Raw genomic sequence first — 906,408 nt, 5'->3', positions numbered from 1 at the left:
AAGCTGCCGCGCCGGGTCCCGCTCGACGGCGTCGACCTCAGGCGGGCGTTCAGCCGGGGCACCACGATCGAGCGCGACCACTTCCACCACCTGCCGGCGTACGTCGGGGTGCAGGGCCCGCGTCCACCGTCCGTGACGGCCGGTGGAAGCTCCACTACGACTACACCGACGGCTCGTTCGAGCTCTACGACCTGGCCCGCGACCTCGGCGAGACCACCGACCTCGCCGCCCGCAAGCCCGGGCTCGTGCACCACCTCGGCCGACAGCTGATCCGGTGGCTCGACGAGACGAACGCGCCGCTGGCGACGCTCCGCGAGGGACAGCCGACGCGCGTGCTGAGGCGCTTCACCGGCGAGACCTACGTCGACGGGAGGATCAGGCGGCACCACCGCGACACCATCACCGTCGCCGCGGGCGAGCCGGTGCCGTTCCTCCTGCCGCGGCCGTAGCACCAGGGGGACGTGAGGAAGGACGGGCCCGGGCGCGCGCTGCGCCCGGGCCCGTCCACGCGTCGGAGGGTCCGGCCGCGCCGAAGCGATGAACGGCCCGCTGCGTTGCTCTATGGTCGGCCCATGACGACGAGCGGGAAGAAGCCGGGTCGGGCCGCGAGCGAGGCGGACTTCCGCAGCCTCCCACCGAGCCCGCAGGCGGAGGAGACCATCGCGAGCGTCGACACCAGCGTCGTCGCCGACCCGGACGCCGTGCGCAACGTCGACCAGCACCACGCCCTGCGGGAGGACTAGGACACCGCCCTCCGGTCGGTCAGCGTTCTCGCTCGGTCGGTTCCGGCACGTCGGCGCTCCAGCGGGCGCGCCGCTGCTCGTCGGTCTGCTCCCCACCACGGATCGCCGCGCTCACCGAGGGCCACCTTGGCCGCCTGCACCCCCGCGCGAGCCGCGCGTTCGCGGTCGGTCCCCTTGGTGCGGCGCACCTCGCGCCGCCACGCCATGAGGATCCGGGTGAGCTCCTCGCGCCGCTGCTCGGGTATGGCGGGGTCCGTGGCACGCCAGCGGCGGCCCCCGATCACGAGGTGCCGTCCGTCCGGGGTCCGCGCCGGCGGCTCGCTCACGCCCCCAGCCTAGGGCGGCAGGGGGCAGGCCGAGGCCACTGCCATCGGCGGCGGTCGCTGGTCCCGCGTCATCGCCGCAGCCGCGGGTCCTGCGTCGGGTCGGCGTACGTCGGCGGACAGCCGGCCGTGACGGCTTGCGGCCGCAGCTCGAAGTGCCACGGCTCGTTGTCGTAGACCCGGCACAGCCCGTGGTCGGCGCCGTGGTCCGCGAGCCACGCCGCGGCCGCGGCGGGACCGACGTCGACCGCCTCCCCCGCCACGTGCGCCGAGGTCTGCGGGGTCGCGACCCAGCGGGCCGCCTCCGACTCCGAGCCGTGCTCCACGACCGCCTCGTCCAGCAGCCGCTGCTGGTAGTCCGCCGACCGCCAGCCGCTGTTGACCTGCAGGACGACCCCGTCGTCCGCGGCCTCCGCCGTCGCCGCGCGGAGCGCGTCCAGCAGGGCGGGGTCGAGGTTCGCGATCGCGGCGTACTGCCCGTCGAGAGCGGTGGCACCCTCGGGGAGGAGTCCTTCGGCGACACCGTGGCCACGGGCTCGCGGCAGGTGGTCGGGCGGCAGCCGACGGTCAGGCTCGGCGGAGAACGGTGACCACACCGTCGAGACGGCGGTCGGCAGCGAGCCGACGGCAGCAGCGCCGACGAGCAGGCCGACGACGAGCACCAGGACGACGGCCGTCCAGCGGCGGCGGGCGGCAGGGGCAGCGGGAGGTCCGGTCATGCCGCCAGTCAAGGAAGGGCGGCGTTGCGACGGCGTATCCGGTTTCCGATACGCCGCCGATATCCCCGGAGCCCTAGCATCGAGGGCGCTATGCGTGTGCTGATCGTGGAGGACGAGCCCTACCTGGCCGACGCGATCCGCGACGGACTCCGCCTGGAGGCGATCGCCGCCGACGTCGCCGGGGACGGCGACACCGCGCTCGAGCTGCTCGGCGTCAACACGTACGACGTCGCCGTGCTCGACCGCGACATCCCCGGGCCCTCCGGCGACGAGGTCGCGCAGCACATCGTCGCGTCCGGCAGCGGCACGCCGGTGCTGATGCTCACCGCCGCCGACCGGCTCGACGACAAGGCGTCGGGGTTCGAGCTGGGCGCCGACGACTACCTGACCAAGCCGTTCGAGCTCAGAGAGCTGGTGCTCCGGCTCCGGGCGCTGGGCCGGCGGCGCGGCCAGGTGCGACCGCCGGTGCAGGAGCTCGCCGGGCTGCGGGTCGACCCGTTCCGCCGCGAGGTCTTCCGCGACGGCCGCTACGTCGCGCTGACGCGCAAGCAGTTCGCGGTGCTCGAGGTGCTCGTCGGGGCCCAGGGCGGGGTCGTCAGCGCCGAGGAGCTCCTCGAGCGGGCCTGGGACGAGAACGCCGACCCGTTCACCAACGCGGTCCGGATCACCGTCTCCGCCCTGCGCAAGCGGCTCGGCGAGCCGTGGCTGATCGCGACCGTCGCCGGCGTGGGCTACCGCATCGCCACGCCGCCCGGGCCGGACGGGGACGGAGCGCGCGGTGGGTAGGCCGCCCGGCCTGAGCGTCCGCCTCAAGCTCACCCTGAGCTACGCGGGCTTCCTCATGGTCGCGGGTGCGCTGCTGCTGGCCGTGGTGTGGGTGTTCCTCCTGCGCTACGTGCCCGACGGCGTCATCGTCACCGATCCCGGCGCCGGCCGACCGAGCCTCTTCGTGCCCAACCGCTCCGACCTCGAGCGGGCGTTCGTGCCGCGTGCCCTCTGGGCGCTGGCGTTCCTGCTCGTGCTCGGCCTCGCCGGCGGGTGGTTCCTCGCCGGCCGGATGCTCGCGCCGCTCAGCCGGGTCACCGAGGCGACCCGGGTGGCCGCGACCGGCTCGCTCTCGCACCGGGTCGCGCTGCCCGGGCGCCAGGACGAGTTCCGCGAGCTCGCCGACGCCTTCGACTCGATGCTGGCGCGGCTCGAGGCGCACGTCGCGGAGCAGCAGCGGTTCGCCGCCAACGCCTCCCACGAGCTGCGCACGCCGCTCGCGATCAGCCAGACGCTCCTCGACGTCGCCCGCAACGACCCGCACCGCGACGTCGACGAGCTCGTCGAGCGGCTCCACGCCGTCAACACCCGCGCGATCGAGCTCACCGAGGCGCTGCTCCTGCTCAGCCGCGCCGACCAGCGCGCCTTCGCCCGCGGGCGGGTCGACCTGTCGCTCCTCGCCGAGGACGCGGCCGAGACGCTCCTCCCCCCTGGCCGAGAAGCGGGGCGTCACCATCCACACCGCCGGCGACGTCGCGGCGGCCACCGGGTCGGCCGCGCTCCTGCTCCCGATGACGACCAACCTCGTGCACAACGCAGTCGTCCACAACCAGCCGGAGGGCGGCGCGGTGTGGGTGACGACGACGGCGCGACCGGGGGCCGCCGAGCTCGTCGTCGAGAACACCGGCGCGGCCCTCCCGCCGGATCTCGTCGCGACCCTGGCCGAGCCCTTCCAGCGCGGCACCGAGCGCACCCGCTCCGACCACGCCGGCGCGGGCCTCGGCCTCGCGATCGTCGACCGCATCGTCCGCGCGCACGACGGCACCCTCTCCCTGGCCGCCCGCCCCGAGGGCGGGCTGCGGGTCACCGTCGCACTGCCGGCGCCGTCACGCTGAGCGGCGCGCAGCGCACCGGATGCAGAGCCGCGCCACCGGTCTCGCCTCCAACCGACCCTCGCCGATCGGCTCCCCGCAGCGCTCGCACACGCCGTACGTGCCCGCCTCCAGCCTCGCCACCGCCGCGTCGATCTCCCCGAGGTGACGCCGCGCCTGCCCCACGAGGGCGCCGACCTGCAGACCGCTCGAACGCGATCGTCGCGCCCTCCGGGTCGTGCTCGTCGTCGGCGTTCGTGTCCTTCGACGCCGCGACCACGGCGTCGAAGTCGTCGGTCAGGCTGGCCAGCCGGAGGAGCGTCTGCTCGCGCTCGGCCTCGAGCTGGGCGCGGGCGTCGCTCACGTGGCCACCGCCGACGTGCCGGAGGAGCCGTCAGCCCGCGCGGCCAGCACCTGCTCGCGCAGGATGTCGGCGTGGCCGCAGTGCTGGGCGATCTCGCGGAGCATGTGCGCATAGATCGCCCACAGCGCCCGGGATCCGCGGCCGGTCACCTCGTCGTGCAGGGACAGGTCGGCGACGAGGCGACGGGAGTCCGCGCACGCCTCGGCGTACGCCGCCCGGACCGACGCGATCGTGTCGGTCCGGCGCAGGACGAACGAGCGGTCGGGCGTCGGCGGTGCACCGATCTCGCGGAGGCTGCGCCCGGTGAGGGCCTGGTTGAACCAGACCTTCTCGACGTAGGTGACGTGCTTGACCAGGCCGAGCAGCGTCGTACGGGACGGGACCAGCGACCGACGGGACTCCTCCTCGGTGAGGCCGTCCAGGCTGGCGGCCATCATCGCGCGGTGCTCGTCGAGCAGCTCGTCCATCCGGCGGCGCAGGTCGTCGGTCCACGCCGGTGCGTCGATGTCGGTCACGGGTTCATGGTGGCGGATGGCCCCAACGGCCGGCGCCGGACGCGACGCTGGCCTGCCGGCGCGCGAGCTCGAGACCCGCTGCCCATCCCGGCGCACGCCCTCCCTGCGGCGGCTCCGCCGCATCGGCGCCAGCCCGGGCGAGCAGCCACGCGACCACGGAGTTCGAGTTCCACATGTCGCCGACCTGCAGCTCGTCGCGCCCCCACACGTGTGTGGGCACGTCGCGGACCAGGCGCAGCACCGCCCGCGCGCACGCCCGGTCCCCCACCAGGGTCGGGCTCTCCACCGCGTGGGCCTCGTCGGGCAGCACTCCACCGCGCCAGCACCGCACCTCGTAGCGGAACAGCCGGCTCCGCCCGAGCAGCCGGTGCCCCACCGGGCCGCCGCTGACCACGCCCCGGTCCGCCTCGGTGCGCCCCCACTCCGGCCCGACCTCGATGACGTGGGTCGCCCCGTCCAGGTGGACCTTCAAGGCCGAGTGGAAGAGCCGCCGGCGCGGGCGCCGCCCGGCGGCCGCGCACACCGCCTCGTACGCCGTCCCGGACCACCGCACGAGCGGCGAGCCGTCGGCTCCCAGCGGGATCCAGTAGAGGTCGACCCGGTCGGTGGAGGTCTCGTCGGACGTCATCGCGCGGCTCCTGGCGTCACGCGTCCCGCTGAGGGACGCGCCGCAGCACCCGCACCACCACTCCCGGCACCGCCGCCAGCGCCAGCACGGCGATCCACGCCGAGGCGGCGAGCGGCTGCGTGCCGAGCAGCTCGCGCATCGGAGCCCACGTGACGGCGACCAGCTGCAGCGCCGCGGCGAGCAGCACCGACAGCTCCAGCACCCGCTCCCCGCGACCGCCGCCCTGCCGCGGCGCGCGCAGCGCCAGCGCCAGCCCGAGCTGGGCGAGCCCCAGGGTGAGGAACACCGCGGTGGAGACGTGCCAGCCCTCGACGTCGGCGAGCAGGCCCGCTGCCAGGCTGACGACGGCGATGAGCGCCCCGCCGCCGGCGATCTTGGCCGCGATGCCGCCGAGGACCGAGCGCTCCGGTGAGGGCGACGGCCGGCGCATCAGCTCCGGGTCGAGCGGCTCGCTGCCGAAGGCGACGCCGGGCACCCCGTGCGTGACCAGGTTGATCCAGAGGATCTGCCCCGGCAGCAGCACCATGCCCATCCCGAGGAACGGCGCGAGCAGGATCACCACCACCTCGGCCAGCCCGCCGGAGAGCCCGTAGCGGAGGAAGGTGCGGATGTTGGCGTAGATCCTGCGGCCCTCGGCGACGGCGGCGACCACGGTGCGGAGGTTGTCGTCGGCCAGCACCAGGTCGGCGGCCTGTCGGGCGACCTCCGTACCGCGGTCGCCCATGGCGACGCCGATGTCGGCCCGACGCAACGCCGGAGCGTCGTTGACGCCGTCGCCGGTCATCGCGACGACGTGCCCGCGAGCCCGCCACGCGTCGACGATGTCGACCTTCTGCTCCGGCCGGATCCGTGCGTAGACGTCGATGTCCTCCACCTGCGACCTGTGCTCGCCGCGGCCGACGGCGTCGCCGTCGAGGACGCCGCCGTCCGCGGTCGTGATGCCGATCTCCCGCGCGACGGCGCGCGCGGTCGCGGGGTGGTCTCCGGTGATCAGCACCGGCCGGATCCCCCGCCGCTCGGCAGTCGGCGATGACCGACGCCGAGTCCGACCGGGCGGGGTCGACGAGCCCGACCAGGCCGACGAGGTCGAGGCCGCCGTCGACGTCGTCGGCGTCGTCGGCGACCGCCAGCACCCGGAAGCCCTGCTCCGCCATCCGGCGGGCCTCGGCCGACGCCGCATCGCGGACGTCGCCGGGCCGCAGCAGGCCGAGCACCGTCTCGGGCGCACCCCTTGACGACCCGCAGCGGGCCGGAGTCGGTCGCGTGGGTGGTCGACATCCACATCCGCTCGCTGTCGAACGGTGTCTCGCCGAGCCGCGCCCAGCGGTCGGGCGCGCCGAGCAGGCCGACGTCGTACGCCGCCGCGGCGACCAGCAGGGCGCCCTCCATCGGGTCCCCGATCACCGTCCATCCACCCGTCTCGCCCCGCACCCTCGGCACCGTCGGCCGGCCGCAGGCGGGCGTCGTTGCAGAGGACGACGTCACGCAGCAGCCGGCCGGCCGACGGCGGGACTTCGTCCGGCGCCCTGCCTCGGGGCCCGAGGAGGTCGGTGGGTCCGTCCGGTGTCCACAGCCGGCGAACCGTCATCCGCCCCTCGGTCAGGGTGCCGGTCTTGTCCGAGGCGAGCACCGACACCGACCCCAGCGTCTCGACGGCCGGCAGCCACCGCACGACGGCGGACTGGCGGGCCATCCGGTAGGCGCCGAGGGCGAGGGCGACCGAGACCACGGCCGGGAGGCTCTCGGGGATCGCGGCCACCGCCAGGCTGACCGCGAGGATCAGTGCCTCGCCGAACGGTTGCCCGTCGGCCAGGCCCACCACGACCACCAGGACCGCGATGACGCCGGTCACGGCGACGAGCTGGCGCGAGAGCCCCCTGCAACCGGCGCTGGAGCGGCGTCGCCCGGACGCCGGTCGACGCGATCAGCGCGGCGATCCGGCCTAGACCGCTGTCGGCGCCGGTCCGGGTCGCGGTGGCGAAACCGCGGCCGCGCGTGACGACGGTGCCGGCGAGCAGCTCCTCGCCCACCGCGCGGGCGACCGGCACCGACTCGCCGGTCATCGACGACTCGTCCACCTCCAGCGAGACGGCCTCGGCGAGCTCCAGGTCCGCCGGCACGACGTCGCCGGCCTCGAGCCGCACCGCGTCGCCGACCACCAGGTCCGCCGCGTCGATCTCGACCAGCCGCCCGTCCCGGCGGACCCGTGCGCGGGGAGCGGCGATCCGGTCGAGCGCCGCGATCGCGTTCTCCGCACGCACCTCCTGGACGACGCCGATCACCGTGTTCACGACGACGACCGCCGCGATGATCACGGCGTCGGCGCCGTCGCCGACGGCGAGGACGACGGCGAACGCGCCGCACAGCAGCAGGATCATCGGGTCGCCCAGCTGCCGGGCGACCCGGGAGCCGAGGCTCCGCGGGCGGGGCCGCGGCACGACGTTGGGACCGTCGCGCGTGAGGCGGGCCGCCGCCTCGGCGGAGGACAGGCCGGCTGCTAGGCGGTGGCCGGTCGGGGTGTCGGTCATCGCAGCATCGTGCCCGCCTTCTCGACCGCCGCCAGGCCGAGCATCTCGTCGGCCGGGACGACCGCGACCGGGCAGGCCGCCGATCGGAGTACGGCCCGCCCGACGCGGCCGAGATGGGGGCCGAGCACCGGCAGCTTGCGCCGCAGCACGACCAGCAGGTCGGCGTCGGCCGACGCCTTGACGAGTGCCTGGGCCGGGTCGTCGTGCACCACCTCGACGGTCACGGGGACCATGGGGTAGGCGCGGCGCCACTCCTCGAGCACACCGGCGGCCATCGTTCGTGCGGCCTCGTCCCACACCGGTCCGTGCGTCCGCAGCTCGACCGCGTCGGCGTACGGGTTCGGGAGCGCCCAGGCATGGACGACGCGCAGGCTGCTGCCGCGCGCCGCCGCGGCGGCGAAGGCGACACCCAGCAGTGCGTCGGCGTGCCCCGGGTCGCGGAGCCCGACCGCGACCACGCCGCGCGACGAGGCGTCGGCGCGCCAGTCGTCCGGGACCACCACGGCCGGAACCGGGGACGACCGGGCGACGTTGCCGGTGGTGGCGCCGGTGACGAGCCGCTCCACGGGCGTCTTGGTCTCGTGGCCGAGCACGACGAGCTGCGCGTCGTCGGCGTGCCGGACGATCTGCTCGGCGACGGAGCCGGCCGTCTCGACGAGCTCGACCGCAGGCGCGACGTCGGCGGCCGCGACCTCCGCCGCGACCGCCCGCGCCACCTCCCCCAGCGACCGTGCGGATCTCCGCCTCCACCTCCGGGAACCCGCGGTACGCCGCCCCGAAGTCCGGCTCCACGTGGACCACACGCAGCGGTGCCCGGCGCTTCCCCGCCTCCGCGACGGCGTACCGCAGCGCCGCCAGCGTCCGGTCCGTGCCGTCGTAGCCCACGACCACCGGTCGGTTCGTCTCGGTCCTGATGGTCTCGCTCATGGCGGGAACCTCCTCGTCGTCGCTGTGGCTCCAGCCTCACCGACCCGGCGGGTCCCTGCGAGGGCCGCGGCTCCCCTCCCCGGAGGACCTTGGTCCTTGATGGAGCCTGGTCACACGGAGGCCTCGTCCGCGCCGAGCTGGCGCCTGACGAGCCGGGGCCCGGCGGCCCTCGCCACACCGTCGTAGAGCCCCGACGGGGTCACGACGGTGCCGGCCCGGCCGGTCATGATGGCGTTCGCGTCCTCCAGCGCACCGATCGCCGCCATGCCGCCGGTGAGCTCGACGAAGCGGCACACCGCGTCGACCTTCGGGCCCATGGAGCCGCTGGGGAAGTCGATCGACCGCAGGCCGGCCGGCGTCTCGCGGCGGATCGGGGCCTCGGCGGGAGTGCCGTACCCTCGCATCACCGCTGGGACGTCGGTGAGGACGAGCAGCGCGTCGGCGTCGAGCGCCTCGGCCAGCACAGCGCTGGTGAGGTCCTTGTCGACGACGGCCTCCACCCCGCGGAGGTCGCCGTACTCGTCTCGGACGACCGGCACCCCGCCGCCGCCGGCGCAGACGACGACGGCTCCGCTCTCCAGGAGCAGCCGGATCAGCCGGGTCTCCACCACGCGCTGCGGTCGTGGCGACCCGACCACCCGCCGCCAGCCCGAGCCGTCCTGGCGCACCGTCCAGCCACGCTCTGCCGCCAGCCGTTCCGCGGCAGCCCGGTCGTAGACCTCGCCGACGAACTTGGTCGGGTGGTCGAAGGCCGGGTCGGCCGCCTCCACGAGCGTCTGGTTGATGATCGCGGCGACCTGACGGCCGGGGACCTTGTTCTGCAGGGCCTGGAGCAGCCAGTAGCCGATCATGCCCTGGGTCTGGGCCCCCAGGACGTCGAACGGGTACGGCGTCGTGAGGTGCGGGTCCGAGGCGCTCTGCAACGCCAGCACCCCGACCTGCGGACCGTTCCCGTGGGTGATGACCAGCTCGTGCTCGACGGCGAGGGACGCGAGCGCGGCGACGGCGCGGCGGACGTTGGCCTCCTGCACCTCCGCGTCCGGCTTCTGACCCCGACGGAGGAGGGCGTTGCCGCCGAGGGCCACGACGATGCGCATCTCAACCGCCCAACGTCGCGACCAGCACGGCCTTGATGGTGTGCATCCGGTTCTCGGCCTGGTCGAACACGATCGAGTGCCGCGACTCGAACACCTCGTCGGTCACCTCCAGCGCGTCCATGCCGGTCGCCTGGAAGAGCTCCTCGCCCACGGTCGTGTGCCGGTCGTGGAACCCGGGCAGGCAGTGCATGAACCGCACCTTGGGGTTGCCGGTGGCCTTCACGACGTCCATGTCGACCTGGTAGTCGCGCAGCAGCTCGATCCGCTCGCGCCACCGCTCCTTGGGCTCCCCCATCGACACCCAGACGTCGGTGTAGAGGAAGTCGACGCCGGCGACGCCCTCCGCGACGTTGTCGGTGTGGCGGATCCGCGCGCCGGTCTCCTCGGCGATCTCCCGCGCCTGCGCGACGATGCCGGCGTCGTTCCACAGCTCGCGCGGCGCCACGATGCGCACGTCCATCCCCATCATCGCCCCGGCGACCAGGAGCGAGTTCCCCACGTTGTTGCGGGCGTCGCCCAGGTAGGCGAACGCGATCTCCTCGTCGGGCTTCCGTGCGTGCTCGCGCATCGTCAGCATGTCGCAGAGCATCTGCGTCGGGTGCCACTCGTCGGTCAGCCCGTTCCACACCGGGACGCCCGAGCACGCGGCCAGCGTCTCGACGTTCTCCTGGCGGGACCCGCGGTACTCGATGCCGTCGTACATCCGCCCGAGGACCCGGGCGGTGTCCTCCATCGACTCCTTGTGGCCGATCTGGGAGCCGGACGGGTCGAGGTAGGTCACCCTGGCGCCCTGGTCGAACGCCGCCACCTCGAACGCACACCGGGTGCGGGTCGAGGTCTTCTCGAAGATCAGGGCGATGTTCTTCCGCTCCAGCCGGGGCTGCTCGGAGCCCGCGTACTTCGCGAGCTTGAGCTCGGCCGCCAGGTCGAGGAGGAACTTCCACTCCTTCGGGGTGAAGTCGACCTCCTTGACGAAGCTGCGGTTGCGCAGGTTGAACGCCATGGCTCAGATCCCCTCCCTCTCGACCGGGCACGTCATGCACCGGGGACCACCGCGACCGCGGCCGAGCTCGCTGCCCTGGATGGTGATCACCTCGACGCCGTTGCGCCTCAGGTGGGTGTTGGTGGTGACGTTGCGCTCGTAGGCCACGACGACGCCGGGGCGGACGGCGAGGACGTTGCAGCCGTCGTCCCACTGCTCGCGCTCCGCGGAGTGCACGTCCTGGGTCGGCGTGAGCACCCGGATCCGGTCGAGGCCGAGAGCGTCCGCGATCGCGTCGTGCATCCGCTCGGCCGGGTGCGCGGTGACCTTCAGCTCCTTCTCGCTGTCTCCCGGCTCGATCGTGTACGAAGGCAGCATCCCGAGACCCACGTACTTGGTGAAGGTCTCCTCGTCGACCATCGTCATCACCGTGTCGAGGTGCATGAACGCCCGGGCCTTCGGCATGGCCAGCGCGACGATCCGCTCGGCACTGCCGTGGTCGAAGAGGCGCCGCGCCAGCCGCTCGACGCCCTGGGGCGTCGTACGCTCGCTCATCCCGACCAGCACCGCACCCCGGCCGAGGACGAGGATGTCGCCGCCCTCGGTGGTGGCAGGCGCGTTGCGGGTGCCCTCCGCCCAGATGTTGAAGTCGCTGTCGGCGAACAGGGGGTGCCAGCGGTAGATGGCCTCGTAGTGGAGGGTCTCGCGCATCCGCGCCCGCTTGCGCATCGCGTTGACGGAGACACCGTCGTAGATCCACGCAGAGGTGTCCCGCGTGAAGAGGTGGTTGGGCAGGGGCGGCAGGAGCAGGTCGTCGAGCTCCATCGCCTGGACGACGACCGACGCCGGCTCGTCCATCCGCTCCAGCAGCTCCCGCTTCGTCAGGCCGCCGACCAGGACCGCCGAGAGCTCCGCGCTCGGCATCGCGCTGAAGGCGGCGTGGAGCGGGTCGGCCGCGATCGGCCCGTAGGTGCGCTCGTCGAACGTGGCGTCGACGACGTGCTGCCGGGCCTCGGGCACCTCCAGGGTCTCCGTCAGGAGTCGGTCGAGCAGGTGCACCTCGACGCCCTGCTCGCGCAACGTGTCGGCGAACGCGTCGTGCTCCTGACGGGCGTGCTTCACCCACAGGACGTCGTCGAAGAGGTACTCGTCGTGGTTGGTCGGCGTCAGTCGCTTCAGCTCCAGGTCGGGGCGGTGCAGGATCACGCGGCGCAGCCGGCCCACCTCCGAGTCGACGCGCAGCGCAGTGGACCGGGTCTCGTCGATGTTCACGCCGCTCATCCTTCGCCCGGCCGCAGAGCAGGGAGAGGGTCGAAGGTCCCGAGCGCCGGGGCAGTTCGGCACCTCTCCGGCCCGGTGCGCGCGTGGTTCGTTGGTCGAGGCTCGAGTCCGAGAGAGAGGAGCCGCCATGACCACCACCCACCGGACCCCGCCGGGGTCCGACGTACCTGCCGACGGCGTCGCGAAGAGCAGGTTCCGCTTCCCGAGCGCCTTCACCGTGCTCTTCGTCGTGACGATCGCGGTGTGGCTGCTGGCGTTCGTGGTGCCGACGGGCGTCTACGACACCGACGCCGAGACCGGCCGTCCGGTGCCGGGCAGCTATCACGAGACCGACAGCGCCTTGTCGTTCGGCGACCGGCTGATGGAGCTCTTCCTCGCCCCCGTCAACGGGCTGTACGGCGTGATGAACCCCGACGGGAAGATCGGTCCCTACGAGGCCGGCGAGCTCTACGGCGCCGCCGGCGTCTTCCTGTTCGTGCTCGCCATCGGCGTCTTCATCACGATGGCGATGCGCACCGGAGCGATCGACAACGGCGTCGCCCGGGTGGCCCAGCGGATGAGCGGGCGCGGCACGCTCCTGATCGCCGTTCTCATGGTCCTCTTCTCGATCGGCGGGACGACCGAGGGCATGGCGGAGGAGACCCTCGGGTTCTACGCACTGCTCATCCCGCTCATGCTCGCCCTCGGTTACGACCGGATGGTCGCGGCGGCGACGATCCTGGTCGGTGCCGGGATCGGCGTGCTGGCCTCGACGGTGAACCCGTTCGCGACCGGCGTGGCCTCCGACTCCGCCGACATCAGCATCGGCGACGGCATCGGCTTCCGGTTCCTCATGTACGTCGTGCTGGTCCCGGTGGGCGTGTGGTGGGTGGTCCGCTACGCGCGGCGCGTGAAGTCCGACCCGTCGCGGTCCCTCACCGCCCCCGCCGAGGGCGACGACGAGCTGCGTGCGCACGGCCTGCGCGACGTTCCCCGCCTGACCGGCCGCGAGAAGTCGGTCCTCGCGATCGTCGGGCTGACCTTCGCCTTCATGATCTACGCGATCGTTCCCTGGGCGCAGGTCGTCAACGGCCCGGACGCGACCAGCTACGGCTGGCAGCTGGACTGGTACTTCCCCGAGCTCGCGGCGCTGTTCGTCGTGATGGCGCTCGTGGTCGGTCTCGTCGGCGGGCTCGGTGAGAAGGGTGTCACCGACGCCGTCGTGCGGGGCGCCGGCGACTTCATCGGGGTCGGCCTGATCATCGTCCTGGCCCGCGGGGTCACGGTGATCATGAACAACTCCGAGATCACCGGCACCGTCCTCCACGCGATGGAGAGTGCGGTCGACGGGACCTCGTCCGCCGTCTTCGGCGGACTGATGTTCCTGATCAACGTGCCCCTGGCGTTCCTCGTGCCCTCCACCTCCGGCCACGCTGCGCTGGCGATGCCGATCCTCGCCCCGCTGGCCGACTTCGCAGGCGTCGAGCGCGCCATGGTCGTCACCGCCTTCCAGTCCGCGTCCGGCGTGGTCAACCTGATCACGCCGACCTCGGCGGTGGTGATGGGCGGTCTGGCCCTGGCGAAGGTCCGTTACGACCAGTACCTCCGGTTCGTCCTGCCGCTGGTCGCCATCCTGCTCGTCCTCGGCACGGCCTTCGCCGCGGTCGGGGCAGCCGTCTCCTGAGGAGCGATGATGAGGAACCAGAAAGCACTCCTGGTGAGCGGGGCCGCCGCGCTCGCGGCAGGTGTCCTGGTCTACCGCGAGGTCTTCACCCCGTGGCAGCAGGCCTGGGGGGCGACCGTGGAGGAGACCGAGGAGCCGTTGCCCGGCGACGACCTCCTCGCCGCGCCGGCGGCCCAGATCACGCGTGCGATCACGATCGACACGGACCCGGCCGCGGTCTGGCCGTGGCTGGTGCAGATCGGCGCCGACCGCGCGGGGTTCTACTCCTACGACTGGGCGGAGAACCTCGTCGGGCTCGACATCCACAGCGCCGAGTCGGTCGTCGACGACTGGCAGCAGCTCGAGGTCGGCGACCTGGTCCGGGCGTCTCGCCACCACCCCGCTGGTTGGTACGTCGTCCACCTGGTGCCGGGCGAGGCGCTCGTGCTCCAGATGGCCGACGTCCGCGCGCAACGGCCGGCGCGACGTACGGACCACGGCCTGGAGTTCCAGTGGACGTTCGTCGTGCGCCCTGCCGGTACCGGCCGCACCCGCCTGCTGGTGCGCGAGCGGGTCGGCTTCGGGTCGCGCCGCGCCCAGTGGCTGATGGCGCCGACCGGCGTGGTCAGCTTCGTGATGACCCGGCGGATGCTGCTCGGGATCAAGCTCCGGGCGGAGCGGTCCGCACCGTCGCCTCCCGGCGCCGGGCGCGGCAGGACCAAGGTCCCGTCCGGCCGGGTCCGCAGGCGCTACGCCGCCGGGCAGACGCGGGAGACGATCGAGGCATGACGAAGATCCAGGCAGGCAGCATCGTCGTCGGCGTCGACGGGTCCGAGCACGCCGACCGCGCCGTCCGGTGGGCCGCCGAGCAGGCCTACCTCGAGCGACGGCCGCTGGTCGCGGTCGTCGCGGCCGAGCCGAACCACCTCCGGGGGTTCGGCTGGGCCGGTGTCGAGGGCTCCGGCGCCGACGTCGCCGAGCACGCGTTGGCCGGCGTCCGAGGCGTCGCCGAGTCCGCCGCCGAGCTCGCGCGGCACTGGCAGCCGGGCGTCGAGGCCACCGGCGTCGCCGTCTTCGGCGACCCACGCCAGGTGCTCACCGACCTCTCGGCGACGGCGCACCTCCTCGTCCTCGGCTCCCGTGGCCGGGGCGCGGTCCGCACCATGCTGCTCGGATCGGTCAGCGCGGCGGTCAGCAAGGCGGCCTCGTGCCCGGTCGTGGTCTTCCGACCGCTCCGGCACGCCCCGCGCGACGGCATCGTCGTCGGGGTCGACGGCTCGCCGCAGTCGCTGCCGGTGATCGAGTTCGCCTTCCAGCAGGCCACCCTCCACCGCCGGAGGCTGACGGTCCTGCACTCGTTCTGGGACGTCGTCGCGGCTGTCGCCGGGTTCCGGGAGGCGTCGGGCGAGGTCCTCAACGACGTCCACCTCGAGGAGCAGCGGCTGCTCCTCGCCCAGTCGGTCGCGGGGTTCCAGGAGAAGTACCCCCGACGTCGAGGTGTCGCAGGTGCTGCGCCACGGCCTGGTCGAGGAGGCGCTCGTCCCTCGCGACGCGGCGTGGGACCTCGTGGTCGTCGGGCACCAGCAGAACGCCGGGGTCGACCGTCTCCTTCGCGGCGCCGTCGCCACCGCCGTCCTCGAGCACGCGCACGGTCCGGTCGCTGTCGTCCCCGAGGCACCTGCGGAGGAGTGAGCGGCGGTGAGCGGCACCGAACGCATCGCCCGCGACCACCCCGTCGGACGCTCGTCGGAGGCCACCCGGGCCGTCCCGGTCGCCGGGCTCTTCGCGCTGGCAGGGCTGCTGGTCGGCAACACGCTCGCCGGACCGCTCGGGATCGGTGTGATCGACTACCCGCTCACCCCGACGATGCTCAACCAGCTGACCGGTCTGGAGGTCGTGACCGTCGTCCTCGTCGCACCGGCGCTCGTCGTCGCCGGCCTGCTCGCCCTGGCCGGGCGGTCCGCGGCGCCGCTGATCGCCTTCGGGCCCTGCAGCTATGCGGCGTACATGTTCGTCCAGTACGTCCTCGGGCCGGAGTACGACCACTACTCGTTCGCGGTGCTGGTGCATCTGGCCATCGCCGTCCTCGCCGGCGTCCTCGCGATCTGGTGCTGGACGACGGCGGCCTCGCTCGTCCTGCCGCCGTCGTCGCCCGCCCGGCGTCGCCAACGCGCCGGATGGCTGGGTTTCCTCGCCGTCTTCGTCCTTCTCCGCTACACAGGGGCGCTCACCGGCGCGGTGGACGGCACGGCCATCCCGGCCGAGTTCGGTGCCGACCGGACCTTCTACTGGTCGATCGTGCTGCTCGACCTCGGGGTGGTCGTCCCTGCGACGGTGGCGGCCGCCCTCCTCCAGCTGCGCTCAGGCCGGCTCGCGTCGCAGGCCTACTACGCGGTCGTCGGCTGGTTCGCGCTGGTGCCGCCGTCGGTCGCCGCGATGGCCGTCGTGATGCTCGCGCGTGACGACCTCCACGCGTCGGCCGCGACGGTCGCGCTCCTGTCGGCAGCGAGCGTCGTCTTCGCCGTTCCTGCCGTCCTCGCCGTCCGCGACCTACGAGCCTGAGGAGCCGGTCTCAGCCGGTGCGCACCTCGAGCGTCTCCGGGTCCACGGGCACGAAGTCGACCTTCTCCCGCACGCCGCAGTCGGGGCAGCACCAGTCGTCGGGGATGTCGTTCCAGGCCGTGCCGGCGGCGAAGCCCTCGTGCTCGTCGCCGGCGGCGACCTCGTAGACGTAGGAGCAGCCGGGGCAGCGGGCGGCGAGCACCTCGGTCTGGAAGTCCTGCGCCGTCACGTCGTCGGCGAGGGACGTACGCCGATCGGCGGCCGCGCCGTACTTCCGCAGGTACTTCTCCTCCTTGCCGGGCTGGATGTTGGCGAGCCGGACGTCACCGAGGTGCCCGACCACCTTGGGGTCCATGACGCGGCGCCACAGCGGCGGGACGACGGCGAGGATGATGCAGCCCGCGTAGCCCATCGGCAGGCTCGGCGACTCCTCGAAGTGCCGCAGCGCCTGGTAGCGCCGGGTCGGGTTGGCGTGGTGGTCGCTGTGCCGCTGCAGGTGGTAGAGGAACACGTTGGTGACGACGTTGTTGCTGTTCCACGAGTGCGACGGGTCGACCCGCTCGTAGCGCTGCCGGCCCGGCGCGCCGACCTTCTGCCGCAGCATGCCGTAGTGCTCGAGGTAGTTGACGACCTCCAGCAGGCTGAAGCCGACCACCGCCTGCAGGAGGAGGTACGGCGTGATCTCCCAGCCGAACAGGGCGATCAGGCCGCCGAACAGCACGACCGACATCAGCCACGCGTTGAGCACGTCGTTGCCGAGGTGGAACGGGTGGGTCTTCTTGCGCCGGTAGCGCTTGGCCTCCAGGCTCCACGCCGACTTCAGCGAGCCCCACACCGTGCGCGGGAGGAACCGGTAGAAGCTCTCGCCGAGCCGGCTCGACGCCGGGTCCTCGGGCGTCGCGACGCGGACGTGGTGGCCGCGGTTGTGCTCGATGTAGAAGTGGCCGTAGAAGCTCTGCGCCAGCGCGATCTTCGACAGCCACCGCTCGTTGGCCTCCCGCTTGTGGCCGAGCTCGTGGGCCGTGTTGATGCCGATCCCGCCGATGGTGCCGATCGTCCAGGCCAGGCCGAGCTTCTCCCACGTCGCGAGGTCCATGTCGCGCAGCAGGCCGCTGCTCACGTTGGCCGCGAACCAGTCGGTCACGCCCAGGAGGTCGGTGGCCCACGCCAGCGGGTTGTAGCCCGCGATCATCGCGAACGCGCCGACCAGGCCGACGTACTGGATCGGCAGGTAGAAGTAGGTGATCCAGCGGTAGTAGCGGTCGTTCTCGAGCGCCTCGATCACGTCGTCGGGCGGGTTGGAGTTGTCGAGGCCCATCACGACGTCGAGCACCGGGATGACCACGAAGATCAGGAACGGGCCGATGAACAGCACCGGGCCCCAGTCGTAGAGCGCGTAGACCGCGAACCCGGCGATCGCGTAGCCCGGGATCACCAGGCCGAGCAGCCAGAGGTAGCGCTTCTTGTCCTTCCAGATCTCCGTCGTGCCCTCCGGCACCGTGCTGTGGGGGATCTGCTCCGTCGCCATCGATCGTGCCTCCTGCCACATGCGGGTTTACATGAAGGTAATGGATGTAAACCCGCTCGACAAGAGGCAGCGATTTGTCAACGCCCGGCCACGCGGTCGCGCTGCTCCTCCTCCCGCACCAGGGCACGCACCAGGTCGCTACGGCTCACCACGCCGACCACCTGGTCGCAGGCATCGACGACCGGCACGCTCCGGAACGACCTCGCCGCGAGCAGCCGGCCCAGCTCGGCCAGGTCGGTCTCGGGGCGGACCACGACGGTCACGTGCGACATCACCTCGCCGACGGTCTGCGGCAGGACGGCGGTCGCCGCGCGAGGGTCGCCGTACGCCGGGTCGGGCGGGATCCGCCCGCGGATCAGGTCGCGCTCGCTCACGACGCCGATGATGCGCCGCTGCTCGTCGACCACCGGCAGCGCCGTCACCTGGTGCTCGCTCAGGAGACCGAGCGCCGCGGTGACCGGGCACGCGCTCTCGACCGTGATCGGCGGGGTGGACATGACGTGCCTGACCAGCATGATCCCTACCTCCCTGTGTCGGGCCGGTCGGCTGACCGGGCGGCTCGGACGGCGGCCCGACCTGCCTCGAGCCGGGCGACGGGCACGCGGTACGGCGAGCACGAGACGTAGTCGACGCCCACCTCCGCGAGGTACGCGATCGACGCCGGGTCTCCCCCGTGCTCGCCGCACACCCCCAGCCGCACGTCGCTGCGGGCCGCGCGGGCCTTCTCGGTCGCGGTGCGCACGAGGAAGCCCACGCCGTCGCGGTCGAGGGTCTCGAACGGCGACCGGTCCAGGATCCCGAGGTCCAGGTAGCGGCGGACGACCGTCGACTCCACGTCGTCCCGCGAGAGCCCCCACGTGGTCTGGGTCAGGTCGTTCGTGCCGAAGGAGAAGAACTCTGCGTCGGCGGCGAGCCGGTCCGCCGTGAGTGCGGCGCGGGGCAGCTCGATCATCGCGCCGAACCGGTACGGCACGGCGTGGCCTCGTTCGGCCGCCACCGCCTCGGCCACCCGTACGACCTCGGCGCGGACCATCGCCAGCTCCGCGTGGTCCGCCACGAGGGGCACCATGATCTCCGGGTCCACGGGAACACCGGTCGACCGGACGTCGTCGGCGGCCTCGAGGATCGCCCGGACCTGCATGGCGGCCAGCCCGGGGACCTGGATCGCCAGCCGGACCCCACGCAGCCCGAGCATCGGGTTCGTCTCGCTCAGCCGCTCCACGGCCTCGAGCAGCTCCTGCTCCCGCGGGTCCACCGCGCCGCGCTCGGCGGCCACGGCGACCCGCACGCCCAGCTGTGCGGCGTCCGGCAGGAACTCGTGCAGCGGCGGGTCGATCAGCCGCACGGTCAGGGGCCCGCCGCGAACGGCCTCGAACAGGTCCACGAAGTCGGCGCGCTGGAGCGGAAGCAGCGCTGCGAGCACTGCGTCGCGGTCGTCGTCGCTGTCGGCGAGGACCAGGCGCTCGACGAGCTCGCGTCGTTCGCCGAGGAACATGTGCTCGGTCCGGCACAGCCCGATCCCGGCGGCGCCGTAGCGGACGGCACGCGCCGCGTCGTCGCCGTTGTCGGCGTTGGCCCGCACCGCGAGCACCCGGGTGGCGTCCGCGTGGGCCAGCAGCCGGGCGACCGCCCCGACGAGATCGCCACCCACCTCCTCGCCGTCGAGCCAGCGCACGACGTCGGACGGGACGACCGGCACAGCACCGGCGAACACCGCGCCGCTGCTGCCGTCGATCGAGATCTCGTCACCCTCCTGCACCACCCGGCCGCGGATCGTCATGCACCGCTGGACGGGGTCGATCTCGAGCTCGCCCGCGCCGACCACGCACGCCCGGCCCATGCCCCGCGCGACCACCGCGGCGTGGGAGGTCTTGCCGCCCCGTGCGGTGAGGATGCCGGCGGCGACGATCATCCCGGGCAGGTCGTCCGGACGGGTCTCGCGGCGGACCAGGACGACCTGCTCCCCGGCCGTCGACCTCCGAACCGCGGCAGCGGAGTCGAACACGACGCGGCCCACAGCGGCGCCGGGCGAGGCGCCGACGCCCACGGTGAGCTCGCGCCGCGCGGCACCCGCGTCGAACCCGGGATGCATCAGCTGCGCGAGCTGGTCGCCCGAGACTCGCAGGATCGCTTCGTCGAGGTCGATCACGCCCGCGTCCACCTGGTCCGCCGCGATCCGGAACGCCGCCTCGGCAGTGCGCTTGCCGACCCGGGTCTGGAGGATCCAGAGCCGGCCCCTCCTCGATCGTGAACTCGATGTCGCACATGTCGCGGAAGCGCCGTTCCAGGGTGGTCATGACACCTTGCAGCTCGTCGAACGAACGCTCGTCCAGACGGCGCAGCTCGGCCAGCGGCAAGGCGTCGCGCACGCCGGAGACCACGTCCTCCCCCTGCGCGTCGGGCAGGTAGTCGCCGTACGGACCCACGCGGCCGGTCGCCGGGTCACGCGTGAACGCCACTCCCGACCCGGACCGTGACCCACGGTTGCCGAAGACCATCGCCTGCACGTTGACGGCGGTGCCGAGGTCGTGGTCGATGCCGTGCTGCCGCCGGTAGAGCACGGCGCGCTCGCCGAGCCACGACTCGAACACCGCACGGATCGTGAGGTCGAGCTGCTCACGGGGGTCCTGGGGGAACGGCCGGCCGGCGTGGCGCTCGGTGAGGTCGAGGAACCGCTCGACGAGCCGCGCGAGGGCACCTGCGTCGAGATCGACGTCCAGGACCACGCCCGCCTCCGACTTCGCCCGGCTCAGCGCGTCGCCGTACACGTCGGCCGACACGCCGAGCACCGTCTCGCCGAACATCTGGAGCAGGCGCCGGTAGGAGTCGAGCGCGAAGCGCTCGCTGCCGGACCGCCGGGCGAGACCCTTGACGGACACGTCGTTGAGCCCGATGTCGAGGACGGTGTCCATCATCCCGGGCATCGAGAACGCCGCGCCGGAGCGCACCGACACCAGCAGGGGGTCGTCCGGTTGCCCCAGCCGCCGGCCGACGGTCCGCTCGAGCGTGCGGAGGTGACGGGAGACCTCGGCGTCGAGCCCACCGGGAACCGACCCGTGACGCAGGTAGTGACGGCAGGCCTCCGTCGTGATGGTGAAACCCGGGGGCACCGGCAACCCGAGGCGGATCATCTCGGCGATGCCTGCCCCCTTGCCGCCGAGGAGGGCGCGCTCCTCGGAGCGACCTTCGCGGAAGTCCTTCACATAGCGGGCCATGACCCGATGGTCCGCCTGCGGCCACCGCGTCGCGAGAGGCGAAGGTCCCGGTCCGGAGGGACCCTCAGCACCGCCGAGGTGCTCGTGCCGCATCAGGACCTGCGCCCGCCCGGTCGCCTCGAGCTTGTCCGCCGCGGTGGCGAAGTGGTCGAGGACCTCCGCCTTCGTCGCCCGCTCGTAGAGGCCCTCGTTGGGCCCCGGCCCGTCGATCCGATCGGCACCCAGCGGCAGCGAGTGGATGCCGTAGAACGCCGACGGCGAGTGGAGCCGCACGAACGGGTAGGCGTGCTCCCAGTGCCCACCCGGGCGGCCGCCGCGGTCGACGACCACGACCTCGGCATCCGACTCGGCGAGGAGCACATCGGTGAACGCCAGGCCCGACGCGCCGGCGCCGACGACGAGGTAGTCGGTGGTGAGCTGCACGGTCGCTCCTTCGGTAGCCGGACCACGATCGGCGACGGGCCGTGGTGGGCGCCAGTCCCGGATCGGGACCGTGGGGCGTGGGATGGCCCGGCGGGGAGGGGCTCGGAGGAGTGATCGGACGTTGGGGTGCGCTGGGCTGGCACCTGGTGCCGGTGGAGCGCACGCTAAGCATCTGGTGGCCTGGGGTCGGCGTGATCGGGGGCGCGCGGGGTCGCCGGTGGTCGCGGTGGGGACGAACGGCCAGGCGTGGGCGCTCGCCGCGGGGGGTCGAGGCACCTGGTTGCGACCCGCGGGTCGCTGCCGGGTGGCTCCGGGTCGACCCTGGTGGTTGCGGTCCAGGAGGAGAAGGTGATTTCTAGGTTCCGGCGCCCTGGCGCCCGGCGGGGCGGGGTCAGGTTCGTCGTTTGGTGATGAGGAGGTCGCCGTCGGGCAGGCGACGGTGCTCATAGGCGGGGTTCTCGATGAGGCGGTGGTGGAAGGCGCACAGGCAGACCCCGTTGTCGGGGGGTCGTTTGGCCGCCGTCTCTCCAAGCGCGCAGGTGGTGGATCGCGCACCACTGCGGTTTCACCAGACAACCTTTGGCGCGGCATCGTTTGTCGCGCACTCGGATCAGCTTCCGCTGGGCGGGGTGAAGAGGCGGCGGGTGCGGCCGAGGTCGAGGACCTCGCTGTCGCTGCCGAGGACGGCGGGGATGATGGCGGCGTTGCAGGCCAGGCGGCGGGCTTCGGCGGCGGTCAGGTTGGGTCCGTGTTCGAGGTCGGGCTCGACGAGCCCGGCGACACCGAGCTCGGAACGAAGGTCCTCGAGGGTCACGGTGACGAGGACGGTGGTGGCGTCCCCGCCGTGCTCGGGGAGCCGGTCGGGGTCGAGCCGCTCCAGCAGGGCGCAGAACGCGAGGGCGCGCTTCTTGGGGTAGGGGATCCGGTCGCCTTCGTCGTGGCAGCCGAGGATCTCGGTCCCGTCGGGCAGCTGGGTGGTGGTCGGCTCCAACGGCTCCGCCTCGCCGGCTGCACCGGACTCGGTCTCGGTCGCCTGGGAATTCTCGTTCTCGACGGCGTCGGGGCCGCGGTGGCGGGGGCTGGTGAGGGCGTCGAGGTAGGTGTCGAGTCGTTTCGCCGCGGGGGTGGGGATGATGCCGGAGATCCGGGAGGTGCCGTCGCCGAGGTCGCGGATCGAGAGCCGGGACCGTTCCTCGGCGGTGGCTTCTTCCTCGGCCAGCTTCTTCGCGTCCTCGTCGTCGGCGATCTCCGGTGCCACGACGTGCAGGATGTGGCGGCCGAGGATGCGGAGCTGGGTGGGGGGTGAACTGGGCTGCGCAGTCGACGAGGGTCTCCTCGGCGTCGGCCTTGACCTGGGGCCCGACCCGTTTGGGGAGGGCGTCGACGGCGCGGACGATCACCCACGCCTGCTCCTCCGAGACCCGGCCGTCGGCGAACGCCGCCGCGATGACGGGGAACCGGTCGTCGAGTGCCTTCGCGAGGCGTTGGTCGGCCCGGGCGTCACGCAGGTCGGCGTTGACCTCGTGTGCCAACCAGGTGCCGACATCCGGTGCGGCGTTGTCCGCCGCGACGTCACTGGAGGCGGCCATGACCTTCAGCCGCAGCGCCTTGAGCCGCTGCTCGGCCCGGTGCAGCTCGGTGATCGCAGCCGCCTTCGCAGCGGTCGGCATGAACGTCGCTTCCACCCCGGCTACCCGGTCGAGTGCGGCGGTCACCTGTCGGGCGCGCGCCTGGATCGGGTGCAGCCCGGTCGGTGCGCCGGGGGTGGAGGAGCCTTCGAACATGCTCCTATCGAAGCACCCGCCACCGACATAGCCCGGCCGAGAATCCCGCTCAACCACGCGGGTTGTGGACAACTTCCACCGAAGATCGGCCTGTGGACGGAAAGTGGGCCGAGCGGCCGGTCCCGACCGCGGAAGGAGGATCGGGTCGGCCCGATCTCCACCGAACCTCCCGTTTCCCGCCCTCCTCCCCCGCACGCCCGGGCCTAGCGTGCGGAGCATGATCAGCGTGCGCGGACTGACGAAGCGCTACGGCGGTGTCCGGGCGGTCGACGACCTGACCTTCGACGTCGTGCCGGGCAAGGTGACCGGGTTCCTCGGTCCCAACGGTGCCGGCAGGTCGACGACCATGCGGGTGGTGATGGGACTCGACCGGCCGACGGCCGGGACCGCCACGGTCGGTGGCCGGCGGTACGACGAGATCGCCGCGCCGCTGCGGGAGGTCGGGGCGCTGCTCGACGCGGATGCGATGCACCCCGGCCGGACCGGCCGTGCGCACCTGCGGCTCGCCGCGCTGAGCAACGGCATCCCGCGCACCCGGGTGGACGACGTGATCGACCAGGTGGGGCTCGGACCGGCGGCCCGGAGGCGGGTCAAGGGCTACTCGCTAGGCATGCGGCAACGGCTCGGCATCGCCGCCGCCCTGCTCGGGGACCCCCGGGTGCTGCTGTTCGACGAGCCCATGAACGGGCTCGACCTCGACGGGGTCCGCTGGATCCGCGAGCTGCTCCGGGGCTTCGCCGCCGAGGGCCGGGCGGTGCTGGTGTCGAGCCACCTGATGAGCGAGGTGCAGATGATCGCCGACCGGGTCGTGGTCATCGGGCGCGGCCGCCTGATCGCGGACGCGGACGTCGACGACGTGCTGCGCGGCCTCGGCGGGCCCCGGGTGCGCGTGCGGACGACGTGCGCGAGCGACCTCGAGCGGGCGTTGGCCGACCACGCGGCGGTGGAGCGCACCGGTCCCGACGAGCTCGAGGTCACCGGCCTCGACACGGCCGCGGTCGGGGACGCCGCCCACGCCGCCGGCGTACCTCTGCACCACCTCGCCGAGGTCGAGCACTCCCTCGAACGCGCCTACCTGTCGCTGACCGCGGGCTCCGCCGACCACCAAGGCCGCCCCACCGCCGCATCCGCCGGAGACGGCCGGTGAGCACGGTGAGAACGGTGAGCGCGACGAGCGCGGTGCTGATCGCCCGGACCTGCCGCGCCGAGTGGAGCCGGTTGTGGACCGTGCGCTCCACGTGGGTCTTCGTCGGGGTGACCGGGTTCGTCGTGGTCGGCTTCGCCGCCCTCCTCGGTGCCGAGGCGAGCGGCCCGTCGGGTCCGCCCGCCGACGCGACCGCCTGGGACGCCGGCCGCACCACGACGATGTTCGCCCTCTTCGGCGTCCTCGCCCTCTCCGCGCTCGCCACGACCGCCGACCACACGACCGGCGGCATCGTGCCGACCCTCCAGTGGACACCGCGCCGCACCGTGCTGCTCGTCGCCCGCACCACCGTCGTCGCCGCCACCACGACCGCGGTCGGCGTCGTGCTCGTCACCGCGGCCTCCCTCGTCGTGCTCTCGTTCGTGCCCGAGGTCGGTGCCCCGATCGGTGAGGGCGTCGAGACCCTCGCCGCGGCGGGCTTCGTGCTCGCCGCCGGCGCCGCACTGGCGGTCGGTCTCGGCCTGGTGACCCGCAGCACGGCGGGAGCTCTCGTCAGCGTGGTCGGGCTCGTGCTCGTCCTGCCGTTCCTCCTCGCGCAGCTCTCCGTCCGCCACGACTGGCTCGTCGACGTCGCGGCGGCGCTGCCGGGTTCGAGCGCACTCTTCCTCGTCTTCGGCGAGGGTCCGAGCGACGACATGACCACGTCGTCGGCCCGGACCACGTTCACCCTATGGGCCGTCGCGGCGCTCGTCGCCGGCGGCCTGCGCCTGCTCCGCTCCGACGCCGACCGCTGACGCCCTGATCGAGAGGACCCCCGATGAACCGCCGCCTCCGCTACTCCCTCGGCCTCGCCGTCGCCCTCGGCACCTCCGTCCTCCTCCTGCTCGGAGCCGGCGCGCTCGGCATCATCCGCGACGGCGGCCGGCCCGACCTGATGTACGTCGCCGTGCTCGGCGTCGGTCTCGCCACCGCGGTCGCCGTCCGGTTCCGGGCCTCCGGGATGGCGCTCGCGCTGGCACTGACGGCGTTCGGCACCCTCGCCGTCGCGGTCGTCGCGCTCGCCGCCGGCCTGCACGACGGCAGTGCCGGCGCTGCCATCGACATCGTTGGGATCAGTGCCCTGTACGCCGCGCTGTTCACCCTGTCCGCGTGGCTGTTCCGGCAGGCGACGGACGACCGCGACGCCCACTGACCGGGGCGCACCCCCGCCCGGCCGAGGGATGCCGTGCAACCGGCCGGGTACCGCTTCTCAGGCTCATCCCCGACCCGAGGAGCACCCATGAGCAACACGGCACCCAACCGGTCGTCCATGACCGCCACGCCTCTCCAGACAGCGGCCACCGTCGTAGCGGCGGTGTTCCTCCTGGTCGGCGTGCTGGGCTTCGTGCCCGGGATCACGAGCGACTACGACACCATGGAGTTCGCCGGCCACGAGTCCGAGGCCAAGCTGCTCGGCATCTTCCAGGTGTCGATCCTCCACAACATCGTGCACCTGCTGTTCGGCCTCGCTGGCCTCGCGCTCGCCCGCTCCTGGAGCGGCGCCCGGGCCTACCTGGTGGGCGGCGGCGTGATCTACGCCGTGCTGTTCGTCTACGGCATCGTGATCGACCACGACAGCAGCGCCAACTTCGTGCCGCTCAACGGTGCCGACAACGTGCTGCACCTGCTGCTCGCGATCGGCATGATCGGCATCGGCCTGGCCCTCGGTCGCGGTACGACGGGCACCCGGTCGAGGATGACCTGACCCACGCTCAGCGCACCTGACCGCCGCCTCCGCCGGCTGCCGGGCCACTACGCTCGACCCGTGAACCACCGGATCCAGCGCATCGCCGTGTTCTGCGGCTCGGCCCAGGGTCTCGACCCGCAGCTGGCGGAGGCGGCGTACGTCGTGGGGCGGGGTCTCGCCGAGCGCGGCATCGGCCTGGTCTACGGCGCCGGCGGCAAGGGCCTGATGGGCGCGGTGTCCCAGGGCGCCCTCGACGCAGGTGGTGAGGTCGTCGGCGTGATCCCGCGGTTCATGGTCGAGCGCGAGTGGGGGCCGCACCGACCTCGACCACCTCCACGTCGTCGACACGATGCACGCGCGCAAGGCGATGATGGCCGACCTGGCCGACGCCTTCCTCTGCCTCCCCGGCGGCCTCGGCACGCTCGAGGAGGTGTTCGAGGTGTGGAGCTGGCGCCAGCTCGCCAACCTCGACGACCCGGTCGGCTTCCTCAACACCGCCGGGTTCTGGGATCCCCCTCCTCACCGCGCTGCGCGGTCTCGCCGACGCCGGGTTCGTGCACCCCGGCGTGCTCGACGACCTCGTCGTCGCCGACTCGCTCGACGACGCGCTCGCCGGGCTGTCGGCCCGGGTCGGCACGCACCTTCCGGACAAGCTCCCGGGTGGGACCTCGGCAGGATCCGCGACCGCGCCGGCGCCCCGTCCCTAGACTGACGGCGTGCCGGTCGTCCTCGCCCTGCTCGACGGGGTGCAGTGGCACGGCCGCCCGATCGTCGGAGAGCGGCCGCAGGCGCTGCTCGCGGCGCTCGTCGCCGCAGGGCGGGCGGTGAGCACCGACCGGCTGGTCGACCTCGTGTGGGGGGACGACCGCCCGGCACACCCGGCGAAGGCGCTGCAGGTGCTGGTCTCGCGCACCCGCGCGACCGTCGGTGCCGACGCGCTCGTCACCGACGGCGACGGCTACCGGCTCACGCTCGACCCCGATGCCGTCGACGCGACCCGGCTGCGCGGGCTGGCCGCCGCGGCCCGGGACGCGCTGGCCACCGATCCGCTGGCGGCGCTGCGGCTCGCCGACGAGGCGGCCGCGCTCGCGGAGACGCTGGGCGAGCCCTCCGGCGCCGGGCCGCTCGCCGAGCTCCGCTGCCGGGCGCTGGCCGACCTGGCCGTCGCTCGCACCGTGCGGGTGCGGGCGCTGAGCCGCGCCGGGCGGCACGCGGAGGCGCTTGCCGACGCGCCCGCCGACGACGTCAACGAGGACACCGACGAGGGACTGCTCACCGACCTGCTCCGCTCCGAGGCGGCGGTGCGGGGGGTCCCCGCGGCGCTCGACCGCTACGCGCGGCACCGGGCGGCGCTCCGCGACCGGCTCGGCACCGACCCCGGACCCGAGCTGCAGCGCGTGCACCGCGAGCTCCTCGCCGCCGACCGCCCCGTCCGCGAGGGGGTGCGGTACGACGCCAGCACGCTCGTCGGTCGCGACGACGACCTGCGGCAGGTGACGGCCCTGCTCACGAGCCGGCGGGTGGTCTCGCTCGTCGGACCCGGAGGGCTGGGCAAGACCCGGCTCGCCCACGTGGTCGCGCGCCAGGCACCGCAACCGGCCGTCCACGTCGTCGAGCTGGTCGGCGTGACGTCGGCGGAGGACCTGGTCGGCGAGGTCGGGTCGGCGCTCGGCGTACGCGACTCCGTCAGCGGGCGCCGTACGCTCACGCCGGCGCAGCGGGCCGACGTCCGCGCCCGGATCGCGCAGCACCTCGACCAGGTGCCCACCCTGCTCGTCCTCGACAACTGCGAGCACCTCGTCGACGCCGTCGCCGACCTCGTCGCCTTCCTGGTCGGCACGACCCGCGAACTGCGGGTGCTCACCACCAGCCGGGCGCCGCTGGCGATCGCGGCCGAGCACGTCTACCTGCTCCCCCCAGCTCGACACCGGCGACGCGGCTGCCCTGTTCCGCGACCGGGCGCGGGCGACCCGGCCGGGCGTCCGCCTCGACGAGGACGCCGTGGCGGCGGTGGTCGCGCGGCTCGACGGCCTGCCGCTGGCGATCGAGCTCGCCGCGGCCAAGGTGCGGGTCATGACGCCGACCGAGATCGCGCGACGGCTCGGGGACCGGTTCGCCCTGCTGCGGGGCGGCGACCGCACCGCACCCGACCGGCATCAGACGCTGCTGGCGGTCATCGACTGGTCGTGGCACCTGCTCGGCGAGCGCGAGCGGCGGGCGCTGCGCCGGTTGTCGGCGTTCCACGACGGGTTCACCCTCGACGCCGCCTCGGAGGTGCTGGGCGAGGACGCGCTCGACCCGGTCGGCGAGCTCGCGGACCAGTCGCTGGTCGTGGTCGTCGACACCGAGGACGGCGCCCGGTACCGGATGCTGGAGACGGTCCGGGGAGTTCGGCCGGCTCCGGCTCCGCGAGACCGGCGACGCCGACGAGGCACGGGCCGCCCTGCGCCGGTGGGCGGTCGCGTACGCCGTGCGACACGGCGACCGGCTCTTCTCCGGCGACCAGGTGGCCGCGATGGACGCGATGCGCAGCGAGGAGACCAACCTCGCCGACGTCCTGCGTGAGGCGCTCGTCGAGCCCGACCCGCCCACCGTCGCGACGCTGTTCGCCGCCCTCGGCTGCTTCTGGGTGATCAGTGGCGACCACCCGCGGACGATCGCCGCGGCCGGCGCCGTGAGCCGCGCCCTCGACGGCTGGACCCCCGGGGCGGGGGCGGCGGACCGGGCGCGGATCGCGCTCGCCGTCGCTCTGTTCAGCACGATGCTGACGGCGGGCGAGCAACGCGGGCCGGTGGCCGAGCAGCTGCGGGCCCTGGGGCCGTCGGACCGGCCGGCGCTCCGCGCGGTGACCACCGTGCTGCTCACCACCGCGGCAGCGGGCCTCGGGGGGCCGGGCACCGACCCGGACGCGGTGGCCGCGCTGACCGACGACCCCGACCCGGTCGTCGCGAGCATCGCATGGCACTGGATCTCCCACGAGCGGGAGAACAGCGGCGACCCCGAGGGGGCGATCGACGCCGCGACCCGCGCCCTGCCGCTGATCCCCGCCGACGAGGGTCCGTGGCGGCTGGCCGTGCTGCACACACAGCTCTCCGGCCTGCACGCACAGTTCGGCGACGCCGAGCTGGCCGGCCACCACGCGCGGATCGCGCTGCCCGTCCTCGACCGGCTCGGCGCGGTCGACGACGCCACGCAGGGCAAGGCCGTCCTCGCGATGGCCGCCCTGCTCCTCGGCGACCGCGACGAAGCGGCCGCGCTCGTCGACCAGCTCGCCGACGTCGCCGGCCAGGGCACTTTCGGCGGCAGCGTGTCGATCTACACCAGCCGCGGGCAGCTGGCGCTCGCCGACGGCGACGTGGCCGGCGGGCTGCGGCTCCACCGCGAGGCCGTGGAACAGCTGCGCCAGGTGCGGTTCCCCGGCGCCGAGCGGGTGGGCGGGCTGGAGCCGTGGGTGATCTTCGGGGAGGCGATCGCGCTGTCCGCGTTCGCCCAGCTGGGCGAGGGCGACGACGGTGCCGACCTCTACGCCGACCTCCGCGCCAAGGCGCTCGCCACCGTCGACGCGGAGCGCCCGCTCCTCGACGTGCCTGTCGTCGGGCTCGTCCTCTTCGGCCTCGGGATCTGGGGGGCTCTGCAGGGACGCGCTGCCGCGGGCGGACGCCGTACGGCTGCTGGTGCTGGCCGAGCGGCTCGCCTACCACCGGTTCGCCCCGACGATGCACTGGCCGCACGTCGCCGAGCAGATCGAGCGCCGCGCCCCGGGCTTGCTGGCCGCGATGGAGGCGGAGTACGCCGGGCGGCGCGGGCCCGACCTGCTGGCCGATGCCCGCGCCGCCCTGGTCGGCGTCCTTTGAGCCTCGCTACATCTTGCGGGACCAGGAGCGCACGGCGAGCGGGGCGAACACCGCGACCACGGCCGCGCATCCGAGCAGCGCCCAGCCCACGTGGGCCGTGAGCTCGCCGTCGTTGAGGAGGTCGCGGACGGCCGTGACCACGTGCGAGACCGGGTTGACCGAGACGAACGCCTCCAGCCAGCCGGGCAGCGTCTCTGCCGGGACGAACGCGTTGGAGAGGAACGTCAGCGGGAACATGATCATCAGCGAGATGCCCTGGACGCCTTGTGCCGAGCGCGCGACGGTGCCGAGCCAGGCGAAGATCCAGGCCAGCGACCAACCGGCGACGACCGTGAGGGCCAGACCGGCGAGGCAGCCGACCACGCCACCGCCGGGCCGGTAGCCGATCGCGATCCCCGTGGCGAGGGTGAGCACCGACGCGATCGCATACCTGATCAGGTCGGCGACCATCGGCCCCGCCAGCGGGGCGATCCGCGCGATCGGCAGCGACTTGAACCGGTCGAAGACGCCCTTCTCCATGTCGCTCCGCAACGTCACGCCGGTCGCCATGCACACGGTGAGCGCCGTCTGGGCGAGGATCCCGGGGACGAGCACCGGGAGGTAGTCCTCGACGCTGCCGGAGATCGCGCCACCGAAGATGAACGCGAACAGCGCGGTGAAGAGCAGCGGCTGGACGACCACGTCGAAGAACTGCTCGGGGTTGCGGCGCATCTTCTTCACGGCCCGCCACGCCATCGCCAAGGTCTGGTCGACGGCCTCGACCGGCGTCGGCCGGGGGCGTGGTGGCCGCCACTACTGCCCGGGGGTCGACGAGCCGGGCCGGGACGACGGTCATCGCGCCAGCTCCAGCTCGGGGTCGCCCGCCGGCGCCGCCGGGTGCGCAGCGCCGTCGTGGGTGTCGTGGCCGGTGAGCGCCAGGAACACCTCGTCGAGCGTCGGCTTGGCGACGGCGACCGAGACGATGCCGATCCCCGCCTGCCGCAGACCGATCAGCACGTCGGCGGCCCGGTCGGCGTCGTCGAGCGGAACGTTCATCCGGCCCGACTCCGGCGTGAGCACCGGCTCGTCGCCGACCACGCGACGTACGACGTCCGTCGCGAGCCGGGGGTCGGCGTCGGTCGCCAGCCGCAGCTGCAGCGTCGAGCTGCCGACCTGGCTCTTGAGCGCGTCCGGCGTGCCCTCCGCGACCTTGCGGCCGCGGTCGATCACCACGATCCGGTCGGCGAGCTGGTCGGCCTCGTCGAGGTACTGCGTCGTCAGCAGGATCGTCGACCCGTCGGCCACCAGGCCGCGGATCGTGTCCCACATCTGGCCGCGGGTGCGCGGGTCGAGACCGGTCGTGGGCTCGTCGAGGAAGATCAGCGGTGGCCGCGTGATCAGGCTCGACGCGAGGTCGAGACGGCGGCGCATACCGCCGGAGAACTGGCTGATCGGCTTGTGGGCCGCGTCCTCGAGCCCGAACTGCTCGAGCAGCTCCACGGCGATCCGCCGAGCCCTCCCCCGACGCACCCCCTGCAGCCGCGCGAACAGCCACAGGTTCTCCGTCGCGGTCAGGTCTTCGTCGACCGAGGCGTACTGCCCGGTCACCCCGAGCAGCTGCCGGATCCGGTGCGGCTGGCGTCGTACGTCGACACCGAGCACCTCCGCCCGCCCGCCGTCGATCGGCAACAAGGTCGCCAGCATCCGCAGCGTGGTGGTCTTGCCCGCCCCGTTGGGGCCGAGCACACCGAAGATCTCACCCTGGCGCACCTCGAGGTCGATGCCGTCGACCGCCCGGAAGTCGCCGAAGGCCTTGACCAGGCCGGTGGCCCGTACAGCGTCCGTCATCCCGGTACCTCCTTCCTGCCGGGAACCCCGGCTCCCCGGAAGCGTCCACCGGCGCGGCTACGCCTCGGCTTCACGCCGGTTTCAGGTGGTTCCAGCCGCAGATTCATCAAGGTATGCAGGTGAGTTCGCGCCGCTCAGCGGGTTCGCGGCGGAGCCGCTGCAGCCGCCACAGCAGCCGCAGATTCATCAAGGTATGCAGGTGAATCCGCGCCTCCCATGGCGTACCCACCATGGGAGGCGCAGGTTGGTCGACATACCTTGATGAATCTGCGCCGCGTGTGCCGAGCCGACCCCCCACCCGACCAGCCGCAGCGCGGCTCCCTGGACTCCCCCGCCCGGCGGTGACAAGGTTCCCCCACCGGAGACACGGACGAGACACGGACCGGACGAGACGGGGAGGGGCGGAGATGAGGATCCTGCTGGTCGGCGCGGGAGGGGTCGGCGGCGCGTTCGCGGCGATCGCCGCCCGCCGGGAGTTCTTCGAGACCGTGGTCTGCGCCGACTACGACCTCGCTCGAGCGGAGCGGGCCGCGGCGACCGACCCGCGCTACGTCGCCGCCCGGGTCGACGCCTCCGACCGCGCCTTGGTGGCGGCCCTCGCCCGCGAGCACCGGATCACGCACGTGATGAACGCGGTCGACCCGAGGTTCGTGATGCCGATCTTCGAGGGTGCCCTCGAGGCCGGCGCCGACTACCTCGACATGGCGATGAGCCTCTCCCGGCCGCACCCGACGGCGCCGTACGAGCAGACCGGCGTCAAGCTCGGCGACGAGCAGTTCGCCGCCGCCCGGCAGTGGGAGGAGGCCGGCCGGCTCGCACTCGTCGGCATCGGGGTCGAACCGGGGCTGTCCGACGTGTTCGCCCGCTACGCCGCCGACCACCTCTTCAGCGAGGTCACCGAGCTCGGTGTGCGCGACGGGGCCGACCTCGAGGTGCTCGGCGACGACGGCGAGCCGGTCTTCGCGCCGTCGTTCTCGATCTGGACGACGATCGAGGAGTGCCTCAACCCGCCCGTGGTGTGGCAGGACGGGGCCTGGCACACCACGCCGCCGTTCAGCGAGCCGGAGGTGTTCGAGTTCCCCGAGGGGATCGGGCCGGTCGAGTGCGTCAACGTCGAGCACGAGGAGGTGCTCCTGATGCCGCGCTGGATCGACGTCGAGCGGGTCACCTTCAAGTACGGGCTCGGCGAGGAGTTCATCGGCGTGCTGCAGACGCTGCACCGGCTGGGCCTCGACCGCACCGACCCGGTGCGCGTCGGCGGCGTCGAGGTGGCGCCGCGCGACGTCGTGGCGGCGTGCCTGCCCGACCCGGCCGGTCTGGGCGACCGGATGCGCGGCAAGACCTGCGCGGGGGTCCAGGTGACCGGCACCGGCAAGGACGGCCGACCGCGGTCGACGTACCTCTACCACGTGGTCGACAACGAGTGGAGCATGCGCGAGTACGGCCACCAGTGCGTGGTCTGGCAGACAGCGGTCAACCCCGTCGTCGCGCTCGAGCTGCTCGCGACCGGCGCGTGGAGCGGCACGGGGGTGCTCGGGCCGGAGGCGTTCGACGCCGTGCCGTTCCTCGACCTGCTGACGGAGTACGGCTCCCCTGGGGGCTGCGGGACGACGAACCGGCGGCGGCCGCGGGGTGAGCACCGACCGGGAGCTGGTCGCCGAGACCCTCGTCGAGGCGCCGCCCGAGCGGGTCTGGGCGGTGCGTCCACGAGGCTGGTGCAGCGCCGCCCGGTGCCGCAGCGCCTCACGCCGGTGGGCAGGGTGTTCGCCGCCGCGCTGCTCGGCGGCGGGGCGAGCCACGCCGACGAGCTGGAGGCCGGGATGGCGACCACGCTCGCGCACCTCCGCGAGCTCGCCGAGGCCTGAGCAGCCGGGCCGGCGCGTCACGCCGGGTGGCCGCGGACCTCAAGGACGAGGGCGGTCTTGGGGTAGTCAGCGGCGCTCCGGTCGCCGTCGCCCGGGAACTCGAACAGGTCGATCATCAGCTGCAGCTCGTAGTCGAGCCGCTGGGTGCTGCTCTTGACGACCCGCCCGTCGACCGACAGCCGGACGCCGTCGGCGTCCCACTCGGCGGCGTAGGTGTGGGGCCGAGAGGTGTCGATCGGCAGCTCGACGTCGGTGACGTCGGTGACCAGCCGCGGGTCGTGGTGGGCCTTGATCCCGGTGCGCACGACGGAGCCACGGGCGCCGACCTTGTCGCCGAAGAGCTCCGCGAGGCAGATCTCGCCGGAGTCCGCGGGATCGCCGGCCTCGAGCCCCACCAGCCAGATCCCGAGCATGCAGTCGGGGTCGGTGCTCGCGCACGCGGTCACCTCGACGCGCCCCGCTGTCGGCGTCCACAGCCGCCGCGTCGGTTGCGGCGTCACCACGAGCAGCCCGTCGGGGCGGTGCCGGTGGGTGCCGACCGTGCTGCCCGCGGGGCCGGACCACGTCGCCGTCTGGACGTTGCTGACCCGCATCGGGCCGTCGTCCTCCCGCCAGGCCGGCTGGTCGGCGTCGATGCGCAGGCGGAGGCCGCGCCCGGGCAGGTCGTAGCGGGCCTGGGACCGCTCCGGCGTCGTCCACTGAGGGAGGTAGTGGTCGACCCAGCGCCCGGGGTCGAGGGTCGCCCCCTCGAACCGGTCCTCGAACGTTTCCATGACCGACGACGGTAGGGCCGCCCGCCGACATCGAGGTCGGCTCGCCGGGCTCAGAGCTCGCGGACCACCCGGGCCGGGCTGCCCACCGCGACCACGCCGGACGGCAGGTCCTTGGTGACGACGGAGCCGGCGCCCACCACGGTGTCGTCGCCGATGGTGACGCCCGGGCAGACGATGACGCCACCGCCGAGCCACACGTTGTCGCCGATCACGATCGGCTCGGCGGACTCCCACTTGTCCCGGCGCGGGCCGGGCTCGAGCGGGTGGGTCGCGGTCAGCAGCTGCACGCGGGGTCCCATCTGCACGTCCTCGCCGACCCTCACCCGCGCCACGTCGAGGACCACCAGCCCGAAGTTGGCGAACGAGCGGGCGCCCCACGTCGTCTGGCTCCCGTAGTCGCAGTGGAACGGCGGCCGGATCTCGGCGCCGTCGCCGTACTCCCCCAGCAGCTCGGTGAACAGCGCCCGCAGGGCCTCCTGGTCGGTCGGGTCGGTGCTGTTGATCCGGAAGGACAGCCGCTGTGCCCGGCCGAGCTCGGCCGCGATCTCGGGGTCGTCGGCGATGTAGGGCTCCCCCGGAGCGCATCCGCTCCCGCATCGACTTGTCGGTCGTCATGGACACCAACCTAGGCAGCGGACGACGCCGTGCCGCGGGAACGTCGTCGCTACGCGCCGCGGGGGCGTACATGATGACCGCCACCCCGGCCAGGCAGATCGCGGCCCCGGCGACGTCCCACCGGTCCGGCCGGAACCCGTCGACGACCATGCCCCAGGCCAGCGACCCGGCGACGAAGACGCCGCCGTAGGCGGCGAGGATCCGGCCGAAGTGGGCGTCGGGCTGGAGCGTCGCGACGAACCCGTAGAGGCCGAGCGCCACCATGCCGGCGCCGACCCACAGCAGGCCCCGCTGCTCACGGACGCCCTGCCACACCAGCCAGGCGCCGCCGATCTCGGCGACGGCGGCCAGCACGAACAACGGGATCGAGCGCACCACGTCCATGCCGCGATCCTGTCAGGACGAACGGGTCGCCGACGGGCCAGTCCCGGGGGCAGCCCGTGGTCGCGGGCCGGCTCACGACGACGGCGCAGCGGCCCGCCGGCGACCGCGGACCAGCGACGCCGCGCCGAGCAGCGCGCTCACGACGCCCAGCACGACCGCCAGCACCGCTCCGCCGACGCCCTCTCCGCTGCCGACACCGCCGTCGGCACCGAGCATCGTCGCCGCGCCCAGGACCACGGCCACGACCCCGGCGAGCACGGCGGCACGTGCCGGCCGGCCGGCGGACCGCCGCGACGGCTGACGGAGGCGGACCAGCTCCAGCACGCCGAGGGCGATACCGACGAGGGACGCCAGCAGTCCGGCGCCGGAAGCCGCGCGACCTCCGCTCATCTCGTAGCCGGCGGCCGCTGGGTCCGCCGGAGCGCCGGCGACCGCGTCGGCCGCACTCGCGACGTCTCCGAGCACGACGGCGAAGGACGTCGCGGCGAGGATCGCGGCGACGCGCCCGGCGGTCGACGCCCGGCGTCGCGGCGCCTGCCGCGAGCGGACCGGTGAGGGGCGGTGGTGAGAACGGTTGCGGTCGTCTGCTCGAGGAGTCATGCCGACGAATGTCCCGCGGCACGCGCCGTCCCCGCATCGGGTCCCGGGCGGCACCGGGTACGTCGGTCGATGTAGCAGGACCGCCCGGACGCGCGCTCCTCGGCGTAGCGGCGCCCGCCACCGTCCGGACCGGCGACTACCGCCCGACCAGTCCGGTCTCGTAGGCGACGACGACGAGCTGGGCGCGGTCGCGAGCGCCGAGCTTTCGCATCGTGTGGCTGACGTGGGTGCGGGCGGTCGCGGGGCTGAGCACCAGCTCGGCGCCGATCTCCTCGTTGCTGAGGCCGCGGCCGACCAGCGCGAGGACCTCGCGCTCCCGCACGGTCAGCACCGACAACCGTTCCTCGGCGACCCTGGCAGCCGCTTCGGTGGCGGTCAGCCTACCGATGAGCCGCCGGGTGATCCTCGGGGCCAGCAGCGCATCACCGGCGTCGACCACCCGGATGCCGTGGAGGAGCTCGGCGGGACCCGCGTCCTTCAGCAGGAACCCGCTGGCTCCGGCCCGGAGTGCGTCGTAGACGTAGGAATCGGTCTCGTACGTCGTCAGGACCAGCACGCGCGTGCTCTCGAGGCCGCGGGTGGCGGCGATCTCCTCGGTGGCCCGGATCCCGTCGACGCCGGGCATCCGGATGTCCATGAGGACGACGTCGGGTCGCGTCGCCCTCGCCTGCTCGACCGCCTCGCCGCCGGTGCTCGCCTCCCCGACGACCTCGATGTCGTCCTCGACGTCGAGCAGCAGGCGGAAGCCGGATCGGACGAGGACCTCGTCGTCGACGAGCAGCACCCTGATCGGCCCACCCCGCTGCCGATCGCCGGCTGCGGCCGTCATCCGACCACCCCGAGGGGCAGCACCGCCCGCACCTCGAACCCCGCGCCCTCGACAGGCCCCGCCTCGAGCCGACCACCGAGCAGCTCGCAACGCTCACGCATCCCGTGGATGCCGCGCCCGTCGCCCGGTGGCCCGGCCACCGGGTGGTCGGCACACGGGCCGCGGTCGGTCACCCGCACCTCCAGCGCCTCACCGTCGTGACGGATCCCGACCTCGACCCGGGTCGGGCCCACGTGCCGGATGACGTTGGTGATCGCCTCCTGCACGATCCGGTACGCCGCGGTGTCGACGGCGCTCGGAACCTGCCTCGCTCCCCGCGGCGCACGGGTTCCGGGACTCCGCGACCTGGACGTCCAGGCCCGCGTCGCGGGCTCGCTCGACGAGCGCGTCCACCTGGTCCAGGCCCGGCGACGTCGTGCGCGCGCCGTCGTCCCCGCGGAGGACGCCGAGCACCGCTCGCATCTCCTCCAGGGCGCGCGAGCTGGTCTGCTCGATGGCGACCAGGGCCGCGCGGGCCCGGTCGGGGCGGCGGTCGAGCACGTGAGCGGTGACGCCTGCCTGCACGTTGATGACGGCGACCGCGTGCGCCACGGTGTCATGGACCTCGCGTGTGATCCGAAGGCGCTCCTGCGCGACCCTGGCCCGGGCCTCCTCCTCCCGCGTCCGCTCGGCGAGCTCGGCCCGTGCCAGTGCCTCGGTCGCGATCACCCGGCGCGACCGGAGCGACTCACCGAGCGCGGCGCTCATGACCGAGGCCCCGATCCGGAAGAACACCCAGCCGATCGCCTGCCGTGGCTCGACGTCGGCGGCCGCCACCAGCCAGCAGGCGGCCAGGACGGTGATCCCGACGCCCGCGAGGACCAGGGACCTCCGTCCGTCGCCGTGCGCCGTGAGGGTGTAGAGGGCGACGAACAGCGCGAGCCAACCCGGTCCGTCGGGGAAGTCCAGGGCGTAGTAGGCGAGGCTGCCGAGCGCGGTCGCGACGAAGACGGCGAATGGGTACCTGCGGCGCAGGACGAGGACGAGACCACTCGCGGCCAGGAGTGCGTGACCGAGGTGACCGGGCTCCGCCAGCGGCCGGAGCACGGTGTCCGGGTCGGCGGCGGCACGGGACATGGTGCCCTGGACCTGCATCACCGCGACGAGCAGCGCGAGCGCGACGTCTTGCACCCGGGCAGGCGGGCGGAGGGACCGGAGGCGCTCGGTCATGCCGGGATCCTAGGTTCACACCGCCGCTGCCGCCTCCCCCTCAGGCGCAGGCGGCTACGTCGAGGGGCGCGGGTCCTGCCGGGTCGACGCTGCACACGGGCGACTTCGACCCGTCTCACCGGCGCCACCTGCCGGCGAGCGCCCGGAGCCCCGTCGCGACCAGTCCGGCGACGAGCCCGACCGCGGTGCCGGTGAAGACACTGCTGACGAAGGCTGCGACCCGCAGCGGCAGCTCGGCGCGCTCCGGGTCGAGGGCGCCGAGCCCGGGCGGGTCGTCCGCGAACACCTCGTCCCAGAGGACGTTGTGGACGACGCCGAGTGCCACCCCGTAGAGCACGCCGACCGCGAGGAGCGTCACCCACGGTGACGGCACCCGGGCGGCGAGGACCACCACGACCCACACGACCACCGGTCCGACGGTGAGGAGCGCCGGGATCGGTCCGCCGCCGAGCCCGAGGTCGTGGGCGAAGATCCGGGGCACCGAGAGCAGGGCGAGACCGACGACCGCCCACAGCGGAAGGCCGAGCCGCCGGCCGGCGGCAGGCTGAGGCGGGCCGGTGGACGAGGAGAAGGAAGGATCGTCGCGCATGTTCCGGACGCTAGGCGCCCACCCTCCTCCGCGGATCCCGCTGGCAGCGCGCCCGCCGTCGCCCCGGAGCGACGACGTACCCGGGGACACCCCGAGTCCACGGTCGGGGGTGGTCAGTCGACGAGACCCGCCCGGTGGGCGAGGACGACCAGCTGCGCCCGGTCGCGCGCGGCCAGCTTCGTCATCAACCGGCTGACGTAGGTGCGGGCGGTCTCCCGGCTCAGGAACAGGGCCCTGCCGATCTCCTCGTTGGTCATCCCCCGCCCGACGTGGGCCAGGATCTCGACCTCGCGGTCGGTCAGCCCGGCGAGCGCGGCCTCGGTGGTACGCCGGGTCGGCAGGGCGGCCACCCGCTCCATCATCCGGCGCACGATCTCCGGCGCCACCTGCGGCTCGCCCGCGGCCGCGCGACGGACCGCACGCCGCAGGTCGTCGGCGTCGATGTCCTTGAGGAGGTAGCCGTCGGCGCCGGCGGCGAGCGCCTCCGTGACGTCGTCCTGGTCGTCGAACGTGGTCAGGACCAGCACGGGGGTGCGACCCAGCACCGGGTCGGCCCGGATCGCGCGGGTGGCTCGGATCCCGTCCATGACCGGCATCCGGAGGTCCATGAGGAAGATGTCCGGACGGTGCTCCCGCCCGCGGGCCAGCGCCTCCCGGCCGTCCGCCGCCTCGGCGACGACGGAGATGTCGTCGGCGTTCTCGAGGATCGCCCGGAGGCCCGCGCGCAGCAGGTTCTGGTCGTCGACGAGCAGGACGGTGGTCACCGGTCCGCCTCCATCGGGACGTCGGCGCGGACCACCCAGCCCTCCCCGGTGGGCCGGGCCTCGAGCCGACCGCCCAGGCCGTGGACGCGCTCGGCCAGCCCGCTCAGCCCGTGACCCTGCCTGTGTCCCAGCCCGTGTCCCAGCCCGTGACCCTGGCCCGGGTCGTCGGTGGTCACCGGAGCGCCGTCGTCGGCCACCTCCACCGAGAGGTGTCCTCGCGGCTCCTCGCGGACGCGGACGCGGATGCGCGTCCCGGTCGAGTGCCGCACCGTGTTGGTCACCGCCTCCTGCACGACCCGGAACGCCGCGGCCTCGACCTCCGGCGGCGCCCGGACGTCGTCGACCTCGAGCAAGACGTCGTACCCGGCCCGCGAGGGGGCAGCGACGAGGTGCGTCAGGTCGGTCAGCCGGGGGGTCGAGGGCACCGCGTCGCTGCCCGGCGTGCGGAGCAGCGCGACGGTGCGCCGGAGGTGGGCGAGGGAGTCGGAGACGCCGCTGCGCACCAGCTCCAACGCGCTGCGGCGTCGCTCGGGGTCGTCGTCCGCGTCGCGGGCCACGTTGGCGTAGAGCGAGGCGATCGCCAAGGAGTGCCCGATGGAGTCGTGCAGCTCGCGGGCCAGGTGCACCCGCTCCTCGCGCAGCCTCGCTTCGGCGTCCAACGTGCCCTGGCGGTCGAGGAGCCGGGTCACCTGCTCGGTGCGCAGGCGGAGCCGTCGCCCGGTGCGGACACTGTGCCCGAGCGCGACCACCGCGAGCATCGGCGCGCCGTGGGACACCAGCTCGTAGCCCAGCACGAGCGCAGGGTCCTGCCCGGCCAGCAGCCGGTAGCCGGTCGCCCCGCCGAGGGTCACCAGGGCCGTGGCACCTGCGGCGGGGACGTGGCCCATCTCGGCGGCGGAGTACAGCGCCGCCGCCATCGGGACCGCGACCCCGATGGCCGGGAACCCCGCCGCGTGGTAGCTGAAGTAGCCGAGCGCGGTGAGCACCAGGACCAGGACGGGGTGCTGTCGACGCAGCAGCATCAACGCTCCGAAGCCGACGGCCCACACGTAGGCGCGCGGGTCCACCGCGCCGCCGCGTCCCTGGTCGGAGCTCACCACGACGGCCAGGGCCGTGGCGACGCCCAGGCCGAGCAGCAGGTCTCCGTGTCGTGGCTGCATGGTCGGTCCTCGGTCTCGCTGGTCCCCCGATGCTACGGCCGCCGGAGCACCAAGGCCGATGCTCGTGGGCAACCGTCGCCGGCGGGCGACGACCGGTCGCCCCGGGGCGACGGCGGCCCCGGCGTCGACGGGTCATCATGGTGTCGGCCCGCCAGCAGGAGGTAGCGGATGGAGCGTTCCGAGACGAAGGAGATCCCCGACCCGGACACCGGTCGGACCGAGGCGCACGGCACCGGGCACCACGTGACCGACGGCCGCGCGCCGGGGACCGTCGTACGCCGCCGGTCGGCCGCCGGCGACGACGGGCTGTCGGTCGCCAGCGAGGCCCGGCTGCTCGAGCTCCTCGCCACCCGCGCGCCGGTCCCGGTGCCGCGCGTGGTCGAGGTCTGGCCGGACCAGCAGGCGATGGAGATGACCCGCATCCCTGGCGTTCCGCTCCTCGAGTGGCTCGACGAGCGCCCGCCGCCTCCCACGCCGCTGGTCGACGATTGGGCGGCACGGCTCGGCGAGCTCCAGGCCGCCCTCGCCGACATCCCCGGACGGCTGGTCGCCGGCCTGGTGCCGCGCGACGCCACGACCCCCGACGAGTACCTCGCCGAGCTCGAGCCCGTCGCCATGGAGGTGACCGCCCCGCTGCGGCCGCGGGTGCGCAGGGCGGTCGAGCGGTTCCTCACGACGCCGCCACCTGCCGCCGGCGCCCCGCCCACGGCTCTGCCACGGCGACCTCGGTGCCGAGCACGTCTTCGTCGACCCGCGCACCGGCGAGGTCACCGGGGTCATCGACTGGTCCGACGCCGCCGTCACCGACCCGGCCCTCGACCTCGGCCTGGTCTTGCGGGACCTCGGCGCCCGTGCCCGCGACCGGGTGCTCGAGCGCCTCGGGGAGGTCGACGAAGGGGTCGTGGCCCGGTCGGAGTTCTATGCCCGCGCGCGTGCCCTCGAGGACCTGCGGTACGGCGTCGAGCAGGCGCTCCCCGTCTACAGCCGGAACGCGAGGCGTGCGATCGAGACGCTCTTCGAGCCGCTCGCCGGCGGCTGATGTTCCGCCGTTCCGCCCTACCCGGCGTCGCCGGCGGGCACGCTCCTCCCGAGGAGCGGTGCATAGCCGGCCAGCTTGCAGTTGCGCAGGAAGCGGTGGTCGGCACCGACCACCCGTAGCCGGCCACCCCGGCCGCCGACGTGACAGCGGTAGCGGTCCAGCGCGCCGAGCGCCGACCCGTCCACGAACGACACGGCGGACACGTCGAGGACGAGGTCGGTGCAGCCGCGGTCGACGACGACGTCGAGCCGCTCCTTGAGGACCTGGGTGGAGAAGATGTCGAGCTCGCCCGCCGGGGGAGACGACCGCGTGCGGGGGATGGAGAGAAGTGACCACGGACAGCATGTCTGGCCCTTACCGAGAGAAGTCGACCGGCGCCCGGGTTCCTGAGCGCGTCGAGGACTCCCTCACGCTACGCCACTTCGACCGATCTGCAAGCGTTTCTGGGAAACTGCGGCCGAGGGCGAGGACGCGGCGGTCACGGGTGACGCGTGCGTGTGCTGTCGTCCCAGGACGTCATACGGTCGGGGTCACCGGTGGCCCTGTCCGTATGACCTCCCCCAACGTGCGGGAGCCGCAGTCACGCGCGCAGCCCGGCCTCCAGCTCGGCGAGGGCCCGGTCGAGGTCGACCGCCGGCGACCAGCCCCACGAGCGCGCCCGGTCGGCGACGATCCGGCCGGTCCACGCCGGCTCGTCGACCCACACCGGCTCGACTCCGACGGCCCGGGCGACGGTGCCGAAGTAGTCGCGGGCGGTGGCCGGGCCCGCCGCCACATTGACCGGCGTGCAGCCGCCGTCGACCGGCCCCGCCCCCGGGGCGTCCGCCGTGCCGATCCGGCCGGTCGCGACGTCGGCGACCAGCGTCACCAGGTCGTCGACGTGGACCCACGCGAAGCTCTTGTCCGGCGGTGTCCGGCGCGCGTCCGCGTCGTCGCGGACGTGCTGCGGGCGCAGGGTGTTCCAGATCGAGCTCTCCCCCGGCCCGAGGATCGCCGGCGGGCGCACGAGGACCCGTGTGATGCCGTCGATGCCGGCCAGCGCGGCGTCGGTGTCGCGCTTGGTGACGGCGTAGGCGCCGGCGTCGTCGGGCACGAGGTCGGCGGCCTCGTCGACGTCACCGACGCCGGGCGAGCGGTCGTAGACCGCCGCGGTCGACACGTGGACCAGTCGGGCGACTCCGGCGTCGCGGGCCGCCCGCGCGACCACCTGCGTGCCCTCGACTCCGACCCGACGCTGGGTCGCGAGGTCGGATCCCATCGGGTGCACCGTGGTCACCACGGCGGCCGCGCCGGCCACCACGCGGGCAGCGAAGCCCGGGTCGTCGAACTCGCCCACGTGCTCCTCGACGCCGTCGAGCCGCGGCGCCGCGCCCGGCCGTCGTACGACGGCACGCGTACCGCGTTAAAAAAAAGCAGGATTAGTGCTGGGTGTAGTGTCAGATCGACGAAGCGCCAGCCAGCCTGCGCATTTTATTGCCCGGACCTGGGGTGCCAGCCAGCGGTATTGCGGGTTATTTTGCAGCATGCCTGCCGGCAGTCACTGTCCACAAGTTGCCTGGTGTACAGCAGCAGGTCCCAGCAGGGGGCAGGGAAGCAGCGTTCTTGTCAAAAGCAAGCAAACAGCCTTTGAGAAGCCTGATGATGGGGTGCGGTGCCGGGCGCGGTGCCAGTTTCATTTTGTGCCAGCCCGTTGTTTTCCACCAATAAATGCCTGCTGGTGGTTAATTTTGGTGTTACCTGCACATGATGCCCTTGTTGTCCTTCATTTCTGAAAGTTCTGATAAAGCAGCGAAGCAGACAGCAGCTGCTAAATGGAATAAATGTTAAGGGTACTTTGAATATAAATGAAGGAGCTGAAAGTTGGATATTGTTACTTTAAGTTTTGGTGAAAGTGATTAGTGACGTTAAGAAAGATTTTGGTAAACAAGTGTTTGCAAGAGCCATGCCAGGCAAGATCAGATGTAGTAGCCCCAAACATGAAAATGCTTCCAAAAAGACCATGCCTTCTTTAATAGGCATGAAGGGCTGTTTCAGGCCCAGTTGACAGCCACACAAGTTTGACATTTATGTTGACATGTCATCTTCATTTTTCTGAAATGCAAGAAAAGCCAGAAGATTCAATGCTAAGCTCTCAACACAAAAGTTTTGTGATCTCATGGATGCAAGAATGAGCCACAAATGTGACTAAATAGAGTTACATGTCAAAGTCTCTGAAACAGCTAGAGCATGATTTTATCACACCATGCCATGGACTGGCAGCAGGAAGACAAGATTATGTGTCACCATCTTTCATGATTACTGCTCTGTTTTATATGCCCCAGTTGCAAGGAAAGACTCACCACATCTTCAGTGAAGTCCGCAGACGACCTGAACGTGCTTCTCAAAAAACACAGCTGTTGGTAGTGGATATACAATAGTTCCCAGAGCAAACGCCTCCATAAGTATTCTTCCTCCCAGCCAGCGCGGCCAGCCCCGTTTTGGGTCCGTTAAATGTCTTCTTCGCCGCAGCCCACCCGCTCAACAACAGCGGTCACCAGTCCGCCTGTCCAGTATTTTCCGGGAACCCAGGCGGTCGCCCACCTCCTGGCGCCCGCCCCGCGCCCGCCCGCGAGCCGTGGCGCCATCCTCCGATCCAGTCCCGGCGTGGTCCTCGCTGTGGGTGGGCCGTTGCTGCTGGTGGGGTGGCTTGCTCTCGCCCCTGCTCGCGGCCCACCCGGCCGCGTTGCTCGTCCTCGTGTCGACCCAGGGTGCGTTGGCGTTCGCGGTCGGGAGCACGTTGATCGCCCGGGTTCTCTATGCGGCGGTCGACGCCCCGACGATGGGCGGCGCCTACGCGACCGCGGCACTCAACGTCGGAGCCGTCGCCGGTCCGGCGATGGGCGCCGCCTCCCTCGCGACGTCGGCCGGCGAGCTCGGACCCGTGTGGGTCGCCATCGGCCTCACCGCCGTCACGCTGGTCACCATGGTGCTGCTGGTGCGCCCGAGCCCGGCGGCCGACCTGCGGGCATCCGGAGTGGGGTGACCGCCGCGCGCGCGAGCTCACCGATCGCGGCGTCGACCCGAGGCAGGTGCCGCTCGGCCCGCGCGGCCCGGGTGAGGACCGTGACGGCCACGGGGTGCTCCTCGGGGAAGGCGACGACCGCGGCCTCGTGCCGCAGCCGCCCGAGCGTGCCGGTCTTGCCGTGGACCGCCACGTCGTCGTGGGGAAGCCGGAGCCGATGCGGTGCCGCCAGGCCTGGTGGGCGAGCGCGTCCCGCACCAGCGCGTGCGCGGCTCCGGTGCGCGACCACAGCAGCTCCAGCAGCCGACAGAGGTCGGCCGCGGTCGAGGAGCTGGCCAGCGCGGAGTCGTACTCGCTCGTGACGACGTCGTGCCGGACGTCGGCCAGCGCGCGTTCCGCCAGTGCAGCGCTGGACGCACCCGTCTCCCGCTGGACGATGCGCAGGCTCTCGGCGGACCCGCGCCGCACGACCGTGTCCTCCAGTCCGGCGTCGGCGATCCAGCGGGACACCCGGTCGAGGCCGACCCGCTGCAGCACCACGTCGCCCGCGGCGTTGTCGGAGACTGCCAGCATCAACCGCACGGCGTCGCGGAGGGTGAGGGTGACCTCGTCCAGGAGCATCGCGACCCCCGTCGGGCCCGGGGCCCGCGCGGTCGGCCGCAGCGCCAGCCGCTCCGTCGGGTCGAGGGCGCCGGTGGTCGCGAGGTCTGCCCAGGCGACGGCGAGAGGCAGCTTGTAGAGCGAGGCGACGGCGACCGGTTCGTCCCCGGCGAAGGTCACCGCCTCGCGAGGGCCCGCGATGCGCACGGCGTGCACCCAGGCGGTGACGCCGGCGTCCTGTGCGATCGCGTGAAGCCGGTCGGCGACGCTCACGACAGGCACTGCTCGATGATGTGCGCCGCCCGCTCGTGGTCGACGTCCTTGCGCCGGGCGGCAGGCACCGGGAGCACGACGCGGAGCAGCAGCGGCAGGGGTGCGCCGGCCAGGTCGCGACCGGATCCCGGGTCGGGGGTCAGCCGGACGGCGACCCCCGCCGAGACCAGCGCCTGCCGCGCGAGCGGATCGGCTTCCTCGACGACCTCACCGCTGTGCCCCGCTCGTCGCAGGCTGTCGACGAGCTGGTCGTGGGCGGCGGGCTGGTGCCGCCGCGGCGGCACCACCAACGGCCGGGCCACCTCGGCGATCCGGACCCCCTCGGCACCTGGGTCGGGTCCATCGTCGGGGACGACCAACCGGGTGGGGACCATGTGCACCGCACCGGCCCGGGTGCCGTCGATGACGCCGGGGTGCCGTACGACGGCGAGGTCGAGGTCGCCGGCACGGACCCGGTCGACCAGCTCGACGCTGCCGGCCACAGCCGGCGCGACCGGCTCCAGCTGCTCGGCCAGCTGTCGCACCAGCTCCGGGACCCGTCCTTCGAGGTCGGCGGCGAGGCCGACCCGCAGCGACGGGGTCACGGCCCACTCGACGGCCCGCTGGACGAGCTCGTCGGCCGCCGCCAGCAGCTCCTCGGCTCGCGGGAGCAGCGCCGCCCCTGCCTCCGTGATCCGCACGCCGCGGGCGTCGCGGTCGAACAGCCGCACCCCCAGGTGCTTCTCGAGGCGCTGCACGCCCTGGGAGAGGGGCGGTTGCGTCATGCCGAGGGCCGCCGCCGCATGTCCGTAGTGGCGCTCCTCGGCCACTGCGGTGAAGAAGCGCAGGTGTCGGAGCAGGTCCACCGCGTGCACGATAGTCGATCGCTATCGAAGTGCCGCTCCGAGACGCGTCGGCTCCTGCCATCAGGGATCGGCCCTTCCGGTCGGCCCGGCGTCCTGCCGCGACGGCGTCTCCACCCCCCGCGCCGGCGACGCCGTCGGGCGCGACGAAGTCGGCGCCGTCGAGGTCGTCGTCGACGACCCTCATCGCGTCGCCCCAGATGGGCGCGGCGTAGGCCGTCGCCGACGCGCCGTGGACCGTGACCCCGCCGACCACCGTGCCGTCGAGCAGGGCCGGCGTCCCGTCCGCGTCGGCGCCGGCGATCATCGCCGCAGCGGACACCTCAGGGGTGTAGCCCACGAACCAGACCGACAGGCCCTCGTTGTTGCCGGTCTTCCCGGCGGCGGGCTGGTCCAGTGCCTGCTCCGCGACGAGGCCGCCCGGTTCGAGCACGCCGCGGAGCACGTCGTTGACGGCGTCGGCGGTCGAGGCACGCATGACGCGCTCGCACCGGGGCTCGTGCTCCAGCACGGTCCGCCCACTCCGGTCGTGCACGGTGGTGACCGGTCGCGAGGCGCAGTGCACGCCGCGGGCGGCGAAGGTCGCGTAGGCCTCGGCCATCTCGAGAGGACTCGCGTTCGCCACGCCGAGCGGGAAGATCGGCACCCGCTCGGGTCCGGTCGTCGCGTCGCCGTCGGGCGCCGTCAGGCGGACGCCCATCCGGCGCGCCAGCTCGAACGGCGCGCAGACGCCGGTCTCCTGCTCGAGGCGGAGGATGAAGGTGTTGATGGACCGACGCGTGCCGGAGTAGAGGTTCTCGCGGCCGGACGAGCGCACCGCGTCGTTGCCGACCGAGAACGTCCCGCTGAACGGAGCAGCGCCGGGACAGTTGGCGAAGTCGGCCTGGTCGAAGACCACCTCGTCGGGCGTGACATAGGTGGTGTCCAGCGGGGATGCCCTGCTCGATCGCGGCGGCGAGGACGAACGTCTTGAACGTCGAGCCCGCCTGGAACCCGGCGGAGTCGCCGTACTGCGTCGGCACGACGTGGTTGAGGAAGGTCTCCCCCGCGCGCCGGTCGGCACCCATCGGCCGCGACTGGGCCAGCGCGCGCACCTCGCCGGTGCCCGGTTCGGTCATCGCCAGCGCGCCGATGGCACGGTCGGTCGGGTCGGTCCGCTCCGCGACGGCAGAGTCGGCGGCCTGCTGCCAGCCGACGTCGAGCGTGGTGCGGATGGTCAGGCCGCCGGTCCGGACCAGCTCCTGCCGCTCCTCGCGTGTCGCGCCGAGCCTCCGATCGGCGTACAGGAACTCCAGGGCGTAGTCGCAGAAGAACGGGGCGTCGCTCGCGACGCAGCCGTTCGGCGTCCGTCGCGGGTCGAGCGCCAGCCCCCGCCGCTGGACCCGTGCGGCCCGGTGCGGCCGGACCACGCCCAGCTCCGCCATCCGGTCCAGGACGACGTCACGGCGGGCACGTGCCCGTGCCGGGTGGTCGGTCGGGTCGTACGCCGTGGGGTTCTGGACCAAACCTGCGAGCGTGGCGGCCTGGTTGAGGTCGAGCGATCTGGCGTCGACGCCGTAGTAGTGCTCGGCTGCCGCCTGGATGCCGTAGGCGCCGTCGCCGAAGTAGACGGTGTTGAGGTAGCGCTCCAGGATCCAGTCCTTGGAGCGCCGCTTCTCCAGGCCGATCGCGTAGGTCAGCTCGCGCAGCTTCCGTGCGAAGGTCTCCTGGGTCGCGGCGCGGCGCTCGGCCGGGCCGTCGGCCTGGTGGACGAGTGTCTGCTTGACCAGCTGCTGCGTGATCGACGAACCGCCCTCCACGACCCCGCCGCTGACCGCGTTCCTGACGAGCGCGCGTACCGTGCCGTGCACGTCGAGCGCCCCGTGCTGGTAGAAGCGGTGGTCCTCGATCGCCAGCACGGCCTGCACCAGCGTGCGGGAGACGCGCCCGAGGGGGGACGACGACGCGGTTCTGCTCGAACACGGTCGCGATCACGTTGCCGTCACGGTCGAGCAGCCGGCTCCGCTGGGGCAGGTCGTCCAGCTCGAGCTCGCGCGGCAGGTCCTCGACGTGCTCGGCGAGCTCGCGGGCCGTCACCCCGGCCACGGTCGCAATCGGCAGCACCAGGCCGGCGACCAGGACACCCATCGCCACCGAGCCGACGCCCAGCCCGGCGACGCGGCGCGCGACGCGGGACCCCGGTCGCAGGTTCAACGGAGGAACTCCTCGAGGAGCGGGCCGGCGGTCCCCGAGCCCGAGTCGCCGGTCTCGACGAACACCGCGACGGCGAGGTCCTCCCGCGTGGCGATCATCCAGGCATGCGTCGCGAGCGCCCGGTCCGGTCCGGGTTCGCCGTACTCGGCCGTCCCGGTCTTCGCCCCCACCTCGCCCGGGACGTCGGCGAGGAAGGCTCCCGAGCCGTCGGTGACGACCGCGCGCATCAGCTCGCGCAAGGTCCGGCTCTCCGACTCTGTCAGCGGGGCGTCCGGGTGCGGCGGGTCGACCCGGTGGCCGGTCAGGAGGGTCGGCACCACGGTGCGCCCGGCGGCGATCGAGGCAGCGACGGCGGCCATGGTCATGGGGCTCGCCAGGACCTTGCCCTGACCGATGAGGGAAGCGGCGTGTTCGGTCTCGCCGGAGGCCGTCGGGACCTGGCCGAAGTACGCCGGGAAGCCGAGGTCGTGGTCCACGCCCAGGCCCAGCGCGGCCGCCGCCGCCCGCAGGTCGTCGCTCCCGAGCCGGTCGCGGGCGGCGATCAGGGCGGTGTTGCACGAGTGGGCGATGGCCGCGGTGAACGTGATGTCACCGACCTCACCGGCGGGGTAGTCGTCGTAGTTCTCGAACGGTCGACCGTCGACGGTGACCGTGTCGTTGCAGGAGACGACGTCGTCGGGCTCGACGCCGGCGCGCAGCAACGCCAGCGCGGTGACCACCTTGAACGTGGAGCCCGGCGCGTACTGCCCGGCCGTCGCGACGTTGAGCCCCCCGTTGCCCGGGCCGTTGGCAACCGCCAGCACCTCGCCGTCCGACGGACGGATCGCGACGAGGGCGGAACGCGGCCCGTCCTCCCCCAGGGTCGCCAGCACCTCCTCCGCCCGCATCTGCAGGGCCGGATCGATCGTGGTCACCAGGTCGCGGCCGTGGTCGGGCGCGGCCCGGAACAGCCGCCGGCGGCGGTCGTCCGCGCCCACCGCCACGACCTCGAGCCCGGGGGTGCCGCCCAGCCGGTCGTCGTACCTCGCCTGCAGGCCGGACGTCCCGACGACGTCGCCGGCCTCGATCTCGCCGCCCGACTCCTCGATCATCTCGGCCGTCGCCGGTCCCACCCGCCCGAGCAGCTCGGCGGCGAACTCCCGGGTCGGCGCGAGCGGCAGCTGGTCCTCGATCGCCACGGCGCCGGGGATCTGCGCGTAACCGGGGTCCACGTCCTCACGCGCGTCCTCGACGCGGAGGACGAGCGCCTCGACGAACGCCTCGGGGCCGGCGGCCCGGACCCGCTCGACGTAGGTGGACGCCTCGATGTCGAGCGCCTCGGCGATCCGCTCGGCGCTCGAGGCGGCTCGTGCGGGCCTCACCTTCGTCTTGTCGAGGCCGTACCGCAGCACCGGCCGGTCCTCCACCAGCACGACGTCGTCCTGGCCGAGGATCCTCCCCCGGTCGCCGTCGAGCGTGAACAGCCCGAGACGGTCGCCGTCACGCAGGCCGGGTACGAGCGCGCCAGGAGTCCAGTCGACCTCCCACCGGTTGCCGTCGTCGACCAGCCGGACCGTCGTCGTGTAGCGCCACGTCTTGCGGGGGGAAGGACCAGGCCCACCGCAGGGTGACCTCCGCAGTGTCGCCGTCGACGTCGACGCCGGCCACCGTGACCTCGGGCTCCTGCCCGTCCAACGGGTCGACCAGCTCGGCGTGCCGGTCCCGGTCGGCGTCGCGGGTCAGGGGCAGCTCGGCCAAGGAGTGCGAGCTCAGGGCCTCGGCCAGGTCGTCGGCGAGGGCCTCGGGATCGTCGTCCGGCAGCAGGGCGCAGCCGGTGGCCGACAGGAGGAGGGCGGTCAGGATGCTCAGGGAGCGGAACATGGCAGGCATGCTCCGGGGCCGGGCTGACCAGAGTCAAAGACTATGAGCGAACCGGGTCGATAGCGATCGGCTATGAGGGTCGCCTCGTCATGACCGGGTTCGACCGGCTCCAGTCGGAACGGCTATCGGCGAAGTGTCGCGGTCGTCTTTGACCCCCGGGACCCGCACAGCGAGGATCGCCGCCATGCCCGGCCGTCGTCCGTCGCTCGCGCTGTCGTCACTGCTGAGCGTGGTCCTGGCGGTCGTGGCCATCGGAGTCGTCCGCGCGCTCGACGACCCGCGCCCGGACAGGTGGGACCAGCTGGCGCGGGACGCGCTCCACCGGACGCACCGCGACCTCGGGGAGGCCGTCGCCCTGCTCCGTGCCTCGGGGTTCGAGGTCACGAGCCACGACGTGACCCGCTGGTTGCGCCGCCTCGCGGCCAGCGGGTACCTCGCCGGGAAGGCGACGTCGATCGGTCTCCACCGTCAGGAGCGGGGCACCGACGACCTCCTGGTGGTCGCCCACGGCACCTGGCACGACGCCCCTCACCGGGACCACCAGCACCGGCCAGGCCTGTGGCCGGCTGCGCCTGGACCCGGGCGTGGACGCGCCGCTAACCCTGACCGACGTCCCCTGCCCGGACGACGTGGGGACCGCCGAGCCGCCCGTCGCGGCGTGCCCCGTCGGCGGCTGCCCGGCCGACCGCACCGTCCTCGCGCGCACCGTCCTGCGTGTCGAGAGGGCACGGTGGGACGCACCGCCGGGGTCGGCGGTGACGCTCACGCCTCGCCCCGTCCCGACCCGCCCGGTCGGCGACCTGCGAGCGGACTCGACGGCACTCCGATGCGCACCGGGCACCCGCGACGTCGGGGTCCGCGCGGGCTACGTCGACGGGCGACGCGTCGCCGTACGGTTGTGCGCCGTGCCGCACCTCCCGAGCTCGGGAGCGGAGAGCACCGCCAGCAGCCGCTACCACGTGCCGGGCGCCCGGGGCCGCGCCGTCGTCAACGCGCGCATCTCCGGCGCCGTGCGGGCCCTGGTCGAGGCAGCCCGGCGGGAAGGCCTCCGGCTCTCGGCCAACAGCTCCTTCCGGACGATGCGCCACCAGCGGGACCTCTGTCGCGAGGACCCCGGCTGCCGACGCGGCGACCACACGCTCGTCGCTCCGCCCGGGCACTCGCAGCACCAGCTGGGAGTGGCCGTCGACTTCTCAGGCACGCGGGTGACAGGTGGGCGGTCGTGCGACCGGCGCGCCGAGGACCCCGCGAGCCGGGTCTGGCGGTTCCTGCGGCGCCACGCCGCCCGGTTCGGCTTCCGTCAGTATGCCGCGGAGTCGTGGCACTGGGACGCACTCTCCGCCCCTGGGCGGTGCGGCGACCCGGTCACGCCGCGCCGGCCTCGAGCCGCCTCGACGCCTCCGGCTCGCTGAGACGGCGCCGCAGGACGGCGAGACCGTACGTCGCAGCGCCGGGCACCGCGAGGCAGGCGAGGAGCACCAGCACCGGGGTCGGGTTGCCGCGATTGGCGAGGAGCCCCTGGGCCACGGCCTGCATCGCGGCCGCGGTGCAGCCGGTCCACGTGACCAGCCACGCGGCCCGGGCCCTGGGCGACGACGAGGCACGTGTCAGCAGCGGTGCGAGCCACCCGGCCACCGCCAGCAGACCCGACACCACGAGGACCGTGCGCTGGGAGACGGCGTCCATGCCCTGCGGCCCGCTCTCCCCCGGCCCGAGCAGACCCCACCACACCATGCACGAGCCGAACGGCAGTAACCCCACGGCTCCGGCCGCGACGGCCCACCCTCCTGGCCGGCGGGGCGGACCCGCGAGCTCACGTCCCCACCGGTCGAGCGTGTAGCGCCACGCCAGGAGGCCGATGCCGACGGCGAGCAGCCCGAAGCCGCCGTACGCCACCGCGAACACCCACGGACTCATGTCCTCCATGCCGCCGGTGCGCAGGTCGCCGTCGGCGAGCAGCTGGAGCGCGCTCCCGAGACCGAGACCCACGAGGATGGGCGCGAGCAGTCCGGTCGCTCCTGCGGCGAGCCCGAGCACCATCCACGCGGGGACCCGGCGACCCCAGGGGTGGACCAGCGCCACCGCCAGAGCCACCGCGAGCAGCTCGAGCCCGATGGTCACGACGTTGCCGACGACCATGCGGGTGCTGTGGAGCTCGGACACCTGGTCCGCGGTCCTGGCGCCTGCGGTGCCTCCCGCCAGCCAGAGCACCTTCAGCGCCGTGTACGGCACCACCGCGACCGCCACCAGGCACAGGGCCGTGCGCTCGATGCGTGCGTGCATCCGTCCTCCCACGAGATCGGTATTAGAGACTGTCTTCTAGATGGCCGTCTCTAGGCTGGAGGTAGGATGCGGCCGTGGTCAAGCCGGTTAAGTTCACCGCCGATGCCATCCTCGACGGGGCAACTGCGGCAGTGCACGAGCACTGGCGCTCGGCCACGGTCGCGCACGTCAGCCAGTTGCTCGGCGCACCCCTCCGGTTCGATCTACCACCGGTTCGCCTCCCGCGACGCGCTGTTCGCCGCAGCCTGGATCCGCGCCGTCCGCCGCTACCACGCGCAGTTCGACCGGATCACCACCGTCGCCGATCCTGTCGAGGCCATCGTCGAGACCGGTCTGCTGGTGCCGCGGTTCTGTCGCGCTCACCCACGTGACGCGCGGATGCTCACGGTCTTCCGCTACCGCGACCTGGTCGAGGACCCGCCGCCCGGGCTCGAGGACGACCTGCGCGACCTCAACGCTCCGGTGGGCCGCCTGCTCTCCGACCTGGCCCGCCGCCGCTACGGCCGCGTCACCAAGCGGGGGCTGGAGATCGTCGCGCTCGCCGCCCGGGACACCCCTCTCGGCATGGTGCGCAGCCTCATCGGGGACCCCGTCCCCCAGTGGCTCGACGAGCCCGTGCGTGCGGCCTGCCGGGCAGTCGCGCTGCTCGACGACGCACGGTGAGGATCCGAGCGGTGCCGTACGTCGACGAGGTGCCGAGCGGCGGACTCACGGGGTCGAGGCAGCCGGCGCACTCAGAGCTGCTGCCTGACACCGGCCTCGCGGGCGAGCTGCGCCACCTGCTGGTCGAGCTCGCCACCGACGGCGGTCCGAGCTGACCCCCGGCGACCGAGGGGCAGCACCCGGCGCTGCCGGGCGCCCTCGAGCTCGAACGCAGCGGCCGCGTAGAGCGCCACCGTCGCCAGGACGATCCCGACCCAACCGGCGGCCGTGAGCCAGGACTGCGAACCCACGAGCTCGGCGACGCCCGTCACGACGAACCGGACCGCTGCCAGCGTCAGTGACAGCCGCCGCGACCGGCTTGTCGAAGGCCGCCGACGCGGGCACCAGCATGGCGGCTCCGGCAGCGAGCAGGACGATGCCGAGCCCCGGACTGGTCGCGCCCGGGCTCGAGGTCAGGGTCGCCAACGCAGCAGCGGCCCACGTCCCGGCCAGGATCCCCATGCCGGTCGCGGCGATCGGGTCGCGGCAGAGGAACCCGAAGACGGCAGCCAGCAGCTGCGCCGGAACGGTGAGGCCGAGCACCGCCAGAGCGATGGTGGTGCTCTGGTCGGCTTCGACCCACTGGAGCTGGAAGGAGGCGAATCCCGCCGTGGCGACGAACAGGCCGAGGAAGCCGAGTGGCAGCGGCGTTGCGAACGGCCGCAGCACCACGGTCGTGACCCCGGGCGACGTCTCCCCCATCAGCTGACGATGATCTGTGCGGCCGAGTCCTTGATCTTGGCGTTCGCCCATCGCAGCTGGCGCAGGGTCTGGGGATGGCAGTCCGATGCCAGACCCAGCAGCTGGCGGTCCTTCATCACCTGGGCCGCCTGGGCGAGCACCTCCCAGTCGACGGAGACCCCTGCTGCCATGGTGTGGACGCGGCGCAGGTCCGCAAGGAGCAGCAGCGCGGTCTCCTGCCTCCGTCCGGTGAGCTCGGCGCCCTTCTGCCGCACCTTCGAGATCAGGTCCGCACCCTCCGCGGGTTCGTGCCTCAGGCTCACGCCGTAGGCGTCGCCCGTCTCGGCCAACCGTCGGACGTGCTCGTCGGACCAGCGGGCGATGTCCCGTGCCACGTGGAAGATCTCGTGGTCGTCCTCGTGTCGGTCGGACAGGGCGACGAGCTCCTGACCGAGCTCGGTCTCGGCGCTGTGGAGCGCTGCCATGACCACGCCGACCTTGTTCCCCTCCCCGTCCCTCAGGGCTGCTGCCCAGGCCGGAAGGGCTGCCGTGATGGTCGGCTTCACCGGGTCACCTCCGTGGGCAGGGGCCTCGTCGGCTCGGGCGTCTGGACCGCCGACGGTGCCGACGACGCCGTCCGCGACCGGTCGTGAGGCGGTGGTGGTCGGCGCCGGTGAGGGTGCTCCGTCGGCCCCTGCGATCCGCTCGGCGGCGGCCGCCGCGGTCTTGAAGAGCGGCTGCTTCGACGCAGGGTCCCAGTCGGTGATGGTCAGCTCGTTGGCCGCGCGCGTGTGACCCCCGGCGCCGGGGCCGCCGTCGCGGTCCCAGTAGCCGTAGTGGAAGGGCAGGAAGAGCACGCCGCGCCGGACGCCGGTGATGCGGAGCTTGGCGGTGACCTCGCCGCGCGGGGTCGAGACGCGGAGGACGTCGCCCTCCGTCCAGCCTCGCTCGGCCGCGTCGGAGGCGGAGGCCTCCACCCAGACGTCGGGTGCCGCCCTCTGCAGCTGAGCCGCCCGGCCGGTCTTGGTGCGCGTGTGGAAGTGGTAGAGGGTGCGGCCGGTGATGAGCTGGAACGGGAAGTCCTCTGAGACGGGCTCGTGGGGCGGGAGGTACTCCGCTGCCTTGATGACCGCCTTGCCGTGGGGGTTGAGCGCCCGGTACTCCGTCGGCGACACCGGCGCCCCGGTGACCATGTCGCGGCCGTAGGACTCGCAGTAGTCGGGCGCGGCCCAGAACTGCCCGTCGGCGTAGAGCCTCTCGGTGCCGTCGGGGTTCTCCTCGTTGCAGGGCCACTGGATGCCACTGCCGCCACGGAGCCTGTCGTAGGTGATGCCGGTGTAGTCGCACGGTCGTCCCCGGGTGCACTCCTTCCAGGCCTCGAACGCCTCTTCGGCGGTGCTCCACTTCACCAGCGGTCGACCGTCCTTGTCCCGGAGGTCGAGGCGGCGGGCGTAGTCGATGAAGATGTCGAGGTCCGGACGGGCCTCACCGGGCGGTTCGACGGCCTTCTCCGAGAGGTGCACCGTGCGGTCGGCGTTGGTGAAGGTGCCGGTCTTCTCAGCCCAGGTCGCGGCGGGAAGGACGACGTCTGCGAGCTGGGCGGTCTCCGACAAGAAGATGTCCTGGACCACGAGGAACAGCCGGTCCTGGCCCAGGACCGACCGGACTCGGCGCAGCTCGGGCAGCGACACCGCCGGGTTGGTGCAGGAGACGTAGAGGAACCGGATCGAGCCGTCCTCGACGTAGCGCATCATCTGCATCAGGTGGGTGGGTGCAGCGTGGTGCGGGATCGTCATCGGGTCGACGTTCCACACCCGGGCCAGGTCCTCGACGTGGGCGTCGTTGGACCAGTTTCGGAAACCGGGGAGATCGCCGTCCGCGCCGCATTCCCTCGTGTTCTGTGCGGTGGGCTGACCGTTCATCTGCAGCACCCCGCACCCCGGCCGACCCAGCATGCCGCGCACGACGTGGATGTTGTTGACCTGCACTGCCGCCGCGGTGGCCTGGTGCGACTGGTAGAAGCCCTGGAGCACCGTCGAGAGGAGCCGTTCGGCCGTGCCGATGACGTGGGCGGCGCGCCGGATGTCGTCGGCAGCGACGTCGCAGACCTCGGCGGCCCGCTCGGGCGGGTAGCCCTCCAGCATCTTCTCCAGCTCGTCGAAGCCGACCGCGTGCTGCTCGACGTAGTCCCGGTCCACCCAGCCGTTGCGGACGATCTCGTGCAGCAGGGCGTTCATCAGCATCACGTTCGTGCCGGGCCGTGGAGCGAGGTGCACGCCGTGCTCCGCGGCGGCGCGCGCGACAGGCGTCGGCCGCGGGTCGACGCTGATGATCGCCGGCGGGTTCGGTCCGGCCAGCCGGTCGAGGATGCGGGTCCAGGTGACGACCTGGGTCTCCGCCATGTTGTGCCCGTAGAGACAGATGACGTCGGCGTGGTCGATGTCGGTGTAGGAACCCGGTTGGCCGTCGGAGGCGAACGACTCCTTGAGACGCCGCGGCGGCGGTGGCCGTGCAGAGCCGGGTGTTGCCGTCCATGTGGTTGGTGCCGATGCCGCCGCGACCGATCAGGCCGAGGGTGTAGTACTCCTCCAGGAAGAGCTGACCAGTGGTGTAGAAGCCGATCGAGCTGGGTCCGCGCTCCTCGAGGAGCTCCCTGGTCCGTCCCGCCACCGCGTCCATCGCGGTGTCCCAGTCGGTCTCGACGAGCTCTCCGTCGCGACGGACCAGAGGTCGTCGGAGCCGGTCGGGTGAGCGGTTGGCCTGCCAGCCGAACAGGTCCTTCGGGTCGAGCCGCCCGTGGTTCACCCGGTCGACGGCCCGGCCGCGGACCCCGACGACCTGGTCGCCCTTCACGGCGATGTCGATGCCGTCGCCGTTCGAGTGCAGGATCGACGCCGACTGCACCCACCGGTCGACCTGGTCGTGGGAGAGCCCACCGTCGAGGTAGGAGTCGACGCGGATCGGCCACGGCGCGCCGGCACCGTACGGCGTCCGGGTCCCCCACGGCTCGGCGATCCGGTCCGGGCTGTGTCGCGCGCTCGTCATGGGTGGTCCCGTACCCCCGGGCCGCTGCCACATCCCCACGACGGACGATCAGGACGACTCCTCCGACTCGGCCAGCTCGTCGAGGACCAACCTGTCCTTCCGCCAGGCCCCTGCGCGGTAGGCGGACCGCGCGACGAGCTGCGCGAGCACCGGCGCCGTCACGAGCTGGAACGTCACGAGGAGCACCAGCATCCCGATCGCCGACCACGCGTCGAGGAACGGAGCGGCCCCGACGACGATCAGCATCAACCCGAGGGTCTGCGGCTTGGTGGCCGCCTGCAGACGAGCAGCGACGTCGGGCAGGCGGAGCATGCCCACGGCTGCGACGACGCTCAGCAGCCCGCCGGTCACCATGAGCACGGCACCGATCCACTCCAGGACGATCACTGCTCCTCCTCCGGGATCAGCCGCACCGCCGTCAGGGTGCTCAGTACGCCGACGAGGGCGACCAGCACGAGCAGCACCAGGGCGTGCACCTCGCCGAGGTGCGCCGAGCGGACGACGACGCCACACACCATCAGCACCACGAGCGTGTCGAGGGCGACCAGACGGTCGTGCAGGCTGGGGCCGATCAGCAACCGCACCAGCACGAGCGCTGCAGCGACCACCAGCGCCGACGCCGCGGTCACCATCAATGCCGTCACCGGTCACCTCCGTTCGCGTCGTCGGGCTTCCGTGCGGGGAAGGTCGCGAGCACGTCGTCGACCAGCCGCTGGGCCTGGCGCCGGGTCCGCTCGACGGCTTCACGGTCCGGGGTGTCGAGCTGGTACACGTACAGCCGCTCCCGCGCCCGGTCGATGTCGACGACGATCGAGCCTGGCTCCAGGGACAACCGGTTGCAGACCAGGAGCATGGCCGTGTCGGGCACGTCGTCCGGGATCCGGAGGGTCATCAGCGACGAGCGGGTGTCCCGCCCCGAGCGGAACGTCGTCACGGTGACCCCCCACGACGAACGGACCAGGTCGACGGCGAACCGCAGGACCAGGCCGGGTAGCCGTCGCCACCGGGTGCGGGTCCTCAGCCGCAGCGGCGGGAGCCGTGACCAGCTCAGCACCGCGACCGCGACCGCGGCGCCACCGACCACCAGGTCGGGGCGCACGTCTCCCCACAGGAGCAGCCAGACCAGCACCAGCCAGAGTGCCGCGAGCGCCCGGCGTGCGAGCTCGAGCCGCCGCACCGTCATCGCCCGCCACCTCCCAGCACCGCTTCCCGATAGCTGTCGCCGCCGCGGAGGTCCGTCCCCACCCGGGCAGCGACGTCGGCCAGCGGCCCGGCGCCGATGGCCACCGCCAGCCCGAGCGCGACGACGCCGGCCGTGGCGGCGACCATCAGCGGGCTGCCGGTGGTCGTCCCCAGCTCGAGGGCGTCCCTGGGATCAGGATCGGGCACGACCTCGCCGGGCTCGCCCCAGAGGCCTCGGCCCACACCCGCGCCACCAACGCGAGCGTGGCCAGACTGGCGAGGAGGGCGACGCCCGCCACCCCCAGCGTGAGGCCGTGGTCCGCACCGACCGCGGCACGGAGCACAGCCAGCTTGGCCACGAAGCCTGCGAGGGGCGGCATCCCACCCAGGCTGAGCGCTGGTAGCAGGAACAGGACGGAGAGCAGCGGAGCGGTCGAGGTGAGACCGCCGAGCCTCCGCAGCGACGCGGTGCCGCGGTGTCTCTCCACCAGCCCGACACCGAGGAACAGTGCAGCCTGCACGACGATGTGGTGCACGAGGTACACCACCGATCCGGCGATGCCCGCTGCGCTGGAGATCCCCAGCCCGAGCAGCATGAACCCGATGTGCGCCACCAGCAGGAACGACAGCACGCCGTGGAGGTTCTTCTGCGCGAGCGCCCCGATGCTCCCGACCAGGAAGGTCAGCGCGGCCAGAGCCAGCAGCAGCAGCCACGGCTCGTCGCGCGGGAACAGGAGCGACTGGGTGCGGATGACGGCGTACACCGCGACCTTGGTGAGGAGCGCGGCGAAGACCGCGGTGATCGGCGCCGGTGCCGGGGGATAGCTCTCGGGGAGCCACCAGTGCATCGGCACGATCGCCGCCTTGATGGAGAGCGCCACCAGCAGGGCCACGCTCAACCAGCTCCGGACGTCCTCTGGAAGCTCGGCGGTCCGCTCCGAGAGCTGGGCGAGGTTGAGGGTGCCGGTGACGCCGTAGACGAGCGCGATCGCGGTCAGCAGCAGGATCGACGACAGGAGGCTGGTGACGATGTAGGTGGAGCCTGCGCGCACCCGCTCGCGGGTGGCTCCGAGGGTGATCAAGGCATAGCTGGCCATCAGCATCACCTCGAGCCCGACGAAGAGGTTGAACAGGTCGCCGGTCAGGAACGCCAGTGCCGTGCCGGCCGTCAGGGCCAGGTAGCTGGGGTGGAACACCGATGGCACGTTGCCCACGCTCGACTCGCTGGACCCCTGCGCCACGGCGTAGACCAGCACCGCCAGGAGGATCGCGGTCGACGTCACCAGCATCAGCGCCGAGAACCGGTCGCCGACGAGGGTGATGCCGAGCGGCACCCGGTAGCCGCCGACCTGTGCCACCACCGGCCCGTGCGCGTCGGCCCGCTGGAGCAGCAGCACACCGTCCACGAGGACCCCGGTCAGCACGGTGATGGCGAGCACCCGCTGCGCGCCGGGACTCGGACTCAGCAGCAGGCTCAGACCGGCGGCGAGCAGAGGCGCAGCGACCGGCAGCGACACCAGCAGTTGGTCGACGGTCACGGGTCCTCCTCGTCGGGGCCCGAGTGCGTCGGCACCTCCTCGTTGTCGTTCAGCTCGTGGCTCCGGTGGGCGAGGGCCAGGAGAAGGGCGCTGACGGCGAAGGTGATGACGATGGCGGTCAGTGCCATCGCCTGCGGCAGCGGGTCGGCGACGGCCTCGTAGCCGGCTTCACCGGACACAGGAGGCGCTCCGGCGCGGCCGCCGGACTGCAGCAGGAGCAGGTTCGTGGCGTGGCCCAGCAGCACGACTCCCATCACGACCCGCACCAACGAACGGGACAGCAGGAGGTAGACGCCGGCGGAGAACAGGGATCCCACCAGCAGGGCCATCGTCAGGTTGGCAGCGTTCATTTTCTCCTGTTCGCCCCCCAGCGTCCGCAGCACGTCGAGCGCGAGTCCGACGACGATCATGAGCACGCCGACCTCGAAGACCAGTGAGGTCGGCAGCTCGTAGGTCGGCAGGACGGGCAGCTCGACGTGGACCACCGTTCCGTGCAGCAGGTCGCCGCTCGTCAGCAGGCCGGCGACGCCGTAGCCCGCAGCGACGACGAGCCCGCCGCCCAGGAGCACCCCCGGCGGGAAGCGGGTCGCGGTACCGAGCTCGTAGGGACCACCGGCCAGCCGACGCAACAGCAGCCCAAGGCCGACGACGAGACCGGCGGCGAACCCGCCCCCGGGTGGTGGAGGCCGACGAGCAGGAGGTACGCCGCGATCACCAGCGTGGTGGGGTGCACCACCCGGGCCAACGCCTCGAGCAGGGCGCTCCGGGACGTCGGGTCGAGGTAACGGCTGCCGGCGAGCAGCCGGTCCTGCGGCGGCTCGCCCGAGCCTGACGGCTGCCGGGGCTGCTCACTCATGCGACGGTCCTCCTGGCACGGGGTCTGCGTGGGCGCTCGGGCTGGGCGGTCCGCCCATCCGGGTCCTGCGCAGGACGAGGCTGGCGATGGCCGTCGCCGCGAGGACGAGGACGGTGACCTCGCCGAGCGTGTCGAGCGCGCGGTACTCCGTGATGATCACGTTGACGACGTTCGGACCGCCGTGCGCGGGAGCTTCCTCCAGGTAGGCCGGGGACGGCTCCGAGCGGGCGTGCCGGCTCGACATCGTCAACGTGGACCAGGTCATGACCGCGCCGACCGCGAGGGCGATCACGACGCGGAGCGGCCACAGCCGTTGCCGAGGGCCCGAGCCGGACCGCGGCATCCGGCGGAGGACGAGGACGAACACGACGAACGTCAGCGTCTCCACCAGCACCTGCACGAGTGCGAGATCCGGCGCGCCGCGGAGCACGAAGAACACGCCGACGAGGTAGCCGACGACCCCGAGCACGAGTGCCGCCACCAGCGACGCGCGGACCACGACGACACCGAGTGCGCCCGCCACGGCCAGTCCCGCGACCACAGCCTCCCAGGGGGAGTCCCACCAGCGTGGCCGGGCGACGCCGACCGGCGCGAGGAAGAACAACGGGAGGGCGACGACCGCCGTGAGCGTCAGGGCGAGCTGGGTGGGCAGCGCTCGTGCATGCCCCCTCCTCGTCAGCCAGGTGGCGCCCGACAACACACCCCGGGCGGCCAGGTCCTGGACCTTCACCGCTCGCACCGGTCCCGCCAACCGGCCGTGCAGCGGCGACAGCAACCGTTGACCGAGGAAGAGCGCCACGCCCAGGACGAGCGTCGAGACCGACAGCACGACGACGAGGGTGAAACCGTGCCAGAACGCCAGGTGGTAGGTCTTCCCCGGGTCGGGCAGCGCGTCGGCGTACGGCGTGACCAGCTCGCCGATCCGGGAGGGAGACAGTCCGACGGCGAGGCCGGCGAGCGCGAGGATCGACGGCGCGACCACGAACCCCGGTCGGGGCGCGTGCCAGTCCGCGGCGGCGTCGGAGCCGCCGGCAAAGGCTCCCCACAGGAAGCGGCAGGTGTAGGCGACGGTGAGGGCGGACCCGAGCACCAGGCCGGCGAGCACCCATGCCCCTCCCCAGGCATCGGTGTGGAACGCCTCCAGCGCGGCCTCCTTGCCGAGGTAGCCGACCGTTGGCGGGAGCCCGACCATCGACGCTGCCGCGAGGGCGGCAACGACGAGGAGGAGGGGTGCTCTGCGCGCGAGACCCGACAGCTCCCGCAGGTCCCTGGACCCGGCGGCGTGGTCGATCACCCCGACCACGAGGAAGAGGCAGGACTTGAACAGCGCGTGCGCAACCAGCATCACGGCGCCGGCCAGTGCAGCCGTACGGCTGCCGGCGCCGACCAGGACGACCAGGAACCCGAGCTGTGCGACGGTGCCGTAGGCCAACAGTCGTTTGAGGTCGGTCTGGGCCAGCGCCCGCCACCCTCCCAGGACCATGGTCGCGAGGCCCACCACCACGGTCAGCGGCTGCCAGGGCACGGACTCGGCGAGACCCGGCGCCAGCCGCGCCACCAGGTAGACCCCCGCCTTCACCATGGCGGCGGCATGGAGGTACGCACTCACCGGCGTCGGCGCCACCATCGCCTCGGGCAGCCAGGGGTGGAACGGGACCTGGGCGCACTTGGCCAGTGCCCCGACGAGAACCAGGACGACGGCCAACGAGCCGATGCCGCCGACCGGCGCCGAGTCGACCAGCTCGGAGATCCGGTACGTCCCGGCCTGGTGTCCCAGCAGCAGGAAGCCCAGCAGCATCGCGAACCCGGCACTCGTCGTGACCAGCAGCGCGCGCACGGCCGCGCGACGGGACTCCGCCTTGCGACCGTCGTCGGCGATCAGCAGGTAGGAGCAGACCGTCGTGACCTCCCACGCGACGTAGAGCACGAGGAGGTTGTCCGCGAGGGCGACGAGGAGCATCGCGGCGACGAAGAGCAGCAGCACGCCGGCGGTCCTGCCGACACCCTCGCGTCGACCGTCGAAGTACCAGCGGGCGTAGAGCAGGGTGAGCGCACCGATCCCGGTCACTGCCAGGGCCAGCACCAGCGCCAGGGCATCCAGCCGGAGGTGCACCTCCAGCCCCAGGGCGGGTGCCCACGACCAGGACTCGGCGACGGGGTTGCCGTGGACGACCGTCCGGACCTGCGTTGCCAGCCAGACGAACGCCGCCGCGGGCGCCAGGGCGGCGACCAGGAAGACGCGGGTGCCGAGGGCACGTCCGAGCAGTACGACGCCGACCGCGAGGCCGACCTGGCACGCCAGGAGCCAGGTCACCGGCGACCCTCGGGTCCGCTGTACGTCTCGAGCGTGGCCGCTCCGCGAGGTGGTCGCACCCGGGATCGCCCCCTACGCGTGAGCACCGGCCCGACTCAGCCGATCGCGGCCAGGACCCGGTTGCAGGCCTCCTCGCAGCGCCGACAGGCCTCGGCGCAGACCCGGCAGTGCTCGTGCATCTGCGCGTGCGACTCGCACTCGTCACCACACGACCTGCAAGCCTGCGCGCAGGCTCGGAGGACCGCGCGGGTGACAGCGGCGTCGCCGCCGGTGTGCCGGGACAGGATCCTGCCCGTCGCCTCGCACACGTCGGCGCAGTCGAGGTCGCTGCGGATGCACGACGTCAGGTCTGCGACCGACTCCTCGCCCAGGCACGCGTCGGCGCAGGCAGTGCACGCCTGGGCGCACTCGACGCACGCCGCGACGCACGCGGCGAGGAGCTCCCGGTCGTCGATCTCCGCCGGGTAGGTGTCCATCATCCTCGTGATCGTCTCGTGCACCAGATTGCTCCCCTCGATCGGTCACGCACGGTGGCGGGCGCCGAGCGGGCACCGCCTCCAGCACTGGTCAGGTGGGTACCCATGCCCGACGCCGCCACACCAGCCACGCCTGGGCGGGTGCGATCATGAAGGGCATGACTCGGCTCTTGGTGCTCGAGGACGACGCCGGACTCCGGGCGTCCCTGCGGATGGTGCTCGAGGACGAGGGCTACCAGGTCGTCGAGGCCGCGGACGCGGAGAGCGGCCTCGAGGTCGTGGCCGACCCGGAAGGGGTCGACGTGATGCTCGTGGACCTGATGCTGCACGGCATGGACGGCTTCTCGTTCATCCAACGGGCGCGCCCGCAGACCGAGGCGCCGATCGTGGTCGTGAGCGCGCGCGACGGGGTCGAGGACATCGTGGCGGCCCTGGAGGCAGGAGCCGACGACTACGTGACCAAGCCGTTCCTGGTCGACGAGGTGAAGGCCAGGATCAAGGCCCTGCTCAGACGTCCGTCGATGGGCGCGAGCCAGCCCCGGGAGGCGGATGCGTTCGTGCTGGACGCCCGGAACGGTCCGCTGGTCTTCGACCGCGGGGCAGCCGCCCTGAAGCGCGGAGAGGACGAGGTGCACCTGACCAACACCGAGTTCCGGCTGCTCAGCGTGCTGGTCGACCACGCCGGGCTCGTGCTGAGCCGGAGCTCGCTGCTCGAGCACGTGTGGGAGCAGGGCTTCTTCGGCGACGAGCGGATCGTCGACGTCCACGTCCGGCGGCTGCGCAAGAAGCTCGAGACCGACCCGGGCTCCCCCGTCCTCCTGGTCACGGTCCGCGGCCTCGGATACCGGCTCGACGTCGTCCGATGACCGCCCGGCCGACGCGGGGTCTCAGGGCGTCGGTGACGCTGGTCTTCGCCCTCGGCGCGCTCGCCCTGTCGGCGATCCTCGCCGTGAGCACCTACTTCTCGGTCCGGCACTTCCTGGTCGAGCAGCGCGAGCGCACCGCGATCCGGCAGGCGTTCACCGACAGCGCCCTGGTGCGGGCCAACCTGCAGACCTCCGGCGCCGAGGTCGACGAGGTGCTCGGCTCGCTGAGCCCGCCGGCGGGGGCGGTCGTCTACGTACGCCGTCACGGCGAGTGGTACTCGTCCGGCCTGGACGGCGCGGGGCCGGAGCTCACGGCCGCGCTGCAGCCGGTGGTCGGCGACGGCTCGGTCGGCGTCGGGTGGACCGACGCCACCGATCCCTCGGCGGTGGTGGTCGGGATCCCGCTCCCGGCCGTCGACGCCGAGTACTACGAGGTGTCGGTCGTGGAGGAGCTCGACCGGACGCTGTGGACCCTCGCGCTCGCCCTCGCGGTGTGCGCAGCCGTGACGACCCTGGGAGGTGCGCTGGTCGGGCGCGCGATGAGCCGGCGGCTGCTCACGCCGCTCGCGGAGGTGACGACCGCCGCGGTCCGGGTCTCCGGCGGCGACCTCACCACCCGCCTGGAGCGCACCGACGACCCGGACCTGGCCGCCCTGGTCGGGTCGTTCAACCACATGGTCGACGCGTTGAACCGGCGGATCGAGCAGGACGCCCGGTTCGCCGCCGACGTGAGCCACGAGCTGCGGACCCCGGTGACCACGCTGACCACCAGCCTGAGCCTGCTGCAGGGCGCTCCCGACCTGTCACCGAGGGCGCAGCAGGCGGTGCGCCTCATGGCCGACGAGCTCGCCCGCTTCCACCGGGCCCTGGAGGACCTGCTGACGCTCGGCAAGCTCGACGCCGGCCACCCCGCCGAGGGGGAACGCGTGGCGATCGGCGCCCGGGAGCTGGTCGACCAGGCGCTGCGGACGACCGGCCACCCGTCCGACCTGGTCGCGACCGAGCCGCCCGACGGCACGGACCCCACCCTGCTCGTCGACCGGGTCCAGCTGCTGCGAGCCCTCACCAACCTCTTCCGCAACGCCGACCTCCACGGCGACGGCCTCACCGGCGTCACGATCGCCGACGGCGGCGACGTGGTCGACATCCGGGTGGCGGACGACGGGCCCGGCGTGGCCGCCGCGGACCGCAGCCGGGTCTTCGAGCGCTTCGCCCGCGCGGGCGGGCAGAAGGCCGGCACCGGCAGCGGTCTCGGCCTCAGCATCGTCCAGCAGATCGTCCATGCCCACGGTGGTGACGTCTGGTGCACGGACGGACCGGGCGGCGGCGCGGTATTCGTCGTCCGGCTCCCGGCCGCGGCCCGGGGGAGCGATGACCGTGCCCAGCACGCGTCGCGCGGGCGGTCGGCGTACGCCGGTCGTGGTCGTGGTCGTGGCCGCCGCGGCGACCTTCCTCTCGTGTGGGGTGCCCGGCAGCGGCACGGTGCGCACCGTCGACGACGACGAGGTCCCCTACGGACTGCTCGACCCGCCGAGTCCCTCCGCGCCTCCGGCGCCGATCGGTGGCCCGGCGCGGGCGCCGGTCGTCGTCTGGACCGGGGGCGAGCGGCTGGTCCCGGAGGCGACCGGCGGCACCTGCTCCGAGAACCCCGCGACACTGGTGGAGCGACTGCTGGCCGAGCTCGTGGCCGGGCCGTCCGAGGAGACGCGGGCCGCCGGGAGGTCCTCCGCCGTCCCGCCGGACTTCGGCCTCGACCTGGTCGACCTCCGCGACGGCACGGCCGAGATCGGCATCGAGCCGGAGACGCCGCTCAGCGCCGAGCAGCTGCCGGTGGCGGTCGGGCAGGTGGTGCTGACGGTCACATCCGCCCCGACGGTCCGCTCGGTCGTCCTCGTCGACGACGGCGAGCCGGTGCAGGTCCCGCTGCCGGGCGGCGTGCTCACCGACGAGCCCGTGCGCGCGAGCGACTACGCCGAGCTCCTGCCCGCCCGGCTCCGCGCACCGGGCGCCATCGGCTGTCCGCGTCGCTGAGGCACCGGCCGCCGGGTGAGGGACCGGGGCCTCATTCCGTGTCGGCGACGATCCACTGGAGCCAGCCGCCGTCGTCGCGCGCCACCCCCCAGTCCGCTGCCAGGGCGTCGAGTGTCGCGATCGTCGCCTGGAGGTCGTGCCCGCCCTGGTCGGCAGCCGCCGCGTCGGAGCAACCCGACCAGCGGACGTCGACCCGGACCCGCTCGAGGTCCTGCCACCGGATGAGGAGCGTCAGCCTCCTCGGCCCGAACCGCAGGCCGTGGGCGAGGGTGACCCGCATCAACGACTCCAGCCGCGTGACGGAGCCCTCCGACAGTGCCCGGTCGGACGCCCACCGGTCGACGAGGCCGAGGACGGTCTCGACGACCCCGGGCCGGCACAGCACGTCGAACCGCGTGACACCGGGGAGCGTCGGCGGCCCGACGAGCTCCTCCATCTGTGCCGTCAACCGGTCGGCCCTCATCGTCCGCCGCCCGCGCTCACCCCGGGACGGGAGGTGCCGCCCGGCCGGTCCGCACCCTCCACCGCCAGCACCTGCGACAGCCCGGTGCGGTCGAGGGTCTCCTGCAGCCGTCGGGACGGGCGGCGCAGGACGAGCTCGACACCTTGCGAGGAGCAGCGCCGCCTGGTCCACAGCAGCACCGCGACGACCGTCGAGGAGACGCGTTCCACCGCCCCCATGTCGAGGACGAGCGTCCGCGGCCCCGCCGCGAGCACCACTTCGAGGTTGCGCTCGAGGTCGTCGAAGGCGACGTCCATCCCCGCGTCCCGCAGCGGGAGCACGATCTCGGCAGCCATGTCGACCACCGTGACCTCGCCAGGTGACAGGTCTGCTGTCCGTCACGTTGCAGTCTCATGACGATCGACGGTCGAGGTCCGGTCAATGCGGTCGACCACCTTGTCGGGGGTCCGCGCGGGTGTCTGGATGGAGTGGAGGAACCGAAGTACCAGACAAGGAGGCGAAACACCGTGCTGACGTTCACGCCCCGCGCCCTGAGCGTCCTCCGGCGCGTCACCGCGCACCCGACGTTGGAGTTCTCCTCAGGGCTCCGCATCGCTTCTCGCGACGACCCCTCCGCGTCCCTCGAGGTCCGTGTGGTGCAGGGCCCGCAGCCGGGCGACCACGTCGTGGAGCGCGCCGGTGGCCGCCTCTACCTGGCCCCCGCAGCGGCCCGACGCGTCGCCGGCCGACAGCTGGACGCGGTGACCGACGAGGCCGGACGCGTCCAGTTCGTGGCGAAGGGCGCTGCCTGAGCGGAAGGGGCGCCCCCGTCCTCGGCCGCGCTCTCGCCGCGACGTCATCCGCTCCGGGCCACCCGTGGCCCTCACCCGCATGACGTCCCGCGGCGGCGCGGTCGACTCACGAGTGACCAGGCGGGTCTCGACGACGTGGGAGGTGTGGCGGTGGTCGGTGGCGGCTCCCATCTCCGCGAGCAGCAGCTCGGCGCCGAGGCGGCCCATGTCGGCCCGCGGCTTGTGCACGGTCGTGAGCGGCACCGGGGCGAACGCGGCGGCGTCGACGTCGTCGTACCCCACGACGGAGACGTGCTCCGGAAGTCGTACGCCGTGCCGCAGCAGGGCCCGCTGAAGGCCGACCGCCACGGCGTCCTGGACGCAGAACACCGATGACCACCGCCAGCCGTCGGCGAGCAGCCGGATGGCAGCTGCCTCCGCGGACCGCGCCGTCAGGTCGGGCAGCGTCACGACGTCGACGCCGAGCCCCAGCGTGGCGGCCGCCTGCCGGGCGCCGGTCTCGCGTTCCACGCACTGCCGCATCCAGTCCGGTCCGGTGAGCACGAGCAGCGAGCGATGCCCCAGCGACGCGAGGTGCTCGACGGCGCGACGCGCACCTCGGACGTCGTCGGCGTGGACCGAGCAGACCGGCCCGGTCGTCTCCGAGGGAGGCGCGTCGAGGAAGACGACCGGCGTCCGGGCCCTGCGGAACCCCTCCACCAACGTGTTGTCGCCGTTGGCCGGGCTCATCAAGACGCCCGCCACGCGCTGGTCGAGCATCAGGTCGAGCACCCGGTCCTCGCGCCCCACGTCGTCGTAGGTGTTGGCGAGGACCAGCGTGAATCCGGCTCCCTCGACGGCAGCCTCGGCCGCGCGAACCACGTCCGGGTAGAACGGGTGGGAGATGTCGACGACGACCAGGCCCACGGTCTGGCTACGCCCGGTACGCAGGTTGCGGGCGACCCGGTGCGGCTGCCAGTCGAGCTCGTCGATCGCCGCGAGGACCCGCTCCCGCAGCTCCGGACCGACCGACGGGTGTCGGTTGAGCACCCGCGACACGGTGCCGACGGAGACGCCCGCCCGGTGGGCCACGTCCCGGATGTCGGTCATCCGTAGCCCTCCCCTCCCTGCCGCTGCGACCTGGATGAAACGGTTCATCGCGAGCCTAGCGTGGTGGTTGTCACTAGTCCGATCACCAGGAGGAACGATGACCGCAACCACCCCCGACACCCGTGACCACCTCGCCGCGCTCGGCATCCCGGAGCTCTCGCCGGAGCAGATCCGCGCCATCGACGAGGACGGCTTCTTCGTCGTGGAGGGCGTCTTCACCGAGGAGCAGTGCGATCGGATGACCGAGGCGGCGGATGCCCTCTGGGCGGCCGAGGGCGAGGGGGCCGGTGGCGAGGTCTCCCAAGAGGTCGGCGTCTCCCGACGGTTGTCGAACCTCTACAACAAGTCGGATGCGTTCGACCCGCTGATCGCCATCGGGCCGACGCTGGCAGCCGCCCGTCACGTGCTCGGCGAGTTCCGGCTCCACGGCGCCAACATCCGCGAGCCGCTCGCCGGCGCCGGGCAGCAGCGGCTGCACAGCGACGTGCCGAAGGACGACCGGGGCTGGCAGCTGGTCAACACCATGGTGGCTCTCGACGAGGTCACCGCGGACAACGGCCCGACCCGCGTGGTGCCGGGTTCGCACCGGTGGGGCTACCTCAACGTGCCGGCGGAGAACCTCTACGACGGCCAGCAGGAGACCGATGCGGCCGAGGACGCCGCCCGGATCCCGGCCGACCCGCACGCGGCCTACGACGGCGAGCGCTACGTGACCATGCCGCGCGGTGCGATCGCCGTGATCAACGGCCACCTCTGGCACAGCGGGACCACCAACCGCAGCGGCGCCCGACGCCGCGTTGCGACGATCAGCTACGCACGTCGGGACGTGCCGCAGCAGGTCGTGCAACGCGACGTGCTGACGAGCGCTCTCGACGCCCGGCTCACGGACCCGACCCGCTGGCTGCTCGACGTGCTCTGACCCGAGGTCGGGAGCGCGATGAGGTGCCCTGTAGACGGGTTCCTCGTCGCGCTCGTCGCCGTGGACCTCTGCGGGACATGCCGAAAGTTCTCCAGGGTCCAGCCCACGGCGCCATCACAAGGTGGGGCGTGTACCAGCTCGGGACGTCATGCGCTCAGGGCCGCCCGTGGCCCGCACCGCATGACGTCCCGGGCGGTGCCGGCGGCCAGAATGTCGGGGTGTCCACGCCGAGTCGCTCCGCGAACAGCATCCTGGACGAGCCCGTCGCCGCCTCCCCTTTCCGGTCGGCACGCCCATCTCGCCCGTCGCGTCGGATCCGCGTGCGCCTACCAGCCCTCGGTCGCGTCCTTCGTCTCGGTCCCGCCCGAGCCGGAGTTGCAGGACTGGCACGACCTGGCCGCTCTGCTCGGCCCCGGCGGTCTGGCCGACATGTTCAGCTCCCCGGCGACACCACCACCGGACTGGGCGCCCGTCTTCACCGTGACCGGGCTGCAGCTGGTCGGCCCCGAAGACCCCCAGTCGACAGTCGCCCCACCACGCGCCGAACGGTCGGACGTCAGGCGGCTCGGACCCGAGGACGTGCCCGACATGCTCGACCTCGTCGCCTCGACAGCGCCCGGTCCGTTCTGGCCGCGGACCATCGAGATGGGCACCTACCTCGGCGTCCGCGAGGGCGGCCGGCTGGTCGCGATCGGCGGCGTACGCGTTCGCCCCGAGGGCTGGTCGGAGATCAGCGCCGTCTGCACCGCTCACGAGGCACGCGGGCGGGGTCTCGCTGGGCAGGTCGTCGGCGCCCTCGTCGACGAGATCCACCGCACCGGCGACCGGCCCTTCCTCCACGTCCTCAGCGGGAACACCGGCGCCCTCGCGCTCTACGAGCGGCTCGGGTTCTCGGTCCGGCGCGAGGTCGTCTTCCGCGGGTTCCGGGTGCCGGGCTGACCCGGCGTACCCTTCGGCGTCGTCACCGGTGGAGCCATGCGAGCGCGCCGACGACGAGCGCTTCGACGCCAGTGTCGAGCGTCGGCTGGACGACCGGGGCGAAGCCGGCGGAGTGGTTGACCGGCACGTCCTGGGCCACGCGACCGGCCTCCTGCGCACGAGCGTAGGCGTCGGGGTCGGTGCCGCCGATCCCCCAGTAGGTGGAGGGCGCGCCGAAGGCTCGCGGGAGGTCGCTGAAGTCCTCGCTCGCACTCTGCTGGGGCAGCTCGCCGGCCCGGTCGCCGAAGAAGGCCGCGAACGCCTCCGCAACGCGACCGGTCACCCCGGCGTCGTTCTCGGTGAGCGGGTAGCGGTCGAACAGCTCGAGCTCCGGCTCGGCCGGTGACCCGGACGCCTGGCACTCGGCGCGCACGATGCGCTCGATCGCTGCCAGCACGGCGGCGCGGGTGGCCTCGTCGTACGTGCGCACGTTGAGCTGGAGCACGGCGTGGTCGGGGATGACGTTGCTCTTGCTCCCGGCGGCGATGCTGCCGACGGTCAGCACCGCCGGGTCGCCCGGGGCGACCTCGCGGGCGACGACGGTCTGGAGACGGACGACGATCATCGCGGCGAGCACCACCGGGTCGACCGCCGCCTGCGGCATCGACCCGTGCGCTCCCCTGCCATGCACCGTAATCCGCATGCTGTCGGCCGCCGACAGCACCGCACCGGTCCTCGTCCCGACGCGGCCGGCGGGCATCGGCAGCACGTGCTGCGCCATCGCGACGTCGACGTCGCCGACGATCCCGGCGAGCCCGTCGTCGAGCATCGCCCTGGCGCCGTCCGCGGTCTCCTCCGCGGGCTGGAACACCACCACCAGGCGGCCGGACCACTGGTCGCGCGCCTGTGCCAGCAAGGTGGTGGCGCCGGCCAGGCACGCGACGTGTACGTCGTGACCGCAGGCGTGCATGACCGGGACCTCGGTGTCGCCGTCGGTCGCCGTGACCGTGCTGGCGTAGGGCAGCCCGGTCTCCTCCCGCACTGGCAGGGCGTCCATGTCGGCGCGCAGGAGCACCGTCGGTCCGGGCCCCTTGGCCAGCACGCCCACCACGCCGGTGCCGCCGATCCCTTCATGGACCTCGCAGCCGGCGTCGCGGAGCCGGTCGGGGACGAGGGCGGCGGTGCGGTGCTCCTGGTGGGAGAGCTCGGGATGGGCGTGGAGGTCGCGGTAGAGGTCCTCGATCCAGCCGCGCTGCGGACAGAGGCCGCCGAGCACTGCCCTGGCCGCCTTGGAGGCCGCTGCGGCACGCGCTGCTCCCGCCTGCTCGGTCGTCAACGGCAGCCTCCTCGCTGGTCGTGCTCCGGTCGCACCGCCATCATGCATCCGGGTCGGTGGACCGGGGAACGGGTGCCTCGAGGCGGAAGTGCACGCCGAGGAGTCGGACGACCAAGCAGAGCGACGCACCGCCGATCGCGGCCGGGACCTCCGCCGCGCCGAGCTCGATCGCGACCAGCATCGACAGTGCGCCCGCCAGCGCCGGGATCGCGTACAGCTCGCTGCGCAGGACGACGGGGACCCGGCCGACCAGCACGTCACGGATCGTGCCGCCGCCGACCGCGGTGACCGTGCCGAGGATCACCGCCTGCGCGGGCCCACCACCGAACTCGAGCGTCTTCAGCGCCCCGGCGACGGCGAAGAGGCTCAACCCGGCGGCGTCGAGCACCATGATCGGGTTGACCCACCGGTCGAGGCGCGTCCCGAACAGGAACGCGACCAGGCTCCCGGTGGCCGCGACCGACAGGTAGCGCCAGTCGCTGAATGTCGCCGGCGGCAGGTCGTCGATGAAGATGTCGCGGACGATGCCGCCGCCCAGCGCCGTGATCATCCCGAGGGTGATCACGCCGACGACGTCGAGCCGCACCACCCGGATCGCGGTGAGCGCCCCGTTGAGCGCGAACGCGAACACGCCCGTCAGGTCGAGGGCGAGGAACAGCGGGGATGCGGTGTCCACGCGGTATGTCTACCCGGCATCCCGGGGTGGACCCACTCCGGTGCGGGATCCGCGGCTGCCGGGTGCACTCGGGAGGTCATACGGACAGGGTCACCGGTGGCCCCGTCCGTATGACGTCTCCGAAACCGAGTCAGGGCCGGTCACGCTTCGCCGAGCACGCGCGAGAGAAACGCGATGCCCTGGGTGATCGCTTCCTGAGCGGCGTAGGTGTCGCGCAGCGGGTTCAGTCCGACGAAGTCGTGGATGATCCCGGCGTACCGCATCGTGGTCACCGGCACGCCGGCTGCCCGGAGCTTCGCGGCGTAGGCCTCGCCCTCGTCGCGGAGGACGTCGGCCTCGGCGACGATGACCATCGCCTGCGGCAGACCCGACAGCTCCTCCGTCGTGGCCCGCAGCGGCGAGGCCGTGATCTCGGCGCGCTGCGCCGGGTCGGTCGTGTACTGGTCCCAGAACCACTTCATGCCGTCGCGTGCCAGGAAGTAGCCGGTTGCGAACTGTTCGTAGGGAGCCGGTGTCGAAGCTCGCGTCTGTCACCGGGTAGAAGAGGAGCTGGCCGCGCAGGGCGAGGCCACCACGCTGCTTGGCGAGGATCGTGGTGACGGTGGCCATGTTGCCGCCGACCGAGTCGCCTGCCACCGCCACGCGCGTCGTGTCGAGGCCGTGGTCGTCACCGTTGTTCTCGAGCCAGCTGGCGACGGCGTAGATCTGCTCGATCTGCGTGGGGTACTTCGCCTCGGGCGCGAGGTCGTAGTCGGGAAACACGACGGCCGCACCCGTGCCCGCCACGAGTTCGCGGACCAGCCGGTCGTGGGTGACCGGGCTCCCGAACACCCACCCGAGTCCGTGGACGTAGAGGATCACCGGGACGGCCGTACCGGTCGAGGCCGAGCCGACCGGCCGCACGATCCGGACCCGCACCGACCCGGTCGGTCCACCCTCGATGGTGAGGTCCTCGACGTCCGCCTCGGCGACGACCGGTGGCGGGTCGGTCTGGACGGTCTCCGCGATCTTGCGACCCTCCTCAGGGGCCAGCTGGTAGAGGAACGGCGGGTTTGCGTTCGCATCGGCGAACGCCTGCGCAGGCCCCTCCAGGACGGGCTTCACGGGTTCGAACATGATGACCTCCGGTAGTCGGCAACAGGGGATCTCATGGTCACCCGCGGACTTCGTCCCCAGCATCAGTCAGCTGACTGCATCTCCAGCCCGGCCGCTCGTGTCCGGCGGACATCGTCATCCAGCTTCGGCTTCAAGCCGCCGTACTCGACCAGGTCGATCTGCCGACCAAGCACCCGCTCAAGCAACTGCTCGAACCGAATGAACTCGTACGACGACGACCCCTCCGGCGCCTCGACCAGCAGGTCGATGTCGGAGTCTTGTCCCTGCCCCCTCGGCGCGCGACCGAGCCGAAGATCGCGAGCCTGCGGTACCCGCCGGAAGCAGCTCGGGCAATCCCATGACCGTCGCGCACGGGAGCGTCGTTCGCCAAGATCAGTGTTGTGACAGGATCGGGAGAACGAGATCGCGCGGACGGGCCGTCTCTCGCGCTCGGTCCGCTCCGGGCGTGGATCGTCGCCCATCCGGCCCACATCGTGGACCTCTTCGTCTACGTCGTCGTCCTCAACCTAGCCATCCAGTACTTGCCGCGAGTCATCAGCGAGACCTTCACACTCTCGCTGCTGACCGCCGTCCTCTTGAAGGCGTCGCTCGAGGTGGTGCTTGTCGTGAAGAGCACCGTCCGGTCACGCCTTCATGGTGCGACCACCCGCGTGGGCAAGGTGGCGTTCGCCGCGGCGCTCTGGGCGGTGGCCGCGGGGAGCAAGCTGGTGGTGCTGCGGCTGATCGACGTCATCTTCGGCGGCTCGGTGAGCCTGGGTGGCTTCGCATCGGTGACGCTTCTCGTCCTGGCACTGCTCGTGTCGCGAGCGGCAGTCGAGGCGTTTGCTCTTCGGCCACTCAACCTCATGAGAGCCTGGAACGAGTCCGCAACGCCGAACGCCGGAACTTCCTCGCCTCACGTTCTGAGGTGCGTCTAGCTGCCGCCTGCGACCCAGGGACCCTCACTCGCCCAGAGGGCCGGTGACCGGACACCTCTGGGGCAGGACGAGGTCGGTCCCGAGGAGGCCGTGGCGCGTCCCTGACCAGGCGTCCGCGAGGGTCCTTTGGGCCACAAAGCGCGACACAAGCCGGAATGGCTCAAATGACAAGTGGCCCGTGATCTGCGTTTCTGCAGATCACGGGCCACTTTCTGTAGCGGGGGCAGGATTTGAACCTGCGACCTCTGGGTTATGAGCCCAGCGAGCTACCGAGCTGCTCCACCCCGCGTCGGTGAACCCAACATTACGGGATGGCGAGCAGCGACTTCAAATCGGGGGGCCTACTGACCCTCCTCGGCCTGCTGTTGCTGGTCGTAGAGGCGCAGGGCGGTCTCGACGTGGCCCTCGGCCTCCTCGATCAGGCGCGCCCACTCGACGGTGTCGCCGTTCTGCTGGGCCTCGGCGGCGTCGGCGAAGGCGCGGTCGGCGGCCTCGAGCTCGCGGGCGATGCGCTGCTCGACGGTGAGGCCGTCGCCCTCGCCGCCGCCCTGCTGGCCACCCTCGCCCTGCTGGCCGCCCTCACCTTGCTGGCCACCTTCACCTTGCTGGCCACCGTCGCCCTGCTGGCCACCCTCGCCCTCGCCGCCCTCGGGCTGCTCGTCGATGTCGATGTCGAGGGCGTCGGCGAGCGCGGCCGCGATGGTCTGGCCGACGCCGACGTCGGCGCCGTAGCGGACGATGACGAACTGGAGGATCGGGAAGCTCGACGCCGCGTTGGAGCGGACGGCGTAGACCGGCTGCACGTAGATCAGGCCGTTGCCGACCGGCACCGTCAGCAGGTTGCCGAAGACCGGCGGCGCCGCGCCGGGCACACGGAACGGCGTCAGTGCCTGCACGACGCCGTCGTCCTGCTGCACCTCGTTGGCCGCGATGCCGGGACCGGGAGCGCCCTCGTCGGTCATCTCGAGGATCTCGATCTGGCCGAACTCGTCGGAACGGGCGTCGGAGTTGACCGACACGAACGACGCCAGGTTGCCGCGCCCGCGGGGCACGTAGACCGACGTCAGCGACCAGATGTCGTCGCCTTCGTCGTCGGCGGTGAACAGCCGGTACGGCGGCTGCTGGCTGTCGCGCGCCTGCGGGTCGGTCGGCACCTCCCACCGGTCGTTGCCCTGGTAGAAGTTGCTGGCGTCGGTGACGTGGTAGCGGGCCAGCTGGTAGCGCTGGACCTTGAACATGTCCTCCGGGTAGCGCAGGTGCGCCATCAGGTCCTCGGAGATCTCCGACTTCGGCTCCACCGTGTCGGGGAACGCCCCCATCCACGCCTTGAGGATCGGGTCGTCCTCGTCCCACTCGTAGAGCGTGACCGTGCCGTCGTAGGCGTCGACCGTCGCCTTGACCGCCGACCGCATGTAGTTGATCTCGTCGGTCGGGATGGTCTGGAAGCCGGTGTCGTCCTGCAGCGAGTCGTCGATCATCGACTCGAACGACTCACGCTGGGAGTTCGGGTACCGGTCGGTGGTGGTGAAGCCGTCGAGGATCCACTGCACCTTGCCCTCGACGATCGCCGGGTAGGGGTCGCTGTCGACGGTCAGCCACGGCGCCACCATCTCCACCCGCGACACCGGGTCGCGGTTGTAGAGCACCCGCGAGTTGTCGTTGACCCGGCCGGAGAGCAGGAAGTTCGGCTCGCCGAACTTGATCGCGTAGAGCAGCTGCCGGAACGTGCTCCCGACGTCCACGCCGCCCTCGCCGTCGTACGTCGTCCGGGAGTCGGTCTCGACCTCCTCCTCCACGTCCTCGGCCTCCGCCTCGTCGAGCCCGAGGCCGAGCTCGACGTCCTCGGCGTCGTCGCTCGACTTGCCCACGACGGAGTACGTCGGGCTCTGCTGGCCGAAGTAGATCCGCGACTCGAAGCCCTGCTCGCTCAGGACGTTCTCGGCGTCCTGGATGCCCTCGGCCCACACCATCCGGCCGTTGGCCTCGCTCGGCGACACCTCGTTGGCGTAGGCGGCGATCACGCCCTCGCCGTGGGTGTAGACCGTGTGCAGGTTGGTCCAGTTCTGGTCGGACTCGTTGATGCCGGACTGGTCGAGCTCGCGAACGCCGAGCACCAGCGGCCGCTCCTCGCCCTCGATCTGGTAGCGGTCGACATCGAGCACCGGCGACACCGAGTAGTAGGCGCGCGGCTGCTGCCGCTGCTCGAAGGTCTCGAACACCTGCTTCGGGTCGACCACGGGCACCGCGTCGAGCCGGGCCTGGAGCTGCCCGAGGTCGGCCTCGCCCTCCGGCACGCCGGCCATCGAGTCGACCTCGACGTCGGCGATGTCGAACGCCGCCCGGGTGGCGTCGATGTTGGCCTGCAGGTAGGGCTCCTCCTTGTCGGCCTCCGACGGCTTCACCTGGAAGTTCTGCACGATCGCCGGCCAGATCATCCCCAGCAGGATCGCCGACAGCGCGAGCAGCGCCAGGCCCACCGACGGCAGCTGCCAGGTGCGGCGCCAGATGTTGAGGAAGAACAGCACCGCGCAGATCAGCGCGACGCCCATCAGGATGTTGCGGGCGGGCAGCAGCGCGTTCTCCGCGGTGTAGTTCATGCCGGTGAACAGGCTGTGGTCCTCGGTCACCAGGTCGAACCGGTCGAGGTAGTAGTCGACGCCCTTGGCGAGGACGAAGATCCCGAGCAGCACCGAGAGCTGCACCTGCGCGGCGCCCGACAGCCGGTCGTGCTGGACCTGCAGCCGGATCCCGCCGTAGAGGTAGTGCACGACCGCGGTGGCGATCAGCGCGACGATCGCGGTGGCCATCAGGAAGTCGGTGACGAAGTGCCACCACGGCAGGTGGAAGACGTAGAAGCCGATGTCACGGTCGAAGTAGGGGTCGGTCTCGCCGAAGGACTCGGCGTTGCGCCACAGCAGGAAGGTGCGCCACTGACCGAGCGCGGAGGTGCCGGCGAAGACGCCGATGACGGCGGCGACCCCGGCGAGCAGCCAGGTCCGGATCGGGGTGACCGCGTCGCGGTAGCGGTCGATCGAGCCGTCGCCGGAGAGCCGGAACAGCGGCCGGAACCGGTAGGCGAGGTACATGTTGACCGCCACCGTCGCGCCCATGAGCAGCCCGAACACGAGGAACAGCCCCACCCGCGTCCACAGCAGGGTGCTGAAGACCTGCCCGTAGCCGACCTCGTCGTACCAGAGCCGGTCGGTGTAGATCGACGCGAAGGTGGTGAGCGCGAAGAAGCCGAGCACCAGGACCACGCCGGTGGTCACCAGCGCGCGGGCGCGGCGGTTGGGCCGTCGCGGCGCCGCGTCGGTCGGCTCGTCGTCGAACAGGTCACTCACGGTGTGTCCTCCACCTCGTCCTCCAGGGTTCCGCGCAGCAGTGCCACCAGGCTCGGCACCAGGTCCGCCCCCTCCCATCACCGACGCGTCCTCGTCGTGGGCGCGCAGTCGCAGGGCACAGTACGTCGCGCCGTGGCGGGTGACGCCCGCGACGATCCGCACCTCCTGCCGGTCGGGGTGCTCACGGGCGAACTCCTCCGCCGCGGCCGGGTCGTCCGGCAGCTGCCCGTCCGCGGCCGGCGGCAGCACCAGCCGCTCGACGACGGCGGCGCAGCCGCGCACGTCGGGCGGCCAGGTGATCGTGGTCAGGAAGTCCTCCAGCTGCTGCTCGGCCGGCACCGCGTCCTGCTCGACCGGCGTCAGCGAGCCCCGCTCCCGCGTGGCGTCGAGACCGAGCATCGCGGCGAGGGCCGGCTCCTTGGCGACCAGCTCCTGCGTGTCGACGAGGGCGAACAGCCGCGCCGGCTGGTCCCACCCGAGGTCGGACTGGTGCTTCTCGATCTCCAGCACGGCGGCAGCCAGCGCCGGGTCGACGTCGAGCTCGAAGTCCATCGCAGTCCTCAGCAGGTCGGCAGGGCGGCGTCGGCGTCGGCGGCCCAGGTCTCGAGCGCCTCGAGCGCGTCGGGCATCGTCGTCGCCTTGACCAGCCGCAGGTCGGGGTCGAGGTCGGTGACGTCGCCGCAGTTGGCCTCGGGCACGAAGAACAGCTCGGCACCGGCGTCCTCGGCGCCGGCGATCTTCTGCTCGATGCCGCCGATGGGCCCGACGCGGCCGTCGGGGAAGATCTCGCCGGTGCCGGCGACGACCCCGCCGCCGGTCAGCGAGCCAGGGGTGAGCGTGTCGTAGACGGCCAGCGAGAACATCAGGCCGGCACTGGGGCCGCCGATCGCGGGGTCGACGGTGATCGCCACGTCGAACGGGAAGCGGTAGCCGACACCGGTCACGATGCCGATCCTCGGCACGCTGTCCACCAGCCGGGGCTCGATCTCGACGGTCATCGGCTCCCGCCGGTCACGCTGCACCAGCAGCTCGACCGGGTCGCCCGGGCCGTGCCGCTCGACCGCGTCGACCAGCACCTGCGGGTCGGTGCCGAGACGCCGGCCGTCGACGGCGAGCAGCTTGTCGCGCACCCGCAGCTTCCCGGACGCCGGCCCGTCCTCGTCGGTGAAGGCGGCGACCTGCAGCACCCGCGGCACCTCGAAGCCGAGCTCCTCGAGCGCGACCTTCACCGCGTTGTCCTGGGGAGCCGATCATGGAGACGGCGCCCTCGAGCTCGTCCTCCTCCTCGGTGCGGTCCTCCGGGTGGGCGACGTCGTAGGGCACGACGGCGCGGTCGGGGTCGCCCCAGGCGCCGAGCGCGCGGAACAGCGACAGCTGGTCGCCCCGCGGCGAGGACTGCACGGTCGTGAACCGGATCTGCCCGTCGTCACGGTAGGTGCGGTGCCCGTCGACCTGGATGATCTCGGCCTCGTTGACGTCCGTGGCCAGCACGTCGTACGTCGGGCCGGGGCTGTAGACGGCGAACGGCAGCGGCACCAGCGTCACCATCACGAGCAGCACGACGGTCAGCGGCGCCGCGACGGCGAACGCGATCCAGCGCTGACTCATGGCGTTACCCTCTCATCCGCGCCCAAGACGGGGGGCGGGGGCCGAGGGTCAGGATGCGCGCCGATCGCCCCGCGGGCCGCCCGTGTCGCGGGCCCCGTCGGGCCCGCCGGGCCGGTCCGGCCGATCCGTCAGGGGTGGCACGGGCGCGGGCCGCACCCGCGACGGGCGCAGGGCCACGCCGGTGCTGCGGTCGGGCGCCCGGCGGGCGACCGCGTAGCCGGGACGGCGCCGGCGTTGCTTGGTCAGCGCCTCGCCGAGCCGGCGGGCCGCCGTCTCGCGGTCGACCGCGCCGCGACCCTCACGACCCCACCAGGCCACCCACAGCATCGTCGTGAGCGTCACGACGGCTGCCGGCACCAGCCACAGCAGGATCTCCACCCACAGGAGGGTACGGCGCCCGGCCGGGCCGGCAGCTACGGCGCGCCGACCCACTCCTCGGTGCCGTCGGCGAACCGCTGGTGCTTCCAGATCGGCACCTCGGCCTTGAGCGTGTCGATGAGCGCCCGGCTGGCCTCGAACGCGCTGCCGCGGTGGCCGGCGGTGGTGGCCACCACGACCGCGAGGTCGCCGATGCCGAGGTCGCCGACCCGGTGCACGGCGGCGACCCCGGTGACGTCATGGTCCGCGGCGACTCGTGCGCAGACGTCCTGCAGCCGGTCGAGCGCGCTCGGGTGCGCGGAGTAGGACAGCCCGGTCACGCCCTTGCCGCCGTCGTGGTCGCGGACCCGGCCCACGAACACGACCAGCCCGCCCGAGGCGTCGTCGTCGAGGCTCTTGAGCACGTCGTCGACCGACAGCGGGGTGTCCTGGATGCCGACCAGGCGCACGGCGGGATCGCTCACCCCCGCAGGTTAGCCCCGTCGCGGTGGGTCCGTGGTTGGTGATCGGGCGTAGTTTTGGGTCATGACCAACGACCCCGGGAGCAGCGGCCCCGGCGACCCGGAGGAGCCCAACCCGTTCAAGGGGACGCCGTTCGAGCAGTTCTTCTCGGCGGGCGGTCCGTTCGCGGGGATGGGCGGCTTCGGCCCTGGCGGCGCCGCCGGCATGAACCTCGGCCAGTTCCTCGGCCAGCTGAAGTCGATGATGGAGCCGTTCGAGGGGCCGCTGAACTGGAAGGTCGCCGACGACCTGGCCCGCTCGGTCGTGGCGCAGGAGCCCGACCCGTCCCCCCGGCGGCCGCGACCGCAACCGGGTGGCCGACGCGGTGCAGCTCGCCGACCACTGGCTCGACGTGGCCACCGAGTTCCCCTCGGGCGTGACGTCGACCGCGGCCTGGAGCCGCGCGGAGTGGCTGGTGGAGACGCGTCCGGTCTGGAAGGTGCTGATCGAGCCGGTCGCCGCCCGGTCGGTCACCGGCCTCGGCTCCGCGCTGCCCGCGGAGATGCAGGCGAGCGCCGGGCCGCTGATGGGCATCATCGGCCAGGCCATCGGCGGGATGCTGGCCTCCCAGGTCGGCCAGGCGCTCGGCACCCTCGCCGGTGAGGTGCTCACCGCCTCCGACATCGGGCTGCCGCTCGGCGCCCACGGCAAGGCGGCCCTGGTGATGAGCAACGTCCGGGAGTTCGCGGAGGGCCTCGACGTCTCCGAGGACGACGTCCTGCTCTACCTCGCGCTCCCGCGAGGCCGCCCACCAGCGCCTGTTCGGCCACGTGCCGTGGCTGCGCGACCACCTGGTCGGGGCGGTCACCGACTACGCCAAGGGCATCGAGCTCAACGTCCAGGAGATGCAGCAGCGGGTCGAGGAGCAGCTGCGCGGCATCAACCCGATGGACCCGCAGGCGATGCAGAGCCTGCTCGAGGGCGGGTTGTTCGAGCCGCCGGCCTCCCCCGCCCAGGAGGCGGCGCTGTCGCGGCTCGAGATCGCGCTGGCGCTGGTCGAGGGCTGGGTCGACGAGGTGGTCGGCCAGGCGACGGAGGAGCGGATGCCCGCCGCCACCAAGCTGCGCGAGGCCGTACGCCGCCGCCGCGCCGCCGGCGGCCCGGCCGAGCAGACCTTCTCCTCGCTCGTGGGCCTCGAGATGCGCCCGCGCCGGCTGCGCGACGCGTCCACGCTGTGGGGCGCGCTGCGCACCCGCTCGGGCATCGAGGCGCGCGACGGCGTGTGGATGCACCCCGACCTGCTGCCGACCGCGAGCGACCTCGACGACCCGCTGTCCTTCCGCGCCGACGCGACCGCTCCCCAGGACCTCACCGAGGAGGCGTTCGACGAGGAGCTGCGCAAGCTGCTCGAGGGCGAGGACAAGGGCACCGACGGCGGCCCGACCGACCCCGAGGAGTGAGCGACCTCCACGCCGACGCCCTCGCGTCGCTGCGGTCCTGGCGCGCACCTGACGGGCCCGGCTCACCCGACCGGGAGCGGCAGGAGGCGCTGCGCGCCCGCTTCGTCGCGCACCTCGAGCACACGGCCGACGGCATGTGGCGCTCGTCGTACCCCGACCACCTCACCGCGGGAGCGCTGGTCGTCGACGAGTCCGGGGAGCGGGTGCTGCTCAACCTGCACCGCAAGGCGCGGCGGTGGTTCGCGTTCGGAGGCCACGCCGAGCCCGGAGACCGCACGCTGGCCGGTGTCGCCGCCCGGGAGGCGCGGGAGGAGTCCGGCATCCCCGACCTGCGGCTGCTCCCGGAGCCGGTGCAGCTCGACGAGCACCCGGTGCCGTTCTGCGACCCGCGGGGCGAGGTGCACCACCTCGACGTCCGCTACGTCGCGGTCGCGCCGGCCGCGGCCCGCGAGGTCGCGAGCGAGGAGTCGCTCGACGTGCGGTGGTGGCCGGTCGACGCCCTGCCCGAGCTCGAGCCGGGCATGGTGGCGCTGGTCGGCCTGGCCCGCGCCCTGGTCGGCTGACCCGGCCGGTACCGAACGGGGGCGGACCCCTCAGTCGGCGTCGGGGCCCGCGTGGTCGTCCGGCGGCGGGTCGAGCCGCGCGGCGTCGGACCAGCCGAGCAGGTAGCCCTTCGCCTTCTCCGTGTGCGGGTAGTGGCCCACCCAGCCCCAGAAGGCCTCGTTGTGGTGCGGCTCGATCAGGTGGACCAGCTCGTGGACGATCACGTAGTCGACCACCCAGTCCGGCATCTGCTTGAGCCGCTCGCTGAGCCGGATCGTGCGGTCCCCCGGCGTGCACGAGCCCCACCGCGAGCGCTGGTTGGCCACCCATCGCACCGAGGTCGGCTCGGCCAGCCCGCCGAGGTAGCGGTCGCTGAGGGCGCGCGCCCGCGCCAGCAGGTCGGTGTCCTTGCGGCGCCCACCCTGCTCCTTGCGCTGCAGCCGGGCCACCATCGTGGAGACCCAGTCGCGCTCCTCGGCTTTGGTGAAGCTGTCGGGCACCAGCACCACGATCCGGTCGCCGTCGACGTACGCCGACACGGTCCGCCGCCGGCGGCGCGAACGACGCACCTCGACCCGGGGCGAGTCCTTCATGCAGCGACTCTAGAACCCGCCCACGCCAGGAGTCGCTCGACAGGCCACGTGTTGACGATCCGGTCGGGGTCGATCCCGGCCGCCTCGGCGCGCTCGCAACCGAGGAGCTGGAAGTCGAGCTGGCCGGGCGCGTGGGCGTCGCTGTCGATGGAGAACAGGCAGCCGACGTCGCGGGCCAGCTCGAGGAGGGCGGTCGGCGGGTCCCTGCGCTCGGGCCGGGAGTTGATCTCGACGGCGACCCGGTGCTCGGCGCACGCCTCGAACACTGCACGGGCGTCGAAGCGCGACGGGGCACGCGTGCCGCGGTTGCCGGTCACCAACCGGCCGGTGCAGTGGCCCAGCACGTTCGTGTAGGGGTTGCCGACCGCCGCGACCATCCGGCGGGTCATCTGCTCCGGCTCCATCGCCAGCTTGGAGTGCACGCTCGCCACCCGCACGTCGAGCCGGCCGAGCAGCTCCTCGGTCTGGTCGAGCCCGCCGTCGTCGAGGATGTCGACCTCGATGCCCTTGAGCAGGCGGAAGGACCGACCTCCGGGCACCTGGTCGAGGTGGGCGTTGACCGCGTCGACCACGTCGAGCTGTCGCGTCAGCCGCTCGGCGCTGAGGCCGCGGGCGACCTTGAGCCGCGGGGGAGTGGTCGGTGAGCACCAGGTAGTCGTGGCCGAGCTCGATGGCGGTCATCGCCATCTCCTCGATCGGCGACCCGCCGTCGCTCCAGTCCGAGTGGGAGTGGAGGTCGCCGCGCAGCAGGCCGCGGAGCACCTCCCCGCCCGCCGCGGGCAGGGCGCCGTACTCCGCCTCCACCTCCGCCAGCCGCTGCGGCACCCGGCCGGCGGCGGCGTCGGCGATCACCCGGGCGGTGCTGCGCCCGACCCCGGGAAGGTCGGTCAGCGTGCCGTCCGCCGCCCGGCGGGCCACCTCCTCGTGCCCCAGCGGCAGGATCGCCGCGGCGGCCTTGCGGTAGGCCTGCACCTTGTAGGTGTCGGCCCGCCCGCGCTCGAGCAGGAACGCGATCCGGCGCAGTGCGGCGACCGGCGTGCCGTCGTAGGGGCTCCCCCGCCACGACGCCCGCCGTCACGGCGTGTCCTCGCGCGACACGCCGGGACCGGCCTCAGGTATTTGCCGTCCACAGCCGGTGGACGGCGTGGGTACGGCGTCGGAGCAGGTCACGGCCGCCTCACGCCCCGCGCGGCGGCGTCGTACCGACCCGGTGTCCACAGCCGCCGGACCGGTTTCCCACCGCTGTCCACCACCCGTCCGCATCCTCCACACCTTTCTCCACAACGTCGTCCACAGGCCCGGCCGGACCGGATTGACCCGCCTCGGCCGCCGCTCCTAGCGTTGCACCCAGATGGGGCCCCCGGGGCGCCACCGACGTCCGCAAGGGGAAGGCGGGCGGCGGCGGGCGGACCGGGGGTCTCCTCGCTTTTGCGGCCGCTCAGCGCCTGGCGCGGGCCGGGCGGGCCCGGGCTCGCCACGACTGAAATCAGACATACCGGGCACGGTAGTGCGTGTCCGGAGCGGCGTGCCGTAGGGTCGGGGAGGTTCACGGCCGGTGCCGCGGACCCCGGCGGGCTTCCCCAACACCCTCCCGTCGCGACGACCGAAAATGAGATGAGCAAGGAGGCCGTCATGGCGGAGACCTGGAGCGGCGAGTTCTACTGCGTCAAGTGCAAGGAGAAGCGCGAGGCGGAGGGCGAGGTCAAGGTCAACGACAAGGGCACGCGGATGGCCAAGGCCCAGTGCCCCGTCTGCGGGACCAACCTCAACCGGATCCTGGGCAAGGCCTGATCCGGACCCGACACGTAGACCGCAGCGGGCGGCCCACCGAGAGGTGGGCCGCCCGCGGCTTTTCCACCGGCTTCCCCACCAGCTGTTCCGCCTCGGGCGCTGCCCGGAACGGGGCTGTGGACGAGCCGTGCGGACCGGCGCGCCGGCGTGCGAGCCTGACCCGGTGTCGACCGCCGTCCCGGCTCCGCCAGCCGCGAGCGTGGTGCTGCGCCCCGGGGTGCCCGTGCTGCGCCGCGACGCGCGGACCCTCCAGGTCGGGCTGCACCCCCGCTCACCGCGCGGCTGCCCGACGTGCCGGAGGTGCGGGCGCTCCTCGACCGGCTCCGCGCCGGCGTCGCGCCCGAGGCGCTGCCTCCCGGGGCGCGCCGGGCGCTGACGACGCTGGAGTCCGCCGGACTGGCGGTCCCGGGTGAGCCTCCGGAGGACGACGTGGTCGCGACCGCCCGTGCGCAGTTCGGCGCCGACGGCGATCGCCGGGTCGCGGCCCGCTCCGCGCACGCCGTCGGCGTGCGCGCCGGCGCGGCCCACGCGGGTGCGGTGACCGAGCTGCTCGCCGCCGCCGGTGTCGCCGTCGACGACGACCGGCCGGCGGTGTGGCTCGTGGTCGCCGACGGTGAGCACGTGCGGGAGAGCATCGACCCGCTCGTCCGTGGCGGCCAGCCGCACCTGCTCGTCAGCGGTGACGCGACGCGGCGCCGGCTCGGGCCGTTCGTCGACCCGGGTCGCACCGCGTGCCTGCGCTGCGTCGACGCGCACGAGGCGGAGGCCGACCCCCGCCTCCCGTTCCTCGTCGAGCAGGCCGCACTGGCCCGGGAACCCGCTCCACGCGACCCGGTCGTGGACCGGCTCGCCCTGGCCTGGGCGGTGCGCGACCTCTGCCGCTACCTCGAGGGCGAGCAGCCCAGCACCTGGTCGGCGACGGTCGACGTCGGGCCGGGTGCCGCGCCGGTCGTCGTCCAGCGGCTGCGCCACCCGCACTGCGGCTGTGCGTGGGACCTGCTGCTCGACATCCCCTGACCCGTCACCAGAAGTCGCTGTCGAGCTTGGCCTCCATCGCGCGGACGTGCTCGCGGGAGCAGACCTCGCAGTAGCGTCGCAGCCGGCCCGCCGGCCCCGGGGGCTCCACGGCCGTGCTCCAGGTCAGCGGCGTCTCGTCACCCGGGGCGAGGCGGCCGCAGAAGTCGCAGACGGGCACGGGTCCACCGTAGTCCGGGGAAATGCCGAAGGGGCCGGAGCCCGACGGGTTACGTCGTGCTCCGGCCCCTTCTTCTTTTTCTTCACCCGCGATCAGGTGTCGGAGGAGGCCCCTCCGAGTTTCTGCCTCTCGTCAGAGAGCGCGAGCGAGGGCGAGGCGAGCCTGCTGCGCTGCGCGCTCGGCCTTGCGGCTGACGCGCCGGGCGCGGGCCATCTTGGCCTCGCGCTGCTGCTGCGCCTCTCCCAGGCGCATGGACATATGCGCGCGGGCCAGATCTTCGTTGATCAGGTGGTTCATCTTCTTGCTCCAGTTCAGGTCTTGGGTCATCTCAGAGGGGTGGGTGGGTCGAGGAACTTCGTCGGCGTCACGCGGCAGTGGCGTCCTTGCGGGGCCGACCCCGGGGCCGCTTGCGGGGGATCACCGTTCCTTGCAGGAACAGCTCACCGCCCCAGACACCCCAGGGCTCACGCCGCTCGAGCGCGCCGTCGAGGCACAGCTGCTGGACCGGGCAGTCCTTGCAGAGGGCCTTTGCGAACTCGACGTCGCTGGGCGACTCCGCGAACCACAGCTCCGGGTCGTTCACCCGGCACGGCAGCCGCTCGGCGTCCAGCTCGTCGAGGAAGGACGCCTCGTCGTGCAAGGTGCTCAGCGTCGGCTCGAGAACACTGGTCGTCATGTTTCACCTCCTCGTTTCTGACCTGATCGCGTTGGTCGTTTCATCGGATCGGGTCCGCGGCTTCGTGTGCCTTGAGAAACACGAAGGCCGCGGATCCCGGTTCGGGTTCCGCGGCCTGGAGGCTGCCGAGCTGAGTCTTGTGGATCAGATCGGTGGGCTCCAGGCTGTCGAACCCTGGGCAACGCCGGCGAAGTAACCGGTGTGCCGCTTGTCGGTGGTGCCCGCGATGCCGCGGTCGCGCACGGTGGCCGAAATGGACACACCGGTCCCCGGGAGCGGGGCCACGGCCGTGACCGTGCGGACATCAGCGGTCCGGACGTCGACGGAGGCGGCGCACGCAGGCATGAGGGCACGCGACGGCGCGACCGCATCCGGGAGTGCCGGGTGTGCGATCGCGGTGCGCTGGATCATGTTCTCCACTGGTGCCACCTCCTTCTGAGAGCTTCGGGCGCGGGCCTTGCCAAAGGGCCTCGATGCGCAGTCGTTCAGTTCGTGCGGACCACGCTAGCGGTGGTCGGATGTAAGGAGCAAACCATTTATTGACTGTTTCGAGAATTTTCTTCGCCGACCTGTCTGGACCACCGTCACGGCCCGGCCGGATCTCCATCCTCAGGACTGTTGCGCGACCAGCGCGAGCACGTCCTCGCCGTACTTCTCGATCTTGCTGGGCCCCACACCGTTGATCGTCCTGAGCGCCCGCTCGTCACCCGGCCGGTGCTCGGCGATCAGCTCGAGGGTCGCGTCGGTGAACACGACGTACGCCGGGACCTCGTCGTCGCGCGCCCGCTCCAGGCGCCATGCCTTGAGCCGCTCGAAGAGTGCCTCGTCGTAGCGGACCGGGTGGTGGGCGCAGCGGCCCCGCTTCTTCTCCGCGGCGGTGCCGAGCGGTTGGCTGCACTCGCGGCAGCGCGCGACCTTGCTGCGGGCGCGGCCCCCGGGCTGCGGCTGCTCGCGCCGGGGCAGGAGCGGCGCGAGGAAGCGCGACGGCTGGCGCCGGGCGGCCTGCCCGGGGTTGCGGGCCGCCGCCCAGGTGACGGTGAGGTCGCGCCTCGCGCGGGTCATGCCGACGTAGAGCAGCCGCCGCTCCTCCTCGACCGTGGCGTCGGTGTCGGCGTAGGTGATCGGGACGGTGCCGTCCTGCACGCCGGCGCAGAACACCGCGTCCCACTCCAGCCCCTTGGCGGCGTGGAAGGTCGCGAGCGTCACGCCCTCGGCGGCCGGCGCGTGCTGCTCGGCCGCGCGGCGGTCGAGGTCGGCGACGAAGGCCGCCAGGTCGCCTCCCTGCTCGCGCGCCAGCTCCTCGGCCTGGGTGACGAGCGCCTGCCACGACTCCCACCGGTCGCGCACCTGGCCACGGGCGGTCGGCGGGGTCGGCGTCCAGCCCATGCCGCCGAGGACGCCCCGCACGACGTCGAGCCACGGCTCGTCGGCCGCCTCGCCGGAACGAGCGGCACCGCGCAACCGCACGACGGCCTCCCGCACCTCGGGCCGGTCGAAGAACCGCGCCGCGCCGCGCACGACGTAGGGCACCTCCCGGTCGCTGAGCGCGTCCTCGAAGCTCTCCGACTGGGCGTTGATGCGGAACAGCACCGCGATCTCGGCGTACGGCGTGCCCTTGCGGTGCAGCGCGGCCACCTGGTCGGCGACGTAGGCGGCCTCGGCGACCTCGTCGGAGTGCCCGACGAAGCGCACCGCCGGGCCGGCCTGCTGCTGCGACCGCAGCTCGACCCCGGCGCTGCGGCTGCCGGCGAGCAGGCCGTTGGCGGCGGTCACCACCTGCGGGGTGGAGCGGTAGTTGCGCACCAGCTCGATCGACGTGGTGCCGGGGTGGTGCCGGGCGAAGTCGAGCAGGTAGGTCGCGTCGGCACCGGCGAAGGAGTAGATCGTCTGGGCCGGGTCGCCGACCACGCACAGCTCATCGCGGCCGCCGAGCCACAGGTCGAGCAGCGCCGACTGCAGCGGCGAGACGTCCTGGAACTCGTCGACGACGAACCACTTGTACTGCCGCCGCACCTGCGCCGCCACCCGCTCGTCGGAGGCGAGGACGCCGGCGGTCAGGGAGCAGCACGTCCTCCATGTCCATCCGGCCCTGGTCGCGCTTGACCTCCTCGTAGGCGGCGAAGACCTTGCCGACCGTGTCGGGTGCCTGGTCGCCCACGGTCCGGCCGCGTCGCACGGCATGGACGGCGTAGTCGTCGGGACCGACGTTGCTGACCTTGGCCCACTCGATCTCGGAGGCGAGGTCACGCAGCAGCGCCTGGTCGGCCGAGAGCCCGAGCCGCCGGGTCGCCAGCGCCAGCATGCCGAGCTTGGACTCGGTCAGCTGCGGAAGCTCGGTGCCGTGCACGTGCGGCCAGAAGTAGCGCAGCTGGCGCAGCGCGGCGCTGTGGAACGTGCGGGCCTGGACGCCCGGGGCGCCGAGCCGGCGCAGCCGCTGCCGCAGCTCGCCGGCGGCCCGGGTCGTGAACGTGACCGCCAGCACCTCCGTCGGCGCGTAGACCCCGGTGAGCACGCCGTGGGCGATCCGGTGGGTGATCGCCCGGGTCTTGCCGGTGCCGGCGCCGGCGAGCACCCGTACCGGACCGCGCAGGGCCTCGGCGACCTGTCGCTGCTCGGGGTCGAGGGCGCCCAGCAGCGCCTCGACGCGGGACCCGTCGGTGCTCACGGCTGGAACAACTCCTTGGCGGATGGGGTTGGATCGGTGACAGTCCGTGACCCTAGACGGCGGAGGCGACACACCCGATGAGCTCCTTCACGATGTACACCACGACCTGGTGCGGCTACTGCCGTCGGCTCAAGAGCCAGCTCGACCGTGAGGGCATCGAGTTCGACATCGTCGACATCGAGCAGCAGCCGGAGGCCGCTGCGATCGTGGAGTCCGCCAACGACGGCAACCAGACCGTGCCGACCCTCGTCTACAGCGACGGCACTGCGATGACCAACCCGTCCCTCGCGCAGGTCAAGGAGAAGCTCGCCGCGCTCGCGGGGTGACCGGCTCCTCACCAGCTGCCCGGCAGCGGGCCGCCGTACCAGTGCTCGACGAGTGACCGGCTGATCGAGACCCCGCCGGGCAGCACCAGCGTGCCCGCCTCCGCCTGGGCGCGCATCTCGTCGCGGGTGAACCAGCGCGCGTCCTCGACGTCGTCGTCCTGCAGCACGATCTCCTCGGTCAGCGCCCGCCCGTGGAAGCCGAGCATCAGGCTGCTCGGCATGGGCCACGGCTGGTTGCCGAAGTAGGTGACCTCGCCGACCACCACGCCGGTCTCCTCGGCCACCTCGCGGCGGACCGCGTCCTCGAGGGTCTCGCCCGGCTCGCAGAACCCGGCGAGGGTGGAGAACCGGCCCTCCGGCCAGCGCGGGTGGCGCCCGAGCAGGCACCGCTCCTCGGCGCTGCTCGGCTCCCCCGCCGCCACCAGCATGATCACCGCGGGGTCGCTGCGCGGGAACTGCGGACGTCCGCAGCCGGTGCAGACGAGCTCGTGCCCGGCCGCGCGCGGCTCCAGGCTCCCTCCGCAGCGCGGGCAGTGCCGGGTCGCCCAGTGCCACTCGGCGAGCCCCAGCGCGTGCAGCACCAGCGGCGCGAGACCGGAGCCGACGAGGTGCGGCAGGGGCGCCGCGCAGCGGCACCCAGCCGTCGGGGTCGGCGGCCGCGACGTCCGGTCCGACGACCACCGCCCACCACGTCGTCCCGTCGCGCTCGCCGAGGAGCAGCCGCAGGCCGTCCGGCGCCTCGGCCGTCGGGAGCCAGGTGAGGCCCTGCTCCCCCGGCCGCACCCGCGTGCCCGCGACCACCAGCACCCGGCTCGTCGGGTCCGCCCACCGCTCGGCCAGCCACGCCTCGTCGGTGCGGAGCAGGCCGAGCCGGTCGTGGGGGTCGCGCGCGAGGTCGAGGTGCGGGTAGGCCACGGGTCCACGGTAGGGGCACGCACGTCCCGGTTGACGGCGCCCCACCTTTCTGTTGAGAATGATTCTCATGTTCAGAACAACCACCGCCATGCTGCTCACCGCCTCGCTCTCGCTCGCCGCCTGCGGCAGCGAGGACGCCGCACCCGCGGCCGGGCCCTCCCCTGCGCGGACCTCCGCTGCCCCGCCCGCCACCGAGGTCGACCACCCGCAGCCGCGGGTGGCGGTGACCTACGACGGCGGTGTCCTCGTGCTCGACGCGACCTCCGGCGAGCTGCTCCTCGACCAGCCGGTCGACGGCTTCCCTCCGGCTCAGCCCGGCCGGCGACGACCGGCACGCGTTCCTCAGCCGCGCCGGTGGCTTCACGGCGCTCGACCTCGGCAGCTGGACCGACGACCACGGCGACCACGGGCACTCCTGGACCACCGAGCCGCGGCTCACACCGTTCACCGTCCCGGCCGAGGAGCCCGGGCACGTGGTGGCCCACCACGGCCGCACCACGCTGTTCGACGACGGCACCGGCACCGTCACGGCGCTCGACCCCGCCGACCTGGCCGACCTGGCCGACCTGGCCGAGCTCGACGAGGCGGAGCCGACGCTGGACACCTGGCGGCTCGACGAGCCGCACCACGGGGTCGCGGTGCAGGACGGCCACGGCAACCTGGTGCACACGGTGGGCGACGAGGAGGCCCGCAGCGGCATCCGGGTGGCGACGGCCGCCGGCAACGAGCTGGCCGCCTCCGACGACTGCCCCGGCGTGCACGGGGAGGCGTTCGCGGGCGACGTCGCCGTGTTCGGCTGCGAGGACGGCGTCCTGGTGGTGCGCGGCAGGGAGATCACCAAGGTCGAGGCGCCCGACCGCTACGGGCGGATCGGCAACCAGGCCGGCCACGAGACGTCGCCGTACGTCCTCGGCGACTACAAGACCGACCCCGACGCCGAGCTGGAGCGGCCGACCCGGGTGTCGGTCATCGACACCCGCGACGCGTCGCTGCGGCTGGTCGACCTCCCCGCCAGCTACAGCTTCCGCTCGCTCGGCCGCACGCCCTCCGGCGACGGCCTGGTGCTCGGCACCGACGGCCGGCTGCACCGGGTCGACGCCGAGGGCGGCCGGGTGGCCGCGTCGCTGCCGGTCACGGCGCCGTGGCGGGAACCGCTCGACTGGCAGCAGCCGCGGCCCACGTTGCAGGTCGCCGGCACGACCGCCTACGTCACCGCGCCGGCCACCCGGGAGGTGCACGTCGTCGACCTCGCCCGGTTCGAGGTCACCGCGTCCCTCGACCTCCCGGAGAAGCCCAACGAGCTGCTCGCGGTCACCGGCTGAGACCCGCCGCTTCCGGATCCGCTGGCTCCACGGTCGCCGCCGTCCCCGGATCCACCATGGTCCCTCCACGATCCCTCCACGTGGCCGCCAAGCACGGCGGCCGGAGCCCGCGGACGCTGGGTCCATGGCCTCCCACCCCAGCCGACCGGTCGACCGACCGGACAAACGACCGGACAAACGACCGGGCAACGCGCACCGTCCGGCACCCGCCGCCCACGACGTCGTCGTCGTGGGCGGCCGGTGCGCCGGCTCGGCCGTGGCGCGACTGCTGGCGGCCCGCGGCCACGACGTGGTCGTGCTGGAGCGCGCCCCGCTCCCCAGCGACACGCTGTCCACCCACAACCTCGCCCGCGGCGGTGTCGTGCAGCTCGCGCGGTGGGGCCTGCTCGCCGGCGTCCTCGCCGACGGGGCGCCGGCGGTCCGGCAGGTGCGGTTCGCCGCCGGCGGCTCCACGGTCGTCCGGCCGGTGAAGGACCGCGCCGGTGTCGACCTGCTCCTCGCCCCCCGCCGTGCCCGCCTCGACCTGCTGCTCGTCCGGGCCGCCGCGGACGCCGGAGCGCAGGTGCGCACCGGCGTCGCCGTGACCGGCCTGCTCCGCGACGGACGCGGACGGGTCGGCGGCGTCACGGCACGCACCCGCGACGGCCGCGTCGAGGAGCTGCGGGCACGGTACGTCGTCGGCGCCGACGGCGTCCGCTCGCTCACCGCGGCCGCGGTGCAGGCGCCGACGGTGCGCGCCTTCGACCACCACGCCTCGACCTACTACGCGTACGTCGGCGGCGTGCCCTGGCCGGCCCTGGAGTTCCACGTCGGCCCCCGCGCCTACGCCGGCGCCTTCCCGACCCACGACGGCCTCGCGTGCGTCTGGCTGTGCCGCCCGACGTCGCTCACCGGCGCGCTCCGGCACGCGGGGCGGACGCGGCCCGCCGCCTTCGTCCGGGCGCTCGACGAGCTGGCGCCCGACCTCGGCGCCCGGGTCCGGGCCGGCCGGCTGCACGGACCGGTCCGTGGCTGGGACTCCCCGCCCAACCGGGTCCGCCGCGCCCACGGCCCCGGCTGGTCACTGGTCGGCGACGCCGGCTACTACCGCGACCCGGTCACCGGCCAGGGCATGACCGACGCGTTCCGCGACGCCGAGCTGCTGGCCGACGCCCTCGACCGCGTCCTCACCGGCACGGACGCCGAGGCCGCCGCGCTCGCGGCGTACGAGCGCGAGCGCGACGCCGCGCTCGCGGAGACGCTCCGGCTGACCGAGCAGATGACCCGCTTCCCCGAACCCGACCGCTTCACCGAGCTCGCCATCGAGCTGGGCGAGGCCGTCGACCGCGAGGCACTACGGCTGGCCTCGCAACCCACCCCGAACGGGGTGGTCCCACCACTGATGACAGGAGCAGCACGATGACCACCGAAGCCCCCGCCTCCCGCGCCCTCAACGGCGTCGACACCGACGGTCTCTTCGCGACGATCGGCGTGGTGCGCGACGACCCCGGGCTGGCCCGGTTCCAGTTCCGCGCCCGCACCCGGTGGCTGTCCGGCACCCACAACCGCACGACCATCGACGACTTCCACGGGGCCGGAGCGGAGCACACCCGGTCCGCCCCCTTCGAGGTCGACGCCGACCACCCGACGGTGCTGGTCGGGCAGGACCACGCCCCGACGCCGGCCGAGCACCTGCTCCAGGCGCTTGCCGCGTGCCTCACCAGCGGGCTCGCCAACATCGCCGCCGCCCGCGGGATCCGTCTCGACGAGGTCACCGCGCGGGTCGAGGGGGACATCGACCTGCGGGGCATCCTCGGGCTCGACGAGTCCGTGCGCAACGGGTTCGAGGGCGTCCGGGTCACCTTCCACGTCGCCGGCGACGGCACGGCCGAGCAGCTGGCGGGCCTGGTCGAGCAGTCGCGGCAGCGGTCGGCCGTCTACGACGTCGTGACCCGCGGCATCCCGGTGACGATCGCGGTGGCGACCGCCTGAGCCCGCCGCAGGAACGGGATGGCAGGACCTCGCCGGCGGTGCCACCATGGCCGGGTGGTCCTGCTGCTCGAGGGCTCGGTCGAGCTCGACGAGCCCCGCCTCGAGCTGCGGCGCGACGGCGAGGTGGTCCCGCTCGAGCCGCAGGCCTTCGACGTCCTGGTCCACCTCGTGCGCCACCGCGACCGGGTGGTCACGAAGGAGGAGCTGATGGACGCCGTCTGGGGCGGCCGGTTCGTCACCGAGGCCGCCGTGACCAGCCGGATCAAGCAGGTACGCCGCGCGCTCGGCGACGACGGGCGCAGCCAACGCCTCGTGCGGACGCTCCACGGGCGCGGCTACCGGTTCACCGGCGACGTCCACGAGGCCGGCGACGTCGGCGCCGCACCCTCCCCGGCGCAGCCGGGCACCGGTCGCGGCGCACCGGTGCGGTACACGACGAGCGACGGTCTCCACATCGCCTACCAGGTCACCGGCGGCGGCCCCCGCGACATCGTGCTGATCCCCGGCTTCGTCTCCCACCTCGACCTCGACTGGGACGACCCGCGCCACGCCCGCTTCCTCGACCGGTTGGGCACGATGGGCCGGCTGCTCCGCTTCGACAAGCGCGGCACGGGGATGTCGGACCGGCCGGCCGGGGTCCCGGCGCTGGAGACGCGGGTGCACGACGTGCTCGCGGTGATGGACGCCGTCGGGTCCGAGCGGGCGGTGCTCGTCGGCTACTCCGAGGGCGGGCCGATGGCGCTGCTGATGGCCGCCACGCACCCCGAGCGGGTGTCGGCACTGGTGCTCTACGGCAGCTATGCCAAGCGGACCCGGGCCCCCGACTACCCGTGGGGACAGAGCGACGAGGAGCGCGCGGCGTACACCTCCGAGCTGGTGCGCCGCTGGGACTGGGCGGCCGACCTGCGGCTGCGGGTGCGCTCGGGCGACGACGCGATGGCCCGCTGGTGGAACCGCCGGATGTCGGCGGCGGCGACGCCGACGACCGTCCGCGCCCTGATGGACATGAACGCCGCGGTCGACGTGCGTGGGGTGCTGGCGTCGGTGTCGGTGCCGACGCTGGTGGTGCACCGCACGGAGGACCCGCTGTTCTCGGTCGCCGAGGCGCGCTACCTGGCCGACCGGATCCCCGGCGCCCGACTCGTGCTGCTCGACGGTGCCGACCACTTCGTCGCCGGCGACCCCGACCAGATCCTCGACGTCGTCGAGCCGTTCGTCGCCGCGGTCCCGGAGCCCACGCCGCACCGGTCGCTGGCGGCGGTGACCGCGGTCGCAGGCCCGGTCGCCACGAGCGTCACGGCGGTCCTCGTGGCCGCCGGCGGGCGGGAGCGGCCGGTGGCGGAGGGCGGCCGGGTGGTGCTTCTTCGACGGGCCGGCGACCGCGGTCGCCGCCGGCACCGCGGCCCTGCGACGCCACCCCGGGTGCGCCCTCGGCCTCTCGGTCGCCGACGTGCCGCTCACCGGGCCGGTCGGCGGCCCGACCGTCACGGCGGCCGCGGAGCTCGCGGCCCGCGCCGAGCCGGGACACGTGCTGCTCTCGGGCACGGCGGTCGCCCTCCTCGCCGACGCCGGCATCGCGTTCGAGACGGCGCCGGGCGGCGCCGCCGAGCGCGTCGTCGCGGCCACCTGACCCCGCTCCGCGCGCCCCGGTCGTTCACGGACGTGGCAGCAGCCGCTCGAGCTCCGGCCGGTCGGGCAGGTCGTCGTGGACGACCAGGTCGCCCGTGCGGACGTAGTAGAACCCCGCCCGCACCCGGTCGACCGGCAGCCCGTGGAGCTCGGCCCACGCCAGTCGGTAGAGCGCGAGCTGGAGGGTGTCGGCCGTCTGCCGGGCGCTGGTCTTCCAGTCGACGACGAGGACGGAGCCGTCGGGCTCGGCGTAGACCGCGTCGATCCGTCCCCGCACCACCTGCCCGCCGAGCACCACCGCGAACGGCGCCTCGACCGCCGCGGGCACCCGGCTGCCGAACGGGCCGGCCTCGAACGTCGCGATCAGCTCCGCGAGGTCGGCCTCGTCCTCGATGCCGGCGTCGGCCCGGCCGGCCAGCTCGTCGGGGTCGAACAGCCCCTGCTGGCCGAACCGCGCCTCGACCCAGGCGTGGAAGCGGGTGCCGAACCGGGCCGCCGGGGCGGGCGGTCGCGGCATCGGGCGCACCAGGTCGGCCGCGAAGCCCTGGGGGTCGTCGCGGAGCCGGGCGAGCGCCGTGGCCGACAGCGTGCTCGGCAGCGGGACCACCACCTCGGTCGCGCGCTCGCGGCGGGCCTCGGCCAGCAGCCGCTCGATCTCGTCGTCCCAGGCGGCCACGCGCGCCGCGTCGACGAGGTCGAGCTCGGGGTCAGGCACGGTCGGGTCGGCCGCGCGCACCAGGGCCGCGGCCTCGGCCCGGCGGGCCGCCTCGGCGCCCTGTCCCTCCACTGGGCCCTCCGCCGGCCAGGGGCGCGAGCCGTCGATCTCGGCGACCGGGTTGGGAGCGTCCTTCTCGGGCTTGTCGCGCCACTCCACCGGTTCGCCCCAGGCGTCGCAGAGGTCGCGCAGCTGCTCCTGGAACGTCGACGGTCCGTAGGGGGTCTTGCGGGTCCCCCACAGGAACGACGTCACCCACAACGTGTGCTCGGGCCGGGTGAAGGCGACGTAGCCCAGCCGCAGCTCCTCCTCGGCCTCGTGGTCGCGGTTGGCCTTGCGGTAGGCGTCGAGCGCCGCTCGGTCGTGGCCCTGCAGCGCCGGCAGGTCGGCGGCGTCGCCGCGCAGCGGTGCCGGCAGCACGCACGGGGAGGAGGTCCACAGCGTCCGGCCCTGCGTGCTGGGGGAACCGGCCCTCCGCGACGCCGACGCAGAACACCGTGTGCCACTCCAGGCCCTTCGAGCGGTGCACGGTCAGCAGCTTGACCGAGTCGGCCTCCGACGGCGTCGCGACCTCCAGCCCGTTGCCGGCCTCGTCCTCGGCCGTGAGCCACGCGACCAGGGCCGGGAGCGTGACGTCGCCGTCGACCGCCTGGAAGTCGGCGACCGCCTTGACGAACAGGTCGAGGTTGTCGCGCCGGGCGGCCGCGGCCGGGCTCACCGACGCCGCGAGCTCCACCTCCACGCCGGTGACGTCGATGATCCGGCGGACCAGGTCGAGCAGCGGCTCGCCGGTCGCGCTGCGCAGCAGCCGCAGCTCGTCACGCAGCAGCGCGAAGCGCTCGCGCGCCTCGGCTGAGTAGTCGGCGTCGCCCGGGTCGGCCAGGGCGTCGTCGAGGCACGGGATCTCGGCGGGGTCGATGCCGTCGGCGATCCCGACGAGCTGGTCGTGCAGGGTCGCGGCGGAGACGTCGCGGCCCCGTCGGCCGGCGAGCTCGAACGCCCGCTCCGCCAGCAGCTTGAGGTCGCGCGGGCCGATCGCCCAGCGCGGGCCCGCGAGCAGGGTGAGCAGCGACGCGTTGTCGGTGACGTCGTGGACCAGCTTGAGGGTCGCGACGACCGCCGCGACCTCCGGCAGCCGCACCAGCCCGGACAGCCCCACGATCTCGACCGGGACACCGGCACCCGTCAGCGCGTCGAACACCGCCTCGCCGTGCTGGTTGTCGCGGCTCAGCACCGCGATCCGCGACCACGGCACGCCCCGGTCGTGCGTCGCCGTCACCTCCTCGGCCAGCCAGGCGAGCTCGTCGAGGTGGGTCTCGAACACCTTGACCCCGACCGATCCCGGCTCCGGCTTGCCGTACTCGAGCCGCGCGACCTTGTCGCCGTACTTCTCCATCAGCGGGGCGGCCAGCTGGTTGGCGACGTCGAGGATGCGCGTCGCCGAGCGGCGGTTGACGGTGAGCGGCAGCACGGGCACCGCCCCGTCGCGGGCGGGGAACACCTCGGGGAAGTTGACGATGTTGGAGACCGAGGCCCCGCGCCAGCCGTAGATCGCCTGGTTGGGGTCGCCGACGGCCATCACCGGGTGGCCGCCGCCGAACAGCCGGGCGAGCATCGTCGCCTGGGCGACCGAGGTGTCCTGGTACTCGTCGAGGAGCACCACCTTGAAGCGCTCGCGCTCGACCGCGCCCACGTCGGGCTGCTCCGCGGCCAGGCGCGCCGCGAGCGCGATCTGGTCGCTGAAGTCCATCAGCCCCAGGTCGGCCTTGAGCCGACGGTACGACGCGACGAGGCCCATCAGCTCGCCACGCCGGTCGATCACGTCGATCGCCTTCTGCGGCGCCTGCAGGTAGGTCTTGCGCGCCTTGCCGGCGAGCTCGGCCTCGTGGGCGCGCTCGAACGCCCGCCGCTCGGCAGCGTCGAGCTCGCGCACCTGGGCGGGCGTGACCAGGTGCTCGCTCATCGCGCCGTCGAGCGCGAGCAGGTTCTGGATCACCGTCGGCGGGTGGTCGGAGAGCTTCTCGACCGGCCCCTCGTAGCGGTCGACGGCCCGGGCCCCGAGCTGGTAGCGCGCGGCGTCGGTGATCACCCGGGTGTCGGGCTCGTGCCCGATGCGCAGGCCGTGGTCGGTGAGGAGGTTGGCGGCATAGGCGTTGTAGGTGGCGACCGTCGGCTCGAGCACCTCCTCGTCGTCGGGCCCGGCCTGAGGTCGAGCGCGCCGGCGGCGGTGAGCGCGTCGCGGATCCGCTGGCGCAGCTCGGCGGCCGCCTTGGTGGTGAAGGTGAGGCCGAGGACCTCCTCCGGGCGCACCTGACCGGTGAGCACGAGGTAGACGACGCGGGCGGCCATCAGCGTGGTCTTGCCGGAGCCCGCACCCGCGATGACGACCACCGGCGAGAGCGGCGCCGTGATCGCCCGCCACTGCTCCTCGCTCGGCGGGGAACTTCGCCCGCATCGCCCGCTGCAGGTCGGCAGGACCGTTGATGCCGCCCGTGACGACGGCCGGTGCGGCGGTCACTGCACCACCACCGATCCGGCGCTGCGCGCCGGGCACAGGGCGAGGAAGCCGCACCCGCGGCAGTGGTCGCCCGGGATCGCGGGGAACTGCTCCTCGCGCAGCAGCCGCGCCGTCGCGGCGATCCGCTCCCCGCAACGCGCGACGCTGCTCGCCGTCGCCGGCGTGGGGCTCCTGCGGCTGCACGGTGACCGCGGCGGAACCGTCCTCGAGCCCGAGCTGCACCAGCTCGGCACCCCCGCGACCAACCCGGTGAGCTCCTCGTCGGGACGGTCGAGGGCGCCGGCGTCGACGGCGTACTGGTAGAGCGCCAACTGCACGTGGGCCCGCACGGCGGGACCGCTCGGGGGCGGTGCGGCCGGTCTTGAGGTCGACGACCACGACCCGGCCGTCGCCGTCGAGCTCGACCCGGTCGGCGTAGCCGTGGATCCGGACCTGGCTGCCGTCGTCCATCGCCACGACCGTGGAGAACCGCGCCTCGGTCGCGAGCAGTCGGCGCGGGTTGCCGGCGTGCCAGGCGAGGTACCGCGCCAGCGCCGCGCGGACCCGGGCGTGCTCGCGCTGCTTGGACCAGGGCGTGCGGAAGTCGAGCCGGTCCCACACCGCGTCGACCTCGGCCATCAGCAGGTCGAGGTCGGCCGGTGCGCTGCCGTCGGCGACCCGCTCGGCGAGGGCGTGGACGATCTGCCCGAGGTTGGCCGACTGGGGCGCGCGCACCCGGCCACCGGCCTCGTCCTCGAGGAACCACCGGGTCGGGGCAGACCGCGATCGCGTCGAGCACGCTCGCCGACACCGGCACCGGCTGGTCGGCCTCGCGGATCGGCCGGACGGACCGGCTCGCGGCGCGGGTGCCCCACCACGTGGCGGGGTCGGCTGCCGGCACCAGCTGCCGCTCGCCCGCGCCGGTGGCCGTGGCCAGGCGGGCGAGCCGGCGGGCCGCTGCCTCGCGCAGCGCCGCGGGCGCGGCGGGGTCGGCGGCGGTGCGTCGCAGGTCGGCGACCAGGCCGCCCATCGACAGCGGCCGCGGCGGACGGCCGACGACGTGCTGGATCTGGTCGGTCGTCGGCACCAGCTCCTCGAGGAAGCGGGAGGGCTGCTCGCCCTCGTCGTCGGGTGACCGGACGGCGGTCACCACCAGCCGCTCGCGGGCGCGGGTGCAGGCGACGTAGAAGAGCCGGCGCTCCTCGGCGAGCAGCTCGCGGGCGGTCACGGGCGGGACCAGCGTCGCCTCGCCGGTCGCGGTCGGGGGCCCGATCCGGTCGGCCTGCAGCAGCGTCGTGCGGCGGCGCAGGTCGGGCCAGGCGCCGTCCTGGACGTGCGCCACGACGACCAGCCGCCACTCCAGCCCCTTGCTGCGGTGGGCGGTGAGGAGGCGGACCGCCGCCCCGCGGGCGCCGCGGTCGGCGAGGGTGTCGGCGGGGATCTCCTGCTGGACCAGGCTCTCGAGGAACGCCGCCACCCCGAGGTGCTCGCGGCGCTCACCAGCCCGCACCGCCACGTCGAAGAGGGCGCAGACCGAGTCGAGGTCGCGGTGGGCGCGCCGGGCGGCGGCCCCGCCGGTGTCGACCGCGCGCCGCAGCCGCTGCGGCCACGACGTGCCCGCCCAGAGGGTCCACAGCAGCTCCTCGGCGTCGGCGCCTGCCTCGAGCTCGGCGCGGGCCCGGGCCAGCAGCGCCGCGAGCCCGCGGGCCCGGTCGACCTCGGCGCCCTCGAGCCCGTCGAGATGACCGGCGTCGACGACGGCCAGCCGTACCAGCTCGCGGGACGTGCGCGGCGTGGCGCCGCTCGCCTGCGCGGCGTCCTTCTCGCGCGCCCGCAGCTGCCGCGCCAGGCGGCGTACGTCGCCGGCGTCGAGGCCGCCCAGCGGCCCCGTCAGCAACGCCTCCGCCCGGCCCGGGTCGACGTAGCCGACGTGGTCGTGGTCGGTGACGTCGAGGTGGACCACGGCGCGCAGCGCGTCGAGCAGCGGCAGCACGGCCGGGTCGCGCACCAGCGGCACCTCGTCGCTGGCCACCTCGACCGGCACGCCCGCCGCACCGAGCGCCCGGCGCAGCGGCGGGATGTGGTTGCGGCCCGACCGGACGAGCACCGCCATCTCGTCCCACGCGACGCCGTCCTCGAGGTGGGCCCGGCGGAGCAGGTCGGCGAGGTGGTCGGCCTCGGCCCGCTCGGTGTCGAACGTCGTCACCCGCACCGAGCCGTCGCCGTGGGCGCCGCGCTCGGCGACGGGCGCGAGGAACGCCTCGCGAGCAGCCTCGTCGATCGTGCCGGGCAGGCCGATGCGACGGGCGACCCGCTGGGCGGCGACGAGGATGCGCGGGCCGAAGCGCCGCGTGGTGCGCAGCGCCACCACGTCGGCGGGCGTGCCGTCGGGGCGCGGGAACCGGGTGGGGAACTCGAGGATCCCCCGCACGTCCGCGCCGCGGAAGCCGTAGATCGACTGGTGCGGGTCGCCGACCACGACCAGCTCCTGCGCCCCGCGGGTGATCGCCCGCAGGAGCGCGACCTGCCCCGGATCGGTGTCCTGGTACTCGTCGACGAACACGTGCTGGTAGCGGCCGAGCAGCTCGTCGCGGTTGACCTCCGCCTCGATCTGCGCCCGCCGGATCAGGTCGGCGTAGTCGGTCGCACCCTGGCTGTCGAGGGAGTCGAGGTACTGCTCGAGGAACAGGCCCGCGGCGACCATCTCGTCGATGCCCTCGGCGACGCCGAGCGCGTGCAGCGCGTGGCCGTCGAGCCCCTTCTCGCGGGCGCGGGCCAGCACGGCGTGCACCTCCCGCGCGAAGCCGCGGGTGCCGAGGGCGCGGTGCAGCCGCTCGGGCCAGCGCACCGACTCGGGGTGGTCGGTGAGCAGCTCGCGCAGCACGACGTCCTGCTCGGGGGCCGACAGCAGCCGCAGCGGGCCCTCGTAGAGCTCCGCGGGCGCGAACCGGCGCACCAGCGAGTAGGCGAAGGAGTGGAACGTCGAGCTGAGCTGGGTGCCGGTCGTGCGCCCCAGCCGCGCCGTCACCCGGTCCCGGAGCTGCTCGGCGGCCTTGCGGGAGAACGTGAGCGCCAGCACCGAGTCGGGCGCCGCGCCCCGCCGCTCGACCCGGTCGACGATCGCCTCGACCAGGGTCGTCGTCTTGCCGGTGCCCGGCCCGGCGAGGACCAGCAGCGGCCCGCCCGGGTGGTCGACGACGCGGCGCTGGTGCTCGTCGAGCGCCGGCGGCGGCGTGGCCGGCGCCGGCGCGGCGAGCCGGTAGGTCGTCGCGGTGGTGGCGGTCGTGGGCGTCATGGCGCGGCCCACTCAACCATCCGCCCCCCGACGCAACGGCGACGGGTGGCGCAGGGTCGCCCCCGGGGCGGGTCGCCGGGCGGGTCGGCCCGGGCGGGTCAGCCGGGGCGGCGCTCCTCGGCCGACCGGTCGGCGGGCTCGAGGCGCGGGTCGCAGAGGAGGTACTGGCCGAGCAGCCCGGGCCGCTTGCGCGACACGCGGGGCGTCGCCGGGAGCGGGCGGCCCTCGGCGTGGTCCCACGCGCGGTCGGTGCGGCGTACGACGCGGCGCGCGAGCGAGCCGAGCACGCCGGCGTGCGGCAGGTAGGGGGTGCGGCCGGGTCGGCTCGGCCGGCTCGACCTCCCGCAGCCGCGCGGCGAGGCCGTCGAGCGCCTCGTCGTCGAGCACGTCGGTGAGCCGGGCGACGACCTCCTCCTCGGTCCGGCGGCAATCGCCGAGCGCCTCCGCGACCTCCGCCCACACCGTGGACCACGGGAACCGCTTCTCGTACGTCGAGCCGTACTCGTGCGCCTTGACGTGCGCGAGCACGATCTCCAGCCGGTGCGCGGCGTCGCAGTAGGCACGGGCGACCTGCCGGTCGGAGCCGCGGCCGCGGCGGACGGGCGGCAGCAGCACCTCGGTGACGGCGTGGACGTGCCGGCTGGCGGCCGTGACGAGCTCGTCGATGGGTGCGTAGCCGCGGGGCGGGCTCCCGACCGCGTCCGAACCGCCGGGCGACCCCCAGCCCTCCGTCAGGACGTCGAGCCGCTCGGCCAGCTCGTCGTGCGTGTGCCGCACGGTGTCGGCCAGGTTCGCGGTGCTGCCCATCGGACTCACCTCGCACGCGTGGGTTGCTCCCTCCATCGTGCGCCGCGGGCGGCGCCTTCACAAGACGGTGGCGGGGCGGCTTCCGCGAAAGGCTGGAGGGCGCTGCGGCTCCTCGTGCTGGTCAGTCGTCGAGGACGGGCCGGTCGTTGTAGACCTCGGCCGGCTCCTGGCCGCTGAGCTCCTGGATCGCCGTCATGATCCGGTCGGTGAGGTCGCGCCGTGCCCGCCCCGGCGGGACGCCGTCGTACTCGTCGGCGACGGTGATCGGCGGCCCGAACGACACCCGCACCTTCGCCAGCCGCGGCATCCGGGAGCCGATCGGCTGGAGCCGCTCGGTCCCCACCAGGCCGACCGGGACGACCGGCGCCCCGGACGTCAGCGCCAGGTGCGCGACCCCGGTGCGGCCCCGGTAGAGGCGGCCGTCGCGCGACCGGGTGCCCTCGGGGTAGATGCCGAACGCCTCTCCCCTGCCGAGCACACCCAGCGCGGTGTCGAGCGACGCCATCGCCGCGGCCGAGTCGTCACGGTCGACCGGCAGCATCCCGAGCCCCCCGAACCACGCGCGCGACACCGCACCCCGCACCCCGGTGCCGGTGAAGTAGTCGGACTTGGCGAGGAACACCACCTTCCGCGGCACCACGATCGGGATCACCACCGAGTCGGCGAAGCTCAGGTGGTTGCTCGCCAGAATCACCGGCCCGCTCGCCGGCACGTGGTGCAGCCCGCGGATGACCGGCCGCCAGACCGCCTTCGCCAACGGCGGCACCACGGAGTGGAGCACGTGGTAGAGCACGGCGACGACGCTAGGGGTTACCGACGGGTCCGCCGAATGGCGTCCAGGGGGTGGGTCGCTGGGCGCTGGGAAGCGGGGCGGCTGGTCGGGTGCGCAGCGCGGGCGGCGGGTCGGCGGGGGTTGCGACCGACAGGGCAGCGACGGGAAGGAGTGGGCGGGGGTCGGGCGCCGCGGCCGATCACAGCGCCGTGGGAGGCCGGCCTGGTCGGGTGCGCAGCGCGGGCGACGGGTCGGCGGGGGTTGCGACCGACAGGGCAGCGACGGGAAGGAGTGGGCGGGGGTCGAACGCCGCGGCCGATCACAGCGCCGTGGGAGGCCAGCCTGGTCGGGTGCGCAGCGCGGGCGGCGGGTCGGCGAGGGTTGCGACCGACAGGGCAGCGACGGGGAGGCGTGAGCCCGGGGGCGGGCGCCGCGGCCGGTCACAGCGCCGTGGAGGGAGCTACCCGGGAGTTCGAGCGACTCCCTCGGTGCTGTGACCGGTGAGAGCGCCCGGGAAGCGACCGGAACTCCAGGGGAGCGACGATTGGTCACAAACCGCGACATGACAGGCAATCCTCGTGCGGTTTCTGACCAATCCAGGCCCGCTGGGGCCGGGCGCGGCGCCCGACCACCGCCGCCCCCCTCCCCGTCGCTGCCCTGTCGGTCGCGACCACCAGCGGCCCGCCACCGGCACGGCGAGTCCGAGGGGTCCGCGCCCGCCGGCACCCTCCGCGGCGCGCTCGCGCACCCGACCCCCGCCACCGAAGGCCGCCAGGCGACCCCGGCCCCCGCGGACCTCGACCGCGAGCGCGGCAGCGTTCCGTCCCCGCCACCGCCGGCCGCCAGGCGACCCCGGCCCCCGCGGACCTCGACCGCGAGCGCGGCAGCGTGTCGCACGCGGCGAAGCCGCACGGTGCGACGCCCGTGGGGCCGAGCCTGCGAGGCCCCGCGCGGCGAGCACCGTCTGCGACACGCTCGCGCCAAACAAAACAAGCGAAGGGCCCTTGTGAGTATGAGTCACAAGGGCCCTTCTGGTGACCGGTACTGGTGACGCTCCCGGTCGATCCGGCCGGCGGCCGGGATCCCACGAGCCTCGTCACCCGGCTCGTGCGGCGCGCGTTCCCGCGAGGGGATCGTCTGCCGTGTGGATCCTCGCCTTCCGGCTGATCCCGTCCTCCCGGAGGAGGACGTGGGAGAAGTTCTATGCCGTTCCGCGGCGGGGCGCAAGGGGTGGCGGCCAGGTTCTTGGGGCGATGTGGGCTTTCCGGCGTGTCGTCCACAACGGTCCCGGGCGGCGTCCACAGCCGGCGGGTGGTTCGTCCACAGGGTGTGGGCGCGGCTGTGGAGGACGGCTGGTTGAGTACGGGTACTCAGCGGTGCCGAGTAGGACCGCCGTGTGACGGGTCGGTCTTTCGTGGGGAGATGGTGGACATGCGTTATGCCGATCCGTCCTTGTGTCCTGGTTGCCGCTCGGACCTGCCGCACGGTGCAGCGACCTGCCCGACCTGTTCGCTGCCGGTCCGGCACCCGTTGGCGGTCGAGCTGTTCGCGACGTTGACCCGGGCGGACGTGCTCGTGGAACGGCTGCGCTCGGTCGCCCCGGCCGTGGGGCCGGCGCCCGCCGCACCCCTGCCGACCGCACCGCCCGCCGCGTCCCTGCCGCCCGCACCGCCGACCGCGCCGCCGGCGCCGGCGCCGTACGCCGCGGGGCTGGGCGTGGCGGCGGTGCCGCGGATCCTGCTCGGGCTGGGCGCCCTGTGCCTGCTGGTGGCGGCGGTGGTCTTCCTGGCGGTGTCGTGGTCGTGGCTCGGGGTTGGGGGGCGTACCGGCGTGCTGGTCTCGCTGACGGTGCTCGCGGCGGCGGCTGCGCTGGTGCTGCACCGGTTCGAGCTGCGCATCGCCGCGGAGTCGCTGAGCGTGGTCGCGCTCGGGCTGCTCGGGCTCGACCTGCTCGGCGCCGACGCGGCGGGCTGGTTCGGCGGCCTGTCGACCGGTGCGGTCGTCGGGGTGGCCGGCCTGACGACGGCCGTGGCCGGCACCGGGTTGGCGCTCCCCCGGCCCGCCGGCCGCCCTCGCCTGGTCGCGCCGCAGGTGGTCGCCGGGTTCGGCGCCCTCGTCGCCTGGGGCGGCTTCGCGGCGGAGACGTCCCACGACCTGGTGGCCGGCCACCTGATGGTGGTGGTTGCGGGCGCGGCCGCCGTCAGCTGCCGGCGGCCGCTGGTGGTGCAGGCGTGGGCGCTGGCCGGTGCCGCGGCCTGGGTCTGGGCGGCCACCGCGATGCTCGCGTTCTCGGTCGCGCTGTCCGACCCGACCCTCGGGACGATGTGGGGTGCGCAGGGCGCCGGGTGGTCGCTGCTGGTCTCCGCCGCCGCCCTGCTCGCGCCCGGCGCCGTGCTGCGGCACCGGGACCTGACCCTCGCCGCCGGGTCGCTGGCCGCGGTGCTCGTGACGACCGCGCTGAGCCTGCCGTGCGTGGACGAGCCGGTGGCCGTGCTCGGCCTGGTCGCCCCTCGCCGCGACCGCCGGGTGGACCCTGGCCCACTGGCTGCTGCCGCAGCCGCTGCGCACCGTCGCCATCGCTCCGGCCGCGGTCGGGTCGCTGCTGCTGCTCGGCCTGGCCGCGGTGACCGCGGTGGTGGCCGTCGCCCGGGTCGCGGCGACGGGGTGGGACCAGCCGCTCGACGTGCTGGTCGACGGCCCCGACCCGGTCACCGAGCCGCTGCTCACCGTGCCCTCGGCGCTGCTCCCGCTGCTGCTGGTGGCCCGGCTGTGGCCGCGACCCGCACGAGGCGGGCAGGGCGGTCGTGCCGCCTGGTGGGCGGCGGGCGGCGTGGTCGGCGGGCTCGCGGCGGTCGCGACCGCGGCGTCGTACGACGTGCCGCTGGTGGTCGTCGTCGCGGGGCTGCTGCTGGTCGCCGGTGCGGCACTCGCGTTCGGGCTGCTGTCCGGCGGTCGCCCGGAGACGGCGTTCGGGGCGGTCGGCCTGGCGGTCGCGATCGGTGCGGTGGCGGCCGGCCTGCCCAGCCTGGCCGTCCTCGCGGTCGCCGCGGCCGGCGCCCTCTCCCGTCGCCGCGGCGGCGCACGTGCTCGGCAGGGCCCGCGACCTGGCGTTCGCCGGCGGTCTGCTGCTGGCCCCGGCGGCGGCCCTGGTGGTGTGGAGCGCCGGTCCGGCCAGCGAGGTCGACGTCGCGCTCCTCGGCATACCCGCGCTGCTCGTCGTCGGGCTGCTGGTCGTCGTCCGCCCGCGGCTCGAGGTCGAGCTGCCCGCGGCCATCGTCGCGCCGGTCGCCGCGCTGCCCGCCGTGGCCGCGGCCGCCGACACCGGGTCCTCGCTCGCGCTGCACCTCACCGTCGCGGGCTGCCTGGTGGTGACGCACGCGCTGGTCCACCCCAGCCGTCGCGGCCTGACCTGGGCGGGCGCCGGCCTGTTCCTCCTCGCCAGCTGGGTGTGGCTGGGCGACGTCGGCATCACCGCGCCCGAGCCCTACACGCTGCCGCTCGCCGTGGGCCTGGTCGTCGTCGGCCTCGTGCGCCTCCGCCGGGACCCGCGGGCGACCACGACCGGCACGCTGGTCCCCGGTCTCCTGCTCGGCACCCTCCCTCGCTGGCGTGGGTGCTCGACGACCCGCTGACCGTCCGGGCGCTGGTGCTGGGCGCCGGGTGCCTGGCGCTGACGGTCGCCGGAGCCGCCCTCCGCTGGAGCGCACCGCTGGTGGTCGGGTCGGCGGTGGGTGCCGTGCTCGTGCTGCGTGAGATCGGGCCCTACGCCGGCGAGGTCCCGCAGTGGGTCTGGATCGGCCTCGCCGGGGCGCTGCTCACCACCGTGGGCATCACCTGGGAGCGGCGGCTGCTCGAGCTGCGGCGGGCGGTCGGGCTCCTCGGACGCCTGCGCTGACCGGGTCGGACGACCTGCTAGAAAGACGCCCATGGCAACCACGGCCCTCGGCGGCAACCCCGTGTCCACGCTCGGCGACCTCCCCGCGGTCGGCTCCCCGGCCCCCGCGTTCGAGCTGGTCGGCTCCGACTTCAGCACGGTCACCCTCCCGGAGGGCACCCGCGTGGTGCTCAACATCTTCCCGAGCATCGACACCGGCGTCTGTGCCGAGAGCGTCCGCCGGTTCAACAAGCTGGCTGCCGGTCTCGACGGCACCCGCGTGATCTGCGTGTCGCACGACCTCCCGATGGCCCAGGCCCGCTTCTGCGGCGCGGAGGGCATCGAGGACGTGACGGTCGCCTCGGCGTTCCGGTCGACGTTCGGCGAGGACTACGGCGTCCGGATGGTCGACGGGAAGTTCGAGGGGCTGCTGGCCCGCTCGGTGGTCGTCGTCGACGCCGACGGCACGGTGCTGCACACCGAGCTGGTCCCCGAGATCGCCACCGAGCCCGACTACGACGCCGCGGTCGCGGCGCTGCGCTGACCTGCGCTGACCTGCGCTGACCTGCGCTGACCTGCGCTGACCTGCGCTGACGGAGCCACCGGGAGGTCCCGGCCGGCGGGTGCGAGGTCACCCGCCGGGGTGCCAGTACGCCTGCGGCAGGTCGACCGCGCCGGAGCGGCGCAGCGGCGTGCCCTCCTCGAGGTAGCGCGCCCGCGCCTCCCTCGCCGTGGCTGGGCGGCAGCGTGCCGTCGGCCCGCACCACCCGCCACCACGGCACCGGCCCGCCGTGCCGTGACATCACCGACCCCACCCGGCGGGGGCCGCCGCCGACCACGTCGGCGATGCCGCCGTAGGTCGTCACCCGGCCGCGCGGGATCCGCTCCACGATCGACAGCACCTGCTCGACGTAGTCCTCCTGGTCCGGCCGCACCGGTCCATCGTGCCGCGCGCCCGCGCCCAGCGGGCGGAGGAACGCCGAGGGCCCCGTCGCCGTGCGACGGGGCCCTCGGGTGCTCCCCTCGGTGCGGTGGAACGCTCCATCGATCCAGGAGTGGCCCCGCGTGGTTCTCGGGTCACGCGCGACCTCACCGCTGTCAACGACAGCAGCAGGCCGCGGTTACGCCGCGAGCGTCAGTACGCCGGCTGGCTGGGGTCGATCTGGTTGACCCAGGCCACCACGCCGCCGCCCACGTGGACGGCGTCGTCGTAGCCGGCGCCCTTGACGACCGCCAGCGCCTCGGCCGAGCGCACCCCGCTCTTGCAGTGCAGCACGACCTGCTTGCCCGAGTCGACGGCGGGCAGCTGCGCGAGCGCGTTGCCGTTGAGGAACTCGCCCTTGGGGATGAGCACCGAGCCGGGGATCTTGTTGATCTCGAACTCGTTGGGCTCACGAACGTCGACCAGCACGAAGTCGCGGGTGCCCTCCTCGCGCTCCTTGAGCATGTGCTCGAGCTGGACGACGGAGATCGTCGCCTCCGCCGCGGCGTCGGCGGCCTCGTCGGAGACCGCGCCGCAGAAGTAGTCGTAGTCGATGAGCCCCGTGACGGTCGGGTTGTCCCCGCACAGTGCGCAGTTCGGGTCCTTGCGCACCTTGAGCTTGCGGTACTCCATCTCGAGGGCGTCGTAGATCATCAGCTTGCCGACCAGCGGGTCGCCGATGCCGGTCAGCAGCTTGATCGCCTCGTTGACCTGGATGGAGCCGATGCTGGCGCACAGGACGCCGAGCACGCCGCCCTCGGCGCAGCTGGGGACCATGCCCGGCGGCGGCGGCTCGGGGTAGAGGCAGCGGTAGCACGGCGCGTCCTCGGCGAGGGACGGGGCGAAGACCGAGGCCTGGCCGTCGAAGCGGTAGATCGAGCCCCACACGTAGGGGATCCCGAGGAAGTACGCCGCGTCGTTGACCATGTAGCGCGTCGCGAAGTTGTCGGTGCCGTCGATGATCAGGTCGTAGCCGCGGAACACGTCGAAGACGTTGTCGTTGTCGAGGCGCTCGTTGTGCAGCACGACCTGGACGTAGGGGTTGATCTCGGCGATCGAGTCGCGGGCCGACTCGGCCTTGGGTCGCCCGATGTCGGACTTGCCGTGGATGACCTGGCGCTGCAGGTTGGACTCGTCGACCTCGTCGAACTCGACGATGCCGAGCGTGCCCACCCCCGCGGCGGCGAGGTAGAGCAGCGCCGGGCTGCCGAGGCCGCCGGCGCCGATGACCAGCACCTTGGCGTTCTTGAGGCGCTTCTGCCCCGCCATGCCCACGTCGGGGATGATCAGGTGGCGGCTGTAGCGACGTACCTCGTCGATGGTCAGCTCGTCGGCCGGCTCGACCAGCGGCGCAAAGCTCACGATGTGCTCCTCGGGGGATCTGTCGGGTGGGGCCGTCCGGGCGGCCGTCTCGTGTCAACAGCGGTCCGGTCCGCCGTGTTCCCGCTGCCGGGCCCGGTCCCCATCGTCCGCCCGGTGCCCTCGCCGACCTCGGATGTACCGCCATCCGGACAAGCAGTCCGAGGGTTGGGACGAGGTGGAGCGAGGAGCGCCGGGCCGTCGGCTGTTCGTGAGTTACGCGGGAGTAGGCTCGCCGTGGCCGAAGCGGAGCAGGAGATCGAGGAGGTGCGCGTGGTCAGCAGGTCGTACGACGTCGAGGAGGCCCGTCCGCGCGGCGTCCGGATGCCGCGGCGCGAGCGCCGCGCGCAGCTGCTCTCCTCCGCCCTCGAGGTCTTCGTCGCCCACGGCTACCACGCCGCCGCGATGGACGACATCGCCGAGCGGGCCGGCGTCTCCAAACCGGTGCTCTACCAGCACTTCCCGGGCAAGCTCGACCTCTACCTCGCGCTGCTCGACGCGTCGTGCGACACGATCATCGCCAACTGCCGCGCGGCGCTGGAGTCGACGCAGGACAACAAGCAGCGGGTGACCGCGGCCATCGACGCGTTCTACGCCTACGTCACCCACGACGCCGGGGCCTTCCGCCTGGTGTTCGAGTCCGACCTCACCAGCGAGCCGGCGGTCCGCGACCACGTCGACCGCGTGACCACCGAGTGCGCCGACATGATCGCCGACGTCATCCACGAGGACACGGGCCTGCCCGGCGCCGCCTCGCAGCTGCTGGCGGTCTCGCTGGTGGGAATGGCGCAGGTCTCCGCGCGGTTCTGGATGGCGAACCAGGACGGGCCGCTCGGGCGCGAGCAGGCGGTGGCGCTGGTCTCCGGCCTCGCCTGGCGCGGCATCCGCGGCTACCCGCTCACCGAGGACCACTAGATTCGTTCCGGACAGCCGGAGCACGACGCACACGCATGAAGGAGATGACCGTGGAGGTCAAGATCGGCGTGCAGAACGCCGCCCGCGAGCTGGTCGTCGAGACCGACGAGAGCACCGACGCGATCGAGAAGCTCGTGACCGACGCGATCTCGGGGGCGGCGTGCTCACCCCTCAGCGACACCAAGGGCCGCCGCACGGTGGTGCCGGCCGAGAAGATCGCCTACGTCGAGATCGGCCGCAGCGTCGTCGGACAGGTCGGCTTCCGCTCGTAGGACCGGCCGCCCGCGGCGCACTCCGGGAACTCCTCGCCTCTCCTCAGCCGTTTCACAGGCAGCACGGGCAGAGTCGCTCGTGAACGGGAGGTCGTCATGCTGCAGTTCCGCTTCGCCGCCCAGAGCGACATCGGCAGGTTCCGCGGGCACAACGAGGACGCCGGCTACGCCGGTCCCTACCTGCTCTGCGTCGCCGATGGCGTCGGCGGCGCCGCCGCCGGCGAGGTGGCCGCGGCCACCACGGCGTACGTCGTCGCCGCCCGCGCCCTCGCCCACCCCGGCCACGACCCGCTCCGGCTCCTCGACGCCGCGGCGGGCGAGGCCCACGAGCAGCTGGTCGCCGGCGTGGCGGCCGACCCGGGCCGGGTCGGGATGGCGACCACGCTGACCGCCGTCCTCACCGACGGCGTCCGCACGGCGCTCGCCCAGGTCGGCGACTCGCGGGCCTACCTCCTGCGCGACGGCGGCCTCACCCAGCTCAGCCACGACCACACGATGGTGCAGGCGATGGTGGACGCGGGCCGGCTGACGGCCGCGGAGGCCGCGTCGTCGCCGTACCGTCACGTGGTGCTGCAGGCCGTCGACGCCGGCCACCAGCCGGCCCCCGACCTGCTGTGGCTCGACCTCCGCCCCCGGCGACCGGCTGCTGCTGTGCAGCGACGGCCTGACCGACGCGGTGTCCGACGCCGCGCTGGCCGAGCTCCTGGCCGTGCCCTCGCGCTCGATGGCGACGAGCAACCTGGTCGCCGCGGCGCTCGACGGCGGCAGCCGCGACAACGTCACCGTCGTCGTGGCCGACGTGGTCGACGACGCGCCGGTCGTCGGGACCGGGACGGTGATCGGCGCCGGCACCGACCTGCGCAACGTCGTCGACCCGGTCGCCGTGCGGCCGCTGCGGTCGGCCTGAGCTTTGCTTCGCGGCCGCACCCGCGCGCAGCGGCCGGATCAACTTATATTGGAGTCGTGACCACGACCACGTCGTACGAGTACGCCCGCCTGTGGGTGCCGCTGTACGACGCCGCCACGGTGGCCGTCGCCCGCCCGGTCTACCTGATCGAGGCCGCCGACGGCTTCGAGGGCATGGTCGCGGAGAAGAACACCACTCTGATCGGTGTCCTCAACGAGCTGGGTCGTGACGGCTGGCGCATCGACACCACCCCGATGCGCGTCACCAACCCCTCCCCCGAGTTCCAGCTGCTGATCGACGCCACCCTCGACGAGGTCGACGGCGGCTCGCTGAGCGACGCCGACGCCGGCGCGGTCAGCGAGTTCGACGTCTACGGGATGCGGCGCCGGCTGGCCTGAGCGACGTGGCGGTCAGCCCGCGGCGAACAGGTCGCCGTGCTGCCCGACCCGGTCGAGCACCTCGCGGAAGCCGAGCTGGTCGAGCCCGAGCTCGTCCTCGGCGCCGGCCTCGACCTCCTCCCAGGTCAGCGGCGCCGCGACGGTCGGGCGCTCCTTGCCGCGGAGGGAGTACGGCGACACGGTCGTCTTGGAGCCGGCGTTCTGGGACCAGTCGATGAAGACCTTGCCGCGCCGCTTGGACTTCGTCATGGTCGCGGTGACCAGCTCGGGACGGGCCGCCTGCAGCTCCTCGGCGACCTCCTTGGCGACCGCCGACGTCTCCTCCGACGGCAGCAGCGACGACAGCTCGGCGTAGAGGTGGAGACCCTTGCTGCCGCTGGTGACCGGCACCGCGTCGAGGCCGCGGGCCGCGAGCGCGTCGCGGGCGTGGAGCGCGACGACGCAGCACTCGTGCAGGCCGGCGGGCTCGCCCGGGTCGAGGTCGACGACCAGCCGGTCGGCGCCGCGCGGCTCACCCCGGTCGTCGACGGTCCACTGGTGGACGTGGAGCTCGAGGGCTGCCAGGTTGACGACCCACATCAGCGTCGCCAGGTCGTCGATGATCGGGAACACCAGGGTGTCGCCGTTGCGGCTGGGCCCGCGGGAGCCGGTGGTCGGCACCTCGACCGTGCGCACCCACGACGGCGTCCCGGCAGGCGCGTTCTTCTCGAAGAAGCTCATCGCCTGCACGCCGTGCGGCCACCGGATCCGGGTCACCGGACGCCCGGCGAGGTGCGGCAGCAGGACCGGCGCGACCCGGGCGTAGTAGTCGAGCACCTCGCCCTTCGTGGTGCCCGTGCGGGGGTAGAGCACCTTCTCCAGGTTGCTGAGCGTGAGGGTGCGGCCCTCGACGTCGACGTGGACCTCGGTCTTCCCGGCGGTCATCGGCCCACCGCGATCACCGGTTGCCGGGCCGGGTCGAGCACACCCATCAGCCGCTTCATCGTCCGGCGCGGGACGCTGACGCAACCGGCGGTCGCGCCCCTCCCGTTGACGTGGAGGAAGATGGCGCCGCCGCGCCGCCGCACCTGCTGACGGTTGAAGTCCATGACGATCGCCCACTCGTACTGGCGGCGGTAGTCGAGCAGCCGCTCGGAGGCGTCGGGGTGTCCGCTCGGGAGCCGCCAGCGGAAGCCGCCCTGCCGCCTGTTGCGGTAGCGGTTGTAGTGGGGCGAGGAGTTGTCGAGCACCCAGTAGTCGCCGCGCCGGACCTTGCGGTAGCGCACGGACCAGTCCGGGTCGGGACGGTGCATCCCGAACGCCCACCGCAGCCCGAACGTCCCGAGCGGGGTGTCCCCGCTGCCCTGCCGGCGTTGCCTGCGGGGCACGACGCCGCCGTAGCCGATCCGGCCGTCGCGGACCGAGAACCGCTTCCGCCACCGGCCGTCCTCGAGCGTCCAGTACGACACCCGGGCGTGGTGGCCGCGGGTGCGGTCGACCGTCACCACCTGTCCGGTCCGCTCGCGCAGCCGGACGTCGACCCCGCCGAGCGTGACCCGGCCGGCTCGCTGCGACGCGGTGTCCTCGGCGCGGGCGGGGGCCGGTGCGGGCGACGCGGCATCGAGGGTCGTGGCCACGACCGCGACGACCGCGACGACCGCGACCGCCACGGCGGCGAGGCTCCGGCCCGGGCTCACGCCTCCCCCAGCAGGTCGTCGGGGGTCAGGTCGTCGCGCACACCCTGGAAGGACGGCTGCCGCAGCCGGTCGTAGCCGACCCCGTGGGTGTCGACGTCGACGACGAGCACCGGCTCGGTCCACGTCGTCCCCCGCGCGTCCACCCGCGGCACCTCGTCGGCGAACGGGCTGGCGGTGCGGGTCAGCGGCGCGACCAGCCCGGCGAGCAGCCGCGACTGCTTGACCCCGATGCCGCTCCCGACGCGGCCGCGGTAGAGCAGGCCGTCGCGGGTCGGCTGCCCGACCAGCAGCGAGGCGAGGTGGGTGCCGCCCGTCTGCGGTCGCCAGCCGCCGATGACGAAGGAGCCGCGGTGGCGGTGGGCGAACTTGAGCCAGTGCGAGGTCCGCTCCCCCGGGCGGTAGGTCGAGTCCTGCCGCTTGCTCACGATCCCCTCGAGGCCCTGCGACCGGGTGGCCTGGTGGAGCATCGCGCCGTCGTCGTACGTCGCCGGCACCTGCCAGCCGGACCCGCCCAGGTCGAGCTGCTCGAGGCGCTTGCGCCGCTCGACCAGGGGCAGTCCGGTCAGGTCCTCGCCTCCCTGGCGGAGCAGGTCGAACACCATGTACGTCGCCGGCACCCGCTCGGCGAGCCGGGCGACGACCGTCTGCTTGCGGACGTGGATCCGCTCGGCGAGCACCCGGAAGTCCGGGACCCCGCGCTCGTTGAGGGCGATGATCTCGCCGTCCACCACGATGTCGTCGGCGCCGGCGGGCGGCTCGAGCAGCTCCGGCCAGGCCCCGGTGATCCGGTTGCCGTTGCGGCTGGTGAGGGTGACGGCCCCGGCGGCCCTGTCGGCACTGGCGGCCCTGGCGACGTGCCCGATCGCGCGCACGCCGTCCCACTTCACCTCGTGGCGCCACTCCTCGCTCGCCGGCACGTGGGTGCCGGCCGTGGCGAGCATCGGCAGCAGGACGGACACGGCCCCATCATGCCCGTCCGCCGACAGGGATCCCGTCCACGACGTGCCGGGCGATGGCCAGGCTCGACGTCGCCGCCGGCGAGGGAGCGTTGCGGACGCTGGTCACGCCGTCGCCGGTGACGATGCGGAAGTCGTCGACCAGGGTGCCGTCGCGCTCGACGGCCTGGGCGCGCACGCCCGCCCCCGCCCGCACCACGTCGGCGACCTGGATCTCCGGGACGTAGCGGCGCGCGACCCGCAGGTAGGCCTGCTTGGACAGCGACCCCCACGCCTCGACCGCGCCGGTGCGCCAGTGCGTGCGGGCCATCCGCCAGAACCCCGGCCAGGTCACGGTGCTGCGGACGTCGGCGAGCCGGAGGCCGGGCACCACGCCGTAGCCGTCGCGCCGCAGGGCGAGCACGGCGTTGGGCCCGACCTCGAGGCTGCCGTCGACGCGCCGGGTGAAGTGGACGCCGAGGAAGGGGTAGCGGGGGTCGGGCACCGGGTAGACCATGCCGCGCACGAGCTCGCGCCGGGGGCCGCGCACCGCGAGGTACTCGCCGCGGAACGGCACGATCCGCGGCTCGTCGTGGCCGTCGACGATGCGGCCGAGCCGGTCGGCCTCGAGGCCGGCGCAGAGCACGACGTGGTCGGCCACCAACGGCTCCCCCGGCACCCTCACCTCCAACCGGCCGCCGCGGCGGGCGACGCCGCTGACGAGGGTGCCGAGACGGACCTCGCCACCGGCGGCCGTCACCTCGCGCGCGAACGCCTCGGCGACCGCGGTGTAGTCGGTGATCGCGGTGCGGGGCGAGTGCAGCGCCGCGATGCCGGCGGCGTGCGGCTCGACGTCGCGGATGCCGGTCGCGTCGAGACGCACCAGGCCCGGCACACCGTTGTCGCGGGCAGTGCGCTCGAGCGCGTCGAACCGGCCGCGCTCCGCCTCCGACACCGCGACGACGAGCTTGCCGCACTCGACGTACGGGAGGGCGTGCTCCTCGCAGTAGTCGCGCAGCAGGTCGCGGCCGAGAGCGCACAGCCGGGCCTTGAGGCTGCCGGGCCGGTAGTAGATGCCGGCGTGCACGACGCCGGAGTTGTGCCCGGTCTGGTGGGCGGCCAGCCGCGGCTCCTTCTCCAGCACCACCACGCGGAGACCGTCGTACCGCCGGGTCAGCTCGCGGGCGACGGCGAGCCCGACGATGCCGCCTCCGACCACGGTGATCGAGTCCAAGGTCCCGCCTCCCTCCGCCGCGACGATCGTGCTCCGGTCAGTTTGCCCGTACCCTCGTTGTCATGCGTGCGATCTGGAAGGGGTGCGGTCTCCTTCGGGCTGGTCAGCGTGCCGGTGAAGCTCTACTCCGCCACCGAGAGCCACGACGTGTCGTTCCGGCAGGTGCACGCCAAGGACGGCGGACGCATCAAGTACCAGCGGGTGTGCTCGATCGACGGCGAGGAGGTGCCGTACTCCGACATCGCCAAGGGCTACGAGACCGAGGACGGCGAGATGGTCGTCCTCACCGACGACGACCTGGCCGCGCTGCCGACCACCTCCTCCCGGGAGATCGCGGTCGAGAAGTTCGTGCCGAGCGACCAGATCGACCCGATGCTGCTGGAGAAGTCCTACTACCTCGAGCCCGAGGCCAACGGCGCCAAGCCCTACGCGCTGCTGCGGCGAGGCGCTGCTCGAGGCCGACCGGATGGCGGTCGTGACCGTCGCGCTGCGGCAGCGCACGACGACCGCCGTGCTCCGGGTCCGCGACGACGTCATCGTGCTGCAGACGATGATGTGGCCCGACGAGATCCGCCAGCCCGACTTCACGATCGAGACCGGCGAGGTCAAGGACGCCGAGGTCACGATGGCCCGGATGCTCGTCGAGACGCTCGCCGGCGACTTCGACGCGAGCGAGTTCGAGGACGACTACGCCGAGGCCGTGCAGGCGATGGTCAAGGCCAAGATCGAGGGCGGCGACATCAAGCGCACCCCCACCTCGACCAAGACCGGCGGCGAGGTCGTCGACCTGCTGGCCGCCCTCCAGCGCTCGGTCGAGGCCGCCCAGACCGCCCGCGGCGACGAGCCGGAGGAGGAGAAGCCGGCGAAGAAGGCGGCCAAGAAGACCGCCGCCAAGAAGACCGCCGGGAAGGCGCCCGCCAAGAAGGCCCCGGCGAAGAAGACCGCCGCCAAGAAGGCGACGAAGAAGACCGCGAGCAAGCGCGCGGCCGCCAAGAAGGCCAGCTGACCCCTCGGTCGAGGCGTCAGCCGACCGTCTGCTCGGCCTCCGCGATCAGGTCCTTCACCGCGTCGATGGCGCGGATCCGGCCGCTGGCCACCGGTGAGCCCTCGTCGAGGTGGATCGAGGTCGGCAGGCCGATCAGCTCGCCGTCGTTGTCGACGGCCATGCCGCCGGAGTTGCCCGGCGAGATCCGCGCGTCGGTGTCGAACTCCGAGCGCGGCCCGAGCTCGGGGTCGTTGATCACGGTCGAGATCAACCCGCCCGTCACCGAGATCGAGTCGCCGGAGCCGGCGACCGCGGGGAAGCCGAGCACGGTGACCGGGTCGCCCGCCCGCAGGTCCTCGGAGCTGCCGATCGGCACGGTGGGGAGGTCGAGCTCCTCCTCGAGCTCGGAGCCGTCGGCGGCGGCGTAGATCTGCACGACCGCCGCGTCGAGGTATCCGTCGGCGACGACGACCCGGGCGCGGTAGGCCGGTGGCGCGTTCGTGTCGGTCATGCCGTCGGTGAGCGAGATCAGCACGTACTCGGGGTTCGCGATCGCGGCACCCGGACCGTACTGCTCGACGACGCCGGGCGCCTCCGGGGCGGCGACGTGCGCGTTGGTGAGGATCAGCCCGTCGGAGCGGATGATCGAGCCCGACCCGGCGTAGGTGATCGGCTGGGACGGGACGCCCACGGGGTGGCTCTCGGCGATGATCTTGACCGCCGCCGCCTTGGCGACCTCGAGCTCCCTGGGGGGACAGCTCGTCGGAGCCGCCGTCGCCGTCGGTCGCGCTGCTGCCGTCACCGGGGGCGGCGCTGCCGGGCTCGTCGTCGTCGAGCCACACGGCCACGCCGAGAGCGGTGCCGATCACGGCGAGGACCGCCACCACCGCCCCGACGACGGCCAGGCGCCGGCCGAGCCGCCGGCGGGCGATCCGGCGCTCCTCCTCCGCGGCCGACAGGATCGGCACCAGCGTGACCTCGGGACCGGCGACCGGGTGGCCGAGCCGGACGGCGATCCGCTCGTCGAACCGCCGGGTCTGGATCCGCCGCCCGTCGAGGAAGGTGCCCTCGTTGGACACGTTGGTGTAGACCCACGCGCCGGGCACCGCGGCGACGTGGGCGTGCTGGCGCGACGCGGCGGGATCGGTCAGGACGACCGTGCAGTCGGTGCGGCGGCCGATGGTGATCTGGGCCGGGTGCCGGAACCGGTACTCGCGGCCCCTCCGCCACCAGCAGCAGGTCGGGTCCGGTGCGCGGCGGCGGGAACGCTCCGCCGACGCCGGGCGGGCCGGCGGGGCTGCGCCGCGAGCACCTGGGTCTGGTCCATCCCGTCCATGCCGTTCGCGCCGTTCGTCCCATTCGCCCCCGGCCGGCGCCGCCGCCGGGACCGGTGGCGGGGGCGCAGGCGGCTGCACCGGACCGGGCGGCACCTGCGCATGGCCCGGGGCCGCCGACGGTGCCCGGTCGCCCGGGGTGATCGTCAGCGACGAGCCCGGCGCCGGCGGACCGCAGCTGACGACGGTGCGACCGCTGATCGGGTGCTCCGTGACCCGCCGGCCGTCGACGAACGTGCCGAACTGGCTGCCGGTGTCGACCAGCACCCAGGTGCCGTCGACCGGCCGCAGCTCGGCGTGCTGACGCGACACCGAGCCGGCGGTCAGGACCACGTCGGCCTCGATCGCCCGGCCGACCCGGACCACCGACCTGCCCTCGAGGCGCAGGACGCGACCGTCCACCTCGACCACCAGCGGAGACATGCGCGCCACCCTAGGCCGTCTCGCCCGGCGTGCCCGGACGGCGTACGTGGACGGTGGCCTCGCGGATCCGGATCCGCGCGCCCGGCACCAGCTCGATGGTCCGGTCGGGGTCGAGCACCAGGTCCTGGCCGCCGGGGTAGGCGACCGGCCACCGCTGGTCGGAGGCGTTGTGCAGCCCCCACCGCGCGGGGTCCTGCGGGTGCTGCCGCAGCTGGCCGACCACGACCGGGTGGTCCACCCCGGACGCGAGGTGGTCGGAGCGGATCGTGGTCTGCGGACCGACCGCGATCGTGCGCCGCCCGACCTGCAGGACGTACGGCGGCCGCACCAGCGTGCCGTCCTGCCAGCAGGGGACGCCGTCCTGACCGGGGCTCCAGAAGTTCGTCGTGCCGCAGGTCGGGCAGGTGAGCAGGCCGTCGCGCAGCCGGTCCATCGCCTTGATCCACTGCCCCTCGGTCACCCGCGCGCCGGGCCGCTCGAGGCCGTCGACGAACGCCTGCACGAACAGGTCGCGGAGGAACTGCGGGTAGATCCGCCAGTACTGCTCCACGATCTCGGCGGGACGGTTGTCGGTGCGGCTCGGGTGCATGCAGAAGAGCGGGTCGGTGCCGAAGTGGGTCATCAGCCAGTGCGCGTCGCGCATGCCCGCGTCGGTGCGCGCGCCCTCGAGCGGGTGGCCGAGGAACAGCGAGTAGAACAGCAGCACCGCGAGCGAGTGGCGGTCGGTGTCGGTGTTGGGGAGGGTGCGGTACGTCGTGTCGCGGACCACCTCGGGCGCCATGAAGTACGGCGTCCCCAGCACCCGCCCGGTGCCGTTGTCGATCCCGACGTTGTCGTTGTCGCAGATCAGGACGTCGCCGTTCGCCGGGTCGAAGAAGACGTTGCCGAAGGAGATGTCGCGGTAGCACAGGCCGCGCGCGTGGAGGCGCAGGAAGCTGTAGCTGAGCTGGCGGCAGAGCTCGATGATCGAGGCGAAGGTGACGTCGAGCGGCCGGCCGTCGCGGTCGGTGTTGAGCAGCAGGTAGCTCAGCTCGAGGAACCGCGGGTCGCGCAGCTGCATCACGTAGCCGAAGCTCGGCTGGTCGGCGACCCGCGCCATGCTGAGCGGCCACAGGAACCGCTGGTGCGGCGATCCGATCTCGACCAGCTGCTGCATCTCCTGCCACTGCTGGGAGGTGGCGCTGTCGGGCTTGTACCACTTCAGCGCGAGCGGCTCGCCGGTGTCGCGGCGTACCTCGAAGACGTAGCCCTGGCCGCCCTGACCGATCAGCGAGGTGACGCGGGCTCGACCCAGCGGACCGAGGTCGACCTCGACGCCCTCTGCCAGCACCATGGGTGTCGCCGACCTCCGTGCTCTGTTCCCCCGCGGAACGCCTGTGCGTTGTGTGACAATCTATAGCCTCGTCTTCGACGGCGACGTCCAAACCCGGTATCAGGAGATGGCATGAGTGACCGCTTGGGCGGCGCCCTCGCGCGCAAGCCCCTCCACTTCATCTTCGTGCTGGACGTGTCCGGCTCGATGCTGCGTGGAGGCCGCATCCAGGCCCTCAACAACGCCATCTCCGAGGTGCTGCCGCACCTGAAGGACGAGGCGCGGGCCAACCCGCACGCCGAGTTGCTGGTGCGCGTGCTCGCGTTCGCCAACGAGCCGCGGTGGGTGATCCAGCAGCCGACCCCGGTCGACCAGGTGCACTGGGAGCGGCTCGAGGCGGTGCCGCGCGGGTTCACCGAGCTCGGCAGCGCACTGCTGACGCTCACCGACGCCCTCGACGGCCTCGACGAGTCCTCGAGCGCCTACCCGCCGGCGATCATCCTGGTCTCCGACGGCCGGCCGACGCAGAGCAGCGGCACGACGTTCGCCGAGGGCCTGCAGGCGCTGCTCAACAACCGCTGGGGGCGCCACCGCCGTGCGGCTCGCCCTCGGCGTGGGCCGCGACGCCGACATGCACTCCCTTCGCCGGTTCATCGGCGACGAGGAGATCCCGCTGCTGCGGGCCGACAACCCCGAGCAGCTCGTCGAGTACATCGTGTGGGCGTCGAAGGCCGCCAGCAAGGTGGCCTCGCGACCCGCGGTCGGCGGCGGGCTGACCGCCGCTCCCCCGAGCCCGATCGGTGACCCGATCTGGAGCACCCTCGGATGACCGGACCCGTCGGCACCGGCTGGCGCACCCTCTCGGGAGCCCGGATCGGTTCGGTCCACGTGCGCGACGAGCTGCCCATCCAGGACGCGGTGCACACCTGGAGCGACGGCGACCAGGCGGTGGTGGCCGTCGCCGACGGTCACGGGCACCGCGCCCACTTCCGCAGCGACACCGGCGCTGCGCTCGCGGCGGTCAGCGCCGTCGAGGAGCTGCGGCGGATCCTGCCCGACCTCACCGACCCCACGACCGCGGGCGACCTCGTCGCGAGGGCGGCCGCCTCGATCGTCGACACCTGGGTCGCGAAGGTGACCCACCACGCCGAGGCCAACCCGTTCCCCCGACACCGCGCCGCCGCCGGACCCGCTGCAGCCCTACGGCAGCACCCTGCTGGCGGCCGCCGTCAACGGCGACCTGATGGTGTTCCTGCAGATCGGCGACGGCGACGCCGTCGTCGTGACCGCGCGCGGGGAGGCCGGCCGCGCCGTTCCCGACGACCCCGAGCTCGACGGTGTCCACACCAGCTCGCTGTGCCAGCCCGACCCCCTCCGCTCGCTGCGCACCGGCGTCGTCGACGTCCGTGCCGACGGCGTCGTCCTCGCGTTCCTCTGCACCGACGGGTTCGGCACCTCCCGGGTCGACGCCGACGGCTGGTGGCGCCAGACCGGCGAGCAGCTCGTCGACTTCGGCCGCACTCGCGGCCTGGACTGGATCGCCGCCCAGCTCCCCGACTGGCTCGACGAGCCCGCCCGCATCGGCGGCGACGACACGTCCATGGTCATCCTGGCCCGACAGGACCTCGAGCACAGCACGAAGCCGGCGCCCGCCGCCGGCTGACCGTCACCGCAAGGTGCTGCGGGCGACCGGCCAGTGCCGGCGGCAGGAGGTCGTGGACCAGACGGACCGGCTGGTCGGCGGTGGGGGGCCTCGGCGAGGGTGAGGGGGCTCGGGTGGGCGCGGGCCTCGGGAGCGCGCAGATTCATCACGGTATGCAGACGAACCCGCGCCTCCCACGGTGGGTACGCCATAGGGAGCGCCAACTCACCGACATACCTTGATGAACCTGCGGCAGCCGCGGGGCCCGGCCTCGGGAGCGTACTGATTCATCACGGTATGCAGACGAACCCGCGCCTCCCACGGTGGGTACGCCATAGGGAGCGCCAACTCACCGACATACCTTGATGAACCTGCGACGACCGGGGCCTGGGCCGCCTGCACCCCGACCGCTTCCACCCTCCGGCCGCCAGCCGATCCGGCACCCCGTCCACCGCGACCGCGGCGCGGCAGCGTGTCGCACGCGGCGAAGCCGCACGGTGCGGCGGCCCTGGGGCCCGAGCCTGCGAGGGTCCCGGGCGGCGCCGCACCGTCTGCGACGCGCTCGCGCAGACCAGCTAGAAGATCAGGTTGTACAGCTTCTCCGGGTCGCCCTCGCCGCGGTCGTACATCTGCAGGTAGCACTTGCAGTCGAGGTCGTCGAGGTAGAGGACGCCGTAGTCGGAGTCGTCCTCGATGTAGCCGTAGATCTTGCCCTGCTCGGGCTCCTCGGCGTCCTGGATGCCGTTGCTGTTCTCGTCGGTGTACCAGTAGTCGACGACGAGGTCGCCGTCCTGGCCGGCGAGGGACTTGGCGTTCTGCCGGTACTGGCGCAGGTCCTTGGCCTTGGCGAAGTGCCCGACCCAGGTGTTGCGGCCGCTGCGCTTGCACTTGCTCTCCTCGGTCTCCCCGTCGACGAGGACGGGGATCCGCTCGCAGCCGACGACGGCGAACTGGTTGACGAACTCGACGAGCTGCGTGTCGGCGGGGCCGTCGGGCGGCGTCACGGTCGCCGAGACCGCGTCGAACGCGGTGTCGAGGTTGTCGGCGGTGACGCCGGTGCCGCCGGTCATCTCCGCGGACTGGACGCCGGCGCGGCTGTCCCAGTAGAGGACCGGCGGAGCGGTGCTGGTGTCGTCGGCGACCTTGGGGTCGAACCGGTAGTAGACGCCGGAGTCGAGGTCGGACACCGTCGTGCCCTTCGCGACGTCGAGGCGTCGCTTGCGGGCGGCGTCGAGCTCGGCGGCGGAGGTGTACGTCGTCAGCGCGAGCGTCCCGTTGGGGAACGTGCACTCGACGACCTCGGCCTCGCCGGAGGCAGTGTCGGCCGCGGCGCACTCGTCCATGCCGGAGGTCACCATCTGACCGAGGCTCGCGTAGCGGGAGTTGAGCGCCTCGAAGCTGACGTCGGGCCCCTCGCTGGTCGGGTCCTTCGTCGGCTCGTCGGGTTCCTCGTCGCCCCGGAAGACGAGGAACGCGGTGGCTCCACCGCCGAGGAGGGCGATCACGACGACGGCGGCGACGATCGCCGGCCAGATCTTGCGCGGCTTGCGGGGCCCGGCGTGACCGGCCGGGCCTGCGGGGCCACCGTGGCCGGCCGGCAGGACGGGGCCCGGCGGGCCGGCGTACCCGCCGTACGGCGTGCCGGGGTGGGCCGGCGCCTGGCCGTAGCCGGCGGGCTGCGGCGGCTGCTGGGCGGGCCACACCGGGGAGGTCGCGGCCGGGGGCGGCGGCGTGGTGGGTGAGTGGGGTGTCGCCGGAGAGCTGACCGGGGGCGTCGGACCCGTCTGCGGGAGCATCGTCGGCGGCCCGGCCGGCGGCGGCACGGGGGACGAGCCGTGCTGGGTGCGGTAGCTGCGGACCTGGGCGTCGGACACCTTGCCGATGGCGTAGCCGAGCACCGCCAGCGCCCAGGTCGAGCCGCCCACGTCGGCGCTGCCCCGGTCGCGGGCGAGCCGGTTGCCGGCCTCGGCGATCGCCCGGTCCGCGTCGGCGCCGCTGTCGAGCATGGTCACCATCGACTGGAACGCACCGAGCCGGACGGCGTCGACGAGGAGGTTGATGTCGCCGGTGGTGGCGCTCTCCTCGTCGAGGTAGTCGTCCAGCGCACCGCGGAAGCTGTCGGCGTCGCTGAACAGCTCGCGGCCCTGGCTGCGCCCCAGCGCGTACAGGCTCTCGTGCAGCTCCATGGTCACCTCATCTGGGAAGGCCGGGTCCGGTCTCCGGCCCACGGAATCCTACGGACGACGACTGCAGCGCCGTGGCCGGTCCGGCGAAATCGCGGCCGCCATCAGACGCCGGCGCCGAGACCCGCGAGGAGGCCGGTCATCCGGTCGGCGACCTCCGCGGCCGTGCGCGGGCGGGCCGTCACGTCCTGGGCCAGGCAGGCCTCGACCAGCCGGGCGGCGTCCGGCGGGAGCGCCCGGTCGACGGTCGGCTGGGAGGCGAGGATCGACCGGACCATCAGCAGCGGCTCGGTGCCGGCGATGACGCCGTAGACGCCGCGGCCGGTGATCGCGAAGTGCAGGCAGGCGCCGAGGGACCAGACGTCGCTGGCCCGCGAGGCGGCCGCGCCCAGCATGATCGCCGGGTCGGTGAACTCCAGGCCGATCTGCCCGAGGCCGGTCATCACCATGCCGGGCGACAGCAGCTGGGAGAGGCCGAGGTCGGAGAGCCGGCCGCCGTCCTCGGCGATGAGGATGTTGGCCGGCTTGATGTCGCGGTGGGCGATCCCGCGCTCGTGGAGGGCGTGGGCGGCCAACGCAGCGTCGCGGACAGCCGCGACGGCGCGCGCGGGCTCGAGCGGGCTGCTCGGCTGCTCCAGCGACCCCAGCGGCAGGTACTCCATCGCGTAGTAGAACGCACCGCCCTGGCGGCCGGCGTCGTAGACGGCGACCAGCCGGTCGGAGTCGGCGACGCTGAAGTGCTTCAGCTCGCGCGTGGCCCGGCGGAACGCGTCGTCCGACGTCGGCCCGTCGATGACCTTGACGACCACCTCGCCGGCGGCGACGCCCAGCCGGGCGGGCGCCTGCGCGAGGTAGTTGGTGCCGTAGTTGGACTCGCCCAACGGCCGGATGAAGTCGTAGTCCGCGATGCCCTGCACCGGTTCAGGATGTCATGCGTCGCGGCGCAGACCCACGCAATTCGCCGACCGGGGCGCCCGATTCATCCTCGTGGCTGAACTTGCACCGTCGCCGGGCGGTCCTTCACGTTTCGGCCCCTCTGCCACCGAGCACCGGTGTAGCGTGCCGACCGCACCGACCCCGAGGAGACATCGTTGATCGAGCCCTCTGCTGCATCCGTGGTGCCGACCACCGACCCCAGCACCTACCTGCCCGCCCAGCCGATCGGCGACCTCACCGACGAGCTGCTCGCCACGGACTTCTGGACCGACGACATGGTGGCCCGCGCCGGCATCCCGATCGTCGACATCCCGTTCGTCACCGTGGGCGGCGGCATCGGCAGCTTCGTCACCGTCGACTACCTGCGCATCGCCGGGGTCCCGACGTCGCACATGCGGGTGCTCTCCGCGCTCGACCACCCGTGGCAGACCTACGAGTACCTCACCCGGGTGTCGCAGATCCCGCGCGGCGAACGGCTCCGGTCCGACTCCGCGTCGCGGCCGGACAACATCTGGGGCTTCCCGTCGTACGCCGTCAGCGAGGCGCTCCGCGACAAGACGCTCAAGCCGCTCTGGAACGTCTTCTCCGAGCCGATCCTCGCCGACTACTGGACGCCGCGGGCGGGCCAGGCGTTCGAGGCGATGGAGCGCGAGGCCCGGCGGATCGGCTACCACGAGATGCTCGTCAAGGGACTGGTGCGCGTCGTGCGCCGCCGCTACGGCGGCGGCTACTTCACGATCCTCACCCCGCCGCAGGGCGCGTCCGCGACCAAGCGGGTGGCCTTCCGCTCGCAGTACGTGCACGTCGCCGTCGGCTATCCCGGGCTGAAGTTCCTGCCCGAGCTCCAGCGCTACCGCACCGAGCACAACGACTACCGGCACATCGTCAACGCCTACGAGGCGCACGAGCACGTCTACGAGCGGCTACTGCAGTACCCGAGCACCGTGCTGGTGCGCGGCGGCGGCATCGTCGCGTCGCGCGTGCTGCAGCGGCTGATGGACGACCGCCTCAAGCACGGGGCGCAGACGACGATCGTCCACCTGTTCCGCACCTACATCCACGGCGCCAACGACGGCTACGGCAACGAGACCGACCCGCGTCCCGGCGGCGGGAAGCCTCCGGTGTTCTTCCGGCGCAAGGGCGGCAACGGCTGGGCCTACCAGGGCTTCAACTACCCGAAGTCGGTGTGGGGCGGTCAGCTGAAGAAGCAGGTCCGCGGCCTCGAGGGCGAGCAGCGCGCCGAGATCTACAAACGGATGGGCGGCACCAACACGCCGTGGCGCAAGCTGTGGCAGAAGCAGATGGACCAGGGCCGGCGCGAGGGCTGGTACCACGTGCTGGTCGGGACCGTCGACGACATGCAGCCCAGCGGAGAGCGGATCCTCAACCAGGTCCGCACCCACCAGGGCGTCGTGCCGGTCGAGGTCGACTTCGTCATCGACTGCACCGGTCTCGAGGCCGACATCACCGAGCACCGGCTGCTCAAGGACCTCCTCGAGCACGGCGGCGCCGGCCGCAACCCCGTCGGCCGGCTCGACGTCGACCGCAACTTCGAGCTCAAGGGCACCCGCTCCGGCGCCGGCGCGCTCTACGCCTCCGGCGCGACGACGCTGGGCGGGTACTTCCCCCGGCGTCGACACCTTCCTCGGGCTCCAGGTCGCCGCCCAGGAGATCTACGGCGACCTCAACAAGCGCGGGTTCTGCAAGCGGATCGGCCCGGTGCGGTCGACGGTGCAGTGGTGGAAGTGGCTGCTCGGGAGCGCGCCGTGACCGACCCCCTGCTCCCGCTCGCGAGCCTCGTCCACCGTCCGCCCCACCGTCGAGGAGACCACTGATGTTGCCCACGCTCAACGGGCGGCTGCAGACCCGGATCTTCATGCTCGTCGTGTTCGGCGGCGTCATCACGCTGCTGATCACCCCGCTGCTGCCGGGGCTCGACCTGAGCGGCGACAGCTACCGGACGACGTACGCGATCCTGCTGACCGTGCTCGTGCTCGGCGTCCTGTGGGAGCTGCTCTACCACTTCATCCAGCAGTTCCGGTGGGAGAAGGACTGGCCCACCATGTTCGGGCTCCTCACGGGGATCAACGAGGGCGCGCTGGTGTGGCTGCTGCTCGCGCTCGAGGTGGTGCCCGGTGTCGACGGCGTGCCGAGCTTCTGGGCGTTCTTCATCATGTTCGGGGTGATCTGGCTCGTCATCTGGGTGTGGACCAACGGACCGATGCGCGTGCCGTTCATCCGGTGGCGCTTCTTCGGTGGAAGGATCGTGTGACGTGAGGCTGTCAGCGGACGAGTGGGCCGGCGCGACGGTCGTCCCCGGCCCCGGCGAGGGGACCCTCGTCCGGCTCGGGCCGGTGGTGCTGCTGGTCGGGTCGACCGACCCCCAGGTGGTGCGGCCGTATGTCGACCAGGCCCGCACCGTCGCGGCCAACGGCGGCCAGGGGCGTCAGCTGGTCCGGGGCCTCGCACTGCTGCTGTCGACGACGGTCGAGCAGTCACCGGGGCTGGCCGCCCTGGCACCGCACTCGACCGGGCTCGCCGTGTTCGTCGACGGCGACGTCACCGTGACCGTCGACGACCAGGCGATCTCGGGCGCCGACTCGCTCGCGTGGGTCGAGCGGCTGGTGCCGTGGCCGGTCGACCGGGTCTCGGTCACGCTGCCCGGCGCGAGCCCGGCCGACCCCGGCTCGACGTACCGGCTCGACGGCGGCATCGTGCCCGCCGGGTCGTTCGCGGTCGCTCCTCCGGGCGCGTCCGACAACACCGACGACACCGACGACACCGCCCCGTTCGTCGTGCCGGAACCCGTGCCAGCTCCCGCACCCGAGCCCCCGCCGGTTCCGGAGCCCGCACCCGAGCCCCCGCCCGCACCCGAGCCTCCGCCGGTTCCCGAGCCGCCGCCGGTTTCGCCACCCGCACCCGAGCCCCCGCCGGAGCCCGCGCCCGAGCCGGCCCCCGTGCCGGACGGCGGCGGCCGGCCGGTGCCGCCCCCGCAGGCCGACGAGCACGTCCAGTTCCAGTCGGTGCTCCTCGACGACCTCGACGACGAGGACTTCGAGCCGCTGCCGATCGTCGACGACCCGAGCGTCGTCGTCGACGCCAGCCACCCGCACGAGGAGGTGCCGGGCGTCTACTGCAAGAACCGGCACTTCAACGACCCCCGCCAGCTGTTCTGCGCGGTGTGCGGCATCAACATGGTGCAGCAGACCCCGGTGCTGGTGACCGGCGTGCGGCCGCCGCTGGGTGTGGTGGTCATGGACGACGGTGCCGTGTTCCAGCTCGACGCGCCCCTACCTGCTCGGCCGCGACCCGTCCTCCGACGACCGGGTGCGCGGCGGCGAGTTCCGCGGCCTCCCTGTCATCGACCAGTCCAACCAGGTGTCGCGCGTCCACGCCCGCCTCGAGCTGCGCGGCTGGGACGTCGTCCTCGTCGACAACAGCTCGACCAACGGCACCTTCGTGCACGTGCCCCGCACCCCCGACTGGCAGCGGCTCCCGTCCGGCGGCGAGCACGTGCTCGTCCAGGGCACCCGGATCCGGATCGGCCACCGTACGCTCGCGTTCAACACCCACGCCGGCGCCAGCTGAGGTCGAGTAGGCACTTCGTCCGGTTCGAGTAGGCACTTCTCGAGCGCGGGAAAGTGCCCACTCGCGCTGGAGAAAGTGCCTACTCGACGTCAGGGGGTGGGCGCGGCGGCGGAGAGGCCGAGCGCGACGGTGGTGAAGTCGACCGGCACGGCGTCGACCTCGGCCCGCGCGGCGAGTGCCGGGCGCGGCTCGGCACCGAGAGCCGCGACGTCGATCACGGCGACGGACAGCGCGGCGACCGGTCCGCCGGCCGGCGCCGCGGCCGCGTCCTCCGCCGGATCCTCGGCCGGGGCGTCCCGGACGTCGAGGCCGCGCCCGACGAGGGCGGTGCGCACAGCCGCTGCGCGGCGGCCACGGTCGGCGGACAGGTGCAGCGGCACGCCGCGGGCCACGGCGAGCCGGGCGCCGAGCAGCACGGCCGCGTCCCCGTCGGTGTCGGAGCTCCACCGCACCGACACGGCGGCGTCGGGCGGGAACGCCACGGTGCCCGCCGCGACGACGGCGGCCGGGCACTCGGCCGCGGCGAGCACGGCGTCGGCGGCGGGGTCGTCGGACCAGACGACGAGGCCCTGCGGGCGGAGCACCCGGACCAACTCGACCAGGTCGGCCCCGACGTCGCCGCTCGGGTGGGCGATCACCCGCACCGGTACGCCGAGCTCGTGCCCCTGCCGCACCAGCACCTCCTGGCGCTCCATCTGGGTCGCCATCTCGGCCAGCTCCCCGGAGAGGCCGCTGCCGACCTCGAGCGGCCGGCCCTGCGGCTGCAGGTCGGCGACCACCAGCTCGGCGGGGCGTGCGCCGGCGAGCATCGCGACCGCGAGCCCCACCGCCACCTGGTTGTCGGCGTCGCGCCGGCTCAGCACGAGCACCCGGTCGACCGCCTCGTCGCCGAGCGCCGCTCGCTCGGCCTCGGCGATGTCCCGGGCGACCCGCCGGGCGGGGTAGGCGACGCCGAGCAGCGGCCCGGTCATCACCGTGGTGACCAGCGCCATCACGACCATCATCGTGAACAGCTCGTCGCCGAGCAGCCCGAGCTCGTGGCCCACGTTGAGGATGACCAGCTCGGTGAGCCCCCGGGTGTTCATCAGGACCCCGAGGGCGTTGGCCTGCCAGTGCGGTACGCCGGCCGAGCGGGCGCCGACGTAGGCGCCGGCGTACTTGCCGGCGATCGCGACCGCGAGGATGGCGACCAGCTGCAGCAGGTTCTCCGCGCTCAGGCCGCGGAGGTCGACCTTGAGGCCGGACACGAGGAAGAACACCGGGAGCAGCAGCAGCACCGAGATCTGCTCGAGCCGCACGAGGATCTCGTGGCGCAGGGCGGCCGCGTCCTCGTGGGGCAGGATCGCGCCGAAGAGGAAGGCGCCGAAGATGTAGTGGACGCCGAGGTACTCCGTCGCGGCGGCGAACAGCAGCAGGCCGACGAGCACGATGGACAAGACGGTCGGCGTGAGCTCACCGGCGCGGTGGTACATCCCGGTCAACCGGGTCAGCACCGGCCGGACCACGAAGATCGCGACGAGTGCGAACGGCACCGCCAGGACGACCAGCCAGCCGGGACCGTGGCCGTGGTCGCCGCCGCCGGCGATGCCGATCACGACCGCGAGCAGGGTCCAGGCCAGGATGTCGTCGGTCGCGGCGCAGGCCAGGGCAAGCCCGCCGGTCTCCGTCCGGTGCATGCGGCGGTCGGTGAGGATCCGGGCCAGCACCGGGAACGCGGTGATCGACATCGCGGCGCCCATGAACAGCGCGAACGGCCAGAAGTCGGCTCCCCGCCGGCTTGAGGTCGCGCAGGAAGTGGGCCAGCCCGATGCCCATCGCGAACGGCAGCACGATCGACGTCAGCGACACCGACGCCGCCACCCGGCCCCGTCCCTTGACCAGCGAGACGTCGAGCTCGAGGCCGACGACGAACATGAACAGCACCAGGCCGATGCTCGCCAGGAGCGACAGGAACGGCCGGGTGTCGAGGGGGAAGAGGTTCTCGCTGATCGTGGGGCCGAGCAGGCTCGGGCCGAGGAGCACGCCCGCGAAGATCTCCCCCACCACCGGCGGGATCCCGATCCGGCCGGCTGCTGACCCGGCCAATCGGGCCACGACGATGATCAGCGCCAGCTGGGCGAGGATCACGGTGATGTCGTACACGAGGCTCTCCTAGCGGCGGCGACGGGCCGCGCCAGACTACGGGCTGGATGTTCCCCGCGGGCCCGGTTGCGGAGGAGTTCGTCCCTCCGGACGACGCGCCACCGCGGCCGCGGACGGGCCGAGGCTCAGGTGGTCTCCCAGCGGAAGAGCTTGGCAGCGGCGAGCGTGACGACGACGGCGAACCCGGCGAGCACCGCCAGCGGCGCGAGCGCCGCCGACGCACCCTCGCCGCGCACCATCACGTCGAGCATCCCCTCGTTGAGGTGCTTGAGCGGCAGCGCGTCGGAGAGCCGCTGCATCCACTCCGGCGCCACGTCGAGCGGGAAGAACGAGCCGCTGAGGAACGCCATCGGCAGCACGATGAAGTTGGACATGTTGACCGCGCCCTCCGCGGTGCGGGTGATCGCCCCGGCGAGCAGGCCGATCGCCATGAAGCAGAGCGTCCCGACGACCACCAGCGGGATCGCCATCCACCAGGTGCCGGAGAGGGTGAGGCCGAACGCCGCTGCGCCGAGGCCGAGGAAGATCGCCAGCTGGGCGAGCGCGACGGTGAGGGTCACCGCGATCCGGGCGGCGACGACGGTGCGGGTCGAGACCGGCGCGAGCTGGAGCCGGCGCAGCAGCTTGCTCTGGCGCCAGCCCTGCAGGGTGGCCGCCGCGCCGAACGCGGCGCTCATCGCCACCGCCCACCCCAGCAGGCCGGGCGTCACGAACTGGATGGTCGTCAGCGAGTCGTCCTCGACCCGCTCGGTGCGCAGGTCGAAGCGCGGCGGCTGCCCGCTGGCGGCCACGTTGGCACCGTCGACGAACGCCCGGAGCGTCCCCTGGGTGATCCCGGCCCGCACCTGGTCGGTCTGCGTGTAGTGGGCCACGACGACGTCACCCCGCTGCTCGAGGGCGACGTCGGCGTCTCCCTTGCGGACGGTGTCGATCGCCGCCTCGAGGTCGTCGCTCTCCTCGACCTCGAAGGTCTCGTCGAAGGCCTCCCGCGCGTCGTCGGGGAGCTCGTCGACCAGCGCGACGTCGCCGACCTTGATCATGTCCACCTTCGACGTCCCCTGGTCGCCCAGCAGGCCGCCGAACAGCACCAGGAACATCAGCGGGAAGACCAGCGCGAAGAACACCGAGGCCCGGTCGCGCAGGAACCCGCGCAGGATCGCGACCGAGAGCGCCCAGAACGGCGAACCGGAGATGCTCATGCGCGGTACTCCCGTCCGGTCAGCGCGAGGAACACGTCCTCCAGGGTGCCCGTGTGCACCGTCACCCCGTCGAGCCGCTGCCGCTCGCCGAGGGCGGCGACGACCCCGGCGGGGTCGCGCGTCGTCAGCACCGTGCCGTCCGCGGTCTCGCGCACCTCGGTGACGGCGGGGATCTGCCGGGCCTCCTCGACCGGGACCACTCCCGGCGCGACGGTGATCCGGGTGGGAGCGTCGAGGCTGCGCACCAGCGCGGTGGGGGTCCCGAGCTCGAGCACCCGGCCGTGGTCCATGATCGCCACCCGGTCGCAGAGCACCTCGGCCTCGTCCATGTGGTGGGTGGTCAGGACCACCGTGCGGCCGGCGTCGTTGATGTCGGACAGCAGGTCCCACAGGTTGCGGCGGGCCTGCGGGTCGAGCGCCGACGTGGGCTCGTCGAGGAACACCAGCTCGGGGTCGTGCACCAGGGCGCACGCGATCGACAGCCGCTGCCCCTGGCCGCCGGAGAGGTCCTCGACCCGGGTGTCCGCCTTCTCCTCGAGCCCGACCCGCTCCAGCCACTCGTCGGCCGCGGTGGCCGGGGCCCGGTAGAGGGCGGCGAAGGTGTGGATCTGCTCGCGCGCGGTGAGCCGCTCGAAGAACGACGACGCCTGCAGCTGGACGCCGATCCTGGGCTGCAGCCGCTTGTTCCGCGGCCACACCGGCTCGCCGAGCACGCTGACCTCGCCCGCGTCGGGTTGGCGCAGCCCCTCGACCATCTCGAGGAGCGTGGTCTTGCCGGCGCCGTTGGGCCCCAGCACGCCGACGGTCTCCCCCTGCTCCACGGTCAGGTCGACCCCGTCGACCGCCGTGAGGTCGCCGTAGGTCTTGGACAGTCCTCGCGCATCGATCACTGACATCGCGGACGACCCTAGGGGACGGCCCGGACGGCCCGACACCGACTTTGGTCGGTGGCTGCGCCTTCGGTGCCGTCGGCGCCGGCCCTTCTCAGCTGAGCAGTCCGCGCACCACCCGCAGCGCCACCGACACCCGGGCCAGGTCGGTGTCCTCGTCGGCGCAGATCGCGTCGAGCGTCTCCCCGGCCCGGTCCACGACCCCGCCCGCGGACGACTCCCAGGCCGCCACCCGGGCCTCCGCGGCGGCGTCCGCCGGGGTCAGGGCGAGGACCTCCGCGGTGAGCTGGGCGTGCACGTGGTGGAGGTCGTCGCGGAGGGCCGCCCGGGCCATCGTCTGCCACTGGTCGGCACGGGGCAGGTCGACGATCCGCCGCTGCAGCACCGACAGCCCCAGCCGCTCGCCCAGCGCGAAGTGGACCTTCGCCACGTCGCGCGGCACGAGCCCGTCCCTGGTGGCGATCTCGACGACGTTGAGCAGCGCGTAGGCGACGTCGTACGCCGCCACCCGCGCCGCGAGGTCGTCGGGCACCTGCTGCGCGGCGAGGGCCTGTCGACGCTGCTCGTACGCCGCGAGCTCGCTGCCCGTCAGCAGGTCGGGGAGCTCCAGCATCGTCGCCTGCACGGGGCCGGCGAACAGGTCGACGGTCGCCGCGCTGTCGAGCGGTGGCCGCCGGTTGGTCACCAGCCACCGCGAGGCGCGCTCCACCAGCGTGCGCATCTCCACCCGCATCCGGGTCTGCACGGCGGCGGAGATCTTGTTGTCGTAGGTCGCCAGCTCCTGCCGGAGCGGGAGCGACCCGAAGATCTCCCGCGCGACGAAGTTCGCCCGCGTGAGCTCGGCAGCCGACGCACCGGTCTCCCCGGCGAGCCGCGGCCAGTACGTCATCCCGGCGCCGTTGACCAGGTCGTTGACCACCTGGGTCACGATGATCTCGCGCCGCAGCGGGTGCTGCTCGATCTGCTGGCGGAAGCCGTCCTGCACCGCGCTCGGGAAGTACTCGAGCAGGTCGAGCGTCAGGTAGGGGTCCTCCGGCAGGTCGGAGGCGAGCAGCTCCTCGGCCAGCACGATCTTGGTGTAGGCCATCAGCACCGAGAGCTCCGGCTGCGTGAGCGCGCCACCCTGCTCGAGCCGCCGCTTGACCTCCGCGGTCGCCGGCAGCGCCTCCAGCCCGCGGTCGAGCCGGCCGTCGGCCTCCAGCCGCTGCATCCACTTCTCGTGCACGTGCAGCAGCGACGGGGCGTTGCGGGCGGCGTTGGCGAGCGCGAGGTTCTGCTCGTAGTTGTCGCGGAGGACGAGGTCGGCGACCTCCTCGGTCATCGAGGCGAGCAGCTGGTTGCGCTGCTTCTCGGTGAGGTCACCGTCGGCCACCACCCGGTCGAGGAGGATCTTGAGGTTCACCTCCCGGTCGGAGGTGTCGACCCCAGCGGAGTTGTCGATGAAGTCGGTGTTGATCCTCCCCCGCGGGCGGCGTACTCGATCCGGCCGCGCTGGGTGAACCCGAGGTTGCCGCCCTCCCCCACGCACCGGACACGCAGCTGGCCGCCGTCGACCCGGATCGCGTCGTTGGTCTTGTCGCCGGCGTCGCGGTTGCTCTCGGTCGACGCCTTGACGTAGGTGCCGATGCCGCCGTTCCACAGCAGGTCGACCGGCGCCAGCAGGATCGCCTTCATCAGCTCCGCCGGCGTCATGGCCGTGACGTCGCCGGCGATGCCGAGCGCCGCGCGGATCTGGGCGTTGAGCGGGATCGACTTCGCCGAGCGCGGGAAGACGCCGCCGCCCTCGGAGATGAGCGAGGGGTCGTAGTCCTGCCAGCTCGACCGGGGCAGCCCGAACAGGCGCTTGCGCTCGGCGTACGACGCGGCCGCGTCGGGCTCGGGGTCGATGAAGATGTCGCGGTGGTCGAACGCCGCGACCAGCCGGATGTGCTCGGAGCACAGCATGCCGTTTCCGAAGACGTCGCCGGACATGTCGCCGATGCCGACCACCGTGATGTCCTCGCGCTGGCAGTCGATGTCGAGCTCGCGGAAGTGCCGCCGCACCGACACCCAGGCGCCGCGGGCGGTGATGCCCATCGCCTTGTGGTCGTAGCCGACCGAGCCGCCGCTGGCGAACGCGTCGCCCAACCAGAAGCCGTAGTCCTTCGCCACCCCGTTGGCGATGTCGGAGAAGGTGGCGGTGCCCTTGTCGGCGGCGACGACGAGGTAGGAGTCGGTGCCGTCGTGGCGCACCACCCGCGGCGGCGGGACCGCCTCGCCGCCGACGAGGTTGTCCGTGACGTCGAGCAGGCCGCGGATGAACGTCTTGTAGCACTCCACGCCCTCGGCCATCCAGGCGTCGCGGTCGGAGGGGTCGGGGAGCTGCTTGGCGTAGAACCCGCCCTTCGCGCCGACGGGGACGATGACGGTGTTCTTCACCATCTGCGCCTTGACCAGGCCGAGCACCTCGGTGCGGAAGTCGTCGCGCCGGTCCGACCAGCGCAGCCCGCCCCCTCGCCACCGGCCCGAACCGCAGGTGCACGCCCTCGACCCGCGGCGAGTACACGAAGATCTCGAACCGCGGCCGCGGCTCGGGGAGCTCCGGGATCGCCGACGGCTCCATCTTCAGCGACAGGTACTGCTTGTGCCGGCCGGATGCACCGTCGTGCTGGAAGTAGTTCGTCCGCAGCGTCGCGCGGACCAGCTTCAGGTAGGACCGCAGGATCCGGTCGTGGTCGAGGCCGACCACGTCGTCGAGCGCCTTCCGGATCCGGCCCTCCAGGTCGGCCTGCCGCTCGCTGCGGGCCGCGTCGTCGAGGTCGGGGTCGAACCGGGTCTCGAACAGCGCGACGAGCATCCGGGCCAGGTCGACGTTGACCGCGAGGGCGTCCTCGATCGAGTCGATGGCGAACGGCGAGTTCCCCTGCCGCATGTACTTGGCGTAGGCGCGCAGCAGCATCGCCTGCCGCCACGTCAGGGACGCGCGGAGCACGAGCGCGTTGAACCCGTCGATCTCGGTGTAGCCGTCCCAGATCGCCTGCAGCGCGTCGGTGAACAGCTCGCGGCCGTCGTCGGGCAACGCCGCGCCGTAGCGCAGGCCGAAGTCGTAGACGTGGGCGGTGCGCTCCAGCCCGTCGACGCCGTAGGGCCGTTCGTCGACGACCTCGACCCCCATCGACGAGAGCATGGGCAGGACCTGCGAGAGCGACAGCGGCGGACCGACCCGGAACACCTTCAGCCGCACCTCCCCCTCGGGGGCGTCGAGCTCGGAGTAGAGCGCCTGGTCGATCCCGACGTCGCCCTGGATCGACTCGAGCCGGCCGAGGTCGGCCGCCGCCGTGCGGGCCGGGAAGTCCTCCTTGTAGGCCTCCGGGAACGCGTCGACGTACCGCCGGCCGAGGATCGCCCCGACCTCCTCGCCGTACTCCGCGTTGACCGCGGCGAGGAAGTCCTCCTGCCACGACCGGGAGGCCTCCACCAGGCGCCGCTCGAGGTCGGCGGTGTCGACGTCGTCGGGGATCGTCTGCCCGGCCGGGAGCCGCACCACGAAGTGCACCCGGGCCGTCGTCGACTCGCCGATGCTGACGTTGAACTCAACCGACTCGGCGCCGAGCTGCTCGGTCAGGATCCGGGCGAACCGCTGCCGGACCCCGGTGTTGTAGCGGTCGCGGGGCAGGTAGACGAGCACCGAGAGGTAGCGCCCATAGGTGTCGCGGCGGATGAACAGCCGCACGGCCCGCCGCTCGCGCGCCTGCATCGCCGCCTCCGCGATGGGCGCCAGCTCGTCGACGGGCGTGTGGAACAGCTCGTCGCGCGGATAGGTCTCGAGCGTGTCGAGCAGTGCCGACCCGTCGTGGCTGCGGGGGTCGAGACCGGTGCGGGCGAGCACCTGCTCGACCTTCTCGCGCAGCAACGGCACCCGCAGCACCGACTCGGTGTAGGCGGCGCTCGACAGCAGTCCCAGGAACCGGCGCTCGCCGACCACCTCGCCGTCGGCGTCGAAGACCTTGACCCCGACGTAGTCGAGGTACGCCGGCCGGTGCACGGTCGCCCGCGAGTTCGCCTTGGCGAGCACCAGCAGCGTCTTCTCGCGAGCCTTGGCCTTGACGGCGCCCGAGAGCCGCCCGAACGAGGCCGACTGGCCCTCGGCGGCACGCGTGCGCAGGATGCCCAGGCCGGACTCGGGGACCGGGCGGAGCACGTCGTCGTGCCCGCCCTCGACCGGCAACCGCTCCAGCCGGTACTCGCGGTAGCCCAGGAACGTGAAGTGCTCGTCGGCGAGCCAGGTCAGCAGCTCCCGGGCCTGGCGGACCTCGTCGTCGGGGGAGCGGTGGCGGGTCGTCGGTCAGGTCGCCCACCACGGCGGCGACCTGCTCCTGCATCGCCGCCCAGTCCTCGACCGCCGCCCGCACGTCACCCAGCACCCGGCGCAGGTCCTCCGCCAGCCGCTCCGGCTCGCGTACCCGGTGGTCGTCGGCGACCCGGTCGATCTCCACGTGCATCCACGACTCGCGGATCGAGTCCTCCGCGGGCTCCGTCGAGCCGGCCCGGACGGGCTCGACGCCCACCAGCGCGCCGCTCTCGTCGCGACGCACGTCGAGGGTCGGGTGCAGCACCACGTGGACGTCGCGCTGCTGCCGCGCGAGCTCCATCGTCACCGAGTCGACGAGGAACGGCATGTCGTCGGTGACGACCTCGACGATGGAGTGGCCGCCGGCCGACCAGCCGTGCTCGGCGACGGTCGGCGTGTAGACGCGCACCTTCGTCGTGCCGGGGCTGCGCTCCGCCGCCAGGTGGTGGTGGGAGGCGTAGGCGCCGTAGCGGTCGACGTCGCTGCGGTCGGCCAGGTCCTCGGTGGCGACGTGCCGGTAGTAGCCGGTGAGCAGGGCCACGACGTCGTCACCGGGAGGCGCCGAGGCGCCCCGGCCGTGGCGGGCCACCTCTGCGGCCTGCTCGATCAGCTCGTCCCGGTCGGTGTTGTGCGTCGTCGTTGACACCCTGTCACAGTAGGGTGGCGCGCTGCCCCGAACAACCATCCTCGAGAGGACCCCGATGGCGACCCGCCTGGTGCACGAGCTGACCTACGACGCCCCCGTGGAGGCGGTCGCCCGGATGCTGACCGACCGCGAGTTCCGGGAGGAGGTGTGCCGGGCCGTGCAGGCCACGTCGTACGCCGTCACGGTCGACCGCGACGCGTCGGCGACGAAGGTGCGCATCGAGATGGAGCAGCCCACCGACGGGGTGCCGTCGTTCGCCCGCAAGCTGGTCGGCGCCACCACCACCGTGGTGCAGGCGGAGAGCTGGACCAGCCCCACGCACGCCGACGTCCACGTGTCGATCCCGGGCAAGCCCGGCGAGATGGAGGGCACCACGGTGCTCGAGCAGCGCGACGGCCGCACGGTCGAGGTGGTCGACCTCCGGATCTCGGTGCGCATCCCGCTCGTCGCGGGCAAGGTCGAGGACCTGCTCGCCAAGTTCCTCGTGCGGGCGCTGAAGGCGGAGAACCGCGTCGGGCAGGACTGGCTGGCGCGCTAGCCCCGCTCCTCGCCCTCCGTCGTCTCCGGCACGCCCTGCGCCTCCCGGCGCTCCGGCTCCTCCTGGCGCTCCGGCTCCTCCTGGCCCTGCCGCTCCTCCCGGGCTTCCTGCCGGCGGCGGAGGGCGACGACGATCCCGAGCACGACGAACGGGCCGATCGCCAGGGCGACGGTCAGCGCCTGCTCGACCGGGTGCAGCGGACCGAGGTGTGCCGGGAGCACGCCCGTCACTCCTCCGCCGTGGAGGGCGCCATGGAGGGGGTACATGTGGTCGGTCGGCGGCACCAGCGTCTCCTTGAGCGACCGCGGCGACGTCCACCGCTGGAGGTTGAGCGCCGCCCCGGCCTTGTCGTTGGTGCCCGAGCCGCGGCCGCCGCCGAAGGGCTGCTGGCCGACGACGGCGCCGGTCGGCTTGTCGTTGACGTAGAAGTTGCCCGCGGCGAACCGCAGCGCCTCGCTCGCCCAGTCGATGGCCGCGCGGTCGCGGGCGACGACGGCCCCGGTGAGGGCGTACGGCGACGCGGACTCGAGCTGGTGCGCGACCCGCTCGAACGCCGTGCTGTCGCGGTCGTCGTAGACGTGGACCGCGAGGATCGGCCCGAAGTACTCGGTGCGGAACATCTCGTCCTCCGGGTCCTCGCCGAGGACGATGGTCGGCCGGACGAACCAGCCGACCGAGTCGTCGGTCGTGCCGCCGGCGACCACGGTCAGGCCGGAGGTGGCCTGGGCGCGCTCGATCGCCGCGGTGTGCTTCTTGAACGCGCGGTCGTCGATGACGGCGCCCAGGAAGTGCCGGAAGTCGGTCGGGTCGCCCATCGACAGCGCCTCGGTCCGGTCGACCAGTTCGTCGCCCATCCGGTCCCACACCGAGCGCGGCACGTAGGCGCGGGGAGGCGGCCGAGCACTTCTGCCCCGCGTACTCGAACGCCCCCCGGACCAGGGCGGTGGTGAGCACGTCGGGGTCCGCCGAGGGATGGGCGAGCACGAAGTCCTTGCCGCCGGTCTCGCCCACCAGACGCGGATAGCTGCGGTACGACGGCAGGTTGCTGCCGACGGTCTGCCACAGCCGCTGGAAGGTCGCGGTCGAGCCGGTGAAGTGGATGCCCGCGAGGTCGGGGTGGGCGAGGGCCACCTCCGACACCTCGAGCCCGTCGCCGGGCAGCATGTTGATCACGCCCGGCGGCATCCCGGCCTCGACGAGCAGCTCCATCGTGAGGCTCGCGGCGAGCTGCTGGGTCGGGCTGGGCTTCCAGATGACGACGTTGCCCATCAGGGCCGGCGCGGTCGGCAGGTTGCCGGCGATCGCGGTGAAGTTGAACGGGGTGACGGCGTAGACGAAGCCCTCGAGCGGCCGGTGGTCGGTGCGGTTCCACACCCCGGGGCTGTTGGCGATCGGCTGCTCGGCGAGGATCTGCCGGGCGTAGTGCACGTTGAACCGCCAGAAGTCGATCAGCTCGCAGGCGGCGTCGATCTCGGCCTGGAACGCGGTCTTGGACTGCCCGAGCACGGTCGCGGCGTTGAGCCGCTGCCGCCAGGGGCCGGCGAGCAGCTCGGCGGCCCGGAGCAGGATCGCGCACCGCTCGTCGAACGGTGTCGCCCGCCAGGCCGGCGCCGCGGCGAGCGCGGCGTCGATCGCCCGCTGGGCGTCGGCGGCGGTGGAGTTCCGCAGCACCCCGAGGACGTGACCGTGGTCGTGCGGCTGGACGACGGGGATCTCGGCGCCGCCGCCGGCGACCCACTCGCCGTCGACGTAGGCCTCGAGGGGGCGCTGGGTCGCCTCCAGGTCGGCGATCCGAGCGGTCAGGGCGGAGCGCTCCGGGGTGCCGGGCGCGTAGGTGAGGTTGGGCTCGTTGGTGGGAGCCGGGGGGAACGTGATGGCGTCCATGCCCTCAGAACCTACGCTCGCCGTCGTCGTCGTGCCCACCCACCCGGGCTCACCCCAGCAGTGCCCCGACCTCCTGCGTGGCGTACCAGGCCAGGTCGTCGTCGGGCCCCGCTCCACCGCGGTCGTCGGCGTGGACGGCGACCACCTCGCGCCACGGGAGGTCCCCCTCCGGGTCGCCGGACGGCTCCCCGACGACGACCACCCGCCGGGCGCCCTCGGGCTGCGCCGCGGCCGAGAGCCCGGCGGCGGTCATCAGCGCGTCGTACTCCAGCTCCTCGTCCTCCTCGCCGACGACCACCCGCTCGGCCGAGGCGGGGACCGACCCCGCGGCCACGTGGTCGCGGAGCCCGTCGAGGGTGGTGGCGACGTAGACCCTGCCCGTCATGTGCCCGTCACCGGTCCGCCGCCTTGTCCGTCCCCGGCCGCCGCCGGGCCTTGCGGCCCCGGGGGCGCGGCGGCGCGTCGCCGACGACACCTCGAGCAGCTCGTCGAGCGCCTCGCGCAGGCACAGCCCGAGCAGGTCGGCGTCGGGGATCCAGTCGCGGTCGGCGGTGATGCCGAAGTACACCCCCGCCGTCGTAGGACGTCACACCGATCGCCAGCGGGTGCCCGGGCACCAGCGGGTGGACGGGATAGCTCGCGAGCATCCGCGCGCCCGCGGCGTAGAGCGGCGCCTGCGGGCCGGGGACGTTGGTGACCGACAGCTGGTAGCCGCGGCGCAGCTCGTCGGCGGCGACCCGCGAGCCGATCGCGTGGAACGTCGTGGGGGCGAAGCCGGCGATGCCGGCGAGCCGGTTGGCCGCGACGCTGCGACCGGTGTCCTTGTGGTCCTGGAAGGAGTACGACACCTGGTGCAGCCGCACCACCGGGCTCGGCTCGCCGATCGGGAGGTCGACGAAGTGGGCGGCGATCTGGCTGCCGAGCGAGGTCGCCTCGAGCTCCTCGTCGATCACCGAGACCGGCACCAGTGCGCGCACCTGGCGCAGGCCGCCCATCGACTCCGCCCGGGTCATCAGCCAGCCCCGCAGGCCGCCGGTGATCGTGGCGAGGATGACGTCGTTGACGGTGCCGCCGTGGGCCTGCCGGACGGCGCGGTGGTCGGCGAGGCGGGTCTCGACGGTGACGATCCGGCGCTGCTGCGACAGCGGGCCGTTGATCACGCCGCGGCGCGAGGGCCGGCCCCCGGTCGCCGCGTCGAGGAACCCGCGGACCCGGCGGGTGCGCTCCTCCGCCGTGCGCAGCAGGGCGTGGGAGGCGCTGCGCACGGTGGCGACCGCGGTCTCCGGGTCGGTGACGGTGTCGCGGATCGCGCCGGTCAGCAGGGCGGGCGGCGACGGGGCACGGCGCGGCGTCCAGTCGTCGGGCTCGAGCTCGCGCGGCTCGGGCTGCGGGTCGAGCAGCAGCTGGCCGAGGTCGACGGTGTGGACTCCGTCGACCAGGGCCTGGTGGGTCTTGGACAACAGCGCCACCCGGCCGCCCTCGAGACCCTCGACGAAGTAGATCTCCCACAGCGGGCGGGAGCGGTCGAGCGGCCGCGACACGATCCGCGACGCCAGCTCGAGCAGCTGGGCGGAGGTGCCGGGTCGCGGCAGCGCCGACCGCCGGACGTGGAACCCGAGGTCGAAGCCCTCGTCGTCGATCCACAGCGGGTTGGCGAGCCGGCCCGGGACGGTCTGCACCCGCTGGCGGTAGCGCGGCACGAACGCGATCCGGTCGCGGACCAGCTCGACGAGCCGGCCGTAGTCGAACCCCGAGCCACCGGGGTCGAAGACCTCGATCGTGGCGTTGTGCAGGGGCGTCTGCGCGCTCTCCTCGGTGAGGAACGCGAGATCGCGAGGACGGACCCTGTCGACCACGTCACTCCCCGCCTTCTCCGCCGGCACCCCGTCGCCGCTGGTCAGCTGCTGCGTGAGATTCTGGCAGAGTCACGGAAAGGGTGGTACGAGTGGGACGTACGACGGCACGGGCCCTCGCAGCGCTGGTGACGACCTCCGTCGTGGGGCTGTCCGCCGCGGCGTGCGGCGGGGACGACGACGGCGGCAACGGCGCATCGGACGAGCCGGTCGTGGTCGAGATCGTCTTCGAGGGCGGCGAGGTCACGCCGAACGGCGAGCGGGTCGAGGTCGAGGCGGGCCAGCCGATCGACCTCGAGGTCACCGCCGACGAGCCGGGGTCGATCCACATCCACTCCGACCCCGAGCAGGAGTTCGACTTCGAGGCGGGCACCGACACCTTCGAGATCCAGGTCGACCGGCCCGGCGTGGTCGAGGTGGAGTCGCACGAGCTCGAACAGGTGATCGTGCAGCTCGAGGTCCGGTAGGCACCGTGCTCGAAGCCCACGGGATCGGCGGCCAGGCCGATCTCCCGATCCCGCTCAGCCTCGCCATCTCCGGTGCGGTCGCCGCACTGGTGGTGTCGTTCACCGTGCTCGTGGTCGCGTGGCGCACCCCGCGGTACGCGACCGGCGACGTCCCGGCGCCCGCCGGCTCCGCGGACGACCGCGAGCCGCACCGACCCGGTCGCGACGCCGGCGGCAGGCCCGCCCCGCGGGCGCTCGACGCGCTGGTGCGGTCGCCGTACTGGTCGGTCGGGCTGCGGCTGGTGGGCATCGTCGGCTTCCTGTTCACCGCCGCCACGGCGATCTTCGGGCAGGACCAGCTCACGAACCCGTTCTTCGGGATCGTCTACGTGTGGCTGTGGGTCGGGGTGGTCTTCGCCTCGCTGCTGTTGGGGCCGGTGTGGCGGGCGATCAGCCCGATGCGCACCATCAACCTGGTGCTCGCGCGGCTCACCGGCGGCGACGCCGAACGCGGCATCCGCGACTACCCCACCTGGCTCGGGATGTGGCCCGCCGCGCTCGGTCTCTACGCGTTCGTGTGGATGGAGCTGGTGCACCGGCACCCCACCGACCTCGGCACGGTGCGGCTGTGGTTCGCCGTCTACGTCGGCGCCATGCTCATCGGCGGCGCCGTGTTCGGCGACCGGTTCTACGAGCGCGCCGACCCGTTCGAGGTCTACTCCACCCTGGTCGGCCGGCTGTCGCCGTGGGCCCGCGACGAGACCGGCCGGCTCGTCCTCCGCAGCCCGCTCGCCAACCTCGCGACCACGCCGCCGTACCGCGGTCTGGTCGCCGTGGTCGCCGTGCTCTTCGGCAGCACCGCGTTCGACTCCTTCCGCGAGTCGTCGTTCTGGATCCGCACGATCCAGGGCGCCGAGGTCACCGGCTTCGCCCTCAACAACCTCGCGCTGCTCGTCTTCTGCATCGGGGCCGGCGCGCTCTTCTCGCTCGGCGCCGCGCTGACCGGCGTCGACCCGGAGCAGTCGCGTGCGGAGCTCCCCCGGCGGCTGGCGCACTCGATCGTCCCGATCATCGCCGCCTACATCATCGCCCACTACCTGACCCTGCTGATCGACGTCGGCACCCAGACGCTGGCGCGGGCGAGCGACCCGTTCGGCAAGGGATGGGACGTGCTCGGCACGGCCGGTGTGGAGCCGTCGTACTGGTTCTCCTACCACCCGACGGTGCTCGCGACCACCAAGGTCGTCGCCGTCGTGGTCGGGCACGTGCTGGCGGCCGTCGCCGCCCACGACCGGGCGATCGCGCTGCTGCCGAAGCGGCACCAGATCACCGGGCAGCTGCCGCTGCTGGTCGCCATGGTGGCGTTCACGGCGGGCGGCCTCTACCTGCTCTTCAGCGCCTGACGCTCACTGTCCCTGCCATCGCGTCGACGACCGAGGCGAGGGCGCGGGTGAAGCGGCGACTCCCCCGCCTCCAGCAGCGTCCGTCCGGCGACGAGCGCCCGGTCGACCGCGGCCTGGTCGTCGGGCAGGAAGTGCACCCCGGTGTGGTCGCCGAACCCGCGGAGCATCGCGACCACGTCGGCCTCGCGCCAGCCGAGCGTCGGCCGCATCCGGTTGACGACCAGGCGGATCCGGGTGGCGGGCAGCAGCTCGCGCGCATCGGCGAGCGACCGGGCCAGCCGGGCCAGCCCGACCGGGTCGGCCGCACCGACGAGCAGCACGTCGTCGGCGGCCTCCAGCGCCTCCAGCGTGAGGCCGTTGCGCTCGGGACGGACGCCGACGTCGGCCGCCCGGTCCTGCTCGATGCTGAAGCCGGTGTCGAGCACCACCTGCGCCTCGCTCCTGGCCCGCTCGACGATCGCGCCCAGCGCCCCGGGCCGGACCTCGACCCACCGGTCCGGGCGGGGCAGGCCGGTCACCACCCGCAGCTCGTCGGAGAGCCGGCGCTGCACCGTCGCGAACCGCTCGTCCAGCGCCCCGCCGGCCACGAGCCGGGCCGCCGAGAGCAGGCCCGAGACTTCGTCGAGGATGCCGAGCTGTTGCGCGACCGCGCCGCCGTAGGGGTCGGCGTCGACCAGCACCGTCCGCAGCCCCCGCCCCGCGAGCTCGGCCGCGACCCCCGCGGCGACCGTGGTGCGCCCCGGGGCGCCGGCCGGTCCCCAGACGGCGACCACCCGGCCGGGCCGCCCCGGGGCCGGGCCTGACGGCCCTGACGGCCCCTGACGGCGCTGGCGGCTCACCGGGGAGGTCGGGAGTCGGGGCGGCCGCTGCCGGGCCCCGGGCCACCGCGGCGGTGATCCGGTCGACCGGGTCGGCGGGGACGACCACCTCCACGCCGATCCGGGCCGCCCGGACCCGGGCCCGCTCCACGTCCTCGCCGACGGCGACCACCCGCACGCCGTGCTGCCGGAGCTGGTCGACGACGGTGGCGTCGAACCCCGTCAGCTCGGCGCCGACGACCGCCACCTGCGCCTGCCCGGCGCTCGCGGTGGCGAGCAGGTCGGCGACGTCCACGCACCGCTTGAGCACGACGACGCCCGGCTCGTCGTTGAGGGCCGCCAACGCGCGGGACTCCCACGCGGCGCCGGTCGAGACCAGCAGGACGACGATCACGGCACCTCCTACGAACGCTGCACGACGCGGACCGCGGGTTCGTCGGTGCCGTCGAGCAGGGCGAGGAACGGGCCGACCTGGTCGTCGGCGACGGCGAGCACGAGCTGGCGGGTGCCGCTGACGGCGATGCTCTCGTCCGCGGGCGGCGCGTCGACCACGGTGACCGCGGCGAGCGCCGGGCCGGCGGCGGGATCGGTCGGGGCGCTCGCGCCCGGACCGGCGCCGGGGCCCGTGCCACGGCCGGTGCCAGGGCCGGAGCCGGAGCCGGCGACGCCGACCCACACGTCGACGACCGAGCCGACGTCGACGGTCGGCGGCACCCGGTGCGGCTCGACGTCGAGCGGCAGCCGCACCGTGCCCGCCGCGTTGGCGTCTCCCAGGGCGGCCCGCGGCAGCAGCTCGCCGGCGCCGAGCCCCCGGACCAGCAGCGCCCCCTCCGGGAGCGCCTCGTCGGTGGGCAGGTAGCGGTCGAGGTCGGTGTCGTCGGCGAACCCGACCCGCACCGCGACCAGGTCACCCTCGTCGAGGACGGTGCCCGGCCCGACGTCGCCGGCGAGCGCCCACACCGCCACGGAGTCGTCGGCGGCGGCGAGCACCCGCGCCCCCAGCACGACTGACCCGGCGACGAGCAGCACCCCGATCCACAGCCGGGGATCGCGCCAGCCCGCCCTCGTCACCCGCGCCGCGGGCGGGGGCACCACCGACGCGCCCGGCTCCCCGAGAGTCCTGGACACAGGCACATCATGCAGCCAGCGGGCCGCCGCGTCACCTGTCGATCCACAGGCCGTCGGGGTGGCGCTGCCGTCGTACCGTCCGTGGTGACACGATGTGCGCATGGCCGAATCGCCACGGTTCCTCACGCTGACCGACGTCGCGGAGGTCCTCAACACCTCCAGCGCCCAGGTCTACGCGCTGGTCCGCCGCGGCGAGCTGCCCGCGATCAAGATCGGCGGCCGCGGCCAGTGGCGGGTCGAGGCCAGCAAGCTCGAGGAGTACATCGAGGAGCAGTACCGCGAGGCCCGGCGCTACGTCGAGACCCACCCGTTCGTCGACACGGAGCCGCTGCCGGAGTAGGGGCTCGTCACGAACCGCAGCTCGAGGACGGGACCTCGTGCGTCTCCCGTTCGCACGTGGTCGACCCGGGACATGACGGGCAAAACCTCCACTTGTCCGGCATTGCTTTGCCCGACATGTTGAGGTTTCCCCGGTCGACAGGGGAAACCTCACCTCGCCGCCGCCGTCGCCGCCGTCGCCGCCGTCGCCGCCTCCCGCGCCTACCCGACCTTGCCGTCGAGCCGGACCCGGACCTGCATCGTGTCCTCCCCGCCGCGCTCGACGGTGAGCTCGATGGTCTCCTGGGGCTGGTGGGTGCGGATCGCGACGATGAGCGCGATGCCGTCGGTGACCCGCTGCCCGTTGACGTGGGTGATCACGTCGCCGTCCTCGAGGCCGGCGTCCTCGGCGGGTGAGCCGGCGACCACCTCGTCGACGGTGGCGCCGTCGAGCTGGACCGCACCCCCGGTCTGCACCGTCGCCCCGATCACGGGGTACTGCGCCTCCCCGTCTTGAGGATCTGGTCGGCCGTCACGCGGACCTGCTCGACGGGGATGGCGAACCCGACGCCGATGTTGCCGGCGGTGCCGTCGATGGTGCCGCCGCCGTTGGTGGCGATCGCGGAGTTCACGCCGACCACCTCGCCCTGCAGGTTCACGAGCGGGCCGCCGGAGTTGCCGGGGTTGATGGCGGCGTCGGTCTGGACCGCGTTGATGTAGGAGGAGTCGTCGGACCGGTCACCGGTCGTCACCGGCCGGTTGAGCGCGCTCACGATGCCCGAGGTGACCGTGGCGCTGAGGCCGAGCGGCGAACCGATCGCGACGACCGGCTCGCCGACACGGAGCGTCGTCGAGCGGCCCAGCTTGGCGGGCTTGAGGCCGTCGGCGTTGGTGACGTGCAGGACCGCGAGGTCGTAGACGGCGCTGCGGCCGACGACCGTCGCGCGGTGCCGCTCGCCCTCGTGGTCGACCACCTCGATCGGGCCGTCGCCCTCGGCGGCGTCGGCGATCACGTGGTTGTTGGTGATGACGTGGCCGTTGCGGTCGAGCACGAAGCCGGAGCCGGTGGCTCCCGCCGCGACGCCGTCGAGCTCGGCGAGGACCTGCACCGTGCTCGGCAGCACCGTCTGCGCCACGCGGGCCACCGAGCCCGGCTTCTCCAGCGGGGCGCGGGTCTCGAGGTCGACGCCCTCGAGCCCGCCCTCGACCAGGCCGGGGCTGTCGTCGTCGGTCAGTGCCCCGGTGACGACCGCGCCCACGACGCCGCCCACGAGACCCACCACGAGCGCGACCGCGGCCACGACGGGCCACACCCACCCGGCGAGACGGGCGCGACCGCCGGTGGCGGCCGGGGCGGAGCGTTCGGCGAGCGGGAGCGGCGAGGTCGGTCGCGGGCCGAACGCCGGGCCCGCAGAGCCCGAAGCGACTGGCGGCGACCCCGGCGGCGGCGACGTCGGAGGGGGGCGGCGGCCATGCGGACGCGCGGTGCGCCGGGACCGGGCCGGCCGCCGGCTCCGAGGCCGACTCCGGGCCCCCTCCCGACGGCGGCTCCGACGGCGGCTCCGACGGGGGGCAGGAACGGACCGCTCGGCGGCGCCCAGCGGTCGCTGCCTCCTGCGGGGCGGGCAGTGATCGGCTGGGTCGGCTCGAGGTCGGCCTCGGCGGGCAGGTCGTCGCCCGGCATCGCGTCGCCCGGCATCGCGTCGCGGGGCTCGTCCTCGGGGCGGTCGTTCACGTCGTCCATCATGGCTGATCGGACCCAGCCGCACGGCCGGGCCCCGAGGCCGTCACGGCATCAGCATCTGCACCCACGCCGGGGCGCCGGCCGGGAGGGTCACCGAACCCGGGGGGCAGGGAGGCGACCAACGGTGCGCCGGTGGCCCGGTTCCCGGGGTCGTCCCCACTGCCGGCGCCGGTGTCGCTCCCGGCGCCGGGGTCGGCGCGGTTGCCGGTCGTCGACCGGTCGGCGCGGTCGCCGACGGCAGGTGTCTCGACCCGCGACGCGGGCATCCGCCGGTCGGCGGTGGGCGTGGAGGTCGGAACCAGGCCGAGCGCGATCACGCCGAGCATCGCAGCGCCGGCCGCCCCGCCACCCAGCACGGCCACGCCGAGGCCCCGGCGTCCCCGCGACTGCTGGTCGTGGCCGCCGCCCAGGCACCGCTCGGCCGGCGTGAGGTTGAGCAGCGAGCCCTTGAGGTCGGGCGGGGCCGCGCCGGGGCCGCACGAGAGGCCGGCGAGCCGGGTCTTGACCCAGCCCTCGCGCTCGACGAGGTCACGACAGGCGTGGCACGTGTAGACGTGCTCCCACGCCTCCTCCGCCTCTGCCGGCGGCAGCTGCCCGTCGAGGAGCGCGCTCACCCGGGCGCCGAGGTGACCGATCACGACCGCCCTGCTCCCGGGGTCACCGCGGCCTCGGGGCCGGCGTACCGGGTGCGGTCGCCGCTCGGCGCCCGGTGCGAGAGGGCCGCGCGGAGCATCGCCCGGCCGCGGTGGATCCGCGAGCGGACGGTGCCGAGCTTGGCGTCGAGGATCCCGGCGATCTCCTCGTAGGTGAGGCCCTCGATGTCGCAGAGCACCACGGCGGCGCGGAAGTCGGGCGGCAGGGCCGAGAGCGCCGACTCGACGTCGTCGTCGAACGTGCGGTCGGCGTACGCCGTGTCCGGGCCGGCGGCGGCGCTCGCGAGCCGGGCGGCGCGCTCGTCGGAGAGCGCGTCGAACCGGATCCGCTGCTTGCGCCGGGCCTGGTCGAGGAACAGGTTCGTGGTGATCCGGTGCAGCCAGCCCTCGAAGGTGCCGGGGGTGTAGGTGTGCAGCGAGCGGAACACGCGGACGAAGACCTCCTGGGTGAGGTCCTCGGCGTCGTGGCGGTTGCCGGTCAGGCGCAGGGCGAGCCGGTAGACCCGGTCGGAGTGCTGCTCGACGATCTCGTCCCACCCCGGCACGGCCCCGGCCGTCGCCCGGCCGTCCGGCTCAGCGCTCATGGTTCCCCTTCTCCGCACCTGCGTGCTGCCTCCCTCGTGTGCCATGACGGTAGGACTCCGGCCTGAGGAATCCCTGTGAAAGCCCGGCGGGGTTCCTGAGGACCGCTGTCGCCCGGTCCAACGACCGGCGCACCGCCGTTGTTCCGCTGACTCCCCGTCCGGCTCCGCCGAACGTCGGCCGCCGGCCGCTACGGTGGTGCCGTGGCCGACTCCCCGCTTCCGCCGATCAGCCCCGCGAGCTGGACCTTCGCCGAGACCTACGTCGTCGAGGACGACGTGCTGCTCGCCGCACGGGCGCGTGCGGAGGAGGTCGGCGTCGTCTCGATCGGCTCCGGCTCGGGGGCGGCGCTGCGCTTCCTGGCGGCGGTGCTCGACGCCCGGGCGGTGGTCGAGATCGGCACCGGCACCGGCGTGTCGGGCCTGTGGCTGCTGCGCGGGATGCGCCCCGACGGCGTGCTGACGACGGTCGACGTCGAGGCCGAGCACCAGCGGCTGGCCCGGGAGTCGTTCAGGGACGACGGTGTCGCCCCCGCAACGGGTGCGGACCATCGCGGGGGGCGGCGCTCGACGTGCTCCCCCGCCTCACCGACGGCCACTACGACCTCGTCTTCGCCGACGGCGACAAGCGGGAGTACGGCGCCTACCTCACGGAGGCGATGCGGCTGCTGCGCCCGGGCGGCGTGGTCGCCTTCGACAACGCCCTGTGGCACGACCGGGTCGCCGACCCCGCGCAGCGCGACGACGAGACGGTGGCCGTGCGGACCCTCGTCCAGGAGGTCGCGCAGACCGACGGCCTGGTGCCGGCCCTGCTGCCCGTCGGCGACGGCCTCCTGGTGGCGAAGAAGGAGTGGGTGCCCGAGGGCTAGTCCTCGGCGCGGGGGCTGGCCGCGAACCCGGTCGCACCCTCCGCGATCGCCACCACCTCGCACGGCTCGATGAGCACCGGCGGGCTGCCGACGATCTGCGAGCCCGGCGCCTCCGCGGCACCGGCGGTGAACGTCTCCTGGAAGGCGGCCCGGGCGGCGTCGTCGGCGAAGACGTAGCAACCCCTCGAACCACTCGCCGCGGCGCACCCGCCAGGTCTTGTAGGCCAGTCCGTCCATGCCGGTGAACCGGGCGTGGGAGGTCTCGGCGACGTAGGCGGCCAGCCGGTCCTCCACCCCCTCCGGTGCGTCCGCGAGCGACCAGCGGACCGTGAGACCCTTCACTTCTTCCGTCCTCCCGTGGGGATGTCGATGCCGGCGAGCGGGTCGGGCTGCCCCCAGCCAGGTCAGCAGCAGCCGGGCACCGAAGCCGGACGGCCCGACCGTCCACTCGTGTAGCTCCTTCTCGACGTCGCCGACCGAGGCGATGTCGAGGTGGGCCCAGGGGCGCCCGGCGGTGAAGGGCCGCAGGAACAGGGCGGCGGTGATCGCCTGCGGGGTGCCGCCGCTGTTGTCGGCGTCGGCGACCTTGGACGCGATCTTGTCCTGGTAGCCGTCGTGAAGGGGGAAGCGCCAGACCTCTTCGCCGGACCTCTCCCCCGGCGTCGCGGAGGGCAGAGGCGAGCGAGTCGTCGGTGGCGAAGAAGCCGCCCATCTGCTGGCCCAGCGCGACCTTCATCGCGCCGGTGAGCGTGGCGACGTCGACGATGACGGCCGGGTCGAGCTCGGCGGCGGCGTAGGCGATCGCGTCCGCGAGCACCAGCCGGCCCTCGGCGTCGGTGTTGGTGACCTCGGTGGTGCGCCCGCCCCAGTGACGCACGACGTCGCCCGGCCGCACGGCGTCGCCGGAGACGGCGTTCTCCGCGGCGGGCACCAGCCCCGTGACCCGCACCGGGCAGTCGACGTCACCGAGCGCGGCCATGGTCGCCAGCACCACGGCGCCGCCGGTCATGTCGCGCTTCATCGACACCATGCTCGGGCCCGGCTTGATCGAGAGGCCGCCGGAGTCGAACGTGATGCCCTTGCCGACGAGCACCACGTGCGGGAGCTTGCGGGCCGCCCTCGCCGAGACGCCCGCCGGGGTGTAGTCGAGCCGCACCAGGCGCGGCGGCGTCGCGGACGCCCGGCCGACGGCGACGATGCCCCCCGAAGCCCTCGCGCTCGAGCTGCCGCTCGTCCCAGACCCGGCACTCCAGGCCGGCGGCCTCGGCCACCTGCTCGGCCTGCTCGGCCAGCCAGGGCGGGTTCTTGAGGTTGCTCGGCACGGTCGCCAGCAGCCGGGGAGCGCCAGCCGGCGCCGCCGATGGCGACCGCCCGTTCGAGGGTGCCCTGGTCGGCCTCCCCGAGGCTGCCGGGCGGCAGCGCGACGACCACGCGCCGCACGGGGGTGGTGCTCGGGGCCGCCTGAGCGCCAGTGGAAGAGGAACGAGCCGAGCATGGCGCCGGCGACGAACGCCTCGAGCGCGGCACCGTCCGCCGGCGGCTCGCCGTCGGGCGCGACCCCGGGGGAGCGACGTCGCGACCGCCTCGCGGTCGCGCAGCGCGCGGGCCATCGCCGCACCAGCCCGGCGTACGTCGACCGGTCGGGCGGCGCCGACCCCGACGAGCAGGACCACCCGCAGCTCGGCGTTGACCGGCGTCCCGTCGGGGAGCGGGACGGTGGCGACCTCGCCGACCGCTCCGGTCATCGCGTGCAGCTCGGCGACGCCGAGGAGATCGATCCCGGTGACGTCGGCGAGGTCGGCCGCACCGGGGCCCAGGAGCACGGCGGGACCGTCGTCGGTGCTCGCCGCGGGGGAGCACCGGCACCGCGATCGCGTCGACCCCGACGATCGCAGCGGGGTGGAGCTCGCTGAGCGCGAACTCAGGAGGGGAAACCTGGCGGGGAAGCGGACCCGTCACCCGACGACGTTCTTGAGCGCGTCACCCAGGGCGCCGGCCTCTTCGGCGTTGAGCTCGACGACCAACCGGCCGCCGCCCTCGAGCGGGACCCGCATGACGATGCCCCGACCCTCCTTGGTGACCTCGAGCGGACCGTCACCGGTCCGAGGCTTCATCGCCGCCATGCGGCACCCCTCTTCCCATCAGTACTGGCAGACGTGCTGCACGGGTTCGCCGGACCATTATCGCCCATGCCGCACAACAGTGCAGCAGACCCCGACGTCACGGCCCGTCGCCGGGAACGTGGGAGCCCGGGGCGTTCCGGTCCGGAGCCGTGTCTTGAGCCGTGTCCGGAGCCGTGTCTTGAACCGTGTCCGGTGCCGTGTCCGGCGTCGTGCCCGGTGCGGCTGCGGGACCGGCTTCGGGCCCGGCTTCGGGCCTGGCACCGGGAGTCACCCCGGGCGACCGCTGCTCGAGCTCGGCGGCGACCCGCGCGAGCAGCGCGTCGACCTCCGACATCCGGTAGCCGCGGAACGCCAAGGAGAACCGCACCCGTCTCAGGTCGTCGCCGCCCAGCGGACGGTCGGCGGGGACCGCGGCGTCGGGGCGGTCGTCGTACGCCGGGTGCATCGGCTCGCCCTTGCCGGCGGCCAGGAGCGCGATCCCGCCCATCGCCAGCACCACCAGCACGGCGAAGACCCACATCATCGACTGCGACATCAGTGCCTTTCCCCTGTCAGGCGCGGTGGCCGCGGGCGGTGACCATCAGCTCGACCGCCTCGTCCACGTCGTCGGTGAGCGTGAGCCGGTCGATGTCGCTCGCAGCGATCTTGCCCTCGGCGAGGGCGGTGTCGCGCAGCCAGTCGATGAGCCCCGACCAGTAGTCGACGCCGAGCAGCGCGACCGGGGAACTCGGTCACCTTGCCGGTCTGCACCAGGGTCACCGCCTCGAACAGCTCGTCGAGGGTGCCCATGCCGCCCGGGAGGACGATGAAGCCCTGGGAGTACTTGACGAACATCGTCTTGCGGACGAAGAAGTAGCGGAAGTTGATGCCGACGTCGCACCAGTCGTTGAGGCCGGCCTCGAAGGGCAGCTCGATCCCGAGGCCGACGCTGACGCCGCCGGCCTCGCTCGCGCCCCGGTTGGCCGCCTCCATCGCTCCTGGCCCGCCGCCGGTGATCACCGCGAACCCCGCGTCCACCAGCTTGCGGCCGACCTCGATCCCCTGCGCGTATGCCGGTTCGTCGGTGCTGGTGCGGGCGGAGCCGAACACGGCGACCGCCGACCCGAGCTCGGCGAGCGCCCCGAAGCCCTCGACGAACTCGGCCTGGATCCGGAGCACGCGCCACGGGTCGGTGTGCACCCAGTCGGTCGGGCCGCGCGAGTCGAGCAGCCGCTGGTCGGTCGTCGACCCGTCGATCTGGTCGCGACGCTGGACGATCGGACCCTTGAACTTCGCCTTCACGCGGTGGTTCCCCCTGTTCTGCCCGACGGCCTGCCCGGCGGTGCCGGTCGGCTCGGTGGTGAGCCAGGCGCGCAGCTGCTCCTCGCACCGCAGCACCTGCGCGACCGGGACGTGCTCCTCCTGCTTGTGCGCCAGCATCGGGTCCCCGGGGCCGAAGTTCACCGCGGGCACGCCGAGGGCGGTGAACCGGGCGACGTCGGTCCACCCGAACTTCGGGTTCACCTCTCCCCCGACGGCGTCGATGAACGCCCGGGCGGCGGGCCGGTCGAGCCCGGGCAGGGCGCCCGGCGCGGTGTCGGTGAGGGTGACCTCGTAGGGCGCGAAGTAGTCGGTCACGAACGCGAGCGCCTCCTCCTCCGACCGGTCGGGCGCGAACCGGTGGTTGACCTCGACGACGCACTCGTCGGGCAGCACGTTGCCGGCGACGCCGCCGCGGACGAACACGGCGTTGAGTCCCTCGTGGTACTCCAGGCCGTCGATGACGGGCTTGCGCGGCCGGTAGTCGCGCAGCCGCTGCAGCACGTCGGCAGCGGCGTGGATGGCGTTGACGCCGCGCCAGCTGCGCGCGGAGTGCGCCCGCTCACCGGTCGTGCGGACCTCGACCCGGAGGGTGCCCTGGCAGCCCGCCTCGACCACGGCGTTCGACGGCTCCATCAGCACCGCGAAGTCGGCGACCAGCAGCGCCGGGTCCGACTCGCTGAGCAACCGGAGCCCGTTGAACTGCGAGTCGATCTCCTCGCACTCGTAGAGCACGAACGTCAGGTCGTGCACCGGTTCGGTGAGCGTCGCGGCGAGCCGGAGGATGACCGCGTCGCCCCCCTTCATGTCGCAGGTGCCGAGCCCGTGGAGGATGCCGTCCTCGAGCCGGCTCGGGAGGTTGTCGTTGACGGGCACCGTGTCGAGGTGGCCGGCCAGGACCACCCGCTCGCGGCGGCCGAGCTCGGTGCGGGCGACCACCGTGTTGCCGCGCCGCTCGACGACGAGGTGCGGCAGCGCACGCAGCGCGGCCTCGACGGCGTCGGCGATCGGGCCCTCGTCGCGGCTCACCGACTCGATGTCGACGAGCTGCCGGGTGAGCGTGACGGCGTCGGCGGTCAGGTCGAGCGTCGGCATGGGGCAAGTCAAGCAGGTCGGCGGGGAGGAGGTGCGGGGGATCCGGGCGCCGCCGGACGCGGCGGCGACCCGGTCGAACCGCTCAGCCGAGCAGCCGGCCGAGCGCCGCCGCGGCCGCCGCGGCGACGACGACGACGAGGAACGGCGCCCGCACCAGCAGCAGCGCCACGGCGACGCCGAGGCCGAGCAGCCGGGCGTCCAGCGTCAACGACTGTCCGTCGGCCAGCACCTGCACGGCGACCAGGGCGGCGAGCAGCGCGACCGGGATCAGCGCGGCGACCCGCTCGGCGACCGGGTGCGCGAGCACCCGCTGCGGCACCGAGACGCCGGCGACCTTGAGGGCGTAGCAGCCCGCCGCGGCGACCAGGATCGCCACCCACTCGGGGCTCACGGCGCCACCTCCTCCCGCTCCCGCTCCTTCCGCTCCGGCTCCGGCCGCAGCAGCAGGCCCGCCACGACCGCGACCAGCCCGCCGACGATCACGGGCACGCCGGCCGGCGTCCACGGCACCAGGCCGGTCGCTGCGGCGGCGCCGACGACGGCCACCACCCGCTGCGGCCACGCGGTGAGCCGCGGCCACAGCAGGGCCAGGAACGCCGCACCGACGGCGGCGTCGAGGCCGAACGTGCGCGGGTCGCCGATCGCGGTGCCGGCGAGGGCACCGACCAGTGTCATCAGGTTCCACAGCACGAAGACCGACCACCCGGTGAGGTGGAAGGCGAGCCGGGCCTGGCGCTCGTCGTCCTGGCCCAGGCTCATCGCGGTCGACTCGTCGATCACGACCTGCGCGGCCAGCAGCCGGCGCCAGCCCCGCAGCCGCAGCCGCGGGGCGAGCGCCAGCCCGTAGAAGAGGTTGCGGCTGCCGAGCAGCAGCGCGGTCGCCGACCCGGCCAGCGGCGCGCCGCCGGCCGCGACGACTCCGACGAACGCGAACTGCGACGCCCCGGTGAAGACCAGCACCGACAGGGCGCAGGCCTGCCACACGTCCAGCCCCGACGCGGTGGCGAGGGCGCCGAACGACACGCCGTAGGCGCCGGTCGCGACACCGACGCCGAGCGAGTCGGCGACGACCGTGCGGTCGGTGGGCGCCGTCACGCCTTGCGCAGGGCCACGACCGCGCGCTCCCCCTCGCCCACGACGACCTCGGTGCCGGCACCGGCACCGACGACCTCGTACGCCGTCGCCAGGGTCTCCTTCGCGATCAGGTCCTCGAACGCGCGCGCCGCCTCCTGGACGGCCGGTCCACCGCCGACGGTGAGCTCGATCCGGTCGACGACCTGCAGCCCGCTGTCGCGACGCAGCTGCTGGACCGCCCGCACCAGGTCGCGCGCGAGCCCCTCGGCGGCCAGGTCGGGCGTCACGACGGTGTCGAGCACCACGAACCCCCGCCGGGCAGCATGCCGGTGGCGGAGTCGGCGCTGTCGGAGCCGACGACGGTCTCCAGGGCGTACTCGCCCTCGAGCAGCGCCAGCCCCCCGGCCGTGACCGTGCCGTCGTCGCCGACCGCCCAGTCGCCCGCCTTCGCCGCCCGGATCGCCGTCTGCACGTCCTTGCCGAGCCGGGGCCCGGCGGCGCGGGCGTTGACGGTCAGCCGCTGGGAGACGCCGTACGCCGCCGCCTCGGCCGAGTCGGCGGGGAGCAGCCGCACGTGCTTGACGTTGACCTCGTCGGCCACGATGCCGGTGAACGGCTCGAGCGCCGCCGGGTCGGCGACCACGACGGTGAGCGTCGACAGCGGCAGCCGGTTGCGCAGGCCGCCGGCCTTGCGCAGCGCGGACGTGGCCGAGCAGACGTCGCGCACCTGGTCCATCGCGGCCACGAGGGCGTCGTCGGCGGGCAGCGCGGCGGCGTCGGGCCAGTCGGCGAGGTGCACCGACCGGCCGCCGGTGAGGCCGCGCCAGACCTCCTCGGTCGTCAGCGGCAGCAGCGGGGCGACGGCGCGGCACACCACGTCGAGCACCGCCGCGAGCGTCTCGAACGCCTCCGGACGCCCCTCCCAGAACCGCTCGCGGGAGCGCCGGACGTACCAGTTGGTGAGGACGTCGAGGAACCCGCGGGTCGTCTCGCAGGCGTCCGCGATCGCGTAGTCGTCGAGCTCGGCGGTCAGCTGCTCGACGTACTGCCGGGTCTTGGCGAGCAGGTAGCGGTCGAGGGGGTCGCTGCTGCCCACCGACTCCGGCCGCCCCACCTTGGCCTCGTAGGACTCGGCGTTGGCGTAGAGCGAGAAGAAGTACCAGGTGTTCCAGAGCGGGATCATCACCTGGCGCACGGCGTCGCGGATGCCCTGCTCGGTCACCACGAGGTTGCCGCCGCGGAGGATCGGGCTCGCCATGAGGAACCACCGCATCGCGTCGGCGCCGTCGCGGTCGAACACCTCGCGCACGTCGGGGTAGTTGCGCAGCGACTTCGACATCTTGTTGCCGTCGGAGCCGAGCACGATCCCGTGGCTGATGCAGGAGGAGAACGCCGGCCGGTCGAACAGCGCGGTCGCCAGGACGTGCAGGGTGTAGAACCAGCCGCGGGTCTGGCCGATGTACTCGACGATGAAGTCGGCCGGGAAGTGGTTCTCGAACCACTCCGCGTTCTGGAACGGGTAGTGCACCTGGCCGAAGCTCATCGAGCCGGAGTCGAACCAGACGTCGAGGACGTCGGGCACCCGGCGCATCGTCGACCGCCCCGTCGGGTCGTCGGGGTTGGGCCGCACCAGGTCGTCGACCCAGGGGCGGTGCAGGTCGGGCTCGCCGTGCTTGTTGCGCGGCAGCCGGCCGAAGTCGCGCTCGATCTCCTCGAACGAGCCGTAGACGTCGATCCGCGGGTAGGCCGGGTCGTCGCTCTTCCAGACCGGCACCGGGCTCCCCCAGAACCGGTTGCGGGTGATCGACCAGTCGCGGGCGTTCTCGAGCCACTTGCCGAACTGGCCGTCCTGGATGTGGTCGGGCACCCAGCGGATGTGCTTGTTGAGCTCCAGCATCCGCTGCTTGAACTCGGTGACCTCGACGAACCACGACGAGACGCCCTTGTAGATCAGCGGCTCGCGGCAGCGCCAGCAGTGCGGGTAGGAGTGGGTGTAGGACTCGCGCCGCAGCAGGACCGTGCCGGGCGTGACGGCGCCGTGGCGCTCCTGGGCCGGGTAGCCGCGGGTGGCGGCCTTGAGGTGGTCGATGATCTGCAGGTTGGCGTCGAAGACGAGCATGCCGGCGTACTCGTCGACCGGGGTCGTGAACCGGCCGTCCTTGCCGACCGGCATGACCGGCTCGATGCCCTCCCGGTCGGTGACCTCCTTGTCGACCTCACCGAACGCCCCGGCCGTGTGGACGACGCCGGTGCCGTCGGTGGTGGTGACGGCGTCGTCGGCGGCGACGACGCGGAAGGCCCGCTCCCGGCCGAGGTAGTAGGCGAACGGCGGGGTGTAGGTGCGGCCGAGCAGGTCGGCGCCGCGGTAGCGGCCGAGGACCTTCGGCTCGCCGTCGGGACCGGCCAGCTCGCGGGCGTACGCCGGCAGCCGGGCCGCCGCCAGGAGGTACCGCGCCGTGGTGTCGGTGCCGGGCACCGGCGCCTCGACCACGACGTACTCGATGTCGCTGCCCACCATCACGGCGAGGTTCGACGGCAGGGTCCACGGCGTGGTGGTCCAGATCAGCACGTGGGCGCCGTCGAGGACCGGGTCCTCGCCGGTGGCGTCGAGCGGGAAGCCGACGGTCACCGCCGGGTCCTGCCGGTCCTGGTAGACGTCGTCGTCCATCCGCAGCTCGTGGTTGGACAGCGGCGTCTCGTCGTTCCAGCAGTAGGGCAGGACGCGGAAGCCCTCGTAGACGAGGCCCTTGTCGTAGAGGCTCTTGAACGCCCAGAGCACCGACTCCATGAACTCGGGGTTCATGGTCTTGTAGTCGTTGTCGAAGTCGACCCAGCGCGCCTGCCGGGTGACGTAGTCGCGCCACTCGCCGGTGTACTTCAGCACCGAGGCCCGGCACGCGTCGTTGAACGCGTCGATGCCCATCTCGACGATCTCGTCGGTGGTCTTGATGCCCTCGAGCCGCATCGCCTCGAGCTCGGCGGGCAGGCCGTGGGTGTCCCAGCCGAACCGGCGCTCCACGCGCTTGCCGCGCATCGTCTGGTAGCGCGGGACGATGTCCTTGACGTAGCCGGTCAGCAGGTGGCCGTAGTGAGGGAGGCCGTTGGCGAACGGCGGGCCGTCGTAGAAGACGAACTCGTTCTGCCCGTCGGGGCCGGCGTCGCGCTGCTCCACGCTGGCCCGGAACGTGTCGTCCTCGGCCCAGTAGGCGAGCACCCGCTCCTCGATCTCCGGGAACCGCGGCGAGGACGGGACCCCTTGCCGGGGCCTGAGCTGTCGGTGGTGACCTTCGGGTAGGTCATCGGGCTGGTCTCCTGCGGTGGTCGTCTGGTCAGAACCCCGCAGGGACGACCCCTCAGGACCGCGGTACCACCCTGCTTGCCCCTGCCGGGGCCGCTCGTCGACGGCTGTGACGGGCCCACCCGCCGGGTTCTACTGGGCACCGGCCGTGGCCGGCGCTGTTCTTCCCGGAGCTCGCCGCTGATGACGGCTCGAACGCCTCTGCCCCCAGGATACGGCGACCCGTGGACCACCCGCCAATCAGTAGCCGGGTCACGGCCCGACCAGGCCCGGCGAGGCCCGACCAGGCCCGAGCAGGCCCGTGTATCAGGACGCCGGCCCGGCGCTCCTTCCCTCGTACCCGTTCGTCACACCACCCACCGGAGGTCTCGTGTCCGCCCTCAGGAGAATCAACGACGCCCTGCCGTCGGCGTCGATGCTCGTCGCGGTCCTCGCCCTCGTCGTCGCCGCGGCCGGCGCCGGCTACGCCGCCGGCAAGATCGGCACCAAGGACCTGAAGAACAACGCCGTCACCAGCGCCAAGGTCAAGAACGGCTCGCTCAAGGCGACCGACCTGGTCCGCGAGGGCAAGTTCAAGTACGTCGGCAAGAGCGGCGCCCCGGCGTTCCGCACCGGCGGCGAGGGTGACTGCGTCTGGCAGCTCGGCTCCTCGCTCGTGCCCGGCCTGGGCCGGCCCGGGTTCCGCAAGGACCGCTTCGGCACGGTGCACCTCGCGGGCGTCGCGGCCCCGGCCGACGGAGGCGGCGGCGACGGCGTCTGCGACTCGGGCGCGGTCGGCGAGACCGAGGACGCCGTCGCGTTCGTGCTGCCGGGTCCGTTCCGTCCCGCCCGCACGCAGCTGCTGCCGATCGGCACGACCGGCGGGATCCTCGTCGTCGGCCGCAACGGCCTGGCCGCTCCGGGCCTGTCGCTGCCGCCGGGCGCGGTGGCGGCGCTCGGCACCGGATCGCCGCTCATCCTCGACGGCATCTCCTACCTGCCCGCCGGGTCCAAGCTGGTCGCCGGACGCACGGCCGACCGGCTCTCCCCGCAGGGTCGCCGCCTCCTCGAGCGGCTCGGCGCCGCCTGACGGCGGCAGCAGACGCCCCGGCGGCGTCGGCGCGAGTGGGGAACGCCGACGCCGCCGCGGTGCTGTCTCGGGCTGTCTCATGTCGTCTCCACCCGGCTCCGCTGGGTCACGGTGGCGGACCGCCCCTAGACTCTCCCCACGTGACTGCTGCTTGGGGCTACGGCCTGACGACCTACGCGTCCGACGACTCGGTGCTCGACACCTGGTTCCCCGCTCCCGCGCTCGGCGCCCGCTCCGACGACGCGACCGCGCCGGCCGAGCTGGTGGCGCTGCAGGGCAGCGACCCGGTGCGTCGCGTGGAGAAGCAGGTCACCCTGGTCGAGGTCGCCGACCTCGCCGCCCCCGCCGGCGTCCACGGAAGACGTCTGGCTGCGGCTCCACCTGCTGTCGAGCCGGCTGGTCAAGCCGCACGAGGTCGACCTCGACGGCGTCTTCGGCCTGCTCACCAACGTGGTGTGGACGAGCGCGGGACCCTGCGCGGTCGAGGGCTTCGAGTCGACCCGGGCGCGGCTGCGGGCGACGGGCGCCCACGTCACCGTCCACGGCGTCGACAAGTTCCCCCGGATGGTGGACTACGTGCTCCCCGCCGGCGTGCGGATCGCCGACGCCGACCGGGTGCGGCTCGGCGCCCACCTCGCCGAGGGCACCACCGTGATGCACGAGGGGTTCGTGAACTTCAACGCCGGCACCCTCGGCGCGTCGATGGTCGAGGGCCGGATCTCGGCCGGCGTCCTCGTCGGCGACGGCTCCGACATCGGCGGCGGCGCCTCGATCATGGGCACCCTGTCGGGCGGCGGCAAGGAGGTCATCTCGATCGGCCGCCGGTGCCTGCTGGGCGCCAACGCCGGCCTGGGGATCTCGCTCGGCGACGACTGCGTGGTCGAGGCCGGCTGCTACGTGACCGCCGGCACCAAGGTCACCGTGCTCGAGCCCGGCAAGGAGGCCCGCGTGGCCAAGGCCCGCGAGCTGTCCGGCGCGAGCAACGTGCTGTTCCGCCGCAACTCGGTGACCGGCGCGGTCGAAGCGGTGCCGTGGCAGGGCGAGGGGATCGCCCTCAACGACGCCCTCCACGCGAACTGAACGGCCAGCCGAACGGCCAGCTGAACGGCCGGCCGACCGCTTCTCAGCGGATCCTCAACCAACCGTCTCGGACACTGGGGTCGTGAGAGGACGAGTCGCGGCGATCGTGGTCGGCCTGGCCGCGCTGGCGGTCGTCGCCGTGGTCGGGCTCGCCGTGTTCGACGCCGTCGACGACATCGTCTCCGGGCCGAGCGGCGACTGCACCGTCACGGTCGCCGGCCACCGGGTCGAGGTGAGTGGCGAGCAGGCCGAGAACGCGACGCTGATCGCGGCCATCGGCGTCGAGCGCGGGCTCCCGGCGCGGGCGGTGTCGATCGCCCTCGCCACCGCCTACCAGGAGTCCAAGATCGTCAACATCGACTACGGCGACCGCGACTCGCTGGGCCTGTTCCAGCAGCGCCCGTCGCAGGGCTGGGGCACCGAGGAGCAGGTCCTCGACCCGGTCTACGCCACCAACGCGTTCTACGACGCCCTCGAGCAGGTGGAGGGCTACGAGGACATGGAGATCACCGTCGCGGCGCAGCAGGTGCAGCGCTCGGCGTTCCCCGACGCGTACGCCGACCACGAGGCCGACGCCCGGGCGCTCGCGTCCGCGCTCACCGGCCACTCCCCCGCGACGTTCTCCTGCGACCTCGACGGCGGCGCCCCGTCCGCCGACGCCGAGCTGACCGGGACGGGGCTGACCCCGCGCGCCGACGCCGTACGCAAGGACCTGCTCGGCCGCTTCGGCAACCTGTCGCTCGGCGGCTACGAGCCCGGTGGCGTGTCGACCGGTCACATGGAGGGCTCCGCACACTACGAGGGCCGGGCCGTGGACGTGTTCTTCCGGCCGGTCGACGAGAGCAACCGCGTGCGCGGGTGGGCGGTCGCCCACTACCTCGTCGGCAACGCCGACCGCCTCGACATCCGCACGGTGATCTACGACGACCGGATCTGGACGGCCGGTCGCGACGGCTGGCGCGACTACGACGCCCCGTCCGGTCCCGGCGACCCCGCGGTCCTCGAGCACCGCGACCACGTGCACGTCGACGTCTTCGCCTAGATGAGCCGGCGGCAGTCCAGATCCTGTCCTTTCGTATCACCGGGGCGTCCTCGACGATCCCTTGCTAGAGGCCGGCTCCTGACCGGCCTCGTTCGACGACGAGAGGAACCACCATGCTCCAACCCACCCGCATCCGCCGTGCCGCCGTCGGCGCGGTCGCGGCGGCGACCGCCGCCACCGGCGTGCTCGCCGCCTCGCCTGCTCCGGTCGACGCCGCGGCCAAGGCACGCGTCACCGTGACCATCGACTCCGAGGGCACCGACATCTTCGGCCAGATCCGCAGCAAGCGCCGCGCGTGCAAGGCCGACCGCAGGGTGCTGCTCTACCTCCAGCGCGGCGCCCGCGGGGGTGCCGACGACGAGCTGTTCGCCACCGACACGAGCGAGGTCCGCAACGGCGTCGGCGTCTGGGAGACCGGCAACCTCGGCTTCGAGGGCAGGTTCTACGCCAAGGTCCGCGGCAACGCGCAGTGCAAGCCGGACGCGAGCCCGACCATCAGGGTCTCCCGCTGACCCCGAGCCCGGACAGGCGGCGCTCGACCTCCGCGGCCTCCTCCTCGGTCACCGTGACCGCCACGCGCACGTGACGGCCGCCGGCCGGGCCGAAGGCGTCGCCGGGCGCCACTGACACACCCCGCTCGGCGAGGGCTGCCACGGTCTCGTGGCAGTCCTCGCCGCGGGTCGCCCACAGGTGCAGCGACCCGGCCGCCTCCTCGACGGTGAACCCCGCGCCCACCAGCGCGCTGCGGAGGCGGCGCCGGACCGTCGACAGGTGGCGGTGGAGCGCGGCGGCGTGGTCGTCGTCGGCGAGCACCGCGGCGACCGCCCGGTCGTCCCACGCCGGGCGCAGCCGGTCGCCGGCGTGCCGCAGCCGCTCGACGACCGCCGGGTCGCCGACGACGAAGGCACCGCCCGCGCCGCCGGGGTCGCTCGCCGACGCCGGCGCGTGGAGGGCCAGCAGGCCGTGGTGACGGTCGCCGGAGACCGACGGGTGCAGCACGGACGGCGCCTCACCCTCCCAGACGTGGTCGAGCTGCGACTCGTCCGCCACCAGCAGCACGTCGCGCTCGCGGCACCAGTCCACGACCTTGCGCAGGTGCCGGACGGGCAGCACCCGGCCGGTCGGGTCGCCCGGCGTGGCGACCCAGACCAGGCGCGGCCGCTCCGGCCCGAGCGCCGTCAACGAGTCGGCGGCCAGCCGGCGGGCGCCGACGGCGGCGGCTCCCCGGGCGTGGGCCGGCGGCGCCAGGCGGGGATGCACGACCAGGTCGCCCCGGCCGACGCCGAGGGCGGCCGGCAGCGCCTCGACGGCGGTGTCCACGCCGGCGACCGGGAGCACACCGGCGACGTCGAGGCCCTCGACCCCGTGCCGTCGCTGCAGCCGCCCGACGAGGGCTCGGCGCAGGTCCGGCGGTTCCTCGCCTCCGACCGGGTCGGGGACCCGGCGAGGCACCGGCCCGACCGATCGCGGGACCGACAGGTCGATCGGACCGCCCATGACTACGGCCGCCGGAGCTCGCTGTTGAGGGCGCCGCGGACCAGGTCGTAGGAGTCGTCGTGGACGGCGGTCACCAGCCAGCCCTGCTCCCCGAGCCCGACCAGCTCGGCCGGTGGCAGGTCGCGGGCGACGGTGCGCTCCTCGCTGGCGCCGGAGAGGTACGCCGTCCGCGCCCGCCGCGCGGTCTCGAACCAGGCTGCGACCTGCTCGTCGTCGTCGAGCCGCTCGAGCAGCCCGGTGAGGCCGGCGATCGTGGCGGTCAGCTGCTCGCGCACCGCCTCCCTGTTGTGGACCACCATGCCGGCCGTGCGCGTGGTGTCGCCCCCGGCGACGCGGGTGCCGTCGCGGAACGACCCGGCGGCGAGCGCCGCGCCCGCCTCGGGGTGCGGCAGGTCGGCGACCGAGGAGAGGAGCCGGGCCGCCAGCACGTGCGGCAGGTGGCTGACCACGGCGACGACCCGGTCGTGCCACTCCGGTCCGCCCACGGCCACCTGGGCGGAGAACTCGGTGACCAGGAACGCGAGCACGTCGCCCAACCGGCCCGGATCGGTGCGGTCGGTCGCGGTCACCGCCCAGGTGACGCCGGCGACCAGGTCGGCGTCGGCGGCGGCGATCCCCCGAGCGGTGCGAGCCGGCCATCGGGTGGCAGCCGACGAACCGAGGCTCCAGTCCCTGCTCCGCGGCAGCGGCGTGCACCGCTCCCTTGACGCTCGCCACGTCGACCACGGTGGCGTGGTCGTTCCAGCGCGCGACCTCGGCGAGGCAGGCCGCGACGGCGCGCAGGGGTGTCGCCACGACGACCAGGTCGACGTCGGCGATCCACCCGTCGACCCGCTCGTGGACCGTCGCGCCCAGGGCCGCGACCTGCGACCGGGTGGCGGGGTCGGGGTCGACCCCGACGACGTCGTGGCCCCGACCCACGAGGCGCAGCGCGACCGACCCGCCGATCAGGCCGAGGCCGACGACCGCGACCCGCCGCGGGCTAGCGGTCGCCATGCCCGAACCGCCTGGGGATCTCGCGCGGGACCTCCGCCAGGTGCTTCACCTGCCCGCCCAGCCGGCCGAGCGGCACGAGCAGCGCGCCCGCGGCGCGGATGTCGGCGAGCAGCCGGCCGTGCCGGCCGGCCTCGTCGAGCGCCTGGACGAACAGGATGAAGAGGAACTCGTTCTCGCTGTGGGCGATCGGACGGGCGAGCACGTTGACCAGGTTGAGCCCGGCGTCGGCGACCGGTTGCAGCACCTCCAGCAGGGCGCCGGGCCGGTTGACGTCCGGCACCACGGCCAGCACGGAGATGGACCGCTCCGTCGGAGGAGTCGGCGGCGCCCCTCCGTCGCGGCGGATCAGCGCGAACTGGGTCGCTGCCCCGGCGATGTCCTCCACCCCGCTCGCCATCCGGGTGACGGGGTAGAGCTCGCCGCAGATCGGGGCGGCGATCGCGACCTCGCCGGGCCCGAGGTCCTGGCAGGCGGCGGCGGTCGACGACGAGACCCGCGTCGAGAGCCCGTGCTCGGAGATCCACGCGGACGTCTGGGCGAGAGCGTGCGGGTGGCTGACGGCGACCTGCGGCGGCACCGCCGGGTCCGCCGCGTAGACGTCGAAGGTGACCGGGATCGTCGCGTCGGCCACAATCACCGCGTCGCGCGAGTCGAGCAGGGCGTCCCACGTGGGCAGCACCACGCCGTTGACGGAGTTGTCGATCGGCAGCACCGCGCCGTCGTACCGGCCGTCCTCGACCCCGGCGATCGCCCGCGCCTGGCTCTCCACCGGGGCCAGCTCGTCCTCGGGGCACAGCCGGCGGGCCGCGGCGTGGGTGAACGTGCCCTCGGGGCCGAGGTAGGCGACCGTCACGGTTGCTCGAGGTGCTCGATCGACCCGAGGACGGTGACCCGCATCCCGACCTCGTGCAGCGCGGCGGCGAGCGGGTCGAGGCCGCCGTCGGACTCGAACCCCATGAAGAACCGGTGGCGGCGCGCGTCGAGGGCGTCGCTGTGCAGGAAGTCGAGGTTGACCCCGTGCGCGGCCACGACGTCGAGGGCCCGCGCCAGGGTGCCGACCCGCTCGGCGTGCGGCGTCGTGACGATCCAGTGGTAGTGGCCGCGGGCGCCCGGGGCGCCGGTCGCGACCCCGAACGTGATCGGCGGGACGTCGCCCAGGTCGCCCCGCCACCCCAGGTGGTCGGGCACCTCGTCGCGGTCGAGGATCACCGAGCGGCTGCCGTCCTCGGTGCCGTCGAGGAGCTCCTCGAGCGGGACGGCGTCCTCGACCAGCTCGTACTGCACCCCGCGCTGGGCGAGGCACGGGCTCACGTCGTTGTAGGCGCCGACCCGCACGCGGACCGGCAGCCCCGCGGTCTCCCGGGCGCTCGCCCACACCCACGGCGACGGGGCGACGGCCACCGACACCATCTGCACGGCGCCGTCGTGCTCGGCGAGGTCGCGCAGCAACCCCAGGCTCGGCTGCCGCAGGTCGCCCACGCGCAGCACCGCGTCGACGTCGCCGGCGACGCTGGCGGTCGCGAGCGCGGACTGCTGGTCCACCATCCGCACCACGGAGCCGACGTCGGGCTCGTAGCCCCACATCCGGGCCAGCCGCATCGCCAGCGCCTCCGGCTCGTTCAGGGGGTAGGCCAGCGTCCGCCCGCCGGATCTCGTCACCACACTCATCCTTCCGCCAGGCGGTCGACAACTCGCTGCACGTCCCGGTCGTTCACGGTCAGGGCGACCCGGACGAAGCCCCTGCCCCGCGGGGCCGTAGGCCTCCCCGGGACGGCCAGTATCCCGCGCGCCGCGAGGTGCGCGGCAGGGTCGGGCGTGCCGTCGGCGAGCGCCGCCCACAGGTAGAGCCCGCCCGTGGAGCGGGCGATCACGAAGCCGGCGCCCTCGAGCGCCCCGCGCAGCAGGGCGCGCCGGCGGGCGTAGACCTCGCGCTGGCGGCGTACGTGCTCGTCGTCGGCGACCAGCGCCGTCAGGACCCGCTGCTGCGGGGTCGGCATGATCAGCCCGACGTTGCGCCGGATGTCGAGCAGCTCGCGCACCAGGGCGGCGTCGCCGGACACCGTCGCGAGGCGGTAGCCGGCGGCGTTGGAGCGCTTGGACTCCGAGTGCACCGCCAGCAGGCCGGTCAGGTCGCCGCCGTGGACCCGGGGGTCGAGCACCGACACCGGCTGGTCCTCCCAGCCGAACTCGAGGTAGCACTCGTCGGAGACCACCAGCGTCCCGGCGGACCGGGCCCACGCCACGAGCTCCGCCGTCTCCTCCGGCGACCACACCGCGCCGTCGGGGTTCGACGGCGAGTTCAGCCAGACCAGCGCCGGCCGGGCATCGCTGCGCACCAGGTCGCGGGGGGTGGCGTACGTCGTCACGGTGCAGCCCGCGAGCGCCACACCGACGCCGTAGGTCGGGTAGGCCAGCTCGGGCACCGCGACGACGTCGCCCGGAGCGAGCCCCAGCTGCAGCGGCGCGCCGGCCACGAACTCCTTGGCGCCCAGCACCGGCAGCACCATCTCCTCGGTCACGCCGGACGCCCCGGCGACCCGGGTCAGCCAGCCGACCACGGCCTCACGGAGCTCGCTCGTGCCGGCGGTCGCGGGGTAGCCGCGGGCGCTGCCGGCCGCCGCCAGCGCCTGCTGCGCCGCCGCCGCGGTGTCGTCGACCGGTGAGCCGATCGAGACGTCGACCGGCCCGTCGGGGTGGGCGGCGGCGGTTCGGCGGTAGGCGTCGAGCCGCGCGCCGTAGTAGCGGGGCAGCCGGCTCGAGAGCGGGGTCCCCGTGATCTCAGCTGTCCTGGTTCTGCGGGTCGAGCGCGGCGACGTAGGGGTGGTCCTTGTCGATCTCGCCCATCTTCGCGGCGCCGCCAGGCGAGCCGAGGTCGTCGAAGAACCCGACGTTGGCGTCGTAGTAGTCCTTCCACTCCTCCGGCACGTCGTCCTCGTAGAAGATCGCCTCGACCGGGCAGACCGGCTCGCAGGCGCCGCAGTCGACGCACTCGTCGGGGTGGATGTAGAGCATCCGCTTGCCCTCGTAGATGCAGTCGACGGGGCACTCGTCGACACAGGCCTTGTCCTTGAGGTCGACACACGGCTGGGAGATGACGTAGGTCATCGGTTCCTCCTGACGAAGGGGCCACGGGGCGGCAGTGCTCTACTGCGGGATCAGCCTAGTATCCCGGGCGTGGCAGCCACGCACGACCCTCGGGATGCGGGACGGCACCTCCTCGGCCCGCACGTCGTCGGCCAGAGGGTCGTCGTCCGGCGACTGCTGCGCGGCGAGACCGGCCCCACCGGCGGACCCGCCATGACCGACCTGCTCGGCGTCTGCCTGGCCTGGGGGGGACGGCCGCTGCGTGGTGCAGCCGGAGTCCGGGCCCCCGGTCGAGATCGCCCTCGCCGACATCGTCTCCGGGAAGCCGGTCCCACCGCGGCCCTCGGTGCGGATGCGGGTCTCGCCGCGCGCCGCCGAGCTGCACACGGCGTCGCTGTGGCCGGCGGTCGCGACCGAGCCGCTCGGCGACTGGCTGCTCCGCACCGACACCGCTCCCGTCGGCAGGCTGCGGCGCCGCGCCAACTCCTGCCTCGCGATGGGCGACCCCGGCCTCCCGCTCGCCGACGCCGCCGCGGCGGTGCGGCGGTTCTACGAGCGCCGCGGCCGGCCGGCGTACGCCCAGGTGGAGCTGGGCTCCGACGAGGAGTCGGCGCTGACCGGCCTGGGCTGGCAGGTCGACCCGACCGGCGACGCGGAGCACCGGCTGGCCGCGCTCACCCAGGTGCGGCGCCGGCTCCGGGGCCGTGGCGCGTCCCAGGCGGTCGCGCTGGAGTCCGCCGGGCCGCGGGCGACCGCCACGATCACCGACGACCGGACCGGGGAGGGCGCCGTGCTGGCCCGGGGCGAGGCCGCCGTCGACGGCGACTGGCTGGGCATCCACGGCGTCGAGGTCGACCCGGCGCACCGCCGGCTCGGCCTGGCGACCGCGGTCATGGCCGAGCTCCTCGCCTGGGGCGCCGAGCAGGGCGCCACCACGGTCTGGCTCCACGTCGAGACCGACAACACCCCGGCGCTCGCGCTCTACGACGAGCTGGGCCTGCTCCCCCACCACACCTGCCGCTACCTGGTGCCGGGCTGAGGGGACCGCTACCGGTCCGCGAGCTCCCGCAGCCGATCGCCCTCGACACGGTAGGTCAGCCAGTCGTCGAGCCGCCGGCCGCCGAGGGCGTCGTAGAAGCCGATCGCCGACTCGTTCCAGTCGAGGACGACCCACTCGAAGCGCGCGTAGCCGCGGGCGACGGCGATCCGGGCGAGGGCGGTGAAGAACGCCCGGCCGAGCCCGCGGGCCCGGTGTGCCGGGTCGACGTACAGGTCCTCGAGGTGCAGGCCGGCGACCCCGGTCCACGTCGAGTACGTGCGGAACCAGATCGCGGTGCCGACGACGGCGCCGTCGACCTCGGCCACCAGCGCCGAGGCGACGGGGTCGCCGCCGAAGAGGGCCGCGTGCAGCCGCTCGGGGGTGTTGCGCACGGCGTCCGGCTCGCGCTCGTACGTCGCGAGGTCGCGGATCAGCCGCAGGACCTCCGGTACGTCGTCCGGGGTCGCCGGCCGGAGGCCGTCGGGCAGCTCGACGGCGCTCATCCGCGGGCGAGGAACGCGAGCAGGTCCTGCCGCGTGAGCACGCCGACCGGCTTGCCGTCCTCGTGGACGAGCACGGCGTCCGCGGACTCGAGCAGGGCCGCGGCGTCGGTCGCGTGCTCGGTGGAGCCGATGGTCGGCAGCGGGGGCGACATGTGCTGCTCGACGGAGTCGGTGAGCCGGGCGTGGCCGGCGTACAGGGCGTCGAGCAGGACCCGGTCGGAGACCGAGCCCGCGACCTCGGCGGCGACGATCGGCGGCTCGGCGCGCACGACCGGCATCTGCGAGACGCCGTACTCCTGCAGGATCGCGACCGCCTCGGCGATCGTCTCGCCCGGGTGGGTGTGCACGAGGTCGGGCAGCGCGCCGGTCTTGCCGCGCAGCACCTCGCCGACCGTGCGGGCCGTGGCCGGCGTGCCGGTGTCGAAGCCGTACTGCGCCAGCCACTCGTCGTTGAACACCTTGGTGAGGTAGCCGCGCCCGGAGTCCGGGAGCAACACGACGATCACGGCGTCCTCGCCCTCCGGCGTGCCCGCGAGCTCGCGCGCCAGCTGGGCCGCGGCGAACGCCGCCATGCCCGACGAGCCGCCGACGAGCATCGCCTCCTCACGCGCCAGCCGGCGGGTGAACGCGAACGAGTCGGCGTCGGAGACCTCGATGACGCGGTCGGCGACGCCCCGGTCGTAGGTGTCGGGCCAGAAGTCCTCCCCGACGCCCTCGACCAGGTAGGGCCGGCCGCTGCCGCCGGAGTACACCGAACCGGACGGGTCGGCCCCGACGACCTGGATTGCGGGGTTCTGCTCCTTGAGGTAGCGCCCGACGCCGCTGATCGTGCCTCCGGTGCCCATGCCCGTGACGAAGTGGGTGATCCGGCCCTCGGTCTGCCGCCAGATCTCCGGCCCGGTCTCCTCGTAGTGGGACCGCGGGTTGTGCGGGTTGGAGTACTGGTCGGGCTTCCACGCACCCGGCTCGGAGGCCAGGCGGTCGGACACGTTGTAGTAGGAGTCGGGGTGCTCCGGCGGCACCGCCGTCGGGCACACGACGACCTCGGCACCGTAGGCCTTGAGCACGTTGCGCTTGTCCTCGCTCACCTTGTCGGGGCAGACGAAGACGCACTTGTACCCCTTCTGCTGGGCGACCATCGCCAGGCCCACGCCGGTGTTGCCGGAGGTCGGCTCCACGATGGTCCCGCCCGGCTGCAGCTGGCCCGACGCCTCGGCGGCCTCGATCATCCGGGTGGCGATCCGGTCCTTCACCGAGCCACCCGGGTTGAGGTACTCGACCTTGGCGAGCACCAGCGGGCCGCCGTCGTCGGCCCCGACGCCGTCGAGCGAGCGGCGCAGCCGCACGAGCGGCGTGTTGCCGATGAGGTCCAGCAGCGAGTCGACGTACTCCATGGCACGACCCTAGATGAGTACGTCCAAGGGTTCGCACGCTGCGCGACGCTCAGCATCCACCGTGGCGGCGTTGCGGCCGCTCGGAGATGGACCCACAGCGCCGTCGCGACCGCGCCTTGCCACGGCGGCGACGAGCGCCGCTCGCCTGCACGACCCCTTGGACTTACTCATCCAGTCGGGCCTGCCCGGCACCACGGGTGGGGCCGATGCATAGACCGATGCATAGAGTTGTGGCGTGAGCAAGGCTGCCGCTGCCCGGAAGCTCGCCGCCGCCGCGTTGTACGGCGGCGGCGGCGTGTCTACGCTCGGCGCGGGCCTCTACGGCGTCATGGTCGCCGAGGCGAAGATCGCGCGGAGGATCATCGGCCCGATCCTCGAGGACCCGCCGCCCGACGCCACCGGCTGGTACGGCCGCGGCCGGCCCGGCCCGGCGATCCGGATCGCGCTGCTCGGCGACTCCAGCGCCGCCGGCTACGGCGTGGAGCGGGTCGAGGAGACCCCCGGCGCGCTCCTGGCGAGCGGCGTCAGCGAGCACTCCCAGCGGCGGGTCTACCTGCGCTCGTTCTCGGTCGTCGGTGCCCGCTCCTCCGACCTCGCCGCCCAGGTCGACCGGGCGCTGCCGATCGAGCCGGACGTCGTGGTGATCCTCATCGGCGGCAACGACGTCACCCACACCGTCCTCCCCGTCGCACTCGGTGCGCCACCTCTCCGAGGGCGTACGACGACTGGTCGCGGCCGGCGCCAAGGTCGTCGTCGGCACGTGCCCCGACCTCGGCACCGTGCAGCCGATCGCTCCCCCGCTCAAGCAGGTGGCCCGCGCCTGGTCGCGCCGGCTCGCCGCGGCCCAGACGATCGCGACGATCGAGGAGGGCGGCCGCTCGGTGTCGCTCGGTGACATCCTCGGGCCCGAGTTCGCGGCCGCGCCGGCGCTGCTGTTCGGCCCCGACCAGTTCCACCCGTCCGCGGAGGGCTACCGCGCGCTGGCCAACGTCCTGGTCCCGTCGGTCCTGGCCGCGCTCGACGAGGTGCCCGCCGAGGAGGTCTCGCTCGAGGCCTACCGCGGGGAAGGCGTGCTCCCCGTGTCGCGAGCCGCGGTGCGCGCCGTCAACCAGCCCGGCACCGAGCTCGGCGGCACGGAGGTCGCCGGCCGCCGGGCCGGCGTGCGGGGGCTGTGGGTGGAGCTGCGGCACCGTCGCCGGCGCCCGACGGCACCGGCCGAGGCGCCCGAGAGCAGCGAGGATGCCGGTCCGACCGACCCGGACCAGGACGACGACGTCGTCACCGCCTGACGTCGTCAGCGCGCGACGAAGCCGGTGACCGCCCGGTCGACCTCGGCCGGCTCGGCGTCGGGCGCGGTCATGTCGACCAGCTCGGGCGGGCCGCCTCCGCGCACCAGTGCGGCCGCGCCGTCGGGGGCGACCACCGCCACCTGGCTCGGGTCGAGCTCCACCGACCGGTCCTCCCCCGCCAGCAGGCCCGGGCCGCCGAGCGTGCACCCGTCGACCGAGCTCCACAGCGGCCCGCTCTGCTCCTGCGCGGCGCGGACCCGCTCGTCGCCGGACCCGAGGTCGTGCACCACGACCTCCCCGTCGGTCTGAACCGCGAAGCACGCGGCCGCGGACCCGGTGACTCCGGTCACCGGGCTGAGGGTTCCCTCGACGTCCGCGACCTCCCCGCCGTCCTGGTCGAGGAGCACGGTGCCGTCGTCGCCGGTCACGACGAGCCGCCCCTGCTCGTGGAACGCCAGCACCGGGCCAGCCCCGGCCAGGTCGAGGTCGCGGACCTCGGTCGGCGCGTCGTCGCCGACCGAGGTGCGGGCCACGACCGGGCCGTCGTCGCCCTCCGCCACGACCAGCAGGCTGTCGTCGCCGGTGACCAACAGCCCGCGTGGCCCGCGACCGAGCGGCGCGACGCCCCGCTCGTCACCGTCGCGGCCGAGGAACCGGGCGGTCGCCTCGCCGTCGTCCTCCGGGGTCACCACCACGACGCTGTCGTCGGTCACGGCCGCCGCGGAACCGTCGACCGGAGTGGCGTCGCCGGAGGCGAGGTCGACCACGACCGACGTCTGCGACCGGAGGTCCCGGGCGGCGAGGACGGTCCCGTCGGGCGACACGGCGACGGCCTGCGGGACGAACGAGGGATCGCCGTCGACGACGTCGCCGAGCCGGAGGTCGGTGTCGCCCTCGACGTCGACGACCCGGAGGTCGCCGCCGGAGGGGTCGCCGACGAGCACCACGGGAGCCGAGCTCCCCTGGAGCCAAGCCGCGGTCCCCTCGGTCGCGTCCTCCCACACGACCTCACCCTCCGCCGCGTCCACGACGGCGGCCCGGTCGTCCGCGGCCGCGAGCACCAGGGAGCCGCGCGTCGTGGCGTTGAGCAGCCCGTCGACGGCCGCGACCCGGTCGACCTCCTCGCCGGCGTCGTCGTAGACCACGACCTCTCCCGCCACCGGGTCGACCCCGACCAGGCCGTTCCACTCCGCCGCCGCGGTGGAGCCGCGGTCGCCCGGGTCACGGGCCACGACGACCCCCACCACGGCGAGAGCGACGAGGAGCACCGCCAGGGCGGCGAGCAGGACGACGGCGCGGCGGCGGGAGACAGGCGCTGGTGCGGTCATGGCGGCGACCGTACCCAGGACCGCGCCTGCGCCAATCCCTCCCGCGCGGAGAAAAGCACGAGGGCCCCGGATCGCTCCGGGGCCCTCGACGTGAGCTCAGTCCTGCTGGAGGATCGCCAGGATCCGCAGCAGGTTGGTGTAGATCCAGACCAGGCTGACAGTCATGGCGAAGGCAGCCCGCCACGACTCCCGCTCCGGCAGGCCGTTCCGAATGCCCTGCTCGACGAAGTCGAAGTCGAGGATCAGCATGAACACGCCGAGCACCAGGCCGGCGACCGCGAACAGGAATCCGAGGGCGTTGAACTCGAACAGGCCCAGGTTGGCGCCGAACAGGCCGAGCACGACCTCCATCAAGCTCAGCGCGACCATGCCGAACATGGCGGCGATCACGAACGTCCGGAACCGCTGCCCGACCTTGATCTCGAAGAACCGGTAGGCCGCGAGCGTGCCTGCGAAGGCGGCGAACGTTCCCACCACCGCCTGGACGACGATCCCGCCGTAGGAGTCGCTGGGGAACGCAGCGTCGTACATCTTGCTCAGCGCGCCGAGGGCAACGCCCTCCAGCGCAGCGAACGCCAGGACGAGGGCGGGGCTGATCACGCGCTTGAACGAGTTGACCAACGAGAGCACGAACGCACCGCCGGCGCCGATCAAGATCGCGGCGCTCAGTGCACCGATCGCCGACTCGCTGTCGATGTCAGGGGTGAGGACCCAGGTAGCGCCCGCGGTGAGGATCACCAGGCCGATGGTCATGGCCGCCTTCTGGACGACGGTGTCGATCGTCATCCGGCCGGTGCCGGCGGGGGCGGGCGGGGCGTAGGGCCCACCGGGCTCGCCGCCGCCCTGCGGGGCGTAGCCGTCGTACGTGCCCTGGCCGTAGGGAGCCGGCCGGTTGAACGCGTCCGACCGGCGGAACACCGGGTTGTTGCTCTGCATGGTCTCCTCCGCGGGATTCCTGAGTGGGTGACGGCAAGTCTAGGCCGTCGTACGCCAGTACAACGCCGAGGACCGGCCGGACGTTCCCGACGCGTCGCTCAGGCGTGCGAAGGATTGAGCAGGTGCTGCTTGACGAGCGTCATGTCGGTCTCGAGCGCCGAGAGCCGGTGGTCAACGGCGTCGAACCGGGCCTCCATCACCTGCTGCAGGCCCTCGACCTTGGTGGCGGCCGTGACGGAGCGGTCGTCGATCTTGGCGTCGGTCGCGGCCGAGCGGTCGTCGATCTTGGCGTACGTCGCCGCGAACCGCTGGTCGATCTGCTGCTGCATGGCGGCGAACTTCTCCTCCATCCGCCGGTCCATCGCGGCGAACTTCTCCTCCATCCGCCGGTTCGCAGCGGCGAACTTCTCGTCCATCCGCCGGTCCATCGCGGCGAACTTCTCGTCCATCCGCCGGTCCATCGCGGCGAACCGCTCGTCCATCCGCCGGTCCAGGGCGGTGAACCTCTGGTCGACGGCGGCGAACCGCTCGTCGACCACGGCGAACCTCGCGTCGATCCTGGTGCCGAGCGCGGTGAACCGGGCGTCCATCATCCGCCACAGCAGTGCGACCAGGCTGATCGTCACCGCCGTGCTCGCGAGCACCGGGCCCCACGCGTTCACGACCTCCATTGTGCCCCTGCCTCCCCGCGACCGACATCAGCACGAGTGTGCTCCTGCCGGCAGCGGCGCGCGCAGCGCGCTCTCCACAGGTCCGGGGAGAGCCCCGGGGATCAGCGGCGCCGCAGGCGCACCACGGTGTCCCGCACCGCGACCGGCCCGTCCGGCGTCTCCTGCTCGCGCCCCGGGGCGTCGGCCACGTCGACCGCCCAGGTCGCGGAGTCGCCGTCGGCGACACCGAACGTGGCGAGCACCTGCTCGGGCGGGAAGAGCAGGTTCGGTCCGTGCCAGCTGCGGGCGCCGGTCACGAGGTCGTCGGGGTGGTGCGCGACCACGAGCAGCCTCCCGCCCGGGGCGACCACCTCGCCGAGGCGGCGGTAGATGCCGTCGAAGTCCTCCCGCGGCACGTGCAGGAAGTGGACCGACACCAGGTCGTAGCCCTTGCCGCGCCGCGGCCGGCGCGGCGGGTGCCCGGCCAGCACGTCGTACTGCCCCACACGCACCCGGTCGTCGACGCCCCGCTCGATCGCGTGTTGCGCGGTGCGGTCGAGCGCCACCGTCGACACGTCGACCGCCGTCACCCGCCAGCCCTGCTCGGCCAGCCAGATCGCGTCGGCCCCCTCACCGCAACCGACGTCGAGCGCCAGACCGGGCTCCAGGTCGGCGGTCTGCTCGACCAGCCGCTGGTTGGGGCGGCCGCTCCAGACCCGGCCGGAGCCGGCGTAGCGCTCGTCCCAGAACTCCTTGGTGAGGGCCTGTCGGAGCTCGTCGAGGACGGTGGGCTCGTGGTGGTGGTGCCGGTGCATGCCGCCACTCTGCCGGTTCAGGCCCACCTGAAGGCAAGCGCCCGGTGCCCCCGGTGGGACTCGAACCCACACTGCGCCGCTTTTAAGGCGGCTTCCTCTGCCGGTTGGGATACGGGGGCGGTCGGCACCAGTGTCGGTCACCCGGCCTCAGAGGTAGGTGCGGCGCGCGTGCACGGCGTGGGCGCCGGCGACCCGGTCGAGGAAGAGCAGCCCCTGGCAGTGGTCGATCTCGTGCTGCAGGGCCCGTGCCTCGAACGCGTCGGTCGCGACGGTGACCTCCTCGCCCGTCCCCGGGAGGAACCCGCGGACGACCAGCCGCGACGCCCGCTTCACGTCGCCGGTGAGGTCGGGGACGCTCATGCAGCCCTCGCGGCCCTTGTCGTTGCGACTCGCCTCGAGCACCTCGGCGTTGCAGAGCGCGAACGTCCCGTGGTGGGTGCGCGCCTTCGGGTGCTGGGAGACGTCGACGCAGAAGACCTGGGCAGCGACCCCGACCTGCTGGGCGGCCAGCCCCACGCACCCGGGGCTGACCCGCATCGTGGCGACCAGGTCGGCCGCGAGCTGCACCGTCTCCGGTGCGGTCGGGTCCACGCGGTCGCCGACGGTGGCCAGCACCGGGCTCGGCGCACGGACGACGTCGAGCACCCGGCCCTCGACGCCCAGCTCGGCCTCCGTCCAGGAGGCCAGTCGCTCGGCCCCGCTCACAGCTCGTCGGCCTCGGCCGACCGCAGCGTGGCGGTCACCCCCACTCCCTCGGCGGCGGCGTCGATCGCGGTCCCGACGGCCGTGGCGTCGACGCCCGCGGGGAGGTCGAGCTCGGCGACCAGGAGGTAGAGGTCGCCGGCGAGTCGCGTCGTGAGGTCGGTGATGTTGCCGCCGACCGCGGCGACCTCGCGGACCACCGCCGACACGATGCCGGGCCGGTCGCCGCCGTGGACGGTCAGGACCCACGACGTCTCCCCGGCCGACGGGGTGGGCTGGTCGGTCACGGGACGCACCGAGACGTCGAGGTCTCCGTCGGCGACCAGCGGCGACAGCGCCTGCTCGACGTCCGCGGCCGCGACCGGGCCGCTCCCACCGGCGGCCGAGCAGAGCAGCATCATCGCGAAGTGGCCGCGCAGCAGGGTCATCGTCGAGTCCTCGAGGTTCAACCCGAGGTCGGCGAGGCCGGCGGTGGCCTCGGCGATGATGCCGGGGCGGTCGTGGCCGATGACGGTGACGGCGTACAGGCTGGGCGAGCTCACGCGCCCAGTGTCCCAGCCTCCCGCCCGAGGGCGGCCGCCCGCCCCAGGACCGCGTCGAGCATCGGCTCGGTCAGGCGGCCGGTGAACGTGTTCTGCTGGCTGGGGTGGAAGCAACCGAGCAGCCGCACGTCTCCGGCGCTCCGCCGGCCGATGACGACCTCCGCACCGTGCCCGAACCGGGGCCGCGGGCGCGGGACGTCCCACCCCGCCCGCCGGGCGGCACCGAGGGCGGCGTCCCACCCGAACGTCCCCAGGGCCACCATCACCCGCAGCCGACCCGAGACCAGCCGCAGCTCCTTGTCCAGCCACGGTGCGCAGGTGTCGCGCTCCTCCGGCGTCGGCTTGTTGTCGGGCGGAGCGCACCGCACGGCCGAGGCGATCCGGGTGTCGACGAGCCGTAGGCCGTCGGCGGCGTGGACGCTCGTGGGCTGGGTCGCCAGGCCCACCCGGTGCATCGAGGCGTAGAGCCAGTCCCCCGACCGGTCACCGGTGAAGATCCGGCCGGTGCGGTTAGCGCCGTGCGCGGCGGGCGCCAGGCCCACGACGAGCACCGACGGGTCGGCCGGACCGAAGCCCGGGACGGGGCGGCCCCAGTAGGGCTCCTCGGCGAACGCGGCCCGCTTCTCCCGCGCCACCTTCTCCCGCCAGCGGACCAGCCGCGGGCACTTGCGGCACCGAGAGATCCGCGCGTCCAGCCGCTGCAGCGGTGTGGGCTCCGACCCGTCGGCCGGCGGGTTCACCGGGTCTCCGGGCCAGCCCGTCCCGGGCCGCACCGGCGATGTGAACAGCTCTCCGGTGGCGGGGTGTGGCAGCGGCTCGCTCACGCCAGGCTCCAGGCGATGCCGTCGAGGATGTCGGTCTCGGAGACGGTGACGGCCTCGGCACCGCTCCGCTCGAGCACGGTCCGCAGGACCAGCGCGCCGGCGTCGATCACGTCGGCGCGGCCGGGGTGCATCCAGCCCAGGGCCCGGCGCTCGGCGACGGTCATCGCGACCAGCTCGTCGACGTGGGCGGTGACGTCGGCGACCCGCAGCACCCGCCCGTCGATCCGGTCGCGGTCGTAGGCCGGGAGGCGGAGCACCCCGGCGGCGACCGTCGTGACGGTGCCGGCGATCCCGATGACCGAGGCCGCCGCCGCGGGGTCGACCGGACAGGCATCCAGCGCGGCCTCGACGTCGGCGACCATCGCCCGCACCTCCCCCGCCGTCGGCGGGTCGTGGCGGACGTGCCGCTCGTGGAGCCGTACCGAGCCGATGTCCATCGAGTGGGCGGCCTCCACCTCCTCGGCGCCGAGGATCAGCTCGGTGGAGCCGCCCCCGATGTCGACGACCAGCACCGGCGCCCCCGGCACCGACCGACCGCGGACCGCGCCCGCGAACGCCAGCCGCGCCTCCTCCTCGCCGGAGAGCACCTCGGGATCGACGCCGAGCCGGGCACGGACCCCGGCGGCGAACTCGGCGGCGTTCTCCGCGTCCCGGGTCGCCGAGGTGGCGCAGAACCGGAGCCGCGCGACGTCGTGCCGCGCGACGAGGGCGGCGTACTCGTCGACCGCCGCGAACGCCCGCTCCAGCGCCTCGGGCGCCAGCCGTCCGGTCGCGTCGACGCCCTGCCCGAGCCGCACCACCCGGCTCTCCCGCACGACGACGTCCGGGAGGTCGCCGATGAGGAGCTTGATCGTGTTGGTGCCGCAGTCGACCGCAGCGACCGTCGTCACTCGGGCTCCACCGTCACGCAGGGGCCGGTCTCCCACCAGGCGCCGAGCCGCTCCAGCACCTCGTCGCCGAGCGGGTTCACGCCGGGCCCGGCCGCCAGCGCGTGCGCGGCCAGGACATGGAGGCACTTGACGCGGTCGGGCATCCCGCCGGCGGAGATGCCCTCGATCTCGGGCACGTCGTGACCGCCGGCTGCGCCGACCTCGGCGCGGTCGGCCAGGTAGGCCTCGTGCGCCGCCCGGTAGGCGCCCGCCAGGTCGGGCTCGGCCGTCAGCCGGTCCTGCATCTCCCGCATCAGGCCGGACGCCTCGAGGGTGCCGATCCGCGAGCTCGCCCGCGGACAGGTCAGGTAGTACGTCGTCGGGAACGGCGTCCCGTTCGGCAGCCGCGGCTCCGTGGTGACGACGTCGGGGTTGCCGCACGGGCAGCGGTGACCGATGGCGTGGATGCCCCGCGGGGGCCGGCCGAGCTGGGCGGCGACCACCCGCTCGTCGGTGTCGTCAGTCTTCGCCATCGTCCCTTCCGTCGATCCGCTTCTCCGGAGGCGGCGGGATCCGCGTCGGCGGGTCGCCGGCGACCTTCACCGACTCCCCACAACGGATCGAACCACGCCTGCTCCTCGGGGGTGCCGCCCACCGTCGACGGGTCGTCGAGCTCGGCCTCGGTGAGCGGGTCGCCGTTGCCGTCGACGACGACGTACGGCGTCTCGCCGACCGCGACGTACCCGAACCGCTCGCGCGCCTGCTGCGCGACGTAGGCCGGGTCGTCCCAGCGTTCCTTCTCCTGCTCCAGCTCCTCGATCGACTCCTTGCGCTCGGCGATCTGGGTCTCGAGGGTGTCGATCTGGTGGCGCTGCTGGAGGTAGGCGCGCAGCGACGACGCGTACGACACGGCGAGCACGGCCAGCACGAGCACCAGGATCGCCGCTCGGCCGGTCAGCCGGCTGCGCCGTCGCTCCTCGGTGCCCGCCCGGGCCGCGGGCGCCGCACGCCCGCGCTGCTCGCGCCTGCGGTCGGCCTGCTTCTGCCGCGGGTCGGACCGGGAGCCGCCCGCCGGCCGACCGGGCGTCCGCGGCCGCCCCCCCGAGCCGGACCTGGTGGTCCGGCCCGGCCGGCGGCCCGGGCTGCGACGGTCGCCCGACGAGGGAGACATGGTCCGGCTGTCTCAGCCCCGGAACCGCGGGAAGGCGCCTACGCCGGCGTAGCGCGCCGCGTCGCCGAGCTCCTCCTCGATCCGGAGCAGCTGGTTGTACTTCGCGACACGCTCGGACCGCGCCGGGGCGCCGGTCTTGATCTGGCCGCAATTGGTCGCCACCGCGAGGTCGGCGATCGTGGTGTCCTCGGTCTCGCCCGAGCGGTGGCTCATCATGCAGCGGAAGCCGCTGCGGTGGGCCAGGTCGACGGAGTCGAGGGTCTCGGTCAGCGAGCCGATCTGGTTGACCTTCACCAGCAGCGCGTTGGCCTGGCCGCCGGAGATGCCGCGCTGGAGCCGCTCGACGTTGGTGACGAACAGGTCGTCGCCGACGAGCTGGGTGCGGGAGCCGAGCTGGTCGGTGATCGCCTTCCAGCCGTCCCAGTCGTCCTCGTCGAGCGGGTCCTCGATGGAGACGATCGGGTACGACGACACCAGGTCGGCGTAGTAGGCGGTCATCTCCTCGGCCGTCTTGGCGGCGCCCTCGAACGTGTAGGCGCCATCCTGGTGGAACTCCGACGCGGCGACGTCGAGGGCGAGCACGACGTCGGTGCCCAGCGTGTAGCCGGCCTTCTCGACGGCCTCGGCGATCAGGTCGAGCGCCGCCCGGTTGGACTCGAGGTCGGGGGCGAACCCGCCCTCGTCGCCGACGCCCGTCGCGAGCCCGCGGCCCTTCAGCACCGACTTGAGCGCGTGGTAGACCTCCGCCCCGGTGCGGAGCGCGTCGCGGAAGGTCGGGGCGCCGATCGGCGCGACCATGAACTCCTGGATGTCGACGTTGGTGTCGGCGTGCGCGCCGCCGTTGAGGATGTTCATCATCGGCACCGGCAGCAGGAAGGCGTTGGGCCCGCCGACGTAGCGGTAGAGCGGCAGGTCGGCGGAGTCGGCTGCAGCGCGGGCGACCGCGAGGGAGACGCCGAGGACCGCGTTGGCGCCGACCTGGGCCTTGTTGGGCGTGCCGTCGACCTGGAGCATCGTCTGGTCGACGAGGCGCTGGTCGGCGGCGTCGAGTCCCTCCACGGCGGGGCCGAGGGTCTTGGTCACGGCGTCCACCGCGTTCTGCACGCCCTTGCCGAGGTAGCGCTCGCCGCCGTCGCGAAGCTCGACCGCCTCGAAGGCGCCGGTGGAGGCGCCGCTGGGCACCGCCGCCCGGGCGAAGGACCCGTCGTCGAGGAGCACCTCGACCTCGACGGTGGGGTTGCCGCGCGAGTCGAGGATCTCGCGGGCGCCGACGGCTTCGATCGCTGCCACGTCTGTGCTGCTCCTGGATAGGTCGGGGTGGTGCGCCGAGCGCACCGGTCGCCTCAGCCTAGACCGGCGCGGCAGCCGCGCCCGGGAGCACCCACCGGGCGAGCCGGGGTCGGGCGCCCGGCGGGCTGGGTGCAGGAGAAGGTCGAGGGGCTGGCGGGCGGGACCCCCGACCAGCACCGACTCGCACCGACCCGCACCGACGACGGGAGCGTCAGGCCGATCGCAGTGACCGGCGCAGGGCCTCCTTGGACGCCTTGCCCGTCCCCGTCGTCGGGATGGCGTCGACGAGCACGAACTCGTCCGGCAGCCACCACGACGCGACCTGCTGCGCGGCGTGCTCCCGCAGCTGCTCGGCCGTGACCGCGGCGTGCTCGCGCAGCACGACGAAGGCCACGGGGCGCTCGACCCACCGTGGGTCGTCGCGCGCCACCACGACGACCTGCTCGACGTCGGGATGGGTGAGGATCGCCGCCTCGAGCTGCACCGACGAGATCCACTCGCCGCCAGACTTGATCAGGTCCTTGATCCGGTCGACGAGCCGCACGTAGCCGTGCCGGTCGACGGTCGCCAGGTCGCCGGTGCGCAGCCAGCCGTCCGCGGTGAGGCTGTCCGCGCCCTCGCCCCCGAAGTACCCGCTCGCCACCCAGGGGCCGGAGACCTGGAGCTCACCGACGGCCGCGCCGTCGTGGGGCAGTGCGCCGCCGGACTCGACGTCGACGACGCGCACGCGCACCAGCGGCGCCGGCTGGCCCTGCGCCGCCTGCACCTCCCCGGCGGGCGTCGGCGTCGAGGCGGTCGTGCTGGCTCCGCAGGCCTCCGACGGTGCCGACCGGGCTGATCTCGGTCATCCCCCAGGAGTGGGTGATCGGCACGCCCACCGCCTCCTCGTAGCCCGAGGACAGCGTCGGGCTGACGGCGGACCCGCCGCCCAGCAGGAGCCGCACCGAGCGCAGGTCGCGACCGCGCAGCGCCGGCAGGAGGTCGGTCCACACCGTCGGCACGGCCGCCGCGAGCGTGACCCGGTGCCGCTCCATCAGCCCGGCCAGGTGGTCGCGGGCCGCGGAGCCGCCGGGCAGCACCAGGTCGGCGCCGGCCATCAGCGCGCCGTAGGGGCAGCCCCCAGGCGTTGGCGTGGAACATGGGGACGATCGGCAGCACGACGTCGCGCTCGCTGATGCCGATCAGGCCGGCCGCCATGGTGCCGAGGCAGTGCAGCACCGTCGACCGGTGGCTGTAGAGGACCCCCTTCGGCCGTCCGGTCGTGCCGGAGGTGTAGCAGAGCCCCGCTGCCAGGTTCTCGTCGGCGGCGGAGAACGTCTCCTCGAAGGAGCCCTCGTACGGCGTCGCGGCCGCCACCAGGTCGTCGTAGTCGACGAACCGCGGGTCGGGCGGCAGCGCCTCGTCGCTGCCGTCGGGGAACACCACCCAGCGCCGCACACCCGGCAGCCGGTCGGCGCACGCGAGCACCACGGGCAGGTGCCGGCGGTCGAGGAAGACGACGTCGTCGCCCGCATGGTCGATGACGTAGGCGAGGTCGTCGGGCGAGAGCCGGACGTTGAGGGTGTGGAGCACGCGCTTGCTGATCGGGGCGGCGGCGTAGACCTCGAGGTGACGGCGGTGGTTGGCCGCCAGCGTCGCCACCCGCGCGCCCGCCGGCACTCCCGACGCGTCGAGCGCCGACACCAGGCGACGGACCTGCAGCGCCCAGGCGGCGTACGTGACCTCCTCGCCGTCGGCCTCGACGACCCGCTTGTGGCCGAACAGGCCCTCGGCCCGCTCGAAGACGTGAGCGAGGGTCAGCGGGCGGGGCTGCATGAGGCCGTCCATCTCGCGGCGGGTCCTCCGTTCGGGGATGCGGGCGTCCTGGCGGCGTCACGCCGCGACTTCACGGTAGGAGCCGGGCGTCGCCGGTGGCAGGTGTTCTTCATCCACAGCTGCACGGCGCACGGTGGACGGATGTTCTACCGTCGTCGATGACGCCGGCAGGACCATGCCGGGGCCGACCGGCCGACGCACCCACCGAGGCGAGGACGATGGACGATCGAGAACACCCCGACGGGCGCCCCGGCAGGGAGCGGGAGCTCGCCTCGCTCTACGCCGTCGCCCGGTCGCTCACCGCGCTCGGCGACGTCGAGGACGTGCTCGACTCCATCGTCCGGCACGCCCACGAGCTGATCGGCACCGACTTCACCTACCTCTCGCTGCTCGACGACGACGGCGTCCTGCGCATCACCGCGAGCGAGGGCACGATCTCGGCGGCGTTCCGCTCGGCCCACATCCCGCCGGGCACCGGGCTCGGCGGGAAGGTCATCGCCTCGCGTGCCGCCCACTGGGTGGACGACTACGCGCAGGCGGTCGACCTCCGTCACCATCCCGGCTTCGACGCGCTCGTCGGCAACGAGGGCCTCGTGGCCCTGCTGGGGGTGCCGCTCGTCGCGCGCGACCGCGTGCTGGGCGCGCTCTTCGCCGCCCACCGCAGCCGACGCCGGTTCCGGACCGACGAGATCGCCCTCCTGAGCGCGTTCGCCGACCACGCCGCCATCGCCCTCGACAACGCCCGCCTCTACGAGGAGAGCCGAGGAGCGCTCAGCGAGCTGACGTCGGCCTACCGCACCATCGAGCAGCAGGTGGCCGTGATGGAGCGGGCCCAGTCGGTGCACGAGGCCCTGACCGAGGTCGTGCTCGCCGGAGGCGGCCCCGGGGTGGTGGCCGCCGAGCTGGCCGACCGGATGGGTGGGGCCGTCACGATCCTCGACCGCAGGGGCGAGCCCCTCGCCCGCAGCGACGGCGATCCGCGCGACGTCCGCGAGGCGGACCCAGCGGCGCTCCACGAGGTGATCGACCGGGCCCGGACCACCGGCCGCGCCGCGACCGCCGGCGGGGGAGGACGGCCGCTGCCACAGCGCGGTGACCATCCGCGCCGGCGACAGCGTGCTCGGGACGCTGGTGTGGAGCCAGGACGGCGAGCCCGGCACCGTGGACGTGCGGAGCCTCGAGCTGGCGGCCCACGTCGTCGGGCTGCTCATCCTCAAGGAGAACGCGGCGGCCGACGCCGCCGACCGCCTCAGCGGCGAGCTGCTCACCGAGCTGATCGTGACCAGCCCCGACCTCACCGCTACCCAGCGGTCCCGCGCCCACTCGCGCGGGATCGACCCCGACGCGCTCGACGTCCTCCTCGTGGCGGAAGCGGCCACCACCGCCGGTGAGGTCGTCCGGCACCTGCACGCGGTCGCCCGCGAGCGGGCCGGCCTCGCCGGGGAGCACCTCGGCCGGGCGACCCTGTTGGCGCCCGCCGAGGACCCCGAGCAGCTCGCCCGCGACGTCCGGGCCCGCCTTCGCGGCAACCTCGGCGACCCCCGACGACCTCGGCGAGGTGGCCGTGGTCGCCGAGCGGGTCAGGGGCCACGACTGGGCGCGGGCGTTCTCACGGACGACGCGGTGCCTGGCGGTTGCTCGGCACCTCGGGTCGACCGACGTGGCCGCGACGACGGACCGGTTCGCCCTCTACGCCACCGTCTTCGACGTCGAGCGGAGGGCCGAGCTCGACCGGTTCCTCGAGGAGACGATCGGGCCGCTCCTGGCCTACGACGCGCGGCGGTCGACCGACCTGGTGGCCACCCTCGAGGCCTACTACGCCAACGACGGCAACCTCCGCCGCACCGCCGGCGTCCTCCACGTGCACCTCAACACGCTCCTCAAGCGGCTCGACCGGGTCACCACCGTCCTCGGCCGCGACTGGCGTGGCGGCGACGACCTGCAGCTGCGGCTCGCGGTCCGGCTGGAGACCCTCCGGCGCGCCCTGCGCACCTGAGCCCCGCGACCCCCCGCCGGGGTTCGGTGTGCGTTCTTCCCACCGCAGACCGGGCAAGTGTGGGCGATTCAGACCTCATGACCGCCGGACGAGGCTTCCTAGAGTGACGGCGACCACACCGGGCGGCCGGGCCGCCGGACGCCGGTGGACCGCCCTCAAGGAGGAGACCTCGTGAGCGTCGTCGTGCTGGGGATCGTCATCTTCTACTTCCTCCTCATGTTCGCCATCGGCTACTGGGCGAACACGAGGACCAAGTCCGCCAAGGAGTTCCTGGTCGCCGGCCAGACCCTCGGGTTCTTCGTCATGGCCATCGCCACGTTCTCCTCCATCCAGAGCGGTTTCGGCATGATCGGCCACACCGCCAACACCTACGCCTGGGGCATCCAGGCGATCGTGGCGGCGGCGCTCCTGGTGCCGCTGAGCTTCGCCCTGTCGTGGTTCCTGCTCGGCGCACGGCTCTACCGCATCGCCCGGCAGCACGACGTCTACTCGATCCCCGACGTGATCCGTGTCCGCTACCCGAACCGCTCGGCGCACGTCGCGATGTCGGTCGCGATGTTCGTCGGCTCCGTCGCCTACATGACCGCCCAGGTCACCGCGATGGGCGTGATCGTTGGGATCATCTTCGACACCTCCGTGACCGTCGGCGCCGTGATCGGCTCGGTCGTGGTCGCCGCCTACACGATCGCCGGCGGCATGCTGGCCGCCGTCTGGACCGACCTGGTGCAGGGCCTGCTCATGATCGCCATGTCGATCGCGACCTTCTTCGTCGCGACGAGCTCGGTCGGCGGCTGGTCCTCCATGCTGCGGAAGATCGAGCAGTACGACGCCGGCTGGCTGCACCTCGACGCGACCCAGCCGGTCACCTGGGTGCTGGGGTTCGTGTTCCTCGCCGTGCTGGGCACGGCCGCCCAGCCGCAGCTGGTGACCAAGTTCCTGATGCTCCGGTCGGCGTCCGAGCTGCGGTGGGGCGCCCTCGTGGCATCGGTCGCGTACGCGGTGACGACGTTGTTCGCGCTCTCGATCGGCCTCGCGATGCGGGCGTTGACAGCCGAGGGCCGCGCACCGGAGCTCAGCAACATCGACAACACCACGACCTGGTTCCTGGACAACATGACCGCGCCGGTGTTCGCGGGCTTCGTGATGGCCGGGCTGCTGGCGGCGATCATGTCCAGCGCCAGCTCGTTCATCACCATCGGCGCCTCCTCGCTCACCCGCGACCTGGTGTCCTCGTTGGGCCGGACACTGCACCGCGACCTGCTCTGGGGCCGGCTCGCCAGCGCCTTCGTCGTCCTGTGCTCGCTGCTGTTCGCCCTCTACCTGACCCAGGTGGTGTTCCTGCTCGGCGCGATCGGCTGGGCGGCGTTCGCGGCGGCGATGTTCGCGCCGATCGTCCTCGGCATCTACTGGAAGCGCGCGACCGGTCTCGCCACGACCGTCACCATCGCCTTCGGCATCGTGGCCAACCTGGCGCTGACCGTCCTGACCTCGGAGGAGGTCATCACGCTGCCGACCTACCTGCAGGCGGGCGGTCTGGTGATCGCGCTCGGCCTGCTCCTGTTCGTCGCGCTCTCGGTCGCCTTCCCCTCCGACGGCTCCCGCCGGTACTTCGACCGCGTCTACGCGGCCCCCGAGGAGGAGCCGCGCGACCCCCTCCGCGCCACCACGCCCGCCCCGCTCGACTCCTGACCCGATCGGAGACCCGATGAAGCTCGACAGAACCGACGTCCTGGTCGCCGCGGTGACGGTGGCCACCCTGTTCGCCGCGGTCGGCATGGCCTTCGACGTCTGGCAGGCCGTGTACTACTCGATCCCCGCCTTCGTGCTGCTGTTCATGCTCCTCGGCTCGATGAGCTCCCGGGAGGAGTGGTCGTCGGCCGTCCTGGTGCCGGTGGTCGGCTTCTGGGCGGTGCTCACCGCTCTGTTCGTCGCGGGCGCCGTGCTCATGGACAGCTCTCGGGAGCTCGGCGGCCTGCACGTCTCCAGCGGGATCTTCCTCTACCTGATCTGGCCGTTGGGGACGATCGGGGCGCCGCTGGTCTACGCACTGGTCCACCACCGGTGGCTCGCACCGGACCTCGCCGCGGCCGACGAGGAGGCGCGGTCGTGACCGCGCCGACCTGGGCACGGCCCGGCCTGCTCCGCCGCCGGGCGGCGGCAGCGCTCCTCGCGGTGGCGGTCGCGTCGACCGCGCTGGTCGCGGCGTCACCGTCGGTGGGGACCGCCGGGCCGCCGGCCGCGGAGCGCCGGTCGCCCGTCCTGCGACAGACCACGCTCGGCCCGGTGCTCGGCCTCGACGAGAGCCGCTCGACGGGCACCTACGCGTGGTTGGGCCTGCCCTATGCCGAGCCCCCCGGTCGACGAGCTGCGGTGGCGCCCCCGGTGACGCACCGTCCCTGGCGGGCCGTCCGCCGCACCCAGGAGCTCGGCGACGGGTGTGCGCAGCCGGGACGGTTCTTCAGCCCCTCCCCCGACGGGCCGCACTACGACCTCGACGTGCGCGACGGCCTCCGCCGGCCGGTCGGTGCGGAGGACTGCCTCACGCTCAACGTCTACCGGCCGGCGACCCGGCGCACGAACCTGCCGGTGATCGTGTTCGTCCACGGCGGCAGCAACGTCGTGGGCTACTCCGGCGACCCGATGTACGACGGCCGCACGTTGGCCAGGCGAGCCGACGCGGTCGTCGTCACGGTGAACTACCGGCTCGGCGTCCTCGGCTGGCTCGACCTGCCCGGCACCGACGGCGACCCGCTGGCGGAGTCGGGGAACTTCGGCCTCCTCGACCAGGTCGAGGCGCTGCGGTTCGTGCGCGACAACGCCCGACGTTTCGGCGGTGACCCCCCACAACGTCACGCTGGCGGGCGAGTCGGCCGGCGCGGTCGACGTGTGGGCGCTGATGGTGTCGCCACAGGCCCGCGGCCTCTTCCACAAGGCGATCCCGCTGAGCGGGGGCTCCAGTCCACACCGCCCGCGACGGCTCGCGAGTACGCCGGCGCCCTGGCGGCCGCGGCGGTCGAGGAGCACGCGCCGGGCGCGGCTCCCGACCCGGTCCGCCTGCTCCGCTCGCTGTCGGCCGACGAGCTCGTCGAGCTGACGCTCGAGCACGGCCTCGACGCGACGCCGGCCGTGATCGCCGACGGGGACCGTCGTGCCGTCGGATCCGTACGCCGCCCTGGGCTCGGCCCGCACGCGCCGGATCCCGGTGCTGGCCGGCAACACGTTCGAGGAGGGGAAGCTGTTCGGCTCCGCCATCGGTGCCCACCGGCCCTCCGACCGCGAGCGGTTCACCCTGCAGTACCGGTTCGACCCCGACCGGCCCGGGCGGTTGCGGGTGCGGGACCTGGTCGCCGACCCGTTCCTTCCGCTCGACGCGCCCGGCGGGTGGGAGGAGGCCTCCGAGGCGCTGACCGCGTCGGTCTTCCACGGCATCGTCGAGCGGTCGATGGACACGCTGGTCGACGCCGGCAACCGGAACGCCTACTACTACGAGTTCGGGTGGAACGAGCAACCGCGGCCGTTCGACCGCGTCTACGGGGCGGTGCACGCGCTGGACCTGCCGTTCGTCTTCGGCAACTTCCGGCGCAACGTGTTCTCCTACGCCTTCAGCCGAGCCAACCGGACCGGCCGGCTCGAGCTCTCGCGCCTGATGATGCGCAGCGTGCGGGCGTTCGTGCACACCGGAGACCCGCGGCACCGCGGCCTCGACGACCGGTGGGACCTGTGGCCCCGGAGCATGGTCTTCGACGCCGGCCGGCACCGGGCGTGGACGTGCGCTGGCAGGTTCGGGGGCACCTACGGGGCCGCCGCCTCGTCGGACCGCCGCGTGGCCTGCTCCCCCTAGCCGGACCGACCGGGCAGGTCGACGTCGACCGGGCCGAGGACGGCGGCGAAGAGGCGGACGCAGCGCCGGCTCATCTGCTCGGGCGTCTCGGCGGGGTGGTCGAGCCACCAGGTGACGAGCGCGTCGAGGACGCTGGTCCACACGGCGGTCATCGCGTCGGTGTCGGCCGGGTCGTCGTCGCCGGCGAGGCGCATCAGCTCCCCGACCCCGTCGGCGCTCAGCGCGGCCATCCGCGAGCGGTAGGTGGCGAGCACCGGGTCGAGCTCGGGTCCTCCGGGGACGGTGGGGTCGTTGAGCAGCCGCCACGTCCACGGCGCGGGCTCGAGCGCCCGGAACAGGCCGTCGAGCGAGACGAGGGCCCGCGCCAGCCCCACCTCCCCGAGCCGCGCCGTCCGCTCGATCTCGTCGGCGACCAGCGTCCCGGCGTACGCCAGGCACGCGGCGAGGAGCCCCTCCTTGGAGCCGAAGTAGTTGTAGATCAGCGGTTTCGAGATGCCGGCGCGGCGCGCGATCTCGTCGACCGACGCCAGCGCGAAGCCCCGCTCGGCGAACACCTCCCCGGCGACCGCGACGATCTGCTGCTCGCGGTCCGCCCGGGCCACACCCTTGGTGCCGGTGAGGCGCGCGGCGGTCGAGGTCACGAGCCGACCCTAGCCGGTTGATATGACTTCCTGGTAACTTACCGCGCAGTCATATCTCTGCCACCGAGGAGCGCCCGTGCTCGCCGATCTCTGGCACGCCATCCCCGAGCCGCTGCACGACCCGGTCGCGCTGGCGGCGCCGTTCTTCCTGCTGTTCATCGGCATCGAGGCGCTGGCCGCCCGCCTCCTCGAGGACGAGGAGCCGGCCGGCCGGCCCGGCGGCGGTCGCGCACACCCGGCGCGGGGCGGCTACGAGCGCAGCGACGCGCTCGCAAGCATCGGGGCCGGCGCGGTGTCGGTGCTCACGATGACCGCGTGGAAGGCCCTCGGCCTGCTCGGCTACTCCGTGCTCTTCGCCTACGTCGCACCGTGGCAGCTCCCCGCGGATGCGTGGTGGACGTGGGCGGTGGCGATCGTCGGGGTCGACTTCACCTTCTACTGGGCGCACCGCGTCGCCCACCGGGTGCGCCTGGTGTGGGCCACCCACCAGGCCCACCACTCCAGCGAGTACTTCAACTTCGCCACCGCCCTGCGGCAGAAGTGGAACAACTCCCACGAGCTGGTGTTCTGGGCGCCGCTCCCCCTGCTCGGGGTGCCGCCGGCGTTGGTCTTCCTCGGCTTCTCGGTCAGCCTGGTCTACCAGTTCTTCGTCCACACGGAGCGGGTCGACCGGCTGTGGCGGCCCGTCGAGCTGGTCTTCAACACGCCGTCCCACCACCGGGTCCACCACGGCAGCGACCCGGAGTACCTCGACCGCAACTACGGCGGCATCCTCATCGTCTGGGACCGGCTGTTCGGCTCCTTCCAGCCCGAGCTGCACCGGCCGACGTACGGGCTGACGACGCCGGTCGGCAGCACCAACCTGCTGACCATCCAGACCCACGAGTACGCCGCGATCGTCCGCGACGTGCGCCGGGCGCCGACGCTGCGCGACAAGCTGGGCTACGTCTTCGGGCCCCCGGGGTGGAGGCCGGAGCGCTCAGGCGTCTAGCCCCAGCTCGGTCATCCGCTCGGTGTGCCGCTCGGTGAGCCGGGTGAACATCCGGCCGAGCGCGGCGAGGTCGAGCCCCGGGCGGTCGACACCGCCGGCGAGCAGGGCCGTCAGCGCGTCGCGCTCGGCAGCCACCCGCTGCGCCTGGGTCAGCGCCTCGCCCATGATCCGGCGCCCCCAGAGCGCGAGCCGCCCTCCGAGCCGCGGGTCGGCGGCGATCCCCCTCGCGGATCCGCTCGACGGCGAACGCCGCGTGCTGCCCCTCGGCGACCGACGACACCACCAGGTCACGGGTGTCGGGGTCGAGGTAGGCGGCGATCTCGCGGTAGAAGTCGTTGGCGAGGCCGTCGCCGACGAACGCCTTGACCAGGCTCTCGTGCCAGTCCGCGGGCGCGGTGTGGGCGTGGAACGCGTCCAGCGCCTCCCGGAACGGCGCCATCGTCGCGAACGGGTCGACGTCGAACGCGCGGATCCGGTCGAGCAGCGGCTGCACGTGGTCGAGCTCCGCGGCCGCCATCCGGGCCAGGGCGACCTTGTCCTCCAGCGTGGGGGGCGAGCTTGGAGTCCTCGGCCAGCCGCTCGAAGGCCGAGATCTCGCCGTACGCGATGACCGCGAGCAGGTCGACGACCGCCTCGCGGTACTCCGGGTCGGTGAACGCGACCGGGACGTCGGTCGACGCGGTCTCGACGGATTCAGCCATGCGGGCAGGGTACCGATACCATGGGGTCGGCGAGTGGCAGCCCGACCGGGCGCCCCGCCGGGCGCAGACCGCCCACGTATGTGCGCGGCTGAGTGTGAATCAGCCGCATCCGACCCTTGACTCGGCCCCGGCTGAACTCACTCACGAAAGCGAACAGGACCCTGAACGACAAGCCGACCTTCCGCGACCTCGGCGTGCTCCCGCAGATCTGCGACTCCCTCGAGCGCGCCGGCATCACCCACCCCTTCGCGATCCAGGAGATGACCCTCTCCGTCGCGCTCATGGGCACCGACCTCATCGGTCAGGCCCGCACCGGCACCGGCAAGACGCTGGCCTTCGGCATCCCCGTCATCCAGCGCAGCATCGCGCCGACCGACCCCGACTACGCCGAGCTGCCGCAGGGCAAGCCCCAGGCGCTCGTCGTCGCCCCGACCCGCGAGCTCGCGCTGCAGGTGTCGGGCGACCTCGAGCTGGCCTCCCGCGACCGCGGGATGCGCGTGCTGACCATCTACGGCGGCGTGGGCTACGAGCCCCAGCTCGAGGCGCTCGAGGCCGGCGTCGACATCGTCGTCGGCACGCCCGGCCGGCTGCTCGACCTCGCCAACCGCCGGGCCCTCGACCTGTCCCACGTGCACGCGCTGGTGCTCGACGAGGCCGACGAGATGCTCGACCTGGGCTTCCTGCCCGACGTCGAGCGGCTGCTGCGGCTCACCCCGGAGACGCGGCAGACCATGCTGTTCTCCGCCACGATGCCGGCCGCGATCGTCAACCTGGCCCGCCGGCACCTGCGGCACCCGATGAACATCCGCGCGGAGTCGTCGTACGAGAACGCCACGGTGCCCGCGACCGCGCAGTTCATCTACCAGGCCCACGACCTCGACAAGCCCGAGATCATCGGTCGGGTCCTGCAGGCCGAGGACGCCGACAAGATGATCGTCTTCACCCGCACCAAGCGGCAGGCGCAGCGGGTGGCCGACGACCTGGTCGAGCGCGGGTTCAAGGCCAGCCCGCTCCACGGCGACATGGCGCAGGTCGCGCGCGAGAAGGCGCTGACCAAGTTCCGCGAGGACAAGATCAAGGTCCTCGTCGCCACCGACGTGGCCGCGCGCGGCATCGACGTGGCGAGCGTCTCGCACGTCGTCAACTACAGCTGCCCCGAGGACGACAAGACCTACGTCCACCGGATCGGCCGCACCGGCCGCGCCGGCGCGTCGGGCATCGCGATCACGCTGGTCGACGCCACCGACATCCACCGCTGGAAGATGATCAACAAGGCGCTCGACCTGCCCTTCGACGAGCCGGTCGAGACCTACTCCACCTCCGAGCACCTCTTCCACGACCAGGGCATCCCGCCGGGCACCAAGGGCCGGATCGTCGACCCGGCGCCGGTCGAGCGCAAGCCCCGCGAGGACCGCGGCGAGCGGCGCGAGCGGTCCGGCGACCGGCCCCGCAACCGCAACCGCAACCGGACCCGCACCCGTGGCGGGCGGCCCGTCGAGGGCCGCGCCGACACCACCGCGGAGGGCACCGCTCCCGCCGGCCAGGGCGGCGCGACCGGTCAGAGCGGTCAGGCCGGCCAGACCGGCACCGGCGACGCCGGGCCGTCGGGCCCGTCGGGCGACCGTCCCCGCCGGCGGCGCCGCCGCCGGTCCGGCGGCGGCCAGGCCGGCCAGGCCGGCCAGGCCGGCCAGGCAGGTAGCAGCGCGCCGACCGAGGTCCCCGCCCCGACCGAGGCCTGACGCCGGGAGTCCTCGGCGGCCGCTACGGCTTGCCGTCGAGGAACATCCGCAGCCGGGTCAGCGTGGTGTCGTCGTCACCGGGCACGTGCCCGTTGACGGCGCGGCACGCCCACCCGAGCCGGGTGGCCACCGTCGCGGCCGCGACCAGGTCGACGCCCGGGTGGCGGACGGCGTACGGCGCGAGGTAGGCGTCGCGGAACGGCGCGGTGTCGACCGAGTCCGGCTCGTCGTCGAGCCCCCACGCGATCAGGCCCTCGAGCGTCACCGACAGCGTGAAGAACGGGTGCGAGACGCACGCGTCGCCCCAGTCCATCACCAGGTTGACGCCGTCGCGCACGAACACCTGGGCGTCGTGCAGGTCGTCGTGCTGCAGGGTCTCGGCGATGCCGAAGCCGGCCAGCCGGTCGCAGAGCTCGGCGACGTACGCCGTCGCGTCGCGGAAGCGCGGCTCCGCGGGGACGTCGTGCACGAGACGTTCGTAGGCCTCCGGCAGCACCGCCAGCCGCCGGTCGGGCACACCGAGGGCGAGCAGCTCCGGCACGGCGTCCTCGCAGGCGATCTGGATCTCGGCGACGGCCGCCAGCACGTCGTACCAACGGTCGAGGGAGCCCTCGGCGGGCGCCACCTCGCGCAGCCGCTCGCCCGCGTCGGCCATCAGCATCCAGCCCCGCTCGGTGTCGGCGGCCAGCAGCGGCGGCACCCGGTCGGGGCGGCGCTGCGCGAGCAGGGCGACCACGCCCGCCTCGTGGTGCATCGACCCGTCGTTGGCCTTGAACCAGACCGGCCCGGCCGACGTGGGCACCCTCAGCACCGTGGACCAGCGCACGACGTGGGGCTGCTCGATCGCACCGGTGCGGGTCAGGCCGAGCACGGCGAGCTGCTCCTCGACCCACGCGTCGGCCTCGGCCCGCCACGCGGGGTCGGTCCAGCGTCCGGCGTCCATCACGGCTGCCCCGCCAGGGCCCGGGCCTCGCGCTCGGCGACGGCGTGCTCGTCCGTGCGGGCGTCGTAGGTCCAGAAGTCACGCAGCCACAGGGCGGTGACGCCGACCGCCGCGACGCACGCGAGGCCGCCGGTGCTGATCGCCCCGCGGACCGACCAGAGGTCGGCGGTGACGCCGGCGCGCACCTGGCCGCCGTAGGGGCCGAGCGAGTAGGAGAGCATCTCGATGCCGGCCAGCCGGCCGCGCATCGACTCGGGGATGGTCTGGCTCCACACCGTCGCCCGGAACACGCCCGAGACCAGGTCGGCGGCGCCGGCCAGCGCGAGGAACACCATGACCAGCCAGATCGACGGCATCGCGCCGGCGGCGGCCACGCAGGCGCCGTAGGCCGCGGCCGAGATCACGATCGCCCGGCCGTGGTGGTGCACCCGGCCCGTCCAGCCCGACAGCACGGTCGCGACGATCGAGCCGACGGTGCCGGCGGTGTAGAGCAGGCCGAGCAGCTCGGGTCGCTCGAAGACGTCCTCCACCAGGGCGGGGAACAGCACGGTGGGCATCGCCATCAGCATCGCCGCGATGTCGACGAAGTAGGTGCCGAGGAGGTCCCGGCGGCCGAACGCGTAGCGGACGCCCTCCCCGATCGCCCGCAGGCTCGGCGGGGTGGTCTCGGTGCGGTGCGGGTAGGGCCGCATCATCGTGTAGAGCAGCGAGGCGACCAGCAGCCCGGCGACGTCGATCGTGAAGCACCAGCCGATGCCGACGCCCGCGATGAGGAGGCCGCCGAGCGCCGGTCCGGCGAGCAGGCCGATCTGGATGCCGAAGCTGGCGAGGGCGTTGGCGGCGGGGATCTGGTCGTGCGCCACCGTCCGCGGGAGCAGCGCCTCCCGGGAGGGCCGCTGGAGAGCGCTGGTCGAGGTCAGCAGCGCGGCCACGACGAAGATCAGCACGACGCTGGGCTCGTCGCGGAAGGCGTTGAGGGCCAGCACGGTGGTGAGCACGGCCTGCGCGATCCCGGTGCCGATCAGCAGCCGGCGCCGGTCGACGTGGTCGGCCAGCGCGCCGCCGTAGAGCCCGAAGACGACGAGGGGCACCAGCTCGACCAGGCCGATCGCGCCGACCGCGAAGTTGGATCCGGTGAGCGTGTAGACCTGGTACGGCACCGCGACGTAGCTGACCATCGCGCCGAAGTAGAAGACGGTGCCGGCGACGAGCAGCAGCCGGTAGTCGCGCGAGGCACGCCACGGCGACAGGTCCATCCTGAGGCCGCGCAGGCGGTCGGCCCAGCTCATCGGTCGATCACAAGGGGGAACGATCTCATCCCCCTGTGCCGCCCGGACGAATCGTTTTCCGCGCGGGTGGCGCGGATCACGCCGACTACGGCGTGACCACGACCGTGGTGCCGAGCGGGGCGAAGTCCCACAGCGCGATCGCGTCCTCCTCGCGCTGCCGGATGCAGCCGTGGGACAGCGGCGTGCCGAGCTGCGCCTCGGTCTGCACCGGCCGGCCGTCGTCGACCGGGATGGTGTGGAAGCCGATGGCGGCGCCCGCGTCGCCGTAGGTGAACCGGACGAAGTACTCCATCGTCCCGGAGTCGTCGATGCCGACGGCGTGGCGGGAGGTGGAGAACACCTCGTAGGTGCCGGGGTCGAGGTTGTCGTAGACGCTGCCCGAGACCGGGTAGGTGCGGACGACGGCGTCGGCGTCGTCGACGAGCCAGACCCGCTGCCGGCCCTCGCTGAAGACGACGCGGTGGCCGCTGCCGGACCCGGGAGGCAGCGACTCGTCGGCGAGCCCGGCACGAGCCGCCGTCGCGACCGCGGGGGTCTCGTCGCGGTCGGACCGGGCGTCCGTCTTCTCGCGGGTCGCACCCGCGGGCCGCTCCCGCTGCTCGCGGTCCCCGGCCGGCCCGGTCGTCCTGGCCCGCGGCGGCTTCAGGTCGCCGGACACCGCCGGGGTGATCTCGGCGGTCGTCGCCCCGGCCAGCGCCCGGTCGCCCGGCAGCACGTCGAGGTTGCCGACCAGGGCCACCCCGGCGACGGTCGCCGAGACCGCGAGGACGGCGAGCCGGGGGTAGCGGGGCCGGACGGGTGCCCGGCGCCGCCCCGGCCGCTCGGCGCGACGCTTGCCGGCCTGAGCCCGGTGCTGACCGGGCTGACGTGCGTGCTTCACCTCAGCCCGCCGCCCGCCGGAGGAGGTTGGCGGCGACCTCGCGGTAGGCCGCGGCGCCCTTGCTGGCGCGGCTCGTGACGAGGATCGACCGGCCAGGCCGCCGGCGCCTCGGCGAACTTGATCGTCTTGGGGATCGGCGGCTCGACGACCTCGAGGTCGTAGGTCTCCCGAGATCGTGTCGAGCACCGTCCGGGCGTGGTTGGTGCGGCCGTCGTAGAGGGTCGGCAGGACGCCCCAGACCGCCAGGTCGCGGTTGGTGAAGCGGCGCACGTCGTGCACGGTGTCGAGCAGCTGGCCGACGCCGCGGTGCGAGAGCGTCTCGCACTGCAACGGCACCAGTACGCCGTCGGCGGCGGTGAGCGCCGCGACCGTCAGCACGCCGAGCGACGGCGGGCAGTCGAGCAGCACCCAGTCGTAGTCCGTGCCCGTACCGGTGGCGCCGAGGTCCTCGAGCACGCCGCGGACGACGTGCTCGCGGCCGGTGCGGGTCAGCAGGTCGGCCTCGGCGCGCGCGAGCTCGATGGTCGCGGGCAGCAGGTCGACACCGTCCTCGGTCTCGATGATCACCTCGCTCGCCGGCACGCCCTTGGTGAGCACGTGATGGACCGAGACCTCGAGGTCCTCGGGGTCGATGCCGAGGGAGAAGGTCAGGCACGCCTGCGGGTCGAGGTCGACGAGGAGCACCCGCTGCCCGAGCTCGGCGAGCGCGGCACCGATGGAGGCGACGCTCGTGGTCTTCGCGACGCCGCCCTTCTGGTTCGCGACCGCGAGGACGGTGGTCGAGGGGGGCCGGGTGCTCATGTCAGGGGACATCATGCCGGACCGGGGCGCGCCCGTGGGGCACCAGCCTGTTTCACTTTCCCCATGCCCACCAGTCTCGTCACCGGCGGCACCGCCGGGATCGGCCACGAGTTCGCCCGCCAGCTCGCCGCCCGCGGCGACGACCTGGTCCTGGTCGCCCGGGACGAGGACCGGCTGCGGCGGGTCGCGGCCGACCTCGGGGCGGCGTACGGCGTCGCCGTCGAGGTGCTCGTCGCCGACCTGACGGACCCCGCGCAGCTGGCGCGGGTCGAGGACCGGCTCGCCGACGGCGACCGCCCGGTCGACCTGCTCGTCAACAACGCCGGCTTCGGCCTCAAGGGCCGGTTCCTCGACAACGACGTGGACACCGAGCAGGCGCAGCAGGACGTGCTGGTGCGGGCGGTGCTCCGGCTCTCCCACGCGGCGCTGCGCGGGATGGTCGACCGCGGCCGCGGCGGGATCATCAACGTCTCGAGCGTCGCGGCGTTCCTGCCGCGCGGCACCTACAGCGCCGCGAAGGCGTGGGTCAACGGGTTCAGCGCGTGGGCGCACCACGAGTACGCCGCGCGCGGCGTGACCGTGATGGCCCTCTGCCCCGGCTTCGTGCGCACCGAGTTCCACCAGCGGCTCGGCGTCGACCGCGACGCCACGGCACCCCGGTTCCTCTGGCTCGACGCCGACCGCCTCGTCCGCGACGCCCTCGCCGACTTCGACCGCCGCCGCGCCCTCTCGGTGCCCAGCAAGCGCTACAAGGTGATCGTGACCGCCTCGCGCGTGCTCCCCACTCCCCTGCTCCAGCGCTTCCAGTCCCTCGGCCGCAAGTAGCCCGTCGACAGGTCGAAGAGGCACTTTCTCACCGTCGAGTGGGTGCTTCTCCGGTCGCTCGGGCGGGAGAAGTGCCTACTCGAGGGTGAGGAAGCCCCTCCTCAACCTTCGCCGGCGATGAAGGCGCGGACCGCGTCGGCGACCAGCTGCACGGCGATGGCCGAGAGCAGGAGGCCGGCGATCCGGGTGACGAGGAGGACGCCACCCTCGCGGATCACCTTGAGGATCGGCAGCGAGTACCGCATCGCCAGCCAGAGGGTGATGTGGACGCCGACGATGCCGAGGGCCACGGCGACCAGCTCCGAGCCGTCGTCGACGCCCTGGACGAACAGCATGGTGGCGACGATCGCGCCGGGGCCGGCGAGGAGCGGCGTGCCGAGCGGCACCAGGGCGACGTTGGTGTCCTGGCCGGCCGTCATCTCCTCCTCCTTGCCCGTCAGCAGCTCCAGCGCGACGAGCAGGAGGAGCAGCCCGCCGGCGCACTGGAGTGCCGGCAGCGAGATGTGGAGGTAGGCCAGGATCTGCTGGCCGAACAGCGCGAACAGCACGATCACCAGGAACGACACCGCGACCGCCTGCCAGGCGTAGCGACGCGACGTGGCGGGACTGCGGCCGGCGGTCAACGACAGGAAGATCGGCACGGTGCCGACCGGGTCCATGATCACGAACAACGTCACGAACACCTCGACGAGGAGGACGCCGTCGACGATGCTCACGCCGCTCCCCTCCGCTCGCCGACGAGGGCGGTCGGGGAGCCGAGGTCGGCAGCGCGGGCGAGGATCCGCTCCAGGTGCCGCGGCGCCGTGGTGTTGCAGCCCAGGTCGTGGTTGGTCTTGCCCGTGCCGTGGTGGTCGCTCGAGCCGGTGACGACGAGCCCGAGCCGGCCGGCGACCTCCCGCAGCCGGCCGCGCTCGCGCGGGCCGTGGTCGAGGTGGTCGACCTCGATCCCGAACAGCCCCGCCTCCGCGAGCCGGCCGAACGCGTCGTCGTCGAGGACCTCGGCACTCCCCCGGCCCCAGGGGTGGGCCACGACCGGCACCCCGCGGGCCTCGGTCACGACCTGAAGCATCTCGACGAGGTCGGTCGCGTAGCGGTCGACGTACGCCGGGCGGCCGTCGGCGAGGTACTCCGCGAACGCCTGGCCCCGGTCGGCCACGACGCCGAGCCGCACCAGCAGGTCGGCGACGTGCGGGCGGCCGGTCGCGGCGGCGTCGGCGGTGACCTCGGCGAGCGCCTCCTCGGTGGCGTCGGCGATGCCGAGGTCGCGCAGCCGCTCCAGCATCGCCGGGACCCGCTGGTCGCGACCCTCGAGGATCCGGCCCAGCTCCCGGACCAGCGCGGGGTCGGCCGGGTCGGGCAGGTACGCGAGCAGGTGGACGCCGCGGCCACGGAAGCGGGTGCTGACCTCGATGCCGCGGACCAGCCCGACACCGGCGTCCACGGCGGCCGCGGCCGCCTCGTCCCAACCGGCGGTGGTGTCGTGGTCGGTGATCGCCACGACGTCCAGCCGCGCGGCGACGGCGGCACGCACCAGCTCGGCGGGCGGCTGGGTGCCGTCGCTGACCCGGGAGTGGGTGTGGAGGTCGATCCGCACGGACGAAGGCTAGTAGCGCGGATCGGCCCGCGGCGAAGCCGCGACGCGGTGGGTTCGGTCACCCCGCCGACGGCTACCAGGGCGGCGCGGGGCCGCCGAACGGCAGCGCCACCAGCTGCGGGCCGGACGCCGACACGTCGCGCAGGATCCACTCGTCCCGCAGCAACAGCACCGCGGAGGCGGGCCGGAGCACCAGCCACAGCCAGCGCCCCCTCCGCCTCACCGGCCACGACCGAGCGGTCCCACTCGCCCTCCGCGGCGCTGACCGAGACCGGCCACAGGCCGACCGGATAGCTGCCGATCCGCACCCGCACCGTGGGCGGGCCGTCGCCGACCTCGTCGCCGGGGTCGTCGCGACCCGTGCGGGCGAGGCCGGCGATCCGGGCGCCGAGACCGGTGCCCGGCTCCTCGCTCACCACGATCACGTCGACCGGGCCGTCGAGCGCGCTCGTGCCCGAGACGCAGGTCATGGTCGCGACGCTGCGGCCGTCCTCGTCGCCGACGACCGCGAAGTCGGTGACGCTCCAGCCCGGGCCCAGCGGCCACGGGAGGTAGGTCGGGAACGCCCCGGCGCGGCCCAGGTGCCCCGCGAAGTCGTCGTACGTCGCCGCAGCCGGGTGCCAGAGCGGCACGACGACGCCGTGCTCGGGGCACGCCCAGCGACCGTCGCCGGTCCCGCCCACCGGCGCCGGGCATCGCGGGCATCCGACCCGGAGCGACATGGGTCACACGGTAAGGGCTCACCCGTTCCAGCGCAGCACCACCGGCGTCTCGCGCTCGTGGCCGAGCACCGAGACGGTGGCGGTGTCGAGCCGGAACAGCCGGCCGTCCTGCGGCGCCAGCCCGAGCCAGCGCGCGGCCACCACGCGCAGGGAGTGGCCGTGGGCGAAGGCCAGGGTGCGGCCGGCGGCGCGGGCCCGGGCCACCACCCGGTCGCAGCGCTCCGCGACCGCCGCGGCCGGCTCGCCGCCGGGCGAGGGATGGCTCCACACCGTCCAGCCGGGCACCGACTCGCGGATCTGCGCCGTCGTCAGCCCCTCGTAGTCGCCGTAGGCCCACTCGACGAGGTCGTCGTCGACCTCGGCGTCCGGGAAGCCCGCCAGGGCCGCCGTGCGCCGGGCGCGCTCGCGCGGGCTGGTCAGCACCAGGTCGAAGCCGGCGTCCGCGAGCCGCGGGGCGAGCGAGGTCGCGTCGTCCTCGCCGTCGGGCAGCAGGGGCAGGTCGGTCACCGACGTGTGCCGGCCCGCCCGGCTCCACTCGGTGGGACCATGCCGCACCAGCCACAGCTCGGGGCGGTCGGTGGGCTCGTGCGCGTGCGCCATCGCCCCAGTCTCCCAGCGTTCCGGTGTTCCAGTGCTCCGGTGTGCTGCCGTCGCGCGCGCCACCGGCGGGAACCCGGAGCGCCCCGCTACCGTCAGAAGGACCATGAAGACCCTCATCGGCACCGGCGCGACCCTCCTCGCCCTCGGCCTCCTGGCCGGCTGCGGCGGCGACGACGGCGGAGCCACCGCCGACGACCCCGCCACCGCCGACGGCGGCACCACCACCACCGGCCCCACCGACGACCCGACCACCGGCACCTACCCCGAGTTCGCGGCGCAGGACTACACCTACCTGCTGGAGCAGGTGTGCTTCTGCCCGGTCACCGGCCCGGTGCAGGTGACGGTGCGCGACGGCGAGGTCGTCGAGGCGGTGGTCACCCGCAACCGGCACGGCGTGAAGAAGGGCACCCCGGCCCCGGACTACCTCCGCGCGACGATCAACGACGTGATCGCTCGGGCCAACGACACCGAGGCCGACTCGGTGGAGGTGGTGTGGCCCGAGGGGCAGGACTACCCGTCGCGGGTCGAGGTCGACCAGATGGCCAACGCCACCGACGACGAGATCACCTTCATCGTCCGCGACGTGCGGGTCGACGGCTGACCGGTCACGCGGGGACGAGCGCCCAGTAGTCGAGGTCGAGCAGCACCCCGTCGGCGTACTTGCCGTCCTCGCCGCGGAGCGTCATCGAGGTGTCCCTGCCCTTGGTGGCGACCAGCCGCAGCCGCAGCGCCCCCACCCCGGGCGCCGGCGTGCCGGCCTTGTCGAGCACCTCCGACCACGCGTAGACGGTGTCGCCCGCGAACGCGGGCGCGACGTGGGAGCCGCCGTTGATCGCGGCCACCAGCTGGGCGTTGGCGAGCCCGTTGAACGACAGCGCCCGCGCCATCGAGATCACGTGCCCGCCGTAGACCAGCCGGTTGCCGTCGGGACGCGCGTCGGTGCTGAAGTGCACCTTGGCGGTGTTCTGCCACAGCCGGGTCGCCATCATGTGCTCCGCGTCGGTGAGCGTGACGCCGTCGACGTGGTCGATCCGCTCGCCCACCTCGTAGTCGTCGAGCCGGTGCGGCTCGCCCGCCGCGCCGAAGTCGTACGACGTGAAGTCGAGGCCCTCGGGCAGCACCAGGTCGTCGGCGGCGACCGCCGTCGCCAGCTCGGGGATCACCGGCTCCGGAGCGGGGGCGCCGGCGTCCCGCTTGTGGACCATCACCCAGCGGCACCAGTCGATCGCGACCTCGCCGCGCTGGTTGGTGGCGGTCGAGCGCACGTAGACGACGCCGGTGCGGCCGTTGGAGTTCTGCTTGAGGCCGATCACCTCCGAGGTGGTGCGGAGGGTGTCGCCGGGGACGACGGGGCGGTGGAACCGGCACTCGGCGTAGCCCAGGTTGGCGACCGCGTTGAGCGAGACGTCGGGGACCGTCTTGCCGAACGCGATGTGGAACCCGACCAGGTCCTCGACCGGGTGCGGCCCCTCCGGCGCGCAGAGCCCCACCGACGCCGCGAACTCGCGGGAGCTCGGGACGGCGAACCGGGTCGGGTAGAGCGCGCCGTAGAGCGCGCGGTCACCCTCGGTGACCGTGCGCGGCGTGGCGTGCTCGATCACCTGCCCGACGGTGAAGTCCTCGAAGAAGCTGCCCGCGTTGGTCTTGCTCACGGGCGGTCATTCTGCCGTGACCGCCCCCGTCCGCGGCGACGGGTCCACGGGGCGCATCTGGGTCCAGCCCGTCCAGCCGCGCTCCTCCAGCAGCCGCAGCAGCCGGGGCGCGGCGGGCACCGCCTGGAGGAACATCGAGTCGAGGAGGTCGACGAAGTCGTCGTCCATCGTCAGCTCGCCGGCGTCCCACTCGTCGGGGTCGATCGCCTCGAACGTGGCGACCAGCCGGTCGGCGACGGCGGGCAGCCGCGGGTCGTCCTCGTCCCACTCGATGACGTCGGCCAGGTCCCGGTAGAGCCTCACCTGGGCGGGGTCGTCGACCCCGGCCTGCTTGGCCTCCATGTAGAGCGGCATCCGGTCGGGCATCCGGGCGGCGACCAGGATCCAGGCGTCGCGCTCGGCCTCCACCATCCGGTCGGGGACCCCGAGCTCCCGGAGCCGTTCCAGGTAGGCCACCGCCTCCGGGGGGCAGCGCCAGGCTGTCCCCCGCGGCGAGCCGGGCGATCCGTTCGCGGTGCCGGCGCCGCTCGCGGATCTCCTCGCGCAGGCGCTGGTCGATCTCGCGGACGGCCGCGGCGAACTCCTCGGGGCCTGCCGCGAGCAGCTCCCGCACCCGGGCCAGCGGCACGCCGGCGTCCGCCAGCGTGCGGATCCGCACCAGCTCGACCACCGCCCACGCGTCGTACCGCCGGTAGCCGGAGGCGTCGCGCTCCGGCTCCGGCAGCAGGCCCTTGGCGTGGTAGTGGCGCACCGCTCGCACCGTGACGCCGGCGTACGCCGCGAGCTCCCCGATCGTCAGCACGGGTCCAGCATGCCGTTCACCGGGCCGGCACCTTCGTGTAGAGGCGCCGCGACCAGAGGTAGCCGACCAGCGCGATGACCAGGCACCACCCGACCGCGAGCCACCCGTCGCCGCCCACCTCGGTGCCGGTCGTCAGCGCCCTGAGGGTGTCGATGACCGGCGTCAGCGGCTGGTGCTCCGCGAAGTGGCGCAGCCCCCAGGGCATCGCGTCGGTGGGCGTGAACCCGCTGCTGACGAACGGCAGGACCACCAGGAACATCGGCGTGTTGCTGGCGGTCTCCACACTGTCGGCGGCGAGCCCCATCCCGACGGTGAGCCAGGTCAGCGCGACGGCCAGCAGCAGGAGCAGCCCCAGCGCGCCGAGCCAGCCCGCGGGACCGGCGTCGGACCGGTAGCCGAGCAGCACGGCGAAGCCGATCACCACGACGAGCGCGAACGACGTCCTCAGCACCGCGCCGAGCACGTGGCCGGTCAGCACGGAGGAGCGGGCGATGTCCATCGTCCGCAACCGGGCGATGATGCCGCCGGTCATGTCCATCGCGATGGCGATGGCGGTGCCGAGCGCGATGCTGGCGACCGTCATGATCAGGATCCCCGGCGTGATGAACGCGAGGTAGTCCTCGCGGCCACCGCCCGCTCCGGTGCCAGGGAGGCCGGCACCCATCGTGCCGCCGAAGACGTAGACGAACAGCAGCAGGAACAGGATCGGCTGGGCGACCAGCATCACCGAGACCGACGGGTAGCGCCGGATGTGCAGCAGGTTGCGCCGCAGCATGGTGAGCGAGTCGCGGGCGGCGTACGTCGTGGTGGCGCTCATGCCGGCACCTCCTCGGCCGTCCGGGGCCGGGCCGCGCGGCCGGTGAGCGCCAGGAACACGTCGTCGAGGTCGGCGGTGCCGACGGTCACGGTGTCGACCCGGTCCTCGTCGAGGGCGTCGAGCACCCGCCGGAGGCCGGGAAGGCTGCCGTCGTGCGGCACCTGGAGGGCGAGGGCGCCGGTGTCCACGACGGCGTCGGGGTGCAGCGCCGCGGCGGCCGCCAGGCCAGCGGGGTCGGTGAACCGCACGGCGACGTGCCCGCCCGGCACCCTCCGCTTCAGCTCGGCGGCGGTGCCCTCGGCGACGAGCCGGCCGCCGTCGAGCACGCCGATCCGGTCGGCGAGGTGGTCGGCCTCGTCGAGGTACTGCGTCGTCAGCAGCACCGTCACGCCGGAGGCGACCTGCTCCCCGCACGACCGACCAGAGCTCGCGCCGGCTCCGGGGGTCGAGACCGGTGGTCGGCTCGTCGAGGAAGATCAGCCGCGGCCGTGCGACGAGCGTCATCGCCAGGTCCAGCCGTCGCCTCATCCCGCCGGAGTAGGTCTGCGCCCGGCGGTCGGCCGCGTCGACCAGGTCGAACCGGTCGAGCAGCTCCGCGACCGCCGTGGTCGCCGCCGCCCGGCCGAGGTGGGCGAGGTCGGCCATCAGCCGCAGGTTCTCGCGCCCGGTGAGCAGCTCGTCGACCGCCGAGAACTGCCCGGTCACGCCGATCGCGGCGCGCACCCGGCCGGCCTCCCGCCGTACGTCGTGGCCGGCGACGCGGACGTCGCCGTCGCCGGGAGCGAGCGAGGTGGACAGGATGTGGACGAGCGTGGTCTTGCCGGCGCCGTTGGGGCCGAGCAGGGCGTAGACGGTGCCCTCCTCGACCCGCAGGTCGACGCCCTTCAGGACGTGGTGGTCGCCGTAGGACCTCGTCAGCCCGACGACGTCGACGGCAGGGGTTGCAGTGGTCATGCCGACCATGCTGGAACCCTGACGCTGCGTCAGGGTCAAGCGGCACGGCCGGGGTCGTGACGCGAACCGCTCAGGCGCCGCCCCCGCCGGCCTTGCGCCGGTGCATCTTGGGAGCGCCCCCCACCACCTCCGAGCCGTGCGCCTTCTCCTTCGCCGGACGGTCCTCGTGGACCCCCTTCTCCCGGTTGTTCTTCCGGTCCAGGGCCTCGCGCATCCGGGCCTTGAGGTCGTCGTTCGCCCCTGGGGCAGCCATCGCTCCTCCTCGGTTCGTGAGATGCCTCACTTCCCGACCCACCCTCGCATCTCGCGCCGAGGGAGGGAAGCCGATAAGAAGTGACCCGCCGGTAGAGTCGCCGCGATCGCCCCGGCAGGAAAGAGGACCGATGCCACGCCTGTGTGAGACCGACGGACTGACCGAGGACCAGACCGAGATCCTCAAGGCCGTCCGGACCTTCGTCGACGAGCAGATCATCCCGGTCGCCCAGGACCTCGAGCACGCCGACGAGTACCCCGAGCAGATCGTCGAGGGGCTCAAGGAGCTCGGCGTCTTCGGCCTGATGATCCCCGAGGAGCACGGCGGGCTCGGCGAGTCGCTGCTGACCTACGCCCTGTGCGTGGAGGAGATCGCGCGAGGCTGGATGAGCGTCTCCGGCGTCATCAACACCCACTTCATCGTCGCCTACATGCTTATGCAGCACGGCACCGAGGAGCAGAAGCGGAAGTACCTCCCCCGGATGGCGGCCGGCGAGGTGCGCGGCGCGTTCTCGATGTCCGAGCCCGGCCTGGGGTCCGACGTCTCCGCGGTCACCACCAAGGCCACCCGCCTCGACGACGGCGGCTACTCCATCACCGGCCAGAAGATGTGGCTGACCAACGGCGCCACCTCCACCCTGGTCGCGCTCCTGGCCAAGACCGACGAGGGCGCCGACAGCGTCTACAAGAACATGACCACCTTCCTCGTCGAGAAGGAGCCCGGCTTCGGCGAGACCGCCCAGGGCCTCACCGTGCCCGGCAAGATCGACAAGATGGGCTACAAGGGCGTCGAGACCACCGAGCTCGTCCTCGACGACCACCGGATCTCCGCCGACCAGGTCCTCGGCGGCGAGCCGGGCAAGGGCTTCTTCCACATGATGGACGGCGTCGAGGTCGGGCGCGTCAACGTCGCCGCCCGCGCCTGCGGCCTGGCCTGGCGCGGCTTCGAGCTCGGCGTCGCCTACGCCCAGCAGCGCAAGACCTTCGGCAAGCCGATCGCCCAGCACCAGGCGATCCTGTTCCGGCTCGCCGAGATGGCCACGAAGGTCGAGGTCGCCCACAACATGATGGTCCGCGCCGCCCGCCTCAAGGACACCGGGCAGCGGATGGACGTCGAGGCCGGCATGGCCAAGATGGTGGCCTCGGAGTACGCCAACGAGGTCGTCGAGGACTCCTTCCGCATCCACGGCGGCTACGGCTACTCCAAGGAGTACGAGATCGAGCGGCTGATGCGCGAGGTCAAGTTCATGCTCATCGGCGAGGGCACCTCCGACATCCAGAAGATGATCATCGGGCGCCGGCTGCTCGAGGACTACAAGCTCCAGGCCTGACCCGGCGTACGCCGGTCGGCACAGGACGACGGAGACGACGGAGGGGTTTGCGGTGGCGGAACGCGTGGTGCTGCACATCGGCACCATGAAGTCGGGCTCGTCGTACCTCCAGCACCTGCTGTTCGCCCAGCGCTCCGAGCTGGCCGCGGCGGGCGTGCTGGTACCGGGCCGCGACCGGGTGGAGCAGATCGACGCCCTCATGCAGGGCCGGCTCCCGCGGGGGCCGCGCGACCTGTGGGAGGCGATGCGCAGCGAGGTGCGCGACCACCCCGGCACCGCCGTGCTCTCCCACGAGCTGCTCGGAGCCGCCACCGACAAGGTCTTCCGCCACCTGCTGCCCGACCTCGAGCCGGCCCCGGTGGAGGTGGTCGTCACCGTGCGCGACCTCAACCGGACGCTGGTCTCGATGTGGCAGGAGACCGTCCAGAACGGGCGCACCTGGACCTGGGACGACTACTACGCCGCCGCCGAGGCGGCGGCGCCCTACCGCCGCACCGAGGAGCCCGACCCGCAGTCGGCGGGCGGCACGTTCTGGAAGCAGCAGGACGTCGCCCGGATGGTGCGCCGCTGGGCCGACCGCCTCGGCGCCGACCGGGTGACGGTCGTGGTCGTGCCGCCCAAGGGCGCCGACCGCACCGAGCTGCCCCGCCGGTTCGCCGACGCGGCGGCGATCCCGCTCGACCCGACGGTGCCGTCGCCGCGCCCCAACGAGTCGCTCGGACTGGCGTCCGTGCTCGTCGTCCGCCGCCTCAACGAGCTGCTCGAGGAGCAGGGGCACCCCTGGCCCGACGCGATGATGGTCCGCAAGCGGCTGCTCGCCAAGAAGGTGCTGGCTGCGCGCGCCGCGGACGAGCCGCGGCTCTCGCTCGACCCGCCGAGCTGGGTCCGGGAGCAGACCGACGCGACGGTGGCGGCGCTGCAGGAGTCCGGCGTGCGCTGCGTCGGCGACTGGTCCGACCTCGCCCCCGTGCCGGTGCCCGGGGTGCGCCCTGAGGACGTGGACCCGCACCTGGTGACCGAGGCCGCCCTGGCAGCGCTGGCGGCGATGGTCGCACGTGCCGCGGGCGGCAAGGGGCCGGGCGGGCTGACGGCCGCACGACCGGTCCGGCGCCACGGATCCGGGGCGCCGGACCGATAGCCTCGGAGCGTGAGCAGCGCCCCGTCCCGCGTCTTCGCGGCCCGGCTGGTGGGCCTGCCGATCTTCGACCCCCAGGGCGACCAGGTCGGCAAGGTCCGCGACCTGGTCGTGACCATGCGCGTCGAGGGTGCCCAGCCGCGGGTGCTGGGCATGGTGGTCGAGGTGTTCGGGCGGCGCCGCGTGTTCCTCCCGATGACCCGGGTGACCGCCATCGACAGCGGCCACGTCTACACGACCGGGCTGCTCAACATGCGCCGCTTCGAGCAGCGCACGACCGAGACCCTCGTCATCGGCGAGATGCTCGACCGCACGGTCACGATCAAGAGCTCCGGTGTCACCGGCACCGTGTTCGACATCGGGATGGAGCGGGCCCGCACCCGCGACTGGGTGCTCAGCCGGGTCGCGGTGAAGGAGCCGTCGAAGGGGCTGCGCCGCCGCGGACAGACCCACGTCGCCGAGTGGGACGACGTCACCGGCCTCGCCCGCCAGGACGCCCGCCAGGGCGCCACCCACCTGGTCGCGGCGATCAACGAGATGCGCCCGGCCGACGCGGCGAGCGTCCTGCACGACCTCCCGGTGGAGCGGCGTACGGCGGTGGCGCTGGCGCTCGACGACGAGCGGCTCGCCGACGTGCTCGAGGAGCTGCCCGAGGAGGACCAGGTCGGGATCCTCGAACGGCTCGACTCCGAGCGCGCCGCCGACGTCCTCGAGGAGATGTCGGCCGACGACGCCGCCGACCTCATCGCCGACCTGCCGCCGGAGACGGCCGAGATCCTGCTGCAGCTGATGGAGCCGGGCGAGGCCGAGGACGTGCGGCGGCTGATGAAGTACGTCGAGAACACCGCGGGCGCGATGATGACGCCCGAGCCGGTGATCCTCGGCCCCGACGCGACCATCGCCGACGCGCTCGCCCACGTCCGCAACCCCGAGCTCACGCCGGCGCTCGCCGCCCTGGTCTACGTCTGCCGCCAGCCGTTGGAGCCGCCGACCGGCAAGCTGCTCGGGGTCGCCCACATCCAGCGGCTGCTCCGCGAGCCGCCCTCCACCCTGGTTGCCGGCGCGCTCGACGACGAGCTCGAGGCGCTGCGTCCCGACGCGAGCATCGACCAGGTCGCCGCCCACCTGGCGACCTACAACCTGGTCGCAGCGCCCGTGGTCGACGAGGACCGCCGCCTCCTCGGGGCGGTCACCGTCGACGACCTCCTCGACCACATGCTGCCGGCCAACTGGCGCGAGCGCGCCGTGTCGACCGACCAGGGCACCATGGGACCGGAGGCGCCCCGTGGCTGAGACCCGCCGCTCCGTCGACCGCCTCGACACCCCGCGCTCCACGCGTCGGCAGCTGGTCCGGCGGCCGACGTACAACACCGACGCGTTCGGGGTGTTCGCCGAGCGGTTCGCCCGGTTCATGGGCACGTCGCGCTTCCTGATCTGGATGACCGTCTTCGTCGTCGTCTGGGCGCTGTGGAACACCGTCGGCCCGGACGAGCTGAAGTTCGACCAGTACCCGATGGTGTTCCTGACGCTCATGCTCAGCCTGCAGGCGTCCTACGCCGCCCCCCTGATCCTGCTCGCGCAGAACCGGCAGGAGGACCGCGACCGCGTGATCGCCGCGCAGGACCGCGAGGCGGCCACCCGCGCCCACGCCGACATGGAGTTCCTCGCCCGGGAGGTCGCCTCGCTGCGGATGGCGATGGGCGAGGTCGCGACCCGCGATTACCTGCGCTCCGAGCTGCGCTCGCTGCTCACGGAGCTCGAGGAGCGCGACGACGAGCGCGGGGCGGGGCGGCGCGCCGAGGGTGGGACGTCTCACGGGGGCGCGAGTCGTCCTCCCCCGCGGACGCTCCGTAGACTCGGTTGTCGTGAGCACCACGCACCCGGTCCCCACCGTCGAGCAGGTCACCGCCGCGCTCACCACGGTCAACGACCCCGAGATCAAGCGCCCGATCACCGAGCTCGGGATGGTCGACACGGTCGACGTCGCCGACGACGGCGTCGTGAGCGTCCGCGTGCTGCTGACCGTGGCCGGCTGCCCCCTGAAGGACACGATCAACCGCGACGTCACCGCCGCCGTGGGCGCGGTCGACGGCGTGAGCCGGGTCGACCTCGACCTCGGCGTGATGAGCGCCGAGCAGCGCGGTTCCCTGCACGAGCAGCTCCGCGGCGGCGCGGCGCAGCGGGAGATCCCGTTCGCCCAGCCCGGCTCGCTCACCAAGGTGGTCGCGATCGCCAGCGGCAAGGGCGGCGTCGGCAAGTCGTCGGTCACCGTCAACCTCGCGCTGGCGCTGGCCCGCGCCGGCCGCAAGGTGGGCGTCGTCGACGCCGACATCTACGGCCACTCGGTGCCGGCGATGCTGGGCGTCGCCGACCAGCGGCCCACCCAGGTCGAGGACCTGATCATGCCGGTGCCGACCCCGTCGGGCGTCTCCGTGATCTCGATCGGCATGCTGAAGCCGCGGCGCGACCAGGTCGTCAGCCTGGCGGGGCCCGATGCTCGACCGGGCGCTCGTGCAGATGCTGTCCGACGTCTACTGGGGCGACCTCGACGTCCTCCTCCTCGACCTCCCGCCGGGCACCGGCGACGTCGCGATCTCGCTCGGTCAGCACCTCCCCGGCGCCGAGGTCGTGGTCGTGACCACCCCGCAGGAGGCCGCCACCGAGGTCGCCGAGCGCGCCGGCACGATGGCCTCGATGATGCACCAGCGGGTGATCGGCGTGGTCGAGAACATGAGCTACCTCCCGTGCCCGCACTGCACCGCGGAGGGCAAGGACCACCGGCTCGAGGTGTTCGGCGCCGGCGGCGGCGACCGGGTCGCGGCGACGCTCTCCCAGCGGTTCGGCTACGACGTGCCGGTCCTCGGCCGGGTGCCGCTCGACATCTCGCTCCGCGAGGGCGGCGACGTCGGCAAGCCGATCGTCGAGTCCGACCCGACGTCACCTGCCGCAGCCGCCCTCCGGGAGATCGCCGACCGGATCGACGGCCGCGGGCGCGGTCTCGCCGGCCTCCAGCTCGGCCTCACGCCGACCAGCAAGTTCTGACCCGGTCGCGCACGGCGGGGGCAGCGGGTGTTCGGCATCGGCTTCGGCGAGCTCGTCGTCATCGCGTTCCTCGCCGTGCTCGTCTTCGGCCCCGACAGGCTGCCCGACCTGGCGCGTCAGGCGGGCCGGATGCTGCGCACCGTCCGGCAGTTCGCCAACAACGCGCGCGACGAGCTCCGCTCCGAGCTCGGTCCGGAGTTCTCCGACCTGGAGCTGCGGGACCTCGACCCGCGGGTGATCGTGCGCAAGCACATCGCCGAGGCGATGGCCGAGGAGGACGACGACGAGCCGCGCCGCAGGCGCCGGCCCGGCCAGCGCCCGCTCGGCCCGGGCGAGCGGCCGCCGTACGACGTCGACGCGACCTGAGGTCCTAGCCGAGCGACTGCGCCGCGGCGAGCGCGTCGAACGCGACCAGCCGCAGCCGGCGCTCCTCCCCCGTCACCAGCTCGCAGAAGTCGGCGCCCACCCGGCGCAGCGTCCCCTCGTGCCGGCTGCCGTCGCGCAGGTGGAGCATGCAGCGCTCACCGGCCTCGGCGACCCGCCGCAGCGCCGACCCGAGGCCGAGGCGGGTCAGCGGCGACCACGCCACCTCGGGAACCGACCGCACCGATGCTCCCTCGACCGTGCTGATCGCGCCGGTGCTGACCACCCAGTCGTGCGGCCGGGAGGAGAGAAGCAACCAGTCGGCCGCGACCCGCTCGAGGGTGCCCGACACCGGACCGACCCCCGGCCACCACCAGCGTCACGTCGGTCCCGGCCGACGCCATCAACCGGCTGGCGAGGGTGACCTGCTGGTACTCCGCGCGGCTGCGGTCGGCGACCTCCGCGTCGCGCTCCGCTGCCGCGAGCGCCCCTGCCTGGTCCTCCAGGTCGTCGAACAGCGCGAACAGCTCGTCCTCCCAGCCCATGTCGTCAGCCCACCACAGACGTCTGTGGAAAGCAGATTGACGCGGAGCACCAGTGGACGCAGACTGACGCAAACGTAAGCAAACGCAAGCACACGCAAGGCGATCTCGGGATGTACGTCTGCTCGCAACCACCGGCACGGCTCCGCTGCTGCGCCGTCTGGGTGCTCGTCACCGGTGTCGCCGCCGCGCTGACGACGGCCGCCGCGGCGGTGGTGGCAGCGCCGCTGCGTGGCGACCGGCCGGTCACCTTCGCCGACCTGCTCACCGGGGCTGCGCGGCCGCGGCCCTCGTCGCGGCGGGGTGGCTGTGGCTGCTCACCACCGACGTGGCCGTGCGGGTCGTCCTCGGCCGTCTGCCGGCCGCTCGCGCCCGCCGGCCGGGGCCGCTGCGGGCGCTGGTCCTCCTCGCTTGCGGGGCCGCCGCCCTGGGGGGCGCCCGCCGCGGCGGCGACCGGCCCGGTCCCGGACGAGCGCTCTCCCCGCACCGATCCACCGGCGAGGGTCGGCCAGGAGCTCCTGGCCGGCCTGCCGCTGCCCGACCGGGCGACCGGCGGTGCGCGGCGGCCGGCGGCGCCGGAGACGCATCGGGTGCGGACCGGTGACTCGCTCTGGACGATCGCCGCCGACCGGCTCGACGGCGCGGCGAGCGCGGCCGAGGTCACGGCGTACTGGCAGCGCGTCCACGCCGTCAACGCCGCCGAGATCGGCCCCGACCCCGACCTCATCCACCCCGGGCAGCAGCTCGTGCTGCCGCCGCCTCACCAGCCGCAGGAGCACCGATGACCGACACCGTCGCGACGCCGTTCCCGCTCCGCCCCACGGGCGTGCGCCTCCCGGTGCCCGTCGCCGCCACCCAGGGCACGCTCGCCCTGGCCATCCTGCCGCGGCACGAGCCGCCGCCGCCGGCGGGCGACGCCGGGGCGGGATCGGTGGTCGTGCCGATCGACCAGCGCCAGCGCCGCGCCGTCGAGGAGTGGGCCCGTCGTTACGTCCAAGCCGCGGTCGAGATCGTCGGTGGCGACCGCCCGGCGTCCCAGCTCCTGCGCTGGACCACCCCCGAGGTCTACGCCGACCTCCGCCGCCGCGCCCTGCTCGTCGCCCGCGCTGGCGGTCACCAGCCCGGCCTCGCCCGGGTGCAGCCGGTGCGCCCCCGCGTGCTGAGCGTGCACGCCTGCTTCCTCAGCACCGACGTCGTCGAGGCCGCCGTCCACGTGCGGTACGGCGAGCGGTCGCGCGCGCTCGCCACCCGGTTCGAGCGGGTCCGGCAGCGCTGGCTGTGCAGCGCGCTGGACTACTCCTGAGCCCCGACCGCTCGCCGGTTACGAGACCCGCGCGGTCAGCCCGCTGGGGCCGCCGGGCGCGCCGTGGCACCGCTTGTACTTCTTGCCCGAGCCGCAGGGGCACAGCTGGTTGCGGCCGACCTCGGCGTACTCGTCGTCGGCGTTGCTGGCCGTGGTGCCCTTGACCTCCGGCTCGCCGGTCACGTCGCTCGGCGCGGAGTAGGCCAGGAACTGCGGCTGCTTCGGCTTCTCCAGGCCCTTCGCCCGGATCCGCGGCGCCTGGCCCGCCGCGGCGGCCTGTCCGGCCGCTGCCGGCTGCGGCTCCGACGGCAGCTCCCGCCGCATCGGCTCCACCTCCACCGGGGGGCTCCGCGAACGCGCCCGGGTGCATCGGGCCCGCGTGGCGGGTGCCGTCGGCGTGGTAGTGGAACTCCTCCCTCTTCCTCCTCCTCGACCTGGACCTCGAGGTTGAAGAGGAAGCCGACCGTCTCCTCCTTGATGCCGTCCATCATCGCGGCGAACATGTCGTAGCCCTCGCGCTGGTACTCCACCAGCGGATCGCGCTGCGAGTAGGCGCGCAGGTAGATGCCCTCGCGCAGGTAGTCCATCTCGTAGAGGTGCTCGCGCCACTTGCGGTCGAGGACCGAGAGCAGGACCCGGCGCTCGAGCTCACGCATGACCTCCTCGCCGACCTCCTCCTCGCGCTGGTCGTAGGCGGCCTGGGCGTCGGCCTTGAGCCGCTCGATCAGGTCGCCCTTCTCGAGCGCCGCCTGGCTGCCGGCCTCCTCGACGAGCTCGCGGTGGTCGATCGACACCGGCCAGAACTGCTTGAGGTCGGTCCACAGCTGCTCGAGGTCCCACTCCTCGGAGAACTCGTCGAGCGCGCCGGTCACGAAGCCGGTGACGACGTCGTCGACGAAGCCGCGGATCTGCTCCTCGAGGTCCACGCCCTCGAGCACCTCGCGACGCTCGGCATAGATCACCTTGCGCTGGCGGTCCATGACGTCGTCGTACTTGAGGACGTTCTTGCGGGACTCGAAGTTCTGCGACTCGACCTGCCCCTGGGCGTTGGCGATCGCGTTCGTGACCCGCTTGTTCTCGATCGGGACGTCGTCGGGGATCTTGAGCATCAGCAGGACACGGTCGACCCAGTCGGACTTGAACAGCCGCATCAGCTCGTCCTGGAGCGACAGGTAGAACCGGGACTCGCCCGGGTCGCCCTGACGACCGGACCGGCCGCGCAGCTGGTTGTCGATCCGGCGCGACTCGTGCCGCTCGGTGCCGATGACGTAGAGGCCGCCGAGCTCGCGGACCTCGTCGTGCTCGGCCGCGACCTGTGCCTTGATCCGCTCGAGCGTCTCCGGCCACTTCTCGTCGTACTCGTCGGCGGTCTCGCCAGTGGGCTCGAGGCCCTGCTTGCGCAGCTCCTGGTCGGCGAGGAACTCCACCGAGCCACCGAGCATGATGTCGGTGCCTCGACCGGCCATGTTGGTGGCCACGGTGACCGCGCCCTTGTGGCCTGCCAGCGCGACGATCTTCGCCTCCTCCGCGTGGACCTTCGCGTTGAGGACCGTGTGCGGGATGCCGCGCTTCTTCAGCTGGGTGGCGAGGTACTCCGACTTCTCGACCGAGACCGTGCCGACGAGGATCGGCTGCCCCTTCTCGTGCCGCTCGGCGATGTCGTCGACGACCGCGTCGTACTTCGCCTCCTCGGTGCGGTAGACGAGGTCGGGCTGGTCCTTGCGGACCATCGGCTTGTTGGTCGGGATCGGGACCACGCCGAGGTTGTAGATCTTGTCGAACTCCGACGCCTCGGTCATCGCCGTGCCGGTCATGCCGGAGAGCTTGTCGTAGAGGCGGAAGTAGTTCTGGAGCGTGATCGTGGCGAGGGTCTGGTACTCCTCGCGGACCTTCACGCCCTCCTTGGCCTCGATCGCCTGGTGCAGGCCGTCGTTGTAGCGGCGGCCCGCGAGCATCCGGCCGGTGTGCTCGTCGACGATGAGCACCTCGCCGTTCATGACGACGTACTCCTTGTCGTTCCGGAACAGCTCCTTGGCCTTGATGGAGTTGTGGAGGAACGAGATCAGCGGGGTGTTGGCCGCCTCGTAGAGGTTCTCGATGCCGAGGTGGTCCTCGACGCGGGTGATGCCCGGCTCGAGGACGGAGATCGTGCGCTTCTTCTCGTCGACCTCGTAGTCGACGTCACGGGTGAGCTTCTGCGCGATCTTGGCGAACTCGGCGTACCACTTCACCTCGTCCTGCGTCGGGCCGCTGATGATCAGCGGCGTCCGCGCCTCGTCGATGAGGATCGAGTCGACCTCGTCGACGATGGCGAAGTTGTGGCCGCGCTGCACGCAGTCCTCGAGCGCGCTGGCCATGTTGTCGCGCAGGTAGTCGAACCCGAGCTCGTTGTTGGTGGCGTAGGTGATGTCGCAGGCGTAGGCCTCGCGACGCTCGGCCGGCTTCATCTGCGGCAGGATCACGCCGGTGGTCAGGCCGAGGAAGTGGTGGACGCGGCCCATCCACTCCGCGTGGTACTTCGCCAGGTAGTCGTTGACGGTGACGACGTGGACGCCCTTGCCCTCGAGGGCGTTGAGGTACGACGGCAGGGTGGCGACCAGCGTCTTGCCCTCACCGGTCTTCATCTCGGCGATGTTGCCCATGTGCAGCGCCGCGCCACCCATGATCTGCACGTCGTAGTGGCGCTGGCCGATCACGCGGTTGGCGGCCTCGCGGACGGTGGCGAAGGCCTCCGGCATGATGTCGTCGAGCGTCTCGCCGTCGGCGAGGCGCTTGCGGAACTCGTCGGTCATGCCGCGGAGCTCGTCGTCGGACATCTTGACGAAGTCGTCCTCGATGGCGTTGACAGCCTTGGCCACGGCCTCGAGCTGACGGAGGATCTTGCCCTCGCCGATGCGGAGGAGCTTGTCGATGATCATGGGCACGGCTGCCACTCTACCGAGCGGCCGCTAGTCGTCAGATTCCCCGCGGGATTCCCACGCGGCGTACGCCGCCTCCCGCTCCCGCTCGATTTTCCGGCCCAGCCAGTACGCCGTCCCCCACAGCAGGGCGAAGATCCCCCCGAGCACGAACATGAGCGGCACCACCAGCCCGAGCGCCACCGCCGCCACCTGCACCGCGTGGCCCGGCCAGTAGGCCCACTCCGCCCGCAGCAGGCCGGCCACGACCAGGCACCCGACCGCCAGGCCGAGGCCCACGGTCAGCGCGACCGGCGGGTCGACGTCGGCGATGGTGATCATCACCGGCGTGGTCAGGCCGAGCGTGATCGCCTCCAGCGACAGGACCGCCGCGCACATCGCGCGTCGCGGCGACCGGCCGCCCCGCGCGGGGACCGCCCCGCTCACCGACGGCCCCGCAGCAGCTGGCGCGCCTCACCGACGGTCACGACGGAGCCGGTGACGAGCACCGCGCCGGAGCCGAGCGCGTCGCCGGACCCGGCGGCCGCCTCGGCGAGGCCGGCCGCCTGGTCGATCGCGTCGGCCAGCCGGGGGCGACGATCACCCGGTCCTCACCGAACACCTCGATCGCGGTGCGGGCGAGGTCGTCGACGGACATCGCCCGGGCGGTGGAGCTCTGGGTGACCACGACGTGCCGCAGGTGCGGCTCGAACGCGGCGAGGAACCCCTCGGCGTCCTTGTCGCCCATGACGCCCACCACGCCGACCAGCGGGTCGAACCGGAAGGAGTCCTCGAGCGCAGCCGCGGTCGCCTCGGCACCCGCCGGGTTGTGGGCGGCGTCGAGCACGATGGTCAGGCTGCGCCGCACGACCTCCAGCCGGCCCGGCGAGGTCGCCTCGGCGAACGCCTGGCGGACGACCTCGTCGGCGAGCGGCTCGTCGCCGCCGACCAGCGCCTCCACGGCGGCCAGCGCGACCACGGCGTTCTGCGCCTGGTGGGCGCCGTAGAGCGGGAGGAAGAGCTCGTCGTAGCGACCACGGCGGCCCTGCAGCGTCACCGACTGCCCCCCGACGGCGGGCACCCGGGAGACGACGCCGAAGTCGACGCCCTCCCGGACGACGGTGGCGCCGACCTCGGCGGCGCGGCGCAGCAGCACCTTGGCGACCTCCGGGGTCTGCAGGGCGACGACGACGGTCGCACCCTCCTTGACGATCCCGGCCTTCTCCTCCGCGATCGCGACCGGCGTGGGGCCCAGGTAGCCGGCGTGGTCGACGGCGATCGGCGTGACCACCGCGACGTCGGCGTCGATCACGTTGGTGGCGTCCCACGAGCCGCCCATCCCGACCTCCACCACGGCGACGTCGACCGGGGCGTCGGCGAACGCGGCGTACGCCATGCCGACGACGGTCTCGAAGAAGGAGAGCGGGTGCGCCTCGCTCTCGTCGACGAGGTGGGTGTAGGGGGCGACATCGTTGAACGCCCGCACGAAGTCCTCGTCCGACAGCGGCTCGCCGTCGATGCTGATCCGCTCGCTCATCCGCTCCACGTGCGGGCTGGTGAACCGGCCCGTGCGCAGGTCGAGGGCCCGCAGCAGCGCGTCGACCATCCGCGCCGTCGACGTCTTGCCGTTGGTGCCCGTCAGGTGCACCGACCGGTAGGCCCGCTGCGGGTCGCCGAGCAGCTCGGTGAAGGCGCGGATCCGGTCGAGCGACGGCTCCAGGCGGGTCTCGGGCCACCGGGACAGGAGGGCGTCCTCGGCCTCGGCGAAGGTCTCGGCGGCACGGGCGGCGGGATCGGTCATGGCGGGCGCGAGTCTACGGCGCCCCCCTCCGTCGGCCCCTGTCACCGGCCCCGTTCCACCTGCATCCGGATCCACGACGCGACCTGGCGCATCAGCGGCTCGGCGGCGTCGAACACCCGGTCGTGGCGCCAGAACCCGTGGATCTGCCCGAGGTAGCGGGTGCCGACGACCTCCACCCCGGCGTCGGCGAGCAGCTCGACCAGGTGCTCGCCCTCGTCGCGCAGCGGGTCGTGCTCGGCCGTGACGACCAGCGTGGGCGGGAGGAGGCCGAGCCGGTCCGACCGGAGCGGCGCCAGGTCGGGGTGCTCCAGGTCGGCAGGCCCGGCGGCGTACTGCTGCCAGTACCAGGCGGCCTCGGCGACGTCGAAGCCCTCGGCCGCGGTCCGGTAGGAGTCGTAGGACGTCGTGGGGTCGAGGAAGGGGTAGACGAGCGCGACCCCCGCGAACCGCTCCGGCCGCCGGAGCGCCGTCACCAGCGCGAGGTTGGCGCCGGCGCTGTCGCCGTGGGCGAAGGTGGGCAGGCCGGCGAGGCCGGGCTGCTCGTCGAGCCAGGCCAGCGCGGCGCTGACGTCGTCGGGGGCGGCCGGGAACCGGTGCTCGGGCGGCCGCCGGTAGTCGACGCTCAGCACGGCCGCGCCGGTGCGGTTGGCGAGCCGCCGGGCCGCCGGGTCGTGGATCTCGACGTCGTTGAGGACGAACCCGCCGCCGTGCGCGTGCAGCACCACGGCGTCGTACCCCTCGGGCAGGTAGAGCCGGGCGGGCACGCCGCCGGCGTCGACGTCGCGCACCTCCGCGACGTCCTCCCGCGGGGCGGTGAGCGCCTCGGCGTGGTCGCGGGCGCGGGCGGCGGCGACGTCGTAGGCCGGGTCGTTCACCCGCAGCTCGGACTCGTACTGCTCGATCGCCTTGCGGGCCTGGGGGTGGAGCGCCATGGCGCCACCCTAGGAGTCAGCCGATCACGAGCTGCACGGTGTCGACGACTCGCCGGTAGCCGAGCTGCTCGTAGAGCCGGTTCGACACCGGGTTGGCCTGGTCGGTGAACAGGATCGGCCGGTGTCCCTGCTCGAGCAGCAGGCGGGACACGGCCGCGACACCGGCGGCGCCGTAGCGACGGCCGCGCAGCGCCTCCGGCGTGAACACCGGACCCACCCGCACGGTGCCGAACGCCGGCGGGTTGGCGCCGGTCAGGTGGACGGGTACGTCGTGCTCGTCGACCCAGAACCACAGCACGCCCTCGGCCAGCTTGCGCTCGACGTCCGCGAGTGTGAAGTGCCCGGGGTCGTGAACCGACCCGGGCTCGCGGCCGGCCTGCTCGTCGGCGTCGAGGAAGAACCGGTGGATCCACTTCAGCGCCAGCTCCGCCTCGTCGGGACGCGCCTCCCGCAGCCGGCCCGGCACCGGCGGGGGCTCGACCAGGTCGCCGAGCTCGAACAGCCGTTGGTGCAGGAGCACCTCGACCCCGGTGCCGGTGCGGGCGGCCACCCGGGCGGCGACCACGTCGGTGGCCGGCCGGTCGCCGTTGACGCCCCCCGACCTCCTCGCCCCGGTCGAGGATCGCGTCGGCGAGCGCCTCCGCCGCCGCGTCGGGCATCGACAGCACGTACGCCGGGTAGGGCGCGAACGGGGCCGTCCGCATCGCCGCGCCGACCACCGCCCCGGTCCGGTCCGCCACCACCGCGAACCACCAGAACGGCAGCCCCCGCGCGGGTCCTCCCCGCGCTCCGCCGCCGCCCGCGCCCGCTGCGCCGTGGTGGCCACCACCGTCGCCGGCACCGGGTCCGCGGCCAACAGCTCCCCCGGCGCGGTCGAGGAACTCCGCCGCGTCAGTGGTGAAGGTGACCCGGTGGCCGTCGGCGTTGTCCGTCATGCGGTGAGGCTGGCACCGGGGCCGGGGTGGGGCAAGTGGGTTTCGGGTGCTGGGGTCGGTGCTCCGGGAGCGGTGGGGTTCGGAGTGCGGGCGACAGGTCCGCCGGGGTCGCGACCGACAGGCAGCGACGAGGAGGAGAGGGCTGGGGCGGGGCGGGCGGTCGGGTGGCGGGCCGCGATTGGTCAGAAACCGCACGGAATCAGCCCCCGCGCCCGCGGTTCGTGACCAATCGTCGCTCCCCGGAGTTCCAGTCACTCCCCGGGCGCTTAAACCGGTCACAGCACCGAGGGAGTCGCTCGAACACCCGGGTACCCGCCCCATCAGGCTCGGAGTGCGGGCGACAGGTCCGCCGGGGATGCGACCGACAGGCAGCGACGAGGGAGGAGGTGCGGGGGCGGGGCGGGCGGTCGGGCGGCGGGCCGCGATTGGTCACAAACCGCACGGAATCAGCCCCCGCGCCCGCGGTTCGTGACCAATCGTCACTCCCCGGAGTTCCAGTCACTCCCCGGGCGCTCAAACCGGTCACAGCACCGAGGGAGTCGCTCGAACACCCGGGTAGCGGCCGTGGGCGCTGCCGCCGGCCGCGGCGCCCGACCCGCGGCTCACTCCTCCCCGTCGCTGCCTGTCGGTCGCGACCACCGGCAACCCGCCACCCGCGCCGCGCAGCCGACGGGAACCAGAAGCCCGGACGACCCTCAGGTGCTGTCGCCGTCGAAGGACACGTGGTGGCCGGAGCGGATCCGGTGGGCGACCTCGGCGACCCAGGCGTCGTCGACGGTCAGGCCGCGCTGCTCCAGCTCCGCGCGCAGGCGCTGGTCGACGTCGGTCGCGGGGTCGTCGGTGTAGGCGGTCGCCGTCGCGTCGACGGCGGCCTGCGTGGCTCCGCGTGCCTGCTCGGGGTCGGGCGTCGCGCTCATGCGGGGCGAGTACCCAGCGGCACCGGGCTCACCCGGGCAGCCCACCCGCCGAGCAGTCACCCCTCGAGCCGGGCGAGCTCCTCGTCGACGACCGCGGGGTCGAGCTTGGTGAACACCGGGGTCGGCTTCGCCACGGGGGTGCCCGGCTCGACGGGGTGACGCCGCCAGGCGGGGAAGCCGGAGTAGTCGCCGGTGATGACCGGGTACGCCGCGCCGCCGTCCAGGTCGTCGACCTCGTCGATCCGGGGCATCGGCGCGACGTCGCCCTTGCCGCCGAGCGCCCGGTCGACCTCGTTGGCGGAGAACGGCAGGAACGGCGCGAGCACCAGGTTGAGGTCGGCCACGCACTGGGCGGCGACGTGGAGGATCGTGCCGAGCCGCTCGCGCTGCTCCTCGCCCTTGAGCTTCCACGGCTCGTGGTCGGAGACGTACTTGTTGACCTCGCCGACCGCGCGCATCGCCTCCCCGACCGCCGCCTTCTGCCGGTGCCGGCCGATCAGGTCGCCGACCGTCGCGAAGGCCCCCTCGGCGACGGCGAGCACCGCCTCGTCCTCCGGGGTGAGCGAGCCGGCGGCAGGGATCTCGCCGAAGTTCCTGTGGATCAGGTTCGCCGTGCGGTTGACCAGGTTGCCCCCAGCCCGCCACCAGCTCGTCGTTGGTGCGCCGCACGAACTCGGCCCAGGTGAAGTCGGCGTCCTGGTTCTCCGGGCCGGCCGCGGCCACGAAGTAACGGAACGCGTCGGGCTGGTAGCGGCTGAGCAGGTCGCGGACGTAGATCACCACCCGCTTGGAGGAGGAGAACTTGCGACCCTCCATCGTGAGGAACTCCGAGCTGACGACCTCCGTCGGCAGGTTGAGCACGCCGTACTGGCCCGGCTCGCCGCCCCGGCTCCCCTGGCCTGCGTAGGCCAGCAGCTCGGCCGGCCAGATCTGGGAGTGGAAGGTGATGTTGTCCTTGCCCATGAAGTAGTAGGACAGCGCCTCCGGGTCGTTCCACCAGTCGCGCCAGCGGTCGGGCTCACCGAGCCGGCGGGCCCACTCGATCGACGCCGACAGGTAGCCGATCACCGCGTCGAACCAGACGTAGAGCTTCTTCGTCGGGTTGTCGCGCCACCCCTCGAGCGGGATCGTGATGCCCCAGTCGATGTCGCGCGTCATCGCCCGCGGCCTGATCTCCTCGAGGATGTTCTTGGAGAAGCGGATGACGTTCGGCCGCCACAGGCCGGTCGCCTCCCGCTGGTCGAGCCACTCCCCCAGCGCGTCGGCCAGCGCCGGCAGGTCGAGGAAGAAGTGCTGCGTCTCGACGAACTCCGGGGTCTCCCCGTTGATCCGCGAGCGCGGGTTCTCCAGGTCCTGCGGGTCGAGCTGCTTGCCGCAGTTGTCGCACTGGTCGCCCCGGGCGCCGTCGTAGCCCTAGTGGGGCAGGTGCCCTCGATGTAGCGGTCGGGCAGGGTGCGGCCGGTGGACGGGCTGATCGCCCCGAACGTGGTCCGCTCGACGAAGTAGCCGTTGCGGTGGACGCCGAGGAACAGCTCCTGCACGACCGCCTCGTGGTTGCGCGTCGTGGTCCGCGTGTAGAGGTCGTAGGTGACGCCGAGCGAGACCAGGTCCTCGACGATCAGCCGGTGGTTGCGGTCGGCGAGCTCCTGGGGCGCGACCCCGGCGTCGTCGGCGGCGATCAGGATCGGCGTCCCGTGCTCGTCGGAGCCCGACACCATCAGGACGTCGTTGCCGGCCATCCGCTGGTAGCGGCTGAACACGTCGGAGGGCACGCCGAAACCGGCGACGTGGCCGATGTGGCGCGGGCCGTTGGCATACGGCCAGGCGACGGCGGAGAGGACACGGCTCATGGCGTCGATCCTAGAGGCGGCGCCGCGACAGCTGCGCGGCGGATTCAGCCGGTGCGGAGTGAGGCCTGGCGGCGGCGGAACTTCCGGATCCGGCGCGCCGTACGCCGGCGCACGGCCGGCAGCGCGGCGTAGAGGCGGGCACCGGGGCAGGCGGTCTGGTTGGTGTCCCGGTGGCCGTCGATCGTGGGGAGCCGGACCCGACGGCCCTCGCGGAACCGGTCGCTGCCGCCGCTCCGGATCCGGATCCTCGCGCGGGGCCGGCCGTCGTAGAGGTCGAGCTTCCACGACGCGATCCGCACGAGCGCCCGGATCACCGCCCGCGGCGGCTCGGTCGTCTCGTAGCTGCCGATCACCGCCACCCCCACCGAGGCGTGGTTGAACCCGAGGGTGTGGGCGCCCCGCACCGCCTTGCGCGGCCCGCCGGCGCGGCCCACCCAGAGCCGGCCGAACCGGTCGACCAGGAAGTTGTAGCCGATGTCGGACCAGCCGAGGTTCTTGGTGTGGTAGCGGTACATCGCGCGGATCATGGCCGGCACGTCGGCGCGTCGGTAGTCGTTGCCGTTGACGGTGTGGTGCACGTGGAGCTGCCGGATCCGGCGGTTGTAGGAGGGCGACCCGTTGCGCCAGGCGGGGTTGGGTCCCCAGGCCTTGCGGAACAGCATCCGCGGCATCGGCACGGCCCCCGGCTTCGGGAGGGTGCCTCCTCCGTTGCGGCGGGGCGCGGAGAGGCGTTCGTCGGCGCGGCGGTCGCCCGGCAGTCGGCGGAGCTCGAGCAGGGTCAGCACCGGGGCCCGCGCGGCGCCGGTGAGCTCCAGCTGCACGGCGTCGCTCGGGCCGGTCCAGGTGAGGTCCGTCGCCGCTCCGCGGCGTCCTCGCTCGGGGCCGCGCCGGTCGGGGCCGTGGCTCAGCGGCGGGAGCTCACGCCACCCCGTCCAGCCGCCCGACGTCCGGCGCCAACGGGCCCACACCCGACCGCGGCCGCCCCGCCAGGTCACGCCGACCATCCGGAACCGGTCGGCCTCGATCACCGGCGTCCGCAGCCGCCCACCTGCCCGCCGGGTCGTGGCCGGCAGGGTGTCGAGCTCGAGGTCGAGGGCCGCGATGCCGCCGTCGTCCACCAGCCGGCGGCGGCCTGGCAGGGTGGTCGCGGGCGGCACGGAGCGGGCCGGTGCGGCGTGCGTGGCCCCGACCGCGGTCGCGGCTGCGGCAGCCGCCGGCAGGATGCTCAGGTCACGGCGTGCGAGTGGCAGGTCCGAGAAGCCCATGGTCATCGAGCATGCGTCACCCGCCCAAGGGATATGGGAATCTCCGCGGCGGGCGTGTCAGCGGGTCAAGGGGTTCGGACGCTGCGGCCGGCGAAGGCGGCGAGCCGCTCGTAGCTGCCGGCACCCTCCGGCGCCTCCTGCTCGGCGCCGAACGCCTCGCCGCGCAGCTCCGGCTTCAGGCTGGCGCGCATGAACGCCAGCCCCGTCTCGGCGACCTCCGGGTCGAGGCGCTCGACCGGGGAAGCCGATCGCGGTGGCCAGGTCCCACGTGTGGATGGCCAGCTCGGAGACGATCATCGCGGCCGGCACCGGCGGGTCCTCCGTCAGCTCGTGCCAGGCGTGGACTAGGTCGTCGGCGTGCACCCGGAACGCGGCACCCCACGACTCGGTGACGTGGGGCGGCGGCGCGTCCCAGTCCGGCCGGTCGCCCCGCACCATCGTCAGGAACGCGACCGGCGAGTCGACCAGGTGGTCGGCCAGCCGGCCCACGTCCCAGTCGCTGCACGGTGTCGGGTCCCCGAGCCGGTCGGCGTGCACGTGGTCGAGCACGTCGCCCGCCTGGTCGAGGGCCCGCACCAGCACGGGGAGGGTCTCTGACTGCGTCGACGTGGACATGGTCCGACGGTAGGCCACGGCCGGACGCCGGTCGAGGGTCCGGCCGGCTCCACGTTGTCGGCGCGAACGGATTTGCGGGGCCGACGATTGGTCACAAACCGCATGCGAAAGGCCCCAATTTCATGCGTTCTCTGACCAATCGTGGCGGTCTCACGCGGCCGAACGACGATTGGTCACAAAACCGCGGGTCGGGGGCCGGCGGGTACGGCTCAGCGACCGACCGGCCCCCCGCAGGCACGCTCCCGCGCCGACCGCAACCCGACCGACAACCGCACCACGCGACCCGGCCCTCGTCGCTGCCCTGTCGGTCGCAACCACCGCCGACCCGCCACCTACGCCGCGCACCTCAGCCGAGAGGCCCCGGCCGTCAGCTGAAGTCGAGGTCGCCGGTGCGGGTGCGCTTCAGCTCGTAGAAGTAGGGGAACGACGCCACGGCCACGCAGCCGTCCCAGAGCCGGCCGGCGTCCTCGCCGCGCGGGATCTTCGAGAGCACCGGGCCGAAGAACGCCGCGCCGTTGACCGCGATCGTGGGCGTGCCGACGTCGTCGCCGACCTGGTCCATCCCCTCATGGTGCGACTCCGCCACCGCGTCGTCGTAGGACCGGTCGTCCATCGCGTCGGCCAGACCGGCGTCGAGGCCCGCCTCCTCGAGCGCCTCGACGACGAGGGCCCGGCCCTGGTCGTCCTGCTCGTGGAGGCTGCGGCCGCCCAGGTGGATGCGCTCACCGAGGGCGGTGTAGAGCGGCAGCAGCACGTCGTCGCCGTACTTCTGCTGGGCCGCGATCAGCACGCGCACCGGCCCCCAGGCCGGGGCGAGGATCCGTCGGTAGTCGTCGGGGATGTCCCGGTCCTGGTTGAGGTAGGCCAGCGACATGACGTGCCAGCGCACCTCGATGTCGCGCACCTGCTCGACCTCGAGGATCCAGCGCGAGGTGATCCATGCGAACGGGCAGAGCGGGTCGAACCAGAAGTCGGCCCGGTCCTTCTCGGCGTCCCGGTCGACAGGGCGGGCAGGGGCGGCGGGGGCAGCGGTGTCCGAGGTCATGTCCGTACCAACAGTACGGACGACGGTCCACATTCCCGACCAGCGGCTCCTAGCGCCGGCGGAGCACCCGCACGACCGACGCCGCGACGGCCGGCTCCACGGTCGTCGTTCCCGCGAAGCGCACCCGCACCTTGCGTCGCCCGGGCACGACGCCGGGCACGACCACCCGGGCCCGCCCGTCGACCAGCTGGACCGTCGCCTGGCGGACCCCCACCCGCACCACGACGCGCCCGTCGACCGGTCCGACGCCGGGGGCGGTGAGCCGCACCCGGACCACGGCCCGCCGCGGCTTCCCGACGACCCGCGTCGCGAGGGTCGGCCGGGTCGTGACGGCCGCCGGTGCGGCCAGCCGCTCCACCAGCGGCAGGAAGTTGCGTCGGCTGTGGGTGACCCGCACCGAGATCTGCGTGCCGAGGTCGTCGGCGGTCAGGGCGTACGACGTGCCGGTGGCGCCCGCGACCGCCCGCCCGTCGCGCAGCCACTGGTAGGAGCGGCCGGCGTCGGCGGGCGTGACCGTCGCCGGGGTCACGGCGAGCTCGCTGCCGACCCGGGTCGTGCCGTCGAGCACCGACGGCGCCGTCGTCTCGATCTTGCCGACCGCGACCGGACCCACCGGCGTCGAGCGCACCGGCTGGTTCTTGTAGCCGGCGCCCCGCGCGGGGGTGTTGACCTGGATCTGCTTGCCGACCAGGTCGCGGGTCAGCGCCAGCCGGGGACCGTCGGCGCCCTCGATGATCTCGCCGTCCGCCAGCCACCGGTAGACGCCGGGCCGGGTCGCCGGTGAGAACGTCGCCGGCACCGCGGTGAGAGACTCGTCGACGAGCGGGTCGCCGGCGATCGTCGGGCGGGTCACGACCTCGAACTCGCCGCGCGCGACCGCGGCGCTCGCCGCGGAGGTGGCGGTCGCGGGGGTGAAGCCCTGCTTGCGGCCGGTCACCGACACGGTCAGCCGCTTGCCCGCCTGGTCGGCGCCGGGGGTGAAGACCTGCTCGGTCGCCCCGGGGATCCGCTCGCCGTCGGCGTACCACTGGAACCCCAGGGTGAGCTTCTTGGCCGCGGGCTTCCAGTTGCCGCGCACGGCCCGGAGCGGGACGCCGACCTGCGGGGTGCCGCTGACCGTCGGCGGGGCGAGGCTCTCCACGACCTTGGTGTCGACGAAGTGGATGAAGCCGGTCGGCCACCGGCCGCTGTCCTTGGTCAGCCGGCGCCAGTGGAACGTGCCGCCCCAGCTGTCCTCGGAGATGATGATCTCGGTGGCGGAGACGACGCGCTCGACGTAGGCGACGTGGCCGGCGGAGCCGCTGCCGTTGGAGTAGCGGCCCCACCAGGCGATCGCGCCGACCGCCGGCTTCTGGTCGGTGATGTGGCGCATCTGGAGGCCCCACTCGCTGGCGTTGCCGCCGCCCGACCAGGGGGCGCTCGTTGGGCATGCCGGCCTTGATCATCCGGTACGCCGCGTAGTTGGTGCAGTTGTGCCCGCTGTACATCCGCCAGTACATGCGGTGGTTGACCGCGCCGTAGCCGGCGTCGGAGTAGCCCGCCCGGCGGCAGCCGTCGTAGCCGCTGCAGAGGTACGTCGACCCCGCGACGGGGGTCGGGTCGGGCGACGCCGCGGAGCCGGACGGGGCGTTCGCAGCCCGCTCGTCCTGGGCCGCGGTGACCACGAGGAGGGTCGCCAGCAGCGTGCTCGCGAGCAGGGCGGACCCGCCGCGCCAGAGGTGTCGTCCGAGACGCATGGGCTCCACTCTCGGCCACTTCCGCCTCAGAACGCAACAAAATGCCCGAAAAACCCACCCGTCACAGGCGTGTCGCGCTTGACTTTCGAGAGTTACACCGTTGTGGTTCGCCGCCGTCGTTCGTCCTCGAGGACAGTTCTGCCGCGCCCGATGCCGGGCGGACTGGCGTCCGGTGCGAGGATGGCGAGCATGCCCGGAACGAACCTCACGCGCGACGAGGCCACCGCCCGTGCCGCGCTGATCGACGTCACGTCGTACACGATCGACCTCGACCTCACCAGGGCCACCGAGGACGGCGTGGAGACCTTCGGCTCGACCTCCACCATCACCTTCACGTGCCGCGAACCCGGCGCCGAGACGTGGGTGGACCTGGTCGACGCGACCGTCCACGAGATCACGCTCAACGGCGAGCGGCTCGACCCGGCGACGGCCTACGCCGACAGCCGGATCGCGCTGCCCGGACTCCGCGCGGAGAACGAGCTGGTCGTGCGCGCCGACTGCACCTACTCCCACACCGGCGAGGGCCTCCACCACTTCGTCGACCCCGCCGACGGCCGGGTCTACCTCTACTCCCAGTTCGAGGTCCCGGACGCGCGGCGGGTGTTCGCCTGCTTCGAGCAGCCCGACCTCAAGTCGGTCTTCGACTTCAACGTCACCGCACCGGCGCACTGGAAGGTGGTCTCCAACGCACCCACCCCGGAGCCCGTCGACCGCGGCGACGGCACCGCCCAGTGGAGCTTCCCGACCACGAAGCGGATGTCCACCTACATCACCGCGGTCGTCGCTGGTGAGTACTACGAGGTGCAGGACGTCTACGAGGGCAAGCACGGCACCATCCCGCTGGGCCACTACGCCCGGCAGTCGCTCAAGGACTGCCTCGACCGCGACCGGGGAGGAGATCGTCCTCCTCACCAAGCAGGGCTTCGCGTTCTTCGAGGACCAGTTCGACTCGCCGTACCCGTTCGAGAAGTACGACCAGCTCTACGTGCCCGAGTACAACATGGGCGCGATGGAGAACGCCGGCTGCGTGACGCTGCGCGACGAGTACATCCCGCGGTCGCGCCAGCCCCGCTCGTTCTACGAGTTCCGCGCCTCGGTGATCCTCCACGAGATGGCGCACATGTGGTTCGGCAACCTCGTGACGATGCGCTGGTGGGACGACCTCTGGCTCAACGAGTCGTTCGCCGAGTGGGCCTGTTACCACGCCCAGGTGGAGGCGACGTCCTACACCGAGGCCTGGACCGGCTTCACCAACGCCCGCAAGCAGCGGGGCTACCGCGCCGACCAGCTGCCGAGCACCCACCCGATCGCCACCGACATGGTCGACCTGCACGCGGTCGAGGTGAACTTCGACATGATCACCTACGCCAAGGGGGCGGCGGTGCTCAAGCAGCTCGTGGCCTGGGTGGGCCTCGAGCCGTTCCTGGCGGGGTTGCGGGAGTACTTCCGCGACCACGCCTACGCCAACACCGAGTTCGTCGACCTCCTCACTGCCCTGGAGAAGGCGTCGGGCCGTGAGCTGAGCGGCTGGGCGCAGGAGTGGCTGCAGACCGCCGGCGTCAACACGGTCACGCCCGAGTTCGAGCTCGCCGACGACGGCACCTACGCCTCGTTCGCCGTCCGGCAGAGCGCGCACCCCGACCACCCCCACGCTGCGACGGCACCGGATCGGCATCGGCTTCTACAACGACGTCGACGGCCGCCTGGTGCGCACCGACCAGGTCGAGGTCGACATCGACGGTGAGCTCACCGAGCTCGCCGAGGTCGTCGGCAAGGCACAGCCCGATCTGCTGCTCCTCAACGACGGCGACCTGACCTTCGCCAAGGTCCGGCTCGATCCCCGCTCGCTGGAGACGGCCGTCTCCAGCCTGTCCCGGCTCGACGACTCCCTGGCGCGCGCCCTCGTGTGGAGCGCCGCGTGGGACATGACCCGCGACGCCGAGATGGCCGCCACCGACTTCGTCGAGCTGGTCCTCGGCAACATCGGCGCCGAGACCGACTCCTGGGGCGTCACCGCGTTCCCGTCGTACGCCGCCCAGGCGGTCGCCGTCTACGCCGCACCGGCCACCAAGCCGGCGCTGCGGGCCCGGTGGGAGCGCGGCCTGCGCGAGCTGCTCGAGCAGGCCGAGGCGGGCACCGACCACCAGCTCACGTTCGTGCGCGCCTACGCCGCCGTCGCCCACAGCGACAAGGCGGTGGCCGACCTCGAGGCGCTGCTCGACGGCTCGCTGGCCTTCGAGGGCCTCGCCGTCGACCAGGACCTGCGGTGGAACCTGCTGGCCAACCTGGCGCGGGTCGGCCGCGCCGACGACGCGCGGATCGACGCCGAGCTCGAGCGCGACAACACGATCTCCGGCAAGGAGCACGCCGCCGCCGCACGAGCCGCGATGCCCACCGCCGAGGCCAAGGCCCGGGCGTGGGAGCAGGCCATGGTCGACGGCACCGTGCCCAACGAGACGGCCAAGAGCGTCGTGCTGTCGTTCTGGCGCGACGGCCAGGAGGAGGTGCTCGCGCCGTACGTCGAGCGCTACCTCGCCGACGCCCCGCTCGCCTGGGACCGTCTCGGCGCCCACCGGGCCGCCGTGTCGCTGGAGTACATCTTCCCGCGTCTCCTCGGCTCCGAGGAGACGCTCGCAAGGTCGACGCCTGGCTCGAGAAGGCCGAGGGCGTCAACCCCGGCGCCGTCCGGTTCGTGCGCGAGGGTCGCGACGACGTCGCCCGGGCCCTCGCCGCGCAGCGGAAGGACGCGCAGCGGTAGGCCGCGCAGCCGCGTCGGGTCGCGGGGCCCTCGCCGAGCGCGAGGGGCCCGGCGCCCGTCAGCGAGCCCGTCAGCGAGCGTGGTCGGCGAGCAGGCGGATGCCGCGGGTGAGGCCGCCGGCGAGGTCGCCGTCGGCGAAGGAGCGGGTCATCTCCTCGACCGCCAGGGCGGCCTCGGCGTCGGTGAGCTTGCGGCGCACGTAGCCGCCGGTGACGACCTCCACGGCACGTCGGCCGGGGTCGACCAGCACCAGGATGCTGCGGGGCGGCGCGACGAGCGTGTTGTGCAGGCTGGTCGCGAAGACGCGCGGCTCGTCGGCGCCGGTCGGGCCGATGTAGACCGAGATCTCCGCCCGGCAGGCCTGCTCGGCCGCCCGGATGGTGGCGTCGAGCGCGGCACGCTCCGCGTCGGTCAGGAACGCGCCGGAGGGCATATCCGCGGCCCCCTACCAGCCGCCGCCGGCGCCGCCGGCCTTCGACGTCTCGGAGTCCGGCGCCGCCAGCTCGTCCGGCGACTTGCGCGGGCCGCCGAGCCACTCCGGCTCCGGCTCCTTCTGGCCGGGGCCGATCGACTCGCCGCGCGCGAGCGCGGGGGCGAGGACCAGGGCCGACACGACCACGAAGACCAGCAGCGGCACGCCGACGAAGAGCAGCAGCATCTCCACCACGTCGATCGACGGCTTGTCGGGCCACCCCTCCGGGGTGTCGGCCGAGGCGGGCGCCGCGGCGAGCACCACGGTGGCGCCGGTCAGCGCGAGGGACGCGGCAGCGGCGAGCAGACGGCGTACGACTGTGCTGGTCACGACCGCATGCTATCGACTGCCCGTGACGACCGCGCGGGGTGCTCGGCCCCGTCGCCGCGACGACCGGGTGTGCGCGGGCTCACGGCCCACGGTTCGCCCCCCGACCCTGCGATTTGCCACACTCGGGGGATGCCTTCCCTGCCCCTGGTCGCGCCGTGCGCCGACGGCGAGCAGCTGTGCGACCTGGCCTACGACCTGACCGGCAACAGCACGTTCGCCGACTGGACCGACGTGCTCATCGGCAAGCCGCTCGCGATCCTCGGGCTGGTCCTGCTCGGCGGCGTCCTCCGCTGGCTGCTCCACCGGCTCGTCGACCGGATCGCCCGCCGTGCGGAGAAGGGAGTGCTGCCCGAGCGGGTCGACTCCCCGTCACCGCCCGCCGCAAGCAGCGGGCGGCCACCATGGCCGGCGTCCTCAAGAGCATCATCACCGTGGTCGTGCTCGCGGTCTTCGGGACGATGATCCTCAGCGAGCTCGGCGTCGACATCGCGCCGATCATCGCCAGCGCCGGCATCATCGGCATCGCGCTCGGCTTCGGCGCCCAGTCGCTCGTCCGCGACTTCCTCGCCGGCATCTTCATCTTCATCGAGGACCAGTACGGCGTCGGCGACGTCGTCGACGTCGGCGAGGCGTCCGGCTCGGTGGAGGCCGTGACGCTGCGGATGACCCGGCTCCCGCGACATCAACGGCACCGTCTGGTACGTCCCCAACGGGCAGATCGTGCGCGTCGGCAACCAGAGCCAGAACTGGTCGCGGGCGGTGATCGACGTCGGGGTCGGCTACCAGGAGGACCTGGCCCGCGTGCAGCGGGTGCTCCGCGAGATCGCCCACGACCTGTGGGAGGACGAGGAGTACAAGGACGTCATCATCGAGGAGCCCGAGGTGACCGGGGTCGAGATGCTGGCCGCGGACTCGGTGACCCTGCGGGTGATGGTCAAGACCGCCCCGCTCGAGCAGTGGGGGGTCGCCCGGGCGCTGCGGCAGCGCATCAAGGCCCGCTTCGACCACGAGGGGATCGAGATCCCGTTCGCGCAGCGGGGTGATCTGGCACCGCGAGGACAGGCGGGCGGCCGCGGAGGACTCCGGGTCGGCCGGTTCGACCGACGCGGGATGATGGTGGCGTGAGCACCTTCTACGAGGAGATCGGCGGCTTCGAGACGTTCCGGCGGATCGTCGCGAAGTTCTACGAGGGCGTGGCCGAGGACGAGGTGCTGCGCCCGATGTACCCCGAGGAGGACCTGGGGCCGGCGGAGGAGCGCTTCCTGCACTTCCTCGTCCAGTACTGGGGCGGGCCGACGACGTACTCCGAGCAGCGCGGACACCCCCGGCTCCGGATGCGGCACGCGCCGTTCGCCGTGGACATGGAGGCGCGCGACCGCTGGCTCAAGCACTTCCGGGAGGGCCTCGACTCCGTCGAGCTCAGCCCCGAGCAGGACGCGAAGTTCTGGGCCTACGTCACCCACGCGGCGACGTTCATGGTCAACACCCCTGGCTGAGCCTCGGCAAAGATCTTCCGACCCGGTGTAACGCGGCGGGCGCCTCGCGACAGGTACGGGGTGCAGGTACTGCTCTCCGAGCCAGAGGAAGCTGATGATCAAGCGCCGGTCCCCCGAGCGCTCCGGGTCGCCCCACCGACCCTGGAGCCGGACCCGGTGCTGCTCCACCAGCTGGCCGAGCTCGGCGCGGCCTCCGCGCCGAGCGCTCGGAGGGCACGGCTCGCCGGTGTGCGGGGCCTCGTCGTGGCGGCCACGGTCGCCGTCGTCGGAGGCACCACCTGGGGTGGCGGGTGCGTTGCCGGGGCCCGAGTCCCCCTTCGGGTCGCCGGACCGGCCAGCACCCACCGTCGAGCCGACGAACGGAGACGGCGGCGCCGGGACCCCACAGCCCGACGACGCCGGCTCCACGCCGGACGGCCCCACGTCCCCGGGGCCGTCCGGCACCAGCACCTCCCCCACGCAGCCGACGGCGCCGTCGCCGTCGGCCACCGGCCAGCCGCCTCGGGAGGGACCGGGCCGGGGCGACGGTGACGGCAACGGCCACGGCGGCGGTCGGGCGGAGGGGCCACCTCCGTGATCCCGACAACGGTCCCGGTCACGGCCGCGGACCGCGGGAGGACCGGGGACCGCGGGAGGACCGGGGACCGCGCGACGACCGGGGACCGCGCGACGACCGGGGACCGCACGACGATCGCGGACCGCACGATGACCGGGGACCGCACGACGACCGCGGACCGCACGACGACCGCGGACCGCACGATGACCGCGGACCGCACGACGACCGCGGACCGCACGGCCACCGCGGACCGCACGACGACCGCGGACCGCACGGCCACCGTGGACCGCACGACGACCGCGGACCGCGCGACCACCGCGGACCCCACGGCCACCGCGGACCCGGAGGTGCCGGCTGACGGCCCTTCCTGCTGCACACTGGAGGCGTCCCGTCCACCACGGTGCAGGAGCTGATCACGCTCGGTGAGGTCCGACGACGCGATCGTCGCCGCGGCCAAGAGCGGCGACCCCGAAGCCTGGCGGGAGCTCTACCGTGCTCACGCCGGGCGGCTGGCGTTGTGGCTCGAGACCCGACTGGCCGGCATCGACGTCGCGGCCGACGACGTCGCCGCCGAGGCGTGGCTGGTCGCCGCCGAGAAGGTCGGGGGCTTCCACGGCACGTCGACGGAGTTCGCGGGCTGGTTGTTCGGGATCGCCCGCAACCACCTGGCCAACGCCCGTCGCCGCAGCGGCCGACGAGCCGCGGTCGCCCCTCCCTGATCGGCGACGACCCCGTGGTGGCGGGTCCCGAGTCGGCGTTCGTCGGCTCCGAGTGGGTGCGCGAGGCGCTCGGCCACCTGCCGGAGCGCGAGCGTGACGTCGTCACCTGCCTGGAGGTGCTCGACCTCGACGTCGCGACGACCGCCGAGGCGCTCGGCATCAGCGCGGTGGCCGTCCGGGTGGCCCGGCACCGCGGTCTCAAGCGGCTGCGCAGCGTCCTCGCCGTCCACACCACGTCCACGGTCGGGCCCGCGTCGTCGCCGGGAGCGACGGCGTAGTCGTCACGCCGGCGCCACACCACGCGGACCGGCCGGTCAGAGGTCGAAGACCTCCTGCAGCCGCCGGCGGAACACCGGGTCCGGCTCGGCCGGCTGCTGGGTCTGCGGGTCGACGAACACGAGGACGACCCGGGCGCGCGCCAGCGGCCGGTCGCCGTCGACGATCTCCGACTCCAGCACGGCCGACGTGCGGCCGATCCGGGCCACCCTGGTCCAGCAGTCGTACGGCTCGGCCCGCAGCAGGATCGGTGCGAGGTAGTCGACCTCGATGTGCGCCACCACCACCGGCTGCTCGATCCGCGGCAGGTCGCGGCTGAGGTCCATGAACAACCGGATCCGCGACTCCTGGAAGTACTCGAAGTACACGACGTTGTTGACGTGCCGGTAGACGTCGACGTCGCTGAAGCGCACCTGCACGGCGTAGTGCCCGATCTCGTACCGGCCCGCCTCGGCCGGCGCCGGCCGCTGCCACGGCTCCGCCGGCGGCTCGACGTACGCCTGCAGGGGCGGTGCGCTCCGCGGCGGTGAGCCGGCGCGGGCTCTCGATGTCGAAGCGGTACGGCGCGAGCACCGTCTGCGCCTCGGCGTAGACGGTCCGCTCCCCCGTCTCGTCGTCCTCGTCGAAGAGCTCGTAGGCCAGCGTGAACGACCCGGCGCGCAGCTCGGTCACCCAGCACTCGATCAGCACCGGGCGGTCCCCGAAGTGGAGCGGCGCTCGGTAGGTGATCTCGTGGCGGGTCACGACGATGGCGTCGACGAGGTCGTCGGTGCTCGCGTCGCTGCCGCCGGGCGCGCCCGACCAGCGGTGGGCGCGGAGCATGTCGACCCGGGCCTCCTGCAGGTAGTCGATGTAGCGCGCGTTGTTGACGTGGCCCAGGAGGTCGAGGTCGGCCCAGCGGACGGGAGAGGCGTAGCGGTGCCGCACCGCCGCATCGTTCCATGCGCCCGGACCGCGGCGCTTCCCGGCCGCTGTGGCGTGCGCCACGTCTGGAACCTGTTCCACTCGGCCCCGACTAGGCTGGCGGGATCCGTCGACCCGACCAGCGAGGAGCATCCATGCCCGAGGCCGTCATCGTCGCCGCCACCCGTACGCCGATCGGCCGGGCCAACAAGGGCTCGTTGAAGGACTTCCGTCCCGACGACCTCACCGCGCTGATCACCCGGGCCGCGCTCGACAAGGTCCCGGCGCTGGACCCCGCCGAGATCGACGACTTCTACCTCGGCTGCGGCCTGCCGGGCGGCGAGTCGGGCAACAACATGGCCCGGGTGGTGACGACGCTGCTGGGCTACGAGATCCCGGGCGCCACCATCACCCGCTACTGCTCCTCGTCGGTGCAGACCACCCGGATGGCGTTCCACGCGATCAAGGCCGGCGAGGGCGACGTGTTCGTCTCGGCCGGCGTCGAGACCGTGTCGCGCTTCCAGCACGGCACCTCCGACCACATCCCGGGCACCAAGAACCCGCTCTTCGCCGACGCGGAGGAGCGGACGAAGGACTACGCCCAGGGCGGGAAGGACTGGCACGACCCGCGCGAGGACGGCCTGCTGCCCGACATCTACATCGCGATGGGCCAGACCGCCGAGAACGTCGCCCGGCTCCGCGGCCTCGCGCGGGAGGACCTCGACCACTTCGGCGTCCGCTCGCAGAACCTGGCCGAGAAGGCGATCGACAACGGCTTCTGGGAGCGGGAGATCACCCCCGTCACGCTCCCCGACGGCACGGTGGTGACGAGGGACGACGGGCCTCGGGCCGGCGTCACGTACGAGAAGGTCTCGCAGCTCGAGCCGGTGTTCCGCCCCGACGGCGTCGTGACCGCCGCCAACTGCTGCCCGCTCAACGACGGCGCCGCCGCGGTCGTGATCATGTCGGACACGAAGGCCGCCGAGCTCGGCCTAACGCCGCTCGCCCGGATCGTGTCGACCGGCGTCTCCGCCCTGTCGCCGGAGATCATGGGCCTCGGCCCCGTCGAGGCGTCCCGCCGGGCGCTGAAGAACGCCGGCATGACCATCGACGACATCGACCTGGTCGAGATCAACGAGGCGTTCGCCGCCCAGGTGCTGCCGTCGGCGGAGGACCTCGGCGTGGACATGGACAAGCTCAACGTCAACGGCGGCGCGATCGCCGTCGGCCACCCCTTCGGCATGACCGGCGCCCGGCTGCAGAACACGATGCTCAACAGCCTCGACTGGCACGACAAGACCACCGGCCTGATCACGATGTGCGTGGGCGGCGGCCAGGGCATGGCGCTGATCCTGGAGCGGATGGCCTGAGCCGCTGCTGGCGGGCGGCCGGGTGGGGACCGCGACCTCTGCGCGGCTCAGGCCATCCGCGACCATCGGGCTGGAGCGGATGGGCTGAGCCGCTGCGGCCGGGCGGCCGGGCTGGGACCGCGACCTCTGCGCGGCTCGGGCCATCCGCCCGCCTGCGCCGCGTGAGGTTTCCCCGGCCGACCGGGGAAACCTCAACTTGTCGGGCAAAGCAATGCCGGACAAGTGGAGGTTTTGCCCGTCACGTCGCCCGCTCGGGCGTCGGCGGTGACGCCTAACCTGCGGGCATGACCGTCGACGTACGACCCGCAACCGTCTTCGAGGACGTCCGCACGCTGGTGGGGCCGAAGCGGCCCGACGCCAACGTCTGCTGGTGCCTGAGCTACCGCATCCCGTCGAAGCTCAACAACGAGCTGCGCGGGCCGGCGCGGGGCGATTACGTCGCGCAGCTCCTGGCCGAGGGGCCGGTCGGCGTGCTGGCCTACGACGGCACGGAGCCGGTCGGGTGGGCGGCGGTGGCGCCACGGGCGGCGACGTCCTTCGCCCGCAACCGGCGCATCCCGCACGTCGACGACCTGCCGGTCTGGTCGCTGTGGTGCATCCGGGTCCGCCCCGGCCACCGCGGCCGCGGCATCTCCCACGCCCTGATCGACGGGGCGGTCGCGCACGCCCGTGAGCAGGGCGCGCCGGCGGTCGAGGCCTACCCGCTCGACAACCGGGGCGCGAAGGTGGACCAGACGATGGCCTACGCCGGGCTGCGCAAGAACTTCGAGGCGGCCGGCTTCACCCACGTCGCCGACACGACCTCGGTGCTCAACGGGTTCCCCCGGGTGCTGATGCGACGAGACCTGCGCTGAGGCCGTCCGCGCCCCGGCAGAAGTCCTACACTGCCCGGATGAGGGAGGAGCAGGGCACCGACGCGACCCGCGAAGCCTGGTCACGACGTGAGCCGCGGTGGCTCGACGCCGACCAGCAGCGGTCGTGGCGGGCGCTGGTCCTCGGCACCACGCTGCTGTTCGACCGGCTCGACGAGGACCTGCGCCGTCAGCACGGGCTGTCGCTGGTGGAGTACGAGATCCTCGTCCGCCTCTCCGAGTCCGACGGCTCGCTCCGGATGGCCCGGCTCGCGCACTCCCTCGCCCACAGCCGCAGCCGCGTCACCCACACGGTGAAGCGGATGGAGAACGCCGGCCTCGTCGAGCGCTGCGGGGCCTCCGAGGACGGCCGGGGTGTCGTCTGCCGGATGACCGAGCGTGGCGACCTGGTGCTCCGCAACGTCGCGCCGAGCCACGTCGAGCACGTGCGCACGTACCTCGTCGACCTGGCCTCACCCGACGACTTCGCCGCGGTCGGCCGGGTGATGGACGCCGTCAGCGACCGGCTGATCTCCGACCACCCCGAGCGCGAGCTGCGCGACGACCGGCGCTGACCGCCCGCGGTCGGCGCCGGCCCGCCCGGACTCGGTCCAGCGCGTCAGTCGCGCGTCAGCCGCCGGTGGGTGACCCGGTGCGGACGAGCCGCCTCGGCGCCCAGCCGCTCGATCTTGTTGTCCTCGTACGCCGCGAAGTTGCCCTCGAACCAGAACCACTTCGCCGGGTTCTCCTCGTCGCCCTCCCAGGCGAGGATGTGGGTGGCGACCCGGTCGAGGAACCACCGGTCGTGCGAGGTGACGACGGCACAGCCCGGGAAGTCGAGCAGCGCGTCCTCCAGCGACGACAGGGTCTCGACGTCGAGGTCGTTGGTGGGCTCGTCGAGGATCAGCATGTTGCCGCCCATCTTGAGCGTGAGCGCGAGGTTGAGGCGGTTGCGCTCACCACCGGAGAGCACGCCGGCCTTCTTCTGCTGGTCCGGTCCCTTGAACCCGAACGACGCCACGTAGGCGCGGGAGTTCATCTCGAAGTTCGCGACCTTGATGTGGTCGAGGCCGTCGGAGACGACCTCCCAGACGTTCTTGTTGGGGTCGATGCCGCCGCGGCTCTGGTCGACGTAGGAGATCTTGACGGTCTGGCCGACGTTGAGCTCCCCGGCGTCGGGCTGCTCCTGGCCGGTGATCATCCGGAACAGCGTGGTCTTGCCGACGCCGTTGGGCCCGATGATGCCGACGATGCCGGCGCGCGGGAGCGTGAACGACACGTCGTCCCACAGGGTGCGGCCGTCGAAGCCCTTGGTCAGGCCCTTGACCTCGAGCACCACGTCACCGAGGCGCGGGCCCGGCGGGATGTTGATCTCGGAGGTGTCGATCTTGCGGGCGCGGTCGGCCTCGGCCGCCAGCTCCTCGTAGCGTGCGAGACGGGACTTGCTCTTCGCCTGGCGGGCCTTCGGGTTGGAGCGGACCCACTCCAGCTCCTTCTCGAGCATCTTGGCGCGCTTGGCGTCCTTCTGGCCCTCGATCTTGAGCCGTTCCTTCTTCGTCTCGAGGTAGGTCGAGTAGTTGCCCTCGTAGCCGTGGATCCGGCCGCGGTCGACCTCGGCGATCCACTCCGCGACGTTGTCGAGGAAGTACCGGTCGTGGGTGACCGCCAGGACGGCGCCGGGGTAGTTCTTCAGGTGCCCCTCGAGCCACTGCACGGACTCGGCGTCGAGGTGGTTGGTGGGCTCGTCGAGGAGGAGCAGGTCGGGCTGCTGGAGCAGCAGCTTGCACAGCGCGACCCGGCGTCGCTCGCCGCCGGACAGGTTGTCGACGAGCGCGTCCGGCGGCGGGCAGCGCAGCGCGTCCATCGCCTGGTCGAGCCGGCTGTCGAGGTCCCACGCGCCCGCGTGGTCGAGGTCGGTCTGCAGGTCGCCCATCTCGGCCAGCAGGGCGTCGTAGTCGGCGTCCGGGTCGGCGAGCTCCTCGGAGATCTTGTTGAACCGGTCGAGCTTGCCCTTGACCTCGGCGACGGCCTCCTCGACGTTCTCGAGGACGGTGCGGCCCTCGGTGAGCGGCGGCTCCTGCTGGAGCATGCCGACCGTCGCCTCGGGGTCCTTGATCGCGTCGCCGTTGTTGGGCTGGTCGAGCCCGGCCATGATCTTCAGCAGCGACGACTTGCCCGCTCCGTTGGGCCCGACGACACCGATCTTGGCGCCGTGGAGAAACGACAGCGTCACGTTGTCGAGGACGACCTTGTCGCCGTGGGCCTTCCGGACGTTACGCAGGGTGAACACGTACTCCGCCATGCGGAGGAGCCTACGCACTCACGGCCCGTCGGACCCGCCCGGGGTGGCCGCGTCCCACGGGCGGGTCGGTCCAGGGTCGGACCGGGCGTCAGGCAGCGTCGGCGCCCTTGGCGCCCCCCGTCGTCAGGCGCCGACGCGGCAGGCTCGACCTCCCACGGGTCGCGCGTACCCTCCGCCGGCGGGTTGGCCGCGCCCGGCTGCTGCTCGCGACGCGCGCTGCCGACGTTCTTGGTGAACGACCCGACACCGCGGCTGAGGTCGTGGCCGACCGCGACCGCGTCGATCTCCAGCACCGGGACCTCGACGCCGTTGCGCTCGTAGCTGCGCTGGTTGAGCCGGCCGTGGACGATCACCGGGTCGCCGAGGTGGAGCGAGCGGCTGCAGTTCTCCCCCAGCGCGCGCCAGGCGCTCACGCTGTACCACTGGGTCGGCCCGTCGACCCAGGAGTTGTGCACGCGGCTGAACCGGCGCGGCGTGCAGCCGACCCGGAAGTTGGCCACCGGCGTGCCGGCCGCCTCGCGCAGCTGCGGGTTGCTGCCCAGCCAGCCCTGGACGGTCACCATCGTGTCGTTGGACATGTCTCCTCCGATCTCACCGGACGCGTTCGCGGCCGGTCGGGAGTAGTTCACGCGGTGCCGGCGACGTCGTGCCGCCGTCCGGTGCGGAGGCTGTGGACGACGACCGTCTCGACCGAGGCTGTGGACGGAAGGTGGGCCGGCGTCGGCCACACCGTCAGCGCAGGGCGGCGGCCACGGTGGCGCGGAACGCGGCGTACGACGCGAGCTCGTCGCGGGTCGGCCGGACGACCTCCGCCTCGAGCACCTCGTCGACGGCCTCGCGCAGACCGGCCTCGGCGTCCTCGGCGCGTCGCCTGGCCAGTCGCCCGGCGAGCGGCCGGAACACCAGCCACAGCAGGAGCCCGAGCGCCAACCCGGCGGCGAGGAGCACCGCCGGCAACGGAAAGCCGGCGACCTCTGGCGCGTCGTCGACGGTGCCCTGCACGGCGAGCACGGCCCACCACGCCCCGCCGCCGACTGCGGTGAGGAGCAGCAGCCAGTGCAGCACCCGGGCGAGCGTGACCCACGCCGGCAGCCGGTCGACGCGGAGGTCGACCGAGCCGAGGGCCGCGTCGAGCCGGTCGTCGGTGCGCTCGAGGTCGTCGGTCGCCGCGCGGCGCACCGCGTCGGCCCAGGGTCGGGCGAGACCCGAGGCTGCGTCGTCGGCGAGCTCGCGGACGGCGTTGTCGACGACCGCCCGCTGCACCGGCGCCACGCGCGGCCGGCGGTCGCGGCCGTACTCCGCGAGCAGGTCGCCGGCCGCGCTGCCGGAGCCCCGGCGGGCGAACACCCGGCCGAGGACCGCGAACGGGGGCCAGCTCGTCGCCCGGACCGCCCGCTCGCGCAGCGAGCGCTCGACGGCTGCGGTGACGCTGGGCACCCCGGCGGCCTCGGCCACCCGATCCGCCAGCTGCGTGGTCTGTCGTGAGGTCAGCTCGCGGGGCGGGGCGTCGCCACCGGCCTCGTCGAGGCGCGCGACGGCCGCGGCGATGTCGGCCTCCACCCGCGCGGTCGTGCTGCGCTTCTCCGCGACCCGGGCGGCGATCTCGTCGCGGAGGTCGTCGATGCCGATGCCCTCGCGAGCGCTGACGGCGATCACCTTGACCGAGCCGAGCCCGTCGAGCGCGAGCAGCCGCCGGACGTCGTCGACCATCCCCTGCCGCTTCTCGGGCGCGATGGTGTCGATGTGGTTGAGGACGACGAGGATGACCCCCGCGTGGGTGCGGTACGGCGCGAGGTAGCGGTCGTGGATGGCGGCGTCGGCGTACTTCTGCGGGTCGAGCACCCACACCAGCAGGTCGGCGAGCTCGACCAGCCGGTCGACCTCGAGGTGGTGCGACACCTCGGTCGAGTCGTGGTCGGGCAGGTCCATCAGCACGACGCCGTCCAGCGCCTTGTCGTCGCGCCGGGTGTCGAGCATCGAGTCGCGCATCGTCTGGTGCCGGGGCGGGATGCCGAGCCAGTCGAGCACCTCCTCGGCGCCCTCGCTGCCCCACACGCACGCGGTCGCCCACGACGTGGTCGGCCGTCGTACGCCGGTGGAGGAGAGCTCGAGCCCGGTGAGCGCGTTGAACGTCGACGACTTGCCCGACCCCGTGGCGCCGGCGATCGCGACCACCGTGTGGTGGGCGGAGAGCCGGAGCCGGCCGGTCGCGCGCTCGACGGTCGCCTCGAGGTCGTCGAGGAGGTCGTCGTCGAGCCGCCCCCGGGCGGCCGCGACAGCCTGCTCCAGGCCGGCCAGGCGCTCGCCGATCGTCGTGCCGCGGGTGGCGAGCTCACGCAGGCGGCGGGTCTCCCCCCTCCGTCTGTGTCACAGGTTCCCTCCCGAGCCCTTCTGCATGGTGGCGGCGTAGCGCAGGTCGTCGACCCGCCGGGCCGCCTCGCGCAGCTGCTCCCCGGCGTCCGGGCGCAGCTGCCACTGGTCGGCCGGGGCAAGGTACCGGCCGCGCTCGCCGGCGAGCAAAGCAGCGAGCCGGTCCTCCAGCGACACCCGGGCGCGGTGCCGCAGCGTGCCCGCGGCACCGGGGCCGACGACGGTGCCGAGCAGGCGGTCAGCCAGCCGCACCGCGTCGGCGGCGGCCGCCGGCGGCTGGTCGCCGCCGAGCACCACTACGGCCAAGGTGACCGCCAGCCCGCGCACGCCGAGGGCCAGGAACCGGGCGGTGGCCCGCACGTCGCCGCTCTCGGCCCGCACGAGCTCCTGCAGCTCGTCCTGCCACGCCTGGACCTCCCGGGTGGCGCGGGCGCGGAGGTCGCGGGAGGCCCGCGCCAGGTCGTCGGTCGCGTGCTCGACGAGCTGGGCGCCGTACGGCGTCGCGCGCCAGGCCGCAGCCGCCCGCGCGGCAGCCTGCTCGCCGTGCTCGACGACGAGGGTCTCGAGGCCGGTCTCGACGGCGACTCCCACCCGCTCCGCCTGCTGGGGCTTGCCCTTGATCGCGTTGACGAGGCGCTCGCGGACGAAGCCCACCTTCCCCTCCAGCGAGCGGATCAGCTCCCCGCTGCCGACGAAGTCCTGCCACTGGGCAAGGAGGTCGCCGCGCAGCAGGGTGCCGTCGGTCGCCGCGGTGGCGAGCTGCTTGCGGACGATGTCGTACTGGCGCTCGACGACCGTGGCGAGGTCACCGAGGGCGTCGAGCTGGGCGGTCGCGGCGTCGGCGATCGGGTAGATGCGCCGGGTGAGCATCCGGATGGCGCCGCCGACGGTCTGGTAGACGATGGCGTCGCGCGCCGCCTGGTCGGCGGCGAGTGCCTCGAGCCACCCGCGGATCTCGGCGACGTGCCCGGACGGGAGCAGGCCGTCGTCGTCGACCGGGCCCCTCCGCGACACCGAACAGGGGCGAGTCCTTGAGGCCGCGGGAGGCCAGCATCCGGGCCAGGTGCGCCGACACCGTCGCCACCGCGTCCGGCGGCGTGCGGTCGAGCACGATCGCGACCGCGGTCGAGCGCTCGGCGGCCTGCTTGAGGTACTCCCACGGCACCTGGTCGCTGTAGCGCGCAGCCGAGGTCACGAACAGCCACAGGTCGGCAGCCGCGAGCAGCTGGCCCGCGAGCACCCGGTTGCGCTCCTCGACGGAGTCGACGTCGGGCGCGTCGAGGATCGCCAGGCCCTGCGGCACCGCGGTCGTCGGGACCAGCTGGATGCAGTGCGGGTCGTCGGTCGGGTGGTCGACCCGCCGGAGGTCGGGCAGCAGCCGGTCCTGCCCGAACCAGCGGCCGTCCTTGGGATGGTGCGCCAGCACCGGCGACCGCGTCGTCGGGCGGAGCACCCCGGGCGCGGTGACCCGGTGGCCGACGAGGGAGTTGACGAGCGTCGACTTCCCGGCGCCCGTCGACCCGCCGACGACCGTCAGCAACGGGGCATCGAGCGACATCAGGCGCGGGATGACGTAGTCCTCGAGCTGGTCGATGACCTGCTGCCGGTGGTCGCGCAGCGGGGCGACTCCCGGCAGGTCGAGCGGCAGCGCGGCCGCCTGCAGCGCGCCGCGCAGGCGGACCAGCTCGGTCAGCATCTTGCTGCCGGTGAGCTCGTCGGCCTCGGGACCCAGGGAGGAGGGGGGTGCTCATCGGTGCGGGACCACCTGTCCGGGGAACGCGACGCGCGGTCGCGCCGCCTGGATCCGCGCCAGGAAGTCCTGACCACGGGCCTGCCAGTCGCGCGGAGGCGTGCCGCGCAGCAGGCGGTGGTGCAGGAAGCCCAGCTCGATCGCGGCCTGCTGGTAGTCGAGCATCGCCCTCTCCGCGGCGTTCCCGCCCAGCGCGCGGGCGTGGCTCCGGGCCAGCCGACGGGCCCGCAGGTCGACCACCCAGCCGATGTCGGTCGCCGGGATCAGGCCCCGCGCGGCGGCGTCGTCGAGAGCGGCGGTGAGCATCACCCGCTCCTGCGTCCGCGACCACAGGGCGAACGCGATCATGCCCGCGAACGCCGGCACCATGAGCACGACGTACGCGACCACGAAGCTGCCGAAGCCGAAGACGGTGGAGCCGTTCCACACGGCGTGGGCCAGCACGGCGAGGCAGTACCCGCCCACCGGCGCGAGCAGCCGCACCACCCGGCTGCGCGCCATGACGGCGACGCCGACGCCGATCCCGAGGAACGCCGTGAACAGAGGGTGCGCAAACGGGCTGAACAGGCAGCGAACGATGAACGTGGGTGTCACGCTCTCGACGCCGCCGGGCCCGACGCCGGCGGTGCCGCCGAACGCGGCGGCGAGGTAGAGGATGTTCTCGGTGAAGGCGAACCCGATGCCGACCATGCCGGCGTAGACGATCCCGTCGAGGACGCCGTCGAGCTCGGCCCGGCGCCACAGGAGCAGCAGCACCAGGAACAACCCCTTGGTCGCCTCCTCCACGACCGGCGCCGCGACCGCGAGGGGAGAAGGTCTCGGTCCAGCCGACGACGAACCCGCCGATGCCCTGCACCACGATCGCCGCACAGGTCGCCACGAACGCGCCCCACAGCAACCCGAGCGCGAGCAGTGTGCGGGGCTCGGGCTCGTACCGGTCGAGCCACAGGAACGCCGCCAGCACCGGTCCCACCGGCAGCGCGGCGAGGACGGTGCCGACGAGGATGGTGGACGGGGCGCCCGAGAGCGCCAGCACGGCCAGCATCAGCAGGGCGCCGACGACCACCGCCACGGTCACGACGACCGTGAAGGCGACGCTGTCGCGACGGGCTGCCGGCATGGCCCGAAGCCTATCGGCCAGCGACTCCGCGACCTGCGTACGGTGCAGCGTCGGCCTCGCTGCGACGTACAGTGGACGGCGTGACCGAGGAGCGAACCGAGCCCAAGACCGAGACGCACGACCCCGCCGTCCCGGAGGCCTACGCCGCGTTCATGCGCACCGGCTGGGACGACCGGGGAGCGGGAGGTCGCACCGCACGCGGTGACGCCGTACGCCGCGGAGCGGCGCGCCCGGCTGGCCGCCCTGTTCCCCGGCGAGCGGCTCGTGCTGCCCGCCGGCACGTTCAAGGTGCGCGCCGCCGACACCGACTACCGGTTCCGATCCGACACCGCCCACACCTACTTCTCCGGCAACCAGACGACGGACGCGGTGCTGGTCGTCGAGCCCGACGGGGAGTCCGTGCTCTACGCGCGCCCGCGCTCGGGCCGCGACAGCGACGAGTTCTTCCGCGACCGGCAGTACGGCGCGCTCTGGGCGGGTCGGCGCCCGTCGCTCGGTGAGCTCGAGGCCTCCCTCGGCCTGCCGGTGCGGCACGTCGACGAGCTCGAGGCGGCGCTCGGGAAGTCCGCGAAGACCCGCGTGCACCGCGGCGTCTCGGACGCGGTCGACCGGCTGGTGCCCGCGGACGAGACGCTCGACGGAGACCTCGCGCGGGTGGTCTCCGAGATGCGGCTCGTCAAGGACGAGTGGGAGCTCGGCGAGCTGCAGGAGGCCTGCGACATCACGGCGCTGGGGTTCGAGGACGCGGTCGCCGAGTGGGACCGGGTGCTCGAGCACGGCGAGCGCTGGTTGGAGGGGACCTTCTTCCGCCGCGCCCGCGCGATGGGCAACGACCTCGGCTACGACTCGATCGTCGCCGGCGGCTCCCACGCCACCACGCTGCACTGGATCGAGAACTCGGGACCGATCGTGCCCGGCGAGCTGGTGCTCTGCGACATGGGCGTCGAGGGCCACAACCTCTACACCGCCGACGTCACCCGCACCCTCCCCGTGTCCGGCACGTTCACGCCGGTCCAGCGCGACCTCTACACGCTCGTGCTCCGCGCCCAGGGAGGCCGCGATGGCGGCCCTCCGCCCCGGCGTGAAGTTCCTCGCCGGCCACGACGCCGCGATGGAGGTGCTGGCCCACGGCCTCGCCGACCTCGGCCTGCTGCCGGTGCCGGTCGAGGAGGCGCTCTCGCCGGACTCGAAGGTCTACGCGCGCTGGACCCTCCACGGCACCAGCCACATGCTCGGCATGGACGTCCACGACTGCGGCCGCGCCGCCCCGGAGTCCTACCGCGACGGCATCCTCGCCGAGGGCATGGTGCTCACCGTCGAGCCCGGCCTGTACTTCCAGGAGGACGACCTGCTCGTCCCCGAGGAGCTCCGCGGCATCGGCATCCGGATCGAGGACGACGTCGTCGTCACCGCCGACGGCATCCGCAACCTCTCCGGCTCCCTCCCCCGCACCCCCGACGCCGTCGAGGAGTGGATGGGGCGCGTGCGGGGGGTAGGTGCGCGCGGCGCCCGCGGTTCGCTCCGCAGGTCGGGCGTCCCGGCACGGCGCGCGGCGGCGCAGGCGGCGCAGATTCATCAAGGTATGCAGCCGAACCAGCGCCTCCCACGGTGTGCCCGCCATGGGAGGCGCAGGTTGGTCGACATACCTTGATGAACCTGCGGCGCCGGCCCGGGTGCGATACTGGCCCGCGCTTCACCGGCCCCCGTAGCTCAGCTGGATAGAGCGGAAGCCTTCTAAGCTTTTGGTCGCAGGTTCGAGTCCTGCCGGGGGCGCGAGCCAGGGCCCGGGAGATCCCGGGCCCTGGCAGGTCGGACGCGTGACCGCCGGCCGGTCACCACTTGGCGTCGTTGCCGAAGGCGATGTTGTCGTACATCCCGATGTGCGTGTAGAAGTTCATCGCGCCGAAGAGCAGGAACACGACGCCACCGACGACCCAGGCGCGCACCGCCCACCGGAGCAGACCCGGCCGGTCGGTCCAGAGCGCGATCGTGAACAGCAGCGAACCGAGGGCGACCACGCCCCACAGGCCACCGAGGAACAGCGCCTCGATGATCGGGATGTGACCGAACCGGCCGCTGATCGGCTCCTCCGGCGGTGCGGCGCCGAGCTGGAACCGGACGAACGTGATGGCGAGGACCGCCATGCTGAGGCCCAGCGCGCCGACGAAGATCCCGGCGGGCTTCAGCGCGGCGAGGGTGGCGTCCTTCACCGGCTCGACCGGCCCGGCGTACAGGCTGCGGTGCCGCCATAGAAAGATCGCGGCCAGGAGCAGCAGGGCGCCGAAGCCGGCGGCGGGCTGCCCGAAGGCGATGTTGGCGTACTCGAAACCGTCACCGCCGAAGGGCCAGGTCATGGTGGTGTGCAGGCCGGTCACCAGCAGCAGGAGCCCGGTGACGCCGAAGAACGCCGCCCAGCCCTCGCTCTCGACCCGCTTGCCGCGCAGGACTCGGGAGAGGAACCCGGCGAAACCCAGTAGCCCCGCACCCGCGGTCACGGCGACCAGCTCGTTGTAGACGACCACGTCGTCCACCTTCTTTCTCGCGTCGTAGGAGGAGTCGGATGATTTCGAAACGCATTGCGTAGCGGTTCTATTCCGCCTCCCTGGACGGGCGGAGAGATTCCGGGAACGTGTTCGAATGAACCGCAGGCGAGCGGGTACTGACGTGTCGGCCCCGGCGGTGCGTTACGCACACACCTCACCGGGGCCGTTTCTCTGCCGTCAGCCGAATCGCCTGCCCCGCGGCACCGCCGGGTCCGCCCACATCAACCCGCCGGCAGCGGGTACCCGCCCGTCATGCCCGTGCTGTCCGCCGCCTCCGACACCGCCGGTCGCGTGCTCTCCGTGCTGACCCTGGGGCTCGCCAAGGCCCGCCCGGCCGACAAGCCGCTGCACCCGGAGGGGCAGCTCCGCGCCGGCCGGCTGGTGCGCAACGGCACCCGGCAGCTGGTCGGTGTGCCGTGGCTCGACCGGCCCGGTGAGCACGACGTCCTCGTCCGGGTGTCCAGGGCCGTGGGCTTTCCCCGTGTCCTCCCCGACGTCGAGGGCCTGGCGCTGCGTATGGAGCTCGAGGAGGACGGGTACGCCGACCTGCTCCTCGCCAACACCGGGTGGGACCGGCTGACCCGCCACCTGCTGTTCCCGGGCTGGTCCGGCGACCGACCGCTCACGACCCTTCTGCCCTACCGCACTGCCGCCGGCCCGGTCGTCATCGGCGCCCGGCGCACGGGCGACATCGGGTACGCGCTGTTCTGGGCGCGGGTCGGCGGCGGGTGGGTGCCGCTCGGCAAGCTGATCCTCGGCGAGCCCCTCGACGACACCGCCGACGTCTCCTTCGACCCGGTCCTCCACCAGCTGCCCGGGCTCGACCAGTACCCGTGGGTGGTGCGGCTCCGTGAGCGCTCCTACCTGACCGCCCGGGCGGAGCGCGGTGACTGAGCCGCGAGGCCAGCGCGTCGGGGGGCGCGCGGCTCCCGGCCCGTGCACCACAATGGCGGCGTGACTGAGACGCGAGCGGTCCGCACCTGGCTCACCGACATGGACGGGGTGCTGGTCCGCGAGGAGGACCCGATCCCGGGGGCGACCGAGTTCATCGGCGCACTCAAGGAGCACGAGGTGCCGTTCCTCGTCCTGACCAACAACTCGATCTACACCCCGCGTGACCTGCGGGTGCGCCTGCTCCGCAGCGGCATCGACGTGCCGGAGCAGGCGATCTGGACCTCGGCGCTCGCGACGGCGCAGTTCCTCTCCGAGCAGCGCCCGGGCGGGTCGGCGTACGTCGTCGGCGAGGCCGGCCTGACCACCGCACTGCACGACGTCGGTTACGTGATGACCGAGCGCGACCCCGACTACGTCGTGCTCGGGGGAGACCCGGACCTACTCGTTCGAGTCGATCACCCGCGCGATCCGGCTGATCGACGCCGGCGCCCGGTTCATCGCCACCAACCCCGACGCCAGCGGCCCGAGCCCGCAGGGGATGCTCCCCCGCGACCGGCTCCGTGGCCGCGCTGATCAGCACCGCGACCGGTCGCAACCCGTACTTCATCGGCAAGCCGAACCCGCTGATGATGCGCAGCGCCCTCAACCGGATCGAGGCCCACTCCGAGACCACGGTGATGATCGGCGACCGGATGGACACCGACATCATCAGCGGCCTGGAGGCCGGGATGCGCACGATCCTGGTGTCGACCGGGTCGACCCGGCCCGACCACGTCGAGCGCTTCCCCTACCGGCCGACGATGGTGGTCAACTCGATCGCCGACGTGGTGCCGATGGTCACCGGCGCCTGAGAGCCCCCACTCGACGCTGCACGAGCCCCCACTCGACGGTGCGGAAGCACCTAATCGACGGTGGGACGGCGCGCCTCCGACGGCGCACGCCGCGGGCGCCGTAGAAAGAGGACGGCCCCGCGGAGTATGAGCCCGCGGGGCCTGCGCGTCTCTCCGGGCTCTCAGCCGCCGACGTAGTCGTCGATCTCGTCCAGCAGCCGCCGGCGCACCTCGTCGGGCGCCCACGACGCGCGCACCGCCGCGCGAGCCAGCTCGGCGGTGCCGGCCTCGTCGAGGTCGAGCAGGTCGGCGGCGACCTCGTACTCCCGGTTGAGCGTCGTGCCGAACATCGGCGGGTCGTCGGAGTTGATGGTGACGGTCACCCCGGCCTCGACGAACCGCGGGAGCGGGTGCTCGGCCAGCGAGGGCACCGCACGGGTCGCCACGTTGGACGACGGGCACACCTCGAGCGGGATGCCGGTCTCGGCGAGGTGGGCGAGCAGCTGGGGGTCCTGCGCCGACGACGTGCCGTGGCCGATCCGCTCGGCGCCGAGGTCGCGCAGCGCCGACCACACCGTCTCCGGGCCGGTGGTCTCCCCCGCGTGCGGCACCGACCGCAGCCCCGCCGCGCGGGCCTGGTCGAAGACCGGCTTGAATTGCAGGGCGCGGCACGCCGACCTCCGGGCCGCCGAGACCGAACGCGACCAGCCCGTCGGGCGCGTGGTCGAGCGCGAAGCCCAGGGTCGCGTCGGCGGCCGGCAGACCGAACTCGCCGGGGATGTCGTAGATCCACCGCAGCACGAGCCCGAAGTCCCGCTCGGCCGCCCGTCGCGCGTCCTCGATCGCCTCGGAGTAGGCCTCGATCGGCATCCCGCGGTCGGGGTCGTCCGGCAGCACCGAGGTGTACGGCGTGCACGTCAGCTCGGCGTAGCGCACCGACTGCGCCTCGGCGAGCTCGCGAGCCACCTCGTAGGTGAGGTAGCGGATGTCCTCGGGCGTGCGGATCAGGTCGACGACGGCGAGGTAGACCTCGATGAAGTGCGCGAAGTCGCGGAACGCGAAGAACTCGCGCAGCTCGTCGAGGTCGGACGGCACGGTGCCGGGGTGCCGGGCGGCCAGCTCGCTCACCATCCGCGGTGACGCCGAGCCGACGTGGTGGACGTGGAGCTCGGCCTTAGGCAGCCCCCGCGACGAACCCGTCGCGCAGCCGGCTCACTCGACGGCCTCGATGATCTGGTCGGCGAGGTCGTCGATCGAGGAGTAGTCGGAGACCTGCTCACCGTCGATGATCACGGTCGGCGTTCCCTGGACGTTGGCGTCGGCCGCGGCCCGGGTGGCGTCCTCGACCCACTCCTCCTGCTCGAGGTTCTCGATCCCGGCCCGGACGGCGCTCTCCTCGGCGCCGGCCTCGACGGCCCACTCGACCAGCTGGTCGTCGGTCGGGTAGTCGCTGCCCTCGGCCGGCTGGTTGGCGAAGAGGATGTCGTGGAAGCGCTTCGCCTCCTCGGGACCGACCTCCTCCAGCACCACGGCGAAGGCGTTGGCGGCGCGGATCGGGTAGTCCCCGAACCGCCCGCTCAGCAGGTCGAACGGGCGGTACTCGACGTAGACCTTCCCGTCCGCCGCGAGCTCCTCGAGGTCGTCGGCCGTCGCCCGCTCGAGGTCGCCGCAGAACGGGCAGAGGAAGTCCTCGTAGATCACGACCTCGTGGTCGGCCTCCGGGTCGCCGATCGTGACGCCGTACGGGCTGCCGGCGGAGCCGGCCTCGACCTTGTCCCGGTTGAACACGGTCGCGATAACCACGACGGCCGCAATCAGCACGAGCACGGCGACGACGCCGCCGATCATGAGGAGCCGGCGCCGCTGCTCGGCCTTCGCCTGCGCGGCGCGGAGCTCGGCGGCCCTGGCCGCACGTGCGTTGGCCTTGGCCTTGGACTTCGACATCTCTCAGCTTCTCCGCTCGATGGGCTCGATGGGCTCGATCAGCCCGGTGGGATCGGTGGGCTCGGTGTGGTCCGGGCGGTCCCGCTCCGGGTCGTCGGTCCGCTCCGGGAAGAGCACGTTGTCGACCGCCAGCCGCGTGCGCCGCAGCACGGCGACGTAGAGCGAGGCGGCCAGGAGGGCCGCGTCGCGCGCGATCTCCCAGGGGTAGGACGAGGAGGCCCCCCTCCTCCGCCCCGCCGCCGCCGAAGCAGCCGCAGTCGATCTCCATGCCGCGCGCCCACACCGAGGCGATCCCGACGATGAACGCGACGTAGAGCAGCGCCGACACGACCGCGGCGCCGCGCGTGAAGGCGCCGACGACCAGGGCGAGACCGACGACGATCTCGACGGCCGGCAGGGCCACGCCGACCGGCTCGACCAGCGAGCCGGGCAACAGCTCGTAGGCGCGGACGGCGGCGATGCTGCCCGCGGGGTCGGTGACCTTGAGCGCACCGGCCACCAGCCAGACGCCCCCGGCGACCAACCGGGCGACCAGGCCCAGCCACCCGTGCACACCGTGACCCATGATCGCCGAGCCTAGGACACCGGCCTGAACCGCTCCTGAGAGACGGGGGGCGCCACGGGCTAGGGTGCAACCCGTGAACGAGCGACTCGTGTGGATCGACTGCGAGATGACCGGTCTCGACCTGCGCACCGACGCGCTTGTCGAGGTCGCCGCGCTCGTGACCGACTTCGACCTCAACGTGCTCGGAGACGGCGTCGACATCATCGTCAAGCCCCCGGCCGAGGCGCTCGACCAGATGATCGACTTCGTCCGCAACATGCACGAGACCTCCGGGCTGCTCGACCAGCTCGCGACCGGCTCCTCCCTCGCCGAGGCCGAGGAGCAGGTGATGGCCTACATCGCCGAGCACTGCCCCCCGGAGAGCCGGCCGCCGCTGGCGGGCAACTCCGTCGCGACCGACCGGGGGTTCCTCGCGCGCGACATGCCGCGGCTCGACGCGTTCCTCCACTACCGGATCGTCGACGTCAGCTCGATCAAGGAGCTGGCGCGGCGCTGGTACCCGCGGGCCTACTACGGCGCACCCACCAAGCGCGGCAACCACCGGGCGCTGGCCGACATCCAGGAGAGCATCGAGGAGCTGCGCTACTACCGCGACACGATCTTCGTGCCGCTCCCGGGTCCCGACAAGGTCGCCGCCAAGGTCGCGGCCGAGCGGCACGGCGGCTCGATCACCGGCCTGGGCCTCCCGGTGGACGACACCGATTCTGCCGCCGGGCACTGAGGGCACTACACTCGTCCCGGCCCGGACGCCGGTGGCGGACCGGAGCCGATGGTGGGTGTAGCTCAGCTGGTAGAGCACCTGGTTGTGGTCCAGGTGGTCGCGGGTTCAAGTCCCGTCACTCACCCTGTCCGGGAGCCGGACCCCGCTGGGGTCCGGCTCCCGTCGTTGTTGGCTTCAGCCATGGCGGTCGACCGTTTCTCTGACTAGAGTCAGAGATCGTGAGCTCGACGACGGCGGTCCTGCGCCGCTTCAACCGCACGTTCACCCAGCGGATCGGTGTCCTCGACGAGTCGTTCCTCGGCACCGGGCGGCCGCTCGCCGTGAGCCGGCTGCTCTTCGAGGTCGGTGCCGCCGACGGGTCCACGGTGCGCGACCTGCGCGAGCGGCTCGACCTCGACAGCGGGCACCTGTCGCGGATGCTGCGGCGGCTGGAGCGGGACGGGCTGGTGACGACCTCCCCCGATCCTCGCGACCAGCGGCGACGCGTGGTCCGGCTGACCGACGCCGGCCGCGACGCCCGCCAGGAGCTCGACGACCGGTCGGAGGAGCTGGCCGCGCGCCTGGTCACGCCGCTGACAGCCCGCCAGCGCGACCGCCTCGCCGACGCGCTCGCCACCGCCGACCTCCTGGTGCGCGCGGCGACCGTGCGGCTGCGGGAGGTCGGCCCCGACGACCCTGCCGCGCAGGAGGCGACCGCCCGCTACTTCTCCGAGCTCGACCGACGCTTCCCCACCGGCTTCGACCCGGGCGGACCGGACGCGCCCGAGCCGGGCGCGACGTACGTCGTGGCCACCTCCGACGGCGAACCGGTCGCCTACGGCGGCATCCGTCCCCTTCCCCACCTCGACGCCGGCGCCGGGGCCGGGCGCACGGCGGAGATCAAGCGGATGTGGGTGCACCCGGGCTGGCGTGGCGCCGGGCTGGGATCGCGGATGCTGCGCCACCTCGAGAGCACCGCCGGCGGCCGCGGCTTCACGCGGGTCGTGCTCGACACCAACGGCACGCTGCTCGAGGCGATCGCGATGTACGAGCGGGCGGGCTACACACGGATCGAGCGCTACAACGACAACCCCTACGCCGAGGCGTTCTTCGCCAAGGACCTGGGGTCGTCAGGTGGATCGTCAGGGTGAGGGTGGTCCAGGGGTCACCCTCACCCTGACGACCTCACCAGGAGGTCCCAGTCGGTGACGATCGCGACCAGCTCGGCGGCCGCCCACAGCGGCAGCTGGTCGTGGTGGTGGGGATCGTCCGGCAGGCCGCTCGCCCCGGTCGGAACCACCCAGCCGCCGGCGGTGCGGTCGGCGAGGTCCCAGACGTAGCGGGCGACGGAGCCGCGGCTGCACTCGTCGGTGATCGCCGGGTACGACGCGCAGCAGCGCACGCAGTCGGAGTCGCCGGAGAGCCCGACCCGCGGCAGGTCGTCGCCGTCGTAGCCGGTGAGCAGCCCCAGGCCGTGCACCGGGTCGAGCACATGCGTCTCGCCCCAGGTCGCGTGGACCGGCCGGTCGTCGACCTCGGCCAGGGCGGCCTCGGCGTGCGCGACCACGTCGATCCCGAACGGCTTGCCGCCGGCCAGTGCCTCGTTGGCGAGCCGCGGCAGCGCGATCCCGATCCGGTAGGTCGCGTCGAGCCACGGCGCGAACACCGCCTCGTGCCGGTGCCGCTCGGGCGGGTCGTGCAGCGGTGCGAACACCGGCTCGCCGGCGATCCTGGCGACGAGCGCGGTGCGGAACGCGGCGTACCGCGCGGCCTGCGGCGACCCCGCGTCCATCACGCCGTCGAAGTCGTCGAAGGCGCCCGGCACGAGCGCCGCCACCACCGGCACCGTCGCGAGCCAGGCATCGTCGTGCATCGCCCGGAAGTCGGCGCCGGTCAGGCCGGTGCGTCCGTCGAGCAGGGCGTGCAGCCGGTCGGCGCGGTACGGGGCGGCGAAGACGGTGCCGACCGCGTCGCTCTCGGGGCCGCGCCACTCGTTCGCCGTCACCACCTGCCCGTCCGGCCCGGCGTCTGCGCGGCGGGGGTCGTCGAGCCAGCCGGTCCAGGCGCCGGTGGCGGAGCGGACCGGCACCCGCCCGGCGATCCGGTAGCGCACGGTCCCCGCCCGGTCGGCGATGACCGCGTTGTTCACCGGCTCGACCCACAGGTCGAGCGCCCGGTCGACGTCGTCGACGCTCCGCGCCCGCAGCAGCGGCAGCAGCGCGTCGAACCCCAGGTCACCGAGCTCCCACGAGGTCGTGCGCACGGCGAGCCCGTCCTCGAAGACCAGGCCACGCTCGGTCTCGACGACCTCGAGCTCGACCGGCGCCCCCGCCGAGCACGCTGACCTGCTCGGTCCGCGCCGACAGCACGTCGCGCGGCGGCACCGCCTCCTCGCTCACGTCCTGGTAGTCGGCGCAGGCGTTGGTGATCGCCCACGCCACCTCGCCGGCGTGCGCGAAGTGCTGCACGCCGGGGACGCCGACGAACGTGAAGCCGACGACGTCGAAGGAGTCGTCCGGGTCCTCGCACGCGAGTCGCACCTGCTGGTAGACGCCGGGCTGCTCGATGACCCGGTGCGGGTCGCCGCCGATCAGCGGCAGGCCGGTGGCCGTGCGCCCCCCGCCCACGGCCCACGCGTTGCTGCCCGAGGCCGTCGGGTGCTGGTGCGACAGCAGCCGGGCGTCCGCACCGAGCACGTCGTCGACCAGGCGCTTCCAGAGCGCTCCGCCGAGGTTGGCGAACAGCAGGTGCTGGGCCAGGAAGGTCGCCAGCGGCGTCCACGGCTCCCACTCCCCCGGCCGCTCGAGCCCGGCCGAGCGGCGCAGCTCCACCAGCTCCGGCACCGACGCGGGGTCGAGCTCGCGGAGCGCCTCGTTGACGCCGTCGGCGTACGCCGTCACGAGCGCCTGCGTCTCCGGCGTGCACGTCTCGAACGCCCGACGCGCGGTCTCGACCGTGCGCATCCGCCGCGAGAAGCGGTCCCACGACAGACCGGCCTCGCCGGCCACCTCCGCGGTGGTGCCGGTCGCCCGGCGGCGGAGCCACTCGACCTGCCAGGCGCGGTCGAGGACGGTGACCCGTCCCTGCGCCCTCGCCAGGCCCTGCACCGAGTCCGCCCGCAGGTGCGGGACGCCGTACGCGTCGCGGTAGAGCCGGGCCACGACGCAGGAGGCTACCGGGCAGGGCGGCGACGGCTCGCTGGACTAGGGTCGCAAGGTGACCACTCGCTCCTCGTACGACGTCGTCGTCGTCGGCGCCGGGCACAACGGCCTCACCGCCGCGGCCTACCTGGCGCGGGCCGGGTTGTCGGTCCTGGTCCTCGAGCGGCTCGACCACGTCGGCGGGGCCGCCGTGAGTGCTCCCGCCTTCCACGGCCGGCCCACGCGGCTGTCGCGCTACTCCTACCTGGTCTCGCTCCTGCCCGACCAGGTCGTGACCGACCTCGGGCTGGACATCTCGCTCGTCTCGCGCCCGACTGCCTCCTACACACCAGTGGTCCGCGACGGCCGCCACGGCGGCCTGCTGGTGGAGCGGGAGGAGGGCGAGGCGACGCGGCGCTCCTTCGCCGAGCTCACCGGATCCGACCGGGAGTACGACGCCTGGCGGGCGTTCTACGCCGACGTCGCGCGGCTGGGCTGGGTCGTGGCCCCCACGCTGCTCGAGCCGCTGCCGCGCGAGCGCGAGGTGCAGGCGCAGGTCGACCCGGTCACCTGGCGCGACGTCGTCGTGCAGCCCCTCGGCGAGGCGATCGAGCGCCGGTTCACCGACGACACCGTGCGCGGCGTCGTCGCGACCGACGCGCTGATCGGCACCTTCGCGTCGCTGCACGACCCTTCCCTCGTGCAGAACCGGTGCTTCCTCTACCACCTGGTCGGCAACGGCACCGGGGAGTGGCGGGTGCCCGTCGGCGGGATGGGCGCGGTCACCGAGGCCCTGGCGCGCGCCGCGACCGAGGCGGGCGCCGAGGTGGTCACCGGCGCCGGCGTCAGCCGGATCGTGCCCGGCGCGGGCGGGGCCGCCGACGCGGGCGCCGAGGTGCGCTGGCACGACGGTGCTGCCGAGCACGGCGTCACGGCCGGCGTCGTGCTCGCCAATGTCGCGCCGTGGGTGCTGCGGATCCTGCTCGGCGAGCCGCAGGACGACGCCACCAAGCCGCAGGGCGCCCAGCTCAAGGTCAACCTCCTGCTCGACCGGCTGCCCCGGCTGCGCTCCGGGGTCGACCCCGAGGTGGCCTTCGCCGGCACCCTGCACCTGGCGGAGGGTTACGGCGAGCTGCTGGCCGCCTACGGCGCGGCCGCCTCCGGCCGGCTCCCCGACCCGCTCCCCGGCGAGGTCTACTGCCACTCCCTCACCGACCCCTCGATCCTCGGGGACGTGCCGCCCGGCACCCACACCCTGACCTACTTCGGCCTGCACACCCCGGCGTCGCTGTTCGACGCCGACCCGGAGGCAGCCAAGGCGGAGGCCGTGCGGCGCGCGATCGCCTCCTTGGACGAGCACCTCGTCGACCCGATCGAGTCGTGCGTGGCCCGCGACGCCGCCGACGAGCCCTGCATCGAGGCGAAGATCCCGCAGGACGTGGAGCGCGACCTCGCCATGCCCGGGGGCCACATCTTCCACGGCGACCTCGACTGGCCGTGGGCGCCGAACCGGGCCCGGCTCGAGACCCCGGCCGAGCGCTGGGGCGTCCACACCGGCCACCCGTCGGTGCTGCTCTGCGGCTCCGGGGCACGCCGCGGCGGTGCCGTCTCCGGCATCGGCGGCCACAACGCGGCCCGGGCGGTGCTGGAGAGCCGTTAGCGCGCCCCGCGATTTCCTCCTCGCCACCGGCCGCTGCTAACATCGATGTCGCTTCGGTGCGCGGCGAGCGCAGCCGGACAACGGGCGCCATTAGCTCAATTGGCAGAGCAGCTGACTCTTAATCAGCGGGTTCGGGGTTCGAGTCCCTGATGGCGTACGGAAAGGCCCTGGACCAGCGCGAGACGCCGGTCCGGGGCCTTCGTCGTCGTTGAGTGGGTACCTCTCCACCACTGGACCGGGAGGAGGCATGGACCGCGACGACAGCGTCGAGCGCAGCGAGATCGTGTGCACCCTGCACGACCTCCTGCTGCGCGCGGACCGGCTCGAGGAGGTGCTCGCCGGGGTCGCCGTCCTGGCCGGCAAGCTGGTCGCCGAGCCGTGCGTCGCCGCGGTCACCGTCGAGGTGTCCGGCCGGCCGCTCACCGTCTCGAGCGCCGACGGGCCGGTGCCGTGGACGCCGTCGTGGACCGTGCCGCTGTCGGCGGCCGGCGTGGACGGCCGGCTCGACGTCTACGCCGACGACGCCCAGCGGCCGCTGGAGCCGGCGTACACCCGGGCGATGGAGTCGTACGCCGCCCTCGCGGCGCCCGTCGTCGCGCTGGCCGTGCGGGAAGCCGAGCTGCGCCGGCTCAACGACCAGCTGACCGCCGCGCTGTCGTCGCGGACGGTGATCGACCAGGCGATCGGCGTGCTGATGGCACAGCAGCGTTGCGGGGCGCACCAGGCGTTCGACCTGCTCCGGCAGCACTCGCAGAACACCAACCGCAAGCTGCGCGAGGTGGCGACGGACATCGTGGCCCGCACCGCGGGGGAACGGCCGGACGACCGACGGTCTTGACATCGCCTTTACCTTGAGGGTGGTTGGGAGATCAGCCGGCGGCGATCAGCCGCAACCGAGCTCAACGAGGAGCTCCCCATGGCACCGACGACCTCGTCCCTGCTTCCTCTCCACGAGCGCTCGCGCCGGCGTGCGATGGCCAACCGGGTGGTCATCGAGCAGGCCAAGGGCATCCTGATCCTGCGCTACCGGATCGGTCCGGACCACGCCTTCGACGTGCTGCGCCTCTGGGCCTCCGAGACCGGTCACTCCCTGTTCGCGGTCGCCAAGACCCTGGTCGACGCGGCCTCGGGCGACCCGGACGCCGTCACGTGGGACAGCGCGCTGCGCGCGCGCATCGAGCTGGCCCTCGACGCCTCCTCGCCGCCGGTCGGCCCGCGGGGCCCGGGCCCCCGGCTCAAGAGCGTGCGATGAGCGTGCACGACGAGGCACCGCCGCAGCCGACCGGCCCGGAGGACCAGCAGCCCTACGAGCTGAGCGGCGGCCTCGACATCAGGATCCGCTACAGCCCGTCGCTGCCGCTCGTCCGGCTGGCGGGCGACCTCGACAGCCACACCGTGCACAGCCTCCACGACGCGCTCGGGGCGGTCGCGGACGCCGACTGCCCGGCGACGATGGTGCTGCTCGACCTGGGCGCCCTCACGTTCTGCGACGTCAGCGGGCTGCAGGGCATCGAGGACGCCGCGACCCGCCTGGCGACGGCGGGCAAGGACCTCGTGCTCTACGCGACGCCGCCGCGGGTCGCCAGCCTGATCGAGATGACCGGTGTCGCCAGGCGGCTGCTCCGCCGCTGACGCCTCCTCACCTCCTCCGGACGAGATCCGACCACGGATCGGTCGCGGACCCTGGACTTTCGCCGGGATCCGTGCAGACTTGACCTGCGCCCGCTGGTGACCCGAGACGCCCGCGGGCGCTCTCACGTCTCTGCGCCCCTCACCGGCTGCCCTCACCGGGGGAGCGACTATCCTCGCCGGCGAGGAGGCGACGTGGGAGAGTCCGGAGTGGATCAGGTGGTGCGCCGACCGCGACGCCTGGCTGTGGACGGGCGGGCTGATGCTCGCCCTCATCGCCGCCGCGGCCGTCGTCGCCGCGGTCGTGATCGGTCGTCGCTGACAGCCCGCGACGAGCGGCACCCGGCGGTTCCCGATACGAGTTCCGCCGAAACCCTGGACAACGGCGCCTGAGCGTGCATACTTCTGTCAGCGCCCGCAGGTGACCCGAGACGCCTGCGGGCGCATCCATGTCCTGAGGCGGTCACCGGCGGACCCGCCGATCGGCCGCGGTGGCGGCTGGCGGCTACGACACCTGCTGGTGGTCGACCGGCACCAGCCCGTGGTGCACGAGGTCGTCGACGAGACCGTCGACGTCGACGACGCCGACCACCTGGAGGACCTCGCGCACGGCGGGGTCGAGGAACAGCACGGCGTCCATCAGGCCCGAGTCGCCGGCGCGCAGGATCTGCACGATCTCGTCCTGGTCCGCCCCGTCGCAGGCGGCGTCGGCCGCCACCAACAGGTTGAGCACCCCGGTGCGCTCGTAGCCGGGCCTGGCGACGGCGTCCGCCAGACCGCGGTCGACGCCGACCACCTTGCACGCCACACCCGCGAGCGCGATGTCCACCAGCGACGCCGCGACCAGCTCGTCCGACGGCCGCTGACCCGCCCGGCCGCCGACGCGCAGCTTGGCGCCGAGGCCGGTGCCGGCGAGCTCCTTGACCAGGGAGCGGCTGCGCCAGTCGTACGGAAGCGCGACGTGGGTCCTGGCCGGCCGGCCGGCGAAGGTCAGGGCCGGCACCACGGAGCCGGGCTCGACACCGTCGGGAAGCGCCACGTCGAGCGCCTCGAGCCGCACCGCGGCGATGTCCGCGACGGCGGCGACCGCGGCCTCGGCCGCGGCCGGCTCGGCGACCCGGAGGGTGATGGCCACCGAACCGGGCGCGTCCTCCTTCGTCATCGCCGCGACCTCGTCGAGCGCACCTGCCGGCACGACGAGCGACCCGATCATGGCGCGGAACGGGGCGCCGCGGTCGCGCTCGTGCTGGGACAACGCGTCCGCGACGGGCACCCCGCCGGACGACACCGAGTCGTCGTCGAAGAGCCGCTGGAACAGGTGGGGGTCACGCTCACCCACCTAGTTTCCTGTGACATCGAGTGACGGAAAAGCGCAGAAACCCGCGCTGCCTCCACGGGTTTGGTGCAGAAGGCAGCGCTCGACGTACGGCTCAGCGCACGAATCCCGCCGGGTGCTCCTCGAGCGTGGTGGCGTGGGTCACGAAGGTGCGGGCGGCCCGGTTGAGCATCGAGTCCCGGGCCGCTGCCAGCAGCACCGCCACCGGCTCGACCCGCGGCTCGGCGACCTCCACCGAGACGATCTCCAGGCCCTCGTACGACGTGGTGTTGCGCGGGCGCTGGATCTGCATGGTCCAGCCGAACCCGCGGGCGACGAGCGAGCGGGCGGTCTCGTAGCTGCGCACGCGGTAGCGGATGACCGGCTCGAAGCCGGCGTCGGCGCAGCGCGCGAGGATCCACTCGTCCGACGGCGGCGCCTGGATCAGGACCAGCGGCTCCTCCTTGAGCTCGGTGAGACGGATCGGCCGGCCACCGGCCAGCCGGTGTCCGGCCGGCAGCGTCACGGTCGGCGTCCAGCGGGTGACCGGCACCGAGCGGAGCGCCGGGCTGATGTGGACGTCGTACATCAGCGCCAGGTCGAGCCGGCCGTCCTCGAGCGCCGCCGTCAGCTGGTCCTGGGTGGACTCGGAGATCTCGATGTCGACCTCGGGGTGCGTGTCCAGGAACGTGGAGACCAGGCCCGGCAGCACGGAGGGCCCCAGCGAGAGATAGCTGCCGAGCCGGATCGTGCCGGTGAGGCCGCGCCTGACGCCCTCGCCGCGGGCGTCGGCGGCCAGCTCGGAGGCCTGGTGCAGCAGGGCGCGCGCCCGCGCCAGCACCTGCTCGCCCGTCGGCGTCAGCCGGGCCCCCTTGGCCCGCTGCCGGTGGACCAGGTCCGCCCGCAGGGCCCGCTCGAGCTCGGTGATCGCCGCCGAGACGGCGGACGGCGACACGTGCATCCGCTCCGCCGCAGCGGAGATGGTGCCCGCCTCCGCCACTGCCACGAACACCGCGAGCTGGTTCATCGTGAACGCGGGCACGTCCACCGCCTTCGCCATCGGCTCAACCTAGCGGGACCTCGTCGCCTGGTCACCGAGGAGCCGGCCACCCGTCCCGGATCTGGTCAGGCCGTCATCGCCTCGGAGCCGGGCAGGGCCACGGCCGGCGTGGCCCCGTCGCACCCGTAGGGCCAGAGGTCGGCCGCGTGCGGCAGCGCCTCCTGCGCCGTGAGCCGCAACGTCCGGCCGTAGTGGACGCGGAAGGCCCGTCGGGCGCCCGCGGCCACCAGCCAGAGGTACGGCGCCCGCGTCGCCCACAGCCGGTGGGCGAGCCGGTGCGCGTCGCCGTCGCGCGTCGCGCACGAGCGGGCGCCGGGGTCGCCCTCGAACGTCTGCACCAACGCCTCCAGCTTGGCCAGCTGGAGCGGCTCGGCCTTCGCCTCCCCCAGCACCAGCACCCGGCCGTCGTCGTCGACCGCCGCCAGGTCGAGCCGCAGCTCGGACTCCGGTGTCTCGAACCGGAGGGCGCCCGGCGGGAAGCCGGCGCCGAGGAGGTCGACGTACGCCGCCAGCTGCGGCAGGCGCTCCCAGCACAGGTGGGCCGGGTCGCCCTCGACCAGCCGGGCCGTGCCCTGCCGCGGGTCGAGCGTGCGCACCCGGTTGCCGTCCTCGACGGTCAGGACCCCTGCGGCGAAGCCGCTCTCGACGCTGCGGGCATCGCTCTCGACGAGGCGCACCGCGCGGTTGCGGTCGGAGATCGGCGCCAGCTCCCGGCCCGTGCGGGCGGCGCCTCCCTGCAGGCGCCCCAGGTAGGCCTCCACGTAGCTGCTCAACTCGGCCCTCTCCTCCTCGGTGTTCGTCCACCCCAACGGCCATGGGACCCCAGAGCTGAGGCGACCGGGCGGATCCGGCCCGATCGGGGCCGGGCGGGCGGCGGGCCTAGTCCGAACGGGCCATCCGGATCGACCGGGACGGCGTTTGTGGCGACGAGGTCCGTGTGCGTCACCGGCTCCCCGCCCCAGCTGTGCCGGCGACGGGTCTGGTGCGGTGTCGGCGGCCGGTGGCAGGGTGCGGGGATGGACTTCATCGGCCAGGACCTCCGCGGCTCGCGCTTCATCCGGTCCGACCTCGCCGGAGCGGTGATGCGCGGCGTCAAGGTGGCGGGGCTCGACATCGACTCCCACGACCTGCCCTACGCACCGCTGGTCGTCAACGGGGTCGACGTGGTGCCCTACGTCGAGGCCGAGCTCGACCGGCTCTTCCCGGGACGCGGGCTCCGGTCGGCCTCCGACCCGGCCGGTCTCCGCTCGGCGTGGTCGGCCGTCGAGACCGCCTGGGCCGCGGCCGTCGAGACGGCCCGGGGCCGGGAGGACGTGTCGGTCGACGGCGAGTGGACGTTCTCCCAGACGCTGCGGCACCTGGTGCTCGCCACCAACGCCTGGCTGCACGGGGCGGTCCTCCGCCAGGAGCAGCCGTTCCACCCGATCGGCCAGCCGTTCGCGGAGTACGCCGAGGAGGGCTTCGACACCTCGATCTTCCGCGAGCCCGCGTCCTACGACGAGGTGCTCGCGGTGCGCGCAGACCACCAGGCGATGGTCCGCGACTTCCTCGCGGACGTCACCCCGGAGACGCTCGCCGAGCGCCGTCCCGACCCGTGGGCCCCCGAGGACGAGGTCACCGTGCTCGACTGCCTGCAGGTGATCCTCGACGAGGAGTGGGACCACCTGCGCTACGCCCTCCGCGACCTCGAGAAGGTGTGACGCACCCGTCCCGGCGGGGGCCGGTCAGCCCCGTCAGTCCTCTCCCGCGGCCGCGGCCACCGCGGTCGACCACTTGCCGAACTTGTTGCGGATGGTCGGGCCGCTGGGGGCGTCGCGGGTGGTCTGGGCCCAGGCGACGTAGGCGCTGTAGGAGCTGCCGGCGGTCGGGTGGGCGAGGAAGCGCCGCAGCCACTCGAGGAGCTCGGCCTCCGTCCAGTTCGGACGCCGGGCGCTCGCCCGGTTGGCCGGCAGGCCGGCGGCCTGCAGAGCGGCGCGCCAGGTGCCGTAGCGGCGGATGACCGCGAACCCGCTCGGGCCGTCGAACGCGACCCGGAGCTCGTCGTACCGCACCTGCGTCATCGGGCGGCTGACCCCGTCGACCTCGGCCGCCCGGCGCAGGGCTCGGAGCAGCTGCTCGTCGGTGTACTTCTGTGCGGGGGCCACGGGAGCGATGTCTACCACTGCTGTGGTCGGGGCGGTCCGGCACATCTCACCGTGCGAGGGGGTGATCGGCCAGGAGGGCCGGGTCGGCAGCCGTCCTCCACAGGGCTCGGCACGTCGGTCCGCGCGTGTCGGAGGCTCGGGGCAGACTCGTCCTCGACACCACCCGGAAGGATCCCATGACCGCCGACCCCGACAAGGCCGCCGTCTACGCCGCCGAGGACCAGCTCGCCGCCTGGCTCGACTCGACCACGCCCGACCGCCCGTCGGTGACGGTCGACGGCGAGACCTACCAGCCCGGGCCGGACCTGCGGTTCACCGAGCCAACGGCCGCGCAGGCCTACGTCGACAAGGTCCTGGCCCTGCTGCGCTCGGAGGAGCGCGACTACGGCGGCCGCGAGCACGAGGCGGTCACCGTGCGCCCGCGGGCGGGCGCCCGGATGGCGACGTACGACCCCGTCGCCCGCACGATCGCGCTGCCGCCGTTCGAGGTCGGCGGGCAGTGGGCGCTGCGCGCCACAGTGGTGCTCCACGAGCTCACCCACCACCTCTCCGGCGAGGGCGACCACGGGCCCCGGTGGCGGGCGACGTTCCTGCGGCTGCTGGAGGACGTCGGGTCGCCGGTGACAGCGCAGCTGCTGCACGTGGCCTACGCCGCTCAGGGGCTGGAGGCGGTCGCCCACACCGTCGACGACGGCACCCTCGCCCGGCTCGCCAAGCTGCTCCCGCCAGGCCGAGCGTGCGAGCAACGAGCACGAGCGGGCGGCGTTCCTCGCCAAGGCGCAGTCGCTGGCGACCCGGCACTCGGTCGCCCTGGCGGTCGCCCGCGCCCACTCCGCCAAGGAGGAGGGCCGGGAGCAGCCGGTCGCCGAGCACTACCGGGTGGGTGAGCCGGGCCGGCGGGGGCTGGCGCGCTACGTGCGGCTGCTGCTCAACGTGGCCCACGCCAACGACGTGCGATGCACCATCAACCACGACTCGACCGGCGTCAACCTGCACGGGTTCCCGTCCGACATCGCGGTCACGAAGGCGCTCTACGAGTCGCTGCTGGTGCAGATGGTCGCCGACTGCGAGCACTACCTCAGCGCCGGTGCCCGCGACACCAAGACGGTGTGGGACGCCCGCCGCCGGCGGTACGTCGACAAGCCGGTCGCCACGATCACCGCCCGGCTGGCGTTCTACGAGGCCTACGCCTGGCGGGTCGGGGAGCGGCTCGACGAGGCGCGGCAGGCGGCGCTCACCGAGGCGGGTGCCGGCGCCGACCCGGCCGGGCCCGGGTCCACCGAGACCGCGCTCGCCCTGCGGCAGAAGGAGCTGGAGGTGCACGACTTCTTCGCCGAGGCGCTGCGCCGCAACAACGTCCGCGGCACCTGGACCGCCGACCGCCGCTCGTCGGTCAACGCGGCCCCCACGGCGGCGACCGCCGGGGTCCACGCCGCCGAGCGTGCCCCGCCTGTCCGACGAGAAGGCCCTCGACGAGGCGGGGTGACGCGGCTCAGCGGGCGCGGCCCATCCGGAACAGGCCCTTCACCATGCCGCGGGCGACGCTGCCCCCAGCTGAAGTGGTCGTGCCAGAGGACGATCCGCCCGTCGACGACGCGGAAGGTGCCGAACACCCAGAAGTCGATCTCGAGCGGCCCGAGCCTGAGGTAGTCGGTGCGCTGGGTCAGCACCACGTCCCCCTCCGCCGCCACGTGGTGGAAGTCGGCGCGAAACCCCAGCCGGTCGCGATTGAGACCCGACAGGACCCGGCGCACCATCCGGCCCCGCACCGTCGGGAGCGAGGTGTTGCGCCACACTGATCCGGTCGTCGGCCAGCTTCCACGCCTCCCCCACCGCCCGGTCCTCCAGCGCGGCGAAGAACGCACGGACGGTGGTCGCGGGGGTCGAGCTCCGGTGGCGCGGTCACCCGCTCGACGTTAGCCGGGGCGGGCGAGGAGGACGGAGGACCGGGGCGCGGAGCAGCGGGGACGGAGGACCGGCGGACGTCATACGTCCCGTGGGCGATCGCCCACGGGACGCATGACGTCCCCCGGCGGCCCAGCCCTTCCGTCAGCGGTGCACCGTGTGGTGGATCAGCAGCTCCTGGCGAGCTCGACACCGGCGACGTCGAGCTCGGGCGGGTCGACGACGAAGGCGTCGGGGCCGGCGGCGAGGAGGAGCATGCCGACGCGGCGCTCGAGGGGGGGGAGGAGGTCGAGGGCGAGCTTGACGCTCTCCTCGTCGGCCTCCAGGACGGCCACCCGCTCGGCGTACTGTCGGCCGCCCACCGGCCGGCGTGCGGCAGCACCACCTCGACCCGGGTGGTCGCGCGCTGCGCGTCGAGCAGCGTCGCGAGGTCCGCGGGCGGCTCGAAGGTGTCCTCGAGCCGCTCGACCTCGCGGATGTTGGACAGCAGGGAACGTCCGCAGGTTGCCGCCGGAGTCGGGCGGACCGGCGTCGAGCTCCCAGCCGCGGCGGGTCTGCACCAGGCGGTAGGGGTGGACGACCCGGGTGGAGACGCCGTGGTCCCACGAGCGCGAGTAACGATCCGCACGGCGTGCCGCCGCTTCGCCGCCTCCTGGAGCGGCTTGAGCGGCCGGTTCCAGGCCGCGACCTCGGGGGCTGGCCGGCGGGCGCGCCCACCATCGTCTCGGTCAGCACGTCGATCGCGCCCTCGAGGTCCTCGTCCGGCTCGATGTCGTAGAGCGCGAGGGCGGCGGCGTAGACCATGGCGAGCTCGGCGGCGTCGACGTACTCCACCCCGAGCTCCTCGGTCGGCCGGTCGCTGGAGATCCGCACCACCTCGGCCTCGTTGGGGTCGACGTCGTCGCCCTCGGGCCCGAGGAAGTCGAGCACGGGCGGTCGCCAGAGGCCGAGCATCGGGTCGCCGCCGAGCAGGTCGGCACTGAAGAACGCGAGCAGGTCCTCCCGCAGCTCCGCGGCGTCGACGCCGATCTCGTCGGCCAGCCGCGCCAGCGGCACCCCCGCGGGGGTGGGGGCGGCGAGGAGCTCGAAGACCCGCGGCAGCCGGGCGACCCGCTGGGCGTACCTCGGCGGCGTCACGACGCTCCTCCCCGGCGCTCCTCGAGCTCGGCGACGAGCTCGCGACGGACGTCCTCCGGCCCGACGAGCACGACCCGCCGGCCGAGCTCGTAGAGCCGGGCGCGAAGCGCGGCCCGGTGGGTGACCCGGTAGCGGAGCACGACGTCCTCGCCCGCCGGCTCCACGGCCGCCGGTGGCCCCAGCCAGCGGCGTACGTCGGGCTCGAAGTCGGTCGTGGTCCGCAGCGTCACGTCGACGGGCGGGTCGATCTCCCAGGTCATCGGGTGCAGCCCCGGGTGCCGGGCGGGGGCCACCCCGCCGGGCGGTCCCGGGGTCGTCGGCGGTGACGTCGCTCATCCGCGCCACCACGAAGGACTTCACGCGCTCCTCGGCGTCGCCGTCCTCGCGGCCCCGCAGGTACCAGGTGCCGTTCTGGGTCCGCACCGACTCCGGGTGCACGACCCGCGCGGTGCCCTTGTAGCCGAACCGCACCAGGCAGCCGAGCCGCACCGCCCGGAGCACGACGCCCAGGCTCGGGTCGCGGTCGGTGGTCGGCAGGCCGGCGTCGACGCCGTCGAGGTCGTCGCGCACGGTCGGGTCGCCCTCGAGCCCGAGGCGCTCCACGAGGTCGTCGCGGTCGGCCAGCAGCACCGCACGCTGCAACGCCCGTTGCTGGGGAGGGGGTGAGCCGCAGGCGCAGCCGGTTGTCGACGGTGCGCATCCGGTAGCGCGCGACGTCGCCGGGCTCGGCGATGTTGTCGATCTGCCAGCCCTGCGCGTTGAGCGAGCGGATGTCGCGCGCGAGCTGGTCGGCGGCGGCGCTCCCCTCGAACCCGGCGATCTCCGCGAGCCGGGGCCCGGTCTCCCCGACCGGCCCGCGGGCCGCGAGGGTGGCGGCGATCTTGACCAGCCGCTCCATCGGCCCGCGTTGGTCGCGCCCCCGGTCGCTTCGTCACGCTCCCCCTCCGTGCGCTCGTCTGGTCGGCCGGCGGCCCGGACCGCCGTCGTGCAGACCTTACGTCGCCGCCCAGGCGGGGCGCGGGTGGACCAGGGTTGACTTTTGGTAACCATCCGGTTACCAATGTCAGGTGGATCCCTTCGTGGCGCTCGGCGACCCGACCCGACGCGACCTGCTCCGCCGGCTGGCGGACGGGCCGGTGCGGGTGGTCGACCTCGCCGCGGAGCACGCGATCAGCCGGCCGGCGATCAGCAAGCACCTCCGGGTGCTGGCCGACGCGGGCCTGGTGAGCGCCGACGACCGCGGGCGGGAGCGCCACTACCGCCTGGAGCGCGCCGGCCTGACGCCGGTGCGCGCCCTGCTGGACGAGCTCGCCCCCGCGGCCGCGGTCCCGGAGCGGGTGCTCGACGGGCTCGACCTGGAGGTCCGGCGCACCGGGCGCGACCGGCGTACGAGCCATCGCGGGTCCGCGACGATCCAGCCCGAGGAGGAGACAGGATGACGACGCAGCAGCAGGTGCCCGGCGGGCGCCGTGAGGTCCGCGACGGCCGCGAGTGGGTGGTGCTCACCCGCACGTTCCACGCCCCCGTCGAGGACGTGTGGGCGGCGGTGACCGAGCCCGACCGGCTCGCCCGCTGGTTCGCGACGTGGGAGGGCGACCCGGCCTCCGGACAGGTGACCGTGCAGGTGCTCTTCGAGGGCGACGACGCGGCCCCGGAGGTGTTCGGCATCGACGAGTGCACGCCGCCGCGGCGGCTGGCGGTCGGAGCACGATGCCTGCCGAGGACGGGTCGCGTCTCGACTGGCACATCCACGTCGACCTCTCCGAGACCGGCGGCGTGACGACCCTGGTGTTCGCGCAGAGCCTGCCCCTCCTCGCGCTCGGCGAGAGCATGGGCCCCGGGTGGGAGTACTACCTCGACCGGCTGGTCGCCGTCGAGGGCGGAGCCGACCCGGCGACCGTCCGGTTCGACGACTACTACCCCGCCCAGGCGCCCTACTACCGCGACCTGTTCGCCGCCGGCTGAGGCCCGGTCGCCGGTGCCCCGGCACCGCCGCTGGGCACCGGCGACCGGGACTCAGCCGGCGCCGTGCCGGCCGGCGCCCGCGACGAACCGGGCGGCGCCGGCGGTCCCGCCCGGTCCGCCGTCGCGGAGCGACCGCATGCCGTGCCGCCACTCGACGGCGAGCGCGGCGTCGAGCTGCAGGCCCTCCTGCTCGTAGACCGCGAGCCGGTCCTCGCGGAGGCAGGTCTGCGGCAGCGCCGCCAGCTGCTCCGCGAGGGTCACTGCCTCGTCGAGGGCGGCGCCGGCGGCGCTGACCCGGTTGGCCAGGCCCATCCGCAGCGCCTCCTCGGCACCGACCTCCCGACCGGTGAGGACCAGGTCGAGCGCGTGCGACCGGCCGACCAGCCGCGGCAGCCGCACCGTGCCGCCGTCGATGAGCGGCACGCCCCAGCGCCGGCAGAACACCCCGAACGACGCCCCGGGGTCGACGACCCGGAGGTCGGCCCAGAGGGCCAGCTCGAGACCGCCGGCGACGGCGTACCCCTCCACCGCGGCGACCACCGGCTTCGACAGGAGCAGCCGGGTCGGCCCCATCGGCGCCGGCCCCTCGCCGGGCGCGACCAGGTCGAAGGCGCCGTCCGCGACCGCGGCCAGGTCGGCGCCCGCGCAGAAGACCCCGCCGGCGCCGTGGAGGACCGCGACCGACGCCGCGTCGTCGGCGTCGAACTCCCTCAAACGCCGCGCGCAGCGCCGCGGCGTGCTCGGCGTCGACGGCGTTGCGCTTCTCCGGCCGGTCGAGCGTGACGATCGTCACCGGTCCGCGGTGGTCCACGTGCACAGGCATGGGGCGAGGGGTAGAGGCGAGCCGGACCAGCGGGTCGGTGATGCGGGGACCGGTCCGGCCTGGGCATAAACTCACACGTCGCTTGGTTGCCGTCCACAACCAAACGGATGCCCGGAGAGGAACGCATGCTGAGTCGGAGCCGCAACGCGGTCACGTTCGCCGTGCTCGCGGTGTCGATCTGCTCGTTCACCCTCCTGCAGTCGCTGATCGTCCCGGTGCTCTCGACCATCGAGCGGGAGTACGAGACGGACCAGGCGACGGTGACCTGGGTGCTGACCGGCTACCTGCTGAGCGCGTCGATCGCCACGCCACTCCTCGGCCGGGTCGGCGACGTCGTCGGGAAGACCCGGATGCTCGCGGTGACCCTCGTCGCGCTGTCGGTGGGCTCGCTGATGGCGGCGCTCGCCCCGAGCATCGGCTGGCTGATCGTCGCCCGCGTGGTGCAGGGCGCCGGCGGCGGGTGATGCCGCTCGCGTTCGGGATCGTCCGCGACGAGTTCGGCGCACGGATGCACACCGCGCTCAGCGTGCTGGCCTCGCTGGCGGCGGTCGGGTTCGGCTTCGGCATCGTGCTCGCCGGCCCCATCGTCGACGTCTTCGGCTACCACGGGCTGTTCTGGGTCCCCCTCGTCGCCACCGTCGCGGCGGCGATCGCCACCGTGCTGTTCGTCCCGGAGTCGCCGGTGCGCACGCCCGGCCGGCTGCCGCTGCTGCCCGCCGTGCTGCTCGCCGGCTGGCTGGCCACGCTCCTGCTCGCCCTCAGCCAGGGCAACGAGTGGGGCTGGACGAGCGGCCGCGTGGGCACGCTGCTCGCGGTCGCGGTCGTGCTGGCGGTCGCCTGGGTGGTGGTCGAGCAGCGGGTGCCGGTGCCGATGATCGACATGCGGATGATGCGCCGTCGCGGGATGTGGTCGGCCAACGCGGTCGCCGCGTTCGTCGGCTTCGGGATGTTCGCGTCGTTCGGCTTCCTCCCCCAGTTCCTCCAGACGCCGTCCGAGGCGGGCTACGGGTTCGACGCGTCGATCAGCGAGTCCGGGTGGCTGCTGCTGCCGTCGGCGGTGATGAGCTTCCTCGTCGGGTTCGTGACCGCCGGACTGGTGCGGCGCTTCGGCGCCCGCGCCGTCATCGTCACCGGTGCCCTCCTCAACTCCGCCGCCTTCGCCTCGATCGCGATCTGGCACGACACCACCTGGCAGCTCTACGCCGCCACCACGCTGCAGGGGTTCGGATCCGGGTTGGTGTTCGCCAGCCTCGCGGGTGTCGTCGTCTCCGCCGTCCCGCCCTCGCAGACCGGCGTCGCCAGCGGCATGAACGCCAACATCCGCACCATCGGCGGCTCGCTCCCGGCTCCGCCGTGATGGCCGGCATCATCACCGCCCGCACCGGTGCCGCCGGACTGCCGGTCGAGCAGGGCTACACCATCGGGTTCGCCGTGCTGGCCGTCGCCCTGCTGTGCGCAGGCATCGCCGGCCTGGCGGTCCCGAACCTGCACACCCAGGACACCGGCGGCCGGCTCGCCGACGCCGACAACGCCGAGCTCGGCTACGTCGCCGCCGCCCCGGCGGACGTGCGCGGTCGCTGACACCGGCACCCGCCGCGTCGTACCGCCCCTCCTACCGCCCGGTCTACCGGCCGCGCAGCACGACCCGCCGCACGAGGTCGCGCCGGATCTGCGGCCCGGTCCAGGGGAACCGCACCCACTTCTCGCGCGAGAACAGCCGGGTCTGGTCCGACGACCACGGCGAGGCCGGGTCCTCGTACTGCCCGTAGGTGAGGATCGTCCGTGCGTCCACCCTGCCGTTGCGCAGGTAGGAGACCGCCTGGATGTGGGAGGAGCCGTAGCTGACCGGCTTGTAACGGTCAGTGTTGCCTGCCGGTCCGCGCGAGGCGACGGCGTTGGCGTTGCCGGCGAGGTCGCCGTCGCCACCGCCGATCGGGTACGACGGCGCGCCGCGGTCGCCGGCCACCTGGAGCGTCCCCCCAGGGCGCGTCGAACGGCACGCCCGCGTCGCGCACGTGCTGGATGGCGGCCTTCATCGCGTTCACGACCACGGCCGACGCCTTCAGTCCCCGCGGCGTGCGGAAGGGGTCCTTGGCCTCGAACGGCACCGACCAGAGGTTCGTCCCCGTGGGCGCCCGCTTCACGAACTCCTCGAAGAGGTGCGTGCCCACCGAGGTGGCGTCGGAGCGCCCGTCCCACGCCGCCAGCACCGCGCACGCCTCTGTCTCACCGGTCCGGCGGCAGACCTCGTCGAGCCGGCCGCCCTCCCGCATCACCTCCGCGGCCCGCACCCGGTTGGCGTGCTGGTGGGACCGGAGGGTCCGGGGCGTCTCCCGGCCGCGCCGCAGCCGGTCGACGACGTACTGCGCCACCATCCGGGTCCGCATCGTCCGGGTGCAGCGTTCGCAGCCGATGATCGAGGGGTAGCCCTCGAGCCGCACCCGGTCGTTGGGCGTCCAGTAGGAGTCGTTGGCGTTCATCACCCAGTCGCGCCGCACGACCGCCGGCAGCCGCTTCGGACCGAGGATGCCGGGCCGCTGGGCGTCGGCGTCGGCGCCCCAGCGGCAGAGGTTGCCGAGCGAGCCGTTGAGGCCGGGAAGCCCGGCGACCTGCTTGATGAGCAGCCCGATCACGGTCAGGCACCGGGCCGCCATCTGGTCGGTGACGTGCGGCACCACGCTGTGGTCGGCGTAGAGCACGTCGCCCCTGCGGTCGGCGGCGGTGGTGTTGACCCAGGGCATCCCGCCGCCGGCGTCCTGGCGGCGCAACAGGTCGCGGACGTCGCGCGCCCGGCCCATCGACAGGAACGTGTCGATGGTGCGCAGGTGCTCGCCGTTGGCGTCGCGGATCGCCCAGAAGCTGGTCGGCATCCAGCCCATGAACTGCGACGGGCTGTCGATGACGTAGCCGACGCCCGGCACCCGGTAGAGATCCTCCTCCACCGTCTCGACGGAGCCGTCGCGCCGCCGCACCTCCACCTCCACGACCCCGCCGCTCGGCCTGCTTCACGAGCCCGTCGACGGTGAGGTACGCCGTCCCCGGTGCCGGTGTGAGGAACTCGTAGGGCGTGAACCGGTAGGCCGTCGACACCGTGTGGCTCCATGCCACCTGCTTGTTCCAGCCGATGTTGACGACCGGCGAGCCGATGAGCGACGCGCCGGCGACGTCGTACTTGCCGGGGATGGTGAGGTGCTGCTGGGTGAACTTGTAGCGGCCCAGCCACGGGAAGTGCGGGTTGCCGAGCAGGAGGCCGCGGCGGGTGGAGCTCTTGGCGCGGCCGATCGCGGTGGCGTTGGAGCCGAAGTCGGTGTCGTGGCCGAGCGACTCCAGCAGCGCCTCGCGGTCGACGTGCTTCGCGTACTCCGCGACCTCGGCCTTGGTCCGTGGGAGCGGCAGGTCGATCCCGAGGTCCGGCAGCCCCGGGTCGTCGAGGGTCGGCGGGTCGGCCTCGACGATCTCGGTGACGAACTGCCCGGATGAGCCGATCAGGTTGGCAAGGTAGACGCCGTACCAGACGTCGAGCGGCGTCGCGTCCGCCCGCACCCAGGCCGCGTCCCGGCACGCCGGGTCGGTCACGTCGTTGTCGCGCAGCCAGCGGTTGATCCCTGCGACGTAGCCGCGCACCATCTGCTTCGCGCGCTTGCTCGGACCGGCCTTCGACCGCAGCAGCGCCTCGACGACCTTGCGGTCGCGCAGGTCGGTGACGAACGCGTCCATCTGCAGGTTCGTGGCGCCGGGCGTCACGCCGTCGGTGTAGCGGCCGTCCGGGCCGAGGTGGCGCGACCGCTCACCGCGCCCGGTCATCAGGATGTCGGCCAGGTTGCAGATCGAGGAGGCCGCGACCGAGTAGCCGCTGCCGTAGCCCAGCGAACCCCAGTCGTCGGCCACCACGTGCGGGATGCCGTGCTTCGTGACCCGCACGGTGGCGTCGTAGCGCGGTGCCCGCGCGGCCGCCTGCTGCGGGGCCGCGTCCGGCGTGGTGGCCCCGGCCCGGGCGGGCTGGCCGGGCTGCGCCAGCGCGGTGGCGGCCAGGAGGAGAGCGGCGGTCGGGAGCAGGAGGCGGCGTCGTCTCACACGCCTGTAACGCGTTCCGTCACGGGGCGTTACGGCGGTCGCCCGCGGTCCGTGACCTACAGGTAGAGCCCGGCCGCCTCGTCGGCGAGCCGCCCCGCGGCGACGGCGTGCACGTCGCGCTCGCGCATGACGACGTACAGCTCGCCCGAGACCTCCACCTCGGCCTTGTCCTGCGGGTCGTAGAGCACCCGGTCGCCGGACTCGACGGCTCGGGCGTGCGGGCCGACGGCGACGACCTTCGACCACACCAGCCGGCGCGCGCCCATCGCGGCGGTCGCCGGGATCACGATGCCACCCGCGGAGCGCCGCTCCCCCGCCTCTGCGTCCGACTCGCAGAGGATGCGGTCGTGGAGCATCTTGATCGGGGTCTTGGCCGACCCGTCGTTCATCGGGCCAGCTTGCGCAGGACGACGAAGAACGCCACCACGCCGACGACCCCACCGACGGTCTTGAGGATGTTGTCGGTGCGCGGCTCGCCGGTGGTGGGGTCGACGTAGTACGCCTTCACCTGGGCGACCTCGCGGCCGATGATCGTCTTGGGGTGCGAGCGGTAGAGGAGCTGGTCGATCGTGCCGGCGAGACGCTCGCGCGTCTCCTCGATCTCGCGCTCGATGTCGGAGGGCTGGTTGCTCACCGTGGCAGGCTACCAATGCCGTCGCAAACGAGCGCCCGCGGACCGCGGCCGCCGACCGGCCGGGCGGATCCGTCGACCACCTGCCGGGGCTCGCCGCCGTCACGGTTGAATGGGGTACGACGGACCACCGCGCTGCACGCGGCGTGCAGCGACCCGATCGTGTCAGGAGAACCCGTGACCGAACCGCACCGCCTCTCCGTCGGTGACCCGGCCCCCGACTTCACCCTCGCCGACGACACCGGCCAGGAGGTGAACCTCTACGCGCTCCTCGAGGAGCAGCAGCGCAAGGTGATCGTCTACTTCTACCCCGCCGCGATGACGCCGGGCTGCACCAAGCAGGCGTGCGACTTCACCGACTCCCTCGACTCGCTGCAGGGCTCGGGCTACACGGTGCTCGGCGTGTCGAAGGACGCGCCGTCCAAGCTGGCGAAGTTCCGCGAGCGCGACGGGCTCACGATCCCGTTGTTGTCGGACCCGCAGCTGAGCGCGCACGAGGCCTACGGTGCCTACGGCGAGAAGAAGCTCTACGGCAAGATCGTCGAAGGCGTCATCCGGTCGACGTTCGTCGTCGGCGAGAACGGGAAGATCGAGCTCGCGCAGTACAACGTGAAGGCCACAGGTCACGTGGCGAAGCTGAAGAAGGACCTCGGACTGGCCTGAGGCCGGTCCGAGCGAAGGGAACTCCATGGAGCTGCACGAGAGCCTCGCCCAGCTGGCGCGCGACCACGGGCAGGCGCTGTTCACCGATGCCGACGCGTTCCGCGGAGCGCTCGACGACTACCTCGACGAGGGAGCCGCGTCGACCGGCACCATCAACCTGCTGACCGACGCCGTGCGGCTCGGCGCGCTCCAGGGCCTGCTCACGATGCTCGACAGCGGGGCCCGCGTCGAGGACGCCGTCGAGAGCGCCGGCCAGCGGCTCTCGCGCGACCGCGGCAGCGCCGACGTGAGCGGCTCCCAGTGGGCCTGCGCGGTGCTCGGCTACGCGCTCGGGCGGGTGCCCGTGCAGCTCGCGACCCGGCTCCGGCCCGACGCCACCACCGCCGGGACCCCGGGCCCCACCGCCGAGCGGCCGACCCCGCCTCCCGGCCCGCCGCCGACCGCGCACCGCCCGGAGCAGTCCCCGCCCGCACCGGTGCACCAGTCGCCGCCCTCGCCGGTGCACCAGTCGCCGCAGCAGCCGACCGCCGTCCCGGGGGGCGGGGGCACCCCGCCGGCTGGCAGCAGCAGCCGGGCCAGCAGCCGGGATGGGGCACCCCGCCGTGGCAGCCGCCGCAGCAGAAGAAGTCCCGCACCGGCCTGATCGTCGGCCTCGCGGCCGCGGCCGTCGTACTCATCGTCCTCGGCATCGTCACCGTCGTCGCCCTGTCGAGCGGCGACGACGACCCGGACGACGACCCCACCACCGCCGCGTCGTCCGAGGGCGAGACGACCGACACCACGTCGCCGACGACCGACACCCCCACGTCGCCGACGACCGAGGCGGGCGCCGACACCCTCCGCGGCACCGGCTACAGCTACCAGCTCCCCAGCGAGGAGTGGCGCGACGTCACCGACTCCACCCCGGACTCCACCGGCACGATCGACACCATCGCCGCGCCCGGCGACGCGATCAACTCCGCCCGCGGCAACATCCTCGTCGAGACGTCGTCGTCCTACGGCCAGGACGACCCCGCCGAGCTGAGGGACCAGTGGAAGGCGGTCATCTCCCAGTCGACCGGCGCCACACCGACCGACCTCCCCGACACCACCATCGGCGACCTCCCCGCCGTCGGCATCGAGCTCGAGTGGACCAACCCCAACAGCTTCGAGGTCCGGCAGGTCGCCTACCTCGTCGTCCACGGCGACAACCAGTACTCGATCACCGGCACCTTCCGGCAGGGCGACGACGAGTTCGAGCAGATCTTCCACGACACGCTGGAGACCTGGGTCTGGGAGTGAGGCTCGTTCGGGTCGGCGGCCTCTGCAGCGGCCACCCCGCGAGCCCTAGACTCTGACCGCTCCGGCCGGAGTGGTGGAACAGGTAGACACGCAGGATTTAGGTTCCTGTGCTCCAGGGCGTGCGGGTTCGACTCCCGCCTCCGGCACCTCAGCCGATCGCCGTCGGCGCCGCCATGAGCACCCGCCGCCCGTGCCTCTCCAGCCCGATCGCGCGCTCGTGCTCGCGGACCCGCTCGAGGTGCGGCGGGAGCTCGTGGAGCTCCCGGAAGCCGAGCCGCCGGTAGTACGGCGCGTTCCACGGGACGTCGGCGTACGTCGAGAGCGTGAGCTCGTCGTGGCCGCGGCGGCGCGCCTCGGCCAGGGCCGCCCGGACGAGTGCGGTGCCGTGGCCGCGACGGCTGTGCTCGGGGTGGACGGCGAGCTGCTCGAGGTGGGCGTGCCCCGCGAGGTCGAGCACGTGCGCGAACCCGACGACCACGCCGTCCGCCTCGGCCACGAGCAAGAACCCGGGCTCGGCGGCCCGGGCCTCGCCCGACGTCGGCGGGTCCCAGCCGGGGTCGCCGAAGAGCTCGGCGAAGAGCCCGTCGGCCGCGCCCTCCACGACCGCCAGCCGTGGCAGGTCGGCCGGCTCCGCGGGGCGGACGCGCGCGGTCACGACGGCACCGGCCGGTTCAGCCGAGCAGGTCGGCCACGATCGGGGCGACCTGCCGCAGCGCCTTGCCGCGGTGGGAGATCGCGTCCTTGTCGGCGACCGACAGCTCGGCCGTCGTCACGCCCGGGCGGTCGTCGGCCTCGAACACCACGTCGTAGCCGAAGCCGCCGCTCCCCCGGACCTCGCGGACGACACGGCCGTCCATCCGGCCCTCCACGACCCGCTCGGTGCCGTCGGGGAGGACCAGCGCCACCGCGCACACGAAGTGGGCGGTGCGACGGTCGTCGGGGACGTCGAGCAGCTGGTCGAGCAGCAGCTGGTTGTTGCGCTCGTCGGACTTCGGGCGGCCCGACCAGCGGGCCGAGAGCACGCCGGGCATGCCGTTGAGCGCGTCGACGCACAGGCCGGAGTCGTCGGCGATCGTCGGCAGCCCCGTCGCGGCCACGCCGGCCCGTGCCTTCAGCAGCGCGTTGCCCTCGAACGTGGGCTGGTCCTCCACCGGCTCGTCGAAGGGTGCCACGTCGTCGAGCCCGACGACCCGCACCGCGTCGAGGTGGTCGACGAGGATCCGCCGCATCTCCTCGAGCTTCTTGGGGTTGCGCGACGCGACCAGGACGTCAGGCACCGGCCAGCGCCTCCTGCTGGAGGCGGGTGAGGTCGGCGCAGCCCTTCTCGGCCAGCGACAGCAGGGCGTCGAGCTCGGCCCGGTCGAACGCCGCGGCCTCCGCGGTGCCCTGCACCTCGACGTACTTGCCCGCACCGGTCATGACGACGTTCATGTCGGTGTCGGCGCGGACGTCCTCGACGTAGGGCAGGTCGAGCCGCGGGACGCCGTCGATGATCCCGACGCTGACAGCGGCGACCGACCCGGTGAGGGCACCGGTGACGCCGAGGGTGGCGCAGGCGTCGGCGAGGGCGACGTACGCGCCGGTGATCGCGGCCGTGCGGGTGCCGCCGTCGGCCTGCAGGACGTCGCAGTCGAGCTGGATGGTGTTCTCGCCGAGCTTCCCGTAGTCGATCACCGCCCGCAGCGACCGGCCGATCAGCCGGCTGATCTCGTGGGTGCGGCCGCCGATCCGGCCCTTCACGGACTCCCGGTCGGAGCGGGTGTTGGTCGACGCGGGCAGCATCGCGTACTCCGCCGTCACCCAGCCCAGACCGCTCCCCTTGCGCCAGCGCGGCACGCCCTCGGAGGCGGACGCGGCGCAGAGCACGCGGGTCCGGCCGAACTCGACGAGCACCGAGCCCGCCGGGTGGTCGAGCCAGTTGCGGGTGATCGTCACCGGGCGCAGCTCGTCGTCGGCGCGGCCGTCCTCGCGGGTGCTCATGGTGCGCGAGCCTAGCGGCCGCGCCCCGCTACTTGAGCTCGGCCCGGAGGATGCGGGCGGCGCCGAGCGCGAGCGGCGCGACCACCCACAGCAGGATCGAGAACCCGAACCGCGCGACGTGGTAGATGCCGACGTCCACGGCCTCGCCGGTCATCTCGATCGACTCCCCGCCGTCGGTCTGGAACAACGGCGCGGAGGCGTGGGTCATGTCGATCCACGGGATGAGGGTGGCAGCCCAGTCGAAGACGAAGACCAGCGGCAGGTAGACCATGATCGGCAGCACGAGCTGGACGACGTAGACGACCGCGATCGCCGCCGGTGTGCTCAGCACGAGCATCGACAGACCGAACGCGGAGACGTACGCCAGCAGCTGCAGGGCCACGATCCAGGCGAGGTAGTCGACCTCCAGGTTCCAGACGGGGTCCGTCCCGTCGATCGCCGCACCGGCGACCGTGCCGACCAGGCTCAGCACGTAGCCCGTGGCCAACGCCGCCACCGCGATGCCCATCACCACCACCAGCTTGGCGAGCACGACCCGCGACCGGTGCGGCTCCAACGCGAAGGTCACCATGGCCGTGCGCTGGCTCCACTCGCTCGTGACCGCCATGATGGCGATGACGGGGACGAGGAGCGACAGCGGGAGGAGCAGCACCTCCTCGAACCACGCGCGCTGGGACAGGGCCGACGCGCTCGTGCTCGTCACCAGCAGCACGATCGCCATGGCGAACAGCACCAGGCCGGCGGTGATCCCGAGGAGCCACCGCCCTGCCCGCGTGTCGAGCATCTTGCGCCACTCGACCTTGACCAGGCGGAGGAACGGCGTCCGCGGCGTGCCCGAGACGTCGAGCGTCGGCACGGGAGTCGTCGTGGTGCTCATCGGGGGGGAACCTCCGTGGGACTGGGTGGGCGAGTCGACCGGGGGCATGTTCGGCACCGGTGGCAGGTGCTGGCCGTGGTCGATCGGCGCGCCCGGCACGGCCTCGCGGGCCGTGCCGGACGTGAGCTCGAGGAAGATGTCCTCCAGGCCTGCGCCCCCAGAACGCAGGTCGGTGAGGACGACACCCGCGGCGAGCGCCGCCCGGCCGACCTGCTCGGTCGACGCCTGCACCCGCAGGCCGGTGCCGGCCGGCTCGGCCTCGTGGCCGGCGTTCTCGAGCTCGGCCGCCAGCGACTCGTTGTCGAGCGAGGTGACCAGCGTGATCGCTCCCCCGCCGGCATTGGCCAGCAGCGTCTGCTTGTCACCCCGGGCGACGATCCGCCCGTGGCCGATGAGGATCATCTCGTCGGCGATCTGCTCGACCTCGTGCAGCAGGTGGCTGGAGAGCAGCACGGTGCCGCCGCGGTCGGCGTACGACTTCAGGAGGCTGCGCATCCACCGGATGCCCGCCGGGTCGAGGCCGTTGGCCGGCTCGTCGAGGATTAGCACCGACGGGTCGCCGAGCAGTGCGTGGGCGATGCCGAGCCGCTGCTTCATGCCGAGGGAGTAGTTCTTCATCCGGCGCTTCGCCTCGGCCTCGGTCAGGCCGACCAGGGCGATCATCTCGTCGACCCGCGACTTCGGCAGGCCCATGGTCTGCGCGCCGAGGGTCAGGATCTCCCCGTCCGGTCCGGCCCGCGTGCTGCGCCGACGCGTCCAGCAGGACGCCGACGTGGCGGCCCGGGTTGGGGATCTCGTGGTAGTCGAGCCCGCCGATCGTCACCCGACCGCGGGTCGGCGGCGTGAGGCCGACCATCACCCGCATCGTCGTCGACTTGCCGGCACCGTTGGGGCCGAGGAACCCGGTGACCCGCCCGGGCTGGCAGACGAAGCTGACGTCGTCCACGGCGGTGAACCCGCCGTAGGTCTTGGTGAGTCGATCGACCGTGATCATGGCGTCAGCCTGCCCGATCGCCACGGCCGCCGCATCGGCCGGGGGTCCACGGCGGCACCGACCAAAGTAGGGGACGACGAGCACCCGCCGTCGCTGCCGCCAGCGACCCGCGACGCCCTACGCTCGGGGGAGCATGAGCGAGACGCCGGACTACCAGCCGCCGCTGCGGTGGTACAGCCACCTGTGGCGGTACGCGCTGTGCGTGCTGATCGGCGGTCTGGTGTGGCTGCCCGTGATCGAGGCGCAGGCCGAGGACCACGAACTGCTCTTCGTCCTCGACTTCACGCTCGGGCTGGTCTGCCTAGCGCTGGTGTGGTGGCGGCGGCGGTGGCCGATGACGATCGCGGTCGTCACCGGGTTGCTGACGCCGTTCACCTCGTTCGGCGCCGGCGCGATCATCCTCGCGACGATCTCCCTCGCCACCCGCCGCAACTGGTGGCAGGTGATCACGATCGGCCTGCTCGCGCTCGTCATGAACTGGGCCTACTACGAGGTGCAGCCCAACGCCGACACCGACCCGTTCTGGCTGACCGTGGTCTTCGCCGTGACCTTCACCGCGGCGGCGATCGCGTGGGGCATGTTCATCGGCTCCCGCCGCGAGCTGATCTGGACGCTGCGGCAGCGGGCCGAGACCGCCGAGGCGGAGCGGGACCTCCGGGCGGCGCAGGTCCGCTCCAACGAACGGGCGCGGATCGCGCGGGAGATGCACGACGTGCTCGCGCACCGGATCTCCCAGATCTCGCTTCACGCCGGTGCCCTGACGTTCCGCGACGACCTGTCCGCCGACCAGATGCGCTCCAGCCTCGCCGTCATCCAGGAGAAGGCGCACGAGGCCCTCACCGACCTGCGCGTCGTCCTCGGCGTGCTCCGCGACGAGGAGGGCGGTGGACCGCTCACCGGACCGCAGCCGACGTACGCCGACGTCCCGGCGCTGGTCGAGGATGCGCGGGCCGCCGGGGCTGCGATCGACTACGACGACCAGCTGCCGCGGGAGCCGTCGCTGCCGGACGTGGTCGGGCGGACGATCTTCCGGATCGTGCAGGAGGGCATCACCAACGCGGCGAAGCACGCGCCGGCGGCGACCCTGCGGGTGCGCATCGACGGCTCCCCCACCGACGGCGTCGAGGTCGTCCTGTGCAACGCGCTCGGCTTCGGCCCGACCCGCACGCCGGGGGCCGGGCTCGGGCTCGTGGGCCTCGCCGAGCGTGCCCAGCTGCGGGGCGGCCGGCTCACGCACGGCGTGGAGCAGCCGGTCGGAGGGCCGCCGGCGTTCGTCGTCCGGGCGTGGCTACCGTGGGACTGCGGCGAGGAGGCGCCCGTCGTGGTGACCGCGAAGGAGGTCGGTCGGTGACCGAGCAGATCCGGGTCGCGATCGTCGACGACGACCCGCTGGTCCGCTCGGCGCTGTCGCTGATGCTCGGCGGCCAGCCCGACCTCGCCGTCGTTGGCGAGGCGGCCGACGGGCGGCAGGGCGTCGCACTCGTCCAGGACCTGCGCCCCGACGTCGTGCTCATGGACATCCGGATGCCCCGCCTCGACGGCCTGGCCGCCACCCGCGAGCTGCACGCCCGGCCACACCCGCCCCGGGTGATCGTGCTCACCACCTTCGACGCCGACGACCACGTCGTCGGCGCCCTAGCCGCCGGCGCCGACGGGTTCCTCCTGAAGGACACCCCACCGGCCGAGATCGTCGCCGCGATCCGCAAGGTCGCCGAGGGCGACCCGATGCTGTCGCCGTCGGTCACCCGCACCCTCATCGACCAGGTCCGCACCGGCTCCGCCGACGACCGGGCGACCCGGGCCCGCGACCGGCTGGCCCGGCTCACCCAGCGCGAGCTGGAGGTCGCCCACGCGGTCGGCCGCGGCCTCTCCAACGCCGACATCGCCGCCGAGCTGCACCTCTCCGTGCCGACCGTGAAGGCGCACGTCTCCCGGTTGTTCGAGAAGCTCGACGCCACCAACCGCGTCCAGATCGCCATCTGCGTCCACGACGCGAGTTGAGCGGAAGTGCCTCCTCAACCGATGGGGTAGACGGTGCCGCAGGCGGCGAGCTCGGTGGGGCCGTCGTAGACCGCGACCGCCTCGGCGAGCATCACCTGCGGGTCGTGCCACGGCGGCACGTGGGTGAGCACCAGCCGCTTGGCGCCGGCCTTGACGGCGGTCTCACCGGCCTCGGCGCCGGTGAGGTGGATGCCGGGCGGGTTGTCGTCGGTCGCGCGGAACGACGCCTCCGACAGCAGCAGGTCGGCGTCGGCGGCGAGGTCGAGCAGCACCGGGGTCGGGCCGGTGTCGCCGGTGTAGGCGAGGACGTGGTCGTCGACCTCGATCCGCAGCCCGTACGCCGGCACGGGGTGGTCGACCGGCACCGGCCGGATGCGGAACGGACCGACCTCGAACGGGCCGTCGTACTCGCGGACCAGGAACTCGTCCTCCTGGCCGGGCAGGGTCGGCATGTCGTAGGCGCGGTGGAGGCGGGTGCCGGTTCCCGCGGGTCCCCACACCGGCAGCGCCGGTGCCCGTCCCGACGGGTGCCACTTGCGGAAGACCTGGTAGCTCGACATGTCGAGGCAGTGGTCGGTGTGCAGGTGGCTGAGCAGCACCGCGTCCACCGCAAGCAGGTCGACGTACCGCTGCAGGGCGCCGAGCGCCCCGTTGCCGAGGTCGACGACGATGCTCCAGGTGCGGCCCTCGGCCTCCGCCTGGACGAGGTAGCAGCTCGCCGGCGACTCCGGCCCCGGGAACGAGCCGGAGCAGCCGACGACCGTCATCCGGAACGCCTTCGTCCCCCGCTGGTCGGTCACGGCCACCAGGGTAGGCGCTCGCCCGCCCGAGGTGACCGATTCGCGATGGAGGTCACGCACGCCGGTACCGTCGGGTCGTGGCCACCCCACGCACCACCCGCCCGCGGCTCCGGCCCGCCCGCCTCGGCGTGGTCGCGGTGCTGGTGGTCGCTCTGCTGTCGCCGGTCCGCCCGGTCGCCCGGGTCGCCCCGGTCGGCGCCGTCAGCGCCGCACCGGACCGGCTGGCCGACCCGCCCCCGGGCTCCCCCGCCGAGCGGGTGAACGGACGGCAGGTGCTCGCGGTCTCGCTCGACGGGTTCAACGTGCAGGCCCTCGCCCGCCTCGGTCGCGCGCGGACGCCGGTGCTGCACCGGCTGCTGCGGCAGGGCGCCGCCACCCGCAACGCCCGCACACAGGTCGAGCTGACGGTCACCCTCCCCAACCACACCAGCATGGTCACCGGCCGCCGGATCGACGCCGACGCCGGCGGCCACGGGGTCGACTGGAACGGCCACCGCCCCGACGCCACCGTGCAGCGAGCGGCGGGCCGCCCGACGGCCTCGGTGTTCAGCGTCGTCCACGACGCGACCGGACGCACCGCCCTCTTCGCCACCGAGGAGAAGCTGACGCTCCTCGAGCGCTCGTGGACGCACGACATCGACCGGGTCGTCGTCCGCCAGGACGACGACCGCGCCGTCGTCCGGGCGGCCCGCCGCGACCTGCTGCGCCGCGACCGGTCGTTCACGTTCGTCCACCTCGGCCTGCTCGACGAGACCGGCCACGAGCACGGCTGGCTGAGCCGGCCCTACCTGCGCGCGGTCACCCGCATGGACCGGCTGCTCGGCTCGCTCCTCCGCGGAGCCGGCAGCGACCGGCGCCTGGCCGACCTGGTGGTCGTGCTCACCGCCGACCACGGCGGCGCCGCGGGCGAGCACCACCACGACGACCCGCTGCGCCGGGCCAACCACCGGGTGCCGTTCGTGCTCTGGGGCCGCGGCGTCCGTCGCGGCGACCTCTACCGGATGAACCCGGCGTACGCCGACCCCGGCCGCGGCCGGCCCGGCTTCGGTGGCACGCAGCCGGTGCGCAACGGCGACCTGGCCAACGTCGCGACCGACCTGCTCGGCCTCGGCCCGGTGCCCGGCAGCAGGTGGAACAAGCACCAGCGGCTGCGCTGGCGCTAGCGGTCGCGGGCGGCGACCGTCACCCGCGGCGCAGCTCCCGCGCCGTGGGCCACGGGTTGAGCCGGCAACCGGCGGTGCCCTTCGACTGCTGCATCATCACCGGCGCCAGGGCGCCGCGGCGCGGGCATGACGCGTGCCCGTAGCCCAGCCAGTGGCCGGTCTCGTGGTTGACGACCATGTGCCGGTAGTTGCGGCGCGACCGCCCGGCCGCGTTCCAGGCCGGTGACGCGCCGCGCCACCGGGTCTGGTTGATGATCACGTCCCGACCGACGCGGCACGACCACTGCGCGCTGCAGCCGGAGGAGAACGACGGCACCAGCCGCGCGACCGACAGCCACAACGTGAACCGGCCGCCACGCTCGACCTGCACGAACCGCACGCCCTTCGCGCGCCAGCCGCGCGGGTCGTCGTACGTCTCCTGGGCGAGCCGCCGGAACACGCGCATGCTCGCCGACACCGGCCCCTTGGCGCGGACGCTGTAGCGGACGGTGCGACGCACGCCGACCCGGTGCTTTCACGACGCCGGCGCCGGCGCGACGGGAGGTCTCGGCGTGGCCGGGCGCCCGGACGGTGACCACGACCGCCAGCCGGTGCCCGACGTCGGCGGGCCGGATCTCGTAGCGCCGGCGGTCGGCGTCGCGGAGCGGCCGGCCGTCGCGCAGCCACTGGAACCGCACCCGGGTCGGCGCGGGTCGCCAGCGACCCGGGTCCGCCTCCAGGGTGCGGCCGAAGCGGGGGCGTGCCGGTCACCGAGGGCTCCCGGACGACGGTCAGCGGCTCGGGCTCCTCCGCAGCCGCGACCGGCTGGACGAGGGCGGCGAGGCAGGCGAGGAACGCGACGAGCGCGGGCAGGACGGCCAGCCGCGGAGCGGTGCGGGTCATGCGCCCCAGCCTGCCAGGCGAGCCTGCCAGCCGGGTCACGCCCAGAGCTGGCCCTCGAGCCGGTCCTCGGCCTCGTCGACGGTGCCCTCGTAGGCGCCGGTCGAGAGGTACTTCCACCCGCCGTCGGCGACCACGAACGCGATGTCGGCCGGCTCACCGGCCTTGACCGCCTTCGCGGCCTGGCCCAGCGCCGCGTGCAGGATCGCCCCGGTCGAGATGCCGGCGAAGATTCCCTCCAGCTCGAGCAGCTCCCGCACCCGCCGTACGGCGTCGCGCGGGCCGACCGAGAACCGGCTGTCGATCAGGCCGGCGTCGTAGAGCTCGGGCACGAACCCCTCGTCGAGGTTGCGCAGCCCGTAGACCAGCTCGCCGTACCGCGGCTCGGCGGCGACGATCCGCACCTCGGGCTTGGCGCTGCGGAAGAACCGGCCGACGCCCATCAGCGTGCCGGTGGTGCCGAGCCCGGCGACGAAATGGGTGATCGACGGGAGGTCGGCCAGGATCTCCGGGCCGGTGCCCTCCTCGTGCGCGAGCGCGTTGGCCTCGTTGCCGTACTGGTAGAGCATCACCCAGTCGGGGTGCTCGGCCGCCATCTGCTTGGCCACGCGGACGGCCTCGTTGGAGCCGCCGGCCGCGGGGCTGGAGTAGATCTCCGCACCCCACATCCGCAGCAGCTGGCGGCGCTCCTCGGAGGTGTTCTCCGGCATGACGAACACCGCGCGGTAGCCCTGAGCTTGGCGGCCATCGCCAGCGAGATGCCGGTGTTGCCGGAGGTCGGCTCGAGGATCGTGCAGCCGGGACGCAGGACGCCCGCCTTCTCCGCCTGCTCGACCATCTTCAGCGCCGGCCGGTCCTTGATCGAGCCGGTCGGGTTGCGGTCCTCGAGCTTGGCCCACAGCCGCACCTCGGGGCTCGGCGACAGCCGGGGCAGTCCCACCAGCGGCGTGCCGCCGACGGAGGCGAGGAGGTTGTCGTAGCGCACCGGAGGTCCGGGCTCAGCCGCCGGCGACGGCCGGCAGCACGACGACCTGGTCGCCGTCGCTGAGCGGGGCCTCGAGACCGCCGAGGAACCGGACGTCCTCGTCGTTGACGTAGATGTTCACGAACCGGCGGAGGTCGCCGTCGTCGATGAGGCGCTCCTTGATGCCGGGGTGGTCGGCCTCGAGGGAGTCGATGAGCGCGCTCAGGCTCGCGCCCTCGCCGGTGACGGACTTCTCGCCCCCGGTGTAGGTGCGCAGGATGGTCGGGATGCGGACCTCGATGGCCATGGCGTGCGTTGTCTCCTCGTGTGCGTGTGGTCAGCCGGCGGGAGCCAGCGTGGGGACGACCCGGACCTCTTCCTCGGTCACCTGGCCGTCGACGATCCTGTAGGACCTGAACTCCACCGGGCCGTCGTTATTCCCGTGGTCGCGGGTGCTGACGAGCACGTAGTGGGCGCCCGGCTCGCTGGCGAGGTCGACGTCGGTGACGCTCGGGTAGGCCTCGGTGGCGGTGTGGGAGTGGTAGATCACCACCGGCTCCTCGTCGCGCTGGTCCATCTCCTTGTAGAGCGCGAGCAGGTCGGTGGAGTCGTACTCGTAGAACGTCGGGCTGCCGGCGGCGTTCACCATCTCGACGAGCCGCTCGGGCCGGTCGCTGCCGACGGGTCCCGCCACCAGGCCGCACGCCTCGACGGGGTGGTCACGCTTGGCGTGGGCGACGATCGCGTCGTACGTCGCCTGGTCGATGGTCAGCACCGGTCCAGGGTAGGCGTTGGCGAGAGGCGGACCGGAACCCTCCCGGGGGGTCGGACTAGGACAGGGCCGCGACGAGCGTCTCCTGCAGGTAGCCGAGCCACTCGTAGATGTGGTGCGCCTGCGCCCGCGGGTCGTCGTCGGGGAGCGACGCCCACCGGTCCTCGTCGTCCTCCTCCACGCCGAGCCGGGTGCCGAGCGCGAGCCGGAGGTCGGTGAGCGAGCGCAGCCAGAGCTCGGCAGCCGGCGGCTCCAGCTCGACGTCGATGGTCAGCTCGTCGCTCGGCTCGGTCGGCAGCCCGGCCTCCTCCAGCGCACCGACGACCGCCGCAGCTGCGCGGGCCTTGCCGTCGCGGAGGGTGGTCTCGGTGAACCTTCGGAACTCCGCCGACGCCTCGTCGTCGTCGCGGTAGGCGCTGGGGAGCAGGCGGGCGAGGACGGGGTCCTCGGGGGCCCGCGTGGGTCCGCTGAACGCGTCGTCGAAGAGCGCCGCCAGCGGGTCGCTCGCGCCGGCGTGGTCGACCGGCGTCCCCTCCTCGTCGCGCAGCAGCTCGATCAGCTGGCCGGCGAGCGAACGCAGGAGGTCGGCCTCGAACCCCGAGAGGGTCGCGATGATGCGCTTGCTCCGGCGGTGCCGGACGAATCCCGCCATCGGTCAGTGGCCTCCGGCCCTCACTCGGACTTCTGGAGCGTGGCCCACAGGCCGTACTCGTGCATCGCCTGGACGTCGCGCTCCATCTCCTCGCGCGAGCCGCTGCTCACCACCGACTTGCCGTCGCGGTGCACCTCGAGCATCAGCTTCTCCGCCTTCTTCCTCGAGTAACCGAAGTACTTCTGGAACACGTAGGTCACGTAGGACATCAGGTTGACGGGGTCGTTCCACACGACCGTCACCCAGGGCGTGTCGGCCAGCGTGATCTCGTCCGGGGTGAGGTCCTCTTCGACTCCCGGATCCACCTCGACAGGGCTCGCGGTCGTCACGCCCCCATGGTGGCACAGCGCCGACCCGGCTCATCTCCGCACCCGCAACGGCCCGACCCGGCCCGTCTCCGCACGCAGAACCGCCCGACCCGGCCCATCTCCGCACGCAGAACCGCCCGACCCGGCCCATCTCCGCACGCAGAACGGGCCGACCCGGCTCATTCCGGCACGCACAACGGCCCGACCCGGCTCATCTCCGCACGCACAACGGCCCGACCCGGCTCATCTCCGCACGCACAACGGCCCGACCCGGCTCATCTCCGCACGCAGAACGGGCCGACCCGGCTCATTCCGGCACGGTCAACGCCGCCGGCCCAGCCGCCGCCGCGCCTCGGCCGCTCCCTCTCGCAGGAGCCGCTCCGCGTCGGTGTTGCGGCCGTAGAGGTGCTCCTTCACGAACGGCTGGACCAGCCAGCCACCCCGCTCCTCCACGATCCGGCGACGGCGGCGGTCGTGGTCGAGCTGCTCCGGGCTGGAGTGCCACTCGACGCCGTCGTACTCGGCCGCAAACCGCAGCTCCTCGTTGCCGAGGTCGAGACGCGCGAGGAAGTCGGGACCGTCCCACACCTCGATCTGCGGCACGGGCGTGGGCAGGTGCACCTGGATCCAGCGCAGCCGCAGCACCGACTCGGGCGGCGACTCGGCGCGTCCGTCGGCGATGACGACCACGACCCGCAGCACCGTCACCCAGCGCATGCCCCGGAACCTCGCCACGCCGTCGATCAGCTCCTCCTTGCTGAACACGCCGAGCCGGAGCATCTGGTCGATGCCGGACAGCGCCGGCTCGACCCATCGGTTGCGGCCGAGGTCCCAGGCGGTGCGGATCGGCGTCGTCACGGGGAGACCGTCGATCTCGGTGACGTCCTCGACACGCAGCGTGCGCTCGCCGCTGTCGGTGAGCGGGTTGCGGAGCCGCCTGCCGGGTGGGAGGAAGGTCCGCACCGGCGCGAGGTCGAGGTGCTCGTTGGGAGCGAGCACCATCTCCGCGCCGTGCAACCACCCCGCGTGACGGTCGACGACGACGGCGTCGTCCGGCACGACGAGCTTGAGGCAGGCGACCCGCAACCCGAGCGAGTCGGGGATGTCGGCGGCGACGTAGACGCTCTTGATGGGTCTCCGGAGGAAGCCCTGCTGGACGAGCCACCGGAGGTCTCGTTCACCGATGCCCTCTGCTTGGGCCATCTTGTAGGTGAACGGTCGGTCGATCGGCAAGGGGAACCAGGCCGGCAGGCGGGGCTCCCCGATGAGCTTGGTCTTGTCCATGCCGGAATGGCGCCACGCGACGCGGATCGGCGCCACAGCGTGCTCTGCTGCCTGTGGATACGAGCGTGGATCGGCGTCTCGGTGCAGCACCTCGACGTGCGGAGATGCGCCGGGTCGGCCGTGGCGATCTGCCGAGATGAGCCGGGTCGGGCCGTGCAGCATGCGGAGATGAGCCGGGTCGGGCCGTTCTGCGTGCGGAGATGCGCCGGGTCGGGCCGTTCTGCGTGCGGAGATGAGCCGGGTCGGCACTGTCAAAGGAGTGTTTGACAGTGGCGATGGGCGCATGGTTCACTCCCCAACAGGTGTTGGAGGGTCGTCGCGGAGCGGGCCCCGTACGACGAAGGGGCAGGTCGATGGCCGACGAGCGGATCACGTCGCTGCGGGCGACGGCCCACCCCCCTGCGGCTGCGGATCCTCTCGCTGCTGACGGGTTCGGCCATGAGCGCGGCCGAGGTGGCGCGCGAGCTGGAGATCACGCACGCGAACGCGTCGTACCACCTGCGGGTGCTGCACGACGCCGACCTGGTGGTCGTCGACGGCGAGGAGCGGATCCGGGGTGGGGGTGGCGAAGCGCTACCGCTACCCGCACGAGCGGCCGGAGCCGAGGCCGAGCGAGGCCGAGCTGGCCGCGCAGGTCGAGGCGATGTGCAGCGAGCTGCTGCGCCGTTACCGCTCGGGCGCGTCGCGTCCGGCGACGTTGACCGACGCCGAGCTGTGGGTGACGCCCGAGACCTGGCAGGAGGTGGTCGACATGGTGCGCCACGCGTCCGCGGTGCTGCACGAGCGGGCGGTGCGACCGCGCACCGAGGGCACCGTCAAGGTGAACCTGACGGTCGCGGCGTTCCGGATGGAGGGCCGGTCGTGAGCGGTCCGGCCCTCGCGCCGCGTGCGCGACCAGCGGTTCCGCTGGTACTTCGCCGCCCGGGCCGTCGACCAGGTCGGCGACTTCATGGGCGGCGTGGCGCTCGCGTTCGCCGTGCTGGCGGTCAGCAGCTCGCCGAGCGCCCTCGGTGCCGTGCTCGCAGCGCGCAGCATCCCGACCGTGCTCTTCCTGCTCCTCGGTGGCGTGCTCGCCGACCGGTTCGGGCGGACGTTGATCATCCAGCTCAGCAACGTGACCGCCGGCCTCACCCAGCTCGCCGTCGCGGCGCTGGTCGTCACCGGGGTGGCCGAGATCTGGCACCTGGTGGCGCTGTCGGCCGTGGCCGGCGTGGCCGCGGCCGCCAACCAGCCCGCGCTCGCCGGGCTCCTGCCGCAGCTCGCCCCCAGGGGTGCGCTGCAGCAGGCCAACGTCCTCAACGGGCTGCTGCGCAACATCTCGCTGGTCTTCGCGCCGGCGCTCGGCGGTGTCCTCGTCGTCGGCATCGGCGCGGGCTGGGCGGTCGCGGTCAACGGCGTGACCTACCTCGTCGCCGCCGCCCTGCTGCTGCGCGTGAAGCTGCCGCCGAAACCGCCGAGCAGCAGCTCCAGCATGGTGCGCGAGCTGCGCGAGGGCTGGCGCTTCTTCCGTACGACGACCTGGCTGTGGGTGGTCGTGCTGGCGTTCGGTTTCCTCAACGCGCTCAGCAGCGGCGGCTTCAGCACGCTCGGCCCGGCCCACGCCGAGTCGTCGACGATCGGCGTCGCCGGGTGGTCGCTGATCGTCTCCGCCGGTGCCTGCGGCCTGGTCACGACGTCGCTGGTGTTCCTCCGGGTGACCCTGCGCCGTCCGCTCCTGCTCGGCATGCTCGGCTGCGCGGTCTACGCCTCGCAGATGGTCGCGCTCGGCCTGACGACCGAGCTGTGGGTGCTCGTCGTGGCGGCGTTCGTCGCCGGTGCCGGCATCGAGATCTTCGGGCTGGGCTGGGAGCTGGCGATGCAGGAGAACGTCCCGGAGAACATGCTCTCCCGCGTCTACTCCTACGACATGCTCGGCTCGTTCGTGGCGATCCCGGCCGGCCAGCTGGCGTTCGGCCCGCTCGGTGCGGCGTTCGGACTGCAGGAGATGATCCTGCTCGCCGGGCTCGCCTACGCCGCGATCTCGCTGCTCACCCTGCTCTCGCCCTCGGTGCGGGGCATGCGACGTGCGACTCCGGCCGACCGGGTCGAGGCGGCTAGCACCACTTCCGCGCCAGCGTCGTGACGACGTTGTAGTTGCGGTTGGTGGCGACCACGCCGAGCGCCTTCTCGACCCCCGCGGGGTCGACCGTGCCCTGCTGGTAGCCGGGTCCGAGCAGCACGTGCGCCACCCGGCCGCGCACGACGACGGTGTCGGCCGCCTGCTCCTTGGCGAGCAGCGCTGCCACCCGGTCCGCGGCCGGCTCGGTCTTGAGCAGGAAGAGGTAGTGCCGCTCGAGGTCGGGCCGGGCCGCGTTCAGCTCCTCGGCCTCGGCCGCGACCTGCCGGAGCTCCGACTGGTCGAAGACGATGGTCGGCACGTCGAACCCGGCGCGCTCGGCGTACGCCGCCTCCAGGGCGCTCTCGATCCGCGCGCGCGAGCGCATCGCGGTCGTGAGCCGGACGTTGCCGGTGTTGATGTGCGTCGCCACGTCGGTGAAGCCGGCCGCCTCGGTGGCGGCGGCGATGTCGCCCTTCGCGAACTTGCGCACGCGACCGAGGTTGATGGCGCGGAGGAAGGCGACGTAGGTGGGCACGCGTGCATTGTGCCCAGAGCCCGGTGTCCAGTGCCCAGGTGCCAGTGCGGGTGCGGACGGCCCTCAGGCCCGCGAGCGCGCCAGCAGGTAGACGAAGTACGGCGCGCCGATCACCGCGACGACGAGAGCCGGCCGGCAGCTGGGACGGGGCGATCACCGTGCGCCCGACCAGGTCGGCCACGCCGAGCAGCACCGCCCCGACGAGCACGGCGACGGGCAGCGACCGGCTGTGGCGGCCACCTACGAGCGCTCGCGCCATGTGCGGCGCGACCAGGCCGACGAAGCCGACGACCCCGACGGCCGCGACGCTCATCGCCGCCAGCAGCGCCGCGGTCACCAGCACCAGCAGCCGCACCCGCTCGAGGCCGACGCCGACCAGGCGGGGCGTGTCCTCGTCGAGCGCGAGCAGGTCGAGCTCGCGCCGCACGACCCAGGCCAGGGGCAGCGCCACCGCGAGCACCACCGCGACCGGCACCACCTGGTCGAAGGAGCGGCCGTACGTCGTCCCGGACAGCCAGGTGTAGATCCGCGGGGTGTCCCAGGGGTTGGAGCGGACGAGGAGGTAGGTCGAGATCGCGGTCGAGCCGTACCAGGTGCCGATGCCGATCAGCAGCAGCCGGTCGGCCTCGAGCCCGCCGCGCCAGGCGAGGGCGTAGACGAGGGTGAAGGCGATCAGGGCGCCGGCCGTGGCGCCGACCAGGATGGCGGTGTTGCTCGCGGCGGCGGTCATGCCCGTGCCGGTGACCACGACGACCGCTCCGACGCCGGCTCCTCCGGTGATGCCGAGGATGCCGGGCTCGGCCAGCGGGTTGCGGCAGGTCGCCTGCACCATCGAGCCGGCCAGGGCCAGGGCCGCTCCCGCGAGCACGGCGGCGGCGACGCGGGGCGCCCGCTCGTCGAGCGCGAACCGGACCAGTGGCGGCCCGTCGTCCTGCAGCCAGAGCGCGATGTCGCCGGTGCGCAGCCAGGTGTCGCCCGCGAGCAGCCCCAGGACGACGACGGCCGCCGCGGCGACGGCGACCACGACGAGCACGACGACGAAGCGCAGCCGGCTCCCGACCCCGACCCTCGCGGCGGGCGGCTGCCGGGCCGGGCCCGAGTCGAGGCTGCGCCGGGCGAGCACGATCATCACCACGGCGCCGGCGACGGTCGTGGTGACGCCGGTCGGCACCGACAGGGCCTCGTCGGCCCCGATCGCGGCGCGGATCACGGCGTCGGCGAGCACGACCACGAAGGCGCCCATCAGGCCCGCGGCGGGGATGAGCACCAGGTGGCGGTTGAGCGCCGGGACGACGCGGCCGGCCAGCCGCACCGCGACGGGGGCGAACAGGCCGACGAAGCCGATCGGGCCGGCCAGGGTGACCGCGGCCGCGGTGAGCAGCACCGCGAGCACGGTGCCGATCGTGCGGGTCGACCGCACCGGCACCCCCAGCACGGCCGCGCTGTCGTCACCGAGGCCGAGCAGGTCCAGCCGCCGGGACAAGAGCAGCGCACCGCAGGTCGCGACCGCCACGACGGGGGCGGCCCGTTGGAACGCCCCGAGCCCCAGCTGGCTGAGCGACCCGCTGCCCCACGCGTAGAGGCTGGTCGTCTCCTCCTCGAAGAGGATCAGCAGCGTCGCGGTGCCCGCCTGGAGGGCGAGCGCCATCGCCGACCCGGCGAGCACCAGCCGCGAGGTCGACGTACCGGCCCCTCCGGCGAGGGCGAGCACGAGGCCGGCCGCCAGCACGCCACCCACGAACGCGGTCAGCCCGGACGCCCACAGCGGCACCGAGAGCCCGAGCGCCGCGACGACGGTGACCGCGAAGTAGGCGCCGCCGGTGACCGCGAGCGTGTCGGGCGAGGCGAGGGCGTTGCGCGCCAGGGACTGGAACAGGGCACCGGCGACGCCCAGCGCGAACCCGACCGCGATGCCGGCGAGGAGCCGCGGCACCCGCGAGCCGACCAGTACGTCGGCGGTGCGGGCGTCGACGGTGTCGTCACCGACCGCCCACCCGAGCAGGTCACCCAGCCCGACGCCCGAGGTGCCCTGGGTGACGTGCCAGCCCGCGACCAGTGCCAGCCCGGCGGCGAGGAGCAGCAGCGCACCCGACGCGCCGACCACGGCGGCGGCGCCGAGCCGCGGGGTCTCCGCGGCCGGCCCGTCGAGCTCGGGCAGCCGCTGCCGCTCCACCACCACGTCCCGGGTCGGTCGTCAGCTGGTCAGCGCGGCGACGTACGCGTCGAGCACCTGCTGCGACGAGCGGGGCCCGCCGAACGTCCAGATGCCCTCGGGGAAGGCGTGGACGCGGCCCTCGGCGACGGCCGGGATCTTCTGCCAGACCTGGTTCTTCTCGAGCTCGGCGAACACGTCGCCGGCCGGGTCGGTGGTGCCGGTGTGGAAGAACGTGGCGTCGGCGTACTCGCTCATGCCCTCGATGTCGGTCTGCCCGAGCCCGTACGCCGGGTCGACCTCGCCGTCGTAGGCGTTGGTGAGGCCCAGCTCCTCCCCAGCTCGCCGATCAGCGAGCCCTGGCCGAACGGGCGGAGTGCGACGTTGCCGCCCTGCAGCCAGCCGTCGAAGTAGACGAACTCCTCGACCTCGGTGCCCGCGTCGGCGATCTCGTCCTTGGCGGCCTCGAGGTGCTGCTCGAACTGGTCGACGACCACCTCCGCGCGCTCCTCGCGGCCGGTGGCCTCGGCGATCAGCTCGAAGGTGTCGACCATCTGGCCGATCGGGTCCTCGGCGTCGGCGCCCTTCGTCGCGAGCACGGGGACGTCGTACTCCTCGAGCTGGGCGATGATCTCGTCCTCGGGCGTGTAGGCCTCGATGACGACGAGGTCGGGCTCGGTGCCGAACAGGGTCTCGAGGTTGGGCTCGTTGCGCAGGCCCACGTCGGTGACGCCCTCGGGCAGCTCCTCGGCGGTCACCCAGGTCGAGAAGCCCTCGACGTCGGCGACGGCGACCGGCGTCACGCAGAGGGAGAGCAGGCCCTCGGTCTGCTGCCACTCGATCACCGCGACCCGCTCGGCCGGCTTGTCCAGCTCGACCTTGCGGCCGAAGGCGTCGGTGAGGCTGACGGGCTCGGTCGAGGTGGCCGTCTGGTCGTCGGCGCAGTCGGCGGAGTCGTTAGCCTGCGGGGCCGGGTCGTCGTCACCGCCAGTGTCCGTGGTGCCGCAGGCGACGAGCAGCAGGGCCAGCGGCGCGGTCAGGGCAGCAGCGATCGAGCGTGTCTTCATCGGTTCCTCTGTGTGGTGAGTGGTCGGCGGCGGGGATCAGCGGCCGGGCTGGTGGTGCCGGCCCTGGGCCTCGACCCGCACCGCGCCCGTGACCGGGTCGACGATGGAGCGGATCGGCAGCCCGTAGACCTCGGAGAGGTGCTCGGCGGTGAGTACGTCGACCGGGGCGCCGGCGGCGCGGACCCGTCCCTGGTGCAGCAGCACCACGTCGTCGGCGACGGCAGCCGCGTGGTTGAGGTCGTGGAGCACGACGCCCAGGGCCGTCCCGTGCTCGTCGGCGAGGTCGCGGACCAGGTCGAGGGTCTCGACCTGGTAGCGCAGGTCGAGGTGGTTGGTGGGCTCGTCGAGGAGGACCACACCGGTGTCCTGCGCGAGACAGGTGGCCAGCCACACCCGCTGCAGCTCGCCGCCGGAGAGCTGGTCGACGCAGCGGTCGCCCATGTCGGTGATGCCGGTGACCGTCATGGCCTTGTCGATCGCTGCCCGGTCGGCCGCCGTGAGCGGAGAACCGGCCGCGGTGCGGGGTGCCGGCCGAACGCGACCACGTCGCGCACCTCGAGGCCCGAGGGGTGCGGCCGCGACTGCGACAGCAGGGTGACCCGCCGCGCGAACTCCTTCGCGCTCAGCGGTGCCGCGTCGTCCTCGCCGACCCGCACCGACCCGCTCTCGACCGGGTGGAGGCGGGCGAGCGAGCGGAGCACCGTCGACTTGCCGCTGCCGTTGGGGCCGATCAGCGCGGTGACCACGCCAGCGCGCAGGCTCACCGAGACGCCGTGCACGACGGTGGTGCGCTGGTAGCCGAGCACCAGGTCGTGCCCTTGCAACGCGTCGGTCGCCGAGGCCGTCCTCGCCGTCGCGGTCATCGCCATGGAGAGAAGGCTAACCTAACTTCGCCTCGTCCGCTTGTGGCCCCCGTCACGCGACCCGGCCCGTCTCCGCACGCCCAACCCGCCGACCCGGCCCATCTCCGCACGCACAACGCGCCGACCCGGCCCATCTCCGCACGCCCAACCCGCCGACCCGGCCCATCTCCGCACGCCCAACCCGCCGACCCGGCCCGTCTCCGCACGCCCAACCCGCCGACCCGGCCGGTTTCTGCACGAGCCGGTTGCAGGAATGCGCCGGGTCGGGCCCTTCCAGGTGCGGAGATGCGCCGGGTCGGGCCGTTCTGGGTGCGGGAACGAGCCGGGTCGGGCCCTTCCAGGTGCAGGAATGCGCCGGGTCGGGCCGTTTCAGCTGCAGAGATGCGCCGGGTCGGCGGTCAGGCGGTGCGGCCCTCGGCGGCCCACTGGCGGATCCGGTCGATGCGGGCCTTGAGCTGGTCGGCGTTGGCGACCGCGGCAGGCGGGCCGCCGCACTCCTTGCGCAGCGCGGCGTGGGTGATGCCGTGGGCCTGGCCGGTGCGGTGGTGCCAGGCGGCGACCAGGCCGTTGAGCTCGCGGCGCATCACGGCGAGCTGCTCGTGCTTCGTGACCGGGTCCTCCGGCGGCTCGACGGCGTCGGGGTCGGGCTGCCGGCGGCGCTCCTTGACCCGGGCCTGCTGGCGCTCGCGCAGGAGCAGCCGCATCTGGTCGGGCTCGAGCAGGCCCGGGATGCCGAGGAAGTCCATCTCCTCCTCGGAGCCGACCTGCACCTCGCCCTCGTGGCCGAAGGAGGCGCCGTCGTAGAGGGCGTGGTCGAAGCGTGCCTGCGAGCCGAGCGCCTCGAACGGCAACGCCTCCAGCTCCGCCGAGGCCGCCTCCCCCGCCTGCGCCTGGCGCAGCAGGTCCTCCTCCGCGGAGAAGAGTGTCGCCCCTCGTCGGTCACCTTCCGGCCGAGCACGTGGTCGCGCTCGACCTCGAGCTCGGCGGCGAACTGCAGCAGCCGCGGCACCGACGGCAGGAACACCGACGCGATCTCGCCCCGTTTCCGGGCCCGAACGAACCGGCCGACGGCCTGGGCGAAGAACAGCGGGGTGGCCGTGGTGGTGGCGTAGACCCCGACCGCCAGCCGCGGCACGTCGACGCCCTCCGACACCATCCGGACCGCGACCAGCCACCGGCTGTCGCCCTCGCTGAACTCCGAGATCCGCTTTGACGCGGCCTTCTCGTCGGAGAGCACGATCGTGGCGGGCTCGCCGCTGATCGCCTTGAGCACCTTGGCGTAGGCGCGGGCGGAGTCCTGGTCGGTGGCGATGACCAGGCCGCCGGCGTCGGGCACGTGCCGCCGCACCTCCGAGAGCCGCTTGTCGGCGGCCTCGAGCACGGCCGGGATCCAGGACCCCTGCGGGTCGAGCGCGGTGCGCAGCGCCTGGGCGGTCAGGTCCTTGGTGAGCGGCTCGCCGAGGCTGGCGGCGACCTCGTCGCCGGCGCGGGTGCGCCACTGCATCTCGCCGGAGTAGGCCAGGAACAGCACCGGACGTACGACGTGGTCGGCGAGCGCCTGGCTGTAGCCGTAGGTGTAGTCCGCCACCGACCGCGGGACGCCGTCCGGCCCCGGCGCGTAGGTGACGAACGGGATCGGGTTGACGTCGGAGCGGAACGGCGTGCCGGTCAGCGCCAGCCGGCGGGCGGCCGGCTCGAAGGCCTCCCGGACGCCTTCGCCCCAGCTGAGCGCGTCGCCCGCGTGGTGGATCTCGTCGAGGATGACCAGCGTCTTGAACCGCTCCGTGCGGATGCGCAGCGCGAGCGGGTTCACCGCGACGCCGGCGTAGGTCACCGCGACGCCGACGTAGTCGCTGGCGATCTTGCCCTTGCCCGCGGAGTAGCTCGGGTCGATGGGCAGCCCGGCCTTCGCGGCGGCCTCGGCCCACTGCAGCTTCAGGTGCTCGGTCGGCGCGACGATGATCAACCGGTCGACCTGCCGCCGCCCGAGCAGCTCGGCCGCCACCGACAGTGCGAACGTCGTCTTGCCGGCGCCGGGGGTCGCGACCGCCAGGAAGTCGCGCGGCGAGCGGTCGAGGTAGTCGCGGAGCGCCGCGGCCCTGCCAGGCACGTAGCGAGGGCGCCGTGCCCCACGCCGCACGCTCGGGCCAGGCGGGACCGAGGGAGGTCAGGCGGGAGGCGGCCTCGTCGGGGCCGCCGCTCACTCGCCGGTGCCCGCGTCGTCGGAGAGGCTCTCCCAGATCTCCTTGCACTCCGGGCACACCGGGAACTTCTCCGGCGCCCGGCTCGGCACCCACACCTTGCCGCACAGCGCGCGGACGGGGGTGCCCATCACCATCGCCTCGGTGAGCTTCTCCTTCTCCACGTAGTGGGAGAAGCGCTCGTGGTCACCGTCGTCGGTCGGGGACGGTACGGCGGTCCTCGCGGACGTCCGTTTCGGTCGAGAAGCCGATGGTGGTCACGGACCAGAGTCTACGTCCGTCCGGAGGCCGGGCGACCCCCGGGCGACCGCGTGTGGAGAGCGCGCCTAACCCGGCTGGGGAGGTCACCTCGTGCAAGGCGCGACTGAAGGCCTCGGCCGCCGGGCTGCGCTCGGTTCTCGTGACGATGACGGCCTCCCTGTCGAAGCGAAGGGCAGGATCGCGGACCTTCAGCCATCGAACATCCCGCGGAACACTTCGGGCGGCACTCTCCGGCATGACCGTGAGCGCCAGCCCGGCTGATACCAGGCCGAGGCGGGTCTGCCAGCTCGCGACCCGGAAGGCGACGTGCGGCTCCGACAGCGTCGGCCAGGCCAGGAACTGCGGCTCGTCCCCCGAACCGACGACCCACGGCTCTCCCGCGATGTCGGCGACGGCCACCTCGTCACGCTGCGCCAGCGGATGGGTCGCGGCGACGGCGATCCCCAAGGCCGTCGGCGCGAGGACCTCTGTCGTCAGCTCGCTGAAGTCGTAGTCGGGCAGGCCATCGCCTCGGGCGACGAGCGCGACCTCGATCCGCCGGGTTTGCATCCAACGCATCTGCTGCGGACTCCCCGCTTCGCGCAGGTCCACTTCCAGCGCCGGGTGCCGCTCCTTCAGGGCGGCGATGGCTCGGGGCACCCAGTGGGCGGCAGCAAGCGGGAAGGCTCCGACCACAAGACGACCCGCGACCTGGTCGCGGAGGCCGGCCAGCTCCAGCTCGGCAGCAGCGAGCTGGCTCAAGACGCTGCGCGCGTGCTTGGCCAGCACATCGCCCGCCGGCGTCAGCGTCACCCCTCGCGCCCTGCGCTCGAAGATCGGGCTCCGCACCGCGGCCTCCGCCGTGGCCACCTGCCGCGAGATCGCGGACTGGGTGTAGCCGAGTGCTTCCGCCGCTGCAGTGAACGACCCACGTCGAGCGACTTCGGCGACCACACGCAGGCCCGCGATCGTCAGTTCAGCCATGACCTCGACGCTACTCCCGGCGATGCGGTAGCCGCATACCTCCGGTGCGAAAAACCTCGCTTGTCCGCATGGCTTGAGCGGAGAACTCTGGAGTTGCGCGACCGCAAGGCAGGGTCACGCCCCCGAGCCCGAGGAAGGTGAACAGTGAACATCAACCGGAGAAAGGTCCTCGTCACCGGCGCCGGCACCGGCATGGGCCTCGAAGCTTCTCGGCGGTTCGCCGCGCACGGCGCCACCGTCCTCATGGTCGCGCGCAACGGTGAGCGACTCGAGCGCGAGGCCGCGAGCATGGGCCGCGCCATTCCCGTTCAGTGCGACATTGCCGACGATACGCGGGTCGATGCGTTGCTGGATCTTGTCGGAGAGCAGCACCGCGACCTGGACACCGTGCTGCTCAATGCCGGCATCACCCACACGTACAAGCTGTTCGACGACGCCGTAGACGCGGTCGCCCATGCTGAGGCCGAGATGCGCGTCAACTATCTCTCTGCAGTACGGCTCATCAGAGCGCTGGTCCCGATCCTGGAGCGGGGCGACGACGGATGCCTCATCGTCACCACCTCCGGGGGTCGCGTTCGCACCCGACATCACCAACCCGACCTACAGCGCCACCAAGGCGGCCCTGCACTCGCTGACCCAGTCGGCCCGGCTCCAGCTCGAGCGGAACGGCTCCACCGTCAAGGTGTTCGAGTTCATGGCACCCCTCGTGGACTCGCCCTTCTCTGGCGGCGTCGTCTCCGACGACAAGGTGTCGGTCGCCGACGCCGTCGACGGACTGTTCCTCGGCCTCGAGCACGACGACCTGGAGATGCAGGTCGGCATCACCAGGGATGTCTACGAAGCGCTCCGCGCATCGACCGACGCCGCGGTTCGCGCGGTGAATGCATCGACCGGCGGATGACCTACGACCCGCCCCGACCCGACCGAGCGAAAGGAAAACTGATGAAGACCTGGTTCATCACCGGCGCATCCCGCGGCATCGGCCGCGAGCTCACCGAGCAGATCCTGGCCCGCGGCGGCCGAGTCGCAGCGACCCTGCGCCGCCCGGAGCAGCTCGACGAGCTCGCCGACCGATACGGAGACCGGCTGTGGCGACACGCCCTCGACGTCACTCGACAGCCAGCAGCTCGATACCGCGGTCGACGCCGCGTTCGCCGAGCTGGGACGGATCGACGTCGTCGTCTCCAACGCAGGGTTCGGAGTCATGGGCGCAGCCGAGGACCTGTGCGACGAACAGGTCGAGCGCTCCATCGCCACCAACCTCACCGGCTCCATCCAGCTCGCCCGCCGCGTCGTTCCGCACCTGCGCAAGCAGGGCGGCGGCGTGCTCGTCCAGATCTCCAGCATGGGCGGCCACATCACGTTCCCCGGGTTCGCGATCTACCACGCGACCAAGTGGGGCATCGAGGGCTACTTCGAGTCCCTTTCCGCCGAGATCGAGCCCTTCGGCATCAAGACCATCCTGGTCGAGCCCGGCATGGTCCGCACGACCTTCTACGCCGCCGCCGAACAGGTCCCCCTCAGTGAGCCCTACGTCGGCGGTCCTGCCGATGCCGATCCCATCCCGGTGGAGCAGATGCCCGCCAGCCAGTCCGGCGTCGCAAATGCGACCATCGAGGCCGCGCTCTCCGACACACCCCCGCTGCGCCTGCTCATCAACTCCGACGCGTATGAGGCTGTGACGACCTCGGTGCGCGAACGTCTTGCCGGATTCGAGGCGCGACGCGACGCCGCGTATGCCGCGGATGCAGAGGTCGAAGCCGGGACCTCGTGACGACCGGTCGCCGATGGAGCACGGCCCGGCGAGCGTTCCTAGGCGCCATCACCATCTGGCTGACGAGTCAACGACCGCGCCTAGTTGAGCGCGGGATCCGCAGGGCGGGTGGAGTGGAAGGCGAGGTCGCCGGGCTGGCGGCGCATGACCTCGCGCCAGAGGTCGCGGGTGTCGTGGCGGAAGACGTCGTCGGCCTGCCCGGGCACGACGTACCAGCTGCCCTCGGCGATCTCGGCCTCGAGCTGGCCGGTGCCCCAGCCGGCGTAGCCGGCGAAGATCCGGAGCCGGTCGACGGTGCCGACGACGAGCTCGCTCGGCGTGTCGAGGTCGAGCAGCCCGAGCCGGTCGACGACGGGCTGGAAGCCGGCCGCGTTCTCGCCGCCGGGAGCGGCGAGGGCGACGGCCAGCGCGCCGTCGGTGGAGACGGGTCCGCCCTGGAACAGCACCTCGGGCTCGTCGACGACGTCGCCCCACTCGCCGAGCACCTCGGAGACGGGCAGCGGGCTCGGCCGGTTGAGCACCACGCCCAGCGCTCCCTCGGGGTTGACGTCGAGGAGCAGGACGACCGCGTCGACGAAGTTCGGGTCGAGCAGCGCGGGACTGGCGAGCAGCAGCATGCCCGCCCGGGGGTCGCTCACCGGGTCGCTCACTCCTCCATCATGCCCGGAAGCGCCGACCCCGGGCCCGGCGCGGGAGGGAGAGGGAGGGGGGGGCGCGTCGGGCCCGGGGCCGGGTTCGTGGGGCGGTCAGGCGGCCACGACCGCGCGGAGGCGGTCGACCAGGCCGCGGCGCGGCGCGTGGGTGGAGCCGGTCGCCGCGGCGCCGGCCCACAGCTCGCGGCCGCGCTCCTCGATCTCGGCACCGATCCGCTGCGCGGCGGCGTCGCCGAGACCGGCGCGGCCGCCCATGACCGCCAGGAAGTGGCGCTCCTTGGCGACGGCACGGGCGAGCGCTCCCGCGGTGGCGTCGTCGGCGGGGTGCCGGCGGTGGTGGTCGAGCACCATCCGTACGCCCGGCATCTGGCCGGCGGTGCGTGCCCAGGCGGCGGCGACCGCCCGCTCGAGGTCCATCGGCTGGGCCGCGAGCTCGCGCTCGACGTGACCCGGAGAGCCGGGTGTGCCACCGCAGCTGCAGCGTGGCGAGCAGGTCGAGCTCGTCGCGGAACGTCTCGGCGAACCCGGGGACGTCGGTCGGCAGCACGCCGTCGCGCCGGGCGTCCGCGGTCGCCATCACGGTGCGGAGGGTCTCGCCCCGGTTGTGGAAGGCCTTCCAGGTCATGGTCAGCGGCTCCTTCACTGGTGTGGACGGCAGCCAGTCCCCCCGGTGGAACGTGCCCGTCCGCGTGGCCGGGGGTCGGTCCCGGCGGCGGACATACCGTAAGTACGTACTCTCAGTATGGAGCAGACCCGCGGTATGCCCAAGGACGTGCGACGTGATCTGGCGCACGAGATGACCGTCACCGCCACGCGCGCCCCGGGAGTGACGACCGACATATGCTGGTCCGATGGCGAAGCCGTCGGTCCCCAGGCTGGTCCCCAAGGTGCCGAAGGTGCCGCGGGTCCCCGGCGTGACCGGCACGACCAGCCGCGCGGCGTACTCCGCCTCCACCAAGCGGGCGCTGGTCGACGTCGCCGAGGAGCTGTTCACCGCCCAGGGGTACGCCGCCACCTCGCTCGACGCGATCGTCGCCGGCGCACAGGTGACCAAGGGGGCGCTCTACCACCACTTCTCGGGCAAGCAGGCGCTGTTCGAGGCCGTCTTCGAGCGGGTGGAGCACGACGCGGCCCAGCGGATCCAGCAGGAGCTGCGCGACCAGGACGACCCGTGGGTGAAGGCGCTGGCGGGTCTCCGCGCGTTCCTCGCGGTGGTCCAGGAGCCGCGGTACCGGCGGATCGTGATCCAGGAGGGTCCGGCGGTGCTGGGCTACGAGCGCTTCCGGGAGCAGGAGGAGCGCTCGACGTTCGCCAACGTGCTCGAGATCGTGCGGGCCGTGCTCGAGGCCGGGTCGTGGACGCTCGACGAGCCGATGCTGCAGACGTTCGCGCGGATCTTCTTCGGTGCGATGTCGTCGGCGGGCGAGTCGGTGTCGACCGCCGACGACCCCGAGGCGGCGGCCCGCCGGGTCGAGGCCGCGATCGCGTTCCTGCTCTCCGGCGTGCAGCTGATGGTCGAGAACGGCGAGGAGCTGCCGCCCGGCCTCGGCGGCGACTACTTGCCGTAGGTGACCGAGCCGCCTGCCGAGTCGACCGGCACCAGCTCGATCCACACCCGGCCGGCCGGCACCTTCAGGTCGCCCTTGCGGGTCTCCAGCTGCAGTGGCGTGTCGAGGGCGTCCTTGCTCCAGGAGCCCTTGACGACCTTGCCGCCGTGGAAGAGCAGCGCGTCGCCGGTGCCCTCGAAGATCGTCTCGGGCACGGTGTTGCCGGCGGGGTCGAGGTAGCCGGCGTCGCCGACCTCGACCCGCAGCACCAGCACGCTGTCGGCGGGGAACTCGTCGCCGTCGGCGGCGTGGGTGTTCTCGTTGACGTAGCTGCCGTTGCTGAAGGACCAGTTCGTCGAGTGCTGGCCGAAGTCGGCGGTGAGCGTGCCGGCCGGGCGACCCTGGGGGACGTCGTCGCCGGTGCCCCACGGCAGGTAGTCGTCGGGACGGGCGGTCTCCTTGTCCCGCGCGGCCTTCGCGACCGCCGCCATGTCGGCGAACAGGTTGTACGGCGCGCTGCGGGTCTGCTCGCGGAAGAAGCCGGGGCTGCCCTCGTTGAAGATCTTGATGCCGGCGTCGTTGACGCGCTCGACGGTCTGCGCCGCGCCGCCGCTGGCCACCATCGCGCCGTCGACCGGCGCGACGATGCCGATGTCGCTGGCCCGCATCGACCGGACCGGGCCGACCTCGCCCGGGATCTCGGAGTAGTAGAGCGCCGCCAGCCGGGTGATGCCGCCCTCGACCAGCTCCTCGACGACCAGGTCGGCGCTGCCGAGGCCCTGCTGGGGGGCGCTGGACTCGGTGTTGTCCATCTTCAGCACGAGGACCGGGTGGTCCTGCTCGGCGTCGTCGCCGTCGGCGACCGGCAGGCCGGTGAGCGGCCAGGTGCCCGGCTCCTCGGGCGCCGCGCTCGTGCCCTCCTCGGAGGCCGGCTCGTCGCCGCCGCTGTCGTCGCCGCCGCAGGCGGCGAGCCCAGGCTGAGGGCGGTGAGGGCGGCGGTGATGCTGGCGAGCGAGCGAACGTCACGCACGTCGGAACTCCGATCGTCGGTTCGTGCTGGTGGGGATGACTTCGATTGTGCGGCCGGCCGGCGGTCAGCCGAGGCTCGACCCGCCGTCGACGTAGAGCGTCTGCCCGGTGACGTACGACGCCTCGTCGCTGGCCAGGAAGCACACCGCGGCCGCGATGTCCTCGGGGTGGCCGACGCGCTTGACCGGGTTGGCCTCCGCGTTGAGCCGGCGGAACTCCTCGACGTCGAGCTTGAGGCGGGCCGCCGTCGCGTCGGTCATCTCGGTCGCGATGAAGCCGGGGGCCACCGCGTTGACGTTGATGCCGAAGGGGCCGAGCTCGATGCCGAGCGTGCGGGTGAAGCCCTGGATGCCCATCTTGGCCGCGGAGTAGTTGGCCTGGCCGCGGTTGCCGAGCGCGGAGATGCTGGAGATGTTGACGACCTTGCCGTACTTCTGCTCGACGAAGTGCCGCTGGGCCGCCTTGGTCATCAGGAACGCGCCCTTGAGGTGCACGTTCATCACCAGGTCCCAATCGTCCTCGGTCATCTTGAACAGCAGGTTGTCGCGGGTGACGCCGGCGTTGTTGACCAGCACGTGGATCCCGCCCAGCTCGGCGACGACGCGCTCGATCGCGGCGTCGACGCCGACCTCGTCGGCGACGTCGCAGCCGACGCCGACGGCCTTCGCGCCGTCGATGAGCGGCAGCCGGCCGGCGGCCTCGGCGGCCGCCGTCTCGTCGAGGTCGACGAGGGCGACCGAGGCACCCTCCTCGGCGAACCGGGCGGCGGTGCCGAACCCGATGCCCCGCGCCGCGCCGGTGACGACCACGACCCGTCCGTCGAAACGACCCATCTGCTCCTCCTCGGTGGCGGGCCGCAGGGCCCGTGCTTCCGGTCGGCGGGCAAGCCTACGAGACGGTCCCCCGGACCGGTGCGGTCCGGGCGGCAGCGGGGGTCGACGGCCGGGCCGGCAGCGGGGGTCAGCGGCAGGGTCAGCGGCCGGCCGGCGGCAGCGCCGCGCGGAGCCGCTCGGCGTACGCCGCGGGCTCGCCGTCGGCGTACTTCGTGCGCGGCCAGAAGAAGCCGCGCAGCCCGTCGCCCTTGGTGCGCGGCACGACGTGGAGGTGCAGGTGGGGCACCGACTGGCTGACGACGTTGTTCATCGCGACGAAGCTGCCCTGGGCGCCGAGCCCGTCCATGACCGCGGTCGCGAGCCGCTGCGCCGCCTCGAGGAACCCGTCGCGCAGCGCGGCCGGCAGGTCGGGCAGCGTCACCACGTGCGCGCGCGGCACCAGCAGCACGTGACCCTTGAACACCGGCCGGCGATCGAGGAACGCCACCAGCTCCGGCTCGTCGAGCACGACGTCGGCGGGCGTGTCGCCCGCGACGATCGAGCAGAAGACGCAGTCGGCCACGTCCCGGACTCTAGGTGATCACCGGGGGTTCGGCGCTGCGCACTTCTACCCACGACCCCGCCCACCGGATGGGCATTCCGCCCGAAGCGGGCGGTGGCGGGCGCTTCCTAGCGTGGAGGCTCCCGAGCCGAGGAGGAGAAGTGGACACCACCCCCACCCACGTCGAGACCGTGATCATCGGCGCCGGCCAGGCCGGCCTCGCGACCGCCTACCACCTGCGTCGACGCGGCCGCGACTGTCTCGTCGTCGACGCCGCCGACCGGATCGGCGACCAGTGGCGCCGTCAGTGGGACACGCTGCGCCTCTACTCCCCCGCCCGCTACGACGGCCTGCCGGGGCTTCCGTTCCCCGCCCGCCCGTGGACGTTCCCCGGGAAGGACGAGGTGGCCGACTACCTCGAGGCGTACGCCGAGCACCACCGGCTACCGGTGCTGCTCGGCACCCGCGTGGAGACGCTGGACGCCGCGCTCGACGGTGGCTTCACCGTGAACTGCTCGACCGGCACGCTGCGCTGCGACAACGTGGTGGTGGCGACCGGGACGTTCGGACGGACCCCGGCCGTCCCCGACTTCGCCGCCGACCTCGACCCCGCGGTCCTGCAGCTGCACTCCAGCGAGTACCGCCGGCCGGCCCAGCTCCGCGACGGCCCGGTGCTCGTCGTCGGGGCCTCCCACTCGGGCACCGACGTCGCCCACGAGGTCGCCGCGACCCGGCCGACGATCCTGGCCGGCCGCGACTGCGGCCAGGTCCCGTTCCGCATCGAGTCGCCCGCCGGGCGGGTGCTGTTCCCACTGCTCGTCCTCGCCTGGCGGCACCTGCTCACCCGACGGACGCCGCTGGGCCGGCGGATGATGCCGCACGTGCGCTTCCACGGAGGCCCGATGATCCGCGTGCGGCGCGCCGACCTCCGCGCGCGGGGCGTCGAGCGGCTCACCGACCGGGTCACCGGGGTGCGCGACGGGCTGCCGGTGGTCGGCGACCGGGCGGTCGAGGTGGCGAACGTCGTGTGGGCGACCGGGTTCCGGCAGTCCTTCGACTGGATCCGGTTGCCCGTGATCGGTGCCGACGGCTGGCCGCTGGAGGTGCGGGGGGTCGTCGACTCCGCGCCCGGGCTGTACTTCTGCGGCCTGTCCTTCCAGTACGCGTTCAGCTCGATGGTGCTGCCGGGCGTCGGGCGCGACGCCGACCACGTGGCACGACGGATCGCGGAGCGGAGCGGCCGGCCGGAGCCGGCGCGCCGGCTCGAGGCCGCCTGACCTCGAGAAGCCGGCTGCCCCCTCCCGCGACGGTCCGGGCGGTCCTATCCTCGAGCTGGAGGTTCACGCATGGGCGTGGTCGAGGAGCTGGTTCGCGCACGGGAGACCTACGAGCGCGGCGACTGGGCGGCGGCGTACGAGGCCTGGTCGGGGACGCCGCCGGACGCCATGAACGCCGCCGACCTCGGCGCCCTGGCGACGACGGCATTCCTCCTCGGACGCACCGACGACTCCATCTCCGCCCTGCAGCGCGCCTTCCGGCTCGAGGTCGCCGCAGGCGAGCCGACCGCCGCCGTCCGCTCCGCGTTCCACCTCGCCATGGCCAACGTCACGGCGGGCGCCCCGACGGTCGCGGCCGGGTGGACGGCCCAGGCGGTGCGGCTGCTCGGCGAGCTCGACCGGGACGTCGTCGAGCGGGGGTACGTCGAGTTCCTCCTCATGTTCCGCGACATCGGCGACGGCGACTGGGACGCCGCCGCCGCTCGCGCCGCCGTGGCCGCTGACCACGCTCGCCGCCACGGCGACCTCGACCTCCTGTCCGTCGCGCTGGCCGCGCTCGGCCGGACCACCCTCCAGGGCGGCCGGGTCCCGGATGGCCTCCGGCTCTTCGACGAGGCGATGACCGTCATCGCTCCGGGGGAGGGTGTCACCGGTGATGGCAGGGCACGCCTACTGCGTGATGATCGAGGGCTGCCAGGAGGTGTCGGACCTCGGCCGGGCATCGGCGTGGACCGCCGCGCTCAGCCGCTGGTGCAGCAGCCAACCGGGCCTGGTCGCGTTCACGGGACAGTGCGCGGTCCACCGCGGCCAGATCATGCGCCTGCACGGCGCGTTCGCCGCGGCCGTCACCGAGTTCGACGACGCGGTGCGGCGCTACCAGGCGGTGGGGACCCCGGTCGCCGCTGGTCTCGCCCTGGCCGAGCGTGGCGACGTGCTGCGGCTGCTCGGCGACCTCGACGCCGCGGAGGCGAGCTATGACCGGGCCGCGGCCCACGGCTTCGAGCCCCAGCCCGGCCTCGCCCTCCTGTGGCTGGCCCGGGGCGGCACACGCGCGGCCGCGGCCGCCGCCCGCCGGCTCGTCGCCGAGATCACCGACCCCGTCCACCGGTCGCGGCTGCTCCCGGCTGCGGTCGAGATCGCGCTCGCGACCGGCGACGCCGGGACGGCCCGGACGCTGGCCGACGAGCTGGGCCGCACCGCCACCGCCTTCGGGTGCTCGGCGCTCCAGGCGATGGCCGGCTATGCGGCCGGCGGCGTCGAGCTGGACGCCGGCGACCCGGCGGGCGCCCTCCCCTACCTGCGCAAGGCGCGAGCACTGTGGAACGCGCTCGACGGTCCCTACGAGGCGGCGCGGGCGCAGATGCGGATCGCGCTCGCTCTGCGCGCGCTCGGGGACGAGGGGTCGGCAGCCGCCGAGCTGAACGCGGCCCGCCGGGTGCTCGAGGAGCTCGGAGCGGAGCCGGCGGCACGCGAGGCCGCCGCCCTCCTGCTGCCGGGGGTGCTGCCCGACGGCCTCACAGCGCGGGAGGCAGAGGTGCTGCGGCTGGTCGCGGCCGGCAGGAGCAACGCCCAGATCGCCACCGCGCTCGTGCTCAGCGAGAAGACGGTCGCCCGGCACCTCAGCAACATCTTCACCAAGATCGGCGTCTCGTCGCGGACCGCCGCCGCGGCGTACGCGTTCGACCGCCGGCTCACGTGACCCGGGCACCACCCCGCCCGGTCAGTGGCACACGGCGTCGCCGCAGCCGGGGACGCGCAGCAGGCGGCCGTTGCGCGGCACGGCGTCGAAGTGGTGGGCGTCGCGGACGCCGTAGGTCCACCGCAGGCCGTGCCGGGCCATGATCTGCACGACGCGGTGCCCGCGGGAGCGCCAGGCGACGCGCGGGTGCGACCGGCCGACCCACCACCGGTTGGGCACCCAGCCGTGGGAGGCACGGTAGGGGTTCTCCCACGGGTTGACGTCGAGCGACCGGCCGTAGGAGTGGGGGGACCGGACGCCGGGCCGGCCGACGACGTCCCGGCAGTTGAACGCGGACGTGTTGCCGGCGGCCATCGACGCGTAGTCGTCGCCGCCGCCCAGCCGGCGCGACCACCCGAACCGGTCCACCCGGTGCATCGTCCGGATCGGGAGCCGGGCGCGGTACATGTCGGCCAGCGCCGCCGCCATCTGGTGCACCACCGAGGCGGCCGCGACCAGCTCGCCGCGCTTGCGGTAGCCGCTGTAGTCCCAGAAGTTGATCGTCAGCAGCCGCAGCCCCGCCCGGCCGACGGGGCAGCCGCGGTGCCAGGTGCGACCGGTCATCTGGCGCCAGACCCGGTCGGGGATCCGGGTGACCCGCGGGTTGGGTCCGTTCCCGACCGCCGGCGGGGAGGACAGCTTGCGGCGCGGCGGCGGGGCGGCGCCGGGCAGTCGCACCCGGACGCCCGGCGGGAGGTTGTCGAGGGCGTGGACGGTGCTGACGTCGCCGGTCACCCACGGCAGGCCCCGGGCGACGGCGCGCCACCGGGTGTCGGTGCGGGGGCGCCACCGTCCGCGACGCCCGGCCGGCAGCGTTCGTGCGCAGCACGGCGACCGTCCGCCACCGCCGGTCGACCCGCCGCTGGAGGTGCACCCGACCCTGGACCGGCTCCCCCGCAGCGGTCGTCCACCGCACCCGCAGCCGGGCGCTCCGCTCGTCGACGAACGAAGCCGGGCCGGCGATCCGCACCCTGCCCTGCCGCTTGCGCAGCCGCAGCCCGGCGTCGGCGACGGCGGGCTCGAGCTCCACGTCACCGGCGTACGACGCCCGCACCCGGTTGTCCGCCGGCCGCCGGCTCAGCTCGACCACCTGGCCGGCCGCGCCGCCGGCGTCGGTCGTCACCGTGCCGAGCGGCCGCCACGTGCCGCCCACCCGCCGCTGCAGGACCACCGGCGCCCCGGCGACCGGGGCGCCGTCCGCGAGCAGGCGCACGGTGAGGGTCGTGGTGGAGCCGGCGTGGGCGGCGGGCGCCGAGAGCCGGAGCTCGGTCGGCGTCGCGGCGCGGGCGGGCGCCGCCGGGCCGGCGTACGGCCCGAGCACGAGGCCGAGGCACAGGACGAGGGGGATCCACAGCCGCGCGCGCATGCGGCCGTTGTTACCCCGATCGGACAGAGTCATGTGGGACCTAGGTCCCGCTCGGGCGGCGCGCGGTCGCGCCACGCGGCGGGTGGCCCTAGCCTGCCACGGGACATCCGGGAGGGACCTTGAGCACGACGACGGCCGCGCCACGATGGCGCAAGCCCAAGCCCGCGGCGGTGCTGCCGCCACAAGGGCGGCACCTGGTGTCGCGGTTCACCTACGGCACGACGCCGCGGCTGGTCGCGCAGGTCGACCGCGCCGGTGCGTCGAAGTGGTTCGAGCGGCAGCTCCACCCCGGTCGGATCGACGACCCGGCGGGCGCCCGGCTCGACCGCTGGTGGCCGCAGCTGCGGATGACGCCGCAGCAGCTGTGGGACCGCGACCAGCGTGGCGTGCAGCCGGGCTGGGAGCTGGTGCGCGACTACTCCTCGTGGCTGCTGACCCGCCGGATCTCCTCCGAGCGCCAGGTGCACGAGGTGATGGCGGCGTTCTGGGAGAACCACCTCCACATCCCGCACGGCGCGGACGCGTGGCCCTGGCGGCCGTCGTACGGCCGGGCGGTGCGGGCCCGGGCGCTGGGCCGGTTCGACGACCTCCTCGTCGCCGCCGTCACCCACCCGGCGATGCTGGCGTGGCTCGACGGCGTGCAGTCGACGAAGACCGCCCCCAACGAGAACCTCGGCCGCGAGCTGCTCGAGCTGTTCACCGTCGGCGTCGGCAACTTCAAGGGAGGCCGACGTCAAGAACGCCGCTCTCGTGCTGACCGGCTGGTACGTCGACCTGTTCGGCAGCTGGGAGCCCTCCTACCGGGCGGACCGCCACCACGTCGGGAAGGTGAAGGTGCTCGGCTTCTCCCACGCCAACTCCTCCCCCGACGGCCGCGCGGTCACCAAGGCGATGCTCCGCTACCTCGCCCGGCACCCCGCGACGGCGCGGCACCTGGCCCACAAGCTGGCGGTGAAGTTCGTCTCCGACGACCCGCCGGCCCGGCTGGTGCGCCGCCTCGCCGACACCTACCTCGACCACGACACCCGGATCGCGCCGGTGCTGCGCGCGCTGGTGCGGTCGCCGGAGTTCCGCGAGTCGGCCGGCGAGAAGCTGCGCGACCCGGTCGAGGACCTGGTGGCGACCTACCGTGCGCTCGGGATCCGGTTCCGCCGGCCCGGCGGCGGTCGCGTCGCGACCGAGGCGATCGTCTGGCAGACCGGGAGCCTCGGCCTCCAGGTCGGCGACTGGCCGCGCCCCGACGGCGCGCCGCTCGACAACGCGCCGTGGGCGACCACGCTGCGGGCGCTCGGGTCGGCCAACCTGCACTACACGGTGGCGCACGGCTGGTGGCCCAACGCCGAGTCGGGCGCGATTCACCGGCCGGCACGGGCCTGGGTGCCGCGGCTGCCGATCCGCTTCGACGCCCTGGTCGACCACCTCTCTCGCGTGCTGCTCGGCCGCCCGGCCGGCCGCGGCCTGGTCGAGGCCGCGTGCGTGGCGATGGAGATGCGGCCCGGCGAGAAGGTGCGGGCCGACCACCCGCTGCTGCAGTGGCGGATGGGGCGCCTGCTCAGCACGATGCTCGACTCCCCCGCCCACTTCCACCGATGAGCCGATCGACGAGGTCCGCCGTGTCCCAGCCCGACCAGCCGTGCGGCTGCCCGGAGTTCACCAGCGTCAACCGGCGCAGCCTGCTGCGCGGCGGCCTCGCCGTCGCGGGCCTGACCACCGTCTTCGGCTCCACCGTCGTCAGCCGGAGCACGCGGGCCGCGGCCGCCACCAGCGCCGCCGCGCCGGTCGAGCCGTGGACGATCGTCGTGCTCTCGCTGCGGGGCGCGGCCGACGGGCTCTCGCTCGTCGTGCCGCACGCCGACGAGGTCTACTACCGCGCCCGGCCCCGGATCCACGTGCCCTCCGACCGGCTGCTGGCGAAGGACGGCATGTTCGGGCTGCACCCGGCGCTCGCGCCGCTGCTGCCGCTGTGGCAGTCGGGCCGGCTCGCGGCCGTCCACGCGACCGGCCTCCCGGTCGCCAACCGCTCCCACTTCTCGGCCATGGAGCAGCTCGAGGACGCCGCGCCCGGCTCGGCCACGCGCTCCGGGTGGCTCAACCGGCTGCTCGGCGGCACCGCCGCGACGACGCCGGTCGAGGGCGTCGCCGTGGGCTCGCTGCCCACCGCCCTCTACGGCGGGCAGTCGGTGATCGCGCTCGAGGACGTCGACGACGTCGACGTCGACGGCGCCGAGTCGCTCGCGGCCAACGACCCGCGGCTCGCCAGCCTGCGCCGGATGTGGGGCGGCAACCGGTCGGAGATGGGCCGCGGCATGCGGTCGGCGCTCGACACGGTGCGGCGGTTCGAGCCAGTGCGGCGGACCGCCGACCCGAGCGCGTCGTACCCCGACACCGACCTGGGCCGGGCCCTCGGCAGCGTCGCCCGCACGATCCGCGGCGATGTCGGCACCTCCGTCTTCACCGTCGACCACGGCGACTGGGACATGCACACCTACGTCGGCCGGCCCGACGACGGCTGGATGCACGACAACGCCACCGAGCTCGCCGAGGGCATCGCCGCGTTCTTCGCCGACCTCGGGGCGCTCGGCGACCGGGTGACGCTCGTGACGATCAGCGAGTTCGGCCGCCGTACGGTCGAGAACGCCTCCCAGGGCCTCGACCACGGCTGGGGCAACGTCATGTTCCTCGCCGGCGCGCAGGTGAAGGGCGGCCGCTACTACGCCGAGTGGCCGGGCCTGACCGAGACCCACGACGCCGACCTGCCCGTCACCCTCGACTACCGCAGCGTGCTCGCCGAGGTCGTCAGCGCCCGCACCGGGGTGTCGACGGCGACCGTGTTCCCCGGGTTCACCCCGGAGCCGGTCGGCGTGATGCGGGCCTGAGGGTCGGGGCGGTCCGCCGAGGCCGCGGGCGCGACGTGACGGGCAAACCTCCACTTGTCCGGCATTGCTTTGCCCGACAAGTTGAGGTTTCCCCGGTCGGCCGGGGAAACCTCACGTCGCCGGCCACCCCACCACCGCCACCCCACCACCACCAGCCCCACCAACCCCGTCCCCTCCCCGCCCACGGACGTCGTAGGTTTGGCCGCATGCGCATCGCCATCGTCGGCGGCCACGGCAAGGTCGCCCTGCACCTCCACCCGCTCCTGGTCGACGCCGGGCACACGCCGGTCGCTCTCGTCCGCAAGGAGGAGTACCGCGCCGAGCTCGAGGGGCTGGGCGCGGAGGTCCGCCTGCTCGACATCGAGAACCAGGGGGTCGACGCGTTCGCGGCCGCCTTCGAGGGCTGTGAGGCCGTGGTGTTCTCCGCCGGCGGCGGGCCCGACGGCAACATCGAGCGCAAGCGCACCGTCGACCTCGAGGGCTCGCTGAAGTCGATCGACGCCGCGCACGAGGTCGGCATCCGCCGCTTCGTCCAGGTGTCGGCCATCGCGGTCGACGAGCCCGATGTCGAGGCCGCGTCGGAGGTCTGGCTGGCCTACGTCGCCGCCAAGCGCGACTCCGACGTCGCGCTGCGCGACAGTGGCCTGGACTGGACGATCATCCGCCCCGGCCGGCTCACCGACGAGGCGGGCACCGGCCGGGTCGCCCTGGGCCAGCGCCTGCCGCACGAGGACGTCCCCCGCGCCGACGTCGCAGCGGTGGTCGCCGCGTCGCTGGCCGACGACAGCTCGATCGGGCACCAGTGGGACCTGATCTCCGGCGACACCCCGGTCGCGGAGGCGGTGCGCGCCGCGGCTGCCGGCTGAGGCGGCGCCTCAGCCCCGCTGCTGGCGCAGCGGGAACAGCCGCCGGAGCACGTCGGCGACGGTGACCACCCCGAGCATCGACGCGGCGTCGGTCGGGTCGGTGACCACCACCAGCTGGTTGCTCGTCTCCCGCATCCGGCCGAGCGCGGCGTAGACCCTCGTGTCGGCGGGCAGCCGCAGAACCTCCCGGGTGAGCGGTCCGATCCCCGTGTCCGGCTCGGCCTCGAGCGTGTCGCGCACGTGCACCACACCCGCGGCGCTCCGGCCGTCACCGACCAGGATCCGCAGGTGGCCCGAGCGGCGGCTCGCCTCCTGCACGTCCGCCACCCGCGCGTCCGAGGGGACGGCCGTCGGCGGCGTCGGGCTCACCAGCTCGCCGACCGTGAGGGTCTCGAGCTCCAGTGCGCCGGAGAGCTGCGCGGAGAACGACGCGTCGAGCGCACCGACGTTGGCGGAGTGCTCGACGAGCTGCCGCAGCGCGCCCGGGTCCTGGCCGGAGGCGACCTCGTCGACCGGCTCGACGCCGACGCGGCGCAGGCACCAGTTGGCGGCGTCGTTGAGCGCGCGCAGCAGGGGGCGGGTGGTCCACATGAACCCCCCGCATCGGCAGGGCGAGGAGGGTCGCCGACCGCTCCGGGTGGGCGATCGCCCACGACTTGGGCGCCATCTCCCCCACGACCAGGTGGAGGAAGGTGACGACCACCAGGGCGAGCACGAAGCCGGCGACGTCGGCGAGCCAGTACGCCGCGCCCCAGCCCTCGAAGACCGGTGTCAGCCAGTGGTGCACGGCGGGCTTGGTGATCGCGCCGAGCGCGAGCACCGACACGGTGATGCCGAGCTGGGAGCCGGCGAGGAGGACGCTGAGCTCGGTGGAGCTGCGCAGCGCGGCCCGTGCGGCGCGGCTCGACGGGGCGGCTTCCTCGAGGCGGTGCTTCCGGGCGGCGATCAGCGCGAACTCGATCGCGACGAAGAAGGCGCTCGCGGCGATGATGACGGCGGTCGCCACGGCCACCACGACGGGGTTCTCCATCACGACCCCTCCCCCTCGCTCGTCGGGCAGGTCGAGGGTGATCCGGACGACGGCCGGCACGTGCTGCTCGACCTCGACCACCTCCATCCGCGCGAAGCGGGGCGGCGGCTCGTCGGTGCGGGCCAGGTCGCCGGGGTCGTCGGGCAGGCGCACCTCGACGACGGTCCCCGGCTCGGGGAGCCGGCCGTGCTCGGCGATCACCAGGCCGGCGAGGGTCTGGTAGTCGCCCGTCGGGAGGTCGTGGCCGATCGTGCGCTCCACCTCGTCGACCGGGACGTCGCCGGGCACCGACCACGAGCCCGCCGCGTCGGCGACGGTCGGGGCGTGGTCGTGGGGGTCGTCGTGCTCGTCGGTGAGCTCGCCGACCAGCTCCTCGGCCAGGTCCTCCAGGGTGAGGACGCCGACGAACCCGCCGTACTCGTCGACGACGGCGGCGAGCTCGTTGCGCGTGCGGGCGAGCTCCTCGAGCGCGTCGGGCAGGGCCATCCGGGTCGGTACGACGAGCGGCGGGCGCACCACGTCGGCGAGGGCGGCGCCGGGCGCGGCGGTGAGGAGGTCGCCGAGGTGCACCACGCCGACCACCCCGTCCTCGGCGTCCAGGACGGGATAGCGGGAGTGGCCGGTCGACATCAGCCGTCGTACCTCGGCGACGTCGGTTCCGGTGGCCACGACGTCGACCCGCGGCCGGGGCACCATCGCGTGCTCGACGTCGCGGGTCGGGAAGTCGAGCACCCGGTCGAGCAGCACCGACAGCTCCGCGGGCAGGTCGCCGGACTCGCGGGAGTCGGCCACGATGTGCTCGAGGTCGCGCGCGGTCGCGGAGTGCTCGACGTCGTGCACCGGCTCGATCCCCACCGCCTTCAGCAGCAGGTTGGACGCCTGGTCGAAGACCCAGATCAGCGGCCCCGTGACCCGCAGGTAGCCCAGCGTCGAGCGCGCCAGGCGGTCGGCGACCGGCTCCGGGCGGGCGATGGCCAGGTTCTTGGGGAACAGCTCGCCGAAGAGCATCTGCACGACGGTGGAGAAGGCGAGCGCGAGCACGGTGCCGACCGCGACGCCGACAGCCGTCGGAACCCCCACGCCGCCCAGCAGCGAGCCCAGCGCGTCGCCGACCAGCGGCTCGGCGACGTACCCGACGAGCAGCCCGGTCACCGTGATGCCCAGCTGGGCCCCGGAGAGCATGAACGAGGTGCGGCGCGTGACCCGCAGGGCGCGCTCCGCGGAGGTGTCGCCCGCCGCGGCCCTCGCCTTCAGCCGCGACCGGTCGACCGCCATGAAGGCGAACTCCTGGGCCACGAAGTAGCCGGTCGCCGCGGTGATCGCGAGCACCACGACGAGGCCCAGCAGCAGGGTGAGCAATGCGGTCATCGGCCACCCGCCCCTACGACGTCAGCGTCGTGTCGAGGTCGGGTGGCCGTCGCTGGTCGGGGCTTCTTCTTGCGCATCGTGTCGGGCTCAACGAACCGGGCGGCGCACCGGTTCCCGACCGTTGCGGTCGAGCACCTCAGGGCCGCAACGCCGCGCTGAGCGCGATCAGCGTGTCCTCGACCATGCGGTAGTAGGCCCAGCGGCCGCGCTGCTCGCGCACCACCAGGCCGGCGTCGACGAGCTGCTTCATGTGGTGGGGAGACCGTCGGCTGGGCGAGCCCGACCGGGTCGACCAGGTCGCAGATGCACGCCTCGCGCTCCGGCTGGGCGGCGATCAGCGACAGCAGACGGACGCGGGTCGGGTCGCCCAGCGCCTTGAACATCCGGGCCAGCCGCTGCGCCTCCTCGGCGTCGAGCGCGCCGCCGGTGACCGGCGAGCAGCACACGCCGGTGTCGACCAGCGGCAAGGAGACGGTCGGCGAGGTCATGCACCTATCGTGCCACACCTATTGACAGACGTCGATGCATCGACGATTCTCGATGCATCGACGTTCACCGATGCGAGGAGGTTGGGTCATGACGACCGCGAGCGGAGCCAGCAGGACGACCGACGATCTGCGCGAGGAGGTCCGCGCCCGCTACGCCGAGGCCGCGACCGCCGTGGGCCGCGGCCGCACCAACGCCGAGGTCAACGACGCCCTCCAGGTCGTCGACGACGGCTGCGGCACGTCCTGCTGCACCGGCGAGGTCGCCGTCGACGAGTCCTTCGGGGCCGTGCTCTACAGCAGCGACGACCAGGCCGACCTGCCCGCGGAGGCCGTCGCCGCGAGCCTCGGCTGCGGAAACCCGACCGCCGTGGCGGCGCTCCGCCCGGGCGAACGCGTCCTCGACCTCGGCTCCGGCGGCGGGATCGACGTGCTCCTCTCCGCCCGCCGGGTCGGGGAGACCGGCTTCGCCTACGGCGTCGACATGACCGACGAGATGCTCGATCTCGCCCGGGCCAACGCCGCGAAGGCCGGCGCCACCAACGTCGAGTTCCTCAAGGGCACGATCGAGGACGTCCCTCTCCCCGACGCCGCCGTCGACGTCGTGATCTCCAACTGCGTCATCAACCTCTCCGTCGACAAGCCGAAGGTGATCACCGAGATGCACCGCGTGCTGGTGCCGGGCGGGCGCATCGGCATCTCCGACGTGGTCGCCGAGGACCACCTCTCGCCGGCCGAGCGGGCCGAGCGCGGCTCCTACGTCGGCTGCATCGCGGGCGCCCTGTCCCGCCGCGAGTACCTCGACGGCCTCGCGGCGGCCGGTTTCGTCGACGCCGAGGTGGAGTTCACCCACGAGGCTGCCCCCGGCATGCACGGCGCGATCATCCGCGCCCGCAAGCCGGCGTGACCGCCGTCCCCGAGACCGATCGGCTCACCCGGCGGCTGCCCACCCTCGACCGGTACCTCCCGGTCTGGATCGGCCTGGCGATGCTCGCCGGGCTCCTGCTGGGCCGCGGGGTGCCCGGCATCGCGGAGGCCCTCGACGCGATCACGGTCGGCTCGGTCTCGCTGCCGATCGCCGTCGGCCTGCTGGTGATGATGTACCCGGTGCTGGCCAAGGTGCGGTACGACGAGGTCGGGCTCGTCGCCCGGGACACCCGGCTGATGGCGCTGTCCCTCGTGCTGAACTGGTTGGTCGGCCCGGCCCTGATGTTCGTGCTCGCGTGGGCGCTCCTCCCCGACCTGCCGGAGTACCGCACCGGGCTGGTCATCGTCGGTCTGGCCCGGTGCATCGCCATGGTGATCATCTGGAACGACCTCGCGTGCGGCGACCGCGAGGCGGCCGCCGTCCTGGTCGCCGTCAACTCGGTCTTCCAGGTGCTGGCGTTCGCCCTGCTCGGCTGGTTCTACCTCGACCTCCTGCCTGGCTGGCTCGGCCTCCCGACCAGCGGCCTCGACGTGTCGCCGTGGGAGATCGCCCGCAGCGTCGTGGTCTTCCTCGGCGTGCCCCTCGCGGCCGGCTACCTGACCCGCCGGGTCGGCGAGCGACGCCGCGGGCGGGACTGGTACGAGCAGCGACTCCTCCCCGCCTCGGCCCGTGGGCGCTCTACGGGCTGCTGTTCACGATCGTCGTCCTCTTCGCCCTCCAGGGCGAGACGATCACCAGCCGGCCGTTCGACGTCGCCCGGATCGCGGCGCCTCTGGTCGTCTACTTCGCGCTGATGTGGGCGGGGTCGTTGTGGCTGGCCCGGCAGGTCGGGCTGGGCTACGCCCGGTCCACGACGGTCGCGTTCACCGCGGCCGGCAACAACTTCGAGCTCGCCATCGCCGTGGCGATCGCCGTCTTCGGCGTCACCAGCGGCCAGGCCCTGGCCGGTGTCGTCGGGCCGCTCATCGAGGTCCCCGTCCTCGTCGGACTCGTCTACGTCAGTCTCCGGAGCCGCCGCTGGTTCGCCGACACCCGAGAAGGAGCCACCCCATGACCGACGACTCCACAGCACGCACCCCACAGGTGGTCTTCGCCTGCGTCCGCAACGGCGGCCGCTCCGTCATTGCCCGGCTGCTCACCGAGCACTACGCCGCCGGTCGGGTGGTGGCGCTCTCCGCGGGCACCCAGCCCGGGGAGCACGTCCACCGCGAGGTGGCCCACGTCCTCGAGCAGCTCGGTCTCGACACCTCCCGCGAGCACCCGAAGCTGCTCACCATGGAGATGGTCGCCGCCAGCGACCTCGCGATCACCCTCGGCTGCGGCGAGGAGTGCCCCTACGTGCCGGGCGTGACCTACCGCGACTGGCCCGTCGACGACCCCGGCGGCCGGGACGACGCCACCGTGCGCCGGATCGTCGCCGATCTCGACGGCCGGGTCCGCGACCTGCTGCACGAGCTGGCGCCCGACCTCGACCTGCCGCCGTCGGTGGTGGCGGCCGGTGCCTAGTCCGACCCGGCGACCAGCTCGAGACCGACCTCCGACGCGTTGTCGAAGGAGTCGTCGATCGTGACCGGCGAGCGCCCGGCCGCGGCCAGCAGGGAGGCCGCGATCGAGGCGCGGTAGCCGCTGGCGCAGTGCACCCACACCTCACCGTCGGGCACGTCGGCGAGCCGGCGCGGCAGCTCGTGGATCGCGATGTTGACGGACCCGGCGACGGCGGCCTTCTCGTGCTCGTCGGCCCGGCGTACGTCGAGGACCACGACGTCGCGGTGGTGGCGCACCTGGGCGAGCTCGGCGAAGGTCGCGGTCGGGAAGCTGCCCAGTGCGCCGTCCGCCCACTTCTCCGGACCACCCGTGGCCTGGGCCGCCGGGCGGTCGATGCCGATCCGGACCAGCTCGCGCTGCGCGGAGGCGACGTCCTCGGCGGTCTCACCAAGCAGGGTCACCGGGGTGCCCCACTCGATGAGCCACCCCAGGTAGGTGGAGAACGCCCCGTCGAGGCCGAAGTTGAGGGTGCCCGGCGCGTGACCGGCCGCGAACGCCGTCCGGTTGCGCAGGTCGACGACCCACTCGCCGGCCTCGATCCGGCGCCGCAGCTCGGTGGCGTCGGCCTCCTCGACCGGGGACAGGTCCGGCGCCGACGGGCCGGCGGCGTTCGCCGGGCTCATGTGCACGTAGTAGGCCGGCCAGGCACCCAGCCCGTCGAGCAGCTCGCGGACGTAGGTCTCCTCGTCCTGGGTCAGCACCGGGTTGGACCGCTTCTCCTCCCCCGATCGTCGAGGCGGTGGCGTCGGACTGGGTGGCGGAGCAGAACGACCCGAACCCGTGGGTCGGGTAGACGTCGGCCTCGTCGGGCAGCTCGGCGGCCAGCCGGTGCGCGGAGGCGTGCTGGTGCCGCACCAGCGCGTCGGTGTGCTCCGCGCCGAGCAGGTCCGGCCGCCCCGTGGCGCCGTAGAGCAACGAGCCGCCGGTGAACACGGCGTACGGCTCCTCACGGTCGCTCAGCGCGTAGGAGAGGTGGGTGAAGGTGTGACCGGGGGTGGCGATGGCGCGGACCCGCATCCGGTCGCCGACCTCGACCACCTCGCCGTCCGCGATCGGGGTGCGGTCGAAGGAGACCTGGTCCTCGCTGTTGACCAGGTACGCCGCCCCGGTGGCGCGGGCGAGGGCGAGCCCGCCGGTGACGTAGTCGTTGTGGATGTGGGTCTCGAAGACGTGGGTCAGCCGGACGCCGTCGTCGGCGAGCACCTCCAGCACCCGGTCGACGTCGCGCTGCGGGTCGACGACGAACGCCACCTCGCCGTCGTGCACGACGTAGCTGCGGTCGCCCAGGGAGGGCGTCTCCAACGTGCGGACCGTCAGGCCGGCGGCAGGATGCTCGGACGTCATCCCGCCATCTTCCCCCGCGACCGAAGGAGGTCCGCCGCGCAACGGCGTGCCGCGCACGAATCGACGGCCGGCAACTGGGTACCAGCCCGACATGGCAATCATCGGATTCCTCGTGTTCGGCCTCATCGTCGGCGCCCTCGCGCGCCTCATCAAGCCCGGCCGCCAGAACCTCGGGCTCCTCGGGACGCTCGTGCTCGGCGTGATCGGCTCGCTGATCGGCGGCATCGTCGCCTCCGCCCTCGGCACCGGCGACATCTTCGAGCTCAACATCCTCGGCGCGATCGTGGCGATCGTCGCCGCGGTGCTGCTCATCGGCGTCGTCGAGGGCTTCATGGGCAAGAACAAGAAGCGCTCCCCGTCTGAGCCGACCCACTCACCTGACGAACAGCGAAGGGCCCCGACCACGTAGGTGGTCGGGGCCCTTCTGCGTCCGCGTCCGGGTCAGCGGCGCGGGCGGTCGCGCCACGCGGCGGTCGCCCACAGTGCCCACACGACCAGCAGGGGCTGGAAGAACAGCCGCACTAGGCGCTTGGTGTCGGTGTCGAGGCCGAACCCGTCGTTGCCCTCGACGTACTGCGCGATGTTGCCGGGGAAGATCGCCACGAAGAAGGCAGCCACCACCCACCCGACCGGCACCCGCCCGCGCGCCCAGGCGAGCAGCGCGGTGCCGAGCCCGATCTCCACGATGCCGGACACGACGACCACCGGGTCGTCGTCCACCGGGAACCAGCCCGGCACCTGGGCGGAGAACTCCTCGCGCGCGAAGGTCAGGTGGCTGACGCCGGCGTACGCGAGGGCGGCCCCGAGCGCCAGCCGCGCCACCGTGCGCGGTCGCGAGGTGGGCGGCGCGTCCAGCAGTGACGTCATGGACAGAGCGTAGGTCGCGGCTGTCCGGCCGACCGGGCGCGTCGTCGGCCGTCGTGCGCTCGTGTCACACCCGCCGCTCCTGCGGTGTCCCCATGGCAGCGACACCTGATCGCCGGCGGGAAGCGCCGGCCCGCACCCGGAGGGAGCTCGTCCCATGTCGACTCACGCAATCGTCACCCTGCTCGCTGCCGCGATGGTGGGGTTCTCGGCCATCTCGGTCCTCGTCCACGCGAAGTGGGTGGTCGAGCCGCTGGCGGACTACGGCGTCCCGCGGACGTGGTGGCCGTGGCTCGGGGCGGCGAAGGCGGCCGGCGCCCTCGGGCTCCTCGCCGGCCTGGCCGTGCCCGCGATCGGCGTGACGGCCGGCGTCTGCCTGGTGCTGTACTTCGTGGGAGCCGTGACGACCGTGCTGCGGGCGCGGTCGTTCGCCCACGTGCCGTTCCCGCTGCTGTACGCCGCCCCGGTCGTGGGCTCCCTGGCCGTCGGCGCTGCCTGAGGAGCGGCGTACCAGGCAGGTCGGCTCACCCGTCGTCACCCCGCTCCCAACGGCTGGAGGTCGAACCGCCCCCAGGCCAGGAACGCGAACAGGCTGATGAACACCAGGTCGCCGGCCAGGAGCGTCCACTCGCCCCGCCGGAACCGGGTGGTGCCGGCACCGGCCATGAACAGCATCAGCCCGCACGCGGCGAGCGGTGTGAGCACCGGCGCGACGTCGAGCGCCGCCGGCACGACCAGTCCCACGGCGCCGACGACCTTGATCGTGCCGATGATCCTCAGGTGCGTGTCGCCGAAGTCGTCGACCCAGTACTGGCTGTGGCCCAGGGCGCGGTACTTCTCCCTCGGCAGGAGCAGCAGGCTGGTGCCGCCGGCGGTGTAGGCGAGGGCGAGCACGCCGGCGAGGATCCACAGGGTGAGGTCCACGGTTCCTCCTTCTCTGTTACGTCGGCCCTTCCGGGCCCGTCGTGTTGGATGACGGAGCCGGACGAGGAGAGGTAACGATGAGTGACGAGGCGTCGCAGGCGGAGGAGTTCCAGGACCAGCGCGCGCGGCTGCTGGCCATCGCCTCGCGGGTGCTGGGAGACCGCACCGAGGCCGAGGACGTCGTGCAGGAGGCGTGGCTGCGCCTGGCCCGCCAGCAGCCGGGGTCGGTCGACAACGTCGCCGGGTGGCTGACGACCGTCGTCGGCAGGCTGAGCATCGACGCGCTTCGTTCGCGATCGGCCCGCCGCGAGGTCCCGTACGACGACCGGCCGCCCGCGCCGGTCGTCACCGAGGACGTCGTCCCGGCCGGGGACGATCCCGCCGACCAGGCGGTGCAGGCCGAGTCGCTCGGGCTCGCCCTGCTCGTGGTGCTGGGCTCGCTAGGGCCCGAGGAGCGGCTGGCCTTCGTGCTGCACGACCTGTTCGCCGTGCCGTTCGCGGACGTCGGCCCGATCATCGGCAAGTCCTCCGACGCCGCGAAGATGGCGGCCAGCCGCGCGCGCCGCAAGGTCCAGGGCGCGACACCGCCCGCCGCCGACCTCCAGCAGCAGCGGCGGGTGGTCGACGCCTTCCTCGCCGCGGCCCGTGACGGCGACTTCGAGGCCCTGCTCTCGGTCCTCGACCCCGACCTGACCTGGCAGGTGGAGAACCCGAGCGGCGCCACCGTCACCCGCGGCCGCGATGAGCTCGTCCGGGCGGTCCTGCGCGGCGGCGGCCTCGGCTACACCGCCCGCCGTGTCCTCGTCGACGGCCGGCCCGGCATCCTCGCGTGGGGCCCGACCGGCGAGCCGGCCGGCCTGATGCGGTGCACCGTCGAGAACGGCCGGATGACGAGGATCGAGTCGCTCACCGGACGGGAGCGGCTGCGCGGCGTCGACCTGCCGCCGACTCCGGCCCCGGAGCGGTGAGCACCGAACCGGTGATCCGTCAGCCGCCGAACAGGCCCTCCACGTCGGGGAGACCGACGAACCGCGAGAACGTACCTTCACCGGCGATCTCCTCCGCGGCCGCCAGGAAGCCGCCCCACGCGGTGCGCGCCAGCGTGCCGCCGACGCTGATCCGCCGCACGCCCAGCTCGGCTGCCTCCGCGACCGTGGTGAACGGCGCGTTGATCAGGAGGTTCACCGGCTTCGGCGCCACGGCGGACACGATCGCCTCGACGTGCTCGAGCCGGTCGGTGCGGGGCGCGTAGAGGCAGTCCGCGCCCGCCTCGGCGTACGCCTGCAGTCGCCGGATGGTCTCGTCGATGTCGGGCCGCCCGCAGACGAAGCCCTCGGACCGGCCGGTGAGCACGACCCCGGTCCCGCTCTCGTCGATCGCCCTGCGCACGGCCTCGATCCTGCGCACCGACAGGTCGCGGTCGAGCAGCGGCTCCGTCGGGTCTCCTGACGCGTCCTCGATCGACAGCCCGGCGATGCCGGTGTCGACGGCCAGGGCCACGTTCGCCGCCACGCCCTCCGGCTCGACCGCGTAGCCGCCCTGGAAGTCCGCGTTGACCGGCACCGACACGGCAGCCGCCACCAGCCGCAGGTGGTCGAGCACCGCGTCGAGCGTGACCTCGTTGTCCGCCAACCCCTGCGACCACGCCAGCCCCGCGCTCGTCGTCGCCAGCGCAGGGAACCCCATCCGCTCCAGCATCCGCGCCGTCCCGACGTCCCAGGGGTTGGGCATGACGAAGCAACCCTCGGCGTGGAGTCGGCGGAACGCGGCGACCCGGTCCTCGTGCGTTCTCATGTGTCACCTCACCTCGACGGGGGGTTGCACTGTACGCCTCGCGCGTCGGCCCTGGACACGACGAAGGCCCCGGCGGATCACCCGCCGGGGCCTGGTGTCGCTGAGCTGTGGTGATCGTGGATGGTGCGTGGTGGTGGAGCTGGCGGGAATCGAACCCGCGTCCTCGAGCGCCGAACCAGGTCTTCTCCGGGTGCAGTCAGTGCTGTCGTGTTGCTCGGCCCCGGCGCTCGCACTGACACGTCGCCGACAGGCCCAGCCGGGTTTGAGTCCCGCGCCGCCCTCCCGGCGAGAGCGACGCAGCGAGTCTCCTAGTCGACGCCAGGGTCAGGGACGGAGACGGATGCCCTGTCTGACGCTTCGATCACTGCTCAGGCAGCGAGAGCGAAGGAACTGCGCTTGGAATCGGCAGTTATTGGTTTCCAGCGAACGTTTACGAGATGACGCTGGCTTCTCGACCCGCTTCCCCTGGAACCAACGTCCCAAGTCGAAACCGATCAGCCCCTCTTGAGTTGTGCACGACCCATCTTACGGACCCGACCGACCGAACGCCTCATCGTTTCCACCGAGGCCCTCCGCGCCGTCGAGCCCGAGCAACCGGCTCGCATTGTCCCAACACACCGCCCGCAGCCAATGTTCCCCGAGGTCGAGGGCGGCGAGCTGGTCGAGCTGGTCGGCGTAGGCGAACGGGAGGGTCGGGAAGTCGGAGCCGTAGACGACCCGCTCCTGCAGGTCGCGGAGCCGCGGGACCAGGTCGCGCGGGTAGCCGCCGTCCTCGGCGAAGAAGTCGCTGAAGGCCATCGAGGTGTCGAGGTGGACGCGGTCGTGGCGCTCGGCGAGGTCGAGGAACTCCGCGCACTCCGGCGACCCCATGTGGGCGACCACCAGCACCAGCCGCGGGTGCCGGGCGAGCAGCCGGGCGGTGGCGGCCGGGCCGGTGTAGGCGTTGCCGACCGGCCCGGAGCCGACGTGGGCGACCACCGGCACGCCGGCGTCGGCGAGCGTCCCCCACACCGGGTCGAGCGCCGGGTCGTCGACGTGGAACTCCCCCGACCTGCGCGTGCACCTTGAACGCCTGCACGCCGGCGGCGACCAGCGCGTCGACGTACGCCGGCGCCTCGGGCTCGGGGTAGAAGGTCGCGGTCCACACCGCCTCCGGCACCGAGGCGGCGAAGTCGCGCGACCAGTCGTTGAGGTAGGTGGCGACGCCGGGCTTGTGGGCGTAGGGGCAGCGTCGTGAACCGCCGCACGCCGAGGTCGCGCAGCAGCGCCACCCGCTCCTCCGGCGGCTGCCGGTAGGTGATCGGCCACGGGCGGCCGATCTTCTCCCCCGCCGTGTCGAACTCCCGCCACACCGCGCGCTCGATCGGCGGCGGCAGGAAGTGGACGTGGAGGTCGAGCAGCCCGGGGAGGCCCAGCCCGCGCCAGAACGCGCGGACCCGCGCGACCTCAGTCACGCATGCCCTTCAGCCGCCGGCCGAGCTCGACCTGCTTCTCGCGGTCGGCCTCCCGGGGAGGCGATGGTCTGCCGCTTGTCCCACGACTTCTTGCCCTTCGCGAGGCCGATCTCGACCTTGGCACGGCCCCTGACGAAGTAGAGCGACAGCGGGATGACCGTGTGGCCCTTCTCGCTGACCTTGCGCTCGATCTTCTCGATCTCCGACTTGTGGAGCAGCAGCTTGCGCTTGCGCCGGGCGGCGTGGTTGGTCCAGGTGCCCTGGGCGTACTCCGGGATGTGGATGCCGTGCAGCCAGGCCTCGCCGCCGTCGATGTCGACGAACCCGTCGGTCAGAGTGGCGCGGCCCATCCGCAGCGACTTCACCTCGGTGCCCTGCAGGACCAGGCCGGCCTCGAAGACGTCCTCGATGTGGTAGTCGTGGCGCGCCTTGCGGTTCGACGCGATCATCTTGCGCGCGTCGCCCGCGTCCTTCGCCGCACCCGACTTCCCCCGACTTCCTGGCCATCCCCCCCATTCTCCCAGGGACGGTCAATCGGGTTCTCAGAGGTAGTTCATCGGGTTCACCGGGGTGCCGTTGCGCAGCACCGTGAAGTGCAGGTGGCAGCCGGTCGACCAGCCCGTCGTGCCGACGTACCCGACCACGTCGCCGCGGCCCACGACGGCGCCCTCGCCGACGCGGTAGCCCGACAGGTGGTTGTAGACCAGGGTCAGGTTGGCGCCGTTGACGGTGCCGACCGAGAGGAACAGCCGGTGGCCGTAGACCTCGTCGTAGTAGGTGTTGACCACCCGCCCGCCGCGGCCGGCGTAGAGCGGCGCACCACACGGGGCGCCGAAGTCGGTGCCGTTGTGGAGGCTGTAGTAGCCGTAGATCGGGTGGGTGCGGTAGCCGTAGGGCGACGTCACCGGGCCGTTGACCGGTGTGGAGAGCAGGCCCCCGGTGGCGCCGTTGTACGTCGGCCCGCCGGCGCGGTTGGCGAGCGCCAGCAGCTGCCGGCGAATCCGCGCCTCACGTGCCTCGAGCCGCTCGAGTGCGGCCCGGTCGGCCTGGCGGGCGCTGATGGCGGCGCGGCGGGCGCTGCGGGCCTGCTGGACCAGCCGGTCGACCCGCTGCGCGGTGGCCTGCGCGTCGGCGTAGAGACCGCGGATGCGGAGCAGGTTGCGCCGGGCCGCCTCCTCCTGGGCCGCGACCTCGTCGCGGGCGGCCTTCACCTCGTCCTTCTTGTGCTGCAGCGCCGCCTCGGCGGCCTCGAACGCGGTGAGGGCCTGGTCCTCGCGGCCGAGGATCATCTCGCCGCCGGTCTCGGCGACGAGCATCTCCTGGATCGAGCCGGAGGAGGTGATGGCGTCCATCACCGCCAGCTCGGGGTTTCCGCGGGTCTCCATGTCGAGGACGCTGCGCCGCAGCAGGTCGCGCTGCGCGGCGACGTCGGCCTCGGCGGCGTCGAGCTCGGCCGCGACCCGCTCGAGCCGGTCCTGCGCCTGCGCGAGCTCGCGCGCGAGCCGCGCGCGCTCCACGCGGGCCGCGCGGAGGTCGGTGCGCACCCGCTGCAGCCGGCTGCGGGCGGCACGCAGCTGCCCGACCACCTTGTCGAGGTTCGTGGTCGCGCGGGCGACCCCGTCGGCTGGCCTCGTGCAGGTCGCTCTCGGCCCGGTCGATCTGGGTCTCGACCTGCTTCTGCTCGTTGCGCAGCTTGTCCTCGTCGTCGGCGAACGCCGGGACCGTGAAGCTGCCGATCGCCACCACCGCGGCCGCGAGGGCTGCCCACCGCTGCGTGCGGGGCGGCCGACCGGAGGCAGGCAGGGGTGACGGGGCGCCGGGGAAGGAGCGCACGGGTGAACCAATCTGTGTTCGGGGAAGAGAACGCTCCGACCGTAACGGCGGCGGGTCAGACTTTGATGTATTTGCGTGTCAGCAGGAGTGTCGGGATCAGCGTCAGCGCCGGGCCGAGGACGACCAGGCCGAGCGGGATCGGCACGTCGACGCCGCTGAACGGCAGCGACACGTCCGGCCCGGTCAGCAGGGTCTCGACGAAGTCCTCCCAGCCGATCCACGGCACGAACTGGATCGCGTTCTCCAGCCCGTCGAGGATCGCGAACTTGGTGAACGCCGCGAGCGCGCCGGCCGCCAGCGCGACGCCGATGACCGCGGTCACGAGCGCCTCGAGGAGGAACGGCAGCGCGATGTAGAGCGTGGAGGCGCCGACCAGCCGCATGATGCCGATCTCCCGGCGGCGGGCGAGGGCCGCGAGCCGGATCGTGTTGGCCACGAGCAGCAACGAGGCGAGCAGGAGGAGGGCGGAGGCGATCCAGGAGCCGTACTTGAGCGCGTTGATGAGGCCGAAGACCGGCTCGAGGGTCTCGCGCTGATCCTTGATCGACGACACGCCCTCGAGGCCGGTGACCGCGCTGACGACGCCGTCGGCGCGCTCGGGGTCCTCCAGCGTGATCCAGTACTGCGGGGGCCAGTCGTCGACGGTGATCACCGGGTCGGGCCCCTCGAAGTACGGTTCGTACTCCGGCACGTCCTGGAACTCGGCGAACCCCTCCTCCTGGCTCTGGAACTCCACCGACGCGACCTCGGGGCTCGCCTCGATCGCCGCGCGGATGTCCTGGCTCTGCTGGTCGGTCACGGCGCCGCCCTCGCAGTTGCCGGTGTCCGACGGGTCGTCGTTGACGCAGAGGTTGACGAGGATCTGGAGCTCGTTGCCCAGCGCCTCGGCGGTCTTGTCGGCCTGTCGCTGGAGCAGCATCCCGCACCCGGCGAGGGTCAGCGAGACGAACAGGGTGAGCACGACGGCCAGGTGCATCGAGAGGTTGCGCCGCAGGCCGGATCGGAGCTCGGTGAAGACATAGCGCAGCTGCATGGTGGTGGGGGCTCTCCTGGGACCGGTGGGGATCGGGTCGGTTCGCGCCTACGGCTCGGTGCTCAGTGCTGGAAGCCGTAGCTGCCGGCAGCCTCGTCGCGGACCACCTTGCCGTGCTCGAGCTCGACCACGCGTTTGCGGAACTGGTCGACCAGGCCGTGGTCGTGGGTCGCCATCACGACCGTCGTACCCGTGCGGTTGATCTCCTCGAGGAGGTTCATGATCCCGACCGACGTGGCCGGGTCGAGGTTGCCGGTGGGCTCGTCGGCGATGAGGATCATCGGCCGGTTGACGAACGCGCGGGCGACGGCGACCCGCTGCTGCTCGCCGCCGGAGAGCTCGTCGGGCAGCCGCCCGGCCTTGTCCTTGAGCCCCACGACCTCGAGCGTCTCGGGGACCACCCGGTTGATCTCGCGCCGCGACTTGCCGATCACCTGCAAGGCGAACGCGACGTTCTCCGCGACGGTCTTGTTGGGCAGCAGCCGGAAGTCCTGGAAGACGGTGCCGACCTGGCGGCGCAGCCGCGGCACCTTCCAGCCGGCCATCCGGTTGATCTCCTTGCCCGCGACGTAGACCCGGCCGCTGCTCGGCCGCAGCTCGCGCAGCACCAGCCGGAGCGCGGTCGACTTGCCCGAGCCCGACTGGCCCACGAGGTAGACGAACTCGCCCTTGTCGATGTCGACCGTCACCTGATCGAGCGCAGGCCGCCCCGGACCGGGGTAGCTCTTGGTGACCTTCTCGAAGCGAATCACTGACCAGACGGTACGCGAGGAGGACAACGCGGCGGTGGAGGCCTCCCGCGGCGGAGCGTCGGTCAGGACCGCGCCCGCGGGGCCGCGGGCGCGCCGTTCTATCGTGTCCGCGTGCCGGGGGTGCTGCGCGGGCTGTCGATCGCCGTCCTGCTGACCGCTCTGCCGGTCACCGCAGGCGTGCTGACGCTCGGCGCCGACGACCCCGAGCCACCTCCCGCGCCCGCCTACACGTCGACGCCGCTGGCCGAGGTCGACACCACGACCCTGGCGGTCGCCCGGGCCCCGTTCTGCGACCTGCTGCCCGAGGAGGCGGTGGTCGAGGCGCTGGGCGGTTCCGAGGCGCTCGGCGGCGCCGAGAGCCGGGTCGCCGCCTACGGCAACGGCGAGCGCGCCCGGATCGCACCGGGCGTGCGGGACGTGGCCCACGAGTACGGCTGCCGTCTCACCGCCGCCGGCAGCGGGGCCGAGGCACAGGCATGGGTGTTCGCTCCCCCAGTCACCGCCGACCGCGCCCGCGACCTCGCGGCCGAGGCGGCCGACGTACGACGCTGCGAGCGGCAGCCGGACGCCCCGGCGCTCGGCGAGCCCACCGTAGCGCTCGTCTGCGGCGCCGGTGACCGCCGTACCGCCTCGTTCCGCGGCCTCCTCGGCGACGCCTGGCTCGCCTGCAGCGTCACCGCGCCGGAGTCGGTCGCCGAGCCCGACCTCGTCGACCGCGCCGGGCGGTTCTGCGTGGCCGTGGCCCGCGCCGCGGCTCCTGCGGCCGAGGAGTAGACCCGCGGACCGGCGGCCGGCGAGCGGCACCCGGCCTTGTCTTAAGTCTAGTTGTCCAGTAGATTTAGGCGATCGAAGGAAGGGGTCATCATGAGCAGCACGGCACGCCACCGGGTGCAGAGGTGGTACGACGCCTTCCCGCCGCGCGGCGCCTGGCGGGCGCTGGGCGGCCTGATCGCCTTCGGCTGCCTCGCGGCCCGCGACCTGCCCGCGACCCTTGCCGTCATCGTCGCCTTCGCGGTGGCCGAGGTGGTGTTCGACGCGGCGGAGAGCCGTCGCTGAGGACCACACGCGCGGGATGCTCGGAGCTCGGGCGACGGGGTCGAAATTCTTTACTCTGCGGGCCTTGTATTCGAACCTTTGTTCGATCTAGAATGGGTGCAGGTCGCGGACCGGAGCCCCTTCTGGGGGAGGAGGAAAGCGACCGAGTTCTGCGAATCGGACCAACTGTCGCCACCTGCTTCCCACGGCGGGTGGATGTGTCATTGCGCCTGTGAGTGCCTCCGGCAGGATGACTGTGGAAACACACTCGTCTGCCCTGCCTTGGAGAAGATCCCCGATGTCGCACTCCCCCACCAGCACCGGCACCCACCCGGTGCTGGCCTGCGCCCAACGGGTGAGCGCGGCGCTGGACGAGGTGGCCGGGGTGGAGGCGACGTTCATGCCCACCGAGGCGAAGGCGGCGGCGATCACCGAGCTGCACCGGGCCGAGCAGCGGCTCAAGGCACTGCGGCTGAAGGTCATGGCCGCCTCCTCCGACGTGGCCAGCGAGAACGCCGCCGCGGACGTGGCGTCGTGGTTGGCCTACGAGGTGAACGCGGACCTGCGTGACGCCCGGGCCGATCAGCGGCTGGCGAGGGCGTTGGATGACCGGTTCCCCGTCGTGGCGGCGGCGTTCGCCGACGGCCGGGTCTCGGAGGAGCAGGCGTGGGTGATCGTCCGCGCCGTCGACGCCCCTCCCCAAACGGGTCGGACCCCAGGTCAAGGCCGACGCCGAGGAGACCCTCGTCGACTGCGCGGCCCAGTTCACCCCCACCCAGCTCCGCATCCTCGGCCGCCACATCCTGCACGTGGTCGCACCCGAGATCGCCGACGCCGAGGACGCCAAGAAGCTGGCCGAGGAAGAAGCATCTGCCGAGGAACGGTCCCGGCTCTCGATCCGCGACCTCGGCGACGGCACCTCCCGGATCTCCGGGATCATCCCCACCCCCCGCGGCGAAGCGGTTGGACACCTACCTCGACGCCCTCACCAGCCCGCGCCACCGCGACCCCGCCGACGAGCAGGACGCGCCGGACCCCGAGGAACCGTTGGAGCCGACCACCACCGAGCTGCCCGACGGGACCGAGATCATCGGCTGCCACGACGAAGGCGACCGGATCCCCCTACCCCAAGAAGCGCGCGATGGCGTTCTGCACCCTCCTGGAGCGGCTCGACCCCCACCGGCTCCCCGAGCACGGCGGGGACGCCACCACCGTCCTCGTCACCGTGACCCTCGAGGACCTGCGCTCCGAGCTCGGCGTCGCCGGGCTCGTCGAGCCCGACCTCGAGCACGGACCGAACCTGACCGCCGCCGAGGTCCGCCGCCTGGCCTGCAACGCCGCCATCATCCCCGCCGTCCTCGGCAGCGACAGCGAGGTCCTCGACCTCGGCCGCACGAGACGCCTCTTCACCCCCGACCCAGCGGAAGCTGATCCGAGTCCGCGACAAACGATGCCGCGCCAAAGGATGTCGGGTGAAACCGCAGTGGTGCGAGATCCACCACCTGCGCGCTTGGAGAGCCGGCGGTTCCACCACCCCCGACAACGGGGTCTGCCTGTGCGCCTACCACCACCGGCTCATCGAGAACCCGGCTTATGAGCACCGTCGCCTGCCCGACGGCGACCTCCTCATCACCAAGCGACGACCCTGACCCCCGCCCCGCGGCGCCGGAACCTAGAAATCACCTTCTTCTCCTGGACCGCTGCCACAAGGGTCGACCCGAGACCACCCGGCAGCGACCCGCGGACCGCAACCAAGTGCCTCGACCCCCGCGGCGAGCGCCCACGCCCGGCCGTTCGTCCCCACCGCGACCACCGGCGACCCCGCGCGCCCCCCGACCACGCCGACCCCAGGCCACCAGTGCTTAGCGTGCGCTCCACCGGCACCACGTGCCGGCCCAGCGCACCCCAATGATCGACCCCGACGCTGGTCGACGCGCTCCGCGAGCGCTGAAGCCCTCCGCCGAGACGGTGAGCCTTGGCTAGTTCTCGGCCGCCTTGTCGGCGCCGCGGCGCCAGCGGATGCCGGCCTCGAGGAAGCCGTCGATCTCGCCGTCGAAGACGGGCTGCGGGTTGCCGGTCTCGAAGCCGGTGCGGAGGTCCTTGACGATCTGGTAGGGGTTGAGGACGTAGTTGCGCATCTGGTCGCCCCAGCTCGCCTGGACGTCGCCCTTGAGCTCCTTCTTGAGCGCCGCCTCCTCTGCCTTCTTCACCGCGAGCAGCTTGGCCTTGAGGATCACCATCGCCGACGCCTTGTTCTGCAGCTGCGACTTCTCGTTCTGGCGGGAGACGACGATGCCGGTCGGCAGGTGGGTGAGGCGCACCGCGGAGTCGGTGGTGTTGACGGACTGGCCACCGGGGCCGGAGGAGCGGTAGACGTCGACCCGCACCTCCTCGTCGGGGATCTCGATCTCGTCGGTCTGCTCCAGCACCGGCACCACCTCGACCGCGGCGAAGCTGGTCTGGCGGCGGCCCTGGTTGTCGAAGGGGCTGATCCGCACCAGGCGGTGGGTGCCGGCCTCGACGGAGAGGGTGCCGTAGGCGTACGGCGCGTGGATCGCGAACTCGGCCGACTTGATGCCGGCCTCCTCGGCGTAGGAGACGTCGAAGACCTCGACGGGGTACTTGTTGCGCTCCGCCCAGCGGACATACATCCGCATCAGCATCTCGGCGAAGTCGGCGGCGTCGACGCCACCGGCGCCGGCGCGGATGGTCACGATCGCCTCGCGCTCGTCGTACTCCCCCGACAGCAGGGTGCGCACCTCGAGCGCCTCGACGGCCTTCTTGATCTTCGTGAGCTCGGCCTCGGTCTCGGCGGCCGCGTCGGCGTCGGACTCCTCCGCCGCGAGCTCCACCATGATGGCGAGGTCGTCGATCCGGCTCCGGAGCGACGCGAACCGCTCGAGCTGGCCCTGGAGCGCGGAGAGCCGGCCGGTGACCCGGGTGGCGTTGGCCTGGTCGTCCCACAGGTCGGGGGCGGCGACCTGGCCCTCGAGGTCGGCGATCTCACGCTGCAGCGCCGCCACGTCGAGGACCTGCTCGATGGTGCTCATCGTCGCCGTGAGCTGCTTGATCTCGGTGTCGAAGTCGGGGCCTGCCACGAGGATCCAGCCTACGGCAGCGGGCCACCCGGGGACGAAACGATGCCCGATGAGGTTACCGAGGAAGGAATTGGTCAAGATTGGCTCGCATGGCTTTGCTTCGGCAGGCATCCTGTGAGTGCACCCCCGTGAAAGTGAACCGATGACCATCCGACCGCTGCTCCGACGTCTGGCCCGGCCGTCGCGCGCCCGGCGTCACGTCGTGCAGTCGGTCGCGGCGTCGTCGATGCTGACGATGGTCGCGGTCGCCACGGTGGCGGTCACCCTGGCCAACCAGGAGCCGCAGGCGAGCAGCGCCGCGGAGGCGGTCACCTCGACGCCGCCGGCCACGCCCCCGACGTCGGCCTTCGTCGGGCCGGTGGCCACCGACGATGGCAGCGTCGACACCCGGATCAGCACGGTGCGCAACGTGTCCGCCGAGCTCGCCGACATCCCGTCGGCGGCGACGGCCGCCTACCAGCGGGCCGAGTCGGTGATGGCCGAGGCCGACAGCGCCTGCCAGCTGCGCTGGACGCTGGTCGCCGCCGTCGGCCAGGTCGTGAGCGACCACGGCCGCCGCGGCGACGGCACGATCACCGACAAGGGCGTCGTGCGACCGGCGCTGGTCGGGCCGGCCGTCCGCAACCAGGCCGGACGCCGGCTCAGCGACACCGACGCCGGCAAGTACGACGGCGACGAGCGGCACGACCGCGCGGTCGGGCCGATGCAGCTCGCGCCCACGACCTGGAGCAGCGTCGGTGTCGACGGCGACGGCGACGGCCGCCGCGACCCCCAGGACCTCGACGACGCGGCGCTCGCCGTCGCGGTGCTCATCTGCGCCGGCGACCACGACCTGCGCGAGACCGACCAGCTCCGCGAGGCGGTCGAGCGGGTCAACGACGACGCGAGCTTCGTCGACACCGTGCTGGCCGTCTACGACACCTACAACGAGCAGCTCGAGGCCGACCCGCCGGACATCGTCGACGTGCCCGTGATCGACCCGCCCGACCTGCCCGACGTCGTCCCGGCCCGCAACAACGACGGCAGCAAGCCGGGCGACGACAAGGCCGACGACAAGCCGACCGGAACCCCGGACCCGACGGACGAGGCGTCCCAGGAGCCGTCCGACCCGGTCACCTTCGCCCCGGTGGGCAACGGCCCCAAGGGCAGCCCGAAGCCGACCGACAAGCCCCCCGACGGCCACGGCGGACCCGTCCGACCCGTCCACGGAGCCGGAGTGCCCGCCGGCGGATCCGACCACCACCGTGACGCCGACGGACGGACCCACCACGAACGGCACCAGCGACACCAACGACTCCGGCGACACCGGCGGCACCGGCGACAGCGAGGACACCGGCGACACCGAGGGCACCGACGAGGTGCCCTGCGCCGAGCCGGACCCGGCGACCACCGAGGACACCACCACCTCCGACTGACCGCCCCGGCGTTTCACGCGGCCGCCCGCTGGGAAACTGCTCTCCTCGACACAGAGGAGGACGGGTGGGCGGACGAGGACGGCGGGTCACCGGCATCGGGCTGGCGGCAGCGGGGCTGGTGCTGGCGGCGTGCGGCGGCGGTGACGGGCAGGACACCGACGGCGCTCGGCCGGACCGGTCGTCGCCCGGCGACCACTCCGCGACCGGGCCGCACCCGGTGGCTGCGCTGCTCGAGGAGGTCCCGGCGGAGGCCGCGACCGACCAGCTGCTGGTGCACACCGCCGACCTGCGGGCAGCCACCGAGGCCGCCGGGTTGGAGCACCCGGACTCTGGTGGCGACGTCAAGACCTGGCTCCTCGGCCTCACCGGCAGCGAGGTCGACGGCGAGCGGCCGCCGGTCTACGTGCCGATGGCCGACTCGTTCAACGTCAACAGCGCCCCGCCGGAGGAGTTCGCCGGGGTCGCCGGCTGGTCGGTCGTCGACGTCGACGCCTACGTCGAGCAGCACGCGCCGCCGACGACGTTCGCGGTCGGGGGTGGGGCCGTTCGACGACGACACCCTCGACAGCGGCCTCGTCGCAGTCGAGGACGGCATCGTCAGCGACCGTGACGGGGAGGACCTGGTCCCGGACCTGACCGCGGCCGGCCCGCTGAGCCCGATCGGCGTGCCGGTCCGGATGGCGCAGGCCGACGGCCGGATCGCGCTGTCGCCGTCGACGCCGCTGGTCCGGGCCTGGCGTGCGGCCGGCGAGTCGCTCGCCGACGACCCCGCCGTCGCCGCCGTGGCGGACGCGCTCGACCAGCGGGCCGTGGTCTCCGCCGCCCTCACCCGCACCGCCGACGGCCCGACCAGCGACCTCGCGTTCCCGTCGTACGACGTCGTCGGGATCGGCTGGGCGGTCGACGACGGCGAGCCCGTCACCCACGTCGCCTACCACTTCGCGTCGGCCGCGGACGCCGCCGACGCCGTGGACCCGCTGTCGGCGCTCTACCGCGACGGCACCAGCGCGGTGACGAAAGAGCCGTACGCCGACTGGTTCAGCGTGCTCTCCGCCGAGGCGCACGACGAGGTCGTGGTCGTGACGGTCACGGCCGCGGACGGCCGGCCGGACCGGCTGCACCAGGCGCTGATGGCGCGCGAGCCGCTGTTCGTCTCCCCCTGACCCGCGGCGGCGTCTGGTGCGGATGCACCAGGCCGCCAACCCGCTGGTCCGGTCGCACCAGGCCGAAGTCGGTCCTCGTGCACGACGCTTCAGCGAGCGTCGGAGACGAGGGTGAGGACCGCGTGGATCCCACGCGCCTTCCTCATCTCGACGAGTCTGGAGTGATCGACCGTGGCAACAGCTCTCTATCGGATCGGACGATGGGCGTTCCGGCGGCGCCGCCGGGTGGCCGGCGTCTGGCTGGCGGCCGTCGCGCTCGCCGTGGTGGCCGTGGCCGCCGCGCCGTCCGCGGAGGAGGAGGACCTGGCCATGCCCGGGACCGAGTCGCAGCAGGCCTTCGACCTGCTCGACGACCGGTTCCCCGAGGGCAACGCGCAGGGGGCCGAGGCCCGTCTCGTCTTCCAGGCCCCGGACGGGGAGCGGATCACGGACGCCGAGCACCAGGGGGCCGTCGAGGACGCCCTCGGCTCGTTGGCCGGCGGCGACCAGGTCGCGTCGCTCTCGGACCCGTTCGAGGACGGTGCGGTGAGCGAGGACGGCACCATCGCCTTCGCCGCGGTCACCTACACCGCGGACGCCGTCGACCTGAGCGACGCGACGAAGGACGCCCTCGAGGCGGCCGCGGACCGGGCCCGGGACGCGGGCCTGACGGCGGAGATCGGGGGTGAGGCCCTCGACGCGGAGGTGGCCCCCGGCGGCGCCACCGAGGCGGTCGGCGTGGCCGTCGCCGCGGTCGTGCTCGTGCTGGTGCTCGGCTCCCTGGTCGCCGCGGGGCTCTCCCTGCTGACCGCGCTCTCCGGTGTCGCGATCGCCTTCGGTCTCGTCTCCGCGCTCGCGTCGCCGCTGGGCCTCACGTCGACCGTCGCCATCCTCGCGCTGATGCTGGGGCTGGCGGTCGGCATCGACTACGCGCTGTTCATCACCTCGCGCTACCGCGACGAGCGCGCCGCCGGCTGGGAGCCGGAGGCGGCCGCGGGCCGGGCGGTGGGGACCGCCGGGTCGGCCGTCGTGTTCGCCGGCGCGACGGTCGTGATCGCCCTCGTCGGTCTCGGGGTCGTCGGCATCCCCGAGCTCACCAAGATGGGTCTCGCCGGCGCGGGCGCCGTGGTGCTGGCCGTCCTCGTCGCGATCACCCTGGTCCCCGCGCTGCTGGGGGCCTTCGGTCGCCGGGTCCTGTCCCGTGCCGCGCGCCGGTCTCTCCGCGAGGGGGACCCCGAGCACGGCGCCCGCGTCCGCCGCGGCGAGCCGCCCCACCGTGGGCACCCGGTGGGCGCGGTTCGTCCTCCGCCGCCCGGCGGCCGTGCTGCTGGTCGCCGGCCTGGGGCTCGGTGCCGTGGCCGCTCCGGCGCTCGCCCTCGAGCTCGGCCTGCCCGGCGACGAGTCCAAGCCGGTGGAGACCACCCAGCGCCGCGCCTACGACCTGCTCTCCGAGGGCTTCGGCCCCGGCTTCAACGGCCCGCTGACCGTCGTCGTCGACCTGGCGGGGAGCCGACGGCCCGGCGGCCGCGACCGGACAGGTGGTCGACATCCTCCGCGCGATGGACGGGATCGCCTCGGTCGGCGACCCGGTGCTCGACGAGGCCGGGGACACCGCGGTGCTCACCGCCGTCCCGACGTCGGCGCCGACCAGCAGCGACACCAGCGACCTCGTGGAGGACATCCGGGCCGCGGCCGACGGCGTCGAGGCGGACACGGGCGCCGCGGTGCTCGTCACCGGGCGGACCGCGCTCAACATCGACATCTCCGAGGCGATGTCCGACGCCCTGCTGCCCTACCTGACCGTGGTCATCGGTCTCGCGGTGCTCCTGCTGCTCGTCGTCTTCCGCTCGGTGCTGGTGCCGGTGACCGCCGCCCTCGGCTTCCTCCTGTCGGTGGGTGCGGCGTTCGGCGTCCTGGTCGCGGTCTTCCAGTGGGGCTGGGGGGCCGACCTGATCGGCATCGAGCAGACCGGCCCGGTGATGTCGTTGATGCCGATCCTCGTCATCGGCATCGTGTTCGGGCTGGCGATGGACTACCAGGTCTTCCTGTTCACGCGGGTGCGGGAGTCCTACGCCCACGGCGCGTCCGCGCACGACGCGCTCGTCGCCGGCTTCCGGCACAGCGGTCGCGTGGTGGCGGCCGCCGCAGTGATCATGGTCAGCGTCTTCGCGGGGTTCATCGGGATCCACAGCCCGACCATCCAGACGATGGGCGTGGGCCTGGCGTCCGCCGTCGCGTTCGACGCGTTCGTGGTCCGGATGGCGATCATCCCCGCGGTCCTCGCCCTGCTCGGCGACCGGGCGTGGTGGATCCCTCGTATCCTCGACCGCGTGCTGCCGAACGTCGACGTCGAGGGCGACGCGCTGAGCAGGCCCGGAACCTCCCCCGCGACGGAGCCCGTCGGAGCAGGGGGCGGCCGGTCCGGCGGCGGGGCGGTAACGCCGGCCATGACGAGCCCGGCCGGCTCCCTCCTGCCTCCGCACGTGTCGCGGTGGCGGGAGGGGAGCGGTCGTGGCGACGGCGTACGCGCTCTGCCTGCTCGGCGGCACGCTGCACCTCGACGACACCCTCGCCCCACCACCGATCGCCGCGTACGTCGTGGGCGCGGTGTCGTCGGCCCTGCTCCCGCTGCGCCACCGGGCGCCGGTGGCCGCCGTGGCGGCCACGACCGCCTGCGGCATGCTCGTGGCGCCGCTCGGGCTCCTGCTGAGCCCGCTCGCCCTGACCCCGGCCGTCCTCAGCGCCTACTTCCTCGCGGTGCGCGTCGAGCGGCGGGTGGCGGTCGCGGTGCTGCTGCCGGCGTCGGTGCTGCCGGTCGCCGTCGCCCCGTTCTTCGAGTCGTCGTTCTCGGGCGGGGACGTGAGCCGCGCGGTGACCGTGGTGGCGGCGCCGCTCGTCGCCGGGGTGCTCGGGCGCGCGACCCAGAACCGGCGCGCCTACCTGGCGGCCGTCGAGGAGCGGGCCCGGCGCGCCGAGCAGACCCGCGAGAGCGAAGCGCGGCACCGGGTGGCCGAGGAGCGGGTGCGCATCGCCCGTGAGCTCCACGACCTGGTCGCCCACCAGATCACGCTCGCCAACGCGCAGGCCTCGGTCGCCCTGCACGTGTTCGACGCCCGCCCGGAGCAGGCCCGGGCCAGCCTCCGCGACCTCGTCGACACCACCCGCGGCGCCCTCGACGACCTGCGGGCCACGGTCGGCCTCCTCCGGCAGACCGACGACCCCGCCACCGCGGAGCCGGCGCCCGGGTTGGCGCGCCTCCCCGCGCTCGTGGAGTCCTTCGACCGGGCCGGGCTGGCGGTCTCGGTGGACCACGACGGCCCACCGCGACCGCTGCCGCCCGGTGTCGACCTCACCGCCTACCGGATCGTCCAGGAGGCCCTGACCAACGTGACCAAGCACGCCGGCACCGGTTCCGCGCGGGTGGGCCTCACCTGGCGCCCCGACCGGGTGACGATCACCGTCGCCGACGACGGGCGGCAACCTGCCGAGGACGGGGCCGACGGGGCCCACGGGGCCGACCGGGCCGACGGCGGGGTCGACGACGGAGCCGACGGGGCCGGCCACGGGCTGATCGGCATGCGGGAGCGGGTGACGGCGGTCGGGGGTCGGCTGTCGGCGGGACGGCGTCCCGAGGGCGGCTTCCTGGTCTCCGCCGACCTGCCGCTCCCGCCGACCGAGGAGCCGGCGGGCGCGGCCGACGACGGGAAGGACGGTGAGGTCGCGTGACCCTCCGCGTGCTGCTCGCCGACGACCAGGCCCCTGCTGCGGGAGGCGTTCCGGACGCTGCTCGAGACCGCCGACGACATCACGGTCGTCGGCGAGGCGGCCGACGGCGGGGAGGCGGTGCGGCTCACCCGCGAGCTGCGGCCCGACGTCGTGGTGATGGACATCCGGATGCCCGACGTGGACGGGCTCGCGGCCACGGCGGAGATCTGTGCCGACCCGGAGCTGCGGGAGTGCCGCGTGCTCGTCCTCACCACCTACGAGACCGACGAGCACGTCGCGCAGGCGCTGCGCGCCGGCGCGAGCGGCTTCATCGGCAAGGGGGATCGGCGCGGAGGCGCTGCTCGACGCCGTCCGCACGGTCGCCGCGGGCGACACGCTCCTGTCGCCGGCGGCGACCCGTTCGCTGGTCGCACGGTTCCTGGCGACCCCACAGGAGCCGGCCGCGCGCCACCCGGAGCAGCTCGCGGTCCTCACCGCCCGCGAGCGGGAGATGGTGGCGCTGGTGGCGACCGGCCTGTCCAACCAGGAGATCGCCGAGCGGATGGTCGTCAGCCCGTTCACCGTCCGCGCCCACGTCCAGCGCGCGATGACCAAGCTCCATGCCCGCGACCGCGCCCAGCTCGTCGTCATCGCGTTCCAGGCCGGGCTGGCGCAGGTCCCGGCCGACGGCCGTCCCGAGGACAGTCGCGGCGGCGGACGGTCGACGTAGCGCCGGCCGCGGTCACGCCCGGCTGCTGCCCCCGCCGTCCCACAACCCGGCAGCCGCACGCTGGGCCTCGGCCAGCACGATCTTGGCCGGGCGCCCGCTCTCCGCAGCGGTGCGCGCGACGTCGTCGTACTCCGGGTTGACGTTGACCACCTCGCCGTCGAGGCGGGCGACCTTCACCCGCACCGACGAGCCGTGCACCTCGACGGTGACGGTCTCGCGCTCGAGCGGCGTCTTCTCGACCTGGCGGCGGCGCAGGCCGATCGTCGTCGTGTGCGCGAGCAGCAGCCGGGCCAGCCGGTCCGCGTCGCCGGGCGCGCAGAGCACCGCGACCGTGTGGGCCGGGCGGCCCTTCTTCATCACGATCGGGGTGAGCCACGCGTCGTCGGCGCCGGCGTCGAGCAGCAGCGTGAGAACCGCCGGCCACAGCCGCGGGTCGAGGTCGTCGACGTTGGCCTCCAGCACGGTCGCCGGCTCGACCGGCAGCGCGGCCGGAGCCGGCGGTGCCGCGCCGACGACGACCCGCAGCAGGTTGGCGTGGCCCTCGGGGTCGCGGGCGCCGGCGCCGGAGCCGGTCGCGGCCGGCACCAGCGCCGGCATCGGCCCGAACTCGTCGGCCAGGACCGCGACCAGCGCCACCCCGGTCGGCGTGGCGAGCTCGACGTCGAGCGGTCCGCCGTACGCCGGCACCGCGTGCCGCCGCAGCAGCTCGGTCACCGCGGGCCCGGGGACGGGGATCGACCCGTGGGCGGTGCGGGCCCGGCCGCCCCCGAGGGCGATCGGGCTGCACACGACCCGGCCGGCCGCCAGGTGGTGGGCGCACGCGGAGACCCCGACGACGTCGGCGATCGAGTCGAGAGCCCCGACCTCGTGGAAGTGCACGTCGTCAGGCGTGGTCCCGTGCACGGCCGCCTCGGCCTCGGCCAGGGGCGTGGAAGGCGGCGGTGGCGGTCGCGCGCACCGGCTCGTCGAGCCGCTCCAGCAGCGCAACGACGTCGGCGAGCCGGCGCGGCCGGTCGGACTCCGGCACCACGGGCCGCACCCACGTCGCCCGCAGCCCCGACCGGGTCACCGGCTCCTGCACCAGCGACACGGTCTCCTCGAGACCGAGCCGGTCGACGGCGGCCTGCGGCACGTCGAGCGGCACCCCGGCGTCGACGAACGCCCCCAGGAGCATGTCGCCGCTGACGCCGCTGCTCGCGTCGATCCAGAGCACGCTGCCCGCCGGAGCGGCCGGTCCCGTCGCGTCAGCTCCCACGCCGCGACAACGCCTCGTTGAGCGAGCCCGACCGGAACCCGCGGGGATCGACCTCCACCGTCGCGAACCCGGCCACCGCGGCGAGCAGCTCCGGCCGGTCCTCCAGCGCCGCGACGAGGTCGCGGTCGACCTCGACCCGGGCCCGGTCGCCGAGGTCGCGGACCCGCAGGTCGCGCACGGCGAGGCCCGCCTCGGTCAGCGCGCGCCGCAGGTCGCGCTCCGCGGCCTCCACCCGCCCCAGCCGCTCACGCGTGATCTGGATGCCGTAGGCCACCCGGCTCGACAGGCACGCGGCCGCCGGCTTGTCGGCGGTCACCAGTCCCCACGCCCGCGAGGCCGCCCTGACCTCGGCCTTGGTGAAGCCCGTGTCGCTGAGCGGCGTCACCGCCCCGGCCAGCCGGGCCGCGTGGATGCCGGGCCGGAACCGGTCGCGCACGTCGTCGGCATTGGTGCCGGTCGCGACGGCCGCGACGCCGAGGTCGCGGGCGACCGGTGCGAGCACCGAGAGCAGCTCGCTCTTGCAGTGGAAGCAGCGGTCGGCACCGTTGGCGGCGTACGCCGGCCGCGCCAGCTCGTCGGTCGACGGCGTGCGGTGGTCGACGCCCAGGCCCGCGGCGTAGTCGCGTGCCGCCGCGAGCTCGGTCGCCGGCAGCGACGGGCTCACGGCGGTCCCGGCCACGACGTGCGCCGGGCCGAGCGCCCGGACCGCGGCGGCGAGGAGGAAGGCGGAGTCGGCGCCGCCGGAGAACGCCACCAGCACCGAGCCCAGCTCCCGGAGCCGCTCGTCGAGGGCGGCGAGCTTGTCGTCGAGGGCGGTCACCGCGCCTCCCGGCGGTTGAGGAACCGCAGCGCCGCGCAGCCGGCGCCGAAGCCGTTGTCGATGCCGACGACGGTGATGCCGGGGCTGCACGAGGCCAGCATCGACAGCAGCGCGGTCACGCCCTCGAGCCCGGCGCCGTAGCCGGTGCTCGTCGGCACGCCGATGACCGGAGCCGCGGTGAGCCCGGCGACGACGCTCGGGAGCGCGCCCTCCATGCCGGCGACCACGACGACCACGTCGGCGGCGGCGATCCGTTCCTGGTGCGCGAGCACGCGGTGCAGACCGGCGACCCCGACATCGGCGACGACCGCGACCTCGACGCCGTAGGCTCCACAGCACCGCGGCGGCGTCGCGGGCGGTCGGGAGGTCGCCGGTGCCGGCGGTCAGCACCAGCACGTCGCCGGTCCGACCGGTCAGCGGTCGCCAGGCCAGGGTGCGCAGGCTGTCCGACGGGCTGCCGTGCGGCGACGCGACCGAGCCCGGGTTGCGCGCCGTCGCAGCCGCTGCCTGGTCGGGGTCGGCCCGGGTCAGCAGCACCGGCCCGTCCCCGCCGTCGAGCAGCCCGGCGACGGCGGCGGCGCACTGCTGCGGCGACTTCCCGGGCGCGTAGACCGCCTCGGCGAGCCCGGTCCGCGCCCGCCGGTGAAGGTCGAGGACCAGCTCGCCGCCGGTCCCCGCAGTGCCCACCGCCTGGTCGCCCACGGCGTCGATCCTTCCACACCGGGCCTGGCCGACGGCGGCCACGAACCGCCGAGTCCGCTGCTGCTCATTCCCTTCGCCCCTCGGTTGTGCAACGGTTCGGGGGCAGGATTCTCGAAGCCACCGCCGCCGACCCGGGCGGCACGAGGGAGGTCGGTTGAGCGCCCACCCCAGCGAGCGCCGGACGCTGCCGCCGGTGCGCGAGCGGCTGGCCGGGTCGCACGTGCTGCTGACCGGCGTCACCGGCTTCGTCGGCGAGGCCCTGCTCCAGCGGCTGCTGACGGACGTGCCGGGAGTGCGGCTGACCGTCCTGGTGCGGCCGCGCGGCTCGACACCGGGCAGCAAGCGGGTCGCGGACCTGCTCCGCAAGCCGATCTTCGCCGACGTCGTCGAGCGCGCCGGCGGCACGGAGGCGCTGCTGGCCTCCCGTGTCGCCGTGCTCGAGGGCGACCTCGCCGACCCGCCGGCGCTGCCCGCCGACCTCGACGCGGTGGTCCACTGCGCCGGCGACGTGTCGTTCGACCCGCCTGTCGACGAGGCGTTCCGCACCAACGTCGTCGGCACCCGCCGGCTCCTCGAGCGGGTCGACGAGGCGACGGCCGGCGGCACCCGCGACGTCCACTACCTGCACGTCTCCACCGCCTACGTCGCCGGCCGGCGACGCGGCGCGGTCTTCGAGGAGTCGCTCGACCACGCCGTCGACGTCGACGCCGAGCTCGCGTGGGGACTCGCGCAGGCCGACGACGTGGAGGCCCGCTCGCGCAGCGTCGAGGTCCTCGAGAAGGCCCGCCGCCGGGCCGAGCGCGACCACGGCCGCGCCGGGCTCATCACGGCAGCGGCCGCCACCGAGGAGGCCCGACGGCGCTGGGTCAAGGAGCAGCTGGTGCGGCTCGGCACCGAGCGCGCCCGCAGCCTCGGCTGGACCGACTCCTACACCTTCACCAAGGCGCTCGGCGAGCGCGTCGTCGAGGAGTACGCCGCCCGGGGCCGCCGGGTGACCGTCTACCGGCCGACGATCATCGAGTCCGCGCTCGACCGGCCCCACCCGGGCTGGATCGAGGGCTTCAAGATGGCCGAGCCGCTGATCCTCGCCTACGGCCGCGGCGAGCTGCCGCTCTTCCCGGGCGCCGCCGACACCACGATCGACATCGTCCCCGTCGACCTCGTCGTCGCCTCGATCATCGCCTGCCTCGCCGACCCGCCGGAGCCCGGCCGGCCGGCGTACTTCCACCTCTCCTCGGGCGACCGCAACCCGGTGACGTTCGGGATGCTCTACGAGCACATCCGCTCCTACTTCCAGGACAACCCGTTCGCCGCCGGCCCCCGCGGCCACGTGCGGCTCCCGGTCTGGACCTGGCCGGGCGGCCCGGCCGTGGAGCGGATGATGCGGCTGGGCGAGCGCGCGCACGAGGTGGCGGAGCGGGCGATCGAGTTCGCGCCGCGCGGCCGGCGGACCACCGACTGGGCACGCCGGCTCGACCGGCAGGGCGGCCGGCTCCGGTTCCTGCGCCGCTACCTCGACATCTACGCCGAGTACGCGCAGGCGGAGCTGCGGTTCGTCGACACCAACATGCTGGCGCTGTTCGAGTCGCTCACCCCCGAGGACCGGGAGACCTTCCCGTTCGACACCGCGGCCATCGACTGGGAGCGCTACCTCCGCGAGATCCACACCCCCTCGGTCACCCGGCCGATCCGCGACCTGGAGCAGCTGCGCAGCGCCGCCAGCACCGCGACCCGGCCCGGCTCACGGTGCTGGAGCCGGCCGCGCCCGACCGCCAGGAGGAGCGGCCCGGCGGGCGGGTCGCCGCGTTCTTCGACATGGACGGCACCCTGCTGTCGTCGAACGTGGTCGAGACCTACCTGTGGCTCCGGCTGGCCGACCTGCCGCCCGGCCGGAAGGCGGCGGAGGCGGCACGGGTCGCCGGCCGGGTGCCGGGCATCCTCGCCGCCGACCGCCGCGACCGCACCGGCATGCTCCGCGCGGTCTACAAGGAGTACGCCGGCGCGACCCGCGCCGAGCTCGACGCGATCGTCGACCGGCACCTGACGTCGTACGTGCTGGAGCGGTTGGCGCCGGACGCCGTGCGCCGGGTGCGCCAGCACCGGGCCGCCGGCCACCTCACCGTGCTGATCACCGGCGCCCTGCGGCCGCTCACCCGGCCGCTGGACCCGCTGTTCGACCACGTCGAGGCGGCCGACCTCGCGGTGGACGACCGCGGCCGGTGCACCGGCCACCTCACGTCGTCGCCGCTGGTCGGCGAGGCGCGCGCGGCGTTCGTGCGCGACTTCGCGCGCCGCAACGGCGTCGACACCGCCGCCTCGTTCGCCTACGCCGACTCCCACTCCGACCTGCCCCTGCTCGAGGCGGTCGGGCACGCCGTGGCAGTGCGGCCCGACGTCGCGCTGCTGCGCCACGCGCGCCGCAAGCACTGGAACATCGTCGACTGGGCGTCCTCCGGCACGTCCCGGCGGGTCCTCGACCCCGCCACCCGGTGGTGACGCGGATGCTGGCCCTGGAGATGTACCGCAGCGTCCCGCGGACGATCATCGGCAAGGCCGCCGGCGGGCGGATCCCACTGATGCTGACCGGCGTCGCGGCGCCGCTGCGCCTGGTGACCCTCGACCCGCCGCGGGTACGACGGCCGGGCTGGGCCCGGCTGCGGGTGCGGCTCTCCGGCATCTGCGGCTCCGACCTCGGCATGCTGTCGGGCACCACGTCGCTCTACTTCAGCGCGGTCGTGTCGCTGCCGTTCGTGCCCGGCCACGAGGTGGTCGCCGAGCTGCTCGACGACTGCGACGACCTGCCCGCGGGCACCCGGGTCGTCGTCGACCCGGTGCTCGCCTGCGCGGCCCGCGGCGTCGACCCGTGCGAGGCGTGCGAGCGCGGCGAGACCAACCGGTGCTCGCGGATCACCGTCGGCGACCTCTCCCCGGCCTGCAGACCGGGTTCTGCCCACGACACCGGCGGCGGGTGGGGCGAGCAGCTCACGGCCCACCGCTCGCAGCTGCACCCGGTGCCGGAGGGGCTCTCCGACGAGCAGGCGCTGCTGGCCGAGCCGGTGGCGTGCGCGGTGCACACCGCCCGGCGGGCGGGCGTGCGGCCGGGCGACCGGGTGCTGGTCTCCGGCGCCGGGGCGGTCGGCCTGCTCGCGACGCTGGCGCTGCGCGAGCTCACCGAGGCCGGCGAGATCGTGGTCGTCGCCAAGCACGGCCACCAGCGCGAGCTGGCGCTCGAGTTCGGCGCCACCGAGGTGGTCGCGCCGGGTGAGGCGCTGCGACGGATCCGGCGGGCGACCGGCGCGTTCCACCTCGAGCCCGAGCTCGCGTCGCCGTACCTCCTCGGCGGCGTCGACGTGGCCCTCGACGCCGTCGGCAGCACCGCCTCGCTGGAGACCTGCCTCCACGCCACCCGCGCCGGCGGCCGGGTGGTGCTCTCCGGGATGCCGGCGAAGGCCGACCTGTCGGCGGCCTGGTTTCGCGAGCTCGAGCTGGTCGGCACCTACGCCTCGGCGCGGGCCGACCGGTCCTTCGACCAGGCGCTGGGCCTGGTCGCGCACGACGCCGTGGCCCGGATGTCCAAGTCCGTCGCCCCCTATCCCCTGCACCGCTGGCGGGAGGCGCTCGACCACGCGCACTCCGCCGGGCGGCTCGGCACCGTCAAGGTCGCGTTCGACCCGAGGAGGACCAGTTGAGGAGCGCCCGATGACCCGACCAGGCTTCGTGCTGGAGGTCGACGACCGCACCCCGCCGCTGCTCGTGCACGAGGGCCTCGGTTTCCGGCTGGAGGACTTCCCGATCGGCACTCGGGTGGTCTACCCGCCCGAGCCGGTCCCGGCGGTGCCCGACGTCGACGAGGCGATCCGCGACGCGCTGCACCACCCGGTCGACTCCGAGCCGCTGCCCGCGCTGCTGAAGCCCGGCATGCGGCTGACCATCGCGTTCGACGACCTGTCGCTGCCGCTGCCGCCGATGCGGGCGCCCGACATCCGCGGCCGGATCATCGAGCAAGTGCTCGAGCTCGCGGCCCGGGCGGGCGTCGACGACGTCGAACTGGTCGCCGCCAACGCGCTGCACCGGCGGATGACCGCCGCCGAGATCCGCCACATCGTCGGCGAGCGGGTGTTCCGCTCGTTCTGGCCGCAGGGCGCCCTCTACAACTTCGACGCCGAGGACCGGGCGAACCTCGCCCACCTCGGCACCACTGAGAAGGGCGAGGACGTCGAGATCAGCAAGCGGGCCGCCGAGTCGGACCTGCTCGTCTACGTCAACGTCAACCTGGTCGCGATGGACGGCGGTCACAAGTCGGTCGGCATCGGACTGGCGTCGTACCGCTCGCTGCGGCACCACCACAACGCGCGGACGATGGTGCACAGCCGGTCGTTCATGGACCACAAGCACTCGGCGATGCACCACTCCGCGTGGCGGATGGGCGCGGTGGTCAAGGAGCACGTGAAGGTCTTCCAGATCGAGACCACCGTCGACAACACCGTCTTCCCCAAGCCCTACGAGTTCCTGATGAAGCGGGAGTGGGAGTGGTCGGTCAAGGACCAGGCCGCCGCGCTCGGCATGCGGCGCGGGCTGGCGCTGATGCCGCAGAAGCTGCGCCACCGCACCTTCCACGACCTGCGGGCCGCCTACAACCTGACCGGGATCAACGCCGGGGAGGTCGAGGCGGTCCACCACCGCACCCTGCGCAACGTGCACCGGCAGCAGCGGGTCGAGGTCGACGGGCAGTCCGACGTGCTGGTCCTCGGCATCCCCTACCTCGGGCCCTACAACGTCAACAGCCGGATGAACCCGATCCTCGCCACCTGCATGGGGCTGGGCTACTACTTCAACTCCTACCTCGGCCGGCCGGTCGTGCGGCAGGGCGGCGTGGCGATCCTCTACCACCCGCTCGACGAGGGCTTCAACACGCTGCACCACCCGTCGTACGTCGACTTCTACGAGGAGGTGCTCGCCGAGTCGACCGACCCGATGGTGGTCGGGGAGAAGTTCGAGCAGCAGTTCGCCACCGATCCCTGGTACATCCACCTCTACCGGACGTCGCACGCCTACCACGGCGTCCACCCGTTCTACATGTGGTACTGGGCGGCGCACGGGATGGACCACCTCGGCGACGTGATCTGGGTGGGCGGCGACCCGAAGGCCGCCGGCCGGATGGGCTTCCGTACGGCGACCACGCTGCGCGACGCGCTGGAGATGGCGTCGTCGACCGTCGGCTCCTCGCCCTCGATCACCTACCTGCACAACCCGCCGCACCTGCTTGCGGACGTGCGCTGAGGAGGCGGGCGTGGGATTCCTCCAGGACACGATCGCCGACGTCCGGCAGGTCAAGCGCGGCTGGCGCTGGGGCCACCGCTCGCAGGTGCCGCGCTCGGCGGAGCCGTTCGTGCCGCCGTCGTCGCCCAACGTCTATCCCAACGACTGGTCGCGCACCCCGGCCGCCGCGGCCGTGCGCGAGCTCGCCCAGAAGGCCGCGCTGGAGCCGCTCTTCCGCTCGCAGGTGCGCGCCCGCGCCGAGGGCGTCGACGTGCTCGACCGGCTGACCGGCCCGGTGATCTTCGCCGCCAACCACGCCTCCCACCTCGACACGCCGCTGATCCTGCTGTCGCTGCCGGACGAGTGGCGCCGCCGCACCGCGGTCGCCGCCGCCGCCGACTACTTCTTCGACACCTGGTGGCGGGCGGTCGGCTCCTCGCTGCTGTTCAACACCCTGCCGATCGACCGCCGCGGCGGGTCGCTGTCGACCACACCGGGCGACGTGCTCGCCGACGGCTGGAGCCTCGTGATCTTCCCCGAGGGCACCCGGTCACGCGACGGCTGGATGGGCTCGTTCCGGCTCGGTGCGGCGTTCCTCGCCGTCGAGCACGGCGTGCCGGTCGTGCCGGTCGCCCACCGCGGCACCTTCGCCGCGATGCCGCGCGGTGCCGGCTGGCCCGGCCGCGGCCGCCGTACGCTCCGGGTGCGGTTCGGCGACCCGCTCGTGCCCGGGGAGGACGAGTCGGTGCGCGACTTCGCCCGCCGCGTGCGCGCCGGCGTCGCCCAGCTCCTCGACGAGGACGCCACGAGCTGGTACGCCGCCCTCCGCCGCGCCGCCTCCGGCACCACCCCCGACCCCGCCGGCCCCGAGGTCGCCGAGTGGCGCCGCGTGTGGGAGTCGACGCAGCCGCCCGAGGCGGAGCCGAGGCGGGCCTGGGGGTAGGTGCGGGGCCGATTCGCCGGACGTCATACGAACCGTGCCGGCCGGCCGGTGCGGGCGCGGGACGTCATACGAATCGTGGGCGATCGCCCTCGCGCCGTATGACGTCCGCGGGAGCGCGGTCCGCGGAGCGCGTTGCCGGGAGGAGCGGCGGGTACCGGCGAGGAGGACGCGCCCGACCACGGGCACGCGGATCTCGGAGGTGGCCGGTGCGAGCAGTGGTCTACGACCGCTACGGCGACGCGGACGTGCTGGAGGTGCGTGACGTCGACGTGCCGCCGGTGGGTCCGGACACGGTGCTGGTGCGCACCCGCGCGACGAGCGTCAACCCGGTCGACTGGAAGATCCGCCAGGGGCACCTCCAGGGCGCCTACCCGCACCACCTGCCGATCGTCCCGGGCTGGGACGTCGCGGGCGTCGTCGAGGCGGTCGGGCCGGCGGTGATCACCGGGCTCCGGCCCGGCGACGAGGTGTGGGGCTACGTGCGGCGCGACGACGTCCGGCACGGCACCTGCGCCGAGCTGGTGCCGGCGCCGCAGCGCACGGTGGCGCGCAAGCCGGCGGCGCTGACGTTCGAGGAGGCGGCCGCCGTGCCGTTGGCCGGCCTGACGGCGTGGCAGGCGGTCGTCGAGGCGCTCGAGGTGGGGCCGGGCGATCGGCTGCTGGTCCACGCCGCCGCCGGCGGCGTCGGGCAGATGGCGGTGCAGGTCGCGAAGGCCCGCGGGGCGACGGTCGTCGGCACCGCCCGGCCGCACAACCACGACTTCCTGCGCGACCTGGGTGCCGACGAGGTCGTCGACTACACGGCCGGGCCGGTGAGCGAGCAGCTCGACTTCCCCGTCGACGCGGTCCTCGACCTGGTCGGGGGCGACGCGCTCGAGGACGCCCCGCGGCAGGTGCGCGACCCCGCCCGCGTCGCGTCGGTCGTCGACCCCGCGACGGTGCTCGGGCTCGGAGGGCGTTACGTGTTCGTGCGTCCGGAGCGGGCTCACCTCGACGAGCTCCGCGCCCTCGCCGACGACGGCCGGCTGCGGGTCGACCTCGCCGCGACGTACCCGCTCGAGCGCCTGGCCGACGCCCACCGGGCCTCCGAGGAGGGACACACGCGGGGCAAGATCGTCGTCACCGTGTGAGGCGACGCGACGCGACGCGACGCGACGCGGCGCGCGGCGCAGCGCGTGCGCGCGACGGCGCCGGTGCGCGGCGCCGACGCGACTCACTCCGGCCGGACGACCGCCGACCCCACCGCACGGACGACCGGTCGCTCCGGCCCGCCGGGCAGCGTGAGCGGGAGGTCGACCGGCGCGGCCACCGTCACCCGCACCCGGGTGGCGTCGACGGTCACCACGGTGGTGAGGCCGGGGTGGGCGGCGAGGGCGCCGGTGGAGCGCAGGTAGGCGCGCACCGCCGCGCGGGCGACGCCGGCGCTGAGCCGCAGGTCGTCGTCGCCGAGCCCGCCGGTGTAGACGTCGTGCCCTTCCGCAGCGGCGTCCGCGGCGTAGAGCGCGGCGCCGTCGGCGAGGGAGTCGAGGCTCTGCCGCTTGAGGTAGGCGGCGCTGGCGTCGACGACCACCACGACCAGCATCGCCACCACGAGCGCGAATCCGATGATCAGCACGCTCACCTGCCCGCGGTCGCTCCGCTCACGGCGCGGCACCGGTGACCTCCTGGTAGCGCCCGATCGGCACCGTGTGGGTGGCGTCGAGCGCGAACGACGGCGCCCCGCCGCCGAGGGCCTCGGGCAGCAGCGGCAGCTCGACGCCGCTCTCGACCCGCACGGTGACGACAGAGGTGCCGCTGTGGCAGTGGTCGGGGAACGGCGTGCACGTGACGCGCACCCGCAGCCGGGCGTCCGCGAGCCCGTGGTCGGCGAGCACCCGCCGGGCGACGTCGTACGCCGCCCGCTCGCCCGCCGCGTCGGTCGGCGCGAGCGCGTAGGCCCGGCCGGCGGCGCGGGCCGCCGCGGTGACGGCGAACGCCCCCTTCTGCACCTCGAAGACCGACAGCACGATCCACAGCAGCGGCACCAGCAGCAGGACGCCGAGCCACACCAGCTCGACGATCGCGCTGCCCCTCTCGTCGCGACGCGTCATTCCGGCGCCTCCTCCACCGCGCGGCCGGTGACCGAGAACGAGACGGCCGGTCCACCGAGGCCGAGCGCCGGCACCTCCGCCCGCACGGTGATCTCCACCCCGGGCAGCCCGTCGACCAGCACCCGCCGCACCTCGACGTCGTGCGCGAACCGCCCCCGCCACCGCCTCGTCGATCTGAGCGCGGGTGCGCGCCACCCCGTCGGCGGGGCCGCGGTCGGCGGTGGCGGCGTAGCGCGCGCCCTCCGACGCCGCCGCAGCGAGCGTCGACCGGACGTGGAGGACCAGCCCCACCTGGAGGATGCCGACGACCAGCGGGACGAGCACGACCAGCACGAGCACGAAGTCGACGACGGCCGCGCCGCTGGCGCGGCGCCGTGGTCACTGCACCGACCGCAGCGCGCTGCGCAGCATCCGGCCGAGCTCGTCCTCGGCGACGGTCCAGATGATGCCGACCAGCCCGACGGACATCACGGTGACGAGCACCCAGCCGGGCACGTCGCCGCGCTCGTCGCGCGGCCGGCTCGTGCACCACACCCAGAGGCGGAGGAGCGGTCTCATGTCGATTCCTTCCCGAGGTGGATCCGAGGTCACGGGGCGGTCAGCGAGAGCCCGACCAGCCCGGGCCAGAAGGCGAAGAGGACGGTCACCGGCAGCACGATGAAGACGACGGGCACCATCATCGCGATCTCCCGGCGCGACGCCTGCTCGATGAGCTCGCGGCGCCCGGCCTCGCGGACGTCGGCGGCCTGCGCGTGCAGCACGTCGGTCAGCGGCGTGCCGCGCTCGACCGCGACGGCGACGCCGTGGGCGAAGCGGGCGACGACCGGGACACCGGTGCGGGCGGCGAGCCGGTCGAACGCGGCGGCGACGGGCTCGCCGGTGCGGACGGCGGCGAGCACCTCGGCCAGGTCGGCCGACAGGGCGCCGCGCGAGCGCCGGACGACCCGGTCGAGGGCGGTCACCGGCCCCCTCCCCGCCGCCACGGCGAGCGCGAGCAGCTCGGCGACGGTCGGGAACTCGGCGACGACGGCACGCTCCCGTCGGCGCACCCGTGCGGTCAGCTCCTGGTCGCGCAGCAGCACGCCGAGGACGAAGCCGACGACGCAGACCAGGAGCAGCGCGACGCTGTTGGCCGGGCGGGAGAGCGCCGTGACCAGCCCGTAGGCCGCCGCCACCCCGAACCCGACCAGGCCCCACACCACCTGCTCCACCCGGAAGTCGTGGACGGTGCGGTCGAGACCGGCGCGGGCCAGGCGGCGTCGTACGGACGGGGCGCCGCCGACGACCCGCTCCACCGTCCGGGCGGCCGACTCCAGCGCCGGGCCGGTCAGCGCCCCGAGCGCGGACCGCGGCTCGCGGGACCGCGGCGCGGCGGTGGGCGTGAGGTCGCGGAGGTAGGGCAGCACCCGGGCGCCGAGGTCGGGACGGCGGAGCGCGGCGACCCGACCGGCGACGAGTACGACGCCGGCGGCCGTCGTGGCGCCGAGCAGCCCGCCCCACACCGCGGGCGTCACGACAGGATCCGCCGCTCGGTGGGGAGCCGGCCGATCCGCATCATCAGCCGGTACGCCGCGACGCACGCGACCGCGCCGACCGCGAGCACGACGGTGCCCGCGGTCGAGCGGTAGCGGGTCACGACGTCGGTCTGGAACGACATCAGGAGCAGGACCAGCCACGGCGCGGCGACGGCGAGCCGGGCGCCGTTGACCGCCCACGACTGCCGGGCCTCGAGCTCGGAGCGGGTGCGGAGCTCGTCGCGGAGGTAGCCGGAGAGGTTGCGGAGCAGGCGTCCGAGCTCGCCGCCCCCGACCTCCCGCGCGATCCGGAGCCCCTCGACCACCCGGTCGCCCACCGGGTCGGCGAGCCGCGCCTTGAGCCGGTCGAGGCAGTCGCCGAACCGGCCGGAGACCTGGTAGTCCAGCGCGAACGCGTCGAACGCCGGACGCAGCGGCTCCGGTCCGCGCACGGCCAGCGCGGCAACGGCGTCGGGCAGCGACATCCCGGCCCGCACCGCCGAGGCGAGGTCGTCCACCGCCTCCGGCCACACCTCTGCGAGCTCCCGGCGCCGACGCCGTACGCGGCCGTTCACGAGCGCCACCGGCAGGTAGCCCGCGAGCACGCCGACGACCACCGCGAGCGGCGGCGTCTGCGTCGCCGCGAGGACGAGGACGCAGGTGGCCGCCGCGGAGACGAGGCACAGCGCGGCGAGGGAGCGCGGCGACACCGCACCCATGCCCGCCTCGGCGAGCATCCGCTCGGTCCGCCCCGGCCCGGCCGGCCGCGGGTTCCGGTGCCGCGGTGTCGCGAACGCCGACCAGACGAGGAGCAGCCCCACCCCCACGCCGAGCCCGACCAGCGCGCCCACGTCAGCCGGCTTCGTGGAGGAGACGGCGTACGTCGACGCCGACCCGTTCGTAGTTGCCGATGCGCGGCGGCATCCCCATCCCGCGCTGCAGCACGCCGCCGCGCAGCTCGAAGACCGGCTCGGTCTCGATCACGTCGTGCTCGGTGCGGCCGGGAACCGCCACGATCTCCGTCACCCGCCGGGCGCCGCGGTGGTCGACCTCGAGGTGGACCACCAGGTCGACGGCGGCGGCGACGGTCGGCACGACGAACCGCGCCGAGATGTTCTCCCCCCGCCAGCAGCGGCAGCGTGCACGCCTTGGTCAGCGCCTCCCGCGCACTGTTGGCATGGATGGTGCAGAGCCCGGGAAGCCCGCTGTTGAGCGCCAGCAGCAGGTCGAGCGCCTCCTCGGCCCGCACCTCGCCGACGATGATCCGGCTGGGCCGCATCCGCAGCGACTCCTTGACCAGGTCTCGGAGCCGGATCTCGCCGGTGCCCTCGAGCCCCTCCTGCCGCGTCTGCAGGGCGACCCAGTCGGGGTGCGGGAACCGGATCTCGAACACCTCCTCCACCGAGATCACCCGCTCCCCACCGGGGATCGCGGCGGCCAGGCAGTTCAGCATCGTCGTCTTGCCGGCCTGGGTGCCGCCGCTGACCAGGATGTTGAGCCCGGCCCGCACCGACGCCTCGAGGAACAGCGCCGCCGACGGCGTCAGGCTGCCCAGGTCGACCAGCTCGGCAAGGCTCGCCGCACGCACCACGAACTTCCGCACGTTGACCGCCGAGAAGCCGCGGCTGATGCCCTCCAGCACCACGTGCAACCGGTGGCCCTGCGGCAGCATCGCGTCCACGAACGGCCGGCTCAGGTCCACGCGCCGCCCGGTGGTCTTGAGCATCCGCTCCACCAGCTCGGTCACCTGCGCCGCGGTGAGCACCAGGTTGGTCAGCTCGTGCCGCCCGTTCCTGGCCACGAACACCCGGTCCGGCGAGTTGATCCACACCTCCTCCACCGTCGGGTCGTCGAGGTAGGGCTGCAGCGGCCCGAACCCCGACACCCGCGCCACCAGCTCGGCCACCAGCCCGTCGACGTCGGCCACCGACGGCACCGCGCCGGTCAGGCTCCGCTCGTCGTGCTCCCGGACGACGCCCTCGGCCAGGCGACGTACGGCGGCCACCTCGCGCTGCGGGTCGATGCCCGCGCGCCGCACCGCCTCCCGCAGCACCTCGTCCAGCGCACCCGCCACGTCCTCCGGCCCGGGCAGCACCGCGCGGCGCGGCCCGACGCCGGTGGGTGTCGGCTGGAGCACGGCCATGGCGACTCTCCCGAGCTGAGATCCGGTGGCTGCCCAGCAACGTAGAACAGGACCGGCGCTCCCCGCGAGGGGTCGAAGTCAAATGTGGAGAACCGACGACCGACGAGGGACGCGTCGCCCGGTCCCGCCGACCTGTGGTCGGTTGACAGGATGTCCCCCCATGACTGGTGTGCAGCTGTCCATCGCCGGCTCGGTCGCGATCGTTACCCTCGACGACCCGGACCGGCGCAACGTCCTGTCCCCCGAGCTGGTCGCGGGCCTCGCAGCCGCCTTCGACGAGGCGGAAGCCGACGAGCGCGTGCGAGCCGCCGTGGTCGCCGCCGAGGGCAGGGCGTTCTGCGCCGGCGCCGAGCTCGACACGCTGCTCCGGGCGGCGGACGGCGACTTCGGGCCCGTCGAGGCGGTGTACGACGGCTTCCTGCGCGTCCTGCACTCGCCCCTGCTCACGATCGGCGCGGTCGGGGGTCCCGCCGTCGGCGCGGGCATGAACCTGGCCCTGGCCTGCGACCTCCGGATCGCCGGGCCGCGCGCGTCGTTCGACACCCGGTTCGCGCAGCTGCGGCTGCACCCGGGCGGCGGGCACATGTACCTCTTGCAGCGCGCCGTCGGCTACCAGCAGGCCGCGGCCGCCTGCCTGCTCTCGCAGACCTGGTCGGCGGAGGACGCGCGGCGCGTCGGCTTCGTGCTCGACGTCGTCGAGGGCGACCTCGTCGAGGCGGCGGTGCGGGTCGCCAGCGGCCTGGACGGCCTGGACGCGGACCTCGCGCGCCGGATGGTGGCGTCGTTCCGCACCAGTGCCACGCTCACCCAACACCGGGAGGCGCTTGCGCTCGAGACCGAGGCGCAACGGTGGTCGACCACCCTGCCCGGCTTCGTCGCCGGCGTGGCCGCGATCAAGGAGCGGATCGCCCGCGGCTGAGGACTGCGCGATCGGGCCACGTGGACCGAGATCGACGGCGCCGACGGCGGGCTGCTGCCGCCTGTGCACGCCACGGTTGGCAGACAGTCATGACTGACTGTCATCGTCTCGGAGCGACGGCCGCATGACTCGACAGGAGGCCGGCCAGGTGGATCAGGAGAGCGGCGAGAGGGGCGGCACGACGTTCGGCGAGCGGGTCGGCGACGACCGTCGAGGAGCTCGAGTCGTTCCTCGGGGCGCGCGTCGCCCGCTACAAGCTGCCGCGCAGCTACGAGCTCACCGATGCCCCGCTCCGCGACGACGCCGGGAAGGTGCGGCGTTCGGCGCTGCGGGCCGAGCGCGCGGTCAGCCGAGCTCGCGCTTGAGGATCTTGCCGGTGGCGGTCATCGGGAGCCGCTCGACGATCTCGACGATCCGCGGGTACTTGTAGGCGGCGAGCTGGTCCTTGCTCCAGTCGACGATCTCGTCGGGGGTGGCGGACGCGCCGTCCTCGAGGATGACCACCGCCTTGATCTCCTCGCCGTGGGACTCGTGCGGGACGCCGATCACGGCCGCCAGCGAGATCGCCGGGTGCGTCATCAGCACCTCCTCGACCTCGCGGGGATAGACGTTGAACCCGCCCCGGATGATCATGTCCTTGGAGCGGTCGACGATGTAGTACCAGCCGTCGGCGTCCTTGCGGGCCAGGTCGCCGGAGCGGAACCACCCCTCCGGGCTGATCGCCTCGGCCGTGGCCTCGGGGCGCTTGTAGTACCCCTTCATCACGTTCTCGCCGCGGATCGCGATCTCACCGATGCCGTCGGGGTCGGTGACCTCCTCCCAGGAGTCGGCCGCCACGAGCTTCATCTCCACGCCCGGGATCGGAACGCCGATGGAGCCCACCCGCACCGGCTCGCCGTACTTGCTGAACGAGGCGACCGGCGAGGTCTCGGAGAGGCCGTAGCCCTCCAGGATCGTGACGCCGAAGCGCTCCTCGAACTGCCGGTGCACCTCCACCGGCAGCGCCGACCCGCCCGCGACCGCGACCCGCAGGCCGGCGGCGATCTGCTGGACGTCGACGCTGTCGCCGGCGGCGGACAGGGCGCCGAGGAGACCCCAGTACATGGTCGGCACGCCGGCGAAGAACGTCACCTTCTCGCGCTGCATCAGCCCCAGCGCCGCACCCGCCTCGAACCGGGGCAGCATCACCAGGGTGCCGCCGAACGCGAACGCGCCGTTCTGGATCACCGTCTGCCCGAACGAGTGGAACAGCGGGAGGACGCAGAGGTAGGTGTCCGGGCGCTCGGGGTCGGCGCCGAACAGCTCCTTGCCGACGAGTGCGTTCGACCGCATGTTGCGGTGCCGCAGCTCGGCGCCCTTGGGCTGGCCGGTGGTCCCGGAGGTGTAGAGGATCACCGCGGTGTCCTCGTCGTCGACGTCGCGGGTCGCGAACGTCGGCGCCTGGCCCGCCATCGCCTGCCCGAGGGTCTCGACACCCTCGATCGGCGACGGGGCGGCCGGGTCGACCGTGATGAGGAACAGGTGCTCGCAGCCGTCCACCTCGGAGAACCCGGCGTGGGCCTCGGCACCGATCGGCAGCTCCGGGGTGCCCTGGAACGCGAGGTAGGCCTTCGCGTCGCTGTCGGCGAGGTGGTAGGCGATCTCGCGGCCCTTGAGGAGCACGTTGAGAGGTACGACGACCGCCCCGGCCTTCAGGATGCCGAAGTAGGCGATGGTGAACTGCGGCAGGTTCGGGCAGCTCAGCGCCACCTTGTCGCCGGGCTCGACGCCCCGCTCGACGAGCAGGTTCGCCACCTGGTTGGCCGCCGCGTCGACCTGCGCGTACGGCACCCGGACGTCGCCGAGCACGATCGCCGTCCGCTCGGGGTGCTCCCGTGCGGTGTCGTCGAGGAACATGGCCAGGTTCGTCATGCGACTTTCCCTTCGATCGCTCGGGGGCGCTCCGTGGTGCCGCGCAGTCTAGGCCGGGGCCCCGCCGGCGGCCCCGGAGGAGGCCGCGCGTCGTGGGCCCGGCGCCGGCTGCGGCGGGACGTGACGGGCAATCCCTCACGACGTGACGGGCAAACCTCCACTTGTCCGGCATTGTTTTGCCCGACAGGTTGAGGTTTCCCCGGTCGGCCGGGGAAACCTCACGTGGCCCGCAGCCGCCGCCTGCAAGGATCGGCGAATCCGGCGACGCGGAGGGAGAGCTGTGGGTCGTCCCGAGGGGTTCGAGTACGAGCAGGTCGGCGACGAGGTCGTGATCTACCACCACGGCCGGCGCGCGACCGTGCTGCGGGGCCGGCGGGCCCGGGACTTCCTCGCGGACGTCGACGCGAGCGACCCGCAGGAGCTGATGGCCCGGCTCACCGGCAACTACCGCCGCGGCAACGAGCGCACCGCCCGTCAGCACCCGCGCAACCGCGCCCGATAACCGCCACCCCGACGCGAGGCAACCCGCACGCCGGTCGACATCCGCCGGACCGCACCGAACCAAAGAACAGAACGTTCGGTTTGATTTCCCGGTGTCGCTGCGCCATGATCAGAACGATCGTTCGCTCTGACAGAGCGACACCGACCCAAGGAGTCCCGATGTCCACCACCGACATGGCCGCACGGCCGTCCAACGCGCCGTCACTACGACGCCTCTACTTCACCCGCTTCGGCTTCGCGATCGTGTGGGCCGGCCTCTTCGCCGCGACCTCCGACTCCCCGCTCGGGACGTTCGCCTTCGCGCTCGCGGTGCTCTACCCGCTCTTCGACCTCGCCGCCGCGGTGGTCGACGCGCGGTCGGCCACGGCTGCGGGACGGCCGACGGGCATCCTCTACCTCAACATGGCGTTCAGCGCGGCCGCTGCGGTCGCCCTCCTGGCCGTCGGGAAGGACGACCTCGGCGACATCCTGGTCGTGTGGGGCGCCTGGGCCGTCGCCGCCGGCGCCGTGCAGCTGGTCGTCGCCGTCCTCCGCAAGGCCCTCGGCGGCCAGTGGCCGATGATCCTCAGCGGCGGCATCTCGGTGCTCGCCGGTCTCTCGTTCATCGCGATGGCCGGCGACGCCACGTCGCTCACGTCCATCGCCGGCTACGCCACGCTCGGCGGCCTCTTCTTCCTCGCCTCTGCCATCCGCCTCGGCCGCAGCGCCGACCGCTCGCCCGCCCAGGTGGGTTGAGATGACCACCGAGGGAACCGACGCCCCCGCGGGGGAGGTGCGCAGCTACGACGTCGTCGTCATCGGCGCCGGACCGACCGGTGAGAACGTGGCCGACCGGGTGGTCGCCGGCGGTCTCACCGCGGTGGTCGTGGAGCGCGAGCTGGTCGGAGGCGAGTGCTCCTACTGGGCCTGCATGCCGACCAAGGCGCTGCTGCGCAGCACCACCGCCGTGCAGGCCGCGCGGCGGGTGCCCGGCGCCCGCGAGGCGGTGACCGGACGGGTCGACGCGAGCGCCGTGCTCGCCCGGCGGGACCGGTTCGCCTCCTCCTGGCAGGACGACGGCCAGGTCGCCTGGCTCGACAGCGCCGGGATCGACCTCGTGCGTGGCCGGGCCCGGCTCACCGCCGCGCGCGAGGTGACCGTCACCCCAGTGGACGACGGCGAGCCGCCGGTCGTGCTCACCGCGCGGCACGCGGTCGTGGTCACCACCGGCACCGCGGCCCTGCTGCCACCGATCCCCGGCCTCGCCGACGTCTCGCCGTGGACCAGCCGGGAGGCTGCGTCCGCGCACGAGGTCCCCGGGAGCCTGGCCATCATCGGCGGCGGGGTCGTCGCGGCGGAGATGGCGACGGCGTACGTCGGGCTCGGCTCGTCCGTGACGCTGCTGGCGCGCGACGGCGTGCTGCCCACGGCGGAGCCGTTCGCCGGCGAGCTCGTCATCCGGTCGCTCGAGGCCGCGGGGACCGACGTGCGGCTCGGCGTCGAGGTGGTCCGCGCCGAGCGCGTCGACGGCCAGGTCGTCCTCGACCTCGTCGGCGGCGGCGAGGTACGCGCCGAGCAGGTGCTGGTCGCCGTCGGCCGCACCCCCGGCACCCGCGACCTGGGCCTCGGCTCCGTCGGTCTCACCGACGGCAGCTGGCTCACGGTCGACGAGACTCTCCGGGTCACCGACGGCGACGGCCGCGTCGTCGACGACGGCTGGCTCTACGCCGTCGGCGACGTCAACGCCCGTGCGCTGCTCACCCACCAGGGCAAGTACCAGGCCCGGGCCGCCGGCGACGCGATCGTGGCGCGCGCGACCGGCAGCCCGCTCGACGACCGGCCCTGGGGGTGGCACGCTGCGACCGCCGACCGGCAGGCGGTGCCCCAGGTCGTGTTCACGGACCCCGAGGTCGCCTCCGTCGGCCTCACCGCCGCGGCAGCCGAGGCCGCCGGCTTCCCCACGAAGGTGGCCGACCACGACCTCGGCGCGGTCGCCGGGGCGTCGCTCCACGCCGACGGCTACGAGGGCCGTGCCCGACTGGTCGTCGACGCCGACCGCGAGGTGGTCCTCGGGGCGACCTTCGTCGGCCCCGACGTCGCCGAGCTGGTCCACGCCGCCACCGTCGCGATCACCGGGGAGGTCCCCATCGAGCGGCTGTGGCACGCGGTGCCCGCCTACCCGACGGTCAGCGAGGTCTGGTTGCGCCTGCTCGAGACCTACGGCCGCCCCATCTCTCACCAACCGAGCTGAGCTCACCAACCCACACAGAAGGAGCACGACGATGACTGAAGCCCTCTACACCGCGACCGCCATCTCCACCGGGGACGGCCGCGCCGGAGGCCATACCCGCACCGACGACGGCCTGGTCGACATCATGCTGGCGATCCCGAAGGAGATGGGGGACCCGGCGGCGCCACCAACCCCGAGCAGCTGTTCGCCGCTGGCTGGGCCTCCTGCTTCCACTCCGCGCTCAAGCTGGTCGCGAGCCGGCGCGGGCTGACCCTCGCCGACTCGGCTGTCGTGGCCGACGTACAGCTCCTCCCGACCGAGGGCGGAGGGTTCTCGCTGGGCGCCGCCCTCCACGTCGAGCTGACCGACGTGTCCCAGGAGGTCGCCGACGACCTCGCTGCGGAAGCCCACCAGGTCTGCCCCTACAGCAACGCGACCCGCGGCAACATCCCGGTCACCGTGGACGCGACCGTCGCCTGACGGCGGCCGGTCATCGGGCAACCACGAAGCCCCGGTTGCGGCGCAGCTCCGATGCGCCGCAACCGGGGCTCATGCTGTGCCGATCAGGCGGCGCGGACCCGCAGCACCAGGTCGTCGACGCCCTGCAGGAAGCTCGCGGTGACCCGCTCGCGGTCGGCCAGGCAGCCCGCGGTCATCGCGCCGTCGCGCAGCAGCACGAAGACCTCGGCCGCGTCGCGGGCCGGCCGGCCCGCGAGCCGCTCCATCTGCGCGGCGACCAGGTCGAAGTACCACTGCCGGTGCTCGAGGATCGCCTGGTGCACCGGGTGGTCCGGGTCGGGGTACTCCGCGGCCGCGTTGAGGAACGCGCACCCGCGGAACATCGGGTTCGCGATCTGCCCGGCCACCGCCCTGGCGACGGTGCGCACCGCGTCCGCGGCCGACTGGTCCTCCGTGAGCAGCGCGGCGACCTGCGACCGCTCGCCCTGGCTGGCGGCCCTCAGGTAGGCGACGACCAGCTCCTCCTTGCTGCGGAAGTGCCGGTAGAGCGTCGACCGGGTGACCTCGGCGGTGTCGACGATCTCCTCGACCCCCACCGCGTGGATCCCCTTCGTGTAGAAGATGGTGCTCGCGGTGCGCAGCAGCCGCTCGCGCGGCTCGGAGACGCGGTCGGTGCGGGTCTTCGCTGGCATGACCCCAGTCTACCGGAAGGAACGATCGTTACGACTGGTGCGCTCAGGGCGCCCGCGCCCCCCCTACGCCCACATCCGCTCCCCCCATCACCACCACCGCGGCCAGCTGCCAGGCCGTCCACACCGGGCGACGCACGCCGGACGTCAGACGATCCGTGGGCGATCGCCCACGGATCGCATGACGTCCCCGCCCGTCCAGCCCGTCCCGTCCCGGCCCGGCCCGTCCCGGCCCGATTGAGTCATCTGACCGAAGCGGCGCACCGCCGGCATCCCTACGTTCAGGAGTCCGACGTCCGCGCGTGGCGGACGCGAGACGAGAGGACCGAGCATGACCGCCGACACCAGACCTGCCGAGCCGACGTACACCTCCGACCCCCTCCCCGACGGCCAGGCGGTGCGGAACGTCGTCCTGGTCCACGGGGCCTTCGCCGACGGCTCCGGGTGGCGGGGCGTCTACGACCGGCTGACCGCTCGCGGCCACCGCGTCACCATCGCCCAGATCCCCCTCACCTCGTTCGACGACGACGTCGCGGCGACGCGCCGTGTGCTCGACCTCCAGGACGGGCCGACGATCCTGGTCGGTCACTCCTGGGGCGGCACCGTGATCACCGAGGCGGGCGTCCACCCCAACGTCGGCGGCCTGGTCTACGTGTCGGCACTCGCCCCGGACTCCGGTGAGACGACGGCGCAGCAGTACGACGGGTTCGCGGCGACGCCGGACTTCGTCATCGACACCGGGGCGGACGGCTTCGGGTTCCTGCGCCCCGACAAGTTCGAGGCGGGGTTCGCCGCTGACGCCGGCAGCACCGAGGCAGCCTTCCTCCGGGACTCCCAGGTGCCGATCAACATGTCGGCCTTCGCCGAGGCGGTGAGCCAGGCGGCCTGGCGGACGAGGCCCAGCTGGGCGGTGATCGCGACCGACGACAAGGCGTTCGACCTCGCGATGCTGCGCCACATGGCCGAGCGGATGGGAGCCGTGGTCACCGAGGTCGCCGCGAGCCACGCGGTGTTCCTCACCCAGCCGGACGCCGTCGCCGGCACCATCCACCAGGCGGCGCAGAGCGTGGCGGTCGCGGCCGGCGGAGCGGCGGAGATGTCCTGAGCGATGGCGGTCAGCCCCGTGCCGCGCCGCCGATCTCGACGGCGTGGCGGAGGGCCGACCCGAGCTGTGCCCGGGAGGTGATCCCGAGCTTCGGGAAGATGCGGTAGAGGTGGGAGCCGACCGTGCGGTGCGACAGGTACAGGTGCTGGCCGATCTCGCGGTTGCTCAGCCCGTCCGCGGCGAGCTGAGCGATCTGCAGCTCCTGCGGCGAGAGCCGGTGCCGGGCGCTGACCGCCCGTTCGCGGCTGGTCTCACCGGAGGCGCGCAGCTCCCGCGCCGCGTGCTCGTACCACCGTGCGGCACCGAGGGCGTCGAAGACGTCCCGCGCTTCGCGCAGGAAGGGGCGCGACTCGCGGGCCCGCCGGCGCCGCCGGAGCCAGATGCCGTAGCCCAGGAGGTGCCGGCCGCGGTGGAAGGGCCACTGCGCGAGCGCCTTGGCCAGTCCCTGCTCGAACAACGCCTCGGCCCGACGAGCGTCGGCGACCAGCGGCCGGGTCACGAGGAGCGAGGCGCCGAGCAGCGGCGATCGCGTCCGGTCCCACAGCGACTCCATCTCCTCGACGACCCGCCGGGCCTCGTCGCGCCTCCCGAGCGCCAGCGCGGCGCCGACGTGGTCGAGCGCGGCCCAGTGACGGGCGTGGCGGTGGTGCAGGGAGCTCTCGGGATCGGACACCCGACGGAAGTGGTCCAGCGCCTCCTCGTGGTCGCCCACGGCGTGCGCCGCCGCGCCCCGCGCCATCGCGACGGGCGCGACGAACGTGCCGGCCCCGAGCGGGAGGAAGAACTGCTCGGCTGTGCGGCCCAGGGAGTCGAGTGCCTCGTCGTCGCCCATGGCCGCGGCGACGAGGCACTCGGTGCTCGCGGCCGCCATCCCCCCACAGGGGTTGGGCGGTGTCGACGGCGAGGCGCCTGACCTCGTCGCCGGCGGCGCGTGCGGCGTCCCATCGTCCGAGGTGGTAGTCGGTCAGCATCCGGGCGATGAGCGCCCGCAGGAGGTGGACCACCTGGCCACGGGCACGGAAGCGCACGACGGCGCTCTCGAGCAGCGGCGCCGCCGACGGGAAGGCTCCGACGCCGGTGGCGGCGGTGCCGAGGTTGAGGGCGTCGACCGGCCGCGCCAGTGCCTCGGGAGCGAACGACCCGATCCGTTCGACCACCATCCGTCCGCGCTCGACGGGCGCGCCGTACGCCAGCACCGTGAGCAGCGTGGGTTCGTCGGCGCCGGTCGCCAGCCCGTCCGCCGCCTCGACCAGCGTCCGGGTCGTGGCGTCGTCCGGTTCGGACCACCAGCAGCGCAACGCCACCTCGAGCAGCACCTTCCACGCCCGGTCGGGCGAACCGTGCTCGGCCATGCTCCTCGCCAGCCTGCAGAGGGAGACGACCTTCTCCGCTCCTGACCAGCCCGGGTCCCCGAACCACTCCTGGAGCCACGACACCCGCAGCCGGTCGTCCGCGGAGAGGCTCGCCGCGGCGGCGCGGACGAGCAGGTCGGCGCCCCTCTCGTGCAGTCCGGCGTCGAGGGCGAGCTCGGCCGCGCCGGCCAGGCGACGCCCCCGCGCCTCCTCCGACGCGCTCAGGTCGGCGGCCCGGGCGAGCGCCGCGACGGCGACCTGCACCGACCCGCGCTCGGTCGCGTCGGCGGCGGCGCCCTCGAGCTCGTCCGCGATCTCGGGAGCCGGGCCGATCGCTGCCGCCGCCCGGTGCCACGCCCGTCGTCCGGGCGACCCCCGCGAGCACCTCGGCGAGCGCAGCGTGCGCCGCCCGCCGCTGCGACGGCGGCGCGCTCTGGTAGCACGCCGACCTCAGCAGCGGGTGCCGGAAGCGCAGCTCCGCGCCGTCGGTCACCAGCACGCCGGCGTCCACCGCGGCGGCCACGAGGTCCTCCGCGGCGTCGGAGCCGGTGAGCGCCGCCGTGGCGGCGACCACCTCCGCCAGGGCGTCGGTGTCAGCAGCCGCCGCGACGAGCGTCGCCTGTCGCACGTCGTCGGGAAGGGCGTCGACGCCGCGGGCGAAGGCCCGCTCCAACCGCGCCGGCAACGGGACGCGGGTGAGCTCTGCGCCGGTGTCGCTCGCCGTCCAGGCCCGGGCGAGCTCGACGAGCGCCAGCGGGTTCCCGTCCGCGAGCTCGACGATCCGCCGCCGCGCGGACGCGGACAGCTCGCGGCCGTGACGGTCGACCACCGCCGCCGCGTGCCGCTCGCCGAGTGCGGGAACCACGAGCTCGGGGATGCCGCCGTCCGACAACGGCGAGTCGAAGCCGTCGCGCAGGGCGAGGACGGCCGCCACCGGCTCGTCGCCGACACGACGGGCGACGAAGGCCAGCGCCATGGCGGTGGCCGGGTCGAGCCACTGCACGTCGTCGGCGACCAGCACGACCGGCACCGTGGCGGCGTGCTCGGCGACCAGCTCGAGCGCGGCGTAGCCCACGAGGTAGGGCTCGACCGCGGGCTCGGCCATCCCGAACGCCGACAGCAGCGCCTCCCGCTGGCGTCGAGGGAGCGCCTCGGCCCTCCCGAGGACGGGTGCGAGGAGACGGTGCAGTCCCGAGAACGGGACCTGTGCCTCCGACTCGACGCCGGTGACCCTCAGGACGGCCAGGCCGGCGTCCTCCGCCCGGCGCGCGGCGGCCTCCAGCAGCGAGGACTTCCCGACCCCGGCCTCCCCGCGGACGACCAGTGCCGCCCCGGCCCGCGGCAGCCCCGCGACGAGCCCGTGCAACCGGGCGATCTCATCCTCGCGGCCGACGAGCATGGAGGTGGCCATGGCTGATTGTGCACCGCCGGGTGCCGCGGCGCCTCCGGGCCAGGACCGCCCGCGTCACTCCTCGTCGCGTCGCTTCTGCAGCCGGCGGGCCGCGCGCTGGATGCGCATCATCATCGTCGCCGACGGCGTCACCCGGCCGGTGACGTACGTCGACAGCCGCGAGGCCGACGTACCGATGTGGGAGGCGAAGTCGCGCTGGCTGAGCCCGCTGACCGCCACCAGACGGCGGATCTCGCGGGCGACGGCGGCGCGCTCGCGCTCCTCCTGGCGCTCGCGGTAGACCGCCCGGCAGGCGGTGAGCCACTCCCCTGCGGTGTCGAGGCTGGCCTCCTTGGCCAGGCCCAGCAGCCGCTCGGCCTCGGGACCCCACGGGTGCTGCGCCACCGGGGCGAGGACAGCGCGCCACTGCGGGGGCGTCGCCGTTCTCGATCAGGTCGATCATCTCGGCGGGCGTGCGGACGACCCGGCTCCGGGTGGCGTCGTCGATGCCGGTCAGCAGCATCCAGAACGCGTGCGTGCTGCACCGCAGCGCGATGTCGTCGGCCTGCTCGGGGTCGAGGTCGTCCTCGACCAGCAGCTCGACGATGTCACGTCGGTTGCGCAGGCGGCGCAGCGCCTGGGTGGCCAGGGGCAGCTCGGGCCCCAGTCCCAGCAGCGGGTCGAGACGGTCCTGGATCCGGGCCACCTGCTCGTGACCGTGCTGGCGCAGCAGCTCGTCGAGGCGCACGTAGTCCTCGGCGTCGCCGAGCACCGCCAGCTCGAGCAGGTTGGTGAGCACGTCGGCCGCCGTGCCGTCGAGGGCGGTCCACCTGCTCGACCCCCGGACGGCGGCGAACCTGCGCCACAATGGTGCGAACGGACCCGCGTCGGCGCGCAGCGCCCGCGTGTCCCCGGGCAGCGCGGAGGCTGGGTCGACCCCATGATCGGCGAGCATTGGTCCTCGTCCTGCCGCAGACTGGTGGAGCGGACCGGCGTCTCCCCACGCCGACGACCCGCCCCCTGCGGCGGACAAACGGATCGCAATTCGTCCAGTGCCAAGTGTGATTGAACCCGCAACAGCTTCGCAGCCAAACGAAGAAGCGCTGGTTCGGCGCCCATGTCGGTCCGTTGCTGCCAGAAGTGACAACGTTTCTTTACCTGGGTCGGCACCCGGCGGGATCCGGGCGGCGCGAGCGACGCCAACGGCAGCCCGACCCGCGCCCTTCGGCTCAGGCCGACGGCGACGACACGTCGGCCCCGGGGGGCGTCCTCCGCGTCGAGGTCCTGCTCCACGAGCCGGGCGATCGCGTCGACGTCGGACTCGACCTCCCCGCTCACCTCCACCTCCGCTCCCTTGCCGGCCCCCCAGCGTCATGATCATCAGCGAGGAGGCGGCGTCGACCGGCGCGCCTCCGGGGAGGCCGATCGTCACGTCCGAGCCGAGGTCGGCCGCTGCCTGGGGAGATGATCGCGGCGGGGCGGGCGTGGAGCCCGACGGCCGAGCCGACGACGACGGTCTTGGTGTGCATGCTTCCTCCGGGTGCTGGGCGGGTGCTGGGCTGGACGGGACGGACGGTCAGACGGGGTCGAGCTGGCTGAGGCGGACCTCGCCGGTGCGGACGTCGGCCGGGGTCGGCACGGTGCTCCCGGGGAGCCCGGCCGCCGCGCTGCCGAACGCCACCGCCGCGGCCAGCCGCTCGGGGGCGGGCAGGCCGAGGAGGTCGGCACGCAGGTAGCCGAACAGGCTGGCGTCGCCCGCGCCGACGGTGCTGACGACCCGGGTGTCCGGCGGCCGCGCGTGCCAGGCGCCGCTCGGGTCGACCAGCACGGCACCGCCCGGACCGAGGGTGGCGAGCACTGCCCCGACGCCGCGGTCGACGAGGGAGCGGGCGACCGCGGCGACCCGCGCCGGGTCGGCCTCCAGCGCGACCGGGTCCTCCCCGGTCGCGGTGGCCAGCTCCTCGGCGTTGGGCTTGAGGAGCGCGGGCGCGGTCTCCGGCCGCAGCGCGGCGACCACCGCGGTCAGGGGTGCGTCGCTGGTGTCGACCGCCACCCGGCGGCCGTCGGCGCGCAATCGCGCGGCCAGGTCGGCGTACCACCCCGTCGGCGCCCCGGGCGGGAGCGAGCCGGCGAGCACGACCCAACCCTCGGCCGGGCGGCCGAGCACGGCGACGGCGAGCGCCTCCAGCTCGGCCGGGGTGGCGTCGGCGCCGGCGGCGTTGAGCTTGGTCGTGGTCCCGTCGGGCTCGGTGATCGTCAGGTTGACCCGCATCGGACCCGCCGGCGGCACGGGCAGGCAGGGTACGCCGAGGCGGTGCAGCTCCCGGACGAACGGGTCCTCGGCCTCCACCGGCAGCACCGCGAGCGTCGACACCCCGGCGGCCACGCAGGCGCGCGAGATGTTGACGCCCTTGCCGCCCGGCTGGTCGGTGGCCGAGGACACGCGGTGGACCGCGCCACGCGACAGCTGCCCGGGCAGCTCGACCGTGCGGTCGACGCTCGGGTTGGGCGTGACGGTGACGATCACGGGCCCTCCTCGATCCGATCTGCGTTTGTGTTGTTCTATGCCCGTTTCTGTTGATTGTCAAGGCGCACCGGGCTTACGGTGTGAGCATGGTCACCACCCTCCACGGCACCCCCGTCGTCGCCGGCGTCGCGCTCGGCCCCGCCCTCGTCGCGAGCAGCGAGGTCTCCCCCGCGGCGATCGACCGGTTCGGGGACGGCGGCTTCCCCGACGACGACGCCGCGCTCGCGGCGTACGACGCCGCGGTCGCGGCTGTCGCCGCCGGCTTCGAGCGGAAGGCGGGCGCCGCGAGCGGCGCGACCGCGCAGGTGCTCGCGGCGAGCGCCGGCCTGGTCACCGACCGCGGGCTGCGCTCGACGGTCGCCCAGCAGCTCCAGGCCGGCAACGACCTGCTCACCGCGATCGGCAACGCCGTCGAGCACTTCGTCGGCCTGTTCACCAGCATGGGCGGGCTGATGGCCGAGCGGGCCACCGACCTCCGCGACATCCACGGCCGGCTCCTCGCCCACGTCGTCGGCGAGCCCGAACCGGGCGTGCCGGTGCCCGAGGAGCCGTCCGTGCTCGTCGCCGCCGACCTCGCCCCCGCGGACACCGCGGTGCTCGACCCGGCCCTCGTCGTCGCGCTGGCCACCGAGCGCGGTGGGCCCACGAGCCACACCGCGATCATCGCCCGCCAGCTCGGCATCCCGTGCGTCGTCGGCGTGGCCGGCGTCCTCGGCGTGGAGCCGGGCACCCGGGTGCTCGTGGACGGCGCCAGCGGGGTCGTGGAGGTGGACCCGGACCCCGGTGACGCCGAGGCGCGGGTCGCCGCCGACCGGGAGGAGCGCGCGGCGCTCGCCGCCTGGACCGGACCGGGCCGGACGGCCGACGGCCGCGAGGTGAAGCTGATGGCCAACGTCGCCGACGCCGCCTCGGCGACGGCGGCGGCGGGCGAGCCGGTCGCCGGGGTGGGGCTGTTCCGGACCGAGCTGTGCTTCCTCAACCGGGACCAGGAACCCACCGTCGAGGAGCAGGCCGCCATCTACACCGACGTGCTGGCGGCCTACGGCCACGGCCGGCCGGTCGTCGTCCGCACCCTCGACGCCGGCTCCGACAAGCCGATCAGCTTCGCGACCCACCCCGACGAGGAGAACCCCGCCCTCGGCGTCCGCGGCCTCCGGCTCTCCTTCGACGACCCCGGCCTGCTGCACCGCCAGCTCGACGCCGTCGCCGAGGCGGCCCGCCGCACCGGCACGGAGACCTGGGTGATGGCACCGATGGTCGCGACCGCGGCCGAGGCGCGGGACTTCGCGACCGCCGTCCGCGACCGCGGCCTGCGGGCGGGGGTGATGGTGGAGGTGCCGAGCGCGGCGCTGCTGGCCCACCAGCTGCTCGCCGAGGTCGACTTCCTCTCGATCGGCACCAACGACCTGACGCAGTACACGATGGCGGCCGACCGGATGGCCAGCGACCTCGCGCACCTCACCGACCCCTGGCAGCCGGCGGTGCTGCACCTGGTCGCGATCACCGCCGCCGCGGGCCGCGAGGCCGGGAAGCCGGTCGGCGTGTGCGGCGAGGCCGCCGCCGACCCGCTGCTGGCCGCGGTGCTGGTCGGCATGGGGGTGACGTCGCTGTCGATGGCGGCAGCGGCCGTCCGGCCGGTCGGCGCGCGCCTGGCACGGACGACATACGCCGACTGCGAGGCGATGGCGGAGGCCGCCCTCGCCGCGGAGGACCCGGCAGCGGCCCGTCAGGCCGCCCGCGACGTGCAGGCGGCCGCTGCGCCCGCCTGACCGCGGCCCGCCCGACGACGTCAGGCGAGGACCACCTCGACGCCGGCCTCCTCCAGCGCGAGCCGCTCGGCCTCGTCGATCCGGTCGGTGACGAGCACGTCGAGCTGCTCGATGGTCGCGAACCGGACCGGGCTCTCGACGCCGATCTTGGAGGAGTCGGCGAGGACGACGACCCGGCGGGCCCCCCGCACCATGGCGCGCTTGACGGCCGCCTCGTCGACGTCGGGGGTCGACAGCCCGTGGTCGAGGGTCAGCCCGTTGGTGCCGACGAAGGCGACGTCCGCCCGCAGGTCGGCCAGGGCGGCGACGGTGTCGGCCCCGACCGCCGCCTGCGTCGTCGTCCGCACCCGGCCCGGCAGCAGGTGGACGTCCAGGTGCGCGCGCGGCGCCAGCCGGGCCGCGATCGGCACGGCGTGGGTGGCGACGACGAGCGGCAGGTCGGCCGGCAGCGCGGCCGCGAGCCGCGAGGTGGTCGTCCCGGCGTCGAGCAGGATCGACCCGCCGGCGGTCGGCAGCTGCACCAGCGCGGCCTGCGCGATCCGCTCCTTCTCCTCCGCGTGCGCGACGTCGCGCTCCCCCAGTGCGGTGTCGATGACGGCCAGCCGGTCGCCGGCGACGGCGCCGCCGTGGACCCGGCGGACCAGCCCGATCCGCTCCAGCGCCGAGAGGTCCCGGCGCACGGTCTCCGTCGTCACGTCGAACCGGGCCGCGAGGTCGTTGACGGACCAGCGGCCGGTCTCGGTCACCAGCTGCGCGATCGCCTGCTGGCGCTCCTCGGCGTACACGGGGATGTCCTATCACGGACGCCGGCCGCCCTCAGGGCTCGACGGTCACCTTGATGGCGGCGCCCTTCTCGACGATCGAGAACGCGTCGAGCACCCGCTCGAGCGGGACGTGCTCGGTGATCAGGTCGGCCACCGGCACCTGGCCGCCCGCGATGTAGTCGAGCGCCCGCTTGTTGTGCTCGGGGGCCGAGCCGTTGGCGCCGTGGATGTGCAGCTGGCGGTAGTGCACGAGGTTGGAGTCGCACCGGATGAACGGGTCGGTCTTCGGGAGGCCGCCGAAGAACGAGATCCGCCCGTTGCGGGCGGCCATCGAGATCGCCTGCTCCTGGGTGACGTTGGCCGCGGTCGCGGTGATCACGACGTCGGCCCCGCGTCCGCCGGTGAGCTCGAGGACCCGCTCGACGACGTCGACCTGGGACGCGTCGATCACCTCGTCGGGGTGCACGGCGTCGGCGGACATGGCCAGCCGGTCCGCGTTGACGTCGACGAGGAACACCCGGCCCGCGCCGTGGACTCCACGGGCGAGGCGGATGTGCATGCAGCCGATCGGGCCGGCCCCGAACACGACGACCGTGTCGCCCTGCTCGATGCCGAGCAGCTCCTGGGCGTTGATCGCACAGGCGAGAGGCTCCGCCGCGGACGCCTCCGGGAAGCCGACGCCCTCGGGGATCCGGTTGAGGCCGTCGACCCTGAGCACCTGCCGCGGGACGACCATGTACTCCGCGAAGCCGCCGTCGTACTGGTAGCCGACCGAGGTCTGGTTCTGGCAGACCGCCATCCACCCCTTGCGGCACTCGTGGCACTCGCCGCAGGGCACGGCGGCGATCACCTGGACCCGGTCGCCGACCGCCCAGTCCGCGCCGTACGCCGCGTTGACGTCGGCGCCGACCTCGACCACCTCGCCGGCGATCTCGTGGCCGGTGATCCGCGGCGGGGTGAGGTTCTGGTGACCGTTGTGGAGGATCTTGACGTCCGTGCCGCAGGTGGAGCAGTTGCGGACCCGGAGCTTGACCTCGTCGGGCCCGCAGACCGGCTCGGGGACGTCCTCCACCCGCACGTCCTCGGGTGCGTAGAAGCGCAGTGCCTTCATGGTGCCCTCCGGGCTGGTCGACGACTCGGACAGCCGCAATGTACCGCATATTCGTGGCTTCGGTCTTTGACCCTGTTGGTTTTTGCCTCTTGACCACCCGAAACAACAGCGATACAAAGACATTCACAGATCACGTGACGTCAGTCACACGGTGCTCGCCGGAGGTTCACGATGTCCACGCAGGTGACGACGCCCCGGAGCGGGGTACGGGTCCAGGTGCAGCGCTTCGGCACCTTCCTCTCGAACATGATCATGCCCAACATCCCGGCGCTGATCGCGTGGGGACTGCTGACCGCCCTCTTTCATCGACGTGGGCTGGCTGCCCAACGCCGACCTGGCCACGATGGTCGGCCCGGCGATCCACTACCTGCTGCCCGTCCTGATCGCCGTCACCGGCGGCCGGATGGTCTACGGCGACCGCGGCGCGGTGGTCGGCGCGTTCGCGACGCTGGGCGTCATCGCCGGGTCCGACTTCCTGATCGCCGAGTTCAACGCCTCGCTGGCCCCGGGCGAGGACCCGCGCGGCCAGGTGCACATGTTCATCGGCGCGATGATCATGGGCCCGCTGTCGGCCTACGTCATGAAGCGGCTCGACGCCCTCTGGGAGGGCAAGGTCAAGGCCGGCTTCGAGATGCTCGTCAACATGTTCTCGGCCGGCATCACGGCCTTCGTGATGGCCCTGGTCGGCTTCGTCGGGGTGGCCCGTCTGGTCAACGGGGTCATGGACGTCGCCGGCGACCTGGTGAAGACGCTGGTCGACAACAACCTGCTGCCGCTGACGTCGCTGCTGATCGAGCCGGCGAAGGTGCTGTTCCTCAACAACGCCATCAACCACGGCGTGCTGACGCCGCTCGGCCTCCAGGAGGCAGGCGAGACGGGCAAGTCGGTGCTGTTCCTGCTCGAGGCCAACCCGGGTCCGGGCCTCGGCCTGCTGCTGGCGTTCACGTTGTTCGGCCGCGGGGTCGCGAAGGCGACCGCCCCGGGCGCCGCGGTCATCCACTTCTTCGGCGGCATCCACGAGATCTACTTCCCCTACGTGCTGATGAAGCCCAAGCTCATCCTCGCGATGATCGCCGGCGGCATGACGGGCGTGGCGATCAACGTCGCGTTCGACGTGGGGCTGCGGGCCCCGTCGGCGCCGGGCTCGGTGTTCGCGGTCTACGCGCAGACCGCGCGGGGCGACTACCTCGGCGTGACGCTCAGCGTGTTCGGCGCCGCCCTCGTCACGTTCGCGGTGGCTTCCTTCCTGCTCAAGATCGAGAAGGGCGACGACGACGGCGACCTGGCGGGCGCCACCGCGCGGATGGAGGCCAACAAGGGCAAGCGGTCGTCGGTGGCGTCGGCGCTGACCGGGGCCAAGGACGGAGTCATCGACCGGGCCACGGACCTGGCGACCGGTCCCATCCGCTCCATCGCCTTCGCCTGCGACGCGGGCATGGGGTCCTCCGCCATGGGTGCGTCGGTGCTGCGGAAGAAGATCCACGGCGCCGGCCACGAGGAGGTCACCGTGGTCAACCGGGCGATCGCCAACCTCACCGACGACTTCGACCTCGTCGTCTCCCACCGCGACCTCACCGACCGTGCCCGCCAGCACGCGGGCTCCGCCGTGCACGTCTCGGTGGAGAACTTCATGCAGTCGCCGGCCTACGACGACATCGTCGACCTGGTGCGCCGGCGCAGCGCGGGCGGTGACGGGCCGCCGGCGGCTCCTGAGCCGGCGGCCGCGACAACCGGCGGCAGCGACGAGCGGCCCGTGCTCGACGCGGCCTCGGTCGTGCTCGACGCCGTCGGCACCCGCGACGACGCGATCACGACGGCGGGCGAGCTGCTGGTCGCAGCGGGCGCGGTCGACGGGTCGTACGTCGCCGCGATGCACGCCCGGGAGCGGTCGGTGTCGACCTACATGGGCAACCTGCTCGCCCTCCCCCACGGCACCAACGAGGCCAAGCCCTCGATCCGCCGCACGGCGCTGTCGTTCGTGCGCTACCCGCAGGGGGTCGACTGGAACGGCAAGCAGGTGAAGTTCGTCGTCGGCGTCGCCGCCGCCGGTGACGACCACCTCAAGGTGCTGCAGCGGATCGCGGAGATCTTCGCCGACGCCGACCAGGTGGCCCGGCTCGAGTCCGCGGCGTCCACGGACGAGGTGCTGGAGATCCTCGGCGCCGTCCAGCCCGCCTGACCGCCTGACCGACGGGGGGCAGGAGCCGCCCGACGCTCAGCGCGCGTCGGGCGGCTCCACGCCGGGGTAGTCGTCGGGGTCGCCGGGCTCGCCGCCCGGGAGCCCGACGTCGACGCGCCGCTCGACGGTGACGTCGCCGTCGGGGCTGAGGACGATCGACGCGTAGCCGGTCTGCAGGCCGGTGTCGGGGTTGACGTACTGCAGCTGCACGGTCACGTCCTTCAGCGGGGTGGAGAACGGCGTGGAGAAGCGGTTGAAGGTCGGCGTCTCCTCCACCCCGCCGGAGGTGCCGAGCTGGTTGACGACCGTCCACGTCACCTGCGACCCGTCGGTGTTCCAGACGACCCGCGGCGGCTCGGCGTCGTGCCGGTGGCCGATGTTGACGATGCCCGGCGGCAGGTCGCCGATGCCGTCGTCGGCCGGGGTGGTGGGCCGCTCCTGGGCCGGGTCGAGCTCGGTGACGGCGTCGACCCCGAGGTAGCCGGCGGCGGTGGCCGGTTGGTGCACCACGACCACGAGCCCGCGCTCCTCCTCGGCGGCCTCCTCCTCGACCACGCCGCGCAGGTCCTCCCCGCGCTCGTGCTGGGTGACGCCGCTGTCGTTGTTGACCAGGCCGCCGAAGAGCGACTTGAACGCCGGGTCGGCAGCACCGGAGACGAGGATCCCGCCGACCTCCTCGACGGTGCGGTCGACGACCGTCGCGCCGCCGTCCTCCAGCTGCTCGACGGTCGCCTCGGAGTCGTGGTCGCCCTTGACGGCCACGGTCGGGATCTCGCCGGAGGCGGCCGCCTCGTCGCGTACGAACCCGTCCTCGGCGACCGTGCCGTTGGAGGAGATGTCGCCGGAGATCGTCCGCACCACCACCGCGTCCGCACCGAGGTGCTCGCGCAGCAGGTCGTAGAGCGGGACCCGCGCGTCGGTCGCCACCTGGCTCCCCTGCGGGTCGGCCTCCGCGACGACGACGACCTCGCCCTCGCGCGGCGCCAGCTCCTCGGCCTCCGACGGGATGATCCGCTCGAGGTTCTCCCGGGTGGCGTCCCGGTACTGCGCGGCCCGCGCCTCGATCCGGGTGGTGTTCTTCTCGATGAACGGCCGCACCTGCTGCGCGACCTCCCGCGTCTGCGGACTGCTGAACGACAGGCCCTCGACGCCCGGCATCGCATAGCCCTCGTCGGCGGCGTCCCGGGCGTCCCACCGGGCGAAGAGCACCGACGCCACGGCGGTCGAGACCACCACCGCGCCCACGACGTAGCCGGCACGCGCCGCGACCCGCCGGCCGCGGGTGCCCGACCACCGCGCCGGCACCGGTGGCGCCCCACCGCGGAACAGCGCCATCAGCAGCAGCCCGCCGACCGCGGCCACGGCCAGGCCGTAGACGATCGTCCGCTGCACGACCTGCGAGCGCAGCTCGGCGCCGTAGCTGCGGGCCACCTCGGCCGGGTCGTTGACGAACGCCGCGTTGGCCTGCAGGAAGCGGGGCGAGACGTACGACGACAGCGTCCCGCCCGCCTCGGGCGGCCCGGTCACCGTGATCCGCGCCCCGAACCCCCGGCACCGGTGCGCTCCCAGTAGACCTGCCCCATGACGCCGGTGTCGATCGTCGAGCGCCCGTCGTGCGCGAGCTCGACCTCCACCGGGAAGGTGCCCAGCCGGTCCTCGAACCGCGCGTCCTCGAGCGCCTGCTCGATGCTCACCGGCAGCACGACCAGCGCCGCGACGACGACGTAGGCCGCGTAGACGCCCAGCCCGCGCGCGGCCCTGGGCAGCCACGCGCGCGCCTTCGACCGCGCCGCCTCCGCTCGCACCACACCTCCTCGCGTTGCCAGCCTAGGGGTGGGGCGGGGTCAGATCACCCCCAGCGCCAGCATCGCGTCGGCGACCTGGATGAACCCCGCGATGTTGGCGCCGGCGACGTAGCTGCCCGGGATGCCGTAGGAGTCGGCCGTCTCGAGGCAGCGGTCGTGGATGCCGACCATGATCTCGGCGAGCCGCTCCTCGGTGTGCGCGAACGACCACGAGTCGCGGGATGCGTTCTGCTGCATCTCCAGCGCGCTGGTGGCGACGCCGCCGGCGTTGGCCGCCTTGCCCGGCGCGAACGACACGCCGGCCTCGGTGAGCACCCGCACGGCGTCGGGCGTGCACGGCATGTTGGCGCCCTCGGCGACGACCACGCAGCCGTTGCGCACCAGGGTGGCGGCGAGGTCGCCGTCGACCTCGTTCTGGGTGGCGCAGGGAAGGGCGATGTCGCACGGCACGGTCCAGACCGACTCGCCGGCGACGTACCGGCTGCGGCCGCCGCGCTCGTCGGCGTACGCGGAGATCCGCTCCCGGCGGACCTCCTTGACCTCCTTGAGCAGGGCGACGTCGATGCCGTCCTCGTCGACGACGAAGCCGCCGGAGTCGGAGCAGGCGACGACCCGGCCGCCGAGCTCGGCGACCTTCTCGGCGGCGTAGATCGCGACGTTGCCGGAGCCGGAGATCACGACCGTCTTGCCGTCGAACGAGGTGCCCCGGGTCTTCAGCACCTCGTTGGCGAAGAAGACGGTGCCGTAGCCGGTCGCCTCGGTGCGCACCTGCGCGCCGCCCCAGGTGAGGCCCTTGCCGGTGAGGACGCCGGACTCGTAGCGGTTGGTGATCCGCTTGTACTGGCCGAAGAGGTAGCCGATCTCGCGCCGGCCGACACCGATGTCGCCCGCCGGCACGTCGGTGTACTCCCCGATGTGGCGGTAGAGCTCGGTCATGAACGCCTGGCAGAAGCGCATGATCTCGCCCTCGGAGCGGCCCTTGGGGTCGAAGTCGCTGCCGCCCTTGCCGCCGCCGATCGGCAGGCCGGTGAGGGAGTTCTTGAAGATCTGCTCGAAGCCGAGGAACTTCACGATGCCGAGGTAGACCGACGGGTGGAACCGCAACCCGCCCTTGTAGGGGCCGAGCGCGGAGTTGAACTCCACCCGGAAGCCGCGGTTGATCTGCACCGCGCCGGAGTCGTCGACCCACGGGACCCGGAAGATGATCTGCCGCTCGGGCTCGCACAGCCGCCGGATCACGGCCGCCTCGGTGTACTCCGGGTGCCGCGAGACCACCGGCCGCAGGCTGTCGAGCAGCTCGTACGCCGCCTGGTGGAACTCGGTCTCGCCGGGGTTCCTCCGCAGGATCTCGTCGTAGACCGACTCCAGGCTCTCGTCCACCACAGACACCTCTCGTGACGTTTCCTCACCGGCGGTGACCGCGGGCGCCGTTGACGCGGCCCGGCCGGAGCATGCGCGGACCACCGTCTCATCAGTCGACGGACCACGTGTCGACGGGTCGCCACGGTGAGACCCGGGTCTCCCCCGGGCCGGCGTCAGAGGCGGTCGCCGTACGACTCGATCGCGTTGCGTGCCTTGACCCGCTCGCGGACGGCCGGCGGCAGCGAGGTGAGCACGTGCCGCGGGTCGTCGAAGTCCCAGTGGGGGTAGTCGGAGCTGAACATCAGCGTGCGCTCGGCGTGCGCGATCTCGAGCAGCGTGTGCAGGTGGCTGCGGCGGCGGGGCTCGGGCAGCGGCTGGGTGGTGAACCGCACGTGGTCGACGAGGTACTCGCTGGGCAGCCGCCTGATCCACGGCACCTCGTCGCGCAGGCCCTTCACGTTCTTGTCGAGGCGCCACATCACGTCGGGGATCCAGCCGAGCCCGCCCTCGGTGACGATCACCTTCAGCCCGGGGAACCGCTCGAAGACGCCGTGGCAGACCAGGCTGATCACGTTGGCCTGGAAGACCTGGCTGAGGCCGGTGTGCCACTCCACGTAGTAGGTCGGTGTGCCGCCCGCCATCGGCGGCGAGGTGCGGAAGATCCCCTCCCCGGAGTTGGGGTGCACCGCGACCGGCACGCCGAGCTCGGCCGCCGCGTCGTAGATCGGGTAGTAGTGGCGCTCGCCCATGAGGATGCCGGTCAACGGCAGCAGGACGCCGACGAACCGCTCGTCGCGGCCGGCGCGGCGGATCTCCTGCGCCGCGAGCTGCGGGTCCTGCGCACCGACGACCAGGTAGCTGCGGAAGCGGTCGTCGGCGGCGAGCCAGGTGGCCGCGATCCAGTCGTTGTACGCCGACGCGATCATCGCCGCGGCGTCGGGGTCGGGCAGTGCCCCCGAGGCCCAGCACCTCCCCGCCGATGAGGACCGCCCGGTCGATGCCGTTGCCGTCGAGCAGCTGCCGGGCGGTGAACGCCGGGTCGGCGCCGGGTGCCGAGCCGTCGGGTGCACGGGCGTCGTCGCGCAGGACCCCGGACTGGTTGACGTAGAGCATGTTGCGCGGGATCGACACCGCCTCGCGGTGGCCGACGGTGGACAGGTTGCGGCGCTCGTCGAGGCCCAGCCGTCGCTGGGCGCTGCGCGACAGGTGCGGGCGGAGGTCGGCCATCCCGCCCTTCATGATCGGGTGCACGTCGCAGTCGACCAGCTCGTAGCGAGGGGCCGGCTCCCCGGTGTCGGCCGGCAGCTCGAGGAGATCGGTCATGGTGCGGCTCCTGTCCGGCTGACCCGTTGCGGATGACGCCGCGAAGCGTCAGAGTCATGCATAGCAAATCGTTTGGCATCGCGACAGGGGGAAACCGGTGGAGATTCGCATCGGGACCGTCGACGAGGTGCGGCGCGAGGGCTGCCGCGTGGTCGACGTCGACGGCCGCAGCGTGGGGGTGATCAGCGTCGGCGAGGAGTTCTACGCCGTCAGCGACCGGTGCCCGCACATGGGGGCGTCGATGTGCACCGGGTCGCTCAGCGGCACCTTCGTCGCCTCGGCACCGCACGAGTACGTCTACGGGCGCGACGAGCGCGTCCTGCGCTGCCCGTGGCACGGCTGGGAGTTCGACCTGGAGACCGGCCGCTCCCTGCTCGAGCCGCACCGCAGCGGCCTGCGGACCTACCGCGTCACCCAGGCCGACGGCCACGTCGTGCTGCACACGTGAGCCGGAGGACACCGTGCTGAAGAACATCGACCCGCTCCTCGGCGCCGACCTGCTCGGCCACCTGGCCGCGATGGGCCACGGCGACGTGCTGGCCCTCGTCGACCGCAACTACCCGGCCGCCTCCTCCGCCCGCCGGCTCGTCCAGCTGCCGGGTGTCGACGTCCCCCGCGCCGCACGAGCCATCTTCTCGGTGCTCCCGGTGGACACGTTCGTCGAGCCGGCCCTGCTCCGGATGGGGCCGGTCGGCGAGGAGGACGTGGAGCTGCCCGTGCACGCCGACCTCCGCTCGGTGGTGGAGGAGGCCGAGGGGCGACCGGTGCCCTCGGCCCCGCTCGAGCGGTTCGAGTTCTACCGCCGTGCGGCGGCGGCGTACGTGGTGGTCGCCACGACCGAGGCGCGGCCCTACGGCTGCTTCCTCGTCACGAAGGGCGTGGTCTGACCCGGCGCCGCGACGGATCCGCGCATGGGGGGTTGCCACCGGGCGCGACCCGTCCTACGGTCAGGACAATCGATTTGCATGTGACCGTCGTCACAGGCGTCCCGGGACGGTCGCCGAGCGGAGGGAGCCCCTCATGAACCAGTCCGTCCACCTCAACCGGCTCGACCGGCGCGCGATGCTGCTCGGCACCGGCGGCGCGGCCGCCGGCCTGGCCGCCGCAGGCGCGGTCGGTGCCATCGGGGCGGCCACCCCCGCCGGCGCGGCCGCCGCCCCGGTGAAGCTGCCGCCCACCGGACGCCCACCGCTCTGGCGGCAGGCCGACCGCAAGGGCATCGTCTTCGGCTCGTCGATCGCCACCTGGCAGCTCGACCCCGAGTACAAGCGCCTGCACGCCCGCGAGGCGGGGCTGATGTTCACCGAGGACGACCTGCTCTGGTACCAGCTCAAGCCCGGCCCCGGCGAGCCGATGAACTTCGGGCCCGGCGACCGGATCGTCCGCTTCGCCAAGCGGCACAACCAGCTGGTGATCGGCGCCCACCTCGCCTGGGACGAGGGGGTTCGGCGAGGGCTGGAGCGAGGAGGACCTGTGGGGCCTCGACCGGCGCGACGCCGAGAGGCTGCTCTACGGCGTCATCCGGCGCGAGGTGCGGCACTACCGCGGCAAGATGGACGGCTGGATCGTCGCCAACGAGGTGACCGATCCCGAGGAGGCCGACCGCCACGGGTTCCGCAAGAACGTCCCGTGGTACCAGACGATCGGCCCCGGCTACATCGCCGAGAGCTTCCACATCGCCAAGCGGCAGGACCCGAAGGCGCTGCGGATCATCAACGAGTTCGGCTTCGAGACCGTCAACGAGTGGGGCGACCGTCCCGGTCCGCGGCGCCGGGCCTACCTCAAGGCGATCGACCGGCTGCTCGACCAGAACGTGCCCCTCCAGGCCGTCGGCATCCAGGGCCACCTCCTCGCCGACGACTTCGGCCGCAGGTTCAACGAGAAGGCCTACCGCTCGTTCCTCAAGGAGATCGCGGACCGCGACCTGCCGATCCTCATCACCGAGCTCGACGTCCTCGACACCGGCCTGCCCAAGAACCCCAAGCGGCGCGACCGGATGGTCGCCGACGTCTACCGCCGCTACCTCGACGTCACCCTCGACGAGCGGGCGGTCAAGGTGGTCGTGGCGTTCGGTCTCACCGACCGCTACACCTGGCTCGACGAGGACCAGCCGCGACCCGACGGCGCCCACCGCCGCCCGCTGGCCTTCAACCGCCGGATGGGCCCGAAGCGGGCCTACTACGCGATCAGCCACGCGTTCCGGCACGCGCCGAAGCGCAAGCGGCTCTGGAAGCTCGACAAGCGGCGCTGACCCCACGAACCGACCGGGGACCCCGGGCGCGGCGCTCCTGGCCGCGCCCGGGCGGCCGGTCGGTCAGCGGCCGCGGGCCGGGATCGTCGGCGCGCCGGTCTGGAGGTCGGGACCGAAGAACGTGTAGGCCACCAGGTCCACGCTGCCGGTGTTGACGACCTCGTGGTCGCCGGTCGCGACGTCGTGGGTCACGACCAGCTCGTCGCGCCCGGGCTCGCCACCGCTGACCTCGAGGCCGGCGTACGTGCCCTCGCCCGACCAGACGAAGACGCTGTAGACCCCCGGCTCCCGGAGCCGGTGCGTCCCGCCGGGCGGCACCACCAGCCGCTTCCCGGCGTACTTGCCGGTGTTGTAGAAGATCCACGACTCCACACCGGAGTCGTCGCCGGTCACCGGCTGCGGCGTCAGGTGCCGGTTCTCGTAGAACCACGGGTCGCCGTTGAGCTCCCAGTCGACGAACCGCAGCGGGAACCGCTCCCCCCTCGGCCTCGCGGTCCTGCGGCCGCACGTCCTTGAACAGCAGGTCCTTGGAGATGATGCGGCCGGCGTTGAGCGCCTGGAACATCGCCAGCACGTCGGAGTCCTCCTGGAGCTCCAGCGTCAGCGCGGTCCCGGGGGCGTGCAGCACGCCGGACGGCACGTGGAACCCCTCCCCCGGCACCTGCAGCTCCGCGCGCGCGTGGCGCAGCACCAGGTCGCTGTCCCAGTCGACGAGGTAGGGCAGCAGCACCTCGTGGGCGCCCTCCTCCGCGATCCACGGGTGCACGCCGAAGAACGTCTCCGGGTGCGCGCCCGGGTCGACGCCCGGGAGGAAGTGGTAGGACTCGTCCTTGGCGTTGCGGCCCACGAGCGAGGCGAACTCCTGCGGCGGGTGGATGTGGTAGGGCAGCCGGAAGCCGTAGTCGAAGATCTTCGCCAGCCGGCCCAGCCCGCGGTGGCCCGCGGCGTACGCCGACCCCATCACCGCCGCCGGGTCGGCGGCCACCGCGTCGCGCAGCAGCATCCGCTCCCCGTGCTCGCCGACCACGTGGCTGAGACCCTCGTCGTCGGGGCCGACCCGGTTGTCGGCCTTGGTCTCCGACGCCAGCCACCGCTCGCAGATCGCGCCGCGCGGCCCGACGTCGTACGCCTCCTCGGGCAGGCCCAGCCGGCGGCCGGGAGGCAGGAAGTCGCGCGCGACCCAGGCCGGGTCGCACCGGAGCACGCCGTCGCCCTGGGACAGCAGGCGGTGCAGGAGGTCGCGGTCGGCGCTCACCCCTTCAGCCCCGTGACGGTGATGCCGCGGACGAAGTGCCGTTGGAAGATCATGAAGACGATGATCATCGGAAGGGTGGCGATGACGGAACCCGCGAAGAGCAGGTTCCAGTCGGTCTTGTTCTGCACGACGAACAGCGCGAGCCCCACCGGCGCGGTGATCTTCTCCGGGTCCGACATCACGATGAGCGGCCACAGGAAGTCCTCCCAGGCGCCCTGGAAGGTGAAGATCGCGTTGGCCGCGAGCGCCGGGGTGCACAGCGGGAGCACGACGTTCCAGAAGATCCGGAACTCGTTGGCGCCGTCGATGCGTGCGGCGTCGAGGAGCTCGTCGGGGATCGACATCATGTACTGCCGCAGCAGGAAGATGCCGAACGCGCTGACGATCCCGGGGGCGATCAGCCCCCAGTAGGAGTCGAGCATGCCCTGGCCGCCGTTGCCCAACCAGTCGTTGCCGCCCAGGAACGGGATGTGCTGGATGATGATGTAGTTCGGGATCAGCGTGATCTGGCCCGGCACCATCATCGTGGCGAGGAACATCACGAAGATCACGTTGCGGCCCGGGAACTTGCGCTTCGCGAAGGTGTAGGCGCACAACGCGTTGAAGAACGTCTGCAGCACGGTGATCGTGATCGCGACGAACGCGCTGTTGGCGAACCACCGCCACTCACCGTGCCCCTGCGACTGCTGCGCCTCGGTCAGGTCGCCGACGTTGAGGAACCCCTTGTAGCCGTCGATGGTCGGGTCGCCCGGGATCCACGTCGGCGGGTTGTCGAAGATCGTGCTCATCGGCTGGAACGACGCGCTCAGCAGCCACGCGAACGGCGCCACGAACAAGATGGCGATCGGCCCCAGCACCAGGTAGGTCGCGAGCTTCGCCCGCAACGACATGTGGTCCTTCTCGCGCGGCGCGCCGGCCGGGCGGCGGGCCCGCCGGTCCTTGCGCATCCGGCGGGGGACGACCGGCTCGAGCTCGCTGGCGAAGCGCGCCGCGACCGGCTCGTCGGTCACGCCGCTCACGAGGTGGCCCCGTCGCGGAACAGCCGCAGCTGGAAGGCGGTGAAGGCGAGCAGCATCGCGAACAAGGCGAACGCGAGGGTGCTGGCGTAGCCCATGTCGTAGTACTTGAAGGCCCAGAGATACATGTAGTAGACCATCGTGGTCGTCTTGTTGACCGGTCCGCCGCTCGTCATCACGAAGATCTGGGTGAAGACCTGCAGCGAGCCGATGATGCCCATGACGAGCAGGAACAGGGTGGTCGGCCGGAGCAGCGGGATCGTCACGTACCGCACCCGCCGCAGCGTGCCGGCGCCGTCGAGCTTGGCCGACTCGTAGAGCTCGTGGGGGGATGGCCTGGAGCCCGGCCAGGTAGACCACCATCGAGAAGCCGACGCCGCTCCACACGCTCATCAGGACCACCGCCGGCATCGCGAGGTTCTTGTCCGACAGCCACAGCAGCGGCTCGTCGATGATCCCGCCCTGGAGCAGGTAGTAGTTGAACAGCCCGAAGTCCCCGTTGTAGAGCCACTTCCACAGCAGCGCCGACACCACGAACGGCGTCACCACCGGCAGGTAGTAGGCGGTGCGGAACAGCGCCCGGCCACGGAGCGGCTGGTTGAGCAGCAGGGCCAGCACCAGACCGATCACCATCGTCAGGGGCACCGACGCGCCCGTGAAGTAGATCGTGTTGAGGACCGACCCGACGAAGCGCTCGTCGTGGATCATGTCCTCGTAGTTCTGCAGGCCGACGTAGGGCTTCTCCGGCTCGATGATGCTCCAGCGGTGGAACGTCAGGTAGAACGCGAAGATCAGCGCACCGAGCGTGAAGACCGAGAAGATCAGGACCCCGGGTGCGATGAACAGGTACGCCGACCGCTCCCGCCACATCCGGCGCGACAGCCTCGTCACCCTGCGCTCCCGCGGTTCGCGGCGCTTCTCCACGTCCTCCGGCTTCGTGTCGGTCGCGACAGCCGTCGGCATCCGGGCTCCTCCCCTCTCGAGACCGTCCGCCCGGGACGCGGGTCCCGGGCGGACGGAACGGTCGTCAGCCGCGCGCCAGGATCGCGTCGGCCTGCTGGGCGGTGTTGTCGAGCGCCTCGTCGGCCGACTGCTCGCCGTAGAACGCCTTGCCCAGCTCCTCGTTGAGGATCGTCTCGATCCTGGGGAACTTCGGGTTCGACGCGGTCGGCGCGACGCCGCACTCCATGAGGTCGATGAAGCCCTCGAGGATCGGCTTGTGCTCGAGGATCTCCTCGCCCTCGAGGAGCGAGGTCAGCGGCGGGAGCGTCGTCCCCTCGGTCTTGTAGGTGTTGCGGGCAAGGGTCTCGGGCCGGGACAGGAACTCGATCCAGAGCCAGGCCGCGTCGGGGACGTCGGTCTGGTCGAGCATCACCAGCGCGTCACCGGCGATCGACGTCTTGCAGCCGGCGGGCCCGTCCGGCAGCGGCGCCGTCGCCCACTTCCCCTCGATGTCGGGGAACTCCTCGGTCAGCGTCCCGGCGAACCAGGTGCCGGCCATGTACATCGCCACCTGTCCCTCGGCGAACGCCACCCGGCCGTCCCACGAGTTGGAGTTGAGGTAGTCCGGCGGCGAGTAGTTCGCGAGGTTGACGTAGTACTCGGCGGCCTCCCGGCCCTCCTCGCTGTCGAACGCGATCTCCGTGCCGTCCTCGCTCAACAGGTTGCCGCCGGCCTGGAACAGCCACGGCTGGAAGTAGTAGGCCGACTCCGGCGCGAACACCTGGAACCCGTACTGGTTCGCGTCCTCGTCGGTCAGCGCCGCCGCAGCCTCCTCGAACTCCTCCCACGTCTCCGGCGGACCGTCGATGCCGGCCTCCTCGAACAGGTCGGTCCGGTAGAACAGGCCGGTGGTCTCGCCGCCGACCGGCAGGCCCCAGGTCTTCTCGTCGTAGGTGACGAACTGGCGGAACGCCTCGACGTAGTCGTCGAGGTCCACGACCTCGCTGCGCTCGATGTAGTTCACCAGGTCGACGATCGCGCCGCGGGAGGCGTAGTCGGCGGTGTCGCTGGCGTTCACGTAGGCGACGTCCGGTGCGTTGTTGCCGGCGATCCGCGTCGTGAGCACCTGCGCCGCCTGCTCCGCGGGCACGTTCTCGAACTTGATCGTGATGTTGGGGTACTCCTCGTTGAACTCCTTGGCCAGCTTCTTCATCTCCGGCTGGGTGCCGACCCACGAGAAGAAGGTGACGGTGGTGGGCTCCGAGGGCTCCTGGACGGCACCCTCACCCTCCCCCTTGGGCTCTTGCTCGCCGCCGGACTCGCCGCCGCACGCGGCCAGCCCCAGCGACGCGGCGGTCGCCAGCACTGCGACCGAGGCGACCTTCCGGGACAAATTCATCCTCACCGAAACCCACTCCCTTGTGTCGTCAGTGGTGTCAGGAGACCGGTGGCGACCGCGATGCAAATCGTTTGGCTCCTTCGCGGGAAGCATCGTTTCCGGCCGCGTCTTTGTCAATGGATCGGCGTGCTTTGCGTCACATTTGCTGCCGGATCGTGACCGTCCGGAGACGCGAGGGCGCTGCGCCGTACCGCCGCCGGTAGGCGCGGCCGAAGTGCGAGAGGTCGTTGAAGCCGGCCGCGTGGCAGATCTCGGTCACCGACAGCGACGTCGTCGTGAGCAGCGTCCGGGCGAACCGCAGCCGCCGCTCCTGCAGATAGGCCTGGAACGAGGTGCCCGTCCGGCGGCGGAAGCGCTCGCTGAAGTAGTTGGGCGAGAGGTGCGCGACGGCGGCCGCGTCGGCGAGCGTCAGCGGCTCGCGGAAGTTGCGGTCGACGTAGAGCACCGCCGCCCGTACGTCGTCGTCGACGGCGCCCGGCTGCGGTGGCCGCGGTGCGCCGGCGTCGCGGCGCCGCCGGGCGACCTCGACGACCAGGCAGGCGACCATCGCCTCGACCAACCGCTCGGAGCCGGGCCGCGGCTCCTCGAGCTCGCGCTGCAGCCGGGCCAGGTCGGCCGCGGCGTCGCCGAGGTCGTCGACCTCCCACGGGAAGCCGGCCACCGCCGGGCTGCCGAGGACCGCGAGCTGCTGCTCGACCAGCTCGGGGTCGATGACCGCGTTGTAGCAGGTCAGCGGCTCGTCCCCCCGGCTGCGGATCGCGTGAAAGTCGGCCGGGGAGAGCAGGAACGCGCTGCCGGGGCCGATGGTCCGAGTCTCGCCGTTGACCTCGTGGTCGGCCTCGCCCCGGACCACCAGGGCGAGCTCGTAGTAGTCGTGCCAGTGCACGTCGACGGTGCGCAGCTCGGGCACCATCACCCGGGCCCGCCGGTCCGGGGGCAGCAGCGACGCGACGCTGAACCGCTCCACCGGGTCGGTCACCGGCCCCCGCTCAAATCGTTTTGGTTCCGCTAGGCTACGGCCATGCCGCGCCGGAAGTCGACCGATGTCGCGCCCCCTCCGGCGCGCGTGACGATCGCTCACGTGGCCGACCGGGCGGGCGTCAGCCCCCACCACGGTGTCGCACGTCCTGTCGGGCAAGCGCGTCGTCGGCGCGACCACCCGGCAGACGGTGCTCGACGCGATCCGCGAGCTGGGCTACCGGCCCAACCACGTCGCCCGCAACCTGCGCACCCGGCAGTCGCGGATGCTCGCGGTGGTCGTCCCCGACATCACCAACCCCTACTACGCCGTCCTGACGCGCGGCCTCGCCGACGCCGTCGACGCCGCCGGCTACGGCACCTTCGTGTGCAGCACCGACGGCCAGCACGACCGCGAGCGGAAGTTCTTCCAGGACGTGATGGACCGCGGCGCCGACGGCGTCGTCTTCGCCTCGGGCGAGACGGCCTCGGAGATCACCTTCGGGCCGGCCGAGCAGGCGACGCCGATCGTCTGCATCGGCGACCACCTCGAGCACCCGATGTGCGACGCCGTGATCCCCGACGACGAGTCCGGCTCGCGCGAGGCGGCCGCCTTCCTCGCCGCCCGCGGCTACTCCCGGATCGCGATGGTGCAGGGTCCGCCGCGCTACGGCATCGCCCGCACCGCCGGGTTCCGCGCCGCGATGCAGGCCGCCCGGGTGCGCGTCCCGGCGGAGCGGATGGTGCGGGGCGACTGGACCCGCAAGGGCGGCTACCAGGCCATGCAGACGCTGATGAGGCTCGATCCCCGTCCCGACGCGGTGTTCTGCGCCAACGACCTGATGGCCATCGGGGCTCTCGACGTCGCGCACGAGCTCGGCCTCCGGGTGCCGGAGGACGTCGCCATCATCGGCTTCGACGACGTCGACGCTGCGACCATCGTGACCCCCCAGCTGACGACCGTGCGCAACCCGGCGTACGAGGTCGGCAGCGCCGCCGGCGACCTGGTGCTGAGCCGGATGTCGGGCCGCTACGCCGGCGCCGGCCGCACCGTCGTGCTCCCGTGCCCGCTGATCGAGCGCGGCACCGCCTGACGGCCCCACTCGACGTCGAGGAAGTGCCTTCTCGACCGTGAAGAAGTGCCTACTCGACCTCGGGGAAGGTGATGACGGCCTTCACGAAGCCGGGGGGCTTGTCGCGGAGGGTGGCGAACGCCTTGTTGACGTCGTCGAGGGGGAACCGGTGGCTGACCAGGTCGTCGGTGGGGAGCCGGCCGGCGGCGTGCAGGCGCATGCCGACCTCCATCCCCCGCATGATCACCGCGAGGTCGCGGAAGTGCGCGTTGACGAGCCGGAAGGCCATCCAGTTCCAGAAGGCCAGCGGCAAGGTCCGCTCGGCACCCTGGTGGTAGCCCACGACCGCGATCGTCCCGCTCATCCGCGTCGTGTCGCCGCAGGCGGTGAGCGCGCGCTGGGTGCCAGTGCACTCGAAGGTGACGTCGGCGCCCCGGCCTCCCGTCAGCGCGCGCACGCGGGCGGCGAGGTCGTCGGCGGTCACGTCCACGACGTCCGTGGCCCCGAGGCGACGCGCGCGCTCCAGCGCGTCGCCCCGGGCGTCGGCCACGACCAGGCGGCGCGGACCGCGGAGGGCCGCCAGCCGCTGGACGAGGTTGCCCATGAACCCGGCGCCGATCACGACCACGTCGTCGCCGAGGCGGACGTCGGCGGCCTCGACCGCGTTGACGGCGCACGCGATCGGCTCGGCGAGGGCGAGGTCGAGCGGGCCGTCGCCGGCCGGGAAGCAGTAGGCCGCCCGCACCGCGACGTACTCGGCGAAACCGCGCTCGGTGACCCACACCCCGACGCGGGCGCCGGCCGCGAGGGTGGTGACGTCGCTGCCGACCTCGGTGACGACCCCGCTGACCTCGTGCCCGGGGTAGCGGACCTCCCCTGTGGGCGGGCCGTCGACCCACGGCTCGAGCTCGGACGCGCACACGCCCGACGCGACGACCCGGACCACCACCTCGTCCGGCCGCGGCACCGGCACCGGCGCCTCCTCGACCTCGAACCGCTCCGGCCCGCGCAGGGCCGCGATCCTCACGGCAGCTCTCCGTCGTGCAGCACCACGATCGCGTAGACCCCGAGGGTCTCGAGCCGCACCCGGTGCCGGCCGTCTGCGTGGGTGAGCTCGAGCGGCGTACGGCGGCCGTCCGGCGTGACCAGCGTCGCCCGCTGCTTCTCCTTCGGCAGCCGCACCGTGAGCGGCACGTCCGCGACCGGGCGCACCGCGTCGACCGCGGCGTCGTAGTCGTAGTTGACGAGGTGCAGCGCGACGGAGCCGTCGGCGAGCTGCTGCAGGTTGGCGGCGACCGACGCGGTCGTCTCGACCTGCCGGCCGCCGGGCAGCAGCGCGTCGACCGTGCCCCCGGTGCGCCCGGACGACCCGCTCGTGCTCCGGCAGGGCCGCCGCGACCCGGTCGGTGGTCACCACCGTGCCCCCGCCGGCCAGGTAGCCCGCGACCGCCTCCGCCTGCTGGTCGGTCATCGCGTGGACGTCGGGGGAGGACGACGGTCGGGTACCGCGCGAGCGCCGCTGCGCTCGCCCGGTCCGGCGCGGTCACGCCGTCGGCCCAGATGACCACGTCGAACGGGACGGCGGCGTCCGCGAACGCCTTCGTCACCGCCCGGTAGGGCACCACGACCGACTCGTCGCGGGCGTTGGTCGTGTTGTCGCTGGCGTCGGCCCTCGCGATCAGCGCGCGCGTGCTCTCCACGCTGAAGACGACCGCGACCTCGTTGGCGGTCTCGCGGGCGAGCAGCGCCTCGTGGTCGGCGAGGAAGGCCTGGATCTCCGTCGCCAGCCCGTGCGGGGCGTAGAAGGAGTCCTCGATGACGCTGCCCATCCACGAGCCGTAGGGCACCGACATGTTCGCGCCCATCGCCGCGGCCTCGAAGAGGGAGAGCCGGAACAGGTCGTGGCCCCTCCCCTCGCCGAGCAGGCCGATCAGCTCGGGGACCACGCCGCCGTAGGGGTTCTCCACGACGACCACGTCCTTGCTGCCGGCGAACCCCGCGACGTAGCGGTACCACTCCGGCTGGCGGTAGGTCGTGTTGCGCATCTCGGTGACGACCAGGTCGACGTCGTCGGCCAGCGCGAGGTACATCGGCTCGAGGTTGAAGAAGTTGCCCGACACGATGATCTCCCGCCCGACCGACCGGGCGTAGGAGCGCGCGTAGTCGGCGAGCTCGGCGAAGTACCTCTTGATCGCGAGGCATTGGAACGCGTAGTAGTCGCCGAAGAGCGGCGTGGTCTCGCGGCCGGTCTTGAAGTCGAACCCCTGCTCGAGCAGCCACTCGCCGTAGTGGAAGGAGCCGAGGTCGACGCCGTCGAGCGCCGGGTCCCGCCGGTCGGGCGGCTGCTCCTGGAGGTGGGAGCGGAACCCCTTCATGCAGTCCTTGCAGAAGCACGCGCCGTACTGGAACGCGCCCATCGGCAGCTCGGCCTCGTCGAGCTGGATGCCGTCGACGCCGGCGTCGACCTGGATCCTGATCACGGCCTTGAGGTACTCGCGCCAGACCGGGTTGTTGCGGTCCATGTAGAAGCACTGGTGCTCGCGGTCGGGGCACTCCACCCAGTGCGCGTGGCACGGCTGCTGGTGGATGTCGCGGACCACGCACTCCTCGACCAGGTCGGTGACCGGCTCGTCGTCGCTGTTGACGAGGCCGTCGGGGAAGTAGTGCTCGACCGGCTTCCACAGCCGCGGGTAGCGGTTGGCGGAGAACTCGCGCAGCCCCAGCCAGCCCCGCTTGCCGACCCCGCGCAGCTCGTTGAGCGCGAGCACCTCGTCCTCGTCGTCGCTCAGCTCGACCGGGAACTCCCAGCCCTGGGCCTCGAAGACGATGCCGAGCACCTTGATGCCCCGCTCGTGGCACGCGGCGATGAACTCGCTGTCGTTGACGAAGCCGTAGAACCGCGATCGCGCGTCGACCGGGCCGAACGCCTCCTGCTCGAGGTAGGGCAGCGACAGGGACCCTCCGCCCATCGAGGCCCACACCAGCACGGTGGCGCGGTAGTCGACCAGGTCGTCGACCATCCGGAGCCGGCGCGGCGGCAGGCTCGGGTGGTAGCAGTGCTGCCGGGGGAACCAGGCGTCGAAGTACACACCGCGGTGCATGGCGGGCCTCTCGTGCGTCGGGACGGGATCAGGCGACGATCAGGGGGCCGAGCGTGCGCTCGGCGATGGTCAGGCCATGGCGGACCCGCTCGGGGTCGCCGCTCCAGACGGGGTCCTCGTGCTCGACCGACACGACGCCGTCGTAGCCCGCCTGGTAGAGCGCGTCGACGAGACGACGCCAGTCGACCTCGCCGAGCCCCGGGATCCGGTAGCGCCACCAGCCGCTGACCCACGGCTGCCGGCCGAGCACCTGGCCGAAGACGCCGTACCGGTTGCGTGCGCCGGGGTGCACCTCGACGTCCTTGGCCTGCACGTGCAGGACCCGGTCGGCGTGGGACTCCAGCGCTGCGAGCGGGTCGATCCCCTGCCACACCAGGTGCGAGGGGTCGTAGTTGAGCCAGAGGCCGAGGTCGGCCATCCACCCCCCACAGCTCCGGGGAGTAGGCGAGGTTGGCGGGATAGCCGTCGGGGTGCCACCCCTCCATCGGGCAGTTCTCGACCACGAGACGTACGCCGCGTGCGGCGGCGTGGTCGACCAGCGGCGGGAGCAGCTTCTCGGCGAGCCGGAGGTTGTCGGCGACGGTGCGGGTGACGTCGCGGCCGACGAAGGTGCCGACCAGCCCGACGCCGAGGAGGTGGGCGGCGTCGATGCACCGCCGGAGGTGCTCGTGGGTCTCCTCGCGCACGGCCGGGTCCGCGTGCAGGTTGTTCTCGTAGTAGGCCACGGCCGAGATCTCCAGCCCGTGGCCGTCGAGCAGGCCGCGGACCCGCTCGGCGTCGTCGGGCCCGAACGACTCGACGTCCAGGTGGCTGGCCTCCCAGTCGCGACCCGGGCGGTCCGGCCAGGCGGCGACCTCGAGCGCCCGGTAGCCGTGCGCGCCCGCCCAGCCGGCGACGTCCGCGAGGGACTCGCCGGGCAGGCAGGCGGTGAGCAGGCCCAACCTCATGGAGCCCGCCTCACACGTCCGCGGGGGCGTTGGCGTAGGCGTTGCCGGCCAGGTCGCGGCCGCGGGCGAGCCAGATCTTCCAACCCTCGTTCTGGGGCACGTCCTGCATCTTCACCGACGAGGGGAAGTAGCGCATCGTGTAGCCGGTGCGGCGGACCGGGCTGGTGTTGGCCGCGGCGCCGTGCACGATCCGGCCGTCGTGCATCGAGAACTCGCCGCGCTTCAGCTCGAAGTAGACGGCCTGCTCCTCGTCGACGCCGGCGAGCTCGGCGTGGAACGTCTGCTTGGTGATGTCGGTCGGCTGGTAGTTGTCGGAGAACCCGCCGTTCAGGTGCGACCCGGGGATCACCCGCATGCAGCCGTTGTCGCGGAACGACCCGTCCTCGAGCGCCAGCCAGATCGTGACGATGTGGTCGTAGCGGTCGAACCGCCCCTCCCAGAACGCGCTGTCCTCGTGCCACGGCGTGGCCCGGCCGGTGAACGGGTCCTTGGAGATGAAGTGGCTCGACCACAGCGCGATGTCGGGGCCGACCAGCGGCTCGACCCAGTCGAGCACCTCGTCGGACAGCAGGAAGTCCAGCAGCCGGTCGTCGCGGTAGTGGGGCGTGTCGAGCTCGTCGGAGAGCTTGTCGCCCTTGTCGGCCAGGTGCTCGTTGAAGATCTGCTCGAGCCGGGACAGGCGGTCCTCGGTGAGCAGCTGGCGGCCCGGCAGGAGGTAGCCGTTCTCGCGGAAGAACGCGACGTCGGCGTCGGTGAGGGTCTGGGTCATCGCACTAGCGCCTTTCGGTGGCGGGTGGGTGGCTGTTCGGTGCTGGGTGCCCTGCGGCTCGGGGACCGGCATGACAACCGATGGGCACGGGATCGACGCTACGGGCGGCCCGCCGGCGGCCACGACGTCTTTCCTCCGGTGGGTTCGACATTTCTTCAGCCCCTCCTGGCCGCACTGGTCACGGGTCACGCCCGGTCGAGGGCGCGGATGATCTCGACGAAGAGCTCCATGTCCTCCACGTAGTCCTCCGGCGTCGTCTTGGGCGTCGCGCCGGTCGTGACGACCTCGTGGAAGTACTCGAGCTCGTGGGTGTAGGGGTCCTTGAGGTGGGGGCGCACCACGGAGCGCTCGTAGGCGTCGCCGACGGTGCGCTCGAGCTCCAGCACCGTCGGGAAGTGCCGCACGTACGGGGTGTCGTACTGCACCTTCATCGTCCCGCTCGCGCCGTAGACCTCGATGTGGGCGTCGAACCGGAGCTGGTCGTCGACGCCGGTCTCGTAGGTCACCACGAAGTCGCCGTAGTCGAGCAGCGCGACCACGTAGCCGCCGCTGCGCCACATCCGGGCCGCGGCGACCTCCCGCGGGCGGCCGAGGAGCTCCCGCATCGCCGACAGGTCGTGGCTGCCGAGGCCGCAGAGCAGCCCGTAGGTCCAGCCGACCTCCTCCGGCACGTCGCCGAGCGCCTCCCGCACGAGCTCGGCGCGGCGCGCCCACTTCGCGTCGACCGCCTCCTGCGGCACGTCGTCGGGCCGCTCGACGTACGACGTCTGGTCGACGATCAGCCGGTTCTCACCGATCACGTCGTGGACGCGGGCGTAGCGGATCGGCCCCAGCTCGGGCAGCCGCGCGACCGCCTCGGTGAACGCCGGGGCGAACCGCCGCATGTAGGCGACCATCACCGTCTTCCCCGACCGGTCGCGAGCGGCGATGATCTGCTCCGCCTCGCGGGGGCTGAGGCACATCGGCTTCTCGACGAGCACGTGCAGGCCGGCGTCGAGGGCGGCGACGGTGCACTCGGCGTGGTACTCGTCGCTGTTGAGAACGAAGACGCAGTCGAGACCGCCCGCCGCGACCATCTCGTGGACGTCGGTGTAGCGGTTCTTGACGCGGTAGCGGTCGCCGATGCTCTTGAGCAGCCCCGGCGAGATGTCGCAGACCGCGGCCAGCTCGTAGTGCTCGGGCAGCGACTCGATGATGGGGAGGTGGATCACCTGGGCGACCTCGCCCAGGCCGACCACTCCGACACGCAACGTGCTCACTTCAGTTCCTCTCGGTCGACGGTCGGACGGTCGTCCAGGCGGCGTCCTTGTCGGACGACCGCTCCACCGCGTCCAGCACCCGCTGGACCTGGAGGCCGTCGGCGAACGACGGCGTCGGCGGGGTGCCGGTGGCCACGTCGCGCACGAAGTCGGCGATCTCGTGCACGAAGGTGTGCTCGTAGCCGAGGCCGTGCCCGGGCGGCCACCAGGCGCCGGCGTAGGGGTGGTCCGGCTCGGTGACGAGGATCCGCCGGAAGCCGGCCTCGGTCGCCGGCGCGGAGGCGTCGTAGACCTGGAGCTCGTTCATCGCCTCGAAGTCGAACGCGATGCTGCCGGCCGAGCCGTTGAGCTCGATCCGCATCGCGTTCTTGCGGCCGGTGGCGAAGCGGGTGGCCTCGAACGTCGCCAGGGCGCCGCCGTCGGTGCGGCCGAAGAAGACCGCGGCGTCGTCGACGGTCACCTCTCCGGTCGGCCCTTCCCCGGTGGGGCCTTCCCCGATCGGGCCGCCGGTGGCGCTGAGCCCGGACGTCGACCCCGCGAGCGGGCGTCGCTCGACGAAGCGGGTCAGGTGACCGGCGACCTCGACCAGCCGCTGGCCGGTGAGGAACTGGGCCAGGTCGACGACGTGCGCGCCGATGTCGCCGAGCGCGCCCGACCCCGCCTTGTCCTTCTGCAGCCGCCAGACGAGCGGGAACTCCGGGTCGACGATCCAGTCCTGGAGGTAGTGCGCGCGGATGTGGCGGACGGTGCCGACTCGGCCGGCCTCGACGAGCTGCCGGGCGAGGGCGAGGGCGGGCGTCCGGCGATAGCTGAAGCCGACCGAGGCGAGCACCCCCTGTCCGCCGCCCGTCCCGCCGCCTCCGCCATCTGCTCGGCCTCCGCCACGGTGTTGGCCAGCGGCTTCTCGCACAGCACGTGCTTGCCGGCCTCGAGGGCGGCCACGGCGATCTCGGCGTGGGTGTCGCCCGGGGTGCAGATGTCGACGACCTGCACGTCGTCGCGCTCGAGCACCGTGCGCCAGTCGGTGGTCCAGCCGGCCCAGCCCTGGCGGTCGGCCGCGGCGCGGGTGGCGTCCTCGGAGCGGCCGCACACGACGCTCATCACCGGCCGGGCGGGGAGGTCGAAGAACCGGGGGCGGTGCGCCACGCTTGCGCGTGCGCCGCCCCCATGAACGCGTAGCCGATCATCGCGACGCCGAGCTCGGGGCGGGCCTCCTCGGTCACCGTGACGCTCATCGCGCTCCCCTCGCTCCCGGGCTCGGCCCGCATCGATGCAAATCGGTTTGGTGGTGGAACGCTAGGCGCTCGGGCCGCAGGGGTCAACGGCCGTCACTCGGGTTTGTGCAGCGGCCCGACGGGGAGGTCGGCCGCACGCGGGAAGGACGCCTGCGCGCCCGGGCGCTGGACGGCGTACGTGCCCGCGAGGACGCCGATCCGCACGGCGTCGACCAGGTCGCGACCGGCGCTCAACGCCGCCGCGGTGGCACCGGTGAAGGCGTCGCCGGCACCGGTGGTGTCGACCACGTCCACCCGCTCCGCCGGCACGTGGGTCACCTCGCCGCACGCGCCCACGACGGCGCCGTCCGCCCCGACGGTGACGACCACCGACCGGCAGCGCCCGGCGAGCTCGCGCACCGCCGTCGTGGCCTGGTCGGTGCCCCGGACCCGTCTCCCCAGCAGGCCGCTGACCTCGGACTCGTTGACGACGAGCGGGTCGCACAGCGCGAGCACGTCCGCGGCAAGGGGCCGGAACGGCGCCAGGTTGACCACGGCCCGGCAGCCCGCGTCGGCGGCCGCCCTGACGGCGGCGTCGAGGGCGGCCTCCGGGATCTCGGCCTGCGTCACCACCACCCCCGGAGGCCGGGCCAGGACGCCCACGGCTCGCGCGGTCGTGCCGGGCTCGAGCAGCTCGTTGGCCCCGGGGGCGACCACGATCGCGTTCTCGCCGGCCGCGTCGACCAGGACGAACGCCGTGCCGGTGTGCTCGGCCGTCGCGAGGACCTCGGAGGTGTCGACCCACGCGTCGGCGAGGTCCTTGACCAGCGCGCGCCCGTCGCGGTCACGGCCCACCCGGGCCACGATGGCCGTGCGGGCGCCGAGCAGGCTCGCCGCCACCGCCTGGTTGCCGCCCTTGCCACCCGAGCCGACCACGACGTCGGCACCGAGCACCGTCTCGCCCGGCGCCGGGAGCGCCGCCACGCGGCAGACGTAGTCGCGGTTGACCGAGCCCACGACGACGACGTCCACCTCGCGGGTCACGGCAGCGCCGCCAACCGGTCGTGGAACAGCGCGAGGAAGGCGTCGGCGTCGACCTCGGTGGCGATGCGGCAGTTGGGAGCGGGCGGGTCGGCCCACATCAGCAGGTCGGCGACCGCGACGCCGCGGGTGAAGCGGCCGGCCGTCTCGACCGCGACGTGGGCGTCGCGCCAGGTGACGAGGTCCGGGTGCTCGACGACGGCGACGGCGAGCGGGTCGTGGAGGGCACAGCTGCCCTGCTCGAGCTCCTCGCGCGGCTTCACCCGCTCCTGGTAGTCGATCCAGGCCTCGGTGTGGGTCGCGGCGACCCGGCCGAACCGGCCGCGCTCGGCGAGCGCCCGAGCGTCCGCGCGGGTCAGGCGCACCCGCCGGGTGACGTCGAGGCCGACCAGCCGCAGCGGCACCCCGCTCTCCATCACCGCCTGCGCCGCATCGGGGTCGCACCAGAAGTTGTACTCCCCCGGCATCGCGGCGACGTTGGTCTGCTCGAGGAACACCCCGCCCATCGCGACCACCTCGCGCACCGCACCGGCGACGCCCGGGTGCGCCAACGCCGCCGCGACGTTGGAGAGCGGCCCGATGGCGACCAGCGTCAGCTCGCCCGGCGCGGCGAGGACCCGGCGCGCGATCTCCTCCGCAGCCGCGGAGGACGCCGGCGCGCCCTCGACCACCCGCACCTCCTCGTGCCCCAGCGTCCCGAGCAGCTCCCGGGTGAGCCGGGTCGAGGTCGCGACGTCGCTGTTGCCGCCGACGGTGGTCACCAGCTCCACCTGCAGGCCCGGCTCGGCCAGGGCCAGCGCGAGGGCGAAGCCGTCGTCGATGTCCGAGCCCGGCGCGCCCATCGCCAGGTCGGTGTCGAGGACGATCCGCGTCACCGGCTCGCCCACAGCAGGCCGCGCTCGGTCACCGCCCGCACGTCGGGGTGGTCGAGGTCGTCGAGCTTGTGGCCGATGGTCGAGACGAACACCCGACCGCTCCCCCAACGGCGGGTCCAGACGGCCGGGCAGGTGACGGTCTCCCCGCCAGGGCGTGTCCTCCCCGGGCTCGAACGTCGTCGTCGCGAGCACGTCGTTGAGCTCGTCGGTCAGCACCCAGTACTGCTCGGTGTCGAGCGACCACCGCGGGCTGAGGCCCGCCACGAGCGGGTGGTCGGCCCGGTCGGGCAGCACCTCGACCTCGTGGGGGACGAAGCCGCCGGGGTGCGCCGCCCACTGGCCGCCGGTGAGGTGGAGGTAGTCCGGCGAGCCCCGGAAGGAGTCGCAGACGCCGCCGTGCCACCCGGCGAGACCGGTGCCGGCGGCCACGGCGGCCGAGAGGCCGAGCACCTGCTCGTCGGTCGCCACCCCCTGCGTGTAGCACTGGACGACCAGGTCGGTCGCCGCCAGCCGCTCGGCGTCGGCGTACACCTCCGGGCCGTCGTGGACCTCGACCGCGAAGCCGTGCTCCTTCAGGAACGGGATGAACCGCTCGGTCGCCTCGACCGGGCTGTGGCCCTCCCAGCCGCCCCGGACGACCAGGGCACGGCGGTGGCTCGGGTGCATGGGGTCCCCCTCTCGACAGGATCAGACCCGCACCGTAGCCAATCGATTTGCAACCCGCCAGGGTGCGCGCTCGGTACGGCGCCCGGACGGTGTGATCGGACCGCCCTGGTGCGAGGAGCCGGAACGCCGTACGGTGTGGCCCACTTCACAACGGATCGTCCGGCACGTACCTGCCGGTGAAGGGATGGCCCCGTCATGGCTTCTGTGACCTATCGGAACGCGGAGCGGATCTACCCGGGCTCGGACCGGGCCGCGGTCGACGACCTCAACCTCGAGATCGGCGACGGCGAGTTCATGGTCCTCGTCGGCCCCTCCGGCTGCGGCAAGTCGACCTCGCTGCGGATGCTCGCCGGGCTGGAGGAGGTGACAGCGGGCTCGATCTTCATCGGCGACCGGGACGTGACGCACGTGCCGCCCAAGAACCGGGACATCGCGATGGTGTTCCAGAACTACGCGCTCTACCCCCACATGACGGTCGCCGAGAACATGGCGTTCGCCCTGAAGATGGCGGGGATCGGCAAGGCCGAGCGGATGACCCGCGTGAAGGAGGCGGCGAAGCTGCTCGACCTCGAGGAGTACCTCGAGCGGAAGCCGAAGGCGCTCTCCGGCGGTCAGCGGCAGCGGGTCGCGATGGGGCGCGCGATCGTGCGGCAGCCGCAGGTCTTCTGCATGGACGAGCCGCTGTCGAACCTCGACGCCAAGCTGCGCGTCTCCACCCGCACCCAGATCGCCGCCCTGCAGCAGCGGCTCGGCATCACGACCGTCTACGTCACCCACGACCAGGTCGAGGCGATGACGATGGGTGACCGGGTCGCCGTCATGAAGGACGGCGTCCTCCAGCAGGTCGACACCCCGCTCGCCCTCTACGACAAGCCGGCCAACCTCTTCGTCGCCGGCTTCATCGGCTCCCCGGCGATGAACCTGCTGACCGCCAAGACCAGCGGCGACGGCACGGCGGAGGTCGACGGCTTCGCGATGCCGATCGACCGCTCGGCGGCGGCCAAGGCGACCGGCGACATCACGCTTGGGGTGCGGCCGGAGTCGTGGCGGATCGCCGCCGACGGCGAGCCGGGCTACCCGGTCAAGGTCGCCGTGGTCGAGGAGCTCGGCGCCGACGCGTTCCTCTACGCCACCCCGGCCGAGCCCGGCCCCGCCGCCGTCGACGACGCCGGTGGAGATGCCGGTGGAGAAGGCGGTGACGGCGGCGTGCTGCGGCAGGTCGTGGCGCGCATCGACGCCCGGATGTCGCTCGAGCGGGGCGCCGTCGTCCGGCTCACCACCACCCCCGACAAGGTGCACGTCTTCGACAACGCCACCGGCGCGCGGCTGACCCCGTAGCGGCGACCACAGCACCAGCGGGCCGGCGGGCCCGGTGACGGGCCCGCCGGCCGCGGCGGCTCAGCGCCGCTTCTTGCGGAGCACCACCCGCACCCGGGCGGTGTCGCGGTTGTCGGCGTTGCCCACGTCGCCGACCGCGGTGACCCGGGCCCGGTTGACGGTGGGTCGGCCCACCGCCTTCCTCGTGGCCCTCGCCACGACCCGCACGGCCGGCGCCGACTGCCGAGGGGCCAGGTCGGAGGTCCGGACGCACGTGATCGTGCCCGGTCCCCGGCGCACGCGGCACTGCCACCCCTTGCCGCGGGCCGACACCGCCTTCAGGCCCCGTGGCAGGCGATCGACCAGCGTGATCGGTCCGACGGCGGCGTCACGACCACGGTTGGCCACCCGGAGCCGGAACCGCGCCGGTGCGCCGACGCGCACCTTCGCCCGACCGACCACCGACTTGTGCAGACGCAGGTCGGCCCGCCCGACGACCCGGAACCGGTGGGTGCCCGATCGGACCTCGAACTCGGCGTACCCGTCGGTCATCCCGAGGAACCGGGCTCCGGCCGGGGCCTTGACCGACCTGCGGTCGACCGCCGGAACCGCGACCGCGCCCGTCGCCCCGACCGGCACCGTGGCGTCCAACGTGAGCACGCCGTGGTTGCGGCGCCAGGACGAGGCGACCTCGCCGAGAGGCGACTCCACGCGGGCCGAGGCACGCTGGAGGCCGCCGACCGGGTGCGGCTTGATCCGCACCTCGGTGTAACCCGGCGCGGCCGGCTCCAGGCCGGCGACCCGCTGGAACAGCCAGTCGTCGACGGTGCCGAGGAACGCGTGCTGGTGCGACCGGGCTCCCTCGTGCCACTCCTCCCACATGGTCGTGGCACCGAGCTCCTCGAACCAGTACCCCCAGCCGGGGTACGTCGGGTTCGTGGCGACCTCGTACGCCAGCTCGCCGTGGCCGAGGTCGGTCAGCACCGGCAGGATGATCTTCGTGCCGAGCGCACCCGTGTTGAGGTGCACCCCGCGGTCCTCGATGTCCTCGACCAGGTTGCCGACGACGGCGTCGTGGTGCTCCGCGGGGACGATGCCGAGGCTCAGCGGGAACAGGTTCGAGGTCTGTCGGTAGCCCGCACTGCGATCGTCGTAGTACGCACCTTCCTCGGTGTCGAGGAACGTCGCGTTGATGGCGTCGGCGAGCTCGGAGGCGAGCTCGGTGAAGTGCGCGGCGTCCTCGGGCTCACCCACGGCCAGGGCGATCTCGGCCATCGCGGTCGCGGTCAGGTGGAGGTAGGCGGTGCCCGTCAGGCGGTTCCCCTCCGGAGCGTGGGCCGCGCCCGGCGCCAGCCAGTCGCCGTAGCTGAACCCGGTGTAGACCCCACCGGTCTCCGCCACCTCGTCCTCGAAGTGGCCGAGCCACGCCTTCATCGCGTCGTAGTTGTCCTCCAGGACCCGCACGTCGCCGTAGTACCAGTAGAGGTCGCGGGCGACGAGGACCAGGCTGGCCGACCAGACCGGGTCGACGATGTCCTTGCCGCCCACCGTGCCCGGCACCGTGTGGCCGATCGTGCCCTCGGCGGTCTGGTCGTCGCGGTGGGCCCGCATCCAGTTCGCGTAGAACTCCTGCATGTCGAAGCTCGCGATCGCCGAGTCGGAGATCAGCTGACCGTCCGCGGTGTAGGGCCGCTTCTCGTACATCGGGGTGTCGGTCGGCACCGAGTGCAGGTTGTTGAGGATCGTGTCGGCCTGCGCGGCGTGGTAGCGGTTGAGCAGCCCGCTCGAGCTGCTGAAGCTCCCCGTCGGCGCGACGGCGGAGTGCACCCGCTCGCCCTCGACGGACTCCAGCTCCACGCCGGCGGGGACCTCGACCTGCACGTACCGGAACCCGGCGTAGCTGTAGCTCGGGCGGTAGGACTCGATGCCGTCGCCCTTCAGGACGTAGGTGTAGACCTGCATGGCCATCCCGAAGGCACCGGAGTTGTCCACCGTCCCATCGCCCCGCAGCTTCTCGCCGTAGGTGATCCGGACCTCGGCGCCCGCGGGGCCGCTGACCCCGATCTTCGCCCAACCCGCCGTGGGGTCGGTGAAGTCGTGGACGTGCACCCCGTCGCGGGGATTGGTGACCTTCCCGGCCTCGAGCTGCTCGGTGACCTTGATCGGGGGGAACATCTGCGCCGTGAGCCGGCCCTCCGGCGCCGAGACCGTGCGGGCCTGCCGCCAGGCCGTGTCGTCGAAGCCGGAGGTGGTCCACCCCGGCTGCTCCAGGCGCGCGTCGTAGGTCTCGCCGAACCAGAGCGACTCCGCGCGGGTCGGGCCGTCGCTCAGCCGCCAGTCGTCGTCGGTGACGACCTGCTCGGAGGTTCCGTCGGCGTAGCGGATGTCGAGCATCATCTTGAGCTTCGGCTCGCCGTGCCACGGCGACGTCATCCACTCGTCCGGCCTGGTCATCGCGTAGTAGCCGCGGCCGAGGCTCACCCCCGACGGCGTTGTCACCTGTCCGCAGGGCGTCCGTGACGTCGTACGTCGCGTAGAGGACCGTCTTGTCGTAGACCGTGAACCCGGGATCGAGCTCGTGGTCGCCGACCCGCTCACCGTTGAGGAACAGCTTGTAGTAGCCGAGGCCGGAGACGTAGGCCCGTGCCGACGCGATCGGCTTGTCCGCGGCGAACTCGCGCCGGAGCAGCGGCTCGGGCGGAACCGACGCGGTGACCGAGCTGCCCCACGGACCCGACCCGTAGCCGGCGGCCTCGAGGGCGGCGGACCAGGCCGAGTCGTCGAAGCCCGGCTGCTGCCAACCGTCGGCCGCGGACTCCGCGCTGAACCAGGAGTCGTCGGTGACCAGGCGGAACGAGTCGTCGCCCTCGAGCTCCAGTGTCGCCAGCAGCCCTGCCGGCCCCGGCTGCGCGTTCTCGGCCTCGATCGCGATGACGTTGCGCCCCGCTCGCAGGTGCGGAGCCACGTCGACGACCGTGGCCGTCCGCCACGCGTCCTGCACGCGGGGTGACCGGGCGACCTCCTCGCCGTTGACGTGGAGGACCAGCGAGTCGTCGGCGGTCAGCTGCATCTGCGCCGGGCCGCCGAGCTGACCGGCCACCAGGTCGAACGACCGCCGGAAGTACCGACTGCCGACCGGGGCCGAGTCCGCCGGGTTGCCCGCGGGGTACCAGATCCAGCTCGCTCCGTCGAACGACGGCACGGGGAGCTCTTCCTGGGCCCCGATCCAGTCGCCGGCGAAGTCGCCGGCATCGAGGAACGCCGTCTCGAACCAGGTCGGACGGCTCCACGGCGAGACCGCTCCCGCCGCGTCCCAGACCCGCACCTTCCAGGTGTAGCGGGTGCGCGACTCGAGAGCAGCGCCGGCGTACTCGACGTCGAAGGACCGCGAGGACGTCACCTTGCCGCTGTCCCAGACCTCCTGCTGGCCGTCGTCGGTGGACACCACGAGCTGGTAGGCGCTCTGCGCCGCGCCGTTGGTGGTCGACCTCGAGACCCACCCGAACCGGGGCTCGGCGACGTCGATCCCGAGGGGTGTGCTCTGGTGCTCGACCTCCAGCTCTCCGACGTGGAGTGTGCTGGCAGGCGCAACCGCCGGCAGGTCCGCAGCAGCGGCACCCGCCGGCGAGCCGGCGGGCGGGACCAGCACCAGCGCCAGTGAGACGGCAGCGAGCACCGCGAGCGGCCCGCGTGCAGCGCGCGGGGGCGACAAGATCGGCATCGGTCTCCCATTCGATCTGAAACGTTTCAGAGTGTGACGGGCGTCATACTACGGTCGAAGGCACGCCTTGGACAGGACCGCGACCGGATCCGGCCAGGGCTCGGGTCGGGAGGGTGCCCGGCTGTCCGCGGGGTGCGGCGGGTACCACCACTAGGTGACCGCCGACCTCGTCTACCTGGTGGCCGGCGGCAGCCTACTGCTCGCGGTCCTGCTCCCAGCCCTGCTGAAGCGCTGGGCGGTCTCGGCGCCGATGGTGCTGGTCGCCGTGGGCATGGTGATCGGGATCACGCCCCTGCCGGACGGGATGCCGCTCGACCCCCAGCACAACCGGGCGGTGATCGAGCACGCCACCGAGCTCACCGTGATCGTCGCGCTGATGGGAGTCGGGCTGGCGCTCGACCGCCCCCTCCTGCTGCGGCGGCGGGACCACTGGCGGGCGTGGCGCGCCACCTGGCTGCTGCTGGTGGTGGGGATGCCGCTGACGATCGGAGCGGTCGCGCTGCTCGGCTGGTGGGCCGGGCTGGCGCCCGCGGCGGCGATCCTGCTCGGGGCGGCGCTCTCCCCCACCGACCCCGTGCTCGCCTCCGACGTGCAGGTGGCGGGGCCGCAGACCGGCGACCACGAGGTCGACGAGCGCGACGAGCTGCGGTTCACGCTGACGTCGGAGGCGGGCCTCAACGACGGGTTGGCGTTCCCCTTCGTCTACCTGGCGATCCTCACGGCGACCGCGTCGACGTCGGGCTGGGGCTGGCTGGCCGAGTGGGCCGCGTTCCACCTCGTCGGCAAGGTGGTGATCGGGATCGTGGCCGGCATCGTCGTCGGCCGGGTGCTGGCCGCCGTGGCCTTCCGGGCGCGCAGCCCCTCCCTCCGGGTCGCCGAGCGCGGCGAGGCGCTGCTGGCGCTGGCCGCGCTGGTGACGGCGTACGGCGTCGCGGAGGTGGCGCAGGGCTACGGGTTCCTCGCCGTCTTCGCCTGCGGGATGACCTTCCGCCAGGCCGAGCGCTCCCACGACTACCACGCGGCCATGCACGAGGTGACCGAGCGGCTCGAGCGGCTCCTGACGATGGGCGTGCTGCTGTTCCTCGGCATCGCGCTCACCCGCGGCATGCTGGAGGCCCTGGACTGGCGTGGCGTCGCCATCGGGCTGGCGCTGCTGCTCGTGATCCGCCCGCTCTCCGGCGTCGCGGCCCTGGCGTCCCTCACCCACCGAACGCCCGACGCCGCGCGCGACGGCGACCCCGGCACGCTGGCCGTCGGCCAGCTCTGGGCCACCGCGTTCTTCGGCGTCCGCGGGGTCGGCTCGATCTACTACCTCGCCTACGCCTCGGGGAAGGCGCCCGTCCTGGCCAGCGACTGGCTGTGGTCGACGGTCACCTTCACCGTCGTGGCGTCGGTGCTCCTCCACGGCGTGCTGGCCACGCCGGTCATGCACCGGATCGACCCCGACCGCGCGCAGGAGACCGGCGGGCGGGGGCAGGATGGAGGCGTGAGCGCGATCGAGGACGTACGCCGCTGGCATGCGGCAGGCGGTCATTGGCAGGTCGTCCACGCGACGGACGACGCGGTCGTCGTCAGCCTCTGCACCTGCGACGGCGGCGAGGAGATGGGCCGGGTCACCCTGAGCCCGGCCGAGCTCGCGCAACTGGAGGAGCCGCCGGGCTGAGGAGCCGCCGGGCTGAGGAGCCGCCGGGGTGCTCAGAGCTGCCGGCGCACGGCGTCGCGCAGCGCCTGCTCCGGGTCGACCCCGGTCGCGCGCGCCTCGGCGACCAGCGCGAGCAGCCGGTCGCCGAGGTCGGACGAGGCGGGCGGCGTGACCGGGCGGCCCTCGCGGGCGCGGCGGTCGAGGACCTTGTCGGCGTAGAGCAGCGCGGGGAGGCCCGGCGGCAGCCCCTCGGTGACGTCGGTGCGCTGCTTCTCGACCGCCTTGACCGACTCCCACAGCTCGTTGACCTCGGCCGCGTCCCGCGGGGCCGGCCCGGCGCCGGAGCCGGACCCGTCGGCCCCGTCGGACCTGTCGGACCCGAAGACGTGCGGGTTGCGGCGGTGCATCTTCGCGGTGACGTCGCGGGCGACGTCGTCGAGACCGAAGGCCCCGGACTCCTCGGCGATCACCGCGTGGAAGACCACCTGAAGCAGCAGGTCGCCGAGCTCCTCGCGGAGGTGGTCGGCGTCGCCGGTGTCCATCGCCTCGAGGGCCTCGTGGGTCTCCTCGAGCAGGTAGCGCGCGAGCGAGCGGTGGGTCTGCTCGCGCTTCCACGGGCACTCGGCCCGGAGCCGCCGCATCACCGCGACGAACTCCGCGACCGCGTCGTCCCGCTCGGTCATCGCTGCTCGCCGGCTGCTCGTCCGGTGCTCGTCCGGCCGGGCGTCAGCCCAGCGGGACCTGCGGCTGCTGCGGGTCGGGCCGCTCGCCGCACAGCTCGGACTCGGGGAGCCGGCTCACCTCGTCGATCGAGGGCTCCTCGACCGCGCCGGACGACGCCAGGTCGCTCACGCCGAACGACAGCCGGCCGCCGGCCGGCGCCAGGGCGAAGTGCTCGTCGGGCGCGTCGGTCAGCTGGGGCACCGCGTCGAACCGGGGGTTGACCGCGATGTCGAGGCCGGCGGCGTCGGGCTGCTCGCCCTCGCTCGCGTCACGGACCGCCTGGGCGCGGTTGACGGCGGAGATGTAGTCCTCGACCGCCGCCTGCTCGTCGTCGGACAGCTCCGACCAGCCCGTGATGTTCTGCAGCGGGGTGCGCGGCTCGGGCGCCTCGATCCCCTCCCGCTCCGCGAGCTCGCCGACGATCACCGCGTCCAGCCACCGCTCGAGCAGCACCCGCTGGGCGAACGACCGGCTGGTCGCGCCGAGCTGTGGGTCCTGCTCGGTCAGCGTGCAGTAGCCGGCGGTCAGGTTGCCGAGGTCGTCGAGGGACACCCGGGTGCCCTCCACCTCGAACGCGACTCCCGGCCGCGGCCCGTCGCCGCCCACCACGTTGTCGCCGCACGCGGACAGGGTCATGGCCAGCCCGGTCGCCGTCACGCCGGCGAGGACGGCCTTGCGAAGCTTCCTCACGCACCCTCCTTCGGGTCGATCACGGCATCGATCACACCGCGCGCCCATTCAAGCAGGGCCACTCCCTCGAGCGGACGGGAGCCGAGCCCCGTCGCCCCGGGACGGGGACGAGCACCGCCTCGACCTGCGCCTTGACCAGCGACTTCGGGTAGAGCCGCTGCAGGCGCAGCGTCCGCGACTCCGGCAGCGTCACCGGCGCGAACCGGACGTTCTTGCCGACCACGGTGATCTCCTTCAGCCCCGCCTGCCGTGCCCGGGCCCGGAACCGCGCGACCAGCATCAGCGCCACCACCGGCTCGGGCGGCTCGCCGTACCGGTCGTCGAGCTCCTCCCTGATCTCGTCGACGTCGGCGTCGGTGCGCACCTCGGCCAGCCGCTTGTACATCTCCAGCCGCAACCGCTCGCTCGGGATGTAGTCGTGCGGGAGGTGGGCGTCGACCGGGAGCTCGATGCGGACCTCCTCCAGCTGCTCGGGCGCGTCGTGCCGGAAGTCGCGCACGGCCTCGCCGACCAGCCGGACGTAGAGGTCGAACCCGACGTCGGCGATGTGGCCCGACTGCTCGCCGCCGAGGAGGTTGCCGGCGCCCCGGATCTCGAGGTCCTTCATGGCGATCGCCATCCCGCCGCCGAGGTCGGAGTGCTGCGCGAGCGTGGCCAGCCGCTCGTGGGCGGTCTCGGTGAGCGGCTTCTCGGTCGGGTAGAGGAAGTAGGCGTAGGCCCGCTCACGGCTACGGCCCACCCGTCCGCGCAGCTGGTGGAGCTGGCTGAGGCCGAGGGTGTCGGCCCGCTCGATGATCATCGTGTTGGCGTTGGACACGTCGAGACCGGACTCGACGATCGTCGTGCACACCAGGACGTCGAAGCGCTTCTCCCAGAAGTCCAGCATCACCCGCTCGAGCTGCGCCTCGCCCATCTGGCCGTGGGCGGTCGCGACCCGCGCCTCGGGCACCAGCTCGCGGATCCGGGCGGCGGCCTTCTCGATCGACTGCACCCGGTTGTGGATGTAGAACACCTGGCCGTCGCGGAGCAGCTCGCGCCGCACCGCGGCCACGACCTGCCGGTCCTCGTAGCCGCCGACGTAGGTCAGCACCGGGTGCCGCTCCTCCGGGGGGCGTCGTGATCGTCGACATCTCCCGGATGCCGGTGATCGCCATCTCGAGCGTCCGCGGGATCGGCGTGGCGCTCATGCTGAGCACGTCGACCGACGTGCGCAGCCGCTTCATCCGCTCCTTGTGCTCGACGCCGAACCGCTGCTCCTCGTCGACGATGATCAGCCCGAGGTCCTTGAAGCGGATGTCGGGACCGAGCAGCCGGTGGGTGCCGACGACGACGTCGACGGTGCCGTCGGCGAGACCGGCCATCACCTCGGCGGCCTCCTTGTCGGACTGGAACCGCGAGAGCCCCTTGAGGACGACCGGGAAGCCGCTCATCCGCTCGGTGAACGTCGACAGGTGCTGGCTCACGAGCAGCGTCGTCGGCACCAGCACCGCCACCTGCTTGCCGTCCTGGACCGCCTTGAACGCCGCACGGACGGCGATCTCGGTCTTGCCGTAGCCGACGTCGCCGCAGATCAGGCGGTCCATCGGGACGGTGCGCTGCATGTCGGCCTTGACCTCCTCGACCGTGCTGAGCTGGTCGGGGGTCTCCCTGGAAGGGGAAGGCGTCCTCGAGCTCGCGCTGCCACGGGCTGTCGGGCCCGAACGCGTGGCCCTTCGTCGCCTGCCGCGCGGCGTAGAGCTTGATCAGCTCGGCCGCGATCTCGCGGACCGCCTTGCGGGCGCGGTTCTTGCGCTTGGTCCAGTCGCCGCCGCCGAGCCGGTCGAGGCTCGGCGCCTCACCGCCGACGTAGCGGGTGACCTGGTCGAGCGCGTCGGCCGGGACGTAGAGCCGGTCGGGCGGGCCGCCGCGCTTGCTGGCGCCGTACTCGAGCACCAGGTACTCCCGGGTGGCGCCGTTGACCTCGCGCTGCCGCATCTCGACGAACCGGCCGACGCCGTGCTGCTCGTGCACGACGAAGTCGCCGGCCTTGAGCTCCAGCGGGTCGATCTGCCGCTTCCGGCGGACCGGCATGGCGCGCATGTCGCGGGTCGACGCCTTCTGCCCGACGATGTCCTCGCCGGTGAGCACGACCAGCCGCTGCCGCTCGTCGACGAGGCCGTGGGCGAGGTTGCCGCACGTCACCGTGACGACGGCCGGGTCGGGCGCGACGCCGCGGGCGACGTCGTCGACCATCCGCGCGGGGAGGTCGCGCTCGCCCAACGCCTCGACCATCCGCTGCGCCGGCCCGTGCCCGGCGTGCACCACGACCACCGCGAACCCCACCGCGCGCCAGGCCGCGATGTCCTTGAACGCCTGCTCGACGTCGCCGCGGTAGGGGTCGGCGGCGCGGGCGGCGGGCCCCGCCACCCCGGCACCCTCGTCGAGGGGGGCGGCGGCGTCGAGACCGAACGGCGAGAACGTCCACCACGACTGCCCCCGGCCGAGCGCGTGCCCGCGCACCTCGCCGAGGTCGCGGTAGGAGGCGGCCTGCAGGTCGACCGGCGCCTGGCCGCCGCCGGCGGCGACCGCCCACGAGGCGGCGAGGAACTCCTCGCTGGTCGCGACCAGGTCGTGCGCCCGGGCCCGGGCGCGCTCCGGGTCGAGCACGAGCACCTGCGTGTCGGCGGGCATCAGGTCGACGAGCAGCTCGAGCTCGTCGACGAGCGCCGGGACCAGCGCCTCCATGCCCTCGACCGCGATGCCCTGCTCGAGCTTGTCGGTGATCTCGCGCAGCTGCGGGTGGCTGCGCCCGAGCTCGGCGGCGCGGGCGCGCACCTCGTCGGTGAGCAGCAGCTCCCGGCAGGGCGGCGCCCAGACGCGGTCGCGGGTCTCGATCGTGCGCTGGTCGGCGACGGCGAACGACCGGATCTCCTCGACCTCGTCGCCCCAGAACTCGACGCGGAGCGGGTGCTCCTCGGTCGGCGGGAAGAGGTCGACGATGCCGCCGCGCACCGCGAACTCGCCGCGCCGCTCGACCAGGTCGACGCGCGAGTACGCCGCCCCGGCGAGGCCCGCGACGACGTCGTCGAGGTCGGCGGCCTGGCCGACGCGGAGCTCGACCGGCTCGAGGTCGCCGAGACCCTTGACCTGCGGCTGGAGGACCGACCGCACCGGCGCCACCACCACCTGCACCGGGCCGGTCTGCGCGCCGGCGGCCGGGTCGCCGTCCTGGCGCTCACCGGGGTGGCAGAGCCGGCGGAGCACGGCCAGCCGGCGGCCGACCGTGTCGCTGCGGGGGCTCAGCCGCTCGTGCGGGAGCGTCTCCCAGCTCGGGTAGTAGGCGACGGCGGTGGGGTCGACGAGGTCGCCGAGCTCGGCGACCAGCTGCTCGGCCTCGCGGGTGGTGGCCGTGACCGCGAGCACCGGCCGGCCGGTGCGGACGAGACCGGCCACGAGGAACGGCCGCAGCGGCTCCGGCCCGGTCAGCTCGTGGGTGGGCAGCCGCCTCTCGGCCGCCCCGGTCAGCGCGGTCGCGAGGGCGGGGTCGGTGAGGACGGCGTCGGCGAGGCCGGCGAGGGTCACGGGCGGTTCCTCTGGTCGGGCGGGACAGCACGAGAGCCCCCGGTGCGGGGGAGCACAGGGGGTTCTCGTCGAGACTACCGGCGCCCGCCGACGGCCAGCCGATCACCTGCCGACGCTGGGGCCGCCGCGGGTCACTCCTCCAGCGACCAGGCCGCCCGCAGGCTCAGCCGGCCGCCGGTCTGCAGCAGCGCCCGGCGGTAGAGCCGCTCGGCGACCAGGACGAGGACCGCCGCGAACGCGAGCAGGAGGCCGAGGGCGACCAGGGGCTCCCACCACGCGGCGGTGCCGTCGACGAGCCGCGTGGGCATCAGGATCGCCGACAGCGGCGGCACGTACGACGCCACCTCGGCCGCAGTGCCGTCGAGGAACAGCGCGCCGAAGAACATGGCGAGGATCAGCATCGTCACGGCACCGGAGGTGTGCTGCAGGTCCTCGGTGCGGCTGGCCAGCGCGCCCGCCACCGCCCACAGGCACGACAGGGCGACGAACCCGACGAGGAAGAACACCAGGAACCAGCCCATCTCCCCCGACAGCGCCGGCACCAGGTCGCCGAAGTCGGTGAACGTGAGCGCCACCATGCCGATCGCGACGTAGACCACCATCTGGCCGAGCGCGAGCGCGGTGTTGCCGGCGATCTTGCCGGCGAGCAGCTGGCGGAGGGGGACGGCGGCCGCGATCATCTCGACGATGCGCGACTGCTTCTCCTCCACGACGCTGCTGGCCAGGGTCATGCCGAACATGATCGTGGCGACGTAGAAGAGGAAGGCCAGGGCGAAGCCGAGCACGTCGCGCAGCGCGCCCAGGTCGTCGTCGCCGTCGAGCGGCTCGGCGGTCAGCTCCGCCCCGGCGGTCACCTCGGCGAGCGTGGTGCCCGCCTCGCGGGCGGTCTCGGCGAGGACCTGCTCGCTCAGCACGTCGCGCACGAGTCGCTGCAGCCGGTCGTCGGGGTCGTCGCGGCCCACCAGCGTCCACGGGTCGCCGGCCTCCGCAGGCGGCCGCAGCCAGGCGTCGACCTCCTCGTCGGCCACCGCGGTCCGCGCCGCGTCGTCGTCCGCGAGGTCGACCACCTCGACGCTGACGTCGTCGTCGAGGTCGGGCGCCTGGTCGGCGACCGCACCGGCGAGCTCGCCGGCGGCAGCCGAGCTGACCGCCACCTCGTAGTCGTGGGTGCGGGAGTCCATCCACACCTGGACGCCGACCAACCCGACGATCAGGCCGAGGGACAGCAGCGTCCCGAGGACGAAGGAGCGGTCGGTGAGCTTGACCGCGACCTCCCGGCGGGCGATCACGGTCCAGAGCGCCCCGGTCCGGTGGTCGACGTCGTCGGCCTGCTGGTCGGCCGTCGGCCGCGGGTCCGTGCCGGTCGTCGTCATGCCGCCACCTCCCGGTAGATCTCGCTGAGGCGGGGCACGACGAGGGAGAAGTCGCGCACGCCGCCGCGGGCGACCGCCTCGGTCAGGAGCAGCTGCTCCGCGCCGTCCTCGAGCACCTCGAGGAGCGCCTCGTTGCCGGCGACGTCGGAGACGTGGAGCCCGGCGCGCCCACGCACCCAGCCCGCGTCGCCCTCGAGCACCAGCCGATAGCGCACCGGGCCGCCGGCGCGCAGCTCGTCGGCGGTGCCCGCCGCCACCACCCGGCCCCGGGCCATGACGACGAGCCGGTCGCACAGCCGGTCGACGAGGTCGAGCTGGTGGGAGGAGAAGATCACCGGTACGCCGTCGCGTGCCCGCTCGCGCAGCAGGTCGGCCATCCCGTCGACCGCCGCCGGGTCGAGGCCCGAGAACGGCTCGTCGAGCACGAGCGCCCGCGGCGGCGGCACCAACGCGGCGATGATCTGCACCCGCTGCTGGTTGCCGAGGGAGAGCTTCTCCAGCGGCTCGGCGCTGCGCTCACCGAGACCGAACCGCTCGAGCAGGTCGAGCACCTGGCGGCGGGCGGGTCCGGCCGCCATCCCGCGCAGCCGGGCGAGGTAGACGAGCTGGTCGAGCACCGGCTGCTTCGGGTAGAGACCCCGTTCCTCGGGCATGTAGCCGAACCGGCGGCGGTCGCCGGCCGTCATCGGTCGGCCCTGCCAGAGCACCTCGCCCCCGTGGGCCGCGAGCACCCCCATGACGATCCGCATGGTCGTGGTCTTGCCGGCGCCGTTGCCGCCGACGAACCCGGTCAGCCCACCTTCCCGGACGGTGAACGACACGTCGTCGATCGCCACCAGGTCCTGGAACCGGCGGGTCAGGGACCTCACCTCGAGCACGTCTCCTCCTTCGGTCGACGCACCTCACGCTAGGGCGGCGCGACCGGGGGCGGATCCGCCATGCGTGGGAGATCCTCAGCCGGGGTCCTCCCCCGGTCGGAGGAGGCCGTGCTGGTGGACCCACACCACCGCCTGCACGCGGTCGCGCAGGCCGAGCTTGGCCAGGCACGCGGAGACGTGGGTCTTGACCGTCGCCTCCCCCACGACCAGCCGACCGGCGATCTCGGCGTTGGAGAGCCCTTCCGCCAGGAGCAGCAGCACCTCGAGCTCCCGGTCGGTGAGGAGCCGCAGGCCGGCCGGCTCCGGCGACGGCGACCGGTCCTCCGGGGCCGTGCGCGTCATCCGCTCGATGACGCGCAGCGTCACCTCGGGAGCGAGCAGGGCGTGGCCGCCGGCGACCGCGCGGACCGCCTCGACCAGCCGGTCGGGGTCGGCGTTCTTGAGCAGGAAGCCGCTGGCGCCGGCGGCGAGCGCGTCGAACAGGTAGTCGTCACGGTCGAAGGTCGTCAGCATGACCACCTTCGCGAGTCCCTCCGCCACGACCTGGCGGGTCGCCTCGACCCCGTCGGTCCCCGGCATCTGGACGTCCATCAGCACCACGTCGGGGCGTAGCGCCCGCGCCTGCCGGACCGCGTCCGCGCCGTCCACGGCCTCGCCGACCACCTCGACGTCGTCCTCCACCGACAGGATGAGCCGGAACCCCGACCGCACCAGGTGCTGGTCGTCGGCGAGCAGCACCCGCACCGGCGCGCTCATCCCGGCACCTCCGTGCCCAGCGGGAACCGCACCCGCACCCGGAACCCGCCGACCGGGCGGGGCCCGATCTCGACGTCCGCCCGGCGGGCGGCGGCGCGCTCGCGCACGCCCAGCAGACCGAGGCCGGTCCCGGACGTGCGTCCGCGCGGCCGGCCGTTGTCGGTCACCTCGACCTCGACGAACGGCGGGGTCGAGACGCGGTCGACCCGCAGCACGACCGTCGCCCGGTCGGCGGTCGAGTGACGGCGCACGTTGGTGAGCGCCTCCTGGACGATCCGGTAGACCGACGTCCCGACCGGGTCGGGCAGCGTGGTCGCCGCACCGTCGGGGCTCTCCACCAGGTCGTAGCGCACGGACAGCCCGGAGTCACCGGCGGCGGACACCAGCGCCGGGAGGTCGGTCCAGCGCGGCTCCGGCGCGCGGGCCTCCGCCGGTACGTCGGGCCCGTCGGTGTCGTCGTACGCCGGCTCGCGGAGGGTGCCGACCAGGCTCCGCATCTGCCCGACCGCCTCGCGCGCGGACTCCTCGACGTGCGACAGCGCGGTCGCGACCGCCTCGCCGTCGCGGCCGAGCAGCCGCCGGCCGGCCGCGGCCTGGACGCCGATCACCGAGACGTGGTGGGCGACGACGTCGTGGAGCTCGCGGGCGATCCGCAGCCGCTCCTCCACGACCGCGCGGCGCTGGAGCGCCTCGGCCTGCTCGGCGATCGTGGCGGCCTGCTCGGCGAGCCGGGCACGCTGCCTCGCCCCGCGCCACGACACCTGGCCGCCGAGGACGGCACCACCGAAGTAGAGCGCGTTGATCAGCGCCGTGATCAGCACGCTCGCGGTCACCGGGCCGACCCAGCCCGGCCGCGGCTCGTCGTCGAAGTCCGCCCGCAGGTCGTCGACCCAGGCGCCGAGGGCGAGCTGCCAGGCGATCCACGCCGCCATGAACACCAGCACCGCGCCGATGACCACCGCCATGTCGCGCCGCGACCGCGCCCACGCGACGCCGGAGAAGAACGCCACGAAGTAGACGATCTGCAGCGACACCTGACCCATCACGGCCGGCATCCAGACGCCGGTGCCGAACATGTGCACCGCGGCCAGCAGGGCGACCGTCAAGGGCCACCGCCGACGACCCACGAGCAGGAGCGCACCGACGGTCAGCACCGCCCACTGCACCCAGCGCGGCTCGTCGACGCTGTCGAGCACCCCCACGCTGCGGTAGAGCTCGAGCGAGGTCACGCCGAAGACCGCCGCGGCGAGGCCGACCAGCCAGTCACCGCGGGCCAGGGCGCCCTCCCGCTCCCAGGGGTCGTCGAACGCGAAGAAGTCGGCGACCCGGCTGCGGAGCGGCACGGTGGGCGGCACGGCGGGCGGCACGGGCCCACCCTAGGGCGACGGGGCCCGGGTCCTGTCGGTGGCCGCGACCCGCAGGCCGCGCTGCGCAGCCGGTGTTGCCCACGGTGCGGCTGGCGGGTCGCCGGTGGTTGCGATCGACAGGGCAGCGACGAGGAAGGTCGCGGGTGGTCACGGTCACCGGTCGGCTCGCGGCCGGGCCGCCCCGGTGCCTGCGGTTCGTGACCAATCGTCACTCCCCGGAGTTCCGGTGACTCCCTCGGTGCTCTAACCAGTCACAGCACCCAGGGAGTCACCCCAGCTCCGAGGTAGTGCGCTCCCCGGGCGCTGTGGCCGGCCGCGGCGCCCGGCTCCCGCCCGCTCCTCCCCCGTCGCTGCCTGTCGGTCGCAACCACCTGGGGTCCGCAGCCCGCGCTGCGCAGCCGGTGTTGCCCACGGTGCAGTCCGCCGCCCGGGCCCGACCCCCGACCACGTCTACCCGGCGGCCTCGGTCGCGGCGAGTGCCGCCTTCCACTCGCGGAACGCCTCCTCCGTGCGGCCCTGTCGCCAGTAGCCGGAGACGGAGAGGTCCTCGCGCGGCACGCCGCGCTCGTGCAGCAGGAAGGGCCGGATCTCGTGCATCACGGCCTGCGCCTCGCCGTGGACGAACGCGTGGACCCGGCCGTCGCGCCACGGCAGCGCCCGTACCGCGTCCGCCAGGCCGGCGTGCGCCGGGTCGCTGCGGTGCAGCCAGACCACCTCGACGCCGGCGGGTGCTCCCAGCGGCTGCTCGTGCGCTGCGGTGTCGACCTGGACGACGGCGTACCCCTCGGCGTCGTCCGGGAGCGCGGCCAGCGACTGCCGGATCGCCGGCACGGCGGCTTCGTCACCGGCGAACAGGTGCCAGTCGGCGGTCGCGTCGGGCGCGTAGGCGCCGCCGGGTCCGCGGACGTTGATGGTGTCGCCCGGCTCGGCCGTCGCGGCCCACGGCCCGGCGACGCCCGCGTCACCGTGGACGACGAAGTCGATGGCGAGCGTCCCCGCGACCGGGTCGGGGTCGAGGGCGGTGTAGGTGCGCAGCGCCGGGCGCTCGCCGCGCTCGATCGCGGCCGGGTCGCCGAACACGAGCTTGACGTAGCGGTCGGTGAACACGCTGCCGGCGAACGCCGAGAGGTCCTCGCCGTGGAACCGCAGCCGCACCATCCCGGGCGTGAGCCGCTCCTTGTCGGTGACGGTCAGCCTGGTGACCGGCTTGCTCCCCACGGTTCCTCCTGTGCTCGAGTGAGGCAAGCCTAACCAGCCCCCGAGACGCCGGCTCGGCCGTCCCAGCGGACGGTCGGGACGCCCTCGCGACGGCCGTCGGAGGGCCGGTGTCACATCCGGGAGTGAGCGATCACGACTCACCGCGGAGCAGCGCGGTCGTGTAATAGCGTCCCGGTCGTCGGGAGGATTTCGGAGGGGTCGTCGCCGCTGAACCGGGGCGCGACAAGGGGAGATGGCGCTCGGGCACCATGGGGATGATGTGACACAGTGCTGGAGACGTCATGAGGGCGAACGCCCATAGTCGCGTGATGATCGTCGACGACCACGAGCTCTTCGCGGAGTCGCTCGAGCTCGCCCTCAACATGGAGGGCTACGGCGTGCGGCGGGTGCCGACCGCGTCCACCACCCCGGTCGCGCTCCTGGCCGGGGTGGCGAGGTACCAACCGCGGGTGGTGCTGCTCGACCTGGACCTCGGGAGCCTCGGCGACGGCACCCGGCTCATCAACCCGATCGCCCGCACGGGCTCGAACGTCGTCGTGGTCACCGGGTCCTACGAGGAGTCCGAGTGGGGGCACTGCATCAAGCGGGGAGCCCGGAAGGTGATCCCGAAGACCCATCCGCTCAACGAGATCCTGTCGGTCACCCGCCGGATCTGCCAGGGCCTCCCGGTCATGGACGCCGCCGAGCGTGAGCGCCTGATCGGGGTCTGGTCCGAGCACCGCCGCGTCGCCGAGGACCTGCGGGGCCGGCTCGACCGGCTCACGCCGCGGGAGGCCGAGGTCCTCGGCTGGCTCGTCGAGGGACACCAGGTGCGCGAGATCGCCCGCGAGAGCGTGGTCTCGGAGGCGACCGTGCGCACGCAGGTCAAGCGGATCCTCAGGAAGCTCGAGGTCACCTCGCAGCTGGCTGCGGTCGGCCTCGCCCGTCAGGCGGGCTGGTCGCCGAACGTGCGGCACAAGGCGAACTAGGGAGACTCCTGGCCGGCGACCAGGCGGATCGCCGCGACGACGTCGGCCAGCGCGGTGCCGCGGGGCAGCACCAGCGTGGCGGCCGCCAGCACCGGAGCCCACTCCGGGCTCCCGGTGTCCGCGGCGAGCACGATCCAGCGCCGCGCCGACCCGTCGGCGAGGAGCGCCTCGACCGCCGCAGCTCGCCCGGGGTCCGGTGCCTCCACGACGACGACGCCGACGTCGGCGGGCGCCGCTCCACCCTGCTCGTCGTCCGGGGAGCCCGGCCAGCGCCCGGGGCGTGCTGCCAGCCCCAGCTCGGTCAGCGCTCGGGCGACCGTGTCCGCGACCATCCCCTGGTCGGCGACGACGATCACCGGGGTCGCGGGAGCGCCCCCAGGCGCACGGCTCCGCGCGGCCGGCATGGTTGCTCCCTTCCTGGCGGACCACTCTGGCACGCGTGGCGGGCCCCGCCTCCCCAGAACCGTCACGTCGCCGTGACGGGGAGCCGGCCCGCTCGACACTGAAACCGTCATCCTAGTGACAGCGGTCGAGCCCGGCGCAACGGCTCGCCGTGCGCAGCACCTCGACCACCCGTGCCTGGTCGGCGTCCGACATCTGGTGGAACAGCGGCAGGACCACGGTGCGGCGGGTCAGCGCCTCGGCCACCGGCAGCGGCACGACCAACCCGGCGCTCGCGTCGAAGGCCGGCTCGAGGTGCACCGCCGTGGTGCCGCGCCCCGCGGCGATGCCGGCCCGCGCGAAGGCGGCGAGCAGCCCGTCGCGGTCCAGCGGGTACTCGTCGAGCACCTCCACCCGGTAGGACTGGTAGTTGCTCGCACCGTGGTCGGGGGTCGGACACGGGCCGCAGGCCGGCGATCGTCCCGATCGCGGCCGAGTACCGCGCGGCCAGGTCGCGGCGGCGGCGCACCACCTCGTCCAGCCGTCTCAGCTGGACGATCCCGACGGCTGCCTGTACGTCGGTCATCCGGTAGTCGAACCCGACCTCGGCGATCGCGAGGACGCTGCTCCTCGTCGCCGAGGGGAGGGCCGCGGCGCGCTCGCGCAACCGGCGACCGCGCAAGGCCCAGGCCACGTTGTCGGTGGTCAGCATCCCGCCCTCGCCGGTGGTCAGCACCTGGTGCGGCTGGAAGGACCACACCGCGAGGTCGGCCCCCGCACCGACGGGGCGGCCCCGGTACTCCGCACCGACGCCGGACCCGGCGTCCTCGATGACACGGATCGCCATCGGCTCGCAGAGGCCGCGGATCGGGTCGAGGTCGACGGGTGTCCCACCGTGGTCGACGGCGATCACCGCCGTCGTACGAGGCGTCATCGCCGCCTCGACGTCCGCGGCCGTGATGTTCCCCGTCACCGGGTCGACGTCGGCGAGGACCGGGCGGGCGCCGGCGAACGTCGGGGCATTCGCCGTCGCGAGGGAGCAGTACGCCGGCACGACGACGTCGTCGCCGGGCGCCACGCCCGCGACCACCATCGCCAGGAGCAGCGCGGAGGTGCTGCTCGAGGTCGCGACCGCGTAGCCGACCTCCTGGCGCTCGGCGAACCGGTTCTCGAACTCCTCGACGCGCGGACCGAGCAGCCCCCAGCCTGCCTCCATGACGCCGGTGACCGCGGCGACCTCCTCCTCGCCGAGCCACGGTTGCATGACGCCGATGCGGTTCACGACGCGGTCACCACCTGTCGTCTCATCCCGCGCCGACCGGTTCAGGGGTGCAGCTCGCCAGGCTGACGGTGAACGGCTCGCTGTTGTTCGGCGTCTCCAGCATCGCCCCGTTCTCGGCCCCGACGAGCTCGATCGTGTGGGTCTCGCCCGGGCCGACGACGGTCTCCCGCCAGACGTCCTCGCCGCGCTCCCACTCGATGACGAGGACCTCGCCGGTGAGGACAGTGACCTCGCACCCGTCGGCCCACGGGCCCATGTAGGGGTGGAGCAGGCTCCCGTCCTCGGCGTAGACGGTCCGGGAGTTGCCACCGCTCCTGCCGTTGGAGCTGTAGGCGGTCCCCGGGGGCCACGAGACCACGCCGCCCACCCAGTCGCCGTCGGTGCAGCCCGGGATGTTGCAGACCCAGATCGCGGGTGTCCACGCGACGGGGTCGCACGCGACCGGGTCCTGGCAGGGTGGGTCGAGCGGTGGCAGCGGCGTGCCGGGGGTGAGGGTGTAGGTGAACGGGTCGTCGGACTGCACCGAGAACACCTCACCCGCTGCGACGGCGGGGAGGGTGGTCGTGCTGCCGGTCGGGATCGACGCGACCAGCCGGTGCGAGCCGTTCGGGTCGCCGGCGTAGACGTTGGCGGTGCCGGAGCCGACGGTGACCTGGTAGCCAGAGACCTTCGCGCCGGGGGCGTAGACACCGGCGGAGGTCGTGTAGCCGTACCGGTTGCGGACCGGCTCCAGCTGGGCCGGCCACACCGCCGCGTGCCCCGTGGTCTGCGCCCCCCACGGGCAGGGGCTCCCGGTGCAGTCCCAGGTCACCGACGCCGACGAGCGCGGGGCGCCCGGGTCTGGGTCGGGGTCCGGGTCGGGGTCCGGCACGGGAGTGGTGGCGAGCGCGTAGGTGAACGGGTCGTCGGACTGGACCGAGAACACCTCACCGGCCGCGATGGCGGGCAGGGTCGTGGTGCCGCCGGCGGGGACCGACGCGACCAGCCGGTGCGCGCCGTCCGGCTCACCGGCGTAGACCCGCGCCGAGCCCGTGTGCACGCTGATCCGGTAGCCCGCGACGTTGTGGCCGGGGGGCGTAGACACCGGCCGAGGTCGTGTAGCCGTGCCGGTTGCGGATCGGCGCCACCTCCGCCGGCCACACCACCGCATGGCCGCTGGTCTGCTCCCCCCACGGGCACGGGCTCCCGGTGCAGTCCCAGGTCACCGATGCCGACGAGCGCGGCGCGTTCGGGTCCGGCTGGGGCACCGTGCCGGCGGTCAGGGTGTAGGTGAATGCGTCGTCGGCCTGCACCGAGAACACCTCGCCCGCACCGATGGCGGGCAGGGTCGTGGTGCCGCCGGCGGGGACCGACGCGACCAGCCGGTGCGACCCGTCCGGCTCACCGGCGTAGACCCGCGCCGAGCCCGTGTGCACGCTGACCCGGTGGCCCGCGACGTTCTGGCCGGGGGCGTAGACACCGGCCGAGGTCGTGTAGCCGTGCCGGTTGCGAATCGGCGCCACCTCCGCCGGCCACACCGCCGCATGGCCGCTGGTCTGCGCCCCCCACGGGCAGGGGCTCCCGGTGCAGTCCCAGGTGACCTGCGCCGATGAGCGCGGCGCAGCGGGGTCCGGCTCCGGCTCGGGGTCGGGGTCGGGGTCGGGCGGCGTGCCGGGTGCGAGCGTGTAGGTGAACGGGTCGTCGGCCTGCACCGAGAACACCTCGCCCGCCGCGACGACAGGCAGGGTCGTGGTGCCGCCGGCGGCGATCGACGCGACCAGCCGGTGCGACCCGTCCGGTTCACCGGCGTAGACCTTGGCCGATCCGGTGTGGACGGAGACCTCGAACCCCGCGACGCTCTGGGCGGGGACGTAGACACCGGCCGAGGTCGTGTACCCGTGCCGCTCCCGGACCGGGGACAGCTCGACCGGCCACACCACCGCGTGGCCGGCGGTCTGCCCGCCCCAGGGACAGGGGGTGCCGGTGCAGTCCCAGGTGACGTACGCCGACGAGCGCGGCGCGTCCGGGTCCGGCGCCGGCGGCGTGCCGGGCGTGAGCGTGTAGGTGAACGGGCCGTCGGCCTGCACCGAGAACACCTCGCCCGCCGCGACGACGGGCAGGGTCGTGGTGCCGCCGGCGGCGACGGATGCGACCAGCCGGTGGGCGCCGTCCGGCTCACCGGCGTAGACCCGCGCCGAGCCCGTGTGCACGCTCACCTGGTAGCCCGACGTCGTGGCTCCGGGCGCGTAGACACCGGCCGAGGTGGTGTAGCCGTGCCGGTTGCGGACGGGAGCCACCTCCGCCGGCCACGCCACCGCATGGCCGGTGGTCTGCCCGCCCCACGGGCACGGGCTGCCGGTGCAGTCCCAGGTGACGAACACCGACGGGCTCGGGGCGGTCGGGGCCGGCTCGTCCGCCGAGGCCGGAGCCGGGGCGAGGAACGCACCCACGAGACCCGCGAGAGCCAGCAGGACCAGCAGCACCGGGCTCCTGCCTCGGGAGGAGGAACCGGCTCGCTCGTGACGCGGGGGACGCATGCGGCGAGACTAGGAACCACGGACCGTCCCGGGACGCAATCGCCGCTCGGGTCCCGCGTTCTGGGGATGGCGGACGCCGTCCGGGGCGGGAACCGGCCTGGTGCGTCACCGCCGGCGTACCCAATTGTCGGGACCCGGGTCCGGCCTCCCCTCCGTGCGGGTCGCCGCCCGTGGTCGCGTGCCGTGCACGCGATGCGCACGGGCTTCGACAGGCTTCGACAGGGGTGGCGATGGAGTACGAGAGCACCGGCATTCCCGGGCTGGTCCGGTTCCGGCCGACGCCGCACCGTGACGAGCGGGGTTCTTCAGCCGCACCTTCGACGTGGAGGTCGCGCGACGCGCGGGCGTCGATCCGCACTCGTTCGTCCAGGACAGCCTGTCGCGCTCCCGGCGCGGCGTGGTGCGCGGGCTCCATGTCCGCTCCGGCGCCGGCGAGGGCAAGCTGGTCCGCTGCTCGGCGGGACGGATCTTCGACGTCGTCGTCGACCTCCGGCCGGGCTCGCCCACCTACCGGGAGTGGCTCTCGTTCGACCTCGACGGCGACGAGCAGACCTCGATCTTCGTCCCCGCCGGCTGCGCGCACGGGTTCCAGGCGCTGACGGCGACGGCGGACACCAGCTATCGGATCGACCAGCCCCACGACCCGGCGTACAACGTCACCATCGCCCACGACGACCCCGAGCTCGCCATCCCGTGGCCGCTGGAGGTCTCCGGGATCTCCGGCGTCGACCGGTCCGCCCCCCGGCTGGCCGAGCTCGGCGACCGGTTGCGTGAGATCCGTCCCTTCGACTCCCCAACTTTGTGTACGTGACCGAGGAACGGCCACCGGCCCCGAGCCGCTGCTCGTGTCATGGGGGCATGACACAGACCACAGCCCCCGCGGTGCCGTCGGCCCCGTCGATGCCGTCGATGCCGCCGATGCAGGTAGCCGTGTTCGGCCTCGGGTACGTCGGGTGCGTCACCGCAGCCGGCCTGGCCTCCGTCGGGCACCGCGTCGTCGGCGTCGACGTCGACCAGCTCAAGGTGGACATGATCAGGGACGGCCGGAGCCCCGTGGTGGAGCCCGGCGTGGAGGAGCTGATCGCCGACACGGTGTCCCGCGGGCTGCTCCGCGCGACCACCGACTCGAGGGAGGCGATCGCACACGCCGACGTGTCGCTGGTCTGCGTAGGGACACCGTCCGGCGCGCACGGCGAGACCGATCTGGGGTACATCGCCCGCGCCGTCGCCGACATCAGGGCGGCGATGGACGAGGTCGCGCCGCCGGCGTCCGGGCACCACACCGTCGTCGTCCGCAGCACCGTGCCGCCGGGCACGGTGGACGGCGTCGTCAGCCCGGCGTTCGCCGACCCGCTCCCCCATGGCTGGTCGGTCGGCACGGCGATGGTCCCCGAGTTCCTGCGCGAGGGCAGCGGGGTGGACGACTTCGCCCATCCCCCGTTCCTGGTCGCCGGCACCGACGACCAGGCCGCGCTCGACGCGATGACCCGCCTGTTCGCGTTCCTCGGCCGGCCGCCCCGCCACGTCTCCGTCGGCACCGCGGAAGGGCTGAAGTACGCCTGCAACGCCTTCCACGCGGCCAAGATCTCGTTCGCCAACGAGATGGCCCGCGTCCTGCGGTTCCACGGCGTCGACTCCCGCGAGGTCATGGACGTGTTCTGCGAGGACGACAAGCTGAACATCTCGCGCGCCTACCTCCGGCCCGGGTTCGCGTTCGGCGGCTCCTGCCTGCCCAAGGACCTCCGCTCGCTGCAGCACATGGCCCGGACCAGCGGGGTCGACGTGCCGCTGCTCGCAGGGACCTGGCAGACCAACGAGCTCGTAATCAGCGAGGTCGTCGACCGCGTCGTCGCGCTGGGCCGGCGCCGGGTGGCGCTGCTCGGCCTCAGCTTCAAGAGCAACACCGACGACCTCCGCGAGAGCCCCAACGTCGAGCTCGCCGAGCGGCTCATGGGAAAGGGCTTCGAGCTGCGCGTCTACGACCCGATCATCAACCCCGAGCGGCTGGTCGGCGCCAACCGGCGCCACGTCGAGGCCAAGCTCCCGCACCTCAACCGGCTGCTGGTCTGCCGGCCCGAGGACGCGCTCGCCGACGCGGACGTGGCGGTCGTCGCCCACGCCGGGGTCCCGGTCCGTGAAGCGCTGCTCGAGCGGCGGCCCGCCGCGATCATCGACCTGCAGGGCGACCTCGGCAGCACGATCGAGTCGCTCCCCCGGCTACCAGGGCATCGGATGGTGACCTCTCCGGCGCCCCACGACCGGACGCCCCGCGTGCTGATCGTCATCCAGAACCTGCACGTCCCGTTCGACCGCCGGGTCTGGCTCGAGTGCCAGTCGCTGCTGCGCGCCGGCTACGACGTGACCGTGGTCTGCCCGGCAGGACCGCAGTCCCGCCCGCACGAGGTGATCGACGGGGTCGAGGTCTTCACCTACCGCCCCCGCCCGTCCGACGGCACCACACGGGGCTTCGTGACCGAGTACCTCTACTCCTTCCTCGCCACGGCACGCCTGGTGCTCCGCGCCCGGCGCCGGCGCGGCCGGATCGACGTCCTGCAGGCCTGCAACCCGCCCGACATCTTCTGGCCGCTGGCCCGGTGGCTCCGCCTGCGCGACGGGACCCGGTTCGTGTTCGACCACCACGACCTCTGCCCGGAGCTCTACCGCTCCCGGTTCCCGGACGGGAGGCGGCTCCCGCTGCGGGCGCTGCTGTTCCTCGAGCGCGCCACCTTCCGCGCCGCCGACGCCGTGACGTCGACCAACGACTCCTACGCGTCGGTCGCCCGGACCCGCGGCGGCAAGGCGGCGCAGGACGTCACGGTCGTCCGCACCGGGCCCGACCCCGACCGGCTGAAGGCCGGTCCCGCGGAGCCCGGGCTGCGCCGCGGCCACCGCCACCTGGTCGCCTACCTCGGCGTGATGGGTCCGCAGGACGGCGTCGACATCGTCCTCGACGCCGCGCACCACATCGTGAACGAGCTCGGCCGGACCGACATCGCCTTCACCCTCCTCGGTGGCGGCGACTGCTACCCGGACCTGGTGCGCCAGCGCGACCGGCTCGGCCTGGGCGAGCACGTGGTGATGACCGGGCGGGTGCCCGACGCCACCGTCTCGTCGGTCCTGTCGACCGCCGACCTCGGTCTCAGCCCCGACCCGCGCAACCCGCTCAACGACGTCTCCACCATGAACAAGACGATGGAGTACATGGCCTTCGGCCTCCCGGTCGTGGCCTTCGACCTGGTCGAGACCCGGGTCTCGGCCGGCCCCGCCGCCGTCTACGCGCGGCCCAACGACGTCGAGGCGTTCGCCGCGGCGATCGTGGACCTCCTGGACGACCCGCAGGCGCGGGCCACGATGGGCCGGCTGGGCCGGGAGCGGGTCGTCGACGAGCTCGCCTGGCAGCACCAGGAGAAGGCGTACGTCGGTGTCGTCGACCGGCTCGCGGGCGTCCGTCGTGCGGCCGCGGAGCAGCCCGCGGCCCCGGTCGGCCGAGGGGCCTGAGGCCATGTGCGGGATCGCCGGCGCCTACCAGCAGGCCGATGGGAAGGTCGTGACCGCCACGATGGTGGAGCGACTGGCCCACCGCGGCCCCGACGCGGCCGGGGTCGTCGAGGTCACCACGCCGGACCTGTCCGTCCACCTGGGCCACACCCGGCTCTCGATCATCGCCCTGACGACCGCGGCCGACCAGCCGTTCGTCAAGGGCGGGCTCCGGCTCGTCTACAACGGGGAGCTCTACAACTACCGCGAGCTGCGCCGCGAGCTCGAGGGGACGGGCGCCCGGTTCGCGACCGACTCCGACACCGAGGTCGTGCTCGAGGCCTGGCGCGCCTGGGGCGTCGGTGCGCTGCGGCGGTTCCGGGGCATGTACGCCCTTGCCGTCCACGACGACGCGACGGGCGGCCTGACGCTCGCGCGCGACCCGCTGGGGATCAAGCCGCTGTTCGTGCTGCGCCGCGGCTCGGGCCTGCTGTTCGCCTCGGAGCTGAAGGCGATCGTCGCCGCGGTCGGTCCGGAGCTGCGGGTGGACCCGACGGGCATGGTCGCCTCCGCGCTCTACTACTGGCTGCCGGAGCAGTTCGACGCGGTCCGCGGCGTGCACAAGCTCCCGGCGGGGTCGTGGTTGCGCGTCGGGCGTGACGGCGGCGTGACCGAAGGGCAGCACTGGGACGCGGTCGCCGAGGCCGCGGCGGCCGCGGCGGGTCCGCCGTGCGACCTGCGCGCCGTCGTCGAGGAGTCCGTCGCGGCGCACCTCGTCGCCGACGTCCCGGTCGCGGCGTTCCTCAGCGGCGGCCTGGACTCGAGCGTCGTGACCGCCCTCGCCCACCGGGCGGACCCCGCCATCGAGGCCTACACGATCGCCTTCCGGTCGCAGGACCAGCGGCTGGAGGCGATGCCGGACGACACGCGGTACGCGCGGTCGATGGCCCGGCACCTCGGCATCCGCCTCCACGAGATCGAGATCGCGCCCGACGTGGTCGACCTCCTGCCGCGGATGGTCGACATCCTGGACGAGCCGATCGGCGACCCGGCCGCGATCAACACCTTCCTGATGTGCGAGGCGGCCCGCGAACGGGGCGCGAAGGTGCTGCTCTCGGGGATGGGCGCGGACGAGCTGTTCGGCGGCTACCGCAAGCACCTCGCCTGCCTGCTCGGCGGCCACTACCGCCGACTCCCCCGCTTGCTCCGCTCCCGGGTGGTCCGACCCGTCGCCGACCGGCTGCCGGTCGTCGTCGCCGGCCGCGGCGTACGGACCGTCCGGTGGGCGCACCGGTTCCTGGACTTCGCCGAGCTGCCGGAGGAGGAGGCGTTCCGGCGCAGCTACACGCTGTACGACCGGGACGAGCTCGGCAGCCTGCTGGCGCCGGAGCTCGGACCGGACATCGACGCCGTGGTCGACAGCCACCGGACGCTCTACGACGACAACCGGCTGGACGACCAGGTGAGCCGCATGTGCCTGGCCGACTCGCGGCTGTTCATGTCCGGTCTCAACCTCACCTACACCGACCGCGCGAGCATGGCTGCCTCGACCGAGGTCCGGGTGCCCTTCGTCGACGTCGAGGTGTTCCGCGCCGCGTTCTCGCTGCCGGGGTCCAGCAAGATCCGGGGCCGGACGCAGAAGGCCGCGTTGAAGGACGCGGCCCGGGCCTGGATCCCGTCCGAGGTGATCGACCGGCCCAAGGCCTCGTTCGGCGCCCCGCTGCGGGCGTGGGTGGGCAACGACCTCAGGGGAGCTCGTCGACGACGTCCTCGTCGACGGCGAGCTGGTCGCCTCCGGCTTCCTGGACCGGGCGCCGTTGACCTCGCTGGTCGCCGACCAGCGATCGGGACGCCGCGACCTGGCGAAGCAGGTCTGGCAGCTGCTGAGCCTCGAGCTCTGGTACCGCAACGCCCGTGGGGACGGGGTCGCGGCCGCATGAGGACACACGTGATCCACGAGGAGACGACGATGACGGGGGACGCATGAAGCAGGTCGCGCAGAACTACCGCTCGGGGGAGCTCGTGGTGCTCGAGGCACCGGTGCCGGCCACCAAGCCGGGAGGGGTGCTCGTCCGCTCCCTGTTCTCCCTCATCTCCACCGGCACCGAGCTGATGAAGGTGTCGGAAGCCAGGATGTCGCTGCTGGGGAAGGCCAAGGCGCGACCGGACCAGGTCCGGAAGCTGGCGGAGTCCGTGGCGCACCAGGGACCCGTGGCCGCCTACCAGAAGGCGATGAACCGTCTCGACAGCTACACGCCGCTGGGCTACTCCCTCTGCGGTGTCGTCGTCGAGGTCGGTCCGGGCGCCGAGGACGAGTTCGCGGTCGGCGACCTCGTGGCCGCGGCCGGCAACGAGTTCGCCCTCCACGCCGAGTTCAACTGGGTGCCGACCAACCTGTGCGTGCGCGTGCCCGACGGCGTCGCACCGGAGCACGCCGCCTTCGCCACCGTGGGCGCGATCGCGATGCAGGGGGTGCGCCGGGCGGAGACCCAGCTCGGGGAGACGGCGTGCGTGATCGGGTTGGGGCTGGTCGGCCAGCTGGTCGTGCGGCTGCTGGTCGCCGCCGGCGTCCGGGTGGTCGGGGTGGACACGGTGCCGGACCGGTGCCGGCTCGCCGAGAAGGCGGGCGCGCTGCTGTGCGCCGGCCCCGACCCCGAGGGGCTGGCGCGCCTGGAGGGCGTGCTCGGCGCGGACCCGTCGAGCCCGGGGGCCGACCACGTGTTCCTGGCCGCGGGCGGCGCGTCGAACGGTCCGGTCGAGGTCGCCGCCCGGCTCGCCCGCGACCGGGCCCGGGTGGTCGACATCGGCAAGACCCGGCTGGACCTGCCGTGGAACGCCTACTACGAGAAGGAGCTCGACCTCCGCTTCTCACGGTCCTACGGACCGGGGCGGTACGACGACCGCTACGAGCTCGAGGGGGTCGACTACCCCGCCGGCTACGTCCGGTGGACCGAGCGCCGCAACCTGGGCTGCTTCCTCGACCTGATCGCCGCCGACCAGGTCGAGGTCGGCAGCTGGTGTCCGGGATCCACGGGATCGCCGACGCCACCACGGTCTACGAGCAGCTGCGCACCGGTGAGGCCACCGGGGTCGGTTTCCTCCTGGAGTACCCCCGACCCGGCGGGGGCGGCCGCCCCCGCGCCCGCGCTCGGAGCGGCGCGGACGGTGGAGCGCCGGACGTCCGAGCCGGCGCCGCCGGTCGGCCGGCGGCCCGTGCGGATCGGCTTCGTGGGTGCCGGCAACTACGCGTCCAGCATGCTGCTGCCGCACCTGGCCAAGGATCCCGGCGTCGACCTCGTGTCGGTCGCGACCACGCGGTCGCTCTCCGCGGTCAACGCGCAGCGCAAGTTCGGGTTCGCCACCGCCTCGACCGATGCGGACACGGTGCTGTCCGACCCGGCCGTCGACCTGGTCTTCGTCGTCACCCGTCACCACTCGCACGCCGACCTCGTCTGCACCGCGCTCGAGCACGGCAAGTCGGTGTTCGTCGAGAAGCCGCTGGCGCTGACGGTCGAGCAGCTGGACCGGGTGCGCGAGACCGTCGCCCGCACCGGCAACGACCGGCTGGTGGTCGGGTTCAACCGCCGGTTCGCCCCGCTGTTCGTGGACCTCCGACGACGCTTCGGCGCGACGACCGGCCCGGTGAGCGCCCGCTACCTGGTCAACGCCGGGCGCCTGGACGCGAGCAGCTGGTACCTCGACAGCGAGCTCGAGGGCAGCCGCTTCCTGGGCGAGGGCGGCCACTTCATCGACACGCTCGTCGCCTGGACGGGCAGCACGCCGACGGAGGTCTGGGCGCGGCAGACCCCCGGTGGGCTCGCGGTCCACGCCGCCATCCGGTTCGCCGATGGGTCGCTGGCCGACATCACCTACGCCACGGACGGGCACGGCAAGTTCCCCAAGGAGACGCTCGACGTCACCGGCTGCGGCCGCAACGCCCGGCTGGACAACTTCACCCGCGCGACCGTGTGGGGCAGCGGCGGCAAGGACGCCAAGCGGGCCCCTCACCGGCCAGGACAAGGGCCAGGCCGAGCAGCTGCGCCGGCTGGTCGCTGCCGTCCGCGACGGCGGGCCGATGCCGATCCCCCTGGACCACCTGCTCGCCACGACCCGCGCCACCATCGCCGTCCAGCAGAGCCTGGTCTCCGGAGGGCCGGTGCCCCTGTGAGCCGCTCCCTGACGTGGTACGCCCGCCGGCTCCGGCAGATGGGTCCCGGCGAGGTGGTCGCGCGCGGACGGGACCAGGCGCGGCAGGCGGCATGGGCGCGGCGCCAGGTGCGGTCCGGGGACCCGGTCGCCGTGCCGAGGCTCGTCGACCCCCCGCACGTTCGAGGCGGTCCTCCCGCCCGGCGCGCGGGACCAGGTGCCCGGACCCGCCGCCGCTGCCCTCGTCGAGGCGGCCGACGCGTTGCTGGCAGGGACCTGGGACGTGCTCGGCACGGTGCGGACGGACCTGGTGTCGCCCGACTGGTTCCGCGACCCGGTCACCGGTCGTCGTTCCCCGTCGAGCCGGTACGCCTTCCGGATCGACCACCGCGACGAGCAGGTGACCGGGAACGTGAAGTCGGTGTGGGAGCTCTCCCGGCACCACCACCTGACCGTCCTGGCGACGGCGTACTGGCTCACCCGGGACGAGCGGTACGCCGAGCGGGTCGACCAGCACCTCCGCTCGTGGTGGGCCGCCAACCCGTTCCTCTCCGGGATCCACTGGACCAGTGGGATCGAGCTGGGGGTCCGGCTGCTGAGCTGGGTCTGGGTGCGGCGGCTGCTGGACGACTGGCCGAAGGCAGCGGACCTCTTCGAGTCCAACGAGCTCGCGCTCGCCCAGCTCCGCTGGCACCAGGAGCACCTGGCCGCCTTCCGCAGCTGCGGGTCGTCGGCCAACAACCACCTGGTCCTCGAGGCGGCCGGCCGGGCGGTCGCCGCCTGCGCGTTCCCGTGGTTCGAGGAGAGCGACAGGTGGCGGCGCGACGCGATCGCCGGGTTCGAGGCGGCGTTGCGGGCCAACACCTTCGCCAGCGGGGTGAACCGGGAGCTCGCCACGGACTACCACCGGTTCGTCGCGGAGACCGCGGTGCTCGTCGGTGCCGAGGCAGCTGCCGCCGGGACCCCGCTCTCGGAGCGGACCTGGGAGCTGGTGGTCGCGGCGTACGACGTCGCCGCGGCCGTCCCCCGACGCGGCGGGCCGTCCGCCCCGTCAGGGGGACGGTGACGAAGGGCGCGCCCTGCTGGTCGACGCCCCGTCCGCGGACCCCTGGGGGCTGCTGCTCGACCTCGGTCGGCACGCCGTGGGCCCGCTGCCGTGGTGGCCGCCGGCCACGGACAGCGTCCTCGGCCCGGCCGTCGGCGCTCTCGCCGGTGCACCGCGCTCCGCGGGCGCCCGTCCCGCGCGACGACCGGCCACCTTCGCCGACGCCGGGATCACGGTGCTGAGGTCGCCGTCCGGCGCCGGCCCGGAGATCTGGTGCCGCTGCGACGGCGGGCCGCACGGGTTCCTCTCGATCGCCGCGCACGGCCACGCCGACGCACTGGCAGTCGAGGTCCGCCACGACGGCGTCGAGGTGCTCGTCGACCCGGGCACGTACTGCTACCACGGCGAGCCCGAGTGGCGCAGCTACTTCCGCTCGACCCGGGCCCACAACACGGTCGAGGTCGACCGGCTGGACCAGTCCGTCGAGGGCGGCCCGTTCCTCTGGCGGACCCGGGCCGCGACCGTGGTCGACCAGGTCGACACGACCGACCCGGACGACCAGCGGTGGGTCGCCCGCCACGACGGGTACGCACGGCTCGAGCACCCGGTCGGTCACGAGCGGAGCGTCCGGCTCGACTCGTCGGCGCGCCGGCTGTCGATCGTCGACCGGCTCTCCAGCACGGGAGCCCACGACGTCGCCCTGCGCTTCCACCTCGGGCCCCTGGTCGACGTACGACTGGACGCCGGCGCCGCCCGGCTGTCCTGGACCGATCCGTCCGGCGACCAACAGGCGACCCTCGAGCTGCCCGGCGATCTGGAGTGGTCGACCCACAGCGGCGAGGTCGACCCGCCGCTGGGCTGGCACTCCCCCGCTTCGGCGAGCGGGTGCCCACCACGACGGTCGTGGGCCGCGGAACGTTCGACCGCACCGCGACCCTGACGTCGGTCCTCCGGTTCGACGGACCGCTGCAGGGGACGGGGGCCGGCCATGGCTGACCAGGCGCTCGACGCTCGCTCGACGATCACCCTGCTGCGCCGCTACCGGCTCGTCGTCCTCGCCATCCTGCTGCTGGGCGCGGCTGCGGGCGTCGCGGTCGCCTACCTGCGGCCGCCGGTCTACACGAGCGTCAGCGTCGTGCTGCTCCCCTCCGGCAAGGACGCGAACGGGCAGCTGGTGGTCCGCGACCCGCTCACCGAGGCACGGATCGCCTCCAGCGACCTCGTGCTCGGCCCCGCCGGCAAGGCGCTCGAGCCGCCGATGACGGCCACCGAGGTGCGGGAGCGGATCCGGATCGACGCCTCGACCAACGACGTCATCACGATCGAGGCCTCGGCGGCGTCTCCGGCGCTCGCCGAGGCCCTCGCGGCGGCCGTGGCCCGGGCCGAGATCCGGTACGTCGCCGACGCGGCCAGCACCGTCGACGACGCCGGCGACCAGGTGCTCGAGCAGCGGCGGCGCACGCTCGAGACCAGCCTGCAGCGGGTGACCGCGGAGATGACCCGCACGAAGGACCGCCGGGACGGCGCCCCGCCGGGTTCGGTGGTCGCCAACGCGGCGATCGCGGCGCTCGCCCAGCTCACGGCGCAGCAGGCCGACCTGCTCCTCCAGCTGGACAAGCTGACGGAGCAGCTGGAGGGAGGGACCACGGACCCCGCGGCGACCGCCACCGAGATCCAGGCCGCGTCGCCCGCGACCCGCCCGAAGGCGGCGGTGCACTACGCGGTCTACGCCGCCGTGGGTGCGGCCGCCGCTCTGCTCCTGGTGCTCATGGCGATGTCGGCGGTCCTGCGCAACGACCGCCGCCTGCGGCTGCGCGACGAGATCGCGGACGCGGTGGGCAGCCCGGTCGTCGCCTCGGTCCACAGCCAGGCGCCCCGTTCGGTCGCCGGGTGGACGACCCTGATGCAGTCCTACGAGGCGTCGACGGTCGACGCCTGGTCGTTGCGCCTCGCGCTCCGCCAGCTCGTCCCCCAGCTCACCGACAGCAAGGCACGCGGTCGGGCCGACGACGGCGACCGGCGCGCGGCGACGATCACGGTCGTGTCGCTCGACCAGGACAACCGGGCGCTCGCGATCGGCCCGCAGCTCGCGTCGTACGCCGCCACCAGCGGGCTGCGGACCCGGCTCGTGGCGGCCCAGCGGCACGAGTCGGCCGCCTCGCTGTGGGCCGCCTGTCACCGTGACCCGGGCCAGGACGAGGTTCGTCCGGGCCTGTCGGTTGCGACCGGCGCCGCCGACGCGACCGACGTCGACCTCACCGTCGTCGTGGTGGTCATCGACCGCCGCAAGCCCGAGGTCACGCCGCAGCCGCACTCCGACGTGACGCTCGTCTGCGTCTCGCCGGGGAAGGCGACCGCGGACGACCTGGCGCGCGTCGCCGTCGAGATCGACGACGCGGGCCACCGCATCGCCGGTGTCGTCGTCGCGGACCCCGACGGTCTGGACCGCACCTCCGGCCGCCTGCTCCAGGCCGACCGGGTCGGGCGCGCTCCGCTGCCCACGCTGCTCACCGGTGGTCCGAGGACCCGGCCCGCCGCCGGCGCGGCCGACCAGGGCGGCGCACCGGACCGGCGACGAGCCCGGGAAGGCCGATGATGCGATCCACGTGGCAGGTGGACGAGCCGGCCGTCGACGAGCCCGCCGGCGCCCCGCCCACTCCCCTGGCGAGCCTCCACTTCCTGACCACGGCGGTGCTCCGCCGCTGGAGGACCTGGGTCGGGCTCGGCGCGGTGGGCCTGCTGCTCGGAGCGTCCGCGGCGCTGATGCTCTCGTCGCCGAGCAAGGCCGAGGTCACGCTGATGCTGGCGCACCCCGCGGGAGCCGACCCCGCCCAGGAGATGGCGACCGACATCAGCCTGTTGCGGACCCGCTCGGTGGCCGGTGACGTCATCGACCGCCTCGGCCTGGAGATGTCGCCCGACGAGCTGCAGGGCGCTGTCACCCTCGAGCAGGTCTCGACGACCGTCCTGGTCGTCACCGTGGCCGCCGGCAGCCCCGAGGCCGCGGCCGAGCTGGCCGACACGCTCGCGACCAGCTTCCTGGACTTCCGCCGGACGCAGATGGAGATGCAGGCGGAGGCGCTCGCCCGCGGCTACGGAGACCGGATCGAGGAGCTCGAGTCCGAGATCGCCGACCTCACGGACCAGTCCGAGGAGGTCGACGAGAACGGCGGCGGGCAGGCCGTGGTGTCCGACCTCCTGACGCGCCGCGCGGAGCTGGCCACGGAGGTCGACGCCCTGCAGCAGACCGTCGAGCAGAGCACGATCGAGACCGCCGCCCTGACCGCCGCCAGCCACGTCCTCGACCCGACGAGCGCGGTGCCGGCCCCGGGCGCCCGGCGGGTCGTCCTCACCGCGATGTCGGGGGCGATCGGCGGCGCGGCCGTCGGCATCGGGATCGTCCTCTTCACCGCGCTGACGTCGGACAAGCTGCGCCGCCGCGAGGACGTCGCCCTGGCCCTCGGCGTACCCGTCCGGTTCACCGCCGGCGGCGGCAGCCGGCTCCGGCTGCCCGGTCGTGCACCGGGAGCATCGCCGGCGCACGAGCAGCTGGGCCGCACGATCGCCGCGGCGTACGCCGACCGGCAGGGCGGCCCGCACCGGCTGGCGGTCGGCGCGACCGGCAACATCGAGGACTGCGAGGCGGTCACCGCTGCCCTGGTCGCGGCGCTGGCCCGGACCGGTGCGTCCGTGTTCGTCGCCGACCTGAGCCCCCGGGGCCGGCTCGCCGCGTCGCTCGGGGAGTCGTTCGCCGACGGGTCGTCGGGCCCGGCGGTGGTGCCGACCGTGACCCGGCCGGAGGAGGGCGTGCTGGCGCGCGGGCCCGGCTCCGTCCGGCGGGACGGCTCGTCCGCGACCGGGCTCGACGCCGAGTGGCGCGCGGCCGACGTCGTGGTGGTGCTGGTCGACATCGATCCCGGCACCGGCATCGACCAGGTGCCGTCGTGGGCGGACCAGGTGGTCCCGGTCGTCACGGCCGGACGGTCGAGCGCCGAGCGGCTGCGCACGACGGTCGAGCTGGTGCGGTCGAGCGGCCTCGACCTCCCGTTCGCCGTGATGGTCGGCGCCGACGGTCTCGACGACAGCTCGGGCCGCCTCGAGGAGGCGGACCAGCCGTCCCCGATCGCCCGCAGGGACGCGCGATGACCGCACCGGTCGCCGGGCGATCAGGAGGGCCATTGAGCGGGGCACCGAGAGGGGCACCGCGGGTGGCGTCGGCCGGGCGGTGGCGGTCGGTCGACACGAGGACGCTCCCGGTCCTCGTGGTCGCGGCGTGGGGTGCGCTGTTCCTCAACGTCCTCTCGTTCGCCGGCAACCCGACGGTCGTCCCGATCCCGGCGCCCGTCGGACAGCTCATCACCCAGGGCGCCCTGCCGGTCGCCCTGGTGCTGGCGCTCGTCGTCAACCGGCGCGGCGTGGTGCGGTCGAGCCTCTTCCTCGTGCTCTACACGATGCTGGCGGTCGTCTCGTTGATGGTCAGCCTGCACAACGAGTTCTTCGCGGGCTCGGTGTTCCGGGCGACGCGACTGCTCGGGTTCGTCGTCGTGCTGTGGCTGCTGACGCCGTGGTTCGGGCGGCGCGACCTGCTCCTGCTCCGGTGCCACCGGATCGTCCTCTGGGCCGTCCTCGGCACCGTGCTGCTCGGGGCGTTGATCTCCCCGGGGTCCGCGTTCGCGTTCGAGGGCCGGCTGTCCGGCGCGATCTGGCCGATCCCGCCCACGCAGGTGGCGCACTACGGCGCCGTCCTGCTGGGGGTGACCGCCCTGCTCTGGATGTGCCGGCTGGTGAGCGGACGTCATGCGCTCGTCACCGTCGGTGTGTGCGGGGCGGTGCTGGCGGCGACACACACCCGCACGGCGCTCACGGCCGTCGTCGTCGGGCTGGTCCTCGCCGGCGCGAGCCTCTTCGTCGGGCACGCGCGGGTCCGTCGCACCTACGCCTGGGGGACCCTCGCCGGCGTCGGCGTCGTGACGCTGTTCGCGTCCCAGATCACCACCTGGGCGACGCGCGGCCAGAGCGCGCAGGACCTCAGCCAGCTCACGGGGCGCACCAAGGTCTGGTCGGCCGTGTTCGGCCTCGACCGGCCCTGGCTCGACACGCTGTTCGGCTCCGGCATGTCCAACCAGTCCTTCGGCGGGCTCCCCATCGACAGCAACTGGGTCGCCTCCTACTACGACCAGGGCTGGTTCGGGATCGCCGTCGAGGTCGCCGCGCTGCTGACACTGCTGGTGCTCGCGATCGCCCACGCGCCCGGCCCGTCCCGCGCCGTCGCGATCTTCCTGATCGTCTACGCGGTCGTCGCCTCCTTCACCGAGACGGGGCTCGGCAGCCCCTCCCCTACCTGCTCGACCTCGCGGTCGCCGCCTCGCTGCTGGCGCCGCCGATCACCCGGAGGTTCCCCGTGAGAGTGATGATCGTGCACGGCCGGTACCGGTCCCAGGCGCCGAGCGGCGAGAACCGGGTCGTCGACCAGGAGGCCGCGCTGCTCGCCTCCGCAGGTCACACCGTCGAGCGCTTCGAGCGGCACAGCGACGACATCGCGTCGTGGTCGGCGGCGCGGCGGGCGGCCCTGGTCGTGACCAGCGTCCGCAGCAGGGAGGTACGACGAGCGCTGGAGGACCGCCTGGCGACGGTCCGGCCCGACGTCGTCCACGTCCACAACACGTTCCCGACGCTCAGCCCGTCGGTGCTGCTGGCCTGCCGCGACCTCGGCGTACCGGTCGTGGCCACGCTGCACAACTACAAGCTCCTGTGCGCCAGCGGCGACTTCTTCCGGGACGGACGGCCCTGTCACGCGTGCGCCGACGGCGCCCTGCTGCCGGCGGTCCGTCACGGCTGCTACCGGGGGGCATCGGCGACGACCGCCCCCGTCAGCCTGGGCCTGGCGGTCAACCGGGGCACCTGGCGGGACCTCGTGTCGGCGTACGTCTTCATCTCCGAGTCCCAGCGGCGGCTGATGTCGGGACTGGACCTGCCGGTCGACCGCACCTTCGTCAAGCACAACTTCGTCGACCCCGCACCGCCCCGGACCGGCCCCACCGACCACGCGGTCGCCTACGTCGGCCGGCTCGACGAGGCGAAGGGCGTCCGGTTCCTGATGGAGGCCTGGGAGCAGTTCGGCCGCGCCCACCCCCGCAGCGGGCTGGTGCTCCGGATCGTCGGCGCCGGGCCCCTCTCGGCGGAGGTCGAGGCGTGGGCGCGGCACCGGCCCTCGGTCGACCTGGTCGGCCAGGTCGCTCCTGAGCAAGCGCGGCGGCTGCTCGGCGGCGCCGCCGCGGTCGTGGTGCCGTCGGCGTGGGAGGAGACGTTCGGCCTCGTGGCGGTCGAGGCGATGGCGGCGGGCGTCCCGCCGATCGCGCCGGCCAGGGGGTCCTTCCCCGAGCTGGTCACGCCGGGGGTCGACGGGGTGCTGTTCCGTCCGGGCGAGGCCGCGAGCCTCGCGGCCTCGTTCGAGCAGCTGGACCGGTCCCCCGGCACCTTCGCCGACCTCGGACGCGCGGGGCTCCGGACGTGGCACCGCCGGTTCCGGCCGGGGGTCGGGCTGGACCGGCTCGAGGAGGTCTACCGGTTCGTGCGGGAGAACCCGCGGCTCCTCCCGGCCGAGGTGGCGGCGCTCCCCAATGCTGGGTACGCCCCTGCCGGAACCACGGCCGGCCGGTCGCGGCGTTCCTAGGGTGATGACCGGTCGAGAAGCCCGGGCGACGTCGGCTCCTCGGGCGTCGGCACGACGACAGGTCGCAACGCGCGGCCGGGCAAGAGGTGGACCACCATGCGGCAACCCAGGCTGAGCATCGGCCTCCCCGTCTACAACGGCGGCGACTACCTGGCCCAGTCGCTCGACGCGCTCCTCGGCCAGACGTTCGAGGACTTCGAGATCGTCGTCTCGAGCAACGCGTCGACCGACGACACCGACGACACCGTCCGCCGCTACGCCGCCGAGGACCGCCGGATCCGGCTGGTCCGGCAGGCGGAGAACATCGGAGCGGCCCGCAACCACGACGTGGTGTTCCGCCACGCGCGGGGCGAGCTGTTCAAGTGGGCGTCGGCCGACGACCTCTACGCGCGGGACCTGCTGGAGCGGTGCGTGGCCGTCCTCGACGAGGAGCCGGACGTGGTGCTGGCGCACTCGTGGACCGCGGCGATCGACGACCGCGGCGAGCTCATCCAGGCGATGGAGTACCCGCTCGCGACGGACTCCCCCGGAGGTCGCCGTCCGGCTGCACAGCATGCTGTTCGGCGGTGACGACGTGCCCGGCGCCATCCGTGCCGACGACTTCTACGGCGTCATCCGCAGCGACGTGCTCCGCACGGTGAAGCCGCACGGGAGCCACCACCACGCCGATCAGACCTTCATGGCCGATCTCGCCCTCCGCGGGCGGTTCCGCCAGGTCCCGGACTGGCTGTACTTCCGGCGGCACCACGGCGGCCGCGCCTTCGTCGCGAACCCGACGGTGCACGCGTGGACGGCCAACCTCGACCCGAGCCGCGCGAACCGCTGGCGCAACCCGAAGCCGCGGCTGTACGCCGAGTTCGTCTGGGCGCACGCCGACAACATCCGGCGCGCGCCGCTGACGGCGGCCGAGCGGCGCGCGTGCTTCCGGGTGCTCGGGTCGTGGATCGCCGACCGGGCGCGCCGCCGGCTTCCCGGTCGCCCGGGTCCCGCCGCCGGCGGGCGCGTGACCATCTCGCCCCCTCGCGCCGCGGGTCCACGCCGTCGTGGCCGGGCAGTAGGCGCCGTGACGCCGACGCGTGTCGACGAGGGCCGACGACCGCCCGCGGGGCAGCGCGCGCCCGCCCGCCGGCTCCGGATCGGGATCCACGGCCGGCTCGGCTCCGGCAACCTCGGCAACGACGGGACGCTGGAGGCGCTGCTCGGCCACCTGCGCACGACGTACGGCGACGCCGACGTCGACCTGCTCTGCTCGGGGCCCGAGGTCGTCACCGCGCGCTACGGACTGCCCGCCCGGCAGATGCACCGGCTGCACGCGGAGCCGGACCGCGCGGGGCGGCGCGCGCCCCTCCCGGTGCGTGCGGCCCGGGTGGCGTGGGCGGCGGTCGCGGACGCGTGGACCACCGCCCGCTGGGTCCGCGGTCACGACGTCGTCGTCGTCCCCGGGATGGGGTCGCTGGAGACGACGCTCCCGGTCAAGCCGTGGCAGCTGCCCGCTGCCCTCTTCTGCCTGAGCCTGGCGGGGCGCGCCGCCGGGGTGCCGGTGGCGCACGTCTCGGTCGGCGCCAGCCGGATGGGGCGCGGCCCGACCCGCTGGCTGCTCGTGCGGGCGTCGCGGCTCGCGGCCTACCGCTCGTTCCGGGACCACTACTCGCGTGCCGAGATGGCCCGGATGGGCGTGCCCGTCGACGACGACGAGGTCTACCCCGACCTGGCCTTCGCCCTGCCACCGGTGCCCGCGACCGGGGCGCCCGCTGGATCGGTCGGGGTCGGCGTCATCGACCTCGCCTCGGGCGACCCCTCCGGTCAGGTCGCGACGGCGTACGAGCAACTGGTCGTCGACCTCGTGCGGTGGCTGGTCGGCCACGGCCGTCCGGTGCGGCTGCTGGTCGGCGACCGGGACGACGAGCCGGTCGCGCGCAGGGGTGGTCGAACGCGTCCGGGCGGCCGAACCCGGCCTCCCGCCGGCGGCGCTCGTCTTCGAGCCGGCCGCGACCCTCGGGGAGCTCGGCCGCCAGGTCGAAGCCGTCGAGACCGTCGTCGCGAGCCGGTTCCACAACGTCCTGTGCGCCGTGAAGGCCGGGAAGCCGACGCTCTCGCTGGGGTACGCCGAGAAGCACCGCGCGCTCATGGCCTCCGTCGGCACCCCCGACTACGCCCTCGACCCGCGCGGGGCGAGCCTCGGCGAGGTCGTCGCGATGCTCGACCGGCTCGACGCCGACCGGGCCCGGGTGGCCGCCACGCTCCGGGAGAGCGCGACCCGGCTGGCCGGCGAGCTCGACCGCCAGTTCGCCGCCCTCGACGCGTTCCTCGCAGCCGCGCCCCGCGCCGTGCGCGGCGCGCGGACGGGCCGGTGACTCGCATGGCCGTGATCCGCGCGCCCCGGTCGATCCTGAGCAGGCTCAGCTGGGGCGTCCTCGACCAGGGCGTCTCCAGCCTGCAGAACTTCGTGCTCGGCATCGTCGTCGCCCGGTCCCTCGGCGTGGTCTCGCTCGGTGCGCTCGGCCTCGCGTTCGTCGCGTACGCGGTCGTGCTCAGCGCCCACCGCGGGCTGTCGACCGACCCGCTGGTCGTGCGGTTCAGCGGCCACGGCGACCGGAGGTGGGCGCGGGGAGCCGTGTCCGCGACGGGGACGGCGGTCGTCGTCGGGACGGTGGCCGGCCTCCTCTGCGCAGCCGTCGGCCTCGTCTCGTGGTCGGTGCTGGACCACCCCGAGGTCGGCGCCGCGATGGTCGCCCTGGGCGTCACGCTGCCCGGTCTGACGCTGCAGGACAGCTGGCGCTACGCGTTCTTCGCCTCCGGCCAGGGCGCCAAGGCGTTCACCAACGACGTGGTGTGGAGCGTCCTGATGGTCGCGGCCCTCCTCGCCCTCGAGATCGTGGGCGTGGCCGGGGTCGGCTGGTGCATGCTCGCGTTCGGCGGCACCGCCTACGTCGCCGCGGTCGTCGGATCGGTCCAGGCCGGGACGGTGCCCGATCCGCGGCAGCTCCGGTCCTGGCTCGCCGACCACGGCGACCTCGGCGTCCGGTTCCTCGCGGAGAACATCGCGCTCGGTGTGGGCGGGCAGGTCCGGCCCACCGTGGTGGCGGCGGCCGACGGCGTACGGGCCGCCGGCGGGGTCCGCGGCGCCGAGATGCTGATGGGCCCGGTGGTGACGATGCTGATGGGCGTCGCGCAGGTCGCGGTGCCCGAGACCGTCCGAGGCTTGGACCGCGGACGCGTCGCGTTCCACCGGCTGTGCGTGGCGCTCAGCGTGGCGCTGGCGGCCGCCGCCGGGTCCTGGGCCGTCGTGGTGCTGGTCGTCTTCCCCCACGGCACCGGGGAGCTTCTGCTCGGGAGCGCGTGGGACGACGCGCACGCCCTGTTCCCGGCGGTGGCCGTCAGCGCGACCGCCGGCTGCCTCCACGTCGGCCCCTCCGCGGGGCTGCGGGCCCTGGGCCGCGCCGACCGCACCCTGAGGTGCCAGCTCGTCTCGACCGCGCTCCTCCTCGCGCTCGCGGTCCTCGGCGCGGTGCTGGCCGGCGCGCACGGAGCGGTCTGGGGCATGGCCGCCGCGTCGGTGCTGGCCGCCGCGGTCTGGTGGTCGGCCCTGCTGCGGGCGGAGGCGGGTCGCTTCGGCACGGCCGTCACCGGCGACCGGTCTCCCGCCACTCACCGAGCGGCCGAGCGCAGCCTCGTCGGCCCGGCGCCGGTGGGCGGCGACCACCGAGGCGGCACCGATGCCTGACCCGTCCAGCCTGTCCAGCCCGTCCAGCCCGTCGGCCGTCCCGAGCGCTGCCCGCGACCGGGGACCCGCGGTGCGGCAGGTCGTGGTCGCGTCGCTGATGCGGGAGACCGGTGGGACCGGCGTGCAGAGCCACGTCTCCACGCTGCTCGCGCAGCTGCAGCCCGAACCGCCCGCCGACCCGCACTCCCACTCCGCGGTCACCCTGGTCACCCCGTTCTCGAGCAGGTCCCCGCTGCTGGGGCCGGTCTTCGCCGGCCGCTTCCTCGTGCGGCCGGTGACCCGGGCCGGTGCGGTGTGGTGGTACCGCCACTGGCACGCCGAGTTCCTAGCCGCCCCGCTGCGCTCGGCACTGCAGGCCCGGCCGGGTGCCGTCGTCTACGCCCAGTGCCCGGTGTCGGCGGCGGTCGCGCTGCGGGTCCGGCGACCGGGGCAGCCGGTCGTCCTGGCCGCGCACTTCAACGTCTCCCAGGCCGACGAGTGGGCCGACAAGGGCGAGATCCGCCGGGGAGGCCGCTGCTTCCGGGCCATCCGGGCGCTCGAGGACGAGGTCGTCCCGCGTCTCGACGGCATCGTGTACGTGTCGGACTTCGCCCGGCGCACGGTCGAGCAGCGGATCCCCGCCGCCCGGCAGGTCGACGCCGTCGTCGTGCCCAACCCGGTCGTCGTACCTCCGGAGCCGCCCGGCCGCCGGGCCACCCGCCGGGGCGACCTGGTCACGGTGGGCTCGCTGGAGCCCCGCAAGAACCAGGGCTACCTGCTCGACGTCCTGCACCAGCTGGCCCGCCGCGGCACCCGGCCGAGCCTCACCGTCGTCGGCGAGGGTCCCGACCGGGCCGCCCTGGTGCGCCGGGCCCGGGACCTCGAGTTGTCCGACCAGGTCCGGTTCCTCGGGCACACGGACGACGTCCCGCGGGTCCTCGCCGAGCACCGGGTCTACTGCCACGCGGCGCGGATGGAGAGCTTCGGCATCGCGGTGGCGGAGGCGATGGCAGCCGGACTGCCGGTGGTCGCCGCGCCGGTCGGTGGCCTCGCCGAGCTCGTCGAGCCCGGTCGTACCGGGGAGCTCTGGCCGCTCGACGACCCGGCGGCCGCGGCCGACGTGCTCGAGCGGGTCCTCGCCCGCGCGCAGGTCGCCGGCCCGGAGGGGCGCGATGGGCGACGCCGGCTGGGAGGCCGCCCGCGCCAGGTTCGCCGCACCCGCCGTGTGCGCCCGGATCCACGAGTTTCTCCTAGATCGCCCGAGCACGTTCGAGTCGGCCGGTGCGGACCGGCCAGGAGGGCAGTAGCCGTGCGCCACCCCACGAGTCACCCCCACGAGTCCCCGCGCCGCACCGTCGGCGCGATGCTGGTCACCGGCCTGACGGTCGCCGTCCTCGGCGCGACCGCCTGCCTGGCGCCGGACGGCGGCGTGGTCGACCAGGCCGACGGCGTGTCCGCCGAGCCGGCGACCGCGCCGGTGGACGTGCCCAACCGCGGCGTGCGCCCCGACCGGAGGTGCGGCACCGCCGAGCTCAGGGGCCCGCGCCGGCCACCGAGCGGCGCCCGCCGGGTCCGTCCGACCCAGGACGTCGCGCGCCTGGCCCAGACGGCACCCCCGGGCACCACGTTCTGGCTCGCCCCCGGCGTGCACCGGTTCGACGGCGGCGAGTTCAGCCAGATCATCCCCAAGCGGAACCAGACGTTCATCGGGGCGCCCGGCGCGGTCATCGACGGTCAGCGGCACCACCGGTACGCCTTCGGCGGACAGGCGCCGGACGTGACGATCGCCTACCTGACGATCCGCCGCTTCGGTGCCCGGCGCGGCAACCACAACGAGGGCGTCGTCAACCACGACGCGGCCCCCGGGTGGGCGGTCCGCAACAGCACGATCGTCGCCAACGCCGGCGCCGGCGTCATGCTGGGCTCGCGCAACCGGCTCCTCGGCAACTGCCTGAAGAACAACGGGCAGTACGGGTTCAGCGCCTACCACCCCGACGGGGTGCGCCGGGTGACGGTGCGGCGCAACGAGATCGTGGGCAACAACACCGACGACTGGGAGAACCGGTACCCGGGGTGCGGCTGCACGGGCGGCGGGAAGTTCTGGGCGACCTCGGAGGGCCGGGTGGTCCGCAACTGGGTCCACCACAACCGCGGCGTCGGCCTGTGGGCCGACACCAACAACACCGGCTTCCTGTTCGAGGCCAACGTGATCGACCGCAACGACGCCAAGGGGATCATCTACGAGACGAGCTACAACGCGCGGTTCGTGGCCAACACCTTCTCCCGCAACGGGTGGGTCGACGGCCCCGACGACCCCGGCTTCCCGACGCCGGCGCTCTACATCTCCGAGTCGGGCGGGGACAGCCGCGTGCGCGGCTCCTACCGCGGCGAGCTGTCGGTCCTCCGCAACAGGTTCGTCAACAACTGGTCGGCCGTCGTCGGCTGGGGAGAACGCCGACCGGTTCGCCGGCTCGCCGGCCAACACGAGCACGGAGAGCTCGACCCTCGTGAACCCGTCGGTCGCCACCGTCGAGGCCTGCAGCGACCCCGACCTCATCGGCCGCGCGCCCTACATCGACGACTGCCGGTGGAAGACCCAGCACCTACGGGTCAGGGGGAACCTGTTCCGGCACGACCCGTCCGTGATCGGCCGTGCCTGCACGGTCTCCAGCGGCTGCGGCTTCGTCGGGCTGTTCTCCAACTGGGGCACGTACCCGCCGTGGTCGCCGTACCAGGGCCAGACCGTGGAGCGCGCGATCACCTTCGACCAGGACAACCGCTGGTCGAGGAACCGCTACGTCGGCCGGTGGTCGTTCATGGTGCTCGAGCAGGGCAACCGCGTCGGGTGGGCCCAGTGGCGGTCCTCCCCCTACCGGCAGGACGCCGGGTCGGTGCGGTCCCGCTGATCCTCCCGCCGGTCGCCGACCGCCGCGGTGCCGGCCACGACGACCACGCCCAGCAGCGCGCCGCCCACGATGTCGCTCAGCCAGTGCGTCGCCTGCAGCATGAGCGCCACCGCCATCACCACCACGACGACGCCGGTGCCGAGCCATGTCCACCAGCGGGGGCGCGCCAGGGTCAGGCAGCCGAGCACGACCAGCAGGACCGCGACGTGCCCGGACGGGTAGCTCCCGCCGGTGTCCATGCCGTGCGTGTCGGGGCGGTCGAGGACCTGCTTGGTGACCCAGGTCGTCACGGCGGTCACCAGGACCGCGGCGCCCAGCACGACGAGGGGCCGCACCGTCCTCGACCGCAGCGACGTCCACCCGACCAGGAGCGCCGCCCCGGCGACCACGTGGAGCGGCTTGAGCCCGTCGATGACCTCGCCCGCGCGGTGCTGCGGGGGTGCTCCACATGTCGTCGGGGCGGAAGAGCTCCTTCGCGGCGTCATCGGCGCCCTGGACGGCGTCGGTCGCCACCAGGACCGTGAGCCCGAGCAGGAGCAGCGACGCGACCACCACCACCTGCAGCAGGCGTGCCCGGCGCCGCGGCGCAGCGGGCGCGGGCCGCCGGCCGCTCACCCGACGGTCGCGTCGACCATCCGGAGCCGGTCGTCGATGCGGCCGGCCGAGCGCAGCTCCTCGATCCGGCGCAGCCGGACGAACCTGGGACCCTCGAAGTCGGCCCGCGCCAGGCCGTGGCGGTTCATGTCCGTCGCGAGCTCCTGGATGCCGCGGGACACCGTCCACCAGGGCCGGAAACCGGGCAGCAGGGGTGGAGATCTTGGTGAAGTCGACCTTGTAGTCGCGCTTGTCGGCGGAGGCGCCCTCCGCGAACGTCACCGGCGCCGAGAAGAACTCGGAGACGGCGAGCGCGATGTCCCTGACCTGCACGACGTCGGCGTCGCGGCCCACGTTGAAGGCCTGGTCGTGGACGACGTCGCGCGGAGCCTCCAGGACCGCCAGGAAGGCGCGGGCGATGTCCTCCACGTGCACCAGCGGGCGCCAGGGCGTGCCGTCGCTCTGGAGGCGCACCTCGCCCGCGGTGAACGCGGTGCCGCTGAGGTTGTTGACGACGATGTCGGCCCGGAGCCGGGGCGAGGACCCGTAGGCGGTCGCGTTGCGCAGGTAGGACGGGCTGAACGTGTCGTCGGCGAGCGCGGAGATCCCCCGCTCCGCGATGACCTTGCTCTCGCCGTAGGGCGTGACCGGGTTGAAGGCACCCTCCTCGTCGACGGGCGCCTCGCCCGCCGCCCCGTAGAGCGAGCAGGAGGAGGAGAACAGGAACCGGCCGACGCCGGCCGCCTTCGCCGTCCGGGCCATGTGCACGGCGCCGTCGGCGTTCACCGAGTACGTCGCCGCCGGGTTGAGGTGGCCGACCGGGTCGTTCGAGATGGCGGCGAGGTGGACGACGGCGTCGAAGCCCGCGAGGTCGGCCGGCGTGACGTCGCGGATGTCCCCCGTCCGCGACTCGTGGTCGGGCGTGTACGTGCCGAAGTCGCAGCCGTCGTACCAGCCGGCGTCGAGGCCGACGACGTCGTGGCCGGCCTCCTGGAAGAAGGGGGACGAGCACGGCGCCGATGTAGCCGCGGTCGCCGTTGACGAGGACCCGCACTTCTCCACCTCCACGGTAGGGATCGAGGCGGGCGGTCGCCCGGCCAGGGCCGAACCTCGCACGCACCCCTCGGTGCCTGCGGCCGGTCGCCCGGTGCATCCCCAGTTTCCGGTACGCCGTCCCCGTGCGGCCGTCGCCGCCCTCCGGTGGGCCGCTACCCACTTCTGGTGACCGTGCTCCGAATCCTCCTGCCGGCGCCGACCGGCCCGCGGAGGGTGGTGGACCGAGGCCCGGCGTCGTCGGCGCCGCGAAAGGGGATCCAGCGTGACTGCACCGAACTGCCGCCTGTGCTCGGCGGAGCTGACCGAGACGTTCGTCGACCTGGGGATGTCGCCGCCGTGCGAGAGCTACCTCACCGCCGAGCAGCTCGACCGGGGCGAGACGTTCTACCCGCTCCACGTGCGGGTCTGCTCGGAGTGCCTGCTCGTCCAGCTGCCCGCCTACATCCCGGCCGAGGAGATCTTCAGCGACTACGCGTACTTCTCGTCGTACTCGGACTCCTGGGTGCGGCACGCGGAGCGGTTCGTCGAGCACGCGATCGACCGCCTCGGCCTCGGCGACGACTCGTTCGTGGTCGAGGTCGCCAGCAACGACGGCTACCTGCTGCAGCACAGCGTCGCCCGCGGGATCCGGTCGCTGGGCATCGAGCCGGCCGCCAACATCGCCGAGGTCGCCGTCGCGAACGGGGTGCCGACCGAGGTGATGTTCCTCGGCGAGGAGACCGGACGCAAGGTGGCCGACATCCACGGCAGGGCCGACCTGGTGGCCGCCAACAACGTCTTCGCCCACGTGCCCGACATCGTCGACTTCAGCAAGGGGCTGCGCGAGCTGGTCGCGGACGACGGCCACGTGAGCATCGAGATCCCGCACCTGCTCCGCCTCATCGACGGCAACGAGTACGACACGATCTACCACGAGCACTACTCGTACCTGTCGCTCCTGACCACCCAACGCGTCCTCGCGACCGCCGGTCTCCAGCGTCGTCGACGTCGAGGAGCTGCCGACCCACGGCGGGTCGCTGCGCACGTGGTCCACGCCGACGGCGAACGCCGGGGCTCCGAGCGCGGCCGTGGCCAAGGTGCTCGAGGACGAGCGGTCGGCGGGACTGCACGACCTGGAGGGGCACGCGGGCTTCGCAGAGCAGGTCGGCCGGGTCCGCGACGACTTCGTCGGGTTCCTCCTCGACTGCCGCCGCGCCGGCAAGAAGGTCGCGTCGTACGGCGCGCCCGGCAAGGGCAACACGCTCCTGAACCACTGCGGCGTGCGGTCCGACCTGATCTCCTTCGCGGTCGACAGGAGCCCGCACAAGCAGGGCCTGTTCCTGCCGGGGACCCACATCCCGATCAGCCCGGTCGAGCGGCTGGCCGAGGAGAAGCCGGACGTGATCGTGATCATGCCCTGGAACCTGCGCGCCGAGATCACGGCGCAGCTCGAGTACGTGCGCGAGTGGGGCGCACAGCTGGTCGTGGCGCTGCCGCGGCTGGAGATCTTCTAGACCCTCAGTGGACGGACGAGGACGGAGTACGCGATGAAGGTGGTCCTGTTCTGCGGAGGACTGGGAATGCGCATGCGCGCCGACAACCAGTCGCTCCCCAAGCCGATGATGCCGATCGGCAGTCGGCCGGTCCTGTGGCACGTGATGCGCTACTACGCGCACTTCGGCCACACGGAGTTCATCCTGTGCCTCGGGTACGGCGCGCAAGCGGTCAAGGACTACTTCCTGGACTACCGCGAGACCGCGTCCAACGACTTCGTGATCACGAAGGGCGGCCGGCACGTCGAGATGCTCAGCACCGACATCAGCGAGTGGTCCATCAGCTTCATCGACACGGGCATGGACACCGCGATCGGTGAGCGGCTCCGTCGCGTGCGCCCCTACCTCGAGGGTGACGAGATGTTCCTCGCCAACTACGGCGACGTCCTGACCGACGCTCCGATGAACGACCTGATCGACGAGTTCGCCGACACCGACAACGTCGCCCAGTTCCTCGCGGTGAAGCCGCAGGACTCCTTCCACGTCGTCGACTTCGACGACGCCGGCCAGGTCTCGGGCCTCACGCCGGTGGCGGACATGTCCATGTGCATCAACGGCGGCTACTTCGCGCTCCGGCAGGGGATCTTCGACTACCTCAACGAGGGCGACGACCTGGTGATGAACGGGTGCGTCCGTGCGGCCCGCGACGGCAAGGTGCGCGCGGTGAGGTACGCCGGCTTCTGGGCGCCCATGGACACGCTGAAGGAGCGGACGGTCCTCGAGGACAGCTACAAGCGCGGCGTCAGCCCGTGGACGCTGTGGCGGGATGGCTCCAGCGGCCACCGGCGCATCGAGCCGGTCGCCGACGGGGTGCCGGCGTACGCATGAGCGCTCCCGTCGTCCGCACCTCGCCGCCGTGCCAGGAAGGAACCCGACCGTGAGAGGCCTGACCATCCCCTCCGGGCCCCTGGAGGTCCTCTGCCTCGGGGCCCACCCCGACGACATCGAGATCGGGTGCGGCGCGACGTTGCTCGGGCTCGCGGAGCGTCCGTCGACGCGCTTCACGGCGCTGGTGCTGACCGGCGGCGGCGAGCGCGAGCTCGAGTCGCGGGCCGCGCTCGAGCAGTTCGCGCCCGGGATCGAGACGCACTTCGCCCACCTGCCCGACGGCAGGCTCCCCGCGCACTGGCAGGGCGCCAAGGACGCGCTGGAGAGCCTGGCCCGGGCGTGCCGGCCCGGCCTGGTGCTGGCACCGCGCACCGACGACGCGCACCAGGACCACCGCCTGGTCGGCACCCTCGCCGGCACGGTCTGGCGCGACGCGCTGATCCTCCACTACGAGATCCCGAAGTGGGACGGCGACCTCGCCTCCCCCAGGTCTACGCGCGCGCCTCCGACGAGCGGGCGCGCCGCAAGGTCGAGCTGCTCAACAAGTACTTCCCCAGCCAGCTGGACCGCGACTGGTGGGACGACGAGATGTTCCTCGGCCTGATGCGGATCCGGGGCATGGAGTCGCGCAACCGCTACGCCGAGGCGTTCTACTGCACCAAGATGTCGGTCGACCTCCCGGAGGCGGCGACGTGATCGAGGTCGACGCCGCGCCCGCGCCGGTCACCTTCGGTCGGTCGGTGGTCGCCCAGGACCGGCTGCACGACCTCGTGCCCGGCGGGGCGCACACCTACGCACGCGGCTCCGACCAGTACCCGGAGGGGATGGCGCCGGTGCTCGTGCGCGGGCGCGGCGCCCGGGTGGTCGACGTCGACGGCAACGAGCTCGTCGAGTACGGCATGGGGCTGCGCTCGGTCACGCTCGGGCACGGGTACGAGCCGGTCGTGCGGGCCGTCTCGGCGGCGATCGCCGACGGTGTCAGCTTCTCGCGGCCCACGGTGCTGGAGCTGGAGGCGGCGGAGGCGCTCGTCGAGCAGGTGCCGGGCGCCGAGATGGTGAAGTTCGCGAAGAACGGGTCGGACGCGACGACCGCAGCGGTGCGGCTCGCGCGCGCCGCGACCGGCCGGCGACACGTCGCGGTGTGCCGCAGCCAGCCGTTCTTCTCCACCGACGACTGGTTCATCGGCACCACGCCGATGTCGGCCGGCACCCTCGACGAGGAGCGGCGGCTCACGCTGGGCTTCGACTACAACGACCTCGGCTCCCTCGAGCGGCTCCTCGCCGACCACCCCGGTGACGTCGCCTGCGTGTTCCTCGAGGCGGCGACCGCGCTGTGCGAGCCGGCACCCGGGTTCCTCGAGGGCCTGCGGGCCCTGGCCGACCGCGACGGGTTCGTCCTGGTGTTCGACGAGATGATCACCGGCATGCGGTGGTCGGCCGCGGGCGCCCAGGGCACCTACGGCGTCCTCCCGGACCTCTCGACCTGGGGGAAGGCCCTCGGCAACGGCTTCCCGATCTCGGCGCTCGCCGGCCGTCGCGACCTGCTCGAGCTCGGCGGCTTGCGCACCGACGCCGACCGCGTCTTCCTGCTGTCGACGACCCACGGCGCGGAGACCGGCGGCCTGGCGGCGTACCTCGCCGTCGCGCGGGTCTACCGCGAGCAGGACGTCGTCGGCGTCATGGAGCGGCAGGGCGCGCGACTGCGGGAGGCCGTGGCCGCCGAGGTCGCCGCGGCCGGGCTGTCCGCGCACGTCGAGGTGCTCGGGCGCCCGTCGTGCCTGGTCTTCACGACCCGGGACCACCACGGCCGGCCCTCCCAGGAGTACCGGACGCTGTTCCTCCAGGAGCTGCTCCGCCACGGGGTGCTCGGGCAGTCGTTCGTGATCTCCGCGGCCCACACCGACGCCGACCTCGATCGCACGGTCGAGGCGGTGCGCCGGGCGCTCCCGGTCTACGCACGGGCGGTCGAGCAGGGATCCACGCAGGGGCTGCTCCACGGCCGCCCGGTGGCGCCGGCGCTGCGGGCCCGGGCCCACCCGCGTCGGCTCCGGACGCCCGTCGCGGACGGGGAGCACGGGTGACCGGGCGGGGCCAGCACCCGTCCGCGCGGGCCCGGATGCGCGGCCTGATGACGCGGGCGTACCCGATCTGCCGCAGCATCACCGGCGACGGCGTACGACGCACCCTCGACCTGGTCGAGGAGGCCTTGCCGCCGGGAGCGGCCCTCGAGCGCACCGCCGTCCCGTCCGGGACGGACGTGTTCGACTGGACCGTCGGCGAGGAGTGGAACGTCCGCGGCGCCTGGATCGACGGCCCGGACGGCGAGCGGGTCGTCGACCTCGCCGACCACACCCTGCACCTGGTGAGCTACAGCACCCCGGTGCGCGCCCGCCTCTCGCTGGAGGAGCTGCTCCCCCACCTGCACAGCCTGCCGGAGCACCCCGCGTGGATCCCGTACCGGACGACGTACTACCACCGCGACTGGGGGTTCTGCCTCCCGCACCGCGTGCTCGAGCAGCTCCGGCCCGGGCACTACGACGTCACCGTCGACACCACGCTGGCGCCCGGGGAGCTGGTCTACGGCGAGGTGCTGCTGCGCGGCGAGTCCGCCGACGAGGTGCTCGTCAGCTGCCACCTCTGCCACCCCTCGATGGCCAACGACAACCTCACCGGTCTCGCCGTGGCGACCGAGCTGGTCCGGCACCTGGCGGCGCTGCCGCGGAGACGGCTCTCGTACCGGTTCCTGTTCGCCCCCGGCACCATCGGCTCGCTGGCCTGGCTCAGCCGCAACCCCGGGGTGGTCCCCCGGATCCGGCACGGGCTCGTCATCACCGGCCTCGGCGGCGGGGGCCCGCTCGTCTACAAGCAGACCCGGCACGGCGACCGGCCGGTCGACGACGCCGCCGCCCACGTCGTGGGCCACCGCGGCGGCGAGGTGCGGGCGTACACGCCCTACGGCTACGACGAGCGGCAGTTCAACGCCGTCGGGTTCGACCTCCCGGTGGGCCGGCTCACCCGCACGCCCCACGGCGAGTACGCCGAGTACCACACCTCGGCGGACGACCTCGACTTCGTGACCGACGACGAGCTCGAGGAGTCGCTGACCGCGCTGACCGAGATCCTCGACGTCCTGGAGCGCGACGAGGTCGTGACCAACCTCAGCCCCTACGGCGAGCCCCAGCTCGGCAAGCGCGGCCTCTACCCGACGATGGGCGGGAAGACCGCGTCCGACGCCGTGATGGCGATGCTGTGGACGCTGGCCTACGCCGACGGCACGGCGAGCCTGCTGGAGATCGCCGACCGGGCCGGCCTGCCGTTCGCCGCGATCCGGTCCGCTGCCGACGCGCTGCTCGGCGCGGGGCTGCTCGCCGCGGACGACGACTGCTCGCCCGCCCTCACCTCCGCCGGCTGACGACGCTGAAGCGGTCGACCTTGAACCGGGCGGCGCGGCCGCCGGTCGACACGATCTCGAACCCGAAGCCGATCTGGCCGAGCGTGACGTCGCGGTCGAGGCGACCGGTCGAGATCAGCCAGCCGAGCATCCGGCGGATCCGGATCGTGCCCTGGTCGAGCCTGCGCTTCGGCACGAAGGCGATGTAGCCGTTGTCGGAGGTGGCCCAGACCGTCCACCGGTACTTGCCGAGCTTGACCGAACGCCGGACCACCGACCCGGCGGGGACCTGCTTGCGGTTGTGCGTCCAGATCATGACCTCGTGGTCGCCGGGAACGCCGTCGAGCCAGATGTCGTAGGCGGCGTTGTAGATCCCGACCTTGGGCGTGCGCGCCTGCCACCGGCTGTAGATCGTGCGGAACCGGGTCACCCGCGGCTCGTGACCGGTGCTCCAAGTGGTAGTCGCGGTGCACGTTCGGATAGCTCTTGACCGCACCGTCGCCCCTCCGGTTGTCGGCGGTCGCCGTCACGTACCAGTTCGACGGCGAGCAGGCCACGAGGCGCTGCCGGATGTCGTAGCCGGACGCGTTCCACATGTTGTTGTGGACGATCAGCCGGCCCGGGATCCACATCCCGTTGGGGTCGGTGGTCGTGTACCGCGGGTCCCGGCACGGCGCGGCCGACGCCGGGGGCGCGGCGAGGAGCGCGGTCAGCGGGCTCGCGACGGCGAGGACGAGCAGGACGACGAGTGACTTCTTCACGGGCTCTCCCCGGTCAGGCGCGTGGTCGCCGCGATTATGTGCACGCGGTTCTCCGGATGGGAAGTCGACGGCGGCGGTCCTGACCAGTTCTGGGTATCCGGTGCCGCTTCTCCACCCGCGGACGGCCCCGGCGGCGGAAACCTGCTCCCCATGACCACCCCGTCGCTGACCTCGCCCGTCGGCAACGACGCGCTCGCGGTGCGCCGCAGGCCGCGGGCCGCGCGGGCGAGCCGCGCTCCGCGGCGCCGGCTGACCCTCCGGTGGCTGCGCCCGTTGGCACCCCTCGTCGCCGTCGGCCTCGGGCTGGTGGTGCTGCAGGCGTGGACCGGCGGGGTCGACCCGGGGGCGGCCGCGCTGGTCGCCGGCTCCTGGCTCCTCCTCCACCTCGCCTGCTGCTCCGGGTGCCGTCCGACAGCGGTCGTCGACGCGAGCCGCGGCGTCCGGGCCGCCCTCCGGGCGGGCGCGCTGTTCGGGCTCGGGTGCTGGGTCCTGGACGCCGTCGTCGGCCTCGGGGCGCCGCCCCGCGCCCTGCTCGCCCTCACCGCCACCCTGGCGGCGAACTCGGCGCTCGGTGCGGTCGCGACCGCGGCAGTACGCCGGCGGCCGGTCCGCCTGGTCGTCGCGGGCGCCGGGCCCGCCGTGTCCGCCGCGATCGGCGAGCTCGAGCGCGCCGGCGGCGCACCCACGACCGTGGTCGGCACCCACCTGCTGGACGAGCACCCGCTGGCCGCCCTCCCCGCCACGGCAGCGCTGCACGACGCCGACGGCGTGCTCGTGCTGCCCGGGCCGGGGGCAGGCCCCCGCGACCTGCAGCGGCTCGGGTGGCAGCTCGCACCGACGCGGGTCGACCTCTACGTCGACACCGCGCTGCGCGGTGTCGCGCCCTCCCGCACGGCCCTCACCCGCGCCGGGCGGATGCGGATGGTGCGGGTGGGCAGCGTGCCGTCCCGGAGCGCCGCGCGGGTGGCCAAGGACGCCGCGGACCGGCTGGTGGCCGCCCTCGCGCTCCTGGCCCTGCTGCCGCTGCTGGCCGCCCTGATGCTCGCCGTCCGCCGGGACTCCCCCGGGCCGGCGCTCTACCGCCAGGTGCGGATCGGCAGGGACGGGCGCCCGTTCACGATGCTCAAGCTGCGCACGATGCGGACCGCCGCCGAAGAGGAGGTCGACGACCTCGCCGAGCGCAACGAGGGAGCCGGGCTCCTGTTCAAGATCCGCGCCGACCCGCGCGTCACCCGGCTCGGCGGCGTCCTCCGCCGCTACTCGCTGGACGAGCTGCCCCAGCTGGTCAACATCGTCCGCGGCGAGATGTCCCTCGTCGGCCCGCGGCCGGCGCTGCCGCAGGAGGTCGCGCAGTACGACGCCGACGCGCTGCGCCGGCTCGCCGTCAAGCCCGGCCTCACCGGGCTGTGGCAGGTCTCCGGGCGCTCCGACCTCGACTGGGACGAGTCCGTGCAGCTCGACCTGGCCTACGTCGACAACTGGTCGCCGGCGCTGGACCTCCGGATCGTGCTGCGCACGTTCGGGGCGGTGCTGTCGCACCGGGGCGCGTACTGACCGGGTGCCCCCGCAGCGGGACCGACGAAGCCGGTCAGGCGCCGAAGCGGCGCTCGCGCAGCGCGTAGGCCCGGATCGCCCGCAGGAAGTCGACCCGGCGGAAGTCGGGCCAGTAGGCCTCGCAGAAGTAGAACTCCGACTTCGCGCTCTGCCACAGCAGGAAGCCGCCGAGCCGCTGCTCGCCCGAGGTCCGGATCACCAGGTCGGGGTCGGGCTGGCCCTTGGTGTAGAGGTGCTCCTCGATGTGCTCGAGGTCGACGATGTGGGCCAGGTCCTCCAACGACGTGCCCTTGCCGGCGTGCTCCATCAGCAGCGACCGCACGGCGTCGGTGATCTCCCGCCGGCCGCCGTACGCCACGGCGACGTTGACGATCATCCCGTCGACGTCGGCCGTCGCCTCCGCCGCCGACTTGAGCCGCTTCGCGGTCGCGTCGGGCAGCAGGTCGAGCGCCCCCACCGGGTTGAGCCGCCACCGCCCCTGGTCGGCCAGGCTGTCGACCGCCTCGGCGATGATCTCGAGCAGCGGCTCGAGCTCGGCGGGCGGCCGGTTAAGGTTGTCGGTCGACAGCAGCCACAGCGTGACCACCTCGATGCCGATCTCCTCGCACCAGGTCAGCAGCGGCTCGATGTTGGCCGCGCCGGCCCGGTGGCCGTGCGCGGTGTCGCGGCCGACCGCCTTGGCCCACCGCCGGTTGCCGTCGAGCATGACCCCGACGTGCTTGGGCAGGTTGTCGGGCATGCGGCGCAGGACCCGGGCCTCGTACGCCGGGTAGAGGACCCGCCGCACGCCGCGCTTCCAGTCGACCACCCGCCAAGCCTAGCCGCGCGACCCGCTCCCCGAGACGCTTCCGGGGTGCTGGGCCGGGCTGACACCATGGGCCCCGCGCGACGACGCACCGACCGCAGAGAGAGGTACCACCGATGACCGCCGCAGCCTGGCACCCCGACCCCACCGGCCGACACGAGCTCCGCTTCTGGGACGGCACCCAGTGGACCGAGCACGTCTCCGACGGCGGGGTGCAGTCGGTCGCGCCGCTCGCGCCCCCGGAGGAGCCCGGCGCCCACGCCGGCACGCACGCGGCCGAGGCGCACGACGACCGCCCCGCAGCCGAGCAGCCGGCCGACCACGGCGACGCGTGGGTGGGCGAGACCCGGGTGGTCGGCGACCAGCCGGCGCAGGACGCGGAGCAGCCGGCGTTCGAGCAGGCACCCCCGGCCGCCGCGCCCGTGGCGCAGCCGGTGGGCGCGCCGTACGGCGGGGGCGGACCGTACGTCGGGGGCGGCGGAGCGCCCGCCGGCCCCGGCGGCATCTCCGGCGACCTCATCGACGGCCGGTTCTCGGAGAAGGAGACCGGCCCCGGCCCGTCGCTGCAGAACAACAAGCTGCTGCGGGTGCGGATGACCGGGCCGTTCATGGCCCGCCAAGGCGCGATGGTCGCCTACCAGGGCCAGGTGTCCTTCGCCTACCAGGGCTCGGGCGGCGCCGCGAAGTTCTTCAAGAAGGCGCTCACGGGCGAGGGGCTGCCGCTCATGCGGGTCGAGGGGCAGGGCGACGTGTTCCTCGCCGAGGGCGCGCGGCACGTCCACGTGCTCCACCTCAACGGCAGCGGCATCTCGGTCAACGGCGCCAACGTGCTCGCGTTCTCCGACGGTCTCGACTGGAACATCGAGCGGGTCAAGGGCGGCAGCATCGCCGCGGGCGGCCTGTTCAACACCACCCTCCGCGGCACCGGCTGGGTGGCGATCACGACCGACGGCGAGCCGGTCGTGCTCGACGCGGCGGAGGCCCCGACCTTCGCCGACATGCAGGCGATCGTGGCCTGGTCGATCGACCTGCAGACCTCGATCACCTCCTCGTTCACCGCGGGCGCGCTCATCGGCCGCGGCTCGGGCGAGGCGTTCCAGGTGGCGTTCGGCGGTCACGGGTTCGTGATCGTGCAGCCCTCGGAGGGCGCCGTCGTCCCGCCCCACAACCACTGACGCCGGCCCCGGCCCGGCGCGGCGACCGGTCGCCGTACCGTGGCCGGGATCACCGTCCCGAGCGCGGCCGGGGCGCTGGGGACGCCGGATAGCCTTGGCGGCATGTCCCAGGCCTTCAACAACGCGAACTCCCGGGTCCGCGCGGGCCTGGACCACCTCGGCGACCAGATCAGCGAGACCATCGCGGACGTCAAGCCCCGGCTCCGCGGGTGGCTGCACCTCGCGTCGACGCCGGTGATCCTGGCCGCGGGGATCGTCCTCGTCGCGATGTCGCCGACCGCCACGACCCGCATCGGGTCGGCGCTCTACGCCGGCACCGCGGCGCTGCTGTTCGGCGTCTCGGCGATCTACCACCGGGGCACGTGGTCACCGCGGGTGTGGACGATCCTCAACCGGTTCGACCACTCCAACATCTTCCTGATGATCGCGGGCTCCTACACGCCGTTCAGCCTGATCCTGCTCGACGGCCTCGACCGGGTGCTGCTCCCTGACGGTGGTGTGGACCGGCGCCCTCCTCGGCGTCGCGTTCAAGCTGTTCTGGCCCTCCGCGCCGCGCTGGCTGTCCGCGCCGATCTACATCGCGCTCGGCTGGGCGGCGATCTTCTTCATCCCGCACTTCTTCGACGGCGCCCTCGCCCTCGGCGTCGGCATCGGCGTCGCGGTGTTCGTGCTGATCGTCGTCGGCGGCGCCCTCTACACCGTCGGCGGCGTCGTCTACGGCCTCCAGCGCCCCGACCCGTGGCCGCGGTACTTCGGCTTCCACGAGGTGTTCCACGCCTTCACGATCCTCGCGTTCGTCGCCCACTACGTCGGCGTCTCGCTGGCGACGTACTCCCTCCGCTAGTCGCGGGCGGTCGACTCGGGCACGTTGTGGAGCAGCGGGTAGTAGTCCTCGTGACGCCGCATCCACGCCTTGATGAAGGGGCACACCGGCAGCACCTTGCGCCCGCCCGCGGCCCGCACGTCGTCGAGGGCGAACCGCGCCAGGGCCGAGCCGACGCCCTGCCCCTCGAACGCCGGGTCGACCTCGGTGTGGGTGAACACCACGAGCTCGTCGGTGAGCACGTACTCGGCGTACCCGGCCGGGGCGCCGCCGACCCGGGCGACGTAGCGCCGGGCGGCCGGGTCGTGGGAGAGGTCGATCGGGGGTCACGGGCTGGTCCTTGCCGGTCGGGTGCGGGTGAGGAGGGTCAGGACCTCCAGGTGGGAGGTCTGCGGGAACATGTCGAGCACCCGGGCCCGCGCGGGCCGGTAGGACGGCATCGCGGCGAGGTCGCGCGCCAGGGTGGCCGGGTTGCAGCTCGAGTACAGCACGTGCGGGACCTCGGAGCGCTCCAGCCAGCCGGCCAGGTCGGCGCCGAGGCCGCGCCGCGGCGGGTTGACCACGACCAGGTCGGGCGGCGGCCCGACGTCGTACGACGTGGCGTCGCCCACCACGAACCGCACCTGCTCCGGCGACAGGCCGAGGTCGTCGCGCCCGCGCGCGGCCGCCTCGACGGCCGCGGCGCTGATCTCCACCCCGGTGACCCGGCGCCCCGGCGCGGCGAGGTGGAGGGCGAAGCCGCCGACGCCGCAGTAGAGGTCCACCACGGTCCGCGGCGCCAGCTCGTCGGCCCACGCGCGGGCTTGGCGGTAGAGCGCGGCGGCGACCGCGGTGTTGGTCTGGAAGAAGCTGCGCGGACCCAGGTGGAGCGTGACGCCGTCGAGCCGCATCGGCAGCGTCTGCTCCTCGGTCAGCACCAGCTCGCGGTCGCCCTCGAGCACCGCCCGGTGCTCCGGCTGCACGTTGACCGTGACCACCCGCACCTGCGGCAGCGCGGCCCGCAGCCACGGGAGGTGCTTCTCGACCCGGGCGAGGGCCGCGGTCGACCGCAGCACCCAGCGCACCATCAGCTCGCCGTCGGGCGACTCGGTCACGAGCAGGTGCTTGAGCTCGCCCCCGCCGGCCGACCGGGAGCGGCGACCCGACGTCGTAGGGCTGCAGGCCCGCGCGCGCCACGCACCCGGCCAGCACCGGCAGCGCCGCGACGATCCCCGGCGTGTGGAGCGCGCAGTCGCGCAGGTCGACCCCGCCGTCCGGCCCGAGGATGCCGAGCGTCGGCTCCTCGGTCGCCCCGCCGACCACCATCTTCGCCTTGTTGCGGAACCCCTCCGGGCGGCTCGCCACCGGCGGCAGCCAGGTGAGGCCCGGCCGGTCGACGACGGCCCGCACGGCCTCCTGCTTCGCCGCGAGCTGCGCGTCGTACGCCCTGCCCAACCAGGCGCACGACCGGCAGACCCCCGCCTCCCAGTACCGGCAGTCGAGCACCTGCACGCCCTGTCGCGCGGGCCCGCCGTCGTGCCCGGGCGCGGTGTGGTGCGCGGGCGCAGCCTGTTGCGCGGGCGCAGCCTGTTGCGCGGGCGCAGCCTGTTGCGCGGGCGCAGTGTGGTGCGCGGGCGCGGTGTGGTGCGGAGCGGTCATGACCGCGCCAGCGTACGTCGCCGACCCGGCGCATCTCCGCACCCGTAAAGCGCCGACCCGTCCCATCCCTGCACCCGCAAGGCGCCGACCCGGCGCATCCCCACACCCCTAAGGCGCCGACCCGGCGCATCTCCGCAGCTGTAAGGCGCCGACCCGTCCCATCCCCGCACCCCGCAAGGCGCCGACCCGGCGCATCTCCGCAGCTGTAAGGCGCCGACCCGGCGCATTCCTTCACGTCAGGAGTGCGGAGACGCGCCGGGTCGGCGGGATCTCGGTGCGGAGACGCGCCGGGTCGACGCGTTCTCGGTGCGGAGACGAGCCGGGTCGCCGCAGCTCGCGATGCCTCTAGGCTGCGGCCGTGGCAGCAGGACTCGAGAAGGTGCAGGCCGAGCCGGTGCTGGCCACCGTGCGGCGGCTGCAGGAGCGGATCGCCGCGCGCTTCCCCGGCCGCGGCCTGCTCGGGGTGGCCGACGAGCTCGAGTCGCTGGTGGCCGCGGTCGCGTCGTCGACGGCCTCGGTGCGCGACCGGCGATCGTGGCTGCGGCCCGTGTCGAGGCTCGGGATCGTCGCGGTCGTGCTGGTGACCGGCGCGGTCCTGGTGATGGTGGCCCGTTCCGCGGCGACCGACGGACCCGACGACGGCCTCCAGTGGTTGCCGCTGCTCGAGAGCGCAGTCAACGACCTGGTCTTCGCGGCGATCGCGATCTGGTTCCTCGCCTCGGTGCCGGAGCGGCTGCAGCGTTCGCGACTGCTCGGCCTGCTCCACCGGCTCCGATCGCTCGCCCACATCGTCGACATGCACCAGCTCACCAAGGACCCCGAACGCCTCCGACCGTCGTTCCAGCCGACGTCGGCCAGCGTGGCCATGGATCTCGACCGACGCGAGCTCGAGCACTACCTCGACTACTGCTCCGAGCTGCTCAGCCTGATCGGCAAGGCCGCCGCGCTGTGTGCCGAGGAGTCGCGGGACGGCCTCGTGCTCGAAACCGTGAGCACGGTCGAGAACCTCACCGTGTCGCTGGAGCGGAAGGTGTGGCAGAAGATCTCGGTGCTCAACGCCGCCCGAGACGGCGGCCAGCCGCCGATCAGGCCGCAGTCCTAGCTCGACCCGGCCCGTCTCCCCGCACACCCGCCCGCGGGAACGCGCCGGGTCGGCCCCTGACAGCTGCCGGAACGCGCCGGGTCGGCGCGTTACAGCTGCCGAGACGAGCCGGGTGGGTCAGAGCTGGGCGGCAGCGACGCGGAGGTCGTCGACGAGGGCGGCGTACGCCGCGTCCCGGTCGTCGGTGCGGAGCACGGCGGAGGGGTGGGTCGTGGTGAGCACCCAGGCCGGCTGGTGGGCGAGCGGTCTGGTGTCGGGCCACTCGATCAGCCGGCCGCGGGTCTCGCCCACCTTGAACGAGGAGCCGTAGACCGCCTTGCCGGCGGTGCCGCCGAGCAGCACCACGCCGGTGGGGCGCACCAGCCGGAGCTCGGCGTCGAGCCACGGTCCGCACGCCTCGACGTGGGCCTTGTGCGGCGACTGGTGGATGCGCCGCTTGCCGCGCAGCCCCTTCCAGCGGAAGTGCTTGACCACGTTGGTGCGGAAGACGTCGTCGGGGTCGATCCCCGCGTCGCCGAGCGCCCGGTCGAGCAGCTTGCCCGCGGGGCCGACGAACGGCTCCCCCTCGACGTCCTCCCGGTCGCCCGGCTGCTCGCCGAGCAGCACCAGCGGCGCGTCGGGCCGGCCCTCCCCCATCACGCCCTGGGTCGCGTCCCGGTAGAGCTCGCAACCGCGGCACTCCTGCACGGCGGACCGGAGGTCCGCCAGGGTGGGGTCGCTCGGCACCCACTGCTGGGCGCCCGGTCGCTCCTCGGCCATGCCGGCGCGGTACCCACCCGCACCGATCCGACCACGGACGTATGACGCCCTGCCGTCCGCGGGTACCGCCCCGGGACAGCCACACCCGATCCCGAGGAGGCACCGTGGCCACCAGCATCGTCGACGACGTGCTCTGGGAGAACTTCCACACCGTGGTGAACATGACGTCCCGCGAGCTCCGCGACTGGCTCGCGGTCCAGGGCGCCGGCGAGGAGACCGAGGAGCTCCCCGACCAGGCCGGGCCCCACCTCGGCCACCGGGTGCTGGACATCCTCGGCAAGCGGCGCTCCGACCTCAACCCCGACGACGTCGAGGTCATGCGCCGGGTCGTCGACAAGGTCGCCTCGCAGCGGCGCGACGACCTCGAGCCGACCGCCGGCGACGACCGGTGGCGCCGCCGGCTGATGAACATCGGTCACGACCCACTCAAGCCGCCCCGGGACTAGCCCCCGGAGAGCCTCCCCCGTCAGCGCAGGTCGGCGGGCCGGTCGAGGAGCGGCCCGAGCATCCGGTCGATCGCCGGCGAGGGCGGCAGGCCGAGCTCGTGCGCGAGCAGCCGCCGGTAGCCGTCGTACTGCCGCAGCGCCTCAGCGAAGTTGCCCTCGGCGAGGTGCACCGCGATCACGGTCCGGTGGGCGCTCTCCCGGAGCGGCTCGGACCGCACCGCGCAGAGGCCGGCCGAGAGGGCGTCGGTGAAGCGGCCGCGGTCGCACGACTCGGCCGCCACCCGCTCCAGGGCGTGCAGCCGCAGCTGGCGGAACGACTCGCGCTCCATCGCCAGCCACTCCTCGTCCCAGTCGGGCAGCAGGTCGTCCTCGAGGGGAAGCAGGTCCGGCACCGTCGTCGAACGCCGCTCGTCCGCGCACACGCCGGTCGCGACCTGCTCCGACTCCCCAGAGGTCGACCTCGACGTCCTCGTGCAGCTCGATGGTCGTGGCGTTGCACCTGACCAGCAGCCGTCCGCGCGGCCGCGGGAGCCGCCAGAGCACCGACCGCAGCGTCGAGGTGTCCCGGCCGGGCGGCGCGTCCGGCCACAGCCGCTCGGCGACTGTCGTACGCCGCACCGGCCGGTGCCGGTGGAGCACGGCCAGGCATGCGAGCACCCGTTGACCGGCGTGGGGCACGTGCAGCGGCTCACCGCCGCAGCTGGCCTGGAAGTCACCCAGCACCTGCAGCCGCGGGCGGACCGCTCCGGTTCCGGCCATCGGCGGTTCCCCTCTGCCGTGCCTCGCCAACGGGCCGCGCTCTCGACCCGGAGGTCCCGAGCGGCCTCCGGCCGCCCGGCACAGAGGGACAGGTTCCCCCGCCGCGCCCCCGGTATCCGGTCACCGCCCGAGAAGAAGTGGCGCGACGGTGACGCGGCTGCGACGGCGCCCGCGACGCCACGGCGTACGCCGCGGGCCACGGCGGCGCCACGCGGCCCCGCCACCGTGGGCGAGGACGGGGCGACCAGCGCCCCCGACCCCACGGAGGCACTCGTGTTCCGACACACCAAGCAGCTGCAGTTCAACGCCAAGCCGGAGCGTCCGGACGCCCTCTTCGCGGGCAAGCTCCAGGAGCTCGTCGGGGGACAGTTCGGCGAGATGACGGTGATGATGCAGTACCTGTGGCAGGGCTGGAACTGCCGCGTCCCCGGCAAGTACAAGGACATGATCCTCGACATCGGCACCGAGGAGATCGGGCACGTCGAGATGCTCTGCACGATGATGGCCCGCCTGCTCGAGGGTGCGCCGTCGGAGACCCAGGCCCAGGCCGCGGCCGCCAACCCCGCCCTCGCCGCCGTGCTCGGCGGGCAGAACGTGCAGCACGCCATCGTGTCCGGCGGTTCGGCGATGCCGACCAACAGCCAGGGCGTGCCGTGGAACGCCGGCTACATCGTCGCCAGCGGCAACCTGCTCGCCGACTTCCGCCACAACGTGGCCGCCGAGGCCCAGAGCCGCCTGCAGACGGCCCGGGTCTACAACATGACCGACGACCCCGGGGTGAAGGAGATGCTGCGGTTCAATCTCGCCCGCGACACCTTCCACCAGCAGCAGTGGCTGCTCGGCATCGAGCAGCTGATCGAGGACGGGTTCACCGACGGGATCGAGGACTCCCACGCCGACGAGGAGCTGACCGAGCCGGGTCACACGTTCTACACGTTCACCGAGGGCAGCGCGGCCCCGGAGGGCCGCTGGGCGCAGGGCACGACGCTCATCGGCGACCACCAGATCCAGGCCGAGCCGGGCGTGCCGCTGGGCGAGGACGTCAACCAGGCGCCGCCGCCCAACCCGCTGCACTTCGTGACGTACGACGGGTCGATGGGCCCTGGGAAGCCCGGCACCGCCGGCGGGGCCTACGTGCAGGGTGCGGAGAACCTGCTCAGCAAGGCCAAGGAGAAGCTGACCGGCAGCGACGACGACTGAGGCCGGACCGATGACCGAGGTGCTTCTCCGCCCGCTCGCCGACGCGTTCATGCAGGTCGGCGTCTTCGTCGCCCTGCTGGTGGCGCCGTTCGGTTGGGCCCGCTACCGGTGGGGGCGGCGCCTCGACGCGGCGCTGGTGCGCCACCGGCGGCTCGGGCCGCTGCTGGCCGCCGCGCTCACGATGCCGCCCGGCTGCGGCGGGGGCGATCGTGGTGGTCGCGCTCTACGCCCGCGGCGCCGTGTCCTACGGCGCCGCGGTGGCGGCCCTGGTCGCCACCATGGGGGACGCGACCTGGCTGCTGCTCGCGGCCGACCCGACGCTCACCCTCCAGCTCAAGCTGCTGCTGCTCGCGACGGGCGCCGTCACCGGCTACGTCGTCGACGCGCTCGGCATCGCCCCGCGGCTGCGGGTCGACCGGCTCGGCATCGACACCGCGCCGCCCGACCCCGGCGGCGCCCCGGCCCCGACCGGTGCCCGCGCGGGCACGGCGTACCGCCAGGGCGAGCGGCCGCGGTCGGCCGTGCCGGCGTCCGCTGCCGCACGCCTCGCGGTCACGCCGGACGGCGCCCTCGCCGCGCCGGTCCCCCTCGCCGGCGTCGGGGCGGTGCCGATCCTGCTCTGGGCCTCGCTGGCGGCGGCAGCCGTGGTCGCGGTGCCGGCGACGTTCCGGCTGTTCGACCCCGCGCTGGTGGGGCAGGCGTTCCTGGGCGGGGTCGATCCCTACCTCGCGCTCGGCCTCGCCGGGGCCGCGGTGTCGCTGGTCGCCTTCGTCCACGGCGGCTGCAAGGTCGCCGACGACGACGCCCGCACCGCACACCCCTCCTCCACGGCCGAGGTGCTGCGGCAGGGCGGCCAGGAGGTCGCCTTCATCACGGTGTGGGTCTCGGTCGCCTACGTCGCCTGGGCCGTGCTCGAGCACGTCACCGGCTTCGACGGCACCCAGCTCCCCCGTCCTCGGCCTGCTCGGCGTCGTGGTGGGAGCGACGATCGGGCTGATCCCCGGCTGCGGGGTGCAGATCGTGTTCACCGGGATCTTCATCGCCGGCGGCATGCCGCTCTCCACGCTGGTCGCCAACAGCATCAGCCAGGACGGCGACGCGCTGCTGCCCCTGCTGGCGGTCGAGACCCGCTCGGCCATGCTGGCCACGGTGATCACCACGGTGCCGGCCCTGGTCGTGGGCACGGGGGTGCTGCTGCTCGGCGGCTGAGGCACCGCGGCCAGGTCGTCAGGGTGAGAGTGACCCCTGGGTCACTCTCACCCTGACGACCTCTGCGGCTCCGGAGCGAGCGCGAGCAGCCCCACGACCAGCGACAGCAGGAAGAACCGCGACGGCAGCGGCACCATCGTCACCACGCCACCGACGATCAGGAGCGTGGTGAGGGTCGTCGGCACGACCCCGGCGCGGCGCAGCGCCACCGCGAGCACGATCGCGCAGACCCCCCATCACCAGCCCGCTGAAGATGAACGTCGGCGGCACCGCGGTGGGCGGGTCCTCGACCAGGTCGGGGGCCCGGTCGGCCAGCGTGGGCACGACGAGCGCCAGCGTGGAGGACGCCCCGACGGTCAGGGCGGTCGCGAGCCCCAGGAGGAGGAGGGCCCCGCGCCCGGCGGCCGGGAGGACGCCGGCGTGGCGCACCGCCAGCCCGATCAGGCCGACCACCAGGAGCGCCGCGGCGACGAAACCCGCCCACCCGGCGAGCGCGGCCGCGGTCGTGGACATGAAGCCGCTCCCGTCCCGCGTCTCGCCGGCGATCACCACCACCAGCGACACCAGCCCGAGCACCCCACCGCCCAGCGCTGCCCGGCCGGCGCTGCGGACCAGGCCCGGCGGTGTGTCCGGCTGCGTGTCCCGGGAAGTGTCCAGCGACGTGTCCATGTCTCCTCCTCGAGGTCGGCGACGGCCTCCACGGCCGCCGCGGTGCCACCAGCCTGCGACGGCGACGCCGCCGCGCCATCGGTCGCAGGGGCTCGAGAGACGGCACCACGGTGCCGTCCTCGCGGTACCTCAGAACGACCACGAGGTACGACGGGCGGCCCTACGCTCCGTGGCATGACGTGGGCGCGCGACCGGTGGGTGCGGGGAGACCACGGCGCTCTGGGGCCCGGTCGTCTTCGTGGTCGTCGTGTCGCAGACCCGGCTCGGTCTGGAGGAGCCGTGGACCGGGTCCGACCTGGCGCTGGCGGCCACCGGGCTCGGGCTGGGCCTCCCGCTCCTGCTGCGCCGGGCGCGTCCGCTGGCGGCCGCCGCACTGGTGGCCGTCGCCCTGCCGGTGCAGGACGCGCTGGGCGGCAGCCTGTCCTTCGGCTCGTTCGTCGCGGTGCTGGTGGCGACGTACTCCCTCGGCCGGACCGGCCCGCTCCGGACGACGGTGCTGGGCGTCGGCGTGGTGCTGGTCGGCGTCGTGACCGCGATGCGGGAGGCGCTGCCCGAGGACCTCGCCGAGCTGGTCTTCCCGTTCTTCTACACCTCGGCGGCCGCCGGCCTCGGCGCCGTCGTCGGCCGGCTCGCCGACCAGGCGGCCGCGTTGCGCCGCCTCAACGAGGCGCTCGAGCGGGAACGGGAGGCCACCACCCGGCTGGCAGTCGCCGGGGAGCGGATCCGGCTCGCCCGCGACCTCCACGACGTGGTCGCGCACACCCTGACGGTCGCGGTGGTCCAGGCGGAGACGTGCGAGGAGGCGATCGCCGACGACCCCGCCCGGGCGCGGGCGGCCGCACGTGAGGTGCAGGAGGCCGGCCGCCGCGGCCTGGCCGACCTCCGCTCGATGGTGCGCGTGCTGCGCGACGCCGACGCTCCCGCCGGTGAACCGGGCCTGGCCGACCTCGAGACCCTCGCAGCGGTGATGGGCGGCGCCGGCCTCGACGTCGTCGTACGCCGCCGGGGCGACGTGGCCGCGGCGCGGCTGCCGGCGCAGGTCGGGCGCCAGCTGTTCCGGGTGGTGCAAGAGGCGCTCACCAACACGGTCAAGCACAGCGCCGCCGCGGAGGCGGTCGTGACGATCGCGGCCTCCGGCGACGACGTGGAGCTGACCGTCACCGACCCCGGACCGGCCCTCGGCACCGGGCTGCCGTCCGGGGGCCACGGCCTCGCCGGCATGGCGGAGCGCGTCGCTGCCCACGGCGGCCGCGTCGAGGCGGGCCCGCACGGCGCCGGGTTCCGCGTGCGGGTGACCGTGCCCGTGCGTGAGGGAGCAGCCCCGTGATCCGGGTGCTGGTCGCCGACGACCAGGAGCTGATCCGCGACGGCTTGGCCTCGATCCTCGCCCGTCAGGACGGCCTCGACGTGGTCGGCACGGCGGCCGACGGCGACGAGGCGGTGCGGCTGGCCCGCGACCTGCGCCCCGACGTCACCCTGATGGACGTCCGGATGCCGGGCACGGACGGGCTGGAGGCGACCCGCCAGCTGCTCGCCGACGAGCCCCCGCCCACGAAGGTCGTCGTGCTGACCACGTTCGACGAGGACGAGCTGGTCGTCCGGGCGCTGCAGCTCGGCGCCAGCGGCTTCCTGCTCAAGGACCTCCCCCGCCAGCACCTGGTCGAGGCGATCGGCGCCGTCCACGCCGGCGACCTGCGGTTGTCGCCGACGATCACCCGGCGGCTGGTCGACCGCCAGCTCAGCCGCCGCGCCGACCCCGACCGGCTGCGCCGCCTCCGAGCGGCTCAGCGGCCGCGAGACCGAGGTGCTCCGCCTGGTCGCCCACGGGGAGAGCAACGCCGAGATCGCCGGCCGGCTCTACCTCAGCGAGTCGACCGTCAAGACCCACGTCGGTCACCTGCTCCAGAAGATCGGCGTCCGCGACCGCGTCCAGCTGGTGATCTTCGCCTACGACACCGGCCTCGTCGGGTGAGCGGGGCGAGGTCGTCAGGGTGAGGGTGACCCCTGGGTCACTCTCAGCCTGACGACCGCCCGCGGCGACCGTAGAGCGTGCGGGCCACCGCGGTGAGCGCCCGCTCGGTGCGGGCGGTGCGGCGGAAGGTGGTCAGCGCCAGCGCGGGCCGGAACCGCTGCCGGGCGATCGCGTGGGCGTAGGTGAACTCCTTCAGCCCGTCGGGCCCGTGGATCCGGCCGAAGCCGGAGTCGCCGACGCCGCCGAACGGCAGCGCGGGCACCCCGGCGAAGCTGATCACCCCGTTGATCGCGGTCATCCCGGCTCGCAGCCGCTCGGCGACCTCCATCGCCCGCGCCTTGCCGAAGACCGTCGAGCCGAGTCCGTACGACGTGGCGTTGGCGCGGGCGACCGCCTCGTCCATGTCGCGCACCTTGGTGACGGTGACCGTCGGACCGAAGGTCTCCTCGGTCACCGCGGTCGAGTCGTCGGGGACGTCGACCAGCACGGTCGGCTGCACGTAGCGCTCCCCCACCGCGTCGACGCCGCCGACGACGGCGCGGCCGCCGCGGGCGAGGGCGTCGGCGATGTGGCGCCGGATCACCTCGCGCTGGCCCGGCATGGTGATCGGGCCGACCGGCCCCGTCGGGGCCGGCGGTGATGCGCCGCGCCTGTGCGGTGAGCTCGTCGAGGAAGGCGTCGTGGACGCGTTCGTGGACGTAGACCCGCTCGACGCCGGCGCAGGTCTGGCCGGCGTTGGAGCAGGCGCCCCAGAGCGCCGCCTCTGCGGCCGCCGCCACGTCGGCGTCCTCGTCGACGATCAGCGGGTCCTTGCCGCCGGCCTCGATCAGCACCGGGGTGAGGGTCTCGGCGCACGCCGCCATCACCCGGCGGCCGGTGGCGGGCGAGCCGGTGAACGCCACCTTGCCCACACCGGCCCGGCAGAGCGCGGCCCCGGTGTCGCCGTGGCCGGTGACGACCTGCAGGACGGGCCGGCCGACTGCCTCGGTGAACGTCGCGGCCAGCCACGCGCCGACACCGGGGGTGTACTCGCTCGGCTTGAACACGACGGCGTTGCCGGCCGCGAGGGCGTAGGCGATCGAGCCCATCGGGGTGAACACGGGGTAGTTCCACGGCCCGATGACGCCGACGACGCCCAGCGGCCGGTACGCCACGCTGGCGGCCTGGTTGGCCATCAGCAGCCCGGACGGCACGCTGCGCCGCCGGAGGACCTTCTCGGCGTTGGCGGCGGCCCAGTGGAGGTGGTCGAGCGCGAGGGTGACCTCGAGCGTCGCGTCGCCGTGCGGCTTGCCGGTCTCCCGGCGCACCAGCGCGACCAGCTCGGCCATCCGCTCGACGACCAGCCGCCGCCACGCGCCGAGGCGCTCCTTGCGGCCGTCGAAGCCGAGGCTCTCCCACCAGGCGGCCTCGATGCGCGCCCGCTCGACCGCGGCGCGCACGTACGCCGCGTCGTGGACGGGGTGCGTGCCGACGACCTCGCCGGTGGCCGGGTCGAGGGAGTCGAAGGTCTCGGTGGCGCCGGCGGGCGGCGCCGGGTCCGTCTCGGTGGTCACGTCGCCGAACCTACTGCGGCGGAACGGGGAACAGAACCGCCCGGTCAGCGGATGGTGAACGCGTCGGCGCCCGGCCCGGTGGCGGCGCTCTCGACCTCGACGGTCAGCGGCGTGCGCCGCACCCCCCACCCGCACCTTGCCGCTGCGGCCCGGCTCCACGGTGAGGTGCCGCGGCGCGACCCGTCCCGCCCCGGGCGGCGAGACCGTCAGCCGGTAGGTGTCGAGGTCCGTCCCGAGGTTGCTCACGCTGAGCACGACCACGGTGCCGGGCTCCGCCTCCGACCGGCCGTTGAGCCGCACGCGCGGACCGGACGTCTCGGTGCCGGCGGCGTCGTCGCCCTGTCGCCGGAGCTCGATCCTGACGTCACCGGAGGTCAGCACCAGGTCGGCGGCGTCGTCGTCCTCGACCGTCATCCCGTCGGTGAACAGGCCGGTCAGCCAGTCGTCCTGCTCCTCGAGACCGGGGTCGCACGCCATCCGGGTGCTCGCGACCGCCCGGTCCCACCGCAGCTCGCCACCGTCGTCTCGGTAGCCCGCCGTCATCGTGTTGCAGCCCGCCCGCACCGCGAGCACGCCGTCGGCGAACGTCAGCGACAGGGTGGTGCCCTCGACCAGGTCGTGCCCCTCGACCTGCTCGGCGACGTAGGTCCCGGCCGGCGCCGCCGGCGGGCTGTCGGAGGTCGCCGGCGGGTCGTCGCCGCCGCCGTCGGCCTCGTCGCCGCACGACGCGACCACCAGCGCGAGCGCGGCGAGGGCGGCGGGCAGCGCCCGGCCGGCGTACGACGGTCGGACCGGCATCACAGGTCCACCGGGTCACGGATGATCGGGCAGGTCATGCAGTGGCCGCCGCCGCGCCCCCGGCCGAGCTCGGCGCCCACGATCGGGAGCACCTCGATGCCGGCCTCGCGCAGCAGGTCGTTGGTGCGGGTGTTGCGGTCGTAGGTGAAGACGACGCCGGGCTCCACCGCGACCGCGTTGTTGCCGCTGTCCCACTGCTGCCGCTCCGACTCGTAGACGTCGCCGGCGGTCTCGATCACCCGGAGGGCCGAGAGCCCGAGGGCCTTGGCGACGACGTCGGTGAAGGCGCTCGGCGCCTCGTCGACCACCTCGACGCCCGGGGCGGCGTCGGTGGGGCGCAGCGAGAAGGTGTGGACGGCGTCGATGATCCGCGGGTAGAGCGTCACCACGTCCCGGTCGACGAACGTGAAGACCGTGTCGAGGTGCATCGCGGCCCGCAGCTTGGGCATGCCGGCGACCACGACGTGCTGCGCCGCCCCGGCCGCGAAGAGGGCGGCCGCGACCTGGGTGATCGCCTGCCGCGACGTCCGCTCGCTCATGCCCATCAGCACGACGCCGTTGCCGACGGGCATGATGTCGCCGCCCTCGAAGGTCGCCTCGCCCCAGTCGCGCTCCGGGTCGCCCCACCAGACCGTCGCCCCGGTGAAGTCCGGGTGGAACCGGTAGACGGCCTTCATCAGCAGCGTCTCGTCGTGCCGCGCCGGCCAGTACAGCGGGTTGAGCGTGACGCCGCCGTAGAGCCAGCAGGTGGTGTCGCGCGTGTAGAGAGTGTTGGGCAGCGGCGGCATCAGGTACTCCCGCGCACCGGTCGCCTCTCGGGCCAGTGCGACGTAACCCGACCGGAAGTCGTCGGGGAGGTCGGAGGTGGCGAGCCCGCCGATCAGGTACTCGGCGAGCCGGTCCGGAGGGAGCCCCTCGAGGAAGGCCCGGGTGTCGTCGACGAGCCCGAGGCCCACCTGGTTGGCGGTGATCTTGCGGTCGAGGAGCCAGTCCCGGGCGCCGGGCTGCTCCATCGTCCGGGCCAGCACGTCGTGCAGCTCCACGACCTCGACGCCGCGCCCGGTCAGGGTGGCCACGAAGTCGGCGTGGTCCCGCTGGGCGCTCTCGACCCACAGCACGTCGTCGAAGAGCAGCTCGTCGCTGTTGGTCGGCGTCAGCCTCCGATGGGCCAGGCCGGGTGCGCAGACCAGCACCTTGCGGAGCACGCCGACCTCGGAGTGGACGCCGTAGGCGGCGCTCGGGGAGCGGTCCTGCTCGGTCATGACTGCCTCTCCTCCCGGCCCCTCCGCCTCCGGTCCACGACGCCCGACGCCCGACGACGCTAACGGCCCGGCGTCGACGGGCGACTCACCGGGAACGGGTGAGCCGGGCAGTGCGGACCGCGGCACCGGCACGACGTCACCCGCGCCGGGGGACCACGCCGCCGGTGGCCGCTCCTAGGCTCCTCAACAGGGCCCGGCAGAGGCCCGGACGGGAGCCCGGAGAGGGGGGACGACATGGCCTGGTCGGTCCTGGACAAGGAGTGGCACCACCTGCTCGTCCGCGGCGGCGTCGCGGTGGTGTTCGGGGTGGTCGCGATGGCCTACCCGCTCTCGACGGCCGTCGTGCTGGCGCTGCTCTGGGGCCTGTGGGCCCTCGCCGACGGCGTCCTCAACCTGGTGCAGGCGAGCCGGCCGGGTCCCCGGGCGGCGCGGCTGGTGCTCGCCGTGATGGGGGTGCTCGCGCTGCTGGTCGGCGTCGTCGCCGTCGCGAGCCCGGGCGTCACGGCGGTCACCCTGACCTGGGTCCTCGGCCTGTGGCTCCTCGCCCGCGGGGTCCTCGACGCGGTGACGGCCACGCTCGGCCGTGGCGTTGAGGCGCGCCTCGGCCTCCTCGCGAGCGGCGCCCTCGACGTCCTGCTGGGCCTCCTGTTCGTCCTCAACCCGGGGCGCTCCGTGGTCACGCTCGCCTTCGTGCTCGGCCTCACCGCCGCCGTGTGGGGCCTGGTGCTGGTGGGTGCCGCCGTGGCGGTACGCCGGCACGACCGCGACGCGGGAGCGGCGCCGGGTCCGGTGGTGGCCTGACGCCGAGCCCCCTCGCCCCCGGTCAGGGCTCGCGGTCCGGGCTCGCGGTCAGGGCTCGCGCCGCAGCATCGCGCGGAGCCGGTCGGTCATCGCCGCCGTCCACCCCTCCGGCTGCATGACGGTGACCCACGCGGCCGCGTGCTCGCCCGAGAAGTTGTGCCCGTGTCCCGGCTGGGTGGAGAACGCGGCGGCCAGGTCGGCGGAGACCTGGAGGAAGGTGACCAGGGGGATCCAGCGCATGCTGTCGGGGACGTCGGACCCGCGCTCCTCCTCCAGCCAGTCGGGCCGGCTGAGCAGCAGGTCGGGGCTCCACCAGGTCACCGGGTCGGAGGCGTGCTGGAGGTAGAGCACCCGGCTGCGGGTCCAGGGGCCCACGTCGTCCGGTCGGCCGGCGCGGGTCGTGAACCGGACGATGCGTCCCTCGCGGTAGCGCGGCTCGATCTCCGGCGACCCGGGGTCGCGGTCCTCGACGAACCCGCGGTAGAGCGGGTTGAAGCTCGGCGGGCCCACGAACAGGGCGCCGGCGGTCCGGTTCGCGAGGTCGTACTCGCCGCTGAACGCCTCCTCGGCGCCGAACGACCCCAGGCTCTCGCCGAACACGTAGAGCTCGGGCCGCTCGTCGAGCGGCAGCTGCGACACCCGCTCGTAGACCGTGTCGAAGAGCGTGCGGCCGGCCTCGCGGGCGCGGACGGCGTCGACGAGGAACGACATCCACGACGGCAGGTGCGAGTACTGGATCGACACGATCGCGGCGTCGCCGTCGGCGACGTACTCGAACCCGGCGGCTGCGCTCGGCTCGACCCAGCCGGTGCCGGTGGTGGTGACGACGAGGAGCCGGCGCCGGTCGAGCCCGCCGGCGCGCTCGAGGTCGGCGACCGCCAGGGCTGCGCGCTCCTCGACGTCCTCGGCGCTCTCGAGCCCGGCGTAGGCGCGGATCGGCTCGAGCGCCGGACGGCCGGTCACGTCCTCGATCTCGTCCGCGTCGGGCCCGCCGGAGACGAACGCGCGCCCCTCCCCGGCCGAGCGAGTCCCACGGGACCAGCGAGTCGTCGCTGCCCGACCGGAGCGGGCTCGTCGGCCGGACCGCCCCCGCCGGGGTCGCGGCGTCCCGGACCGCGAACGACGCGTCGAGGCCGCGCAGCGCCACGTCCGCGACCACGCCGCTGAGCAGCCCCCAGAGCGCCGCGACGACGAGCACGACGCCCAGCACCCGCGCGACCGACGGCTTGAGCCGGCGCTCGAGGAGCCGGCCCGTCGCCCGGGTGGCGGCGCGCAGCCCGCGCGCCACCGCGACGGCAGCGACGGCCACCACCGCGGCGACCAGCGGGCTGAGCAGCACGTAGGCCACCGGCGTCGGGTCGGTGCCGGCGAGCCGGTGCGCCTCGTGCTGCCACCGCGCCCCGAGCACCAGCGCGACGAGCACGGCAACCGGGCCCACGATCGCCAGCACCCACCGGGCCCAGCCGGGCCAGGGCTGCCGCGGCCGGTCGCGGAGCCCGCGCCAGCACCAGGCGAGGAAGACGCCGATGCCGTAGCCGGCGGCCGCGGCCAGCCCGCTCACGACACCCTGCATCAACGGCGTCCGGGGCAGCAGCGACGGCGTGAACGAGAGGCACAGCAGCGCCAGCGCGCCGACCGCCCCGGCAGGGAGCACCGCGGCCCCCCGCACCATCGTGCGTGCCCGGTGCGGCCAGGTCGCCCGCTCCCCCACCGCACCTCCCAGGGCCTCGGCGCAGCGACCGGTGGCACCCGTCGCCGGGACAGAAGGAATGCTGGAGCAGGCTCCGCTCCGTCGCCTCACCCGTTCCGGGGGAGGCGGCGGTCGCAGCGGCGTGCGCGGTTGACGGGGTCGGCGCGGGTGCCCACGATGGGGGGCGGGCAGTGCGGCGTGCTGCCTGCGGCGTATTCCGGGTGGCCGACGGGAGGCGGACATGCCCAAGGATCCGCAACGAGGTCACCGACCGCTCGGCCCACCGGCGGCGCAACCGCCGGCGCTTCCAGCCACCTTCGTGCCCCGGCCCCGGGTGTCCCGCCTGCTCGACACCGGGGCCGACCTCACGCTCGTCGTCGCGCCGCCGGGCACGGGGAAGACGACGCTCGCGGCGGGCTGGGCGGCGGAGCGCCGGGCGGCCGGCGAGGCGGTCCGCTGGTTCGCCCCGGGCGCAGTCGCGCCCGCGGCTGCGCCGCCGGCCGTCCTGCAGGAGCCCGGCACCGTCGTCGTCGACGACGCCCACCTGCTCGACGAGGCGGCGATCGCCGCGGTCGGAGCGGCCCTCGACCGGCCGGGGAGCGACCACCCGCCTGGTGCTCCTGGCCCGGCACGAACCCTGCCTCCCGCTCGTCGCCCTCGAGCTCGCCGGGCGCCTGGCCGTCGTCCGGGCCGGACGGCTCGCGTTCGACGACGCGGAGGCCGAGCAGCTGGTGCGGGCCCACGCCCCGCGCGGGCACCCCGACGAGGTCGCCCACCTGTGCCGGCGCGCCCAGGGCTGGGCGGCCGTGCTCGTGCTCGGCGCGCGCGAGCTGGCGTCGTACCCCGACCCCGACGGCCCCGGCGGCCCCGGCGGGGCGCCCGGGCCGCGACCGGCGCTGCACCCGACCGACCCGCCGGTGCTGAGCCACCTCCTCGGAGAGCTGCTCGACCGGCTTCCCGACCCCACCCGCCGGGTGCTGGTCGCCGTCTGCGACGAGCCGGTCGTCACAGCCGAGCTGGCGGTCGCCCTGTCGGAGGTCCCCGACGCCCCGCAGCGGCTGGCGCGGCTGGCCGGCGAGGGCCTGCTCGTGACGACCGCCGGCGACGACGCCTGGCGCCTGCACCCGGTGCTGCAGGAGGCGGTGCGGCAGCGCGGGCAGCCCGACGGCGACCGGCGGGCGGCCCACGTCCGCGGCGCCCGGTACGCCCATGCGGTCCACGACCCGGCCGGCACGCTCCGGCACGCCGTCCTGAGCACCGACGAGGACCTGCTCGCGGAGGCGCTGGTGGCCGAGGGGGCCGACCTGCTCGCGGCCGGGCGGGCTCCGGTGGTCCTCGAGGCGATGGGGCACCTCGGGCCGGTCGTCCGCGCCGGCCGCCCGGCGCTGGTCGCGCTCGAGGCGCTCTGCCACCGGCAGGCCGGTGACGTCGGGGCCGCCCTCCACCTCGTCGACCGGCTCGAGGAGCCGAGCGGACCGCCGGATCCTCCGGAGCCGGCGCCCGGCGACCCGGACGCCGAGCGACTCCAGCTCGCGCTGTGGCGCGGCCGCTGTGCCGGCGGCGACCTCGCCGGCGCGGTCGCGGCTACCGACGCACTCCTCCGCTCCCCCGCCGCGGCGTCGCTCTCGTCGACGGCCACCTGTGCCACGCTCCTCGAGCTGGCCGCGGCCGAGGGGTGGAGCGGCGACCTGGCGCGGGCGTCGGAGCGCGCCCGCGCGGCGGGGGTGGTGGCCCGCACGCTCGGCACGCCGCGGCTGGTCGCGGGGGCGCTCGCGCTCGCCGCGTCGTTCGACGCCGTCACCGGTGCCCTGCAGTCCGCGCGCGCCGACAGCACCGCGGCGCTCGACCTCGCCGAGCAGGAGGGGGCCGCCGACGAGGCGGCGGTCGCCCGCGCCCGGCTGGCGCTCACCTGGGCCCGGCTCGAGTCGCTCGAGGCGATCGGACCGGCCGCCCCCCGCGGCCGCGCCGGCTCCGACCGGGCTCGCGGAGCCCGACGTGGTCGCGCTCGGCACGCTCCTGCGAGCCGAGCTGCTGATCGAGGCCGGGCGGCTGCACGACGCGGGCCGGCTGCTGGCCGCACCACCCGCCGTGGTCCCGCCGGTGCCGCCCCACGTCCTGGGCCTCGCGAGCCGGGCCCGCGCCCGGCTGGCCTCCGAGACCGGCGACGACCGTGGGGCGCTCCGCGAGGCCGCGGTGCTGCGCGACCTCGGCCTCGACGTCGAGGCGGCCCTCGTCGACGCGGGCCGCGACGACGACCCGGCCCGGGCGCTGGCGGCGCTCGACCGACTCCCGGACCCGGCGGCCGACCTGGTCACGCGCACCGCGCTCGAGGCCACCCGGGTGGGCCTGATGTTCCGCACCGGTGACGCGGCCCGCGGCCGCAGCGCGCTGCCGGGCCTGCTCGCGACCGCCGCGACCCACGGCCACCTCCGCACCCTGGCTCGCGCCCTGCCCGCCGACGCCGGGCTGCTCGCCGCACTGGCGGCGTACGCCGGCCCGGGCGGTTCGCGGTCGTTCGCGCGGCGGACCCTCGAGGCGGTCCGGCGACGGGGGTGCCCGGCACGCCGCTGGTGCGGCCGGTCCTTCCGGCCCCGTCCGCGGCGCCCCTCACCCCCGCGCGAGCTGGAGGTGCTCCACCAGCTGGCGCTCGGCGGCTCCTACGCCGACATCGCCGGGGCGCTCTTCGTCACCGAGAACACCGTCAAGACCCACCTCGCGTCGGTCTACCGCAAGCTCGGCGTCACCCGCCGGGCCCACGCCCTGCGGGTAGGACGCGAGCGCGGGCTGCTCGGCGTGCCCTACCAGCCGGCCTCCGCCGACGCGCCCGTGGTCACCGGCGCCGACTGACCGTCAGCCCGAGGTGCCGACCAGCAGCAGGGTGAGCACCAGGCTCGCGGCGAGCACCAGTCCGATGGCGACGACGCCCGCCACCGGCCGGTGCCGCGCCACCCACTCCGCGACCCGGTAGAGCCCGGTGACGGCGAGCAGGAGGGCGGTGACGTGCAGCAGCACCGCGAGCGCGATGCCCGCCACGGCGCCCGCGACCGCGAACCTCCCCCACGCCACGGAGAGGAGCAGCGGGATGACGATCGCCCCCGCCAGCCCTCCGGCCAGCTCGAGCACGAACGGCCGGCCACCGCCCATCCACGGCAGCCACGCCACGACGTCGAGCAGGTCGAGGGTCGCCACCACGCCCAGACCGGCGACCAGCCCGAGCGTCAGGCCCGCCACCAGCAGGTAGCGCAGGTGCCGCGCGCGCGACCAGTTCTCCGAGCCGTGCCAGATCGTGCCGAGGGTGACCGCCGACCAGATCAGCCACCGCCGGATCGGGCCGATGCCGCTGTCGCGCATCGCCCGGCGGAACACCTCGTCCGCGACCACCCGGTCGATCCCGCCGGAACCGCCGGGCGCGTCCGGCCCGCCGGGCCCGTCGTCGGGACGTCCCGGCAGCAGGTAGTCGCGGCCGCCGACCAGCCCGTCGTGGACGAGCGCGGCCGGCAGGTGCTCGCCCGTCCGCGGGACCAGCCAGGTGAAGAGCGCCGGCACCGAGGCGAAGTCGGTCGTGAACCGGCCCGGGTCGCGCGGCACCAGGATCTCCCCGACGACGTCGTCGCGGTAGCCGATCCGGCGCAGCATCCGGAACGCCTCGCGGTGCCGCCCGCCGGGCCCCGGCACCACCACCCGCTCCAGCACCACGCGCGGCGGCCGGTCGCGCGCGACGTCGCCGTCCGTGGTGCCGCCGTCGAAGAAACGGTCCGGGTGCGCTGCCTCCGGCACGAGCTGCATGGGCCGATTCTCCGCCCGCGGCCACCCACCCGCCAGCAGGTCGCTGACATCAGCCGGTCGGCCGGTCAGCCGCAGCGGCCCTGGCCGAGCCGCACCAGCCCGTTGAGGTCGCCGCGCCCGAACTCCTCGCGACCGACGTTGTCGGCGTACATCAGCTCGGCCGGCGAGTCGACGTGGTCGAGGCCCACGAGGTGGCCGAGCTCGTGGAGGAGGATCGCCCGCTGCGAGTCCTCGTCGAGGCCGTCGTACGCGTCCTCGTCCAGGGTGACGCCGCCGGTGACGTAGCGCCACCAGCCGGGTTCGACCTCGACCGCGCTGGCGCCGCCGACGCCGGCGACCTCCCCGCCAGCTCGGCCACCTCGTCCGCCGTCGCCCACGCGATGAGCACCGGCTCGAACCGGACGAGCACGGTGCGCTCACCGCCGGTCCACGACGGCCTTCGGTCGGTGGTGCCCTCGTACTCGAACCCGAGCCCGGTCACCGCCGCGACCTCCGCGACGGCGTCGCGCGCCAGGTCCTCGGCGTCGTCGGGCCCGCCGTCGGGGTTGACCTCGTAGCGGATCGGCCGGCACGGGTCCCAGGCCACCGGCTCCCCGGACCGGCCCGGCTGGTGCTGAAGGAACGCGTACGTGCCGCCCGGCGGTACGTCGGCCGGCGAGCCGATGCGCTCGGAGAGCCCGAGCACCCGGCGCAGGCCGTCCATCTCGGCGCCGGGCCCGACGACGAGGATCACCCCGAAGATGACGAGGCTGAGCAGCAGCGCCAGCCCGGAGCGCCAGCGCTCGCTCATCGCCCGCGCCACGGTCAGCCCAGCTGCTCGGGGTCGGTGACCGGCCGCTCGCAGACGAACCCGCGGCAGACGTAGGCGGCGGCCCGCCCGTCGACCGGCGTGCGCCCGCTCAGCAGGGGCACGTCGTCGCGCGGCCCGTCGGCCACGACGACGACCGCGCCGGCCAGCCGGCGGGCGCGGTCGGCGAGGGCGTCGCGCTCGGGGCCGGCGGGGCCGACGACCGCGACCTCGAGCGGCCCGTCGAGCATCGTGGCCGCCGCGGCGAGCGACCAGCCGGTGAACCGGGGTGCGCGCTCGACCAGGCCGGCGACGGTGGCGAGCGCCTGCTCGGCGGCGTCGCGGTAGCGCCCGGTGCCGGTGAGGGCGTGGGCGGTGACGAGGGCGTGCACCATCGCGCTCGACCCGCTGGGCGAGGCGTTGTCGCCGGGGTCGCGGGGGCGGGCGACGAGCGGCTCCGCGTCGGCGTGGGTGTCGTGGAACCCGCCGTCGTCGGCGCGGAACCCGTCCAGCGCCTGGTCGAGCAGCCCGGTCGCCAGCCCGAGCCAGCGCGCGTCGCCGGTCGCCTGCACCAGCGACAGGAAGCCCGAGGCGACGCAGCCGTAGTCCTCGAGGACGCCGGCGTGGGCGCCGGCCACGCCGTCCCGCGAGACGCGCAGCAGCCCGCCGTCGGTGGTGAGGTGGGTGCCGGCGAGGAGCTCGGCGGCGGCGACCGCGGCGTCGACGTACGCCGGCCGGCCGAGGAGCACGCCGGCGTCGCAGAGCCCGCTGATCGCGAGCCCGTTCCACGCCGCGACCACCTTGTCGTCGCGACCCGGCCGCACCCGCTGCTCGCGGGCGGCGAGCAGCCGCGACCGGACGTCGGCGAGCCGCTGCCGCTCCCCCGGGTCGGCCGGGAAGTGGCGCAGCTGCAGCGTCGAGGTGCCGTGCTCGAACGTGCCCTCGTCGGTGACCGCGAACAGGTCGGCGGCCCACCGCCCGTCGCCCTCGCCGAGCACCTCGACCAGCTGGGCCGGCGTCCAGACGTAGAACCTCCCCTCGACGCCCTCGCTGTCGGCGTCGAGCGCCGACGCGAACCCGCCCTCGGGGGTGCGCAGCTCGCGCAGCAGGAAGTCGGCCGTCTCGGCGGCGACCCGGTCGCCGGCCTCGGTGCCGAGCCGGGCGTAGAGCCCGACCAGCTGGGCGTTGTCGTAGAGCATCTTCTCGAAGTGCGGCACGACCCAGCCGCGGTCGACGGCATACCGGGCGAAGCCGCCGCCCAGCTGGTCGTAGAGCCCGCCGCCGGCCATCGCGGCCGTCGTGCGGGAGAGCATGTGCCGCGCCTGCCGGACCAGCTCGGTCGGCTCGCCGTCCTCGGAGCCCGCCGCGGCGCCGTAGCGGTGCAGGAACTCCAGCACCATCGTCGGCGGGAACTTCGGCGCACCGCCGAACCCGCCCGCCATCGGGTCGAACTCGCCGCTCAGCGCGGTGACCGCCCGGTCGAGCAGCTCCCGCGACACGGCGCCCGCGGGCAGGTCGCTGCCGGCCGCCAGGTGCTCGCGCAGCCGCCCGGCCACCCGTCGTACCTCGTCGCCGCGCTCGTGCCACGCCTGCGACAACGCCTCCAGCACCTGCCGGAACGCCGGCTGCCCGTGCCGCGGCTGGTCGGGGAAGTAGGTGCCGGCGAAGAACGGCGCCCCCTCGTGGTCGAGCACCACCGTCATCGGCCAGCCGCCGTGACCGGTCATCGCCGTCGTAGCCTGCATGTAGACCGCGTCGACGTCCGGCCGCTCCTCCCGGTCGACCTTGACGTTGACGAAGTGCTCGTTCATGTACGCCGCCGTCGCCTCGTCCTCGAACGACTCGTGCGCCATCACGTGGCACCAGTGACAGGCGGCATACCCGACAGACAGGAGAATTGGTGTATCACGACGCTTGGCCTCGGCGAACGCTTCGGGCCCCCACTCCCACCAATCCACCGGATTTTTCCGCGTGTTGGAGTAGGTACGGGCTGGTGGCGTTGGCAAGGCGGTTGGCCATTCCTGTGACTCCTCCGCAGTGGCATGTGTATCATAATCGTCCCAGTGATACACGAGAGTGATACACGAAGCAGTGGTCGCGGCTCGCGGTCGAGCCAACGCTCCCAGCCTAGGAGGGACGCGGATGCCAGCCCGCCGGAAGCCGACGCTGCTCGCGCAGGGCAAGCCACGCACGCTTGGCGGGAGCACGCGGCCGTGGCGGGTGCGTCTCTACGCTCCGGACGACGGCGGCACGAAGTACCAGGTGATGTTCCGCGCGCCGGCCGGCGACGGCGAGCCGTGGAGGCGTGTGCTACGCCGTGCCAACTCCGAGACCGAGGCGCGGAAGATCTTCGACCAGGCCGAGGCCGCACTCGACACCGAGCGCGAGACTCCGGTCGGCGCCGACGTACGCACGACGCGGACGATCCGGATGCTCGGGGAGGAGTACCTCAAGGATTCGCTCGAACGCGGGAAGCAACCGCGCACCATGGAGCAGCGCATCTCCCGGCTCAACGCCCACATCCTGCCGACCATCGGCGACGTGCCGGTGACGAAGTGGCGGGTCGAGCACAGTCGCAAGGTGATGGAGAAGGGATCGAAGACGCTCTTCTCTCAGCGCGGCCGCGAGGATCTCCGCGGCCAGCTCGCCGCGATGCGCAAGCTCGCCTGGCGCCTTGGCTGGCTCGACCGGTCGATCGACCCGCTGGACGGGCTCGAGATCGGCCGGGCAACCGTGCACCACGGCGCAACAGCGCAGTACGTCGACCCGCGACTGCGCCCGGAGACGCGTCAGGTGAAGGCGATGGCCGCCGCCGCCGACAAGCTGTGCGGCTCAGACGGCATAGACCCGCTGATGACCCGCCTCCCCCTATTCGGCACGAAGATCCGCGTCGCGGGCTTCGGCGGCCTCCGCCTCGGCGAGCAGAACGCACTCCGTGCGATCGACGTCTTCCTCGACCACGGCTACGTGCACGTGAACGGCTCCTGGATCACGCCCCGCGGAGCTGCCGGATTCCGGGGACCGGTGAAGAACCACCGCATCCACGAGGTCCCGCTCCCGAGGTCGCTCATGCACGACGAGCTCCTCCCCGCGTCAAAGACCTGCTCAATCTGCCAGCCAAGGCGTCGCTCCAGCAGGTCATCAACGCCCAGGAGGCCGAGCGTCAACGCCGCGCCTCACTCGCCGCCCGCGAGAAGGACCGGAGCCTCGCCTGGTGGAACTACCCGGTGCCACCCGAGGACGAGCTCTGGCTCTTCGTCGACACCGTGACCGGCCTGCCGGTGAAGCCCGAGATGCACAACGAACGCTGGCATCGCGTCCGCAAGTGGGTCGACGAAAACGACCCCGACAACGCCTGGCCCAAGGCAATCGTCTACCGCAACCTCCGCCATCACGCGGCGACGAAGTGGTTCCATGAGGAGCTCGGCGAACCCTGGGAGGTGGTCGCCCAGTACCTCGGCGACAAGCTCACCACGGTGCTCAACCACTACGTCCGTGCCGGCGAGGACGCCCTCCGCGACTCTGTGGTCAAGTTGGCCGGACGGTGATCTGTCGGCAGCCGCTGAGAGCCTGTGCGGCTGCCCGGAGTAGCCGGTGCGAAGAGGAAGGAATCCAGCAATGTCGCAGCCAGCAGGCGGCTCCATCAGTAAGGTTTCGTCAGTGATCACGGGCGAGTTGAAGAGCAAGATCGACCGCGTCTGGGACGCCTTCTGGTCCGGCGGAATCAGCAACCCGCTGGAAGTCATCGAGCAGATCACCTACCTGCTCTTCATCCGCCGCCTCGACGACATCCAGACGCTGGCGGAGAAGAAGGCCCGCATTACCAAGACCGCCGTCGAGAACCCCGTGTTCCTGCCGGGTCAGGCGCACCTGCGGTGGAGCCAGTTCAAGAACGCCTCCCCGAGGTCATGCACAAAACCATCGCCGAGGAGGTCTTCCCGTTCCTGCGGGGCATGGGTGACGGCACGACCTACAGCGAGCACATGAGAGACGCGCGGTTCACGATCCCGACTCCGGCACTGCTGTCGAAGGTCGTCGACATGCTCGACGACATCCCGATGGCCGACCGCGACACCAACGGCGACCTGTACGAGTACCTGCTCTCAAAGATCGCCTCCGCGGGAGTTAACGGCCAGTTCCGCACGCCGCGCCACATCATCGAGCTCATGGTGAAGATGACCGCGCCGCAGCCATCGGACGAGATCTGCGACCCGGCGTGCGGTACCGCCGGCTTCTTGGTCGCCGCGAGCGAGTACGTTCGCGACACCCACGCCGAAGCGCTGCTGGACTCCGAGCAGCGCAGGCACTTCCACGCCTCGATGTTCCACGGCTACGACTTCGACTCCACCATGCTCCGCATCGGCAGCATGAACATGCTGCTGCATGGCATCGAGTCTCCTGACATCCGCTATCGCGACTCCCTCTCCGAGGGCGCCGCCGGCGACGCCGACAAGTACACACTCATCCTCGCCAACCCGCCCTTCGCCGGATCGCTCGACTACGAGTCCACAGCCAAGGATCTCCAGCGCATCGTCAAGACCAAGAAGACCGAACTACTCTTCCTCGCGCTCTTTCTCAAGCTGCTCAAGCCCGGCGGCCGAGCGGCCGTCATCGTGCCCGATGGCGTGCTGTTCGGGTCGAGCACGGCACACCAGGCGTTGCGCAAGACCCTGGTCGAAGACCAGAAGCTTGACGCCGTCGTGAAGCTCCCTTCCGGTGTCTTCCGTCCATACGCCGGCGTCTCGACGGCGATCCTGCTCTTCACCAAAACCAACTCCGGTGGCACCGACGACGTGTGGTTCTACGACGTCCGCGCCGACGGCTTCAGCCTCGACGACAAGCGCAACCCTGTCGAGGCCAATGACCTCCCCGACGTCTTGGCCCGCTGGCAGAACTGCGCTGCTGAGAAAGACCGCGCCCGTACCGAGCAGTCCTTCCTCGTCCCCAAGGCCGACATCGTCGCCCAGGGCTACGACCTCTCCCTGAACCGCTACAAGGAGATCGTCCACGACGAGATCGAGCACCGCGACCCGCTCGACATCATCGCCGACATCGAAATCCTCGAAGACGAGATCGCCAGGGGCCTTGCCGAGTTGAAGGCGATGCTCTCGTGACGGCTGTCGGCGACATCCTTGAACTGTCGTATGGGAAGGCGCTCAAGGAGGCCGACCGGGACGGTGGAGACGTCCCGGTTGTCGGTTCTGGCGGCGTCGTCGGAGGGCACTCCACCGGCATCACAGATGCACCGACGATCGTCGTCGGCCGAAAGGGCAGCATCGGCAGCGTCACCTGGGTCGACGGCCCCGCTTGGCCCATCGACACCGCCTACTTCGTCAAGCCGAAGCGAAAAGACCTTGACCGACGCTGGGCGTACTGGATGCTTCGGTCACTCCACATGGAGACGATGAACAAGTCCGCCGCCGTGCCCGGGCTGAATCGCGACGACGTGTACCGGTTGGACGTGAATCTCCCACCTCTCCCCCGAGCAACGCCGCATCGCCGCGATCCTCGACCAAGCCGATGCCCTCCGCATCAAGCGCCGCCAAGTTTTTCACCCACCTCGACGCCCTCACACAGTCGATCTTCAACGACATGTTTGGGTCAGAGATCTGGGACTCGACACTCAGCGACATCGCTGACATCCAGATCGGCCCCTTCGGCTCACTCCTCCACAAGGAGGACTACGTCTCCGGCGGCGTGCCCGTCATCAACCCGATGCACATCCGGGACGGACAGCTACGACCAGACGGCGAGTTCTCCGTTGCCGAACAGAAGGCCGCTTCCCTTTGGCTCTACCGTCTCCGCGAGGGCGATGTCGTTCTCGGGCGTCGAGGCGAGATGGGCCGCGCGGGGGTCGCCGGCGCGCAACATGTCGGCATGCTCTGCGGAACGGGCTCACTGATACTTCGACCCCGGGGAGTGGACAGCCGATTCCTTCACTCGGTCGTCACCTCGCCTCGGATGAAGGCGCATCTGGAGCGGAGCTCCCTCGGTGCCACACTCCCCAACTTGAACGCGACCATCGTGAAGAGGTCTCCGGCGCCGAAGGCCCCCAGCTTCGTCCAAGCGAAATTCGCTGAGCGGCTGCGCGCAGTCGAAGAGAGCCTGATCACCGCGCATCGGGCAACACGATCCGATGACGAGCTCTTCGCCTCTATCCAGTCCCGCGCGTTCCGAGGGGAGCGGTGACCGATGCCCGTTGAGATGAGGATGTGGCGGATCGACGGCGACGAGCCGAAGCCGCTGGCGACGTCCGTACTCCCTGCAGAGAAGGAGCTGCACGAGTTCCTCAAGCGCGACCCGTCCCTGCTCGGCGACCGCCTGCTGGTCATCGGCAGCGAGGTGATCACGCCGTACGGGCCGCGTCTCGACCTGCTGGCGATCGACGCCGAGGGCAATCTCAACCTACTGGAGCTGAAGCGCGACAAGACTCCACGAGAGGTTGTCGCCCAGGTACTCGACTACGGCTCGTGGGCCTCGACGCTGTCCCGCGACGACATCATCGATATCGCCACCAAGCACCTCGACCAGCCGTTCGAGGCCGCGTTCGAGGACGTCTTCGGCAGCGCCCCGCCCGACGAGCTCAACGGCGACCTCAGCCTCACGATCGTCGCTGCCGAGCTCGACGCAAGCTCAGAGCGCATCGTCAACTACCTGCGGGACTTCGGGGTCCCGGTCAACGCGGTCTTCTTCTCCTATCTCGAGGACGACGGGCGTCGCTATCTCGCCCGCTCATGGCTCACGGCCTCGGACGACGAGACCCCGCAGGCCACCACGGGAAGCAAGAAGAGCAAGCGCGCAGCGTGGAACGGGAAGGACTGGTACATCTCCTTCGGCGGCGGCGACCGCGTGTGGGAGGACGCGCGCCAGTATGGCTTCGTCTCGGGTGGCGGCGGGAAGATGTGGTCGCAGGACATGCGGGCTTTGCCGAAGGACGCCCGCATCTGGGTCAACGTGCCGCCAATGCGTTACGTGGCGGTGGGACGAGTTCTGGCACCGGCGGCACGTTTCGAGGACGCCCAGGTCCGCATCGGCGGCAACTGGGTGCCGCTAAGCGCCCGAGCGTTGCAAGGCACCTACCCTGGCGATCCAGCGACCCCCGGACGACAACGCCGAGTGGGTCGTGCCCGTCGAGTGGATCGACGCCCGTCCGCTCGACGCTGGCTTCTGGGAGAAGGGCATGTTCGCCAGCCAGCACAGCGCCTGCAAGCTACGCCAGGAGTTCACCCTCGGGCGCCTGGCCGACCACTTCACCATCGACGACGGCGAGTAGACGACCGCGATGGGGAACTTCGACTTCGTCCGCCAGACGCTGCCGTCACTCCATGACGACTGCGCCCGGGCCGAGTCGTACCTGTCGTCGGATCCTCGCTCCGCGTGCTTCTACAGCCGTCGCGTCGTCGAGGAGCTCGTCGGCTACCTCTACGACGTCCTGTCGCTGCGGACGCCGTACCGCGACGACCTCGCCGCCAAGATCGGTGACCCCGCGTTCAAGGCGAAGGTGCCACAGGGCATCGGGCAGAAGCTGACCGCGATCCGTCGCATCGCAAACACCGCGGTGCACGAGAACCGCCAGATCCGCCCCGACGTATCGCTCGCGGTCCTGCGCGAGCTGTTCAACGTCGTGGTGTGGACGTCGTACCACCACTCACCGTCCCCTGACGTGGTGCCGTTGCAGGCGCAATTCGACCCTGCACTCGCCGCCAAGGCCGCGCCGCTGTCGCGCGAGGAGGTCGCTCGGCTGGCCGCGAAGTTCAGGGAGCAGGACGAGGCCCACGCCCGCGAGCTTGCGGAGAAGAACGAACGTCTCGCTCAGCACGAGGCAGAGATCGCGCAGTTGAAAGCGCAGATCGCCGCGGCCCAGGCGGCAGCCGCGCCAGACACCCGCGACTACGACGAGGCCGCGGCCCGCGACCTGTTCATCGACGTCCTGCTGAACGAAGCCGGCTGGGAGCTGGCCGAGCAGCGCGACCGCGAGTTCGAGGTCACGGGCATGCCCAACGCTGAGGGCAAGGGTTTCGTGGACTACGTGCTGTGGGGCGCCGACGGCCTTCCACTGGCCGTGGTGGAGGCCAAGCGCACCGCGAAGTCACCGGAGGTGGGCCAGCAGCAGGCCAAGCTGTACGCCGACTGTCTCGAGAAGCAGTTCGGGCGGCGGCCGGTGATCTTCTACACCAACGGCTACGAGCACCGGATCTGGGACGACGCCGGCGGCTACCCGCCGCGCGAGACCCAGGGCTTCTATACCCGCGACGAGCTCGAGCTGCTCATCCAGCGCCGTCGGACCAAGCTGCCACTTTCGAGCGCTCCGGTGAACACCGACATTGCCGGTCGGCCCTATCAGGTCCGGGCGATCAAGGCGGTCAGCGACGCGTTCGACCGCAAGCAGCGCGAGGCGCTGCTGGTGATGGCGACAGGGTCGGGCAAGACCCGCACCACCATCGCGCTCGTCGACCTGCTGCAGAAGACGAACTGGGTCAAGCGAGTGCTCTTCCTCGCGGACCGCACCGCGTTGGTCAACCAGGCCGCGAACGCGTTCAAGGAGCACCTGTCCGGCTCCACCACGGTGAACCTCGTGACGGAGAAGGCCGTCGAGGGCCGCGTATACGTGTCGACGTACCCGACGATGATGAACCTGATCAACGAGGTCGACGGCGGCGTGCGCAGGTTCGGTCCCGGCTACTTCGACCTGATCGTCATCGACGAGGCCCATCGCTCGGTCTATGCCAAGTACGGCGCGATCTTCGACTACTTCGACGCCATGCTCGTCGGCCTGACCGCGACCCCGAAGGACGAGGTCGACCACAACACTTACCGGCTGTTCCATCTCGAGGACGGCGTGCCGACCGACAACTACTCGCTGGATGAGGCCGTCGATGCCGGCTATCTGGTGCCCCCGAAGGGCATCAGCGTGGGTACCCAGTTCCTCCGCTCGGGCATCAAGTACGACGACCTCACCGAGGAGGAGAAGGACCAGTGGGATGCGCTTGACTGGGGTGAGGACGGTCCGCCGGACGAGGTTGGTGCCGAGGAGCTCAACCGGTTCCTGTTCAACGAGGACACCGTCGACAAGGTCCTCGAGACTCTGATGATGCAGGGCTACAAGGTCGCGGGCGGCGATCGGTTGGGCAAGACGATCATCTTCGCCAAGAGCCAGAAGCACGCGGAGTTCATCGAGAAACGCTTCAACCTCGCCTACCCCGAGCTCGCTGGCCGCTTCGCCCGTGTCATCACCCACGGCACGCCGTACGCCCAGTCCCTGATCGACGACTTCTCGATAAGGGACAAGGCACCGCACGTTGCGATCAGCGTCGACATGCTCGACACCGGCATCGACGTGCCTGAGGTCGTGAACCTCGTGTTCTTCAAGATGGTGCGGTCGAAGTCGAAGTTCTGGCAGATGATCGGCCGCGGCACGCGCCTGTGTCCCGACCTGTTCGGCCCCGGCGAGGACAAGGAGGACTTCCTCGTCTTCGACTTCTGCGGCAACCTCGAGTACTTCAGCCAGGACCTGCCCGGCTCCCAGGGTCAGCTTCAGAAGTCACTCTCCCAGCGCCTCTTCGAGGCGCGGCTCGGACTCGTCACCGCGCTGGGCAGTGATGAACCCAACCTCCGGTCGTCGACGGTGAAAAACGCTGCACGAGGTCGTGGCGGGGATGAACCTCGACAACTTCGTCGTCCGGCCGCACCGCCGGGCCGTCGAAAAGTACGCATCTGCGGACGCGTGGAGCGAGCTCGGGCCGCAGGACGCCGAGGCCCTGCTCGCCCTCGCCGGTCTGCCATCCTCGGTCCGCGACGACGATGAGGATGCCAAGCGGTTCGACCTGCTCATCCTGCGCCGCCAACTAGCCCAGCTCGACGGCGACGCGGTTCTGGCCGAACGGCTGCGCGAGACCGTGCAGCGAATCGCCGCCGCGCTGCTCGGCAAGACCACGATCCCGAGCGTCGCCGAACAGGCAGTCCTGCTGGAGTCGGTGGCGGGCGACGAGTGGTGGATCGACGTCACCCTGCCGATGCTGGAACTCGCGCGACTGCGCATCCGCGGACTCGCCCGGTTCATCGAGAAGACGACTCGCAACCCGATCTACACCGACTTCGAGGACACCCTCGGCGAAGGAGTCGAGGTCGTACTCCCCCGCGTCACGCCCGGCACCAACTTCGAACGCTTCCGGGCCAAGGCCGAGGCCTACCTTCGCGAGCACCTCGACAACCTCGCCCTCCAGCGCCTCCGCCGGAACAAGCAGCTCACGCCCGAGGATCTGACGGAGCTGGAGCAGATGCTCGTCGCCTCCGGAGGTCAGCAGGTCGACATCGCCTGGGCGACCGAGCAGGGCGGCGGCGGCCTCGGCATCTTCGTCCGCAGCCTCGTCGGCCTCGACCGCGCCGCAGCCATCGAGGCGTTTGAGAACTACCTGGACGGCTCCAAGTTCTCCGCAGACCAGGTGCGATTCGTGAACCTCATTGTTGACGAGCTCACCCGGAACGGCGTCATGGAGCCGGGGCGCCTGTTCGAGTCTCCCTACACCGACCACGCCCCCACCGGCCCCGACTACTTCTTCCCCGACGCCGACGTCGAGGCCCTCGTCGACACTCTCCACCACATCAAGCAGACCGCCCTACCCCAGGATGTCGCGTGAGGAGGCACCTCCGACGACTGCCGTTCACGCACGCAGACCGCGGGGCTGCCAGAGGTCTTGAGTGAAGTCCCTCAGGATGCGGCTGAAGCTTCGAGCCATGGAGACTCGACGCTACTGGCGCTTGCGTTCACGGCGTCAGAGGTTTGGATCTCGCCTCGCCTCAGCGAGGATCGCCACCGTCTCCCGTGTCGCGGACTTCTCGTCTCTCGCCCGCATTGGCGGCCGCTCACTCACGAAGTCCGTCATGTTGATTGCCCCGCCGCTACTCGCTCTGGTTGCGACGCAGTCGGTCGTTCGCGCCAACGGACACTTGCCGAGTTGGATCAGCTCGCTACCGAACTGGATCGAACGAAGCTTGACGTGGCTTACGTCGCCCGTTCCGGAGTGGTTTGATTCAGCCGCATTGCCAACTGCAGCGATTGAGGTGGCCGGGGTCTTCGTTGCGGTCTACTTCGCAACAGTCACGTTTGTTGTCTCGACCACGTACAAGGACGCTACGAGAAATCTTCGGGACCAGATCGTTCGGCAGCCCGAGTCACGCTGGTACGCAGTGTTCTTCACCCAGGCCGTTGTGTACGTTGCTCTGGCCCTAGCGCTACCGGTCGTCGGCCGAACGGCGACCCACCTCACGCTGGTGGCAGCGGGCCTGTCTGCCGCACTTGTCGTGCTCTCATTCGGACGGATATGGATCACGCTGTTCGTGCTTCTGGAGCCGACTTCGCTCTTCCCGCAGATCCAGCGTGACCTCAATCGCTGGGTGCACCGCGCCTATAAGCTCGGCAAGCGCAGGGCTCCTTCGCCTGTTGCTGTGCGACGGGCCAACGCCCGCATCCGAAGCGCTCTGACAACCCTCAATGACCTAATCACCCTCATTCTCGACAGGGAGTACACGAGGGCCGGAGATCGCGGGATCTCCGCTAGCTACGATCCTCGGGTCAGTTCGGCAGCGACAAACCTCCTGTTCATCTGGGAGTCCTACTCTCAGCGTAAGCACACGATTAGGGCCCTCCCCGGATGGAATCCGAAGCGCACCCGGTCGAAAGACTGGTTCTTGTCATCCCATTCGGAGGTGAGTGTCGCTCTGGCGACGGGCACCACACTTGTCGGCAGCGAAGTCGTCGATGACTTATGGTTCGAGCGGCAGATCGCAGACTTCGCCGAGCGCCTCTTGGCAGGGCGACAACTGCGCTCAGTCGAAAGCGCCGTCCGTGGGTTGCCACCGCTGTCGCGAGCCCTTGGGAGCCGAGGGCAGTTTGAGGAGCTTCGCCTCTGGCTAACGTCGACGACGTTCGCTGCCATGGCGTCGGTAGGTGACTACGCGCGAGAGCAAGGAGCCATAGTCGCCCCGGGCGAGACGGGGCAAATTCCCCGGACGGTATCTGTCGCGGGAACAGCATTTTGCTCTACCTGGCGAGGCCAGTGCTCACAATCTCGTCGACCATGTCCTCTTGGAGCTGCTCAGTGCCTGCCTCGGCTACATGGACTACTTCGAACGCATGCGCCAGTTGCTGCCGGGCGCGGGCGCGTTGGTGGCTGATACCTCAAAGCGCATCGTCGCAGGAAAGTTGGTCCTTGAGATCACTTCCACCCTCCGCGAGGCGCTTGCCACTGAAATCGACATCGAGGGCGAACGAGTAACCCCGGATAACGCCCTGACTCAACTCGTCGCTCGAGCCTTGGCCACCGAGGCAATCGATGAGGTGGAGCACTTCGTTTCCTTCCTGGAAAACGAGGTCTGGCCGTGGGTGATCGAGATTGGGGGAACCCGCTCTTGGGCAGCAGGGTCCGCACTCAGTCGCGCGACGGAGGTAACTCAGAAGCTCACCACGATGCTTCATTTCGAACGCCAACTCCTAGATGTGTGCGAATCCGTCCACATCGAAAAAGGATGATCGCTGGCCAGTTACCGACACGGCCGCCGTTGTCGGGCGCGCAACATCGCTATCCAACCGACTCGAGTTACCGGTGGCACGTCTCGCGGCGACAGTCGACTCTGCCCCGGATTCTGATCGGCCAGATCACTTTGGGTGGGCCTACTACCGAGCCCACGAGAACATCCTCAGACGAGTGCTCGCGCGCGAGCCTGGCGACTCCGACGAACTGCGTCAGAAGGTGGCGCTCCTCTACTGGGCTGGAGATGTCGCGACCCAGCGCCTGCTCGCGACGGTTCGCCGTCACGACCAAAGCGTGATCAACTCGTACGTGGCGGAGCCATACGTCCGGTTCCTCCAGTTGTGCGGCATCGCTCTCACAATCTCCGAGGTCACGCAAGACGCCGCGGTCTTCGCCCCATTCGAATCGCTCTGGGATGGACTCTTCACTGACGCCGAGCGGTCAACACAGCTGCTGGGACGGGCCGCGGCGACCTTGTCCTCTGAGTCAGCACTATTTGCATTGACGCCGGGTGGCATCGAGCGCTCCAACATCGAGATCCGTGCCAACCAGGCGCTTGAGGAGCTGGGCGTGCCGAGAGGACTCTTCGATCTCGGCGGGTTCGGGTATGACGACGACCCACAGTCCGCGTCCGTTTCTGCGGAAGCGATGAGGATCCCTGCGCTCCGTGCGCGGTAGCCATTTCGAGGGGATGTTCTACGCACGCTGGCTGCGCCCGATGGCCCTCGCGGCGGGGGCCCAGGCACCAACCGAGATCGAACAGTATCTTCGCCGCTTCGACATCGACGAGGACGACAGCGATGCCTAGTGACGAGAGCCTGCGGTCCAGACTCAGCGCACATCCGTGGAGTCTCTATCGGGCAGATCACCTGGCGGGCAGACGATCCGTCATTGAGCGAACCGGCTTCTTTCGGAGCATGCTCATGGACGACGTCGGGAAGCAGCGCTACGCCTACGAGCTTGCGTTTGTGCCGGTTGGAGCGGGTGGTCCCGGGCATCCGAGGTGATGTTCGCGCTGTTGAACGACTTCAACCACACCGGCTACGGCCGCGATCCAGTCGCCATCCTCTGCGACTTCGTTGACGGCCTGCTTGAGGAAACCGCAGCCGGCAACGACCTCCTGTTGGAACTCCACGCCCTGCCGAAGGAACTCAACCGATCGAGGTCGCGCCGACTCCGTAATCCGGGATCTGACCCGGGACAGACCGAACCTCTGCCCACCTTGGGGCTCATCCCGACCTGGTCGGTGACACAGCGCCGATCCATGTTCTCGCAAGTTTCGCCTCAGCCAGGCGAACCGCCGGTGACTATCGATGGATCTCGCTTGCATCGACTACGCCTAAGGAGCCCGAACCGCGAGCACTGGATGAGGGCAGTGTCGGACCTGCGGCAGGTCGACGCCACCAAGGTGATCGGCGCGGTGGACCGGCTGTCGTGGGAGGGCTACTCCGTCTCCGAGGCAGCGAACACACAGAACGTCGCCGTCGCCGCCGCGACTGCACCGATCGGGTGGGACGGGCGCGGAATGTTCTCCGAGATGGTGACATCGCCGTACTCGACCTTTCGGCGCCTTCGGTTCGTTCAGTTCTGGGTCGAGGCGGTCCTGGACTCAGTCGCGTTCCTTAATAAGTTCACCAGTGACGACTCGCTGTACGGCTCCGGCGCCTTCACATTTTTCGGTCTCGGGGCTGCCTGCGGCGCGGGACCTCGAAGATGCGATGCGTGCCATCCGAGCTGGCCGCTTGACCGTCGAACAGGCGCACAACACGTATCTCTTTCCCAAGTACTCGAAGAGCCGAGACACCACGAACGACGGCGACTCAGGACGGCCAGCCCCCTGACGAGCTCCGCACACGACACGCTTCTCGCCAATCTCGCCTTGAGCCTTCTCCGATCCACACTCACCCATCGCCGCCTGCAACTTCCCGCCTGGCTCTACTCACCGATAACCATCAACGGGTCTCCAACTCGCCGCACTGATCACCCTTTTTCGCCCACCCAACCAAGCGGCACGCATGCTACGAAGTTCCGTAGCGGGACGGGCGTCGATTTGCCGCCTGACCTGCGGTTTCACGGTTGTCGACGCTTGCTGAGGGAGGTGGTTCAGGTGCATGGCGGCATGAAGTTCTACCGCGGCGCGGCAGCCGCTGCTCGGCACTACGTCGAGGCCGACCGCTCCAGGACCGACGACTACTACCTCGCCGACGGCAGTGGCATCGCCATGCGCCTGGTCGGCACGCCGGATGGAATCGCGCACCGGGCCGACATGGATGGCGAGACGTACGAGCGCTGGGTCGCCGGCTACGACGTGGACACCGGCACCGCTAAGGGTCGACTGCGGACCGACGACAAGGGTGTGCGGTTCGTCGAGGTCACGGTCAACGGCCCCAAGACCTGGTCGCTCGCCGCGGCGCTCCACCCCGAGATCGCTGCGGCGTACGACGCCGCGCAGATGGCAGCGGCGGAGGAGATCGTCGGTTGGCTCGCCTCGCATGCGTCAACGCGGATCGGCCCGCGCGGCCGCCAGGTGCAGGTGCCGGTCGAGCGGATCGAAGCGGCCGTCGTACGCCACTTCACCTCGCGTGCCGGAGACCCCCACCGCCACCTGCACCTCCAGATCAACGCGCGAGTCTTGGTTTCGACAGGGTCAATCACCGGATCGGTGTGGCGTGGGCTGCACACCGTCGGGGTCCGCGACAGCCTGGAGGCGATCAACGGGATCGGGCACGCGGCCGTGATGACGGACCCGGCGTTCCGGTCGGCGCTGGCGCGGCAGGGATTCACTCTCGACGCCGAGACGGGCGAGGTCGTCGAGCTGGCGCCGTACGCCGGAGCGTTCAGTGCACGCGCGAGGCAGATCGAGTCGAACATCGACACCTACGAGGCCGAGTGGCGGGCCGATCACCCGGGCGACGAGCCGGGCCCGGCCCGGCGGCAGGCATGGGATCGACGGGCGTGGGCCGACGCGCGGCCCGACAAGGTTGTGCCCTCCAGCGGCGAGGACCTTCGGCGGCGTTGGGTCGATGAGCTCCACGAGCTCGGCTACGCGCCGCCCGCACCGCACGCGCCACTCGATACCCTGCGGGCAGGAGCTGTCGACCGCGGTGGGGTCGTCGAACTCGTCCTGGTCCGGCTGGGCGCCCGTCGCTCGGCTTGGAACACCGCTGACGCCCGCGGGGAGGTCGAGCGGATCATCGCCTCCGGTGGCGGCGCCGTCGACCCCGCCGTACGACGTGAGCTGGCCGAGGACCTGACCGCGCGAGCCATGGCCGCATCAAGGCCGTTGCTCCCCCGGTCGGACGTGCCCGAGCACGTGCGATCGTTCACCTCCTCCGCCGTGCTCGCCGTGGAGCACGAGATCGTCGACCGGACCACGACCCGCGCGGCCGCGGGGTCGATCAGCGTCATCGAAGGCGCGGCAGGAGCTGGGAAAACCGCGCGGCTGGCCGCCATGCGCGAACGAGCCCTCGCAGCCGGGCACCGGATGGTGGTCGTCACGCCGACGCGCAAGGCCGCACAGATCGCGGAAGGTGCGATCGGCGCGGCGTCGTACTCCGCCGCCTGGCTACTGCACCAGCACGGCTTCCGCTGGGACGAGGACGGCCGGTGGACCCGCGGCGCCGCCAACCCCGACATCGCCGCCCGGCTGCGGGCGGGCGACCTGCTGGTCGTCGACGAGGCCGGCATGGTCGACCAGGACACAGCTCGCGCGCTGCTGCAGCTGGCCGACGAGGTCCGCGCGCAGCTCGTGCTGGTCGGCGACCGGCACCAGCTGCCGGCCGTCGGCCGCGGTGGCGTGCTGGACCTCGCCGTCCGCTACGCGCCCGAACGAGTTACCCAGCTCGACGGAGTCCGGCGCTTCGCCGATCCCGCTTACGCCGAGCTCTCGCTGCGGATGCGCAAGGGTGAGTCTCCTGGCTCGGTGTTCGACGACCTGGTACGCCGGGGCGAGATCGTGATCCACCCCAGCGAGGTCGAGCGGACCCAGCGGGTGGCCGCTGAGGCCAGCCTCGGCGAGCTCGTGGTCGCCGACACCCGGGAGCAGGTCGCCAGGATCAACACGCTTGCACAGAGGGCCCACAAGACCCTCGGCGAGTTCACCGCGGGTGTGTTGACCGCGTCCGGCGAGCGCATCGGCGTCGGAGATCGGATCGCTACCCGTCGCAACGATCGCGACGCCGATGTCGCCAACCGCGAGGCCTGGACAGTGCTGTCGTGCGACGGCGGAGCCCCTCACCGTCCGCGGCGACTCCGGGACACGAGTGCTTGCGCCCGCGTACGTCCATTGGCACGTCGAGCTCGCCTACGCCACGACCGCGTACGGCGCTCAGGGCTCGACGGTCCGTGTCAGTCACGTCCTCGTGGGCGAGCACACCGGCGCAGCCTCGGCGTACGTCGGCATGACCCGCGGGCGGGAGCGAAACGTCGCGCATCTTGTCGCCGAGTCGGTCGAGGACGCGCGCAACCACTGGATCGATGTCTTTGGTCGGGACCGCGCCGACCTCGGCCCGGCGCATGCGCGCGAGGCCGCGGCGGAGGCCATCGACCGCTACGGGCCAACGAGGCCGCGGTACTCCCGGCGTCCGACGCCGGCCGTGCCGGAGGCCGAGCACGGGATCAGCTACCGGCCGCCGGTCCCGTCGTCCGGCGGCCCTGGCCTCGGGCTCTGACCCGTCGGCGGCAGTGGCCTCGGGTCGAACCGTGTGCGTCGCTGCCGGCGGGGCGGCGGCGGAGGCGGCTTCGGCAGCGACCGGTAGTCGCGGACGTAGGCGTTCGGGGCGACGAACGGATCCTCACGGATGATGAAGCGCAGTCCGTCGAGCTCCAGCGGTTGCGTCGCCAGCTGGATCGCAGGAGCCCAGGCATCGCGCACCGGGTCCGGGAGATCGAGCTCGTCCCAGAGGTCGACCAACAGCCCGCCATCTATCCAGCGGATCATCTGCTGCGGAAGGCCACGGCGGATGAGTTGCTCGTAGACACCGCGCCTCTCGTCGCGGTCGCGCATGTTCCACGAGCGCATGCCGGTGCCCCGGATCTCGTCGGGGATGTGGAGGGTCGCGAAGCACGTCGGCGGTTCAACCGCCCACAGCATGCTCGGCGCCCAGAACTTCACGATCCCCTTCGGGTGGTGCTCCACCCAGTCGACATGCGTGCGCAGCGTCAGCTCCTGGTCGAGCGCAGCCAGGATCCGCGAGGCCACCTTCAACGACGGCGATTTCAGCCCGCGCTCGTACGCGGACAACGTCGCCTGCGACGTGCCCGCCAACACCGCGAGCTGCGCCTGCGTCAGGCCACGTGCTCGCCGCGCACGCTCGAGGAGGAACGAGTGATCCATAACGCGACGATATCTGATCGGACGTATTTGGCCGTCAGGTTGGCGCGGCCCGCACACCTACCTGTCGTCCGTGACTGTCGCGGGCCTTCGCCAACCAGGAGGAACCATGAACAAGACGTCCGACGTCCCCTTCCACGCCCGCCACGAGGACGAACTGCTTGCCCTCGACGAGGTCGCCGAGATCTTGCAGGCATCGCCGAACACCGTCCGCTGGTGGCGCCAGATCGGCACCGGGCCGGAGTTCTTCAAGATCGGTCGGCGGCTCTACACCACCGTCGGCGACCTGCGCCGCTTCATCCGCGAGCAGCGTCTCGCCTCGAAGCCCGTCATCGGACGGCCGAGGGCGGTGTGATCGTCATGGACGACCCGCGCCAGGTCTTCCTCAGCGCCCAGGACGTGATCCGTCGCTACGGCTGGGGCAAGACGAAGGGCTACCAGAACCTCAAGGACCGGTCCGTCGTCCCGGCGCCGGTCATGACGCACCCGGACCGCTGGCGGCTGGATCAGCTGCTCAACTGGGAGGAGAAGCGAATGGAATTGGCCGAGGCTGCGCTGGAGTCACACGTCGCGCCGGGGCTCGAGGAGGTCCGACTCATCGACCGGCTCCCACAGGCCAAGACACGCGGTAGGACGGCATGAGGGAGGGAGCAGACGCGGCAACAGAGCCGCGCTGAGTTAGGTCGGCTCGGACGGCGACCGTTCAGCTGCCGACAGACAGAAGTCATCGTTCAGCTTGATGACGAGCGCCACCATCAGCCTGAGCACCGTGATGTAGGCATGGAAGTGGGCGTCTTCGCCCTCCCCGTTGGCCTGCGACCCGTGGAGGTACTTGTTCCGCAGCTCAGGCCCATTGCTGAAATCGACCTTGTTGAGGAAGTAGTTGAAGTACTTCCCCTCCGCTTCCGTGAGCAGGGAAGCCCGACGCACTACCCACCCTCGCGCCACCATCGCATCGACCTCCGCGCGCCCGCCCTCGGACAAGTGGAAGTAGCTGCACGCTTCGGTCGCAAAAGTGACCGAAGGATGAGGAACTGCTCGGCATTGGCGATCCGGATGCGTTCGCCCGAGTTCTCGAGGATGCCGAACGCAACCAACTGGTCGATTGCGGGCTTCTGGTACTCGTGAAAGTCGTCGTATGCGACCTTGTGCTTCAGCAGCAGGTCAGCAGCGTCGTGCCCTTTGAGGTCCTCACTGATGTAGGTCAGTGAGGACTGATCCGAGAACAACGCGTGCAGGACGCCCACGATCTCCGGACTCTCCGTCGGATACACGTACTTGCCGGGAAGCAAACTCGGCACCTGCTTGTAACGAACCGGATCAGACGTGATCGCCAAGAGGTCTCGATCGACCTCCCCGTTCTCGGCCCAGAGGCTGAACTGGATGGTGACGCTCTCCATCTCGGCGAAGAGGTGGCGAACGCGCTCCAGGTAGGTGGCTCCGCGGCTTGACGGCCGGAACGAGAAGTTCGCGGCGCCGAACTCCTCCACGATGTACTCCTCGAAGAACCAGGAGATGACTTCCTCGAGATCTCTGCCCATGCGCTCCAGATAGTGCTGGTATAGCCGCGTCTGAAGGAGGCTGCTCATGTCGACGGCACGGAACCCTGCTCCCACCTGATAGTGGGTCTTGCCCGCCGTTCCCATAAATCGTTCGAAGACCCCCCAGCTGTGCCGGGTACGACGGGAGTGTCAGCAACCCGTTTCGATCTGCGAACTCGAACAGGTGCTGGAAGTTGTTGAGAATGCTGGGGTTGTCTTGTGTCTCGTCCAGCCAACGGCTGCTGTATGTGAACCTCGCAATCAGTCCATCGGAGTCGTCCATCTCAAACTTGACCGGCGCGTCCTGCTCGTCCGAGAGTCGTACCTCGGTGCCCGTCCTGAAGCCCTTGTTGTTCTCGAAGAACTTCTCGGTCATCTCGGCGTTGCGTCTCTTCGCCCGCAACTTCAGTTTGGCGTCCACCCCGGTGTCCGAGCTGACGGGTGCAGACTCGATCAGGCCCACATAGTTGGGGTTTGCGTCCGGGCTGTCGATGTAGCGCTCGAGGAGGTCCCGCGCGTCCGCCTGGCTGAGACTGCGCGGAAGATGCACGGCCTCACGAACGTCCTTCTGCAAGTGCTTCCGGACCAGGTGCTCCGCGTTCGAGGGCGAGGCCAACAGCTGATCGCGAACCTCCGCGTCGTACGCGGCCTGGAGCCTCTTGCATGCAAGCAATTCACTCATGTGAACTCCTGCCTGCTCGAGCACTCGCAACATCGTGGTTGCGTTGCAGCGCTCGTATGCCTTGTGGCGGCCGAGTAGTTCGAGAAGATCGGCATGGTACTCGTGGTCGACACCGCTGATCAGCGCAGCACAGTTGGCATCGTCGATTGAGGAGAAGAAGCTCGCGACGAGACTACGGATCTGGCCGATTCGCGACCTTGCAGTCGCGCGTTCCGCCTCGGTGTACTCCGGCGGGAAGAAGCCATGCTCGAGATACTGCTGGACGTTGTGAAGCTCGATGAGGTCCATCGCATCCGAGGAAGCATTCGCTGGGTCGAACTGCTCGACGAGCTCAGCGACGCGCGGGACGTACCAGCCCGCGGCAAGGTCCTGGACCCCGAAGAAACGGACCCGTCGCGCGATGTCGTCCTCGCTGCTCAATGACTGCCCTCCACCATCATGATCCCAACCTGTAGAGCCATCGTGACGCAGGGGTCCGACACCGCGAGCGTGAGAACTCGACCGGCTTCACACAGTCAGCGCGTTTTTCGCCGAGTGCCGAAGGCGCGGTCGACCGCCGAGGGCTCAACAAAGGTGTCGAACGCAAACTTGGTTCACTCGACACCCACGGGGTCGCGCAGCACTTCGGCCCGGCCACTCAAAGCTATGTCGAACGTAGGCACCGGCCTCGCTGCGGTCGAGGAAGTCATGAATCACGCTCGTTGTCTCGAAGCATTCGCGACCGCCATCAACGCGATGGGGTGGCACAGATTCTGCCTGGCCAAGAGCCCGAAGAGCTGCTGGAAGCCGACTCAGATGCCGAACTGTCCCATCGTCGCTCAAATGAGGTCGCAGTCCAGGTCGTCAGCGTAGACCTCGAGCTCTGGGGCGAGCCTGGCCGACGAGAGTTCCTGCAGCAGGGTCGGATGGGCTGGCAGCTTGGGCTTGGCGCGCTCGTAGAGAGCGACCGAGCGGGCAGCGGGAAAGTTTGAGGAGGCGTAGTAGAGCCCGTCCAGTGCGTCGCCATAGTGGTTATAGATGGCCTTGGACCACTCTCGGCAGCGTGAGCGCAGCCCGGATGAGATGGCCGCATTGCCGCCGGCCTTGGTGATCCAGTCCGAGTCGACGAGGTCCAGCAGCGCGAGGGGCTCGGCAAGCCGGAACGTGGCGAAGGTCGGGGTGTCCGTAATGGTGTCGATGGTGCCGCTGTCGCGGAAGACCTCAGCCAAGCAGGTGCGCAGCAGCGGGTGCGGGGAGCGGGCGTGCTCCTCCGGGGTGAGGAAGACCTTCCGTACAGCGGCGTACATGATGCCGCGCTTCTGACCGTCACGTTTGGGCAGGCTGTGGTGGTCGAAGCGGAGCGTGGTCGGACCGTAGTGACGGAATGTGTTCCAGTGAGCGGGGTGGGCGCCCATGGTGAAACTGATCCTGCCCAGCACGGTACCGGCTGGCAGCTTCACGAGGTGCTTGGCCTGGAGATCGGGGAATCGGCTGGGGTCGGGCTTGGGAAGCTTCTCCGTCACGCGATCCGCCCGAAGGCGTGCTCAACCAGCTCCGTCAGAGTCTCCACGTCGCCGCCGCCTGCCAGCCACTCGCTGGGCGAGACACAGGTCGCGTCGGCCTCGTCCAACTCCAACTCGCGATGTGGGGTGGTCATGAACCTCTCTGCCGCGCGCATCGTCACCGACTCCGGGAAGGCCTCCGCGACCTCGGCCCATCCGGGCAGCTCCTTGCCCTCGGGGAACTGGAAGGCAGGCAGGCGCCACCCGTCAGGCAGTCGCTGGGCGAGCAGTGTGTGCTCAGAGATCCGCTGACGAATGCGGCTGTCCGAGACACCGAGGATCTTGGCCGCCTCCGTAGTAGTGAGCGAGGTCGCCAGGGTGCGCGCCGCGGCGACGCGAGTACGCGCGCGACTTGAGAAAGCGGGCACCTCCTCGACGTACGAGTCGGCGTCACGCAGTGCCTGGATCTCCGCCTCGGTCAGTCCGGTATCGGGACGAGCGACCATCCCTCCACCAGCCTCCGCGAGGTCAGCGAGGCTCACAAACATCTGCTGGACGAACTCTGTCGGACGGTCGCTGAGCCGGCTGGCCAACATGATTAGCTGCTCCCCCACGGTCGAGGAGACAGCGAGCCGCTCCATCGCGGGGTCGGTCTCCTCCTCTTCAGCGGGCGCCGTCATCGGCAGGGCCGGGCGTTCGGTGATCTCGACCTGGCGCACTGCCCGCGGCACGACCCGGGTGATCGCGTCCACGACTTTGGCGAGTCCGCGGTTTAGCTTCGGGTTTTCCACGGGGTCCGGTCCTGGCCCGCGGACGGTGACGAACACAAGGCCGTTCTCCCCCACTTCGGCGATGACGGCCTGGCTCATCTCACGGCTCTTGCGGACCCTATAGGCAACCTTCGCGGGAGCATCGGGGTCCAGCGCAACGACGGGGACGAGCTTCACGCCCTTCTCGGCGAACAAGGCGCCAGGCGTCCCGCCCCGAACCACGGATTGCTCCTCCACCTTGTCGAAGTACTTCTCCAAGGAGGGGACCACGATGGGGGGCATCAGCGTGGGAAGTCTTGGCGGTCTTCCTGGGCATTTGGTCTTCGCTTTCTGAGGCCGCTAACGCAGATCCGAGACCGTTAGTTTACGCTAGGATGGAGTAGCACGGAAGGGCAATCTCGCGTGCGGGCCGGGCCGTGGGGCGATGCGGCGCGACGGCCGCGATCGTGCGCGCTGGGCGTCTCCATCGAACCTTCCCCAAGCTAGACCGATTCGCAACCGTCGAACCCGCGGTTGCCTGGCTTGGTGATGGAGCATCGGATGCGGATCGCCAGTTCCCCGGCGAGGGTCCACCTTGAACCTCGAGGCGAGAGCCTCATCGGTGCTCCCAGACCCGAGTGATACACGAAAGTGATACACGAAGCCCCGGAAACGGTGTCCATCGGCGACACAGCCCGGACCGGCGCGATCTCCAAAACCCAGCCTGACCTGCGGTTTCGCGAAATCTCGTCAACGACCGTTTACGCGACGACCTCGTGGCACCAGTGGCACGCGGCGTACCCGACGGAGAGCAGCACCGGGACGTCGCGCCGCCGCGCCTCCGCGAACGCGTCCGGCCCCCCACTCCCACCAGTCGACCGGGTTGTCCTTGTGCTGGAGGAGGTAGGGGCTCGTCGCGTCGGCGAGGCGGTTCACGCTTCGAGTCTGCCGCGCTCGTGGTCGCCCAGGTCGTCAGGGTGAGAGTGATCCAGAGGTCACTCTCACCCTGACGACCTCAGCCGGCGGAGAGCACCTCCGCGGCGTCGACGGCTCCGTGGCGGTCCTCGATCACGTCGGCCAGCCGGGCGACCTCGTCGTCGGAGAGGTCGACGCCGGCCTCCCGGGCGCCGCGGCGCAGCTCCTCGGTGACGGTGCCCTCGGTGGCGCCGTCCTGCCAGGAGGTCACCCGGTCGACGACGGCCTGGATCGCTTCGAGTCGTTCCTGTTCAGCCATGCCCGGCCGGTACCCACGGGCCGCGGCTGCGATCCGGGTGACGCGGGCCGCGCCCGCGCTGACCACGACCCCGCCTCCCGCGTCCGCGCCGGCGTTCGGTAGGAAGGACGGACCGAACAGGAGGAAGCGATGGAGACAGCAGCGCCAGCGGGTGGGTTGAGCAGGGTCGGCGTCGTCGGGGGCGGCCTGATGGGGTCGGGCATCGCCGAGGTGTGCGCCCGGTCGGGCCGCGACGTCCTCGTCGTCGAGGCCGACGCCCGGGCGGCCGACACGGCACGCGCGCGGATCGAGAAGTCGGTACGGCGGGCCGCCGAGCGCGGCAAGATCGACGACCCGGACGGCGTGCTCGGCCGGATCTCCCTGGTCACCGAGGTCGACGCGCTCGCCGACCGGGAGCTGGTGATCGAGGCGATCGTCGAGCGGGAGGACGCCAAGACCGAGCTGTTCCGCGCCCTCGACAAGGTGGTGGAGGCGCCGGACGCGATCCTCGCGACCAACACCTCCTCGATCCCGATCATGAAGCTCGCGGTCGTGACCGAGCGGCCGCAGCAGGTGCTCGGCATCCACTTCTTCAACCCGGTGCCGGTGCTCTCCCTCGTGGAGCTGGTCCCGAGCCTGATGACGTCGGAGGAGACCACCGACCGGGCGCGCGGCTTCGTCGAGAGCGGCCTCGGTAAGCACTCGATCCTCTGCCAGGACCGCGCCGGGTTCGTGGTCAACGCCCTGCTGATCCCGTTCATCCTGTCCGCGATCAGGATGTACGAGTCCGGCTTCGCCAGCGCCGAGGACATCGACCAGGGCCTCGTGCGCGGCGCCGCGCACCCCCAGGGCCCGCTGGCCCTGGCCGACCTGATCGGCCTCGACACCACCAAGGCCGTCGCCGAGTCGCTCTACGAGGAGTTCAAGGAGCCGCTCTACGCCCCCCCGCCGCTGCTGGCGCGGATGGTCGACGCCGGCCTCCTCGGCCGCAAGACCGGCCGGGGCTTCTACACCTACGGCTGAACGCCCTGGGAGGTCGTCAGGGTGAGAGTGAGCTATGGACCACTCTCACCCTGACGACCCTCAGGCACCCGGCCGCGCGACCTGCGCAGCGAGCCGCTGGGGCGCCTGCAGGCAGTAGGAGTCGGTCAGCAGCTCGGCCAGCTCCTCCCAGTCGGTGTCGTCGTCGAGCAGGATGCCGACGGCGTTGCCGCCCACCCGGAAGTACGGCGCGCCGAGGTGCTCGAACGCGAGCACCTCGTCCATCTCCGCGCGGAACGTGATCCGGAACAGCTGGTCGTGACCGCCGAAGACGTGGGCGACGGTGCTGCTGCCGACGCGCCACATGACGCCGGTCCAGGCGGCATGCTCCTCACACCGCGGGAACCGCGCGCAGATGCGGCGCAGCCGCTCCACCCACTCCAGGGGCACATCGGGACGCTCGGGCACGCGCGCAATGTGCCACAGCCCGCCGACAGCGCGACCAGCCCCCGCCGAGGGCCCGACCAGAACAGCTACCGGTGGTGACCGGTCACCGCCATCCCGATCCCGAGCCCGATCATCGAGGTGCCGCCGACGGCGCCGAGGGCGCTGCCACGGCGCGGGGAGCCGGCGAACCAGTCCCGGGCCCGGCCGGCAGCCACCGCCCACACCGAGTCGCAGACCAGCCCGAGCACCACGGCGACGGCGCCCAGCACGAACATCTGCGTCGGCACCGAGCCGCTGCCCGGGTCGACGAACGGCGGCAGCAGCGCCGCGAAGATCATGAACGCCTTGGGGTTGCTCACGCCCACTACGAACCCCTGCCGCGCGGCCCGCGACCACGACAGCCCGGCCCGCGGGCTCTCGCCCCCGACCCGCAGCCCGCGGCGGTGGCGGAAGGCCTGCACCCCCAGCCAGACGAGGTACGCCGCGCCCGCCAGCTTGATCGCCGTGAAGACCACGATCGACTCCGCGACGACGGCGCCCAGTCCCACCGCGACCAGCGTCATCACGACGAACAGGCCCGCCGTGTTGCCGGCCACGCTCGCGAGCGCGACCCGCTGGCCGTAGGCGACGGCCCGGCCGACGACGAACACCACGCTCGGTCCCGGGACGACGATGAGCACGACGGCCGCGAGGCCGAACGCGAGCGCCTGGTCGAGCCCCGGCACCGCTGGCCCTCAGTCGCCGCTGCCCCCGGCGTCGCCGCCGGAGCTGCCGGAGTCACCGCTGCCGGCGGAGCCGTCGTCGGCCGCGTCGGTCCGCTCGTGCGAGGGCGGGTCGCCGTAGACGCCCTCCTCGCGGGCCCGGTCGACCTTCTTCAGCCGCCGGGTGAAGCTCCAGAGCAGCAGCGCGACCGCGACGACCAGCCCGAAGAAGACGAGGGCGCCGATCGGCCCGGCCACCACGTCCTCGTCCTCGGGCTGGGCGGCGATCAGGAGGACCAGGTCGGCGTACACCCCGTCAGTCTCCCACCCCGGGGTCGATGCCCGCGAACAGGTCGTCCTCCGGGGTCTGCGTCGCCACGTGGCTCACCACGAGCTCGTAGTCCTCGGTCGGCCACACCTTCTCCTGGATCTCCCGCGGGATCGCGAACCACGCCCCGTCCGGGTCGATCTGCGTGGCGTGCGCGAGCAGCGCCTGGTCACGGACGCCGAAGTAGTCGGCGCACGGCACGCGGGTCGTGATCCGGGCGTCCCACTCCGGCTCCGGCTCCCAGGTCTTCAGCCGCTCCTCCCACGGCGACTCCAGGCCGTGCTCGAGCATCGCCTCGTGCAGCGCCTGCATGCGCGGCCGGTTGAAGGAGTGGTGGTAGTAGAGCTTCGACGGCTGCCACGGCTCCCCCGCGCCGGGGGAACCGCTCCGGGTCGCCCGCCGCGTGGAAGGCCGCGACGCTCACCTCGTGGCAGCGGATGTGGTCGGGGTGGGGGTAGCCGCCGCGCTCGTCGTAGGTCGTGATCACGTGCGGCCGGAACGCCCGCACCAGCCGCACCAGCCGCTCGGTCGCCTCCTCCAGCGGCACCAGCGCGAAGCACCCCTCCGGCAACGGCGGCTTGGGGTCGCCCTCCGGCCAGCCGGAGTCGACGAAGCCCAGCCAGTCCTGCCGGACGCCGAGGATGTCTCGCGCCCGCTCCATCTCCTGGCGCCGGATCTCGCTGATGTTGGCCCACACGTCTGGCCGGTCCATCTTCGGGTTGAGCACCGAGCCGCGCTCGCCACCGGTGCACGTCACGACGTGGACGTCGACGCCCTCGGCGACGTAGCGGGCGGTGGAGGCCGCCCCCTTGCTCGACTCGTCGTCCGGGTGCGCGTGCACGTGCATGAGTCGCAGGCCGGCTCGGCTGGCGGGGGCGGGCATGCCCGAAATGGTAGGAGTGCTGGACATGGGAACATGAACCGGTGACCGTTTCCCGCGATTCCCTCGCCGAGAGGTACGGCGCGCCCCCCGCGCTGGCGGCGCCGTGTCCTCATCGGGCTGGTCGTCGTCGTGGTCGGCGCCCTCGCCGCGCTGTGGACCTGGATCACCGTCGAGCAGAGCAACCCCCGCCGTGGCCTCCGAGCTGGTCAAGCACGAGATCGTCGACGAGCACACCGTGACCGTGGTGCTCCGGGTCGACCTGGACGACGAGGCGTCCGACCCGCGCTGCACGGTGCGGGCGCTCGCGCCGGACAAGGCGGTCGTCGGGCAGCAGACGTTCGTCCCCGAGGAGACCGGGCAGCACGACCACACCGTCGAGATCGCGACCGAGCGCCGGGCGACCGCCGTGGAGAAGGTCGGGTGCACCGCCGAGGGACAGCCCCGGCCGCGCTGAGAAGTCCGCCGGACCTGCGGTTCGGCGGCCGGCTTGTTAGACTTGAAGTTCTGTCCGGACCCGAGCGCGTCCGGCGGGGCTGCGAGACGAGCCCCCGACGCGCTTCCCGCCCGAACGATCGGCCGCCCGTGAGCGTGGCCAGGAGAGCCGGACCCGCCGACGTACGACCGCCATATCCGCTTTTCACCCAGGAGTACCCGAGATGACGCAGACCGACCAGAACACGATCTGGCTCACCCAGGACGCCTACGACAAGCTCCGCGCGGAGCTGGAGGACCTCAAGGGGCCGCAGCGTCAGGAGATCATCGCCCGCATCAGCGCGGCGCGGGACGAGGGTGACCTGAAGGAGAACGGCGGCTACCACGCGGCCAAGGACGAGCAGGGCCGGATCGAGGCCCGGATCCGCCAGGTCGAGGACATCCTGCGACGCGCCGAGGTCGGCGAGACCCCGCCGGACGACGGCGTCGTCGAGCCGGGGATGGTCGTCACCTACAAGTTCGAGGGCGATGACGACGACGAGGCCGAGACCTTCCTCCTCGGCGCCCGCGAGATCGAGCCCGAGGGCCTCACCGTCTACTCGCCCCAGTCGCCGCTCGGCGCCGCGATCATCGACCACAAGATCGGCGAGACCGTCGAGTACGAGGCGCCCAACGGGAAGATGCTCAAGGTCGTCATCCTCGACGCCAAGCCGTACACGAGCTGACCCAGGCCGACCTAGGCTGACCCGGCGTCAGCCGCGGTCGAGCACGAGGTAGCCGTGCGCGCGGAGGCGCTCGAGCACGGCCTCGGCGTGCGGGCTGCCGCGGGTCTCCAGCTGGAGGTGGACCTCGACCTCGTCGAGGTGCAGCATCGGTGAGATGCGCTCGTGCACGATCTCGAGCACGTTGGCGCCCGCGTCGGCGACCTCGGCCAGCAGCCGGGCCAGGCCGCCCGGCACGTCGGCGATGGTGACCTGCAGGTTGAGGTAGCGCCGGGCGGCGGACATGCCGTGGCGGATGACCTTGCCGAGCAGCAGCGGGTCGATGTTGCCGCCCGACAGCACGACGACGACCGGCCCCCGGAAGTGCTCGGGCGCCTCGCAGAGCGCGGCCGCGGCGGCGGCGCCGGCCGGCTCGACGACGAGCTTCTCCCGCTCCACCAGCGCCAGCAGGGCGCGGGACAGGGACTCCTCGGAGACGGTGAGCACCTCGTCGACGTGCTCACGCACCAGCCGGAAGGTCAGGTCGCCGGGCTGCCCGACCGCGATGCCGTCGGCCATCGTCGCCATCTGTGCCAGCCGCACCGGCCGGCCCTCGGCGAGCGACGGCGGGTACGCCGCGGCGGCGGCCGCCTGCACGCCCACGACCCGGAGGTCCGGGCGCAGCGCCTTGAGCGCCACGGCGGACCCGGCGACGAGGCCACCGCCGCCGGTGGGGATCACCACCGTCGCCGCCTGCGGGCACTGCTCGGCGATCTCGAGGCCGAGGGTGCCCTGCCCGGCGACGATGTCGACGTGGTCGAAGGGGTGGATCAGCACCGCCCCGGTGCGGTCGGAGAACTCCCGCGCCTCCGCGAGCGCGTCCTCGAGGACCGCTCCGGCGAACACCACCTCGGCGCCGTAGCCGCGGGTGGCGCGCTCCTTGGGGATCGGGGCGCCGTCGGGCATGAACACGGTGGCCCGGATGCCGTGCTGCTGCGCGGCGAGGGCGACGCCCTGGGCGTGGTTGCCGGCGGAGGCCGCCACGACGCCGCGGGCCCGCTCCTCCTCGGACAGCCGGGCGATCCGGGTCGCGGCCCCGCGGACCTTGAACGAGCCGGTGCGCTGGAGGTTCTCGCACTTGAGGTGCACCGGCGCGCCGACCAGGCCGGAGAGCCAGCGCGACTCCAGCATCGGCGTCGGCACCGCGACGGAGTCGACCAGCGGCCGGGCCGCCTCGACGTCCGCCAGCGTGACGGTCTGCCCCGGGTCGCCGGGCTGCTCAGACATCGATCACCTCGTCCTCGAGCTCGTCGACCGCCTCCTCGACCGGCATCTGCGCCAGCTCGGCGAGGTGGAGCACGACGGCGTTGACGGCGGCGGCCAGCGGCACCGCGACGAGCGCGCCGACGATGCCCGCCACCAGCACACCACAGGCGAGGGCGACGATCACGCCCAACGGGTGGAGCGATACCCAGCGGCCGAGCAGGAACGGCTGCAGCACGTGGCCCTCGAGCTGCTGCACGCCGATGATCACCGCGAGCATGATCAGCGCCGTGATCGGCCCCTGGTCGACCAGCGCCACCAGCACCGCGACGGTGCCGGCGATGGTCGCGCCGATCAGCGGCACGAAGGCGCCGAGGAAGACCAGGACGCCGATCGCCAGCACGAACGGCACGTCGAGGATCGCCGCGCCGATCATCACCCCGGCGGCGTCGACTGCCGCCACCAGCACCGTCGCGCGCACGAACTGCACCAGCGAGATCCAGGCCACCTTGCCCGAGCTGTCGATCCGCTCCCGCGCCACCCGCGGGGAGAGCCGGACCAGCCACGACCAGATCCGGCCGCCGTCGGCGAGGAAGAAGTACGTCGCGAACAGCGCGATGAAGAAGCCCCGCGAACACGTGCCCCACGGCGCTGCCGAGCTCGGTCGCCTGGTTGAGCGTCTCGCCGTCGCGCGAGCGCTCCTGGATCATCTCCTGGGCGCTCTGGATCCAGTCGTTGATCTGGGAGTCGCTGGCGTTGACGGGGCCGTCGCGCAGCCAGTCCCGGATCTCCTGCAGCCCCTGGACGGTGGAGTCGGCGAGGTCGTTGGCGCCGGCCGCGACCTGCTGGCCGGCGAAGGTGAGCAGCGCCGTCACCCCGGCGATGCCGGTGAGCACCACGAGCAGCGCCGCGAGGCCGCGCGGCACCTTCGCCCGGGTGAGCAGGTGGACCAGTGGGCTGGCGAGCGCGCTGACGAGGAGGGCGACGGCCAGCGGGATGGTGACGACGGAGAAGTAGCCGACCAGCCACAGCACCAGGTAGCCGGCGCCGGCGATGACGAGCAGCCGCCACGCCCAGGCAGCCGCCAGGTCGAGCCCCCACGGCACCTCCGCCCGGCCGAACCGGGACGGGCCGGCGGTGATCGGCGTCGGCTCGGTGCGGCGCTCCTCCCGCAGCTGCGCCCACTGGTGGGTGAACCGCTGCAGGATGCTCTCGACGCTCTCGCCCTCCCGGCGGTCGGGCTGGTCGGGCTGGTCGGGCCGGTCGGGGTGCTCGCGGTCATCGTCGGCGCTGCGCCGGCGGCGCGGGAACCGCGGCCGGTGCCGGTGCTCGGGGGCGGCTCGGCGTCGCTGCCGGCGAAGCTTCCGACATCGCCGCCGACACCCGCCTCCGGCTCCCCCGGCCGGTCCTCCCGGGGGCGAGTCGCCCGGTCGTCCCGCCGGGTCCGGGACAGGCCGATCCTCCGTCACGGCGCCACCTTAGACCCGAGCCCGGCGGCCAGCCGGTGAGCCACCTCGGGGTGGGGCCCGGCGAGCAGGCCGACCGCCATCAGCCGGTAGTCGTCGTCCACGACCACCCGGGCCCGCTCGGGCAGCTGCCAGCCCTCCGGGTCGCCGGTCGTCACCAGGCTGCCGAGCACCCGGTCGGCGGCGCCGGGGCGTCCGTGCCGCAGCACGCCGCCGCTGCCGACGAGCAGCGCGACCTCCCGCAGGTCGACACCGGTGCGCTCGACCACCCGGCCGTCCGGGGCGAGCACGACGCGGGACCGCCCGGCGTGGCGGCGTACGGCGGTCGTCGCCGCGATCCGCGCCAGCTCCTCGTCGACGTCGTACGCCGCGTCGTCGGCGGGCACGGAGCCGGGCGCAGCCGTGAGCCGGGCGACCGCCTCCCGCAGCCCCGGGCTCGCGGCGTCGCCGACCGCCTCCAGGACGCCGCGGGCGGACCAGCGCATGCCGAGGTCGGCCTCGACCGTGCGGTTGGCGGAGGTGGGCGCGACCACCTCGCGGGCGAGGCCGCCCGCCTCGGAGAGCTCGGGGTCGACGGTGAGGACGGAGTAGACGTCGGTGGTGGCGCCGCCGACGTCGACCACCGCCACGTCGCCCGCGCCGGGGTGCTGCTCGTCGAGCCCGTGGGCGAGCAGCTCGACGCCGGTCAGCACGACGTCGGGCGTGGCGCCACGCACGAGCGCGGCGAACTCGGAGCCCCGGCTCAGGCCCTTGCCGCCGATCACGTGCCGCAGGAACGCCTCGCGGATCGCGCTGCGGGCTCCGTCGGGGGCCAGCACGCCGATGCGGGGCACGACGTTGTCCGCCAGCACGTGCGGCCGCCCGGCCAGCACCCGCGCCACCTCGTCGTAGGCCTCGACGTTGCCCGAGACCACGGTCGGCCCGGTCCACCCGGCGTCGACCAGCGCCCGGGCACCCGCGAGCAGCGCCTCGGCGTTGCCGCCGTCGGTGCCGCCGGTGAGCAGGACGACATCGACCTCGCTGCGGTCGCGCGCCGGACGGGTGAGCCCCGCCAGCTGCGCCACCACGGCGGCGTGCTCGCGGCCCGCGAGCGCGACGACGGCGGTCACCCGCCCGCCGCTGGAGAGCGCGACCCGCCGCCCGGCCTCGGCCGTGACCAGCTCCTCGTTGCCGACGACCGCGATCCAGAGTGCGCCGCCCGCGCTGGAGCAGGCGAGCACCTCGGCCTGCTCGGCCCGCGGGTCGGTCGCCGCCAGGTCGGCGCGGCAGCCGTCGATCGCGTCCATCACGTCACCGGTGCCGAACGTCGGCCGGTCGGCCCGGGCGACGATCCGCGCCTCGGCGAGGTCGACGAGCAGCGCCTTGGTGAACGTCGACCCGACGTCGACGCACAGCACCGCGCCGCCGGCCGCCGCGCGGGCGCCGGTCACCCGAGCGCCTGCTCCAGGTCGGCGACCAGGTCGTCGGCGGCCTCGATGCCGACGCTGAGCCGGACCAGGTCGGCGGGCACCTCCAGCGCGGTGCCGGCCACCGACGCGTGCGTCATCCGGCCCGGGTGCTCGATCAGCGACTCCACCCCGCCGAGCGACTCGCCGAGCGTGAACACCTCCGCCCGCTCGCAGACCCGCAGCGCGGCCTCCTCGCCGCCCTCGCAGCGGAACGACACCATCCCGCCGAAGCGGCGCATCTGCCGCTGCGCGACCCGGTGCCCGGGGTGGGTCTCCAGCCCCGGGTAGACCACGTCGCCCACCTTCGGGTGGCTGGTGAGGAAGTCGACGACCCGCTCGGCGTTGTCGCTGTGGCGGTCCATCCGGACGCCGAGCGTCTTGATGCCGCGGTGGGTCAGGAACGCGTCGAACGGCCCCGGCACCGCGCCCACCGCGTTCTGGTGGAACGCGACCTGCTCGGCGACCTCGAGGTCGCGCACGACGACGGCGCCGCCGACGACGTCGGAGTGGCCGCCGACGTACTTCGTGGTCGAGTGCACCACCAGGTCGGCACCGAGGGTGAGCGGCTGCTGGAGGTACGGCGACGCGAAGGTGTTGTCGACGACGAGCAGGGCGCCCGCCTCGTGGGCCACCCCGGCGAGCGCCTCGATGTCGGCGATGTTGAGCAGCGGGTTGGTCGGCGTCTCGACCCAGACCAGCTTCGTCCGCCCCGGCCGGACCGCCGCACGCACGGCGTCGGTGTCGTGCACGGGCGCCGGCGTGTGCTCGAGGCCCCACGGCCGGATGACCTTGTCGAACAGCCGGTAGGTGCCGCCGTACGCGTCGCCGGGGAGGACCACGTGGTCGCCGGGGCGGCACAGCGCCCGGACGATGGTGTCCTCGGCCGCCAGGCCGGACGCGAACGCGAAGCCTCGCTCCCCCTCCTCGAGCGCGGCGAGCGCGCCCTCGAGGGCGGTGCGGGTGGGGTTGGCGCTGCGGCTGTACTCGTAGCCGCCGCGCAGGCCGCCGACCCCGTCCTGCTTGTAGGTGGAGGTGGCGTAGATGGGCGGGATCACCGCTCCGGTCGTGGGGTCCGGCTCGTAGCCCGCATGGATGGCGCGGGTCTCGAAGCCGCTCTTGCTCCGGTGCTCCTGGGTCACCCTCGCGAGCCTACTCAGCGGCTGCGCCGACCGTGGTCGGGCGCTTGCGCCGCGGGGGAGAATGGAGGCATGTTCCTCTCCCGCCACAAGACCGAGATGGTCGACGCCGCGCAGGCGCTCCCGGGCCGCGACGCGCCCACGTTCCAGGTGCCTGCCCGCCACGAGGTGCTCGGGACCCCGGTCGTGACCGACGAGGTGCCCGAGGGCATGGAGGTCGCGGTCTTCGGGCTCGGCTGCTTCTGGGGCGCCGAGGAGCTCTACTGGAAGATGCCGGGCGTGTGGTCGACGTCGGTGGGCTACACCGGCGGCATCACCCCGAACCCGACGTACGAGGAGGTCTGCTCCGGCCGCACCGGCCACACCGAGGCCGTGCGCGTCGTGTTCGACCCGGCCCAGGTGTCGTACGCCGACCTGGTCAAGAAGTTCTTCGAGGTCCACGACCCGACCCAGGGCATGCGGCAGGGCAACGACATCGGCACGCAGTACCGCTCCGGCATCTACTACACGACCCCCGAGCAGGAGCAGGTCGCGCGCGAGCTGACCAAGGTCTACGGCGACGAGATCACCCGCCGCGGCTACGGCGAGATCACCACCGAGATCGTCCCCGCCGGGCCGTACTACTACGCCGAGCCCGAGCACCAGCAGTACCTCCACAAGGTGCCCTACGGCTACCGCTGCCACGCCAACACCGGGGTGCCGTTCCCGCAGACCGCCTGAGCGGCTCGCCTGGGACCTGTCGTATCCGCCGCCTCCCGTTCGTAGCGTAGGCAGCGGCGGGCGTCGGGCCTGCCCGGACGGAGGAGCGGACGTGCCCCAGTACCTCATCTACTTCAACCAGCAGTGGGTCGGCGACCACACCGCGGGAGTGGTTCCGCAGCCGCGCGCCGCTGGCCAACGCCGTCGTCGACGAGATGAAGGAGGCCGGCGTCTACCTCCTCGCCGGCGGCCTGGAGGAGCACGGCCCGGTGTTCAGCGCCGACCCCACCCAGGGCGCCGACGAGGTGCTGCTGACCGACGGGCCCTACGTCGAGACCAAGGAGGTCCTCGGCGGGTTCTGCGCCGTCGACGTGCCCGACGAGGAGACCGCCCGGGTCTGGGCCGTCAAGGTCGCCGAGGCCTGCGGCTGGCCGCAGGAGGTACGGCGCTTCATGTAGGCGGCGGCCGGGCGGCCGCGCGGTCGGGCACCCGTCGCCGGTCAGCTCCGGGGCGGTCCGAGCTCGTCCACGACGTTGCCGTCCCAGTCGATGGCGACCCAGCGGCCGAAGCCCTCCGGGTGCCGGCGCGCGAGCTCGGCGAGGCGCTCCTCCTCGGGATCCACCGGGAGGACGGGTGTCGTGGAAGGGACGAGCTCGTAGTTCTCGTAGACGAGGTAGCGCTGGTCGTCGGTGAGCGCGAGGACCGCGCGGCGGACCTCGTCGGCTGCCGGCGCGAAGTCGCCGAACGGGATGGAGACCATGTCGTCCCACTCCTGCCGGGACATCAGGATCTCGACGACGCGCAAGGTCCCGTCGGCCCCGTCGACGACGACCCGGAGCCGCCCGGGCTCGACCTCGGTCACCGTGGCCCACTCGTCCAGGAACTCGAGGAGCCGTTCCCACAAGCGTTCGTACCTCACCGGACGAGCATCGCCGGTCCGGGGGCCGTCTGCATCCTGGTTTCCGGTCGAGCCGTCCGTGACAGACCGGCGGCTGGCCGCTCGCCCGCCGGGTACCACTCCGTGCGGGAGAGGGAGGTGGCTCGTGCGCGTGCTCAACGTCGTCGGCGGGTCGCTGCTGTGGGTCCTCGCCGGTCTGCTGGGGCTGGTGGGCGTGCTGCTGTCGGTGACGATCGTGCTGCTGCCGCTCGGCATCCCGCTGCTGTGGCTGGCCCGCAAGCTGTTCCGGACGGCGATGGCGCTGCTCGTGCCGCGCCCGGTGCGGCACCCGGTGTCGGAGGCCGGCAAGGCGGTCGAGGACGGCGCCGGCAGCGCACGGAAGGGCCTGTCGAAGGCCGCCGGCCGGGGCCGCTCGTTCCTGGAGCGCCAGCGCAAGCGCCTTCCCTGAGCCGGCCGCCGTTCGCCCGGTCGCCGTGACCAGGCGTCAGGGACAATGGCTGCATGTCGGAGCTCCCTCGCAAGGCCGCCGCGCGCACCGCGCGGCTCGCCGCCCTGCCACTGGGGTACGCCGGCCGCACGGCGCTCGGCTTCGGCAAGCGGCTCGGCGGTGCTCCGGCCGAGGCGGTGATGACCGAGATCCAGCAGCGGACCGCCGACCAGCTGTTCCGCACGCTCGGGGAGCTGAAGGGCGGGGCGATGAAGTTCGGCCAGGCCCTGTCGGTGCTCGAGTCGGCGCTGCCCGAGGAGATGGCCGCGCCCTACCGCGAGCACCTGACCCGCCTCCAGGACTCCGCACCGCCGATGCCGACCCAGACCGTGCGCGACATCCTCGAGGCCGACCTCGGCGCCGACTGGAAGGCCCGGCTGGTCTGGCTCGACGGCGGCCCGGCGGCGGCCGCGTCGATCGGCCAGGTGCACAAGGGGCGCTGGCACGACGGACGTGAGGTCGCGGTCAAGGTGCAGTACCCCGACGCGGGGGCCGCGCTGGAGTCCGACCTGCGCACGCTCGCCCGCGCGGCACGGGCGATCGGCCCGCTGATGCCCGGCGTCGACATGAAGCCCCTGGTCGACGAGGTCCAGGCCCGCGCCAAGGACGAGCTCGACTACGACCTCGAGGCCGAGGCGCAGCGCGAGTTCGCCCGGTCCTTCGCCGACGACCCCGACATCGTCGTGCCCGACGTCGTCGCGGTCGGGGCCGCGGGTGCTCGTCACCGAGTGGCTCGAGTCCCCCGCGTCGCTGGCGACGGTGATCGCCGGCGGCTCCTCCGAGGAGCGCGACCACTACGGCCAGCTCTTCACCCGGTTCCTCTTCTCCGGCCCGGCGCGCACCGGCCTGCTCCACGCCGACCCGCACCCCGGCAACTACCGGATCCTCCCCACCGAGGACGGCGCACCCGGCCGGCTCGGCGTCCTCGACTACGGCGCCGTCGCGCGGTTGCCGCAACGAGGGCTGCCCGAGCCGATGGGGCGGCTGATCAGCCTCTGCGCGGCCGGCGACGGCGAGGCCCTGATCGACGGGCTCCGCGAGGAGGGCTTCCTCAAGGACCGGATCAAGGTCGACCCGCAGCTGCTCATGGACTACCTGTCACCGTTCGTGGAGCCGACGCTCGTCGAGCGGTTCCGCTTCTCCCGCGCCTGGATGCGCGAGCAGTTCCAGCGCGTCAACAACCCCCGCGACCCGGCGTACACCGTCTCGACCAAGCTCAACCTGCCGCCGCAGTACGTGCTGATCCACCGCACCTGGCTCGGCGGCGTCGGCGTGCTGAGCCAGCTCGAGGCCGAGGCGCCGTTCCGGGCGATCATGGAGGAGTTCCTGCCGGGCTTCCACCCTGCCGACCGGGCCGACTGACCGGGGCCGACTGACGGGGCCGACTGACGGGCTCACTCCCCCGTGCGGCCGTCGATCGCCTCGCGCAGCAGGTCGGCGTGACCGTTGTGGCGGGCGTACTCCTCGATCATGTGCAGCAGGATCCACCGCAGCGTGAAGTGGCCCTCTTCGCGACGCGAGGGAAGGGCGGACTCGACGTCGAGCCCCTTGCCGGCGGCCAGTGCCTCGTCGATCGCCGCGTCGGCGCGGGCGACCGCCTCGTCGAACCACTGCCGCAGCTGCTCGGGGCTGTCGTCGACGGCGGAGTGCCAGTCCCAGTCGGGGTCGGCGTCCCAGTCGACGTCCACGAACGGCGACACCGGCGGCCGGCCGTGCAGGACGCGCTCGAACCAGCTCCACTCCACCAGCGCCAGGTGCTTGAGCATGCCGCCCAGCGTCATCGTGCTCGGCGGCAGCGTCTGGGCGAGCTGCTCGCGGGTGAGGCCGTCGACCTTCCAGCGCAGCGTGTCGCGGTGGTAGTCGAGGTAAGCGCGGACCGTGGTCACCTCGTCGGCTCGCAGCGGTGGGTCCCGGCGGTCGGTGTCGTCCATGTCGCCGACGCTAGCCAGACCGTCAACCCGAGGCGCCGACCGCGGGATCGCGGTCGGTGACGCAGTAGGCCCGGCCGTTGGGGTCGGCGAGCACCGTCCACTGCTCGTGCACGCCGACCAGCTCGGCGCCGGCCGCGACGTGCCGCCGGACCTCGGCGTCCCGGTCGAGCGTCGCCCAGTCGAGGTGGGCGCGGACCGGTCCGGAGTCCTCCTCCAGCAGCTGCAGGAGGAAGCGGACCGGCTGCTCCGGCGGCCGCACCAGGCGCCGGAACTCCGGCTCGTCGGGGTGCTCGGCGAGCTCCCCACCCCGTCACCGCCGCCCAGAACGCGCACTCCGCGTCGTAGGCCGGCGCCGGGGCATCGATGCACACCTGGTCGAGCAGCGACGTATGCCCCTCCGGCCACTCCGTCGGCCGCGGCCGGGTCGACTCGCCGGCGTGCACGAAGCACAGGCCGAGGCCGCCGGGCGAGCGCATCACGACATAGCCCCGGTCTTCCACCTCGGTCGCGCCGAGCCGGCGCGCCCGCTCCGCGGCGGCCCGCGGGTCGGCGACGTGGAGGTCGACGTGCACGTCGTCGGGGCCCTCCCGCAGCCGCTGCACCCGCAGGCAGTCGTCACCGGCGGGCGGCAGCAGCGTCGCGAACTCGCCGTCGTCGCCGCGCGGCGGCGACACGTCGTACGCCGTGAGCGCCGACCAGAAGTCCACCCCGGCCTCGAACCCCTCCGGCGCGAAGTCGAGGAACGCCGTCGCCCAGGTCGGGCGCACCGCTTCGGTCAGGTCACCTGTCTCGCCGGGGTTGCTCATGCCCCCACCGTAGGACCGGGCACCCAGGGCGCAGGTCGGCCGCGAGCTCGACCCCCGACCCACCGGATCACCAGAGGCCGAGCACGCCGCCACCGATCCGCACGATGAAGCCACTGACGACGAGGATGAAGAAGATCCGCACGAACTTCGCGCCCCGGCCGACGGCGGTGCGGGCGCCGAGGTAGCCGCCGAGCAGGTTGCAGGCGCCCATCAGCAGGCCGACCTGCCACAGCACCGCGCCGGTGGGGACGAAGAGGAGGAGCGCACCGAGGTTGGTCGCCCAGTTGGCGAGCCGGGCCTTGGCCGAGGCCTCCAGGAAGTCGTAGCCGAGCAGCCCGACCAGCGCGAAGACGAAGAAGCTGCCGGTGCCGGGGCCGAGCGCGCCGTCGTAGAACCCGACGACCGCGCCGACCGCGCACGCGGCGGCCAGGTGCTGGCGGCCGGCGAAGCGGAGCAGCGTCTGCTCGCCGACCTCGGGCTGGAGGACGACGTAGGCACCCAGCACGACGAGCACCACGAGCACGATCGGCTCGAACGCCCCGCGCGGGATGTGCGACGCCACGAACGCGCCGCCGAACGAGCCCAGCAGCGCGCAGAGCATGAGCGGGCCGAACGTGCGTGGATCGGGGCGGATCCGCCGGTAGTAGGTCGCGGACGCGGCCGTCGTACCGCAGATCGAGGCGACCTTGTTGGTCGCCAGCACCTCCACCGGCGCCGCCCCCGGCAGCCCGAGCAGCAGCGCAGGGAGCTGGATCAGCCCGCCGCCGCCCACCACCGCGTCGACGAAGCCCGCCGCCAGCGCCGCCACGCCGAGGAGGACGAGCACGGTCAGGCTGATGTCGCTCATCGCCACCCATTGTCGCGGTCGTCAGGGTGAGAGTGGTCCATGGGTCACTCTCACCCTGACGACCTCAGGGCCTGTGGAGGGCCGGCCCGGGAAGTGACGGAATGGTCCACGCTGGTGGCGTGGTCCCGGGGGCAGGAGTCGTGGCGGCAGGTCGCGGCGGTCGCAGCGCAGCAGGGCGGGCTCATCACCCGCGCCCAGCTCGGTGCGCTCGGCGTCGACCGCTGGGCGGTGCGGCACCGGATCGCCACGGGCCGCTGGGTCGAGTGGACGCCCACGGTGATCGGCACGACCACCGGTGAGCTGGGGCGCCGGCAGCTGATGTGGCTGGGCGTCCTCCACGCCGGCCCGCCGGCCCTGGTCGGCGACCTGACCGCCGCCGAGGTCGGCGGCCTGCGCAACTGGCACCGCGACGACGTGACGGTCCTCGTGCCGCGCGGCACCGACCTCGGCCGGCCGGTGCCCGGCATCGGCTTCGTCCAGACCCGCCGCCCGCTGCCGGACCTGCGGCGCACGGACCTCCGCCTCCCGGTGTGCCGGCTCGAGCCGGCTGTGCTGCACTTCGCCGCCTACCAGGACTCCCGCCGGACGGCGGAGGGCGTCGTGGCCGCGGTCGTGCAGCAGCGGCTCACCTCCCCGGCGGCCCTGCTGGCGTGGCTGGACCGGATGCAGCCGCTGCGGTGGGCCCGCATCCTCCGCGCCGCGCTCGTGGACATCGCCGGTGGCGCGCAGTCGGTGGCCGAGCTCGACGTGCGCCGGATGTGCCGCCGGTTCGGCCTGGCCGCGCCCGCCCGCCAGACCAAGCGGCGCGACGCGAGCGGGCGGGTGCGCTTCACCGACTGCGAGTGGCGGCTCCGGGACGGACGGGTGCTGGTGCTCGAGGTGGACGGCGGCTTCCACATGGAGGTCGAGCACTGGAAGGACGACATCGCCCGCCAGCGCGCCCTCACCTCCCCCGACCGCGTCGTCGTCCGCTGCACCGCCCGCGAGCTGCGCGACCAGCCCGACGTCGTCGCCCGCGACCTGCGCAACCTCGGCGTCCCCGCCGCCGCGTGAGGTCGTCAGGGTGAGAGTGGTCTATCGGTCACTCTCACCCTGACGACCTCACGACTAAGGCGGAGAGGCCCTCTTCGCCCCGTCCCGCGTCGACCAGTTCCGCGGCCCGGGCCACCGTCGCGCCGAGACCGCCGTCGCCGAGCGGCCCGGGGGCGTGAAGGGATGCGAGCCGGCGCAGCACCGGGAGGTGCTCGACAAGTGACGCCGGCCCGGCCGGGTGGCGGCCGGTGACGACCTCGCGCGCGGTGTCCGACGCCGACGAGACGACGTGCCCGAGCTGGGTCGCGGCCGTCTCCGCGAAGGCGGTTGCGTCGATACCGGCCTCGACCACCGCGGCCAGCGCCCGGAGCAGGCCGAGCTGGGCGTCGTACCAGACCCCGAAGAGGGCGAGGTCCCACACGGCCGCGGAGCCAGGCGCGTCACCCACGAACCGGGTACCGCCGAGCAGCTCCAACGTCGGACGGTGCCGCTCGTACGACGCCCGGTCACCGCTGAGGAGGAACGCTGCTGCTTCAGTGCCGACGGTCTCCGGGGCTGCCTGGACGCCTCCGTCGAGGTAGGCGGCTCCTAGCTCCGCCACACGCGCCGCCGCCGACCGCGCCTCCTCCGGGCCACCGGTCGCGAGCACGACCAGCGTCCGGTCGACGTCGGCCGGCGCGAGCTCCGCCAGGACCGCGTCGACTGCTGCGTAGTCAGTGAGGGTCAGCAGCACCAGGGGCGCCACGGCAGCCTCCTTCAACGAGCCGGCCCGCCTTGCCCCGGCCTCGACCATCGCGTCGGCTCGCCCGGACGTCCGGTTCCAGACGACGACGTCACGACCTCGGGCGAGCAGGGTCCGGGTCACTGCCGATCCGATCGCGCCGGTGCCGATCACGGCCACAGTTTGGTTCGTCGCATCCATGCGGCGATCGTGCGACCTCAACCCCACTTGAGGTCAAGCCGGTCACCCCACCCAGAACCCCCGGCCGCCGAACCAGTCGTCGTAGGAGCCGGGGCGGCCCTGGGGGCCGCGGGAGCCGAGGTAGGAGCCGACGACCGCGGCGCCGAGGTCGTCGGCCTCGGGGGCGACGACCTTGCCGTCGACGCGGCGGGCCATCGAGTCGACGAACCGGGCGAGGCCGGGGTCGTCGCCGAGGCGGAAGAACGTGGTCTGGGCGCCCAGGCGCAGGGCGTTGTCGAGCTCGCGGACGGCGAGCGCGATCGTCATCGGGTGCGGCGGGTAGCTGAAGTAGACCTCGCCGTCGGGCTCCAGGTGCGAGGTCGGCTCGCCGTCGGTGACGACCAGCAGCACCGGCTGGGCGTTGGGGTGCTTGCGGAAGTGGCGGTTGGCGAGGAGGAGGGCGTGGTGCAGGTTGGTGCCCTTGGCCCACCGCGCGTCGAGTGCGGTCAGCTGCTCGATCTCCATCCGCTCCGCGTGCCGGCCGAAGCCGATCAGCTCCAGCGAGTCCCCGCGGAACCGGGTGCCGATCAGCGTGTGCAGCGCGAGCGCGGTGCGCTTCATCGGCACCCACCGGCCGTCCATCGCCATCGAGAAGCTGGTGTCGACGCACAGCGCGACCGCCGCCTGCGTACGGGCCTCGGTCTCCTGGACTTCTATGTCGTCGACGGACAACCGCGGCCCGGAGGGGTCTCCGGTACGACGCCGCACACCGTTGAGGACCGTGCGCGGCACGTCCCAGGGCTCGGTGTCGCCGAACTGCCACTGCCGGCTCGACCCCGACAGGTCGCCGGCGGCCCCGGCCTGACGCAGGTCCCGCTGCCCCTGGCGGCCGGACATCCGCTCGGCGACGTCGCGGAGCAGCGCCTTCCCGAGCTGTCGCATCGCCTTCGGGGTCAGCCGCAGCTCGCCGTCGAAGCCCCGCTCCAGCGCCCCGGAGTCACGCAGCGCCCGCTCGAGCTCCTGCAGCTTCCGGGCGTCGACGGCGGCGCCGTCGCCGAGCTGGCGGGCCAGCTTGTCGAGGTCGACGTCGTCGAGGCGGGCGCCGCCGTAGCCCTGGGAGAGCTGGTCGGCCAGGTCGTCGAGGTCGGCGAGGTCCTGGAGCATGCCGGTGCCGTCACCGAGGCCGACTCCCTGCTCGCCGTCGAACCGCTCCGACCCCGACCAGTCCTCGCCCGGCCGCAGGGACTGGAGGTTGCCGTCGAGGCGGGAGAGCTGCTCCATCAGCTGCGGCGACCCGAACGCCTGCGCCGAGAGCCGCATCAGCTCCTCCCGTTGCTCGGCGCTCATCGAGTTGAGCATCCGCTGCGCGGCGGCCGCGCGTTGCGCCATCGCGTCGAGGAGCTCGTCGACGTTGCCGGGGTTCTCGGGGAAGAACTGCCGGTGCTTCGCCATGAAGTCGTCGAAGTCCTGCTGGGTGTCCTCGCCGCGGGCGTGCTTCTCGAGCAGCTCGTTGAGGTCGCCCAGCATCTGCTGGATCGCCTCCCGGTCCTCGTCGGTGGCGTTCTCCAGCGCGTCCTTCATCCCGGCGAACCGCTGGTCGAGCAGCTCGCGGCCGAGGAGGTCCTTGATCTCCTCGTAGGCCTGCCGGGCCTCGGTGCTCTGCCAGTCGTAGTCGGCGAGCTCGGTGACGGCGGCGGCCGGCGACGGCGGGAGGTTCTGCATCCGCATCTCGCGGAACGCCCGGTCGGCGTCGTCCATCATCGGGTCGCGCGCGAGCTGCTTGCGCTCCTCCAGCACCGCCTTCTCGAGCAGCTCGCGGACCTGCTCGAGCGTGCCGTCGAGGTTGTGCCGCTGCAGGATGTCGCGGCGCCGCTCGGCCACCCGGCGGGCGAGGTCGTCGAGGCCGGCCTGGTCGCGGCCGCCGCGGCGGAGGAACTCGCGCATCGCGCGCTCGGGGGCTGTAGCCGGCCATCACCTCCTCGCCGATCGCGTCGAGCGCCTCGGCGATGTCGACGGGCGGGGCGAGCGGGTCGCCGCCGCCGTAGCGGGTGTAGTGGGTCGCGACGCCCCGCGGTCTCCGCGACCGGCCGGGGTCGTCAGCCATAGACCGTCTCCGTGCCGTCGGAGTCCTTGCCGATCCTCCGGGCGAGGAAGAGGCCCTCGAGGGCGAGCTCGATCGCGCACGCGCGCTCGCCGTCGTTGGCGCCGCCGTCCTCGCCGAGCAGCCGCTCGCACACCTGGTCGTAGAGGTCGGACTCACCGAGCACGGGCAGCCCGGCGAGCACGTCGCGGGCGGCGACGCCCTCGCCGGTGGTGACCATGGCGCCGTCCTCGATAGCCTGCACCAGCAGCGCGAAGTCGATGCCGCGGAAGTGCTGGCGCACCGTCTCGGCGGTCGCCGTGCGCAGCAGGTGGGTGAGGATCTCGGCCTCCCGGCCCTCCTCCCCGGTCTCGAACTCGATCTTGCCGCCGAGCACGTCGACCGCCGTCTCGAGGTCGACGACCCGGGCGACGGCCGCCTCCTCGCCGAGCAGCGTGGCCCGGCGGAGGGCGGCCGCGGCGATGGTCTCCGCGCCGGCGATCGCGAACCGCGCCGAGACGCCCGAGCGCTGGTCGACGGCGCTGGATTCGCGCAGGTTGCGCGTGAACCGGGCCAGCACCTCCAGCAGCGGCTCCGGCACCTCGGCGACGAGGTCGGCCTCCTGCCGGACGACGGCCATCTCGGCCTCGAGCTCGGTCGGGTAGTGGGTGCGGATCTCGGCGCCGAAGCGGTCCTTGAGCGGCGTGATGATCCGGCCGCGGTTGGTGTAGTCCTCCGGGTTGGCCGAGGCGACGACGAGCACGTCGAGCGGCAGCCGCAGCACGTAGCCGCGGATCTGGATGTCGCGCTCCTCCATCACGTTGAGCATCGCGACCTGGATCCGCTCGGCGAGGTCGGGCAGCTCGTTGATGGCGACGATGCCGCGGTGGGAGCGCGGGATCAGCCCGAAGTGGATGGTCTCGGGGTCGCCGAGCGAGCGGCCCTCGGCGACCTTCATCGGGTCGACGTCGCCGATCAGGTCGGCGACGGACGTGTCCGGGGTCGCCAGCTTCTCGGCGTACCGCTCGCTGCGGTGCCGCCAGGAGACCCGCAGGTCGTCGCCGTACGACGCCGCGGCCGCACGCGAGGCGTGGGTGACGGGGTCGAACGGGTGCTCGCCGAGCTCAGAGCCGGAGATCACCGGCGTCCACTCGTCGAGCAGCCCGACGAGGGTGCGGAGCAGCCGGGTCTTGCCCTGGCCGCGCTCGCCGAGCAGCACGACGTCGTGCCCGGCGAGCAGCGCCCGCTCGAGCTGGGGGACGACGGTGTCCTCGAACCCGTGCAGCCCCGGCCACGGGTCCTCCCCCCGCGGCGAGCTTGGCCAGCAGGTTGTCGCGGATCTCGGCGCGCAGCGGCTTGTGCACGTGGCCGGAGGCGCGCAGCTCCCCCGACGGTGGCGATGCTGGGGGCGGTGGACGTCTCAGGTGCGAGGTGAGCGGTCACGCCCTCAACGTACTCGCGCTCGCCTAGCGCGGACCGCGGTCCGATACGGGACACGGCCCGCCCGACCGTCAGCGGCTGAGCACGACCGCCGACCCGTGGCCGAAGAGGCCCTGGTTGGCGGTGATCCCGACCCGTGGGTGCCCGGCGCGGCCGCGCGCGCCCTCGACCTGGCGGCCGGTGGCCTGGCCGCGCAGCTGCCAGGTCAGCTCGCAGACCTGGGCGAGGGCCTGCGCCGGCACCGCCTCGCCGAAGCAGGCGAGGCCCCCGGAGGGGTTGACGGGGATCCGGCCGCCGACCGCGGTCTCGCCCGCCCGGAGCAGCACCTCGGCCTCGCCGCGGCGGCAGAGGCCGAGGTCCTCCATCCAGTCCAGCTCGAGCGCGGTGGACAGGTCGTAGACCTCGGCGACGTCGACGTCGTCGGGACCGATCCCGGCCTCCTCGTACGCCGCGTCGCCGATCGACTCCTTGAACGTCCGGGCGGGCTCGGCGCCGGCGGCGTGGTCGGTGGCGAGCAGCGGCATGTCGATGACCGTGTGGGGGAACGTGGGCGTCACCGTCGACACCGCCTCGACCCGCACCGGCGGGTGGGCGCCGTCGTTCTGCGCCAGCCGCCGGGCGCGGTCGCCGCCGACCAGCAGCACCGCAGCGGCGCCGTCGGAGGTGGCGCAGATGTCGAGCAGGTGCAGCGGGTCGGAGACGACCGCGGAGTCGAGCACGTCGGCGACGCTGACCTCCTTGCGGTAGCGGGCGTTGGGGTTGGCCAGCCCGTGCCGGGCGTTCTTGACCTTGACCCGGGCGAAGTCCTCGCTGGTCGCGCCGTAGAGGTCCATCCGGCGGCGGGCGTAGAGCGCGAAGTACGCCGGGTTGGTCATGCCGAGCAGCCGGAACCGCAGCCAGTCGGGATCGGTCCACCGCTCGCCGGCGTTGGGGGCGAGGAAGCCCTTGGGGGGTGGTGTCGGCGCCGACGACGAGGGCGACCTCCGACAGGCCGGCGAGGATCCGGGCGCGGGCGGTGTCGAGCGCCTGGGCGCCGGTCGCGCACGCGGCGTACGACGTGGCGACCCGCGCGCCGTTCCAGCCCAGCGCCTGGGCGAACGTCGAGCCGGCGACGTAGCCGGCGTAGCCGTTGCGCACGGTCTCGCCGCCGACGACCAGGTCGACGTCGCGCCACGCGACGCCGGCGTCGGCCAGCGCCGCGCGGGCCGCGTGGACCCCGTACTCGACGAACGGGCGGCCCCACTTGCCCCACGGGTGCATGCCGACGCCCGCGACGACGACCGGCCCGCTCACCGGGCCTCCCCGTCGGCCGCCAGCGCCAGGTCAGCCGCTCGCCCGTCTCGTCGGCGTGGAGCGTCTCCACGACCAGCTCGACCTCGAGACCGACGGCGAGGTCGGCGACGCCGTGGCCCTCGGCGACCTGGCCCAGCACCACCAGCCCCTCCGGCAGCTCGACGGCCGCGAGCGCGAACGGCCGGAACGGCTCGCTCGCCGGGACGTACGGCGGCGGCGGCTGGTACTGCGCGTCGGTGTAGGACCACACGTGGCCACGGCGTGAGAGCGGTGCGACCTCGTGCTCCCTGGCCGTCGCAGCCGGGGTTGCGGCAGGACGCGGTGGCGTCCTCGGGGTGCGGGGGGAAGACCAGGGTGGCACACGTGGTGCACCGCGACGCCAGCAGCCGGGGCTCGGGCCCCGTGGTGAACCAGCCGGCCACGGCCGGGGACGCAGTCGAGCTCATGCCACCTCGCGAGAACTAGAACGTGTTCTCATTCTAGCCCACGTCAGGCGAGGTGGATCCGCGCGTGCTCCTCGCCCACCATCCGGCGCCCGTGGTCGAGGCGCATCCGGAGCAACGAGAGCCCCGGCACCGTCCACTCGCGTCCGGCCCAGCCCGCGACCCCGTCCAGCGCGGTGGCCAGCAGCCGGGGCGCGTCGTCGGCGGCGACCGACCCCAGGGTCAGCGCCGGCCGGAACCTCCGGCGGTCGACCATCAGCCCGAGCCGGGCGACCGCCTCGGGGACGAACCGGGCCAGGTCGACGACCGGGTCGACGTCGCCCGTGAGCGTGGTGACGAGCGTCGCCCGCGGCCGGGCGCTGCGCGACTGCTCCTCGGGGTCGAGGAGCGTGACGCCGGAGAACCGCACGACCGGCCCGGTCGCGCCCTCGAACGCGTCCCTCAGCACCTCGACGATCCGGCCGGCGTCGGCCGTCGTCAGGTTGCCGAACGACGCGACCGGGATGTCGAGCTGGTCGGGCGGCACCGCGTCCACCCCCGGCACGCGACGGAGGTCGGCGGTGGCCGTCGTGAGCTCGGCGAGCGCCTCGGCAGGCGGGACGACCGCCGCCCGCAGCATCATCGCCGCTCCCCCGCGGCTGGACGGACGACCGGGATCGCGGGACAGGTGGGGTGCACGAGGAGGATTCAACGGCATTCGGCGCACGGTCGCAGGCAAAGGTCCCTACCCTGACCCGCGTGACAGCCGAGTCGACCGGCCAGCGCCCAGGGTCGTCGTACGTCCCGGTGGTGGTGACCTACGTGTGCGTGCTGCTGGTGGGGGCGTGCCTGGTGTGGGCGTACCTGTCGATGCGGGCGGTGATGGGCGTGGGCGGGTCGTGCGCGAGCGGCGGGCCCTACCAGGTCGCCACGCCGTGCCCCGAGGGCAGCTGGCTGATCGCGGTGGCGATCCCGGTGCTGGTCGTGGCGACCCTGTCCGGCTCCGGCTTCGCCTCCACCATCGGCGGCCCGTCGCTGCTGCTGCCGATGTGGGCCTTGCTCTTCACCTCGCTGGGGTGGAACTTCCTGGAGTTCGCGTTCGAGGACGGCTTCCACTTCTCGTGGCTCTTCTGCGGCGTGCTGTTCTGGGCGATGGCCGCGCCGGCGTGGTGGGCGATGGCCACGGCGCTGCGCCGCACGGCTCGGGCGCGACCACCGGCACAGCGACGAGGACGCGACCGCGGCACCCTGTGGAGCTCGGCCTCCCTGTCCGGGAGCCTGTGGTGGTGGGGGCTCTACCTCGCCCTCGGCACCGCCGGCGCGTTCCTGGGGGTCGCCGTCTACGCCCTGGCGTCGGCCTGACGTGCGGGTCCGGGCGACGGCCGCGCTGCTCCTGCTCTCCGCGCTGGCGGCCTGCGGGCCGACCGAGGAGCAGCAGCAGGCGGCGACCGAGGTCGAGGGGCTGCTCGGCGCGCTGCCCGGGGTGGTCGCGGTCAGCGCGGAGCCGGACTGGCAGGGCGTCGCCACCCTCGAGGTCGACGTCGCCGACGACATCGCCCCCGGCGAGCTCGCGCACGTGGTGGCGCAGGTCGGGCCGTCGGTCGCCGACGCCGGCCTCCGCGGTGTCGCCGCCGCGGAGCTCGTGCTGGCGGACGTGACGCTCGAGGTCGACGTCGAACGCGCGGAGGGGTCCGCCGCGCTGCCGCCGCGCGCGCTCGCGGAGCGCGCGGTCGTCGCCGAGGCGGCCTTCGACGGCCTGGCCGTGGTCGTCCGCGACGTCTCGACCGCGCTCCACGTCCCGGCGGGGTCCGGGCGGATCGCCGACGCCGTCCGCACCGTCGCCGAGCACCCCGAGCTCTCGACGTGGGAGCGGTGGTCGGCCGACGAGCCGACCCGCGGCGGCGCGCTCGTCCTCTCGACCGCCGGCCGCGTCACCCGGGCGCTGGCGCAGCAGTGGGACCTGCTGCACAACAGCATCGCGCTGCCCGGGCTGGAGCCGGTGTCGCTCGAGCTCTCCGACACGCGGCTCCGGGCGGCGGTGCGGCTCGAGGACGACCCCGACCTGGCGTCGGTCACCCCGAACAGCCACCCGGTGCTGGTCACCATGCTCGAGGCCCAGGCCGAGGCGTACGCCGTCAGCTCACGGCCGTCGTACGTCGTCGAGGTCTACGGGCCGCCGGCCGAGCGGGTGAGCGACCTGGAGACGCGCACGCTGGTCGCGATCCCGGGCGAGCCGGGGTGGGAGCCGGACCCGGGGTGGACGGCGCTGGCCGAGCGGCTGGTGGCCGAGGCTCGGTAGCCGCGCGGACCGACGTCGCCGCCGGTGGCTCAGTCGCCGCGGTTGCCGCCACCACCGTTGCCGCCGTTGCTGCCGGGCGGGCGGCACACGACGGTGTCGGCGGCGGTGTAGGAGGTGTGGAAGGTCTCGCGGTGGTCGACCGCGTCGGAGCCGGGCTTGCGGAACACCCGCGTCACGTCGATGTCGAACCCGGACCAGCCGGTGTTGGGCTCGCAGTCCGGCGTGGTGAGGGTGCGGGTCGCGGGCGCGCGGTAGTTGTAGCGCTCGCTCTCGACCGAGTCGACGTCCCAGAGCTTGGTGGAGTACATCTGCACGGTGACCGAGCCCTGCGCGGCGTAGGAGCTGGGGTCGACCCAGGCCCGGATGAAGACCCCGTGGTCGGTGTCGTTGCGGAACCGCAGGTCCTTGGTCGGCCACGCGACCGTCGCCTCGCGGCCGGCGGGGTAGCGGTCGATGTAGAACGAGTGCGGGTGGTGCTCGACGTCCTCGAGGCCGGCGAAGAACGCGGCGTTGAAGGCGGTGGTGGCCATCTGGGAGACCCCGCCGCCGTAGTCCTGGACGAGGATGCCGTCGCTGATGATGTAGCCGGTCGTGAAGCCGTTCTCGGCGGTGCGCTCGCCGACGGTGTCGTTGAGCGAGAACTCCTCGCCCGGCAGCAGCAGGGTGCCGTCGACCAGCTCGGCGGCGCGGCCGATGTTGACGTTGCGGTACTCCGCGTGCGGGTAGTAGGTCGTGAACTCGGAGATCTTCCGCTTCACCCCGAGCGCCTTCGCCTCGGCCGTGGTGAGGTCGGCCTCGCGGACGGTCGCCTCGACCTTGCCGGTGCGCTCCCCCCTCCGGGGCGACGAGCAGCTCGGTGAAGACCGCCGCGACGTCGTCGGGCCGGAACTCCACGCCCGGCTTGGCCGGCACGACCCGCGGCTTGCCCTTCACGATGCGGAACGTCGCGTCGACGGGCTCCCCGCGGGTGGTGGCGCCCTTGACGAGGCGGGCCAGCCGCTTCTCGTCGACGCGGGGCACGAGCTCGCCGTTCTCGGGCACCATCGACAGCGCGCGGGCGTACTGCTGCGGCCGGAGCCGGACCTCGGACTTGCCGAAGACGAGGGTAACCGGCGACGCCATCGCCGGGTTGGCGAAGCCGTCGACCGCCTCCTGGACGTCGGCCTCGTCGATGTCGGGGCTGGCCTCCTCGACCGTGAGCCGGGCGGTCTCCTCCTCGCCGAGGAACGCCTCGGTGATCGCGGTGCGGGCGGCGTCGGTGTCGACGGCCTCGCCGGGCACGGGCTCGACGACGTCGACGCCGTCGGCGGTGATCAGCACCCGGCCGTCCTTCGGTGGCGTGCCGAGACCCTCGGACAGCTCGGCGAGCCGGGCGTCCAGCAGCTCCTCGTCGACGTCCACGACGGCGTCGACGTCGTCGCCGCCGGTGAAGTAGTCCCACAGCCGCGCCGGGCGCAGGTCCTTCTCGGCGCCGGCGGCGTCGACCGACGCGGCGTAGTCGACGCCGAGACCGATCTCCTCCGGGCGCACCTCCGCCGACCGGTCCTCGACCTGCACCTCGATCGGGCGTGCGGCGCGGTCGCCGAACGCCTCCTCGAGCTCGGCGATCGCGTCGTCGCGGCTGAGGCCGCCGACGTCGACACCGGAGACCGACGTGCCGCGCGGCACCTTGTCGCCGGCCACCGCGTAGGCGGCGTAGTAGGCACCGCCGAGCAGCGCGACCAGCAACACGACGACCAGCACGACGACCCGGCCGCCGGGTCGCTCGCGCTTGGTGGACTCGCCCTCGCCGGGCTGCTGATCCCAGAACGTCACGCGTGCATCCTAGGAAGGCGGGCCCGCCGGACCGGAAATCCCGACCCGCTCCGTGGACACGGCCGGGTGCCGGCGCGAGCCGAGGATCCCCGCCAGCAGCACCGCCACGCCCGAGCCGAGCAGCAGCCAGCCGGACACGTCGCCGGCGACCAGGTAGTCCCCCTCCGCCCGCTCCGGGGCGAGGACCAGCACCGCGGCGACCCACCCGAGGGCGAACGGCAGCCGCAGCCACCAGCCGCCGGGGAGCGCGACCAGCCAGGCAGCGGTCGTGCCGAGCCCCACGGCCATCCCCCACCACCGGGCGTGCAGCAGCAACGACGCCAGTCCGACCGCCGCTCCCAGGAGCAGGAGGACGACGGCGACCGCGACCCGGGCGGCGCGCGGACCCGCCACTAGTCGGGGTCGACGCCGGCGAACAGGTCGGTCTCGCGACCGGCGCGGCCGACCGGCCCGGGGACGCCCTTGACGAGGCGGAACTCCTCGACGCCGAGGGCCTGCGGGCCCTGCACGTCGGAGACCTTGAAGAACGGGCCGTCGGCGGTGATCTGGGTGGCGTGCGCCCGCAGCGCGGCCAGCTTCTGGTCGCCGTACGCGGTGGCGTCGACCTCCGCGGTGACGTCCTCGTCGGGGAGGAACATCGGCGGCAGCGGCCCGTCCGGGTCCCAGTCGTCGCCGAACCCCTTCTCCCCCGCGTCGCGCAGCGCCCGCAGCCCCTCGCGCATCCGGCCCGCCGACATCGCGCTCCAGTAGATCTTGGCGATCTCCCACGCCTCCCCGAGGTCGCGGCGGTACGACGGCACCGCGGCGAGCTGGGCGGCGTACATGGCGACCCGGTGGGCCTGGATGTGGTCGGGGTGGCCGTAGCCGCCGAACTGGTCGTAGGTGACGAGCACCTGCGGGCGGACCTCCCGGACGACCGCCACCAGGTGGTCGGCGGCCTCGGTGAGGTCGGCGTGCCAGAACGCGTTGGCGTGGATCGTGTCGGCGGGGACGGCGTGGCCGTCCTCGTGCCACTTCATGCCGGAGTCGCGGTAGGTGCCGAACCCCCGAGGAACCGGTGGTCGGTCACCCCGAGCGCGGCCATCGCCGCGGCCAGCTCGCCGCGGCGGTGCTCGCCGAGCCGGTCCTCCCGGTCGGCGGCGAGGTGCTCGAGCTCGGGGACCAGGATCTCGCCCATCTCGCCCGCCGTGCAGGTCACGAGCGTGACGCCGCGTCCCTCGGCGACGTACTTGGCCATCGTGGCGCCCTGGCCGATGGACTCGTCGTCGGGGTGGGCGTGGACGAGGAGCAGCCGGTGTGCCGGAGTGTCACTCACGGTCATGAGCGTAATGATGGCGCCCATGTCTCCCGGTGCCCGTGCTCCCCGAGCCGTCCGGCGGGCCCTGCCGGCGATCGCAGTCCTCGCCGCCGCCGCCACCGCCGCGACCGCGCTGACCGGCTGCGGCCTGGTGCGCGACCTGCTCGGCGGGTCGACGATGGACGACGCGTTCGAGTACCTGCCCGCCGACAGCTTCCGGGTGACGTTCTCCGACCGGGCCTCCCAGGCGGAGCGCCTGGGCGTCGACGACGTCGGCCCGCGGGACGCGACCGAGGAGGACGCCGTCGGCTACCTGGAGGCGCTGGCCGAGGAGGTGGCCGGCACCCGGCTCACGCCGTTCGTGGTGGCCGCCCGCGAGGCCGCCCTCAACGACCTCGACGTCGAGTGGGAGGGCTCGGCGTCGTGGGGCGACCCCGACGCGCCCGAGGGCGCCACCGTGTGGAAGGTCGGCGACGACCTCGACTTCGACGCGCTTGCCGACGAGCTGGCCGCCCTCGGCTACGAGGAGCAGCAGGTCGCGGGCTTCGACGTCCTCACCGGCGGCCGGGCCACCGACCCGGCCGCCGCCGGCTACCCGCCGTTCGCGCGGGCCCTGCTGCTCGACCCCGACGACGGCCTGGTGGTCGCGGCGGCCGCGGTCGGGCCGCTCGAGACGGTCGCCGACGTGATCAACGACGACGCCGACTCGCTGGCCGACGACGACGGGTTCGGGGAGGTGGCGGACGCGGTCGAGGACGTCGAGTACGCCGTCCTCGAGGCCGGGCCGGCGGCGTGCGCGAGCCGGGGCGACCGGTTGCCCAGGTCGGCGCAGTCCGCGCAGGCTGGGCTGGCTGGGCTGGCGGACCTCGGCCGGCCGGAGCGGCGGGCGCTCCTGGTGCGCGGCGAGGACCCCCGCGCCACCTACGTCCTCGAGCACGCCGACGACGAGGCCGCCGAGGCCGACCGGGACGCGCGCGAGGCGCTGCTCGCCGACGGCACCGACCCGGTCACGGGACGGCCGTTCGCGGAGCTCGGCGAGCTCACCGTCGAGCGCGACGGGAGCCTGGTCCTCGTCGAGGCCGACGTCGACCCGCCCTCGGTGGCCCTCGGCGCGTTCCAGCGCGGCGGCGGCCCGGCGGTCTGCGCGCCCGGTTGAGGGTCAGCCCGCCGGCGGCCGCTTGAGCCGCCGCGGCTGGTCGGGCAGCGGCAGTCCGCCCGCCGCGCCCGGCCGGTCGCCCCCGTCGCGCACGGGGCCGGGGCCGGGGTCGACCGCTGGGCCGGTCCCTGGGTCCGTTCCCGTGTCGGTCTCGGCGTCGAGCCACCCGTCGTACATGTCGACGAGCACCTCCAGCTGGATCGCGGGCGCGTCGGTGAGCACCGCCCACGGGTGGTCCTCGTCGTCGTCCTCCCCGGCGAGCCGCTCACGCACCACGGTCGCCTCGAACCCGCCGCGGGTCAGCGCCAGCGCCGCCGCGCGGGCGTCGTCCTCGTCGAAGAAGATGCCCCTCACGGCTCCATCGTCCCAGGCCGGGCGCCGTCGGCGAGGACCTCCCGCAGCTGGGCGACGAACGGACGGTCCGGCTCGAGCCAGTCGACGGCGTCGAGCTCGTCGGCGGCGAGCCACCGCACCCGGTCGTGCTCGCGCGGCTGCGGGTCGCCGGCGACGGTCACGACGGCGACCGTGAGCTCGTGGGTGGTGCCGATGCCGACCGCGCCGTCGAGCCAGCGCACGACGGTCGCGGTGACGCCCAGCTCCTCGCCGAGCTCGCGGACCAGCGCGACGTCGGGGGTCTCGCCGGCCTCGACCTTGCCGCCCGGGAGCTCCCAGCGCCCGGCGGCGGCCGCGGGCCTCGTCCGGCGCGCGGCGAGCAGCCGGCCGTCGCGCACCACCGCCGCCCCGACGACCGCTGCGCGCCCTGTGTCCGCCTCGCCCATGGGACCCGGACGCTACCGTGACCGGCGTGGAACCGACCGCCCGGACGCTCGGGGGTGCGGCTGTCGCGCACCGAGGAGAACACCGCCGAGATCGAGGCGCTGACCGGCCTGCTGAGCGAGACCGGCGGTGCCCGGGTCGGCGCCCGCGGCCTGCTGGCCGACCTCGACCGGCGGATGCGCCGGAGCCGGGTGCCGCACCCGCGGCTGCTGGGGCTGGCGGTCGACCGGGCGCTCACCTGGGAGGCCCGTGACCGGCGGGACCACCGGTGGTACCCGCAGGGGATCTCGACGTCGGTGCGCACCGGCATCGACCGCGACGTGCTCGTGACGTCGTGGTACTCCAAGCACGGCGAGGGCTCGCGGCTGAGCTTCATCGACCTGGCGACGCGGCGCTACCGCCACGTGCTGCTGGTCGAGCCGACCCTCGACGAGGGCCGGCCCGGTCTCCGGCCGGTGAAGGTGCACGCCGGCGGCGTGGTCTGGCACGGGCCCTACGTGCACGTCGCCGCCACCGGCCGCGGCTTCCTGACGTGCCGGGTCGACGACGTGCTGCGCGTGGGCGCCGACGCGCGGGTCGAGACCTACGGCCACGACCACGTGCTGCCGGTGCGGTTCGCCTACCGGGCGGCGGCCGAGGAGGGGGTGGAGCGGCTGCGGTTCTCGTTCATGACGCTCGACCGCAGCACCGACCCGCCCGCGCTCGTCGTGGGCGAGTACGGCAACAGCAAGCAGACCCGGCGGTTCGCCCGGTTCCCCACCGACCCGGAGACCGGGCTGCTCGCCGCCGAGGAGGACGGCGTCTCCCGGCCCGCGCTCGACGCGGAGGAGGCGCTGGCCCGGATGCAGGGCGCCGCCGTCGTCGACGGGACCTACTACGTCACGTCCTCCCACGGCCGGGCGACGTACGGCCACGTCCACGTGGGCCACCCCTCCTCCGGCTTCCGCACCCAGCGGTGGGCGACCCCGCCGGGCCCCGAGGACCTCGTCTACTGGCCGGCGACCGACCTGCTGTGGTCGCTCAGCGAGCACCCGCGCCGCCGCTGGGTGTTCGGCATGCGCCGGTCGCGGCTGCAGCGCGGGTGATCCCCGGCGCGGGCGGGTCGGCCTAGGGTGCCGCCATGACCGGCTTCGACACCCGTGTCTGGCGGGAGCGCGGCGACCCGCTCGTCGCGGGCGCCGCGGACGGGCCGCTGGTGGGCGAGACGGTGGCGGTCAAGGACCTGTTCGCCGTCGCCGGGTTCCGGTGCGGCGCCGGCAACCCCACCCTCCTGGCCGAGGCCCATCCGGCCTCCGCCCACGCCCCGGTCGTCGCCCGGCTGCTCGCCGCCGGCGCGTCGGTGCGCGGGATCGCGCAGACCGACGAGCTCGCCTACTCGCTGGCCGGCACCAACCACCACCACGGCACGCCGCCCAACCCGGCCGCGCCCGGCCGGGTGCCCGGCGGCTCGTCGTCCGGCCCCGCGTCCGCGGTCGCGCTGGGCGAGGCGTCGATCGGCCTCGGCACCGACACCGGCGGGTCGGTGCGGGTCCCGGCCGCCTACCAGGGCCTGTTCGGCATCCGTACGACGCACGGCGCCGTCGACCGGGAGGGCCTGGTGCCGCTCGCCCCCGACGTTCGACGCGGTCGGGTGGCTGACCCGCGACCTCGGCCTGCTGCGCCGGGTCGCCGGCGTGCTCCTGCCCGCCCCCCGCTCGCCCGCTCCGCCCACCGCCGAGCTCGTGGTCGTCCCCGAGCTCCTCGCCCTCGCCGAGCCCGACGTGGCTGCGGCCGTCAGCGGCGGCCTGCCCAACACCCACCGCACGGAGAGCTGGCGGCTCGACGACCTCGCGTCCTGGCGCGATGCGTTCGTGGTGCTGCAGGCGTGGGAGGCCTGGCAGGCGCACGGCCCCGTCCTCGACGGCCGCCTCGACGTCCTCGGGCCCGACGTGCGCGCCCGCTTCGAGCGGGCGCGCACCGTCACGCCGGCCGAGGCGGAGGCGGCTCGGTCGGCGGTGGCGTCGGCCCGGCGCACGATCCACGAGCTCGTCGGCGACCGGGTGGTCGCCCTGCCCTCGGCCCCCCGGCACCGCGCCGGAGACCGGCCCCGGGCTGCCGGAACGGCTGCTCGCAGCGCGTGACGCGACCCTCGCCCTGACCTGCCTCGCCGGGATCGGCGGCCTCCCCGCGGTGTCGGTCCCGCTGCGGACCGGGAGCGGGCTCCCGTGCGGCCTCTGCCTGGTCGCCGCACCGGGCCGCGACCACGAGCTGCTGGACGTGGCGGCCGCGATCCACCACCCTGGACCCGGGTGAAACGCCGGTTTCGGCGCTCGCCCGCCGTTTCAGCCGACGTCGGTGGAAGGAGGACAGGTGCGGGTCGAGGAGCTCAACGGGCTGCCGGCCGACGAGGCCGCTGCCGTCCTCCGCGCCTGCGCGGACGTCGACGCGTGGGTCGACCGGCTCGTGCGCGGGCGGCCGTGGGCCGACCGGGCGGCGCTGCTGACGGCCGCCGACGAGGCCGCGCGCCGGTGGACGGCGACCGAGGTCGACCAGGCGCTGGCGCAGCACCCCCGGATCGGTGAGCGGCCCGACGGCGACGGGCCGGCCGCGGCCCAGTCGCGGAGCGAGCAGGCCGGCGTGGACCCCGCCGACACCGACCTGGCCGCGCGGCTGGCGGAGGGCAACCGGCGCTACGAGGAGCGGTTCGGCCGGATCTACCTGGTCCGCGCCCGCGGCCGCAGCGGGGGCGGAGCTGCTGCGGCTGCTCGAGGAGCGGCTCGGCAACGACCCCGGCACCGAGCTCGCGGTGACCGCCGGGCAGCTGCGGGAGGTCGCGCTGCTCCGCCTCGAGGAGCTGGTCGCGTGAGCACGATCTCCACCCACGTCCTCGACGCCGAGCGGGGCCGGCCCGCCGCCGGGATGGCGCTGGCGTTCCGCGGCCCGGACGGGACGGCGTACGACGGCGTCACCGACGACGACGGGCGGTTCCGGCTCGCCGAGCAGGTCCAGGCGGGCGCCTGGTCGGTGGAGTTCCGCACCGGCCCGTGGTTCGCGGCCCGGGAGCGCACGACGTTCTACCCGGAGGTGCGGGTCGGCTTCACGGTCGTGCCCGACGAGCACCACCACGTCGCGCTGCTGCTCTCGCCCTACGCCTACACGACCTACCGGGGCAGCTGATGGCCGACCACGTGCTCTCCGACCTCCAGCACGGCAAGGCCGAGTGCCGGCTCGTCACGGTCGACCGGTCGACGCCCGACCACGTGCTGCGCGACCTGACCGTCACCACCCAGCTGCGCGGCGACTTCGCCGCCGCCTACACCGACGGCGACAACAGCCACGTCCACGCCACCGACACCCAGAAGAACACCGTCTACGCGCTGGCCCGCGAGCAGGGGAGTCGACTCCCCGGAGGCGTTCCTGCTCGTGCTCGCCGACCACTGGGCCGCGCAGCCGTGGGTCACCGGCACCTGGTTCCGGGCCGAGGCGCACGCCTGGGAGCGGCTGCCGGCCAACGGCCACTCGTTCGTGCGGTCCGGCGGGGAGACCCGCACCGCGTGGGTGCAGACCGACGGCGACGAGACGTTCGTGCTGGCCGGCCTCACCGGCCTGGTGCTGCTCAAGACCACCGGCAGCGAGTTCCGGGGGTTCCCGCGCGACCGGTTCACCACGCTCGCCGAGACCGAAGACCGGGTGCTGGCGACCAGCGTCACCGCCACCTGGCGGTACGCCGCCGCCGGCGGCGTCGACTTCGACACCGCGCACGCCGCCGTGCGAGCGGCTCTGGTCGACGCGTTCGCCCGGACCCACAGCCGAGCCCTGCAGCAGACGATCCACGCGATGGGCGGCGCCGCGCTCGACGCCTGCCCCCGACGTCGCCGAGATCCGCATCGCCTGCCCCAACCAGCACCACTTCCTCGTCGACCTGGAGCCGTTCGGCCTCGACAACCCCGGCGAGGTGTTCCACGCCGCCGACCGTCCCTACGGCCTGATCTCGGCGACCCTGAGCCGGTCGGGCACCGACCCGGAGCCGCGCGCCTGGGCGGGGGTGTCGTGAAGGTCGACGCCGTCCGCGGCCGGCAGGTGCTGGTCGGCGACGAGCTGGTGCCGGCCACCGTGGTCGTGCGCGACGGCCGGGTCGCCGCCGTCGCCCCGCACGACGCCGAGGTCGCGGGCACCGTGCTCGACGCCCCGGCGACGGCGTACGTCCTGCCGGGCGTCGTCGACACCCACGTCCACGTCAACGAGCCGGGCCGCACCGAGTGGGAGGGCTTCGTGTCCGCGACGGCGGCCGCGGCGCTCGGCGGCGTGACGACGCTGGTCGACATGCCGCTCAACTCGCTGCCCCCGACCACGACGGTCGAGGCCCTGGGGCTGAAGCGCGCGGCGGCGGCCGGCGAGCTGGCCGTCGACGTGGGGTTCTGGGGCGGCGTCGTCCCCGACAACCTCGGTCGCCTGGCCCCGCTGTGGGAGGCGGGCGTCCTCGGCTTCAAGTGCTTCCTCGCGCCGAGCGGGGTCGAGGAGTTCCCGCCGCTGGCACCGGCGCAGCTGACGGCCGCGCTGACCGAGGTCGCGTCGCTGGGCGGGCTGGTCGTCGTGCACGCCGAGGACGCAGGCGTGCTCGCCGCGGCGCCGGCGCCGCCGAGCCGCGCCTACGCCGACTTCCTCCTCAGCCGGCCCGACGAGGCCGAGACCGCCGCCGTCCAGCAGGTGGTCGGCGCGGCGCGCGAGACCGGCTGCCGGGTGCACGTGCTGCACCTGTCGAGCGCCCGCGCGCTCGACGTCGTCGCCGCGGCCAAGGAGGAGGGGGCTGCCGGTGACCGCGGAGACCTGCCCGCACTACCTGTGCCTCACGGCCGAGCAGGTGCCCGACGGCGCCGCGGAGTTCAAGTGCTGTCCGCCGATCCGCGACGCGGGCAACCGCGAGCAGCTCTGGCAGGGGGCTCGTCGCCGGCGTGGTCGACGCGGTGGTGAGCGACCACTCCCCCGCCACCGCCGAGCTCAAGCACCGCGGCGGTGGCGACCTCCAGCAGGCCTGGGGCGGGGTGTCCGGCCTCCAGGTCGGCTTCACCGCGGTGGCCCACGAGGCGCGTCGCCGCGGCATCGGGATCGAGGCGGTGAGCCGGTGGATGGCGCGCGGCACCGCCGACCTGGTCGGCCTGCGGCACAAGGGCCGGATCGCCGTCGGGGCCGACGCCGACCTCGTCGTGCACGACCCGACCGTGCCGACGGTCGTCGACGCCGCCCGGCTGGCGCACCGCAACCCGCTCACCGCCTACGACGGCCAGGCGTACGACGGCCGCGTGCTGCGGACGGTCGTCCGCGGCCGGGTGATCGCCCCCCGACGGGCTCGACCACTCCTGGGGCCGGATGCTGGCGCGGGAGGCGGCGTGACCGGCCAGGTGCACCCGCCGCCGCGGCTCCTCATGGGGCCGGGGCCGATCACCGCGGACCCCCGGGTGCTGCGGGCGATGTCGGCCCCGCTCGTCGGGCAGTTCGACCCGTTCATGACCGCGACCATGAACGAGGTGATGGCGCTCTACCGCGGGGTGTTCGACACCGCCAACGAGCAGACGTTCCTCGTCGACGGCACGTCGCGCGCCGGCATCGAGGCGGCGCTGGTGTCGCTGCTCGAGCCGGGCGACCGGGTGCTGGTGCCCGTCTTCGGGCGGTTCGGGCACCTGCTGGCGGAGATCGGCTACCGCTGCGGCGCGGAGGTGCACACGATCGAGGTGCCGTGGGGGCGAGGTGTTCGACCCGGCGCAGGTCGAGGAGGCGGTCCGCTCGGTGCGGCCGAAGGTGCTCGCGGTGGTGCACGGCGACACCTCGACCACGATGTGCCAACCGCTCGCCGACATCGGGGCCGTCTGCCGTGACCTCGGCGTGCTGCTCTACTGCGACGCGACCGCGTCGGTCGGCGGCAACGAGCTGCGCACCGACGCCTGGGGTCTCGACGTCGTCACCGCGGGCCTGCAGAAGTGCCTCGGCGGCCCGTCCGGCTCGGCGCCGATCACGATCTCGCCGCGCGCGGTCGGCGTCGTCGAGGGCCGCAAGCACGTGGAGGCCGGGCTGCGCGAGGCGGGCGACCCCGGCGGCCCCGGCGACCCGGGCGACCCCGGCGACGAGGCCCGCGGCCGGGTCATCGCCAGCAACTACCTCGACCTCGCCCAGGTCATGGACTACTGGGGTCCGCGCCGGCTCAACCACCACACCGAGGCGACCTCGATGCTCTACGCCGCCCGCGAGTGCGCCCGGCTGCTGCTCGAGGAGGGTCTCGACGCCGCGGTCGCCCGGCACGCGCTGCACGGGCGGGCGATGACCGCAGGCGTCCGCGGGCTCGGGCTCGGCGTCTTCGGCGACGTCGCGCACAAGATGCACAACGTCGTCGCCGTCGAGGTGCCCGAGCGGCTCGGTGCACAGGGCGCCGACGCGGTCCGCGCCGCGCTGCTCACCGACTTCGGCATCGAGATCGGCACCTCGTTCGGCCCGCTCCACGGCCGGGTGTGGCGGATCGGCACCATGGGCCACAACGCCCGCAGGGACGCGGTGCTGGTGACCCTCGCGGCGCTCGAGCACGCGCTGCGGGCCGCCGGTGTCGCCGTACCTCCCGGCGGCGGGGTCGACGCCGCCCGACAGGTCTACGCCGACGACGCGGAGCGAGGTGCCGGTGACGACCGCTGAGACCGTGCTCGCGCGTTGCTCCGAGCTCGCCGCGATCACCGCGAGCCCGAAGGGGGATCGAGCGCAGCCACCTCACCCCCGAGCACCGCGCGGCCAACGCGCTCGTCGGCGGCTGGATGGAGCAGGCGGGGCTGCGGGTGCGGCAGGACGCCGCCGGCAACGTCTGCGGCCGCCGCGAGGGCCGCACGCCGGGGCTGCCCGCGCTGGTGCTCGGGTCGCACCTCGACACGGTGCCCGACGCGGGGAGGTACGACGGCCCGCTCGGCGTCCTGATGGCGGTCGCGGTGGCGGAGCGGCTGGGGCGGCGGGCCGGTGCCGGCCCCCTCGGGCTGCCGTTCGCGCTCGAGGTGATCGGGTTCGGCGACGAGGAGGGCACCCGGTTCGACAAGGCGCTGCTCGGCAGCCAGGCGGTGGCCGGCACCTGGGACGACGCCTGGTGGGACCTGCGCGACCGCGACGGGGTGACGCTGCACCAGGCGTTCCGCGACTTCGGCCTCGACCCCGCGCGGGTCGGGGAGGCGGCCCGGCGGCCGGAGGAGCTGGTCGGCTACCTCGAGGCGCACATCGAGCAGGGGCCCTACCTCGAGGCGGCCGACGCCTCGCTCGGCTACGTCACCAGCATCGCGGGCGCCCGCCGGTTCGTGCTGACCTTCCTCGGCGAGGCACGGCACGCGGGCGGGACGCCGTACGAGCGCAGGAAGGACGCGCTGGTCGGCGCGGCCGAGGCGGTCGTCGCCGTGGAACGGGTGGCGCGCGCGGCCGGCACCATCGCCACCGTCGGCCGGGTCGAGGTGGAGCCGGGCGCCGTCAACGTGGTGCCCGGCCGGGCCGCCCTCACCCTCGACGTACGCGCCGCCACCGACGCCGAGCGCGACCGCACCTGGGACGAGGTGCACGCCGAGGTCCGGCGCGGTGCGCGCGGCGCGGGCTCCGGCTCGAGGTGACCGAGACCCACACCGCGCCCGCCGCACCGTGCGCCGACCGGCTGCAGCGGGCGGTGGTCGCCGGGATCCGCGCGACCGGCGACGACGACCCGGTCGGCCTGTGGAGCCGAGCCGGGCACGACGCGATGGCGATGGCCGGCGTGACCGACGTCGGCATGCTGTTCCTCCGCTGCCACGACGGGATCAGCCACCACCCCGACGAGGACGTGCGCGAGCTCGACGTCGCGCGGGGGCTCGACGCCCTCGAGCACGCCGTGCTGCACGTCGCCCGGCAGCTGGAGGAGGAGCGATGAGGATCGACGAGCGGATCGCCGAACGGCACGAGACCCTCACGCCGCAGGAGCGGCGCGCGGCCGCGACGCTGCTGGAGCACCTCGACGACCTCGCAACCTACCGGGCGGCCGAGCTCGCCGAGCTGGCCGGCGTCTCCAAGGCGACGATGAGCCGGCTCTTCCGCCACCTCGGCTTCGAGGACTTCGACGAGGTGCGCGAGCACCTGCGCGGCCTGCGCGGCAACGGCGAGCCGCGGCGGGTCGAGAGCGCACCCGACGCCACGGCGCTGGCGGCTGCCGAGCAGGCCGCCGTCCTGCGGGCGATCGACCAGCCGCGCCTGCCGGAGGTCGCCGGGCTGGTCGCGATGGCGCACCGGGTGCTGGTGGTGGGGTGGCGCAACAGCCACCCCGTCGCACTGCACCTGCGGGAGCAGCTGGCGCAGGCGCGCGACGACGTACGGCTGGCGCCGGTGCCGGGGCAGACGCTCGGGGAGGAGCTGGCCGGCCTCGGACCGGAGGACGTGGTGGTCGTGATCGGCTTCCGCCGCCGGCCGCGGGGGTTCGACCGGTTCCTGGCCGAGGCGGCCGCGACCGGGGCCGCGGTGGTGCTGGTCGGCGACCCGACGGCCGTCGCGCACGCGGCCCACGCGACGGTGTGGCTGGAGTGCCCGCTGCAGCACACCCTGGCCTTCGACAGCTATGCGGCGCCGATGGCGCTGGCCTGCGTCCTGGCGGACGCCGTGCTCGCGGCGTGCGGGCGCGCGGGCGGCCGACGGGTGCGGGCGATCACCGAGGCCTACGAGCGCATCGGAGAGGTGGAGTGAGGCGATGGACGGATCGATGAAGGTGGACTACGACGACGCGACCTGGCTGTCGCACGCGGTCGACCTGGCGACGGCCAACGTCGCCCACGGCGGCGGCCCGTTCGGGGCGGTGATCGTGCGCGGCGACGCGCTGGTGTCCTCCGGGCAGAACCGGGTCACCCGCGACCTCGACCCCACCGCGCACGCCGAGGTGGTGGCGATCCGGTCGGCGTGCGCCGTCCTCGGCGACTTCTCCCTCGCCGGCTGCACGCTCTACGCCTCCTGCGAGCCCTGCCCGCTCTGCCTCTCCGCGGCGCTGTGGGCGCGGCTCGACCGGGTGGTCTTCGCCGCCGACCGCGACGACGCCGCCCGTGGCGGCTTCGACGACCGGGCGTTCCACGAGCTGTTCGGGAAGGCCCGCTCGGAGTGGCAGCTGCGCGTCGAGCAGCACCCGGTGCCGACCGGCACCGCGCCGTTCGACGCCTGGCTGGCCGAGGAGGGCCGGACGGCGTACTGACGGGCGGTCAGCGCGGGAGCCGGGCCAGCTGCCGCGACTGGGCGACCAGCCGGTCGGCGGAGTCCCAGACCTCGCAGTCCTCCTCGAACATCCCGCCCGCCACGTTGCGGGTGGCGTGGCGCACCCGCAGCCACCCCGGCGCGGGCCGGGCACGGACGTGGACGGTGAGCTCGACCGTCGGCGCCCAGCCCGGCAGGCCGAGGTCGAACGTCACCGGCGGCAGCGCGTCCACCGCCATCAGCAGCGCCAGCGGGGTCGGGCTCGCGGCCGTCGGCGAACCGGAACCACGCGCTCAGGCTGCCGCGGCCGCTCGGCTTCCCGACCGCCCACCCGACCTCGTCGGGGTGGAAGCGCATGTCGAACCGTGCGATGAACGGCGCCAGCTCCTTGACCTCCGGCGGCGCCATCGAGCCGGGGAGGCACTCGTCGACCGGCGGGAGCCGCAGCGGCTCGGCCGTGGTGCGCACGTCGTCGACCGGGAACCGGTCGAGGTCGGCGTAGGTGGCGAGGACGGTCAGCCGGGTGTCGCCGCCCTGCCGCAGGTCGGCCGCGACCGTGGCGGTGCGGCCGCCGGCGCGGCGTACGTCGACGACCGCCTCCGCCTCGCCGGCCTGTGCGGGCGAGAGGTAGTAGGCGCTCACCGCCACCGGGTCGGGGTGGTCGGGCAGCGCCGCGCGCACGGCGTTGCCGAGGAACGCCAGCTGGTAGCCGCCGTTGAGGCCGCCGCCGACCCGCCAACGGTCGCTCAGCAGCCCCTCGAACCGCTGCCCGCCTGCCGCGCCGCTCACGGCGATGTCGCGGTCGAACTCGCTCCCGGCGGCCCCCGCCGCCGGCCCCACCTCGGTCTCGGTGCTCACACCCCCGACGCTACCGAGCCCCCTGCCCCACGTTGAATCGGGCCTCGTGGTGTGTTGAATCGTGTGTCGTGGTGGGTTGAATCGGGTGTCGTGGCTCGTCGAATCGGGTGTCGTGGTCGGTTGAGTCGGGGGTCGTGGCGCACTCCGCCACCACGAGGCCGGAATCAACCAACCACGGGGCCCGATTCGACCCACCACGAGGCCCGATTCGACCGACCACGAGGCCCGATTCGACCCACCACGAGGCCCGATTCGACCCACCACAACACCCGATTCAACGCGGTACGGCGGCGGGGCGCGCGAGCAGCTCGGTGACGACGGAGAGGGCGATGGCGGCCGGGGTCTTGCCGTGTACGCCGGTCACGGCGGGGTCGCCGATGGGCGTGCGGACCCGCGCGACGACAGGTTCGGGGTGGCCGAGGTCGGCGAGGCGGGCGCGGAACCGGGTCCACTTCGCCGAGGACCCGATCAGCCCGATCGAGCCCGGCAGGGTGGAGCGGAGCAGCGCGTCGAGGAGGGCGAGGTCCTCGGCGTGGTCGTGGGTCAGCACGAGCACGTCGGTGCCGGCCGGCAGCTCGGCGACCACCAGCTCGGGCAGCACCGGCACCCGGTGCACGTGCACCTCCGCGGCCCCCGACCGCACGGGGCCGAGCCGCTCATCGCCCAGCTGGTCGGCGCGGGAGTCGACCAGGTGCAGCTCGAGCTCGTGGCGGCTCAGGAGGAGCGCGATCTCCAGCCCCACGTGCCCCATGCCGAAGACGGCGACCGCCCGCCGCACCGGCACCGGTTCGAGCAGGAGCGTGACCTCGCCGCCGCAGCACTGCACGCCGTGCTCGGCTGGGGCCCGGTCGGACAGCGCGAACCGCTCGACCACCGGCGCGCCCGCGCCGTCGCCGATCAGCGCCCGCGCCCGGCGTACGGCGGTCTCCTCGAGGTTGCCGCCGCCCACGCTGCCCCAGGTGGCGCCGGCGGTCACGACGAGCTTGGCGCCGGCGTCGCGGGGTGCGTGTCCGCGGACCTCGGTGACGGTGACCAGCACCGCCGCCTCCCGGCGTCGCCGGCACTCCTGCAGCGCGGCCAGCCAGTCCATCACGCGTCCCGCGCCCGTTCGATCGCCCACCACACGGCCTCCGGAGTGGCGGGCGACGGCAGCTCGACCACCGTCCAGGCCGGCCCGAACGCCGCGACCGCGTCGCGGATCGCCTCGCGCACCGAGAAGGCGAGCATGAGCGGCGGCTCGCCGACCGCCTTCGACCCGTAGACGACCCCCTTCCTCGGTGGCCCGCTCGAGCAGCGAGACCCGGAGGTCGGCAGGCATCTCCGAGATCGACGGCAGCTTGTACGTCGACGCCGCCTGGGTGGCGAGCCGGCCGCGGGCGGGGCCGTCGGAGGCGTCCCAGCGCAGGTCCTCGAGGGTGAGCCACCCGACACCCTGCACGAACCCGCCCTCGACCTGCCCGAGGTCGACGAGCGGCGAGAGGCTGTCGCCGACGTCGTGGACGATGTCGACCCGCCGCACCTGGTAGGCGCCGGTGAAGCCGTCGACCTCGACCTCGGCCGCCGCGACGCCGTAGGCGAAGTACTTGAACGGCTCCCCGCGCATCGCGGCCGCGTCCCAGCTGAGCCCCTCGGTGCGGTAGAACCCGGCCGCCCACAGCTGCACGCGGTCGAAGTACGCCGCGCTCACCACCTCGTCCCACGACGCGTCCGGCCCGAGCCGGTCGCGCACCGGCCGCAGCCGCGCGAGGACCTGGTCGCACGCGTCCTTGACGGCCGCGCCGTTGAGGTCGGCGGCGGAGCTGGCGGCGGTGGCGGAGGTGTTGGGCACCTTGTCGGTGCGGGTCGGCGCGAGCCGCACCCGCTCGATCGGCAGGCCGAGGGCGGTGGCGGCGACCTGCAGCATCTTCGTGTGCAGGCCCTGCCCCATCTCGGTGCCGCCGTGGTTGATCAGCACCGAGCCGTCCTTGTAGACGTGCACGAGGGCACCGGCCTGGTTGAACGCGGTGAAGTTGAAGGAGATCCCGAACTTCACCGGCGTGACCGCCAGCCCGCGCTTCCGGTGCGGGTCGGCGGCGTTGGCCGCGGCGATCTCCCGGCGCCGCCCCGCGACGTCGCCCGACGCGAGCACCTGCTCCCACGCCGTGACCAGCCGCTCCGGGTGCCGCACCGGTTGGCCGTACGGCGTCGCCTGGCCGTCGGCGTAGAAGTTGCGGCGCCGCAGCTCGGTGGGGTCGATGCCGAGCCGCGGGGCGCACCGGCCGAGCACGTCCTCGATCACGAGCATCCCCTGCGGGCCGCCGAAGCCGCGGAACGCGGTCTGCGACGTCTTGTGGGTGCGGGCGATCCGGCCGTGGAGCCGGACGTGCGGGATCCAGTAGGCGTTGTCGACGTGGCACAGCGCCCGCGACAGCACCGGCTCGGAGAGGTCGAGGCTCCACCCGCCGTCGGAGGTGAGCGTGGCGTCGAGCGCTTGCAGCCGGCCGTCGTCGTCGAACCCGACTCGCCACGACGCGTGGAAGCCGTGCCGCTTGCCGCTCATCGTCATGTCCTGCTGGCGGGTGAGCCGCACCCGCACCGGGCGGCCGGTCACGGTCGCGCCGAGCGCCGCGACGGCGGCGTAGCCGTGCGGCTGCATCTCCTTGCCGCCGAACCCGCCACCCATCCGCACGCACTCGACGGTGACCTGGTGGCTGGGGAGGCCGAGCACGTGGGCGACGATCTCCTGCGTCTCGGTGGGGTGCTGCGTGCTCGACAGCACCTGCACCTGGCCGTCGTCGTCGAGGCGGGCCAGCGAGGCGTGGGTCTCGAGGTAGAAGTGCTCCTGCCCCGCCATCTCGAGCTCGCCCTCGAAGACCCACGTCGCGGCGGCGAGACCCGCCGCCACGTCGCCGCGCTCCATCCGCGGCTGCATGCCCTGGAAGCTGCCCGCCTCGATCGCCTCCCGCACGGTGACGAGGGCGGGCAGCGGCTCGTAGTCGACCTCCACGGCGACCGCCCCGGTGCGGGCGGCCTCGAGCGTCTCGCCGAGCACCCAGGCGACGGCCTGGCCGTGGAACATCACCTCGGTCGGGAACAGCGGCTCGTCGTGCTTGGTGCCCGAGTCGTTGGCGCCGGGCACGTCGTCGGCCGTCAGCACCCGCACGACGCCGGGCACGTCGTAGGCCGGCTTCGGGTCGAGCCGGGTGACCAGCGCGTGGGTGTGCGGCGCCTGCACGGGGAAGGCGTGGAGGAGCGACGGGGTCCGCAGCGCGACGTCGTCGGTGTAGAAGCGCGCGGCCGGTGACGTGGAGGGCGGCGGACTCGTGCGGCCGGGCGGTGCCGACGTCACCTCCGGGCGGCCGGGTCCAGAGGCCGGTCATGCCGCGCCCGCCTCGTGGAACAGCCGTCGCAGCGACTGCCCGAGCATCGCCCGCCGGTACGCCGCGCTCGCGCGGTGGTCGTCGAGCGGCGTCCCCTCCCCCGCGAGCACCTCGGCGCCGGCGCGGACGGTCTCCTCGTCCCACGGGCGCCCGAGGAGGGCGGCCTCGGTCGCGGTCGCCCGGACCGGGGTGGCCGCGACGCCGCCGAGCCCGACGGCGGCGCGGGTCACCATGCCGTCGGCGACGTCGAGGGCGAACGCGACGGCGACGGAGGAGATGTCGTCGAACCGGCGCTTGGCGATCTTGTGGAAGGCGGCGACCGGTGCCGGCGGCAGCGGCACCCGGACCGCCCGCACCAGCTCCCCGGGGCCGCGGACGGTCCGGCGGTAGCCGGTGAAGTAGCCGTCGAGCGGCACCTCCCGCTCGCCGGCCGCGGACACCAGCACGACCGACGCGTCGAGCGCCAGCAGCGCGGGCGGCAGGTCGCCGATCGGCGAGGCCGTGCCGAGGTTGCCGCCGATCGTGGCGCCGTTGCGGATCAGTCGCGACGCGAACTGCGGGAGCACGGCGTCGAGCAGCGGCAGCCGCCCGGCGAGCAGCCGCTCGACCTCGCTGAGGGTGAGGGCGGCCCCGATCTCGACGTGCTCCGCGCGCACCTCGAGTCCCCCGCAGCTCCTCGAGCCGGTCGATGGCGACGAGGAGGGCGGGCCGGGCACCGCGGAGGTTCATCTCCACGCCGAGGTCGGTCGCGCCGGCGACCGCCGTCGCGCCGTCCTCGGCCAGCAGCGCGAGCGCCTCGTCGAGGTCGGCCGGCCGCACGAACCCGGGCAGCCGCACCGGCGGCACCGGCGGCGCCGGCGCCGCGCCGCGGGCGGCGAGCAGGTCGCCGTCGGCCGGCGGGCCGAGCGCGTCGGCGGCGTCCTTGATCGGCCGGTAGCCCGTGCAGCGGCACAGGTTGCCGGAGAGGGCGTGGAGGTCGAAGCCGTCGCGGCCCGGCCGGTAGTACTCCGCCGCCATGCTGCACACGAACCCCGGCGTGCAGTAGCCGCACTGCGAGCCGCCGCGCACCGCCATCTCGCGCTGCACGGGGTGCAGCGCCGCAGGGGTGCCGAGCCCCTCGGCCGTCACGACCTCCTGGCCCGCGAGCGCGGCCGCCGGCAGCAGGCACGCGTTGACGGCCGTCCACTCGGTCGGGGGCGTCGCAGCCGGGCCGGGCCACGAGCACCGAGCAGGCACCGCACTCCCCCTCGGCGCAGCCCTCCTTGGCCCCGGTCAGGCCGTTCGCCCGCAGCCAGTCCAGCGCGGTCGCCGGCGGCGCGGCGCCGGCGAGCGGGCGGGCCTCGCCGTTGACCGTGACGTGGAGCTCCTCCATGGGGGGCACGTTACGTCGCCCGCGGCCGCACGAGGAGCGCTTCCGGGTGCCGGCGGGTCAGGGCGGCGGCCGCGTCAGATGCGCGCGAGCCGCCGCTTGAGCCGCAGCAACGGGTGGTGCCGCCGGGAGACGGCGGTGGTCGCGAGCGCCGGTCCGCCAGCCACGGTGCCCCCTGTGCCGACGGGACCGCTCGGGTCGCCGCAGCCCACGGTGCCGTCGACGGCCGGGTCGAAGGCCCGGAAGGTCCCGGCTCCCTCGACCCGCACCTCCTGCTCCTGCTCCCACGGCTGGGCGCCGGACGGACGTGCCTCGCTCATGCGACCTCCTCTGGTCGGGCGGCAGGTACCCACTCCGACGCGTGGGCAACCCGAATGGTTGCGTCCGGGCCGGCCGCAGCGCAACCGCGCTCCCCTATGCTCCCGGGCAGGAGGGGGCGATGACGGACCTCGCGGCGACCGGCGGCCGCGCCGCACCGGTGCCGCGCGGCTGGGTGGCGGGCCTCGTGCTGGTCAGCATCGGCGTCTGGTCGGGGTTCTTCGGGCCGATCCAGGTGCTGCTCGCGCAGCAGGCCGAGGAGATCGCGCCGGCCGACAAGGAGTCCGTGCTGGCGCTGGTGACCGGCGCCGGCGCCGCGGTGAGCCTCGTGCTCAACCCGCTGTGGGGGGCCTTCTCCGACCGCACGACGCTGCGCGCGGGCCGCCGGCTCCCGTGGGTGGTGGGCGGGCTGGTGACCGGCGTGCTCGCGCTGCTGCTGCTCGCCGCCGCCCGGTCCGTCGTACCGATGGTCCTCGCCTGGTGCCTGGTCCAGGCCTCCCTCAACGCGATGCTGGCGGCGATCACCGCGGCGGTGCCCGACCGGGTCCCCGAGGGCGAGCGCGGCACGGTCGGCGGCTGGGTGGCGATCGCGCAGACCCTCGGCGTGATCGCCGGCTCCGGGCTCGCGGCCGCCACCGGCAGCATCGCCGCCGGGTACGCCGCGGTCGCCCTCCTGCTGCTCGTGCTGTCGCTCCCCTACTGCCTCAACCCGCAGGACACGGCGATCGCCTCGGCGCCGCCGTTCCGCCTGGGCGCGTTCGTGCGCTCGTTCTGGGTCTCGCCCACCGCCCACCCGGACTTCGCGTGGGCGTGGGCGACCCGGTTCCTCGTCAACCTCGGCAACGCCGTGCTGCTGCTCTACCTGCTCTACTACCTCACCGACGAGGTCGGGCTCGGCGACGACCGCGCCGAGGACACGGTGTTCGGGCTGACCCTCGTCTACGGCGTGTGCACGGTCGCCACCGCGGTCGCCGCCGGGGCCTGGTCGGACCGGGCGGGCCGGCGGCAGCCGTTCGTCGTCGGGTCCGGCCTGGTGATGGCGGTGGCGCTCGTGCTGCTCGCCGCCTGGCCGACGCTGCCGGTCGCCTGGGTGGGCGCGGTGGTGCTCGGCATCGGCTTCGGCGCCTACACCGCCGTCGACTTCGCCCTGATCACCCAGGTGCTGCCCAGCGCCGACGACCGGGCCAAGGACCTCGGCGTCATCAACATCGCCAACGCCCTCCCCAGGTGCTCGCCCCGGCCGTCGCCGCGCTGGTGCTCAGCGCCCTCGACCTCGGCTACGCGACGCTCTACCTCTGCGGCGCGGCCGTCACGGTGCTCGGCTCCGTCCTGGTCCGCCGGATCCGCTCGGTGCGCTGACCACGCGCCTCACCGGCGCTTTGGCATGCTGGGGGAGGTGAGTGCGGAGGTCTGGTACGTCAGCTACGGCTCGAACATGTGCCGGGCGCGGTTGGCTGCCTACCTGCTCGGCGGCCGTCCCGCCGGGGCCCGGCGGGAGTACGCCGGGGCGCGGAACCCGTCGATGCCCGAGGACGACGTGAGCGTCGACCTGCCGGGCCGGCTCTACTTCGCCGGCGAGTCCCCCACGTGGGGCGGCGGTGTCGCGTTCTACGACCACGACGAGCCGGGCCCCACGGCGGCGCGCGCCTACCGGATCACCGCCGAGCAGTTCGCCGACGTCGCGGCGCAGGAGATGCACCGGCTGCCGGAGCCCGACGACCCGATCGAGAAGGTCGTCGTCGAGGGCCTCGTGGCCGGCCGGCACGAGGCGGGACCCGGGCACTACGAGACGCTCGTCGAGGTCGGCCGGCGCGACGGGCTGCCGATGCTCACCTTCACCGCACCGCACGGTCACGACGCGGTCGAGCACACCCGCCCGCAGCCGGCCTACCTCGCGATGCTGGCGCAGGGCCTGCGGGAGTCGCGCGGCTGGGACGACGACCGGATCGCGTCGTACCTGGAGGCGCGGACCGTGGCCGCGGAGCCGGCCCGGAGGTAGCCGGCCGCGCCCGGTGGGCGGCCGGGTCAGCTCCGGGGCTTGGTCTGCACTGCCATCACCCGCGACCCGATGCGGTCGGGCAGGTGGGTGCCGACCTCGGCGATCACCTTGTTGCGCAGCGACCCCGCCCGCACGTGCGGCTTGCCGGTCATCATCGCCTCGAACCCGTCGCGTGCCACGTCCTCGGGGTCGTCCTTCGGGCCGCGTCCGATCGGGGTGTCGAGCATGTCGGCCCGCTCGAAGAACTCGGTGTCGGTCGGGCCGGGCATCAGCGACGTCACGGTGACCCCGGTGCCCTTCAGCTCGTGCCGGATGCCCTCGGCGAAGGAGTGGACGAACGCCTTCGACGCGGCGTACGCCGCCTGGAACGGCCCCGGCACGACCGCGGCGATCGACGACGTGACCAGGATCCGCCCGCCCTCGTGGGCGAGCATGTGGTCGACCGCGAGCTTCGCCAGGTGCACGGTGGACCGCACGTTGAGGTCGACGATCTCCAGGTTGCGCTCGAGGGGAGTGCCGGCGAGCGGGCCGCCGACCCCGACCCCGGCGTTGAGCACGGCGGCCGCGAGCGGGCGCTGCCGGTCGAGCACCGCGTGCCACAGTTCGCGGACGCCGTCGGGTGAGGTGAGGTCGACCTGCACGGGCACGACCTCGCGCCCGGTGCGACGCAGCTCCGCGGCCGCTTCGTGCAGCTCGGCGTCCTCGGCGGCGATCACCACGTCGTAGCCGTGTCCGACGAGCTGGCGGGCGAGCGACCGGCCGATGCCGCTGGAGGCTCCGGTGACGAGGGCGAGTCCGTTGCTGTCCATGCCGGGGCGGTACCCACCGCCCTGCGGCGTACCCAGGAAGCGCCGCCCGGAGAGCCGCTCAGCGCCTCCACTCGTACGGCGTCGTCGTCGACACCCGCACGAGCCCGGACCGCTCGAGGATCGGCCGCGACATCGCGGTGGAGTCGCTGTGCAGCAGCCGCTTGCCGAGCGCGAGCGCCGACCGCGCCCGGGCCGCGGTCAGCGCCCGGTAGATCCCCCTGCCCCGCCAGGACCCGAGCGTCGCGCCGCCCCAGATGCCGGCGAACTCGGTGCCCGGCACCGGCTCGAGCCGGCCGGCGCAGAACGATCCGGCCGTCGGCCTCGGCGACCCACAGCTCCATCGGGTCACCGGCGGCGAGTCGCCGCAGGGAGCGCGTCGGCCACGCCGACGAGGGGCGGGCCGCCGAACACCTCGTCCTGCAGGGCGCACATCGCCCGGACGTCGGCCTCCTCGGTGACCCGGCGCAGCGACACCCCCTCGGGCAGCGGTACGTCGACGGCCAGGGGCCGCCGCGTCGCCGACCATGATCGACTCGGGCTCGCCCGGGACGAAGCCGTGGTCGACCAGGGCCTCGTGCAGCCCCGGGGCACGGTCGTGGCCCCGGGTCTTCCACTCGACGGTGGTCACCGCAGGGTCGGCCCGGAGGCGGTCGAGCGCCTCCGGCACCAGCCCGCGGGCGTCTCCTCGTCGGCGCCGTCGAGGTCGCGGTAGCTGATGAACCCGCGTCCGGTGAACCGCACCAGCCACAGCGGCCCGAGCCGCTCGACCGAGGCCGCGCCGGCCGTCTCGGCGTCCCCGCGCAGCTGGTCGTCGTACGCCGCGAGGAGGACGTCGTCGGTCATCCGGCGAGCACCTCGGTGACCGGCATGCTCGAGTCGGCAGGCAGGTCGAGCGAGGACGGCGTCCGGTCGCGGGCGACCATCTCGGCGCCCAGGGCGGCCACCATGGCGCCGTTGTCGGTGCACAGCCCGGGCCGGGGCACGCGGACGCGGATGCCGAGGCGGCCGGCCCGCTCCTCCGCCAGCGCCCGCAGCCGGGAGTTGGCGGCGACGCCGCCGCCGATGAGCAGGTCCTCGATGCCCTCGCTGGCGGCGGCGTCGAGCGCCTTGCGCACCAGCACGTCGCAGACCGCCTCCTGGAACGAGGCGGCGACGTCGGCGACCGGCACCGGCTCGCCGGACCGTTCTCGGGCCTCGACCCAGCGGGCGACGGCGGTCTTGAGGCCGGAGAACGAGAAGTCGAACCGGTGCCGCTCCAGGTCGCGGCGGCCGGTCAGACCCCGCGGGAAGTCGATCGCCACCCGGTCGCCCTCGCGCGCGGCACGGTCGATGTGCGGACCGCCGGGGAACGGCAGCCCGAGCAGGCGGGCGACCTTGTCGAACGCCTCCCCCGGCGGCGTCGTCGATCGTGGCGCCCATCGGGTCGACGTCGCCGGTCACGTCCGCCACCCGCAGCAGGCTGGAGTGGCCGCCGGAGACGAGCAGCGCCAGGCACGGCTCGGGCAGCGGCCCGTGCTCGAGCTGGTCGACCGCGACGTGCGAGGCGAGGTGGTTGACGCCGTAGAGCGGCTTGCCCAGGGCGAACGCCAGCGACTTCGCCGCCGCCACGCCCACCAGCAGCGCGCCGGCCAGCCCGGGGCCGCTGGTGACGGCGATCGCGTCGACGTCGTGGAGCGCCACGCCGGCGGTCTCGCACGCCCGGTCGATCGTGGGGACCATCGCCTCGAGGTGGGCGCGGCTGGCCACCTGGGGCACCACCCCGCCGAACCGGGCGTGCTCGTCGACGCTGCTCGCGACCGCGTCGGCGAGCAGGGTGGTGCCGCGCACGATGCCCACGCCGGTCTCGTCGCAGGACGTCTCGATGCCGAGCACGAGCGGTTCGTCGGGGCTCACGGCAGTCATTCTCGCGCACCGTCCCCAGCGGCCAGCGACCGCTCGAGGACCACCGCGTGGGTGCCGTCGCGGTAGTACCGGGCGCGGCGGGCCAGCTCGACGAAGCCGGCCCGCTCGTAGAACGCGCGGGCGGCCGCGTTGTCCTCGCGCACCTCCAGCAGCAGCCGCTCCGCCCCCGCTCCCGCGGCCAGGTCGTGGGCGGCCGCGAGCAGGGCCGACGCGACGCCCGTGCGGCGCGCGGCGGCGACCGTCGCGATCCGCTGCAGCTCCGCCACGTCCTGCACGACGCTCACGACGGCGTGGCCGGCGAAGTCGCCCGCCCGCTCCGCGACGAGGTAGGTCACCGTCGGCACCCGTCCGGCCACGCCGTCGGTCACCAGCGCCGGCGACCACGGGTCGGCCGGGAACGCCTCCGTCTCGAGCTCGGCGATCGCGACGACGTCGCCGAGGTCGGCCCGGCGCACCCGCGGCCGCCGGCGCGTCACGACACCGGCTTCGGCGCCCGCGGGACCTCCGCGTCGGGACGGCGCAGGTAGAGCGGCTCGGGGTCGTGCAGCTCGGCCCGCTCGTCGACGACCGTCTGTGCGAGCCACCCGGCGCTCGGCCGCAGCGGGGCCCGGCCGTCCGGGAAGTGCTCGGCGTAGAGCGCCGCGCCCTCGCCGACGACCGGGGCCGACGTCGCCAGGTCGACGGGGCGGCCGACGTCGGGGCCGGAGACCCGGGTGCCGGTCTCGTCGTACGTCGCGAGGTAGACCTCGCGCCGGCGCGCGTCCGTGGCGACCACGAACGGGCCGGTCACCGCACCGGTGTCGACGGCCTCGACCGCCAGCACGTCGAGCGAGCAGACGCCGTAGACGGGGAGGGTGAGCGCGTGCGCGAGGGTGCGGGCGGTGACCAGCCCGACCCGCAGGCCGGTGAAGGGACCGGGACCCACGCCGACCGAGATGGCGGTCAGGTCGCGCGGCGACAGCCCGGCGGTGCGGAGCACCTCCTCGACCAGCGGCATCAGCTGCTCGCCGTGACGCATCGTCCGGTCCGACACCCGCTCGGCGACGACGTCCGCGCCGTCGTGGACCGCGACGGTCACCGTCGGCGAGGAGGTGTCGAACGCCAGCTGCACACCGCGAAGGCTAGCGCCGCGGTGGGGAGCCGCCGGACGTCACTCCCAGGCGCGGACCCAGTCGACCGTGAGCGTGGCCGACATCGGCGTCTCGGCGTTCGGGGCGTTCGTGCCGGCGCCCCAGGCCTGGGTCAGCACCAGGTAGAACGGGTGGTCGAACGGCGCCGGGGCGGGCAGGTCGGTCGCGTTCCACTCGTGCTCGAAGCACTTCTGGCCGTCGTAGAAGAACTCGATCACCGTCGGCGTCCACTCCACGGCGTACGTGTGGAACTGCGTTCCCGCGTCGGACACCAGGCACTGGTAGCCGCTGCTGAGCGACCGGTCCTCGCCCGCGTAGTGCACCGACGGGTAGGCCCGCTCCGGGGCGCCGCTGAACCACTCGGCGACGTCGATCTCGCCCGACTGCGGCCAGGCGCCGTAGGTGTGCCGCTGCGGGTAGAGCCAGAGGCCCGAGCCGGTGCCCGGGATGCCCTCGTGCTGCGGGAACTTCGCGCGGAACTCGAAGCGGCCGTAGGTCTGGCTGTACCGCTGGTACGTCGCCACCGTCGCCGCCGTCGACGTGGTCCGGAAGTTGCCGTAGGGGCTGCGGCACTCGAACTCCTCGAGGCCCCGCCGGATCGACAGCCGGAGGGTGCCGTCGGCCACCTGCACGGTGCTCGGGTCGTTGACGTAGCAGTCCCTGTTGGCGGTCGTCATGCCGCTGAACCAGGTCTCCTGGACCAGCCACTTGTCGGTGTCGAGCTCGGTGCCGTCGAAGTCGTCGACGAACGAGCACTGCCAGCGGGTCCCGTCGGCCTTCAGCGGCTGCTCGCCGCACTCGTCGACCGGAGCCGGCTCCTCGACGGGCGGCTCCTCCACCGGCGGCTCCTCGACGGGCGGCTCCTCCAGGGGCGGCTCCTCGGCCGGGAGGTCGACCGGCGGCAGCGGCTCGGTGGTCGGGGGGAGCTGCTCGGTGCGCGAGTCCTCCGCCGGCGGCGCGACCGGGATCGCGGGCGGCACCGTCCGGCGTCCGCTCGGCTTGCCCTTCGCGACCGCCCGCACGACCCAGCGCTGCCGCAGCGGACGCTGGGTCCGCGCCTGGTAGCGCCCCTTCCGGTCGGCCCGGTCGACCGCGACGCGCACCCACCGGTCGTTCGCGCGCCGCTTGATGACGACCCGCGCCCGGGGCTGGGCACGCCCCTTGAAGACCACCTTGCCGCCGACCGTGCGCGGCCGGTCGAGCGTGGTCCGCTGCGCCGCCTCCGACGACGGCGCGTCGACCACGGCAGCCAGGCCGGCGATCGCCGTGGCCAGGCATGCGAGCATGACGAGCAGAGCGCGTGAGCGCATGGTGACTGTCTTCCTCTTCGAGTTGCCCGAGACTCCGCACCGCGAGGGAGCGCTGCGGGTGCCACCAGTCTTGCGTGATCAGATCCGGCAATCTTCCCGCTGGCGGGCACTGCCCCATGGTCCGGAATGACTAGGTTTCTTTACCTAACGTCTCGTTACCCACGGGTCACCACCGCATTCGCCCCAGGGGTCGCTCGCGACGCAGGTCACGACCTCGTCGCGACGCCGGTCGGCCGGGGTCGCCCGGTCGTCAGGTCAGCGCGGCGGCGAGGTCGAGCCCGAGCCAGCGCGACCCGAGCGGGTCGATCTCCACCGTCCTCGGGTCGTCGTCGGCCGGGTGCTCGGCCGGGTCGTCGGTCGGGTCGCCGGCGCCGCGGGCGCGCCTGATCCGGACCACGAGCGGCGAGTCGGCGAGGTCCTCGGCGAGTCCCTCGCCCCACTCGACGACCGTGACCGCGTGGTCGACGTCGGTGTCGAGGTCGAGGTCGTCGAGCTCGGCGCTGCCGCCGAGCCGGTAGGCGTCGACGTGGATGAGGTCCGGGCCGCCGACGGTCGTCGGGTGCACGCGCGCGATCACGAACGTCGGCGAGGTGACCTCGCCGCGCACGCCCAGCGCCGCGCCGAGGCCCTGGGTGAACGTCGTCTTGCCGGCGCCCAGGTCGCCGCTCAGCACCAGCACGTCGCCCGCGCGGACGATCCCCGCGACCCGCCGGGCGAGGTCCCGCATGTCGTCGGCGGTGGGCACCTCCAGCCGCAGCGGCAGCGCGCGGGCGAGCTCGACGTACGGCGACCGGTGGTCGACCGGCGCGAACCCCTGCCGCCGCCAGAACCGCACGGTGTGGGGCAGCTCCTCGCGGGCGACCACCACCGCACGCTCGACCCGCCGGTCGAGGTCGCGGGCGGTGCGGAGGGCGTGCGCCACGAGCGCCTCGGCGAGGCCGCGGCCCCGCGCGGCGGGGGTGACCCCGAACCGGCGGAGGTGCACCGTGCCGCCGGTCCGGTCGACGTCGAGCAGGACCGTGGCGACCGGCTCCCCCGTCGAGGGTGGCCAGCAGGCCGCACCCGGCGGCGAGCCGCGCGGCGATGGTCTCCCTCGGTCTCGGCGAGCGCGTCGGTGGGCGGGTCCAGCGGCTCCCGGTCGGCGAACGCCCGGCGGACGACGTCGAGGACCACGCCGGCGTCGCCGGGCCCGACGACGCGGATCGCAGGGGCGGTGGCTTGCACGCTCATCGGTTGCGCGCCCCCGTCGTGGCGGCGGTGATCAGCTGGTCGAGCTCCGCGTTGACCAGGTCGTGCCGCTCGAGCAGCACCATGTGGCCCGCGCCCTCGCACTCGAGCAGCCGGGAGCCGGGGATCCGGGAGTGCAGCTTGCGGGAGTGCCCGACCGAGGTGATCCGGTCCTCCGTGCCGGAGATGATCGAGGTCGGCACCTCGCCCATCCGCTCGACGTGGTCGAACTTGTCGAGGCCCGAGAAGTGCGGGAAGAAGTCGGCCACCACCTCGAACGGCGTCGCCGAGAGCATCTGGTCGACGAACGCGACGTACGCCGCCGGCACCCGGTCGCCGAACGCGAACCGGTCGGTCGCCACCGTCGCCACGACCTGCCCCAGCCGACGTGCGCTGTCGATCATCCGGTGCCGCCGGTGCAGGCTGCGCACCGCGCGGCGCGCCACCGGGCCGCTCAGCCGGGCCGGGAGCAGCGGCAGCAGCAGCCGGCTCGGGTCGAGCCCGCCGGCGGTCGTCGAGATCAGCCCGAACCCGACGACCCGGTCGCCGACCAGGTCGGGGTGCTGCTCGACCAGGGCCACGACGGACATGCCGCCCATCGAGTGGCCGACCAGCACGACCGGCCCCTCGGGCACGACCGCGTCGAGCACGGCCAGCAGGTCGCGGCCCAGCTGGTCGATGGTGGAGTGGGCGCGGTCGGAGCGCCCGGAGCGGCCGTGGGAGCGCTGGTCGTAGTAGACCGTGCGGACGAGGTTGCGGTAGGCCGCGCGCTGGAAGTGCCAGCAGTCGAGGTTGAGGCAGAAGCCGTGCACGAACACGACCGTGACCCCGGCGCCCTCGCGTCGGTCGACCTCGTCCACCTCGTCCACCTCGACGTGCAGCGGCACGCCGTCGTCGGCGACCACCGTCACCGGCTCCGAGCGCAGCGACCCGAACGGGATGTCGCGGCCGGCGCGCCGGCTGATCGACTGCTGGCGTCGCAGCAGCCCGACGGCCGTGCCCGCGGCCGCGAGCCCGACCGCACCGGCGACCGACCCGAGGACCCGCCCGCGGCGGCTCACCGGGCGTCGTCCCCGGTGTCGACGTGGGTCCGGCTCATCCGGCCTCCGATCCGGGTCACGATCTCGTAGTTGATGGTGCCGCAGGCCTCCGCCCAGTCCTGGGCCGTGGGGACGTCCGGGCCGGCGCCGAACAGGACCACCTCGTCGCCGACGTCCGCGGTGTCGTCGCCGAGGTCGACGAGCAGCTGGTCCATGCAGACCCGGCCGCGCACCGGTCGTCGCTTCCCGCCGACCGCGACCTCGACGCTCGTCGTCCCGCCCGAGGCGTGGCGCGGCACCCCGTCGCCGTAGCCGACGGGCACCAGGCCGACCGTGGTCGGGCGGTCGGCCGTCCACGCCCAGCCGTAGGACACCGAGTCGCCGGCCGACAGCTCCTTGACCATGGCGAGCCGGGTGCGCACGGTCATCGCCGGCACCAGGCCCAGGTCGGCGGTGTGGCCGGGCGCCGGGTCGAGCCCGTAGACCGCGATGCCGCAGCGCACCGCGTCGAACCGGACCGAGGGGCGCAGCACCGTCGCGGCGGAGTTGGCGAGGTGGCGCAGCTCGGGGCGGAGGCCCAGGTCCTCGGCGAGGGCGACCGCGGCGCGGAAGGCCGCCTCCTGGCGGTCGTTGGCCGGGTGGGCGGGGTCGTCGGCGCAGGCGAGGTGGGACCAGATCCCGGTGATCCGCCAGCTGCCGTCGACCTCGCCGGCGCGGGCGCGTTCGAAGAGCTCCACCCACCGCGGCTGCGGTGCGCCGCCGCGGTTGAGGCCGGTGTCGACCTTGAGCTGCACCCGGGCGCGGCGTCCCGCGGCAGTCGCCGCGGCGGCGAGGTCGTCGAGCTCCGCGACCGAGTACGCCGTCACGTCGATGCCCTCGGCGACCGCCGACGCAAGGTCGGCGCCGGGCAGCTGAGCCAGCACAGCAGCGGGCCGGCGTACCCCGCCGCGCGCAGCTGCAGGGCCTCGTCGACGGTGGCGGCCGCCAGCCACTCGGCGCCGGCGGCGCGGGCCGCGCGGGCGACCTCCACCATGCCGTGGCCGTAGCCGTCGGCCTTCACGACCACGATCAGGGGGACACCGGCGGTGCGGCGCAGGACGCGCACGTTGTTCCGGATCGCCGCCAGGTCGACGACGATCTCCGCGAGCGGACCGCCCGGGGGCGCGGCCGACTGGTCGGGCATGGGTCCGATCCTTCCATCACCGCCCGCGCGGCTGCGGGAGGGTGCCCACGACGGCGGGGAGGGCGCGGGCCACGTCGCCCGCCACGACCGGCCCACCGCGCGACGCCAGGGTCGCCGCGACGCCGTGCAGCCACGACCCGGCCGACGCCGCGTCGTACGGCGGCAGGCCGGCGGCGAGCAGCGCCCCCACCACCCCGCCGAGCACGTCGCCGGCCCCGGCCGTCGCGAGCCACGGCGTGCCGCTCGTCGTCACCCGCGCCGGCCGGCCCGGCTCGGCGACCAGCGTGCGGCGGCCCTTGAGCAGGACCGTCGTGCGGTGGCGCTCGGCGGCCGCGCGGACGTGGTGGAGCGGCCGGGCCTCCACCTCGGAGCGCGGCACGTCGAGCATCGCGGCCAGCTCGCCGGCGTGCGGGGTGAGCACGGCCGGCCGGCCGGACACGAGGTCGGCGGAGGCGAGGGCGTCGGCGTCGACGACCAGCGGCACGTCGTCGGCGAGCGCCTCCCGCAGCGTGCCCTCGGCCCCGTCGGCGCTGCCGGAGCCGACGACCCAGGCCTGCACCCGCCCGGCGCCGACGACCTCGGGGTGCGCGGCCCGGACCAGGTCGAGGACCTCGTCGTCGCCGACGTACCGGACCATGCCTGCGAGGCCGCAGGCCGCGCCGGCGACGCTCAGCAGGCCGGCGCCCGGGTAGGTGGCCGAACCGGCACGGACGCCGACCACGCCCCGGGTGTACTTGTGCGCCTGCGCCGGCGGGCGCGGGAGCAGCGCCGCGACGTCGGCCGGTTGCAGCGCCTCCACCGCCGGCGCGGGCAGGTCGAGCCCGATGTCGACCAGGTGGACCGCGCCGGCGTGCTCGGCCGCGGGGTCGACCAGGTGCGCCGGCTTGTGGGTGCCGAAGGTGACGGTGAGGTCGGCGGTCACGCGCGGGCCCGCGAGCTCGCCGGTGTCGACGTCGACCCCGGACGGGGTGTCGACGGCGACCACCGGTGCGCCGTGCACCAGCTGCAGCGCCTCGACCGCCTCCGCGCGCAACGGCGGCCGGCCGCCGATGCCGACGATGCCGTCGACCACCACGTCCGGCTGCCACAGGATCCGGTCGACCACCCGGCCCCCGGCCGCCCGGAGCGCCTCGAGCCCGGCGGCGTGGACCTTCGACGACAGCAGCCACGCCTCGACGTACGCGCCCCGACGCGCGAGCAGCGCGCCGGCGTGGAGCGCGTCCCCCGCCGTTGTCACCGGACCCGACGAGCAGCAGCACCCGGCGCCCGTAGGCCGACCCGAGGAGCTCGATCACGGCGTACGCCAGGCCGTGCGCCGCCCGCTGCATCAGCGCGCCCTCCGGCAACCGCGCCATCAGCGCCGCCTCCGCGGCCCGCACCTGCTCGACCGTGTGCGCTCGGATCACGCCCCCACGCTACGGCGTCGAATCGGGTGTCGTGGTGTGTCGAATCGGGTGTCGTGGTGTGTCGAATCGGGTGTCGTGGTGTGTCGTGGTGGGCGTACGTCGCCACGAGGGCCGAGTCGACGAGCCACGAGGCCCGATTCAACACACCACCAGGCCCGATTCGACCGACCACGAGGCCCGATTCGACACACCACGAGGCCCGATTCAACCCTCCAGCACGACCATGGCGCTGGCGATCCCGGCGTCGTGGGAGAGGGAGAGGTGGACGTGGACGACGCCGAGGGCGTCGGCGCGGGCGCGGACGGTGCCGCGGACGTCGAAGCGGGGGCGGCCGGACTCCTCGCGCACCACCTCGGCGTCGTGCCAGGCCATGCCGCGCGGGGCGCCGAGCGCCTTGGCGAGCGCCTCCTTGGCGGCGAACCGGGCGGCGAGGGACGAGACGGGGAGCGGGCGCTCGGCCTCGGTGAAGAGCCGCTCGGCCAGCGAGGGCGTACGCCGCAACGCCGCGGCGAAGCGGTCGACGTCGCAGACGTCGATGCCGACGCCGATCACGGCCATCCCCCGGTCCCCCGCCGCTACTCGACCGTGACGGACTTGGCCAGGTTGCGCGGCTGGTCGACGTCGTGGCCGAGGGCGGTGGCCAGCTCGCAGGCGAACAGCTGCAGCGGCACGATCGCGACCAGCGGCTGCAGCAGCACCGGCACCCGCGGCAGCCGGACGAGGTGGTCGGCGTAGGGCTCGATGGAGGCGTCGCCCTCCTCGACGAGGCAGATCGTGCGCGCGCCCCGGGCGCGGACCTCCTGGATGCCGCTCACCATCTTCCCGTGGAGCTGGTCGCGGCCGCGGGGCGGCACGACGCACAGCACCGGCAGCCCGTCCTCGACCAGCGCGATCGGGCCGTAGCTTGAGCTCGCCGGCAGCGAACCCCTCGGCGTGCAGGTAGGCGAGCTCCTTGAGCTTGAGCGCACCCTCGAGCGCCACCGGGTAGCCGGCGTGACGGCCGAGGAACAGCACCGACCGGCTGCCGGTGTGCGCCCGGGCCAGCTCGTAGACGGTGTCGGCTCGGCCGAGCACCGTCTCGATGTGGTCGGGCATCGCCTCGAGCTGGTGCATGATCTCGTCGATCTCGTCGCCGTAGCGGGTGCCCTTGACCTGGGCGACGTACAGCGCGAGCAGGTAGCACGCCACCAGCTGGGTGAGGAACCCCTTGGTGGAGGCGACGCCGATCTCGGGGCCGGCATGGGTGTAGATCACCGCGTCGGACTCCCGCGGGATCGACGACCCGTTGGTGTTGCAGATCGCGAGCACCTTCGCCCGTTGGCTGCGGGCGTGGCGGATCGCCTGCAGCGTGTCGGCGGTCTCCCCGACTGGCTGATCGCCACGACGAGGGTGGTGGCGTCGATGATCGGGTCGCGGTAGCGGAACTCCGAGGCCAGCTCGACCTCGACCGGCGTGCGGGTCCAGTGCTCGATGGCGTACTTCGCGACCATCCCGGCGTAGAACGACGTGCCGCAGGCGATGATGATGATCTTGTCGATGTCGCGCAGCTCCTCGTCGGCGAGCCGCATCTCGTCGAGCTGCAGCAGGCCCGAGGGCGTACGCCGTCCGATCAGCGAGTCGGCGACCGCGCGGGGCTGCTCGAAGATCTCCTTGCGCATGAACCAGTCGTGGCCGTCCTTCTCGGCGGCCGACAGGTCCCAGTCGACGTGGAACGGCTTCACCTCGACCGGACGGCCCCAGAAGTCGGTGACGGTGACGTCGTCGGCGGTGATCGTGACGATCTGGTCCTGGCCCAGCTCGAGCGCCTCGCGGGTGTGCTCGATGAACGCGGCGACGTCGGAACCGAGGAAGTTCTCGCCGTCGCCGAGCCCGACGACGAGCGGCGAGCTGCGGCGCGCGGCGACGACCTGGCCGGGGTCCTCGGCGTCGACGGCGACGAGCGTGAACGCGCCGTCGAGCTGCTGGCAGACGCGCTGCATCGCGGTCGGCAGGTCGACGCCCGACTCCACCTGCAGCTCGACGAGGTGCGCGGCGATCTCGGTGTCGGTGTCGGAGAGGAAGACGTGGTCGTCGGCCTCGATCCGGTCGCGCAGCTCGGCGAAGTTCTCGATGATCCCGTTGTGCACGAGCGCCACCCGGCGCGAGCCGCCGACGTGGGGGTGGGCGTTGGCGTCGTTGGGCGGGCCGTGGGTGGCCCAGCGGGTGTGCCCGATGCCGACCGTGGTGGCGGGCAGCGGCGTGTCGGCGAGCACCTTCTCGAGGTTGGCGAGCTTGCCCGCGCGCTTCGCGACGTGCAGCCGGCCGTCGTCGACGACGGCGATGCCGGCGGAGTCGTAGCCGCGGTACTCCAGCCGGCGCAGGCCGTCGATCACCACGTCCTGGGCGCGCCTCGGCCCGACGTAGCCAACGATCCCGCACATGACTCCCCCACTCTACGGGCTGCGCGGCCACGGCCGGCACTCGCGGCGGGGGTCGCTCCGGGGGCCGCGACGCCCGCTCCGTGACCTGCCCAGGGACCCCGGTGCCGCTACTGGTTGAATCGCGGCATGTCCACCGCGGAGGCAGGCACGCCGGGCGGCGAGGAGAACCATCGCGAGTCGTCGCCGTACCTCGAGCTCGACCGCGGCACCTGGGCCGCGCTGGCCTCGGAGACCCGCAGCCCGCTGACGGCGGAGGAGATCATCCGGCTCCGGGGCCTGGGCGACGCCCTCAGCCTCGAGGAGGTCGTCGCGGTCTACCTGCCGCTCTCCCGGCTGCTCAGCATGTACGTCGAGGAGGCGGGGCGTCTGCACCGGCGGCAGGAGGAGTTCCTCCACCGCCGCACGCCCCCGCGCACGCCGTTCGTCATCGGTCTCGCCGGGTCGGTGGCGGTCGGCAAGTCCACGACCGCCCGCGTGCTGCAGCAGATGCTCGCCCGGTGGCCCGAGCACCCCAACGTCGCGCTGGTGACCACCGACGGCTTCCTCTACCCCAACGCCGAGCTCGAGAAGCGCGGCCTGCTGCAGCGCAAGGGCTTCCCCGAGTCCTACGACCGGCGGGCGCTGATGAAGTTCGTCGTCGACATCAAGTCCGGCCGCGACGAGGTCGAGGCGCCGGTCTACTCCCACCTGATCTACGACGTCGTGCCCGACGAGAAGGTCGTCGTCCGCAGCCCCGACATCCTCATCCTCGAGGGCCTCAACGTGCTGCAGCCGGCCCGGGTCCGCGCCGACGGCCGCACCGGCCTGGGCCTGTCGGACTTCTTCGACTTCTCGATCTTCGTCGACGCCGCGGTCAACCACGTCCGCGACTGGTACGTCGACCGGTTCCTCAAGCTGCGGGAGACGGCGTTCCGCGACCCGAGCTCCTACTTCGCCAAGTACGCCCGGCTCACCCACGACGAGGCCGTCGACGAGGCGCGCCGGATCTGGGACGCCATCAACGGCCCCAACCTGGAGCAGAACGTGCTGCCGACCCGGTCCCGCGCGACGCTGGTGCTGCGCAAGGACGCCGACCACTCCGTGCGCTACGTGCGGCTGCGCAAGCTCTGATCGGGCTCGAGCCCGGCGAGAGCCGGCTCAGCCGATGTCGCGCCGCAGCGTCGTCAGCCGGCCGACGACCGCGAACGCGGCGGCGTACCCGAGCAGCACGAGGGCGGCGGCCCACCGCGGCAGCAGGTCGGCGGAGGCGGGGTCGGTGAAGAAGCTCGCCCCGATCAGCGAGTCCGCCGCGCCGCCGGGGAGGAAGGACGCCACCCTGCCCAGCCCGTCGACCTGGGGAGAGCACCAGCCGTGCGATCGGCTCGACGAACTGGGTGAACGCCAGGATCACCACGATCGCGGCGACCTGGTTGGAGACCCACGACCCGAACGCCACGCCGATCACCGCCCACAGGGCGATGACGAGCACGCCCAGCAGCAGGGTGAGCACCACGTCGCCGTCGCCGAGCATCGCCCCGTCGCCCTCGATCGCGAGCAGCGGCGCGCCGCCGGCGACGGTCGCGGCCACGACGACGACCCCGGCCAGCAAGCCGACGGGCAGCACCGAGAGCAGCTTCGCGACGAGGAACCGGGTGCGGTCGGGCTCGGTCAGCAGGCTCTGGGTGATGGTCTTGTGGCGGAACTCCGTCGTCATCGCGAGGCTGCCGATGACGAGCGGGAAGACGTAGCCGATGCCGTTGACGACCGAGTACGTCGACAGCGCGGCGTCCTCGCCGCGCAGCGGCGTGGTGCCCTCGGTGGCGAGGAGGGTGGTGCTCGCCGCGACCGCGGCGGCGACGAGGCCCAGGTAGCCGACCATCACGACCAGCAGCACCCACCAGATCCGGGTGCTGACCAGCTTGCGGTACTCCGCGACCAGCGCGGCCCTCATGCCGCCGCCTCCGGCGCGACCGCCTCGTGCGGGCGGGTGAGCTCGAAGAACAGCGCCTCGAGGTCGACGTCGCGGCGGACGAGCTGGTGCAGCTCGATCCCCGCGGCGTGGGCGGCGGCCCCGACCTCGCGCGCCTCGGCGCCGTCGACCAGCAGCCCGGCGTCCTCGGGCGTGACGGTCCAGCCGCGCTCCGCCGCGAGCGCCGAGACGGCGTCGGGCCGCGGCGACTCGACGTACGCCGCGGGCGTCGTGCGCGCCTGCAGCTCGGTCAGCGACGACGCGTGGCGCAGCCGCCCCTGCGCGATGATCACGACGTCGTCGACGCTCGCCTGGACCTCGCGCAGCAGGTGGCTGGAGACGAGGACGGTGCGTCCCTCGGCGGCGAACTGGCGGAGCAGCCGGCGCATCCAGACGATGCCCTCGGGGTCGAGACCGTTGGTGGGCTCGTCGAGCACGACGACCGGCGGGTCCGCGAGCAGCGCGGTGGCGAGGCCGAGGCGCTGCCGCATGCCCATGGAGTACTTCCCGACCCGCTGCTTCGCGGCGTGGCCGAGGCCGACCGCCTCGAGCACCTGCCGGCAGCGGCTCCTCGGGACGCCGACCTGGGGCGCGTACACCTCGAGGTGGGCGAGGCCGGTGCGCCCCGGGTGGAAGCTGGAGGCCTCGAGCGCGGCGCCGACGACGCGGCCGGGCACCGGGTGGTCGGCGTAGGGCCGGTCGCCGACGAGGGTCGAGCCGGCGGTGGGGCTGGTGAGCCCGAGCAGCATCCGCAGGGTGGTGGTCTTCCCGGCCCCGTTGGGACCGAGGAACCCGGTCACGGCGCCGGGCCGCACGGAGAAGCTGAGGTCGTCGACGGCCCGGACCGGGCCGAACTGCTTGGTGAGGCCCTCCACGGTGAGGGCCGGTGCGGAGGTCATGCCCCCGAACCCTTCCAGAGCCGCGGCGGAGCCGGGCAGCCGGGTCAGAGCGACAGGCGGGTGCGTACGACGTCGGCCAGGCTCCCGGCCACCGTCGCGGCCTGCTCGGCGGTGGGCGCCTCGACCATCACCCGCACCAGCGGCTCGGTGCCGGAGGGGCGGAGCAGCACCCGGCCGGCGCCGGCGAGGTCGGCCTCCGCGGCGGCGACCGCCGCGACCACCTCGGCGTCGTCGCAGCGGGCCTTGTCGACGTCCGGGACGTTGACCAGCACCTGGGGGAGGCGGGTCATCACCGACGCCAGCTCCTGCAGGCTCCGACCGGTGGTGACCATCCGCTCCATCACGTGCAGCGCGGTCAGGAGCCCGTCGCCGGTGGTGGCGTGCTCGCGCATGATCACGTGCCCGGACTGCTCCCCCGCCGAGGGTGTAGCCGCCGGCGCGCATGTCCTCGAGGACGTAGCGGTCGCCCACGGCGGTCTGCCGGACCCGCACGCCCGCGGCGGTCATCGCCTGCACCAGGCCGAGGTTGCTCATCACGGTCGCGACGAGGGTGTCGTCGACCAGCCGCCCCTTCTCCTGGAGGGCGAGGGGCGAGGATCGCCATGATCTGGTCGCCGTCGACGACCTCGCCGGTGTGGTCGACCGCCAGGCACCGGTCGGCGTCGCCGTCGACGGCGAACCCGGCGTCCGCGCCGTGCTCGAGGACGGCCTGCTGCAGCGGCCCGAGGTGGGTCGAGCCGTAGCCGTCGTTGATGTTGAGCCCGTCGGGCTCGGCGCCGATCGCGACCACGGTGGCGCCGGCGTCGGCCAGCGCCTTCGGCCCGACCTCGCTCGCGGCCCCGTGGGCGCAGTCGAGGACGACCTTGAGCCCGGCCAGCGGCTTGTCGAGCGTGCGCACCAGGTGGGCGGCGTACTCGTCGACCGTCGGGCCGTACGGCGTCACCCGGCCCACGTCGGCCCCGGTCGGCCGGTCCCACTCCTGCCCGAGGTGCGCCTCGATCTCGCGCTCCAGCGCGTCGTCGAGCTTGACGCCGCCGCGGGCGAGGAACTTGATGCCGTTGTCGGGCATCGGGTTGTGGGACGCCGAGATGACCACGCCGACGTCGGCGCCAAGGGCGTCGGTGAAGTGGGCGACGCCCGGGGTCGGCAGCACCCGCAGCCGGAGCACGTCGACACCCGCCGAGGCGAGGCCGGCGACGACGGCGTGCTCGAGGAACTGCCCGGAGATCCGGGTGTCGCGCCCTACCACGGCCAGCGGCCGGGGCCGGCCGCTGCCGTAGGCGAGGTCGTCCTGGTGCTCGACGAGCACCCGCGCAGCGGCGACGCCGAGGCCCAGGGCCAGCTCCGAGGTCAGTGACCCGTTCGCCAGACCCCGGACCCCGTCGGTGCCGAAGATCCGCACCCGCGAAGACCCGCGGCGGATCAGCGCTTCGAGTACTGCGGCGCCTTGCGGGCCTTCTTCAGGCCCGCCTTCTTGCGCTCGGTCGCCCGCGCGTCGCGGGTGAGCAGGCCGGCCTTCTTCAGCGTCGGCCGGTTGGCCTCCACGTCGACCGCGTTGAGCGCACGGGCCACGCCGAGCCGCAGCGCACCGGCCTGGCCGGTGATGCCGCCGCCGTGGATGCGGGCGATGATGTCGAAGCGGCCCTCGAGGCCGAGCGCGGCGAGCGGCTCGTTGACGACCTGCTGGTGCAGCTTGTTGGGGAAGTACGACTCGAGGGTCCGGCCGTTGATGGTCCAGACGCCGGTGCCCGGGACGATCCGGACGCGGGCGACGGCCTCCTTGCGGCGGCCGGTCGCTCCGGCGGGGGCGATGGTCGCCGGCCGGGCGTCGGCGCCGGCGGCGGACGGCGAGCTCTGCTGGTGTAGGCGAGGCCCTGCTCGTCGGTCTCGTAGGTCTCGCCGGCCTCGGCGTTGTCGGTGGTGGTGTCAGCCACGGTGTTCCTCAGATCCTTCGCTTCGGTCGTTCAGTCACTGGGAGATCTTGGAGATCTCGTAGGGGACGGCCTGCTGGGCCTGGTGCGGGTGGGCCGGGCCGGCGTAGACCTTGAGCTTCTTCAGCATCTGACGGCCGAGCTTGTTCTTGGGGAGCATGCCCCAGACGGCCTTCTCGACGGCCTTGCGGGCGTCCTTGTCGAGGACCTCGCCGATCGGGGTGGCGGTCAGACCACCGGGGAACCCGGAGTGGCGGTAGACCATCTTCCGGTCCCGCTTGTTGCCGGTGAGGGGCGACCTTCTCGGCGTTGACGACGATGACGTAGTCACCGGTGTCGACGTTGGGGGCGAAGATCGGCTTGTGCTTGCCGCGCAGCAGGTTGGCGGTGGTGGCGGCGAGCCGGCCGAGGACGACGTCGGTCGCGTCGATCACGAGCCACTGGCGCTCGATGTCGCCGGGCTTCGGGGCGTAGGTGCGCATGGCGCGTTGCCTCTCTGGTCGTTCGTTGGGTCCGGCCGGAGGTGTCCGGCCGGGTGGTGCCACGTCGACTGACGAACTCGGCCCGGCCCACCGCACCCCGCCTCACGGCGGTGCGACAGCGATCCGGGACTGCCCCCGACTCCCCGCGGAGCGGAACCCGTCCGGCGGAAGTGGGAGCGGCAGAAGACGCGATCGACAAGACTACGGGCGGCGTACCAAACCGGTCAAAACGCTGCAACCCCGCAGGAGGGGCCATGGACTCCGCTCTCGTGTCGGTCGGGCTTCCGGCCGCCCTGGCCGTCGTCATGCTCGGTCTCGGGCTCACCCTCACCGTGGACGACTTCCGGCGGGTCGGCCGCTCGCCGCGACCGGTCGCGGTCGCCCTCGCCGCCCAGCTGGTCGTGCTGCCGCTGCTGTGCTTCGGGCTGGTGGTGCTGCTCGACCTCGACCCGCTGCTCGCCGTGGGGATGATGCTGCTCGCGGCCTCGCCGGGCGGCACGACGGCCAACCTGTTCAGCCACCTGTTCCGCGGCGACGTGGCGCTCAACATCACCCTGACCGCGGTCAACTCGGTGATCGCGGTGGCGACGCTCCCGCTCGTCGTCAACCTCGCGGTGGCGTACTTCGACCCGGCGGGGGCCGGCGACATCGGGCTGCAGCTCGGCAAGGCGCTCCAGGTCTTCGCGATCGTGCTGGTGCCGGTCGCGATCGGCATGGCGGTACGGCGGACGGCGCCGCGGGCCGCCGAGCGCGCGGACCGCCCGGTGCGGGTGCTCTCCGCGGTCGTGCTCGCCCTGGTCATCGTGGGCGCCCTCGTCGCGGAGCGCGACAACCTGCGCGAGTACTTCACCGACATCGGCGTCGCGGCGACGCTGTTCTGCGCGTGCAGCCTGGCGCTCGGGTACGCCCTCCCCGCGCCGCCGGCGTCGGCGACCGGCAGGCGCTCGCGTCGGCGTTCGAGGTCGGCATCCACAACAGCACGCTGGCCATCGCCGTCGCGGTGAGCGTGCTCGACAACGAGACCCTCGCGGTGCCGGCGGCGGTCTACGGCGTGCTGATGTTCCCGCTCGCGCTCGTCGCCGGGCTGCTGCTCACCTCAGCAGGCCGGTCTCCTGGACCAGCCGCCACAGCCGGTCACGGCGAGCGACCAGGACCTCGGGGGTGAGGTGGTTGACGTTGCGCCACACGACCTTCCCGCCCAGCACCGGCAGGCAGACCGGCGCGTCCGGGCAGTACACCGGCGTCGGGTCGATCGCCGCGACCCGGTCGTCGCCGATCGCGAGCGACTCGTAGATCGCGTCCTCCGCCGGCCGGTCCGGCGGCTGGACCACCGTGCAGTCCCGGAGCCGCTCGGCCTCGGCCAGGCAGCGCAGCGGGTCCGGCCCCGACGGCCCCCAGCCCTCGGTGCCCATCGACGTCTTGAGGAACAGCACGCTGGCGCCGGCGCGCTGGACCAGGTCGACCGTGCTCCGCGTCGTCCGGGCCAGCAGCTCCTTGGCGTCCTCGTTGGTGACGCCGTCGGCGGCGACCGGCACGCCGTGGAAGCGCTTCTCGGTCCGCGCGGCGCTGGCGAAGACGACGAGGTCGGGCTCCATCGCCGGCAGCGTGCGGTCGTAGAACCCGTCGCGGGCCTCGTCGCACGCCTCGTCGTTGCCGGCCTTGCGCGTGACGCCGTCCTGGAAGATGCAGCTCGCCTCGGCGCTGATCGAGAACCGCCACCCGTGGTCCTCGGCGAGCGCCGCGAACGCGTCGGTCCACATCCGGGCGTGGCTGTCGCCGACCAGCACCACGTGCGGGCCGTCCCCGTCGACCACGAGGCAGTCCTCGGGGGCGTCGGGGGTGCAGTGGCCGCGCATCCCGCGGTCCGCGCGCACCGCCTCGAGGTCGACGTCGGGCACCTTGCGGTCGAGGCGGTCGTCGAGGGCCCGCTGCTCGGCCACCTGGCCGGCCCGGTCGCTCGCGTCGGCGGCCAGCAGCACCGACGGCGTGCGGTCGGCCCCCAGCACGGGGTTCACCACGACCAGCGCGGCGAGCAGGCTCACGGCGCCGCCGACGGCGACCGTCCGCCACTTGTAGGGGTGCAGCCGCGGCGCCTTGCGGATCGGCGACTCGAGCAGCTCGTAGGACAGGCTCGCGATGCTCGTCGCCAGGCAGATCGTGATCACGGCGACGACCGACGGCCGCACGGTCGTGTACTCGGTGAGCAGGATGACGATCGGCCAGTGGTAGAGGTAGGTCCCGTAGGAGATCCGGCCGAGGTGGACCGGGACCGACCACGACGTCACCTTGGTGAGCACGAACCGCGGCGCGGCGAAGAGGCCGAGGACCAGGGCGGTGGCGAGCGCGGTCGCGACGATGTTGCGGGTCGAGTTGCTCATCGAGATCAGCTCGGTGCCGAGCACCAGGTAGCCGACCGCACCGACGCTGGCGAGCACCGGCCCGGCACGCCGCCAGTCGACGTTGCCCTGCTCGTCGCGGCCGCGGGCGAACTGCCGGACCGCCAGCGCCGCGAGCGCGCCGGCAACGATCTGGAACACCCGGGTGTCGGTCGCGAAGTAGGCCCGGTCGGGGTCGACCTGGGCGGTGATGACCTGCGAGGCCAGCGACAGGACGAACACCCCTGCCAGCACCGCGAGCAGCACGCCGCGGCGGCGCGGCGCGAGCTTGAGGCACAGCAGCACGACCAGCGGGAAGAGGATGTAGTACTGCTCCTCCACCGACAGCGACCAGTAGTGCATGAACGGCGACGAGGCCACGTCGGCGGCGAAGTAGTCGGTGGAGTCGGCGATCATCTGCCAGTTGGCGAGGTAGACCAGCGCCGCCTGCGCGTGCCGCACGAAGTCGAGCCGCTCGGTCTGCGCGTGGGTCAGCAGCATCACCACCGACGTGGCGAGGATCGCGACGACCGCCGCCGGGAGCAGCCGTCGTACCCGCCGGGAGTAGAAGCCGCCGAGGTCCAGCCGTCCCGTGCGCTCGACCTCCGCCATCACCACGTGGGCGACGAGGAAGCCGGAGAGCACGAAGAACAGGTCGAGCGCGATGAACATGCTGCCCGCGCCTGCTGCTTGCGCGTGGAAGAAGACGATCGCGAGCATCGCGAAGCCGCGGAGGCCGTCGAGCTCGGGGTGGTAGGAGAACGAGGACTGGATAGGGCGCACCATCGCCCCGCGACGCTATCAACCCGCTCGCTGGTCGGGACACCGGCTTACCGGCCCGCGAGAGCGGCGACTACGGTGAGGGGGGTGACTGACTCTCTCACCGTACGCGACAACCGCACCGGCGCGGAGTACGACATCCCGATCACCGACGGCACCATCCGAGCGGCCGACATCGGGAAGATCAAGGCCGACGACGACCCCGGCCTGGCTGTGTACGACCCCGGTTTCGTCAACACCGCCTCCTGCCGGAGCTCCGTGACCTACATCGACGGCGAGGCCGGCATCCTCGAGTACCGGGGCTACCCCATCGAGCAGCTGGCGGAGAAGTCCAGCTTCCTCGAGGTCGCCTACCTCCTCATCCACGGCTCGCTCCCCACCAAGGAGGAGTACGACGCCTGGGTGCACGAGATCACCTACCACACGTTCGTGCACGAGAACGTGAAGAGCTTCATGCAGGGCTTCCGCTACGACGCGCACCCGATGGGGATGCTGATGGCGTCGGTGGGGGCCCTGTCGACGTTCTACCCCGATGCGCGCAACATCGGCGACGCGGACAACCGGCACATCCAGATCGTCCGGATGATCGCGAAGATGCCCACCCTGGGCGCCTGGTCGTTCCGCCACGCGCAGGGCAAGCCGTACGTCTACCCCGACAACGACCTGACCTACACCGAGAACTTCCTCTCGATGCTCTTCAAGATGAGCGAGACGAAGTACGCCGCCGACCCGCGGATCGCCAAGGCCCTCGACGTGCTGTTCATCCTGCACGCCGACCACGAGCAGAACTGCTCGACCAACGCCGTCCGCTCCGTCGGCTCCTCGCAGGTCGACCCGTACTCCGCGGTCGCGGCCGGCATCGCCGCCCTCTACGGCCCGCTCCACGGCGGGGCCAACGAGGCCGTGCTGAAGATGCTGCGCCGGATCGGCTCGAAGGAGAACATCCCCGCCTTCATCGAGGGCGTGAAGGCCGGCAACGAGCGGCTGATGGGCTTCGGCCACCGCGTCTACAAGAACTACGACCCGCGGGCCAAGATCATCAAGAAGGCCTGCGACGACGTCTTCGAGGTCACCGGCGTCAACCCGCTGCTCGAGGTGGCGCAGGAGCTGGAGAAGATCGCGCTCGAGGACGAGTACTTCGTCAAGCGCAAGCTCTACCCCAACGTCGACTTCTACTCCGGTCTCATCTACGAGGCGCTCGAGTTCCCGCCGGAGATGTTCACCGTGCTGTTCGCCATCGGGCGCACGCCCGGCTGGCTCGCGCAGTGGCTCGAGCTCGTGCAGGACAAGGAGCAGAAGATCGCCCGCCCGAAGCAGATCTACACGGGCGAGCGCACGCTCGACTTCGTCCCGGCCGAGGAGCGCTGGGCCTGAGCACCGCGACCGACTCCTCGACGACCCCGGCCACCTCTGTGGCCGGGGTCGTCTGGGACCTGGGCAACGTCCTCGTCGAGTGGGAGCCGCTCGCGGCCGTCGCCGCCGGCGTCGGGGAGACGGAGGCGCGCCGGTTCCTCGCCGAGTTCGACTTCGGCACCTGGAACGCCGGTTGCGACGCCGGACGGGAGTGGAGCGACGCGCTGGCCGAGCTGGAGCGCGACCACCCCGAGTGGCTCCCCCACGGCCGCGCCTACCACGCGAACTTCGCCGCCTCGCTGACCGGCGAGGTGCCGGGCACCGTCGACCTCGTACGGCGGCTGAAGGCGGCCGGCGTGCCGCAGTGCGGGCTCACCAACTGGTCGCACGAGCTCTACCACGCGCACGCGACCGCGCGGTTCCCGTTCCTGGCCGACCTGCTCGACCACGTGGTCGTGTCGGGGACCGAGCGGATCGCCAAGCCGGACCCGCGCATCTACCGGCTGGCCGCCGAGCGCAGCGGCCTCCCGCTCGAGCGGCTGGTCTTCGTCGACGACAAGGCCGCCAACGTGGCGTCCGCGCAGCAGCTCGGCATGGCCGGCGTGGTGTTCACCGACGCCGAGCGGCTGGGCGACGAGCTGCGCGCACTAGGACTGCCCGTCTAGCACCGCCGGGCTTGGACCGGGTCGTTGTGCCGGTCTGTGATCTGGGCCACAATCGCCCCCGTGACCACCGCGACCACGGCCCCCAGGACCGGCAGCTGGCCCCCCGCGAACCCGCCCGCGCCGACGTACGTCGACGACCGGCTGGCCTACTGGGCGGAGGCGAACCCCGACGGCGAGGCGATGACCTACCTCGACCGCACCTGGACCTGGCGCCAGCTGCACGACCGGGTCCGCTGCGCGGCCGGCGGGCTCCGCGACCTCGGCGTCGCGCGCGGCGACGTGGTCGCCTTCCTCGACAAGAACCACCCGGCGTGCGTGGAGATCAGCCTCGCCGCGGGGTCGATCGGCGCGGCCAATGCCGTCGTCAACTGGCGGATGGCCGGCGACGAGGTCGACTACGTCGTCAACGACTCCGGCGCCAAGGTGCTGTTCGTCGGCACCGAGCTGATGCCCACCGTCGAGGCGATCCGCGACCGGCTCCCCCACGTGGAGCGGATCATCACGGTCACCCCCGACGGCGCCGACGGCGACGAGTACGAGGCGTTCCTCGCCGGGGCGCCCGCCTGCGACGACGGACCGGACGTGCTGGAGGACGACGTGTGCCTGGTCCTCTACTCCTCCGGCACCACCGGCCGGCCGAAGGGCGTGATGCTCACGCACCGCAACATGGTCGCCCACACGGTCAACGCCCACGACGGCTGGGAGTTCGGGCCGGACGCCAAGTCGCTGGTCGCGATGCCGCTGTTCCACGTCGGCGGGTCGTCGTACGTGCTCTTCGGGATCCACGACGGCATCCCCTCGATCATGACCCGCGAGCCCGACGCCGCGTCCCTGGCCGGCGCGATCATGCAGGGAGCCGACGCCGCGTTCCTGGTGCCGGCCGTGCTGGCGCAGGTGCTGCAGGCCGGCGGCGACGCGGTGAAGCTCTTCGGCGCGCTGCGCACCTACACCTACGGCGCCTCGCCGATGCCGCCGCCGCTGCTGCGCGCCGCGATGGAGGCCTGGCCCGACACCGACTTCATGCAGGTCTACGGGCTGACCGAGGTCGCCGGCGTGGCCACCCACCTGCTGCCCGAGGAGCACCGGACCGCGGAGGCGGAGGGCCACCCCGAACGGTTGCTCTCGGCCGGTCGCGCCCTCCCCGGCCTCGAGCTGCGGATCGTCGACCCCGCGACGTTCGAGGACCGCCCGACCGGCGAGCCCGGCGAGATCTGGATCCGCAGCGCGCAGGTGATGAAGGGCTACCTCGGGAAGCCCGAGGCGACGGCGGAGGTGATCACCGACGACGGCTGGTTCCGCACCGGCGACATCGGCCACCTCGACGCCGACGGCTACCTCTTCGTCTCCGACCGGATCAAGGACATGATCATCACCGGCGGCGAGAACGTGTACTCCCCCGAGGTCGAGCGGGTCCTCTCCGAGCACCCGGCCGTCCAGGAGTGCGCCGTCGTCGGCGTCCCCGACGACACCTGGGGCGAGGCGGTCAAGGCGTTCGTCGCGCTGAAGGAGGGCGCGTCGGCCACCGCGGAGGAGATCGTCGCGTTCTGCCGCGAGCGGCTCGCCCACTACAAGTGCCCGAAGTCGGTCGACCTGGTCCCCGCGCTGCCGCGCAACGCCACCGGGAAGATCCTCAAGCGCGACCTCCGCGCCCCGTTTTGGGACGGCCGGGAGCGCAGCGTCTGACCTCCGGCTCCGCGGGAGGTCTTGACCGAATTCCCCCGGATCGTCTAAGGGACTTCACAGGCAGCCGACGCACCGTGGTCGTATGACGACCATCGCCCCGCCGCCGTACCCGCCTCCGCCCAGCGCGCCGCCCGGACCTCTCGGGCCGCCTCCGGGTGGACCGCCAGCCGGCGCTCCGCCGTCGGCGCGCCCGGGGGCGCGCCCGGTTCGCCGCCGCGGTGCTCGCCGGCGCCCTCACCGTCGGCGGCGCCGCCGGGTTCGGCGGGGCGGCGCTCTGGTCGGCCGTCGACGACGACGCCCCGTCGGGCGGGGCGTCGAACCAGCCGCTGCGCGTCGCCGACGCGTCCGACTCCGACGACCCGGCGCCCGCCGGCAGCGTCGAGCAGGTCGCGGGCGCCGTGCTGCCCTCGGTGGTCGCGCTCGACGTCGCGGTGCCGGGCGCCGGCCCGGGCGGCGGCGGCTCCGGGGTCGTGCTCACCGAGGACGGGCTGATCCTGACCAACGACCACGTGGTGTCGCTCTCCGGCCAGCTCGACCCGGCCTCGGCCCAGGTGAGGGTGTCGTTCGCCGACGGCTCGACCGCCGAGGCGCAGGTCGTCGGCACCGACCCGCTCACCGACACGGCGCTGGTGCAGGCCGAGGGCGTCAGCGGGCTCACGCCGGTGACGATCGGCGAGTCGTCGAACCTCGACGTCGGCGAGCAGGTCGTCGCCGTCGGGTCGCCGTACGGCCTCGACGCGACCGTCACGAGCGGCATCGTCAGCGCGCTCGACCGCCCCGTCGAGGTCGCGCGCGACGAGCAGGGCAACACCACGGCGTACCCGGCGATCCAGACCGACGCGGCGATCAACCCCGGCAACAGCGGCGGCCCGCTGGTCGACATGGACGGTCACCTGGTCGGCATCAACGCCTCGATCCGCACCGCCGGCGAGGGCGCGGGTGCGGGCTCGATCGGGCTCGGGTTCGCCATCCCGATCGACGAGGTGATGCCGATCGTAGAGCAGCTCCGCAACGGCGAGACCCCGACCCACGCCCGGCTCGGCATCCAGGTCGACGACGCTGCCACCCGCGGCGCGGCCACCGAGGGCGCCGTGGTGGTCGACGTCGGCGACGGTACGGCGGCCGCCGACGCGGGCCTGCGCCCGGGCGACGTGATCACCCGCCTCGACGACCACGTCATCGACACCTCCGAGGCGCTGGTGGCGATCGTGCGCAGCTACCGCCCCGGCGACAGCGTCGAGGTCACCTACCTGCGTGGTGACGACGAGCGCACCACCGACCTCGAGCTCGGCTCCGACGCCCCCCTGACGCCGACCCGGCTCGTCTCCGCACCTGTAACCCGCCGACCCGGCCCGTCTCCGCACCTGTAACCCGCCGACCCGGCTCCTCTCCGCACCTCAAACCCGCCGACCCGGCCCGTTCCGGCACCTCAAACCCGCCGACCCGGCCCATTTCTGCATGTCTTTGTGCAGAGATGAGCCGGGTCGGCGCAATTTCGTGCGGAGATGAGCCGGGTCGGCCCCTTCACGGTGCGGAGATGAGCCGGGTCGGCCCTTTCACGATGCGGAGATGGGCCGGGTCGATCGGTCAGGGAGCTTCTTCTGCAGCGTGCCGGAGCGGGCGGTGGGGACGAAGCCCATCAGCTCGTTGATCGCGATCATGTGGTCGTTGACCTCGGCGTTCCAGGTGACCACCCGCCGGCCGGCGACCTCCTGGGGAGCACCGGCCTGCAGGGCGAGCAGGTTGGCGACCTTGACGGCGACGCCGAGCCGGTGGCCGCGGTGGGCGCGGTCGACGAGCGTGCCCCACTGGAAGACCCAGCGCCGGTCGGTGCCGGGGACGACCAGGTCGCTGTAGGCGACGACCCGGCCGGCCCGGTCGAGCGCGACCGTGTGCCAAGGCGTACGCCGCTGCTCGGCCAGCACCCGCTCCGCACTGCGGTGCGCCTCGACGTCGACCTTGTCGTTGGCCCGCTCGAGATCGCCCGTGGGGGCCTCGGTCGCGAGGGTGGACGAGAGCTCGAGGTAGGTCAGCACCAGGTCGTCGGGCACGGGGCCGGTCCAGCTGCGCAGCTCGTAGTCGGCGTGGTGGGGCGTCGCCTCCGCGGCCAGCGCACGCAGCCGCTCCTCGTCGGCCGGCAGGGGCAGCTCGCGCTGCACGTCGCCGAGCCCGAACGCGAAGCCGTGCACCCGGCCGAACTCGACGCCCGGGGTGCCCGCCCCGTCGGGCGGGCCGTCGCCCGGCCAGTCGGTCAACCCGGTGAGCACGGTGCGGCCGTGGTCGGCGCACACCCGCTCGACGTACGCGAGCACCTCCGACCCGTAGCCGCGGCGACGCCGGTCGGGCCGGACGGCGACGTAGATGTCGGCGTGGCCGAGGTTGTCGAGCTGCGGCAGGGTGATCCACCCGGTCGCGACCAGCTCGCCGTCGACGGTGCCGGTGAAGAGCAGCTCGTGTCGGTTCTTCGGCGGGTCCTGCACGGCCGCCAGCATCTCGGGCGCGGTCCACATCGCTGCCGCGTCGCCGATCTCGTTCTCCATGGCCTGCGTCGTCAGGTCCGTCCACGCGCGCACGAGGTCCTCGTCGAACGGGTCGACCGGCCCGACGGTGAGCCGCCCGGTGCGGGCCTCCTGCGTCGTCACCGCCGTCACCCGACCTTCTTCTGCAGCTCGCCGGCCCGGGCGGTGGGCACGAACCCCATCCGCTCGTTGATCGCGATCATGTGGTCGTTGACCTCGGCGTTCCACGTCACCAGCCGCCGGCCGGCGACGTCGGCCGTCGCCAGCAGGTTGCGCAGGTTGGCCACCTTGACCGCGAGCCCCAGCCGGTGGCCGCGGTGGGCGCGGGCGACCATCGTCCCCCACTGGTAGCACCGCTCGGGGTCGTGGCCGGGCACCATCACGTCGGTGTACGCCGCCACCGCGCCGTCGGCGTCGAGGGCCACGGTCGTGAACATGGTGCGGCCCATCTTGGCCATCACCGCTTCGGTGATGCGGTGCGCCTCGACGTCGATCGCCTCGTCCTCGTACTCGTTGTCGCCCGCCGGTGCCTCGGTGTTGAGGGTCGTGGCGACCTCGAGGTAGCCCAGCAGCAGCTCGTCGGGGACCGGCCCGGCCCAGCTGCGGAGCTCGTAGCCGGCAGTGTGCGGGGCGACCTCGGCCTCGATCTCGTCGAGCACCGCCGGGTCGACCGGGAGGACGACCTCGCGCTGCACGTCGCCGAGCCCGAACGCATACCCGTGCACGCGGCCGAACTCGACCCCCGGAGGTGCCGGCACCGTCGGCGGGGCCGTCGTAGGGCCAGGCGCACATCGCGTCGAACCGGGTCCGGCCGAGCTCGCGGGCGACCTGCTCGCAGTGCCGCAGCATCTGCGTGCCCAGCCCGTGCCGGCGGTGCTCGGGCAGCACGCTGACCTCGATGTCCGCCGAGGTGAGGTTGTCGAGCTGCGGGAGCACGATGTGGGCCGCGACCACCACCTCGCCGTCGACCGCGCCGGTCACCCGGATGGTGCGGCGGTCCTTGCGGTGCTCGCGCGCCGCGACCAGGGTCTCGGGGAGCGTCCAGGTGGTGGAGGCCGCACCCCGCTCGGCGACGTCGACGGTGTTGACGACGTGCAGCCACGCGGCGACGGCGTCGTCGTCGTACGGGTCGACCTCGTCGATCGCGAGCTGCGCCGCGGTGCCGGTGCTCGTGGTGGGGTTCATCGGACTCGTGCCACCCTTCCCTCATCCCACACCGGGGCGTCGGACTCGTAGACGTCGCCGTCGGCGCCGAAGACGACGAAGCGATCGAAGCCGCGCGCGAACCACCGGTCGTGGGTCACGGCGAGGACGGTGCCCTCGAACGCCGCGAGACCCTCCTCGAGCGCCTCGGCGGAGGCGACGTCGAGGTTGTCGGTCGGCTCGTCGAGCAGCAGCAGGGTCGCGCCGGACAGCTCGAGCAGCAGGATCTGGAACCGGGCCTGCTGGCCGCCGCTGAGCGACTCGAACCGCTGCTCGGCTGCCACGCTCAGCTCGTAGCGGTCGAGCACCCGGCTAGCCTGCTCGCGCCCCATGCCCTGCCGGCCGGTGGGCGTGCCGTCGCCGCGGTGGAGGATCTCCAGCAGCGTGCGCCCGACCAGCTCGGGGTGCTCGTGGGTCTGCACGAACCACCCGGGCCGCACCCGGGCGCCGAGCCGGGCCAGCCCGGTGTGGCGGACCGGGGAGACGACGACGTCGCCGACCGGCCGGTGCTCGACGTCGGGGTCGCTCCCGCCGCCGGCCAGCAGCCGGAGGAAGTGCGACTTGCCGGAGCCGTTGGAGCCGAGCACCGCGGCCCGCTCGCCGTACCAGACCTCGAGGTCGAACGGTCGCATCAGGCCGGTCAGCTCGAGGTCCTCGCAGACGACGGCGCGCTTGCCGGTGCGGCCGCCGGTGAGCCGCATCCGCACCTGCTGGTCGCGCGGCTGCTCGGTCGGCGGGCCGGCCTCCTCGAACTTCCGGAGCCGGGTCTGCGCGGCCTTGTACTGCGACGCGAGCCCGTCGTTGTAGGCCGCCTTGACCTTGTAGCGCTGCACGAGCGCCTTGAGCTTGGCGTGCTCCTCGTCCCAGCGGCGGCGCAGCTCCTCGAGGCGGGCGAACCGGTCGCGGCGGGCGTCGTGGTACGACGCGAAGCCGCCCGGGTGCGTCCACACCTGGTTGCCGGCCGCGCCGAGCTCGACGGTCACCACCCGGGTGGCGGTGTTGGCGAGCAGCTCGCGGTCGTGGCTGATGAAGAGGATCGTCTTCTCCGACGACGCGATCCGCTGCTCGAGCCAGATCTTGCCGGGGACGTCGAGGAAGTTGTCGGGCTCGTCGAGCAGCAGCACCTCGTCGGGGCCGGCGAGCAGGTACTCCAGCACGATCCGCTTCTGCTCACCGCCGGAGAGGGTGCGCAGCTCGCGGTACTTCGCGCGGTCGTAGGGCACGCCGAGCGCCTTCACCGTGCACACGTCCCAGGTGACCTCGAGGTCGTAGCCGCCGGCATCGGCGTACTCGCCGAGCGCCTCGGCGTACGCCAGCTGCCGCGCCTCGGAGTCGTCGTCCATCAGCGCCAGCTCGGTGCGCTCCACCCGGCGCGCCGCGTCGCGGATCCGCGCGGGAGCGAGAGCGAGGAGCAGGTCGGCCACCGTGGGGTCGTCCCCGAGGCCGCGGTCGACCATCTGCCGCATCACGCCGAGCCCGCCGGAGCGGACGACGGAGCCGGCGTGGGGCGTGAGCTCGCCGGTGATGATCCGGAGCAGGGTGGTCTTGCCCGCCCCGTTGGCCCCGACGAGGGCCACCTTGGCGCCGTCCCCCACACGGAACGACACGTCGTCGAGCAGCACCCGACCGTCGGGCAGCTCGAACCGGACGCCGGTGACCTCTACGTGACCCACAAGCGTCGATTGTCCGTCAGCCCCCGGGGATCCGCACCGGGTTTTCCGGTCGCAGCGAGGTCGTCAGGGTGAGAGTGAGCCATAGGTCACTCTCACCCTGACGACCTCCCGCAAGACCGGATTGGCCCACCCAACCAACCTCGGAATGGCGCAGCGGCCGGGCCGGTCTCACCGCGAGGATCGTCGGGTGACCACCACCGCACCGCCCGTCCCCGCCACCGCTCCCCGCCGCGGCCTCTCCGTGCCCCAGGGCGCGGCGCTCACCCTGGGGGCGGTGCTCGGCACCGGCGTGATCTCGCTGCCCGGCCTGGCCGCCGAGGCCGCAGGACCGGCGTCGCTCGTCGCCTGGCTGGGCCTCGTCGTCCTGTCGGTGCCGCTGGCGGCGACGTTCGCGGCGCTCGGCGCGCGCCACCCGGACGGCGGGGGGCGTCTCGACCTACGCCCGGCTCGCGTTCGGCGACCGGGCGTCGACGATGGTCGGCTGGAGCTTCTACCTCACGATCCCCGTCGGCGCGCCGGTCGCGTCCGGCTTCGCCGGCGCCTACGTCGCCGACGCCACCGGGGGGCGGCCGGCCGGCCGCGTTCGCGACCACGGCGGCCCTGGTCGTCGCGGTGACGGTCACCAACTACCTCGGCATCCAGGTCTCCGGCCACACCCAGCTCGTCGTCGCGGCGGCGATCGGCGTCCTGCTGCTGGTCGCGGTCGCCGTGTCGCTGCCGCACGCCGAGCTCGCCCGGCTGACCCCGTTCGCCCCGCACGGCTGGGGCGGGGTCGCGACGGCGGCCGCGTTGCTGGTGTGGGCGTTCGCCGGCTGGGAGGTCGTCAGCTCGCTGTCCGGTGAGTACGCCGACCCGGCCCGCGGCATCGCGCGCGCCACCGCCGTCGCGGTCGCGGTCATGGGGGGTGCTCTACCTCGGCATCGCGGTCGCGACGCTCCTCGCCCTCGGCCCGGAGCCGGGTGCGGCGCCCCTGGCCGACCTGCTGGTGCTGGGGTTCGGCGAGGTGGCGCGGCCGGTCACGGCGGCGGTCGCCGTGCTGCTGTCGCTGGGTGCGATGAACGCCTACTTCGCGGGCGCCGCGCGGCTCGGCGCGGCGCTCGCCCGCGACGGGTCGCTGCCCGGGTGGCTGGCCCAGGGGGCGACGGCGGGCGACACGCCGCGGCGTTCGCTCGGGGTGGTCTCCGGGCTGGCGCTGCTGACCACGGCGGTGCTGTGGGCCGGCGGGCTGCCGACCGACGCCACCATGCTGTTCACCACCGGCACGTTCACGCTGGTCTACGTGGTGGGCACCGCCGCGGCGGTGCGGCTGCTCCCCGCCCGGGTGGGCGCGCCGCAGCGCGGTGGTGTCGCTGACCGCGGCCCTGGGGCTGCTGGTGATGACCGGGTGGGCCGTCATCGGCTCGCTGGCGATCGCCGCCGCGGGCCTGGCGTGGTCGGTGACCCGCCGGCCCCGGCCAGCAGCCGCCCCAGCCGACGGATGCCTGGTCGCACCGACCCGGTGACGGTGGCGCCGAACCCGAGCACGAGTCCTTCTCGGATCCCCGGCCCGAGCGGCTGCAGCGCCTCGAGCTCCACCCCCTCGCGCGCCGCCGCGGCGACCACGGCGGCCGCGGCCACCGCGTCGTCGGTCAGGTGGGCGGCGACGTGGAGGCCGGCGGCCGACGGCACCACCGCCACCGGCAGCCGCGCGAGCTCCTCGAGCACCAGCGCCCGCCGCTCGGTGTAGACCCTCGTCGCCCGACGCACGTGCCGCGCGAGGAGTCCCTCGTCGATGAACCGGGCGAGCGCGGCCTGCAGGTGCGGCGGGCCGTAGCCGTCGGTGAGCTGCCGCGCCGCGAGCACCGCCGGGCGCAACGACGGCGGGCAGAGGAGGTAGCCGAGGCGCAGCGACGGGAGCAGCGACTTGGAGAACGTGCCGACGTAGATGACGTGGCCGGTCGGGTCGAGGCAGTGGAGCGTGTCGAGCGGCCGCGGCTCGTGCCGGAACTCGGAGTCGTAGTCGTCCTCGACCACCGCGGCGCCGTGGCGGGCGGCGTGGGCGAGCAGCTGTCGCCGGCGGCCGAGCGAGAGCGTGACGCCGAGCGGGAACTGGTGCGACGGCGTCGTGTAGACCAGCCGGGCGCCGGCCGGGATGCGGTCGACGACGATGCCCTCGCCGTCGACCGGCACCGGCACCACGCGGGCGCCGTGGGAGGCGAACAGGTCGGCGGCCACCCGGTAGCCCGGGTCCTCGACGGCGACGACGTCGCCGGGCGACAGGAGCACCCGGGCGACCAGGTCGAGGGCCTGCTGGGTGCCCTGGGTGACGACCACGTCGTCGGCGTCGACGTGCATCCCCCGCGCGTAGCCGAGGTGGCTCTCGCGATGCCCTCCCGCAGCCGCGGCAGGCCGGCGGGACCGACGTAGCCGCCGGGGTTGTGGTCGCGCAGCCGGCTCTCGGCGGCGAGCAGCCGCCGCCAGGTGTCGAAGGGGAACAGCGAGGCGTCGGGGATGCCGACCCGGAAGTCGTACGGCGGCACCGCGCGGTCGCCGCTCGTCGGCGCGGCCTCCCAGGTCCAGCCGGACCGGGGTCGCAGCGCGTCGACCGACCGCCGGCGCGGCTCGACGGCGACCGCGCTGACGAAGGTGCCGGCGCCGACCCGGGACTCCAGGAAGCCCTCGGCGACGAGCCGTTCGTAGACGGTCGCCACGGTGCCGCGCGCGACGCCCACGTCACGGGCCAGCTCGCGGCTCGAGGGCAGCCGGTCCCCGGCCGAGAGCCGGCCGTGGCGCACCGCGTCGCGCAGCGCCTCGTAGAGCGTCGCGGCGCGGTCGCGGCGACCGGTCAGGTCGACGGTGAGGTCCACGGCCCCAGCCTGCCGGACACCACCCCCAGGCGTCTCAGTCCGCGGCGAAGCGGGCGTCGACCGCGGCCGTCACCTCGATGTCGGCCGGGGCCAGCTCCAGCCCGCCGCCGTCCGCGGCGCCGGCGCGCAGCGCCACCGCCTCGGCCAGCGGCGCGGCACCCGGCGGGGCGAGCAGGCCCGCGTCGGCGACGGCGACCGGGCGGACCGTGCCGAGGCCGAGCGCGTCGGCGTACTCCTGCGCCCGGGCGACCGCGTCGCGCACCGCGCGCGCCCGGACCTCGCGCCCGAGCTCCTGCTCGCGCTCCTCGGTCAGCGCCCACTCGACGCCGAGCACCTCGAATCCGGCGGTCGCCCCGTGGCGGTCGACCCAGCGGGCGAGGGCGGCCGGGTCGGCCAGCTCGACCGCCACCTCGATCCGGGCGTGGTGCACGGGCGGCGGCCGGCTGCCGTCGGGCTGCCACGGCCGGTCGGCCCAGGTGCGGACGTGGCCGGTCGACCAGCGGGTCACGACCGCCCCGAGCTCCTGGACCGACGCCGTCACGACGGCGAGCTGGCGGACGACCCGGTCGTGGACCGGCTGCATCGCAGGGCCGTCGGCGGCGACCGCGGCGCGGACGGTGCCGCGGCCGGGCGGCTCGGCGGCCGAGGCCGTGCCGCGCACGAGGAGCTCGGTGCTCACCCGGCCACCGTAGCCGTCAGCCGGCCCGCGTGGTCTCCAGCACGCGGAACCCCTTGGCGCTCGCGTGGCGCCTCGTCGGCCAGCCCTGCTCGCCGAGCCACCGCTGCAGCGAGTCGGCGCCGAGGTTCCTGCCCACGACCAGCACCGCCCGGCCGCCCGGCTCGAGCCGCGGCAGCCAGGTGAGCAGCAGGTCGTGCAGGGCGGCCTTGCCGATCCGGATCGGCGGGTTGGACCAGATCTCGTCGAACGTCTCCCCCGCCGGCACCCGGTCGGGCGTCGTCGCCCGGTAGCGGTCGGCGACGCCGAGCGCCGCGGCGTTCTCCTCGGCGAGGAGGACCGCGCGCCGGTTGACGTCGACGGCGGTGACCCGCACGGCCGGCGACGCGACGCACGCCGCGAGCCCGATGACGCCATAGCCGCAGCCGAGGTCGAGCACGCTGCCCCGCTCGGGCGGGTCGGTCTCCCGGAACAGCACCGACGTGCCGATGTCGAGCCGGCCGTGGGCGAAGACGCCGGAGCCACTGGTGAGGACCAGCTCCTGGCCCCAGACCTCGCACCGCACCTCGGTGCGCTGGAACGGCGCGGTCGGGTCGGCGGAGAAGTAGTGCTCCTCGTCGGCCATCACGCCTCCTGCGGAGCGTCGGCGGGACCGCTCGCCGAGGCGGCCGGCACCGTCCGCCGGGCGCTGGTCTGCTCGACCCGGGCGGCCAGCCCGTCGTCGGCGGGGTAGGCGACCTCCTCCAGCGTCAGCCCGTGGGCGTGCACCACCGCGACGGCCGGGTCGCGCCTCCCGGCGGCGAGCACCTCGGCCGCCCACGCCGGCGCGCGCCGGCCCTCCCCCGACGGCGAGCAGGCACCCGACGAGGGCGCGGACCATCGAGTGGCAGAACGCGTCGGCGCGCACCGTGCCGACGGCGACGCCGTCGCGGTCGCGCGACCAAGAGAGGTCGAGCAGCGTGCGGATCGTGGTGGCGCCGGGCCGCTGCTTGCAGAACGCAGCGAAGTCGTGGAGCCCGACCAGCGGCGCGGCGGCGGCGTTCATCGCGTCGAGGTCGAGACGCCGCGGCCAGGCCAGCACGTGCCGCCGGTGCAGCGGGTCGACGGCAGCGGGGTCGTCGGCCACCCGGTAGGCGTAGCGCCGCCAGAGGGCGGCGAACCGGGCGTCGAAGCCCGCCGGTGCCGCGGTCACCCGCCGCACCCGTACGTCGGGGGGCAGCACGCCGTTGACCCTCCGCGCCAGCCGGTCGAGGTCGTCGGGCGGGTCGGCCACGTCGACGTGCGCGACCTGCCCGCGGGCGTGCACGCCGGCGTCGGTGCGGCCGGCGCACACCACCTGCACCTGCGTCGCCGGCACCCGGAGCACGGTGGCCAGCGCGGCGACGAGCTCGCCCTGCACGGTCCGCAGCCCCGGCTGCGCGGCCCAGCCGTGGAAGTCGGTGCCGTCGTAGGCGAGGTCGATCCGGAGCCGCACCCGTCCAGTCTCTCAGGGATGATGGCGGCCATGAGCGGCGTGGTCGTGGTCGGTGGGGTCAACGTCGACCTCAAGGCGCGCAGCACCGACCCGCTGGTCGACGGCACCAGCAACCCCGGTCACACGGTGCTCTCCCCCGGCGGCGTCGGCCGCAACGTCGCCGAGAACCTCGCCCGGCTCGGCACGCCGGTCGCGCTCTGGTCGGCCGTCGGGGACGACCCGCTCGGCGACGAGGTGCTCGCCACCACCGCGGCGGCGGGCGTCGACGTCGCGGGCGTACGACGCGCTCCGGCCCACCCGACGGGCAGCTACACCGCCGTGCTCGACTCCTCGGGCGAGCTCGCGGTCGCGGTCTCCGACATGGCGGCCGTCGAGGCGATCCGGCCCGACGACCTGCCGGCGACGATGCTCGACGGGGCGTCGCTCGTGGTGCTCGACGGCAACCTGCTGCCCGACACGGTCGCCCGGGTGCTGGAGCTGGCGGGCGACGCCGCGGTGCCTGCGGTGGTCGAGCCGGTGAGCGTCGCCAAGGCGGCGCGGCTGGCGCCGCTGCTCGGCCCGGCCGTGCACGCGGTCACCCCGAACCTGGACGAGCTCGCCGCCCTGACCGGACACGTGGCGCCCGGCACGACCGACCAGGCCGTGGCGCGGCTGCACGAGGCGGGCGTCGCGCTGGTGTGGGTGCGGCTGGGCCGGGAGGGCTCGCTGCTGAGCGGCCCCGACGGGACGACGCGGTTGCGGCCGGTGCCGGTCGAGGTGGTCGACGTCACCGGGGCGGGGGACGCGATGCTGGCGGCCTTCGCCCACGCCCTGCTGGGCGGTGCCGCTCCCGCCGAGGCGGCGGCGTACGGTCATGCTGCGGCGGCGCTCACCATCGCGAGCGAGCACACCGTCCGCCCCGACCTCACCGACGACCTGGTCAGGAGCCTGCTGTGAACGGACCGGCCCACGAGCTGCTGGAGATCGCCGACGACGTCGCGGCCGCGCTCCGCGAGGGTGCGCCGGTGGTCGCGCTCGAGAGCACGATCATCAGCCACGGCATGCCCTACCCGCGCAACGTGGCGATGGCCCGCGAGGTCGAGGGGATCGTCCGCGACCACGGCGCGGTGCCGGCGACGATCGCGGTGCTCGGCGGCGTGCCGCGGATCGGGCTCGACGACGACGCCCTCGAGCTGCTCGGTTCCGACCCCGGGGTCACGAAGGTGAGCATCCGCGACCTGCCCTACGTCGTCGCCCGCGGCGCGCACGGCGCCACCACGGTCGCCTCCACCATGCGGCTGGCGGCGATGGCCGGCATCCGGGTGTTCGTGACCGGCGGTCTCGGCGGCGTGCACCGCGGCGCCGGCACGACGTTCGACGAGTCGGCCGACCTCACCGAGCTCGCGACCAGCGACGTGACGGTGGTCAGCGCCGGCGTGAAGTCGATCCTCGACATCGGGCTGACGCTGGAGCGCCTCGAGACCCACGGCGTGCCGGTGCTCGTGCACGGCGCGGACGAGTTCCCGTCGTTCTACTCGCGCACCTCCGGGCACCCGGCACCGATGCGCGTCGACTCCGCCGACGAGATCGCCGCGATCATGCGCGCCAAGCGCGACCTCGGGCTGCGCGGCGGCGTGGTCGTCGCCAACCCGATCCCGGCCGAAGACGAGGTGCCCGCCGGGGAGATCACCGGCGTCATCGAGCAGGCGCTCGGCGAGGCCGAGGAGCAGGGCATCCGGGGCAAGGACATCACGCCGTACCTGCTCGGCCGGATCGTCGAGCTCACCGGCGGCCGGTCGTTGGAGGCCAACATCGCGCTCGTGCGCAGCAACGCCCGCCTCGGCGCCGCCGTCGCGGTGTCGTACGCCGGCCGCGGCTGACCCGCGACGGCGCTGGGCGGGCCGCGTCATACTGCCGTCGTGGCTCCTGCTCCCTCCCCGCCCTGCCATCCTCCTCGTCTCGGAGTCGCGGTGCGACTTCCTCTGCGACGAGTTCGGCCGCTACACCCGTGACTACGAGCTCCTGACCGCCACCAGCGCCGAGGAGGCCGAGAAGGTCGCCACCGCGTCCGCCGAGGCGGGCGGCCAGGTGGCGCTGATCGTCACCGAGTCGCGGCTGCCCGACGCGAGCGCGATGGAGGCGGTGGCCCGGCTGCGGGTCGCCGTGCCGACCGCGCGGCGGGTGGTCGTCGCGCACATCGACCACTTCTTCGCCGACGCCGAGAGCCTCCGCCCGGGGCTCGCCAAGGGCAAGTACGACGCGTTCCTGCTCATGCCGCGCGGCCCGCGCGACGAGGAGTTCCACACCGCGATCTGCGAGCTGCTGTCGGACTGGGGCTCGACGGTGGCCACGCCCGAGGTGACCAGCGTCGACGTCGTGGCGCCGGCCGACGACCTGCTCGCCGGGCGGCTGCGCGACTTCCTCGACCGGATGGGGTTCCCCCACCGCCGCCACGACCCCGACTCCGAGGTCGGTGCCGAGCTGGTCGCGCGCTACCGCACCGAGCAGGGAGCGGAGCCGACGATCCCGCTGGTGCGGAGCACCCGCCTCGAGCTGATCACCCCGCACTCCGTGGCGGACCTGGCGGCCGCGCTCTACGGCCGGCCGGACTCCATCGACCCCGAGGGCGCCCACACCGTGGTCGACCTCTGCATCGTCGGGGCGGGCCCCGCCGGCCTCGCCGCCGCGGTCTACGGCGCCTCCGAGGGCCTGAGCACGGTGGTGGTCGAGGCCGAGGCGATCGGCGGTCAGGCCGGCACCAGCTCGATGATCCGCAACTACCTCGGCTTCCCCCGCGGTGTCTCGGGGATGCGCCTCGCGCAGCGGGCCCGCAACCAGGCGATCCGCTTCGGCACCCGGTTCTTCACCGGCTGGGAGGTGCGGGGCCTCACCCCTGCGCAGGACGGCGGCCCCCACCTGGTCCGCACCGACGGCGGCACCGTCCACGCCCGGGCGGTCGTCGTCTCGACCGGCGTGACCTACCGCAAGCTCGGGGTGGACCCGGTCGAGGACCTGGTCGGCCGCGGCGTCCACTACGGCAGCGCGATGTCGGCGGCGCGTGAGCTCGAGGGCGGCGACGTGTTCGTGGTCGGCGGGGGGCAATTCCGCCGGCCAGGCCGCCATCCACCTCGCCCGGTTCGCGCGGTCGGTGACGATCGTCGTACGCCGTGACGGCCTGGAGGCGACCATGTCGCAGTACCTGGTCAACGAGATCGCCTACCACCACCGGATCTCGGTGCGGCCGAACGCCGCGGTCGTCGACGGGGGGCGGCAGCGGGCGGCTCGAGTGGATCGGGCTCCGCGACACCCGCACCGGCGCCACCGAGCGCTGCGACGCCGACGGGCTCTTCCTGCTGCTCGGCGCGGAGCCGCGCTGCGAGTGGCTCCCGCCCCAGATCGCCACCGACGACCACGGGTTCATCCTCACCGGCCGCGACGTCCCGCCGGAGGCGTGGGTCGACGGGGTGCCGCCGGCCAACCTCGCCACCACGGTGCCGGGCGTCTTCGCGGTGGGCGACATCCGGGCCGGCTCGATGAAGCGGGTGGCCGCCGCGACCGGCGAGGGCGCGTCCGTCGTACCGCTGGTGCACGCCCACCTGGCCTGACACCCTGCCGATCCGTCGGCCCGATCCCCTAGGTTCGTCGTCCGTGGCCCTCGAGACCTCGCCGGAGAAGCCGGCGCCCGTGCGGGCGATCGCCAACGCGATCGCCGGTTGGGTCGACCGGCTCGGCGTGGTGTGGGTCGAGGGCCAGGTCGCGCAGGTCAGCCGCCGTCCCGGCATCAACACCGTGTTCCTGACCCTGCGCGACTCCGCGCCGGGCGTCGACATCTCGATCCCGGTCACGTGCTCGCGGGTGCTCTTCGACGGGCTGCAGCCGCCGCTCGTCGAGGGTGGCAGCGTCGTGATCCAGGCCAAGCCGTCCTACTACGCCAACCGCGGCACGCTCTCGCTCTACGCCCGCGACATCCGGATGGTCGGGCTCGGCGAGCTGCTGGCCCGGCTCGAGCAGCGCCGCCAGCTGCTCGCCGCGGAGGGCCTGTTCGCCGCCGAGCGCAAGCGGCCGCTGCCGTTCCTCCCGCGGCGGGTCGGGCTGGTGACCGCGCCGCGCTCGGCGGCCGAGCGCGACGTCGTCGACAACGCCGCGCGGCGGTGGCCGGGGGTCGCGTTCGAGACCGTGTACGCCGCCATGCAGGGCCCGCGGTCGGCGGCCGAGGTCATCGACGCGGTCGAGCGGCTCGGCGCCCGTGCCGACGTCGACGTGATCGTGATCGCCCGCGGCGGCGGGTCGGTCGAGGACCTGCTGCCGTTCTCCGACGAGGGCCTGCTGCGGGCCGTCGCGCGGGCCCGCACGCCGGTCGTCTCGGCGATCGGGCACGAGCCCGACACCCCGCTGCTCGACCTCGTCGCCGACCGGCGCGCGTCCACGCCGACCGACGCTGCCAAGCTGGTCGTCCCCGACGTGGCCGTCGAGACGGGCCGGGTCGAGCAGGCGCGCGCCCGGCTCCGGCAGGTGGTCACCGCGCGGGTCGTCCACGCCCGGGCCGAGCTCGACGCCCTCCGCTCCCGGCCGGCGCTCGCCGACCCGCGCACGCTGCTCGACCGCCGCGAGGGAGGAGCTCGCCGGCCTGGCCGAGCGGATGCGTCGCACCCTCGGCCACCGGCTCGATCGAGCGGCCGACGACATCGCCCACCACCGGGCGCGGGCCCGCGCGCTGTCGCCGCTGGAGACGCTCCGGCGCGGCTACGCCGTGCTCCAGGACGCCGACGGCCACGTCGTCGCGAGCGCCGCCGGTGTCGAGGGCGGCATCCCGATGTCCGTGCGCGTCGCCGACGGCCGGATCCATGTCACGACCACCCGCAGCGAGCTGCTCGAGGAGACCGATGAGCACGAGTGACCCCGCCGACGAGCGTCCGTCCTACGAGGAGGCCCGCGACGAGCTGGTCGAGGTCGTCCGCCGCCTCGAGGCGGGCGGCACGACGCTCGAGGAGTCGCTCGCGCTGTGGGAGCGCGGCGAGCGGCTGGCCACGATCTGCCAGGAGTGGCTCGACGGCGCCCGCGAGCGGCTCGACGCGGTGCTGGACGGACGGGGCGCGACCGACGAGGACGACGGGGCCGGCGGGGACGACGGGGCCTAGGGAGCCTGCCGCTCGACCGGCGCGTCGGTGAGCCGGTCGATCACGTCCTGCAGCTCAGCGGCCGGGGCCGAGCCCCACACGAGCACGGTGCGGCCACCGACCTCGGCGGCGTACGCCGTGTCGCCCTCGCCGTCGGCGTACCCGCTCCACCGCCCGGCGACCGAGTCCGGCGAGCCGTAGGGGTCGATGGGGTCGGCGTCTTCGACGACGTAGCGGTCGAGCAGGTCGGACACCGGGGCGTCCTCCTCGTGGATCCCGACGAACCGCTCCTCGTCGGTGAGCAGCCGGATCTCGAACACCGGGTCGGTGCCCGCCTCGACGTCGAACGCGGTGGCCGTCCACCCCTCGGGCAGCGTCGCCGGGTAGACCGGGTCGAGGCCGGAGTCCTGGGCCTCGGCGGCGATCCGCAGGTGGTCGACCTGGTCCGGCTCGACCTCCAGGTCGGAGCGGAACAGCCCGAGCAGCCAGAGCAGCAGGGCGACGCCGAGCACCACCAGCAGCAGCGCGCCCACCATCCCGCCGAAGGAGCGCTGGTACTTCCCCGGGCGGCCCACCTGCGTCGTGCTCATGACCGCACCATCGTCCCAGCGCCCCCGGGACGCGGTCGCGGCGACCCCGGGATCCGGCCACCACGGGCCGCACACCTCGCGAGGCGCGGTACCGCAACTGCGGCTGTCCTCTGGCATTTCCGCCGCATCTGCGGAACCATGGCCGCATGGCGGAGTACCGGATCGCGGAGGCGGCCGACCTGCTCGGCGTCAGCGACGACACCCTGCGGCGCTGGGTGGAGGCGGGCCGGGTGGCGACCCGCAGCAGCGGCGGCCGCACCGTCGTCGACGGCGCCGACCTCGCCGCCCTGGCGGCGTCGCTGGTCGACGACGCCGAGCGCGACCGCACCCGCGCCGGCCGGGTGAGCGCGCGCAACCGGATGTCGGGGATCGTCACCCGGGTCACGAAGGACACGGTGATGGCGCAGATCGAGATGGTGTGCGGCCCCTACCGGCTGGTGTCGCTGATGAGCGCCGAGGCGGCCACCGAGCTCGGCCTGGAGCCCGGCGTGCGCGCGATCGCGTCGGTCAAGTCCACCAGCGTCGTGGTGGAGCGGCCGTGACCGCCTCCCCTGCCGCCGGCCCGCGGCGCCTCCGCCGCCGGGTCGTCGCCGGTTCCGCCGTGGTGGCCCTGCTGCCGCTCGCCGCGTGCGGCGGGGAGGACGGCACGACGCTGCGGGTGCTCGCGGCGGCGTCGCTGACCGAGGTGCTGGACGACCTGGCGGCGACGTTCGAGGCCGGGCACGAGGGCGTCGAGGTCCGCGTCTCCCTCGGGTCGAGCACCGACCTCGCCGAGCAGGCGGCCGACGGCGCCCCCCGGCGACGTGCTCGCGACCGCGGACGAGACCTCGATGCAGGTCGCCGTCGACGCCGGGGCGGCCGGCGACCCGGCGCTGCTCGCGCGCAACCGGCTGGTGGTCGTGACCCCGCCGGGCAACCCGGCCGGCGTCGCGGGGCTCGACGACCTGGCCGGCACGACGTGGGTGCGGTGCGCGGACGAGGCGCCGTGCGGCCGGCTGGCCGTGGAGCTGCTCGCCGCCGCCGGGGTCACCGCTGCGCCGGCGAGCCTCGAGGAGGACGTCCGGGCGACCCTCGACAAGGTGGTCGCCGGGGAGGCCGACGCCGGGCTGGTCTACCGCACCGACGCCGTCGCGGCCGGCGACACCGTCGAGACGGTCGAGGTCGCCGGCGGCGGGCAGGCCACCGACTACCTCGTCGCGACCCTCGACCAGAGCACCGGCCCCGACCTGGCCGCCGACTTCGTCGCGCTGCTCACCGGCCCGCAGGGCCGCGAGGTGCTCGCCGACGCCGGGTTCGAGCTGCCGTGAGCCGCGACCCGCTGGGGCGGGCGCCGCTGGTGCTGCTCGCGCCCGCCGCGCTCGGCGTACTGGTGCTCGTGGTGCCGCTGCTCGCTCTCGTCGCCGCGACCGAGCCCGCCACGCTGGTCGACCAGCTCACCTCCGAGGCCGCCCGCCAGGCGCTGTGGCTCTCGGTCACCACCTCGACCGCGGCGACCCTCGTCGCCCTGGTCCTCGGCCTGCCGCTGGCCTGGGTGCTCGCCCGGGTGCGGCTGCGGGCGCGGCGCCTGCTGCGGGCGCTGGTGATCGTCCCGATGGTGCTGCCGCCCGTCGTCGCCGGCATCGCCCTGCGCGCGGCGTTCGGGCGCAGCGGCCTGCTCGGCGAGCCGATTCTCGACCTCACCGGCTTCGCGTTCCCCTACACGACCTGGGGCGTCGTGCTCGCGCACGTCTTCGTCGCGATGCCGTTCCTGGTGATCAGCCTCGAGGGCGCGCTCCGCTCCACCGGCAGCGGGTACGACGGCGCGGCGGCGACGCTGGGCGCCGGCCGGTGGACGACCTTCCGCCGCGTGACGCTGCCGCTCGCCCTCCCCGGCCTCGCGGCCGCGATGGTGCTGGCCTGGGCGCGCTCGCTCGGCGAGTTCGGCGCCACGATCACGTTCAATGGCAACTACCCCGGCACCACCCAGACGATGCCGACGCTGATCTACGTCGAGCGCCAGGCCGACGGCGACGCCGCCCTGGCGCTGAGCCTGCTGATGCTCCTGGTCTCGGTCGGCGTGCTGGTGGCGCTGCGCGACCGCTGGCTGGTGACGGCGTGACCGGCCCGGCCGACGCGGCAGGGCTGGCCGCCCGGCTCCGGGTCGACGACCGGCTCGACCTCGCGCTGACGGCGGCACCGGGCGACGTGGTGGCCGTGGTCGGCCCCAACGGGGGCCGGCAAGAGCACGCTGGTGCACGCGCTCGCCGGCCTCGAGCAGGCCGACGGCACGGCGGTGCTCGACGGCGAGGACCTGCTGCCGCTGCCGCCGCAGCGGCGACGGGTCGGCGTGGTCTTCCAGGACCAGCGGCTGTTCCCCCACCTGACCGCCCTCGACAACGTCGCGTTCGGCCCGCGCGCGGCGGGGCTCCCGCGCGCGGCGGCGCGCCGGACGGCCCGGTCGTGGCTGGAGCGGCTCGGCGTCGCGGACCTCGCGGACCGCCGGCCGCGGCGGCTCAGCGGCGGGCAGGCGCAGCGGGTCGCGATCGCCCGGGCCCTCGCCGCCGAGCCGCGGCTGCTGCTGCTCGACGAGCCGTTCGCGGGCCTCGACGTCGGCGTCGCGGCGGCCCTGCGGATCGAGCTGACCCGGCACCTGGCGGCGTTCGACGGCGTCACCCTGCTCGTCACCCACGACGCGCTCGACGCGCTCACGCTCGCGACCGTGGTGGCGGTGCTCGACGACGGGCGGCTGGTGCAGGCCGGCCCCCGGAGGAGGTCGCGGCCCGGCCCCGCACCGAGCACGTCGCCCGTCTGGTGGGCCTCAACGTCGTCCGTGAGGGCGACCGGCTCCGGGCGTTCCCGCCGTCCGCGGTCACTGTCTCGCTGCACCCGCCGGCCGACTCCAGCCGCAACCGCTGGCGCGGCGTCGTGCGCTCCGCAGCGCCACACGGCGACGCCGTCCGGCTCCAGGTCGCCGGCGAGCAGGACCTGATCGCCGACGTCACGCCGGCGGCGACGCGCGAGCTGGTGCTCAGCCCCGGCCGCGAGGTGTGGCTGGCGGTGAAGGAGACGGCGGTGACGACGTACGACGCCTCCTGACCGCGCCGACCGGGCCGGATAGGGTTCGACCATGACGGACCCCCTCTCCCCGCACCCCCAGGCCCCCGACCGCAACCTCGCGCTCGAGCTGGTGCGGGTGACCGAGGCGGCCGCGATGGCGGCGGGCCGGTGGGTCGGTCGCGGCGACAAGAACGGCGCCGACGGCGTCGCGGTCAACGCGATGCGGGTGATGATCTCGACGATCGGCATGAACGGCGTCGTCGTCATCGGCGAGGGCGAGAAGGACGACGCGCCGATGCTCTTCAACGGCGAGGAGGTCGGCGACGGCACCGGCCCCGAGTGCGACGTCGCCGTCGACCCGATCGACGGCACCACCCTGACCGCCAAGGGCATGAGCAACGCGATCTCGGTGCTGGCGGTGGCGCCGCGCGGCTCGATGTACGACCCGTCAGCCGTGTTCTACATGGAGAAGCTGGTCACCGGGCCCGAGGCGGCCGACGTCGTCGACATCCGCTACCCCGTCGCCGAGAACATCCACCAGGTCGCCAAGGCCAAGGGCGCCAAGCCCTCCGACGTCACCGTGGTGCTGCTCGACCGGCCGCGGCATGCCGCGCTCTCGGAGGAGATCCGCCAGACCGGCGCGCGGATCAAGTTCATCACCGACGGCGACGTCGCCGGCGCGATCTCCGCCGCCAGCTCGAGGTCGGGCGTCGACCTGCTCCTCGGCATCGGCGGCACCCCCGAGGGCATCATCGCCGCGTGCGCGATGAAGGCGCTCGGCGGCACCATCCAGGGCCGGCTCTGGCCCACCGACGACGACGAGCGGCAGCGCGCGATCGACGCCGGCCACGACCTCGACCCCGACCACGTGCTCACCACCGACACCCTGGTCACCGGCGACGACTGCTTCTTCGTCGCCACCGGCATCACCGACGGCGAGCTGCTCCGCGGCGTGCGCTACCGCGCCGGCGGCTGCACCACCGAGTCGCTCGTCATGCGCTCGCGCAGCGGCACGATCCGCACCATCACCTCCGAGCACCAGCTGCAGAAGCTGCGGAGCTTCAGCTCGATCGACTTCGACTGACCTGCGGCCCGGCCGGGGAGGGACCGCCCTCAGGCCGTCGCGCCGACGGCCTGCGCGCCGCCCGCGACCTGCTGGGTCAGCGCCCGGCCGACGACGTCGATCACCCGCGGGTCGACGGCCATGCCGAGGTGGGAGGCGCGGACCTCGACGGCCGAGCCGTCGGGGTCGATGCAGGCGCGCCAGTCGACGATGCCGTCGCGCCGGGAGTAGACGTTGGTCATCCGCACGCCGGCGGGCACGGGGCGCCGGGTCTCGAGGAACGATGTCTCGGCGCACGAGCCGGAGACGCAGTCGACCGACATCAGGCCGGGCACGCCGACACCCGCCAGCCGGGTCAGCAGGCTGACCCCGCCGGTCAGCAGCCGGTGGTGCGCTGCCGGCGCGAGCATCGGGCTGCCCATCGTCACGATGCCGGAGACCAGGTCCGGCCGGCGGACGGCGATGCCGCGGGCGATCATGCCGCCGAGGCTGTGCCCCACGACCTGCACCCGCGCGCCGCGCCGCTCGGCGACCTGCTCGAGCCGCTCCTCCAGCGCGGTCGCGGCGTCGAGCGTGCAGCCGATGTTGGCGGTGATGTCGGACCGGTAGGTGCGGAAGCCGCGGTCGCGGAGCGAGCGCGCCATCAGCTCGAGCGTCCAGTCCCCGGCGAGGAAGCCGGGGACGAGCAGCACCGGCTCGGCCGCGCGGACCGCCGCCCGGACGGCGTACGGCGTGCGGCGGCGGCCCCCGGAGCTCCGAGCCCCGGTGCAGGGCGAGCCGGGCGGCCTCGGCGAGCAGGCTGGTCTCCCGGAGCACCGCCGCGAGCGGCGGGCGCCCGAACCCGTCGGGCAGCAGGAAGGGAGCCAGCACACTGCTCACGGTGCCCGAGCCTACGTGGTTGAAACGTGAACCGTTGGCCGTTCGGCACACTGGTGTTCATGTCCACCTCACCCGCAGTGACCGTGTCCGACGAGCTGGTCGCCCCGCTCCCCAACGGCATCGAGCTGTGCTACCAGACCTACGGCGAGCCCGACGCCGACCCGCTGCTGCTCGTGATGGGGCTCGGCGGTCCGATGACCTGGTGGGACCACGACCTCTGCGAGAGGCTGGCGCGACGGGGGTTCTACGTCGTCCGCTACGACAACCGCGACACCGGCCGCTCGACGCGGTGCCAGGGACGGGTCACGCTCCCGACGCTCGCGAAGGCGTTCGTCGGCCTCGAGGTCCGGGCGCCGTACACGATGGCCGACCTGACCGAGGACGCCTTCCTCCTGCTCGACCACCTGGGCCTCCCCCGCGGCGCACGTCGCCGGCGCCTCGATGGGCGGCATGATCGCGCAGACGATGGCGGTGACCCGCCCCGACCGGGTGCGGTCGCTGACCAGCATCATGTCGACGACCGGGCGCCGCACCGTCGGCTGGCAGCACCCCGCGCTGCTGCCGACGCTGGTGACCCCGCGCGGCCCGAGCCGCGACGCCTACGTCAAGGGCAGCACGAAGGTGTGGAAGATGATCGGCTCGCCCGGCTTCCCGCACTCGCCGGAGGAGCTGGAGAAGCGCGCGGGCGAGACCTACGACCGCGGCGTCAGCCGGGCGGGCGTGGCGCGGCAGATGCTCGCGGTGCTCACCCAGCCCGACCGCACGGGCGACCTGCGCTCGCTGCGGCTCCCGGCCGCCGTCATCCACGGCCTGGCCGACCGGATGGTCCACGTGTCGGGCGGCCGGGCCACCGCGATGGCGATCCCGGGCGCGGAGCTGATGCTGTTCGACGGCATGGGCCACGACTTCCCGGTCGCGCTCTTCGACACCATCGCCGACGCCGTCCGGCGCACCGCCGACCGGGCCACCGACCGCACATCCGACCGGGCCGGATGACCCACCGCGGGGGCGCTCTGCGACCGGCGGGACTGGAACCGCCTCGCCGCGGGTACCTGTCGGCGAGCCACGCGCCGGATGGGGTAGACAAAATCTGAACTTCCCGCGAATGTGGCTTCTGGTCACACGATCGGGAGGATTCAATGGCGAATCGCTCGGGAGGACCGGCGTCCCCGTTGACGGGGCGGCGGGGGGTGAGCGGGTCTCGACCCGCACGGAGGGCGCTGGCCGCGTTCGCGACCGCGACCCTCACCGCGACCCTGCTGTCCGCGTGCGGCGACTCCGGCAAGCCCGTACTCAACTGGTACGTCAACCCTGACGGCGTCCCCATCTTCGAGAAGTACGCCGAGGAGTGCAGCACCGACGAATACGAGATCTCCGTCGAGCTGCTGCCTTCGAGCGCGACCGACCAGCGCGTCCAGCTGGCGCGCCGGCTCGCGGCCGAGGACTCCTCGACCGACCTGATGAACCTCGACCCCGTGTTCGTGGCGGAGTTCGCCAACGCGGGCTGGCTCGAGGAGATCACCGACGACAACACCGAGGACGACCTCGCCTCCGAGATCACCGGCAGCATCGAGGGCTCGGGCAACTACCTCGCCGGTGCCGCGGAGACGGTGGTGTGGGACGACAAGCCCTACGCGATTCCGTTGTGGGCCAACACGCAGGTGCTCTGGTACCGCAAGTCGCTCGCCGAGCAGGCCGGGCTCGACATGGAGCAGCCGGTCACGTGGCAGCAGGTCATCGACGCCGCGGCCCAGAACGGCGGGTCGGTGGGCGTCCAGGCCAACCTCTACGAGGGCTACATGGTCTGGATCAACGCCCTGGTGCAGGGAGCCGGCGGCGAGATCGTCTCCGACACCGAGGCCGGCCGCGACGCCTCCGTCGACATCGACTCCGACGCCGGACGGGCGGCGGCCGAGGTGATCCAGCAGCTCGCGGACTCCGAGGCGGCGCAGCCTGACCTGACGGTCTCCAACGAGGGCACCAGCCTCGGGCTGATGTTCGCCGAGGGCGGCGCCGGGGAGTTCATGGTCAACTGGACCTTCGTCTACAAGAACTACGAGGGCCTGATCGGGGCGCCCGGCGGACCGGCCGACGAGCAGGCCTTCGAGGACCTCGGCTGGGCGCGCTACCCCGCGACCGTCGAGGGCGAGCCGTCGAAGCCGCCGGTCGGCGGCATCGACATCGGCGTCGGCGCCTACACCGAGAACCCCGAGTTCGCGATGGAGGCCGCCCAGTGCATCACCTCCACCCAGGCGCAGGTCGACCTCGCGCTCGAGGCGGGTCTGATGCCCTCGACCAACGACGCGTACGACGAGGTCGCCGCGAGCGGTGACTACCCCGAGGACCTCGTCGAGCTGTTCCGCACCAGCGTCGACGAGGGCGGGCCGCGGCCCAAGACGGCGTTCTACGCGATGATCTCGAGCGCCGTGCAGCAGACCTGGCACTCGCCCAACTCCGTCGATCCCGACTCGACCCCGAAGGAGTCCGCGGAGTACGTCCAAGAGGTGCTCCGAGGGGAGGCGCTGCTATGACCTCGACCGCGATCCCGCCGGCCCCGGCGCCGGCGACCAAAACCCGCAACGGCGCGAGCGACCGCTCGAAGGCGGAGAACCGGCTCGGCCAGAAGCTGGTCGCGCCGGCCATCGTCCTGATGCTGCTGGTCACGGCGTTCCCGATGCTGCGGGCGATCTGGCTGTCGGTCTACGACTACGCCCTGACCGCTCCCGACGACCGCAGCTTCATCGGGATCGACAACTACGTCACCGCGCTCACCGACCCGCTGTTCTGGAAGTCCACCGGCATCACCGTCCTCTACATGCTGGTCACGGTGGCGATCGAGCTGGTGATCGGGTTCATCTTCGCGCTGGTGATGCACCGGGTGATCTTCGGCCGCGGCATCGTCCGCACGTCGATCCTCATCCCCTACGGCATCATCACCGTCGTCTCCGGCTTCACCTGGCAGTTCGCGTTCTCCTACCAGAACGGCTTCGTCAACGGGTGGCTGCCGTTCATCAGCGACGACTTCAACTGGTTCGGCGACACCACACCGGCCGTGATCGCGATCTGCATCTCGGAGATCTGGAAGACCACGCCGTTCATGTCGCTGCTGCTGCTCGCGGGCCTCGCGCAGGTCAGCGAGGACATGATCGAGGCGGCGAAGGTCGACGGCGCCACCTGGTGGCAACGGATGTGGAAGGTGGTCATCCCCAACATGCGGGCGGCCATCATGGTCGCGATCCTGTTCCGCGCGCTCGACGCCTACCGGATCTTCGACAACATCTTCGTGATGACCAACGGGGCCGAGGACACACAGTCGATCAGCTTCCTCACCTACCGGCAGACGATCGAGCAGTTCCAGCTCGGGATGGGCTCGGCCCTGTCGGTGCTGTTGTTCCTCTCGGTGCTGCTGATCGCGTTCCTCATCATCAAGCTCTTCCGCGTCGACCTGGCGCAGGCCCGGCAGGAGGGGTGAGGCGGCCATGAAGAAGTTCGGTATCGCGCTCGGCGTGCTGGTGATCCTGGTCTGGTGCCTGCTGCCGGTCGCGTGGATCATCTCGATGTCCTTCAAGGACGAGGCCTCGATCACCAACGGCAACCCCGGGTTCTTCCCGGCCGAGGGCACGTTCGCCGGCTGGGGAGAACTACACGGCGGTGTGGGACAACGACCAGTTCCGCCGGGCGATCCTCAACTCGATCGGCATCAGCCTGATCGCCACGCTGCTCTCGGTGATCGTCGCGACGCTCGCGGCGTACGCCATCGCCCGGCTCGAGTTCAAGGGCAAGCGGCTGGTGCTCTCGCTGAGCCTCGCCATCGCCATGTTCCCGGTCGTGTCGCTCGTCGGACCGCTCTTCGACATGTGGCGCACGTTCGGGATCTACGACACCTGGCCGGGCCTGATCATCCCCTACATGTCGTTCACGCTGCCGCTGGCGATCTGGACGCTGTCCGCGTTCTTCCGCGAGATCCCGTGGGAGATGGAGCAGGCGGCCCAGGTCGACGGCGCCACGTCGTGGCAGGCGTTCCGGCGGGTGATCGTGCCGCTCGCGGCCCCCGGCGTGTTCACCGCGGCGATCCTGACGTTCTTCTTCGCGTGGAACGACTTCGTCTTCGGCATCTCGCTGACGTCGACCGAGGCGGCGCGGCCGATCCCCGCGTCCCTGGCGTTCTTCGTCGGCTCCGACCCGTTCAACCGACCGGCCTCGCTGCTCGCGGCGGCAGCCGTGATCGCGACGATCCCGATCATCGTCATCGTCCTCATTTTTCCAGCGCAAGATCGTCGCCGGCCTCACCTCCGGCGCAGTGAAGGGATAGGGGTGCCACCGACATGGCTGCCATCACGCTGAAGAACATCGTCAAGCAGTACGGCGACGGCTTCCCCGCGGTCAACGACGTCTCGATCGACATCGCCGACGGCGAGTTCATGATCCTCGTCGGTCCCTCCGGCTGCGGGAAGTCGACGCTGCTGCGGATGATCGTCGGCCTGGAGGACATCACCTCCGGCGACATGATCATCGGCGACCGGCGCGTCAACGACCTCGCGCCTCGCGACCGCAACCTGGCGATGGTGTTCCAGAACTACGCGCTCTACCCGCACCTGAGCGTCTACGAGAACATCGCGTTCCCGCTCCGGCTGGCGAAGATGCCGAGCGCCGAGGTCGACCGGCTCGTCAAGGAGGCGGCGGACACGCTGGAGCTCACCGAGCACCTGGACCGCAAGCCGGGCAACCTGTCCGGCGGCCAGCGGCAGCGGGTGGCGATGGGGCGCGCGATCGTCCGGCAGGCCGACGCGTTCCTCTTCGACGAGCCGCTGTCGAACCTCGACGCCAAGCTGCGCGGGCAGATGCGCACCGAGATCGCGCGGCTGCAGGAAGCGGCTCGGCATCACCACGGTCTACGTCACCCACGACCAGACCGAGGCGATGACGCTCGGCGACCGGGTCGCCGTGCTCAAGCGGGGCCTCCTGCAGCAGCTGGCGACGCCGCGGGAGCTCTACGAGAACCCGGGCAACCTGTTCGTCGCCGGATTCATCGGCTCGCCGCCGATGAACTTCCTGCCGTGCGAGGTGTCGGGCAACCGTGCGAAGCTGCCGTTCGGCGAGGTCGAGCTGCCGGCCGACAAGGCGCGAGCCGCCGAGGGCAAGGGCCTGCTGATGGCGGGCATCCGCCCCGAGCACTTCGAGGACGCCTCGATCGTCAGCCGCACCGGCCGCGGCGACACCGGCGGCTCGACGTTCACCGCGCCGGTCGAGGTCGTGGAGTGGCTCGGCAACGAGACCTACGCCTACATCCCGTTCGAGGCGCCGCCGGAGGGTCGAGGCGCAGCTGCGCCAGCTCGAGCAGGACCTCGACGGCGAGTCGCTGCGCACCCAGCTGGTGATCTCGCTCGACGGCGCCAGCCAGATCCGGGAGGGCGAGAACGCCGAGATCTGGGTCGACTCCAGCAAGATGCACCTGTTCGACCCGGCGACGGGCGAGAACCTCACCGTCGACCGCGAGAACGCCGGCACGATCCCCGAGCCGCGGGTCGCGGAGCCGGCCGCCGGCTGAGCGGCGGGCCCCGGCCGGGTCAGCCGGCCGGGGCCGGCTCCAGCACGGAGTGGCCCAGCCAGTCGGGCAGGGCCTGGCGCACGGCCGCCGGCGCGTCGACGCGCACGGCGCCGTCGCGGACGGTGCGCTCCCAGCGCAGGTCGCCGCGCCACAGCAGCGACAGCGTGCGCAGGTCGGAGGTCACGTGGGCGTCGACCTCGTAGCCGGGGTCGAAGTCGCACAGGTCGACCTCGCCCCGGTGCGCGACCAGCCACCACTGCGCCGACCGTGGGCGGGCGTCGGTCGCCACGAACCGCACGACGGTGCGGGCCACCGGCCACCGCTCGGCCGGCACCGACCGGCTGATGTGGAAGAACAGGAACTGCGGGTCGAGGTCGTCGTCGCGCAGGTCGAGCCAGCTCGTCCCCCACGCGGCGATCGCGTCCACCACCGGGCCGAGCGCCCGGCCCGCCTCGGTCAGCTGGTACGACGTGCGGGTGCCGCTGCCGAACCGGACGAGGAGCCCGGCCCGCTCGAGGCGGCGCAGCCGCTTCGACAGCAGCGCCGGCGACATCCGCGGCACGCCGCGGCGCAGCTGGTTGAACCTGGTGCTGCCCATCAGCAGCTCCCGCACCACCAGCATGGTCCAGCGCTCGTCGAGCACCTCCATCGCCTTGCTGACCGGACAGAACTGTCCGTAGTCGGTCATGGCCGCACTCCCCCTCCGGTCCGCCCCTCCAGGGGGACCGAGGTTCAGTAGAACCGGGCCGGGCGCCCGAGCGCCAGTACTTATCCTGTAGCGCTGCCGGTGCTGGTCAGCCGGCGGCCGCGACGGCGTCGGGCTCGGTGAGCAGACGGCGTACGGCGAGCGCGGCAGCGCGACCGGCCCGGTTGGCGCCGATCGTGCTGGCCGAGGGGCCGTAGCCCACGAGCTGCACCCGCGGGTCGGCGGCCGCGGTGACCGCGGTCTGCACGTCGGCCCCCTGCCGGACCAGCGCGATGCCGCCGTGCTCGCTGCGCAGCCGCAGCGGCGCGAGGTGGGCGACGGCGGGCCGGAAGCCGGTCGCCCAGAGGATCACGTCGACCGGCTCGTAGGCGCCGTCGGCCCACCGCACGCCGTGCGGCTCGATCCGGTCGAAGATCGGCCGCCGCCGGTAGGCGCCGAGCTCCTCGGCGAGCCGCTCCTGCGGGCGCAGCGCGAGCCCGGTCACGCTGACCACGCTGGCGGGCGGGAGGCCGCGGCGGACCCGCTCCTCGACGAACGAGATCGCCTGCCGGCCGACGTCCTCGGTCCAGTCCTCGCGCCACACCGGCTCGCGCCGGGTCACCCACAGCGTCTCGGTCACCGGCGCCAGCTCGCCCAGGAACTGGACGGCCGAGGCTCCGCCACCGACGACGAGGACCCGCCGGCCGGCGAAGTGGTCGGCGCCGGGGTAGTCGACGGTGTGCAGCTGCTCGCCGCGGAACGTCTCCTGGCCGGGGTAGCGCGGCACGAACGGGCGCGTCCAGGTGCCGGTGGCGTTGACGACGGTGCGTGTGGTCCAGGTGCGGTCACCGGCGTGCACGACGAGCAGGTCGCCGTCGTCGGTCACCCGGTCGACCCGCACCGGCCGCAGCACGGGCAGCCGGTGGTCGCGCTCGTAGCGGGCGAACCACGCCGGCAGCACCTCGTTGGCGCGGTCGCGGGAGCCGCCCGGCGCGGGGGCGGCGGGGAGGTCGGCGACGCCGTGGACGTCCTCCATCGTCAGCGAGTCCCAACGATGCTGCCACGCCCCGCCGGGGCGCTCGTCGGCGTCCAGCACGACGTGGTCGAGGCCCAGGCGGCGGAGGTGGTACGACGCGGACAGGCCGGCCTGGCCCGCCCCGATCACCACCGCGTCGTGTGCCTCCATGCTGGACCCAACGCGGCAGGCCGCGGGCTTATGCCGACGGTGCCGACCCGGCGAGCCGGTCGACCAGCCGCTGCTCCTCCTGGGGCGTCAGCCCGGCCCCGAGCTCACGCACCCGGGCGAGCAGCTCGCCGTCGGCGAGCTCGCGGTGCTCGGTGGCCCGCCCGGGCCGCCGTACGGTGATCGTGGTGCCGGTGAGCGAGACGTGCTGCCCCGGCAGGTGCCGGGTCAGCATCAGCCCGTGCCGGAAGTGCGACGCCGGGAACGTGCTCGTGTAGTGGTGGCCGATCACCACGTCGACCGGCAGAACGGGCAGCTCGTCGGTGGTGTGGGTGAGCTCCCAGCCGGCCTCCCGGTGCCGGTGGAGCTCCCAACCGCCGGTGTCGTTGCGGCGCACCCGGTAGGGCCAGCCGCGCTGGTCGCTCTCGGCGCCGTCCGCGAGCGGCGCCGGCCGCAGCAGGCTCATGCCGAAGCCGGGGTCGCAGAGCAGGCGCCGCCCGTCGAGCCGCACCTCGACGGTCATGTGGGTGCGGCCCTGCTGGGTCCCCGCCGCAGGGTCGCCCACGCGGCCCAGCCGCCGGGTCACGTCGTAGCCCAGCCGCTCGAGAGCCGCCGCGAAGATCGTGGCGTGCTCGAAGCAGTAGCCGCCGCGGCCCCGCCCGACGAACTTGGCGTCGACGGCGTCGAGCCCCACCCCCGGGTGCTGCTCGAGCAGCACGTCGACGTTGTCGAAGGTGAACGTGCGCACGTGCGCCTCGTGCAGCTCGGCGAGGGCGTCGGCCGACGGGTCCCGCGCAGGTACGCCGAGCCGGCGCAGGTAGCCGGCCACGTCGAGGCGCCCGACCTCCCACGCGTCGGCGGTCACGCCGCCTCCCCTCCCGGGAGCGGGGCTTGCGCGCCACCACGACGTAGTTCTTCGGCATGCCGGCGGCCGTGTACTTGTGGTCGACGTCGAGCTCGGCGTAGAACCGCTGGAGGCGGCCGGCCAGCCACCGCGTGAACCGCAGCGTCGGCGCGGCGCGGAGGGCCGCGGCGCGACTCATCCCGAGCCCGCGCAGCGCCCTCGGGTCGGCCGGCAGGTGCCGGCTCATCTCGCGGAACTGGTAGGAGACGGTGCCGAAGTAGCCCTCGAGCCAGTCGATCCGCTCGATGCGGAAGCCCGCCTCCTCGAACAGCCGGCGCAGCGCGAACTGGGTGTAGCGGAAGTAGTCGTGCGGCTGCTCGTGCTCGGCGTAGAACAACGGCACCGAGCAGAACAGCAGGCCGCCCGGGCGGAGCACGCGGTGCAGCTCGGCGAGCGCCTTCGCCGGCTCCGGCAGGTGCTCGAGCACCTGGTTGAACAGCACCCGGTCGAAGCGGCCCTCCTCGACCGGGATGTCGGTCAGGTCGCAGACGTAGTCGAGGTCGCCGTAGTCCTTGTCGACCTGCGCGAAGTCGGCGGTCTCGAACGTGGCGTGGGAGAAGAACCGGCGGTACGGCGACGTGCCGGCGCCCGCGTCGAGCACCAGCATCCCCGGCTTGGTGCGCCGGCTGAACCGGCGCACCTGCGTGCGCAGGTGCACCCGGGAGGAGTTGACGAGCTGCTTGTCGGCCACCGCGCCACGCTATCCCCGCGGCGGGCCGGTTCCGCGCACTACCCGAGGTTCCGCCGCGGGGCGTCGGGGCGGGTCCGGTCGCGGTTGAGACCCATCTCGACGTCGACCACCATGCCGAGCTCGATGCCCTCCGCCCGGCGTACGGCGTCGCGGAGCGGCAGCAGGTAGCGCCCGTCCTTCGGGAACAGCGCGGTCGTGAACTCGGTCTCGCCGATCCGGACGACGACGGGCACCTGTCCCCAGTACTCCAGGCCCTTGGCGGCGTCCTTGACGTCGTCGCTGTCGTCGACCGGGATGTCGGCGTAGTAGAACGGCGCCGGGCCGCGCCACTCGATCACCGGCGCGGCGAACTGGAACTCCACGAGGGTGAGCGTAGGGCTCGTCGCCGACACTCTGCCTCCTCCGGAGATTGTCGCGCAACCATCGGTTGCGCGATCCGTCTCGGTCGCCTAACGTGGTGCAAACCAAAGGGTGCACGAAAGGGACAGGGACATGATCGACATCTGGCACCGGGTAGGCGCGGTCGCGCCGATCGACGAGGTCTACCGGGCGATCGCGACGCCGGAGGGCGTCGCGGCGTGGTGGACCGACGAGACCAGCGGTGAGGGCACCGTCGGCAGCGAGATCGAGGTGACGTTCCGCCGGGGAGTCCGGCGAGCTCGTCGGCTCGATCCGGTTCGAGGTCGAGGAGCTCGAGCCGAGCAAGAGGGTGGTGTGGCGGTTCACCGGCGAGGAGCCCGCGGAGTGGCGCGGCACCCGCGCGCAGTTCGAGCTCACCGAGGCCGACGGCGGCTACACCATCGTCAACTTCGGGCACGTCGGCTGGACCGAGGAGGTGGAGTTCCTCCACCACTGCAGCACGAAGTGGGCCAGCTACCTGCTGAGCCTCAAGCAGCTGGTCGAGACCGGCACCGGGGCGCCCTCACCGCGCGACGTGACGATCAGCGACTGGCACTGACCGTGTGCGCACCGGATGGGAGACTGACCGCCATGGCCGTCAGTGATGTCGGGGAGCACGCCACCATCGAGCGGTCGCTCTACATCGAGGCGTCGCCCGACGTGGTGTTCACCGTCATCAGCGATCCGGCGCACGTGCGGGAGTGGTGGGCCGACGACGCGGAGTTCGCGGCCGGCGAGCCCGGCTGGCTCGGCTTCGGCGACCTGGAGGCCGGCGGCAAGCGGGTCCGGTTCCAGGTGGCCGACGCCGTGCCCTCTCGGTTGTTCTCCTTCTGGTGGACCCACGAGGACGGGGTCGAGCCGGGTCTGGGCACCGCCAACCTGGTGGTGTTCGAGCTGGAGCCGTCCGGCACCGGCACCCGGCTCTCGTTCAGGGAGTCCGGCTTCCGCCAGCGCGGGTGGACCGAGGCGAAGGCCCGCGAGGTGCACGCCGACCACAGCAACGGCTGGGACCACTTCCTGGGCGTGCTCACGACGTACGCCGCCGGGGTGGCCCGGTGACCACCGCCGTCGACGACGAGCTGTGGTCGGCGATCGGCGACCCGACCCGTCGCCGGATGCTCGACCTGCTGCTGGCCGAGGGCGGCGGCACCGCCACCAGCCTCGGGGCGCAGCTGCCGGTGACCCGGCAGGCCGTCGCCAAGCACCTCGGCGTGCTCGACCGCGCCGGCCTGGTCCACGCCGACCAGGTCGGCCGGGAGCGGCGCTACCGGGTCGACGAGGTCCAGCTCGGCCGCGCCGCGGCCGAGCTGGCCGAGGTCGGCGCGGCGTGGGACGCCCGGCTGCGCCGGATCAAGCGGATCGCCGAGCGCATCGAGCGGGCGTCCGAGCAGCACTGAGCGGCCCCCGGCGCGCGGTCGTCGGCGGCGAGGACGACGTGGTCGATGCCCAGCCGGCTCGTCGGAGGAGGGGACGCTACGCTCCGTCGTCGTGGCTGACGCAGAGTTCCTCTACTCCGACCTCCTCCCGACCGGCACGGACCGGACGCCGTACCGGCTGGTGACGACGGAGGGCGTGTCGACGTTCGAGGCGGGGGGCCGCACGTTCCTCCAGGTCGAGCCGGAGGCGCTGCGGCGGCTGACGGCGGAGGCGATGCACGACATCAGCCACTACCTGCGGCCGGCCCACCTGGCCCAGCTGCGGCGGATCATCGACGACCCGGAGGCGTCGGGCAACGACCGGTTCGTGGCGCTCGACCTGCTCAAGAACGTCAACATCTCAGCCGGCGGCGTGCTCCCCGATGTGCCAGGACACCGGCACCGCGATCGTGATGGGCAAGAAGTCGGAGGGCGTGCTGACCGGCGCCGACGACGGTGAGGCGATCAGCCGGGGCGTCTACGACGCCTACACGCGGCTCAACCTGCGCTACAGCCAGCTCGCACCGCTGACGACGTACGAGGAGAAGAACACCGGGAGCAACCTCCCGGCGCAGGTCGAGATCTACTCGACGCCGCAGCCGGCGGGCGCGGCGCCGGAGTACAAGTTCCTCTTCATGGCCAAGGGCGGCGGCTCGGCCAACAAGTCGTTCCTGTTCCAGGAGACGAAGGCGATCCTCAACCCCAAGCGGATGCTGACCTTCCTCGACGAGAAGATCCGCTCCCTCGGCACGGCCGCGTGCCCGCCGTACCACCTTGCGGTGGTGATCGGCGGCACCAGCGCGGAGTTCGCGCTCAAGACGGCGAAGTACGCCTCCGCGCACTACCTCGACGGCCTGCCGATCGAGGGCTCGATGGCGGCGCACGGGTTCCGCGACCTCCAGCTGGAGGAGGAGGTCTTCAAGCTGACGCAGGGCTTCGGGATCGGCGCCCAGTTCGGCGGCAAGTACTTCTGCCACGACGTCCGCGTCGTGCGCCTCCCCCGCCACGGCGCCTCCTGCCCGGTGGCGATCGCGGTGTCGTGCTCCGCCGACCGGCAGGCGCTCGGGAAGATCACGGCCGACGGCGTGTTCCTCGAGCAGCTCGAGACCGACCCGGCGAAGTACCTCCCCGACACCACCGAGGCCGACCTGATCCAGGGCGGCGAGGTCGTGCGGATCGACCTCAACCGCCCGATGAGCGAGATCCGCGCCGAGCTGTCCAAGCACCCGGTGAAGACCCGGCTCTCCCTGACCGGCCCCCTGGTCGTGGCCCGCGACATCGCCCACGCGAAGATCCAGGAGCGGCTGGACGCGGGCGAGCCCATGCCGCAGTACATGATGGACCACCCCGTCTACTACGCCGGCCCCGCCAAGACCCCCGACGGCTTCGCCTCCGGCTCCTTCGGCCCCACCACCGCCGGCCGCATGGACTCCTACGTCGAGTCCTTCCAGGCCGCCGGCGGCTCCATGGTCATGCTCGCCAAGGGCAACCGCAGCAAGCAGGTCACCGACGCCTGCGCCGAGCACGGCGGCTTCTACCTCGGCTCCATCGGCGGCCCCGCCGCCCGCCTCGCCCAGGACTGCATCAAGTCGGTGGAGGTCCTGGAGTATCCCGAGCTCGGCATGGAAGCCGTCTGGAAGATCGAGGTCGAGGACTTCCCCGCCTTCATCGTCGTGGACGACAAGGGGAACGACTTCTTCACCGACCCGTCGGGGGCTGTGACTGTGCCGCTCTCCGGGATTCGGGTGCGGTCGGCGGGGTAGGGAGCGGCGGGACGCTGGTCCGGGAACGGCGTCACTTCGCCGCGAGCGCACGCAGCCCTTGGTCAGCGTGGACGCCTGGCTCGGCGGCGACTTCTAGGTGCCTTACTTCTTCGTCGGCGCCGGGTACGGGGTCTTGCCCCCGAGCGAGGGCGTCGGTGAGTTGCTCGATGCGGCGGGCGCGGGTCTCCGGGCGTACCGCGGTCTGGATGCGGTTCAGGAAGGCGTAGCGGTTGCGGCCGTCTAGCGCGGCGTAGACGTCGGTGAGGTCGCGCGCAGCCAGGGCGGCGGCGAGGTCGTCGGGCACCGATGCTGTGGCCGGGCTGTCATAGGCGGCGTCCCAGCGGCCGTCTGCTTTCGCCCTTTCGACCTCGGCCAGGCCGGCGGGGCGCATCCGCCCCTCAGCGGCGAGGCGCTCGATGCGCTCGCGGTTGATCTTCGACCAGACGCTCCCTGGCGCGCCGGGGGGTGAACCGCTGCACGTACCACTCGTCGTCGATTCGCCGGGCGATGCCGTCGATCCAGCCGAAGCAGAGCGCCACGTCCACGGCCGTCGTCCAGTCGATCGACGTGACTCCAGTGCCCTTCTTGGCCATCCGCATCCAGACGTGCGAGGCGGTCGACGCGTTGTCGACGAGCCACGCCTCGAACGCCTTGTCGTCCTCGAAGAACACCGCGTCGGTGTGGTCCATCGACATGGCCGCAGCCTAGCCACGCGCAGCCGACCACCGGCTGCAAGGCACTTCGGACCTGCGTCACTTCACCGCCGGTCCGCAATCGGCCGTGCGGCTGAGCAGGACGCGGTGCGTATGGTTCACCGCGACGACGTTGGCAGGAGGCAGGCGATGGATTCGTCGCAAGGGCGCGAACTGCTCATGTTCAGCATCACGCCCCCGCGCGCCTCGACGTCTTCTGAAGAGGCTCATCGGATCGCCCAGGTCACCATTGACCGGCTCCGCCACCTGAACCTCGACGCTCTTGTCGTCTATGACATCGACGACGAGAGCGATCGGAACCCTGCCGAGCGTCCTTTTTCCCTATCTGCCAACACAGGACGCCGGCGACTTCCATACCCAGCACCTTGTCGACTGGGATCGCCCGGTCGTCGTCTACCGCTGCGTCGGCAAGTACGCCAAGAGCGACCTCGAGGCCTGGCTTGCTGGACAGGATCCCCAGCGGGTGCGAACTGTGTTCGTGGGTGCGTCCTCGAGCTCCAAGCAGGTACTGACCACTCTCCCCGAGGCTCAGGATCTCTGGCGGAACACGCGACCCGAGCTGCCGTTGGGCGCCGTCGCGATACCGGAGCGACACTCGAGCACCGGGGTGGAGCACGACCGGATGCTGCGCAAACAGCGTGACGGCGCGTCCTACTTCGTGACTCAGGTGGTCTACGACGCACCCGCAGCGATGAGCATGGTCTCGGACTACCACTACGCCTGTATCGACGCCGATCAAGAACCAGCTCCGGTGATCTTCACGCTCTCCGTCTGCGGCTCGCTGAAGACCCTGGCGTTCCTGGAATGGCTCGGGGTCGACATCCCGCGCTGGATGCGCAACGAGCTCGAACGATCCGACGATCCGCTGTCGTCCTCGTTCGATCACTGCTTGGCCGCCGCCCGGGAGCTGGCGAGCTTCTGCCGCCGCCTCGGCGCGCCGTACGGATTCAACGTCGAGAGCGTCTCCATTCGGCGCACCGAGATCGACGCCGCCGTGCGCCTCGCCGAACGGCTGCAGACATAGATCGCCCGCAGCACGGGCCTCCCTTCGCATAGCCGGTGGGTCGGACATCCCCCCGCCGATGCGCTGCCGGAGAACGAAACCTGGTGTACGACGCGGAACGAGACCGCCTAGCGTTGCGCGCGTGAAGCCCGAGGAGGTGCGCCGGCTGGCGGGCTCAGCGCCCGAGCGGTGGCGTGAGCTCGAGCTGGTGCACCGCTCGGACGACCTCGAGCTGCGGGTCACGCTGCGGCATGGCGAGCTCGACGGCGTACGGCTGTCGGACGGCCAGCGGATCCACGAGCGTGGCGCGCCTCCGTCGTCGTGGACGGTGCGGCCGCTCGAGCCGTATCCGACCAACTACCAGTGGTCGGCGATGCTCGATCCGTACGAGCTGACCGAGGGCGTCGTGATCAGCGACGTACGCCGCGAGGAGCTCTTCGGTCGGCCGGTGGTGACGTTCGTCGCCAGGGCGGTGACCGGCTATGACCCGATCTGCTCCTGCTGCCCGCTGGTCTTCTCCGAGGCCTCGCAGCGGCTCGAGTACGGCGACGACTGGACGGCGTCGCCCGGCGAGCTGCCGGACGGCGTGGACATGGCGCTCGACCTCGAGGTCGGGATCGTGGTCAGCAGCCGCGATCGAGGCGGCCGGCTCGGGAGCTGGTTCACCAACGAGATCCTGCGCGCCGCCTGAGCGCGGCACGACGGCGGCCGCTGCGAGCGGTCGACTCCGGGCCGGAAACGCGTTGACACCCCGCCCCGCGAGGCGGACCGTGGATCGAATGAGGGTCCTCGTCCTGGGCTCCGGACCGACCGGGTTGCTGACCGGCGCGACGCTGGCGGAGCGCGGGCACGAGGTCGTGTCGGTGGACCGCGATCCCGGGCCGACAACGGACGGCACCTGGCGGCGACGCGGGGTCATGCAGTTCGAGCACGCGCACGGGTTCCGGCCACAGGTGGCCGACGTGCTGCAGCGGCGATGGCCGACGGCGTACGACGCGTGGCTGGCCGCCGGCGCGGAGCCGATGACGATCGGCGACATGACGATCGGCAACCGGTCGCGGCGTTCGGTCATGGAGCGAGCACTCCGCACCGCCGCCGTGGACGCAGCCGACCTCACCCTCCGCACGGGACACATCGACGCGCTGCTCACCGACGACGGCCGGGTGACGGGCGCGGTGGTCGACCACGTTCTGCTGCCGGCGGACCTCGTCGTCGACGCCTCCGGCCGCTCGAGCCGGATCGACCGGACGACCGACCCGGAGCTGGAGGGGCTAGTGCGGGCTGGCCTACGTCGACCGCACCTACCAGCTCTTGCCCGACGCCGAGCCGGGTCCGATGGACAACCCGCTCGGCAGCTTCAGCAGCTACGACGGCTACCAGGTGCTGCTGTTCCTGCACGAGGCCGGGCACTTCTCGGTGCTGTTCGTCTGCCCGACCGCGGACGACGCGCTCAAGCCGCTCCGGTTCGACGCCGTCTTCGACGAGGCGTGCCGTGCCGTCCCCGCGCTCGCCGCGTGGACCGATCCCGACCGGGCGCGGCCGACCAGCGCGGTCATGGTGGGCGGCGCGCTGCGCAACGTCTACCGGCCCCAGCGCGGCCTCGCCGGGCTGGTCTCGGTCGGCGACGTCGTGGCGACCACGACGCCCACCCGCGGTCGCGGCCTCGCGATGGCCTTTCACGCAGGTCGACGCCCTCCTCGAGCTGCTCGACGACGGCGCCGACCCGGGCGCGGTCTCCGCACCGTTCGGCGCGTGGTGCGACGAGCAGGTGCGGCCGTGGGTCGAGGACCACATCGCCATCGACACCGAGGCCGTGGCGCGCTGGCAGGGCGTCGAGCTCGACCTCACCCGGCCGCTGTCCAGCGAGCGGATCTGCGAGGCGGCCCAGGCCGACCCCGCGATCGGGGAGTACGCCGGCCCCTACTTCGCCATGGCCGCGCTCCCGAGCTGCCTCCAACCGGCCGAGCCGCTCGCCCGGGCGGTCTACGAGACGGGCTGGCGGGCGCCGTACGCCCCCGGCCCGACCCGCGACCAGCTCGTCGAGGTCATCCAGGACGCGGTCGCGCGCCGCGACCGCACGCAGAAGGCGAGTCGCTAGGGAGTAGCGGTGAGTCTTCGCCGCGTGGCCCAACTCGCGGGTGCACGTGCGTCCGTTCATCGAACGGTGTCCGCACAGTGCGCCGCTGGTCGACGGGGCCGGGCCACTTGCGCCGGAGTCCGCGGCCTTCGCGGCCTTCGCGGGTCGTACGGCCGGCCTGGCCGGCGTCGGGGCGGTGGTCGACGTCGCCGCCCTCTTGTTGTAGCGGGCCTCTCGCATCGCCCCGCACTGCTGCTTCCTTGCTCATCGCGCATTCACCTGGCGAACAGTACGCGTCGCCGCCGACGGTTTCGTCGCCTCGTCGGCGCTGCCGCAGCGTGGGGCGATGGTTCCGACCGGGCTCGCTGAACGCGATCGAAGCGGCGCAGCCGAGAGAAAGCCCACTTGTCGTCCACAGGCGGTTCTTGGGCCGAAGTTCTCCACAACCCTCGTGGTTGAGCGGGATTCTTGGCGGGCGGCTGGTGCTTCGATAGGAGCATGTTCGAAGGCCCGCCCACCACCGGTGCTCCCCCTGGGACGCATCCGGTCGAGGCGTGCGCACGACTCCTCGCGGAGACCGTGAACGACGCCGCCGAGCTTGAGGCGACCTTCATGACCACCGACGCCAAGGCCCGGGTGATCACGAAGCTCCACGCGGTGGAGAACCAGGTCAAGGCGCTGCGGCTGAAAGTGATGGCTGCCTCGTCCGACGTGGCCAGCGAGAACGCCGCCGCGGACGTGGCGTCGTGGTTGGCGCACGAGGTGAACGCCGACCTGCGCGACGCCCGGGCCGACCAACGGCTCGCGAAGGCGTTGGACGACCGGTTCCCCGTCGTAGCGGCGGCGTTCGCCGACGGCCGGGTGAGTGAGGAGCAGGCGTGGGTGATCGTCCGCGCCGTCGACGCCCTGCCCAAACGGGTCGGGCTGCAGGTCAAGGCCGACGCCGAGGAGACCCTCGTCGACTGCGCCGCCCAGTTCGCCCCCACCCAGCTCCGCATCCTCGGCCGACACATCCTGCACGTGGTCGCACCCGAGATCGCCGACGAAGAGGACGCGAAGAAGCTGGCCGAGGAAGAAGCCACCGCCGAGGAACGGTCCCGGCTCTCGATCCGCGACCTCGGCGACGGCACCTCGCGCATCTCCGGAATCATCCCCACCCCCGCGGCGAAACGGCTCGACACCTACCTCGACGCCCTCACCTCACCGCGCCACCGCGGCCCCGACACCGTCGAGGACGAGACCCAGACGACCGAAACCGGCGATGCGGAGCCGTTGGAGCCGACGACCACCGAGCTCCCTGACGGGACCGAGATCATCGGGTGTCACGACGAAGGCGACCGGATCCCCTACCCCAAGAAGCGCGCCCTGGCGTTCTGCACCCTTCTGGAGCGGCTCGACCCCGACCGGCTCCCCGAGCACGGCGGGGACGCCACCACCGTCCTCGTCACGATCACGTTGGAGGATCTGCGTTCCGAGCTCGGTGTCGCCGGGCTCGTCGAACCCGATCTCGAACACGGACCGAACATCACCGCCGCCGAAGCCCGACGTCTGGCCTGCAACGCCGGCATCATCCCCGTCGTCCTCGGCAGCGACAGCGAGGTCCTCGACCTCGGCCGCACCCGCCGCCTCCACACCCCGCACCAACGCAAAGCCATCCGACGACGCGACAAGCGATGTCGGGCCCGAGGCTGTCGGGTGAAACCGCAGTGGTGCGAGATCCACCACCTCCACGCCTGGCGGGACGGCGGGTCCACGAGCATCGACGACGGCGTCTGCTTGTGCGCCTACCACCACCGACTGATCGAGAACCCGAACTACGAGCACCGACGCCTGCCCGACGGCGACCTGTTCATCACTAAACGCCGCAGCTGAGTAGTCGTGCTCGTGCGAAGCGCGCGCTCATGCCGAGTTGCGGACGCCTCGATGAGCGGAATTTTCAAGAGCCACGGCGACTGCCGTGGCTCTTCGGACCCGGGCCGACTCGAACGGGCAACCAACCGTGTGCTCAGTGACGCGTCCTACCGGCTTGGACGCGTTGGGCGGGCTCACGCCAAAGGCTACTCGTGGAATGTCCGCCTGGCACCTCCGGTCATGCCGCACATAGGGCAGAGCGTGCGAGCCCGCTCATGCCGCGCTGAGGGCATAGCGTGCAAGCCGGCTCCTTGCACCACGGTACAGGATGAGCACTATGCCGCTCAAGCGAGTGGTATTGTGCTCAGTCTCGGAGGAGGCTCATCTTGGACTTGTCAGATCCGATGCGCGCGGTCATTCCCAGTGCTCACGGCGCAGTCCTTGCAGTCCTAGCGCGCACGGCGGAGCCGCTCAGTGGCCGAAAGGTCGCCGAGCTTGTCAACGGCAAGGTGGGCCAGTCACGCGTCAATGCCGTCCTCGGTGAGCTTGCAGACGCCGGCGTTGTTCTCCGCGAAAGCCGTCCCCCGGCGAAGTTCTACAGGCTCAACCGGGAACACGTGGCCGCTCCGGGAGTGCTCGCACTTGCCAACATGTGGGGCCTGCTGGTTGAACGTATCCGCGACGACTTCCGGGAGTGGGCCCACCCGCCGCTGGCCGCCTGCCTGTTCGGATCCGCCGCTCGAGGTGATGCTGGGCCCGACAGTGACATCGACGTGCTCGTGGTCCGTCGCGCGACCGACGACGACAAGGAGCCACAGGATGCCTGGCACGGACAAGTCGATGCGCTGATGTCGAAGGTAGCTGCCTGGTCGGGAAACCACTGCGAAGTCCTCGAGCTCACCCTCGACGAGCTCGAGGCGGCCGCCGTTCGCAAGGACCGCCTCGCGTCGGACCTATATGCAGATGCGATCAACCTGTTCGGCCCAGATGTGCGAACACTTCTCCGGAAAGCGGTCAGGCGATGAGTGCGCTCGAAGATGCACGCGCACACCTCGCCAAGGCCAGAGAGTTCCTCCAGGCCGCCCAGTTCAACCTCGACGTCGAACTGTTCAACGCGGCTACATCAGACGCTGTGATCTCCGGGATCAACTCCAAGGACGCCATCTGCCTCCGCCTGACAGGTACTACGCGCAAGGCCGACAACCACAATGAGGCGGTGGCAGAACTGAAGGCCGCCGGGCCGGCAGGAGCGGCCCTCGCTCCTACCTTCAGCCGGCTTCTGAAGCTCAAGACCAAGTCGCAATACCAGTCCGCGTCCATTGCGAAAGCGGAAGCCAACAAGGCAGTCGAATGGGCAACGCGGATGCTCGACGGAGCCGAATCGGTGGTCACCGCCCGCTGACGCGGGGACGGCACCCGTCGGACGCGGAAGCAGTCGCAGGCTGGGTGGTCGCGTCAGTCAGGCGGGCAGCTTCCACGGGCGACGGCCCTGGCTGGTTGCCGAAACGTGCACCTGCGGCCTCGTTGCTTGCCGAACTCGCAGCGGTGGGACCGAGACGCACTCATCTGCCGCGCTGAGGGCATAGCGTGCAAGCCCGCTCATCGTGCGGTCATGGCGAGGAGCGGACCCAGGTGTCATGCTGCCGCCATGGGTGACGAGCCGGGCGACGAACCACTCCTCCACGCGCGCGGCGTGCTGCTGATCGAAGACTTCTGCCGCGCCAGCGGGTTGGATCAAGAGACGGTGCAGCGCCTGCTGAGGAGTGGCGACCTCGAAGGTGGTCTGTGGAGAGACGAAGAACGAACGCGCCCCTTCGGGATTTTCGATGACCAGCTGCCCTCGCGAGCAGCGCTCATGGCCCTGGGACTGCCCGTCAGTGACGACTACGAACCGGAGGCTCTCCGCTCCTTCGAGATGCCCGATGACGATCTTGGCACTGAGTAAGGGCCATGCGCGACCAGCGAAATCGGCGCATGCGTGTCAGGGCGAAACGCCCAACCATGCCGCCCATAGCAGCAGGGTTCACGCCGAGGGCTCTGGCGCCGAGCCCGAGCACCTCTCGTCCTCGACCGTGAACGCCTCGTGCGGGCGCCATCCCCGCCCCGAGGCCGTCAGGCCAGCTCGAAGCGCACGAGCACGACCTCGGTGTCATCGGTCACCGCCGTGCCCTCCGCCGCCCAGAACCGCCGGTGGCCGGCGCGCCACTCCTCGAGGTCGCGGTCGCCCTCCCCCTCGGCCGCGGCGAACTCCCACGGCACGTCGGCGAAGCGGACGGTCTCGACCGAGGTGACCTCGACGGTGGCGATCCGGGCGCCGGCGTCGTCGAGGAGCGCCAGCCGCTCCCCCGGGTGCTCGAGGGCCTCGCCCTCCTCGTCGTACTCCCCGAGCAGGCCGGCGGTGGCGCGCTTCCGACCGGCCAGGACCAGGCCGTTGAGGCGGGCTCGCAGCTCGCCGGGCGTCCCGAGCTCCAGGGCACGCAGTCCGTCCACGCGGGGCCAGGTCATGGCCCGACCGTAGCCGCTCGCCCGCCGGCCCGGGGCGGGGTGCGGGGTCGCTCCAGCGTCTCCGTGAGCCGTCGCGCCGCCTCCGCGACCGTCCGCAGGTCGTCGTCCGACCAGTCGTCCAGCAGCCCCCGGTAGATCCGGCGGGCCGTCTGCTTCGTGCGCCCGTGCCGGGCGACGCCCGCGCGGGTCGCCCGGACGAGGACCGCCCGGCCGTCCTGCGGGTCGCCGCTCCGCTCGACCAGTCCGAGGTTCTCGAGCCGCCGGAGCTGGGTGGTCATCGTGGACCGGTCCACCTCCTGCCAGTCCGCGAGCGCCGAGATCCGGACCGGCCCGGTGTCGGTGATCCGGCCCAGCAGCCAGGCGTCGGTCCAGGACAGGGTCGGCTCGGCGTCGCCGAGCATCGCGCGCTTCACGTCGCTGCGGGTGAACCAGCGCACCAGCATCGGTACGGCGCGCTCGAGGGCCGCCGCGGCCTCGGCAGCGGTCTGGGGCGCTTCGTCGGGCATGGCGACGACCCTACCGCCATTTAGTTGGAACAAACCAACTATCTCTGTCGTTCTACCTGGTGACGCGCCTCGGAGGGGAGAGCGACTCCCCCCGGCGCCGAGGCCCCCGTCGACAGTGCGAACCAGACCGTTCGACAAAGGCCGCGGCCACGCGCTCGCGGCGGAAGGAGAAGGGCATGAAGCACCTGCCACGCCAGTACGACTACATCGTCGCCGGAGCCGGATCGGCCGGTTCCATCGTCGCGTCCCGCCTGTCGGAGAACCCGGAGAACCAGGTCCTCCTGCTCGAGGCCGGCCCCCGAGGACCGCAGCCCGTGGTCGCGGATCCCGCTCGGCTTCGGCCTCATCCTGTTCAACGACAAGTACATCTGGCAGGACTACGAGACCTCGGCCGAACCCGGCCTCAAGGGCCGCTCCTTCCAGCTGCCCGCCGGCAAGCTCGTCGGCGGCTCGGGCGCCATCAACGGGCTGATCCACGTGCGCGGCACCAAGGACGACTACCGCGCCTGGGTCGAGTCGGGCGCCGAGGGCTGGGGCTGGGACGACGTCCTGCCCTTCCACAAGCGGTACGAGGACAGCTATCGCGGCGACACCGGCCTGCACGGCACCGGCGGCCCGATCGCGGTCGAGAACGCCCGCTGGAAGACGCCTCTCGCCGACGCCTACATCGACACCGCGGCGCGGGTGCTGGGCACCGGCAAGCACGTCGACTTCAACTCCGGCAGCCCGGAGGGCTCCGGCTACTGGGACGTCGCCACCCGCGACGGCGTACGTTCCTCCACCTCGCAGACCATCCTCAAGGAGGCGCGCAAGCGCCCGAACCTCACCGTGCTGACCGAGGCGTTCGTGACGAGGGTCGTCCTCGAGGGCCGGCGCGCGGTCGGGGTCGCCTACCGCAAGGACGGTCAGGAGCTGACCGTGACCGCGGCCCGGGAGACGATCCTCAGCACCGGAGCCCTGCGTACGCCGCAGCTCCTGCAGCTGTCGGGCATCGGCCCGGCCGCGCTCCTCAAGGCGCACGGGATCGAGGTCGTCCACGACCTGCCGGGCATCGGTGAGCACCTGATGGACCACATCCAGGTCGGCCGGAAGTACACGACGTCGAGCAAGGACACGTTCAACGCGATGGTCGGGAGCATGCTCAAGCAGGGCTTCAACGGCGTGAAGTACCTGGCCGGCGACCGCTCCGGGCCGCTGACCATCGGCGCCTCCCTCGCCGGCTCCTACGTCAAGACCGACCCGGGGCTGGCCGAGCCGGACCTGCAGCTCCACTTCCTCCCGTTCATGCCCGGCGACAAGGGCTGGGACCTGGCGGACACCTCCGGGTTCCGGCTCGCCATGTACGAGGGGCGGCCGAAGAGCCGCGGCCACGTGCGGATCACCTCCGCCGACCCCACCGCGCCGGCCGACATCACCTTCAACCACCTGTCCTCCGAGGAGGACCAGCAGGTGCTGATGAAGGGCATGCGCATCGCGAAGCGGATCGCGGACGCCATGCCGGCCGGGCTCGACATCCGCGAGGTGGAGCCCGGGCCGCTCGCCGACACCGACGAGGGCCTCCTCGACTACATGCGCGAGTCGGCCAACACCGGCTTCCACTACGCCGGCACCGCCCGGATCGGCACCGACGACCTGGCCGTGGTCGACCCGCAGCTGCGAGTGCGCGGCGTCGACGGCCTCCGCGTGGTCGACGCGTCGGTCATGCCGGTGCAGATGACGGGCAACATCCACCCGACGGTCCTGATGATCGCCGAGCGCGGCGCGGACCTCGTCCAGCAGGACGCCCGCCGGCGGCTGGCCGCCTGACCCGGGCGAGCCCCGGACCCCGGGGCGGCAGGCCGAGCGCCTGCCGCCCCGGTGTCGTAGCGTGCGACCCATGGCCATCAAGCTGGAGAACGTCGGCATCGCCGTCCGCGACCTCGAGGCGACGATCGCCTTCTTCACCGACCTCGGGCTCACGGTCCTCGGGCGTGACACCGTCAGCGGCGAGTGGACCGACACCGCCGTCGGACTCGACGGCAACCACGCCAAGATCGCCATGCTCCAGACCCCGGACGGCCACGGCCGGCTCGAGCTCTTCGAGTACCTCCACCCCGAGGCGATCGAGACCGAGCCGACGCGTCCCAACGAGATCGGCATGCACCGGGTCGCCTTCTCCGTCGACGACCTCGACGAGGCCCTGGCCGTCGCCGCGCGGCACGGCTGCCACCCGCTGCGCGGCGTGGCGACGTACGAGGACGTCTACAAGCTCACCTACGTCCGCGGGCCCAGCGGCATCATCGTGATGCTCGCGGAGGCGCTGCAGAAGGGCTGAGCAGCTCCCGACCGGCGTCAGCAGGGCCGGGCGCCGTGCGCGGTCAGCACCCGGTGCAGCTCCGCGGCGTAGCGCGCCTCGCGGAGGTCCTTGAGCGGGTTGTCGACGACCCGGTTGATGTGCTCCCCGGCTCACCGCGACGTGCATCGGGCCGGTCGGCGCATGGATCGTCAACGTGCGCAGGCCGCGCAGCCCCACCGTCTGCAGCCGGACCGGCAGGCCCGCGCACGGCACCCACCACGCGGGCTCCGCGGCGCCGTCGGGCTGGTAGGCGAGATGGCCGTCGCGGATCTCGAGCGTCCCGACGTCCGCCCCGGCAGTCCCGCCGACGCGCCCGATCGGGCCGTTGCCGAAGACCATCACGTTCCACCGCAACGGAGCACCGGGCGGCAACGGAGCTGGTCCGCCCGCTCCGCACGACGAGCACCACGACGAGGACGACAACGGCGAGCATCGAGAGACCGATCAGGCCGAAGAGCCCGACCACCATCAGGGTGGTGACGTTCACCGGCGACTCCGACCTCCCGCGCTCCGCCGGACACGCACCGTGCCGGCGCGGTCACCGTACCGGTGCCGGGGCCCCGGGCCACGGACCGCGGCGCGCTACGGCAGCGTGATCGTCCCCGAGATCGACACCGTCGCGTTGTGCACCCCGAGACCGTCCTCGTACTCGACGGTGTCGTTGCACTCGAACGTGTAGGTGTCCGAGCCCGGTGCGGTCGGCTCGAACTCCCAGAACCAGCTGCCGCCGTCGTTGATCACCGGGCACGAGGGCACGACCAGGACGTCGGTGCCCGAGGACGGGAAGGTGCCGCCGCAGTTGGTGTGCACCCGCTCGTACGTCGTCTGCATGCCGACCAGCGCGTTGACCAGCACCCGCTCGGAGTCCGGCTCGTCCCAGGCGGAGGTGGCGAGCTCACCGAGCGTTCCCCGAACCCTGGTGGGTGGTGTCGCTGGTCTCCGCGCACGGCCGGTGCACCTCGCCGTGGCGCGTGCGCCGGACGGCGTACGTCGACGCCGGGTCCATCGGCCAGATGTCCGGCGCGTCCGGCTCGGGCGGGAGGAACCCCATCCCGAGCGTGCCGCTGCCCTCGGTCACGGACTCCGACTCGACGGAGCCGTCGTCGTTGTAGTCCTTGATCTCCTCGCGATAGCTGAAGGTCAGGTTGCCGGTGCAGGTCGCGGCCGCGTCGGCGGCGGCCGTGGCCGTGGCTGCGAGGCCGGCCGGCCCGTTGGGGCAGCCGCAGTAGGCGAAGCCGCGCAGCTAAGGCCCGAAGTCCTTCGCGTCGGTCTGGTGGGCGTTGGAGAAGATCAGCACGACCGAGACCGCGCGCCGGGCGCCGTCGTCGATGCAGAGCACGGTCTTCTGCTGGTCGGACAGGTCGACGATCGCGTGGTTGCCGTCGTCGTAGGTGATCACCGCCCGCAGCTTGGCGTGCTCGTCGCCGGCGAGGTCGTTCTCGACCTCGAGCTCGGTCACGCCCTCGTCGATGTCGAGCTCGAGGTACTGCGCCGCCAGGTGGTCGACGTGGACGCTCGGGTTGCGGGGGTGGCCGGCGAAGACCGGCTCCGGGCCGATCGGCTTCGCGCCGAGCGTCAGGTCGTCCCAGTCCTTGTAGTCGCGGATCGGCCCGCGGTTCCAGTTGGACAGGGCGAACTCGTCCCAGGTCGACTCGAAGCCGTCGCCGGGCAGCGCGGCGTCGAGGGCGGGCTTGGGCTTCATCGTCGCCGCGTTGGCCCACACCTCGCCGACGAATTGGGGCGACGTCTTGCGCACGGCCCACTGCGTGAAGAGGTAGGCGCCGTAGTCGTGCTTGGGCGGCGTCTCCGAGTCGAGCGAGATCCGCGGCCGGTCGAGGAGCAGCGGCGCCGCGAGGTGCTCGGTGTCGTCGGGCGCGAGGCCGATCCCGTACGCCGGGTCCGTCACGTAGTCCTGCACCCACTCGGCGGTCATCTCCATCATCCAGCGGTAGTCGCCGCAGCTGCCGTTCATCGGCATCGCGTACTGGACGGCGTGCATGACCTCGTGGGCGAGGTAGGGCTCGATGCCCGGCCACTCGGCGGGCTTGGTGCGCGGCCAGACCATGTGGGCCGTCTGGCCGGCCTGCCCGCACGGGCCGTCGCCGTACGTCGTCGCCGTCGCGGCGTCGACGATGGCGATGTCGAACGCGTCGCTGCCGCCGTCGCAGAGGCCCCCGCCGTCGGACTTGATGGAGCGCCCCATCAGGCTCTCCAGCTCCGGCAGCACCGTGGCGAGCACGGCCGACAGCTCGCCGGCGAGCACCGCGTCGTCGGGGTGGTCGGCGAGCCACCAGATCCGGAACCTGCCGTCCGCGGTGTCCTCGAAGTCCCAGGTCTCGAAGGCCGGCGTGCGGATCTCGTCGCTGCCCGCGCACCAGGGCGAGCTCAGGACCGGCTCGTCCGCGGTCGGCGCAGCCTGGTGGGTGCCGCCGGGGCCGTCGGTGCGGGTGAGGTCGGCGGACGCCGGCGTCCAGTGGCTGCCGGCGTAGAACGGCGGGACGAGGAACGGGCGGAGCTGCTCCTGCCCGGCCCTGCTGAGCGACGGCCACTGCTCGGCGGCGTCGACGAGCGCCCCGTGCTCCAGGCCGTCCGCCGGACCGCGGTAGCGCGCCGGCAGCCGGGGGTCGCGGAAGTCGGCGAAGACCTTGTAGACCAGGCCCTGCTCGGCCGAGATCCGGCCGGCCTGCACGTCGGCCTCGATCAGGTCGTGGCTCGTGGCGGGCGCGGTGGGGCGGGCGGCGACGGCGATCCGGGCCGACGCCCGGCAGTTGTCGGTCTCCCGCTTCTCGCGCACCTTGCGCCGGCCGTCGGCGCACGCGATCACGTAGTACGTCCCCGGCGCCACCGCGGCGGGCACGGTGAGCGTCACCCGTCCGGTCCACGCCTTCCGCGGCGTGAGCGCCGGCGTGCGCAGGCTCGGCCGGAGGGCGCGGTCGGCGCCGGGCCGGCGGTCCGTGGAGAGCCGGTACGACGTCGTGGTCGCGCGCACCTTGCCGGGGCCGGCGTTGCGGATCTTGGTGCGCACGCCCGCCTTGCCACCGGCCGTGACCTTCGCCGGAGCCTGCACGGAGGCGACGACCAAGTTCGGCTTCGCGGCCGGCCCGGCGGCCGCCCGGTCGGCGACCGGCGCCAGGACGGCCATGACGAGCGCGCTGCAGAGCAGCAGCAGACGGGAACGTGCAGCCACCGCTGCCTCCTTCGCACGACGACGGCCGCCATTCGACCGCGGTCGAGAAGGCTGCGCTACCGTCGCAGGGATGAGGCAGGGGGTCCGGAGGGACGATCCTCCGGAGTCCGCTCAGGCGCTGCGGCCCGTCACCGGTGCCGACCGCACCACGTGTGCCTGCTGCGACTGCTCCTGGGCCTCCTGCGCGAGCATCCGCGCAGCTCCCTTGATGCGCAGCATCATGGTCGCCGACGGCGTCACCTTGCCGGTGACGTAGGTCGAGAGCCGCGACGGCGACGTGCCGACGTACGCCGAGAACTCGCGCTGGCTGAGCCCGCTCACGGCGATCATCCGGCGGATCTCGCGTGCGATCGCGCTGCGCTCGCGGGCCTCCTCCCGCTGCCGGTAGACGCGGCGGCACTCGACGAGGGCGCGCTCGACGAGGCGCAGGTGGGCGGCGCCGGCCAGGCTGACCAGCCGCTCGCCGTCGGGGCCCCACGGGCTGCTCGCGAGCGGCGCCACGACCGCGCGCCACTGGCGGGCGTTTGCCGCGCTCGATCACGTCCTCGAGCGCAGCCGGCGACGCCACCAGCACCGGCGGGTCGTCGTCGACGACGTCGGCGAGCAGCATCCAGAACATGTGGGTGTAGCAGCGTCCGGCGACGCGGCTCGCCTCGCCGGGGGCCAGGCCCGCGGCCCGGAGCCGCCACTCGACCGGGCCGGGCGTCGAGAGCCGGCGGATCGCCGACGTCAGCACCGGCAGGTCGCCGCTCGTGCCGAGCAGGTCGTCGACCCGGTCCTGGATGGCGGCCACGCGCTCGTGGCCGTAGCGCTCGACCAGGTGGTCGAGCTGTCGGTAGTCGTCGGCGTCGCCGACCGTGACCAGCCTGACCAGGTTGGTGGTCACGGCGATGTTCCGCTCGGGCAGCGACTGCCACCCGGCCGACCTGCGGACCTGCTGGAACCGACGTTCGATCTCGTCGGCGAGGCCGGTGCGGACCTCGTGCATGGCTGTTCGTCCCGAGAGGGCTTCTCTGTGTTCGGTGAGCATGGCGCCCTCGTCCCCTGCCGCGGTCTGTTGGAGCGGACCGGTGTCTCCCACACCCTCGATCCACTCCCGCGGCGGACGAGCGGATCGCACATCGTCCTCAGTTGCTGCGGACCGTCCCCCGACAGTCCGAGACCATCAACACACGCCGCGGCGCCGGAGGCAATGCGGTCGGGGGATTTTCCACAGCATCGACGATGATTCGGGACCTTGGTCCCGGCCGGCCCCGCCCGGAGGCACCACGGCGCACCGGTGCCGCCGGTCCATCGACACGGGACAGAGCGTCAGGTCCGCTCGGCGGCGAGGGCGAGCGCGGCGGTGGCGGCGACGTCGAACAGGCCCTCCCGGACGTCCGAGCGGCTCTGCCAGGAGCGGTGGTCCCACGAGACGCCGGACAGGTCGTCCCCGCAGTAGACGACCTGGGCGAGCGGGACCCCCGGAACCGCGCGATCGCGACGAGCGCCGCCGCCTCCATCTCGACCGTGAGGCACCCCTCGGCGCGCCGGGCGGCGACCTTGCCGGGGGTCTCGCGGTAGGGCGCGTCCGTGGTCCAGGTCAGGCCGGAGACGAAGGGCAGCTGCCGACTCGTGAGGACGGCTTCGAGGGTACGCCGGGCGGCGGGGTCCGCCTCGACCCGGCGGCCGGGCGGCAGGTAGTGGAAGGACGTCCCCTCGTCACGGAGCGCCGACGACACCACCACGACGTGCCCGAGCGTCAGGTCCGCGTGGAGGCTGCCGGCGCCACCGCAGACGACGAAGTACCTGCAGCCCGTGGCGATCACCTCCTCGAGCAGCCCACCCGCCAGCGGCGCACCCACCCCCGACCGGAGGACCGCCAGCCGCTGACCGTCGTGCTCGACCTCGAGCAGCGGGTGCGGCCCGTCCTCCCACCGGTTCTCGGCCAGCACCCGCGCACCCCTCTGCGTCACGAGGCGGTCGACGACATCGCCGAAGAACGTGATGACGCACGCCTCCGGGACGTCGCGCCCGGCGATGTGCTCCGACGGCTCGATGAGCGCCCGCCGCGCGCCGTCGTGCTCGGTCAACGGGATGCCGAACCCGCCTGCACCGCCCGGCTCCAGCTCCACCCGCGTCCTTCCCGTCGCCCGTGGCCGCTCATCCTGGCAACGCCGGGCTCAGGGCGCGACCTGGATGGGGTCGTGCACCGGGGCCGCGGCGCCACCGGGGTAGCTGAGGTGCGCTCCACCGACACCTGGTGCCGGTGGAGCGCACCTCAACGCCCAGTCACCCCATCCACCCCGCCCCCGAGCGAGCCCCGCTCACCGCACCGCATCGGCCAGCCGCGCGACCGCCCGCGCGACCCGCGGGCCGAACATGACCGGGTCGTTGTGGTCGGCGCCCTCGATCACGACCCGCTCGAAGAGCGTCGGCGCCTCGTCGGCCACCTGCTCGCTGAGCCGGGTCGGCACGACGCTGTCGCGGTCGCCGTAGACCACGGTCACCGGTACGTCGGTCGCGGCGAGGTGGTCGGAGACCGGGAAGTCGTCGCGGAGCAGGAGCCGCACGGGCAGCCACGGGTAGTGCTCGGCGCCGACGTCGGCGAGCTCGGTGAACGGTGAGCGCAGCACCACGCCGGCCGGTGGCCGCACCGCCTGCAGTGCGGCGACCACACCGGTGCCGAGGGACTCGCCGAAGTAGATGGTCCGCTCCGGCGGGAAGCCGAGGTCGGCCAGTGCGTCGACGGCGGCGAGGGCGTCGAGGGCCAGCCCCTCCTCGCTCGGGCTGCCCGGGTTGCCGCCGTAGCCGCGGTAGTCGAGCAGCAGCACGGCGAACCCCGACCGGCGCAGCTGCTCGGCGAAGCCGGCCCGGCCCGCCCGGTTGCCGCCGTTGCCCGGCGCGACCAGCACGGCCGTCCGCCGGTCGGGCTCACCGCGCGCCGGCGCCGCGGGCACGAACCAGGCGCCCAGCGTCAGGCCGTCCTCGGTGTGCAGCTCGACGTCCTGGGCGCCGTCGACGACGTCCGCCGCCGGCGGCACCTCCGACGGGTCGGGGAAGTAGACCAGCCGTCGCTGCTGCCACCAGAGCAGGGCGACCACGATCGCCACCACGAGCACGAGCACGACGAGCACCCGGAGCACGCGCCGCGCCACGCCTCACCCGGCCAGCGCGTCACCCGGCGCGCGCCGGAGCTCCGCCCAGACGACCTTGCCGTCGTCGTGGTGCTCCACGCCCCCACGCCGCGGCCAGCGCGGACACCAGCAGCAGGCCCCGGCCGTTCTCGGCGCCGGTGTCGTCGCCGCGCAGCACCGGCGCTCCCGGGCCGCGGTCGCGGACGGCGATCCGCAGCGCCTCGTCGGTCTGCGAGACGCCCACCTCGTAGTCGGAGCGGGCGTGCAGGACGGCGTTGGCGGCGAGCTCGGTCACGACCAGGTACGCAAGGTCGAGCTGCGCCTGGAGGCCCCACTCCTCGAGCTTCGACCGCACGAACCGGCGCGCCTCGCTGACGCTGCCCAGCTCCTGGGAGAGCTCGAGCGAGGCCTCGGTCGACCGGTCCTCCCGCGCCACGGTGCCGACGACGTCGACGAGGTAGCCGACGTCGACGTCCTTGAGGAGATAGCTCGCCGCCTGCTCCTCGAGCCAGCCGCGGTCCTCGGCCTCCGCACCCGAGAAGATCACGACCTTCACGTCCGGGCGCAGCTCCTGCACCCGCGCCAGCACCTCGCGGCCGCTGACGTCGGGCAGGGTCAGGTCCAGCACGACGACGTCGGGCTCGAGGTCGCGCGCGAGCGTGATGGCGTCCTCGCCGCAGGCCGCCTCACCGACGACGTCGAAGCCGCCGCGCAGACGCAGGGCGTTGCGCACGAGGACCCGTACGTCGGCCGCGTCGTCGACCACGAGGACGCGGACCGGACTGTTGTCCTCCCCGCTGGTGTTGCTGCCGCTCACCTGACCCCCACTTGCTGCTCTTCCCCAGCTGGAGCCGCTGGGATGGTGACGACGAAGGCTCCGTCGTCACGACGATAGTCGGCGTCGCCGCCCTGGGCCCGAGCGAGGACCCGGACGATGTAGAGCCCGAGCCCGGTGCCGCGCGAGCTGCCGGTGGCGAACCGCTCGAACAGGCGCCCCTGGAGCCCCTCCGGGACACCGTCGCCGGCGTCCCTGATCACCAGGCGGACCGTCTCCTCGCCAGGCTCGGCCGTGACGAGCACCGGCGCCGCACCGTGCAGGAGCGCGTTGCGCACCAGGTTCTCCAGGATCTGGGCGAGCCGGTCGGTGTCGGCGACCACCCGCAGCCCCGCGGGCACCTCGACCACGACCTCGCCGTTCTCCCCGGGAGACCCGCTCGACCGCAGGGTGCGCTCTACCTCGGCGCCGAGGTCGATCACCTCGAGCTGCATGTCGAGCGCGCTGCTGCGGATCCGGGAGGCCGTCAGGAGGTCGCCGAGGAGCCGCTGGAGCCGGGTGGCGCCGCTCATCATCGAGCCGAGCAGCTCCTCGCGCTGGTCGTCGTCCATGGCGGTCCACTGGTCGCGGAGCAGCTGCGCGCTCCCGCCGAGCACGCCCACCGGCGAGCGCAGCTCGTGGGCGGTCAGCGCGAGGAACTGCGCCTGGTCCTCGGCCGCCTGCTGGAGCCGCTGGTTGGCGGTCTCGAGCTGCTCGTTGGCCTCCGCCAGCGCCGCGGCGGCGCGCTCCTGCTGCTGCAGCATGTGCAGCCGCTCGGTCACGTCCCGCGTCACCTTCCCGAAGCCGACCAGGTTGCCGACGTCGTCGCGCACGGCCGTGATCGTCACGTGCGCCCAGAACGTCGTGCCGTCCTTGCGGACCCGCCAGCCCTCCTCCTCGTACCGGCCGTCGCGGGCAGCGATCTCGAGCTCGTGCTCGGGGTGCTGCTCGACCTGCTTGTCGCGGGGGTAGAACGTCCGGAAGTGCCGGCCGACGATCTCCTCCTCGGTCCAGCCCTTGATGCGTTGGGCGCCCGCGTTCCAGCTGGCGATGTGCCCGGTCGGGTCGAGCATGAAGATCGCGTAGTCCTGGACCGCCTCCACCAGCATCCGGAACCGCTGCTCGCTGAGGTGCAGCTCTTCCTCGGCCTCGCGCTGGGCGCTGACGTCCTGGACCTGCAGGAACAGGTAGAGCGGGCGCTGGGCGGCATCGCGCACCGGCGACAGCGTGCACAGCAGCCGCTGGTCCTCGGCGCCGACGACGCCGTGCTCGAACTGCACCACCTCGCGCGACCCGCTCACGACCGCCTGCAGGGCGTCCTGCACCCGGTCGACGTCGGCGCCGACGAGGTCGGCGTACGACATCGCCACCAGCTCGGGCACCGGGCGGCCGGTCAACCGGCCGAGGCTGGGGTTGGCGCGCACCAGGCGGCCGGCCAGGGTCATGGTCGCCATGCCGATCGCGGCGTCGTCGAACACCTCGCGGAACCGCTCGAGGTGCTCGCGCAGGACCGGCTCGACCATGGAGGCGCTCGCCCAGCCGCTCGGCTCCTCGGACCCGTCGGTGCGCTCGAGCCGGCGCGACCGCGGCTCCGGCTGCACGATCGCCCGCTCGCCCGCGCTGCCCGTCTCCAGGACGGCGAGGAGGTCGTCGGCGAGGGACTGCAGCGACGAGGACTTCTCGAAGAAGGCGTCGGCCCCCAGCGCCAGGGTGCGCTCGGCCAGCCCCTCCTCCACGAAGCCGCTGTACATGACCACGCGGGTCGCCGGCGCGGCGCTCCTGATCCGCGGCAACGCCTCCAGGCCGTCCATGCCGGGCATCGAGACGTCGAGCAGCACGAGGTCGGGGCGGAGCCGGTCCGCCAGCTCGATCGCCTCCTGGCCGCTGGCGGCCTCGCCGACCACGTCGATCGTCCCGGCCAGCCGGAGCCGGGCGCGGACCAGGGTGCGGACCTCGACCGCGTCGTCGACCAGCACCACCGTCGGGACGCGACCGACCTCGTCGCGCCCCACGACCGGGCCACGGTCCAGGCCGGTGTCCGGCTCCGACCGGGTCGTGGTGGGTTCCACGGGCGACCTCTCCTGTCCTCGTGGGCCGGACGAGTGCCCGGCTGCTGGTCCGACGGTAACCCGCAGGACCCATCCGATGCAGACCAGGGCGATCCTGGCCTAGGATCCCCGTCACCAGCCGCCCTGGAGCAAACCGGTCAGCGGCCCGTGGACCTGCCAGAGGAGCTCAGCGAGATGCGGGAGACATTGCTCCGCAGCGGTCGCCTCGGTCGAGACCTGCTGTCCGTCGACTGGGCGGAGACGCCGATCGGCCCTCCTGAGGAGTGGCCGCCGCTCCTCCGGAGCACCGTCCGCACCGTCCTCGCGTCCCGGTTCCCGATGTGGCTGGCGTGGGGACCGTCGATGACGTTCTTCTGCAACGACGCCTACCGCGAGGTGACGCTCGGCGCCAAGTACCCCTGGGCCCTCGGCCGCCCGGCCGCCACCGTGTGGTCGGAGATCTGGGACGACATCGGACCGCGCATCGAGCAGGTCTTCCGCGAGGGCGTGTCGACCTGGGACGAGAAGCTGATGCTGGTCCTCGAGCGCAGCGGCTACCCGGAGGAGACCTACCACACCTTCTCCTACAGTCCCGTCGCCGACGACGACGGCGAGGTCGCGGCGATGCTCTGCGTGGTCAGCGAGGACACCGACGAGGTGATCGCCAACCGCCGGATCGCGACCCTCGCCGAGCTCGCGGGCCGGATCCGCGCCCAGGTCGGCGAGCAGGAGACGATCCGGGCCGCCGGCGAGGCGCTCGCGGCCGGGCGCAAGGACCTGCCGTTCCACCTCCTCTATCTCCACGACGGCAGCGGCGCCGCCCAGCGGGTGGGGATCGGCGGCCTGCCGCCGGAGCACCCCGCGGCCCCCGCCGTGGTGCCCGCCGACGGCGAGGGCGGGCTCTGGACCGCGGGCGCGCCCGACGTCGGCCCCACGGTCGTCGACCTCGACCCGGAGCGGTTCCCCGACCTGCCGACGGGCGCCTGGCCGGTGCCGCCGTCGCAGGCGGCGGTCGTGCCCGTCCCGGGCGCGCAGGGGGCGGCGTACGGGTTCCTGGTCGCGGGCCTCAACCCCTACCGTCCCTTCGACGCCGAGTACGCCGACTTCCTCACGCTCGTCGGCGGCCAGCTCGGCGCGGCGATCACGGACGCCCGCGCCTACGAGGCCGAGCGTCAGCGGGCGGAGAGCCTGGCGGCGCTCGACCGCGCGAAGAGCGACTTCTTCACCAACGTCAGCCACGAGTTCCGGACCCCGCTGACGCTCCTCCTCGGCCCCGCGGAGGACGCCCTCGCCGACTCCGGGGAGCCGCTGCCGCCCCGGCAGCGCGACCGGGTGGAGCTGGTGCAGCGCAACGGGCTGCGCCTGCTCAAGCTGGTCAACACGCTCCTCGACTTCTCGCGGCTCGAGTCGGGCCGGATGGAGGGGACGTTCGAGCCGGTCGACCTCGCGGCGTACACGCGCCAGCTGGCCGGGATGTTCTCCGGCGCTGCCGAGCGGCTCGGGCTCACCCTCGTCGTCGACTGCCCGCCCCTCGACGAGGAGGTCCACGTCGACCGCGACCTGTGGGGCAAGGTCGTGCTCAACCTGCTGTCCAACGCACTCAAGTTCACCCACGAGGGCTCGATCACCGTCCGGCTCGGGCTCGACGGCCCGGACGCGGTGCTCACCGTGCGCGACACCGGCGTCGGGATCCCCCGTCGAGGAGCAGTCGCGGCTGTTCGAGCGGTTCCACCGGATCCGCGAGGTCCGCGGCCGCAGCTACGAGGGGTCCGGGATCGGCCTGGCCCTCGTCGGCGAGGCGGTCGAGATCCACGGTGGCCGCACCGAGGTGGTGAGCGCGCCGGGCGAGGGCAGCGCGTTCTCCGTGCGGGTGCCGCTCGGCACCGACCACCTCGACCCCGAGCGCGTGGTGGGCGGCACCGGAGGAGCGGTCTCCGACCGGGTGATCGAGGGGTTCTTGACCGAGGCGGCGCAGTACGTCGACGTCGACCGCGCCACTCCCGCCGCCGGCGCCGCGGGAGACCGGCTGCAGGGTCCTCGTCGCCGACGACAACGCCGACATCCGGCAGTACGTCGCGCAGGTCCTCGCCCCCCACTACGACGTCGTGACGGCGGTCGACGGCCGGGCCGCGCTCGAGGCCGCCCGGGCGCAGACCCCGGACCTGGTGCTGACCGACGTGATGATGCCCGAGCTCGACGGGTTCGGGCTGCTCGCGGCCCTGCGGGCCGACCCGGCGACCGTCGGGGTGCCGGTCGTGATGCTGTCGGCGCGCGGCGGCGACGACGCGACCGCCGAGGGGCTCGAGGCGGGCGCCGACGACTACCTCATCAAGCCGTTCGCCGCCCGCGAGCTCCTGGCGCGCGTGCGCGCCAGCCTCGAGCTCGACCGCACCCGCCGCACCCGTCAGGAGCTGGAGCGCAACCAGCGGCTCCTCGACGAGGCGGAGCGGCTGGCCAACATGGGCAGCTGGTCGGTCGAGCTCGACTCCGGCCGGGTGCAGGTCTCCAGCGAGCTGCTGCGGCTGCTGGGCCGCTCCGCCGAGGAGGTCGAGGCGGCCGGCCACCCCGGGCTCCTCGCCGACCTGGTCCGCCCCGACGACCGGCCGTTCGTGCGCGCGGTGCTGGGCGAGGCACGGCTGGGCGACGAGATCGCGTTCGAGGTGCCGGTCCACCGTCCCGACGGCTCGGAGTTCTTCGCCCACGTGCGCGGCGAGGTCACCACGGTCCACGACGTGGGGCCGGTGCTGCGCTGCTCGCTGCAGGGACGTGACGGAGCGGCGCCGTGCGGCGGAGTCGGTCCTCGTCGCCCACGCGGCGGCGGAGGTGGCGGCCCGCGAGCGGCAGATCGCCGACGAGCTGCAGGCGAGCCTGCTGCCCGAGCGCTCCTACAACCTCAAGCACCTCGAGGTGGCGACGTTCTACCGCGCCGGCGCCGAGGGCAGCCGCGTCGGTGGCGACTGGTACGACGTCATCGAGCTCGACGACGGGCGGTCCGGCCTCGTCATCGGCGACGTGATGGGCCACGGCGTCCGCTCGGCCGCGGTGATGGGCCAGCTCCGGGCCGCCGTCCGCGCCTACGCCCGGCTCGGGCTGCCCCCGCTGCCGCTGATGGAGTCGCTCGACGCCCTGGTCTGGGACCTGTTCCCCGAGGAGATCGTCACCTGCGTCTACGCGCTGTTCGACCCCGACACGATGACGGCCAACGTCGTCAACGCCGGTCACGTGCCCCCGATCCTGCTCGGAGCCGACGGCGTCGCGACCCGGCTGCGGGCGGAGCCGCACCCGCCCCTGGGGGTCGGTCGCAAGTTCACCGCCGACACCGAGCTGCAGCTCCGACCCGGCGACGGCCTGCTGCTCTACACCGACGGGCTCGTCGAGCGGCGCGGCCAGGACCTCGAGACGGGCATCGGGGCGCTGGTCGACCTCGCGTCGCGTCCCGGGGTGCCCCTCACCGACCTGCCGGACGCGCTGGTCCGGGGGCTGCTGACCGAGGCCCCGGCCGACGACGTGGCGCTGCTGGCCGCACGGATCCCGCCCGAGGTCGACGACGAGTGAGCGGGCTCAGCGCTCGCGGTAGGGCAGCCCGCAGACGTTGAGCACCTGGTGGGCCAGGGTCCCCGGCTCGACGACCAGGTCGATCACGGCGCCGTTGGTCTCCGCGTCGCGCATCGCGACCGCCAGCACGCCGATCCCGAGACTCGGGAGGAAGTCGACGCGGGCGAGGTCGACGGTCAGGTTCTCCTGGTAGTCGTCGGAGTACTTCGCGAGGTTCTCGCGGAGCACGACGCCGGAGAGCTCGTCCACGGACCCGCTGACGAACAGGGTCCTGGACTCCTCGTCGAACGAGCAGGCGAGCGGTTTGAGGTCCACGGAAGGATCCTAAGCCCCCGGTCCTCTCGGCCGGTCAGGGCACCCGGCTCCCCCGGGCCGCGGTGTAGAGCTCGTACCACTCGACCCGGCTCATCGACGCCGCCACCTTCTCCGCCTCGGCGCACGACCGGATCCGGGACGGGTCGGTCGTGCCGACCACCGGGGCGATCCGCGCCGGGTGCCGCATCAGCCACCCGAGCACGACCGCCTCCCGCGGCACCGCGCGCTCCCCCGGCCATCCGCTCGACGAGCGCCGCCGTCGCCTCCGCAGCGGCGTCGCCCTCGAGGGCGGGCCCGCCGCTGTAGCGGCCGCCGGCGAGCGCGCCCCACGCCTGCAGCTCGATGCCGTGCCGTCGGCAGTGCTCCAGCGTCCCGTGCGGGAAGTCGACCATCACCGCCTCCGGGTGGTTGACCAGCACCGCGGAGTCGACGAAGCCGTGCCGGGCGAGACTCATCTCGAGCTGGTCGGCGACCAGCGGCGTCGGGAGCGCCTCCTGGAGCGCGGCGAGCTGCGCGGCGGACATGTTCGAGGCGCCGACGCCGCCGACCAGGCCCTCCTCCTGCAGGCCGGCGACGGCCGCCGCCACCTCGGCCGGCTCCAGCAGCGGGTCGGGCCGGTGCAGGAGCAGCACGTCGAGCCGGTCGGTGCCGAGCCGGTCGAGGCTGCCGAGGACGCCCTCCCGGATCGCGCGGGCCCCGAGGTCGTAGTGGCCGACGACGCCCTGCTCGGGCAGCCGGATGCCGACCTTGCTCTGGACGACGATCCGCTCCCGCAGCCCCGGGGAGCGGCGCAGCACCTCGCCGAACACCGACTCCGCGCCGCCGCGGCCGTAGATGTCGGCGTGGTCGAAGCGGGTGATGCCGGCCTCGAGGGCCGCCTCGACCGCGGCCTCGGCCTGCGGCACCGACGCCAGGCCCATGCAGCCGTAGATGACGCGGGAGGCCGCGGCTTCGCTCATGCGGGAAGCCTAGGGTCCGGGCGGCGGGGCGTCACCGCTTGAGCGGGATCCGGAGGCGCCAGCCCACCTCGATGTGGTCGGGGTCGGTGATCCGGGGGTTGGCGGCGACCACCTGCGGCACGGTGAACCGGCCGAAGTCGCGCAGCTTGCGGACGATGCCGCTGAGGGTGTCGCCCGGCTCGACCCGGTAGAGCAGCCAGCCGGCGAGGTCGGGGAAGACGATCACCTCGACCCGCCGGGTGTCGAAGCCGGGGCTGGGGCCCTCGTCGGGCAGGCCGGGGTTGTCGCCGAAGACCTCCAGCAGGCACCGGGTGCCGGCCCTCGGCGACCGGTCCAGTTCGAGAGTGGTGGCGAACTCGCCGACACCGACGCCGCCGCCCGACGACTGCGCCGACCCGGTCGCGAGCACCCGGCCCCGCGGGTCGAGCAGCCGCATCCCGATCGTCCCCTCGAAGCCGGCGCCGACGCCGGCAACCCGGAACCGGCGACCGACCAGGTCGTTCTTCGCGGGCTGCCGGACCCGGACGTCTGTGACGAGTCCCATCGCGGCCTCAGACGCCGATCCGGTGCCACGGGCCCCAGATCGCGAACGTCATCCCGGCGCTCGCCTGGATGTTCACGAACAGGGTGTGGCCGTCGGGGCTGAACGTCGACCCGGCGAACTCGTCGTTGGACCGGTCGGCGCCGCTGGCGCTGCGCAGCCGGTTGAGGGCGATGTCCCACAGCCGCCCGCTCGGCGAGAGCCCGCGCACGAAGTTGTCGTCGACGTTGTCCTCGCAGACCACCAGCGTGCCCCGGGGCGAGGTGGTGATGTTGTCGGGCAGGTCGAGCTCGAGCGGGCCGCTGGACTGGAACACGCACCGCAGCCGGCGGGCCCGGGTGTCGTAGGCCCAGACCTGCCCCGAGCCGTTGCCGTAGCCGGCCGGGTCGTGGTTGCCGGCCTCCGGAGCGCCGCCGCCCTGGGTGGAGGTGAAGTAGACGACGCCGTCGTCGTAGACCTGGCCCTCGAGCCGGGAGAAGTACGCCGCGCCCTGCGCCCAGCCCTGGCTGCTCGCGTGCACCAGTGCGGTGTCGTTGGGCGTCGGCGCGTCCGCCCCGGGCTGGTAGTCGTACTCGACGTCCGGCTCGTCGATGTCGACCCACTCGACGTCGTACGTCGCCCCGGTGGGCTGCGCGCCCTCGAGGTGGGCGTTGTCGACGCCCTTGACCTTCAGCATCTGCAGCCGGCCGCCGTCCTTCAACCGGCCGACCTTCATCGGGTGCACCGGCGGGCGGTAGCGGTAGAACCCGGAGGCGAACGCGAAGTTGTCCTCGGTGAGGTAGAGGTGCCCGTGCCGGGGGTCGAACGACACCGCCTCGTGGGCGAACCGGCCGGCGGAGCGCACCGGGCGCCCGCTCGCCTGCCCCGCGCCCTGCCGGCAGTCCACCGGCACCTCGAAGACGTAGCCGTGCGGCTTGGTCAGCGGCACGTTCGACGCGCCGGTGAAGTCGGGGCCGACGTCCGGGCCGTTGACGGTCTCCTCGCAGGTCACCCAGGCGCCCCACGGCATCCGGCCGCCCGAGCAGTTCATCATCGTGCCGTTGAGGCTGGTGAACGCGCGCACCACCTTGCCGTGCCGGGTCACCTGGACGGTGGTCGTGCCGCCGCCGGCCATCGGGTCGTAGGGCCGGCGCGGGCCGAACGCGGGCGTCGGGTTGTTGACCTCGTGGTTGCGGACGAGGACCACGGTGCCGCGCGGCCCGCGGAACGCCCCCATGCCGTCGTGGCGGCCCGGCAGCCGGGTGCCGTCGTGCAGCACCACGGGCGACTCCGTGTCGTGGAAGGAGCGGTAGGAGAACCCGCGCGGCAGGTGCAGCCGCACCTTGCCGTCGCGCTTGTCGCGCACCGGCACCAGGGCGGCCGCCCGCGGCCTGGCGTGGGCCGGCGCCCCGGGGGCGACCAGGCCGGCGAACGGGCCGGCGGCGGAGAGGGCGGCGGCCGACTTGACCAGGGTCCTGCGATCGAGCGACATGGCTGCTCCCCTCGACGTCACCGATCCGACCACCTCAGCACGCAGGCGGGCCGACGGCAACGATCGCCGGGGAACCACCTCGGATCTGACCACGTTGGACCCAGCAAGCCCCCGACCACGAGGAGAGCCGGATGCGTTGCCCGATCGACGAGACGACCCTGGTGATGAGCGAGCGCAACGGGATCGAGATCGACTACTGCCCCCAGTGCCGCGGCGTCTGGCTCGACCGCGGCGAGCTGGACAAGATCATCGAGCGCTCGCTGTCGGTGCCGCCCGGTCCGGCCGCACCGCAGCAGCAGCGCCACGACCGGTACGACGACCGGTCGTCGTACTCCAGCAGGGGCACTACAAGCGCAAGCGCAAGGAGAGCTGGCTCAGCGAGCTCTTCGACTGACGTGACCGGCTCGGGCGACACGACCCGGAGCGCGTCGGGCCGCGGCGAGCTGGTGCTGCGCCGCCGGGACGACGGCCACCTCGAGCTCCGCGCCAACGGGGTGTTCGTGATGGACACCCTTGAGCACACCTCCGAGCGCGCGCTGGCGACCCGGGCCCTCGCCGCGTGCGCCGACGGCCCGCTGCACGTCCTCGTCGGCGGGCTGGGCCTCGGGTTCACGCTCGGCGCGGTGCTCGACGACCCGCGGGTCGCGCGGTGCACGGTCGTCGAGCTGGAGCCCGCGCTCGTGGAGTGGCTGCGCGACGGCACGGTGCCGCACGGGCCGCCGCTGCTCGCCGACCCGCGGGTCGAGGTCGTCGTCGACGACGTCGGCCAGGCCCTGCGGCGCGCGGCGGCGGCGTACGACGTCGTGCTGCTCGACGTCGACAACGGCCCGGACCACCTGGTGCACGACACCAACGCCGCCCTCTACGACCGCACCGGTCTCGCGGCCGCGCGGGGACGCGCTCGCACCGGGCGGGCTGCTCGCGGTCTGGTCGGCCGCGCCCTCCCCCGCGCTCGCGGCGACGCTGGCCGAGGTCGTCGGCGAGGTGGCCGCCGAGGCGCTGCCCGTGCCCGGGCACGGGCGGGTCGGGACCTACCACCTCTACCTCGCCCGCCGGCGATAGCGAGGGGCGGAGCGGGCGCTCGTGGGTACTGTCGGCTCCATGAGCGAACCGACGGACTTCCGCGTCGAGCACGACTCCATGGGCGAGGTGCGGGTGCCGGCCGCGGCCCTGTGGAAGGCACAGACCCAGCGCGCGGTCGAGAACTTCCCCATCAGCGGCACCCCGATCGAGCCGGCGCTGGTCCACGCCCTGGGCGAGGTGAAGGCCGCCGCGGCGGCCGCCAACGCCCGGCTCGGCGTGCTCGAAGAGGCGAAGGCCGACGCGATCGTCGCCGCCGCGCGCGAGGTCGCCGGCGGCGAGCACGACGAGCACTTCCCGATCGACGTGTTCCAGACCGGCTCCGGCACCAGCTCCAACATGAACGCCAACGAGGTGATCGCCTCCCTGTGCGAGCGGGCCGGGGTGACGGTGCACCCCAACGACCACGTCAACGCCAGCCAGTCGAGCAACGACACCTTCCCCACCGCGATCCACGTCGCTGCGACGCTCGCCGTCACCCGCGACCTGCTGCCCGCGCTCGACGTGCTGGCCGGGTCGCTGGAGGCGAAGGCCGAGGAGTTCGCCGGGCTGGTGAAGTCGGGGCGCACGCACCTGATGGACGCCACCCCGGTGACGTTGGGCCAGGAGCTGGGCGGGTACGCCGCCACCGTCCGCTACGGCGCCGAGCGGCTCGCCGTGGTGCTGCCGCGGGTGCGGGAGCTGCCCCTCGGCGGCACCGCTGTCGGCACCGGCATCAACACCCCCGCCGGGTTCGCCGCGGCGGCCATCGAGGCGCTGGCGGACGCCACCGGCGAGGAGTTCACCGAGGCGCGCAACCACTTCGAGGCGCAGGGCGCCCGCGACTCCCTCGTCGAGCTCAGCGGCGTGCTCCGCACGATCGCCGTCGGGCTCACCAAGATCTGCAACGACCTGCGGTGGATGGGGTCGGGACCCACGACCGGGCTCGCCGAGATCCACCTGCCCGACCTCCAGCCGGGCTCGTCGATCATGCCCGGCAAGGTCAACCCGGTGCTGCCCGAGGCGACGCTCATGGTGTGCATGCAGGTCGTCGGCAACGACGCCGCCGTCACCGCGGCCGGCGCCAGCGGCAGCTTCGAGCTCAACGTCGCCATGCCGGTGATGGCCCGCAACGTGCTCGAGTCGGTGCGGCTGCTCGCCAACGCGATGCGCACGCTCGCCGCCCGGTGCGTCGACGGGATCACCGCCGACGCCGAGCGGATGCGCCGCTACGCCGAGTCCTCGCCGTCGGTCGTCACGCCGCTCAACAAGCACATCGGCTACGAGGAGGCCGCGAAGGTCGCCAAGGCCGCGCTGAAGGAGGGCCGCACGATCCGCGAGCAGGTGCTCGAGATGGGCTACGTCGACCGCGGCGACCTCACGCTCGAGCAGCTCGACGCCGCGCTCGACGTGGAGCGGATGACCCGGCCCTAGGCCTCATCTTCGGCCCGGTGTGTGGGGTGGCTCAGTACCAGCCGTGCGACTCGCTGTGGCCCCACGCGGAGCACGGGCTGCCGTAGCGGTCGCGGATGTAGCCGAGGCCCCAGGTGATCTGGGTGACCGGGTTGGTGGCCCAGTCGGCACCGGCCGACGCCATCTTGGACCCGGGGAGCGACTGCGGGATGCCGTAGGCCGACGACGTCGGGTTGTCGGCGTACGGGTTCCAGTTGGACTCGCGCGTCCACAGCGAGTCGAGGCAGCCGAACTGGTCCTGGCCGAAGCCGAAGTCGCCCATCAGCGCGCGGGCGATGTCGCGGGGGTCGGAGTCGGAGAGCTGCTCGGCCTCCGTGATCGCCGCCGTCTCGCTCTGCACCAGGCCCGCCTGCTTGGCCGGGTCTGCCTCGCCGCGACGGTCGGAGCGCGACACCACCGGCGCACGGTCACCGGAGTCGACGGCCGCCTCGGCGCCCGAGCCGGAGCCCGTGAGGCCTGCCAGGTTGCCCGCGGCCGCCGGGGCCTCGCCGCCCCGGTCGCCCAGCCACGCCGCCGCCGACGGTGATCCCGGTGACGGTGAGCGCGACGCCCGACAGGACCACCGTGTTGCGGAGCGCCTTCTTGGGCGTCTCCTTCAGGTGGGCGTGGCGGGGGTGCCGCGGTGCTTCGGTGTGTAGTTCGCGTGCTTCGACAAAGCTCGATCCCGTGGGGTCGACGACGTGTGCAGGTCGCCCGTGCGGGCGGCCGGTCGTCGTTGACCGGGCCCAGGCAACCCACGACACCCTGCCCGACCGACCTGCCCCGTGCAAACCGAACCGCACCGGAAAGTGGTTGAAATGTGGGTCAGTTTGGTCCCGCCAGTCACAACAGTCACGCGGGTCACAGCGCTCACACGGGGTGTCCAAGGTCATGCGGCATGCCGCGTCATGCCGCAGGTGCCGCGGGACGTCGCGCGGGGCCGGGCGCGGACGTCATACGAATCGTGGGCGATCGCCCTCGGCCCGTATGACGTCCGCGGCTGGCGCTGAGCTGGTCGGCGTCGGTCGGGGCCACTCGGCGTCCACAGGGCGCTGCGGCAGGAGGGGCTCTCCACAGCCGGCCGACCGCCGTGCCCGCTCGTGGCCCCCGCGGCCGCAGCATGCCGGCATGACCACACCGCCCCGCCTCGCCCGGGCGCTCGTCGGCACCGGCTCCGACGAGCGCTCCCGCCGGTTGGCCGAGCTCGCCGCCGAGCAGGCCGGCGTCGTCTCCCGTCGTCAGCTCAAGGAGCTGGGCGTCACCCGGTGGGAGATCCGGGCCCACCTCCGCGCGGAGCGGTGGCGGCGGCTCGGGGACCAGGCGGTCGCCGTCCACTCCGGGCCGGTGACCGACGAGGGGGCACCGCTGGGCGGCGGTGTTCCAGGGCGGGCCGCGCGCCCAGCTCGACGGGTCGGCGTCGCTGCTCGCCTCGGGGCTCGAGCGCTTCGACGCCGACCGGATCCGCGTGTCGGTGCCGCGCGGGGCCCGGGTGCGCCGCAACCGCCGCTACGACATCCGCCAGACCCGCCGCTGGTGCGCCGACGACCTCTGCCCGACCGGCATCCCGCGCACCCGCCCCGCCGTCGCCGCGGTCCGCGGCGCGCTCTGGGCGCGCAGCGACAAGCAGGCGGCGTACCTCCTCACCGCCACCGTGCAGCAAGGCCTGGCGACGCCGGAGCAGATCGGCGAGCAGCTGCTGCGGATCAAGCGCGACAAGCGCCGGCTGCTGCTGCACGCCCTCCTCAACGACCTGCTCGACGGCGCCCGCTCGCTCGGCGAGCTCCACCTCGTCCGCGAGCTGCGCAAGCGCGGGCTGCCCCCGCCGGCTCGGCAGGTGCTGCGCCGCGACCGGCGCGGCCGCTACTACCTCGACCTCTGCTGGCCCGACCTCGGCGTCGTCGTCGAGATCGACGGCATCCACCACGCCTGGGTCGAGAACGTCATCGGCGACGCCCTGCGCCAGAACGCGCTCGCGATCACCGGCGACACCGTGCTCCGCCTGCCGCTGCTCGGCCTGCGCCTGCAGCCCGACGACTTCTTCGGGCAGATCGCCGACGCGCTGGCCGCGGCCGCCGCCCGCCGAGCCGCGTGACCCACTGGGGGACGTCATACGGATCGTGGGCGATCACCCTCACTTCGTATGACGTCCCCCGCCGCGCCCGGCCCGCGCCCCGCCGCGTTGCGTGAGGCCGGGGACGTCATCCGGATCGTGGGCGATCACCCTCACTTCGTATGACGTCCCCCGCCGCGCCCGGCCCGCGCCGCCCACCCCCCTCACACCACGACGTTCTCCAGCATCTCCGTCACCAGCGCGGCGATCGGCGACCGCTCGGAGCGGGTGAGGGTGACGTGGGCGAAGAGCGGGTGGCCCTTGAGCTTGTCGACGACCGCGACGACGCCGTCGTGGCGGCCGACGCGGAGGTTGTCGCGCTGGGCGACGTCGTGGGTGAGCACGACCTTGGAGTTGGCGCCGATCCGGGAGAGCACGGTGAGCAGCACGTTGCGCTCCAGCGACTGGGCCTCGTCGACGATCACGAAGGAGTCGTGGAGCGAGCGGCCGCGGATGTGGGTGAGCGGCAGCACCTCGAGCATCCCGCGGTCGAGGACCTCCTCGATCACGGCGGTGGAGGTGAGGGCTCCGAGGGTGTCGAACACCGCCTGCGCCCAGGGCGACATCTTCTCCGACTCCGAGCCGGGGGAGGTAGCCGAGCTCCTGGCCCCCGACGGCGAAGAGCGGGCGGAACACGACGACCTTCTTGTGCTGGCGCCGCTCCATCACCGCCTCCAGCCCGGCACACAGGGCGAGCGCGGACTTGCCGGTGCCGGCGCGGCCGCCGAGCGACACGATGCCGACCTCGGGGTCGAGCAGCATCTCGAGCGCGATCCGCTGCTCGGCGCTGCGGCCGTGGATCCCGAAGGCCTCCCGGTCGCCGCGCACGAGGTGCACCTGCTTGTCGGGCCCGACCCGGCCGAGCGCGGTGCCGCGGTCGGAGAGGAGCACCAGCCCGTGGTGGCAGGGCAGGTCGCGGGCGGCCTCCAGGTCGACCGTGCCGTCGTCGTAGAGCTCGTCGAGGGCCTCGGCGGCGACGTCCAGCTCGGCCATGCCGGTGTAGCCGGCCGACGACGCGTCGCCGAACTGCTCCCCCGCGGTACTCCTCGGCGTCGATCCCGACCGCGGAGGCCTTGATCCGCAGCGGCAGGTCCTTGGAGACGAGGGTGACGTCGTGGCCCTCGTCGGCGAGGTTGCGCGCGACCGCGAGGATGCGGGTGTCGTTGTCGCCGAGCCGGAACCCCGACGGCAGCGAGCCCACGTCGGTGTGGTTGAGCTCCACCCGGAGCGTGCCGCCCTCCTCGCCCACGGGGACGGGCGTGTCGAGGCGGCCGTGGCTGATCCGCATCTCGTCGAGCATCCGCAGGGCGCTGCGCGCGAAGTAGCCGAGCTCGGGGTGGTGGCGCTTGCCCTCCAGCTCGCTGATCACCACCACGGGCAGCACCACCTGTGCTCGGCGAACCGCCGCAGCGCGCCGGGGTCGGCGAGCAGGACGCTGGTGTCGAGCACGTAGGTACGGCGGTCGGTCGCGGCGGCGTCCGGGACCTCGGCGCTGAGCGCGGCGCGGGACTCTGTGGTTGTCACGTGACACCTCACCGGACCGCGCGCGCACTCTGCGCCCGGTCCTATTCCTCGCAGACGGACCGGGAAGCGGATGCCCGAGCAGGCGCGTGAGCCCGAACGCCGGAGTGCCGGCGCCCTCCCACCCGGTCGGCACGCCAGGGACCGCCCTGGCTCCGCCACCGGATGATGTGGTCGTCGTTCACGAACGGGCCTCCCCGATCTGGCGGGCTTCCCCACCCGCCAGTGGTGCGAACGTACGCCGCGCACCCGGCCGCCCGCAGCGACACGCCGCGACGACCGCGTGAACGTCGGGTTGCCGATCGCCTACTCCTCCGCGACGACGGCGCCCGGACGGGCGCACACTGGGCGGGTGCACCCTGCGGAGATCTGGGACTTCGACGACCCCGCCGGCTCCGAGCACCGGTTCCGCCGGGCCGCCGCCGACCGGCGCGGCGCCGAGCGGGCGGTGCTGCTCACCCAGGCGGCCCGCGCGGCCGGCCTCCAGGAGCGGTACGACAACGCGCACGCGCTGCTCGACGAGGTGGCGGCGGCCGACGGCGCGGACGACCCGGAGGTCGCCGTCCGGCTGCTGCTCGAGCGCGGCCGGCTGCGGCGCTCGGCGGGCGATCCCGCCGCGGCCCGGCCGCTGTTCGAGGAGGCGGCGGTGGCCGCTGCCCGGGCGGGCCTCGAGGAGCTCCACGTCGACGCGCTGCACATGGTGGCGCTGGCGGCCGCGCCCGAGGAGCGGCGGGCGCTGACCGAGCGGGCGCTCGCCGTGGCGCGGGCCGCGTCCGACCCGCGGGCCCGCGACTGGGACGCCTCGCTGCTCAACAACCTCGCGATGACCTGGGCGGACGCCGGTGACTTCGCGGCGGCGCTCGCCGGGTTCGAGGAGGCCCTGGCCGCGCGCCGGCGGATCGGCGACCCGGGTGCCACCCGGGTCGCGCGGTGGATGGTGGCGTGGGCGTTGCGCAACCTCGGCCGGGCCGAGGAGGCGCGGGCGCGCTCCAGCGGGCGCTGAAGGCCGAGCTCGACGCCCTGGGCGAGGTCGACCCCTACGTCGACGAGGAGCTCGCGCTGCTCGGCGACGGCCCCGGTCAGACCCGGGTGTAGCGCAGGTCGGTGATCGACCGGCCCGCGGCGAGCCCCCTTGCGCTCGAACTTGGTGACCGGGCGGTCGGCCCAGCGCTCGACCACGCCACCGGACAGGCGTGGCTCGGCGTCGAGCACCTCGACCATCTGCTCGGCGTAGTCCGCCCAGTCGGTCGCGAGCCGCCAGCTGCCGCCGGGCCGCAGCCGCTCGGCGGCGAGCGCGGCGAAGCCCGGCGTCACCAGCCGGCGCTTGTGGTGGCGCTTCTTGTGCCACGGGTCGGGGAAGAACGTCCACAGCTCGGCGACCGACCCCGGGGCCAGCAGGTGCTCCAGCGACCACACGGCGTCGACGCCGCAGAGGCGCACGTTGTCGGCGCCGACCTCGGCCAGTCGCGCCAGGGTGGCGGCGACCCCGGGACGCCACACCTCGAGGGCGAGCACGTCGTACGTCGGCCGCTGCGCGGCGAGCGCGGCGGTCGCCTCCCGACGCCCGACCCGATCTCGACGACCAGCCCGTCGCGCTCGCCGGGTCCGCGGCCGAACCAGGTGTCGAAGGAGAAGCCGTCCTCGTCGACCGCCTCGTCGGGCACCACCCAGCGCTCGTGGTGGGCCTCCCCACGCCGCCGCCTGCTGCGGGGTGAACCGGCTGCCGCGGCGGGCGTAGGTCAGGACCTCCCGCACCCGGCGGCCGTCGGCGGTCATCTTGTGGTGGGGGCGGGCCGGGGGTGACCCGGTGCTCTGCGCCGTCGCTCACGCGGGGATCTCCCTGGGTGTCGTGGTGTGGCCGGACAGCACGACGGCCCCGGACCTGTCGGTCCGGGGCCGTCGTTGCGACTGGTCGGTCAGGTCACTTCGTGATCTTGGTGACCCGGCCGGCGCCGACGGTGCGGCCACCCTCACGGATGGCGAACCGCAGGCCCCTCGTCCATCGCGATGGGCTGGATGAGCTCGACCGACATCTCGGTGTTGTCACCCGGCATGACCATCTCGGTGCCCTCGGGCAGGGTCACGACACCCGTCACGTCCGTGGTCCGGAAGTAGAACTGCGGACGGTAGTTGTTGAAGAACGGCGTGTGACGGCCGCCCTCCTCCTTCGAGAGGATGTAGACCGAGGCCTCGAAGTTGGTGTGCGGGGTGGTGGTGCCCGGCTTCACGACGACCATGCCGCGCTCGACGTCCTCGCGCTTGGTGCCGCGGAGCAGCAGACCGACGTTCTCACCGGCCTGGCCCTCGTCGAGGAGCTTGCGGAACATCTCGACACCGGTGACGGTGGTCTTCTGGGAGCCCTCGCGGATGCCGACGATCTCGACCTCCTCGTTGACCTTGATGATGCCCCGCTCGATGCGGCCGGTGATGACCGTGCCGCGACCGGTGATCGTGAAGACGTCCTCGACCGGCATGAGGAACGGCTTGTCGGTGTCGCGCTCCGGGGTCGGGATCGCCTCGTCGACCGCGTTCATGAGCTCGAGGATCGAGTCGGCCCACTTGGCGTCGCCGTTGAGGGCCGGGAAGGCCGCCACGCGCACGACGGGGACGTCGTCGCCCGGGAACTCGTACTCGGAGAGGAGCTCGCGCACCTCCATCTCGACGAGCTCGATGAGCTCCTCGTCATCGACCATGTCGCACTTGTTGAGCGCGACCACCAGGGCCGGCACGCCGACCTGGCGGGCGAGCAGCACGTGCTCACGGGTCTGCGGCATCGGGCCGTCGGTGGCGGCGACCACGAGGATCGCGCCGTCCATCTGCGCGGCACCGGTGATCATGTTCTTGATGTAGTCCGCGTGACCGGGGCAGTCGACGTGGGCGTAGTGACGCGCCTCCGTCTGGTACTCGATGTGCGCGATCGAGATCGTGATGCCGCGCTGCCGCTCCTCGGGAGCCTTGTCGATCGCGTCGAACGGCGACTCCTCGTTGAGCTCGGGGTACTTGTCGTGCAGCACCTTCGAGATCGCCGCGGTCAGCGTCGTCTTGCCGTGGTCGATGTGACCGATGGTGCCGATGTTCACGTGCGGCTTGGTCCGCTCGAACTTCGCCTTAGCCACTGGGGGCTCCTCCTGGATGTGGTTTTCTTACCTGACTCGTACTCTGCTGGCCGAAGCCAAGGGGTGGTGCCGAGGGCTGCGACTACTCGCCGCGCGCCTTCTTGATGATCTCGTCGGCGATGTTCGTGGGAACCTCGGCGTACGAGTCGAACTCCATCGAGTACGACGCCTGACCGGAGGTCTTGGACCTCAGGTCGCCAACGTACCCGAACATCTCGGACAGCGGCACGAGGGCGCTGACGACGATGTCGCCGTGACGCTCCTCCTGCGCGCGGATCTGGCCGCGCCGGCTGTTGATGTCGCCGATCACCGTGCCGAGGAAGCTCTCGGGGGTGGTGACCTCGACGGCGAACATCGGCTCCAGCAGGACCGGCTTCGCCTGGCGAGCAGCCTCCTTGAAGGCCTGCAGGCCGGCGATCTTGAACGCCAGCTCGGAGGAGTCGACGTCGTGGTAGGCGCCGTCCTCGAGCGTGTACTTCACGTCGACCATCGGGTAACCGGCGAGGATGCCGAACTCCATGGCCTCCTGGCCACCCTGGTCGACCGAGGGGATGTACTCCTTCGGGACGCGACCACCGGTGACGTTGTTGGCGAACTCGTAGCCCGCACCGGTGCCGGTCTCGGGGTCGATGTTCGGCTCCAGGGAGACGACGACCTTCGCGAACTGGCCCGAGCCACCCGTCTGCTTCTTGTGGGTGTAGCTGTGGTTGGCCACCTTCTGGCGGATCGTCTCGCGGTAGGCGACCTGCGGCTTGCCGACGGTCGCCTCGACCTTGAACTCGCGCTTCATCCGGTCGACGAAGACCTCGAGGTGGAGCTCGCCCATGCCGGCGATGATGGTCTGGCCGGTCTCCTCGTCGGTCTTGACGACGAAGGTCGGGTCCTCCTCCGACAGCCGCTGGATCGCGACGCCGAGCTTCTCCTGGTCGCTCTTGGTCTTGGGCTCGATCGCGACCTCGATCACCGGGGCCGGGAACGTCATCGACTCGAGGACGACCGGGTTGGCCTGGTCGCACAGGGTGTGACCGGTGCGGGTGTCCTTGAGGCCCATGACGGCGACGATCTGGCCGGCGCCGACCGACGCGATCTCCTCACGCTTGTTGGCGTGCATCTGGTAGACCTTGCCGATCCGCTCCTTGCGACCGGTGACGGAGTTGAGCACCGTCGCGCCGGCCTCGAGCTTCCCGGAGTAGACGCGGACGTAGTAGAGCTTGCCGAGGTGCGGGTCGGAGGCGATCTTGAACGCCAGGCCGCTGAACGGCTCGCTGTCCGACGGCTTCCGGGTGACCTCGGTGTCGTCGTCCTCCGACTTGGTGCCGACGATCGCCTCGATGTCGAGCGGCGACGGGAGGAACTTGACGACCGCGTCGAGCAGCGGCTGCACGCCCTTGTTCTTGAACGCGGTGCCGCACAGGACCGGGTTGACCTTGTCGGCGAGGGTCGCGCGCCGGATCGCGGCGTCGATCTCCTCGACGGAGAGCTCCTCGCCCTCGAGGTACTTCTCCATGACGGCGTCGTCGGCGTCGGCGAGCGTCTCGAGCAGCTTCTCGCGGTACTCCGCCGCCTGCTCCTCGAGCTCGGCCGGGATCGCCTCGACCTCGTAGTCCTCGCCGATCGCGGTCTCGCCGCGCCACACCAGCGCCCGCATGCCGACCAGGTCGACGACGCCGATGAAGTCGGACTCGGCGCCGATCGGGAGCTGGAGGACCAGCGGGGTGGAGTTGAGGCGCTCGACCATCATGTCGACGCAGCGGAAGAAGTCGGCGCCGGTGCGGTCGAGCTTGTTGACGAAGCACATCCGCGGGACGGAGTACTTGTTGGCCTGCCGCCAGACCGTCATCGTCTGCGGCTCCACGCCGGCGACACCGTCGAACACCGCGACCGCGCCGTCGAGGACGCGCAGCGAGCGCTCGACCTCGACGGTGAAGTCGACGTGACCCGGGGTGTCGATGATGTTGATCTGGTGGTCCTTCCACCAGCAGGTCGTCGCGGCCGACGTGATCGTGATGCCGCGCTCCTGCTCCTGCTCCATCCAGTCCATCGTCGCCGAACCCTCGTGGGTGTCGCCGATCTTGTAGTTGATGCCGGTGTAGAACAGGATCCGCTCGGTGGTGGTGGTCTTGCCGGCGTCGATGTGCGCCATGATGCCGATGTTGCGGACCTTGTTGAGGTCCGTCGTGATGTCGACTGCCACGTGAGTCAGCGTTCCTTCGAAAGTCGGGGCGAGAGTCGGGGATGGACCGGTGTGCGGGCGGACCCGCCTCGGCTGCGTGCGGCCGGGGGCCGCACGCAGACCGGGATCACCAGCGGTAGTGGGCGAAGGCCTTGTTGGACTCGGCCATCTTGTGCGTGTCCTCGCGCTTCTTCACCGCGGCGCCGAGGCCGTTGGAGGCGTCGAGGATCTCGTTCATCAGCCGCTCGCTCATCGTCTTCTCGCGGCGGTCCTGGGCGTAGCCGACCAGCCAGCGCAGCGCGAGCGTGGTGCCGCGGGTGCCCTTGACCTCGATCGGGACCTGGTAGGTCGCGCCGCCGACGCGGCGGGACTTGACCTCGATCGCGGGGCGGACGTTGTCGAGCGCGCGCTTGAGCGTGATGACCGGGTCGGTGCCGGTCTTCTCGCGGGTGCCCTCGAGAGCGGAGTAGACGATGCGCTGCGCGACCTGCTTCTTGCCGTCCTGGAGGACCTTCGACACCAGCTGGGTCACCAGCTGCGAGCCGTAGACCGGGTCGACGTCGATCGGGCGCTTCGGAGCGGGACCCTTACGAGGCATCTCACTTCTCCTTCTTGGCGCCGTAGCGGCTACGGGCCTGCTTGCGGTTCTTCACGGCCTGGGTGTCGAGAGCGCCCCGGATGACCTTGTAGCGGACACCGGGGAGGTCCTTCACACGACCACCGCGGACGAGCACGATCGAGTGCTCCTGGAGGTTGTGGCCCTCACCCGGGATGTACGCCGTGACCTCGACGCCACTGCTCAGGCGCACACGGGCGACCTTCCGCAGGGCGGAGTTCGGCTTCTTCGGGGTGGTGGTGTAGACGCGGGTGCACACACCGCGTCGCTGGGGCGAACCCTTCAGGGCAGGCGTCTTGTTCTTCGACACCTTGTCCTGGCGGCCCTTGCGGACCAACTGCTGAATGGTGGGCACCTGATGGTTCCCTTTCGTCTCTGCTCTCAGTGCCGGCACCTTGCCGGGCACGGTGGTGTTGCTTGATGCTGTGCCTTGATCTGGATGCCCAGCAGTTGTGGTTGCCGGCTCCGCGAGACTCCGCGGGAACCCTGGCCGCATCGAGGGCATGCGTGACGTGCCCGGTGGCCCAGACACGGCTACCGAGATTACCGGCCGCAGGAACCAGACGCAAAATCACTGCGCAGCGGCGGCGAGCGACGCTCGCCGCCGCTGCGGTGCAGCCCGGGTCAGCCAGGGTCAGGTCAGCCAGTCGGTGATCGGGTCGATGGCGAAGTAGACGACGAACAGCGCCGAGACGACCCACATCAGCGGGTGCACCTGGGCGGCCTTGCCGCGGACGATCTTGAGGAACGTGTAGGAGACGAAGCCCGCGCCGATGCCGACCGAGATCGAGTACGTGAACGGCATCAGCACGATGGTGAGGAACGCCGGGATCGCGATCTCGACGTCGTCCCAGTCGACGGCGCGCACCTGCTGCATCATCAGGAAGCCGACGAGCACCAGCGCGGGCACGGCCGCCTCGGAGGGAATCATCCCCACGAACGGCGACAGGAAGATCGACAGCAGGAACAGGACGCCGGTCACGACGGAGGCCAGGCCGGTGCGCGCGCCCTCGCCGACGCCGGAGGCGGACTCGATGTAGGAGGTGTTGGACGAGACGCCGGCGGCGCCGCCGGCCGCCGCGGCGAGCGAGTCGACCACGAGGATCCGCTCGGTGTTGGGCGGCATGCCCTCCTCGTCGAGCAGCCCGGCCTCGGCGCCGATGGCGGTCATCGTGCCCATCGTGTCGAAGAAGTCGGCCAGGAGCAGGGAGAAGATCAGCAGCAGCACGGTGACGACGCCGGCGTTCTCCCACGAGCCGAGCAGGTTGAACTCGCCGAGGGTGCCGAAGCCGGGCAGCCACTCGGGGTCGTCGGGCCAGGCCGGCACCGTGAGCGCCCACGCGTGGTCGCCGACCGCCTCGATGACCAGGCTGACGACGGTCATGGCGAGGATCGAGATGAGGATCGCGCCGCGGACGTCGAGCGCCCACAGGGCGATCATCAGCAGCAGGCCCACGGCGAAGACGAGGACCGGCCAGCCGCTCAGGTTGCCGCCGGCGCCGAGCTGCACCGGGACGGTGGTGTTGGCGATGTCGGGCATCCGGGTCACGAACCCGGCGTCGACGAAGCCGATGAGCGCGATGAACAGGCCGATCCCGACCGAGATCGCGACCTTGAGCTGCTTCGGCACGGCCCGGAAGACGGCGGTGCGGAACCCGGTGAGCACCAGGACGAGGATCACGACGCCCTCGATCACGACCAGGCCCATCGCGTCGGCCCAGGTCATCTGGCTGGCGACGGAGAACGCGACGAAGGCGTTGAGGCCGAGCCCCGTGGCCAGCGCCATGGGGTAGTTGGCGAACACGCCCATCAGGATCGTGAGGACCCCCGCCACCAGCGCGGTGCCGGCGGCGATCGCCGCCAGGTTCGGCTCCGACCCGCCGCCGAGGTAGTTGCCCTCGACGTCGGTGACGAAGCCGAGGATGAGCGGGTTGAGCACGACGATGTAGGCCATCGTGAAGAACGTGACCACGCCGCCGCGCACCTCACGGCCGACGGTGCTGCCGCGCTCGCTGAGCTTGAAGAACCGGTCGAGTGTCGACGTACCGTCTGCCGTTGAGCTCATGGCGGCAGCATCCCAGAAGCAGAGGACCGTCCGAGGAGACCCCGTGCCGAATGCCGAGACACCCGCCGTGCTAGCGGCCCTGGTCGCCCGGGCCCGCGACCTCGTCGCCGGCGACGGGCAGCGGCGGGCGCTGGGGATCGCCGGCCCGCCGGGCGCCGGCAAGAGCACCCTCGCCCGCTCGCTGCTCGAGCACCTCGCGGCCGACCCGCCGGCGGGCCTGGGCCGCGACCGGGTCGCTGCCCTGCCGATGGACGGCTTCCACCTCGCCGACGTCCAGCTCGACCGGCTGGGCCTGCGCGACCGCAAGGGGGCGCCGGCGACGTTCGACGTCGACGGCTACGTCGCGACGCTGGAGCGGGTGCTGCGCACGACCGACCGCCCGGTGTACGCGCCGGGCTTCGAGCGCGACCTCGAGCAGCCGCTCGCGGCGGCGACCGTCGTCGCTCCGGCGGCCCGGCTGGTGGTCACCGAGGGCAACTACCTCCTGCTCGCCGACGGCGGGGTGGGAGCGGGTGCGCCCGCTCCTCGCCGAGGTCTGGTACGCCGACCTCGACCCGGTCGTCCGCCGGGAGCGCCTGGTCGCGCGCCACGTGCGGTTCGGCAAGTCACCCGGCGCCGCGCGCGACTGGGTGGACCGCAGCGACCTTGCGAACGCCGAGCTCGTCGAGGCGACGCGCGACGCCGCGGACCTCGTCGTGGACGTCGGCGCCCTCGGCTGACGCGGGCGGCTCCCCGCCGCTCGCCGAGGGACGCAGCAGCAGCGCCAGCCCGACGCCGACCAGCACCAGCGCGCCGCCGACGATCAGCGTCCAGCGGGCGCCGTAGGTCTCCCCGACCCAGCCGATCACCGGCGCCCCGACCGGGGTGCCGCCCATGACGATCGTCATGTAGATCGCCATCACCCGGCCCCGGAACTCCGGGTCGGCCTCGATCTGGAGGGTGGCGTTGGCCGAGTTGAGCAGCGTGATCGTCGCCAGCCCGATCAGCGGCGAGAACAGGACGAACGCGAGGTAGCTCGGCAGCGTGCCCGCGACGATCTCGGCCACGCCGAACGCGATCGCCGCGCCGAACAGCAGCCGCAGCCGCACCCGGGTCCGGCTGGCGGCCATCAGGGCTCCGGAGAGCGACCCGACGGCGAGCGCGGAGCCGAGGATGCCGAACTCGCCGGCGCCCTTGCCGAAGACCTCGGTCGCCATCAGCGCCGACGTCATCTGGAAGTTCATGCCGAACGTGCCCGCGAAGAACACCAGCACCAGGATCATCAGCATCTTCGGCTGGCCGCGGAGGTAGCGCACGCCCTCCAGCAGCATGCCGGGCCGGCGCCCGACCGGCTTCGGCGAGCGCAGGGCGGAGGTGTCCATCCGCTGCAGCTGCCAGATGACCGCGAGGTAGGACACGGCGTTGACGAGGATCACCCAGCCGGTCGCCTCCATCCCGCCGCCGAGGAGACCGATCAGGAGGCCGGCGAGGCCGGGCCCGACGATCCGGGCGGTGTTGAACGCCGCGGAGTTGAGGCCGACCGCGTTGGTGACGTCGTCGGGACCCACCATCTCCGACACGAACGCCTGCCGGGCGGGGGCGTCGAACGCGGCGCCGATGCCGAACGCGAACGCGATCGTGTAGACGTGCCAGGTCTCGGCGACGCCGAGCGCGGCGATCACGCCGAGCAGCAGCGAGGCGAGCGCCATCGTCGCCTGGGTCACCTGGAGCAGGCGGCGCTTGGGGAACCGGTCGGCGATGACGCCGGCGTACGGCGACAGGAGCAGGATCGGCAGGAACTGGAGCCCGGTGGTGATGCCGAGGGCGGCACCGCCGTTGCCCGGGATGGTCAGCACCAGCCAGTCCTGGGCGACGCGCTGCATCCAGGTGCCGACGTTGGACACGATGCTGCCGACGAAGTACAGCCGGTAGTTGCGGTGGGACAGGGAGCGGAACGTGGGGCTCGTGGGGGTATCTCTCCCTCAGCGGATCATGACGGCGGTCGGCCGTCGGTCTGGATCAGTCGGTCAGTCGGTCGGACTGGACCTGGTGGTCGATCGGGTGGATCGGGTGGATCTGCCGGATGGTCAGTCCGACTGGGCCAGCCGCTGCAGCAGCGGCGCCGCCCGGCGGAGCAGGTCGCGCTCCTCGCGGCTGAGCCCGGTGAGCTGGCGGGCGAGCCAGCCGTCGCGGCGCGCCCGGTCGGCGAGGACCAGCTCGCGGCCCGCGTCGGTGATCGACACGACGACCTGCCGGCCGTCGTCGGGGTTGGCCCGCCGCTCGGCGTAGCCGCCCTCGACCAGGCCGCCCACCGTGCGGGTCATGCTCGGCGGCTGCACCCGCTCGTGCGCGGCGAGCTCGCCGACGGTGAGGTCGCCGCGCCGGAGGAGCGCCCCGAGCACGGCCATCGCCCCGAGACCCAGCGGGTTGTCGGGGTGCCGCTCGTAGGCCAGCCGGCGACGCAGGCGCATCACCGCGAGCCGGAGCTCGCTGGCGAGCCCCGTGTCGCTGCGCGTTGCGGTCCTCGTCGAAGCCATGTCGTTAGCATAACTCATTAGCAATGCGAAATAATCCGCGCGGTCGGTGCCCGCCGCTCCGACCGCCCGCCGGCGACTACGATCGACCGTGTGGAGCTTCGCGACGAGCAGCCGGACCGGCACGAGATCGGCAACCGCACCTACCTGATCGCGCCGGTCGAGCCGCTCGACGTCGACGGCGTGCGCACGGTGCAGGTCGGCACCGGGCTCTTCCTGCTCGCGTTCGTCGGGCTGCTGCCCTTCTACGGCCGGCTGCGGGAGGACGACCACACCTGGCTGCTCTGGATGTGCCTGGCCGGGGTCGGCCTGGGCCTGCTCGGCGTCGAGTACTGCAAGCGCCGGCGGCGGGTCCGCGCCGAGCGCGCCGGCGACGATGCCTGAGGCGCCGCTCTCCCGCTGGCAGCGGGGCGGGGAGCGCAACCTCGGCTACGGCGAGCACTTCGCCCGGCTCGTCGCGGCCGGCGAGGACGTCGACGGCGAGGCCCGGCTCGCCGACACGCTGCTCCCCCGCCACGGCCGGGTCCTCGACGCGGGGTCCGGGATGGGCCGGGTGGCGGCCGCCCTCCTCCGGCGCGGGCACCGGGTGGTGGCCACCGAGCCCGACCCGCGCCTTCGCGAGCAGTCGCAGCGCACGTACCCCGACCTGGCGGTGCTCCCCCACGACGTCCTCGGCCTGACCGACGACGCCCTCGCCGCGGCCGGCGCCCCGGACGCCTTCGACCTCGTCGTCTGCGTGGGCAACGTCATCGTCTTCGTCGCCGAGGGCACCGAGGTCGCGGTGCTGCGCCGGCTCGGCGAGCTGCTCGCCCCCGGCGGCCGGCTGCTCGTCGGCTTCCACCTGCAGGACGGCCCCGAGACCGCTCGCCGGCTCCCGCCCGACGTGTTCGCCGCCGAGGCCGCCGAGGCCGGGCTGCGGGTCGACCACCGCTTCGGCGGCTACGACCTCCGCCCGGTCGACGACCGGTACGCCGTGTGGCTGCTGTCAGCGGCCACCGGCTGAGCGTCCGCTCAGAACGTGTCCAGGTCGCCTGCGGAGACGGTGTCGACGACCGGCGGGGGCGGGCGGCGGGGAGGTGTGGCGCTTGGTGAGCCGGACCTCGGAGTGGGCGCCGCAGCCGTGGTCGAAGGAGACCACCCGGCCGTCGTCGTTGGCGTCGCCGTTGGCGCAGACCCCGAACAGCAGGCCGAGCGGGCCGGAGATGCGCACCAGGAAGCCGCAGGAGCTGCAGGCCTCGGGCGCCGACCGGGCGAGCGCGGAGTCGGGCCCGCCGTCGCCGTCGTACCACCGCTGCGCCGCGGCGTCGCGGCCCTCGGGCGAGAGCGTGCGCACCCGGCCGAGGCCGAGGTCCTTGGCGACCTGGCGCACCTGGGCCTTCGCGGCGCTGTCGAGCTGGACGTCGACCCCGGCCTCGACCGGGTCGTCGCCGAAGGAGTAGGTGGGCACCAGCCGCGGGTCGTCGTCGGCGACGGGCAGCAGGTCGCCCGGGGACAGGTCGCCCGGCTTGATCCGCTCGCGGTAGGGCACCCAGGCGGGCGCGACGATCGCGTCGGGGCCGGGCAGCAGCGCCACCTCGACGACGGTGACCTTCTTCTGCCGCGTGGCGCGGGTGAGCGTGACGGCCCACTGCCACCCGACGTAGCCCTTGCGGTGGCAGGCGAACAGGTGGGTGACGACCCGTGCCGCCTCCACCCGCCGGCCGAGGTGGTCGCCGACGTCCTCGGCGGGCACCTCCTCGAGCAGGGCGGCCCGCGCCTGGTCGACGGCTGCTGCCGTGACGGCGTCGTTCACCTTGCGCTCCTGCGTCCTCACGGCGGCTAGCATCCCCCATCCGGGAGGCTCACGTCACCTCGGGGTCGGCGTGTTCCGCCCCGGGTCCGCTCGGGACGAGCAGGCAAGATAGGCACGTGAGCACCGAGCGTCCCGACCCCCGCTCGCCCGGCGGCGTGGGTGCGCCGCCGTCCGCGGACCACGGGCCGGGGGCCGGCACCTCCGTGCCGCCCGACGGCGGCACCGGCCGGTCGGTCGGCCAGAGCGTCGGCACCGGCGCCCGCGCCACCGCCCGCGGGCTGCGCGGCTTCGCGCGGGTGACGGGGCGGTTCGGGAAGGCGACCTGGACGCAGGCCCGCCGCGCGGCGGGCGCCCAGGGGGCGGACCGGTCGGGCCTCAACCGGCTCATCGAGCTGCACGCCTGCAACGCCGCGGGCGACGCGGCGGTCGCGATCGCCCTCGCCGGCACGATCTTCTTCGCCGGCGCCACCAGCGACGCGCGCGGCCAGGTGGCGCTGTTCCTCGGGCTGACGATGCTGCCGTTCGCGATCGTGGCGCCGCTGATCGGCCCGTTCCTCGACCGGTTCAGCCACGGCCGGCGGTGGGCGATCGGCGCGACGTTCGCGATCCGGGGGTTCCTGTGCTGGGTGCTCGCGGGCGCGGTGGCGTCGGAGTCGGTGTGGTTCTACCCCGCCGCGCTGGGTGTGCTCGTCTCGTCGAAGGCGTACGGCGTCACCCGCGCCGCCGCGGTGCCCCGCCTGGTCCCGACGGGGATCACCCTGGTGAAGGCCAACGGCCGGGTGTCGCTCGCGGGCGTCGTCGGCGCGTCGGTGTCGGCGCCGCTGGCGGGCGCGGCGGCGTACTTCGGCCCGGAGTGGGCGCTGCGGGTCGGGTTCCTCGTGTTCGCGCTCGGCACGGTGGCGGCGATCCTGCTGCCGGCGAAGGTCGACTCCACCGAGGGCGAGCAGGAGGTCGGCACCGACGACCCGCGCACCGGCCGGCGGCGGGGCACCGGCATCCCGCCCGCGGTGTCGTTCGCGCTGCGGGTCAACTGCGGTCCGCGCTGGCTGTCGGGCTTCCTCACGATGTTCATGGCGTTCCTGCTGCGGGAGGAGCCGATCCCCGGCTGGGAGGACCGCACCACCCTCCTGATCGGGCTGGTGATCGGCGCCGCCGGCCTCGGCAACACGCTCGGCATCGTGCTCGCGTCGGTGGCGAAGAAGATCAACCCCGCCGTCACCGTGGTCGCGGCGCTGCTCGCCGACATCGCGCTGGTCGTGGTGGCGGCGGTGTTCTACAGCCTGGTCCCGTTGGTCGCGCTCGGCCTGACCGCCGGGCTGGCGCAGTACCTCGCCAAGGTGTCGCTCGACACCACCATCCAGACCGGCGTGCCGGCGCGCGCCCACGCGAGCGCGTTCGCCCGCGGCGACACCACGCTCCAGCTCGCGTGGGTCGTCGGCGGGTTCGTCGGCATCGCGATGCCGCTCGAGCCGCTGCTCGGGCTGGTGGTGGCCGCGATCGTGCTGTCCGCGTGGGCGGTCTTCGTGCTCGGGACCCGCTCCCGGCGGGCCGGCGCGCCGCGGCCGGCGGCGAGCGCGACCACCCGCCTCTGAGAGACGCCCCGGTGCGGCCGCCGGCCGTCCGGGTTCAGCCGTCGAGCTCGTCGGCCAGCGCGCGCAGCAGCTTGGCGACGGGCTGCGCGGTGCGCCGGTCGGGGTGCCGGCCGTGGCGGTAGGCCTCGCCGACGCCGTCGAGCACCCGGATCAGGTCCTCCACGATCGGCGCCATCTCGTCGGGCTTCTTGCGCTTGGCGTTGGCCTGGGCGCGGGTGACCGAGGGCGGCGCGTCGAGCAGCCGGACCTGCAGCGCCTGGTCGCCGCGGCGCCCCTGCGCGATCCCGAACTCCACCCGGGTGCCGGCCTTCAGCGTGGTGACCCCCCTCGGGCAGCGCGTCGGACCGCACGTAGACGTCGGGCCCGTCGGGCTGGGAGAGGAAGCCGAAGCCCTTCTCCGCGTCGTACCACTTCACCTTGCCAGTCGGCACGGTCTCGCTCCTCCTCAGGGGCGCCGGTCGGTCCGGCGCGACCCGAAATCGTAGGCCACCAGCACCGTCGGCCACGAACGACTTGCGCCGCCCGCGGCCGCGGCGGCTAGGGGCGGGTGACCTGGATGGTGATGCCGTCGCCGAGGTTGATGACGGCGCCGGGCGTCAACGCCACGGCGACACCGGGCTTGAGGTCCTCGGGACCCTGCCCGGGCTGCACGAGCACGGTGCCGTTGGTCGAGCCCATGTCGGTGACCACCGCGCTGCCCTCGTCGATGCCGGCGCCGGGCCGCACCTCGATGTGGGTCGAGGAGATCTCGTGGAGCCGGCTGGGCACCTGGACCAGCTGCGGCTGCTCGGTCGACGTGAACCGCCGGGCCTCCGGTGCGCGACCGATCAGCACCACCCGGTCGACGACGACCTGCTGGCCGTCGGAGATGAGCAGCCGGGCGACGGCCCCGTCGCCGTCGGCCGGCGCAGGCGCAGGTGCGGGCGCCGGCGCGTCCGGCAGCGGCGGTGCGAAGTCGCTGGCCGGCGGCGGCGGCGGGTTGTCCTCGCCCACCGGCTCCCACGACCCGACGGGCAGCGGCGGGGGGCGGCGCGTCGGCCGGCGGCGCCTCGGCAGGCGGCGGGGGCGGCGCGTACGCCGGCGGCGCGACCTCGGTGACCGAGTCCGGGTCGAAGGCGGGCGGCGCCGGCGGGTCGAAGGACGGCGGGCCGACCGGCGGCGGCCCGGCCGGCGGCGGCCCGGGCGGCGGAGGCGGCGGCGCGCCCCACGGGGTCACCCAGTCCGACGGCGCCCCGGCGGCCGGCTCGGGGGCCTCGGCCGGGGAGTCGCCGTCGACCGGCAGGTCCGTGGTCTCCTCGTCGGCGTCGGTGTCGGTGTCGGTGTCGGTGTCGATGTCGGGGCCGGCCGCGGGCTCACCCGGCATCGGGTCGGTCAGCGGGTCGCCGTCGAGCGGCATCAGCACCTCGGTGGGCGGCCCGTCGTCGTCCACGGGGGCCGGCTCGTCGAGGACGGGCACCGCGACCGGCTCGTCGAAGGCGGGCACCGGGTCGGCCGGCGTCGGCTCCTCCGGCAGGAACGGCTCCTCGGCCGGCAGCGGCTCCGCGCTCACCTCCGGCTCGGCGACGGCCGGGGCGCGGAGCGGCTCGGGTGCGGCGACCGCCCCCGGTCGGTCGATCCGCGACACCCGCACCAGCCCGGTGAGGATGGGGGAAGTCGGTCTCCGCGTGGTCGGTCCCGGGCTCGACGTCCGTGAGCACCACCGACAGCGACTCCACGCCCTCGACGCTGCGCTCGACCCACGTCGAGCCGGCGCTGCCGTCGAGCTCCACGACACCACCGGGCTCAGCGGGCGCGGTGAGGACCGCGCCGACACCGGTGCCGCGCAGGAGCACCCGCGTGGGCCCGTCGTCGGTGCTGACCAGCACGAACCCGGGGAGCCGGCTCAGCCCGGACGCGAGGAGCGCGTCGAGGACCTCGTCGAACCCGGCGCCACCGTCGACGAGCGACCAGACCCCGATCACCTGGTCGCGCTGCGACTCCGGCAGCAGCACGGTGACCCGCGGCCCGAACGCCGCGAACCACGGACCGGTGCGGTAGGACCAGGCGCCCGTCGCGCCGGGTGAGCTGATCGCGCTCATGGGTGTGCCCCCGTCTCCTGCTCTGGACCCGGCTGCTGGATGCCGATGTCCGGTGGCCTCTCACGGATGTGTGCGCCCAATCCCATCACATCGACGACGACGGCGGTCGCGTTGTCGCGCCCCCCGGCCGCGACCGCGGCGCCGACGACGGCGTCCGCCGCCGCCCCGGGGTGCTCGGTCGCGAGCAGGACGCGCCGGATGTCGGAGGCGGAGAGCATCTCGCTCACACCGTCGGAGCACAGCAGCAGCCGCTCGCCGGGAGCCGCCGGGAGGGGAGTAGAAGTCGGCGTCGTGACGCACCGGTCCGCCGAGCGCGCGGGTCACGACGTGCCGGTCGGGGTGCCCTGCCGCCGCGGAGGCGGAGAGGGTGCCGGCGTCGACCAGCTCCTGGACGAGGCTGTGGTCGACGGTGACCTGCTCCAGCCGGTCCCCCGCCACCCGGTAGGCGCGGGAGTCGCCGAGGTTGGCGAGCAGCCACCGGGGGTCGGCGGGGTCCTCCACCAGCACGGCCACCACCGCGGTCGTGCCCGCGCTGAACAGCGGGCGGCCCGCCGCCCGCTGCGCCGCCTCGTAGGCGTCGATGCGCTCGTGCACGGCGGTCAGCGCCCCGGCGACGGCGGTGACCGCCGTCGCCGCGTCGTACGTGCGGCCGCCGAGGGCCGCGAGCTCCTCGACGACGAACCGGGCTGCGACGTCGCCGTGGTCGTGCCCGCCCATGCCGTCGGCGACGGCGAAGACCGGCGGCGCGACGAGGAACGCGTCCTCGTTGAGCTCCCGGACGTTGCCCACGTGCGAGGCCGCCCCGTGCCGGAGCACCGCGTCGGTCACCAGGCCACCGTCGGTAGCGTGGGACGGGTGGCGAGCGTGGTCAGGGGAGCGAGGCGTCCCGGCGGGCACCGGTCGCTCGCGGACCAGCTCCGCTCGTGGTCCGACGACCAGGTCGCCCAGCTGCTCACCCTGCGTCCCGACCTCGCCACGCCTGCCCCTCACGACTTCTCACAGCTGGCCTCCCGCGCCGCCGTCCGCAGCTCGATCGCCCGTGCCCTCGACTCGCTCACCCGGGGCGAGCTCTCGGTGCTGGATGCCCTGTACGTCGCCGGCCAAACCAGCGACGAGGAGCTGGTCGGCCTGGTCCACGCCGAGGAGGAGCACCCCGTCGCCGCCCTCGCCCGGCTGCGCTCGCTGGCGCTCGCCTGGGACTCCCCCGAGGGCCTCCGCCCGCTGTCGGGCGTCGGCGACTGCCTGACCGGCGGTCCGGCGGCCGGGGTCAGCGGGCTGCGTCCGCGCACGCCCGACGGCCCGGGGCCGGCCGAGGTGCAGGCCCGGGTCGACGGCCTGTCGGACCCGGCGCGCGCCCTCCTCGGGCACGTCCTCGACGAGGGCGGTGCCGCGACCGCGGGCGCCACCCGCCGCACGGTGCGGCCCGAGGACGCGCGGACGCCGGCGGAGGAGCTGGTCGCGCACGGCCTGCTGGTGCCGGGGGGCGACGACCTGCTGGTGGTGCCCGGCGAGGCCGGCCTCACCCTGCGGGGCGGCCGGACCACGGCGGACCCGGTCGACCGGCCGCCCCCCGCTCGCCACCGCCGACCGCCCCGCACGGATGACCGCATCGGCGGCGGCCGGGGCCGCCGCCGAGCTCGTGCGCCGCACCGAGCTGCTGCTCGAGTGGTGGGGCACCCGGCCGGCCGCCGCCCTGCGGACCGGCGGCCTGGGCGTCCGCGAGCTCCGGGCCGCCGCGGCGCACCTCCAGCTGACCGAGCCGGAGGCCGCGCTCGTGATCGAGACCGCGTCCGCCGCGGGCCTCGTCGGCAGCCGCGCCGACGCCGACGGCAACCCCGTGTGGGTGCCGACCGACCGCTTCGACGACTGGCTCGCCGACGACCTGGCCGCGCGGTGGACCCGCCTGGCGCGCGCCTGGCTCGACAGCCCGCGGCTGCCGGGACTGGTCGGCCGCCGCGGCCCGGACGACCGGCCGTGGAACGCCCTCACCCCCGAGCTGTCGTCGATGCTGATGCCGGAGGCCAAGGCGATGGCCCTCGCCGAGCTGGCCACCGTCCCGGAGGGGGAGGCCCTCGCCTCCGGCACCGGACTGCCGTCGCTCGTCGCCCGGCTGGAGTGGCTCCGCCCGCGCCGCCCCCGGACCCGTGCGGAGCTCGTCGGGTGGGCGGTCGCCGAGGCGGCCTCCCTGGGCGTGACCGGGCTCGACGCGCTGTCGCCGTACGGTCGCGACCTGGTCGCCGGCACCGACCCGACCCCCCGGCTGGCCGCGCTCCTGCCCCCGCCGGTCGACCACGTGCTGGTCCAGGCCGACCTCACCGCGGTCGCCCCGGGACCGTTGGAGTCGGGGATCGCCCGGTCGCTGCAGCTCGTCGCCGACGTGGAGTCCCGGGGCGCCGCGACCGTCTACCGCTTCACACCGGCGTCGGTGCGCCGCGCGCTCGACGCCGGGTGGACCGCCGCCGAGGTGCACGCGTTCCTCGCCTCGGTCTCGCGGACGCCGGTCCCCCAGCCGCTGACCTACCTGGTCGACGACGCCGAGCGGACGTTCGGTCGGGTGCGGGTCGGTGTCGCCGAGTCGTTCGTGCGCTCCGACGACGAGGCCGCCCTCGCCGAGCTGGTGCACCACCCGGCCGCCGAGGCACTGGGGCTGCGCCGGATCGCCCCGACCGTCGTCATCAGCACCACGCCGGTCGACGTGCTCCTCCCCCGGCTCCGCGACCTCGGCGTCGCCCCGGTCGTCGAGGGGCCTGACGGCACGGTGCGGGTCGGCCGGGTCGAGGCGCTCCGCGCCCGCCCACCGCGCACCCGGAGCGGGCCGCAGGACCAGGCGCGCCAAGCCACCCAGGTGGCGGCCGCGGTGCGCTCGCTCCGTGCCGGCGACGCCGCGGCGCGCACCCGCCCCGCCTCCGCGGCCTCGCCCGCCGGGGCGCTGTCCGCGCTCCGCGACGCCATCGAGCGGCGTACGTCGGTCGTCATCGGGTTCACCGACGACCGCGGCGTCGTCGGGGGAGCGGGTGGTCGACCCGATCTCGGTCGAGGGCGGCCGGCTCACCGCCCGCGACCACGCCGCCGAGGACGTCCGGACGTTCGCCGTCCACCGGATCTCGCGGGTGGGCCCGGTCGGCTCGACGTGAGGTCGAACACAAAGTAAAGACTTGTCGGATCTGATCATTACGAGCCCGCAGCCGCCCTAGGTTGCCGATGAACAGGGTCTCGACGGGTCCTCCGCCGGGACCGCGATCTCCTCGGAAGGTGCTCCCTCATGCCCCGACTCACCCGCATCCGGGGAGCGGCTCGACGCCGCTCTCCCCAAGGCCTCCATGTCCGTCGCCACGCTTGCGCTGGTCGTCGCCTCCGCCGGCGGCGCCGGCGCCTACGCGGCCGCCAAGATCGGCACCGGCGACCTCAAGAACAACGCGGTCACCACCGCCAAGATCAAGAACGGCCACGTCACCCGCGCCGACCTCTCCGCCAAGGCCCGCACCCACTCGTGGGTGTGGCAGCCCGGTGCGCCGCTGGAGACCACGTGGCCCAGCAGCGGTGTGCTCAACCTCGGCACCCGCACCATCAAGGTGGCCGCTCCCGGCCTGCTCGAGGTCGACATGTTCGGGACGCCGGTCTACGGCGATTCCCTGCCGACCGGGGGCGCCCATGCTCGCCCTCCTCGACTACAAGGGCGCGATCTCGCCGGAAGCCCTCTTCGGCGGGGCGAGCGATCCGGAGGCAGCCAGGCTGATGAACTCCGTCGTCGCGATCGGCGGGGGAATCGGTCTCGGCTACGCGATCCCGAAGCGCGTGAACGCCGGCAAGCACACCATCCGCTGGGTCGCCCTCAACCCCGGCGGCACTCCCGGCGACCCGATCACCGTCGCCTTCCGCAAGCTGGTGGCGTCGTACTCCCCGGGCGTCAGCGGCAAGGAGCAGCGCTGGACGCTGCCCGAGCTGCCGCCGGTGGAGCGGAAGGCCCTGCTCCGCCAGATCCTCGGCTGATCCGAGGCCCCGACCCGCTCCCGGCCCGGTGCGTTCCTGCGCGCACCGGGCCGGGGCGCGTCCGGGGTCGGCGTGACCCGCGCCACCGCTGCCCGCACGTAAACTCGTGCGGTGACCGACGGCCCCCTCATCGTCCAGTCCGACAAGTCGCTGCTGCTCGAGGTCGACCACGAGCAGGCCGCCGACTGCCGCCGGGCGATCGCGCCGTTCGCGGAGCTCGAGCGGAGCCCGGAGCACATCCACACCTACCGGCTCACGCCGCTGGGCCTGTGGAACGCCCGGGCAGCCGGCCACGACGCCGAGCAGGTGGTCGACACCCTGCTCACCTACAGCCGGTACGCCGTCCCGCACAGCCTGCTGGTCGACGTCGCCGAGACGATGGCCCGCTACGGCCGGCTGCGGCTGGAGAAGCACCCGGTCCACGGCCTGGTGCTGGCCAGCACCGACCGACCGGTGCTCGAGGAGGTGCTGCGGGCCAAGAAGGTCGCCGGGATGCTCGGCCAGCGGATCGACGACGACACGGTCGCCGTGCACCCCAGCGAGCGCGGCAACCTCAAGCAGGCGCTGCTCAAGCTGGGCTGGCCGGCGGAGGACTACGCCGGCTACGTCGACGGCGAGGCGCACCCGATCGACCTCCGCCAGGACGGGTGGGAGCTGCGGACCTACCAGCAGGAGGCGGCCGAGTCGTTCTGGCACGGCGGGAGCGGCGTCGTCGTGCTCCCCTGCGGCGCCGGCAAGACGCTCGTCGGCGCGGCCGCGATGGCGCACGCCCGTGCGACGACGCTGATCCTCGTCACCAACACCGTCAGCGCCCGGCAGTGGAAGGACGAGCTGGTCCGGCGCACGTCGCTGACCGAGGACGAGATCGGCGAGTACTCCGGCTCGGTCAAGGAGATCCGGCCGGTCACGATCGCGACCTACCAGGTGATGACCACCCGGCGGAAGGGCGTCTACCCGCATCTCGAGCTCTTCGACGCCCGCGACTGGGGCCTCATCGTCTACGACGAGGTGCACCTGCTGCCGGCGCCGATCTTCCGGATGACCGCCGACCTCCAGGCCCGCCGGCGGATCGGCCTGACCGCCACCCTCGTGCGCGAGGACGGGCGCGAGGGCGACGTGTTCTCGCTGATCGGCCCGAAGCGCTACGACGCGCCGTGGAAGGACATCGAGAGCCAGGGGTGGATCGCGCCGGCCGACTGCGTCGAGGTGCGGGTGACGCTGCCGGACGCCGTACGGCTGACGTACGCGACCGCGGAACCGGAGGAGCGCTACCGGCTGGCGGCCTGCACCCGCGAGAAGGTCGGCGTCGTCAAGCGCCTGGTGGCCCGTCACGCCGACCAGCCCACGCTCGTGATCGGCCAGTACCTCGAGCAGCTCGAGGAGCTGGGCGCGGAGCTCGACGCGCCGGTGATCACCGGGGAGACGACCGTCCGCGAGCGGCAGCGCCTGTTCGACGCGTTCCGCTCGGGCGAGGTGCGGCTGCTGGTCGTGTCGAAGGTCGCGAACTTCTCGATCGACCTGCCCTCGGCCGAGGTGGCGATCCAGGTGTCCGGCTCGTTCGGCTCCCCGCCAGGAGGAGGCGCAGCGCCTGGGCCGGCTGCTGCGCCCCGGCGACCCCGGGCCGGGCGGGGAGCGCAAGGTCGCCCGGTTCTACACCGTGGTGTCCCGCGACACCGTCGACGCGGAGTTCGCCCAGAACCGGCAGCGGTTCCTGGCCGAGCAGGGCTACGCCTACCGGATCGTCGACGCCGGCGACGAGCTCGCGCCGGAGCGGGAGTAGACGCGAAGTAGGACTGCGCTCGGCCCGTCCCCTGGACAGGTCCTCCCGCACCGGCACCGGCGCGCACTAGCCTCCGTCCAGCCCGCGACGGAAGGAGACGGCGATGGCCGCCGACCAGGTGACGTTCACGCTCGACGCCGACGAGCAGCCCACGCAGTGGTACAACCTCGCGGCCGACCTCCCGACCCCACCGCCGCCGCCGCTGCACCCGGCGACCCACGAGCCGGTCGGCCCGGACGACCTGGCCGCCCTGTTCCCGCCGGAGCTGATCCAGCAGGAGGTCACCGGCGAGCGGTACGTCGACATCCCGGGCCCCGTCCTCGACGTCTACCGGCAGTACCGGCCGGCGCCGCTCCACCGCGCCCGCCGCTGGGAGGAGCAGCTCGGCACCAGCGCACGGATCTACTACAAGTACGAAGGCGTCTCCCCGGCCGGGTCGCACAAGGTCAACACCGCCGTGCCGCAGGTGTACTACAACCGGCTCAACGGGATCACCCGGCTCACGACCGAGACCGGCGCCGGCCAGTGGGGCACCGCGCTCTCCTACGCGTGCTCGTTGTTCGGCGTCGAGTGCGAGGTGTGGCAGGTCGGCGCCTCGTTCGACACCAGCCGCAGCGCCGTACGCTGATCGAGGTCTTCGGCGGCCGCGTGCACCGCTCGCCGAGCCGGCTGACCGAGTCCGGCAAGGCGTTCGCCGACGACCACCCCGGGTCGCTCGGGATCGCGATCTCCGAGGCGGTCGAGACGGCCGCCCAGGACCCGGCGACGAAGTACGCGCTCGGGTCGGTGCTCAACCACGTGCTCCTGCACCAGACGGTGATCGGCCAGGAGGCCGTGCTGCAGCTGGCGAAGGCCGGCGAGGACTCGGTCGACCTGGTGGTGGGCTGCGCCGGCGGTGGCTCCAACTTCGCCGGGCTCGCCTTCCCGTTCCTCCGCGAGAAGCTCGCCGGCCGGCTGTCGCCGCGGGTGCTCGCGGTCGAGCCCAGCTCGTGCCCCACGCTCACCCGCGGCGAGTACCGCTACGACTTCGGTGACACCGCCGGCCTCACCCCGCTGATGAAGATGCACACCCTCGGCCACGACTTCGTGCCGTCGCCGATCCACGCCGGCGGGCTGCGCTACCACGGCATGGCACCGCTGGTCTCGCACGTCGTCGACCAGGGTCTGGTAGAGGCGACCGCCCTGCACCAGCGGGAGTGCTTCGAGGCGGCGATCGAGTTCGCCCGCACCCAGGGCGTGGTGCCGGCGCCGGAGGCGTCCCACGCGCTCGCGCAGGTACGCCGCGAGGCCCTCGCCGCCCGCGAGGCCGGCACCTCCCCGGTGATCGTCGTCGGCCTCTCCGGCCACGGGCTGCTCGAGCTCGGCGCCTACGAGGCGTTCCTCGCCGGCCGGCTCGAGGACGACCCGCTCTCCGACGACGACCTGGCCGAGGCGCTCCGCGGCGTCCCGGCCGTCGGCTGACCGCGCTCCCGCGACCTGGCGACCCCCTCCCCGAACGCCGCCCGGTTGGGTTTGAATGGGGGCGATGGACGGCAGACATCCCGACCAACCTCCGCCGCCCTGGCCCCTCCCCGGCGGGGAGGGGCTGAAGCAGGAGCTGCTCGCGGCCTACGGCCACCCCGCCCGCGGTCACCACGACGTGCGCCACCTGGCGGAGGTGCTCGACCGGCTCCGCGAGCTCGCCGACGCCGGCACGCCGTACGACCCGACCCCGGTGCTGCTCGCCGCGTGGTTCCACGACGCCGTCTACGACGGCGAGCGGGACGCCGAGGAGCGCTCGGCCGCCTGGGCCGAGGACGCCCTCCCCGGCCTGGTCGACCCGGCGACCGTCGCCGAGGTGGCGCGCCTCGTGCGGCTGACCGAGTCGCACCGCCCCGCCGACGACGACCGCAACGGCTGCGCACTCTCCGACGCCGACCTCGGCATCCTCGCCGCCCCGCAGGAGCGCTACGACGCCTACGTCGCCGCCGTGCGCACCGAGTACCGCCACCTCGACGACGCCGTCTTCACCGCCGGCCGCGCCGACGTCCTCCGCGACCTCGCCGCCAAGCCCCGGCTCTTCCACACCGCCCACGGCTACGCGCACTGGGAGGAGCCCGCTCGTCGCAACATGGAGCGCGAGCTCTCGTTGCTGGCCGTCTGAGGGCGGGCTGGTGCGGGGCTGGTGCGGGGCGGTGGCCGGGGGTCGCGGGGGGCCGGACCGCGTGAGGTTTCCCCGGCCGACCGGGGAAACCTCAACATGTCGGGCAAAGCAATGCCGGACAAGTGGAGGTTTTGCCCGTCACGTCGCCCGCCGACCCCGGCGGATCGAGGCTGAGGACCCGGCGCGACTTGGCGGCCCCGGGACAATGAGGCAGTGGACGACAGCGTGATCTACGAGGCCCGGGCGCGTGTGCTCGCCGACCTCCAGGCCCGCGGGGGTGGCGAACGCGACCACCGTCTCCGCACTCGACGAGGCGTGCTCGCAGCGCCGCTGGTGGGTCGAGCAGTGGCCGCAGGGGGGCGGCGTACGTCGCCGGGCTGGTCGCGCAGGACGTCCAGGACGCGCTCGTGGACGGCCACGGCCGCGACCGCCCGGAGGGGCTGTGGCCGGTCTGCCGCAGCTGCAACGGCGGCCCGGTGCACCCGCTGCACATCGCGCCGGACCTGGGCGGTCCCGACCCGACCTGGGTGTGCGAGGAGAGCGGCACCGCTGTCGCCGCGCTCGGGTCGCTCGCCGACGCCTAGGAGCCCGGTCCCGGCAAGCTCCCGGCGCGGTCCCGGCTCAGGAGCCGATCCGCACCGACACCGTGTGCTGGTCGGCGAGGTAGACGCTCCGCGACACCTCGATCGGCCGGTCGCCCCGTAGGGCCCGCCGGGTGAGCCGCAGGACCACCGCGCCGGGCCGGCTCTCGAGCAGGGCGGCCTCCTCGGCGCCGGCGACGGCCGCCGACACCGAGTCCTCTGCCCAGGTCGGGCGGCGGTCCCGGAGGGCGAGCCACTCGTAGAGGCTGTCGGGCAGGTCGCCGCCCAGCAGGTCGGGCACGAGGGCCGCAGTCAGATACGCCTCGGACAGGCAGACCGGCTTGCCGTCGGCCAGGCGCAGTCGCCGCCAGTGCACCACCGGTTCCCGTACGGCGACCCCGAGCGCCCGCGCGACCCCGGACCCCGCCCTGACCGTCTCGGCCACCAGCGTCCGCGACTCTGCCGTCAGACCGCGCGACCGCATGTCCTCGGTGAAGCTCGAGACCCGGCTCGGCATCCGGCGCGGCTGCGCCACGAAGGTGCCGCGGCCGGGGAACCGCTCGAGCACGCCCTCGGCGACGAGCGCGTCGAGGGCCTGCCGCACGGTCATCCGCGCGACACCGAACCTCTCCACGAGGTCCCGTTCGGAAGGGGCCGCCGTTCCCGGCGCGCTGCCGTCCACCAGCTCGCGTACGTACTCCCGGATCGCGACGTGTTTCAGAGCGCGTCGGTCAGCCGTACCCCGGTCGGCTGTCTCCACGGACCGAACGATAGAGCGGAGACCCCGCGCCGTCCCCGGAACATTGAAACCGGTTCCCGCATCAGGTCCAGGTCACCTGCGGCGCCCCGCACGCCGGCACGGTGCGAACACGTGTTCGAACGATCGGGTATCGTCGGCACATGGACTTCCAGAGCACCCTCTTCGAGGCCCCCGCCACCGGCGCCCTCGACTTCGCGGGGCCCGAGCGGCACGAGCTGACCGCCGGGGCCTGGGTCGACGTCGCGCGCGGCTGGCTGCCCGAGCCCGACGACGTCTTCGCGACGCTGGTGCGCGACGTGCCCTGGCGGGCCGAGCGCCGCCAGATGTACGACCGGGTCGTCGACGTCCCGCGCCTGCTCCACACCTACATGATCGGCGAGGAGCTGCCCCATCCCGTCCTCACCGCCGCGCGCGACGCGCTGAGCGAGCACTACCTGCCCGAGCTCGGCGAGCCGTTCCGCACCGCCGGCTGCTGCTACTACCGCGACGGTCGCGACAGCGTCGCCTGGCACGGCGACCGGATCGGGCGCGGCAACAGCCACGACACGATGGTGGCGATCGTGTCCGTGGGCGACCCGCGGCGGCTGGTCCTGCGGCCGGTCGGCGGCGGCGACTCGATCTCGTTCGAGATGGGCCACGGCGACCTGCTCGTCATGGGCGGCTCCTGCCAGCGCACCTGGGAGCACGCCGTGCCCAAGGTCGCGTCGGCCGGGCCGCGGCTGTCCGTCCAGTTCCGCCCGTTCAACGTGTTCTGATCGACCGGTCCGGTCCCGACAGAGGGATCAGGGCCGGTCAGGGAGTGGCGCTCGGCGTCGGCGCCTCGGTCGGCACCTCCGAGGCCGGCGGGCTGGCCGGCTCGCTGGGCGTCGCCGGTTCGGTCGACGGCTCCTCCACCGGGGCCTGCGGCTCGTCGGGGCCGCTCGGCTCGTCCGGCGTCGGCTCGGTGGCGTCGTCGCTCGGCTGCTCGCTCGGGCGCTGGTCGCGGTCCGGTCCCCGCTCGCGGCGCTCGTCGCCCCGGTCGACGATGTTGCCGACCGACGTGCCCGAGTCGCGGTCGGACCCGCCGGTGAAGGACGACACGCTGCGTCCGGCCACCAGCTCGAAGGCGCTGATCAGCAGCACGGCGACGACGAACAGCGATCCGGCCAGCAGGAGGATCCGGCGCCACGGGAGAGCCGACCAGCGCGACGCCCCCGCCGGCTCCGGCGGCACCGGGCCGTCCGGCCCGGGCTCGTCCTCCTGCGCGGCGTCCGCCGTGACCTCGTCGAGCTCCGCCCGCGCCTCGTCGAGCCGGCGCTGGGCTCGCGCGAGGTCGGCTCCGGCCGTCGGCGAGTCGGTCGCCCGCGCCGCCCGGCGTACGTCGTCCTGGGCGTGGCCGACCTTCGTCAGCGCGGCCTCCTGCACTGCTGCCACCGTGCGCCGGCTGGTGGCGATGCCCTGCCGGTAGACCGCCGTGCTCAACGTCGCCACGACGCTGCCCAGGGGCTGCGCCGGCGAGGGTTCCCGCGGCGCCGAGCGTCGACAGCAGCACCGCCACCGTCACCGCGGCCAGCGCCCCGGCGACGGTCGTGGCCCAGTCGATGTCCAGCCTCGATCGCTTCTCGTCAGTCATCCCGCCGTCCAGTATTCGTGGCCCGGGCCGCCGACCCCAGCCACCGGCGGTGTGATCTCAGTCCGAGGGCTGCTCGCCCGCCGCCACCTCGGCCTCCGAGCGGAGGATGCAGAACTCGTTGCCCTCCGGGTCGGCGAGGACCACCCACCCGGACCCCGGGCCGTACTTGCCGCGGTGGTCGGCCACCTGGGTCGCCCCGTGCGCCAGCAGGCGCGCCAGCTCCTCGTCCCGGCTCGCTGCACGCGGCCGGAGGTCGAGGTGCACCCGGTTCTTCACGCCCTTGCGGTCCGGCACCTCGATGAACAGCAGCCGGTGGCCGGTCTCCGGGTCCTCGATCATGCACTCCTCGTGGCCCGGCAGGTTCGGGTCGCCGGGGATGTCGCGGTAGCCGAGCACCGGCTTCCACCACTCGGAGAGCTCGTAGGCGTTGCTGCAGTCGATCGTGGTGTGGGATACGTACGCCGTCATCGCCCCACTGTCCCCTGCGCCGACCTCGGGCTCAACTGCTCGACCGGGCCGGACCGAGCGCGATGCCGTGCTGCTCGAGCAGCGCGTGCAGGCGCTCGTCGCCCTCGGTCGTGCTCCACTCCTCCGCGGTGATCCCGGCGGCCCGGCCGCCGGCGACGTAGCGCGGGCTGTCGTCGACGTAGAGCACCTCGTCGGGCCGGGCACCGACACCCTCGAGCACGGCGGCGAAGAACGCGGCGTCGGGCTTGGCGGCGCCGACGTCGCAGGAGTACCAGCAGCTGTCGAAGACGTCCTGGTAGCCGAGCGTCCGCTGCATGTGGCGGGCCCGGCCGGGGTCCTGGTTGGTCACCAGGTGCACGCCGTAGCCGCGAGCGCGGAGCGTCGCGACCAGGTCGAGCGTCGGGCGGTGCACCTCGATGGCCAGCCACGCCTCGTCGTAGAGGCGCTGGACGTCGACGTCGGGCTTGCCCGCCGCCCGCAGGGCCTCCCGCAGCAGCGGCACCACCTCGGCCTCGCCGCGCAGCACCGGGCTGTCGTCGGGGAAGGTCGCCGCGAGGAACGCGAAGCCGCCGTCGCCGAGGTGCTCGGCCAGGACGCCCGGGATGTCGCCGGTGCCGGTCTGCACGACACCGTCGGCGTCGAGGAGGACGTGGCGGAACCGGGGCATCGGCGGGATCAGTCGGTGCCGTGCTGCTCGATGAAGGCGAGGATGTCGTCGGCCAGCTCGGGCCGGCACACCACGACGTCGGGGAGGTAGACGTCGGCCTGGTTGTAGGCGAGCGCGCTGCCGTCGGTGCGGCTGGTGAACAGGCCGGCCGCCCGGGCGACGGCGACCGGAGCCGCGGAGTCCCACTCGTACTGGCCGCCGGCGTGGACGTAGGCGTCGGCGACGTCGCGCACCACCGATATCATCTTCACCCCGGCCGACCCCATCGGGACCAGCTCGGCGCCGAGCTCCTCGGCGAGCGCCTCGACGAAGGCCGGCGGACGGCTCCGCGAGACCGCGATCCGCGGCCGCTCGGAGGTGCGGGGCGGGACGACCGGCGGGTTTCCGGTGTTGAAGGTCTCCCCCCAGCGCCGGCTGCGCGACCGCACCGGCGACCAGCTCGCCGCCCTCCCAGAGGGCCACGTGGACCGCCCAGTCGTCCCGGGGCCGCTCGCTGAACTCGCGGGTGCCGTCGAGCGGGTCGACGATCCAGACCCGGCTCGCGCGCAGCCGCAGGTCCTTGTCGTCGGCGCTCTCGAGCGCCTCCTCGGAGAGCACCGCGTCGTCGGGGCGGTGCTCGGCCAGCAGCTTCATCAGCAGGTCGTGCGCGGCCCGGTCGCCGGCGTCCTTGAGCTGCTTGCCCTCGAGCGAGGAGTCCTCGCGCACCTCGAGCAGCCGGCGCCCGGCGGCCTCGGCCAGCCAGGCGGCGAGCAGGTGGTCGTCGGCGACGGTCTCCGACGAGGGGCCGGCGGACGGGTCGGACGACGGCGCGGGCGAGGGGTTCGCAGGCTCGGAGGTCACCGGGCCAGCGTAGTGCCGGATCAGGAGTTGAACTTCTGCTGGGTCCGCTCGAGACCCTCGGTGACCAGGCACTCGACGGCGTCGGCGGCCGCGTCCACCTGGAACGGCAGCTCCTTGCGCTCCCGCGGCGGCGTAGCCCGACAGCACGAAGTCGGCGACGTCCTGCCGGCCCGGTGGCCGGCCGATGCCCGCCCGCACGCGGTAGAAGTCGCCGGTGCCGAGCGAGGAGCGCAGCGACTTGAGCCCGTTGTGCCCGTTGTCGCCGCCGCCGAGCTTGACCCGCAGGGTGCCGAACGGGATGTCCAGCTCGTCGTGGATCACCACGATCCGCGCCGGCGGCACCTTGTAGAAGGTCGCCAGCGCCTTGAACGCCCCGCCCGACTCGTTCATGTAGCTGCGGGCCTTCGCGAGCACGATCCGGGGACCCGGCGTCCCGGGCGCGCCGAGCCGGCCCTCGACCACCTCGGCGCGGCCGGACTTGTGCGCCCGGAACCGGCTGCCGAGCCGGTGGGCGAGCTCGTCGACGACGAGGTGCCCGACGTTGTGGCGGTGTCCGGCGTACGACGGCCCGGGGTTGCCGAGCCCGGCGACCAACCACACCCCGTCACCAGCGGCTCCGGGGGCACCGGCACTGCCGGCAGCACGGTCGGGCATCGGCTCCTCCGCGGGGTCGGGCCGGGTCGTCGTACGGGCGCCGGCCGAGGGGGCGGTGCTCCCCCGGCGCCGGACGCGCCGGGGAGATCAGTCGGCCCAGGAACCACCTGAGCCGAGCGAGGATCACCCCTCGTCGCCGCCGGACGCGGCAGCCTCGTCGGCCGCGGCCTCGGGCTCGTCCCGCTCGATGCCGGCGTCGGCCTCGGCGCCGGCGAGCTCGGCCTCGAGGGCCTCCGCCGTCTGCGCGGCGGTCACGTTGACCACGAGGGCCTCGGGGTCGGTGAGCAGCGTGGTGCCCTGCGGGAGGGTCAGCGCACCGGCGAGGTACTGGGTGCCGGCCTCGGCGCCCTGGACGTCGACCTCGATCTGCTCGGGGATGTGGGTGGCCTCGGCCTCGAGCTGGACGGTCGGGACCTCGGTGACGACCAGCGTGTCGCGGACGGCGTCGCCCACGACGACCACCGGGACGTCGACGGTCACCTTCTCGCCGCGCTTGACCGCGACGAAGTCGACGTGCTCGAGGAACCGGCGGATCGGGTCGACCTGGACCTGCTTGGTCAGCGCCAGCTGGGTCTCGCCGTCGATCTCGAGCTCGAGCAGGGCGTTGGCACCGCCGTGCTTGATCGCCATCATCGTGTCGTGACCCGGCAGGGTGAGGTGGATCGGCTCGTTGCCGTGGCCGTAGACGACCGCGGGGACCTTGTCGGCGCGGCGGATCCGGCGGGCGGCGCCCTTGCCGAACTCGGTGCGCAGCTCGGCGACGATCTTGTCGGTGCTCATGGTGTTTCTCCTCGGCTCTGGGTGACGGACCCCGGTGGGACGAGGAGCGCCGCGCTTCCTCACCCGATGATCGGCCAGGGCGCGCGGCGTCGGAGGACGAGCCGGGCCCAGTCGATCACGGAGTCACAGAAGCGGGTGCTCCCTCGCCGGGGCAACCGGACGATCCTAGGCCGTGGGTCCGGCGGTGGACAAAACCGGAGGCCGTCCGCGCCCGGTCCGGACCCGCGCCCCTGAGACGCCCGTCACAGGCCGGATCCGGCCGTCGACACCTGATCCGGTAACCCTATTTCACATCCGGCACCGATGTCCGCGTTCCGGTTGCCGGGTACCTACGGAATCCGTACGTTCCCATCCAAGACGGAGCACCGGATCGTGCGTTCAAAGGGGGTCGCACCCCGGACTCCGTGGGGACAGCCGGAAGCAGCTCCAGCCACGTCGCCCATCTCTCGGGGGGCCTCCACGGCTTGTGTGCGGCGTGTGCATGCGACCGGCACTGAAGCATGACGTGGGGAAGCACATGAGGAAGGTCAGTAGTGTCGCGCGCGCCGCAAGGCTCGACGCGGCGGGAATGCCGCTCTCGGCGGTGACGATCGCCGTCCTGGTCCTGACGGCCTGGGTGGGTGCGGTGCCGGCCAGCCTGCTGCTGGCAGCGGCCGCGTTCGTGACGATCGGCGCCACGCACTACGCCGGCGCGCACCGCGCCGCGCTCCGCGAGCGCGAGGAACAGCTCGCCGCGATGACTGCGCGGCTCACCGCCGTCGACGCCGAGCACCGCAGCTCCCGGGCCCGGATGCACGAGATCCGCTCGACCGTCGCGGGCATCGTGTCGGCCACCCAGCTGCTCAAGAGCCTCCCGGCCGAGCGCCGGGAGTCCTTCGAGTCGATGGTGGACGCCGAGATGGACCGGCTGATGCGGATCCTCAAGGGCGGCGACCGCACCGCGAGCCGCCCGGTGGAGCTCGACGAGCTGCTCGTCCACCTGGTGACGTCGCACCGCGCCCGCGGCCGCACGATCACGTGGCAGCCCTCGGGGCTGCTGGCCGTCGGCCGCTACGACGACGTCGCCGAGGCGGTCAACGTCCTGATCGACAACGCGGCCGTGCACGGCAACGCCGACGACATCCGCGTTCACGCCGAGCGCGACGGGGACCAGGTGACGATCAGCGTCACCGACAGCGGTCCCGGGGTCGCGGTCGAGATGCGCGACCGGCTGTTCCAGTGGGGCGAGCGGCGGGCCGACTCGCCGGGCCAGGGCATCGGTCTCCACGTGGCGCAGGCGCTCGTGCAGCAGCTCGGCGGCGACCTCGAGCTCGACGTGAGCCACGCTCGCGGGACCCGGTTCGTGGTCCGCCTGCCCGCGGTCCCGGCACCGGTGCGACTGGCGCCGTTGCAGCCGGTCGAGCTCGGCGTCGCCAGCTGAGTCGGCGGTTCCCCTTCGCCCGGCGACCCGGGCGCACTAGCCTCGGGGAGATGTCAGATTCCGGCGTGCCCACGGTCGACAAGAGGGTGGCGATCGTCGAGGACCACCAGCTCCTCGCGGAGTCGCTGGCCCACGCGCTCACGCTCCACGGCTACGACGTACGCCGGGTCCAGGTCCCCGACCACGCCGGGGCGCCGGCGACGTTCGTCCACACGATCACCCGTGCCCGGCCGCGGGTGGTGCTGCTCGACCTCGACCTCGGCGGCTTCGGGGGACGGCGGTCAGCTCGTCGAGCCGATCAGCCGGGCGCACACCCACGTCGTCGTCCTGACCGGCGACACCAACCGGGCGCGCTGGGGCGAGGCGCTCCACCGCGGCGCCCGGATCGTGATGTCCAAGACCGAGCCGCTCAACACGATCATCTCCACCGTGCGCCGCGTCAACGACGGCGTGCCCGTCCTGAGCTCCGCGGAACGGCAGGAGCTCGTCACCCACTGGCGCGAGACGACCGCGGAGACCGCCCTGGTCCGCGACCGGCTCGCGTCGCTCACCGCACGCGAGTCGGTGGTGCTCGGCCAGCTGATGGCCGGGATGGCGGTGCGCGAGATCGCCGACTCCTCGATGCTCGCGGAGGCGACGGTGCGCAGCCAGGTGCGCTCGCTGCTCTCCAAGCTCGACGTGTCGTCGCAGGTCGCCGCGATCGGCCTGGCCTACAGCGTCGGGTGGACGCCGCCGCAGCAGCCGGGCTGAGTGACCGCCCCGCGCCCGACCGGTCCGCCCCGGTCACCCCGTGTTCGCGGGGTGTTTCCCCATTTGAGCAGGCTGACCCGGCCGCGCCGCCGTTAGCGTCGGGGGGCGGGCTCTCGTGGGGGGAAGCCCGGTCGAGCAGTGGGGGTTAGTGAAGTGACGGCGCTCAGTCCTGTCGAGGTCGGGTTCAGCAGCGTTGCCGAGGTGGCCGGTCCCAGCGTCCCGCGGGCGGTGAAGCACCTCGTGGAGCGGACCGCCGCTGCGGTGCTCGTCCTGGTGGCGATCCCGCTCCTCGCGGTCCTGGTGCTCGCGATCCGCCTCGACTCCCCGCGGCCCGGCGATCTTCCGCCAGCGCCGGGTCGGCAAGGACGGACAGCTGTTCACGATGCTCAAGCTCCGCACGATGCGCACCGACGCCGAGCAGGTCAAGGCCGCGCTCGCCGGTGCGAACGAGGTGGAGGGCGGGGTGCTCTTCAAGATGCGGCGCGACCCGCGCGTGACCCGCGTCGGCCAGGTGCTGCGGCGGTTCTCGCTCGACGAGCTTCCCCAGCTGTTCAACGTGCTCCGGGGCGACATGGCGCTCATCGGCCCCCGGCCGGCGCTCCCCGACGAGGTGGCGCGCTACGACGCGCGAGCCGCGCGACGCCTGCAGGTCAAGCCGGGCCTCACCGGCCTGTGGCAGGTCTCGGGCCGTTCGGACCTGTCGTGGGACGAGGCGATCCGGCTGGACCTCGAGTACGTCGAGGACTGGTCGCTGACCATGGACCTCACCATCCTCCTCCGCACCGCCGGTGCGGTGCTCGGACGACGCGGGGCCTATTGAACCCGCCGCTGACGCTGCTCCGCTGCCTGGTCGCAGCGGTCGTCTGCCTCGCCGGCTGGAGCCTGGCGCCGGCCGCGGGCTCGGCCGAGGTGACGGCCCGCGGCTCCGTGGGTGCGGGCTGCCGCGTCACCGCCACCGAGCCCGAGCGGATCCGCGGCACGCTGGCGGCGCGACCCGGCCGCACGGTCCGGCGGGTGCACCCCGCCGGCGCGTTCCGGTCCGGCACCGCTGCCGCCCGCTTCGAGCTGCCCCGCTCGTCGGCCCGGCTCACCGTGGCCGTCGGGTCCCGCCGGTTCCGCGCCGCACTGGTCCGCACCCCGGGCCGTGGCCTCCGGCTGGAGATCCAGCGCGGCGACCGGACCCTCACCTCGCGCAGCCTCGCGCTGCGGGGACCGGCCGCCCGGAGCGTGCGGGTCAAGATCGGCTTCCGGGGCACGACGGTCCGCGCGAAGGCGTGGGCGGCCGGACGCCGGCAGCCGGGGTGGCAGCTGAGCGCCCGGCACGAGGCGGCTGCGCGCAGCGGGCGTGCCTCGGTCAGCGCCGCGCTCCGCGGCGGCGAGCGGGTCGGCGTACGGTTCTCCCACGTCACGGTCCGCGTCACCCGCCGGCACGGGTCGATCGGCGTCTACAACGGCATGTTCGAGTCCGGCCGCACCCGGCAGCAGCTCGGGCGCTACCCCGCGGTCGAGACCAGCTACTACCAGCCCCACCAGGCGGTCAGCATCCGCAACGAGCGGACGCGCATCCGGCGCGGCATCAGCCCCAACATCACGATCACCACCAAGGGCACCAACCTGATTGAGGTCCTCGGGACCGGCCGTCGCCACCCGGGGTTCGGCCGCGCGAAGGCATGGCTCGACCGGTACGTCCGCGGCCTCGCCCGGATCGCCGCGATCGACACGGACGTGCCGGTCTACGCGACCATCGAGCACGAGTTCAAGTACAAGGTCCGGATCCGCCAGGTCACCGGCCGATCGGCCGACCCGCGCTACTACGGCCGCACCCTCCGCCGGTTCTACGCCGCGGCGCGAAAGGCGTCGCCGCACCTGCGGGTCACCTACTGGATGGTCGCCGACGGGAGCGACCGCGCGCTGGAGGAGGCGGCAGCGGCGCCGTTCCGCACCCCGCCCGACGCGATCCTGTTCGACCCGTACGCCGACCGGGGCGAGTCGCTGGCCTCGATCACCTCCGGCGACATCGCCTGGATCAAGCGGCAGCGGTGGTACGTCGGCCAGGAGATCGCCCTCGGCGAGTTCGGGATGCGGGTGGTCGCCGGCGACGCCGAGCTCGCGAGGTTCTACCGGAGCGCCCACGGGGCGATCCGGGACGCGGGTCTGAGCTGGGGCGTCTTCTTCAACCGCGGTCGCGACCTCGACACCCAGATCACCGATCGGTCCGACGGCCGCCGGTTCCCGCGTGCGGTCGCGGCGTTCCGGGCCGCTCTCGCCGGCTCCGCGAGGTGCTGACGACGCCCCGACGGCGGCCCGGACGCACCTGCGGCACCGGGCGCTCCGGCGACTCCCCGGACACGCCGATGGTTAAATCTCGGCGAAAGTTTTGGTATCTGATAACCGACCCGGCCTACGCTGCGCGGCATGTATCAGATCCGACAGCGAGCCGGTGTCGCTTCGGCGCTCTCCGCGCTGGTGGCGCTGGCCGTCGCCGTCGCGACCGCGGTCGCGCTCGCGTCGTCCTCCTCGACCGCCGCGGCGACCTCCTCGGCGTCCGCGACGCACCGGCACGAGGGCGTCGTGCGGGCGGCGCCCGGCCAGACCGTCGTGCGCGGGCCCCGCGGGCCGGCGTACACGGACGGCACGACCCGGGTGACCTACCGGATCCCGGGCGCCCGGCGCACCGGCCTGCGCGTGGCGGCCGACGCCCGCGCCGTCGGTCGCACCGGCTACCGGGCGATCCTCCGGTTCGGCAAGCACCGCAAGGTCCTGCGGGTGGTGCGCGCCGGCGCGCACCGGGCGGTGACCCTCGGGAAGGTGCGGGTGCCACAGCGCATCGGCCGCAAGGTCCGGGTCGAGCTGCAGACCGACGGCGACCGGATCCGGGCCCGGGCCTGGGACCCGGGCAAGCGGGCGCCGCGCTGGCAGGTCACCAGGATCGACCGCAAGCCGCTCGCCCGGCCCGGGACGTCGCGGGCCCGGGTGCACCTCGGCGACCGCGCGCAGCGACCGGTCTCGCTGCAGTTCTGGCTGGCCTCGGTCGTCCGGGGCCTCCCCGGGGGCGGCGGCGACCCCGGTCCCTCCGACCCGGCCGACCCCGGCCCCACGGACCCGACCGACCCGGACCCGACCGTCCCGCCGCCCGGCTCCGGGCAGTGCCCGGCGATCGGCATCTACAACGAGGCCGCAGCCGACCGTGACGTCGACGCCCTGCGTCAGTTCGACGGGATGCCCCAGGTCGCCAACAGCTACTACCAGCCGGCGGAGCGGATCCGGATGAGCCAGGAGACGGCGCGGATCAAGCGGGGAACCAGCCCCAACATCACGATCACCACCAAGGGCACCGACCGGCTGGCCGCGCTCGGCCTCGGCCCGAGCCACCCGGGGCACGCGGCCGCCCTCGCGTGGCTCGACCAGCACCTCGCCGACCTGGCCACGCTGACCCGGGTGGACCCCGCGGTGCCGGTGTACGCCACGCTCGAGCACGAGTACAAGGTGAAGATCCGGCTCGGCATGCTCACCGGCCAGTCGGCCGATCCCAAGGTCTACGGCAAGGCCCTCGACCTCTTCTACGCGCGCGCCGCGACGAAGGCCCCGCAGCTGCGGACGACGTACTGGATCGTCGGCAGCGACCGGGCCGTCGAGGGCGAGGTGGGCGAGCAGTTCGTCACGCTCCCGGACGCGGTCCTGTTCGACCCCTACGCGCAGTCCGGCAACCTCAGCCTCACCCAGATCGCCAAGGGCGACCTCGACTGGATCCAGGCGCAGTCGTGGTACCGGGGCCAGGAGGTCGGCCTCGGCGAGTTCGGCATGCAGGTCCGCTTCGGCGACGCCGCGCTCGCGAAGTTCTACACCGGGATCCGTGAGCAGATGGCCGACCTCGGTCTCGCGTGGGGCGTGTTCTTCAACCGGCAGCGCGACCTCGACACCCGCATCGTCGAGCGCAGCGACGGGAAGACGTTCCCCAAGGCGGTGGCGTCGTTCTCGACCTCGTTGAAGGCGACCGGGAGGTGCTGACCGGCCCGCGGTGACAATGGGGCCGTGCTCCGCTCCCGCCGCCTGGCCGTCCTCGGCCCTCCCCTGGTCCTCGCCACGCTCCTGACCGGGTGCAGCACGCCGAGCGAGCCGGCCGACCGGTCGTCCGACGGGCCGGGCACGCGGCCGAGCACCGTCCCGCTCGAACCCGGCACCTGTCCGCGGCTCGGCGTCTACGAGGACTGGAGCCCCGACGCCGACCTGGAGGTGGTCCGTCAGTTCGGGGCCCCGCCCCAGGTCGGCACCAGCTACTACCAGCCCGACCAGCCGGTCCTGGTCGGCGAGGAGAGCGAGCGGATCCGTCGCGGGACCAGCCCCAACATCACCTTCACGACCAAGGGCACGGACCGGATCGAGGTGCTGGCCGCCGGCCCCCGGCACCCCGACTACCCCACCGTCGAGGCCTGGCTCGCCGACCGGCTCGCGGACCTGGCCGCCCTCACCGAGGTCGACCGGTCCGTGCCGGTCTACGCCACGCTCGAGCACGAGTTCCGGGCCAAGGTGCGCACCGGACAGGTCACCGGCCGGTCGGCCGATCCCGTCGTCTACGGTCGCGCCCTCGACCGGTTCTACGCCCTGGCCGCGGAGCAGGCCCCGCGGCTGCGCACGACGTACTGGATCGTCGGCTACGACCGGGAGTTCGAGGGCCTGGTGGGCGACCAGTTCCGGACGCTCCCGGACACCGTGGTCTTCGACCCGTACGCCGACGAGCCGGGTGAGACGCTGACCGCCGTCGCCGCGGAGGACGTCGCCTGGATCCGCCAGCAGCAGTGGTACGACGGGCAGGAGCTCGCCCTGGGCGAGTTCGGCATGACGGTCGAGCTCGGCGACGCCGCCGTCGCCCGGTTCCTCACCGACGTGCCCGACCAGCTGACGGCCCTCGGGATCTCCTGGGCGGTGCTGTTCAACCGCGAGCGCGACTTCGACACCCGGATCGGCGATCGCAGCGACGGCCGGGCGTTCCCGAGGGCCCGGGCGGCGTTCGCCCGGGCCCTGCGGGAGTCGCGGCGGTGCTGACGGTGCTGGGCTACGGCGTCCGGAGGGCGTTCAGCGAGAGGTAGAACGTGAGGTCCGGCGTGCCGCGGTAGTTGACGTGGGTCTCCGCCGCGATCACGTTCGTCCCGGCGACCAGCAGACCCGCAGGCACCTCGAGCACCACCGGGTCGGCCTCCGCGACCGCCAGCCGGCGGGCGCTGGGGGCGTAGGTGGTCGGGGTGACCGCACCGTCGCGCATGTTCTGCCGTCCGATCTCGACGCCGTTGACGTAGAACACGGCACCGTCGTCGGCCACCCCGGTGACCACGACCTGCGACAGCCGGGCCGGGTCGGTGACCTGGAACGTGCGCCGGAAGTACGCCGTCTGCGGACGCTCCGGGGTGGTGGCGAAGGTGTCGATGTTGGTCGTCACCTGGCCGGACGCGTTGGCCGGCGCCCAGCCGAGCGGAGCCGTCCCGGACTGCTGCCAGCCCGTGTCGTCGAACCCGACGGTGTTCCAACCGGTGCCGGGGGCACCGGCCTGGTAGCGCCACGTCCAGGCCGAGGTCTTCTCGACCAGGCTCACCGGCACGGCGTCCTCGACCTGGACGGTCCGGGTCGTGGTGGAGGTCAGGCCCTCGTGGTCGGTGACCTCCAGCGTCACGTCGAAGCTGCCGGTGCCGGCGTACGTGTGCTGGACGACCTTCCCGGTGCCGCTGTCGCCGTCGCCGAACGTCCAGGAGTAGCCGACGATCGCGCCCTCGGGGTCGCTGGACGACCCGGCGTCGAACGAGATCGTGAGGCGGTTGTGCTGCACCTCGAACGCGGCCACCGGGGGGCTGGTTGACCGGCACCTCGTTGGTGAGCGCCGGCGTGCTGGCCGACACGTTGCCGGCGCGGTCGACGGCCCGGACGAAGTAGCGCTGCTCCTCCCCGACGCTGCCGACGACCGGCAGGGTGATCTGCGTGTCGGTCGTCACGGCGACCGGACGGTCGTCGCGCAGCACCTGGTAGCGGAGGCCGCTGCCACCGACGCCGTTCCAGTCGAGGGTGATCGAGCCGCTGCTCGAGCTGTCGACGTGGAAGTTCGACGGCGTGCTGGGCGCGACCGAGTCCCGCACGGAGAACCGGGTGAACCCACCGGCCCAGCGGCCGGCCTGCGCCGACGTGCGGGTCGCGGTCATGTCGCCGCCCACCCACAGCCGGCCCGTCGAGTCGACGTGCGTGGCCCAGACGCCGGACCGCATGATGAAGTGCGGGGCGAAGTCGGGAAGGGTCTCGCCGGTCGCCACGTCGTAGGCGCCGAGCCAGTGCTGCGTGTGCGCCGCCGTCCACGGAGCGCCGCCCGGGCCGCCGCCGGACCAGGTCGTCGCGCCGCTGTAGGCGTACTGGTTGTTGGCGTGGGAGCCGGCGTAGAGCACGTCGCCCGCGACCGAGAACGACTGCACGTCGCCCTTCGCGTGCAGGATCGTCGTGCTGATCCGCTGGAAGGTGTTGCGGTCGAACCCGAAGATGCTGTGCTCCGAGCCGCCGGACCACACGTTGCCGCCGCCCTCGACGATCGCCTGCTGGTAGTCCTTGCTGGCCGACCACACCGGCGACCAGAGGGGGTCGGCCAGGTGACGGACCGAGCCGTCGGGGTTGGTCGCGAAGTTCGTGAGGACCGCCGCGGCCTTGCGGGCCGGCACGCCCTTCGAGGTGTTGAAGAACCCGGCCGCGTAGACCCGCGACCCGTCGTCGGAGCCGTCGAGGTCGATGACGGTGCCCATCATCTCCGGGTTCCACCCCGGGCTCGGTGCGCCCGTCGGTGGCGCGGACGCGCGCGAGGGCCCGCATGTAGGTGAAGCTCGGACGGCCGCCGCCGACGAGGTGCGTGAAGTCGCCGCCGAGGTAGAGCTGGTCGCCCAGGCGCTCGAACTCCCAGATGCGCACCATGCCCCCGGAGACGCGGTTCTCGACGGTCAGCCGGAACCCGGTGTCGGTCGCGCCGGTGGTCGGGTCGAGCGCGACGACCCCGGTCGCGGGCTGGCCGTTGGCCGAGGTGAAGTCACCGCCGGCGACGATCGAACCGTTCGGCAGCACCTCGAGCGCACGGACCTGCTCGTTGAGCCGCGGCCGGAACGACTGGACCCACTCGCCGGTCTGCAGGTCGAAGGCCGCGAGGAACGACTGCTCCACGCGTGCGCCCGCGTTGTCGTAGGGCTGGACGTAGCGGAAGTTGCCGCCGACGTACATCCGTCCGCCGGCCTCGGCGAACGCCTGGACCTCGACGCTGCCCTCGCGGGAGGTGGAGCCGGCGGTGCCCGCCACGCCCCAGGGCAGCGGGTCGGCGTCGGACTCGTGCAGGGCGCGTGCCTCGATGGCGGGTGTGCCGCTGCCGGGGATCGCGGTGAAGCCGGCGTCGGTGGACAGCACCCGCGGGCGGACGTAGACCTGGGCCACCGGGACGGCCCGGCCGGCGCCGTTGCTCGGCGCCCACAGGTAGGAGGAGGCGGCGTTGGAGCCGGTGACCGAGTCGCCGTAGGCGAAGCCGCTGGTGTAGCCGGTCTGCTCGCTCGGGCCGGTGCGGATCCGCGCCCAGGAGCTGCCGGTGCCGAAGTAGTCGGTGGTGCCGCTGAAGCCGCTGCTGGTCCCGGAGCCGCTCGAGCCGGGGGTGAACGACCAGGACTGGACCGAGAACCGGGCGGGGAACGCCCACGACCAGCCGGTCTGCCGGGTGTCGGGGCGGAACCGGGCCTCCTGCCAGTCGGTGCCGGTGGTGTTCCGCGCGCGGCGGACCCGGATGCCCTCGCTGAGGTCGACGACCCGGCCGCCGTTGAGCAGCTGGTCGACCAGGTCGGCGGTGTACTGGTGGGTGTCGTGCCCGCTCTGGTAGCCGGTGTCGAGCAGGGCCGCGGCGCTCCCCTTGCCCGAGTCGTCCATCGTCCAGCCGTTGCGGCCCTTGCCCACGAGCACCCAGCCGCCGCCGTCGGTCGTCTGGTCGCAGTAGAACTGCTGGGGCTCGGCCATCTTCGGCGTGAGCAGCCAGTAGGCACCGCTCGGGGCCGAGGGCCGGGCCTGCTTGATCTCCCAGCAGGAGCCGGCAGCGTTGTCCTGGGACGTGCCGAGCAGGGCCGGCTCGGGCGCGGCGGAGGCCGGCCCCGGCACCGGCGCGGCGTTGGCCGGTCCGTTGGCGACGGCCCCGAGGCCGGTGATGCCCAGGGCGACGGCCACGGCGGGGCCGGTCAGCAGGCGGAGGCGGCGGCGCCCCCAGGAGAACTTGTCCATCGGTGTCCCTTGCTCTTGCCGTCCCGAGAACGCGCCCCCACACAAGACGCAGACGGACTGCTTCCGCTCCAGCATCACGGAGCCGCCGAGCACCCGACATCGTCAAGGTTGACGAAGATCCTCACCGATCGGGAGCGCCACGCGAGCCGGCCCAGAACAATGGCGTCGTGCACCGCTTCTTCGCCGGCCTGCTGGCCGCCACGACCACCGCCGCCCTCCTCGTCGGTTGCGGCTCATCGTCCGACGACGACCCGGACGCCGGCCCGGAGGGCGACCGGACCACGGCCGGGCAGCGGGCCGACCCGACCGACCCGACCGACCCGGCCGACGGCTCGTCCCCGTCGGACCCCCCCGCCGCCGACCCCGACCAGGACCGGCCGACGCCGATCGACGTCCCGGCCGAGGTCGCCGAGGAGGCGTCCGAGTCCGCGGACGACTACGCGGAGGCGGTGGCCGACGCCCTGGGCGACCCCGGGGACCCGGACAACCTCGCCGACCTCCCGCTCGAGGGCGTGGCGCTGGAGGCGCTGACCGCGCAGGCCGAGGAGTACGAGCGGTCGGGGTGGCGGATCACGGGACGTCCCCGCGTCGTGTCCGTCGAGGTCTACGAGCAGCGCGACGAGGAGATGGTCATCGGAGCGTGCGTCGACGACTCACGGGTCAAGGTCCGCGATCAGCGCGGCCGGGTCGTGAGCGACGGCGCCGACCGGCCCCGCTCGCTCAACATCTTCACCCTCTCGCGGCGCGGGTCGGGCTGGGTCGTCGTCGACAGCACGTTCCCCGTCCGACCCCGACTGCTGACCGGGGCCGGGCGGTCGGTCGGACGGTCGGAGGGCGATCGCGACCATCACCGCGATCACGGGCAGCCCGTGCGGGAGCAGCCCGTAGAAGAAGATCTGGACCATGCTCACGAGCAGCCCGGCGTTCGCGACCATCGGCACCAGCTCGTGCCGGCGGACCGACCTGACCCACGCCGACAGCATCCACCCGACGAAGCACAGGGCGGCGAGCGGCCCGTGGGACACCAGCACCATCCACAGCTGCCCCTGGGTGCCCACCGGCGGGAGGCCGGGGTGGTCCGGCTCCTGGGGGGCGCCGTAGCCGAGGACCGGTGAGTCCTTCACCGCGTCGATCGACTGCCGGTAGAGCGACGCACGGTCCTCGGTCGTGCTGCTGCCCTCCAGCCGCTGGGCGAGCAGCTCCTCGGTGGGCAGGACCGTGAAGATGCTCGCCGCCACCACCGCGACCGCCGCGATGCCGAGCAGCGCCCGGGCGTTGCCCCGCGCGGCCTGCCGGACCGCGATGTAGGTGCCGGCCAGCGCGAGACCGATGAACATCCCCCGGTTGAGGGTCATGAACGCGGGGACGAGCCCCACCGGCAGCGCGAGGGCCAGCAGCCACGCGCGGCGTCGGCGGCGCCAGACCACGATCGCCGCGAGGGCGAACGGCGTCAGGATGGAGAAGGCCAGGCCCCAGTTGTTCGTGTAGTGGTAGGGCGCGCTCGGGCGGGGGAGATGTCGAAGTAGCTGTCGGGGTTGTACTGCGCGAACCTCCGGACGACCATGTGGTTGAAGAGGTCGTTGGACAGCAGCCCCTGCGGCATCACCGTGGCGAGCGGGGTGCGGAAGACGCCCTCGGGCCACAGCACCCCGAGGTAGCCGCCGGCGACCGTGGCGCACCACAGGGCGACGAGGCACCCGAGGACCACCGGGGTGGTGAGGTGCCGGCGGGCGTTGTAGACGTAGACCGCGACCACGCCCGCCGCGGCGTACTGCAGGAACCGGTAGCCGAAGACCGCGAGCGGCCCCGGTCCGGAGAGCATGACGGCCGAGCAGAGCACGATGACCAGGTAGGCGAGCCAGATGCCCGTCCCCTTGGGCAGGGCCACCCGGCGGGCCCGGGTGAGGTAGCCGAGCATCACCAGCCCCACCACGATCCAGATCAGGTCGACGACGCCGAGCACCCACCAGAGGGGGGAACCCGAAGAGTGCTGCCTTGAGGGGCCACGCCGGCAGCTGCGTCGCGTCGGCCCGCCGCGCACCGCGTCGATCTGAACGCATTGCGGCCATAGTAGGCGGGTGCTGCCGGACCTGCGGCCATACTGGGGCGGACCGGCGGTCGAGCCGCGGCGCCGGATCCGCACGTTGGGGGAGATCGCTCTTGGACACGGACAGCGCCACGCCGACGCTGGGTCTGCTGCACTACATCCGCGTGCTGCGGCGACGCTGGTACACCCTCGTCCTCGGTGCCCTCGGAGGTGCGCTCGCCGCCGTGGCGTTCCTCGCCGTCACGCCGTCGACGTCGACCGCGTTCACGAGCGTCGACCTCGCGGTGGTGTCCAGCCAGCCGTTCGCCCTGGCCCGGCCCGAGCCCGACCTGCTCAACCGCACGACCGAGGAGCAGACGGCGCGCTCCCCCGCCGTGATCGCCCTCGTGGCCGACGAGATCGACCGCAGCATCGCCGACATCCGGGCGTCGCTCGAGGTCGTCGTCCTGCCTGACTCGACGGTCCTCCAGCTGCGCTATACCGCCGGCAGCCGGGACGCGGCGGTCCGCGGGGCCGACGCCCTGGCCGAGGCGTTCCTGGAGGTGCGCTCGGCCGCCAACGCGGATCGTGTGGACCGGATCCTGGCCGAGTACGACGACCGGCTGGACACCCTGGGCAGCCGCCTCGCCGCGGCCAGCCGCGCGGTCTCCCAGGCCTCCGGTCCCCAGGTGGCCGCGGCGCAGGCCGAGCAGGCGGTCGTCCAGGCCGAGATCGACATCCTGCTGCAGGAGCGCAGCCGGCTGACCGGCATCGACACCACCGGCGGCGAGATGATCGCGTCGGCCGAGGTCAACCGCGTCGAGACCGCTCCGAACCGGCCGCTGGTGCTCGCGACCGGCCTGCTGGGCGGGTTGCTGCTCGGCCTGCTCGGCGCGTTCGCCGTCGACGGCATCGACCGCCGGGTCAGGGACCGCCACGACATCGACGACTCCGAGGTCGGTCCGGTGCTGGCGATCCTGCGCGGGAAGCAGAGCGCCACCCCGAGCGCCGCGGTCGACGTCGACGCGGTGCGATCGGTGCGCGAGCACCTGCTGGCGGCGACCCCGCCGGGCACGGCCGTCGTCTCCGTCGCGGACGTCTCGACGCAGGAGGAGCCCACCGACGTCGCGGTCAACCTCGCCGTCGAGCTCGCCGCCGCCGACGTGCCGACCGAGCTGGTCCTCGCCGAGTACCCCGAGCGCACCGTCGACGAGATCCGCTCGGCCCTCGTGCTGCGCAGGCGCGACGCGGTCGCCGACGGCGTGACGACGTACGAGAGCAAGGCCCGTCCCGGCTTCCGGGTCCACGTGCCGGACCCGACCGCCGACGCCGCCAACCCGGCGACCATGTTCGTGTCCCGGGTGCGGGAGCTGGCGGAGAGCGGAGCCGTCGCGCCGATGACGATCGTGGCGCTGCCGCCGCGCGCCAGCCGGTCGCTGGTGCTGGCCGCCGGGCGGCTCGGCACGTCGGTGATCACGGTGTGCACCGCGGGCAGCACCCGCAAGCGCGACCTCGCCGACGTCGCCGACGAGCTGGTGAGCGTCAACGCCACCCTTCAGGGCACGGTGCTGCTGCGGCACCGCCGGCCGTGGGGTGCCGGCCGCGGCCGGGGGGCGGACCGGGGCGAGGAGTCCGCAGCCGCCGCAACGGAGGGCGCCGACGGCAAGGCGCACCGGGGCAAGCGGCCGAAGCGCGAGGTGGCGCGATAGCCGGCCGGGCCGCGGCGGGAGTCGTTCCGTCGCGGCTGGACGGGCTCCCCGGTCCGCTGCGGGGGCTCGCCGAGCAGCTGTGGTTCGCGGTCGACGACGACGTCCGCTTCGCCGTCGGCAGGGTCGGGCAGCCGGCACCGCCCGGCTACCGGGTGGCGGAGCGGTACGCCGTGGTGCCGTCGGTGCGGCAGCCCCGGATGCTGCTGCCGGCCGAGGCCGTCGCCGCCCGCGGGTCCGCGCTCAACTACCGCTCGTTGCGGGGGCCGCGCGAGCGCGCGGTGCGCGCCGTCCTCGGCGCGGCGGCGCGGGCCGGCCTCCCCACCGCGGCGGCGCAGCTGCAGGTCCTGGTCCCCGACGACCGGCCGCACGCGGCGGCGTCGCTGCCGCTGGCGGCGATCGCGCGGGAACTCGGCGGTGGTCCGCTCCGCGCGTCGATCGGCGTCCGCACCGGCGCCAACCGCAAGGCGACCCTCCAGCTCGTGCACGCCGACGGGACTCCCGCCGGCTACGCCAAGATCGGCTGGAACCGCACCAGCGACGACTACGTCCGCACCGAGTCCGCTGCCCTCGCCGAGCTCGCGGCGGCCGGGACCGGCAGCGTCCGGACCCCCCGCCCCCCCTCCTGGCGCTCGAGCACGGCGGCCACCCGGTGCTGGTGACAGAGCCGCTGCCGCCGAGCGTCCGCGCGGTGCGTCCCGGCACCGGTGACGACCCGACCTCGGTCGAGCTCCACGACCTCGCGCCGGTCGTGCGCACCGGCTCGGTCGCCGACATCGGCCAGGTGCGGACGCTACGGGCCCGGCTCGCGGGACTCACGGAGCTCGCGGGGCTCACCGGGCCCGCCGGCGACGCCGTCGCCGAGCCCGCCGCCTGGGCGGTGCGGCTCCTCGACCGGGCGAGCAGGGACGCCCCCCGCCTGACGGTCGCGGCGCGGTGGCACGGCGACCTCGCGCCGTGGAACACCGCGCGGGACGCGACGGGGACGCTCTGGGTCTGGGACTGGGAGTCGTGCGAGCCGGACGCGCCTGCCGGTCTCGACGCCCTCCACTGGGCGTTCAGCGTCCACCGCGAGACCGCGGGGCCGGGCGGCATCCGGCTGGCCGACTGCCTGACCGACGCGGCGCCGCACCTGACCGCCCTCGGCGCCGCGCGTCGTACGTGGCCGGCCCTGCTGCGGATCTATCTGGCGGTCACGATCGAGCGGGCGTGCGGACTGGCAGCAGCCGACGGCGGCTGGCAGCGGCTCTGGATCCAGCCCGACCAGCTCTACGCACTGACCGGTCAGGCCGACGACCTCACAGTGACCAGCTGAGCGGTCGCCCGAGCCACTCCTCCAGCCGCTCCACGCGGGGGGCGAAGTGCGCCCGGAGGTCGGCCTCCGCCTCCTCCGGCATCCGGGGCGACGTGTGGGAGGCGTTGAAGGTGCGCCGGGTCGGCAGCTCGTGGTGCGGCAGCCCGAGGAAGTCGCAGACCTCGTCGAACACCCGCTGGACGTCGCCGTACATGTCCTCGCTGCGGACGACGAGCAGGTTCTCGCGGCCGAGCACCGAGGTCCACCGCTCCAGCTGCGGCAGGTAGTCGCCGCGCGACCGGTACGGGTACCAGTCCCACGCGGTGCTGTGGTAGCCCGGGTCGGCGAGCATCCGGTCCAGCTCCCCCGCGAGCCGTTCGTCCTCGGCCGCGAGGGCATCGGTGAAGGGCAGCGGCTCCACGTGGTTCTGGGTGCGCTCCAGGTAGTGCGACCAGGCGCGCTTCACCGGGTTGCGCACGAGCATGATCGCCTTGGCGCCGGGAGCCGTACGCCGTACCCGCTCGGCGATCCGCGGGTCCCACACGTAGTACGGCGACGCCTCGCCGCCCAACGGCCGGTAGCCGAGCCGGGCCTCGAGCCGGCGCCGGTGCCGCTCGGTGTGGAAGTGCGAGCGGTACCAGTCGTCGCCGCGGTGGTAGGTCGTGGAGAAGAAGTAGTCGGTGCTCTTCTTGCCGCGGCTCTGCGGGAACAGGCCGAGGACGCCGGGGTGCATCAGCAGGTAGTTGTAGAGCGAGGTCGTCCCGCCCCGCTTGGTCCCGATGATGAGGAAGTCCGGCGCCGGCCGGTCCCCGACGGTCTGCAGCGCGAACCGGCGCGTCGCGGAGTTCGCGACGTCCTTCACCCACCGCGGCGAGCGGTCCTTCAGCGACCCGACATCCATCAGCACCAGCCTCTCGTCGTCTCCGCGGGGCACACCCTAGGCCGTCCGGCGGAACACCGAGGCCAGCTCCCCCACGTGGAGCGGGCGGCGGCCGACCCAGCACGCCGCCGCCAGGCACCCGGCCGCGACCGCGGTCCCGGCGAGGAGTGCCGGCCACCCGGCGCCCAGCACCAGCACGGCGAGCAGGCACGGACCGCCCACGCAGCCGGCGACGGTCGCGGCCACGGCCGCCACCGGCAGCAGGTCCAGCGAGATGCCGGTCAGGCGCCGCACGTGGACCGCCGCGAGCGCGACGTCGAGGAGGGTGCCGACCACCCAGGCGACCGCGGCGCCGACCATCCCGAGCCACGGCACGAGCAGCACCGTGCCGACCGTCATCGTCGCCACCGCCAGCACCCGGTTGACGGCCGCGCGGCCGCTGCCGCCGCTCATGAGGAGGAGCGACTGCACGTTGCCGGCCGCCAGCATCACCGAGGAACCCAGGCACAGCACCAGCATCGACAGCGCCGCCTCGTCGAACCCGTCGCCGAGCCAACGGAGGACGGTCGGGGCGTTGACGCCGAGAGCGATGTAGACCGGCGACCCGAACAGCAGCACCCACCGCGCGGTCACGGCGTAGAGATGCGCGACGGCGGCGGTGTCGCCCGCCGCCAGCAGCGCGCTGAACCGGGGGGCGACGGCCACCCGGGCCGCCGTGGACACGATCATCCCGGCGGCGACGAAGCGCGCAGCGGATCCGTAGGCGCCGGCCGCGTCGGCGTCGAGGAGCGCACCGACCAGGATCACCGCCAGCCACAGGTTCGCCTGCTCGGCGGCGGCGGAGACCGTCCGCGGGAGCCCGAACCCGGCGACCTTGCGGACCAACCGCCGGTCGGGCCGCGCCAGCAGCGGCAGCCCCGGGTGGTGACGGCGCACGCCCCGGAGCAGCACCACCACGCTGACGGCGGCCGCCGGCAGGTAGACCGCAGCCCACGCGCCGGAGGCGGCAGCGGCGGCTCCCGCCGGCGGCGACGGCCCCCGCGATCACCAGCAGCCGGAGCCCCGGCACGGCGATGTTCTGGATCAGGTTGAAGGGCAGGACGCTCCCGAAGGCACGGGTGCCGGCCACCGCCACCATCATCAGCGACGCGAACGGCAGGAACGGCGCCGCGGCGCTGACCGCGGCGTCGACCTCGCGGCCGAGCACCGGGCCCGGGGCGACCGCGAGCAGCAGGAACCACCCGGCGACCACGGCGGCCGGGACGACCAGCGACGGGACCAGGATCGCGGTCACGGCCCCCGGGATCGCCGACGGCTCCTCGACGCGCAGCCGCGGCAGCAGCCACATCGCCACCGTGTCCAGGCCGAGCCGCACCACCGCGACGGAGATCATGAACGCCGCGACCGCCTGCAGCACGACGCCGCTGTCGCCGACGCCGAGGATCCGGGCCAGGAGCACCACGAGCAGGAACCCGAGCACCGCGCTCGCGGCGGCGCCCACGAGCGAGACCAGGCCTCCGCGCGCGGCGGCCCCGATCTCACCAGTCCGGTCCGCGGCCGTCCGACCCGTCACGATCCCCCTCGATATCAGTGCTGGGAAGATCCCGGCCACCTGCCCGAAGCGGTCATCGTAGTGCCGGACGGGCGGATAGGGTCGCGTCGTGACGAACCGCCACGACGCGCCCGCCGTGCTCTACATCGGCGGATGGGGGACGCAGCGGCTCCACCCTGCTCGAGTGCATGCTGGCCGAGATGCCCGGGGTGGTCGTGCTCGGCGAGCTGCGGCACATGTGGGAGCGCGGGATCGGCAACGACGAGCTGTGCGCGTGCAGCACGCCGTTCAGCGAGTGCCCGTTCTGGCGCAGTGTCGGCGACCGCGCGTTCGGCGGCTGGGACCGGCTCGACGTCGAGCGGGTGCTCTGGCTCAAGGACACCGTCGACCGGAAGCGCCGCCTCACCCGCACCACCCGCCGCCGGACGCCGCCCGACCTGCGTGACGACCTCCTCGCCTACACCGGGCACTACCGGCGGATCTACGAGGCGGCGGCCGAGGTCGCCGGAGCCAGCGTGGTCGTCGACTCCTCCAAGGTGGTGCCGCTGCCGATGGCACTCAGCCACGACCCCGCCATCGACCTGCGGATCGCCCACATCGTCCGCGACCCCCGCGGAGTCGCGTACTCGTGGCAGAAGTCGGTGGCGCGCCCGGAGAAGGAGGGTGAGTCGATGCCCCGGATCGGCTTGGTCGACAGCACGCAGAACTGGGTCGTCCACAACATGTCGATGACGGGACTGCGCTACCGCGGCGTGCCGGTCCACCGCCTCCGGTACGAGGACCTCGTGCGCGACCCCGGCCCGGTGGTGCGCGACCTCTGGCGCGGGCTGCGGCTCCCGGGCTCCGCGGAGCTGCCCCTGAGCGACCGCCACACGATCACCCTCAACGGCACCCACTCGGTCGCCGGCAACCCGATGCGGTTCCGGACCGGGGAGACGACGGTGCGGCCGGACACCGAGTGGGTCGGCCGGATGAACGCCCGTGACCGGCGAGCCGTGACCGCGCTGTCGCTGCCGCTGCTCAAGCGGTACGGCTACCCCGCCCGGGTCCGGGAGGTCCCGGCATGAGCGGCGCGAGCCCGGACGTCAGCGTGGTCATCGCCACCCGCGACCGGCCGGAGATGCTCCGGGAGGCGGTCGCCGCGGCGCTCGGCCAGGACTACGACGGCCTGGTCGAGGTCGTCGCCGTCTTCGACCAGTCCGACCCCGACGCGGACCTGGCGACCGACGCCTGGGAGGGACGACCCGACCGCCGGATCCGGGTGATCACCAACACCAGGACGCCGGGGTTGGCCGGCGCCCGCAACAGCGGGATCACCGCCGCCACGGGCGAGCTCGTCGCCTTCTGCGACGACGACGACTACTGGCTGCCCGGCAAGCTCCGGCGGCAGGTCGCCGCGCTCAACGCCCACCCCCACGCGACGCTGTGCACGTGCGGCATCCGCGTCGAGTACGACGGTGACCGGCACCCGCGGGTCCTCGAGCAGACCGAGGTGACCCTCGGCATGCTCCTCGCCGACCGGCTCACCGAGCTGCACCCGTCGACGTTCCTCCTCCGCAAGCAGCCCTACCTCGACACCCTGGGCCTGGTCGGCGAGGACGTGCCCGGCGGGTTCGGCGAGGACTACGAGTTCCTGCTCCGCACCGCCCGGCACCACCCGGTCGTCAACGTCTCCGAGCCGCTGACGGTGATCCGCTGGGGCAAGCAGTCGTTCTTCTTCCGGCGCTGGGAGACCATGGCCGCCGGCCTCTCCTGGCTGCTCGAGCGCTACCCCGAGTTCGCGTCCTCGCCCCGCGGGTCGGCCCGGCTGCAGGGGCAGATCGCCTTCGCGCACGCCTCGATGGGCGACCGGCGGTCGGCGCTGCGCTGGGCCCGGCGCGCGTTCCGCAGCAGCGTCCGCGAGCCGCGGACCGTGCTCTGCGCTGGCGGTCGCCAGCGGTGCGGTGAAGCCGGGCTGGGTGATGGAGGCGCTGCACCGGCGCGGTCGCGGGATCTAGCGCCGCCCGCGCTCGTCGGGCGCCGCACCCGCGCCCACGACCTTCGCCGGCACCCCGACCGCGGTGGCACCGGCGGGCACGTCGGAGAGCACGACGGCATTGGCGCCGACACGGGCACCGTCACCCAGGCGGATCCCGCCGACGATGACGGCGCCGGCGCCGACGTCGACACCGTTGCCCAGCACCGGGCACTCGTCGGACTTGCCGTCGTTGCCGACCGTCACGCCGTGACGGAGCCGCACGTCGTCGCCGATCACCGCGCCGTCGTTGACGACGAGCCCGTAGGCGTGGAAGAGCCGGAGCCGGCGACCGACCGTCGTACGCCACGGGATCTCGACGCCGAGGACCCACTCGACCACGACGCGGTAGACGATGCCGACCGGGACGGCGGCGAGCGACGCGCGCCTGTCGACCGGCTGCCGGGCACGCTGCGCGATCCGGAAGAGCAGCAGGATCAGCTGGCTCTTGGGGTAGCCGCGGTTGGCGCGGACGTCCTCGGCGACGAGCCGGAGCAGGCCGACGGGTCGCTGGGTCGACTGGGTCATCGGCGGCCGAGGCTCCTCGTCACGCCGCGATCATAGGCGAGGAGGCGCCGCGTCACCGGCGGAACAGCGCCCGGAACCGCTTGCGGGACCGGTTGCGCTCGGTCTGCTCGACCAGCTCGTCGAGCGCGATCGTCACCCGGTGCCGTGCGGCGACGGTGGCGTCGTCGACGTCGCGCCGCTCGGTGGCCTTGCCGAGCTCGAGCCGCTCGGCCAGCGCGACCTGGAACGACGCCGAGGAGGTGCAGGTGACGACCATCCCCTCGTCGTTCATCACGGCGGCGAACCGCTGCTGGTGGCCGTCGACGTGCTCGCCGAGGCCGGGGTCGCGCGGCACGCAGATCGGGACGTGGCCGGCGCCCCGGGCGTCCATGATGGTGCCCGGGCCGCCGTGGCAGACGACGACGTCGGCCTCGTCGACGAGGCGGACGACCTCCTCGTAGGGGAGGAAGTCGCGGCCGTGCGCGACGAGCGGCGCCCGGCTCGCGCCGTGCTGCACGACGAACCGCACCGCGGGGTTGCGCACCGCCGCCTCGTCGAGCCAGTCGATCAACCGGTTGAACGGGTGGTGGTCGGTGCCGACCAAGGCCAGCACCGTGGCAGAGGAGCTCATAGCAGCGGGCCGACCACCTGGGCGTCCGGGTAGCAGGCGACCTGCGACTCCCACTGGACGAACCGGCGGGTCGTGAACGGGCCGCAGAGCCGGCCGGTCATCGTCGCCGTGTCGACCCGGTCGTAGACCTCGATGAAGACCGTCGGGATCCGCAGGACCCAGGCGACCAGGAAGAACGGCACGGCCACACCCGCGCCGGCGCTGACCAGCACCGCCGGGCGCTCGCGCAACAGGATCCGCACCGCCAGGAGGAAGTTGCGCACGGCGTTCCACAGGTTGCGGGTCGTCGGGTAGTACGACGTGACCACCCGCTCGCCGCTGAGCTTGTCGTCCACGTCGGCGGTCGGCGGCGCCACCCACACCCGGTCGTAGCGGTCCCACCACGACCGCAGCGCCACCAGCTGCGCCAGGTGGCCGCCCTGCGTGGTCACCAGCATGACCGGCGCCTCGGTGGCGACCGGCTCCGGCACCGCGGGCAGCACCGGTGCGGTCGTGACGGTGGCCGGGCGGTCGTCGTAGGCGACGGCCTCCGGGCGCACGTGGTCGGAAAGTGTCATTCCCCCATACCCCCAACATCGACCGGCACCGGGTTGGAGCCCCGGCGCCGTACGGGCAGTCGGCCCGATGCCAGCAAGGCTGGTGGGACGGGAGCGACCGGAGGGGGCGAGGAGGACTAGTTCAGCGAAATTGACGAGCGGAGGCCGGTGGAGTTTGCGGATCCGAGAACAGCCGGCGGTGCGGAGCGGTCACACCCTCTCCAGGGTGGCGTGACGGCGGCTCTGCTGCTCGAGCCAGCGCAGCAGCACCAGACCGACCACGGCATAGAGCACGCCGATCCCGACCTCGCGGGCGACCAGGCCCGAGACCTCGCCGAGGGCGGCGCCGTCGGCCAGGTCGCGGGCGGCCTCGATCGCGTGGGTGAGCGGCAGCCACACCGACACCTCGGCCATCCAGGCCGGCAGGTCGGAGACCGCGACGTTGACCCCGGAGAACACCAGCAGCACGCAGAACAGGACGTTGCCGAGCACCGCTCCCTCCCGCACACGCAGCACCACCGCCCCCATCGCCAGCCCGAGCCCGGTGCAGGACACGGACGCGACGGCGACGACGAGGAGGAACGACGGCCACGCCGCGAGCGGGATGCGCACGTCGAGCACGGCCACGCCGAAGAGCACGCCCACCATCGCTACGCCCCAGCCGTTGACGATGACGGGGAGCGCACGGCCGAGGAACAGCGGCACCCGGGCGGCCGGCGTGGTCAGCACGACGCTGAGCGTCCGGGCCTCGCGCTCGCCGGCGATGGTGGCGCTCATCGCGAACAGGCAGGGGATCGCCGCGTAGTTGAGCGCGTTGCCGATGACGTAGAACTCGTCGTCACCGACGCCCGCGGTGCGGCCGATGTAGGCGAACAGGAGGATCTGGCAGATGGGCGACACGATCAGCGACGGCACGAGGATCCACGGGCTCAGCCAGTTGAACATCGCGCGATAGCTCATCAGGCCGCCGATGACGAGCACGCGCACCGTCTGCCTCATGTCAGCGCCAAGGTGGCGTGCCGGCGGGCGGAGTCGACCAGCCGCCGGCCGAGGACGGAGGCAAGCACGGCGTACGCCGTGCCGGTCGCGAGGCAGACGAGCAGGTCGGACCACGGGCTGCCGCCGCCCGCGGACTCCCCGGACCGCCGCCATCGCCCAGGTCGTCGGGATCGACCACGACACCGGGTGCAGCCAGTCCGGCAGCGCCGCGACGGGCACCACGAAGCCGCACAACAGCCAGCCGGGGTACTCGAGCGCAGCGCCCAGCGCCCACGAGGTGCGGTAGCGGACGGCGGTGACGGAGAGGAAGAACCCGAACTGCGCCAGCGTCACCGCGGCGGCGAGCACGCTGAGGACGAACAGCGGCCAGCTCGCGATCTGCAGCTCGAGGTCGAAGACCCAGCGCTGCCAGAGGATCGCGGCCACGACCGTGTAGAGGCCGATCGTCGACAGCGCCATCGTGGTCGGCACCAGGACCCGTCCGAGCGGGACCGGTGCGGCCACGACCAGCTCGAGGGTGCCGGCCCACCGCTCGCGGGTGAGCAGGGACGCCGCGACCACGCCCTGGCAGGTCCACATGCCCATCACGGCAGCGCCCAGCCCGGCGTACTGCATCGCGGCCGGGTCGTCCTGCACCCGGTAGACCAGCAGCGTCGCGGTCGCGAACATCAACGGGAAGAACACCGCGAGCGCTCCGTCGAACCAGGAGGTCGAGATCACCTTGAGCTGCAGCCGGTAGCAGACGAGCTGCTGCCGCAGCACCTCCCTCATGCGCCGCTCACGAGCTCGACGTAGGCGTCCTCCAGGGTCGGCTCGCGCGTCCCGACCCGGCCGACCCGCACCCCGTCGAGCCGCGCGAGCGCGGCCTGTGCGACCTCCGCACCGGCTGCGGCATGCAGGATGATCACCTGGCTCTGCCCGCGCTCCTCGACGGCGGTCGAGTGCACCCCGTCGATCGCCGCGAGCCCGTCGACCACGTCGTCGCTGACGCCGTAGGTCTCGATCTCCACGACGGTGCCGTCGCTGACGAGCCGCTTCAGCTCGGCGGGGGTGCCCTCGGCCACGATCTCCCCGGCCCGGATGACCGCGATGCGGTCGCAGAGCTCGTCGGCCTCGAACATGTAGTGCGTGGTCAGCAGCACGGTCTTGCCGACGTCGATCAGGGACCCGATCGTCGCCCGCAGCTCGCGCGCGCCGACGGGGTCGATGCCGATCGACGGCTCGTCGAGGAAGATCACGTCGGGGTCGTGCAGCAGCCCCCGGGCGATGTGCAGCCGCTGCCGCATCCCGCGCGAGAAGCCCTCGACCCGCTCGCGCTCCCGGCCGGTCAGGCCGACCAGCTCGAGCAGCTCGCCGATCCTGCGGCGCTGGTCGTCGGGCGGCACGCCGTAGAGCTCGGAGAAGTACCGGAGGTTGTCGAGGGCCGACAGCCGCTCGTAGAGACCCCGGTCGCCGCCGAAGACGTAGCCGATCCGGCGGCGCACCTCGCGGACGTCGCGGACCACGTCGTGACCGAGCACGGTCGCCGAGCCCGCCGTCGGCAGCAGCAGCGTGATCAGCATCTTGATCGTCGTGGTCTTCCCGGCGCCGTTGGGCCCCAGCAGCCCGAACAGCTCGCCCGGCTCGATCCGGAAGCTGACGCCGCGGACCGCCTCGACCTCGCGCGCGCTGCGCCGGTGCACGCCGGTGCGGGTGTGGAAAGGTACGGCGCAGGTCGCGGGCCTCGACGGCGGTCACCGTCCGAGGCTAGGGGACGCCGGGCGTCGGTCGTCCGATTTTTCCGCTCCCGGCAGATCCGGCCGTCAGGCCGTGCGCACCAGCTCCCGGCCGTCGCCCTCCAGCAGGGTGCCGTCGGCGGGGCGGCCCGCGCAGATCATCAGGACCTCCTGCATCGGCGCCCGCACCTCCGGGCCGGCGCCGTGCACCCAGTCGGTGTCGGTCGCCACCAGCCGCACGTGGCCCAGCCGCGGCCGGCCGAGGAACCGCCCCGTCCGCAGCGCCCGGGTCGCCGCGACCGACGCGGCGTCGACCGGCATCGCGTGCTCCCGGCCCAGGGGACGCAGCAGGTCCTGGGTGTGGACGAGGACGTCGACGAGCGGCTCGAGCGGCGTCACGACCGGCGGGTGCACGCGCGAGCCGTCGAGCCGCTCGTAGAGGTCGAGGATCTCGGCGACGGGCGCTCGGCCCCGACGCTGGCCGTCGAGCAGCGCGATCCGGTCGAAGCGGAAGCCCCCACGCACGGTGGCCGCGAGCAGCGGACCCCAGGTCATCTGCGCCGACCCGATCACGTGGGCGGCGACGTCCTTGGCCGTCCAGCCCGGGCAGAGGGAGGGAGTGGCCCACTCCTCCTCGTCGAGCGTCCGCAGGACGGCCGCCAGGGCCCGGCGCTCGCGGTGGATGTGGCCCCAGACCTCGTCCACGTCCATCGCTCCGCCCTCCCGTTTGGTAAGATTCCCTGACCAATATGGTCAGAGTGTCTGACTACTTTGTCAAGCCGTCACAGGGGGTGGCATGGCCGACGACGAGCCCAACACCGCGTTGCTGATGTTCGTCGGCTATCGGTATGCGGAGGACCGGATCTTCCGGAGCATGGTCGAGGCCGGGTTCGACGAGCTCACCCTCCCCCAGGCCCGCCTCTTCGCCCGGGTCCAGGAGGGCGGCACCCGCCTCACCGACCTCGCCGACGCCGCACAGGTCACCAAGCAGACCGCCGGCTACCTCGTCGAGCAGCTGGAGCGGGCCGGGTACGTCGAGCGCGTCGCCGACCCGGCCGACGCACGGGCCCGACTGGTGCGGGCCTCGGCACGCGGCGAGGAGGCCCGCGCCGCCGCGCGCGTCGTGGAGCGGCAGATCGAGGACGAGTGGACGGCGTACCTCGGCGTCCGGCGGATGCGCGCCCTCCGGGAGGCGCTCACCCTGCTGCGGGAGGTCACCGACCCCTTCGCCTGAGGACGATCAGGCGTGGCCGTCGAACATCGAGGTGACCGAGCCGTCCTCGAACACCTCGCGGATCGCCCGCGCGACGAGCGGGGCGATCGAGAGCACCGTGAGCTTGTCGAACTCGCGCTCGGGCGGGATCGGCAGCGTGTTGGTGACGACGATCTCCGCCGCCGGGGAGTTCTTCAGCCGGTCGACCGCGGGGTCGGAGAGGATCGCGTGGGTGGCGGCGATGAGCACGCCCGCCGCTCCCTCGCTCATCAGCGCCTCGGCGGCCTTCACGATCGTGCCGCCGGTGTCGATCATGTCGTCGGTCAGCACGCACATCTTGCCGGCGACGTCGCCGACGACGCGGTTGGCGACGGTCTCGTTGGGCCGGTCGGTGCGACGGGTCTTGTGGATGAACGCCAGCGGCGCGCCGCCCAGCTTGGCCGACCAGCGCTCGGCCACCTTGATCCGGCCGGCGTCCGGCGAGACGACGCAGAGCTGCTGGCCGCCGTACTTCGCCTTGACATGGTCGGTCAGCAGCGGCAGCGCCATCAGGTGGTCGACCGGGCCGTCGAAGTAGCCCTGGATCTGGTCGGCGTGCAGGTCGACCGAGATCAGCCGGTCGGCGCCGGCGGTCTTGAACAGGTCAGCCATCAGCCGCGCGGAGATCGGCTCGCGGCCGCGGTGCTTCTTGTCCTGGCGGGAGTAGCCGTAGAACGGCATCACGACCGTGATCCGCTTGGCCGACGCGCGCTTGAGCGCGTCGACCATGATCAGGTGCTCCATGATCCACTCGTTGATCGGCGCCGTGTGGCTCTGGATCACGAACGCGTCGCAGCCGCGGACGCTCTCCTCGTAGCGGACGTAGATCTCGGAGTTGGCGAACTCGTAGGCCTGCGTCGGGACCAGCGAGATGCCGAGGATCTCGGCCACCTCCTCGGCGAGCTCCGGATGAGCCCTGCCACTGAAGACCATCAGGTTCTTCTGGGTGGTCCGCTGGATTCCGGTCAAGGAGGGCTCCTGGGCTCGCAGGCGGGGTGCGTTGCCGATTCTGCCCCGTCCCTCCGACCAGCCCCAAGTTCACGCCGGATTTCGGACCTGTTCACCGCGCCACACCGCCGGCCCGGCCGGCGGCGACGCGTGTTGCCCGCCGTCGACGGCGTCCCCTAGGTTGACCGCTGACACCAGGGGGTGCGTCGATCCGTCCTGGACCATGGGGAAAGGACGGTCCGACGTGAGGATCCTCAGACGACTCGCACCCTTGGTGGTGGCCGCTGCGGTCGCCCTCGGCTGGTGGGGCTTCAACACCTTCCAGGCCCAGGCCGACGCGCCCGAGGTGGGCGACTGCGTGACCATCAGCGGTTCGGGCACCGACGTCGAGGTCGAGACGGCCGCCTGCGGCGGCGACGACGTGCTGTTCGAGGTCACCGCCGACGACGGCGAGTGCGACCCCTACGAGGCCAACTACACGACCACGGTCAACGGCAGCGACGCGGTCGACCTGTGCCTGTTCTACGAGGTCGAGGCCGGCGACTGCGTCGACGTCGGCGGCGAGGTCGAGGCCAAGGTCGACTGCTCGGCCACCGGCCCCGACGTCTGGAAGGTCGCCTCCACCGCCGACGACGCGGCGGCGGCGTGCCGGAAGCGGGAGATGCCGATCGTCAACGAGCTGCGCGACCGGCGCGTCTGCGTCACGGCCAACGGCTGACCGCGACCGGCGACGTCAGGCGTCGCCCGGCGTTGCGTCCCCGGCCTGCCCGGGCTCGTCGGCGTCACCCGAGCGCTGCGCCGCCGCGGCGGCCCGCGCCTGCTCGGTGCCCGCACGGCGGGACTGGACCCAGCCGGGGACGTTCCGCTGCTGGCCCGCGCTGACGGCCAGCGCGCCGGGCGGGACGTCGCGGCGTACGACGGTGCCCGCCCCCGTGCCGGCGCCGTCGCCGACCGAGACCGGGGCGACGAACGTGTTGTTGGAGCCGGTCTTGACGTGCCGGCCGACCGTGGTGCGGTGCTTCTGCATCCCGTCGTAGTTGGCGAAGATCGTGCCGGCGCCGATGTTGGTGCCCTCGCCGATCTCTGCGTCGCCCACGTAGGACAGGTGCGGCACCTTGGCGCCGTCGCCGATCGCGGAGTTCTTGGTCTCGACGAAGGTGCCGACCTTGCCGGCGGTGCCGATCCGGGTGCCGGGGCGCAGGTAGGCGAACGGCCCGACCGCGGCGCGGTCGCCGATGACCGAGAGCAGCGCGTGGGTGCGGACGACGCGCGCCCCGACGCCGACCTCGCAGTCGGTCAGCGTGGTGTCGGGGCCGACCACGGCGTCCTCCGCGACGACGGTCGCGCCGAGCAGCTGGGTGCCGGGCAGCAGGGTGACGTCGGGAGCCAGGACGACGTCGGCGTCGACCCACGTGGTCTCCGGGTCGACCACGGTCACCCCCTCGCGCATCCACCGGTGGAGGATCCGCCGGTTGAGCTCGCGGCCGATGGCGGCCAGCTGCACCCGGTCGTTCGCGCCCTCGGTCTGCCAGACGTCGTCGATCGGGTGGGCGGTCACGGTGAGGCCGGCGTCGCGGGCCAGCTGGACGGTGTCGGTCAGGTAGTACTCGCCCTTCGCGTTGTCGTTGCCGAGCCGGCCGATCACCTCGGCCAGGAACCCGGCCTCGAACGCCAGGATCCCCGAGTTGATCTCCGTGATCGCCCGTTGGTCGGCGGTGGCGTCCTTCTCCTCGACGATCGCCACCACGTCCCCGTCGTCGTCGCGGACGATCCGGCCGTAGCCGGTGGGGCGGTCGACCACCCCGGACAGGATGCTCACCGCTGCCTGCGCCGCCTCGTGCTCGGCGGCGAACGCGCGCAGCGTCGCGCCCTCGAGCAGGGGCGTGTCGCCGTACGCGACCAGGACGGTGCCGCGCTCCGGCCTGCGGCCCTCCGCGGCCAGCGCCTCCAGGGCGACCCGCACCGCGTGGCCGGTGCCGAGCTGCTCGTCCTGCACCGCGAGCACCGCCGCCGGCAGGCACTCCTGCACGTGCGGCCCCACCTGCTCCCGCTGGTGGCCGACGACCGCGCAGACGCAGGTCGGCTCCAGCGCGTCGACGGCCCGGAGCACGTGTCCGACCATGCTGCGGCCACCCACCTCGTGCAGCACCTTCATCGTCTTCGACTTCATCCGGGTGCCGCCCCCCGGCGGCGAGAACGATGACGGTGAGCTGCTCGGCCATGGCGACGAGACTACGGCCCGCGGGTCGGGAGGTGGCCGCCGAGGAAGGCGAAGGCGTCGTCGAACGGCGGTGCGCCCGCGCGCACCGTGGCAGTCAGCTGCTGCGGGAGCCCGAGAGATCCCCGTAGTCAGCAGGCCGGCCGCTGTCGCCACCGTGGAGCACGAGGCACACCGGCAGCCCCCGGTCCGGCACTCGTACCCTCACTGTGACGGGGGCCTACAGGGAAGAGGTAGTCAGATGTGCCGAGCCAAGCTAGTTGCGCTAGCGGCCCTTGCTCTCGTGGTGGGCGCCGGCATCGCGGCGTCTCCCACGTACGCGGACAGCCAGCAGCGGCAGGATCCGCGGGGCGACGCTCCTGCCACCATCGACGTGCACCAGGTCAGATACGTGCACGCCCGCACTCACGTCCGGGTCCTGGCCGACGTCCCGGACCTGGGTCGACGAGGGTCGGCGGCCCTGAGCATCTCCCGGTTCAGCATCTTCGAGGCCGGCCACGTTCTCCGGATCATGAAGCGGCCCGGACAGTCGCCGCGCGTGAGGCTGTTCTACTTCAACCATTTCGACCTCGAGCCGCGGCGGTGCCGAGCCGTGTCAGGCGCATGGGACGAGGACCAGGTCCGGCTCCGGGTCGCCCGGCGCTGCCTCGGGGACGACGCCCGCGAGCGGGTCTTCGTCCAGTTCGGCATCCAGCGCGGGCAGTCGGTGGATCGAGCGCCAGCCGTCCGGCGCCTACCTCGAGGTTGATCAAGGGACGGCGCTGCCATCGGCCGTACGCGCGGGTCGGGAGGTGGCCGCCGAGGAAGGCGAAGGCGAGCCGGAACGGCGGAGAACGTCATACGGATGGGGCCACCGGTGGCCCTGTCCGTATGACGTCCGCCGCTGCGGGACGAGCTCCCCCGGGTAGGAGTCGAACCTACGTCGCTAATCCTGATTCAAAGTCAGGCGGGCCCTGCCGGCAGACCAACCGGGGATCGTGGACAAGGTTAGGGCCCGCCTGGCGGGGCAGCACCTCGGCCCGGCAGACCAACCGGGGATCGTGGACAAGGTCAGGGCCCGCCTGGCGGGGCAGCACCTCGGCCCGGCAGACCAACCGGGGATCGTGGACAAGGTCAGGGCCCGCCTGGCGGGGCAGCACCTCGGCCCGGCAGACCAACCGGGGATCGTGGACAAGGTCAGGGCCCGCCTGGCGGGGCAGCACCTCGGCCCGGCAGACCAACCGGGGATCGTGGACAAGGTTAGGGCTACGGACCCCTCCCCTATCATCGCGGGCATGTCGCAGCAGAGCGAGGACAAGGAAGAGCGAACCGACGAGCGGCTCGAGGTGCAGCGCCTGGTCGCCGCACCAGCGTCCGCGATCTTCGCGGTGCTCAGCGACCCGCAGGGACACGTCGACATCGACTCCTCGGGGATGCTGATGGACGCGACCGGCGAGCCGGTCGGCGCCTTGGGCGATCGGTTCGTCGTGCACATGGACCGCGAGGCGCTGGGCGACCTGCCGATGGGTGAGTACGACGTCGAGGTGGTCATCGAGCGGTTCGACCGCGACCGGGAGATCGCGTGGTCGACCATCGGGACCATCCGCCCGCCGATCGGGCACGTCTACGGCTACCGACTCGAGCCCGCTCACGACAGCCCCGGCAACGGCAGTCGCACGCTGGTCACCAGCTACTACGACTGGTCGACCGCCCGCGAGGAGTGGAAGGCGGTCTTCCCCGTGATCAGCGAGCAGCACCTCAAGGGGACCCTCGGCATCCTCGCCCGCACCGTCGTACGCCGGCTCCGCGCCGCCTGAGCCCGACCACCCCGGGACGTCATGCGGGGCGAGGGCGATCGCCCACGATTCGTATGACGTCGCCCGCCCGCAGCCGCCGCCCGCAGCCGCCGCCCGTCCCCGCCCGCACAGCCAGTGCCGCAGCCGCAGCCCTACCGCAGCAGGTCCCGCGCGACCACCATCCGCTGGATCTGGTTGGTGCCCTCGAAGATCTGGGTCACCTTGGCGTCGCGGAAGAGGCGCTCGACCGGGTACTCGCGCGTGTAGCCGTTGCCGCCGAGCACCTGAACGGCGTCGGTCGTCACCCGCATCGCGGCGTCGGTGGCGGTGAGCTTGGCGATCGAGGCCTGCCGCGAGAACCGGCGGCCGGCGTCCTTGAGCCGCGCGGCGTGGAGGTACGTCGACCGGGCGCGCTCCACGTCGGCGGCCATGTCGGCGAGCATGAACTGCAGGCCCTGGTTGTCGCCGATCGGGCGCCCGAACTGGACCCGTTCCTTGGCGTAGGCGACCGCGTGGTCGAGGGCGGCCTGCGCGATGCCGGTCGCGACGGCGGCGATGCCGAGCCGGCCGGCGTCGAGCGCGGACAGCGCGACCTGCATCCCGCGTCCCTCCTCGCCCACGAGCTGCGCCGCGGGCACCCGCGCGTCGTCGAAGAGCACCTGGGTGGTCACGTCGCACGCGAGCCCCATCTTGCGCTCGGGCGCCCCGAACGACATGCCGGCCGTGCCGTCGGGCACCACGAACGCCGACAGCCCGCGCTTCGGGTCGGGCGCCGTGCGCGCGAACAGGATGTAGTAGTCGGCGCACGAGCCGTTGGAGATCCACTGCTTGGTGCCGTTGACGACGTAGTCGTCGCCGTCGCGGACGGCCGCGGTGCGGATGCCGCTGACGTCGGAGCCGGCCTGGGGCTCGGAGAGGCAGTAGGCGCCGAGCCAGTCGCCGCCCAGCATCCGCGGCAGCCACTCCTGCCGCACCCGGTCGGACGCGTTGGCCTCGACGACCGTCGCGGTCAGGCTGTGGACGCTGGTGCCGACGCCGACGCTCGGCCACGCCGCGGCGATCTCCTCGACGACCTGCAGGTAGACCTCGTAGGGCTGGCCCCCGCCGCCGTACTCCTCCGGGAACGGCAGGCTCAGCAGCCCCGCCTTCCCGAGCAGCCGGTACGCCGCCTCGGGGAACTCGCCGGCCTCCTCGGCCTCGTGCACCTGCGGCGCCAGCTCCTTGGTCGCGATCTCCCGCGCCAGGGCCAGCAGCTCGTCGGCCTCCTCCGTCGGCAGCAGCCTCTCCACCATCCCGCCACCCTAGAGACCCCACGAGCCGGCGCCCAAGACCCCCTGGCGCCGGACGGGGAGGATCAGAGGCGGGCGCGGGCCTCGGCGACGGCGTAGAGCGCGACCGACGCGGCGACGCCGGCGTTGAGCGACTCGAGGACGCCGGCCATGGGGATCGACACCAGCCGGTCGCAGGTCTCCGACACCAGCCGCGACAGCCCACCGCCCTCCGCGCCGACGACGATCACCAGCGGGCCGCGGGCGAGGTCGTCGTCGGCGACCAGCTCCCCGGAGGGTCAGGTCGCCGTCGGCGGCGAGGCCGACGACGAAGCACCCCGCGTCCTGGTAGGCCTTGAGCTGCCGGGTCAGGTTGACCGTCTGGGCCACCGGGATCCGCGCCGCGGCGCCGGCCGACGTCTTCCACGCCGAGGCGGTCATGCCGGCCGCCCGCCGCTCCGGCACCACGACGCCGTGCGCGCCGAAACCGGCCGCGCTGCGCACGACCGCCCCGAGGTTGCGGGGGTCGGTGACCGAGTCGAGGACGACGACCAGGGGCTTCTCCCCCATCTCCGCGGCGGCGTCGAGGAGGTCGTCGGGGTGGGCGTACTCGTACGGCGGGATCTTGGCCGCCAGACCCTGGTGGACGGCGCCGTCGGTCAGCCGGTCGAGCTCGGTGCGGCTCACCTCGAGCAGCGCGACGCCGTGCTCGGCCGCGAGCCGGAAGGTCTCGCGCAGCCGTCCGTCGCGCTCGGCGCCCTCGGCGACGTAGACCGCCGTGACCGGGACCCGTTCGCGCAGCGCCTCGACGACGGGGTTGCGGCCGGCGATCCACTCCGCGTCGCCGGGAGCGCGGCGCCGGGAGCCGCTCCGCCTGCTCCCGCCCGCCTGCTTGGACTGCTCGGCCTGCCGCGACTGCTTGGCCTGCTTGGACTTGTGCGCCTTGTGGTAGGGCCGGTCCTCCGCCCGCGGCGTCGGCCCCTTGCCCTCCAGGCCCCGCTTGACGCGACCGCCGGAGCCTGCCGTCGGCTTCTTGCTCGACTTGCGCACCGCTCCGCGACGCGCGCTGTTGCCGGCCATGTCAGCCCACCGTCCATGTCGGGCCGGTCGGGGTGTCGGTGACCTCGATCCCGGCAGCCTTGATCTGGTCGCGGATCGCGTCGGCCCGTGCCCAGTCCTTCGCGTCGCGGGCCCGTGCCCGCTCCTCGAGCAGCCCCGAGACGAGGGCGTCGACGGCGGCCGACAGCTTCTCGTCGGCGGCGGCGCCGCCGGACCCGGCCCACACCGGGGAGGCCGGGTTGAGGCCGAGGATCTCGAGCATCGACTGCACCGCGCCGAGCACCTCGCTCAGCCGCTCGTGCGAGCCCTCGGCCAGCAGCCGGTTGCCCACCCGCACCGCGTCGTGGATGGCCGCCACCGCGGCGGGCGTGCCGAGGTCGTCGTTCATCGCGTGCACGAACGCCGGGGGCACGCTGCCGAGGTGCTCGGGCGTGCCGCTCGCCCGCAGCGCCTCCTCGGCGCGCTCGAGGAAGCCCTCGACCCGCCGGAACCCGGCCGCGGCCTCGTCGAGCGCCTCGAACGAGAACTCCACGTGCGACCGGTAGTGGGCCGCCACGAGGTAGTAGCGCAGCTCGATGCCGCGGTAGCGCTCGAGGATCGCCGGGATCGACAGGGTGTTGCCCAGCGACTTCGACATCTTCTCGCCGGCCGTGGTGATCCAGGCGTTGTGCATCCAGTACGTCGCGAACGGGCGGCCCGCGGCGCGCGACTGGGCCTGCTCGTTCTCGTGGTGCGGGAAGCGGAGGTCGACCCCGCCGCCGTGGATGTCGAACGCCGCGCCGAGGTACTTGCCCGCCATCGCCGAGCACTCGATGTGCCAGCCGGGACGACCGCGTCCCCACGGCGACGGCCACGACGCGGTCGCCGGCTCGGACTCCTTGTGCCCCTTCCAGAGCGCGAAGTCACGGGGGTCGCGCTTGCCGCGCGGGTCGGCGTCGGCGGCCGCCTCCATGTCGTCGATCGCCTGGTGCGTGAGCTCTCCGTACGACGGCCACGAGCGCACGTCGAAGTAGACGTCGCCGGAGCCGTCGTCGGCGGCGTAGGCGTGCCCGCGCTCGACGAGCTCCTGGATCAGCTCGACCATCTCGGGGACGTGGCCGGTCGCGGCGGGCTCGTAGGTCGGCGGCGCCACGTTGAGGGCGTCGTAGGCCCGGTCGAGCTCGCGGTGCATCGCGTAGGCGAGGTTGTACCAGGGCCGCCCCTGCTCGGCGGACTTGGCGAGGATCTTGTCGTCGACGTCGGTGATGTTGCGGATGAACGTCACGTCGTAGCCGAGGTGGCGCAGCCACCGCTGGAGCACGTCGAAGTTGACCCCCGACCGGACGTGGCCGACGTGCGGCTCGCTCTGCACGGTCAGGCCGCACACGTAGAGACCCGCCTTGCCCTCCTGGAGGGGCACGAAGTCACGGACCTCGCGGGTCTGGGTGTCATACAGCCGGAACGTCACCGGGCCAGTCTAGGGAGCGGCACAGGGGTGACCGGCATCGTCGGGTGCTCCCCCGCCCGCCGGGAGGGCCGGCCGCGTCCCGCGCCGCGCGACCCGGCCTGTGACAGGAGTGACGCATGTGACGTACCGTCCCTCGCATGCGCCGCCCCCTCGCCGCCCTCCTGAGCCTGACCGCCGCCCTCGCCGGCCTCGCCGCCTGCAGCACCGCCGGGAGCGACGCGAGCGCGAGCCCCGAGGCGGTCGCCCTCGCCGCCGCCCCCGCGGCCGGCCGGCAGGTCCTCCTCCACCGCTGGGACTCCGGCCGCCAGTGGCGCCGGGGCAACCAGGCGGGCACCCGGGTCGCCGACGGGCGGCTCGCGTTCCGCACGCCGGTGGCGACCCTGCGCCGCCAGGGCCGCTCCTACGACGTGGCGCGCTGGACGTCGCCGTGGGTGGCGCCGGGCTTCGCGTTCACCGAGCTGATCGCCTCCCTGGTCGGCGGCGACGCCGCGGGACAGCTGGGTGGAGATCCGGGTCCGCGGCGCCTCGGCGAGCGGCGACCGCACCCGGTTCGACGTGCTCGCGCAGTGGGCGGCGGGCGACCGGTTCGTGCAGCGCCGGTCGGTCTCGGGGCAGCCCGACGACGGCACGACGGTCGCCGTCGACACCTGGCGCACCGGCGGCCTGGCGTCCTACCAGCTCCAGGTGCGGCTGATGCGCCGCACCGGCACCGACGCCCGGCCCTCCCTCGACCTGGCGACGGCGATGACCAGCCGGCTGCCGGCCACCGCCGGCCGCACCTCGCGCCCCGGCGTCGCCCGCGGCACGGTGCTGCCGGTGCCGCGGTACTCCCAGATGAGCCACCGCGGCCACTACCCGCGGTGGGGCGGCGGCGGCCAGGCCTGGTGCTCGCCGACCTCGACCGCGATGGTGCTGGGCTACTACGACGCGCTCCCGCCCGCGAAGCGCTACCGCTGGGTGCCGGACGGTCACGTCGACCCGTGGGTCGACCACGCGGCGCGGATGACCTTCGACCACGCCTACGACGGCACCGGCAACTGGCCGTTCAACACGGCGTACGCCGCCCCGCGGGCCGGGAAGGCGTTCGTCACCCGCCTGCGCAACCTCCGCGACGCGGAGCGGCTGGTCGCGGCCGGCATCCCGGTCGTGGTGTCGATCGCGTTCGACCGCGGCGAGCTCGACGGCGCGCCGATCGGCTCGACGAACGGCCACCTGCTCGTGGTCGTCGGGTTCCGCGAGTCCGGCGACGTGGTCGTCAACGACCCCGCCTCGCCGACCCGGCGCGGCGTCCGCCGCACCTACGACCGCGGCCAGCTGGAGAAGGTCTGGCTGGAGGCCTCCGGCGGCCTGGCCTACGTGGTCCACGACGCCGAGCACCCGCTCCCCTCGCCGGCCACCGCCCCCAGCTGGTAGCCGACCCGGCGCAACTCCGCACCAGAAACGGCGCGACCCGGCACAACTCCGCACCAGAAACGGCCCGACCCGGCTCATCTCCGCACCAGAATTGGCTCGACCCGGCGCAACTCCGCACCAGAAACGGCCCGACCCGGCGCATTCCCCGCGCCGTGGGCCCTACGACGACGCGGCCGTGAACTCGATCGTATGCCAGCCGGTGGCGCCGTCGGGGGAGGACGTCGCTGACCGCGCCGGTCTGCACCATCCCGTCCTTGTCGGTGGCGCGGACCCGCAGGTCGTGCTCGCCCTCAGCGATGTCGAGCTCGACCCGCCACTGGACCCAGGTGTCGTCGTTGGGCACCCGCGCGAGCGTCGCCTCGGTCCAGGAGCCGCCGTCGAGGGACACCTCGACGGCCTGCACGCCCGTGTGCTGGGCCCAGGCGACACCGCCGCAGACGACGGTTCCAGCCGTGACCTCGGCGCCGGCCTGCGGCACGTCGACCCGCGACGCCAGCTTGACCGGGCCCTGCTCGGCCCAGCCCTTGTCGGTCCAGTACGCCGTGACGTCGTCGAACCGGGTGACCTCCATGTCGACGACCCACTTGCACGCGGAGACGTAGCCGTAGAGGCCCGGCACGATGGTGCGCACCGGGAAGCCGTGCTCGACGGTCAGCGGCTCGCCGTTCATCGCGACCGCGAGCATCGCGTTGCGGTCGTCGGTCAGCGCCGTCAGCGGCGTGCTGCAGGACCAGCCGTCCTCCGACGTCTGCAGCACGGCGTCGGCGCCGTCCTGCACGCCGGCCGCGGCGAGCAGCGGCGCGATCCGGACGCCGCTCCACCAGGCGTTGCCGATCAGGTCGCCCCCGACCTCGTTGGACACGCAGTTGAGCGTGATCCAGTCCTCGGTGATGCCGCGGCCGACCAGGTCGTCGTAGGTCAGCTCGATCTCGCGGTCGACCATGCCGTGGATCCGCAGCGTCCAGTCCTGCGGGCGGATGTTGGGCTTCAGGATGGCGGTGTCGATCAGGTAGAACTCCGGCACCGGGGTCTGCCACGGCGCCACCCCCTCGACCTCGACCTTGACCCCCTGCGGCAGCGACGGCTTGGTGATCTCGTCGACGCGCAGCAGGGCGCGGTCGCGCTCCACGTCGGCGCGCGGGTTGCCGACGATCCGCGCGACGGCGGCCGACACCAGCGCCACGCCGCCGACGCCGGCGAACGCCAGGAACACGCCGCGACGGGTGTGGGTGGGGTCGGCGTCCTCGTCGTCCGCGCTCTCGACGACCTCCCACCGGCGCAGCCAGCCCGCCAGCACGACCATCGCCACCAGCCAGGTCGCCAGCCCGACGGCCACCGGCACCAGCTCGATCGGCTGGGTGGCCGGCTTGGCGAGCACCGCGACCACCGCGACGCCGGCGAGGGCGACGAAGCCGAGGACGGACGTCCACCAGCGGGTGAGCGCCAACCGGCCGAGCACGGCGAACACCAGCGCGAGGATCAGGAACATCCCGGTCAGCAGCGCGGTCTTGTCGCGGGTGCCGAAGGTGTCGATCGCCCACGACGCGACCGCGCCCGGCGCCAGCTCGATGACCCCCTCGGCCACCGCGACGGCGGGGGACTCGCGGACACGGAGCAGGCTCGCCGACAGGTAGCTGGTCGCCAGACCCAGTGCACCGGCCACCACGCCGGCGAGCCACCACCAACCGCGGGACGTCGTCACGACGACGATTGTCCCCTCAGGCATGATCAGCGCCGTGAACAACGTGCGGATCGGCGTCGGGACCGACGTCCACCGGCTGGTGCCGCGGGGCGCCGGCGACCCGCCTCTCCGCCTGGCCGGGCTGGCCTGGCCGGACGAGGACCACACCCTGGAGGGGGCACTCCGACGCCGACGTGGCGGCGCACGCCGCGTGCGACGCCTTGCTGTCGGCGGCGGGCCTCGGCGACCTCGGCAGCAACTTCGGCACGGCGGACCCGGCGTGGGCGGGTGCGGCGGGCAGCGCGCTGCTCGCCGAGACCGTACGCCGGGTGCGCGCGGCGGGCTTCGAGGTCGGCAACGTCGCGGTGCAGGTGATCGGCAACCGGCCACGGCTCGGGACCCGCCGTGACGAGGCGCAGGCGGCGCTCTCCGCGGCGGTCGGCGCACCGGTGTCGCTGTCGGCCACCACGACCGACGGCCTGGGCCTCACCGGCCGTGGCGAGGGCGTCGCGGCGGTCGCGACGGCGCTGGTGCACGGCGTACCCGGAGTCGACGCATGACCACGCACACCGTGACCGCCGGCGACGGCCTGCGGCTGCACGTGACCGTGCACGGACCGGCCGACGCGCCGGTGACGGTGCTGCTCTCGCACTGCTGGACCGCGGACGAGTCCGACTGGCACTACCAGGTCCACGACCTGCTCTCCCGCTACGGGCACGGCATCCGGCTGGTCACCTGGGACCACCGCGGGCACGGCCGGTCGGAGCAGCCCCCGGAGTCGCGGTGCACGGTGCCGTGGCTGGCCCGCGACCTCGGCACCGTCGTCGACGAGCACGCGCCGGAGGGCCCGCTCGTGGTCGCCGGCCACTCCGTCGGCGGCATGACGATCACCGCGCTCCCGGAGGAGCGGCCCGACCTGCTCCCCCGGCTGGCCGGTCTGCTGCTGGTCTCGACGTCGTGCGGCGACCTGCACCGGGTGACCCTCGGCCTGCCCGAGGAGCTCGGCCCTGCCCTGCGCGACCGGCTGCCGTTCCTGCTCGCCGCCCGGGCCCGGCTGATGGGCCGCACCGGTCGTCAGCGGTTCCCGCTCGTCGAGCGCCAGGTGGTGCGCCGGATCCTCCTCGGCCGGCCGCAGCGGCCGCGCGACGTCGGGCACGTCGTCGACCAGATCATCAACTGCTCGCCAAAGACGATGTCCGGGTTCTTCAAGGACATGATGACCCACGACCGGGTCGGCAACCTGAAGGCGTTCGCCGACGTCCCGACGACGGTCCTCGTCGGCAGCCGCGACCGGCTGACCCCCGCCCGACCACGCGGCCCGGCTCGCGTCGGGCATCCGCGGCGCCCGCCTGCTGGTGGCGCCGGACGCCGGGCACTACCCGCCGTTCGAGCGCCGGTCGCTGGTCAGCGAGGAGCTCGGCCAGCTCGTCGACCGCGCCCTGGCGGCCGGCGCCCGCGACCTCAGACCGCGCTGACGATCCGGTGGCCGACCAGCACGACGCCCTCGGCCACCCGCACGGCGTACGCCGGCACCGACACGTGGGCGTCGTCGAGGCACCGTCCGGTGCGGAGGTCGAACGCGTGCCGGTGCGCGGGCGAGGCGACGAACGGCACGTCGGCGCGGCGGCCGACGATGCCCTTGGCGATGCCGCCCGCGCCTCCACGCCCGAACGGGTCGTGGTTGCCGAGCGCGAACACGGTGTCGTCGGGCATCCGGAAGATCGCGACGGCCTGGCCGTGGACCAGCGCGGTGGCACCGCGGTCGACCTCGAGGTCCGCGATCCGGCACACCGGCTGCCATTCGTCCTCCGGTCCGGACCGAGCAGCCATGCCGCCGACGGTAGGGGGCACTGTTCACGTCGGCGTTTCGGCGTGTAACAGCCACGAAAACGCTGGCTCACCGGGCGTCGTAGGCTTCGCCGCGTGCCGTCCGCCGCCGTCGTGGTCCTCGCCGCCGGGAGCGGATCCCACGTCGGCGCGGCCGTCAACAAGGTGCTGCTCCCGCTGCGCGGGGTGCCGGTGCTGGCCCGGTCGGTCGGCACCGTCCTCGACGTCCCGGGGGTCGACCCGGTCGTCGTCGTGAGCCGCCCCGGCGAGCGGGACGCGGTCGCCGCGGCGCTCGCGCCCCACCTGCGCGACCGGGAGCTGCTCCTGGTCGACGGCGGTGCCACCCGGCACGCGTCGGAGCAGGCGGCGCTGCGGGTGCTCGCGCCGCGGATCGAGGCCGGCGAGGTCGACGTGGTCGTCGTGCACGACGGGGCCCGGCCGCTCGCGACCGCCGCGCTCTTCGAGGAGGTGGTGAGCGTCGCCCGGGAGTCCGGTGGCGCCGTGCCGACCGTGCGGCTGCCCGGCCTGCTCCCGCGCGCGGCGTCGGCGGGGTCGTCGCCGGCGGGGCTGGTCGCGGTGCAGACCCCGCAGGCGTTCCGGGCGGCTCCCCTGCTGGAGGCCTACGCCGCGGCGGCGGCCGACGGCTTCGAGGGCACCGACACCGCGGCCTGCCTCGAGCGCTACCGGCCGGACCTGCGGATCCTCGCGGTGCCGGGCGGGCCCCGACAACCTCAAGGTCACCTACCCGGAGGACCTCGACGCGGCCGCCCGCGTCAGCGCGGGTCGGTGAGCGCCGCGAGGACCCGCAGGTCCTCGTCGTCGGCCACCCGGCGCGCCTCCGCCGGGGCGTCCGCCCAGACGACGTCGTACGACGCCCGCAGCCGGTCGACGAGCCCGGCGAAGTCGGTCGTCGGCAGGCCCGGCAGCTCGGCGACGACCCGGGCCGGCAGCACCACCGGCGAGCAGACCGCGACCAGGGTGTCGCGGTCGACGGTGGCGCCGAGCCGGCCGTCGGCCACCTGCTTGACGGTGTCGGTGACCGGGCGTGTGCCCACGACGACGGCGTCCTGCGCCACGGCCGTGCGCAGGCACGCGGCGAGGAACGCCGGCGGCGTCATCGGGCACAGCGGGTCGTGCAGGACGACCGGCAGCCCCTCGTCGGCGACCGCCTCCCAGGGGACGGTGAGGTCGACCAGGTCGATCTCAGCCTCCCCGGCCGCCCAGGCGGCCGCGGCGACCAGCGCCTCGCCGTGGATCAGGTGGAAGGGCAGCGAGCCCCGGTCGGCCTCGACGACGAACCCGAGCGCGCGCGGCGCACCGCCGGTCTCGCCGGTCTCGTCGTCGGTCTCGTCGCCGGTCACGTCGTCGCTGCCGGGGACGTCATACGCATCGAGGGTCATCGCCACCAACCGTATGACGTCCCCGGCCCGGCGGCGACCAGGGGACACCCGGCCCGGCGACGACCAGGACCACCCGGCCCGCCGACGACGAGCCCCGCACACGACGAGGCCCCGCGGACCGGATGGTCCGCGGGGCCTCGTTGTCAGTCGATCGGGCAGCCGACCGTGCTGGCGGGCGTCAGGAGGCGAGAACCTCGTCGAGGATCGTCTCGGCCTTGTCCTCGTTGGTGTGCTCGGCGAGCGCGAGCTCGGACACCAGGATCTGCCGCGCCTTGGCGAGCATCCGCTTCTCGCCGGCCGACAGGCCGCGGTCACGCTCGCGGCGCCACAGGTCGCGCACGACCTCGGCGACCTTCATGACGTCGCCGCTGTGCAGCTTCTCCAGGTTGGCCTTGTAGCGGCGCGACCAGTTGGTGGGCTCCTCGACGTGCTCGGCGCGCAGGACGCCGAACACGCGGTCCAGGCCCTCCTTGTCGACGACGTCGCGAACTCCGACCAGGTCCAGGTTGCAGGCCGGGACCCGAACCACCAGGTCCTGCTGGGCTACGATCCGAAGTACGAGGTACTGCCGCTCCTCCCCCTTGATCTTCCGCATCTCGATGTCCTCGATCACTGCGGCCCCGTGATTGGGGTAGACGACGGTTTCGCCGACGGTGAAAGTCATATGTGCTGAACCCCTTCCTAGAAGGCCATCCTATCACGTCCGGCCCCTACCTCAGAAAGCGTTTGCGCAGGTCAGAGGCCCAATCGCGGGCTTGACAGAACCGCATCGGTGTGTTGCGGACCACCTTCTGGCGCCGGTCGGCTCGGTCGGGGAGGCCCCGAAACGCCGCGTCGGCACCCACGGTCGCGGCGGTTGGTCGATACTGCTCGCCATGGCACTGCAGCGCTGGCGACGACGCGGCTCCGCCGGGCAGGGAGGCGTCGTGGAGGAGGACGTCGAGCCCCTCGACAACGACGCGCCCCTCGACGACGACGAACCCCTCGAGGACGACGTACCGCTCGCGGTCGACGACGAGGACGACCGCGACGCGTACGTCGCCCCCAAGGAGGGCTTCCTCGCCTCCCGTCGCTGGGTGCCGCTGCAGCTGCTCCGGGCTGCCCACGCCAAGCACGCGGTCGTGACCGCCCTCGCCATGGGAGCGGCGGCCGCGCTCGCCGGCCGCCCGGCGCGCGAGGCCGGGGTCGTGGCGCTCACCGTGCTCGTCGGCCAGGCGATCCTCGGCTGGCACAACGACATCGTCGACAAGCCGCGCGACCAGGCGCACGGCACCCCCGGCAAGCCGCTCGCGGAGGGCCGGCTGGAGACCGGCACCGTCTGGTACGCCATCGTCGTCGCCGCCCTGGTGCTGGTGCCGCTGTCGATCACGACCGGCATCACCGCGGGCTGCATCTACCTCGGGGCGGTCTGCGTCGGGATGCTCGGCAACGTGGTGCTCCGCACCGGGGTGCTGTCGTGGTGGTCGTGGGCGGTGTCCTTCGCCCTGCTGCCCGCCTACCTCTCCTACGGCGGGTGGGGCGGCCAGGCCGTCGGCGACCCGCCGCAGACGTCGATCACCGTGCTCGCGGCGCTGCTCGGCATCGGCGTGCACTTCCTGCTCTCGGTCTGGGGCCTGGTGGCCGACCACGAGGACGGGTGGACCCACCTCCCGCTCCGGCTCGGCCTGCGGATCGGGGCGACCCGGCTGCTGGCGCTCTCGAGCGTCTACACCGCGGTGGTCGTGGGCCTGATCGTCGTCGTCGGGGTGCGCGACGGGCTCACCCGCTGAGCGCGCGCCGCCCGGTGGCCGCCCGGTAGCCGCTCGGCGCGGACCGGCCGCCGACCCGGCCGCCCGTGGCCGATAGAGTGACCTCGCTCCCCGTGAGCACGATCGTCCTGTGATGTCCACCGATGACGCAGCGGAGGCCTGCCGAATGCTCAACCGACGCTCGACCGCAATCGTGGCGGCGGTGCTGCCCGTGGCCGCCCTGCTGTCGTCCTGCGGCTTCGACTACCCCACCGACCGCGTCAACCTGATCGGCGCGGGCGCGCACGACCGCAGCGCGAAGGTCGACGTGCTCGGTGCGCGGGTCGTCGCGGCGGAGCCCGGCCAGGGCCGCCTCATCGGCACGCTCGTCAACAACTACTACGGCGACGAGGAGCCCATCGAGCTGGCGGCGGTCGAGGGCAACGGGCTGTCCGTCGAGCTGACCGACGTCGCCGTCGCCCCCAACGAGAAGCTCAACCTGTCGGGCGACGACGCCGAGCCGGTCGTGGTGACCGGCGACTTCACCGCCGGCGACTTCGTCACGCTGACCTTCACCTTCACCACCGACGAGTCGGTGTCGCTGGACGTGCCGGTGGTCAAGCACTGCGGCCAGTACGCCGACATCGAGCTGCCCGCGTCGGCCGGCGAGTCGGGCGACGCGGCCGCGGAGACCGCCTCCGAGGAGACGGAGGAGGCGGACGCGACGTACCTCTGCGACCACCCCACCGAGGCCCCCGAGGACGGCGGGCACTGAGCCCCGCGGAAGCCCGACGATGACCTACACGCTGATCCTGCTCCGCCACGGCGAGAGCGAGTGGAACGCCAAGAACCTGTTCACCGGCTGGGTCGACGTGGCCCTCACCGAGAAGGGCGAGGCCGAGGCCGTCCGCGGCGGCGAGCAGCTGGTCGAGGCCGGGCTGCTGCCGACCGTCGTCCACACCAGCCTCCAGCGGCGCGCGATCAACACCGCGGCGCTGGCCCTCGACGCGGCCGACCGGCACTGGATCCCCGTCCGCCGCTCGTGGCGCCTCAACGAGCGCCACTACGGCGCCCTGCAGGGCAAGGACAAGAAGCAGACGCTGGAGCAGTACGGCGAGGAGCAGTTCATGCTCTGGCGCCGCTCGTTCGACGTCCCGCCGCCGCCGCTGGCCGACGACGACGAGTACTCCCAGGTGGGCGACCCCCGCTACGCCGACCTCGGCGAGGAGATGCCGCGCACCGAGTGCCTCAAGGACGTCATCGCCCGGATGCTCCCCTACTGGGAGGCCGGCATCGTCCCCGACCTGCGCGCCGGCCACACCGTGCTGGTCGCCGCCCATGGCAACAGCCTCCGCGCGATCATCAAGCACCTCGACCAGATCGGTGACCAGGAGATCGCGGGCCTCAACGTGCCGACCGGCATGCCGCTGGTCTACGAGCTCGACGAGCAGACCCTCCAGCCGGTCACCCGCGGCGGCCGCTACCTCGACCCCGAGGCGGCCGCGGCCGCTGCGGCGGCGGTGGCCAACCAGGGGCGCTGAGCCACCCCGCGACGTCGCCGGCGGCGTGGGCTACGACATCGCCGGGTGGTGCCCCGTGACGACGAAGACCACCCGGTTGGCGATCGACACGGCGTGGTCGGCGATCCGCTCGTAGTAGCGGCCGAGCAGCGCGATGTCGACGGCGGCCTCGACCCCGTGGGTCCAGTCGTCGCCGAGCAGCTCGCCGAAGCTGCGCCGGCGCAGCGCGTCCATCTCCTCGTCGGCCTTGCCGAGCGCGATCGCCGCCTCGACGTCGCGGGTGGCGATCACGTCGCACACCCGGCTGACCATGTCCTTGGCGACGCGCGCCATCTGCGCCACCGTCGGTCGCACGTCCGCCGGGACGGCGATCTCGGGCACCCGCAGCCGGGCGACCTTGGCGACGTGCACCGACAGGTCGCCCATCCGCTCGAGCTCGCTGACCATCCGCAGCGCGGCGACGATCGTGCGCAGGTCGGTGGCGACCGGCTGCTGCAGCGACAGGAGGTTGAACGCCTCCTCCTCGACCTGCTCGCGACCGCGGTCGATCTCGGCGTCGCCGCTGATGACCTCCTCGGCGACGGTGACGTCGCCGGTCATCAGGGGCCTGGGTGGCCTTCTCCACGGCGGTCTCCACCCGGCGGCAGAGAGCGGTGAGGTCGTCGAAGACCGAGTCGAGCTGGTCCTGGTAGGCGTCGCGCATGGCCCGACCCTAGGTCGCCGAGTTGTCCAAAGAGCGGGACCAGGTGAACGTGAGATGAACACTCGGAAGCCCGGCATCCGCGATTCGGAGCCCGATCCGTGCGCCGCCGTACGATCGAGACGTGGATCCGACGACTCAGGCGGTGCTCGCCGGGGTGCTCGGCTCCCTCGTGGCGGGCGGTGCGGTGCTCGCCTGGCACATCAGCGATCGCCAGCAGCACCGGCAGCCCCGGGTCGAGGAGCCGTTGGTGCCGCCCGGTGTCGCCACCGTGCTGTCCGTGCTGCGCAGCAGCGCTGTCGTCGTCGACGACGGTGACGTCGTCGTGAAGGCGTCCGCGCCGGCGTACGCGATGGGGTTCGTCCGCGGCACCGGCCTGCTCCTCGACGAGCTCGGCGACCTGGTCCGGGAGGTACGCCGTGACGGCCAGATCCGCGAGACCGAGCTGATCGTGCCCCCGCACCTCCGGCCCGCCGCGCCACGTCACCGCCCGGGTCGCGCCGCTGGGCTCCCGCCTGGTGCTCGCGCTGGTCGAGGACCGCACCCGCGAGCGTCGCGTCGAGGCGGTGCGCCGCGACTTCGTCGCCAACGTCAGCCACGAGCTCAAGACGCCGGTCGGTGCGATCCGGCTGCTCGCCGAGGCGGTGCACGACGCGTCGGACGACCCCGAGGCGGTGCAGCGGTTCGCGAGCCGGATGCTCACCGAGAGCGACCGGCTGTCCCACCTGGTGCAGCAGGTCATCGAGCTCTCGCGGCTGCAGGGCGACGAGCCGATCGAGTCGCCGGCGCCGGTCAGCGTCGACGACGTGATCACGGTCGCCGTCGACACCAGCGCGATCGACGCGGGCGCGAAGGACATCAGCGTGCTGGTCGAGGGGCAGCCGGGCCTGTGGGTGCGCGGCAACGAGGAGCAGGTCGCCGCGGCCGTGGCCAACCTGGTCGCCAACGCGGTCGCCTACTCCGACCCCGGCTCGAAGGTGCTGGTCACCACCCGGGCGGTCGACGGCTTCGTGGAGGTGTCGGTGGTCGACCAGGGGATCGGCATCCCGAGCGAGGAGATCGACCGGATCTTCGAGCGCTTCTACCGGGTCGACCCGGCGCGCCACCGCTCCACCGGCGGCACCGGCCTCGGCCTGTCGATCGTCAAGCACGTGGCCGCGACCCACGGCGGCGACGTGCGGGTGTGGTCGGTGGAGGGGCAGGGCTCGACGTTCACCCTCGCGCTTCCCGAGCACGACCACGACACCGACACCGACGACCATCACCACCGCCACGACAACCACGACACCAGCCACGACCCCAGCCACGACACCGGAGGGGACGACACGGTCGCCCCCGCCAGGCTGGCGCCCGCCGGCCATCCCGACAACCAGGAGGAACGCCCGTGACCCGGGTACTCGTCGTCGAGGACGAAGAGAGCTACAGCGACGCCCTCGCCTACATGCTGCGCAAGGAGGGGTTCGAGGTGGCGATCGCCGCCGACGGCAACGCCGCGCTGAGCGAGTTCGACCGCAACGGCGCCGACATCGTGCTGCTCGACCTGATGCTGCCGGGCATCCCCGGCACCGAGGTCTGCCGCACCATCCGGCAGACGTCCAACGTGCCGGTGATCATGGTCAGCGCCAAGGACGACGAGGTCGACAAGGTGGTGGGCCTCGAGCTCGGCGCCGACGACTACGTCACCAAGCCCTACTCCCCCCGCGAGCTGGTCGCCCGGATCCGCGCGGTGCTGCGCCGCGGCAGCGACCCCGAGGTGGCGCCCGACACGCTCGAGGCGGGGCCGGTGCGGATGGACGTCGAGCGCCACGTCGTCACCGTCGACGGCCAGGAGCAGCGGCTGCCGCTCAAGGAGTTCGAGCTGCTCGAGATGTTCCTGCGCAACCCCGGCCGGGTGCTCACCCGGGGCCAGCTCATCGACCGGGTGTGGGGCTCCGACTACGTCGGCGACACCAAGACCCTCGACGTGCACGTCAAGCGGCTGCGGGCCAAGCTCGAGCCGGAGCCGAGCACGCCGAAGTACCTCGTCACCGTCCGGGGCCTGGGCTACAAGCTCGACGTCTGACCGGCTCCCTCCCCCTCCCCGGGAGTCGGCCGGATCTCGCGCACTGCTGACCGATATCCGCGCGACCGGTGTCGGGGCCGCGCCCTAGCGTTGTCCCGTGACCGATCGCTCCGCCCTGCCCCTCGCCGCCGTCGCCACCACGCTCGTCTTCTGGGCCTCGGCGTTCGTCGCCATCAGACATCTCGGTGACGACTTCTCGCCGGGAGCGCTGTCGCTCGGGCGGCTGCTCGTCGGCGCGCTGGCGCTCGCGGTGCTCGCGCTGCCCCGCGGCCTGCCGCGGCCCACCGGGCGGCAGTGGGGGTCGATCGTCGCGATCGGCGTGCTGTGGTTCGGCGTCTACAACGTCGCCCTCAACGCCGGGGAGCAGCGGGTCGACGCCGGCACGGCTGCGATGCTCATCCAGATCGCCCCGGTGCTGATCGCCGGGCTGGCGGCGGTGTTCCTCGGCGAGCGCTTCACGACGTACCTCGCCCTCGGCCTGGTGCTCGCGTTCTCCGGCGTGGCGGTGATCGGCCTCTCGACCTCGGGCGACGGGGCCGATCGCGACCTGCTCGGCGTCGTGCTCTGCCTGGTCTCCGCGGTGGTCTACGCCGTGAGCCTGGTGCTGCAGAAGCCCCTGGTCGCGCAGATCTCGGCCGTCCACGTCACCTGGCTGGCGTGCACGATCGGCGCCGTCGCCTGCCTCCCGTGGGCGGGGCAGCTCGTCGACGAGGTGAGCGCGGCGCCGTTGTCGTCGAACCTCTGGCTGGTCTACCTCGGCGTCTTCCCCACCGCGATCGCGTTCAGCACCTACGCCTACGCCCTCAACCACATGAGCGCCTCGTCGCTGGGCGTGACGACCTACCTGGTGCCGCCGCTGACGATCGTGATGGCGCTGGTGCTCCTCGACGAGGTCCCGCCGCCGATCGCGTACGTCGGCGGCGTGCTCGCCCTGGTGGGGGTCGCGGTCGCCCGGCGCCGGCCGACGCGGAGGGCGCGGTCGACGGAGGCGGCCGAGGCCGCGGAGGAGCCGACGCCGGCCTGACCCACCCCGGGCGTCAGCCGCGCAGCAGCGACTCCAGCAGCACCCGCATCACCCGCAGCTGCCGGCGCATGTGGCCCGGGTCGCTCGTGGTGCGGGCGAGCAGGAAGGCGCCCTCGAAGGTCACCCAGACATGGTCGGAGAGGGCGTCGACGTCGACGTCGCTCCGCGCCGGGAGGGCGTCGCGCAGCAGGGCGGCGAACTCCTCGCGCCAGACCACGACGGCCTTGGTGATCGGGTCGGACGTGCCGGCCTCGACGAGCTCCATCTCCGCCAGCACGGACGTGTAGAGGCAGCCGGTGGTGCCGGCCATGATCTCGTCGGCCTGCTCCTCGTACCACCGCACGAACGCCACAGCCCGCTCGACCGGGTCGTCCCCCGCCGCCCGCGCCGCCGCCAGCCCGAGCTCGAGCATCTCGAGGTCGGCGGCGACGTACTTGTCGACCAGGGCCGCGGCGAGGTCCTGCTTGGAGGCGAAGTGGTGGAAGAAGGCGCCCTTCGACGTGCCGGCGGCCGCGAGCACGGCGTCGACCGTCGTGGCGTTGAAGCCGTTGTCGATCACCAGCCGCTGGGCGGCGTCGAGGATCCGGGCACGGGTGGCGGTTCCGTCGCGAGGCACGAAACCCATTGTGTCAGACCAACTGGTCTGGTTAGGATCCGGGAACCAGACCAACTGGTTGGTCTGTAACCCGAGACGAAGTCCGAAGCCCGAAGGAAGCCATGTCCCAGCACCGCACCACCGCCCGCCGCCACGTGACCGACGGCGGCCTCGAGACCGACCTGGTCTTCAACCACGGCATCGACCTGCCCGAGTTCGCGGCCTTCCCGCTGGTCGACAGCGACGAGGGCCGCAAGCTGCTCGCCGACTACTTCCGCGCCTACGTCGACATCGCCGTCCGCGCCGAGGCACCGGTGCTCCTCGAGACGCCGACCTGGCGCGCCAACCCCGACCACGGGGCGGCGCTGGGCTACGACGCCGCCGCGCTCGACCGGGTCAACCGCGCGGCCGTCGACCTGCTCACCGACGTCGCGGAGGAGCGCCGCGACGAGCTGGTCGGCTGGGAGGTCGGGGGCACCCTCGGCCCTCGCGGCGACGGCTACCAGTCGGCGGGCGGCGTCGACCCCGACGCCGCCGCCGACTACCACCGACCGCAGCTGGCGGCGTTCCGCGCCGCCGGCCTCGAGCGCGCGGCCGTGCTCACGCTCACCGACGTCGGCGAGGCGGTCGGGGTGGCACGGGCGGCTGCCGACGTCGGCCTCCGGATGGGGATCGGCTTCACCGTCGAGACCGACGGCCGGCTCCCCGACGGCACCACGCTCCCCGAGGCGGTCGCCGCCGTGGACGGCGCGGCCGCGCCGGCGTACTTCCTCGTCAACTGCGCGCACCCCGACCACATCGCCGCCGGCCTCGCCGACGGCGGCTGGCGCGAGCGGATCGGCGGCCTGCGCGTCAACGCCTCCCGGCTCACCCACGAGGAGCTCGACGCGATGGAGGAGCTCGACGCCGGCGACCCGCGGCAGCTCGCGGCCGACCAGCTGCCGCTGCTGGCGGCGTTCCCGGAGGTCGAGGTGCTCGGCGGCTGCTGCGGCACCGACGCCCGCCACGTCGCGGCGATGTGGGGCGTGCGTCAGCCCTGAGCGGCGTCGCCTCCGGCGCGGGGGTCGTCGCCGTCGTCGGCCTCGAGCCAGCCGCGGAACGCCTCCAGGTTGCGTGTCGGCTCACCCCGCAGCTTGCGCCACTCCCACTCCTTGCGGATCGAGGTCGCGAAGCCGAGCTCGAGGATGGTGTTGAACGACTCGTCGGCGTAGGTGAGCACCGAGCCGAGCAGCCGGTCGAGCTCGTCGGGCGTGACGGCGGCGAGGGGCAGCCGGGCGTCGAGATAGATGTCGCCGTGGTGGTCGAGCGCGAACGCGACGGCGTACATCCGCAGGTTGCGCTCGAGCAGCCACCGGTAGACCCGCTCGTGCTCCTCGTCGGGACGCCGGCAGACGAAGGCGTGCACGCCGAGGGCGTGCGGCCCGACGTCGATGCGCACCGGCGTCTGCAGCTTGCGCTCCCCGGGGAGGGAGAGGGGTGAAGATGCCGGGCTCCGGCTCCTCGTGCTCGATGCCCGCCTCGGCGAGGTGGCGTCGTACGACGTCGGCCGGGCCGGCCGGGTCGGCCGGGTCGGCGGGGTCGCGGCTCGGCTGGTCGGGCTGGTCGGGCTGGTCGGCGGTCATCGGGCGGCCGTCGCCTCCTTCATCAGGGAGCCCGCGCGGGCGTAGACGTCGAGCGTCTGCTCGGCGGTGGCGTCCCAGGAGAAGAGCTCCGCCTGCGCCAGCGCGCCGGCCGCGAGCCGGTCGCGGTAGCCCGGGTCGAGGACGACCGGCTCGAGCGCCCGGGCCCAGTCGTCGGGGTCGTGGGTGTCGACGAGGAGGCCGCTGTGGCCGTGGCGAACGACCGTGGTCAGGCCGCCGACGGCCGCGGCGACGACCGGCGCTCCGCTGGCCTGCGCCTCCACGGCGACCAGGCCGAAGGACTCGTTGTAGGACGGCACGGCGACCAGTGTCGCAGCGGAGTACCAGCCGGCGAGCTCGCGCTGCGGCACCGGCGGGACGAACCGCACCACGTCGGCGATCCCGAGGTCGTCGGCGAGGTTGGCCAGGGCGGTGGGCCGCTCGAGCCCGCTGCCGGACGGGCCGCCGACGACCGGGACGACCAGCCGGCGGCGCAGCTCGGGACGGCGCCGCAGGAGCGCCGCCACGGCGTGCAGCAGCACGTCGGGCGCCTTGAGCGGCTGGATCCGGCCGGCGAAGAGCAGCACCAGGGCGTCGGCGGGGATCCCACGCTCGGCGCGGGCGGTCGCCTGGTCGACCGGCCGGAACACCGCGGCGTCGACGCCCGGGTGCACCACCTCGACGCGGCCGGGCTCGGCGTCGTAGAGGTTGATCAGCTGCTTGGCCTCGAGGTCGGTGTTGGCGACGAGCACGTCGGCGGCGTCGACGACCTGCTCCTCGCCGATGACCCGGCCCTCGGGCTCGGGGGCGTCCCCGGTGGCGAGCGCGTCGTTCTTGACCTTCGCCATCGTGTGCATCGAGTGCACCAGCGGCACGCCCCACCGGTCGCGCGCGAGGGCGCCGACCTGGCCGGAGAGCCAGTAGTGGGAGTGGACGACGTCGTAGTGGCCGAGCGGCTGCGCCGCCTCGGTGCGCAGCACCTCGCGGGCGAACACGCACAGCTGGCCGGGCAGCTCGTTCTTGGTCAGGCCCTCGAACGGGCCGGCGTGGACGTTGTGCACCAGCACGCCGTCGGTGAGCTCGGCGACGGGGTCGAGCGCGCTCCTCGTGGCGCGCGTGAAGATGTCGACCTCGATCCCGCGCGCGGCGAGGCGGCGCGCGACCTCCACGACGTACACGTTCATCCCGCCCGCGTCGCCGGTGCCCGGCTGGTCGAGCGGAGAGGTGTGGAGACTGATCATCGCCAGCCGTCGGATCCGCTCCATGAGTACTCGGGCCTCCTCGGCCTGCTCGGGCCTGTCCACCGTGTCCAGGCCGCTCCGGTCCCCACCAACTCCGCAGCAGGAACCACCGGGTCGGTACCCGCATTCCCGGGGCAGCGACAATGAGGCCATGACCACACGTCGTGCCGTCGTGACCGGTGCCTCCAGCGGGATCGGGGCGGCCACCGCCCGCCGGCTGGCGGCCGAGGGCTTCGAGGTGGTGTGCGCGGCCCGCCGCACCGACCGGGTGGAGGCGCTCGCCGCCGAGATCGGCGGCATCCCGGTGGTCTGCGACGTCACCGACGCCGCCAGCGTCGAGACGCTGGCCGAGGCGGTCGGGCCGCGGCTCGACGTGCTCGTCAACAACGCCGGCGGCGCGTTCGGGATGTCGCCGGTCGCCGAGGCCGACAGCGACGAGTGGCGCCGGATGTACGACGTCAACGTGATCGGCCTGATGCAGGTCACCCGGGCGCTGCTGCCCGCACTGATCGCCAGCGGCGCCGGCGTGGTCGTCAACGTCGGCTCGACCGCGGGCCGCGTGGCCTACGAGGGCGGCGCGGGCTACACCGCCGCCAAGCACGGCACCAAGGTCGTCACCGAGACCCTCCGGCTCGAGCTCTACGACCAGCCGGTGCGGATCTGCGAGGTGGCGCCGGGCATGGTGCGCACCGACGAGTTCTCCCTCGTCCGGTTCGGCGGCGACCAGGAGCGCGCCGACGCCGTCTACGCCGGCGTGCCCGACCCGCTCACCGCCGACGACGTCGCCGACGCGATCACCTGGGTCGCCACCCGCCCGCCCCACGTCAACGTCGACGAGCTGGTGATCCGCCCCCGCGCGCAGGCGGCGCAGCACAAGGTGCACCGGGTGCTCTGAGGGGACTGAGAGGCTCAGGCCAGCGCCCGGTCGAGCGCCGCCTCGACGTGCAGCGTGGTGCACGGGAAGACCGGGAGCTCGGAGTCGGCCTGCTTGACGAGCAGCTCCAGCTCGCTGCAGCCGAGGACGATCCCACCGGCGCCCGCGTCCCACAGCTCCTCGATCATCCCGACGACCGTCTTGCGGGAGGTGTCGAGCACCTTCCCGTGCACGAGCTCCTCGTAGATGATCCGGTTGAGCTCGTCGTGGTGGCGCGCGTCGGGCACGAGCACGTCGAGCCCGTGCCGCCCGATCCGCTCGGTGAAGAACGTCCGCGACATCGCGAACCGGGTGCCGAGCAGGCCGACCTTCTCGACGCCCTTCTCCTTGCCGGCCCGCGCGACGACCTCGGCCAGGTGGAGCAGCGGTACGTCGACCGCCCCCTCGACCTGGTCGGCCACGCGGTGGAACGTGGTCGTGCAGAGCAGGAGGAAGTCGGCGCCCGCCCGCTCGACCGACCGCGCGGCGGCGACGAGGACCTCGGCGACGCCGTCCCAGTCCTCGGCCTCCTGCAGCGCGGTGACCTCGGCGAAGTCGACCGAGGCCAGCACGGTGCGGGCGGAGTGGAGCCCGCCGAGCCGGTGCTCGACGCCGCGGTTGAGCAGCTCGTAGTAGGCCGCGCTGCTCTCCCAGCTCATCCCGCCGACGAGTCCGATGGTCTGCATGGCGAGCAGTCTCCCACCCCGTGGCGGGGTTGGCGATCGCGGCTACTGGGGTGCCCGGTCGGGCGGGAAGCCGCCCCGCGCCACCGGGCCCCAGTCGTCGACGGTGATGCGCACCAGCGACTTGCCCTGCCGGCGCATGGCCCGGCGGTAGTCGTCCCAGTCGGGGTGCTCGCCGGCGATGCAGCGGTAGTACTCGACCAGCCCGTCCTCCGCCTCCGGCGACGGCATGTCGAGCACCTCGGCGGTGCCCTCGACCTGGACGTAGGGGTCGTTCCACTCGTCGGAGTGCACCAGCACCGTCACCGCGGGGTCGCGGCGCAGGTTCGCCGCCTTGGCCCGGTCGGGGTAGGTGGAGATCACGATCCGGCCGTCGCTGTCGACGCCACCGGTCACGGGCGAGAGCTGGAGCCGCCCGTCGCGGCGCCGGGTGACGAGGGTGTGCTTGTGGCGGATGCGGACGAAGTCGAGCAGCGCGTCGCGGTCGACGCGCTCGGCGCGGGCGATGGAGACCATGCGTCCGAGCGTACGGCTCCGGCGACAGGAGCCCTTGGGCATTGTCAGCCGCGCCCGGCGGCCGGGCGGTGCGCCTCCTCCACCAGCGGCCGGAGCAGATCGACGAGCCCCTCCCAGGTGGACCGGTCCTCGCTGCCCGGCGCGAAGCAGGCGTCGAGGACCAGCTCGTCGCAGCCGGCGTCGCGCGCGGCGGCGACCCGGGCGGCCAGGTGCTCGACCGGCCCGTGCCAGTGGCCCGGCGGCGCGGCGGGCTCCCCGGCCCCGGCGGGCTCAGCAGGACCCGGAGGGAGAGCTCGAGGTCCGGGCGGCCGTAGTCGTCGCGCGCGATCCGGTTGATCTCGGCGAGCCGGGCGACCGCGTCGGCAGGCTCCAGCCGGAACGGGTGCCACACGTCGCACCAGCGGGCGACCCGGCGCCGGGCTCCGCGCGCGACGAACCCGCCGTACGTGCGGACCTTGCGGCCGTCGGCGGGGCGCGGCGAGGTGTCGGCCGCCGGCACCACGAAGTGCTTCCCCCGGTAGTCGGGGACGGCCCCGGTCCAGCAGTGGTCCATGACCTCCAGCAGCTCGTCGGCGAGGGTCCCCCGGTCGGCCGTCGACCGCCCGAGCAGCGCCAGCTCGTCGGCGGACCAGCCGGTGCCGAGCCCGAGCGCGAACCGGCCCCCGGACAGCACGTCGAGGGTCGCGGCCCGCTTCGCGAGGTCGACCGGGTGGTGGTAGCCCGCGACCAGGACGGAGGTGCCGATGGTGCACCGCTCGGTGCGGGCGGCGACGAACGCCAGCACCTCGAGCGGGGCCAGCAGGTTGCGGTGGTGCTCCGGCCAGGGGCCGGCGCCGGTCCCGCCGTAGCCGGTGGTCGGGTGGACCGGGCGGAACAGGTGCTCCTGCACCCAGAGCGAGTCGAACCCGGCGCGCTCCGCCTCGACCGCGAAGTCGACGACGAGCGGCATCGTTGCCGCCGGTCCGAGCTGGGGAAGGCAGATGCCGAGGCGCAAGGCCGCTCCTTGGTCGAGTTGGTCGAGCTGGTCGGGCTCGTCGAGAACCGGCGCGGCCGGCTCAGCGGTCGGTGCCGGTCAGCCGCCGGCGCTGGATCTTTCCCGAGGGCGTCCGCGGGATCGCGTCGACGAAGACGACCTCCCGCAGCGCCTTGTAGGAGGACAGCTGGGGCTCCAGCCAGTCGAGGATCGCGGCGGCGTCGGGCGTCCAGCCGTCGGCGGGCACGACGGCCGCGCACGGCACCTCGCCCCGGCGCTCGTCACTCACCCCGTAGACCGCGCAGTCCGCGACCAGCGGCGACATCATCAGGACGTTCTCGATCTCGACCGGCGACACCTGGAAGCCGGAGACCTTGATCAGGTCCTTGAGCCGGTCGGTGACGACGACCCAGCCCTCCGGCTCGACGTGGCCGATGTCGCCGGTGCGGTACCAGCCTCCGTCGACGAACGGCGACACCTCCGGTTCGGGCAGGTAACCGGCCATCGCCGCGGGGCTGCGGGCGACGAGCTCGCCGGTCTCGCCGCGGGGCAGGAAGGCGCCCGTGGCCGGGTCGCGCGCCTCGACCTCCACCCCCTCGGGCGGCAGGCCCACGGTGTCGAGCCGGGCGTCGCGTCCGTGGTCGACGGGGTGCGCGGCGAGGACGGGGACCTCGGTCGTCCCGTACGCCGTCACCCAGCCGACACCGGTGCGGGCGGTGACCCGGGCGGCGAGCTCCTCGTTGACCGGCGTGGCCGACCAGTTGAGGTAGCGGAGCGAGCCGAGGTCCCGCTGGTCGAGGTCGGCCATCGCATCGAGCGCCGCCGCGATCGGCGCCACCGTCATCCCGATCGTGATCCGGTCGGCCTCGAAGCTGTCCACCATCGACCGCGGGCTGAACCTGGCGAAGAGGCGGATCCACGCTCCGCCGAGGAACGTCGCGCCGACGTTGACGATGCCCAGGATGTGCGCGAGGGGCGTCAGCGCCTGCAGCCGGTCGTCCGGGCCGACGTCGAGCGACGCCCGCCACTGCTGGGTGGCGACGAGGAGGCTGCGGTGCGTGTGCCGCACCGCCTTCGGCATCCCCGTGGTCCCGGAGCTGAACGGCAGGGCCAGCTCTAGCTCCGACGGGTCGAGCCGTCGTACGTCGTCCGGCACGACCGGCCGCGGCCCGTCGAGCAGGTCCGGCAGCCCGGTCCAGCCGGGTCGTGACCCGGAGGACAGCACCGCCAGCTCCGGCCGCCCGGCCGCCTCGAGCACCTCCGCCTGTGCCGGACCGGCGACGACGGCCACGGGGCGGGTGACGGCGAGGGCGTGCTCGATCTCCCGCTCCCGCCAGGCGGTCGAGAGCATGACCGCGGAGGCACGGAGCCGGCAGAGGGCGAAGAACGCGAAGACCCAGGCGGGCTCGTTGCCGAGGCACAGCGCCACCCGGGCGCCGGGCCCGATGCCGCGGGCCGAGAGCGCCTCGGCCAGCCGTTCCGCGGCGTCGTGCACCTCGGCGTAGGTGAGCTCCTCCTCGCCGGAGGCGAGCGCCACCCGGTCCGGCCAGCGCTCGGCCGCGTCCCGCAGGATCGCGTGGTAGTCGGCGTGCACCGCGTGCTACTGGCTCTCGAAGGAGGCGACCTGCTCGTACTCGGTGCCGACGACCTTGAACAGGTGCCAGTCCGGGTAGGGGTAGTGGCCGTCCTCGGAGTAGGCGAAGCCGTCGACCAGGCCGTCGAAGTCGACCTCCTGCGCGTCCAGCTCGGTCTTGAGGTCCTCGCCCGAGCAGGGGTGGCCGCACGAGGCGAGCGCCTCGCCGAAGGCGCGGGCGGTCAGGTACCCCATCACGGTGTAGCCGGCGTTGAGGGTGACGGCGTCGGTGGCCTCCAGCAACGGCTCGACCGCCTCGACGTACTCCGCGGCCGCGCCCTCCGCGCTCTCGGGGTCGACCAGCTCGTAGGTGGTGAACGCGTAGACGTTGTCGTCGTCGGACTCCTGCAGCGAGGTCAGATTGCCGGTGCCGTCGACCCAGATCACGGGGACGTCGAGCCGCGAGGACCGCAGGCCCTCCAGGACCGACAGGAACCCGGGGCCGAAGTTGCTGACGATCACCACGTCGGGGTCCGCCTGCACGACCTTCGCCACCTGCGCGCTCACGTCGGTCGCCGCGATGTCGAGCTCCTGGACCGTGGTGAGGTCGACGCCCGCGTCGCCGGCCTGGGCCTCGATCTCGTCCACCATCGCCAGCACCGTCAGCGTGTTGAGGTGGACGAGCGCGGTGCTGGGCGTGTCGGTGCCGCTCAGCTCCTTGGCCGCCTCGAGGAGGGCGCCCGCGGCGCTGGTGTTGTTGGGCCCGAGGCTGTAGACGTAGTCGTTCGGCTCCGCGACGGACAGGCAGGCCAGCGGCACCCGGTGCCGCTCCACCACCGGCGTCGCGGACGAGCAGTTCGCGCTCAGCACGAAGCCGAACATCGCGTTCACGCCCTCCGACGTCGCCAGCTGGGTCGCGTTGGTGGCCGACCGTGCGGCGTCGCCCGCGTTGTCGAGGGAGGTGAGCTCGATCGGGTGGCCGTCGATGCCGCCGTCGTCGTTGACCGTGTCGACGTAGGCCTGGACGCCCTGCTGGAGCGACTCGCCGTAGAAGGCCAGCGGGCCGGAGAGCTCGGCGTTGACCCCCACTGGTAGGCGTCGCCGTCATCGCCGCCCGAGGAGCCGCCGTCGCCGCCGCAGGCGGCGAGCGTGAGCGCGAGCCCGGCCAGCGCGGCGGAGGATCCGAGTGTGAAGAACCGTCGTCCCATCAGTGCTCCTCGGTGCACACGTCGAACTAGTTTCGACTTCGACGTCAAATTAGAGTCGCCCGGTCGCGGCTGTCAAGGGTGCTAGAGACCGTGGACGATCTCGGCCAGCGCGCGCAGGTCGTCCAGGGGCTGCGGCCCCGCCGGCGCGACCTGGAGGACGGTCACGCCCTGCTCGACGAACGCCTGCAGCCGGTCGCGGACGTACGCCGCGTCCCCGATGAGCGACGTCGCCTCGAGCAGGTCGTCGGGCAGCGCGGCAGCCGCCTCCGCCCGATGACCGGCGAGGTAGAGGTCCTGGACCTTCTCCGCCTCGGCGGCCCAGCCGTACTCACTGACGACCCGGTTGTAGAAGTTCGCACCCTTCGCGCCCATGCCGCCGACGTACATCGTCAGGTGGGCGCGGTCCGCCTCCCGCAGCCCGGTCACGTCCGGACCGATCGCCATCGGCCCGCCCGCGACCACCTCGAGCCGGCCGCGGTCGGCGCTGCGCTGCTGCGCACCCTTCCGCAAGGCCTCGCCCCCAGACCCGGTCCGCGCGCTCCGGCACGTAGAGGAACGGGATCCAGCCGTCGGCCTCCGCGGCCGCCAGCTCGACGTTGCCGGGGCCCAGCGCGGCCAGGTAGACGGGGATCTCCGCCCGCAGCGGGCGGTGGACGATCTTGAGCGGCTTGCCCAGCCCGGTCCCCCGGTCCTCGGGCAGCGGCACCTGGTAGCGACGACCGTCGTGGCGCAGGGCCTCACGGCGCCACACGCTCCGGCAGATCGCCATGATCTCGCGGGTGCGGCCCAGGGGCGCGTCGTAGGGCACGCCGTGCCAGCCCTCCACCACCTGCGGGCCGCTCACGCCGATGCCGAGCGAGAACCGGCCGTCCGAGGCGAGGTCGAGCCCGACGGCGGTCATCGCCAGGAGCGCGGGCGTCCGGGAGTAGATCGGGAGGATGCCCGACATCAGCTCGACCCGCTCGGTCACCGCCGCCAGGTAGCCCAACGCGCTCACGGCGTCGGCGCCGTACGCCTCGGGGACGGCGATGACGTCGACACCGGCCGTTTCGTAGGCGGCGGCGAGGTCGCGGACCCGACCGAAGTCGGCGCCGGCGTCGATGGTGACGGCCAGCCGTAGCGCAGACATCTGCATGCACCTTTCACGTGGAGCGGCCGGCCCCGCCGGGCGTCATCGCGGCGGGACCGGCCGTCAGGGGCGACGGACCCGGCGGTCAGTCGCTGGGGAAGGACGCGACGCTCTCCACGTCCTGGCCGGCGATCCGGTAGAGGTACCAGTTCGGGTAGGGGTAGTGGTCGTCGCCGTCGTAGCCGAACTCCGATTCGAGGTTCGGCAGCTCGAGCGTGGTCTGGGTGAGCTGCTCGCGCAGCTGCTCGCCCGAGCAGGGGAAGCCGCACTCGGCCATCGCCTCGCCGAAGAGCCGGGCGGTCATGTACGCCGGCACGCTGTAGGCGCCGTTGAGGGTGAGGATGTCCTCGCCCTCGATGTGGCCCCTCGCTGGCGGCGACGAACTCCGCCGCAGCGCCCTCGGCGGCGGCCGGGTCGACGATCTCGTAGGTCGTCAGCGCGTAGACGTTCTTGTCGGTCGACTCTGCGAGGGAGGGCAGGTTGCCGGTGCCGTCGAGCCAGATGAACGGGGCGTCGACGCCCGCGTTCCGCACGCCCTTCAGCACGCCGAGGAAGCCCGGGCCGGTGTGGCTGATCAGGACGGCGTCCGGGTCGGCGTCGACGATCCTGGCGACCTGGGTCGACGGGTCGCTCGCGGCGATGTCGATCTCCTGGCGGGTGGCGATCTCCACCCCGAGATCACCGGCCGCCTCCTCGGCGTTGTCCCCGAAGCCGATCGACGTCAGCGTGTTGATGTTGACCAGCGCGACGCTCGGCGCGTCGTTGCCGGTCACCTCCTTGGCGGCCTCGAGCATCGCGGTCGCCCCGCGGGTGTTGTCGGCACCGAGGCTGAACGCGTAGTCGTTCTCCTCCGCCAGCGACATGCACGCCAGCGGCACCTGGTAGCGCTCGGCGACCGGGGTCGCTGCCGAGCAGTTGGCGCTGAGGACGAACCCGAACATCGCGTTCACCTCCTCGGCGGTGGCCAGCTGCGTGGCGTTCGTCGCGGTCCGGGAGGCATCCCCGGCGTTGTCGAGGGCCACCAGCTCGATCTCGTGGCCGTCGATGCCGCCCGCGGCGTTGACCTCCTCGACGTACGCCTCGATCCCGGCCTGCATCCCCTCGCCGTAGTAGGCGGTCACACCGGACAGCTCGGCGTTGATCCCCCACTTGTAGGTGCCGTCCTCATCACCGGAGGCGCCGCCGTCGTCGCCACCGCAGGCGGCCAGGGTGACTGCCAGCACCCCGGTCGTCAGGAGCGCCAGGGCCCTCCTCGAACGCTTCGAGTTCATGCGTTACCTCCATGTGAGCGACGCCATATTTTGACGTCGACGTCAATCTAGAAATCAGGGTCCTGCTCTGTCAAGGGAGCCGACCGGCACGTCGTGACCTGTGGATGGATCCGATGTCGGATCCGGTCAACCCGCGATCTCCTCCGCGGCCTCGCCGAGGTACGACCGCTTGACCTCGTCGCTGGCCATCACGTCGTCCGGCGGGCCCACCCGGAGCACCTCGCCGAAGTTCATCGCCATCAGCCGGTCGCAGTTGGCGATCACGAACCCGGGGTCGTGGTCGATGAGCGCGATCGTCCGCCCGAGCCGGCGCATCTCCGCCAGGGCCTCCGAGATCGCGCCCCGCTCGCGCGCGCTGACGCCCGAGGTCGGCTCGTCCAGGAGGATCAGCCGGGTGCCGACCGCCATCGCCCGGGCCATGTCGACCAGCTTCTGCACCGCGCTCGAGAGCTCGCTCAGCGGGCGGTCGGCGTAGGCGCCGAGGTCGAGCAGCTCCAGCGCCGCCATCGCCCGGCTGCGGGCCTCCTCCGTGCGGAACCGGGTGCGCCGGTGGTCGGAGAAGGTGATCGCGCCCCACGCGGAGTTCCGCAGCTGGCCGAGCGCGACCAGGTTGAGCGCGGTCAGGTCGGCGAAGTAGTGCGTCGACTGGAGGCTGCGACCGATGCCGAGGTCACGCACCCGGTGCGGACGGATCTTCGCGAGCGGACGACCCTGGAACGTCACCTCCCCCGGACCGGCCGGACCACACCGCTCACCACGTTGAGGATCGTCGTCTTGCCTGCGCCGTTGGGGCCCACGATGCCGAACGTCTCGCCCTCGCGGACGTCGAAGGTGATGTCGCGCAGGATCGAGACGCCGCCGAGCTCGACGTCCACGTTGGTGAGGCTCAGCATCGTCGTCATGCCTTCTCCCGGCCGAGGTAGGTGTCGAGGACGCCCTCGACGTCGAGCTCGTCGATGGCTCCGGCCGCGACCACGGTGCCGTCGTCCATCACCTGCACGCGGTCGGCGACCTTCAGCGACTCGGTGACCGCCTGGTCGGCGGCGAGGATCGCGAGCCCCTGTTCGTCGGCGAGCCGGCGCAGGTACTGCATCAGCTCGCGGACGACGCCGGGTGCCAGGCCGAGCGACAGCTCGTCGACCAGGAGCACCTTGGGCTTCCGCAGGAGCGCGAGCGCCGTCGCGAGCATCTGCCGCTCCCCCGCCGCTGAGGAGTCCCGCCCGCACCTCGAGCCGCTCCTGGAGCCGGGGGAAGAAGTCGAGCACCTGCGCCTTCTGCTCCCGGTCGGGCGCGACCAGGCGCAGCTGGTCGTCGACGGTCATCCCGGTGAACACCTTGTTGCGCTCGGCCACCAGCTCGAGACCGGCACGCGACAGCGTCAGCGGGTTGGGCCGGCGCACCGGCCGTCCGAGGAGCTCGACCCGGCCGCTCGAGCGTCCGGTCTCGCCGGGGAGGAAGCCGACGATGCCCCGCAGGGTGGAGGTCTTCCCGGCGCCGTTGCGACCCAGCATCATCGTGAGCGTCCCGGGCTCCAGGTCGACGTCGTACCCCGTCACCGCCGGCGCTCCGCGGTAGGCCACCTGCAGGTCGCGGACCTTCAGCGCGGCGCTCACCGAGCCGCCCTCCTGCCGCCGCGGACGGCTCGTCCCAGGGATCGCAGCCTCGCCTCCGCCTTGCGCAGCAGCCCCTCGATCCCGTCGGGCTCGAACAGGATGACCAGGAGGAACAGCAGCGAGAACAGTCCGGCGTTCACCGTGCTCACGTTGTTGAGGTACCAGTCGAAGTTGATCCCGGACTCGAAGGCCCAGGTCGCGACCTCGTTCTGGAGGATGTAGGGCAGGACCGTGATGATCACCGCGCCGATGACCGCGCCGAGCCGGGACGACACGCCGCCGATGAAGATCATCGTGACCAGCGTGATGGTCAGCGTCAGCGTGTAGGACTCGTAGTCGGCCCGGCCGACCCAGTAGGCGAACATGCACCCGGCCACGGCGGTGACCGCTCCGCTGGCCGCGAACGCGTAGAGCTTCCAGCGCACGACGTCGACACCGCTCATCGCCGCCGCGACCTCGCTCTCCTTCAGCGCCTTCCACGCCAGCCCGACCCCCGTGCGCTCCACCAGCGCGGTGAGCAGGTAGATGGCGACCGCGATGCCGATCAGCAGCCAGTAGAGGTTGGTCCCGAAGGAGAAGTCGGTCGAGCCGATCTGCAGGGGCGGGAGCACCAGACCTGCGGGGTGGTACTCGCCCTGGTACTGCCGGGTCAGCGAGGTGACGATGAACTGGAGCGCCATGCTCGAGAGCAGCAGGTAGAGACCCTTGAAGCGGAGGCCCGGCAATCCCGACACGATGCCGACGATCCAGCCCACCGCCGCCGACCCGAGCAGGATGACCGGGAAGCTCTCGACGCCGTAGTTGGCGAGGATGCCGGCGGTGAAGGCGCCGATGGCCATGAACGCGCCGCCGCTCAGCGCGACCTGGCCGGCGCCGCCCACCAGGATCGACTGGCCGATCGCGGCGATCGCGAAGATCGCGCACGACTGGCCGATCAGGTTGACGTAGGGCCCGGCGCCGGCCGCCCAGAACGCGGCTGCGACCAGCAGGGCGCCGACGAGCAGGTGGGTGGGCGCCCCGGGCCTGGTGACCGTCGCCCGGGCGCGGGCCACGAGGCCGTGGCGGCCGGTCGGGGCCGGGAGCGGCTCGGAGCGGCCCGGGCCGGGCTCGCCGGCGAGCGGCGGGGCCGCGTCGGTGGCGGGGGTCTCGGTCGACGACGTCTCCATCACAGCCTCACGACCTCGGCCTTGCCGAAGAGGCCGGTCGGGCGGAACAGCAGGAAGCCCAGCATCACGCTGAACACGATCAGGTCGATCCAGTCGGCGCCCAGCGACGCGGCGACGGCGTTCTGGAGTCCGCCGAGGACGAACCCGCCGAACAGCGCACCGGGGACCGAGTCGAGCCCCCCGAGGATGATGGCGGGGAAGGCGAAGAACCCGATGTTGGCGACGCCCACGGGGTCGACGTTCGCGCGGAGCGCGAAGGCGATCCCCGCGAACGCGGCCGTGAGCCCGGCCAGCCCCCAGGCGATCGTGGCGACCCGCGCGGCGCTCACGCCGAGGTGCACCGACAGGGCGGGGTTGTCGGCGACCGCGTTCATCTGCAGCCCCAGCTGGGTCTTGGAGATGATCAGCAGGATCGCCCCGACGACCACGACCATGATCGAGACCGACACGATGTCGGCGAAGGTGATCGTCGCCCCGGCGACGTGGAACGACTTCGACATCACCACGTCGGGGAGGGCCAACGGGCTGGTGCCGTACCGCACCGCGACCACCGCCTGCAGCACACCGGCCAGGCCGATGGTGGCGACCGACGTGGCGAAGGGCTCCCGGGCGGCGACCCGGGCGAACACGACGATGTAGACGAACGCGCTGAACAACGCCACCAGGACCACGGTGATCGCCGTGGCCGGGAAGAAGCCCATGTCCTGGTTCTTGACCAGGTCGTAGAAGAGGAAGGCGCCGAGCAGCATGAAGCCGCCCTGGCAGAAGCTGAGCACCTTCGAGGCACGGAACAGCAGGACGAACCCCACGCCCACCAGCCCGTAGAGAGCGCCTGTGACTACCGAGCCCCAGACCGCTTGCGAGACGACGCCCACCTGGATTCTCCCCTGCTTGCCGTGGTCCCCGGAAACGAAATTGATGTCGACGTCAGATTATTGCCCACGTCACATCCCGTCAACGACGTGGGCCCGGTTTCTCACGGTCCGGGTCGACCGGCTCGATCCCCCTCCTCGATCGCCTTGATCAGCAGCGCCGTGAAGGTGGAGTAGAACCGGCACATCCGGATGAAGCCGGTGCAGAACCAGAGGCCCGGCTGCGCCGAGCGCCGCCAGGTGTTCGCGTACTCGTTGTCGTCGGCCCGGCCGTAGGCCTTCTCGATCCGGGCGGCCGCCGCGCCCAGCGTCGGGCGCATGTGGTTCCACATCTGCTCGTAGCCGGTGGCGAAGACGATCACGTCGACCTCGAGCTCCGAGCCGTCGTCGAAGACGACCGTGCGCCCGTCCTTGACCTCGACCAGCTCCGTGCCCTGCTTGAGGGCCACCCGCCCGTCCGCCACCAGCTCGGAGGCACCGATGTTGATCTGGTAGCCGTCCATGCCGGACATGTGCGCGCCGATGATCCCGGTGCCGTCGGGTCCCCACTCGAGCTTGAACCCGCGGGCGGTCAACCGCTCGTGCAGGTCGCGGTCCTCCTCGGCCGCGCGCGCCACGAGCTGCTTGTTGAGCTCGTCCACCCGCTCGTTGGGGAGCGCGTAGGCGATCTGGTCGGCGTACTCGGGCGGGAACACGGGGTACTCCGTGAACTGACCGGACCAGTACTTGTGGTGGGTGTCGTAGTTGATGACGTACGTCGCGCTGCGCTGCAGCATGGTGACCTCGACGCCGTGCTCGTAGAGGTCCTGGGCCAGCTCGTGGCCGCTGACCCCGGCGCCGACCACCAGCGCCCGCTGCCCCTCGAAGTCCGCGCCGCTGTGGAAGTCGTCCGAGTGCAGCGCGACCCCGGTGAACCCCTCGAGGCCGGGCACCCGAGGCGTCCGCGGCGACCCGAACAGGCCGCCGGCGACGACGAAGTGACGCGGCCGCAGCTCGCGCACCGAGCCGTCGCCGCGGCGCACCCGCAGCGTCCAGCGCTCCGCGTCCTCGTCGTAGTGCCCGCTGAGGTAGGTCGTGCTCAGCCACACGTTGAGGTCGAGCAGCTGAGCGTAGGACTCCAGCCAGTCGGCGAACTTGTCCTTCGGCGTGTGCGCGGTCCAGGTCGGCGGGAACGGCAGGTAGGGCATGTTGTCGCCGTAGACGGTGCTGTGCAGGGCGAGCGCGGCGTACCGCCTCCGCCAGGTGTCGCCCACGCGCGCCTCCCGGTCGATCACCAGGGTCGGGACCCCGAGCGCCCGCAGCCGTGCGGCCACCGACAGGCCGTTGTGCCCGGCGCCGAGCACCACGACCGCCGGGTCGCCGTCCTCGAACGACGCCTCGCGCTCCCGCTGCTCGCGCCAGGTCGGACGCCCGGGGACGATCCGGTAGGCCTTGCCCTCGGGACGCCGGTGCCGGACGCCCTCGGGGTGCTCCGGGAGGGCGCACACCTGGGTCTGCATCACCGAGGCGACGTAGTCCGCGCCGTCCCGGACCAGGCCGACGTAGCCGCGGTCGCGCCGGTCCCTCGTCGTGAAGTCGAAGAAGCAATGGAGGATCCCGTCGAGGGGCGTCGGGGGCTGGCCCTCCGAGACGGCGAAGCCGGCGGCCTCGTGAGCCTTGGCGAGCCCCACGAGCCGCTCGGCCACGTCCTCGCGCCCCAGTGCGTGGGAGAAGTCCCAGGCGAACGCCATGAAGTCGCGCCAGGTGGCGTCTGCGGTGAAGAGCCGCGCGAGCTCCGACGACGACCCCGACTCGACGGCGCGCTCGAAGCGGGTGAGCCAGGTCCGGAAGATCTCGGCCGCCTCGGCGCCACCGGGCGCCACGGCTTGCTGCGTCTCGTTCATGGTCCCCCCATCGTGTAGATAGTGCACACCGTTGGCCGTTATCAGCACACGGTAGGCCGATGGTCCACCGGAGTCAATCACCCCGCGACAGACCGGCGGCGTACCCTGTCGCCGTGCCAGAGACCGATCGGAGCGCCGGCCAGCCCGGGACCCAGACCCTTGCGCGGGGCCTTCGGGCGCTGGTGGCCGTCGCGGAGTCGCCGGCCGGGATGACGGTCCAGGACGTCGCCCGGACCCTCGACGTCCACCGCTCGATCGCCTACCGCGCGCTGCAGACCCTCGCCGACCACGGCTTCGTGCGGCCGGGGGCCGACGGCCTCTACCGGGCGGGCGCCCGGTTGGCGGCGCTCTCGCAGGCCTACCTCCCCGAGCTGCGGATGCAGGCGCTGCCCGTGATGCGCGAGCTCGCCGACGGCATCGGCGCCACCGTGGCGCTGTTCGTGGCCGAGGGCACCTCGGCGGTGGCGATCGAGATGGTCACCCCGACGACGGTCGGCATGCACGTGGCGTTCCGGCAGGGCGAGCGCACGCCGCTCGACCGCGGCGCGGCAGCGTACGCGCTGCGGGCCGCACAGCCGCCGCTGCCCGGCGAGCCGGAGCAGGTCCGGCTGGTCCGCGAGCGCGGGTACGCCGTGAGCCACGGGGAGATCGAGGCCGGGCTGCACGCGGTGGCCGCACCGGTCCGGGGTGCCTACCCGCCCGCCTGCCTCAACGTCATCACCGGCACCGAGGAGCGCATCGACGCGGCGGCGCCGCGGGTCGTCGAGGCCGCCGCCTCCCTGGCCGTCGCGGCCGTCGGCGACATCGCCTGACGCGACGCGGCCCTCCAACGCGGGTCGGCGGTCGCGCGCGCCTCGAGGGGTTGACGGCGAAGGCGCGCGCCATCGACGATGTGATTAACGAATAGCACTGATCACATATTGAACGCCGTCCCGACCCAGGAGCCGCGCGATGCCCGTCGCCCTCTGCGCCATGTCCCACACCCCACTGATGGACAAGCTCGACCCGCCCGTGGACGTCCGGCAGGAGGTCACCGCGGTGCTCGACCGGGTCCGCGGGTTCGTGGCGGACTTCCGGCCCGACCTGGTCGTCGGCTTCGCCCCCGACCACTACAACGGCTTCCTCTACGAGGTGATGCCGGCGTTCTGCATCGGGGCGTCGGCGGAGTCGATCGGCGACTACGGCCTCCCGGCCGGCCCGCTCCCGGTCGACGCCGCCACGGCGCGCCGGATCGCCGCGGCCGTGCTCGACGCGGGAGTGGACGTCGCGTTCTCCGAGCGGATGCAGGTCGACCACGGCCTGGTCCAGCCGCTGCTGCTCCTCCTCGGTGCGCTGGACGCGGTGCCGGTCGTGCCCGTGTTCGTCAACTGCGTCGCGGAGCCGCTCGGCCCGGCCACCCGCAGCGTCGCGCTCGGCCGGGCGGTGGGTGAGGCACTCGCCGGCGACGACCGCCGCGTCCTGCTCCTGGCGAGCGGGGGGCTCTCGCACGACCCCCGGTCCCGCGGATCCGGGAGGCGACGCCCGAGGTCGCCGAGCGACTGACGGTGCGCCGCCCGGTGCCGCCCGGCGAGCGGCGGGACCGGGAGGAGCGCACCGTCGCCGCGGCCCGGGCGTTCGCCGGCGGGGACGGCGCCTTCCACGACCTCAATCCTGCGTGGGACGAGGCGTTCCTCGACGCGTGCGCGACCGGCGACCTCGAGCGGTTCGCAGCCCAGCCGGTGTCCTGGTACGTCGAGCAGGCCGGCCACTCCTCCCACGAGGTGCGGACCTGGCTGGCGGCGTACGCCGCCCTCGGCGTCCACGGCCCGCACGAGGTGACCGACCGCTACTACCGGCCGATCCGCGAGTGGTTCGCCGGCTACGGCGTCACCACCGCCGTCCCCGCAGGTGCGGGGGTGCGGGCGTGACCTCGATCTGGAGCGCCCTCCTCGGCGCCGACCTGGTCGTGCGCCACCAGCTGCTCGCCGGCTGGGACACCCGGCTCCTCGAGGCGGGGACCGGCGACGTGCCCCTCCTGCTGCTCCCCGGCACCGGCGGGCACCTCGAGGCCTACGCCCGCAACGTCCACGCCCTGGCCGCCGACCGACGGGTGGTGGCCTACGACTACCCCGGCCACGGCTTCAGCACGCTCGCCACCCACGACCTCGAGCTCGAGCACTACGTCGCCCACCTCGACGCCCTGGTCGACCACCTCGGCGTCGAGCGGGTCGACGTGTGCGGCGAGTCGCTCGGGGGCTGGGTCGCGGTCAAGTACGCCGTGGCGCGTCCGGAGCGGGTGCGCCGCCTGGTGCTGAACACGCCGGGCGGCACCATGGCGGACCCGGCGGTGATGGAACGGATCCGCTCCCTGTCGCAGGCGGCGGCCGACGACCCGACGCCGGAACGGGTCCGCGCCCGCCTCGAGTGGCTGATGGCCGACCCGGCCGCGGTCACCGACGAGCTGGTGGCCGTGCGGCGTGCCGTCTACTCCCGCCCCGGCTTCGCGCGGTCGATGCGCCACGTGCTGTGCCTCCAGGACCCGGAGGTGCGGGCTCGCAACCGCATCACCGACGACGAGCTGCGCGCACTGGTCCACCCGACCCTGGTCGTGTGGACCAGCGACGACCCGTCCGGGCCGGCGGCCGCCGGCCTGCGGATGGCCGACCTCGTCCCCTGACGGCCGGTTCGAGCTGGTCGAGCACGCCGGGCACTGGCCGCAGTGGGAGCAGCCCGAGCGGTTCAACCGGCTGGTCCGGGACTTCCTCGCGGAGCCGGCATGACCGCCCGCCCGTCCCAGGACCGGGTCGTCGTCGTCGGCGCCGGCCCGACCGGTCTGACCCTCGCGAACCTGCTCGGGGTGCACGGCATCGGCGTCGACGTGCTCGAGGCCGGCCCTGGGCTGCTCGACTACCCCCGGGCCGTCGGCATGGACGACGAGAGCCTCCGGGTCTTCCAGGGCGCCGGCCTCGTCGACGCGGTGCTCCAGCACACCGGCCCCGACCACGCCATGCGGTTCCTCGGAGCCGACGGCAGGCCGATCGCCGAGATCGCACCACGCACCGGCGCCTACGGATGGTCGCGCCGCAACTCCTTCATCCAACCGCTGGTCGACCGCGAGCTGCTGCGAGGTCTGGACCGGTTCCCCCACGTCCAGGTGCACTTCGGCGTCCGGTGCACCGGCATCGAGCAGTACGGCGACCGGGTGCGGGCGCACGTGTCCGGAACCCGCAGCGGGGTGTGGGAGGCAAGCTACCTCGTCGGCGCCGACGGCGGCCGGTCCTCGGTCCGCAAGGCGCTCGGCGTCTCCTTCGACGGCACCACCGAGTCGACGCGCTGGCTCGTGGTCGACATCGCGGGCGACCCGCTCGGGACGCCCAACGTGCACGTCGGCTGCGACCCGCGCCGGCCGTACGTGTCGATCCACCTCCCCACGGCGTGCGCCGGCTCGAGCTGATGCTGCACGACGGCGAGGACCAGGACGTGGTCGACGACCCGGCCCGGTTGCGGGCGCTGCTGGCGCCCCTGGTGCCCGACCCCGCGCGGCTCGACGTGATCCGGGCCCGCGTGTACACCCACCACGCGCGGGTCGCGGGCCGCTTCCGCTCGGGACGGGTGCTGCTCGCCGGGGACGCCGCCCACCTGATGCCGGTCTGGCAGGGGCAGGGGTTCAACTCCGGCATCCGCGACGCCGCCAACCTCGCCTGGAAGCTGGCTGCGGTGCTCCGCGGCCACAGCGGCGACGCCCTGCTCGACACCTACGACGTCGAGCGACGCCCGCACGCGACCGCGATGGTCAACCTCTCGACGCTCGTCGGCCGGATCATCTCCCCCACCCGGCTGTCCGTGGCGCTCGCCCGGGACGCGTTCTTCCGGGCGCTGGGCGCGGTGCCGGCGGCCAAGAGCTACCTCACCGAGATGCGCTTCAAGCCGATGCCGCGCTACGAGGAGGGGGCGGTGGCGCATGCGACCCGGCCGCTCCCCCAGGACTCCCCGTCGGCCGGATGTTCCCCCAGCCCCGGGTGGCCTCGCGCGACGGCACCGTGGTGCGCCTCGACGACGCGTTGGGCGACTGGTTCGCCGTCCTCGTCTGGGGCAACCCCCTCGAGCGGGTCGTCGACGCAGCGACCCGCACGACCCTCGAGCGGCTGGGAGCACGGCTGCTGGAGGTGCGCCCGATGACGCAGCTCCACTGGCGCTCGGCGGCGGAGGACGCCACGCTGGGCACCGTGGTGGGCGACGCGGACGGTGACGTCAAGCGCTGGTTCGACCAGCATCCTGTGGGCGTGGTGGTCCTCCGGCCGGACCGGATCGTCGCGGGCGCCGGGCTCGCCCAGGACACCGGGCAGCTGGTCCGGGCGGTCGCGCGGGCGACCAGCATCCGCACACCACCGGCAACGCCGTCCCGGCTCGAGGAGGAACGCCCATGGCGGACTTCACGTTCGCACCGTTGACGCCGGTCTCGTTCCTCGACCGCGCCGTCAGCGCGTTCGCCGGGCGCCCGGCGGTCGTCGACGGGGACCGCCGGTTCACGTACGCCGACCTCGCCGACCGGCGGGACCGGCTGGTGTCGGCGCTCGCCCGGCTGGGGGTCGAGCCCGGCGACCGGGTGGCCGCGCTGTGCACCAACAGCCACGTGCTGCTCGAGCTCCACCACGCCGTCCCGGCCCGCGGCGCGTGCCCTGGTCGCCGTCAACGTCCGGCTGGCCGAGGAGGAGATGCGCTTCATCCTCGACCACTCCGGCGCCTCTCTCCTGGTCGCCACCGAGGAGCTCGCCGACCGCGCCCGCTCCCTGGCGGCTGCCTGCGGCGTACCGGTCGTCGTCGCCGGCGGCCGCGACGACGACTACGAGCAGCTCCTCGCCGCTCCGGCCGACCCGCGGGACCGGGCCGAGGTCACCGACGACCAGCTGCTGGCGATCAACTACACCTCGGGGACGACCGGGCGGCCGAAGGGCGTCATGTACCACCACCGGGGGCGCCTTCCTCCAGTCCGTCGCGATGGCGCACCACGCCCGGCTCGGTCCCGGGAGCGGCTACCTGTGGACGCTGCCGATGTTCCACTGCAACGGGTGGTGCTTCACCTGGGCCGTGACGGCGGCCGGCGGCACCACGTCTGCCTGCGGGCGGTCCGCCCGGACGCCGTGTGGCGGCTCCTGCGCGACGAGCCGGTCACCCACTTCAGCGCGGCACCCACGGTGCTGACGATGATCGCGGAGGACCCGGCCGCGACGCCGCTCACCGACCGGGTGCACGTCGACACCGGCGGCGCCCCACCGTCGCCCGCCCTGCTGGGCCGGCTCGAACGGTTGGGCCTCGACGTCACCCACCTCTACGGCCTCACCGAGACGTTCGGGCCGGTCGCCGTCAACGAGTGGCAGCCCGAGTGGGACGAGCTCGACGGCGGCGCCACTGCGGCGCTCCGCGCCCGGCAGGGCGTCGGCAACATCATCTCGGCGCCGCTCCGGGTGCTCGGCCCCGACGGCGACGACGTGCCGGCCGACGGTCGGACGCTGGGCGAGATCGCCGTCCGCGGCAACAACGTGATGCTCGGCTACTACCGCGACCCCGAGGCGACCGCGGCCGTCACCAGGTCCGGCTGCTTCCTCACCGGCGACCTGGCCGTGCTGCACCCCCGACGGCTACGTCGAGATCCGCGACCGGCGCAAGGACATCATCATCTCCGGTGGGGAGAACATCGCCTCCGTCGAGGTGGAGCGCGCCCTCGACGCGCACCCGGACGTCGTGGAGTCCGCCGTCGTCGGCAGGTCCGACGACCGGTGGGGGCGAGGTGCCGGTCGCGTACGTCACCCTCCGGCAGGGTGCGTCGGTCTCGGCCGACGACCTCGTGGCGCACCTCCGCGGCCGGCTGGCGGGTTTCAAGGTCCCGCGGCGGGTGGTCTTCTCCGACCTGCCCAAGACCGCCACGGGAAAGATCCGGAAGAACGTCCTGAGGACGTGGGAGGAGAGCTGACCATGCCCGCCATCGACGTCGACCGCCGGGTCGAGCCCGGCACCCGGGCGGTCCTGGACCGTCTGCCCGGCTGGGACCTGACCAGCGTCGACACCATCCGTTCGACCTACGCCGCCGCCGGCGGGCCGCCGGAGCCGCCCGACCCCAGGGTCCGCCGCTCCGACGAGGTGGTGGCGGGGCTCGACGGCCGGCCCGACGTACGTGTGCGGTGGTATCGGCCGGCCGACGCGACCGGACCCCTCGCCTGCGTCATGTGGCTCCACGGCGGCGCCTACGTGATGGGCGACCTCGACGAGAACGACGGCCGCCTGCAGCGGATGGTCGTCGACACCGGCTGCGCCGTCGTGTCGGTCGACTGGCGCCTCGCCCCCGAGCACCCCTTCCCCGCAGGGCTGGAGGACGCGGAGTCCGTCTGGTGCCGGATCACCGACGACCCCCTCCGCTTCGGCGTCGACTCCGGCCGGCTGGTGGTCGGCGGCGCCAGTGCGGGTGCCGGCCTGGCCGCCGGGCTGTGCCTCCGGCTCCGGGACGCCGGCCTCGCGCTCCCCGCCCTGCAGCTGTTGGTCTACCCGATGCTCGACGACCGGGAGATCACGCCGTCGATCCGGGCCATCGCCGACGACCCCGGGCACTGGGGCTTCTGGCACCTGCGGGCCAACCGGCTGTGCTGGGCGGCGTACCTCGGCGAGCTGGCCGGCGGCGACGTCCCGGCCACCGCCGCACCCGCCAGGGCGGAGGACCTCTCCGGGCTCCCGCCGGCGTTCCTGGCGGTCGGCGACGTCGACGCCTTCGTGCACGAGAACCTGGCGTATGCCGGGCGGCTGGTCGGCGCCGGCGTGCCGACCGAGCTCCACGTCTACCCGGGCGTGATCCACGGTGGCTACGGCGCACCGCCGGCCACGCCGCGCACGGCGCAGCTGCTCCGCGACGTCCACGGCGCGGTCCGCTCGGTCGTCGCGGGCGAGTTCCCGGCGCGGCCGGAGGCCGGCCGGTGAGCGGCCCGGCGCGGCACGTCGTCGTGCTCGGCTCGGGCGCGGCGGGACTGACCGCGGCGCTCGCCGCCGCCGTCGGGGGGCGCGCGGGTCGCGCTGCTCGAGAAGGCGGAGCTCCTCGGCGGCACGACGGCGTTGTCCGGCGGCACCATCTGGTTCCCCGCCAACCAGCCCGCCCGCCGGGCGGGGGTCGAGGACTCGCGCGAGCGCGGCCTGGAGTACCTCGCCAGCCTCTCCAACGGGATGATCCTCCCCGAGCTCGCCGAGGCACTGGTCGACGGCGGCCCTCGGTTCGTCGACTTCGTCGAGGAGCACACCGAGCTGCGGATGCGGCTCGTCGCCGGCTACCCCGACTACCACCCGGAGCACCCCGGCGGCCTGCCGCGCGGCGGCCGGTCGATCGAGCCGGAGCTGGTCTCCTTCGCCGGCATGGAGGAGTGGGCGGACCGGATCGCGGGTGAGCCGCGGCGGATGTTGATCGCCGAGACCCCGCTGGGCGGCGGCACGGGCGTGGTGGCGCCCGACCTGCTCGCCGAGCGCGAGGCCGCGCAGCAGGAAGGCCTCGGGCGCGCGCTGGTCGCCGGCCTGCTGCGGGCCTGCCTCCGGCGCGGCGTCGAGGTGGCGACCCGGACCCGCGGCACCCGGCTGGTCGTCGAGTCGGGCGCGGTCGCGGGCGTCGAGGTCGAGGGCCCGGACGGCCACCGCACCATCCGCGCCTCGGCGGTGGTGCTCGCCACCGGTGGCTTCGAGTACGACGCCGCACTGGTGCGCGACCACCTGCGCGGTCCGCTCGACCGGCCCGTCGGAGCGCCCACCAACACCGGCGACGGGCTGCGGATGGCGATGCGGGTCGGGGTCCGGCTCGGCAACATGCGCGAGGCGTGGTGGTCCCCGATCGTCGGCCTCCCCACCACCGGCGCGACGGCGGCCGGGACGGGCTGCTGTGCGCCCGGGAGCGGGCGCTGCCCGGGTCGATCATGGTCAACCGCCACGGCCGGCGGTTCTGCAACGAGGCCGCCAATTACAACGCCCTCGGCGGCGCGTTCCACCGGCTCGACGAGTCACGCCTGGACTACGAGAACGTGCCGGCCTACCTGCTGCTCGACCAGGCGACGGTCGACCGGTTCGGCGTCTTCGGGTCCGCGCCCGGCGCGCCGGTCCCGGAGTGGGCGGCGCGGGCCGGCACCATCGCCGACCTGGCCGCGGCGTTGGGGCTGCCGGCCGCACCGCTGCTGGAGACGGTCGACCGGTTCAACCGGCACGCCGCGGAGGGGTGGACCCCGACCACGGCCGTGGCCGGAGCGCCTACGACCGCTGGCCGGGCGGCGGGGCGAGCGACCCCGACTCGCCGTTCGCGACGCTCGGACCGGTGGCGACCCCGCCGTTCTACGGGGTGGAGGTGTCCATCGGGGCGCTCGGCACCAAGGGCGGCCCCCGCACGGACGCCGACGGGCGGGTGCTCGACGTCGACGGCGACGTCATCGACGGGCTCTACGCGGCGGGCAACGTGATGGCGAGCCCGTCGGGCATGGTCTACGGCGGAGCCGGGGCCACCCCTCGCGGTCGCCACCGTCTGGGGCATGTACGCCGGCACCGCGGCCGCCCGGGACGAGCCGGCTCCCCGTCGCGGCCGGGAGTCCCGCGCGGGTGTCACCGGGCCGTGACCACGTGCCGGCCGGCGATCCACCCGAAGGTCATCCCGGGCCCGAGGGTGCCGCCCGGGCCGCCGTAGCCCGGTCCGGTCGGTGAGGACGCGTTGCCGACGGCGTACAGCCCCTCGATCGGCCGTCCGTCGAGGTCGATGACCCGGGCGTGGGCGTCGACCTTCGGCCCGCCCTTGGTGCCGAGCGCGCCGACGGTCAGCTCGAGGGCGTAGAACGGCGGCTCGTCGATCGGGCCGAGGGTCGCCTCGACCGTGCCCTTGCGGTAGGGGTCGCCCCACCAGCGGTCGTGCGCGCTCTCGCCGCGTCCGAAGTCGGGGTCGGCCCCGGCCGCGACATGGCCGTTCCAGCGCGCCACGGTCGCCTCGAGCGCGCCGGCGGGGATGCCGAGCCGGCCCGCCAGCTCGGCGAGCGTCGCGCCCTCGGTGAGCCACGGCGGCGTCTGCCCGTCGTAGGGCCGGTTCGTGCTGCCGTAGCGGGTCAGGTAGCCGTGGTCGAACACCACCCAGGCCGGGAGGTTGGCGTAGTCGAAGGAGTTGACGTCCTCCTGGTGGAAGGCGCCTCCGATCGCGTTGTAGTTGGCCGCCTCGTTGGTGAACCGGCGGCCGGCCCGGTTGACCATGATGCTGCGCGGACGGGTGCGGTCGCCGTTGATCATGTCGCGGTCCATCGCGTTGACCCCGGAGGGCAGCGGGGCGACGGGGATCCACCAGGCCTCCCGCATGTTCTGCAGCGCCGCGCCGGCGCGCATCGCCATCACCAGGCCGTCGCCGGTGTTGGTCGGGATCGAGACCGGCATCTGCATCCGGCCGCGCAGGAACGTCGCGCACAGCTCGGGGTTCCACTCGAAGCCCCCCGTCGCGAGCACCACCCCGCGCCGCGCGGTCACCGCACGGCCACCACCCGGGCCGTCGACCACGACACCCGTGACTCGGCCGCCGGAGATCACCAGCTCGCGCGCGGGCGTGGCGGTCTCGAGGCGGACGCCCTCCCGCAGGCAGGCGGCGAGCAGGAGGCCGACCAGGCCGTGGCCCATGCCGCGCTCGTTGGCGGCCGCGCGCCGGGCCCGCTCCTCCTCCGTCGGCGGCTGCGGCACCGCACGTCCGAGCGGTGTCTCGTCCATCCGCAGGTCGTAGGGGTAGTAGGGGCTCTGCTCCACCCGGTCCTGCCAGTCGCCGAGGGCGTCGAAGCAGAACAGGTCGGTGCCCAACGTCCGGCCGCCGCCCGGCTTCCCGCCGGGCAGCTCGGGGTGGTAGTCGGGAAGCCCGGGGACGGGGAAGAACTCCACGCTCCCGTGCCGCTCGAGGTAGGCGATCATCCGCGGTCCTGCCTCGACGAGGGCGCGCACCAGCGGTTCCTCGACCACGCCCCTGCCGAGAGCGGTGAGGTAGGCGATCGCCTCCTCGGCGCTGTCCTCGACGCCGATCGCGGCCAGGTGCGGGTGGTCGGGCACCCAGAGGTGCCCGCCCGACCAGGCGCTGGTGCCGCCGATCCGGTCGTTCTTCTCCACCACGAGGACCGTGCCGCCCTCCCGGGCGGCGGTGAACGCCGCGGTCAGGCCCGCGGCACCGCTCCCGAGGACGACGACGTCGTACTCGTCCGCCATACCCCACCCCTGCGGCGTGCGAATATCGAGCAGCATTCATCGATAAACGCACACTACGGCCGGGCGCTCGTCCGATCAACCGGTCTCGGCCGCCACCGCCGCGAGCAGTCGCCAGGTCCGCTCCTCGTCGTCACCGGTCGCGACGACGTGGGCGGCGAGCTCGGTCACACCCGCGTCGGCCAAGCGGTCGAGCCCGTCCCGCACCGCGGACTCGTCCCCCGACCAGGGACAGCGCCGCGATGCCGTCGACACCCTCCCGCGCCAGCACCCGCTGGTACGACGGCAACGCGTCGTTGGCGCCGAGCTTGCGGTGGATCGCGGCCCTCCCGGCCGGCTCGTCGTCCGTCACGCAGACCGGCACCGCGGTGACCACGCGGAACGGCCGCTCCCGGCCGGCTGCCGCGGGGACGATCACGTCGGCGACCGTCCGCGCGCCCGCAGCCCAGGTCACCACCCCGTCCGCGGCGTCCGCCGCCAGCGCCGCCATCCGGGGGTTGACCGCGCCGAGCACGATCTCCGGCGCCGGCGCCTGAGATCGTGATGGGGGCCGCAGCCGCTGCGGCTCCGCCCCGGAGAGCAGGCTCCCGAGCGCCGTGAGGTAGGTCGCCATGGTCGCGAGGGGCGGTCGCCACTCGACGGCGAACAGCTCCTCGGCGAGCACCTGGTGCGAGGTACCGAGGCCGAGGGTCAGCCGGCCACCGGTCACCTCCTGCACGGTGAGCGCCTGCTGCGCGAGCGCGTAGGCGCTGCGCAGCGGCAGCGGCACCACGGCGGTGCCGAGCCGCACGTCGGGGACCCGAGCGCCGGCCACGGCGAGGGCGGTGAGCGTGTCGACGCCGTTGAGCATCGGCGCCCAGTAGCCGGCGAGCCCCGCCTCCCGGGTGCGTGCCACCTCGGCCACCACCTGCTCCACGCTGCCCCGGTTGGTCGTCGAGGAGTGGATCGCGATGCGCATCACAGGTGCGTCCGCAGCAGCTGGCCGCCGTCGACCAGCACCTCGGCGCCGACCAGGTACGACGACGCGTCCGAGAGGAGGAACGCCACGACCGCCGCCACCTCCGGCGGCTCCCCCGGACGGCCCAGCGGCACGAAGGAGGAGATCCGGGGGACGCTCTCCGGCGAGAGCATGGGCGTGGCGATCGGCCCCGGGAGCACGGTGTTGACGCGGATGCCGAGCTCGGCGAGCTCGAGCGCCGCGCTGAGCGAGAGGCCGCGGGCGGCCCACTTGGAGGACGCGTACCCGACGTGCCGGTCGAACGGGCGGAGGGCGGCGTTGCTGACGGTGTTGACCACGGCGGGCGCGTTGCCCGAGCGCAGCAGCGGCACGCAGGCCTGCAGGCCCAGCAGCGGTCCGAGGCAGTTGACGCGCCAGGCGCGCTCGAACGCTGCCGGGTCCTCCTCGAGCAGGGACGCGCGGTGCAGCGTGCCGGCGTTGTTCACCAGCGCGTCGAGGCCGCCCCACTTCTCCTTGGCCACTGCGACCGCGGCCGACCACCCGGCCTCCGACGTCACGTCCAGCGGCTGGGCCACGACCTGCTCCGGCGCCTCCGCGGCGACCGCGGCGAGCTCGTCGGCCAGCACGTCGCAGGCGAGCACGACGTACCCCTCCGCGACGAGGGTGCGCACGATGGCGGCTCCCTGTCCGCGCGCCGCGCCTGTCACCAGCGCCCGGCGCGCTCCTCCGGTGTCCATGGGGCCCTCCGTGTCCTCGGTGTCCTCGTGCTGCTTCTCGGTCTGGTCGACCTGGTCGTCCGGTCGCCCGGTCGTTCGTCGTTGGTCGTTCTCGTTGGTCGTCGGGTCGTCGGTCACCGGTTGCGCAGGGTGCGCAGGGCCTCCTCCACCGCGGCACGGTGCTCCGGCGTGGCCGTGAGCCGCACGTGGAGCTCGGCATCGCGGTCGCAGGCCTCGGCGAACCCGAGGACCGGCACCAGGGCGGCGGTCTCGGCGATCACCTGGGCGGCGGGCGCCGGCACCCGCGCGAAGGCCCGCGCGGTCCGGAGCGCGCGGTCCGCCAGCTCCTCGGCGGGGTGCACGTGGTTGACGAGCCCCCGGTCGCGGGCCTCGTCGGCGCGGAGCGGCGCCGAGCCGTAGAGCAGCTCGCGGGCGACCGCCGGCCCGGCGAGGCGGTGCAGCAGCCAGCTGCAGCCGAAGTCGCCGGCGAGCCCCACCCGGCCGAACCCGGTCATCAGGGTGGCTGTCGACGCCGCGAGGCGCACGTCGCAGGCGAGGGCGAGGGCCAGTCCGGCTCCGACCGCGGGGCCGTTGACCGCCGCGACCGTCGGCTTGGGCAGGTCGTGGAGGGCGACGACGGTGCGTCGCTGCAGCTCCGTCTGCAGGGCGGTCCGTCCTGCCGGGTCGTCCGGCTCGCCGAAGATGCTGCGCCCCTCGGCCATCAGGGTGACGTCGCCCCCGGCGCAGAACGCCGGCCCGGCGCCGGTGAGCAGCAGCGCCCGGACCGCGGGTCGGGTGCGGGCAGCCTCCACCGCCGCGGCCAGCCCCTCCAGCATCTCCAGGGACAGCGCGTTGCGCGCTCCGGGCCGGTCGAGGGTGACGGTCAGCACGCCGTCGTCGTCGAGGCTCGCGCCGACCTGCTGCGTCCCGGTCTCCAGCGACGGCACGGCGACTCCTCGCAATTCGATATTGACGTCAAAGTTATAGTCGGCCCAGTCGTCCCGGGCAAGGGACGAGCGAAGGAGGATCCGTGCAGACGTCAGCGGCACCCTTGACCGGGACCACCGTGGTCTCGTTCGAGCAGGCGGTCTCGGCCCCCTACTGCACCCGGCTGCTGGCCGACCTGGGCGCGCGGGTGATCAAGGTGGAGCGGCCGGGGAGCGGCGACTTCACCCGGTCGTTCGACACCGACGTCGACGGGTTGGCCACCCACTTCGTCTGGCTCAACCGCAACAAGGAGTCGCTGGCGCTCGACGTCAAGGACCCGGACGCCCGCCCGGCGCTCGAGGCGCTGCTCGACCGCGCCGACGTCGTCGTGCAGAACCTCGCTCCCGGTGCGGCGCAGCGGCTCGGGCTCGACGCGGAGAGCCTCGTCGCGCGCCGCCCCCGCCTGGTCGCCGTCGACATCTCCGGCTACGCCCCCGACGGGCCGAACGCCCACCGCCGGGCCTACGACCTGCTGGTACAGGCGGAGGCAGGCGCCTGCGCGGCGACCGGTTGGCCCGGCCGGCCGGCCCGCCCCGCCATCCCCGCCGCCGACGTCGGCACCGGCCTGATGGCCGCCCTCGCGGCGCTCGCGGCGCTGCAGGCCCGCCACGTCCACGGCCGCGGCGCGGCACTGAGGATGAGCATGTTCGACGTCACGGCCGACCTCATGGGCTTCGGGCTGCTCCATGCCCGCTACACCGGCGAGGAGCGCCCCCCGGACGGCATGAGCTCACCGACCGTCTCGCCCTACGGCGCCTACCCCACCCGGGACGGCCGGCAGGTCGTGCTCGGCACCACCAACGACGACGAGTGGCAGCGCCTCACCCGCCGCCTGCTGGAGCGGCCCGACCTGGCCGACGACCCGGCGTACGCGACCAACGACCAGCGCTGGCACCACCGCGACGCCATCAACACCGAGATCGCCGCGTGGACGTCGCAGCACGACATCGCCGACATCTGCACCCGGGCCGACGCGGCCGGGATCGGCAACGCCGTGCTGCGCCCGGTCACCGAGGCCGCGCACCACAACGAGCTGACGGAGCGCGAGCGGTGGACGACCGTCGGGTCGTCGGTCGGACCGGTCGCCACCCTGCTCCCGCCGTTTGGCTCCGCGACCTGGCCCGCGCGGCTCGAGCCGGTGCCGGCGCTCGGCGAGCACACCGAGGCGATCCTGGCCGAGCTGGCGACCGGAGGCACCGCCCCGACCGAGAGGGAGAACTGACATGGACGTCGTCATCTGCGAACCGGTCCGCACGCCCGTCGGCCGCTACGGCGGCGCGCTCAAGGACGTCCCGGTGCAGGAGCTCGGTGCCACGGTGGTCGCGGCCCTCCTCGAGCGCACCGGCCTGGAGCCGGACGCCGTCGACGACGTGATCCTCGGCCACTGCTACCCCACCTCCGAGGCGCCGGCGCTGGGCCGCGTGGTCGCGCTCGACGCCGGCCTCCCCGTCACCGTGCCGGGCCTCCAGGTCGACCGGCGGTGCGGGTCCGGGCTGCAGGCGGTGCTGCTGGCCGACGCCCTCGTCCGCACCGGGGTCGCACGCACCGTGGTGGCCGGCGGCGCCGAGAGCATGTCCCAGGCCGTCTACTACTCGACCACCCAGCGCTGGGGCGCACGAGCCGGCGACGTCGGGCTCTACGACGCCCTCGGCCGCGGCCGGGTCACCGCCGGCGGCCGCCACCACCCCGTGCCGGGCGGGATGCTGGAGACCGCGGAGAACCTCCGCCGGCAGTACCGGATCCCCCGGGAGGAGCAGGACCGGCTCGCCCTCGTCTCGCACCAGCGGGCCGTCGCGGCCCAGCAGGAGGGCCGGTTCGACGCCGAGCTGGTCCCGGTCACGGTCCACGGACGGCGCGGCACCACGGTGGTCGCCGCCGACGAGCACCCGCGGCCCGACGTCTCGATGGAGGCGCTCGCGCGCCTGCGACCGGTGCGTGCCGACGTCGACCCGGAGTCGACCGTGACCGCCGGCAACGCGAGCGGGCAGAACGACGGCGCCGCAGCCTGCCTGGTCACGAGCCGGGACGAGGCCGAGCGGCGCGGCCTCCGCCCGCTCGCCCGGGTGGTCGCGGGCGCCGTGGCGGGTGTCGACCCCGCCGTCATGGGCATCGGGCCGGTGCCGGCGACCCGGGCGGCGCTCGACCGGGCGGGACTCACCCTCGCCGACATGGACCTGATCGAGCTCAACGAGGCGTTCGCGGCACAGGCGCTCGCCGTCACCCGCGAGTGGGGCTTCGGCGCCGGGGACCTCGACCGCCTCAACGTCAACGGCTCGGGCATCTCGCTGGGCCATCCCGTCGGCGCGACCGGCGTCCGCATCCTCGCCACGCTGGTGCGGGGAGATGCACCGGCGCGACGCGCGCCACGCACTGGAGACCATCTGCATCGGGGGCGGCCAGGGGATCGCGGTCGTGCTCGAGCGGATCGACGACTAGCACCGGCAGGATGACGGCACGACCAGAACGACCAGGACGGCGGGGACGACGATGACGATCGAGATCGCACGGGCAACCGACCCGACGCTGGCCGAGAGCTACGCGGCGCGCGGGCACTGGCGCGCGCAGCGGCTGCGCGACGGTCTCGAGCACTGGGCCGGGCAGACCCCCGGCCGCACCGCGCTCGTCGACAACGAACGGTCGTGGACCTACGCCGAGCTCGAGGCCGTGGTGGCGCGCATGGTCGCGGGGCTCCCGTCACCACGGGGCGGGCAGCGGCAGCGCGGTGCTGCTGGTGGCACCGGTCGCGGCGCCGGCGGTGGCGGCGTACCTGGCCACCGTCCGCAGCGGCGCCGCCGTGGTGATGCTCGACCGCCGGTGCGGGACCGCCGACGTCGAGCACGCGACGGGTCCGCTCGACGTCGACCTGGTCGTGTCGACCTCCGAGCACGCCGACCGGCTCGACCTCCACGGGCTCGGTGTGCCCGTCCTCGACCTCGACCACCTCGGCGACGGTCACCAGCCCGACCGGGCGTGGGCCGAGCCCGACCCGGCCGCGCCGGCGGCCGTCTTCTTCACCTCGGGGACGACCAGCCGGCCCAAGGCGGTCGTCCACAGCCTCGACACGCTGCGCTCCGGCGCCCGCCACATGGCCCACGGCCTGGGGCTGGGGCCCGACGACGCCGCGTTCCTGAGCAGTCCGGTCGCCAGCATCACCGGCGTGATGCAGGTGCACCTGACCCTCGACCGTGGTGCGGCCCTGGTGCTGGAGGATCGGTTCTCCGCGGCGTCGTCGCTGCGCCGGCTCGTCGAGCACGGGGCGACCACCCTCGGCGGCGCACCGGTGATCGCGGAGGAGCTGTTCGCCGAGGCCCGCCGCCAGGACCTCGCCGCCCTGCCGCTGCGGTCGATCTCGCTCGGCGGCGCGATGATCCCGCGCGACCTGCTCGAGCTCGCGACCGGACGCTGGGGCATCGTCCCGACCCGGGTCTACGGCTCGTCGGAGGCCCCGCTGTCGACCTACACCATGCCCGACGACACCGGCGAGCGGCGCCTGGCCGACGACGGCGCCGTCGCGCCGGGGGCCGAGGTCGCCACCGACCCCGCGACCGGCGAGGTGCTGCTACGCGGCCCTCACCTGTTCCTCGGCTACCTCCACGACGAGGACAACCGGGCGGCGTTCACCGACGACGGCTGGTTCCGCACCGGCGACCTGGGCCGGCTCGACGGCGACCGGCTCACCGTGACCGGAAGGCTCAAGGAGGTCGTCGTCCGCAAGGGCCTGAAGATCTCGCTGCCCGAGGTCGACGCCGTCGCCCGGACGCTCCCGGGGGTCGTCGAGGCGGTGGGGTACGCCGTGCCGGACCCGGCCACCGGAGAGCGGCTGGCGCTGGCCCTCCACGGCGCCGACCTCGACGGGCTGGCGTTCGAGTCGGTGGTCGACCACCTGCTCGCCGCCGGGCTGGCGAAGTGGAAGCTGCCCGAGGAGGTCGTGGTCTGGGACGCGCCGCTCCCCCGCACGACCAGCGGCAAGGTGCAGCGGCGCCGCCTCGACGGCGGCGGGGTGCGCCGGCTGCTCGCGCCCCGGCTGCGGTCCTGACGCCTCCCGGGCCCTAGGCCTGCTTCCCGGTCCCCGCCGGCCCGAGCACCTCGCGGGCGATGATCACCTGCTGGATCTGGCTGGTGCCCTCGTAGATCCGGAACAGCCGGGCGTCGCGGTAGAAGCGCTCGACCGCCGACTCCCGCATGTAGCCGGCACCGCCGTGCACCTGGACCGCCCGGTCGGCGACCCGGCCGACCGCCTCGCTGGCGAAGTACTTCGCCGCCGCCGGGGCGACCCGCCGGTCGCTGCCGTCGTCGTAGGCGCGGGCCGCCTCCAGCACGAGGCTGCGCGCGGCGAGGGTGTCGGTCACCGAGTCGGCGATCAGCCCCTGCACCAGCTGGAACCCCCCGATCGGCCGACCACCCTGCTTGCGGGTGCGCGCGTAGTCGACCGTCTCGTCCACCAGGCGCTGGGCGAGGCCCACGCACAGGGCGGCGATGTGCACCCGGCCGTGGGCCAGGCACCGCATCGCGGTGGCGTGGCCGCGCCCCACCCCGGCGTCGCCGCCGACCAGCGCGGCGGCGGGCACGCGGATCGCGTCGAGGTTGACGTCGGCGGTCCAGGCGCCGAACTGGCCCATCTTGTGGTCACGCGGCCCGACCGAGAGGCCCGCGGCGTCCCGGGGGCACCAGGAACGCCGAGATCCCCGGCTGGGTGCCGTCGGCGGCGACGGTCCGGGCGAAGACCATGAACACGTCGGCGATCGGCGCGTTGGTGATGTAGCGCTTGCTGCCCGAGATCACCCAGTCCTCGCCGTCGGCGCGAGCCGTCGTCCGCAGGTCACCCGGACTGGACCCTGCGTCGGGCTCGGTGAGGGCGAACGACGCGACCACCTCGCCCGAGGCCAGCCGGGGCAGCCAACGCTGCTTCTGCTCCTCCGTGCCGCCCTCGAGCAGCACGTGCCCGGCGATCCCGTTGTTGGTGCCGAACATCGAGCGCAGCGCCGGCGTGGTGTAGCCGAGCTCGAACATCAGCCGCACCTCCTCCGACGCGCTCAGGCCGAGGCCGCCGTACGACTCCGGGATCGCGAACCCGAACAGGCCCATGTCGCGGGCGGTCCGCCGGACGTGCTCGGGCACCTCGTCGTTCTCGTCGATCTCCCGCTCCAGCGGGACGACCTCCTTGCGCACGAAGTCGCGCACGGAAGTGAGCACGGCCTCCAGGTCGGCGTTGTCCATCCGGTCCTCCTCGCGGGTCGTTCCAGCTCGTCGTCAGCGCAGGACGAAGCCGTCGTAGTCACGGTCGGCGACGTCGGCGCAGAGCCGCCGGTAGGTGTGGAAGCCGCCGGCGAAGATCGCGAAGCCGCGCGGCTTGCCGGGCACGTTGGCCCCGGTGTACCAGGAGGCGGTGCGCTTGGCGAGCAGCGGCTCCGACATCCGGTCGACCTGCTCCACCCAGCCGGCCTGCGCCTCGGCCGTCGCCTCCACGACGCGGTCGCCCGCGCGGGCCAGCAGCGCGGTCACCCAGTCGACCTGCTGCTCGGAGGTCAGCACCATGTTGGCGAGCACCGACGGGCTGCCCGGCCCGTTGAGCACGAACATGTCGGGGAAGCCGTGCACGGCCAGTCCCAGGAAGTTGTCGGGACCGTCGGCCCAGGCCTGGCGGAGGCGGAGGCCGTCCCCTGCCGACGACGTCGATCGCCGAGAGGGCGCCGGTGAGCCCGTCGAAGCCGGTCGCGAGCACCAGGTCGTCGACCTCGATCTCGCGGTCGCCGACGACCACGCCCCTCTCGGTGACCCGGCGGAGCGGCTCGGCGCGGAGGTCGACCAGGGTGACGTTCGCGCGGTTGAACGTCTCGTAGTAGCCGGTGTCGACGCAGATCCGCCGGGCACCCAGGGCGTGGTCGCGGGGCAGCAGCTTCTCGGCGACGTCGGGGTCGCGCACGACCTCCCGGATCTTCTCGTGCACGAACGCCACCGCCTCGGCGTTCGCGCGCTCGTCGGTGACCAGGTCGGCGAACGCCCGGGTGAACCGGCCGCCGCCGACCGCCCATGCCTCCTCGAAGACCTTGCGCCGCTCCTCCGCGTCGACGTCGAACGTCCTCAGGTCCCGGGCGGTCGAGGGCGTCCCGCCCGCGCTGCTCCACGAGACCCGTCGCCGCTCGTCGTAGCCGGCCATCGCCTCGGCGAGGCGGTGCTCGTCGTAGACGAAGTTGTGCGCGGGGATGCTGAAGTTCGGTGTGCGCTGCAGGACGTGGAGGTGCTCGGCCGCCTCGGCGAGCCGCGGCACCATCTGGATGCCGGAGGAGCCGGTGCCGAGGCAGGCCACGCGACGGCCGGAGAAGTCGACCTCCTCGTGGGGCCACCGGCCCGAGTGCAGGACCCGGCCGGCGAACCGGTCGAGCCCCTCCACGTCGGGTCGCAGCGGCACCGTGAGCGGTCCGGTGGCCCACACCAGGCGACGCGTCCGGACCTCGCTCCCGTCGTCGAGGGTCACCGTCCAGCCCGGGTCGGCGGCGTCGTAGCGGGCGGCGACGACCCGCACCCCGAACGTCGTGTGCTCGCGGACGCCGAGCCGGTCGGCGACGAACCGCAGGTAGGCGAGGATCTCGGGCTGGGTGGCGTAGCGCTCCGTCCACCGCCACTCCGCCTGGATCTCCGGGGAGAAGGAGTAGGAGTAGTCGAGGCTCTCCACGTCGCACCTGGCCCCGGGGTAGCGGTTCCACCACCACACCCCGCCCACGTCGTCGGCGACCTCGACGCAGCGCACCGACAGGCCGGCCTCGCGGAACCGGTGGACGGCGTAGACGCCGGCGAACCCGGCTCCCACGACCAGCACGTCGGGACCGGGGGCGGCCTCGGGGGGCGCGTCGAGCACGACCGAGCTCCCCTCAGCGCGTGAGGACGCTGACCGCGGCGACGCCGGGGGCGCCGTAGAGCTGCGCGACCCCCACCCGGGGCCGGCCCGGGACCTGCCGCTCGCCCGCTGTGCCCCGCATCTGGTGCACCAGCTCGTGGACCTGCCGGAGGCCGGAGGCACCGACCGGTTCGCCGTTGGCGATCAGGCCACCGTCGGTGTTCACGGGCAGCCGGCCGCCGATCCCGGTCGCTCCGTCGGCGATCAGCCCGGGCTGCTCCCCGTCGGCACAGAGCCCGACCTCGGCCATGTGGATGACCTCCGCACCCGCGTCGGTGTCCTGGAGCTGGGCGATCTCGACCTCCGAGGGCGCGACGCCGGCCTTCTCGAACGCGGCCCGAGCAGCGTCCACGGTCGGCGCGGGCACGTGCTCGACCCCGGTCGACGGGGTGTGCACCTCGTAGGCGCCGTAGCGCCGGGTGCGGACCTCGGTCGAGCGGAGGAAGACCGGCCGGTCGGTGTAGCGGTGCGCCACCGCCGCGTCGCACACGACGAGCGCCGCCGCCCCCTCGTTGGGGCTGCAGAACATGTACTGCGTCAGCGGGTGGTTGAGCATCCGGGACCCGAGGACCTCCTCGGTCGTGAGCTCCCTTGCGGCGGTGGGCGTTCGGGTTCAGCGCTCCGTTGCGGTAGGCCTTGGCGGCGACCTGGCCGAGCGTCTCGGCGGGGATCCCGTGGTCGTGCATGTAGCGGTTGATCTTCATGCCGAAGAACTTGGTGGTCAGGAACAGCCCGACCTCCCCGAACCACTCCGGGCAGGAGTAGTCCGGCGGGTTCGCGCTGAACGCACCGGACTGGTGCTTGTCCATCCCGACGACGAGGCCGAGCTGGTGCTCGCCCGAGCGGATCGTCCGGCTGGCGACGGAGAGTGCGCTCCCCGCGGTCGCACAGCCGTTGTAGACGTTGGTGAACGGGATGCCGGTGAGGCCGAGCGAGCCGACCACCGCGTCCGGCTGGTCGACCTCGTAGCTGCCGCCGACCGCGAACTGGACGTCGCCCCAGTCGACGCCCGCGTCGGTGAGCGCCGCGCGCGCGGCGTCGGCGCCCATCGCCAGCCCGGACTTGCCGGGGAACCGGCCGAACGGGTGGATCCCCACTCCGACGATCGCCACGTCAGCCATCCGCCTGCTCCTCTCCCACCGGGGCGAACGCGAAGGTCAGCACGTCCTCGTCACCCCGCCTCGCGAACGGCACCACCACGGTGCGCATCCGCTGGCCGATCCGCAGCGTCGACGCGTCGCAACCGGTGAGCCGGCCCTCGACGCGGATCTCACCGCCGAGCTCGACGAGGCCGACGTACCACGGCTCGAACGAGTCCGGGTCCGTGGCGCCGAGGTAGGGCTCCTTCGGGAGGAACTCCTGGCTCGTCCAGCTCCACAGCGTCCCCTCCGGCTCGAGCAGCGTGCTGGTCACGGTGTCCGAGCCGCAGGCGGGACAGCCGCCGCCCGCCGGGAAGGTGAGCACACCGCAGCGCTCGCACCGCCCGCCGACCAGGCGTGGCTGGTCGGCCGGCCAGGTGAACAGCTCCTCCGCGACCGGTACCGCTCTCACCACTGCCGTCCTCCTCGTCGCGGAACTGGCCCGCCGTGATCCCTTGTCCTCAACACGCTCGAAAATCTACACTGACGTCGAAGTTAAGTACAGGAACGGTCGACCAGGTCGGAGGAAGCGTGTGATCGAGGCGCACGAGCGCACCGTCGGTGACGGCGGGCTGTCGTCCTTCACGGCGGCCTTCGCCGGCTGGGTCCGCGACCACGAGGTCGACCTTCGTGCCCTGCTCGGCGCCTCGGCCGACTTCGACGAGACGGTGGTCAGGGGCCCGCCGGCTCCGCGCCCTGCTCTGGGAGGCGGACTGGGGTCGCTACGGCTGGCCCGAGGAGTACGGCGGCCGCGGAGGGAGCAGCCTGCACCGGGCCGCCGTGCACGAGGAGCTGTTCCGCGCCGGGTGGCACGGGCCGGCCGTCTTCGAGCACGTCGAGATCATCGCCCCCACCCTCGTGCGCTACGCCCAGCCGGCGTTCCTCGAGCAACGCCTGCCGCGGTTCCTCGACGGCGCGGAGGTGTGGTCGCAGGGGTTCTCGGAGCCGGAGGCCGGCTCGGACCTGGCGTCGCTGCGCACCCGCGCCGTCGAGGACGGCGACGCGTTCGTCGTCAACGGCTCCAAGATCTGGACCAGCTGGTCGAAGTGGGCCCGGTGGTGCCTGGCCCTCGTGCGCACCGGCACCGCGGACGAGCGGCACCGCGGCCTGACGATGATGGCCATCGACCTCACCGCACCCGGCGTACGGGTGCGGCCGATCCGGCAGGCCAACGGCACCGACGAGCTGGCCCAGGTCTTCCTCGACGACGTGCGCGTCCCCCGCACGCAGCTGGTCGGCGAGCCGGGCGAGGGGTGGGCGGTCGCCATGTATCTGCTGGCCCGCGAGCGCGGCACCTTGTCGTGGCTGCGGCACTGCGGCTTCCGCCGGAGGTTGCTCGAGGAGCACAAGTCGCTCACCGTCGCCGACGACCGCGCCGTCGGAGACTTCGTCGCGCAGTGGGCCGGAGTCCGTGCGGCCGCGGCCGACCTCCTGCACCGTGACGCCGCCGGACAGGACCTCGGACCGGAGTCCGCGTTCAACAAGCTGCTGATGACCCGCGCCGAGCAGGAGCTCCAGCACCTCGTGCACGACGCCACCGGACCGCGGGTCGGCGTGCCCGTCGACGAGGAGGACCTGCTGCGCCAACGCGAGTACCTCTTCTCCCGCATCGTCACCGTCTACGGAGGTTCCCAGCAGATGCAGCTGATCACGATCGCCAAGCACGTGCTGGGGCTCGGGCGTGGCTGACCCCGGCCGCGACCCGGCGTACGTCGAGCTGCTCGCCGCGGCCGACCGCACCATCGCGCGCCTCGGCGGCGCGGGCGCCGCGGCGGAGTTCGGCATCGACCAGCTGCTGTCGGCTCCCGACGCGGGCGGGGCGGAGGACCAGGCGGTCTACGCCTTCCTCGAGGCGCAGGGCCACCACGCCGCGACGTCGTCGGTGCTGGCCCGGTTCGCGCTCACCGACCTCGTGCGGTCCGGGCACCTGGAGCGCACGGACCTCGTGCTCGCCGAACGGACGGAGGACGACGGGCAGCTGGTGACCGCCGGGTGGACCCCCGGCACCCCCGTCGCGGTCGACCGGCCCGGCGACGGCCTGGTCGTCGTCACCGAGCCCGGCCTGGTGCAGCGAACCGCCGATGACGACGACTACCTCGTGGTCCTCGAGCCGGTCCGCGACGGCGTCGTGGTCGTGCCCGAACCGGTGCTGGCCGACCGACGCCCCCGCCGTTCGCGGCCGGCTCCGGCTCGGTGCCGCCGTCGAGACTCTCGGCGCCTGCACCCGCCTGGTCGACGACGCCGCCGCCTACGTCCAGCAGCGACGGCAGTTCGGCCGAACCCTTGCGGAGTTCGCTCCCGTCCAGGACCTGCTCGCGTGGGCCGCGACCGAGCGGCACCAGCTGCGCGCGCTCGTCGACGCGGCCGTCGTCGCGGGCCGCGACGGCGCGGTCGGCAGCGACGAGTGGGAGCGGACCGCCACCGCGGCCAAGGTCCTGGCCGGGCGGGTCGGCCGGCGCATCGCGCAGCACACGCTCCAAGTCACCGGTGGGATCGGGTTCACCTGGGAGCACCACCACCACCGGCTGCAGCGCCGGGCGCTCGCCCTCGACGCGTTCGGCGGGACCGCCGCCTCCCTCGCGGTCGGCCTGGGCCGCGCGGTGCGCACCACCGGGGAGCTGCCCGACCTCGTCCGGCTGTGAGACCGGTGGTCGTCCGGGTCGGCCGCTCGCGGACCGCAGGCATCGCTAGGTCAGCGCCGCCGCCAGCGCCGCGGCCTGCTCCTCGACGACGGCGCGGCTGAGCGCGGTCGTCGGGGCCACCGAGTCGAAGCCGTGACAGGTGCGGGCGTGGAGCCGCAGCTCGGTCGGGACCCCCGCCCGGCTCAGCCGGAGGGCGTGCTCCACCGCCTCGTCGCGCAGCGGGTCGACCTCCGAACAGGTCACGAACGCGGGCGGCAGGCCGCTGACGTCCTCGGCGAGTGCCGCCGCGAGGTAGGTCGGGTCGACGGCGCTGCCGGCGTAGGCCGCCCAGGCGTAGCGTGCGCTCGCGGCGTCGAAGTACGGCGTGTCGCCGAACTCCGCCATCGAGGCGGTGGCGCACCGGGGGTCGAGCATCGGCTGGTGCAGCAGCTGGTGGCGCAGGGCCACCTGGGGCAGCTGGTCGCGGACCCGGAGTGCGAGGGCGGCCACCATCCCAGCACCGGCGCTGCTGCCCGCGAGTGCGATCCGGGAGCCGTCACCGCCGACCGCGCCGGGGTCGGCCGCGACCGCCGCCACCACGTCGAAGCAGTCGTCCAGGCCGGCGGGGTAGGGGTGCTCCGGCGCCAGGCGGTAGTCGACGCTCACGACGAGGCAGCCGGCGAGCCGGGCGAGGTCGAGGCACCGCTGGTGGTCGGTGTCGAGGTTGCCGAGCACGTAGCCGCCCGAGTGGGCGTAGACCACCACCGGCAGGGCGTCCCCGGGTGGGCGGTAGAGCCGCACGGCCACGGTCCGACCGGACACCGGGAGGTCGCGGTCCTCCACCCGGACCGCACCGGAGGGGGTCGCGGCGACGGTCTCGGCCCGGCGTCCGTCGAGCGAGGCGCGGACCGCGGCGAGGTTGCCGTCGCCGAGCCCGAGCGGCGGCAGGTCGCCCACGGGGAGGTAGGCAGCGTCGATGCGGGTGCTCCAGGTGGGGGTCATGGCGAAACCTCCGCAACAGTGGTTGACTTCGACATCATAGTCAGAACTATCGCGGAGGTTCTCCATGACGGCCGACGGTCGCCTCACCCGGATCTGCACCCTGCTGGCGGACTACGCCGTGCACGTCGACGCGCACGACGCCACCGCCTGGGCTGCACTCTTCGAGCCCGATGCGGCGCTCGTGGTGGGCGACCGCCGGATCGAGGGTGAGGCCCTGAGCAGGTTCGCTGCCGACGCGCCGGACGGCGTGCACACCAGTGGCGTGCCGGCCGTCGAGGACGGACCGGACGGCCTCCGGGTCCGCTCCAAGTTCGTCTTCGTCGCCGCCGACGGGTCGCGGATCCTGGCGGGCACCTACGCCGACCGGGTGGTCGACGACGGCACCCGGGCGCGCTTCGCCGAGCGGGTCGTCTCCGTGGAGTCGGCCGTGCGCCTCGGCGGCTCCTGAGCAGTGGCTCAGCCGCCGCGATCCGCGGCGGCCGTTGTGTAACCTGACGCCGATTCGAGACCAGGAGGTCCCATGCCCGACACCGAGCCCCGCTCCGCCAAGGGGCGGCGAACCCGGGCGCGCCTGCTCGAGGCGGGCAAGACGGTCTTCGAGCGCGACGGGTTCCTCCAGGCCAGGATCACCGACATCGCGACCGAGGCAGGCGTCTCGCACGGGTCCTTCTACCACTACTTCGACTCCAAGGAGTCGTTGTTCCGGGAGATCGCCGACGAGGTGGAGGTGCGCCTGGTCTCGATGGACGACATCGCCTACGACGGCGACCCGCCCGAGCCCATCGAGCGGATCCGCGCGGCCAACCGCTCCTACCTGCGGGCCTACAAGAAGGAAGCCAAGATCATGCGGGTGATCGAGGAGGTCAGCCGCTACGACGCCGAGGTGCGCGCGGCCCGCAAGCGCCGCGACGACTACCTCGCCGCCCGGCTCGAGTCCTCCATCCAGCGGCTGCAGAAGAAGGGGATCGCCGACAAGCGGGTCGACCGGCGCTACGCCGCCACCGCGCTCGGCGGGATGGTCGCGCGCTTCGCGGAGGCGATGTTCATCCACAGCGAGGACTTCGACCAGGAGCGGGCCGTGGACCAGCTGACGCTGCTCTGGGCCAACGCGATCGGCCTGCGCGACGACGCCTCCTGAAACCGCTCTCACCACCCGGCCGCGCGCACCAGGTCGCGGCGCGCCCGCCGCGCCCCGCCGACCAGGCCCGCGTCGGCGACGACCCGGCGCAGCGCGAAGTGCAGGCCGTGCTCCCAGGTGAAGCCGAGTCCACCGGTGAGCTGGATGCAGTCGCTGACGATCGCGGGGGCGCGCTCGTAGCAGCGGGTCGCCAGCACCGCGAGGGCGCGGTCGGGCGCGTCGTCGGCCACGACCGCCTCGGTGGCCGACACGACCAGGTCCTCCAGCTGCTGGACCGCGATCGCGTGCTCGACCAGTCGGTGCTGGACGGCCTGGTAGCGCCCGATCGGGGCTCCGAACGTCGTGCGCTCGCGCGCGTAGGCGACGGTCCGGTCGACGGCGAGCGCCGTCGCCGCGACCGCGTCGGCAGCCACCAGCAACGCGGTCTGGCGGCGGAGCCGCACCTCGTCGACGTCGCCGATCCACCGCCCCTCCACCCCCTCCATCGCGAGCCGGTGGACCGCGCGCGTCTCGTCGAGGGTCACCTCCTCCCGAGCCGTCAGGCCGGCGGCGTCGCCCGCGACGAGAGCTGCGCCGGCGGCCGTCAGGACGACCACCCGCACCGCCGGTTCGTGGCCCACGACCGGACCGGTCTCCCCGTCAGCAGGACGGGGGCGCCGGGTTCGGGGGGCACCGCCGTCGGTGCGGACCCCGTCACCGTCGACCACGACCACCGGCGTCTCGTCCGTGATCGCACCGCCGAGCCCGGACCGGAGGCCGGAGGCGGGGAGCAGCGCGGCCGCGGGCGCGGGGTGCAGCGCACGCGCCAGCTCGGTCGCCATGGCCACCGCGAACGGCAGCGCCTCCTGACCGCCGCCGGTGTCGCTGTCGAGCAGCGTGCCGGCCCCGAGGGCGGTCAGTGTCGGCCAGTCGGCGAGCCAGTCGCGGTCCGGCCGCACCGGGGTGGGGCTCGGCGCGCCGACGGCGCGGGCGACGGAGCGCCGGAAGTCGGCGAGTGCGGAGTCGGTCACAGGGCGATCCTCGGCGCAGGAAGCAGAGAAAGCAATATTGACGTCGAATAAGGTTACCGGCAAGACTGGCAGCCCGCTCCCGGAAGGTCCCCCATGACGAACGACGCCATCACGATCGAGGTCGACGGCCAGGTCGCGATCCTCACGCTCAACCGTCCCGACTCCCTCAACGCCTCCGACGAGGAGCTCCACGGCCGGCTGGCGACGGTCTGGGAGGAGGTGGCCGCGCTCGAGGGGGTCCGGGCCGCCGTCCTGACCGGTGCCGGCGAGGCTTTCTCCGCAGGCGGCAACCTCCACCTGCTGCAGCGGATGGTCGACGACACGTCCGTCCGCGCAGCGATCATGGCCGAGGCGGAGCAGATCGTCCGGGCGTTGGTCGGGTTCCCGCTGCCCCTGGTCGCCGCCGTCAACGGTCCGGCGGTCGGTCTCGGCTGCAGCCTGGCGGGTTTCGCCGACCTGGTCGTGATGGCCGAGGACGCGTTCCTCGCCGACCCCCACGTGTCGCTGGGCCTGGTCGCGGGCGACGGGTCGGTGCTGACCTGGCCGGGTCACATCGGCCTGCAGCGCAGCAAGGAGCTCATCCTCCTCGGTGGCCGGATCACGGCCGAGGAGGCCCACCGGATCGGCCTCGCCAACCGCGTCGTACCGCCGGGGCAGGCTCTCCCCGAGGCGCTCGAGCTGGCCCGCAAGGTCGCCGCCCTGCCTCCCCAGGCCGTGCGGGGAGACGCTCGCCACCCTCGACGCGCCGCTGCGCCGCCGGGTCGACGCCGACCTCCCCGCGGTGCTCGCTGCCGAGGCCGAGTCGTTCGCCGAGCCGGAGTTCCAGCAGCGCCTCGCACGGATGCGGGAGCGCTCGAGGGCGTGAGCATCGCACCGTGAGCATCGACAAGACGACCGACGTCGGGTCCTTCCGCTCAGCGGTCCGGGCGTTCGTCACCGAGCACGCACCGCGGTCGGATGTCCGCGACGGCCTCCGCGTTCCGGCCGACCCGACGGAGGAGCAGGGGCTCCGCCGATGGTACGCCGCCCTGTTCGACGCCGGGTTGCTCGGCGGCGGTTGGCCGCCGCGGTGGGGCGGTGACCCGGCCCACCGGGCCGAGCACGACACCGTCGTCATGGAGGAGCTGATCCGGGCGCGCGCTCCCCGGCCGCTCGACCAGACGCTGCTCGCCGCCCACTGCCTGATCGCCTTCGGGACCGAGGAGCAGCAGGCCGGGTTCCTGCCCCGGATCCGCAGCGCCGAGCACGTGTGGTGCCAGCTGTTCAGCGAGCCCGGCGTCGGCAGCGACCTCGCTGCGCTCACCACCCGCGCCGAACCGCTCGCCGACGGCAGCGGGTTCCGCGTCACCGGGCAGAAGGTGTGGACCACCGACGCCCAGTGGGCCCAGATGGGCGTGCTGCTCGCCCGCACCGATCCCTCCGCCCGGCTGCAGGCCGGCATCACGGCCTTCCTCCTCCCGATGGACGCACCGGGGGTCGAGGTCCGGCCGCTGCGGGAGATGACCGGCTCCGCCGAGTTCTGCGAGGTGTTCCTCGACGGGGTGGAGGTGTCGAACGACCTGGTGCTCGGCGCGGTCGACGACGGCTGGTCGGTGGTCTCCTCCGGCCTGTCGTCCGAGCGGGGCTACGTCGGCGCCAACGCCGTGCAGCTGGACGTGATGCACGACGACCTCGTCGCGCTCGCACGGGTCCTGGAGATCGACGGCCGACCGGCGATCGAGTGGGACGACGTCCGCGACCGGCTCGCCTCCCTCGCCGCCGAGGTGGCCGCTGTGCGCACCAGCGCCGCCCGGGCGACCGGTCGGCTCGGCTCGGGCACGCCGAGCGGCGCCGAGGCCCTGGTGGCCAAGCTCGCCTACACCGAGCTCAACGTCGAGCTGTGCCAGGCCGCGGTCGACCTGATCAGCTCCGGCCGCGGGACCGGCGACACGTTCGCCGCCCTGCGCGACAACTGGTTCCACTCCCTGCTCTGGTCGCGGGCACTGACGATCTCCGGCGGGTCGTCGGAGATCATCCGCAGCCTGGTCGCACAGCAGCTGCTCGGCCTCCCTCGCTCCTGGGCACGGACGTCGTAGGCGCCGCGGTGCCGCTCCTCGGTCGATCCGAGGTCCGACGTCGAGGTCAGGTGAGTCGGTCGAGCAGGTCACCGACCGCGGCGGCGGCGCGGGCCGCCGCCGCTCGGTGCCCTTCCGCATCGATCCGCGGCCCGATCAGCTCGAGGTCGAACGCCCCGGTGTAGCCGGCGTCCAGGATCCAGCCGAGGATGCGCTCGAGCGGGATGTCGCCGTCACCGGGCACCGCGCGGCACGGCATCGCCCGGTCGCCGTAGACGTAGTCGCTCACCTGCACCAGGTCGCACCGGCCGGCGGCACGGGCGATGGTCTCCTGGAGACCGGCCTCGGTCCAGGTCGCCCAGATGTCGATGCAGACCCCGGTCCCGGCCAGCTCCGCCAGCCGCACCGTGTCGCGGAGCGTGTGGGTGAGGTGGCCGTCGGCGTAGAACGGTGAGGTCGTCTCGATCATCAGCCGTACGCCGGCGGCGGCGGCGTGGTCGACGCACGGCGCGACCGCCTCCGCGAAGCAGGCGGCCGCCTCCTCCCACGTCATGCCGGCGTGGCCGCCCGTCATCAGGTAGACCGAGCGGCCACCGAGCTCGGCGACCGCGTCGACGACCCGGTCGAGGCGGGCCCGCTCCGCTGCCCACCGCTGCGGGTCCCGGTCGAGGTTCTGCACCTCGTAGAACAGGTGCGTGACCGCCTCGAGCCGGTGGCCGCCGTCGGCCAGGATCCGCCGCGGCTGCTCCAGGTCGGGGCCGAGCAGGTGGCTGACGAAGCTGACCCGGTCGGGCGACAGCGCCCGCCAGTGCTGCTCCATCGCGGCGAGGTCCGCCCCGGGGAAGCACAGCGAGTTGACCGAGATCCGCGGGTGCACGTCAGTCCCGCTGCTCGATCTCCACGCCGAACCGCTCGCGGTAGGGGGCGAACTCCTCGTTGAGGGCGGCGACGTCCTCGCCGATCACGTCGGTCGAGTAGCGGAACTTCCCGTGCCGGTCGCCGCGGTTGTCGCGCAGGTAGCTGCCGATCGCCGCCTCGTGCTCGGCCGTCATCCGCCGCCCGGCGGCGTCGTAGAAGCGCCCGATCACGCCGACGGGGTCGGCGACGAAGTCGGAGTAGCGGACGTGGTGCACCCGCGGGTCGTCGAGGTAGGGACTGGCCAGCGCGGCGCGGATGCTCTCGCGGCTCAGAGCGAGGTAGCGGCGGGCGGTGTCGGCCCAGTCGACCGAGCCGTGCATGCCCTCGTCGAGCTGGCCCGCCATCACGATCCGGGACGCGATCACCTGCACGGGGTCGCGGTGCGTCCACACGACGTGGGCGTCGGGGTACGTCGCGAACAGCGCGTCGAGCCGGGTGCTGTGGAAGCCCTTGAGCACCCAGTGCCGGGGCGGGCGGGCGAACTGGCAGTGCTGGAGGACCTTGCGGTGCAGCGCGTACTCGGCGCGCGGGTCGGCGGGGAGCTCGCTCATCTTCATCCGGATCGGCACCCGCCACCAGGTCGTCGGTCCCATCCGACGGAAGTCGAAGTCCCACAGCCGCTCGCACTCGGCGAGTCCGTCGCCGAGCATGTCGTTGTAGGGATGGTTGACCAGCCAGGTCGGGATCCGCCGCAGGATGGCCCGCCATTCCTCATCCGCCTCGGCGCGCCGCGGGTCGTCGGGCGCCGCGAGCCCGGGAGGCGGCGACGGGTGCATCAGCTCCCAGAACCGTGGGGCGCGGCCGGCGGGGTCCCGGGCGAGCAGCGCGTGCAGCAGGGTGGTGCCCGAGCGCGGCTCCCCGGTGGCGAACAGCGGGCGGACCACCTGCTCGTCGGCGATCGGGTGCCGCGCCCGGTCGGCGAAGAACCGGAGTCGGTTGGTGAGCAGCCGCAGGCAGACCTCCCGGGCCGCCTGCCGTCCGTCGGCGTCCAGTCCCTCGGCGGTCAGCAGCGCCACTGCCGTCCCGAACCGCGCGGGCAGCGTGGGGTCGCCGAAGTCGGTGAGGCCGGTACGCCGACGCGCCTCGTCGAGCAGGGCCTCGGCGTCCAGGGCCTCGTCCCGGACGGCGGTCGTCATGACGTGGCCCCAGTGCTCCCTGTGCCCTCCACCAGGCGCACGAGCTCGTCCTCGGCCTCGGCCACCAGCTGCGGCGAGCGGGCCGCCTGCTCGAGGCCGGCCATCGCGCCGTAGTCGATGATCTTGGGCACCTGCATACCGGCGTCGACGAACTCCTTGACCCGGTGCGCCACCCGGGCCGGTGGGCCGTGGGGCACGGCGGCGAGGACCATCGCGGGGTCGACCTCGGCGAGGAAGTCGACCAGACGCTCGCGGGTCAGCAGCCGCGGGTCGAGGTCGTGGATGCCGCGCCACTCCTCCCCCATCGGGTGCCGGTAGCCGAGCTCGGCCAGGTAGTCGCCGCGCACCTGCAGCAGGTAGGCCTTCAGCAGGGGCGACGCGGCCAGCTCGAGGACCTCGTCCTCCTCGCCGAGCACGCAGATCAGCATGCCGGCCTTCGTGATCGCGGCGGGGTCGCGGCCGGCCCGCTCGGCCGCCTCGTGCAGCGCCGCCAGCTTGGCGGCGTAGCCCTCGACGGAGAAGGAGCCGACCGGCCACCACCCGTCGGCGTGCCGTCCCGCGATCCGCAGCATCCGTGGGCCGCCGCAGCCGATCCAGACCGGCGGCGTGCGGCCGTCGTACGGCTCGGTGTCGAGCCGGGCGTGCTCCAACCGGTAGAAGCGGCCCTCGAAGTCGACCGGTCCGTCGGACTCCCACAGCAGCCGGATGACCTGCAGCGACTCCTCGAAGCGGCTCACCGAGGCGGTGAAGTCGAAGCCGTAGGGTGCCGCGTTCTCCACCTCGCCCGCCCCGATGCCGAGGATGAACCGGCCCCGCGCGAGGTGGTCGATGGTGAGCGCGGTCTGCGCGATCATCGCCGGGTGCCGGCGCACGGTGTCGACGACGCCGGTGATGATCGGCGTGCGCTCGGTGAGCACCGCCGCTGCCGCCGCCACCGCGAACGCGTCCAGGTGGCGGTGGGGCGAGGGCGACCGGGTGGCGAGGTCGGTGAACTCCGGCGTCCAGATCGCGTCCGGCCAGAGGCTCACCAAGTGGTCCGGCAGCCAGATCGAGTGGTACCGGCCGCTGTCGAGCCTGGTCAGCACGTCCAGGTCGAGGGGCAGGGTGGTGCGCAGGAACGCACCGGGGCGGAACGTCATGGGTCTCCTCTCAGACCTTGGCGCGTCGGCGGATCGCGTCGAAACGGGCCCACATCGCCGCCGTCCGCTCCTCGGGAGTGCAGCGCTTGCTGTCCGGCGGCAGGTGGGCGGCGAGGTCGGCTCGCTCGACGACGGTGGTCCGCAGCTCGGGCACCGTGCGGGCGTGGATGTTGCGGAAGTTGAGGACGCCCTCGGTGTAGCCCTGGTTGTCGATCCAGTTGGCGTAGCCGGGGTCCTCGGCCGTCAGGACGAGCCGGATCCGCCCGTCGCTGTCGACAGCGGTCCGGCTGGGTGTGTAGCTCACCGGCCGGTAGAGGTAGTCCATGCTGTTGCCGAAGATCGCCTCGCTGGTGAGCATCCAGAACGCGTCGGAGTGGTCGAACTCGAGCACCAGCGCCTGGTCGGGCTCGAGCCGCCAGCGCATCATCGTGATCAGCCGTCCCCGTCGCTCGTCCTGCGCCTCGGTCTGCTCGTCGCCGGTGGGCTCGGCCCGCTCGAGGTTGGGGCCGCGGAACTGGTTGATCGCCTCGGCGTCGATCTGGTCCCCCGCCTCCCAGACCCACTCGGGCCAGTACTCCACCGCGTCGTGCACGAAGTCGCCGGCCCACCGCATGGCATCGACGACCTCCTCCGGGGTCGGCACCGGTCGCGGGGGAGTCCATGCCGACCCGCTCGATCCGGTAGTCGGCAGGCTCCTCGTCCCAGCTGTCGAAGTACTGGCGGAGGAACAGCTTGCGGGTGCCCGGTGTCGTCGGCAGCCAGTTGGGGCCTCGCCGCTCGCCACCGATGAAGAGCTCGAACCGGCCGTCCCAGTCGGTGACCAGCTCGTGACCGAAGAGGTTGGCCTCGGGCGTGTCGCCGAACGGCTCGTGCAGCGGGCGGCTCTCGTTGCCGTAGGCGCTCGACGAGCGGGGCCCCTGGACGGTGACGTTCCACATCCGCGCCGTCCCGGCCCGGCCGGTGATCCGGTAGACCGAGCTGCCGTCGATCCAGGCCTGCATGTAGATGCAGTCGGCGTTGTCCGAGCCCAGCTTCCGGGTCGGCGAGCAGAAGACGTGCAGCGCCGGGTACTTCGTGTTCTTGGTCTCCAGCGCCAGGTCGAAGGCCTGGCTCAGGTTCTGGGTGAGGTAGCGGAACCCGTCGGCGCGCTGCAACGGCGTTGCCGGGTTGGCGTCCTTGAAGACGTGCGTCCCGGCCTCCTTGAGCCGCTCGCAGAACGCATCCCATGCGTCCTTCAGCTCCGCGTCCACCGGGTGGTCGCCGTAGGCCATCGCGCCTCCAGACAGTGTCGACGCCGCCCGTCGGCCGAGCGGCGCTGTGACGCTAACCACGTTTGACGTCGACGTCAATGTCAGGCAAAGTCGAGGGCACTGTCCCGCGTCCCCGACGCCCGACCGAGAGGCGCCCCATGCCCGAGGCCGTCATCGTCTCCGCCGCCCGCACGCCCATCGGGCGCGCCCACAAGGGATCACTGGTCGGCGTGCGCGCGGACGACCTCGCCGTGACCGCCGCCCGGGCCGCGCTGGACAAGGTGCCGGGCCTCGACCAGGGCGCGCTGGAGGACCTCTATCTGGGTGCCTCCAACCACACCGCGGAGCAGTCGCAGAACCTCGGTCGGCGGGTCGCGGTCCTCCTCGGCCGTGACGACCTGCCGGCCACCAGCGTCAACCGCGCGTGCGCCCTCCTCCATCCAGACCACCCGGATGGCCTTCCACGCGATCCGGGCGGGTGAGGGTGACGCGTTCCTCTCCGTCGGCGTCGAGAGCGTGTCCCGCTACCGCCAGCCGCCGCCGGACACCGACCACCCGGCGTTCGCCGCCGCCCAGCAGCGCACGGCGCTCCGCGCCAAGGGCGGCGCGGAGCCGTGGTCGGACCCGCGGGAGCGCGGCGGGCTGCCCGACTACTACATCCCGATGGGACAGACGGCGGAGAACGTCGCCCAGGCGTGCGGCGTCTCGCGGGCCGACCAGGACGCGTTCGCGCTCCGCTCCCAGCAGCGCTGCGCGGCCGCCAGGGAGGCGGGGTTCTTCGAGCGGCAGGTCACGCCGGTGCAGCTCCCCGACGGATCCTGGTTCTCCGAGGACGAGTCGCCGCGGCCGTCGACCACCGCCGAGGCCCTCGCCTCGTTGAAGCCGGTGTTCCGCCCCGACGGCACGGTCACCGCCGGCAACAGCTGCCCGCTCAACGACGGTGCCGCGGCGCTGGTGGTGGTGCGGGACGAGCTGGCGGCCGAGCTCGACGCGCCCGCGGCCGCCCGGGTGGTCGGCTCCGCCGTCTCCGCCCTCTCCCCCCGAGGTGATGGGGCTGGGGCCCGTCGATGCGACCCGCCGCGTCCTCGACCGGTGCGGGGTGGCGCTGTCGGACGTCGACGTCATCGAGCTCAACGAGGCCTTCGCCTCCCAGGTGGTGGCGAGCGTGCGGGAGCTCGGGATCGACGAGGAGCGCCTCAACGTCAACGGCGGGGCGATCGCCCTCGGCCACCCGTTCGGCATGACTGGGGCGAGGCTGATCGGCTCCGCGCTCCAGACCCTGCACGAGCGCGACCTCGAGCTCGCGCTGGTGACCCTCTGCGTCGGCATGGGCCAGGGCATGGCCATGCTGCTGCAGCGGACCCGCTGACCGAGGAGGACCGGTGCGACGCACGATCTACTCCACCGAGCACGAGGACTTCCGCGCGATGGTGCGCGCGTTCCTCCGCGACGAGGTGGTGCCGGCGTACCCCTCCTGGGAGGAGACCGGGCTGGTCCCCCGCTCGTTCTACGAGCGGCTCGGCGAGCTCGGCGTGATGGGTCTGACCATCCCCGAGGAGTACGGCGGCGCGGGCGAGCCGAGCTACCGCTACGGCGCCGTGCTCAGCGAGGAGGTGGCGGCGGCCGTGGTCGCGACCGGCCCGCTGCGCTGCCACCTCGACGTGGTCCTCCCCTACTTCCTCGCCTACGCCGACGACGACCAGCGTCGCCGGTGGTTCCCCGACCTGGCCGCCGGCCGGCTGCTCACCGCGATCGCGATGACCGAGCCGGGTGCGGGCTCCGACCTCGGCGGGATCCGGACGCGGGCACGCCGCGACGGCGACCACTACGTGCTGGACGGGGCGAAGACGTTCATCACCGGCGGCGTCCAGGCCGACCTGTTCGTGGTGGTGGCGCGCACCTCGGAGGAGGACGACCGGCGACGCGGCCTGTCGCTCCTGGTCGTCGAGGCCGGCATGCCGGGCTTCACCAGGAGCGGCCCGATGGCCAAGCTCGGGATGCACGTCCAGGACGCCGCGGAGCTGTCGTTCGACGGGGTGCGGGTCCCGGTCGCCAACCGGCTGGGCGAGGAGGGGTGCCGCGTTCTCCTACCTGGGGCACAACCTCGCCAAGGAGCGGCTCGGCATCGCGGTCACCGCCGTCGCCAACGCCCGGGCCGCGATCGAGCTCACGAAGCAGTACGTCGTGGAGCGCAAGGTCTTCGGCCAGCGGGTGGCGGACTTCCAGAACACGCGCTTCGAGCTGGCGTCCGCCGTGACCGAGGTCGACGCCGCGCAGCTGATGGTCGACCACGGCATCGCGGAGCTCGACGACGGCCGGCTCTCGGTCGTCGACGCGGCCGAGATCAAGCTCTTCGCGACCGAGGTGCAGGGCCGCACCGTCGACCGGTGCCTGCAGCTGTTCGGGGGCTACGGCTACATGGCGGAGTACCCGATCAGCCGCCTCTACGCCGACGCCCGGGTCACCCGCATCTACGGTGGCACCAGCGAGGTCATGCGCCACATCATCGCGAAGTCGCTCGGGATCTGAACGAAAAAGTTGATTCGACGTCGACGTCGAAATATGCTCGACGTACTCGCCCGCCCCGCACCGTGGGGCCCGGAAGACAGGTGACACCCGTGGACCAGGACCGGATCTCCGACATCATCGAGATCGAGCAGCTGCTGGCGCGGTACGCCGTCGGCATGACCCAGCACGACGTCGACACCGTGCTCGGGGTCTTCGCCCCCGGGCGGGACCTACAGCGCCTTCGGCGACGTCTACACCACCGCCGACTTCCCGACGCTGATGGAGGCCGCCCCGCAGGGTCTCTACACCACCGGGACCCCCTCGCTCGATCTCGACGGTGACACCGGCAACGGCGTCCAGACGCTGTGCTTCATCGCCCAGACCGACCACGAGGTGCGGATCGGCTACTACACCGACACCTACACCCGCACCGACGCCGGGTGGCGACTCCAGACGCGGGCGATGACGTTCCTGCGCCGCAGTGGTGCCCGCGACTCCGGCAGGCCGCACGACCCGCGCCGTCCCGCGCCGGGGTCCGCCGGCGCCTGAGCGAGAACCCGGTGGACCTCGAGACCTTCCGCGCCGACCTGACCTCCTGGGTCGACGTCCACGCCGACGTGCTGGCGCCGGCCGAGGGCGCCCCGGACCTCGGCGCCGAGCTCGCGCACCTCTCCACCGTCAAGCGGCTCGCCTACGACGCCGGCTTCATCCGGTGGGGGTGGCCCGAGCGCGTCGGCGGGCTGGGCGGCTCGTCGCTCTTCCGTGCCCTGCTCGGCGAGGTGCTCACCTCGCGACGCATCGTGGCGCCCGGCGCCTGGTCGATGACCGAGGTCCTCGCCCCGACCATGATCGACTTCGCACCGCCGGCGCTCGCCGCCCAGATGGTCCCGCGCCTGCTGCGCGGAGACGAGCACTGGTGCCAGGGGTTCTCCGAGCCCGGCACCGGCAGCAATCTCGCCTCGCTCGCCTGCCGCGCCCGGCGCACCGACGACGGCTGGCGGGTGACGGGCCAGAAGGTGTGGACCAGCCACGCCCAGCACGCCACCCGGTGCGTGCTGCTGACCCGGACCGGGAGCCCGGAGTCCGCCCACCGGGGCATCACCGCGCTGTTCGTCGACATGGACACCCCCGGCATCACCGTCCGCCCGTTGCGGACCATCCACGGCGTCGACGAGTTCTGCGAGGTCTTCTTCGACGACGTGCTCGTCCCCCTCGACCGGACCCTCGGCGAGGTCGACGGCGGGTGGGCGGTCGCCATGGACCTGCTCCCCTACGAGCGCAGCACCGCGCTCTGGCACCGCGGCGCCTACCTGCGCGAGCGCTTCGAGCAGCTGCTGGCCGAGGCGCCGGACGGCGCGCTCGACCCGGCGGCAGCCGGCGACGTCGCGCTCCGCCTGTTCGCCCTGCGAGCGCGGTCGCGGGCCACCCAGCACCGGCTCGCCGAGGGCGGCCGGCTCGGCCCCGAGACCTCGGTCGACAAGGCCCTCCTCGGCAGCACCGAGCAGGCGCTGTACGACGTCGTCGAGCAGACGCTCGCAGCCGAGGTGGTCCTCGGCGACGATCCGCGCAGCGGCCGGTGGCGCTCGGAGTACCTGTACTCCCGGGCCGCCACCATCTACGGCGGCACGGCCGAGGTGCAGCGCAACATCCTCGCCCCGCCGGGTGCTCGACCTGGGGCCGGAGCAGTGATCGGCCACGAGGAGCGCCGGCTGTTCGCCGACAGCGTGCGCCAGGCCTTCGTCCGGGCGGCCGGGGCACCGGCCGACGCCGAGCTCGCCGCGGCGGGCTGGCGCGACGCGCTCGCGGAGTGGGGCGGTGACGCCGTCGCGGTCGTGCTCGAGGAGCAGGGGGCGGCCCGCGGCTCCTCGTCGGTCCTCGACGACGTGCTCTGCGCGGCCGCCGGGGTCGGGCCGGGGCCGGCCGTGGTGCTGCCGTACGTCGACGACGTCCCGCCGGCTCGCCGTGCCGGTGACCGGGTCACCGGGCGGGGCGTCGCCGGGCCGCGGATCAGGCAGGCGGACGAGGTGCTGCTCGTGGCGGCGGGACCCGACGGCTGCGAGCTCGTCGTGCTGCCGACGGGGGCGGTCTCGACGAGCCCCCTGGGCGGCATCGACCCCGACTCCGGCCTGGTCGACGTGGCCGTCGAGGCGGCCGTCCCGCAGGCGCCCGCGGCCGGTGCCGACTGGCGGTCGGTGCGGGCCGCCGGGCAGCTGGCGCTCGCCGCCGAGCTGGTCGGCCTGGCGCGCGGCATGCTCCGGCTGGGCTGCGAGCACGCGACGTCACGGGTCCAGTTCGGCCGGCCGATCAGCACCTTCCAGGCGGTGCGGCACCGCCTGGTCGAGTCGCTGCTCGCGATCGAGGCCGCGGCAGCCGCGGTCGACGCCGCCACCGACGTGCTCCCCGGCCCGGACGGTACCGCGTCGCCGGACGCCGTCGTGCACGCCGCGATGAGCAAGGCGCTCGCCGGCCGCGCGGCACGGGACACCGCCCGGCACTGCCAGCAGGTGCTCGCGGGGATCGGCTTCACCGACGAGCACCCGTTCCACCACCACCTGCGTCGCGCGCTGCTGCTCGACGAGCTGCTCGGCTCCTCGCGTGCCCTGGTCCGCGAGGTCGGGGGAGGTCGCGCTGTCCGAGCGCCGGGCGCCGATGACGCTGCCGCTCTGACCGCGCGGCTCCCGCCCGACCACCGGGCCGGCGCCGCTCCGGGTCGGCGTCGGCGGACCCGGCTCAGCCGGTCGGCAGACCGAGGATGCGGGTGGCCACCAGGTTGCGCTGGATCTGCGCGGTCCCGCCCATCACGCTCTGGGCCCGGCTGTAGAGGTAGGTCTTGAGCCAGGTGTCCTCCTCGCGCTCCGGGTCGAGCCGGCTCGCGGTGAGTGCGGCGTGGCCGACGGCCTGCTCGACCTCGGTCATCAGCAGCTTGTCCACCGACCCCTCGGGGCCGTGGGTGATCCCGTCGAGCCGGTCGGAGAGCCGGCGGCGCACGTGGTGGCGCAGCATCTCCGCCTCCACCGTCGCCCACACGACGTCGAGGACCTCGCCGTCGCTGAACCGCCCGCGGTCGCTGCGGACCAGCTCGACCAGCTCCTGGGCGGCCTTGCTGTAGCGGGCGACGTAGCCGAGCTCCCCCGGCTCGCGCTCGTGGCTGACGACGGTCATCGCCAGCGGCCACCCCTCGCCCGGCTCGCCGACCATGTCGGCCGCCCTCGTGCGGGCACCGTCGAAGGTCACCTCGCCGAACTCGCGGGTGATGCCGTTGATCATCTTGAGCGGCCGCTGGGTGATGCCCGGTTGGTCCATCGGCACAGCGAACGCCGAGATCCCCCGGTGTCGCGGCGCGTCGGGGTCGGTGCGCGCCAGCACCAGGCACCAGTCGGCCTGGTCGGAGTAGCTGGTCCAGATCTTGTGACCGGTGATGACGTAGTCGTCGCCGTCCCGGACCGCACGGGTGCGCAGCGCCGCCAGGTCGGAGCCGGCGCCGGGCTCGCTGAACCCCTGGCACCAGCGCACCGTGCCACTGACGAGACCGGGCAGGTGCCGGCGGCGTACGTCGGCGCTGCCGTGCCGCAGCATGCCCTGCACGAGGTAGCCGACGCTCGGGCGCGGCGGCGCGCCGGCCGCGGCGAGCTCCTCGTCGAGGATCACGTCGTAGACCGCGGGCAGGCCGTGACCGCCGACCTCCTCGGGCCAGGACAGCCCGAAGAAGCCCGCCGCGTGGAGCGCCTGGTGCCACGCCGCCTGGCCCGCCCAGTAGTCGTCGGACGTCGAGGAGGCCGGCAGCCCGGGGTTGTTCTCCCGGACCCACGCGCGCAGCCGGAGCCGGAACGTCGCCTCCTCGGCGGAGTCACCGAAGTCCATCGCCACCACCCTCGATCCCCAGTCGTTCGGTCAGGGCGGCGAGGCTGGCGTCCAGGCCGCCCAGGATCCTGCTGCTGTGCAGCGCGCGCCGCAGGTAGACGTGCGCCAGGCACTCCCAGGTGTTGCCGATGCCACCGTGCACCTGGATCGCCGTCTCCGCAGACCGCCCGCGCGGCCCGGCTGCAGTAGGCCTTGGCCCGCAGCGCCGCGACCAGCGCGTCCTGCGGCGCGAGCGCGTCGGCCGCCCAGGCCGCGTGCAGCATCAGGCTGGCGGAGCCCTCGGTCGCGACGTGCGCGTCGGCGAGGAGGTGCTGGACCGCCTGGAAGGACCCGACCGGCCGGCCGTACTGCTCGCGGACCGTCGCGTAGTCACGGGCGAGCGTGGTGGCGCCGCGCATCACGCCGACCAGGTCGGCGCACGTGGTCGCGAGGGCGAGGGCCGTCCACGCGGCGAGGTCGTCGTCGGAGAGCGGCCGTCCGTCGACCACGTGCGGCGCCGCCGGCGCGACCGAGGCCACGGTGCGGGTCAGGTCGTCGCGGACCGCGTGGCCGGCGAGGTCGACCTCGGCCACCCGGCTTCCGCCGTCCCCGCCGGGCACGAGGGCGAGGGCGTTCGTGCTCCCGCGGGCGTCGACGGCGACCGCTCGGTCGCAACCGACGGGTGCGAGCCGCAGCAGGTCGCCGGTCAGGACGACCGTCGTGCCCACCGGGTCGTCGTCGATCTCCGCGCGCCGGCACAGGTCGGAGGCCAGCAGCGGCCCCAGGTACGCCGTGTCCGCGACGGCCCGGCCCAGCTGCTCGGCGACCAGCGCGACCTCGACGCCGGATGCCGCCGGGCCGCCGTTCTCGTCGCGCATCCGCATCTCGCGCCAGCCGCTGGCGCCGACCGCAGCGTCGAGCTTGGCCGCGCGCTCCTCGTCGTCGAGGTCGGCCACCGTCCCCGGGGCGAGGTCGTCGGCCAGGCGCGCTGCGGAGTCCCTGAGAGCTGCCTGCTCGGCCGAGAGCCGGACGTCCATCGCCACCTCCGTGATTCGGGCACCGGCTGCCTCCGGGCGCCGGGCCGGACCCTCGGGTCGGCGCGAGCACCCACCCCCTTGGTCAGGACCGTGATCGAAGTCTATATTGACGTCGATGTCAAATACAGGTTCGTGGACCTTGCCCCCGCTCCCGCATCGGGCTGCGACCATCGACGGACGTCCCGACGACCGAGGAGGAGCGATGAACGACCCGGACCAGGCCTGGCCCAGCGTGGGAGCACTGGTGGCGGCCGCCGCCGAACGGCACGCGGACCGGCCCGCCGTCGTCGACGACGCCGGCACCCTCACCTACGCCGAGCTCTTCGAGGCGTCGCGACGGTTCGGCGCCGCGCTCGTCGCCGACGGCGTGCAGCCGGGCGACCGGGTGGCGATCTGGGCGTTCAACTGCCGCGAGTGGATCATCGCGGTGCTCGGCCTGCAGCAGGCCGGCGCCACGCTGATCCCGATCAACACCCGGTTCAAGGCGCTCGAGGCCGCCGACCTGCTGCGGCGCGGCCGGGCCCGGGCGCTGGTGACCGTCACCGACTTCCTCGGCAACGACTACCCCGCGATGCTGCGCGATTCCGGCGCCGACCTGCCGGACCTGCGCACCGTCGTGGTGGCGCGCGGCCGGGCCACGGCACCCGCCCTGGGCTGGGACGAGTTCCTGGCGCGCGCCGGCGACGGCGACCTGGCCGAGGTCGACCGCCGCCGCGTCGCGGTCGGGCCCGACGACCCGTCCGACATCCTCTTCACCTCGGGGACGACCGGCGTGCCCAAGGGCGTGGTGGCCACCCAGGCGCAGGCGCTCGCGGTCGCGGTCGACTGGCAGCGGATGACCGGGCTCGTCGCCGGCGACCGCTACCTGATGGTCAACCCGTACTTCCACATGTTCGGCCTCAAGGCCGGCATCCTCACCAGCCTCCACTCCGGGGCCACCATGGTCCCGCTGGAGGTCTTCGACGTCGACCGGGCACTGACGCTGGTCCAGGAGCACCGGGTCACGGTCTTCCCCGGCCCACCGACGCTCTACCAGGGCATCCTCGACCACCCCGCGCGGTCGTCGTACGACCTCTCGACGCTGCGGGTGGCGGTGACCGGGGCGGCGGAGATCCCGGTGGAGCTGATCCGCCGGATCTACGCCGAGCTGCCGTTCCGGCTGGTGGTCTCGGGTTACGGGCTGACCGAGGCGGGCACCGCGGCGAGCACCGGGCCCGACGACTCCCCCGCCACCATCGCCACCACCGTCGGGCGCGCGCGGCCGGGTTTCGAGATCAGGATCGCGGGAGCCGACGACAGCGAGCTCCCGCAGGGCGAGCTGGGTCAGATCCTGCTCCGCGGGCCGTCGGTGATGAGCGGCTACCTCGACGACCCCGAGGCGACCGCAGCGTCCCTCACCGACGACGGCTGGCTGCGCACCGGCGACCTCGGCCGCTTCGACGAGGACGGGCACCTCTGCATCGTCGGACGCACCAAGGAGATGTTCATCGTCGGCGGCTTCAACGCCTACCCGGCCGAGATCGAGGCGATCCTGCTCCGCAACCCCGACCTCGCGCAGGCCGCCGTGGTCGGCGTGCCCGACGAGCGGCTCGGCGAGGTCGGCATGGCGTTCGTCGTCGCCCGCCGGCCGGTGACCGACGTCGAGGTCATCGCATGGGCGCGGGCCAACATGGCCAACTACAAGGTGCCGCGCTACGTCGCCGTCGTCGACGAGCTCCCGCTCAACGCCACCGGCAAGGTCCACAAGGCCCGGCTCCGCGACCTGGCCCGGGAGCGCGGCGCGGGAGCGACGGTCGAGGCGCCACCCGCTTGACCGGGAGGGTCCACCGCGCTATTTTTTCGACTTCGATATCAATATTGAGTGAGGTGGCGATGACGGGGTTCGACGGACGGGTCGCGGTGGTGACGGGCGGCGCCCAGGGGCTCGGGGCGCAGGTCGCCCGCGAGCTCGCGGCCGGCGGCGCCGCGGTCGCGGTGCTCGACCTCGACGAGCAGCGCACGAAGCCGGTCGTGGACGAGATCGAGAGCGCGGGCGGCCGCGCCATCGGCCTCGGCGCCGACGTGAGCGTCACCGAGCAGGTGGACGCGGCGATCGCGGCGGTCGCCGACGCGTTCGGCCGGGTCGACGTCCTGGTCAACAACGCCGGGATCACGCGCGACAACCTGCTGTTCAAGATGACCGACGAGGACTGGGACCTGGTGATGCAGGTCCACCTGCGCGGCACGTTCGCGATGACCCGCGCCGCGCAGCGGCTGATGGTCGACCAGCGCTACGGGCGGATCGTCAACCTCTCCTCGACGGCGGCCCTCGGCAACCGCGGCCAGGCCAACTACTCCGCGGCGAAGGCCGGTCTCCAGGGCTTCACCAAGACCGCGGCGATCGAGCTCGGGCCGTTCGGCGTCACGGTCAACTGCGTCGCACCGGGCTACATCGACACGGAGATGACCCGCGCGGTCGCCGAGCGGATGGGCGTCCCGGTCGAGCAGCGGATGGAGGAGTACGCCGCGCGGCTGCCCACGCGCCGCGTCGGGCGGCCCGAGGACATCGCCAACGCGGTGCTGTTCCTCGCCCACGAGCGCTCGAGCTACGTGACCGGCCAGGTGCTCTACGTCGACGGCGGCCGGTGGCTGGTGTGAGCCCGGCGGCGGCGGTCGCCTCCGACGACGTCCCGTCCGAGGGCGAGATCCGGCAGGCGGTGCGCGACCTCGCCGGCCGGTTCGACGACGACTACTGGGCCCGCCTCGACGAGGCCGTCGAGTTCCCGTGGGACTTCTACCGGGCCTTCGCCGACGCGGGCTGGCTCGGGATCGCGATCCCGCAGGAGTACGGCGGCGCCGGCCTGGGGATCTCCGCCGCGGCGGTGCTGCTGCACGAGATCGCCGCGTCGGGCGCCGGGATGAACGGCTGCAGCCCGTTCCACCTCACGATCTTCGGGCTCAACCTGGTCGCGAAGCACGGCGGCGACGCGCTCTGCCGCGAGCTGCTGCCCCGTGCCGCCGACGGCACCCTGCACGTGTGCTTCGCGATCACCGAGCCCGACGCCGGCTCCGACACCAGCCGGATCCGCACCACGGCCCGCCGCGACGGCTCCGACTGGGTCATCAACGGCCGCAAGGTCTTCATCACCAAGGCGGCGCAGTCGGAGAAGGCGGTGATGCTGGTCCGCACCAGCGCGCCGGCCGACGGCGGCCGGCCGACCGACGGCCTCTCGATGTTCGTCGTCGACCTCGACCCGGCCCAGGTCGAGATGCGCGCCATCCCCAAGATGGGCCGCAACGCGGTGTCGTCGTACGAGCTGTTCATCGACGACCTCCGGGTCCCGGGCTCCGCGCTCGTGGGCGAGGAGGGCCGGGGGGTTCCGCTACCTGCTCGACGGCATCAACCCCGAGCGGATCCTGCTGGCCAACGAGGCGCTCGGCATCGGCCGGGCGGCCCTGCGCCGCGCGGTCGCCTACGCCAACGAGCGGGTGGTCTTCGGCCGCCCGATCGGCCAGAACCAGGGCATCGCCTTCCCGCTCGCGGAGGCGACGATGCGTCTCGACGCCGCCGAGGCCGTCGCGCGGATCGCCGCCGAGCGCTACGACCGGGGCGAGCCCTGCGGGCGCGAGGCCAACACCGCCAAGTTCCTCTGCGCCGACGCGGGCTTCCAGGCCGCCGACGTCGCGCTGCAGACCCACGGCGGCATGGGCTACGCCCGGGAGTACCACGTCGAGCGCTACTTCCGCGAGGCACGGCTGATGCGGATCGCGCCGGTGAGCCAGGAGATGGTCCTCAACTACATGAGCGAGCACGTGCTCGGTCTGCCGAAGTCCTACTGAGCGCGATGAGCGAGGACTGGACACGGGCGTGGCAGCCGCTGGTCGAGCGGGTCGGCCAGCCGCTCGACCCCGAGGGACTGCGGTTCGGGCCCGACCGGGTGGAGGTGGGGGCGATCCGCCGCTTCCTCGAGCCGCTCGAGCTCGACTGCGCGCTGCACACCGACCCCGACGTCGCCCGGGCGCACGGGTGGCCCGGGATCGTGGCTCCCTACACGGCGGTGTGGACGTTCCTCCTCCCCCGCCCTCTGGAGCCCGGGGTCGCCGCCGCTGTTCGCCGACGACGCCACCCGCGACACCCAGCCGTCGTGGAGCGCGATCGGTGACGACGTCGTCCCCGGAGCGCCGCCGACGAGCCACATGTTCGGGACCGACGCCGGGCTCGAGTTCGACCGGCCGCTGACCGTCGGGGGAGCGGGTGGCCGCGGGCCCCCGCGTCCTCACCGGCTGCGTGCCGAAGGAGACGCGGGTCGGCCGGGGCGCCTTCGTCAGCTTCGAGCGCGACGTCGTGGTCGAGAGCGGCGAGCGGGTGTGCCGGATGTTCGGCGAGGTCTACCTCTACGACCCGCACCCGGGAGCAGCCGGATGAGCGCGCACGACCCGGCGCAGGGCGCGACCTACGCGGAGGTCGAGGTCGGCCAGGAGCTGACCCCGGCGACGTACCCCCTCCCCCTCTACCGGCTGGTGATGGCGGCGGGCGCCACCCGCGACCTCACCGCCATCCACCACAACGACGAGCACGCCCGCGCCACGGGTGCGCCGGCGGCCTACGCGAGCGCGATCTTCCTGCAAGGCATGTGGGAGCGGGTGCTGCGCGACTTCATCGGACCCGCCGGGACGATCCGGTCCATCCGCAGCTTCCGGATGGTGCGGTTCACCCTCGTCGGCAGCGTCGCACGGGTCGAGGGCCGGGTGGTCGCCAAGGAGCAGCGCGACGGGGCCAACCTGGTGACGGTCGAGCTGCGCACGCTCGTCGACGGCCAGGTGACCGTCGGGCCGGGCACCGCGGTGGTCACCCTGCCCTGAGCCGCCTCAGGCGTCGTCGACCTCTGCGAGGTCGGCGGCGTACCACTGCGCGAGCTTCTGGTACTCCCCCGGGTTGCGGCGGACCCAGACCCAGTGGTTCTCGGAGAGCGGCCCGCGGACCCGCGCCGGTGCACCGACCGCCAGCGTCTCCTCCGGCACGACGGTGCCCGGCGTCACGACGGCGCCGGCCGCGACCATGGCGCGCGACCCGACGACCGCCCCGTCGAGCACCGTCGCGTGGTTGCCGATCAGCGCCTCCGCCCCGATCGACGCGCTGTGGACCACGCAGGCGTGGCCGATGGTCGCGCCGGCCCCGATCTCGGTCGGCTCCGGCCCCCGTGGAGCACCGAGCCGTCCTGGACGTTGGCACCGGCACGGACCACGATCGGGCCGGCGTCGGCGCGCAGCACCGCGTTGAACCACACGGAGGCGCCGCGCTCGATCGTCACGTCGCCGACGACGGCCGCCGTCGGGGCGATCCATGCCTCGGGATGGATGGAGGGGACCTGGTCGCCGAGGCGGTAGACCGGCACGTGAGGACCTCGTTCTCGTCGGGGGATCCGGGGCGGTGGTCCCCGAACCTACTGGGTTTCCGACGTCGATGTCGAAAAATTGTGCTCGCGCCGATGCGAGGGACCGGCCCTCCCGCGGATAGGCTGGTCGTTCGTGTCCAAGACCCTGCGCTCCGACCTCCGCAACGTCGCCATCGTGGCGCACGTCGACCACGGCAAGACCACGCTGGTCGACGCCATGCTGCACCAGGCCGGCGCGTTCTCCGCGCACCAGGCCGAGGGCGTCGCCGAGCGCGTGATGGACAGCGGCGACCTCGAGCGCGAGAAGGGCATCACGATCCTCGCCAAGAACACCGCGGTCCACTACACCGGCCCGTCCGCCCAGGAGCTCGCCGGGGGCGCGATGACGATCAACATCATCGACACCCCCGGGCACGCCGACTTCGGCGGCGAGGTGGAGCGCGGCCTGTCGATGGTCGACGGGATCGTCCTCCTCGTCGACGCCAGCGAGGGTCCGCTGCCCCAGACCCGCTTCGTCCTGCGCAAGGCGCTCAACGCCGGCATGCCCGTCGTGCTCGTCGTCAACAAGGTCGACCGCTCCGACGCCCGGATCGCCGAGGTCGTCGACGAGACCTACGAGCTGTTCCTCGACCTCCTCGACGACAGCCACGGCCAGGACGCCCTCGACTTCCCCGTCGTCTACGCCTCCGGCAAGGCCGGTATCGCCAGCACCGAGCAGCCGGCCGACGGCTCCCTGCCCGACGGCACCGACCTCGAGCCGCTGTTCCGCACCATCCTGGAGACCATCCCGGCGCCGGAGTACGACGACGGGGCGCCGCTGCAGGCGCACGTCACCAACCTCGACGCGTCGCCGTTCCTCGGTCGGCTCGCCCTGCTGCGGGTCCGGCAGGGTGAGCTGCGCAAGGGCCAGACGGTGGCGTGGATGCGCCGCGACGGCGAGGTCAAGAACGTGCGGATCACCGAGCTGCTGGTGACCGAGGGCCTCGAGCGCAAGCCCGGCGAGTCGGCCGGGCCCGGCGACATCGTCGCGGTCGCCGGCATCCCCGACATCACGATCGGCGAGACCCTCGCCGACCCCGAGAACCCGGTCGCGCTGCCGCTCATCCACGTCGACGAGCCGGCGATCTCGATGACGATCGGCACCAACACCTCCCCGCTCGTCGGCAAGGGCGGCAAGGGCCACAAGGTCACGGCCCGCCTGGTCAAGGACCGCCTCGACGCGGAGCTGATCGGCAACGTGTCGCTGCGGGTGCTGCCCACCGAGCGTCCCGACGCCTGGGAGGTGCAGGGCCGCGGCGAGCTGGCGCTGGCGATCCTCGTCGAGCAGATGCGCCGCGAGGGCTACGAGCTGACCGTGGGCAAGCCGCAGGTGGTGACCCGCGAGGTCGACGGCAAGCTGCACGAGCCGTTCGAGCGGCTCACCATCGACGCGCCGGAGGAGTTCCTCGGCACCATCACCGAGCTGCTCGCCAACCGCAAGGGCCGGATGGAGGGGATGACCAACCACGGCACCGGCTGGGTCCGGATGGAGTTCGTCGTCCCCGCTCGCGGCCTGATCGGCTTCCGCACCGACTTCCTCACCGAGACCCGCGGCACCGGCATCGCGCACTCGATCTCCGAGGGCTACTTCCCGTGGGCCGGCGAGATCCGCTCCCGCCAGTCCGGCTCCCTGGTCGCCGATCGCGCCGGCGCCGCCACGGCGTACGCGATGACGTCGCTGCAGGAGCGCGGCGTGCTCTTCGTCGAGCCCGGCACAGAGGTCTACGAGGGGGATGATCGTCGGCGAGAACTCCCGCGCCGACGACATGGACGTCAACATCACCAAGGAGAAGCAGCAGACCAACATCCGGTCCGCCACCTCCGACAACTTCGAGAAGCTGATCCCCGCCGAAGAAGCTCTCCCTCGAGCAGTGCCTGGAGTTCTGCCGCGAGGACGAGTGCGTCGAGATCACGCCCGAGACGGTGCGCATCCGCAAGGTGGTGCTCGACCAGAACGAGCGGGCGAAGATGGCGTCGCGGGCCCGGCGCGCCAACGGCTGAGGCGGCTTCTGACGAGAACGCGCCGTCCCGCCTGCGCCCGATCCGCGTCTCCAGCCGCGATCATGGCTCCATGACCAGCCTGGAAGCGCGATGAGCAGCGCGGACGGCCCTGTCCGCACAGCCCGCAGGGACAAGCTCGCCAACACGATCGCCCAGTCGATGCTTCGCGACATCCGGCGCAGGGGGCTCTCCACCGGCGACCAGCTGCCCAAGGAAGCCGAGATGCTGACGGAGTACGGCGTGGGCCGGGGCACCCTGCGTGAGGCGCTTCGCGTCCTGGAGACGTGCGGGCTCATCGTCGTGAAGCCCGGTCCCCGCGGCGGACCGGTGGTGCAGGACGTGCACCCCGACGACTTCGGCCGGGTGGCGTCGCTGTTCTTCCAGTTCGCCGGCGTCACCTACCGCGAGCTGATCGGCGCCCGCCTGATCCTCGAGCCGACCGCCGCCCGGCAGGCGGCGCAGCAGCAGAAGGGATCGGACGCCGCCCGGGAGCTGGTGCGGCTCGCCGAGCACGGCCCGGCGACCGGGGACGACGAGGAGTACCTCCACGTCACCGCCGACTTCCACGCCTCGCTCACCGCCCTGGGCGGCAACAGCCTGGTCACCTTGATGTGCCACTCGCTCGCGGAGATCTACCACGACCGTGTCCGGGGCGTCCTGTTCCCGAAGAGCCGCCAGGGCGAGGTCCACGAGGTGCACGCCGCCATCGCCCGCGCCGTCCTCGACGGTGACGCCGCGGAGGCGGAGTCACTCATGGCTCAGCACATGGAGCAGTACCGGCGGTACGTCGTGAAGAAGCACCCGGCCCTGCTCGACGAGATCGTCATCTGGCAGAACCGGTACTGACCGGGAGGTCAGGCCACGTGCGCGGCCACGACCTCACCGGCCACGAGCCCGGTGGCGAAGGCGTGCGCCAGGCCGTTGCCCGGGAGGTACGTGTCCGGGCCGCGGCCGGAGATGCCCGCTGCCGTGCCGCCCGCGGCGAACAGCCGCGGTACGACGTCCCCGGCTGGGGTCAGCACGCGGCACTCGGTGTCGATGACCAGCCCACCCTGGGTGTGCACCAGGCCGCTGGAGACGTTCGAGGCGTAGTACGGCGGCGCCAGGGGCGACCGCTCGTCCGAGCGACCGAGCCAGTCGACGCCGCGGCTCTCCTCGTTGTAGCGCCGGACCTCCTCGACCAGGCCCGCGACCGGCAACCCGAACGCGAGCGCCAGTCCCTCCAGGTCGTCGTGCCGGCTGACCGCGCCGGCGTCGACCGCCTCCGCGTAGGCACCGTTGGCCAGGGCCAGCTCGTGGATCCGCCCGTCGAAGACCTCGACGGCCTGCCCCTCGGGTTGCCGCAGGAGGGCCACCGAGAAACCGGAGTTGGTGACGTCCTCGCGGGCAAACCGCCGCCCGTCACGACCGACGACGATGCTCCCGAGGGCAGGCAGGGCACCACCGAGCCGGGTCCCGTGCTTCGGGTTGAGGTGGCTGTGCCCCTCGTACGCCGTCATGCAGGCCGTGTCGGCACCGAGACGCAGACCGATCTCCAGGCCCGCTCCCCCGCAGTTCTCGGAGCCGACGTAGGGCTGGGCAGCCACGTCCTCGCCGATGTACCGACGGAGCAGGTCGCGGTTGGCCCCGAACCCGTCCGCCGCGAGCAGCACGTTCGCCGCCAGGATCCGGTCCACCTCATCGCCCCCGCGGCGGACGACGACGTCGAGTCCGCCTGCCGCCTCCTGCACGTCGACCACCTCCGCCTTGTCGACCAGCTCGATCCGCGGGTTCGAGCGGACGAAGGAGCGGAGACCGGAGGTGAGCTCGCGGCCGGTCTCGGATGGCGTCGCGTGCATCCGGAACCGGGAGTGGCCGGAGTACCGGACCCGGGTGTCGAGGTGCAGCTCGAGCCCGACCACGTCGGCCAGCGCGTGGACCACGTCGGCGGACCGGTCCGCTACCAGGCGCACGATCGCCTCGTCGCACTGGCCGCGGTTCTGCGCGACGACGTCCGCCGCCAGCCGCTCCGGTGAGTCCTCCACGCCCTGCTCCTCCTGGAAGCGGGTGCCCGCGCCCTGGACCAGACCCCCGGAGAATTCGGCGTTGCAGCCGCGGCGGACGTCCTTCTCCAGGAGCAGCACGTCGACGCCGCACTCAGCGGCCGTGACTGCTGCCATCATGCCGGCCGCACCGGCGCCGACCACGACGAACGGCACGTTGGACGTCACTGCTGCCCACTGACCTCGTCGGTGATGGCGGTGAAGAACCAGCTGCGGTGCTTCCCGTCGAAGAGGTCGGTCCTGGCCTCGATCCAGGGCTCGCGGCCGGCCTCGAGCGCCTCGGCGCGCTCCTTGCGCTGGAACTTGATCGCCGCCTGGGCCTCGGCCAGCTTGCCCTCCGCGATGGTGTAGATGGCGAGGTACTTGTAGTCGGCGCCGTCCTCCACCTGTCCGTCGGCCAGCCGAAACCGCTGCGCCGTCCGGAAGCCGTCGAGCTTGTTGACGACGTCGAGCACGTGGACGTTGGTGTACCAGTCGTTGAACTCGTCCTCGGACTCCGGGCGGGTGTTGCTCAGCACGATCATCACGTGCGCAGGCACGTCGTTGTCTCCTTCTCTCTCAGGACGTGGCGGCGGGGACGCGCCACGTGGGCAGGGTCTCGGGGATGTCCGCGGTCTGCGGCTCCTGCCCGGCCCACCGCACTCGCTCGGTGGTGGCGAAGCCGGAGGACAGCTCCCCCACCGGCATCGCGTACATGAAGTTGAGCGACCGACGGCGCAGCAGCCACCTCCTGTCGGACGGCGTGTAGACGTCGTAGTAGCGGTAGGCGGCGACGTGAAGGGACCCGTCGAGCACCAGCTCGGCGTGCCCCGTGACGGTGCCCGCCACCGTGACCGGCTCCCCGGGCGCGAGCGGGAGCGGGTCCAGCACCTGGGTGTGGGTGACGTGGTTCGTCAGGTCGTAGCGACGCATCGAGGCGAGGAAGAACTCACGGATCTCCTCGCGACCGCGGACGACTCGTCCGGCCCGCTCGAACTCGGCGTCCGGAGCGAACAGGTCCAGGAGCGAGTCGATGTCACGGTCGTCCCGCGCCAGCGAGTAGCGGGCGATCAGCTCCTGCAGGAGCAGCCGGTCCTCGACCGTGAGCGGGCGTGTCGACCCGGTCATCACCTCACCACCAGGAGCTTGTCGCGCAACGTCATCACGAGGAGGACGACTGCGCTCGAGACGAGCGTCATCAGCACACCGAGAGCGGCCAGCTTGGGGTAGCCCGCTGCGGTCCACATGTCGAGGATCACGAAGCCGACGACCGGCGTGTGGGTCCCGGCCAGCATGGACGAGGCAGTGATGTCGCCCGTCATCAGCACGAAGACGAGCGACCAACCGGCGATCAGGCCGGGCGCCATCAAGGGCAGCAGGATCCGTCGCACGGTGGTCCCGTCGCCGGCGCCGGAGACGGCCGATGCCTCGGACAGCTGGGGACCGACCTGGTGGTAGGCCGCCGTCGCGTAGAACGTCGCCTGGGGGACGTAGAGGACGACGTAGGCCATCGCCAGCAGGAGGTAGGTCCCGGCCAGGTCGAACGGCGGTCCCGCGAAGGCGACGATGAACGACAGCGCGACGACGATGTGGGTCAGGGTCGACGGCACCTTGACGATCGCGTCGACGGTGCTCGCGACCCGTCCCCGACGCCGGGCGAGGACGAGCGTGACGAGGACGCCCACGGCCATCGCCACGCTGGCGCACACGACCGCCAGCACGAGGCTGTTCCGCAGCCCCGCCCACACCAGCTCGTTGTCGACGAGATAACGGTAGTTGTCGAACGTCAGGTGCCCCCACCGCACCTCGGCGGACCAGAACCCTTGGAGCGAGACGAGGACGAGGCCGGCCAGCGGGAGCACCGACGTCAGCAGGAGGAACAGCAGCATCGCGGACCTGGCGACCCACTTCCACCGCCCGAGCGTCACAGCCGCCTCGGCGCTCGACCTGCCGGTGATCGTGGCGTGGGCGTTGGCGGCGAGCATCCGCCGCTGCACCAGCCAGCAGCCGCCCACCGCAGCCACGACCAGCAGCGACAGGCCCAGAGCGCCCCCGATGTCGCCGGGATAGCTGTGGGTCATCATGTGGACGATCCGCACCGGAAGGACGTCGATGTCCGCCGGCGTGCCGATCACCAGCGGGATCGAGAAGATCGCCACGCCCATCGTCACCGTGACCAGCACACTGGCACCGAGGGCCGGGCGGAGCGAGGGCAGTGTGATCCGCCTGAACGTCGCGAGTGCCCCCGCGCCTGCGTCCCGGGAGGCCTCCTCGAGCGCGGGGTCGAGCGACTGCAGACCGCTGGAGATCGTCAGGTAGGCGTAGGGGGTCAGGAAGAGGACGTAGGCGAAGATGAGCCCGGGCCACGAGTAGATGTTCAACGGCCCCTCGACCATCTCCAGGCCGAACCACCCGCCGACGTCGCGCAGCCAGCCGTTGAGGACGCCGGCCTTCGGTGAGGCGAGGAAGACCCACCCGATCGCGCTGGCGATCGACGGGACGAACATGGGCATCAGCGGGAGCATCCGCGCCGCGAAACCCATGCGCGCGTCCGTCCGCTCGTTGATCCACGCGAACACCGCGCCGATCATCAGCGCGACGACGCTGCCGACGGACACCGCGATGACGGTGTTGAGGGCGAGCCGCCAGGTCTCTCCCGAGGTCAGCACCTCGCCGATCCGCCCGACGGTGCTGTCGGCGCCGATGCCGAAGACGCCCAGCACGGTCCGTCCGAGCGGGTACACGATGAGGAGGACGGTGACCGCGGTGACCGCGGTGGCGACCAGCCAGATCCTGCTCTCCCGGCGCGGTGGGGCCGGCGGTGCTGCCGGTGCCGCGCGCTCGAGGTCAACCGTCATCGCGCACCACCCAGGCGGCGTCGAGGTCGGTGCCCACGCGGACCCGCATGCCGGCCTCGGCCCAGCGGTGGTGCCGGTCCCAGATCCGCAGCTCGGTCGCGCCGACGCTGACGACGTACTCCGTGTAGGCGCCGAGCAGCCGGAGGGAGGTCAGGACCCCCTCCCAGCCGGGCCGGGGCGCCTCGTCGGTGGGCTCGATCCACCAGTCATGGGCGCGGGAGACCACCACGGCGGGCTCGCCCGGCACTCCGTCGCCCGGCGCGTCCAGCATCCCCAGCGCCGAGTCGACGCTGACGCGGTCGTCGTCGACGTCCCTCGTGACACCGGCGATGAGGTTGCTGGTCCCGATGAAGTCCGCGACGTGCCTGGTCGATGGCCGGAAGTACACCTCCCCGGGCGTACCGGTCTGGACGATCCGCCCGTGGTCCAGCACCACGACCTTGTCGGCCAGGTCGAGTGCCTCCACCTGGTCATGGGTGACGTAGATGGCCGTGAAGCCGAGCTCCTTCTGCATGGTCTTGAGCTCGACCCGGAGGTCCTCGCGCACCTTGGCGTCGATGTTCGACAGGGGCTCGTCGAAGAGCACGACCCGGTTCCCGGCGGCGACGGCGCGGGCCAGCGCCACCCGTTGCTGCTGGCCACCGGACAGCTGGCCGATCCTCCGGTCGGCGAGCTGCGGGATCCGCATCGCCTCCAGCACGGCGGCGACGCGCTCTCTGACCTCGGACTTCGCGGGTCGCTCACGGCGCGGCCCCGTCGTGAGCGGGTAGGCGACGTTCTGCGCGACAGTGAGGTGCGGCCACAGCGCATAGCTCTGGAACACCATGCCGACCGGTCGGCGCTGGGGTTCGAGCAGCACCCTCCCCTCCGCCACGGCGGGGGTGCCCTCGATCGTGATCGAGCCGTCCGTCGGCGTCTCCAGACCTGCGATGCATCGCAGCAAGGTGGTCTTGCCGCAGCCACTGGGCCCGAGGAGCACGCAGAACTCGCCGGCAGCCACCTCCAGGTCCACGTCCTGGAGCGCGACCACCTCGTTGCGGTTCTGGTCGCGGAACACCATCCGCAGCCCAGCGACCCGCACGCCGTGCTCGGCGTCGGTCAAGGGCGCGCCGTCCTGGTCCAGCAGCTGGGTCGACATCGTCACAGGCCGAGGTCCGCGAGCAGGGAGTCACGCTCGGCGAGCACCGCCTCGGCGTCCGTCGCGCGGTAGTCGTCCGGCAGCGGCAGGGCATCGGGGATGTCCTCGAGCGGAGATGCGGCGTAGCCGCGGTTGAGCTGCTCCTGGCCGGTGCGGGTGAGGAGGTAGTTCACGAAGAGCTTCGCGGCGTTCGGGTTGGGACCGTCCGCGCTCGCGGCGGCGTACTGCTCCACGCCGACCGTCGGCGTCGGGAACGTCGTCTCCACCGGGGCGCCGGCCTCCTGCACCTCGACCACCCCGGACAGCACGGCAGGAACCATGACGTGGTCCTCACCCGCCGCGAGCTGCTGCGCGCCCGGGACGGCGCTGTCGGTCACCGACGGGGAGAGGTCGGCGATCTGCGAGAGGAGCTCGACGCCGTACTCCTCCCGGAGGAGCATCGCCCAGGACAGGTAGAACGGGGTGTTCTCGGGGTTGACCAGGACGAGCTCTCCGTCGAGGTCCGGGTTGCCCAGGTCCTCCCACGAGTCGACGTCGCCCTCCTGCAGGTGGTCGGTGTTGTAGGCGACGCCGATCGGCTGGGTGTTGACCAGCGTGTAGCGGTCGTCGGTGACGAGGTCGGTGGGCCATTTCCCGAGGGCGGGCATCTCGCTGTCGTCGAACTCGGCCCACCAGCCCTGCTCGAGGCCGTCCTCGAAGAACGCCGTCTCCGCGACGTTGATGACGTCGCCCTGGACCGTGCCGGCGTCGCGCTCGGAGGCGTAGCGCTGCATGAGCGTGGTCGAGGGGAACCGGACGACCTCCACCTCGATGTCGTAGGCGGCGGCGAACCCGTCGGCCACCTCCTCGACAGCGGCCTCCGGGATCGAGGTGTACCAGACCACGCTGCCCTCCTCCTGGGCCGCCTCCAGGACGGTCGAGTCGGGCAGGTCCTCGACCTCTTCCGGCTTCTGGCCGACGGTGGAGGAGTCGTCGTCGCCACCGCCGCAGGCTGCCGCGAGTGCGACCGCGAGAACGAGCGAGCCGACCACGCCCGTCCGACGTCGAAGGGAGGAGCTCTTGGAGGTCCGGTGCATAGTCACGCAACCCACGCTTTCCGTGTCCGGGCGAGTCGTGCCGAGGTGGTCGAGAGCGTCGACCCGCCTCGCAGCCTATTTGCTGCTCACCATTGTCATGATTAGCCCGAATGTAACGAGGGCGACGGAAGCGCAACACCCCATCGCGCCGATCGTCCACCAAGTGGACGGATTGTCTCAGATCCGTCGGAACAGCGCGGCGAGCGCCTGGCCGCCGCCGATGCACATCGTCACCACGCCGAGCTCGAGGTCGCGGCGGACGAGGTCGCGGGCGACCCGCAGGGAGAGGATCGCCCCGGTTGCGCCGACGGGGTGGCCGAGTGCGATCGCGCCGCCGTACGGGTTCACCTTCGCGGGGTCGAGGCCCGCGTCTCGGACCACCGCCACGGCCTGCGAGGCGAACGCCTCGTTGAGCTCGAAGGTGTCGATGTCGGCGGCGGTGGTGCCGGTGCGCTCGAAGAGCGACTGCAGCGCCAGCACGGGCGCGTAGCCCATCAGCTCCGGCTCCATCGCCGCGGTGGCGACGGCCTCGAGCGCGACCAGCGGGGTGAGCCCGCGCTCCGCCGCGGCCGACTCGCGGGCGAGCACCACCGCGGCGGCGCCGTCGTTGATGCCGGACGCGTTGCCGGCGGTGACCGAACCGTCGCGCTGGAAGGCCGGCCGCAGACCGGCGAGGGTGTCGACGGTGGTACCCGGCTTCGGGTGCTCGTCCTCGGTGACGGTGAACGGCTTCCGCCCACCGACCTCGACGGGGACGATCTCCTCGGCGAAGGCCTGCTTGGCCTCGGGGGTGGCGGCGCGGCGCTGCGACTCGGCTGCGAACTCGTCCTGCTCTGCGCGGGAGACGCCGTACTTGGTCGCCACGTTCTCCGCGGTCACGCCCATGTGGATGCCGTGGAACGGGTCGGTCAGCATCATCACCGTGCCGTCCACGAGGGCCCGGTCGCCCAGCCGGTAGCCGTTGCGGGCACCGAAGTCGTAGAACGGCATCCGCGTCATCGACTCGTCGCCGCCGGCGATGGTGACGTCGAGATCGTTCCAGCGCATCTCCATGGCGGCGGACCACAGAGCCTGCAGGCCCGAACCGCACAGCCGGTTCACGGTGTACGCCGGCACGTTGGTCGGCAGCCCCGCGGCGACGGCGACCCGGCGCGCGTTGTAGGCGTCGGGGCCGACCTGCCCGATGCACCCCATCACCACCTCCTGCACGTCGGCCGCCGGGACCTGCGCCCGCTCCAGCGCGGCCCGCACCGCCGTCGCGCCGAGCTCGTGCGCCGGCACGTCCTTGAGGACGCCGCCGAAGCTGCCGACCGGCGTCCTGGCGCCGTCGACGATCACGATCCTGTCGTTGGTCATGCGTGTCCTCCGTGGTTGGGGGGGTGGGGTGGTGCGGGTCGGCGGTCAGCCGGCGAACCGTCGGACCGGCCGCCCGGCGACGCCGGGGTCGAGGGCGAGCACCGACCCGGCCGGCTCGTCGTGGCCCTCCGGGAGCGAGTAGCTGGAGCTGGTGACGTAGAGGGTGCGCAGCCCTGGGCCGCCGAACGCGAGGGACGTCGGGTTGGTGACGGGCATCGGCACGGTGCGGTCGAGGCGGCCGTCCGGCAGGTACCGGCGAACCTCGGACGCCTTCAGCACGGCGACCCAGACGGCGCCGTCGGCGTCCACCGCGATGCCGTCGGGCAGCTCGGTGTCCGGGTCCATCTGCACCAGCGGCGGCTGCCGCTCGAGCGAGGCGTCCGGGCCGCGGCGGAACCGGGCGACGACGGCCCGGCCGCTGTCGACGGCGTAGAGGACGTCGCCGTGCCAGGCGACGCCGTTGGATGCGATCAGTCCGCCGAGGACCTGACGGGTGTTGCCGTCGGGCTCCACGACGTGCAGGCCGGCGTCGGGCCGCCAGCGCGGCGAGTAGGTGCCGACCCAGAGCCGGCCGTCGTCATCGCAGGTGGCGTCGTTGAGACGGGTCTCGGGGTCGTCGGCCTCGACCGTCGCGAGCTCGCGGAGCTCCCCGTCGGGGTCGAGCAGGCAGACCCGGTCGACCTGCCCGACGACGAGGCCCCCGCGCACGCGGGGTAGCGCCATGGAGACCTCCGCGGGCAGCACCACCTCCGACCGGGCCCCGGTGGCCGGGTTCCAGCGCCGCACCGCGCGAGCCTTGATGTCCACCCGGACCAGCTCCTGCGTCGCGTCGTCCCACCACGGCCCCTCGCCGAGGAGGTCCGCTGCGGGCAGCGCCACCGAGGTGCCGCCGCTCACGCGGGTACCGCCAGGTCGGTGCGCGGCTCGACCTCCCGCAGGGCCGGCATCACCTCGCGGCCGAACCGCTCGATGGCGGCGATCGTCTCCGCACGGCTCATCGGCGGCCAGCCCATCCGCACGAGCAGCGGGTCGACGGGGAAGCCGGTCACGTAGTCGAGCAGCTCGGCGGTGACCTGCTCCGGCGTGCCGAGCACGGCGTGGTCGGCGACGGTCGCTGCGAAGTCGCGGGCGAGCGCGTCGCCGCTCATGACGTCGAAGCCCTTCTGGGCGTAGGTCAGGTACTTGCCCTGGGCCACCCGCGCGTACTCGGCGACCGCCGCCTCGCGGGAGTCGGCGATCGTCACGTTGCGACGCAGCGGCTGCGGCCCGAAGGGCTTGCCGCGTTCGGCGAAACCGTCCCTCACGACGGCGAACCGCTCCGCGAGGTCGGCGCGGGTCGCCTCGGGCGGGGTCGCGTAGGCGTCGCCGAAGCGGCCGCAGCGACGGACGCCGGCCAGCGCCTGGGCGCCGATCCAGATCGGCGGGTGGGGGGTTCTGGACGGGCCGGAGGTGCGGCCGCACGTCCTCGAGCTGCCAGTGCCGGCCGTGGTGGGTGACCGAGTCCTGGGTCCACAGCTTCTTCAGCAGCTCCAGCGACTCGTCGAACCGGCTCGCGCGCTGCTTGAACGGCACGTCGAGGTGGTCGAACTCCTCCCGCCGGTAGCCGAGCCCGGCGCCGAACACCAGACGGCCCTCGGTCACCACGTCGAGGGTCGCGATCTCCTCGGCGAGCAGCACCGGGTGGTAGAGCGGCGCGATCACGATGTTGGTGACGAGGCGGACGTGCGGCTCCACCTCGGCCGCGAGCCGCGCCATCAGCGGCACCGGCTGCAACCAGCGGAGGTCGCCGTACAGGAAGTGCTGGCCGATCGTGAAGTGGTCGAACCCGGCCGCCTGGCCGGCCTCGACCACCGCGAGCAGGTCGCCGAACTGCTCCGCCGGCGAGACGGTGGCCACGGGGACGTCGCTCAGCAGGAGTCCGACGCTGACCATGAGCAGACCTCCCGACGACGCTTGACCCGAATCAATGCATATTATTAGCATCAACGGGCCCTACTCACCAATGCATCGAGGACGCCGTGGACCTGACGCCCAACCCGCTGCACGAGGACATCCGAGCGGCCGTCCGCGAGATGATGGAGCCGTTCGGCGACCAGTACTGGATGGAGCACGACCGCGACCACGAGTTCCCGTGGGAGTTCTACAACGCGGTCGCGAAGGCGGGCTGGCTGGGCATCACGATCCCCGAGGAGTACGGCGGCGGTGGCCTGGGCGTGACCGAGGCCGCGATCGTGGAGCACGAGATCGCCGCCTCCGGCGGCGGCATGAACGCCTGCAGCGCCGTCCACATCGGCATCTTCGGCTTCGACCCGATCATCCGGCACGGGTCGGAGGACCTGAAGCGGCGCTTCCTGCCCCGGGTGCCCAACGGCGACCTGCACATCTCGTTCGCGGTCACCGAGCCCGACGCCGGCACCGACACCACCGGCATCTCGACGTTCGCACGTAAGGTCGACGGCGGGTTCCGCGTCAGCGGCAAGAAGGTGTGGATCACGAAGGCCCAGCAGGCGGAGCGGATGCTGCTGCTGTGCCGCACCGCGAAGCGCGAGGACTGCGCGAAGCGCACCGACGGCATGACGCTGTTGTTCGCCGAGCTGGACCCCGACCACGTGGAGGTCCGCGAGATCCCCAAGCTCGGCCGCAACTCGGTCAACACCAACGAGGTGTTCATCGACGACCTGTTCGTGGCCGACGAGGACGTCGTCGGCGAGGTCGGCAAGGGCTTCAGGGCGATCCTCTCCGGCCTCAACGCCGAGCGGATCCTCGCCTCCAAGGCGGCTCTCGGGATCGGCCGGGCCGCCGTCCGCCGCGCGACGGAGTACGCCAAGGAGCGGCACGTGTTCGGCCGCCCGATCGGGCAGAACCAGGCGATCGCGCACCCGATCGCCGAGGCGATGATGCGGCTCGACGCCGCCGAGCTGATGGTCGACAAGGCCGCGTGGCTGCTCGACAACGGCTACGAGTGCGGCAAGGAGGCCAACATGGGCAAGTTCCTGGCGGCCGACGCCTCTTTCTTCGCCGCCGACCGCGCCCTGCAGACCCACGGGGGGTTCGGTTACGGCAAGGAGTTCCACGTCGAGCGCTACTTCCGCGAGGCGAGGCTCAAGCGGCTCTCCCCCATCAGCCAGGAGATGGTGCTGAACTACCTGAGCGAGCACGTCCTCGGCCTGCCCCGCTCGTACTGACCCGTCCGCAAACCCCTCACCCCAGGAGCCGTCGTGAAGCCCTACCGCACCGTGCTGTTCGTCCCCGCCCACAAGGCGAGCTGGCTCGACAAGGCCGCCGACGCCGGCGCGGACGCGGTGTGCCTCGACCTGGAGGACTCGGTGCCCGAGGACCTCAAGCCGGCGGCCCGCGAGGAGGTCGCGGCCGGCGTCGAGCGGATGGCGAGGTCGCACCCCGCGATGGGCATCTTCATCCGCGTCAACCCGCTCGGCAGCCCGCACTTCGGCGCCGACCTCGAGGCGTCGGTCGCCCCCGGCGTGACCGGCATCTTCGCGCCGAAGGTCAACAGCGCCGTCGACGTCCTCCGCTACGACACCATGCTGGACTTCTTCGAGCAGAAGGCCGGCGTGAGCGGGCTGCAGTACATCATCCCCGTGGAGACGATCCACGGGATCCAGAACTGCGAGGAGATCGCCGCCGCGTCCCCCCGGGTCGGCGCCATGATCGGCCCGACCGCCGAGCACGCCGACATCGCCAAGGCGGTCGGCTTCGAGTGGACCCCGGAGGGCCTGGAGTCGATGGTGCACCGGACGAAGATCATGCTGGCGACGAAGGCGGCCGGCGCGCACCCGCTCACCGCCCTGTGGGAGCGGATCCGCGACCTCGACGGCCTGCGCGAGTTCTCCGTCCGCGGCCGCAGGATGGGCTTCCGCGGCCAGGTGGTGCTGCACCCCACGCACGTTCCGGTCGTCAACCGGGTCTACACCCCCGACAGCGAGGACATCGACTTCTACCGCGGTCTGCTCGAGGCCTACCGTGAGGCCGAGAAGCGCGGCGACGGCGCCGTCATGTACGGCGACATCCATGTCGATAAGGCCCACGCCGACAAGGCCGAGGAGTGGCTCGCGCGCGTCGACGACCTCGCCGGCCTCAACGGCGGCATCTGACCCGCCGCGCAGCTGCGAGGCGACCCAGCACACCCAGCGCGACACCAGCCCCCACACCCCGGATCGACCTACCCAGCAAGGAGCGCCACCATGGCCGGCCTGTACTTCGAGGACTTCGAGATCGGCAAGCACTACAAGCACGAGTGGAGCCGGACGGTCACCGAGACCGACACGATCCTCTACTGCGGCATCACGATGAACCCCGCGCCGATCCACCTCGACCAGCACTACATGGAGGGCACGATCCACGGCCAGCGGCTGGTGCCGAGCCTGTGGACCGCCGGTGTCATCGGCGGCATGATCGTCCCCGACCTGACCCTCGGGACCACCCTCGGCAACCTCGGCTACACCAAGTTCGACTTCCCGAAGCCGGTCTTCCACGGCGACACGCTCCGCGCGGAGAGCACGATCCTCGACAAGCGCGAGTCCAAGAGCCGCACGGACTCCGGCATCGTCTACTTCGAGCACATCGGCCTCAACCAGCGCGACGAGGTGGTCCACATCGCGCACCGCGCGGGCCTGATGCTCAAGCGCCCGACGGAGTGAGCCGGTAGACGCGCTCGGCCGTCCCCACCCAGGACCAGCGCCTGCTCGGCCGGCGACAGCCGGCCGAGCAGCTCCCCCACGGCACCGACAGTGCGGCCGTACTCGCTCGCGCGTCGGCTGACGGGCCAGTCCGAGCCGAAGGCGAGCCGGTCGGGGCCGGCGACCTCGAGCAGGTGGTCGACCCAAGGCTCCAGGTCCGTCGTGGTCCACCGCTCGAGGTCGGCCATGGTGGTCAGTCCCGACAGCTTGATCGTCAGCCGCGGCAGCCGTCCGAGCGCGGCGATCAGGCGCGCCCACTCCTGCGCCTCCGTGGAGCCCCACCCCGCGGCGACCGGCGGCTTGCCGGCGTGGTCGAGCACCCAGGCCACGTCCGGGTGCCGGGCGACCACCGCGGCGCAGGCTGCGAGCTGCGCCGGCCGCAGCATCAGGTCGCACCGCGAGGTCCCGCTCGGCCAGCTCCCTCGGCGCAGGGCCGGCGCTGAACGCGGCCAACCAGCCGCCGGGGTCGGCCTCGGCCTGCGCCTGGTGCCGCACGCCGACCAGCGGGCCGGCGTCGGCGAGCCGGTCGAGTGCCGCGCCGACGCCCGGGTCGAGGAGATCGGCCCAGCCGACGACCCCGGCGAGGCGCGGTGTCGCCGCCGCCAGCCGGAGGAAGTCGTCCGTCTCTCCCGGCTCGTTGACGACCTGCACGAGGACGGCCCGCCCCACCCGCGCGCGGTCCAGCTCCGACTCCAGCTCCGCCCACTCGTGGTCGCGGTGGATCACTGCCATCGCCACCGGGTCGATCCACGGCTGCGGTCGGCGGGCCAGCGTCCAGAGGTGGACGTGAGCGTCGAGCACCGCGGGCTCCTCCTGCACGGCGGCCTCCCTGGTCCGCGCGGGCGGCGTACGGCGGGTTCGTGCACCCTTGCCGTGACGGCCGTCACCGGCTAACGTCTTGTTAGTAATAATCATACGCATGTTTGGAGTGGCTGCGTGAGCACAGCGACGGCGACCGGCGAGCGGTACCGACACCTGTTCTCCCCCGATCCGGGTCGGGACGATGGACCTGCGGACCCGGGTGATGCTCCCGCCGCACGCCTCGGCGATCGGCAACATCTACGGCACCGAGGACGAGGCCCGCCGCAACATCGCCTACTTCGAGCAACGGGCGGACGCCGGTGTCGCCTGGGTGGGGAGCCTGTCGACCCACCTCGCCAACCGCTTCATCCCGGGCTTCGAGCCCACCGGTGTCGGCGCGGCGACCACCGGGTTCTTCCGGCTGCCCCACTTCGTCGAGCGGGTCCAGGCCTTCTCCGACGCGATGCACCAGCGGGACACGTGCGTCACGGTGCAGATGGTGCACCAGGGCGGCATGCCGCACGGACCGTCGGCGACGCTGAGCGCACCGGTCATCAACCTGGTGCCACACGTGATGGACACCGACGACATCGCCGCGTTCGTCAGGGAGTACGCCGAGTCCGCCCGGCTCTCCATGGCGGGTCGCGCCGACGGCGTCGAGCTCCACCTCAACCACGACGACCTGCACGAGTGGTTCCTCTCCTCCTACACCAACCACCGCGACGACCGCTACGGCGGCTCCCTCGAGAACCGGTGCCGGTTCTCGGTCGAGTGCCTGCAGGCGATCCGCGAGGTGGTCGGCACGTCGATGACCGTCGGGATCCGGCTCAACATCCGCGAGGAGATGCCGGAGGGCTACGACGTCGACGGCGGGCTCGAGCTCGCCCAGTACTTCGAGTCGACCGGGCTGATCGACTACGTGCACGGCGTCGTCGGCTCGCCCTGGGGCAACCCGAGCTACATCCAGCCGACGTACTTCGAGCCGGGTCAGTTCGCGCCGCTCGCCCAGCGGTTCAAGGAGGGGCTCTCCCTCCTGTTCGTCCACACCGGACGGATCACCTCGCCCGAGGTGGCCGAGGACGTCATCGCCTCCGGCGCGGCCGACATCGTGGGCATGGCGCGCGCCCACATCGCCGACGGGGACCTCCTGCTCAAGGCTCGGGAGGGCCGCGAGGCCGACATCCGCCCGTGCGTGGGCGGCAACGAGTGCATCAGCCGGCGCTACGTCGAGGGGCTCCCCTTCGGCTGCGCCGTCAATCCCGGCACCAGCCACGAGGTCGACCCGGTCTGGGTCAACCCGCGACCGGGACGACGGCTGCTCGTCGTCGGTGGTGGTCCGGCGGGCATGGAGCTGGCCGCGCTCACCGCCGAGGCCGGGTTCCGGGTCGAGCTGCGGGAGCGCGCCGACGAGCTCGGCGGCCAGCTCCGCTCGGTCGTCAAGGCGCCGAGGCACGAGGGGTACGCGGCGTACCTCGACTGGCAGGTACGGCGGCTGGGCGCCCTCGGCGTCGACGTGCACACCGGTGTGGAGGTGACCGCCGACGACGTCCGCTCCGCGGGCGCCGACGTCGTCGCGATCGCCACCGGCGCGCTGCCGCGGAGGCCACCGATCCCCGGCGTCGACGCCCCGCACGTGCTCGACAGCCGCGCCGTCCTGGCGGGGACGACCCAGCCCGGCCGGCGGGTGCTCGTCGTCGCGCAGGACGACCACGTGCCCCCGCTCTCGGTCGCCGACTTCCTCGTGGAGGCCGGCCACGAGGTCACCGTCTGCTACGCCACGCACCAGCCGGCGCCACTGCTCGGCCGCTACATCATCGGGGGCATCCTGGGCCGCCTGGACGCCCAGGACGTCCGGATGGTGTTGATGGAGGAGGTCGTCGGCATCGAGGGGCACACGGTGACCACACGGCACGTGTACTCGCAGAAGGTGCGCACCCTCGGCGAGTTCGACTCGGTCGTGCTCGCCTGCGGCAGCGTGCCGGAGACGACCCTCTACGACGAGCTCCGCGCTGACGTGCCGGAGCTGCACGTGCTCGGCGACGCCTACGCTCCCCGTCGGCTGGTCTTCGCCACCCGCCAGGCCTACGCGCTGGCCGAGCAGCTGGTCACGGCCCCGAACCCGACCTGACCGTCCACCACCACGACACAGGAAGACAGGACTCATGCTCCTCAAGGACAAAGTCGCACTGATCACCGCCGGCGCATCCGGCATGGGCCGGGCGGGCGCCGAGGCGTTCGCCCGCGAAGGTGCCCATGTCGTCGTCGTCGACGTGAACGAGGCGGCCGCGAAGGAGACCGTCGACGGAATCCAGGCCGCGGGAGGCAGCGCGGTGGCCGAGGTCGTCGACGTGCGCGACCTCGGCGCGCTCAAGGCGCTCGCCGACCGGGTCACCGCCGAGCACGGCAGGCTGCACGTGCTCTACAACAACGTCGGGATCCCGGGTGCCGCCGGCCTCGACCTCACCGAGGAGGAGTGGGACCTGGGCATCGAGGTCAACGGTCGCGCCAGCTTCTTCCTCAGCGGCTACCTGATCGACGCGCTCAAGGCCGCCGACGGCGCCTCGGTGATCTTCACCAGCTCCACCTCCGGCCTGGTCGGATCGCCCTACAGCCCCATGTACTCCTTCACCAAGGGCGGCGTGATCGCGCTGGTCCGGTCGATGGCTCTGGCCCACGCGGCGGACAAGATCCGCGTCAACGCGATCGCGCCCGGCTCGGTCGAGACCCCCGGTCTCCCCGGCTTCTTCCGGATCGACGACCCGGAGGAGATCGAGCGCCGCAAGCAGGCGTTCTTCGCCACCATCCCGCTCGGACGGGCGTCCCAGCCGGAGGAGATCGCCCAGGTGGCGCTGTTCCTCGCCAGCGACATGTCGAGCTACGTCACCGGCGTGACGATCCCGGTCGACGGCGGGATCACCGCCAAGTAGCCCCGGACGCCCCGGCGTCCCATCGGCCCGCCCGCCCTTCCCGAGGGGCCGGCGGGCCGTGGCGTCCCGGGGGATGTCGCGCCGTCGGGTGGACTACAGCAGGTAGTGCGGCCGCTGCTCCCACGGCGCGAGGGTGGCGCCCGCGTCGCCGTACTCCTCGGGCAGGTCGTCGACCATGTCGAGGGTCGCCGCGAGCCGGCCGTAGCCGACGAAGGTGGCGATCTGGAAGCCGAGGTCGAGGATCTCGCGGTCCGTGAAGTGCGCGCGCAGCCGGTCGAAGAGGCCGTCGTCGACCGACAGGTGGTCGGTCGCGAACCGGTCGGCGTACGCCAGCGCCACCCTCTCTGCCTCGGTCAGGTCCGGCGCCTCCATCGGCTTCTCGAGTGAGCACACCAGGTCCTCGTCGACCCGCTCGCCGTCGTCGCCGCTGTAGCGGATCGCCATGCAGCTGCGGCACTGGTTGTGGAAGGCGACCCGGAGCCGGAGCAGCTCCACCAGCCGGTGCGGCAGGTCGGTGGACTCCCGCAGCGCCGCCATCCAGGCCTGGAACGCCGGCACCAGGTGCGGCGCGTTCGCGTAGACCTGCTGGCGCAGCGGTGCGTCCTCTCCGTAGAGCGGGACGTAGGCCTGCGGCGGCGCCGGGGGGATGCGCGACATCGGTGCTCCTTCGGGGGTACGACGGGTGGGTGCGGCTCAGAGGTCGGCGAGCACGCCGTCGACCCGGGCCCGGGCCAGCGGGGCGATCGCCGGGTCGGTCAGCAGGTAGCGCCGGCCGCTCTCGACGGCCGCGACCACCTGCTCCCCCACGACCTCGGGCGCGACCGGGGCGAGGACGGTCATCGACGTGGTGCGGGCGGGGGGCGCTCGGACCGCTGTCGGCCAGCTCCGCGGGGCGGTTGCGCGCGGAGTCGTGGATGCGGCTCGGCACCGGCCCCGGGCAGAGCACGGTGACGCCGACCTCCGGGGCGACCTGGTCGAGGTCGACCCGCAGCGTCTCCGACAGGCCGACCACCGCGTGCTTGCTGGCCGAGTAGGCCCCGTTGCCGCCGCCCTCGAGCGGGCACAGGCCTGCCATGCTCGAGGTGTTGACGACGTGGCCGCGCCTGGCCTCGACCATCGCCGGCACGAAGGCGGAGATCCCGTGCGCCACGCCGAGCAGGTTGACGTCGACCGTCCACCGCCAGTCGTCGGGCGTGTGCTCCCACAGCGGCCGCCGGGGTGCGATGACGCCGGCGTTGTTGCACAGCACGTCGACCCGGCCGTGCTCGCTCAGCACGCGGTCGGCGAGCGCCGTCACGGCGGCGGCGTCGCGGACGTCGACCCGGGCGCCCTCGGCGTCGGCGCCGGAGGCGCGCAGCTCGGACACCGCGCGGTCCAGCTGGTCCTGCTCGACATCGGCGAGCACCACGGTCAGCCCGCGGGCGGCGAACGCGTCGACCATCGCGCGCCCGATCCCGCTGGCGCCGCCCGTGACGACCGCCACCTGCCCCGGCTCGAGCCTCATGACGCCAGCTCCGGGAGCACCTTGGTGCCGAACTCCTCCAGCTGGGCCATCGCCTCGCGGTGCGGCAGCCCCGGCCAGTGCGGCTTGTAGACGAAGTGGGTCATCCCGATCTGCTCGCCGAGGGAGCCGAGCTGGTCGACGCACTCGGCGGCCGAGCCGAGGATGAACCGGTTCTCGATGTCGGCGCGCAGCTCGGAGCCGTCGCCCATCGGGGTGTTCTCGCCCGACAGGCCCCACTTCTTGTAGGTCTCGTAGCGGGCCCGGTAGCGGTCGAGCGCGGCGGCCATGCCGGCCTCGCGGTCCGGCGCGATGAGCAGCTCGCGGCGCACCGGGAAGTCGCCGTCGAGCGGCAGGCCGGCCTCGGCGCGGGTCTGGAGGAACAGGTTGCGCAGGTCCTTGAGCTCGCTGTGGGTCGGGAAGGGCGGGGTGTACCAGGCGTCGCCGAGCCGCGCCGCCCGGCGGACCGCGCCGGCCGCCTGGCCGCCGATCCAGACCGGGATGCCGCCCTCCTGCAGCGGTCGCACCGACGGCCGGGCGCCGGAGACCGAGAAGAACTCGCCCTCGAAGTCGACCGTCTCGCCGCTCCACAGCCGGCGGACGAGCGCGAGCGACTCCTCGAACCGCGCGACCTTGGTGCCCTTCTCGACGCCGAACGCCGCGAACTCGTGCGGGCTGTAGCCGAGGCCCACCCCGAAGATCGCGCGGCCGTCGGTCAGCACGTCGAGGGTGGCCATCTGCTCGGCTATCTCGACGGGGTTGACCATCGAGAGCAGCACGATGCCGGTGGCGGTGCGCATCGTCGGCGCCACGCCGCCCATGTGGGTGAGCCACGGCACGGGCTGGAAGTAGCGCAGCTCGGAGCCGAGGAAGTGCTGGCCGCAGACCATCAGGTCGAAGCCGAGCTCCTCGGAGGTGCGGACCAGCTCCTCGTGCTCGGCGCGCTGCACCCGAGGGTCGGTGGTGGCGTCGTGGACCGACGTCAGCAGGATCCCGAACTTCACGATTCCTCCTTGGCTCAGACCAGCTCGGCGGCCGCGAGCGGACCGTGCAGGTGTGCGCCGAAGAGGTCGGCGCAGTACGGGTCGGTGCTCGAGGACCAGCGGGCCACCGACACCTTCGCGGCGTGGATCCGGTCGTCCCACCACACGCCCTTGACCCGGCTCTCGTCGACGCCGTAGGCGGCGGCGACGCCGGCGGGCGTCAGCAGGGTCGAGGCCTTGGCGACCTCGTACCGCTCCGGGTCGAAGAACAGGTCGACGGTGACCGTGAACGGGCCGGCGTTCTTGCTCCGGATGATCGCGGCGGCGTCATACAGTCGCATGGGCGGACTCCTCCTCGGCGGGGGTGCGGCTCGCGCCGCGCGGGAACGACGTGACCGTCGTCGGGAACAGCGCCACCGGGTCCTCGAGCGGGAGGAGGTGGTAGATGCTGAAGGAGTAGACGTCGGCGACCGGCACCACCACCGGCATCAGCGGCGCGGCTGCGTTGCCCGCGGTCGTCTTCCGGCCCGGGTAGGGGCCGATGAAGAGCCGGATGAAGGCGTAGTAGGCGGCCTCCTTGGCGAGCTCCTCGGAGTCGGCGACCACGTCGACCAGGACGCCGGCCTCGTGCCCGGTCACGGAGCGGTGCGGCTCCAGGTCGCCGAGCACCGCGTCCAGGCCGAAGATCCGGCTGTGCACCCGCAGCCGGCCCTCGGCGATCGCGTCGGCGAACCGGGGCGCGGCGGCGACGGCCGCCTCGGCGGAGTCGGTCCAGGCCCGGGCCTGCTCCAGCAGGGCCGGTTCGCGGACCCCGAGCAGCGACACCGCGCGGTAGCCCTCGCGGCGGGCGCCCTCGAGCAGCAGTGTGTACGGCGCCTCGTGCCAGGCCGCCCCCTCGCAGCGGACCTCGACCACACCGTCGTCGGCGGTGCGCTCGACGTACGTCGCCGCGGACAGGTCGAGCGCCCCGCCGGGGTTGTCCTCCCAGGTCGGGTGGGACCGCTCGTAGAACGTGTGCGAGACGAGGCTCCGCACCGTCGCGCGGGCGCCGTCGTGCGGCGACCGGACGGTGAAGCCGGTCTCGTCGACGCTGGCCCAGATGCAGCGGCCCGAGTCGCCGGGGTCCAGTGCGAGACCCCCGCACTCGAGCAGCTTGCCCGCGTGCGCGGCGACGGCCGCGGGCACGCCGCGCAGCATCGGCAGCGCCATGAACAGGCCGATGTCGAGGGCCCGGCCGGTGATCACGCCGTCGACCCCCTGCTCCAGCGCGGCCATCACCGGCTCGGGGCCGATCAGCGCGACGACGCGGTCGGCCTGCTCCACGTCGGCGACGGTGAGCGGATTCGCGAGGCCCGCGTCGGCGCTGACGGGCACGACCGGCTCCCCGCCCACGACGGCGGCACCGAGCGTGTCCTTGGAGAGCTCGGAGCGGATCACCCCCACCTTCGGCGACCAGCCGTTGCGCTCGCACAGGAGGTCGAAAGCTGCGCAGGCAGGTCTCGAGGTGCACGTTGCCGCCAGCGATGCCGAAGGAGAAGACGAACGGCACCCCGTGGCGGAGCGCGGCCCGCACGTACGGCTCGACGTTCGCGGCCTGGTTGGCCGAGGGCTGCTCGCCCGAGCCGAGGAAGTAGGGGCCCCAGTCGCTCCCGGTCCCCTGCGCGACGATCGCGTCGACGCCCCACGAGAAGGCGCGGTCGATCGCGGCGTCGATGTCGGCGGACGGGGCGATGTGGTTGACGAATCCGAGGATCCGGACGGGCCTGCTCATCGGGTCTCCTGAGCGGTGGTCAGTGAAGGTGGGCGGGACTCGGCGGTGCTGGCGAAGCGGTCGCGGAGGCTGCGGCGCAGGACCTTGCCGGTGGCGTTGCGCGGCAGGTCGTCGAGGACGAGCACCCAGCGCGGCCGCTTGTAGCCGGCCAGCCGCCCGCCCGCCCACGAGATGAGCTCGTCGGCGGTGGCGGAGGCGTCGCGCCGCAGCACCACCGCAGCACCGACGCTCTCGCCCCAGCGGTCGTCCGGCACGCCGACCACGGCGACGTCCGCGACTGCGCGGTGCCCGCGCAGCACCTGCTCCACCTCGGCGGGGTAGATGTTCTCGCCGCCGGAGATGATCAGGTCCTTGATCCGGTCGGTGAGGAAGAGGTAGCCCTCCTCGTCGAGGTGCCCGCCGTCGCCCGTGCGCAGCCAGCCGTCCGGGGTCAGCAGGTCGGCGGTCTCCGCGGCACGCCCGTGGTAGCCGATCGTGTTCTGCTGCGACCGGGTCCACACCTCGCCGAACTCACCGGGCGAGCAGCGACGCCCGGTCTGCGGGTCACGCACCTCGACCTCCACCCAGGGGTAGGGGCGACCGGCCGAGCGCCACCGCGGCGAGGTCGGCCCCAGGTCGCGCTGGGCCGGCATCTCGGTGAACGCCCCCGTCGTCTCCGAGAGGCCGTAGAGCTGGTGCAGCACCGGACCGAACAGGTCGTACGCCGCCTGCTGTGTCGCGGGGCTGATCGGGGACGCGCCGTAGAGGATCGCCTCCAGGTCCGGCAGCTCGAGGCCGGCGGCCGCGGCGTCGCACAACCGCTGGATCATGGCCGGCACCAGGAAGGTGTGGGAGATCCGGTCCTCGGCGAGGTGGTCGAAGACGGTGTCGGCGGTGGTGTCGGTGGCGATCACCGTCGTGGCACCGGCGTGGAGGGCGACGAGCAGCCAGCTGAGCCCGCCGACGTGGAAGAGCGGCGTGGCGAGCATCGCCCGGCTGCGCTCGGTCACGCCCCACCACGGCGTGACTGCCGGCACCTTGGCCCGGAGGTTGCCGTCGGTGATCAGGACGCCCTTCGGAAGGCCGCTGGTCCCCGAGGTGTAGACCTGCAGCACGACGCGGCGGGGGTCCTCGGGGAGCAGCGCCGGTCCCTCGCCGCCGGGCGCAGCGGCCAGCCAGGCCTCGTAGCCGGGCCCGCGGGTGAGCACCAGCCGCGGCTCGCCGGCCGCCGCCAGCGCGTCGTGGAGTCCCGACGTCGACGGGTCGACGACGAAGACGCTGATCCCCGCGTCGGCGACCACGGCGGCGAGCTCGGACGCCGCCAGCCGCCAGTTGAGGGGGACGAGGACGGCCCCCGCCCGCGCGGTCCCGAGCAGTACCTCGAGGAACTCCGGGAGGTTGGGCATCAGGACGCCCACGCGGTCGCCCTCGGCGACGCCTGCCGCACGCAGACCACGGGCGAAGCGGTCGGCGCGTTCGTCGACCTCGCCGTAGGAGAGGGTGCGGGAGGTGTGGACGACGGCGGGCCGCTCCCGCTCGGCCGGGTCGAGGCCGCGGAGCTGGTCGGAGAGCCGGTAGTCCCGCACGGCGTCAGCCCCGGTCAGGGCCGAGGTCCGTCGGCAGCGACTGGATCGCGCGCAGCATGGCGCTCCCGGCGTACACCGGCTGGTCGTCGAGCAGCCGCGCGTCCGGGAACCTGCGCAGCAGGGTGGAGAAGACGACGTCACCCTCGAGCCGGGCGAGAGCCGCGCCGAGGCAGTAGTGCGCGCCGAACGCGAAGGACAGGTGCTCCTTGCGGTTCGGGCGGGTGACGTCGAGCCGGTCCGGGTCGGGGAACACCGACTCGTCCCGGTTGGCGGCGCCCATCACCACGATCACGGTCTGGCCCTTGCGGACCGGCACCCCGTTGATCTCGAAGTCGCCGTCGGCCACCCGGGGCAGGTAGTGGTGCGGGGAGTCGTACCGGATCAGCTCGTCGATCGCACCCGGCACCAGGTCCGGGTGCTCGCGCAGCAGGTCCCACTGGTCGCGGTGCCGCTGCAGCGCGAGGAAGCCGTTGCCGAGGAGGTTCGTGGTGGTCTCGCTGCCGCCGAAGAGGATGAGCAGGTACATCGCGACGAGCTCGTCCTCGGTCAGGGCCTCGTTGTCGCGCTGCTCGAGCATCGCCTTGGCGAGGTCGGGGGCCTCGCCGGTCTCCCGGAACCGGTGCACGGTGCGGCCGACGTACTCGCGGAACGCGTCGATGGCCTCGTCGGCCTCCCGCAGCGACCGCTCGTCGAGCGAGAACAGGCGCCCGACCGCCTCCGACCACTCCCAGATCAGGTCGCGGTCCGACTGGGGCACGCCGAGCATGTCGACGATCACCCGCACCGGCAGCTTGTTGGCCAGGTCGCGCTTGATGTCCGGGGTGGGCTGGCGGAGCATGTCGGCGACCAGGGCGTCGACGTGCCGCTCGACCGACTCCCGCAGCTGCGTGATCCGGCGTGCGGTGAAGGCGCGTGCGGCGATCCGGCGCAGCCGGGCGTGGTCCTCCCCCCTCCTTCCGGCTCATGAACAGGCTCTCGAAGTCGAGGACCTTGAAGAAGGTGTCGTGCTGCGCGAGGGGCAGCCGGGAGATCGTGCCCTCAGCGAGCTCGCCGAAGCGGTAGGCGTTCTGGAGGATCGGGTAGCGGCCGCTCATGACGTCCTTGACGTCGGCGTAGCGGGTGACCACCGTCGCCGGCCCGCCTTCCCACCGCACGACGCCGGCGCCCTGGCGCCACCGCTCGTACATCGGGTACGGCCAGGCGATCGTGGCGGGGTCCGCCGCGAAGAAGTCGCCGATCTCCTGGTCGTCGGTCCTGGACAGCGTGGAGCTGGTCATGGTCACCCCCGCCTCGATCGCGCTTCGGTGCATATCTTGATCATGGTTATCCGCAATCTAGGGGGGCGGCACATGGGTGTCAACGGTCACAGCGGAGCCGTCGGTGGTCACGAGCCGGGTGCGGCCGGGTCGGTCGGCCGGCAGCACCACCAGGCACACCACCGCGGCCAGCAGCGCTCCCCCCGCTGCGAACGCTGCCGCCGCGACGAAACCCGCGTCCTGCGCGTCGAGGGCCCCCGGCGGGGTGTGCGCGGCCAGGATCGACGCCACGACGGCGCCGCCCGCGCTGCCGCCGGCCAGCCGCACCACCTGGTTCACTCCCCATCGCGCTCCCCGTCCGGGCAAGGGGGGTGTGCGCGACGACGACGGCCGGCATCACCGAGTAGGAGAGGCCGATGCCGGCACCCATCACCACCATCGACACCAGGATCTCGGCGGCGCTCCCGTGCCGGAGGGCGAAGTGGCCGAAGGCGGTCGCGACGAGGAGGAGCCCGCCGGCGAGGACGTAGCGGTGACCGGTCCGGCGGGCCAGCCACAGCCCGGCCGCAGGGGTGACCAGGCTGGTCAGCGCCATCGGCAGCATCAGCAGCCCAGCGACGAAGACCGAGTACCCGAGCCCGTCCGGCGGCGGGGTCTGCGCCTGGAGCATGACGGTGCTGGCGCCGGCGAACATCCCGATCCCGCTCAGCGCCGCCGCCGCGTTGACGCCGAGCAGGCTGCGGCTCGTCAACAGCCGCAGGTCGACCAGCGGCGACGCCGTGCGCAGCTCCAGCACCACCCAGCCGACGAGCAGCCCGATGCCGGCCACCACCAGCACCGCGACCCGCGAGGTCGTCCAGCCCCAGAGCTCCCCGCGCGCCACCACCAGCAGCAAGGCGGACAGCCCGGCGGCGAGCACCAGCGCGCCGGGGACGTCGAGCACGACCCGGTGGCCGCAGTCCGGCGTCGGCGGGACCCGCCGCGCCACCCACCAGGCGGCCGACGCGCCCACCAGCGTCACCAGCAGGAACGGCAGCCGGTAGCCGCCCACGTCGACCAGCAGGCCGATTGCCGGGTTTCCCAACCCGGCGCCGAGGGAGACGCTGACCGACAGCACCGCCATGGTGCGCGCCAGGGTCGCCCCCTTCAGGTGCGTCCGGGCAAGGGCGACCGTGAGCGGGACCAGGGAGTAGCCGAAGCCCTGGACGGCGCGCGCCGCGATCAGCGCGGGCAGCGACGGCACCAGCGCGACAGCGCCGCCGACGGCGATCAGCAGCAGGGTCCCCACGAGCACCGCCCGGGCAGCGCGGCCGTCGGCGAGACGGGAGACCACCGGCGTGCCGACCGCACCGACCAGCAGGGGGCGCGATGATGACCCACTGGGCGTCGACGACCGGCACCTGCCGGGCGACCGACACCTCGTGGATCAACGGGTTGCCGAGCCCCGCGACGACCCCGCCGGTGGCGGCCGCGTAGGCGAGGCAGACGACGAGACCGGCGGCACCCGTCGGCGTACGCCTCGGGCTCCGGCCTGTCGTCACACCAGCTCGAAGAGGGTGGCGTTGGCCATGCCTCCGCCTTCGCACATCGTCTGCAGCCCGTAGCGCTGCTGCTCCCGGCGCATCCGGTGCAGCAGCGTCGTGGCGAGCCGGGCACCGGTCCCCCCGAGCGGGTGACCGAGGGCGATCGCGCCGCCCTGCGGGTTGGTGCGGGCCGGGTCGGCGCCGGTCTCGGCCAGCCACGCCATCGGGACGCTCGCGAACGCCTCGTTGACCTCGAACGAGCCGATCTCGTCGAGCGCGACGCCCGAGCGCTCGACCAGCCGCTCGGTCGCAGGGATCGGCCCGGTCAGCATGAGCACCGGGTCGGACCCGCTGACGACCATGGTGTGCACCCGGGCCAGCGGCGTCAGCCCGTGCCGCTCGACGGCCGCGCCCGAGGCCACCAGCAGCGCCGCCGCACCGTCGGAGACCTGGCTGGCGAGCGCCGGGGTCAGCCGGCCGCCCTCACGCAGCGCCGACAGTCCGGCGAGCTTCTCCGCGGTGGTGTCCGCGCGCGGTCCCTCGTCCGTCGCCACCCCGGCGACGGCGACGATCTCGTCGTCGAAGTCACCCGCCGCCGCGGAGGCCAGCGCTCGGGCGTGGCTCTCCAGCGCGTAGCCCTCCATCGCCTCGCGGTCCAACCCCCACTTCTCGGCGATCAGCTCCGCGCCGCGGAACTGCGAGATCTCCTGGTCGCCGTACCGCTCGCGGAAGCCGTCGCCGGAGCGCGGGTGGGCCATGTCGTGCTGGAGCGCGATCGTCGTCGGCGACGCGATCGGCACCTGGCTCATCACCTCCACGCCGCCGGCCACGACCAGGTCCTGGGTGCCGGACATCACCGCCTGGGCGGCGAAGTGGAGCGCCTGTTGGGAGGACCCGCACTGCCGGTCGATCGTGGTGCCGGGCAGCGACTCGGGCAGCCCGGCCGAGAGCACCGTGGTGCGGCCGACGTTCGAGGCCTGCGGCCCGATCTGGCCGACGCACCCCCAGAGCACGTCGTCCAGCGCCTCGGGGTCGACACCGGTGCGGGCCACCAGCTCGCGGAGGACGGCGGCGCCGAGGTCTGCCGGGTGGACCGCCGACAGTCCGCCGCCTCGCTTACCGACGGCCGACCGGACGGCTCCGACGACGTATGCCTCCATCATCACTCTCCTGTGCTCGTGCCGCTCCGGTCCGGCCGCGGCGGGTGGTCGGTGGGAACCCACGGCGCCGGCCTGCGGTCGAGGAACGCGGCAGCGCCCTCGGCCAGGTCGGTGCCGTGGAAGAACGCGAGGTTGAGGAACTGCGCGGCGTCGAGCGCCTGCGGTGCCGGCAGATCGGCGAGCAGCCCGAACGCTCGACGACCGAGGCGGAGCGCCATCGGGCTGGTCTGCTCGAACATCGCCGCGTACTCGTCGGCGGTCGCCCACAGGGCGTCCCCGTCTGCGCAGAGCCGCGAGACGAGGCCGGCGCGCTCGGCCTCGGCGCCGTCGATCGCCCGGCCGGTGAGCATCAGGTCGAGCAGCAGCTTGCGCGGGAGCGCCCGCACCAGGTGGGCGACGATGATCATCGGGAACAGACCGAGCCGCACCTCGGGCATCGCGAAGCTCGCCCGCGGCCCGGCCAGCACGACGTCGCAAGCACCGGCCAGGCCCATGCCACCGGCGTACGCCGGCCCGTCGACGAGGGCGATCAACGGCTTGGGCGCCTCGAGCGCGAGGTGGTGCAGCTCGACGATCCCCGCCGGCCACGCCCACGCGTCCTCCGCCGGCATGGCCGCGAGCTCCTTCATCTGTCGGAGGTCGCCACCGGCGGAGAAGGCCGGGCCGTCAGCGGCGATCGCCACCGAGCGCACCGTGTCGTCGGCGAACGCCTCGCGCAGCGCTGCGAGCAGCGCGGAGGTCAGCTCGGCGTTGAGCGGGTTGCGGTCCGCGGCCCGGTTGAGGGTCAGCACCGCGAGCGTGCCACGCTGGGTGCGCAGGACCGCCGGCCCCATCACCGGTCCCCCGCTATCTCCATCCGGAGCAACCAGGCGTACATCACCTTGCCGAGGTGGTCGGAGCGAAGGGACAGGGTGCCGCCACCGTCGAGGGCGCCGGTGAGCACGAAGTTGAGCGCTCGGATCCCGGGCATCTCGTGACGGGTGACGCTGCCCTTCACCAGAGAGCCGAAGTGGGCGGCGACCCGCTCCTCGGTCAGCTCGCGGCAGAGGGTGCGGTAGCCCTCGTCGTCCCAGGCGACCAGCCCGACGTTGCAGGTGTCGCCCTTGTCGCCGGAGCGGCCGTGGGCGAGGTCGGCGACGCGCATCCTCAGACCTCCAGGATCTCGACGGACTGGACCACGTGCTCGCGCGGGATCAGCGCCGGCCAGATCGCGTACAGCTCTTTCAACGGCGGCCGGGTGCCGATCCCGGCGATCCCGGCGGGGCCGTTGTTGTAGAGCGGGACGCTCTCGGTGAACACCTTGCGGGCCTCGTCCGCGTCGGGGCACCGCGCGGCGTAGCGGACGACGACCTCGGGCAGGTCCGGGTCGTCCGGCTCGGCGACCCGGCCGCCCCACATCGAGGTGTGACCGAGGTACTCGACGAGCTCGTCGCTGCACCGGAAGTCTGCGGCGGCGAGCCGCTTGCGCAGGAACTCCAGGCCCCGCTGGGCCTTCTCGTAGGCCCGCGGCCAGGTGTAGGTGAACTGGGTCTCGCCCACGAAGCCGGCGCGGTAGCCCATGTTGACCTTCAACGTCGCCGGCGCCGGCCGCCCGGTGCCGCCGGTGATCCGGACCCGGTCGGGGCCGACCTCCTCCAGCCGCACCTGCGTGAAGTCGGCCGTCACGTCGGCGGTCAGGTAGTTGGCGGGGTCGAGGATCTCGTAGACGAGCTGCTCGCTGACGGTGCCGACGTCGACCCGTCCGCCGGTGCCCGGGGTCTTGGTGACCACGGCGGTGCCGTCCTCGGAGACCTCGGCGATCGGGTAGCCGAGCTCCTCCAAGCCCGGCACGTCGGCCCACCCGCCGTCGTAGAGGCCACCGGTGGCCTGACCGCCGCACTCGATCGCGTGGGCGACCACGGTGGCCATGCCGAGCCGCTCCCAGTCGTCGCGCGCCCACCCGAACTCGTGGACGAGGGGACCGAGGTAGAGGGCGATGTCGGTGACCCGGCCGCAGATCACGATCTGCGCGCCCTGGTCGAGGGCGGAGACGATGCCCTCGCAGCCGGTGTAGACGGCGGCGTGCGTCAGCCGGTCGCGGACCGTCGACAGCGGCTCGCCGGTGTCGAGGTTGTCGAACGTGACGCCGCGGTCCGTCAGGTCGTCGATGGCGGGCTCGATGTCGTCGCCGGTGACGACGGCCACCCGGACGCCGGAGAGACCGAGCTCCTTGACCAGGGCGACCACCGCCTCCGCCGCGGCGTGCGGGTTCGCGCCGCCGGCGTTGGTGACGACCCGGATGCCCTTCTCCACGATGGCGGGGAGGGCGCCGCGGAGCAGGTCCAGGATGTCGCGGGTGTAGCCGCGGTCAGGGTTGCGGGCGCGCTGCTTGGCGAGGATCGACATCGTCAGCTCGGCTAGGTGGTCGCAGCAGAGGTAGTCGATGTCCCCCCGCTCGACCATCTCGATCGCCGGCTGCACCCGGTCGCCCCAGAAGGCCATGCCGGCGCCGAGCCGGACCGTCCGGCTCACGAGATCCCCAGCACCCGCGCGATGTTGCCGCCCAGGATGCCGTCCTCCTCCTCGCGGGTGAGGCCGAGCGACCGGACAGCGGCGATCTCGGCAGCGGGGTCGGCCATCGGCCAGTCGGAGCCGTAGACGACGCGGTCGGCACCGTGGCGCCGGATCAGCGCGACGATCCGCTCCTTGTCGAGGTCGCCCACGGTGGGCGGCCACGAGGTCTCCAGCAGCACGCTCGAGCCGACCACGTGCTCCTCGGCCTCGTCGAGCTGGTGGTAGCCGCCGAAGTGGCAGGCGATCAGGGTCAGGTCGGGCAGCGCCTTCGCCAGCCGGGCGAGGTGGTGCGGGCCGCCTCGCTCGTTGGCCGCGGCGTCGCCGCCTGCGCCGACGTGGGTGATCACCGGGATGCCGGCTTCGGCCAGGGCGGCGAGGATCTCCTCCACACGCGGGTCGGCCAGCGAGAGCTCCTGGAACAGGGGGTGCAGCTTGACGCCGACGATCCCGTTGTCCTGGAGGTGGCGGAGGTTCTCCTCCACCGGGAGCTCGGGGTGCACCGTGCCGAACGGGACCAGCCGGTCACGCGGGACGGTGCCGATGAACTCGTTGGTGCGAGCCACGACCGACGGCTTGATGCCGACACCCAGCGCGAACCCCTTGTCGATGCCCGCCTGGTCCATGCTCTCGAGCAGGCCGGAGAGCTTTCCGTTGAAGCGCAGCGGCATGCCCGACGGCCGCTGCGCCTGCATCGCGTCGGCGATGTGGTCGGGCCACACGTGGAGGTGGCAGTCGACGATCACCGCGGCGCCTCCGCCCCGTGGTCCTTGACCAGCTTCTTGGCGAGCGAGTCGAGGATCACTTCGGTCGAGCCCTCGTAGATCCGCATCGGGCGCGCCTCGCGGTAGAACCGCTCGATGTTGCTGCCGCGCACCAGCCCGAACCGGCCCATCACCTGCACCGCCCGGTCGACCACGCGGCCGCAGGCCTCCGTGGCGCCGACCTTCGCGATGGAGGAGAGGTGCATCCCGGCCAGCGGGTCACGCGCAGCAGCGGCGGCGGCCCGGTAGGTCATCGCCCGCGCCATCTCGATCTCCATCCAGCAGGTGGCCAGCGACGCCGGCACCCCTCCCAGGCGAGCCAACGGCTTGCCGAAGAGCTCGCGCTCGGTGGCGTGGCCGAGCGCCTCGCGCAGGGCCGCCTCTGCGAGGCCGACCGACGCGCCGGCCACGCTCACCCGGAAGGTGGCGAGGGTCTGCAGCATGAGCGTGAACCCGGCGCCCGCCTCGCCGATCCGGTGGTCGAGCGGCACCCGGACGTTCTCCATCACCACGTCCCCCGAGCACGTGGGGGGCCACGATCTGGTGCGGCATCGTGACCGAGACGCCAGGGGCATCGGCCGGGACGAAGACCAACGAGTAGCCGTCGCCCTCCCGGCAGAGGATGCTGAAGAACGACGCGTCGGGGGCGTTGGTGATGAACGACTTGTGCCCGTTGACCACCAGCGCGTCGCCGTCCTGCACGACGGTCGTCGTGATCGCGCGGAGGTCGGAGCCGACGTCGGGCTCGGTGAGCCCGATCGCCGCGACCGCGTCGAGGGACGCCACCCGCGGCAGCCACTCCTTCCGGACCGCGTCGCTGCCGGCACGGGTCACGCAGAAGCTGCCGATGCCCTGCATGGCGAACATCGAGTCGAGGTGGGCGCTCACACCGGCCAGCGCCTCCCGGACCACGGTGACGGCCAGCGAGTCGACGTTCTTGAACCGACCGCCGTACTCCGCCGGCACGCCGACCCGGCACAGCCCGCTCTCGGTCAGCCGCTTCCGGACGTCGGGGTCGAACCGGTCCGCCTCGTCCGCGCGCGCTGCGACGTCGCGGCACGACTCGGCCAGCGCCCGCGCCTCGGCCTGGAGGTCGAGGTAGCGCTCGGGCAGCTCGAACAGAGGAGCCTCGGGCGAGTCGGTCACCGCTGGATCGCCTCCGGACGCTGGTTGAAGCTTCGGCCGAACATCTCCGACGCGATCCGCACCCGCTGGATCGCCGGCGTGCCGCCCGCGATCGCCCAGCCGTGGGAGTCGCGGTGCAACCGCTCCAGACCGTACTCCTCGGTGTAGCCGTTGCCGCCGTGCATCTGCATGCCGAGGTCGGACACCTGCTTGGCCATCTCGTTGGCGAAGCACTTGGCGATGGACGTCTCGTAGGAGTCGGGCAGGCCGTCGCCGGCGTTGACCGCGGCACGGTAGATGAGCAGACGCGACGCCTCGACCTGCATCGCCATCGTGGCGAGGGTCATCTGGACGCTCTGGAACTCGATCAGCGGACGGCCGAACTGCTGCCGCTCCGCGACGTAGGCCTTGGTGCGGTCGAGCGACGCCTGACCGATCGCGAGCGACATCGTGGCGTTGCCCAGCCGCTCGATGGAGAAGACGCCGAAGAGCTTGCGGAAGCCGCCTGCCTCGACCACCAGGTCGGAGATCGGGACCCGGACGTCGTCGAAGTAGATGTCGGCGCTCGGGATCCCCCGGAAGCCCATCAGCTTCTCGCTGGCGCCGAACGACACGCCCTCGGCGTCGGCCGACACGATGACCGCGCCGATGCCCTTCGCCCCCGGCGCGTCGGAGAGCCGGCAGTAGACCAGGTAGTGGCTGGACGCCCCTCCGTTGGAGATCCACCGCTTGCTGCCGTTGATGACGACCTCGTCGCCCTCGATCCGGGCCTTGGTCTTCATGTCGGTGGCCGCGGAGCCGGCGTCGGGCTCGGAGATGCCGATCGCCATCTCGATGTCACCGCTGGCAACCTGCGGGAGGTACCGCTGGCGCTGCTCCTCGGTGCCGAAGAACTCCAGCACCCGGCACGGGCCCACGTTCGACTCGAACACGTGGAAGGCGGCCTGGCGGTTCTCCTTGGCGATCTCCTCCTGGACGATCAGCGCGTCGAGCAGCGTGCCGCCGTGGCCGCCGTACTGCTCGGGGATCGTGATGCCGAGGAACCCGAGATCGGCGAGCCGCTTGAGCTCCTCGTGGGGGAGCGGCGTCCGGTTGAGGTCCCAGTCGGCGGCGCGCGGCGCGTAGACGTCGAGCGCGACGTCGCGCGCGAGGTCCCGCAGCTGCTGTTGCTCGGGGGAGAGTTCGAATCCCAACACGAGAGACTCCTGCCCTGGGCTCGGGGCGCCGTTGCTTGGCACCTGAATGGCTGATAACTATGATCACCATATAGATAGATTCTGGCCGCTGGCAAGAAGGAGACATCGATGAGCACGTCGTCGTCAACCCCCGACGGAGCCGACCAGGCGGGCGCGAGCCAGGCCCCCACAGGCGCGGGAGCACCGGCCTTCGACCTCGCGGGGAAGGTCGCCCTCGTCACTGGCGGCAGCCGCGGTCTCGGCCGCGCGATGGCGATGGGACTCGCGCGCGCCGGCGCCGACGTGATCGTCGCCAGCCGCAACGGCGAGGCGTGCGAGGAGTACGCCGCCGAGCTCCGGGCCGCCACCGGTCGCCGTGCGGTCGGCATCGGCGCCCACGTCGGCCGGTGGGACGCGCTCGACGAGCTCACCGACCAGGCGTACGACGCGTTCGGCCACGTCGACGTCCTCGTCAACAACGCCGGCATGTCCCCCCTCTACGACAGCGTGGTCGACGTCAGCGAGGAGCTCTTCGACAAGGTGATCGGGGTCAACCTCAAGGGCCCGTTCCGCCTCACCGCGTTGGTCGGTACGCGGATGGCCGAGGGCGACGGCGGCTCGATCATCAACATCACGAGCATGGGCGCCGTCCGGCCGCGACCGACGATCCTCCCCTACGCCGCGGCCAAGGCGGGCCTCAACGCGCTCACCGTCGGGTTCGCCCACACCTTCGGCCCCAGCGTCCGCGTCAACGCGATCATGGCCGGCACCTTCCTCACCGACGTGAGCAAGGCGTGGGACGCGGAGGCGTTCGCGCAGCGGGCCCAGGGCTTCGCCGCCAAGCGCGGCGGGGACCCCGAGGAGATCGTCGGCGCCGCCCTCTACCTCGCGAGCGACCTGTCGTCGTACACCACCGGAGCCGTCATCCCGGTGGACGGCGGGCAGCCCTGATGCCCCCCGCGTCCGCCGCCGAGGGACGCGCGGCCCCTCGCCCGGCACGCCCCCGAGGCGGTCGCCGCCCTCGCGGAGGTCGAGCGGGTCGCGGCGGCGACCGCCGACCCCGCGACGCGCGAGCTGGTGCAGCGCCGGGTCGCGGACCTGCTCGGTCTGGAGCCACCCGACCCGGCCGGCAGCGTGCTCCCCCGCCGACCAGCTCGCCGGACTCGCCGACTGGCACGCGTCGCCGGCGTTCGACGAGCCCACCCGGGCACTGCTGGGCTTCGTCGACCAGTTCGTCTTCTCGGTCGGGAGCATGGGCGACGAGGACGTCGCACCCCTGCTCGCCGACCGCACCCCGGTGGAGGTCCACGAGCTCAGCAACGTGGTGTGGTCGGTCGACCTGGCGGCCCGGGTCGACCACGTGGCGGCGCAGGTGCTGGCATGACCGGACCGCGGATCCCCCTCCCCACCGACCCGTCCGCGCCCAAGTACGGCACCCCGATCGACCACGCCGTCGCCGACTACGCTGCCGCCGCCGTGCGCGGCGACCGGCTGGACCCCGTGATCACCGAGCTGGTCCGGCTCCGGTGCGCGCGGGTGCACGACTGCCGGCTGTGCCGGTCGCTGCGCACCGCGCCCGACGACCTCGACGAGACGACCGCCGCGAAGATCGACCACTACGAGGACAGCGACCTCCCCGAGCGCGCGAAGGTCGCCCTCCGCCTCACCGACGCGGTGATCCTCGAGCCGGCCGGCGCCGGACCCGAGCTGCGCGCCGCCGCCCACGAGCACTTCTCCCCCGCCGAGATCGCCGAGCTGCTGCTCGACGTCGTCAAGTGGAGCCAGCAGAAGGCCTCGGTCGCCCTGCGCATCGAGCCGCCTCCGCGGGACGGGCTGAGCCGGCTGACGTTCGACGCCGACGGCCAGCCGCGGATCGGCGACGCGCTGCACTGAGAGCGCCGGAGCCGGCCCCGCCGACTACCGAGCGCCGACCCCGAGCCACGGCGATACTGACGCCATGGCACGCAGGCACAGCTCCGACGCGTTGTACGACGGCACGACCGAGCCGTACCCGGGTCCGCGGCGCGCGGACGGCGTCTCCAACCGCGAGCGGTTGCTCGACGCGGCGCGAGCGCTGTTCGCCGAGTCGGGGGCGCTGACGACGATGGAGGCGGTCGCCGAGAAGGCCGGGGTCGGCAAGGCCACGGCCTACCGCAGCTTCCCCAACCGCGACGCCCTCGTCGCCGCCGTCGCGGTGCGCCAGTACGCGGAGGTCCGCGCGCTGGTGCTGGAGGTGATCGAGCGCGAGGCAGAGCCTGGCCCGCGGTTCGCCGCGGTCGTGCGCGCGCTCTTCGACTACAACCGCCGCCACAGCCTGTACGTCGAGATCGACCGGCTCGACGACCCGCCGCCGATGGTCCGCGAGGCGCAGTCGGCGGTCCGCCGGCCCATCATCGACCTGGTGGACCAGTGCCGGGAGGCCGGGCTCGTGCGCGTCGACGTCACCAGCGACGACCTCTTCCACGCCACGATCGCCTACACCCTGGCGTTCGGCCGCCGCGCGGTCTCGGCACGGCAGTGGCGGCGCGCGGCGGAGCTCACCCTGGTGGCCCTGGGCTCGTCCGAGGCCGACCCGCAGGCCTGAGGCCCTTGCCCCCCGCGGTGGCCCCGGGCTACGTTGTGGGCGCTAACCGGACGTTTCCGTCCGCTTTCGCCGTCTCGACCTCACCGGAGCCCTGATGCGAACCCTGCCGCCGACGCACTCGACCGACCTGCTCGTCGCCGGCCGACGGATCCCCCGGCGAGGGCGCGGAGCTGGCCGTCGACGACCCGGCGACCGGGGAGGTGCTGGCCCGGCTGCCGATGGCCACGAACGCGCAGGTGCTCGCGGCGGCCGACGCCGCCGCGGCGGCGTTCGGCCCCTGGTCGGCGCTGGAGCCGGCGGAGCGCTCGGCGGTCCTGCACCGCCTGGCGGACGCGCTCGAGGCACGCCGGGACCTGCTGACCTCCACCGTCGTCGCGGAGGCCGGGACCCCGATCGCCCTGAGCCGGGCCCTCCAGGTCGACGCCCCGCTGCGCCACCTGCGGTGGTACGCCGACCGGGCGGGCGCCGACCGCACCGAGTCGCTCGGCGTCGACGCGGCCGCCCCCAGGAGCGAGAGCATCATCGGCCACCGCCCGGTCGGACCGGTGGCGGCGCTGAGCGCCTACAACTACCCGTTCCTGCTCGCGGTCTCGAAGGTCGGGGCGGCACTGGCCGCAGGCTGCACCGTGGTGCTGCTGCCCTCGCCCCTGGCTCCCCTGACCACGCTGCTGGTCGCCGACGCGGCCGAGGAGGCCGGCGTGCCGCCCGGCGTCCTCAACATCGTGGTCGCCGGTCGCGACGAGTCGGTGGCGCTGACCCTCGCTCCCGCGATCGCCAAGATCAGCTTCACCGGCTCGCTCGAGGTCGGCAAGCAGGTGATGCGGCAGGCGGCGGAGGGCGTGAAGGGCGTCGTGCTCGAGCTCGGCGGCAAGTCGCCGAACCTCCTCCCTGCCCGGGGTCGACCTCGCGGCGGTCACCGAGGCGGTGCACCTGCGCTACCTGCGCAACGCCGGCCAGGGCTGCGCCTCGCCGACCCGGCTGCTCGTCCACCGCTCCCAGCTCGAGGAGTTCGTCGAGCGCAGCGCCCGGGTGTTCGCCGACGTGCCGGTCGGGGACCCGTGGGACGAGCGCACCGTCGTCGGACCGGTCATCAGCGCCGCCCACCGCGACCGCATCGAGGCGATGGTCTCCGACGCGGTCGCGGACGGGGCCGAGGTGCTGGCGCGCGGCACGGTGGCGGCGGAGGTCGCCGGACGCGGCTACTGGACCGCCCCCGCCCTGGTCGGGGGCGTCGCCTCGAGAGCGCGGATCGCGCAGGAGGAGGTCTTCGGCCCGGTCGGCGTCGTGCTGCCCTACGACGACGTCGACGAGGCGGTCGCGCTCGCCAACGACACCGTCTACGGCCTCGCGGCCAACGTCTACGGCGACGCCGACCGCGCCCGCCAGGTCGCCCCGCGGCTGCAGGCCGGGCTGGTCACCGTCAACGGCGGCGGCGCGCTGCGCCCGGACGGGGTCTTCGGCGGGTTCAAGGCCAGCGGGATCGGCCGCGAGCACGGCGAGTGGGGCATCCGCGAGTTCCTCGAGCCGCAGCACGTCCAGTGGCCGGTCTGACCGGCCGAGCAAGGAGGCAGGGTTGAGCAGCAGTCCAGAGGCGGTCCGCACCCGGGTCGTCGTGATCACCGCCGGCGGCGACGGGATGGGTCGCGCGGCCGCGCTGCGCTTCGCCCGCAGCGGCGCCCACGTCGTCGTGACCGACCTCGACGACGGCCGCGCCGACGCCGTGGCGGCCGAGGTGGTCGCGGCCGGCGCCACGGCCGAGGCGCACCGGCTCGACGTCAGCGACGTCGACGCCGTCGAGCGGCTCGTCGACACGGTGGGCCGGGCGCACGGCCGGATCAACGTGCTCTACAACAACGCCGGCGTGCCGGGGCCGAGCGGCACCGACATCGCCCGTGCCGACTTCGACCGGCTGCTGGCCGTCAACCTCGAGGGCGGCCTGCGCGCCTGCTCGGCGGCCGAGCCGTGGCTGGCCGCCGGTGCGCCGGACGCCTCGGTCGTGTTCACCAGCTCGGTCGCGGGACTGGTGGGGTCGCCGCTGAGCCCGCTCTACTCGGCCTCCAAGGGTGCCGTCGTCTCGCTGACGAAGTCGCTGGCGCTCGCGCTCGCACCGCAGGGCATCCGCGTCAACGCTGTGTGCCCGGGTCCGGTCGACACTGCGATGCTGCCGCGGTTCGTGTCGCGCGACGACGACGTCTCCCCCACCGACAGGCGGGCGATGCTGGTCGGCTCGGTGCCACTCGGCCGGCTCGCGTCGCCGTCCGAGGTCGCGGCCGCCGTGCACTTCCTGGCCTCGGACGAGGCGTCGTACATCACCGGCGTCGCACTGCCGGTCGACGGCGGGTACACGGCACGATGAGCGCCGACCTCACCCCGGACGCCCCGCTGCGCTTCGGCATCGTCCTCGACTGGGTGCACGGACCGGAGGTCAGCGCGGCCCAGCAGATCGAGGAGCACTGCGCGATCCTCGAGGAGGGCCGCCGCTGGGGGATGTCGCTGTTCACCTCCGGGCAGCACTACCTGCCCGAGCGGCTCCGGTTCTACCAGCCGGTGCCCTACCTGGCCGCCCTCTCCCAGCGGTTCCCGGAGATGCGGGTGGCGACCGCGATCCTGCTGATGCCCCTGCTCCACCCGGTCCAGGTGGCGGAGGAGATCGCGACGCTCGACGCGGTGACGGGCGGCCGCGCCGTGTGCGGGGTGGGGCTGGGCTACACCGACAAGGAGTTCGAGCTCTTCAAGGTCGACCGACGCGACCGCGTCCGGCGCACGGAGGAGGCCGTGGAGCTGATCCGCGCGCTCTGGTCCGGGGAGCCGGTCGACCACCACGGCGAGTTCTTCGACGTCACGTCCGACGCCTCCGTCGTGCTGCCCGTGCAGCGCCCCGGCGTCCCGATCTGGATGGGCGGCGGCGCCGAGGCCTCGGCCCGCCGGGCTGCCCGGCTCGGCGACTGCTTCTACCCGCCGCCGTTCGTCAGCCACGACGAGCTGCGCCGCCTCTTCGCGGTGCACGCCGCCGAGCGCGCCGCCCTCGGTCGCGGGCCGGCCGAGACCGTGCCCGTACGCCGCGACCTCTACATCGCGGGCTCCCCCTGCCGAGGCGGCCGCCCGCGTGGAGCCCTTCGTCAGCGGCCGCACCCGCACCTACCTCGAGTGGGGCCTGGGCAAGGAGTCCGAGAAGTCGGCGATCCTGCCGGACGACGCCGTCGACGACCTGCGGACCCGGCTGCTGCTCGGCACCCCGCAGCAGGTCGGCGACGGCCTCGACGCCCTGCGCGCCGACATCGGGATGACGGACTTCGTGCTGCGGCTCCAGTGGCCGGGCATGGAGCTGGCCGAGGTGCTCGAGCAGCTGCGGCTGTTCGGCTCGGAGGTCCTGCCGCTGGTGCGGTAGGACCCGGACGCACCGGACCCGCGCCGCCTCGGCGAGGCAGCGCGGGTCCGAGTACGAAGGGGATCAGCCGAGCAGCTCGGCCAGGACCTCGTCGGTGTGCTCGCCGATCGCCGGGACCCCGTGGTAGCCGGGACCGTCGTAGCCCTCGAGGTGCAGCACCGGACCAGGGGTGAGCACCCGGCCGAGGGCGCTGCTGCCGGTGATCTCCACCAGCGTGCGCTCGAGGAAGTGCGGGTCCTCGACGATGTCGCTGGCGTCGTTGACCTGGGGAGCAGACGACCTCGAACTTCTCCAGGATGTCGAGGACCTCCGACCGGGGCCGCTCGGCGACCCAGGCCTTGACGATCTCCTGCAGCTCGTCGTTGTGCTGCATCCGGACCTCGTTGGTCGCGTAGCGCGGGTCGTCGATCATCTCCGGGCGGCCCATCGCGGCGAACAGCCGCTTCGCGATGCCCTGGTTGGACGCCGCGATCGAGAGCCACTTGCCGTCCGCGGCCTCGTAGACGCCCCGCGGCGAGGCGGAGCCGGTGCCGTTGCCGACCCGTCCCTGCACGAAGCCGGTGCCGGTGTAGTTGATGATCATGTCGCCGATGATGAACATCAGCGGCTCGTAGAGCGCGATGTCGACGTGGTCGCCGACGCCGCTGCGCTCGCGCCGGTAGAGCGCCATCGCCGTCCCCATCGCGGCAGCGATGCCCGCGATGGAGTCGGCGAAGCCGAACGGGGGTGAGGTCGGCGGGGTGTCGGGCCACCCGTTGATGTAGGCGAACCCGCTGCCGGTCTCCGCCACGGTGCCGAACCCGGGGCGCTCCCGGTTGGGGCCGGTCTGGCCGAAGCCGCTGACGCTGGTCATGACCAGGCCCGGGTGGTCGGCGGCGAGCGCGGCGTACCCCAGCCCCCACTCGTCCATCCGACCGGGCCGGAACGACTCGATCACGACGTCGACCTCGCCTGCCAGCCGGCGGACCAGGTCCTTGCCCTCCTGCGAGCGCAGGTCGACGCCCACCGAGCGCTTGCCGCTGTTGAGCCGGGCGAAGCCGAGCGACTGCCCGTTCTTCATCGGGGTCCACTGGCGGGCGTAGTCGCCGGCGTTCGGGTCCTCCACCTTGATCACGTCGGCGCCGAAGTCGCGCAGCATCCGACCACAGGTCGGGGCGGCGTACATCGTGCCGAGCTCGAGGACGCGGATGCCGGCGAGCGGTCCACCGGCCCGGTCGTGCGCCATCAGATCCTCCACTGGATGTGCTTGACCTCGAGGTACTCCCGCATGCCCCACTCGCCGAGCTCGCGACCGACACCGGAGCGGCCGTAGCCGCCGAACGGAGCGTCCGGGCGCATCGCGCCGCCGCCGTTGATCCAGACCGTTCCGGCCCGGATCGCCTCGGCCATCCGCCGCGCCTGCGTCGGGTCGTTGCACCAGACGTTGGCGGCCAGGCCGTACGCCGTGTCGTTGGCGAGCCGGATCGCGTCCTCCTCGTCCTTGAACGGCAGGATCACCGCGACCGGGCCGAAGATCTCCTCCTGGACCGCCCGCGCGTCGGGCGGGAGGTCGCCCAGCAGCACGGGGTTGACGTACCAGCCCTTCTCCGGGAGCGGCTTCGTCACCTCGAGCAGCTTCTTCCCGCCCTCGGCGACCGAGCCGTCGACGAAGCCCCGGACCCGTGCCTGGTGGTCGGGACGGATCATCGGCCCGATGTTGGTCGCCCGGTCCCAGGGATCACCGACCACCATCTGGTCGAAGGCCGCGGCACCGGCCTCGAGGAACTCGTCGTACTTGCTCTCGTGGACGAGCAGCCTGGCCAGGGCCGCGCAGCCCTGGCCGCCGTTGCGCGACCAGCGCAGGTGCATCTCGACGGCGATCTGGCTGACGTCGACGTCGGGCATCACGATGCTCGGGGACTTGCCACCCAGCTCCAGCGTGACGCCGGCGAGGTTCTCCGCCGCCTGCGCCATGATCCGCGAGCCGACCGCGTCGGATCCGGTGAACGAGACCCGGTCGACGTGCTTGTGCGACGACAGCTGGACGCCGACGTCGGTGCCGCCCACGATCACGTTCATCACGCCCGGCGGCAGACCCGCCTCCTGGATCAGCTCGCCCAGGAGGAGCGTGGTCAGCGGCGTGCGGGGCGAGGGGAACAGGACCACCGTGCAGCCCGCGGCCAGCGCCGCACCGAACTTGAAGATCGCGAGGTTCAACGGGTAGTTGTACCCGGTGATCGCGGCCACCACGCCGACCGGCTGGTGCACGACGTCGCTCATGGTGGGAACCGGCTTGTCGTACTCGCCGAGGTGCACGGTCCGGTCGGTCTTGGCGGCGTCGGCAGCCCACCGCAGGTGCTCGTCGACGGCCATCTTCACCTGGAGGTACTCCGCCAGCGAGACCGGCGTGCCGACCTCGTTGACGATGGAGGGAAGCAGCCGGTCGGCGGCCTTCTCGAGCACGTCGGCGAGCCGGTGGATGTGGCGCGAGCGCTCCTCGCCGCTCAGCGCCGCCCACGCGGGGAACGCTGCTCGGGCGGCCGCCACCGCCGCGTCGACCTGCGCGGCGGAGGCGCCGCCGACCGTGGCGATGACCTCCTCGGTGGCGGGGTTGTAGACGTCCCAGGTCTCCCCCTCGGGGTCGACCATCCGGTCGCCGATGAGCAGGGTGCGGGCGGCCGGGACCCAGGAGCGCAGCTCCTCGATCCTGTCGTCGGTCACGGTCATGGTGTCACCTCTCTGGATTGGTGGGCGCTCAGTAGCTGCGGGGCAGGCCGAGCACGTGCTCGGCGACGTAGTTGAGGACCATCTCCTGGCTGATCGGTGCGATCCGCATCAGGCGCGCCTCCCGGAAGTACCGCTCGACGTGGTACTCCTTGCTGTAGCCCATCCCGCCGTGCACCTGCAGCGCGACGTCGGCGGCGTAGAAGCCGGCCTCGGCGCACAGCCACTTGGCGTAGTTGGCCTCGGCGCCGCACGGTTGCTGCTGGTCGACCAGCCAGGTGGCCTTCTGCAGCACGGCGTCGGCGGCCTCGAGCCGGATCTTCGCCTCCGCCAGCTGGAACGCCAGGCCTTGGTTCTGCCCGATCGGCCGACCGAAGACGACGCGCTCGTTGGCGTACCGCGTGCCGCGCCGCAGCGCGGCCTCACCGATGCCGAGCATCGCGTTGGCGGCGACGACCCGCTCGGCATTGAGGCCGGTGAGGATCACCTTGAAGCCCTTGCCGACCTCGCCGACCACGTCCTCGTCGGCCACGAACAGGTCGTCGATGAAGAGCTCGTTGCTGTCCACCGAGTTGCGGCCCATCTTCGGGATCGAACGGATGGTGACCTTCTCCCGGTCCATCGGCGCGAAGAACACGGTGAGGCCGTCGGTCCTCTTGGCGCACTCCTCCTTGGGCGTCGTGCGCGCCAGCAGCAGCATCCGCTCGGCCTGGTGGGCGTTGGAGATCCAGACCTTCTTGCCCGACACCAGCCAGCCGCCGTCGACCTTGCGGGCGAAGGTGGAGATGTTGGTGGTGTCGATCCCGGCGTCGGGCTCGGTGACCGCGAACGAGATCTGCAGCTCGCCGGTCGGCACCCGCGGCAGGTACCGCTTCTTCAGGTCCTCGCTGCCGTGGTGGAGGATCGGCTCGAAGCCGAAGATCCCGATGTGCACCGAGCTGCAGCCGCCCATGCCGGCGCCGGAGCGGGCGATCTCGCGCTCGACGATCGCCGCCTCGGTGACGCCGAGACCCCCCGCCGCCGTACTCCTCGGGGATGGTGAGACCGAGCCAGCCGCCCTCGGTGACGGCGTTGTAGAAGTCCCAGGGGAACTCGTGCTTGTCGTCGCGCTCGGCCCAGTACTCGTCGGGAAAGCGCTCGCACAGCGTGCGCATGCCCTTGCGGATGTCCTCGTGGACCGGGTCGGGTGTGTAGTCCATGACGGTTCCTTCCAACCGGCCGCGGGTCAGCGGGCCGCGGTGCTGTCGTAGGTCTCGGCGGTGACGCCCTCCTCGCGGAGCGCGGCCTTGCGCACCTTCTCCGACGGCGTCTTGGGCAGGGCGGGCGCGACGCGGAGGTAGCGCGGGATCGCGAACGCCGGGATCCGGCCGCGGCACCACTCGAGGATCTCCGCCGGGTCGGCAGGCTCCCTGGTGACGACCACCGCGAGCACCTCGTCCTCGCCCGCCTCGACGTCGGCAGGTACGCCGATCACGGCGGCCTCCACCACGGCGGGGTGGCCGAGCAGGGCCTGCTCGACCTCGTAGGAGCTGATGTTCTCCCCGCGCCGACGCAGCGCGTCCTTGTAGCGGTCGATGAAGTAGAACCAGCCGTCCTCGTCCTTGCGGAGTGCGTCACCCGTGTGGAACCACAGGTTGCGCCACGCCTCGACCGTCTTCTCCGGCATGTTGTAGTACCCCATGCTGCAGGTCCACGGGTGGACCGGTCGGACGACGAGCTCGCCGACCTCGCCGACCGGCACCTCGCGGTCGGTCTCGGGGTCGACCAGCCGGATGTCGAACCACTCCTTGTTCTGGAGCCCGGCGGCGCCGGCCGGACGGTCGATGCCGTACGGCGACATGATCGGCGCCGACGTCTCCGTGAGGCCGAAGGCGTCGACGAACGCCTCGATGCCGTAGCGCTCCTTGAACTCCTCGACGATCGAGCTCGCCGTCGGGGCGGCGTAGACGCAGCGGAGCTTGTTGTCGCGGTCGTCGGGCCGCGGGGGCTGCTTCCAGGCGAAGTCCATCATCACGCCGACGAAGTTGGTGACGGTGACGCCGGACTCGCGGACGTGGTCGATCCAGCGCGACGCGCTGAACTTCGAACGGACGACGGCGCGACCGCCCGCGACGATGACCGGGTAGACCGCCATGAACGTCGCGTTGCCGTGGAACAGCGGCGTGGTGGTGAGGTAGACGTCGTCCGGTGTGAGTCTCGTCAGCGAGTGCACGATCTGCGCGAAGAAGTACAGCTGCGAGTGCGGCATGGCCACGCCCTTGGAGGGCCCGGTGGTGCCGGAGGTGTAGAAGATCGCGCCGAGGTCCTGCGGCCGCGGCTTCGGCAGCTGCGTCCTCTCGGTGGCCTCGAGCTCCTCCCAGGCGGTCGCAGCAAAGCCGTGCTCGGTCAGCAGGGCGATCGCCTTGTCGCGGATGCCGGCGCCACTGTCGATCACCCAGAACTTCTCGATGCCACGCGCGTGCTCGGCGACGGCGACCCAGCGCTCGGCGAGGTGGTCGTCGATCACGGCCCACCGCGCTTGGGCGACGTCGAGCTGGTGGCGCAGGAACTCCCCCTCGTAGTTCGTGTTGATCGGCACCTCGACGAGGGCACCGACGGCGGTGGCCCACCAGGTGCGCACGAACCGCGAGGAATTGGCGGCCATCAGCACCACGCGGTCACCCTGCCGGGCACCCGCGGCGTAGAACGCCGACGCGATCCGTTCCGATGCCTCGAGCGCCTCGGCGTAGGTCCAGGACGCGTCCTCCTCGGGGGTGTCGAGGCAGACCGCGTCCGGCCGCTCCGCGGCGTGGTGCCGCAGCACGTGGTCGAGCGTCCAGGTCTCGGGGTCGGGGAACGCGGGGACGAGGCCGGTGTAGTACTGGGTCGCCGCCACCTCAGGCCTCCTGGGGGACGGCGTAGGCGGCTTCGTCGATGGTCGTCCGGGCCTGCAGCGGCAGCATCGCGGGGACGATGTCCTTGCCGAGCCGGTTGATCGCGGCGATCGTCTCGTCGCCGTCCATCGTGGGCCACTGCGGCCGCAGGAGGATCGGGTCGACGGGCAGCTTCTCGACGTAGTCGGTCAGCGTCGCCACCACGTCGTCCGGCGTGCCGATCACCGCGTGTCCGGAGACCGCCTTCGCGAACTCGTTCTCGAGATCCTTGTCGGCCATCACGTCGAGACCCTTGTTGACGTAGGTGAGGTAGCGGCCCTGGGCGACGCGTGCGAACTCGACGATCGCCTCCTCGCGGGTGTCGGCGACCAGGCAGTTGCGGCGCAGCGGCTGGGGCGTGAACTCCTTGCCCCGCGCGGCGAACCCGTCCATCACGATCTGGTGGCGCTCGGCGATCTCGTGCATCGGGGTCTCCGGCGGGCACGCGTAGGCGTCGCCGTACTTCGCGCAGCGGTTGACGCCGGGGATCGCGTGGGCGCCGATCCAGATCGGCGGGTGCGGGTCCTGCACCGGGAACAGGTGCGGGTGGACGTCCTCCAGCTGCCAGTACTTGCCGTGGTGGGTCACCGAGTCCTGGGTCCAGAGCTTCTTCATCAGCTCCAGGGACTCGTCGAACCGGCCGGCACGCTGCTTGAACGGGATCCCGAAGTAGTCGAACTCCTCGGGGCGGTAGCCGAGGCCTGCGCCGAAGATCAGCCGACCCTCGGTCACCACGTCGAGGGTGGCGATCTCCTCCGCCAGCATCACCGGGTGGTAGAGCGGCGCGATCATGATCTGCGTGACGAGCTTGACGTCGTGGTCGACCTCGGCCGCCAGCCGCGCCAGGAGCGGCACGGGCTGGAGCCACCGCAGCTCGCCGTAGAGGAAGTGCTGGCCGATGGCGATGTACGTGAAGCCGTTGGCCTGCGCGGCCTCGACGATCCGCAGCACGTCCTTGAACTGCTGGGACGGCGAGACCGACTTCGGCACGTCGCTGAGGAGGAGACCCATCTGGACCATGGGAGTGCCTTTCCGGAGTTGAGGAGGAGGGATACCGACGAGGGGGGCGGGTTCCGGTCAGCCCGGGGTCGCGGGCAGACCACCCGCAGCCCATCCGCCGTCCACCGGGAGGACGACCCCGGTGATGTAGCTGGCACGGGGTGAGACCAGGAACGAGACTGCGTCGCCGATCTCCGTCGGCTCGCCGATGCGGTTCATGGGGATCCGCTCGAGGTAGCGGTCGAGGGTGACCCGGCCGCTCTCGACCATCGAGCGCTGCATCTCGGTGCTGAACGTCCCCGGGGCGATCGCGTTGACGCGTACCCCGGCCGGGGCCCACTCCATGGCGAGCGAGCGGACCAGGCCGTCGACACCGGCCTTGGAGGCGCAGTACGACGCCCGGGCGCCGAAGCCCTGCGACGCACTGATCGAGCTGAGCATGACCATGCTGCCGTCCTCGGCGAGGAACGGGCGAGCGGCCTGGGCACCGACGAAGACGGCGCGCAGGTTGACGTCGAGCACCCGGTCCCACTCCGCGAGCGGGTATCCCTCGGTCTCCCCGGGCGAGGTCACGCCGGCGTTGAAGACGGCGGCGCGGAGCCCGTCCCCGAGCTCGGCAGCGCGCCGGCAGGCCTCGGCGACGACGTCGCCGTCGCAGACGTCGCCGACCACGGCATCGTGGCCGCCACCCAAGGAGGCGGCGACGTCCGGTGCGTCCTGCGCGACGTCGACCAGCACGACGGCGTACCCGTCGGCGGCCAGGACCTGGGCGATGCCCTTGCCGATCCCGCGTGCTCCTCCCGTCACCACGACGCCCCGGGCGCCGGTGGTGGCGCGGGCGGACCCGACCTCGTCATGCACCGCGGTCATGCGCAGCTCCTCTCGAAACCGAATGTGGCGACGCTAACACTTCTAGGCATATTGTGACAATCATGCGCCTAAATACGAGACAGGGAGTCGCCATGGACCTCGACCGCGCCACCAGCACCACCCTCGCAACCGCTGAGGACCTGCCCCGCCAGCTGCGGGCCCTCGCCGACAAGGACGCGATCCGCGCGCTCGGAGCGCTCTACTCCGTCGCCGTCGACGACCACGACCTGGACACCGTGGTCCGCTGCTTCGACGCCGACGGCACCTTCACCCGCGCCGGGCAGACTTACGCCGGCCACGAGGTCCTGCGCGAGTTCTACGCCGGGATGATGGACCGCTACGTGACCACCCTGCACATCCCGAACTCACACGTCATCGACGTGGACACCGACGCCGGCACCGCCGTCGGGCTGCTCACCGGCCAGGCGGAGCTCGCGCTCGGCAACCGGTTGCTGATGGCGGCGTACCGGTACGACGACCGCTACCGCCGTCTCGACGACGGCCGCTGGGTCTTCGCCGGCCGCGAGCTGCGGTTCATGTACAACGTGCCGTTCGAGCAGATGCCGACCAGCTTCACCGACGCCCGGCGGATCCGGCTTCCCGGCGCCCCGTACGCCGAGGCCGACTACCCCGAGACCCTGCCGACCTGGACCACCTACCGCTCCTGAGCACGACGACGGCGGCCCGGCACCTGTCGAGGCGCCGGGCTGCCACCACCAGCGCCCGCGCGCTGGTCGGTCGGTCTCAGCGGCCGACGTGCGCGTAGTTCGCCCCGGCAGGGGCCAGGTACAGCGTCCGCTGCACCCGGATCTTCTTGTGGGCGAGCCTGAGCTCGCCGTCGACCTCGCGGTGCACGTCGTCGTAGACCCCGATGACGACCCTGGTCTGCTCCTCCTCGTACATCGAGGCCTCGAAGTACGCGTGGGTGACGACGTCGTCGCCGTCACGCTCGGCGAGCACGTTCGTCACGACGTGCTTGCAGACCGGGATGTTCAAGGCGTTGTGCGCGCGGTAGACGTCGAGGAACGCCTCGACGCCCTCCTCGGTCGGGTGGTCGCCCCGGGTGATCTTGATGTCGTCGGTGACGATCGCGCGCAGGGTGTCGAGGTCGCCCTCGTCGACGGCGCGCGCGTAGCGGTGGTAGACACGGGCGCTCCGGGCGGCGAGCACGCCGAGGTCGTCGTTGTGGTCGGTCATTTCGCTGTCAGCCCTCCGTCGACGGGAATGGTCACGCCGGTCACGAAGCCGGCGTCGTCACTGGCGAGGAACGCGACGACCCCGGCGATCTCGTCGGGCGTCGCGGGCCTCCCCCAGCGGAACGAGTGAGATGAAGCTGCTCATCAGGTCGGCCATGTCGGCGCCGGGGTCACGGCCGAAGAAGGTCGGCAGCATCGGGGTGTCGACGGGTCCGGGGCACACGCAGTTGACCCGTACGCCGTCCGGGCCGCCCACCAGCGCCAACGACCGGGTGTAGGCCGTCAGCGCACCCTTGGTCAGCGAGTAGAGCGGGCTGAACGGCGACCCGATCATGGCGGCCGTGGACGCGGTCATCGTGATCGACCCGTGACCGGCCGCCTTCTTGACCAGCTCGTAGCCGAGCGAGGCGACGTAGAAGGCGCTCTTCACGTTGACGTCGATGGCGGTCTCGAAGTCGTCCTCGCTGACGTCGAGACCGCCCGGTCCGGGCATCCCGACCTGGTTGTGGAGGGCGTGGAGCACTCCGTGGTCCCGCTCGATCCTGGCGTAGAACGCGCGCAGCGAGGGGACGTCGGTCGCGTCGAGCTGCACCGCCTCGGCCCGACCACCGGCAGCGGCGACCTCCTCGGTCACGGCGCGAGCCTTGTCCTCCGACAGGTCCGCGACGTAGGTGTGCGCACCCTCCGCGGCCAGGCGCAGCGACACCGCACTGGCCCATCCCCGACCCGCCGCCGACGACGGCGGCGACCCGGCCCTCCAGGCGGCGTCCCACCGCGGCGCTCATCCGTCCACCTCCGCCAGCCGCCGTGACAGGACCGGGTCGGACATGGAGCTGAAGAAGCCCACGACGAACGCGGTCGGGTCGAGGGAGTCGGAGACCGAGATCATCGGCTCCCGCCCGGCCGCCTGGGCCTCGGCGCGCTCCTTGCGCCCGCGTTGGATCTCCTCGACGGCGACGTCGACCCGGTCACCCTCGACCTCGTAGAGCGCGAGGTACCGGTACGGGTTCTCCGGCGCGCCCGGCAGCTCTGCGACCTGGAACCGCTGGCCGCTGGCGAAGCCGTCGAGCTTGTCGACCGTCTCGCGCAGGTGCACGTCGTACCACTCGTTGAACTCCGCGTCGCGGCCCGGCTTCGCGCGGCTCAGGACCACCATCAGGTGCTTGGCCACGGTCAGCTCGTCCTCTCCGACGACGACACCGCCTGGCCTGCCCGCCGCCCGGTGTCGGCGTCCGCGGACATCCCACGGCCGTTGCCAGGGATCTTGCGCTGGTCGTGGCTGGCGGTGATCCCGACCGGCTTCACCTCGAAGACGACCCGCTGGGGACTGTCGAGCAGCTTGCGCCAGGAGTCGGGGTCGGCAGGCTGCAGTGCCCGGGTGAACTTGTCGAGGAACCAGTCCTTCGTCTCCTGGTCGCGGTGCACGGTGACCTCGCCCCCGCACCGACAGCATCCGCCGGCCCGGCAGGCCGCTGCCGGCGCTCGACACGACGATGCTGACGCGCTGGTCGCGGGCGAGGGCGCGGACGTGGCCGCGGCCCTCGACGGCCGTCAGCCAGAACACGCCGTCGACCTGGATGTAGCTCATCACCACACCACAGGGCCAGCCGTCCTCGTTGGTGTACACGAAGGTGCACTCGGTCTGGGTGTCGAGCAGCTCGGCCCGGCCGGCGACGTCGAGCTGGGTGCCCGTGAGCTTCTCGAGGTTCTGCGTCCCGAGCTCCGCGCTCGGGCCTGACTGGGCGGTCATCACGTGCCTCCTGGCCGGGGATCCCGGCGGTCGTGGTGTCGTGGAGCTGCGGTCGCGTGGATCGGAATCCGTGATTATGATTACACGAGATCGGCCCTTCTCGACAAGAGTGCGGGGAGATACCGTTAATGATGATCATCATTTCTGCCTGGTGCCGCGCCGCGGCCCGACCTGGGAGGCTCCCATGACCGATGCCGTCATCGTCGACGCCGTGCGCACCCCGACGGGCAAGGGCAAGGAGGGCGGCGCCCTCTCGTCCGTGCACGCCGTCGACCTGCTTGCCAGCGCCCTCCAGGGACTGGTGTCCCGCACCGGGATCGACCCGGCGATCGTCGAGGACTTCATGGTCGGCTGCGTCAGCCAGGCCGGCGAGCAGTCCGCGACCCCGGGCCGCCAGGCGTGGCTCGCCGCCGGCTACCCCGTCCACGTGCCGTCGGTGTCGATCGAGCGCAAGTGCGGCTCCGGCCAACAGGCGTTGGAGTTCGCCGTGCAGGGCATCCGCGCCGGCGTGTACGACGTCGTGGTCGCCGGCGGGATCGAGTCGATGAGCCGGGTGCCGATGGGGTCGGCCCGGATGGGCGCCGACCCGCACGGTCCCTCCGTCGCCGCGCGGTTCCCCGGCCTGGTCCCTCAGGGCGTGGCCGCCGAGCTGGTCGCCGACAAGTGGGGCTTCTCCCGGCGCCAGCTCGACGAGTACTCCGCCCGCTCGCACGAGCTCGCGGCGGCGGCCGCCGACGGCGGCGGTTTCGACGCCGAGATCTCGGCCGTCGCTCTCCCCGACGGGAGCACGGTCACCGCCGACGAGACGATCCGCCGGGGCACGACCGCCGACAGGCTGGCCGAGCTCAAGGCCGTGTTCGCCACCGACGGCAACCGCGCCGCGCATCCCCACATCGACTGGAAGATCACCGCCGGCAACGCCAGCCAGATCACCGACGGCGCCGGCGCGGTCCTGGTGACCAGCGCCGAGAAGGCCCGCGAGCTCGGGCTGCGACCGCGCGCCCGGGTGGTCGCCTCGGCGGTGGTCGGCGACGACCCCACGTTGATGCTGACCGGGCCGATCCCCGCCACCGCCAAGGTGCTGGACCGGGCCGGGATGACGATCGACCAGATCGACGCCGTGGAGATCAACGAGGCGTTCGCGCCGGTGCCACTGGCCTGGTCCGCGGAGTTCCCCGACCTGCCGGTCTCCCGGCTCAACCCGCGCGGCGGCGCGATCGCACTGGGCCACCCCCTGGGTGCGTCCGGCATCCGGCTGATGACCACGCTGATCAACCACCTCGAGCAGACCGGTGGTCGCTACGGCCTCCAGTCGATGTGCGAGGCCGGTGGCATGGCCAACGCCACCATCATCGAGATCCTCTCCTGAAAGGGCACGTTGCCTTGAAGCTCAGCAGCTCCGGCTCCGCTCTCGTCACCGGCGGCGCGTCCGGCCTCGGCCTGGCGACCGTCACCAAGCTCGTCGACCGCGGGGTCCCGACCACGATCGTGGACCTGCCGACCTCGGCCGGCGCCGAGGTCGCGGAGAAGCTCGGCGACCTCGCCACCTTCTCGCCCGCCGACGTCCGGGACCAGGAGGCCGTCGACCGCGCCCTCGACGTGGCGACCGGTCGCGCCCCGCTGCGCCACCTGGTGCACTGCGCGGGCCGCGGTGGCACCGTCCGCGTCGTCAACCGTGACGGCACACCGGGTGACTTCGACGCCTACCGCGAGATCGTCGACATCAACCTCAACGGCACCTACAACGTCCTCCGTCTCGCGGCCGCGCGGATGGCGGCGAACGAGCCCCACGACGGGCAGCGTGGCGCGTGCGTCCTCACCGCGTCGGTCGCCGCCTGGGAGGGCCAGGTCGGCCAGCTGCCCTACGCATCGGCGAAGGCCGGCGTGGTCGGGCTGACCGTGGTGGCCGCCCGCGACCTCGCCCGGTCGCTGATCCGGGTCTGCAGCATCGCGCCCGGCGTGTTCGACACCCCGATCCTCAGCCGCCACGGCGACGAAGTGATCGCCAAGCTCGGCGCCCAGGTGCCGCACCCGTCCCGCCTGGGCCGGCCCGAGGAGTTCGCTGCCACGGCGCTGCACATCCTCGACTGCGACTACCTCAACGGCGAGACGATCCGCCTCGACGGCGGGATCCGGATGGCTCCGCGATGAGCGAGCCGGTCCGCACCGATGTCCTCGACGGGGTCCTCGTCATCACGATCGACCGCCCCGAGGCGCGCAACGCGATCAACACCGTGACCGCGCAGGCCATCGGCGCGGCGATCGACCGGCTCGACAGCGACGACAGCCTGGTCTCCGGCGTGATCACCGGTGCCGGCGGCACCTTCTGCGCCGGCATGGACCTCAAGGCGTTCCTCGCAGGTGAGAAGCCGTCGATCCCCGGGCGCGGGTTCGCCGGCATCGTCGAGGGCCCCCCGGAGAAGCCGATCATCGCCGCGATCGAGGGCTACGCCCTGGCGGGCGGGTTCGAGATCGCGCTGGCGTGCGACATGATCGTCGCCGCCGAGGACGCCAAGTTCGGCCTCCCCGAGGTGAAGCGTGGCCTCGTCGCCGCCGGCGGCGGCCTGATGCGGCTCCCGCAGCGGATCCCCTACCACCTGGCGATGGAGTGGGCGCTGACCGGAGCGATGATCACCGCCCAGCAGGCGGCCGAGGTCTCCCTCGTCAACCGCGTGACCGCGCCCGGCGAGGCGCTCGACGGTGCCCTCGCGATCGCCCGCAGCATCGCCGAGAACGGCCCGCTCGCCGTGCGCGCCACGAAGCGGATCATCGTCGAGTCGCCGGAGTGGAGCCGCACGGACATGTTCGACAAGCAGCGTGAGATCTCGGTCCCGGTGCGCGAGTCCGAGGACGCCCGCGAGGGCGCCACGGCGTTCAAGGAGAAGCGCGCCCCGCGCTGGAAGGGGCGCTGACGCCCTCTCGACGTACGACGGCCGGCGCCCCGCCACGGGACACCGGCCGTCCGTGCTTCTGCTGGGCTCACCGCCCGGCGGGAGTCATGCCGGGTCGGGGAACTGCGGCTTCCGCTTCTCCATGAAGGAGGCGGCGCCCTCACGCATGTCCGGGCTGCCGATCGCCTGGACCAGCATCCCGAGTCCGTTGGAGAACGAGTCGCGGGCGGCGTTCCACCACAGGTTGCTGCTGATCTTCGTGATCTCCACGTAGCGGGGACTGAGCCGGGTGAGCTCCTCCACCATGCTCGTGGCCGCGTCCTCGAGCGCGTCGTCGTCGACGACGTCGTTGACCAGCCCCATCTCGTAGGCGCGCTCCGCCGAGTACCGGCGGCAGAGCATCGACAGCTCCTTGGCCCGCTTCTCGCCGATCTGCACGCCCATCACGTTCGTCGCGCCGGTGACCGGGGAGCTCCCGACCTTGGGCCCGGTCTGGCCGAACGTCGCCGACCGCGCGGCGATCGCGAGGTCGCAGGCGACGACCAGCTCGTTGCCGCCGCCGGCGGCCGCCCCGTTGACGGCGGCGATCACCGGCCGCGGGCAGGTGCGGATCGCGTCGAAGAGCCGGAGCGACGCCTTGTAGAGCGCCCGCATCGACGGCATGTCCGGTTCGCTGAGGTTGGTCAGCGCACCACCGGCACAGAACGAGCCGTCCGAGCCGGTGATCACCACCGCGTGGTACGTCGACGCACCGTCCAGCGCCGCAGTGATGGCGTCGGCCATCGGCGCGTCGTAGGCGTTGCGCCGCTCCGGCCGGTTCAGCCGGATCCACAACGCCGGTCCGCGCTCCTCGATCAGGACGTCGTTCATGAGGTCACCTCCGCCTTGAGGACCGACCGATGGCGGTCCATGGACTTCCAACCCAGCGCGTCGTCCGCGATCAGGTTGGCCTGGATGTTGGCCGACCCCTCACCGGTCTGCCACAGCTTCGCGTAGTTGAGGTACAGCCCGATCGGCAGGTCGTCGCTGAACGCCGCCCCCGCCGAAGATCTCCGCCGCGGCCTGGGCGGCCCGGTTGCAGACCTCCCCCGCGTAGTACTTGGCGACCGAGCTCTCCCCGCGTCGCGAGGTCGCCGACGTCGTACCGCTCGGCCGCGGCACGCACGAGCGCCCGCGCCGCGGCGACCTCGACCGTCATGTCGGCCAGCTGCTTCTTCACCATCTGGAACGTGCCGATCTTCTCGCCGAAGGCGGTGCGCGCGTCGGCGTAGGACAGGGCGGCGTCGAGGCAGGCCTGGGCCAGGCCGACCGACCGGGCCGCCACCGTGAGCCGGCCGTAGTCGAGCGCGTTCATGGCGACCTTGAACCCGCCGCCGACCTCGCCCAGCACCGCGTCCGCGGGCACCCGCACGTCGGTCATGCTGACGGCGTTGGTCGGCATCAGCTTGCCGAGTCCGCGGCACGGCACCCGCGTCGCCTCGAAGCCCGGGGTGTCGGTCGGCACCACGAACGCGGTGACCCCCGGTGGCCGGCGTCCGGGTCGGTCTTGGCGTAGACGATCGCGACGTCGGCGACGTTGGCGTTGGTGATCCACATCTTCGAGCCGTTGATGACGAACGAGTCGCCGTCGGCCACCGCCCGCGTCCGCATCGCACCGAGGAAGTCCGAGCCGCCGTCGGGCTCGGTCATGGCGTTGGCCCCGAGCAGCTCGCCCGCCACCAGGCCGGGTACCCAGTGGTCGGCCTGGCTCGGCGCGCCCCAGTTCGCGATCGTGAGCGGCACTGTTGCCGCCTGGAGGTTCATCGACGCCGAGAGGGGCGGGTAGACCCAGGCCAACGCCTCGGACACCGCGGCCAGGGCACGGAACCCCGCCGCCGTGCCGCCGTACCGTTCGGAGAAGCAGCACCCGAAGAACCCGAGCTCCCCCATCTGGCGGTAGAGGTCGCGCGGGAACTCCCCGCGGTCCTCGCGCTCGGCCACGGTGGGCCGGACCTCCCTCAGGCCCCAGGACCGGACGAGGCTACCCAATTCCTCCGCGACCCCGTTACGGTCGGAGAGGTCGGTCGTTCCGGTCATCGCTGCTCCTTTCTCTGGCACCGCCCACCGCCCCGTGTACCGGCTCCGGGGCCGATCCCGAGTTCTGGGGATGGACGACAATTCGTGCTAATGTTTGGCATCTTTTTGAGGAGGGTGAGGCGATGTCGGTTCTCAACCAGGCCGCCGCACAGCGGCCACCGAAGGCTGCGATGCTGGTCGCGCAGCGGATCGTGCAGGACGCGCTCGGGCGGGCCTTCGCGAGGGCGACCTGCTCGCCCCCGAGAAGGTGATGCTCGAGAAGTACCAGACCGGCCGGGGCACGCTCCGCGAGGCGCTGCGGCTGCTCGAGTTCCAGGGAGTGATCGCTCTGAAGCCGGGTCCGCGCGGCGGACCGGTGCTGCTGTCCCCCAACGCCGCGCACCTCGGCAGCACCCTGGTGCTCCTCATGCAGCTGCGGCAGGCCCCCGTTCCGGACCATCGTCGAGGTGCGGTCGGCCGTGGAGCCGATGATCAGCAGCCTCGCCGCGAGCCGGATGTCCGACGAGCAGCTCGTCGAGCTCCGCGGCACCGTCGACCAGATGCGCTCCGACATCGACGACCAGTACTCCTTCCTCGACGCCAACAAGCGGTTCCACGACGTCATCGCCTGGTCGTCCGGGAACGCCCTCTTCGGCTACATCATCGAGTCGCTGCTGTCGATCATGGACGGCACGGCCATCGGCATCGACTACCCCCAGTACCGGCGCGAGGCGATCCTCAAGGCGCACCAGGAGATCTACGACTCGCTCGCCGCCCGCGACCCCGAGCTCGCGATGGAGCGGATGCGGGAGCACATCGAGGCCTACGAACGGTACGCCGAGCGCAAGTTCCCCCAGGTGATGAACGAGATCATCCCCTGGGAGCAGCGCTTCTTCGCCTGACCCGGAGCCGGGGCGGTCCTCCGCCGGGAACGATCGGCGGAGGACCTCCACCCGGCTCAGTGGTTCTCGGCGAGCGCCGCCTCGCCGAGGAACGCGCGCAGCACCGACGCGTGGTTGCGGGCCTCACCGGCCTGGCCGCTGTAGACGACCTCACCGCGCGCGACCGCCACTACGTCGTCAGCGATCGCCATCCCGGCCTCGGCGTTCTGCTCGACCATCAAGATGGCGATGCCGGAGTCGGCCATGTCGCGGACCTTGGCGAGGATCGAGTCGACCACCGCGGGCGCCAGGCCCATCGACGGCTCGTCGAGCAGCATCACCTTCGGCTGGGACATGAGGGGCCCGGCCGAAGGCCAGCATCTGCTGCTCGCCGCCGCTGAGCAGTCCTGCGGGCGAGCCGGCCCGCTCCTTCAGGATGGGGAACATCTCGTGGACCCGGGCGAGCGTCTCGTCGAAGCCGGACCTGGTGGTGTAGGCGCCCATCCGCAGGTTCTCCGCGACCGTGAGCGGTCCGAAGATGCGCCGCCCCTCGGGCACCAGCGCCATGCCGAGTCGCACGATCTTGTGCGGCGGGGTGCCGGCGATCGACCTGCCCTGCAGCTCCACCCGACCGGAGTCCGGCTTGAGCAGCCCGGCGATCGCGTTCATCGACGTCGTCTTGCCGGCGCCGTTCGCGCCGAGCACCAGCGTGATCTTCCCCGGGTGGGCGGACATCGAGATGCCGCGCACCGCATTCACCTTGCCGTAGCTGACGTGCAGGTCCTCGACCTCAAGCATGCTCGCGCCACTTCCTTCCGAGGTAGGCCTCCTGGACCTGGGGATCGCGGACGACGTCCTCCGGACGGCCCTCCGCGATCAGCTTCCCGAAGTTCATCGCGAAGACGTGGTCGCAGGTGTCGATCATCATCTGGACGTCGTGCTCGACCAGCAGCTGGCAGAGCCCGTCGTTCTTGAGCGACTTCATCAGCTGGCTGATCTCCGCCCGCTCGGTCTGGTTCATCCCGGCGGTCGGCTCGTCGAGCAGGAGGAGCCGCGGGTTCGTGGAGATCGCCCGGGCGATCTCCACCCGCCGCTGGGTCCCGTAGGACAGCTCGGAGGGGTAGAACGACTCGAACCCGTGCAGCTGGGCCTTGTCGATGGCGTCGTCGGTCGCGGGCGAGCCGCCGATCCCGAGGATGCGGGACAGCAGGTTCGGGCGCTCGTCCTGCCGTCCGTCCGCGCCCAGCCGGATGTTGTCGCGAACGTCGAGGTCCGGCAGCAGCCGAACGGTCTGGAACGTCCGCGCGACCCGCTTGCGGGCGATCGACGAGGCCGAGGCGTTGTGGTACGGCTCGCCGTCGAACAGCAGCTCACCGCTGGTGAGCTTCGTCAACCGCGTCATCGCGCCGATCAGTGTGCTCTTGCCGGATCCGTTGGGTCCGATGATCCCGTAGATCAGCCCGGGCATCAGCTTCAGCGAGACGCCGTCGACCGCCTTCACGCCGCCGAAGTAGACCTTGACGTCGCGCGCCTCGAAGACGGGCGTCCCGCTGTCGGGCGCGTGCGCGACCCTCTCGTTCGCACTGGTGGTCACAGGTTCGCTCCCATCGACCCGCCCGGCGTGACCGAGGGCGACCCGAGGTCGTCCTCCATCTCGGCGAGTGCCTCGTCGTCGTCGGTCGTCCGGGCGCGCTCTGCCGCCACCGCAGCCCGCACCGCGCCCCGGCGGGTCCTGCGTCTGCGGAGCACCGCCCGCTTGGCCTCGACGTAGAGGCCGTAGATGCCGCGCGGCATCAGCACCGCGGCGACGGCCACGATCACGCCGTAGACCAGCTCCTGCCACTCGCCGATGACCTGGAGGACGTCCGGCAGCCAGGTGAAGACGACGGCACCGATGACGGCCCCCTTCCAGGACAGCGAGCCACCGACGATGATCATCGTCAGCGCGAGGACGATCAGGTGGAAGCCGATGTCGAGCGGCGTGATCGCGCTGCGCACCAGGATGTTCATCGCGCCCGCCGCTGCCCCGAGCAGGCCGCTGACGAAGAACGCCGCGAGCCGGTAGTTGTAGACCCGGATGCCCACCGAGGAGGCGAGCTCGGGGTCGTCGCGGACGGCGTCGATCCGGCGGCCGAGCTTGCCGCGCTCGCTGAGCGCGACCAGCACCATGACGACCACGAGGATCGTCCACATGTGGCCCATCGTGAAGTCGGAGATGACGCCGTAGCGGCCGGTCGCGCCGCCGGTGGTCTCGCCTCCGTTGACGGCGACGACCCCGATGATCAGGTCGAACGCCACGGTCGCCATCGCGAGTGTCAGGCCGTTGAGACGGTTGATGAACAGACCGAGCACCAGCACGATCAGCCCGCCGGCGAGGGTCGTGACCAGGATCGTGGGCAGCGCCGCCATCTGGTGGTCGAGCACCAGCACCGCCCCGGCGTAGCACCCGAACCCGTAGGCACCGACGCCTGCGAACGAGAAGACACCCATCCGCAGTGGGATCTGGATGCTCAGCGCGAGCAGCAGGCCGGTGATGGTGGCCTGGATGAGGACCAGGTTGGTGTCGTACCAGCTCATGTGCGACGCACCTCCTTGCGCCCGAAGACGCCTGTCGGACGGATCAGCAGGACGAGGAAGATGAGGCCGAAGGAGACGGCCTCGACCCACGACCCGCTGGTCTGGGTGAGGACCCAGACCTCGCAGGCGGCCAGGAAGTAGGAGCCGAACAGGACGCCGCGCATGCTCCCGATGCCGCCGAGGATGATGCAGGCGAACGCCTTCACGAGCAGCGTGTCACCGCTCTCCGGTGTGATCGCGCCGAGGCTGAAGGTGAACAGCATCCCCGCCAGGCCGGCGAGGGCGCCGGAGACCGCCATCGTCGCCAGGGCGAGGCGACGACGGTGGACCCCCATCAGCGAGGCCACCTCGGTGTCGACGCCGATCGCCCGGAGCGCGAGCCCCTGCCGCGAGCGGCGCAGCCAGAGCGCCATCGCCACCCACAGGATGGCGGCGGTGACGACGGTGATCGCCGCGATGTTCGTGATCCGCAGGTCCCCGACCACCCACGTGTGCAGCTCGAAGCTGGACTCGCGCAGGCCGAACGGGTTGGACTTCGTATGGTGCTGGGCGATCGCCAGCGGGATGATCGCCACGCCGATCCCGCCGATCAGGATCTGCATCTCGGCGGTCTTCTTGTTGGTCGCCCGTTTCAGGATCTGCTCGAACGCGAGCACCTGGACGAGCAGGGACATCAGTGCTCCGACTGCGACGCCGATGAGGAGGACGGGCAGGAACGGGAGCGTCGTCAGGTCGAGGATCAGGTACCCGGTGAAGACCGAGAACATGAAGATCGACCCGTGGGAGAAGTTGAGGATGTCGATGGTGCCCCAGGTGAGACTCATCCCCAGGGCGAAGAGCAGGTAGATGGAGCCCAGCGTCACGACGCTCAAGAGGTCCTGCACGGCTCCTCCAATCGAGTTCGGTCGGTGTCGGAAAGGGGTGCCGGTACGGCGGGGGCACGCCCCGCCGTACCGGCGTCACGTCACTCGGCGGAGTCCTCGCCCGTGCCCTCGTAGAGCAGGATCTCCTTGCCGTCGCGGTACTCGACCACGACACCCGGGACGACCAGGTCCTGGTCCTCCCAGCGGAGGTCGGTGCCCAGGGCGCCGTCGAACGGCTCCTCGGCGAGCTCGTGCATCGAGTCCTTCACCGACTCGCGGTCCGCGGAGCCGGCGTCCTTCAGCGCGCGGGCGAGGAACCAGGCCGCGTCGTAGGCCTCGGCGGCGTAGTTGAGCGGGTCCTCCCCGTACTCGTCGCGGTAGGCCTTCACGAACTCCTGGCTCGACGGCGCGGACATCTGGAAGTTGAAGTCGGCCGCCCACACCATGCCGCTGGCATCGTCGCCGGCCGGGTCGAGGTTGCCCGCGCTGGCGCCGGAGTTGCCGACGACCGGGCCGTCGTAGCCCGCCTGGCGGAGCTGCGTCATCGCCGTCGGGTTCTGTGCGCCGACCAGCAGCACCGACACCAGGTCGGGGTCGGTGTCCAGGACCTGCGAGATCGGAGCGGAGAAGTCCTGGGTGGTGGCCTGGGTGCCGACCGAGGCGGTCACCTCGATACCGAGCTCCTCGGCCATCGCCGGCAGGGTGTTCTTGCCGATGTCCTGCAGGGTGGGGGGTCGCCTCGGTGTAGACGATGCCGAGAGTCTTGGCTCCGCTGTCCTCGAGGAACTTCGACAGGTTCGTGTAGTACTCGCGCATCAAGGGCGTGGCGCGCCAGGTGTAGTCGCCGACCACGACGCCGTCGGACCCTGCCTGGGTGTAGATCGTCGGCATCTTCTGCTGCTCGGCCAGCGGTGACATTGCGACCGCCTCGTTGCTCGAGACCGAGCCGAACACCGCCGAGATCTCGCCGGACGTGGTGGCCTTCGTCATCTCCTGCGCGGCCGTCTGCGGCTCGCTCTTGGTGTCCTTGAGCTCGAGGCTGATCTCGCTGCCCTCGAGGAAGTCGGACTCGTTGATCTCCTTGATCGCGAGCTCGTAGCCCTTGTTCGCGGACTCACCGGCGAACGCGACGACCCCGGTCGTGGGGTTGATCGAGACGACGTTGATCGTCTCTGGCAGCTCATCGGTGGCGGCCGGCCCGCCGCCGCCGCTCTCACCGCCGCACGCGGCGAGTGTCAGCAGCGCTGCGAGCGCCACTCCGGCGGTGGCCCCCCGACGCGCGTGGCGTCCGATGATCCGGCCCATGATGCCTCCTCGATTTTTCCTTGATATTGATGCGCATCATTCGCATGTGACGCACACCATAGGACGCCGCGCATGGCCTTGTCCAGAGACCGGAGCGTCAAAAAATGCTGGTTCCGGCCGGACCCGCGCTCAGCACTCTGCGCTGCCGGACCCGAGCAGCCGCTGGAACGCCGCGCGGCGCTCCTGCGCGAACCGCCGGGACACGGCCGCGGCCGGAGCGAAGAGGTCGAACCCGTGCACCGCGCCCGGGTAGACATGGAGCTCCGTCGAGACCCCGGCTGCCAGCAGGCGCGCGGCGTACTCGAGGTTCTCGTCGACGAAGGCGTCGAGCTCGGCCGTGCCCAGCCAGGTCGGGGGCAGCCCGGCGAGGTCTGCGGCCCGCGCCGGCGCGGCGTACGACGGCACCTCCGCGCCGGGCTCGACCCCGCGGAGGTAGGCGGCCCAGGCCCGCCGGTTGAGGTCTCGGTTCCACACCCGCGAGTCGGTGACCGACCGCGCCGAGCCGGTCTGCAGCCGGTCGTCCAGCATCGGGTAGATCAGCAGCTGGCCGTCGAGCACCACCTCTCCCGAGTCACGGGCCCAGAGCACGACTCCCGCAGCGAGCCCGCCCCCGGAGCTCGCGCCCCCCACGACCAACGGACCGCCGTCGATCGCCGCCAACCAGCGGAGGGCGTCCACCGCGTCGTGGAACGCAGCGGGATAGGGGTCCTCCGGCGCTCGTCGCCACTCGACGGCGACGGCCGTGCACCCGGTGGCGGCGACGACCTCGGCCATCAACCAGTCGTCCTGGGCCGCCTCCCCCATCACGTGACCGCCACCGTGCAGCCACAGCAGCCTGCCGGCGCCGACGTGCGGTCGCTCCGGCCGGTGCACCCGCACGGGCACACCCCCGGCGCTCGCCCGGGCAGGACCTGGGTGGTCAGGACCACGCCGTCGACCGGCGCGGCCACCGCCGCGCTGCTCGCGGCGAGCTGCCGTCGGCGCGCCCGGTCGGCGGGGATGTCGATCAGCTCGTATCGCGGCACCGCGTCGAGAGCCGATGCGACCTCGGGGTCCAGCCGCTCTTCGTAGCGGAAGCTCACGGCCGGCTCCCGGTCCCGGCGGCCGGTCCGCGACGGCGGCCGGGGGTGAAGGTGGCGGGGATGCTGACGTAGCCGGCGTTGACCCCCTGGTGGGGGTACGTGCGCGCGTTGGCGAGATCCACGACGTAGTCCGGCATCCGCTCGACGACCTGGCCGATCATGGTGCGCGCCATGGCGCGCGCCAGGTGCGCTCCCGCGCACCGGTGGACACCCATCCCGAAGGCGGTGTGCCGATTGGGCCAACGATCGAGGACGACCTCGTCCGGCCGGTCGAACTGGGCCGGGTCGCGGTTGGCAGAAGCCCATGCCAGCAGCACCCGGTCCCCCTCCCGGATCGGGCAGCCGCGCAGCTCGACGTCGTCGAGCGCGGTCCGGGCCATCGCCTGCGTCGGCGCGAACGCGCGGAGGAACTCCTCCACCGCACGCTCCATCAGCTCCGGCTGGTCGAGCAGGCGCTGCCGCTGCTCGGGGTGCTGCGACAGGTGGACGAGGGTCTGGCTGACCAGCGAGGCCGTCGTGCCGACGCCCCCGCTGATGAGCAGCTCTACGATCGAGTAGACCTCCTCGTCGGTGATCGGCCGGCCGTCGACCGACTGGGCCAGGAAGTAGCTGACGACGTCGTCGCCCGGGGCGGCGCGACGCTCGCGGATCGTCTCGTTGATCCGCTCCTGCATCCACGGGACGTCCTCCTCGACGGCACGCCGGTATGCCTCGCTGCCACGCATCTCGGCCAACGGCGCGTGCAGCGCGCTGGTGAACCGACGCCACTCGGAGACGTCCATCCCGAGCCAGTCCAGGGTGACGACCGCGGGGACGCCGATCACCGAGGCCAGGTCGCACGCCCCCGCCTCGATGACCTCGTCGATGAACCAGGTGGTCCACCGGTCGATCATCGGCTGCAGCTCCGCCACCGCGGCCGGCGCGGTGAGCGTGTTGATGAGCTTGCGGTAGGACCGGTGCTCCGGCGGGTCCAGCTCGACGGGGATGTGCAACCGCGACGGGGCCTTCGGGATGACGTTGTTGAGGCCCTCGCCGCCGTGCGAGCTGCGGGCGGAGGAGAACACCTCGTGGTTGCGGGCTGCCTCGAAGACCGAGGCGTAGTCGCTGAGCACCCAGAACCCGCCCTGCGCCTCGGTCCACGCGACCGGCGCCTGCTCGCGCACCCTTCGGAACGACGCCACGGGGTCGGCACTGTGCTCGGGCGCGTTGTGGTCGAAGCCGACGATCGGACAGCCGGGGCGCTCGGTCATGTGATGCTCCTCCCAATATCTATGACTATGATAGGTATATACCGAGCCGGAAGGAGCCCTCGCGTGCAGATCGGCGTGATCCTCGGAGACGTGCACGGCAGCGTCTCGCCTCGTGACCACCTCGACGGCCTGCTGCGACAGGTCGACGCCGCGCAGCGTAACGGGGTCCGTCACATCACGATGGGGCAGCACTTCCTCTACGGCGACCTCCGCTGGTTGCAGCCCATCCCGACCCTGGCGAGGATCGCGGCCGAGCTGGACGAGGACGTCACGCTGGCGACCACCGTCGTGCAGGTCCCGCTCTACCACCCGGTGATGCTGGCCGAGGACCTCGCCACCCTCGACATACTGACCCGCGGCAAGCTGGTGGTCGGCGCCGGCGCCGGCTACCGGGAGGACGAGTTCACCGCCCTCGGCGTCGACTTCTCGCAGCGGTTCGCAATGTTCGACGAGGCGATCGCGCTGATGAAGTCGACCTGGACCGACGAGGTCGTCGACTTCCGCGGCAAGTTCTGGACCGTGGAGGACGGTCACCCCCACATCCGCCCCTGGCAGGACCCGCACCCGCCGATCTGGATCGGGGCCCTCAAGGACCACGGGGTCCGTCGCTCGGCGCGGCTCGGCGACGGCTGGCCGATCACCCCGGAGACCCGGCTGCCGGAGATGGTGCGCCTGCTCAGCATCTACGAGGACGAGCGCGAACGGCTCGGCCGGCCGCAGGTCAAGCACCCCCTGCGCCGCGAGATCATCCCGGCCCCCACGACCGACGCGGCGTTCGACCGGTTCGAGAAGATGGCGAAGGACCGGCTGCTCGCCTACGCGAACCGGCAGCTCGCCACCCGCGACGCGAACGAGATCAGCCGCGAGTTCCGGGAGGTCGCCCGCAAGGAGACGTTCATCGGCACGCCCGACGAGTGCGTCGCCCAGATCTCCGAGATGGCCGCCGTCGCCCCGATCGACACCATCCTCGTCCGCGCCCAGTGGCCCCACATGTCGTCCGACGAGGTGGTCGCCTACCTCGACGACCTCGGCCGCGACATCGTCCCCGCCGTCCGCGACATCAAGAGCGTCGACCGGGTCGTCCGCGACTGAGGCGCGCGGTCTCGGGGCCGACGCGCTGACCGGCCGGCACCCGCTGCGTCAAGGCCCGGCGACCACTCCCGCGTCGCGCAGGGCCCGGACCCGGTCGACGGCGTAGCCGAGCTCCTCGAGCACCGCGGTGGTGTCGGCGCCGGGTGTCGGCGGCGGGGCGGGGAGCGGCGTGGCCGAGCGGCTGAACCGCGGCGCCGGCACCGCCTGGTGGTACTCCGTCCCGGCGATCGGGGCGTAGCCGTCACGAGCGACCGCCTGGTCGTGGGCCACGGCCTCGTCGAGGTCGAGGACCGGGGTGACGCAGGACTCCACACCGTCGAACGCGGCCGCCCACTCGTCGCGGGTGCGGGTGGCGAACGCCTCGACGAGCGCCTCGCGGAGCGCGGGCCAGCGGCCGCGGTCCTTGTGCGAGCCGCGCAGGTCCTCCCGGTCGCCCAGTCCGAGCACGTCCAGGGCGTTGAGGAAGAACCGCTCCTCGACCGCACCGAACGCCATCCAGCGCCCGTCGGCGCAGGTGTACACGTCGTAGAACGGTGCACCGGTGTCGAGCAGGTTGGCGCCGCGCTCGAGGGTCCAGCGGCCCTCGGCGCGCAACCCGTGGATCAGGCCCATCAGTCCGGCGGTCGACTCGAGCACGTTGGCGTCGACGACCTGGCCGCGGCCCGACCCGTTGGACTCCCACAGCGCGCACACCACGCCGAAGGCGAGGGAGGCGGCGGCACCGCCGAAGTCCCCCACCAGGTTGAGCGGTGGCACCGGTCGCTCCCCCGCTCGCCCGATCGCGTGCAGCGCACCGGTCAGGCCGATGTAGTTGATGTCGTGCCCGACGACCTGCGCCCACGGCCCGTCCTGTCCCCAGGCCGAGAGTCGGCCGTAGACGAGCGCCGGGTTGCGGTCCAGGCACACGTCGGGGCCGAACCCGAGCCGCTCGGCGACGCCGGGCCGATAGCTCTCCACGAGCACGTCGGCGGTCGCGACCAGGTCGAGCAGGACCGCGACCCCGTCGTCGGACTTCAGGTCCAGCGCGATCGAGCGCCGCCCCCGTTCGATGACGGGGTTCGGCGTGTAGTCGGCGCCCGGGCCGGTGACCCGGTCGACCCGCACCACGTCGGCACCCATGTCGGCGAGGAGCATCACGGCGAACGGTCCGGGGCCGATGCCGGCCAGCTCGACCACGCGGACACCCGCGAGCGGGCCGTCAGGCATCGACCTCCACCTCCTGACGGAGCCGCTCGCGCAGCACCGCCTTGGCTACCTTGTCGAGGGTGGAGCGCGGGAGCTCGTCGACGACCCGGATCTCCCGTGGCCGCTTGTACGGCGTGAGCTCGCGCTCGCAGGCCGCCTCGAGGGTGGCGAGGTCCACGCCACCGCCGCTCGTCGGCAGCACGAACGCCACCGGCACCTCCCCGAGCATCGGGTCCGGCCGACCGACCACCACCGCCTCCCGCACGCCGCTGGCGCGGAGCAGGACCCGCTCGATCTCCGGCGCCCCGACGTTCTCGCCGCCCACCTTGAGCACGTCCTTGTCCCGTTCGACGAACCACCAGTGACCGTCCTCGTCGAGGCGCACCCGGTCCCCTGTGCGGAACCAGCCGTCGGCGGTGAAGGCGGCCGCGGTCTGCTCCGGCGCGTGCAGGTACTCCGTGAAGAGGGACACCCCGCGCCGGCCGAGCACCTGGAGCTCCCCGGTGGCGCCGGGCCCGAGGACGGCGCCGTCGTCGGCGACCAGGCGCACGCCGTACTCCGGCGCGGCCCGGCCCATGCTGCCGGCCGGCCCGCCGAGCAGCGGGTCGCTGACGACCGGGTGGCTGACGGTCTCGGTCATCCCGAACCAGCCCATCACCGGCACTCCACCGGTGACCGGCCCGGCGTCGACGACGGCGCTGTTGGCCCACCCGCGGAAGGTGTGTCGCTCCGGCACCGGCCGGTCGGCCAGCGCGCGCAGGCAGAAGGAGACGACCGAGGTCCAGGTGACGCCGTGCTCCACGGCCGTCGACCAGAACCGCGACGCCGAGAACCGCGGCTGCAGCACGACCGCGCCGCCGGACCACAACGAGGAGAGGAAGGAGTAGGACAGCGCGTTGGTGTGGAAGAGCGGCAGGTGCACGAGGTTGACGTCGTCGGGGCCGAGCCGCTGGTGCGCGGCGCCGACCTGGCCCGCCCACAGGCAGTTGGCCTGCGACCAGACCACCGCCTTCGGACGCGCGGTCGTCCCTGAGGTGTACTGGATGCTGGCTGCCGCGTCCCACGGCGCCGACGCCGCGGGCGACAGCGGTTCCTCCTCCCAGGAGGGCCGGTACGGCGTCCGCACCGGCACCTGTCGTCAGCAGCACGCGCGCCGTGGTCACCGCGGCCACGTCGTCGGCTCGGTCCTCGTCGGTGAGCACCAGCGAGGCGCCGCTGTGCTCGAGCGCGTACCCGAGCTCGTCGCGGCTCGCCCGCGGGTTCAGGCAGACGGCGGCCGCGCCGGCAAGCGCCGCGGCCGTCCACGCGAGCAGGAACTCCGGGCCGTTCGGGAGCACCAGTGCCAGGCGGTCGCCCGGCGCCAACCCCCCGGCGCCGCAGGGCGCCGGCAAGCCGAGCGACGGCAACGGCGTACTCCAGCCGGGTCCATGTTCGCGGGTCGTCGTCGAACGGGGCCCAGACCAGGAACGGCCGGTCGGGAGCCAGCTGCGCCCACCGGTCGACCAACCACCGGACGTCGCGCCCGAGTCCCGGCTGCACGGTCATCCGGCCGCCCACTGGAGGTGCTTGACCGTGAAGAACTCGGCGAACCCGTCGGTTCCCATCTCCATGCCGACACCCGATTGCTTCGCGCCCACCCACGGCACGTCGGGGCGGGAGCCGCCTCCGCCGTTGATGGCGACGGTGCCGGACTCCAGCCGCATCGCGACCTCGACCGCCTGCTCGTGCGGGCCCCAGACCAGGGCGTTCAACCCGTACCGCAGATTGTTGGCGATCGCGACCGCCTCGTCGAGGTCGTCGTAGGGCAGCACCACGGCGACCGGGGCGAACAGCTCGTCCTGGCAGATCTCGTGGTCGGGGTCCACGCCGGTGACCAGCGTCGGCCGCAGGTACCAGCCCGGCAGCTCGGCGACGCGGCCGCCGCCGGCGACGATCCGGCCGCCGTCGGCGACAGCGCGTTCGAGGTAACCCTCCACGCGCGCCCGGTGCTCGGCAGAGATCAGCGGACCGACCTCGGTGCGCTCGTCGGTCGGGTCGCCCACGGGCACCGACTCCTCGAGGAACCGGCGGGAGCGCTCGACGAGCTCGTCGAGCTGGTCGCGGTGCACCACGATCCGCGTGGTCGCGCCGCAGCCCTGACCTGCGTTGCGGCAGAACCTCAGCAACGACGGGCCGACCGCGCGGTCGAGGTCCGCCCCGGGCAGCACCACCGTCGGCGACTTGCCACCCAGCTCGAGCACGACCTTCTTGTTCGTGGGCGCCGCGGCCTTCATCACCGCCTCGCCCACGGCGTTGGAGCCGGTGAAGGTGACCATGTCGACGGCGGGGTGCGAGCTGAGCAGCTGGCCGATGTCGGCACCACCGGTGACGACGTTGAGCACGCCGTCGGGCAGGCCGGCCTCCGCGGCCAGGCGCGCAAGGCCATGGTGCACAGGGTGCCGCGCGGCGACGGGAGCAGCACGACCGAGCAGCCGGCCGCCAGCGCGGGGCCGACCTTCCACGCGATCATGTTGATCGGGTAGTTGTACGGCGTGATCGCCGAGACGACGCCGACCGGCTCGCGGAGCAGGACGCTCTCGGAGCGGAACGGCGCCTCTGCGGTGGGCAGCTGCTCGCGGTAGCCGCCGCGGGGGCCGGCCTCGGCCATGTCCGCCGCCCACCGGAAGTTGACGACCGGCGTGGCCGTCTGCAGGCTGCGCGCCAGCGAGATCGGCGAGCCCACCTCGGCGGTGACCAGCCGGGCCAACCGCTCGTGGTCCTTCTCCAGGAGGTCGGCGAGGCGGCGCAGCACCGCGGCCCGCTCGGCAGGCGTACGTCGCCGCCAGCGCCCGTCGTCGAAGGAGGCCCGGGCGGCGACCACCGCCGCCTCGGCCTGCGCGACGTCGGAGCCGGTCCAGCGGGCCAGCTCCTGACCGGTCGCCGGGTCGACGCTCAGGAACTCCTCGCCGGCCCCGGCCTGCCAGGCACCGTCGACGTACGTCGTCGCCCCGGTGTCGAGGTCGGCCACCGGCCCGCTCGTGATGCTGCTGCTCATGTCCTGTCTCCCAGCTCGATGGCCAGCACGAGCGACTGGAACGACTTCCCGTGCGGGTCCGACCGCAGCGTCATCGACACGCCGCCCCCCAGCGCCTCCTCGAGCACGAAGTTGAGCCCGTGCACGTTGGGGAGCTCGTAGCGGGTCACCTTCCCCCGGACCAGGTCGCCGAAGTGGTCGCGGACGACGTCGGCGGTGAGCCGCTCGACGAGGAACGGGTAGTCCTCCTCGTCGTAGACGAACACGCAGATGTTGCTGACGTCGCCCTTGTCGCCCGACCGGCTCGCCGCGATCTCACGCAGTCTCACGTCTCGTACACCTCCGTGGTGACGGGCACCAGCTCGCGCGGCACGTAGGCCGGCGTGACGCCCAGCGCAGGCACGACCGAGGTGACGTTGCCGCCACCTCCCGCCGGACCGAAGTACAGGAGCTCGGTCTCGTGCGCCGCCCGACGGGCGACGTCGCGCGACGTGGTCCGCACGGCCAACCGGAGGCGGACCTCGGCCGGGTAACCGCCGGTCAGCTGGTCGCCGAAGAGCGCGTCGACGCCCTGGAGGTCGACCCGGATGTCATCGATCTCCGCGGCGTACGGCTCCAGCCGCTTGCGGACGATCTCCTCGGCGCGGCGGGCGCGCTCGACGCACCCTGGTCCGCCGTACGACATCTCTCCGGTGGCCTTCCAGCCCTGGTCGACCCCGACCAGCGCCTTCAGGGTCTCCGGCCGCGGCCGGCCGCGTGCGCCCGAGAGCCGGACCCGGTCGTCGCCGAGGTCCTCGACCCGGATGTCGGAGAAGTCCGCGGTCACGTCGGGCGTGAGGTAGCGGGTGGGGTCGTGGATCTCGTAGTAGAGCTGCGTCTTCATCGTCATCGCGTCCACCAGCCCGCCGGTGCCGGGCAGCTTGGTGACGACGACGGAGCCGTCCTCGACGTCGGCGATCGGGGAACCCGAGGTCGTGCGCACCGGGCACGACGCGGTACGGCGGGTCCTCGAAGTTGCCGCCCGTGGAGTGGACACCGCACTCCAGGAGGTGGCCGACCATCGTCGCGTGGCCCACCCGGTCCCAGTCGTCGAGGTCCCAGCCGAGCTCATGGCAGAGGGGGCCGACGAAGAGTGACGGGTCGGCCAGGCGCCCACCGAGCACGACCTGCGCGCCGTCGCGGAGGCAGTCGACGATCCCGTCGGCGCCGAGGTAGGCGTTGGCCGAGACCAGCCGGTCACCGAGAGCGCCGACCGTCGTGCCGAGCTCGGGGAGCTCCGCGTCGAGGTCCCGGACGACGTCACGGACGTCGTCACCGTGGATGACACCGATCCGGACGCCGGCGAGGCCGGCCTCCTTCAGGGCGCGCTCGAAGTCCTCCCGCGCTGCGTCCGGGTTGGCGGCGCCGAAGTTGCCGACCACCTTGCCGCCGGCGGCGAGGAAGTCCGTCAGCAACGGCACCAGCTCGGCGATCCGCCGGTCCTGACCGGCCCGGGGGTCCTGCTGGCGCCGCAGCTGGGCGAGGGCCATCGTGCGCTCGGCGAGGCAATCGAAGCCGATGTAGCGCACCCGACCGCTCCGTGCCATCGCCAGCACGGAGTCGAGCCGGTCGTCGGCGTACGCCGACCCAGCGCCCAGGCTGAGCACCCCCGGAGCGGAGGCGCCGGTCACTCGACCTCGATCGCCAGCTCCGGGCAGCTGTCCGCCGCCAGCTGCGCCTCGTCCTCCTTGCCCGCAGGCACGTTCTCGTCCTTCACGTAGGCGTTGCCGTCCTCCTCGCGTGCGAAGAACAGATCCGGCGCGCTGATCCGGCACAGGCCGTGACCCTGGCACCGCTCGTCGTCGACCTTGACTCGCATCCTGCGGTCCTCCCTCGAACTCGTCTCCGGGGGCTCGGCTGCCGTCCGCCGATCGGATGTCGGGGTGCGTCTTGACGTGGTCCCCTACATTGACAGCGAGCGAATCGAGTATAACCATGATCACATTCATGGGAACTCGGAAATCCTCGACCTAGGACGGACAGATGACGGAGACCGCAGAGACCCAGGGCCGCTGCCCTGTCGTCCACTTCGACCACAACTCGGCCGAGCACTCCAAGGACCCGGCAGCGTCCTACCGCGCGCTCCGCGAGCAGTATCCCGTCGCGTGGTCGGAGGCACATGGCGGGTACTGGGTCCTCTCGGGCTACCAGGAGGTCTTCGAGGCCTCGCGTGACGACGCCACGTTCTCCTCCGAGCGCAACAGCTATGGCGGCGAGGGCCTGTCGGTCGTCATCCCGAAGACGCCGGCGCCGTTCCACATCCCGATCGAGATCGACCCGCCGAACTTCCGGAAGTGGCGCAAGATCATCAACCCGATCACCGCCCCTGCGCACGTGGAGCGCATGGAGCAGATCGTCGAGTTCTTCGTCACCAAGTTCATCGACGACATCATCGAGACCGGCGAGGCCGACATGACGTCGGTCATCGGCGTGCCGGCGATCATCACCGTCGACTGGCTGGGTCTGCCGATCGAGCACTGGAAGCGCTACGCCTTCGCCTTCCACGCCCTCCTCGTGGAGGTCCAGGGCACCGAGGGCTTCCGCAAGGCCGTCGAGGAGGACCTTCCGTTCCTGGAGGGCGTCACCCGCCGGATCATCGCCGAGCGGCGCGCCGACCCGAAGGACGACATCATCAGCTACCTCGTCCAGCAGGAGGTCGACGACCGCCCGGTGACCGACGACGAGGTGTTCGCGATGGTCGACCTCCTGCTCTCCGGCGGCGTGGGCACCACCGCCTCCCTCGTCAGCAACACCGTCGTCTGGCTCTATCAGCACCCGGAGGTCCGGCAGGACCTGGTCGACCACCCGGAGAAGATGGACCGGGCGATCGAGGAGTTCCTCCGCTACTTCTCCCCGACCCAGGCACTCGCCCGGACGGTGACGACGGACGTCGAGTTCCAGGGCTGCCCGATGCACAAGGGCGACCGTGTCCTCCTGTCGTGGGCATCGGCCAACCGCGACGCCTCGCAGTTCGAGAACCCCGACGAGGTCGACATCGAGCGGTGGCCCAACCGGCACACGGCGTTCGGCATCGGCATCCACCGGTGCGCTGGTTCCCACCTCGGCCGGGCGATGGCCAAGGAGATGCTGACGCAGATCCTGACCCGGATGGGTGACTACGTGATCGACGAGTCCGCGCTCGAGCCGTACCCCCACCAGGGCACCAACACCGGGTGGAAGTCGATCCCGGCCACGTTCACGCCGGGCGAGCGACTGTTGCCGGCGGACGCGCAGAAGCCCGCCGACATCCGTTACTGACCGCCGGACATCCGGGGAGAGGGCCAGAGGGGATCACCGTGGAGGACTACGACGTCGTCGTGCTCGGGACCGGCGCCGCCGGTCTGACAGCCGCGCTCGCGGCCGCGACGGCCGGCGCGCGCGTCGGCCTGTTCGAGAAGGGCGACAAGGTGGGCGGCACCACCGCGCTGGCGAGCGCGGTGGTGTGGTTGCCCGACAACCGCTACGGCCGCGCGGTTGGCGTGGCGGACTCCCGCGAGGACGGCCTCGCCTACCTCGAGGCGCTGTCCCACGGAATGATCCTCCCCGAGCTGGCCGAGGCGTTCGTCGACACCGTCGACGAGCTGACGGAGTGGCTGGAGACCAAGACGCCGTCGCACTTCCAGCTCGTGCCGGGCTTTCCCGACTACCACCCGGAGCACCCGGGCGGCAAGCCGCAGGGCGGTCGCTCCGTCGAGCCGAGGCTGTTCTCCTTCGCCGACATCCCGGAGTGGGTCGACCGGGTCATCGGCACGCCGCGACGGATGAACGTCACCGACACCCCGATCGGGGGTGGCACCGGCGTGGTCGACCCCGAGGTCCTGGCCGACCGCGAGGAGCGCCTGGTCGAGGGGGCTCGGCCGGGCGCTCGTCGGCAGCCTGCTCGCCGGCTGCCTCGAGCACGGGGTGGAGCCGGTGACGGGCGCTCGCGCCGTCCGGTTGCTGACCGACGACGGCCGGGTCGTCGGCGTCGCGTTCGAGGACGGCAGGCAGGTGCGGGCGAAGGCAGTCGTACTTGCCACGGGCGGCTTCGAGTACGACGCCGACCTGGTCCGCGACTTCCTGCGCGGCCCGATGCGCTCCCCCGCGGGCGTGCCGACCAACACCGGCGACGGCCTGCGGATGGCGATGCGGGTCGGCGCCCAGCTCGGCAACATGCGCGAGGCCTGGTGGGTGCCGGTGATGCAACTGCCGGGAGAGCGACCGGTCGGCGGCAACAACGTCTACCTGGTGCTGCGCGAGCGCACCCTGCCCCGCTCGATCATCGTCAACGACCAGGGCGTCCGCTTCACCAACGAGGCCGCCAACTACAACGCACTGGGCGGCGCGTTCCACGCGTTCGACCCGACCGGGTTCCGCTACGTCAACACGCCCTGCTGGCTGGTCTTCGACGAGGGCTTCGTCCAGCGCTACGGCTGCTTCGGCAACGGGCCGGGCACGCCGGTCCCCGACCACGTCACCCGCGCCGACACCCTGGCCGCCCTCGCCGACCGGCTCGGCGTCCCGGGCGACGCGCTCGCGGCGACGGTGGCCCGGTGGAACGAGATGGTGGCGGCCGGCCACGACGACGACTTCAACCGCGGCGACAGTGCCTATGACGGCTGGTGCGGCGACCGGAGCCAGTACCCCGGCCCGATGGCGACCCTCGGCCCCCCTCGACCAGGGCCCGTACTACGCGGTGGAGCTGGTCCCTTCGACGCTCGGCACCAAGGGCGGACCTCGCACGGACGTCGACGGCCGCGTGCTCGACGTCGACGGTGGCGTGATCCCCGGCCTGCTCGCCGCCGGCAACGCGATGGCGGGCCCCACCGGGATGGTCTACGGCGGCGCGGGCGGCACGCTCGGTCCTGCCATGGTCTTCGGCTACCGAGCCGGACGTGCTGCGGCCGGGGTCCCGGCCGGTCTCGAGAACACGGAGGTGCGACGGTGAGCAGCGAGCGGGTCGTGGTGGTGGGTGCGGGGTTGTCGGGCCTGCGCGCTGCCGAGCGGCTGCGGGCGGCCGGCCATGTCGGTCCGATCACGGTGATCGGCGAGGAGCCGCACCCGCCGTACAACCGGCCGCCCCTCTCCAAGGAGCTCCTGCGCGGCGCCGTCACCGTCGACAAGCTCGCGTTCCGGCAGCGTCCGGCGACCGAGGACGTGGAGTGGCGGCTCGGCACCCGGGCCACCGGTGTCGACCTCGACGCGCGCGTGGTCCGGCTCGCCGACGGCAGCACCATCGAGTACGGCGGGCTGGTGGTCGCCACCGGCGTCCGGGCCCGGCGGCTCGAGCTCGGCTGCGACCCCTCCGTGCGGCACGCCATCCGGACCATCGAGGACTCGGAGCGGCTCGCCCGCAACCTCCTCCCCGGCACCCGCGTGGTCGTGGTCGGAGCCGGCTTCATCGGTTGCGAGGTCGCAGCCACCGCTGTCGGCATCGGCTGCGACGTCACGGTGGTCGAGCCGCTGGACGCCCCGCTGCAGCGCGCGGTGGGCGAGGTCGTCGGCCGCGAGGTCCAGCGCCGGCACGAGGCGCGCGGCGTACGGTTCTCGCTCGGCCGCACCATCGTCGCGGTCGAGGAGGCCGGTGAGCACCTGGAGGTCGTCCTCGACCACGGCAACCGGATCGCCGCCGACGTCGTCGTCGAGGCAGCGGGCTCCACCGCCAACGTCGAGTGGCTGGAGGGGCAGGGCTTGGACCTGTCCGACGGCGTGCTCTGCGACGGCGCCCTGCGCCCGCTGCGCGACGGCGTACCGGTGCCCGGTGTGGTCGCGCTCGGCGACGTGGCCCGCTTCCCGGTGCCCGGCTACGGCACCCGGCGGGTCGAGCACTGGACGATGCCGACCGACATGGCGGCCCATGCCGCCGCGAGCCTGCTCGCCGGCATGGCCGGGCAGCCGGTCGACACCAGCAGCGGCTTCGACCCGCTCCCGACGTTCTGGAGCGAGCAGTACGGCGTGCGCATGCAGTCGTTCGGCGTCCCCACGCTCGGTCTCGACGACGTCCGGGTGCTCGAGGGCGACCTCACCGACGAGGCGGTCGTCGGCTACTTCCACGACGACGTGCTCGTCGGGGTGGTCCTGATCGGGATGGCCCGCCGGATGATGGAGTACCGCACCCTCGTCAGCGAGGCCCGCACGACAGCGGCGGCCGGCCCGACAGCGTTGGCGGGGTGACCGGCCTCCCGGTCCGCGCGGACACCACGGACGACCGACGCAGCGGGCGGACCGGGTCGGGCCTCCCGGCTTGGTCGATCGTCGGCCTGGTCGCCGTCGTCGGCCTCAACCTCCGGGCCTCCCTCGGCTCGATCCCGCCGCTGCTCGACGACATCGGCCGCGACCTCCCTCTCAACGGCACCGCCGCCGGCCTCCTGACGTCGGTCGCCGTCGTGTTCATGGGTTTGTGCGCGCCGCTCGGCCAGCGGCTCGGGGCGCGGATCGGGCCGGAGGTCGCGATCGGGTTGATGATGCAGGTGCTGGCAGCCGCCGGCCTGGTCCGCCTCCTCCCGTGGGGCGGGCTTCCGCTGCTGTTCGCGTCCGCGGCGGTCGCCGGCGCCGCCATGGGCGGGATCTCGTCCCTCATGCCGGCCCTCATCGGGCACCGGGTCCCGCGGATCCGCGGGTTCACCATGGGCATCTACTCCACCGGTCTGGCCTCTGGCGTCGCCATCGCCGCCGCGGTCGCCGTACCGTGGGAGAACTGGCTGGGCGGCTGGCGCGCCTCCCTGGCCGCCTGGGGTGCGATCGCCGCCCTCACCGGTGCGGTCTGGCTGCTCGCCGTACCGAGGATGCGCGGCTCGTCCGCCACCCCGGTTCCCGCCGCTGTCGTCGTCGACCACCGTCTGCCCTGGCGCTCGGCGACGGCGTGGTGGGTGACGCTCTACAGCACGGGCAACATGATCGTCGGGTTCAGCGGCCTGGCTTGGGTGACGCCGCTCTACGCCAGCCTCGGCAAGAGCCCGCACGAGGCGGCGGCGATGCTGGTGCTCTTCCAGCTCGTCCAGCTCGCCGCGATGCTGACGCTGCCGGGAATCACCGACTTCACCCGTGACCGCCGCCCCATGCTGGTGCTGATGACGGCCCTGACCGCCACCGGGATCCTCCTGCTGCTGATCGATCCGCTCGCCTTCGCGATCCCGGCGGTGACCCTCTTCGGCATCGGCGTCGGCGGCGGCTCGACCCTCGGCCTCGTGCTCATCGTCGACTCGACCGACAACCAGGCCGACGCGGCCCGTCTCGGCGCGATGACGCTCCTCGTCGCCTTCCTCACCGGCGCCCTCGGCCCGTTCATGCTCGGCGTGCTCAAGGACCTCAGCGGCGGCTTCACCCTCGGCTACTCGGTCGTGCTCGCCCTGACCCTCTCGATGCTCGTCGTGGTCGCGGCGAACCGGCCGGGACGGTCGCTCAGCAGGGAGTGACCGCACACCGGACACCTTTCTCCGCGCCATCCCGACCATGGTTGACACGGCATATGATTATTCGACACCCGAGTCAAGGAGGACTTGATCGTGCCGGCTCCCCACGTTCCCCTCATCCCGAGCCTCGCGCTCACCGTGACCGCTGAGCGGCTTCCCGACCGCGTCTTCGTCACGGACGAGCAGCGTCGCAGCGTCACCTACGGCGAGCTCGCGGACCGGTCCGCGAGGATTGCGGCGCTCCTGGACGGAATCGGAGTGCGGCGCGGGGATCGAGTCGCGACGATGCTCGACCCGGGACTCGACTACCTCGCGGTGTGGTTCGGCGTCTGCGCCACCGGCGCGCTCGAGGTGCCGGTCAACACCGCCTTCTCGGGCGACTTCCTCCGTCACGTGCTGGTCGACTCCGGTGCGTCGGCCGCGATCATCGACGTTAAGTGGCTGCCGCGTCTCGTCGAGCTTTCCCTGCCCGACCTGCGGACGGTCGTCCTCGTCGGCGCAGCCGGCTCGGCGTCGGCCTCGGTGGGCCCCGACCCGCTGCCGTTCCAGACGGTGTGGCTCAGCGAGGCGTCCCGGCTCCGACCGGCACCGCGCCTCGCCCTGAGGGAGACCGACCCGGGCAGCGTCATGTACACCTCCGGGACCACCGGTCCGTCGAAGGGCGTGCTCCACACCCACCGCAGCTTCTTCACCAACAGCGTGTCGGCGCGCACCGTGGCAGAGCTCACGGAGGACGACGTCGCCTACTCCTTCTTCCCGCTGTTCCACATCACCGCGCGCTCCTTCGTGCTCGGCGCATCGCTGCTGGCGGAGGCGTCCGTGCTGCTTCGTCCCCACTTCTCGCTCAGCAGCTTCTGGGAAGACGTCCGCGGTGGTGGCGTGACGTGGTTCCCGGCGATGGGAGCGGTCGTTCACCTCCTGCTCGCCGGCGAACCGTCCGCGGACGACCGTGCGCACCGCCTCCGACTCGTCTGCGCAAGCGCGGTGACGCCTGAGGTCCGGCGTCGCTTCACCGAGCGGTTCGGAGCCGACATGATCGACGTCTACGGCATGACCGAGACCGGAACCGTCAGCTCCCAGCGGATCGGCGCCGTTCGCCCCGGAACGTCGGGCACCCCGCTCCCCCACGTCCAGATAGCGATCCACGACGAGGCCGGTCGGCCCGTGGAGGCCAGCACCCGGGGCGAGATCGTGGTCCGCCCCCTCGAGCCCGACGTCATCTTCCGTCAGTACTGGGGGCGGCCGCAGGAAACGCTCGAAGCCTGCCGGGACCTCTGGTTCCACACCGGCGACGCGGGCTATTTCGACGAGCACGGCGAGCTCGTCTTCGTCGACCGGATCAAGGACGCCATCCGGCGTCGTGGGGAGAACATCTCGTCCTTCGAGGTCGAGCGCGTCGTCGCGGAGCACCCCGACGTCATGAAGTGCGCCGCCTACCCGGTCCCCAGTGAGTGGAGCGAGGACGAGGTGATGGTCTCGGTGGTGCTCCGTCCCGGTGCCACCCCGGCGCCCGACGACCTGTGGCAGTGGTGCGACGCCGGGCTCCCTGCGTTCGCGGTCCCGCGGTTCGTGCGTTACGCCGACGACCTACCGGTGAACGCCTCCCAGCGGGTGCTCAAGCATGAGCTGCGCGCCCTGGGCGTCACCCCGGAGACGTACGACCGGACGGCTCAGTCGGCCCGCACGGTGCCGTAGCCCGCAAGGGCCGCAGCCCAGCGCTGCAGCTCGGGCACGGCATCGCGGGAGCGTGACCACGGGGTGACGAGCAGGCGGTCGACGCCAGCCTCCTCCCAGCGGTCGAGCTCCTCGACGGTCCGCGGGCACGCGTCCGGCGGAGCTGCCACCGTCACCTCGAGCCGGTTCCCGTCGCGACCTGCTGCGGCCGTCAGCGCCGCGAGGCGCTCCACGCGCTCGCGAGCACCGTCGAGCGTGTGGTAGCTGCCGATCCAACCGTCCCCCGCGCGCACCGCGCGACGCAGAGCAGCGTCGCTGTCGCCGCCGACCAGCACCGGCACCGGCGGTGCCTTGGGGACGAAGTGGACGGCGGGGAACGAGACGTGGTCACCGTGGTAGCTCGGGAGCTCGGCGTCGAGCAGCGTGCGGAGCGCCTCGATGGACTCGTCCAGGCGACGGCCGCGCGTCCTGAAGTCGACACCGGCGGCGGCGTACTCCCCCGGCAGCCAGCCGGCCCCGACCCCGAGCAGGAGACGCCCGCCCGACCCGAGGGCGACGGTCTGGACGGTGCGGGCGGCGACGATGACCGGTCGCAGCGCCAGGTTGTAGGTCCAGGTGCCCACCCGCAGCCCGGTGGTCGCCTGAGCGAGCCTGTCTGCGACGACGAGGGTGTCCAGCACGGGGATCTCGGGGTCGATCGGCGCATGCTCCAAGGTCTCCGCCGACGCTGCGGCGGGCAGCACGAGGTGGTCCGGTAGCCACACCGACTCCAGCCCGAGGCGTTCGGCGACGACGGCGACGTCCCTCATCCGGTCGTAGGGGATCCGCAACGGCAGCCCGAGTCGGAGTGTCATCGTGGCGCACTTCGCGTGGACACGCTCCAGGTCCCGGCGGCGGTCGCGCAGACGTCACCCTCGCCGTCGAGCACCCGGACGGAGGCGAAACCCACCGTCCGCGCCAGCCTGCGCACCTCCCCGACCGCCCTCAGCGGCGCCGACCGCGCAGCTCGCAGGAACTGGACGTCGAGGTGCACCGTGGTCGAGGTCTGGTCCGGACCGATCATGCTGTGGACGGCCAGGCCGCCTGCCTGGTCGGCGACGGCCGAGATCAGCCCACCGTGGATCGCACCGTCAGGGTTCCTGAAGCCGTCGGGCGGCCTCATCTCGACCTCCGCCCTCCCGGCGGTCATCGCCGTGCACTCGGACCACAGCAGCCGCGCTCCGACCCAGGTGTTGAACCACATCCGCAACTCGTCGCTGTCGACGGCGACACCGCCGCGCCCGCTCGACGTCACAGGAGCTCCAACGCGCCCGCGACCCACGCCTTGCGCAGGTCGGTCTTGCGCACCTTGCCCTGGAACCTCGGAAGCTCGGACAGCACGGCGATGCGTCGCGGAACCTTGTAACCCGCGATCTGCTGACGCAGCGCCGTCTCGACCTGCGTCGCAGCCGGGCGCGGCACGGACGGGTCGAGCACGACCGCCGCTGCGACCGCCTCCCCCCACTTCGGGTCCGGCACCCCGAACACGGCGGCCTCGACGATCCCGGGCACCGCGCGCAGCGCCGACTCGACCTCCATCGCGAACACGTTCTCCCCTCCGGACTTGATCATGTCCTTGATCCGGCCCTCGAAGAAGAGAAGACCCTCAGGCCCACGACGGACCAGGTCGCCCGAGTGCACCCAGCCCCCCTGCCAACGTGGCCGCGGTGGCTTCGGGGTTCCGCCAGTACTCCGACATCGTCGACGGCCCTCGCACGCAGAGCTCGCCGGTGTCGCCTTCCGGCACCGGTTGTCCGGTCGCCGGGTCGAGCACTGTCGCGACCAGGCCGGGCACCGGCCTGCCGACGCAACCCGGGTGGCCCAGCTCGTCGTTCGCATCGGTGATCAGGGCGACGTTGCCACTCTCGGTGCTGCCGAACATCCCGAGCCACTCCGCACCCAGGACCGAGCCGACACGCGCGATCGTCTCCGGCCGCTCCATCTGACTACCCCAGACCACCAGCCGGAGGGTGGTGAGCTCGCACGCCTCGCGCTCGACGTGATCCACCAGCGCGCCGACGAAGGGCACCGTAGCGCAGGTGATCCGGTGCCGGCGGATCGAGCCGGCCATGTCGGCGGCGTCCGCCGAGCCGGAGTAGACGACCGCCGCTCCGGCGTGCACCGAGCCGAGAGTGAAGCCCAGGCCGCCGACGTGGAAGAGCGGCATCGTGGAGAGGTACCGGTCGGTGGACCGCAACGCCATCGCGTAGAAGAGGTTGAACCCGATCGTCACCCCGGCTTGGTGGGACAGCACGCAACCCTTCGGCGTTCCCGTGCTGCCGCTGGTGTAGAGGATCCACAACGGGTCCTGACCAGCGATCGGCGCGTCGTCCAGTGGGGCGCCCGGCTCCGGCTCCACGGCCTCCGGCACCCAGATGAACCACTGGTCGGCCAGGGTGGTCGCGAGCTCGTCGACCCAGGTGGCCATCGAGGGGTGCACCAGGACCCCCCGGACGTCCGCGTCGACGAGCACGGCCGCCACCTCCCCGGGCGCGAGCCTGGTGTTGATCGGCACCAGCACCAGCCCGTGGCAGGCCGCTGCCAGGACCCACGGCACCGCCTCCGGTGCGTGGGGGAAGATGAACGCCACGCGCTCGCCTTGCGCCAAGCCCCAAGCACGGAGCCTCTCGCGGCACGCGGTCACCCTGCCGCCGAGAGCCGCGTAGTCCCACTCCTCGTGGTCGCTCACCAACGCGGTCCTTGCGCTCGACGAGCGCACCCGCTCGGCGAACAACCCTGCGACGGTCAGCTTCTGATGCTCGCCGACGCCGTGAGTCGTCGCCGGCGCGTCCGCCCGCCTGGTCATCTGGTCCATCCGCCCGTCCCGTCCTCCCGGTCGACCCAGCGAATCCGTTCCGCGAGGTGCCGGCGAAGGTCCCCCGGACACCAGCTCGACGTGACGACGTACGAGCCGCTCGGGCAGGCCGGCCAGTCGTTCGAGGCAGAAGATGTCGGTGACTGGGAGCCCCTCCACCATGGCCGCGATCGCGTCGGCGGCCTCCTCGCACCTCCACACCCGCAACCGCTCCATCCCGCTGGAGCTGGTCTCACTGCCGCGGTAGCTCTCGGCCCTGGCGCGGCCCGGTACGCGCACCGCCGCCCGCACCTCGTCGGGGTCGTCCGCCAGGACCATGTTCACCAGGCCGCCCATCCGCGCGGCGTCGAGCGGATGCCCCGCGCCGGCCAGGGCCTCCCGGTACGGACCGAGCAGCTCGCGGTCCAGCCACAGGAGACCGGCTCCGACCCGTCCCGCGATCCGGGCCCCGCGTGGGCCCCGGCCGCCGACCCAGAGCGGCAGCGGTGCCTGGACCGGGGGCGGGACCGCCACACCGCTCCCCCAGAGCGCGGCGAGCCCGCCGGCGCGCTCCTCGAGGACCTGGTAGCGCTCGGCGCGGTCGACGTCGAACGCCACAAACTCCTCGTGCCTCCAGCCAGCGCCGAGACCGAGCTCGAGCCGCCCGCCGCTGAGGTGGTCGACCAGCGCCGCCTGCTCGGCCAGTGCCAGCGGGTGGGCCAGTGGCGCGACGAGGACTGCCGTACCGATCCGGAGCGTCGACGTGCGCGCGGCGACGGCGGCGGCGAACGTGAGCGGTTGGGCGAGGTGCTGGTCGGCGAACCCGTGGTGCTCGCTGAGCCACACCGCCGGCAGCCCCGCTCGCTCTGCATCGGCCAGCCGGGCGAGCGTCGCCCGCGCGCGGGTGCCGAGGTCCGCGTCGCCCCCAGGCGCCGCCCGCAAGTCCACGAGCAGGCCGACCCGTAGCTGCCTGGTGCTCATCGCCCGCTCCAACGGGGTGCCCGCTTCTCCCGCCACGCGGCGAAGGCCTCCTCGAAGTCGTCGCTCGCGATGAAGGCCAGACCGTCACTCTCCGTCATCTCGAACGACGTGCCTACGACGTTGTCCTGCACCCGCCGCCCGGCCCGCTTCACCGTCCGCAGGACCTGCGGCGGCGTCGCCCGGAGCCGATCCACCCAACCCTCGGCGACCCGCTGCAGGTCGGACCGCGCACACACCGTGGTCGCCAAGCCGTGCTCGAGCGCCTCGTCCGCAGAGATCACCCTGCCCGTGAGGGCCAGGTCAACGGCCCGCGCGTACGGGACCTGGGCGAAGAGCCGTTCGAGGTAGCCGCCGGTCGACGCGCCACCGAAGAACCGGAGATTGGTGAAACCGATCCGGGCGTCGTCGGCGAGGACTCGGACGTCCGACGCGAGCAGCAGCGCGAAGCCCCACCCCCACGCAGTGGCCCTGAGCCGCGACGACGAGCGGCTTGCTGACCTCCCACATCCGTCGCTGCTGCTCGATGCTCGGAGAGTCAGGGCTCGCGGACCGCCACTCGGCCGCAGTCTTGGCAGCATGGACCCGCATGTCCCCGCCGACGGTGAAGTCGCTCCCGGTGGCGGCGACCAGACCCACGTCCGCCAGCGGGTCGTCGTCGAGCGCGTCGAAGCACTCCTGGATCTCTCGGTAGGCGGCCGGGTCCATGGCGTTGCGGGCCTCCGGCCGGTCCAGCGTTATCCGGCCCACCCGGTCCCGGCACTCGTAACGGATCGTCATGTCAGTGGGCCAGGGTGGGACCCGAGGCCGCCGCGCCGCCGAGCCTTGCGAGCGCGATCGCCACGACCAGCACCAGACCCTCGACGAACAGCGACACCCAGTGCTCGACGCCGAGCATCTGCAACCCCGTGCTGATGACGGTCAGGTACAGCGCGCCGAACGCGCTAGCCACGACCCCGAACCGGCCCGACACCGCGGCGCCGAGGAAGGCCGCGGTGAACACCGAGAGCAGCACGCTCGTTCCCGGAGCGGGGTAGTACGCCCCGGCGTCGGCCGTCGCGACGACACCGGCGAAGCCGGCGGCCGTCGCAGACACGACGAACGCCGCCACGACGATACGGCGGACCTCGATGCCGGCCGCGACCGCGGCACGACGGTTGCCGGCGATCACGGAGATGTCGCGGCCGGTCTGGGTTCGGGCGAGCCACCACCATGCGGCGGCACAGACTGCGAGCAGAAGCAGGATCGGGACGCGGACCTCGCCGAACAGCTCACCTTGGCCGATCTGCTTGAAGCCGTCCGGGATGCCGAGGAAGATCGCCTCCGCCTCTCCCTGCCACAGCTCCACGCCGCCCACGACGGACGCTGCGCCGAGTGTGAAGATGAAGGAGACCCCCGGGTTCCGCGACACGATCGCACCGACCAGGCCGCCGATCGCCCCGCAGACCAGGCACGTCGTCACCAACGCCGCCGGCCAGTACATCCCCTCGCGCGTCATCAGTGTCGCCACGAGGAACCCGGCGCCGCTCACCAGAGCTGAGGCGGTGAGGTCGAACTCGTGGATGATCAGGGGGACGGTCACACCGACGGCGATGATCCCGACCACCGCGGTGTTGTTGAGGATCGTCAATGCGTTGTCGATCGTCATGAAGGCGTCCGGTCGCGCGATGCTGAAGGCGACGATCGCTAGGACGAAGGTGGCGAGGATGCCCGACCGGGCAATCAGTCGCACCATCTCCAAGCCGGAGGTCCGGGCCCGCTGCTCGACCACCGGGGATACAGCAGTCATGCGGCAGCACCTCCATCGGCGTAGCACAGCCGGAGCATGGATGTCTCGGTCAACGGCAGCTGGTCCAGGACTCCGACGACGGCACCGTCCCGCATCACCAGCACCCGGTCGCAGGTGTGCGCCAGCTCGGAGAACTCCGCCGAGATGAGGACCACGGCCTTGCCCTGCTGGGCGAGTCGGTCGATCTCGGCGTAGATCTCCTCGCGCGCTCCCACGTCCACCCCGTCTGTCGGCTCGTCGAAGATCAGCACGTCGGCGTCCTGCAGCAGCGCCTTACCGAGGACGACCTTCTGCTGGTTGCCCCCGGAGAGGAAGGACGCCTGCTGCTCCACGTCGGAGCAGGCGACACTGAGCCGGTCGACGATGTCGTCGCTCACCACCCGCTCCTTGCTCCGCGCCGGCAGCGGAAGCCACCGGCGCGCCCGGTAGCGACGCAGCGTCGGCAGGGTGAGGTTCTCGCGGATGGCGAACCCCTTGACGAGGCCGTAGCGCAGCCGGTCCTCCGGGATGAGGCTGATGGCGGCGGCTGAGGCGGCCTGCGGGCTGTCGAGCACCACCGTCCTCCCGTCGCCGGTCCGCACGGTCCCCGACTGGGCGGGATCGATCCCGGCGAGCGTGCGTGCCAGCTCGGTGCGTCCCGAGCCGACGAGGCCGGCGATCCCGAGCACCTCGCCCGCATGGAGGGTGAAGGAGACGTCCCACACGAGCGGGGGGCGGGTGAGCCCGGACACCTCCAGCACGACCTGGCCGCGTCGTCGCTGCTCGGTCCGGACGTCGCCGGCCAGCTTCACGGCGCTGTCGTCGCCCGTGATCAGGGTCACCAGCTCCGCCTCGCTCGCTCGGGGTGAGACGTCATGCGCGACCACCGCACCGTCGCGCATGACCACGATCCGGTCGCAGAACTCCCGCACCTCCGGCAGCCGGTGCGAGACGAAGATGACGCTCGTCCCGCTCTGACGCAGACGCTCGAGCACGTCCCGGAGGTGGTCCACCTCGCGAGCGGACAGGGTGGCAGTCGGTTCGTCCATGACGACCAGGCGCGCCTGGTGGGAGACGGCGCGAGCGAGCATCACCAGCTGTCGCTGGGCAATGCTCAGCTCCCCCCATCCGGTCGGTCGGGGAGGCCGAACACCCGACCAGGTCGAGCAGCTCAGCCGTCCGGGCGCGGGCACCCGCCCAGTCGATCCGTCGCCATCGGTTGCGAGGGAGCCGATGCCCCATCCAGAGGTTGGCGGACACGTCGAGGCCCGGCACGTCGTTGAGGTCCTGGTGGAGGAAGGCGAACCCGAGGCGGCGGGCGTCCCGGGGAGACGACACCGCCTCCTCCTTCCCGTCGACGAGGACCTGTCCCGCGTCCGGGGTGACCATCCCCGCGATGATCTTGATCAGCGTGCTCTTGCCTGCGCCGTTCTTGCCGACGAGGCCGAGGCACTCCCCTGGCCGGATGTCCAGGTCGACCTCCCGGACGGCGTGCACCCCGAGGTAGGTCTTCATGACGCCCCGGAGCGCGATACCTGAGTCACGCTCAGTCATGCTCCCCTCCCATCCTCGACAACAAGATCGCCACCATGAGGACGACTCCGACCGTCACCTGACCCGCCCAACCCGCGACGCCCACGATCGTCAGGCCCGACTCCACCACGGCCAGGAACAGCAGGCCGACGACTGTGCCGACGATCGTCATGACGCCGGGGCGGAGAACGGCCGCGCCGATGAAGACGGCGGCGTAGGTCGGGATGAGGAGCGGCGCACCGGCGTCCGGCGCGTACGCCGCGCTCTCCGCGACCAGGACCAGTCCGGTCACGGCTGCAGCGGCTCCCGCCACGGCGAACGCGGCGACCTGGACCCGGCGGCCGCGGACGCCGGAGAACCTGCTGGCGTCTGCGTTCCCACCGACTGCACGGAGCACTCGTCCGTACTCGGAACGTTCGAGGACCACCCACAGGAGGGCCGCCACCCCGAGCGCGAGCCAGGTGGTCAGCTCCAACCCGAGCGGCTCTGCCGCACCGAGGTCGAGGAACCCCTCGGAGATGCCCTCGTTGATCTGGACCTGGCCCGAGAAGTGGAACTCCAGCGCTGTCGCGACGCTTCCAGTGGCAAGGGTCGCTACGAACGAGGACGCCCCGACGACGGCGACGAAGACGCCGTTGACGGCGCCCACGGCCGCGCCGGTAGCGACGCCCACCAGGGCAGCCACCGGCCAGGCGACGCCTTGAAGCATCAGGTGCACGGCGAGCGCTCCGCTGAGACCCATCACTCCCACGATCGAGAGGTCGAAGTGGCGGAGGACCAGCACCATCGTCACGCCGAAGGCCACCACCGCAGCTACCGAGGTCTGGTGAATGATGATCATCAGCGTGTCCTGCGTGAGGAACCGGTCGGGCTCGGCGACGCCGAACGTGACCACGGTGAGGGCGAGAAGGGCCAGCACGCCGTACCGGGCGGCCATTCTGCGCATCCGGAGGCGGCGCAGCACGACCGAGTCCGGCTCAACCACCCGGCGGGACCCGCCGGGTGGTGGACCACCGGTCGTCGCGGGCTTGACCTCCGAGACCGCGTCAGTCATGTCACCTCCCGTGGCTGCTCGACCTGTCGTGGCTGCTCACGAGTAATCCTCCGCCCACGCCGACTGGAACTCGTCGAGCTGACCGGTGTCGGTGGAGACCTCGTCGAGGTTGTCGGGGGTGTAGAGCACGTACTCCACTGGGACGGGCTCGGCCTCGGGATCGATGGCCCCTTCGCCCTCCCACAGGGCGAGAAGCTGGTCGATCGCGGTGTAGCTGTTCACCTCGAGCGTGGTGTCGGCGACGGCCGCCACCTTGCCTTGGCGCAGCAGCTCGGCCAAGGCGTCGTCGAGGTAGAACCCGTAGACCTTGACATCCTGCTCGGCGCCGAGGTCTTCGACCGCGGCCACCGCCCCTGGGACGTTCGTGGTCCCGGAGCCCCACAGTGCTCGGACGTCGTCGTTCGCACGCAACAGCGACTGCGCCGCCTGGCGGGAGGAGGCGAACGGGTCGGTGTAGTTCGCCGTGGACATCTCCTCGAGCTCGACGTCAGACCGTTCCGCCACCTGCTCCCGGAGCGCCTCGGTCCGCGTCCGGATCGCGACGATCGCGTCGTTGACATAGGCGCCGATGGTTGCGGACGCGTCCCCGAGGTCCTCGAACACCTTGTCGTTGAGCACGGTGGAAAGCTGCACGTCGTCCGGTGCGTAGGACGCGTCGAACGCATCCGGGTCGGAGACGGTGCCGCCGATGTTGACGACGGGTACGCCCTTGTCAGAGGCCCTCTTCAACGCCTGCCGGAGCAGGGCGGGCTCCGAACCCATCGACAAGACGGCGTCGGCACCCTGCTGGATCAGGGAGGTGATGCACGTGTCGGAGGCGGCTGCGTCGCCCGCCGCGTCACACTCGATCACTTCCCAGCCCAGGAGCGACGCGGCGTCCTGGATCCCTTTGAGAAGGCGCTTCGAGGAGCCCGCGGTGAGCACGATGCTCGTCACGCCGATCGTGCGTTTCTCCACCGAGATCCGTCCGTCGCGTTCCGGGGCCTTCTCCTCGGCCGCCACGTTGTCCTCGCTGCATGCCTGGAACCCGAGAAGTCCTACCGCCACCGCGACCACCGCGGTGGTCGTGCGGAGACCGCGTCTTGCTACCTGCATCCTTCTGCTCCTCGCTCTGCTCGGGCGTCCGTTCTCGGGCGCTCGCGACGGGCTGCTGTGACCGGGGCGTTCACAGCTCGTTGGGACGGTCGACGCCCGGGTTGCCCGGACCTGACGTCTTGCGCTCGCGCATGCTTCGCGCGTCGTGACCACGACCGGGGCCACCCGAGACGATCTGGTTGTGCGCCTGGGCCAGCTGGTGGAGGCCGAACGAGACGTCGGTGCCGGTGCGGTACCCCATCGCGTCCTGGGCCCGGTTGACGGCCTTCTTGGCGAGGACGAGCCCGAGCCGCGGCATCTCCGCGATCCGTTCGGCCAGATCCATCGTGTGCGCCTCCAGCTCCTCCGACGGCACGACGCGGTTGACCATGCCGAGCTCTCGCGCACGTTCGGCGCTGATCTTGTCGCCCAGGAAGAGCAGCTCCTTCGCCTGGCGCGGGCCCAGCTCCCAGGGGTGCGCGAAGAGCTCGACCCCGGGAACCCCCATGCGGAGCACCGGGTCGCTGAAGGTGGCGTCCTCCGACGCGATGATGAGGTCGCAGGGCCAGGCGAGCATCAGGCCGGCCGCGATGCACGGTCCGTGCACCATGGCGATGGTGGGCTTGGGGATGTCGCGCCACCTGTGCGACATCCCGACGTACGCCTCCTCCTCCCAGGCCAGCCAGTTCTCGACGCCTTCCTTGCCGACGTGGTCCCACCACATCGAGACCGGCGGGTAGGAGACGTCGTAGTCCATGCCTGCGCTCCCCATGTCGTGCCCTGCCGAGAAGCAGGATCCTGCTCCGCGCAGGACCGCGACATCGGCGGCGTCGTCCTGGGAGAACTCGTAGAAGGCCCGGTCCAGTGCGTAGAGCATGGCGAGGTTCTGGGCGTTCTTGACCTCGGGGCGGTTCAGCGTGATCACGGCGATGTTCCCGCGCAGCTCGTAGAGCACGCCGCCGGGCTCCATCTCCCGGGGACCGTCCTCGCTCTGGCTGCGGGGGCCCGCCTCCGCGCTCACCGGCCGCTCCAGACGGGCTGCCGCTTCTCCGCGAAGGCGTCGAGCGCCTCCCTGAAGTCCCGGGTGTACAGGTACATCCGTCCGGTCGCGTTGGACGTCTCGATCGGTCCGTCGAGCTGCTGGTTGTAGACCCGCTTGACCGAGGCCTTGACGTTCTGGATGGCCAACGGCGGCATCGCGACGAAGCGCTCGGCGACCTCACGGGCGCGGGCCTGGAGCTGGTCCGGAGCCACCACCTCGTTGACGAGGTGGAAGCGATGTGCCTGCTCCGCCGTGATGAAAGCACCGCTCAGCAGGAGCTCCATGGCATGCACGTAGGGGATCTGGACGAGGAGCCGCTCGATCACACCTCCGCCCTCGGCCGCCCCGAAGGCGCTGATGGCCCCCGCGTAGCCGAACTTCGCGTGCGGCACGGTGATCCGGTAGTCGGACGAGAACGCCGCCATGATGCCCCAGCCCACGACCGAGCCGTTCGCCGCGAGGACCAACGGCTTGCGGAGGTTCCACATGACCTCATTCAGCTCGGCGACGTACGCCGGCGCACCCGACCCCAGGCCCTCCCCCTGCCAGTCCTCGTCGGAGCGACGGGCGTAGGCCTTCATGTCGCCGCCGGCGGTGAAGATCCGCTCACCGGCCGCGGTCAGGACCACCGCACGCACCTCGCGGTCGGACTCCAACTCGCGGAAGATCCCGAGCAGGCCCTGGTAGGCCTCGGCGTCCATCGCGTTCATGGCATCCGGTCGGTTCAGGGTGATGGTCGCGACGTGACCGTCCCTGGTGAGGAGGGGCTTCGAGGACGTCAACTCAACTCCTTCGTTGGATATTCGACACGAGCGTAATTGCGATCTGACTCACTTGTCAACGAATTCGACACATGAGTCAGTGCCCTATGGCCGACCGGGCGAGGACCTCCCGCTGGACCGGATCTGCTCCGCCGTAGATGGACGCCGCCCGGGCTTGCCAGTACTCGACGGGCCACTCCTGCCAGGCCGGCGGGACCCGGGGCAGGAACGGCTCCAGGTCCGCCGATTCGGCGGCGTCCCCAAGGGCCGCCAAGCCGGTCTCCGCGACACGTTGGTCGAGCCGCGACCACAGCAGCTTCGACACCGAGGCCAGCGGTCCGGGGTCGCCTCCGTCAGCGACGACCCCCAGCAGGACCCGGGTGAAGGCTCGGTGGACCGCCACGTCGACGTCCAGGGTCGCGAGCTCCGCTCGCGCCCGGTGGCCCGGCTCGATCCGCAGGTCGTCGAGCATCTGGCCGAGCTGAGCCAGCCGGTACTCGAACCGTGCGGGCGCCATCAGCGCCATCCGCTCGGCACGCAGCACCGTGGTGATGACCTGCCAACCCCTGCCGGGTCGACCGAGGACGTGGTCCAGGGGGAGTCGAACGTCGTCGAAGGCGACCTCGCAGAAACCCGGCACTCCGTTCAGCATCCGGAGCGGCGTGATGGTCACGCCTCGTGCAGCGGTGGGCACCGCCACCACCACCAGCGGGCGGTGGCCCCGGTCGTCGCGCCCCTCGGCGAGCGCCGTCAGGACGAGCAACCAGTCGGCCTGCTGGGCGAACGAGCACCACACCTTGAGACCGCGCACGACGACGCCGTCGGTGACGACCGACGACCGGGTGCGCACGTTGCGGAGGTCGCTCCCCCGCCTCCGGCTCGCTCAGCGCGAGGGACCACATCTCCTCGCACCGGCCCAACCGGGGCAGCCACTTCCGACGCTGCTCCTCGGTGCCGTGTGCGAGGAGCGCCGGAGCGACGAGGTCGACACCGACGAGGTTCACCGGCTCCGGACCTCCGGCCCTCGCATACTCCTCGTCCGCGATCGCCTTCTCGACGACGCCCAGCCCCCGCACCGCCGTAGCGGGTCGGCCACGTCGTCCCGGCGAGACCGTTCTCGAAGAGCGAGCGGGCCCACCGGCGGTGGTCGCGGAGGCCTTGGTCGGAGTACCTGTCGCCGATCGGGCGACCGCCGTCATGGTCGCGGAGGAACCGGCGCACGCGCGCGCGGAAACCGGCCGGGTCGCCTGCACCGGTCCCGTCCTCGTCGCGGCGCCCGGGCCGCACGTCGCTCACCAACCGCGGTACGACGGCTTGGTCTTCTCGGCGAATGCCTTGAGGCCGGCCAGCGCGTCGTGCCCGTAGCGCTGGGCGAAGTGCATCACCCAGCTGAACCGGAGGGCCTCCCGGCGAGGCATCTCGAGGCTCCGCTGGACCAGCTCCTTCTCCATCTTCACGACGAGGGGCGAGTTCTCGCACAGGCGAGCGGCCAGCGCGGCTGCCCGGTCCTGGACCTCCTCCAGCGGAACGACCTCGTTGACCAACCCGATCCGGTGCGCCTCGGCAGCATCGACCGTCTCGCCGGTGAGGCAGAGGTACATCGCGTGGGCGAGGGGGGATGTGACGGGCGATGCCGGAGAGACCGCCTCCTCCACCAAGGCCGTGCTTCACCTCAGAGAACCCGAAGGTGGCGTCGTCGCTGGCCACCCGGATGTCGGTCAGTGCAAGCAGGTAGACGAGCGCTCCACCGAGGCAGAGTCCGTTGACCGCTCCGATGATCGGCTTGTAGAGCTCGAGGGTGAAGATGTCCTCGGCCGCCTGCGAGGTGCGGTGCGGCTGGTCGGACCGGGGATACCAGAAATGCTCCGAGGCCAGCTCGGGGTCGAACGTGTCGTTGACCTGCTGCATCGCCTTCAGGTCGCCACCCACGCTGAAGGCACGGCTCCCGGCGCCGGTCATCACGCCGACCCAGAGGTCCTTGTCGTCACGGAACTCGCACAGATGCTCGTAGAGCTCCCGGTACATCTCGGGGGTGCCGGCGTTGAGCTCGTTGGACCCGTCCCAGACGAACCACGCCACGTGGCCGTCGCGCTCCAGGCGCACCCGGCCGGGCTCGCCCTTGGCTACCTGCTTCTCGATCATCTGCTTGCTGCTCCTTCTCCGCGCTCCCGGGACCTCCGGTCGTCGCAGGTGAGCCGGCACCGGTTGCCGTTCACCACATCCGCTCCTCGTACTCCCGCGCCTGCGCGGCGATCTCGAGCGCCTTGCCACGCCGCAACCAGACCGCGAGGTCGAACGCGTCGGTGAGACCCACCGCCCCGTGGCACTGCAGCGCCACCTCCCCGGCCCTCCGGCCGGCCGCGACAGCCGCAGCGACAGCGATCACCGACCACCGCCCTGCCGCTTCGTCCTCCCGGTTCGCAGCATCGGCGGCCGCCCACACCGCCGCCCGCGCTCCTTCGACGGCCACGACCGCGTCCGCGATCGCGTGCCTCACCGACTGCAGGTCGGCCAGGGTGCCGCCGAACGCGCGACGGTTGCGGACGTGGTCGACCGTCCGGTCGACAAGCGTCCTCGCGACCCCGACCAGCAGGGCGGCCGTTCCCCCATCGCTCCCCGTCCTGAGGACGGCGATCGACCGCGGACGCGGCCACGGACACGGGATGCCCCGAACCGGGGTCGATCGCGACCCGTCGGGTCGGGTCGACACCTACTACCTCCCGCCATTCGGTTGCAGGGTGGACGAGCTCCCAGCGGCCGTCGACGCACCGCGCGACCACGTCGGCCGTGTCGGCGTAGGGGACCAGACCCGCCGGGGTCCGGACGGCCGCGAGGACGTTCCCGGTCGCTATTCCGCCGAGCCACGACGCGGCGACGGCGGGAGACGCGGCGAGGAGGACCAGAGGCGCCACGACGATCGTCTCGACCGCGGGCACGGGAGCGCAGCCCGAGCCGATCTCCTCGAGCACCAGGGCCGCGGTCAGCGCATCGCCGCCGTGGCCATCGGCGCGGTCGGGCACCATCAACGAGCCGACCCCGAGCTCGGCGAGCAGCGCCCAGGTCCGGCGCACGACGTCGGGACTTCCCGCCGCCTTCCGGACGACCTCCGGCGGGCAGCTCTTGGCCAGCGCCGTGCGCACCGTCGCCGCCAGGTCGCGTTGCTCCTGCGACACCCGCAGCGGGCTGATCTCCTCGCGCGGGGCCGACCGGCCGCGGTCCTGTGGCACGGTCATCGTCACCCGTTTCTCGCCGGCCCCGACGGTCGACACGCGATTCGAATACTCGACTTGCACGTCGAAGGCTATCATAAGCGTCGAATAATCGGCATCAATGTCAACTCGTGCGAGGAGCTGCCGTGACCGCAGACCAATCGATGACCCGGCAATCGCTTGTGCGCGCGGAGATCGTCGCCACCGCAGCCCGAGTCTTCGCCGAGAGGGGCTTTCGCAAGGCGACGCTCGGTGACATCGCGTCCTCCCTGGGCATCAGTCGCGCCTCGCTGTACCACTACGTCGACGGCAAGGAGGACCTGCTCGAGCAGGTGATCGGTGACGTCAGCGAACGTCACGCCCGGATGCTCGCCGGCCTTGCGGACCGCTCCGACCTGACCCCCACTGAGAAGCTGGTCGAGGCGACCCGTCACCTCGTGCTCGACTTCGGCGCCAACGCCAACGTGATGCGGGTCTTCCTCCGCGAGGAGGTCGAGCTGCCCCCGCACCTGCTGGCGCGTCACGTGGACTGGAAGGCCCAGTCGGACTCCGCGCTGCGGCGAATCATGACGGAGGGCGTCGAGCAGGGCGTGTTCCGACCGGTCAACACGAAGATCGCCGCCTTCGCCGTGTTCGGGATGACCAACTGGCTGCACGTCTGGTACCAACCGGATGGAGACATGTCGCTGGAGGAGATCGCCGACGCCTTCGCCGACCTGGTCGTAGCGGCGGTCTCCGTTGCCGACACGAACCGACCGCCGATGACCCTGGAGCAGACGGTGCTGGCGCTGCACAGCGCCGTCGACCAGCTCGACGAGCACGTCGCGCAGGTCCGGCGCACGCAGCGCAACAAGTCGTCGTAGGCGCGACTGCCGGCCCGAGGCTCGGTCGGGCAGTCGTCGAGGAGGTCCGGAAGCGCCTCCTCGATAGGGTGCCTTCGTGCCGGACGACCGCCTGACCCGAGCCGCGCTGATCGCGGAGGGCGGTGCTGGCGGCTCGTTGCGGGCCGATGCCCGACGGAACCGCGAGCGGGTCGTGCTCGCGGCGCTGGAGATCTTCGCCGAGGACGGCCGGATCGACAGCATGGAGCAGGTCGCGGAGCGGGCGGGGGTCGCCAAGGGCACCGTCTATCGCAGCTTCCCCAACCGGGCCGCCCTTGTCACCGCTGTCGCTGCCCACCAGTTCGCGGAGATCCAGGAGATCGCCGATACTGCCCTGGCGGGTGAGGGTGAGCCGACCGCCGCCTTCGTGCGGTTGGTGCACGAGATCTTCCAGTACAACGGCGCCAACGGGCTGTTCGTGGAGGCACTCCGCCACGACGACCTCACGGAGGAGGTCCGCACCATCCAGCATCGGATGCGGCTCTCGATCGCATTGGCGATGGACCGGTGCCGACCTGAGGGCTCGATCTCACCCGACATCACGCCCGACGACCTCTTCGTTGTGATGGCGGGTGTCTCACTGCAGTTGAACAAGGACCGCGGGACCCCCGACGAGTGGCGACGTGGCGCCGACCTCGTGCTGAGGTCACTGGGGGTCCCCCGGTCCTTCCGCGAGATCGCTCAGGACTCGCCCTCGTAGAGCAGCTCCTCCCCTTCGCCGTCCCACCGGATGACGACCCCGGGGACCTGTAGCTCTTGGTCCTCCCAGACCAGGTTGCGGCCGAGTGCCCCGTCGTGGGTCTCCTCCGAGACGACTGCCATCGCGTCCGCGATCTCGTCGCGTCCGGCGCTGTCCGCCTCTGCGATAGCGCGCGCCAGGAAGTAGGCGGCGTCGTAGGCCTCGGCCGCGTAGGGCAGTGGGTCCTCGTCGTACTTCTCGCGGTAGGCCGCGACGAACGCCTGGGTCGACTCGGCCTCCATGTCGACGTGGAAGTCCGCAGCCCACACGACGTCACTGGCGTCGTCGCCGGCCGGTGTGAGCACTCCGGACCCGGCGCTGACCGTGCTCAGGATCGGACCCTCGTACCCAGCCTGCCGCAGCTGCGACACGGCCGTCGGATTGCTGGCGGCGAAGAGGTTGACGGCGACGACGTCGGGATCGCTGTCCAGCGCCTTCTGCACCTGGCTGGTGAAGTCCTGCGTCGACTGCGGCGATCCCAGGGAGGCAGTGACCTCCATGCCGGTCTCCTCCGCCAACGCTGGCAAGGCGTTCTCGCCGATGTCGCTGAGGGTCGGGATGTAGTTCGCGTAGAGCTGGGCGACGCTCTGCCAACCGTTCTCCTCGACGAAGTCAGCGAGCAACGGGTAGTAGTTCCGCATCAACGGGGTGGCGCGGTAGGTGTACTCACCGACGATGACACCGTCGCTGCCCGCCTGTGTGTAGACGATAGGCATCCCGTGCTGCTGCGCGAGCGGCGACTGCGCCACGGCCTCGGCACTGCTCTGCGATCCGAAGACCGCGGAGACCTCGGCGTCGCTGATCGCCTTGGTCATCTCGGTGGCCGCCGTCTGGGCCTCGCTCTTCGTGTCCCGGACGTCGAGCACCAGCTCCGTGTCGCCGAGCAGGTCGCTGTTGTTGATCTCCTCGATCGCGAGCTCGTAGCCGTCCCGGGCACTCGACCCGACGTGGGCGACGACGCCCGTGACGGGTGCGGTGAGGACGATCTTCACCTCCTCCGGCAGCCCGTCGCCGGCGGCGGGCCCACCGCCGGCAGCATCACCGCACGCCGACAGCGCCGCGACGAGCCCCCGCGAGGGCCAGGATGGGGACTCCGCGCCTGCGCGGAGGGAACCAGTCAGTCAACTTCTGCTCCGTTCTCGTCAACGACGGATATCGCTCCCTGCGGGCACAGTCCCGCAAGGGTCGTCAGCTCCTCGCGGCTCGCCGCGGGGTGCGTCGTCCCGCCAACGGGCCAGTCCGAGGTCGTCCACCTCGAACCGCGCGGGATCGATGTGCTCGCAGCTGCCGGTCCCGAGGCAGCGGTCGCGATCGACCACGGCTCGGAACGACGGCGCCTCGTTCGCCTGCCTCATGCGCCCGCCTCGTCGTGCCCCACCACCACGGGGAACGCGGCGTACCGGTGCGCGTCGGTGTCCGTCCGGACGACCGCAGGCCGGTCGGGGTCCGGTGCCACCCCGTGGGCCAGGAGCTGTTCCATCAGACGCACCAGCACCCCGACCGGTGCCTCCTCGCCGCCGACCTGGCCGTTGCCCGCACCGACGGCGATCAGACGCCCCGGACAGGTGTGGGGGTCCGGCCGCGAACGAGAGCGCGTAGAGGTGAGCCCTCGTGAGCGGGACCCGGTCCGGGTCGAACGCGTCAGCGTCGTCTCCGTAGACCGCCGGATCACGGTTGGCCGCATTGAGGTCCAGCAGGAGCTGCTCGCCCTCCGCGATCACTCTGCCGCTCGAGAGCGTGACCGTCGTGAGGGCGCCGCGGAGCAGGCCGGGCACGGGCGGGTGGAGCCGCAGCCCCTCCGCCACCGCGCGCTGGAGGAAGCTCCGGTCCCGCGCACGTTCGGCCTGCTCCGGGTGGCCCCTCAGCCACTCCACGATCTCGGCGAAGATGTGCGGGCTGGCGTGGGTCGTCGTGCTGGTTGCAGCAGCGAGGTAGAAGAGCGTCTCGCGCAGGCGCAGGTCGTCGTCCCAGTCGTCGCCGTAGGTCTTGAGCAGGACGGTGATGAGGTCGTGCGGGAGGTCGACGAGCTTATCTGAGTCGCACTGCGCCACCATCGCGCGTCGTCGAGCGAGCGACGGCGCGTAGAAGACCCCTGAGGAACTCTTCCTTGGCCGCAAGTGCTGCCGCGATCACCTCGTCGGGGTCGCGCGTCGTCCACTCGACCGACGCTGCTTCGCCGATCCGGTCGGCGACGTCACGCAGCTGACGGGTGCGCGTGTCCGACGTGACGTCGTCGAGCCCGATGACCCGGGCGCTGACCCGCAGCAGACCGCCCCTCATGACGTCGATCAGGTCCAGCCGGTCGGCCCCTCCAGCGAGGGCCTCGGCAATCGCTGGGACCACGTCGGCGAACTCGTAGTCGACGAGCGAGGCTCGCGAGAACACCTCCATCTCCGCCCGCCGCCGCTGCATGTGCTCGTCGTGGACCAGCCCGCCGATGGTGAACCCGGTGATCGCGTTGGACCGACGCGTCGTCAGCGTGTTGCGGAAGTCCGCGGAGCGCAGCACCTCCTGCGCTTCGCCGAAGGTCGAGATGCGGGTCATCTGGTCCCGCGGGGTGACGGTCATCATCGCTGGTCTCCTCCGCCGATCGCCGACGTGATCTCTGATCATGATTTCGCGTGATGCTAGTCACGAAGAGCGCGCCGAACAAGGACTTCGCAGATTAATTTGAACGGCGCCGTCAACTTAGCCCTTCGTGCAATCGCAGGATTGCAGCGTGATTCACAACATTCTGAACGGACCCGTCGACATCTGAACAGCGGTCTTCTTCAGCGTCGGCACAATGCACAGCGCCCGCAGCCGGTCCGGCTGCGGGCGCTGCACAGAGCGGGACGCGTCAGACCCAGTCGCGCAGCCAGCTGCTGCCGGCGTCTGAGTAGAGGGAGACCGGCCAGTCGGCGGGGCGCCGGTCGCCGTAGGCGCGGACCGCCTCCGCACCGTTGCCGAGCTCGGGGAGCTCCGCGATCGGCATGTAGTACATGTAGGACATCAGCCGGGCGGAGAACTTCCAGCGACCGTCCTCGCGGCGGTACTCGTCGACGTAGCGCAGCGCGACCTGCATGGCGACGCCGTTGCGGTCGACCTCGGCGTGGCTGGCGAGCAGGCCGCGCGCGACGTCGGGGTTGCCGTCGTCGAACCGCACCACGTGGCCGTGGCTGAAGTGGTTGGTCGGGCCGAGCGCCTTGAACCGGCCGAGGTAGGTCTCGACGATCTCGTCGATGCCGCTGGCGGCGAACACACCGTCGGCGGAGCGGAGGGTCGCGTCGGAGGTGAAGATCTGGCGGATCCCGGCCTCGTCACGCTCGTCCATGATGTAGCCGTAGAGGATGGCCAGCTCCTGGATCGCCTGGCGGTCCTCGGCGCGCTGCAACCGCTGCTCGAGGCTCGGGTTGAGGTCGGACATGCTCACTCCTTCGGGTTGGACGGGACCGGGTCTCCAGCGAGCTCCCGGCTGACGAGGTAGGCCAGGGTCAGGCCCCGGCCCAGGGCGATGCCGCTGTTGTACCCGGTGCCGACCGTGGTGAGGGCCGCGCAGGAGCCGACGGCGTACAGCCCACGGATGGGAGCGCCCTGCTCGTCGAGGACGTGGCCGTCGCCGTCGATGTGGACTCCGCTGCTGCCGATGCCGGTGCCGACGAACCGGAGCCGGAAGCCGTGGAACGGTGCCTGCTCGATCGGCCCGAGCACGGGGTTGGGCTCGTTCGCCGGGTCGCCGGCGAACCGCTTCACGTAGGTGACGCTGCCGCGCCCGAAGTCGGGGTCGACGCCGCGCCGCGCGTTCTCGCTGAACGACTTCGCGGTCAGCTCGAGCTGCGCGCCGTCGATGCCGAGCTCCTCGCCCAGCTCGCGCAGCGTCGAGGCCGACGTGACCAGACCCTCCGGGTAGTCACCGGCGGGCGGGGTCACGCCGAGACCGTACTTCTGGTGGTGCTGCTCGTCGAAGACCAGGAAGAACGGCAGGTGCGGGTCGTCGGGGTCCATGGTCTTCTCGACGATGTCGACCCAGTAGGAGTCGTCGCAGTACCGCTTGCCCGTCTTGTCGACGATCATCGCGTGCGGCATCGCGTAGTCAGGCCCGTAGGCATAGCCGGAGCCGATGCTGGACTTCCAGCCGGGCAGCATCGGGATGGCAGTGGCCGGCAGCTTGGCCACGGCACCACCGACTGCCCGCGCCAGCTTGATGCCGTCGCCGCGGACGCTGTCGGGCGCGACGCTGCCGAAGTCGTCCTCGTCGAGGCCGACCAGCTCGCGGACCAGCTCCGGGTCCCAGTCGTAGGTGCTCGTCGCGAGCACGACGGGTCCGGTGCGCTCGACCGGGCCGTCCGGCCCGTCGGCCCGCAGCCCGAGCACGTCGCCGGACTCGTCGGTGAACAGACCGGTCACCGGGTGGCCGGTGTGGATGGTGATCCGGTCCTCCTGCAGCACCCGCCGCAGGAAGCTGGCGACCACGCCGGTGCCGAAGGTGAGCGGGTCACCGCCGGTGGCCGCCGGCTTCTCCTCGTCACGGCTCTCCGGGAGGCCGAAGGCCTGGACACCGGCCCGCTGCTCGCCGGTCTCGTTGTCGTCGACGTAGGTCAGCCGGCGGCCCTTGACGAACATGTCGGCGTAGGTGGTGCCCACGGGGAAGTAGGGGCTCACCCGCAGCTTCTCGCGCCACTCGCCGAGCTCGCTGCCGTCGATGACCTCGTTGGTGAGGTAGCGACCCGCCTCGCGGGCACCGTCCGCCTCGTTGTGGTAGTCGGCGAGGCCGGGAATCACCGTCCACCGGATCGCGCCCTGCTGCTCCCAGTACTCCGTGGCGACGGGCGACACCTCGAGCCACCGCTTCATGGCGGCCTCGTCGAGGACCTCGGGGTGGTGGTGCGCGATCGCGCGGACGTAGCGCTCGGCGAGCTCGAGGGTGTCGCCATCGACACCCTCCCGCGGCGCGACGTGGTTGGCGCCGACCCAGACCTGGCCGCCGGAGTATGCCGCGGCGCCGCCGACCAGGTCGGCCGCCTCGAAGACCTCGGCGCGGCCGCCGTTGAGGGCGACTCCGAGAGCGGTGGCCAGGCCGGACAGGCCGGCGCCCACCACCAGGACCGGCTGGTCGCCGCTGCTCGGACCGTCCGGAGCGGTCGGATCGATCGGCCGGTTCTCGTTGGGGTTCTGGGTCATGACGAGACCTCCCTCGGTCGGTGGTCGACGGCGGCCGCTGCCGGACTCCGGTCGGGTCCGCAGCGGTGACGCCGGTCACAATAGAGCATTACCATTATCAGGGATAGCCCTCGCTGTCGCGGCCCTCGCCCGGCCCCCTCGAGCGAGGGGCGGTCGCCTTGACCGCCCGCACAACGACGCATACTGTTCTAACTATTATCAGGAATAGGAAGCGTGGAGATGACTGCTCGAGAGCTCGACCGCGTCGTCATCCGGTTTGCGGGTGACTCCGGCGACGGCATGCAGCTGACCGGTGACCGGTTCACCCAGGACACCGCGGCCTTCGGCAACGACCTGTCGACGCTGCCCAATTTCCCGGCCGAGATCCGCGCTCCCCAGGGCACGATCCCCGGCGTCAGCAGCTTCCAGGTGCACTTCGCCAACTACGACATCCTCACGCCCGGCGACCGGCCCGACGTGCTGGTGGCGATGAACCCGGCGGCGTTGAAGGCCAACGTGGGCGACCTGGCCAAGGGCGCCACGATCATCGTCGACGCCCACGACTTCACCAAGCGCAACCTCACCAAGGTGGGGTACGCCGAGAGCCCGCTCGACGACGGGAGCCTCGGCGACTTCGCGGTGCATGCTCTCGACCTGACCGGGATGACGGTCGAGGCGGTCAAGGAGTTCGGGCTCTCCCGCAAGGACGCCGCCCGCGCGAAGAACATGTTCGCGCTCGGCCTGGTCTCGTGGCTCTACGGCCGCGACGTCACCGGCACCGTCAGCTACCTGACCGAGAAGTTCGCGGGGAAACCCGCGATCCGCGACGCCAACGTGGCGGCCGTGCGGGCGGGCTGGAACTTCGGCGAGACCACCGAGACCTTCGCGGTCTCCTACGTCGTGAAGCCCGCGCAGGTGCCCGCGGGGACCTACCGCAACATCACCGGCAACCTCGCGCTGGCCTACGGCCTGATCGCGGCCGGCGTACGCTCCGGGCTGCCGGTGTTCTTGGGCTCCTACCCGATCACCCCGGCCTCCGACATCCTCCACGAGCTGAGCAAGCACAAGGCCTTCGGCGTCACCACCCTGCAGGCCGAGGACGAGATCGCCGGCATCGGCGCCGCCATCGGCGCCTCCTTCGCCGGATCCCTCGGCGTGACCACCACCTCCGGCCCCGGCATCGCCCTGAAGAGCGAGGCCATCGGCCTGGCGGTCATGACCGAGCTCCCGCTCCTGGTCATCGACGTCCAGCGCGGCGGCCCGTCCACCGGCCTGCCCACCAAGACCGAGCAGGCCGACCTCCTCCAGGCGATGTACGGCCGCAACGGCGAGGCCCCCGTGCCGATCGTCGCCCCGCAGTCACCCGGCGACTGCTTCGCCGCCGCCGTCGAGGCCGCCCGCATCGCCATCACCTACCGCACCCCCGTGATGCTGCTCTCCGACGGCTACCTCGCCAACGGCTCCGAGCCGTGGCGCATCCCCGACGTGCAGATCCTTCCCACGATCGATCCCGCCTTCGCCACCGCGGACGGCGAGGCGTTCCTTCCCTACTCCCGTGACCCCGAGACGTTGGCGCGGCCGTGGGCGGTTCCGGGCACCGCCGGGTTGGAGCACCGGATCGGTGGTCTGGAGAAGGCCGACGGGCACGGCAACATCTCCTACGACCCGGCCAACCACGACCTGATGGTCCGCACCCGGCAGGCCAAGGTCGAGCGGATCGCCGAGAGCCTGCCGCCGCTGGAGGTCGACGACCCCTCCGGCCCCCCAGGATCAGGAGCGAAGGTCCTGGTCATCGGCTGGGGCTCGACCTACGGCCCGATCGGCGCCGCCTGCCGGCGGGTGCGCCGCGCCGGCTACCACGTCGCGCAGACCCACCTGCGCCACCTCAACCCGTTCCCCAACGACCTCGGCGACATCCTCCGCCGCTACGACAGGGTGGTCTGCCCCGAGATGAACCTCGGCCAGCTCTCCAAGCTGCTCCGCGCCGAGTACCTCGTCGACGTCCGCCCGATCACCTCGGTCCGCGGTCTGCCGTTCGGCGCCGAGCAGCTCTCCGAGGACCTGATCGCCCACCTCACCGATGTGGAGGACCCCCAGTGAGCACCACCGCGCTCGGCATCCCGTCGTTCCGTTCCGGCACCGAGTCGGTGCCGGCCGCCGAGGGCCCGCAGACCGCCAAGGAGTTCGCCTCCGACCAGGAGGTCCGCTGGTGCCCCGGCTGCGGCGACTACGCCGTCCTCAAGGCCGTCCAGTCCTTCCTGCCCGACCTCGGCCTGCGCCGGGAGAACATCGTCTTCGTCTCCGGGATCGGCTGCAGCTCGCGCTTCCCCTACTACCTCGACACCTACGGGATGCACTCCATCCACGGCCGCGCACCCTCCATCGCCACCGGCATCGCCACCGCCCGCGAGGACCTCTCGGTCTGGGTCGTCACCGGCGACGGCGACGCGCTCTCCATCGGCGGCAACCACCTCATCCACGCCCTGCGCCGCAACGTCAACATGACGATCCTGCTGTTCAACAACCGCATCTACGGCCTCACCAAGGGCCAGTACTCCCCCACCAGCGAGATCGGCAAGATCACCAAGTCCACCCCCGTCGGGTCCCTGGACCACCCCTTCAACCCGGTCTCCCTGGCCCTGGGCGCCGAAGCCTCCTTCGTCGCCCGCACCATCGACAGCGACCGCAAGCACCTCACCTCCGTGCTCGCCGCCGCCGCCGCCCACCGCGGCACCTCCCTGGTCGAGATCTACCAGAACTGCCCGATCTTCAACGACGGCGCCTTCGACGCCATCAAGGACCCCGACACCAAGGACCACGCCATCATCCCCCTCGAGCACGGCAAGCCGATCACCTTCGGCACCCGCGGGGCCGACGGCCACGGCGACAAGGGCCTGACCCGCGGCCCCGCCAGCGGCATCGAGGTCGTCGACGTCGCCCAGACCGGGCTCGAGGCGCTCCTGGTCCACGACGCCCACCACCCCGACCCCTCCACCGCGTTCGCGATCAGCCGGCTCACCGACAGCGGCTACCTCAACCGCTCCCCCCATCGGCATCTTCCGCCAGGTCGAGCGGCCCACCTACGACGACCTCGCCCGCCAACAGGTCACCGACGCCCGCGCCACCGCCGAGGGCAGCGACACCGACCGGCTCACCCAGCTCATCAACGCCGGCGACACCTGGACCGTCGTCTGAGCACCTCCACCCGACCAGCGAGGACTCCTCTCCATGACCTATGTGATCGCGCAGCCCTGCGTCGACGTCAAGGACAAGGCCTGCGTCGACGAGTGCCCCTGTCGACTGCATCTACGAGGGCAAGCGGATGCTGTACATCCACCCCGACGAGTGCGTCGACTGCGGCGCCTGTGAGCCGGTCTGTCCTGAGGAGGCGATCTTCTACGAGGACGACGTCCCGGATGAGCTGAGCGTCTACCACCAGGCCAACGTCGAGTTCTTCGACGACCTCGGCTCGCCCGGCGGCGCCGCGAAGATGGGCGAGATCGACAAGGACCATCCGCTCGTCGCCGCGCTGCCGCCCCAGTCCTCAACCGCCTGACCACCGACCGAGAGGAAGCCATGACCACGACACCCGTGCAGGACCCCGACGACGTGCTGTCGGCTCGGACGATCGGGATCCTCGGTGGAACCGGACCGCAGGGCCGCGGCCTGGCCACCCGGTTCGCGGCGAGCGGCCTGAAGGTGATCCTCGGCTCCCGTGACCGCGACCGTGCAGCGGAGGCCGCTGCCGGCATCACCGGCGTGGACGGCGACACCAACGAGCAGGTCGCCCGGCGCGCCGACGTCGTGCTGGTCACCGTCCCCTGGGACGGCCACCGCGACCAGCTCGCCGGGCTCGCGGAGGCGCTGGACGGCAAGGTCGTCGTCGACTGCGTCAACCCCCTGGGCTTCGACAAGCAGGGGCCCTTTCCGGCTCGACGTCCCCGAGGGAAGCGCGGCCGAGCAGGCGCGAGCGGTGCTGCCCGGGTCGACGGTGGTGGCCGCGTTCCACCACCTGTCCGCGGTCACGCTGCTCGACCCGGAGGTCGCGTCGATCGACGCCGACGTGCTGGTGCTCGGCGACGACCGGAAGGCGACCGACCTGGTGCAGGCGCTCGCGGGCCGGATCCCCGGCTGCCGTGGTGTGTACGCCGGCCGCCTGCGGAACGCCGGCCAGGTCGAGGCGCTGACCGCTAACCTGATCGCGATGAACAAGCGCTACAAGGCCCACGCCTCGGTGCGGATCACCGACGTCTGAGGGGTCGGCCACGGAACCGAGCGGGCCAGGAGCACCACCGACGGGAGTCCCCGACGTCGAGGCTTCGCGCGCCCCGGCCGCCTCCGACCGGTGGCGGCTCGCCGCCCTTGCGTCGATCACGACCGTCACCGCCGTCGTCAGCAGTCTCGGCGCGCCGCTGGTGCCGCAGATCGCGGAGACCCACGGGGTGCCGATCAGCACCGCCCAGTGGGCGCTGACCGTGACGTTGATCGCGGGCGCGGTGGCGACGCCTGTGCTCGGCAGGTGGGGCAGCGGTCGGCTCCGGCGGCCGGTCGTGCTGGGTGGCTTGGCGACGGTCTTCGTCGGCTCGGTGCTGTCGGCCCTGCCGATCGGGCTGGGCCCACTGGTCGCGGGCCGTGCGCTCCAGGGCGTCGGGCTGGCCCTCTTCCCGCTGGCGATCGCGGTGGCGAGGGATCTGTGGACCGGCCCGGTGCTCGTGTCCCGGCTCGCCCTGCTCTCGGTGACCACGGTCGCGGGCGCCGGGCTCGGCTACCCGGTGACCGCGGTGGTCGCGTCCGGCTTCGGCGTCGCCGGCGCCTACTGGTTCGGAGCCCTCCTCATCGGTCTCACGTTCGCGCTCGCGTTCCGGCACCTGCCCCGCAGCACGACCGGCGAGCGCCCGCAGCGGGTGGACCTCGCCGGCGCCGCGCTTCTGTCGGCCGGCACGGTCGCGCTGCTGCTCGCGATCAGCCAGGGCGACCGGGCCGGTTGGACGTCGTGGCCGATTCTCGGCTCGGCCGCCGCTGGAGTGGCGCTGCTCGTCGCGTGGGTGGCTTGGACTGCCGGACCGGCGCGCCGCCGGGGGCATCCGCTCGTAGACCTCCGCCTCGCCGCGCGCCGCGGCGTGGTCGGTCCCAACGCGGTGACCTTCGGGATCGGCCTCGGCATGTACGGGCTGCTTGCGCTGGTCGTCATCCTCGTCCAGGGCGACCCTCACAGCGACATCGGCCTGGGCCACGACGTGGCCGTGGTCGGCCTCGTCCTCGTGCCCTACGCGCTCCTCAGTGTCAGTGGCAACCGCCTCGCCCGCGTGGTGGCCGCGCGGTGGGGGCCCCACCTGCTGCTGCCGACCGGTTGCGCGGTGTTCGCCTCCGCGATGCTGCTGCTCGCCTTCGTGCACCACCACCTGTGGCAGGCGCTGTTGGTGATGGCTCTCGGCGGCCTCGGCAGCGGGTTCACGTTCTCCTCGCTGCCGATGCTGATCGTGCCGCACGTGCCGCGCGCCGAGACCGGCAGCGCGCTCGCCTTCAATCAGCTGCTGCGCTACCTGGGGTTCTCGGTCGGCTCCGCGGCCAGCGTCACGCTCCTGGACGCCTACGGCGGCGACGACGCGGCGTTCCGGGCCACCGCACTCACGCTCGCGTCGGTCTGCCTCGCGGCGGGCTGCGGCGTGCTGCGGCGCAAGCGCTCCTGACGGGAAGCTCAGCCCGCGAGCGCCAGCCGCTCCCCCGACACGCTGTCGAAGACGTGCACGGCCCGCGGGTCGGCGACCAGCCGGACCTCCTGGCCGGGGTGCAGCTGCTGGCGGCCCTCGAGGCGGGCGACGACCTGGGGCACGACCTCGCCGGGGCGCTCGGTCGCGTCGACGCCGGCGGGGGTGGCGTAGAGGAAGGCGTCGGCGCCGAGCTCCTCGACGACGGCGACCCGCACGGCGTACCCGGACTCGTGCGGGGCGGCGACGCGCCACGACTCCGGGCGGATGCCGAGGGTGACGGCGCCCGACGACGCGGCGGCGGCGGAGCGGTCGATCGGCAGCTCGAAGCCGTCGACGACGGCCGCGCCGTCGCCGGCAGTCGCGCCGGAGAGCAGGTTCATCGCCGGGGAGCCGATGAAGCCGGCGACGAACAGGTTGGCCGGCCGGTCGTAGAGCGCCAGCGGGGTGTCGACCTGCTGGAGGACGCCGCCCTTCATCACCGCCACGCGGTCGCCCATCGTCATCGCCTCCACCTGGTCGTGGGTGACGTAGACGGTCGTGACGCCCAGGCGCCGCTGCAGGGCGGCGATCTGGGTGCGGGTGGACACGCGCAGCTTGGCGTCGAGGTTCGACAGCGGCTCGTCCATGCAGAAGACCTGCGGCTTGCGCACGATGGCCCGCCCCATCGCGACCCGCTGCCGCTGGCCGCCGGACAGCGCCTTCGGCTTGCGGTCGAGCACCTCCTCGAGGTCGAGCAGCTTCGCGGCCTCGGCGACCCGCGCCCCGCCTCTCCGCCTTCCCGATCCCCGCGATCTTCAGGGCGAACGCCATGTTCTCCGCCACCGTGAGGTGCGGGTAGAGCGCATAGTTCTGAAACACCATCGCGATGTCGCGGTCCTTCGGCGGCACCCGGCTCACGTCGTCCTCACCGATGAACACCGCCCCGGAGGAGACGTCCTCCAAGCCGGCGAGCATCCGCAGCGACGTCGACTTCCCGCACCCCGAGGGGCCGACGAGCACCATGAACTCGCCGTCCTCGATCGTCAGGTTGAGGTCGGACACCGCGGGCCGGTCGGCCCCCGGGTAGACGTGCTCGGCGTGCTCGAACCGCACCTGCGCCATCGATTCTTCCTTCCTTCCGCACCGACCCGGCGGTCGGTCAGGGCTGTCGCCGCGCACACCGTACGACGGCCGTGCCGCCGCGTCTAGTGGAAGCGCTCTCATTCCTGACGCCGCAGCGTGCGCAGCGACATCCCCGCTGCAGAGCGGCCCTGTTGACAGTGCATGTGACGCGTGTCATCGTGACGTCCCGTCAAGAGTGGAAGCGCTCTCACACCCTTCCACCCACCGGATCACCCGATCCGCGACCTCAACGGCAGCACAACGGGCAGGAGCTTTCACCGTGCGCATCACCACCAACCGGCCGGCCTCCCGGCCGCACCTCCACCGTGGGCGGCTCGCCCTCGGTGCCGTCACCGCTCTCGTCCTCGGGCTCACCGCGGCCTGCGGCGACGACAGCGACCCGACCGCGTCCGCCGAGCAGAAGGCGCTGGGCGAGGGCGAGACCCTCACGATCACGACGTTCGGCGAGTTCGGCTACGACGAGCTCATCGAGGAGTGGAACGCCGAGAACCCCGACATCCAGGTCGAGCAGACCAAGGTCTCGCTCTGGGACGACTGGAAGAACGAGCTCAACACGCTCCTGCAGGCCAACGAGGGCCTCCCGGACGTCGTGGCGATCGAGGGCGACTTCATCCCGGCCCTGGTGGCCGCGCCCGACCGCTGGGTCGACCTCTCCTCCCCCGACGTCGAGGGCCGCTGGCTGGACTTCAAGGAGGACGCCGCCACCACGCCCGACGGCCAGCTCGTCGGCTACGCGACCGACGCCGGCCCGGAGGCGATCTGCTACCGCGCCGACCTCTTCGAGAAGGCGGGGCTGCCGACCGACCGCGAGGAGGTCGCCGAGCGGATGACCACGTGGGAGGACTACTACGCCCTCGGCGAGGAGTTCGTCGCCAACAGCGACGCGCAGTGGTACGACGCCTCCGGCTCGATCGCGCAGGCGATGCTCAACCAGGTCGAGTTCCCGTTCGAGGAGGCCGACAACACCGTCAACGTCGAGAACGACGAGCTCCGCGCCGTCTACGACACGGTCACCGGCAACGCCGAGAAGCTCTCCACCGGCGTCGCGCAGTGGAGCGACGACTGGACCGCCGGCTTCACCAACGACGGCTTCGCCACCGTCCCCTGCCCCGGCTGGATGCGCAGCAACATCCGCGACAACACCGGCGACCCCGCGCCGAAGGGCGTCGTGTGGGACATCGCCGACGTGTTCCCCGGTGGCGGCGGCAACTGGGGCGGCTCCTACCTCGCCGTGCCGAAGTCCTCGCCGCACCAGGAGGAGGCCAAGGAGCTCGCCGCGTGGCTGACCGCTCCGGAGCAGCAGATCCGGATCTTCGAGCAGTACGGCAACTTCCCGTCGCAGGCCCAGGCGCTGGAGGACTCGGCGCTCCTCGAGGCGTCCGACCCGTACTTCAACGACGCGCCGGTCGGCGAGATCTTCTCCAACCGGGCCAACGCGATCACGGTGCAGCCCTACCACGGCCCGCTCTACTCCGACATCCTCGGCAAGTTCCAGGAGGCGATCACCCGCGTCGACCAGGGCGGTGACCCGGACAAGTCGTGGGAGACCTTCGTGAACGAGGTCGAAGCGCTCCAGTGAGCACCCAGCTCGAGTCGCCCGCCGAGGCCGCGCCTGCCGCGGCCCCGGCGGGCGGCCCCCGCCTCGTCCGCCGGCAGCGGCTGTCCCGCTGGGACCTCAAGCTGTCGCCGTACCTCTACATCTCGCCGTTCTTCGTCCTGTTCGGCCTGGTCGGCCTGTTCCCGCTCCTCTACACCGGCTACCTGTCGGTGCACGACTGGGAGCGGCTCTACTACCAGCGCGGCGAGTTCGTCGGCCTGGAGAACTACCGGTTCGTCCTCACCGACCCGGTGTTCATCAAGTCGCTGGTCAACACCTTCAGCATCTTCGTGATGTCGTCGGTGCCGCAGGTGGTCGCCGCGGTGTGCATCGCCGCGCTGCTCGACACCCACCTGCGCGGGCGGACGTTCTGGCGGATGAGCGTGCTGCTGCCGTTCGTGGTCGCCCCGACCGCGGCGGTGCTGATCTTCGGCAGCCTCTTCGCCGACAAGTACGGCGTGATCAACGCGATGCTCGACGGTGTCGGGCTGGAGCCGATCCGCTGGCACGTCGACCGCTGGTGGAGCCACTTCGCGATCGCCGGCATGGTCAACTGGCGCTGGACCGGCTACAACGCGCTGATCTTCCTCGCCGCGATGCAGGCGGTGCCGCGCGACCTCTACGAGTCCGCCGCCCTCGACGGCGCCGGCCGGGTGCGGCAGTTCCTGTCGGTCACGCTGCCGATGATCCGGCCGACGATGATCTTCGTCATCGTCACCAGCACCATCGGCGGGCTGCAGATCTTCACCGAGCCGCGGCTGTTCGACGACACCCCGCAGCGCGAGGGCGGACCCGACCACCAGTACATGACCTCGACGCTCTACATCTACGTGAAGGGCATCGAGGACCAGTTCTACGGCCGCGCGTCGGCCGCCGCGTGGGTGCTGTTCCTGATCATCGTCGGGATCGCGCTGCTCAACTTCGCGATCACCCGCTACTTCACCCGGAGGTCCTCATGAACCGCCGGCCCGGGTTCGTGGTCTACGGCCTGCTCTCGGCCTTCGTGATCGGCAGCGCGCTGCCGCTCTACTGGTCGTTCGTCATCGGGTCGCACACGAAGGGCGACGCGAACTCGTTCCCGCCGCCGATCCTCCCCGGCGGGCACTTCCTGGAGAACGCCCAGCGGGTGCTCGACACCACCGAGTTCTGGACGGCGATGTTCAACAGCCTGCTCGTCTCGACGGCGTGCGGCCTGTCGGTGGTGCTGTTCTCCACCCTCGCCGGCTACTCGTTCGCCAAGCTCAGGTTCCGCGGCAGCAACGTGCTGATGGGCTTCGTGGTGATGACGATGGCGGTGCCGACCCAGCTCGCGATCGTCCCGCTGTTCATCCTGATGCGCGACTACGGCCTGCTCGACACCCTGGTGGCGGTCGCGCTGCCGACCCTGGTCACCGCGTTCGGCGTGTTCTTCATGCGCCAGTACCTCGTCGACGCCGTGCCCGACGAGCTGATCGAGGCCGCCCGGATGGACGGCTGCACGATGATCCGCACGTTCTGGACGGTCGCCGTACCCGCCGCCCGCCCGGCGATGGCGATCCTGTTCCTCTTCACGTTCATGACGGTCTGGACCGACTACATGTGGCCGTTGGTCGCCCTGCAGAAGACCGAGACCCTCCAGATCGCGCTCGACCGGCTGGCCCTCACCGGCCAGGGCCAGACGACGGACTACGCCCTCGTCCTCGCCGGTGCGGGGATGGCCACGGTCCCCCTCCTGATCCTGTTCGTCCTGTCGGGCCGCCAGCTGGTGACCGGCATCATGCAAGGAGCCGTCAAGGGATGACGACCACCCGACCGACCACGACCACCAGCTCCCCGGACCCGGCGACCGCCGTCGCGCGCGAGCGTCGGTTCCCCCCGGGCTTCCTCTGGGGGTCGGCGACGGCGGCGTACCAGATCGAGGGCGCCGCCGCCGAGGACGGCCGCAGCCCCTCGATCTGGGACACCTTCGCCTGGGTCCCCGGCGCCGTGATCGACGGCGACACCGGTGACGTGGCCTGCGACCACTACCACCGGATGCCCGACGACGTCGCGCTGATGTCGACGCTCAACCTCAACGCCTACCGGTTCTCCACGGCGTGGCCGCGGGTGCGGCCGGACGGCGGCGCACCCGACGAGCGCGGCATCGGGTTCTACTCGCGGCTGGTCGACGAGCTGCTGGGGCGCGACATCACGCCCTGGGTGACGCTCTACCACTGGGACCTGCCGCAGGCCCTCGAGGACGCCGGCGGGTGGACCAACCGCGACACGGCCTACCGGTTCGCCGAGTACGCCCTCTCCCTCTACGACGCCCTCGGCGACCGGGTGCCGTTCTGGACGACGATGAACGAGCCGTGGTGCTCGGCGTTCCTCGGCTACACCGGCGGCCAGCACGCGCCCGGCCGCCAGGAGGGCGTCGCCGGCGTCGTGGCGGCGCACCACCTGATGCTCGGTCACGGCCTCGTCGTCGACGAGCTCCGCCGCCGCGGCAGCACCGCGCAGCTCGGCATCACGCTCAACCTGACGGTGGCCGACCCGTTCGACCCGGCCGAGCCGGCCGACGTCGCCGCGGCGCACCGGGTGGACCACCTGTGGAACCGGATCTTCCTCGACCCGGTCCTGCGCGGCTCCTACGCGCAGGACCTCCACTCGATCACGGACGGCATGACCTGGCAGGGGAAGGCGTGGGAGGAGTTCGTCGACGACGGCGACCTCGCCCTCATCAGCACCCCGCTCGACGTGCTGGGCGTGAACTACTACCACGGCGACGGCGCCTCGGGGCGGCCCGCACCCGCAGGAGGACCTGCTGGGCTCGCGGATCCAGCACCCCGCCCGGCCGGTGCGGTCGCCGTACCCCGGCGGCGACGACATCACCTTCCCCCGCCGGGGCTACCCGGTGACCGGCCTCGACTGGGAGGTGCAGCCCGACGGGCTCACCCGGCTGCTGGTCCGCCTCCACGAGGAGTACGCCGCCCCGCCGATGTACATCACCGAGAACGGCGCGGCCTACGACGACGTGGTGGCGCCCGACGGCTCGGTCGACGACCCGGAGCGGTGGGCGTTCGTCCACGCCCACCTGGCCGCCGTGCACGACGCGATGGCCGCCGGTGTCGACGTACGCGGCTACTTCGCGTGGTCGCTGCTCGACAACTTCGAGTGGGCCTACGGCTACGGGCAGCGGTTCGGGCTGGTGCACGTCGACTACGCCACGCAGCGGCGGACGCCGAAGACCAGCGCGCTGCGGTACGCCGAGGTCGCGGCGACCTCGGTGCTCCCCGCGTCGCCGGGAGCCGTGGGGGACGGCCGGTAGCGTGCCGCGCGTGAGCCAACCGAGCGACCCCGGGACCGGGCCGGGGCAGGCGCCGACCCTCGACGAGGTCGCGCGCCTGGCCGGGGTGTCCCCGGGCGACCGCCTCCCGCGCGATCAACGGCGGGCAGCGGGTCTCCCCCGCTGCCCGGGCGGCGGTCGAGTCGGCGGTGCAGACGCTCGGCTACACGCCGAACCCGGCCGCGCGCAGCCTGGTGACGCGGCGTACGGACTCCGTCGGGCTGGTCGTGCCGGAGCCCGACGAACGGGTCTTCACCGACCCGTTCTTCGTGCACACGCTGCGGTCGGTCAACCGGGTGCTCGCGGCGCGCGACCTGCAGCTGGTGCTGCTGCTCGCGCGGCCCGGCGAGGAGGAGCGGCGGATGCTGCGCTACCTGCGCCGCCGCCACATCGACGGCGCGATCGTCGTGTCGCACCACTCCGCCGACCGCCTCGCCGAGCACCTCGCGTCGCTGGCCTTGCCGTCGGCCTTCGTCGGCCGTCCGTTCACCGGCGCCGACAAGGTCGCGTACGTCGACACCGACAACGCCGCCGGCGCCCGGCTCGCCACCGACCGGCTGATCGCCCGCGGGTGCCAGCGGATCGGCACCATCGCCGGGCCGGTCGACATGGCCGCCGGCATCGACCGGCTCGAGGGCTGGCGCGCGGCGATGCGGGCGGCCGGCCTCTCCGACGACGCGGTCGCCCACGGCGACTTCACCGAGCAGGGCGGAGCCGACGCGGCCGCCGAGCTCGTCGACCTCCACCCCGGCCTCGACGGCCTGTTCGTCGCCTCCGACCTGATGGCCACCGGCGCCCTCCGCGCCCTCGCCGCCGCCGGCAAGCAGGTGCCCGCCGACGTCGCCGTCATCGGCTACGACGACCTCGGCGTCGCCGAGCGCACCACCCCCCAGCTCACCACCATCCGCCAGCCCCCTCGGCCAGATGGCCGAGCAGGCCACCCGCCTGCTCCTCGAGCAGCTCGACGGCGAACGCCCCGCCCAGCCGGTGCGGGTGATCTTCCCGCCGACGCTGGTGGAGCGGGAGAGCGGGTAGGGGGTCGCGGTGGGGGGTCGGGGTTGCGGGGGTTTGGGGGGCCGCGGGACGTGAGGTTTCCCCGGCCGACCGGGGAAACCTCAACATGTCGGGCAAAGCAATGCCGGACAAGTGGAGGTTTCGCCCGTCACGTCGCCCGCTGCGTCATGCGCGACGGGCGAGCATGAGGTTGCGGATCCGCTGCGCGACGACGCCCGGCCGTTCGAGGTCGGCCCAGGTGATCCGGATGCAGCGCCACCCGGTCAGCTGGCAGATCAGGTCCTCCCGCCGCTTCTCGCGGAGGACCGCGTCCTCGATGCTCTCACCCGGCCGCCGGTGCTTGAGGTACTTCTCCCGGCCGTCGAACTCCAGGAACACCCCGTGCTCCGGCCACGCCATGTCGACCCGGCCGATCATCGTCCCGTTCTCGTCGAAGACCTCCACCTGCAGCTCCGGCTTGGGCAGCCCCTCGCGGAAGCAGAGCTGGCGGGCGAGGGTCTCCCCGACCGACTCCGAGAGCGGGTTGGCGAGCCGGAGCACGAGGTCGGTCTGGAGGGTCGCGGGCCAGCGCACCATGCGCTCGTAGCGGTCCGCGCAGCTGCTCGAAGGTCGTGGCGCCGCGGTTGAGGAAGTGGTCGGCGACGCAGACGCCCGCATCGACGCCCGCGACCGTGGTCACCTCGAGGACCGCCCGGGTCGGCGACATCACCTTGTGGACGCCGATCTCCACGACGTCGCCGTCGACGATCTCCCCACGGTGCTGCTGCACGCCGGCCTCCTTGCGCCCGGTGCGCTGGTCGACACGGGTCAGGTGCGCGTTGCCGAGGTCGAGCCCCCACAGCGGTCCCCGGTGCATCGCCACCGCCGAGGTGTGCGACGAGACGACCTCCGTGTTGGCCTGCCGCATCGCGGCACGCACCCGCAACCGGTAGCGCTCGGCCTTGTCGGCCCGCGCCCAGATCTCGCCGAAGGTGTAGGCACCATGGCGGACCCTCACCCAGTGACCGCTCCGCACCAGCTTGGCGATCGTCTGGTCGTGGTAGCCGAGCGCGAGGGCCTCGCGCCGCAAGAAGACGCCGTACGTCGTGCAGAGCGCCAACAGTCTGGGATCCATGCCCACGACGGTCCCGCCGCCCGCACCGCGCCGTAAAGACGGTTCAGGCGATCTGTGGATAACCCCGCGTGAAGTCGTCGGAGCCGCAGATCGACATGACGGGCAATCTCTCCACTTGTCGGGCAAAACTTTGCCCGACATGTTGAGGTTTCCCCGGTCGACCGGGGAAACCTCACGTCCCCGAACCCCCGAAATCCCCAGCCCAACCACCCCCCGCCCCACCCCGACCACCCCGACCCCCTACCCTCCGCCGGGTGAGCGAGCAGGAGATCACCATCCACCGCGACCGGCTGGGTGCGGGCGTCGTCGAGGTCACGTTCAACCGGCCGCACCGGCGCAACGCGTTCACCCGGGCGATGTACGGCGAGCTGCGGGCGTTGTGCGAGGAGCTGCGCGAGGACCGGTCGGTCGGGGTCCTGGTGCTGCGCGGCGCGGGTGGGAAGGCGTTCGCGGCGGGCAACGAGATCTCCGACTTCCTCGACACCGACGCGGTCGCCTACGAGAACTGGATCCGCGAGCTGCTCGAGATGCTGTTCGCGCTCCCCCAGGTCACGATCGCGGCGGTCGACGGTGTCTGCGTCGGCGGCGGGCTCGCGGTGGCCACGCACTGCGACCTCCGGGTCGCGACGGCGGCGAGCCGGTTCGGCTACCCGATCGCCCGCACGCTCGGCAACGCGCTCTCCGCGTCGATCGTCTACCGCTGTGCGGCGACGTTCGGCGAGTCGCTGACCCGCGAGATGCTGCTGGCCTCGCGCCTGGTCACCGCCGACCGGGCGTACGCCGTCGGCGCGGTCGCCGCGTGCGTCGACGACGCCGCGGCGCTCGATGCGGAGGTGGCGGCGCTCGCCGACGGCATCGGCCACGCCTCGCGGGTGACGCTGCGGGTCACGAAGGACCAGCTGCACCGCCGCGCGCTCGCCACGGAGGCGGCGCCGGCCGACGAGGAGGCGATGCTCACCGAGGTCTACAACGGCCCCGACTTCCGGGAGGGCGTGCGGGCGTTCCTCGCCAAGGAGAAGCCCGCCTTCGGCCGCGACTGACGCCCTTCACCCCCGCCGCGCCAACCCCCGCACCACCTCGCCCCGCCGGTCGCTGACGACGACCGCGGCGACGGCGCCGCCGAGGGCGCCGAAGAGGTGCCCCTGCCAGGAGATGCCGGGTTGGCCGGGGAGCACGCCGAGCAGCACGCCGCCGTAGACGACGAGCACGACGACGCCGAGGACGACCTCCCACAGCCGGCGGTTCACGATGCCGCGGATGGCGAGGTAGACGATCCACCCGAACACCAGCCCCGACGCGCCGATGTGCACCGAGTTCCCGCCTGCCACCAGCCAGGTCCCGATGCCGGCGACCAGCCAGATCACGGCGGTCGCGGCGAGCCCGCGGGCGATGCCGGACACCAGGGTGAGGAAGCCGAGCACCAGCACCGGCCCGGTGTTGGCGGAGAGGTGGTCCCACCCACCGTGCAGGAGCGGTGCGAGGAGGATGCCGAGCAGCCCCCTCGTCGGACCGCGGGCGGACGCCGTAGGAGTCGAGGCGGTTGTCGACGGCGACGTCGACGACCTCGATCACCCACAGCAGGGCGGTGAACCCCAGCACGACGCCGCCGGCCAGCTGCCACGCCGGCACGTCCCGGCCTCGAAGCTCCACGTCCTCAGTGTGCCGACCGGGTCAACCGGCCGACCAGCGGACGACCCAGTACTGCACGCCGTGGGGCGCCGCGTCGTAGGCCGCCTCCGCGACCTCCCCCGCCCCGCAGCAGGCCGCCGAGCTCGCGCAGCGCCGCGACGTCGGCCCACAGCTCGGCGGCCAGCCGCTCGTCGAGGGCCGCCAGGGCGGCCGGGTCGGGCGCGAGCAGCGCGGCCCCCACCGCGGCGTCGAAGGCCTCGGCGCGCTCGTCGAGGTGGCCCGGCGCCTTCTCGGTGCGCTTGGCGCTGCCGTTGCCGACGACGAGCACCCCGGTCTCCGCGTCGTCCACCACGGTCGCGCCCGCCTCGGCGACGAGGTGGGCGGCCACCCGCCCCCCGAGCGGCCCCGCGGCCACCACCCCGCACCCGCGGCCCGAGACCGGCCACGACCTGCCGGCACGCGGCCCGCAGGTCCGCGACCGGGTCGTCGAGCGAGGCGTGCTCGGGCAGCAGCGCCGGTACGCCGGGCACAAGCGCGATCACTGCAGCCCCCGGATCGCGCGGCGCGGGGGCCGTCGGCCGGCGATCGACCAGGTCATGTCGACGACCTGCCGGGTCTCGGCGACCTGGTGCACCCGGTAGATCCGGGCGCCGGCGAGGGCGCAGACGGCGGTGGCGGCCAGCGTGCCGAGCAGCCGCTCGCCGACGGGCAGGTCGAGGGTCTCGCCGACGAAGTCCTTGTTGGACAGCGACACCAGCACCGGCCAGCCGGTGGCGACCATCTCGTCGAGTCGGCGGGTGATCTCGAGGGAGTGGAAGGTGTTCTTGCCGAAGTCGTGGGCGGGGTCGATCACCACCGCCTCCGGCGCGACGCCGGCGGCCACGGCGCGCTCGGCGTAGGCGACGGTGTCGGCGATCGCCGCGGCGACCACGTCGTCGTACTCCACCCGGAACGGCCGGGTCCGTGGCGGCGCACCGCCGGTGTGGGTGCAGATGATCGCGGCGCCGTGCTCGGCCGCCACGTCGACCAGCTCGGGGTCCGCGCCGCCCCAGGCGTCGTTGAGCACGTCGGCGCCGGCCTCGCACACCGCGGCGCCCACCTCGGCGCGCCAGGTGTCGACCGAGATCACCAGGGAGGGGTACGCCGACCGCACCCGCGCCACGAAGTCGACCACGCGTGCCTTCTCCTCGGCGGCGGAGATCTCCACCCCGGGGGCGGCCTTGATGCCGCCGATGTCGACGATCTCGGCCCCCTGGCCGACGACCTCCGCGACCCGGTCGAAGGCCGCCTGCTCGTCCCAGGTCGCGCCCCTGTCGAAGAACGAGTCCGGCGTGCGGTTGACGATCGCCATCATCAGCGTGGCGTCGTCGGCGAACCGGTGCCGCCCCAGGCGCAGGGTCACAGCAGCCCCTCGGCGGGGGTGCGCTCGCCGACCGGCACCCGCCGGTCGCGCGGCTCCGGCCCGGGGAGGAACTGCCGCAGCACCACCGCGGCGTCATCACCCGCCTCGCCGCCACCGAGACCGCCACGACCGGAGACGCCCGCCCGTGCGAGAACCGCGGCCGCCACCTGCACCGCCATCTCGCCGAGGTCGAGCAGCGGCTGGTGTCCGTGCGCCCGGCGGCCGAGGTCGACCTGCGCGATCGCCTCCTCGCCGTGGCGCACGACGGTGTCGACCAGCGCGGCCACCTCGACGCCGTAGCCGGTCGGCACCGGCAGCGACGCGAAGTGCGACCGCCGTACGGCCCACTCCCCCGCCAGCGGCTGCACCAGTCCGGACAGCGCGGGGAACAGCAGCGACACCAGCGGCCGGGCGACCAGCTCGGTGACCCGGCCCCCCTCCAGCGGTCCGTGCTCGCCGGGCCGCTCGTAGAAACCCTTGACCAGCCGCACCTCCGGCCAGGTCAGCAGCGGGCCGACGAGGCCGGGCACGAAGTGGGTGTCCCAGTCGGTGAGGTCGGCGTCCATGAACACGACGAGGTCGCCGCTGGTGACGAACAGCGACTTCCACATCGCCTCGCCCCTTGCCGGGGTGTGTCCCGAGGTCGGGCCGCACCTGCGCCGAGCGGTGCACGCGAGCGCCGGCCGAGGCCGCGACGTCGTAGGTCGCGTCGGTGGAGTCGCTGTCGATCACGACGATCTCGTCGACGAGCGAGACCGTCTCCACCAGCCGCTCGCGCACCCGGGTCACGACGTCGCCCACCGTGCCCGCCTCGTTGCGTGCCGGCACGACGAGGCTGACGGTGGTGCCGCGCTTGGCCGCGAGCAGCTCCTCGAGCGACCAGTCGTCCCAGTGCGCGGTGCGGATCCCGGTCAAGGGACCACCTGGGCGGGCGCGGGCATGCCAGCGACACTACCGAGCCGTCCGACGCCGCCACGCCCGGCCCGACCGGCCGTGAACCGGAGGTTGTCAGAGTCCGAACTGCCAGGAGTGGGGAAGTTCGGTTCGGAATGCCGCGTCCGATCTTCCCCACTTCGGGAGCTTCGGCCGGTTTCTCGCCATCGATGCTGGGACCGTCGCGAGGATCGCTTGCGATCCGACGATGATGACCTCCGGCTGCTCGATGATCTGACAGGCCGTCCGGATCGCGTGCTCGAGCTGGTCGCGGCGCATCAGCGGGCTTCCTCGAGCACCTCGCGTCGCTGCTCCTGGGTGAGCAGCCCGGACATGGGAGACACCTCGCGCATCTCGATCGAGTCTCGGTCGAGCCCGGTCAACACCCGGTGCAGGCCGGGCAGGTCGCCACGCTCGACCAACCCCTCGCCAGCGCTCCAGGTTGCGTTCGTGTGGTTGACCGGTCACCGTCTGGCCGAGACGGTCGAGGTTGCGCTCGATCGTCGGACGCCAGTCGTCGAGGGTCCCGGCGGTGAGCAGGGTGGAGACCCGGCGATGCAGCCGCCAGGAACGATGCTCGGAGCGGGTCAGCTCGGGAACCACCGGTCGTCGCACGACCTCGAGCCGGAATCCCATGCAAGACAGGAGCCGGTCGAGCTGGTCGTCACTGATATCGACCTTCTCGGCCAGGAAGCCGCTGATGCTCGGCTGCCGCACTCCACTCAGTCGGGACAGGCTGGACTGAGTGGTGCCCGTTTCGAGCATCACCTTACGCAGCACGTCGCTCCGACTGGTCATGCCAGGAACTATAGCAGTTTGTGCTATATACGAGAGCGATCGCGCGGACACGCGCATCCGCCGTCAACCCGTGACTAACCGCGCCGCACCTGCGCATACTCGTCGGTAGCAAGCTCTCGGGACCGGTCCGGCACGACATGGGGAAAGTCCGGGGGCGGCAGATGCGCAGAGTTCGCAGGTGGGCACGGCGGGTGAGGTGCCGGGTGAAGTACGGCCGGATCTGCCCGCACGGCGGCTACCACGGCGGCCGGCGTCGTACGCCGACCCGCCGCGCGGGCGGCGCCCACGCCCGCCGTGTCTAGACCGCCGCTACCCCGTGTAACCCATTCCATGCCTGCCTCGTTGGGAGCACGTGCCGGTGCGGCGGGCGCCGGCGAACGTCCACGAGGCGACCTCCGAGGTGATGGTGTGGCGGCAGTTGTCGGGCACTCCCAGCCGGTCCTGACGCGTGCGGCGACGACGAGCCGGGCGCTCACGGTGCTGCCGGCCGTCGTCCTCTTCGCCGACGCGTTCGTCGTCTCGATGGTCACCGTGCTCGCCTCGGCGATCGGCGACGGCATGCCGTTCTTCGACCCCGACGTGACCGTCGACATCACCAACCGGGTCGCCGGGCCGGCGATCGCGGTCGGCTGGATCGTGATGATCGCGCTCGGCGGCGGCTACCGCCAGCAGGTGCTCGGCGGCGGCAGCGACGAGTACAAGCGGGTCCTCAACGCCAGCCTGGTCAGCACCGGCGTGCTCGCGCTCGGCCTGTTCCTCACCCAGGCCGGCCTGTCCCGCGGGTTCTTCGTCGCGCTGTTCGCGATCGGGCTGCCGAGCCTGCTGATGAGCCGGTGGTCGGTGCGGCGCGGCCTCCACCTGCTCCGCCTCCGCGGCCACCTCGAGGTGCCGGTGCTCGTCGCGGGCTCGCCGCGCCACGTCGACGAGATCTCCGTCGTGCTCTCCCGCGCCCCGTGGCTCGGCTACAAGGTCGTCGGCGCCCTGACGCCCGACGCGACCGACGCCACCGGCGGGCAGGTCACGCCCGGCGGGACCCCCGTCGTCGGCTCCACCGGCGACACCACCTCCGCCGCCCTGCGCACCGACGCCCAGCTGATCCTGTTCACCGCCGGCTGCTCGAGCTCCGGGGAGGAGCTGCGGCAGCGGGTGTGGGAGCTGGAGGAGCGGGGCGTCGGCGTCGTCGTGGCTCCCAGCGTCACCGGCATCGCGAGCGAGCGGGTGTCGTTCCGCCCGGTCGGCGGCCTCCCGCTGATGCACCTCGGCACGCCCGCCTGGGCCGAGGCCACCCGGCTCGGCAAGCGGCTCTTCGACGTCGCCGGCGCGCTCGCGCTGCTGCTCGTGCTCAGCCCGCTGCTCGCCTTCATCGCGCTGCGGATCAAGGTCCACGACCGCGGCCCGGTGCTCTTCCAGCAGGCCCGCGTCGGCCGGCGGGGCGAGCCGTTCCGCTGCGCGAAGTTCCGCACGATGGTGCCCGACGCCGAGGCCCGGCTGGCCGAGCTGCACGCCGCCACCGGCTACGAGCGGGGCCTGTTCAAGATGACCGACGACCCGCGGATCACCCGGCCCGGCCGGTGGCTGCGGCGGCACTCGCTCGACGAGCTCCCCCAGCTGTGGAACGTCGTCCGCGGCGACATGAGCCTCGTCGGCCCCCGCCCGCCGCTCCCCCACGAGGTGGCGACGTACGACGACGCCGCGCGGCGCCGCCTCCACGTCCGCCCCGGGATGACCGGCCTGTGGCAGGTCTCCGGCCGCTCCGACCTCCCCTGGGAGGACGCCGTCCGCCTCGACCTCTACTACGTCGACAACTGGTCGATGCTCCAGGACCTGCACATCCTGTTCCGCACCTTCGGAGCGGTGCTCCGCCCGCGCGGCGCGTATTGAATTGCGCTCGCTTCGCTCGCGCGGGTCGCGCTACTCGTAGCCGAGCACGGCCTTCCGCTTCTCCCCCCACGCCAGCGCGGAGGCGATCGCCTCGTCGAGCGTGTGCTCGGTGCGCCAGCCGAGCAGGCGCGCCGCCTTGTCGGCGTTCGCGAACGCCCCGACCGCGTCGCCGGGGCGCGGCGGCGCCTCCCGCACGGGCACCGGCTTGCCGACGACCCGCTCGACGGCGGCGACCAGCTCGCGCACGGTGACGCCGTCGCCGGCGCCGAGGTTGATGTAGGAGTAGGGCTTCTCCTCGGCGGCGATCACGGCGTCGAACTCCTCGACCGCCCGCACGTGCGCCCGGGCGAGGTCCCAGGCGTGGATGTAGTCGCGGATGCCGGTGCCGTCGCGGGTCGGCAGGTCGGTGCCGGTGATCGTGAAGACGTCGCGGAGCCCGAGCGCGGTCTGCGCGAGCAGCGGCACGACGTGGGTGGCGTCCTTGAGGTGGTAGCCGGTCTCGAGGTCGGGGTCGGTGCCGATCGGGTTGAAGTAGCGCAGGATGATCGCCCGCAGGTCGGTGGCGACCGCCATGTCCTCGAGCACCATCTCCATCATCCGCTTGGTGCGGGCGTAGGGGGAGGTCGGCTCGACCGGGTCGTCCTCGGTGACCTCGAACTCGGGCGTCAGCGCGTAGAGCGAGGCCGTCGAGGAGAACAGCAGCCGCGGCTTGCCGAGGGCGACCAGCTCGTCGAAGAGCTCGAGCGACTTCGCGACGTTGTCGCGGTAGTACTCGTAGGGCAGCTCGACCGACTCCGGCACCACGATCCGCGCGGCCATGTGGATCGTCGCGTCCAGGTCGGGGTGCTCGTCGACGATCCGCCGCAGCAGCGCCCGGTCGGCGATGTCGCCCTCGTAGAACGCGCGGCCGCCCACGAACTGCCGCGGGCCGCTGAGCAGCGAGTCGAGGACCACCGGGGTGTGCCCGGCCTCCTCCAGCGCCTTCGAGGTGACCGAACCGATGTAGCCGGCGCCGCCGGTGACCAGGACCTTCACACCGAGGAGGGTAGACGACGCCGCACCGGCGCCCGGGCGGGCCGCAGGACCGCATGGCCGCTACCGGCCGCGCTCCTCGGCGAGCAGGCCGCGCAGGTAGTCGCCGTAGCCGCTCGCGGTCAGCTGGTCGGCGAGCCGCGCGAGCTGGTCGTCGTCGATGTAGCCCATCCGCCAGGCGACCTCCTCCGGCGACCCGACCTTCATCCCCTGCCGCACCTCGAGCGCGCGCACGAAGTTGCCGGCGTCGTTGAGGTCGTCGAACGTCCCGGTGTCGAGCCACGCCGCCCCGCGCGGCAGCACCTCCACCCGCAGCCGGCCCTCGTCGAGGTAGGTGCGGTTGAGGTCGGTGATCTCCAGCTCGCCGCGCGCCGACGGCCGCAGCGCCTTGGCGCGGGCGACGACGTCGGCGTCGTAGAAGTAGAGGCCGGGCACGGCGTACGGGCTGCGCGGCCGGGCCGGCTTCTCCTCCAGCGACAGCGCCCTGCCGTCCGCGGCGATCTCGACGACGCCGTACGCCGACGGGTCGGCCACGCGGTAGCCGAAGACGACCGCGCCGTCGACGTCCTGGAACTGACGCAGCCGCGAGCCGAGCCCCGACCCGTAGAAGACGTTGTCGCCGAGCACGAGCGCGGCCGGTCCGCCGGCGAGGTGGTGCTCGCCGATGAGGAACGCCTGGGCCGGCCCGTCCGGCGAGGGCTGCACGGCGTAGTCGACGGAGATCCCGAAGTGGGCGCCGTCGCCGAGGAGCCGGCGGAACTGGTCGGACTCGTGCGGGTTGGTGATCACGAGGTAGTCGCGGATGCCGGCCAGCATCAGCGTCGACAGCGGGTAGTAGATCATCGGCTTGTCGTAGACCGGCGCCAGCTGCTTGCTGATCGCGAGCGTCACCGGGTGCAGCCGGCTGCCCGTGCCGCCGGCGAGGATGATCCCGCGCATGCCTCCCCGTTCGTCGCGTGCTCGCCCGGCGACGATGCCTACACTCGGCCGGTGCAGAGGATCCTGGTCACCGGCGGGGCCGGCTTCGTCGGCTCCGGCTTCGTGCACCATCTTGTCAGCCACACCGACGCCGTGGTGACCGTGCTCGACAAGCTCACCTACGCCGCGAGCCCCGAGGCGCTCGCGTCGCTCCCGGACGAGCGGGTGCGGCTGGTCGTCGGCGACGTCGCCGACGCAGCCCTCGTGGAGCCGCTCGTCGCGGAGCACGACACGGTCGTGCACTTCGCCGCGGAGTCCCACAACGACAACGCGCTGCGCGACCCGGCGCCGTTCGTGCACACCAACCTGGTCGGCACCTTCACCCTCCTGGAGGCGGTGCGGAAGGCCGACGCCAGGCTGCACCACGTCTCCACCGACGAGGTCTTCGGCGACCTGGCGCTCGACGACCGGGCGCGGTTCACCGAGGACTCGCCCTACCGGCCGAGCAGCCCGTACTCCGCGTCGAAGGCCGGCTCCGACCACCTGGTGCGCGCGTGGGTGCGCAGCTTCGGCGTGCGGGCGACGATCTCGGGCTGCTCCAACAACTACGGTCCGTGGCAGCACGTGGAGAAGTTCGTGCCGCGGCAGGTCACCAACGTCCTCCTCGGCGCCCGCCCCCGGCTCTACGGCAACGGCGAGCACGTCCGCGACTGGATCCACACCGACGACCACAGCTCCGCCGTCCTGGCGATCCTCGAGCGCGGCCGCATCGGCGAGACCTTCCTCATCGGCGCCGACGGGGAGCGCTCGAACCTCGACGTGGTGCGCACCATCCTGCGGCTCATGGGCCGCCCCGAGGACGACATCGACCACGTCGCCGACCGTCCGGGCCACGACCTGCGCTACGCCATCGACGCGAGCCGCCTGCGCACCGAGCTCGGCTGGACCCCCCGCTACGCCGACCTCGAGGAGGGCCTGGCGCACACCATCGCCTGGTACGACCAGCACCAGGACTGGTGGCGCCCGCGCAAGGACGCCGTCGAGACGGCGTACGCCGCCGAGGGCCGCTGACCAGGTCGAGTAGGCACTTTCTCCCCGTCGAGTAGGCACTTCTCAACGGCGAGAAAGCCCCTTCTCGACCTCGAGGAAGTCCCTACTCGACGAGGGGAGCGGGCGCCGGCGACGGCCTCGCAGCGCCCGTAGTCGTCCTCGAGGCGGCAGATGTCGTCCTCGCCGGTGTAGGAGCCGTGCTGGACCTCGATGATGATCAGCTGCTCGGCGTGGGCGTTGGTGATCCGGTGGGCCTGGCCGACGGCGACGTTGACGGACTCGGCGACCTCGAGGACGAGGGTGCGGCCCTCGATCACGCAGGTGGCCGTGCCGGAGACCACGGTCCAGTGCTCGGCCCGGTGCTCGTGGGTCTGGTACGACAGCCGGCAGCCCGGCTCGACCACGATCCGCTTCACCTTGAAGCCGTCGCCCTCGTCGAGCACCTGCCACGAGCCCCACGGGCGAACTGCGCTGTCACCGATCATGAGTCAGCTCCTGGACGTCCTCGTCCGGGCCCCCGTCGTCCCCGGGCGCCCGTCTGACCACCCTAAACGAACGGCGTCCGGGGAAGGTACGGATCGATCTGCGTACCCAGAACGGGCGACGTACGCCGGCCGCGCGCGGTCAGCGGCGGCGCAGGTTGGCGAGCGCGGGCCGGACGTCGGCGAGGAAGACGAGGGCGGCGATCGTCATCGCGAGGTTGACGATGCCGAGCGGCAGCGGCGCGAGGTGGATGACGACGGCGAGGCCGAGGATCAGGCACCAGGTGGCCTTGTTGAGCTTGTCGGCGGCGCTGTAGGCCTCGGCGGAGTAGACCAGGCCGAGCGCGAACGCGTAGATCTTGGCGACGAGCAGCACCCAGGCGATCGCGACGGTGATCCACAGCTCGGGCAGCGTGACCGGCGGCGCCCAGCCGTGACCGGCGAACATGATCGCGAACTCCATGGTGGGTCGATCCTACGGCCCGTTCGCGGGCCGCGGCGTACGACGGCCCCGGGAGCGCCCCGGGGCCGTCGCCAGGCCGTCGTCAGGTCGTCGTACGCCCGTCAGCCGGCGGTCTTCTCCGCGGCCGGCGCCTTCTTCGCAGCGGGCGCCTTCTTCGCGGTCGTCTTCTTCGCGGCCGGCGCCTTCTTGGCAGCGGCCTTCTTCGCCGGAGCCTTCTTCGCCGGCGCCTTGGTCGGCGCCTTCTCCGGGGCCTTCTTCGTCACCTCGACCGGGGCGACCTCGCCCTTGCGGATCCGGGCGACGACGCTCTTGCCGTGCTGGGCCAGGTCGGCGTAGGTGGCGGTCGCGGTGGCGACGTTGGCGTCGACCTTGGTGCGCACGGTGGTCTGCACCTTGGCAGGCAGCGCGCGGGCGTCGGCCTGCAGGTCGACGAGGCGGGCCTCGAACCGCTCGCGGCGCTCCACGAGCGTCGCGACGGCCTTGTCGACGGCCTTGGCGGGCAGGGCGGGCAGCGCCTTCGGCTCGGGGAGGCGCTTGACGCTCTTCTGCGCGTCGGTGAGCCGGGCCTGCACGTCGGCGGCGTAGCCGCGCACCTTGGTCACGGCGCGGTCGGTCGCGCCGAGGCCGGCGTAGAGCGGCGTGGTGGCGGCGGGCGGGAGCTCGGGGAGCTCCACGCTCTTGAGCTTGACGTCGAACTTGGGCATGGGTGGTTGCACCTTCCGTCGGTGATGCGTGGTGGTCAGTGGACGCGGGCGGCCGGCGCCTCGTCGCCGTCGTCCCCGCTGTCCCCCGTCGTCCTCGGCGCCGGGCGACGCGGGTGCGTCGGCGGCGTTGAGGGCGAGGAACGAGGCGTAGACGTCGAGCAGCGACTGCTTCTGCCGCTCGGTGAGGCCGGTGTCGCCGAGGATGGCGAGCTCGACCGAGCCGCCGACGCCGTCGTCGGGGCTGACGATCCCGGCCTGGATGTAGAGCTGCTCCGCCGAGATCCGCAGCGCCTTCGCGATCTGCTGGAGCACCTCGGCGGACGGCTTCCGGAGCCCGCGCTCGATCTGGCTGAGGTAGGGGTTGGAGACGCCGGTCTGCTCGGCGAGCTGCCGCAGCGACAGCTTCGCCTGCGTGCGCTGGTCGCGGAGGTAGTCACCGAGCGTGCCGACGGTCTTGCCGACCTTTCCCTTGGCCATACCGCCATCGTGCTTGCTGCTGCTAGCAGGTTGCAAGCACTCGGCGGGTGAGCCTGTTCACAGGTGCCCGGCATTTCCTAGTTGCTTGCTTTGATTTGGCAGGATAGCCGCCGTGCCGCCACCGCCCCTGCCCCAGCACCACCCGTCGCCGCGCGAGCTGGACGACCTGGAGCTGCTCTCCGTCGGGGCGCTCGCACCCACGACCGGCTTCAACGAGCCGGGCAGCCCGGTCACGCTGGCCCTGCCCGACGACCTGGCCGCGGCGGTCGCCGCCGGCGGGTCGGTCGAGCTGGTCGACCCCGAGGGCCTCCCCCTCGCCACCGTCACCGGCGGCGCCGACGGCGGAGCCGGCTGGGCGGTCACGCCACTCACCCACGCCCAGTACGGCCCGTTCCGCCGGCTCCACCTCGCGCCGGCCGACGTCCGCAGTCGGTACGCCGGCCGCACGTTCGTCCCGGTCACCGACGCGCTCACCGACCGGCAGGCCGAGCAGCTCGCCGGTCTCGGCGACGTGGTGCTGCTGGCGCTGGTCGGTCGCGGCACCCCCGCCTTCTCCCCCGTCGGCCTGCTGCGCGCCACGCTGCGGGTGGCCGAGCGGCTGGGCGCGGCGGTCGTCGCGGTGCCCCTCGCGGCCCACGAGGACCCGGCGGCCGACCAGGCGCTGCGCCGCCAGGTGCTCGCCAACTACGCCGGCGACGACCCGGTCGTCGAGCTGGCCCGCCGGCGGCACGGTGCTGCCCGAGGTCGCCGACATCGTCCGCGCGGAGCGTCCCGACCCGGCCGAGCAGGGGCTGGTCGTCTTCTTCACCGGCCTGTCCGGCAGCGGCAAGTCCACCCTCGCCCAGGCGTTGATGGACCGGCTGCTCGAGCACGGCGGCCGCACGCTCACCAGCCTCGACGGCGACGTGGTGCGCCGCAACCTCTCCGCCGGCCTCACCTTCTCCAAGGAGGACCGCGAGACCAACATCCGCCGGATCGGCTGGGTGGCGGCCGAGATCGCGCGTCACGGCGGCGTCGCGGTCTGCAGCCCGATCGCGCCGTTCGACAGCACCCGCCAGCAGGTGCGGCGCTACGTCGAGGACGCCGGCGGCGCGTTCTTCCTCGTCCACGTCGCCACCCCGCTGGAGGAGTGCGAGCGGCGCGACCGCAAGGGGCTCTACGCGAAGGCGCGGGCGGGCGAGATCCCCGAGTTCACCGGGATCTCCTCGCCCTACGAGGAGCCCGAGGACGCCGACGTACGCGTCGACACCACCGGCCGCACGATCGACGACGCGCTGTCGGACGTGCTCGTCGCGCTGCGCGACGAGGGCTACCTCGACCTCACCTCCGACGCGTTCGCCGCCGCGGGCCGCGCACCGACGACGACCTCCCCCCGGACGACCGAGCCCGACCCGGCCGCCGACCCCGACCGCCCGCTGACGGTGCTCTACGTCTGCACCGCCAACATCTGCCGCTCCCCCTACATGGAGCTGCGCTCGCGGGCGCTGCAGGACGCGGCGGCCGACGCGCGGACGCGGGTCGAGTTCGCGAGCGCCGGCACCCACGGCTTCGACGCGCACGGCGTCGACCCGACGATGACCGGCGTGCTGGCCGACCGCGGCGTCGGCGGCACCGCGGTCACGCGGTTCCGCAGCCGGCGGCTGGCCGGCGACCTGGTCGCGGCCGCCGACCTGGTGCTCACCGCCGAGGCGAGCCACCGCGCGTTCGTGCTCGAGGAGGCGCCGGCGGCCTTCCGCCGGGTGTTCACGCTGGGGCAGTTCGCCGAGACCGTCGGCCGGCTCGACCCCGAGCTGTACGGCGCCGAGCTGCTCGCCGCGGCCGGCCACCGGCGGGCGGGGGCCGCGGCCGAGCACGACATCGGCGACCCGTTCAACCGCGGCCGCGAGGCGGCGGCCCGCTGCGCCGACCAGATCGACGACCTGCTGCGCGTCGTGCTCCCCCGGCTCCTCGGATCAGGAAGGATCCACCCATGAGCGAGTGGTTCACGCTCGACGCCGGCTCCATCATTGCCGCCGGGTTCCTGGTCGGCATCGTCGTCGGCCTCACCGGCATGGGCGGCGGCGCGCTGATGACGCCGGCGCTGATCTTCCTCGGGGTCGGGCACACGTCGGCGATCGTGACCGCCGACCTGACCGCCGCCGCGATCTACAAGACCGGCGGGGCGATCACCCACGCCCGAGAGGGCTCGCCCAACCTGCGGCTGGCGATGTGGCTGATCGTCGGCTCGGTGCCGATGGCGTTCGTGGGGCCCTACCTCGTCGACGCGCTCACCGAGGACCCCGAGCAGCTCGAGCAGACCCTCAAGCTCTGCATCGGCATCGCGCTGCTGCTCGCGGCGTCGACGTACGCGCTGCGCCTCTACCTCGGTCTCCGCATCGTCCGCCAGGGCGGCCCGCCGCCGGAGCCCAACCCGCGGATCCGGCCGGTGCCGACGCTGCTGGTCGGCATGCTCGGCGGCCTCCTGGTCGGCGTGACCAGCGTCGGCTCCGGGTCGGTCATCATGATCGCGCTGCTGATGCTCTACCCCGGCCTGTCGGCGGTGAAGCTGGTCGGCACCGACCTGGTGCAGGCCGTGCCGCTGGTGCTGAGCGCCGCGATCGCCAACATCCTCATCCACGGCCTCGACTGGGCGCTGCTGGTGCCGCTGGTGATCGGCTCCGTGCCGGGCACGCTGATCGGCTCGCGGCTGGCGCCGAAGGTGCCGCAGTCCTACATCCGCCGCGGCATCGTGATCGTGCTGACGATGTCGGGCGTGGCGCTGCTGTTCAAGGCCGGGTTCCACCCGTTCGGCGAGGGCCAGGAGACGCTGGAGGCGATCGTGGTCGCCGTCGTCGGCCTGGTGATGCTGTTCCTGCTGCCCCTGGTCTGGGGGGTGCTGCGCAAGCAGCACGGGCTGCCGATGTTCGGCGCTCCGACGGTCGCCGAGCTGGAGAACCCGGGCGGCATGCGCCGCGGCGGCGATCGCCAGGGCGGCGCCCGGCAGGCCGGTGGCCGGCCGTCCGGCCGCGCCGGCTAGCCGCGCGTCGTCACGTCCCAGTCCCACAGCGCCGAGACCGGCAGGCCCCACATCCCGGGCCGGTACTTGAAGCCCGCGGCGGCCGTGTTGAGCACGATCCCGCCGCGGAACCGGGAGCCGGCGCGGACGGCGAGCGCCTCCAGCGCCCGGAACTGGTGGGGCCGGAAGCCGGCCGCGGTGCGCACCTCGATGCCGTAGACGGTGTCGTCGGGCAGCTCGACGACCACGTCGACCTCGAGGCCGTTGCGCTCGCGCAGGTGGCCGAGCCGGTAGTCGACCGCGCTCGACCCGCGCTGCCGCAGCAGCTCGGCGATCACCACGCCCTCCAGCAGCGGCGCGAGCCGGCGGCGTCCGGCGAGGTCGGCCAGCGCGTCGGTGCCACCGCCCGAGAGGTGCACGGCGACGGCCGGGTCGTCGAAGACCACGCGGGGGCGGCCGACCGCCCGCTTGGCCACCAGCGCCCGGGTGCCGGGCAGCGCCCGCACCAGGCCGAGGCGCTCCGCGACGTCGAGGTACGCCGACACCGTGGTCGCCGGGATCCCCGCGGCGGCCGCGACCCGGGCCTTGTTGAGCTCGGCCGACGGCGGGCGGGCGAGGGCGGTGACGACCGCCAGCAGCCGGTCGGGGTCGAGCCGGCGGAGGGCGCGGGCGCCGTGGGCGAGCCGGTGGAGCCGGTCGCCGGTGCCGTCCGGCGGCGCCATCAGGTCGACGTACTCCGTCACGCCCCAGGTGGAGCGGACCTCCTCGGGGTCCGACGCGCGCGAGCCGAGGCGGGCGACGAAGTCGGCGGTCACGGGGGCAGCGTAGGGTCGCAGCGGCGAAACTCGTAGATTTGTCTACGCGCGTCCCGCGGATGTCACCCTGACAGGAACCGCATGGCACGATGGCCCGCATGTCCCAGACCCACGCTGACTACCGGTTGAGCCAGCTCGACCAGCTCGAGGCCGAGTCGATCCACATCTTCCGCGAGGTCGCGGCCGAGTTCGAGAAGCCCGTGCTGATGTTCTCGGGCGGCAAGGACTCGATCGTGATGATGCGCCTGGCGGAGAAGGCGTTCTACCCGGCGAAGATCCCGTTCCCGGTGCTGCAGGTCGACACCGGCTACGACTTCCCCGAGGTGCTCGAGACCCGCGACCGCTGGGTGAGCCGGCTCGGTGTGCGGCTGATCGTGGCGAGCGTGGAGCAGGCGATCAAGGACGGCATCGTCGTCGACGACGGCAAGACCAGCCGCAACCGCCTGCAGATCGGCACCCTCCTCAACGCGATCGAGGAGAACGGCTTCACCGCGGCGTTCGGCGGTGGCCGGCGCGACGAGGAGAAGGCGCGCGCCAAGGAGCGGGTCTACTCCCCACCGCGACGAGTTCGGCCAGTGGGACCCCAAGAACCAGCGTCCCGAGCTCTGGAGCCTCTACAACGGCCGCCTGCACGAGGGTGAGCACATGCGGATCTTCCCGATCTCGAACTGGACCGAGCTCGACATCTGGGACTACATCGGCCGCGAGGGCATCGAGATCCCGTCGATCTACTACTCCCACCAGCGCCGCGTGTTCCAGCGCGATGGCATGCTGCTGAGCGAGAGCGAGCACAACCCCCTGCGCGCCGGGGAGTCCGTCGAGGAGCGCACCGTCCGGTTCCGCACCGTCGGCGACCTGACGCTCACCGGGTGCGTCGAGAGCACCGCATCCACGATCGAGGAGATCATCGAGGAGGTCGCGATCGCCCGGGTCACCGAGCGCGGCGCGACCCGCGGTGACGACCGGTTCTCCGAGGCTGCCATGGAGGACCGGAAGAAGGAGGGCTACTTCTGATGAGCACCACCACCAACATGGACCTCCTGCGGTTCGCCACCGCCGGCTCGGTCGACGACGGCAAGTCCACGCTGATCGGGCGCCTGCTGCTCGACTCGAAGTCGATCTTCGAGGACCAGCTCGAGGCGGTCGAGGCGACCAGCCAGTCCAAGGGCTACGACTACACCGACCTGGCGCTGCTGACCGACGGCCTGCGCTCGGAGCGGGAGCAGGGCATCACCATCGACGTGGCCTACCGCTACTTCGCGACGCCCAACCGCAAGTTCATCATCGCCGACACCCCGGGCCACGTGCAGTACACCCGCAACATGGTGACCGGCGCGTCCACCGCCGACCTCGGCCTGGTGCTGGTCGACGCCCGCCAGGGCCTCACCGAGCAGTCGCGCCGGCACGCGGTGATCCTGTCGCTGCTGCGGGTGCCGCACCTGGTGCTCGCGGTGAACAAGATGGACCTCGTCGACTTCTCCCAGGAGGTCTACGACAAGATCCACGCCGAGTTCACCCAGTTCGCCACCAAGCTCAACATCCCGGACCTGCAGGTCATCCCGATCTCGGCGCTCCAGGGCGACAACGTCGTGACCCGCTCGGACAACATGGCGTGGTACTCCGGCCCGACGCTCATGCACCACCTCGAGCACGTCCACGTGGCGTCCGACCGCGACCTGGTCGACGTACGGTTCCCGGTGCAGTACGTCGTCCGGCCCAAGTCCGACGAGTTCCACGACTACCGCGGCTACGCGGGCCAGGTCGCCGGCGGCGTGCTCAAGCCCGGCGACGAGGTCGTCGTGCTGCCCTCGGGGATGACGTCGAAGATCTCCAAGATCGACCTGTTCGACAAGGAGGTCACCGAGGCGTTCCCGCCGATGAGCGTCACCGTGCACCTCGAGGACGACGTCGACGTCTCCCGCGGCGACATGATCGCCCGGATCAACAACGCGCCGAAGCCCAGCCAGGACATCGACGCGATGGTCTGCTGGATGACCACCACCCCGCTGCGGCCCCGCCAGAAGCTGGCGATCAAGCACACCACGCGCACCGGCCGTGCCCTGGTGAAGGACATCCAATACCGCCTCGACGTCAACACGCTGCACCGCGACCAGGACACCAAGGAGCTCGGCGTCAACGAGATCGGCCGCGTCCAGCTGCGCACCACCGTGCCGCTGCTCTGCGACCCCTACTCCAAGAACCGCGCCACCGGCTCGTTCATCCTGATCGACGAGGCGACCGGCGTGACCGTCGGCGCCGGGATGATCAACAGCAGCAGCTGACCCGAGCAAGGCAAGTCAACGTACGACGAGCAGGGGCGGTCCGTCAGGGCCGTCCCTGCAGTCGTAGGAGCAGGTCCCGGTCAGCGCTTCGGCCGGGCGACAGCGAGCACGGCGTTGACCGACAGCTCGCGCTCGGTGATGTCCGGCACCGTCCCACGCACCCGGTCCAACACCTGGGGCGTGAGACGCTCCAGCGTCTCGGGCGAGGAAGGGACCTCGTCCCACCGCTCGATCTCGTAGTACCGCTCGG

The 906,408-nt window shown here is 73.2% G+C and carries 844 protein-coding genes, 7 tRNA genes, 1 other RNA gene and 133 pseudogenes (2 of these 985 running past the window's edge); 408 read left to right on the top strand and 577 right to left on the bottom strand.

Going from position 1 to position 906,408, the window contains the following annotated elements:
• A protein-coding gene (locus tag MF408_RS17920; protein ID WP_240248820.1) for a sulfatase-like hydrolase/transferase crosses the window boundary here: on the top strand, positions 1-449 show its 3' end. Its footprint begins 1,276 nt before the window's first position; 449 of the gene's 1,725 nt are visible here — the last part of the coding sequence; the start codon falls outside the window, past its left edge; it ends in the stop codon at positions 447-449.
• A gap of 123 nt (positions 450-572) precedes the next feature.
• Positions 573-743 (top strand): hypothetical protein, encoded by a 171-nt coding sequence (locus MF408_RS17915; protein ID WP_240248819.1) that lies wholly within the window; start codon positions 573-575, stop codon positions 741-743.
• On the opposite strand, the gene MF408_RS17910 is transcribed toward MF408_RS17915, so the two are convergent.
• Positions 740-1,069: a hypothetical protein gene (locus MF408_RS17910; protein WP_240248818.1), complete on the bottom strand. Its 330-nt coding sequence runs from the start codon at positions 1,067-1,069 to the stop codon at positions 740-742. The two genes, MF408_RS17915 and MF408_RS17910, sit on opposite strands and share 4 nt — an antisense overlap.
• A gap of 68 nt (positions 1,070-1,137) precedes the next feature.
• Positions 1,138-1,785 (bottom strand): M15 family metallopeptidase, encoded by a 648-nt coding sequence (locus MF408_RS17905; protein WP_240248817.1) that lies wholly within the window; start codon positions 1,783-1,785, stop codon positions 1,138-1,140.
• A 90-nt stretch (positions 1,786-1,875) separates the two neighbouring features.
• Here MF408_RS17905 and MF408_RS17900 point away from each other — a divergent pair, with 90 nt between their 5' ends.
• From MF408_RS17900 to MF408_RS25815, 3 genes and pseudogenes are all read left to right on the top strand, one after another.
• On the top strand, positions 1,876-2,571 hold the full coding sequence (locus MF408_RS17900; protein ID WP_240248816.1) for a response regulator transcription factor: 696 nt from the start codon (positions 1,876-1,878) through the stop codon (positions 2,569-2,571).
• Between the two features lie 55 nt (positions 2,572-2,626).
• A pseudogene (locus tag MF408_RS27070) lies at positions 2,627-3,130 on the top strand (HAMP domain-containing protein); the annotation flags it as partial.
• A 211-nt stretch (positions 3,131-3,341) separates the two neighbouring features.
• Complete coding sequence (locus MF408_RS25815; RefSeq protein ID WP_275693216.1) at positions 3,342-3,665, top strand: ATP-binding protein; 324 nt, start codon at positions 3,342-3,344, stop codon at positions 3,663-3,665.
• On the opposite strand, the gene MF408_RS17890 is transcribed toward MF408_RS25815, so the two are convergent.
• The 11 genes and pseudogenes from MF408_RS17890 to MF408_RS17840 all read right to left on the bottom strand — a co-directional run bounded on the left by MF408_RS17890 (position 3,657) and on the right by MF408_RS17840 (position 11,954).
• A complete protein-coding gene (locus tag MF408_RS17890; RefSeq protein ID WP_240252014.1) occupies positions 3,657-3,755 on the bottom strand; it encodes a TraR/DksA C4-type zinc finger protein in 99 nt (32 codons plus the stop codon). The genes MF408_RS25815 and MF408_RS17890 overlap by 9 nt on opposite strands.
• A 246-nt stretch (positions 3,756-4,001) precedes the next feature.
• Positions 4,002-4,520, bottom strand: coding sequence for a DinB family protein (locus MF408_RS17885; protein WP_240248815.1), 519 nt, complete (start codon positions 4,518-4,520; stop codon positions 4,002-4,004).
• 4 nt (positions 4,521-4,524) lie between these two features.
• Positions 4,525-5,148: a hypothetical protein gene (locus MF408_RS17880; protein ID WP_240248814.1), complete on the bottom strand. Its 624-nt coding sequence runs from the start codon at positions 5,146-5,148 to the stop codon at positions 4,525-4,527.
• Positions 5,149-5,164: 16 nt separating this feature from the next.
• Complete coding sequence (locus MF408_RS17875) at positions 5,165-6,145, bottom strand: cation-translocating P-type ATPase (RefSeq protein WP_240252012.1); 981 nt, start codon at positions 6,143-6,145, stop codon at positions 5,165-5,167.
• Entirely contained in the window at positions 6,139-6,552 is a 414-nt protein-coding gene (locus MF408_RS17870) for a hypothetical protein (RefSeq protein ID WP_240252010.1), read from the bottom strand. The genes MF408_RS17875 and MF408_RS17870 overlap by 7 nt, the downstream gene beginning before the upstream one ends.
• A gap of 220 nt (positions 6,553-6,772) precedes the next feature.
• Positions 6,773-6,967, bottom strand: a pseudogene (locus tag MF408_RS25810) (hypothetical protein); the annotation flags it as partial.
• 118 nt (positions 6,968-7,085) lie between these two features.
• A pseudogene (locus MF408_RS17865) lies at positions 7,086-7,676 on the bottom strand (HAD-IC family P-type ATPase); the annotation flags it as partial.
• Positions 7,673-8,479 carry a universal stress protein gene (locus MF408_RS27065; protein WP_345893760.1) on the bottom strand — a complete coding sequence of 269 codons (807 nt, stop codon included), beginning with the start codon at positions 8,477-8,479 and terminating at the stop codon, positions 7,673-7,675. The pseudogene MF408_RS17865 and the gene MF408_RS27065, both read right to left, overlap by 4 nt.
• Positions 8,480-8,713: 234 nt before the next feature.
• Positions 8,714-9,700, bottom strand: coding sequence for a carbamate kinase (arcC, locus tag MF408_RS17850; RefSeq protein ID WP_240248813.1), 987 nt, complete (start codon positions 9,698-9,700; stop codon positions 8,714-8,716).
• A gap of 1 nt (position 9,701) precedes the next feature.
• Positions 9,702-10,703 (bottom strand): ornithine carbamoyltransferase, encoded by a 1,002-nt coding sequence (argF, locus tag MF408_RS17845; protein ID WP_240248812.1) that lies wholly within the window; start codon positions 10,701-10,703, stop codon positions 9,702-9,704.
• A gap of 3 nt (positions 10,704-10,706) precedes the next feature.
• A complete protein-coding gene (locus MF408_RS17840; RefSeq protein WP_345893759.1) occupies positions 10,707-11,954 on the bottom strand; it encodes an arginine deiminase in 1,248 nt (415 codons plus the stop codon).
• Between the two features lie 136 nt (positions 11,955-12,090).
• On the opposite strand from MF408_RS17840, the gene MF408_RS17835 reads away from it, so the two are divergent.
• Together MF408_RS17835 and MF408_RS17830 are read left to right on the top strand one after the other, a co-directional pair.
• Positions 12,091-13,626, top strand: a complete 1,536-nt coding sequence (locus MF408_RS17835; protein ID WP_240248811.1) for a YfcC family protein — start codon at positions 12,091-12,093, stop codon at positions 13,624-13,626.
• Between the two features lie 33 nt (positions 13,627-13,659).
• Positions 13,660-14,394, top strand: a complete 735-nt coding sequence (locus MF408_RS17830; protein ID WP_240248810.1) for a hypothetical protein — start codon at positions 13,660-13,662, stop codon at positions 14,392-14,394.
• Here the strand turns inward: MF408_RS17830 and MF408_RS17825 are convergent.
• Positions 14,355-14,726: a hypothetical protein gene (locus MF408_RS17825; protein WP_240248809.1), complete on the bottom strand. Its 372-nt coding sequence runs from the start codon at positions 14,724-14,726 to the stop codon at positions 14,355-14,357. The two genes, MF408_RS17830 and MF408_RS17825, sit on opposite strands and share 40 nt — an antisense overlap.
• A gap of 256 nt (positions 14,727-14,982) precedes the next feature.
• Between MF408_RS17825 and MF408_RS25805 the strand changes: the two genes are divergently transcribed.
• Positions 14,983-15,297, top strand: a complete 315-nt coding sequence (locus MF408_RS25805) for a universal stress protein (RefSeq protein ID WP_275693496.1) — start codon at positions 14,983-14,985, stop codon at positions 15,295-15,297.
• 6 nt (positions 15,298-15,303) lie between these two features.
• Complete coding sequence (locus tag MF408_RS17815) at positions 15,304-16,167, top strand: hypothetical protein (protein WP_240248807.1); 864 nt, start codon at positions 15,304-15,306, stop codon at positions 16,165-16,167.
• A gap of 10 nt (positions 16,168-16,177) precedes the next feature.
• Here MF408_RS17815 and MF408_RS27060 read toward each other — a convergent pair whose 3' ends face one another.
• From MF408_RS27060 to MF408_RS17785, 5 genes and pseudogenes are all read right to left on the bottom strand, one after another.
• Positions 16,178-17,695 (bottom strand): fatty acid desaturase, encoded by a 1,518-nt coding sequence (locus tag MF408_RS27060; RefSeq protein ID WP_345893758.1) that lies wholly within the window; start codon positions 17,693-17,695, stop codon positions 16,178-16,180.
• A 77-nt stretch (positions 17,696-17,772) separates the two neighbouring features.
• Positions 17,773-18,210 carry a CBS domain-containing protein gene (locus tag MF408_RS17800; RefSeq protein WP_240248806.1) on the bottom strand — a complete coding sequence of 146 codons (438 nt, stop codon included), beginning with the start codon at positions 18,208-18,210 and terminating at the stop codon, positions 17,773-17,775.
• 5 nt (positions 18,211-18,215) lie between these two features.
• Positions 18,216-20,910: pseudogene (gene ppdK, locus MF408_RS17795) on the bottom strand (pyruvate, phosphate dikinase).
• 300 nt (positions 20,911-21,210) lie between these two features.
• Positions 21,211-21,780: pseudogene (locus tag MF408_RS17790) on the bottom strand (FAD/NAD(P)-binding protein); the annotation flags it as partial.
• 163 nt (positions 21,781-21,943) lie between these two features.
• On the bottom strand, positions 21,944-22,591 hold the full coding sequence (locus tag MF408_RS17785; protein WP_275693215.1) for a DUF222 domain-containing protein: 648 nt from the start codon (positions 22,589-22,591) through the stop codon (positions 21,944-21,946).
• A 743-nt stretch (positions 22,592-23,334) separates the two neighbouring features.
• On the opposite strand from MF408_RS17785, the gene MF408_RS17780 reads away from it, so the two are divergent.
• The 8 genes and pseudogenes from MF408_RS17780 to MF408_RS17745 all read left to right on the top strand — a co-directional run bounded on the left by MF408_RS17780 (position 23,335) and on the right by MF408_RS17745 (position 29,942).
• Positions 23,335-24,264, top strand: a complete 930-nt coding sequence (locus MF408_RS17780; protein ID WP_240248805.1) for an ATP-binding cassette domain-containing protein — start codon at positions 23,335-23,337, stop codon at positions 24,262-24,264.
• A gap of 14 nt (positions 24,265-24,278) precedes the next feature.
• The gene (locus MF408_RS17775) at positions 24,279-25,055 is read left to right on the top strand and encodes a hypothetical protein (RefSeq protein WP_240248804.1); all 777 of its coding nucleotides are present in this window, start codon (positions 24,279-24,281) and stop codon (positions 25,053-25,055) included.
• A 23-nt stretch (positions 25,056-25,078) separates the two neighbouring features.
• Positions 25,079-25,453: a hypothetical protein gene (locus MF408_RS17770; RefSeq protein WP_240248803.1), complete on the top strand. Its 375-nt coding sequence runs from the start codon at positions 25,079-25,081 to the stop codon at positions 25,451-25,453.
• 87 nt (positions 25,454-25,540) lie between these two features.
• Positions 25,541-26,005, top strand: a complete 465-nt coding sequence (locus tag MF408_RS17765; protein ID WP_240248802.1) for a DUF4383 domain-containing protein — start codon at positions 25,541-25,543, stop codon at positions 26,003-26,005.
• Between the two features lie 60 nt (positions 26,006-26,065).
• Positions 26,066-26,215 (top strand): annotated as a pseudogene (locus MF408_RS27055) (TIGR00730 family Rossman fold protein); the annotation flags it as partial.
• A gap of 121 nt (positions 26,216-26,336) precedes the next feature.
• The gene (locus tag MF408_RS17755; protein WP_240248801.1) at positions 26,337-26,699 is read left to right on the top strand and encodes an LOG family protein; all 363 of its coding nucleotides are present in this window, start codon (positions 26,337-26,339) and stop codon (positions 26,697-26,699) included.
• A gap of 4 nt (positions 26,700-26,703) precedes the next feature.
• Positions 26,704-28,620 carry a BTAD domain-containing putative transcriptional regulator gene (locus tag MF408_RS17750; protein ID WP_240248800.1) on the top strand — a complete coding sequence of 639 codons (1,917 nt, stop codon included), beginning with the start codon at positions 26,704-26,706 and terminating at the stop codon, positions 28,618-28,620.
• On the top strand, positions 28,503-29,942 hold the full coding sequence (locus MF408_RS17745; RefSeq protein ID WP_240248799.1) for a hypothetical protein: 1,440 nt from the start codon (positions 28,503-28,505) through the stop codon (positions 29,940-29,942). The genes MF408_RS17750 and MF408_RS17745 overlap by 118 nt, the downstream gene beginning before the upstream one ends.
• Here MF408_RS17745 and MF408_RS17740 read toward each other — a convergent pair.
• Positions 29,848-30,576, bottom strand: coding sequence for an ABC transporter permease (locus MF408_RS17740; RefSeq protein WP_240248798.1), 729 nt, complete (start codon positions 30,574-30,576; stop codon positions 29,848-29,850). The two genes, MF408_RS17745 and MF408_RS17740, sit on opposite strands and share 95 nt — an antisense overlap.
• A 96-nt stretch (positions 30,577-30,672) precedes the next feature.
• Positions 30,673-31,668: an ATP-binding cassette domain-containing protein gene (locus tag MF408_RS17735; protein ID WP_240248797.1), complete on the bottom strand. Its 996-nt coding sequence runs from the start codon at positions 31,666-31,668 to the stop codon at positions 30,673-30,675.
• A gap of 407 nt (positions 31,669-32,075) precedes the next feature.
• On the opposite strand from MF408_RS17735, the gene MF408_RS17730 reads away from it, so the two are divergent.
• Positions 32,076-33,533: a saccharopine dehydrogenase C-terminal domain-containing protein gene (locus tag MF408_RS17730; RefSeq protein ID WP_240248796.1), complete on the top strand. Its 1,458-nt coding sequence runs from the start codon at positions 32,076-32,078 to the stop codon at positions 33,531-33,533.
• A gap of 823 nt (positions 33,534-34,356) precedes the next feature.
• On the opposite strand, the gene MF408_RS17725 is transcribed toward MF408_RS17730, so the two are convergent.
• The 9 genes and pseudogenes from MF408_RS17725 to MF408_RS17685 form a co-directional block, all read right to left on the bottom strand.
• Entirely contained in the window at positions 34,357-34,821 is a 465-nt protein-coding gene (locus tag MF408_RS17725) for a sugar O-acetyltransferase (protein WP_275693495.1), read from the bottom strand.
• 160 nt (positions 34,822-34,981) lie between these two features.
• Positions 34,982-35,305, bottom strand: a pseudogene (locus MF408_RS17720) (YnfA family protein); the annotation flags it as partial.
• Positions 35,306-35,377: 72 nt separating this feature from the next.
• Positions 35,378-35,905: a DUF6223 family protein gene (locus MF408_RS17715; RefSeq protein ID WP_240248795.1), complete on the bottom strand. Its 528-nt coding sequence runs from the start codon at positions 35,903-35,905 to the stop codon at positions 35,378-35,380.
• Between the two features lie 136 nt (positions 35,906-36,041).
• Entirely contained in the window at positions 36,042-36,734 is a 693-nt protein-coding gene (locus tag MF408_RS17710; RefSeq protein ID WP_240248794.1) for a response regulator transcription factor, read from the bottom strand.
• Positions 36,731-36,967 (bottom strand): hypothetical protein, encoded by a 237-nt coding sequence (locus MF408_RS17705; protein ID WP_240248793.1) that lies wholly within the window; start codon positions 36,965-36,967, stop codon positions 36,731-36,733. Before MF408_RS17705 ends, MF408_RS17710 begins: the two co-directional genes overlap by 4 nt.
• Entirely contained in the window at positions 36,924-37,943 is a 1,020-nt protein-coding gene (locus tag MF408_RS17700) for a histidine kinase (protein WP_240248792.1), read from the bottom strand. Before MF408_RS17700 ends, MF408_RS17705 begins: the two co-directional genes overlap by 44 nt.
• 115 nt (positions 37,944-38,058) lie before the next feature.
• Positions 38,059-38,532, bottom strand: coding sequence for a hypothetical protein (locus MF408_RS17695; protein ID WP_240248791.1), 474 nt, complete (start codon positions 38,530-38,532; stop codon positions 38,059-38,061).
• Between the two features lie 113 nt (positions 38,533-38,645).
• Positions 38,646-39,296: a response regulator transcription factor gene (locus MF408_RS17690; protein WP_240248790.1), complete on the bottom strand. Its 651-nt coding sequence runs from the start codon at positions 39,294-39,296 to the stop codon at positions 38,646-38,648.
• On the bottom strand, positions 39,293-40,456 hold the full coding sequence (locus tag MF408_RS17685) for a histidine kinase (RefSeq protein WP_240248789.1): 1,164 nt from the start codon (positions 40,454-40,456) through the stop codon (positions 39,293-39,295). Before MF408_RS17685 ends, MF408_RS17690 begins: the two co-directional genes overlap by 4 nt.
• Positions 40,457-41,141: 685 nt before the next feature.
• Between MF408_RS17685 and MF408_RS17680 the strand changes: the two genes are divergently transcribed.
• Positions 41,142-41,495, top strand: a complete 354-nt coding sequence (locus MF408_RS17680; protein ID WP_240252000.1) for a phosphotransferase — start codon at positions 41,142-41,144, stop codon at positions 41,493-41,495.
• 17 nt (positions 41,496-41,512) lie between these two features.
• Here MF408_RS17680 and MF408_RS17675 read toward each other — a convergent pair whose 3' ends face one another.
• Positions 41,513-41,815 (bottom strand): STAS domain-containing protein, encoded by a 303-nt coding sequence (locus MF408_RS17675; protein WP_275693494.1) that lies wholly within the window; start codon positions 41,813-41,815, stop codon positions 41,513-41,515.
• 260 nt (positions 41,816-42,075) lie between these two features.
• Positions 42,076-42,876, bottom strand: a pseudogene (locus MF408_RS17670) (NAD(P)H-binding protein); the annotation flags it as partial.
• A 1,305-nt stretch (positions 42,877-44,181) separates the two neighbouring features.
• Between MF408_RS17670 and MF408_RS17665 the strand changes: the two are divergent.
• Positions 44,182-44,517: a hypothetical protein gene (locus tag MF408_RS17665; RefSeq protein ID WP_240248787.1), complete on the top strand. Its 336-nt coding sequence runs from the start codon at positions 44,182-44,184 to the stop codon at positions 44,515-44,517.
• Positions 44,518-45,365: 848 nt separating this feature from the next.
• On the opposite strand, the gene MF408_RS17660 is transcribed toward MF408_RS17665, so the two are convergent.
• From MF408_RS17660 to MF408_RS17640, 5 genes and pseudogenes are all read right to left on the bottom strand, one after another.
• Positions 45,366-46,214 carry a LysR family transcriptional regulator gene (locus MF408_RS17660; protein WP_240248786.1) on the bottom strand — a complete coding sequence of 283 codons (849 nt, stop codon included), beginning with the start codon at positions 46,212-46,214 and terminating at the stop codon, positions 45,366-45,368.
• 320 nt (positions 46,215-46,534) lie between these two features.
• Positions 46,535-48,142, bottom strand: a pseudogene (locus tag MF408_RS17655) (transglycosylase domain-containing protein); the annotation flags it as partial.
• A 258-nt stretch (positions 48,143-48,400) separates the two neighbouring features.
• Positions 48,401-49,867, bottom strand: a complete 1,467-nt coding sequence (locus MF408_RS17650) for a penicillin-binding transpeptidase domain-containing protein (RefSeq protein ID WP_275693493.1) — start codon at positions 49,865-49,867, stop codon at positions 48,401-48,403.
• A gap of 16 nt (positions 49,868-49,883) precedes the next feature.
• On the bottom strand, positions 49,884-50,264 hold the full coding sequence (locus MF408_RS17645) for a hypothetical protein (RefSeq protein ID WP_240248783.1): 381 nt from the start codon (positions 50,262-50,264) through the stop codon (positions 49,884-49,886).
• Between the two features lie 217 nt (positions 50,265-50,481).
• Entirely contained in the window at positions 50,482-50,796 is a 315-nt protein-coding gene (locus MF408_RS17640) for a hypothetical protein (protein ID WP_240248782.1), read from the bottom strand.
• Between the two features lie 52 nt (positions 50,797-50,848).
• On the opposite strand from MF408_RS17640, the gene MF408_RS17635 reads away from it, so the two are divergent.
• Positions 50,849-51,676 carry a D-alanyl-D-alanine carboxypeptidase family protein gene (locus tag MF408_RS17635; RefSeq protein ID WP_240248781.1) on the top strand — a complete coding sequence of 276 codons (828 nt, stop codon included), beginning with the start codon at positions 50,849-50,851 and terminating at the stop codon, positions 51,674-51,676.
• Here the strand turns inward: MF408_RS17635 and MF408_RS17630 are convergent.
• Positions 51,630-52,547, bottom strand: a complete 918-nt coding sequence (locus tag MF408_RS17630; protein WP_240248780.1) for a hypothetical protein — start codon at positions 52,545-52,547, stop codon at positions 51,630-51,632. The two genes, MF408_RS17635 and MF408_RS17630, sit on opposite strands and share 47 nt — an antisense overlap.
• A 102-nt stretch (positions 52,548-52,649) precedes the next feature.
• On the opposite strand from MF408_RS17630, the gene MF408_RS17625 reads away from it, so the two are divergent.
• Positions 52,650-53,210: a TetR/AcrR family transcriptional regulator gene (locus MF408_RS17625; protein ID WP_240248779.1), complete on the top strand. Its 561-nt coding sequence runs from the start codon at positions 52,650-52,652 to the stop codon at positions 53,208-53,210.
• A 71-nt stretch (positions 53,211-53,281) separates the two neighbouring features.
• Here MF408_RS17625 and MF408_RS17620 read toward each other — a convergent pair whose 3' ends face one another.
• The 12 genes and pseudogenes from MF408_RS17620 to MF408_RS17565 form a co-directional block, all read right to left on the bottom strand.
• Positions 53,282-53,500 carry a hypothetical protein gene (locus MF408_RS17620; RefSeq protein WP_240248778.1) on the bottom strand — a complete coding sequence of 73 codons (219 nt, stop codon included), beginning with the start codon at positions 53,498-53,500 and terminating at the stop codon, positions 53,282-53,284.
• Positions 53,501-53,950: 450 nt separating this feature from the next.
• The gene (locus MF408_RS25800; protein WP_275693214.1) at positions 53,951-56,332 is read right to left on the bottom strand and encodes a molybdopterin-dependent oxidoreductase; all 2,382 of its coding nucleotides are present in this window, start codon (positions 56,330-56,332) and stop codon (positions 53,951-53,953) included.
• 148 nt (positions 56,333-56,480) lie between these two features.
• A pseudogene (locus MF408_RS25795) lies at positions 56,481-56,975 on the bottom strand (molybdopterin-dependent oxidoreductase); the annotation flags it as partial.
• Between the two features lie 48 nt (positions 56,976-57,023).
• Positions 57,024-57,362: a monovalent cation/H(+) antiporter subunit G gene (mnhG, locus tag MF408_RS17605; protein WP_240248777.1), complete on the bottom strand. Its 339-nt coding sequence runs from the start codon at positions 57,360-57,362 to the stop codon at positions 57,024-57,026.
• Positions 57,359-57,619 carry a monovalent cation/H+ antiporter complex subunit F gene (locus MF408_RS17600; protein WP_240248776.1) on the bottom strand — a complete coding sequence of 87 codons (261 nt, stop codon included), beginning with the start codon at positions 57,617-57,619 and terminating at the stop codon, positions 57,359-57,361. Before MF408_RS17600 ends, mnhG begins: the two co-directional genes overlap by 4 nt.
• Complete coding sequence (locus MF408_RS17595; protein WP_240248775.1) at positions 57,616-58,158, bottom strand: Na+/H+ antiporter subunit E; 543 nt, start codon at positions 58,156-58,158, stop codon at positions 57,616-57,618. Before MF408_RS17595 ends, MF408_RS17600 begins: the two co-directional genes overlap by 4 nt.
• Positions 58,155-58,304, bottom strand: a complete 150-nt coding sequence (locus tag MF408_RS17590; RefSeq protein WP_240248774.1) for a hypothetical protein — start codon at positions 58,302-58,304, stop codon at positions 58,155-58,157. Before MF408_RS17590 ends, MF408_RS17595 begins: the two co-directional genes overlap by 4 nt.
• A complete protein-coding gene (locus MF408_RS17585) occupies positions 58,304-59,695 on the bottom strand; it encodes a proton-conducting transporter membrane subunit (RefSeq protein WP_240248773.1) in 1,392 nt (463 codons plus the stop codon). Before MF408_RS17585 ends, MF408_RS17590 begins: the two co-directional genes overlap by 1 nt.
• Positions 59,692-60,324, bottom strand: a complete 633-nt coding sequence (locus MF408_RS17580) for an NADH-quinone oxidoreductase subunit K (protein ID WP_240248772.1) — start codon at positions 60,322-60,324, stop codon at positions 59,692-59,694. The genes MF408_RS17585 and MF408_RS17580 overlap by 4 nt, the downstream gene beginning before the upstream one ends.
• Positions 60,207-60,551: a hypothetical protein gene (locus MF408_RS17575; RefSeq protein WP_240252192.1), complete on the bottom strand. Its 345-nt coding sequence runs from the start codon at positions 60,549-60,551 to the stop codon at positions 60,207-60,209. The genes MF408_RS17580 and MF408_RS17575 overlap by 118 nt, the downstream gene beginning before the upstream one ends.
• Complete coding sequence (mbhE, locus tag MF408_RS17570; RefSeq protein ID WP_240248771.1) at positions 60,544-62,865, bottom strand: hydrogen gas-evolving membrane-bound hydrogenase subunit E; 2,322 nt, start codon at positions 62,863-62,865, stop codon at positions 60,544-60,546. Before mbhE ends, MF408_RS17575 begins: the two co-directional genes overlap by 8 nt.
• Positions 62,866-62,960: 95 nt before the next feature.
• On the bottom strand, positions 62,961-63,365 hold the full coding sequence (locus tag MF408_RS17565) for a four-helix bundle copper-binding protein (protein WP_240248770.1): 405 nt from the start codon (positions 63,363-63,365) through the stop codon (positions 62,961-62,963).
• A 134-nt stretch (positions 63,366-63,499) separates the two neighbouring features.
• On the opposite strand from MF408_RS17565, the gene MF408_RS17560 reads away from it, so the two are divergent.
• Entirely contained in the window at positions 63,500-64,207 is a 708-nt protein-coding gene (locus tag MF408_RS17560) for a response regulator transcription factor (protein WP_240248769.1), read from the top strand.
• A gap of 803 nt (positions 64,208-65,010) precedes the next feature.
• Here the strand turns inward: MF408_RS17560 and MF408_RS17555 are convergent.
• Complete coding sequence (locus tag MF408_RS17555; protein WP_240248768.1) at positions 65,011-65,490, bottom strand: hypothetical protein; 480 nt, start codon at positions 65,488-65,490, stop codon at positions 65,011-65,013.
• 94 nt (positions 65,491-65,584) lie between these two features.
• On the opposite strand from MF408_RS17555, the gene MF408_RS17550 reads away from it, so the two are divergent.
• Entirely contained in the window at positions 65,585-66,238 is a 654-nt protein-coding gene (locus MF408_RS17550; RefSeq protein ID WP_240248767.1) for a GerMN domain-containing protein, read from the top strand.
• A 31-nt stretch (positions 66,239-66,269) separates the two neighbouring features.
• Here the strand turns inward: MF408_RS17550 and MF408_RS17545 are convergent, their stop codons facing one another.
• From MF408_RS17545 to MF408_RS17535, 3 genes are all read right to left on the bottom strand, one after another.
• Positions 66,270-66,686: a hypothetical protein gene (locus MF408_RS17545; protein ID WP_240248766.1), complete on the bottom strand. Its 417-nt coding sequence runs from the start codon at positions 66,684-66,686 to the stop codon at positions 66,270-66,272.
• Positions 66,687-66,697: 11 nt separating this feature from the next.
• Positions 66,698-67,036, bottom strand: a complete 339-nt coding sequence (locus tag MF408_RS17540) for an STAS domain-containing protein (RefSeq protein ID WP_240248765.1) — start codon at positions 67,034-67,036, stop codon at positions 66,698-66,700.
• A gap of 243 nt (positions 67,037-67,279) precedes the next feature.
• Positions 67,280-68,581 carry a LacI family DNA-binding transcriptional regulator gene (locus tag MF408_RS17535; protein ID WP_240248764.1) on the bottom strand — a complete coding sequence of 434 codons (1,302 nt, stop codon included), beginning with the start codon at positions 68,579-68,581 and terminating at the stop codon, positions 67,280-67,282.
• A gap of 97 nt (positions 68,582-68,678) precedes the next feature.
• Between MF408_RS17535 and MF408_RS17530 the strand changes: the two genes are divergently transcribed.
• Both MF408_RS17530 and MF408_RS17525 read left to right on the top strand, forming a co-directional pair.
• Positions 68,679-69,500, top strand: a complete 822-nt coding sequence (locus MF408_RS17530) for a phytanoyl-CoA dioxygenase family protein (RefSeq protein WP_240248763.1) — start codon at positions 68,679-68,681, stop codon at positions 69,498-69,500.
• Positions 69,501-69,875: 375 nt separating this feature from the next.
• On the top strand, positions 69,876-70,439 hold the full coding sequence (locus MF408_RS17525; protein ID WP_240248762.1) for a GNAT family N-acetyltransferase: 564 nt from the start codon (positions 69,876-69,878) through the stop codon (positions 70,437-70,439).
• A gap of 22 nt (positions 70,440-70,461) precedes the next feature.
• Here the strand turns inward: MF408_RS17525 and MF408_RS17520 are convergent, their stop codons facing one another.
• The 5 genes and pseudogenes from MF408_RS17520 to MF408_RS17505 form a co-directional block, all read right to left on the bottom strand.
• On the bottom strand, positions 70,462-71,754 hold the full coding sequence (locus tag MF408_RS17520; protein WP_240248761.1) for an amidohydrolase: 1,293 nt from the start codon (positions 71,752-71,754) through the stop codon (positions 70,462-70,464).
• A gap of 40 nt (positions 71,755-71,794) precedes the next feature.
• Positions 71,795-72,430, bottom strand: a complete 636-nt coding sequence (locus tag MF408_RS17515; RefSeq protein WP_240248760.1) for a trimeric intracellular cation channel family protein — start codon at positions 72,428-72,430, stop codon at positions 71,795-71,797.
• Positions 72,431-72,570: 140 nt separating this feature from the next.
• Positions 72,571-72,891, bottom strand: a complete 321-nt coding sequence (locus MF408_RS25790) for an alpha/beta hydrolase fold domain-containing protein (protein WP_275693213.1) — start codon at positions 72,889-72,891, stop codon at positions 72,571-72,573.
• A 103-nt stretch (positions 72,892-72,994) separates the two neighbouring features.
• A pseudogene (locus MF408_RS25785) lies at positions 72,995-73,546 on the bottom strand (alpha/beta hydrolase fold domain-containing protein); the annotation flags it as partial.
• A gap of 62 nt (positions 73,547-73,608) precedes the next feature.
• A complete protein-coding gene (locus tag MF408_RS17505) occupies positions 73,609-74,007 on the bottom strand; it encodes a nucleotidyltransferase domain-containing protein (protein WP_240251994.1) in 399 nt (132 codons plus the stop codon).
• Positions 74,008-74,019: 12 nt separating this feature from the next.
• Here MF408_RS17505 and MF408_RS17500 point away from each other — a divergent pair, with 12 nt between their 5' ends.
• Positions 74,020-74,463: a hypothetical protein gene (locus MF408_RS17500; protein WP_240248759.1), complete on the top strand. Its 444-nt coding sequence runs from the start codon at positions 74,020-74,022 to the stop codon at positions 74,461-74,463.
• 215 nt (positions 74,464-74,678) lie between these two features.
• On the opposite strand, the gene MF408_RS17495 is transcribed toward MF408_RS17500, so the two are convergent.
• The 6 genes from MF408_RS17495 to MF408_RS17470 form a co-directional block, all read right to left on the bottom strand.
• Positions 74,679-74,752: transfer RNA gene (locus tag MF408_RS17495), tRNA-Met, on the bottom strand.
• 52 nt (positions 74,753-74,804) lie between these two features.
• A complete protein-coding gene (locus MF408_RS17490; protein ID WP_240248758.1) occupies positions 74,805-78,356 on the bottom strand; it encodes a UPF0182 family protein in 3,552 nt (1,183 codons plus the stop codon).
• Between the two features lie 8 nt (positions 78,357-78,364).
• Complete coding sequence (locus tag MF408_RS17485) at positions 78,365-78,934, bottom strand: S16 family serine protease (RefSeq protein ID WP_240251992.1); 570 nt, start codon at positions 78,932-78,934, stop codon at positions 78,365-78,367.
• The gene (locus MF408_RS17480; protein ID WP_240248757.1) at positions 78,816-79,412 is read right to left on the bottom strand and encodes a hypothetical protein; all 597 of its coding nucleotides are present in this window, start codon (positions 79,410-79,412) and stop codon (positions 78,816-78,818) included. The genes MF408_RS17485 and MF408_RS17480 overlap by 119 nt, the downstream gene beginning before the upstream one ends.
• A 48-nt stretch (positions 79,413-79,460) precedes the next feature.
• Positions 79,461-79,790, bottom strand: coding sequence for a hypothetical protein (locus tag MF408_RS17475; protein WP_240248756.1), 330 nt, complete (start codon positions 79,788-79,790; stop codon positions 79,461-79,463).
• A 35-nt stretch (positions 79,791-79,825) separates the two neighbouring features.
• Positions 79,826-80,254, bottom strand: coding sequence for a molybdenum cofactor biosynthesis protein MoaE (locus MF408_RS17470; RefSeq protein WP_240248755.1), 429 nt, complete (start codon positions 80,252-80,254; stop codon positions 79,826-79,828).
• 350 nt (positions 80,255-80,604) lie between these two features.
• Between MF408_RS17470 and MF408_RS25780 the strand changes: the two are divergent.
• From MF408_RS25780 to MF408_RS17460, 3 genes and pseudogenes are all read left to right on the top strand, one after another.
• Positions 80,605-80,967: pseudogene (locus MF408_RS25780) on the top strand (zinc-dependent metalloprotease); the annotation flags it as partial.
• A 94-nt stretch (positions 80,968-81,061) separates the two neighbouring features.
• Positions 81,062-81,691 (top strand): zinc-dependent metalloprotease, encoded by a 630-nt coding sequence (locus MF408_RS25775; RefSeq protein WP_275693212.1) that lies wholly within the window; start codon positions 81,062-81,064, stop codon positions 81,689-81,691.
• Positions 81,688-82,254 carry an NUDIX domain-containing protein gene (locus MF408_RS17460; RefSeq protein ID WP_240248754.1) on the top strand — a complete coding sequence of 189 codons (567 nt, stop codon included), beginning with the start codon at positions 81,688-81,690 and terminating at the stop codon, positions 82,252-82,254. The genes MF408_RS25775 and MF408_RS17460 overlap by 4 nt, the downstream gene beginning before the upstream one ends.
• Before the next feature lie 30 nt (positions 82,255-82,284).
• Here the strand turns inward: MF408_RS17460 and MF408_RS17455 are convergent, their stop codons facing one another.
• The 3 genes and pseudogenes from MF408_RS17455 to MF408_RS17445 all read right to left on the bottom strand — a co-directional run.
• On the bottom strand, positions 82,285-82,827 hold the full coding sequence (locus MF408_RS17455) for a M48 family metallopeptidase (protein ID WP_240248753.1): 543 nt from the start codon (positions 82,825-82,827) through the stop codon (positions 82,285-82,287).
• Positions 82,824-83,399, bottom strand: a complete 576-nt coding sequence (locus MF408_RS17450) for a PHP domain-containing protein (RefSeq protein WP_240248752.1) — start codon at positions 83,397-83,399, stop codon at positions 82,824-82,826. Before MF408_RS17450 ends, MF408_RS17455 begins: the two co-directional genes overlap by 4 nt.
• A 106-nt stretch (positions 83,400-83,505) precedes the next feature.
• Positions 83,506-83,799: pseudogene (locus tag MF408_RS17445) on the bottom strand (PHP domain-containing protein); the annotation flags it as partial.
• 660 nt (positions 83,800-84,459) lie between these two features.
• Between MF408_RS17445 and MF408_RS17440 the strand changes: the two are divergent.
• Positions 84,460-84,618 (top strand): DUF5679 domain-containing protein, encoded by a 159-nt coding sequence (locus MF408_RS17440; RefSeq protein WP_240251990.1) that lies wholly within the window; start codon positions 84,460-84,462, stop codon positions 84,616-84,618.
• Positions 84,619-84,918: 300 nt separating this feature from the next.
• Complete coding sequence (locus tag MF408_RS17435; RefSeq protein ID WP_240248751.1) at positions 84,919-85,635, top strand: hypothetical protein; 717 nt, start codon at positions 84,919-84,921, stop codon at positions 85,633-85,635.
• A gap of 4 nt (positions 85,636-85,639) precedes the next feature.
• Here MF408_RS17435 and MF408_RS17430 read toward each other — a convergent pair whose 3' ends face one another.
• The 6 genes from MF408_RS17430 to MF408_RS27050 form a co-directional block, all read right to left on the bottom strand.
• The gene (locus MF408_RS17430; protein WP_240248750.1) at positions 85,640-85,813 is read right to left on the bottom strand and encodes a hypothetical protein; all 174 of its coding nucleotides are present in this window, start codon (positions 85,811-85,813) and stop codon (positions 85,640-85,642) included.
• A 132-nt stretch (positions 85,814-85,945) separates the two neighbouring features.
• Positions 85,946-86,140, bottom strand: a complete 195-nt coding sequence (locus MF408_RS17425; RefSeq protein WP_240248749.1) for a hypothetical protein — start codon at positions 86,138-86,140, stop codon at positions 85,946-85,948.
• 37 nt (positions 86,141-86,177) lie between these two features.
• Entirely contained in the window at positions 86,178-86,489 is a 312-nt protein-coding gene (locus MF408_RS17420) for a WhiB family transcriptional regulator (RefSeq protein WP_240248748.1), read from the bottom strand.
• Positions 86,490-86,633: 144 nt separating this feature from the next.
• Positions 86,634-86,909 carry a hypothetical protein gene (locus MF408_RS17415; protein ID WP_240248747.1) on the bottom strand — a complete coding sequence of 92 codons (276 nt, stop codon included), beginning with the start codon at positions 86,907-86,909 and terminating at the stop codon, positions 86,634-86,636.
• Positions 86,910-87,098: 189 nt separating this feature from the next.
• Positions 87,099-88,514: an ATP-dependent DNA helicase UvrD2 gene (locus MF408_RS17410; protein ID WP_345893757.1), complete on the bottom strand. Its 1,416-nt coding sequence runs from the start codon at positions 88,512-88,514 to the stop codon at positions 87,099-87,101.
• On the bottom strand, positions 88,405-89,154 hold the full coding sequence (locus MF408_RS27050; RefSeq protein WP_345893756.1) for an ATP-dependent helicase: 750 nt from the start codon (positions 89,152-89,154) through the stop codon (positions 88,405-88,407). Before MF408_RS27050 ends, MF408_RS17410 begins: the two co-directional genes overlap by 110 nt.
• A gap of 77 nt (positions 89,155-89,231) precedes the next feature.
• Between MF408_RS27050 and MF408_RS17405 the strand changes: the two genes are divergently transcribed.
• Positions 89,232-89,480 carry a mycoredoxin gene (locus tag MF408_RS17405; RefSeq protein WP_240248746.1) on the top strand — a complete coding sequence of 83 codons (249 nt, stop codon included), beginning with the start codon at positions 89,232-89,234 and terminating at the stop codon, positions 89,478-89,480.
• 8 nt (positions 89,481-89,488) lie between these two features.
• On the opposite strand, the gene nudC is transcribed toward MF408_RS17405, so the two are convergent.
• Positions 89,489-90,061 carry an NAD(+) diphosphatase gene (gene nudC, locus MF408_RS17400; RefSeq protein WP_240248745.1) on the bottom strand — a complete coding sequence of 191 codons (573 nt, stop codon included), beginning with the start codon at positions 90,059-90,061 and terminating at the stop codon, positions 89,489-89,491.
• Positions 90,062-90,634: 573 nt separating this feature from the next.
• Here nudC and MF408_RS17395 point away from each other — a divergent pair.
• The 3 genes from MF408_RS17395 (at position 90,635) to MF408_RS17385 (ending at position 93,688) form a co-directional block, all read left to right on the top strand.
• Positions 90,635-91,717 carry a hypothetical protein gene (locus MF408_RS17395; protein WP_240248744.1) on the top strand — a complete coding sequence of 361 codons (1,083 nt, stop codon included), beginning with the start codon at positions 90,635-90,637 and terminating at the stop codon, positions 91,715-91,717.
• A gap of 124 nt (positions 91,718-91,841) precedes the next feature.
• Positions 91,842-93,119: an NAD(P)/FAD-dependent oxidoreductase gene (locus MF408_RS17390; RefSeq protein WP_240248743.1), complete on the top strand. Its 1,278-nt coding sequence runs from the start codon at positions 91,842-91,844 to the stop codon at positions 93,117-93,119.
• The gene (locus MF408_RS17385; protein ID WP_240248742.1) at positions 93,116-93,688 is read left to right on the top strand and encodes an OsmC family protein; all 573 of its coding nucleotides are present in this window, start codon (positions 93,116-93,118) and stop codon (positions 93,686-93,688) included. The genes MF408_RS17390 and MF408_RS17385 overlap by 4 nt, the downstream gene beginning before the upstream one ends.
• Before the next feature lie 824 nt (positions 93,689-94,512).
• Here the strand turns inward: MF408_RS17385 and MF408_RS17380 are convergent.
• Entirely contained in the window at positions 94,513-94,764 is a 252-nt protein-coding gene (locus MF408_RS17380) for a hypothetical protein (protein ID WP_240248741.1), read from the bottom strand.
• A gap of 374 nt (positions 94,765-95,138) precedes the next feature.
• Between MF408_RS17380 and MF408_RS17375 the strand changes: the two genes are divergently transcribed.
• A complete protein-coding gene (locus tag MF408_RS17375; RefSeq protein ID WP_240248740.1) occupies positions 95,139-95,318 on the top strand; it encodes a hypothetical protein in 180 nt (59 codons plus the stop codon).
• Positions 95,319-95,342: 24 nt separating this feature from the next.
• Here MF408_RS17375 and MF408_RS17370 read toward each other — a convergent pair whose 3' ends face one another.
• The 6 genes from MF408_RS17370 to MF408_RS17345 form a co-directional block, all read right to left on the bottom strand.
• Complete coding sequence (locus MF408_RS17370) at positions 95,343-96,032, bottom strand: PD-(D/E)XK nuclease family protein (RefSeq protein WP_240248739.1); 690 nt, start codon at positions 96,030-96,032, stop codon at positions 95,343-95,345.
• Positions 96,025-98,214, bottom strand: a complete 2,190-nt coding sequence (locus MF408_RS17365) for an ATP-dependent helicase (RefSeq protein WP_240248738.1) — start codon at positions 98,212-98,214, stop codon at positions 96,025-96,027. The genes MF408_RS17370 and MF408_RS17365 overlap by 8 nt, the downstream gene beginning before the upstream one ends.
• On the bottom strand, positions 98,118-98,423 hold the full coding sequence (locus tag MF408_RS17360) for a UvrD-helicase domain-containing protein (RefSeq protein WP_240248737.1): 306 nt from the start codon (positions 98,421-98,423) through the stop codon (positions 98,118-98,120). Before MF408_RS17360 ends, MF408_RS17365 begins: the two co-directional genes overlap by 97 nt.
• Positions 98,381-101,824, bottom strand: a complete 3,444-nt coding sequence (locus MF408_RS17355) for an ATP-dependent helicase (RefSeq protein WP_240248736.1) — start codon at positions 101,822-101,824, stop codon at positions 98,381-98,383. Before MF408_RS17355 ends, MF408_RS17360 begins: the two co-directional genes overlap by 43 nt.
• 12 nt (positions 101,825-101,836) lie before the next feature.
• On the bottom strand, positions 101,837-102,631 hold the full coding sequence (locus MF408_RS17350; RefSeq protein ID WP_240248735.1) for a hypothetical protein: 795 nt from the start codon (positions 102,629-102,631) through the stop codon (positions 101,837-101,839).
• A gap of 121 nt (positions 102,632-102,752) precedes the next feature.
• On the bottom strand, positions 102,753-103,424 hold the full coding sequence (locus MF408_RS17345; RefSeq protein ID WP_240248734.1) for a lysophospholipid acyltransferase family protein: 672 nt from the start codon (positions 103,422-103,424) through the stop codon (positions 102,753-102,755).
• 1,509 nt (positions 103,425-104,933) lie between these two features.
• Between MF408_RS17345 and MF408_RS17340 the strand changes: the two genes are divergently transcribed.
• Genes MF408_RS17340 through tpx form a run of 4 tightly spaced genes read left to right on the top strand, consistent with a single transcriptional unit; the run spans position 104,934 to position 107,821 of the window.
• The gene (locus tag MF408_RS17340) at positions 104,934-106,775 is read left to right on the top strand and encodes a hypothetical protein (RefSeq protein ID WP_240248733.1); all 1,842 of its coding nucleotides are present in this window, start codon (positions 104,934-104,936) and stop codon (positions 106,773-106,775) included.
• The gene (locus MF408_RS17335; RefSeq protein WP_240248732.1) at positions 106,772-107,035 is read left to right on the top strand and encodes a hypothetical protein; all 264 of its coding nucleotides are present in this window, start codon (positions 106,772-106,774) and stop codon (positions 107,033-107,035) included. Before MF408_RS17340 ends, MF408_RS17335 begins: the two co-directional genes overlap by 4 nt.
• A complete protein-coding gene (locus tag MF408_RS17330; RefSeq protein ID WP_240248731.1) occupies positions 107,017-107,298 on the top strand; it encodes a hypothetical protein in 282 nt (93 codons plus the stop codon). Before MF408_RS17335 ends, MF408_RS17330 begins: the two co-directional genes overlap by 19 nt.
• 31 nt (positions 107,299-107,329) lie before the next feature.
• Complete coding sequence (tpx, locus tag MF408_RS17325) at positions 107,330-107,821, top strand: thiol peroxidase (protein ID WP_240248730.1); 492 nt, start codon at positions 107,330-107,332, stop codon at positions 107,819-107,821.
• A 244-nt stretch (positions 107,822-108,065) separates the two neighbouring features.
• Here tpx and MF408_RS27045 read toward each other — a convergent pair.
• Positions 108,066-108,143 (bottom strand): annotated as a pseudogene (locus tag MF408_RS27045) (cysteine methyltransferase); the annotation flags it as partial.
• 269 nt (positions 108,144-108,412) lie between these two features.
• Positions 108,413-109,621, bottom strand: coding sequence for an adenylyltransferase/sulfurtransferase MoeZ (gene moeZ, locus MF408_RS17315; protein ID WP_240248729.1), 1,209 nt, complete (start codon positions 109,619-109,621; stop codon positions 108,413-108,415).
• A 321-nt stretch (positions 109,622-109,942) separates the two neighbouring features.
• Between moeZ and MF408_RS17310 the strand changes: the two genes are divergently transcribed.
• The 3 genes from MF408_RS17310 to MF408_RS17300 all read left to right on the top strand — a co-directional run bounded on the left by MF408_RS17310 (position 109,943) and on the right by MF408_RS17300 (position 112,110).
• Complete coding sequence (locus tag MF408_RS17310; RefSeq protein ID WP_240251988.1) at positions 109,943-110,533, top strand: TetR/AcrR family transcriptional regulator; 591 nt, start codon at positions 109,943-109,945, stop codon at positions 110,531-110,533.
• Between the two features lie 35 nt (positions 110,534-110,568).
• Positions 110,569-110,805, top strand: coding sequence for a DUF3107 domain-containing protein (locus MF408_RS17305; protein ID WP_240248728.1), 237 nt, complete (start codon positions 110,569-110,571; stop codon positions 110,803-110,805).
• Positions 110,806-110,901: 96 nt separating this feature from the next.
• The gene (locus MF408_RS17300; protein ID WP_240248727.1) at positions 110,902-112,110 is read left to right on the top strand and encodes a protein phosphatase 2C domain-containing protein; all 1,209 of its coding nucleotides are present in this window, start codon (positions 110,902-110,904) and stop codon (positions 112,108-112,110) included.
• A 12-nt stretch (positions 112,111-112,122) separates the two neighbouring features.
• Here MF408_RS17300 and ligD read toward each other — a convergent pair whose 3' ends face one another.
• From ligD to lhgO, 4 genes are read right to left on the bottom strand one after another with little or no spacing between them, the layout of a single operon-like run.
• Positions 112,123-113,034 (bottom strand): non-homologous end-joining DNA ligase, encoded by a 912-nt coding sequence (ligD, locus tag MF408_RS17295; protein WP_240248726.1) that lies wholly within the window; start codon positions 113,032-113,034, stop codon positions 112,123-112,125.
• Positions 113,031-113,759, bottom strand: a complete 729-nt coding sequence (locus MF408_RS17290) for a L,D-transpeptidase family protein (protein WP_240248725.1) — start codon at positions 113,757-113,759, stop codon at positions 113,031-113,033. The genes ligD and MF408_RS17290 overlap by 4 nt, the downstream gene beginning before the upstream one ends.
• A gap of 23 nt (positions 113,760-113,782) precedes the next feature.
• Entirely contained in the window at positions 113,783-114,745 is a 963-nt protein-coding gene (locus MF408_RS17285) for a DNA ligase (protein WP_240248724.1), read from the bottom strand.
• Positions 114,746-114,752: 7 nt separating this feature from the next.
• Entirely contained in the window at positions 114,753-115,955 is a 1,203-nt protein-coding gene (gene lhgO, locus MF408_RS17280; protein WP_240248723.1) for an L-2-hydroxyglutarate oxidase, read from the bottom strand.
• 66 nt (positions 115,956-116,021) lie between these two features.
• Between lhgO and MF408_RS27040 the strand changes: the two are divergent.
• Positions 116,022-116,339: pseudogene (locus MF408_RS27040) on the top strand (Ku protein); the annotation flags it as partial.
• A gap of 82 nt (positions 116,340-116,421) precedes the next feature.
• Positions 116,422-116,961 carry a Ku protein gene (locus MF408_RS27035; RefSeq protein WP_345893755.1) on the top strand — a complete coding sequence of 180 codons (540 nt, stop codon included), beginning with the start codon at positions 116,422-116,424 and terminating at the stop codon, positions 116,959-116,961.
• Between the two features lie 16 nt (positions 116,962-116,977).
• Here the strand turns inward: MF408_RS27035 and MF408_RS17270 are convergent, their stop codons facing one another.
• Together MF408_RS17270 and MF408_RS17265 are read right to left on the bottom strand one after the other, a co-directional pair.
• Positions 116,978-117,631, bottom strand: a complete 654-nt coding sequence (locus tag MF408_RS17270) for a serine protease (protein ID WP_240248722.1) — start codon at positions 117,629-117,631, stop codon at positions 116,978-116,980.
• Between the two features lie 1,076 nt (positions 117,632-118,707).
• On the bottom strand, positions 118,708-120,030 hold the full coding sequence (locus tag MF408_RS17265) for a hypothetical protein (RefSeq protein WP_240248721.1): 1,323 nt from the start codon (positions 120,028-120,030) through the stop codon (positions 118,708-118,710).
• Between the two features lie 111 nt (positions 120,031-120,141).
• Between MF408_RS17265 and MF408_RS17260 the strand changes: the two genes are divergently transcribed.
• The gene (locus tag MF408_RS17260; RefSeq protein ID WP_240248720.1) at positions 120,142-120,813 is read left to right on the top strand and encodes a VWA domain-containing protein; all 672 of its coding nucleotides are present in this window, start codon (positions 120,142-120,144) and stop codon (positions 120,811-120,813) included.
• A 164-nt stretch (positions 120,814-120,977) separates the two neighbouring features.
• Here MF408_RS17260 and MF408_RS25770 read toward each other — a convergent pair whose 3' ends face one another.
• Positions 120,978-121,130 carry a hypothetical protein gene (locus MF408_RS25770; RefSeq protein ID WP_275693210.1) on the bottom strand — a complete coding sequence of 51 codons (153 nt, stop codon included), beginning with the start codon at positions 121,128-121,130 and terminating at the stop codon, positions 120,978-120,980.
• 71 nt (positions 121,131-121,201) lie between these two features.
• On the opposite strand from MF408_RS25770, the gene MF408_RS25765 reads away from it, so the two are divergent.
• A complete protein-coding gene (locus MF408_RS25765) occupies positions 121,202-121,672 on the top strand; it encodes a protein phosphatase 2C domain-containing protein (RefSeq protein WP_275693492.1) in 471 nt (156 codons plus the stop codon).
• 554 nt (positions 121,673-122,226) lie between these two features.
• Here the strand turns inward: MF408_RS25765 and MF408_RS17250 are convergent.
• Both MF408_RS17250 and MF408_RS17245 read right to left on the bottom strand, forming a co-directional pair.
• Positions 122,227-123,837 (bottom strand): hypothetical protein, encoded by a 1,611-nt coding sequence (locus MF408_RS17250; protein ID WP_240248719.1) that lies wholly within the window; start codon positions 123,835-123,837, stop codon positions 122,227-122,229.
• 101 nt (positions 123,838-123,938) lie between these two features.
• A complete protein-coding gene (locus tag MF408_RS17245; RefSeq protein ID WP_240248718.1) occupies positions 123,939-124,751 on the bottom strand; it encodes a protein kinase in 813 nt (270 codons plus the stop codon).
• A gap of 174 nt (positions 124,752-124,925) precedes the next feature.
• Between MF408_RS17245 and MF408_RS17240 the strand changes: the two genes are divergently transcribed.
• From MF408_RS17240 to MF408_RS17230, 3 genes are read left to right on the top strand one after another with little or no spacing between them, the layout of a single operon-like run.
• Positions 124,926-126,605 (top strand): hypothetical protein, encoded by a 1,680-nt coding sequence (locus MF408_RS17240; protein ID WP_240248717.1) that lies wholly within the window; start codon positions 124,926-124,928, stop codon positions 126,603-126,605.
• Complete coding sequence (locus tag MF408_RS17235) at positions 126,605-127,042, top strand: hypothetical protein (RefSeq protein WP_240248716.1); 438 nt, start codon at positions 126,605-126,607, stop codon at positions 127,040-127,042. Before MF408_RS17240 ends, MF408_RS17235 begins: the two co-directional genes overlap by 1 nt.
• 1 nt (position 127,043) lies before the next feature.
• Positions 127,044-128,390, top strand: a complete 1,347-nt coding sequence (locus MF408_RS17230) for a hypothetical protein (RefSeq protein WP_240248715.1) — start codon at positions 127,044-127,046, stop codon at positions 128,388-128,390.
• Between the two features lie 57 nt (positions 128,391-128,447).
• Here MF408_RS17230 and MF408_RS17225 read toward each other — a convergent pair whose 3' ends face one another.
• From MF408_RS17225 to MF408_RS25745, 7 genes and pseudogenes are all read right to left on the bottom strand, one after another.
• Entirely contained in the window at positions 128,448-130,085 is a 1,638-nt protein-coding gene (locus MF408_RS17225; RefSeq protein ID WP_275693209.1) for a cation:proton antiporter, read from the bottom strand.
• Positions 130,086-130,161: 76 nt separating this feature from the next.
• Positions 130,162-130,452, bottom strand: a pseudogene (locus tag MF408_RS25760) (cation:proton antiporter); the annotation flags it as partial.
• A 173-nt stretch (positions 130,453-130,625) separates the two neighbouring features.
• A complete protein-coding gene (locus MF408_RS17220) occupies positions 130,626-131,699 on the bottom strand; it encodes an ABC transporter permease (protein WP_240248714.1) in 1,074 nt (357 codons plus the stop codon).
• Entirely contained in the window at positions 131,696-132,595 is a 900-nt protein-coding gene (locus tag MF408_RS17215) for an ABC transporter ATP-binding protein (RefSeq protein ID WP_240248713.1), read from the bottom strand. Before MF408_RS17215 ends, MF408_RS17220 begins: the two co-directional genes overlap by 4 nt.
• A gap of 88 nt (positions 132,596-132,683) precedes the next feature.
• Positions 132,684-135,034: pseudogene (locus tag MF408_RS25755) on the bottom strand (NAD-glutamate dehydrogenase domain-containing protein).
• Between the two features lie 109 nt (positions 135,035-135,143).
• A pseudogene (locus MF408_RS25750) lies at positions 135,144-136,457 on the bottom strand (NAD-glutamate dehydrogenase domain-containing protein); the annotation flags it as partial.
• 628 nt (positions 136,458-137,085) lie between these two features.
• Positions 137,086-137,604: pseudogene (locus MF408_RS25745) on the bottom strand (hypothetical protein); the annotation flags it as partial.
• Between the two features lie 16 nt (positions 137,605-137,620).
• Here MF408_RS25745 and MF408_RS17205 point away from each other — a divergent pair.
• The gene (locus MF408_RS17205) at positions 137,621-138,103 is read left to right on the top strand and encodes a DUF2505 domain-containing protein (protein ID WP_240248712.1); all 483 of its coding nucleotides are present in this window, start codon (positions 137,621-137,623) and stop codon (positions 138,101-138,103) included.
• Here the strand turns inward: MF408_RS17205 and MF408_RS25740 are convergent.
• The 4 genes and pseudogenes from MF408_RS25740 to MF408_RS17190 form a co-directional block, all read right to left on the bottom strand.
• Positions 138,100-138,957 (bottom strand): aldehyde dehydrogenase family protein, encoded by an 858-nt coding sequence (locus MF408_RS25740; RefSeq protein ID WP_275693208.1) that lies wholly within the window; start codon positions 138,955-138,957, stop codon positions 138,100-138,102. The genes MF408_RS17205 and MF408_RS25740 overlap by 4 nt on opposite strands.
• Positions 138,958-139,060: 103 nt before the next feature.
• A pseudogene (locus MF408_RS25735) lies at positions 139,061-139,987 on the bottom strand (aldehyde dehydrogenase family protein); the annotation flags it as partial.
• A gap of 49 nt (positions 139,988-140,036) precedes the next feature.
• A complete protein-coding gene (locus MF408_RS17195) occupies positions 140,037-140,372 on the bottom strand; it encodes a hypothetical protein (RefSeq protein ID WP_240248711.1) in 336 nt (111 codons plus the stop codon).
• Positions 140,373-140,379: 7 nt separating this feature from the next.
• Entirely contained in the window at positions 140,380-141,843 is a 1,464-nt protein-coding gene (locus MF408_RS17190) for a wax ester/triacylglycerol synthase family O-acyltransferase (protein ID WP_240248710.1), read from the bottom strand.
• Between the two features lie 125 nt (positions 141,844-141,968).
• On the opposite strand from MF408_RS17190, the gene MF408_RS17185 reads away from it, so the two are divergent.
• Together MF408_RS17185 and MF408_RS17180 are read left to right on the top strand one after the other, a co-directional pair.
• Positions 141,969-142,307, top strand: coding sequence for a hypothetical protein (locus MF408_RS17185; protein WP_240248709.1), 339 nt, complete (start codon positions 141,969-141,971; stop codon positions 142,305-142,307).
• Between the two features lie 5 nt (positions 142,308-142,312).
• Positions 142,313-143,689 carry a hypothetical protein gene (locus MF408_RS17180; protein ID WP_240248708.1) on the top strand — a complete coding sequence of 459 codons (1,377 nt, stop codon included), beginning with the start codon at positions 142,313-142,315 and terminating at the stop codon, positions 143,687-143,689.
• Here MF408_RS17180 and MF408_RS17175 read toward each other — a convergent pair.
• Together MF408_RS17175 and MF408_RS17170 are read right to left on the bottom strand one after the other, a co-directional pair.
• Positions 143,668-144,462 (bottom strand): hypothetical protein, encoded by a 795-nt coding sequence (locus MF408_RS17175; RefSeq protein WP_240248707.1) that lies wholly within the window; start codon positions 144,460-144,462, stop codon positions 143,668-143,670. The two genes, MF408_RS17180 and MF408_RS17175, sit on opposite strands and share 22 nt — an antisense overlap.
• 447 nt (positions 144,463-144,909) lie before the next feature.
• Positions 144,910-145,602: a hypothetical protein gene (locus tag MF408_RS17170; RefSeq protein WP_240248706.1), complete on the bottom strand. Its 693-nt coding sequence runs from the start codon at positions 145,600-145,602 to the stop codon at positions 144,910-144,912.
• A gap of 133 nt (positions 145,603-145,735) precedes the next feature.
• On the opposite strand from MF408_RS17170, the gene MF408_RS17165 reads away from it, so the two are divergent.
• Positions 145,736-145,975, top strand: coding sequence for a helix-turn-helix domain-containing protein (locus MF408_RS17165; protein ID WP_240248705.1), 240 nt, complete (start codon positions 145,736-145,738; stop codon positions 145,973-145,975).
• A gap of 200 nt (positions 145,976-146,175) precedes the next feature.
• Here the strand turns inward: MF408_RS17165 and MF408_RS17160 are convergent, their stop codons facing one another.
• From MF408_RS17160 to MF408_RS17140, 5 genes are all read right to left on the bottom strand, one after another.
• The gene (locus MF408_RS17160) at positions 146,176-146,445 is read right to left on the bottom strand and encodes a PDZ domain-containing protein (protein WP_240248704.1); all 270 of its coding nucleotides are present in this window, start codon (positions 146,443-146,445) and stop codon (positions 146,176-146,178) included.
• A complete protein-coding gene (locus MF408_RS17155; RefSeq protein WP_240248703.1) occupies positions 146,442-147,266 on the bottom strand; it encodes a trypsin-like peptidase domain-containing protein in 825 nt (274 codons plus the stop codon). The genes MF408_RS17160 and MF408_RS17155 overlap by 4 nt, the downstream gene beginning before the upstream one ends.
• Positions 147,267-147,696: 430 nt before the next feature.
• On the bottom strand, positions 147,697-148,335 hold the full coding sequence (locus MF408_RS17150; RefSeq protein WP_240248702.1) for a hypothetical protein: 639 nt from the start codon (positions 148,333-148,335) through the stop codon (positions 147,697-147,699).
• Positions 148,332-148,979, bottom strand: coding sequence for an RNA polymerase sigma factor SigE (gene sigE, locus MF408_RS17145; RefSeq protein WP_275693207.1), 648 nt, complete (start codon positions 148,977-148,979; stop codon positions 148,332-148,334). Before sigE ends, MF408_RS17150 begins: the two co-directional genes overlap by 4 nt.
• 212 nt (positions 148,980-149,191) lie before the next feature.
• A complete protein-coding gene (locus tag MF408_RS17140) occupies positions 149,192-149,335 on the bottom strand; it encodes a hypothetical protein (protein WP_240252191.1) in 144 nt (47 codons plus the stop codon).
• Here MF408_RS17140 and MF408_RS25730 point away from each other — a divergent pair.
• Both MF408_RS25730 and MF408_RS25725 read left to right on the top strand, forming a co-directional pair.
• A pseudogene (locus MF408_RS25730) lies at positions 149,301-149,402 on the top strand (methyltransferase); the annotation flags it as partial. The gene MF408_RS17140 and the pseudogene MF408_RS25730 sit on opposite strands and share 35 nt — an antisense overlap.
• 101 nt (positions 149,403-149,503) lie before the next feature.
• The gene (locus MF408_RS25725) at positions 149,504-149,800 is read left to right on the top strand and encodes a hypothetical protein (RefSeq protein WP_275693206.1); all 297 of its coding nucleotides are present in this window, start codon (positions 149,504-149,506) and stop codon (positions 149,798-149,800) included.
• A gap of 468 nt (positions 149,801-150,268) precedes the next feature.
• On the opposite strand, the pseudogene MF408_RS25720 reads toward MF408_RS25725, so the two are convergent.
• The 11 genes and pseudogenes from MF408_RS25720 to ileS all read right to left on the bottom strand — a co-directional run.
• Positions 150,269-150,397, bottom strand: a pseudogene (locus MF408_RS25720) (hypothetical protein); the annotation flags it as partial.
• A gap of 121 nt (positions 150,398-150,518) precedes the next feature.
• Positions 150,519-151,295 (bottom strand): annotated as a pseudogene (locus tag MF408_RS17130) (M17 family metallopeptidase); the annotation flags it as partial.
• Between the two features lie 139 nt (positions 151,296-151,434).
• Positions 151,435-151,623: pseudogene (locus MF408_RS17125) on the bottom strand (leucyl aminopeptidase); the annotation flags it as partial.
• Between the two features lie 132 nt (positions 151,624-151,755).
• Positions 151,756-151,923: a DUF3117 domain-containing protein gene (locus MF408_RS17120; protein ID WP_091024313.1), complete on the bottom strand. Its 168-nt coding sequence runs from the start codon at positions 151,921-151,923 to the stop codon at positions 151,756-151,758.
• Between the two features lie 97 nt (positions 151,924-152,020).
• Positions 152,021-152,458, bottom strand: coding sequence for a DivIVA domain-containing protein (locus MF408_RS17115; RefSeq protein WP_240248701.1), 438 nt, complete (start codon positions 152,456-152,458; stop codon positions 152,021-152,023).
• Positions 152,459-152,474: 16 nt separating this feature from the next.
• Positions 152,475-153,204, bottom strand: a pseudogene (locus tag MF408_RS17110) (TIGR00730 family Rossman fold protein).
• A 69-nt stretch (positions 153,205-153,273) separates the two neighbouring features.
• Positions 153,274-154,317: pseudogene (gene dapE / locus MF408_RS17105) on the bottom strand (succinyl-diaminopimelate desuccinylase); the annotation flags it as partial.
• Between the two features lie 82 nt (positions 154,318-154,399).
• A complete protein-coding gene (locus MF408_RS17100; RefSeq protein WP_240248700.1) occupies positions 154,400-154,708 on the bottom strand; it encodes an AzlD domain-containing protein in 309 nt (102 codons plus the stop codon).
• Positions 154,705-155,412, bottom strand: a complete 708-nt coding sequence (locus tag MF408_RS17095; RefSeq protein ID WP_240248699.1) for an AzlC family ABC transporter permease — start codon at positions 155,410-155,412, stop codon at positions 154,705-154,707. Before MF408_RS17095 ends, MF408_RS17100 begins: the two co-directional genes overlap by 4 nt.
• On the bottom strand, positions 155,409-155,693 hold the full coding sequence (locus tag MF408_RS17090) for a DUF5915 domain-containing protein (RefSeq protein WP_240248698.1): 285 nt from the start codon (positions 155,691-155,693) through the stop codon (positions 155,409-155,411). The genes MF408_RS17095 and MF408_RS17090 overlap by 4 nt, the downstream gene beginning before the upstream one ends.
• The gene (gene ileS / locus MF408_RS17085; protein ID WP_240248697.1) at positions 155,675-158,605 is read right to left on the bottom strand and encodes an isoleucine--tRNA ligase; all 2,931 of its coding nucleotides are present in this window, start codon (positions 158,603-158,605) and stop codon (positions 155,675-155,677) included. Before ileS ends, MF408_RS17090 begins: the two co-directional genes overlap by 19 nt.
• 385 nt (positions 158,606-158,990) lie before the next feature.
• Here ileS and MF408_RS17080 point away from each other — a divergent pair, with 385 nt between their 5' ends.
• The 4 genes and pseudogenes from MF408_RS17080 (at position 158,991) to MF408_RS17065 (ending at position 162,392) form a co-directional block, all read left to right on the top strand.
• On the top strand, positions 158,991-159,758 hold the full coding sequence (locus tag MF408_RS17080; RefSeq protein WP_240248696.1) for a hypothetical protein: 768 nt from the start codon (positions 158,991-158,993) through the stop codon (positions 159,756-159,758).
• Between the two features lie 140 nt (positions 159,759-159,898).
• Positions 159,899-160,838: pseudogene (gene dapD / locus MF408_RS17075) on the top strand (2,3,4,5-tetrahydropyridine-2,6-dicarboxylate N-succinyltransferase).
• Between the two features lie 82 nt (positions 160,839-160,920).
• Positions 160,921-161,880: a hypothetical protein gene (locus tag MF408_RS17070; RefSeq protein ID WP_240248695.1), complete on the top strand. Its 960-nt coding sequence runs from the start codon at positions 160,921-160,923 to the stop codon at positions 161,878-161,880.
• A 113-nt stretch (positions 161,881-161,993) separates the two neighbouring features.
• Positions 161,994-162,392 carry a hypothetical protein gene (locus MF408_RS17065; RefSeq protein WP_240248694.1) on the top strand — a complete coding sequence of 133 codons (399 nt, stop codon included), beginning with the start codon at positions 161,994-161,996 and terminating at the stop codon, positions 162,390-162,392.
• On the opposite strand, the gene MF408_RS17060 is transcribed toward MF408_RS17065, so the two are convergent.
• The 6 genes from MF408_RS17060 to fdxA (MF408_RS17035) all read right to left on the bottom strand — a co-directional run bounded on the left by MF408_RS17060 (position 162,376) and on the right by fdxA (MF408_RS17035) (position 167,478).
• Complete coding sequence (locus MF408_RS17060) at positions 162,376-163,377, bottom strand: aminotransferase class I/II-fold pyridoxal phosphate-dependent enzyme (RefSeq protein ID WP_240248693.1); 1,002 nt, start codon at positions 163,375-163,377, stop codon at positions 162,376-162,378. The genes MF408_RS17065 and MF408_RS17060 overlap by 17 nt on opposite strands.
• Positions 163,378-163,379: 2 nt before the next feature.
• Complete coding sequence (locus tag MF408_RS25715; protein WP_345893754.1) at positions 163,380-163,946, bottom strand: prephenate dehydrogenase dimerization domain-containing protein; 567 nt, start codon at positions 163,944-163,946, stop codon at positions 163,380-163,382.
• Between the two features lie 413 nt (positions 163,947-164,359).
• Entirely contained in the window at positions 164,360-165,226 is an 867-nt protein-coding gene (locus tag MF408_RS17050; RefSeq protein ID WP_240248692.1) for a prephenate dehydratase domain-containing protein, read from the bottom strand.
• On the bottom strand, positions 165,223-166,032 hold the full coding sequence (locus MF408_RS17045; RefSeq protein WP_240248691.1) for a hypothetical protein: 810 nt from the start codon (positions 166,030-166,032) through the stop codon (positions 165,223-165,225). The genes MF408_RS17050 and MF408_RS17045 overlap by 4 nt, the downstream gene beginning before the upstream one ends.
• A gap of 5 nt (positions 166,033-166,037) precedes the next feature.
• Positions 166,038-167,123, bottom strand: coding sequence for a succinyldiaminopimelate transaminase (gene dapC / locus MF408_RS17040; protein ID WP_240251984.1), 1,086 nt, complete (start codon positions 167,121-167,123; stop codon positions 166,038-166,040).
• Between the two features lie 28 nt (positions 167,124-167,151).
• Positions 167,152-167,478 carry a ferredoxin gene (gene fdxA, locus MF408_RS17035; protein WP_240248690.1) on the bottom strand — a complete coding sequence of 109 codons (327 nt, stop codon included), beginning with the start codon at positions 167,476-167,478 and terminating at the stop codon, positions 167,152-167,154.
• A gap of 241 nt (positions 167,479-167,719) precedes the next feature.
• Between fdxA (MF408_RS17035) and MF408_RS17030 the strand changes: the two genes are divergently transcribed.
• Positions 167,720-168,496, top strand: a complete 777-nt coding sequence (locus MF408_RS17030) for a GNAT family N-acetyltransferase (protein WP_240248689.1) — start codon at positions 167,720-167,722, stop codon at positions 168,494-168,496.
• An 8-nt stretch (positions 168,497-168,504) separates the two neighbouring features.
• On the opposite strand, the gene MF408_RS17025 is transcribed toward MF408_RS17030, so the two are convergent.
• Together MF408_RS17025 and MF408_RS17020 are read right to left on the bottom strand one after the other, a co-directional pair.
• Positions 168,505-168,999 (bottom strand): GNAT family N-acetyltransferase, encoded by a 495-nt coding sequence (locus tag MF408_RS17025; protein WP_240248688.1) that lies wholly within the window; start codon positions 168,997-168,999, stop codon positions 168,505-168,507.
• A complete protein-coding gene (locus MF408_RS17020) occupies positions 168,996-170,393 on the bottom strand; it encodes a cystathionine beta-synthase (protein WP_240248687.1) in 1,398 nt (465 codons plus the stop codon). The genes MF408_RS17025 and MF408_RS17020 overlap by 4 nt, the downstream gene beginning before the upstream one ends.
• A gap of 328 nt (positions 170,394-170,721) precedes the next feature.
• Here MF408_RS17020 and MF408_RS27030 point away from each other — a divergent pair.
• Positions 170,722-171,018, top strand: a pseudogene (locus tag MF408_RS27030) (SGNH/GDSL hydrolase family protein); the annotation flags it as partial.
• Between the two features lie 70 nt (positions 171,019-171,088).
• Complete coding sequence (locus MF408_RS17010; protein ID WP_345893753.1) at positions 171,089-171,682, top strand: SGNH/GDSL hydrolase family protein; 594 nt, start codon at positions 171,089-171,091, stop codon at positions 171,680-171,682.
• Between the two features lie 5 nt (positions 171,683-171,687).
• On the opposite strand, the gene MF408_RS17005 is transcribed toward MF408_RS17010, so the two are convergent.
• The 16 genes and pseudogenes from MF408_RS17005 to MF408_RS25700 all read right to left on the bottom strand — a co-directional run.
• Positions 171,688-173,010 (bottom strand): hypothetical protein, encoded by a 1,323-nt coding sequence (locus MF408_RS17005; RefSeq protein WP_240248684.1) that lies wholly within the window; start codon positions 173,008-173,010, stop codon positions 171,688-171,690.
• 96 nt (positions 173,011-173,106) lie between these two features.
• Positions 173,107-173,946 (bottom strand): Bax inhibitor-1/YccA family protein, encoded by an 840-nt coding sequence (locus MF408_RS17000; RefSeq protein WP_240248683.1) that lies wholly within the window; start codon positions 173,944-173,946, stop codon positions 173,107-173,109.
• A 98-nt stretch (positions 173,947-174,044) separates the two neighbouring features.
• Entirely contained in the window at positions 174,045-174,608 is a 564-nt protein-coding gene (locus tag MF408_RS16995; RefSeq protein WP_240248682.1) for a hypothetical protein, read from the bottom strand.
• Between the two features lie 110 nt (positions 174,609-174,718).
• Complete coding sequence (locus tag MF408_RS16990) at positions 174,719-175,411, bottom strand: class I SAM-dependent methyltransferase (protein ID WP_240248681.1); 693 nt, start codon at positions 175,409-175,411, stop codon at positions 174,719-174,721.
• A gap of 45 nt (positions 175,412-175,456) precedes the next feature.
• Positions 175,457-175,530: transfer RNA gene (locus MF408_RS16985), tRNA-Leu, on the bottom strand.
• 28 nt (positions 175,531-175,558) lie between these two features.
• Positions 175,559-176,116 carry a peptide deformylase gene (def, locus tag MF408_RS16980; protein ID WP_240248680.1) on the bottom strand — a complete coding sequence of 186 codons (558 nt, stop codon included), beginning with the start codon at positions 176,114-176,116 and terminating at the stop codon, positions 175,559-175,561.
• The gene (locus MF408_RS16975) at positions 176,113-176,655 is read right to left on the bottom strand and encodes an ACT domain-containing protein (RefSeq protein WP_240248679.1); all 543 of its coding nucleotides are present in this window, start codon (positions 176,653-176,655) and stop codon (positions 176,113-176,115) included. Before MF408_RS16975 ends, def begins: the two co-directional genes overlap by 4 nt.
• Positions 176,652-177,479 (bottom strand): uracil-DNA glycosylase, encoded by an 828-nt coding sequence (locus MF408_RS16970; protein WP_275693205.1) that lies wholly within the window; start codon positions 177,477-177,479, stop codon positions 176,652-176,654. Before MF408_RS16970 ends, MF408_RS16975 begins: the two co-directional genes overlap by 4 nt.
• Positions 177,476-178,369, bottom strand: coding sequence for a Ppx/GppA phosphatase family protein (locus MF408_RS16965; RefSeq protein ID WP_240248678.1), 894 nt, complete (start codon positions 178,367-178,369; stop codon positions 177,476-177,478). The genes MF408_RS16970 and MF408_RS16965 overlap by 4 nt, the downstream gene beginning before the upstream one ends.
• Positions 178,366-178,881 carry a DUF501 domain-containing protein gene (locus tag MF408_RS16960; RefSeq protein WP_240248677.1) on the bottom strand — a complete coding sequence of 172 codons (516 nt, stop codon included), beginning with the start codon at positions 178,879-178,881 and terminating at the stop codon, positions 178,366-178,368. Before MF408_RS16960 ends, MF408_RS16965 begins: the two co-directional genes overlap by 4 nt.
• Positions 178,882-179,111: 230 nt before the next feature.
• Positions 179,112-179,519: pseudogene (locus tag MF408_RS16955) on the bottom strand (septum formation initiator family protein); the annotation flags it as partial.
• A gap of 12 nt (positions 179,520-179,531) precedes the next feature.
• Positions 179,532-180,809, bottom strand: a complete 1,278-nt coding sequence (gene eno, locus MF408_RS16950; RefSeq protein ID WP_240248676.1) for a phosphopyruvate hydratase — start codon at positions 180,807-180,809, stop codon at positions 179,532-179,534.
• A 211-nt stretch (positions 180,810-181,020) separates the two neighbouring features.
• The gene (locus MF408_RS16945) at positions 181,021-181,353 is read right to left on the bottom strand and encodes a hypothetical protein (RefSeq protein WP_240248675.1); all 333 of its coding nucleotides are present in this window, start codon (positions 181,351-181,353) and stop codon (positions 181,021-181,023) included.
• Positions 181,354-181,494: 141 nt separating this feature from the next.
• Positions 181,495-181,575, bottom strand: a pseudogene (locus MF408_RS27025) (hypothetical protein); the annotation flags it as partial.
• A 124-nt stretch (positions 181,576-181,699) separates the two neighbouring features.
• Positions 181,700-181,906, bottom strand: a pseudogene (locus tag MF408_RS27020) (AMP-binding protein); the annotation flags it as partial.
• An 82-nt stretch (positions 181,907-181,988) separates the two neighbouring features.
• Positions 181,989-182,624: pseudogene (locus MF408_RS25700) on the bottom strand (AMP-binding protein); the annotation flags it as partial.
• A gap of 218 nt (positions 182,625-182,842) precedes the next feature.
• On the opposite strand from MF408_RS25700, the gene MF408_RS16935 reads away from it, so the two are divergent.
• The 5 genes from MF408_RS16935 (at position 182,843) to MF408_RS16915 (ending at position 188,461) form a co-directional block, all read left to right on the top strand.
• Positions 182,843-184,015, top strand: coding sequence for a GAF domain-containing protein (locus MF408_RS16935; RefSeq protein ID WP_240248673.1), 1,173 nt, complete (start codon positions 182,843-182,845; stop codon positions 184,013-184,015).
• A gap of 167 nt (positions 184,016-184,182) precedes the next feature.
• Positions 184,183-184,620: a helix-turn-helix domain-containing protein gene (locus MF408_RS16930; RefSeq protein ID WP_240248672.1), complete on the top strand. Its 438-nt coding sequence runs from the start codon at positions 184,183-184,185 to the stop codon at positions 184,618-184,620.
• A 171-nt stretch (positions 184,621-184,791) separates the two neighbouring features.
• Positions 184,792-186,309: a hypothetical protein gene (locus tag MF408_RS16925; protein ID WP_240248671.1), complete on the top strand. Its 1,518-nt coding sequence runs from the start codon at positions 184,792-184,794 to the stop codon at positions 186,307-186,309.
• Positions 186,310-186,325: 16 nt separating this feature from the next.
• On the top strand, positions 186,326-186,730 hold the full coding sequence (locus MF408_RS16920; RefSeq protein ID WP_240248670.1) for a hypothetical protein: 405 nt from the start codon (positions 186,326-186,328) through the stop codon (positions 186,728-186,730).
• Positions 186,731-187,768: 1,038 nt separating this feature from the next.
• Positions 187,769-188,461, top strand: coding sequence for a carboxylesterase family protein (locus MF408_RS16915; protein WP_240248669.1), 693 nt, complete (start codon positions 187,769-187,771; stop codon positions 188,459-188,461).
• On the opposite strand, the gene MF408_RS16910 is transcribed toward MF408_RS16915, so the two are convergent.
• The gene (locus MF408_RS16910; protein ID WP_240248668.1) at positions 188,458-189,102 is read right to left on the bottom strand and encodes a TetR/AcrR family transcriptional regulator; all 645 of its coding nucleotides are present in this window, start codon (positions 189,100-189,102) and stop codon (positions 188,458-188,460) included. The genes MF408_RS16915 and MF408_RS16910 overlap by 4 nt on opposite strands.
• Before the next feature lie 76 nt (positions 189,103-189,178).
• Here MF408_RS16910 and MF408_RS16905 point away from each other — a divergent pair, with 76 nt between their 5' ends.
• Positions 189,179-190,093 (top strand): sterol desaturase family protein, encoded by a 915-nt coding sequence (locus MF408_RS16905; RefSeq protein WP_240248667.1) that lies wholly within the window; start codon positions 189,179-189,181, stop codon positions 190,091-190,093.
• Here the strand turns inward: MF408_RS16905 and MF408_RS27015 are convergent.
• The 3 genes and pseudogenes from MF408_RS27015 to MF408_RS27005 all read right to left on the bottom strand — a co-directional run.
• Entirely contained in the window at positions 190,082-190,258 is a 177-nt protein-coding gene (locus tag MF408_RS27015; RefSeq protein ID WP_345893955.1) for a ferritin-like fold-containing protein, read from the bottom strand. The two genes, MF408_RS16905 and MF408_RS27015, sit on opposite strands and share 12 nt — an antisense overlap.
• A gap of 118 nt (positions 190,259-190,376) precedes the next feature.
• Positions 190,377-190,610: pseudogene (locus MF408_RS27010) on the bottom strand (ferritin-like fold-containing protein); the annotation flags it as partial.
• A 79-nt stretch (positions 190,611-190,689) separates the two neighbouring features.
• Positions 190,690-190,794: pseudogene (locus tag MF408_RS27005) on the bottom strand (hypothetical protein); the annotation flags it as partial.
• A 194-nt stretch (positions 190,795-190,988) separates the two neighbouring features.
• Here MF408_RS27005 and MF408_RS16895 point away from each other — a divergent pair.
• Entirely contained in the window at positions 190,989-192,533 is a 1,545-nt protein-coding gene (locus tag MF408_RS16895) for a DEAD/DEAH box helicase (RefSeq protein ID WP_240248666.1), read from the top strand.
• 22 nt (positions 192,534-192,555) lie between these two features.
• Here MF408_RS16895 and MF408_RS16890 read toward each other — a convergent pair whose 3' ends face one another.
• The 3 genes from MF408_RS16890 to MF408_RS16880 form a co-directional block, all read right to left on the bottom strand.
• Positions 192,556-193,476, bottom strand: coding sequence for a phosphotransferase (locus MF408_RS16890; protein ID WP_240248665.1), 921 nt, complete (start codon positions 193,474-193,476; stop codon positions 192,556-192,558).
• Positions 193,476-194,765 (bottom strand): MFS transporter, encoded by a 1,290-nt coding sequence (locus MF408_RS16885; protein ID WP_240248664.1) that lies wholly within the window; start codon positions 194,763-194,765, stop codon positions 193,476-193,478. Before MF408_RS16885 ends, MF408_RS16890 begins: the two co-directional genes overlap by 1 nt.
• An 85-nt stretch (positions 194,766-194,850) precedes the next feature.
• Entirely contained in the window at positions 194,851-196,446 is a 1,596-nt protein-coding gene (locus tag MF408_RS16880) for an AAA family ATPase (protein WP_240248663.1), read from the bottom strand.
• Between the two features lie 63 nt (positions 196,447-196,509).
• Between MF408_RS16880 and MF408_RS16875 the strand changes: the two genes are divergently transcribed.
• Positions 196,510-197,271, top strand: coding sequence for an SDR family oxidoreductase (locus MF408_RS16875; RefSeq protein WP_240248662.1), 762 nt, complete (start codon positions 196,510-196,512; stop codon positions 197,269-197,271).
• Between the two features lie 101 nt (positions 197,272-197,372).
• On the opposite strand, the gene MF408_RS16870 is transcribed toward MF408_RS16875, so the two are convergent.
• The 5 genes and pseudogenes from MF408_RS16870 to MF408_RS16855 all read right to left on the bottom strand — a co-directional run bounded on the left by MF408_RS16870 (position 197,373) and on the right by MF408_RS16855 (position 200,187).
• Positions 197,373-197,987 (bottom strand): MarC family protein, encoded by a 615-nt coding sequence (locus MF408_RS16870; RefSeq protein WP_240248661.1) that lies wholly within the window; start codon positions 197,985-197,987, stop codon positions 197,373-197,375.
• On the bottom strand, positions 197,984-198,865 hold the full coding sequence (locus MF408_RS16865) for a PHP domain-containing protein (protein WP_240248660.1): 882 nt from the start codon (positions 198,863-198,865) through the stop codon (positions 197,984-197,986). The genes MF408_RS16870 and MF408_RS16865 overlap by 4 nt, the downstream gene beginning before the upstream one ends.
• 73 nt (positions 198,866-198,938) lie before the next feature.
• Positions 198,939-199,088, bottom strand: coding sequence for a hypothetical protein (locus MF408_RS16860; RefSeq protein WP_240248659.1), 150 nt, complete (start codon positions 199,086-199,088; stop codon positions 198,939-198,941).
• A gap of 43 nt (positions 199,089-199,131) precedes the next feature.
• A pseudogene (locus MF408_RS27000) lies at positions 199,132-199,587 on the bottom strand (DUF6758 family protein); the annotation flags it as partial.
• 18 nt (positions 199,588-199,605) lie between these two features.
• Positions 199,606-200,187, bottom strand: a complete 582-nt coding sequence (locus MF408_RS16855; RefSeq protein WP_240248658.1) for a histidine phosphatase family protein — start codon at positions 200,185-200,187, stop codon at positions 199,606-199,608.
• Between the two features lie 103 nt (positions 200,188-200,290).
• On the opposite strand from MF408_RS16855, the gene MF408_RS16850 reads away from it, so the two are divergent.
• Positions 200,291-200,788: a DUF6174 domain-containing protein gene (locus MF408_RS16850; RefSeq protein WP_240248657.1), complete on the top strand. Its 498-nt coding sequence runs from the start codon at positions 200,291-200,293 to the stop codon at positions 200,786-200,788.
• 4 nt (positions 200,789-200,792) lie between these two features.
• Here MF408_RS16850 and MF408_RS16845 read toward each other — a convergent pair whose 3' ends face one another.
• From MF408_RS16845 to MF408_RS16820, 5 genes and pseudogenes are all read right to left on the bottom strand, one after another.
• Complete coding sequence (locus MF408_RS16845; RefSeq protein WP_240248656.1) at positions 200,793-201,839, bottom strand: MaoC family dehydratase; 1,047 nt, start codon at positions 201,837-201,839, stop codon at positions 200,793-200,795.
• Positions 201,840-201,845: 6 nt separating this feature from the next.
• Entirely contained in the window at positions 201,846-202,295 is a 450-nt protein-coding gene (locus MF408_RS16840) for a hypothetical protein (RefSeq protein WP_240252190.1), read from the bottom strand.
• 196 nt (positions 202,296-202,491) lie between these two features.
• A pseudogene (locus MF408_RS16835) lies at positions 202,492-202,590 on the bottom strand (MerR family DNA-binding transcriptional regulator); the annotation flags it as partial.
• Between the two features lie 67 nt (positions 202,591-202,657).
• Positions 202,658-204,412 (bottom strand): ATP-binding cassette domain-containing protein, encoded by a 1,755-nt coding sequence (locus MF408_RS26995; RefSeq protein ID WP_345893752.1) that lies wholly within the window; start codon positions 204,410-204,412, stop codon positions 202,658-202,660.
• A 70-nt stretch (positions 204,413-204,482) separates the two neighbouring features.
• A complete protein-coding gene (locus MF408_RS16820; RefSeq protein ID WP_240248655.1) occupies positions 204,483-204,665 on the bottom strand; it encodes a DUF5302 domain-containing protein in 183 nt (60 codons plus the stop codon).
• A 130-nt stretch (positions 204,666-204,795) separates the two neighbouring features.
• Here MF408_RS16820 and MF408_RS16815 point away from each other — a divergent pair, with 130 nt between their 5' ends.
• The 6 genes and pseudogenes from MF408_RS16815 to MF408_RS16785 all read left to right on the top strand — a co-directional run bounded on the left by MF408_RS16815 (position 204,796) and on the right by MF408_RS16785 (position 210,538).
• The gene (locus tag MF408_RS16815; protein ID WP_240248654.1) at positions 204,796-205,995 is read left to right on the top strand and encodes an acyl-CoA dehydrogenase family protein; all 1,200 of its coding nucleotides are present in this window, start codon (positions 204,796-204,798) and stop codon (positions 205,993-205,995) included.
• A 52-nt stretch (positions 205,996-206,047) separates the two neighbouring features.
• Positions 206,048-207,133, top strand: a complete 1,086-nt coding sequence (locus MF408_RS16810; protein ID WP_240248653.1) for a hypothetical protein — start codon at positions 206,048-206,050, stop codon at positions 207,131-207,133.
• A 9-nt stretch (positions 207,134-207,142) separates the two neighbouring features.
• Positions 207,143-208,423: a CBS domain-containing protein gene (locus MF408_RS16805; protein ID WP_240248652.1), complete on the top strand. Its 1,281-nt coding sequence runs from the start codon at positions 207,143-207,145 to the stop codon at positions 208,421-208,423.
• A gap of 52 nt (positions 208,424-208,475) precedes the next feature.
• Positions 208,476-208,871, top strand: a pseudogene (locus MF408_RS16800) (DUF1003 domain-containing protein); the annotation flags it as partial.
• A gap of 124 nt (positions 208,872-208,995) precedes the next feature.
• Positions 208,996-210,172 (top strand): annotated as a pseudogene (locus MF408_RS25695) (P-loop NTPase).
• A 27-nt stretch (positions 210,173-210,199) separates the two neighbouring features.
• A complete protein-coding gene (locus tag MF408_RS16785; RefSeq protein WP_240248651.1) occupies positions 210,200-210,538 on the top strand; it encodes a sec-independent translocase in 339 nt (112 codons plus the stop codon).
• Between the two features lie 4 nt (positions 210,539-210,542).
• Here the strand turns inward: MF408_RS16785 and MF408_RS16780 are convergent, their stop codons facing one another.
• Positions 210,543-210,887 (bottom strand): hypothetical protein, encoded by a 345-nt coding sequence (locus MF408_RS16780; RefSeq protein WP_240248650.1) that lies wholly within the window; start codon positions 210,885-210,887, stop codon positions 210,543-210,545.
• Between the two features lie 303 nt (positions 210,888-211,190).
• Here MF408_RS16780 and MF408_RS16775 point away from each other — a divergent pair, with 303 nt between their 5' ends.
• Positions 211,191-211,862 (top strand): LysM peptidoglycan-binding domain-containing protein, encoded by a 672-nt coding sequence (locus MF408_RS16775; RefSeq protein WP_240248649.1) that lies wholly within the window; start codon positions 211,191-211,193, stop codon positions 211,860-211,862.
• Positions 211,859-212,380, top strand: a complete 522-nt coding sequence (locus tag MF408_RS16770; protein ID WP_240248648.1) for an Rv3235 family protein — start codon at positions 211,859-211,861, stop codon at positions 212,378-212,380. The genes MF408_RS16775 and MF408_RS16770 overlap by 4 nt, the downstream gene beginning before the upstream one ends.
• An 18-nt stretch (positions 212,381-212,398) precedes the next feature.
• Here MF408_RS16770 and MF408_RS16765 read toward each other — a convergent pair whose 3' ends face one another.
• The 12 genes and pseudogenes from MF408_RS16765 to MF408_RS16710 all read right to left on the bottom strand — a co-directional run.
• Positions 212,399-212,563 carry an SEC-C metal-binding domain-containing protein gene (locus MF408_RS16765; protein WP_240248647.1) on the bottom strand — a complete coding sequence of 55 codons (165 nt, stop codon included), beginning with the start codon at positions 212,561-212,563 and terminating at the stop codon, positions 212,399-212,401.
• Positions 212,560-215,292, bottom strand: a complete 2,733-nt coding sequence (gene secA, locus MF408_RS16760; protein ID WP_240251975.1) for a preprotein translocase subunit SecA — start codon at positions 215,290-215,292, stop codon at positions 212,560-212,562. The genes MF408_RS16765 and secA overlap by 4 nt, the downstream gene beginning before the upstream one ends.
• A 36-nt stretch (positions 215,293-215,328) precedes the next feature.
• Positions 215,329-215,724: a DUF4233 domain-containing protein gene (locus tag MF408_RS16755; protein WP_240248646.1), complete on the bottom strand. Its 396-nt coding sequence runs from the start codon at positions 215,722-215,724 to the stop codon at positions 215,329-215,331.
• 37 nt (positions 215,725-215,761) lie between these two features.
• Positions 215,762-217,078 carry a Mur ligase family protein gene (locus MF408_RS16750; RefSeq protein ID WP_345893751.1) on the bottom strand — a complete coding sequence of 439 codons (1,317 nt, stop codon included), beginning with the start codon at positions 217,076-217,078 and terminating at the stop codon, positions 215,762-215,764.
• Positions 217,079-217,119: 41 nt separating this feature from the next.
• On the bottom strand, positions 217,120-218,010 hold the full coding sequence (locus tag MF408_RS16745) for an alpha/beta hydrolase (protein ID WP_240248645.1): 891 nt from the start codon (positions 218,008-218,010) through the stop codon (positions 217,120-217,122).
• Between the two features lie 16 nt (positions 218,011-218,026).
• On the bottom strand, positions 218,027-218,560 hold the full coding sequence (locus tag MF408_RS16740; RefSeq protein WP_240248644.1) for a GNAT family N-acetyltransferase: 534 nt from the start codon (positions 218,558-218,560) through the stop codon (positions 218,027-218,029).
• A gap of 1,080 nt (positions 218,561-219,640) precedes the next feature.
• Positions 219,641-219,862 (bottom strand): hypothetical protein, encoded by a 222-nt coding sequence (locus MF408_RS16735; RefSeq protein ID WP_240248643.1) that lies wholly within the window; start codon positions 219,860-219,862, stop codon positions 219,641-219,643.
• 56 nt (positions 219,863-219,918) lie between these two features.
• Positions 219,919-221,712, bottom strand: a pseudogene (metG, locus tag MF408_RS16730) (methionine--tRNA ligase).
• A 44-nt stretch (positions 221,713-221,756) separates the two neighbouring features.
• Positions 221,757-222,983 (bottom strand): N-acetylmuramoyl-L-alanine amidase, encoded by a 1,227-nt coding sequence (locus MF408_RS16725; protein WP_240248642.1) that lies wholly within the window; start codon positions 222,981-222,983, stop codon positions 221,757-221,759.
• 51 nt (positions 222,984-223,034) lie between these two features.
• Positions 223,035-223,592, bottom strand: coding sequence for a maleylpyruvate isomerase N-terminal domain-containing protein (locus MF408_RS16720; protein ID WP_240248641.1), 558 nt, complete (start codon positions 223,590-223,592; stop codon positions 223,035-223,037).
• 367 nt (positions 223,593-223,959) lie between these two features.
• Positions 223,960-224,637: a disulfide bond formation protein DsbA gene (locus tag MF408_RS16715; protein ID WP_240248640.1), complete on the bottom strand. Its 678-nt coding sequence runs from the start codon at positions 224,635-224,637 to the stop codon at positions 223,960-223,962.
• Positions 224,638-224,686: 49 nt separating this feature from the next.
• Positions 224,687-226,024, bottom strand: a pseudogene (locus MF408_RS16710) (CHAP domain-containing protein); the annotation flags it as partial.
• Here MF408_RS16710 and MF408_RS26990 point away from each other — a divergent pair.
• The 8 genes and pseudogenes from MF408_RS26990 to MF408_RS16665 all read left to right on the top strand — a co-directional run.
• Positions 225,999-227,084, top strand: a pseudogene (locus tag MF408_RS26990) (hypothetical protein); the annotation flags it as partial. The pseudogenes MF408_RS16710 and MF408_RS26990 sit on opposite strands and share 26 nt — an antisense overlap.
• Before the next feature lie 76 nt (positions 227,085-227,160).
• Positions 227,161-228,117 (top strand): M1 family aminopeptidase, encoded by a 957-nt coding sequence (locus MF408_RS26985; RefSeq protein ID WP_345893750.1) that lies wholly within the window; start codon positions 227,161-227,163, stop codon positions 228,115-228,117.
• Complete coding sequence (locus MF408_RS26980) at positions 228,080-230,395, top strand: ERAP1-like C-terminal domain-containing protein (protein WP_345893749.1); 2,316 nt, start codon at positions 228,080-228,082, stop codon at positions 230,393-230,395. Before MF408_RS26985 ends, MF408_RS26980 begins: the two co-directional genes overlap by 38 nt.
• Positions 230,335-230,568, top strand: a pseudogene (locus MF408_RS16685) (mechanosensitive ion channel domain-containing protein); the annotation flags it as partial. The gene MF408_RS26980 and the pseudogene MF408_RS16685, both read left to right, overlap by 61 nt.
• 85 nt (positions 230,569-230,653) lie before the next feature.
• Positions 230,654-231,058: a mechanosensitive ion channel family protein gene (locus tag MF408_RS16680; protein WP_240248635.1), complete on the top strand. Its 405-nt coding sequence runs from the start codon at positions 230,654-230,656 to the stop codon at positions 231,056-231,058.
• Positions 231,055-231,429: a globin gene (locus MF408_RS16675; protein WP_240248634.1), complete on the top strand. Its 375-nt coding sequence runs from the start codon at positions 231,055-231,057 to the stop codon at positions 231,427-231,429. Before MF408_RS16680 ends, MF408_RS16675 begins: the two co-directional genes overlap by 4 nt.
• A gap of 978 nt (positions 231,430-232,407) precedes the next feature.
• Positions 232,408-232,704, top strand: a complete 297-nt coding sequence (locus tag MF408_RS16670; protein ID WP_240248633.1) for a sigma factor — start codon at positions 232,408-232,410, stop codon at positions 232,702-232,704.
• A gap of 17 nt (positions 232,705-232,721) precedes the next feature.
• Positions 232,722-232,982 (top strand): sigma-70 family RNA polymerase sigma factor, encoded by a 261-nt coding sequence (locus MF408_RS16665; protein ID WP_240248632.1) that lies wholly within the window; start codon positions 232,722-232,724, stop codon positions 232,980-232,982.
• Positions 232,983-233,018: 36 nt separating this feature from the next.
• Here MF408_RS16665 and MF408_RS16660 read toward each other — a convergent pair whose 3' ends face one another.
• Together MF408_RS16660 and MF408_RS16655 are read right to left on the bottom strand one after the other, a co-directional pair.
• A complete protein-coding gene (locus MF408_RS16660; RefSeq protein ID WP_240248631.1) occupies positions 233,019-233,393 on the bottom strand; it encodes a thioesterase family protein in 375 nt (124 codons plus the stop codon).
• A gap of 205 nt (positions 233,394-233,598) precedes the next feature.
• Positions 233,599-234,036: pseudogene (locus tag MF408_RS16655) on the bottom strand (acyl-CoA thioesterase); the annotation flags it as partial.
• A 2-nt stretch (positions 234,037-234,038) separates the two neighbouring features.
• Here MF408_RS16655 and MF408_RS16650 point away from each other — a divergent pair.
• From MF408_RS16650 to MF408_RS16640, 3 genes are all read left to right on the top strand, one after another.
• Complete coding sequence (locus MF408_RS16650) at positions 234,039-235,253, top strand: acetyl-CoA C-acetyltransferase (RefSeq protein ID WP_240248630.1); 1,215 nt, start codon at positions 234,039-234,041, stop codon at positions 235,251-235,253.
• 284 nt (positions 235,254-235,537) lie between these two features.
• On the top strand, positions 235,538-236,107 hold the full coding sequence (locus MF408_RS16645) for a GNAT family N-acetyltransferase (protein WP_240248629.1): 570 nt from the start codon (positions 235,538-235,540) through the stop codon (positions 236,105-236,107).
• Between the two features lie 38 nt (positions 236,108-236,145).
• Entirely contained in the window at positions 236,146-236,679 is a 534-nt protein-coding gene (locus tag MF408_RS16640; RefSeq protein WP_240248628.1) for a MarR family winged helix-turn-helix transcriptional regulator, read from the top strand.
• Positions 236,680-236,723: 44 nt separating this feature from the next.
• On the opposite strand, the gene ettA is transcribed toward MF408_RS16640, so the two are convergent.
• The 5 genes from ettA to MF408_RS16615 all read right to left on the bottom strand — a co-directional run bounded on the left by ettA (position 236,724) and on the right by MF408_RS16615 (position 243,312).
• Positions 236,724-238,406: an energy-dependent translational throttle protein EttA gene (ettA, locus tag MF408_RS16635; protein WP_240248627.1), complete on the bottom strand. Its 1,683-nt coding sequence runs from the start codon at positions 238,404-238,406 to the stop codon at positions 236,724-236,726.
• Positions 238,334-238,984, bottom strand: coding sequence for a single-stranded DNA-binding protein (locus MF408_RS16630; RefSeq protein WP_240248626.1), 651 nt, complete (start codon positions 238,982-238,984; stop codon positions 238,334-238,336). The genes ettA and MF408_RS16630 overlap by 73 nt, the downstream gene beginning before the upstream one ends.
• A gap of 154 nt (positions 238,985-239,138) precedes the next feature.
• Entirely contained in the window at positions 239,139-240,581 is a 1,443-nt protein-coding gene (locus MF408_RS16625; protein ID WP_240248625.1) for a GTPase, read from the bottom strand.
• Positions 240,582-241,581: 1,000 nt separating this feature from the next.
• A complete protein-coding gene (locus MF408_RS16620) occupies positions 241,582-242,472 on the bottom strand; it encodes a dynamin family protein (protein WP_240248624.1) in 891 nt (296 codons plus the stop codon).
• Positions 242,473-242,523: 51 nt separating this feature from the next.
• Complete coding sequence (locus MF408_RS16615) at positions 242,524-243,312, bottom strand: PrsW family intramembrane metalloprotease (RefSeq protein ID WP_240248623.1); 789 nt, start codon at positions 243,310-243,312, stop codon at positions 242,524-242,526.
• A gap of 535 nt (positions 243,313-243,847) precedes the next feature.
• Between MF408_RS16615 and MF408_RS16610 the strand changes: the two are divergent.
• The 3 genes and pseudogenes from MF408_RS16610 to MF408_RS16600 all read left to right on the top strand — a co-directional run.
• Positions 243,848-244,636: pseudogene (locus MF408_RS16610) on the top strand (aminopeptidase P N-terminal domain-containing protein); the annotation flags it as partial.
• A gap of 70 nt (positions 244,637-244,706) precedes the next feature.
• Positions 244,707-245,297 carry a M24 family metallopeptidase gene (locus tag MF408_RS16605; protein WP_240248622.1) on the top strand — a complete coding sequence of 197 codons (591 nt, stop codon included), beginning with the start codon at positions 244,707-244,709 and terminating at the stop codon, positions 245,295-245,297.
• A gap of 48 nt (positions 245,298-245,345) precedes the next feature.
• A tRNA-Arg gene (locus MF408_RS16600) sits at positions 245,346-245,419 on the top strand.
• 59 nt (positions 245,420-245,478) lie between these two features.
• Here the strand turns inward: MF408_RS16600 and MF408_RS16595 are convergent.
• Positions 245,479-246,177: a DUF981 family protein gene (locus MF408_RS16595; protein WP_240248621.1), complete on the bottom strand. Its 699-nt coding sequence runs from the start codon at positions 246,175-246,177 to the stop codon at positions 245,479-245,481.
• A 264-nt stretch (positions 246,178-246,441) separates the two neighbouring features.
• Between MF408_RS16595 and MF408_RS16590 the strand changes: the two genes are divergently transcribed.
• Positions 246,442-247,083 (top strand): hypothetical protein, encoded by a 642-nt coding sequence (locus MF408_RS16590; RefSeq protein ID WP_240248620.1) that lies wholly within the window; start codon positions 246,442-246,444, stop codon positions 247,081-247,083.
• A gap of 99 nt (positions 247,084-247,182) precedes the next feature.
• Positions 247,183-247,934 (top strand): annotated as a pseudogene (locus MF408_RS16585) (HAD-IIA family hydrolase).
• 161 nt (positions 247,935-248,095) lie between these two features.
• Here MF408_RS16585 and MF408_RS16580 read toward each other — a convergent pair.
• The 3 genes and pseudogenes from MF408_RS16580 to MF408_RS16570 form a co-directional block, all read right to left on the bottom strand.
• A pseudogene (locus MF408_RS16580) lies at positions 248,096-249,044 on the bottom strand (adenosine deaminase).
• An 81-nt stretch (positions 249,045-249,125) separates the two neighbouring features.
• Positions 249,126-249,857: a thioredoxin domain-containing protein gene (locus MF408_RS16575; RefSeq protein WP_240248619.1), complete on the bottom strand. Its 732-nt coding sequence runs from the start codon at positions 249,855-249,857 to the stop codon at positions 249,126-249,128.
• Between the two features lie 3 nt (positions 249,858-249,860).
• Positions 249,861-250,007 carry a hypothetical protein gene (locus tag MF408_RS16570; protein ID WP_240248618.1) on the bottom strand — a complete coding sequence of 49 codons (147 nt, stop codon included), beginning with the start codon at positions 250,005-250,007 and terminating at the stop codon, positions 249,861-249,863.
• Positions 250,008-250,495: 488 nt separating this feature from the next.
• Here MF408_RS16570 and orn point away from each other — a divergent pair, with 488 nt between their 5' ends.
• From orn to MF408_RS16555, 3 genes are all read left to right on the top strand, one after another.
• Positions 250,496-251,143 carry an oligoribonuclease gene (gene orn, locus MF408_RS16565; RefSeq protein WP_240248617.1) on the top strand — a complete coding sequence of 216 codons (648 nt, stop codon included), beginning with the start codon at positions 250,496-250,498 and terminating at the stop codon, positions 251,141-251,143.
• A gap of 51 nt (positions 251,144-251,194) precedes the next feature.
• Positions 251,195-251,267, top strand: a tRNA-His gene (locus MF408_RS16560).
• Between the two features lie 94 nt (positions 251,268-251,361).
• Positions 251,362-252,273 carry a helix-turn-helix domain-containing GNAT family N-acetyltransferase gene (locus MF408_RS16555; RefSeq protein WP_240248616.1) on the top strand — a complete coding sequence of 304 codons (912 nt, stop codon included), beginning with the start codon at positions 251,362-251,364 and terminating at the stop codon, positions 252,271-252,273.
• Positions 252,274-252,293: 20 nt separating this feature from the next.
• Here MF408_RS16555 and MF408_RS25690 read toward each other — a convergent pair whose 3' ends face one another.
• Both MF408_RS25690 and MF408_RS25685 read right to left on the bottom strand, forming a co-directional pair.
• A complete protein-coding gene (locus tag MF408_RS25690) occupies positions 252,294-253,409 on the bottom strand; it encodes a penicillin acylase family protein (RefSeq protein ID WP_275693489.1) in 1,116 nt (371 codons plus the stop codon).
• Positions 253,357-254,283, bottom strand: a complete 927-nt coding sequence (locus MF408_RS25685) for a penicillin acylase family protein (protein ID WP_275693202.1) — start codon at positions 254,281-254,283, stop codon at positions 253,357-253,359. Before MF408_RS25685 ends, MF408_RS25690 begins: the two co-directional genes overlap by 53 nt.
• 55 nt (positions 254,284-254,338) lie before the next feature.
• On the opposite strand from MF408_RS25685, the gene MF408_RS16545 reads away from it, so the two are divergent.
• The 5 genes from MF408_RS16545 (at position 254,339) to MF408_RS16525 (ending at position 257,554) form a co-directional block, all read left to right on the top strand.
• A complete protein-coding gene (locus MF408_RS16545) occupies positions 254,339-255,922 on the top strand; it encodes an NAD(P)/FAD-dependent oxidoreductase (RefSeq protein ID WP_240248615.1) in 1,584 nt (527 codons plus the stop codon).
• Positions 255,923-256,006: 84 nt separating this feature from the next.
• Positions 256,007-256,079: transfer RNA gene (locus tag MF408_RS16540), tRNA-Lys, on the top strand.
• A gap of 90 nt (positions 256,080-256,169) precedes the next feature.
• Positions 256,170-256,760, top strand: a complete 591-nt coding sequence (locus MF408_RS16535; RefSeq protein ID WP_240248614.1) for an ANTAR domain-containing protein — start codon at positions 256,170-256,172, stop codon at positions 256,758-256,760.
• Between the two features lie 78 nt (positions 256,761-256,838).
• Positions 256,839-257,174, top strand: coding sequence for an ANTAR domain-containing protein (locus MF408_RS16530; RefSeq protein ID WP_240248613.1), 336 nt, complete (start codon positions 256,839-256,841; stop codon positions 257,172-257,174).
• Positions 257,171-257,554 (top strand): STAS domain-containing protein, encoded by a 384-nt coding sequence (locus MF408_RS16525; RefSeq protein ID WP_240248612.1) that lies wholly within the window; start codon positions 257,171-257,173, stop codon positions 257,552-257,554. The genes MF408_RS16530 and MF408_RS16525 overlap by 4 nt, the downstream gene beginning before the upstream one ends.
• 502 nt (positions 257,555-258,056) lie before the next feature.
• Here MF408_RS16525 and MF408_RS16520 read toward each other — a convergent pair.
• The 3 genes from MF408_RS16520 to MF408_RS16510 form a co-directional block, all read right to left on the bottom strand.
• Positions 258,057-258,890, bottom strand: a complete 834-nt coding sequence (locus MF408_RS16520; RefSeq protein WP_240248611.1) for a hypothetical protein — start codon at positions 258,888-258,890, stop codon at positions 258,057-258,059.
• 91 nt (positions 258,891-258,981) lie between these two features.
• Positions 258,982-259,926, bottom strand: a complete 945-nt coding sequence (locus MF408_RS16515; RefSeq protein WP_240248610.1) for a LysR family transcriptional regulator — start codon at positions 259,924-259,926, stop codon at positions 258,982-258,984.
• 65 nt (positions 259,927-259,991) lie between these two features.
• Positions 259,992-260,699 (bottom strand): hypothetical protein, encoded by a 708-nt coding sequence (locus MF408_RS16510; RefSeq protein WP_240248609.1) that lies wholly within the window; start codon positions 260,697-260,699, stop codon positions 259,992-259,994.
• 162 nt (positions 260,700-260,861) lie between these two features.
• On the opposite strand from MF408_RS16510, the gene MF408_RS16505 reads away from it, so the two are divergent.
• Positions 260,862-261,626 carry a DinB family protein gene (locus MF408_RS16505; protein WP_240248608.1) on the top strand — a complete coding sequence of 255 codons (765 nt, stop codon included), beginning with the start codon at positions 260,862-260,864 and terminating at the stop codon, positions 261,624-261,626.
• 33 nt (positions 261,627-261,659) lie between these two features.
• On the opposite strand, the gene MF408_RS16500 is transcribed toward MF408_RS16505, so the two are convergent.
• The gene (locus MF408_RS16500; RefSeq protein WP_240248607.1) at positions 261,660-262,070 is read right to left on the bottom strand and encodes a hypothetical protein; all 411 of its coding nucleotides are present in this window, start codon (positions 262,068-262,070) and stop codon (positions 261,660-261,662) included.
• Between the two features lie 176 nt (positions 262,071-262,246).
• Between MF408_RS16500 and MF408_RS16495 the strand changes: the two genes are divergently transcribed.
• Together MF408_RS16495 and MF408_RS16490 are read left to right on the top strand one after the other, a co-directional pair.
• A complete protein-coding gene (locus MF408_RS16495; RefSeq protein ID WP_240248606.1) occupies positions 262,247-262,957 on the top strand; it encodes a TIGR04338 family metallohydrolase in 711 nt (236 codons plus the stop codon).
• Positions 262,950-263,720: a hypothetical protein gene (locus MF408_RS16490; RefSeq protein WP_240248605.1), complete on the top strand. Its 771-nt coding sequence runs from the start codon at positions 262,950-262,952 to the stop codon at positions 263,718-263,720. The genes MF408_RS16495 and MF408_RS16490 overlap by 8 nt, the downstream gene beginning before the upstream one ends.
• A gap of 422 nt (positions 263,721-264,142) precedes the next feature.
• Here the strand turns inward: MF408_RS16490 and MF408_RS16485 are convergent, their stop codons facing one another.
• The 3 genes from MF408_RS16485 to MF408_RS16475 form a co-directional block, all read right to left on the bottom strand.
• Entirely contained in the window at positions 264,143-264,535 is a 393-nt protein-coding gene (locus tag MF408_RS16485) for a hypothetical protein (RefSeq protein WP_240248604.1), read from the bottom strand.
• A gap of 573 nt (positions 264,536-265,108) precedes the next feature.
• Positions 265,109-265,372 (bottom strand): WYL domain-containing protein, encoded by a 264-nt coding sequence (locus MF408_RS16480; RefSeq protein WP_240248603.1) that lies wholly within the window; start codon positions 265,370-265,372, stop codon positions 265,109-265,111.
• Entirely contained in the window at positions 265,369-266,010 is a 642-nt protein-coding gene (locus tag MF408_RS16475; RefSeq protein ID WP_240248602.1) for a hypothetical protein, read from the bottom strand. Before MF408_RS16475 ends, MF408_RS16480 begins: the two co-directional genes overlap by 4 nt.
• A gap of 169 nt (positions 266,011-266,179) precedes the next feature.
• Between MF408_RS16475 and MF408_RS16470 the strand changes: the two genes are divergently transcribed.
• The 3 genes from MF408_RS16470 to MF408_RS16460 are packed head-to-tail and all read left to right on the top strand — an operon-like array spanning position 266,180 to position 267,077.
• On the top strand, positions 266,180-266,551 hold the full coding sequence (locus MF408_RS16470) for a metalloregulator ArsR/SmtB family transcription factor (protein WP_240248601.1): 372 nt from the start codon (positions 266,180-266,182) through the stop codon (positions 266,549-266,551).
• Complete coding sequence (locus MF408_RS16465; protein ID WP_240248600.1) at positions 266,548-266,892, top strand: SRPBCC domain-containing protein; 345 nt, start codon at positions 266,548-266,550, stop codon at positions 266,890-266,892. Before MF408_RS16470 ends, MF408_RS16465 begins: the two co-directional genes overlap by 4 nt.
• Complete coding sequence (locus MF408_RS16460; protein WP_240248599.1) at positions 266,889-267,077, top strand: hypothetical protein; 189 nt, start codon at positions 266,889-266,891, stop codon at positions 267,075-267,077. Before MF408_RS16465 ends, MF408_RS16460 begins: the two co-directional genes overlap by 4 nt.
• Before the next feature lie 51 nt (positions 267,078-267,128).
• On the opposite strand, the gene MF408_RS16455 is transcribed toward MF408_RS16460, so the two are convergent.
• Entirely contained in the window at positions 267,129-267,791 is a 663-nt protein-coding gene (locus MF408_RS16455) for a crotonase/enoyl-CoA hydratase family protein (RefSeq protein WP_240248598.1), read from the bottom strand.
• A gap of 234 nt (positions 267,792-268,025) precedes the next feature.
• Between MF408_RS16455 and MF408_RS26975 the strand changes: the two genes are divergently transcribed.
• The 3 genes from MF408_RS26975 to MF408_RS16445 are packed head-to-tail and all read left to right on the top strand — an operon-like array spanning position 268,026 to position 269,481.
• Complete coding sequence (locus MF408_RS26975; protein WP_345893748.1) at positions 268,026-268,364, top strand: MFS transporter; 339 nt, start codon at positions 268,026-268,028, stop codon at positions 268,362-268,364.
• Positions 268,364-269,257, top strand: coding sequence for an MFS transporter (locus MF408_RS16450; RefSeq protein WP_345893747.1), 894 nt, complete (start codon positions 268,364-268,366; stop codon positions 269,255-269,257). The genes MF408_RS26975 and MF408_RS16450 overlap by 1 nt, the downstream gene beginning before the upstream one ends.
• The gene (locus MF408_RS16445; protein WP_240248597.1) at positions 269,254-269,481 is read left to right on the top strand and encodes a hypothetical protein; all 228 of its coding nucleotides are present in this window, start codon (positions 269,254-269,256) and stop codon (positions 269,479-269,481) included. The genes MF408_RS16450 and MF408_RS16445 overlap by 4 nt, the downstream gene beginning before the upstream one ends.
• A 43-nt stretch (positions 269,482-269,524) precedes the next feature.
• On the opposite strand, the gene MF408_RS25680 is transcribed toward MF408_RS16445, so the two are convergent.
• The 5 genes and pseudogenes from MF408_RS25680 to MF408_RS16430 all read right to left on the bottom strand — a co-directional run bounded on the left by MF408_RS25680 (position 269,525) and on the right by MF408_RS16430 (position 272,608).
• Entirely contained in the window at positions 269,525-269,866 is a 342-nt protein-coding gene (locus tag MF408_RS25680) for a penicillin acylase family protein (RefSeq protein ID WP_275693201.1), read from the bottom strand.
• Positions 269,760-270,821 carry a penicillin acylase family protein gene (locus MF408_RS25675; protein WP_275693488.1) on the bottom strand — a complete coding sequence of 354 codons (1,062 nt, stop codon included), beginning with the start codon at positions 270,819-270,821 and terminating at the stop codon, positions 269,760-269,762. Before MF408_RS25675 ends, MF408_RS25680 begins: the two co-directional genes overlap by 107 nt.
• A 127-nt stretch (positions 270,822-270,948) precedes the next feature.
• A pseudogene (locus tag MF408_RS25670) lies at positions 270,949-271,788 on the bottom strand (penicillin acylase family protein); the annotation flags it as partial.
• Between the two features lie 242 nt (positions 271,789-272,030).
• Complete coding sequence (locus MF408_RS16435; RefSeq protein ID WP_240248596.1) at positions 272,031-272,363, bottom strand: co-chaperone GroES; 333 nt, start codon at positions 272,361-272,363, stop codon at positions 272,031-272,033.
• Entirely contained in the window at positions 272,360-272,608 is a 249-nt protein-coding gene (locus MF408_RS16430) for a DUF3618 domain-containing protein (RefSeq protein ID WP_240248595.1), read from the bottom strand. Before MF408_RS16430 ends, MF408_RS16435 begins: the two co-directional genes overlap by 4 nt.
• A gap of 174 nt (positions 272,609-272,782) precedes the next feature.
• On the opposite strand from MF408_RS16430, the gene bcp reads away from it, so the two are divergent.
• The 3 genes from bcp (at position 272,783) to MF408_RS16415 (ending at position 274,695) form a co-directional block, all read left to right on the top strand.
• Positions 272,783-273,268, top strand: a complete 486-nt coding sequence (gene bcp / locus MF408_RS16425) for a thioredoxin-dependent thiol peroxidase (protein ID WP_240248594.1) — start codon at positions 272,783-272,785, stop codon at positions 273,266-273,268.
• Between the two features lie 300 nt (positions 273,269-273,568).
• Entirely contained in the window at positions 273,569-274,549 is a 981-nt protein-coding gene (locus tag MF408_RS16420) for a hypothetical protein (protein WP_240248593.1), read from the top strand.
• Between the two features lie 64 nt (positions 274,550-274,613).
• Positions 274,614-274,695 (top strand) — tRNA-Leu (locus tag MF408_RS16415).
• 2 nt (positions 274,696-274,697) lie between these two features.
• Here MF408_RS16415 and MF408_RS16410 read toward each other — a convergent pair.
• The 5 genes and pseudogenes from MF408_RS16410 to MF408_RS26965 form a co-directional block, all read right to left on the bottom strand.
• Complete coding sequence (locus MF408_RS16410; protein WP_240248592.1) at positions 274,698-275,204, bottom strand: GNAT family N-acetyltransferase; 507 nt, start codon at positions 275,202-275,204, stop codon at positions 274,698-274,700.
• A gap of 16 nt (positions 275,205-275,220) precedes the next feature.
• Positions 275,221-275,826, bottom strand: a complete 606-nt coding sequence (rdgB, locus tag MF408_RS16405; protein ID WP_240248591.1) for an RdgB/HAM1 family non-canonical purine NTP pyrophosphatase — start codon at positions 275,824-275,826, stop codon at positions 275,221-275,223.
• On the bottom strand, positions 275,819-276,529 hold the full coding sequence (gene rph, locus MF408_RS16400; protein ID WP_240248590.1) for a ribonuclease PH: 711 nt from the start codon (positions 276,527-276,529) through the stop codon (positions 275,819-275,821). The genes rdgB and rph overlap by 8 nt, the downstream gene beginning before the upstream one ends.
• A 28-nt stretch (positions 276,530-276,557) precedes the next feature.
• Positions 276,558-278,099: an ATP-binding cassette domain-containing protein gene (locus MF408_RS26970; protein WP_345893746.1), complete on the bottom strand. Its 1,542-nt coding sequence runs from the start codon at positions 278,097-278,099 to the stop codon at positions 276,558-276,560.
• 106 nt (positions 278,100-278,205) lie between these two features.
• Positions 278,206-278,400 (bottom strand): annotated as a pseudogene (locus tag MF408_RS26965) (ATP-binding cassette domain-containing protein); the annotation flags it as partial.
• A 133-nt stretch (positions 278,401-278,533) separates the two neighbouring features.
• On the opposite strand from MF408_RS26965, the gene MF408_RS16390 reads away from it, so the two are divergent.
• Both MF408_RS16390 and MF408_RS16385 read left to right on the top strand, forming a co-directional pair.
• Entirely contained in the window at positions 278,534-279,751 is a 1,218-nt protein-coding gene (locus MF408_RS16390; protein ID WP_240248589.1) for a histidine kinase, read from the top strand.
• Positions 279,748-280,401 carry a response regulator transcription factor gene (locus MF408_RS16385; protein WP_275693200.1) on the top strand — a complete coding sequence of 218 codons (654 nt, stop codon included), beginning with the start codon at positions 279,748-279,750 and terminating at the stop codon, positions 280,399-280,401. The genes MF408_RS16390 and MF408_RS16385 overlap by 4 nt, the downstream gene beginning before the upstream one ends.
• A gap of 14 nt (positions 280,402-280,415) precedes the next feature.
• Here MF408_RS16385 and MF408_RS16380 read toward each other — a convergent pair whose 3' ends face one another.
• Positions 280,416-281,201, bottom strand: coding sequence for an MBL fold metallo-hydrolase (locus MF408_RS16380; protein ID WP_240248588.1), 786 nt, complete (start codon positions 281,199-281,201; stop codon positions 280,416-280,418).
• A gap of 77 nt (positions 281,202-281,278) precedes the next feature.
• Between MF408_RS16380 and MF408_RS16375 the strand changes: the two genes are divergently transcribed.
• Positions 281,279-282,364, top strand: coding sequence for an alkaline phosphatase family protein (locus MF408_RS16375; protein ID WP_240248587.1), 1,086 nt, complete (start codon positions 281,279-281,281; stop codon positions 282,362-282,364).
• Positions 282,365-282,383: 19 nt separating this feature from the next.
• On the opposite strand, the gene MF408_RS16370 is transcribed toward MF408_RS16375, so the two are convergent.
• From MF408_RS16370 to MF408_RS16340, 7 genes and pseudogenes are all read right to left on the bottom strand, one after another.
• Positions 282,384-282,863 (bottom strand): DUF3152 domain-containing protein, encoded by a 480-nt coding sequence (locus MF408_RS16370; protein ID WP_240248586.1) that lies wholly within the window; start codon positions 282,861-282,863, stop codon positions 282,384-282,386.
• 418 nt (positions 282,864-283,281) lie between these two features.
• Positions 283,282-284,228, bottom strand: a pseudogene (locus tag MF408_RS16365) (pyridoxal-phosphate dependent enzyme).
• A 13-nt stretch (positions 284,229-284,241) separates the two neighbouring features.
• Entirely contained in the window at positions 284,242-284,514 is a 273-nt protein-coding gene (locus MF408_RS16360; protein ID WP_240248585.1) for a MoaD/ThiS family protein, read from the bottom strand.
• Positions 284,515-284,544: 30 nt separating this feature from the next.
• Complete coding sequence (locus tag MF408_RS16355; RefSeq protein WP_240248584.1) at positions 284,545-284,982, bottom strand: M67 family metallopeptidase; 438 nt, start codon at positions 284,980-284,982, stop codon at positions 284,545-284,547.
• A 55-nt stretch (positions 284,983-285,037) separates the two neighbouring features.
• Positions 285,038-285,631 carry a DUF2017 domain-containing protein gene (locus tag MF408_RS16350; protein ID WP_240248583.1) on the bottom strand — a complete coding sequence of 198 codons (594 nt, stop codon included), beginning with the start codon at positions 285,629-285,631 and terminating at the stop codon, positions 285,038-285,040.
• A 20-nt stretch (positions 285,632-285,651) separates the two neighbouring features.
• Positions 285,652-285,960 (bottom strand): ATP-dependent Clp protease adapter ClpS, encoded by a 309-nt coding sequence (clpS, locus tag MF408_RS16345; RefSeq protein WP_240248582.1) that lies wholly within the window; start codon positions 285,958-285,960, stop codon positions 285,652-285,654.
• 300 nt (positions 285,961-286,260) lie between these two features.
• Positions 286,261-287,223: a hypothetical protein gene (locus tag MF408_RS16340; RefSeq protein ID WP_240248581.1), complete on the bottom strand. Its 963-nt coding sequence runs from the start codon at positions 287,221-287,223 to the stop codon at positions 286,261-286,263.
• Positions 287,224-287,779: 556 nt separating this feature from the next.
• Between MF408_RS16340 and MF408_RS16335 the strand changes: the two genes are divergently transcribed.
• Both MF408_RS16335 and MF408_RS16330 read left to right on the top strand, forming a co-directional pair.
• Positions 287,780-288,088: a hypothetical protein gene (locus MF408_RS16335; RefSeq protein WP_240248580.1), complete on the top strand. Its 309-nt coding sequence runs from the start codon at positions 287,780-287,782 to the stop codon at positions 288,086-288,088.
• A gap of 21 nt (positions 288,089-288,109) precedes the next feature.
• A complete protein-coding gene (locus MF408_RS16330; RefSeq protein WP_240248579.1) occupies positions 288,110-289,345 on the top strand; it encodes an MFS transporter in 1,236 nt (411 codons plus the stop codon).
• Here MF408_RS16330 and MF408_RS16325 read toward each other — a convergent pair.
• From MF408_RS16325 to MF408_RS16285, 10 genes and pseudogenes are all read right to left on the bottom strand, one after another.
• The gene (locus MF408_RS16325) at positions 289,317-289,811 is read right to left on the bottom strand and encodes a DUF1697 domain-containing protein (RefSeq protein ID WP_240251971.1); all 495 of its coding nucleotides are present in this window, start codon (positions 289,809-289,811) and stop codon (positions 289,317-289,319) included. The two genes, MF408_RS16330 and MF408_RS16325, sit on opposite strands and share 29 nt — an antisense overlap.
• Before the next feature lie 232 nt (positions 289,812-290,043).
• Positions 290,044-291,960, bottom strand: a pseudogene (locus MF408_RS16320) (iron ABC transporter permease); the annotation flags it as partial.
• A 90-nt stretch (positions 291,961-292,050) separates the two neighbouring features.
• Positions 292,051-292,266: a hypothetical protein gene (locus tag MF408_RS16315; RefSeq protein WP_240248578.1), complete on the bottom strand. Its 216-nt coding sequence runs from the start codon at positions 292,264-292,266 to the stop codon at positions 292,051-292,053.
• Positions 292,263-293,075, bottom strand: a complete 813-nt coding sequence (locus MF408_RS16310) for an ABC transporter substrate-binding protein (protein WP_240248577.1) — start codon at positions 293,073-293,075, stop codon at positions 292,263-292,265. Before MF408_RS16310 ends, MF408_RS16315 begins: the two co-directional genes overlap by 4 nt.
• 36 nt (positions 293,076-293,111) lie before the next feature.
• A complete protein-coding gene (locus MF408_RS25665; protein WP_275693199.1) occupies positions 293,112-293,540 on the bottom strand; it encodes an ABC transporter ATP-binding protein in 429 nt (142 codons plus the stop codon).
• Positions 293,537-293,944 (bottom strand): ABC transporter ATP-binding protein, encoded by a 408-nt coding sequence (locus MF408_RS25660; protein ID WP_275693198.1) that lies wholly within the window; start codon positions 293,942-293,944, stop codon positions 293,537-293,539. The genes MF408_RS25665 and MF408_RS25660 overlap by 4 nt, the downstream gene beginning before the upstream one ends.
• Before the next feature lie 392 nt (positions 293,945-294,336).
• A pseudogene (locus MF408_RS16300) lies at positions 294,337-296,109 on the bottom strand (DEAD/DEAH box helicase).
• A 29-nt stretch (positions 296,110-296,138) separates the two neighbouring features.
• A pseudogene (locus MF408_RS16295) lies at positions 296,139-296,336 on the bottom strand (DUF3039 domain-containing protein); the annotation flags it as partial.
• On the bottom strand, positions 296,326-297,363 hold the full coding sequence (locus tag MF408_RS16290; protein WP_240248576.1) for a LysR family transcriptional regulator: 1,038 nt from the start codon (positions 297,361-297,363) through the stop codon (positions 296,326-296,328). The pseudogene MF408_RS16295 and the gene MF408_RS16290, both read right to left, overlap by 11 nt.
• Before the next feature lie 114 nt (positions 297,364-297,477).
• A complete protein-coding gene (locus MF408_RS16285) occupies positions 297,478-297,819 on the bottom strand; it encodes a hypothetical protein (RefSeq protein ID WP_240248575.1) in 342 nt (113 codons plus the stop codon).
• A gap of 226 nt (positions 297,820-298,045) precedes the next feature.
• On the opposite strand from MF408_RS16285, the gene MF408_RS16280 reads away from it, so the two are divergent.
• A complete protein-coding gene (locus MF408_RS16280) occupies positions 298,046-298,264 on the top strand; it encodes a hypothetical protein (protein ID WP_240248574.1) in 219 nt (72 codons plus the stop codon).
• 225 nt (positions 298,265-298,489) lie between these two features.
• Positions 298,490-299,137, top strand: a pseudogene (locus tag MF408_RS16275) (SDR family NAD(P)-dependent oxidoreductase); the annotation flags it as partial.
• A gap of 80 nt (positions 299,138-299,217) precedes the next feature.
• On the opposite strand, the gene MF408_RS16270 reads toward MF408_RS16275, so the two are convergent.
• Together MF408_RS16270 and MF408_RS16265 are read right to left on the bottom strand one after the other, a co-directional pair.
• Positions 299,218-299,775, bottom strand: coding sequence for a YqgE/AlgH family protein (locus tag MF408_RS16270; protein WP_240248573.1), 558 nt, complete (start codon positions 299,773-299,775; stop codon positions 299,218-299,220).
• A 108-nt stretch (positions 299,776-299,883) separates the two neighbouring features.
• On the bottom strand, positions 299,884-300,207 hold the full coding sequence (locus tag MF408_RS16265) for a hypothetical protein (protein ID WP_240248572.1): 324 nt from the start codon (positions 300,205-300,207) through the stop codon (positions 299,884-299,886).
• Between the two features lie 434 nt (positions 300,208-300,641).
• Between MF408_RS16265 and MF408_RS16260 the strand changes: the two genes are divergently transcribed.
• Positions 300,642-301,358 (top strand): TetR/AcrR family transcriptional regulator, encoded by a 717-nt coding sequence (locus tag MF408_RS16260; protein WP_240248571.1) that lies wholly within the window; start codon positions 300,642-300,644, stop codon positions 301,356-301,358.
• Here MF408_RS16260 and MF408_RS16255 read toward each other — a convergent pair.
• From MF408_RS16255 to MF408_RS16245, 3 genes are all read right to left on the bottom strand, one after another.
• A complete protein-coding gene (locus MF408_RS16255) occupies positions 301,346-302,206 on the bottom strand; it encodes a DUF3048 domain-containing protein (protein ID WP_275693487.1) in 861 nt (286 codons plus the stop codon). The genes MF408_RS16260 and MF408_RS16255 overlap by 13 nt on opposite strands.
• 225 nt (positions 302,207-302,431) lie before the next feature.
• Complete coding sequence (locus MF408_RS16250) at positions 302,432-303,199, bottom strand: SDR family NAD(P)-dependent oxidoreductase (protein WP_240248569.1); 768 nt, start codon at positions 303,197-303,199, stop codon at positions 302,432-302,434.
• 139 nt (positions 303,200-303,338) lie between these two features.
• Positions 303,339-303,761 carry an HIT family protein gene (locus MF408_RS16245; protein ID WP_240248568.1) on the bottom strand — a complete coding sequence of 141 codons (423 nt, stop codon included), beginning with the start codon at positions 303,759-303,761 and terminating at the stop codon, positions 303,339-303,341.
• A 140-nt stretch (positions 303,762-303,901) separates the two neighbouring features.
• Here MF408_RS16245 and MF408_RS16240 point away from each other — a divergent pair, with 140 nt between their 5' ends.
• The 3 genes from MF408_RS16240 to MF408_RS16230 all read left to right on the top strand — a co-directional run bounded on the left by MF408_RS16240 (position 303,902) and on the right by MF408_RS16230 (position 306,716).
• Positions 303,902-305,017, top strand: coding sequence for an NAD(P)/FAD-dependent oxidoreductase (locus tag MF408_RS16240; protein ID WP_240248567.1), 1,116 nt, complete (start codon positions 303,902-303,904; stop codon positions 305,015-305,017).
• Between the two features lie 69 nt (positions 305,018-305,086).
• A complete protein-coding gene (locus tag MF408_RS16235) occupies positions 305,087-305,995 on the top strand; it encodes a hypothetical protein (RefSeq protein ID WP_240248566.1) in 909 nt (302 codons plus the stop codon).
• On the top strand, positions 305,949-306,716 hold the full coding sequence (locus tag MF408_RS16230; RefSeq protein WP_240248565.1) for a helix-turn-helix transcriptional regulator: 768 nt from the start codon (positions 305,949-305,951) through the stop codon (positions 306,714-306,716). The genes MF408_RS16235 and MF408_RS16230 overlap by 47 nt, the downstream gene beginning before the upstream one ends.
• A gap of 21 nt (positions 306,717-306,737) precedes the next feature.
• Here MF408_RS16230 and MF408_RS16225 read toward each other — a convergent pair whose 3' ends face one another.
• Positions 306,738-307,490, bottom strand: coding sequence for a M15 family metallopeptidase (locus MF408_RS16225; protein WP_240248564.1), 753 nt, complete (start codon positions 307,488-307,490; stop codon positions 306,738-306,740).
• 1,046 nt (positions 307,491-308,536) lie between these two features.
• Positions 308,537-308,785 carry a hypothetical protein gene (locus tag MF408_RS25655; RefSeq protein ID WP_275693197.1) on the bottom strand — a complete coding sequence of 83 codons (249 nt, stop codon included), beginning with the start codon at positions 308,783-308,785 and terminating at the stop codon, positions 308,537-308,539.
• 71 nt (positions 308,786-308,856) lie between these two features.
• Here MF408_RS25655 and MF408_RS25650 point away from each other — a divergent pair.
• The 3 genes and pseudogenes from MF408_RS25650 to MF408_RS16210 form a co-directional block, all read left to right on the top strand.
• Positions 308,857-309,714 (top strand): annotated as a pseudogene (locus MF408_RS25650) (DUF1800 family protein); the annotation flags it as partial.
• A 20-nt stretch (positions 309,715-309,734) separates the two neighbouring features.
• Positions 309,735-310,997, top strand: coding sequence for a DUF1501 domain-containing protein (locus tag MF408_RS16215; RefSeq protein WP_240248563.1), 1,263 nt, complete (start codon positions 309,735-309,737; stop codon positions 310,995-310,997).
• 206 nt (positions 310,998-311,203) lie between these two features.
• Positions 311,204-311,863: an SDR family oxidoreductase gene (locus tag MF408_RS16210; protein ID WP_240248562.1), complete on the top strand. Its 660-nt coding sequence runs from the start codon at positions 311,204-311,206 to the stop codon at positions 311,861-311,863.
• Positions 311,864-311,872: 9 nt separating this feature from the next.
• Here MF408_RS16210 and MF408_RS16205 read toward each other — a convergent pair whose 3' ends face one another.
• The 3 genes from MF408_RS16205 to MF408_RS16195 are packed head-to-tail and all read right to left on the bottom strand — an operon-like array spanning position 311,873 to position 314,749.
• Positions 311,873-312,190, bottom strand: coding sequence for a CBS domain-containing protein (locus MF408_RS16205; RefSeq protein ID WP_240248561.1), 318 nt, complete (start codon positions 312,188-312,190; stop codon positions 311,873-311,875).
• Positions 312,132-314,261 (bottom strand): CNNM domain-containing protein, encoded by a 2,130-nt coding sequence (locus MF408_RS16200; protein ID WP_240248560.1) that lies wholly within the window; start codon positions 314,259-314,261, stop codon positions 312,132-312,134. The genes MF408_RS16205 and MF408_RS16200 overlap by 59 nt, the downstream gene beginning before the upstream one ends.
• Entirely contained in the window at positions 314,258-314,749 is a 492-nt protein-coding gene (locus tag MF408_RS16195; RefSeq protein ID WP_345893745.1) for an ArsR family transcriptional regulator, read from the bottom strand. Before MF408_RS16195 ends, MF408_RS16200 begins: the two co-directional genes overlap by 4 nt.
• 88 nt (positions 314,750-314,837) lie before the next feature.
• Between MF408_RS16195 and arsM the strand changes: the two genes are divergently transcribed.
• The 3 genes and pseudogenes from arsM (at position 314,838) to MF408_RS16180 (ending at position 317,180) form a co-directional block, all read left to right on the top strand.
• Entirely contained in the window at positions 314,838-315,653 is an 816-nt protein-coding gene (gene arsM, locus MF408_RS16190) for an arsenite methyltransferase (protein ID WP_240248559.1), read from the top strand.
• A pseudogene (gene arsB / locus MF408_RS16185) lies at positions 315,650-316,728 on the top strand (ACR3 family arsenite efflux transporter). The gene arsM and the pseudogene arsB overlap by 4 nt, the downstream one beginning before the upstream one ends.
• On the top strand, positions 316,725-317,180 hold the full coding sequence (locus MF408_RS16180; RefSeq protein ID WP_240248558.1) for a heat-shock protein HtpX: 456 nt from the start codon (positions 316,725-316,727) through the stop codon (positions 317,178-317,180). The pseudogene arsB and the gene MF408_RS16180 overlap by 4 nt, the downstream one beginning before the upstream one ends.
• Here the strand turns inward: MF408_RS16180 and MF408_RS16175 are convergent.
• On the bottom strand, positions 317,177-317,842 hold the full coding sequence (locus tag MF408_RS16175) for a rhodanese-like domain-containing protein (protein WP_345893744.1): 666 nt from the start codon (positions 317,840-317,842) through the stop codon (positions 317,177-317,179). The genes MF408_RS16180 and MF408_RS16175 overlap by 4 nt on opposite strands.
• Positions 317,843-318,059: 217 nt before the next feature.
• Positions 318,060-318,563, bottom strand: a pseudogene (locus tag MF408_RS26960) (MBL fold metallo-hydrolase); the annotation flags it as partial.
• A gap of 91 nt (positions 318,564-318,654) precedes the next feature.
• Between MF408_RS26960 and MF408_RS16165 the strand changes: the two are divergent.
• Positions 318,655-318,972 carry a hypothetical protein gene (locus MF408_RS16165; protein ID WP_240248555.1) on the top strand — a complete coding sequence of 106 codons (318 nt, stop codon included), beginning with the start codon at positions 318,655-318,657 and terminating at the stop codon, positions 318,970-318,972.
• A 32-nt stretch (positions 318,973-319,004) separates the two neighbouring features.
• Here MF408_RS16165 and MF408_RS16160 read toward each other — a convergent pair whose 3' ends face one another.
• Positions 319,005-319,430 (bottom strand): hypothetical protein, encoded by a 426-nt coding sequence (locus tag MF408_RS16160; RefSeq protein ID WP_240248554.1) that lies wholly within the window; start codon positions 319,428-319,430, stop codon positions 319,005-319,007.
• Between the two features lie 154 nt (positions 319,431-319,584).
• Here MF408_RS16160 and MF408_RS16155 point away from each other — a divergent pair, with 154 nt between their 5' ends.
• The gene (locus tag MF408_RS16155; RefSeq protein WP_240248553.1) at positions 319,585-319,926 is read left to right on the top strand and encodes a DoxX family protein; all 342 of its coding nucleotides are present in this window, start codon (positions 319,585-319,587) and stop codon (positions 319,924-319,926) included.
• Between the two features lie 35 nt (positions 319,927-319,961).
• On the opposite strand, the gene MF408_RS16150 is transcribed toward MF408_RS16155, so the two are convergent.
• Positions 319,962-320,351: a DoxX family protein gene (locus MF408_RS16150; RefSeq protein WP_240248552.1), complete on the bottom strand. Its 390-nt coding sequence runs from the start codon at positions 320,349-320,351 to the stop codon at positions 319,962-319,964.
• Positions 320,352-320,428: 77 nt separating this feature from the next.
• Between MF408_RS16150 and MF408_RS16145 the strand changes: the two genes are divergently transcribed.
• Positions 320,429-321,319 carry a sigma-70 family RNA polymerase sigma factor gene (locus tag MF408_RS16145; protein ID WP_240248551.1) on the top strand — a complete coding sequence of 297 codons (891 nt, stop codon included), beginning with the start codon at positions 320,429-320,431 and terminating at the stop codon, positions 321,317-321,319.
• 19 nt (positions 321,320-321,338) lie between these two features.
• Here the strand turns inward: MF408_RS16145 and MF408_RS16140 are convergent, their stop codons facing one another.
• From MF408_RS16140 to ftsE, 7 genes are all read right to left on the bottom strand, one after another.
• Positions 321,339-322,145, bottom strand: coding sequence for an isocitrate lyase/phosphoenolpyruvate mutase family protein (locus MF408_RS16140; RefSeq protein ID WP_240248550.1), 807 nt, complete (start codon positions 322,143-322,145; stop codon positions 321,339-321,341).
• A 131-nt stretch (positions 322,146-322,276) separates the two neighbouring features.
• Positions 322,277-322,647: a transfer-messenger RNA gene (ssrA, locus tag MF408_RS16135) on the bottom strand.
• A gap of 23 nt (positions 322,648-322,670) precedes the next feature.
• Positions 322,671-323,156: an amidohydrolase family protein gene (locus MF408_RS16130; protein ID WP_240248549.1), complete on the bottom strand. Its 486-nt coding sequence runs from the start codon at positions 323,154-323,156 to the stop codon at positions 322,671-322,673.
• A gap of 439 nt (positions 323,157-323,595) precedes the next feature.
• Positions 323,596-324,048 carry an SsrA-binding protein SmpB gene (gene smpB / locus MF408_RS16125; protein WP_345893743.1) on the bottom strand — a complete coding sequence of 151 codons (453 nt, stop codon included), beginning with the start codon at positions 324,046-324,048 and terminating at the stop codon, positions 323,596-323,598.
• A 93-nt stretch (positions 324,049-324,141) separates the two neighbouring features.
• Entirely contained in the window at positions 324,142-325,185 is a 1,044-nt protein-coding gene (locus tag MF408_RS16120) for a M23 family metallopeptidase (RefSeq protein WP_240248548.1), read from the bottom strand.
• 302 nt (positions 325,186-325,487) lie between these two features.
• Positions 325,488-326,465, bottom strand: coding sequence for a permease-like cell division protein FtsX (gene ftsX, locus MF408_RS16115; RefSeq protein ID WP_240248547.1), 978 nt, complete (start codon positions 326,463-326,465; stop codon positions 325,488-325,490).
• Positions 326,466-326,527: 62 nt separating this feature from the next.
• Positions 326,528-327,217: a cell division ATP-binding protein FtsE gene (ftsE, locus tag MF408_RS16110; RefSeq protein WP_240248546.1), complete on the bottom strand. Its 690-nt coding sequence runs from the start codon at positions 327,215-327,217 to the stop codon at positions 326,528-326,530.
• 111 nt (positions 327,218-327,328) lie between these two features.
• Between ftsE and MF408_RS16105 the strand changes: the two genes are divergently transcribed.
• The 3 genes from MF408_RS16105 (at position 327,329) to MF408_RS16095 (ending at position 329,849) form a co-directional block, all read left to right on the top strand.
• Positions 327,329-327,991 carry a hypothetical protein gene (locus MF408_RS16105; protein ID WP_240248545.1) on the top strand — a complete coding sequence of 221 codons (663 nt, stop codon included), beginning with the start codon at positions 327,329-327,331 and terminating at the stop codon, positions 327,989-327,991.
• Between the two features lie 90 nt (positions 327,992-328,081).
• Positions 328,082-328,273, top strand: coding sequence for a hypothetical protein (locus tag MF408_RS16100; RefSeq protein ID WP_240248544.1), 192 nt, complete (start codon positions 328,082-328,084; stop codon positions 328,271-328,273).
• A gap of 277 nt (positions 328,274-328,550) precedes the next feature.
• Positions 328,551-329,849 carry a DUF222 domain-containing protein gene (locus MF408_RS16095; protein ID WP_240248543.1) on the top strand — a complete coding sequence of 433 codons (1,299 nt, stop codon included), beginning with the start codon at positions 328,551-328,553 and terminating at the stop codon, positions 329,847-329,849.
• Between the two features lie 382 nt (positions 329,850-330,231).
• Here the strand turns inward: MF408_RS16095 and prfB are convergent, their stop codons facing one another.
• Positions 330,232-331,350, bottom strand: a complete 1,119-nt coding sequence (gene prfB, locus MF408_RS16090; protein WP_240248542.1) for a peptide chain release factor 2 — start codon at positions 331,348-331,350, stop codon at positions 330,232-330,234.
• A 142-nt stretch (positions 331,351-331,492) separates the two neighbouring features.
• Between prfB and MF408_RS16085 the strand changes: the two genes are divergently transcribed.
• From MF408_RS16085 to MF408_RS16065, 5 genes and pseudogenes are all read left to right on the top strand, one after another.
• Positions 331,493-333,928, top strand: a complete 2,436-nt coding sequence (locus MF408_RS16085) for a hypothetical protein (RefSeq protein ID WP_240248541.1) — start codon at positions 331,493-331,495, stop codon at positions 333,926-333,928.
• 309 nt (positions 333,929-334,237) lie between these two features.
• Positions 334,238-335,101, top strand: a pseudogene (locus MF408_RS16080) (MMPL family transporter); the annotation flags it as partial.
• A gap of 476 nt (positions 335,102-335,577) precedes the next feature.
• Positions 335,578-336,945: an MMPL family transporter gene (locus MF408_RS16075; protein WP_240248540.1), complete on the top strand. Its 1,368-nt coding sequence runs from the start codon at positions 335,578-335,580 to the stop codon at positions 336,943-336,945.
• Positions 336,929-337,633, top strand: coding sequence for a sensor histidine kinase (locus tag MF408_RS16070; RefSeq protein WP_240248539.1), 705 nt, complete (start codon positions 336,929-336,931; stop codon positions 337,631-337,633). Before MF408_RS16075 ends, MF408_RS16070 begins: the two co-directional genes overlap by 17 nt.
• Positions 337,630-338,342, top strand: a pseudogene (locus MF408_RS16065) (response regulator transcription factor). The gene MF408_RS16070 and the pseudogene MF408_RS16065 overlap by 4 nt, the downstream one beginning before the upstream one ends.
• 12 nt (positions 338,343-338,354) lie before the next feature.
• Here the strand turns inward: MF408_RS16065 and MF408_RS16060 are convergent.
• From MF408_RS16060 to MF408_RS16050, 4 genes are read right to left on the bottom strand one after another with little or no spacing between them, the layout of a single operon-like run.
• Complete coding sequence (locus MF408_RS16060; protein ID WP_275693196.1) at positions 338,355-339,245, bottom strand: LarC family nickel insertion protein; 891 nt, start codon at positions 339,243-339,245, stop codon at positions 338,355-338,357.
• The gene (larC, locus tag MF408_RS25645; RefSeq protein WP_275693195.1) at positions 339,226-339,555 is read right to left on the bottom strand and encodes a nickel insertion protein; all 330 of its coding nucleotides are present in this window, start codon (positions 339,553-339,555) and stop codon (positions 339,226-339,228) included. The genes MF408_RS16060 and larC overlap by 20 nt, the downstream gene beginning before the upstream one ends.
• Before the next feature lie 31 nt (positions 339,556-339,586).
• Positions 339,587-340,417, bottom strand: coding sequence for an ATP-dependent sacrificial sulfur transferase LarE (larE, locus tag MF408_RS16055; RefSeq protein WP_275693194.1), 831 nt, complete (start codon positions 340,415-340,417; stop codon positions 339,587-339,589).
• Positions 340,414-340,689, bottom strand: coding sequence for an AIR carboxylase family protein (locus MF408_RS16050; RefSeq protein WP_240248538.1), 276 nt, complete (start codon positions 340,687-340,689; stop codon positions 340,414-340,416). Before MF408_RS16050 ends, larE begins: the two co-directional genes overlap by 4 nt.
• Positions 340,690-341,096: 407 nt before the next feature.
• Here MF408_RS16050 and MF408_RS16045 point away from each other — a divergent pair.
• The 6 genes and pseudogenes from MF408_RS16045 to MF408_RS16020 all read left to right on the top strand — a co-directional run.
• Positions 341,097-342,722, top strand: a pseudogene (locus tag MF408_RS16045) (SDR family oxidoreductase); the annotation flags it as partial.
• Between the two features lie 212 nt (positions 342,723-342,934).
• Positions 342,935-343,615 carry a haloacid dehalogenase-like hydrolase gene (locus tag MF408_RS16040; protein WP_240248537.1) on the top strand — a complete coding sequence of 227 codons (681 nt, stop codon included), beginning with the start codon at positions 342,935-342,937 and terminating at the stop codon, positions 343,613-343,615.
• 5 nt (positions 343,616-343,620) lie between these two features.
• On the top strand, positions 343,621-344,808 hold the full coding sequence (locus tag MF408_RS16035; protein ID WP_240248536.1) for a zinc-binding dehydrogenase: 1,188 nt from the start codon (positions 343,621-343,623) through the stop codon (positions 344,806-344,808).
• Between the two features lie 10 nt (positions 344,809-344,818).
• Positions 344,819-346,399 (top strand): lactate racemase domain-containing protein, encoded by a 1,581-nt coding sequence (locus MF408_RS16030; RefSeq protein ID WP_240248535.1) that lies wholly within the window; start codon positions 344,819-344,821, stop codon positions 346,397-346,399.
• Between the two features lie 10 nt (positions 346,400-346,409).
• The gene (locus MF408_RS16025; RefSeq protein WP_240248534.1) at positions 346,410-347,321 is read left to right on the top strand and encodes a lysophospholipid acyltransferase family protein; all 912 of its coding nucleotides are present in this window, start codon (positions 346,410-346,412) and stop codon (positions 347,319-347,321) included.
• 206 nt (positions 347,322-347,527) lie between these two features.
• A complete protein-coding gene (locus MF408_RS16020; RefSeq protein WP_240248533.1) occupies positions 347,528-348,451 on the top strand; it encodes an NADP-dependent oxidoreductase in 924 nt (307 codons plus the stop codon).
• Between the two features lie 83 nt (positions 348,452-348,534).
• Here MF408_RS16020 and MF408_RS16015 read toward each other — a convergent pair whose 3' ends face one another.
• Genes MF408_RS16015 through MF408_RS15990 form a run of 6 tightly spaced genes read right to left on the bottom strand, consistent with a single transcriptional unit; the run spans position 348,535 to position 353,068 of the window.
• Complete coding sequence (locus tag MF408_RS16015; protein ID WP_240248532.1) at positions 348,535-348,942, bottom strand: pilus assembly protein TadG-related protein; 408 nt, start codon at positions 348,940-348,942, stop codon at positions 348,535-348,537.
• A gap of 19 nt (positions 348,943-348,961) precedes the next feature.
• Positions 348,962-349,750 carry a TadE family protein gene (locus MF408_RS16010; protein ID WP_240248531.1) on the bottom strand — a complete coding sequence of 263 codons (789 nt, stop codon included), beginning with the start codon at positions 349,748-349,750 and terminating at the stop codon, positions 348,962-348,964.
• A gap of 39 nt (positions 349,751-349,789) precedes the next feature.
• Entirely contained in the window at positions 349,790-349,969 is a 180-nt protein-coding gene (locus tag MF408_RS16005; RefSeq protein WP_240248530.1) for a hypothetical protein, read from the bottom strand.
• Positions 349,970-349,998: 29 nt separating this feature from the next.
• A complete protein-coding gene (locus MF408_RS16000) occupies positions 349,999-350,925 on the bottom strand; it encodes a type II secretion system F family protein (protein WP_240248529.1) in 927 nt (308 codons plus the stop codon).
• On the bottom strand, positions 350,922-351,530 hold the full coding sequence (locus MF408_RS15995) for a type II secretion system F family protein (protein WP_240248528.1): 609 nt from the start codon (positions 351,528-351,530) through the stop codon (positions 350,922-350,924). The genes MF408_RS16000 and MF408_RS15995 overlap by 4 nt, the downstream gene beginning before the upstream one ends.
• Positions 351,497-353,068, bottom strand: a complete 1,572-nt coding sequence (locus MF408_RS15990) for an ATPase, T2SS/T4P/T4SS family (protein ID WP_240248527.1) — start codon at positions 353,066-353,068, stop codon at positions 351,497-351,499. Before MF408_RS15990 ends, MF408_RS15995 begins: the two co-directional genes overlap by 34 nt.
• 160 nt (positions 353,069-353,228) lie before the next feature.
• On the opposite strand from MF408_RS15990, the gene MF408_RS15985 reads away from it, so the two are divergent.
• Complete coding sequence (locus MF408_RS15985; RefSeq protein ID WP_240248526.1) at positions 353,229-353,987, top strand: enoyl-CoA hydratase-related protein; 759 nt, start codon at positions 353,229-353,231, stop codon at positions 353,985-353,987.
• A 345-nt stretch (positions 353,988-354,332) separates the two neighbouring features.
• Here the strand turns inward: MF408_RS15985 and MF408_RS15980 are convergent, their stop codons facing one another.
• Positions 354,333-355,898 carry a long-chain fatty acid--CoA ligase gene (locus MF408_RS15980; protein WP_240248525.1) on the bottom strand — a complete coding sequence of 522 codons (1,566 nt, stop codon included), beginning with the start codon at positions 355,896-355,898 and terminating at the stop codon, positions 354,333-354,335.
• Positions 355,899-356,178: 280 nt separating this feature from the next.
• Between MF408_RS15980 and MF408_RS15975 the strand changes: the two genes are divergently transcribed.
• The 4 genes and pseudogenes from MF408_RS15975 (at position 356,179) to MF408_RS15960 (ending at position 359,088) form a co-directional block, all read left to right on the top strand.
• Positions 356,179-356,400 carry a hypothetical protein gene (locus MF408_RS15975; protein ID WP_240248524.1) on the top strand — a complete coding sequence of 74 codons (222 nt, stop codon included), beginning with the start codon at positions 356,179-356,181 and terminating at the stop codon, positions 356,398-356,400.
• A 158-nt stretch (positions 356,401-356,558) separates the two neighbouring features.
• The gene (locus tag MF408_RS15970) at positions 356,559-357,134 is read left to right on the top strand and encodes a hypothetical protein (protein WP_240248523.1); all 576 of its coding nucleotides are present in this window, start codon (positions 356,559-356,561) and stop codon (positions 357,132-357,134) included.
• 1 nt (position 357,135) lies between these two features.
• Complete coding sequence (locus MF408_RS15965; RefSeq protein WP_240248522.1) at positions 357,136-358,629, top strand: NAD(P)/FAD-dependent oxidoreductase; 1,494 nt, start codon at positions 357,136-357,138, stop codon at positions 358,627-358,629.
• 31 nt (positions 358,630-358,660) lie between these two features.
• Positions 358,661-359,088: pseudogene (locus MF408_RS15960) on the top strand (organic hydroperoxide resistance protein).
• Positions 359,089-359,171: 83 nt separating this feature from the next.
• Here MF408_RS15960 and MF408_RS15955 read toward each other — a convergent pair.
• Positions 359,172-359,759, bottom strand: coding sequence for a TetR/AcrR family transcriptional regulator (locus tag MF408_RS15955; protein ID WP_240248521.1), 588 nt, complete (start codon positions 359,757-359,759; stop codon positions 359,172-359,174).
• Between the two features lie 328 nt (positions 359,760-360,087).
• On the opposite strand from MF408_RS15955, the gene MF408_RS15950 reads away from it, so the two are divergent.
• Positions 360,088-360,861: an alpha/beta fold hydrolase gene (locus MF408_RS15950; protein ID WP_240248520.1), complete on the top strand. Its 774-nt coding sequence runs from the start codon at positions 360,088-360,090 to the stop codon at positions 360,859-360,861.
• A 10-nt stretch (positions 360,862-360,871) separates the two neighbouring features.
• Here the strand turns inward: MF408_RS15950 and MF408_RS15945 are convergent, their stop codons facing one another.
• Positions 360,872-361,732 carry a helix-turn-helix transcriptional regulator gene (locus tag MF408_RS15945; RefSeq protein WP_240248519.1) on the bottom strand — a complete coding sequence of 287 codons (861 nt, stop codon included), beginning with the start codon at positions 361,730-361,732 and terminating at the stop codon, positions 360,872-360,874.
• Here MF408_RS15945 and MF408_RS15940 point away from each other — a divergent pair.
• Positions 361,716-362,258, top strand: coding sequence for a hypothetical protein (locus MF408_RS15940; RefSeq protein ID WP_240248518.1), 543 nt, complete (start codon positions 361,716-361,718; stop codon positions 362,256-362,258). The genes MF408_RS15945 and MF408_RS15940 overlap by 17 nt on opposite strands.
• A gap of 415 nt (positions 362,259-362,673) precedes the next feature.
• Positions 362,674-363,630 (top strand): hypothetical protein, encoded by a 957-nt coding sequence (locus MF408_RS15935; RefSeq protein WP_240248517.1) that lies wholly within the window; start codon positions 362,674-362,676, stop codon positions 363,628-363,630.
• A 48-nt stretch (positions 363,631-363,678) separates the two neighbouring features.
• Here the strand turns inward: MF408_RS15935 and MF408_RS15930 are convergent, their stop codons facing one another.
• Positions 363,679-364,008 carry a helix-turn-helix transcriptional regulator gene (locus tag MF408_RS15930; RefSeq protein ID WP_240248516.1) on the bottom strand — a complete coding sequence of 110 codons (330 nt, stop codon included), beginning with the start codon at positions 364,006-364,008 and terminating at the stop codon, positions 363,679-363,681.
• Positions 364,009-364,135: 127 nt separating this feature from the next.
• On the opposite strand from MF408_RS15930, the gene MF408_RS15925 reads away from it, so the two are divergent.
• Positions 364,136-364,672, top strand: a complete 537-nt coding sequence (locus tag MF408_RS15925; protein WP_240252189.1) for a hypothetical protein — start codon at positions 364,136-364,138, stop codon at positions 364,670-364,672.
• Between the two features lie 203 nt (positions 364,673-364,875).
• Here MF408_RS15925 and MF408_RS15920 read toward each other — a convergent pair.
• Both MF408_RS15920 and MF408_RS15915 read right to left on the bottom strand, forming a co-directional pair.
• Positions 364,876-365,132 (bottom strand): annotated as a pseudogene (locus tag MF408_RS15920) (HPr family phosphocarrier protein); the annotation flags it as partial.
• 47 nt (positions 365,133-365,179) lie between these two features.
• A complete protein-coding gene (locus MF408_RS15915) occupies positions 365,180-366,130 on the bottom strand; it encodes a 1-phosphofructokinase (protein WP_240248515.1) in 951 nt (316 codons plus the stop codon).
• Between the two features lie 86 nt (positions 366,131-366,216).
• Here MF408_RS15915 and ptsP point away from each other — a divergent pair, with 86 nt between their 5' ends.
• Entirely contained in the window at positions 366,217-367,899 is a 1,683-nt protein-coding gene (ptsP, locus tag MF408_RS15910; protein WP_240248514.1) for a phosphoenolpyruvate--protein phosphotransferase, read from the top strand.
• 20 nt (positions 367,900-367,919) lie between these two features.
• Here ptsP and MF408_RS15905 read toward each other — a convergent pair whose 3' ends face one another.
• Positions 367,920-368,684 carry a DeoR/GlpR family DNA-binding transcription regulator gene (locus tag MF408_RS15905; protein WP_240248513.1) on the bottom strand — a complete coding sequence of 255 codons (765 nt, stop codon included), beginning with the start codon at positions 368,682-368,684 and terminating at the stop codon, positions 367,920-367,922.
• A 31-nt stretch (positions 368,685-368,715) separates the two neighbouring features.
• The gene (locus MF408_RS15900) at positions 368,716-369,774 is read right to left on the bottom strand and encodes a zinc-dependent dehydrogenase (RefSeq protein ID WP_240248512.1); all 1,059 of its coding nucleotides are present in this window, start codon (positions 369,772-369,774) and stop codon (positions 368,716-368,718) included.
• 310 nt (positions 369,775-370,084) lie between these two features.
• Here MF408_RS15900 and MF408_RS15895 point away from each other — a divergent pair, with 310 nt between their 5' ends.
• Positions 370,085-371,953 (top strand): PTS mannitol transporter subunit IICBA, encoded by a 1,869-nt coding sequence (locus MF408_RS15895; protein ID WP_240248511.1) that lies wholly within the window; start codon positions 370,085-370,087, stop codon positions 371,951-371,953.
• 36 nt (positions 371,954-371,989) lie between these two features.
• Here MF408_RS15895 and MF408_RS15890 read toward each other — a convergent pair whose 3' ends face one another.
• From MF408_RS15890 to MF408_RS15875, 4 genes are all read right to left on the bottom strand, one after another.
• On the bottom strand, positions 371,990-373,480 hold the full coding sequence (locus tag MF408_RS15890) for a hypothetical protein (RefSeq protein WP_240248510.1): 1,491 nt from the start codon (positions 373,478-373,480) through the stop codon (positions 371,990-371,992).
• The gene (locus MF408_RS15885) at positions 373,477-373,758 is read right to left on the bottom strand and encodes a hypothetical protein (protein ID WP_240248509.1); all 282 of its coding nucleotides are present in this window, start codon (positions 373,756-373,758) and stop codon (positions 373,477-373,479) included. The genes MF408_RS15890 and MF408_RS15885 overlap by 4 nt, the downstream gene beginning before the upstream one ends.
• A gap of 39 nt (positions 373,759-373,797) precedes the next feature.
• Entirely contained in the window at positions 373,798-375,138 is a 1,341-nt protein-coding gene (gdhA, locus tag MF408_RS15880; protein ID WP_240248508.1) for an NADP-specific glutamate dehydrogenase, read from the bottom strand.
• 155 nt (positions 375,139-375,293) lie between these two features.
• Positions 375,294-376,046 (bottom strand): amidohydrolase family protein, encoded by a 753-nt coding sequence (locus tag MF408_RS15875; protein ID WP_240248507.1) that lies wholly within the window; start codon positions 376,044-376,046, stop codon positions 375,294-375,296.
• Between the two features lie 494 nt (positions 376,047-376,540).
• Here MF408_RS15875 and MF408_RS15870 point away from each other — a divergent pair, with 494 nt between their 5' ends.
• The 3 genes from MF408_RS15870 to MF408_RS15860 all read left to right on the top strand — a co-directional run bounded on the left by MF408_RS15870 (position 376,541) and on the right by MF408_RS15860 (position 378,694).
• Positions 376,541-376,891, top strand: coding sequence for a Rieske (2Fe-2S) protein (locus MF408_RS15870; protein WP_240248506.1), 351 nt, complete (start codon positions 376,541-376,543; stop codon positions 376,889-376,891).
• Between the two features lie 13 nt (positions 376,892-376,904).
• Positions 376,905-377,330 carry an RbsD/FucU domain-containing protein gene (locus MF408_RS15865; protein WP_240248505.1) on the top strand — a complete coding sequence of 142 codons (426 nt, stop codon included), beginning with the start codon at positions 376,905-376,907 and terminating at the stop codon, positions 377,328-377,330.
• 644 nt (positions 377,331-377,974) lie between these two features.
• Positions 377,975-378,694 carry an endo-1,4-beta-xylanase gene (locus MF408_RS15860; protein ID WP_240248504.1) on the top strand — a complete coding sequence of 240 codons (720 nt, stop codon included), beginning with the start codon at positions 377,975-377,977 and terminating at the stop codon, positions 378,692-378,694.
• Here MF408_RS15860 and MF408_RS15855 read toward each other — a convergent pair.
• From MF408_RS15855 to MF408_RS15840, 4 genes are all read right to left on the bottom strand, one after another.
• Entirely contained in the window at positions 378,630-379,949 is a 1,320-nt protein-coding gene (locus MF408_RS15855; protein WP_240248503.1) for a hypothetical protein, read from the bottom strand. The two genes, MF408_RS15860 and MF408_RS15855, sit on opposite strands and share 65 nt — an antisense overlap.
• Complete coding sequence (locus tag MF408_RS15850; RefSeq protein WP_240248502.1) at positions 379,946-381,928, bottom strand: ABC transporter permease subunit; 1,983 nt, start codon at positions 381,926-381,928, stop codon at positions 379,946-379,948. The genes MF408_RS15855 and MF408_RS15850 overlap by 4 nt, the downstream gene beginning before the upstream one ends.
• A 64-nt stretch (positions 381,929-381,992) precedes the next feature.
• Positions 381,993-383,273, bottom strand: coding sequence for an ABC transporter substrate-binding protein (locus MF408_RS15845; protein WP_240248501.1), 1,281 nt, complete (start codon positions 383,271-383,273; stop codon positions 381,993-381,995).
• Positions 383,274-383,442: 169 nt separating this feature from the next.
• The gene (locus MF408_RS15840; protein ID WP_240248500.1) at positions 383,443-384,285 is read right to left on the bottom strand and encodes an AraC family transcriptional regulator; all 843 of its coding nucleotides are present in this window, start codon (positions 384,283-384,285) and stop codon (positions 383,443-383,445) included.
• A 136-nt stretch (positions 384,286-384,421) separates the two neighbouring features.
• Between MF408_RS15840 and MF408_RS15835 the strand changes: the two genes are divergently transcribed.
• On the top strand, positions 384,422-385,357 hold the full coding sequence (locus tag MF408_RS15835; protein ID WP_240248499.1) for a LacI family DNA-binding transcriptional regulator: 936 nt from the start codon (positions 384,422-384,424) through the stop codon (positions 385,355-385,357).
• Here the strand turns inward: MF408_RS15835 and MF408_RS15830 are convergent.
• From MF408_RS15830 to MF408_RS15790, 11 genes and pseudogenes are all read right to left on the bottom strand, one after another.
• Positions 385,294-388,437, bottom strand: coding sequence for a hypothetical protein (locus MF408_RS15830; RefSeq protein WP_240248498.1), 3,144 nt, complete (start codon positions 388,435-388,437; stop codon positions 385,294-385,296). The genes MF408_RS15835 and MF408_RS15830 overlap by 64 nt on opposite strands.
• Before the next feature lie 28 nt (positions 388,438-388,465).
• Positions 388,466-388,855, bottom strand: a complete 390-nt coding sequence (locus MF408_RS25640) for a sugar phosphate isomerase/epimerase (protein ID WP_275693192.1) — start codon at positions 388,853-388,855, stop codon at positions 388,466-388,468.
• 539 nt (positions 388,856-389,394) lie between these two features.
• The gene (locus MF408_RS15820) at positions 389,395-390,153 is read right to left on the bottom strand and encodes a phytanoyl-CoA dioxygenase family protein (protein WP_240248497.1); all 759 of its coding nucleotides are present in this window, start codon (positions 390,151-390,153) and stop codon (positions 389,395-389,397) included.
• 185 nt (positions 390,154-390,338) lie between these two features.
• Positions 390,339-391,412, bottom strand: coding sequence for a Gfo/Idh/MocA family oxidoreductase (locus MF408_RS15815; protein WP_240248496.1), 1,074 nt, complete (start codon positions 391,410-391,412; stop codon positions 390,339-390,341).
• Position 391,413: 1 nt separating this feature from the next.
• A complete protein-coding gene (locus tag MF408_RS15810) occupies positions 391,414-392,244 on the bottom strand; it encodes a Gfo/Idh/MocA family oxidoreductase (protein ID WP_240248495.1) in 831 nt (276 codons plus the stop codon).
• A 71-nt stretch (positions 392,245-392,315) separates the two neighbouring features.
• A pseudogene (locus MF408_RS15805) lies at positions 392,316-392,513 on the bottom strand (Gfo/Idh/MocA family oxidoreductase); the annotation flags it as partial.
• Positions 392,513-392,647 (bottom strand): hypothetical protein, encoded by a 135-nt coding sequence (locus MF408_RS25635; RefSeq protein ID WP_275693191.1) that lies wholly within the window; start codon positions 392,645-392,647, stop codon positions 392,513-392,515. The gene MF408_RS25635 and the pseudogene MF408_RS15805, both read right to left, overlap by 1 nt.
• Positions 392,648-392,740: 93 nt before the next feature.
• Positions 392,741-393,670, bottom strand: coding sequence for a ribokinase (locus MF408_RS15800; RefSeq protein ID WP_240248494.1), 930 nt, complete (start codon positions 393,668-393,670; stop codon positions 392,741-392,743).
• Positions 393,667-394,521 (bottom strand): annotated as a pseudogene (locus MF408_RS15795) (nucleoside hydrolase); the annotation flags it as partial. The gene MF408_RS15800 and the pseudogene MF408_RS15795, both read right to left, overlap by 4 nt.
• 17 nt (positions 394,522-394,538) lie before the next feature.
• The gene (locus MF408_RS25630) at positions 394,539-394,634 is read right to left on the bottom strand and encodes a hypothetical protein (RefSeq protein WP_275693485.1); all 96 of its coding nucleotides are present in this window, start codon (positions 394,632-394,634) and stop codon (positions 394,539-394,541) included.
• 139 nt (positions 394,635-394,773) lie between these two features.
• Positions 394,774-395,208 (bottom strand): annotated as a pseudogene (locus MF408_RS15790) (ThuA domain-containing protein); the annotation flags it as partial.
• A 195-nt stretch (positions 395,209-395,403) separates the two neighbouring features.
• Between MF408_RS15790 and ugpC (MF408_RS15785) the strand changes: the two are divergent.
• Positions 395,404-396,546 carry a sn-glycerol-3-phosphate ABC transporter ATP-binding protein UgpC gene (gene ugpC / locus MF408_RS15785; RefSeq protein ID WP_240248493.1) on the top strand — a complete coding sequence of 381 codons (1,143 nt, stop codon included), beginning with the start codon at positions 395,404-395,406 and terminating at the stop codon, positions 396,544-396,546.
• Between the two features lie 60 nt (positions 396,547-396,606).
• Here the strand turns inward: ugpC (MF408_RS15785) and MF408_RS15775 are convergent, their stop codons facing one another.
• Entirely contained in the window at positions 396,607-399,006 is a 2,400-nt protein-coding gene (locus MF408_RS15775; RefSeq protein WP_275693190.1) for an alpha-L-rhamnosidase, read from the bottom strand.
• Positions 399,007-400,400: 1,394 nt separating this feature from the next.
• Between MF408_RS15775 and MF408_RS15770 the strand changes: the two genes are divergently transcribed.
• Positions 400,401-401,909 carry a cation:proton antiporter gene (locus MF408_RS15770; protein ID WP_240248492.1) on the top strand — a complete coding sequence of 503 codons (1,509 nt, stop codon included), beginning with the start codon at positions 400,401-400,403 and terminating at the stop codon, positions 401,907-401,909.
• A 32-nt stretch (positions 401,910-401,941) separates the two neighbouring features.
• On the opposite strand, the gene MF408_RS15765 is transcribed toward MF408_RS15770, so the two are convergent.
• From MF408_RS15765 to MF408_RS15730, 8 genes and pseudogenes are all read right to left on the bottom strand, one after another.
• Entirely contained in the window at positions 401,942-402,571 is a 630-nt protein-coding gene (locus tag MF408_RS15765) for a MazG family protein (RefSeq protein WP_240248491.1), read from the bottom strand.
• A gap of 43 nt (positions 402,572-402,614) precedes the next feature.
• Entirely contained in the window at positions 402,615-403,301 is a 687-nt protein-coding gene (locus tag MF408_RS15760; protein WP_240248490.1) for a hypothetical protein, read from the bottom strand.
• Positions 403,298-406,862, bottom strand: a pseudogene (gene mfd, locus MF408_RS15755) (transcription-repair coupling factor). The gene MF408_RS15760 and the pseudogene mfd overlap by 4 nt, the downstream one beginning before the upstream one ends.
• Positions 406,863-406,993: 131 nt before the next feature.
• Positions 406,994-408,235: an ABC transporter permease gene (locus tag MF408_RS15750; protein WP_240248489.1), complete on the bottom strand. Its 1,242-nt coding sequence runs from the start codon at positions 408,233-408,235 to the stop codon at positions 406,994-406,996.
• On the bottom strand, positions 408,232-409,113 hold the full coding sequence (locus tag MF408_RS15745) for an ATP-binding cassette domain-containing protein (protein WP_240248488.1): 882 nt from the start codon (positions 409,111-409,113) through the stop codon (positions 408,232-408,234). The genes MF408_RS15750 and MF408_RS15745 overlap by 4 nt, the downstream gene beginning before the upstream one ends.
• A 75-nt stretch (positions 409,114-409,188) precedes the next feature.
• Positions 409,189-409,869: a response regulator transcription factor gene (locus MF408_RS15740; protein ID WP_240248487.1), complete on the bottom strand. Its 681-nt coding sequence runs from the start codon at positions 409,867-409,869 to the stop codon at positions 409,189-409,191.
• Positions 409,866-411,236 carry a histidine kinase gene (locus MF408_RS15735; protein WP_240248486.1) on the bottom strand — a complete coding sequence of 457 codons (1,371 nt, stop codon included), beginning with the start codon at positions 411,234-411,236 and terminating at the stop codon, positions 409,866-409,868. Before MF408_RS15735 ends, MF408_RS15740 begins: the two co-directional genes overlap by 4 nt.
• 450 nt (positions 411,237-411,686) lie before the next feature.
• Positions 411,687-412,454, bottom strand: a complete 768-nt coding sequence (locus MF408_RS15730) for a siderophore-interacting protein (protein ID WP_240248485.1) — start codon at positions 412,452-412,454, stop codon at positions 411,687-411,689.
• A 308-nt stretch (positions 412,455-412,762) separates the two neighbouring features.
• On the opposite strand from MF408_RS15730, the gene MF408_RS15725 reads away from it, so the two are divergent.
• A complete protein-coding gene (locus MF408_RS15725; RefSeq protein ID WP_240248484.1) occupies positions 412,763-413,422 on the top strand; it encodes a response regulator transcription factor in 660 nt (219 codons plus the stop codon).
• Here the strand turns inward: MF408_RS15725 and MF408_RS15720 are convergent.
• From MF408_RS15720 to MF408_RS15705, 4 genes are all read right to left on the bottom strand, one after another.
• Entirely contained in the window at positions 413,419-413,826 is a 408-nt protein-coding gene (locus MF408_RS15720) for a hypothetical protein (protein ID WP_240248483.1), read from the bottom strand. The two genes, MF408_RS15725 and MF408_RS15720, sit on opposite strands and share 4 nt — an antisense overlap.
• Before the next feature lie 107 nt (positions 413,827-413,933).
• Positions 413,934-415,085: a DegT/DnrJ/EryC1/StrS family aminotransferase gene (locus MF408_RS15715; RefSeq protein ID WP_240248482.1), complete on the bottom strand. Its 1,152-nt coding sequence runs from the start codon at positions 415,083-415,085 to the stop codon at positions 413,934-413,936.
• Positions 415,086-415,107: 22 nt separating this feature from the next.
• Positions 415,108-416,124: a hypothetical protein gene (locus MF408_RS15710; RefSeq protein WP_240248481.1), complete on the bottom strand. Its 1,017-nt coding sequence runs from the start codon at positions 416,122-416,124 to the stop codon at positions 415,108-415,110.
• Positions 416,090-417,547: a hypothetical protein gene (locus MF408_RS15705; RefSeq protein ID WP_240248480.1), complete on the bottom strand. Its 1,458-nt coding sequence runs from the start codon at positions 417,545-417,547 to the stop codon at positions 416,090-416,092. The genes MF408_RS15710 and MF408_RS15705 overlap by 35 nt, the downstream gene beginning before the upstream one ends.
• Before the next feature lie 376 nt (positions 417,548-417,923).
• On the opposite strand from MF408_RS15705, the gene rfbC reads away from it, so the two are divergent.
• The 13 genes and pseudogenes from rfbC to MF408_RS15640 all read left to right on the top strand — a co-directional run bounded on the left by rfbC (position 417,924) and on the right by MF408_RS15640 (position 440,075).
• The gene (gene rfbC, locus MF408_RS15700) at positions 417,924-418,412 is read left to right on the top strand and encodes a dTDP-4-dehydrorhamnose 3,5-epimerase (protein ID WP_240248479.1); all 489 of its coding nucleotides are present in this window, start codon (positions 417,924-417,926) and stop codon (positions 418,410-418,412) included.
• Between the two features lie 98 nt (positions 418,413-418,510).
• On the top strand, positions 418,511-421,099 hold the full coding sequence (locus MF408_RS15695; RefSeq protein WP_240248478.1) for a nucleotide sugar dehydrogenase: 2,589 nt from the start codon (positions 418,511-418,513) through the stop codon (positions 421,097-421,099).
• Between the two features lie 4 nt (positions 421,100-421,103).
• Positions 421,104-422,786: pseudogene (gene asnB / locus MF408_RS15690) on the top strand (asparagine synthase (glutamine-hydrolyzing)); the annotation flags it as partial.
• A gap of 76 nt (positions 422,787-422,862) precedes the next feature.
• Positions 422,863-423,018 (top strand): hypothetical protein, encoded by a 156-nt coding sequence (locus MF408_RS15685; protein ID WP_240251961.1) that lies wholly within the window; start codon positions 422,863-422,865, stop codon positions 423,016-423,018.
• A 43-nt stretch (positions 423,019-423,061) separates the two neighbouring features.
• On the top strand, positions 423,062-426,511 hold the full coding sequence (locus MF408_RS15680) for a bi-domain-containing oxidoreductase (protein ID WP_240248477.1): 3,450 nt from the start codon (positions 423,062-423,064) through the stop codon (positions 426,509-426,511).
• A complete protein-coding gene (locus MF408_RS15675; protein ID WP_240248476.1) occupies positions 426,505-427,209 on the top strand; it encodes a heparinase II/III-family protein in 705 nt (234 codons plus the stop codon). The genes MF408_RS15680 and MF408_RS15675 overlap by 7 nt, the downstream gene beginning before the upstream one ends.
• 48 nt (positions 427,210-427,257) lie before the next feature.
• Complete coding sequence (locus MF408_RS15670) at positions 427,258-428,865, top strand: Wzz/FepE/Etk N-terminal domain-containing protein (RefSeq protein ID WP_240248475.1); 1,608 nt, start codon at positions 427,258-427,260, stop codon at positions 428,863-428,865.
• On the top strand, positions 428,862-430,415 hold the full coding sequence (locus MF408_RS15665; RefSeq protein WP_240248474.1) for a hypothetical protein: 1,554 nt from the start codon (positions 428,862-428,864) through the stop codon (positions 430,413-430,415). The genes MF408_RS15670 and MF408_RS15665 overlap by 4 nt, the downstream gene beginning before the upstream one ends.
• Before the next feature lie 62 nt (positions 430,416-430,477).
• Entirely contained in the window at positions 430,478-431,674 is a 1,197-nt protein-coding gene (locus MF408_RS15660) for a hypothetical protein (protein ID WP_240248473.1), read from the top strand.
• Positions 431,675-431,679: 5 nt separating this feature from the next.
• A complete protein-coding gene (locus MF408_RS15655; RefSeq protein ID WP_240251959.1) occupies positions 431,680-432,942 on the top strand; it encodes a glycosyltransferase in 1,263 nt (420 codons plus the stop codon).
• 96 nt (positions 432,943-433,038) lie between these two features.
• On the top strand, positions 433,039-433,512 hold the full coding sequence (locus MF408_RS15650; RefSeq protein WP_240248472.1) for a glycosyltransferase family A protein: 474 nt from the start codon (positions 433,039-433,041) through the stop codon (positions 433,510-433,512).
• Positions 433,496-436,666, top strand: a complete 3,171-nt coding sequence (locus tag MF408_RS15645) for a polysaccharide pyruvyl transferase family protein (protein WP_240248471.1) — start codon at positions 433,496-433,498, stop codon at positions 436,664-436,666. Before MF408_RS15650 ends, MF408_RS15645 begins: the two co-directional genes overlap by 17 nt.
• The gene (locus MF408_RS15640; protein WP_240248470.1) at positions 436,659-440,075 is read left to right on the top strand and encodes a glycosyltransferase; all 3,417 of its coding nucleotides are present in this window, start codon (positions 436,659-436,661) and stop codon (positions 440,073-440,075) included. Before MF408_RS15645 ends, MF408_RS15640 begins: the two co-directional genes overlap by 8 nt.
• Positions 440,076-440,162: 87 nt before the next feature.
• On the opposite strand, the gene MF408_RS25625 is transcribed toward MF408_RS15640, so the two are convergent.
• Positions 440,163-440,294, bottom strand: a complete 132-nt coding sequence (locus MF408_RS25625) for a hypothetical protein (protein WP_275693189.1) — start codon at positions 440,292-440,294, stop codon at positions 440,163-440,165.
• 259 nt (positions 440,295-440,553) lie between these two features.
• Positions 440,554-441,207 (bottom strand): annotated as a pseudogene (locus MF408_RS15635) (SDR family oxidoreductase); the annotation flags it as partial.
• A 319-nt stretch (positions 441,208-441,526) separates the two neighbouring features.
• Between MF408_RS15635 and MF408_RS15630 the strand changes: the two are divergent.
• The 6 genes and pseudogenes from MF408_RS15630 to MF408_RS15605 all read left to right on the top strand — a co-directional run.
• Positions 441,527-442,117 (top strand): annotated as a pseudogene (locus MF408_RS15630) (methyltransferase domain-containing protein); the annotation flags it as partial.
• Between the two features lie 79 nt (positions 442,118-442,196).
• A complete protein-coding gene (locus MF408_RS15625; RefSeq protein ID WP_345893954.1) occupies positions 442,197-442,694 on the top strand; it encodes a methyltransferase C-terminal domain-containing protein in 498 nt (165 codons plus the stop codon).
• Between the two features lie 33 nt (positions 442,695-442,727).
• Positions 442,728-443,561 (top strand): sugar phosphate nucleotidyltransferase, encoded by an 834-nt coding sequence (locus MF408_RS15620; RefSeq protein ID WP_240248469.1) that lies wholly within the window; start codon positions 442,728-442,730, stop codon positions 443,559-443,561.
• Between the two features lie 49 nt (positions 443,562-443,610).
• Positions 443,611-444,165: a PIG-L deacetylase family protein gene (locus MF408_RS15615; RefSeq protein WP_240248468.1), complete on the top strand. Its 555-nt coding sequence runs from the start codon at positions 443,611-443,613 to the stop codon at positions 444,163-444,165.
• An 88-nt stretch (positions 444,166-444,253) separates the two neighbouring features.
• Positions 444,254-445,642 carry a glutamate-1-semialdehyde 2,1-aminomutase gene (locus MF408_RS15610; protein ID WP_240248467.1) on the top strand — a complete coding sequence of 463 codons (1,389 nt, stop codon included), beginning with the start codon at positions 444,254-444,256 and terminating at the stop codon, positions 445,640-445,642.
• Positions 445,639-446,973, top strand: a complete 1,335-nt coding sequence (locus MF408_RS15605) for a DUF4910 domain-containing protein (RefSeq protein ID WP_240248466.1) — start codon at positions 445,639-445,641, stop codon at positions 446,971-446,973. The genes MF408_RS15610 and MF408_RS15605 overlap by 4 nt, the downstream gene beginning before the upstream one ends.
• Here MF408_RS15605 and MF408_RS15600 read toward each other — a convergent pair.
• Positions 446,957-447,382 (bottom strand): hypothetical protein, encoded by a 426-nt coding sequence (locus MF408_RS15600; protein WP_240248465.1) that lies wholly within the window; start codon positions 447,380-447,382, stop codon positions 446,957-446,959. The two genes, MF408_RS15605 and MF408_RS15600, sit on opposite strands and share 17 nt — an antisense overlap.
• A gap of 481 nt (positions 447,383-447,863) precedes the next feature.
• Between MF408_RS15600 and MF408_RS15595 the strand changes: the two genes are divergently transcribed.
• Positions 447,864-449,267: a sugar transferase gene (locus MF408_RS15595; protein WP_240248464.1), complete on the top strand. Its 1,404-nt coding sequence runs from the start codon at positions 447,864-447,866 to the stop codon at positions 449,265-449,267.
• Between the two features lie 34 nt (positions 449,268-449,301).
• On the opposite strand, the gene MF408_RS15590 is transcribed toward MF408_RS15595, so the two are convergent.
• A complete protein-coding gene (locus MF408_RS15590; RefSeq protein ID WP_240248463.1) occupies positions 449,302-450,075 on the bottom strand; it encodes an isoprenyl transferase in 774 nt (257 codons plus the stop codon).
• 113 nt (positions 450,076-450,188) lie between these two features.
• Between MF408_RS15590 and MF408_RS15585 the strand changes: the two genes are divergently transcribed.
• From MF408_RS15585 to MF408_RS25615, 3 genes and pseudogenes are all read left to right on the top strand, one after another.
• The gene (locus MF408_RS15585; RefSeq protein ID WP_240248462.1) at positions 450,189-451,247 is read left to right on the top strand and encodes an AIM24 family protein; all 1,059 of its coding nucleotides are present in this window, start codon (positions 450,189-450,191) and stop codon (positions 451,245-451,247) included.
• 102 nt (positions 451,248-451,349) lie between these two features.
• Positions 451,350-451,649 (top strand): annotated as a pseudogene (locus MF408_RS25620) (hemolysin III family protein); the annotation flags it as partial.
• A gap of 94 nt (positions 451,650-451,743) precedes the next feature.
• The gene (locus MF408_RS25615; protein ID WP_275693188.1) at positions 451,744-452,091 is read left to right on the top strand and encodes a hemolysin III family protein; all 348 of its coding nucleotides are present in this window, start codon (positions 451,744-451,746) and stop codon (positions 452,089-452,091) included.
• On the opposite strand, the gene MF408_RS15575 is transcribed toward MF408_RS25615, so the two are convergent.
• Positions 452,088-452,390 (bottom strand): GNAT family N-acetyltransferase, encoded by a 303-nt coding sequence (locus tag MF408_RS15575; RefSeq protein WP_240251955.1) that lies wholly within the window; start codon positions 452,388-452,390, stop codon positions 452,088-452,090. The two genes, MF408_RS25615 and MF408_RS15575, sit on opposite strands and share 4 nt — an antisense overlap.
• A gap of 6 nt (positions 452,391-452,396) precedes the next feature.
• Entirely contained in the window at positions 452,397-453,164 is a 768-nt protein-coding gene (locus MF408_RS15570) for a methyltransferase domain-containing protein (RefSeq protein WP_240248461.1), read from the bottom strand.
• A 902-nt stretch (positions 453,165-454,066) separates the two neighbouring features.
• Here MF408_RS15570 and MF408_RS15565 point away from each other — a divergent pair.
• Positions 454,067-454,810 (top strand): hypothetical protein, encoded by a 744-nt coding sequence (locus MF408_RS15565; protein ID WP_240248460.1) that lies wholly within the window; start codon positions 454,067-454,069, stop codon positions 454,808-454,810.
• Positions 454,811-454,927: 117 nt separating this feature from the next.
• Here MF408_RS15565 and MF408_RS15560 read toward each other — a convergent pair whose 3' ends face one another.
• Positions 454,928-455,569 carry a UdgX family uracil-DNA binding protein gene (locus MF408_RS15560; RefSeq protein WP_240248459.1) on the bottom strand — a complete coding sequence of 214 codons (642 nt, stop codon included), beginning with the start codon at positions 455,567-455,569 and terminating at the stop codon, positions 454,928-454,930.
• A 104-nt stretch (positions 455,570-455,673) separates the two neighbouring features.
• On the opposite strand from MF408_RS15560, the gene MF408_RS15555 reads away from it, so the two are divergent.
• Complete coding sequence (locus MF408_RS15555; RefSeq protein ID WP_240248458.1) at positions 455,674-456,015, top strand: DUF3140 domain-containing protein; 342 nt, start codon at positions 455,674-455,676, stop codon at positions 456,013-456,015.
• A gap of 20 nt (positions 456,016-456,035) precedes the next feature.
• Here the strand turns inward: MF408_RS15555 and MF408_RS15550 are convergent, their stop codons facing one another.
• Positions 456,036-456,437 (bottom strand): bacterial transcriptional activator domain-containing protein, encoded by a 402-nt coding sequence (locus MF408_RS15550; RefSeq protein ID WP_240248457.1) that lies wholly within the window; start codon positions 456,435-456,437, stop codon positions 456,036-456,038.
• Between the two features lie 610 nt (positions 456,438-457,047).
• Here MF408_RS15550 and MF408_RS15545 point away from each other — a divergent pair.
• Positions 457,048-457,974 carry a manganese catalase family protein gene (locus MF408_RS15545; protein ID WP_240248456.1) on the top strand — a complete coding sequence of 309 codons (927 nt, stop codon included), beginning with the start codon at positions 457,048-457,050 and terminating at the stop codon, positions 457,972-457,974.
• A gap of 200 nt (positions 457,975-458,174) precedes the next feature.
• Positions 458,175-459,239: pseudogene (locus tag MF408_RS15540) on the top strand (putative manganese transporter); the annotation flags it as partial.
• Here MF408_RS15540 and MF408_RS15535 read toward each other — a convergent pair.
• Positions 459,202-459,852, bottom strand: coding sequence for a hypothetical protein (locus tag MF408_RS15535; protein WP_240248454.1), 651 nt, complete (start codon positions 459,850-459,852; stop codon positions 459,202-459,204). The pseudogene MF408_RS15540 and the gene MF408_RS15535 sit on opposite strands and share 38 nt — an antisense overlap.
• 247 nt (positions 459,853-460,099) lie before the next feature.
• On the opposite strand from MF408_RS15535, the gene MF408_RS15530 reads away from it, so the two are divergent.
• Positions 460,100-461,179 carry a histidine kinase gene (locus MF408_RS15530; protein WP_240248453.1) on the top strand — a complete coding sequence of 360 codons (1,080 nt, stop codon included), beginning with the start codon at positions 460,100-460,102 and terminating at the stop codon, positions 461,177-461,179.
• A pseudogene (locus tag MF408_RS15525) lies at positions 461,176-461,824 on the top strand (response regulator transcription factor). The gene MF408_RS15530 and the pseudogene MF408_RS15525 overlap by 4 nt, the downstream one beginning before the upstream one ends.
• Positions 461,825-461,867: 43 nt before the next feature.
• On the opposite strand, the pseudogene MF408_RS15520 reads toward MF408_RS15525, so the two are convergent.
• Positions 461,868-464,175 (bottom strand): annotated as a pseudogene (locus MF408_RS15520) (aldehyde dehydrogenase family protein).
• Positions 464,175-465,437 (bottom strand): arginine deiminase, encoded by a 1,263-nt coding sequence (locus MF408_RS15515; protein ID WP_240248452.1) that lies wholly within the window; start codon positions 465,435-465,437, stop codon positions 464,175-464,177. Before MF408_RS15515 ends, MF408_RS15520 begins: the two are co-directional and overlap by 1 nt.
• Positions 465,438-465,671: 234 nt before the next feature.
• Here MF408_RS15515 and MF408_RS15510 point away from each other — a divergent pair, with 234 nt between their 5' ends.
• Positions 465,672-466,238 carry a DUF308 domain-containing protein gene (locus MF408_RS15510; RefSeq protein WP_240248451.1) on the top strand — a complete coding sequence of 189 codons (567 nt, stop codon included), beginning with the start codon at positions 465,672-465,674 and terminating at the stop codon, positions 466,236-466,238.
• 48 nt (positions 466,239-466,286) lie between these two features.
• Here MF408_RS15510 and MF408_RS15505 read toward each other — a convergent pair whose 3' ends face one another.
• Positions 466,287-467,201 carry an alpha/beta-hydrolase family protein gene (locus tag MF408_RS15505; protein WP_240248450.1) on the bottom strand — a complete coding sequence of 305 codons (915 nt, stop codon included), beginning with the start codon at positions 467,199-467,201 and terminating at the stop codon, positions 466,287-466,289.
• A gap of 1,341 nt (positions 467,202-468,542) precedes the next feature.
• On the opposite strand from MF408_RS15505, the gene MF408_RS15500 reads away from it, so the two are divergent.
• Both MF408_RS15500 and MF408_RS15495 read left to right on the top strand, forming a co-directional pair.
• Positions 468,543-470,294, top strand: a complete 1,752-nt coding sequence (locus MF408_RS15500; RefSeq protein ID WP_240248449.1) for a hypothetical protein — start codon at positions 468,543-468,545, stop codon at positions 470,292-470,294.
• A complete protein-coding gene (locus tag MF408_RS15495; RefSeq protein WP_240251953.1) occupies positions 470,278-470,775 on the top strand; it encodes a helix-turn-helix transcriptional regulator in 498 nt (165 codons plus the stop codon). The genes MF408_RS15500 and MF408_RS15495 overlap by 17 nt, the downstream gene beginning before the upstream one ends.
• 3 nt (positions 470,776-470,778) lie before the next feature.
• On the opposite strand, the gene MF408_RS15490 is transcribed toward MF408_RS15495, so the two are convergent.
• The 4 genes from MF408_RS15490 to MF408_RS15475 all read right to left on the bottom strand — a co-directional run bounded on the left by MF408_RS15490 (position 470,779) and on the right by MF408_RS15475 (position 474,459).
• Positions 470,779-471,714 carry a DUF1353 domain-containing protein gene (locus MF408_RS15490; RefSeq protein ID WP_240248448.1) on the bottom strand — a complete coding sequence of 312 codons (936 nt, stop codon included), beginning with the start codon at positions 471,712-471,714 and terminating at the stop codon, positions 470,779-470,781.
• Between the two features lie 65 nt (positions 471,715-471,779).
• Positions 471,780-471,902, bottom strand: a complete 123-nt coding sequence (locus MF408_RS15485) for a hypothetical protein (RefSeq protein ID WP_345893741.1) — start codon at positions 471,900-471,902, stop codon at positions 471,780-471,782.
• On the bottom strand, positions 471,866-472,504 hold the full coding sequence (locus tag MF408_RS15480; protein WP_240252188.1) for a hypothetical protein: 639 nt from the start codon (positions 472,502-472,504) through the stop codon (positions 471,866-471,868). Before MF408_RS15480 ends, MF408_RS15485 begins: the two co-directional genes overlap by 37 nt.
• 14 nt (positions 472,505-472,518) lie before the next feature.
• Positions 472,519-474,459, bottom strand: a complete 1,941-nt coding sequence (locus MF408_RS15475) for a thioredoxin domain-containing protein (protein WP_240248447.1) — start codon at positions 474,457-474,459, stop codon at positions 472,519-472,521.
• 262 nt (positions 474,460-474,721) lie between these two features.
• Here MF408_RS15475 and MF408_RS15470 point away from each other — a divergent pair, with 262 nt between their 5' ends.
• The 12 genes and pseudogenes from MF408_RS15470 (at position 474,722) to MF408_RS15415 (ending at position 490,718) form a co-directional block, all read left to right on the top strand.
• On the top strand, positions 474,722-475,771 hold the full coding sequence (locus tag MF408_RS15470; protein ID WP_240248446.1) for a hypothetical protein: 1,050 nt from the start codon (positions 474,722-474,724) through the stop codon (positions 475,769-475,771).
• Positions 475,768-476,049, top strand: coding sequence for a hypothetical protein (locus MF408_RS15465; protein WP_240248445.1), 282 nt, complete (start codon positions 475,768-475,770; stop codon positions 476,047-476,049). The genes MF408_RS15470 and MF408_RS15465 overlap by 4 nt, the downstream gene beginning before the upstream one ends.
• A gap of 127 nt (positions 476,050-476,176) precedes the next feature.
• Positions 476,177-476,488 (top strand): type I restriction-modification system subunit M N-terminal domain-containing protein, encoded by a 312-nt coding sequence (locus MF408_RS15460; RefSeq protein WP_240248444.1) that lies wholly within the window; start codon positions 476,177-476,179, stop codon positions 476,486-476,488.
• Complete coding sequence (locus MF408_RS15455) at positions 476,410-477,615, top strand: class I SAM-dependent DNA methyltransferase (protein ID WP_240248443.1); 1,206 nt, start codon at positions 476,410-476,412, stop codon at positions 477,613-477,615. Before MF408_RS15460 ends, MF408_RS15455 begins: the two co-directional genes overlap by 79 nt.
• 406 nt (positions 477,616-478,021) lie before the next feature.
• On the top strand, positions 478,022-478,690 hold the full coding sequence (locus tag MF408_RS15450; protein WP_240248441.1) for a restriction endonuclease subunit S: 669 nt from the start codon (positions 478,022-478,024) through the stop codon (positions 478,688-478,690).
• Between the two features lie 21 nt (positions 478,691-478,711).
• On the top strand, positions 478,712-479,830 hold the full coding sequence (locus MF408_RS15445) for a hypothetical protein (RefSeq protein ID WP_240248439.1): 1,119 nt from the start codon (positions 478,712-478,714) through the stop codon (positions 479,828-479,830).
• Positions 479,784-481,862, top strand: a pseudogene (locus tag MF408_RS15440) (DEAD/DEAH box helicase family protein); the annotation flags it as partial. The gene MF408_RS15445 and the pseudogene MF408_RS15440, both read left to right, overlap by 47 nt.
• A 295-nt stretch (positions 481,863-482,157) precedes the next feature.
• On the top strand, positions 482,158-483,138 hold the full coding sequence (locus tag MF408_RS15435) for a type I restriction-modification enzyme R subunit C-terminal domain-containing protein (protein ID WP_240248437.1): 981 nt from the start codon (positions 482,158-482,160) through the stop codon (positions 483,136-483,138).
• A 1,448-nt stretch (positions 483,139-484,586) separates the two neighbouring features.
• The gene (locus MF408_RS15430; RefSeq protein WP_240248436.1) at positions 484,587-485,030 is read left to right on the top strand and encodes a hypothetical protein; all 444 of its coding nucleotides are present in this window, start codon (positions 484,587-484,589) and stop codon (positions 485,028-485,030) included.
• A gap of 175 nt (positions 485,031-485,205) precedes the next feature.
• Entirely contained in the window at positions 485,206-485,709 is a 504-nt protein-coding gene (locus tag MF408_RS15425) for a hypothetical protein (protein WP_240248434.1), read from the top strand.
• 328 nt (positions 485,710-486,037) lie between these two features.
• Positions 486,038-488,929, top strand: a pseudogene (gene mobF / locus MF408_RS26955) (MobF family relaxase); the annotation flags it as partial.
• A 1,543-nt stretch (positions 488,930-490,472) separates the two neighbouring features.
• Positions 490,473-490,718, top strand: a complete 246-nt coding sequence (locus tag MF408_RS15415) for a helix-turn-helix domain-containing protein (protein ID WP_240251949.1) — start codon at positions 490,473-490,475, stop codon at positions 490,716-490,718.
• Positions 490,719-491,041: 323 nt separating this feature from the next.
• Here the strand turns inward: MF408_RS15415 and MF408_RS15410 are convergent, their stop codons facing one another.
• The 7 genes and pseudogenes from MF408_RS15410 to MF408_RS15380 all read right to left on the bottom strand — a co-directional run bounded on the left by MF408_RS15410 (position 491,042) and on the right by MF408_RS15380 (position 496,050).
• Positions 491,042-491,293: a hypothetical protein gene (locus MF408_RS15410; protein ID WP_240248433.1), complete on the bottom strand. Its 252-nt coding sequence runs from the start codon at positions 491,291-491,293 to the stop codon at positions 491,042-491,044.
• Positions 491,293-491,700, bottom strand: coding sequence for a hypothetical protein (locus MF408_RS15405; protein WP_240248432.1), 408 nt, complete (start codon positions 491,698-491,700; stop codon positions 491,293-491,295). The genes MF408_RS15410 and MF408_RS15405 overlap by 1 nt, the downstream gene beginning before the upstream one ends.
• The gene (locus MF408_RS15400; protein ID WP_240248431.1) at positions 491,684-493,006 is read right to left on the bottom strand and encodes a hypothetical protein; all 1,323 of its coding nucleotides are present in this window, start codon (positions 493,004-493,006) and stop codon (positions 491,684-491,686) included. Before MF408_RS15400 ends, MF408_RS15405 begins: the two co-directional genes overlap by 17 nt.
• A gap of 398 nt (positions 493,007-493,404) precedes the next feature.
• The gene (locus MF408_RS15395) at positions 493,405-494,088 is read right to left on the bottom strand and encodes an RES domain-containing protein (protein WP_240248430.1); all 684 of its coding nucleotides are present in this window, start codon (positions 494,086-494,088) and stop codon (positions 493,405-493,407) included.
• Positions 494,085-495,095 carry a helix-turn-helix domain-containing protein gene (locus MF408_RS15390; RefSeq protein WP_240248429.1) on the bottom strand — a complete coding sequence of 337 codons (1,011 nt, stop codon included), beginning with the start codon at positions 495,093-495,095 and terminating at the stop codon, positions 494,085-494,087. Before MF408_RS15390 ends, MF408_RS15395 begins: the two co-directional genes overlap by 4 nt.
• A gap of 482 nt (positions 495,096-495,577) precedes the next feature.
• A pseudogene (locus MF408_RS26950) lies at positions 495,578-495,637 on the bottom strand (DUF255 domain-containing protein); the annotation flags it as partial.
• Between the two features lie 194 nt (positions 495,638-495,831).
• Positions 495,832-496,050: a hypothetical protein gene (locus MF408_RS15380; RefSeq protein WP_240248428.1), complete on the bottom strand. Its 219-nt coding sequence runs from the start codon at positions 496,048-496,050 to the stop codon at positions 495,832-495,834.
• A 129-nt stretch (positions 496,051-496,179) separates the two neighbouring features.
• Between MF408_RS15380 and MF408_RS15375 the strand changes: the two genes are divergently transcribed.
• A complete protein-coding gene (locus tag MF408_RS15375; protein WP_240248427.1) occupies positions 496,180-497,052 on the top strand; it encodes a 3-hydroxybutyryl-CoA dehydrogenase in 873 nt (290 codons plus the stop codon).
• Positions 497,053-497,112: 60 nt separating this feature from the next.
• On the opposite strand, the gene MF408_RS15370 is transcribed toward MF408_RS15375, so the two are convergent.
• The 4 genes and pseudogenes from MF408_RS15370 to mca all read right to left on the bottom strand — a co-directional run bounded on the left by MF408_RS15370 (position 497,113) and on the right by mca (position 499,369).
• Entirely contained in the window at positions 497,113-497,478 is a 366-nt protein-coding gene (locus tag MF408_RS15370; RefSeq protein WP_240248426.1) for an MmcQ/YjbR family DNA-binding protein, read from the bottom strand.
• A gap of 65 nt (positions 497,479-497,543) precedes the next feature.
• The gene (locus MF408_RS15365; RefSeq protein ID WP_240248425.1) at positions 497,544-498,182 is read right to left on the bottom strand and encodes a LysE family translocator; all 639 of its coding nucleotides are present in this window, start codon (positions 498,180-498,182) and stop codon (positions 497,544-497,546) included.
• A gap of 9 nt (positions 498,183-498,191) precedes the next feature.
• Entirely contained in the window at positions 498,192-498,470 is a 279-nt protein-coding gene (locus MF408_RS15360; protein WP_240248424.1) for a hypothetical protein, read from the bottom strand.
• Between the two features lie 4 nt (positions 498,471-498,474).
• Positions 498,475-499,369: pseudogene (mca, locus tag MF408_RS15355) on the bottom strand (mycothiol conjugate amidase Mca).
• A 190-nt stretch (positions 499,370-499,559) separates the two neighbouring features.
• Between mca and MF408_RS15350 the strand changes: the two are divergent.
• Entirely contained in the window at positions 499,560-499,823 is a 264-nt protein-coding gene (locus MF408_RS15350; RefSeq protein ID WP_240248423.1) for a DUF4307 domain-containing protein, read from the top strand.
• Between the two features lie 202 nt (positions 499,824-500,025).
• Positions 500,026-500,526 carry a transcription elongation factor GreA gene (gene greA / locus MF408_RS15345; RefSeq protein ID WP_240248422.1) on the top strand — a complete coding sequence of 167 codons (501 nt, stop codon included), beginning with the start codon at positions 500,026-500,028 and terminating at the stop codon, positions 500,524-500,526.
• A 27-nt stretch (positions 500,527-500,553) separates the two neighbouring features.
• On the opposite strand, the gene ilvA is transcribed toward greA, so the two are convergent.
• The 5 genes and pseudogenes from ilvA to MF408_RS15325 form a co-directional block, all read right to left on the bottom strand.
• Entirely contained in the window at positions 500,554-501,789 is a 1,236-nt protein-coding gene (gene ilvA, locus MF408_RS15340; RefSeq protein ID WP_240248421.1) for a threonine ammonia-lyase, read from the bottom strand.
• Positions 501,782-502,339: an AI-2E family transporter gene (locus tag MF408_RS25610; protein ID WP_275693484.1), complete on the bottom strand. Its 558-nt coding sequence runs from the start codon at positions 502,337-502,339 to the stop codon at positions 501,782-501,784. Before MF408_RS25610 ends, ilvA begins: the two co-directional genes overlap by 8 nt.
• A gap of 145 nt (positions 502,340-502,484) precedes the next feature.
• Positions 502,485-502,799: pseudogene (locus tag MF408_RS25605) on the bottom strand (AI-2E family transporter); the annotation flags it as partial.
• Positions 502,800-503,230: 431 nt separating this feature from the next.
• Complete coding sequence (locus tag MF408_RS15330) at positions 503,231-504,661, bottom strand: glutamate mutase L (protein WP_240248420.1); 1,431 nt, start codon at positions 504,659-504,661, stop codon at positions 503,231-503,233.
• Positions 504,658-505,818, bottom strand: coding sequence for a cystathionine gamma-synthase (locus MF408_RS15325; protein WP_240248419.1), 1,161 nt, complete (start codon positions 505,816-505,818; stop codon positions 504,658-504,660). The genes MF408_RS15330 and MF408_RS15325 overlap by 4 nt, the downstream gene beginning before the upstream one ends.
• 69 nt (positions 505,819-505,887) lie before the next feature.
• Between MF408_RS15325 and msrA the strand changes: the two genes are divergently transcribed.
• Positions 505,888-506,535, top strand: coding sequence for a peptide-methionine (S)-S-oxide reductase MsrA (msrA, locus tag MF408_RS15320; RefSeq protein WP_240248418.1), 648 nt, complete (start codon positions 505,888-505,890; stop codon positions 506,533-506,535).
• Between the two features lie 194 nt (positions 506,536-506,729).
• On the top strand, positions 506,730-506,972 hold the full coding sequence (locus MF408_RS15315; protein ID WP_240248417.1) for a YciI family protein: 243 nt from the start codon (positions 506,730-506,732) through the stop codon (positions 506,970-506,972).
• A 41-nt stretch (positions 506,973-507,013) separates the two neighbouring features.
• Here the strand turns inward: MF408_RS15315 and MF408_RS15310 are convergent, their stop codons facing one another.
• A complete protein-coding gene (locus MF408_RS15310) occupies positions 507,014-507,418 on the bottom strand; it encodes a hypothetical protein (protein ID WP_240248416.1) in 405 nt (134 codons plus the stop codon).
• Positions 507,419-507,557: 139 nt separating this feature from the next.
• Here MF408_RS15310 and MF408_RS15305 point away from each other — a divergent pair, with 139 nt between their 5' ends.
• Together MF408_RS15305 and MF408_RS15300 are read left to right on the top strand one after the other, a co-directional pair.
• A complete protein-coding gene (locus MF408_RS15305; protein ID WP_240248415.1) occupies positions 507,558-507,860 on the top strand; it encodes a hypothetical protein in 303 nt (100 codons plus the stop codon).
• A gap of 53 nt (positions 507,861-507,913) precedes the next feature.
• Positions 507,914-509,261 (top strand): annotated as a pseudogene (locus MF408_RS15300) (AarF/ABC1/UbiB kinase family protein).
• Positions 509,262-509,293: 32 nt separating this feature from the next.
• Here the strand turns inward: MF408_RS15300 and MF408_RS15295 are convergent.
• From MF408_RS15295 to MF408_RS15285, 3 genes are all read right to left on the bottom strand, one after another.
• Positions 509,294-509,785 (bottom strand): DinB family protein, encoded by a 492-nt coding sequence (locus tag MF408_RS15295; RefSeq protein WP_240248414.1) that lies wholly within the window; start codon positions 509,783-509,785, stop codon positions 509,294-509,296.
• The gene (locus MF408_RS15290) at positions 509,782-510,636 is read right to left on the bottom strand and encodes a VOC family protein (protein WP_240248413.1); all 855 of its coding nucleotides are present in this window, start codon (positions 510,634-510,636) and stop codon (positions 509,782-509,784) included. Before MF408_RS15290 ends, MF408_RS15295 begins: the two co-directional genes overlap by 4 nt.
• Positions 510,637-510,703: 67 nt before the next feature.
• Complete coding sequence (locus tag MF408_RS15285) at positions 510,704-511,483, bottom strand: TSUP family transporter (RefSeq protein ID WP_240248412.1); 780 nt, start codon at positions 511,481-511,483, stop codon at positions 510,704-510,706.
• Positions 511,484-511,597: 114 nt separating this feature from the next.
• Between MF408_RS15285 and MF408_RS15280 the strand changes: the two genes are divergently transcribed.
• Positions 511,598-512,536 carry an endonuclease domain-containing protein gene (locus MF408_RS15280; RefSeq protein ID WP_240248411.1) on the top strand — a complete coding sequence of 313 codons (939 nt, stop codon included), beginning with the start codon at positions 511,598-511,600 and terminating at the stop codon, positions 512,534-512,536.
• 34 nt (positions 512,537-512,570) lie between these two features.
• On the opposite strand, the gene MF408_RS15275 is transcribed toward MF408_RS15280, so the two are convergent.
• The 6 genes and pseudogenes from MF408_RS15275 to MF408_RS15250 all read right to left on the bottom strand — a co-directional run bounded on the left by MF408_RS15275 (position 512,571) and on the right by MF408_RS15250 (position 519,294).
• Complete coding sequence (locus MF408_RS15275) at positions 512,571-513,437, bottom strand: NAD(P)-binding domain-containing protein (RefSeq protein ID WP_240248410.1); 867 nt, start codon at positions 513,435-513,437, stop codon at positions 512,571-512,573.
• Between the two features lie 42 nt (positions 513,438-513,479).
• Positions 513,480-515,520: pseudogene (locus tag MF408_RS15270) on the bottom strand (VWA domain-containing protein).
• Positions 515,513-516,920: pseudogene (locus MF408_RS15265) on the bottom strand (magnesium chelatase). The pseudogenes MF408_RS15270 and MF408_RS15265 overlap by 8 nt, the downstream one beginning before the upstream one ends.
• 87 nt (positions 516,921-517,007) lie before the next feature.
• On the bottom strand, positions 517,008-517,832 hold the full coding sequence (locus MF408_RS15260; protein ID WP_240251947.1) for a lipid-transfer protein: 825 nt from the start codon (positions 517,830-517,832) through the stop codon (positions 517,008-517,010).
• Positions 517,808-518,479: an OB-fold domain-containing protein gene (locus tag MF408_RS15255; RefSeq protein WP_240248409.1), complete on the bottom strand. Its 672-nt coding sequence runs from the start codon at positions 518,477-518,479 to the stop codon at positions 517,808-517,810. Before MF408_RS15255 ends, MF408_RS15260 begins: the two co-directional genes overlap by 25 nt.
• A gap of 239 nt (positions 518,480-518,718) precedes the next feature.
• A complete protein-coding gene (locus tag MF408_RS15250; RefSeq protein ID WP_240248408.1) occupies positions 518,719-519,294 on the bottom strand; it encodes a hypothetical protein in 576 nt (191 codons plus the stop codon).
• Positions 519,295-519,410: 116 nt separating this feature from the next.
• Between MF408_RS15250 and MF408_RS15245 the strand changes: the two genes are divergently transcribed.
• Complete coding sequence (locus MF408_RS15245; RefSeq protein ID WP_240248407.1) at positions 519,411-520,013, top strand: hypothetical protein; 603 nt, start codon at positions 519,411-519,413, stop codon at positions 520,011-520,013.
• Position 520,014: 1 nt separating this feature from the next.
• On the top strand, positions 520,015-520,950 hold the full coding sequence (locus MF408_RS15240; RefSeq protein WP_240248406.1) for a hypothetical protein: 936 nt from the start codon (positions 520,015-520,017) through the stop codon (positions 520,948-520,950).
• Positions 520,951-520,979: 29 nt separating this feature from the next.
• Here the strand turns inward: MF408_RS15240 and MF408_RS15235 are convergent, their stop codons facing one another.
• Entirely contained in the window at positions 520,980-521,708 is a 729-nt protein-coding gene (locus MF408_RS15235; protein WP_240248405.1) for a VanW family protein, read from the bottom strand.
• Between MF408_RS15235 and MF408_RS15230 the strand changes: the two genes are divergently transcribed.
• Positions 521,683-523,161, top strand: a complete 1,479-nt coding sequence (locus MF408_RS15230; RefSeq protein WP_240248404.1) for a hypothetical protein — start codon at positions 521,683-521,685, stop codon at positions 523,159-523,161. The genes MF408_RS15235 and MF408_RS15230 overlap by 26 nt on opposite strands.
• Here the strand turns inward: MF408_RS15230 and MF408_RS15225 are convergent.
• Both MF408_RS15225 and MF408_RS25600 read right to left on the bottom strand, forming a co-directional pair.
• Positions 523,158-523,784, bottom strand: coding sequence for a PIG-L family deacetylase (locus MF408_RS15225; RefSeq protein WP_275693187.1), 627 nt, complete (start codon positions 523,782-523,784; stop codon positions 523,158-523,160). The genes MF408_RS15230 and MF408_RS15225 overlap by 4 nt on opposite strands.
• Positions 523,781-524,080: a PIG-L family deacetylase gene (locus MF408_RS25600; protein WP_275693186.1), complete on the bottom strand. Its 300-nt coding sequence runs from the start codon at positions 524,078-524,080 to the stop codon at positions 523,781-523,783. The genes MF408_RS15225 and MF408_RS25600 overlap by 4 nt, the downstream gene beginning before the upstream one ends.
• Positions 524,081-524,105: 25 nt before the next feature.
• On the opposite strand from MF408_RS25600, the gene MF408_RS15220 reads away from it, so the two are divergent.
• On the top strand, positions 524,106-525,218 hold the full coding sequence (locus tag MF408_RS15220) for a hypothetical protein (RefSeq protein ID WP_240248403.1): 1,113 nt from the start codon (positions 524,106-524,108) through the stop codon (positions 525,216-525,218).
• A 3-nt stretch (positions 525,219-525,221) separates the two neighbouring features.
• On the opposite strand, the gene MF408_RS15215 is transcribed toward MF408_RS15220, so the two are convergent.
• Both MF408_RS15215 and MF408_RS15210 read right to left on the bottom strand, forming a co-directional pair.
• A complete protein-coding gene (locus MF408_RS15215) occupies positions 525,222-525,572 on the bottom strand; it encodes a hypothetical protein (protein WP_240248402.1) in 351 nt (116 codons plus the stop codon).
• Positions 525,569-525,997 (bottom strand): NUDIX domain-containing protein, encoded by a 429-nt coding sequence (locus MF408_RS15210; protein ID WP_240248401.1) that lies wholly within the window; start codon positions 525,995-525,997, stop codon positions 525,569-525,571. Before MF408_RS15210 ends, MF408_RS15215 begins: the two co-directional genes overlap by 4 nt.
• 54 nt (positions 525,998-526,051) lie before the next feature.
• Between MF408_RS15210 and MF408_RS15205 the strand changes: the two genes are divergently transcribed.
• The 12 genes and pseudogenes from MF408_RS15205 (at position 526,052) to MF408_RS15155 (ending at position 535,188) form a co-directional block, all read left to right on the top strand.
• A complete protein-coding gene (locus tag MF408_RS15205; RefSeq protein ID WP_240248400.1) occupies positions 526,052-527,080 on the top strand; it encodes a hypothetical protein in 1,029 nt (342 codons plus the stop codon).
• Positions 527,081-527,115: 35 nt separating this feature from the next.
• Positions 527,116-528,132 (top strand): amidase family protein, encoded by a 1,017-nt coding sequence (locus MF408_RS15200; protein ID WP_240248399.1) that lies wholly within the window; start codon positions 527,116-527,118, stop codon positions 528,130-528,132.
• Positions 528,133-528,164: 32 nt separating this feature from the next.
• Complete coding sequence (locus MF408_RS25595; protein ID WP_275693185.1) at positions 528,165-528,287, top strand: hypothetical protein; 123 nt, start codon at positions 528,165-528,167, stop codon at positions 528,285-528,287.
• Between the two features lie 57 nt (positions 528,288-528,344).
• Positions 528,345-529,151 carry a 2-oxo-4-hydroxy-4-carboxy-5-ureidoimidazoline decarboxylase gene (gene uraD, locus MF408_RS15195; RefSeq protein ID WP_240248398.1) on the top strand — a complete coding sequence of 269 codons (807 nt, stop codon included), beginning with the start codon at positions 528,345-528,347 and terminating at the stop codon, positions 529,149-529,151.
• Positions 529,151-529,303 (top strand): annotated as a pseudogene (locus tag MF408_RS15190) (urate oxidase); the annotation flags it as partial. The gene uraD and the pseudogene MF408_RS15190, both read left to right, overlap by 1 nt.
• Before the next feature lie 94 nt (positions 529,304-529,397).
• A complete protein-coding gene (locus tag MF408_RS15185) occupies positions 529,398-530,945 on the top strand; it encodes an amidohydrolase family protein (protein WP_240248397.1) in 1,548 nt (515 codons plus the stop codon).
• Positions 530,942-531,847 (top strand): amidohydrolase family protein, encoded by a 906-nt coding sequence (locus MF408_RS15180; RefSeq protein WP_240248396.1) that lies wholly within the window; start codon positions 530,942-530,944, stop codon positions 531,845-531,847. Before MF408_RS15185 ends, MF408_RS15180 begins: the two co-directional genes overlap by 4 nt.
• Positions 531,759-532,652 carry an aminotransferase class V-fold PLP-dependent enzyme gene (locus tag MF408_RS15175; protein ID WP_345893953.1) on the top strand — a complete coding sequence of 298 codons (894 nt, stop codon included), beginning with the start codon at positions 531,759-531,761 and terminating at the stop codon, positions 532,650-532,652. The genes MF408_RS15180 and MF408_RS15175 overlap by 89 nt, the downstream gene beginning before the upstream one ends.
• Positions 532,649-533,596: a Zn-dependent hydrolase gene (locus MF408_RS15170; protein WP_345893952.1), complete on the top strand. Its 948-nt coding sequence runs from the start codon at positions 532,649-532,651 to the stop codon at positions 533,594-533,596. The genes MF408_RS15175 and MF408_RS15170 overlap by 4 nt, the downstream gene beginning before the upstream one ends.
• On the top strand, positions 533,593-533,889 hold the full coding sequence (locus MF408_RS15165) for a M20/M25/M40 family metallo-hydrolase (RefSeq protein ID WP_240248395.1): 297 nt from the start codon (positions 533,593-533,595) through the stop codon (positions 533,887-533,889). Before MF408_RS15170 ends, MF408_RS15165 begins: the two co-directional genes overlap by 4 nt.
• On the top strand, positions 533,886-534,692 hold the full coding sequence (locus tag MF408_RS15160) for a MurR/RpiR family transcriptional regulator (RefSeq protein WP_240248394.1): 807 nt from the start codon (positions 533,886-533,888) through the stop codon (positions 534,690-534,692). The genes MF408_RS15165 and MF408_RS15160 overlap by 4 nt, the downstream gene beginning before the upstream one ends.
• 16 nt (positions 534,693-534,708) lie before the next feature.
• On the top strand, positions 534,709-535,188 hold the full coding sequence (locus tag MF408_RS15155) for a nucleoside deaminase (protein WP_240248393.1): 480 nt from the start codon (positions 534,709-534,711) through the stop codon (positions 535,186-535,188).
• A 7-nt stretch (positions 535,189-535,195) separates the two neighbouring features.
• Here MF408_RS15155 and MF408_RS25590 read toward each other — a convergent pair whose 3' ends face one another.
• The 5 genes and pseudogenes from MF408_RS25590 to MF408_RS15130 all read right to left on the bottom strand — a co-directional run bounded on the left by MF408_RS25590 (position 535,196) and on the right by MF408_RS15130 (position 541,093).
• Positions 535,196-535,426 carry an acyl-CoA thioesterase domain-containing protein gene (locus MF408_RS25590; protein ID WP_275693184.1) on the bottom strand — a complete coding sequence of 77 codons (231 nt, stop codon included), beginning with the start codon at positions 535,424-535,426 and terminating at the stop codon, positions 535,196-535,198.
• Positions 535,427-535,745: 319 nt separating this feature from the next.
• A pseudogene (locus tag MF408_RS26945) lies at positions 535,746-535,976 on the bottom strand (acyl-CoA thioesterase domain-containing protein); the annotation flags it as partial.
• Between the two features lie 343 nt (positions 535,977-536,319).
• The gene (gene xdhC / locus MF408_RS15145) at positions 536,320-539,373 is read right to left on the bottom strand and encodes a xanthine dehydrogenase accessory protein XdhC (RefSeq protein WP_240248392.1); all 3,054 of its coding nucleotides are present in this window, start codon (positions 539,371-539,373) and stop codon (positions 536,320-536,322) included.
• A gap of 27 nt (positions 539,374-539,400) precedes the next feature.
• On the bottom strand, positions 539,401-540,060 hold the full coding sequence (locus MF408_RS25580) for an FAD binding domain-containing protein (protein WP_275693183.1): 660 nt from the start codon (positions 540,058-540,060) through the stop codon (positions 539,401-539,403).
• A 790-nt stretch (positions 540,061-540,850) separates the two neighbouring features.
• Positions 540,851-541,093 carry a hypothetical protein gene (locus MF408_RS15130; protein ID WP_240248391.1) on the bottom strand — a complete coding sequence of 81 codons (243 nt, stop codon included), beginning with the start codon at positions 541,091-541,093 and terminating at the stop codon, positions 540,851-540,853.
• A 119-nt stretch (positions 541,094-541,212) separates the two neighbouring features.
• On the opposite strand from MF408_RS15130, the gene MF408_RS15125 reads away from it, so the two are divergent.
• On the top strand, positions 541,213-543,090 hold the full coding sequence (locus MF408_RS15125; protein ID WP_240248390.1) for an MFS transporter: 1,878 nt from the start codon (positions 541,213-541,215) through the stop codon (positions 543,088-543,090).
• 26 nt (positions 543,091-543,116) lie between these two features.
• On the opposite strand, the gene MF408_RS15120 is transcribed toward MF408_RS15125, so the two are convergent.
• The 13 genes and pseudogenes from MF408_RS15120 to glmS form a co-directional block, all read right to left on the bottom strand.
• A complete protein-coding gene (locus tag MF408_RS15120; RefSeq protein ID WP_240248389.1) occupies positions 543,117-543,899 on the bottom strand; it encodes an SDR family NAD(P)-dependent oxidoreductase in 783 nt (260 codons plus the stop codon).
• Positions 543,900-543,957: 58 nt separating this feature from the next.
• Positions 543,958-544,527 (bottom strand): hypothetical protein, encoded by a 570-nt coding sequence (locus MF408_RS15115; RefSeq protein WP_240248388.1) that lies wholly within the window; start codon positions 544,525-544,527, stop codon positions 543,958-543,960.
• A complete protein-coding gene (locus MF408_RS15110) occupies positions 544,524-544,742 on the bottom strand; it encodes a hypothetical protein (RefSeq protein ID WP_240248387.1) in 219 nt (72 codons plus the stop codon). Before MF408_RS15110 ends, MF408_RS15115 begins: the two co-directional genes overlap by 4 nt.
• Positions 544,739-545,801: pseudogene (tsaD, locus tag MF408_RS15105) on the bottom strand (tRNA (adenosine(37)-N6)-threonylcarbamoyltransferase complex transferase subunit TsaD). Before tsaD ends, MF408_RS15110 begins: the two are co-directional and overlap by 4 nt.
• Complete coding sequence (rimI, locus tag MF408_RS15100) at positions 545,798-546,277, bottom strand: ribosomal protein S18-alanine N-acetyltransferase (protein ID WP_240248386.1); 480 nt, start codon at positions 546,275-546,277, stop codon at positions 545,798-545,800. Before rimI ends, tsaD begins: the two are co-directional and overlap by 4 nt.
• Entirely contained in the window at positions 546,274-546,912 is a 639-nt protein-coding gene (gene tsaB, locus MF408_RS15095; protein ID WP_240248385.1) for a tRNA (adenosine(37)-N6)-threonylcarbamoyltransferase complex dimerization subunit type 1 TsaB, read from the bottom strand. Before tsaB ends, rimI begins: the two co-directional genes overlap by 4 nt.
• 39 nt (positions 546,913-546,951) lie before the next feature.
• Entirely contained in the window at positions 546,952-548,241 is a 1,290-nt protein-coding gene (locus tag MF408_RS15090; protein ID WP_240248384.1) for a glycoside hydrolase family 16 protein, read from the bottom strand.
• Positions 548,242-548,491: 250 nt separating this feature from the next.
• Positions 548,492-549,256: a tRNA (adenosine(37)-N6)-threonylcarbamoyltransferase complex ATPase subunit type 1 TsaE gene (gene tsaE / locus MF408_RS15085; RefSeq protein ID WP_240251939.1), complete on the bottom strand. Its 765-nt coding sequence runs from the start codon at positions 549,254-549,256 to the stop codon at positions 548,492-548,494.
• Positions 549,257-549,467: 211 nt separating this feature from the next.
• The gene (locus MF408_RS15080; protein WP_240248383.1) at positions 549,468-550,529 is read right to left on the bottom strand and encodes an alpha/beta hydrolase; all 1,062 of its coding nucleotides are present in this window, start codon (positions 550,527-550,529) and stop codon (positions 549,468-549,470) included.
• Positions 550,526-551,691: pseudogene (alr, locus tag MF408_RS15075) on the bottom strand (alanine racemase). Before alr ends, MF408_RS15080 begins: the two are co-directional and overlap by 4 nt.
• A 16-nt stretch (positions 551,692-551,707) precedes the next feature.
• Positions 551,708-552,928 carry a bifunctional ADP-dependent NAD(P)H-hydrate dehydratase/NAD(P)H-hydrate epimerase gene (locus tag MF408_RS15070; RefSeq protein ID WP_240248382.1) on the bottom strand — a complete coding sequence of 407 codons (1,221 nt, stop codon included), beginning with the start codon at positions 552,926-552,928 and terminating at the stop codon, positions 551,708-551,710.
• Positions 552,929-553,301: 373 nt separating this feature from the next.
• Complete coding sequence (locus MF408_RS15065; RefSeq protein ID WP_240248381.1) at positions 553,302-553,655, bottom strand: holo-ACP synthase; 354 nt, start codon at positions 553,653-553,655, stop codon at positions 553,302-553,304.
• A 17-nt stretch (positions 553,656-553,672) separates the two neighbouring features.
• Positions 553,673-555,517 (bottom strand): annotated as a pseudogene (glmS, locus tag MF408_RS15060) (glutamine--fructose-6-phosphate transaminase (isomerizing)).
• 126 nt (positions 555,518-555,643) lie between these two features.
• On the opposite strand from glmS, the gene coaA reads away from it, so the two are divergent.
• Entirely contained in the window at positions 555,644-556,627 is a 984-nt protein-coding gene (gene coaA / locus MF408_RS15055) for a type I pantothenate kinase (protein WP_240248380.1), read from the top strand.
• Here the strand turns inward: coaA and MF408_RS15050 are convergent.
• From MF408_RS15050 to rplM, 5 genes and pseudogenes are all read right to left on the bottom strand, one after another.
• A complete protein-coding gene (locus MF408_RS15050; RefSeq protein ID WP_240248379.1) occupies positions 556,515-557,447 on the bottom strand; it encodes an ABC transporter permease in 933 nt (310 codons plus the stop codon). The two genes, coaA and MF408_RS15050, sit on opposite strands and share 113 nt — an antisense overlap.
• The gene (locus tag MF408_RS15045; protein WP_240248378.1) at positions 557,444-558,364 is read right to left on the bottom strand and encodes an ATP-binding cassette domain-containing protein; all 921 of its coding nucleotides are present in this window, start codon (positions 558,362-558,364) and stop codon (positions 557,444-557,446) included. Before MF408_RS15045 ends, MF408_RS15050 begins: the two co-directional genes overlap by 4 nt.
• A 44-nt stretch (positions 558,365-558,408) precedes the next feature.
• A pseudogene (glmM, locus tag MF408_RS15040) lies at positions 558,409-559,766 on the bottom strand (phosphoglucosamine mutase).
• A 20-nt stretch (positions 559,767-559,786) separates the two neighbouring features.
• Positions 559,787-560,298, bottom strand: a pseudogene (gene rpsI / locus MF408_RS15035) (30S ribosomal protein S9).
• Positions 560,299-560,332: 34 nt separating this feature from the next.
• Positions 560,333-560,777 (bottom strand): annotated as a pseudogene (gene rplM / locus MF408_RS15030) (50S ribosomal protein L13).
• A gap of 254 nt (positions 560,778-561,031) precedes the next feature.
• Here rplM and MF408_RS15025 point away from each other — a divergent pair.
• Complete coding sequence (locus MF408_RS15025) at positions 561,032-561,781, top strand: bile acid:sodium symporter (protein WP_240248377.1); 750 nt, start codon at positions 561,032-561,034, stop codon at positions 561,779-561,781.
• Between the two features lie 87 nt (positions 561,782-561,868).
• On the opposite strand, the gene MF408_RS15020 is transcribed toward MF408_RS15025, so the two are convergent.
• The gene (locus tag MF408_RS15020) at positions 561,869-563,938 is read right to left on the bottom strand and encodes an acyltransferase family protein (RefSeq protein WP_240248376.1); all 2,070 of its coding nucleotides are present in this window, start codon (positions 563,936-563,938) and stop codon (positions 561,869-561,871) included.
• 81 nt (positions 563,939-564,019) lie between these two features.
• On the opposite strand from MF408_RS15020, the gene MF408_RS15015 reads away from it, so the two are divergent.
• From MF408_RS15015 to MF408_RS15000, 4 genes are all read left to right on the top strand, one after another.
• Positions 564,020-565,306 (top strand): citrate synthase, encoded by a 1,287-nt coding sequence (locus MF408_RS15015; RefSeq protein ID WP_240248375.1) that lies wholly within the window; start codon positions 564,020-564,022, stop codon positions 565,304-565,306.
• 38 nt (positions 565,307-565,344) lie between these two features.
• A complete protein-coding gene (locus tag MF408_RS15010) occupies positions 565,345-565,950 on the top strand; it encodes an HAD family phosphatase (protein WP_240248374.1) in 606 nt (201 codons plus the stop codon).
• A 60-nt stretch (positions 565,951-566,010) separates the two neighbouring features.
• On the top strand, positions 566,011-567,633 hold the full coding sequence (locus tag MF408_RS15005; RefSeq protein WP_240248373.1) for a long-chain-fatty-acid--CoA ligase: 1,623 nt from the start codon (positions 566,011-566,013) through the stop codon (positions 567,631-567,633).
• Positions 567,634-567,788: 155 nt separating this feature from the next.
• Complete coding sequence (locus MF408_RS15000) at positions 567,789-569,003, top strand: trypsin-like peptidase domain-containing protein (protein WP_240248372.1); 1,215 nt, start codon at positions 567,789-567,791, stop codon at positions 569,001-569,003.
• Between the two features lie 186 nt (positions 569,004-569,189).
• Here MF408_RS15000 and MF408_RS14995 read toward each other — a convergent pair whose 3' ends face one another.
• Complete coding sequence (locus MF408_RS14995; protein ID WP_240248371.1) at positions 569,190-570,284, bottom strand: GNAT family N-acetyltransferase; 1,095 nt, start codon at positions 570,282-570,284, stop codon at positions 569,190-569,192.
• Positions 570,281-570,910 (bottom strand): hypothetical protein, encoded by a 630-nt coding sequence (locus tag MF408_RS14990; RefSeq protein ID WP_240248370.1) that lies wholly within the window; start codon positions 570,908-570,910, stop codon positions 570,281-570,283. Before MF408_RS14990 ends, MF408_RS14995 begins: the two co-directional genes overlap by 4 nt.
• A 79-nt stretch (positions 570,911-570,989) precedes the next feature.
• On the opposite strand from MF408_RS14990, the gene MF408_RS14985 reads away from it, so the two are divergent.
• On the top strand, positions 570,990-571,388 hold the full coding sequence (locus MF408_RS14985) for a hypothetical protein (RefSeq protein ID WP_240248369.1): 399 nt from the start codon (positions 570,990-570,992) through the stop codon (positions 571,386-571,388).
• On the opposite strand, the gene MF408_RS14980 is transcribed toward MF408_RS14985, so the two are convergent.
• On the bottom strand, positions 571,334-573,028 hold the full coding sequence (locus MF408_RS14980; RefSeq protein WP_240248368.1) for an ATP-binding cassette domain-containing protein: 1,695 nt from the start codon (positions 573,026-573,028) through the stop codon (positions 571,334-571,336). The two genes, MF408_RS14985 and MF408_RS14980, sit on opposite strands and share 55 nt — an antisense overlap.
• Before the next feature lie 187 nt (positions 573,029-573,215).
• On the opposite strand from MF408_RS14980, the gene MF408_RS14975 reads away from it, so the two are divergent.
• The 3 genes and pseudogenes from MF408_RS14975 to MF408_RS14965 all read left to right on the top strand — a co-directional run.
• A complete protein-coding gene (locus MF408_RS14975; RefSeq protein ID WP_240248367.1) occupies positions 573,216-573,644 on the top strand; it encodes a hypothetical protein in 429 nt (142 codons plus the stop codon).
• A pseudogene (locus MF408_RS14970) lies at positions 573,641-573,871 on the top strand (amino acid permease); the annotation flags it as partial. The gene MF408_RS14975 and the pseudogene MF408_RS14970, both read left to right, overlap by 4 nt.
• Positions 573,867-574,277 (top strand): annotated as a pseudogene (locus tag MF408_RS14965) (amino acid permease); the annotation flags it as partial. The pseudogenes MF408_RS14970 and MF408_RS14965, both read left to right, overlap by 5 nt.
• Before the next feature lie 143 nt (positions 574,278-574,420).
• Here the strand turns inward: MF408_RS14965 and MF408_RS14960 are convergent.
• The 4 genes and pseudogenes from MF408_RS14960 to truA form a co-directional block, all read right to left on the bottom strand.
• Positions 574,421-575,362 (bottom strand): PLP-dependent aminotransferase family protein, encoded by a 942-nt coding sequence (locus MF408_RS14960; protein WP_240248366.1) that lies wholly within the window; start codon positions 575,360-575,362, stop codon positions 574,421-574,423.
• A gap of 344 nt (positions 575,363-575,706) precedes the next feature.
• A pseudogene (locus MF408_RS14955) lies at positions 575,707-575,802 on the bottom strand (GntR family transcriptional regulator); the annotation flags it as partial.
• A 106-nt stretch (positions 575,803-575,908) separates the two neighbouring features.
• A complete protein-coding gene (locus tag MF408_RS14950; RefSeq protein ID WP_240248365.1) occupies positions 575,909-576,553 on the bottom strand; it encodes an SIMPL domain-containing protein in 645 nt (214 codons plus the stop codon).
• Between the two features lie 16 nt (positions 576,554-576,569).
• A complete protein-coding gene (gene truA, locus MF408_RS26940; RefSeq protein ID WP_345893739.1) occupies positions 576,570-578,024 on the bottom strand; it encodes a tRNA pseudouridine(38-40) synthase TruA in 1,455 nt (484 codons plus the stop codon).
• Positions 578,025-578,054: 30 nt separating this feature from the next.
• Here truA and MF408_RS14935 point away from each other — a divergent pair, with 30 nt between their 5' ends.
• The 6 genes and pseudogenes from MF408_RS14935 to MF408_RS14910 all read left to right on the top strand — a co-directional run bounded on the left by MF408_RS14935 (position 578,055) and on the right by MF408_RS14910 (position 583,141).
• The gene (locus MF408_RS14935; protein WP_240248363.1) at positions 578,055-578,960 is read left to right on the top strand and encodes a carbohydrate kinase family protein; all 906 of its coding nucleotides are present in this window, start codon (positions 578,055-578,057) and stop codon (positions 578,958-578,960) included.
• A complete protein-coding gene (locus tag MF408_RS14930; RefSeq protein WP_240248362.1) occupies positions 578,957-579,883 on the top strand; it encodes a pseudouridine-5'-phosphate glycosidase in 927 nt (308 codons plus the stop codon). The genes MF408_RS14935 and MF408_RS14930 overlap by 4 nt, the downstream gene beginning before the upstream one ends.
• A gap of 208 nt (positions 579,884-580,091) precedes the next feature.
• On the top strand, positions 580,092-581,174 hold the full coding sequence (locus tag MF408_RS14925; RefSeq protein WP_240248361.1) for an FAD-dependent oxidoreductase: 1,083 nt from the start codon (positions 580,092-580,094) through the stop codon (positions 581,172-581,174).
• The gene (locus MF408_RS14920) at positions 581,171-581,608 is read left to right on the top strand and encodes a hypothetical protein (protein ID WP_240248360.1); all 438 of its coding nucleotides are present in this window, start codon (positions 581,171-581,173) and stop codon (positions 581,606-581,608) included. The genes MF408_RS14925 and MF408_RS14920 overlap by 4 nt, the downstream gene beginning before the upstream one ends.
• 43 nt (positions 581,609-581,651) lie before the next feature.
• Positions 581,652-582,900: pseudogene (xseA, locus tag MF408_RS14915) on the top strand (exodeoxyribonuclease VII large subunit).
• Positions 582,887-583,141 (top strand): exodeoxyribonuclease VII small subunit, encoded by a 255-nt coding sequence (locus MF408_RS14910; protein ID WP_240248359.1) that lies wholly within the window; start codon positions 582,887-582,889, stop codon positions 583,139-583,141. The pseudogene xseA and the gene MF408_RS14910 overlap by 14 nt, the downstream one beginning before the upstream one ends.
• Here MF408_RS14910 and MF408_RS14905 read toward each other — a convergent pair.
• Positions 583,138-583,710 (bottom strand): DUF4245 family protein, encoded by a 573-nt coding sequence (locus tag MF408_RS14905; protein ID WP_240248358.1) that lies wholly within the window; start codon positions 583,708-583,710, stop codon positions 583,138-583,140. The genes MF408_RS14910 and MF408_RS14905 overlap by 4 nt on opposite strands.
• Positions 583,711-583,856: 146 nt before the next feature.
• Between MF408_RS14905 and MF408_RS14900 the strand changes: the two genes are divergently transcribed.
• The 6 genes and pseudogenes from MF408_RS14900 (at position 583,857) to glpX (ending at position 587,830) form a co-directional block, all read left to right on the top strand.
• The gene (locus tag MF408_RS14900) at positions 583,857-584,252 is read left to right on the top strand and encodes a helix-turn-helix domain-containing protein (protein WP_240248357.1); all 396 of its coding nucleotides are present in this window, start codon (positions 583,857-583,859) and stop codon (positions 584,250-584,252) included.
• A gap of 186 nt (positions 584,253-584,438) precedes the next feature.
• Positions 584,439-585,017 (top strand): annotated as a pseudogene (locus MF408_RS14895) (substrate-binding domain-containing protein); the annotation flags it as partial.
• Positions 585,014-585,808: an ABC transporter permease gene (locus MF408_RS14890; protein WP_240248356.1), complete on the top strand. Its 795-nt coding sequence runs from the start codon at positions 585,014-585,016 to the stop codon at positions 585,806-585,808. The pseudogene MF408_RS14895 and the gene MF408_RS14890, both read left to right, overlap by 4 nt.
• 132 nt (positions 585,809-585,940) lie before the next feature.
• Entirely contained in the window at positions 585,941-586,678 is a 738-nt protein-coding gene (locus MF408_RS14885) for an ATP-binding cassette domain-containing protein (protein WP_240248355.1), read from the top strand.
• Positions 586,615-586,785 carry a TOBE domain-containing protein gene (locus tag MF408_RS14880; protein ID WP_240248354.1) on the top strand — a complete coding sequence of 57 codons (171 nt, stop codon included), beginning with the start codon at positions 586,615-586,617 and terminating at the stop codon, positions 586,783-586,785. The genes MF408_RS14885 and MF408_RS14880 overlap by 64 nt, the downstream gene beginning before the upstream one ends.
• Positions 586,786-586,816: 31 nt before the next feature.
• Positions 586,817-587,830, top strand: coding sequence for a class II fructose-bisphosphatase (glpX, locus tag MF408_RS14875; protein ID WP_240248353.1), 1,014 nt, complete (start codon positions 586,817-586,819; stop codon positions 587,828-587,830).
• Positions 587,831-587,859: 29 nt separating this feature from the next.
• On the opposite strand, the gene MF408_RS14870 is transcribed toward glpX, so the two are convergent.
• Positions 587,860-588,501 (bottom strand): alpha/beta fold hydrolase, encoded by a 642-nt coding sequence (locus MF408_RS14870; protein WP_240248352.1) that lies wholly within the window; start codon positions 588,499-588,501, stop codon positions 587,860-587,862.
• Between the two features lie 637 nt (positions 588,502-589,138).
• On the opposite strand from MF408_RS14870, the gene MF408_RS14865 reads away from it, so the two are divergent.
• From MF408_RS14865 to ugpC (MF408_RS14845), 5 genes and pseudogenes are all read left to right on the top strand, one after another.
• The gene (locus MF408_RS14865) at positions 589,139-589,684 is read left to right on the top strand and encodes an alpha/beta hydrolase (RefSeq protein WP_240248351.1); all 546 of its coding nucleotides are present in this window, start codon (positions 589,139-589,141) and stop codon (positions 589,682-589,684) included.
• Between the two features lie 176 nt (positions 589,685-589,860).
• Entirely contained in the window at positions 589,861-591,219 is a 1,359-nt protein-coding gene (locus MF408_RS14860) for an extracellular solute-binding protein (protein ID WP_240248350.1), read from the top strand.
• Positions 591,216-592,160, top strand: a complete 945-nt coding sequence (locus tag MF408_RS14855; protein WP_240248349.1) for a sugar ABC transporter permease — start codon at positions 591,216-591,218, stop codon at positions 592,158-592,160. Before MF408_RS14860 ends, MF408_RS14855 begins: the two co-directional genes overlap by 4 nt.
• Before the next feature lie 179 nt (positions 592,161-592,339).
• Complete coding sequence (locus tag MF408_RS14850) at positions 592,340-593,032, top strand: carbohydrate ABC transporter permease (RefSeq protein ID WP_275693182.1); 693 nt, start codon at positions 592,340-592,342, stop codon at positions 593,030-593,032.
• A pseudogene (ugpC, locus tag MF408_RS14845) lies at positions 593,014-594,146 on the top strand (sn-glycerol-3-phosphate ABC transporter ATP-binding protein UgpC); the annotation flags it as partial. The gene MF408_RS14850 and the pseudogene ugpC (MF408_RS14845), both read left to right, overlap by 19 nt.
• Positions 594,147-594,255: 109 nt before the next feature.
• Here the strand turns inward: ugpC (MF408_RS14845) and MF408_RS14835 are convergent.
• The 5 genes and pseudogenes from MF408_RS14835 to MF408_RS14815 all read right to left on the bottom strand — a co-directional run bounded on the left by MF408_RS14835 (position 594,256) and on the right by MF408_RS14815 (position 598,061).
• Positions 594,256-594,924, bottom strand: a complete 669-nt coding sequence (locus MF408_RS14835; protein ID WP_240248348.1) for a helix-turn-helix domain-containing protein — start codon at positions 594,922-594,924, stop codon at positions 594,256-594,258.
• Positions 594,925-595,030: 106 nt separating this feature from the next.
• Positions 595,031-596,107: an NAD(P)-binding domain-containing protein gene (locus MF408_RS14830; RefSeq protein WP_240248347.1), complete on the bottom strand. Its 1,077-nt coding sequence runs from the start codon at positions 596,105-596,107 to the stop codon at positions 595,031-595,033.
• A gap of 28 nt (positions 596,108-596,135) precedes the next feature.
• Positions 596,136-596,822 (bottom strand): arylamine N-acetyltransferase, encoded by a 687-nt coding sequence (locus MF408_RS14825; protein ID WP_240251935.1) that lies wholly within the window; start codon positions 596,820-596,822, stop codon positions 596,136-596,138.
• 439 nt (positions 596,823-597,261) lie between these two features.
• Positions 597,262-597,648, bottom strand: a pseudogene (locus MF408_RS14820) (class I SAM-dependent methyltransferase); the annotation flags it as partial.
• An 89-nt stretch (positions 597,649-597,737) separates the two neighbouring features.
• Positions 597,738-598,061, bottom strand: coding sequence for a DUF1905 domain-containing protein (locus MF408_RS14815; protein WP_240248346.1), 324 nt, complete (start codon positions 598,059-598,061; stop codon positions 597,738-597,740).
• A gap of 347 nt (positions 598,062-598,408) precedes the next feature.
• Here MF408_RS14815 and MF408_RS14810 point away from each other — a divergent pair, with 347 nt between their 5' ends.
• The 4 genes and pseudogenes from MF408_RS14810 (at position 598,409) to MF408_RS14795 (ending at position 601,276) form a co-directional block, all read left to right on the top strand.
• Positions 598,409-598,657, top strand: a complete 249-nt coding sequence (locus tag MF408_RS14810) for a hypothetical protein (protein WP_345893738.1) — start codon at positions 598,409-598,411, stop codon at positions 598,655-598,657.
• 32 nt (positions 598,658-598,689) lie between these two features.
• The gene (locus MF408_RS14805) at positions 598,690-599,157 is read left to right on the top strand and encodes an SRPBCC domain-containing protein (protein ID WP_240248344.1); all 468 of its coding nucleotides are present in this window, start codon (positions 598,690-598,692) and stop codon (positions 599,155-599,157) included.
• Positions 599,154-599,495, top strand: coding sequence for a metalloregulator ArsR/SmtB family transcription factor (locus MF408_RS14800; protein WP_240248343.1), 342 nt, complete (start codon positions 599,154-599,156; stop codon positions 599,493-599,495). Before MF408_RS14805 ends, MF408_RS14800 begins: the two co-directional genes overlap by 4 nt.
• Before the next feature lie 91 nt (positions 599,496-599,586).
• Positions 599,587-601,276: pseudogene (locus tag MF408_RS14795) on the top strand (fumarate hydratase).
• Between the two features lie 31 nt (positions 601,277-601,307).
• Here the strand turns inward: MF408_RS14795 and MF408_RS14790 are convergent.
• The 3 genes from MF408_RS14790 to MF408_RS14780 are packed head-to-tail and all read right to left on the bottom strand — an operon-like array spanning position 601,308 to position 602,235.
• Positions 601,308-601,667 carry a YdeI/OmpD-associated family protein gene (locus tag MF408_RS14790; RefSeq protein WP_240248342.1) on the bottom strand — a complete coding sequence of 120 codons (360 nt, stop codon included), beginning with the start codon at positions 601,665-601,667 and terminating at the stop codon, positions 601,308-601,310.
• A gap of 7 nt (positions 601,668-601,674) precedes the next feature.
• On the bottom strand, positions 601,675-601,971 hold the full coding sequence (locus MF408_RS14785) for a hypothetical protein (protein WP_240248341.1): 297 nt from the start codon (positions 601,969-601,971) through the stop codon (positions 601,675-601,677).
• A gap of 57 nt (positions 601,972-602,028) precedes the next feature.
• Positions 602,029-602,235, bottom strand: coding sequence for a hypothetical protein (locus tag MF408_RS14780; protein ID WP_240248340.1), 207 nt, complete (start codon positions 602,233-602,235; stop codon positions 602,029-602,031).
• A gap of 25 nt (positions 602,236-602,260) precedes the next feature.
• Between MF408_RS14780 and MF408_RS14775 the strand changes: the two genes are divergently transcribed.
• The 8 genes from MF408_RS14775 (at position 602,261) to MF408_RS14740 (ending at position 608,865) form a co-directional block, all read left to right on the top strand.
• Positions 602,261-603,013, top strand: coding sequence for a methylenetetrahydrofolate reductase (locus MF408_RS14775; RefSeq protein ID WP_240248339.1), 753 nt, complete (start codon positions 602,261-602,263; stop codon positions 603,011-603,013).
• 121 nt (positions 603,014-603,134) lie between these two features.
• Positions 603,135-603,683, top strand: a complete 549-nt coding sequence (locus tag MF408_RS14770; RefSeq protein ID WP_240248338.1) for a hypothetical protein — start codon at positions 603,135-603,137, stop codon at positions 603,681-603,683.
• Positions 603,684-604,760: 1,077 nt separating this feature from the next.
• Entirely contained in the window at positions 604,761-605,090 is a 330-nt protein-coding gene (locus MF408_RS14765) for a hypothetical protein (protein WP_240248337.1), read from the top strand.
• A gap of 40 nt (positions 605,091-605,130) precedes the next feature.
• The gene (locus MF408_RS14760; RefSeq protein ID WP_240248336.1) at positions 605,131-605,295 is read left to right on the top strand and encodes a hypothetical protein; all 165 of its coding nucleotides are present in this window, start codon (positions 605,131-605,133) and stop codon (positions 605,293-605,295) included.
• A 272-nt stretch (positions 605,296-605,567) separates the two neighbouring features.
• Complete coding sequence (locus tag MF408_RS14755; RefSeq protein WP_240248335.1) at positions 605,568-606,941, top strand: HNH endonuclease signature motif containing protein; 1,374 nt, start codon at positions 605,568-605,570, stop codon at positions 606,939-606,941.
• A 365-nt stretch (positions 606,942-607,306) separates the two neighbouring features.
• Positions 607,307-607,945, top strand: a complete 639-nt coding sequence (locus MF408_RS14750) for a nucleotidyltransferase domain-containing protein (protein ID WP_240248334.1) — start codon at positions 607,307-607,309, stop codon at positions 607,943-607,945.
• The gene (locus MF408_RS14745) at positions 607,942-608,322 is read left to right on the top strand and encodes a HEPN domain-containing protein (RefSeq protein ID WP_240248333.1); all 381 of its coding nucleotides are present in this window, start codon (positions 607,942-607,944) and stop codon (positions 608,320-608,322) included. Before MF408_RS14750 ends, MF408_RS14745 begins: the two co-directional genes overlap by 4 nt.
• A gap of 246 nt (positions 608,323-608,568) precedes the next feature.
• A complete protein-coding gene (locus MF408_RS14740) occupies positions 608,569-608,865 on the top strand; it encodes a hypothetical protein (protein WP_240248332.1) in 297 nt (98 codons plus the stop codon).
• 167 nt (positions 608,866-609,032) lie between these two features.
• Here MF408_RS14740 and MF408_RS14735 read toward each other — a convergent pair whose 3' ends face one another.
• The gene (locus tag MF408_RS14735) at positions 609,033-609,425 is read right to left on the bottom strand and encodes an ASCH domain-containing protein (RefSeq protein WP_240248331.1); all 393 of its coding nucleotides are present in this window, start codon (positions 609,423-609,425) and stop codon (positions 609,033-609,035) included.
• Positions 609,422-609,931 carry a MarR family transcriptional regulator gene (locus MF408_RS14730; protein WP_240248330.1) on the bottom strand — a complete coding sequence of 170 codons (510 nt, stop codon included), beginning with the start codon at positions 609,929-609,931 and terminating at the stop codon, positions 609,422-609,424. The genes MF408_RS14735 and MF408_RS14730 overlap by 4 nt, the downstream gene beginning before the upstream one ends.
• Before the next feature lie 324 nt (positions 609,932-610,255).
• Here MF408_RS14730 and MF408_RS25575 point away from each other — a divergent pair, with 324 nt between their 5' ends.
• Both MF408_RS25575 and MF408_RS14715 read left to right on the top strand, forming a co-directional pair.
• Positions 610,256-611,737 carry a GMC family oxidoreductase N-terminal domain-containing protein gene (locus MF408_RS25575; protein ID WP_345893951.1) on the top strand — a complete coding sequence of 494 codons (1,482 nt, stop codon included), beginning with the start codon at positions 610,256-610,258 and terminating at the stop codon, positions 611,735-611,737.
• A gap of 70 nt (positions 611,738-611,807) precedes the next feature.
• The gene (locus MF408_RS14715; RefSeq protein ID WP_240248329.1) at positions 611,808-612,245 is read left to right on the top strand and encodes a VOC family protein; all 438 of its coding nucleotides are present in this window, start codon (positions 611,808-611,810) and stop codon (positions 612,243-612,245) included.
• A gap of 603 nt (positions 612,246-612,848) precedes the next feature.
• On the opposite strand, the gene MF408_RS14710 is transcribed toward MF408_RS14715, so the two are convergent.
• The 8 genes from MF408_RS14710 to MF408_RS14675 all read right to left on the bottom strand — a co-directional run bounded on the left by MF408_RS14710 (position 612,849) and on the right by MF408_RS14675 (position 621,452).
• On the bottom strand, positions 612,849-613,121 hold the full coding sequence (locus MF408_RS14710) for a hypothetical protein (RefSeq protein ID WP_240248328.1): 273 nt from the start codon (positions 613,119-613,121) through the stop codon (positions 612,849-612,851).
• 40 nt (positions 613,122-613,161) lie between these two features.
• Positions 613,162-613,344, bottom strand: coding sequence for a hypothetical protein (locus MF408_RS14705; RefSeq protein WP_240248327.1), 183 nt, complete (start codon positions 613,342-613,344; stop codon positions 613,162-613,164).
• A 165-nt stretch (positions 613,345-613,509) separates the two neighbouring features.
• Entirely contained in the window at positions 613,510-615,453 is a 1,944-nt protein-coding gene (locus tag MF408_RS14700) for a CARDB domain-containing protein (RefSeq protein WP_240248326.1), read from the bottom strand.
• Between the two features lie 111 nt (positions 615,454-615,564).
• Positions 615,565-615,954, bottom strand: coding sequence for a helix-turn-helix transcriptional regulator (locus MF408_RS14695; protein WP_240248325.1), 390 nt, complete (start codon positions 615,952-615,954; stop codon positions 615,565-615,567).
• Positions 615,955-616,580: 626 nt separating this feature from the next.
• Entirely contained in the window at positions 616,581-617,567 is a 987-nt protein-coding gene (locus MF408_RS14690) for a nucleoside phosphorylase (RefSeq protein ID WP_240248324.1), read from the bottom strand.
• A 192-nt stretch (positions 617,568-617,759) separates the two neighbouring features.
• Positions 617,760-618,578, bottom strand: a complete 819-nt coding sequence (locus tag MF408_RS14685; RefSeq protein ID WP_240248323.1) for an alpha/beta hydrolase — start codon at positions 618,576-618,578, stop codon at positions 617,760-617,762.
• A 31-nt stretch (positions 618,579-618,609) separates the two neighbouring features.
• Positions 618,610-619,386 (bottom strand): response regulator, encoded by a 777-nt coding sequence (locus MF408_RS14680; protein ID WP_240248322.1) that lies wholly within the window; start codon positions 619,384-619,386, stop codon positions 618,610-618,612.
• Positions 619,383-621,452, bottom strand: coding sequence for a PAS domain S-box protein (locus MF408_RS14675; RefSeq protein WP_240248321.1), 2,070 nt, complete (start codon positions 621,450-621,452; stop codon positions 619,383-619,385). The genes MF408_RS14680 and MF408_RS14675 overlap by 4 nt, the downstream gene beginning before the upstream one ends.
• Positions 621,453-621,626: 174 nt before the next feature.
• On the opposite strand from MF408_RS14675, the gene MF408_RS14670 reads away from it, so the two are divergent.
• Both MF408_RS14670 and MF408_RS14665 read left to right on the top strand, forming a co-directional pair.
• Positions 621,627-623,540 (top strand): GAF domain-containing sensor histidine kinase, encoded by a 1,914-nt coding sequence (locus MF408_RS14670; RefSeq protein WP_240248320.1) that lies wholly within the window; start codon positions 621,627-621,629, stop codon positions 623,538-623,540.
• A gap of 657 nt (positions 623,541-624,197) precedes the next feature.
• Positions 624,198-624,986: a PP2C family protein-serine/threonine phosphatase gene (locus MF408_RS14665; protein ID WP_240248319.1), complete on the top strand. Its 789-nt coding sequence runs from the start codon at positions 624,198-624,200 to the stop codon at positions 624,984-624,986.
• A gap of 6 nt (positions 624,987-624,992) precedes the next feature.
• Here the strand turns inward: MF408_RS14665 and MF408_RS14660 are convergent, their stop codons facing one another.
• The 4 genes from MF408_RS14660 to MF408_RS14645 are packed head-to-tail and all read right to left on the bottom strand — an operon-like array spanning position 624,993 to position 628,272.
• Positions 624,993-625,214: a hypothetical protein gene (locus tag MF408_RS14660; RefSeq protein WP_240248318.1), complete on the bottom strand. Its 222-nt coding sequence runs from the start codon at positions 625,212-625,214 to the stop codon at positions 624,993-624,995.
• On the bottom strand, positions 625,163-626,260 hold the full coding sequence (locus MF408_RS14655; RefSeq protein WP_240248317.1) for an aldo/keto reductase: 1,098 nt from the start codon (positions 626,258-626,260) through the stop codon (positions 625,163-625,165). Before MF408_RS14655 ends, MF408_RS14660 begins: the two co-directional genes overlap by 52 nt.
• A gap of 31 nt (positions 626,261-626,291) precedes the next feature.
• On the bottom strand, positions 626,292-626,804 hold the full coding sequence (locus tag MF408_RS14650; RefSeq protein ID WP_240248316.1) for a Gmad2 immunoglobulin-like domain-containing protein: 513 nt from the start codon (positions 626,802-626,804) through the stop codon (positions 626,292-626,294).
• A 7-nt stretch (positions 626,805-626,811) separates the two neighbouring features.
• Positions 626,812-628,272, bottom strand: a complete 1,461-nt coding sequence (locus MF408_RS14645; protein ID WP_240248315.1) for an alkaline phosphatase PhoX — start codon at positions 628,270-628,272, stop codon at positions 626,812-626,814.
• 205 nt (positions 628,273-628,477) lie between these two features.
• On the opposite strand from MF408_RS14645, the gene MF408_RS14640 reads away from it, so the two are divergent.
• Positions 628,478-628,666 (top strand): hypothetical protein, encoded by a 189-nt coding sequence (locus MF408_RS14640; protein WP_240248314.1) that lies wholly within the window; start codon positions 628,478-628,480, stop codon positions 628,664-628,666.
• Here MF408_RS14640 and MF408_RS14635 read toward each other — a convergent pair.
• Entirely contained in the window at positions 628,647-629,117 is a 471-nt protein-coding gene (locus tag MF408_RS14635) for a hypothetical protein (RefSeq protein WP_240248313.1), read from the bottom strand. The two genes, MF408_RS14640 and MF408_RS14635, sit on opposite strands and share 20 nt — an antisense overlap.
• 256 nt (positions 629,118-629,373) lie before the next feature.
• On the opposite strand from MF408_RS14635, the gene MF408_RS14630 reads away from it, so the two are divergent.
• Entirely contained in the window at positions 629,374-630,765 is a 1,392-nt protein-coding gene (locus MF408_RS14630; RefSeq protein WP_240248312.1) for a class II fumarate hydratase, read from the top strand.
• Positions 630,766-630,796: 31 nt separating this feature from the next.
• Here the strand turns inward: MF408_RS14630 and MF408_RS14625 are convergent, their stop codons facing one another.
• The gene (locus tag MF408_RS14625; protein WP_240248311.1) at positions 630,797-631,198 is read right to left on the bottom strand and encodes a hypothetical protein; all 402 of its coding nucleotides are present in this window, start codon (positions 631,196-631,198) and stop codon (positions 630,797-630,799) included.
• A 960-nt stretch (positions 631,199-632,158) separates the two neighbouring features.
• Between MF408_RS14625 and MF408_RS14620 the strand changes: the two genes are divergently transcribed.
• Positions 632,159-632,875 (top strand): DUF559 domain-containing protein, encoded by a 717-nt coding sequence (locus MF408_RS14620; protein WP_240248310.1) that lies wholly within the window; start codon positions 632,159-632,161, stop codon positions 632,873-632,875.
• A 182-nt stretch (positions 632,876-633,057) separates the two neighbouring features.
• On the opposite strand, the pseudogene MF408_RS14615 reads toward MF408_RS14620, so the two are convergent.
• Positions 633,058-634,342 (bottom strand): annotated as a pseudogene (locus MF408_RS14615) (PhoH family protein).
• Positions 634,343-634,697: 355 nt separating this feature from the next.
• Here MF408_RS14615 and MF408_RS14610 point away from each other — a divergent pair.
• Both MF408_RS14610 and MF408_RS14605 read left to right on the top strand, forming a co-directional pair.
• On the top strand, positions 634,698-635,417 hold the full coding sequence (locus MF408_RS14610; RefSeq protein ID WP_240252184.1) for a tetratricopeptide repeat protein: 720 nt from the start codon (positions 634,698-634,700) through the stop codon (positions 635,415-635,417).
• Positions 635,357-635,509, top strand: coding sequence for a hypothetical protein (locus tag MF408_RS14605; protein WP_240252182.1), 153 nt, complete (start codon positions 635,357-635,359; stop codon positions 635,507-635,509). The genes MF408_RS14610 and MF408_RS14605 overlap by 61 nt, the downstream gene beginning before the upstream one ends.
• 81 nt (positions 635,510-635,590) lie before the next feature.
• Here the strand turns inward: MF408_RS14605 and MF408_RS14600 are convergent.
• The 9 genes and pseudogenes from MF408_RS14600 to MF408_RS14560 all read right to left on the bottom strand — a co-directional run.
• Positions 635,591-636,190: pseudogene (locus MF408_RS14600) on the bottom strand (tRNA (guanine-N7)-methyltransferase); the annotation flags it as partial.
• A 145-nt stretch (positions 636,191-636,335) separates the two neighbouring features.
• Positions 636,336-637,530: pseudogene (gene tuf / locus MF408_RS14595) on the bottom strand (elongation factor Tu).
• A gap of 82 nt (positions 637,531-637,612) precedes the next feature.
• Positions 637,613-639,724 carry an elongation factor G gene (gene fusA, locus MF408_RS14590; RefSeq protein ID WP_275693181.1) on the bottom strand — a complete coding sequence of 704 codons (2,112 nt, stop codon included), beginning with the start codon at positions 639,722-639,724 and terminating at the stop codon, positions 637,613-637,615.
• 106 nt (positions 639,725-639,830) lie between these two features.
• On the bottom strand, positions 639,831-640,301 hold the full coding sequence (rpsG, locus tag MF408_RS14585) for a 30S ribosomal protein S7 (protein WP_136593690.1): 471 nt from the start codon (positions 640,299-640,301) through the stop codon (positions 639,831-639,833).
• A 1-nt stretch (position 640,302) separates the two neighbouring features.
• A complete protein-coding gene (rpsL, locus tag MF408_RS14580) occupies positions 640,303-640,674 on the bottom strand; it encodes a 30S ribosomal protein S12 (protein ID WP_148848205.1) in 372 nt (123 codons plus the stop codon).
• A gap of 279 nt (positions 640,675-640,953) precedes the next feature.
• Positions 640,954-642,384 carry an NCS2 family permease gene (locus MF408_RS14575; protein WP_240248309.1) on the bottom strand — a complete coding sequence of 477 codons (1,431 nt, stop codon included), beginning with the start codon at positions 642,382-642,384 and terminating at the stop codon, positions 640,954-640,956.
• A gap of 70 nt (positions 642,385-642,454) precedes the next feature.
• Positions 642,455-642,988, bottom strand: a complete 534-nt coding sequence (locus tag MF408_RS14570) for a hypothetical protein (RefSeq protein WP_240248308.1) — start codon at positions 642,986-642,988, stop codon at positions 642,455-642,457.
• Position 642,989: 1 nt separating this feature from the next.
• Positions 642,990-644,309, bottom strand: a complete 1,320-nt coding sequence (locus MF408_RS14565; RefSeq protein ID WP_275693482.1) for an MFS transporter — start codon at positions 644,307-644,309, stop codon at positions 642,990-642,992.
• Positions 644,310-644,450: 141 nt separating this feature from the next.
• Positions 644,451-644,900: a MarR family transcriptional regulator gene (locus MF408_RS14560; RefSeq protein ID WP_240248306.1), complete on the bottom strand. Its 450-nt coding sequence runs from the start codon at positions 644,898-644,900 to the stop codon at positions 644,451-644,453.
• Between the two features lie 90 nt (positions 644,901-644,990).
• Here MF408_RS14560 and MF408_RS14555 point away from each other — a divergent pair, with 90 nt between their 5' ends.
• Both MF408_RS14555 and MF408_RS14550 read left to right on the top strand, forming a co-directional pair.
• Positions 644,991-645,281 carry a DUF2530 domain-containing protein gene (locus MF408_RS14555; protein WP_240248305.1) on the top strand — a complete coding sequence of 97 codons (291 nt, stop codon included), beginning with the start codon at positions 644,991-644,993 and terminating at the stop codon, positions 645,279-645,281.
• Positions 645,274-645,900 carry a class I SAM-dependent methyltransferase gene (locus tag MF408_RS14550; RefSeq protein ID WP_240248304.1) on the top strand — a complete coding sequence of 209 codons (627 nt, stop codon included), beginning with the start codon at positions 645,274-645,276 and terminating at the stop codon, positions 645,898-645,900. Before MF408_RS14555 ends, MF408_RS14550 begins: the two co-directional genes overlap by 8 nt.
• Here the strand turns inward: MF408_RS14550 and MF408_RS14545 are convergent.
• Entirely contained in the window at positions 645,883-646,689 is an 807-nt protein-coding gene (locus MF408_RS14545) for a DUF3027 domain-containing protein (protein ID WP_240248303.1), read from the bottom strand. The genes MF408_RS14550 and MF408_RS14545 overlap by 18 nt on opposite strands.
• 116 nt (positions 646,690-646,805) lie before the next feature.
• Here MF408_RS14545 and MF408_RS14540 point away from each other — a divergent pair, with 116 nt between their 5' ends.
• Positions 646,806-648,281, top strand: coding sequence for an MFS transporter (locus tag MF408_RS14540; protein ID WP_240248302.1), 1,476 nt, complete (start codon positions 646,806-646,808; stop codon positions 648,279-648,281).
• 34 nt (positions 648,282-648,315) lie between these two features.
• On the opposite strand, the pseudogene MF408_RS14535 reads toward MF408_RS14540, so the two are convergent.
• The 5 genes and pseudogenes from MF408_RS14535 to MF408_RS14515 form a co-directional block, all read right to left on the bottom strand.
• A pseudogene (locus MF408_RS14535) lies at positions 648,316-648,712 on the bottom strand (cold-shock protein).
• 106 nt (positions 648,713-648,818) lie between these two features.
• Positions 648,819-649,274, bottom strand: a complete 456-nt coding sequence (locus MF408_RS14530; protein ID WP_240248301.1) for an FHA domain-containing protein — start codon at positions 649,272-649,274, stop codon at positions 648,819-648,821.
• 359 nt (positions 649,275-649,633) lie between these two features.
• Positions 649,634-650,359 carry a hypothetical protein gene (locus tag MF408_RS14525; protein ID WP_240252181.1) on the bottom strand — a complete coding sequence of 242 codons (726 nt, stop codon included), beginning with the start codon at positions 650,357-650,359 and terminating at the stop codon, positions 649,634-649,636.
• Between the two features lie 60 nt (positions 650,360-650,419).
• On the bottom strand, positions 650,420-651,187 hold the full coding sequence (locus MF408_RS14520; protein WP_240248300.1) for a protein phosphatase 2C domain-containing protein: 768 nt from the start codon (positions 651,185-651,187) through the stop codon (positions 650,420-650,422).
• A gap of 168 nt (positions 651,188-651,355) precedes the next feature.
• Positions 651,356-651,940 carry a hypothetical protein gene (locus MF408_RS14515; protein WP_240248299.1) on the bottom strand — a complete coding sequence of 195 codons (585 nt, stop codon included), beginning with the start codon at positions 651,938-651,940 and terminating at the stop codon, positions 651,356-651,358.
• A gap of 19 nt (positions 651,941-651,959) precedes the next feature.
• On the opposite strand from MF408_RS14515, the gene MF408_RS14510 reads away from it, so the two are divergent.
• The 7 genes and pseudogenes from MF408_RS14510 to MF408_RS14485 all read left to right on the top strand — a co-directional run bounded on the left by MF408_RS14510 (position 651,960) and on the right by MF408_RS14485 (position 658,856).
• On the top strand, positions 651,960-653,510 hold the full coding sequence (locus tag MF408_RS14510) for a helicase-associated domain-containing protein (protein WP_240248298.1): 1,551 nt from the start codon (positions 651,960-651,962) through the stop codon (positions 653,508-653,510).
• Between the two features lie 500 nt (positions 653,511-654,010).
• On the top strand, positions 654,011-654,349 hold the full coding sequence (locus MF408_RS14505; protein ID WP_240248297.1) for a hypothetical protein: 339 nt from the start codon (positions 654,011-654,013) through the stop codon (positions 654,347-654,349).
• 111 nt (positions 654,350-654,460) lie between these two features.
• Positions 654,461-656,129: pseudogene (locus tag MF408_RS14500) on the top strand (DNA repair helicase XPB).
• A 103-nt stretch (positions 656,130-656,232) separates the two neighbouring features.
• The gene (locus MF408_RS25570; RefSeq protein ID WP_275693180.1) at positions 656,233-656,757 is read left to right on the top strand and encodes a pyridoxal-phosphate dependent enzyme; all 525 of its coding nucleotides are present in this window, start codon (positions 656,233-656,235) and stop codon (positions 656,755-656,757) included.
• Between the two features lie 20 nt (positions 656,758-656,777).
• Positions 656,778-657,590 carry a TrpB-like pyridoxal phosphate-dependent enzyme gene (locus MF408_RS25565; protein WP_275693179.1) on the top strand — a complete coding sequence of 271 codons (813 nt, stop codon included), beginning with the start codon at positions 656,778-656,780 and terminating at the stop codon, positions 657,588-657,590.
• A 64-nt stretch (positions 657,591-657,654) separates the two neighbouring features.
• Positions 657,655-658,272 (top strand): hypothetical protein, encoded by a 618-nt coding sequence (locus tag MF408_RS14490; RefSeq protein ID WP_240248296.1) that lies wholly within the window; start codon positions 657,655-657,657, stop codon positions 658,270-658,272.
• Positions 658,273-658,679: 407 nt separating this feature from the next.
• Positions 658,680-658,856, top strand: coding sequence for a hypothetical protein (locus tag MF408_RS14485; protein ID WP_240248295.1), 177 nt, complete (start codon positions 658,680-658,682; stop codon positions 658,854-658,856).
• A gap of 37 nt (positions 658,857-658,893) precedes the next feature.
• Here the strand turns inward: MF408_RS14485 and MF408_RS14480 are convergent, their stop codons facing one another.
• Complete coding sequence (locus MF408_RS14480) at positions 658,894-659,535, bottom strand: GntR family transcriptional regulator (RefSeq protein ID WP_275693481.1); 642 nt, start codon at positions 659,533-659,535, stop codon at positions 658,894-658,896.
• Positions 659,536-659,753: 218 nt separating this feature from the next.
• Here MF408_RS14480 and MF408_RS14475 point away from each other — a divergent pair, with 218 nt between their 5' ends.
• Complete coding sequence (locus MF408_RS14475; protein WP_240248293.1) at positions 659,754-660,368, top strand: alpha-ketoglutarate-dependent dioxygenase AlkB; 615 nt, start codon at positions 659,754-659,756, stop codon at positions 660,366-660,368.
• A 37-nt stretch (positions 660,369-660,405) separates the two neighbouring features.
• Here the strand turns inward: MF408_RS14475 and MF408_RS14470 are convergent, their stop codons facing one another.
• From MF408_RS14470 to MF408_RS14450, 7 genes and pseudogenes are all read right to left on the bottom strand, one after another.
• The gene (locus MF408_RS14470; RefSeq protein WP_240248292.1) at positions 660,406-661,083 is read right to left on the bottom strand and encodes a hypothetical protein; all 678 of its coding nucleotides are present in this window, start codon (positions 661,081-661,083) and stop codon (positions 660,406-660,408) included.
• A 199-nt stretch (positions 661,084-661,282) separates the two neighbouring features.
• Positions 661,283-661,693 carry a VOC family protein gene (locus tag MF408_RS14465; RefSeq protein ID WP_240248291.1) on the bottom strand — a complete coding sequence of 137 codons (411 nt, stop codon included), beginning with the start codon at positions 661,691-661,693 and terminating at the stop codon, positions 661,283-661,285.
• Between the two features lie 31 nt (positions 661,694-661,724).
• Positions 661,725-662,336, bottom strand: a pseudogene (locus tag MF408_RS14460) (HAD-IA family hydrolase); the annotation flags it as partial.
• A gap of 32 nt (positions 662,337-662,368) precedes the next feature.
• A complete protein-coding gene (locus tag MF408_RS25560) occupies positions 662,369-662,605 on the bottom strand; it encodes an inositol monophosphatase family protein (protein ID WP_275693480.1) in 237 nt (78 codons plus the stop codon).
• 214 nt (positions 662,606-662,819) lie between these two features.
• Positions 662,820-663,065 (bottom strand): annotated as a pseudogene (locus MF408_RS25555) (inositol monophosphatase family protein); the annotation flags it as partial.
• 155 nt (positions 663,066-663,220) lie between these two features.
• Positions 663,221-663,854: pseudogene (pth, locus tag MF408_RS14455) on the bottom strand (aminoacyl-tRNA hydrolase).
• 123 nt (positions 663,855-663,977) lie between these two features.
• The gene (locus MF408_RS14450; protein WP_240248290.1) at positions 663,978-664,634 is read right to left on the bottom strand and encodes a 50S ribosomal protein L25/general stress protein Ctc; all 657 of its coding nucleotides are present in this window, start codon (positions 664,632-664,634) and stop codon (positions 663,978-663,980) included.
• 568 nt (positions 664,635-665,202) lie between these two features.
• Between MF408_RS14450 and MF408_RS14445 the strand changes: the two genes are divergently transcribed.
• The 6 genes from MF408_RS14445 to MF408_RS14420 all read left to right on the top strand — a co-directional run bounded on the left by MF408_RS14445 (position 665,203) and on the right by MF408_RS14420 (position 671,847).
• Positions 665,203-666,054, top strand: coding sequence for a HAMP domain-containing sensor histidine kinase (locus MF408_RS14445; RefSeq protein ID WP_240248289.1), 852 nt, complete (start codon positions 665,203-665,205; stop codon positions 666,052-666,054).
• A 222-nt stretch (positions 666,055-666,276) separates the two neighbouring features.
• A complete protein-coding gene (locus MF408_RS14440; RefSeq protein WP_240248288.1) occupies positions 666,277-666,804 on the top strand; it encodes a response regulator transcription factor in 528 nt (175 codons plus the stop codon).
• Between the two features lie 382 nt (positions 666,805-667,186).
• On the top strand, positions 667,187-667,624 hold the full coding sequence (locus tag MF408_RS14435) for a sugar transferase (protein ID WP_240248287.1): 438 nt from the start codon (positions 667,187-667,189) through the stop codon (positions 667,622-667,624).
• Positions 667,621-669,090, top strand: coding sequence for a hypothetical protein (locus MF408_RS14430; RefSeq protein ID WP_240248286.1), 1,470 nt, complete (start codon positions 667,621-667,623; stop codon positions 669,088-669,090). Before MF408_RS14435 ends, MF408_RS14430 begins: the two co-directional genes overlap by 4 nt.
• A 129-nt stretch (positions 669,091-669,219) precedes the next feature.
• The gene (locus MF408_RS14425) at positions 669,220-670,812 is read left to right on the top strand and encodes a hypothetical protein (protein WP_240248285.1); all 1,593 of its coding nucleotides are present in this window, start codon (positions 669,220-669,222) and stop codon (positions 670,810-670,812) included.
• A gap of 24 nt (positions 670,813-670,836) precedes the next feature.
• Positions 670,837-671,847: a hypothetical protein gene (locus MF408_RS14420; RefSeq protein WP_240248284.1), complete on the top strand. Its 1,011-nt coding sequence runs from the start codon at positions 670,837-670,839 to the stop codon at positions 671,845-671,847.
• Between the two features lie 10 nt (positions 671,848-671,857).
• Here the strand turns inward: MF408_RS14420 and MF408_RS14415 are convergent, their stop codons facing one another.
• The 4 genes from MF408_RS14415 to MF408_RS14400 all read right to left on the bottom strand — a co-directional run bounded on the left by MF408_RS14415 (position 671,858) and on the right by MF408_RS14400 (position 677,035).
• Entirely contained in the window at positions 671,858-672,559 is a 702-nt protein-coding gene (locus MF408_RS14415) for a PKD domain-containing protein (RefSeq protein WP_240251927.1), read from the bottom strand.
• On the bottom strand, positions 672,466-675,072 hold the full coding sequence (locus tag MF408_RS14410; protein ID WP_240248283.1) for a fibrinogen-like YCDxxxxGGGW domain-containing protein: 2,607 nt from the start codon (positions 675,070-675,072) through the stop codon (positions 672,466-672,468). The genes MF408_RS14415 and MF408_RS14410 overlap by 94 nt, the downstream gene beginning before the upstream one ends.
• A gap of 653 nt (positions 675,073-675,725) precedes the next feature.
• Complete coding sequence (locus tag MF408_RS14405) at positions 675,726-676,499, bottom strand: O-antigen ligase family protein (protein ID WP_240248282.1); 774 nt, start codon at positions 676,497-676,499, stop codon at positions 675,726-675,728.
• A 23-nt stretch (positions 676,500-676,522) separates the two neighbouring features.
• A complete protein-coding gene (locus MF408_RS14400; RefSeq protein WP_240248281.1) occupies positions 676,523-677,035 on the bottom strand; it encodes a hypothetical protein in 513 nt (170 codons plus the stop codon).
• Positions 677,036-677,232: 197 nt separating this feature from the next.
• Here MF408_RS14400 and MF408_RS14395 point away from each other — a divergent pair, with 197 nt between their 5' ends.
• From MF408_RS14395 to MF408_RS14385, 3 genes are all read left to right on the top strand, one after another.
• Positions 677,233-678,807: a hypothetical protein gene (locus MF408_RS14395; protein ID WP_240248280.1), complete on the top strand. Its 1,575-nt coding sequence runs from the start codon at positions 677,233-677,235 to the stop codon at positions 678,805-678,807.
• Between the two features lie 152 nt (positions 678,808-678,959).
• On the top strand, positions 678,960-679,466 hold the full coding sequence (locus MF408_RS14390) for a hypothetical protein (RefSeq protein ID WP_240248279.1): 507 nt from the start codon (positions 678,960-678,962) through the stop codon (positions 679,464-679,466).
• Positions 679,463-680,119, top strand: coding sequence for a hypothetical protein (locus tag MF408_RS14385; protein ID WP_240248278.1), 657 nt, complete (start codon positions 679,463-679,465; stop codon positions 680,117-680,119). The genes MF408_RS14390 and MF408_RS14385 overlap by 4 nt, the downstream gene beginning before the upstream one ends.
• On the opposite strand, the gene MF408_RS14380 is transcribed toward MF408_RS14385, so the two are convergent.
• Both MF408_RS14380 and MF408_RS14375 read right to left on the bottom strand, forming a co-directional pair.
• On the bottom strand, positions 680,103-680,999 hold the full coding sequence (locus tag MF408_RS14380; protein ID WP_240251925.1) for a sulfotransferase domain-containing protein: 897 nt from the start codon (positions 680,997-680,999) through the stop codon (positions 680,103-680,105). The two genes, MF408_RS14385 and MF408_RS14380, sit on opposite strands and share 17 nt — an antisense overlap.
• A gap of 36 nt (positions 681,000-681,035) precedes the next feature.
• The gene (locus MF408_RS14375) at positions 681,036-681,929 is read right to left on the bottom strand and encodes a polysaccharide biosynthesis C-terminal domain-containing protein (protein WP_240248277.1); all 894 of its coding nucleotides are present in this window, start codon (positions 681,927-681,929) and stop codon (positions 681,036-681,038) included.
• 122 nt (positions 681,930-682,051) lie between these two features.
• Here MF408_RS14375 and MF408_RS14370 point away from each other — a divergent pair, with 122 nt between their 5' ends.
• The 3 genes from MF408_RS14370 (at position 682,052) to MF408_RS14360 (ending at position 685,108) form a co-directional block, all read left to right on the top strand.
• Entirely contained in the window at positions 682,052-682,612 is a 561-nt protein-coding gene (locus tag MF408_RS14370) for a hypothetical protein (RefSeq protein WP_240248276.1), read from the top strand.
• Between the two features lie 106 nt (positions 682,613-682,718).
• Positions 682,719-683,597 carry a sulfotransferase gene (locus MF408_RS14365; RefSeq protein WP_240248275.1) on the top strand — a complete coding sequence of 293 codons (879 nt, stop codon included), beginning with the start codon at positions 682,719-682,721 and terminating at the stop codon, positions 683,595-683,597.
• Entirely contained in the window at positions 683,594-685,108 is a 1,515-nt protein-coding gene (locus MF408_RS14360) for a glycosyltransferase family 2 protein (RefSeq protein ID WP_240248274.1), read from the top strand. Before MF408_RS14365 ends, MF408_RS14360 begins: the two co-directional genes overlap by 4 nt.
• A 16-nt stretch (positions 685,109-685,124) precedes the next feature.
• Here the strand turns inward: MF408_RS14360 and MF408_RS14355 are convergent, their stop codons facing one another.
• The 5 genes from MF408_RS14355 to MF408_RS14335 form a co-directional block, all read right to left on the bottom strand.
• Complete coding sequence (locus tag MF408_RS14355) at positions 685,125-685,664, bottom strand: glycosyltransferase (RefSeq protein WP_240248273.1); 540 nt, start codon at positions 685,662-685,664, stop codon at positions 685,125-685,127.
• Positions 685,665-685,678: 14 nt separating this feature from the next.
• Positions 685,679-686,239, bottom strand: coding sequence for a UDP-N-acetylglucosamine transferase subunit ALG14 (locus MF408_RS14350; RefSeq protein ID WP_240248272.1), 561 nt, complete (start codon positions 686,237-686,239; stop codon positions 685,679-685,681).
• Between the two features lie 189 nt (positions 686,240-686,428).
• Positions 686,429-687,988 (bottom strand): ABC transporter permease, encoded by a 1,560-nt coding sequence (locus MF408_RS14345; RefSeq protein ID WP_240248271.1) that lies wholly within the window; start codon positions 687,986-687,988, stop codon positions 686,429-686,431.
• Positions 687,985-688,899 carry an ABC transporter ATP-binding protein gene (locus MF408_RS14340; RefSeq protein ID WP_240248270.1) on the bottom strand — a complete coding sequence of 305 codons (915 nt, stop codon included), beginning with the start codon at positions 688,897-688,899 and terminating at the stop codon, positions 687,985-687,987. Before MF408_RS14340 ends, MF408_RS14345 begins: the two co-directional genes overlap by 4 nt.
• 120 nt (positions 688,900-689,019) lie before the next feature.
• Positions 689,020-689,643: a maleylpyruvate isomerase family mycothiol-dependent enzyme gene (locus MF408_RS14335; protein WP_240248269.1), complete on the bottom strand. Its 624-nt coding sequence runs from the start codon at positions 689,641-689,643 to the stop codon at positions 689,020-689,022.
• An 85-nt stretch (positions 689,644-689,728) separates the two neighbouring features.
• Between MF408_RS14335 and MF408_RS14330 the strand changes: the two genes are divergently transcribed.
• Positions 689,729-690,166, top strand: a complete 438-nt coding sequence (locus tag MF408_RS14330; RefSeq protein WP_240248268.1) for a MarR family transcriptional regulator — start codon at positions 689,729-689,731, stop codon at positions 690,164-690,166.
• Positions 690,167-690,172: 6 nt separating this feature from the next.
• Here MF408_RS14330 and MF408_RS14325 read toward each other — a convergent pair whose 3' ends face one another.
• On the bottom strand, positions 690,173-691,153 hold the full coding sequence (locus MF408_RS14325) for a ribose-phosphate diphosphokinase (protein ID WP_275693178.1): 981 nt from the start codon (positions 691,151-691,153) through the stop codon (positions 690,173-690,175).
• A 223-nt stretch (positions 691,154-691,376) separates the two neighbouring features.
• Here MF408_RS14325 and MF408_RS14320 point away from each other — a divergent pair, with 223 nt between their 5' ends.
• Complete coding sequence (locus MF408_RS14320; RefSeq protein WP_240248267.1) at positions 691,377-691,850, top strand: hypothetical protein; 474 nt, start codon at positions 691,377-691,379, stop codon at positions 691,848-691,850.
• Positions 691,851-691,865: 15 nt separating this feature from the next.
• On the opposite strand, the gene glmU is transcribed toward MF408_RS14320, so the two are convergent.
• Both glmU and MF408_RS25550 read right to left on the bottom strand, forming a co-directional pair.
• Entirely contained in the window at positions 691,866-693,302 is a 1,437-nt protein-coding gene (gene glmU / locus MF408_RS14315) for a bifunctional UDP-N-acetylglucosamine diphosphorylase/glucosamine-1-phosphate N-acetyltransferase GlmU (protein ID WP_240248266.1), read from the bottom strand.
• 313 nt (positions 693,303-693,615) lie between these two features.
• On the bottom strand, positions 693,616-693,747 hold the full coding sequence (locus tag MF408_RS25550; protein WP_275693177.1) for a hypothetical protein: 132 nt from the start codon (positions 693,745-693,747) through the stop codon (positions 693,616-693,618).
• Between MF408_RS25550 and MF408_RS14310 the strand changes: the two genes are divergently transcribed.
• Entirely contained in the window at positions 693,742-694,098 is a 357-nt protein-coding gene (locus tag MF408_RS14310) for a hypothetical protein (RefSeq protein WP_240248265.1), read from the top strand. The genes MF408_RS25550 and MF408_RS14310 overlap by 6 nt on opposite strands.
• Before the next feature lie 148 nt (positions 694,099-694,246).
• Here MF408_RS14310 and MF408_RS14305 read toward each other — a convergent pair.
• Positions 694,247-694,325, bottom strand: a tRNA-Gln gene (locus tag MF408_RS14305).
• Between the two features lie 299 nt (positions 694,326-694,624).
• Between MF408_RS14305 and MF408_RS14300 the strand changes: the two genes are divergently transcribed.
• Positions 694,625-695,146: a polyketide cyclase gene (locus MF408_RS14300; protein WP_240248264.1), complete on the top strand. Its 522-nt coding sequence runs from the start codon at positions 694,625-694,627 to the stop codon at positions 695,144-695,146.
• 131 nt (positions 695,147-695,277) lie between these two features.
• Here the strand turns inward: MF408_RS14300 and MF408_RS14295 are convergent, their stop codons facing one another.
• The 3 genes and pseudogenes from MF408_RS14295 to cysS all read right to left on the bottom strand — a co-directional run bounded on the left by MF408_RS14295 (position 695,278) and on the right by cysS (position 698,899).
• Complete coding sequence (locus MF408_RS14295) at positions 695,278-696,417, bottom strand: acyl-CoA dehydrogenase family protein (RefSeq protein ID WP_240248263.1); 1,140 nt, start codon at positions 696,415-696,417, stop codon at positions 695,278-695,280.
• A gap of 62 nt (positions 696,418-696,479) precedes the next feature.
• Positions 696,480-697,473, bottom strand: a pseudogene (gene rlmB, locus MF408_RS14290) (23S rRNA (guanosine(2251)-2'-O)-methyltransferase RlmB).
• 1 nt (position 697,474) lies between these two features.
• Positions 697,475-698,899 (bottom strand): cysteine--tRNA ligase, encoded by a 1,425-nt coding sequence (gene cysS / locus MF408_RS14285; protein ID WP_240248262.1) that lies wholly within the window; start codon positions 698,897-698,899, stop codon positions 697,475-697,477.
• Between the two features lie 693 nt (positions 698,900-699,592).
• On the opposite strand from cysS, the pseudogene MF408_RS14280 reads away from it, so the two are divergent.
• A pseudogene (locus MF408_RS14280) lies at positions 699,593-700,123 on the top strand (C39 family peptidase); the annotation flags it as partial.
• Between the two features lie 31 nt (positions 700,124-700,154).
• Here MF408_RS14280 and MF408_RS14275 read toward each other — a convergent pair.
• Positions 700,155-702,038 (bottom strand): molybdopterin-dependent oxidoreductase, encoded by a 1,884-nt coding sequence (locus MF408_RS14275; RefSeq protein ID WP_240248261.1) that lies wholly within the window; start codon positions 702,036-702,038, stop codon positions 700,155-700,157.
• Here MF408_RS14275 and ispF point away from each other — a divergent pair.
• Positions 702,037-702,553: pseudogene (ispF, locus tag MF408_RS14270) on the top strand (2-C-methyl-D-erythritol 2,4-cyclodiphosphate synthase). The gene MF408_RS14275 and the pseudogene ispF overlap by 2 nt on opposite strands.
• 901 nt (positions 702,554-703,454) lie before the next feature.
• Here ispF and nirD read toward each other — a convergent pair.
• Complete coding sequence (nirD, locus tag MF408_RS14265; RefSeq protein WP_240248260.1) at positions 703,455-703,823, bottom strand: nitrite reductase small subunit NirD; 369 nt, start codon at positions 703,821-703,823, stop codon at positions 703,455-703,457.
• Between the two features lie 93 nt (positions 703,824-703,916).
• Between nirD and MF408_RS14260 the strand changes: the two are divergent.
• A pseudogene (locus MF408_RS14260) lies at positions 703,917-704,444 on the top strand (2-C-methyl-D-erythritol 4-phosphate cytidylyltransferase); the annotation flags it as partial.
• A gap of 149 nt (positions 704,445-704,593) precedes the next feature.
• Here the strand turns inward: MF408_RS14260 and MF408_RS14255 are convergent.
• Together MF408_RS14255 and MF408_RS14250 are read right to left on the bottom strand one after the other, a co-directional pair.
• A complete protein-coding gene (locus tag MF408_RS14255) occupies positions 704,594-705,220 on the bottom strand; it encodes a 2-C-methyl-D-erythritol 4-phosphate cytidylyltransferase (RefSeq protein ID WP_240248259.1) in 627 nt (208 codons plus the stop codon).
• Positions 705,221-705,398: 178 nt separating this feature from the next.
• Positions 705,399-705,884: a CarD family transcriptional regulator gene (locus tag MF408_RS14250; RefSeq protein ID WP_240248258.1), complete on the bottom strand. Its 486-nt coding sequence runs from the start codon at positions 705,882-705,884 to the stop codon at positions 705,399-705,401.
• Positions 705,885-706,095: 211 nt separating this feature from the next.
• Between MF408_RS14250 and MF408_RS14245 the strand changes: the two genes are divergently transcribed.
• From MF408_RS14245 to MF408_RS14235, 3 genes are all read left to right on the top strand, one after another.
• Positions 706,096-706,989, top strand: a complete 894-nt coding sequence (locus MF408_RS14245) for a UbiA family prenyltransferase (RefSeq protein ID WP_240248257.1) — start codon at positions 706,096-706,098, stop codon at positions 706,987-706,989.
• A 172-nt stretch (positions 706,990-707,161) separates the two neighbouring features.
• Positions 707,162-707,722: a hypothetical protein gene (locus tag MF408_RS14240; protein ID WP_240248256.1), complete on the top strand. Its 561-nt coding sequence runs from the start codon at positions 707,162-707,164 to the stop codon at positions 707,720-707,722.
• Between the two features lie 19 nt (positions 707,723-707,741).
• The gene (locus tag MF408_RS14235; RefSeq protein WP_240248255.1) at positions 707,742-708,488 is read left to right on the top strand and encodes a phosphoglyceromutase; all 747 of its coding nucleotides are present in this window, start codon (positions 707,742-707,744) and stop codon (positions 708,486-708,488) included.
• A 30-nt stretch (positions 708,489-708,518) separates the two neighbouring features.
• Here MF408_RS14235 and phoU read toward each other — a convergent pair whose 3' ends face one another.
• Complete coding sequence (gene phoU / locus MF408_RS14230) at positions 708,519-709,067, bottom strand: phosphate signaling complex protein PhoU (RefSeq protein ID WP_345893737.1); 549 nt, start codon at positions 709,065-709,067, stop codon at positions 708,519-708,521.
• Between the two features lie 238 nt (positions 709,068-709,305).
• A complete protein-coding gene (locus tag MF408_RS14225) occupies positions 709,306-709,539 on the bottom strand; it encodes a hypothetical protein (RefSeq protein ID WP_240248254.1) in 234 nt (77 codons plus the stop codon).
• Between the two features lie 146 nt (positions 709,540-709,685).
• On the opposite strand from MF408_RS14225, the gene MF408_RS14220 reads away from it, so the two are divergent.
• From MF408_RS14220 to MF408_RS14210, 3 genes are all read left to right on the top strand, one after another.
• Positions 709,686-710,555, top strand: coding sequence for an ATP-binding protein (locus MF408_RS14220; protein WP_240248253.1), 870 nt, complete (start codon positions 709,686-709,688; stop codon positions 710,553-710,555).
• A complete protein-coding gene (locus tag MF408_RS14215) occupies positions 710,552-711,229 on the top strand; it encodes a response regulator transcription factor (RefSeq protein ID WP_240248252.1) in 678 nt (225 codons plus the stop codon). The genes MF408_RS14220 and MF408_RS14215 overlap by 4 nt, the downstream gene beginning before the upstream one ends.
• A 97-nt stretch (positions 711,230-711,326) precedes the next feature.
• Positions 711,327-712,253, top strand: a complete 927-nt coding sequence (locus MF408_RS14210; protein WP_240248251.1) for a DMT family transporter — start codon at positions 711,327-711,329, stop codon at positions 712,251-712,253.
• 13 nt (positions 712,254-712,266) lie between these two features.
• Here MF408_RS14210 and MF408_RS14205 read toward each other — a convergent pair whose 3' ends face one another.
• Complete coding sequence (locus tag MF408_RS14205) at positions 712,267-712,869, bottom strand: TetR/AcrR family transcriptional regulator (RefSeq protein WP_240248250.1); 603 nt, start codon at positions 712,867-712,869, stop codon at positions 712,267-712,269.
• A gap of 101 nt (positions 712,870-712,970) precedes the next feature.
• Here MF408_RS14205 and MF408_RS14200 point away from each other — a divergent pair, with 101 nt between their 5' ends.
• Positions 712,971-713,888, top strand: coding sequence for a homocysteine S-methyltransferase family protein (locus MF408_RS14200; RefSeq protein ID WP_240248249.1), 918 nt, complete (start codon positions 712,971-712,973; stop codon positions 713,886-713,888).
• Here MF408_RS14200 and MF408_RS14195 read toward each other — a convergent pair.
• Positions 713,879-714,359, bottom strand: a pseudogene (locus MF408_RS14195) (YbjN domain-containing protein). The gene MF408_RS14200 and the pseudogene MF408_RS14195 sit on opposite strands and share 10 nt — an antisense overlap.
• Here MF408_RS14195 and MF408_RS14190 point away from each other — a divergent pair.
• Positions 714,351-714,515 (top strand): hypothetical protein, encoded by a 165-nt coding sequence (locus tag MF408_RS14190; RefSeq protein ID WP_240248247.1) that lies wholly within the window; start codon positions 714,351-714,353, stop codon positions 714,513-714,515. The pseudogene MF408_RS14195 and the gene MF408_RS14190 sit on opposite strands and share 9 nt — an antisense overlap.
• Here MF408_RS14190 and mshA read toward each other — a convergent pair.
• Positions 714,467-715,732, bottom strand: a complete 1,266-nt coding sequence (gene mshA / locus MF408_RS14185; RefSeq protein ID WP_240248246.1) for a D-inositol-3-phosphate glycosyltransferase — start codon at positions 715,730-715,732, stop codon at positions 714,467-714,469. The two genes, MF408_RS14190 and mshA, sit on opposite strands and share 49 nt — an antisense overlap.
• Before the next feature lie 127 nt (positions 715,733-715,859).
• Here mshA and MF408_RS14180 point away from each other — a divergent pair, with 127 nt between their 5' ends.
• Positions 715,860-716,603, top strand: coding sequence for an SDR family NAD(P)-dependent oxidoreductase (locus MF408_RS14180; RefSeq protein WP_240248245.1), 744 nt, complete (start codon positions 715,860-715,862; stop codon positions 716,601-716,603).
• Between the two features lie 14 nt (positions 716,604-716,617).
• Here MF408_RS14180 and MF408_RS14175 read toward each other — a convergent pair whose 3' ends face one another.
• The 12 genes and pseudogenes from MF408_RS14175 to MF408_RS14125 form a co-directional block, all read right to left on the bottom strand.
• Positions 716,618-717,307: an aspartate/glutamate racemase family protein gene (locus tag MF408_RS14175; RefSeq protein WP_240248244.1), complete on the bottom strand. Its 690-nt coding sequence runs from the start codon at positions 717,305-717,307 to the stop codon at positions 716,618-716,620.
• A gap of 42 nt (positions 717,308-717,349) precedes the next feature.
• The gene (locus tag MF408_RS14170; RefSeq protein ID WP_240248243.1) at positions 717,350-717,820 is read right to left on the bottom strand and encodes a PPOX class F420-dependent oxidoreductase; all 471 of its coding nucleotides are present in this window, start codon (positions 717,818-717,820) and stop codon (positions 717,350-717,352) included.
• 44 nt (positions 717,821-717,864) lie between these two features.
• Positions 717,865-718,209 carry a hypothetical protein gene (locus MF408_RS14165; RefSeq protein WP_240248242.1) on the bottom strand — a complete coding sequence of 115 codons (345 nt, stop codon included), beginning with the start codon at positions 718,207-718,209 and terminating at the stop codon, positions 717,865-717,867.
• A gap of 666 nt (positions 718,210-718,875) precedes the next feature.
• On the bottom strand, positions 718,876-720,387 hold the full coding sequence (locus MF408_RS14160) for a class I adenylate-forming enzyme family protein (RefSeq protein WP_240248241.1): 1,512 nt from the start codon (positions 720,385-720,387) through the stop codon (positions 718,876-718,878).
• Positions 720,388-720,393: 6 nt separating this feature from the next.
• Positions 720,394-721,455: an ABC transporter substrate-binding protein gene (locus MF408_RS14155; protein ID WP_240248240.1), complete on the bottom strand. Its 1,062-nt coding sequence runs from the start codon at positions 721,453-721,455 to the stop codon at positions 720,394-720,396.
• A gap of 200 nt (positions 721,456-721,655) precedes the next feature.
• The gene (locus MF408_RS25545) at positions 721,656-722,036 is read right to left on the bottom strand and encodes an LLM class flavin-dependent oxidoreductase (RefSeq protein WP_275693176.1); all 381 of its coding nucleotides are present in this window, start codon (positions 722,034-722,036) and stop codon (positions 721,656-721,658) included.
• A gap of 118 nt (positions 722,037-722,154) precedes the next feature.
• Positions 722,155-722,676, bottom strand: a pseudogene (locus tag MF408_RS25540) (LLM class flavin-dependent oxidoreductase); the annotation flags it as partial.
• A complete protein-coding gene (locus tag MF408_RS14145) occupies positions 722,568-723,974 on the bottom strand; it encodes an ABC transporter substrate-binding protein (RefSeq protein ID WP_240248239.1) in 1,407 nt (468 codons plus the stop codon). The pseudogene MF408_RS25540 and the gene MF408_RS14145, both read right to left, overlap by 109 nt.
• A gap of 126 nt (positions 723,975-724,100) precedes the next feature.
• Positions 724,101-725,530, bottom strand: a pseudogene (locus MF408_RS14140) (ATP-binding cassette domain-containing protein).
• Positions 725,531-725,583: 53 nt separating this feature from the next.
• Positions 725,584-726,753, bottom strand: a complete 1,170-nt coding sequence (locus MF408_RS14135) for a branched-chain amino acid ABC transporter permease (protein ID WP_240248238.1) — start codon at positions 726,751-726,753, stop codon at positions 725,584-725,586.
• The gene (locus tag MF408_RS14130) at positions 726,753-727,628 is read right to left on the bottom strand and encodes a branched-chain amino acid ABC transporter permease (RefSeq protein WP_275693175.1); all 876 of its coding nucleotides are present in this window, start codon (positions 727,626-727,628) and stop codon (positions 726,753-726,755) included. The genes MF408_RS14135 and MF408_RS14130 overlap by 1 nt, the downstream gene beginning before the upstream one ends.
• A 101-nt stretch (positions 727,629-727,729) precedes the next feature.
• On the bottom strand, positions 727,730-729,508 hold the full coding sequence (locus MF408_RS14125; RefSeq protein WP_240248236.1) for an NAD(P)/FAD-dependent oxidoreductase: 1,779 nt from the start codon (positions 729,506-729,508) through the stop codon (positions 727,730-727,732).
• Between the two features lie 113 nt (positions 729,509-729,621).
• On the opposite strand from MF408_RS14125, the gene MF408_RS14120 reads away from it, so the two are divergent.
• The 10 genes from MF408_RS14120 (at position 729,622) to MF408_RS14085 (ending at position 737,961) form a co-directional block, all read left to right on the top strand.
• On the top strand, positions 729,622-730,320 hold the full coding sequence (locus MF408_RS14120) for a helix-turn-helix domain-containing protein (protein ID WP_240248235.1): 699 nt from the start codon (positions 729,622-729,624) through the stop codon (positions 730,318-730,320).
• A 139-nt stretch (positions 730,321-730,459) separates the two neighbouring features.
• Complete coding sequence (locus MF408_RS25535; protein WP_275693174.1) at positions 730,460-731,050, top strand: hypothetical protein; 591 nt, start codon at positions 730,460-730,462, stop codon at positions 731,048-731,050.
• Between the two features lie 2 nt (positions 731,051-731,052).
• Entirely contained in the window at positions 731,053-731,415 is a 363-nt protein-coding gene (locus MF408_RS25530) for a hypothetical protein (RefSeq protein ID WP_275693173.1), read from the top strand.
• Positions 731,412-732,164 carry an alpha/beta fold hydrolase gene (locus tag MF408_RS14110; RefSeq protein ID WP_240248234.1) on the top strand — a complete coding sequence of 251 codons (753 nt, stop codon included), beginning with the start codon at positions 731,412-731,414 and terminating at the stop codon, positions 732,162-732,164. The genes MF408_RS25530 and MF408_RS14110 overlap by 4 nt, the downstream gene beginning before the upstream one ends.
• Positions 732,165-732,263: 99 nt before the next feature.
• On the top strand, positions 732,264-732,941 hold the full coding sequence (locus tag MF408_RS25525) for an FAD-dependent monooxygenase (protein WP_275693172.1): 678 nt from the start codon (positions 732,264-732,266) through the stop codon (positions 732,939-732,941).
• Entirely contained in the window at positions 732,923-733,666 is a 744-nt protein-coding gene (locus tag MF408_RS25520; RefSeq protein WP_275693171.1) for an FAD-dependent monooxygenase, read from the top strand. The genes MF408_RS25525 and MF408_RS25520 overlap by 19 nt, the downstream gene beginning before the upstream one ends.
• A complete protein-coding gene (locus MF408_RS14100; RefSeq protein WP_240248233.1) occupies positions 733,663-733,938 on the top strand; it encodes a hypothetical protein in 276 nt (91 codons plus the stop codon). Before MF408_RS25520 ends, MF408_RS14100 begins: the two co-directional genes overlap by 4 nt.
• Positions 733,939-734,166: 228 nt before the next feature.
• Positions 734,167-735,438: an AMP-binding protein gene (locus tag MF408_RS14095; protein WP_275693479.1), complete on the top strand. Its 1,272-nt coding sequence runs from the start codon at positions 734,167-734,169 to the stop codon at positions 735,436-735,438.
• A gap of 22 nt (positions 735,439-735,460) precedes the next feature.
• The gene (locus MF408_RS14090; protein ID WP_240248232.1) at positions 735,461-736,453 is read left to right on the top strand and encodes an alpha/beta hydrolase; all 993 of its coding nucleotides are present in this window, start codon (positions 735,461-735,463) and stop codon (positions 736,451-736,453) included.
• 878 nt (positions 736,454-737,331) lie between these two features.
• Positions 737,332-737,961, top strand: coding sequence for an FAD-binding protein (locus tag MF408_RS14085; RefSeq protein WP_240248231.1), 630 nt, complete (start codon positions 737,332-737,334; stop codon positions 737,959-737,961).
• A 139-nt stretch (positions 737,962-738,100) separates the two neighbouring features.
• Here the strand turns inward: MF408_RS14085 and MF408_RS14080 are convergent, their stop codons facing one another.
• The 4 genes from MF408_RS14080 to MF408_RS14065 form a co-directional block, all read right to left on the bottom strand.
• Entirely contained in the window at positions 738,101-739,717 is a 1,617-nt protein-coding gene (locus MF408_RS14080; protein WP_240248230.1) for an FAD-dependent oxidoreductase, read from the bottom strand.
• Between the two features lie 130 nt (positions 739,718-739,847).
• Positions 739,848-740,672 carry an LLM class flavin-dependent oxidoreductase gene (locus MF408_RS14075; RefSeq protein ID WP_240248229.1) on the bottom strand — a complete coding sequence of 275 codons (825 nt, stop codon included), beginning with the start codon at positions 740,670-740,672 and terminating at the stop codon, positions 739,848-739,850.
• Positions 740,672-741,526, bottom strand: a complete 855-nt coding sequence (locus MF408_RS14070) for an SDR family oxidoreductase (protein WP_240248228.1) — start codon at positions 741,524-741,526, stop codon at positions 740,672-740,674. Before MF408_RS14070 ends, MF408_RS14075 begins: the two co-directional genes overlap by 1 nt.
• Entirely contained in the window at positions 741,523-742,335 is an 813-nt protein-coding gene (locus MF408_RS14065) for an enoyl-CoA hydratase-related protein (RefSeq protein WP_240248227.1), read from the bottom strand. The genes MF408_RS14070 and MF408_RS14065 overlap by 4 nt, the downstream gene beginning before the upstream one ends.
• Before the next feature lie 104 nt (positions 742,336-742,439).
• Between MF408_RS14065 and MF408_RS14060 the strand changes: the two genes are divergently transcribed.
• The 4 genes and pseudogenes from MF408_RS14060 (at position 742,440) to MF408_RS25515 (ending at position 746,411) form a co-directional block, all read left to right on the top strand.
• On the top strand, positions 742,440-743,597 hold the full coding sequence (locus MF408_RS14060; protein ID WP_240248226.1) for a CaiB/BaiF CoA-transferase family protein: 1,158 nt from the start codon (positions 742,440-742,442) through the stop codon (positions 743,595-743,597).
• A 1-nt stretch (position 743,598) separates the two neighbouring features.
• The gene (locus MF408_RS14055; protein ID WP_275693170.1) at positions 743,599-744,825 is read left to right on the top strand and encodes an acetyl-CoA C-acetyltransferase; all 1,227 of its coding nucleotides are present in this window, start codon (positions 743,599-743,601) and stop codon (positions 744,823-744,825) included.
• A 254-nt stretch (positions 744,826-745,079) separates the two neighbouring features.
• A pseudogene (locus tag MF408_RS14050) lies at positions 745,080-745,955 on the top strand (AMP-binding protein); the annotation flags it as partial.
• Positions 745,929-746,411 (top strand): hypothetical protein, encoded by a 483-nt coding sequence (locus MF408_RS25515; RefSeq protein WP_345893950.1) that lies wholly within the window; start codon positions 745,929-745,931, stop codon positions 746,409-746,411. The pseudogene MF408_RS14050 and the gene MF408_RS25515, both read left to right, overlap by 27 nt.
• Before the next feature lie 13 nt (positions 746,412-746,424).
• Here the strand turns inward: MF408_RS25515 and MF408_RS14045 are convergent, their stop codons facing one another.
• From MF408_RS14045 to MF408_RS14020, 6 genes and pseudogenes are all read right to left on the bottom strand, one after another.
• Entirely contained in the window at positions 746,425-746,994 is a 570-nt protein-coding gene (locus tag MF408_RS14045; RefSeq protein ID WP_240248224.1) for an acyl-CoA dehydrogenase, read from the bottom strand.
• A 7-nt stretch (positions 746,995-747,001) separates the two neighbouring features.
• Positions 747,002-747,592: an acyl-CoA dehydrogenase family protein gene (locus MF408_RS14040; RefSeq protein ID WP_240248223.1), complete on the bottom strand. Its 591-nt coding sequence runs from the start codon at positions 747,590-747,592 to the stop codon at positions 747,002-747,004.
• 58 nt (positions 747,593-747,650) lie between these two features.
• Positions 747,651-749,231 (bottom strand): NAD(P)/FAD-dependent oxidoreductase, encoded by a 1,581-nt coding sequence (locus MF408_RS14035; protein ID WP_240248222.1) that lies wholly within the window; start codon positions 749,229-749,231, stop codon positions 747,651-747,653.
• Positions 749,232-749,244: 13 nt separating this feature from the next.
• Positions 749,245-749,826: a thiolase family protein gene (locus tag MF408_RS14030; RefSeq protein ID WP_240248221.1), complete on the bottom strand. Its 582-nt coding sequence runs from the start codon at positions 749,824-749,826 to the stop codon at positions 749,245-749,247.
• 103 nt (positions 749,827-749,929) lie between these two features.
• Positions 749,930-750,391, bottom strand: a pseudogene (locus MF408_RS14025) (thiolase family protein); the annotation flags it as partial.
• Positions 750,384-750,821 (bottom strand): OB-fold domain-containing protein, encoded by a 438-nt coding sequence (locus MF408_RS14020; protein WP_240248220.1) that lies wholly within the window; start codon positions 750,819-750,821, stop codon positions 750,384-750,386. The gene MF408_RS14020 and the pseudogene MF408_RS14025, both read right to left, overlap by 8 nt.
• Positions 750,822-751,039: 218 nt before the next feature.
• Between MF408_RS14020 and MF408_RS14015 the strand changes: the two genes are divergently transcribed.
• Positions 751,040-752,098 carry an acyl-CoA dehydrogenase family protein gene (locus MF408_RS14015; protein WP_240248219.1) on the top strand — a complete coding sequence of 353 codons (1,059 nt, stop codon included), beginning with the start codon at positions 751,040-751,042 and terminating at the stop codon, positions 752,096-752,098.
• Here MF408_RS14015 and MF408_RS14010 read toward each other — a convergent pair.
• A complete protein-coding gene (locus MF408_RS14010) occupies positions 752,058-752,336 on the bottom strand; it encodes a hypothetical protein (protein ID WP_240248218.1) in 279 nt (92 codons plus the stop codon). The two genes, MF408_RS14015 and MF408_RS14010, sit on opposite strands and share 41 nt — an antisense overlap.
• Before the next feature lie 154 nt (positions 752,337-752,490).
• Here MF408_RS14010 and MF408_RS14005 point away from each other — a divergent pair, with 154 nt between their 5' ends.
• Positions 752,491-753,051: an acyl-CoA dehydrogenase family protein gene (locus MF408_RS14005; protein ID WP_240248217.1), complete on the top strand. Its 561-nt coding sequence runs from the start codon at positions 752,491-752,493 to the stop codon at positions 753,049-753,051.
• Positions 753,052-753,096: 45 nt separating this feature from the next.
• Here MF408_RS14005 and MF408_RS14000 read toward each other — a convergent pair whose 3' ends face one another.
• The gene (locus tag MF408_RS14000; RefSeq protein ID WP_240248216.1) at positions 753,097-754,032 is read right to left on the bottom strand and encodes an alpha/beta hydrolase; all 936 of its coding nucleotides are present in this window, start codon (positions 754,030-754,032) and stop codon (positions 753,097-753,099) included.
• Between the two features lie 64 nt (positions 754,033-754,096).
• Here MF408_RS14000 and MF408_RS13995 point away from each other — a divergent pair, with 64 nt between their 5' ends.
• Positions 754,097-754,480 carry a nuclear transport factor 2 family protein gene (locus MF408_RS13995; RefSeq protein WP_240248215.1) on the top strand — a complete coding sequence of 128 codons (384 nt, stop codon included), beginning with the start codon at positions 754,097-754,099 and terminating at the stop codon, positions 754,478-754,480.
• A 72-nt stretch (positions 754,481-754,552) separates the two neighbouring features.
• Positions 754,553-755,170 (top strand): TetR/AcrR family transcriptional regulator, encoded by a 618-nt coding sequence (locus MF408_RS13990; RefSeq protein WP_240248214.1) that lies wholly within the window; start codon positions 754,553-754,555, stop codon positions 755,168-755,170.
• Between the two features lie 8 nt (positions 755,171-755,178).
• Here MF408_RS13990 and MF408_RS13985 read toward each other — a convergent pair whose 3' ends face one another.
• Complete coding sequence (locus tag MF408_RS13985; RefSeq protein ID WP_240248213.1) at positions 755,179-756,180, bottom strand: acyl-CoA dehydrogenase family protein; 1,002 nt, start codon at positions 756,178-756,180, stop codon at positions 755,179-755,181.
• A 93-nt stretch (positions 756,181-756,273) separates the two neighbouring features.
• Between MF408_RS13985 and MF408_RS13980 the strand changes: the two genes are divergently transcribed.
• Complete coding sequence (locus MF408_RS13980; RefSeq protein WP_240248212.1) at positions 756,274-757,059, top strand: enoyl-CoA hydratase/isomerase family protein; 786 nt, start codon at positions 756,274-756,276, stop codon at positions 757,057-757,059.
• Positions 757,056-758,255: an acyl-CoA dehydrogenase family protein gene (locus tag MF408_RS13975; protein ID WP_240248211.1), complete on the top strand. Its 1,200-nt coding sequence runs from the start codon at positions 757,056-757,058 to the stop codon at positions 758,253-758,255. The genes MF408_RS13980 and MF408_RS13975 overlap by 4 nt, the downstream gene beginning before the upstream one ends.
• Before the next feature lie 46 nt (positions 758,256-758,301).
• Here the strand turns inward: MF408_RS13975 and MF408_RS13970 are convergent, their stop codons facing one another.
• From MF408_RS13970 to MF408_RS13955, 4 genes are read right to left on the bottom strand one after another with little or no spacing between them, the layout of a single operon-like run.
• Positions 758,302-759,111, bottom strand: a complete 810-nt coding sequence (locus MF408_RS13970; RefSeq protein WP_240248210.1) for a TIM barrel protein — start codon at positions 759,109-759,111, stop codon at positions 758,302-758,304.
• 1 nt (position 759,112) lies between these two features.
• Positions 759,113-760,288 (bottom strand): sulfotransferase, encoded by a 1,176-nt coding sequence (locus MF408_RS13965; RefSeq protein WP_240248209.1) that lies wholly within the window; start codon positions 760,286-760,288, stop codon positions 759,113-759,115.
• Positions 760,285-761,427 (bottom strand): LLM class flavin-dependent oxidoreductase, encoded by a 1,143-nt coding sequence (locus MF408_RS13960; protein WP_240248208.1) that lies wholly within the window; start codon positions 761,425-761,427, stop codon positions 760,285-760,287. The genes MF408_RS13965 and MF408_RS13960 overlap by 4 nt, the downstream gene beginning before the upstream one ends.
• Positions 761,428-761,437: 10 nt before the next feature.
• Positions 761,438-762,040: a hypothetical protein gene (locus MF408_RS13955; protein ID WP_240248207.1), complete on the bottom strand. Its 603-nt coding sequence runs from the start codon at positions 762,038-762,040 to the stop codon at positions 761,438-761,440.
• 795 nt (positions 762,041-762,835) lie between these two features.
• Between MF408_RS13955 and MF408_RS13950 the strand changes: the two are divergent.
• From MF408_RS13950 to MF408_RS13925, 6 genes and pseudogenes are all read left to right on the top strand, one after another.
• Positions 762,836-764,046, top strand: a pseudogene (locus tag MF408_RS13950) (acetyl-CoA C-acetyltransferase).
• Between the two features lie 58 nt (positions 764,047-764,104).
• A pseudogene (locus MF408_RS13945) lies at positions 764,105-764,656 on the top strand (acyl-CoA dehydrogenase family protein); the annotation flags it as partial.
• Positions 764,657-764,768: 112 nt separating this feature from the next.
• The gene (locus tag MF408_RS13940; RefSeq protein ID WP_240251921.1) at positions 764,769-765,206 is read left to right on the top strand and encodes an acyl-CoA dehydrogenase family protein; all 438 of its coding nucleotides are present in this window, start codon (positions 764,769-764,771) and stop codon (positions 765,204-765,206) included.
• Between the two features lie 89 nt (positions 765,207-765,295).
• Positions 765,296-765,526 carry a hypothetical protein gene (locus MF408_RS13935; RefSeq protein WP_240252179.1) on the top strand — a complete coding sequence of 77 codons (231 nt, stop codon included), beginning with the start codon at positions 765,296-765,298 and terminating at the stop codon, positions 765,524-765,526.
• Positions 765,465-765,734 carry a nuclear transport factor 2 family protein gene (locus MF408_RS13930; RefSeq protein ID WP_240248206.1) on the top strand — a complete coding sequence of 90 codons (270 nt, stop codon included), beginning with the start codon at positions 765,465-765,467 and terminating at the stop codon, positions 765,732-765,734. The genes MF408_RS13935 and MF408_RS13930 overlap by 62 nt, the downstream gene beginning before the upstream one ends.
• Positions 765,735-765,745: 11 nt before the next feature.
• The gene (locus MF408_RS13925; protein WP_240248205.1) at positions 765,746-768,019 is read left to right on the top strand and encodes an acyl-CoA dehydrogenase family protein; all 2,274 of its coding nucleotides are present in this window, start codon (positions 765,746-765,748) and stop codon (positions 768,017-768,019) included.
• Here MF408_RS13925 and MF408_RS13920 read toward each other — a convergent pair.
• Positions 767,916-769,046, bottom strand: coding sequence for an acyl-CoA dehydrogenase family protein (locus MF408_RS13920; protein ID WP_240248204.1), 1,131 nt, complete (start codon positions 769,044-769,046; stop codon positions 767,916-767,918). The genes MF408_RS13925 and MF408_RS13920 overlap by 104 nt on opposite strands.
• Before the next feature lie 167 nt (positions 769,047-769,213).
• A pseudogene (locus tag MF408_RS13915) lies at positions 769,214-770,062 on the bottom strand (acyl-CoA dehydrogenase); the annotation flags it as partial.
• Between the two features lie 202 nt (positions 770,063-770,264).
• Between MF408_RS13915 and MF408_RS13910 the strand changes: the two are divergent.
• From MF408_RS13910 to MF408_RS13890, 5 genes are all read left to right on the top strand, one after another.
• On the top strand, positions 770,265-771,875 hold the full coding sequence (locus MF408_RS13910; RefSeq protein ID WP_240248203.1) for a FadD3 family acyl-CoA ligase: 1,611 nt from the start codon (positions 770,265-770,267) through the stop codon (positions 771,873-771,875).
• Between the two features lie 59 nt (positions 771,876-771,934).
• Positions 771,935-772,699, top strand: a complete 765-nt coding sequence (gene fabG / locus MF408_RS13905; RefSeq protein WP_240248202.1) for a 3-oxoacyl-ACP reductase FabG — start codon at positions 771,935-771,937, stop codon at positions 772,697-772,699.
• A complete protein-coding gene (locus tag MF408_RS13900) occupies positions 772,687-774,204 on the top strand; it encodes an acyl-CoA dehydrogenase family protein (RefSeq protein WP_240248201.1) in 1,518 nt (505 codons plus the stop codon). Before fabG ends, MF408_RS13900 begins: the two co-directional genes overlap by 13 nt.
• A gap of 125 nt (positions 774,205-774,329) precedes the next feature.
• Positions 774,330-774,467, top strand: a complete 138-nt coding sequence (locus MF408_RS13895; protein WP_240248200.1) for a hypothetical protein — start codon at positions 774,330-774,332, stop codon at positions 774,465-774,467.
• The gene (locus MF408_RS13890) at positions 774,464-774,904 is read left to right on the top strand and encodes a hypothetical protein (protein ID WP_240248199.1); all 441 of its coding nucleotides are present in this window, start codon (positions 774,464-774,466) and stop codon (positions 774,902-774,904) included. Before MF408_RS13895 ends, MF408_RS13890 begins: the two co-directional genes overlap by 4 nt.
• Positions 774,905-774,910: 6 nt before the next feature.
• On the opposite strand, the gene MF408_RS13885 is transcribed toward MF408_RS13890, so the two are convergent.
• A complete protein-coding gene (locus MF408_RS13885) occupies positions 774,911-775,189 on the bottom strand; it encodes a hypothetical protein (protein WP_240248198.1) in 279 nt (92 codons plus the stop codon).
• Between the two features lie 381 nt (positions 775,190-775,570).
• On the opposite strand from MF408_RS13885, the pseudogene typA reads away from it, so the two are divergent.
• A pseudogene (gene typA, locus MF408_RS13880) lies at positions 775,571-777,477 on the top strand (translational GTPase TypA).
• Between the two features lie 90 nt (positions 777,478-777,567).
• Positions 777,568-778,323, top strand: coding sequence for an FCD domain-containing protein (locus MF408_RS13875; RefSeq protein ID WP_240248197.1), 756 nt, complete (start codon positions 777,568-777,570; stop codon positions 778,321-778,323).
• Positions 778,324-778,331: 8 nt separating this feature from the next.
• Here the strand turns inward: MF408_RS13875 and MF408_RS13870 are convergent, their stop codons facing one another.
• The 9 genes and pseudogenes from MF408_RS13870 to MF408_RS25510 all read right to left on the bottom strand — a co-directional run.
• Entirely contained in the window at positions 778,332-779,687 is a 1,356-nt protein-coding gene (locus MF408_RS13870; protein ID WP_240248196.1) for an FAD-binding protein, read from the bottom strand.
• Complete coding sequence (locus MF408_RS13865) at positions 779,684-780,058, bottom strand: DUF4286 family protein (protein WP_240248195.1); 375 nt, start codon at positions 780,056-780,058, stop codon at positions 779,684-779,686. Before MF408_RS13865 ends, MF408_RS13870 begins: the two co-directional genes overlap by 4 nt.
• A 19-nt stretch (positions 780,059-780,077) precedes the next feature.
• The gene (locus MF408_RS13860) at positions 780,078-780,626 is read right to left on the bottom strand and encodes a nuclear transport factor 2 family protein (RefSeq protein ID WP_240248194.1); all 549 of its coding nucleotides are present in this window, start codon (positions 780,624-780,626) and stop codon (positions 780,078-780,080) included.
• Positions 780,626-782,356: an iron ABC transporter permease gene (locus MF408_RS13855; protein ID WP_240248193.1), complete on the bottom strand. Its 1,731-nt coding sequence runs from the start codon at positions 782,354-782,356 to the stop codon at positions 780,626-780,628. Before MF408_RS13855 ends, MF408_RS13860 begins: the two co-directional genes overlap by 1 nt.
• On the bottom strand, positions 782,346-783,494 hold the full coding sequence (locus MF408_RS13850; RefSeq protein WP_240248192.1) for an ABC transporter ATP-binding protein: 1,149 nt from the start codon (positions 783,492-783,494) through the stop codon (positions 782,346-782,348). Before MF408_RS13850 ends, MF408_RS13855 begins: the two co-directional genes overlap by 11 nt.
• A gap of 2 nt (positions 783,495-783,496) precedes the next feature.
• Entirely contained in the window at positions 783,497-784,525 is a 1,029-nt protein-coding gene (locus MF408_RS13845; protein WP_240248191.1) for an extracellular solute-binding protein, read from the bottom strand.
• Between the two features lie 222 nt (positions 784,526-784,747).
• Positions 784,748-785,926, bottom strand: a complete 1,179-nt coding sequence (locus MF408_RS13840; protein WP_240248190.1) for a thiolase family protein — start codon at positions 785,924-785,926, stop codon at positions 784,748-784,750.
• A 45-nt stretch (positions 785,927-785,971) separates the two neighbouring features.
• Positions 785,972-786,823 carry an SMP-30/gluconolactonase/LRE family protein gene (locus tag MF408_RS13835; protein WP_240248189.1) on the bottom strand — a complete coding sequence of 284 codons (852 nt, stop codon included), beginning with the start codon at positions 786,821-786,823 and terminating at the stop codon, positions 785,972-785,974.
• Positions 786,820-787,362 (bottom strand): annotated as a pseudogene (locus tag MF408_RS25510) (LLM class flavin-dependent oxidoreductase); the annotation flags it as partial. The gene MF408_RS13835 and the pseudogene MF408_RS25510, both read right to left, overlap by 4 nt.
• Positions 787,363-787,375: 13 nt before the next feature.
• Between MF408_RS25510 and MF408_RS25505 the strand changes: the two are divergent.
• The 4 genes from MF408_RS25505 (at position 787,376) to MF408_RS13815 (ending at position 790,584) form a co-directional block, all read left to right on the top strand.
• On the top strand, positions 787,376-787,906 hold the full coding sequence (locus MF408_RS25505; protein ID WP_275693169.1) for a hypothetical protein: 531 nt from the start codon (positions 787,376-787,378) through the stop codon (positions 787,904-787,906).
• 38 nt (positions 787,907-787,944) lie between these two features.
• Positions 787,945-789,111, top strand: coding sequence for an acyl-CoA dehydrogenase family protein (locus MF408_RS13825; RefSeq protein ID WP_240248188.1), 1,167 nt, complete (start codon positions 787,945-787,947; stop codon positions 789,109-789,111).
• 33 nt (positions 789,112-789,144) lie between these two features.
• Positions 789,145-790,038, top strand: coding sequence for a CoA ester lyase (locus tag MF408_RS13820; RefSeq protein ID WP_240248187.1), 894 nt, complete (start codon positions 789,145-789,147; stop codon positions 790,036-790,038).
• Between the two features lie 90 nt (positions 790,039-790,128).
• On the top strand, positions 790,129-790,584 hold the full coding sequence (locus MF408_RS13815; protein WP_240248186.1) for a MaoC family dehydratase: 456 nt from the start codon (positions 790,129-790,131) through the stop codon (positions 790,582-790,584).
• Here the strand turns inward: MF408_RS13815 and MF408_RS13810 are convergent.
• Positions 790,494-791,009 (bottom strand): amidohydrolase family protein, encoded by a 516-nt coding sequence (locus MF408_RS13810; protein WP_240248185.1) that lies wholly within the window; start codon positions 791,007-791,009, stop codon positions 790,494-790,496. The two genes, MF408_RS13815 and MF408_RS13810, sit on opposite strands and share 91 nt — an antisense overlap.
• 100 nt (positions 791,010-791,109) lie before the next feature.
• Between MF408_RS13810 and MF408_RS13805 the strand changes: the two genes are divergently transcribed.
• The 3 genes from MF408_RS13805 to MF408_RS13795 all read left to right on the top strand — a co-directional run bounded on the left by MF408_RS13805 (position 791,110) and on the right by MF408_RS13795 (position 794,351).
• Positions 791,110-791,517 (top strand): hypothetical protein, encoded by a 408-nt coding sequence (locus MF408_RS13805; RefSeq protein WP_240248184.1) that lies wholly within the window; start codon positions 791,110-791,112, stop codon positions 791,515-791,517.
• Between the two features lie 94 nt (positions 791,518-791,611).
• Positions 791,612-793,552: an FAD-dependent oxidoreductase gene (locus tag MF408_RS13800; protein ID WP_275693477.1), complete on the top strand. Its 1,941-nt coding sequence runs from the start codon at positions 791,612-791,614 to the stop codon at positions 793,550-793,552.
• Between the two features lie 34 nt (positions 793,553-793,586).
• Positions 793,587-794,351: an SDR family oxidoreductase gene (locus MF408_RS13795; RefSeq protein ID WP_240248182.1), complete on the top strand. Its 765-nt coding sequence runs from the start codon at positions 793,587-793,589 to the stop codon at positions 794,349-794,351.
• A 93-nt stretch (positions 794,352-794,444) separates the two neighbouring features.
• Here MF408_RS13795 and MF408_RS13790 read toward each other — a convergent pair whose 3' ends face one another.
• The 7 genes from MF408_RS13790 to MF408_RS13760 all read right to left on the bottom strand — a co-directional run bounded on the left by MF408_RS13790 (position 794,445) and on the right by MF408_RS13760 (position 801,009).
• Positions 794,445-795,008, bottom strand: a complete 564-nt coding sequence (locus MF408_RS13790) for a carboxymuconolactone decarboxylase family protein (protein ID WP_240248181.1) — start codon at positions 795,006-795,008, stop codon at positions 794,445-794,447.
• 36 nt (positions 795,009-795,044) lie between these two features.
• A complete protein-coding gene (locus tag MF408_RS13785) occupies positions 795,045-795,191 on the bottom strand; it encodes a hypothetical protein (protein ID WP_240248180.1) in 147 nt (48 codons plus the stop codon).
• A 660-nt stretch (positions 795,192-795,851) separates the two neighbouring features.
• Positions 795,852-796,856 (bottom strand): LLM class flavin-dependent oxidoreductase, encoded by a 1,005-nt coding sequence (locus MF408_RS13780; RefSeq protein WP_240248179.1) that lies wholly within the window; start codon positions 796,854-796,856, stop codon positions 795,852-795,854.
• 14 nt (positions 796,857-796,870) lie between these two features.
• Positions 796,871-797,176: a DUF4387 family protein gene (locus MF408_RS13775; RefSeq protein WP_240248178.1), complete on the bottom strand. Its 306-nt coding sequence runs from the start codon at positions 797,174-797,176 to the stop codon at positions 796,871-796,873.
• Complete coding sequence (locus MF408_RS13770; protein ID WP_240248177.1) at positions 797,163-798,272, bottom strand: acyclic terpene utilization AtuA family protein; 1,110 nt, start codon at positions 798,270-798,272, stop codon at positions 797,163-797,165. The genes MF408_RS13775 and MF408_RS13770 overlap by 14 nt, the downstream gene beginning before the upstream one ends.
• A 330-nt stretch (positions 798,273-798,602) precedes the next feature.
• Positions 798,603-800,171: an AMP-binding protein gene (locus MF408_RS13765; protein WP_240248176.1), complete on the bottom strand. Its 1,569-nt coding sequence runs from the start codon at positions 800,169-800,171 to the stop codon at positions 798,603-798,605.
• Positions 800,172-800,175: 4 nt separating this feature from the next.
• A complete protein-coding gene (locus tag MF408_RS13760) occupies positions 800,176-801,009 on the bottom strand; it encodes a cytochrome P450 (RefSeq protein WP_240248175.1) in 834 nt (277 codons plus the stop codon).
• Between the two features lie 281 nt (positions 801,010-801,290).
• Here MF408_RS13760 and MF408_RS13755 point away from each other — a divergent pair, with 281 nt between their 5' ends.
• Positions 801,291-801,488, top strand: coding sequence for a hypothetical protein (locus tag MF408_RS13755; protein WP_240248174.1), 198 nt, complete (start codon positions 801,291-801,293; stop codon positions 801,486-801,488).
• A 39-nt stretch (positions 801,489-801,527) separates the two neighbouring features.
• Here the strand turns inward: MF408_RS13755 and MF408_RS13750 are convergent, their stop codons facing one another.
• The 9 genes and pseudogenes from MF408_RS13750 to MF408_RS13710 form a co-directional block, all read right to left on the bottom strand.
• Complete coding sequence (locus MF408_RS13750) at positions 801,528-802,784, bottom strand: MFS transporter (RefSeq protein ID WP_275693476.1); 1,257 nt, start codon at positions 802,782-802,784, stop codon at positions 801,528-801,530.
• A 180-nt stretch (positions 802,785-802,964) separates the two neighbouring features.
• Positions 802,965-804,113 (bottom strand): acetyl-CoA C-acyltransferase, encoded by a 1,149-nt coding sequence (locus tag MF408_RS13745; protein ID WP_240248172.1) that lies wholly within the window; start codon positions 804,111-804,113, stop codon positions 802,965-802,967.
• Positions 804,113-804,943: an enoyl-CoA hydratase-related protein gene (locus tag MF408_RS13740; protein WP_240248171.1), complete on the bottom strand. Its 831-nt coding sequence runs from the start codon at positions 804,941-804,943 to the stop codon at positions 804,113-804,115. Before MF408_RS13740 ends, MF408_RS13745 begins: the two co-directional genes overlap by 1 nt.
• A complete protein-coding gene (locus MF408_RS13735) occupies positions 804,943-805,254 on the bottom strand; it encodes a hypothetical protein (RefSeq protein WP_240248170.1) in 312 nt (103 codons plus the stop codon). Before MF408_RS13735 ends, MF408_RS13740 begins: the two co-directional genes overlap by 1 nt.
• Positions 805,255-805,256: 2 nt before the next feature.
• Complete coding sequence (locus MF408_RS13730) at positions 805,257-806,621, bottom strand: acyclic terpene utilization AtuA family protein (protein ID WP_240248169.1); 1,365 nt, start codon at positions 806,619-806,621, stop codon at positions 805,257-805,259.
• Positions 806,618-807,406, bottom strand: a complete 789-nt coding sequence (locus MF408_RS13725) for an amidohydrolase family protein (protein WP_240248168.1) — start codon at positions 807,404-807,406, stop codon at positions 806,618-806,620. Before MF408_RS13725 ends, MF408_RS13730 begins: the two co-directional genes overlap by 4 nt.
• Positions 807,403-807,867: an acyl-CoA dehydrogenase family protein gene (locus MF408_RS13720; RefSeq protein WP_240248167.1), complete on the bottom strand. Its 465-nt coding sequence runs from the start codon at positions 807,865-807,867 to the stop codon at positions 807,403-807,405. The genes MF408_RS13725 and MF408_RS13720 overlap by 4 nt, the downstream gene beginning before the upstream one ends.
• A gap of 115 nt (positions 807,868-807,982) precedes the next feature.
• Positions 807,983-808,570: pseudogene (locus MF408_RS13715) on the bottom strand (acyl-CoA dehydrogenase family protein); the annotation flags it as partial.
• Positions 808,567-809,745: an acyl-CoA dehydrogenase family protein gene (locus MF408_RS13710; RefSeq protein ID WP_240248166.1), complete on the bottom strand. Its 1,179-nt coding sequence runs from the start codon at positions 809,743-809,745 to the stop codon at positions 808,567-808,569. The gene MF408_RS13710 and the pseudogene MF408_RS13715, both read right to left, overlap by 4 nt.
• Positions 809,746-809,853: 108 nt before the next feature.
• On the opposite strand from MF408_RS13710, the gene MF408_RS13705 reads away from it, so the two are divergent.
• The 4 genes from MF408_RS13705 to MF408_RS13695 all read left to right on the top strand — a co-directional run bounded on the left by MF408_RS13705 (position 809,854) and on the right by MF408_RS13695 (position 812,308).
• Entirely contained in the window at positions 809,854-810,675 is an 822-nt protein-coding gene (locus MF408_RS13705; protein WP_240248165.1) for an SDR family oxidoreductase, read from the top strand.
• A gap of 301 nt (positions 810,676-810,976) precedes the next feature.
• Positions 810,977-811,108 carry a hypothetical protein gene (locus MF408_RS25500; RefSeq protein WP_275693168.1) on the top strand — a complete coding sequence of 44 codons (132 nt, stop codon included), beginning with the start codon at positions 810,977-810,979 and terminating at the stop codon, positions 811,106-811,108.
• Positions 811,105-811,617 carry a hypothetical protein gene (locus MF408_RS13700; RefSeq protein WP_240248164.1) on the top strand — a complete coding sequence of 171 codons (513 nt, stop codon included), beginning with the start codon at positions 811,105-811,107 and terminating at the stop codon, positions 811,615-811,617. Before MF408_RS25500 ends, MF408_RS13700 begins: the two co-directional genes overlap by 4 nt.
• 64 nt (positions 811,618-811,681) lie before the next feature.
• Positions 811,682-812,308, top strand: a complete 627-nt coding sequence (locus tag MF408_RS13695) for a TetR/AcrR family transcriptional regulator (protein WP_240248163.1) — start codon at positions 811,682-811,684, stop codon at positions 812,306-812,308.
• Between the two features lie 80 nt (positions 812,309-812,388).
• Here MF408_RS13695 and MF408_RS25495 read toward each other — a convergent pair whose 3' ends face one another.
• Positions 812,389-813,225 carry a hypothetical protein gene (locus MF408_RS25495; protein ID WP_275693167.1) on the bottom strand — a complete coding sequence of 279 codons (837 nt, stop codon included), beginning with the start codon at positions 813,223-813,225 and terminating at the stop codon, positions 812,389-812,391.
• Between the two features lie 7 nt (positions 813,226-813,232).
• Between MF408_RS25495 and MF408_RS25490 the strand changes: the two genes are divergently transcribed.
• Together MF408_RS25490 and MF408_RS13685 are read left to right on the top strand one after the other, a co-directional pair.
• Complete coding sequence (locus MF408_RS25490) at positions 813,233-813,859, top strand: aldehyde dehydrogenase family protein (RefSeq protein WP_275693166.1); 627 nt, start codon at positions 813,233-813,235, stop codon at positions 813,857-813,859.
• Positions 813,860-813,881: 22 nt separating this feature from the next.
• Entirely contained in the window at positions 813,882-814,664 is a 783-nt protein-coding gene (locus MF408_RS13685) for a glucose 1-dehydrogenase (protein WP_240248162.1), read from the top strand.
• Between the two features lie 763 nt (positions 814,665-815,427).
• Here the strand turns inward: MF408_RS13685 and MF408_RS13680 are convergent.
• The 7 genes and pseudogenes from MF408_RS13680 to MF408_RS13650 all read right to left on the bottom strand — a co-directional run bounded on the left by MF408_RS13680 (position 815,428) and on the right by MF408_RS13650 (position 823,180).
• A complete protein-coding gene (locus MF408_RS13680) occupies positions 815,428-816,921 on the bottom strand; it encodes a CoA transferase (RefSeq protein WP_240248161.1) in 1,494 nt (497 codons plus the stop codon).
• Positions 816,921-818,396: an aldehyde dehydrogenase family protein gene (locus tag MF408_RS13675; protein WP_240248160.1), complete on the bottom strand. Its 1,476-nt coding sequence runs from the start codon at positions 818,394-818,396 to the stop codon at positions 816,921-816,923. Before MF408_RS13675 ends, MF408_RS13680 begins: the two co-directional genes overlap by 1 nt.
• Before the next feature lie 34 nt (positions 818,397-818,430).
• Positions 818,431-819,255: an acyl-CoA dehydrogenase family protein gene (locus MF408_RS26935; protein WP_345893949.1), complete on the bottom strand. Its 825-nt coding sequence runs from the start codon at positions 819,253-819,255 to the stop codon at positions 818,431-818,433.
• Positions 819,253-819,402: pseudogene (locus MF408_RS26930) on the bottom strand (acyl-CoA dehydrogenase family protein); the annotation flags it as partial. The gene MF408_RS26935 and the pseudogene MF408_RS26930, both read right to left, overlap by 3 nt.
• A gap of 222 nt (positions 819,403-819,624) precedes the next feature.
• The gene (locus MF408_RS13660) at positions 819,625-821,274 is read right to left on the bottom strand and encodes an AMP-binding protein (protein WP_240248159.1); all 1,650 of its coding nucleotides are present in this window, start codon (positions 821,272-821,274) and stop codon (positions 819,625-819,627) included.
• Between the two features lies 1 nt (position 821,275).
• Complete coding sequence (locus MF408_RS13655) at positions 821,276-822,331, bottom strand: LLM class flavin-dependent oxidoreductase (protein WP_240248158.1); 1,056 nt, start codon at positions 822,329-822,331, stop codon at positions 821,276-821,278.
• 57 nt (positions 822,332-822,388) lie between these two features.
• Positions 822,389-823,180 carry an SDR family NAD(P)-dependent oxidoreductase gene (locus MF408_RS13650; RefSeq protein ID WP_240248157.1) on the bottom strand — a complete coding sequence of 264 codons (792 nt, stop codon included), beginning with the start codon at positions 823,178-823,180 and terminating at the stop codon, positions 822,389-822,391.
• 92 nt (positions 823,181-823,272) lie between these two features.
• On the opposite strand from MF408_RS13650, the gene MF408_RS13645 reads away from it, so the two are divergent.
• A complete protein-coding gene (locus MF408_RS13645; RefSeq protein WP_240248156.1) occupies positions 823,273-823,848 on the top strand; it encodes a nuclear transport factor 2 family protein in 576 nt (191 codons plus the stop codon).
• A 76-nt stretch (positions 823,849-823,924) separates the two neighbouring features.
• Here MF408_RS13645 and MF408_RS13640 read toward each other — a convergent pair whose 3' ends face one another.
• The 3 genes and pseudogenes from MF408_RS13640 to MF408_RS13630 all read right to left on the bottom strand — a co-directional run bounded on the left by MF408_RS13640 (position 823,925) and on the right by MF408_RS13630 (position 826,126).
• Positions 823,925-824,377 carry a nuclear transport factor 2 family protein gene (locus MF408_RS13640; RefSeq protein ID WP_240248155.1) on the bottom strand — a complete coding sequence of 151 codons (453 nt, stop codon included), beginning with the start codon at positions 824,375-824,377 and terminating at the stop codon, positions 823,925-823,927.
• A 57-nt stretch (positions 824,378-824,434) separates the two neighbouring features.
• A pseudogene (locus MF408_RS13635) lies at positions 824,435-825,094 on the bottom strand (SDR family oxidoreductase); the annotation flags it as partial.
• A gap of 63 nt (positions 825,095-825,157) precedes the next feature.
• Entirely contained in the window at positions 825,158-826,126 is a 969-nt protein-coding gene (locus tag MF408_RS13630; protein WP_240248154.1) for a hypothetical protein, read from the bottom strand.
• 184 nt (positions 826,127-826,310) lie between these two features.
• Between MF408_RS13630 and MF408_RS13625 the strand changes: the two genes are divergently transcribed.
• Genes MF408_RS13625 through MF408_RS13615 form a run of 3 tightly spaced genes read left to right on the top strand, consistent with a single transcriptional unit; the run spans position 826,311 to position 829,038 of the window.
• Positions 826,311-827,495 carry a thiolase family protein gene (locus tag MF408_RS13625; protein ID WP_240248153.1) on the top strand — a complete coding sequence of 395 codons (1,185 nt, stop codon included), beginning with the start codon at positions 826,311-826,313 and terminating at the stop codon, positions 827,493-827,495.
• Positions 827,496-827,509: 14 nt separating this feature from the next.
• A complete protein-coding gene (locus tag MF408_RS13620; RefSeq protein WP_240248152.1) occupies positions 827,510-828,277 on the top strand; it encodes an SDR family NAD(P)-dependent oxidoreductase in 768 nt (255 codons plus the stop codon).
• Positions 828,274-829,038 (top strand): crotonase/enoyl-CoA hydratase family protein, encoded by a 765-nt coding sequence (locus MF408_RS13615; protein WP_240248151.1) that lies wholly within the window; start codon positions 828,274-828,276, stop codon positions 829,036-829,038. The genes MF408_RS13620 and MF408_RS13615 overlap by 4 nt, the downstream gene beginning before the upstream one ends.
• Before the next feature lie 84 nt (positions 829,039-829,122).
• Here the strand turns inward: MF408_RS13615 and MF408_RS13610 are convergent, their stop codons facing one another.
• The 3 genes from MF408_RS13610 to MF408_RS13600 all read right to left on the bottom strand — a co-directional run bounded on the left by MF408_RS13610 (position 829,123) and on the right by MF408_RS13600 (position 831,093).
• A complete protein-coding gene (locus MF408_RS13610) occupies positions 829,123-829,887 on the bottom strand; it encodes an enoyl-CoA hydratase/isomerase family protein (protein ID WP_240248150.1) in 765 nt (254 codons plus the stop codon).
• A 70-nt stretch (positions 829,888-829,957) separates the two neighbouring features.
• The gene (locus MF408_RS13605) at positions 829,958-830,524 is read right to left on the bottom strand and encodes an acyl-CoA dehydrogenase family protein (RefSeq protein WP_240248149.1); all 567 of its coding nucleotides are present in this window, start codon (positions 830,522-830,524) and stop codon (positions 829,958-829,960) included.
• Positions 830,458-831,093, bottom strand: coding sequence for an acyl-CoA dehydrogenase family protein (locus MF408_RS13600; RefSeq protein WP_275693165.1), 636 nt, complete (start codon positions 831,091-831,093; stop codon positions 830,458-830,460). The genes MF408_RS13605 and MF408_RS13600 overlap by 67 nt, the downstream gene beginning before the upstream one ends.
• A gap of 122 nt (positions 831,094-831,215) precedes the next feature.
• Between MF408_RS13600 and MF408_RS25480 the strand changes: the two genes are divergently transcribed.
• Complete coding sequence (locus MF408_RS25480) at positions 831,216-831,344, top strand: hypothetical protein (RefSeq protein ID WP_275693164.1); 129 nt, start codon at positions 831,216-831,218, stop codon at positions 831,342-831,344.
• Positions 831,345-831,539: 195 nt separating this feature from the next.
• A complete protein-coding gene (locus MF408_RS13595; RefSeq protein ID WP_275693163.1) occupies positions 831,540-831,974 on the top strand; it encodes an FCD domain-containing protein in 435 nt (144 codons plus the stop codon).
• A 56-nt stretch (positions 831,975-832,030) separates the two neighbouring features.
• On the opposite strand, the gene MF408_RS25475 is transcribed toward MF408_RS13595, so the two are convergent.
• The 9 genes from MF408_RS25475 to MF408_RS13555 all read right to left on the bottom strand — a co-directional run bounded on the left by MF408_RS25475 (position 832,031) and on the right by MF408_RS13555 (position 839,030).
• The gene (locus MF408_RS25475) at positions 832,031-832,165 is read right to left on the bottom strand and encodes a hypothetical protein (protein ID WP_275693162.1); all 135 of its coding nucleotides are present in this window, start codon (positions 832,163-832,165) and stop codon (positions 832,031-832,033) included.
• Positions 832,152-832,751 (bottom strand): ATP-binding cassette domain-containing protein, encoded by a 600-nt coding sequence (locus MF408_RS13590; RefSeq protein ID WP_240248147.1) that lies wholly within the window; start codon positions 832,749-832,751, stop codon positions 832,152-832,154. The genes MF408_RS25475 and MF408_RS13590 overlap by 14 nt, the downstream gene beginning before the upstream one ends.
• Entirely contained in the window at positions 832,744-833,547 is an 804-nt protein-coding gene (locus tag MF408_RS13585) for an ABC transporter ATP-binding protein (protein ID WP_240248146.1), read from the bottom strand. The genes MF408_RS13590 and MF408_RS13585 overlap by 8 nt, the downstream gene beginning before the upstream one ends.
• Complete coding sequence (locus MF408_RS13580) at positions 833,544-834,530, bottom strand: branched-chain amino acid ABC transporter permease (RefSeq protein WP_240248145.1); 987 nt, start codon at positions 834,528-834,530, stop codon at positions 833,544-833,546. The genes MF408_RS13585 and MF408_RS13580 overlap by 4 nt, the downstream gene beginning before the upstream one ends.
• Positions 834,527-835,414, bottom strand: a complete 888-nt coding sequence (locus MF408_RS13575) for a branched-chain amino acid ABC transporter permease (RefSeq protein WP_240248144.1) — start codon at positions 835,412-835,414, stop codon at positions 834,527-834,529. Before MF408_RS13575 ends, MF408_RS13580 begins: the two co-directional genes overlap by 4 nt.
• Positions 835,415-835,494: 80 nt before the next feature.
• The gene (locus MF408_RS25470; protein ID WP_275693473.1) at positions 835,495-836,094 is read right to left on the bottom strand and encodes an ABC transporter substrate-binding protein; all 600 of its coding nucleotides are present in this window, start codon (positions 836,092-836,094) and stop codon (positions 835,495-835,497) included.
• Positions 836,095-836,827: 733 nt separating this feature from the next.
• Positions 836,828-837,502, bottom strand: coding sequence for an alpha/beta hydrolase fold domain-containing protein (locus tag MF408_RS13565; RefSeq protein WP_240248143.1), 675 nt, complete (start codon positions 837,500-837,502; stop codon positions 836,828-836,830).
• Positions 837,502-837,780 carry a hypothetical protein gene (locus tag MF408_RS13560; RefSeq protein ID WP_240248142.1) on the bottom strand — a complete coding sequence of 93 codons (279 nt, stop codon included), beginning with the start codon at positions 837,778-837,780 and terminating at the stop codon, positions 837,502-837,504. The genes MF408_RS13565 and MF408_RS13560 overlap by 1 nt, the downstream gene beginning before the upstream one ends.
• A complete protein-coding gene (locus MF408_RS13555) occupies positions 837,777-839,030 on the bottom strand; it encodes a cytochrome P450 (protein WP_240248141.1) in 1,254 nt (417 codons plus the stop codon). The genes MF408_RS13560 and MF408_RS13555 overlap by 4 nt, the downstream gene beginning before the upstream one ends.
• A 63-nt stretch (positions 839,031-839,093) precedes the next feature.
• Here MF408_RS13555 and MF408_RS13550 point away from each other — a divergent pair, with 63 nt between their 5' ends.
• Positions 839,094-840,122, top strand: a complete 1,029-nt coding sequence (locus MF408_RS13550; protein WP_240248140.1) for an LLM class flavin-dependent oxidoreductase — start codon at positions 839,094-839,096, stop codon at positions 840,120-840,122.
• A gap of 48 nt (positions 840,123-840,170) precedes the next feature.
• Here MF408_RS13550 and MF408_RS13545 read toward each other — a convergent pair whose 3' ends face one another.
• From MF408_RS13545 to MF408_RS13515, 7 genes and pseudogenes are all read right to left on the bottom strand, one after another.
• Positions 840,171-841,328: a CaiB/BaiF CoA-transferase family protein gene (locus tag MF408_RS13545; protein WP_240248139.1), complete on the bottom strand. Its 1,158-nt coding sequence runs from the start codon at positions 841,326-841,328 to the stop codon at positions 840,171-840,173.
• Entirely contained in the window at positions 841,321-842,433 is a 1,113-nt protein-coding gene (locus MF408_RS25465; protein ID WP_275693161.1) for an AMP-binding protein, read from the bottom strand. Before MF408_RS25465 ends, MF408_RS13545 begins: the two co-directional genes overlap by 8 nt.
• A 415-nt stretch (positions 842,434-842,848) precedes the next feature.
• Positions 842,849-844,341 (bottom strand): annotated as a pseudogene (locus tag MF408_RS13530) (aldehyde dehydrogenase family protein).
• Positions 844,338-844,649 (bottom strand): hypothetical protein, encoded by a 312-nt coding sequence (locus MF408_RS13525; protein ID WP_240248138.1) that lies wholly within the window; start codon positions 844,647-844,649, stop codon positions 844,338-844,340. Before MF408_RS13525 ends, MF408_RS13530 begins: the two are co-directional and overlap by 4 nt.
• Positions 844,646-845,431, bottom strand: a complete 786-nt coding sequence (locus tag MF408_RS25460; RefSeq protein ID WP_275693472.1) for an acyclic terpene utilization AtuA family protein — start codon at positions 845,429-845,431, stop codon at positions 844,646-844,648. Before MF408_RS25460 ends, MF408_RS13525 begins: the two co-directional genes overlap by 4 nt.
• Positions 845,316-845,966: pseudogene (locus tag MF408_RS25455) on the bottom strand (acyclic terpene utilization AtuA family protein); the annotation flags it as partial. The gene MF408_RS25460 and the pseudogene MF408_RS25455, both read right to left, overlap by 116 nt.
• A 20-nt stretch (positions 845,967-845,986) precedes the next feature.
• The gene (locus MF408_RS13515; RefSeq protein WP_240248137.1) at positions 845,987-846,178 is read right to left on the bottom strand and encodes a ferredoxin; all 192 of its coding nucleotides are present in this window, start codon (positions 846,176-846,178) and stop codon (positions 845,987-845,989) included.
• A 164-nt stretch (positions 846,179-846,342) separates the two neighbouring features.
• Here MF408_RS13515 and MF408_RS13510 point away from each other — a divergent pair, with 164 nt between their 5' ends.
• The 6 genes and pseudogenes from MF408_RS13510 to MF408_RS13490 all read left to right on the top strand — a co-directional run bounded on the left by MF408_RS13510 (position 846,343) and on the right by MF408_RS13490 (position 853,445).
• A complete protein-coding gene (locus MF408_RS13510) occupies positions 846,343-847,617 on the top strand; it encodes a cytochrome P450 (protein ID WP_240248136.1) in 1,275 nt (424 codons plus the stop codon).
• Positions 847,533-848,042 (top strand): annotated as a pseudogene (locus tag MF408_RS13505) (FAD-dependent oxidoreductase); the annotation flags it as partial. The gene MF408_RS13510 and the pseudogene MF408_RS13505, both read left to right, overlap by 85 nt.
• Before the next feature lie 103 nt (positions 848,043-848,145).
• Positions 848,146-848,931 (top strand): annotated as a pseudogene (locus tag MF408_RS26925) (FAD-binding protein); the annotation flags it as partial.
• Positions 848,932-848,991: 60 nt separating this feature from the next.
• Positions 848,992-850,512 carry an FAD/NAD(P)-binding oxidoreductase gene (locus tag MF408_RS26920; protein ID WP_345893948.1) on the top strand — a complete coding sequence of 507 codons (1,521 nt, stop codon included), beginning with the start codon at positions 848,992-848,994 and terminating at the stop codon, positions 850,510-850,512.
• A complete protein-coding gene (locus MF408_RS13495; protein WP_240248134.1) occupies positions 850,509-851,753 on the top strand; it encodes an MFS transporter in 1,245 nt (414 codons plus the stop codon). The genes MF408_RS26920 and MF408_RS13495 overlap by 4 nt, the downstream gene beginning before the upstream one ends.
• Before the next feature lie 90 nt (positions 851,754-851,843).
• The gene (locus MF408_RS13490; RefSeq protein ID WP_240248133.1) at positions 851,844-853,445 is read left to right on the top strand and encodes an AMP-binding protein; all 1,602 of its coding nucleotides are present in this window, start codon (positions 851,844-851,846) and stop codon (positions 853,443-853,445) included.
• Here MF408_RS13490 and MF408_RS13485 read toward each other — a convergent pair.
• The 7 genes from MF408_RS13485 to MF408_RS13455 form a co-directional block, all read right to left on the bottom strand.
• A complete protein-coding gene (locus MF408_RS13485; protein WP_240248132.1) occupies positions 853,421-854,278 on the bottom strand; it encodes a TIGR03619 family F420-dependent LLM class oxidoreductase in 858 nt (285 codons plus the stop codon). The two genes, MF408_RS13490 and MF408_RS13485, sit on opposite strands and share 25 nt — an antisense overlap.
• Positions 854,275-854,667: a PaaI family thioesterase gene (locus MF408_RS13480; RefSeq protein WP_240248131.1), complete on the bottom strand. Its 393-nt coding sequence runs from the start codon at positions 854,665-854,667 to the stop codon at positions 854,275-854,277. Before MF408_RS13480 ends, MF408_RS13485 begins: the two co-directional genes overlap by 4 nt.
• A 47-nt stretch (positions 854,668-854,714) precedes the next feature.
• The gene (locus tag MF408_RS13475; protein WP_240248130.1) at positions 854,715-855,104 is read right to left on the bottom strand and encodes a hypothetical protein; all 390 of its coding nucleotides are present in this window, start codon (positions 855,102-855,104) and stop codon (positions 854,715-854,717) included.
• On the bottom strand, positions 855,070-857,238 hold the full coding sequence (locus tag MF408_RS13470; protein WP_240248129.1) for an LLM class flavin-dependent oxidoreductase: 2,169 nt from the start codon (positions 857,236-857,238) through the stop codon (positions 855,070-855,072). The genes MF408_RS13475 and MF408_RS13470 overlap by 35 nt, the downstream gene beginning before the upstream one ends.
• Positions 857,235-857,816 (bottom strand): enoyl-CoA hydratase-related protein, encoded by a 582-nt coding sequence (locus tag MF408_RS13465; protein WP_275693160.1) that lies wholly within the window; start codon positions 857,814-857,816, stop codon positions 857,235-857,237. The genes MF408_RS13470 and MF408_RS13465 overlap by 4 nt, the downstream gene beginning before the upstream one ends.
• A 200-nt stretch (positions 857,817-858,016) precedes the next feature.
• Positions 858,017-859,051: an ABC transporter permease gene (locus tag MF408_RS13460; protein WP_240248128.1), complete on the bottom strand. Its 1,035-nt coding sequence runs from the start codon at positions 859,049-859,051 to the stop codon at positions 858,017-858,019.
• On the bottom strand, positions 859,021-860,196 hold the full coding sequence (locus MF408_RS13455; RefSeq protein ID WP_240248127.1) for a sugar ABC transporter ATP-binding protein: 1,176 nt from the start codon (positions 860,194-860,196) through the stop codon (positions 859,021-859,023). The genes MF408_RS13460 and MF408_RS13455 overlap by 31 nt, the downstream gene beginning before the upstream one ends.
• A gap of 40 nt (positions 860,197-860,236) precedes the next feature.
• On the opposite strand from MF408_RS13455, the gene MF408_RS13450 reads away from it, so the two are divergent.
• Positions 860,237-860,542: a hypothetical protein gene (locus MF408_RS13450; protein ID WP_240248126.1), complete on the top strand. Its 306-nt coding sequence runs from the start codon at positions 860,237-860,239 to the stop codon at positions 860,540-860,542.
• A 7-nt stretch (positions 860,543-860,549) separates the two neighbouring features.
• On the opposite strand, the gene MF408_RS13445 is transcribed toward MF408_RS13450, so the two are convergent.
• From MF408_RS13445 to MF408_RS13415, 8 genes and pseudogenes are all read right to left on the bottom strand, one after another.
• Complete coding sequence (locus MF408_RS13445) at positions 860,550-861,590, bottom strand: ABC transporter permease (protein WP_240248125.1); 1,041 nt, start codon at positions 861,588-861,590, stop codon at positions 860,550-860,552.
• Between the two features lie 36 nt (positions 861,591-861,626).
• Positions 861,627-862,646 carry a sugar ABC transporter substrate-binding protein gene (locus MF408_RS13440; protein WP_240248124.1) on the bottom strand — a complete coding sequence of 340 codons (1,020 nt, stop codon included), beginning with the start codon at positions 862,644-862,646 and terminating at the stop codon, positions 861,627-861,629.
• A 109-nt stretch (positions 862,647-862,755) separates the two neighbouring features.
• The gene (locus tag MF408_RS13435) at positions 862,756-863,685 is read right to left on the bottom strand and encodes an enoyl-CoA hydratase (protein WP_240248123.1); all 930 of its coding nucleotides are present in this window, start codon (positions 863,683-863,685) and stop codon (positions 862,756-862,758) included.
• Positions 863,682-864,488 (bottom strand): enoyl-CoA hydratase-related protein, encoded by an 807-nt coding sequence (locus tag MF408_RS13430; protein ID WP_275693159.1) that lies wholly within the window; start codon positions 864,486-864,488, stop codon positions 863,682-863,684. The genes MF408_RS13435 and MF408_RS13430 overlap by 4 nt, the downstream gene beginning before the upstream one ends.
• A gap of 76 nt (positions 864,489-864,564) precedes the next feature.
• On the bottom strand, positions 864,565-865,107 hold the full coding sequence (locus tag MF408_RS13425; protein ID WP_275693471.1) for an acyl-CoA dehydrogenase family protein: 543 nt from the start codon (positions 865,105-865,107) through the stop codon (positions 864,565-864,567).
• A pseudogene (locus tag MF408_RS25450) lies at positions 865,084-865,326 on the bottom strand (acyl-CoA dehydrogenase family protein); the annotation flags it as partial. The gene MF408_RS13425 and the pseudogene MF408_RS25450, both read right to left, overlap by 24 nt.
• Before the next feature lie 433 nt (positions 865,327-865,759).
• The gene (locus MF408_RS25445) at positions 865,760-866,068 is read right to left on the bottom strand and encodes an enoyl-CoA hydratase-related protein (protein WP_275693158.1); all 309 of its coding nucleotides are present in this window, start codon (positions 866,066-866,068) and stop codon (positions 865,760-865,762) included.
• A gap of 611 nt (positions 866,069-866,679) precedes the next feature.
• On the bottom strand, positions 866,680-867,177 hold the full coding sequence (locus MF408_RS13415) for an acyl-CoA dehydrogenase family protein (RefSeq protein ID WP_240248120.1): 498 nt from the start codon (positions 867,175-867,177) through the stop codon (positions 866,680-866,682).
• Positions 867,178-867,822: 645 nt separating this feature from the next.
• On the opposite strand from MF408_RS13415, the gene MF408_RS13410 reads away from it, so the two are divergent.
• Together MF408_RS13410 and MF408_RS13405 are read left to right on the top strand one after the other, a co-directional pair.
• Entirely contained in the window at positions 867,823-868,539 is a 717-nt protein-coding gene (locus MF408_RS13410) for a TetR/AcrR family transcriptional regulator (RefSeq protein WP_240248119.1), read from the top strand.
• Positions 868,540-868,615: 76 nt separating this feature from the next.
• Positions 868,616-869,257, top strand: a complete 642-nt coding sequence (locus tag MF408_RS13405) for a TetR/AcrR family transcriptional regulator (protein WP_240248118.1) — start codon at positions 868,616-868,618, stop codon at positions 869,255-869,257.
• Here MF408_RS13405 and MF408_RS13400 read toward each other — a convergent pair.
• The 5 genes from MF408_RS13400 to MF408_RS13380 form a co-directional block, all read right to left on the bottom strand.
• Positions 869,239-870,288: an ABC transporter substrate-binding protein gene (locus tag MF408_RS13400; protein ID WP_240248117.1), complete on the bottom strand. Its 1,050-nt coding sequence runs from the start codon at positions 870,286-870,288 to the stop codon at positions 869,239-869,241. The genes MF408_RS13405 and MF408_RS13400 overlap by 19 nt on opposite strands.
• A 150-nt stretch (positions 870,289-870,438) precedes the next feature.
• Positions 870,439-871,350, bottom strand: a complete 912-nt coding sequence (locus tag MF408_RS13395; protein ID WP_240248116.1) for a cytochrome P450 — start codon at positions 871,348-871,350, stop codon at positions 870,439-870,441.
• On the bottom strand, positions 871,325-871,867 hold the full coding sequence (locus tag MF408_RS13390; protein ID WP_240248115.1) for a cytochrome P450: 543 nt from the start codon (positions 871,865-871,867) through the stop codon (positions 871,325-871,327). Before MF408_RS13390 ends, MF408_RS13395 begins: the two co-directional genes overlap by 26 nt.
• 268 nt (positions 871,868-872,135) lie before the next feature.
• Entirely contained in the window at positions 872,136-872,702 is a 567-nt protein-coding gene (locus tag MF408_RS13385; RefSeq protein ID WP_240248114.1) for a nuclear transport factor 2 family protein, read from the bottom strand.
• A 2-nt stretch (positions 872,703-872,704) separates the two neighbouring features.
• Positions 872,705-874,456, bottom strand: a complete 1,752-nt coding sequence (locus MF408_RS13380) for an FAD-dependent oxidoreductase (RefSeq protein WP_240248113.1) — start codon at positions 874,454-874,456, stop codon at positions 872,705-872,707.
• A 219-nt stretch (positions 874,457-874,675) separates the two neighbouring features.
• Here MF408_RS13380 and MF408_RS13375 point away from each other — a divergent pair, with 219 nt between their 5' ends.
• From MF408_RS13375 to MF408_RS13350, 6 genes and pseudogenes are all read left to right on the top strand, one after another.
• Positions 874,676-876,535 (top strand): 2-oxoacid:acceptor oxidoreductase subunit alpha, encoded by a 1,860-nt coding sequence (locus MF408_RS13375; protein WP_240248112.1) that lies wholly within the window; start codon positions 874,676-874,678, stop codon positions 876,533-876,535.
• Positions 876,536-876,552: 17 nt separating this feature from the next.
• Positions 876,553-877,630, top strand: a pseudogene (locus tag MF408_RS13370) (2-oxoacid:ferredoxin oxidoreductase subunit beta).
• Positions 877,631-877,663: 33 nt separating this feature from the next.
• Positions 877,664-877,991, top strand: a pseudogene (fdxA, locus tag MF408_RS13365) (ferredoxin).
• A 20-nt stretch (positions 877,992-878,011) separates the two neighbouring features.
• Positions 878,012-878,275 (top strand): annotated as a pseudogene (locus tag MF408_RS13360) (NAD(P)-binding domain-containing protein); the annotation flags it as partial.
• Between the two features lie 133 nt (positions 878,276-878,408).
• Positions 878,409-878,690 (top strand): hypothetical protein, encoded by a 282-nt coding sequence (locus tag MF408_RS13355; protein WP_240252178.1) that lies wholly within the window; start codon positions 878,409-878,411, stop codon positions 878,688-878,690.
• A 115-nt stretch (positions 878,691-878,805) separates the two neighbouring features.
• Positions 878,806-880,125 carry an MFS transporter gene (locus MF408_RS13350; RefSeq protein WP_275693470.1) on the top strand — a complete coding sequence of 440 codons (1,320 nt, stop codon included), beginning with the start codon at positions 878,806-878,808 and terminating at the stop codon, positions 880,123-880,125.
• Between the two features lie 8 nt (positions 880,126-880,133).
• Here the strand turns inward: MF408_RS13350 and ugpC (MF408_RS13345) are convergent.
• Positions 880,134-881,247: pseudogene (gene ugpC, locus MF408_RS13345) on the bottom strand (sn-glycerol-3-phosphate ABC transporter ATP-binding protein UgpC).
• A 280-nt stretch (positions 881,248-881,527) separates the two neighbouring features.
• On the opposite strand from ugpC (MF408_RS13345), the gene MF408_RS13340 reads away from it, so the two are divergent.
• The 6 genes and pseudogenes from MF408_RS13340 (at position 881,528) to MF408_RS13320 (ending at position 887,371) form a co-directional block, all read left to right on the top strand.
• The gene (locus MF408_RS13340; protein ID WP_240248110.1) at positions 881,528-882,847 is read left to right on the top strand and encodes an ABC transporter substrate-binding protein; all 1,320 of its coding nucleotides are present in this window, start codon (positions 881,528-881,530) and stop codon (positions 882,845-882,847) included.
• Entirely contained in the window at positions 882,844-883,824 is a 981-nt protein-coding gene (locus MF408_RS13335) for a sugar ABC transporter permease (RefSeq protein ID WP_240248109.1), read from the top strand. The genes MF408_RS13340 and MF408_RS13335 overlap by 4 nt, the downstream gene beginning before the upstream one ends.
• Positions 883,821-884,645, top strand: a complete 825-nt coding sequence (locus tag MF408_RS13330; protein ID WP_240248108.1) for a carbohydrate ABC transporter permease — start codon at positions 883,821-883,823, stop codon at positions 884,643-884,645. Before MF408_RS13335 ends, MF408_RS13330 begins: the two co-directional genes overlap by 4 nt.
• Positions 884,642-885,550, top strand: a pseudogene (locus MF408_RS25435) (family 1 glycosylhydrolase); the annotation flags it as partial. The gene MF408_RS13330 and the pseudogene MF408_RS25435, both read left to right, overlap by 4 nt.
• 130 nt (positions 885,551-885,680) lie before the next feature.
• The gene (locus MF408_RS25430; RefSeq protein WP_345893947.1) at positions 885,681-886,151 is read left to right on the top strand and encodes a family 1 glycosylhydrolase; all 471 of its coding nucleotides are present in this window, start codon (positions 885,681-885,683) and stop codon (positions 886,149-886,151) included.
• Between the two features lie 167 nt (positions 886,152-886,318).
• Positions 886,319-887,371 carry a LacI family DNA-binding transcriptional regulator gene (locus MF408_RS13320; RefSeq protein WP_240248107.1) on the top strand — a complete coding sequence of 351 codons (1,053 nt, stop codon included), beginning with the start codon at positions 886,319-886,321 and terminating at the stop codon, positions 887,369-887,371.
• Here the strand turns inward: MF408_RS13320 and MF408_RS13315 are convergent.
• Positions 887,349-887,561, bottom strand: a complete 213-nt coding sequence (locus MF408_RS13315; RefSeq protein WP_240248106.1) for a hypothetical protein — start codon at positions 887,559-887,561, stop codon at positions 887,349-887,351. The two genes, MF408_RS13320 and MF408_RS13315, sit on opposite strands and share 23 nt — an antisense overlap.
• Entirely contained in the window at positions 887,506-888,297 is a 792-nt protein-coding gene (locus MF408_RS13310; RefSeq protein WP_240248105.1) for a type IV toxin-antitoxin system AbiEi family antitoxin domain-containing protein, read from the bottom strand. The genes MF408_RS13315 and MF408_RS13310 overlap by 56 nt, the downstream gene beginning before the upstream one ends.
• Positions 888,298-888,551: 254 nt before the next feature.
• On the opposite strand from MF408_RS13310, the gene MF408_RS13305 reads away from it, so the two are divergent.
• Positions 888,552-889,337, top strand: coding sequence for an enoyl-CoA hydratase-related protein (locus MF408_RS13305; RefSeq protein WP_240248104.1), 786 nt, complete (start codon positions 888,552-888,554; stop codon positions 889,335-889,337).
• Between the two features lie 6 nt (positions 889,338-889,343).
• Here MF408_RS13305 and MF408_RS13300 read toward each other — a convergent pair whose 3' ends face one another.
• The 6 genes and pseudogenes from MF408_RS13300 to MF408_RS13275 form a co-directional block, all read right to left on the bottom strand.
• Entirely contained in the window at positions 889,344-889,766 is a 423-nt protein-coding gene (locus MF408_RS13300) for a rhomboid family intramembrane serine protease (protein WP_240251914.1), read from the bottom strand.
• Between the two features lie 185 nt (positions 889,767-889,951).
• Positions 889,952-890,314: a hypothetical protein gene (locus MF408_RS13295; protein WP_240248103.1), complete on the bottom strand. Its 363-nt coding sequence runs from the start codon at positions 890,312-890,314 to the stop codon at positions 889,952-889,954.
• 150 nt (positions 890,315-890,464) lie between these two features.
• Positions 890,465-891,328: a dihydropteroate synthase gene (folP, locus tag MF408_RS13290; protein ID WP_240248102.1), complete on the bottom strand. Its 864-nt coding sequence runs from the start codon at positions 891,326-891,328 to the stop codon at positions 890,465-890,467.
• Positions 891,325-891,939, bottom strand: coding sequence for a hypothetical protein (locus tag MF408_RS13285; protein WP_240252177.1), 615 nt, complete (start codon positions 891,937-891,939; stop codon positions 891,325-891,327). Before MF408_RS13285 ends, folP begins: the two co-directional genes overlap by 4 nt.
• Before the next feature lie 118 nt (positions 891,940-892,057).
• Positions 892,058-892,108, bottom strand: a pseudogene (locus MF408_RS26915) (hypothetical protein); the annotation flags it as partial.
• A gap of 228 nt (positions 892,109-892,336) precedes the next feature.
• A complete protein-coding gene (locus MF408_RS13275) occupies positions 892,337-893,041 on the bottom strand; it encodes a helix-turn-helix transcriptional regulator (RefSeq protein ID WP_240248101.1) in 705 nt (234 codons plus the stop codon).
• Between the two features lie 426 nt (positions 893,042-893,467).
• On the opposite strand from MF408_RS13275, the gene MF408_RS13270 reads away from it, so the two are divergent.
• On the top strand, positions 893,468-894,940 hold the full coding sequence (locus tag MF408_RS13270) for a sugar transferase (RefSeq protein WP_240248100.1): 1,473 nt from the start codon (positions 893,468-893,470) through the stop codon (positions 894,938-894,940).
• 30 nt (positions 894,941-894,970) lie between these two features.
• On the opposite strand, the gene galE is transcribed toward MF408_RS13270, so the two are convergent.
• Both galE and rfbA read right to left on the bottom strand, forming a co-directional pair.
• The gene (gene galE, locus MF408_RS13265) at positions 894,971-895,975 is read right to left on the bottom strand and encodes a UDP-glucose 4-epimerase GalE (RefSeq protein WP_240248099.1); all 1,005 of its coding nucleotides are present in this window, start codon (positions 895,973-895,975) and stop codon (positions 894,971-894,973) included.
• A gap of 60 nt (positions 895,976-896,035) precedes the next feature.
• Positions 896,036-896,911, bottom strand: a complete 876-nt coding sequence (rfbA, locus tag MF408_RS13260; protein WP_240248098.1) for a glucose-1-phosphate thymidylyltransferase RfbA — start codon at positions 896,909-896,911, stop codon at positions 896,036-896,038.
• Positions 896,912-896,962: 51 nt separating this feature from the next.
• Here rfbA and rfbB point away from each other — a divergent pair, with 51 nt between their 5' ends.
• Entirely contained in the window at positions 896,963-897,961 is a 999-nt protein-coding gene (gene rfbB / locus MF408_RS13255) for a dTDP-glucose 4,6-dehydratase (RefSeq protein ID WP_240248097.1), read from the top strand.
• Here rfbB and MF408_RS13250 read toward each other — a convergent pair.
• From MF408_RS13250 to MF408_RS13235, 4 genes are all read right to left on the bottom strand, one after another.
• Complete coding sequence (locus MF408_RS13250; RefSeq protein WP_240248096.1) at positions 897,844-898,425, bottom strand: phosphomannose isomerase type II C-terminal cupin domain; 582 nt, start codon at positions 898,423-898,425, stop codon at positions 897,844-897,846. The genes rfbB and MF408_RS13250 overlap by 118 nt on opposite strands.
• Positions 898,426-898,564: 139 nt before the next feature.
• Positions 898,565-898,885 (bottom strand): DUF2516 family protein, encoded by a 321-nt coding sequence (locus MF408_RS13245; protein WP_240248095.1) that lies wholly within the window; start codon positions 898,883-898,885, stop codon positions 898,565-898,567.
• 101 nt (positions 898,886-898,986) lie between these two features.
• Positions 898,987-900,066 (bottom strand): helix-turn-helix transcriptional regulator, encoded by a 1,080-nt coding sequence (locus MF408_RS25425; protein WP_275693157.1) that lies wholly within the window; start codon positions 900,064-900,066, stop codon positions 898,987-898,989.
• 22 nt (positions 900,067-900,088) lie between these two features.
• A complete protein-coding gene (locus MF408_RS13235) occupies positions 900,089-900,820 on the bottom strand; it encodes a hypothetical protein (protein ID WP_240248094.1) in 732 nt (243 codons plus the stop codon).
• Between MF408_RS13235 and cysC the strand changes: the two genes are divergently transcribed.
• Positions 900,798-902,039, top strand: coding sequence for an adenylyl-sulfate kinase (gene cysC, locus MF408_RS13230; RefSeq protein ID WP_240248093.1), 1,242 nt, complete (start codon positions 900,798-900,800; stop codon positions 902,037-902,039). The genes MF408_RS13235 and cysC overlap by 23 nt on opposite strands.
• Positions 902,036-903,082: a sulfite exporter TauE/SafE family protein gene (locus MF408_RS13225; RefSeq protein ID WP_240248092.1), complete on the top strand. Its 1,047-nt coding sequence runs from the start codon at positions 902,036-902,038 to the stop codon at positions 903,080-903,082. Before cysC ends, MF408_RS13225 begins: the two co-directional genes overlap by 4 nt.
• Here the strand turns inward: MF408_RS13225 and MF408_RS13220 are convergent.
• Complete coding sequence (locus MF408_RS13220) at positions 903,079-903,876, bottom strand: DUF4143 domain-containing protein (RefSeq protein WP_240248091.1); 798 nt, start codon at positions 903,874-903,876, stop codon at positions 903,079-903,081. The genes MF408_RS13225 and MF408_RS13220 overlap by 4 nt on opposite strands.
• 89 nt (positions 903,877-903,965) lie before the next feature.
• On the opposite strand from MF408_RS13220, the pseudogene MF408_RS13215 reads away from it, so the two are divergent.
• The 3 genes and pseudogenes from MF408_RS13215 to cysN form a co-directional block, all read left to right on the top strand.
• Positions 903,966-904,373 (top strand): annotated as a pseudogene (locus MF408_RS13215) (phosphoadenosine phosphosulfate reductase family protein); the annotation flags it as partial.
• A 7-nt stretch (positions 904,374-904,380) separates the two neighbouring features.
• Entirely contained in the window at positions 904,381-904,890 is a 510-nt protein-coding gene (cysD, locus tag MF408_RS13210) for a sulfate adenylyltransferase subunit CysD (protein WP_240248090.1), read from the top strand.
• A complete protein-coding gene (gene cysN / locus MF408_RS13205; protein ID WP_240248089.1) occupies positions 904,890-906,158 on the top strand; it encodes a sulfate adenylyltransferase subunit CysN in 1,269 nt (422 codons plus the stop codon). The genes cysD and cysN overlap by 1 nt, the downstream gene beginning before the upstream one ends.
• An 80-nt stretch (positions 906,159-906,238) precedes the next feature.
• On the opposite strand, the gene MF408_RS13200 is transcribed toward cysN, so the two are convergent.
• Positions 906,239-906,408: the final stretch of a methyltransferase gene (locus MF408_RS13200; RefSeq protein ID WP_240248088.1), read on the bottom strand. Its footprint extends 1,153 nt past the window's final position; the window shows 170 of its 1,323 coding nt (coding positions 1,154-1,323); its start codon lies off the right edge, out of view — the gene reads right to left on this strand; it ends in the stop codon at positions 906,239-906,241.

The sequence above is a fragment of the Nocardioides sp. TF02-7 genome (genome assembly GCF_022437945.1).
Taxonomy (GTDB): Bacteria; Actinomycetota; Actinomycetes; order Propionibacteriales; family Nocardioidaceae; genus Nocardioides.
Note: the sequence above shows the minus strand (reverse complement) of the source record. Positions and strands in the feature narration are given on the sequence as shown.

Excerpts from the sequence above, each read along its gene's own strand:
- MF408_RS17915 (WP_240248819.1), top strand. The coding sequence starts at position 573 with ATGACGACGAGCGGGAAGAAGCCGGGTCGGGCCGCGAGCGAGGCGGAC.
- MF408_RS17905 (WP_240248817.1), bottom strand. The coding sequence starts at position 1,785 with ATGACCGGACCTCCCGCTGCCCCTGCCGCCCGCCGCCGCTGGACGGCC.
- MF408_RS17900 (WP_240248816.1), top strand. The coding sequence starts at position 1,876 with ATGCGTGTGCTGATCGTGGAGGACGAGCCCTACCTGGCCGACGCGATC.
- MF408_RS25815 (WP_275693216.1), top strand. The coding sequence starts at position 3,342 with ATGACGACCAACCTCGTGCACAACGCAGTCGTCCACAACCAGCCGGAG.
- MF408_RS17880 (WP_240248814.1), bottom strand. The coding sequence starts at position 5,148 with ATGACGTCCGACGAGACCTCCACCGACCGGGTCGACCTCTACTGGATC.
- arcC (WP_240248813.1), bottom strand. The coding sequence starts at position 9,700 with ATGCGCATCGTCGTGGCCCTCGGCGGCAACGCCCTCCTCCGTCGGGGT.
- argF (WP_240248812.1), bottom strand. The coding sequence starts at position 10,703 with ATGGCGTTCAACCTGCGCAACCGCAGCTTCGTCAAGGAGGTCGACTTC.
- MF408_RS17835 (WP_240248811.1), top strand. The coding sequence starts at position 12,091 with ATGACCACCACCCACCGGACCCCGCCGGGGTCCGACGTACCTGCCGAC.
- MF408_RS27060 (WP_345893758.1), bottom strand. The coding sequence starts at position 17,695 with ATGGCGACGGAGCAGATCCCCCACAGCACGGTGCCGGAGGGCACGACG.
- MF408_RS17800 (WP_240248806.1), bottom strand. The coding sequence starts at position 18,210 with ATGCTGGTCAGGCACGTCATGTCCACCCCGCCGATCACGGTCGAGAGC.
- MF408_RS17780 (WP_240248805.1), top strand. The coding sequence starts at position 23,335 with ATGATCAGCGTGCGCGGACTGACGAAGCGCTACGGCGGTGTCCGGGCG.
- MF408_RS17770 (WP_240248803.1), top strand. The coding sequence starts at position 25,079 with ATGAACCGCCGCCTCCGCTACTCCCTCGGCCTCGCCGTCGCCCTCGGC.
- MF408_RS17765 (WP_240248802.1), top strand. The coding sequence starts at position 25,541 with ATGAGCAACACGGCACCCAACCGGTCGTCCATGACCGCCACGCCTCTC.
- MF408_RS17755 (WP_240248801.1), top strand. The coding sequence starts at position 26,337 with ATGCACGCGCGCAAGGCGATGATGGCCGACCTGGCCGACGCCTTCCTC.
- MF408_RS17745 (WP_240248799.1), top strand. The coding sequence starts at position 28,503 with ATGGACGCGATGCGCAGCGAGGAGACCAACCTCGCCGACGTCCTGCGT.
- MF408_RS17740 (WP_240248798.1), bottom strand. The coding sequence starts at position 30,576 with ATGGCGTGGCGGGCCGTGAAGAAGATGCGCCGCAACCCCGAGCAGTTC.
- MF408_RS17735 (WP_240248797.1), bottom strand. The coding sequence starts at position 31,668 with ATGACGGACGCTGTACGGGCCACCGGCCTGGTCAAGGCCTTCGGCGAC.
- MF408_RS17730 (WP_240248796.1), top strand. The coding sequence starts at position 32,076 with ATGAGGATCCTGCTGGTCGGCGCGGGAGGGGTCGGCGGCGCGTTCGCG.
- MF408_RS17715 (WP_240248795.1), bottom strand. The coding sequence starts at position 35,905 with ATGACTCCTCGAGCAGACGACCGCAACCGTTCTCACCACCGCCCCTCA.
- MF408_RS17710 (WP_240248794.1), bottom strand. The coding sequence starts at position 36,734 with ATGACGGCCGCAGCCGGCGATCGGCAGCGGGGTGGGCCGATCAGGGTG.
- MF408_RS17700 (WP_240248792.1), bottom strand. The coding sequence starts at position 37,943 with ATGACCGAGCGCCTCCGGTCCCTCCGCCCGCCTGCCCGGGTGCAAGAC.
- MF408_RS17695 (WP_240248791.1), bottom strand. The coding sequence starts at position 38,532 with ATGCGCGACGATCCTTCCTTCTCCTCGTCCACCGGCCCGCCTCAGCCT.
- MF408_RS17685 (WP_240248789.1), bottom strand. The coding sequence starts at position 40,456 with ATGCAGCCACGACACGGAGACCTGCTGCTCGGCCTGGGCGTCGCCACG.
- MF408_RS17645 (WP_240248783.1), bottom strand. The coding sequence starts at position 50,264 with ATGTTCCGCTCCCTGAGCATCCTGACCGCCCTCCTCCTGTCGGCCACC.
- MF408_RS17630 (WP_240248780.1), bottom strand. The coding sequence starts at position 52,547 with ATGCACGCACGCATCGAGCGCACGGCCCTGTGCCTGGTGGCGGTCGCG.
- MF408_RS17625 (WP_240248779.1), top strand. The coding sequence starts at position 52,650 with ATGCCATCCTCGACGGGGCAACTGCGGCAGTGCACGAGCACTGGCGCT.
- MF408_RS25800 (WP_275693214.1), bottom strand. The coding sequence starts at position 56,332 with ATGGCGGAGACCCAGGTCGTCACCTGGACCCGCATCCTCGACCGGCTG.
- MF408_RS17595 (WP_240248775.1), bottom strand. The coding sequence starts at position 58,158 with ATGACGGTGCGGCGGCTCGAGCTCGCACGCCGGGCGCTCGCGGCACTC.
- MF408_RS17590 (WP_240248774.1), bottom strand. The coding sequence starts at position 58,304 with ATGGTCGCCGCCACGGCCGGCGTCGTCGCGCTCGGGCTGGCGGTGGCC.
- MF408_RS17575 (WP_240252192.1), bottom strand. The coding sequence starts at position 60,551 with ATGAGTGAGCAGCCCCGGCAGCCGTCAGGCTCGGGCGAGCCGCCGCAG.
- MF408_RS17560 (WP_240248769.1), top strand. The coding sequence starts at position 63,500 with ATGACTCGGCTCTTGGTGCTCGAGGACGACGCCGGACTCCGGGCGTCC.
- MF408_RS17555 (WP_240248768.1), bottom strand. The coding sequence starts at position 65,490 with ATGGACGATCTGCTGGACGATGCTGAGGCCGAGACCGCTGCCGGTGCC.
- MF408_RS17540 (WP_240248765.1), bottom strand. The coding sequence starts at position 67,036 with ATGGCTGCCGAGATCGTGCTCCCGCTGCGGGACGCGGGGATGGACGTC.
- MF408_RS17535 (WP_240248764.1), bottom strand. The coding sequence starts at position 68,581 with ATGACCGACATCCGGGACGTGGCCCACCGGGCGGGCGTCTCCGTCGGC.
- MF408_RS17530 (WP_240248763.1), top strand. The coding sequence starts at position 68,679 with ATGACCGCAACCACCCCCGACACCCGTGACCACCTCGCCGCGCTCGGC.
- MF408_RS25790 (WP_275693213.1), bottom strand. The coding sequence starts at position 72,891 with ATGAAGTGGTTCTGGGACCAGTACACGACCGACCCGGCGCAGCGCGCC.
- MF408_RS17505 (WP_240251994.1), bottom strand. The coding sequence starts at position 74,007 with ATGGGCGACGATCCACGCCCGGAGCGGACCGAGCGCGAGAGACGGCCC.
- MF408_RS17490 (WP_240248758.1), bottom strand. The coding sequence starts at position 78,356 with ATGGACTTCGAGCTCGACGTCGACCCGGCGCTGGCTGCCGCCGTGCTG.
- MF408_RS17480 (WP_240248757.1), bottom strand. The coding sequence starts at position 79,412 with ATGAGTCAGCGCTGGATCGCGTTCGCCGTCGCGGCGCCGCTGACCGTC.
- MF408_RS17455 (WP_240248753.1), bottom strand. The coding sequence starts at position 82,827 with ATGAAGGACTCGCCCCGGGTCGAGGTGCGTCGTTCGCGCCGCCGGCGG.
- MF408_RS17440 (WP_240251990.1), top strand. The coding sequence starts at position 84,460 with ATGGCGGAGACCTGGAGCGGCGAGTTCTACTGCGTCAAGTGCAAGGAG.
- MF408_RS17425 (WP_240248749.1), bottom strand. The coding sequence starts at position 86,140 with ATGACCCAAGACCTGAACTGGAGCAAGAAGATGAACCACCTGATCAAC.
- MF408_RS17420 (WP_240248748.1), bottom strand. The coding sequence starts at position 86,489 with ATGACGACCAGTGTTCTCGAGCCGACGCTGAGCACCTTGCACGACGAG.
- MF408_RS17405 (WP_240248746.1), top strand. The coding sequence starts at position 89,232 with ATGAGCTCCTTCACGATGTACACCACGACCTGGTGCGGCTACTGCCGT.
- MF408_RS17390 (WP_240248743.1), top strand. The coding sequence starts at position 91,842 with ATGGCCTCCCACCCCAGCCGACCGGTCGACCGACCGGACAAACGACCG.
- MF408_RS17385 (WP_240248742.1), top strand. The coding sequence starts at position 93,116 with ATGACCACCGAAGCCCCCGCCTCCCGCGCCCTCAACGGCGTCGACACC.
- MF408_RS17355 (WP_240248736.1), bottom strand. The coding sequence starts at position 101,824 with ATGACGCCCACGACCGCCACCACCGCGACGACCTACCGGCTCGCCGCG.
- MF408_RS17350 (WP_240248735.1), bottom strand. The coding sequence starts at position 102,631 with ATGGGCAGCACCGCGAACCTGGCCGACACCGTGCGGCACACGCACGAC.
- tpx (WP_240248730.1), top strand. The coding sequence starts at position 107,330 with ATGGCAACCACGGCCCTCGGCGGCAACCCCGTGTCCACGCTCGGCGAC.
- MF408_RS17310 (WP_240251988.1), top strand. The coding sequence starts at position 109,943 with ATGCCGCGGCGCGAGCGCCGCGCGCAGCTGCTCTCCTCCGCCCTCGAG.
- MF408_RS17305 (WP_240248728.1), top strand. The coding sequence starts at position 110,569 with ATGAAGGAGATGACCGTGGAGGTCAAGATCGGCGTGCAGAACGCCGCC.
- MF408_RS17300 (WP_240248727.1), top strand. The coding sequence starts at position 110,902 with ATGCTGCAGTTCCGCTTCGCCGCCCAGAGCGACATCGGCAGGTTCCGC.
- ligD (WP_240248726.1), bottom strand. The coding sequence starts at position 113,034 with ATGACCGCCGGGAAGACCGAGGTCCACGTCGACGTCGAGGGCCGCACC.
- MF408_RS27035 (WP_345893755.1), top strand. The coding sequence starts at position 116,422 with ATGGCGGTCGTGACCGTCGCGCTGCGGCAGCGCACGACGACCGCCGTG.
- MF408_RS17265 (WP_240248721.1), bottom strand. The coding sequence starts at position 120,030 with ATGGTGCTGGCAGAGGGCGTCGAGGTCGACCTCGGTCCGCTGGGTCGA.
- MF408_RS17260 (WP_240248720.1), top strand. The coding sequence starts at position 120,142 with ATGAGTGACCGCTTGGGCGGCGCCCTCGCGCGCAAGCCCCTCCACTTC.
- MF408_RS17250 (WP_240248719.1), bottom strand. The coding sequence starts at position 123,837 with ATGGAGCTGCACGAGAGCCTGTACGCGCTGGGGCGCAGCCAGGGCCGC.
- MF408_RS17235 (WP_240248716.1), top strand. The coding sequence starts at position 126,605 with ATGTTGCCCACGCTCAACGGGCGGCTGCAGACCCGGATCTTCATGCTC.
- MF408_RS17225 (WP_275693209.1), bottom strand. The coding sequence starts at position 130,085 with ATGTCGATCACCGCGTTCCCGGTGCTGGCCCGGATCCTCACCGACCGC.
- MF408_RS17220 (WP_240248714.1), bottom strand. The coding sequence starts at position 131,699 with ATGAGCATCTCCGGTTCGCCGTTCTGGGCGCTCTCGGTCGCGATCCTG.
- MF408_RS17215 (WP_240248713.1), bottom strand. The coding sequence starts at position 132,595 with ATGTCAGTGATCGATGCGCGAGGACTGTCCAAGACCTACGGCGACCTC.
- MF408_RS17205 (WP_240248712.1), top strand. The coding sequence starts at position 137,621 with ATGGCGACCCGCCTGGTGCACGAGCTGACCTACGACGCCCCCGTGGAG.
- MF408_RS25740 (WP_275693208.1), bottom strand. The coding sequence starts at position 138,957 with ATGGGCGACGAACTGGTCGACCGGACCGAGGCGCTGTCGATGGGCGAC.
- MF408_RS17195 (WP_240248711.1), bottom strand. The coding sequence starts at position 140,372 with ATGACGGGCAGGGTCTACGTCGCCACCACCCTCGACGGGCTCCGCGAC.
- MF408_RS17165 (WP_240248705.1), top strand. The coding sequence starts at position 145,736 with ATGGCCGAATCGCCACGGTTCCTCACGCTGACCGACGTCGCGGAGGTC.
- sigE (WP_275693207.1), bottom strand. The coding sequence starts at position 148,979 with ATGGCACACGAGGGAGGCAGCACGCAGGTGCGGAGAAGGGGAACCATG.
- MF408_RS17120 (WP_091024313.1), bottom strand. The coding sequence starts at position 151,923 with ATGGCGGCGATGAAGCCTCGGACCGGTGACGGTCCGCTCGAGGTCACC.
- MF408_RS17115 (WP_240248701.1), bottom strand. The coding sequence starts at position 152,458 with ATGTCGCAGTCGATGATGTGGGTCTTCGCCGTGCTGGTGGTGCTGGCG.
- MF408_RS17065 (WP_240248694.1), top strand. The coding sequence starts at position 161,994 with ATGCTCCAACCCACCCGCATCCGCCGTGCCGCCGTCGGCGCGGTCGCG.
- MF408_RS17060 (WP_240248693.1), bottom strand. The coding sequence starts at position 163,377 with ATGGGCGGTCCGATCGACCTGTCGGTCCCGCGATCGGTCGGGCCGGTG.
- fdxA (WP_240248690.1), bottom strand. The coding sequence starts at position 167,478 with ATGACCTACGTCATCTCCCAGCCGTGTGTCGACCTCAAGGACAAGGCC.
- MF408_RS17025 (WP_240248688.1), bottom strand. The coding sequence starts at position 168,999 with ATGAGCGCCGTCGAGCTGCCCGACGGCCTCCGGCCGGCGACCCCGGAC.
- MF408_RS17020 (WP_240248687.1), bottom strand. The coding sequence starts at position 170,393 with ATGGAGTACGTCGACTCGCTGCTGGACCTCATCGGCAACACGCCGCTC.
- MF408_RS17005 (WP_240248684.1), bottom strand. The coding sequence starts at position 173,010 with ATGACCGCACCAGCGCCTGTCTCCCGCCGCCGCGCCGTCGTCCTGCTC.
- MF408_RS17000 (WP_240248683.1), bottom strand. The coding sequence starts at position 173,946 with ATGCAGAGCAACAACCCGGTGTTCCGCCGGTCGGACGCGTTCAACCGG.
- MF408_RS16990 (WP_240248681.1), bottom strand. The coding sequence starts at position 175,411 with ATGCACCGGCACCACCACCACGAGCCCACCGTCCTCGACGAGCTCCGA.
- MF408_RS16960 (WP_240248677.1), bottom strand. The coding sequence starts at position 178,881 with ATGGCGAAGACTGACGACACCGACGAGCGGGTGGTCGCCGCCCAGCTC.
- MF408_RS16935 (WP_240248673.1), top strand. The coding sequence starts at position 182,843 with ATGGACGATCGAGAACACCCCGACGGGCGCCCCGGCAGGGAGCGGGAG.
- MF408_RS16920 (WP_240248670.1), top strand. The coding sequence starts at position 186,326 with ATGAAGCTCGACAGAACCGACGTCCTGGTCGCCGCGGTGACGGTGGCC.
- MF408_RS27015 (WP_345893955.1), bottom strand. The coding sequence starts at position 190,258 with ATGGGCGAGGCGCTGACCCAGGCGCAGCGGGTGGCTGCCGAGCGCGAC.
- MF408_RS16890 (WP_240248665.1), bottom strand. The coding sequence starts at position 193,476 with ATGGACGCCGGACGCTGGACCGACCCCGCGTGGCGGGCCGAGGCCGAC.
- MF408_RS16885 (WP_240248664.1), bottom strand. The coding sequence starts at position 194,765 with ATGAGCTGGGCCGACCGCCTGCGCGGCCTCAGGATGGACCTGTCGCCG.
- MF408_RS16880 (WP_240248663.1), bottom strand. The coding sequence starts at position 196,446 with ATGAGCACCCGGCCCCCCTCGACCACCGTCCTCGCGGTCGCGAACCAG.
- MF408_RS16875 (WP_240248662.1), top strand. The coding sequence starts at position 196,510 with ATGCCCACCAGTCTCGTCACCGGCGGCACCGCCGGGATCGGCCACGAG.
- MF408_RS16855 (WP_240248658.1), bottom strand. The coding sequence starts at position 200,187 with ATGGCGCACGCGCACGAGCCCACCGACCGCCCCGAGCTGTGGCTGGTG.
- MF408_RS16850 (WP_240248657.1), top strand. The coding sequence starts at position 200,291 with ATGAAGACCCTCATCGGCACCGGCGCGACCCTCCTCGCCCTCGGCCTC.
- MF408_RS26995 (WP_345893752.1), bottom strand. The coding sequence starts at position 204,412 with ATGACCACTGCAACCCCTGCCGTCGACGTCGTCGGGCTGACGAGGTCC.
- MF408_RS16820 (WP_240248655.1), bottom strand. The coding sequence starts at position 204,665 with ATGGCTGCCCCAGGGGCGAACGACGACCTCAAGGCCCGGATGCGCGAG.
- MF408_RS16815 (WP_240248654.1), top strand. The coding sequence starts at position 204,796 with ATGCCACGCCTGTGTGAGACCGACGGACTGACCGAGGACCAGACCGAG.
- MF408_RS16775 (WP_240248649.1), top strand. The coding sequence starts at position 211,191 with ATGTACGTCTGCTCGCAACCACCGGCACGGCTCCGCTGCTGCGCCGTC.
- MF408_RS16770 (WP_240248648.1), top strand. The coding sequence starts at position 211,859 with ATGACCGACACCGTCGCGACGCCGTTCCCGCTCCGCCCCACGGGCGTG.
- MF408_RS16750 (WP_345893751.1), bottom strand. The coding sequence starts at position 217,078 with ATGACCGATCCCGCCGCCCGTGCCGCCGAGACCTTCGCCGAGGCCGAG.
- MF408_RS16745 (WP_240248645.1), bottom strand. The coding sequence starts at position 218,010 with ATGGCGCTCCACCCCCAGGCCCGCAAGGCGATCGAGCAGTACGAGTCC.
- MF408_RS16735 (WP_240248643.1), bottom strand. The coding sequence starts at position 219,862 with ATGAGCGCGACGCCCGACCCCGAGCAGGCACGCGGAGCCACGCAGGCC.
- MF408_RS16725 (WP_240248642.1), bottom strand. The coding sequence starts at position 222,983 with ATGACCATGGGCTTCTCGGACCTGCCACTCGCACGCCGTGACCTGAGC.
- MF408_RS16720 (WP_240248641.1), bottom strand. The coding sequence starts at position 223,592 with ATGTCCACGTCGACGCAGTCAGAGACCCTCCCCGTGCTGGTGCGGGCC.
- MF408_RS16715 (WP_240248640.1), bottom strand. The coding sequence starts at position 224,637 with ATGACCTCGGACACCGCTGCCCCCGCCGCCCCTGCCCGCCCTGTCGAC.
- MF408_RS16650 (WP_240248630.1), top strand. The coding sequence starts at position 234,039 with ATGCCCGAGGCCGTCATCGTCGCCGCCACCCGTACGCCGATCGGCCGG.
- MF408_RS16645 (WP_240248629.1), top strand. The coding sequence starts at position 235,538 with ATGACCGTCGACGTACGACCCGCAACCGTCTTCGAGGACGTCCGCACG.
- MF408_RS16640 (WP_240248628.1), top strand. The coding sequence starts at position 236,146 with ATGAGGGAGGAGCAGGGCACCGACGCGACCCGCGAAGCCTGGTCACGA.
- ettA (WP_240248627.1), bottom strand. The coding sequence starts at position 238,406 with ATGGCGGAGTACGTGTTCACCCTGCGTAACGTCCGGAAGGCCCACGGC.
- MF408_RS16630 (WP_240248626.1), bottom strand. The coding sequence starts at position 238,984 with ATGTCCAACGACACGATGGTGACCGTCCAGGGCTGGCTGGGCAGCAAC.
- MF408_RS16620 (WP_240248624.1), bottom strand. The coding sequence starts at position 242,472 with ATGCTGACCGAGCTGGTCCGCCTGCGCGGCGCGCTGCAGGCGGCCGCG.
- MF408_RS16605 (WP_240248622.1), top strand. The coding sequence starts at position 244,707 with ATGGCGGCCCTCCGCCCCGGCGTGAAGTTCCTCGCCGGCCACGACGCC.
- MF408_RS16590 (WP_240248620.1), top strand. The coding sequence starts at position 246,442 with ATGCCCGTGCTGTCCGCCGCCTCCGACACCGCCGGTCGCGTGCTCTCC.
- MF408_RS16575 (WP_240248619.1), bottom strand. The coding sequence starts at position 249,857 with ATGTCGAAGTCCAAGGCCAAGGCCAACGCACGTGCGGCCAGGGCCGCC.
- MF408_RS16535 (WP_240248614.1), top strand. The coding sequence starts at position 256,170 with ATGGACCGCGACGACAGCGTCGAGCGCAGCGAGATCGTGTGCACCCTG.
- MF408_RS16530 (WP_240248613.1), top strand. The coding sequence starts at position 256,839 with ATGGCACCGACGACCTCGTCCCTGCTTCCTCTCCACGAGCGCTCGCGC.
- MF408_RS16525 (WP_240248612.1), top strand. The coding sequence starts at position 257,171 with ATGAGCGTGCACGACGAGGCACCGCCGCAGCCGACCGGCCCGGAGGAC.
- MF408_RS16515 (WP_240248610.1), bottom strand. The coding sequence starts at position 259,926 with ATGGCGAAGGCGGTGGACGTGCCCGCGTTCACGATGAACCAGCTCGCG.
- MF408_RS16495 (WP_240248606.1), top strand. The coding sequence starts at position 262,247 with ATGACCGCCGACCCCGACAAGGCCGCCGTCTACGCCGCCGAGGACCAG.
- MF408_RS16480 (WP_240248603.1), bottom strand. The coding sequence starts at position 265,372 with ATGACCTGGGAGATCGACCCGCCCGTCGACGTGACGCTGCGGACCACG.
- MF408_RS16475 (WP_240248602.1), bottom strand. The coding sequence starts at position 266,010 with ATGGAGCGGCTGGTCAAGATCGCCGCCACCCTCGCGGCCCGCGGGCCG.
- MF408_RS16465 (WP_240248600.1), top strand. The coding sequence starts at position 266,548 with ATGACGACGCAGCAGCAGGTGCCCGGCGGGCGCCGTGAGGTCCGCGAC.
- MF408_RS26975 (WP_345893748.1), top strand. The coding sequence starts at position 268,026 with ATGCTGAGTCGGAGCCGCAACGCGGTCACGTTCGCCGTGCTCGCGGTG.
- MF408_RS16450 (WP_345893747.1), top strand. The coding sequence starts at position 268,364 with ATGCCGCTCGCGTTCGGGATCGTCCGCGACGAGTTCGGCGCACGGATG.
- MF408_RS16435 (WP_240248596.1), bottom strand. The coding sequence starts at position 272,363 with ATGAACGACGGGTCGGCCAAGACCCCGATCAAGATGCTCCACGACCGC.
- rph (WP_240248590.1), bottom strand. The coding sequence starts at position 276,529 with ATGAGCACCCGCGAGGACGGCCGCGCCGACGACGAGCTGCGCCCGGTG.
- MF408_RS26970 (WP_345893746.1), bottom strand. The coding sequence starts at position 278,099 with ATGGGCCTGCCGAAGTCGCGGGTCGACGAGATGATCGCCCTGGTCGGC.
- MF408_RS16390 (WP_240248589.1), top strand. The coding sequence starts at position 278,534 with ATGAGCGAGACGCCGGACTACCAGCCGCCGCTGCGGTGGTACAGCCAC.
- MF408_RS16360 (WP_240248585.1), bottom strand. The coding sequence starts at position 284,514 with ATGGCCATCGAGGTCCGCATCCCGACCATCCTGCGCACCTACACCGGG.
- MF408_RS16350 (WP_240248583.1), bottom strand. The coding sequence starts at position 285,631 with ATGGCGGGATTCGTCCGGCACCGCCGGAGCAAGCGCATCATCGCGACC.
- MF408_RS16340 (WP_240248581.1), bottom strand. The coding sequence starts at position 287,223 with ATGGACAAGACCAAGCTCATCGGGGAGCCCCGCCTGCCGGCCTGGTTC.
- MF408_RS16315 (WP_240248578.1), bottom strand. The coding sequence starts at position 292,266 with ATGAGCGAGTACGCCGACGCCACGTTCTTCCACACCGGCACCACCGAC.
- MF408_RS16310 (WP_240248577.1), bottom strand. The coding sequence starts at position 293,075 with ATGAAGACACGCTCGATCGCTGCTGCCCTGACCGCGCCGCTGGCCCTG.
- MF408_RS25665 (WP_275693199.1), bottom strand. The coding sequence starts at position 293,540 with ATGACGGTCACCGGCATCACCGACATGGGCGACCGCTGCGTCGACCAG.
- MF408_RS25660 (WP_275693198.1), bottom strand. The coding sequence starts at position 293,944 with ATGGCGATGACCGCGACGGCGAGGACGGCCTCGGCGACCGACGCGTTG.
- MF408_RS16290 (WP_240248576.1), bottom strand. The coding sequence starts at position 297,363 with ATGGCTGAACTGACGATCGCGGGCCTGCGTGTGGTCGCCGAAGTCGCT.
- MF408_RS16285 (WP_240248575.1), bottom strand. The coding sequence starts at position 297,819 with ATGGGCGACCGCGTCTACGGCGTCGTCGAACAGCTTGTACGTGTGGGT.
- MF408_RS16265 (WP_240248572.1), bottom strand. The coding sequence starts at position 300,207 with ATGGACCTCGAGCGGGCGGTCGCCGCCGCCTGGGCACGCACCGCCGGC.
- MF408_RS16260 (WP_240248571.1), top strand. The coding sequence starts at position 300,642 with ATGGCGAAGCCGTCGGTCCCCAGGCTGGTCCCCAAGGTGCCGAAGGTG.
- MF408_RS16250 (WP_240248569.1), bottom strand. The coding sequence starts at position 303,199 with ATGGGTCGTTTCGACGGACGGGTCGTGGTCGTCACCGGCGCGGCGCGG.
- MF408_RS16235 (WP_240248566.1), top strand. The coding sequence starts at position 305,087 with ATGGGCGTGGTCGAGGAGCTGGTTCGCGCACGGGAGACCTACGAGCGC.
- MF408_RS16210 (WP_240248562.1), top strand. The coding sequence starts at position 311,204 with ATGCGCATCGCCATCGTCGGCGGCCACGGCAAGGTCGCCCTGCACCTC.
- MF408_RS16200 (WP_240248560.1), bottom strand. The coding sequence starts at position 314,261 with ATGACCGCATTGCTCACCCTGCTGCTGGGCCTCGTCGTGGTGCTCGCG.
- MF408_RS16195 (WP_345893745.1), bottom strand. The coding sequence starts at position 314,749 with ATGACCTCGCCGACCGTCTCCTTGCCGCTGGTCGACACCGGCGTGTGC.
- arsM (WP_240248559.1), top strand. The coding sequence starts at position 314,838 with ATGACGACCGCGAGCGGAGCCAGCAGGACGACCGACGATCTGCGCGAG.
- MF408_RS16180 (WP_240248558.1), top strand. The coding sequence starts at position 316,725 with ATGACCGACGACTCCACAGCACGCACCCCACAGGTGGTCTTCGCCTGC.
- MF408_RS16175 (WP_345893744.1), bottom strand. The coding sequence starts at position 317,842 with ATGAGCCCGGCGAACGCCGCCGGCCCGTCGGCGCCGGACCTGTCCCCG.
- MF408_RS16165 (WP_240248555.1), top strand. The coding sequence starts at position 318,655 with ATGGCAATCATCGGATTCCTCGTGTTCGGCCTCATCGTCGGCGCCCTC.
- MF408_RS16160 (WP_240248554.1), bottom strand. The coding sequence starts at position 319,430 with ATGACGTCACTGCTGGACGCGCCGCCCACCTCGCGACCGCGCACGGTG.
- MF408_RS16155 (WP_240248553.1), top strand. The coding sequence starts at position 319,585 with ATGTCGACTCACGCAATCGTCACCCTGCTCGCTGCCGCGATGGTGGGG.
- MF408_RS16145 (WP_240248551.1), top strand. The coding sequence starts at position 320,429 with ATGAGTGACGAGGCGTCGCAGGCGGAGGAGTTCCAGGACCAGCGCGCG.
- MF408_RS16140 (WP_240248550.1), bottom strand. The coding sequence starts at position 322,145 with ATGAGAACGCACGAGGACCGGGTCGCCGCGTTCCGCCGACTCCACGCC.
- smpB (WP_345893743.1), bottom strand. The coding sequence starts at position 324,048 with ATGATCGCGTCGAACCGCAAGGCGCGCCACGACTACCACATCGAGGAC.
- ftsX (WP_240248547.1), bottom strand. The coding sequence starts at position 326,465 with ATGCAGCTGCGCTATGTCTTCACCGAGCTCCGATCCGGCCTGCGGCGC.
- MF408_RS16100 (WP_240248544.1), top strand. The coding sequence starts at position 328,082 with ATGAGCAGCACGGCACGCCACCGGGTGCAGAGGTGGTACGACGCCTTC.
- MF408_RS16095 (WP_240248543.1), top strand. The coding sequence starts at position 328,551 with ATGTCGCACTCCCCCACCAGCACCGGCACCCACCCGGTGCTGGCCTGC.
- MF408_RS16085 (WP_240248541.1), top strand. The coding sequence starts at position 331,493 with ATGACCATCCGACCGCTGCTCCGACGTCTGGCCCGGCCGTCGCGCGCC.
- MF408_RS16040 (WP_240248537.1), top strand. The coding sequence starts at position 342,935 with ATGGACGGCACCCTGCTGTCGTCGAACGTGGTCGAGACCTACCTGTGG.
- MF408_RS16035 (WP_240248536.1), top strand. The coding sequence starts at position 343,621 with ATGCTGGCCCTGGAGATGTACCGCAGCGTCCCGCGGACGATCATCGGC.
- MF408_RS16030 (WP_240248535.1), top strand. The coding sequence starts at position 344,819 with ATGACCCGACCAGGCTTCGTGCTGGAGGTCGACGACCGCACCCCGCCG.
- MF408_RS16005 (WP_240248530.1), bottom strand. The coding sequence starts at position 349,969 with ATGAGACCGCTCCTCCGCCTCTGGGTGTGGTGCACGAGCCGGCCGCGC.
- MF408_RS15990 (WP_240248527.1), bottom strand. The coding sequence starts at position 353,068 with ATGGCCGTGCTCCAGCCGACACCCACCGGCGTCGGGCCGCGCCGCGCG.
- MF408_RS15985 (WP_240248526.1), top strand. The coding sequence starts at position 353,229 with ATGACTGGTGTGCAGCTGTCCATCGCCGGCTCGGTCGCGATCGTTACC.
- MF408_RS15980 (WP_240248525.1), bottom strand. The coding sequence starts at position 355,898 with ATGACGAACCTGGCCATGTTCCTCGACGACACCGCACGGGAGCACCCC.
- MF408_RS15970 (WP_240248523.1), top strand. The coding sequence starts at position 356,559 with ATGTCCACCACCGACATGGCCGCACGGCCGTCCAACGCGCCGTCACTA.
- MF408_RS15965 (WP_240248522.1), top strand. The coding sequence starts at position 357,136 with ATGACCACCGAGGGAACCGACGCCCCCGCGGGGGAGGTGCGCAGCTAC.
- MF408_RS15955 (WP_240248521.1), bottom strand. The coding sequence starts at position 359,759 with ATGCCAGCGAAGACCCGCACCGACCGCGTCTCCGAGCCGCGCGAGCGG.
- MF408_RS15950 (WP_240248520.1), top strand. The coding sequence starts at position 360,088 with ATGACCGCCGACACCAGACCTGCCGAGCCGACGTACACCTCCGACCCC.
- MF408_RS15945 (WP_240248519.1), bottom strand. The coding sequence starts at position 361,732 with ATGGCGGCCGCGAGCACCGAGTGCCTCGTCGCCGCGGCCATGGGCGAC.
- ptsP (WP_240248514.1), top strand. The coding sequence starts at position 366,217 with ATGGTCACCACCCTCCACGGCACCCCCGTCGTCGCCGGCGTCGCGCTC.
- MF408_RS15900 (WP_240248512.1), bottom strand. The coding sequence starts at position 369,774 with ATGAAGGCACTGCGCTTCTACGCACCCGAGGACGTGCGGGTGGAGGAC.
- MF408_RS15875 (WP_240248507.1), bottom strand. The coding sequence starts at position 376,046 with ATGATCGCGTCGGCGTACAACGACTGGATCGCGGCCACCTGGCTCGCC.
- MF408_RS15850 (WP_240248502.1), bottom strand. The coding sequence starts at position 381,928 with ATGCCGACGGCTGTCGCGACCGACACGAAGCCGGAGGACGTGGAGAAG.
- MF408_RS15830 (WP_240248498.1), bottom strand. The coding sequence starts at position 388,437 with ATGCACCGCGGTGTGTACTTCGACGCCTGGTTCCCCCGGCAGCACTGC.
- MF408_RS25640 (WP_275693192.1), bottom strand. The coding sequence starts at position 388,855 with ATGGCCGACCTCGGCCTCTGGCTCAACTACGACCCCTCGCACCTGGTG.
- MF408_RS15820 (WP_240248497.1), bottom strand. The coding sequence starts at position 390,153 with ATGACCCAGACCCTCACCGACGCCGACGTCGCGTTCTTCCGCGAGAAC.
- MF408_RS25635 (WP_275693191.1), bottom strand. The coding sequence starts at position 392,647 with ATGAGCGTCACGGTGACCGAGGAGGCCCGCCCCGAGCTCGGCGTCGCG.
- ugpC (WP_240248493.1), top strand. The coding sequence starts at position 395,404 with ATGGCTTCTGTGACCTATCGGAACGCGGAGCGGATCTACCCGGGCTCG.
- MF408_RS15765 (WP_240248491.1), bottom strand. The coding sequence starts at position 402,571 with ATGACCGAGCGGGACGACGCGGTCGCGGAGTTCGTCGCGGTGATGCGG.
- MF408_RS15750 (WP_240248489.1), bottom strand. The coding sequence starts at position 408,235 with ATGACGACGACCGGCACGGACCCGCGGCCGACGGCCGACCAGCAGGCC.
- MF408_RS15740 (WP_240248487.1), bottom strand. The coding sequence starts at position 409,869 with ATGAGCGCGCCGGTGCGGGTGCTGCTCGCCGACGACCAGCACCTGGTG.
- MF408_RS15725 (WP_240248484.1), top strand. The coding sequence starts at position 412,763 with ATGATCGTCGACGACCACGAGCTCTTCGCGGAGTCGCTCGAGCTCGCC.
- MF408_RS15720 (WP_240248483.1), bottom strand. The coding sequence starts at position 413,826 with ATGCCGGCCGCGCGGAGCCGTGCGCCTGGGGGCGCTCCCGCGACCCCG.
- MF408_RS15695 (WP_240248478.1), top strand. The coding sequence starts at position 418,511 with ATGCCGCCGATGCAGGTAGCCGTGTTCGGCCTCGGGTACGTCGGGTGC.
- MF408_RS15680 (WP_240248477.1), top strand. The coding sequence starts at position 423,062 with ATGAAGCAGGTCGCGCAGAACTACCGCTCGGGGGAGCTCGTGGTGCTC.
- MF408_RS15670 (WP_240248475.1), top strand. The coding sequence starts at position 427,258 with ATGGCTGACCAGGCGCTCGACGCTCGCTCGACGATCACCCTGCTGCGC.
- MF408_RS15665 (WP_240248474.1), top strand. The coding sequence starts at position 428,862 with ATGATGCGATCCACGTGGCAGGTGGACGAGCCGGCCGTCGACGAGCCC.
- MF408_RS15655 (WP_240251959.1), top strand. The coding sequence starts at position 431,680 with ATGATCGTGCACGGCCGGTACCGGTCCCAGGCGCCGAGCGGCGAGAAC.
- MF408_RS15650 (WP_240248472.1), top strand. The coding sequence starts at position 433,039 with ATGCGGCAACCCAGGCTGAGCATCGGCCTCCCCGTCTACAACGGCGGC.
- MF408_RS15645 (WP_240248471.1), top strand. The coding sequence starts at position 433,496 with ATGCTGTTCGGCGGTGACGACGTGCCCGGCGCCATCCGTGCCGACGAC.
- MF408_RS15640 (WP_240248470.1), top strand. The coding sequence starts at position 436,659 with ATGCCTGACCCGTCCAGCCTGTCCAGCCCGTCCAGCCCGTCGGCCGTC.
- MF408_RS25625 (WP_275693189.1), bottom strand. The coding sequence starts at position 440,294 with ATGAACCGCCACGGCCTGGCGCGGGCCGACTTCGAGGGTCCCAGGTTC.
- MF408_RS15620 (WP_240248469.1), top strand. The coding sequence starts at position 442,728 with ATGAAGGTGGTCCTGTTCTGCGGAGGACTGGGAATGCGCATGCGCGCC.
- MF408_RS15595 (WP_240248464.1), top strand. The coding sequence starts at position 447,864 with ATGACCACCCCGTCGCTGACCTCGCCCGTCGGCAACGACGCGCTCGCG.
- MF408_RS15585 (WP_240248462.1), top strand. The coding sequence starts at position 450,189 with ATGACCGCCGCAGCCTGGCACCCCGACCCCACCGGCCGACACGAGCTC.
- MF408_RS15560 (WP_240248459.1), bottom strand. The coding sequence starts at position 455,569 with ATGGCCGAGGAGCGACCGGGCGCCCAGCAGTGGGTGCCGAGCGACCCC.
- MF408_RS15535 (WP_240248454.1), bottom strand. The coding sequence starts at position 459,852 with ATGGACACGTCGCTGGACACTTCCCGGGACACGCAGCCGGACACACCG.
- MF408_RS15515 (WP_240248452.1), bottom strand. The coding sequence starts at position 465,437 with ATGACCGAGCAGGACCGCTCCCCGAGCGCCGCCTACGGCGTCCACTCC.
- MF408_RS15510 (WP_240248451.1), top strand. The coding sequence starts at position 465,672 with ATGGCCTGGTCGGTCCTGGACAAGGAGTGGCACCACCTGCTCGTCCGC.
- MF408_RS15495 (WP_240251953.1), top strand. The coding sequence starts at position 470,278 with ATGTTCCGCACCGGTGACGCGGCCCGCGGCCGCAGCGCGCTGCCGGGC.
- MF408_RS15490 (WP_240248448.1), bottom strand. The coding sequence starts at position 471,714 with ATGCAGCTCGTGCCGGAGGCAGCGCACCCGGACCGTTTCTTCGACGGC.
- MF408_RS15480 (WP_240252188.1), bottom strand. The coding sequence starts at position 472,504 with ATGAGCGAGCGCTGGCGCTCCGGGCTGGCGCTGCTGCTCAGCCTCGTC.
- MF408_RS15455 (WP_240248443.1), top strand. The coding sequence starts at position 476,410 with ATGCACAAAACCATCGCCGAGGAGGTCTTCCCGTTCCTGCGGGGCATG.
- MF408_RS15450 (WP_240248441.1), top strand. The coding sequence starts at position 478,022 with ATGCCCTCCGCATCAAGCGCCGCCAAGTTTTTCACCCACCTCGACGCC.
- MF408_RS15445 (WP_240248439.1), top strand. The coding sequence starts at position 478,712 with ATGTGGCGGATCGACGGCGACGAGCCGAAGCCGCTGGCGACGTCCGTA.
- MF408_RS15435 (WP_240248437.1), top strand. The coding sequence starts at position 482,158 with ATGAACCTCGACAACTTCGTCGTCCGGCCGCACCGCCGGGCCGTCGAA.
- MF408_RS15415 (WP_240251949.1), top strand. The coding sequence starts at position 490,473 with ATGAACAAGACGTCCGACGTCCCCTTCCACGCCCGCCACGAGGACGAA.
- MF408_RS15380 (WP_240248428.1), bottom strand. The coding sequence starts at position 496,050 with ATGGCTGAACAGGAACGACTCGAAGCGATCCAGGCCGTCGTCGACCGG.
- MF408_RS15375 (WP_240248427.1), top strand. The coding sequence starts at position 496,180 with ATGGAGACAGCAGCGCCAGCGGGTGGGTTGAGCAGGGTCGGCGTCGTC.
- greA (WP_240248422.1), top strand. The coding sequence starts at position 500,026 with ATGACGCAGACCGACCAGAACACGATCTGGCTCACCCAGGACGCCTAC.
- ilvA (WP_240248421.1), bottom strand. The coding sequence starts at position 501,789 with ATGTCTGAGCAGCCCGGCGACCCGGGGCAGACCGTCACGCTGGCGGAC.
- msrA (WP_240248418.1), top strand. The coding sequence starts at position 505,888 with ATGTTCCTCTCCCGCCACAAGACCGAGATGGTCGACGCCGCGCAGGCG.
- MF408_RS15315 (WP_240248417.1), top strand. The coding sequence starts at position 506,730 with ATGAAGGAGGCCGGCGTCTACCTCCTCGCCGGCGGCCTGGAGGAGCAC.
- MF408_RS15290 (WP_240248413.1), bottom strand. The coding sequence starts at position 510,636 with ATGAGCAACCCCGGCGAGACAGGTGACCTGACCGAAGCGGTGCGCCCG.
- MF408_RS15285 (WP_240248412.1), bottom strand. The coding sequence starts at position 511,483 with ATGAGCGACATCAGCCTGACCGTGCTCGTCCTCCTCGGCGTGGCGGCG.
- MF408_RS15275 (WP_240248410.1), bottom strand. The coding sequence starts at position 513,437 with ATGGATGCGACGAACCAAACTGTGGCCGTGATCGGCACCGGCGCGATC.
- MF408_RS15250 (WP_240248408.1), bottom strand. The coding sequence starts at position 519,294 with ATGATGCTGCGGGCGGCGGTCGTCCCGCCTGCCGAGGCGCTCGCCGAG.
- MF408_RS15225 (WP_275693187.1), bottom strand. The coding sequence starts at position 523,784 with ATGAAGTGGCACGAGGACGGCCACGCCGTCCCCGCCGACACGATCCAC.
- MF408_RS15220 (WP_240248403.1), top strand. The coding sequence starts at position 524,106 with ATGTCTCCCGGTGCCCGTGCTCCCCGAGCCGTCCGGCGGGCCCTGCCG.
- MF408_RS15210 (WP_240248401.1), bottom strand. The coding sequence starts at position 525,997 with ATGGGCGAGGCGGACACAGGGCGCGCAGCGGTCGTCGGGGCGGCGGTG.
- MF408_RS15200 (WP_240248399.1), top strand. The coding sequence starts at position 527,116 with ATGACCGGCTTCGACACCCGTGTCTGGCGGGAGCGCGGCGACCCGCTC.
- MF408_RS15160 (WP_240248394.1), top strand. The coding sequence starts at position 533,886 with ATGAGGATCGACGAGCGGATCGCCGAACGGCACGAGACCCTCACGCCG.
- MF408_RS15155 (WP_240248393.1), top strand. The coding sequence starts at position 534,709 with ATGAAGGTGGACTACGACGACGCGACCTGGCTGTCGCACGCGGTCGAC.
- MF408_RS25590 (WP_275693184.1), bottom strand. The coding sequence starts at position 535,426 with ATGGCGGTGGACGCGCTGCCGCCGGTGACGTTCGACCTCGGCCTGCCG.
- MF408_RS15130 (WP_240248391.1), bottom strand. The coding sequence starts at position 541,093 with ATGAGCGAGGCACGTCCGTCCGGCGCCCAGCCGTGGGAGCAGGAGCAG.
- MF408_RS15125 (WP_240248390.1), top strand. The coding sequence starts at position 541,213 with ATGACGGACCTCGCGGCGACCGGCGGCCGCGCCGCACCGGTGCCGCGC.
- MF408_RS15120 (WP_240248389.1), bottom strand. The coding sequence starts at position 543,899 with ATGGACAGCAACGGACTCGCCCTCGTCACCGGAGCCTCCAGCGGCATC.
- MF408_RS15110 (WP_240248387.1), bottom strand. The coding sequence starts at position 544,742 with ATGACCGACGACGTCCTCCTCGCGGCGTACGACGACCAGCTGCGCGGG.
- MF408_RS15090 (WP_240248384.1), bottom strand. The coding sequence starts at position 548,241 with ATGCGCTCACGCGCTCTGCTCGTCATGCTCGCATGCCTGGCCACGGCG.
- MF408_RS15065 (WP_240248381.1), bottom strand. The coding sequence starts at position 553,655 with ATGGCCGTGATCGGCGTCGGCATCGACGTCTGCGACGTCGACCGCTTC.
- coaA (WP_240248380.1), top strand. The coding sequence starts at position 555,644 with ATGTCCACCGCGGAGGCAGGCACGCCGGGCGGCGAGGAGAACCATCGC.
- MF408_RS15050 (WP_240248379.1), bottom strand. The coding sequence starts at position 557,447 with ATGAGGGCCGCGCTGGTCGCGGAGTACCGCAAGCTGGTCAGCACCCGG.
- MF408_RS15045 (WP_240248378.1), bottom strand. The coding sequence starts at position 558,364 with ATGACCTCCGCACCGGCCCTCACCGTGGAGGGCCTCACCAAGCAGTTC.
- MF408_RS15025 (WP_240248377.1), top strand. The coding sequence starts at position 561,032 with ATGGACTCCGCTCTCGTGTCGGTCGGGCTTCCGGCCGCCCTGGCCGTC.
- MF408_RS15020 (WP_240248376.1), bottom strand. The coding sequence starts at position 563,938 with ATGGTGCGCCCTATCCAGTCCTCGTTCTCCTACCACCCCGAGCTCGAC.
- MF408_RS14960 (WP_240248366.1), bottom strand. The coding sequence starts at position 575,362 with ATGCACGTCGACGCCGACGACGTGGTCGTCACCCAGGGCACCCAGCAG.
- MF408_RS14935 (WP_240248363.1), top strand. The coding sequence starts at position 578,055 with ATGAGCGGCGTGGTCGTGGTCGGTGGGGTCAACGTCGACCTCAAGGCG.
- MF408_RS14910 (WP_240248359.1), top strand. The coding sequence starts at position 582,887 with ATGAGCACGAGTGACCCCGCCGACGAGCGTCCGTCCTACGAGGAGGCC.
- MF408_RS14905 (WP_240248358.1), bottom strand. The coding sequence starts at position 583,710 with ATGAGCACGACGCAGGTGGGCCGCCCGGGGAAGTACCAGCGCTCCTTC.
- MF408_RS14900 (WP_240248357.1), top strand. The coding sequence starts at position 583,857 with ATGGCGGAGTACCGGATCGCGGAGGCGGCCGACCTGCTCGGCGTCAGC.
- glpX (WP_240248353.1), top strand. The coding sequence starts at position 586,817 with ATGACGGACCCCCTCTCCCCGCACCCCCAGGCCCCCGACCGCAACCTC.
- MF408_RS14865 (WP_240248351.1), top strand. The coding sequence starts at position 589,139 with ATGATCGCGCAGACGATGGCGGTGACCCGCCCCGACCGGGTGCGGTCG.
- MF408_RS14855 (WP_240248349.1), top strand. The coding sequence starts at position 591,216 with ATGACCTCGACCGCGATCCCGCCGGCCCCGGCGCCGGCGACCAAAACC.
- MF408_RS14835 (WP_240248348.1), bottom strand. The coding sequence starts at position 594,924 with ATGACCGACTACGGACAGTTCTGTCCGGTCAGCAAGGCGATGGAGGTG.
- MF408_RS14830 (WP_240248347.1), bottom strand. The coding sequence starts at position 596,107 with ATGGAGGCACACGACGCGGTGGTGATCGGGGCGGGCCAGGCCGGCCTG.
- MF408_RS14805 (WP_240248344.1), top strand. The coding sequence starts at position 598,690 with ATGGCCGTCAGTGATGTCGGGGAGCACGCCACCATCGAGCGGTCGCTC.
- MF408_RS14790 (WP_240248342.1), bottom strand. The coding sequence starts at position 601,667 with ATGCGCCCCGCCGGCCTGGCCGAGGTCGAAAGGGCGAAAGCAGACGGC.
- MF408_RS14785 (WP_240248341.1), bottom strand. The coding sequence starts at position 601,971 with ATGTCGATGGACCACACCGACGCGGTGTTCTTCGAGGACGACAAGGCG.
- MF408_RS14775 (WP_240248339.1), top strand. The coding sequence starts at position 602,261 with ATGACATCGACGACGAGAGCGATCGGAACCCTGCCGAGCGTCCTTTTT.
- MF408_RS14755 (WP_240248335.1), top strand. The coding sequence starts at position 605,568 with ATGTTCGAAGGCCCGCCCACCACCGGTGCTCCCCCTGGGACGCATCCG.
- MF408_RS14745 (WP_240248333.1), top strand. The coding sequence starts at position 607,942 with ATGAGTGCGCTCGAAGATGCACGCGCACACCTCGCCAAGGCCAGAGAG.
- MF408_RS14740 (WP_240248332.1), top strand. The coding sequence starts at position 608,569 with ATGGGTGACGAGCCGGGCGACGAACCACTCCTCCACGCGCGCGGCGTG.
- MF408_RS14735 (WP_240248331.1), bottom strand. The coding sequence starts at position 609,425 with ATGACCTGGCCCCGCGTGGACGGACTGCGTGCCCTGGAGCTCGGGACG.
- MF408_RS14730 (WP_240248330.1), bottom strand. The coding sequence starts at position 609,931 with ATGCCCGACGAAGCGCCCCAGACCGCTGCCGAGGCCGCGGCGGCCCTC.
- MF408_RS14715 (WP_240248329.1), top strand. The coding sequence starts at position 611,808 with ATGGCCATCAAGCTGGAGAACGTCGGCATCGCCGTCCGCGACCTCGAG.
- MF408_RS14670 (WP_240248320.1), top strand. The coding sequence starts at position 621,627 with ATGCGGGAGACATTGCTCCGCAGCGGTCGCCTCGGTCGAGACCTGCTG.
- MF408_RS14655 (WP_240248317.1), bottom strand. The coding sequence starts at position 626,260 with ATGAGCGAAGCCGCGGCCTCCCGCGTCATCTACGGCTGCATGGGCCTG.
- MF408_RS14650 (WP_240248316.1), bottom strand. The coding sequence starts at position 626,804 with ATGGGACTCGTCACAGACGTCCGGGTCCGGCAGCCCGCGAAGAACGAC.
- MF408_RS14645 (WP_240248315.1), bottom strand. The coding sequence starts at position 628,272 with ATGTCGCTCGATCGCAGGACCCTGGTCAAGTCGGCCGCCGCCCTCTCC.
- MF408_RS14630 (WP_240248312.1), top strand. The coding sequence starts at position 629,374 with ATGAGCGAACCGACGGACTTCCGCGTCGAGCACGACTCCATGGGCGAG.
- rpsG (WP_136593690.1), bottom strand. The coding sequence starts at position 640,301 with ATGCCTCGTAAGGGTCCCGCTCCGAAGCGCCCGATCGACGTCGACCCG.
- MF408_RS14575 (WP_240248309.1), bottom strand. The coding sequence starts at position 642,384 with ATGAGCTCAACGGCAGACGGTACGTCGACACTCGACCGGTTCTTCAAG.
- MF408_RS14560 (WP_240248306.1), bottom strand. The coding sequence starts at position 644,900 with ATGGCTTCGACGAGGACCGCAACGCGCAGCGACACGGGGCTCGCCAGC.
- MF408_RS14550 (WP_240248304.1), top strand. The coding sequence starts at position 645,274 with ATGCCTGAGGCGCCGCTCTCCCGCTGGCAGCGGGGCGGGGAGCGCAAC.
- MF408_RS14525 (WP_240252181.1), bottom strand. The coding sequence starts at position 650,359 with ATGAGCGCGATCAGCTCACCCGGCGCGACGGGCGCCTGGTCCTACCGC.
- MF408_RS14510 (WP_240248298.1), top strand. The coding sequence starts at position 651,960 with ATGACCGCATCGGCGGCGGCCGGGGCCGCCGCCGAGCTCGTGCGCCGC.
- MF408_RS14505 (WP_240248297.1), top strand. The coding sequence starts at position 654,011 with ATGCTCGCCCTCCTCGACTACAAGGGCGCGATCTCGCCGGAAGCCCTC.
- MF408_RS25570 (WP_275693180.1), top strand. The coding sequence starts at position 656,233 with ATGGCCGCCGACCAGGTGACGTTCACGCTCGACGCCGACGAGCAGCCC.
- MF408_RS14490 (WP_240248296.1), top strand. The coding sequence starts at position 657,655 with ATGGACGGCAGACATCCCGACCAACCTCCGCCGCCCTGGCCCCTCCCC.
- MF408_RS14475 (WP_240248293.1), top strand. The coding sequence starts at position 659,754 with ATGGACTTCCAGAGCACCCTCTTCGAGGCCCCCGCCACCGGCGCCCTC.
- MF408_RS14465 (WP_240248291.1), bottom strand. The coding sequence starts at position 661,693 with ATGACGGCGTACGTATCCCACACCACGATCGACTGCAGCAACGCCTAC.
- MF408_RS25560 (WP_275693480.1), bottom strand. The coding sequence starts at position 662,605 with ATGATATCGGTGGTGCGCGACGTCGCCGACGCCTACGTCCACGCCGGC.
- MF408_RS14450 (WP_240248290.1), bottom strand. The coding sequence starts at position 664,634 with ATGAGCACCGACAAGATCGTCGCCGAGCTGCGCACCGAGTTCGGCAAG.
- MF408_RS14445 (WP_240248289.1), top strand. The coding sequence starts at position 665,203 with ATGCCGCTCTCGGCGGTGACGATCGCCGTCCTGGTCCTGACGGCCTGG.
- MF408_RS14435 (WP_240248287.1), top strand. The coding sequence starts at position 667,187 with ATGCTCAAGCTCCGCACGATGCGCACCGACGCCGAGCAGGTCAAGGCC.
- MF408_RS14425 (WP_240248285.1), top strand. The coding sequence starts at position 669,220 with ATGTATCAGATCCGACAGCGAGCCGGTGTCGCTTCGGCGCTCTCCGCG.
- MF408_RS14410 (WP_240248283.1), bottom strand. The coding sequence starts at position 675,072 with ATGGACAAGTTCTCCTGGGGGCGCCGCCGCCTCCGCCTGCTGACCGGC.
- MF408_RS14380 (WP_240251925.1), bottom strand. The coding sequence starts at position 680,999 with ATGGATGTCGGGTCGCTGAAGGACCGCTCGCCGCGGTGGGTGAAGGAC.
- MF408_RS14370 (WP_240248276.1), top strand. The coding sequence starts at position 682,052 with ATGTTCTGGATCAGGTTGAAGGGCAGGACGCTCCCGAAGGCACGGGTG.
- MF408_RS14365 (WP_240248275.1), top strand. The coding sequence starts at position 682,719 with ATGCTGGCCGAGATGCCCGGGGTGGTCGTGCTCGGCGAGCTGCGGCAC.
- MF408_RS14360 (WP_240248274.1), top strand. The coding sequence starts at position 683,594 with ATGAGCGGCGCGAGCCCGGACGTCAGCGTGGTCATCGCCACCCGCGAC.
- MF408_RS14350 (WP_240248272.1), bottom strand. The coding sequence starts at position 686,239 with ATGACACTTTCCGACCACGTGCGCCCGGAGGCCGTCGCCTACGACGAC.
- MF408_RS14345 (WP_240248271.1), bottom strand. The coding sequence starts at position 687,988 with ATGAGGGAGGTGCTGCGGCAGCAGCTCGTCTGCTACCGGCTGCAGCTC.
- MF408_RS14335 (WP_240248269.1), bottom strand. The coding sequence starts at position 689,643 with ATGGACGTGGACGAGGTCTGGGGCCACATCCACCGCGAGCGCCGGGCC.
- MF408_RS14330 (WP_240248268.1), top strand. The coding sequence starts at position 689,729 with ATGGCCGACGACGAGCCCAACACCGCGTTGCTGATGTTCGTCGGCTAT.
- glmU (WP_240248266.1), bottom strand. The coding sequence starts at position 693,302 with ATGAAGTCGAAGACGATGAAGGTGCTGCACGAGGTGGGTGGCCGCAGC.
- MF408_RS14300 (WP_240248264.1), top strand. The coding sequence starts at position 694,625 with ATGTCGCAGCAGAGCGAGGACAAGGAAGAGCGAACCGACGAGCGGCTC.
- MF408_RS14295 (WP_240248263.1), bottom strand. The coding sequence starts at position 696,417 with ATGGTGGAGAGGCTGCTGCCGACGGAGGAGGCCGACGAGCTGCTGGCC.
- MF408_RS14275 (WP_240248261.1), bottom strand. The coding sequence starts at position 702,038 with ATGCCTGAGGGGACAATCGTCGTCGTGACGACGTCCCGCGGTTGGTGG.
- nirD (WP_240248260.1), bottom strand. The coding sequence starts at position 703,823 with ATGGCTGCTCGGTCCGGACCGGAGGACGAATGGCAGCCGGTGTGCCGG.
- MF408_RS14255 (WP_240248259.1), bottom strand. The coding sequence starts at position 705,220 with ATGACCCTCGATGCGTATGACGTCCCCGGCAGCGACGACGTGACCGGC.
- MF408_RS14250 (WP_240248258.1), bottom strand. The coding sequence starts at position 705,884 with ATGACTTTCACCGTCGGCGAAACCGTCGTCTACCCCAATCACGGGGCC.
- MF408_RS14245 (WP_240248257.1), top strand. The coding sequence starts at position 706,096 with ATGGCACTGCAGCGCTGGCGACGACGCGGCTCCGCCGGGCAGGGAGGC.
- MF408_RS14235 (WP_240248255.1), top strand. The coding sequence starts at position 707,742 with ATGACCTACACGCTGATCCTGCTCCGCCACGGCGAGAGCGAGTGGAAC.
- phoU (WP_345893737.1), bottom strand. The coding sequence starts at position 709,067 with ATGACCGGCGACGTCACCGTCGCCGAGGAGGTCATCAGCGGCGACGCC.
- MF408_RS14200 (WP_240248249.1), top strand. The coding sequence starts at position 712,971 with ATGTCCCAGCACCGCACCACCGCCCGCCGCCACGTGACCGACGGCGGC.
- mshA (WP_240248246.1), bottom strand. The coding sequence starts at position 715,732 with ATGGAGCGGATCCGACGGCTGGCGATGATCAGTCTCCACACCTCTCCG.
- MF408_RS14180 (WP_240248245.1), top strand. The coding sequence starts at position 715,860 with ATGACCACACGTCGTGCCGTCGTGACCGGTGCCTCCAGCGGGATCGGG.
- MF408_RS14175 (WP_240248244.1), bottom strand. The coding sequence starts at position 717,307 with ATGCAGACCATCGGACTCGTCGGCGGGATGAGCTGGGAGAGCAGCGCG.
- MF408_RS14170 (WP_240248243.1), bottom strand. The coding sequence starts at position 717,820 with ATGGTCTCCATCGCCCGCGCCGAGCGCGTCGACCGCGACGCGCTGCTC.
- MF408_RS14145 (WP_240248239.1), bottom strand. The coding sequence starts at position 723,974 with ATGAACTCGAAGCGTTCGAGGAGGGCCCTGGCGCTCCTGACGACCGGG.
- MF408_RS14135 (WP_240248238.1), bottom strand. The coding sequence starts at position 726,753 with ATGGAGACGTCGTCGACCGAGACCCCCGCCACCGACGCGGCCCCGCCG.
- MF408_RS14125 (WP_240248236.1), bottom strand. The coding sequence starts at position 729,508 with ATGAACGAGACGCAGCAAGCCGTGGCGCCCGGTGGCGCCGAGGCGGCC.
- MF408_RS25535 (WP_275693174.1), top strand. The coding sequence starts at position 730,460 with ATGCCCGTCGCCCTCTGCGCCATGTCCCACACCCCACTGATGGACAAG.
- MF408_RS25525 (WP_275693172.1), top strand. The coding sequence starts at position 732,264 with ATGACCGCCCGCCCGTCCCAGGACCGGGTCGTCGTCGTCGGCGCCGGC.
- MF408_RS14100 (WP_240248233.1), top strand. The coding sequence starts at position 733,663 with ATGACGCAGCTCCACTGGCGCTCGGCGGCGGAGGACGCCACGCTGGGC.
- MF408_RS14090 (WP_240248232.1), top strand. The coding sequence starts at position 735,461 with ATGCCCGCCATCGACGTCGACCGCCGGGTCGAGCCCGGCACCCGGGCG.
- MF408_RS14080 (WP_240248230.1), bottom strand. The coding sequence starts at position 739,717 with ATGGCGGACGAGTACGACGTCGTCGTCCTCGGGAGCGGTGCCGCGGGC.
- MF408_RS14075 (WP_240248229.1), bottom strand. The coding sequence starts at position 740,672 with ATGCGCATCGCGATCCACTCCTCGACGACCAACCGGGGCAGCGTGGAG.
- MF408_RS14055 (WP_275693170.1), top strand. The coding sequence starts at position 743,599 with ATGGACGTCGTCATCTGCGAACCGGTCCGCACGCCCGTCGGCCGCTAC.
- MF408_RS14045 (WP_240248224.1), bottom strand. The coding sequence starts at position 746,994 with ATGGGCCAGTTCGGCGCCTGGACCGCCGACGTCAACCTCGACGCGATC.
- MF408_RS14040 (WP_240248223.1), bottom strand. The coding sequence starts at position 747,592 with ATGGACAACGCCGACCTGGAGGCCGTGCTCACTTCCGTGCGCGACTTC.
- MF408_RS14030 (WP_240248221.1), bottom strand. The coding sequence starts at position 749,826 with ATGCTCAACCACCCGCTGACGCAGTACATGTTCTGCAGCCCCAACGAG.
- MF408_RS14005 (WP_240248217.1), top strand. The coding sequence starts at position 752,491 with ATGACGACGACTACCTCGTGGTCCTCGAGCCGGTCCGCGACGGCGTCG.
- MF408_RS14000 (WP_240248216.1), bottom strand. The coding sequence starts at position 754,032 with ATGACCCCCACCTGGAGCACCCGCATCGACGCTGCCTACCTCCCCGTG.
- MF408_RS13995 (WP_240248215.1), top strand. The coding sequence starts at position 754,097 with ATGACGGCCGACGGTCGCCTCACCCGGATCTGCACCCTGCTGGCGGAC.
- MF408_RS13990 (WP_240248214.1), top strand. The coding sequence starts at position 754,553 with ATGCCCGACACCGAGCCCCGCTCCGCCAAGGGGCGGCGAACCCGGGCG.
- MF408_RS13980 (WP_240248212.1), top strand. The coding sequence starts at position 756,274 with ATGACGAACGACGCCATCACGATCGAGGTCGACGGCCAGGTCGCGATC.
- MF408_RS13965 (WP_240248209.1), bottom strand. The coding sequence starts at position 760,288 with ATGACGACCGCCGTCCGGGACGAGGCCCTGGACGCCGAGGCCCTGCTC.
- MF408_RS13960 (WP_240248208.1), bottom strand. The coding sequence starts at position 761,427 with ATGACGTTCCGCCCCGGTGCGTTCCTGCGCACCACCCTGCCCCTCGAC.
- MF408_RS13955 (WP_240248207.1), bottom strand. The coding sequence starts at position 762,040 with ATGCGGTGGGCCGGCGACTTCGTGCACGACGCGGTGGAGTACTGGCCC.
- MF408_RS13930 (WP_240248206.1), top strand. The coding sequence starts at position 765,465 with ATGGAGGCCGCCCCGCAGGGTCTCTACACCACCGGGACCCCCTCGCTC.
- MF408_RS13920 (WP_240248204.1), bottom strand. The coding sequence starts at position 769,046 with ATGGACTTCGGTGACTCCGCCGAGGAGGCGACGTTCCGGCTCCGGCTG.
- MF408_RS13910 (WP_240248203.1), top strand. The coding sequence starts at position 770,265 with ATGAACGACCCGGACCAGGCCTGGCCCAGCGTGGGAGCACTGGTGGCG.
- fabG (WP_240248202.1), top strand. The coding sequence starts at position 771,935 with ATGACGGGGTTCGACGGACGGGTCGCGGTGGTGACGGGCGGCGCCCAG.
- MF408_RS13890 (WP_240248199.1), top strand. The coding sequence starts at position 774,464 with ATGAGCGCGCACGACCCGGCGCAGGGCGCGACCTACGCGGAGGTCGAG.
- MF408_RS13875 (WP_240248197.1), top strand. The coding sequence starts at position 777,568 with ATGAGCAGCGCGGACGGCCCTGTCCGCACAGCCCGCAGGGACAAGCTC.
- MF408_RS13860 (WP_240248194.1), bottom strand. The coding sequence starts at position 780,626 with ATGACCGGGTCGACACGCCCGCTCACGGTCGAGGACCGGCTGCTCCTG.
- MF408_RS13855 (WP_240248193.1), bottom strand. The coding sequence starts at position 782,356 with ATGACGGTTGACCTCGAGCGCGCGGCACCGGCAGCACCGCCGGCCCCA.
- MF408_RS13850 (WP_240248192.1), bottom strand. The coding sequence starts at position 783,494 with ATGTCGACCCAGCTGCTGGACCAGGACGGCGCGCCCTTGACCGACGCC.
- MF408_RS13840 (WP_240248190.1), bottom strand. The coding sequence starts at position 785,926 with ATGACCAACGACAGGATCGTGATCGTCGACGGCGCCAGGACGCCGGTC.
- MF408_RS13815 (WP_240248186.1), top strand. The coding sequence starts at position 790,129 with ATGGCCGGCCTGTACTTCGAGGACTTCGAGATCGGCAAGCACTACAAG.
- MF408_RS13810 (WP_240248185.1), bottom strand. The coding sequence starts at position 791,009 with ATGCTGCGGCCGGCGCAGCTCGCAGCCTGCGCCGCGGTGGTCGCCCGG.
- MF408_RS13795 (WP_240248182.1), top strand. The coding sequence starts at position 793,587 with ATGCTCCTCAAGGACAAAGTCGCACTGATCACCGCCGGCGCATCCGGC.
- MF408_RS13790 (WP_240248181.1), bottom strand. The coding sequence starts at position 795,008 with ATGTCGCGCATCCCCCCGGCGCCGCCGCAGGCCTACGTCCCGCTCTAC.
- MF408_RS13785 (WP_240248180.1), bottom strand. The coding sequence starts at position 795,191 with ATGACCGTCCTCGCCCCGGTCGCGCCCGAGGTCGTGGGGGAGCAGGTG.
- MF408_RS13775 (WP_240248178.1), bottom strand. The coding sequence starts at position 797,176 with ATGCGACTGTATGACGCCGCCGCGATCATCCGGAGCAAGAACGCCGGC.
- MF408_RS13760 (WP_240248175.1), bottom strand. The coding sequence starts at position 801,009 with ATGCTCCGCCAGCCCACCCCGGACATCAAGCGCGACCTGGCCAACAAG.
- MF408_RS13745 (WP_240248172.1), bottom strand. The coding sequence starts at position 804,113 with ATGATGGAGGCATACGTCGTCGGAGCCGTCCGGTCGGCCGTCGGTAAG.
- MF408_RS13740 (WP_240248171.1), bottom strand. The coding sequence starts at position 804,943 with ATGGGGCCGGCGGTCCTGCGCACCCAGCGTGGCACGCTCGCGGTGCTG.
- MF408_RS13735 (WP_240248170.1), bottom strand. The coding sequence starts at position 805,254 with ATGCGCGTCGCCGACCTCGCCCACGGCCGCTCCGGCGACAAGGGCGAC.
- MF408_RS13720 (WP_240248167.1), bottom strand. The coding sequence starts at position 807,867 with ATGCTGCAGACCCTCGCCACCTTCCGGGTGAGCGTGGCCGGCGCGTCG.
- MF408_RS13705 (WP_240248165.1), top strand. The coding sequence starts at position 809,854 with ATGAGCACGTCGTCGTCAACCCCCGACGGAGCCGACCAGGCGGGCGCG.
- MF408_RS25500 (WP_275693168.1), top strand. The coding sequence starts at position 810,977 with ATGGGCGACGAGGACGTCGCACCCCTGCTCGCCGACCGCACCCCGGTG.
- MF408_RS13700 (WP_240248164.1), top strand. The coding sequence starts at position 811,105 with ATGACCGGACCGCGGATCCCCCTCCCCACCGACCCGTCCGCGCCCAAG.
- MF408_RS13695 (WP_240248163.1), top strand. The coding sequence starts at position 811,682 with ATGGCACGCAGGCACAGCTCCGACGCGTTGTACGACGGCACGACCGAG.
- MF408_RS13680 (WP_240248161.1), bottom strand. The coding sequence starts at position 816,921 with ATGGCGCACGACCGGGCCGGTGGACCGCTCGCCGGCATCCGCGTCCTC.
- MF408_RS13655 (WP_240248158.1), bottom strand. The coding sequence starts at position 822,331 with ATGGTCCAGATGGGTCTCCTCCTCAGCGACGTGCCGAAGTCGGTCTCG.
- MF408_RS13650 (WP_240248157.1), bottom strand. The coding sequence starts at position 823,180 with ATGACCGCGGTGCATGACGAGGTCGGGTCCGCCCGCGCCACCACCGGC.
- MF408_RS13645 (WP_240248156.1), top strand. The coding sequence starts at position 823,273 with ATGGACCTCGACCGCGCCACCAGCACCACCCTCGCAACCGCTGAGGAC.
- MF408_RS13640 (WP_240248155.1), bottom strand. The coding sequence starts at position 824,377 with ATGACCGACCACAACGACGACCTCGGCGTGCTCGCCGCCCGGAGCGCC.
- MF408_RS13630 (WP_240248154.1), bottom strand. The coding sequence starts at position 826,126 with ATGACCGCCCAGTCAGGCCCGAGCGCGGAGCTCGGGACGCAGAACCTC.
- MF408_RS13625 (WP_240248153.1), top strand. The coding sequence starts at position 826,311 with ATGACCGATGCCGTCATCGTCGACGCCGTGCGCACCCCGACGGGCAAG.
- MF408_RS13615 (WP_240248151.1), top strand. The coding sequence starts at position 828,274 with ATGAGCGAGCCGGTCCGCACCGATGTCCTCGACGGGGTCCTCGTCATC.
- MF408_RS13610 (WP_240248150.1), bottom strand. The coding sequence starts at position 829,887 with ATGAACGACGTCCTGATCGAGGAGCGCGGACCGGCGTTGTGGATCCGG.
- MF408_RS13600 (WP_275693165.1), bottom strand. The coding sequence starts at position 831,093 with ATGACCGGAACGACCGACCTCTCCGACCGTAACGGGGTCGCGGAGGAA.
- MF408_RS25480 (WP_275693164.1), top strand. The coding sequence starts at position 831,216 with ATGTCGGTTCTCAACCAGGCCGCCGCACAGCGGCCACCGAAGGCTGCG.
- MF408_RS25475 (WP_275693162.1), bottom strand. The coding sequence starts at position 832,165 with ATGGCGATCGCTGACGACGTAGTGGCGGTCGCGCGCGGTGAGGTCGTC.
- MF408_RS13590 (WP_240248147.1), bottom strand. The coding sequence starts at position 832,751 with ATGCTTGAGGTCGAGGACCTGCACGTCAGCTACGGCAAGGTGAATGCG.
- MF408_RS13580 (WP_240248145.1), bottom strand. The coding sequence starts at position 834,530 with ATGAGCTGGTACGACACCAACCTGGTCCTCATCCAGGCCACCATCACC.
- MF408_RS13565 (WP_240248143.1), bottom strand. The coding sequence starts at position 837,502 with ATGGGGGAGGCGGCCCAGGACGACTGGTTGATGGCCGAGGTCGTCGCC.
- MF408_RS13555 (WP_240248141.1), bottom strand. The coding sequence starts at position 839,030 with ATGACCGAGCGCCCCGGCTGTCCGATCGTCGGCTTCGACCACAACGCG.
- MF408_RS13545 (WP_240248139.1), bottom strand. The coding sequence starts at position 841,328 with ATGCCTGACGGCCCGCTCGCGGGTGTCCGCGTGGTCGAGCTGGCCGGC.
- MF408_RS25460 (WP_275693472.1), bottom strand. The coding sequence starts at position 845,431 with ATGAGCTCGGCTGGGACCTCGACGACTGGGACCGGGTGGGCCACGCGA.
- MF408_RS13515 (WP_240248137.1), bottom strand. The coding sequence starts at position 846,178 with ATGCGAGTCAAGGTCGACGACGAGCGGTGCCAGGGTCACGGCCTGTGC.
- MF408_RS13510 (WP_240248136.1), top strand. The coding sequence starts at position 846,343 with ATGACGGAGACCGCAGAGACCCAGGGCCGCTGCCCTGTCGTCCACTTC.
- MF408_RS26920 (WP_345893948.1), top strand. The coding sequence starts at position 848,992 with ATGGCGACCCTCGGCCCCCCTCGACCAGGGCCCGTACTACGCGGTGGA.
- MF408_RS13485 (WP_240248132.1), bottom strand. The coding sequence starts at position 854,278 with ATGACACTCCGACTCGGGCTGCCGTTGCGGATCCCCTACGACCGGATG.
- MF408_RS13480 (WP_240248131.1), bottom strand. The coding sequence starts at position 854,667 with ATGTGGTTCAACACCTGGGTCGGAGCGCGGCTGCTGTGGTCCGAGTGC.
- MF408_RS13470 (WP_240248129.1), bottom strand. The coding sequence starts at position 857,238 with ATGAGCACCAGGCAGCTACGGGTCGGCCTGCTCGTGGACTTGCGGGCG.
- MF408_RS13465 (WP_275693160.1), bottom strand. The coding sequence starts at position 857,816 with ATGCTGCCAAGACTGCGGCCGAGTGGCGGTCCGCGAGCCCTGACTCTC.
- MF408_RS13450 (WP_240248126.1), top strand. The coding sequence starts at position 860,237 with ATGCCCCATCCAGAGGTTGGCGGACACGTCGAGGCCCGGCACGTCGTT.
- MF408_RS13445 (WP_240248125.1), bottom strand. The coding sequence starts at position 861,590 with ATGACTGACGCGGTCTCGGAGGTCAAGCCCGCGACGACCGGTGGTCCA.
- MF408_RS25445 (WP_275693158.1), bottom strand. The coding sequence starts at position 866,068 with ATGTACCTCTGCCTCACCGGCGAGACGGTCGATGCTGCCGAGGCGCAC.
- MF408_RS13395 (WP_240248116.1), bottom strand. The coding sequence starts at position 871,350 with ATGGTGGCGCAGTGCGACTCAGATAAGCTCGTCGACCTCCCGCACGAC.
- MF408_RS13390 (WP_240248115.1), bottom strand. The coding sequence starts at position 871,867 with ATGATGACCGTCACCCCGCGGGACCAGATGACCCGCATCTCGACCTTC.
- MF408_RS13385 (WP_240248114.1), bottom strand. The coding sequence starts at position 872,702 with ATGTCCGACCTCAACCCGAGCCTCGAGCAGCGGTTGCAGCGCGCCGAG.
- MF408_RS13380 (WP_240248113.1), bottom strand. The coding sequence starts at position 874,456 with ATGACCCAGAACCCCAACGAGAACCGGCCGATCGATCCGACCGCTCCG.
- MF408_RS13375 (WP_240248112.1), top strand. The coding sequence starts at position 874,676 with ATGACTGCTCGAGAGCTCGACCGCGTCGTCATCCGGTTTGCGGGTGAC.
- MF408_RS13330 (WP_240248108.1), top strand. The coding sequence starts at position 883,821 with ATGAACCGCCGGCCCGGGTTCGTGGTCTACGGCCTGCTCTCGGCCTTC.
- MF408_RS13310 (WP_240248105.1), bottom strand. The coding sequence starts at position 888,297 with ATGGATCCCAGACTGTTGGCGCTCTGCACGACGTACGGCGTCTTCTTG.
- MF408_RS13285 (WP_240252177.1), bottom strand. The coding sequence starts at position 891,939 with ATGTGGAAGTCGCTGTTCGTCACCAGCGGCGACCTCGTCGTGTTCATG.
- rfbA (WP_240248098.1), bottom strand. The coding sequence starts at position 896,911 with ATGCGCGGGATCATCCTCGCCGGCGGCACGGGCAGCCGGCTGCACCCG.
- MF408_RS13250 (WP_240248096.1), bottom strand. The coding sequence starts at position 898,425 with ATGATCGGTGACAGCGCAGTTCGCCCGTGGGGCTCGTGGCAGGTGCTC.
- MF408_RS13245 (WP_240248095.1), bottom strand. The coding sequence starts at position 898,885 with ATGGAGTTCGCGATCATGTTCGCCGGTCACGGCTGGGCGCCGCCGGTC.
- MF408_RS25425 (WP_275693157.1), bottom strand. The coding sequence starts at position 900,066 with ATGGCCAAGGGAAAGGTCGGCAAGACCGTCGGCACGCTCGGTGACTAC.
- MF408_RS13235 (WP_240248094.1), bottom strand. The coding sequence starts at position 900,820 with ATGTCGGCGACCTCGGGCAGCACCGTGCCGCCGGCGGGCCAGCTCGAC.
- MF408_RS13225 (WP_240248092.1), top strand. The coding sequence starts at position 902,036 with ATGAGCGAGTGGTTCACGCTCGACGCCGGCTCCATCATTGCCGCCGGG.
- cysN (WP_240248089.1), top strand. The coding sequence starts at position 904,890 with ATGAGCACCACCACCAACATGGACCTCCTGCGGTTCGCCACCGCCGGC.